The organism is Enterobacter sp. RHBSTW-00593, assembly GCF_013784105.1.
GTDB lineage: Bacteria > Pseudomonadota > Gammaproteobacteria > Enterobacterales > Enterobacteriaceae > Enterobacter > Enterobacter ludwigii.
The window spans coordinates 344,325-1,267,070 of the sequence record NZ_CP056393.1 but is presented as its reverse complement, the minus strand read 5'-3'; the positions used below and the strand labels follow the sequence as shown (position 1 = coordinate 1,267,070).

The window sequence follows — 922,746 nt, the reverse complement described above, 5'->3', positions numbered from 1 at the left end:
CGCAGGTCAAGATCACACTCGGTCACTTTGTGCGGAACCGGAATGAAGAAGTTTTTGATGTGCTCGGGTGTCGTCCAGCAGAGCCACAGCAGATCGCGCGGGGCATCCACCACGCGTTCCAGTTTTAAGTCTGTATCAGGATCAAGCGTCACGTGACTGTCCTCCTAAAGGGAACCCCTTAAAGGATAGTCGTCCTCAGGCGAATTTCCCTTTTGCCACCTCTTCCGGCGTGACGATGCCCGTATCCAGCACCCAACCGCTTATCAATGCCGCTGGCGTGACGTCAAAGGCCGGGTTGTAGACCTGCGCGTTTTCAGGAGCCCACCGCACCGCGCCAAAGCTCCCGGCCACGCCCGTCACTTCGCTGGCCGCACGTTGTTCAATGGGGATTGCCTCACCGTTCGGGCACGCCGGGTCAAGCGTGGTGTGCGGGGCGGCGACATAGAACGGAATACCGTGAAACGTTGCCAGAACCGCCAGAGAATAGGTGCCAATTTTATTCGCCACGTCGCCGTTGGCCGCAATACGGTCTGCGCCCACCCACACCGCGTCAACCAGCCCTTTTGCCATCAGGCTGGCGGCCATGGAATCGGCGATCAGCTGATACGGCACGCCCAGCTCGCCTAGCTCCCATGCGGTCAGTCTTCCCCCCTGCAACAGGGGGCGGGTTTCATCCACCCAGACAGTGTTGACGCGTCCTTCCTGATGCGCGCGGGCAATCACGCCGAGCGCGGTGCCAACCCCTGCCGTCGCCAGCCCGCCGGTATTGCAGTGGGTCAACAGACGGCTGCCGGGTTTCACCAGCGTACTGCCGGCATTCGCGATGGCCTCGCACAGCTGCTTGTCTTCATCAATCAGACGCAGCGCTTCCGCCACCAGCGCAGGCACAAAATCCTCCTGCCAGAGAGCCAGCTTCATGCGGTCGAGGTTGTTCATCAGGTTCACCGCCGTCGGACGGGATGCCCGCAGGGTCTCCAGCGCCACAGCCAGTTCATCACGGCTTTTGCCGTTTTCCGCCAGAAGGGCCAGCAGCAGGCTTGCAGAGAGACCAATCAGCGGTGCCCCGCGTACGCGCAGGGCGTGAATATGGCCGACCAGCGCCTCTACCGTCGAGGCGTCAAGCCAGCGTTTCTCCTGAGGAAGCGCCTGCTGATCGAGAATAAATAACTGATTCTCCGCCACTCGCAGGCTGGTCGTCTGTAATGTCTGCATGTCGTTAATTCCCTGTTGCGTTGTTGTAGCACATTGTGTCAGGATGAAATCCAGATGTATAGACGTCTAAATGTCTTTATTAGCTAAACCAGTGAGGAACAGGCAATGTCGCAATACCGTACCTTTACCGCCCAGGATGCCGTGGAGTATGCAAAGCAGTTCGGCGGCCTTGAAGATCCCTCATCGCTGGTGGAGGCGCAGGAAGTGGGCGACGGTAACCTCAATCTGGTGTTCAAAATTTTCGATACCGAGGGCGTGAGCCGCATCGTTGTTAAGCAGGCGCTGCCGTATGTGCGCTGCGTCGGCGAATCCTGGCCACTGACCCTGGATCGCGCCCGCCTGGAGGCGCAAACGCTGGTCGAACACTACCAGCACAGCCCGCAGCACACGGTGAAAATCCACCACTTCGACCCCGAACTGGCGGTGATGGTGATGGAAGATCTCTCCAGCCATGCCATCTGGCGCGGGGAGCTGATCAAAAACACCTACTACCCGCAGGCGGCGCGTCAGTTGGGTGAATACCTCGCGCACACGCTGTTCCATACCAGCGACTTTTACCTGCACCCGCATGAAAAGAAAGCGCAGGTCGCGAAATTCCTTAATCCGGAGATGTGCGAGATCACCGAAGATCTGTTCTTCAACGATCCGTATCAGGTCCACGAACGTAACAACTACCCTGCTGAACTGGAAAAAGACGTTGCCGCCCTGCGCGATGACGCTCAGTTAAAAATTGCCGTGGCCTCGCTGAAGCACCGCTTCTTCTCACATGCTGAAGCCCTGCTGCATGGCGATATTCACAGTGGCTCGATTTTCGTGGCAGACGGCAGTCTGAAAGCCATCGACGCAGAGTTCGGCTATTTCGGCCCCATCGGTTTTGACGTCGGCACCGCCATCGGCAACCTGCTGCTCAATTTCTGCGGCCTGCCGGGGCATCTGGGTATTCGCGATGCCGCCGCGGCCCGTGAACAGCGTCTGGCCGACATTCAGACGCTGTGGAACACCTTCGCGGAGCGCTTCCAGATCCTGGCCAGTGAGAAAACGCGCGATGCGGCACTTGCTGCCCCGGGCTACGCCTCTGAATTCCTGAAAAAGGTGTGGAAAGACGCGATCGGATTCTGCGGCACGGAGCTGATTCGCCGCAGTGTCGGTCTGTCGCACGTGGCGGATATCGAGACCATTCAGGATGAAGCAATGCGCCACGAATGCCTGCGCCACGCGATTACGCTTGGCAAGGCGCTGATTGTGATTGCCGACCGTATCGACACCGCCGAAGATCTGGTGGCGCGGGTGCGTCAGTACAGTTAAACGCCTCGGCCCTCTCCCGATGAAGAGGGCCGTCAGAAAAACACCTGCGCGCCGTTACCCCAGATACTCAATCACCGACAATCCACCGTTATAATCCGTGCTGTAGATAATGCCCTGCGCATCGACAAACACATCGCATGACTGGATCACCTGCGGTCGATTCGGCCGCGTATCCATCATCCTCTCAGGCGCCGCCGGCACCAGCGCACCGGTTTCAACCGGACGGTAAGGATTGGAAATATCAAACGCGCGCACGCCCGCATTCTGCCAGGTCGCAAAAATCAGCGTAGAGCTGACAAAGCTTCCCGGCCGGTTCTCGTGCAGGTTGTGTGGTCCAAAATGCGCCCCTTTCGCCACATAATCCCGCTCCTGCGGCTGCGGGAATGTGGAAATACTTACCGGGTTCGACGGCTCGCGAATATCAAACAGCCAGATGAACTTCTCACCGTCCTCCTGGTTATCCAGTACCGCTTCATCCAGCACCACCAGCAGGTCACGATCCGGCAATGGCAGCGCGGTGTGCGTGCCACCTCCAAACGGCGGGCTCCAGTTGCGATGGCTAATCAGCTTCGGCTGCGTGCGATCCTTCACGTCCAGCAGCGTCAGTCCCCCGTCGCGCCAGCTCCCGTAAGCGGTATCCCCGGCGATAATCGCGTGGTGCAGCGCGTAGCGTTTACCCTCCGGCCAATTGGGTTGCTCACCGTCGGCCTGGTTCATCCCCGGCAGCCACCAGCGCCCGGCCACCTCAGGCTTTTTCGGGTCGGCCAGATCGATCGTCAGGAAAATATAGTCGGTAAAGCCATCGATCAGCGCCGAAACATACGCCCAGCGCCCGCCGACGTACCAAATACGGTGAATGCCGATGCCGCTCAGGGATAAAAAACCGATCTCACGCGGTTTGTCAGGGGTGGAGATATCAAACACCCGCATCCCGGCGCTCCAGCCTTTGTCCTGCACGTCGCGTACGGTTTCCCCTACCTGACGGGTGTAGTAGACCTTTTCGTCAGCGAAACGGGCATCCGCGAACAAGTCTCGCGCATTAATGACCAGCAGGAGATCGTCGTGCGCCTGGAGATGAACGTTCCAGGTGCCGGGCGGCGCGGGCATATAGCCTGCCGGTTTGGGATGTTTAGGGTCGCGCACGTCCACAATGGAAAAGCCCTGCGAGACCATATGCCCGATGTACGCGAAACCGCGATGCACCATCAGCTGCACGCCGTCCGGGCGACCGCCCTGGTCGCTATGGCCAATCAGCCGCATATTGCGGCTGTATTCAGGCGTGGGAAGCACACTCATTGATGTTTCGCTTCAAGCGTCGCAAACCACGGGGCGATAAAATCTTCGGTCTGACCCCAGCCTGGGATGATTTTCCCCAGCGACGCCACGTTCACCGCGCCTGGCTGGGCGGTCAGCAGCGCCTGCGGGATCGCCGCCGCTTTGAAATCATACGTGGCGGGTGTGGTTTCACCGGCAATCTTGTTGGCAATCAGACGTACGTTGGTTGCACCAATCAGCTTCGGATCCACCGCCACGCTCACTTTCCACGGGCTGCCTGGCTCGCGCATCAGCTGAAGATCCTGGTTTGAGATATCGATGCTGTAGAGTTTGATTTCGGTGCGGCCGTTCTCTTTCAGGGCTTTGTAGGCCCCCTGGCTGAAGGCATCCCAGGTTCCCCAGATGGCGTCAATTTTGCCTTTCGGGTATTTCGCCAGAATAGCGCCCACTTTATTCGCGGTATCTCCCTGCACGTCAGACGAAACGGCACCGATAGACTCCAGCTCTTTAATGTCCGGATACTGCTTCTGCAGCGCTTTATAGGCTGCCTGACGACGTTCCATCGGCGGGAAACCGGCAACCCACAGCTTCACGATGTTGGCTTTGCCGTTGAAATCTTTCGCCAGCTGGCCGAAGGAAAGATGGGTCAGGGAAGCATCATCCTGCTGGGTCACGGTCACCCCGGGAATGTCGCCCTGAACGGCGGTATCAAACACCGACACTTTAATGCCGGCATCGACGGCTTTTTTCACCAGCGCGGTCGCATAGGGGTCGCGCCCCTGAGAGAGGATAATCCCGTCATATTTCTGGCTGATCGCCTGATTAACGAAGTCCTGGAATTTGGCGTCGTCGCCATTGCTCAAAAAGGTGCTGACCTTAAAGCCGAGCTTTTTGCCCTCCTGAATGGCACCGGCGACAAACTGCGTGGTGTTGTCGTCAGAGCCGAGGTTACGGATCACCGCAATGCGGATGGGGCCATCATGATTTGCAATGGCGGGCGGAAGCGGTGCGGGGGTTGCCGCAAGGCCTGGCAGCGACGTCAGTAACCCTAATGCCACCAGAGAGAGGGTGATTTTTTTCATTCTGTTTTTCCGTTGTGTTGTGATCAATCGTTAGCGTTTTTGTATGTAGGTAATCGCCAGCGCCACGGCGAGCACCAGCCCTTTTATAATGTCCATCGCGTAATAGGGTACGGAAAGCATCACCAGACCGTTCGACAGCACGCCAAGAATGACTGCCCCGACGAGCGTACCCAGCGCGTTCGGTTTTCCGGACCCGGCAAGCGAGAAGCCAATCCACGCCGCCGCAACCGCATCCATCAGATAGCCGCCGCCCGCATTCACCTGTGACGAGCCAATCCGCGAGGCCAGTAAAATGCCGCCTAGTCCGGCGAGCAGAGAGGCAATCACGTAGGCCGCCACCTTGTAGCGCGTGGTGCGAATACCGGAGAGACGTGCCGCCTCCGGATTACCGCCGATGGCATACATGCGTCGTCCGTGGGTGGTCAGTGACAGCCCCAGCTGTGCGAGGATCGTTACCACCAGCATGATGATCACGATAGTCGGTACCTGTCCCAGCAGGCTGAACGCCGCCGGAATGGTCCCTTCAGCCATGTCGCCGCTCGGCAGCACCATGTTTTCGGTAATTGACCCGCCGTAGCTGTAGGTCATCGCCACGCCCTGGATAACAAACAGGCTGGCAAGCGTGGCAAGCATGTCCGGGATCCGCAGGATGACAATCAGAAACGCGTTAAACAGGCCAACCAGGGTACAGAGCGCCAGGGTAATCAGTATCGATTCGGTGGTGCCGAAGCCGTACCAGACGAACAGTGACACCACCAGCGCGTTAGCCAGCGATGCCGTTGAACCAACCGACAGGTCAAACCCGCCGATGGTCAGCGAAATTGACACCCCGATAGCAATCACCGTCACGATGGCAATTGAGCGCAGGATATTGATAATGTTGTTCGGATCGAGGAAGTTGTCCGACGCCAGGCCAAAGATGGTCACCAGCGCCACCACGGTCAGCAACATGCCCCACTTGTAGAGAAAATCAAAAATTTGCTGACGGCCAGACGCCGCCGCCGTTACTGAAAGGGCCTTGCTCACGACGCCGTTCCTCCGGTTGAATAATAAAGTAGTGTCTCTTCGTGGGCCTCGGCCCCGGCGATTTCCGCCACAATACGTCCGTCCCACAGCACGCAAATGCGATCGCACAGCCCCACCAGTTCAGCGAATTCACCGGAGGCGTAAATCACCCCTTTGCCCTCGCGCGCCAGGCCGTCAATTAACTGGAACAGATCGGTTTTCGCTTTGACATCGACGCCTTTGGTCGGCTCATCGAAAATCAACACGCTGGCGTCGTTGCGCAGCCACTTGCCGATGGCAATCTTCTGCTGGTTGCCCCCCGACAGACGACGTAGCACCTGCCCCGGCCCACGCGCACGCACGCCGACGCGGGCAATCACCTCTTCCGCCCAGCGCCACGCCTGACGGTGGCCGAACAGGCTCCAGCGCGAGAAGCTGTTATCCGCAGTGACCGCCAGGTTCATGCTCACCGGTTCATCAATAAAAATGCCCTCTTTGCGCCGTTCCTCCGGTACCAGCGCCAGACCGCGCAATACCGAATCCGCCGGATCGCGCGGCTGCCAGGGCTGATGATTTAGCTCACCACGCGCTACACGGCTTTTGCTGGCCCCAAACAGCGCCTTGCAGAGTTCCGTTTTGCCCGCTCCCGCCAGCCCGGCAATGCCCAGGATTTCGCCTTTTCGCAGGTGCAGGGAGATATCTTTCAACAGCGCGTCATCGTGCAGCCCTTCCACGCGCAGTAACGTCTCGTCGCTGTGCGCAGGACGGGCCGGCGGATAGATATCGTTAAGCTCATGACCAAGCATCTTCTCAACGATTGCGTCACCGCTGAGGTTCGCCATCGGGCCGGATTCAATCAGCTTGCCGTCGCGCAGCACGGTTAAGGTGTCGCAAATAGCGTTCAGTTCGTGAATACGGTGAGAGATAAACACCACGCCAATCCCCTGCTTTTGCAGACGTCTCACTACGGCGAAAAGCCGTTCGCTTTCATGGCTATCCAGCGGCGCGGTCGGTTCATCCAGAATCAGAAAACGGCAGTGGTGTGAGAGCGCCCGCGCCAGCAAAATCTGCTGCTTTTCTGCCAGCGTGCAGGTGTCGACGATGCGTCGCACATCCAGAGTGATACCCAGTTGCGCCAGCGCCTGTTTCGCCTGCTGGCGGATTGCGCGCCAGCGATAGCGATGCCCCGGCTGTGCAAGCTGATCGAGCATGATGTTTTCGGCAATGCTCAGCCCTGGTATCAGCGCGACGTCCACTTCCTGCTGCACCAGGTGGATACCCAGCCGTTTGGCATCAAGCGGCTCGCGGATCGTCACCGGCTGGTTATTAATGCAGATCTCACCTTCGTAGCGATCGTAAGTGCCGCACAGCACCGCCATCAGCGTCGATTTCCCCGCGCCGTTTGCGCCGGTCAGCGCATGCACGGAGCCGCCCATTAACGTCAAATCCACGCGCGACAACGCCTGAAAGCCGGAAAAGGCCAGGCTGATACCGCGCATCTCAAGGCGACTGGAAACCATCCGCGTTAAATCCTTCTTTCATATTGTGATTTATCGAATTTTTCACAGCTCCGGTTGACTGACAACGACGGAAAAGGCATAAGATAAAGCGAAATATTATTAGCCATCCGGATGTCCAGACATAACATCGGGTTAGCGCTTGCTAAAAAAAGGACAACACATGAGCAACACCGATATCCGCGTCGTGCCAGGCCCGGCGAACTATTTCTCGCATCCGGGAAGCCTTGCGCACCTGAATGAATTCTTTACGCCGGAACAGCTCTCCCGCGCGGTGTGGATTTATGGCGAACGCGCCATTGAAGGCGCGCGCCCTTTCCTGCCGGAAAGCTTTCACACACCGGGGGCGAAACATCTGCTCTTTAAAGGGCACTGCAGCGAACGTGATGTCACCGATCTGGTGACGGCGTCTGGCAATAACGCCAGCGTGGTGATTGGTGTCGGCGGTGGCGCACTGCTTGATACCGCCAAAGCGGTGGCGCGCCGTCTCGGCGTGCCGGTGGTGGCTATTCCCACCATCGCCGCCACCTGCGCCGCCTGGACGCCGCTCTCCGTCTGGTATAACGATGCAGGTCAGGCGCTGCAGTTTGAGGTGTTCGACGATGCTAACTTCCTGGTGCTGGTGGAACCGCACATTATCCTCAAAGCCCCAGCGGAGTACCTGCTGGCAGGCATCGGCGATACGCTGGCGAAGTGGTATGAAGCAGTTGTCCTGGCCCCAGAACCCGAAAACCTGCCTCTGACCGTACGGCTGGGGATCAACGGCGCGCTGGCGATCCGTGACGTGCTGCTTTCCCGTAGCGAAGAGGCGCTGGCCGACCAGCAGCGTGGCGAAGCGACGCAGGCGTTCAGGGACGTTGTGGATGCCATTATTGCCGGGGGCGGAATGGTGGGCGGTCTGGGCGAGCGCTATACCCGCGTGGCGGCCGCGCATGCGGTGCACAACGGTTTAACCGTTTTGCCGCAAACGGAAAAATACCTGCACGGTACCAAAGTGGCCTACGGCATCCTGGTGCAAAGTGCGCTACTCGGCCAGGATGACGTGCTGGCCGAGTTGGTGGCGGCCTATCAGCGCTTTACCCTGCCCACCACGCTTCGCGAACTGGAGGTGGATATCAACAACCGCGACGGGCTGGACAAGGTCATTGCCCATACGCTGCGCCCGGTGGAATCTATCCACTATTTGCCGGTCGCGCTCACCCCTGAGGTTCTGCGCGCCGCGTTTGAGAAAGTGGAATCCTTCAGCCGTTAATCGTTCCGACCGACTATACCTAATGATGATTCTCATCACTCTCGCAACGAGGTCATCATGCAGATCGATTTAACAGGTAAGAAGGCGCTGGTTACCGGCGCCAGCCGTGGGTTGGGTCGTGCCATCGCACTTTCACTGGCACGCGCCGGTGCCGATGTGGTTATTACGTATGAAAAATCCGCCGACAAAGCCCAGGCGGTCGCCGAAGAGATAAAGGCGCTTGGGCGCCACAGCGAGGCGATTCAGGCCGACAGCGCCAGCGCACAGGCCATTCAGGATGCGGTTACCCATGCGGCACGCTCCCTGGGCGGGCTGGATATTCTGGTCAACAACGCCGGGATCGCACGCGGCGGTCCGCTGGAGTCCATGACGCTGGCGGATATTGACGCCCTGATTAACGTCAATATCCGGGGCGTGGTGATCGCCATTCAGGAAGCGCTGGTGCATATGTCTGACGGCGGGCGCATTATCAACATCGGCAGTTGTCTGGCAAACCGTGTGGCGATGCCCGGTATTGCCGTCTATTCGATGACCAAATCTGCACTCAACTCCCTTACCCGGGGTCTGGCTCGCGATCTCGGCCCGCGCGGCATTACCGTGAACCTTGTGCATCCTGGCCCGACAAACAGCGATATGAACCCGGAGGATGGAGAACAGGCTGAATCTCAGCGCCAGATGATTGCGGTGGGACATTACGGCCAGCCGGAAGACATCGCCGCCGCGGTCACCTTCCTGGCCAGTCCTGCCGCCGGACAAATATCCGGCACGGGACTGGATGTCGATGGCGGGTTAAACGCCTGATCGCATGTTGAATGTAAACAAAAGCAGATCAGCCTTTGTTTACCGAAAGAGGGTTAACAGCACTTCGCGCCGCCCTTGCCGCCGTAGCGGGCGTCCTGGCGGTCGCGGAAGAAAGCTTCATAGGTCATTGGCGTCTGGTCAGGGTGGTTGACGCGCATATGCTCGACGTAGTTGTCGTAATCCGGTACGCCGATCATCATTTTGGCGGCCTGGCCCAGGTATTTTCCTGCTTTGGAGAGGGTGTCGAACATAGTGGATGTCTCGTCTTTTATCCCCTCTCCCCGGCGGGGAGAGGGTGAGGTTGAGCGATTAATGCGCCCCTTTCGCCTGGGTCACAATCTCTTCCAGGTTCTCAGGCATTGGCTCATACGGTGTCTCTTTTGCCGTCGGCTTGTCTTCTTTCAGCGCCGCCAGTGCAGTCTTCAGAGAATACAACGCCAGCACCACAACCACCACCATAAAGAAGATGGTCAGCCCGGCGTCCAGACGGTTGTTAAACACCAGCTGCGACAGCTGTGATTCCGTATATTGCGCCGGGATCTTACCGCTGTCGATCATCGCCTGGAACTTGTTGGCGATAGCCAGGAAGCCCACCTTGTTGTCCGGGCTGAAGGCTTTCTGCCAGCCTGCCGTCAGGGTACAAATCAGCAGCCATGCGGTCGGCAGTAACGCCACCCACGCATAACGCTGACGCTTCATTTTGAACAGCACTACCGCACAGAGCATCAGCGCCATGCCCGCCAGCATCTGGTTGGCAATACCAAACAGCGGCCACAGGGTGTTAATCCCCCCCAGTGGATCGACGACGCCCTGATGGAGGAAATATCCCCACGCCAGTACACACAGCGCCGTTGCCAGCAGGTTCGCCGGTAATGAATCGGTACGTTTCAGATTCGGTGAAATCACCCCCAGCAGATCCTGCAGCATAAAGCGTGCCGCACGCGTTCCTGCATCCACCGCCGTCAGAATAAACAGCGCTTCGAACAGAATGGCGAAGTGATACCAGAACGACACGTCCATCAGCCCGCCCAGCGCGCCGTGCAGAATATACGCCATGCCCACCGCCAGCGTTGGCGCGCCGCCCGCACGGGAAATAATTGACTGCTCGCCCACTTCACTGGCGATATGGGTCAACGTGTCAGGGGTAATGGCAAAGCCCCAGCCGCTTACCACCTGCGCGGCAGAGGCCACCACGTCAACGGTGCCGGCCGGTGCCAGCAGCGCCATTGGGCTGTTCATCGCGAAGTAAACGCCCGGGTCGATAATACAGGCCGAGACCAGCGCCATTATCGCCACGAACGATTCCATCAGCATGCCGCCGTAGCCAATCAGGCAGGCCTGATTCTCATTGGCGAGCATTTTCGGCGTGGTACCGGAGGCAATCAGCGCGTGGAAGCCAGACACCGCGCCACAGGCGATGGTGATAAACAGGAACGGGAACAGGTTGCCGGTCCAGACCGGGCCGGTGCCATCAATAAATTTGGTCAGCGCAGGCATGGTCAGCGTTGGGCGCATAATTAAAATGCCGATTGCCAGCCCCACAATCGTGCCGATTTTCAGGAAGGTAGAAAGGTAATCGCGCGGGGCCAGCAGCAGCCACACCGGCAGCACCGCCGCCACAAATCCGTACCCTACCAGCATCCACGTCAGCTGTACGCCGGTGAAATCGAAGAACGGCGCCCACGTCGGACTCTCAGCCACCCAGCCGCCGGAGATAATGGCAAACACCAGAAAGACCAGGCCGATGACCGACACTTCACCAATGCGTCCCGGACGCAGGTAGCGAATGTAGATCCCCATAAACAGCGCCAGCGGAATGGTAAAGGCCACGGTATAGGTTCCCCACGGACTGTGGGTCAGCGCTTTCACCACGATCATCGCCAGCACCGCGAGGATGATCACCATGATCATAAAGGTCGCGATCAGGGCGATCACCCCGGCCGTGGCTCCCATCTCCTCTTTCACCAGCTCACCAAGCGAACGTCCGTCGCGGCGGGTGGAGACGAACAGCACCATAAAGTCCTGCACCGCACCGGCCAGCACGACGCCCGCGAGGATCCAGATCATCCCCGGCAGATAACCCATCTGCGCCGCCAGGACCGGCCCCACCAGCGGGCCCGCGCCGGCAATCGCCGCAAAATGGTGACCGAACAGCACTTTCTTGTCGGTAGGCACATAGTCCAGACCGTCGTTATGACGAACCGCAGGCGTCATGCGCGTGCCGTCGACCCCTAACACCGTCTTCGCGATATAGCGGCCATAAAAACGGTACGCGATCAGATAAATACAGACCGAGGCGACAACGATCCACAGCGCGTTGATCTGTTCCCCCCGGTTGAGGGCGATATAGCCCAGGGCAAATGCTCCCACAACGGAGAGCCCTGCCCACGTAAGGTATTTCCCTGAGTTGTTCATAGTTGTTGTCCGTTGTTGTGAAACAGTGAGATGTTACATTTTGTTTCTAGAACAACGCTCAAAATTTAACAACTTTGAAACGCAATAATGCGTGGTCAAACCAGACATTTACACCACATTGTTAAGCCGATCACCTTCCGCTGAAACACCCCTGCCGCCACGGGTCACACTTTTGCTTTTTTCGTCCCGACACCGCCTTACGAAATGATTTGTATCATTTTTTTTGCTCAAAACCTCGCCAGAATGACCCTGCGCAATCGCGTGCATACAAGGAAAAGGATATGAACAGTTCAGTACCTCAGGATCTCAAGGTCGGGCCCGGCGCGTACGTTGCGCTGGCATTCGCAGCCGTTTTCTTCTCTGGCCTGCTGGGCGGGAAAGAGTGGTACGGCGTGTTTGATTTCACCACCCTCAACGGTGCGTTTGGCAAGGTGGTCAGCAAGGCCAGTCTTGAAGACGGCACCCTGACTACCGCCACCAGCGCCTTTCGCGGTACCGGCGGCAGTGGCGCAATGGACGGGTTTCTCTTTGCGCTCGGTTTAATTCCGGCCGTGATGTTTGCCCTCGGGATGATCAACGTGCTGGAGCACTATGGTGCGCTGCGTGCAGCCCGTAAGCTGTTAACGCCGCTGCTGCGCCCGCTGCTGGGTATTCCAGGCACCACCGGGCTGGCGTTGATTGGCAGCCTGCAGAGCACCGATGTGGGTGCATCCCTCACCCGCAACCTGTCCGATGAAGGGCAGATTAGCGAAAAAGAGAAAGACGTTTTCGCCATGTTCCAGTTCTCCGCCGGGGCGATGATCACCAACTTTTTCTCCTCTGGTGCCATCCTCTTTACCCTGGTCGCCGTTGACGGGACGGCCGCGGTGCCGACCTCCATTGGTGCCTGCATCGCCGTGATGTTCATCATGAAGATTGTCGGCGCGAATTTGCTGCGCCTGATCCTGACCGTCATCGGCAAAGATGCCCCTGAGCAACAACCGACACAAGGAGAGACCGTATGAGTGCCCCACAATCTCATCCCGTGATTACCGATGTGTTTGTCGAAGGCGCACGCAAGGGCTGGAGTATTGCCACCGGCAGCACCCTGCCCAACGTGGTCATGGCTTTTATCATCATCAAGGCGCTGGAAATTACCGGGGCGCTGAAAGGACTGGGGATGATCTTCTCCCCGCTGATGGGCCTGTTTGGCCTGCCGGGTGAAGCGGCTGCCGTGCTGATTGGCGGCTGGATGTCGATGGGCGGTGGGATCGGCGTGGCGATCGGCCTGTTTGATAAAGGCATTATTACCGGCGAGCACCTGGCGATTCTGGCACCTGCTATCTATCTGATGGGCTCACAGGTGCAGTATCTCGGCCGCATTCTGGGTGTGATCGGCACCCGCGCCAAACGTATTCCGCTGATGATTGCCATTTCGGTCATCAACGCCTTCTTAGCCATGCTGCTGATGCGCATTATTCTCTGAACAGGACGTTATTATGAACCTTGACCATTATATTGAAGAGCTGAAAACCCTGGTGAACGTGGACTGCGGCACCCGTACTGTCGCAGGCGTCGAAACCGTGGCTGGCATTATTGAAACGCTCTGGCAACGCGAAGGCTGGCACACCGAACGGGTCAATCTGGGCGACAAGGTCGGCCCGGGCGTATTCGTCAGTAATAAGCCACAGGCGGCACAGTTCGACGTTCTGCTGGTCGGCCATCTTGATACGGTATTTGCCCCCGGCACCGTCGCCGAGCGTCCGCTGAGCGAGGACGCCACCCGTCTTTATGGCCCTGGCGTATCGGATATGAAGAGCGGCCTGCTGAATATCTTGTGGGCGATGCGTGAGCTGGACGCAGCCGACCACGATCGTCTGGCCATTGCGATCGCCATGAATCCCGACGAGGAGACCGGTTCCGTCTATTCACACGAATGGATTGGCGAACTGGCAAAACGCGCCCGCTGCGTGCTGGTATGCGAAGCCGCGCGCGCCGACGGTTCGCTGGTGAAGGCTCGCAAAGGGATGGCGGGCTATCACCTGACGTTCAGCGGCGTGGCGGCACACGCGGGTAACGAACCGGAGAAAGGCCGCTCGGCGATAACCGCCCTGGCAAACAGCATTATTGCCATTAATGCCCTGACCGACCAGGAACGTGGCACCACGCTCAACGTCGGCGTGATCCACGGCGGCAGCGCGGCAAACGTGGTGGCCGATAAAGCCGTTGCCGAGCTGGACGTGCGTTTCTGGGAAAACGATGAGTACAGCCGGGTGAACCAGGCGCTGGAGGCATTGTGTGAAAAAGGCTTTTTAGAGGGCGTCACGACCTCGCTGGCGCGCGTGAACCACAAACCGGCGATGGCAGCGAGTAAAGCCACGCAGGCGCTGATGCAGCAGGTTGAAGCGGCAGGTCAGGCGGAAGGAATAGCCATTACCTGGCAGGCGGTCGGTGGTGGCAGTGATGCCAACCACACCGCCGCGCTGGGCATTCCGACCCTGGACGGGCTGGGGCCAATCGGTGCCGGGTTCCACAGCCCGGCGGAGTGGCTGGATAAAGCGTCGATTGCGCCGAGAATACGCTTGTTGAAGCGGGTGATTTCGATGCTGTAAGCCTTATCCCTCTCCCCAACGGGGAGAGGGATGTTGACCGTGCAACGCTAGCCCAAAATTTGGGTACTCAACCGGCAGGTACAGCACCGCCGTCCCTGCTCGTCGAACACCACAATCTCCCAGCTCTGGCTGGTTCGCCCAAGATGCAACGGCTGACACACTCCGCGCACCTTCCCATGCGATACCGCGCGATGGTGCGTTGCGTTCAGTTCCGTTCCCACCACGCTTTGTCCGTCGCGGGTCATCAGAAACCCGGCCATCGACCCCAGCGTTTCCGCCAGCGCCGCCGACGCCCCGCCGTGCAGCAGACCGAACGGCTGATGGGTACGCGCATCCACGGGCATTTCGGCCTCAAGCGTATCGTCACCGATGCGGGTATAGACGATGCCCAGATGCGCCACCATGGAGTTCAGACTGGTGGCGTTCATTTCTTCACGCGATAAGTGACGTTTCCAGATCATCTACGCCCCCAGCGTGGAGCCGCCGTCCACCACGATATCCTGCAACGTGATATGGCTGGCAGCATCGGAGGCGAGGAACAGCACCGTGCTGGCAATCTCCTGCGGACGGGCGATTTTGCCCAGCGGAATACCGAGCTTGAACTGCTCGCCAAAGCCGCGAATACGCTGCTGCTCAGCATCGTCGCTTTTCCACAGGGTGCGCTGCATATCGGTGTCCGTTGACCCGGGCGACACCAGATTACAGCGCACGCCACTGCCCGCCAGCTCAAGCCCGACGGTCAGCGCCAGGCTTTTTAGCGCCGCTTTCGACGCACCGTAGGCGCTCATGCCGATACGCGGCGTGTGGGCCGCGTCAGACGCCACGGTGACAATCGCCCCGCTTTGCTGGCGACGGAACTGGCCCATCGTCTGCTGGAACAGGTTAAATGCCCCGCCGACATTAACCGCAAAGGTCTGCTGCCATTCCTCCTGCGCAATCTGGTCGGTCGCGCCCATACGCAGAATTCCCGCCGCGTTCACCAGCACGTCCAGACGCTCAAGCCTCGCCAGCGCGCGCCCGCACACCTCGCGGACCTGTGCGGCATCCGCGATGTCCAGCGTTTCGGTGGCAAAGGGATACGCTTCCTGCGGGAAGGCCAGGTCGAATCCGGTGACCTGCGCGCCCGCTTCAACAAACGCCCGTGCCGTCGCGTAACCGATGCCCTTACCCGCGCCCGTTACCCAGACGGTTTTGCCGGTAAAATCGAACCCCGCCATCACTTCACCTCGCGGGAGAGCAGCGCCCACCAGGCGTCGAGGGTGGGATTTTTCGCCAGCATCACGAAGTCGATATCGCCGTGCACTTTGCGCCAGCGGGCTGCCAGCGCCATCATGCGCACCGAGTCCAGACCGTAGTCGATCAGGTTTTCGTCATCCATCGGCTCATCTGATTCATCCAGCAGCGGCAGGATGATGTCACGCAGCGCCGCTTTCGTGGCCGGAATGGACGGCAGCAGGTCGTCCGTCATAACCACCCGGCCGGCGCGCCCTGCGACGTAGTTCAGGGACATCAGGTGCTCATCGCGGGTAAAATCGGCCAGCGCATCGGCGATAAAGAACGGTTTGATATCCCGCATAAAGGCGTCTGTAGCGGTCGTCATGCAGCCAATATGGGCGTAAACCCCGGTGATCAGCAGCTGGTTGCGTCCCGTCTCTTTCAGCATCAACTCCAGCGGCGAGCGGTGGAACGCGCTGTAGCGCCACTTCACCAGTACCGTATCGGCTTCATCCGGCGTCAGCTGAGACACAATGCGCTGCTGCTCTGGTGAGCGGGTCAGCCCCGGTCCCCACATATCGTTCAGCAGGGCGCGGTCTTCATCGCTTTGCGCTTTCGGCTGCGCGGTGTAGTAAACCGGAATATTGTGTTGCTTGCAGTAATCGCGAAGTCTGGCGATATTCGCGACCACCTGGGCCATCATCGGGCTGTTTTCGCCCCAGAAGTTCAGGAAATACTCCTGCATATCATGGATCAACAGCGCGGCACGTTCTGGCTCAAACGCCCAGTTCACTTTGTTATCTGGCAGGTCTGCGGCCGTCGGCAGCGCATAAGCGGTTAATTGTGGAATGGCCATACTCTGTTCCTTAGCCCCGGGCGCGTTCAGCTAGCCACAGGCGCAACTGTTTCTTATCGACTTTGCCGACGGGCGTTAACGGAAGCGCATCAACGCTCTCCACGCGGTCCGGCAGTTTAAATTCTGCAACGCCCTGCTCACGCAGGAAGCGGCGCACCTCCACCGCACGCAGTGGCTCTTTCACCACCAGATACGCGCAGCTCTTTTCACCCAGCAGGCTGTCCTCCATGCTCACCAGGGCCGCGTGGATCACCGCGTCGTGGCGCAGCAGCAGGTTTTCAATCTCTTCTGCGGCAATCTTTTCGCCGCCGCGGTTGATCTGATCTTTCTCCCGTCCCTGAACGGTGATGTAGCCCTGTTCGTCAATGGCGATCAGATCCCCGGAGCAGTAAAAGCCGTCCGCATCAAAGGCGCTGGCGTTGTGCTCCGGACTGTTGAAATAGCCGCGGAAGGTATACGGCCCGCGGGTCATCAGACGCCCGACTTCACCGCGCGGGAGCGGATTACCGTGCTCGTCCGCCACCCACACTTCGTCATCCGGGCACATCGGGCGCCCCTGCGTATTGATAATGCGTTCCGGCGTATCATCGAGCGCGGTGTAGTTCACCAGCCCTTCCGCCATACCAAACACCTGCTGCAGCTGGCAGCCAATTTCTGCCGGAATACGCGCCGCGAGCGACGCGGACAGGCGCGCCCCACCGACCTGCAGCAGCGTCAGCGATGAGAGCGGAGCATTCCCTGCACCGTCGGCAATCGCCTGCAGCCACAGGCTGACCGCCGGGGGCACCAGCGAGGTAACCGTGATCTGATGTTTTTCTATCAGCGGGAAGCAGATTGTGGCGCTCGGATCGTTTGCCAGTACCACGCAGCCCCCCGCCGTAAAGACGCCTAACGAGCCGGGCGAGCTCATGGCGTAGTTATGGGCCGCTGGCAGCGCATTCAGATAACGCGTGTCCGCGGTAATCCCGCAGATCGCATTGCTGCGACGGATGCTGTAGTCATAGTCGTTATGCGTACGCGGGATCAGCTTCGGCGTGCCGGTGCTCCCGCCCGAGAGCTGGAAGAACGCCACTTCGTCGGCAGGAGTCGGGTTCGGAATGAAATTTTCTGCCGGATGCGCAATCGCCGCGTCCAGCGCATGTTCACCTTTGTCGCCGCGCAGCAGCACGACGCGTACCGAACGGTGCTCATCGACAAAAGTATTGAGGAAGTCATCCCCTGCAAACAGGGCGTGCTCGCGATCGGCTATCAGCAGCGCAGGTTTGATCTGCGCGGCGTAGGCGTTCAGCTCCGAGCGCTGATGGCTAAAGAGCGCATTGACCGGCGCCACGCCCACCTGCAGCAGGGCGAAAAAGGTGATGTAAAACTCGCACACGTTGCCAAGCTGCACCAGCGCCGTTTCACCGCGATGAAGCCCCAACGCCTGCAGCCGCGATGCCAGGTTATTCACGGCCTGGTTAAACTCGCGGTACGTTATGCGACGGTCACCGTCGACGATCGCCACCGCATCGTTATTCTCCTGATCCGTCAGGATGTGGGTCAGCGGCAGATCCTGCCAGTAGCCTTTTTCACGGTAGCGCCGGGCAAAATCCTCGGGCCAACGGGTAAAGGGAAGGGTCATGAGTGTTCCTTAGTGCAAACCAAAAACATTGAGCATGGTGGAGAGTTTTACGCCGGTTTCACGCCACTCGCCCACGGGTGAAGAGGCCGGGACAATGCCCGCGCCGGCAAACAGGCGAACGGTATTCTGCTGCAGACGTGCGCAGCGGATGGTGACCACCCATTCGCCATTGCCTTCACTGTCGCACCAGCCGACGATGCCGCCGAACAGCTCGCGATCGAACGGCTCCAGCCCGGCGATCAACGCCTTAGCAGCCTGATGCGGGAAACCGCTCAGGGCTGGCGTCGGGTGCAGCAGGCAGGCCAGCGTCAGCGCGTTTTCGTTTTCACGCGCCTCACCTTCCACCGGCGTGGCCAAATGCCAGAGCGTGGGGGTGGTGATCAACTGTGGGGAGGAAGGCATGCTGAGGTGATGGCTGCGCGGTTTGAGAATGGCTTTCATCGCCTGGGTCACCAGGTCATGCTCGTGACGATCTTTTTCGGACGCCAGCAGCTTGTTGCCCGCCTCACGATCCAGCACGTCATCCGGCTGACGACGCGCGGAGCCTGCCAGCGGCAGAGAGCTAAAATGCGCCCCTTCTTTACGCAGCAGCAGTTCCGGACTTGCGCCGAGCAGCACGCCACCGTCTTCCAGCGGTACGTGGAAGTTGTAGCTGGCCGGGTTCTGGGCGATCAGCCGCTCCATGAGCGCACCGCTATCAATCGGTTTGTCGGTAACGATATCAATCAGGCGCGACAGCACCACTTTGTTCACCTGCGGCGTGGCGGTGAGGGCAGCCGCGCGGGCGACCATCTCTTCAAATACCGGCTGCGGCGGGATCTCGGTGCGTTTTTCCACCTTCAGCGCCTGTGAGCCAGCAACATAGCGGGCGGACTGCTGACGCGCCGGGCGAGAAAAGGTCTGCCAGCGTTGCGGTATAAACAGAGACGACGGCTTGCGGGTATCAAACGGAATGGCACCCACCATCACAGGATGGGCAATGCCGCTGGCTTTTGCGTTGCGGAAAGCCTGGGCTAATTTCTGCTGAAACTGTCCTGCCGGATCGTCACCCCCGACGGCGGATTCAGAGAAGCGGGAAAAACAGCCGGACGTGGTAAAACTGCGGTAAGGCGACATAAAGAAAAAGCTGTCCGATTGCAGCGTGCTGGCGGTGTGCTGAACTTCCTCAGCCAGGGACGTATCCATTTCATCCTCCTAAAATGATAAAGGCAGTAATAATGATTATCATTTATATTTACGCTCGCTAACCTAATCTCACATCGCGTCGCTGTCAACCGCAGAGCAAACATCTTCTTCGGGTAACGCTTGCATCCCGTCGTCGCAGACATGAAAATGAGAAGCATTAACTTCAACAGAAACAGGATGCCACGTTGTGAAATGCCTTGCCGTCTGCCGTAATCCCCTGCTTTTCATTGGACTTTTTGTTTTAGGACTTACCTCAGCGCTTGCCGCCGACTGGCCGCGTCAGGTGACAGACAGCCGCGGCGTGCATACGCTTGAGCACAAACCGACGCGCATCGTCTCCACCAGCGTGACCCTGACCGGCTCCCTGCTGGCGATTGACGCGCCGGTTATTGCCAGCGGCGCCACCACGCCCAACAACCGCGTGGCGGATGCGCAGGGATTCCTGCGCCAGTGGGGCGATATTGCGAAACAGCGTCAGCTTGCGCGTCTGTACATTGGCGAGCCGAGCGCCGAAGCGGTGGCCGCCCAGATGCCGGACCTGATTTTGATCAGCGCCACCGGCGGGGATTCGGCGCTGGCGTTGTATGACCAGCTTTCAGCTATCGCGCCGACGCTTGTTATTAACTACGACGACAAAAGCTGGCAGGCGCTGCTCAAACAGCTCGGCAAAATCACGGGTCAGGAAAAACAGGCCGCCGAGCGCATCGCCGCGTTTGATAAGCAGCTTGCCCAGGTGAAACAGCAGATGACATTACCGCCGCAGCCGGTGAACGCCATCGTCTACACCGCCGCCGCACACTCGGCAAACCTGTGGACGACGGAATCCGCTCAGGGCCAGTTATTGCAGCAGCTGGGCTTTACGCTGGCTGAACTGCCTGCCGGATTGCACACCTCCAAAAGCCAGGGTCAGCGTCACGATATTATTCAGTTAGGCGGGGAAAATCTGGCGACCGGGCTGAACGGCGAAGGGCTGTTCCTGTTTGCCGGAGATCAGAAAGATGTGGATGCGATTTACGCCAATCCGCTGCTGGCGCACCTTCCAGCCGTGCAGAACAAGCGCGTCTGGGCACTGGGAACAGAGACGTTCCGCCTGGATTATTACAGTGCAATGCGGGTACTGCAGCGTTTAGACGCACAGTTCAGGTAAGAGGCTAACCCGGCCCTCTCGGTGAGAGGGCCGGTGTGAACGCGTCAGGCCGCACTGTCGTTCAACACAACCTCCTGCCTGAACCGACGCAGCTCAACCAGGACCACCAGCAATATCGCTCCCAGCATAGCCAGGACAAAGCCGCTGCTGCTCGCTGAAGCCACCGGGGTCATTATCGTCCCCAGCCCGCCGAGGATAGCCGCGCCAATGGCATCGCCCGTCACGTTCTGTGCGGTCCACAGACCGTTGATACGCCCCAGCATCCCTTCCGGCGTCTGGGTCTGAATCAGGGTGTACTGCAACAATGAACTGATGGCGCTTAGCCAGCCAAAAATCACCAGGCACATTACGCCCAGCGCCCATACCGGCATCAGGCTGAAGAAACCAATCGCAATAAACGACGCCAGGGTAGCCAACAGCATGATCAGCCCGGGACGCGCACTCTGCGCCAGGTTACCGCTGGTCAACGCGCCGCATGCCGCGCCGAGCGGAATAGCCGCGTACAGCACGCCGATTTCCGACGCGCTCATCTGCCACACGCCCGCCAGCGCCGGGTAAAGCACGCGTACGGCACTGGCCATCGTCAGCAAACCGCCGAGCAGCGCAATGCCACCTATCAACGGATTACTGAACAGAAAACGGATCGCGGCCATTAGTGATGTCAGCGGATGTTCGCGCGGCTGTGGCGGAGGCGGCAGACGCGGCAAACGCAGGAGCGTGAGCGTAGTGATAAAGGTGCCCGCCGCCGCCAGCCCGTAGTTCCACGCCACGTTGCCGGTCGCCAGCAGCAGGCCACCGACCATCGGTGAAATTACCGACCCGAGGCGCACGGTCAGCATGGTGATTGCCCCCGCCTGCATCAGGTTTTCGCGCCCGACCAGCGCGGGCGTGGCTGCCAGCAGCGCCGTGACGCCGAGTGACGCAAAAAAACCGTCCCACAGACCGAGGGCGTAAATGGCAATCAGTGACGGCTCCGGCAGCATGGCGTTCAGACACAGCCCGATAAAGCCTACGCCGCACGTGCCGCGTGCCAGCAGGATCAGTTTTTTACGCTCATACCGGTCCGCCAGCACGCCGCCCACCATCAGGCCGATAAACATCGCCCCACCGGTTAAGGTGACCGAAAGCCCCACCAGCCAGCTGGAGTGGGTCATGGACTGGATCTGCACCGGCACGGCAACGCCAAGCAGGCCGAGGGAGAGGATGGAGATAAAACGGGCGATAAAGACAGCGCGGTATGCGGGGTGCGTCTTCAGCAGGCTGAGGTTGAGCAGCCAGGATTTTTGATTCATGACAAGGCCTTGAGTGTATTTCTACCAATTCCATTGGCGCACATGCTAACATAGCCAAATAAGATAGATAACGATAATCACTATCATTATCAAATCATGGATGTTGCTATGTCGTTTTCCTCTTCCGCGGTGCGCGCCGTTGCCGTGCCCGTGTTATTGCTACTGTTAATCCTTGCGATTGCACTCAGTTTGCTGGTCGGCGCGAAGCCGCTGCCCGCGTCCGTTATTGTCGATGCGCTCACTGGCAGCTGTCAGAGCGCCGACTGCACCATCGTGCTCGATGCCCGCCTTCCCCGTACCCTTGCCGGACTGCTGGCAGGAGGGGCGCTGGGTCTTGCCGGTGCCTTAATGCAAACGCTCACCCGTAACCCGCTGGCCGACCCCGGTATTCTTGGGGTAAACAGCGGCGCCAGCTTTGCGATTGTGCTTGGCGCGGCGCTCTTCGGTTTTACCTCTCCGTCTGAGCAACTGGTGATGGCCTTCTGCGGCGCGCTGGCGGCGTCGCTGGTGGTGGCGTTTACCGGTAGCCAGGGTGGCGGACAGCTGAGTCCGGTACGCCTGACGCTAGCGGGCGTGGCGCTTGCCGCCGTGCTGGAAGGGTTATCCAACGGCATCGCCCTGCTTAACCCGGATGTTTATGACCAGCTGCGCTTCTGGCAGGCCGGTTCGCTGGATATCCGCACCCTGGAAACTTTAAAAGTGGTGGTGATCCCGGTCGTCATTGCCGCCGCCGTCGCGCTGTGTTTAAGCCGGGCGCTCAACAGCCTGAGCCTCGGGAGCGACACCGCAACCGCGCTCGGCAACCGCGTGGCGCGCACGCAGCTAACGGGTCTTATCGCGATCACCGTACTGTGCGGCAGCGCAACTGCGGTAGTCGGCCCAATAGCGTTTATCGGCCTGATGATGCCCCACATGGCACGCTGGCTGGTGGGTGCCGATCACCGCTGGTCGCTGCCGGTCACGCTGCTGGCTACCCCTGCCCTGCTGCTGTTCGCGGATGTTGTGGGTCGCCTGCTGGTGCCTGGTGAACTGCGCGTCTCGGTGGTAAGCGCGTTTATCGGTGCACCGGTGCTGATCTTCCTCGTGCGACGTAAACGCGGAGGTGGCGCATGATGGCCCCGTCCCGACGTTTAGTCACCAGCGTGTCGTTGCTGGCCGTCGTCATTCTGATGCTGGCGGTCTGGAGCCTGCGCAGCGGCGCGGTCACGCTCGATTTCGCGCAGATTTTTAACGCGCTGCTTGGCAGTGCGCCGCGCAATGTCACCCTGGTGGTCACCGAGTGGCGACTGCCGCGCGTGGCGATGGCGATTCTGGTGGGCGCGGCGCTCGGCGTCAGCGGTGCCATTTTTCAGTCGTTGATGCGCAACCCGCTTGGCAGCCCGGACGTGATGGGGCTGAACACCGGCGCCTGGAGCGGCGTGCTGGTGGCGATGGTGCTGTTTGGTCAGCACCTGACGGCCATCACGTTCACCGCGATGACCGGCGGGATAGTCACCGCGCTCATTATCTGGGCGCTGGCCTGGCGCAACGGTATCGACACCTTCCGCCTGATCATTATCGGTATCGGCATTCGCGCCATGTTAATGGCTTTCAACACCTGGCTATTGCTGCAGGCTTCGCTCGACACCGCGCTCTCTGCCGGGCTGTGGTATGCCGGTTCACTCAATGGCCTGACGTGGGGCAAAACCTGGCCCGCTGCCCCGCTGATCCTGGTGATGTTTCTTGGCGCGGTGTTGCTGGTACGCCGGATGCGCCTGCTGGAGATGGGTGATGACAGCGCCTGCGCGCTGGGTGTGGGCGTTGAGCGCTCGCGCCTGATGCTGATGCTGGTGGCGGTGTTACTGACCGCTGCCGCCACCGCCATCGCCGGGCCGATCTCGTTTATCGCGCTGGTTGCACCGCATATTGCCCGGCGCATCAGCGGCACGGCGCGCTGGGGATTAACCCAGGCGGCGCTGTGTGGCGCAGCGTTACTGCTGGCCGCCGACCTCTGCGCCCAGCGGTTATTTATGCCTTATCAACTTCCGGTAGGCGTCGTGACCGTCAGCCTCGGCGGGATTTACCTCATCGTCTTGTTAGTTCAGGAGTCACGCAAGAAATGACAAACAGCACAACCCGCTTGCGCGGCGAACACTTAACCCTCGGCTATGGCAAAAAAATCATTGCCCGTGACCTGACGGTGGCTATCCCGGACGGCCATTTTACGGCGATTATCGGCCCGAACGGCTGCGGTAAATCGACCCTGCTGCGCACCCTCAGCCGCCTGATGACGCCGGTTGAGGGCTGCGTGTATCTCGACGGCGAGCAGATCCAGCGCTTTGCCAGCAAAGAGGTGGCGCGCCGTATCGGTCTGCTGGCGCAAAACGCCACCACGCCTGGGGATATCACGGTGCAGGAACTGGTCTCACGCGGGCGCTATCCGCATCAGCCGCTGTTTACTCGCTGGCGTAAAGAGGATGATGAGGCGGTGAAGCGGGCGATGCAGGCGACGGGCATTACCGATCTGGCCCGGCAAAGCGTGGATACGCTCTCCGGCGGGCAGCGCCAGCGGGCGTGGATTGCGATGGTGCTGGCGCAGGAAACCGCCATCATGCTGCTGGACGAGCCAACCACGTGGCTGGATATCAGCCATCAGATCGATCTGCTGGAGTTGTTGAGCGAGCTGAACCGCACGCAGGGCTATACGCTGGCGGCCGTGCTGCACGATTTAAATCAGGCATGCCGCTATGCCACGCATTTGATTGCGCTGCGTGACGGCGAAATTGTGGCGCAGGGTGCGCCAAAAGAGATTGTGACGCCGGATCTGATCGCGCAGATCTACGGCATGCGCTGCATGATTATCGACGATCCCGTGGCCGGTACGCCGCTGGTGGTACCGTTGGGCAAGCGTGCAGTCTGATGCCCTCACCCTCTCCTGGAAAAGAGGGTGAGAGTGAGGGGAAACCGCTACCCCAATATCGCCTTCAGCACCGGTCCTATCGTCTCAAACGCCTGCGGTGAAATGATATCCACGTGGGCGCAATCCTGGCTGTAAACCTCCAGTTCCCCCACCCACGGCGCCCAGGCCTGCTGCGGATCCAGCGTTTGCGTGCGCCCGGCAACAAACAACGTCGCTTTACCGTCGAACCGTGAACTGTGCGCCGTTGTCAGAAGGCGGACGGCATCGGCGTAATTCCCTTCGATGGCGTTAAAGAGCTCGCCAGAGCCTTGCCCCTGCTGCGCGGCGATAAACGCCTGCCGCTCGCGTTCAATTTCTGCCAGTACGTCCGGATCGAGACCATTGGCCTCTTTCTCTGCCCAGTTCTGGGTTTCCGGCGGCCAGGTATCCAGCAAGCCGAGAAACGCCACCGCGTCACCCTGCTCGCGCAGACGGGCCGCAATGCCCTGCGCCAGCGTGCCGCCAAGCGAGTAGCCGAACAGATAATACGGCCCCTGCGGCTGTTGCCCGCGCAGAGTCTGCAGATGATGTTCGATCACCTCGTCCAGCGTAGCGCACTGCTGCATCGGCCCTTCCGGACGCGGCGACTGAATGCCGGTGATTGACCAGCGCGGGCTGAGATAGCGCGCCAGCACGCTAAACTGCCAGGCAAAGCCGGATGCCGGATGGAAGCAGAACAGCGTCGGACCGTTGCTTTCACGCAGCGGCAGAAGGGTCTCGTAGCCCAGTCGCTGTGCCTGTTCGTCATTCATCGATGAATCCAGCAGCGCGCTGAGCATGCTGACCGCTGAGGCCACCATAATCTGCCCCGGCGTGACCCTGCGGGCAAACGTACGGCTGAGCTGCGCGGCCAGGCGCATTGCCAGCAGGGAATGACCGCCGAGGGCGAAGAAATCGGCCTCGATGTCGTTCACCTCGCAGCCGAGCAGGGCAGAAAATGCCTGCGCGACGGCCACTTCAGCGTCTGTTTCTGGCGCCCGCCCGGACGTCTTGCGGGTCAATTCCGGCAACGGAAGCGCCTTACGGTCAAGCTTTCCGTTGGCAGAGAGCGGCAGCGCGCTGATTTGCAGCAGCACCACCGGCACCATATGGGGCGGCAATTGAGCTTTAAGCGAGTGCAGCAGCGCATCGCGGTCCAGCGGCAAGCCGGACCCGGAGACGACATACCCTACCAGCTGTCGGGCATCGCCCCCGGTTGCCGCCGCCTGATTAAAGACGCACGCGTGCGCTACGGCCTGCGCCACGTCAGGCAGCGAAAGCATCGCACGATCGATTTCGCCAAGTTCGATACGCTGACCACGAATTTTCAGCTGATCGTCACTGCGGCCCAGATATTCCACCGCGCCGTTATCCAGCCAGCGCGCCACGTCACCGGTGCGGTACATCCGCTCGCCAGGTGCAAAGGGATCGGCAATGAAGCGGCTGGCGGTCAGGTCCGGACGACCGAGATACCCCTGCGCAAGCTGGGTCCCGGTAAGATAGAGGTCACCGGCCACGCCGAACGGCACCGGACGCATCATCGCATCCAGAATGCGCAGCCCCGTATTCCACACCGGGAAGCCAATCGGCACGCTGTTGCCCGCCACCGCAGCCAGTTCCGGACCCGACGCCGGATACCAGCTCACGTCCACCGCCGCTTCTGTTGGACCATAAAGGTTATGCAACGGGACATGAGTAAGGTGCTCCCACTCCCGACACAGTTCTGTCGGCAGCGCTTCCCCGCTGCAGAACACCTGCTTTAGGGTCTGACAGCAGTCGGCATTTCCCGGCGTCAGCGAGGCAACGAATGCCGCCAGCATCGACGGCACAAAGTGTGTCGTGGTCACGCCATAATGCGCGAAGAAGTTCTGCATCGCCTGCGGATCGCGGTGCGCGTCCGGCTCGGCCATCACCAGCTTCGCGCCGGCGATAAAGGGCCACCAGAACTCCCAGACCGAGACGTCAAAACTGCACGGCGTCTTCTGCGCCACCACGTCATGCACGTCCAGCGGATAGTGATCCTGCATCCACATCAGGCGATTAACAATGGCGGTATGCCCTACCATCACGCCTTTTGGCCGCCCCGTTGAGCCTGAGGTAAAGATGATGTACGCCGTGTGCGCCGGCTTTGCCAGCCGCAGCGGTTCACTGCCCGCTGGGGGTAATAGTGTGTTGTAACTAAATACAGGGACCGGCAGATCGCTAAAGCGCGAAAGCTGATCGTCAGAGGCGATCAGCAGGGACGGTTTCGCATCCTCCAGCATCATGCGCAGACGATCGTCCGGGTAACCGGTATCCAGCGGCAACCACGCGGCGCCCGCCTCCACGATGCCGTGCAGCGCCAGGGTAAGAAACACCGAGCGCGGCAGGGCTACCGCCACACTGTCGCCAGGCTTAACGCCGCGTTCCCGCAGTAATGTCGCAAGAGCCACCACCTGCTCGCGCATCTGGCGGTAATTCAGTTCGATGTGCTCATCAGCAAGCGCGGGGGCATCCGGCGTTTTGCCCGCCTGGTCTGCCACCAGCTGAGCCAGCGTGGTTGACGGTAGCGCCAGCCCGGTATCATTGATACGCGCCAGCTGCTGGTATTCCTGCTCTGAAACGGTTTCTGCTTCGCCGCAGCGCAAATCCGGGTTGGCAGCAAACTGCATCAGCATGGCGTTCAGGCGTGCAACGTGGCGCGTTAGCGTCGCTTCATCGTAGCGCTGCTTATTGGCAAGGATTTCAATACTCAGTCCGCCCTGCTCGTCCGGGAACAGCGCCAGTTCAAGGTCATTGACCGGGCCAGTGGCCAGCGTATGGGTGATGGCGTCCACGCCATCCATATCCAGCTGATAATCAAACACCTTGACGTTCAGTACCGGGCCAAACAGCGCGTCATCGCCCCCGACACGGCCGCTGTCGCGCACGATCTGCTCGGCGTCATAACGCTGATGGCGACGCATTTTTTTCAGCTGATTTGCCAGACGATGCGCCAGCGCAGGCAGGCTTTCGTGCGGGGCAATGTTCACCGCCAGCGGCAGCACGTTCAGTACCGGACCGGTTGCCGTTAAGGCCGCCGACCCCATTCGGCGCATAAAGATAAACCCGGCGGCGTAGTCCAGCCGTCCGGTCAGACGCCCGATCCACAGCGCCACCAGCGCAAGCGCCAGATCGGTACGCTGAACCGACCCCGCCGCCTGAGCAAGCCGGGTAAAGGCGCGGCGGTCAGCCGTCACCTTCAGACGCAGAATATCGGTGGTCGCCGCACGGCCCGGCAGCGGTGCCGACGACAGCGAGACCGGGGAAGGAAGCTGCTTACGCTGCTCCGCCCAGAACGCCCCGTCGCGCTGATACGCTTCGCTGTCGCGATAGCGCTGGTACTCCTCCACCACCTCGGCGAAAGGAGTAAACGGCGACGCGGGCGTGGGCTCGCCGTTTTGCCATGCGCGATAAATGGCGACGATCTGGCGGGTAATCGCCGGAAAACTGAAGCCATCCACCACCAGATGATGATATCGCTGATACCAGTACCAGTGCCCTTCGCCTACCTGAATCAGCTGATGGAACGCCAGCGGCTGACCGCTGTCCACACGCAGGTTCTGGTTTAAATCCGCTGCCATCAGGGCCATCGCCGCGTCATGGGATTCGGCGCAAACCACGGACGGTTCAGGCAGTGACATAGCGTCATCCACCCATTGCCACACCTCGCCATTCTCTTGCACAAAACGCATGCGCAGGGTGTCGGCCTGCCGCATCCCTTCAACAATGGCTTTTGCCAGCAGCGGTGCGTCAATATTGCCCTTCAGCTCGGTGTAGTGCGCCACGCTCCAGGCGTTTGGCAGGGAGGAAAGCTGCTCCGCCATCCAGATACCCGGCTGGGCGGCGACAAGGGGAAGACGGTTCATGCTTTCTCTCCCGCAAAATAAGACGGTTGCAGGGTTTGCCAGTGGTCGGCGAGCCACTGCTGACAGGCTTCCTGAGACTGCGCTTCACAGACCACGCGCCAGCCCGCCGGCAGCTGGCACTGCTGCGGCCACAGACTGTACTGTCCCTGGTCGTTACGCAAAATCGCAAACTGACCCTGCGGATTATCGAAAGGGTTGCTGAATTCCATACAGACTCCGTTAGTGAATAAGCGGCTGCCAGAGGGTCATCAGCCCCTGCGTCAGCCCACCGCGCCAGCAAAGCGCGTCGTGTCCGCCGTCAACCTGACGCCAGATAACCGGTTGCTGCGGGTGCAGTTCGGCGTAAATCGCCTGATTCGCGCGGAAGATGAGCGGCTCATTGCGCCCGGCTTCAAGAACGATACGCAGCCCGCGCGCGGTGAGGTCGCCCGCTTTAAGTTGTTCGATGAGCAATCCGTCCTGCTGACCGCCACGGTGCGGCCACCAGTAGGAGCCGGACTGGCTTAATACGCAGCCAAAGCGCTCGGGCCAGTTAAGCCCGGCATAAAGTGAAGAGAGGCCGCCAAAGCTTTGACCCGCGACTACCGTTCGGTCGGCGCGGTCGCTGAACGGAGTGCGGCTGTTCACCCGCGGGAGAAGTTCCTCCTGCACCGCCTGCCAGAAATCCGGGTTGCAGGGTAACTCGTGATTGCGATGCGCCATGTCGATCACATCGATTAAGACGTAGACGGCAGGCGGCAGTTTGCCCGCGTTTGTCAGCGCGGTTAGCGGAGACCACACGGGCATGCTTTCGGCCCAGAACTGGCCGTCGAGCAGTACGGCAAGCGGCCGCTCCGGGCTGTCTTCACCGGTGGTGAAAACCCACACCCGGCGGCGGTTATTCAGACGCACGCTTTCCCATTCAAAGCAGACGGGCGCGTTGCCGGGCGCTGCGGGCGTGTTCCAGCCGGGCTGAACCGGGGCCTCGGGCATTTCGAGCGCCGAGACGGGATGCCCGCGTCCGCCGCGCCAGCTTTGCGGATTTAACGGATCGGCCATCGCCGCGGGGAGCAACTTTCGCCAGCCTTCACGCAGCGCCAAACGATCGGGTTGCTCGCCGTGGAAGACCGCGTCGGCAAAATCATCGTCGTTTACTGAGGGGATAAAACAGTAGCTGCCGCGCCATTGCGGGGTGAACGCGCCCTGCCACTGCCAGACGTCAGTATCAGGAATGCGCTCAAGGGATTGCGGACGGGCATTTTGATGGTGATCGGTCACGCCGGTGATGTAGAGCCAGACGCGTTTTAGCGGCGAGGTTTTTTGCGTTCCTGCCGGGTCACGCCACCAGAAAGTGACGCGATAGTGCCCCTTCTCTCGGGTCCATTCGGGTCCATTTTTCGACTGCCACCAGGCTTCACTTCCCGTTTTTAACCCCGTCACCCGTATAACCTCATGTTTATCAGTCTTTTTTGTTTCAGGACAAATTTTATTGATAATATTATTGATAACTATTTGCATTTGCAATAGCGTAGTGGCCGCGCTGTGGGAAGCGCGCTCATAAAACAACCATGCCACGCGTTGTGTGCGCTCGAGGACGGGGCTGCTTACGCAAACTGCGGGTGACACCATGCCGCCTCCTCTCCCTTTCGGGAATGGAGCCCGGGGATGCGGCGCGAAAAGCAGGACGTACAATGAATAAGAAGATTCACTCCCTGGCCTTGCTGGTCAACTTAGGGATTTACGGCGTTGCGATGCCAGCGCTGGCAGACGACAACACCGCCAACGCGCAGCACGAAGACACCATGGTGATCACCGCCGCAGAGCAGAACCTGCAGGCACCAGGGGTATCGACCATCACCGCCGATGAAATCCGTAAAAACCCGCCCGCACGTGACGTGGCCGAAATCATCCGCACCATGCCTGGCGTTAACCTGACCGGGAACTCCACCAGCGGACAGCGCGGCAATAACCGTCAGATTGATATTCGTGGTATGGGTCCGGAAAACACCCTGATCCTGATTGACGGCAAGCCGGTCACCAGCCGCAACTCCATCCGTCTGGGCTGGCGCGGCGAGCGAGATACCCGCGGTGACACCGGCTGGGTACCGCCAGAGATGATTGAACGCATTGAGGTCATTCGCGGCCCGGCCGCAGCTCGCTACGGTAACGGTGCGGCAGGCGGCGTGGTGAACATCATCACCAAAAAATTCGACAACCAGTGGCATGGCTCCTGGAACACCTACCTGAATGCTCCAGAACATAAGGATGAGGGTTCCACTAAGCGCACCAACTTCAGCCTGAGCGGCCCGCTGGGCGGCGACTTCAGCTTCCGCATGTTTGGTAACCTGGACAAAACCCAGGCCGATGCGTGGGACATCAACCAGGGTCACCAGTCCGATCGTACCGGTACCTATGCCGACACCCTGCCTGCAGGCCGTGAAGGGGTCGAGAACAAAGACATTAACGGCGTGGTCCGCTGGGACTTCGCGCCCATGCAGTCCCTGGAGTTTGAAGCGGGCTACAGCCGCCAGAACAACCTCTACGCGGGTGATACCCAGAACACCAACAACGACAACAGCTCCAGCGGTCTGGTGAAGAAAAACTACGGTAAAGAGACTAACCGTATCTATCGCCAGAACTTTGCGGTGACCTGGAACGGCGGCTGGGATAATGGCATCACCACCAGCAACTGGGCGCAGTACGAGCACACCCGCAATTCGCGTCTCGGCGAAGGCCTGGCGGGCGGTACGGAAGGATTGTTCAACAGCAATAAATTCACCGACACCGACCTGGCTGATGTGATGCTGCACAGTGAAATCAACCTGCCGATTGATTTCCTCGTCAACCAGAACCTGACGCTGGGCACCGAGTGGAACCAGCAGCGCATGAAGGACTCGACCTCCTTCTCGCAAACCCAGCAGGGCGGGACCATTCCGGGGCTCAGCAACGATCGTAGCCCGTATACCTCGGCGGAGATCTTCTCCCTGTTCGCCGAAAACAACATGGAGCTGACGGACAGCACCATGCTGACCCCGGCGCTGCGCTTCGATCACCATACGATCGTCGGTAACAACTGGAGCCCGTCCCTGAACCTGTCGCAAGGCCTGGGTGACGACTTTACGCTGAAGATGGGTATCGCCCGCGCCTATAAAGCGCCGAGCCTGTACCAGACCAACCCGAACTATCTGTTGTACAGCAAAGGCCAGGGCTGCTACGCCAGCTCCGACGGCGTGGGTTGCTACATGATGGGTAATGACGACCTGAAAGCCGAAACCAGCATTAACAAAGAGATTGGTCTGGAGTGGAAACACGACGGCTGGCTGGCGGGCGTGACCTGGTTCCGTAACGACTACCGCAACAAGATTGAAGCGGGGTATGCGCCAGTCGGCCAGACCTCCACCAGTAAAGTGACCACCGATATTTACCAGTGGGAAAACGTGCCTAAAGCGGTGGTTGAAGGTCTGGAAGGCTCCCTGAACGTGCCGGTCAGCGACACGATCAACTGGACCAACAACATCACCTATATGCTGCAAAGCAAGAACAAGGAGACCGGCGACCGTCTGTCGATCATCCCGGAGTACACGCTGAACTCAACCCTGAGCTGGCAGGTACATCAGGATGTGTCGCTGCAGTCGACCTTCACCTGGTACGGCAAGCAGCAGCCGAAGAAGTACAACTACAAAGGCCAGCCGGTGACCGGGTCTGAGAAAGACGAAGTCAGCCCGTACAGCATCGTTGGCCTGAGTGCGACCTGGGACGTGACCAAAAACGTCAGCCTGACCGGCGGCGTGGATAACGTCTTTGATAAACGCCAGTGGCGCGCGGGTAATGCCCAGACCACCGGCAACGCCACAACCGGTGCGTATATGTACGGCGCGGGTGCATACACCTATAATGAGCCGGGCCGAACCTGGTTTATGAGCGTGAACACGCACTTCTAAGGCAGGCTGTGTCTCCCCTCTCCTGCCGGGAGAGGGGCTGAATGTCTTCCTCTCCCGGCAGGAGAGGATCGGGGTGAAGGCATCAGGCCGCACTATTCCTCAACGTCAGGACGAGAAAACATGCGCACCACCCACTCCACATTTCGTCTTGCCGGAACCACGGTCCACCAAATTACCTTCGATCCCACCACCTTTACCGACGCCGACCTCCTCTGGCTTCCTCACCAGGCCCAGCTAACCGACGCCGGACGAAAACGAAAAACCGAACACCTTGCCGGTCGCATCGCCGCCGCCCACACACTCAGAGCGATTAACGAATGCGCCGTTCCCGGCATCGGTCCCAGCGGGGAACCCCTCTGGCCGGAAGGCATCACTGGCAGCATTACCCACAGCGGTACACAGGCGATGGCGGTGGTTGCGCGCTATCCGCATGCGCTAATCGGCATTGATCTGGAAGCCATTCTTTCCGAAAACGAAGCTCACGAAATAAAGGAAGGTGTCATCGACGCACAGGAAGAAACACGCCTATTGCAGTCGGGCAAGCCTTTCGCGCTTACATTGACGCTCGCATTCAGCGCCAAAGAGAGCCTGTTTAAAGCGCTTTTTCCTGTAGTGAGGGAATACATGGGATTTGAATGCGCACGGGTCAGTGCATTGAATGAGAAAACGCTGGTATTAAAACTTGCCCAACCCATAGGGTGTTATTACGAGGGATTGTGTTTTAACCTGGCATGGCAAATTATGGACGAAAGCGTATGCACGTTGCTCGTCGTTCAGGAATAGTTTTGACTTTTTATCCGAAAAATTCAACACCCTACTCTTTTGATAAAATATCATTACTGAAAACAAAACAATTATTAATATAAAACCCAACCACAAAGAAATATCCTTGCAGCTTTATCACGCCTACGATCATGTATAAAAAATATAGCACCTCACAACCTATCTCGATGTGGGAAACATACACCCCTTGAGTGCAAATGTTAAGAGAATCTATCCCTTCCTACTACTTTTAATAGTTAGATAAAACCAATTTAATTTTAGAACATAATCCACAACTCGCCACCATGCTTTCCATAACAGAATTACGCAACGAAACTTAGAGGTAGGTCAAAAACCCAAAGATAAAAAAACCGTGAAAGATGAAATAAGTCATTTCCATTTTCTTTATTTCAGGAACATTATGTTAAGGCTGTTTTACTTTAACTCCATATAACTAAGGAAAGTCTAATGCGTGAATTAAATCAAAATGAAATGAGTATTGTGGCCGGTGGTATTGGTGCCGGTAATGGGAACGGTAATCACAGTGGCAACGGCAATGGCAATAGTGGTGGTAATGGTGGTACCTGTAATGGCGGCAATGGTGGTAATGGTGGCCGCGGCGGTAATGGCGGTAATGGGGGTAACGGCGGAAGCTGCGGCGGTGGCAATAATGGCGGTCGTCGATAGCCATCATTAAAAACCAAAACGACGACCCGCTGTAAGTTTGTCATGGCGGGTCGCTGTGCGTGATGCATTACTTTATCAGGAGTAAAAATGCGAGAACTACTGAAATCAGAGAGTGAAGGTATTTCTGGGGGTTCGCAATGCGATGGTGGAAGTGGAGGTAACGGGGGCGCAGGCGGTAATGGCGGCCGCGGAGGTAATGGAGGAACCTGTGGTTCTGGAAATGGTGGTAATGGCGGTAACGGGGGACGAGGCGGGAACGGAGGTGATGGTGGAAATGGTGGCCCTGGAGGGAAAGGGGGCAAAGGCGGTAAAGGTGGTCCCGGTGGACACGATGGCCGTAACGGTAGGGATGGTTGAGTCGTCGAAGAAATAGTATTACCGAAGCGCAGCAAAGCAAATTACATATGCAGGAAAAAACACGACACCCCTGGATATGCAGAATAACCAGGTGCAATTGACTTAAAATTGTCACCTGGTGAACCACACAAAATCACGAAATCTTTTAAAAAAAGGAAAAAGTGCGTGTATCGCCAAAAAGCGGTTGATCACAAAAAATTGAGATGGCAAGGAAGAGCCATATTACTGTCTGGGATCCCTGTTTGGTTGGTTGCAGGGCTATCTGTTTTTTTTGTTATTGCTTTTCTAACCTTCGTCCTAACGTTCACCTATACGAGAAGAATAACTGTAGTGGGAGAAATAACCACCTATCCTCGTTCATCTAACGTTTACGCCAGTGTTCAGGGGGTGGTAGTTAAACAATTTGTCAAAGAAGGTCAACTGCTCAAAGTAGGTGATGCTATTTACATGATCGATGTTAGTAAAAGCACACGTAGCGGTGTCGTCAGCGATAATCAGCGTATGGATGTTGACAACCAGCTGACACGTATATCTCAAATCATGTCTCTTCTCCAGGAAAATAAAAAAAACACTCTTGAGATGCTCAAAAAACAAAAAGAACAATATAGCGCTGCTCTCAAACGTTCCTCAGATATTATCACCCAAGCCCAGGAAGGCCTCCATGTAATGAAAACTAACATGGAGAACTACCGGCATTATCAGGCGCGTGGTCTTATTACTCAGGATCAGCTGATTAATCAGATAGCCTTATACTACGAACGACAGAATAACATGATTAACCTGTCTGCCCAGAGTGACCAAAACGCGTTGCAGGTAACAACACTGGAGAGTCAAATTCAGACGCAGGCCGCTGAATTTGATAACCAGATTCATCAAATGGAACTTCAGCGCTATGAATTGCAAAAAGAACGTCTGAGTATTGATGCTGGAGGCGCTATTATTATCCGAGCCATGGCTAACGGGAGGGTAGATTCCCTTAGCGTCACCGTCGGGCAGATGATCAAGCCGGGCGACAGTCTGCTACAAATCATCCCATACAATATCGATCATTTCTCTCTTGTCATTTGGGTACCGAATGACGCAGTCCCCTATCTTAATGCTGGAGACCGCGTGAACATCCGCTATGAAGCCTTTCCTGCTGAAAAATTCGGTATGTTTGGCGGAGCAATTTCTGTCATCTCACGTTCCCCAGCCTCCCCACAGGAAATGCAAACCTATCAAGGGGCGCTTAAAGTGGCCTCATCTTCAGCTGCACCCTACTACAAAGTTATTATCAAACCTGACAGACAAAATATTGCGTACGCGGGTAAACGTCTGAGCTTGGGTAATGGAATGCAAGCTCAAAGCACCTTATTTCTGGAAAAAAGGAAGATCTATCAGTGGATGCTTTCCCCCTTCTACGATATGAAAAATAGCATAGAGGGCCCGATAAATGAGTAAACGTGCTTTTAAAACGCTTCTCGGACAACTCGATCTTCATCTGCGTTCTCGGGTTCCACTAGTTCATCAAACGGAATCCTCAGAATGCGGTTTGGCATGTCTTGCGATGATTTGTAATCACTTTGGAAAAAATAGCAATCTCATCTCCTTGCGACAACAATTCAACCTATCTGCACGTGGGACAACACTGGCAGGAATGAAAGAAATTGCTGAACAATTAGGACTTGCATCTCGCTGTTTATCCCTGGAACTTCATGAACTCAACTCGCTTAAGATCCCCTGCATCTTACATTGGGATTTTAACCATTTTGTAGTTCTGGTCGGTGTGAAACAAAATCGAGTGATCCTACACGACCCTGCCAGAGGCCGTAGAACGATAAATCTCGAGGAAATGTCTCAATACTTCACTGGCATAGCACTCGAAGTATGGCCTGGAAGTACATTTACCGAAGAGCAAGAAAGTCACCACTTCAGCCTCAAAGCCCTTGCAGCAAAGGTACATGGTCTTAAGGGTACGCTAGCGAAAATATTTTTCTATTCGCTCATTATTGAATCCATAAATCTTCTTATCCCGATAGGTACTCAGCTTGCACTGGATCATGCTATTCCCGCTGCAGATGTGGGCTTACTGACACTGATTTGTATTGGTCTGTTACTCTTTACTTTCTTACGCCTGGCATTGAGCGCACTGCGTTCATGGTCTTCATTATTAATGACTACGCTCATCAATGTTCAGTGGCAATCCGGGTTATTTTCACATTTACTGCGGCTACCTTTGAGTTATTTTGAGCGACGCAAGTTAGGTGACATTCAGTCGCGCTTTGGATCGTTGAACACTCTTCGGGAAACCTTTACCAGTAGTATCGTTGGAGCACTCATCGATGGAACGATGTTGATCGGTGTTGTCATTATGATGGCACTTTATGGCGGCTGGCTCACAGGCGTTGTTATGTGTTTTACTGCTCTGTATGTCCTCATCCGTCTTATGACGTACAGTACCTACCGCGAATTATCGGAGGAAATTCTCGTTAGAGACGCCCGAACCCGATCTTATTTCATGGAAACGTTGTACGGTATAGCGACCATTAAAATGCAAGGTTTTAGTGAAAGAAGAAGCATCCACTGGCTGAACCTGGAAATTGACACAATTAACACTGAAATAAAAATCACCAAAATGGATTTGCTTTTTGGTGGCGTAAACTCCCTTATCACTGCTTGCGAGCAGATAGCAATGCTATGGCTGGGTTCAAGACTCATTATAGATAACGATATAACAATTGGGATGTTCATCGCTTTCGGTGTATTCAGAGAACAATTTGCCGACAGAGTTTGGTCATTAACTAATTTCCTGACTAAGTTGCGCATGATGCACCTTCATAATGAACGTGTGGCAGATATTGCACTTAATACTCAGGAAAAGAAAAAGCCCGATAGAGAAATATTAAAAACGATGAAACCTGTAGCCCTAGAAATAAATGCATTAAGCTACCGATATGATGACCATTCGGCCGCTGTCTTTCGTGGTCTTTCTTTCCAGGTTTTAGCTGGAGAAAGTGTGGCAATTACAGGCCCGTCAGGTGCAGGTAAAACAACGCTTATGAGGGTTCTTTGTGGATTGTTTGAACCGCAGACAGGTTCAGTAATGATCGATGGTAATGACATTCAACAACTTGGTTTAAACAATTACCGCAAAATAATCGGGTGCGTAATGCAGGATGATAAGTTATTTTCTGGTTCTATTAGAGAAAATATTTGTGGCTTCGATGAAAATGCCGATTACGAATGGATGGAAGAGTGCGCTCGCGCAAGCTTTATCCATGGTGCTATTGTAAAAATGCCCATGGGATACGATACATTAGTTGGAGAACTTGGTGAGGGGTTGTCTGGAGGACAGAAACAACGCATCTTTATTGCCCGCGCACTTTATCGTAAACCCGGGATATTATTTATGGATGAAGCAACCAGTGCCTTGGACGAAGAGAGTGAAACGTATGTTAATCAGGCTATCAAAAAGCTAAACATCACCCGAATAATCATTGCTCACAGACAATCAACCATCGCATCTGTTGAGCGTGTGATTCGATTAATGCCACAGACAGAACAGCATGGACTGCACTCTGAATGAAAAATTGCGTAAGACTGAGTATAAAACCGACATTATTCATAATAGTCATTTTGTTTGGCTGCGTTTTTTTCACTCATGCCCATGGGAGAAACGCTGATGTTGACAACAACGTAGATCCTTATCGCTGGATGGAAACCGACGGACAACAGACAGCTCGTTGGCTAAGCCATCAATCAGACCAGGCGGTTAAAATATTACACACCCTCCCCTGGCGAAATGCACTGGCGAAAAGACTAAGCATACTGGTTAACACAGAACCAACTCTATCTGATATCTATGATGCGGGCGATCGTCGTTTCTACCTACGATCGACAACTGAACATCCTTATCTGCGGCTTTTTGTGCAACAAAAGGGAAAACCTGAACGAGTGGTTATTACCCCTCCCGTCGGATATGGGATTAATTTTTTTAGCCCATCTCCAGACGGTCACTATGTGGCTTTTGGATTATCGAAAAATGGTACTGAAACTACGGCAATAAATGTCATCAGAGTTGCGGATGGTGTCGTATTAAAAGATGAAATTTCCGCGGTTCGCTATCCTAATGTTGTCTGGGCAGCGGATAACCAGTCATTTTATTACAGTCTTAACGATACAACTCATGATACCGGGCGACAAACATGCGGAAAAGTCTACTACCATCATTTAGGGAGCCAAAATGATGTTATGACTTTTGACTGGCATACTCTCCCGGAATTGACACAGAAGAAATGTGAAAACGTTAATTTGTTTGCATCCCCCGACTCTGCATATCTCATCGTTTATTTTTCGAAATCAATCAGTGGTTATGGCGGCTATCTTTTTTCTGCAAAAAACGATCCCGCACTCAACGGAATATTACACTGGGCCAAAATCATTGATGTTGATGAGAATGTTTCTGCCTTTGTTTGCTCTGGAAAGTGGATTTATTTTGCTAACATGAATTCATCATCAGGTTACGATATCTCAAGAGTCGATCTGAGTACTCCTACTTCAAAACGAGAGCATGTGATGAGCTGGGCAAATGGTGAGCTCACCCAGCTAACCACCAGTCGGGATTCACTTTATATTGCATACCATGACTCTGGTACCAATAAATTCGTACGTATTCCTTTTGAAGACCCGAATAAACACCAGTTCATTCCAGCACCAGCAGATGAAAATGTGAGTGCAATATTCGCCAGCAATAACCGCAAGGATATCCTCTTCACCCGACAGAGTTGGCTCACGCAACCTGCTATTTTCCAGTATAACCCGGTCAATAATCGCATCAGAGATACGAATTTAATATCACCGGTAAAACAATCCTTTACAGACTATGTGACGGAAGAAATATGGGTTCTCACAGCAGATAACGTCCGCGTTCCGTTAACTTTAATTCATCATAAAGGAATTGAACACAATGGTGCCACCCCCATCTGGTTGACAGCTTACGGCGCTTATGGAGTAAGTACCCTTCCTGAATTTGATATTTCCCGCTTGCTCTGGCTTGAACAAGGCGGAGCCATCGCAATCGCGCATGTTCGAGGAGGAGGTGAACTGGGTCCAGCATGGCATGAAGGAGGTAGAGCGAATAAGAAAGAAAATTCTATTAATGATTTTATTCGTTGCGCTGAATATCTCGTTGATAATAAATACACCTCACCGTCAAAATTGGTGATCAGTGGTGAGAGCGCGGGGGGGATTATAATTGGTATGGCAATGACGCTTCGCCCAGAACTATTTTCAGCTGTGGCGATAGACGTCGGAATACTTAATACCAGTCGACTGGATAAAATTCCAATAGGCGAGATGAATTTTGAAGAGTTGGGTTCACCTTTTACACAATCAGGTATGCTCAATTTGTTAAAAATAGACGCTTATCAGCATCTGGTTCCAGGTAAACGCTATCCCCCGGTGTTGTTAACGGTCGGCCTGCATGACCAACGTGTCTCCACCTGGCAGACAGCAAAATTCGCAGCCCGATTGCAGACAATAAACAAACCGTGGAATGTTCCGGTGCTGGTATTAGCTTACAGTCAAGGAGGACACAATGCGGCCACCTACGCAGAAGCTGATTCAAAATTAGTCGACACTGTGAGTTTCTTTATATGGAAAACCGGTATTCATTTTCAGAATCATTAATATTGCGCAGCACGAATGTGCCACGCCATTAAAAAAAGCGGTACCCTGCTCCAGGATACCGCTTTATTCACTTAGTTATCCCGCTCAAACATCCGGGAACATCACGCTATTCCCCGGCGCCTCGCGATGGAGGTGAATAAAGTTCAGGTGCCGCTCATACTGATCCAGTATGTCCGTAATTACCTGTTCCTTACTGTAATCCATCAGGTCATTCCCCTGGCTCCCTTCCAGCAGGAACGTCTCAAGGCGGTAATACGTTGATTTCCCACTGCGTGCGCGATAGGTAAATCCGGGCACCGAATACTGCTGTGGCCAAATCTGGTAGACAAAGTTTTGTTCGTCGCCCATATGCACCAGCAGATCCAGGTGTCCCAGAGTCTCACCGTCATCCGGCGGCAGGTTTTTCAGTTCAACATACGCACCACGCAGCTTCAGCTCCTGCGCCACCTCTTCCATCGCCGGGAAGCAGACCGTTTCCATCATCTGTTTGGTGTAGCGCGTGCCCGGATAGTTCATCAGGCGTGACAACCGCTTTTTCCAGCTCAGTCTGTCCTGCGCACCCATCGGGCGTGGCGCGGTATCGCGGCTGGCGCTGACGCGGCGGTAATCTTCCACCTTGAGAGATTTATACAACCCGGCCATCACGAAGAAGATCACGAAACTGAACGGCAGACCCATGATCACCGTGGTGTTCTGCAGGGCAGAAATACCGTTGGTCATCAGCATGCCCAGGGTCAGCAGGCCAATGGCGACAGACCAGAAGATGCGCAGCCAGTTAGGAGCATCGCTGTTAATGTCCTTGAGCTTCGAGGTAAAGTTCCCCAGCACCAGCGCGCCGGAATCCGCCGAGGTGACGTAAAACAGCAGGCCGGTAATGGTCGCAACAGAGGCGCTAAAGGTAAACGCCGGATACTGCGCCAGCAGGCTGTAGAACCCCCGCTCCGGATGCACCATCGCTTCCTGCGCAAACGTCGCATTGCCGTGAATGATCTCGTGCAGCGCGCTGTTGCCGAACACCGACAGCCACAGCAGCGTAAAGGTGAACGGGATAATCAGCGTGCCCATCACAAACTGACGAATGGTACGTCCACGCGAAATACGCGCCAGGAACAGGCCAACAAACGGCGACCACGCGACCCACCACGCCCAGAAGAACAGCGTCCAGTTGTTCATCCACTCGACCGGGCGATCGAAGGCGAAGCTGTTCAACGTCATACCCATAAAGCGGTTCACGTAATCACCCACGTTCAGCACTAACGCATTGAGCAGGAATGACGTATCGCCCATAAACAGCACGAACAGGATCAACCCCAGCGCCAGCGCGACGTTCAGCTCAGAAAGCACGCGAATGCCCTTGTCCACGCCGGAGGTAACCGAAATGGTGGCGATAATCACCGACAGCGCGATCAGCGCCGCTTTGGCCGCCATGGAATCCGGGATATCAAACAGCACGCTCAGACCGTAGTTGAGCTGCACCACGCCGATACCGAGCGTGGTGGCGATCCCAAAGATGGTACCAATCACCGCCGCGATATCCACGGTGTGTCCAATCGGTCCGTTAATTTTTTTACCGAAAATCGGATAGAGCGCGGAGCGGATCGTGAGGGGTAAATTATAACGATAGCTAAAGTATCCGAGCGCCATCCCCATCAGGGCATACATCGACCAGCCGGTTAAGCCGTAGTGGAACAATGTCCAGACCATCGCCTGTCGCGCGGCCTCCATCGTCTGCCCCGCCCCTTCCGGTGGCTGCATATATTGCGTGACCGGTTCCGCCACAGAGAAGAACATCAGGTCAATACCAATGCCCGCGGCAAACAGCATCGCGGCCCAGCTCAGCAGGCTGAACTCGGGTTTTGACTGTTCCGGCCCGAGCTTTACCGAGCCAAAGCGCGAGCAGGCGATGCAGACGACGAAGACGATATAGAGCGTCGCCGCCAGCAAGTAGTACCAGCCGAAGGTCTTCGACACCCAGTTAAGGGTGCGCCCAATCCACTCGGCAGAAAAATCGCTAAAGAAGATCGTCATCAGGGAAAACAACAAAATCAGTCCTGCGGATGTATAAAAAACAACCGGATTGATTTTGTCCTTTTCTCTGTCTTGCGAAAGATCTGTCATCCAGTACCCCCACTGTTTTTGTAACTATTGAAATCCAAAACCGCAACAATTAAGACACATTTTATATTGAACGTCCAATCAAAAACCGCTTTAATGGTTAACCAACGCTGATGAATGGAGTGGCAAAAATGCCCAAAGTGGGGATGCAGCCAATCCGGCGCAGGCAACTGATCGACGCCACGCTGGAAGCAATAAATGAAGTGGGAATGCATGACGCGACCATCGCGCAGATCGCCCGTCGGGCGGGCGTTTCCACGGGCATCATCAGTCACTATTTCAAGGACAAAAATGGCCTGCTGGAAGCGACCATGCGCGACATCACCGGCCAGCTGCGCGACGCGGTATTGAACCGTTTGCATGCCTTACCGCACGGCAGCGCTGAGCAGCGTCTGCAGGCGATTGTCGGCGGCAATTTTGATGAAACCCAGATCAGCGGCGCGGCAATGAAAGCCTGGCTGGCCTTCTGGGCGAGCAGCATGCATCAGCCAATGCTCTACCGTCTGCAGCAGGTGAGCAGCCGCCGTCTGCTGTCGAACCTGGTGTATGAGTTCCGCCGCGAGCTGCCGCGCGAACAGGCGCAGGAGGCGGGTTACGGGCTCGCGGCGCTGATTGACGGGCTGTGGCTGCGCGCCGCGCTGAGTGGCAAACCGCTGGATAAAACCCTGGCCCAGTCGCTCACCAGCCACTTTATTAGCCAGCATTTACCGACCGATTAACCGAGGAGAATTTATGTCCCGAATGGCAGAACAGCAGCTTTATATCAATGGTGGTTATACATCGGCCACCAGCGGTCGCACCTTCGAGACCATCAACCCGGCCAACGGTGAAGTCCTGGCGATCGTTCAGGCCGCCGGGCGCGAGGATGTCGATCGCGCCGTAGAAAGCGCGCAGCGCGGGCAAAAAATCTGGGCGGCAATGACCGCCATGGAGCGCTCGCGCATTCTGCGCCGTGCGGTAGACATTCTTCGTGAGCGTAACGACGAGCTGGCGAAGCTGGAAACCCTCGACACCGGCAAAGCGTACTCAGAAACCAGCACCGTTGATATCGTCACCGGCGCGGACGTGCTGGAGTACTACGCAGGGCTGATCCCGGCGCTGGAAGGCAGCCAGATCCCCCTGCGCGATACCTCATTTGTCTATACCCGTCGTGAACCGCTGGGCGTGGTCGCGGGCATTGGCGCATGGAACTACCCGATCCAGATCGCCCTGTGGAAATCCGCGCCAGCGCTGGCCGCAGGTAACGCGATGATCTTCAAGCCGAGCGAAGTGACGCCCCTCACCGCTCTGAAGCTTGCCGAGATCTACACCGAAGCGGGTCTGCCGGACGGCGTGTTCAACGTTCTGCCGGGCGTGGGCGCAGAAACCGGCCAGTTCCTGACCGAGCACCCGGGCATCGCCAAAGTCTCCTTCACCGGCGGCGTTGCCAGCGGCAAAAAAGTGATGGCCAATTCGGCGGCCTCGTCCCTGAAAGAGGTGACGATGGAGTTGGGCGGGAAATCCCCGCTGGTTATTTTCGACGATGCCGACCTGGATCTCGCGGCGGACATCGCCATGATGGCCAACTTCTTCAGTTCCGGCCAGGTATGCACCAACGGCACCCGCGTGTTCGTGCCGGCGAAATTCAAAGCCGCGTTTGAGCAGAAAATTGTTGAGCGCGTGGCACGTATTCGCGCGGGCGATCTGTTCGATGAACGCACCAACTTTGGCCCACTGGTGAGCTTCCCGCACCGCGAAAACGTGCTGCGCTATATCGCCAAAGGCAAAGAAGAAGGCGCGCGTGTACTGTGCGGTGGCGACGTGCTGAAAGGCGAAGGCTTTGACAACGGCGCGTGGGTGGCTCCCACCGTGTTCACCGACTGCACCGATGAGATGACCATCGTGCGCGAAGAGATCTTCGGGCCGGTGATGTCCATCCTCACGTACGAAACCGACGAAGAGGTGATTCGTCGCGCCAACGACACCGATTACGGTCTGGCGGCGGGCATCGTGACTGCCGACCTGAACCGCGCACACAGCGCGATCCACCAGCTTGAAGCGGGTATCTGCTGGATCAACACCTGGGGTGAATCCGCGGCAGAGATGCCGGTTGGTGGCTACAAACACTCCGGCATTGGCCGCGAGAACGGCGTAATGACGCTCCAGAGTTATACCCAGGTGAAGTCCATCCAGGTTGAGATGGGTAAATTCCAGTCCATATTTTAACCGGGAGGTTTTTTTTGCAATTTGACTACATCATTATTGGTGCCGGCTCTGCCGGCAACGTACTGGCAACACGACTGACGGAAGATCCCAATACCACCGTTCTGCTGCTTGAAGCGGGCGGCCCGGATTACCGTTTTGACTTCCGCACCCAGATGCCTGCCGCGCTGGCGTTTCCCTTGCAGGGCAAGCGTTACAACTGGGCGTATGAAACCGAGCCCGAGCCGCACATGAACAACCGCCGTATGGAGTGCGGTCGCGGCAAAGGGCTGGGCGGCTCATCCCTGATCAACGGTATGTGCTACATCCGCGGTAACGCGATGGATCTGGACAACTGGGCAACTGAGCCGGGTCTGGAACACTGGAGCTATCTCAACTGCCTGCCCTACTACCGTAAGGCAGAGACCCGTGACGTGGGGCCAAACGACTACCACGGCGGCGACGGCCCGGTGAGCGTGACCACCTCTAAACCCGGCGTAAACCCGCTGTTTGAAGCGATGGTAGAAGCCGGTGTGCAGGCGGGCTACCCGCGTACTGACGACCTTAACGGCTATCAGCAGGAAGGCTTCGGTCCGATGGACAGAACCGTGACGCCGCAGGGCCGTCGCGCCAGTACCGCACGCGGCTATCTGGATCAGGCGAAATCACGCCCGAACCTGACCATTCGCACCCATGCCATGACCGATCACATTATTTTTGACGGCAAACGTGCGGCAGGCGTCGAGTGGCTGGAAGGCGAGAGCACGATTCCGTCAAAAGCGACGGCCAGCAAAGAGGTGCTGCTGTGCGCCGGGGCGATTGCCTCTCCGCAGATCCTGCAGCGCTCCGGCGTGGGTAACGCGGAACTGCTGAAGCAGTTTGACATCCCGCTGGTACATGACCTCCCGGGTGTGGGTGAAAACCTGCAGGATCACTTAGAGATGTACCTGCAGTACGAGTGCAAAGAGCCGGTTTCTCTCTACCCTGCCCTGCAGTGGTGGAACCAGCCGAAAATTGGCGCGGAGTGGCTGTTTGGCGGCACCGGCGTGGGAGCGAGCAACCACTTTGAAGCGGGCGGGTTTATCCGCAGCCGCGAGGAGTTTGAATGGCCGAATATTCAGTACCACTTCCTGCCGGTCGCCATTAACTACAACGGGTCGAACGCGGTCAAAGAGCACGGTTTCCAGTGCCACGTTGGCTCCATGCGCTCACCAAGCCGCGGGCATGTACGGATTAAATCACGCGATCCGCATCAGCATCCGGCGATCCTGTTCAACTATATGTCCCACGAACAGGACTGGCAGGAGTTTCGCGATGCGATCCGCATCACCCGTGAGATCATGCACCAGCCGGCGCTGGATAAATACCGTGGACGGGAAATCAGCCCGGGCATTGAGTGCCAGACCGACGAACAGCTGGACGAGTTTGTGCGTAACCACGCTGAAACCGCCTTCCACCCGTGCGGCACCTGTAAGATGGGGTATGACGAAATGGCCGTGGTCGACGGCGAGGGTCGCGTTCATGGGCTGGAAGGATTACGCGTGGTGGATGCGTCCATTATGCCGCAGATCATCACCGGCAACCTGAACGCCACCACCATCATGATTGGCGAGAAAATTGCCGATGCCATTCGCGGACGCGAGCCGCTGGCGAAGAGTACCGCGGCATATCATGTCGCCAACGGTGCACCGGTTCGCCTGTAACGCAGTTTGCTAAGCAGCCCCTCTCCCAACGGGTGAGGGGCATATTTTACAGACGAAACGCCTCCAGCTTTTTACGCTGCCGCCCTTCCCCGTCAAAATTCACTTCAGCCAGCCAGGCGCGGAGTTCGGCATCCCGCTGTGGCCATTCGCCATCAATGATTGACAGCATATCGCTGTCGCGGTTGCGCCCTTTGCGCACCAGCTTCTGACGCAGCCGGCCTTCCCAGACAAACCCCAGCCTTTCCGCCGCATTACGCGAGGCAGTGTTCATTGAATCGCACTTCCACTCCAGCCGACGATAGCCATGCTCGAATGCATTCCTGAGCAGCAGCCATACGGTTTCCGTGCCGAGGCGGGAGCCTTTCATCTTGCGTGACCAGGTGACGTGGCCGATCTCCACCGACCCTTGCATGCGCTCTATTGCCATATAGCTCACCAGCCCCACCGCTTGCCCGGTACGTAAATCGATGACGGCGTACGGCACCAGCTCATCATCCAGTACTTTGCCAAGGACCCATTCTGCGGTGTCTTCAACGCTCACGGGCTGGGTGCTGACAAGCCACGTCCAGTCGCTGTCGTCCCCCAGCGCATAGGCCTCATACAAATCTGCCGCGTGGCGTTCGGCATCCAGCGGCTCAAGACGACAATACTGACCGACGAGCGGAGTGCGGGTTAACGCACGGGCGCATTTCCAGTCGGGGACGATATCGTTAACAGTTTGACCATGTTGATTAAGCTCGGGCACGGCGTTGACTCCCGGAAGGATAAGGGTTTTGTTATAGCAGGTTAAAAAGCGGACGAAAAGAGACGCGGCGTATCGCCTGCTCGGGAAAACGGGGGAAGTGGCGTTTGCACGCCAGGATGACAGCGGTACGCCGGGTAAGACGTCGTCCTACCCGGCAAAGCATTATTTCAGCAGCTTCACCGTAGCGTCGATGTCGATCTCATCTTCCGTGAAGATCATCGTCGTATTCTGGAAGGTGGTGATAGCCAGCTTCTTCACCGTGCGCATTTCACCCGGTTTTTTGTCAGACTTGGGTTTGATGTTGTTCATCAGCAGCCCCACGGACAGTACCGCGTTCTCTTTATCGATGCCGGTATCTGCTGGCTCTTCTTCGCTGAACACCACAAACGATTTGATCGAGGTGAGCTTCACGCGCTCGCCTGCGATATAGAGGTGTTTGCTTTCCGGGATCACCTTCACCGCATAGGCGGAAAGGCCTTTGTTGTTGGTTGTGGGCTCGAAGGTCACCGCTGCGTCTTTCTTAATCAGATCAGGGTTGGCGACCTTAATCACATGAAAATAGCGGTTGTCACCGTTTTCATCTTTGATAAATCCAAAGCCTTTATCTTTAAACCACGTTGTGATTGTACCGTTCATCGCTGTTACCGCCTGTCAGATCTCTAAGACTAAAGTTTTGCAGCGCGCAGTGTAATCCACAATGGCTGAGGAGACAAAAAAAAGCCCCTGCACGGGGGCAGGGGAAAACTCATGTCAGAGCTTATTAGTATTTAGTTGAACACCATACCACCGTCAATCAACAGGGACTGACCGGTCATGTAGTCGGAATCTGGCCCGGCGAGATAAGAGACACAGGCGGCCACATCTTCGGGTTCGGACAATCTGCCAAGCGTAATGCGTTTGGCAAACGTTTCAGTGCCGTAGCCGAGCGGTTTACCCGCCGCTTCGGAGACCTGGCGGTCAATTTCCGCCCACATCGGCGTTTTGACGATGCCCGGGCAGTAAGCGTTAACGGTGATCCCTAATGGCGCAAGATCACGTGCCGCCGTCTGGGTTAACCCGCGTACCGCAAACTTACTGGAACTGTAGACCGCCAGTTCAGGGTTCCCGGTATGGCCTGCCTGTGAACAGGCGTTGATGATCTTGCCGCCGTGCCCTTCTTTACGGAAGGCGTCAATGGCGGCCTGGATACCCCAGATAACCCCTTTGACGTTGATGTTGTAAACTTTGTCGACAATTTCCGGGGTGATCGACTCAATTGGCGTGGAAGGCGCGACCCCGGCATTGTTGACGATCACGTTGAAACCGCCCAGCGCGGTGCGGGCTTTTTCCACCGCTGCAAACACCTGCTCGCGGCTGGAGACATCCACCTTCACGGCGACGGCCTTCCCCCCATTGCGGACGATCTCATCGGCAACGGCTTTTGCTGTCTCTTCGTTGTAATCCGCGATGGCGACGGCAAAACCGTCTTTCACCAGGCGAAGCGCAATCGCTTTACCAATCCCCTGGCCTGAGCCTGTTACGAGAGCAACTTTTTGCATTTCTCTGTCCTTATATTGATTCACAAAATCTGGCTGAGATGGAGCTGGCCCATCAGCAGCGGGTTATCGCTATAGTCGACGGGAATGGCGACCACGGCCGGGCCATCGACATCCATTGCAGCACGCAGCGTAGGCTCCAGCGCATCCGCGCTCTCGACGGCAAAGCCTTTCGCCCCAAAGGCATCGGCATAGACTTTGAAATCGACCGGGCCGAACTCTACGCCGGAAAGGCGCTGGTATTTTTTCTCTTCCTGGATCGCAACCATGTTGTAGGCGTTGTCTACCCAGATGATGTGCAGCACATTGGCGTTAAGACGCACGGCGGTTTCCAGCTCCATGCTCGACTGCAGGAAGCCGCCGTCACCGGACACCGAGACCACCTTGCGGCCAGGATTGACCAGCCACGCACCAATCGCCCACGGCAGTGCAACGCCCATGGTCTGCTGACCGTTAGAGATCATGACCTGACGTGCGCGGAAGCTATAGAGATAGCGGGCGATCCAGATGTGGAAGCTCCCCATATCAACGGTAAGCGTAACGTCGTTATTGACGATGTCCTGCATGGCCCGCACGATGCGCAGCGGATGCAGGGCAAACTGATTAAGCGAGGCGCCACGGCGATCGAGCAGATCCCGTTGATGCTGACGATCGACCAGGATTTCTGACGCACGTGCGCTGAGCTCCAGTTTGTGGGCGATCCGGCTCGCGAGCAGGTTCAGCGTTTCGGCGATGTCCCCCACCAGCTCGAGGTCAGGCACATAATTGCGTTCTTCATAAGCGGGCAGCACATCGATATGCACCAGCGTGGCGTCGCCGCTGTTCCACATGGACGGTTCGTATTCCACCGGGCTGTAACCGATGCAGATAATCAGATCCGCCAGATGCAGCAATCTGTCGCCTGCCTGGTTGTTAAAGAGGCCGACACGTCCGGCAAAGCGGGTGAAATGTTCCTGATTCACCGCCCCGGCCGCCTGATAGGTACTGGTGACCGGGATGCGGCTTTTCTCCAGCAGCTTACGCAGCGCGGCGCTGTTGGCAGGCTGGCTGGCCATCAGCCCCAGTAAAATGACCGGATTTTTGGCTTTTTCGATAAGCTTCGCCACGTCGTTAATGGCGGACTCCGGTGCTGGCCCCATTTTGGCAGTACTGCTGCCCGGCAAAATCGCGCCCGTGGCGGGCTGGTCGACAATATCCTGCGGCAGGCTGACGAACGCGCCCCCAGGCCTGCCGTGCTCGGCGGCGCGAAACGCGTTCGAGACCACTTCGGCAATCGCATCCGGTGAACTCACCTCTACGGCGTATTTCGTCACCGGGCTGAACATGGCGACCGTGTCCATGCTCTGATGCACCAGCTTCGCTTTATCTGCCCGCTTCACGGCACCGCCCAGCGCGACCACCGGATCGCCCTCACTGTTGGCGGTGGCAATCCCGGTGATCAGGTTTGAGCAGCCCGGTCCGGAGGTGACTAGCGCGACCCCGGCCTTGCCGGTGAGGCGCCCTACCGCTGCGGCCATAAACGCCGCGTTCGCTTCGTGGCGCACGGGAATGATTTCGATGGAGGAATCGAGCAAGGAATCAAACACTTTGTCGATTTTTGCACCCGGAATACCGAAAACCTGCTTCACGCCCTGCGCTTCCAGCTGGCCTACGACCATATCGGCGCCATGCGCCCACTGACGTGCCTGTTTATCACTGTTCACGGTGGTTCTCCTGTTAGTTTTCGACGGAACGGATTGCAGCATCAAGGTTGCTGGGGTGAAGGTTGGCCTGTAAAAATGCGCTGTCGGCAGGCAGGTCGATCATCAGTTTGTGAATTTCACCGAAGGTCAGCACGCCGCTCTCAAGCTGGTAGTCGAGCAGATGCCCGCCGCCCTGACGATCGTCGGTGATAAAATGTTCGTGATATCCCGCGACGTTAATGCCCTGCATATGCTGCGGCGTGCGGAACCCGACCAGTACCCCTTCTCGCTGGTTAAAGCGGAACACCGGCTGGTCGTCCAGCACGTCGGTCATCGCACGGTATGGCGGCTTCTGACGCGGAACGGTACGGGTGTGGGCATGGCGGAAATTACCGTCGATGCGTAACGCACAGAACAGGTTATCGGAGGGGATTTGCTGGTCGATCACGTCGTGGATCTGCTGACGGCTGACCGGCGCATCGAAGGTTTTGCGATACTGCGGCTGGAACCAGGTCATCACCGCAAACGGTGTTTTTTGCTCCGGCTTCGCGGCACGGGCACTCCCGTCGGCGCGCAGTTGATACACCTGGCTGCTGAAGGCAATCATTTCGCCATCCAGCTCGTTGAACGTACCCAGACCAAAATCGCCGTGCGCAAGCAGATCGGCGATAGTGGTATCCCCCTCGTACACGCCGCTTAACAGGGCGCTCATTAGCGATGTCTGATAGATCACGCTGTCAGGATGCTGGGCAGAAAACCCACGCAGGGTCTCGCACAAACTGGCCTCACAGTCGCATGCAGATGAATGCACCATCATGCTCGTCCTCTTCAACTTTATTTAGAAAGGTTAAATAAATGTTGACCCGATTCAGCATAGAGTTCCAATATAGAATCCATGCTGGTTTGAGACGTTTTTGATATGGAACTTCGTTATCTGCGGTATTTTGTCGCCGTTGCACGTGAGCGACACTTCACCAAAGCGGCCAAAGCGCTGGGTATTTCACAGCCTCCTCTGAGTCAGCAGATTAAACGGCTCGAGGAAGAAGTGGGCACGCCGTTATTCAGACGCCTGACGCGAGGCGTGGAGCTGACTGAAGCGGGAGAAGCCTTCTATGAGGACGCCTGTAAGATCCTGGCGCTGAGCGACGCCGCGCTGGAGAAAGCCCGGGGCATTGCCCGCGGGCTGAACGGCAGTCTGTCGATTGGGATCACCAGTTCAGACGCCTTTCACCCCAAAATTTTCACCCTTATTCGCCAGTATCAGCTGCAGAACATGGCGGTGAGAGTGCACCAGGTAGAAGCCAATATGTCTTCGCTGACGGCGATGCTGGCGGAGGGTGAGCTGGATATCGCGTTTGTGCGTCTGCCGTGTGAGAGCAGCAAAGCGTTTGAGCTAAAAATTCTCGACCGTGAGCCAATGGTTGTGGCGCTGCATCGCGACCATCCACTGGCGAAGTGTGGATCGCTGGCGCTGGAGCAACTTCGGGATACGCCGGTCGTTTTGTTCCCGCAGGAGGTCGCGCCAGGGCTGTACGATCGCGTTTACGGCTGCTGCGAGCGGGCCGGAATTGACGTGCAGCACACGCTGCAGTCTTCGCAACTTTCCTCTTCCCTGAGCATGGTGTCCGCTGGCGGCGGGTTCGCCCTGGTGCCGAAGTCGATGGCCGCCATTTCACCCCCCAATGTGACCTACCATGCGCTGACATCACCGGAGCTTTATACCGATATCGCGCTGTGCTGGCGGCGTTTTGAACGTTCGCGGACGGTGAAACGGTTTCTGGCGATGCTGAGTGAAGGGTAATGGCGCGGCGTTGCTTGCGCCCGCTAAGGCCTTTCTGGAAGCCGCCTCGCAAACCTGCAAGTAACCCTGTGTAATTCAGGGTTACTGCTTTTCTTACTCTCCTCCCGGCCGTAAAGTGCCTGCGTTGCGGCACATCCGCAACCGGGCGTAGGAACCCGCATATCACGATACGACAATTATTTTGTCGCGGCAGCGCTCATCCCGTTACACTACGGTCGCGCTGGCGGAGCAACCGAAAGGTTGGCCGTTTTTGTCGTGTGCGGTATTCCTACCTCCGTCAGCGCTACCACCCATGAGCGTAGGAACTTATTGGATGGTCTGGAGTTTTTTTAAAATGGAAAATCACATGACAACTGTCCCTTCCCTGTCTTACGCGCTCTCTGAAGAAAGCGCTATACACCATCTGATTCATCTACAACTGCCTGAATCTGCAGATCTCTTCGAACTGGCCGATGCCTGCACCGCGTATGTAAGCGTGCTGGTAGAAACCGACGATGCGGTCACCCATGCAACACTGTGCACGCGTTTGCTGGCAGTCCTTAAACGCCTTCGCGCGCGTTGTGATTCTGCCCTCCCGCCTTATCTGGTCGAACAGCTGATTGCAGGAGAGAAGATTGTCTCCTGCGTTCCGGACTGCTGGCAGGATACGTCGCTCCAGGTGGACTATGCGCTGGCGTTAACGCAGGCGGTAATGGGCGGAACATTGCCTGCAAACGTGGCAAAAGAGCTGACCGGTCTGCTACATGATATGGTCTGGCTGCTGGCGGAGTTCGTCAAGGAGCCGTATATCACGGCGCACTAAGGCCAGAGCTTAAGGGCCGAAATCCAGCTGGTCTGTGAGCCAGAATTTCGGCCTTAATAATATAAAAAACCCATGCAGACGAAGGGTTAAAGTACTGAGATAGCCTCGTCCAGCCAGCCGGGAAGCGTTTCTCTGTACCAGTTCAGGTACAGCTCAAAATCTGTTTTGTTCCGGTCATAGAGCAGGGACATCACCTCTGACACAATCCATGCTTTAGCAAGGGTTATTTCCGTCGCTAGCTGTCGGGCAGGCATATGCAGATAATGCACGCTGTAACGCTCCGCAAGCTGTAAAATGCTTTGCCTGGAGCCCATCCCCTTTACCAGCGGGGCGAGGTCGATAGCCGGACTGCCCGTGCCAAACCTTTCCCAGTCAAAGAGAACCCACTCTCCGTTTTCTCTCCTCCCCCAGTTACCGGCATTGGTATCCCCTGAGATTAAACATTTCTGCCGAAACAAAACGCTGCTCGCTTGCTGAAAACAGCGCATCTGGTGGGCCGAGCGGTCCGGTAATTTCAAAAGCGCCAATGATTTTTCAAGCGCTTTCTCGGACCAGGAATGAGGGTGATACACCCAGGTTGGGTCCGGTGGAGTGCGATGAAGATGAGAGAGGCATTTCAATATGTCATCCCCCGACACCTCATCCTGAGACACTTTTCCAGGGATATATTCCAGCCTTAACCGGCGTAGATGTGGATCGGCAGACAACAGCGTCGGCGTTTTGATCCCCCTGCTGTTGAGCTCTTCCGCCGCATGCTCGTAGAAAGCGTATTCCACAGGGCTAACAGGACATTTTTCTATGGCCTGCTGACCATATTGATCCACCAAACGTTGCACTTTTGCCGCACCCATTTGGGATAAATTCTCCGCAGACATACATGACTCCCTGTGTCAGGTTTGGCTTTAAGGGATAAGTGTAGTGTGATGCGGAGGGATCAGGGGCATTGCGTTTTACGGGCAGTGTTGCGGGTTGTGGGTGGTTTTAGCAGGAGGTTGGTTGATCCTCGTTCAGGGGGGCTGATTTTGGTAATGAAAACGAGCTTTACAAACACTGGATTGACAAAAATAAATTGGTGCAGGTCACATTTTTATCTATGGCAATGAGGGATGTAGTAAATAGAATTAAAAAAAAGAATATTTTTTTTGATATAAATCCCATTTTCCTTTGAGTTAAGAACTTAGTATTCATAGGCAATTATAAATAATGACACTTTAAATATCTTAACATTTACACTAATACGTGGGCATATTAATGAGACTACACACCCTTAAAATCAATGGATTTAAAAGAATTCATAATGCACAAGTAAATTTTGGTGACACTACATTTCTTATTGGCTCTAACAATGCCGGGAAAAGCTCAGTTTTAAAAGCCATAGAATGGCTGCTATCGGATAAAAAAAGGATGGCAACTGACTGTTATTGTTCAGAGATTGATACAGAAACTGGAGAAAATAAAGTAACATGTAAAGATGTGATACTCGAAGCGGAATTTAGAAATATTCCGGATGAAGCAAAAAACTGGAGAGGATTTAAAGGAAGAGTGTTTACATATGATCCTCTTGATACTGGAGAAACAGGCAATAGTATTTTTTATAGAAAGAGCTATTCTCTTGGTGAGGATGTTGTTATAGAGCTTAAATCATTAAAAAGAGATTTGAAAAAAGAATTTGAAAATTTAAAAAAACCTTCTGATTACATTGATGCTGGTATAAAGCCTGAAATAATAAATGAATTATTTCCTGCATTAGATAAAAATATAAGCACCGGTGACAAGTCAAAGCTTGAACTCATTGATGATATTTGGGATATAACAAAGGAAGAAGTTTGGGATAAAAACCCCGGGGGGATAGGCGGGGTAGTCCTGTCAAAACTACCGAGTTTTTTGTTAATTCCTGCAGAATCGGGAGTTACTGAGATTGAAGACAAAACTGGCGTACTCCAAAAAACACTTAACGAACTATTCAAGGATGTACGAGGAAGCTCTGCTAATTATAAACGAGCACAGGAATGTCTAAATGAACTTGCAAAAGAATTAAATCCCTCTGATGAAGAATCAGAGTTTGGTATAATGATGGGGGAATTGAATAAAGTTCTATGTTGTGTATTCCCTGAATCAAAGATCTACGCCTCAGCCGACCTTTCTAACCCTGACACGGCATTATCCCCCAGTTTTTCCATTGAGATGTCAAGTAATATACGAACCGCGGTATCCAATCAAGGAACAGGCATGGTAAGGGCTGCCGTGTTTGGTCTTCTAAGATTCAGGCAAGCATGGTTAAAGAAAAGAGGTGAAGATGAGAGAAGCCTTATCATTGGTTTCGAGGAACCAGAAATTTATCTCCATCCAAGTGCTGCAAACCAGATGAGAGATATAATATATGAGTTATCAGGGCTATCATCACAAATTATCGCCACAACGCACTCACCATATTTAATTGATCTATCCAGAAAACCGAGGCAAATCCTAAATAGATTTCATTATGATTCTAATCATACTTCTATCAATCCATTCTCCGTCACGGAAAAATATAAGCAACTATCAGAAGATGATAAGAGCTATGTGAAGATGATAATGAAATTAGATGATCATATGTCTCGCATTTTTTTCACTAAAAAAGTTATAGTTGTAGAGGGGGATACGGAGGAAATCATTTTTAAAGAAGCTCTCCGTCGAGTTCCGGCAAGTGCACGAAATAAAATATTAACCAATACTGAATTAGTTAAAGCACGTGGTAAAGCGGCTATAATAGGATTGATAAAATATCTTACTGCGTTAGATGTTGACTTTATTGTCATTCATGACCGAGATAAAGGAGTTAAGGGCGCAGAGTTATTTAACCCACATATACTTGAAGCAGCAGGTAACCCTGAAAAAGTAATTGTTGTCGAGGAATGTATAGAAGACATTCTTGGGTATCCAGTTCCTACATCCGAAAAACCATTTAACGCCTATAAGGAAACGTTAAAATGGGGAAGTGAGTTTGACGAAATCCCCGTTAAATTGAAGGCGATCATGCAAAAAGTATATCACTCTTGGCTATAAAACTATTTGAATGCGCTTGTTAAGAATTATAATCATGGGTTTAAAACCAAACCCATGATTATTTTTCTGACACAGATGAATAAATTAATATTAATTAAATATCTTTAGAATTTAGCCTTATTCCTAATGAATTGAGCTTATGCCACTGAATGGCAATGGCAACGACTACTCATGGCACCAAACTGCCTTCTCTGAACTCAGTGCTTCTGTTAGTAATCTACGGCCACCCTATCCTCTCTCCGCATCAGGTGTCCCCTGATGGAATACCAGTTTCCATTGCCCGCTCCCTGAACGCTCCCAACACGAAGAACGCAAAGTCGGGCGAGTGCCGTCCGCATTGAATGTCCTGTAGTGCAATATCGCGACATCCTCTCTTATTTGAATGAGCTGAAAGTCGCTGCTGAGAATGGTCGGGATAACTGCTTCGGCAGAAAGTGCCTCTATTGTCTGCGAACGATCAATCAACACACCTGATCGTGTCATTTCCCTGAACTGGTCGTGAAGTATCTGTTCAAGCCATTCACAATCGTTGCGCCTGCTGCCATGAAGCGTGCGTTCCAGCGTTTTCAACTGTTCCAGAAGCATGGCATTTACCCTCATTCAAATTCGACTGTCAGTTGCATGGCCATAAATGTTTTGCGGCAACTCGTCCGCCAGCATGTGAAGTGTCGTCTTCAGCCATTTGGTTGCCCCTCTCTGGCCACTGCGTTTATGCGAGTAAATCTTTACTTCAAACGGGCTTATGGTGAACGGCAATGAAAAAATCTGAATACTGGCAGCATGTTTCAGCTTCTCAGCTGCAAAACGGGGAATGGCCATTAGCAGGTCACTTTCCGCAACGATAAACGGGGCACTCAGCATGGATGGCGTCTTAAGCGCTATCTGCCGCGTATACCCCAACTGCTCAAGCCGTAAATCCAGTACCCCCTGCTTTTCGTTCCAGGGGGTTATCACCAGATGCCGTGCGGCAAGATAATCTTCCAGCGTCAGCTGTGTTCGGCGGGTATTGCTGATGACAACATACTCATCCTCAAACCAGTTTATCTCGTCCAGTTCATTGTGGCGGATATCGTCGGGTGTACTGAATCCCAGCGCCAGATCCACTTCTCCTGCCAACAGTTCGTTCAGCGCCGGGCTGTGTGGCAAATAGCGTAAATCAAAGCGCAAGCCAGGCGCTTCCTGCTGCAGTCTCTGCATCAACGTCGGGAAAATGCACAACGCGGTAAAGTCCGTGATCGCAATCTGGATCCGCTCCGTGCTTTCGCAAGCCACGAACGCCGGTTGTACAGTCAGCTCCTGATTGAGAAATTTTAGTGCTGATGCAATAGAGGGCGCGAGCTGGGTGGCATACACGCTTGGGCACATCCGGTGGCCTTCCCGGTAAAATAGCGGGTCATTGAGCGCAATACGCAGTCGGGACAGTGCGTGGCTCAACGCAGAGGTGCTCATCGCCAGTTCATCCGCAGCGAGGCGAACGGAACAGTGCCGATAAATGGCGTCAAAAATGAGCAGCAGGTTTAAATCAAGACGTCGCAGCGCTGGATGCATAATATTCATCATGGGGTGATTTCATTGCACTTAATTCTTCTGACAATACCCCCTATGCTTAACGCCATCAATAACGATGCCTTGTAAAAAAGACAGGAAAACATATGAATATCAGCCTTCGCCAGGCCCGCCCGGAAGATGCCTCCGCTATTTACGATATGATTTATGAGCTGGCGGTTTACGAAAAAGCCCCGCAAGAAGTGGTCACTACACCGGATGAGATTCGCGAAACACTCTTTGGCGACGGCAGCCATACCGAAGCATTAATCTGCGAGATTGAAGGGAAAATCGCCGGGTACGCCGTGTTCTTCACCAGCTACTCCACATGGCTAGGACGTAACGGTATTTATATGGAAGATCTGTATATTTCCCCCGATTATCGCGGCAAGGGCGCGGGAAAAGCGATGCTGAAGAAAATTGCGCAATATGCCGTGGAACGGCGCTGCGGACGCCTTGAATGGAGCGTACTGGACTGGAACCAGCCCGCGATTGATTTTTACCTCAGCATTGGCGCATTACCTCAAAACGAATGGGTACGCTATCGCCTGGAGGGTAACGCGCTGTTGAACTTTGCCGAATAACGCGACCATGCTGCGGCAAATTGCAGATGCAGGCTGCTTCTGTTGAGGGGCAGTCATGTTTGCGTTGAGGGGAGTATCAGGAACACATTGATCAGGCTCCGGGCCTGTTCAGCCGCGGCGCGTTCGTCGGTGGAGTATTTCTTCGACATAATGGTCAATGGCAATATTGTGCTCACGGCTCACGCGCGAAATGAATATGTGCAAAAGCGCCAGCGATGCGTGGAGTGTGACTGCGACCAGATTGTCGAAGTCTTTCTGAGTGAAACGGTCATTCCCCTTCAGTGTCGAATGCTGGAGCAAGGTATGGGCCGTGATCTCAAGGACGGCTCGCCTGTAATCGCTCGACAGCAGGACATCCAGATCGGTCTGGCGAAGATCAAACGTGAAGTTAAAACTGACAAATCCGGAATCGACCGGCAAAGAGTAGGTCAGTCTGTCGCCCTGTTGCTCAACGTACGGTTCATACCCCTCCCCCATCAGCCGTTGCGCCTGCATATCGCCCTCTCTTCTCTTCCAGGCGCCAGGCACACGTGTTGACCAGGGAGCGTCACCGCAGGATTAAACAAGTGTTTCACCCGCTTTGATTGATTGACTGATAAAGGGCGCGGGCTTTCCAAAGAGATATCCTTGTGCCAAATCACACCCTAAACGTTGAAGGCATAAGAGTTGATCATTTGTTTCAACGCCTTCAGCAATAATTACCATATCAAGGCATTTCGCCATGCCGACCATTAATTTTGCGATGGTCTGAGTTTCTTCATCCGTGGATATTGTTCGCACAAAAGATTTATCGATTTTTATTTTATCAAAGCCTAACTGAATCAATCTTGAAAGGGAGGAATAGCCCGTACCAAAATCATCAATAGAGATTTTTATGCCCAGCACTCTGAGCGCCATAAGGATTTCGATAGGGGTTTCACTGTCGGTAAACAGCGAAGATTCCGTCACTTCCAGTTCGAGTCGGGTCGCGGGCAACCCCGTTTCGGCCAGCACTGCGCGTACTGTATCGACAAAATTCATACTGCTTAACTGCACCGGAGACACGTTGACAGAGATCCTTGCCGGCACCTTCCATGTCGTCGCTTCCTTGCAGGCGATTTCAAGTGCGGCTTTGCCTATCTCATGAATGAATCCCGTTTTCTCTGCTACCGAAATAAAATCATCCGGCGCAATGATGCCCTTAACGGGATGATTCCAGCGCAGAAGGGCTTCATAGCCATATATTTCAGTGGTGTACGAATCAACAATCGGCTGATAGTAAACGACCAACTCTTTATTTGCGACTGCCACTGATAAATCACGCTCCAGGGTTCTGCTTTCCTCGAGCTTTTGCAGCATGATGCGGCGAAACACTTTGATCATGTTTAAGCCTGCACGTTTAGCTTCATACAGAGCCAGATCGGCAAACTTATAAAGATAATCTGAACGTCGTTCTAACTCTGAAACAACAATACCGACGCAGGTACCAATGGTGACGTTAGAGTTACCTATTATGTAAGGCTTTTTAATGCACTCACAGATTTCCATGGCCAGATTAACGGCACTTTCTTCTGTCAGCTCATGCGACAATAATGCAAACTCGTCGCCCCCGAGGCGATAGAATGTATTTGTTTCGTTGCTCATGGAGGATAACCGGTGCGCAACCTCACGCAATAACAGATCGCCGGCATCGTGACCAAAGCTGTCATTGACTTCTTTAAAGCGATCGAGATCAAACAACATGACCGTGACTGGCCTGTGTATGCGGCTCGCTATCGAGATGTTATTAATAAGATCATCCCAGAAATAAAGCCTGTTTTTAAGCCCCGTCAACGAGTCATGGTAAACGTCATACGCCAGTTTTTTATTCTGTTGCTGGAGTATTTCCTTCGATTTCTGAAGTTCATTTGCCAGGCTGGTAACCTGTCGGTGAGTTTTAAGTATCTTCCTGTTCTGGCAGACGTTTAAAACACCCAATATCGCACTTAAAATAATCAGCAGAACCGAAAGGCCTGAATAGATACGATACAGCTTTTGTATATTCTGGTTTGTCTCGTTGATAGAGTTAACATCATTGGAGAGTGCACTGGATGAAAACTGGCTAAGGGAGGAATCAAGCGCATACATTTTCTCAAGATAATCAGCAAGTTGAGCGCGACTCATCCCTTCCAGATGATGATCAAGGTAATCAAGCGTTTCATGCAGGTTTTTTGCCAGTGCATTATGGCTTTTATTCGACTTTACATATTTCCCTAAATCGCCTTCTTTCAGTAACTCGCGCTGGCTAAGCATGATCTCCAGCCGCATGCGGAGATCGTCCATGGTGATATCAGGATTATTGTCAGAATAACGGCTGATCCACGACTCCAGCCTGTAGTATTCTGAAACCATCTGAGAGACAGACCAGGAGTCCTTATAATGGTTGAGTTTTTGCAGATCCTCCTGCCGCTCATGCAAAAGAAATGAAATATACCCGGTTGTAATGAATAGGAAAAATATAATGCCTACCAGGATCCTGTTCATGCATTTCTCCAGATTATTACTCTACGACCATTTTGCTAATCTGCCATGCTGATCTCGAGTAATAGACCTGGTTATCCAACTCTTTGTTACTTTCATAAGGATAGACAATAAACAGAGGGCCCTTGTCGCGAACGCGCATATATTGGCCGTTCATTTTTATTGCAAGGATCACGTTATATTTTGTGAAGTCTTCAATGGGAATTTCAGTCGTATAATCATTGAGCGCGGTTACACTCAGAACAGTGCCTTTGGCGCCGACCAGTTCCATGAGTTTTTTCATGGGAATACCCTCAAAGCTTGTCTGGTCATTATACCATGGGTTACGGGTACGCATCGTAACGAGGCCGATTTTTTCCAGGCCAGCGATATCAAAGACTGCAGCGCCATTTTGATTACTGTTCTCGATTTTCCCGGAGATGGTTAACACGGGTTTCCCTTCAAGCTTAGGGAGTTCCTTTCCCCAGGAACAGGTCGAAATAATCAAGAAAAGTAGGGTGATTGCCATTCTCATGCGCGATGACTCCAATAAGGAAATAGGTATGTCTTGTCGTCTATTCTGACACAAATTGTTACCAGCCAACCAGATAAGACTCCAGGACGAAACGGTCCCGTTATACTCTCGTTTAACGGTCCATGACAGCCATCCCGACGTTGTTGCTTGCCGTATCGTCATTAACAAAGATTAGCCTTCAGACGTGTCCCTGTCTCCCTTTTACACCATGATAATATGAGACAGAGCAGGTTATTAAAATTGGACGAAGGCGGAATTTGAAAAAATTGTCGTTTCTAATCCCCCGTTGCGTCTTAAACGGTCAGAATTTGTGCGGAGTGGTCAATTATTGGTACGGAATACCCTCAGGAGAGGTGCACATTGCGCCCTTATAAGCAGGTTAAAAGGGCAATGTCGTGCTATCGAGCGATCAATCCGACACAAGAATATTGTCGATCACCGGCTGGACGATTTGCTGAAATACTTTCGCGTCGTTAAACGCGCGTGCGGCTAACATGGCACCATGTACCGTTGCCATTAACTGCCCCGCCTCGCTGGCGTGGGTTGACCGGACAGTAAAGCATTTTTCCCTTTCTCCTCTCTGAAGCAACTCCGTCAGCCAGCCAGAGAGATCGGCGAAATGTCCCGTCACTTCCGAAGCGACTTCGGGCGGCAACGTCGGCAGTTCGGCGGCAAGCATCGCGCAGATACAAAATGGCGCAGAACCGTCCTGGATGCATTTGGCCCAATAATCGGCATAGGCCTGAAGTTCAGCAACCGGATTATTTAGCTGACGGCTTAATGCCTGCATTCCGGCGCGGGCCTCCTGGCGATACTCGCTCACGACGACCCTTACCAGCTCCGCCTTGCTTGAAAAATGGTGGTGAATACTCGCCTTGCGAATATTCACCTTTTCAGAAAGGTCGGCAAAACTGAAGCTTCGGTAGCCACCGGTGGTAAGCAATTGTCGGGTGAAAAATATAATGTCGTTTGCTTTCTGTGAACGTTCGGTGGACATAGCCGTAACCCATTGTCAGTATACAGATCAATAAGATATCAGAGAGCAGAGCGAAAACCTACCGACAGGCCGCCTTTACTGCCGCCGTCTGCCGGTCCCCGCCATACTGTCAAAGACGCCATCACGCAGCACTAACGCATGAAAAAGCGCGGCCGCCAAATGCAGCATCACGGTAGCAAATAGCATCAGCGCAACCAGAGAGTGCAAAGGCCGCAGAATAGCAAACCAGTCGTTATTCACCGGAACAATGGGTGGCAAAACAACCCCGCCCCCGAGGGTGATGGGGTACCCCGCCGCTGACTGCATCGCCCAGCCAATCAGGGGCTGAAGGAACATCATGATGTATAACGCCCAGTGTGAGAGATGCGCTATCAGGCGCTGCCAGGCCGGTATGGAAGCCGGTAGCGAAGGGACGGAGGTATAAAACCTCAGCCATAGCCTGACCACCACCAGAACCAGAATCATCAGCCCCAGCGGTTTGTGGATCGCCACCAGCAGGGCATGTTTCGACGAAATGGTTGAAACCATCGCGATGCCGATAAACAACATTGCCACGATAGCCGCTGCCATGAACCAGTGCAGAATGCGCAACGCCGGATGGAAATAAGCAACCTGTTTCATAAGCCAGCTCCTGACTGTCGGGACTGTTCACGGGTACGCGCATTGTAGGATTTGGCATAGGCCGCCGAGCGCGCATTGAGTAAAGGATCGTCCGAAGGGGCAATGCCATCGGGCAAAATCAGCGGATCGTAGTTGATGTCATTGCACGGACCGTTTTGCTGCGGTGTTGCACGCGTCAGCACGAGCATGCCGGCATTGATGGTTTGCCGATCTTCAGGCCAGACCTGGCTTGCATCGTTGCCCGGATCGCCCGGTTTAGCGACGGTAATCATCAGATCCCATTTCAGCGGCCCTTGCTTCAGGCGCTCTTCAAGATCGTGTTGCAGAAAATCTTTATCATTTTTATCCGCCTCGCTCATCGGCTGAGAGCCAATATGCGGCACCATACTCCAGCGGACCAGATGCTCTTTACCCGTTTTATCAATAAAGCGAAATGCATTCAGGCTATTAAAGCGATCGCTTGCCCAACTGGATGAAGGTACATACTGCTTTGCCCAGGCGAGGTAGGGTTGCATCTGAGGATGCGCGATCACAAACGCCTTAAGCTTATCGGGGTTGGGTTTACCGGTTGCCGGATCGGGCAGAGTCAGGTTTTGCAGCGCATAGAAGTCTTCAACGGTAGAGACCGGAAAGCGTGGCATCGCGTTCATGCCTGTTCGCCACTGCTCGCCGTTGCTCTGCCTGAATTGCAGCGCCATGCTGCGCACGGGAACGGCATAATCCGGCGCTTTTGGGTTACCCCCTGCGATGGCGAAACGGCCCGTAACTGGCGTTTCGCCAGGGGCAAACAGCGCTGCTCGCGATAACGAACTGACCTGGCCGTTAGAGATAAAATCCCCCACCACGCACACGCCCTTCGCGTGATTGCGGCGAAAACCGGGATGTTCCCCATCCGATTTCTGCAATACCGAAACCAGTTTGTCAGACGTCAGACGATTCGGCGTCAGCCAGCCGCCTGACCAGAGAAACAGCGCTATCAAGACAAGGGGAATAATCGCGACCAGGCACAGGCGGACTATTTTTTGGCCGGTGGAAAGTGAAGTGTTCGTCATATTTTTGCTCACACAGTGAATACACAATCAAATACGCGAGAACGTATTCCTGAAAACATTAAGCACGTCTTTCGCTGCTGGCGTGATAACTCGCCCATTAAGACGCGCCACAGGATGAATGAAGCAGGATTTTTTTAACTGTAGCCCAGAGCCGCTCTTTATCTCTGTCACGTATTTTTTCATGCTGAATTTCTCGCATGAATGCCGCTTTATCAGCTCCGGAAAAGCCGCCCTCCGTTTTTAATTTCCGGGCGATACTGCGAAGCGTTGATTCATCGGCATGGGCAATTTTTGCTCTCACCACAGAGAGCGGCATCGGTGTCCTCGGTGTGTCTTCTTCCATGAGCCAGTCGGCACAATGGAAATGCTGGATAGCCTTCGCAATGTCCATCTGCAGTTGAATGAAAGACCTGACGCTCTCTCTTTCCAGCCCTGACGCGTGGGCGACAGCAAAGGCTCTTTCAAGCACGTCCCGTTCCTGTTCAGGGTCGGCAATTGCCTGACCCTGCTGCGCCTTATACGCCGCAACCTCTTTCATCAGGCAAAAACGCAGGTTGATACTCATGCCGGGGCCGGAAAAAACCTCGATCGCTGTCGTTGTTTCCGCAATGCCATCTCCCTGAATGGATGGCCCTGCCGCTAACTCATGCTTTTTCTCCATTACCGATCTCACTTATCGCATAGGTAAAAAAATAACGTTCTCAGGCCCGGATCCGGTTGGCTGGAAAGCGAACGAAAATCAACCTACCAGTTGGTAGGTTTAGTGTCAATTTCATCACTCATTTTTTACTCAATGCTGGATGCCATGTTTGTTCGGAATGGTTTTCAAAAGAATTCGGGGTAAGACAGGCTGCCGAAACGGCGAGCGAGGGGGAACGAAGAAAGATGAACAGAACTCAGAAAAAACATGCGGGCAGGAATACTGCATCCTGCCCGCATACCGGCCATACGGTCATTCCACTCCCCCAGCAAAAAAAATCGTATGGCGAGTTATCTTAGGCGTGAACCATATCTGCACAATACTGGATGCCAATACCGAACGCTCCGCCATGTTTCTGGCTGATCGAAGTGGTCAGTTCGTAGGTTTCATGACGTGCCCAGTCACGTTGCAGTTCAAGCAGGTAAGTCAGGGCAGTAATCGGCTTTGCGCCAGCCTGAATCATGCGTTGCACAGCGCGTTCATGAGCTTCTGCACTCATGTCACCGCTGGCGTCTGTGACGATATAAACGTCAAAACCTTGCTCAATGGCAGACTGAACCGGACCATTCAGACAGACCGAGGTCCACAGACCTGCAAACACCAGGCGGTCGCGCTCCAGTTTGTTGACGGCATCAACAAAATTACCATCTTCCCATGCGTTGGAGGTGGATCGGTTAACATACGACGCGTCATCCGGGAATACCGCTGAAACTTCAGGAAATACCGGGCCCGCAAAATCATGGCGTGAAATCGTTGAAACAAGGGTCGGAATATTAAACCCCTTGCCTGTTTCCGCGAGGACTGCGGTATTTTGTCTCAGCAGGCCGATATCAATATTTTTCACATTGAACGCCATCTGGCTCTGGTGATCCAGCAGGATCAGCGCATGGTTTTCCGGGCTTAACAGATTTCTGGCCGCTGCAGGTGTTGCTTTAATCGTCATAATAGTTTCCGCGATGTTTGTTTAAATTTATCAGTGTATTAATGACCTGATTCGTGAACACGAGAAAACTATACAAAACGAAATATTCTTTTGTCCGTTCATTTTTGCAAAGGGCTTATTGCAAAAATGAACGCTGTGAAATATTAATGAATTTTATATGAAAAAAGGAATTAATATGTCTGTCCGAATATTCTCTTTCTGTTCTCTGCTAAATAGTGGGAACAGTGATTCATAAATTCCCTTATTTTTGCTGATTTCCTCACATCAGGATGCGCGAGCAGCCAAATGTCTTCACCCAGTCCCTCCACGATGGGGCTAATCTGAGCCAGTTTATCTATCTGATTGCCATGCATGCAGGGTAACAAACCGATCCCAATCCCGCTTGAGATTGCCGACGCAACACTGAGAACGGAGTCGCCGCGAAAGGTGATATTTTTCTCGGGAATATTTTTTTCAATCCACAGAAAGGCGTTTAACTTAGACATTGCGTAATGGAAGGAGACCCAGCGATGCTCCGTGAGCGCCATAGCATTGACTTGCTTTTTTTCCCATTGTTCACGTAAACCATACACTGCCCAGAACGCCGATCCCACCTTGCGGCCGGAAAGATGCTCCGGAATGTCTCTGGTGGCTCGAAACGCGATATCCGCCCCGCCATCGAACAAATTGACGGATTCATTTCCTGTCGAGACCTGAAAGGTAATGTGGGGATTTACCCGGCTAAATGACGCGATCAGCGGGTTAAGGTAATCCTGCAAAAGGGCATCCGACGTGGTGACCCTTATCTCCCCCGAAAAACCGCATTCATCCTCTTCAATGTTCTGTAGAACATAGTGGATATCCTCTTCAATGCGGTGTCCTAGGGCGATCAGCGCGGTTCCGGCTTTTGTCGGAACGTAGTGGGTGCGGCGACGCAGAAAGAGGGCTAATGCCAGCGACGTCTCAATGGCCCCCAACCGACGAAACAAGGTGGAATGATTGATGCCCAGAGCATCTGCGGCGCGTGACAGATTACCGTGCTCACCTACAGCCATAACGGTTTTCAAATCATCCCAGGAAAAGTTCTGGGAGGTCATTTTCTTCATACTCTTTAAATCCAAATATCTTATCGGCAAGCCAGCTGTAAAAATTGCTGGCGGATGCGCTCGGCAATGGCATTGACCACCGCCGCACTCTCATCAGTCGGATCAATATCAACCCGGAAGGGACGTTTCCCGCAGGTGTATTGACGATATTGACTATTGCCTGAGCGGCATGACCGTGCAGGCCTCATCGCTCATTTACCCCGAAAGCGTATGCATCCGCCTGTCGGGGGGATTAGGCGAAGCCACCGTTTACACGAATAACCTGCGAGTTGATCCAGCTCCCGTCCGGACCGGCGATCATCGCTACTGCGCTGGCGATCTCTTCTGGGGTACCGATGCGCTCGAGCGGGGCCAGTTTTGCAACGGCCGCAACCTGCTCTTCGCTCTTACCGTTAAAGAAGAGCTCAGTCCCGGTGGGGCCCGGGGCAACGGCATTAACGGTGATATTTCTGCCCCGCAGTTCGTTTGCCAGCACGTGTACAAGCCCTTCCACGCCTGCTTTAGAGGCGATATAGGGACCATAAGCCGGGAAGGATTTGGCGATCACGCTCGTCGAAAGGGCAATGATTCTGCCGCCTTCACTCACGGTTTCAGCAGCATTTGCCAGCACCAGAAATGCGCCACGCAGGTTGGTATGAATGACACGATCAAAATCGTGAAGACCGGCAGGGGTAATCTTCGCCATTGGCATGATCCCCGCGCTGTGCACCACCACATCCAGTCTGCCGGTAACCGCTTTCGCTTGCTGGAACAAGTGGCTGACATCCGCTTCGCTGGCAACATCAGCCTGAATCGCCGTCGCACGGCCACCTTTAGCAACGATGCTCTGCACGGTTTGCTCTGCCGCCTCGGCATTACCTGCGTAATTCACGATAGTGGTAAAACCGTCCCGCGCGAGACGCTCAGCAATGGCGCGGCCGATACCACGGGAACCGCCCGTAACAAGGGCAGTTTTATTGACTTTGTCCATCGTTCTCTCCGGTTTCAGTGAAAGGGGGTCTGAATGGAGATATTAATGTTTTAGCGGGAGAGATAAATGGGTGATATTTGATAACATAATTCCATTATCGTTAATAATCGCCTTCAGGATCCGTGATGGATAAATTTGATACCATGCTGCTCTTCACCCGCATTGTAGAGCTTCAAAGCTTCAGTCAGGCCGCGGACCAGCTAGGGATCCCCAGAGCGACGGCCAGCAATGCAATAAAAAGCCTGGAGAAAAACCTGGAGTGTCGTCTGCTGGAGCGGACGACCAGACACGTGCGGGCCTCGCTGGATGGCGAGGCATTTTATGAACGCTGCGTGCATATTCTTTCTGAACTGGACGATGCGGAGTCTTCCCTGCGTCATTCCGGCGTAAGACCACAGGGGATTTTGCGCGTGAATCTTCACGGGGCCCATGCAACCCGCATTGTACTGCCCCGTATTGACGAGTTTCACGCCCGCTATCCCGCCATCAGGCTGGTTATCAGCAGTGGGGATCGTCTGGTCGATCTGATTCGGGAAGGCGTTGACTGCGCCGTACGCGCGGGCAAGCTCTTTGATTCATCATTAATTGCCCGGCCTTTAGCCCAGATGCCTCAGGTTATCTGCGCCAGTCCGGACTATCTTCGTAAGCACGGCCGACCGATGACCCCTGACGATCTGCTTTCTCACCAGAGCGTCAATTTCTTTTCCACCAGCCGGGGTAAGAACTATCCTCTGGAACTCATTGTTAACGGTAAAGAGAAAAGCTATCCGACCAAAGGCTGGATGACAGTGAATGACGCAGAGAATTACGTTATTTGCGCGTTGCGTGGATGCGGGCTGGTTCAGCTTCCACGTTATCATGTGGACGATGCCCTTCGGGATGGCCTGCTACAGGAAGTGTTAAGCGACTGGAAAAGCCCGGCCATGCAACTTTCGGCTATCTATCCACAGCACCGACAGCTGTCTCCCCGTGTCCGGATTTTTGTAGACTGGCTGGTTTCTCTCTATCGGGAACGCTTTGAGGTGAACGCTTAATGGCTGCGTAAACCGTCGCTCACGTTGACGGCGCCGCGGGATCGGCAAGCATCGCATCGGCGATATCCAGCATAACCCGCAGGCGATCCATATGCCGGAGGTCAGAGTGATACCCTACCCATATATCTTTGGACGGCGGTGGCTCCGGCATGCTGATAGCCGCTAAGCCGGTGATGGCATCACCAAGCGGGCGCGGTAACACGGCGATGCCCATTCCGCGCTGGCACATCTGTGCCTGTACGGCCCGGCTGGTACTGGTGAACACACGTCGTGACTGGGGGAACCTGTCGAGCAGCCAGGCGACGTCAGAGAAGTGGGATTGTGCCGTGTTCATCAGAATAAGCCCCACTGCGGCCGGATCACGTCGGGCGATATCGGCGATTTCCGGCGTTCCATATAGCGCATAGGGGATGCGCATCAGGCGGCGCTGGACAATATCCGGTTCGGTAAAGGGAACGATGCGAAACGCAATGTCGGCATCACGCCGCGACAGGTTAAGTAGGCGGTAGCTTGCGATAAGCTCCGGCACAATCGCCGGATGGCGGCGCGTCAGTTCCTCCAGGACAGGTGCGAGTACATAGTTGGCAAACCACTCTGCTGAAGAGATCCGCAATATCCCTTCAAGACGTTCGTGATTACCGGCGAGACGCCGCTCCATCGCCAGCGCGGAGTTTTCCATCGCTTCTGCCAGCTTCAGCACCCTGTCGCCAGCGTCGGTCAGAACCAGACCCTCCTGTGTCCGGCGAAATAGCGCTTGCTGCGCCTCTTCCTCAAGCGCCTTTATCCGGCGACCAATCGTCGGATGGCTCACACCCAGGCTTCGTGCCGCCTCGCCGAAAGAGCCCTTACGCATAACTGCAAGAAATACCCGGACGTCGCCCCATTCCATGCCAGTGTCTCACCGTACAAAAATGAACATTGAATATACAAAAGTGGCAGTTCCAAAACAACTTTGTCGATATCACTATAGCGTCCTCACCCCCCCCAGTCAGCAAATGAATGACATGTACAAATTAAAAGACAAAGTGGCGATTGTAACCGGTGGTTCCAAAGGCATCGGAGCCGGGATTGCCCGTCAACTGGCGGCTGACGGCGCGAAGGTCATTGTCAATTACGCGTCAGGCAAAAGTAGTGCTGATAACGTCGTTGCCGATATACAGGCTGCCGGTGGGCAGGCGGTAGCGGTCGCGGCGGATGTCACCCGTCAGGCTGAGGTTGAGGCGCTGGTTAACGCGGCCATCGACATTTTCGGGCGGCTGGACATTGTGGTGAACAACGCCGGCATTTATGAGTTCGCCCGCATTGAAGAGAGCACAGAGGCACTCTACCGCAGACAATTCGACATCAATGTTCTGGGCCCGCTGTTAATGTCCGGCGCTGCTGCGCCGCATCTGAATAAAGGCAGCAGCATCATTAACATCAGTTCGTTCGTCACCCGCGTCTTTATCGCCGAGAGTGCCATCTACAGCGGCACCAAAGGGGCGATCGATGCTATTACCGGGGTACTGTCACGAGAACTCGGCCCCCGGGGAATTCGCGTCAACGCGGTCAACCCTGGCCTTATCGAAACGGAAGGCAGTCATAGTGCAGGCGCGATGAACTCGGACTTCCAGACATGGAATGAAAAGCAGACCCCACTCGGCCGCATCGGTCAGGTGCAGGATGTTGCGCCAATCGTCTCATTTCTCGCATCAGACGATGCGGGATGGATCTCCGGTGAGGTGATTCTTGCCTCTGGTGGCATGCGCTAACGCCCTGCCTCTCAATCTCTGCACATAACCGTTACCTGTGGAGTGTTCCATGTCGACCCCTATCCTCCCGCAAGCCGAGCCGCGTCGCTGGGCAATGTTTGTCATCCTGCTGGTTGGTGCATTTTTGCCCCCGCTCGATTTTTTTATCGTCAATGTTGCGCTGCCTGCTATTCAGGACGAGCTGAGCGCCTCTTCCTCTGCTGAACAGCTGGTCATTTCGTCCTATGCAGCCGTGTATGCCGTAACCTTAATTACCGGCGGCCGTCTGGGTGATATTTATGGTCGTGGGAAGATGTTTTTTATAGGGCTTATCGGTTTTGCGGCGGCATCGCTGCTGTGCGGTTTAGCCTGGTCACCATGGGTACTGATTAGCGGACGCGTGTTACAGGGTGCTACGGCCGCGATTATGGCGCCTCAGGCACTGGCTTCCGTACAGGCCATTTTTCCGGAAGCGGAAAAACCGTTCGCGTTGAGTATCTATGGCGCTGTATTTGGCCTGGCCTCGGTTATCGGGCAGGTAGTGGGCGGTATCCTGATCTCAGCGGATCTGTTTCACCTGGGATGGCGCGCTATTTTTCTCGTTAACTTGCCGGTGGCGCTGCTGGTCATTCTCTTCGGGTTGCCACTGCTGAAAGAGACGCGTGTGCCATCCGCACAACGACTGGACCCGGTCGGCATGTTACTGGCGAGCGCCACGTTGAGTGCGCTGATTGTGCCGTTAATTGAAGGCCGTGAAGCGGGATGGCCCTGGTGGACATGGCTGTCATTTCTGGCTGTCCCGCTGCTGGCGTCGCTGTTATGGCGTTATGAGCGTCGCCTTAGCCAGAACGGCGGTTCGCCTCTGCTTGATCCGGTCGTGTTACGCGCACCGGGGCTGGGCCAGGGGCTGGCGATCGTTTTGCTGTTTTATTCTATCGGGGCCTTCTTTCTTTTGTTCTCCGTTTATCTACAAGATGCGTTGCAGTTAAACGCCCTGACTGCGGGCCTGCTTTTTCTGCCTTTTGGCGTAGGTTTTCTGATCGGTCCGTTGCTAACACCTTATCTGAGGCGTTTTGTCGGCAATTACCTGAGCGCAATCGGGATGGGATGCGAGACGTTGGGGTTAGCAGGCCTGGCAGGGTTGATTGCCCATACTATGACGGGTAACGCACCGTCCATGCTGCCACTCGCCGTATTGCTTTTTATCACCGGCCTCGGCCAGGGACTGGCGATGCCGACGCTGGTCCGGATGGTGACAGGCCGCGTTGCACCGGCGTTTTCAGGCATGATTGCCGGGGTAACCAGCTCGACACTCCAAATCAGCACTGCGCTGAGCGTCGCCGTCATCGGTGGCATTTTTTACAGCATGCTGGACACCGGCAGAAGCGGTGCAAATATTACGCATGCCTTTATCGTCGCCCTTCTGGCGATGGCGATATGCCTGGCCACGGGTGCCGCGCTAAGCATCCGGCTTATCCGGCAGGCCTCCGGTTTATTTTCTGCTGCGAGCGGCGCGTCTATCAAGTAACGTAACAGACAATCAACTGGCTGAGGCGTGGACATCCTTGCTCATGTTCCTCCCCAGCGTGCCGTTTACCCGCAGCACGTACTCCTGTATCAACCTGAGAAAAAATCATGAAAAAATCGATAGTCCCTGAAGAATTTCAACACTATTTCGATGACTGGCACTTCTCCCCCGTCATCGAAGCAGATGGCACGGTGTATCTCTCTGGTGTTACCGCGGCACGGAAGGACAAACCGATAAGTCAGCATCCGGAAGAACAATTCCATGATGCGTTTTATAAGCTTGGTGTTTATTTGAAAGCCGCAGGCTTAGGGTATGAAAATATTCTTGAGATGACCACTTTTCATATTGATCTAAAAAAACATATAGACGTTTTTTCTAAAGTGAAAGATGACTATGTTAAGGCACCCTACCCGGCATGGACTGCCATAGGCGTATCAGCGTTCATTCCAGAAAATGCGCTGGTGGAAATGCGGATTGTGGCTAAAAAATAGTGCCGCCGTGTGTCCCCAAATCACCTCAGGCACGAACCGGATCGACTTAAGCGCCGCAAGGTCTGCTACGAACAAACGGCAGACCTCGACGAGACGACAATGTCTTCATCAACTGCAATAGGCTATGTTTACAGATTCAGAAACCCTGGCAATGGCACTGCGGCCAGAAAATGGGACTTGCCGATGAATGCAGAGAACCTTCCTGTGGTACTTATCCCGGGATTTATGCTTGATGAAACACTGTGGGACGATTTTATCACCGCATTTCCCGAGCGCAGGCTCTTTATACCTGCGAGCCTGGGCCAGGGAACCACAATCCAGGATATTGCCGCTAATATAGTCCAGAAACTACCGGAGCGTTTTGTGCTGGCCGGCTTTTCGCTAGGTGGTTATGTTGCCAGAGCTATTTATGAGGCTTTTCCGGAACGGACAACGGCGATGATCCTCATTGCCACGTCTCTCAGAGAGGATTCGGCAGAACAGATAAATACCCGTGTTGCTGCAGCGAATATCAATTCCTCCAGAGAATTTAGTGGGCTGAGCACAATGGCCATTAGAAAATCACTTCATGCTGATCTCGCCAGTAATACGGCCATCATTGAGAAAATCCGTAATATGGGAAAAAGGCTGGGAGCCGATGTATTCAGAGTCCAGTCAGGGCTAAACCGCGAGCGAATAACATTAAAACCCATTTCATGCCCGACCTACGTTATTGCAGCGAAACATGATCGGCTGCGTTCAACAGAAGAGGCAGAAGAACTCGCCAGGCTAACCGGAACCTGTGTAGATTATGTCGACGGTTGTGGACATCTTATTCCTCTGGAAAAAGCGGATGAACTGGCCCAGCGTGTGTCCAGATGGCTCGATAAAACAGGCCTTTAAAATAACGTTGATGCAAACAGAGTCCCCCTATTCTCTGCGAATAAAACGCCAGGTCGTTTTTCTGATTTGTCTGCTTCTGGCCTTTGCTACGCATCTTCGGCTATCTGAGTTGGGAAATCGACAGTGACCAGCAGCCCGCCTTCTGCAGACGTACACAGGCCTACGCTGCTGTTGTGTTGCTGCGCAACCGCGTTGACGATGGCAAGTCCCAGTCCACTCCCGCTTTGCATCTGGTTGGGGTCGCGAAAAAATCGGTCGAACACACGCTCCCTCAATTCAGGCCGAATACCGGGCCCGGCATCTGAGACACGAAGCTGCGTGGCTTTATCCCGCGATCGTATCTCTACTTCAACTCGTCCGCCCTCAGGGCTGTACTTGACTGCGTTCTCAATCAAATTGTCAATCAGCGACATCAGGCGCTCCCTGATGCCTGTGATCCAGATTTCATCATCAGAGACGAATTCAAGCTCTATCCTGCGCTCCGTAGCCAGCGGTTCCAGTGCTGCCATTCGCTCCTGAATGAGCGTCGTCAGCGGCACTGGCTGCATAACGGCATCAATACGTGCTTCACTGTGCATCATCAGCAACAATTGATTGACGAGTCGGGCAGCCCGGCTGTTGCTGCGAACAATCCCCGCCAGTAATTCCTGTTGAGTCTCATTGCTTACATACGACTGCAGCGCCTCCACGTTGATTCGCATTGCAGCCAGAGGAGTACGCAGCTCGTGAGCGGCATCAGCAATGAAAATCCGTTCCCTTTCCGCGCTTTCGCGCACCCTGGCAAGAAATACGTTTATTGCGTCCACCATTTGACGAAGCTCCCTGTGTTTTGGCATGGCTTTTAATGGAGAGAGATCGTCTGGCGTTCGCAAGGATATTTCATTTACGACCTTGCTCCAGGGTCGCATTGCAATACGAATTGACAGCCACGCGGGAAATAAAAGAAAAGGAATGCATACCAGTAGCGGCAATATGTAATAGCCACGCGAGTTCAGATAGATAAAGAAGTTCCATCCTCCGGCAGGCGTCACAAGTGTCACCTCCACATCGGAGTTACCGGATTTTAGCGTACGGCTGGTCCAGGTGCGCCCCTCACTCTCAATGCGCTGTAATTCCCCCAGTTGGGTGTTTACGACCCCTGTTGGTGCGCCATCAGATGAATAAATTATCTCGTTATGTTTGCGAATAATGAGGCTGATTGACAGTTCGGGATCTTCACCTCCGCCATATCCTTCCCGCAACGCCTTACTGAACGTGTTCAGCACATCGGTGCGTTCCTGCGGGCGATCGTCCATACTGTCCACCAGCGTAAAAAGGGTTTCGTAGGTCTTACTGCCCGTTAATATCGGGGGGCTACGCAAGTCCTCCCACAAAACAAAAGTCAAAAAAAGACACCACAGCAAGGTCAGCAGCAGCATCTGGGCGATGATGATTCGCCGTACGAGCGTGGGGAGTCTCAGGGTGCGCCAGATATTTCGCATCAATCACCGCCTTTGTAGATCGGTACAGTATCAATGACATACCCTACCCCTCTCACCGTTCGCACATAACCGTCCCCGATTTTTCGACGCAAATTCCCCATATGCACGTCGAGAGCATTACTCAGATTTTCTTTGGTGCCGAAGATTCTTTCTTCCAGAAATCGTCGTGTAAGCACGCGGTCAGCGCGCAACATTAACGTTTCAAGCAGCGCGTATTCACTTGCCGTCAACTCCACATGACGGGCACTCACCGTCACGCGACGCGTTGGCACATGCAGAGATAACCCTCTGATTTCTATCGCCTCATTCTGAAAACCGTAACTGCGTCGCGCAAGCGCTCTTACCCTGGCCAACAACTCGGCGAGAATAAAAGGTTTAACAAGGTAATCGTCTGCACCGGCATCCAGCCCGCACAGGCGATCCTGTAGCGTGCCTCGAGCAGTCAGGATGATGACAGGGATCCCCTTGAACTGCTGCCGCAAGCTTGTCATCAGGCCCATGCCATCGCCATCGGGCAGTCCCAGGTCGAGCAATATCAGTTCTGGCACGCAGGCATCAAGCTGATGCAGCGCATCCTCTTTGCGGCGAACCCATATGACATCAAATCCTTGATCTGCAAGGGCGATCCGCACGCCATTGCCCAGATCCAGGTCGTCTTCGATTAGTAGAATTTTCACATTGGTAACGGTATCAACAGTGAATGAAGAACGTCTTAAGAAAAAAACGGTTTCGATAAATCTATCAGGTTTACTGCAGCGGTACTTGCTTCAGCGTTTCTTCATTTTCGGCTCATAAGAACCTTAGGGTGCGTATTCAAACTGAGAAAACTGGCGTGAATAACCGCTTGTATCGTCATCATTTGAATCCACAAGGACTTCTTTAATGAGAAACATCGCACTGCGTCATCAGTTTCCTCCTTTGCTCCTGCCTCGAAGTCTGAAAAAAATAGTGCCGGGAGTCGTTCTGGCGTTTCTGACCACCCCGACACTGGCGGCAGAACAGAACCAGGGTAACGTGTTGACCCTGGGGGGAGGTGTGGATATTGCGCCACGCTATTCTGGTTCGGATAAAAGCCGCGCCACTACAGCATTAGTGCTTGATTACTCCATGGCAAATGGCGTCTTTATCAGCACCACGCGGGGTATCGGTTACGGTAACAGTGTCGGTAAACTGGAGTACAACGCTGCGCTGAGCTACCGCGCTGGTCGCAAGGATCGTGACGTGAACAGCGATTCAATAAGCTCCGGCAGTGACGACTTGCGGGGTATGGGTGACGTCAAAGGCTCGGCCATCATTGTGCCCGGACTGGGGTATAAGGTGACCGACTGGCTGAGTGTGCAATTGCAGGCTGAAGTGCCGGTTTCTGAAAGAAACAACGGTGAGGCCCTGCACTTCGGTATTATCAGCCCGCTTTATACATCACCGAAAAATTCCCTGACGCTGGCCCTGACCACCAGTTGGGGATCCAGCAAATACATGCAGACTTACTACGGGGTGAATGCCGCACAGTCAGCAGCATCGGGGTTTTCCCGACATGATACTGGATCCGGTATTTATGCTTATTCGCTGAATGTGGACTGGACCCACAAGCTCACCCCGGACTGGAGCGTAGCTGTCGCAACAGGTGTTACGCAGTTGACGGGAGATGCAGGCAATAGCCCCATTGTTCAACGAAAAACATCGCCCACGGGAAGTTTGAAAATGACGTACAGCTTCTGATCGTGATGGGATGAGTGCTTCCCGACGACTTCTCTCTCTGAACTCTCAATAAATATGTATTCGTCCCGCCCCTGTCAGATAACGGGGCGGCACTCAACACGCCCTGATGACCCCCTGACTCGGGGCATCAGAATCGATGATGCACTCTGGCGATCAGGCAGCTTTAACGGCTCTGATTTTTTTACTGCCAGCCGCATCTGGCTCGGGGTTATCTGTGGCAGTGGCGGCATTGAAATCGGGAAGCTTGCTGGTACGCAGAATATGCTGCACGGCCTCTTTCTGCTCGGCGAGATACAGCCCAAGATTTTCAGCCTGCGTTTCATCCATCTGCATGCCGCTTTGCAACAGCCAGTCGGTGAACGCTTCTGCCATGTCGAGCAGTTTGTCGTGAGCGTCAGCCTCTTTTTTACTGGCAAATGTCATTTTCTCTTCACCTTTTCGTACGACAACATATTTTGTTTCAACAGCCATTATGCACCTCTCATACTGTATTTATATACAGTATAGCATTTCCAGAATTGTGTTGCAGTCAAATTGTACTTTCGTTTTAGCCCGAGCCTGCAGACCACTGTGTCAGTAGCGCATGCAGTTTGGCTGGCTCCAGCGGCTTACGCAACACCAGGTAGCCTTCCTGCTCCGCTTCCAGCAGAACCGGCGAGTTAAACTCCCCGCTGACCATCGCGCCGCTCATGTCGGGCAGACGTTCGAAAAGTGCTTTCAGGATGTCGAACCCGCTTTCGCCGGATCGCAGGCGCTGGTCGCACAGTACAGCAAATGGCGTGAAACCGTCGTCAATGATGGCAAAAGCGTCTTCGGCCGAGGCCGCGCAGCGCACGTTAATCCCCCAGAGGCTCATCAGGCTCTCCCAGGCGGACGTCACCAGCGGATCGTCGTCAACGACCAGGCAGGAGCCATGCAGTGGCGCATAGCGTACTGGGGAAGCGATGTTGTCACCGGCGAGCAGTGGATCCACCGCTTTCACGTCACCCGTGTATTGCGTAAAGCGCATCCAGAAGCGTGAACCTTTGCCTTCAATGGAGTGCATTCCATACTTCACGTTCATCAGCTTGGCACAGCGGGCAACCACCGCCAGGCCCAGCCCGTGCCCTGCGCTGTCGATCTTCCATGCCAGCTCGGGGCGGTAGTAAGGCGAGAAGATTTTGCTTTTTTCGTCGTCGGCGATCCCCACCCCGGTGTCCCATACTTCCACCAGACACTCGGCACCGCGCGGACGGATGGCAACCAGCACACCGCCCTGTTGCGTATAGCGAAGGGCATTTTGTATCAGGTTAATCAAGGACTGACGTACCAGCAGCGGGTCCCCCATCACGAAGAGGCGACGTTTGGGCCGCCAGATTCGCAGCCGCAGTGCGCGACTGTTGGCCTCTTCGCGAAACAGGGTGATCACCGAGTCGAGAAGCGTGCCGATGTCCACGCGTGTAGGGGCGGTCATCACATTGCCAGATTCAATTTTGCTGAGATCGAGCAGGGAATTGAACATCAGGTGCACCGAACGAACGCTCTGTTGCAGGTCAAGCAGCTGTGGCGTCAGGCTGTCGTCCTGGTTTCTGTGGATAATGGCTTCGATCAAAAAGCCCATGGCATGCACTGGCTGGCGCAGATCGTGGCTGGCGGTCGTCAGGAACTGATTTTTATCGAGCAACGCCTGTTCCGCTTCTTCTTTGGCCTGCCGGAACTGCTCCGCCAGGCGTGAGCTTTGCTCTTCCAGCAGTGCTTGCTGGATAAAGAACGCGTGGGACGTTAACGCATGGCGGTAGATTGCGAAGCCGTACAGCAGATTCAGCATCAGCACGATGAACATCAGGTCATACAGTCGCAGGATGATACCGAGAGTCAGAACCCCCCAGGAGGCAAAGAAAAACCGTGTGAAGGTGCTGATGACCGGCGTCAGATGTGTCGCATTGGCAGCGACAATAGCGGCAATGCTGATATTAAGGAGCAGGAAAAAGTCAAAATTCTGCGTCTGCGGGGTAATTAAATAGAGTGATGAAATCCCCAGCCCGTGAAAAAAGGCCACCTTATTAATGCGCGGAAGCCAGCGGCGCAGGACGGCCTCATCATCATTTTCTTTAACCTCTTGCTGATAGCGCCGATGCACTATTCGGATCGCCACAGCACAGAGCAAGTAAATTATTATCCAGGTAATGGTTGGACCCAGATCGTCCCCCAGCAAATGGATCCAGATAGCGAAAGGAATGCCGACAAAAGGCACAGCGCTAAAGCTGAATACCAGCCGCAGAAATGTATTATTCAGCAGGCGAATTTGCGCGGGGGGAGAGATGCCATCGTTCTGTGAACCCTGGAAAAACCTCATTCCGACGGCTCCCGTTTGCCATGCAGTAGCGTGATGGCTTCCACCCGACTGTTAACGCCTATCTTTTTCAGAATATTGCTGATGTGTTCTTTTACCGTGGGCTCAGAAATAGAAAGCTGGGCGGCAATTCTTTTATTTGGCAGGCCGCGCATAATCATATTCAAAACATCAATTTGCCGCGGCGTTAAGTTAAATTTACTTAACTGCTCATTATTCGTCTTAACGGCACATTCGTTTGCACAAGGAAACCATGTCAGATTATCCGCCAGGGCAAAAACGGCCCGTGAGAATAATTCAGGAGGTTCGCTTTTCAATACGAAACCGTGTCCTCCTGCCGTATGCACTTTCTGCCAGATATCGTTATTTTCATCCCCACTGACGACCAGGAGGCGCACCTGAGGGTAACGTTGTTTCACTTCTTTGAGTAATTTCAACGCCGTACCGGAAGATAGCCAAAAATCGATTACCAGTAAACGTGGCGGGCCATTTTCCCTAATATGACGGTAGCAATCTTCTTCATTCGTCACGACATACGCCTGTTTGAACCGGCAATGTGTAATCAGAAAATTGGCGATGCCGCTTGCTACCAATGGATGATCATCAACGACCAACGCATAATTCTGCCCCAAAGGAATCTCCTTTCACCTTCGCGTATCTGAGAGTACAGATGAATTATTATCGACCCACCCTACTTTAGGAGGGTTTTTTCAATTAGGAAAGAGAAATATATTACCCGCTGATTTGGGTAATAGAAAACATAAATACAATCAGTGATTTTAACTGGTTGGATATAAAGGATAATTTATGAAAAGACCACTAATCGCTTTAACCGTTACGTTGATGCTAGCCGGTTGTTCCACCCTGAAAACCGATCAGGCTATTCCACTGCTGCAGGCGGAAACCGCTAAAATGCTGGGGCTGGGCTCATCGGACGAAATAACGGTGACCAACGTGAATGGTGCCCAACCGGATGCGTTGGGCGGGCAAAAACTTTCTTATCGCGCCACGACAGAAAAAGGGCGAATTTTCGATTGCTCATCAATGATGATGCCTGGAATTTTAGGATCTGCGCCGACGCTAAGCGCGCCGACCTGTACGCCGGTTGTCACGCATAAATAATTTTCTCAATACTAAAAGGCGTACAAATAATAACGCCTTTTAAATTTCCCGACACATTTGAGTTTCATATAAAAACGATTTTCCAGACATCATGCTAATGAGTACGGAGATAGCCCGTGAATAACTCTACATCGCATTCTTTAGCGGTCAAGACACCGCTTTCCAGACTTTACCTCGCTCTATTTTCCGCACCGCTGTTGATGCTCTCCCCTGCCGATTTCGCTCGCGCAGCGGATGCCATTTTTGACGGCGACGCGCGTGTTACCGAATCTTTAGGTTACACCGGCGATGTTTACGTCGGCCGTAACCAACGCGGAAACCTGCTGATCGATAATGGCAAAATCACTGCCTATAACATCAATATCGGTCGACTGTTCAACGGCCAAATTTATGAAAGCGTGGTCACGGTCCGCGGACCAAACGCTGAGCTGAACGCGGTTAACGATCAGTACATTTTGCGTGGTGGCCTGAATCTTGGCCTGGGCACCCTGCGAGTCGAAGACGGTGCGCTGGCCAGCGCGAAGGAGATCGTGGTCGGTACCACCCGTGGCTACGACAGCCACCTTATCGCTACGGGCGCCGGTTCACGCGTCGTCAGTAATTTTCTCAGCGTTGGCACTGACCTGGGAGCCCGTTCCACGCTGGCGATTGAAAACGGTGCGACGCTCAACACCACCTACGATGCCCGTATAGGCAATGGTTCCGGCCCAGATGAAACCGACAAGCTGAGCCCAAAAGCCACCGTCACGGGATCCGGTTCGCAATGGAATGTTGGCCGTACGCTCACGCTTTATGGCGATCTGGACGTGCTCAACGGCGGAGCGGTTAGCGTGGGCAACATTCAGGTGGCGGGCGTCTCTGGCGCACGTAAAACCGCCGAGCTGGTTATCGCGGGCGAGGGCTCGCGTTTTACCAGTGCCAGCAGCGTTAGCGTTGGCGATTACGGCAATGGCGTACTGTCGGTCATGGACGGCGGTGCATTTTCCGCAGGCGGTAATGAGCTGGTAGTGGGGATGACGGGTTCCGGCTCGAACCGGGGCGCGCTGATAATCGGCAGCCGCGGCAATATGGACTCCGGCACCGGTTTAACGGAGCCGACCCTCGGCGCGGCGGGCGGCGCGGGCACTCTTGATGCGAAGACGGCAATCAGCCTTCGGGGTGGGTTATTCGGCAGCTATGTCTACTTCAACCATACCGACGGAAATTACGTTTTCAGCAACAAGATGAGCGGCGAAGGTGAAGTGATCAATACCTCCGGCCAGACCACGCTGAACGGCGATCTTTCAGGGCTCAAGGCGAACGTGACCGCGCGCGGTGGAAAAGTCATTATTGCCAGCAATATCAACACCCAACCCGAAGACGATATTTTTGATGTGCAGACGCTTAGCGCCGAGAACGGCGGCACGCTCATCCTCAACGCGACGGCGGGATCGGAGGTCAGTAACGGACAAGGTTACAGCAGCGCCGCATCGATCAAAGCCGGCGGCACGCTGGGCGGTGACGGCACGCTGGGCCAGACAGAGATCCTCTCCGGCGGCCATATCTCGCCCGGTGATGGCACTATCGGCACGCTGACGCTGAAGCGCTACCTGAACTTTGTGGGTGAATCGTTCTATGACGTTGATATCGCCGGTGACGGCCGCAGCGATCAGTTACTGGTGTCTGGCAAAACGACCATCAGCGATCAGGCTAAAGTACAGGTTACCGCACTGGATCCGCAGACCAGCTACAAAACGGGCCAAAGCTATCGCATTCTAACCTCCGAGGGGGGAATTGACGGCCAGTTCGCCGGGGCCATCTCCAAATCCGCCTTCCTGGACGTGGCACTGAAACAGAGCACCGACGCTGTCGATCTCACCATCGCGCAGAAAGAGACCGGCGGAGAGAATCCTGGGGGTGAAAACCCGGGTGGTGAGAATCCGGGCGGTGAGAACCCAGGGGGTGAAAATCCGGGTGGTGAAAACCCTGGCGGTGAGAATCCAGGCGGCGAGAATCCAGGAAGCGGTAAACCGGGTATTTTCCAGACGGTAGCCAACACCAGCAACCAGTGGAATACCGCCGGCGCGCTTTCCACGCTGACACAAAACGGCCCTTCCCTGGCGCTCTATAACTCTCTGCTGGTACTCAGCGCACCGCAAGCGCGCGAGGCGTTCAACCAGCTGTCAGGTGAAGTTTACCCGTCGGTACAGTCTAACCTGATCGCCGGCAGCACTCAGCTGTTCAACGTACTGAACCAGCGCATGCAGCGCGCGTTCGATAATGACAGTCTGCCGATACCGCCGTTAGCGATGTCGCTGGTACAACAGCCGGAGCAACAAAATAACGGCGTATGGGGCCAGACCTTCAGTTCCTGGAGCAGAACGCGCGACAACGGTAACGCAGGCAAGCTGGACGGCAACACCACCGGCTTCCTGCTGGGCGCGGATCGCAAGTTGGCTGACCATAACGTACGTGTCGGGGGGTACTTTGGTTATAGCCGTGGTGATTACGACGTTGATAGCCGCCATTCATCCACGGATACCGATAACTATCACCTTGGCCTGTATGCCGCAGGGCAACAGAATGCGTTCTCACTGCGCGGCGCGCTGGGTTACACCTGGCACAAGATTGAAGGCGAGCGCAACGTTGATTTCAGTGGTTTCTCGGACCGCCTGAAGTCAGATTACGACGCCAACTCGCTGCTGGCGTTTACCGAGGCGGGCTACCGTTTTGGCCAGCCGGCGATGAATGTTGAACCGTTTATCAACCTGTCCTGGATTCGACTGCATACCGACAGTTTCAGGGAAGATGGCGGTGCCGCCGCGCTGAGCGTGCGTAATGAAACGATGAACACCTTCTACTCCACGCTCGGGATGCGCGGTGTCACCGAGCTGCCGAAAAACGTTAACCTGTATGGTTCGTTGGGCTGGCAGCACGCCTACGGGGATAAAAACACCTCATCGCGGATGGCATTTGCCGGCAGTGACGCGTTCATCACCCAGGGCCAGGCCGTTGATGAGGACGTGATGGTGGGCGATATCGGCGTCAGCGTACAGCTGTCGCGCGCTGCGACGCTGGATGTCGGTTATCAGGGGCAACTCGGTCAAGACACCCGCATCAATTCGGTCAACGCTAACCTGCGCTGGTCGTTCTGATTACCCTTTTCAGCATTTATACAGACCCGCGTACTGCGGGTCTTTTTTTGTCCGTATTCTGTCCATCGCAAACTGATATCTGGTGAGGCTGACCTGTGCCCATTGGTTAACACACCAGGGTATTCGTCGTGTGCGTTTCGCCACGACAGCACACAATCGGATCTGTCGAATTACGTCAAAACACATATATGCTTAAATCAGAGAACATCAATTAATGAAAGACATATTCCCGTCAACACATATCAGGAGGTCTGTTTGCGAATTGAAACAACTCGATTGTGCCTTCGCCCGGTAATGGCATCAGACGTAGCGGATCTCTACAGAATTTATGGTGATCCGGCGACGAACACGTTTAACCCCGCAGGCCCCTACCCGGATATTGATCATGCAAAAACGGTTCTCAATCGCTGGCTCGCCCACTGGCAAACTCACAGCTTTGGTAGCTTCGCCATATCGCTTCTTGGCTCTCCTGAAAAAATCATCGGATTTGGTGGTCTGAGCATCCGTAGCTATGGCGATTGTGTGATTAACAATCTTGGGTATCGGTTATCGACAGATGCCTGGGGAAAAGGCCTGGCGACAGAATTTGCTACACGCGCGGTAAGGTATGGTTTTGATGATATGCAACTCACCGAGATCTCAGCCGTTGTTAGAGCTAACCATCTGGCATCACAGAACGTTCTTGAAAAAACGGGACTGAGATATGTCAGAGATATACATGATATTAAAGACGCACCGCCGAGCCTTTTGTATTCACTCACCTTAACGGAGTGGATGAACAAAATCAGGTAAACATCACCTTCCGTCGTTAAGGTGAAAAATACGCATACAGGTAAATGCCAGTGGGTTATGTTTTCACGTGAGCGTATATTAAAACGACAAACTCGTTGAGTATAAATTCATTTTAAGGCACGGAAGTTGAGGTCCTGGTGAGAAGACGTTATGTGATTGCAGATGTGTTTACTGATAAACCGTTTTGCGGTAACCCGGTAGCTGTCGTTCTGGATGCCGAGGGATTGACCACTGAGCAAATGCAGCTGCTCGCGTTAGAATTTGGCTACAGTGAAACAACGTTTGTTTTACCTCCTGAAGAACCATCACATACGGCTTGGGTACGGATTTTTACCCCGACGCGTGAAATCCCTTTCGCTGGTCATCCCAATATTGGGACTGCTTTTGTCCTGGCGTATCAGGCTGAACTGAATGGCGAATCGCTACCTGAAACGCTGATATTCGAAGAAGCCGCCGGGCGGGTACCTGTCAGGATTATCAGAGAAAATGCAAAGGTCACGGGTGCAGAGCTTCTTGTTCCGCAAGCTTTATCCTGCCATTCAGAAGTCAGTCCAGAAAACGTGGCGGCCTGCCTCTCTCTTGAAGCCAGTGATATACGCACTGAAACGCATATGCCTGTCGTCGCCTCTGTTGGCCTGCCTTTTTTGATTGTCGAACTCGCGACCCGAAATGCGCTTCGCTGTTGCGTACCCAATTTGCAGGGGTTCCGGGCTATTTTGCCCCTCGACGGTGCGGTGTCCATTTACGCCTATACGCTGGAAACGGATCCTGAAGACCCATGTGATTTGCAGGCCCGGATGTTTACGCCACGCATGACCGAAGATCCGGCAACAGGCAGCGCGACTGGCGCAGTGACAGCCCTGCTGGCCCAGCTTCGCAATAAAAAAGAGCTCTCTCTTCGCGTAAGCCAGGGCGTTGATATGGGGCGCGCCAGCATATTATTTTCAGGCTATGACGGCACTGCAGAAATCCCGTCAGTTCGGGTAGGAGGAAAAAGCGTTATTGTCATGGAAGGTTCATTTACATTGTCCTGACGGCCGCGGTGAATGAGGTGCGGACGTCGCAATTTTTATCACACCCGGTGAAGATTGACTCAGAGCATAGTGTATAAATCAATGGAGAGTTGGTCATAAATATTGAGAGTACGAGCCAGTACCTCTTCAGGCCTGGCTCCCATAGTCATGAATTTTTTTCAGTCAATCGGCAGAATAATTTTTAACTAAGAATCATCGTTTCTATTACTTTATATCCGTCCAATTAAATTTCTTACCCGTTGTATCCTTAATTACAATCGGTTTTTGATAGTCCTGTAGCCACTTTTGCAAGCTAACGATATCATTTTCAACCCGATGTATTCCGAGCCATAATTCGGATAGGGTATTCGCATCATCGGTAGACCATGGTGTATCGTAGTCTCCGATCAACTTATTCTTTCTTTTAACTTTAGGGCTATACCAAATGAAAGTTGGGACAGATAACGCTTCCCGGGGGGGATTAGCCCCCGCATGATAATATACCACTGAACGTGAAGGATCGCGTATTAAGGCATGGTCAGAAAAGTAAAATACAGAAGAGCGTGTATTTGAAAGTTGGTTAAAAACTTTCCCCATAACATAATCCGTGAAGCGCACAGAGTTATCATAGCAATCATCATCTTTATTTCCATCTTTAAAGACGGAAGCATCTTTTGGGAAGCGCGCGCAGGCAGGTTCGTGGCTACCATATAGATGTAGCACAATTAATTTCTTACCAGATGTTTTCAGCGTTGATTCAAGTTCTGGGAGCAAAGAGTCATCGAACCCCTGATCAATCCACTGATGGTGTTTGGTTTTCATAGCGATACCTGTAATCACATTATTATATGCGCCCCCTTTTCCCTGGTGGCTAAACCAGTACGTATCGTACCCGGCTTTGTTCGCTATACTAATAATATTGTCACTGTACTTAGCGGGATCTGCTTCCTGTACTGAATCAGCAGTGAGCGCAAGTGGCACAGCCATAATGGTCACTGGCGCTGGGCTAATGGCATGCTGGAACAACAGAAGATTTTTCCTTTCTGCTTCCAGTTCAGGAGTCGTGCTTCGCTCATATCCATATATGCTCATATTTGCACTGCGCTCAGACTCCCCAATAATAATTACATAATTATCAATTCCGGTATCTGATAGTGATATTGAATAGTCAGGTGTATTATTATTAATACTGGAGGCAATACTCATATCAGAGATGGCTTGCATAAAGACTGTAGCCGTGCTCAGTGGAGTTGAATTTACAACACGTTGAGCAAGGCTATCAACATTGCTTTTTCGTAATTGATGCAGTATACCCTGTACAGTATAGCCAGTTAACAAAAGCACGAATAATATTGCAGGGTATCGCCTATACTTTAACGGCAGGGTACTTGTGCTACAGTTAATAGTTAAAATAAATAAACACAGCAATCCCATAAAAATTGCACAACTTCTCCAATAAACGCCTAACATTGAAAATGCTTCGCTACCTGTAGTATTTATTACACTTAATGCAAAACCATAGTCAAATTTAGCATTGAAGTGACTCCAGGCATACATCTGAAGAGATAAATCAGCAGCGATTAATGTTAAGGCTATAAAGCCAATAAGGTTTTTTAATATTTTTCTATTGATGCAAAGAAGTGTTAATAACAGAAAAGCAAAAACCAAGGTGCGATTAATGACCAAATTATAACGCGCACCAATAAAATTAACAATAACAACAATGGATACTGAAATTATAAAAAACGCCCCACTTAAAACAAATCTAAAATTATCATAACAAATTTTTTTAAGAGTTAATAACATTTCATAGCACCTAAACCGGCTCGGTTTTTATCCGTTTTATTTAAATATAGAAAATAGTGTGGATCTTGTTTATTATATAATCAGCTGAGCTTGATTAATTAATGCAAATATGCTCCATAAGCTCAAAGCGTTCACAGAATCAGGACGCCTTGTTTAGCTTTCTTGAGGACTTTTAGAATATGATACGCTGCGGGTGCCAGAGTCTATAGTATGCCGGCAATCTTCGGTACTACGAGGATTAGTAGATTTCGATTTTCATACTTCGCTCTTTATCATGCTCCCTACTCCACTCAATGCGTTGTACGTCCGCATAACAGCCTATGAGCAGGGATGCGGCCATGAGGCCATATGCCAATATTCCTCCTTTTCATAATATTGCCCATTATGGGATTGGTTGTGTTCATAATTTAACCCAGACAATATATTCAATAATAGTACCTTGCATTGAATTTAGAATAAGTCGAGAAAAATAATGTCCGCTCCCGGCACAAAGCGGACCAAAATAAGAGCCGTAAGGTCTGCTATCAGCAAGGAATGAACATCAACAATTTTCGACCATAAACAAAAATGTACCCGAGCCCCTAAACCTCGCGTTTTTCCGCCCATTTCAGCATTGCATCGAGAGCCGGACACAGCGCCTGCCCCCACTCAGTGAGCCGATATTCGACTTTCGGTGGAACCTGGGGATATACCCTACGTGACACAATGCCGTCGGCCTCCAGCTGTCGCAGCTGTTGTGCCAGCATCTTCTGCGAAATTTCGGGGATCAGTTTTTCAAAATCAGAATAGCGTTGCACCTTTCCGTCAAAAAGATGAAACAGAATAATGAGTTTCCAGCGACCTTCCAGCATTCGCAGAACTTGTTCCACGCCGCTTGCGGCGGTTTCAGGGCTATATAACTTACTCATAATTCAGTTGCTCACTTTTTTGTGCGTACTTGTCAATTTTATAGTCTATGTTAAAAATTCCCGTACTGTAAATAACGGGAGTAAGGGCCATGTCATTATCTCTACCGCAAGCTATTTCAACCTATTTTGCGATCGGCAATGGTGCCGATATTGCCAGCGTTAAGCGCTGTTTTACCCTCGATGCCGTCGTGTTCGACGAAGGTAAAACCCATCGGGGGCACGCGGCAATCGAAGCGTGGCAACGCGCGGCGCGGGCTGCCTTCGACTATAGCGTTCACCCCATTGAAGTTCTCACTGAAGGCGAGCGGGTAATAGTCACCACGAACGTTGTCGGTAATTTTCCCGGCAGCCCCGTGATGCTTACACATACTTTCGGCCTCGCTGGCGACAAGATTGCGACTCTGGAGATAATCTGATGCTGATGGATCTTGATTTACAGGGCAGACGTGTTCTGGTTACCGCAGGTACCAAAAGGATCGGCAAAGCAGTTGTCCACCTTTTAATACAGCAAGGGGCAACGGTGCTAACCACCGCGCGTCACGAGCCCGCAGAATCTACCGCAGACGCTTTCGTGGCGGCGGATCTGACCACCATCCAGGGATGTAATTTAGTCGTGGACGCCGTTCAGAAACACCTGGGCGGCGTCGATATCATTATCCACGTAGCAGGCGGTTCTACCGCTCCCGGCGGTGGGTTTGCAGCCCTTGGGGAAGAAGAATGGCAACAGGAGCTCAATCTTAATCTGTTGCCTGCGGTACGCTTAGATCGCGCGTTGTTGCCAGGGATGTTGGCGCAACAGGATGGGGTGATCATCCACGTCACCTCTATTCAGCGTGAACTGCCGTTACCGGAATCGACCACCGGATATGCGGCGGCCAAAGCGGCACTGTCGGCGTACAGCAAAAGCCTGTCGAAAGAGGTGTCCCCTAAGGGAATTCGGGTGGTGCGTGTGGCGCCTGGCTGGGTAGAAACCGAAGCATCGGTAGCGATGGCGGAACGACTTGCTCAGCAGGCAGGAACGGACTACGAGGGCGGTAAGCAGATCATCATGAATGCACTCGGTGGAATTCCGCTGGGCCGTCCCTCAAAGCCCATCGAAGTGGCGAACCTCATCGTCTTCCTCGCGTCATCCTGTGCTGCCACTATTACCGGTACGGAATATGTGATCGATGGCGGTACTGTCCCGACGGTATAATTTTATATCTTAAACAGTGCATTATTTTGAGCCTTTACGTTTCCTCACGACAAACGAGTGGCCAGGCGTAACGTCCGCTTAGGGCATAAAGCGGCCTGATATAAGAGCCGCAAGGTCTGACTTGAGGCATAGATGAAGGCAAAAAGTCGCGTGGCGTTGAGTCCATAATGAAACGAAAGCAGCAGTGAATGCCGCCGGGAATGGGTTTCAGCGTCAGCTCATGCTACGGAGCAGAACGCTACGCGCAACTTCAGGCCCGCGTAGAACAAAGGGCAGACGACCTCTTTGCAGACACTCAACATGCTGTGTCCAGCAATAAGCGATTACCTACCCTACTGAGACGCTTCAGCCAGTAATGCAGCCTGTACAGCAGGTCGGGCATTTATTTTTTCCATGTACGCCGGTAGCGCTGGCCAGCGTTCCAGTTGGATTGAGAAGAATTTACACCAACCCAGCACCGTAAAAAGATAGGCATCCGCTACGCTGAAGGATGAGCCAGTCAGAAAAGTGTTTTCGTTGAGCCTCGCCTGGAGTAAATCGAACTGTCGGAAGAGCTTATTCTGAAAAATCGCTTTGATGTCCTCGGGCAGTGCGGGGTTGAACAGCGGTGCCGAGCCAGCGTGTATTTCACTAGTGATAAAGTTTAGCCATTCCTGCAGACGCACCCGAGCCCAACTGTCTGCGCGCGGTGCCAGGCCATATTCTGGTTTAAGATCGGCGAGGTACTGCACAATGGCTGGCCCCTCAGTGAGTATCTGCCCATTATCCAATTCAAGTGCAGCGACATAACCTTTAGGGTTAATGGTGCGGAAGTCGCGACCATCAGCAGTGAGCTTGCTTTTGTTGTTAACCTTCACCAGTTCAAATTCAATTTCCAGTTCGCGCAGCACAATGTGCGGTGATAACGAACAGGCATCCGGGGCGTAATAGAGTTTCATGTTGTCTCCGTTAAATGTGTAAAGCCATCGAGAAATTCGAAGCAATTCTGAACTCACTGTATTTGACGCGTATTTCGCTGTAAAATTAATGATATAGAATCTAACTATTAGCTGAGCTACTGATAATCATGATGAATCTTTTACACTGGCGCCTGCTGGTGGCCGTCGCCGATGCCGGCAACATCTCGCGCGCCGCAGAAGAGATAGGAATGACTCAGTCAGGTGCCAGCCAGGCCATCGCCCAGCTCGAAGCTTCGCTTGGATTTCCGGTATTTACGCGTGAGCGACGGTATATCGGTATTACCGCGCTGGGTGAGCAGGTTATTGAAAATGCACGAAACATGCTTTTGCAGCTGAATGCCATTCGCATACTGGCTGATAAGAGCCGAGACTTACACCGAGGGCGCATTCGCCTGGCCAGTTTTCCCTCAGTGACATCCACATTGTTGCCAGGGCTTCTGCGCGACGTTAAGCGCCTGCACCCGGGTATTGAAATCGTTGTCCTGGAAGGCTCGGACGAGGAAGTCGAGGAGTGGCTTGCCGCTGATACCGTAGAACTTGGGGTGGTCATGAATCCCGGCCCCGGGCGTGCAGAGGTTATATTAGGACAGGATGCATGGGTCGCGGTAATACCAGCTAAACATCAGCTGGCACATCATGCCAGGGCTTATGGCATAACGCTAAAGGCGCTGGCAGACCAGCCCTTTATTCTGGCGACAGGCGGATGTGTCGTTAATGGAAAAAGCCTGATGGAAATGGCTGGTTTGCAACTTTCTGATATACGCGTGACAGTACGCGACTGGATTAGCGCCTGTAAGCTGGTCGGGGAAGAGATGGGCGTCGCCCTTGTACCTGAATCAGCCCTGCCGGAGACGCTGCGCAACCTGTGCGTGGCGCCTTTGACGCCTGCTATACACCGGGAATTTGGGCTGGTTTGTTCGTCATCTGGAGCGTCTTCTGATGCAACGCAGACGCTACTTAATGCGCTACGTAAGCGAAGATGAGCCAGCTGGTGTTATTCAATTCAGCGCCTTGTTAAATGTCCGCTTGTGGCACGAAGCGGACGAACTGACTGAGCAAAAGGTCCGCTATGAGCAATCAGCAGACGTTCATAATTAAGTCGCCATAGATCTTGCTCACAATGTCGTGTATCAATCAACTGGGAACAGGTCAAACTATATCAAAACTGTTAGTGATACAGTGGTATGCGAATATTTCAGAGACTAATCAGTATGAAGATTGTTTTTATCCCTGCGTTGATCATAGTCCTGATTGATAAAGAACAGGGCATGGGACGTGAATTGACCCGCGATGAGGTTGAGTCCATCCGCGATGACGCTACAGCCATCCGCCTGCCGGCCGAAGCAGCCGAGGATATAATCAGAGAGCGTGGCTACCGCGATATTGATCCAGAGAATGTCTGGCGCGAGTGGCAGGCGTATAAAGCTGACAGAATGTCGATGGGAACACGCTGCTTTAGTGGCACATGAAAATTGTGCACTTACACGGATGCGTTTACTCCGCGCCTGACGTGGAGCTGAGGAGCAACTTTGAGCGAACAGTGGAAGTTCGGCATGCATATTGACATCGAGAGTCTTGAGCAATGGGGAGCAAGTCAAAGGTTCGAAAGATAGCCACCTGGAAATGCTCTCCTTTGTACGTCATTGAGCAAGATCGGTCAGGCAAACTGAATCGCCTTCGAGCATATTAAGCAGCACGGAGGAAGTCATGTGTGATAATAAAACTGATAGTTACGCCAGACGCTTTAAACAGGTCTTTGATTATATTGACCACCATCTCGATGACGCTTTATTACTGGAAAAACTGAGTGAAGTGGCTCACTTCTCGCCATTTCATTTCCATCGTCAGTTTTGTAGTTATTGTGGGATGCCACCTGGCCGTTACATCCAGATGATGCGCTTAAAACGCGCATCTTATCGACTGGCTTTTAATCCGTTAGAGAAAATCACTGATATCGCGTACGACGCCGGTTTCCAGCATTCTGAATCATTTAGCCGTGCTTTCAGACAAATGTTCGGTCTATCACCGACGCAATTCCGCCAGCAGCCCCCCTGGGTGGATTGGCATAAGCGCATATCCGAACCTTACAAAGCCAGGAGACAAACCATGCAAAGCCAGGTCAGGATCATTACTTTCCCCGCGACGTCAGTCGCAATGCTGACACATTATGGACAACCGGAGCGAATAAACGAAACGGCGGCTCGCTTTATTGAATGGCGAAAAACCACGGGTTTTTCACCGGTTGCCAGTAGCCAGACATACGGTATTGCACCACACGATCCAACCTTAACGCCGCCGGATGAATTTGAGTTCCATATTTGCGGAACCGTCACGTCACCCATTATTGAAGACAATCGCTTCGGGGTGATAAATAGTGACATTCCGGCTGGTCGCTGTGCGGTGTTACGTCATCAGGGATCGCATGATGCGTTAACCGAGTTGGCTAAGTCTCTGTATCGTGACTGGTTGCCAGAGAGCGGAGAGGAACTTCGCGACTTCCCGCTTTTCTTTCATTACCACAACTTTGTGCATGAGGTAGCAGAACATGAATTACTCACGGATATCTTTTTGCCGTTAAAATGAGCTGATTCAGGGTTATTGTTTATCGTTGACCTGCTCCCCATCGATTAAAACAGTGATATTTGCAACGTCCGCTTCTGGCACAAAGCGACCAAACTAATTGATCAGAAGGTCCACTACGAGCGAGGAGCGGACCTTAGTGCTGTCCGCCGATTGGTCATGTTTCGGCGAGCCGAGTGGTAATTCAGCTGGCTGCATAGTCATGCATCCGGATATATTTTACCGGGCGCGTTTCCAGTCGTTTTCCGGGTCAATACATAGCAGTTTTATCTTTTCTCATCGTAAGCGTCGCCAGTAACTCAAAGGCGCTACCGGTAACGACGTTAGGGTAAATCTCCTGCTTTTAACAAGCCGATTGCATGGTCAAGTTGCTTATAGAGTTTGTGTCTCAAATCATCTAACTCGTCATTTTCTCGAATTAGAGGTATTCCATTTTTATGGAGAACAATATCGTTAAATGACCCCATCCCGCCGTAGAGTTTTTTCAATGAGTAAATGGATGACTCACAATCAACATCGAGTTCGATGGCCAGTTTTTCAAATGTTTTTGCCCATGAACCCTCCTCATTTGAGGATAGTATTTTAATGATGTCAGTTACTGTTTTCTTTATTTCATTTTTCATTTCAAACCACTACTTCCAAGTATCTTAACGTCAGGTATTTTCCACGGTGCAGGTACTACAACTTGCTCAGAGCCACCGGAAAAAAGGTCTGTTTGATAGTGTAGTGGCTCATTAAATTTTGTCCTTCGAACAGAGGAGACCGCGTCCGCTCCTGGCACAAAGCGGCCAAACTAACGGAGCAGAAGGTCCGCTGTGAGCGATGAGAGGACGTTGAGTTTCTAGTAAAACTGACATGAAAACGTCCAAAGTCCCTCTGGGGATTTGTGAAAGTAGCCGATACCATTGTCCGCCCACATCCAGTTTACTTTTTCTTCTGACCCCACTTGAAAGACAAAATCTTGAATCCCCACACCATGTTGTATCTCCATTGGATATCCTCCAACCTTGGTTCCCCTGTACCGGTTAAAACCATCATAGAATCTATCACTTGCATCCTCATCATCGTTTACGTCAGACAAGTCAATAATATCCCAAGCATCCTCCCATCCTGGAGCATCATCATTGACACTCACCCACCGAACCGGAAATGCTCGATATGGAGTGTTAATTGCAGGCAATAACTCAAGCCCATCAAGGGTGGCGTATTCTCGTATTAGCCACCCCTCGCCATGAGGTTTATCAAATGGATGGCTTTCCATATTATGATAAAGCACTAAGAGCGCGATCCCCTTCAGTTGTTCAGGAATCACGGGAAGCTCATCTACGCGAATCTGGAGAAGCGGAAACATCGGCTGCCCCTTCCAAACTGGCAACCCTTCACCTGGAAGAGCGACTCCTTTTAAAAACCAGGATGTAATTGGGTCTGCTGTAGGGCGGAAACCACCGACTTGTGCCACAGATGCAGTACGTAATTTGGATCTGAGTTCTTCTAAAACTAACGCACTCTTGGATTTCATAATTGCATCCTTGCGTATGCCCATACTCTTGGATTCTGAAATGGAGGAGTTTTTATTATATATCGTAATTATTACCCAACAGACCTAAATATTTCTGTGCTTCCTCTTCAGAATAGTAACGGAGGTCCGCTTCTTGCACAAAGCGGACCGACATAAAAGCCGTACGATCAGCTACGAGCAAAAAACGGAAGTGACCTAACTTTATCGTGGTCATGAGATTCAGTCTGAAGCAAGGTGAAGAATGTCCGATAAACCGATGTGCGAGAAAGCGTTCTACGTTAATCACACCATGAGGTGCTTTCTGATGATATGGTTATACCCTCACCATCCTTAAAGAGAGAACACTAATGATTGTAAGGACCTGGCATGGATGTGTTCCGCTTGAACATGCGGAAGGTTTTGCAAAACACCTTGAAAAAACAGGGGTAGAGCATTCCAGGAGCATATCGGGGAACAAAGGCGCGTTCGTTCGCAGAGAAACGCAGGGAAGTTGGGAGCATTTCTTTCTGGCAACTTACTGGCAGGATCTGCAGTCAGTGAAGGCATTTGCTGGAGAAAACTATCATGTGGCAGTCACTTACCCGGATGATGAAGAATTCAAGCTACTTTCTGACCCTTACGTTTTCCAGCATGTTGTTGAGGCAATTTCACCACTTTAATGTCAACTTCCGGGTATCCTGTCGGTATCCCTGAATTGTCATAATCCCTGATTTGCCATAACCCCCATATTGACTCAACGCATCCACTTAAGGCACAGAGCAGCCTGTTTCATCTGGTATCAACATGCTGCTCCGTGCGAAGACTGTTCTGTTTAACATCACCCAATTTAGACCCTATCACTCAGGTCTTCGCGGGTTGGACCTTGAAAGTAGAGGCAACTTATATGGCAACTACGCGGTTGAGCCAACACAAAACGAATCGCTTCCCAGACCGATCGCCCGTTCAAGAGCCGCTCTCCCATTCTGCATTGACTATCGACACTCGAATCTAACCCTGTAAGTTCGAAATCAGGAGGGTACAGTCCGGTAACCCGTATATTTTCTTCGGACAATTGCTGAGCGAGTTTTGTTGTAAATCCGCTGAGCCCATGTTTGCTGGCGAAAAAAGCGGGGTGCGCAATTGAATCCGTGAAATTCGGGATCCCGCAGGAAGAGATAATTGAGACGATATCAGCACTGTCTGAACGTCTTAATCCAGGCAGCAGAGCCTGCGTCAGAAGAATCGACGCTGTCAGGCCGGAACTGACGGTATTAATAATGTCGGTATCTGGCTGGTCGTCTAACGTTCCTGACAACCATTGGGCAGCATTGAGAATTAAAATATCTATGGGCTTGTCTGAAGTTAATAGCTGTGAAGAAAACGCAGAAACGGATTCAGGCCGGGTTAAATCACAGATATACCCTTTTGCCATACCGCCTTCAGCAGTGATAAGACTGCAGGTTTGTTGAATATCATCAGCCCGCCGCGCGCAAAAATCTACCTCAACGCCTTCCCGCGCCAGCCATACGCACAGCGCCTGACCAAATCCCCTGCCCCCACCCGTAATAACCGCTCTTTTGCCTCTCAGCATCTCCATACGTCCTTTCATTAATGGATATGTTTATGGAGATATAGCATGAGGAGAGGGAGTGACATCTTTCCGTGAGTGCTATTTTAGATGCGGACATGGCGTCTGCGATGCGCGATAAACGCCCCCTGCAATGAATACCCCCTGAGTTCAGGCCATCATGACCACAATACTTAGCGTTCAAGCGCAGTAAGGATTGCGGCTTCCATTTTCTCGGGGGTGGTGATCGGCGCAAAACGCTTGAGCGGTTTACCGTCGCGTCCGATCAGGAACTTGGTGAAGTTCCACTTGATTCGTCCCCCCAGCACGCCGGGCAATTCGTTTTTCAGATAGCGAAACACCGGATGCGCTGCGCCTCCGTTGACCTCGATTTTCTCAAATATCGGGAAGCTCACACCGTAATGAACGTGACAGGTCCTGGCGATGTCGTCGGCATCGCCGGGCTCCTGTTTACCGAACTGGTTGCAGGGGAACCCAAGCACCACCAGCCCCTGGGCGGCGTATTTCTTATAAAGCGCCTCAAGGCCGCCGTATTGTGGCGTGAAGCCACATTGGCTGGCGGTATTCACGACCAGCACCACCTTGCCAGCGAAGTCGAGCATAGCGACAGGCTCTCCATCCAGGCGGGTGGCTGTCAGTTGATAAAACGTGGTCATAGCGGGATCCTCAACGCAGAACCTGTTCGACGCCAACATTACCACGTCGCGCACAGCGGCGGGGAATGAAACGTGGGAAGTCGGTTCTGTTTCTGGTTGCGCGGCAGGTCTGGAAACTTACCCTAAATAATAGCGAAGTATAAAGGCAAACATCACGCCGGAGATCACCGTCACCGGCATTGAAAAGCGCATTGCAACAATCAACGTTAACCCTAACGCGATCAGATCTGCGGGATTTCCGGAGGCAAAAAAAGGCGCAATGAAAGCCAGCATGACACAACCGGGAGAGGATTTAAGTACCGTCATCGCCCTGGGCGTAAGCACCCGGTTTCGTAATATAAGATAAGCGGTCACACGCGTTGCATACGTGGTGAGTGCCATTAATACGATGGCGATGAAGGTCTGATAATCAGGCATCCTCTCCCCCTAAAAATGCGGCAACGGCTAATCCTGCTAAAGGGCCAGCAATGACGTACCACAGGCCGGCAATAAAATGACATACCGCCACGGAGACGACCAGACTGACTATCCAGGGCACAGCTTTACGAATGCCATTCCACATGCCTCTGACTAGCACAAGAAAGACCGCCGGAAAGGCCATATCAAAACCATACTGGTGAACATCGCCCAGCACCGGGCCAATTAACGCGCCAAGTGCGGTACAGAAAACCCACATCGTATAGAAAGATAAAGAGACCGCCATATAATACGGCATGCTGAACAGCGGCACCGTTTTGTTATTTCTGGAATGCGCGTCATTATAACTGAGTGCCCAACTCTCATCCGTCATAAAAAAAAGCGCAGGTAAGACCTTTCGTTTTGGAAAACGAGAAAGTAAGGGAACCAGCGTCGCCCCCATTAAAATATGACGACTGTTTACCAGTAATGTTACGGCCATAATAAGTAAAAAAGGTGGCGGCGACGTCCAGATTTGTATGGCGGCAAATTCAGACCCGCCGGCAAAATTTAATCCTGTCATCAAGGGAACGTCGAGAGGCGTGAGCCCCTTATGGCTTGCCTGCGCACCCAACACCAGCGCAAACGGGATCACGCCCAGTAATACGGGTAACCCATCTTTCAGGCCACGAAGGATTTCTTTTTTCTTCGTTTCACTCTTATCCAGTAATGGTCTGGCAGAACTGACATCCACACGTTGTTCACTCATGCGTTTCGCTCATTTCGTCTATTTCAAATACTGGCGCCAGAATAAAAGATGTGACACTATCAGTAAATATAAATAGTGTCACATTACACTTATGGTAATCACATGCGCGAACGTTCTCCGTGGCAACCCCATCTTGCAGAAGGCAATTCATCCCCTACCGATCGGCTGGTGCAGGCGTTGTCAGACGATATTCTTTCAGGCCTGCTGAGGCTCGGCGCGCGCCTTCCGGCACATCGTGAACTGGCAGATACGCTCGGTATCGCGGTGGGTACTGTAACGAAAGCCTATGGGATCCTGGAGAGACGGGGTCTGGTTCGAAGCGTTAAGGGCAGCGGAATGTTTGTCGCGCTGGCCAATTCCAGAAGCCGAACCTTCATCGACCTGTCGCAAAACACCCCGCCGGCAGCACTGACCTCCCGGTCACTGAGTAAGACACTCACCACCCTCGCCCGGCGTCCTGACATGGATATGTTTAACACTTACGCCCCGGCAACGGGCCATGATGAACACCGGCGGCTTCTTGCGCAGTGGTTCAGTCGTCTGGGTGTCCCGGCAGATTACCAGCGTCTCATCTTAACGAACGGTGCTCAGCATGCGCTCTCTGTAGCGTTGTCTACGGTCTGTGAACCTTTTGGCCGACTGTACGTTGAGGCTCAAACCTATTCAGGGCTGATTCAGCTGTCGCATTTACTGAAGCTCACATTAGTGGGGATCCCGATGGATGACGAAGGCATGGATGTCTCTGTTCTGGAAAAGATCCTCGATGAAAATGCGGAAAAAGGCGGTGCTGTCTATGTCACGCCGCTCTTACAAAGTCCGTCCACACGCATTATGAGCCTGGCCCGCCGTCAGGAACTGGTTCGGGTTTGTCGGGAAAGGGGCATAAAGATTATTGAGGATGATGTTTATCGGCTGATGAGCACGACAGAATTGCCACAGATTGCCAAAATAGCCCCCGATATCACCTTATATGTGAATAGTTTATCTAAGATCCTTAATCCAGCATTGCGGATTGGCGGGCTGCTGGTACCGGAGGCGCTGTATTCACGAGCAGAATCCATGCTGAGGGCAACAGCGATGATGGTCTCTCCGCTAAGCAGCTCCATCATGGAGCAATGGCTGATTGATGGCACAGCAGAAACCGTCACCCTCGCAATTGAACACGAAACCCGGCGTCGTTACCAACTCGCTATCGACATTTTAGGGGAGCACGTTTATCGCTCGGGGCTGCCCAGCTTTCATCTCTGGTTACCGTTTTCTCGCGATGACGCGCACTCGTTCTACAATGCAGCGCTGGCGACAGGCATCAAAGTGACAGCACCGGCCTCAACTGAAGTGGGTCAACAGTCGGATCAGTACGGCGTCAGGTTGTGTATTGGCGGAACGGAGTTCAGCCAGTTAAAGCAAGCACTCTTGAAACTCAACGAGATTGCCGGGCAACTCAAACAGAAACCAGACCCGTTCCCGCTTTTTAATGTATGAATGACAGGATAGGTCTGACTCCTGTTTCTTCTGGCGAGGATAATGTCATTCCCTTTATGTGCTCAAAAAATCAGCGGCGATTCGATCAGCATTTTTTCATAATATTTTTATCAGTCACCATGATGAAATAGACGATGCTTATACAATCGGTAATGCGTATGGATGGGTCTTATGCTGCCATTCGACGCGAAGCGTAAACGCTTTTTTACGGGCCAGGTCAGGCGTTGTCTGCTTCAAAAAAATTGCCGTATTTGTTATATTGTTACTTATTGATTATTCACCTCTGCGGTGCCAAAAAGAACAAGATTCACCGCAACCCAGGACAATGAAATGTTAGATTACCGCTTCCCGACAGCTTTGCAGATGGTTCTCAGCGTAGCGATGGCGGAGCAATCGGGTGAACGTTCGACGAGTGCGATTCTGGCCTACGGACTGGAAGCGAATCCGAGCTTTATCCGCAAGTTGATGGTTCCGCTTACGCGTGACGGCATTATCGTCTCAACCCTTGGCCGTAACGGTTCTATTCATCTTGGTCGTCCGGCGGATAAGATCACCCTGCGTGATATCTATGTTTCTGTCATAGAAGATAAAAAGCTGTGGGCGTCGCGTCCTGACGTACCGGCTCGCTGCGTCGTCAGCGCCAACGCGTGCTGGTACTTTAAATCTATCGCCGATGAAGCGGAGCAGGCTTCGCTAGAGGTTCTGGCTCAACATACCGTGGCCAGCGCGCTGGAAAAGGTCAAAAAAGCCGATACCAGCGGGTGCGATCCGGTGCCTGAAATTGAAGGCCTGCATAAAAAAGCGTAGTCATGCCCTTCCTGATACGAAAAAAAACCGCCTTAACGAGAAGGCGGTTTTTTTGTGCCCTGTAAAAACCTAGGCAGGTAAAACGTCGTTGACCGGCTTGCCGCGCGTAACGAATTTACGCAGCGTCACGTAAAACACCGGCGTCAGGAACAGACCAAACAGCGTCACGCCCAGCATCCCGGAGAACACCGTGATCCCGGTGACGCCGCGCACTTCTGCGCCTGCGCCGTGACCGAGGATCAGCGGAATCGTCCCGGCAATAAAGGCGATGGAGGTCATCACAATCGGGCGTAAACGCAGGCGGCACGCTTCCAGCGCCGCTTCCATAATTCCTTTCCCCTGAAGCTCCAGCTCGCGCGCAAACTCAACGATAAGAATGGCGTTTTTACATGCCAGCCCCATGAGTACCACCAGCCCCACCTGCACGAAGACGTTGTTATCGCCCCCGGTCAGCCAGACGCCAAACAGCGCGGACAGCATCGTCATCGGAACGATCAGGATCACCGCCAGCGGCAGGGTCCAGCTTTCATACAGTGCGGCCAGCACCAAGAAAGCCAGCAGCACCGCGACCGGGAAGACGATCAGCGCCGTGTTGCCTTGAGTGGCCTGCTGGAAGCTCAGGTCCGTCCATTCAATATTCATCCCGTTCGGCAGGATCTGCTTAGACATTCCGTCCAGTTGCGTCATCGCCTGTGCCGAAGAGAGAATGCGCGGATCGGCATCGCCAATCAGATCCGCCGCCGGATAACCGTTATAACGGATCACCGGATCCGGCCCGTAGGTGGTGCTGATGTTCACCATACTGCCGATCGGCACCATTTCGCCCTGATTATTACGGGTGCGCAAATTCGCAATGTCTTCCACGCTGTCGCGGAACGGCCCGTCGGCCTGCGCCATCACGCGCCAGGTACGCCCGAACTGGTTAAAATCGTTCACATAAGACGATCCCAGATAGGTTTGCAACGTACCGAACAGATCGGTCAGCGACACGCCCTGCGCTTTCGCCTTATCTCGATCAACCTGCACATCCAGCTGCGGAACGTTAGCCTGGTAGGTTGAGATCGGGAAATGCATCCCCGGCGTCTGCATAATCGCACCGGACATGGTGTTCACCGCGTTTTGCAGCGCACCATAGCCCAGACCGCCGCGATCCTGGATGTACAGCGAATAACCCGACCCCTGCCCCAGCCCTAAAATCGGCGGTGGCAAAATGGAGAAACCAAAGCCCTGCTGAATTTGAGCGATTTTGGCATTGATCTCAGCGTTAATTTCCGCCGCCGTGTGTTTACGCTGATCGAACGGTTTCAGACCAAAGAAGACCGTCCCGGTATTCGGCGTGTTGGTGAACTGCAGCGCGTTAAGCCCAGGAAAAGCGACCGCATAATCCACGCCTTCGGTATTCATCCCGATTTCGCTCATTTTGCGGATCACCGCATCGGTGCGGGCCAGTGAAGACCCTTCCGGCATTTTCACACCGCCAATTAAATACAGCTTATCCTGGGTAGGTATAAACCCGCCGGGGACCGCTTTAAACATGACGCCAGCCGCGCACAGCAGCAGCACATATACAACAAACACCGCGCCACGGCGTCCGAGCGTTTTCCCCACCAGCCCCTGATAACCGTTTGAGCTACGGTGGAAAAAGCGGTTAAACGGACGGAACAGCCAGCCGAACAGACGATCGATAAGCCGGGTCGGGAAGTCTTTCGGGGCACCGTGCGGTTTTAACAGCAGCGCTGCCAGTGCCGGCGAGAGCGTCAGCGAGTTGATGGCGGAAATCACCGTCGAAATCGCGATAGTCACCGCGAACTGTTTGTAGAACTGGCCGGTTACTCCGGAGAGGAACGCCATCGGTACAAACACCGCGCACAGCACCAGCGCAATCGCGATAATCGGCCCCGAAACTTCACGCATCGCCTGATGCGCCGCCTGAAGCGGAGAAAGCCCCTCTTCGATATTTCGCTCGACGTTTTCCACCACCACGATGGCGTCATCCACGACGATACCGATAGCCAGCACCAGCCCGAACAAACTCAGGGTATTCAGTGAGAAGCCAAGCAGGTAGAGAATGCTGAACGTCCCCACAACCGATACCGGCACCGCGATCAGCGGAATAATTGACGCGCGCCAGGTCTGCAGGAACAGGATCACCACCAGTACTACCAGCACCACCGCTTCCAGCAGGGTCTGCACGACCGCGCGAATGGAATCGCGAACGAAAACCGTCGGGTCGTACGGTGCTGCCCATTTCATATCTTCCGGGAAACGCGTGGCCAGTTCGTTCATTTTCGCGCGCACGGCGTTAGACAAATCGATGGCGTTCGCGCCCGGGGACTGGAAGATACCAATCCCGACCGCGTCTTTGTTGTTCAGCTGGGAACGCAGCGCATAGCTGCCAGAGCCCATTTCAATACGCGCCACGTCGCGCAGGCGTACCAGCGAGCCGTCTTGCGCCGTTTTCAGAATAATATTGCCAAACTCTTCTTCCGTGTGCAGACGCCCCTGGGCGTTAATGGAGATCAGGAAATCGCTCTCTTTCGGCAGCGGCTCGGCGCCAAGCTGTCCGGCGGAAACCTGAACGTTTTGCTCCTGCATCGCCGTCACGACATCCGAGGCCGTCAACCCGCGGGCTGCCACCTTGTCGGGATCCAGCCAGATGCGCATCGCGTATTCGCCAGAGCCAAAAATCTGAATCTGACCCACGCCCGGCAGACGCGCCAGTTCGTCTTTCACTTTAAGCGTGGCGTAGTTACGCATATACAGTGAATCGTACTTGCCGCCCGGCGAAAACAGATGCACCACCAGCGTCAGCGTCGGTGATTGTTTCTGGGTGGTAATACCCAGACGTCGTACATCTTCCGGCAGACGCGCCTCGGCCTGTGACACGCGGTTTTGCACCTGAACCTGCGCCTGATCCGGATCGGTACCCGGGCGGAACGTCACGGTGGTTACCAGTACGCCGTCAGAGCCTGCAACGGATTTCATGTACATCATGTTTTCAACGCCGTTGATGGCTTCTTCCAGCGGCGTCGCCACGGTTTCTGCAATCACTTTCGGGTTGGCACCCGGATACTCCGCGCGCACCTGCACGCTTGGCGGTACGACGTCAGGATATTCGCTCACCGGCAACAGCGGGATAGCGATTAATCCTGTGATGAAAATCAGAATCGACAGTACTGCGGCGAAAATCGGCCTGTCGATAAAAAAGCGGGAAAAGTCCATATGTCGGATTCTCGGGTAAGGGATCAGTTAAGCGCGGCGCTGGCGGTCATCGGAACGGTTTTCGCGTTAACCGGCATACCCGGCATAAACACTTTTTGTAAACCGTCGACGATGACTTTATCGCCAGGGTTCAGCCCCTGCTGCACGATACGTAAACCGGCGGCCAGACGTCCCGGCGTGATATCGCGGCGCTGCGCTTTACCTTCTTTATCAACGATATAAACGTACTTGCGATCCTGATCGGTCAGCACCGCTTTATCGTCGACAAGCGTGGCTTTGAATTCAGCGCTGCCCGGCAGGCGTACGCGGGCAAACAGTCCTGGCGTGAACTGACGCTGCGCATTATCCAGCAGCGCGCGCATACGGATGGTGCCGGTGCTCGGCGTTAACTGATTATCAAGAAAATCCACCTTGCCCTGATGGGGATAACCCTCCTCCCCCACCAGACCAATCTCAACCGGGAGTGCCAGGTGATTACTGGACGCGCCCTGCCCGCTGCGGGCGAGATTTTGATAGTGAAGGTAGGTTGCTTCATCCACGTCAAAGTAGACGTAAACCGTTTTCAGGGAGACCAGCGTGGTGAGGACGCTGGCACTGTCACCCGCGGTGACCAGATTACCGCTGGTGATCAGCGCGCGGCTGGCGCGGCCATCAATAGGCGCGGTCACTTTGGTGAAATCCAGGTTAAGTTGTGCCGCGTCAACAGCAGCCTGCGCGGCGCGAATGTCGGCCTGCGCCTGGGCGGCGGCCGAACGGCGCTGCTCCCACTCTTCACGGGAGACGACGTTGGTATTAACGAGTTTATCGGTACGGTTAGCCTCACTGCGCGCCAGGCTGGCCTGCGTTTTGGCTCTCGTTAAGGTGGCCTGCGCCTGTTCCAGCGCAGCGCGATAGGTTCTGTCATCGATAGTGAACAGCACCTCGCCCTTTTTCACTTCCTGGCCGTCGGTGTAATTCACTTTATCAATGTAGCCGGAGACGCGGGGGCGCAGCTGAACGCTTTCCACCGCTTCAATCCGGCCGTTAAAGCTATCCCACTGACTGATGGATTTCACTACCACGTCAGCGGCGCTCACAGCGGGCGCTTGTGGGACGGCATTTTGTGCCACGCCGTCATCGCATCCGACAAGCAGCATGGAGAGGAACATCGCTCCCAGCGCCGTCAGATGAACGTTAACCCAGGGTTTTTGCAGGCTCATTATTTTTATTCCGGTAATGGTGGCCGCCGGGCAAGACGCTGCGGGAGACGCGGCGCCACTTCCTTTGTCCGGACTGGCTTGAGACTATTTGTGTCGTTCATCGCCACAAAACTGTAACAGTTGCGAATACACTATCGCGGCGATTGTAGGAAGGCGTCAGATTTAGTGCAAGAATAATTAATACACTTTATGTGCTATTTGGCTCAGGGACAAAAGGCGCGTTTTCGGCAAGGATTTAAATGCAACAATAAAACTTGCATTTAATGTCAGAGCGAGTCATCTTTAAATGCAACAGACAAAAATGCTTTTTAAAACGCGGCGTGGGGGAAACCATGAACACTGACGCATTTATTCATGATCTACTCGACTGGATCGACAACAACCTTGAAAGCCGCCTGGACATTAACACCGTTTCCAGGCGCGCCGGCTACTCGAAATGGCATCTCCAGCGGATCTTCAAGGAACATACCGGGTATCCGCTGGCCGAGTATATTCGTGCACAAAAGCTGCAAAAATCGGTCGAGCGCTTAACCCACAGCGATGAACCGATCCTGAACGTGGCGATCGCGCTGGGCTTTGACTCCCAGCAGTCCTTCAACCGCAGCTTTAAGCGTCAGTATGGTCAGGCCCCCGGGGCATGGCGACGCAGTACCGTCTGCACTGAACGCCAGCAATCAACATAGTGTCGCGGCTTTCACCGCGACCCGTACTGGCCGGTGGCAAACCGGCCTGTAATCATGTCCCCGTGTTCGCCGCTCAGCCGTCCGTTGAACGTGTTAACGCTTCCCAGCGATCGATTTCCTCACCTAAACACGCAAGCTTTTCCCGCACTAAACTCAAAGCATCACTGCCAAGCAATAAATGCGTCGGCGGGTTCTGGCTCTCAATGATAGCCAGCATGGCGCGCGCCGCTTTTACGGGGTCGCCGAGTTGCTGACCACTTTTTTCCTGACGAGCCTGGCGGACAGGATCGAATAACGCGTCATAGTCCGGGATGCTGCGCGCGCTGCGTACCATCGAGCGTCCTGCCCAGTCGGTGCGAAACGAGCCCGGTGCCACCGCAGTGACATGTATATTGAACGGAGCAAGCTCTTTGCTCAGCGTATCTGATATGCCTTCGAGCGCAAATTTACTGCCGCAGTAATAGCTGATGCCGGGCAGAGTGATGAAACCGCCCATCGAGGTGATATTAAGAATATGGCCGTGACGACGCTGGCGCATGCCCGGCAGCACGGCTTTGATCATCGCGACGGCGCCAAACACATTCACCTCAAACTGGCGGCGCATGTCTGCGAGCGAGGACTCTTCCAGTATGCCTTCGTGACCGTAACCGGCATTGTTCACAAGGACATCAATCGGGCCGACGGTAGACACACTCTGCGTAACCACTTCATCAATGTGCGCATAGTCCGTGACATCAAGCAGGCAGCCGAATGCCCGCTGCGTATCGAGTGCCTCGAATGCCTGCTTTGCTTCGGGGGTGCGCACGGTCCCCACGACCCGATGGCCTGCGGCGAGGGCTTCCTCCGCCAGAGCACGACCAAAGCCGCTGCTGACGCCGGTGATTAAGATTGTTTTTGCAGATGCCATAAATAACTCCCATGAACAGTGAAGGTTGCATGGTATTCTCTGCTCTGCCGTATTTTTAGGCCATATCTTCTCTTTTTATTGCCTGATTTTATGAGGTGCAGTGATGTCCGGGATGATTGCCTTAGTAAAAGCACTGGCGGTGCAGGAGGGGTACAACCTGACGGCGTTGCCTGATGTGCGAATTTTGCGTGCCGACCGCCCGCTTGCGCGAACGCCCGTGCTTTACGATCCGGGGATTGTGATTGTCTGCCAGGGCAGCAAACGCGGCTTTTTCGGTCAGCAGACCTATCAGTATGATGAACAGCACTATCTGGCCGTGTCAGTACCGGTGCCGTTTGTGATGGAAACCGACGCGTCGGCAGAACACCCCTTACTGGCGATATATCTGCATCTGGATTTTCAGCTTGCCGCTGAACTGATGTTGCAGATTGAGCAGCATCACGCCCCACATCCTCCCGCTGCGCCACAAAGCATGATGTCGAGCCCGATGGACGACGCGGTAAAAACGGCCGTGCTGCGCCTGCTTGAAGTGCTGAACAATCCGCTTGAGGCGGCGATCCTCGGCCCGGCGCGGGTGCGAGAGCTCTATTTCCGCGTCCTGACGGGCGCCCAGGGCAAGGCCATGCGCGCCGCGCTGGCCTTACAGGGGCAGTTCGGCAAAATTGGCAAAGTACTGCAGCACATCCATGCCGCCTACGCTGAGCCGTTAACGCTTAATCAACTGGCGATGGAGGCCGGAATGAGTGTGCCGACGTTTCACACCCATTTCAAAGCGATAACCCGTATGCCGCCGATGCAATATGTGAAATCGGTGCGCCTGCACCAGGCAAGGATGTTGATGGTGCGTCAGCATATTACCGCCGCCGCCGCGAGCTACGCCGTCGGTTATGAAAGTCCGTCGCAGTTTAATCGTGAATTCAAACGGCTGTTTGGTTTGCCACCCGCAGAGGAAATAAAACGCATGCAGCGTAATTTCGCCGTTCCGCCTGTGCAGCAGGCATCGATATTTGTCTCTTCCCATTAAGCCTGATACTACATACCAGGCCTGAATACAGGCCTGGTATGTACACGGCGTCATGACGCTGCGGATTGCACTAACTCAGGAACTTACCTTTGAGCAGGTTACGTCCCGCAGACATCAGGTCGCCCTGGGCCGGGGCTTCGCCCTGCGGTGAAAGGCCGTCGACGATTTTAGGCAGGTATTCAGCAATCAGCGTCGACGCGGTTTGAGAATCCACGCCCAGTTTTGCGCCGAGATCCTGCAGCGCTGGCGATCCAAACACCGATGTGATCTGTTCGCTGTTCACCGACTGATTACTCTGCTGGCTAAGCCACGACTCGACAACGCCGCCCAGGCCGCCATTGCGGAATTTTTCGAGGATCCCCTGAATGCCACCCTGCTGCTCAATCCAGGCCATGATCGCCTGGAGTTGCTCCGTCTTACCGCCCTGCCCGCCGGCCAGGCTGCCGATTTGATCTAATAATCCCATCACAGACTCCCTACAAACATCGCTAACACGTCCTGATTGACGGCTTACTTAGCCGGGATAATCAGTACCTGACCCGGGTAGATTTTGTCGGGATGCGTCAGCATCGGTTTATTGGCTTCAAAAATACGCTGATACTCATTGGCAGAGCCATACATCGCTTTTGAGATGGCGCTCAGGGTATCGCCGGATTTCACCGTGTAATAGCGGCTTTCCACCCCGCTTTGGGTGACGGTCACGCTATCATTGACCTGACCAATCCCGGTGACGTTACCTACCGCCACCAGAATTTTTTCTTTATCTTCCTGGGAGCCCACGTCGCCGGTCACCGTCGCCGTACCGTCGTCCGCGACATTAATGTTGACCTTTTCGGCACCAGGCAGGTTAAGACTATCAATATGTTTTTTCAGCTTGTCGGCCTGATCTTCCTTGCTACCGCCGGATACGGCATCCCAGATTTTCTCGCCCGCTTCTTTCACAAAACTTAATAATCCCATCTTCCACACCTCCATAACTGTTTCATGGTGAACATTTTCATTGGTTCCCGTTGCAGGATGTACGATGCGGTGTCTCCGCTCTGGCTGAAAAATCCGGAAACAGCACAACCTGCCACATGAAGTATATCCAATAAGCGTCAGGGTACAGGATATTTGCCCTGGTATCGCCGTTATGCCGCAACATTCCCTCTTGCCGACGTCTCACGTCTGGCGTTCCAGCCACGCGTTAAACCGTTCCATCTCTTCCAGCACACGGCTGACCAACGGTTCGATGGATTCCCAGCCTTGTTCGTTGTTGCAGGCGAGTTCCAGCGCCTCACAGGCCTCTTTCAGCGAGGTAAAATTCATCAACCGCGCGCCGCCGTTAATCCGGTGCGCCATGCGGCCAACCTTGTCGCGTTCTCGCTGTTCAAGTCGCTGTTTAAGGTGTTCGGCGTCGTCATGATTCACGGCGATCATTTCGAGCTGAAGCTGGCGTGTTTTATCGTCAACGGTGGCGTCCGTCTTTCCGGCACTGGCGAAATACCGCTCCAGCATCTCCTGCAATTTTTGCGGCGTTAGCGGTTTTTCCAGATATTCATCCATCCCGGCATCAATACAGCTTGCGGCCGCTTCTGTGCCGCTCATGGCCGTCAGGCCAAAAATGGGGATCGCCTCACGCCCTTCCCGTTGTTCATGCTCACGGATCTGCCGGGTCAGTTCGTAACCATCCATCACCGGCATAGTACAGTCAGTAATAATGGCGGCATAACGCGCTGGCTGCGCTTTCCACATTGCCAGCGCCTCTTCTCCTTGCGTGGCCAAAGAGACGCGGTGTCCCCATGATTCGAGTCGCTGCTGCAAGGTCTGACGCGCGGGAGGATAATCATCCACCACCAGAATATGCAGGCTGGCTACGCTGTCCGGTGCCGGATGATGCAGGGCTATTTTCGCTGAGGGTGTCGCATTAAAGAGGAAACTCACCACACATCCTTCGTGCGGCTCGCTCTCAATGCGCACCTCCGCCCCGGCAGCGCGCGCCATATGCAGACAGGCGGGCAAACTAAAGCCGGTATCGGTCCACTCCGATTTAAGCGTCACGTTGTTCGCGCGTTCGATGATTTGTGCCTGGGTTCCTTCAGAAATCCCCGGCCCCCCATCGCACACCTCAATCACCAGCCGGACGCTTTCAACCTGTGGGTCACGGGTTCCCTCATACACCTCGATATCAATGGCATCGCCGTCAGCATGCTTGATGGCATTGCGCAGGAGGCTCGACAGAATGCGGATAATTAACAGCGGATCGGTATCGTAGCGTTGCGCTGAAAGCTCGATCAGCACGTTCAGGCTCATACCTTTCGCTTCTGCCTGCTGACGATAGAGAGCGACCGTGCTGTCAATCAGCTGCGGCAGGTTCGTGCTGCGCGTTAAGCCGAGCAGTTGCGGGTTATCGGCACGGAAAACATCGAACATGTCGCCAATTAACGAAAGCAGATTAAGGGAGGACTCCCAGATGAGGTTCAGATTCTCGTTGCGTTCATGGCGCTCGTCCAGCGCCTGAAGTTCCAGTTCCAGCAGACCCGTAATCACGTTAAGCGGTGTGCGAACCTCATGCCCCATGCTCAGCATAAAGGCATTTTTACTGGCAATCGCCTGCTCAAGATTACTTTTTGTTTCAGAGAGTTGAGTAATTAACAGCTCTTTTTCGGTGATATCCAGCCAGCCACCAATTAACCCGCCAATCTCGCCCTGCCCGTCATGCCACGGCACGACCCACCCCTGCAAGTATCGTGGCTGCTCACCCACCTGAAACCTGGCGGACCATTTCTGCGGTTGACCATCCTGCAATGCCTGGCGATAGCGGGCTTCGATCGCCGCCAACTCTGAAGGCTCAACCGTATTGATGGCGGTGATCGGCAGACCTTTCAGATCCTGCCCTGACAGGCCAATAGTATCGCTCCAGGCCTGGTTATAACGCAGTAAATTCCCCTGCCGATCGCGGACATAGAGCGCAACAGGAGAGGCGTCTATCAGTGATTGGGTAAATTTCAGCTGCTCAGCCAGCTTCTGCTGCCAGACGTTGCCGCGGCGTAATGCACGGCGCAAATACTGGATCCACAGCCAGCAGCCCACCACGACCAGAAAGAGCAATATGCCCCACAGCAGCGAGTTCACGAACGTGCTTTTATTCCAGGTTTCACTGTTTTCTATCGCCGCCTGACGCCAGTCACCCGCCATTTGCATCAGCGCCCGTGGCTGCATATCGGCCAGCGCTTTGTTCAGGATATTGATCGGCTGGCTGCTGTCCGTTTGCGCCGACAACACCAGATCGACGGGTGTCACAGGAAGGGTCACCGCCAGATGAAAACGGGTTGGATGGTGGAGAGTCACGAGATAACTGGCAATAAACTGCGGTGCAATCACCCCACGGACTTCTCCACGTTTTAAGCGTTCAAGGGCGTCGTCCATATGCGGAACTTTCACCAGCTTAATGGTGGGATACCAGGTGTCCAGCCAGGGTAACAGCGGGTCATTCGCCTGAATGGCAATTTTCTCGCCTTTCAACTGTGAGAAATCACTGGGGCGCTTGATGCCCTGATCCATCACCACCACGGCGGGCGTGGTAAGCAACGGAGGCGTTTTCGCTGCACCGCTTTTGGTCTGCTGTGGCGTATCGATAACCTGTTCAACAAACAGTGCGTCAGGGTGAGCGCGCTTCATTGCCAGAAGTTCAGCATCGCTTTCAACGCTGAGGAAGGAAAAGCGAATGCCGTACTGGTCGTTAAACTGGTTAAGCAGATCGACCACCAGCCCCTGAGGTTCACCTTCGCTGACAAACGTGACAGGCCTTTGACGGCGGTCAATAATGACCTGAATTTGCCCGTGCTCGCGTAGCCAGCTTTCCTCCTCGGGATCTAACCCCAGTGGATTGGCGGTGATCACAAAGCTCCGGTTGAGGCCCCAGCTGGTCGCAATGCGTAAACGGCTGGCTAACGAGATATGTTTAAATACGGTATCGATGGATTCCGCCAGCAGCGGTAGCTGTCGGTCGATACCAAAACTCATGTTCAGATTAGGTATCGTCGGGCTGAACGTCCAGCTCAGGTCTCTGACCTGGTGGTATTGCGTAAGATATTCCGCACTGGCCCGGTTAATCCACAGCGCATCGATTTGCTTAAAGGCCAGCGCGCTGACGGCGGTGTTATACCACGACTGGAAGCGCAGGGTGCTGTCCGGATACTGGCGGCGAAGCGCTTCACTGGCCTGGCTGCCTGAGACGACGCCAATCACTTTATTTCGCAGATCGACAGGCGTTTCACCCTGTGATTTTGGGGTCATCAAAACCGCTTTATCCAGCAGCCAGGGCGGTGAGGCTTGCAGGTCCGGGCTTGGCCACAGTTCCGGATTCCAGATAGCCACCATCTGTATTTCCTGGCGCTTCAGCGCGAGTAACGCTTCACTGCTGTTTTCGTAGTAATGCAGCTTAATTTTTACCTTAAGGCTGTCTTCCAGCATTGCCAGGTAATCAGCGGCAATGCCGCCAAAGACGCCATGGCCCATCCCTTCGCTTAACGGCGGTTGCTCCTGCCCCCAAACCCCCACATGCAGCGTGGAATGGCTGTCCAGCCAGCGTTGCGCCGCCTCACTGAACTGGACATGCGGCGCGTTAACCTGAACGCGACGCTGCAGTTCCAGTGGCTGGGCGTGCAGTTGCCATACACAACACACGGTAAGAAGCAGGCTCAATAGCCGGGCTGATAAAAAACGCATCGTACGAGTCGTTCCCTGAATAAAACATGCTGGAAAATAAAATTATATCGATGACCCGGCTTACCCTGAGTAAGCTTTGTCTTGTTCTGCGCAGATACCTCAGTGGCAGACAAGATCCCGACAGTATAAGACCGGACTTATTGTCGCGCCTGTTCCGTCCCGGTAAAAATTTCTCCTCCATTTTACCAGGAAAGCACTTTTTTACGTTTGAACAGGTTAATCCGTGATGAACAACAATATTGATAATCGCGATATCGCGCCAGAGGCCCTCACGGATGGGGACCGCGATACGCCATTTCCGGTGGTGCTGGAAATAACGCTCGACGACGTTTTAATTCAGAATGAAGCGCGTCTTTTTGCCGACGATACCAGCCAGCAACTGATGATAAAAGGTGATGCAGGGGATGTAATTAACCTCTCGGACCTACTTCCCGAAGGCGCGGAAATGGGTGAATGGACGAAAGCCCGGGGCTCAGTAACTGTCGATGGCGTGCAATATGCCGTATATCAGCATTCAGGTATGGAAACGGAACTGCTGGTTCAGGTCGGTATGCAGGTCGCCCTCAATAATATGTAAATGCAGGCGTCATGCGGTCCTGGAGACACGCGGGACGCTGCGTTTCCGGGAGTCCCGCAATCTGTCTCAGCTCCCCTGACGATCGTCGTCGTTCACTATCTCGACCTTAACGTCTCCCTGACGAAATCCCTCGGCAAGAAAAAAAGGCATCGGCAGTTTCCACTGCCCCTGCTGCACGGGTGCCGTATACCGCCAGGCATTACCGTCCATTTTCAGCAGCACAGCCTGCTTTTCCCCGTCTTGTTTATGGCTTGGCCCGGCCATGATCGTAAACCCGGCATTGCTCCCGACGTGGAAGTGTTCTGCCTTCCAGCGAACAGGAGGATGCGCCGGCCAGGGTTCAGCATGATGAAAACCAAAAATATCATCATGGCTAAGCAGACTTTGCCGCACGGTGGACCACAGCACCGCCTTCAGGAAATACTGGTCAGTGAAGCGCGCATTGCCCCGGTACTGCACGACAAACTCACGCATCATTCTTGCAACGTTCGGGAAGATGCCGCCACATCCAGCCCACATCCCGGCGAGTAACAACTCGGTATGCGTGAAATAGTCACGCATATGGTGAAAGTACCAGGGCGAACGTAGCCACGCCTCGACACAAACCTGCTCGCGTTCGGAGAGCAACGAGTCAGCATCACGAACTAAAAACCGCTCAACCGTCGGGTCGTCCATCACCAGAAAACGCCATAACGTGGGATAGATGGTTTTTTCGTGGCTCATATCGACCAGTTGAGCACCGCCCGCCTGCAGACGTTGCCAGACGTGCTGCGGCACAGAATTATCCAGATACACACGGCAGCACCAGCCAGGAAACAGCGAGTTTGCGGCTTCAATGTTTTTAATCAGCGTTTCGCAATAGCGCGGCCGATCGCCGAACAGGCTGAAGGCGATAATATTTTTTTCGCGCTGCGTGGCATCAAAAGGACGCGGCGGCGTTGAGGGAAGCGGCCAGCATGTGCCGTGACCAAAGCGTTGATCCGACAGCGTCAGCGACTCAAGGCCATAGGTGCGCATCTCCTGGGTTTTGCCCATGTGCCCACACAGTTCTGCAAAACCATCCAGCCAGGTTTCAGAGGCTTCATGACGCTGCGGCGACTGGTATATTTTACGATACACTTTATACGCCTGATCGTACTTTCCCTGACGCATCAGGCTTAGCGCATAGTCACTTTGCACTGACATATTTTTGGGCAATACGGCCAGGGCTTTTTCACAGCAGCGCGAGGCGCTGGCGTAATCCCCGTCAGCCATAGACTGGCGATAAATCTCCGCCAGTGAATGTAACTGCTGGCTTATTGCGGCGTGGTTAACAGGTCGACGTTGAGGTACCGGGCGCATAAAAATCCGCTCAATTATTTAATCAGAAAAATTAAGCCGATTTTTTCATTGTTACGGGTGGCTCACGATAAGACCCGTCTTGATATTCCCTGAAGAGAGTACAGCCCCGGTACAGGCAGGTAAAAAGCGATTTCCGCCTCTTATTCAATTTCACTTAAGCTGAGTATTTTACAGCAACTTAATTAATACCATTACCGTTTATAATGAGATGTTATTTCATTAAAAAAAATAACCAAGTCAGGTCTTATAACCCTTTATCGTCTGTTTCATCATACTGCGCACACATAAATGAAGATGACATCGGTATAATTCGACCCCGGTATTGCTGAGGTCAGGCATGAAGGATGTCTTTTCATCGGCTATACAGTAAGTTATGGGCTAGCCCGTACAGGTTGTTTATGATGTTTCATTCACAGCACACCCGATGTCCGGGGAAGATATTCCCAGGCTCACTTCGTCTTCAGGAGTCAGTTAAAGAGATATGCGTCACTATTTTCGCTTTTTTGTGCTGCTGGTTTCACTCTCGCTTTCAATGCCTTCAGCGATAGGCGATGAATATAAGATCCTGATGAGAACACCGGTCCAGGGATTACAGCGTTTATCTCTTACCGCCGATCAAGCCGCGTTTATTAAACAACAACGACAACTGAACGTGGGCGTGACCCATTATGATGCCCCACCGTTTGGCATGCGTAACATTCGCAATGAGTATGAAGGTTTGAGCGCGGATTATACGGGACTGGTCGCCTGGCAACTTAACCTCCCGGTTAAGATAAAAGTGTTTAGCTCCTCTGAAGAGGCGTGGCAGGCGCTGGCACGTGGCGATATTGACCTGATCCCGTCCGTGGCCGCCTTCCCGGATAACGATGCCTTTGCCTTTTCTTTACCTTATGCCAGCGATAAACCGGTGCTGGGGCTCAACGATAGCGATACCGCCCCTCTGGCAGAGGATCTGCGTGATACCGACGTCGCAATGCCGAGGGACTATTTGCCCCTGTCACAGGCTCAGGCCGCCTACCCTAACGCCCGTTTTCGCCTGTTCGACAGTTATCAGGAAGCGTTGAGCGCGGTGGCGTTTGGTCAGTCGCGGGTTTACCTGGGCAACAGTTACTCGCTCAGCCGCAACTACCTGAACAATATTCATGTTGAGCGATTCTCACGCCTGACCAGCCGTGAAGTGGGATTTGCCGTCAGCCAAAAAAAACCACAACTGCTCACACTGATTAATGCCGCAATCAAGGCCGTGCCAGAAGATGAAAAGCAGGAGCTTTATCGTCTCTGGCAGCCCGATCGGATTGATCTCGCACAGGGGTCGAAATCCCTTCTCTTTACCGAGCAAGAGAAAGCGTGGATCAAGAAACATCCCATCGTTAACGTTCTGATCTACAGCCAGGACAATGCAGCCCCGGTCTCATTTATTGATAATAAAGGTGTGCTGCGCGGTATTGCCGCCGATCTGTTTTCCGTTGTGTCGCTCAGAACCGGTTTACAGTTTCGTTTTGAAACGGGCAGCACCACCGAGGAACTGATTCAACAGGTGAACGAGTCAAGCGCGGATATGCTCGCCTCAATCACCCCCAGTGAAGCGCGTAAAAATAAAATTCTTTTCACCCGCCCCTATCTGCGGAGCGCCTTTTCCCTGGCAACAGCGACAAATCGTAACGACATTCATATGCTGGCAGACCTGCGTGGAAAACGGCTGGCGATGGTAAAAAACATTGGTGTGGAAAGTATGGTGCGCCAGCGTTACCCGGAAATTGAAATTGTTCACGTGGGCAATGAATCACAGCTGCTTTCCACCGTACTTGAGGGAAAAGCGGATGCCGCAGTGGGTATTCTGATCATGAGTGACTATCAAATCTTCACCAACTTTCAGGACAAACTCAAAGTGGTGTCGATTGTGGGTGACGCCCCTGTCTGGATCTCTTTCGGGGTCGGGCTGTCCAATCCGGAACTTCAGGGGATTTTAGATAAAATATTGCTAAGCATTCCCCCTGTTGAGCTGGAAAATCTGGCCAACCGCTGGCGGCCCAACGAACTGGTGGTTGTCGACAGCTTCTGGTATCGCTATCGGGAAGTGTTGATTGCCACCGCCGTCTTTAGCGCCGTCTTAATTATTCTGGCCCTGGGTTGGGCACTCTACCTGCGTCGACAAATCGCGCGTAAAGCGGCACTTCGTCGTCAGATGAACACCCAGCTTGTGCAATTACGCGAGGTCATCACCGAGCGTGAAGCGCTGCTGGTAGAACTTAAGGAAGCCAAAGACAGGGCCGAGGATTCTAACCGCGCAAAATCCGTCTTCCTGTCGACCATGAGTCATGAAATCCGCACGCCGATGAATGCCATTATTGGCATGCTGGATATCGTGCTGAAAAAAGGACGCCGTGGTGAGCAAGATATTCAGGCGCTCGAGGTGGCGTATGAATCGGCAGAAGGACTGGTGGGATTAATTGGCGATATTCTGGATATCTCCCGTATTGAGGGGGGGCATCTCGATTTCAATCCTGAAGCCACGAACCTCGGTACGCTGATTAACAATATGATGCGGGTTTTCCAGGGCGTGGCCATTGAGAAAAATATCGAACTCACCCGCGCGTTCCCGACGGAACCGATAATCGATGTCTGTGCCGACCCCTTACGCATCAAGCAGGTTCTGTCGAACCTGTTAAGTAATGCCATTAAGTTTACCGACGTCGGCGGCGTATCCCTGACGCTGCAGCAGGCTGAAGACCCGGTAAATGACAGCGTTCACTACATCATTGACGTCAAGGACAGCGGCGTGGGGATCGATGCCAGCCAGCAGGCAGCCTTGTTCAGGCCCTTTAGTCAGGCAGACAACCGCCGCGCAGGAACGGGGCTGGGCCTTTATATCAGCCGGACCATCTGCGAAAGCATGGGCGGCACGCTTATGCTGACCAGTGAGAAAAACGTGGGCACCACGGTGAGAGCAACCTTTACACTGCCGAAAGTAAAAACGGCGGCGGCCGTGGATGTCCAGCAGCACGAAGACGAAGACAAAATTCCAGCCCTGAAGATCCTGGTCGTGGACGATAACCCTGCCAACCGGATCCTGCTGGCTAAACAGTTGGCCTGGTTAGGACAGCATGCGTATCTTGCGTCAGAGGGAAATGAGGCACTGGCTATCTGGGAAAAAACAGATTTCGACGTGATCATTACCGACTGCAACATGCCCGGCATGAATGGTTATCAGCTGACTCACATAATCCGCACGCGCGAGCAGGAACAGCACAGGGCCGCGGCCTGGATTATCGGCTTTACCGCCAATGCCATGCATGAGATCACGGCGCGTTGTTTACAGGCTGGTATGAATGATTGCCTGTTTAAGCCCTGCTCAATCAATCATCTCGCGGCTGCACTGCGAAATATTCATCCCATTGAGCACAAAGCATCGGACGATACCGTCTCACTGAAATAAAAAAGGAGCCTGTAAAAGGCTCCTGATAATGTCTCGAATGAATCGGTTGTAATGGGATTAAAGCAGTTGGTCGTGCCAAAGAAACAGTTCAGAGTCCGTTTTCACGCCCAGCTTTTTCATGGCCGATTTCTTCTGACCGCTGACCGTCTTACGACTACGATTGAATTTCTCTGAAATCTGCAGGACAGACATTCCACCGGTAAAGAGTCGCAGCACCTCAAGCTCCTTAGGAGACAGCTGATCCAGGCGGCCAATGCCCTCAATCACCTGCGGCGCGTTGTCACCCTCTGAACCCGATTTCGTGTCTGCACAAGGCTCGGAAATCAGGTAGAACTCTTTCTCCATGCTTTCTGAGAGGGAGATACGCCCCGCCGCGACCTGGCGCGCCGCATTCACCACTTCCGATAAATCACGGCTTTTACCGACATGCCCGCGCACGCCGATTTTTAACGCCATGCGCACAATCGCCGTGTTTTCCAGCGTGGAGGAAAGCAGAATTTTCAGCCACGGGAAGGTGCTCATGAGCTGTTTGATCATCGGTAAACCGTCGATCTCTTCATCACCAAGCAAATAGTCAAGAACCAACACATCAACACGGTTGTTGCGTAAAAAATTCATGAGTTCGATACGAGTGGCAAAGCTGCCTTTTAGTTCGAAATCAGGCTCCTGGCTAAATATAATTTCCATCCCCTTACGGACAATCGGGTGATCGTCGAGTAAAGCGACGTATATTTTTTTACCTGAAAACGGGTTCATACATATTCTCTTTTATGCCTGCAGTGTGAGCCATCTTTAAAAAAGACTTAATTATTATTCCGTAACCATAACAATAAAGTACCGGAACTGGCATAGCTACGAAAAATAGCGGAATAGCCATCAAAACGGTTAGTCACTTCCGCGACCTGGTTGCCGTAAAAATCACTTTCTGCACTCAACACATCTAACAGAGTACGTCGACCGAGGTGATACCACTGATCGAAGAAATCATGACGAATACGATCGGATTCAATCGATAAGTTATGATACAACTCCGCGCGCTCCAGCATGCTATGGGCATCCTGATCGGCAGCACGTACCCGGTTATCCAGATCGCGGGATTGCTGTTCAATGGCCTCTCTGCTGGCATCTGCACGGCGTGCGGCAGAAAGCTCAGCGGCCCGCTGTGAACCGCCCCGGAAAATCGGCCAGCTTAAGTTTACATTGGTTTCCCACGCCTGTTCACGTCCCAGTTCATCGCGCCCGGTACTTTTGCCAACGTTCCACGTCACCGTTGGGTAGGCGGCAGAGCGCGCCGCTTCTGCATCCGCCAGTGCTGATGCGGTCTCTGCCTGCGCCTGTCGAATGGTAGGATGGCTTTCAATGGCGGATAACTGCTTGTTCAGCTCCCCTGGCTTCAGGTTCCACACCGCTGCAGTTGGCAGAGGAACGGGCGTATCCCCCAGCAGGCGGTTGAGGATGATTTCCGTATCACGCGCGCGCGATATGGCCGTATCTAAAGAAGATTGCGCCTGTAAAAATCGCCCTCTGGCCTGCGTCAGTTCACTGCGACGCCCCTGGTCAACCTTCACAATGCCGTCCAGCATTTCGACCAGTTCATTCATACGCGCCACGTACTTTTGGCTGAGAACAATGATCTGGCGCTGCTTACTCAACTCAATGAGTGCACTACTGACCTGCCAGGCAATGTTTTCCGCCTGTGCGCCCGTATTCTCTTTCGCGGCCAGATGCAGCGCTTCACGGCTTTTAATGGTGTTGCTGGTACGACCAAAATCGAGCAATGTGGTTGCGACATTCACGGTCACCGCCGGACGACTGTCGCTGTAGCCCCGTTCTCCGCCACCGAACTGGACGCTTTTTGAACGCGTCCCGACATCCACCTGCGGCCAGCGTTGCCCTTTCGCTTCATCAACGTTGGCCTGTGCCGCCTCGGTATTGAACTGCGCGCCACGAACCTCAGGGCTCATACCCAGGGCAGTATTGACCGCATCATTAAAGAGCAGACGGATTTCATTCTCGCCAGGCGCACGGGCGGTCTGCCGGTCAACGTTTGTCGCGTTGCTTTTCGCAAACGCGGTGTGGGTTGTGCTAGTAGCATGGTTATCCACCGCGCTTTTCTGCGCCACCCGTGGCGCGAGAGGTGCAGGCGGGGTGGAGGCCATCACCATGCCGGATTTTGCCTGCGGAGCGACAGGTTGAAAGGCTAATAAGCCCTCGCTACTGGCGACACTTTTCCCTGAAATCAGGCAAGAGAGTACCGTCAGCGTCGCCGCCAGGCGACGCTGTACTGGAGAATACTTTTTCATCGTAAATTAACGCTCCCGGAAGGCTTCTTTCGCTTTGAAAATAGGTTTCAGCAGGTAATCAAGAATGGTTTTTTCGCCCGTACGAATTTCCACGGTCGCAATCATGCCGGGAATAATCGGCAGGGCTTTATCCCCTGCTTTGAGGGTACTGCTGTCGGTTAAGACCATCACCCGGTAATACGTATCATCAGGACGGCCCGCCGCAGCTTTAGCGTCATCTTTTAACGTATCCGGACTGACGAGAGACACTTGCCCCTTCAGGCCGCCGTAGATTGCAAAATCGTAAGCGGTGATTTTCACCATGGCAGGCAAACCGGCATGCAGGAAGGCCACGTCAGACGGTTTGATCTTCCCTTCCACCAGCAGCTGATCTTCCAGCGGCACGATCTCCATGATGTGTTCACCAGGCTGAATAACCCCGCCAATAGTGGTAACCCGCACATTTTTGACCGTGCCTTTTACCAGTGCAGTAATGGTTGTGCGGTTCACAATATCTTCGCGACCGGTCAGACTCTCTTCAGCCTGCACCAGATCCAGTTCCTGACGGATCAGGTCGGCGTTGGCATCCGCCTGATAGCGGTTGCGGCGCTCAACAATCTGCGATTGCAGGTCGTTTGCCTGACGGCGCATGCGCAGCAGCTCTACTTCGGAAAGCAGGCCGCGCGCCGCCAGCGGCTCAGACATGGCAATTTCGTTTTGCGCCAGACGATAGCTCTTCTCAAGCGAAGCCACGCCCTCTTCCAGCGCTTGCTTACGGCTGTTGTAAGCGCGGGTTTCCAGCTCGACCTCAGAAGGATACTTTTTCACGCGGTCGCTAAAGGTCAGCGGCAGACCATACGCTTCCGCACGCAGGCGGTTAACGGTCGCTTCCAGTGCCACCACCTTGCGCAGCGTCTCCTGATAACTCGATTGCGCACGCGTCGGGTCGATTTTCAGCAATACCTGCCCCGGTTCGACGATATCGCCCTCTCGGACATTCAACTCTTCGAGTATCCCGCCCTCGAGGCTCTGGATAATCTGTTCGCGACTTTTTGAGACGATCTTCGCATCACCCTTGGTGATCTCTTCCACTTTGGCGAAATGCGCCCAGGTTAAGAAGCCGATGAACACCGCCAGGATGAGCCATAACACCAGCCGCGATTTTGGCGTGGTCTGAGAGAACAGCGCCTCCTGGATATCGCTCATCCAGGCTGCATCACGCGCTGAGAGCGGTTTATTTTTCTTCTGTTTTAGAAATTTCATGCGCTGGCCTCCGCCTGCTCTTTTACTGGCACAGCTTGCGCTGGCGTACTGTCGTTAGCGGGCGTCTGCTCAGGTTGCGCTGTTGGCGTGCCGTTGAGCGCAGCCAGAATCTGCTGTTTTGGACCATCCGCAACGATTTTGCCGTCCTCAATAATCACCATTCTGTCCACCAGCGCCAGCAACGACGGGCGATGTGTGACAACAACCAGCGTGTGTCCGGCAGTCGCGATTTTCAGGTGTTGCAGGAACAGGGCTTCGGTCTGCGCATCCATCGCGCTGGTCGGTTCATCCAGCAGCAGCAGGTTAGGACGCGCCAACAGCGTTCGCGCCAGGGAAACCAGCTGACGCTGGCCGCCGGACAAACTGTTGCCCTGCTCGCCAACGGGCATATGAATGCCACGCGGGTGGCGCGCGGCAATGTGGTCCAGCCCGGTTAAACGCAGTACCTTGAGGAACTCATCAGACGACGCATTCTGACGGCCAATCATGATGTTTTCGCGCAATGTGCCGTAAAACAGACGCGCATCCTGCCCCACAAACCCTACGTTGTTTCGCCAGTCAGACGGCTCAATTTGATTCACGTCCAGACCGCTACTGAAAATCTGCCCTTTCACCGGCGTGTAAAGGCGGGCAATGATGCGCAGCAGCGTGGATTTACCGCTGCCGATTTTCCCGACGATCGCCACACGCTCGCCCGGTTTTATCGTCAGATTCACGCCTTTGAGGATATCCGGGTTTGGCTGCATGGGCGGCGCCGGATAAGAGAAGGTAATGCCTTTAAGCTCGATATCACCGTTCAACTCAGGCTGTTTGATGTAGTCAATCTCACTGCTGCGATCGGTTGGGTTCTCCATCAGCTTGTTCAGCGAAGTCAGCGCGGCTTTGGCCTGCTGATAACGCACGGCTAAACCGACGACCTGGCTTAACGGCGCGGTCACGCGACCGGCCAGCATGACCGTACCGATTAACGCGCCCTGCGTCAGGGTGCCGGCATCAATCAGGTACACGCCGGTGACAATCAGCATGACCGTCTGCAGCTGTTGCAGGAAACTCACCGAATTCATCGCCAGCGTAGAGTAGTGCTTAGACGCCGCCGAGCTGGACGATTGCATGGCGCTGAACTTTTGCCAGCGGCTCTGCATCCATGACTCGCCTCCCACGGATTTCAGCGTTTCCATCCCTTCGATGGATTCAATCAGGACGCCCTGCTTCAGCGATGCTTCTTGCAGGCTGGCTTTCATCACTTTGGCCAGCGGCCACTGAATGGCCATACTGACCAGCAGGATCATTGGCAGCATCAGCAACGGGACAATCGCCAGCGGGCCGCCGATGGCGAAGATAATGCCAATAAACAGCAGAACGAACGGCAGGTCGGCAAGGGTTGCAAGCGTCGCGGATGAGACAAAATCACGCACGGATTCGAATTCGCGTAGCTGGTTGGCAAAAGAGCCAGAAGAGGCGGGCTTATGCTCCATTTTCACCGCCAGCGCCTGACGAAACAGCACGCTGCCGACAATCAGATCCGCTTTTTTTCCTGCGGTATCCAGCAGGTGAGCACGCACGCTACGGGTTACGGCTTCAAAAATCATTGCCACCAGCACGCCAATCGCCAGCGACCAGAGCGTGGTAAACGCCTGGTTAGGGATCACGCGGTCATAAACGTTCATGGTAAAGAACACGGTGGCCAGCGCGAGCACGTTCACCAGCACCGACGCCAGCGCCGCGCTACGATAGTAACGACGGTAGCGCCACAGCGTACTGAACAGCCAGTGGCCTTTCGGCTGCGGCGGCGCGATATCGCTAACCCGACTGTCAATACGCGCAGTCGGTTTAGCCGCGATCGCGTAGCCAACATACAGCTCGTTAAGCGCTTCATGATTCAATTCAACCGGCTCGTCAGAGACATCCGGCATGATCAGGGAATAGAACAGATCCCATTTGTCGTCGGCATTTTTACGACGCTCGCGTCCCAGCAGCACCATCCCGCCAGCACCCTTACGCAGCAAAATCATCGGGAAGATCTGCTCCGGCAGTTCTGCGCTATTACGCTTGATGAGCCCTCCGGTCACACCGGCATTTTTGAGCGCATCAAGCGCTAAAGAGGGAGTGAGGAGTTGTTCGACAGGCAGACCCGCCAGCAAAACATCATCGCTTTTACCGAGACCATAATGCTCACACACCCAGGCAATACTTCTGAGCAGAGAATCATCACTTTGTCGGTTATCGCGAGCGGCGGCAAGCAGCTGTTCCTCCTGAAAATTTGCAGTTGAGGATTCCATATTTCGCGTTTTGCCTGATTGATTATTTATATTTAAATCAATGAATTAAATTGATTTATTGGTTTAAATTAAGAATATTCTGTCACGCGGAACAGTCTTAAATTAATGAGACCTGTCTCAATGGAACGGGTTATTTTTTGTCACGAAACAGGTTTGATGAGGGATACACGAGGGAAAAGAGAATGCCCTCCCATTGCGGGAAGGCAGGACGCAAGATTATTTTTGCTCAGGTGCAGTCACGTTCTGATCGCCGCTTACACGCACAACAACGCGGCGGTTTGGCGCATAGCAAGAAACCAACTCACGCTTGCCGGACGCGGCACAGTCATTAACAACCGGCTCGTTACTGCCGACGCTGGACGCCACCATCAAACGCGCCGGAAGGCCATTTTCTGCCAGCATCGTACGTACCGTCTGCGCACGCTTCAGCCCCAGCGCGTAGTTGCTACGATCGCTGCCGATAGCATCCGTATGGCCAATCACCTGAATTTGTTTCAGCTCGACGTTTTCACGTTTTATTGTCGCCACCAGGTCTTTCACCGCCTGGCGGCCCTGAGCGGAAACGCCCTTTTCACCGGACTGTCCAAAGCGGAACATAATATCGCCGGACAGGGTGTAATCTTTGTACTGAGGCGCGGCCAGAGTCTTACAGGCTTCCACGCTGGATGCGCGAGAAAGCACATGGGTCTGCTCGCGCAGCCCCGATAAATCCTTCTCCGCCTGCTTGCGCGTACGGGCTTCCGGCACGGCATTCATCGTGTCACTGACGCGCACGAAATAGGTTTGTCCGCCGTTCATTTCGACGTTGTAACCCTGTTCTTTACCACGATACTGCGGCGCATCGTTCTGGTATGCGCCGAGATTATGCTTGCCCGGTGCCAGACAAAAAACGGTATAACCGCCAGGCAGCAGTGCATCGTGGAATTCATTATCCACATAAATATGTGCCGCCCCGCCGGTGCTGTTACTGGCGTCACGGTAGTAAACAATTTGCGCCTGAGTCTGAGCGACGGGTGCAACAGGCTGATACGCCTTGCCAAAATTCTCCGCAGCGGTGGCGGTGTGCATGAAAAATGCGGAGGAGGTAAACAGCGCCGCAAATAAAGAGGTCTTGAAAAAAGTCATAAATCCTCCAGAGGCCTCCCCGAAAGGAGGCCTGGAAAAGTTTAAGTTAGTGATTGTTCACGTTGACGGTTACGCCAGCTTGTACCAGCAGCTCGACATCCTGGCTTTCCATGTGGAACACCTGATACTCAACACCCGATACCTTCACATTACCGGCGTTGGTCCAGTTGCCCGGATCGCTGTTGTCAGGCAGCAGATCGCTCAGGTTTACCACGTCGCCTTTATTACCCTGCACCATCAGCTGTTTATTGCCATCGGTGATAAACAGATCTTTTTCAGCGTGGGTCAGCACGTCGTGCAGACTGATATTCAGCTTGTCCTGCTTGCTGTTGGTAATATCAATCGTCTTGTGCTGGAGATTATCCAGGTTGATTTCACGATCGTTCAGGGTGCTAACAACACTGGCGTTATCGTCATGCTGCTCTTCAGCGTTCATCATCATGCTTCTGGATGCTGAGCGCGGTGTGTTCACTGTCCAGCGGACATCATCAATCCAGTACTGATCTGTATTGATAGTGTTACCGCCACCCGACAAACCACTGCTTGCACCACGCCCCATACTGAAGACGATATTACCAATCTCACGCCCCGACGGGGCATTAACAGAGAAGGTTGACTCACCAACTGGCAGATATCCTGAAGAGATCACTTTCCCTGCCGTGTCGTAAACGGTGTATGTTGACTTCACAACGCTAGACTGGACGGAATCGTTCGCACCAGAAAGTTTCATGCTGACAGCATTTACCCCGTCAAAATGCATGGTGATGTCGCCAGTCATTGCTAATACACGACTGGTGGATGAAACGCCCCACTGATAAATCGCCGCACCATAACCAGGGTAATATTTATCGTTTAACGTAAATTTCAGACCACTTGGCAGTGTGACCAGACCTTTTCCAAAGTTCTGGAACGGTACAGTGTTAAAATCTTCGAACCCGCTCGATTTCGGAGAAACCACTGTCAGGCTGCGTGAAACACCCGCACTCTGGTTCCCTGCTTTATCGATAGAGAACACGCTAAACGTGTGGTTCCCCAACGGCAGTGCAGACGGCGTTAAGCTCCAGCTGCCGTTAGCGGCGGCGGTGACACTGTACGTAGAACCGTTCACCGCGATGTACACTGTGCTACCTGCTTCAGCGGTACCGTTCAGCGTCGGCGTGTTGTCATCCGTTGAACCCGCGTTGGCCACGTTGCCCGTTACCGGACCGACGTTATCCGTGACGCTGGTGATCACCGGCGCAGCGTTGACGGTATCCACAGTGATCCCAAATTTCGACGAGGTAGCCGAACGGTTTCCGGCCCTGTCGATTGAATAAGCCTGGAATTCATACAGCTTGTTGTAGTTGGTCGTCACTGGGTATGACCATGCGCCATTCGCAGCCGCAACCGCCGAGCCATAAGTCCCACCGGTTGCCGGGTCGATGATATACACCACGCTGCCCGCTTCCGCTGTCCCGCGTAAATCCAGGCCACGGTCGTTGGTTACGCCACCGTTGCCCACCAGACCGTTATACACACCACCCTGAACATCATCGTAAGAGCCGGTGATAACGGGCGCGTTATTCACCGTATCCACAGTGATCCCAAATTTCGACGAGGTAGCCGAACGGTTTCCGGCCCTGTCGATTGAATAAGCCTGGAATTCATACAGCTTGTTGTAGTTGGTCGTCACTGGGTATGACCATGCGCCATTCGCAGCCGCAACCGCCGAGCCATAAGTCCCACCGGTTGCCGGGTCGATGATATACACCACGCTGCCCGCTTCCGCTGTCCCGCGTAAATCCAGGCCACGGTCGTTGGTTACGCCACCGTTGCCCACCAGACCGTTATACACGCCGCCCTGAACATCATCGTAAGAGCCGGTGATAACAGGTGCGTTATTCACCGTATCAACCGTGAGTGAGAAGGTTGATGAGTTCGCTGAACGGTTTCCAGCATTATCGATTGAGTAAACCTGCCAGGAATATGTCTGGTTATAGTTAGTTGTCGCCTGATAAGACCATTTACCATCAGCTCCCGCCGTTGTGGAAGCCACTGTCGCACCATTCGCCATGTTGACGAAATACACAACGCTACCTGCCTCCGCCGTACCGCGTAACTCAGGCGTGCGGTCGTTCGTTACGCCACCGTTGCCCACCAGACCGTTATAAATACCACCTTCTACGTTGTCATAAGCACCTGTAATAACTGGTGTCGCATTAACGGTATCCACGTTGATCGAATAGGTCTCAGATTTACCCGACACGTTACCCAGATCGTCTTTCGCAATGGTGTAGAACATATGCGGACGACCGGCAGCCGTGTCAGCAACCGCATGCTCCCAGGTCCAGTTACCTTTCGCATCAGTTTTCACCGTATCCAGCACCGCGTTGTTATACGCGTTGTAGATATACACGACGCTGTTTGGCTCAGCGGTTCCGCGCAGCTGCATATTGCCGTCGTTGCTCAGCCCACCGTCTGGCACCAGGCCGTTATAGATGCCACCTTGCACGTCATCGTACGCCCCCAGAATGATCGGAGCTGCAGCGCGGGTATCCACTTCCAGACCGTAGTGGTTGGATTCGCCAGAGACGTTGCCCGCCGCATCCTGTGACGTCACGTAGAAGTCATGTTTCGCATCTGCCAGCGCAGGCGATGTCCACGTCCAGTTACCGTCCGCATCGGCATACACCGAAGCGATTGGCGTTTTGCTGTCCGGGCCATAGATATTCACCAGGCTGTTTTTCTCAGCCGTACCGCGCAGTTCTGGCGTGGTGTCGCGTGAACGGCCGCCATCGACGATCAGCGTACCCGCATCGTCATACATGCCGGTAATGGTCGGTGCCGTTGGCGCGTCAGTATCAATCGTCAGATCCCACGGCGCGGTTGGTGCGCTTTTCACACCGGTCGGGCTCTGGAAGACCGCACTCAGAGACAGCTCGGTGCCGTTGTTCTGCGGTGGCAGCGTGTAGTTCCAGGTGCCGTCATTGCCTACGGTCACAGAATTAACAAGCGTGGTGCCGTCGTAAATGAACACGGTGTCGCCCGCACGGCCAGTACCGTGCAGCGTTGGCGTGGTGTCATCGGTCACCGCCGGGTTCGCCAGGTCGCCCTGCACCAGGCCTACATCGTCGGCGATGCGATCCAGCGTCCCTGTCGGAATGCTGGTATCCAGCGTCAGCTCAAACGGTGCGGTAGGCGCACTGTCACCCGTCCCCGGATCTTCCGTCGCGGTGATCTGATATGTCCCATCCGCGCTCAGCGCAGGGGTGATGGTCAGCTGCCAGCTACCGGTTACCGCATCAGCACGCACGCTATCGATATAATTGCCGTCAACGTACACCTTCACCAGTGCGCCCGGCGTCGCGCGGCCCACAACCGTTGGGGTCGTGTCATCGGTGTGACTGCCGCTGCCCAGATTGCCGGTAATGGCACCTTCATCATCCACGACGTGGCTGATGGATACGCCGTTACCGCTGGTGTCCACGATGAAGTGGATCGGGTCGGACGCAGGGCCGATGTTACCCGCTTTGTCTTCAATCGAGACTTTCCAGGTGTAGTCACCGTCCGCCAGCGCAGGTGCCGGGGTGTAGCTCCAGTTACCGCTGCCATCGACAGGAACGCGCACGGTAGTGCCATTACCGAGATCGATAATAGCGGTACCGCCCGCTTCACCTTTACCACGGTAGGTTGGGGTGTTGTCATCGGTGGTGTCGTTGTTACCAATCCGACCTGGCGTACCGAAGTCGTCCCACAGTTCCACGTCAGCCGCTTCGCCTGGTGCGACGGAGTCCACAATAATGACCCACTCGCCGGTTTCCGGGCTGCGGTTGCCGGTCACATCTTCTGCGACCGCGCGGAAGCGGTGCTCGCCCTGCGCCAGCGCCGAATCAAACTCAATGGTCCAGCGTCCACCGGTGACCACCGCGCTGCCGATTGGGTTCGGGTTCGCGCCGTCATACAGATAGACGGTGGTGCCGTCCTGCGCGGTACCGGTAATGACCGGACGATCGTCATTCGTGATGCCACCGTTCTGTACCGTGCCGACGTGTGATTCGACATCGTCAATCACATCGGTGATTGCCGGTGCCGTTGGAATACCGCCCGCCAGCAGGTCAAAGGAGAACGCATCGGAAGGATCCGAACGCAGACCCGCTTTGTCTTCGGCGACCACTTTCACGTCATAATGACCGTTCGCCAGCCCCAGCGGCGGTGTCCACGTCCAGGTACCTTCATCGGTGGCGCGAACGGAAGCAACTTCACGGCCATTGACGATGATGTACACCAGGCTGTTCTCTTCGGCAGAACCCGCAAAGGTCGGGGTGCTGTCGTCAGTGATATCGCCGTTTTGCAGATAACCTGTTTGCTGACCCGCGTCGTCAAAGACGGTGTCGATAGTCGGTTTCACCGGTGGCGTGGTGTCAACGATAAAGCCGATCGGATCGGAAGGTTCGCTGGTGTTACCCGCGGGATCGGTGATGACCACCACGGCTTCATGCTCGCCTTCTGCCAGTGGATTTTCTGGTGTGACTTCCCATTTACCGTCTTCACCCACGATCGCGGTACCCACCACTTCATCGTCGATGATCAGTTCTACGGTTTCACCCGGCACAGCGCCTTCGCCGCTGAATACCGGCTGGGTATCATCGGTCACATCGCCGTTATTAATTGGGCCGATAACCGGACCCTGATCGTCTTCAACGTCACCAATGATCGGTTTCACTGGCGCTTCGGTGTCAATCACCAGCTTCCAGGGATCGGTTGGCGCGCTTTCAACACCCGTTGGGCCACGGAATACCACACTCACATCCAGCGCGGCACCGTTCGTTTGTTCAGGCAGGGTATATTCCCAGCGGCCATCAGCGCCCACGGTTACGGAGCTAATAATGTCGCTGCCATTACGTACGAAAACGATGTCACCTGGACGGCCCGTACCGTGCAGGGTTGGCGTGGTGTCATCCGTCACCGCCGGATTCGGCAGGTCACCCTGATAGCGACCAACGTCATCCGATACGCGATCGAACGTCCCGGTCGGAACAACGGTATCGATGGTCAGCAGGAATGGACGTGTCGGAGGTGGAATTTCACCAGGACCGCTGAATTCCCCTGCCGTAATTTCATAGGTTTTACCCGACTCCAGCGCAGGGTTGATCTCAATGGCCCACGCACCGGTCGTTGGATCGGCAGTCATCGTACCCACCGCTTCCCCGTCAACATACAGCGTCACCAGAGAGCCGGGCGTTGCCGTCCCCACGATAACCGGGTTAAGGTCATCCGTGCTGCTGCCGCTGGCCAGCGGGTTGGTCAACGTGCCGGTATTATCTTCCGCGTGGCTGATGGATACCGCATTACCCACGGTGTCGACGATAAAGGTCACTGGCGCGGTGGCTTCACCACGGTTACCCGCAGCATCTTCCAGCGCCACAGACCAGGTATAGGTTCCGTCCGCCAGCGCAGGGGCAGGCGTCCAGCTCCAGTTACCTTCTGCATTGACGGGTACACGAATGCTCTGCCCGTCACCGAGGTCGATCACAGCCGTCATGCCCGGCTCACCCTTACCGCTAATGGTCGGGGTGTTATCTTCGCTGATATCGTTATTGTTAATTTCACGCGGGAACTGGTAATCGTTCCACAGTAAAACGTCGGTCGGCAGCGGCGGCAGTGTCGCCACAGCAGCGATGTTTGGCTCGGTATTGTTGTTAGAAGCGATGGTCTTTTTCATACTCAATATCCAACTATATTCTGTTTATGTTCGGGAAAATCCCTGGATTAAAAAAACGGCTAAACGTTTTTACTTTCCGGAGGCGCCTTAAAGGCGCCTCCGTTTCCTGATATCAATTAGTGGTTTTGCAGCGTGACCGTCACTCCCATCTGAACGAGGATTTCGGTATTCAGGCTTTCCATCTGGAAGGACTGATACTCCACTCCGCCAACGTTAACCGTGCCACCGTCTGTCCAGTTGCCCGGGTCTATATCGTTTGGCAACAGGTCGCTGAGATTGACCCGATCGCCTGCATCGCCCTTCACCATCAACTGGTTGAAGTCGTTATCGTGGAACAGGTTCTGTGTGGCATTTTCCAGCACATCGCCCGCGCTCAGCGTCAGGGTGTTGTTGCCTGTTCCCGTTATGTCGAACACTTCCATTGACTGGATTTTGTTGGTCAGCGCGCTCATATCGAGATGCTGATCCGCACCCAACAGCTTCAGCGTGTCCGTCCCTTCTCCCCCCTGGATCACCGCGTCGGTCAGGCTGGCCACGTCACTCACCTGATAGAGGTTGTCCGCCGCGTCGCCATACCAGACATCGCCCTGGTTATCCGCCAGGAATTCACCCGGCGTGACGGTTTTCGCCGTGCCGCTCACCACCAGGTTATCGATACTGAAACCAAACCCGGTGCTGCCTGACAGCTCCTGATGGTGGATTTCCATCCGGTAAACCGGCGTCTCCTCCGGATTGTTTAACGACACCTGGACGTTACGGTTGCTGATCGGCGCGTTCACAAGCTGAGAATCAATTACATTGCCGTTGATGTCATAGAACGTCACCACCGTAGACGGACCCGCAAATCTCGGGTTGAAATCGAAATCGACGGTTTTGGCGCCATACTGGAAGTCGACAAACATGCTGGCTTCCATCCCGCCATCTGTTGACGAACTAAACAGGTACAGGCTGTTTGTGCTTCCCGCCCCGATAGTCTGTCTGTTGAATTCGTAGTCAGCCGTACTGGTATCCGTCGTGTGCGAGAAACGCATTCCGTGCACCCACTGGCCCGCATTGATCGCCGTAAACTCATCAGCTGATTCAAAGTTGTTGGTGCTGGTAAAGTCGCTGGTACGGTAGTCCGAGCTGTTACCCGCCGCGTCCACAATGGCTGCCCCGACCGGAATATCGGTATAACCGCCCGGCGGCAGGCTCAGCGTCACGTTACCGTTCGCGATATCCGCTGCCGTCAGCGTGTGCGTGACAGAGACATCTCCGACCTTCACCAGAACCGAATCACCCGCCGTCACGTTGCTGCCCGGCAGCGTGACGGTGACATCGTTACCGCTCCGCACCACGTCGGTCGGGGCGTCCGGCGCAACCTGATCCACCACCACGTTCTGCGACGACTCGGTGTAGTTACCTGCCGCATCAACAACACGGGTCAAAATGGTCCAGTCAGCGCTGTGTCCCTGCATGTCCACATAGGCCCACTTATCGCCGTCGACCAGCGCTTCCTGCCAGGTCGTGCCGCCATCAACGGAGACAAGGACTTTGTCGCCCGCGTCCAGCGCAGCCGAGAGATGGCCGGTGACCAGACTGCCAGGGCCGCTGTTATTGGTGATGAAGTCCGCATCGCTCACGCCGGAGTCTTTGCTCAGGCCGTCAGCCACCGCACTGGCCGTTGGCGCTTCGGTATCAATGGTGATTTTCCAGGAATCGCTCGGTGCGCTTCTGACGCCCGTCGGGCTCTGGAACACCACGTTCATATCCAGCTCTGTACCGTTATTCTGCGGCGGTAACGTGTAGTTCCAGCTGCCGTCAGGCCCGACGATGACGGAGTCGATCAGGGTCGTACCGTCGTAAATAAACACCCGGTCACCCGCCACACCGGTACCGCGCAGGGTCGGGGTGGTATCGTCGGTCACAGACGGGTTCGCCAGATCGCCCTGAACCAGGCCGACATCATCCGCTATACCGTCCAGGGTGCCGGTCGGAATGCGGGTATCGAGCGTCAGCTCAAACGGTGCGGTTTGTGGACCGTCACCGGTGCCGGTGTTTTCACTGGCAGTGATCTGATATGTGCCGTCGGCCGACAGCGCCGGGCTGATGGTGTACTGCCATTGACCCGTGGTCGGATCGGCCACCACGCTGTCAATCACGTTTCCGTCAACGTAGACTTTCACAATGGCACCAGGCGTAGCGCGGCCCACAACGGTTGGCGTCGTGTCATCAGTGTGGCTGCCGCTGGCCAGGTTGCCCTGAATGCCACCTTCATCATCCACAACGTGGCTAATCGAAATCCCGTTTCCGCTGGTATCCACGATGAAGTGGATAGGGTCGGATGCAGGTCCGACGTTGCCGGCCTTGTCTTCAATTGAGACTTGCCAGGTGTAGTCGCCGTCAGCCAGTGCAGGTGCCGGGGTGTAGCTCCAGTTGCCGCTGCCATCAACCGGTACACGCACGGTGGTGCCATCGCCCAGGTCGATAATCGCCGTACCGCCCGCTTCACCTTTACCCCGGTAGGTCGGGGTGTTGTCATCGGTCGTACCGTTGTCGGCAATAATCCCCGGCGTGCCGAAGTCGTCCCACAGTTCAACGTCTGTCGCCTCGCCCGGTGCGACGGAATCAATGTTGATGACCCACTCGCCCGTTTCCGGGCTACGGTTGCCGGTGGCATCTTCCGCTACCGCACGGAAGCGGTGCTCGCCCTGCGCCAGCGGCGTACTAAATTCAATTTTCCACTGTCCACCCGTTACCACTGCACTGCCGATCGGGTCCGGGTTCGCGCCGTCGTACAGGTAAACGGTGGTACCGTCCTGACCGGTCCCCACGAGAGTTGGGCGGTCGTCGTTGGTGGTACCGTTTTGCTGTACGGTGCCGGTGTGAGACTCAACATCGTCAATCACATCGGTAATTGCCGGCGCTGTAGGGACTCCGCCCACCTGCACGTTAAAGTTAAAGTCCTCAGACGACTCAGAGCGCAGGCCAGCCTGATCCTCCGCAACAACGCGGACGTTATACGGACCGTTAGCCAACCCCGGAGACGGTTCCCAGGTCCAGGAGCCGGTTTCAGTGGCGCGCACGGAATCCACCACTTTCTCGTTGACGATGATGTAAACGAGGCTATTTTCTTCAGCCGTACCGCTGAAGGTTGGCGTGTTGTCATCGGTGGTTTCACCTGCCGCCAGGTTGCCGGTTCTGTCGCCAACGTTATCGAAAACGGTATCGATGGTCGGTTGTGCCGGTGGCGTGGTGTCAACGATAAAGCCGATAGGATCCGACGGTTCGCTGGCGTTGCCTGCCGGATCGGTAATGACCACCACCGCTTCATGTTCGCCTTCCGGCAGCGGTTTTTCTGGCGTCACTTCCCAGTTGCCGTCTTCACCCACAATCGCAGTGCCCACCACTTCGTCGTCGATAATCAGTTCAACGGTTTCGCCAGGCACGGCGCCGCCGCCGCTGAATACCGGCTGAGTATCATCGGTGACATCGCCATCGTTAATCGGGCCGGTGATCGGGCCGACGTCATCTTCCACGTCACCGATCACCGGTTTTTCCGGCGCAGTCAGGTCGACGATAAAGCCGATCGGATCGGACGGCTCGCTGGCGTTGCCTGCCGGATCGGTGATCACCACCACCGCGTTGTGCTGGCCTTCAGCCAGTGGATTTTCCGGCGTCACTGCCCATTTACCGTCTGCACCCACCACCGCGGTACCCACGACTTTATCGTCGATGATCAGCTCAACGGTGTCGCCCGGCGTGCCGTTTTCACCGCGGAATACAGGCAGCGTGTCGTCAGTGGTGTCACCGTCATTGATTGGGCCAACCACCGGACCGACGTCATCTTCCACCTCACCAATCACCGGTTTTTCCGGCGGGGTGAGATCGACCACGAAATCAATAGGATCGGACGGTTCGCTGGCGTTGCCTGCCGGATCGGTAATGACCACCACCGCTTCATGTTCGCCTTCCGGCAGCGGTTTTTCTGGCGTCACTTCCCAGTTGCCGTCTTCACCCACGATCGCGGTGCCCACGACTTCATCGTCGATAATCAGTTCAACGGTTTCGCCAGGTACGGCACCGCCGCCGCTGAATACCGGCTGGGTATCATCGGTAATATCGCCATTGTTAATCGGGCCAGTGATCGGGCCGACGTCATCTTCCACGTCACCGATCACCGGTTTCGCTGGCGCAGTCAGGTCGACGATAAAGCCAATCGGATCGGACGGCTCGCTGGCGTTGCCTGCCGGATCGGTGATGACCACCACCGCCTCGTGCTGGCCTTCAGCCAGTGGGTTTTCCGGCGTCACTGCCCATCTACCGTCTGCACCCACTACCGCGGTACCCACGACTTTATCGTCGATGATCAGCTCAACGGTGTCGCCCGGCGTGCCGTTTTCACCGCGGAATACAGGCAGGGCGTCATCAGTGGTGTCACCGTCATTGATTGGGCCAACCACCGGACCGACGTCATCTTCCACCTCACCAATCACCGGTTTTTCCGGCGGGGTGAGATCGACCACGAAATCAATAGGATCGGACGGTTCGCTGGCGTTACCCTCAGGGTCGGTGATGACCACTACCGCTTCATGTTCGCCTTCCGGCAGCGGTTTTTCTGGCGTCACTTCCCAGTTGCCGTCTTCACCCACGATCGCGGTGCCCACGACTTCATCGTCGACAATCAGCTCAACGGTATCGCCAGGGTTCGCACCACCGCCACGGAAAACAGGCTGGGCGTCGTCAGTGGCATCGCCGTTGTGGATAGGGCCAGTGATCGGGCCAACGTCATCCTCAACTTCGCCGATCGTTGGTTTGCCAGGACCTGTCGGTGGAGGGGAAATAACGTCGCCGTTATCACCGCCGTCGTTACCGCCACGGTTATGGCGAATAATGGAGCCGATGCCAATCGCCGCACCAATCGCCGCTAATGCACCCAGTGCCAGCAAGGCAGGGGAAAACGCGGTACCCGCAACCGCCAAACCGTCAAGGCTGGCAATCGCGCCTGCGCCCAGCGCTTGCGCAGAGGATTCACCGTCCAGCAGGAAAGCAGCTTCGTGGTCATCATCACCGTCGGTGGCGATGTATTCATGCCACTGACCATCTTCCCCTTTACCGACCAGTTCACCCGGATTATCAAAGTAGTCTTCGATAATCAGCTGCGGCTGATCTTCATCAGTGCCTTCCAGCATGATGAACAGGTCTTTACCGACACGTTTCAGGGTAATGTTTTCTGGCGCAACGCCGTTTTCCCCTTCAGCAAGAATGTATTTTGCATTCGGGATGGCTTTAATTTTGACGGCACTGCCTATTTTTTCACTGCGCAGAACGTCGGCTTTGACAATCGTATTTTTATCAACGACTGCAATATTTACTGGCTTGAGATTCATTCGCTAAATTCTCGTGTAAATAATCGATCTGTGTCTGCGCAACGCGCCAGACGCACTTCCATACGGGATTCTTTCCCTGGCTGACGCTATCTTCCTGTCAGAGCGACGGAGTCTTAATAAGACCTGTCGCAAACGACCAGGTTAAGGTTGCAAGGAGACGTAATAAAAGGAAGGGTCCGTTATCTGGCAGGCCAGGCAGGGCAGCGCTGAGGGGGAAAATAAAGTCTCAGTTAAAGACAAGTCTTAGCCAAATTTGCATTGACGGGATAGAGAATAAATTTTTCCTTTCCCGATTCAGGACAACCAGGAATGTCAGGCAAAAAAGTCATTGTCATGGACGCCAGCCCACTGCTTCGCGCTGGACTCCAGGGCTTATTATCAGAACATGGTCATCAGATTGTTGCGCAGTTTGGCACAATGGAAGAATTGCTGGACAAACATTCGTTGTTCAACGCCGACTTGATAATAATGGAGCATCTGCAACAACAGCCAGACGTGTTTTCTTCTCTGGCTCAGTTAATAAAAAATATCCCTGATACACAGGTAATGATTTTATCCTCATCATCCAGTGATTTTCACATTCAGCTTAGCAGGAAGGCGGGAGCTGCCGGCTATCTTAATAAAAGCAGTACGCTGGACAACATCGTCCGGACTGTCAATAAAGTCGCATCCGGCCAGTTCTGTTATGGCAATGAACTGAGGCAGCACCGGACAAAATACCCGCGAGACGCCTCGTTGTTGTTATCGCTATCCCATACTGATATCTGTATCTTGCGCTACATTTCTGCGGGCTACAGTAATCAGGTCATTGCCGGCATAATGAATATAAATAATAAACGCGTCAGCGCTTATAAAAAGCGCATCATGCTGAAATTTAAAATATCCAAATTGACTGAACTGGTGGATCTGGCAAAACGTAATTATCTCTATTGAACAGAAATGACGCCGGGAAATGACTAACGACCACGAAACTCGCGACGATAGCGGGAAGGTGAGGTATTAAGCTGCTTTTGAAAGTGGCGCCGTAAAGAGGTCGTGGAAGGGAAGCCGACGCGTTCGGCAATATCTTCCACTGGCCGATCGGTTTTTTCAAGAAAGCGCTGGGCAACGAGAATGCGCTGGTTCAAAAGCCAGTTTGAAAAACGTTCCCCCGTCGTTTGCTGAAAGCGGCGGGTAAAGCTCCGGCGGCTCATGCAGGCTTTCTCTGCCACGCAGTCCAGCGTGATGGCCAGCTGTAAATTCTCTGTTGCCCAGGCCAGCGCGTCGGTGAAGTTATCTCCACGACGCGTATTCTGCACCGGCAGCTCCACAAACTGCCGCTGCCCGCCCTGACGATGAGGCGGCACCACCAGCAAGCGCGCCACGCGGTTGGCGACATCCGCACCCCACGCCTGTCGAACCAGATGCAGACAGCAGTCGATACTGGCTGCCGTTCCTGCTGACGTCACAACATCGCCATCATCAATGTAAAGCACATCTTTATCCATCTGCACGGAAGGATAAAGACGCTGAAAGTCCGCCGCCCATCGCCAGTGTGTCGTTGCCGGACGGTTTTCCAGCAGGCCTGCGGCGGCCACCACGAACGTGCCCATACACAACCCAACAATGCGGGACCCGGCCGCATGCGCGTTTTGTAACGCCGTTAACAGTTCAGGCTCCGGTGCATGCTCGGGCACATCCCAGCCTGGCACAATCACCATATCCATCCCGGCTAACGCATCCAGACCTCGCTCGACCACGATGGAAAAACCGGCATTGGTTTTAAGCGCGCCGGGTGTAGTGGCACAAACCACGAGCTGGCACAGGGCGTCACCCTGCGGCGTCAGTGCTTTCTCAAACACGGCATAAGGCACCGAAAGGTGAAAAGGAATAATGCCTTCAAAGACTACGATACCAATTTTCAATGTCATGACCGCCTCCGTAAGCCAGCCAGTATAGAGGGCTGGCTGGCCACAGGGGTTTCAGTTCGGTCTTATTTTTCCACCGCCAGCGCCATCACCTGATCCGTGGTCATGATTTCAGCAAAGACATCCGCGACGCCTGCCAGCGCTGCACGCTGCAGCGTGTCGTGATCCACCACGCCCCCCTTCCCGTCATCCAGATCGCGCGTGGCTGTCGCATCTTCCGGAATAATCACGCTATAACCCAGCGGTACAGCATCACGTGCAGTCGATGAGATACACATATGCGTCATCAGGCCCGCCACGATGACCTTTTTAATTCCCTGTTTCTTTAAGCGGGCATCCAGATCGGTACCCACGAAAGCGCTCGGGGTCTCCTTGGTAATAATGGTGTCCTGCGCAATCGGCTGCAGATCCTTATGGAACTGGGCAAATACAGAATTCTCAGCGAACAGCGGAGTACCGTTTTGCTGCGGGCTATTTTTTGTTATGTGGCGCACAAAGTAGACCGGCATCCCTTTTTGGTGTGCATACTCGACCAGCTTTTTGTTTTTCAACAACACATCCGCGCCATCCGGGATAACCATCCGGCCACGGAAGTCCTGACCCGCGTAATATTCATTCTGAATATCCACCACGATTAACGCGGTTTCAGATGCGGATAAAGACGTCGTAGCAACAGCGCCTGACATCGCGCGAATCGTTTTTGTATTCACCTGATTTGTCTCCTGTGCGGTGGCCTGGCTGGAAAATGCGCTCATCATGCTCACCAACAGTGCGGTACGGAAAATCGTTTTCATAACAAGAACTCCCTCTGTGTTGTGTTCGGGAGGCATTATTTCGTATTAACGTAAAAGACAGGAGTCACCTGAAGAACGAAAAACGGTACTTTTGGGCCAATATAAAAAGGATTATCCCGTCGTTCCTGCCGAGCAAATATGCCAGAAAAACCCACCACTCTAATTTTCATGTCATTGAAATAGCGCTATTTCCCGCTTATTGACCGGCGGGTAATATCGTTGCAGATATGGTATAGTTATGCATAATATTCATGCCTGTGTTCATCAGGCAAAGCCCTTTGAACCAGGATGATAAAATGAATAGCGTATTAATCGTGGATGACCACCCGGTTGCTCGTCTGGCGGTGAGAATGTTGCTGGAAAAAGACGGGATGACGGTGATCGGCGAGACTGATGATGGCCTTAAGGCATTACAACAGGCACGTCAGTTACTTCCGGATTTGGTTATTGTCGATATCGATATTCCTACAATCAATGGGATTAACGTTGTTCAGCGACTCCGTGCGAATGATTTTAAAGGCGGGATCCTGGTTCTGACGGGTAAAGATGACGATCATTATATTAAGCGTTGTGCCGGTGCGGGTGCCGATGGGTTTATTAGCAAGCGCAATAATCTGACGGAACTTCATGACGCTATCCGTGCAATCAAAAGTGGCTATGGTTTTTTCCCGATTAATCGCGCCCGCCAGATTGCCGCAGAGGATATTCCACTGGATGACAAAGGGAATATTGCCAGTCTGTCGGATAAGGAACTGCAGGTTCTGCATTTTCTGGCAAAAGGAAGCCGGATTGTCGATATCGCCGGGGAAATGATGATCAGTGATAAAACGGTCAGCACCTATAAAAGCCGCCTGATGAAAAAGCTCGATCTTAAAAGCCCGAAAGACATTTATGATTTTGCCCTGCGCAACAAAATAGAATGAGCCAACACCGGGTCTTAAAGGGAAAAATGTGACGGAATCCCCTTCGGCGGCACGCCCGCTACGCATACTGACTGTAGACGATCACCCGGCAAGCCGGCTCCTGCTCAGGCAGCAATTGATCCGCCTGGGGTATGAGGTTGTCGAGGCAGAAAACGGCGAACAAGCCCTTGTGCGCTGGAGCGAACAGCAGGTTGATATGGTCATCACCGATTGTAATATGCCGGTGATGGACGGGCTAACCCTCACCCGGCTGTTACGGGAACAGCAGCAAAAACCGTTAATTATCCTTGGTCTCACCGCGAATGCTCAGCCCGAAGAGCGTAGCCGCTGTATTGCCGCAGGTATGGACGACTGCCTTTTCAAACCGCTCAATCTGAAGCAACTGGAGGCGGGTCTACAGCGGGTATCGCCAAAAGAGGCGACCACAAAATCTGCTGACCCGGAAGGCCTCGGCCAGTTTATCCGTGTGGACAATCTTCGGTCGTTAACCGGCGATGACAATACCTTATTGTTCACCCTGCTGAATGCCACGCGGGATGAAAACCAACGCGACATGCAACCCTGCCTTACGCTGGCCCGTCAGGGCGACTGGGCAGCGCTGGCGTATCATATACATCGCCTGGCCGGTGCCGCCGATATCATTGGCGCAACTGCGATAGCGCAGCAGTGTCGCAGTCTTGAAAAGGCATGCGAAGGGACAACGTTGCCCGTCGAGTCTGAAATTGTGCCCCGCCTCCAGGCCCTGCTCAGGGACATCGCGGCGCTGAATCAGGCGATTACAGCCTTCACCACACCACGCTAACCTCAGGTTTACTTTTCCTCACACGCTGTCGAGCGGGCGCCTGCGCCTGGCCTGTCCTGTTTTTCACCGACAAGGACTACACGCCTATAGTCCTTCCCTTACACGCCTATCATCCTGCCCTCATGTATCTCACTGACCTGGAATTTATATAGTGACCCCGTTGTCACCATGGCAACGTTTTTGAAATAAAGAAGGTTGCCATGTTAAATAATTTATTTGAGACCACTACAACAGAACTGCGTTTTCTTATTCTGATGCTCTTGCTGATCAACCTCACGGGCGTTTTATTTTTATTATTTACGCCTCATTAATTAAAAGGTATTCCTTGTGAAAAAGACATTTCTTATTCTGCCTGTGCTCACAGCATTAACCATGACTGCGCACGCTAAATCATTGACGCAGTCCACCCTGTCTCTGGAACAGGCATCTGTACTCGCCAGCGAAGCCGTTAAATCGTGCAGCGCTAAAGGCTATAACGTTAGCGTGACGGTTGTCGATGCTGCAGGTCTCACTCGTGCGGTACAGCGTATGGATAACGCCGGGCCACACACCCTGACAGCCAGCTATCAGAAAGCGTTTACCTCTGCGTCCAGCGGAGCGGCGACCAGCCAGCTTCTGGAAAACTCAAATAAGTATCCGGCGGCGAAAAACCTCGGCGATATCCCTGGTTTCTTATTACTGGCTGGCGGCGTACCGGTTAAAGAAAATAACGCCACCATCGGTGCCATTGGTATTGGCGGCGCGCCGAGCGGTGATATTGATGAAGCCTGTGCACTCGACGCTATTAAAAAGCTGAAATAAGTAAAGCTATCTGTCATTTATCGGAAAGATAAAAAAGGAACTTATTATGAACGTAACGCCACGTGTTTTATTCGCCTCTGTGATTTCACTGTGCGCTTCCGGCCCGGTACTGGCTGCCGAAAACGTTAAAGAAGGCTATTACGGCGCCCTGAACCTGATTGACACCCATCAGAAGGCCAAGAGCATGAACCTGAGCGAACGCCCGGGGATCGGTTCATTTGTGGCCGGGGACGAAAAAGAGCACAAGCTGAACGGTTCCGTGGCCGCTGGCTATCAGTTCGGCAATAACTGGCGTACCGAAGCGGAATATGTGTTTAAAGAAAAAACAGAATTCACCAGCGGCTCTTCCACGTTTGCGACCAGTTTCAACCACATGAAAGTTGATTCTGAACGTGCAATGCTCAACGTTTATCGTGACTTTATGATCACCGATAAATTCGCCCTGTACGCAACGGCGGGTGCCGGTGTGGCGAAAGTGAAAGTGGGTGGCTGGCAGGGTAATGACACCCGCGAGTTCGCTGGCAACACGCAAACCAACTTTACCTACTCCGTGGGTGCTGGTGCGTCTTATGAAGTTATTGACGATCTGACCCTGTACGCCACTTATCGTTATGTCGATATGGGCAATATCGAAAGCGGCCGTAACACCTTTGTCAACGCCCGTAACCTGCAGGATGAAAACCTGCGTGGACGCCTGGTGAACAATGAATTTGTATTCGGCGTGCGCTACGTCCTGTAAGGCACGTTGACAGACAGTTTCATCACCCTCATTTCAGGTATTTTTCCTCTCTTTTATGCCACTTTGCCTGTCCTTACCGCCTCTCTGCCGGGCGGTAAGGTTTTTTTGCTCAAGAGCGCTCACCGATCGGATTTCCCTTCAGTACGCTGACGCCCCTCATTCCGGCACCACCTCCACGCTCGCCGACAACCCGGCTACCAGCTCAATCCCCTTCGGCAATGCATCAATATGTATGCGCACCGGGACGCGCTGCGCCAGCCGCACCCAGCTAAACGTCGGCTCGATGTCGGGAAGCCCAAGCCCGCCCGTCTCATCGTTGTTATCACCGATCCCATGGCCGATGCTCTCAACATGCCCGGCAATCACCGGTTCATAGCCCATCAACACGATATGCGCCGTGTCCCCAACGCGAATATGGCGAAGTTTGGTCTCCTCGAAATACCCCACCACCCAGAAACTGTGCGCATCGACGATGGCGACCTTAGTCTCCCCGGCGGTGGCATAGTCCCCCGGGCGAAGCCGCAGATGGGTGATATAACCCGAGACGGGAGCCCGTACGGTGGCGTGGGACAAATTAAGCTCGGCCAGCTCCAGCGCAGCCAGCGCACCGTGATAATTCGCCACCGCGACGTTCGCGGCGCTGCCCGTTTGCTGTAAATCCTCGCTGGAAATCGCGGCTTTAATCTGTGCACGTCGTCTGGCGGCATCCTGTCGCATCACCATCTCATGCCGTCTGGATTCCACCTCAGCCTGCGCGCTGGCCACCGCCAGCGTGAGCCAGTGCGGGTCGATAGCGTAGAGCACATCGCCCCGGTTAACCCACTGGTTATCCCGGACGGCCACGCGGATTACCGGCCCGGATACGTCCGGCGCAATCTGTACCACATCCGCCCGTACCCGGCCGTCGCGGGTCCAGGGCGTTTGCGCATAATGTTTCCACATCATAAAAGCCAGAAGCGTGGCCGCCGCGACGGCACATAACGTCAGTGCATAGCGACCGACCAGAGAAAGTAATGATTTCATCTAAATAACCCCAGCGCGGTCAGGCCCTGCATCAGCAGGAAAAAGGTGACCAGATAAGTTGAAACGTCCAGCAGCGGGCGAAAAGGCAAACGACGGTAGAGCCTGCTGAGCGATAAAAGCGCGATGAGTGCCAGCGTGCAGGCCAGCGCCGCGAGCGCGGTGACAAGCAGTCCCGGGATAAAAACGCCCCCGATATTCAGATCATTGACCATCGTCTGCCCTCCGTAATGCGCAATGTAAATCCACCAGATGGCCGACAAACTGGCGCGTTTGTGCATCTGCGGCAGGCAAACAGAGGCGGATGTGGTCGGCGATGTGTTCACGCAAGGCGTCGGTGTCGTTCAGGTGATACAGACGCGCGCTGATCTCTCTGCTCGCGGGCATATCGCAGCGGCGTAAATGCATCACCGAAAGGCCGGTGCGCAGCGTGCGCAGCAGCGGGTTAAGCACCTGCTCTGAGGCACGTCCGCTGCGCTGCAGGCGCGGCAGTAACAGGGCAGCGCGGTCAATCATCAGATTGGTCCAGTGCGTCTCATCCAGCAGAAGCTTGCCCTTCACGCTGCGACGAATATCGCGCTGGCACAGCGTGTGCAGACGTGCGATGGCCGCGTCGGCCTGCACGGTTTGCAGCAGGCTCATGCTGATAACAGCAAAGCCGGTTGCGGCAAACAGCGCAATGGCGGTATTGGCCGCCGTGGCAAAATCTCCGCTGTAGTGGGCACCCAGCTCGCACAATACCGGCAGCGTCAGGGTGATCCCCATTGCCATAAACGTGGTGGGAGGACGTGCCTGAAGCGACCCGGCCAGCAAATATACCGGCGCCAGCACGGCCACCAGCACGGGGAAATCGCTCACCTGCGGAAGCAGCGCAAAGCTGTACAGCAGGCTAATCAATACGCCCCAGAACGAGCCAATAATGTATTTCACAATGTGCGGAGCCGGGGTGTCGAAACTGCCAAACAGCGTGCAGCAGACCCCAAGGATAGAGACCGCCGTGCTGCCATCGGGCCAGGCGGAGAAGATCCAGACCAGGCAGCCGCTCAGGATGATGGCGAACGCGCCCAGCGAGGTGCGGGCGGCAGTAAGAGGATCGCGGTGAAAAACATACCCTTTAACTGCCCTGCCCGCCGTCAGTCCGTGGGCGGGCTTCGCATGGTGGATGGCATCAGAAAGACGTTCGCACTGCTGCAACAGCGTAATGGCCTGCGTCAGATAACGGACAAAACTGGCCAGCAGCGCGTCGTTCATCGTCCGGGCCTCTGCAGCGTAGCGCTCTGCGAGCTGTTCACTGCGTGCTATTAACGCATCTGCCGTGCTGTTGCGTGCAGCATCTTCATCCCCCAGCCAGGCCTGAACGTCGTCGAGCAATACCTGCAACCCGGCAGGCACCGTCGCCGGTAAGCGATCGCGTAATTCACAGTTGACGATGACCAGCCGCGCCAGCCGGTCATGGATAGCCTTTCTGCCCTGCCGCACCGGAGCAGACAGGGCAAAATCATACGGAATATGATGGCTTATGCCCTGCAGAAACTGCAGCGCCAGCGCCAGATGCAGCGGGTCTGAAACCGCGACGGGTTTGCCTGCGAGGGTGTCAGCCACCCGCTCACGCGCGGCGTGCAGGGTTTGCGATAACTTACTGTTGAACAGGCCGGAGATACGCGCGGGTAACACATAGCGATGTATCAGCGCCGCGCAGAAGATCCCAATGACAATCTCCTGCACACGGATAATGGCGATATTAAAAATCCCGCCGGGGTCGGATACCGCAGGAAAACCAATCAGGCTCGCAGTGTACCCGGCCAGCACAAAGGCATACGCCCGCGGGGTGCGCTCCAGCAGAGATAAATAGAGGCAGAACGTGATCCAGCCCGATAGCATCACGCTGCAGAGGATCGGCATATTGACGAAGACAGGTACGATCGCAACGGTGGCGCAGGCCCCCACAACGGTGCCGGCCAGACGATAGAGACTTCTGCTCAGCGAGGCCCCTACCGACGTCTGCGACACGATATAGACGGTAATAATGGCCCACGATGGACGTTCGAGGCCTATCGACAGCGCAATGTAGTAAGCGAGCATCGCCGCTGCAAAACTTCTCGCGGAATAGAGCAACGCGCTGGCATCGTTACGCAGCACGGGAGAAAACCGCTCACGTATGGTGCGCCACGAATGAAAATGAAAAGCGTTTAATATGTTCATGCCAGAATTATTACTGGCTTGCGAACCCGCTTAAATACTCTATTCTGTCAAAAAATACCTAAATGTTGCCAGAAACGTGAAACCTCAACTTGCCAATACGCTCTTCGATCCTGACGCCACCGCATGCCCGGCCGTAGCCCGACATCTGGATTTCGTGGAGTACGCCGCGGAAGTGCCGGTGCACACCCACCGTAAGGGGCAGCTGATTATTGCTTTGTATGGCGCGGTGATTTGTCATGCGGAAAATGATATCTGGATCGTGCCGCCAGACTGTGCCGTCTGGATCCCTGGCGGGATCGCACACAGCGCCAAAGCGACCTGGAATGCTCATCTCAACTATCTGTTTATTGAGCCCGGTGCCGCCGCGCTGCCGGAGAAATGCTGCACGCTGGCCATTTCCCCGTTAATCAAAGCGCTGGTTGACCGTTTGACGCATGAACGCGTTGATTATCCGCCAGAGAGCCATGCCGCGCGGCTGACCAGAGTGACGCTTGATGAGCTCGCCAGCATGCCGCAGCAGAAGCTGAGCCTGCCCGTTTCAGCCCATCCCAAAATACGTGCCATGGCCGACGCGCTGGTCAGCCATCCTGACGACAGAAGCACCCTGAAAGCGTGGGCGAAACGGCTGGCGCTGAGCGAGCGCTCCTTTGCACGTTTGATGGCGCGCGAGACCGGGCTGAGCTTTGGCCGCTGGCGTCAGCAGCTGCAGTTGATTATTGCCCTGCAGGAGCTGGCAAGCGGTGTCCCGGTCCAGAACGTGGCGACAACGCTTGGGTATGAATCCGTGAATGCGTTTATCACCATGTTCAGGAAAGCCATGGGCACCACGCCCGCGCACTATTTTGCCGAACGAAAAGTCAGCGGCCGTTAACCCGGCCCTTCGCTGCCTGCAGCAAGCAGGGGAACCAGCACATCGCTAATCGGAACGGGAATACCGTGAGCACGACCATAGCGCTGGATCACGCCGTTGCGGATATCCCACTCCATGGGACGGTTGGCCTGACGATCGGCGAGGATAGACGTGCCTAAATCGGCAGGTGCGCGCTGGAAATTCGCCAGGATCTCCTGCGCAACGTCATCGTGCAGCACCGCGCCTTCTGCTCGGGCCACGGCAAGCCCCTCGCGCAAATACGCCAGCGCCAGCTCGCTGATATCCTCACGGGAGAACATCCCGGCACGACGATTCGCAAGCACCATCAGGCCTGCAACCGCATTTTGCAGCAGCTTGCGCCATGCGACGGTAAGAAAATCTGCCGACAAGTCTACCGCGCAGCGAGTGCCGTTCAGCGCATCAGCCACCCGTTTTGCCTGCGGCACATCCGGCAGCGTCAACCGCGGACTGGCCCGCAGCCAGACGGAGGCATCCGGCTCACGCTGCGCCGGGAACCAGACCACCGACGGCAGTACCGTCGCGCCATTGACCCACGGTGCAAGCTGGGCCTTTTGCTCGACGCCGTTTTGCAACGCGCAAACCACCGTGTTTTCATCGCACAGCGCGTTCAGCCATCCCGCGCTGTCGGCGTTCTGGGTCGTTTTCACTGCGATAAAAACCAGATCGTACGGACGATCGATGACCGTCGGATCGGTTAATACCGGACCGGGTACCACGATTTCACCCTCATCGTGCCGCAAACGTAATTGCGGGTGTGCGGTACGTCCGCACAGTTGCGGCGTGCGGCCAGCCTCATGCAGCACCGCAGCGATAGTGGTTCCGATTGCACCGGGTCCAATCAGCGCAATGGTTGGATAGTCAGACATTGTTAACTCCCCTGGTCGCTAAAGCCCTAATCAGTGTGCCGTGGCGTTCAGCATAGCCGCCACACGTCACTTTATACCACCGCCTGAAGTGGGAGCCATACCCGTTGTCTATACTCATTTCATCTACGACAACGGAGTGCACCATGCCATTACCCGATTTCCATTCCTCTGAACCTTATACCCTTGGTATTGAACTTGAACTGCAGGTGGTTAACCCGCCGGGGTACGATCTGAGCCAGGACTCCTCCGCCCTTATCGCTGCCGTCAAAGACGACATCAAAGGCGGGGAAGTGAAGCACGATATCACCGAGAGCATGCTCGAAATCGCCACCGGCGTGTGTCAGAACATTGATCAGGCCGCCGCACAAATCTCGGTGATGCAGCAAAGTATTCTGCGCGCCGCTGCGGAGCAGCATATTCAGATCTGCGGCGGTGGGACGCACCCTTTCCAGAAGTGGCAGCGTCAGGAGGTGTGCGATGACGAGCGCTATAACGTCACGCTCGAACGGTTTGGCTATCTGATTTTGCAGGCGACGGTATTCGGCCAGCACGTGCATGTCGGGTGTCGGACCGGCGACGACGCTATTTATCTGCTGCATGGTTTGTCGCGCTTTGTCCCCCACTTTATTGCTCTGGCGGCGTCCTCACCCTATATGCAGGGTACGGACACGAAGTTCGCCTCGTCGCGACTCAATATCTTCTCGGGATTTCCGGATAATGGACAGATGCCGTGGGTGAACAACTGGCAGGAGTTCGAAGGGTTGTTTCGTCGTCTGAGCGCCACCAGCATGATCGACAGCATTAAAGATTTGCACTGGGATATTCGCCCCAGCCCGCATTTTGGCACGGTCGAAGTGCGGGTGATGGATACACCGCTGACGCTCGGCCACGCGATCAACATCGCCGGGTTGATTCAGGCGACGTCTCACTGGCTGCTGACCACGCGGCCCTATAAGCATCAGGAAAAGGATTTTCTGCTGTACCGCTTTAACCGTTTTCAGGCATGTCGTTACGGGTTAGAGGGCATTCTGACGGACGTGCAGACTGGCGAGCACAAAACCGTGGCGGAAGATATTGGGTGGCTGCTGGAGCAGGTTGCGCCGTCGGCCGAGAAGCTCGGCGCGACGAGCGCGATTAAGGAAATAGCCCTGATGTTAAAACAGGGCAAGAGCGAGGCGCAGCGCATGCGCGATTTTATCGCAGACGGCGGTTCGCTTATTTCTCTGGTTCAGAAACATTGCGAGCTGTGGGCGACGAGTCCGTAAGGCGATGCCCCCACTCACGCAGGCGCTGGAACAGCACAAACAGCGCCGGGATAAACAGAATGCCGACCACGGTGGCCACCAGCATCCCGCTGAACACCGTGGTGCCAATGATGCGGCGGCTCTGCGCCCCTGCCCCGGACGCCAGCATCATCGGTAGCACACCGATAATAAATGACACCGCCGTCATCATCACCGCCCGGAAGCGGCGTGAGGCGCCTTCACGGGCCGCATCGACAATCGCCATCCCCTCATTACGCCGTGCGCGGGCAAACTCGACGATCAGGATCGCATTCTTGGCTGCCAGCGCGATTAACAGCACCAGGCCAATCTGCACATACACATCGTTGGCGTATCCCGCGATCCACAGCCACACCAGCGCGCCACCGATGGCGAACAGGACTGAGAGCATCACGCTCGCGGGCAGCGTCCAGCTCTCATACTGCGCGACAAGGAACAGCCACGCCATAACCACCGCGGCCAGGACAATCCAGATGGCCTGATTTCCGGTCTGCTGCTCCTGATAAGACATCCCGCTCCAGGCATAGTCGTACCCGGCAGGCAGGTTTTCCGCCAGAAGCTCGCTCATCACGACCATCGCCGTGCTGCTGCTCACGCCGTCTGCTGCCGACCCGCTCACTGACACCGACGGGAACTGGTTATACTGCTGCAGGAACGGTGCGCCAACGGTCGGGGTAATCGTGACAAGATTACTCAGACGCACCCGCTCACCGTTATTGCTACGCACGAACAATTCGCTGATTTGCCCGGCACGCTCGCGCCACTGCATTTCGTTCTGTACCACCACGTGGTAGACGCGGTTGTTAACGCTAAAATCCCCGGCACGCGTGCCGCCAAAGGCGGTTTGCAGGCTGCTGAAGATGCGCGAGACCGGCACGTCGAGGCGGGCAGCGCGCTCGCGATCAACGGTCAGCGTCAGCTGCGGCACGTTGCTGCTCCAGGTGGTAAACACCCGGTTAAGCTGCGGATGCTGGTTAGCTTTTATCAGAACGTTGCGGGTAACGCGTTCCAGCTCCGCCGGGCTTTGCCCCGCCTGGGCCTGAATACGCAGGTCGAAGCCGGAGGCGTTGCCCAACCCCGGCAACGTCGGCGGGGCGAAGGTCATGATGGTCGCTTCCGGCAGCGCCAGCAGCTGACGCTGCAGCGTTCCCATCACCTCATCAAGCGGCGGACGCTCACTCCATGTCTTCAGCATGATGGAGATAAACCCGCCGTTAGACGCGCTGGTACCGTTGAGAATGTTAAAACCGGAGACCTGAATCACATCCTCGACCGCAGGGTGTCTGGCGATAAGCTCCCGCGCGGTGGTCATCACCGCTTCGGTACGCTCCAGCGACGCCGCTTCCGGCAGTTGCACGCTGGCGAAGAAGTAGCCCTGATCTTCCTGCGGGAGGAAGCCCTTTGGCATTGACATAAAGCTGAACACCACCACGCCCGCCGCACCGGCCGTTGCCAGCAGCACCAGCCACGGACGGAGGTTAATGCAGTTAACGATGCGGGTATAAACGGTGCGCGTGGTATCCAGTCCGCGGTTGAAAACGCGGTAAACCGCGGCTGGCTTCTTCGGGCGCGGGAGCAGCAACAGCGCACAGAGCGCTGGCGTCAGGGTCAGCGCCACCAGGCTTGAGAGCGTGACGGCGGTGGAGAGCGTGACTGCGAACTGGCGATACAACTCCCCCACGATCCCCGGCAGCAGCGCCACCGGCACAAACACCGCCAGCAGCACCAGGGTGGTGGCAATCACCGGCCCGGCAATCTGGCGCAGCGCCTGTGCGGTAGCCGCCGTGCGGCTTTGCCCTTCCGCCATTAGCGTTTCAACGCTCTCCACCACCACAATGGCGTCATCCACCACCATGGTAAGCGCCAGAATAATGGCGAACAGGCTGAGCGTGTTGGCCGAATAACCGAGGGTATAGAGCACCGCAAAGGTGCCGACCAGCGACACTGGAATAGCGAGCGCCACAATCAGCGTCGCACGCCAGCTCTGCAGAAATAAGGAAACCACCACCACGACGGCGAGCAGGGTCAGCGCCAGCGAGACACCAATCTCCTTGATGGTCGCGGCGACAAAGGTGGTGGTATCAAATTTTACTTCATAGGTCAGATCGTCCGGGAAACGTGCAGAGAGTCGCGCCAGCTCCGCGCGAACCGCATCGGCTACGCGCAGGGCGTTGGCGGACGGCGTAGGGTAGATGCCAAGATAGGCGGAGTCATGCCCGTTCAGCTGGGCGCCGGAGCTGTAGCTGCGCGACCCCAGTTCAATCGCGGCGACATCTTTCAGGCGCACCAGCTGGCCCATCTCCCCCGCACGGATAATGATGTCCGCAAAGTCCTCAGCCTGATTTAAACGCCCCAGGCCGTTAATCGTCAGGGTTTGCTGCTGGCCGTTAAACACCGGCGGCGTTCCGACCTGGCCTGCCGCCCCCTGGACGTTCTGCTCGCGTAACGCCTGAGCCACGTCATCGGTGGTCACGTTCAGGGCGTTCATGCGATCCGGACGCAGCCAGATACGCATGCTGTAGTCGCGTGCGCCAAACATCTGCACCTGCCCGACGCCCGGCAAACGCGCCAGCGCTTCACGCACCTGCGTGCTGGCGTAGTTACTGACGAAAAGCGGCGTGTGGGTATTGTCCGGTGAGTAAAGGCTTACCCCCATCATCAGATTGGTAGCGCGTTTACGCACTTGCACGCCGTTTTGCTGCGCCTCGGTGGGCAATTGCGCCACAGCCTGCGCCACGCGGTTTTGCACGTCGATGGCGGCCAGATCCGGATCGGTCCCTGCCGCAAATGTGATGTTCAGGCTGTAGGCACCTTCATCGGAACTGGTGGATTCCATATAGAGCATGTGATCCACGCCGTTAAGCTGAGTCTCCAGCGGCGTGGCAATGGCTTCCGCCACGTCAGCCGAACTGGCACCGGGCCAGCTGGCGGAGACATTCACCACCGGTGGGGTGATCTGCGGGTACTGCTCCACCGGGATAATCTTCAGCGCGATGGCACCCAGCAGGGTTATCACCAGCGCAATCACCATCGCGAAGCGCGGGCGTTTGATGAAAAACGTCAGCATGATGGCTCCTTAATTCAGTATCTGGACGGCTGCGCCAGGCTGTACGCGCTGGGCACCGTCGGTGATCGCTCGCTCACCGGGATGTAAGCCGGATGAAATCTCAAACTGCTGGCCAATCTGTCCGGCAATCTTCAGCGGGCGTTTTTCGGCTTTGCCTTCTGCGTTAACCACCCAGGCAAAGAATCCCTCGCCGTTTTGCTGTACCGCCGCAGCGGACACTGTCAGCACCGGCTGCGCGCTTGCCGGACGCAGGTAGACATTCACATTGCCGCCCGGCAGCAGCTGATGGCGCGGGTTGGCAAATTCGGCGCGCAGCATCACGCTGGCGGTACGCGGGTCGATACGATTGTCCACGGAGGTCAGTTCACCGCTCAGGCGCTGACCATTGCTGTCAATCCGCGCCTGCCAGGCGCGCTTCAGGGCGCTGATATCCGCATGTTGTCCGGCTTTGGTGGCAAACGCCCCCTCTTCCAGCGCAAAGGCGATACGGATCGGATCAAGCTGCACGACATCCACCAGCACGCCGCTTGACGGGTTCACCAGGCTGCCGGCATGGAACTGGCTGTGCCCCACGCGGCCATCAATCGGCGATGTGATGCGCGTGTACGCCAGCGTCACGTTACGGGTTTCGAGGCGAGCTTTCGCCTGCTCCAGCGCAGCGCTGGCGACATCGCGCTGCATGCGCGCGTTATCCACGTCGTGACGGCTGATGGCATTGCTGTTGCCCAGGCTTTCAAAGCGTGAAAGCTGCTGCTGCGCCTGACGCAGCGTGGCTTCCGCGCTCTTTACCTCAGCCTGTGCCAGACGCACGGCGGCGCGTGGCTCGGCATCGTCCAGCTCAAACAGCACGTCACCTTTTTTCACGTATTGTCCGTCGCGAAAATGAACCTGGGTAATCACGCCTTCCGTGCGTGCTCTTATCTCGACGGTATGAATGGCTTCAATGCGGCCAGGCACGTGCCGTTCAGCGGCGTGGGTCGTTTGCTCCACAACCGCCACGCGAACCGGAATGGCAGCAGCAAACGCGGGTTGAAAGAGGGCGAGGAGGACGAACAGGAGCGGGAATTTCATGGGGATGTACCTCTGATGTGTTTCCCTCACCCCGGCCCTCTGCCCAATGAAAGGGAGGTCAGCATCCCCTCTCCCGGCGGGAGAGGGTTAAGGTGAGGGCAAAAGGTTATGCAGCCTTACGGAACCTGCGGGTCAGTCGCTTCTCGATTTCAACAACGAAGAACATCACCGCGGCTACCGCCAGCGTGACGAACCAGTAGCGCAGAGGCAGCGCTTCCGTACCGAAAAGCATCTGCATAAACGGCAGGTAGATGATTGCCGCCTGGAGCAGGAACAACACGCCTGTGACCAGCCAAATCCCTTTGTTCGCCAGCAGGCCACGGTTCAGGGAGAACCCTTCAGTGTTGCGGCAGTTAATCATGTATACCCACTGGGCGCAGACCAGCATCTGCAGCAGCACGGTACGGATGAACTCCGCGCTGTGGCCGCGCGGTGCCAGCCAGGCTTCCAGCGCAAAGGCGGCGATGGCAATCATGGTCCCGACGAAGGCCACGCGCCATACGGCGTACGCATCCATCACGTGCTGTCCGGTCTGACGCGGCGGACGCTTCATGATGTTGCGCTCGGCGGCTTCAAAGGCCAGGCCAAAGGAGAGCGTGGCGGAGGTTGCCATGTTCATCCACAAAATCAGTACCGGCGTCAGCGGGATAATGTTCCCTGCCAGCAGCGCAATAACAATCAGCAACCCCTGCGCCAGGTTGGTCGGCATAATGAACAGAATGGTTTTCTTCAGGTTGTCGTAAACGCGACGCCCCTCTTTTACCGCGCTGGCGATGGTGGCGAAGTTATCGTCGGTCAGGACCATATCCGCCGCCTCTTTGGTCACTTCGGTGCCTTTGATGCCCATTGCGATGCCCACGTCCGCCTGGCGCAACGCCGGAGCGTCATTCACACCGTCGCCGGTCATGCCCACGATCTCACCCTTGTCCTGCAGGGCTTTCACCAGGCGCAGCTTATGCTCCGGGCTGGTACGGGCGAAAATGTCATATTTCACCGCGGCGTCTGCAAGCTCAGCGTCGTCCATTTTCTCCAGTTGGTAGCCCGTCACCGCCTGCTCGCTGTTGGTGATCCCGAGCATCTGACCGATGCTCATTGCCGTCTGCGGGTGATCCCCGGTGATCATCTTCACGCGGATCCCGGCCTGCTGGCAGGCATGAATCGCATCAATCGCTTCAGGACGCGGTGGATCCATCATTGCGGCAATACCGAGGAAGATCAGCCCGTGATTCAGATCGTCATGCGTCAGCGCCTGCTCACCGTTCGCCGGTTTGAACGCCGCGGCAACCATACGCAGCCCCTGGCGTGCATAGCGCTCCATCTCGGTTTCCCAGTAAGCGCGGTCGAACGCTTCAGCGCCGTTACGGGCCTGCTGCTGTTTACACAGCGCGAAAATCACGTCCGGCGCGCCGGTAATCAGGATGTGCTCCTCGTGACCAATCTGATAGTGGGTGCTCATGTACTTGTACTGCGAATCGAACGGGATCTTGTTAATCAGGGTGGTCATCACCGGCTCAAGATGCGCCTTCGCCGCCAGCACCTTCAGCGCCCCTTCGGTCGGCCCACCGGTGATGCCCCACAGACCGCGTTCGTCCTGAATCAGTTGGCTGTCATTACAGAGATCGACAGTGCGCAGGTACTGCTCCAGCACGGTGCCCGGCTGGATCTGCATCGGCTCGTCGCTGCCTTCCAGGTAAATGTTCCCCACCGGCTCGTAGCTGTTACCGTCCACGCGGTAGCAACTGTCGGCAGTAATGATGGCTTTCACCGTCATCTCGTTCATGGTCAGGGTGCCGGTTTTATCCGAGCAGACCACGGTCATCGCCCCCAGGGTTTCAACCGTTGGCAACTTGCGGATAATCGCCCGCTTGCGTGCCATCGCCTGCACGCCAAGAGAAAGGATGATAGAAATAATGGCTGGCAGACCTTCCGGCACGGACGCGACCGCCAGGCTAATCAGAGAGAGCAGCAGCTCGCCCATGGGGATTTCGCGGAACACCAGGCTGAAGACAAACAGTGCCGCCATCATCGCCAGAATAATGGCGAAGATCGCTTTCCCCAGCTTGTCCATCTGCACCAGCAGCGGCGTACGATGCTTTTCAATACCCGCCATCATCTGGTTAATGTGGCCAAGTTCAGTCTCTTGCCCGGTGGCAATGACCACGCCAATGCCGCCCCCTGCACTCACGGTCGTACCGGAAAAGACCAGGTTAGTGCGGTCGCCCAGCGGTAATTCACCGGTCAGCGGATTAATGTGTTTATCCACCACGGTAGATTCGCCGGTCAGAATAGCCTCTTCCACGCGTAAATTATGCGCTTCGATTAAACGCATATCCGCCGGAATACGATCGCCCGCGCGTAATACAATAATATCGCCCGGGACTATTTCAGTTGTCGGTAGCGTTTCATGATTGCCATTGCGAATGACGCGCGCTTCGCTGGAGAGCATATTGCGAATACTCTTCAGGGATTTTTCCGCATTGCTTTCCTGAATATGGCCAATTAACGCGTTGATTACCGCCACACCGAGGATAACCAGCGTATCGACCCAGTGGCCCATAACTGCGGTTAATACCGCCGCGGCAAGCAGAACGTAAATCAGCACATCGTTAAAATGGGCGAGAAAACGTAGCCAGGCGGGCTTGCCTTTTTTCTCCGGCAACGCGTTAGGGCCATACTGATGCAGACGTGCCTGCGCTTCAGCACGGTCGAGGCCGCTTGCCTGGCTCTGCTTGTTAGCAAGCACTTGCTCAACGGTCTGCTGATACGCCTGCCCACCAGCAGGTGGCATGTTCTGAGAGAGATTTTTTTTGGTCATCGTATTTTTCCTTCAATATACGGTGGACGGAAGCCTGAATTCCTTTCTGGCTTTAATAAATTCATTTTTAAGGCTTGCGGGTAGAATTGATCTACCGCAATATAATTACTGCCGGGATATTCAAAACTAATAAATATTATTCGAATACGATGATTTTTACAAAATATTTCTAAACCAACGCTAAACGAGGAGGAACCATGTTTGGTATTTATCGCGCACGCCGCCTGGCGTTATACATTGTCGCAGCCATTGTTATTGCCACGTTAATTGGATATAGCACTTATATGTTTGTAAAATTATTTGCATGACAAGGACATTTATTTACATAACGCGATAATAATTTAATCGCTTCTGAGAGATTATTCTCTTTCTGTTATTTATTCGCAGAAAAGTGCATTTTATTTAACAAAAAACGTCTGCCGGGTTTATATTGCTTTACGTTCCGCGATGCCGGACAATGACATTTTTAACTGACGATTAACATTAAGATGAAACACCCGTTAGAATCGCTGCTCACAGCGGGGGGCATTTTGTTGATGGCCCTGCTCTCCTGCCTGCTGTTACCTGCGCCGTCGCTTGGGCTGGTGCTGGCGAAAAAGCTGATGACGATCTTCCACATGGTCGATCTTAACCAGCTGTACACCATTTTGTTCTGCGTGTGGTTTTTACTGCTTGGCGCCCTCGAATTCTTCATCCTGCGTTTCGTCTGGCGTCGCTGGTTTTCACTGGCATCGTAAGTAAAAAAACCGGGTGCGGCTGCGCCTTACCCGGTCGGATTTCTGCATAACGACACGTTCAGTGTGTCCGGCTGTGGTTCTCTTTGCGGTACGCGCCAGGCGGCTGGTTGAAGGTACGGGTAAAGATACGCGTAAACGTCTGCTGCGAATCAAAGCCGTAGCGCAAACAGATATCGTAGACACGCTCGTCCGATTCACGCAGGTCACGCGCTGCCAGCAGCAGCTTGCGTTCGCGAATGTAACGCCCGAGACTTTCGCCCTTATACTGCATAAACAAACGCTGCAGATGCCATTTCGAGTAACCCGCGTGGCGGGCGATCTCTTCGATACGTAATGGCTGGTGCAGGTTGTCGTCGATCCACTCGACGATGGTGTCGATGACTTGAGCGGAAATGGTCATACTGCTCTCCCCCTCTGCTTCTCGCTTAAACATTATTCCCACCACTCACGAAAGGTTTGCGTGGTATCACTCACGTGAACAGGTTCACCCAGCTCCGGCGTCAGTAGCCGATAATTTTTATCTTTGCTGGCCTGCGCCAGCTGGATCAGCGGATCGTTCCAGGTGTGTTTCGCCAGCACAAAGCGTCCGTTATGACCGGGCACGACAGCTTTCGCGTTAATGTCAGCCGACGCCTGCGCCGTTTCCGCCGGCATCATGTGAATGTACTTCCAGTCCCGATCGTACTGGCCGTTTTCCATAATGGCTAAATCCACCTCGCCAAACTGCTCACCGATGGCCCTGAAATGCGGGCCGTAACCGGAGTCTCCGCTGTAATAAACTTTCTGCGCCGGCGTGACGAACATAAAGCTCCCCCACAGGGTTTGATCGCGTTTAATCCCGCGTCCGGAGAAGTGACGTGCCGGCAGGACGTGCACCGATAAGTCATCACTGATGCGCACCGACTGGTTCCAGTCGCGCTCGTCGATAATCTCCGGCTTCATGCCCCAGTAGCGCAGATGAGATCCAACGCCCAGCGGAGTAACCACACGTTTCACCTTCGGCAGTAACGCCCTGATGGTGGCGTAATCCAGATGATCGTAGTGATCGTGGGAGATGATCAGCAGGTCGATCTCCGGCATGTTCTGCGCATGCCAGGGATACTCGCCCGCAAAAGCTTTATTGAGGAACGAGAACGGCGCGGCATAGTTACTGAGCACCGGATCGATCAGAATACGTTTACCCGCCAGCTGCATATACCACGACGAGTGACCGAGCCAGACCAGCGTGTCCTGCTCCAGCGGCAGACTGGCGAGATCGGTTTTCACCAGCGGCAGCGGCTGCGCGGGACGGGCATTTTCGGTTTTGCGGGTCAGAAATTGCCACCACGCTACCAGCATATTTTGCTCGCCGGTGAAGCCCGGTGTCGGCAACGTATTGTGGAATTTCCCGTCGCGATACTGCGGGGAGGCCTCCACTTCGGTAAGCTGCGCACCCTGCGGTGGCTGGCCAAATCCAGGATTCAGGACAAAAGGTAAACTCGCAGCTGAAGCAATAATCATGACGAACACCACGCAGATGAATAGAGGCTTTTTCATATCCTGACCCGAAAACGCGCCCCATCCGATGGTTTACGCGGGTTGAACTTGATTATGAGTGAGTAAGCACTCATTATAGATATGATGATAAAGTCGTCAAGACGTTTTCGATCTTTGACATTGCGCGTTGCAGCCTGTCAAAGCACGTGTTTCAATCAAGGTTTTTACAATTGACAGGAGGAACAATTTAGTGGCACGTCCGAAGAGTGAAGATAAAAAACAGGCCTTACTGGACGCAGCAACCGCTGCATTTGCACAGTCAGGTATTGCCGCCTCAACGGCCTTAATTGCCCGGAACGCGGGCGTCGCTGAAGGCACACTGTTCCGCTACTTTGCTACCAAAGACGATCTGCTGAATGCCCTCTATCTGCACCTGAAGCAGGATCTCTGCCAGACGATGCTGGCGGAGCTTGATCGCACGCTCACCCTCCCCAAAGAACATACCCGCAATATCTGGAACAGCTACGTGGACTGGGGCATCCGTAATCCTGTCGCTCACGCCGCCATTCGCCAGCTTGGCGTCAGCGAGAAGATCAGCGCAGAAACGGAGCAGGCCGTGCAGGAGATGTTCCCGGAGCTGCATGAACTGTGCCGTCGCGCAGTGCGTCCGGTATTTATGTCCGATGAGTTTCGTACCTTTGGTGATGCCATGTTCTTATCGCTTGCCGAAACCACCATGGAATTTGCCACCCGCGATCCGTCCCGCGCCGTCGATTTTAAAGCGCTGGGCTTTGAAGCCATGTGGCGTGGACTCGCCTCCGAGGATATTGATGGACAGTAAATCGCTGCAGGAACACGCCAAACGCGTGGCGCTGGAACTGCCGTTCACCGAACACTGCTGGCCGTTCGGGCCGGAATTTGATGTGTTTAAAGTGGGTGGCAAAATTTTCATGATTGTTGCGGTTGCTCACGGGCGACCGCATGTCAGCCTGAAATCCGATCCGGAAAAATCCCTGTTAAACCAGCAGATCTACCGCGGCGTTGAGCCGGGGTATCATCTCAATAAAAAGCACTGGATTTCACTCTACGGCACCGACGATGTTACGCCGGAACTGGTGGCCGATCTCATCAACGATTCCTGGAATCTGGTCGTCGATAAGCTGCCGAAAAAAGACCAGAAATGGATCAGGCCGCGCTGATTGTTCGTCTGAGACGAACAGATTAAGCGCTCAAAATGCACTTATCTTTTCCCGCTTCGCACGGTAATCTGCACTCCTTTTCGCGCCCGCACGCGGGCGAATTTTATCACCAGGAGTTGTTATGGATATCATTTCCGTTGCCCTGAAACGCCACTCCACCAAGGCGTTTGACCCAAGCAAGAAACTGACCGCTGAAGAAGCGGAGAAGATCAAAACACTGCTGCAGTACAGCCCGTCCAGCACGAACTCCCAGCCGTGGCATTTTATTATTGCCAGCACTGAGGAAGGTAAAGCGCGCGTGGCCAAATCTGCGGCAGGCACTTACGTGTTCAACGAACGCAAAATGATGGACGCCTCTCATGTGGTGGTGTTCTGCGCGAAAACCGCCATGGACGATGCGTGGCTTGAGCGCGTCGTCGATCAGGAAGAGGCCGACGGTCGCTTCAACACCCCAGAAGCAAAAGCGGCGAATCACAAAGGTCGCTGCTATTTCGCCGATATGCACCGCGTGGATCTGAAAGATGACGACCAGTGGATGGCGAAACAGGTTTACCTCAACGTCGGTAACTTCCTGTTAGGCGTGGCCGCGCTGGGCCTGGATGCCGTACCCATTGAAGGTTTTGACGCCGCCATCCTCGACGACGAGTTTGGCCTGAAAGAGAAAGGCTTCACCAGCCTGGTGGTGGTCCCGGTTGGACACCACAGCGTGGAAGATTTCAACGCCGCGCTGCCAAAATCTCGCCTGCCGCTGAGCACGATTGTGACCGAGTGCTAAGACAAACGGGCCGCAACTGCGGCCCGTTTTCAATCCCGCGTCATCTGCCTGGTTTCGCCATTGAACCAGCATCTCACGCAGACGGCGTTTTCTGCGTCTTCCCGATAAAAACGCGTAAAACTTACTTCTCCGCACGCCCGGCATGCCAGATCCGCTCCGCATACCGCCCTATCACCGCCAGCGACGCCGCCAGAATCAGGAAGAACACCACCTTGTTCATCCCATCCCAGAAGTATTCGAAGTAGCGGGTATAGAGGTTAATGGCCAGGAACGTCAGGCCAAACCCGCGCAGCATGCCGTCGTCGGTTTTCAGACTGATGTAAATACAGAGAACCGCCGCCACCGCAAACAGCAGCGCCCACGGCAGCAATGAGGCCTGGGTCACGCTGTACCAGTTATCGATATCGTAATTACCAAATATCGACATGATCCACAGGGCGACAAAGAGATACGTCAGCCCCATCGCTTTACTGGTGGTGTAGAGATGACGGGACTGCAGCACAGCACGCAGGATCCAGCACAGGGCCAGCAGCGCGCCGCCGAAAAAGATAAAGCGCACCGGATAGTTCATCCCCAGCCAGTAAGCGCCCCAGCCGGACATATAGCCCGTCTCCGCGCCAAACCAGTTGCCAAGCGAGAGCAAGAAGAACAGCCAGACCAGCCCGGAGCGGCCGAAAAAGCCTACCAGGCCATAGACGGCACAGCCGGCCAGGAACAGGGGCGCGATGTGGCCGCTGCCGTTATCCAGCCGTTCACCCAGCTGCCAGAGCGCGATGGCGGTAAACAAGACTCCGAGGAACAAAATCGCTTCGGTACTGTAATGCCACTGCGTCTCCCGCCGCTGGCGGCTGAAGCCCCACAAATAAAACAGCACGGCCATCAGTGCCGGCAGCCCGATGCGGGCAAGGGAGGAAAAAGCGAAGAATTCGATAATGCGCGCCATCATTTCGCTGTCCGAAAACAGGCTGCCGATGGCGATAATGACGCAGGCGAGTGCCGTCCAGAAGGCATAGCGGCTCAGCCGCTGCCAGTCCATGGTCACGCGTTGAAGCGTACCGGCCAGCCGCTGATGGTCATCAGCGGTTAATGTGCCTTCCTGTTGCCACTCGTTGAGTGCGCGGCGTAGCAGCCGCTCCTGTTTGCCAGTAACCTTCATTTTGCCTGCTCCGTCAGCCATTCCATTGCTCTCTCCCCGGCTTCATCCACTGGCAGATACACCAGCAACCGGGAACCGTTTCGTGGAGCAGAGTACCAGTACATCTGCTGCAGGGTAAATTCCCCTAGCTCCGGATGGGTAAACAACTTGAGCTGGTTTTCCACACCGCGCACGTCATTGCGCTGATGCCACAGATTTTTAAACTCCTCAGACACCGCAAAGAAGCGCGCCAGTTTGGCTTCCCACAGCGGGTCACCCCGGTGCTCGGCCATCGCCGCCCGGAAATAGGAGACAAAGACGGGCAGCACATCGTCACGTCTGCCGAGACGGGCGCGCCATGCCGGGTGGGTGAGGAACAGATAAATACAGTTGCGGTCTTCCGGGGGGATCGCATTGAAATCGACCCCCATCAGATGACCAAAGCTGTCGTTCCACGCCACGATGTCGAAATTGGGTTTCTGAATGCTGGCCGGTTTCGGCATCAACGTATCAAGCAGGCGGCGCGTGCCTTCGCTGATCCCTTCACAGCAGGTGGCCTGCGGTGCTTCACCCGGCGGTAGCCCGGCCAGCACAAAAAGATGGCGCGCTTCGGTTGGGGTACATTGCAGCGCTTTTGCCACGGCGGCCATCACCGCGCTGGACGGATTGACGTCCCTGCCCTGCTCAAGCCAGGTGTACCAGGTCACCCCGACGTCCGCCAGCAGGGCCACCTCTTCACGGCGCAGCCCGGGCGTGCGGCGTCGACCGCTGCGCGGCAGGCCGAGCCGCTGCGGATCGAGGCTTTCGCGTCGGGCGCGTAAAAACGCACCAAGTTGTTTTCGGGTGTCATCCTTGAGCGAGACGACGGGTTCAGACATCAGCGCCATAAATCCCCCTGCATGGTAGTGCCAGTACCAGTATAAGCAAGAACTGGTACCCGTTTATCAGATCGTTGATGCTACGACCATCTGTTGAATGACGCAATGGAGTTACCATGAATACGTCAGTCGTTTCACCGGGCCGCGCAGGCCTGATATTGCTGTTAACCGGCCAGATGCTGCCGCTGATTGATACCTCAATCACCAACGTGGCGCTGGATGCTATCACCCATTCGCTGCACGCTACGGCCACCGAGCTGGAATTAATTGTGGCCCTTTACGGTGTGGCCTTTGCCGTCTGCCTTGCCCTCGGCAGCAAGCTGGGGGATAACCTTGGCCGCCGTCGTCTTTTCATGTGGGGCGTGGCGAGCTTTGGCCTGGCCTCGCTGCTGTGCGGAATGGCAGGCAACATTGAACAACTGCTGGGCGCCCGTATTCTTCAGGGGGCTGGCGCGGCGCTGATCATGCCGCAAATTCTCGCCACCCTGCACGTAACGCTGAAAGGCACGGCCCACGCGAAGGCCATCAGCCTCTTTGGCGGCATCGGCGGCATCGCGTTTATCGTCGGCCAGATGGGCGGAGGCTGGCTGGTATCGGCGGACATTGCCGGCCTCGGCTGGCGCAACGCCTTCTTTATCAACGTGCCGATTTGTCTGGTGGTGCTGGCCATGAGCCGCCGCTACGTGCCGGAAACCCGCCGCGACACGCCATCAAGCATTGACTGGACGGGCACCGTCCTGCTGGCGATCATCCTCTGCTGCCTGCTGTTCCCGATGGCGCTTGGCCCGCAGTGGCACTGGTCCTGGCCGCTCAAGGTCGCGCTTATCGCCATTATTCCGCTTGCCGGGTTAATGGCCCTCAACGCCCGCAAAAAAGAGCGGGACGATGCACATCCGCTGATCCCGCCGCGCCTGCTGCAGTTGCGCAGTATCCGCTTTGGCGTGCTGATTGCGTTGCTCTTTTTTAGCGTCTGGTCCGGCTTTATGTTCTGCATGGCGTTAACCATGCAAACCGGTCTGGGGATGGCGCCGTGGCAGTCTGGCAACAGTTTTATCGCCCTGGGTGTTACCTACTTTATTTCAGCGTGGTTTGCCCCGCGTCTGATTGCCCGCTACAGCACCAGTACCATTCTGCTGACCGGTCTGGCGATCCAGATAGCGGGCCTGCTGGCGCTGATTGTCACCTTCCGCCTCTGGGGAATGCACAATACCGCGCTGACGCTGGCACCCGCGACCGGGCTGGTCGGCTACGGTCAGGCGCTGATCGTGAACAGTTTTTATCGTATTGGCATGCGCGATATTCAGCCTGATGACGCCGGGGCGGCGAGCGCCATTTTGAGCACGCTGCAGCAGGCGGCACTTGGACTCGGCCCGGCCATCTTTGGCGCGATTTTGCTGCACGGTCTGCAAAATCATCACGGAGATTACACTCAGGCGATCACCCTCTTCCTCGCGGTGGAAACTGGCCTGATGGTGATCCTCGCGCTGGCGACGCTGCGGGTTCGCCATCGGCTGTGCCTGCCGGTGGTGACGACCTGCCACGCCGTCAAATAACCCTGACGAATTTGCATAATAGATCCGCAGCCGCCATTATGGGGCTGCATCAATACAGGAGACGTTATGCAGGAATTAATTGCTCAGGTTGAAGAGTTAGGCATTGAAATTAATCACACCACCTCTTTAGTGATTATCTTTGGTATTATTTTTCTTACCGCACTCATCGTTCATTTTATTCTGCACAAAGTGGTCCTGCGGGCCTTTGAGAAGCGCGCGCAGGCCAGCAGCCATTTATGGTTGCAAATCATTACCCAGAACAAGTTATTTCACCGCGTCGCTTTTACCCTGCAGGGGATAATTGTCAACGTTCAGGCGGTACTGTGGCTGCAAAAAGGCAGCGAAGCCGCGGAAATGCTCACCACCTGCGCCAGGCTGTGGGTGATGGTGTATGCCCTGCTCTCGTTCTTCTCGCTGCTGGACGTCATTTTCAATCTTTCGCAAAAGATGGCGACAGCCTCGCAGCTCCCGCTGAAGGGCATCTTCCAGGGGATAAAACTGGTGAGCGCTATTCTGGTGGGGATTTTAATTATCTCGTTGCTGATTGGTCAGTCGCCAGCCATTCTGATTAGCGGCCTGGGCGCCATGGCGGCGGTGTTAATGCTGGTGTTTAAAGACCCGATCCTCGGGCTTGTCGCCGGGATCCAGCTCTCCGCCAATGACATGCTTAAACTCGGTGACTGGCTGGAGATGCCAAAATACGGAGCCAACGGCACGGTCACAGACATCGGCCTGACCACCGTGAAGGTGCGCAACTTCGACAACACCATCACCACCATTCCGACCTGGGCGCTGGTCTCTGATGCCTTTATCAACTGGAGCGGCATGTCGGCCTCCGGCGGGAGACGCATCAAGCGTAGCCTGAATATAGACACCACCAGCATCCACTTCCTCGACGAGCAGGAGCAACAGCAGCTGATTCAGGCGAAGCTGCTTAAGCCGTACATGGCGGCGCGTCACGAAGAAATTTCGCTCTGGAATCAGGAAAACGGTGAAGGCGAATCGGTGCTGAACCTGCGCAAAATGACCAATATTGGAACCTTCCGCGCCTATTTAAATGAATATCTGCGTAATCACCCGCGGATCCGTAAAGATATGACGCTGATGGTTCGCCAGTTAGCGCCAGAAGCTAACGGGCTGCCAGTTGAAATATACGCGTTCACTAACACGGTCGTCTGGGCGGAATATGAGGCGATTCAGGCCGATATTTTCGACCATATATTCGCGGTGGTGGATGAATTTGGTCTGCGTATTCATCAGTCTCCGACCGGAAACGATATTCGCTCGCTGGCTGGCGTAATAGCGAAATAATCAGGCGCTGGCGCGGGAGATAAAGCGCCAGTCCATCATCACTCTTTCTGTGGGCGCATCCGGGTTATCGATTTTATTCAACAACAAATCGACCGCCTTGCGCCCAATATCCCGCGACGGCTGTTCGATGGTGGTGAGCGAAATCATCTCCGCCAGTTCCGTACCGTCAAACCCGACTACCGCAATGTCTTCCGGCACGCGTAATCCCGCCTGCTGGATCGCATGCAATGCGCCTGCCGCCAGGGTATCGGAAACGGCAAAGACCGCGTCAGGCGGGTTTTCCTTCAGCAGGTTTTGCATCGCCGCCATTCCGGCGCCGAAGCTGAGATCGCTGGCGTATTCCACCGCCTGGTAAGCCAGATCTTTCAGGTGGATAACGCTCTTATAGCCACGCTCGCGCAGGCGGGCATATTTATAACTCAGGTCGTGGTTAATCATCGCGATCCGCCCGCGCCCGCCGTCGGCAAGCTGGCTGACGGCATGCTGCGAGGCGTCCACATCGTTAATCCCGACGCAGGAGACCGCACCGGCATCGGCGTATTCGGCGCACTGCACCCACGGCGCGGCGCCAATCAGGGCGGCCAGTTCAGGAAGCTTTGAGAAGGCATCCATGGTGATAATGCCGTCGACAATTTTACCGGACAGCAAACTCAGCCCCGAACGCGAGCGTTCAATGTCAGAGCCGGAGTTGCACAGCAGAATGCGGTAGCCGTTCTTTTCGGCTTCCTCTTCAATGCCTTTCACCACTTCGGCGCAGAACGGGTTAGCGATGTTCGACACCATTACCAGAATCATATAGCTGCGGGCAGTCCGCAGCTGGCGCGCCAGCAGGTTGGGCTGGTAATTACTCTCTTTGATCGCCTGCAGGACGCGTTCGCGGTTTTTCGCTTTCACGGTATCGCTGTTGTTAAGCACGCGAGAGACCGTTGCCACGGACACCCCGGCAAGCTGAGCGATTTTCTGAATGGACATAGCGACGGCATTTCCTGCGGTTAACGTTTTATGCAGGCTACCATAAATTCGTTGCCCGGCGAACCGGGCAACGCGTCAATAGGCAACGCGCACCCAGCGCTGCTGCTGATGGCTTTTCACTATCGCATCAATGATATACATGACGTTCGCGCCGTCATGGAACGTCGCAAACAGCGGCTGTGCCGGCATCTCCCCCTGCATCACGGCGCGGTAAAATTGCGCCATCATATTTTTAAAGGCATCAGGCCAGCCTTCGATATGTCCGCCGGGAAAATGGGCGCTTTCGGCCACGTCACGGTTCATCAGGTTTGGATCGTCGGAGAGGGTCTGGTTTGCCTGCGCGCGATGGCCGATCCAGAGTTGCTGCGGCACCTCCTGATCCCACGCCACGGACCGTTCGCTGCCGTTAATTTCAAACGTCAGCCGATTTTTGCGCCCGGCGCTGACCTGCGAGACGTTAAAGCTGCCTTTGCTGCCATCGTCGAAGCGCACCAGCACCGAGCCAAAATCTTCGGTGGTGACCGGTTTGTCTTCATCGTTCGCGCTGCGATCATTCGTGAAGGTCCGGTTTCCCGCCGCACTGGCCTTGCGCGTTGGCCAGACGATGGTGAGGTCGGCCATCACGTCGGTGATCCGCCGCCCGGTCACAAACTGCACCGTGTCACACCAGTGGGAGCCAATATCCGCCACCGCGCGCGACGCACCGCCCAGCGTGGCATCCACCCGCCAGTTGTAGTCGGTTTCCAGCAGCATCCAGTCCTGCAGGTAGCTGCCATGCGTGGCAAACAGCCGACCGAGACTGCCCTCGCGCCTCATGCTGGCCGCCTGGCGCACCATCGCAAACTGGCGATAGACAAAGCTGACGCCGTGTACCACGCCCGCCTGCTCAGCCAGTGCCACCAGCTCGCGGGCCTCTTCCGGGGTCATACACAGCGGCTTTTCGGAAAAAACATGCTTACCCGCCCGCAAAATCTGGCGGTTAATCTCTGCGTGCAGATGGTTTGGCGTGCAGTTATGCACCACGTGCAGATCCGGATGGGCGAGCAGCGCCTCAACGTTCCCGTAAGCATGGGGCACATTCAGCTGGCGCGCCTTTTCCTGCGCTTGTGAAAGCGAGCTGTCGCACAGGGCGACCACCTGCACACTGCCGAGACGCCGCAGCGCCTCAATGTGCGCCGGGCCGATAAAGCCGCTGCCGACGATCCCGACGTTAATCATGGCTGCCTCCCGCGGCGAAATCGTCAAACGCGCGCCCGGATACCGGAATGATATGACGACGGATAAATTCGCTGCCTTCGCGGGCACCGGTATCGCCATCCTTAAGACAGCACTCCCACTCCAGCACTGCCCAGCCCTCGTAGTCGTACTGGGTCAGTTTGCTGAAAATACCGGTGAAGTCGATCTGCCCGTCGCCCGGCGACCGGAAGCGACCCGCGCGATGGATCCACGACTGGTAGCCACCGTATGCACCGCTGCGCCCGTTGGGACGAAACTCTGCATCTTTGACGTGAAACGCTTTAATGCGCGCATGGTAGAGATCGATAAACGTCAGGTAGTCCATCTGCTGAAGCAGCATATGGCTGGGATCGTAGAGAATATTGCAGCGCGGGTGGTTGTCTACCAGCGCCAGAAAACGCTCAAACGTCACGCCGTCATGCAGATCTTCCCCCGGATGCAGCTCATAACAGACATCGACGCCGTGCTCATCAAAGGTGTCCAGAATGGGCCGCCAGCGGGTTGCCAGCGTCTGGAAAGCGTCCTGAAAACGCTGCGCGTTGTGCGGCGGCCACGGGTAGAAAAATGGCCACGCCAGCGATCCAGAAAAAGTGGCGTGCGCTGTCAGGCCTAATTTTGCGGAGGCTGCAGCCGCCTGATTCAGTTTGCTGGTTGCCCACGCCCGACGGGCCGCGTCGTTACCCCGCACGTCTGCCGGCGCGAAATGGTCAAACGCGTCGCCGTAGACCGGGTTCACCGCAATAAGCTGCCCTTCCAGATGAGTCGACAGCTCGCTGATCGCCAGTCCGTGCTCCGCCAGCGTGCCGGTAATGTCGTCACAGTAAGCCTGGCTCTCAGCCGCTTTCTCCACGTCAAAAATGTGCGGATGATTGCAGGGGATCTGCACGGCTTTGTAGCCCTTACCTGCTGCCCAGCCTGCCAGCCCATCCAGCGAGTTAAACGGCGCTTCTGCGCTGATAAACTGCGACAGGAAAATACCGGGTCCCTTAATCGTTCTCATACCACCTCCTGAACGTTACGCCTTGTCATCGTCATATTTGAACGTGAGAAGGAAAATCAGCGCAATCACCGCTGCCGCCACCGCCGGGATCCACCAGAAGGTGACCCACGCCTGCGGCACGGCCTGTCCCGCCACCAGACGGTTATACAGCGCGCCAGAAATCTGCGAACCAAGCAGCATGCCGATGCCGTAGGTGAACATCACGATCATGCTCTGCGCCTGGCCTTTCACCTTTTCGCCCGCCACGCGATCGGTATAGATAAAGCCCACCACAAAGAAGAAGTCATAGCACACACCGTGCAGCAGGATGCCGAGATAGAGCAGGAAACGTCCCTCCTCACTCACCCCCATGGCAAACATCGCGTAACGGACAAACCACGCCAGCATGCCGACCAGCAGCATAACTTTCACGCCCAGACGACGGAAAAGCAGCGGGATCACCAGCATGAAGACAATCTCTGACATCTGGCCGAACGACATCGCGGTGCTGACATCAGCAATCCCGGCATCCGCCAGATACGAGGCGGTGTAAGCGTAGTAGGTGCCAAGCGGCACGGAAATCAGCATTGCGCAGACGGAAAAGACCAGGAAGTGGCGGGTTTTCAGCAGGGCAAACGCATCAGCGCAGAACAGATCGCGAATCTGGACCGGCAGCCCTTTTGCCGGGGCGGGCGTGTGCGGCAGCGTCAGGCTGTAGAGCGCCAGCAGCACGGAGCTCGCCGCCGCAACCTGGAAGATCGTGACGCTGGAGGCCACGCCGGTAACGCCGATAAAGATCCCCGCGACAATCCAGCCGATAGTGCCGAACACGCGCACCACCGGGAAGGTTTTATCGACATTTGCCAGGCTGTGAAACGCGATGTTGTTCGTTAACGCCAGCGTCGGCATATAGCAAAGCGTGTAGCCAAACAGCAGGCCAATCAGCAGCGCACCATTTTCAGCGATCAGCGCCCCCGGAACGAACCACAGGATAGTCGCGCCCGCCAGGTGCATTACCGCCATCACCTTCTGCGAGGCGAAGAAGCGATCCACCAGCATCCCGAGCACGAACGGCGACAAAATAGAGGCGATGGGCCCAGCGGAGAACGCATCACCAATCAGCAACGACATGTTGTGCTGGGTCATCACCAGACCCAGCGTGACCGACCAGCTACCCCAGATAAAAAACTGCAGAAACATCATCAGCGACAGACGCGGAACCAGCAGCCGGTGCTGCCCTATCACCTTTCCACTACTTTCAGTTGTTGACACCATAATGAGCCTCACCCTAGAAAAGTAATCGATTACAAATACCCTCACATGGAAAGTAATCGATTACAAAATAAAGATCCTGTGGATCAGGAGAGATTTGGGAGAGGGGTCACGATAAAGAGGTTAATCGCGTTGGGATGAGAAACCAGACGGCTCGCCCTCTCCCACCGGGAGAGGGCGGCATGCATTATTGCTTACGGGAAAGTTTAAATGCCACAAACAGGAAGATGACCCACACCGGGAGCAGCATCGCGGAAAGCCGCATGTCGTCCATGGTGCACATCAGCACAAGGATCAACCCGAGGAAAGCAATGCAGAGATAGTTTCCTGCCGGATAAAGCAGCGCTTTAAACTGCGTCTCACGTCCCTTGCGACGCATCGCGGCACGAAAACGCAGGTGCGCCAGGCAGATCATGATCCAGTTCAGCAGCAGGGTGGCAACCACCAGCGCCATCAGCAGCCCAAACGCCTCTTTTGGCAGCAGGTAGTTGATCACCACCACCAAAGAGGTGATCGCACCGGACAACAGCAGAGAATTCACCGGCACGCCGCGACGGCTGACGCGGGTTAAGAACTTCGGCGCATTCCCCTGCACGGAGAGGCCAAACAGCATTCGACTGTTGGAGTAGACGCCGCTGTTATAGACCGAAAGTGACGCCACCAGAATAACGAAGTTCAATGCTGAGGCCACCACATTGCTGTTGAGATCGTGGAAAATCATCACAAACGGACTGCTGTTTGATTTCACCTCAACCCAGGGATAGAGCGCGAGCAATACCACCAGCGAACCGATGTAGAACAGCAGAATACGGTACACCACCTGGTTGACCGCTTTCGGAATGCTTTTATGCGGGTCGCGCGCTTCAGCGGCAGTGATACCAATCAGCTCCAGCCCGCCGAAAGAGAACATGATCACCGCCAGCGAAAGGATAAGCCCCTTCCAGCCGGTCGCCAGGAACCCCCCGTGCTGCCACAGGTTGTCGATCGTGGCACGCTCACCGCCATGACCCGAGAACAGCAACCACAGGCCAAAACCGATCATGCCGATAATCGCCAGCACCTTGATGAGCGCAAACCAGAACTCGGTTTCACCGTACAAACGGACGTTCACAAGGTTGATGGCATTAATGATGATGAAGAAGGCCGCCGCCCAAATCCAGGTGGGCACATCCGGGAGCCAGTACTGCATGTAGATGCCAGCAGCGGTCAGCTCTGCCATCCCCACCAGCACAAACATCACCCAGTAGTTCCAGCCGGAGAGGAACCCCGCAAACGGGCCCCAGTATTTATACGCAAAGTGCGCGAACGAGCCTGACACAGGCTCTTCGACGACCATCTCGCCGAGCTGGCGCATGATCAGGAAGGCGATAATCCCGGCGAGGGCATAACCCAGCAATACCGCCGGCCCCGCCATCTGAATGGCCGGGCCGATGCCGAGAAACAGCCCGGTACCGATAGCCCCACCGAGGGCAATTAACTGTATATGTCGATTTTGCAAACCACGTTGCAGCGTCGGATTCTGTTCCGACGAAGCTTCAGCGCTACCGGTGCCTGAAGCGGATGACGCGTCTTTCACGCCCTACCCCTGTCTCTTTTTTAGAAGGGGCACGTTTTAACACTTCAGGCTGGTGGTAGCAAGGGAATGGGGCATCCCTGCCCCGGATAACGAGCGGCGTTCTCAGAATGCGTAGCCCACCGAGACTTTAAAGGTACGCGGTTCGCCCTGGGTAATGTAGGTACCTGAATCATCCACGCTGGACCAGTAGTTTTCATTGGTCACGTTGTCGATACCCGCACGCACCGTCATCTGATTTTGATTGTGGTTAACGGCGAAGCGATAACGCATACCCAGATCCAGCGTAGTATAGCTGTCCAGCTTTTTGGTGTTCGCCAGGTCCGCGTATTGCGTGCCGGAGTGGTTCACGCGCGCGGTAGCGGTCAGGCCATCAATCGGTTTGATGTCATACTCTGCGCCCAGAACGGCATAGAAATTCGGAACGCCAATCGCATCATTACCCTGGTTGAGGCCGTTGTTGGTTTTGGTCAGCTCCGCCTGCAGCCAGGTAGCGCTGGCGTTCAGACGGACGCCCAGCAGGGGCTCACCGAACACATTCAGCTCCACGCCGCGGTTACGCTGCTCGGCATCAAGACCATAATGACCGTTGCTGTTGAGGATCGCCGACGGCATTTTGATCTCAAACAGCGCCAGGGAGCCGCCCACGCGACCAAAATCCGCCTTCACGCCCACTTCGTTCTGCTTAGAGTGAACGATGCCGGTGCTCTGCCCGTAGTTGGTGGCGGTGTTAGGGGCTGATTGACCCGGCTGCAGCGCTTCGGTGTGGTTGGCATACAGGGAGATCGCCTCCCACGGCTTGTAAACCACGCCGTAGGTAGGCATCCAGCGGCTGCCGTCGAAACCGTCTGCTTTATTTTCCTGCCCGGTAATTTTGTTGTATCCGCGAATGACCACCTTCTGATGACGCGCCCCGGCGGTAAACAGCAGTTTGTCGTCCAGCACGCCCAGCGTATCACTCAACAGCCAGCCCTGCGTCCGGGTACGCCCGCTGGTGAGCGGATCGCTGTAATTTCCGCCTAAGCCGTTGAAACTGGAGCTGTCCGGCATATCCACACCGGTATTGTGATAGATATTGGTGGTTGGGTTATCCGCCGCCGACGACATTTTCCAGCCGATTTTTTCGTTTTTGGTCATCGCGGAGTAACCGACGTTGACTTTATGCGTTACGAAGCCGGTAGCAAAGTTACCGCGAATACCCGCCATCCCGCTGACGGAATCGCTGATGCGGTTGGTATCAAGACGGCTGACCGTCGCCTTACCGCTTTTATCCAGCAGCTTCGGCGCGCTGTAAATCCCTTCTTCGTGAGCGTGCTGTGCGCCGAGGCCGGTATAGGCCGTCCAGTTATCGGTAATGTCGTACTCGCTGCGCCACATCCCGAATTCATTTTCGATGTTGCTGTAGGCCCATTTCTGCGAGAAGTTGCGATCGTTTTTCGGCGGTTCAGGCACGAAATCCACGGCGGAGATATTGACGCTGGTCGGGCTGCCATGGAAGGTTTTCTTCTGATACCCCACATCCAGCGAGGTGCGGAAATTGTCGCCTTTGTAGTCGAGGCCGGTGGAGAGCAGCGTAGTGCGGCGGCGATCGTTGGGCACCCCGCTTTCCCCTTCGCGATGAACGAGGTTCACGCGCGCGCCAAACTGGTCGTTGTCCCCATAGCGACGGCCCGCATCCAGCGTAGTGCCAAACTGGGAATCGGAGGTGTAATCGACGCCCACTTTTGCCTGCGGCGTTTCATCCGCATGTTTCGGCTCAAGGTTAATCATTCCCCCCACGCCTGAACTTGCCGCGCCGTTCATCAGGGCGTTTGCCCCTTTAAAAATCTCAATGCGGTCGACCATCTGCGCATCCACCACCTGACGCGGCAGAACGCCGGACAGGCCGCCGAAGGTCATGTCATCTCCGTCAAACTTCAGGCCACGGATACGGAAGGTTTCGGCACTGTTGCCGTAACCCTGCACGTACTGCACCCCCGCGTCGTTAGCGACCACATCAGCAATGGTTTTCGCCTGCTGATCTTCTACCAGCTTCGAGGTGTAGCTGATGATATTAAACGGCACGTCCATGGCGTTCTGCTGCCCCAGCATCCCCATGCGTCCACCGTTCGCCACCTGCCCGTCAAGGAACGCCGGCACAAGCTGGTCGCCGCCGGGTTTAAAATCGCTGGCAGGCGCAGACTGGACAATCAGGGTGTCTTCTTTCTTTTCATCCGCCGCCAGGGCGGAGTGCGTGACCGCGCCAATGGCGAGAGCCAGCAGCGTTTTATGCCTTTTCGTGTTGTTCATAATTAACTCATTAAACGTGCGCGCAAAAAGGGCCCGTTGTCGGGCCTTAGAATGTAATCAAGTGCAATGCAAATGAGAACTATACGCATTACATGATTGTTGGCAAGCGTAAACGCACGTCACTGCGTGAGAAAATCGGTTAACAGGCGCGGGAAAGCAGGAGGACGTATGGACGGGATAGCGTGGCATAACCGCCCCGTTTCCGGGACGGTCTTTCAGGCGCGGCGGGAGAACGATAAAACGCGGGCGGTTCCCGCAACATCAATACGCACAGCCGTACCCGGATTCCAGCCAGGCTGGCTTACAGTCTTCAGAACAACAGGCTCCTGATGCCCGGCAAACGCCAGGGTGAGCGTGGACAAATGACCGGTAAAATCGACATCAATTATCGACACCGGGCTTTCATGCGGCGCACACGCCGTCACGCGCAGTTGTTCTGGGCGCATCATGACGCGGCCCTGCCCGGTGGCATGCGTATTGTTGGTGGGGATCTCACCCAGCGCGCACACCGCATGGCCGGCGGTAAGCTGAGCGGGCAGGATCACCGCGTCGCCCAGAAACAGCGCGGTCTCTTCATCAACGGGCTGAGTGTAGACGTCATACGGGGTACCCACCTGGGTAAAGCGCCCGGAACGCATTACTGCCACCTGGGTGGCAAAAGATAATGCTTCGTTTTGATCGTGCGTCACCAGAATCGAGGCAACGCCCGCTTCCGCCAGCAGGTCAGCGGTCGCTTTGCGGGTCATGGCGCGAAGACCGGTATCGAGCGCCGAGAACGGCTCATCCAGCAGCATCAATGAAGGACGCTGAGCCAGCGCGCGGGCGAGCGCCACACGCTGCTGCTGTCCGCCAGAAATCTCATGCGGCCAGTGGGTCGCGAGCTGCCTGTCCAGCGACACCATCTCCATCAGCGCCTCTACGCGCTGGCGCTTTTCGTGGCGCGTGCCGTCCAGCCCCCAGGCAATGTTGTCTGCAACGCTGAGATGCGGGAATAACGCCCCCTCCTGGGGAACAAAGCCAATGCCGCGCAGATGAGCGGGAACGAAGCTGTTTTCGTCAAACAGCGTTCGGCCCTGCATCACTATCCGCCCGGCGTCCGGCGTTTCAAAGCCGGCAAGAATGCGCAGCAGCGTCGTTTTCCCTGACCCGGACGGCCCGACTATCGCCGTCCGGCTCCCCGGCGCAACGCTCAGGTTTAAGCTGTCGAGCACCTGCACACCGGAAAAGGATTTAGAAATGGACGTTAATTCAAGCATGTCATAGTCCTGCAATTTTTTTCGACTGCACGTAGAGGATGGCGGTCAGCGGGAGTGAAATCAGGATCATCAGCATCGCGTACGGCGCGGCGGCAACATAATCGATCTCACTGGTCAGCGCCCAGAAGCCGGTGGAAAGCGTGCGCGTTCCCAGCGGGGAGAGCAGCAGCGTGGCGGTCAGTTCGTTGCTGACGCCGAGGAAAACAAGCGCAGCCCCCGCGGCGGCACCCGGCGCGGCCAGCCGCATGGTGACGCTCCACAGCGCCTTCGCAGGCGTGCTGCCAAGGCTACGCGCCACGTTTTCCAGCTCTACCGGCGCCTGTGCAATCCCGGCCCGCAGGTTGATGAGCGCGCGGGGCATAAACATCAGCAGATAGGCGAGGAAGAGCGTAATTTCCGTCTGATAAATGGGGCGGGCGTAATGAATCGTCACCGTTACCAGCGCGAGAGCGGTCACAATCCCCGGCAGCGAGCTGGTGATGTAGATACACCCTTCCAGCATCCGGAAGACGCGGTGCGGATAACGGATACCGAGCCACGCAATGGGGATCACGCAGGCCGTGGTCAGCAGTGCGCCACCCACGCCGAGCATGAGCGTCTGGCGCAGGGAGTGCCAGAGGTCCACGCTCATCCAGTTCTCAATACCGCCCAGCCAGACCCAGCGACAGAGCACAATTAACGGTACGCCCAGCGCCAGCACGATCAGCGTGAGGAAAAACAGCTGGCCCAGCGTGGCCGCGACCGGCTTGAGCGGCCAGCGTTTCTGTTCACGTGCGGCCCCGCCGCCGATGCGCGCATAGCGTGCTTTTCCACGCGTCACCCCTTCCAGCATTAAGATGGCCAGACAGCATAAGGCCAGCACACCCGCCAGCATATTGGCTGCCGGGCCGCTGAAGGTAGACTGAAACTGGTCATAAATCGCGGTGGTGAACGTATCAAAGCGGATCATCACGTACAGGCCGTATTCCGCCAGCAGGTGCAGCGCGACCAGCAGCGCCCCGCCGCAGATAGCAAGCTTGAGCTGCGGCAACACTACGCGGAAAAAGACCCGCCACGGCGGCGTGCCGAGCGACGCGGCCACATCTTCAAGCGTCGGATCGAGGCGGCGCAGTACCGCGGCAACCGGCATGTAGATAAACGGGTAGTAGGCTAAAACAGAGAGAAATACTCCCGCGGAAAGACCGTGCAGGGAGGGGACGACGCTCACCCAGGCATAGCTTTGTACAAACGCGGGGATTGCCAGCGGGGCGACAGCCAGCGCAGACCATATTCCCCGCCCGGCCAGCCGGGTACGCTCCGTGAGCCAGGCTATCGCCACGCCGGTCACAATACAAAGCGGAACCGCTAAGGCCGTCAGCCACAGCGTGTTGCTGAGCAGTTCAGCAACACGCGGGCGGAACACCAGCGTCTTAATGGTCTCCCAGCCCGTCTCAATGCCAATGGCAATGATAAAACCCAGAGGCAGAAGCGCCATTAATGAAAATAAGACAGCTAACGCAACCATCGGCAGCGCAGGTCGCCTGCGGGCAGGCTCCTGCATCCTGTTTTTTCCGATGTCGAGACTCAGACCAGACATAAGGCGTTCACTTAACTCTCAGGATCACAGCAGGCCGGCTTGCGTCATCAGCTCGATAACTTTTTTGCTGTTAAGCGTTGAAGGTTCCACTTTCGGCGCATCCAGATCTTTCAGCGGAACCAGTTTCGGGTTAGAAGCCGCGTTCACGCCAACCGCATATTCAAACGCATTGTTGGTGCGCAGGCTCTCCTGACCTTCTTTACCGGTGATCCACTTGATGAATGCCTGAGCCTGTTCTTTGTGTTTGCTGGACGCCAGTACGCCACCGCCGGAAAGGCTGACAAAGGCACCCGGATCCTGATGTTTGAAGTAGTAGAGTTGGGTGTTTTTGCTGTTTTCACCCGTTTTGGACTGATCGACAAAACGGTAGTAGTGATAAATCACACCGCCATCAATCTGGCCGGCGTTAACGGCTTTCATCACGGTGCTGTTACCTTTGTAGGCCACAAAATTGGTTTTCATCGCCTTCAGCCACTCAAGGGTGGCCTGCTCGCCTTTCAGGGCCAGCATCGCACTCACGATCGCCTGGAAATCCGCGCCTGACGGCGATGCCGCCCAGCGGCCTTTCCACTCAGGTTTCGCCAGATCCATCAGCGATGTTGGCAATTGCTGTTCGCTCAATTTTTCCGGGTTATAGACAAACACCGTGCTACGCGCAGCAATCCCGATCCAGCGGCCGTGCGCAGGACGAAATTCCGCAGGCACCTGCTTCAGGGTCTCTGCATCCAGTGGCGCGAACAGTTTGGCATTATCCACCAGAACCATTGATGGCGAGTTTTCCGTCAGAAACACGTCTGCAGGTGATGCCGTGCCTTCCTGAACCAGCTGATTACCCAACTCGCTGTCATCGCCATTACGCAGCGTCACCTTAATACCCGTTTCTTTGGTAAAACCGTCAACCCACGCCTTCACCAGATTTTCATGCTGCGCGTTATAAACAACGATACCTTCGTTGTTATCAGCGGCAAGTGCTTGTGTGGAAAGGAAAAGAGATGAAGACAACAAGGCAAGCGAGAAGCATGACAACAGGCGAGAATTCATGAACATATCCTTTATAGACCAGGGTGATTTACCACGCATAGCGTTGTGGGACAGGATTAAAGCATACAAAAACGCTAATGATAATTAGTATCAATCAAGTTTAGTCGTAAAAGTGTAAAATATTCTTATACAGCGGATAAATATGATAAAAATCCAGATTATAAAAATGGATGAAATAAAGATTAAGAAAACCTTAGGCTGGAAAAATAACAAATATTCATTAGCGTTCTATTTATTTCCCGATTATTTAATCGACAGAATGAGATCGGCATAAACGTGTATTTAGCGTAAAACGGGAGAGTGGAAGCGAAAAAGGGTGAAGGCAGTAAATGGCACGCCCTGTAGGATTCGAACCTACGACCTACGGCTTAGAAGGCCGTTGCTCTATCCAACTGAGCTAAGGGCGCACTGAGAAGAGTGAACTTCGCGGTGGTGAAACGCCTGGAATTATACGGTCAATGACAGGTGAGTCAATGCCTTTTCGGCTTTCAGGGGCAATTACCGCTAGCCGATTGTAAATACGGCTGTTTTTTCAACATTCATCGCTTTTCCGTCGTAGAATTTCGCGCTGCGAAAAGGCTTAGTTGCATTTAAGTAACGCCTGCTGTTTTCCTGAGCGTCAGCTCGTCACACTAGTGTTAGGTATCCCGGCCGCCTGGAGGCTGACAGACAACAGGACCATGGAGTGACAGCGCAAAACCTGACCTATACGCCCCCCCGGTTACAGTACCTTTCTCAGGACATCGTCGGCATCAAACTTGAGCCCATCGTCGCCCTCTCCTCTTTACGCAGGGTCGGCGTGGAGGTCCTTAGCGTCCTGTCTGAAACGCAGCATAGCGAAGCCTTTTTCCGCCATCAGTCTGCAGACTGGTCGATAACGCTGCTTGAAGCACAGCTCACCGCGTTAAAAAATACCCCGCACTGTAATAATTTTTTCATTAATCTGCCGATAACCGTCCTGACAGAGCCCGACGCTTTTCAGCGGCTTAGCCGGATAAAATGTCCGCCGCTGAATATTGAACTTGTCGACCCCAGTGCTTTTTTAACGCTGTCAGCCGCGCAGAGGCAGACCGTTACCCGGAGCCTGTTGCAGCTCATAAGACAAGGTCACGGTATCTGGCTGGATGACATTGATGAAACACTCATCCCGCCCTTTTTATCCTGCCAGTTACCGTTAAGCGGCGTAAAAATCGATAAGGATGCATTCTGGCGTTTACGCGCCACGCCCGTGCTACGGCAACTGGTGTCCCGGTGCTTTCAGCTTGCCGGGAAAGTGCTTATTGAAGGTATTGAGACTGAGCAGGATTGTACCTGGGCACTGCAGGCAGGCGCAGAACTCGGCCAGGGCTATTACTGGCCGTCCTGGACATGGCCGGAGGATTAAAAAGCCATTTCCAGGGGGGAGGCCATGCGAATGACAGTGCGCCGTTACCGGCGGCGGCGTACAGGAAGTGATGCACTGGGATTTACGCGCTCGCCTTTTGCTCCCCCCTTCTTCGACCGGCTCGAATTTTTGAGTCAGTCCATCAGCCAGCCCCGCAAAACAGACGCTCCGTTTATCATTCTGGTGACGGAGGATCATTTTCTGCGCACCGGTTTTCTCAACGGCCAATTTCCCCTGAGCAGCTGTTGCGACTATCCCACGCTGGAGGATGCGTTTAGCGCCCTGGCCCAGTGGCCATCCGCCCGTCTGGTGGTGGATATTGAAAGCCGCTCCACTGCGCTGATCGACAAGCTGGATCAGCTCAGAAGGCATAGCCTCTATCCCCCTTTTCTGACGCCCTATCTGTTAGTCAGGGCGGATAATTACGATACTCGCCTGTTCTGCAAAGCGGCGGGCCCTTTTCACGTGCTCGAACGTCAACTGACGCCGTCTGCTTTCCAGCACAGCCTGATGGATACCAGCCCTCCCCAGGGCTGCGATAAAGACTGGTTCTCCCGCACCGAATGGCCTATTTTGCAGGAGTTATCGCGGGGGAAGACCCTTCGCCAGATAGCGTTGATGCAGAATCGCCCCTATAGCCGCATTATCTATCGTCTCAGCTGCATTCTGTTGAAACTGGGTCTGACCCATCGCCAGGAACTGCTGCACCTTCTCAATAACCTCTCAGACTGCACCTTCTAACCCACCCACTAAGCCCTTATTTCCTAAAGACCTTTAGGAATTTACTTATCAATCATGTTACTTATTTGTTAAATTTTAACAATAATTTCAATTTTATAACTATTCCTAATTTACGGGCTTAAACCATGTGAAATGTCACAGAATGAATAATCTGCAGCACTTTCCTCCGTGCGTTAAGTGTTTGATAAAGGAGTTAATAAGACGATAATGATGTAAAAACAAGCGGCTCGGCGAGACTGCCTGGCAGTCAAAAGCGAAGTCTGTAGTATGTTCTGCTGTACGACGGGTGCCCTTTCCGGCGACGACCCGATCACTTTCAAACGAAGGTCTGGTGCCCTCTGTGAACACTTTTTCACCATCCGTTCCCGCTTTCAGCCCCTGAAAACGGCCGTCGATTTGTTAACATTTGATCAACATACAGTGTGATATGTCATTTTTTGTTATTACATAAAGATCAAAAGATGCGGTAAATGGGATAACAGGATATTTAAGCTAATTTTAAAAAAATAGCTATTCGGATCCAGAAGATAATACAAAGTAATAAGCGAGGGGTAATTTACAGGGTTTTCGGAAAAAACTTACACGGTATAATAAGACGCGTATCAAATATGAATAAGAAAAACCTTTTTGCCAACACCAGCCAAATGAGATGACCGCGCTGAGGCATAGATTTCTTCACTACGTTAACAAGGATGCTTTCGCTCTTTCCAGGGAAATACTACGGTATAAGGATCTGCACATTTATCCTTCCGGCATTTCGAGAGTTTTAACCAAACTCGGCATAACGCTTTTAACAGTCTGAGGCATTAAAAATGAAACCGGCATCCGTTATCATTATGGACGAACACCCTATCGTCAGAATGTCGATAGAAGTCCTGCTACAGAAAAATAAAAACATCACAGTCAAACTCAAGTCTGGCGACAGCCATGAAGTCCTTGACTGTATCCGTAACCACCCTATCGATCTGGTGATCCTGGACATCGAACTTACGGGCACAGATGGCTTCGCTTTACTGAAGAGAATCAGAAACTTAAATAAAGACATCAAGGTCCTGTTCCTCTCTTCAAAATCCGAGTCTTTTTACGCGGGACGCGCCATTCGCGCCGGGGCAAATGGTTTTGTCAGTAAACGAAAAGATTTGGGCGAGATCTACAACGCCGTTGAAATGATCCTGATGGGCTATTCTTTTTTCCCGTCGGAAACGTTGAATTTTATAAACCATTTGGGTTCGGGGAAAGGGATGGTCGCGGATATGCCATTATCGAATCGTGAGGTGACGGTATTACGTTACCTGGCAAATGGTTTATCCAATAAGGAGATTGCAGAGCAGTTGCTATTAAGCAACAAAACCATCAGCGCACATAAATCCAATATTTATTCCAAGCTGGGTGTGCAAAGCATCGTTGAATTAATTGATTATGCCAAAGCACACGAACTGCTATAACCTGAATTCACTCCCTGCAGCTTATCCGAGCTGCAGGGAGTGCGGTCAGCGCTAATTATAATTAATCATGAAGGTGGCATCAGCATCAGCCCGTCCGGGCTGAGGGTTATCAGCAGTGGCAATATAATTGGCATAAAATGACAATGTCGCATTTCCCTGCGCATCAACCGCTACCGGCTGGCTGGCCTGCTGAAGTGCCAGACGCGTTTTATCCGCATCCCTGATCTCGACGGCAACGTTGCTTGCCGTACTGGCGTCATTGAGCGCCAGTAACCCATTATTGCTTCCGTCGGCTTTACCCGAAAACGTGATGGACGCTGCACCAGGTGGACAGCCGGTCAGCTTCAGCGTAAACGGCATGGGCTGCGTGCGGCTTCCCGTGGTGCTGAGCTGTTTCGTGGGCCAGGTTCCCAGCGTGACGGTCTTGTCGCTATCGCTGCCCTCGGCCACACAGGTAAAATCAACAATGTTGCCGTACATCTGAATATTGATCTCCCCCAGCGCAGTGGCTGCCTGCGCGCTGGCGTGAAGCATCATCAGTGTCATCGCGGCGAAATGCCAGTTCCGGTTCCGCATCTCTTCCCCTTAATCGTAATCCACACGCAGATAACCCCGCGACGTGAAACGGCCTTCCGCAGGCTTATTCCCCGTCACGCTGACCGGCCAGACCCGGATCCCCACCTGCGCCTGCGCACTGTCGTCGAGCCGGAACGGAATTTTGCTGGTCAGGTTGTTGGGCGTTAGCGGGGTACCGCTTTCGTTGGCAATCACAAACCCCACATCGGGGTTATCCGACACCACCGCGTTGCTGGAGACCTTTTCTGCCTCAACGCGCATCGTCAGCATTGCGTTCGCTTCCACGTTGGTGCATTTGATGGCGATGGTTTTGCTTTGCGCGGTTACCCCTTCCGGTTTGTTACCCGCCCCGACCTTGCTGAACAGGGAGGCCCCGATATCGCCGAAGTCAAACTCCACGATATTCCCCGCATTGATGGCGCAGCTTTGCGGCACCTGAATGGTCCCGCTGTAGCTGATGGTGTAGACCGGCGAGGTTAACGGATCAGAAGAGGTAGTGGTGACATAGACGCGGAACATGGTCGCGCGCGGGATCACCACCATATTTATAAACCGTCGGGTCACTTTGAGGCGAAAGACGAGGCTGGAATCCTGAACGCCAAACGGTTTGTTTTTAGAGACGTTCGGGTGACTCCCCATCTGGATGTAACTTTTGGGCGGATAAAATACGCCAGCAAAGCTGTCCGTAATTTTCATTGCCCCATCCAGATAGTCGTTTAGCTTCAGGTACTGATAGCCATCACTTGTTCCCGTGACCGGGTAATCGGTAACATAACTACGTTTGGTCGTGTTCCCGGTGGTACCCTTCGGGCAGACGGCATTCACCCCCACCCACTGCGATTTCTCGCTGAGCGTCACCACCTGTCCGATCTGGTTATTCGAACTGTTAAATTTATCCGTCAGGTCGTAATGCACCTCCGTAGGGACGCCCTTTTCATTCACACACACGGTGGCTAAGGCATTCCCCACGGGCAAAATAGAGAGAAGTGATAAAGCCAGGCAATGGATTTTACTCACAGCGAATCCCCTTAAGTGTGATTGCCTGTTGCAGGCTCTTTTCTGGCAAGCTGTAGTGCGCACGACACTGGGATTGCATCCCGTTGCCCCACTGGATCAGCAGTTCACCTTCCAGCGGCAGTCCGCTCAGGTAAATCTGTCCGTCATCGCCCACCATACTGGTGACGCCGCTCTGGGTTTCACGCACCACGGCACCGAATGGCACAGGCTGGTTGCCGCGCGTGACGGTCAGCAGGGCGCGCACGCCAATACGGGTATCAAAGCTGGCGCGCACCAGCGCCCCTTTTGTCGGCACCACGCTGCTCACGTTATTTTCGATATCGGTGTTATTGCTCATGGTGTTGGTATCCAGCGCTACGCGGTTATAGCGGTAGACGGTGGCATACGGCATCACCGCATAGCCACGCCAGTCGGTTTTCACACCGGTCTGGTTTTCCACGCTCACGCCCGATGCTCCCGGCGCTTTGATCAGAACGTTGGTATCACCCAGCGGCTGGCTGAAGGTTACGCCATCCGCATGGCCGACCACGCCGCCGGAAAGCTGCCAGTTGAGATCGTGCTGGTCGCGTGCGTAGTTGTAGCCAACACCCAGCGTGCCGTAGGTTGCCTGCCAGTTCGCGCTGGCGCTTCCGCTTGAGCCGTTATTGCTGGTGTGGCCCTGGGTCACGCTGTAGTTCAGGTTGCGATCTTCCAGCAACGTCCCACTGACCCCGGTTTGCCAGCTTGTGTCGCCATCACTGTTACGGCTGGCTGACGCCGTAGCATAGGCGCGGTCAATGGCGCTGTCCCGACGAAAACCCTGGCGGGTAAAGAGGCTGAACGGTACGGAGACGTTAAACGACGCGATTCGGTCCGTGCCGTCTATCCCGACGGATTTGTTCCATGACCAGGACACAGAGTAGTTGATGCCCTTCACGCCACCCGCGTACCCCAGCTGATACCAGAGGTTGGACTCATCGGTGCCCCAGTACGTCTGTTCACTACCGGAGATATAGACCGAGCCGTAATCCCCCAGCGACTGGGAAATATTGAGCTGGAAGCGCCCTTTTTTATTCCACGTCAGGTTGTGATAACTCTCCACATCCGGCACACCGTCATCATCCTGGTTGTCGGCATACTGGTAGCCTTCCATTGAACGCCACGCGACATCGTCCAGGGTGTAGAACCCTTTTGTGGAGTAGCGGTAGCCCAGCAGCTGGAAGTTGGTTCCGAATCCGTTAAGCGATTTTGCATAGAGGAAACGCAGCGACTGCCCTTCATGGCGGCTGTCATCCGCGAGCTGGCTGCGGGCATGGGTGATATCGAGCGACACCGCCCCCCAGTCACCGAGGTTTTTCCCTGCCCCGATGGCCACCGCGGTATAACGTGACGCGAGTTGGGTACCGCCGTACAGCGTGTAGCCGTCGCCAAGCCCGGTAATCAACGTACCCTGCGTGAAGAATGGCGTATCCTGTTCGCTGTTGCCGCTGCGGTAATCCCCGGCCACCAGGTCATACTTCCAGCGCCCTTCGCGCTGCAGGAGGGGCACGGTGGAATACGGCACGGTATAGCGCTGCTGGCTGCCATCCTTCTCTTCAACCGTCACCTCAAGATCACCGCTTGACGAGGTTGGGTTAAGATCGGTGATGGCAAAGGCGCCAGGCTGTACATAGCTTTGATAGATAACGTAGCCGTTTTGTCGAACGACCACTTTGGCGGGCGTTCGGGCGATGCCGCGAACGGTTGGCGCGTAGCCCTGCAGGCTGTCCGGGTACATGCTGTCAGACGAGAAGAGCCGCCCGCCGCGAAAACCCACGCTGTCGAAAACGTCATTACCGGTATTGCTGTCGCCCAGCACCAGCTCGCTTTTCAGCGGGATCACGGTGCGCTGCGCCCAGGTGCCAATATTCTGCCAGTTGCTGTGCCGCTGCCCGTTATTCTGCGTGTAACGCCATGCGCCATTATTGCGTAAACGCCACGCGCCATAGTTCAGCCCGCTCTGCAGGTTCAGATAATAGCTGTCGTCCTCGCTCCCGCGGTTGCCGGTAAAGCTGTAGTTCACCAGCGCGGCAGGGATCCCTTCATCCCATTGATCGGGCGGAATGTAGCCGCGTGCGCTGTTCTGCATCGCCACCTGTGGCAGGCTGATATTCAGGCGCAGCGAGGCGAAGTTGAACGCGATCTCACTGCCGGGAATAGCCTTCGCCAGGGGTATACAGGTCTCCCCTTTCACGTTAACCAGCTCAGGAAAGGCCGCGATATTGACGCCAAAACGCTCCAGCATCACGCGCGTAATGCACGGCGACAGCCCACCGGCAACCGGCGGTGTATTGTCGGCCTGCTCGAAGCGCACATCCTGCGTCGCGATAAACTCATCGTTACGCCAGATATCCACGCGATAAACGCCAGGCGCCTGCTGGTGACCTTGTTCAAAACGCGATAAATCCGCCACGTTGGCGGTGTCATCGGACAAGAAGGCCGGGTTAAAGTAGCTTTCGCTCCAGCCAGCCTGTGGCCAGAGCGCTGCCATCAGCGCCAGTGCGACCGGGCAGTAACGTCCCTGGTGATTATTCATCGCCCTGACTCTGCTCACAGGTTGACGCTACGCGCCGGCGTAATGGCACCGTAGTCATTCACGCTCTGCCAGGAGAGCGTACCGCTTGCGGCGGCTGGCAGTACCTGCTGCGCCGAGTTTTTAGGCGCAACCATCAGGTTATCCAGCGTCTGTCCGCCCAGCTTCATATTGACCAGCGTGATGTAATACGGCGAAGCGTTACTGACTTTGAGGTGGTTGCCGACGCGCTCAAAACGCAGCTGCGAGAGCGCCTCTTCCGGCTGCATCGGCAGATTTGTCGGGCGGACAAACAGCTTGATCCGCGACAGGATAGCCAGCTGCAGCACGTTATTGTTTTCCGTTTTCGCTTTGTTCACGGACGGGATCGCTTTCACGTTCATGTAGAAGAGCGATTCACGATCGGCAGGCAGCGCGGGCCCGGCATAAATAATGCGCAGCGTATTTTCGCTGTCCGGCTCGCTGACAAACAGCGGCGGGGTCACGGCAAAGGTTTTTTCTTTTTGCCCGTTCGCATTTTCGATCCACGCGTTGATTAAATAGCGCTCTTGTTTATTGCTGTTGGTGATCGCCAGCGAAGTTTGCTTTGCATCTGCCGGATAAATAACGCGGGTGGCCCCCAGCGCAATACCGCCGGAAGCATTTGCGCATGCAGAAACCATCATTAAAATTAACGATAAAAACAGTCCTGGTTTAATTAGGGTATTCATCACAACCGTACCTTTAATAATGTGTTCGCAGGTGTTATGGATAAATCAACGTAAACCAGACATCCGACTGAATATTGCCTGGCACGAGGTGTTCGGAAATAGCCCGATAGCGGGCGCTAAAATGAAACGCAAGCTCACTGGTATTCACCGGCAACCAGCTGACGGCCGTTGCGTTCGGGATAATCTGACGTTGTTGTTCGTCAAAAAGAGCCAGCCCGACGCCGCTGCTTATCGGTGATTCACCTGGCCGCGATGTCGCCAGAAAAACCTGCGGATCTTCTGCTGGCGTAACGCCCTGAAACTGGATCCCCACGGTGCGCGAGACATCCACGCTGCAATCCAGCAGCCGCACGGTGAAGGGCACATTGACCGTGGAAAAACTGCCCACACCGGAAAATGAATTGGTTCGGTACTGCCCCATTTCGATGCGCATGTTCTGGCTGTCAGGTGCCACGGCGCAGCCGCCGTTCACCAGCTCACCTCTGAGATGAACTTTGCCGCCGTCGATCACCACGGTATGTGCTGAGGCCTGGCAGGCCATCGCAAGGGTTAACAGCAGTAGTGTTCCGGTCCTTGTCATCCTTCGTTCCTGGCCTTAGCGTATGACGGCCTCTTCCCTGAGGCCTGAACATCCCTGTGCGGAGGAATTACTCGTATTTCATTACGAAAGTGGCGTCAGCGTTTGCCTGGCCTGGCTCGGTGGTCGCAGCCGTTGATTTGTAACGCGCGGTGAAGTTCAGGGTGTTAGTCCCTTCGATCAGGTTCTGCGCGGCAGAGAAGGTTGAACCATCTGGAGTCAGGGTGGTGGATTTGCTGTCGAGGATCTCGATGCCCACGCCCTTCGCGGAGTTGTCGTTGTTACCAGAGGTTACCGCCAGCAGGGTTTTGTCGGTCGCGTCGATCTGACCGGTGAACGCAACTGCGGCCGTTTTCGCAACCAGCGGGTCACAATCATTCAGTTCAATGGTGAACGGAATATTAGAGGTAGTGTCACCCACTTTCGTGAACTTCGCGGTACGGTATTGGCCCAGGTTAACCGTCTGCTCGGAAGAATCAGTATTTACTGAACATGCAGCATTAACCAGTTCACCTTTAAAGTGTACGGTACCGCCATTTACGTTAACCGGAGTGGCTGTATCTTCTGCATTTGCGGCACCCGCAACCAGGGCCAGAGTAGCAATAACAGTAGAAGCAATGTTGCTGAGTTTCATGTCTATTCCTTTAAAATGTAAATAACCCTTCCCGCGAATAATCGGGAATAAGAAATACGTTCAATTGATTAATTGAAAGCTTATTTCGGAGGAGACAAAGTAGCTCATGAATGTATTTTAAAATATGTCAAAACGCTGTCATTTCGCCAGGTCACATCCTAATCCTGCCTAAGAAATTGACCATCCCCTCAGAAGGGTTTTTACGGCCTCCTGATGAAAACTCGCAAAGGGTGACTGACAGCGGCGCTCGCTTCTGACAAAATACAGGCAATCCCCCCTTTCAAACGTTACAGACGGAATCTTCTCTCTGATGGCAGCAAAGATTATTGACGGTAAAACGATTGCGCAGCAGGTGCGCTCTGAGGTCGCGGAAAAAGTGAAGGCGCGTAAAGCTGCCGGAAAACGCGCCCCCGGGCTGGCCGTTGTGCTGGTCGGCAGCAACCCGGCATCGCAGATTTATGTCGGCAGCAAACGCAAAGCGTGTGAAGAGGTGGGGTTCGTCTCCCGCTCTTACGATTTGCCGGAAACCACCAGCGAAGCAGAGCTGCTGGAACTTATTGATACCCTGAATGCCGACAACGCGATCGACGGTATTCTGGTTCAGCTGCCGCTGCCAGCCGGCATCGACAACGTGAAGGTGCTGGAACGTATCGCCCCCGACAAAGACGTTGACGGTTTCCACCCGTACAACGTGGGCCGTCTGTGCCAGCGCGCCCCGCGTCTGCGTCCGTGCACGCCGCGCGGAATCGTTACGCTGCTGGAGCGTTATAACATCGATACCTACGGTCTGAACGCCGTGGTCATTGGCGCATCAAACATTGTTGGCCGTCCGATGAGCATGGAGCTGCTGCTCGCTGGTTGCACCACCACCGTGACCCACCGCTTCACCAAAAATCTGCGTCATCACGTAGAAAACGCCGATCTGCTGATCGTGGCGGTCGGGAAGCCGGGCTTTATTCCGGGTGAATGGATTAAAGAAGGCGCGATCGTTGTGGACGTCGGTATTAACCGTCTGGAAAACGGGAAAGTGGTCGGTGACGTGGTTTACGAAGATGCTGCGGCTCGCGCCTCTTACATTACCCCAGTACCGGGCGGCGTAGGCCCGATGACCGTTGCCACACTGATTCAGAATACTTTGCAGGCATGCGAAGAGTACCACGACGTAGAGGACGCGTAAGATGGCCACATTTTCATTAGGTAAACACCCGCACGTTGAGCTGTGCGATCTGCTGAAGCTGGAAGGCTGGACCGAAAGCGGCGCACAGGCCAAAATCGCCATTGCCGACGGGCTTGTTAAGGTGGACGGCGCAGTGGAAACCCGCAAGCGCTGCAAAATTGTTGCGGGTCAGACCGTGAGCTTTGAAGGGCAAACCGTGACGGTGACCGCCTGATGCTCTCCCCCTCTCCCGTCGGGAGAGGGAACCCACATTCCCCCACACCCATCACGGTTAATTATCGATCGACTTCAAATAATCACTATTTCATCTGTTGAAAAGTGAAAATTCTGTTGCGCGTTTTTCACTCTTTCCCCACGATAAGTAGAACGTTCTACTAAAACGTTCTACTTACAATAACAGCGCCAAAAAAGCGCTACTCGGGGGAAATCAGCATGAGTCTGATATCAGGGTTTGTTAAATCGCTCTCTAAATTATCGATGATTGGTCGCGCGTTAATGCTGCCAATTTCACTGCTTCCCGCTGCGGGCCTGCTGCTGGCCTTTGGCGATAAGTTTCATCTGCCGCTGATGATGAACGCGGGCGGGGTTATCTTTGATAACCTGCCGATGCTGTTTGCCATTGGTTCCGCCGTGGGGTTGGCATCCGAGTCCGGCATTGCCGCGCTCTCGGCGGCGGTCTCGGTGTTTGTCACCAACATCACCATCAGCACCGTCTTGAGTATCACGCCGGAAATGGCGTCTCAGGGCGGCAAATACGCGATGGTGGTCGGCATCCCGACGTTGCAGATGGGCGTCTTCGGCGGCCTGATCTGCGGGATTCTCGCCGCCTGGTGCTATAACCGTTTTCACACCCTGCAGCTGCCAGAGTTCCTCGGGTTCTTCTCCGGGAAACGCTTTGTGGCGATTGCGACAGCGTTTCTCTCTTTCCTGCTCGGCCTGCTGTTGCCGTATGTCTGGCAGCATATCCAGGCGGGCATCGATGCGCTCTCCGTGGTGGTTAATGGCGATAATCAGGCAGCCTCGACCTTTATCTTCGGTCTGGTGGAACGTGCGCTGATCCCGCTCGGCCTGCACCACATCTGGTATCCCTCTTTCTGGTATTCGTTTGGGGATTACACCACCCAGGCCGGTCAGGTGATTCACGGCGACCAGACCATCTGGTTCAAGATGCTGGAAGAAGGGGTCAAATCCTTCAGCAGCGACAGCTACCAGGACGCCGGTAAGTTCATGCAGGGTGAATTCCCGCTGATGCTGTTCGCGCTGCCTGCGGCGTGTCTGGCGATGTACCACGAAGCACACACCAAAAATAAGAAAATCGCGGCCGGTATTTTATTCTCTGCGGCGCTCACCTGCTTCCTGACGGGGATCACCGAGCCGGTTGAATTTACCTTTATCTTCGTCGCCCCTATTCTGTACGTCTTTAACGCCATCATGGCCGGTCTGGCGTACATGACCATGTATCTGCTGCATGCGCATATCGCCAAGTCGTTCTCTGCGGGCTTTATCGACTACCTCTCGTTCGGGATCCTGCCGTCATTTAACGGCTACAAAACTAACTTCCTGAACGCCATTATTATCGGCATTCCGATGGGCCTGATTTACTACTTCACGTTCCGCTTTGTGATCCGTCGTTTCGACGTGAAAACGCCGGGCCGTACAGAAGTGACCGCCAGTGCGGACGATAAGTCAGATTCAGAACTCGCTACAGAGATCATCAACCTGCTGGGCGGCGCGCACAACATCGACTCCGTCGGCTCCTGCATCACCCGTCTGCGCCTGGAAGTGGCAAAAAGTGAAGCGGTTGATAAGGACGGTCTGAACGGCCTTGGCGCCCGCGGCGTAGTGTTCGTCGGTGATAACGGTATTCAGGTGATTTTCGGTGCCAGAGCACAGTTTATCGCCCAGACCATGTCCACCATGATTGGCAAATAATAAGATGCCTGAACGACACGTCTCCTGTACGCTGGGGGACGTTGTCTTATCTGGCTGATAATCGGTAAATTTCAGGGAGCGGTTTTGAAGAAAGTCAGCATCATTGATGTCGCAAAGCATGCGGGCGTTTCGGTCTCCACCGTGTCGCTGGTGCTGCGCCAGAAAGGGAAGATTTCAGACGCAACGATCGCGAAGGTCAATGCTGCCATCACTACGCTGGGCTATGTTCATAACGTCGCCGCTGCCAACCTCCGCGCCAACACCTCCAACCTGATCGGCCTGATCCTGCGCGACTTTAGCGACAGCTTTTCCATTAAGGTGATGGCGAGCATCGTCCAGGAGCTGGAGAGACAGGGGTATATGGTTTTCCTCGGCCAGCCGCTGAACGACCATGAACATCTTGAGCGCTGCCTGCTGTCGTTTAAACAGCAGGGGGTCGCCGGCGTTATCTATCTGGCCTCTGACACCCGGGCATCCTCGCTGCCGGAACACATCCGCCAGTGCCCGCTGCCGCTGGTGGTGGTCTCTCAGTCCCTGCTGGATGAAAAATGCAATCTGGTGATGCGCGACAACCGCCAGGCGGCGAACCTTGCCGCGCGTTATCTTATCGAGCGCGGACACCGCAACATTGCCTACATTGGGGGTCGTGAAGGCTGCCTTATCCGCGAGCAGCGTCTGCTCGGCTTTCGCAGCGCGATGACCCAGAACGGTCTGGTCTGGCGTGAGGAATACTCGCCTGCGTGTAGCGATGACACGCTGGCCGCAGGTTTCGCCACCCGCCAGCTGCTGGAAAAAAACAACACCATTACCGCCCTGCTCTGCCACTCGCCAGATGCGATGATCGGCTCCATCTCCGGCATTCATCAGGTGGGGCGTACCGTGGGGAAAGATGTGTTTCTCACCCAGCAGGTCGCGCTGGTCGGTTTTGAAGATATGCTGCACGTGAACCTGACGTCTCCCTCGTTTACCTACGTTTCCTCCGCCAGTGAGGAGACGGGGCGTCAGGCGGCGGGGTTGATCATCCGCAAGCTAAAAGAGCCGGATCTGCAAACACAGCGTATCACCCTTTCCGGGCAGCTTATTGCCCGGGAATCGGCGTAAATAAGACGCTAACACCATCCTCATTGCGCCCATTCGCTGCTATATTTCCCTGCTTTGCCATGGATAATCGCAATGCCTACCGTTATCACCCACGCTGCAGTGCCTTTGTGTCTGGGCTTAGGCCTGGGAAGTAAAATCATCCCTCCCCGCCTGCTGTTTGCCGGCGTCGTCCTCGCCATGCTGCCGGACGCCGACGTGCTGGCGTTTAAGTTCGGCGTTGCCTACGGCAATGTGTTCGGCCACCGCGGCTTTACCCACTCCCTGCTGTTTGCCTTTGTGGTGCCGATACTTTGCGTACTGATGGGCCGACGGTGGTTTCGGGCAAGTCTGACCCGCTGCTGGCTGTTCTTAACCGTGTCTCTGCTGTCGCACAGCTTGCTGGATTCCATCACCACCGGTGGGAAAGGCGTCGGCTGGCTGTGGCCGTGGTCAGATGAACGGTTCTTTGCACCGTGGCAGGTCATTAAGGTCGCGCCGTTTGCGCTGTCACGCTATACCACGCCCTACGGGCATCAGGTGATTATGTCGGAACTGCTGTGGGTGTGGCTGCCAGGGGTTGTGCTGATGGGGCTGTTGTGGTGGAAGCGGAGGTAAAAGCAAAACGGCAACCCAGTTGCCGTTTTAGTGTTTGCACCCTCTCCCGGTGGGAGAGGGCATCAGCGCGCACCAGAATTATTTCCGACGCCAGGTGGTTCCCTGCGGGCCATCTTCCAGAATGATGCCCATTTCCGTCAGACGGTTACGCGCGGCATCTGCTGCCGCCCAGTCTTTCGCCTGACGCGCTTCCAGACGCGCGTTGATAAGTTGCTCAATCTCCGCCACTTCGCTATCGTCCGCCTGCGCACCGCTTTGCAGGAACAGATCCGGTTCCTGCTCCAGCAGACCCAGTACCGAAGAGAGCTTACGCAGATGGGAGGCCAATGCATTCGCCGCCGCCATATCTTCTGACTTCAGACGGTTAACTTCACGCGCCATATCAAACAGCACGGAGTAGGCTTCCGGCGTGTTGAAGTCATCGTTCATCACGTCAATAAAGCGCGCTTCAAACGCCTCACCGCCTGCCGCGGGTACAGATTTATCGGTACCGCGCAGGGCAGTGTACAGACGCTCCAGCGCCGCACGCGCCTGTTTCAGGTTCTCTTCGCTGTAGTTCAGCTGGCTGCGATAGTGACCAGACATCAGGAAGTAGCGCACGGTTTCCGCATCGTAATATTTCAGCACGTCGCGCACGGTGAAGAAGTTGCCCAGAGATTTAGACATCTTCTCACGGTCAACCATCACCATACCGGAGTGCATCCAGTAGTTCACGTACTCGCCGCCATGCGCACAGGTTGACTGTGCAATTTCGTTTTCATGGTGCGGGAACATCAGATCCGAACCGCCACCGTGAATATCGAAATGTTTGCCCAGCTGTTTGCAGTTCATCGCCGAGCACTCAATGTGCCAGCCAGGACGCCCTTCGCCCCACGGGGAAGGCCAGCTTGGTTCGCCCTCTTTGGACATCTTCCACAGCACGAAGTCCATCGGGTTACGCTTCACGTCCACCACATCAACGCGTGCACCGGCCTGCAGCTGATCCAGATCCTGACGGGAAAGCTGACCGTAGGTAGGGTCAGTCGGCACGGAGAACATCACGTCACCGTTATCGGCCACATAGGCGTGACCACGTTCGATCAGCTTTTCGGTGATGTCGATAATTTCGTGGATATGGTGGGTGGCACGCGGCTCGCTGTCCGGACGCTGAATATTCAGGGCGTCGAAATCTTTGTGCATTTCCGCGATCATACGATCCACCAGCGCAACAAAGCTTTCGCCATTTTCGTTCGCGCGCTTGATGATTTTGTCGTCGATGTCGGTGATGTTACGCACGTATTTCAGGTTGTAGCCCAGAAAACGCAGGTAGCGCGAGACAACGTCGAATGCAACAAAGGTACGGCCATGGCCGATATGACAGAGATCGTAAACCGTAATACCACACACGTACATGCCGACTTCCCCGGCATGGATAGGTTTAAATTCCTCTTTTTGGCGCGTCATTGTATTAAAGATTTTTAACATCGAAGATTCCATGTAAACACGTGTGTGGTTGAAAACCGGTTATTCTACCTGTAATTCAAACCTGAAGCAGCACACAATGCAAGGTGATCGCATCCTGTGGTTATGCTATAACAAGCCCCTATAGATGACCCAAACGCGGGTCGACGTACCACAATAACGGAACAGGATGCAAAAATGGTTACTTTCCACACTAATCATGGCGATATCGTAATCAAAACCTTTGATGACAAAGCGCCTGAAACAGTTAAAAACTTCCTGGACTACTGCCGCGAAGGTTTCTACAACAACACTATTTTCCACCGCGTGATCAACGGCTTTATGATCCAGGGCGGCGGTTTCGAACCTGGCATGAACCAGAAAGCGACGAAAGAAGCGATCAAAAACGAAGCGAACAACGGTCTGAAAAACACCCGTGGTACGCTGGCGATGGCGCGTACGCAGGCTCCTCACTCTGCAACAGCCCAGTTCTTCATCAACGTTGCTGACAACGACTTCCTGAACTTCTCCGGCGAAAGCCTGCAGGGTTGGGGCTACTGCGTCTTTGCAGAAGTGGTTGAAGGTATGGACGTAGTCGACAAAATCAAAGCCGTGGCGACCGGCCGCAGCGGCATGCATCAGGACGTTCCAAAAGAAGACGTCGTGATTAACAGCGTGACCGTCAGCGAGTAATTCGTGGCGACACTCTTTATTGCAGATTTGCACCTGCAAACAGAAGAACCGGCGATAACCGCCGGTTTTCTGCGTTTTTTACGCGGTGAAGCGAAAAGTGCCGATGCACTTTACATTCTGGGTGACCTGTTTGAAGCCTGGATTGGCGACGACGATCCCAACCCGCTGCACCGTGAGATGGCGGCTGCCATTAACGCGCTGGTCGATTCCGGCGTCCCCTGCTTCTTTATCCACGGCAATCGTGATTTCCTGCTCGGCAAGCGCTACGCCCGCGAAAGCGGCATGACGCTGCTGCCGGAAGAGCAGGTACTCGACCTTTATGGCCGAAAGGTGTTAATCATGCACGGTGACACACTTTGCACTGACGACACCGGCTATCAGGCGTTTCGCGCTAAGGTTCATACCCCGTGGATCCAAAAACTATTCCTGGCTCTGCCGCTGTTTATCCGCAAGCGGATCGCAGCCAGAATGCGTGCAGACAGTAAGGCCGCCAACAGCGGAAAATCCATGGCCATTATGGACGTTAATCCCCAGGCGGTAGTCAGGGTCATGGAAAAACACCGCGTTCAGTGGTTGATCCACGGTCATACTCATCGTCCCGATGTGCATACCCTTACCGCCAACGGCGAAGCGGCCCACCGCGTCGTCCTGGGGGCCTGGCACAGCGAAGGTTCTATGGTCAGCGTCACGCCTGACGGTGTGGAACTGATCGCTTTCCCGTTTTAACCCGCCAAAAAATCATTCTATTTTTTTGAACAATATCGGCAAATTGTTTCGATTTTAATCAGCCCGTGGTCGGCCTATTATTTATCACATCAGGGCAACACGCCCTATCCCAGATAAAACATTTAAGGAATACGACCATGAAATCCATCAAAACTTTCGTTGCTGTTGCCGCACTCTCTCTGATCTCTTTCGGTTCTTTTGCTCAGAGCGTCAGCGCCACGGCCTCTACCCTTGACCGCGCAGAAGCGAAAATTGCCGCTCAGGCTGCTGAACAGGGCGCGTCTTACAAAATCACCGGCGCTCAGTTTAACAACCGCGTTCACATGACGGCAGAACTGACCAAATAAGACGTCTGCTGACCGTGCCGCCCGTCAAAAGCACATCAAAGCACATCGATGCCTGATAAAACAGACCGCCAGAACGCGGTCTGTTTTGTTATCTCCTGAGGGCCACAACGGCTCAGTTTTTAACCGCGCAACCGTTTTCCTTGCCCCTATTACATGCTATTCTCTGTGCCCTCGAAAGCAGTGTGTTTCGCACCACAGGAGTTTTAAGACGCATGTCTTCCCGCAATAATCCGGCGCGTGTCGCCATCGTGATGGGGTCCAAAAGCGACTGGGCTACCATGCAGTTCACCGCCGAAATCTTTGAAATCCTGAATGTTCCGCACCACGTTGAAGTGGTCTCCGCACACCGTACACCGGACAAACTGTTCAGCTTCGCCGAAAGCGCCGAAGAGAAGGGTTATGAGGTGATCATTGCCGGTGCGGGCGGCGCAGCACATCTGCCAGGCATGATTGCCGCCAAAACGCTGGTACCGGTTCTGGGTGTTCCGGTGCAAAGCGCTGCGTTAAGTGGTGTCGATAGCCTCTATTCCATCGTTCAGATGCCGCGTGGCATTCCGGTCGGCACGCTGGCCATTGGTAAAGCGGGCGCTGCCAACGCTGCCCTGCTCGCCGCGCAGATCCTGGCGACTCACGATAAAGCGTTACATCAGCGTCTGGCGGACTGGCGTAAAGCCCAGACAGACGAGGTGCTGGACAATCCGGACCCACGGGGTGCGGCATGAAGCAGGTATGCGTCCTCGGTAATGGTCAGTTAGGCCGTATGCTGCGTCAGGCCGGTGAGCCGCTGGGTATTGCCGTCTGGCCCGTCGGGCTGGATGACGAACCGGAAGCCGTGCCGTTTCACCAGAGTGTGATCACCGCGGAGATTGAACGCTGGCCACAAACGGCCCTGACGCGCGAGCTGGCGCGTCATAATGCCTTCGTTAACCGCGACGTCTTTCCCATTATTGCTGACCGTCTGACGCAAAAGCAGCTGTTCGATAAGCTCGGGCTCCCGACTGCGCCGTGGCAGCTGTTGTCCGATAAAAGCGAGTGGAAGAATGTATTCGCAATGCTGGGCGAGCTGGCAATTGTGAAGCGTCGCGTCGGCGGGTACGACGGTCGTGGACAGTGGCGTCTGCGCGCCGACGACACTCACGAGCTGCCGGACGATTGCTACGGAGAGTGCATCGTTGAGCAGGGCATTAACTTCAGCGGTGAAGTCTCGCTGGTGGGCGCTCGCGGGCAGGACGGCCATACCGTTTTTTATCCGCTGACGCATAACCTGCATCAGGACGGGATCCTGCGTACCAGCGTTGCATTCCCGCAGGCCAGTGCTGAACAGCAGGCGCAGGCAGAAGAGATGCTCTCTGCCATCATGCACGAACTCGGTTACGTCGGCGTCATGGCGATGGAGTGTTTTGTCACGCCGTCCGGTCTGCTGATTAACGAACTGGCACCGCGCGTTCACAACAGCGGTCACTGGACCCAAAACGGGGCGTCCATCAGCCAGTTCGAGCTGCACCTGCGCGCCATCACTGACCTGCCGCTGCCGCAGCCGGTGGTCAACAGCCCGTCGGTGATGATCAACCTGATCGGTACCGATCTGAACTACGACTGGCTCAAGCTGCCGCTGGTGCATCTGCACTGGTATGACAAAGAGGTGCGTCCGGGTCGTAAGGTCGGTCACCTGAACCTGAACGATACCGACACCGATCGTCTGAGCGCCACGCTGGAAGCGATTATTCCTCTCCTGCCGCCGGAATACGCGAGCGGAATTATCTGGGCGCAATCAAAGCTTAAGTAATACTCCTCTGCCGGGGAGTTGACCTTCCCCCTCCCCGGCGTACAATCCCCGCCCATTGCAGCTTAGTTTTCTTCTGGAAAAACCATGAACGATGGAACGGACTATCGCGCGATCCTCGCATCCGATACCCCTTTAATCGACGTTCGCGCGCCGATCGAATTCGCCCAGGGCGCGATGCCTGCGGCAATCAACCTGCCTCTGATGAACGATGATGAACGCGCCGCCGTCGGCACCTGCTATAAACGCCAGGGGCCGGACGCTGCGCTTGCTCTCGGCCATAGCCTGGTCGCAGGCAGTACCCGTGAGATGCGCATTAACGCCTGGCGCGAAGCCTGTCTCTCCCACCCCACCGGCTACCTCTGCTGCGCGCGTGGCGGTCAACGCTCGCATATCACTCAGGCCTGGTTGAAAGCGCGCGGCGTGGATTACCCGCTGATCGCAGGCGGCTATAAAGCGCTGCGTCAGACCGCAATTGAGGTAACCGCTGAGCAGGTGCAAAAACCGATGGTGCTGATCGGCGGCTGTACCGGGAGCGGCAAAACGTTGCTGGTGAAACAGCACGCGCAGGGCGTGGATCTGGAAGGGCTGGCGCACCATCGCGGCTCGTCGTTTGGCCGCACGCTCACACCACAGCTTTCGCAGGCGAGCTTCGAAAATCAGCTCGCCGTCGTGCTGTTGAAAAAAGAGGCCGCACGCTGGGTGCTGGAGGATGAAGGGCGGATGATTGGTTCCAACCACCTGCCGGAATGCCTGCGCGACCGCATGGTCCAGTCACCTGTTGTGGTGGTAGAAGACCCGTTTGATGTCCGTCTTGAACGCCTGCGTGAAGAGTATTTCGACCATATGTGGGCGGATTTTTCTGCTGCCTTTGGCGAAGAGGCGGGCTGGAAAGCGTACAGCGAATACCTGCACCACGGCCTGTTTGCCATTCGCCGCCGTCTGGGGCTGCAGCGCTTTGCAGACTTTACGGCGCTGCTGAATTCCGCGCTGCAGGAGCAACAACGTTCTGGTAGCACCGACGCGCATTTGCGCTGGCTTGCCCCGCTGCTGAACGACTATTACGACCCGATGTACACCTGGCAGCTGGCAAAAAAGGCGGAGAAGATTGTGTATCGCGGAACGTTTGAGGACGTTGCTGACTGGCTCAATCGCTGAATCACGCGCAAAAAAAAACGGCAACCCAGGGTTGCCGTTTTCATAGCGGGGTGACTCCCCTGCTGACTGAACTTAGAAGTCGTAACGCAGACGCACCAGGTTCATGTCGCCCAGGTTATCCGTGCTGGAGGTGAACACGTGTTCGTAATCAACACGGAAACCGTAGTCCAGCTGGACGCTAACACCCACGCCGTTATCGATACGCTGGTAGTTACGACCATTCACGTACTCAATACGGTCACCCATGAAGTAAGGCTGGATGGATTTCACCGCATACTGATCGATTGGGAATTTGTACCCTGCGAAGTATTCAATACCCCATGCATCACCGGCAAAGTAGTTGTCAGTAGACACTTTTTTGGTGGTCAGGAAGTTCTGGTACCAGCCGCCGCCAGCCGAGAAGGTCCAGTTATCCGGCGTCCAGCTCAGCGCGGTACCGAGGATATTCTGGTCGTAAGATTTGCTGTCGCCGTTGTCCGGGTTACGCATGTCCGCGCGGGTATAGTTCCACGCTGCGCCCCAGGTCAGATCGGTGGTCAGGTGGTAATCCAGACCCAGTGAACCGCCGCCTTTACGTTTGTAACGCAGGCCATTGCCCGGCAGGTATTCGCTGTCTTCAAACAGGTAGGATGCATAGATATCCGCATCGCCTACGGTTTTCTTATATTTCAGCATCTTGCGTGAACGATAAGAGCCGTCGTAGTCACCGTTGATCCCGTTACCTGGAGCCTGACCAATCATGTCGTAGTCCCAGATATCGGTTTTCACGCCAACCACATCATAGTAAACGCTGTTCTGTTGACCGAAGGTCAGCGTACCCCAGGTGTCGCTCTTCAGACCGGTGTACAGCATACGGCGAGAGGTGTCGTTAGCACCTTCAGCGTAGTGATTATCCCAGTTGAACAGCGCCGGAATGTTCACACCCAGCTCGTAGTAGCTGATCCAGCTGATGTCATCAAACAGATAGTAATCTGCTGCGAAACGGAAACGGGTGCCGCCGTCGAAGCCATTACGTTTGTAGGAGCCTTTATCGCCGTCGCCCGTCATCATGTTGAACTGAGGACGAATACTGCCGCCAACGGTAAAGTTAAGACGGCTCAGCGGGTTACCCGCCTGAGGGTCTTGTTTAAGAACCGTGATTTCCGCCTGAGATGCGAAGGAGGTCAATGCCACTGCTGCGCCAATTGTTACTGCCAGCGCTGATTTTTTTATAGTCATTATTTTTCCTTTATAGACACGCTGCTAAATATTTAGCAGGTGAATATTAACTGGAAATAATCTTGCTGTGTGCGCGGGTTTTTAATGTTTTGTGCTACTAAACGCATGGGTATTACCGATTTGTGCTGCTAAATTATTACGCACCAGCAGATAAACCGGTGCGTAATTATCACGGATTTGAACTAACTGGCAAACTGACGGAACAGCGCTTTGCCTTTTAGCAATCGCGTGCCGAGCCAGCCGCCGCACAGCGACAGCAGCACCGCACCGCAGACCGGCAGCGTGAACCACAGTCGCCAGTCAGGCTCCCACGGGAAATCGAAGACGCGGGTCTGCAGCACGGCTAACGCCGTCTCAGCACCCATCGCCGCCACCAGACCCGAGACCAGCCCCAGCAGGGCGAACTCGCTCCACAGCGTGGTGCGCAGCAGTCGCTTACTCGCCCCGAGCGTGCGATAGACCACCAGCTCCTGATGACGCTGCCGCATCCCGACCTGCACCTGGGCCAGCAGCAACAGTACGCCGCAGATCGTCACCAGCACCACCATGACCTCCAGAGCCCGGCTGACCTGCTCCAGCACCTGCCCGACCTGTTTAAGGATCGCGCCAATATCCAGCAGGCTGACCGTCGGAAATTCGCGGTTCAGCCGGGTCAGCATACCGTTGCCGTTTTCCCAGCGGAAACTGGTGAGCCAGCTTTGCGGCTGTCCGTCCAGTGCGCCTGCGGGGAAAATAAAGAAGAAGTTCGGCCGCAGGCTTTCCCAGTCCACCTTACGCAGGCTGGTGACCTTAGCGCTAAAGTCCTGGGTATCGCCGGTAAAAGTCACGCTGTCGCCCAGCCTGACGTTCAGGCGCGTCGCCAGCCCCTCTTCCATCGACACTTCACCCGCTTTCGGCGGCCAGCTGCCGGCGGTAATCGGGTTGTGATCTGGACGTTTCTCCTGCCAGGTCAGGTTCAGTTCGCGGTTAAGCGATTCATCCTTGTTTCCCTCCGTGGACTGGCCGTTGATCTGCGTCAGACGCGCACGGACGATGGGGTAGAACGACTCCGGCACAATCTGGTGTTCCGCCAGGAACGTCTTCAGCGGTGTCACCTGCTCAGGGGCGATATTGATCAGGAAATAGTTCGGGCTTTCCGGCGGAAGCTGCTGTTGCCAGCGATCCAGCAGATCGCCGCGCAGCACCAGCAGCAGTGCCAACAGCATAAACGACAGCGAAAAGGCAGACAGCTGACTCAGCGTAGACCAGGGCTGGTGCAGCAGACGGTTCACCGCCAGCCGCACGGGAAGCGACTTCACCGTCAGCTTTTTAAGCACATTAAGGAGCACCCAGCCGACCACACCACACAGCAGCGCCAGCACCACCGCCCCGGCCAGTACGGCCCACAGCAGCGTGCTGCCGCCCATCAGCCAGGCCAACAACCCAACCGACACCGCAACAATGACAGGAAGATAGAACTTCAGCGGCCAGACGTTGGCCACCACGTCACGGCGCAGCACGCGCAGCGGCTGCGTCGCGAGCAACAGCCGGTACGGGCGAAGCCCCACCAGCACCGAGATCACCATCATCGCGCCAATCGCCCACAGCCACGGCCAGAGGCTGGCCGGTGGTAGTGCGGCAGGCAGTACCGGTTTCAGCATGACCATCAGCAGCTTTTCAAACAGCAGCCCCATCGCCCCACCGGTGAGTGCTGACAACACCAGCAGCATCAGCCACTGGCCGACAATCAGCTTACGCAGCTGGGCGCTGCCCGCGCCGAGGGTTTTGAGGATCGCCACCAGATCGTATCGGCTGCGGCAGTAGTGCCCCATGGCCACCGCCACCGCCGCCACGGCCAGCAGCAGGGTTAACAGCGCTGAAAGCAGCAGGAACTGCTGAGAACGTTCGAGAGATTTACCAAGCGCCCCTTCGTCCTGCTCCAGTCCGTACCAGCGGTGCTCCGGTTTTAACTGCGGCAGCAGCCATTTTTCATACGCGTCAAGCTGGGCGGGCGTTCCCGCAAACTTATAGCGCCAGGTGACGCGGCTTCCCGGCTGCACGGCATGGGTATTCGCCACATCAGCGGTATTCATCAGCAAGCGCGGGGCAAGCTGGAACGGGTTAAAGCCGGAGTCAGGTTCCTGAACCACTTCCCCGGCGATACGGAGCGTGGCGTCACCCACGTCGATGCTGTCACCCGTTTTCAGGTTCAGCAGCGCCATTAAACGTGGCGCCAGCAGCACCGTGCCCGGTTTCGGCTTTAAGCCAGGCGGGCTGGTCTGCAGTTCACCGTACAGCGGGTAAAGGTCGTCGACGGCTTTGACGCTCGCCAGCTGCGGCGTATCGCCGGCAAAGGTCATGGTCTGAAAGCTCAGCTGTTCCCCCACCTTCAGCCCACGCTTACGCGCCTCGTCAAGCCAGCCCGGCGGGACGGGACGCGAGCTTTGCAGCGCCCTGTCTCCGGCCATAAACTCGCGGCTTTGCTGACTTAACCCTTTCTCCATGCGATCGCTGACGCTGCCCAGCGCCAGCACGCAGGCTACCGCCAGGCTTAACGCCATCCAGACAATCAACAGCGTGGGCGAGCGCCATTCGCGCCAGAACCAGCGGGCAATCATGCTTCCTCCTGCAGTTCACCGTTAACCAGCCGCAGGCGACGGTCGCAGCGGGCAGCCAGTTGCGGATCGTGGGTCACCAGAATCAGCGTGGTCCCGTGTTCGCGATTGAGCGAAAACAGCAGGTCGGCAATTTTATCCCCGGTCTTTCGGTCGAGGTTTCCGGTAGGCTCATCCGCAAACAGCACGTCCGGGCGGCCGTTAAACGCCCGGGCCAGGGCCACACGCTGTTGCTCCCCGCCGGAAAGCTGCGCCGGGAGATGGTCGAGGCGTTTGCCAAGCCCAAGCTGCTCCAGCAATGCCTTGGCGTGGGCGCGACTTTCACGGCTGTTACCGCCGCGCAGCAGCGCCGGCAGTTCAACGTTTTCCAGCGCATTGAGCGTCGGGATCAGCATGAAGGACTGAAAGACAAACCCGATATGACGTGCACGGAGCGCGGCACGCGCCTCTTCATCAAGCTGATGCAGCGGTTGCCCGACCAGGTTGACCTCTCCACTGCTGCCGTCGTCCAGACCGGCTAAAATGGCCAGGAGCGTGGACTTCCCGGAGCCGGACTCGCCAATCAGCGCAATGGTTTCGGCGCGTTTGACAACGAGTTCAACTCCGGTGAGGATGGAAAGCTCGTGTTCCCCCTGACCGACGGACTTCTTAAGACGATGAACTTCAACAATGTTTTCCGCTGGCATTTGCCCTTCCTGTTTTTAATCCTGATGACCTTCCGCGCGGCGGCAGCGGACACGTTACTGGTTCTCGGTGACAGCCTGAGTGCAGGCTATCGCATGGCGGCCAACGCGGCCTGGCCAGCTCTGCTCAATGACAAATGGCAGAGTAAGACAACGGTTATTAATGGCAGCATCAGCGGTGATACCTCGCAGCAAGGCTTGTCGCGCCTGCCAGCCTTGCTCAAACAGCATCAACCGCGATGGGTGCTGGTTGAGCTGGGCGGTAATGATGGCTTGCGTGGTTTCCAGCCTCAGCAAACGGAACAGACCCTGCGCACGATCCTTAAGGATATTAAGGCCGCGAACGCGCAACCGCTGCTGATGCAAATTCGCCTGCCCGCCAACTATGGACGTCGGTATAATGAAGCCTTTAGCGCGATCTACCCAAAGCTTGCAAACGAGTTTGATATTCCGCTGCTGCCATTTTTTATGGAAGAGGTCTATCTCAAACCCCAGTGGATGCAAGACGATGGGATCCACCCCAATCGCGATGCGCAGCCGTTTATTGCCGACTGGATGGCAACACGGCTGGCCCCTTTAGTTAAACATGACTCCTAATTCAGCGGAGATCCTGACAGGTAAAGTTATGCAAAAATCGGTCTTAATTACAGGATGTTCCAGCGGAATCGGTCTTGAAAGTGCACTCGAATTGAAGCGTCAGGGATATTGGGTACTAGCGGCCTGCCGTAAACCCGACGACGTCGAACGCATGAACGGGCTGGGCTTTACCGGTGTGTTACTGGATTTAGACTCACCGGAAAGCGTGGAACGCGCAGCCGATGAGGTGCTGGCCCTGACCGACAACCGTCTGTACGGCCTTTTTAACAATGCCGGTTACGGCGTGTATGGTCCCCTGGACACGCTCACCCGCGAACAGCTGGAAAAACAGTTTTCCACCAATTTCTTTGGCGTCCATCAGCTCACCATGCGCCTGCTCCCCGCCATGCTGCCGCACGGTGAAGGACGCATTGTGATGACCTCCTCCGTGATGGGGCTGATTTCAACCCCGGGCCGCGGGGCCTATGCCGCCAGCAAATATGCGCTGGAGGCCTGGTCCGATGCCCTGCGCATGGAGTTGCGTCACAGCGGCATTAAGGTCAGCCTGATTGAGCCGGGCCCTATCCGCACCCGCTTTACGGAAAACGTTAACCAGACCCAGGCGGATAAACCGGTCGAAAACCCCGGTATCGCCGCACGCTTTACGCTCGGGCCGGAAGCAGTCGTCGCTAAAGTGCGCCATGCTTTTGAGAGCGAAAACCCAAAAATGCGCTATCCGGTGACGCTGGTAACCCATGCGGTAGGCTGGTTAAAACGCCTGCTGCCGGGCCGGATGATGGACAAAATTTTACACGGTTGAGTTGAAGCGTCGTCGCTAACCCCCATGTAAATAACAAACCGATAAAAGAGAAGGCCGCATGTCCGTACAGAATATCGTCAATATTACTGAAGCAAACCTGCAACAGACCCTCGAACAGTCCATGACCAAACCGGTGCTGTTCTACTTCTGGTCTGAGCGTAGTCAACACTGTCTGCAGCTGACGCCGGTACTCGAAAGCCTTGCCGCGCAATACAATGGCCAGTTCATTCTCGCCAAACTGGATTGTGACGCAGAGCCTATGGTGGCGTCTCAGTTTGGCCTGCGCGCGATTCCTACCGTCTATCTGTTCCAGAATGGTCAACCTGTTGATGGCTTCCAGGGGCCACAGCCTGAAGAAGCGATCCGCGCCCTGCTGGATAAAGTCCTGCCACGCGAGGAAGAGCTGAAGGCGCAGGAAGCCATGGGACTGATGCAGGAAGGCAAATACGACGAAGCGCTGCCGCTGCTCAAAGAGGCGTGGCAGCTGTCGAAACAGGACAGCCAGATTGGCCTGCTCCTTGCGGAAACGCAGATTGCCCTGCACCGTTCCGACGATGCGGAAGCTGTGCTGAAGACCATTCCACTGCAGGATCAGGATACCCGTTATCAGGGTCTGGTCGCGCAGATCGATCTGCTGAAACAGGCGGCGGATACGCCGGAGATCCAGCAGCTTCAACAGCAGGTTGCCGATAACCCGACCAATGCCGCGCTGGCAAGCCAGCTGGCGCTGCAGCTGCATCAGGTGGGACGTAACGAAGAAGCGCTGGCACTGCTGTTCAGCCATCTGCAAAACGATCTGGGTGCCGCCGACGGTCAGGCGCGGAAAATGTTCCAGGAGATCCTGGCCGCGCTGGGCACCGGCGATGCGCTGGCGTCGACGTACCGCCGTCAGCTGTACGCCCTGCTCTACTGATGAACAGGCCCGGTGCCGTTTGCGCTCACCGGGCCTGCAAAAGAGGCGGTCACCCCGCCTTTTTCAACTGCGTCACCACCAGCTGATGGCGCGCGTTGTAGAACTTCCGATAGGTTAAATAGCAGGCAATGATGGTCGACAGGCTGGCCGTAGAGAGCAGCATAAAGGTCACCATGATCTGATATTTAATGGCTTTGACCGGATCGATACCGGCAAAAATTAACCCGGACATCATTCCCGGCAGGCTAACCAGCCCAACCGTTTTTGCGGAATCCACCGTTGGGATCAGCGACGAGCGGATGCTGTCGCGGATCAGTACCGCCGAGGCCATTTTCGGTGTCGCCCCCAGACTTAATTTCTCCTGCAGCTTCTGTTGTTCACTGCTAAATCGCTGGCCGAGGTTGTTGTAACACAGTCCTACAGCCACCATAGCGTTCCCCGCAATCATCCCGGAAATAGGGATAACCTGCATCGGCGTAAACTCGATTGAGCCGGACACCACCAGCACCGCCAGCGTCAGCGCCGTCCCGGTTGTAATGGCGATAAACGATGAGACAAACGCCTTATCGATATACTTACTGCGTTTCTGCGCGTTCCACGCCGCGTTAAAGCAGATAAAGAGCACCATCAGGAGCGTCAGCACCGCGTGGTTGACGTTAAAAATATACTTCAGCACATAGCCGACAATAATGAGCTGGATAACCGCGCGGCAGATACTCCAGATAATATCTTTCTCCAGGCCCAGCTTTTCCCGGTAGCTCACCACAATAGCGATCAGTACCAGCACCATCGAAAACGCCAGCGACGTATTCGTAATATTATGCTCACCCACGGTTTGCCTCCTGCATTTTCCCGCCCTGCGGCTCAAGCGTAATGACATCATCCGCATGGGTAATTTCGTTTGAATCGTGCGTAACCCACAGCACGGCAATATTCTGCTCGCTTGCGTAACGATGAATAATCTCGTTAACGTTGCGTTTGTTCACCTCATCCAGCGCGCTGGTGATCTCGTCCAGTAACAATATCTTCGGCAAAAACTGCAGATTGCGAATCAGCGAAACGCGCTGCTTTTCGCCGCCCGATAATTCATTGATGGATTTAGTCAGCGTCTCTTTCGACAGGCCAAAGCGGGCCAGATCGGCGATAAATTTTTCTGGCTCCGGCGTTTTATGACGGATTTGCCACGGAAAGACCAGGTTGTCATAAACCGTGTCCCCAAACAGCGAAGGGGTTTGCACGCAGTAAGAGACCTGCTGACGATAGCTTTCTGGCGACTGTGTCGCGATATCCTGCCCTTCAAACAGAATAGCGCCCTCAGTGGGGCTGAGCAGTGAAGCGACAATCTTTAATAACGTGCTTTTACCACAGCCTGACGGCCCTGTTATCAGTTTGAACTCACCCGGGGAAAGACAAAAATCGACATGCTGAAGGATCGTGGTATTTGCCACACGAAAACCGACATCCCTGACCTGCAAGAGCGTATTTTTATTGTTCATCATGCATCCTGTAACCACCTTTATTGCAACCACGCGTAGAATAATCCTTTCACGAACGCAGCGCGAATAGGGTGTGTCGATGGCTGGAGTAAAGGTTTTACCGGTATTCGTCGCGCCCCCTTCTTTACAGGGGCGAATTTCAGTCCGATAGCCGATATACTGACTTATAACACACACGCAGTTCCCTTCGTCACAGCATGCAAAACAGGAGGTTTTTATGCTTATCGTTATACCTGTCCTTATTTTCGTTGCGCTGGTTATTGTCGGCGCTGGCGTCAAAATTGTCCCACAGGGGTATCAGTGGACCGTTGAACGCTTTGGCCGCTACACCAACACGCTCCAGCCGGGTTTAAGCCTGATTGTCCCTTTCATGGACAGGATTGGACGTAAAATCAATATGATGGAACAGGTGCTGGATATTCCTTCCCAGGAAGTGATCTCCAAGGATAACGCCAACGTCACCATTGATGCGGTCTGTTTTATTCAGGTTATTGATGCCCCAAAAGCGGCCTATGAAGTCAGCAATCTGGAGCTGGCTATCGTAAATCTGACGATGACCAACATTCGTACCGTGCTCGGTTCAATGGAGCTGGACGAGATGCTCTCTCAGCGCGACAGCATTAACACCCGCCTGCTGCACATTGTCGACGAGGCCACCAACCCGTGGGGGATCAAAGTTACCCGTATTGAGATCCGCGACGTGCGTCCACCGGCAGAGCTGATCGCCTCCATGAACGCACAGATGAAAGCGGAACGGACCAAACGCGCCTACATTCTGGAAGCTGAAGGGGTACGTCAGGCAGAGATCCTGAAAGCCGAAGGGGAAAAACAGTCGCAGATCCTGAAAGCGGAAGGTGAACGCCAGTCTGCCTTCTTACAGGCGGAAGCCCGTGAACGTTCTGCAGAAGCGGAAGCCCGCGCCACCCAGATGGTCTCTGAAGCAATTGCAGCAGGTGATATCCAGGCGGTGAACTACTTTGTTGCGCAAAAATACACTGACGCGCTGAAAGAGATTGGCTCCGCGAACAACAGCAAAGTGGTGATGATGCCGCTGGATGCCAGCAGCCTGATGGGCTCCATCGCCGGGATCACGGAACTTATCAAAGACAGCGGAAACGAGCGCAAAAAATGATTGAGCTAATCGTCGCACATCCTCATGCATTCTGGCTAAGCCTCGGTGGCTTATTGCTGGCCGCGGAGATGCTTGGCGGCAACGGTTACCTGCTCTGGAGCGGTGTTGCCGCTGTCATTACCGGGTTAGTGGTCTGGCTACTGCCCCTCGACTGGGCGTGGCAGGGGGCGTTATTTGCCGTGCTGACGCTGTTGGCCGCCTGGCTGTGGTGGCGCTGGCTTAACCGCCAGGTGGCAGAGCAGAAACCGCTCGACGCCCACCTCAATCAGCGCGGGCAGCAGATTGTCGGCAAACGTTTTACGCTCGACACGGCGCTGGTTAACGGGCGCGGACATATGCGCGTGGGCGACAGTTCATGGCCCGTGGTGGCCGACGATGACCTCAGCGCCGGCACGCAGGTTGAGGTCATTGCGGTGGAAGGGATAACCCTGCGGGTTAAAGCCTGTCAGGCATGAGCCTTACGATGACAGCAGCCGGACAGATTATCGATAATCGGGCAGTCGGCGCTGTCATCCCCCGGACAGGATTCCGCCAGCGCCAGAAGCTGCTGACGCATCGCCTGTAACTCGGTAATGTGGCGTTCAATCTCAGCCACTTTCTCCAGCGTACGTTTTTTCACGTCTGCGCTATGGCGTGCCGGATCGTTGAATAAGGTGACCAGCTCGCCGCACTCTTCAAGGTTAAATCCCACCTGCCGCGCCTGGCGCAGCAGCGTCAGTTCATCCAGATGCAGTTGCGTATAACTGCGGTAGCCATTTTCACTGCGCAGCGGCGGTGTCACCAGCCCCTTCTCTTCATAAAAACGGATCGCTTTGCTGGTCAATCCGGTTTTTTTCGCAACATCACTGATATTCACATTTCCCCCTTGACCTTCCCCTTGATGGAAGGTTTAACCTTCATAACAGTTAGCGAAAAGCGTTATGCCGGTCAACATCTGACCAGATCATTATACGGGAGTTTTGTTATGTCTCACACTATTGACCTGACACTGGACGGCCTCTCCTGCGGCCACTGTGTCAAACGCGTTAAAGAAAGTCTGGAACAGCGTCCTGATGTAGACAGCGCTGAAGTGACCCTTGATCACGCCGCCGTCACCGGTAGCGCCAGTGCGGATGCGCTGATTGATACGATCAAACAGGCTGGTTATGGGGCGGAGCTGAGCCACCCAAAGGCTAAACCGCTGGCAGAGTCATCATCCCCGTCGGAAGCACTGACAGCGGCCACTCCTGAGCTTCCGGTAGCTGATGATATTGATGACAGCCAACAGCTGCTGATCAACGGCATGAGCTGCGCCAGCTGCGTCTCCCGGGTACAAAATGCCTTGCAGGCTGTACCGGGTGTCGCGCAGGCACGGGTCAATCTTGCGGAGCGTACTGCGCTGGTGATGGGCAGTGCCTCCGCCGCAGATTTAGTGCAGGCCGTTGAAAAAGCGGGCTACGGCGCAGAGGCCATCGAAGATGACCTCAAACGTCGTGAACGTCAGCAGGAAACGGCCGTCGCCACCATGAAACGCTTCCGCTGGCAGGCCATCGTCGCGCTGCTGGTCGGGGTGCCGGTCATGGTGTGGGGAATGATCGGTGACAATATGATGGTCACCGACGATAACCGCACGCTGTGGCTGGTCATTGGGTTGATTACGCTTGCCGTGATGGTTTTCGCAGGCGGTCACTTCTACTCCAGCGCCTGGAAAAGCCTGAAAAATCGCACCGCGACGATGGACACCCTTGTCGCACTCGGCACGGGTGCGGCGTGGCTGTACTCCATGAGCGTCAACGTCTGGCCCCAGTGGTTCCCGATGGAAGCGCGTCATCTCTATTATGAAGCGAGCGCGATGATTATCGGCCTGATTAACCTCGGCCATATGCTTGAAGCGCGCGCCCGTCAGCGCTCCTCCAAAGCGCTGGAACGCCTGCTGGATTTAACCCCACCGACCGCGCGCGTCGTGACGGATTCAGGTGAAAAAAATGTCCCATTGGCTGAAGTTCAACCCGGCATGACGCTGCGCCTGACCACCGGCGACCGCGTTCCCGTCGACGGTGAAATCACTCAGGGCGAAGCCTGGTTTGACGAAGCGATGCTGACCGGAGAACCCGTCCCGCAACAGAAAGCCCAGGGCGATGCCATTCATGCCGGTACGGTGGTGCAGGACGGTAGCGTGCTTTTCACCGCCAGTGCCGTCGGCAGCCATACCACGCTGTCACGCATTATTCGCATGGTGCGTCAGGCACAGAGCAGTAAGCCGGAAATTGGTCAGCTGGCCGATAAAATCTCCGCCATTTTTGTGCCGGTCGTGGTCGGTATCGCGCTGCTGAGCGCGGCTATCTGGTATGTCTTCGGCCCGGCACCGCAAATTGTCTATACCCTGGTGATTGCCACCACGGTGCTGATCATTGCCTGTCCTTGCGCGCTCGGTCTTGCCACACCAATGTCGATCATCTCAGGCGTAGGCCGTGCCGCTGAATTTGGTGTGCTGGTACGGGATGCCGATGCGTTGCAGCGGGCGAGCACGCTGGACACGCTGGTGTTTGATAAAACCGGCACGCTGACGGAAGGGAAACCGCAGGTAGTGGCCGTGATAACCGCAGGCATCACGCAGGATGACGCGCTGCGTCTCGCCGCGGCGCTTGAACAAGGCTCCAGCCACCCGCTGGCCCACGCCATTATTGAGAAAGCCGGGAATGCCAGCCTGCCGCAGGTGAGCAATTTCCGCACCCTGCGCGGTTTAGGCGTCAGCGGTACCGCCGAAGGGCACACGCTGCTGCTGGGGAATCAGGCACTGCTGAAGGAGCACGGCGTTGAGACCTCCGCCCTGGAACAAGACCTGAAAGATCAGGCCTCTCAGGGCGCAACCCCGGTTCTGCTTGCCGTTGATGGCAAGGCCGCGGCGCTGCTGGCAATTCGCGATCCGCTACGTCAGGACAGCGTGCAGGCGTTGCAACGCCTGCATCGCGCGGGCTATCGCCTGGTAATGTTGACCGGGGATAATCCTGTGACGGCGAACGCCATCGCCCGGGAAGCTGGGATTGACGAGGTCATTGCCGGGGTGTTACCTGACGGCAAAGCAGATGCCATCAAGACGCTGCAAAGCCAGGGTCGCCAGGTGGCGATGGTCGGTGACGGGATTAACGATGCGCCGGCGCTGGCACAGGCGGAAGTGGGTATTGCGATGGGGGGCGGTAGCGATGTCGCCATTGAGACGGCCGCCATCACCCTGATGCGTCACAGCCTGATGGGCGTTGCGGACGCGCTGGCGATTTCAAAAGCCACCTTGCGCAACATGAAGCAGAACCTGCTGGGCGCCTTCGTCTACAACTCGCTCGGTATCCCGATTGCCGCCGGTATTTTGTGGCCGCTGACCGGCACGCTGCTGAACCCGGTTGTCGCGGGTGCGGCGATGGCACTCTCGTCCATTACCGTGGTGAGCAACGCAAACCGGTTGTTGCGGTTTAAACCGAAAGATTGAACCTTCTTCTCCTACGCGCTAGCATGAACCTTTCCGTTTATGGAGCGCGTATGAGTCTGTTTAATCGTATAAAAACATCGTTTCGCGCCCTCTTCCCCCGCCGTTATGCCTGGCCCGGCATGGATATCTCGCTTCCCGGCGGGCAGCACCTTCACCTGGTGGGCAGCATCCATATGGGCACGCAGGATATGTCCCCGCTGCCAGCCGGTCTGATGAAACTGCTGAAGAGCGCCGATGCGCTGGTCGTTGAAGCGGATATTTCGGGCCAGACGTCGCCGTTTGCCGGCCTCGAAAGCGATCGCCCCCTGGCTGAACGTCTGAACGACACGCAGTTCGCTGAACTGACGCGCGTAGCAGATGAGACGGGCGTGTCGCTCTCCATGCTGGACACACTGCCGCTGTGGCAAATCGCGATGGTCCTGCAGGCGACCCAGGCGCAGCGTCTGGGGCTACGCGGGGATTACGGTATTGATTACCAGCTGTTGAATGCCGCGAGAGCACGCCATTTGTCAGTCATTGAGCTCGAAGGCACGGACAGCCAGATAGCCCTGCTGCGCCAGCTTCCTGATGATGGGCTGATGCTGCTGGATGATACCCTGACCCACTGGCACACCAACGCGCGTCTGTTGCAAACGATGATCGGCTGGTGGCTGAATGCGCCGCCCACGGACGGTAAACTGGCGCTGCCGTCGACGTTCAGTGAATCGTTGTATGATGTGCTGATGAACGAACGCAACAAAGCCTGGCAGCAGACGTTACATGCGTTGCCTGCGGGGCGTTACGTGGTCGCTGTCGGGGCGTTACATTTGTACGGAGAAGGGAATTTGCCGTCACTGCTGAAATAAAAAAATGGCCAATATTTCTATTGGCCCGTCAAAGAGGAATTTCATCGTTTTTATTATGCCGAAGGAGACCTTCGGTTGAGCCGATTGTCGCTCAAAGTGACCATCACTGCCAATACTATTGCGCAAGATGGTGCTATTTTTTAGACAAACGTCAGGCGTATGCTGTCAGCATGAATTGTCTGTCGTAAGAAGGATAGCTATGACTCCCGCCGTTAAATTACTCGAAAAAAACAACATTCCCTTTCGGATCCACACCTACGATCACGATCCCAGCGAAACGAATTTTGGTGATGAAGTGGTGCGCAAACTGGGGCTCAACGCCGATCGGGTTTATAAGACGCTGCTGGTGGCGGTGAACGGTGATATGAAACACCTCGCCGTCGCGGTAACGCCCGTTGCCGGGCAACTGGATCTCAAGAAAGTGGCCAAAGCGCTGGGGGCAAAGAAGGTGGATATGGCCGATCCGATGGTTGCGCAACGCACTACCGGCTACCTTGTTGGCGGTATCAGCCCGCTCGGGCAGAAAAAACGCCTGCCGACGCTGATTGATGCCCCTTCGCAGACCTTCGACACCATTTATATTTCCGGCGGCAAACGCGGGCTGGATATTGAACTGTCCGCAGGCGATCTGGCGAAAATACTGGACGCGACATTTGCGGATATTGCGCGACGGGATTGAGGAAGTGGCCCGGAGGCACTGTGCTTACCGGGCCGACGATTCTCATACAGGCCGGGTCAGGCATAGCCGCCCCCCGGCACAAAACCGCACTACTGCCAGCTCACCTCGCCTTTCGGCTCATAGGTATTCACGTCGATCGGTGAACTCTGCTCGATAAACTGCTTCAGCACTTCCGCATCGATAAACCCGGTATTCACATAGCCCGGTTTATTGTCGATATGCGGATAACCGTCACCACCGGTGGCGTTAAAGCTTAATGTTGCCATGCGGTAGGTTTTGGCAGGGTCGACCGGCTCGCCTTTGATTTTGAGGTCGTTGAGCTTGCCGTCCTTCGCCACAAAGCTGACGTTGGCAAACTGCGGATAAGCGCCGGAGTCCGGCTTCATCTGCGCCACGGCGGTGAGATAGTCAATCACCTCTTTACCGCTCATGTCGACATACACCACGATGTTACCGAACGGCTGAACCTTCAGCACATCTTTATAGGTGATGTTTCCGCCTTCGATGGAGTCGCGGATACCGCCGCCGCTCATCACGCCAAAATCGGCATTTGTGCGCGCCATTTGTGCCGCCAGCACCAGATGCCCCATATTGGTCTGCACAAAGCGAACTTTGCTGCGGTCCCCTTCCAGACGACCATTCAGCGTACCAATCTTCACGTCCAGCTGCGCCTTGCCTTTATTCTGGAAGGGCGTCAGCAGGGAGAGCATCTGTGCGTTCTCGGCAATTTCCGGGGTGTAGAGTACGCGCTCACTTTTCCCGTCAGGGTAAGTCACTTTCTTCTTCAGGTTGACCGGAATGAGCTGATAGTGCACCAGCTTCATCTCGCCGTTACGGAACTCAAAGTCCGCACGCCCCACGTATTTACCCCATTCATGCGCCTGCACAATCCAGATACCGTTCTGACGGTCCGGAGCACACGGCGTGCCTGGTACGTAGTCGACCTGCTTTTTATTCTCTGACGCCATGCAGACCGGGTCTTGTGAATGACCGCCCACAATCATCGCCAGCGAGCCTGCAGGCAGGCTGCGAGCCATCTCCACGTCACCCGGCGCATTCGAGCCGTGCTCACCGTTGTCGTAGTGGCCCATATGGGTGGTGGCAATAATGACATCCGGCTTTTCGTTCTGCTGCAATTCCTGAATGACCAGCTTCGCTTCGTCTGCCGGTTTACGGAATTCGATATCGGTAAAGAACTCAGGGTTGCCGATTTTCGCCGTATCGTCAGTGGTTAACCCGATGACCGCAATTTTCAGATCCTGACGCTTAAACAGCGCCCAGGGTTTGAACAGTCGCTCGCCGGTGCTTTTCTGGTAGATGTTGGCAGAGAGGAACGGAAATTTGGCCCATTTTTCCTGCTGACGCAGCACCGTCAGCGGGTTATCGAATTCATGGTTACCGACGGCCATCGCATCGTAGCCAATAAGATTCATGCCGCGGAAATCAGGCTCCGCATCCTGTAAATCAGATTCCGGCACGCCGGTATTGATATCGCCCCCCGACAGCAGCAGTACGCTGCCCCCCTGGGCTGCCACCTCTTTACGAATGCCATCCACCAGCGTTTTTTGTGCCGACAGACCGTATTCGCCGTATTCACTGCGCCAGAAATGGCCGTGGTGATCGTTGGTATGCAGAATGGTGATTTTATAGGTTTTATCTTTTTCATAGGCCTGCACGGGCAGGCTAACCAGACCCCAGGCGGCGATCAGCGCCAGCGCGACGCTCCGCTTCATTAACTTCATCTTCTCTCTCCCTGACCAATAGACAAAGGCAAAAATTACAGTGACTAATAAGAATAGACAAATAAGTTTTCAGAATTGCGACTTTATTCAAATGTCACTGCCGGGTATGTTAGTTGAATAATAATTACACCCTGCATTTCTAATAACAAAAGACGTGGTATTCATCTCTATGGCAATCAGTGAATCAACCCAGCCCGTGTCTGGCGCTCCGGCGTCGCGCACCTCGTTTAAAGTGTTAGGCGCAATCAGCCTTTCACATCTGCTCAACGACATGATCCAGTCGTTGATTCTCGCGATCTACCCGCTGCTGCAGTCCGAGTTTTCATTAACGTTCATGCAGATCGGGATGATCACCCTGACCTTCCAGCTGGCCTCCTCACTTCTGCAACCGGTCGTGGGCTACTGGACGGATAAATATCCTATGCCGTGGTCGCTACCGATTGGCATGTGTTTTACCTTGAGCGGGCTGGTGCTGCTGGCAATGGCAGGCAGCTTTGAAGCAGTGCTGATTGCCGCCGCGCTGGTGGGTACGGGGTCGTCGGTCTTTCACCCGGAGTCCTCACGCGTGGCGCGCATGGCCTCCGGGGGCCGTCACGGGCTGGCGCAATCGCTGTTTCAGGTGGGCGGTAACTTTGGCAGCTCCCTCGGCCCACTGCTGGCAGCGGTGATCATCGCTCCGTACGGCAAGGGTAACGTGGCGTGGTTTGTGCTGGCAGCCTTGCTGGCGATTATCGTACTGATTCAGATAAGCCGCTGGTATGCCACGCAGCATCGCGTGAACAAAGGTAAACCTAAAGCGAAGGTTATCAATCCCCTTCCTCGCGATAAGGTCATTCTGGCCGTCTCCGTGCTTCTGGTGCTGATTTTCTCGAAATACTTCTATATGGCGAGCATCAGCAGCTATTACACCTTTTACCTGATGCAAAAATTCGGATTATCGGTCCAAAACGCCCAGCTTCACCTGTTTGCCTTCCTGTTTGCGGTGGCTGCAGGGACGGTTATCGGCGGGCCTGTGGGCGATAACATCGGGCGCAAATACGTCATTTGGGGCTCTATCCTCGGCGTGGCCCCGTTTACCCTTATTTTGCCGTATGCAAGCCTGGAGTGGACGGGGATTTTGACCATGATTATTGGGTTTATCCTCGCCTCGGCGTTTTCCGCCATCCTTGTTTACGCGCAAGAGCTGCTGCCAGGCCGTATCGGTATGGTTTCCGGGCTCTTTTTTGGTTTTGCTTTCGGCATGGGCGGCCTTGGTGCGGCAGTGCTGGGCATGATTGCCGACCACACCAGTATCTTCCTGGTCTATAAAATCTGTGCTTTCCTGCCGCTTCTGGGGATGTTGACCATATTCCTGCCTGATAACCGTCATAAAGCGTAATATAATGGTCGCTAAAGTTTTACTTTGGCGACCTGACACCCTGATGCCATAAGGGTTTCTTCTGTATCCCCCCGCCTAATTTATCAAAATGCGCTTTTTTACACGCATATTGCTGTTTTATTCAAACTTCAACAATTATTCATAAACATAACGGCAAAAATTGTCATAAACTATTACTCGGTTTTTGGTTTTTTAACCAAATGGAACACCCACAACGAAAGGAGACGGAATGCATCACGCCACACCGCTTATCACCACCATTGTTGGTGGACTTGTGCTCGCTTTTATCCTCGGCATGATTGCCAATAAACTGCGTATTTCGCCTCTGGTGGGCTATTTGTTAGCGGGTGTGCTGGCGGGTCCCTTTACGCCAGGTTTCGTGGCGGATACCAAACTGGCGCCCGAACTGGCGGAATTAGGCGTGATTCTGCTGATGTTTGGCGTGGGTCTGCATTTCTCACTCAAGGATCTGATGGCGGTAAAGTCGATCGCCATACCGGGAGCGATCGCACAGATAGCCGTAGCGACGCTGCTGGGAATGGCGCTTTCGACAGTGCTTGGCTGGTCGCTGATGACCGGTATCGTCTTTGGGCTGTGTCTTTCAACCGCCAGTACCGTCGTACTGCTGCGCGCGCTTGAGGAGAGGCAGCTTATCGACAGCCAGCGCGGACAAATCGCGATAGGCTGGCTGATTGTGGAAGACCTGGTGATGGTGCTGACGCTGGTGTTGCTGCCTGCCGTCGCCGGTATGATGGAAAAAGAGAGCGTCGGCTTTGCGACGCTGGCGCTGGACATGAGCATCACCATCGGGAAAGTGGTGGCGTTTATCACCATTATGATGCTGGTGGGCCGCCGTCTGGTGCCGTGGATCCTGTCCCGCAGCGCGGCCACCGGCTCCCGTGAGTTGTTTACCCTGTCTGTCCTTGCCCTAGCGCTGGGGATTGCCTTTGGTGCCGTTGAACTGTTCGACGTCTCCTTTGCACTGGGCGCGTTCTTCGCCGGGATGGTGCTGAACGAATCCGAGCTGAGCCACCGTGCGGCGCACGATACGCTGCCGCTGCGCGACGCCTTCGCCGTCCTGTTCTTTGTCTCCGTCGGGATGCTGTTTGATCCGATGGTTCTGGTTCAGCAGCCGCTGGCCGTGATGGGCACCCTGGCGATTATTATCTTTGGTAAGTCGGTTGCCGCCTTCTTCCTGGTACGGATGTTTGGCCACTCGCCGCGTACCGCTCTGACCATCGCCGCCAGCCTGGCGCAGATTGGTGAGTTCGCCTTTATTCTGGCAGGCCTGGGTATGGCGCTGAATCTGCTGCCGCAGGCCGGGCAAAACCTGGTCCTCGCCGGAGCGATCCTCTCCATCATGCTGAACCCGGTCCTGTTTGCGTTGCTGGAAAAATACCTCGATAAAACCGAAACGCTGGAAGAGCAGACGCTGGAAGAAGCTATCGAAGAAGAGAAGCAGATCCCGGTGGATATTTGCAATCATGCCCTGCTGGTCGGCTTTGGCCGCGTAGGAAGCCTGCTCGGTGAGAAGCTGATGGCGCAGGGGATCCCGCTGGTGGTGATTGAAACATCACGTACCCGTGTCGACGAGCTGCGCGAGCGCGGCGTTCGCGCGGTGTTGGGCAATGCGGCAAACGAAGAGATCATGAATCTCGCGCATCTGGACTGCGCGCGCTGGTTGCTGCTGACCATTCCAAACGGCTATGAAGCGGGTGAAATTGTAGCGTCCGCACGTGAGAAGTGCCCGAATATTGAGATCATTGCCCGTGCCCATTATGACGATGAGGTGGAGTACATTACCGAACGGGGTGCGGATCAGGTGGTGATGGGTGAACGCGAAATTGCAAAAGCGATGCTGACGCTGTTAACGAAACCGCCGGTTGACGAGGTGGTGACGGGGTAAGCGTGCCTCCTGCAGCCCTTGACTGCCCCTCTCCTACCGGGAGAGGGTACAAACACGAATACGGCAACCGCAAGGTTGCCGTTTTGCCTTTATCGGTCCCAGTAAGCTTCTTCGAGGCTATCTTCCCTCTCCGGCAGACCGCGGGTTAAGCGCGGCGAGTGCTGGTTCAGCACCTGATAACTCACGCGGTTCGCGTACTTACACACCTGCGCCAGCGACGAATAGGTCAGCCAGTTGAATTTGTGCTTGCTGGAATTCGGGACGTTGGTTTTATGGTAGGCATTCGCAGTGATGTCATGCAGCAGCGCCGCCAGTGCGCCATCTCCCGCGCCATTGGTGTTCATGATCTTTTCTGGCCCGCCCATATACGGCGCGATGTGGGAGTAAATACGCAGCGGGTTTTCGCAATCTTTATGGCGAATCGCGCGGCTGAACTCGTACTGGTTAAACTCGGCAATGGCGCCTGGCAGCAGTGGATGCTGCGTTTTGCGTTTGCTCTCTTCTTCCGTGAAGCCTGCCATATACAGCCCTACCGGTCCGGCAGTGCAGAGCACCAGATCGACCCAGTCGAGCGCTTTATCGGAGGCCAGCAGCGGATCGCTCTCGCCGGTCAACGCTTCAGCCTCTTCTTCGTTCATCGCCAGAATCGAGACGTGTTCCTTCAGGAAGGCCTGCCACCACTCGGGGTTGTCGGCTATCACGAATTTGGTACCCAGCGTCAGAACGACCGGCACATTGTATTTCTTCGCGTACTCAATCGCTTTCATGGTGGCTTCCGGCATCGGCTCGCCGGGTTTACAGCGCACCAGATACGACGTCAGCACCAGTGCAGACGCGCCCGCTATCACCGCTTCCGGAATGCTCTCTGCACGCAGCTTATTCATGTGGCCGGGGCTGATGGCAAAGGTACGTTCGCCGGAATCGCTGATCAGCGTGAAGCAGCGGCCAATCGGCCCGTCAACGCCCTGAAGGTAGTTCAGATCGGTGCGGCTGGAGGTATTGCACAAATAACGGTAGGCGTAGCCACCAATTTCGATGTTGCTGCACATGACGCCCAATAACACAGAGCGGTCGTCGGCAAGCACCGAGTAGTTGTGCATGGTGTTGCCGATAGTGCCACCGGCAAACTGATGGGTGATCAGGTTTTCGCGCGTCAGCTCCTGATACAGGGCTTCGGCAACATCGTCCTCAATCACCAGCGAATGACCGGCGCTCAGACCGTAACGAGCGACAAACGCATCATCCACTTTAGCTTCAATGTCCACCAGCGTCTGATCGATACCGACGACCCATGCGGCGCTGGTTTCATTTTCCGGCTGGATTTGCTGCAGGAGCGGATCGCGGGCATCAACGGGAAAGTAGTGTTTAGATTTGCGTTTACCGGGAAATTTCATGGGTCTGAACTGTGCAAGGATTATGGGCCGGGAATGGTAGCACAAACCCGGCCCATAGTGCGATCAGCGGCTGTTTGTCACCAGTGACACCATCATCTCAATATGCTCAGGCGAGTCGTTAAGGGCCGGAATGTATTCGTATTTCGTTCCGCCCGCCTCGAGGAAGAACTCTCTGTTCTGCACGGCAATCTCTTCCAGCGTTTCCAGACAGTCGGCGGAGAAACCGGGAGACATCACCTGAATATGTTTCACGCCCTTCTCACCGAGCATTTTGAGGGTTTCGTCGGTATAAGGCGTTAACCACGGCTCGCGGCCAAAACGCGACTGGAAGGTCATCATCACTTTCTCTGGCGGCAGGCCGAGGGCAGAGACCAGCTCACGGGTGGTGTCGCGGCAGCGCTGCGGGTAATCATCCCCTTCATTGGCGAAGCGCTGCGGGATCCCGTGATAGGAGAGCAACAGCAGATCCGGCTCGCCATGTTTTTCAAACGACGCGCGCGCGCTACTGGCAAGCGCTTTAATATAGCGTTCGTTATCGGCGTAATCGCGAATAAAGGTCACGCCAGGAATACGGCGGCGGGTCGCCAGAATACGAGCCAGCTCATCCCAGACGGCGGCAACTGTCGAGCAGGAATACTGCGGATAAAGGGCGAGCACCACAATGTGGTCGACGCCCTGCGCCAGCAGCGAGTCGACCGCGCTTTCCAGTGACGGTTTACCGTAGCTCATACCCAGCGCGACGGGCATATCCGGCAGGCGGGCGGCCAGCGCTTTTTCCTGCCGACGGCTATACACCATCAGCGGTGAGCCCTCTTCCATCCAGACGGACTGATAAAGCTTTGCTACACGTGGGGCACGAATCGGCAGAATGACGCCACGCAGCAGCGGCCACCACAACAGTCTTGGGGTATCCACGACGCGCGTGTCGCTTAAAAATTGTCGCAGGTAGCGTTTTACCGCTTCTGATGTCGGTGCATCTGGTGTACCCAGATTGGCAAGCAGGATGCCGGTTTTCGCCTGACTCATTCACGCCTCTTAACCATTTGAATGGTTTTCAATTGTAGCGGAAAAGCGTTTAAACGAAACCCATTGCTGCAATAGGTAAGATGAGAATTTTTCTCACCCGGAGAGCCCGGGTGAGAGAGGTGCAATTAGCCGAGGATTTTTTCCAGCTCTGCACGAACGTCAGCAACGGCTTTGGTGCCATCAACTTTCGCGTATTTGGTGTTACCCGCCTGCGCTTCTTTGGTGTAATAACCGATCAGCGGAGCGGTCATCTGATGGTATTCCACCAGACGTTTACGCACGGTCTCTTCCTGATCGTCTTTACGGGTGGTCAGCTCTTCACCGGTAACGTCATCTTTACCTTCAACCTTAGGCGGGTTGAATTTGATGTGGTAAACGCGGCCAGATGCAGCGTGTACGCGACGACCAACAATACGGTCAACGATCAGCTCGTCCGGCACGTCGAACTCGAGCACGTAGTCCACGTTGATGCCCGCTTCTTTCATGGCATCAGCCTGAGGAATGGTGCGTGGGAAGCCGTCCAGCAGGAAACCGTTACGGCAGTCTTCCTGAGCAATGCGCTCTTTGACCAGAGCGATAACCAGCTCGTCGGTCACCAGCTTGCCTGCGTCCATGATGTCTTTCGCTTGTTTACCCAGCTCGGAGCCAGATTTAACAGCGGCGCGCAGCATATCACCGGTGGAGATTTGCGGAATACCGTATTTCTCCATGATGAACTGAGCCTGAGTTCCTTTACCCGCGCCCGGAGCGCCAAGCAGAATAATACGCATTGCGAAAATCCCCTCAAAAGTCGATTCAATTTTTCAAAAGCGCTAAACAATACCACCAGAACGGATATGGCTCAAGGAAGGCAGGCGGGCTGAAACGGTTAATGAAGGGAGATTAACGGGAAGGAGCGGTCTGGTGCCCTCCCCCGGTCCTCTCCCACAGGAGAGGGAGAAGACCAGGGGGAGGCGGGTCAATTACGCCAGCAGCAGCGCATTCACACGTTTAATGAACAGGTTAGGATCTTCCAGCGTGCCGCGCTCGGCCAGCAGAGACTGATCCAGCAGAAGCTCAACCCACTCGGCGAAGCGTGCTTCGTCCTGCGTATCCGCCGCGCGTTTCACCAGCGGATGATCCGGGTTCAGCTCGAAGATATATTTCACTTCTGGCATCGCCTGGCCCGCCGCGGCGAACAGTTTCGCCATTTGGGTGCTCATTTCATCCGCATCCGTGGTGACAATGGCCGGGGTATCAGTCAGACGGTGAGTGAAACGCACCTCTTTCACGCGATCGCCCAGCAGCGTTTTCACGCGCTCGACGAAAGGCTCCAGCGCCTTCTCCGCTTCTTTCGCGCTTTCGTCCACTTCATCGGCCAGTTTATCGATCGACTCATCGGCTTTGGCGACGGACTGGAACGCCTTACCGTCGAACTCGGTCAGGTAGTTCATCATCCACTCGTCGATGCGGTCAGACAGCAGCAGTACTTCGATGCCTTTCTTACGCAGCAGCTCGAGGTGTGGGCTGCTCTTCGCCGCGGCGTAGCTGTCGGCGGTGATGTAGTAGATCTTCTCCTGCCCTTCTTTCATGCGGGAGACGTACTCTTCCAGCGACACGGTCTGCGCAGAGGAGTCGGTGTGAGTGGAAGCGAAACGCAGCAGTTTAGCAATGGCTTCTACGTTGGATGTATCTTCCGCAGGGCCCTCTTTCAGCACCAGACCGAACTGTTTCCAGAAGGTCTGGTATTTTTCTGCATCGTCTTTCGCCAGTTTTTCCAGCATCTGCAGCGCACGTTTGGTCAGTGCATTACGCAGGTTGCGGGTGACGGTGCTGTCCTGCAGAATTTCACGGGAGACGTTCAGCGGCAGATCGTTGGAGTCAATCAGGCCACGCACAAAGCGCAGGTAGTTCGGCATGAACTGCTCGGCGTCATCCATGATAAACACGCGCTGGACGTACAGCTTCAGACCGTGCTTGTGATCGCGGTTCCACATATCCCACGGCGCCTGAGACGGGATATACAGCAGGCTGGTGTACTCCTGCTTACCTTCCACACGGTTGTGGCTCCAGGTGAGCGGATCGGTAAAGTCGTGGGCGATGTGTTTGTAGAATTCGTTGTATTCGTCGTCTTTAATTTCAGACTTATTGCGCGTCCACAGCGCCTGCGCCTTGTTGATTTTCTCCCAGGACACCACGGTTTCACCGTCTTTCTCTTCCTGTTTTTCAATCTCAACCGGCAGGGCAATATGGTCGGAGTATTTGCTGATGATGGAGCGCACGCGCCAGTCATTCAGGAAATCATCTTCGCCTTCACGCAGGTGAAGGGTGATTTCGGTACCGCGGTCCGCTTTGGTGATGTCATCAACGGTGTATTCGCCTTCGCCTTTAGATTCCCAGAAGACGCCGTGATCCGCACTGTCGCCTGCTGCGCGGGTACGTACGGTGACTTTGTCCGCAACGATGAACGCCGAGTAGAACCCCACACCGAACTGGCCGATCAGCTGGCTGTCTTTCGCCTGATCGGAGCCCATTGATTCGAGGAACGCTTTGGTACCGGATTTAGCAATGGTCCCGAGATGGTCGATGACCTCGTCGCGGTTCATACCAATGCCGTTATCAGCGATAGTCAGGGTACGGTTCTCTTTATCAAAAGAGACGCGCACGCGCAGCTCTCCGTCGCCTTCGTACAGATCCGGGTTAGACAGGGCGCGGAAGCGCAGCTTGTCCGCCGCATCGGAGGCGTTGGAAATCAGCTCACGCAGGAAGATTTCTTTGTTGGAATACAGGGAATGGATCATCAGGTGCAGAAGCTGTTTTACTTCTGACTGGAAACCACGGGTTTCTTGTCCTTTCATCTATGTCGACCTCAACAATGCCATTTAATGGGGTTTTAAAACGTTGAGGGAGAGATGGGGATACGAGGGGAGAATTTCAAGCGGAGGCCGCGATTGCAGCCTCCGTTTGGTCAGAAAATAATCTTGTGACGTCCAGCCAGAGAGTGGGACAGCGTGGTGCCGTCCACCATCTCCAGCTCACCGCCCACTGGCACGCCGTGAGCGATGCGGCTGGCGTCAACGCCATACTGTGCGCACAATTCGGCGATGTAGTTGGCCGTAGCTTCCCCTTCCACCGTTGGGTTGGTGGCGAGGATCACCTCTTTGATCGTTTCGGACTCAAGACGCTGTTCAAGGCGATCGAGACCGATATCGTCCGGGCCAATACCGTCCAGCGGGGAGAGATGCCCCATCAGCACAAAATAGCGGCCAGAAAACTGCCCGGTCTGTTCGATGGCGTAGATGTCCGCCGGACTCTCCACCACGCAAATCTGACCATTTTCCTGACGACGCGGATTAGTGCAGATGTTACACACGTCCTGCTCGGTAAAGGTACGGCAATCCGCACAGTGACCAATTTCTGACATGGCACGGGTCAAAGCCTGCGCCAGGCGCATCCCGCCGCTGCGGTCGCGCTGCAATAGCGTAAACGCCATGCGCTGCGCCGACTTCGGGCCGACACCCGGCAGACAGCGCAGTGCTTCCATTAACTGCGTGAGCAGCGGACTGGTTTGCATCAGAATGGCATCTTGAAGCCAGGCGGCAGTTGCATACCGCTGGAAACAGAGGCCATTTTCTCTTTCTGAGTTTCATCGATACGGCGCGCAGCATCGTTAAACGCGGCTGCAACCAGATCTTCCAGCATGTCTTTGTCGTCTTCGAGCAGGCTTGGGTCGATTTCAACGCGACGGCAGTTATGCGCACCGTTGATGGTCACCTTGACCAGACCGGCACCGGATTCACCCGTGACTTCCAGCTGAGCGATCTCTTCCTGCATCTTCTGCATTTTTTCCTGCATCTGCTGAGCCTGCTTCATCAGGCCACCCAGACCGCCTTTTCCACCAAACATAGGCTTCTCTCTTCTTTCACGTTTAAGGATTACAACCGTAAGTCAGACTCACGATCAAATGGGGCGAATACTCTCTTCATCCAGATCGGCGTCGAAGAACCGGCGCAGAGTCTGGATATTGTTATCCGCGATAATCGACTCGCGCGCTTGCGCGAGCTTCTCTTCATAAATCGCCTGACGCCATTCCAGTGGCGTTCGCACCGCCGGATTATCATCTTCAATGATAGTCAATTCAACCGGTGCACCGTGTAATGCGGTGAGCGCCTCGGCCAGCGCTTTTTGCGCGCCAGGGGAATTCAGGTGCCGCTGACCCGGTCGCAGGTGTAAACGTACCTGATGACCGTCCTGCTCTTTCCAGGCATTCAGCGCGACCTGCTCAACCAGTTTCGGCAACTGCAGTTTACTGACCTCTGCGGCCCACGCGTCACGCTCAATAGACTCTTCGGCAAGTTTCGTGGAAAGCTCAGGTGTTTTTTCATGCTCCAGCGCTTTTTTTAGCGCTTTCGGTGTGGCAACTTCTTCTTTCACCTCTTCAACGAGGGTCGTTGCCTTCCAGCGGTAAGCCTCTTCTTTCACCGGGGCTTTTTGCTCGAGCGCGGACGGTGCAGGGCGCGACTGAACGCGCTCCGTAACCGAAGCCAGTCGTTCAAGCGCGGCGTTGTTCACCGGCCGCGCTCTTCCTGGCGCTGCCGGTTCACTCTTTTTTGGTTTGGTTGCTCCCTGAGCACGTTGCAACTGGCTTCGTGCGGCAAGTACCGAACTGGTGGCCTCCGGCAGCGGTACGTTCTGCTGCGGGGGAGCCGTCGGCTGCGGTGGCACCTGCTGAGGCGACATCACCGCAGTGGGGGCGACCGGAGCAAAAGACTGTCGGGGCACTTCCGGCTCCGGCAGAGGCATGCGCGGATGGAACGCCAGCGCACGCAGCAGGGTCATTTCAACGCCCATCCGGGGATCCGGTGCAAACGGCAGCTCTTTGCGGCCAATCAGCAGCGTCTGGTAATAAAGCTGCACGTCAGCCGGTGGGACGGTGCGCGCAAGTTCACGCATCCGGTGTTCAATAACCGCCATATCGGCACCGATGGCTGACGGAGAAAGCTGCAGCATCGCCACGCGGTGCAGCAGACTTAGCATCTCAACCAGCAGCGCTTCCCATTCAATGCCCCGGGCAGCTGCGGCGTTCACCAGCGACATGACGCGTTCACCGTTGGCGGAAATCATCGCTTCGATGAGAGAAAGCGCCTGATCGTCATCCAGCGTGCCGAGCATGGTGCTGACCGCGTCGGTCGAGAGTTTACCGTCACCGCTGGCAATCGCCTGGTCGGTGAGACTTAAGGCATCACGAAGGCTGCCGTCTGCCGCGCGGGCCAGCAGCTGCAGGGCGCGCGGTTCGTGGACAATCTTCTCTTCATCAAGAATATGTTCAAGCTGAGCGCGGATCTGCTCGACGTCCAGCGCCTTCAGATGGAACTGCAGGCAGCGCGACAAAATAGTGACCGGCAGCTTTTGCGGATCGGTGGTCGCCAGCAGGAATTTCACATGCGCGGGCGGCTCTTCCAGCGTTTTCAGCAGGGCGTTGAAACTGTGGCGTGACAGCATGTGCACTTCATCGATCAGGTAGACCTTGAAGCGGCCACGCGCCGGCGCGTACTGCACGTTGTCGAGCAGATCGCGGGTATCTTCCACTTTCGTGCGCGAGGCGGCGTCGATCTCAATCAGATCGACAAAGCGCCCCTGCTCAATTTCACGGCAGTTGTCACACACGCCGCACGGCGTGGCGGTGATCCCGGTTTCGCAGTTCAGACCTTTTGCCAGCAAACGGGCAATAGAGGTCTTACCGACGCCGCGGGTGCCGGAGAAAAGATAAGCGTGATGGATGCGACCTAGCGACAAGCCGTTCGCCAGGGCCGTCAGCACATGCTCCTGACCGACAACGTCAGCAAAGGTTTGTGGTCGCCATTTACGGGCTAACACCTGATAACTCATGGGCAGGCTCTGCAACGCTGGAAGGTGAATTTATGGAGGGGAATGCTATCACAACCTCACCCATTGAGCGAGGTTGTGAAAACCGGGATTAATGACCCGGGAAAGGCACCAGGCTGTAGCTGGTAATGCCCTGTTTTTCCAGGCGCTGTTCGCCACCCAGATCGAACAGGTTAATAATGAATGCCGCGTCGGTCACTTCACCACCCAGACGACGGATCAGCTTCACGGTCGCTTCAATCGTGCCGCCGGTCGCCAGCAGATCGTCAACCACCAGCACTTTATCGCCAGGCTTGATCGCATCAACGTGGATTTCCAGCTGATCGGTGCCGTACTCCAGTTCGTAGCTCTCTGCGATGGTTTCACGCGGCAGTTTGCGCGGTTTACGTACCGGCACAAAGCCAACACCCATTGCCAGCGCGACCGGCGCGCCAAACAGGAATCCACGGGCTTCGGTACCCACTACTTTGGTGATCCCGGCGTTTTTATAACGCTCGACCAGCAGTTCAATGCTGAGCGCGTACGCTTTCGGGTCTTCCAGCAAGCTGGTGACATCACGGAAAAGAATGCCAGGCTTTGGATAGTCCTGGATACTTTTGATGCTGTTTTTCAGATATTCAAGCTGCTGTGCAGTTGCGGTCATCGGTTTGTGCCTAAATGAAACAGTGTTACTCACAGCGCGCGACGAGTCGGCCAAGGTAACAATTGTTTAACCTTTGACCAGGCGCAGCTGTGCTCGAAAACGGTCGAATTTACTGGCTGCGCGCAATAATTGCAACAGCCATTATAAGGCTTCAGTGCTTTTGTTGCTTTTCATCAACCACGGGGATCCGCCACATAAAGAAAAGCAGACAGGCGAGGATCGTCAGCAACAGAATACGCACCCACATCATTTTCACCAGCCATAATGAAATGGCAAAGGTAATCAGGATCACCGCGATCGCACGCGGCTTCGCACCGGGCGGCATTGCCCGATGTTTTTGCCAGTGGCGCAAATAGCCGCCAAACCAGGAGCGGTAAAGCAGCCAGTGGTGAAAGCGCGGCGATGAACGGGCGAAGCACCAGGCTGCCAGCAGGATAAAAGGCGTGGTGGGCAATAAGGGCAAAACCACGCCCAGCGTGCCTAACACTACCGCGAGCCAGCCAATGATGATTAAAATAGTACGCTGCATAATGCGAATCGTTATCAAACTGAACGGCTACTTTACCACTGGAGAGCGTATTGAAAACAGCCCTGCTTCTGGAGACGCTGCAAAATCAGCTGTCCACCCTGCGCGCGCAGGCTACGCCGTTAATGGGGCATGCTACGCTGAAGCCGCGCTTTAACCGGCAGCTTTTTCGTACCCGCAGCACGCGCATCCAGGATTATGTTGATGAGGCGCAGACGAATCTTGATGAGTTGCGCCACGCGGTTGAGAACAACCAACAGCAACAGGTCGCCTGGCTTGCGGAACATCTCACCGAGCAGATCACCGCCCTGCACCGTGAAATGACCGCCTGGCCGCTACGCGTCTGGGACAGCGCGTCGCCGGGTCTCGGTAAATGGCAGCGCAAGCGGCTGGAGAACCAGGAGTTTGCGCGCCGTCTGTTTGAGATGAAGCAGGAGCGGGAAACGCGCCTGAACGCAAGCGAGACGCTGGAAGAGCAGCAGTTATTAATGCGAGAGATTAGCGCCCTCGAGGGCCGCATCGTTCGTTGCCGTCAGGCACTGGATGAAATTGAACGCGTCATTGAACGTCTGACCCGTTAACAGGAGCCGTAAATGTCACTGGAAAATGCACCCGATGAGGTCAAGCTGGCCGTCGATTTGATTATGCTGCTGGAGAATCATGACATCCCTGCCCAGACGGTGCTGAAAGCACTTGAGATAGTGAAGACGGATTTTGAAGGCAAGGTGAAGGCCAGTCGCCTTCACCCTGCCCCTCTCCCACCGGGAGAGGGAACCTGAATTACGCCGGGGTAGGATCGTCCCCCTGAATCTCGCGCTTCACTTCCGTATGCTCGTCACCTTTCTCGTTACGCAGGTGAACTTCAAGCTGGTTGAAGGCGATGTTAATGTTATTTTCACGGCACAGACGATCGATAGTGCGGTTCAGCTCATCCACGGTGTAGCTGCGATCGCGCAGCTCACGCACGTATAACCGCAGCTCGTGATCCAGCGTGCTCGGCCCGAAGGTGGTGAAGAACACATCTGGGGCGGGCTCGTGCATCACCTTAGGATGCGATTTCGCGGCTTTTAACAACACCTCTTTCACTTTATCCAGATCGGAGCCGTAGGCCACACCCAGTCGAATGACGACGCGCGTTGTGGTGTCGGAGAGCGACCAGTTGATCAGTCGCTCGGTGACGAACGCTTTGTTCGGGATGATCACCTCTTTGCGATCGAAGTCGGTGATGGTGGTGGCACGAATACGGATCTTACTGACCGTTCCCGAGAAGGTGCCGATGGTGACGGTATCACCGATACGTACCGGACGTTCGAACAGGATAATCAGGCCGGAAACAAAGTTACCGAAGATCTCCTGCAAGCCAAAACCGAGACCGACAGAGAGCGCGGCCGCCAGCCATTGAAGCTTATCCCACGACACGCCAAGCGAGCCAAAGACCGTCATCGCCCCGACAATAATAATGACGTAGTTGAGGATGGTGGTGATGGCATACGACGCCCCCTGACGCAGGTTCAGACGCGACAGCACCAGCACTTCAAGCAGGCCTGGCAGGTTTCGAATCAACGCCCAGGCTACCACTGACGACACCAGGGCAAAAAGCAGGCTGCCCATGGTCACGCTTTTCATTACCGCGGCGCCCGCTTCGGTGCCGTTGTATTGCCAGAGGGTGATACTGTCGAGGTAGGCGAAGACGGTGATTAAATCAGACCAGATCGCCCAGAACATCACCGCAAACAGCGCGATCATCACCAGCATGGTGATACGCAGTGTCTGCTGGTTAACCTGCTCCAGCGCGATGGTTGGCTCTTCCTGTGGCTCCGCGCCTTCGGCCCCCTCTTTTACCTGATGCTGGCGACGCGCGATGGCACGACGATAAGCGATGCGGCGAGCCGCCACGCTCAGGCCGCGCAGTACGGTCTGATAGAGCAGGTTCCAGACGATCACCAGATAGACGGTTTCAATCCAGCGTCCGGACAGGCGCAACGTGGTATAGAAGTACCCCGTCGCCGTGAGCACCATCAGTGCCAGCGGAATAATCGCCAGTACCGTCACGGTGGCCAGACGAATGTTGTGAGACTCTTTATCCCGCCAGCTGTCGCGGCACATCGGCCACATCAGGATGGCAATGAGCAGCAGGTTCAGCAAAATAACCAGCTGGCCCATGACATCGTCCATCAGGTGCAGCGGAGACAGCTCAGCGACAACGGACCAGAAGTGCAGCGGCAACAGCGCCAGGCTGACGCGCACAATCTGACGACGCCAGTGGCTGGTCAGTTGCGCAGGCATGTTGAAATGACGCACCGCAACGCCGTCTTTTTCCAGCACTTTCCAGCACACGCCAAACACCAGCCAGAACAGGGCCAGTTTTTTACTGAACGCCCACAGCAGGTCGCTGATGTTGAGCTGCATCGTCAGCAGGATAAGCCCCACCGCCAGAATAATCAGGCAGACCGGCAGCGCGCGGATCAGATCGATCAGAATCGCTTTTGGCGTGTGCAGCTGGCTGTCGTTACGCAGTTGCCCCACTTCAGACGCCAGCTTATCCTGGTATTTCTTCAGCCAGCCCAGACGCCAGCGGATCAGGCCAGCAATCAGCAGCAGCGGGAGCCCCGCCAGGAATGCAATCATCACCGCAGGCCAGGCTTTCTCCCAGTTTACGGTGATTTTCATGCTCTTAATCTGCGCCTTCAGCGTTTCAGGGAAGGATTTAATCCAGTCCCAGTCCATCGGCTTATTGCTGTTAACCCAGAAAATCTGCTGGGTCAGGATCTCCTGCAGACTTTTCGACACGCTCACCAGCTGTTGCTGGTTGATCTGCAGGTTAATCGCCATCATCAGCTGGTTGCCGAGCTGTTTGTTGAGCTGGTCGAGCAGCTCGCGGCGCATATCCACAACCTGCAGCAGGGCGTCGTGAACTTCCGGGTTCACTTCACTGGAATGGCCTTCTTCCAATTTGGCGACAAACGTATCGCTCTGGAAAAGGGCGTCGCGCTGCTGGTTCACATCGAATTGTTCCAGACGCAAATCCGCAATGCGGTTGGTCATGTCCTCGAGCTCATCGGCGGACGGCAGCGTCTGCTGTTGCTGGTAGAGAATACGCGACAGCAGCAGGCTGCCTTTCAGAACCGCAATCTGCTCTTTAATGTTGCGTTCAGCCTGCAGCGCGCGGTCCAGCCAGTTTTTCACTCTGATATTTTGCTGAACCAGCGAGTTCCCGCTTTCTGTTGCCAGTATCAGGCGCTGGCTCAGCTGATGGTTAGCCTCGAGCTCCTGTTTCACCAGCGGGTTCGCCTGAATGCGGGCAGTTTCGTCCGGTGAGACGGCTTCCTGAGCCGTTTTCTCCGTCAGCGTAAGGCGCTTACTGTTAACCGCCTCCTGCAACAGCTGAAGCTGATGTTCCAGACGATTAATGTTCGCCGTTACGTAGTCGCGCTGCTTCTGGAGCGTATCCTGCAGCACCGTATTCCCTTCCAGGCTTTTACGCTGCTGTTCGATTTGTGCATTCAGTAAGGCCTGCTGCACCAGCAGCAGCGTTTGCTGCGTTGGGCGCAGGGTGCCTTCGCCAACCGACGTACCGTTCAGACGGTTGCGGATCTGCTGCAGCTGCTGAGAGGCGGCGTACATCGCATTTTGCACGCGCTCGGGCTGGGTTTGCAGGGAGACAAGCTGGCTGTTGTACGTACCGAGATCGGACTGCGCCGTTTGCAGATCGTCGAGCAGCTGTGCGACGCGCGATTCCAGCTGACGCAATGACAGGGTCGCGAGCGTTTTACGGGTTTCGTCGTCATTATCCACATCGCTCAGGGCATTCAGCGATTCCGTGGCCTTACGCATGTTTTCAGGCGCCTGCGCCACTTTCTGCCGAAGCTGTGTGGTTTCCGCTTTAACACGCTCAATTTTATCAAGCGTTTCCAGCGTCTCCGTCAGATCCTGCTGAACGAGCTTATCCAGAGCAGAGAGATCTTTTTGTTTATTCAGGGTGTCGAGTTGCGACTGAACATCACTGCGTGAAGGGATGTCATTGTTGTTATCGGCGCGGGCCCAGGAAAGCGGTGCCGTTGCGAAGAAAAACAGCGTCGCCAATAAAAATACAAGAACAGGATGTTGCGAGCGATTGGTGTGCAGCATAGTTGTGAATGATGTCAGAAGATGACCGAAAATAGTCCGGCGTGCAGGATATCACGCTCGCCTGAAGCAGAATAGCGCGAACGTGAGCCTCTAAGAGAAATCCTGGAATCGCGTCAGGCTGTTAGCGAGCCTGACTTGCCATGCAGCGTCGGGGAGAGCTGGCACATCTCCAGGAAAATAGCGACATAGCTGCGGGCTTCGTTCTTCAGGTCAAAGGAGTCCGGGGCGAAAAGCCAGTTTTCCATCAGGCCGGAAATATAACTGCGCATCAGGACTGCCGCCCGTCGGGTCATTAACGTCGCCGGCAGCTGGTTCGCCTGCATGCACTGGGTGAGGACCTGTTCAATGCGATCGTAGCTTTCCAGACACAGGCTGCGCTGCGCCTGCTGGACGACCGCCATCTCTCCGACCAACTCGCATTTATGGTAGATGATTTCCATCATTAACCTGCGACGTTCTTCAACTACCGTTGCTTCAAGGATATATACTAATATTTCTCTTAATACTGAGAGTGGATCCTCGGGGAATTTTGCCCGATACTCAGTCTCAAGATCGCTAATGCTGGACTCTGAGAGTTGCCAGATTTCACTGAACAGATCTGTCTTGTCTTTAAAATGCCAGTAAATCGCTCCCCGCGTGACGCCCGCGGCCTGAGCAATCTGCGCCAGCGAGGTTGACGAAACACCCTGCTGAGAAAACAAACGCATAGCCACATCCAGAATGTGTTGTCGGGTTTCAAGCGCTTGTTGTTTGGTTTTTCGTGCCATACGTTAGTGAATTTACAGGAGTCAGATTTACATACATTTGTGAATGTATGTACCATAGCATGACGATAATATAAACGCAGCAATGGGTTTTTGGACTCAGGACCATTGATCAATTTGAAATCGGACACTCGAGGTTTACATATGAACAAAAACAGAGGGTTAACGCCTCTGGCGGTCGTTCTGATGCTCTCAGGCAGCTTAGCGCTAACAGGATGTGACGACAAACAGGCTCAACAAGGAGCTCAGCAGGTGCCAGAAGTTGGCGTGGTGACGCTCAAGTCCGAACCTCTCCAGATAACGACAGAATTACCGGGCCGTACCAGCGCATACCGCATCGCAGAAGTGCGTCCTCAGGTGAGTGGTATCATCCTGAAACGTAACTTCACCGAGGGTGGTGAAGTGAAAGCTGGCGAGTCTCTGTATCAGATTGATCCGGCAACCTACCAGGCCTCCTATGAGAGCGCGAAAGGCGATCTGGCGAAAGCAGAAGCAGCAGCCAAAATCTCCCAACTGACGCTGAACCGTTACAAAAAACTGCTCGGTACCAAGTACATCAGTCAACAGGATTATGACACTGCCCTGTCTGATGCACAGCAGACCAACGCCGCCGTGATTGCCGCGAAAGCTGCAGTGGAAACAGCGCGTATCAACCTCGCCTATACCAAAGTGACCTCCCCAATCAGCGGTCGCATCGGTAAATCTTCCGTCACGGAAGGGGCGCTGGTGCAGAACGGTCAGACCAACGCGTTGGCCACCGTGCAGCAGCTTGATCCGATTTACGTTGACGTGACCCAGTCCAGCAACGATTTCCTGCGCCTGAAACAAGAGCTGGCAAACGGCACGCTGAAGCAGGAAAACGGTAAAGCCAAAGTGGAGCTCGTGACCAATGACGGTATCAAGTTCCCGCAGGCAGGCACACTGGAATTCTCCGATGTGACGGTCGACCAAACTACCGGTTCCATCACCTTACGTGCGATTTTCCCGAACCCGGATAAGACACTCTTACCTGGTATGTTCGTTCGCGCGCGTCTGGAAGAAGGCACCAACCCAACCGCACTTCTGGTGCCTCAGCAGGGTGTCACCCGTACGCCACGTGGCGACGCGAGTGCACTGGTTGTCGGGGCTGATGACAAAGTCGAAACGCGCAACATCACTGCCACGCAGGCGATTGGCGATAAATGGCTGGTGACGGAAGGTCTGAAAGATGGCGATCGCGTGATTATTACTGGTTTGCAAAAAGTTCGTCCTGGCGCGCAGGTCAAAGCACAGGAAGTGAAATCTGACGATAAACAACAAGCTTCGGCCGCTGGCCAGTCAGAACAAACCAAGTCTTAACTTAAACAGGAGCCGTTAAGACATGCCTAATTTCTTTATCGATCGCCCCATATTTGCATGGGTGATCGCCATAATCATCATGCTGGCTGGGGGACTTGCGATCCTGAAGCTGCCTGTCGCGCAATATCCAACGATTGCGCCACCGGCGGTAACAATTTCCGCAACCTACCCCGGGGCTGATGCAAAAACGGTGCAGGACACCGTGACACAGGTTATCGAACAGAACATGAACGGTATCGATAACCTGATGTACATGTCCTCAAACAGTGACTCAACCGGTACGGTACAGATCACCCTGACCTTCCAGTCAGGTACTGATGCTGACATCGCGCAGGTTCAGGTCCAGAACAAACTGCAGCTCGCCATGCCGTTGCTGCCACAAGAAGTACAACAGCAGGGTGTGAGCGTCGAGAAATCGTCCAGTAGCTTCCTGATGGTTGTTGGCGTTATCAACACCAACGGCACCATGACGCAGGAGGATATTTCCGACTACGTGGGCGCCAACATGAAGGACGCCATCAGCCGTACGTCTGGTGTGGGTGACGTTCAGCTGTTCGGTTCTCAGTACGCGATGCGTATCTGGATGGATCCGAACAAACTGAACAACTTCCAGCTGACGCCGGTGGACGTGATCAACGCCATCAAAGCGCAGAACGCCCAGGTTGCCGCCGGTCAGTTAGGCGGTACTCCGCCGGTGAAAGGCCAGCAGCTTAACGCCTCGATCATCGCACAGACCCGTCTGACCTCCGCCGATGAGTTCAGCAAAATTCTGCTGAAGGTGAATCAGGACGGTTCGCAGGTTCGTCTGCGCGACGTGGCGAAAGTGGAACTGGGTGGCGAAAACTACGACATCATTGCGAAGTTTAACGGCAAGCCAGCTTCCGGTCTCGGGATCAAACTGGCGACAGGTGCTAACGCCCTGGACACCGCGACGGCTATCCGTGCGGAACTGAAGAAGATGGAACCGTTCTTCCCGTCCGGCCTGAAGATCGTTTATCCGTATGACACCACGCCGTTCGTCAAAATCTCGATTCACGAAGTGGTTAAAACCCTGGCAGAAGCGATCATCCTGGTATTCCTGGTCATGTATCTGTTCCTGCAAAACTTCCGCGCGACGCTGATCCCAACCATCGCCGTACCGGTCGTATTGCTCGGGACCTTCGCCATACTGGCCATCTTTGGCTACTCGATAAACACCCTGACAATGTTCGGGATGGTGCTCGCCATCGGCTTGCTTGTGGATGACGCCATCGTGGTGGTAGAAAACGTCGAGCGTGTCATGGCGGAAGAAGGTCTACCGCCGAAGGAAGCAACCCGTAAATCCATGGGCCAGATCCAGGGCGCGCTGGTCGGTATCGCGATGGTACTGTCTGCGGTATTTATCCCAATGGCCTTCTTTGGCGGCTCTACCGGTGCAATTTATCGTCAGTTCTCCATCACCATTGTCTCGGCGATGGCGCTGTCGGTACTGGTTGCATTGATCCTGACGCCTGCACTGTGTGCCACCATGCTGAAACCTGTTCAGAAAGGCGGTCACGGCGAGCATAAAGGGTTCTTCGGCTGGTTTAACCGCATGTTTGATAAGAGCACGCATCACTACACCGACAGCGTGGGTAACATCCTGCGCAGCACCGGTCGTTACCTGCTGCTCTATATCATCATCGTGGTGGGGATGGCCTATCTGTTCGTTCGTCTGCCAAGCTCGTTCCTGCCAGATGAAGACCAGGGCGTGTTCCTGACGATGGCACAGCTGCCGGCGGGTGCCTCGCAAGAACGTACCCAGAAGGTGCTGGATGAAGTAACGGATTACTACCTCACCAAAGAGAAAGCTAACGTTGAATCCGTGTTTGCGGTTAACGGCTTTGGCTTTGCGGGTCGTGGTCAGAACACCGGTATTGCCTTCGTTTCTCTGAAAGACTGGTCAGAACGTCCGGGCGAAGAGAACAAAGTTGAGGCGATTACTGGCCGTGCAATGGGCACGTTCTCACAGATTAAAGATGCGATGGTCTTCGCCTTTAACCTGCCAGCGATTGTTGAACTGGGGACAGCGACAGGTTTCGACTTCCAGCTGATTGACCAGGGCGGTCTGGGTCATGAAAAACTGACGCAGGCACGTAACCAGCTGTTCGGTGAAGTGGCGAAACACCCTGACCTTCTGGTCGGCGTGCGTCCTAACGGTCTGGAAGATACGCCTCAATACAAAATCGACATCGATCAGGAGAAAGCGCAGGCACTGGGCGTTTCCATCAGTGACATCAATACCACGCTGGGTGCGGCCTGGGGCGGTAGCTACGTCAACGACTTCATCGACCGTGGTCGTGTGAAGAAAGTGTACGTGATGTCAGAAGCGCAATACCGTATGTTACCGAACGATATCAACAACTGGTACGTTCGCGGCAACAACGGCCAGATGGTGCCGTTCTCATCCTTCTCTACGTCGCACTGGGAATACGGTTCGCCGCGTCTGGAACGTTATAACGGGCTGCCATCCATGGAGATCCTGGGTCAGGCCGCACCAGGCCGAAGCACCGGTGAAGCCATGAACCTGATGGAAGAGCTGGCAGGTAAATTGCCTGCGGGTATCGGCTATGACTGGACCGGTATGTCCTACCAGGAACGTCTGTCCGGAAACCAGGCCCCTGCCCTGTACGCCATTTCACTGATTGTGGTCTTCCTGTGTCTGGCGGCACTGTATGAGAGCTGGTCGATTCCGTTCTCCGTTATGCTGGTGGTGCCACTGGGGGTTATCGGTGCGCTGCTTGCGGCAACGTTCCGTGGATTAACCAACGACGTGTACTTCCAGGTGGGCCTGCTGACAACCATTGGCTTGTCGGCGAAGAACGCGATACTTATCGTTGAATTCGCCAAAGATCTGATGGAGAAAGAAGGTAAAGGCCTGATTGAGGCGACGCTTGACGCGGTGCGTATGCGTCTGCGCCCAATCCTGATGACATCACTGGCATTTATCCTCGGGGTAATGCCGCTGGTTATCAGTACCGGTGCGGGTTCCGGTGCACAGAACGCCGTCGGTACAGGCGTTATGGGGGGTATGGTTACCGCAACCGTACTTGCTATCTTCTTCGTTCCGGTATTCTTCGTGGTGGTTCGCCGCCGCTTTAGCCGCAAGAATGAAGATATTGAGCACAGTCATTCGGTAGAACCGCACTGATACCGGTTTCACATGATAAAAAGGCCGCATTTGCGGCCTTTTTCTTTTTCAGAAAAAAATCATAAAATAGGCTTATTGTGCTTCTATTTATTTCCTGCCGCCTACAATGACATATCATAATTAAGTGATAACGTAATCGCTGAATTCAGGATTTTTTTAATTTCATTTCCCTGCTTAAGTGATTAGGAATATTCCTAACTATATCTTCAGACAAAGAGAACTCCGGATTTGGACATCTTAGGATTGTTTACGCTAAGCCAATGAAACGTAAGGGAGCGAAAAAAGTTCCGCGTTAATCTGGATAAAAATGTTTAGCGCTGAAGGCACATTTGCGTAAAGGCTCGCAGTCAGTGCTTTTATTTGTAATTTTTCGTAATAGCGCGGTGAAATCTTGATCAGAGTGGATTATAGTTAGAGTTATCAGGAACACAGCACCCGTGCGGCTAAGTATGTTGTATCCATCCCGACATGATGTTCGGTGAGTAAGAAATCACTCAGAAGGGGATGCGCTATGGACGAGTACTCGCCAAAAAGGCATGATATCGCGCAGTTGAAATTTCTCTGCGAATCCTTGTACCATGACTGCCTTGCCAATCTTGATGAAAGTAACCATGGCTGGGTAAACGACCCAACGTCTGCCATCAATTTACAGTTAAACGAGTTGATCGAGCATATTGCAACCTTCGCACTTAATTATAAAATTAAGTACAATGAAGATAATAAGCTGATTGAGCAAATTGATGAATACCTGGATGACACCTTTATGTTGTTCAGCAGCTACGGCATTAATGCGCAAGATTTGCAGAAATGGCGTAAATCGGGCAACCGACTATTTCGTTGCTTCATCAACGTGAGCAGAGCTAACCCCGTTAGTCTTTCCTGTTAAAATTATTACAATTAGTAAGGTAAATTTATGTCTGAAAAACCACTCACAAAAATCGATTATTTGATGCGTTTGCGACGCTGTCAGTCAATAGACACGCTTGAACGTGTAATTGAAAAGAATAAATACGAGCTTTCTGATAATGAACTGGCGGTATTTTATTCAGCGGCTGACCACCGTCTTGCTGAACTGACCATGAATAAGCTGTATGACAAAATCCCAACGTCCGTGTGGAGATTTGTCCGTTAATCTTTGAAGTGTGTCTGTAGAGGTTCTACGCCACTTTCTCAGCTGTATTCAACTTTCTGGCTATACCCTCCTGCCCCAGTGCAGGTCTCCGTGTAAAACGTGCTCATCCGCAATATTATTGTGATTATAGTCACAGTGGTTTTCCGGGAACGTTCCCCTGCTATCCTGTTCCGATTACCCTACGGTAAAGACGACCAGTGAGGTTCCCAATGAGCATAGAAAAGCAGAAGATGATTGCAGGTGAACATTACCGCCCTGGTGATGAAACATTACGGGCCGACCGATTACGCGCCCGACACCTGGTTCACCGTTATAACCACACTGCACCTGATGAGAAACTCGAACGCCAGAACATTCTGGCGGAACTCCTCGGGCAAAGCGAAGGGGCCTATATTGAGCCGAGCTTCCGCTGTGACTATGGATATAACATTTATCTGGGCAAAGAATTTTACGCCAATTTCGATTGCGTGATGCTGGATGTCTGCCCGATACATATTGGCGACAACTGCATGCTCGCGCCAGGGGTGCATATTTACACGGCAACCCATCCGCTGGACGCCGACGCGCGTAATAGCGGCGTGGAGTTTGGCAAGCCGGTGACCATCGGCAACAACGTCTGGATTGGCGGACGTGCGGTTATTAACCCGGGCGTTACGTTGGGTGATAATGTGGTGGTGGCCTCTGGCGCTATCGTAACGAAAGACGTCCCGGCGAATGTCGTCGTCGGCGGCAATCCGGCAACAATCATTAAACGGCTGTAAAGTGACGGGGAGTCAACTGTTATAGTCTTTTAGCGCCTGACTGTTACTTTTTTCAGCCAAATGGCTCCCCTAAAATTGGCAGACATCCTGTATTGTCAATTCTCATAAAGGCAAAAAATGACCGAGATACAGCGCCTGCTTACTGCCACCATCGACGATCTTAATCACCGCGAAAAGCGCGACAATCGCCCGCGCTTTAGCATCAGCTTTATTCGCAAACACCCTGGACTGTTTGTCGCAATGTATGCCGCCTGGCTGGCGACACTGATTGTGATGCTGAAGTCCGAAACTCTGGTGGACTCCGTCTGGCTGCTTGTCATTCTGTTTGTGGTGTTTAACGCCTTTTTCTTTTTTGACGTTAATCCCCGCTACCGCTACGAAGATATCGACGTCCTTGATTTCCGGGTTTGCTATAACGGTGAATGGTATAACACGCGTTACGTGCCGCCGGAGCTGATCGAAAGCATCATGCACTCCCCCGCGGTTGAAACAGTGCAAAAAGAGAAGCTGCAGAAGATGGTATCCACCAAAGGTCAGCTCTCTTTTTATGATGTCTTTACCCTTTCCCGTCCTGCTGCTGCGTGATTAAAGCCTGTATGCGTCGGATACCCGACACAAACTGAGAAGCAGAGGTATTGCCGTAACCTAACACCAGACCGGTTTGCCCCTGCTTCGGCTCCAGGTAATACCCGCTCAGTGCAGCGGGTGCCAGCTGAAACGCCCTCGCCTGCGCGACCACTTTTTGGTCGTCGATGCCGTCTATTGCCAGCGTCAGATGCATCCCCCCTTCACCCGCCAGAATGCGATGCGGGGTATGAAGCTCAGCACTCAGCGCCTCACGCAGCTGTCGGTAGCGCTTACGGTAGAGCCGGCGCATGGCGGCAAGGTGGCGGGCATAATGTCCTTCCTCAATAAACAGCGCCAGGGTTCGCTGTTCGGCGCGATGCCCGCCACGCAGCAGCGCGCCAATGGCCGGACGGGCCGCTTTTGCCAGCGCCGGGGGTAACACCATGAACCCCATTCTCAGCGACGGAAAGAGGGTTTTGCTGAAGGTACCGAGATAGACAACCGGCGCATTGTTGACCATTCCCAGCATTGCGGGCACGGGCTCACCGGAATAACGAAACTCGCTGTCGTAATCATCTTCAATAATCCAGGCGTTATGCTGCCGGGCCAGATCCAGCAGCGCCAGGCGTCGCCGCGCACTGAGCACGCTTCCGTACGGAAACTGGTGCGAAGGTGAGGTGAAAATAAGCGCAGGGGACGGCGTATCCAGCCCTTCCCAGAACATGCCTTCGTCATCAACCGGCATCCCCGTCATGACTAAGCCCGCTTTGGCAAAGGCGCTTTTAGCCCCGCCATAGCCAGGATCTTCCACCCACGCGACGCTGCCGGGTTCGCTCAGCAGCATCGTGCAAAGGTTTACCCCTTCAAGCGCGCCTTCGGTCATTACTATCTGACTGGCATCGCAGTCAATGCCGCGCGAAAGGGCAAGGTGGCGGGCAATGGCCGCCCGCAGCGACGGCTCTCCGGCAGGATCGCCATACCCTAACAGCGCGCTGCCCTCTTCGCGCAGAACCCGGTCGTACAAGCGCCGCCACAGCGGCAGGGGAAAGTAGTTGATGGCCGGTGTTCCCGGCGTAAATGCCGGAACCGGGGTATCACGCGGCACCGGCGCAGGCAGCGAGGCGACCCGGGTGCCGAGCGTGACGGCAGAGTCCGGCAATGCCTGAACGAGCGTACGCTGCGCCAGCTGCGCTACCCGCGTCCCCAGGCGGTTACGCAGCAGATACCCTTCGAGCGTCAGCTGTTCCAGCGCCGCATTGACGGTATTCCGTGAAAGCGAGAGCTGCTGAGCCAGCATTCGCGAACCGGGAAGCCGGCTCCCGGCGTGTAGCTTGCCGCACAGTATCGCTTCACGCAGTGCATGATACAGCGCGCGCTGCAGCGTCTCTTCCCCCCGCGCTTTCAACGCGGCATTCAGCAAAGTATAAAATTCATCGCCCGGTATGTTCATCTCGCCTCCCGTGGTACCACCAAAACATAGCTGAGTGGCACTTTTTAAGGAACCAGTAATTCACTAGTCTGGCGTTCTTATCAACGTCACGGACAGTAAAATGAAAACATTCAATGAGTTTGGACAGCCAGTAGGCGAGGCGCTTATCGACTGGCAACCCCGCCAGCACCCTTCGCGTGTGGTGCTTCAGGGCCACTATTGTCGCCTTGAGCCGCTGCGGGTGGAGCACGCTGAGGCGTTGTTCAGCGCGTATTCTCTGGCCGAAGATACCCGCAGCTGGACGTGGCTGCTGCGTGAGCCGGATGCCAGCGCAGAGGCGTTTGCAGGGTGGGTAGAGAGCGTGCGTGACTTATCCGATCCGATTCACTTTAGCGTTATCGACAACCAGACCCAGTCTCCGGTCGGCACGCTGGCTCTGATGCGGATCGATCCAACCAACGGCGTTGTGGAGGTGGGACATGTTCATTTCTCCCCGCTGCTCAGCCGCACGCCGATGTCGACGGAAGCGCAATATCTGCTGATGCGATACGTGTTCGACACCCTTGGGTATCGTCGATACGAGTGGAAGTGCAACAGCCTGAACGCGCCTTCGCGCAAGGCGGCACTGCGTCTTGGCTTTCAGTTTGAGGGGCGTTTTCGTCAGGCGCTGGTCACGAAAGGTCATAACCGGGATACCGACTGGTTTTCGATTCTCGACAAAGAGTGGCCGGCGCTGGCGAGTGCCTTTGAAGGCTGGCTTGCCACCGACAATTTTACTGCCGATGGCAACCAGAAAAGATCCCTGGAAAGCTGGCGCGAAACACGCGTCTAGCGTCTTTTCTTACGTCCCTGAACCGCCTTAAAGCGCGGATTGGATTTGCAAATCACGTATAAGCGTCCCTTGCGTTTGACTATCTGGCAATCCGGGTGACGCTGTTTTGCACTGCGCAATGAGTTAAGTACCTGCATGGTTATCCCCGCTTCGCATTAAGAAAGCCGCCGAAACGCTTACGGAAGCGCGCCGCACTGCCATCCGTCGAGAACGTTTTCTGCTTGCCGGTGTAGAACGGGTGCGATTTTGAAGAGACCTCGATGGTGATATACGGATACGTTTCACCGTCGAGTTCAATTTCGCGGTCGGTCTTAATGGTTGAGCCGACTTTAAAGTATTCATTAGCACTGGTGTCGTGGAACACCACGGTGCGATAGGCTGGGTGGATATCTGGTTTCATCGTAAACTCTTTATGTTTTGTTATAACATAACAAAATGATATCTAACCCCTGCTGAAAAAACAACCCCTCTGCCCCGACGATATTTTCTGTTGTGCCGTAAATCATGACCTGCGCGTGCTATAACTTTATCATTTAGCGGTAAAATCTTTCTCCTCTGGCAGGTTTTTCAGCGCCCAGGAGCGGGCATAAGAGGAAGGAAACAGCACCATGAAAACCCGACATCTGGTCAGTCTGGTGACCGGCGTACTTATCATTGCGGTGCTGGTTCCGATTAGCCTGAGCATCTGGCTGGCACATCGCCAGGCGGAAGATAAGTTTGTCGATGCGCTGGATAGCTATGCCTCACGCGTGCTGATACGTACCGCCAGGGTGGTCGATGATGCAAAGGAAGCGCTCAATAACCTGCAGACCTTTAAAGGGATCCCCTGTAGCGTTATGCATTTAAGGGAGATGCGGCGGGTCGCTTTTTCATGGCGTTATGTTCAGGAAGTTATTTATATCAACAATCTTGAACCCCTTTGCTCGTCCCTGGAACAAACCAGTCAGTCGGCCCCTTTCCCGCCGCCCATGCGAATCACGGAAGATGGTTATGGCGCATGGCTCACCACGCAAAACGATCTCGGTTTTAGCCGCTACATGGCGGTCCTGGGTCGGGGCCACTATCTGGTGCTGCTCGATCCTGCCTCGCTTGTCGATGTGATCCCTTTCGGTGAGATCGCCACAGATGCCGCCCTGGTGGGCAGCAAATCACATCTCATTTTTGCCAGCAGCAGCAAGCTCGATCCGCATATCCGCAATCTGGTTAAGGACCAGGGCGTCACCCGTATTCAGTACAACGGCTCGATATACATTATGAAGCCTGTTCCTGAACTGGGGTTTACGGTGGTCGCCTGGGCGGCGTTAAAACCGCTGGCTGAAACCTGGCACCAGCAACTTCTCATCTGGCTGCCGTTCGGCATACTGATAAGCCTGCTTGCCGCACTCTTTGTTTTGCGACTGCTGCGTCGCATCCAGTCGCCACGCAACCGCCTGCTTGACGCCATCAATAACCGGGAATTTGTGGTGCATTACCAGCCCATTATTGAACTCTCTAGCGGGAAGATTGTGGGCGCAGAGGCGCTAACCCGCTGGCCCCAGCCTGACGGGAGCAGCCTTTCACCGGATATTTTTGTGCCGCTTGCTGAGCAAACGGGGCTCATCTCGCAGCTGACGCATTTGGTCATTGAAAAGGTGTTTGAGGATATGGGCTACTGGCTGCACCTTCATGCCGGGCAGCATATTTCCATTAACCTCGCGCCGGCCGATTTGACCTCGGGAAAACTCCCGCCACTGTTGAGTCACTTAATGAATAAGTGGAAAGTCCATCCGCAACAGATCGCCCTTGAGTTAACCGAGCGCGGCTTTGCCGATCCTAAAATCAGCGCACCGGCCATCGCCGCCTTTCGTCATTCAGGCCACGCAATCTATATTGACGATTTCGGTACGGGCTATTCCAGCCTGAGCTACCTGCAGGATCTGGATGTCGACACGCTAAAAATTGATAAAGCGTTTGTGGATGCACTGGAATATAAAAACGTGACGCCACACATTATTGAAATGGCAAAATCGCTGAAGCTGGCGATGGTTGCGGAAGGCGTGGAGACCGAAGGGCAACTCACCTGGCTACGTCGTCACGGCGTGCAGTATGGGCAAGGTTGGTACTACAGCAAGGCGTTGCCGAAAGCGGACTTTATTCTTTGGGCGGAAGATAACCTCAAAACACATCCTACTTAAGATAGGATTTGATCACCTGTAACACGACGCCAAGATCGGCTTCGCGCTGAGCTTCTTCAGGCTCTTTCACCACATGATCGGTGAGATGACCTTCGATCACCTGCATCATCATGCCGTTTACCGCACCGCGGATCGCCGCCAGCTGTTGTAACACGTCGGCGCATTCGTGGTCGCTATTGAGCATTTTTTCCAGAGCAGCGCTTTGCCCCTGAATTTTCTTCAGGCGAGTCAATAACATCTTCTTATCGCGAACTGTATGTGACATCTCTGTCTCCCTTATCGTATGGCTTTTAAAGCATATCATGCTCTACTCCCCCTGAGTATTTTTCTACTGGGGGGTAGTATTAGACTACTGGGGGGGAGTAGTATCTGAACACGCTTTCCACTCCGGAATTTTCCATGAACGATTTTGCTTCACTCCTCCAGCAGGGCAATGCCTGGCTGTTTGTACCCAGCGCTATCCTCCTCGGCGCGCTGCATGGCCTGGAGCCGGGCCACTCCAAAACGATGATGGCCGCGTTTATTGTGGCTATTCGCGGTACGCTGAAACAGGCGGTGTTGCTTGGTCTGGCGGCAACGCTTTCCCATACGGCGGTGGTCTGGATCATTGCCATGGCAGGATTATGGTTTGGCCGGGGCTGGGATGCGCATACGTCTGAGCCCTGGTTCCAGCTGGTCTCGGGGATACTGATCGTGCTGATCGCCCTGTGGATGGCCTGGCGAACCTGGAAGGAGAGTCGGCCACACGATCACCACCATCATCACGATCACCATGACCATCATCATGATCATCACGACCATGACCATGACCATGACCACCATCATGATCATCACGACCATGGGCATCCACTGGTTGAAGAAGAGTGGCAGGACGCCCACCAGCGCGCGCACGCGCAGGATATTAACCGCCGCTTCAACGGCCAGAACGTTACCACCGGACAAATTGCACTGTTTGGCCTGACCGGAGGGCTTATCCCCTGCCCGGCCTCAATCACGGTCCTGCTCATCTGCCTGCAGCTGAAGCATTTTGCCCTCGGCGCAACGCTGGTATTCAGCTTTAGTATTGGTCTGGCGTTAACGCTGGTCGCTTCCGGTGCAATTGCCGCCCTGAGCCTTAAGCATGCGACAAAACGCTGGCCGGGTTTCAGCGAGTTTTCACGAAAAGCACCGTGGATCTCCGCCGCCCTGATTACTGTGGTCGGGATTTACATGAGCCTGCACGGCCTGAGCGGTATCCTGGCGTAAGCGAGGCGGCCACTGCTGTGGCCGCCTCTTTGCTCAGTCAGGGTTCTGCTGCCAGCTGAAGGTATAGCGAAGCTGGCGTTTCTGCAGAATAAATTCCGGCGAGACGCTGGGGCTCCACGAGTCATCACCGCCCACGCCCATATGGAACGCGTCCAGGTTAAGCCAACACCCCGGCTCCTCGCGCAACAGATGATGGTGAGTTGTCTCATGCAACTGCTGCTGGCTGTAGCGGCTGACGGAGAAATGGAACAGGCCATTCAGCCGATGCGCGCCCAGCAGCAGTTCACGGGTATCACAGCGCAGACCATTTTCTGTCGGGAAGATGTAAGGCGTGTGCATGGCTTCCAGCGATAATGTCCAGCGCCCCTGCTGAGCCGCCAGCGTTCTGTCCGGGTAATTTTCATGTGGCCCAAGCCCCAGCCACTGAACCGTTTCCGGCGTTGCGGCAAGGTGAACACTCAGGCCTACGCGTGCCGGTTCCGGGATATCAGACGCAATATCGACCTGAATATCGCCATGCAAAACGCCCCGATCGTCCACCCGCCAGACTTTACGGCTCAGGAAGAGCGCTTTACCGCGAAACTCCCAGACATGCAGGGTTTTCACCACCGCCTCGGCTGCATGCTGCTCTCCTTCACAGTGCAGTAATCGCGGGGTGAGCTCGTACATGCCTGCCGCTTTCCAGCGCTCAACCCACGCATTCGGATCGATTCGCGTGGCCTCGCTCACGCCAATATCATTGTCCAGCGGTGCGCGGCTAACGTTATCCGTCAGCGGTGAGAGCAGCGTTTCAACGCCATTGCGCCACCATTGCGTCAGGTGTCCTGACGCGCGGTTGAACTGCCAGCGTTGCTGCTGATGTACCAGCTCAAGCACGTCGCCAGTTTGCGTTAACACCGGCGGTACACCTTCTGGCACTGGCGGGGCGATATACAGGGGAGTCGGAACCGGCCACTGCTCCCACGCGCAGCGATGGTTTGCCGGTGACCACGGCGTCGCCCGCGGCTGGTGCACTTCAACGTTCAGCCAGACGTCACCCGCTTCAGGCGCCAGCGCTGGCAGGTCTATGTCCAGACGCTGTGTGCCCTGGGGAGCAATGGAGAGCGTCACGTCCCCTCTGGCCAGCACGTTGCCATCGCGGACAAGGGTCCAGCGCAGCACCTCGTTATCGGTATGACGGAACAGGTAATCGCTGTGGACTTCAATCACCAGCGGAGACGTACTTACCCGCGTAAAGCTGAAAAACTGCTGAGCGCGCTGGGCTTCATACAGCGCCGGATGCGGTGTGCGATCGGGAAAAACCAGCCCGTTAAGGCAGAACTGGCGGTCATTGGGCGTGTCGCCAAAATCTCCCCCGTAGGCCCAGAACGGTGTGCCATTGTCATCTTTTCTGGTCAGCGCCTGGTCAACCCAGTCCCAGACAAATCCCCCCTGCAGGCGAGGATGGCGGCGAAACGCCTGCCAGTATTTGGCAAAACCACCGAAGCTGTTCCCCATCGCGTGGGCGTATTCACAGAGAATAAGCGGACGCGTTTCATCCGGCATGCCGATCCATTTTTTAACAGACCATTTCGGTACCGCCGGGAAGGGCTGATCCTGATCGACCCGGGCATACATCGGGCACACGATATCGGTCGCTGCCGTATTCGCCCCACCGCCTTCGTACTGCACCGGACGCGTCGGATCGGTGGTTTTCAGCCAGCGATACAGTGCGTCATGGTTCGCGCCATGGCCGGACTCATTCCCCAGCGACCAGATGATAATCGAAGGATGATTGCGGTCGCGCTGCACCATGCGGGTGACGCGTTCGCTCATGGCAGGGAGCCAGCGCGGATCGTCAGCAAGGCGACTCATCGGCACCATGCCGTGGGTTTCAATATTGGCTTCGTCGACGACATACAAACCATAGCGGTCGCAAAGCGAGTACCACAGCGGATGGTTCGGATAGTGCGAGCAGCGCACGGCGTTGAAGTTATGCTGCTTCATGAGTTCGATATCGCGACGCATCGTCGCTTCATCCATCACCTGGCCGTTTTCCGGGTGATGCTCATGTCGGTTAACGCCACGGATCAGCAGGGGTTTACCGTTGAGCTTCAGCAGGCCATTGCTGATCTCTATGCGGCGGACCCCCACATCGCAGGCCTCCGTTTCCAGCACCTCACCCTGCGCGTTCAGAAGGGTCATCGTCAGGCGATAAAGTTCCGGCGTTTCCGCACTCCACAAGGCGGGCGCCTCAACGGGGAGCGTCACCGTTAGCCGCTCGGCCCAGCCGCCGCGCTCATCGACAACAGCTGTGCCCGGCCGCCCGGTGACACTGGCGCATTTTTCGCCGTTGCGCCAGAGGGTAAACGCCACCTCACACTCCGCAAACTGTGCGCCTGCGAGCGCGAGATCCATCTTCAGCACCGCGCGATCCCGCTCCGCATTCAGGTCAGTCACAACCTGATAATCGGCTATGTGCGTCTCTGGCTTATGCAGCAGCGACACATCGCGGAAAATCCCGCTCATGCGCCACATGTCCTGATCTTCCAGATAGCTCCCGTCGCACCAGCGCAACACCATGACCGCAATGCGGTTCTGGCCAGGACGCAGCACCGTTGAAAGATCGAATTCGGCGGGCAGTCGGCTGTCCTGTGAATAACCGATCCACTGACCGTTACACCACAGATGAAACGCCGAATTCACGCCATCGAAGATAATGCGGGTTTGGCCGCTCTGCAGCCAGGCATCATCCATCTCAAATGTGAGCGAGTAACAACCGGTTGGGTTTTCTTGCGGCACAAACGGTGGGTTTACAGGGATAGGATAGGTCACGTTGGTGTAGATGGGCGTGTCGAACCCCTGCATCTGCCAGTTAGAGGGCACGGGCATGAGGACCGCATCGGCGCAATCTTCACTGACCCATACCGATGGAACCTGCTCCGGTGCAGGAAAGAAGCTAAAATGCCACTCCCCGTTAAGCAGGCGTCGGCTGACGGTTCCCCCGTCTTCTCTGGCGGAGTGTTCGTCACGCCAGCTGTGCAAGGGAGCATGTGCTGCCAGGCGATTCCACTGGGTGACTCCGGGATTTTCCCAGTCCCGACGAGCCAGAAGTGCGCTGAGAGTCAGCGATGGAGTATTGGACATATTAACCTCTTTGCGAAGCGCTCACAATTTTAGCTAACATGCCCTGGCTACCGGGTGCGGTAAAGCGTCGGATCGCGGGGTAGCGAGTCAGATCACAAAAGTCTTACCGGCGGGCAAGTTGCTCAGCCGCTAACGCCAGGCTCCTGAGCTGCTGTGCCAGATCCTCGCGTTCGATCTGCTGCGGATCGTGGCGAGCGGTAGAATGGCGGGTCACCAGCGTCACCGGAAGCTGAACCTGCCAGCATGCATCACCCTCAACTGGCGCCAGCAGCCACTCCACGCTTCGTTCGCCGGCCTCGCGAAAAGCCTGGCGAATGGTGGTCAGTGGGGGAGAAAACCAGGCGCTGTCTGCCGTATCGTCGAACCCGACAACCGACATCTGGCCCGGGATCGCGGTCCCTTTTTCCGCACAGGCGCGCATCACCCCCAGCGCCATTTGGTCATTCGCGACCACTATTGCATCCGGGAGTTGCGCGGCAGATAACAGCAAATGTCCTTTCTCATATCCGCTTGCCGCACTCCAGTCGCCGTGCGCCACCGCGACAGCCTCAAGCCCGGCCTGTGCCAGCGTGGCGTTCCAGCCTGCGAGACGTGCTCGGGCAGAGACAGAGCTCTCCGGTCCGCTCAGCAGCGCTATACGCTCATGCCCCAGCGAAAGCAGATGCTCAATCCCGAGACGAGCACCCTGCTCTGCATTAAACACAAGACTGTTTACCTGAGCCGAGGGCGAGACATCCAGAAACAGCACCGGAATGGGCGATGCGAGGGCTTTTAGCGCTTCAGCATGAGGATCCTCCAGCGGCACATTCACCAGTAGAGCTTCCACACGCTGCGCCAGCAACGCCTGGAGGGCAGACTGGCACTGCTGTGGATGTTCCACCATTGAGATAAGCACGCTCGCCCCCTGCTCAACCGCCCGGGATTTTACCGCCGAAACAATCTGCGAAGGGGCGTGCAGCGCCAGATCGGTAGTAATAAGACCAAGCGTACGGGTACGTTTACCCGCCAGCTGTTGTGCTCTGAGATTGGGGACGTAGTGCAGTTCCGCCATCGCCTGCTGCACCTTTTCCCGCGTGCGGGCAGAGACATGCTCCGCGTCGTTAATCACACGGGAAACGGTCTGATAAGAAACCCCCGCAAGGAGGGCGACATCATAGAGAGTGATTGCTTTCATGCATTCTGGCATCGCGTCATTCGAAGGCCACCATTCTGACACAGCGACGCCATGAAAACATGTGAGCGCTTCGCAGAATTAAACAACCCGCTCCGGCTGGGGAGTCTTCTCAACGCGCGGCTTATAACGGAACAGAGGCAAGCAGATCTGGATAAGCGGGCCAATGGTCAGAGCATACGCGACGGTGCCTATCCCGAACGTTCCGCCCAGCATGCACCCAATCAGCAGCACGGACACTTCAATCGAGGTACGCACGCTGCGGATGGACCATCCCATACGGGCATGGATCCCGGTCATGAGACCGTCGCGCGGGCCCGCCCCGAAACCGGCACCGATATACATACCGGTGGCTATCGCGTTCACGACAATTCCGGCCACCAGCAGCGCGACACGCAGGGGCAGCGAGGTCACCTCGGGGATCAGGGCCATGGAGGCATCTGCCGCCAGGCCAATAATAATCACGTTACTGAGGGTTCCCAGACCAGGCATCTGACGCAGCGGGATCCACAGCAGCAGTACCGCCGCACCGGTTAAAATAATCACCATCCCAATGCTCAACCCCAGCTGGATCGCCACACCAAGGTGGAAGACGTCCCACGGGTCGAGCCCCAGATCCGAACGAATAAACATCGTGGTTGAAAGCCCATACAGCCCTAAACCGACATACAGTTGTAGCAGACGACGTACCATTTTTTATCTTCTCCAGTGAACCAGGCTTTCATCTTGAGCGAAAATGGCATTATGATTAATGTCCAGTTTTCAAATAGTGGACTGCACATGTCATCTCGCCGCTTCGGAAGCCAGTCATTGGTACGCCTGTTAGGCCACTGGCAACAAACCTCGTCCCGGACCCCGCTCTGGCGTCAGCTGGCGGATGCGTTACGCCTGTTAATTCTTGATGGCCGACTGGCGCTTAACACCCGTCTACCCGGCGAGCGGGAGCTGGCCACTGCGCTGGATGTGAGCCGGACCACCATCAGCAGCGCACTCGCCCATCTGCGTGAGGAAGGTTATCTTGAAAGCCGCCACGGCAGCGGTTCACGCGTGATCCTGCCCGACACACGCGCCGTGCCGACCCTTTCAGCAGCCAGTGCCGCGCTGGATCTCTCCACCGCGGCGCTCAATGCCGGGCCTGAGATCCACCAGGCCTATACCCATGCGCTCACGGCCATTACGCAACATCTCTCGCTTACGGGTTACGATCAGCTTGGGTTGCCGGCGCTGCGGGAAGCCATCGCCGCACGCTATACCGCGCGGGGGCTTCCGACCCGGACAGACGAGGTGATGGTGGTCAATGGTGCGGTCAGCGGTTTTGCGCTGGTCCTGCGGATGATGACCGGCCCGGGGGATCGCGTCGTGGTCGATCATCCCACTTACCCGCTGGCGATCGCCGCCATTCAGGGAGCGCAGTGCCGTCCAGTGGGTGTGTCGCTGCCGGAAACGGGCTGGGATACCCATGGGTTTGCCGCAACGCTTGCCCAGACAGCGCCGCGCCTGGCGTACCTGATGCCCGATTTTCATAACCCGACCGGGCGATGCATGGATATTCCCACCCGTCAGGCAATCACCGAGATTGCCGCGCAAACCCGCACGACGCTGGTAGTAGATGAAACGATGGTGGATCTGTGGTTTGACTCGCCCCCGCCGCCGCCGCTGGCGTCATTTAACCCGCAGGCCACCGTGATAACGTTAGGCTCTGCCGGAAAAAGTTTCTGGGGCGGCCTTCGTCTTGGCTGGATCCGTGCCTCCTCGCGCACCATCGCTACGCTTGCCCAGACGCGGGATACCCTGGATTTAGGATCGCCCATGCTCGAACAGCTGGCGACGCTGTGGCTTATCAATAACAGCGAAACGTTTTTGCCTGCTCGCCGGAAGATGCTGGCGGAACGGCGAGACCAATGCGGCGCGCTGTTGCGCGAGCACTTCCCTGAATGGACATTCCATGAAGCGGAAGGCGGGCTTTCCTACTGGATTGAACTGCCGGGGATGCTGGCAACACAGCTTGCTGCACGCGCAGAGATACTGGGAATCAACCTGGGGACCGGCACGCGGTTTGGTTTATCGGGTGCGTTTGATCGGTATTTACGTATGCCCTTTTCACTCGATCCGGCTGAGCTTGAACAGGCATTACTGAGAATTAAACCCTTGTGGCTCGCCCTGAATAAAAACGTGCCATCAATAAAAAGAAGTCTGGTTTGATATAAAAAATTTGAAGTGGATCATAAAATAAAAACTGCTGACTGTCACAGATACAGTCAGCAGTTTTCACCATTCAGGATTTAGTGCTGAGGAGGAATAGGAAAACCTTTCAGTGAAATAACGAAATTTTCACCGTCTTTCTTTATTTTTGCGCCGGTATCACACCAGTCAGACGCAATACGAAAGAACTCATCACTTCCTACATTCCAGCCAAGACGTACATGCTTCACGTAGCCTGAACGCAACAGATCGCAGGCCTCGTTGTAGTCACTGGCAGTTGACAGTTGTTGTTTCATTTTCTCTTCTTAAGAATTTTACGTAGAGCCTTGATTTCTTTAGGAGTAAATGGAGAAACACTCTCTTCTTCCGTATGCTGGTTATCAATATCCTCTTCCGATACTCCCGCCTCTTCTACCGCTTCGAATGCCAGCAGCAGCAGTTTCTCTGTCGTCACGCTTAAATTCTCGTTATTAACTTCAGCATAGTGGCGAAGTCTTTCTTTTAGCGCTTGATCAATCTTAACGTTTAACACCGCAGTAGCCATGTTTGTCACTTCCCTTCGGAATAAGTACTTTATTTAATACACGAACTTACCAATGTTATCCAGATATATATTTTTAAGTTATGACAGAAAAAAGACATCCGATATTAAAATGACAGTCTATTATTACAGGTTTATGACAGTAATATTTCAATGCAATGAAATATATATTACATGCGTCAGTAAAGTCCTAATAACGTTGTGGATTAAAGGCTATTCGAAGCGAAGAGAAACAGGGATAGTGCTGGTGAGAGCAGAAATGGGTGGGGGCCCTGCCAGCTACATCCCGGCACACACGTCGTCTGCCCTGGCTGCTTCCTTCCGGACCTGACCTGGTGAACAGAGTAGCGTTGCGGGAGAACCAACAGAGCCCCCATTGAGAGCGTTGATAACCAACGCGCTGGCGCATTATCCCTGTGCTTACCGCCAATTGCAAGCGACCCGCAACTGGATGCTGGTTTCTTGCGCAAACTGGCGCAGCAATTGGGTTTATCTTCGTTTAACATGACTGTCCAGACATTCCCCACAGGTAGACGTATGGACGAACATGACTCCTTTCCACAACGCGTATGGCAAATTGTGGCCTCTGTGCCGGAAGGTTATGTCACCACCTATGGCGACGTAGCGCGTCTGGCCGGTTCCCCGCGTGCGGCGCGGCAGGTCGGTGGCGTACTGAAAAGGTTGCCGGAAGGAAGCACCCTGCCCTGGCATCGGGTGGTAAATCGTCATGGGGCGATCTCGTTGACCGGGCCGGATCTGCAGCGCCAGCGTCAGGCGTTACTGTCAGAAGGGGTGCAGGTGTCGGGGTCAGGACAGATTGATTTGCAAAAGTACCGCTGGGTGTATTAAACCCTCTCCCGAAGGAGAGGGTTTAAAGCGTTACATCTGGGTCGGAGGTGTTGGCAGAGACGGTTGGTTAGTCTGTGGCGCAACCGGCACTTCGGTTTGCTGTACCGGAACCAGGTTCAGGTCAACTTTTGTCCCGCCGTGGTTAATCGCTTCCTGCACCGTATCGGTGATAAACACCAGTTTATCGTTGATCGTTACTGCTGCGCTCAGGAGGATACGGGCATTAGGCTGCACGTCTGATGGGTTATACGGCAACACGAAGCTAAACGGTGCCTGCTTACCTTCCGTACGTACGGCACGCTGGGCCAATACTTTAGACGGCGCGTCTGCCAGGGAAGCATCAGACAGGGTTACCGTTAATACCGCATCTGGCGGTAACGCGACTTTCTGTTTAATCCAGATAGTCCCGGAAACGTTAGGCTGCTGAATGGACTGCTGTGAGAGTGTATTAATCCCGTTTGGATCTGCTGCTGGCACCGGCACCTGGGCGCTCTTTCCTGCACAGGCGGACAACGCCACCGCAATTGCTACACCACTTAGCATGGGCACGAGTTTCATTGAAGTCTCCTTATCATCAATGCACCAGCGGGATCGATCCCATCCGATGTCGTTTCAATCACATAACACAGGTAAGTTTGGCACAGATCACTGATTTATGCCTAAAATCGTCCAGATATTCAGATTATTCTACCCATCGGACCACTTTCATTTCTGCGTTATACTCTGCCTATCTTTCGCTACGGCGTTTATTGAGGACAACTATGAGTCAGGCACTGAACAATCTGCTGACATTACTGAATCTGGAAAAAATTGAGGAAGGACTCTTTCGCGGACAGAGCGAAGATCTCGGCTTACGCCAGGTCTTCGGCGGGCAAGTCGTAGGACAAGCGCTCTACGCAGCAAAGGAGACCGTCCCTGCAGACCGTCTGGTGCACTCATTTCACAGCTACTTCTTACGCCCTGGTGATAGCGCGAAACCCATCGTGTATGACGTTGAGGTATTGCGGGATGGCAACAGCTTTAGCGCGCGTCGTGTCGCAGCGGTTCAGAATGGCAAGCCTATCTTTTACATGACCGCCTCGTTCCAGGCGCCGGAACCGGGTTATGAGCATCAGAAAACGATGCCACCCGCGCCGTCGCCAGACGATCTCAAATCCGAGACCGATATCGCCCGTGCGCTGGCGCATCTGCTTCCACCGCAGGTAAAGGAGAAGTTTCTCTGCGATAAACCGCTTGAGATCCGCCCTGTCGAATTCCATAACCCGATGAAAGGCCACACGGCCGAGCCAAAGCGCCAGGTCTGGATCCGCGCTAACGGCACCGTGCCCGCGGATTTCCGCGTTCATCAGTATCTGCTGGGTTATGCCTCAGATTTCAACTTCCTGCCGGTGGCGCTGCAGCCGCACGGCGTGGGCTTCCTTGAAAAAGGGATGCAGGTGGCCACCATCGATCACTCCATGTGGTTCCATCGTCCGTTCGACATGAACGAGTGGCTGCTCTACAGCGTGGAGAGTACCTCGGCGTCAAGCGCGCGCGGCTTTGTGCGTGGTGAGTTTTACACTCAGGATGGCGTGCTGGTCGCGTCGACGGTGCAGGAAGGGGTAATGCGTAACCGCGGGTGATGCTGTACTGCGGCCCTCTCCCGACGGGAGAGGGAACAAAACGAAAACGGCAACCCTGGGTTGCCGTTTTGCTTATCAGGCGTTGTACGCATTCTCGCCGTGGCTGTTGACGTCCAGACCTTCGCGTTCCTGCTCTTCCGGAACACGCAGACCGACGGTCATATCCGCCAGCTTATAGCCGATGAAGGCCACAACGGCAGACCACACGACGGTGATGGCAATACTTTCCAACTGCACCAGCACCTGGTGAACCATGGTGACGCCTTCTGCGTAACCCACGCCACCCAGCGATTTCGCCGCGAAGATACCGGTCATGATACAGCCGACGATGCCGCAGACGCCGTGTACACCGAAGACATCGCACGGGTCATCGACGCGCAGAACACGTTTCAGCGCCGTCACACCCCACAGACCCGCCAGACCGGCGACCAGCCCGACAAGCAGCGCGCCGCCAACACCGACGTAGCCACAAGCTGGCGTGATACCAACCAGACCGGCAATTGCACCTGAACAGGCACCCAGCAGCGAAGGCTTACCGCGTACCGCCCATTCACCAAATACCCATGAGAGGATCGCACCCGCCGTTGCCACAACCGTGTTCACGAAGGCCAGCGCGGCGATTTCGTTTGCAGCACTTGCTGAACCGGCGTTGAAGCCGAACCAGCCAAAGTAAAGGATCGCTGTACCGGTAAAGACCATCGGCAGGTTGTGCGGTTTGAACGCTTCTTTACCGAAGCCAACGCGTTTGCCAATCAGGTATGCCCCTACCAGGCCCGCCACCGCGGCGTTGATGTGTACAACGGTACCGCCTGCGAAGTCCAGCGCGCCATGGCTCGCCAGCAGACCGCCACCCCAGACCATGTGCGCAATCGGCACATAGGAGAGCGTCAGCCAGACCACCACGAAGATCAGGACGGCGGAGAAGCGAATACGCTCAGCCAGCGCACCGACGATCAGTCCGACGGTGATACAGGCGAACGAGCCCTGGAAGGCAACGTGAATATATTGATAGAAACTGCCCATCAGCGCGGTCAGTTCGATGTTTTTCAGCATGACCCAGTCAAAGTTTCCGAAGAACGCATTGCCCGTGCCGAAGGCCAGAGAGTAACCGTAGACCACCCACAACACGCAAACCAGCGCGAACGTGACGGCAACCTGCGTCAGCATGGAGAGAACGTTTTTGCCACGGATCAGGCCGCCGTAGAACAGCGCAATGCCCGGAATGGACATGAACAGCACCAGCGCGGTGCTGATCATCATAAAGGCGTTATCGGCTTTGTCTGCCACCGCAGGGGCAGCCAGTGCCAGGCCCGGCAGCAGTGCCAGCGAACCCAGACCCGTTTTGATTGTTGCTATCTTCATTTTCTCGATCCCTATCACTGTGTGCCAGGAGTTACTTACAGTGCCGCTTCGTCAGATTCGCCGGTACGGATGCGAATGACGCGCTGCAATTCGGCAACGAAAATTTTGCCGTCGCCAATTTTGCCGGTGTAGGCCGCTTTGCTAATGACATCAATAACTTCATCAAGCTGGTCATCAGCAATCGCGACATCAATTTTTACTTTTGGCAGGAAGTTAACGCTGTATTCTGCCCCGCGGTAAAGCTCGGCATGACCCTTCTGACGACCAAAGCCTTTCACTTCGGTGACAGTCAGTCCCTGAATACCCATGGAAGACAATGCTTCACGCACGTCTTCGAGTTTGAATGGTTTGATTACAACCGTAACCAGCTTCATAGATCCCCTCCAGTCAGAATTCGGTAATGGCCGCCGCTAATACGCAGAAGACATTGCAAGGGGTGTGCCAGAAATGAAAACCTGAGGGAAACGCGCTGCAATGAGCATTACACGAGCATGTTTAACGAACCGGTGAAAAAAAACGCACCATGACAGTGCACGGTGCGTTTCAGTTTTGCACCAACAGTAATGACTGTTAGCGCGCTGCCTTGTTTTGGTGCATCAGGCGCTGAGGGATTCGTCCTCACGCACGCTGGCGGCCAGCTCTTCACCGGCCAGCTGCAGCTGATACATCTGCCAGTAGCGCCCTTTTGCTTCGAGCAGCTCCCGGTGCGTACCGCGTTCGACGGCCTGACCGCGATGCAGCACCAGGATGGTGTCTGCGTCGACAATCGTTGAAAGACGGTGTGCGATAACCACCAGCGTCGTGTGATCACGCACCGCGGCCAGCGCCAGCTGGATAGCCTGCTCAGTACCAGAGTCAATGCTGGCGGTCGCTTCGTCGAGTATCAGCACCTGCGGCGTTTCAATCAGCACCCGCGCCAGGGCCAGAAGCTGCTTTTGTCCCACCGAGAGGTTATTCCCCTGCTCACCAAGCCGGGTATTGATCCCATCGCTAAAGCCGCGCGCCAGCTCTGCCAGCTGCACGGTTTCCAGCACATCCCACACCTGTTGCTGGGTATAATCCCGCCCCAGGGTGACGTTGGCGTAAAAGGTATCGGCCATGACCACCGGGTCTTGCTGCACCATTGCAACGCCTTTGCGCAACACATTGTGGCTCAGTGATGCGAGCGGACGACCATCAATGCGGATTTCACCCTGACTGACCGGGTAATAGCCCATCAACAGGCTGGCGAGGGTACTTTTGCCGCTGCCGGTATGCCCCACCAGCGCCACAAAGCCGCGCGACGGCACATCAAGAGAGATGTCCTGCAACACCAGACGGTCTTCACGGTAAGCAAACGAGACCTTATCAAACGTAATCTCTCCGCTTTGCAAAGGACGCTCATCATCGCCGTAGGTCTGACGTGGCCGGTCCATCAGTTCGAACACGCGCTCCCCCGCCACCACGGCCTGTTGCAACATAGACTGCTGGGTGGTGAGTTCTATCAACGGTTCATTAAGGCGTCCCAGATAGCTGATAAAAGCGTACAGAACCCCAACTTCAATTGTTCCGTTCGCGCTCATCCCGAAAAGCATCAGCAGGCCACAGAGAACCAGCGCCGAGAAGAGGCTCAGCAGTGGACGTAGCAGGAAACCGTCCAGTCGCAGCGTCTGCATACGCGCCATATAGTGCGACCGGCTGGCTTCCCCCATGCGCTCACCAAAGCGAGCCTGCTGGCGGAACTGCTGAATGACGCTCATGCCGTTGATCACTTCGTTGAAGCCATCGTTGATATCGGCCAGATAGGCCCGCACCCGACGCACAATCGGCGTGCTGTAGCGTTGATAGATGACCATTACAATCAATACGGCCGGGAAGATGGTGATCGCCACCAGAGCCATACGCCAGTTGAGGCTGAACATCGCCACCAGCATGGCGCCAATCAGCGCCGCGCTGCGCAGCACGGTTGCCACGACGGTGACATACAGATCGCGGATCACCTCGGTATCGTTGGTCACCCGGGATATCACCTGCCCAACCGGCTGGGTATCAAACTCGCTCAACGGCTGGCGCAGTGCCGCATCCATCACATCCGTACGTAACTTCTGCACCACGCCCACGGCCGCCCGGTTAAAGAGCAGGGACTGGGCGTAATGCAGTGACGCCGCAGTCAGCTGTAGCCCAACGTAGGCCACACCTAACCCCGCGACGAGCCCCAGCGGCAAATAGCTTTTCGCCACCATATTGTCGATAAAGTAGCTGATGAGCAGCGGACCGCTCACTTCTGCAATCGCGGCAATCCACAGCAACAGTACGGCAAGCGAAAGCGGTTTTCGCCACGGAGAACCATAGGCCAGCAGGCGTTTTAGCGTCGGCCACTGCGTCACGGTCTTACGCATTAGCGTTCTCCTCATCCTGTTCCGGGGCGTCGTCCAGCGCAGCTTCAAGCTGCTGATAACGATACATATCGCGATACCAGCCCGGTTGCTCCGCAAGTTGTTCATGCTGTCCGCGCTGGGCAATGTGCCCGTGCTGTAATACCAGAATTTCATTGGCTTCCGTCAGCGCCGACAACCGGTGTGCACTGATGATCACCGTCCTTCCATCCCCCCACTGTCGCAGGTTATGCAGGATCTGGTGCTCGGTGCGGCCATCGACGGCGGAGAGCGCATCATCAAGGATCAGGATTTCGGCATTCAGCAGCAGCGCGCGGGCAATCGAGAGACGCTGTTTTTGCCCGCCGGAAAGCATAACGCCACGCTCACCCACTTCCGTTTCATAGCCCTGTGGCAGACGCAGAATATCGTCATGGACGCTGGCCAGGCGCGCGACGTGCTCAATCTCTTCCTGAGTCGCCGCCGGGCGTCCGAGGGCAATGTTATTCGCCACGGTGTCAGAAAAGAGAAACGGCGTCTGGCTGACCACCGCCAGACGACCGCGCCAGTCATCGAGCAGCAGGTTCGTCAACGGAATATCATGGAAGCGAATATCGCCCTGCGTGACGTCAAAGTGACGTTGAATCAGGGAGAGTACGGTACTTTTCCCGGCGCCTGTCGGACCGCAGATACCGAGCATCTGACCCGGTTTGAGCGTAAAGCTGACGTTCTCCAGTACCGTATGTTCCGTTTGCGGATACACAAACTTACGGACGTCGACATTCATCACGCCGCGCCCTTCCGGTACCGATTCGCTACCGTCATTCACCACTGGCGCTTCGGCAAGCATAGCGCGAATACGGCTGTAGGCGGCGCTGCCGCGCTCTACGATGTTAAACATCCAGGCCAGTGCCAGCATCGGCCATATCATCAGCCCCAGGTACATGGCAAAGCTGGTCAATTGCCCGAGGGTTAGCGAGCCCTGCACCACCATCCAGCTCCCGCCGCCAATGGCCAACAGGTTTGCCATGCCAATCGCGACATAGATTGTCGGGTCAAACCGCGCATCGATACGCGCAACGCGCATGTTCTTCGCCCCCGTGTCGGCGGCATCGGCTGCAAACAGCGCGGATTGTCGATCTTCCAGGCCAAACGCTTTGATCATGCGGATGCTGGTCATGCTCTCCTGCGTACGGTCATTCAGCGAGGAAAACGCCGCCTGCGCCAGCTTGAAGCGCTCATGAAGCTGTTCGCCATAGCGGTTTATCGCCAGCGCCATCAGCGGCATAGGCAGCAACGCCAGCAGCGTGAGCTGCCAGCTTATCTGGGTGGACATCACAATCAGAACCGCACAGCCCATCACCAGAGAGTCCACCAGCGTTAACACACCTTCCCCGGCGGCAAACACGACGCGGTCAACGTCATTGGTGGCGCGAGCGATAAGATCCCCGGTGCGATGACGCAGGTAGAACTCGGGATGCTGGCGGCTCAGCTGGCGATAAAAATCTTCACGCAGTTCGACGGCCAGCTGATAGGACGCGCCAAACAGCAGTACCCGCCAGACGTAGCGCAGCAGATAGACAATGATGGCCGTCAGCACCAGCGTGCCGACCCACATCAACACCCGTGCGGTGGTGTAATGCTGTTCTGTAACGCCATCCACCACGTATCCCACCACTTTCGGTGGAATTAACTGCAGGATGGCAATGATAATAAGCAGGGCCACAGCGCCGAGGTAGCGTTGCCACTCCCGACGAAAGTACCAGCTTAATTGGGCAAATAATCGCACGCGGTTTGTTCCTGAAGGTATGGATCCGGCTACGCCGGGAAGTTATTCAATTAATCAATGGGTAGTGCTGTGGTGTATTTAATCTGTTCCATGGCGAAGCTCGAGGTGACGTCCGACAAGCCCGGTACGCTGTTCACCAGCCGCTTGTAAAAATCATCATAACGCTTCATGTCTGCCACCTGGACGCGCATCAGATAGTCATACTCTCCCGCCATGCGCCAGAAACCGAGCACCTCCGGCATCTCGGAGACCTGTGTTACGAAGCGGCTGTACCACTCGCTGCTGTGATGTTGGGTTTTTATCAGGACAAATGCCGTCAACCCAAGCCCCAGTTTTTCGGGATCTAAAAGTGCGACTCGCCCCAGAAGGATGCCGTCATCTTCAAGCTTCTTGAGGCGCTTCCAGCACGGCGTGGTGGTCAGATTAACGGCATCTGCCAGTGCCTGCAAAGAGAGGGTACAGTCACTTTGCAGTAAAGAAAGCAGCTTACGGTCTATTTTATCTAGCATACCCACCTCACAGAGAAAAATTTTCTCCCTTCATTCTATTTTAAAGGCCATATAGCAACAATTTTTTCTGTGCTTTTCGCTATGCTGGGCACAAAATGACAAACGGATAAATACGATGAATAGCGCCTGGGTTAAACATGCCATCAGCGAAATCAATGCCGACTATCAGCGCTCGGCGGACACCCATCTCATTCGCCTGGCTCTGCCGGGTTTTGCTGGCATCCAGCTGTACCTGAAAGATGAAAGCACCCATCCCACCGGTAGCCTGAAGCATCGCCTGGCGCGTTCACTCTTTTTATACGGTTTGTGTAACGGCTGGATTAAAGAGGGAACCACGATTATTGAATCCTCCTCCGGTTCAACCGCCGTATCCGAAGCCTACTTTGCCCGCCTGCTGGGCCTGCCGTTTATCGCCGTGATGCCCTCCTGCACCGCGAAACGAAAAATTGAGCAGATCGAATTTTACGGTGGACGCTGCCACTTTGTGGAAAGCGCCTGCGAAATTTACGCCGCGTCTGAAATGCTGGCCCGTGAGCTGAATGGCCACTATATGGACCAGTTCACCTTTGCCGAGCGGGCCACAGACTGGCGCGGCAATAACAACATTGCCGACAGTATTTTCCGCCAGATGACCCACGAACCTCACCCTGTTCCGTCGTACATCGTGATGAGCGCCGGTACTGGCGGCACCTCAGCCACCCTGGGACGTTACATCCGCTGTCAGGGCTATGATACGCAGCTGATGGTGGTGGATCCGCAGAACTCGGTATTCCTGGACTACTGGCAAAGCCGCAATGCAGATCTGCGCAGCCCGGTGGGCAGTAAGATTGAAGGTATTGGCCGCCCGCGCGTGGAGCCTTCATTCATTCCGGACGTGGTGGATGAAATGCTCCGCGTGCCGGATGCCGCCAGCGTGGCAACCGCGCACTGGCTGGAGACACAGATTGGCCGTAAAGTCGGTGCTTCTACCGGCACCAACATGTGGGGAGCCCTGCAGCTTGCGGCTCGCATGCGTGAAGAGGGGCGCACCGGCTCTATCGTCACCCTGCTCTGCGACAGCGGCGAGCGCTATCTTGAGACCTATTACAATGCGCAGTGGATTCAGGCAAACATCGGCGATATTGAGCCGTGGAAAGCGCAGATTACGCAGCTGGTGAAATAAAAAAAAGCCAGACCGGGGTCTGGCTTGCTGGAAGGGTCTCACTATTCGGGGGAATATGGGAGGTTGTTGTTGTCCAGCCAATGCGTCAAAAAATGAGACACAGCTTCGTTACCGCAGTGCCCGATAACCGGTAGATAGGGAAGCTCTGCCTTCAACTGCGGCATCGCATTTCCCATGATCAGACCGCGACCAACGCTGCCCAGCATTTCGCGGTCGTTCATGGCGTCGCCAAACGCCATACATTCCTGCATCGTTAAGCCTAAGTGATCGCTCAGTACCGCCAGCGCCGATCCTTTATTACACCCAACCGGCAAAACCTCGAGACAGTCCACCGCTGAAAAGGTCAGGTGCGCCCGGTCGCCTAACGCGTCATTCAGCTGAATGCGTAAGCGACAAAGATCGTCATGATCGCCGCAGAAACAGATCTTCGTCACCGCGTGAGCCGGAATACGGCGCAGATCGATAAGCTGATAGCGGAAACCACTGTAGACATGGGCGTGCAGCAATGCCGGAATGTCATGCCCGGTAAACCAGCCGTTATCGTTAAAGACATGAACGCTGGCCCGGGTGTCCCAGGTGCTGTGCAATACGATATCTGCCACTTCCGGGTTGAGATCCTGACGGTGGAGAACATCGCCTTCGACAGAGTGAATGCGTGTCCCGTTGCCGGTAATAAGAAAAGCATCCAGGGAAAATGCCCCCAGCAAATGGCGCATCTCCAGCACATGACGGCCGGTGGCAAACGTCAGGGTGACATCACGTTCATGCAGGCGCTTCAGGGTACTCAGGGTTTTCTCACCCAGACGGTGATCCGGCATTAACAACGTACCGTCCATATCAAACGCAGCGAGACGAGCCATGATTACTCCTGAAATGTGATGCGGTTAACTTGTGCATCAGTATTGCGTGAGATATACGGAAGTAATAGTGAATAGATGATAATTATTGTTCAGGGTTTCTTATGCGCCAGCTTAACCGACTCAACCAGTACCACCGTTTGTGGCAGCCTTCCGCTGGCGCGACGCAGCAGGCCACCATCAGCGAGCTGGCCGCCCGCTGTTTTTGCAGCGAACGGCATGTCCGTACGTTACTGCGTCAGGCGCAGGAGGCGGGCTGGCTTAGCTGGCGAGCGCAGTCTGGCCGCGGTAAGCGTGGGGAGCTGACTTTCCACGTCACCCCGGAGTCACTGCGCAATGCGATGATGGAAGCGGCGCTGAAGCGTGGGCAGCAGCATAACGCGCTTGAGCTGGCCCAGCTGGCACCGGAGGAGCTGCGGTCACTGCTTCATCCGTTTTTAGGCGGCCAGTGGCAAAACGATACGCCGACGCTGCGCATTCCCTATTACCGCTCGCTGGATCCACTGCATCCCGGCTTTTTACCCGGTCGGGCGGAACAGCATCTGGCAGGACAGGTTTTTTCCGGGCTGACGCGTTTTCACGGTAACAGCAGCGAACCGACGGGCGATCTTGCCCATCACTGGGACGTGTCGGAGGACGGGCTGCGCTGGCATTTTTATATTCGCTCCACGCTTCACTGGCATAACGGTGATAAAGTCGAAACGGCCCAGTTACAGGAGAGTCTGAATGCGATGTTGACGCTCCCGGCCATGCACAGGCTTTTTCAGAGCGTGCTGCGCATTGAAGTTACCCATCCGCAGTGTCTGACGTTTATTTTACACAAGCCCGACTACTGGCTGGCGCATCGACTGGCAACCTATTGCAGCCGTGTGGCGCACCCGGCACAACCGATGACAGGCAGCGGACCTTTCAGGCTCACCGCGTATAAGCCGGACCTGGTTCGTCTGGAAAGCCATGAGCAGTATCACCTTAGCCACCCGCTACTGAAGGCCATCGAGTTCTGGATCACCCCTCAGCTATTTGATCAGGGGCTTGGAACCAGCTGCCGGCATCCGGTACAAATCGCCATCGGAGAGCCTGACGAACTGACCCGTTTGCGGCTGGTGAGTAACAGCATCAGCCTGGGGTTTTGCTACCTCACGCTGAAGCGCAGCCCGCGTCTTAGCGAAATGCAGGCAAGACGCCTTATCAACATCATTCACCTCTCAACGCTTCTGCATACTCTTCCTCTGGATGAGGGGCTTATCACCCCAACGCAGGAGTTGCTGCCGGGCTGGCGTATTCCTGAGTGGCCGGATCTCACGGATGTCCCTTTGCCTGAGACGCTGACCCTGATTTACCATCTGCCCGTCGAGTTACATACCATGGCGAGTCAGCTAAAAGCGTATCTTTCCCGCCAGGGCTGCGCGTTAACGGTCATCTTTCACGATGCCAAAACGTGGGACGGATGTCAGCATCTTGCCGACGCGGACCTCATGATGGGAGACAGGCTGATTGGCGAAGCACCGGAATACACCCTTGAGCAGTGGCTTCGCTGCGATGCGCTATGGCCGCACCTGCTGAGCGCGCCGCAATATGCCCATCTGCAGGCGACACTGGATGCCGTTCAGACTCAGGCTGACGAGCATGCCCGGCATCGCGGGCTGAAAGCTATTTTCACCCAACTCATGGAGAGCGCGGTGCTGACGCCGTTGTTTAACTACCAGTACCAAATCAGCGCGCCCCCGGGAGTCAATGGCATACGGCTTAACACCCGCGGCTGGTTCGATTTCACCGAAGCCTGGCTCCCGGCCCCCAAATCGTGAAGAAGCTGGTCGTCGCCGTAGTCAGACGGTAACATGATGTTTTTACCGTAACTGTCGAGATGATTTATGAAACGTGCCGTCGTCGTGTTCAGCGGAGGACAAGATTCCACTACCTGCCTGGTTCAGGCGCTTCATCAGTACGATGAAGTTCACTGTGTCACTTTCGATTATGGTCAGCGACATCGCGCTGAAATCGACGTCGCCCGTGAACTGGCGCTGAAACTGGGCGCGCGCGCGCATAAGGTGCTGGACGTTACGCTGTTAAATGAACTGGCCGTCAGTAGCCTCACCCGCGACAGTATTCCCGTTCCTGACTATGAACCTGATGCCAGCGGCATTCCGAACACCTTTGTGCCAGGCCGCAACATTCTCTTCCTGACGCTGACGGCGATCTACGCCTACCAGGTGAAAGCCGAAGCGGTGATCACGGGCGTGTGTGAAACCGACTTCTCCGGGTACCCTGACTGCCGTGACGAGTTCGTGAAGGCTCTCAACCACGCCGTGAATCTGGGGATGGCAAAAGAGACGCGCTTTGAAACGCCACTGATGTGGCTTGATAAAGCGGAAACCTGGGCGCTGGCAGACTACTGGGGCAAACTGGACATGGTTCGCAGCGAAACCCTTACCTGCTACAACGGCATTAAAGGTGATGGTTGTGGTCAGTGTGCGGCCTGTAATCTGCGCGCAAACGGACTGAATCACTATCTGGCCGATAAAGCGGGCGTGATGTCGGCGATGAAGAAAAAAACCGGGCTCAAATAAGCCTCTTTGACCGTGCTGGCGAACAGAATATCGACAGCACGGGTCATGAACACAACGCGTCTAGACGATCATCAACTGCAGTTTTTCCCGCAATTCCCCTTCCAGCGGCAAGGTTTTCTGGGTTTTCAGATCGATACAGACAAAGGTGATCAGCGCGTCGGCAACGGCCTGGCCTTCAGGATCCAGCGTCACCGCCTGGGTTAACACGCCGCTCTTGCCGTTTAACTGTTGAAGCTGGCTGGTGATGGTCAGCACATCACCCAGCACGGCCGGGCGACGGTAGTTGATATTGATGTTGACGACCACGAACGCGATGTTGTGCGCGGTCATCCACTGAAAGCTTTCGCTGCTTTCCAGACCGTCCCAGCGCGCTTCTTCAAGAAACTCAAGATAACGGGCGTTGTTGACGTGCTGGTAAACATCGATGTGGTAGCCGCGTACTTTGATTTTTGTCTGCATAGCGCAATAGCCTTTACTGTTGTTATAGGATAAGAGGTCATGACTGGTATGACCTCTTTATCCTGGCAAAATTTTGCCGCCGTGCAAGTAATTATGTGATTACAACGTCAGGTGTGAGAGGTTGCGCTCAACCAGCGCTCCGCCCATACCGGGTACTTGCTTAAGATCGTCAACCGTTTTGAAAGGACCGTACTCTTCGCGATAGCTGACTATCGCCTGCGCTTTTTTTAGCCCTACGCCATTCATCACCCGGGCGAGATCCTCTGCCGATGCCGAATTGATACTGACTCGCGTACCGTCATCATCCGCGCTTTTTCCGGCATCCGTGGCTTTCGTCTGGCCAGCTGCGGGTGCCGCTGCGTCAGACCTGCTTTGCACCGCCGGTGTTTTCGCCGCGGGTGTCGTCGCCAGCGCACCTGCGCTCATCCCGGTGGTGGCAATCGCCAGAGTAATGAACAGAGCCTTGATTCCACATTTCATGCTGTTATCTCCTTGTTTGTTGACAGCCAGGCCACAATATCCAGCGTTATAACCCGGCACAAACGGCAGATTGCAGAAATGGAAAAGGCCGCGAAAGCGGCCTTTAGTTATTGCAGAGCGTTACGAAAATATGCGAGCAAATACGTAATTATTGCTGCTGAGTCATCACGTCACCGAGCTTGATTTTGGCTTCTGTGCGCAGGTTGCTCATCATCGCTTCGAAAGCAATCTGGGCATTGTTCTGGGTAATACCCTGCACCATCGCTTTCTTCTGTTCTTCAGGCATCGTGCCTGCTTTCACATCGTCCAGCGCGAGCAGAACGACGTTACCCTGCATATCGGTAGTGGTACCGAAGCTTGGTTTGTCCTTCGCAGGCAGGCTCAGACCGAACGCTGCCTGACTGACAGGATCCTGACCGGTACGGCTCAGCGTTTTTGGCTCACCGAAGCTCAGACCTGCCGCTTTCAGCGCATCCTGTTTACCCGCTTTCAGGTCAACCAGAATCTTCTCAGCATCCAGTTTTGCCTGCTGTTCCGCTTTGTTGTGCTTAACCTGAGCAACCACCTGATCTTTCACTTCTGCCAGCGGTTTAATCGCTTCTGGTTTGTGCTCGCTGACGCGAAGAACAAACGCACGATCGCCGTCGACGGTAATGATGTCAGAGTTGCTGCCCGGCGTGCCGTTCTCGCCAACCAGACCACCGTTGAAGATGGCATCAGCAACCGGTTTGAAATTCAGCTCTTCCGGCAGGTTGTTACGACCGAACCAGCCGGTCTCAACCGCTTTCACCCCTGCAGCCTGCTCAGCACCCGCCAGAGATTCGTTGTCGTTGCTGGCAGCATCACTGACTTTCTGTTGCAGCGCGTAGTAAGCATCCAGCGCTTTTTCCTGCTTCACTTTCGCTGCGATATCATCGCGAACGTCAGCCAGCGGCTTGGTTTTCGCGGCCTCGATGTCATCCAGACGCGCCACAAGGAAACCAACGGAAGATTTAATGACACCCGAAAGCTGGCCTTTGTCTTTCAGACCGGCATTTTTCAGTTCGTCAGGCGTGGTGCTCTCTTCCAGCCAGCCCATATCACCGCCGTTTTTAGCAGAGATAATATCGGTGGATTTTGCCTTCGCGAGGGAGGCGAAATCAGCGCCCTTATTCAGCTCATCCAGCACGGCTTTGGCGTCTGCCTCAGTTTTGGTCTGGATCACGCTGTAGCGGTTACGCTGCGGCTGAGTGAACTGATCTTGATGCTGATCGTAATAAGACTGAATTTCCGCGTCAGAGGCTGTTTCCTGCAGCGCGGCAGCATCCAGCTTGATGTAGCTCACACGGAACTGTTCTGGAGCAACGAAGTTATTCTTGTTCTGCTCGTAATAGGCGTTAATGTCCGCGTCGCTAACCTGCTGCTTCGCCGCCAGAGCATTCACATCGATGGTCGCTTCACGTACTACGCGCTGCTGTGCAACCAGGGCTGCCAGCTCTTCCGTCTCACCTTTGAGCATGAAATCAGTGCCAACAACGGCATTGATGAGCTGTTGGGTTGTCAGTTGATTACGCAGAGCCTGAGCGTATTGATCGGCAGTCATGCCCATCTGATTAATGATGCCGTTGTAACGCGCATTGTCGAATTTGCCGTTAGACTGGAATGCCTGAGTCGATAAGATGGCTTTTTTAACCTGCTCATCGCTGATGCCCAGCCCCAGTTTTTTCGCGTATTGATCCAGCAGCGCTTCGTCGATCAGACGGTTCAGGGTCTGTTGGCGCAGGGATTTCATATACCCTTCGTTTGCCGCGAGTTCAGAGAATTGGTCGCCCAGCTGTTGCTGCATACGGTTACGTTCACCGGCAAAAGCATTCTCGAACTGACCGCGGTTGATCTCCTGGCCATTCACTTTTGCGGCATAGTTCGCGCCACCGCCGATAAGGTAACTGCTCACGCCGGTCAATATGAACGACACGATAATGATACCGAAAATAATCTTGAGCACGAGACTGTTAGCAGCCGTGCGTAAGCTGTCCATCATGGTGTAACAACACTCCGCTGTAGGTGACTGGTTACCTGACGCTAACGGAAAATCCTGCCCGTCGCGCGTAAAGGCGTATTGTGACAAGAAAACGGTGCGATTGTCAGCCCACAACTCGCATAAACTCGAACAAATCAGGCCTGGACAAACAAAAAAGGCACATCAAATGATGCGCCCTTGTACTATTCGGCTTCCCTGAGATGGGAAAGCAATCAGTTTACTGCGTCTTTCAGCGCTTTACCTGCACGGAAACCCGGCACTTTAGCGGCAGCAATGGTGATCTCTTTACCGGTCTGAGGGTTGCGGCCAGTACGGGCAGCACGCTCTTTAACAGCAAAAGTACCGAAGCCTACCAGTGCAACGTCGTCCCCAGCCTGCAGAGATTCAGTAACAGAAGCAATTAATGCATCTAACGCACGTCCAGCTGCAGCTTTAGAAATATCAGCACCAGCAGCAATTTTGTCAATCAGTTGAGATTTATTCACTGTTCTCTTCCTCTCTTTATAATTTATATCGCGCCTGAATCCTTCACAACGCGACCGCGCAGCAGTTATATCAGGCCTGCCATGACCTTACAACACCCGTTGTTGATGGCTGGCCTAATCAGCAATCTAAATTAGCTATACAAAAAAAGGCTGGCAAGTGCGAAATGACTTACCAGCCTTACTTTTATTGACGCTCTTTGCGCGAGGTCACTATTTTGCGGTTACAACCTGCATTCCGGAAGGTTCATTCTGCAGGGCGAGAGTCAGAACTTCCTCAATTCGCTTCACAGGATGAATCTGCAGATCGGCAATCACGTTGTCCGGAATCTCTTCCAGATCGCGTTTATTTTCGTAAGGGATCAATACGGTTTTGATCCCACCACGGTGTGCCGCCAGCAGTTTTTCTTTTAACCCACCGATTGGCAGCACCTGGCCACGCAACGTGATCTCACCGGTCATTGCCACATCGGCACGCACCGGGTTGCCGGTAAGGCAGGATACCAGTGCGGTACACATGGCGATACCTGCGCTTGGGCCATCTTTCGGCGTTGCCCCTTCAGGCACGTGCACGTGGATATCGCGTTTCTCGTAGAAATCAGGGTTGATGCCCAATTTCTCCGCACGCGCGCGTACCACGGTCAGCGCGGCCTGAATCGACTCCTGCATCACTTCACCCAGAGAGCCGGTGTAGGTCAGCTTGCCTTTACCCGGGACACAGGCGGTTTCAATGGTCAGCAGATCGCCACCCACTTCCGTCCATGCCAGACCGGTGACCTGGCCCACGCGGTTTTCATTGTCCGCGCGACCATAGTCAAAGCGCTGAACGCCCAGATAGGCATGCAGGTTGTCGCCATTGATCACGATGTGTTTCAGGCTCTTATCCAGCAGCAGCTGTTTAACCGCCTTACGGCACAGTTTAGAGATTTCGCGCTCAAGGCTACGCACGCCCGCTTCACGGGTGTAGTAGCGGATGATGCCAATAATCGCGCTGTCCTCAACGGTCAGCTCGTTGGCTTTCAGCGCGTTACGCTCAATCTGCTTCGGCAGCAGGTGCCGTTTCGCAATGTTCAGTTTTTCGTCTTCGGTATAACCGGAGAGACGAATCACTTCCATACGGTCAAGCAGCGGCGCCGGAATGTTCATGGAGTTCGAGGTCGCGACAAACATGACATCGCTCAGGTCGTAATCCACTTCGAGGTAGTGATCGCTGAACGCCACGTTCTGTTCTGGATCAAGAACTTCCAGCAAAGCAGACGCCGGATCGCCACGCATGTCCGAAGACATTTTGTCGATCTCATCGAGCAGGAACAGCGGGTTTTTAACGCCCACTTTCGCCATCTTCTGGATCAGTTTACCCGGCATAGAACCGATGTAAGTACGACGGTGACCGCGGATCTCCGCTTCATCGCGTACGCCACCCAGCGCCATACGGATATACTTACGGCCGGTCGCTTTGGCGATGGACTGACCCAGAGAGGTTTTCCCTACCCCCGGTGGTCCCACCAGGCACAGAATCGGGCCTTTGATTTTGTTCACACGGCTCTGGACGGCGAGGTACTCAAGAATGCGGTCTTTCACGCGCTCAAGGCCGTAGTGGTCGGTATCCAGGATCTCCTGCGCCTGACGCAGGTCTTTTTTGACCTTGCTGCGGGCATTCCAGGGAACCTGAACCATCCATTCGATATAGCCGCGCACGACGGTCGCTTCAGCCGACATTGGAGACATCATTTTCAGCTTCTGCAGTTCTGCTTCAGCTTTCTCTTTGGCCTCTTTCGGCATTTTCGCCGCGTCGATCTTACGCTTCAGCGCTTCGTTTTCGTCCGGCGCGTCATCCATCTCGCCGAGCTCTTTCTGAATGGCTTTCATTTGCTCATTCAGATAGTACTCACGCTGAGATTTCTCCATCTGCTTTTTAACGCGGTTACGAATACGCTTCTCAACCTGCAGCAGATCGATTTCAGACTCCATCATCGCCATCAGATATTCCAGACGTTCGTTAACGTCGGACATCTCCAGCACGGACTGTTTGTCAGCCAGCTTCAGCGGCATGTGTGCAGCGATGGTGTCCGCCAGGCGCGCAGGATCGTCGATGCTGTTCAGCGACGTCAGCACTTCTGGTGGGATTTTCTTGTTCAGCTTGATATAGCCTTCGAACTGGCTAATCGCGGTGCGCACCAGCACTTCCTGCTCGCGCTCATCCAGCTGAGGTGATTCAAGGTACTCTGCCTTGGCAGAGAAATGCTCGCCATCGTCAGACAGGGTGGTAATACGCGCACGCTGCAAGCCTTCTACCAGCACCTTAACGGTGCCGTCAGGCAGCTTCAGCATCTGCAAAATAGAGGCCACGGTCCCGACGGTGAAAAGATCGTTTACACCCGGCTCATCCGTTGATGCTTCTTTCTGCGCCACCAGCATGATTTTTTTATCATGATCCATGGCGGCTTCGAGGCAACGGATAGATTTTTCCCGCCCTACAAATAAGGGTATGACCATGTGCGGATAAACCACCACATCGCGCAACGGCAATACGGGGATTTCAATGCGTTCAGAACGCTCAGGATTCATAGAGCTCTCTCTTAGTTTAGTGTCCGCCAGGTAAACTGGTCATGTCACTGTGCTTCACATAACCATTAACATGTATCCAGTATATGGGGATGTTTCCCACACATTCAACGCCGCGTATACGGAAAAATAAAAGGGGAGATAAAATCCCCCCTTTTTGATTAACTGCTTGTATGATTTGGTGAATTATTCGCCAGATGCCTGTTGCGCTTCCGGCTTGCCATAAATCAGCAATGGCTTGGTCTGGCCGCTAATGACCGACTCATCAATCACCACTTTCTCAACATCTTCCATCGACGGCAGATCGTACATGGTGTCAAGCAGCGCCGCTTCCACGATAGAACGCAGGCCACGCGCACCGGTTTTACGGATCATCGCTTTCTTGGCAATCGCGTCCAGCGCTTCGTCACGGAATTCCAGCTCAACGCCTTCCAGATTGAACAGCGCCTGATACTGCTTGGTCAGCGCATTTTTCGGCTCTTTCAGGATCTGGATCAGCGCGTCTTCACTCAGTTCGTTCAGCGTTGCCACAACAGGCAGACGGCCAATAAACTCAGGAATCAGACCAAACTTGATCAAGTCTTCTGGCTCAACCTGTGACAGCAGCTCGCCTTCGTTCGGCTTTTCGGACGAGGCTTTCACCGTCGCGCCAAAACCAATGCCGGAGCCGGTTTCAACACGGTGAGAGATCACTTTATCCAGACCGGCAAACGCACCACCACAGATGAACAGGATCTTGGACGTATCAACCTGCAGGAACTCCTGCTGAGGATGTTTACGGCCACCCTGCGGTGGAACGGCTGCAACCGTACCTTCGATCAGCTTCAGCAGCGCCTGCTGCACGCCCTCACCCGATACGTCACGGGTGATGGACGGGTTGTCAGATTTACGGGAGATCTTGTCGATCTCATCGATGTAAACAATCCCGCGCTGCGCTTTCTGTACATCGTAATCGCATTTCTGCAGCAGTTTCTGGATGATGTTTTCTACGTCCTCACCCACATAACCGGCTTCGGTCAGGGTGGTGGCATCGGCCATTGTGAACGGAACATCCAGCAGACGCGCCAGCGTTTCAGCCAGCAGCGTTTTACCGGAGCCGGTTGGGCCGATCAGCAGAATATTACTTTTACCCAGTTCTACGCCATTGCTGGTATCACCGTTACGCAGGCGTTTGTAGTGGTTGTATACCGCCACGGCGAGCACTTTTTTCGCCTGCTCCTGACCGATGACATAGTCGTCAAGATGATGACGAATTTCATGCGGCGTTGGCAGCGCGCTGCGCTCGCGGTGAGGTGCTACTTCTTTAATCTCTTCGCGAATAATGTCGTTACATAAGTCAACACATTCGTCGCAGATATACACGGACGGCCCGGCAATCAGTTTACGCACTTCATGCTGGCTTTTGCCGCAAAAAGAGCAGTACAGCAGTTTGCCCGAACCATCTTTGCGTTTATCTGTCATGAGTCCAAACCTCTTTTTAAGTTCTTTGTGCCGCACATGACGACGCAAATGCCATTTTCAGACGCAAGCTGCTTTTAGCAACATGCCGCCCTACCTGAGTATAGCGGCACACTCGCGTCACGGGCATCAATTACGATGGGTCAAAACGGAGTCGACTAAGCCGTACTCAACAGCCTCAGAGGCAGAGAGGAAACGATCGCGCTCGGTATCGCGCTCGATCTGCTCAAGAGATTGACCCGTATGCTGCGCCATAAGTTCATTCATGCGCGCTTTTACTTTCAGAATTTCGCGGGCGTGGATTTCAATATCCGTCGCCTGCCCCTGATAACCCCCCAGCGGCTGGTGAATCATCACGCGGGAATTAGGCAGGCAGAAACGCTTACCTTTAGCCCCTGCGGTTAACAGGAACGCACCCATAGATGCAGCCTGACCCATACAGATAGTGCTGACATCTGGCTTGATGAATTGCATGGTGTCATAAATGGACATACCTGCCGTGATCACGCCGCCCGGGGAGTTAATGTACAGGTAAATGTCTTTTTCCGGGTTTTCCGCTTCCAGAAACAGCATCTGCGCCACGATCAGGTTAGCCATGTGGTCTTCCACCTGGCCGGTCAAAAAGATAACGCGCTCCTTGAGCAGACGGGAATAGATATCAAAAGAACGCTCACCACGTGAGGTCTGTTCAATAACCATTGGCACCAGAGCCATATGGGGTGCAAAGTTATCTCGTTCGCCACTGTATGACATTTCCGTCTCCTGGATCAAAATTGAAAACACCTGCTGTACTGATTGTAACCTTACGGACGGATTATCAGCCAGTCTCAATCATCGTGATTACACACTTATGGGGTTCATACTGCCCTATTTCAAGCATAACAACCTTTTGTTGTTACGCTAACACTGAAAGGGCGTTTTAGCACTCTTCCTGGGGTAAAGCCGTGATAAAAAAAACCCGTCGCCGGAAGGCAACGGGTTTTTTGTTCAAACTTTAAACCCTGGGGGCGAAATTACGCCTGCTGGTTCATCAGTTCGTTGAAAGAGGTCGCTTTTTCGGTCACTTTCGCTTTCGCCAGTACCGCTTCAACAGCCTGCTCTTCCAGGGCAACATTGCGCATGTTGTCCATCAGCTCTTTGTTCTTACCGTAGAACTCGATCACTTCTGATGGATCTTCGTATGCAGAAGCCATCTCTTCGATCAGGCCTTTCACACGCTCTTCGTCAGCTTTCAGCTCGTGGGTACGAATCACTTCGCCCAGCAGCAGGCCAACAACAACGCGGCGTTTAGCTTGCTCTTCGAACAGCTCGCGTGGCAGTTCCATCGCTTGCTGCTGGTTGCCACCGAAACGCTGTGCAGCCTGACGGCGCAGAACGTCGATTTCGCTGTCAATCAGGGCAGCCGGAACGTCGATTTCGTTCGCTTTTACCAGACCGTCAATCGCCTGAGATTTCACACGGTTACGTACAGCGCCGTTCAGCTCACGTTCCATGTTTTTACGCACTTCGGTACGCAGACCGGCTACAGAACCATCTTCCACGCCGAAACGCTTGATGAATTCTTCAGTCAGTTCAGGCAGTTCGCGCTCTTCAACTTTCTTCAGGTTGATAACGAACTTCGCTGCTTTACCTTTCAGGTTTTCAGCGTGGTACTCTTCCGGGAAGGTCACGTCGATGGTGAACTCTTCGCCCGCTTTGTGACCTTTGATACCGTCTTCGAAGCCTGGGATCATACGACCCTGGCCCATTGCCAGTACGAAGTCAGACGCTTTGCCGCCTTCGAACTCTTCGCCGTCTACAGAACCGGTGAAGTCGATGGTCACACGGTCTTCCGCGTCAACAGCACCTTCTTTCTCTTTCCAGTTCGCCTGCTGCTTACGCAGAGTGTCCAGCATGCCGTCAACGTCTTCGTCAGTCACGGAAACAACAGGTTTTTCAACTTCGATAGATTCCAGACCTTTCAGCTCAACTTCCGGGTACACTTCGAACTCTACGGAGTAGGTGAAGTCTTCGCCCTGTTTGTATTCGCCTGGAACGTAATTCGGCGCACCGGCCGGATTAATTTTTTCTTTGATGATCGCATCAATAAAGTTGCGGCTCATCAGTTCACCCAGCACATCCTGACGCACGGAAGCGCCATAACGCTGAGCAACAACATTCATCGGTACTTTGCCCTTACGGAAGCCGTCAATACGTACTTTTTTTGCTACGTTGACCAGCTCGCTTTTCACAGCAGTTTCGATGCTGTCAGCAGCGATAGTAATCGTTACACGGCGGCCAAGGCCTTGAGTGGTTTCAACTGAAACTTGCATCTTGTTACCTCAAAAAAATCACAGTGCTCGGTCAACTCTGAATCTGTCTGTTATACCGGGATGCTCTCTTAGTGCAGATTCACATTCCCTGTCGCCAGAATCATCCCGAAGACATTCATTAAGACGCGGCATTATAGCGGCATCACTTAGGTGAGTCGAGAACGGTTGGGGCATGTTGCTGCGGCTTTTTTCACACTTTAAGGCTATTTTTAGCCTTAAAAACGCACCATCCGCTCAAAACTCAGACAAAACAAAACGGCCCGGAGGCCGTTTTGAGGAAATCTGTATGCAACATACTGGAAAAGCTCCAGCCGTTGCAAATCCGATTTATCAGGCGATGGTGCCTGCGCCGCGACACGGCGGCGATGCAAATACCGTATCCTGCAAGCCTTCCCATTCCTTAATGGTATAGGTGTGCAATGCCAGCGCATGTACGGTTGTGGAGAGTTCTTCCGTCAAGGTGCTGTAGATCAAGCGATGTCGGTTCAGGAAACGTTCTCCCGTGAAGCGATCGCTGACCAGAACCACTTTAAAGTGGCTTTCAGAACCTGCCGGCACGTTATGACGATAGCTTTCGTCGACGACTTCGAGGAACACAGGGTTGAACGCTGCCCTTAATTTATCTTCTATCTGTTCACGTATCATCATGAAATCACTCCTCCGACAACGCCAGGATGTCACCCATCCCTTTAAATATTAGCCGCTTTTACCGTTTCCATTACAACAAGACAACAAATATTTAGCTTTCGTCTTATTTTCTCATTCAGACGAATGAAGTTCACTGTGAGACTCATACCTTTTGACCTTAGCGCGTGGAGAAAAAGGCGGGGCTGGTCAGTTTTCGGACAAGGCGATGAATTTACATGCGTTGACCACTTCCCCTGGCCGTTAGCGATGTTATGATGGCGGCAATTTTTCTCTGTAATGCTTACGATTCGTTGAGAACCTGAAAATGTTAAAAAAACTCTTCTTTCCGTTGGTAGCACTTTTTATGCTGGCAGGCTGCGCTACCCCGCCTACAACTATTGATGTCTCCCCTAAGATTACCCTGCCTCAGCAGGATCCTAGCCTGATGGGCGTAACCGTGAGCATTAACGGTGCCGATCAGCGTCAGGATCAAGCCCTGGCTAAAGTGACTCGCGACAACCAGCAGGTGACGTTGACCGCCTCACGTGACCTGCGCTTCCTGCTGCAGGAAGTGCTCGAGAAACAGATGACTTCCCGCGGCTATATGATTGGCCCAAGCGGTGCGGTTGATCTGCAGATCATCGTGAACAACCTGTACGCTGACGTGTCCCAGGGTAACGTTCGCTACAACATCTCCACCAAAGCGGATATCGCCATCATCGCGACCGCGAAGAACGGCAACAAGATGACCAAAAACTACCGTGCGAGCTACTCTGTTGAAGGCGCGTTCCAGGCGTCCAACAAAAATATTGCTAACGCGGTTAACAGCGTGCTGACTGACACCATTTCCGATATGGCGCAGGACACCAGCATCCACGACTTCATCAAGCAAAACGCGCGTTAATCCCGCTTCCTGACCCGGTGTTTCACCGGGTCAGCTTTATATGAACATGTCGAGTCATTACTTACGCATTTTCCAGCAACCTAAATCAGCCATTCTGCTGATCCTTGGTTTCGCCTCCGGTTTACCTCTCGCCCTCACCTCCGGCACGCTGCAGGCCTGGATGACCGTCGAGAATATCGATCTCAAAACCATTGGTTTCTTCTCCCTCGTCGGCCAGGCTTACGTCTTTAAGTTCCTGTGGTCGCCGGTGATGGACCGTTATACCCCGCCGTTCCTGGGCCGTCGTCGCGGCTGGTTAGTGATGACCCAGGTCCTGTTGCTGATCGCAATCGCGGCGATGGGCTTTCTTGAACCCACGACGCAGCTTCGCTGGATGGCCGCCCTTGCGGTGGTAATCGCCTTCTGTTCTGCCTCGCAGGATATCGTTTTTGATGCCTGGAAGACGGACGTGTTGCCTGCAGAAGAGCGGGGAGCCGGCGCAGCCATTAGCGTGCTGGGCTATCGTCTGGGGATGCTGGTATCCGGTGGTCTGGCGCTGTGGGTGGCCGACCGTTATCTCGGTTGGCAGGGCATGTACTGGCTGATGGCCGCCCTGTTGATCCCCTGTATTATTGCCACCCTGCTCGCCCCCGAACCGAGCGATGTGATCCCGGTTCCACGTTCTCTGGAGCAGGCCGTTGCCGAACCTCTTCGCGACTTCTTTGGCCGCAACAACGCCTGGCTTATCCTGCTGTTAATCGTCCTTTATAAGCTCGGCGATGCCTTCGCGATGAGCCTGACCACCACCTTCCTAATTCGCGGGGTCGGGTTTGATGCCGGCGAAGTCGGCGTGGTGAACAAAACGCTCGGGTTGTTTGCGACTATTGTCGGGGCCCTGTACGGCGGCGTATTAATGCAGCGTCTGACGCTCTTTCGCGCACTGCTGATCTTCGGAATCCTGCAGGGGGCATCGAACGCCGGTTACTGGCTGCTGTCGGTGACGGATAAGCATATGATCAGCATGGGCGCCGCGGTGTTTTTTGAAAACCTGTGCGGCGGTATGGGGACAGCGGCGTTTGTTGCCCTGCTGATGACCCTGTGCAACAAATCGTTTTCCGCGACGCAGTTCGCTCTGCTCTCGGCGCTTTCCGCCGTTGGTCGCGTGTATGTCGGGCCGATTGCCGGCTGGTTTGTTGAAGCCCATGGCTGGCCAACGTTCTACCTCTTCTCCGTGGTAGCGGCAGTGCCTGGGCTCTTATTGTTACTGGTCTGTCGCCAGACGCTGGAATATACCCAGCGAACAGAACACTTTATGCCACGCACGGAATATCATCGCGCTTACCGTTTTGCGTTACGACTGTTAATGGCGGGTTGCTTTGCCCTGGTGCTGTGGCTCGTGGTGCTCATTATTAATGCCACCACCTCTCTGGTACTGCCTCTCGAAGCGCTTCTGCTGGATGCCGGCGCGCTGCTGGCGGTTGCCGGCATCCTGACTGGCGGGCTGCTCGATTTCATGGCGCTGCGTAAAACGCAGTTAACCTGAAGTAAAATCCGAAAGGTTATTTCCCGTTGTAATCACGAACCGAAATTATAACGGTGAAATAGCCGCCAGCCGCTAAAAAAAATATTTGTTGTTTTGTGCGGGATAGGATTCGGAAATTATTGGAGTCAATTGCAGAACGCTATTTTTCATTAAACGATTCAGCATCAGAGAGTTTGATTTTTCGTTTTTTAGTTGTCTTTTTATTGATAATTAATTGTTAATTTTTTGTTTATTTTTCACAATGGTTATACCAATTGCCCCTTTTAGGGTATGCTTGGGGGTCCTTTCGTTATAAAGCCCATGCCATGCGGCTTACGTCTTAAAAAGCGACATAATTTGCAACACTTGTGACATGTGCGGCAGAACCCGGTAACACCTTCCTGACACAGGTCTAATGATGTTTACAGTAATGTAACCTTCCCGTAAAATGCCCCCACACTTTAAACGCCACCAGACTCCCGTGGAATTGAGGTCGTTAAATGAGACTCAGGAAATACAATAAAAGTTTGGGATGGTTGTCATTATTCGCAGGCACTGTATTACTCAGTGGCTGCGATTCTGCACTACTTGACCCCAAAGGACAGATTGGACTGGAACAACGTTCACTGATATTGACGGCTTTTGGCCTGATGTTGATTGTGGTTATTCCAGCCATTTTGATGGCTGTTGGTTTCGCCTGGAAGTATCGTGCGAGCAATAAAGATGCGAAGTATAGCCCTAACTGGTCACACTCCAATAAAGTGGAAGCTGTGGTCTGGACGGTACCTATCCTGATCATCCTGTTCCTTGCCGTACTGACATGGAAAACCACTCACGCACTTGAGCCAAGCAAGCCGCTGGTTCACGATGAAAAACCGATTACCATTGAAGTGGTCTCCATGGACTGGAAATGGTTCTTCATCTATCCGGAACAGGGCATTGCCACCGTGAATGAAATCGCCTTCCCGGCGAACACTCCGGTTCAGTTCAAAGTGACCTCCAACTCCGTAATGAACTCCTTCTTCATCCCACGTCTGGGTAGCCAGATTTACGCGATGGCCGGTATGCAGACTAACCTGCACCTGATCGCGAATGAAGCAGGCACCTACGATGGTATCTCCGCCAGCTATAGCGGCCCGGGCTTCTCAGGTATGAAGTTCAAAGCTATCGCGACGCCAGACCGTGCCGCTTTCGACCAGTGGGTTGAAAAAGCGAAGCAGTCTCCAAACACCATGTCTGACATGGCGGCGTTCGAAAAAGTGGCAGCACCTAGCGAATATAACAAGGTGGAGTACTTCTCTAACGTGAAACCAGATTTGTTCAAAGACGTTATTGGCAAATTTATGGATCACGGCAAGAGCATGGACATGACCCAGCCTGAAGGTGAGCATAGCGCACACGAAGGTATGGAAGGCATGGACATGAGCCACGCGGAAACCGCTCACTAAGGGGCCGAGGAAGAAAATGTTCGGAAAATTGACACTGGATGCAGTGCCCTACCATGAACCCATTATCGTGGTTACGGTTGCTGCAATTATCATCGGTGGCGCAGCCTTACTGGCCTTGATCACTTACTTCGGTAAGTGGAGCTACCTGTGGAACGAGTGGCTGACTTCGGTTGACCACAAAAAACTGGGTATCATGTACTGCATCGTCGGTATCGTCATGTTAATTCGTGGCTTTGCGGATGCGATCATGATGCGTAGCCAGCAGGCACTCGCGTCTGCGGGTGAAGCCGGCTTCCTGCCGCCGCATCACTACGACCAGATCTTTACCGCCCACGGCGTTATCATGATCTTCTTCGTGGCGATGCCGCTGGTTATCGGTCTGATGAACGTTGTCGTTCCGCTGCAAATCGGCGCGCGCGACGTAGCGTTCCCGTTCCTGAACAACCTGAGCTTCTGGTTCACGGTTGTCGGCGTTATCCTGGTTAACCTGTCACTGGGTGTGGGCGAATTTGCTCAGACCGGCTGGCTGGCTTACCCGCCGCTTTCGGGAATTGAGTACAGTCCGGGCGTTGGCGTCGATTACTGGATTTGGGCACTTCAGCTCTCCGGTGTCGGTACAACCCTGACCGGTATCAACTTCTTCGTGACCATTATCAAGATGCGTGCCCCTGGCATGACCATGTTCAAGATGCCGGTATTTACCTGGGCATCTCTGTGCGCCAACATCCTGATTATTGCATCATTCCCAATTCTGACCGTCACCATCGCGCTGCTGACCCTGGACCGCTACCTGGGCACCCATTTCTTTACCAACGATATGGGTGGCAACATGATGATGTACATCAACCTGATTTGGGCCTGGGGTCATCCGGAAGTGTATATCCTGGTTCTGCCGGTCTTCGGTGTGTTCTCCGAAATCGCAGCAACCTTCTCGCGTAAACGTCTGTTTGGTTACACCTCTCTGGTGTGGGCAACCGTGTGTATTACCGTTCTGTCGTTCATCGTTTGGCTGCACCACTTCTTCACCATGGGTGCTGGCGCGAACGTAAACGCCTTCTTCGGTATTACAACCATGATTATCGCAATCCCTACCGGGGTTAAGATCTTCAACTGGCTGTTCACCATGTACCAGGGCCGTATCGTGTTCCACTCAGCAATGCTGTGGACTATCGGCTTCATCGTCACCTTCTCCGTGGGTGGGATGACCGGTGTACTGCTGGCGGTACCGGGTGCTGACTTCGTTCTGCACAACAGTCTGTTCCTGATTGCGCACTTCCATAACGTTATCATCGGTGGTGTGGTCTTCGGCTGCTTCGCTGGCGTAACCTACTGGTGGCCAAAAGCGTTCGGTTTCACCCTGAACGAAAAATGGGGTAAACGCGCATTCTGGTTCTGGATCATCGGCTTCTTCGTTGCATTTATGCCGCTGTACGTGCTGGGCTTCATGGGTATGACCCGTCGTCTGAGCCAGCAGATTGATCCACAGTTCCACCCAATGCTGATGGTTGCAGCGGGCGGTGCCGTGCTGATTGCTTGTGGTATCGCGTCTCAGCTGATTCAGTTCTACGTTTCTATTCGCGACCGCGATCAGAACCGTGACCTGACCGGTGACCCATGGGGTGGCCGTACGCTGGAGTGGGCAACCTCTTCTCCACCACCGTTCTATAACTTCGCCATTGTGCCGCAGGTCCATGAACGCGACGCATTCTGGGAAATGAAAGAAAAAGGTGAAGCGTACAAGCAACCTGCTCATTACGAAGAGATCCACATGCCGAAAAACAGCGGTGCGGGCATTGTTATTGCCGCCTTCGCAACGGTATTTGGCTTCGCAATGATCTGGCACATCTGGTGGATGGCGATTGTTGGCTTCGCCGGCATCGTAATCAGCTGGATTGTGAAGAGCTTTGACGAGGACGTAGACTACTACGTACCAGTCCGTGAAGTCGAAAAACTGGAAAACCAGCATTTCGATGAGATTTCTAAAGCGGGGCTGAAAAATGGCAACTGATACTTTGGCGCACTCTACTGCCCACGCGCATGAACATGCGCACCACGATACAGGACCGACGAAAGTCTTCGGTTTCTGGATCTACCTGATGAGCGACTGCATTCTGTTCTGCTGTCTGTTCGCAACGTATGCCGTTCTGGTGAACGGCACTGCGGGCGGCCCGGCTGGCAAGGACATCTTTGAACTGCCGTTCGTTCTGGTAGAAACTGCGCTGCTGCTGTTCAGCTCCATCACCTACGGCATGGCGGCTATCGCCATGTACAAAAACAACAAGAGCCAGGTTGTCTCCTGGCTGGCGTTGACCTGGCTGTTTGGTGCTGGCTTTATCGGGATGGAAATCTATGAATTCCATCACCTGATTATGGAAGGCTTCGGGCCGGATCGTAGTGGCTTCCTGTCTGCGTTCTTCGCACTGGTCGGGACCCACGGTCTGCACGTAACGTCTGGTCTGATCTGGATGGCAGTACTGATGTTCCAGATCTCCCGTCGTGGCCTGACCAGCACTAACCGCACACGTATCCTGTGCCTGAGCCTGTTCTGGCACTTCCTGGACGTTGTGTGGATCTGTGTGTTCTCTGTTGTATATCTGATGGGGGCGATGTAATGAGTCATTCAAACGATCATGGCGCTTCCCACGGTAGCGTAAAAACCTATATGACAGGTTTCATCCTGTCGATCATTCTGACGGTGATCCCGTTCTGGATGGTGATGAGCGGTTCTGCGTCTAAGCCGGTTATTCTGGGTGCGATCCTGGTAACCGCGGTGATTCAGATTCTGGTGCATCTGGTTTGCTTCCTGCACATGAACACCAAGTCCGATGAAGGCTGGAACATGACGGCTTTCATCTTTACCGTGATTATCATCGCTATCCTGGTAGTCGGTTCCATCTGGATTATGTGGAACCTTAACTACAACATGATGGTTCACTAAGAGCGGCGAGTATGTTTAAGCAATACCTGCAAGTCACGAAACCAGGCATCATCTTTGGCAACCTGATCTCCGTCATTGGGGGGTTCCTGCTGGCCTCTAAAGGCAGCATCGATTACACCCTCTTTATCGCTACGCTGGTCGGTGTGTCGCTGGTTGTTGCATCCGGTTGTGTATTTAACAACTACATCGACATGGATATCGACAAGAAGATGGAAAGGACTAAAAATCGGGTGCTGGTTAAAGGCCTGATCGCCCCTTCCGTCTCGCTGGTGTACGCCACCTTGCTGGGTATTGCTGGCTTTATGCTGCTGTGGTTTGGCGCTAATCCTCTGGCTTGTTGGCTGGGGGTGATGGGGTTCGTTGTCTATGTGGGCGTTTACAGCCTGTATATGAAACGCCACTCCGTCTACGGAACGCTGATTGGTTCTCTCTCCGGCGCTGCGCCGCCGGTGATTGGCTACTGCGCCGTCACGAACGAGTTCGACAGCGGTGCGCTGATCCTGCTGGCTATCTTTAGCCTGTGGCAGATGCCGCACTCCTATGCCATCGCGATTTTCCGCTTTAAGGATTATCAGGCAGCGAACATCCCGGTTCTGCCGGTCGTGAAGGGCATTTCCGTGGCTAAAAACCACATCACGCTGTACATCATCGCCTTTGCCGTGGCAACGCTGATGCTCTCTCTGGGCGGTTACGCCGGGTACAAATACCTGGCGGTAGCGGCTGCGGTGAGCGTCTGGTGGCTCGGCATGGCCCTGCGCGGCTACAAAGTGGAAGATGACAAGGTCTGGGCACGTAAGCTGTTCGTGTTCTCCATTGTCGCTATCACTTCGCTGTCGGTGATGATGTCCGTGGATTTCATGGTGCCTGATTCACACAACCTGCTGACTTACGTCTGGTAAGTCACACCAGGTGAATAAAAGGGTGCTTCGGCACCCTTTTTTATTCATCGAATCCATTAATAACGCATGTAATATTTGTTAAATAACCCTTTATTTACCCCGCCCCTTCCCCGCACTACACTATGGCCTGCTTTTGAATTGAGGTGGTAATGAACGATTATAAAATGACACCAGGCGAATTGCGCGCGACCTGGGGTTTAGGGACTGTTTTCTCGCTACGGATGCTTGGCATGTTTATGGTCCTGCCTGTTCTGACCACGTACGGCATGGCGCTACAGGGTGCCAGCGAAGCGCTGATTGGCCTGGCGATTGGCATCTACGGTCTGGCTCAGGCGGTATTTCAGATCCCGTTTGGCCTGCTCTCGGATCGGGTTGGCCGCAAACCGCTGATTGTCGGCGGCCTGCTTATTTTTGTGCTCGGCAGCGTGATAGCCGCCCTCTCCCACTCCATCTGGGGAATTATTCTTGGTCGCGCCCTGCAGGGCTCTGGTGCGATTGCCGCCGCCGTGATGGCGCTGCTGTCAGACTTAACCCGTGAGCAGAATCGCACCAAAGCGATGGCGTTTATCGGCGTGAGCTTTGGCGTCACTTTCGCGATTGCGATGGTGCTCGGGCCTATCATCACCCATAAACTCGGCCTGCATGCCCTGTTCTGGATGATTGCCGTGCTGGCGACCGTCGGTATTGCGCTGACCCTTTGGGTGGTGCCGGACAGCAAAAACCACGTCCTTAACCGTGAATCCGGGATGGTGAAAGGCTGCTTCAGCAAAGTGCTGATGGAACCGCGCCTGCTTAAACTTAACTTCGGCATCATGTGTCTGCACATCCTGCTGATGTCGACCTTTGTCGCCCTTCCCGGTCAGCTTGCCGCCGCGGGCTTCCCTGCCGCGGAGCACTGGAAAATCTATCTGGTGACCATGCTGATTTCGTTCGTTTCGGTCGTGCCGTTCATCATCTACGCCGAAGTGAAACGCAAGATGAAGCGCGTCTTCATTGGCTGCGTGGCGGTGCTGCTGATTGCCGAGATTGTGCTCTGGGGATCCGGCCCGCACTTCTGGGAACTGGTGGCCGGCGTGCAGCTCTTCTTCCTGGCCTTTAACCTGATGGAAGCCCTGCTGCCATCGCTGATTAGCAAGGAGTCCCCGGCCGGCTATAAAGGCACAGCAATGGGGATCTACTCCACCAGCCAGTTTATCGGCGTGGCTATCGGGGGCTCGCTCGGCGGCTGGGTGGACGGCCTGTTTGATTCGCAAACCGTGTTCCTCGCGGGCGCACTTCTGGCGATGGTCTGGCTGCTGGTCGCCAGCAGCATGAAAGAGCCGCGCTACGTCAGCAGTCTGCGGGTCGAAATTCCTGAGGATGTTGAGATTACCGACGCGCTAAAACAGCGTCTTGAAGCAACAGAGGGGGTAAGTGAAGTGCTTATTGCCCCACAAGAGCGCAGCGCTTACGTCAAAATAGACAGTAAAGTGACTAACCGCTTCGAAATCGAGCAGGCTCTCAAAGCCTGAAAAAATGCCCGGTAAAGCCGGGCATTTTTGTCTTAATCGCGGAAGTTCTTGAACTGGAACGGCTGCCCCAGATCGCCGCCACGTACCAGCGCCATAACGGCCTGCAGGTCATCGCGGGATTTACCGGTCACACGAATTTCTTCACCCTGGATTTGCGCCTGAACCTTCAGCTTGCTGTCCTTGATGAGCTTAACGATCTTCTTCTGAACCGCGCTCTCAATACCCTGCTTCAGTTTGGCTTCGACAAACCAGTTTTTACCGCTATGCACAAACTCGTCTGGTACATCCAGTGAGGTGCCTTCAATGCCGCGTTTAAGCAGCTTGGCGCGCAGAATATCCAGCAGCTGGTTAACCTGGAAATCAGATTCGCTCAGGACCTTAATGGTCTTATTCGCATCGTTCAGCTCGAAAGTTGCCTCAACGCCACGAAAGTCGAAACGTGACTCAACTTCACGGCTTGCGTTTTCAACGCCGTTGCGGACTTCCTGGATATCAACTTCGGAAACAATATCGAAAGATGGCATCTTTTCTTCTCCCTTCATTTTTGTTGCGTTGCATAATACCCGCTACAAGGCAGATACCCCAAATAATTCGAGTTGCAGCTATCCCTGGCCGCTCACGTGAGGAAACACCGCACAGATGTCACAGGGTTTACTCAACAGAAGCTTAGCTGACGGCGCTATACTTAGGCCGTAACACCTGGCGCAGTTGCAGGTGAGGAGGAACAATGAAAATTACAGTGCTCGGATGCGGAGCCCTTGGACAGCTATGGCTGACCGCGCTTTGCAAGCACGGACATGAGGTACAGGGCTGGCTGCGCGTGCCCCAGCCCTATTGCAGTGTGAACCTGATTGACGAAGACGGAAGTATATTCAACGAATCACTCACCGCGAACGATCCGGATTTTCTGGCGCAAAGCGATCTGCTGCTGGTCACGCTCAAAGCATGGCAGGTATCAGATGCGGTAAAGACGCTGGCCGCGCAACTTCCCCCAGACTCCCCCATCCTGCTGCTGCATAACGGCATGGGAACCATTGATGAGCTGAAAAGCATCCCGCATCCCTTGTTGATGGCGACCACCACGCACGCTGCACGCCGCGATGGCAACATTATCGTGCATGTCGCCAGCGGCGTAACGCACATGGGCCCCGCCCGTACGCAGGATGGCGACTACAGCTATCTGGCGGATGTTCTGCAGAAGGTCCTGCCGGACGTGGCCTGGCATGACACTATCCGCCCGCAGCTGTGGCGCAAGCTGGCGGTTAACTGCGTGATCAATCCGCTGACGGCGCTGTGGAACTGCCCGAACGGGGAACTGAAAAATCATCCGCAGGAAATTGCCACCCTGTGCGCGGAGGTCGCCTCGGTTATCGAACGTGAAGGCCTGCATACCTCGGCGGAGGATTTACGCTATTATGTTGAGCAGGTAATTGAAAGTACTGCAGAAAACATCTCCTCGATGTTGCAGGACATTCGGGCATTACGCCACACAGAGATTGATTACATCACGGGCTATTTGCTTAAACGCGCCCGCGCCCACGGCATTGCCGTGCCGGAAAATGCCCGTCTGTATGACCTGGTTAAACGTAAGGAGAGTGAATATGAGCGCGTCAGCACTGATCTGCCTCGCCCCTGGTAGCGAAGAGACAGAAGCCGTCACCACCATTGATTTGATGGTGCGCGGCGGCATTAACGTGACCACCGCCAGCGTCGCCAGCGACGGTAATCTGACCATCACCTGTTCACGCGGCGTAAAAATCCTCGCCGATGCACCGCTTGTGCAGGTGGCCGACGGGGATTACGACATCATCGTACTGCCGGGCGGCCTGAAGGGCGCGGAGTATTTTCGCGACAGCCCGCTCCTGGTCGAAACCGTCAGGCAATTCCATCTGTCGGGGCGCATCGTTGCGGCAATTTGTGCCGCAGCCGGCACGGTTCTGGTGCCGCATAACATTTTCCCGATCGGGAATATGACCGGTTTCCCGGGACTGAAAGAGACCATTCCTGAAGAGCAATGGGTGGATAAACGTGTGGTCTGGGATCCGCGCGTCAATCTGCTCACCAGCCAGGGGCCGGGTACCGCGATCGATTTTGGACTGAAGATTATCGACCTGCTGGTCGGGCGCGAGAAAGCCTACGAGGTGGCGTCGTCGTTAGTGATGGCGGCGGGGATTTATAATTTTTACGAAGCGTAGCGTGTAAAGAAAGCCGGGTAAGCGAAGCCGCCACCCGGCAAACGGTTAAGGACGATAGACCTTCACATTCGCAAAGCCCTGCTCGCGCAGATACAGTGCCTGCAGACGGCTCATCACCCCGCGCTCGCACCACAGCAGATACGTTTTGCTCTGGTCGAGATCGCCGAATTTGGTGCTCAGCTTGTAGAACGGCAGGGAAACCACGTCCACGCCTTCAACCTGCAGCGGTTTGTCATCCTGTTCATCAATGGAACGGATATCCAGAATCGCGTCGTTGGCACCGAAACCGCTGACGGTTTCAACTTCAACCACTTCCTGCTCGGTCTGCTGGGCGATCTCGCGGATATCGATGTTGGTCGCTTCCGCCACCACCTTCTCCAGAATGCCGAAATCGAAGTTCTCTTCTTCGGCTTCGATTTTCGCCTTCACCGCTTTGACGGTCGGGCTTTTTGAGATCACACCGCAGTATTCCGGCATGGTGCGGGCAAAATCTTCGGTACCGATTTTGCGCGCCAGATCGATGATGTGCTCTTTATCGTAGGAGATCAGCGGACGCAGGATCAGGGTATCCGATACGTTGTCGATAAGACGCAGGTTGGTCAGGGTCTGGCTGGAGACCTGGCCCAGCGCTTCACCGGTGACCAGCGCCTGCACGCCGTAGCGCTCTGCCACTTTGGACGCTGCACGCACCATCATGCGTTTCAGCACCACGCCCATCTGACCGTCGTCCACTTTTTCAAGAATTTCGCCGACCACTGGCTCAAAGTTGATCGCCACAAAACGCACGCGGTGGGAGCTGCCGAAGCGGTTCCACAGATAATGCGCGACCTGACGCACGCCGATTTCATGCGCCGCACCGCCCAGGTTAAAGAAGCAGTAGTGTACGCGACAGCCGCGGCGCATCAGCATATAGCTGGAAACACCGGAGTCGAAACCGCCGGAGATCAGCGACAGGACATCTTCCTGCGTGCCGATTGGGAAACCGCCGATACCTTCATAACGGCCTTTCACCAGCAGCAGGCGATCGTTTTCGATCTCCAGGTTTACGGTCACATCCGGGTTAGTCAGGCGCACGCGGGCGCTCTCAACGTGCTGATTGAGGCCGCCACCCACATAGCGCTCCACTTCAATGGAGCTAAACTCATGCTTACCACGACGCTTCACGCGCACGCAGAAGGTTTTGCCTTCAATCTGATCGCGGTACTGCACCAGCGCTTTTTCAAAAATGTCATGCAGGGAGGTGTAAGGAACGTCTTCCACTTCCAGAATATGGTGAATGCCCGGAATACGGGTCAGCGCGTCGCGAATATCCTGACGTTTGTTTTCATCTTTCGCGCGAACCTCAACGTGGTCCCAGTGACGCACCACGGCGAGCGTTTCGTCGTAGTGTTTTAATACGTTACGAATGTTCCCGGTGAGAATTTTAATAAAGCGCAAACGCACAGATTGGCTTTTGATGGTGATTTCAGGGAACAATTTAATGATAAACTTCATGGCGGCAATGTTTCTTAGGCAAGCTTAAGGCTTGTAATGGAAAATGAAATATACACAAAATCATTCAGGTGGCATCAACGCGGCGAGTCACAGCCCCCCGCAAGCTTACGCGAGTAAGTAACGGAAAGGCGCAAACGTAGCCCAAACAGAGACAACCTGAAGGATGACGTGTATAGCAGCCCACACCCGTGGCTGCATCCAGGCGCGCAAGTATATCATCTTCACGCCGCTCCTGTGCACATTGCGCGTTATTTGATAATTGCCCCGAGTCCGTTACCATGTCGGGGCTGAGAATATAAGAGTCAATTCACTATGCCGAAGAAGAACGACGCACCGGCCAGTTTTGAAACTGCGCTGAGTGAGCTGGAGCAGATTGTCACCCGCCTTGAGAGCGGCGATTTATCCCTGGAAGAGGCGCTCAATGAATTCGAGCGCGGCGTGCAGCTGGCGCGCCAGGGGCAGGTCAAACTGCAGCAGGCCGAGCAGCGCGTGCAGATCCTGCTGTCCGACAGCGAAGACGCTAAAACTACGCCATTCACACCGGACGCCGAGTAAATGGATTTCGCCAACGAGCTTCAGGCATGCGTCGCGCGTGCCAACGATGCGCTGCGCCGTTTTATTGAGCCACAGCCTTTTCAGAACACTCCACTGGTTGAAGCCATGCACTATGGCGCACTCTTGGGTGGAAAGCGCCTGCGTCCGTTTCTGGTCTACGCCACGGGCAATATGTTTGGTATCAGCGCTACCACGCTGGATGCCCCGGCAGCCGCCGTTGAGTGCATCCATGCCTACTCGCTGATCCATGATGATTTGCCAGCCATGGACGACGACGATCTGCGTCGTGGCCAGCCTACCTGCCACATCAAGTTTGGCGAAGCGAATGCCATTCTGGCGGGGGATGCCCTGCAAACCCTGGCGTTCTCGATTCTGAGCGATGCGCCGATGGCCGAAGTGGCCGACCGTGACCGTCTGTCGATGATCTCTGAACTGGCAATGGCCAGCGGCGTCGCCGGTATGTGTGGCGGTCAGGCACTGGATCTGGAAGCGGAAGGACGTCAGGTTAATCTGGAACAGCTGGAGCGTATTCATCGCCATAAAACGGGCGCATTGATTCGTGCAGCCGTTCGTCTGGGCGCCCTGAGCGCGGGTGAACAGGGGCGCAAAGCCCTGCCGATACTGGACAGATACGCAGAAAGTATCGGTCTGGCATTCCAGGTTCAGGATGACATTCTGGATGTGGTGGGCGATACTGCAACATTGGGTAAACGTCAGGGTGCGGATCAGCAGCTTGGCAAAAGTACCTACCCCGCCCTGCTGGGTCTTGAGCAAGCCCAACGTAAAGCCCGGGATCTGATAGAGGATGCCCGCCAGTCGCTGAATCAACTGGCCGCGCAATCACTGGATACTTCGGCACTGGAAGCGCTAGCGGACTATATAATCCAGCGTGATAAATAAACACACTATCTCGATGAGCCTTTGATGAGTTTTGATATTGCCAAATACCCGACACTGGCGTTAGTTGACTCCACCCAGGAGTTACGCCTGTTGCCGAAAGAGAGCCTGCCGAAGCTGTGCGATGAGCTGCGTCGCTACCTGCTCGACAGCGTAAGCCGCTCCAGCGGCCATTTCGCCTCCGGGCTTGGCACGGTAGAGCTGACCGTGGCGCTACACTATGTCTATAACACGCCGTTCGATCAGCTCATCTGGGATGTCGGCCACCAGGCCTATCCGCATAAAATTCTGACCGGACGTCGCGATAAAATTGGCACCATTCGTCAGAAAGGCGGCCTGCATCCGTTCCCATGGCGTGGCGAGAGCGAGTACGACGTATTAAGCGTTGGGCACTCCTCCACCTCAATCTCTGCGGGTATCGGTATTGCGGTGGCAGCCGAAAAAGAGAATAAACAGCGTCGTACCGTCTGCGTCATTGGCGACGGGGCGATCACTGCCGGAATGGCCTTTGAGGCCATGAACCACGCGGGCGATATCAAGCCAGACATGCTGGTTATCCTTAATGATAACGAAATGTCGATTTCCGAAAACGTGGGCGCGCTGAACAACCATCTGGCGCAGTTGCTCTCCGGCAAGCTTTACTCCTCGCTGCGCGAAGGCGGCAAAAAAGTCTTCTCCGGCGTACCGCCAATCAAAGAACTGCTTAAACGCACCGAAGAACACATCAAAGGCATGGTCGTGCCGGGTACGCTGTTTGAAGAGCTGGGCTTTAACTATATTGGTCCGGTGGACGGGCATGACGTTCTGGGGCTTGTCACCACGCTGAAAAACATGCGTGACCTGAAAGGCCCGCAGTTCCTGCATATCATGACCAAAAAAGGCCGTGGATACGAACCGGCGGAAAAAGATCCCATCACCTTCCACGCGGTACCGAAATTCGACCCGAGCAGCGGTTGCCTGCCCAAAAGCAGCGGCGGCATGCCGAGCTATTCAAAAATCTTTGGCGACTGGCTGTGTGAAACCGCCGCTAAAGACAATAAGCTCATGGCGATCACCCCGGCCATGCGTGAAGGTTCTGGCATGGTGGAGTTCTCCAAAAAATACCCGGACCAGTATTTTGACGTTGCCATTGCCGAGCAGCATGCGGTGACCTTCGCGGCAGGCCTGGCGATTGGCGGTTATAACCCGGTTGTCGCCATTTATTCCACCTTCCTGCAACGCGCCTACGACCAGGTGATCCATGACGTTGCCATCCAGAAGCTGCCGGTCCTGTTTGCTATCGACCGCGCAGGCATTGTGGGTGCTGACGGCCAGACGCACCAGGGGGCATTTGATCTGTCGTTCCTGCGCTGCGTCCCGGATATGGTCATCATGACGCCAAGCGATGAGAACGAATGTCGTCAGATGCTGTTTACCGGCTACCACTATCAGGATGGCCCTAGTGCGGTGCGCTACCCGCGCGGCAATGCCGTCGGCGTTGAACTGCAGCCGCTGGAAAAACTGCCGATAGGTAAAGGTCTGGTGAAGCGTCGCGGTGAGAAAGTGGCGATCCTGAACTTTGGTACGCTGATGCCGGAGGCCGCGAAAGTGGCTGAAACGCTGAATGCGACCCTCGTGGATATGCGCTTTGTGAAGCCGCTCGACGAGGCCCTGATCCTGAGCATGGCGGAATCTCATGACGTGCTGGTCACACTGGAAGAAAACGCCATCATGGGCGGTGCGGGCAGCGGCGTAAACGAAGTGCTGATGGCTAACCGTAAAGCCGTGCCGGTACTGAACCTTGGTCTGCCGGATCATTTCATTCCACAAGGCACCCAGGACGAAGCCCGTGCGGCGATTGGCCTGGATGCGGCCGGCATTGAGTCGAAAATCCGTTCCTGGCTTGCCTGATCCCTCCCCTTTTCCGCTCCTGCTATGCTTAAACGTATTGTTTAAAAAAGCAGGAGCGGAACCATGCAATACACGACATTAGGAAAAACAGACCTTCAGGTTTCCCGACTTTGCCTGGGATGCATGACCTTTGGCGAGCCAGACCGGGGAAATCACGCCTGGACGCTGCCGGAAGAGAGCAGCCGCCTTATCATCAAACGCGCACTCGACGGCGGGATTAACTTTTTTGATACTGCCAACAGTTACTCCGACGGCAGCAGCGAAGAGATTGTCGGCCGTGCCTTGCGCGATTTTGCCCGCCGTGACGATGTGGTCGTCGCCACTAAGGTATATCACCAGGTGGGTGATTTGCCTGAAGGCCTTTCCCGTGCGCAAATCCTGCGATCCATTGATGACAGCCTCCGGCGTCTGAATATGGATTATGTCGACCTGCTGCAGATCCACCGCTGGGATTACAACACGCCGATTGAAGAGACGCTGGAAGCCCTTAACGATGTGGTTAAGGCCGGGAAGGCGCGTTACATAGGCGCATCGTCTATGCACGCTTCGCAGTTTGCCTCAGCGCTTGATCTTCAGGCGCAGCACGGCTGGGCACGGTTTGTCACCATGCAGGATCACTACAACCTTATCTATCGCGAAGAAGAGCGCGAGATGCTGCCGCTCTGCTATCAGGAAGGCGTAGCGGTGATCCCATGGAGCCCTCTGGCGCGCGGACGCCTCACCCGACCTTGGGGAGAGACCACTGCCCGCTCGGTGTCGGATGCATTCGGTAAAACCTTGTACGAAGGTACGGAAGCCAGCGATGCGTTGATCGCCGAACGTTTAGCGGGGATTGCCGATGATACCGGTGCCACGCGTGCGCAGGTAGCGCTGGCATGGTTGCTGAGCAAACGCGGAGTCGCGGCACCGATTATCGGTACATCGCGGGAAGAACAGCTGGATGAGTTGTTGAGTGCCGTTGATTTAACGCTGACGCCTGAGCAAGTCGCCGAGCTGGAAACGCCGTACCAGCAGCATCCGGTGGTAGGGTTTAAGTAAGCCCACGCCCTGCCCCTCTCCCAAAAGGAGAGGGAACAAAATCCCTCGGCCGGGTAAGCGCAGCGCTACCCGGCCGACGAATCACGCAAAGTGGTCGTAACCCTTCCAGTCAAGCGTAACCGGCGCGCCATCACGCACAAATTTCAGCCCTTCGCTTTCCGGCATAATCTGCCCGATACAGGTAAACTTCGCCCCAAGGTGAGCTAGCGCCACGTCCAGCGTTCCCCGGTTCAGCTCCGGTACGGTAAAGCACAGCTCATAATCTTCGCCGCCGGAGAGCGCCCAGCGCAGAGCCTGCTCGGGTTCCACATGGCGAAGCAATGGCTCTGACAGCGGGAACAGATCCAGATCTACGCGCGCGCCCACACCGCTGGCCTTCAGAATATGGCCGAGATCGGAGATAAGCCCGTCAGAGAGATCGATAGCCGAGCTTGCCCGCTCGCGCAGCGCCTGGCCGTGCAAAATACGCGGCGTTGGGCGCAGATGGCGTTTCACCAGATATGCCGCATCGTCGGCATCCTTGACGCGTAAGCGGTCCTGGAGGATTGCCAGCCCTGCGGCGCTGTCGCCCGGCGTGCCGGTCACGTAGATCCAGTCACCCGGCTTTGCGCCCGAGCGTTTCAGCGCCCGGCCCAGCGGGACATAGCCGTGGATCGCAAGCGTCATCGACAGCGGCCCGGCAGTGGTGTCACCGCCAATCAGCTGCATATCGTAGTAGTTGAGCTGATCAAACAGCGCATCGCTAAAGGCTTCAAGCCAGTCTTCGTCCACCTCGGGCAGCGTCAACGCCAGCGTCAGCCACGCGGGATCGGCGCCCATGGCCGCTAAATCGCTTACGTTGACCGCCAGCGCTTTATACGCCAAATCGGCGGGATCGATATCAGGTAAAAAATGACGTCCGCACACTAAGGTGTCGGTGCTGATTGCCAGCGTCTGTTTTTCGGGAATATTGAGAAGTGCGCAGTCATCGCCAATGCCGGTTTCAACATCAAGACGAGAGGTTCTGACACGGTCGAAATAACGGGCAATCAGGGAGAATTCGCCGCATGCCATACGTTATGCCTCAGCAAATTAAATAAAAAAACCGGAGCCGCACTGCCCGGCAGGCAATGCAAAACTCCGGTTTGCGGATCACTTTTTGTGGGGACGGATCGCAGGTGCGGCTTTATCCAGCACGCCGTTTACAAATTTATGGCTGTCTTCAGCACCGAAGGTTTTCGCCAGTTCGATCGCTTCGTTGATGGCCACTTTGTACGGCACATCATCACGTTTAGACAACTCAAACAGCGCGATACGCAACACTGCTTTCTCAACCTGACCCAGCTCTTCGAGCAGACGGGACAGGTATGGCTTCATCAGACCATCGAGATACGCGCTATTAGTCGCCACTCCCGACAGCAGTTCACGGAAGTACAGAACGTCAACGTCTTTCACGTCCTGTTCTGACAGGAACTGGTATTCAACATCAGCGATGTCGTTCTGGGACAACTGCCAGGAGTAAAGTGCCTGGACGGCACATTCACGGGCGCGGCGACGAGCAGCAGGTTTCACGGAATTCCCCTTACAAAAAAATCAGGCCTTAATGGCTTTCAACACATTGATCATTTCAAGCGCGGTCAGTGCAGCTTCTGCACCTTTGTTACCGGCTTTGGTACCAGCGCGCTCAATGGCTTGTTCAATACTTTCGGTAGTCAGCACGCCAAACGCGACAGGAATTTCTGCATCCTGCGCAACGTGTGCCAGACCATTGCTTGCACCGCCTGCAACGTATTCGAAGTGTGCAGTGCCGCCACGAATAACGGTACCCAGCGCAATCACCGCGTCGTATTTACCGGTTTTCGCCAGCGCGCCCGCTGCCAGTGGCAGTTCATAAGCACCTGGAACCCAAACAACGGTAATGTTGTCATCTTTAACCTGGCCGATACGTTTCAGGGCGTCAATGGCACCTTCCAGCAGGCTGTCGTTGATGAAGTTGTTGAAACGCGCAATGGTGATGGCGACGCGAGCGTCCGGGGTAGCTACAGCAGCTTCAATAATGTTCATACTCTTCCTTTACGGGTTCATTTGGCCCCGCAGGGGGGCGGATTTTATCATAATACTTTGCGCACTGCTTCCCTATTTCAGGAGCAATTACGCTGGCGTTAAATGGAGGCAGACATCCGGGCCCACCGGACGAATCTCGCTAAATTTGAGTTGTGGTGCATCGCCAAGTTTTTCAAGACCCGGCAGCACAAACAGACCACGCGCATCGTTACCCAACAGTTTAGGTGCTACGTAGACAATCAGCTCATCCACCAGCCCGGCCTGCAGCAGCGCGCCGGCCAGCGTCGGCCCCGCTTCTACCCAGATACTGTTCACCTGTTGCTTACCAAGCAGCATCATCAGCACCACTAAGTCGAGGTGCCCGTTATGCTCTGGCACCATGATGCTGCGTACGCCTTGCGGCCATTCACGCGCATCGTCCTGCGTGCGTGCAATCCAGGTTTCGCCCGGCTGTTGCACGATGCGGTGCGCAGGCGTGATGCGATTCTGGCTATCGATGACAATACGCAGCGGCTGACGCAGGTTTTCCTGCGGGTAGCACGCCTGGGTATCGGCATTCAGTTCATCCCAGCGCACGGTCATGGCAGGATTATCAGCCAGAACCGTTTCACTGCTGGTGAGGATAGCATGGCTTTGCGCGCGGAGACGTTGCACATCGCGCCTTGCCTGCGCAGAGGTGATCCACTGGCTCTCGCCGTTCGCCATCGCCGTACGACCATCCAGTGAGGCCCCAAGCTTAAGCTGAATGTACGGGAACCCGGTGCGCATGCGCTTCAGGAAGCCTTTGTTGATCGCTTCTGCATCCTGCATCATCAGACCGTGACTGACATCAACTCCTTCCTGCTGCAGTCGATACAGGCCACGTCCGGCAACCTGCGGATTGGGATCCTGCATCGCCGCGACAACGCGCGCGACACCCGCCGCAATCAGTGCTTCGCAGCACGGCGGGGTACGGCCGTGGTGGCTGCAGGGTTCCAGCGTCACGTAGGCCGTTGCACCGCGCGCCTTTTCGCCGGCCATGCGCAGGGCATGAACTTCGGCATGGGGCTCACCGGCACGGTAGTGAAACCCTTCGCCCACGATCTCGCCATCGTTGACAATGACGCACCCGACGTTAGGGTTGGGATGGGTGGTAAAACGACCGCGCTGCGCCAGCTTCATGGCTCGCGCCATGTAAATCTCATCCTGCATGAGCTTAATCCTGTAAGCGGGCGATCTCTTCGCCAAACTCTTTGATATCTTCGAAACTGCGGTACACAGAGGCGAAGCGGATATAGGCGACCTTATCGAGCTTTTTCAGTTGCTCCATCACCAGGTTGCCAATCATCTTGCTTGGCACCTCGCGCTCACCCAAACCACGAAGGTAAGATTTTATGTGGTTTAACGCCATTTCGACGTCATCTGCACTGACAGGCCGTTTTTCCAGCGCCTTGAGCATCCCGCTGCGCAGTTTCTCTTCGTTAAACGGCTCACGCACGTCGTTACTTTTTACCACGCGCGGCATTACCAGCTCTGCAACCTCAAAGGTCGTGAAACGCTCGTTGCACACCAGACATTGCCGGCGGCGGCGTACGGAAGACCCTTCGCCCACAAGGCGAGAGTCGATAACTTTGGTATCCACAGCGGAGCAGAATGGGCAATGCATACGGTATCCCTGTTATGTGGTTAACTGATTTTCATTTTACCCTGATCTGGCCTGACAACAAAGGAAGAGCTTTTTGAGACAAAGGATCTATGCCTGTTGATGCGATGCTGGCTACCATTACGGAGATCCGTTATTTCAAGGAAATAAACGCAATGACAAGACGTTACCTGAAAATATTGCTGGTGGGGAGTCTGTTTACCCTTAGCGCCTGTGCACAGCAAACCGAAGTCCGTCAAATGAAACAAAGCGTGAATACGCTCAATACCGCGATGGACAAACTGAACAAAGAAACCGTGAAGATCACCCAGCAAAACGCGCTGAATGCCAAATCCAGCAGCGGGGTTTATCTGCTGCCCGGGTCTAACACCCCGGCGCGCCTTAACAGCCAGATTGGCACGCTGAAAATGTCGCTGGTTAACGTGGCGGCCAATGCGGATGGTACTCGCGCAACATTACGCATTCAGGGGGAATCCAACGATCCTCTGCCAGCCTTTAGCGGCACCGTCGAGTGGGGGCAGATCCAGGGCACCACCGAGAACTATCAGGAAGTGAACGTGAAGAGCCAGCTGTTCACCGCACCCGCCAGCGTGCTGGCCCCGAGCGATGTTGACATTCCGATCCAGCTGAACGGACTTACGCCGGATCAGTTAGGTTTCATCCGCATTCACGATATCCAGCCCGCCGCGCAGTAATCCCCTTTCAGCGGAGTGCAATGTCACTCCGCTAACATTTACAATCCGCAAAGATTGGCAACAGAAATCATTGCCGCTACAATCCCCGCCGTTTAAAGTACGCAAACGTGAACGCAATCGATTACGCGTGTGAGAGATATGTGAAACAACACATATTTTTGTGAGCAAGGATTCCTATAATAGGCTCCGCAGAAACACGAAATATTTAGAAACGCAATTCGCGCATTTTTCACTCCCGGAAGGGAATTTCAATCAGTGGCATGATTATGAAAAAAACATTACTCGCGGCTGGCGCCGTGCTGGCACTCTCCTCCACTTTCACTGTTAACGCAGCGGAAAACGATAAACCACAATACCTCTCCGACTGGTGGCACCAGAGCGTTAACGTGGTCGGCAGCTATCACACCCGTTTCGGACCACAGATCCGCAACGATACCTACCTGGAGTACGAAGCCTTCGCCAAGAAAGACTGGTTCGATTTCTACGGCTATATGGATGCACCGGTCTTCTTCGGCGGTAACACCGATGCGAAAGGTATCTGGAACCACGGTTCACCCCTGTTCATGGAGATCGAACCCCGCTTCTCCATTGATAAGCTGACGGGCACCAGCCTGGCGTTTGGTCCATTCAAAGAGTGGTACTTCGCGAACAACTACATCTACGACATGGGCCGTAACGCGTCCGGTCGTCAGAGCACCTGGTATATGGGTCTGGGTACCGACATCGATACCGGTCTGCCAATGAGCCTGTCCCTGAACGTCTATGCGAAATACCAGTGGCAGAACTACGGTGCCGCGAACGAAAACGAGTGGGATGGCTACCGTTTCAAAGTGAAATACTTTGTGCCAATTACCCAGCTGTGGGGCGGTAACCTGAGCTATATCGGTTTCACCAACTTTGACTGGGGTTCAGACCTGGGCGACAACGACTTCCGTGATCTGAACGGTAAGAAAGCGCGTACCAACGACTCCATCGCCTCCAGCCACATCCTGGCGCTGAACTACGATCACTGGCATTACTCCGTTGTTGCGCGTTACTGGCACAACGGCGGTCAGTGGAACGATGACGCAAGCCTGAACTTCGGCAATGGCGACTTCAGCGTACGTTCTACCGGTTGGGGTGGTTACCTGGTTGTCGGTTACAACTTCTGATGTGAAAGAAGGCAAAAACGGACAAAGCCAGCTGATATGCTGGCTTTTTTATTGCTTCACCTTACGCAGAAAATCCGCCAGCGATCGCTCCGCGCTTTCGCTAAAACGCCTCTGTGTGAGCGTAATATTCAGACACCTGTCGAGCCGGAAGCAACGGTAGTCATCACGCCGTTCACACCACGCGGCCAGCAGCCAGTGTTCTCCCCAGAAGAACAGCCCCAGCGGCTGAATGTCGCGCCATGTCAGATGCCCGGCTTCATCACGATAATGCAGCGCCAGTACGCACTGGGCAGAAATAGCCTGATGAATAACATCAAAGTCGCTGCGCGAATGCGGCTGAAGCGCAATATCCGGCGCATATATTCGCGTCTGCTCCGCCTTACGTCGGCTCTCCTCGGGCAGGATCGCCAGTACCTTCTCTTGCGCCGACTCAAGCTCACGCGAGAGCGAGTCGCCCCCCCAGGTTTTCAGAAGACGGATGGCGACCATCAGCGCTTCAGATTCTTTGTTCGTCAGCATCAGCGGAGGTAAGTCAAAACCGGACATCAGCCGATAGCCGCTTCCCGCCTCCCCTTCCACCGGCACGCCGGAAAGCGACAGGTCACGGATATCACGGTATACGGTCCGTTCCGATACGCTCAACCTGTCCGCCAGATGCGCTGCCGTTGTCAGACGCCTGCCTCTCAGGATCTGCACAATCTGAAACAAACGGTCAGCGCGTCGGGTCATATCGTATTCAGCTCTCAGGCAGGTTGATGGAGGCCGACGCGATTACCTTCGCTGTCGGTAAACAAGGCTATGGTGCCAATGCCACGCGGCAATTCCAGCGGGCCAAACACGCACTCGCCACCCGCAGACGCGATGCGATCGAGCGTTGCCGCCAGGTTGTCAGTATGCAGGTAAATAATAGCGCCCTGTACGGACGGTGTAATGCCTTCAAATTTTGCCAGCGCGCCGCCGGTGGCCGGATCGTCATGCGGGAAAACGGCTAACTCAGCCACATCCATTTTCTCTCGTCTCAGCTGTACCTGCATCACGGGCTCATAAAATTTGATAGCGCGATCCATATCAGCGACCGGAATTTCAAACCAGTTAATCACACTTTTCATACATCCTCCTGCCTGTTGTTTGGGTTCGAAAAGAGTCTACGACAGGGCTCCTGACAGCATACTGTCAGGAGTGTTTGGCAGGAGCAGATAAAAAAAATCCCGGTCAACAGACCGGGATTTCGGGAACGAACGACACGTCGTCTTACGGCAGAATAGACGGCTGATCCGCCCCTTCTTTCTCGACTTTCTGCTGGAGCAGGTGCTCGCGCTTCATGCCAAGTTTCAGTGCCAGTGCGGAGGCGACGTAGATAGACGAAGCCGTACCGATAGAGACACCGATCAGCATGGTCAGCGAGAAGCCTTCCAGTACCGGGCCACCGAAGAGGAACAGCATCAGGATCACCATCAAGGTGGTTCCGGATGTGATCAACGTACGGTGCAGCGTCTGGGTCAACGACACGTTAAAGATTTCGTACGGCGTACCGCGACGGATCTTACGGAAGTTTTCACGAATACGGTCAGATACCACGATACTGTCGTTCAGTGAGTAACCGATAACGGACATCAGGGATGCCACGATTGTCAGGTCAATCTCAATGTGGAACAGAGACAGTATGCCCATGGTGATCACCACGTCGTGCGCCAGGGCGATAACCACACCCGCCGCCAGTCGCCACTCAAAGCGGAAACCGACGTACACCAGAATGGAGATCAGAGCCACCAGCAGCGCCATCGCACCGGTTTGCGCCAGGTCAGCACCTACGCTTGGCCCGACGAACTCGATACGCTTAACCGTCGCATGCTGGTTGGTTGTTTCGTTAACCACGTTAACAACCTTGCTGCCCAGCTCCTGGCTGCCGTTCGCATCGTGCACCGGCGGCATACGCACCATGATGTCACGGCTGCTGCCGAAGTTCTGCAGCAACGGCTCTTCAAAGCCCGCTTTCTGCAGAGACTGGCGCATCTGGTCCATATCGACCGGTTTTTCCAGGGAGATCTCAATTACCGTACCACCGGTGAAATCAAGACCCCAGTTAAAGCCTTTCACGCCCATCACGATAAGGGAGAGGATCAGCAGTAAACCTGAAATGCCGAAAGCCCAGTAGTCCCAGCGCATAAAGTCCCAGACTTTACGGCCGTGGTTCAATTGTTCAACAGTATATTCCTGTGCCACAACGCACTCCTCAGATAGACAGCTTTTTGACGCGCTTGCCGCCATACAGCAGGTTCACGATGGCACGGGTGCCGACAATAGCGGTAAACATTGACGTTGCAACACCGATACCGGTGGTGATCGCAAAGCCTTTGATAGCGCCAGTCCCCACTGCATACAGGATAAGAACCTTAATCAGTGTTGTTACGTTCGCATCGAAGATGGAGCTGAATGCCCCTTTGTAGCCTTCGTCAATCGCCTGCTGAACAGAGCGACCGTTGCTTAACTCTTCTTTGATACGTTCGTTTATCAGTACGTTGGCGTCGACCGCCACCGCAAGGGTTAAGACGATACCAGCAATCCCCGGCATGGTCAGCGTCGCCCCCGGCAGCAGAGACATGATGCCGATAATCAGCACCAGGTTCGCAACCAGTGCGCTTGTCGCAATCAGACCAAACTTCTTATAGAAGAAGATCATGAAGAGGATGGAGACCACCAGACCGGCCAGACACGCTTCCAGACCCTGCTTGATGTTTTGCATCCCCAGCGTTGGACCAATGGTACGTTCTTCAACAATCTGAATCGGTGCAATCAGCGCACCGGCACGCAGCAGCAGCGAAAGCTGACGCGCTTCGTTCGGGTTGTTGATACCGGTGATACGGAAGCTGTTACCCAGACGAGACTGGATGTTGGCGATGTTAATCACCTCTTCCTCTTTCACCAGCACCGCGCGGCCGTTTGCATCTTTCTTACCGCTGTCTTTGTACTCCACAAACAGGGTCGCCATCGGTTTACCGATGTTGTCCTTGGTGAAGTTAGACATGATGTTACCACCCGCGCTATCCAGCGAGATGTTAACCTGCGGCTGGTTGTATTCGTCCTGGCTGGATGTGGAGTCGGTGATGTGGTCACCGGTCAGGATCACGCGTTTGTACAGCACAACTGGCTGACCTTCGCGGGTCTGTTTCACTTCCGAATCGCCCGGAATACGGCCAGCGGCGGCAGCGGACTGATCGACGTTGGAGTTAACCAGACGGAATTCCAGCGTGGCAGTTGCCCCCAGAATCTCTTTCGCACGTGCCGTGTCCTGAATACCCGGGAGTTCCACCACGATACGGTCAGCACCCTGACGCTGTACCAGTGGCTCAGCAACACCCAGCTGGTTTACACGGTTACGCAGAATATTGATGTTCTGCTGAACGGCGTATTCACGGGCTTCTTTCAGGCGAGCATCGGTCATCACCGCGCGCAGCTGGTTGCTGCCCTGAGAGGTGATCACGAGGTCACGGTGACGTTGAGTCAGGTAATCTACAGCCTGATCGCGCGCCGCGCTGTCGCGGAACGTGATGCTCATACCGTAGTTATCTTCTTTACGAACGGTAGTGTAAGCGATGCCTTTTTCGCGCAGATCGCTGCGCAGGCTGTCGATGTTTTGTTCCTGCAGTTTGCCGAGCGCGGTATCCATATCCACTTCCATCAGGAAGTGAACACCGCCACGCAGGTCAAGACCGAGTTTCATTGGCTCTGCATTCAACGCAGCCAGCCAACGCGGGGTTGCAGGAGCAAGGTTAAGCGCCACGACGTATTTATCACCCAGCACGCCCATCAGCACTTCGCGAGCGCGGAGCTGCGTGTCGGTGGTGTCGAAGCGAGCAAGAATTGCGCCCTCTTCCAGAGCCACAGACTTAGCGGTAATTTTTTCTTCTTGTAACGATTTCTGGACCTGGATCAGCGTTTGCTCACTGGCGGCGACACCGCGCGCGCCAGTGATTTGAACAGCCGGATCCTCACCATACAGGTTGGGAAGCGCGTACAGCAGGCCGACGAGAATCACGGCGACCAGCATGATGTACTTCCACAAAGGATAACGGTTTAACACGGCAGTTCCCTTTGGGAAAAGTTGGGATTACAGCGCCTTCATGGTGCCTTTCGGCAGAACGGCAGCTACGAAGTCACGTTTGATAACCACTTCAGTGGTGTCGTTCAGGGCAATAGCAATGTAGCCACTTTCAGCCACTTTGGTTACGCGACCGACCAGACCACCGTTGGTCAGCACTTCATCACCTTTGGCAATGGAGTCCATCAGCTTTTTGTGCTCTTTGGTACGCTTCTGCTGTGGGCGCAGGATCATGAAGTAGAAGATCAGACCGAACACAACCAGCATCAGAATCAGAGACATCGGGCTGCCCTGCGCCGGAGCACCTGTTGCCGCTACCGCATCAGAAATAAAAAAGCTCATTCAAATTCCCTCATTATTAAAATTAATCAACGTTCAAAGGTGGAACGGTTCGACCCTGACGTTGGTAAAAATCGGTCACGAAGCTCTCTAATTTACCCTCTTCAATAGCCTTGCGTAAACCAGCCATTAAGCGCTGATAATAACGAAGATTATGAATGGTATTGAGACGCGCGCCCAAAATCTCATTGCAACGATCAAGATGATGCAGGTACGCGCGAGAATAATTGCGACAGGTGTAGCAATCGCACTCGGAATCGAGCGGGCTGGTGTCACTCTTATGCTTCGCGTTACGGATTTTCACCACGCCATCGGTCACAAACAGATGACCGTTACGCGCGTTGCGGGTTGGCATAACGCAGTCGAACATATCAATGCCGCGGCGCACACCTTCAACCAGGTCCTCAGGTTTACCCACACCCATCAGGTAACGGGGTTTATCTGCCGGGATTTGCGGGCAGACATGCTCCAGAATGCGATGCATGTCTTCCTTCGGTTCACCCACAGCCAAACCGCCGACAGCGTAGCCATCAAAACCTATCTCTACCAGACCTTTAACAGAGATATCGCGTAAATCTTCGTAAACACTGCCCTGGATAATACCGAACAGCGCATTTTTGTTCTGCAGGGAGTCAAAGCGGTCACGGCTACGCTTCGCCCAGCGCAACGACATCTCCATGGAGCGTTTCGCGTAATCCCAGTCGGCCGGGTATGGCGTACATTCATCGAAGATCATCACGATATCAGAGCCGAGATCGTACTGAATCTCCATAGACTTTTCAGGATCGAGGAAAATCGGATCGCCGTTGATCGGGTTACGGAAGTGTACACCCTGCTCGGTGATCTTACGGATGTCGCCCAGGCTGAAGACCTGGAAACCACCGGAGTCGGTCAGGATCGGGCCTTTCCACTGCATGAAGTCATGCAAATCGCCGTGCAGCTTCATGATCTCCTGACCAGGACGCAGCCACAGGTGGAAGGTATTGCCGAGGATAATCTGTGCGCCAGTGGCTTCCACTTCTTCCGGCGTCATCCCTTTTACGGTGCCGTAGGTGCCCACAGGCATAAACGCGGGGGTTTCCACCACGCCGCGATCAAACACCAGGCGGCCGCGACGTGCGCGACCATCGGTGGTATCGAGTTCAAATTTCATTTTTTCTCCGACGTCAGAAAAACAGTCCAACGTTGTAAAACGGTGCCGCGGACTTATTCCCCGACACGCTCATTCAAAGCCTGCGGATTGTACGTGATAAACATCGCGTCCCCGTAGCTAAAAAAGCGATATTTTTGTTCTACCGCAGACTTGTACGCCGCCATGGTGTGCTGATAACCCGCAAAAGCGGACACCAGCATAATCAGCGTTGATTCAGGCAGATGGAAGTTGGTTACCAGGGCATCAATCACGTTGTACTGATAGCCCGGGTAGATAAAGATCTGCGTATCGCCAAAGAAAGGCTCAATCAGGTCATTTTTGGCGGCCTGCGCGGCGCTCTCAAGGGAGCGTACCGACGTAGTACCCACTGCCACAACGCGGTTACCGCGTGCTTTGGCGGCCAGAACAGCATCTACCACCTCTTGCGGCACTTCGGCATATTCGGAGTGCATGATGTGGTCTTCGATGCTGTCCACGCGCACCGGCTGGAACGTACCCGCACCGACATGCAGGGTCACGAAGGCCATCTCGATACCTTTCGCGCGCAATTTTTCCAGCAGCGGTTCATCAAAATGCAGGCCCGCCGTCGGCGCGGCGACCGCGCCAGGTTTCTGGCTATAGACGGTCTGGTACAGCTCGCGGTCAGCCTCTTCGTCCGGGCGCTCGATGTAAGGGGGCAGCGGCATATGGCCGATCGCATTCAGGATGTCGAGCACCGTGCGCTCGTCATTGAACGCCACCTCAAACAGCGCATCGTGACGCGCGGTCATGGTTGCACGGATGCTCTCATCATCGCCAAGCAGCAGCTCAGCACCCGGCTTCGGCGCTTTAGAGGCGCGAATATGTGCCAGAATACGTTTATCATCAAGCATACGTTCGACCAGTACTTCAATCTTGCCGCCGCTGGCTTTACGGCCAAACAGACGCGCCGGGATCACGCGGGTATTGTTAAAGACCAGCAGATCGCCAGGGTTGAGCTTGTCGAGCAAATCGGTGAAAGTACCGTGCGTCAGCTCGCCCGTCGGCCCATCCAGTGACAGCAAACGACAGCTACTGCGCTCAGGCATTGGGTAGTGAGCAATCAGGGATTCAGGTAGTTCAAAGGAGAAATCGGCGACGCGCATGACGTATACTCGTGACTTAAAAACAGGCGGCATAGTCTAGTGCTCACACCCTTTTGCTGCAACAACTAGCCGCCCCTGGACAAATAAAACGCATGAATTTTCTCGCTCACCTGCATCTTGCTCATCTCGCTGACAGCTCTCTTTCCGGCAATCTGCTGGCCGATTTCGTGCGCGGTAATCCCGCCGACGCGTACTCCGCAGAGGTTGTCGACGGGATTTTTATGCATCGCCGTATCGACGTACTGACCGATAACCTGCCGGAAGTCCAGGAAGCCAAAGCGTGGTTCCGCCCTGAAACGCGGCGCGTCGCACCGATCACGCTCGATGTAATGTGGGACCATTTCCTCTCGCGGCACTGGGAAACACTCTCTCCTGAGATGCCCCTAAACGCGTTCGTGCACTATGCCCACCAGCAGGTGTCCATTATTTTGCCGGATTCGCCGCCGCGCTTTGTGAATCTGAATAACTATCTCTGGTCAGAACGCTGGCTTGAGCGCTATCGCGAGATGGACTTTATACAGAATGTGTTAAACGGGATGGCGAGTCGCCGACCGCGACTCGACGCGCTGCGCGACTCCTGGCATGACCTGGACACCCACTACGAGGCGCTGGAGACGCGGTTCTGGCAGTTCTACCCGCGTATGATGACCCAGGCGAAAAACAAACAGCTATAACAGAAATGCCATTGATAGGTGAAAGCTTGCTGAACGATTGTTAGCGCCTCTTTGTCTTATCAATGAACACTCTCTATACTGGGCGGCGTTGCGTTCCAAATAACCTTAGTATCTACAGGAGAATCACATGGTTCTGGTAACTCGTCCGGCTCCGGATTTTACAGCTGCAGCAGTTCTGGGCAACGGTGAAATCGTTGAAAACTTCAACTTCAAACAGCACACCAACGGTAAAGCGACCGTTCTGTTCTTCTGGCCAATGGACTTCACTTTCGTTTGCCCGTCTGAGCTGATCGCATTCGACAAACGTTACGAAGAATTCCAGAAGCGTGGCGTAGAAGTTGTAGGCGTCTCCTTCGACTCTGAATTTGTACACAACGCATGGCGTAACACCCCTGTCGACAAAGGCGGCATCGGTGCGGTGAAATACGCAATGGTTGCGGACATCAAACGCGAAATCCAGCAGGCTTACGGTATCGAACATCCGGACGCTGGCGTTGCACTGCGCGGTTCTTTCCTGATCGACGCAAACGGCATCGTTCGTCACCAGGTTGTTAACGATCTGCCACTGGGTCGTAACATCGACGAAATGCTGCGCATGGTTGACGCGCTGCAGTTCCACGAAGAGCACGGTGAAGTGTGCCCGGCTCAGTGGGAAAAAGGTAAAGAAGGTATGAACGCGTCTCCGGACGGCGTTGCTAAATACCTGTCTGAGAACGTATCCAGCCTGTAATCGGCACGGTTTACGGAAAAGGCCCGCATTAGCGGGCCTTTTTGTTTTGTACGATCTCACTTTCACACGTTAAAACGCGAAGCACGAGCACCCCAGCACGCCCCAGAATGCCTGGTCATCAGATACCGGGATATCCGATTGCCGCGCAATGCCGTGCGCATGGCCATGCACCCCGCAGCTACCAATGCACTGGTGCATCTGTACCACCGCCCCCACTTTACTGGCTGCAGGCGGCGCAGAGCGGTAATGCCCCGGGACTTTCACGACCGGTGACCACGACGGCACAACCGGGATCGGCGGCGGTGACAGCGGACTGAAATGACCGGCGGCATACACGACCTTGCCATCCACAACGGTCAGCACCGATTCAATGCCCTTGATCTCCTCTTCCGTCACGCTGAAGTAATCTTTCGACAGCACCACCAGATCCGCAAGCTGCCCTTCAACCAGACGGCCTTTTTTACCCTGCTCGCTGGAAAACCACGCGCTGCCTGCGGTCCACAGCTCCAGCGCTACCTCACGCGGCAGGCGGTTATTGTCGTCATACATCGCCAGGCCGCCGACGGTTCGCCCGGAGACCAGCCAGTAGAGCGCCGTCCACGGGTTATAGCTCGCCACACGGGTTGCGTCGGTACCTAACCCAACCGGCACGTCCAGCTCCAGCATTTTCGCCACCGGCGGCGTGTGTTTTACCGCCTCTTTGCCGTAGCGGTCGACGAAATATTCGCCCTGGAACGCCATACGGTGCTGCACCGCAATACCGCCCCCCAACGCTTTGACGCGCTCGATATTACGCTCGGTAATGGTCTCCGCATGGTCAAAGAACCAGTGCAGCCCGTTAAACGGAATCTCACGGTTCACCTTCTCAAAGACATCCAGCATCCGGCTAATGGATTCGTCATAGGTGGCATGCAGCCGGAACGGCCAGCGGTTTTCCACCAGGTGGCGCACCACGCGCTCCAGCTCGTCTTCCATCCCTTGCGGCAGATCCGGGCGCGGCTGGAGGAAATCTTCAAAATCCGCCGCCGAGAAGACCAGCATCTCTCCTGCCCCGTTCGCACGATAAAAGTCTGTGCCCTGCCCCGGTTTGAGCATATCGGTCCAGCGCTCAAAATCCTCCAGCTCCTGTTTAGGGCGCTGGGTGAAGAGGTTGTAGGCAATACGCACCGTCATCTGTTCTTTGGCGTGCAGTTCGGCAATCACCTCGTAATCTTCCGGGTAGTTCTGGAAGCCGCCGCCGGCATCAATGGCGCTGGTCAGCCCCAGACGGTTAAGCTCACGCATAAACTGGCGCGTGGAGTTAACCTGCTGCGCAATGGGGAGTTTCGGTCCTTTTGCCAGCGTGGCGTAGAGGATCATCGCGTTAGGTTTAGCGATCAGCAGCCCGGTCGGGTTGCCTTGGTTATCACGCACAATCTCCCCGCCCGGCGGGTTTGGCGTCTCTTTGGTGTAGCCGACAGCTTTCAACGCGGCGCGGTTAAGCAGGGCACGATCGTAGAGGTGCAGGACAAACACCGGCGTATCCGGTGCCGCCTCGTTAAGCTCTTCGATGGTCGGCATCCGGCGTTCGGCGAACTGAAACTCGCTCCAGCCGCCCACCACCCGAACCCACTGAGGTGAAGGTGTACGATCGGCCTGATCTTTCAACATCCTTAGCGCATCCGCCAGCGACGGTACGCCTTCCCAGCGCAGCTCGAGGTTGTAGTTCAGCCCGCCGCGGATCAGGTGCAGGTGCGAATCGTTAAGCCCGGGGATCACCGTACTTCCCTTCAGATCGACAATCTGCGTTCCCTGCGTCGCATAGCTCATTATGCGATCGTGGTTGCCCGTCGCCAGGATCTTGCCGTTAGCAATAGCCACCGCTTCCGTGAGCGGGTTTTCGCGATCGAGGGTATGGATCTTACCTTTGGTTAAGATCAGTGTGGCAGTTTGAGACATAACGTACTCCTTTCAGCCGAATCAGGCTTTTTTGAGCCATCCGGCAAACAGACGGGTCACGATGGGCATCCACAGCCAGACCACCAGCGCGACCACACAGGCATCGTTAATCAGATGCAGCAACAACGTACCTTTCAGGCCAGGAAGCAACGCACCGGTGACCAGCGGTACCAGGTTGGTACTGGGGAAGATAACCAGCAGCGTAATGAGAAACTGTTTCCACTGTTTAGGCTTACGCACGTGAGGCTCCGGTGGGGTAAACCAGAACGCCGCCTCGGTACGTACTTCGGTTTTATCGCCTTCCGCCAGCAGCGGTTCAATCTCTTTTACCAGCGCATTACGGGTATCGGACTGGGTCCACGCAGAGAGGTGTTCGAGGGTGTCGAAACGGATTATCACCGTCCACAGATGTTGTCCGTCGGTCGGGCGGATGACGTTCGCGCCAAGATGCCCCGGAAATTCCGCCGCGATGGGCATGATCCTACCCAGCCACTGTTCGTATCGCTCAGCCTGACCCGGCAGCAAGGTGTGGGTGATCACCAGCGTGACATGCGATGTGTGCGCCATAATAGTTTCCTGGTCATTAATGGGCGGGAGAACCCCGCCCTGGAAGGTTTACGCTTTGCGTTCTGGCGCACCGTGAACGAGGGTGTAGGCATAGTCAACGCCCATGCCATAAGCGCCGCTGTGCTCACGGACCAGGTCCATGACCGCGTCGTAAGTGCCTTTGCGAGACCAGTCGCGCTGATACTCAAGCAGCACCTGCTGCCAGGTCACAGGAACCGCGCCCGCTTGAACCATACGGTCAATCGCACGTTCATGGGCATCTACGGAGGTACCGCCGGAAGTATCGGTCACTACATAAACTTCAAACCCTTCATCCAGAGCCATCAGCGCCGGGAAGGTCAGGCAAACTTCGGTCCACAGGGCTGAGATGATAAGTTTCTTGCGGCCCGTCGCTTTCACTGCCGCAACAAACGCATCGTCTTCCCAGGAGTTCATAGAGGTACGTTCAATCGGTTTAACCTCCGGGTGAACCGCCAGCAATTCTGGCCAGATGTATCCGCTAAAGCTTTTTGTTTCGACAGAGGTGTAGATAACCGGAACATCAAAAATTTTGCCTGCTTTTGCCAGAGCCACCGTATTATTCTTTAATAACTGACGGTCAATATTTGCCACGCCAAAAGACATTTGCGGTTGGTGATCGATAAAAATCAGTACGGAATTGGACGGGTCAATCAGTTCACGAATAGACATAAAAGTACCTTTTAATCAATGTGTTAAAAGCCAACGTTTTGGTGTGCTATATGAGAAAGGGCCCTGACTGATAAAGCAATTTGAGTATAGCGAGAATTGATTGAGCGGATAGTAAAGATATTTGTCCCCTCTGTTGAAATTAACCGAACAACTTAGGGGAATTTTCAGCAACCGGGAAATAAACCGGTTGCTGATGACGATTAATTTCCGAACCAGACGGAGGCGGAAATGGCCGGTAAGGAGAGAATGCCTTCCTGAATCGTGCCTTTACCCTCTTTGCGTTGCCACGCCTTCACGTGCAGCAACGGAGAGTCATCCAGCACCACTTCACAGGCTTCTCCGCGGTTGATGGCGACCAGCACGCGTTGCTGGTTGTAGACGCGGGCAAACACCACCACGTTATCGTGGGCATACACCACCTGACAGCCACCGTAACGCAGCGCCTGGTTCTGTTTACGAAGCTTAGCCAGACGCTGGTACAGGCTGAGCAGCGCCTTGTCCTGCTTCGCCGGATCCCAGGGGAAGGTTTTGCGGCAGAAGGGATCGTTGTTCCCCTCCAGCCCCACCTCATCACCGTAGTAAATGCACGGCACGCCAGGCCAGGTGAAGAGCCAGGTAACGGCCAGCGGCAGGCGCGCCACATCCCTGCCAAGCAGGGATTTAAAACGTGCGGTATCGTGGCTGTCCAGCTGGTTAAACATCCGCAACTGCTGCTGATGCGACAGGCTGGCGCGGTAGTTATCCATCCATGCCATACAGGTTTCGGCGTCGATATGCTGCGGATCGTAGGAGATATCGGTGTTCGCCAGAAATCCCCATAGCGGGAAGGTAAAACCGCGGTAGTTCATGGCCGAATCTTCTGCATCGGCTTGCAGCCACTGGCGTGCATCGCCAAAATGCTCGCCAAAGACAAAGGCCTCCGGCTGCGCGGCTTTCGCTGAGCGGGTGATACCTGCAACGTGCTGAAGGTTATTCCGCGCTCCGCCCGCTTCACCCAGCATATGCACCACGTCAAGACGCCAGCCGTCCATGTTCCATGGCGCCTTAAGCCAGTGGCGGACAACGCTGTCTTCACCGCCGTAGATTTCGTTGACCAGAGAAGACGACTGGAAATCCAGCTTCGGCAGGCTTGGGTAGCCCAGCCAGTCCAGCGCGTAGCCCTCTTCATTAAAGCTGTACCAGTCACGCTGCGGCGAACCCGGGTTATGGCATGCCCCGCTCATCGACTGGTTATGACGGTCAAACCACGCGTGCGAATCCCCGCTGTGGTTGAATACGCCGTCCAGAATCAGGCGTATCCCTTCGTTTTTAGTGTTCTGTCGCAGGCGCAGCAGCGCGGCATCGCCGCCAAACTGCTCATCAACATGACGATAATCTTCGGTGTCGTATTTATGCACGCTCGGGGCTTTAAACACCGGGTTAAGGTACAGCGCCGTCACGCCCAGTTTTTTCAGGTACGGGAGTTTTTCGCTGATCCCGTCGAGATCGCCACCGTAAAACGTCGAGCCACCTGCCTGCGCGGTCAGCGGTTCATCCCATGCTTTGAGGATAATGTCGTGACCTGCTGCGTGGTGGTAATACACCTTGTCCTGGTCTGCAGTGCGCTTTTCGCTGCGGGCAAAGCGGTCCGGGAAAATCTGGTAAAACACCTGATCGTTAACCCATTGCGGGCCATTGTCCGGGTAATCGACGGCAAACTGCTCCAGCCGGGCCGGCGGAAAACGGCTAAACCCCTGCGGGGTAAACCACAGCTGGCGGTTATTCCACAGCAGTTTAAAACTGTAGCGACGACGCGGCTGTCCACGGGTTAAATCGATGTTTGCCCGCCACGCCGTGATCCCGGGCTGCGGCTGGCTGCGCTGCTTATGCATTTTCAGCGCGGTCTCTTCGTTATCAATTTCGGCGCGTAGCGTCACGCGTTCAGGCTGATTTTCCCCCGCCAGCCAGAGCGTAATCACAAGGTTGTCTCTGTTTTGCTTAACAAATGGGGCAACCGGAAGGTGCCAGGCGTTTAACATCACGAATCCCCTTTGATGAAATTGACGTCACCTTGCCACAGGGTGGTTAAGGTTAGCTCATCATGACGAGGTTTATTGAGGGAGGAGGACGGGGGAGGAGGCATCAGCGTGAGCGGATGCCTCCTTCCAGTCCCTCTGCGGGGAGAGGGAAGATTACTGTGCCTGCGCCAGCTGACGGTCTCGGCGGCATTTAAACATCCAGCCCAGCAGCAGCAGGACGATCCACGCGCAGCCCACATAAAGGGAGATACGGGTATCCGGATGATAGCCAATCAGGGCGATGATAAAGACCAGGAAGACCAGACCGACAGCGGTTGTCACCACCCCACCCGGCACTTTGAACTTCAGCGCTTTCGCCTCTTCCGGTGACAGACGGCGACGGAACGCAATCTGCGACAACAGGATCATGATCCACACCCACACTGTCGCGAAGGTCGCCAGCGACGCAATCACCAGGAACACATTCTCCGGCATGATGTAGTTCAGGTAGACCGACAGCAGCAGGGCTACGGTCATCACCATTACCGTCACCCACGGCGTGCCGCGACGAGAGGTTTTGGCAAACACCTTAGGCGCACTGCCCTGCTCCGCCATTCCGTGCAGCATGCGGCCCACGCCAAAGACGTCACTGTTGATTGCCGAAAGCGAGGCGGTCAGCACCACAAAGTTCAGGATGCTGGCGGCAAACGCGATGCCCATATGCTGGAAGGTCAGCACAAACGGGCTGCCGTTAGTGCCCACCTGGTTCCACGGGTAGATGGACATAATGACGAACAGCGTCCCCACATAGAACACCAGAATACGCATTGGCACTGAGTTGATGGCGCGCGGAATGGATTTCTCCGGGTCTTTCGCTTCCCCGGCGGTAATGCCGATAATCTCGATCCCGCCGTAGGCAAACATGACCATCTGCAGCGACATCACCATACCGAGCCAACCGTTGCTGAAGAAGCCGCCGTTGCTCCAGAGGTTATGGATCCCCGTTGGCTGACCGCCGTTGCCGATACCCCAGATGATGATCCCGAAGCCCGCGATAATCATGATGATAATGGTGGCAACTTTGAAGAAGGAGAACCAGAACTCCAGTTCGCCAAACACCTTCACGCTCATCAGGTTGACGGCACAGATGATCAGGACCACGCTCAGCACCCAGATCCAGTGCGGAACCGCGGGGAACCAGACGCCCATGTAGATACCAAAGGCGGTAACGTCGGCAATAGCCACAATCAGAATTTCGAAGCAGTAGGTCCATCCGGTGATAAAGCCCGCCAGCGGGCCTAAGTTTTCCTGCGCATAGCGCGAGAACGAACTGGCAGACGGATTGTGAACCGACATCTCCCCGAGGGCGCGCATGATGATATACGCAGCCACGCCACCGATGATGTAGGCCAGCAGAACGCTGGGACCGGCCATTTTAATGGCATCTGCCGAGCCATAAAAAAGACCGGTACCGATAGCGGATCCCAGCGCCATAAAGCGAATGTGGCGGGTGCTGAGTCCACGTTTGAGTTTGTTAGTGCTTTCCATTTAAATCTTGCCATTCAACTCGAAAAAAACAAAAAACCACGGGGCCTTAAGCCCCGTGGTTAAACAGTTTGTTGCCGTTGATTAATGGGCGTTCGATGCGACCTGACGCCCTGCAGCACGATCCCAGATAATAGCCAGAACCAGTGCAACAACGGTAGGCATCAACCAGGCCAGGCCCTGCTCGGACAGCGGCAGACGCTGTGTCCAGGCTGGCAGTATTTGCGCAAAGGCGGATGCTTTAATCCCGTCAAGGATACCAAAAATCAGGCTGATAAACATGGCTGGCGCAATAATTCGCGACGAGTTGTTCCACCACGGGCGGGTGAAGCTCAGCACCACCAGCACGATACACGGCGGATAGATGGCCGTCAGCACCGGGATAGAGACCTGAATCAGGTGGCTCAGACCGAGGTTTGACACCGCCATGGAGAAGATGCCCAGGATAAAGACCAGCGTACGGTAAGAGAGCGGCAGATACTGAGCAAAGAACTCAGCGCAGGCGCAGGTCAGCCCCACGGCGGTGACAAGGCACGCCAGGAAAATCAGTACCGCCAGCAGCAGGCTACCCGCACCACCAAAGGTGTGCTGCACGTAGGCATGGAGGATCGCCGCGCCGTTGGCATTTTGATCGACCAGTATGGCGCTATCTGAGCCCAGGCGGAACAGCGCCAGGTACAGCAGCGTCAGCCCCACACCGGCCATCAGGCCAGCCCAGATGGTGTAGCGAGTCAGCAGACGCGCTTCCGTCACGCCGCGGGAACGTGCGGCATTCACGATAACAATACCAAATACCATTGCGCCCAGCGTATCCATCGTCAGGTAGCCGTTCACAAAGCCATTGGAGAACGCGGCGTTTTTATAGGCGTCCATCGCATCGCTAATCGGGCCTGCGGGCCAGACGATGGCCGCAACCGCCAGCACAATCAGCGCCACGATTTTCAGCGGAGCCAGGAAGTTACCCACGGTATCCAGCAGCTTGCCCGGATAAAGGGAAACCAGAATGACAATCGCGAAGTAGATCAGGCTGTAGATAAACAGCGGCATCGCGCCATCGCCAGTGAGCGGGGCAATCCCCACTTCGAAGGATACGGTCGCGGTACGCGGGGTCGCAAACAACGGGCCAACGGCCAGATAGCAGACGGTCGCCAGCAGAATGCCGGCCACTTTGCCAATCGGGGTGCTGAGGCTATCAACGCCACCACCGACTTTCGCCAGCGCGACGACGGTCAGTACCGGCAGACCCACAGCAGTAATCAGGAAACCAAACGCAGCGGTCCAGACGTGTTCACCCGCCTGTAAGCCAACCATTGGGGGGAAAATGATGTTGCCTGCGCCAACGAACAGCGCAAATGTCATAAAGCCCAGCGCGATGATGTCACGCGATTTTAAGTGATGGGTCATAAAACCTTACTGCCTGTGGATGTGGTGTTGAAAACATTGAGATTTTCGCTATCCCTGACGGGACGATACAGCGGAAAATTTGCTCAATTTCAGCGGGATATGCTCCCGTCCTGGCGTGGAGAAGAATAGTTTTTCGATTTACCACGCAAATACAGTCGGTATGACAGTATCTGGGGCGCAATTTAAACGCTTATAACGTTTAAAGGCAAGATGGGATCGTGAAACCAGAACAATATGCCAGCATCAAAAATCAGACCAGCACAATACGCTAATTATAAGAAAAACCCATGGCTAATCATGCGAACAAAAAACAGCCAGCCGTATAATATTCAGCCGCGTTTCGCTTGACTGCAAAGCAAACGGGCCAGCAAACGCTGGCCCGTGGAAAGGTAAACTGACACGCCTGTCGTCAGGCGATCTTTTTGGCAATTAATCGTTCCGGGATAACGAAACTGAAGCGGGTTCCCTTACCCAGCGTGCTTTGAATATCGAGACGGCTTTCATGATGATTCACCGCGTGTTTCACAATAGCCAGCCCCAGACCGCTGCCGCCGGTCTGCCGTGAGCGTGCTTTATCCACCCGGTAGAAGCGCTCGGTCAGACGCGGGATGTGTTCAGGTGCGATCCCCGGCCCGTTATCCTCTACGCTGAACTCAGCGCCCGTTGGCGTGTGCTGCCAGCGCACCACGATATCCGTCCCCGCAGGCGTATGATTCACCGCGTTATACACCAGATTGGAAATGGCGCTGCGCAGCTCATCTTCGCTGCCAAGCACCTTGAGCGTGTTGTCGACCTCGAAGGTCAGCTGATGCATTTTATGGCTTAACGTCTGCGCTTCGCGCTCCACCACCCGCAGCATCATCGGAACATCAATGGTGTCATTCAATGCCAGCGAGGGGGCGGCCTCAATTTTCGAGAGCGTCAGCAGCTGTTTCACCAGCCCTTCCATACGGTGCGTTTGTTCACGCATCGTATGCAACGCTTTCTCGCGCGGCGCGCCTTCCAGCGTTTGCTCCTGCATCATCTCCAGGTACCCCTGAAGCACCGTCAGCGGAGTGCGTAATTCGTGGCTGACGTTGGCAAAGAAGTTGCGTCGCGCCCCTTCCAGCTGGTGCATCTGGGTGACATCACGGGCAACCATCAGCCACTGCTGGTCGCTGTAAGGCATCACACGGATTTCCAGATGGCGCCCATTATTGAGCTTCAGGTTGTGGGGGCGGGTAAAATCACGCTTTTTCAGGTACAGCGTGAACTCGGGATAACGCAGAAGGTTGAGGATGTTCTGGCCATTATCGTCCGGCCAACGCAGGCCCAGCAGCTGTTGCGCGAGGCCGTTACACCAGAAGATCGTCCCTTCTTCGGTCGTCAGAATGACAGCATCCGGCAGCGACTCAGCGCCGCTACGGAAGCGTTTGATCAGGCTTCCCAGCTCCCGACGCCGCTTTTTGTTACGCATCTGCATCTGGTGCAGACCGTACAGCAGCGGCTCCCAGCTTCCGCTTCCCGGCGGAGGCGTCATACTTCGGTCAACCCATAGCCACCACGAGAGGCGCAGCAGGTTCCAGAAATGCCAGATCAGAAGCCCGGTAACCGACGCCAGCAGAAACCACGGCAAATATCCAAGAAAGGCCCCCAGAATGAAGGCCGGAATACAGCATAAGATCAGTTCAAAGACGAGCCTTTTCCATGACAGACGTTCCAGCACGCGTCACACTCCTGTCATTGTTCAGAAACGGGTTGAAAAACGATAACCCGTGCCGCGGACCGTCTGCACCATGCGATCGTGGCCGCTCAGTTCCAGCGCTTTTCGCAGGCGGCGGATATGTACGTCAACCGTCCGGTCTTCGACATACACGTTAGTTCCCCAGACGTTATTCAGCAACTGTTCGCGGCTGTATACGCGCTCCGGGTGAGTCATAAAGAAATGCAGAAGTTTAAATTCGGTAGGCCCCATATCGAGGGGATTTTCACCGGTCATGACGCGGTGTGAGGTAGGGTCAAGGCTCAGTCCCTGCATCTCAATCACCTCTTCCACCGCCATCGGTGAAATGCGGCGCATCACGGCTTTAATGCGGGCAACCAGCTCTTTCGGTGAGAATGGTTTGGTAATGTAATCGTCCGCCCCCGTTTCCAGACCGCGTACGCGATCCTCTTCTTCACCGCGCGCCGTGAGCATCACAACCGGTATGTCGCGGGTTAGCGCTTCACGTTTCAGGTGTTTGATAAACTGCAGCCCGGAGCCGCCAGGCAACATCCAGTCGAGCAGAATCAGATCGGGCCAGGGTTCATTCAGCTGGTTCACCGCGCTGTCATAATCTTCCGCCTCAACCGGCTGGAAGCCATTTTGCTCGAGCACGAAGCACACCATTTCACGAATCGGAGCTTCATCTTCTACGACCAGAATACGTCTCGCCATACTTTGCCCTGTTTTATCTTATTTAAGTTACAAGTTTGTAATGCGGCGTCATTATGCGTCAGATTTATGACAGATTTATGAAAAACAGTACCACTATAAAGGGCAAACTGTTGTTTTATTACAGCGGTTATTTTCTGTTCCCTGACAGTTTATAATCCTGCTTTCTCTTTTTCGCCACGGATCAGCAATGCGCATACTACACACCTCTGACTGGCATCTGGGTCAAAATTTTTACAGCAAAAGCCGGGCGGCTGAACACGAAGCGTTCCTGAACTGGCTGCTGGATACGGCCCGCTCTCATGAGGTGGACGCCATTATTGTGGCGGGTGACATCTTCGATACCGGCTCGCCCCCCAGCTATGCGCGCGAGTTGTATAACCGTTTTGTCGTCAATCTGCAGCAAACGGGCTGTCATCTGGTGATTGTTGCAGGCAACCATGATTCCGTCGCAACGTTAAATGAATCCCGCGATATTCTGGCGTTCCTCAATACTACCGTGGTGGCCAGCGCAGGACATGCGCCGCAGATCCTGAAAAAGCGCGACGGGACGCCGGGTGCGGTACTGTGTCCGATCCCATTTTTACGCCCGCGCGATATTGTCCAAAGCCAGGCGGGGCTTTCCGGCGCTGAAAAACAGCAGCATTTGCTGCAGGCCATCACCGACTATTACCACCAGCAGCATGCCCAGGCCTGTGCCCTTCGCGGCGAACAGGCGATTCCGGTGATTGCCACCGGGCACCTCACCACCGTTGGGGCCAGCAAAAGCGACGCGGTACGTGACATTTATATTGGCACGCTAGATGCTTTCCCGGCACAAAACTTCCCGCCCGCGGATTATATTGCCCTCGGGCATATCCACCGGGCGCAGGTTATCGGCGGCTGCGAGCACATTCGCTACTGCGGCTCGCCCATCTCGCTGAGTTTTGATGAGACCGGCAAAGCCAAAAGTGTCCATCTGGTCAGCTTTAGCGGCGGCAAGCTCAGCGCCGTTGACACGCTGGAAGTGCCCGTCACCCAGCCGCTGGCGGTGCTGAAAGGCGATCTGGACGCCATCACCGCCCAGCTTGAACAGTGGCGCGGCGTGGAACAAAACCCGCCGGTCTGGCTGGATATTGAGATCGCCAGCGGCGACTACCTGCATGATATGCAGCGTAAAATTCAGGTACTCACGGAAGACCTGCCGGTAGAGGTGCTGCTGGTGCGCCGCAGCCGCGAGCAGCGCGAGAAAATTCTGCTCGGCGCTCAGCGCGAAACGCTCAGCGAGCTCAGGGTGGAAGAGGTTTTTGAACGCCGGCTCTCCCACGAGGAGATTGACGACGCGAAACGCGCACGGCTGAACGAGCTGTTTACGCACACCCTGCATGCCCTGAACGATGAGGAAGAAAACGCATGAAAATCCTCAGCCTGCGTCTGAAAAATCTCAACTCACTGAAGGGTGAGTGGAAAATCGATTTTACCGCGGAGCCGTTTGCCAGCAACGGACTGTTTGCGATTACCGGGGCTACCGGCGCAGGGAAAACGACCCTGCTCGACGCCATTTGTCTGGCGCTGTATCACGAAACGCCGCGCCTGCAGAAAGTCTCCCAGGCACAAAACGATTTGATGACGCGCGACACGGCCGAATGCCTTGCCGAAGTTGAGTTTGAAGTCAGAGGTATTGCCTATCGCGCTTTCTGGAGTCAGAACCGCGCGCGAAATCAGCCCGACGGTAATCTTCAGGCCCCACGCGTCGAGCTGGCACGCTGTGAGGACGGTAAAATTCTGGCCGACAAAGTGTCGGATAAACTGGAACAAACGGCCGCCCTCACCGGGCTGGATTATGGCCGTTTTACCCGCTCAATGCTGCTCTCTCAGGGGCAATTTGCCGCCTTCCTCAATGCCAGACCTTCCGACCGCGCCGAACTGCTGGAAGAACTGACCGGAACCGAGATCTACGGTCAGATTTCCGCCATGGTGTTTGAGAAACACAAAGCCGCGCGTAACGCCCTTGAGGTGTATGAAGCACAGGCTGCAGGCGTCGTGTTGTTGAGTGAAGAACAACAGCAGCAGTTACAGCAAAGTTTGCAGGCACTTACTGACGAAGAGAAAACGCTGCTGGCGCAACAGCAGAATCAACAGAAAGATTTTCAGTGGCTTACGCGCAATGACGAGCTTATACGTGAGCAGCAGCGCGTTGCCACCTTACAGCAACAGGCGCAACAGGCACTGACCGAGGCTGCGCCCGAGCTGGCAACGCTCCAGCTTGCTCACCCCGCCGCCCAGCTGCGACCACTGTGGGACAGCCAGCAAGAGCAAACCACCCGACTGGGGCAAACGAAGCAACGCATTGTTGAAGTAAATGCTCGCTTACAAGCAAAAACCGCGCTGCGCTCGCGTATCCGTAATACGGCCCAGCGTAGCCATGCACAACTGCAGACCGACCTTACGGCGCTGGCACAGTGGCTGGCAGAGCACGAGCGTTATCGTCAGTGGGGGCAGGAAATAGCAGGCTGGCGCGCCCATTTTGCACAGCTGAATCGCGATAAACATCAGATCGCCACGCTTTCCACGCGCATTGCTGAATTACGCCAGAAGCTGGCAGAGATGCCGGAAAACGCCCTGACGCTCACGGCTGACGAGGTCAGCGTGGCGATGGAGCAACAGGCTCAGTCACGGACTTTCCGCCAGCGGCTGATGTCGCTTCAGGCCCGTTATCTGCCGCTGCAACAGCGTCTGCGCCAGAACGGTGAAAGCCTGCAGAAAGCCCAGGCAGAGCAGGTAAAACTCAATGAAACGCTGACGCTGCGTCGCCAGCAGTACAAAGAGAAAAACCAACATTATCTGGATCTTGAAACGCTCTGCAGACAGGAAGAGAAGATTAAAAGTCTGGAGGCAGAGCGTGCGCAGCTGCAGGCGGGACAGCCCTGCCCGCTGTGCGGCTCAACCTCGCACCCGGCGGTCACTGCCTATCAGGCGCTGGAGCTGAGTGCCAACCAGCAGCGTCGCGACCAGTTAGCCAAAGAGGTCGCTGCGCTTAAAGAGGAAGGATTGTTAGTTCTCGGCCAGGTGAATGCCCTGACCCGGCAGATCCAGCGTGAGACAGACGACGCTCAGACGCTCTCTCAGGAGGAGCAAGCGCTCACTAAAGAGTGGCAATCCGTTTGCGCGTCCCTGAATATCACTCTGAATATTCAGGAAGATATTGCCCCGTGGATGAACGAACAAGAGCAGTATGAGCGTCAGCTTTACCAGCTGAGCCAGCGTCTGACGCTGCAGCAACAGCTGAATGAACAGGACGCGCAGGCGCGTCAGTATCAACAGCAGCTGACGGCCACGCGCCAGGCGCTGGAAACGACCCTGCTGACGCTGTCACTCAACGTCCCGGAAGAAGGCACAGAGGCTGCCTGGCTGAACGAACGAGAAACCGAGTTCGCACAGTGGCAGGAAAAACAGACTCAGCATGGCGTCATGCAGGAGCGCATGACGGCTCTGATGCCGCTGCTCGACACCCTGCCCGCCACAAACGACACAGAAACCGAACCGGCCATTCCTGATAACTGGCGCGAAACGCACGACGAATGCGTTTCTCTTCAGAGCCAGCTTGCCACATTGCAACAGCAGGAAAGCCTCGAAAGCGAGCGACTGCAGCACGCCACGACGCATTTTACCGCCGCATTGACCGCAAGCTGCTTCGCCGATCGGGAGGCCTTTCTGGCTGCACTGCTTGATGAAGAGACCATCCGCCGTCTTGAACACCGTAAGCAGACCCTGGAAAACCAGCTTCAGCAGGCAACCGCGCTGTTCGCACAGGCAAACCAGCAGCTGCAGGCTCATCAGACGCAGCGACCGGAAGGGCTGGAACTCGATGCGCCAACCCTGCAGTTGCAGCTACAGCAACTCGGGCAACAGCTTCGGGAGAACACCACTCATCAGGGTGAAATCCGCCAGCAGCTTAAACAGGACAGCGATAACCGTCAGCACCAGCTGGCGCTCATGCAGCATATTGAAGAGGCCGCGCGGCTGGCCGATGACTGGAGCTATCTGAATTCGCTGATAGGTTCCAGCACCGGCGACAAGTTCCGTAAGTTTGCCCAGGGGCTCACGCTGGATAATCTGGTCTGGCTTGCCAACCAGCAGCTAAATCGCCTGCACGGGCGCTATTTGCTGCAGCGCAAGGTTAGCGATGCGCTGGAACTCGAAGTAGTGGATACCTGGCAGGCGGACGCGGTGCGCGATACCCGTACCCTCTCCGGCGGCGAAAGCTTCCTTGTTAGCCTGGCACTGGCGCTGGCGCTTTCCGATCTGGTGAGCCACAAGACACGCATCGATTCGCTGTTCCTGGATGAAGGCTTCGGCACGCTCGACAGCGAAACGCTGGATACCGCCCTGGATGCGCTCGACGCGCTGAACGCCACCGGGAAAACCATTGGCGTGATTAGCCACGTCGAGGCGATGAAAGAGCGGATCCCGGTGCAGATCAAAGTGAAGAAGATTAACGGGCTGGGGTATAGCAAGCTGGATAAGGTGTTTGCGGTGGAGTGAGGGTGCCCTGCATGAGGGCCCCCTCATCCCGCCCCCTCTCACGTAGGGAGAGGGAGAATGGCTATAGCGGCCAGAGCCACGCGGCGCCGCGCACGCCGCTGGAGTCCCCGTGCACCGCTTTGCGGATCGGGGTTTCACACTCACCCCCGAAGACCCACTGCTTCACCAGATTCGGCACCGTGGCATATAAACGGTCGACGTTGCTCATCCCGCCGCCGAGCACAATCACGTCAGGGTCAAGGATATTCACCACGTGCGCCAGGGATTTCGCCAGCCGCATTTCATAGCGGCTGAGAGCCAGCTCAGCCACCGGATCGTGTTCCCCGACCCGGCGCATAATCTCGTTTCCCTTGAGTGGCTGGCCACTCAGGCGGTGGTAATCGGTGGCAAAACCGGTGCCGGAGATAAACGTCTCAATACAGCCCTGCTTGCCGCAATAGCACGGCACCTCGGCGCGGTATTTAAGTTCATCGTCATCCATCCACGGCAAGGGGTTATGTCCCCACTCGCCCGCCGTACCGTTGCCGCCAATATGGGCACGCCCGCCCAGGGCCACGCCTGCGCCACAGCCGGTCCCGATAATGACCGCAAAAACGGTCTGGGCCCCTGCGGCGGCACCGTCAATGGCTTCGGAGACGGCCAGACAGTTGGCGTCATTTGCCAGACGCACTTCCCGGTTCAGGCGCTGACTTAAATCTTTATCAAAAGGCTGACCGTTGAGCCAGGTGGAGTTGGCATTTTTAACCACCCCGGTATAGGGCGAGATTGAGCCCGGGATCCCCATCCCAACGGTGCCGGTCTGCCCTGTCGCCTGCTCAGCCATGTCGACCAGCCGGGCAATCGTCTCGATAGTCTGGTGATAATCATCGCGCGGCGTAGGCAGACGGTGGCGGAACAGTTGCTCCCCCTGCTCGCTCAGTGCGATGACTTCTGTTTTGGTGCCGCCCAAATCAATCCCAATACGCACAAGACACTCCTCATTATTTTGATTATCAACAGAGTAGAAGCCCGCTTCCCGATTAGCAATGCAAGCGATGCGACAATTCGTTATCATGCCCGCTGATTTAACGACAAGGCCGTGGAAATTATCATGCTGTGGTTCAAAAATTTGATGGTTTACCGTCTCAGCCGCGACGTTTCGCTGCGTGCAGAAGAGATGGAAAAACAGTTAGCCGCTTATAGCTTTTCCCCTTGCGGTAGCCAGGATATGGCCAAAACCGGTTGGGTTCCTCCAATGGGTTCACAAAGCGATGCATTGACCCACGCCAGCAGCACGGGTCAAATCATCGTCTGCGCCCGCAAAGAAGAAAAAATTCTGCCCACGCCGGTGGTCAAGCAGGCGCTCGAAGCGAAAATTTTCAAGCTTGAAGCCGAACAGGGTCGCAAGCTGAAAAAAACCGAAAAAGATTCGCTGAAAGACGAAGTTCTGCACTCTCTGCTGCCGCGCGCCTTTAGCCGTTTCAGCCAGACAATGATGTGGATCGATACCGTTAACGGGCTGATCATGGTGGACTGCGCCAGCGCCAAAAAAGCGGAAGATACGCTGGCCCTGCTGCGCAAAAGCATCGGATCGTTACCGGTCGTTCCGCTGGCGCTGGAAACGCCGATTGAACTGACCCTGACCGAATGGGTGCGCAGCGGTACAGCGGCCCAGGGCTTCCAGATCCTTGATGAAGCTGAGCTCAAAGCCCTGCTCGAAGATGGCGGCGTGATCCGCGCGAAAAAGCAGGATCTGGTGAGCGACGAAATCGCCGTACACATTGAAGCGGGCAAAGTGGTGACCAAACTGGCACTCGACTGGCAGCAGCGTATTCAGTTTGTGATGTGCGATGACGGCTCGGTGAAGCGTCTGAAATTCTGCGATGAGCTGCGCGATCAGAACGAAGATATCGATCGTGAAGATTACGCCCAGCGCTTTGACGCGGACTTTATCCTGATGACCGGAGAGCTGGCAGCGTTAATTCAGAATCTGGTGGAAGGCCTCGGCGGCGAAGCGCAGCGGTAATGCCTGCAGTGACCCTCTCCCGGCAGGGAGAGGGAATAAAACGTTTTATTTCAGGTAGCGGCACAGATAAGAGGTCGGTTCAGCAACCTGCAGATGGAATTCGCTGTGGCCAGGGACGTTGAACGCTTGTCCGGCAGAGTAAACTTTCCATTCTGTTTCCCCCGGCAGTAAGACGTTGAGCGCACCGCTGATCACCGTCATCTCTTCAGCTTCGGCTGTACCAAAGGTGTATTCCCCTTCAGCCATAACGCCAACACTGGCGCGGCCAGTGCTGCTGCTGGTAAAACCAATGGATTTCACTTTACCGGAAAAGTATTCGTTACTTTGAAGCATGAACTGGCCCTTATATTTTTAGATAAAAATTCACTATAGGGGCCATGATCATCACCTGTCACGCAAAATCATTAGATCAACAGCTCTGCGGCCAGCCGGGCCATCAGAACATTGGACAACAGCACCGGAACATCCAGCGCCTTTTGCAGTAAATCACGGTGGTGCTGGTGGAATCCAAGGCAGTCCAGAATCAACACATCGGCCCCTCTCTCCAGCAGTTCCCGTCCTGCCTCAATCAGCGCGGCCTCGCTGTCCCAGAAGGGATTGGCCAGCGCATACAAAGGCATTTTTTCGAGTACGTGCCATTTTGCCGTCTGGTTGTCCATGAGCTCTTCAATGGGAACAATGACCCCCACCTGATGCCCGTCAACAATGGAGGCCACCAGCGGCGGAATGATCCGCATCGGCTCCAGCAAAATCGCATTACGGGCGATGAGTCCCTTAACAGGTGCAGTACTCATCAGTAAAATAACGTCATAGCCTTGATTATCGAGCACTTCTATTACGCTCTGCAGCGAGCGCTCGATTTTCTGACGCGAAACATGCGCCAGTTTACCGTCACTTAATAACGTCGCCAGGGGATCCTCCCCCGCCTCTACAGCGTAGTCTTCCATGACCTCTTCCCGACTCATCTTCCCCAGCAGGCTTAGATGCGTTATCTGTTGTTCAGATACATGCTCGGTTAAGAGCGGTAACACTTCGCTTACAGGGACCACACCAATAGTGAGGATCGCCAACGTCGCCTTCATCTTCATCGCCTTCCATTACCGCTAAATCTTTCACACAGGTACAGGCTCACTACGCTGCACAGTTCGTTTTTTCAACAAAACAGCACCAAGCGTAGCAGGTGATCCCCATCGCGAAATGTAAAGATCGCCTGCCCATTACGGAGTTACCTGTAATAACTAAATATTAACTCCTGCTTAACATTTGCGATGAGTAAAAAGTGTGATTCAGGCACGGTATTTAGCCCTTTAGGAATTCATTCACGACTTATCAGGATCTTCGTAGCGCCGTTTGGCATCCAGCGCTTCCTGTTCAGTTTCATGTTCACTGATCAGAGAGTCTGGTTTGGGGTGATCGGCACGCAGCTGATACCAGGTGACGGTTTGATCGCCATTACCTTTTTCAACGGTAACGATGCGTGCTTCACGTGGATAGGGAGGTCTGGTTGGCATAGCTCATCCTTTTTTTATGTCTGAGCTATAAGTATAGACGCCGCTTAGCTGGCACAAGCCAAACGCAGGGCGGTAATAATCTGAATTACCACATCCTCGGGTGAAGCGGAAGCATCCACAACGTGGTGTGCCGCTTCGCGGTATAACGCATCGCGTTCGGCCAGCACTTCGCTCACCTCTTCGCTGAGCGGCCGGGAGGTCAGCGCAGGACGTTGTCCCTCTTCCGGAAATGCTTCCAGCCGCCCTACCAGGGCCGAAACGGGTGCGCTGAGGTAGATGACAATCCCTTTTTCGCGCATAAAGCGACGGTTACACTCGGCGAGAACAATGCCGCCACCGGTTGCGATAACAGCAGACGGCGTGGTGACCGCCTTCAGCGCGGCCGTTTCACGGGCGCGAAAGCTCTCCCACCCCTCTTGCTCAACGATTTCCGCGATGCTTTTCCCGGCTTCGGTTTGCAGCCAGTGGTCGGTATCAACAAACTGACGATCGCACGCGCGTGCCAGTTCCAGGCCAACGGTGGTTTTCCCACAGCCGCGGGGGCCAACTAAAAAGATGGGTTGGGTCATAACCAGGTGTTCCCCTTGATGCCGGATGGCCGAAGAGCGTAAAGAAATAATTGCAGAAGATGTTGCGTTTACTTTACTGCAAAGCGGTACGGGATGACAACCCTGCGGAGGCCATACTGTACCACAAAGTGACAATGGTTATCATTACGCAGTGCGACGCTTGACTTCGAGCAGCCACTTATCAAGCTCTGCGGCGAACTGCTGGCGATCGCGCTGGGACAGGCTGTCTGGCCCGCCGGTTTGCACGCCGCTGGCGCGAAGCGTATCCATAAAATCACGCATGGTGAGTCTTTCACGAATGGTCGCCGGCGAATAACGCTCCCCTCTCGGGTTCAGCGCCGCCGCTCCCTTTTCAATTACTTCCGCGGCCAGCGGGATATCCGCCGTGATCACCAGATCCTCGGGGCTACACAGACGCACAATCTCGTTATCCGCCACGTCAAAGCCAGCCGGAACCCGCAACGCGCGAATAAATCGGGAAGGCGGTACGCGAATATTCTGGTTCGCCACCAGCGTAAGCGGCATCTGCACGCGCTCGGCCGCGCGGAATAAAATCTCTTTAATCACATTCGGACACGCGTCCGCATCAACCCAAATCGCCATATTGTCTCCCCATAATGATTCTGCCGACTATTGTCGCCTGCATTTCGTTGTTAAGCTATCAATCAGAGAAAACAACGCATAATGACGGAGAATCGTGATGGATAAGAAAATCGGGTTTATCGGCTGCGGTAACATGGGCAAAGCCATCCTGGGTGGCCTGATCGCCAGCGGACAGGTGCTGCCGGGTCAGATTTGGGTCTACACCCCATCACCGGACAACGTCGCCGCGTTACGCGATCGATACGGGATCAACGCAGCCGAAAGCGCCCAGGAAGTGGCTCAGGTAGCCGATATTGTCTTTGGCGCCGTCAAGCCGAACATCATGATCAAAGTGCTGAGCGACATCACCACCAGCCTGAACAAAGAGACACTGGTCGTATCGATTGCCGCGGGCGTCACGCTCGATCAGCTGGCGCGCGCGCTGGGTCATGACCGTAAAATCGTACGCGCTATGCCGAATACCCCGTCACTGGTCAACGCCGGCATGACCTCCGTCACGCCTAACGCGCTGGTGACGTCGGAAGACGTGGCGGATGTCCTGAACATCTTCCGCTGCTTCGGTGAAGCGGAAGTCATTGCCGAGTCTATGATCCATCCGGTAGTGGGAGTGAGCGGTTCAGCGCCTGCGTATGTCTTTATGTTTTTAGAAGCGATGGCCGACGCTGCGGTGCTTGGCGGTATGCCACGAGCGCAGGCGTATAAATTCGCTGCACAGGCCGTGATGGGCTCTGCCAAAATGGTGCTGGAGACCGGTAAGCATCCGGGTGAACTGAAAGATATGGTCTGCTCGCCTGGCGGAACCACTATCGAGGCGGTGCGGGTGCTGGAAGAGCGCGGCTTCCGTTCGGCCGTTATTGAAGCGATGACAAAATGCATGGAAAAATCAGAGAAACTGAGTAAATCCTGATTATCTGAGCCGGACGTCAGGCGGCCACCTCGGTGCGGCCGCGTCCGGCATTTTTCGCTTTATACAGCGCCACATCGGCCGCTTTTAACCACTCCCGATAGTGCCCAAACTGCGGTCCCCAGGGCGCGACACCGACGCTAATACGCAGAGATTCCTTGGGCGCACACGGTAACGACAGCGTTTCCAGCCGCTCATGTACGCGTGACATCACGGCGATGGCACTGTCAGCCGCCGTCCGGGACATGATCACCGCAAACTCATCCCCGCCAAAACGGCCTATCGCATCCCCGGAACGCACCGTTAGCTGCAGTTGCCGCGTCAGGGCAATGATCGCTTCATCACCCACATCGTGGCCCCAGGTGTCATTGATATTCTTAAAATGATCGATATCGATAAGCAAAATCGTGGCGGTGCAGTGGTTGCGGCGACAGTGTTCAAATTCATTTCTCAGCAGCACTTCCCAGTGCCGGCGATTAAAGACGCCGGTCATGCCGTCGCGGGTACTCATCAGCTCCAGCCGCCGTTTATGCTCTGCAAGCCTGATGGCAGTACGATGGCTGAGCCAGGCAAATAGCATCGGATACAACACCAGGACGGGAAGCGTTAAGCCCCATGCCAGAGGCTCCGGGTTAAAGACAGCCACCCGGCCCACAACGGGGAGCGTCACCAGGGAAGACAGAAGGGTTAACATCATGCCGGTAAAAAACAGCCGACAGCCGCCGGACCCCATCATGTTCATTCCCACCATCATCAGCAGCGCTGCCGTAGGTAGCGCATTGATCCCCATCATGCCGATCCAAAGCCCGGCAATAATGGCATCAATCTTCAGATTAAAATGTTCCTGCTGATGAGGAGAAGCAGTGCGGCAGGACCACTGCCAGGCGAAATGGGGCCAGATAAATGCCCACCCCACCAGGAACAACCACCAGACGCCGGATACAGAAAAGGTGACCAGCACGCCAGAGAGGGGGAAGAACATCGCCGCCAGTCCGACAACACGCGCCAGCCGGGCTCGCCGGGCAAACGGGATCCCGGTACGGTGGGGGTCATCCTGAGAAAGGGTCATATTCCACTCTTCCCGAATGCGCTTTATATTGTAATAAGATTCATCATTCATCATTTTTGGGAATATTCTGAAATATTTCCCAAATTATAGAGAGGGGGCTTACGGGGAAAGTATGAAATTTCGGGTGAGCCGCCGGGGCCACTCACCCGATAGGACTACACGTTTTTCTTCAGACAGGCACTCATGAACTTGCTGCGATCGTCGCCTTTCAGGGACTGTTCGGTCGCTTTCGCATTACACTCGCGCATTTTTTGCTGCTGCGGCGTCAGGCTTTTCTCACCCGGCTTCGCGGCACCGTTTTTGAGGCAACCGCTCATGTAGGTCTTACGGGCATCGCCCTTCAGGCTCTGTGCGGTCGCCTGTTGATTACAGGTGGTCATGCGTTGCTGCTGCGGCGTTAATGTTTTCTCTTCCGCGTTCGCCGATGAGATCAGGAACAGACCCGAGAGCAGAGTAACCAGTAATGTTGTTTTCATTGCACCATCCTTTTGTGAACATTCACTGTAAGTCTGGTTCGTGACAGGAAAAAAACCACCCGGCAGATGTGATTTCCGCCGGGCTTTTATTATTTCAGCCCCAAAGCCGCTTTCATGGTGTAGAACAGATCCGTTTGATCGGTCAGCCCTACCACGTTTGCCGCATGCGGACCGTATGCTGCGATGCGCAGCTGGGTTCCGGTATGCTCCATGGACTCTTCTTCAGAGTTGCCATAGCTCAACACCATCACCGCGCCATCTTTGGTGTTCAGCGCCTGCGTCAGGCCCGGTGCTTTGGTATCCGCTGGGATGATCTGGCTGGCGTGCGCATGGTCTGCGGTAACGACCACCAGGGTATTGCCGTCTTTCTTCGCGAACTCAAGTGCCTTCTGCACTGCTTCGTCCAGATCGACCGTCTCGCCAATCTGACCGCACGGGTTAGCCGCATGATCCTGTTTATCGATAGACGCGCCTTCCACCTGCAGGAAGAAGCCCTTTTCACTCTTGCTCAGCAGTGAGATCGCTTTATCGGTCATCGCTGCCAGCGTCGGGATGCTGTCGGTACGTTTTGGGTTTGGCGTACAGGTTACGGCAGGCTTATCAATGTTGCCGTGGTAGGACGCTTTTGGCCCTTCCCAGCGCACCGGCATATTGCCATCAGAGAAAAGACCCAGCAGCGGTTTATCCTGGCTTGCTTCGGTAATCGCCGCCAGAGAAGATGCATCACTCACCAGCTGATAGCCGCGAGCCTGCGCCTGCTCACGCAGCGTTTTGCCCTGCCATTCGCCCGCCGTTGCGGTTTCCGCGAAGGTTTTCGCCCCGCCGCCCAGCGTCACGTCAGGACGTGCGTTCAACAGTTGTTCCGTAATCGAGCCTTTGCCGCCCTTTTCCAGCGCGTTAGTCGGGCATTTTTCGCTGGTCACCGACGGGCCGTAGCATTTACGCGAGGTGACATGCGCCACCAGCGCCGCTGGCGTTGCATCCTGAAGTTCAGCCGTAGAGACGTTGCCGGTAGCCAGTCCCGCCGCTTTAGCCATCTCCAGAATGGTCTGGTGATCTTTTTCGTGAATATCCACACCCAGCGCACCATTATAGGTTTTCACACCCGTGGACCACGCCGTGGCAGAGGCAGCAGAATCCGTCACGTAATCGGGTTTACCGGTTTTTTTATCCAGCGCGTAATGGGTATATTGTCCGGTGAGAGGCAGTGCGTCGATACCTTTAAAAAAGCCGCCCGCGCCTTCGGCATAATTTCGTGCTGCCGTTATTTCGGAATCGCCCATCCCGTCGCCAATCAGCAGAATAATGTTTTTAGCGGGTTTCTCATTCAGCGAAGCGCGAATGGCGGCGGTTTGATCTTCAGTCAACCGGCGCGCGCCGCCAGGCTGGGTGATATCCCCTTTGGCCGCACGATTATCCAGCACGCTGGTATTGTGATTGTCGGCATAAATAGCGGGTGACATTAACAGGGGAAGTAATGCGATGAAAAGTGCGCTCTGTTTCAATTTATTTTCTCCATGTACAAATACATAAAAAATAAAACAGAGCGACTATAGGCATCCTGCATGACAATTCTATGACACGCCGTCAGGTTCCGTTATGGTTTAGTTGCGAGGATGCCTTAACAGCTTTTTTACGTACTGGCGGAGCATTTCAGCATCCTCAACCGGCACCTGGGAATCGGGTCTGACGCTTTCCAGCGCGCCTTCAACGTTCTCAATCAACGTCTGTTGTTCGTTTTTCGCCATTTGTCGCAGCAGCGCGGTGACCACAATTTCCAGCGCTTCAACCTGGGCGACCAACTCTTTTGACTCTTCTTCCTTTTGTGCAAGCTTGACCAACAACTCAGCAATGAGATTTTTCATGGTGCTATTTCCTTATCCGTTTTGTCTGAACTTAGCATTCTGAATCCATTATGCAAAGAGAAGAAATTTATTATGTTATGCAAAAGTGATGCGGCAGGAAAAATAGATTACTCGCGGCTTTCAGCGAAACGTTTTTCTATAAAAAACGCCGCATTTAGTTATATAAAAATGCGGCGACCATAAGAATATATAATACATCTACGAAACGACTATCGCGCCGACTTCGCCTCTGCCATTTGTCTGCGGCGACGCAGTGCAATAGCCAGTTGAATTATATTTATCAGCACCACAATAGCGGTAGCAGCAAATACCCAACGGAAACCGGCCATTGCCGAAACAGCGGCTCCCATAAGCGGACCGGCAACGTTACCTAAATACATAAACGACTGGTTATAGCCAAAAATACGGCCCGTTACCTGGTCACTGGAATATTTCACCAGCAATGTTTGCACCGCGGGTAACATCGCACCATCGGCAAAGCCCAGCAGAAACCGCAGCACGCCAAGCTGAAGCGGAGAAGTGACAAACGACATTGCGAAAAAGAGCACCACCGCAAAAATCAGCGTGGCCATCAGGATACGCGCCGTGCCGATCCTGTCGCCCAGTTTTCCAAGGCGTGGCGCCGAAATGAGGGCTGATACGCCCGGGACGGCGGCAATCATCCCGCTGAGGAAAGCAATATTATTGCTGTCTGGCTCCATCGACTTAATAAACAGCGCCAGAATCGGGCCGACCGAACCGTTGCAAAGCTGGATCACCATGGTGGTCACAAACAGGCTGATCATCAGGCCCGGATAGGGCAGCGAGGCGAAGACGGCCTTGCCACTCAGGCGTTCAGCTTTGCTGATGACGGGGCGTCCTCCCTCTTTAATGAGGAAGAGCGTGACCAGAAAACTGACCACCAGCAGGATGGCCGTAATGATAAACACCGCGCGCAACCCCACATGATCGGCGAGGAAGCCCCCTAGCAGCGGGCCGCCAATGACCCCGCTTATCTGAGCAGTAGAGAGCGTACTCAGCGCCCAGCCGCTGCGTTCACGGGGCACCTGCGAGGCCACCAGCGCCATGGCATTCGGAATATACCCGGACGTCAGCCCCATCACCGCTCGCAGGAAAAAGAGCTGCCATACGTTAGTGGCAAAGGCCTGCAGCAGAATGGCTATCGCCATCCCCAGCGATGCGCGCAGCAGCATCAGCTTGCGCCCTTTGCGGTCGGCCAGACTCCCCCACATCGGCGAGACGATGGCAGAGACCAGAAACGTGACGCTGAACGTCAGACCTGACCACATGGAGAGCGCTTCATGGGAGGTAACGCCCAGCTGCGACACGTACAGTGGCAGGAAGGGCAATATCTGGCTGATGGCCAGTCCGGTAAAGAAGCACCCGAACCAGACCGAGATGAGATTAACTTTCCAGGATTCCATAAAAGAAATAGTCTTCATTTTTAGGCGAATTCGCCGACAGATTAGCAAGTTACGCGTTATGACGTCGCACCAGAGATGCGCACTTGCCGACTTTGGTGTTTTATCTTCCCAGTCATCATATTTGTGAAATAAGTCACAAATCATCCATTTTCTGACGGAATATTATGCTTCAGCGGCAGAGACCGAAACCGCGCATCCCCAGGTGAAAGTGGCTGGCATGGGCAGCGTTATACTCTGGCCCCAGGCTGTTACCGTAATAGCTGCAGCTCGCCGCCAGCATGCCTTTCAGCCATGGCTGCGTTTTTGTCGCCTTCCAGCCGTTTTGTACCGTGACCCTCTCACCGTTTGCCAGCCCAAACGCCGTGATATCCAGCGCCTCTGCCGTAGCATGTTCACTGCGTCGCGCGTCGGGGCGATGGTAAATGTTGCGGCAGGCAAAGCTGCCGAGATGCTCAATACGCGTCAGCTCACTTCCCGTATAGCTTCTGGTGAGTGGCCGGGCCTGCTGGCTGATAAACAAGGCAGAACTGAGCGCCAGCGGGCAGCTCGCAAGGAAACTGCTGTTCAGGCTGACCGGACCGAAGTTACGTACCCGGACGACGTTACGGAGTGGACACTCCCCACCGCTGTCTGCGACCGGTTGTGTGCGGATAAGCGCGCGTTGATTGGCCTGCGATAACAGACTCGTGCACGCCTGGGGCGTTAAGTTCCGAAGCTTATACTGGGTAATGCGGCCTGGCGGGTCGTCGAGATGTAGCGGCGTGAAAGGGTTGTAGTAAGACGGCAACCAGTGATACCCCACCGTTGCGACAGCCGCAATAATGAAAACGGTCAGCAGAGTTTTTCCTTTCACGCTCCCCCCTTAACATTCCCCACAACATTATGGCAGAAGGCCGCGAAACCCGCTGGGCATCGTGGTATGTTATTGGTTTTTCGTCAGACTGGAAGAGAGTGAGATGGCAAAGCAGCGCGTAGGTATTGTCTTTGGGGGAAAATCAGCGGAGCACGAGGTTTCATTGCAATCGGCCAAAAATATCGTCGATGCAATCGATAAAAGCCGTTTCGACGTGGTGCTGCTGGGCATAGATAAACAGGGGCAGTGGCATGTCAACGATGCCAGCCAGTATCTGTTAAATGCTGACGATCCGGCGCATATCGCCCTGAATCCTTCTGCAATCAGCGTCGCTACCGTACCCGGCGTGGTGCAAGGGCAGCTCATCGACGCCGGTAATGCGCAGTCTCTCGCCCAGATTGACGTGGTCTTCCCTATCGTTCATGGCACCCTTGGCGAAGATGGTTCGCTGCAGGGGATGCTGCGCATGGCCAACCTGCCGTTTGTCGGTTCTGATGTGCTGGGTTCCGCTGCCTGTATGGATAAAGACGTCACCAAGCGCCTGCTGCGTGATGCGGGGCTGAATATTGCGCCGTTTGTCACCCTCACCCGCGCCAACCGTGACCAACACAGCTTCGCTCAGATTTCCGGTCAGCTGGGCCTGCCGCTGTTTGTGAAACCCGCAAACCAGGGGTCTTCCGTCGGGGTCAGCAAGGTGACAAGCGAAGCGCAGTTCACGCAAGCGGTCAGCCTGGCGTTTGAGTTTGACCATAAAGTGGTGGTTGAGCAGGGCATCAAAGGCCGCGAAATTGAGTGCGCCGTGCTGGGCAACGATTTCCCACAGGCAAGCACCTGCGGTGAAGTGGTGTTAAACAGTGATTTTTACTCTTACGACACCAAATACATTGATGATAAAGGCGCCCAGGTTGTTGTGCCTGCGAATATCGATCCGGCAATCAACGATAAGATCCGCGCGATCGCGATTAACGCTTATCAGACGCTCGGCTGCAGCGGCATGGCGCGCGTGGATGTATTCCTGACGCCTGAAAACGAGGTGGTGATTAATGAAATCAACACCCTGCCGGGCTTCACCAACATCAGCATGTATCCCAAGCTGTGGCAGGCCAGCGGGCTTAGCTACTCAGCACTTATCACCCGCCTGATTGAACTGGCGCTGGAGCGTCATGCTGCGGACAGCGCCCTGAAAAGCTCCGTAAACGGTTAATCGGGAGTTTTCGCCGTTTCCGTCTCATCCGCTGTCGTCTCTTCAGGACGACGGCGGATAATCATCCCCGCCAGCCAGAAGCTGATAACCCAGGTCACCAGACCCACGGCATACGTTTGCCACCCTTTTGCTTCAAATCCCAACAGCCCCACGACACCGTTAAGAATAAAGATCAGCCCAATAGCAAAGGCGTAGTAATGCCAGTCACGGCGTAGTTTGGAAGTGAGCTTCATGACAACTCCGGCAGGAAAAAAAGATATCCTCTCACAGATTTATGACGAGGTCTGTGGCTGATGCGGAAATTCTGAAACACGCTGTTGTTTCAATTAAGTTAAGAAATTGTGATGCGCTGCAGAATTCGACAATCCAGGAGAATTCCTTAGGGTAAATTAACACGATTCTGATATTGACAAATGCTATGACCTGTCAAACTCACCCTGTAAGACGCATATAAAACAGCGTGATTTATCGGGAGGTCGTGATGGCTGACTTTACATTGTCGAAACCGATTTTTGGCGGTAAACAACCAAAAACCTCCACGGCGGGTAATATCGCTTATGCCCTGTTTGTCTTGTTCTGTTTCTGGGCGGGTTCGCAGCTACTCAATATGCTGGTTCATGCACCAGGAGTCTATGAACACCTGATGCAGGTGCAGGATAACGGACGCCCGCGAGTGGAAATTGGCTTTGGCGTAAGCACCCTGTTTGGCCTGATTCCTTTCCTCGCAGGGTGTATGATTTTAGGCGTTGTGGCATTAGTAATGCGTTTTCGCCGTCGCTTTTAAAGCCCCATACAGCGAGCCCGGCGGTCATCCACGCGTTTTGCGAACCAGGCGGTTGTCAGGTTACGCGTGATCTTCGGGCTTTCCAGCTGAATACCCGGCAGGATTGCCCTCGGTAATGTTTTCCCACTTTTCTGTTCTGCAAGCGTAAAGACTTTCTTGTACAGATCGGTTTTCTCAAACGCCAGACTATCGCCTTTCTCAAGCTGATGGCGAATGTCGCTCTCACTCATGCCAAGCCTGTTCGATAATTTCCGCACCGCCCGCTCCGTGGTGCCAGCCTCGCTGCTGCCATAGGCAATAAGATCGCCATCCAGTGCCAGCTTCACGCCGCTCGCGCGGCTGACCGCATTCTGAAACGCCGCGTTACGGCTGGCATACCAGCCTGCATTAAAGTCCGCAAAGCGGTACAGCGGCTCACTGTAATTCGCCGGATAGTTCAGCAGATGATAAGTGCCGAACCACAGGCCGCCACGCAGGGAGAAGACCTCCTGACGCACCGTACCGTCGATTTTCCACGGGTAGCCGTCGGTATGCTTTTCCGCAAAGGCAATGCTGACCTGCATCGGCCCGCCGGTGTGTACCGGGTTAAGTGAACCAAACAGTGTCTGCCCCATCGGCACCATGCTGATGAAATCATCAAAGATGGCGCTGAGCTGTTTCTCGGTTTTTACCGTGTCCAGCCGTTCGCTGTAGCTTTTTCCATTTGGCGAGGTGATCTTAAACGCGGTATGCACGAGGAATACCGGGATATGCATCGATTCCGCACGGCGGTCGATCTCTTTCCAGGCTATTTTGTTCAGACCCGGCACGACCGGGTCTGACTGGTACATTGATTCCTGCTGCGCCACCGCCAGTACCGAGCAGATGTTCTCCTCGGTAGGAGCAATCTTCTGGCTTTCAAAGGTTTTTGCCAGCGCATCCGCCCATGCATTGCGATCTTTCACGCTGGCGGGCATTTTTTGCCGCACAACGCTTGCCACATCAACAGGCTTTTCCCCTTCTTTAAGCGGGGCAGCCCCTTTTTCGGCACACCCCACCAGCACCAGAGCGGCCAGTAAGGACAACGGTAACGCACGCGGTACGGCAAAGGTCATAGCAACTCCCTGTATTAGCTAAATGTATTGGTAACTTCCTGCAGTTCCTGGCCGTCCAGCTCACGCTCAAAGCTGCGTAAACGTTTATAGATGGACATCAGTTCCACCAGCGTGGTCCAGGAGCTGATCAGATACTGGAATGAGCCACGCACCTGACCAAAAACGTTAGTTATCTGGGTCATCAGGCCGAGCGTAATCGTACCCGCAACGATGGACGGGAACAGCAGGAACAAACCGAAAACGTTATCGACCTGCAGATACAAAATGCGCGCAATATTGAAATACATATAGTGGAAGTAGAGACGGAAGTAGTTGCGACGCACGGCACCAAACAGCTCGCGTACGGTTGGTGGCGAGGCGCGGTTAGCATCATCTTCACCATAGACCAGCTCTTTACGATAAGCCGCTTCCACGCGTTGATTTTTAAACTCCAGCCCCGGCAGCTTAATCCCGACCACCGCCAGCAGCCCCGTCCCCATCAGAGACCAGACAATCGCCGCAATCACCAGCCCATACGGCAGATGACCGACAAGAGGCAGATCCGGCACGTGAGCCGAGAGCGTCACCAGCACCGGCAGGAAGGCAATCAGCGTCATGATGGCGTTGATAAAGCTGACGCCCATGTCTTCAAGGGTGGAGGCAAAACGCATGGTGTCTTCCTGCACACGCTGTGCTGCACCTTCGATATGACGCAGGTGTTGCCAGTGCGCCATATAGTGTTCGTTCATCGCGGTACGCCAGCGGAAAACGTAGTGGCTGACGAAGAAGTTGTTCATCACCCCGATCACCACCGCAATCAACGCGATACCGAGGAAAATGCCCACCTCATGGTAAAACTGATTAATGGTTACCTTATGCGGCGAACTCAGCGCGGTCTGGATAAGGTCGTAGAACGGGGCATACCAGGCGTTTACTGCCACCCCCACTTCCACCAGGAACCAGGTCACAAAGATAATCAGCGAGGTTCCCAGAATCGACCAGTATTGCCAGCGGTGCGGCGCATAGACAAACCAGAACAGGGCAAACAGGCCAACGCATACCATGTAGTAGGCGTAAAACAGCAAATAGCTAAGCGACCAGAAGCGAGCGGCACTGATCGGGACGTCACCCGTTGCGCCCGTAATGCGGGCCAGCCACGCCCCGCCGCCAGCCTGCCAGAAAATGACAGCGATCAGTGCCCAAATAAATGCCGACAGGAAAAAAGGCCCCGGCTTTGGGAAAAAAGACTTAAACATAATGCATCCTTCTTGTTGTTATGGCTGTTGCTGTGCTCAACACATCACCACACGAAAATCTCGCCTGAGCCAGACGGCGCAGGCAAAAAGGTCAGACCCGAGGGTTAATTATTAGTTCGCTTTCCAGTTTTCGAGAATTGTTTCGGTGCGTTTCACCGCGAGAGGATTGGCCGGCGCGATAAAGTCACGCCAGACGTCGTTGTAATGGTTAATCAGAATGGGCGCATCGGCTGCCGGACGATTAGCCGTGGTATGGGCATCTTGCGCCACGGTAATGTGATAGCCACGGCTGACCCCGTTCTTGATGGTCGCGTCGACACAGTAATCGGTGGCACAGCCGCAGATGACAAACTCGCGAATACCTTGCTCGCGCAGCACCGCTTCAAGTGCGGTGTTATAAAATGCATCGCAGGCAGTCTTGGTGACGTAAAGCGCGTCAGCGGGCTGATGGAGTTCAGGGAGCAGCGCAAACCCTTCGCTCCCCTCTTCCAGACCGCCTTCACCGGTATGCTGAATAAAAATCACCCGTTCGGCGGCCTGCGTGAGCTGATTGATAAGCGAAACACATTTTTCGCGCTGGTAACGCGGCGTTGCAAACACCCCTTGCTGCATATCGACAACCATAACCACACGCTTCACTGACATATCGTTCTCCGCAAGATTGAGTGAAACTGGCCTCTATCATACGGCCGATGTCACAAAATGGGAGACTGGTCGCCAGGAAATTATGCTTATTTACCCATGGTTACGTTTTTCTCGCTATCGTTATGCAATTCGGGGCATTTCACCGTGCGCTTTAGTAGTATAAATACCCATTACTTTTCTCATTCAATTCATGGATGCTTTTCGTTGAAACGTTGTCTGCTCTCTTTTGCCGCGCTGTGTGCGGTGAGCTTCTCCACCGCCCAGGCAGCTCAGCCGCTGACGGCCCCCGTTTTGGCTTCAGATATTGCCGATCGCTACGCGAACCTTATCTATTACGGCAGTGGCGCGACCGGGATGGCGATGGTGGTCATCGACGGCAACCAGCGCGTATTTCGCAGCTTTGGCGAAACGCGACCGGGAAATAACGTTCACCCGCAGCTGGATTCCGTGATCCGCATTGCGTCCTTAACCAAGCTGATGACCAGCGAAATGCTGGTAAAATTACTCGATCAGGGCGTGGTCAAGCTCGACGATCCGCTCAGCAAATATGCGCCGCCAGGCGCACGCGTTCCAACCTATCAGGGCACGCCCATCACGCTGGTAAACCTTGCCACCCATACCAGCGCGCTGCCTCGCGAACAACCCGGCGGCGCGGCGCACCGTGACGTTTTTGTCTGGCCAACGCGCGAACAGCGCTGGAACTACCTGAGCACCGCCACCCTGAAATCGGCCCCGGGTTCACAGGCATCTTACTCAAACCTGGCGTTTGACCTGCTGGCAGATGCGCTCTCGACGGCAGCAGGCAAACCTTACCCGCAGCTCTTTGAAGAGCAGATAACGCGCCCGCTCGGCATGAAGGACACCACCTTTACCCCTTCTCCGGATCAGTGCCGACGCCTGATGGTGGCAGAGAAAGGCGCAAGCCCGTGTAATAACACCCTGGCAGCCATCGGCAGTGGTGGGGTCTATTCAACGCCAGGCGACATGATGCGCTGGATGCAGCAGTTCCTCTCATCAGATTTCTATGCGCGCAGTCACCAGGCCGATCGCATGCAGACCCTGATTTACCAGCGTAGCCAGTTGCACCGCGTGATCGGCATGGACGTACCGGGTAAAGCCGACGCGCTGGGCATGGGCTGGGTCTATATGGCACCCAAAAATGGCCGACCGGGCATTATTCAGAAAACCGGTGGCGGCGGTGGATTCATCACCTATATGGCGATGATCCCGCAGTCCAACGTGGGCGCGTTTGTGGTCGTCACCCGCTCTCCAAATACGCGTTTCGTCAATATGAGCGATGGCATCAATAACCTGGTGGCTGAGCTGAGCGCCAATAAAGCCCAGGTGCTCACCGCCTCCATCCAGCCTTAATATTCCGTGGGCAAACGGTTGATGCTGACCAGTTTGCCCCGGCTCATATTGATGTAGTTGCCTTGTCGCAAAGCAGCGAGCACTTCGGCAACGACAGAGCGTGAAATACGCGTGCTTTGCTGTATATGATTCATCACACCAATTTTTGAACGCAGCGTTTCATCCCACTCGGCCATATTCAGTAGCATTGCGCGGATCTGGTGATAGGAGTTATTTCCCACCAGCTGCCTGTCGCGTTTGCCCAGAATGTAATTTATCCAGGATAACCAGCAAAACGCGTCTTTCCAGAGCGAATGCTGTTGAATGAGTTGACGGGTGGTCGCCGCGGGCAAATAAAAACCGGTACAGGCCGTTTTGGCAGTGACTCTGTATTCCTGACTGTGATTAATCACTACGGCAGACAGGCCAAAAATAAAAGGGGCTGACGCAATGCCAACCAGCAGATCGTCTGAATGACGATAAACTTCAATAACGCCGGTCTGGAATACGTAGGTACAAGGCTCACTCCCCTTGCCCGAGGTAATTAATTGCTGTGGAGCAGATTTAAACGGGGTACTGGCTGCTATCAAACATGCTTCGAGCCGGCTTAATTCAGAAAGTGGTTTCGCATTAACGTTCATGCAGACCTCAAGACATCCGTATTTGTCGGTTCACTATTATTTTTTATTGTCATCTATAAAAAAGCGGGGGCTTATCCCCCGCTTTTATTCATTACCAGGTATATTTCACACCCAGATTTGCGCCCCAGTTCTGGTCAACGTCACCGCCGCCCAGATAAGTGGCATCAGTGTAAGCACTGAAGTTCTTCGTAAAGCTAAACTGGGTACCCAGACCAACCCGCACTGCGGAGCCTTTCACGCCATTATCAATGCTGTCACCGTTAACATCGGCATCGTTATCAGCGTCGTCATAGACATAAGCGAGTTTGAAGTAGGGCGTAAGCGCCTGGTCACCGCCGTAGTTAAAGGTGTAACCGGCATCCACACCCGCTTCGTAACGCAGGCTGTCATAGGATTGACTATCCATGCGCATGTCGTTGCTGAGGCGATAGTCATCACCGGACTGGAACAGACCCGACACGGCCGCGTATGGCGTCACATAACCAGAGAGGTTTGGTTTCCAGTCATAGCCCAGTTTCAACCCAAAACCAACGGCGTCGGTGGTGGTGTTACCGTCAACATACTGACCATTGCTCATGGTCGCGGAGAGATCGTTGTTGAATCGGGTGTAGCTCAGGGAACTGTCGATGAACAGATCGTTCGCAAACTTCGCGGACGCGTACATCATTGCCGTCTGGCTGTCCTGATCCACCTGACCGGTGCGATCGCTGATATCGCCTTTGGCGAAACCTGCCGCACCACCGACGATCCACTTCGCATTGTTACCGTCAATCAGGGTATCCAGACCAACCATGATACCGCTCACGTCCTGATCGTAGCTGATAACGCCATTATCGCCGTCGAAGTTGCCGCCAACGTAGCTTACCCATGCCCCGCCGTTATCCGCCAGGCCATGACGACTGTTGGTCAGACGCGCGCTAACTGCATCCTGCTGCAGATTCCAGATGTTGGTGTTGGCAGACGGGATGCTCAGCGCCATGTTGGCATAATCGGTCAGCGCTTGCTGTTGCAGAACAACAGTGTCGCCTTTCTGCTGCGCCTGATAAGTATATGCCCCTAAATCGGCTTTATTTGCCGCAGTGAAGCTGGCGTGGGTCTCCGTGTTGTTGTCATAAACACGGATAATCTCCTGGCCTTTATAGTCAGCAACAGAGCCGGCGCCGGTGGCGTTGTCGATACGCACGGCGTAATTCCCTGCCACGTCACCATTCACGGCCAGATGGCCGTCAGCGTTGAGTGCCACAACGCCGTAGTCGTAATCGGCTTTGCTCATATCATTGGTGATATAGCGGGCGTTGTTCAGATCGCTGTTCAACACGTAATCACGGCTGGCCACGTTCAGCACGCCGCCATCCGTTAACACCATATTGTGCGTATCCACCTGGCCGAGGCCGAGAAACAGCTCCGCATCGTTGTCCACGGTAATGGTATTGGCATACAGCTCCGCGGTTTCCTCTGTCAGGGCCGCACGGCTGTCGCTGTCCAGATAGAGGCTGTCGGTTGCCACGGCACCCTTGTCACCGATGTTCAGAGATGAAGCATTGGACAGGGTGATGGAATCAGCCAGCAGGCCCGAGTTTTCAACATTGACCTGCGAATGATTATTCACCGTCAGCGTGTCGATGTTAGAGAGCTTACGAGTATCCCACTCAGAGCCGTTATCCAGCATGACGTTGAACAGACCGCTCTGATAGACCGCTTCACCCGCGACATGTCCATTATTGTCGAACGTGGAATCCGGCCAGATGCTATCTGGAGAGAGGGCGCGCCAGTCAACGTCACTGTAGCCCAGGCCATACATCTGCGCGGTGCCGATAGCCTCAACGCTGGACTGCGCTGCGCCGACCCATTTGCTGCCATTGGTCAGCGTGACGTCCAGCTTATCGGTGTCATCCCAGCCGTTGGTGGTTGGGTTGTATATACCGTCAGCCGTCGTATCGGTTGCCGGATCGCCGTTCGGGTAGAAGTTGTTATCGAAGGTACTGGAGAACAGGATATCGCCGGTGATCGTGGAGTGATCGAACGTGGCGGTGGTCTGCATCGCGTTGTCAGACGCACTGGCAGCAACAATCAGCGCCGCGTCGTCAGCCGCAGTGGCATTGGTTTCACCGTAATCGCTCGGCTTCGCGGTTTGACCATAGAACCCGCTGGTGCCCAGGTCACTGTATGCGCCAGAGGTCAGCACCGAGTCTTTCACCAGCAGCGTGTCGGTAAAGACATTGCTGCTGTTCGCCACACCTTCCACACCGTCATACGGGGTATTATCCCGTTCCTGATACCCCTGAGTCAGGGTAATGCCGGCGATGTGAGAGTTATTCTGAATAACAATATCCGATTCAACATCCAGGGTAATTGCATTGCCCAGCGCATAGGTGTCCAGATAGTGCGTTTCCGTATTTTCCCCGTTCACAACGTCATACGCATAATGCTCGTAAGTATCATTGATCGTGGAGTTATCGACGGTCAGGCTAAAACGGTCGTATTGAGAATGGGTTGTGCCGTCCGTATCCACACCATCAGCACATGACGCGGTCATGCATTCTGAGGTGATCATGCCATTAATGGTGCTGTTGGAAATGCTCAGCGCATTCGCCCGACCATTGATACCATCATCCAAATAATAGGTTGATATAACACCATTCACGGTGGATTTATTAATCACCGGATAAATATCACCATCGTGCGTCGCATCAGAGTAATCCCAGTCAGCGTAACCATAATACCAGGGTGCTGCTGCCGTATTATCATATCCGAAGGTATTATATGTCGTACCAGAAATATCCTTCGCATTGGCCTGAGAAGCGATAGCCAGGGTGCAGGCTAATGCAAGTTGTGATACAACCAGTTTCTTTTTCCATGTTTGCATTGGGTCATCCCTCCTCAGGGACGTAAGCAAGTTTGTCCATCTAACGATTTTGCAATACTTAATTGCGGAGGGAATTATGCATTTTCAATCTGAAAAGGTTCAATGAATCATTCCATTAAGTCCGCATTCAGACAAACAACATGAAAATAATGCAGTAGCGATACAATGCCATCAATAATCATTATAAAACAAGCAGTTAAAAACCCCCTTATAAAGATAAAAAATATAATAAAAATAAATAGATCATTTTCAATGATATATTTACTTCATCATAGAAATAAAACCAATATTTCGTAAACAATTAACGCCAGTGGAAGGGAGGATATTATTGATCGCGTAACACGTTGGCATCGGGATTTCCCCCTCGACAAAATGCCCACTTTGGTAAAACACCTTCTTTCACTTTGAGGTACACTAACCCTCTTTGTTCCACAAACCTCAGGCATACCATGACCGATTTAATTGCTCGTCCCCGTCGCCTGCGCAAGTCACCCGCACTACGCGCTATGTTTGAAGAGACAACACTGACCTTAAACGATCTGGTGTTGCCGATTTTTGTTGAAGAAGAGATTGACGACTACAAGGCCATCGAAGCCATGCCTGGCGTGATGCGCATTCCTGAAAAGCATCTGGCGCGTGAAATCGAACGTATCGCCAATGCAGGGATCCGCTCGGTGATGACCTTCGGCATCTCCCATCATACCGACGCCACCGGCAGCGATGCCTGGAAAGAGGACGGTCTGGTCGCCCGTATGTCGCGCATTTGCAAAGAGACCGTGCCGGAAATGGTCGTGATGTCCGACACCTGTTTCTGCGAATACACCTCTCACGGCCACTGCGGCGTGCTGTGCGATCACGGTGTGGATAACGATGCTACCCTGCTGAATCTTGGTAAGCAGGCGGTGGTTGCTGCCGCTGCGGGTGCTGATTTCATCGCGCCATCAGCTGCGATGGACGGGCAGGTGCAGGCTATCCGCCAGGCGCTGGATGCTGCCGGTTTTACCGACACGGCCATCATGTCCTACTCCACCAAATTTGCCTCCTCTTTCTACGGCCCGTTCCGTGAAGCAGCCGGTACGGCGCTGAAAGGCGATCGTAAAACGTATCAGATGAACCCGCTCAACCGTCGGGAAGCTATCCGTGAATCCCTGCTCGATGAAGCCCAGGGCGCAGACGCCCTGATGGTGAAACCGGCGGGAGCCTATCTCGACATCCTGCGTGATATTCGCGAACGCACCTCGCTGCCGCTGGGCGCGTACCAGGTCAGCGGCGAGTATGCGATGATCAAATTCGCCGCCATGGCGGGTGCGATCGATGAAGAGAAAGTGATCCTGGAAAGCCTGGGTGCGATCAAACGCGCGGGTGCGGATCTGATCTTCAGCTACTTTGCGCTGGATCTGGCTGAGAAGAAAATTCTGCGCTAAGGCGCAACGGTGCCGGGGGGCGGTTTCGCCTGACCCGGCCTGCTCTCCCTGCCTCACGAAACTTCACCAAACTGCAATACAACCGACATCTCCCCCTTCTACTGTCATCGCAAGACGGCAGGAGGAGTGATCATGTTTAGTCTCGATAGTGTTCTCGATGACCTTTGGCCTCAGGCGAGGCCGGCACCCTGGCAAAAAAGTCTGTTAAAAAGGCTGTTTTACGAAGAAGAATTCCAGCAATTTGCCGCAGCACACCGCCACCTGAAAGGACTGGATATGGTGGAGCAAGTTCTGGAGCACCTTGATATTCTCTGCACCGTTTCCGCCCGCGATCTCGAACAAATCCCCGAACATGGCCCTCTGGTTATCATTGCCAACCACCCGACAGGTACTCTGGACGGGCTGGCGCTGATGTACGCCGTCTCGCGCGTGCGACGCGATGTCAAAGTCGTGACCAACCGGATGCTGACCCACCTGGAGCCGCTAAGCTCGCTGTTTATCCCGGTCGATAATATGGGCGGCAGGACGGCAAAAACGTCGCTGGTACAGATGGAACAACATCTGCAAAACGCGGGCGTGCTGATCTTCTTCCCGGCGGGTGAAGTTTCCCGGCCGACGCGAAAAGGCATTCGCGATAAAAAATGGCACTCAGGATTTATCAAACTCGCCACCAAACTGCGCGCCCCGCTGCTGCCGGTACATATTCAGGCGCACAACAGCCTTCTCTTTTATGCCAGCACGCTGGTGTCGCCGACGTTATCCATGCTGCTGCTGATGCAGCAGATGTTCCGCCGTCGCCATAGCCAGCTGCCGATTACAATCGGTCAGCAGATTGCCTGGAGTGACTGGTATAGCGCCACCCTTTCGTCGCGTGAGATGGCCGAAAAGTGCCGTCAGCACGTGATACGTCTTGGCAAGGGAGTGCCTGGCGTCTTTAAAACCCAGTGCGCCATTGCCCGTCCGGAAGACCGGGCTACGCTAAAACGCGAGCTGGCGCAGGCTGAATGTCTGGGCAAAACCGGCGATGGAAAATCCATCTATCTCTGGCAGCGTAACGGCCAGGAAGAGGCGCCACTGCTACGCGAACTGGGCCGCCTGCGTGAGATTGCGTTTCGCGCGGTGGAAGAAGGGAGCGGTAAACGCCGGGACACTGACAGCTACGATGATGATTATCTGCATCTGATCTTATGGGACGATGAGGATCTGGAGATTGTCGGTGCGTATCGCTTTATGCCCACCGCCAGACAAGTGGAGCGTCGGGGGCCGGAAGGCCTGTACAGCTTCAGCCTGTTCCACTACGACGACAAAATGCAGGATGTGCTGGAGCACGGCATTGAGCTCGGGCGCAGCTTTATTCAGCCGCGCTACTGGGGACGCCGCGGTCTGGACTATCTGTGGTCAGGCATTGGTGCCTATCTGGCGCGTTATCCTCACTACCGCTATCTGTTTGGTCCGGTCTCGATTTCCGGCGGCTTACCGCCTGCCGCGCGGGATCTGCTGGTGGCGTTCTACCGCCTCTGGTTCCCGGCAAGCCATCCGCTCGCGGCGTCACGCCAGCCCTACCCGGCATCGCTTCCGGACGTGCTGGCGCAGTTTGGCGGCGTGGATTATGTCGACGATCTGACGAAGCTGAAATCCCTGCTCGGCAATCTGGGCTGCGGCATTCCGCCGCTCTACAAGCAGTATTCCGAGCTATGTGAACCGGGTGGCGTACAGTTTATTGATTTCGGGAGCGACCCGGCATTCAACAACTGCGTTGACGGCCTGGTGCTGGTGGATTTGTGTTATCTGAAGGCGAACCGCTATCAGCGCTATATTGAGGCGCATTTGTAACCCTGCTTTCCCCTCTCCCGTCGGGAGAGGGTCAGGTGAAGGCATCAGCCCGCACGGTAAAACGGTTTATCCCCTAAAATCGTCGCCCGCTGCATAATCCGACGCTGCGGCAGATAATCTGCGTTCGCATAGTGTTGCGTCACGCGATTGTCCCAGATCGCCAGATCGTTCTCCTGCCAGCGCCAGCGCACCTGAAATTCCGGCCTGGTGATATGGGCAAACAGGAAGCTTAACAGCGCATCGCTCTCTTTTTCCGTCACGTCTACGATCCGCGTCGTAAAGCCTTCGTTCACAAATAACGCCTGCTTACCGGTCACCGGGTGCGTACGCACCACCGGATGCAGCAGCGGCGGATGTTTCGCGACCGCGTCCTGCCAGCGCAGATGTTCCTCTTCGCTTTTCCGGTACTTGTACTCCTGGAAGGATTTTTTGAAGTCATGTTCGGCCCGCAACCCGCTCAGCAGCGTCCGGAACGGCACGGACAGCGCCTCGAAGGCGGCGATACCGCTGGCCCACAGCGTATCTCCACCGGTGTCCGGCAACAGCTTCGCCGCCAGTATCGCCCCGGCAGGTGGCGTTTCGATAAACGTCACGTCGGTGTGCCAGTTGTCGTTGTCCGGCGGATTATCGTTATGGGTATCCAGCACGATGATCTCCTCCACGCCTTCCGCATGGGGATAGACCGGGTGAATATGCAGATCACCGAAGCGCAGGGCCAGCGCACGCTGCTGCTGCGGGGTGATCGCCTGTTCGCGCAGGAACACCACCTGATGGCGCAGCACCGCGTGGTACAACTGCTCGAACTGGTTATCGCTCAGTGGACGGGTCACGTCCAGGCCGGAGACCTGCGCACCAATGTATGGCCCCAGCGGGGTGATGGTCAGACGTTCACTCATTGTATTTCTCCATGCCAGGGCGTCAGACGTCGCTGTAGCGCGCGCAGCCCCAGTTCTAATCCAAAGGCGATCACGGCGATCACCGCGATCCCTGCCAGCACGACGTCAGTCGCCAGAAACTCTCCCGCCGACTGCACCATAAACCCTAATCCGCGCGTGGCGGCGATCAGCTCAGCCGCCACCAGCGTTGACCAGCCCACCCCGAGGCCAATGCGCAATCCGGTTAAAATCTCCGGCAGTGCGCCCGGTAAAATCACAAACAGCAGCACCTGAAGACGGCTGGCACCCAGCGACTGCGCCGCGCGGATCCGCACCTGCTGCGCACTCTTCACCCCAGCCAGTGCCGACATAGCAACCGGGGCAAAAATCGCCAGATAAATCAGCAAAATTTTCGAGGTTTCCCCGATGCCAAACCAGATAACCATCAGCGGCAGATAGGCCAGCGGTGGGACCGGACGGTATAGCTCAATCAGCGGATCGAGAATGCCGCGCACCGTCGGGCTCAGCCCCATCGCGATACCCACCGGGATGCCAATCACTACCGCCGCCAGCAGCGCCACCAGAATACGCGCCAGACTGGCACCTAAATGCTGCCAGAGCGTGGCATCCATAAAACCCTGCGGCCCGGCGATGGTGATGAGTTTCGCCAGCACCTGTCCCGGTGGCGGAAGGAACAACGGGCTAACCCACTGTTGCGCTGCCACCGCCCACCAGACCGCGAGCAATACCAGCAACGTGCCCGCACTCAGCGTGATCTGGCGAGAGAACGGCCAGCGTAACGCGAGACGAGGACGGCGCGTTTTTTCACTGAAGACAATGCTCATGAGAATGCCTCCCGTTGTTCAAATACGCGGCTTAAAACATATTCGCGCTGTTCAATAAACAGCGGATCGGATTTGATACTGCGGACCGGTTCACCGGCCACATAGCGACGGGCAAAGCTGAGCGGCAACCGCTCCAGCACACGACCCGGCCCCGGCGAAAGCAACACTAGTTCGGTCGCCATAAACACCGCCTCTTCGATATCGTGGGTAATCAGCAGTACCTGCTTGCCCGTTTCGTGCCACAGGCGCAAAAGCAGCGTTTGCATCTGCTCACGGGTGAAGGCGTCCAGCGCACCAAACGGCTCATCCAGCAGCAACAGCTGTGGGTTTGCCGCCAGCGCGCGGGCAATCCCGACCCGCTGACGCTGGCCACCGGAAAGCTGCCAGATAAAACGTTTTTCAGCGCCCTCCAGCCCCACCTTTTTTAGCATCTCACGCGCGGTCGCCAGCCGTTGTTCACGGTGAATCCCCGCAAGCTGCAGGCCGAAGGCGACGTTTTCCTGCACGTTGCGCCACGGAAGCAGCCCTTCACTCTGAAAGACCACGCCGCGCTCTGCACCCGGGCCCTCGACCCGTTTCCCTTCCAGCTGGATGGAACCATGCTGATACGGTACAAACCCGGCGATCAGATTCAGCAGCGTGGTTTTGCCGCACCCGGACGGACCCAGCACGACCAGCAATTCACCGCTGTCCAGCGTCAGGTTGATCTCCTCCAGCACAGGTTTACCGCCGTAATCAGCAGACAGATTTGTAATATTCAGCATCGCTTCCCCCTTATTTCACAAAGCGATCGGTCACGTACTGGCTGTAATCTGTCGCCACCGCAGGCACTTTGCCCTGCTCTTTCAGAAACGTAGCGGTATCGACAATCGCTTTATTGACCGGCCCATTGAGCTGCTGGACCTGTTGTGCAGGCGTGAGATAGGTATTGCCTTTCACCAGCCCCGGCACGTCCGCTTCCGGAACGCCGCTCAGGCGCGACAGTTTTTCCAGATTGCCCGTCTCTTTCAGCCACGCATCGGGGTTGCTGAGATAAGGCTGTTGGGCGTCAATGGCGCTTTTAGCAAACGCCTTCACCACATCAGGGTGTTTCTCCGCGAAGTCTTTACGCACGACCCACACGTCGAGCGTCGGCGCGCCCCACTGCCCCACCTGTTCGGAATCGGTCAGCACGGTGCCGTCTTTTTCCAGCTCATTCACGGCAGGTGCCCAGACGTAAGCGCCGTCGATATCCCCACGCTGCCAGGCGGCAATAATTGCGGGTGGCTGCAGGTTGATGATCTGCACCTGGCCCGGCTTGATGCCCCAGTGTTTGAGCGCCGCCAGCAGGCTGTAATGGGTGGTGGAGATAAACGGCACGGCGATGCGCTTGCCAATCAGATCTTCCGGCCGGGTGATGTTTTTCTTCACGACCAGGGCTTCAGAATTCCCGAGCTGTGACGCCAGCAGGAAAACCTCAACAGGCACCTGCTGGCTGGCAGCCACTGCCAGCGGGCTGGAACCGATATTGCCAATCTGCACATCGCCGGACGCTAATGCGCGCACGACGGCCGCCCCGCTGTCGAATTTACGCCAGTCCACCTTCGCGCCGCTTTCTTTGGCGAAGGTGTTATCCGCCTGCGCAACTTTTGCCGGTTCCGCAGAGGTTTGATACGCGACGGTAACGTCTACCGCCTGTGCCTGAAATGCCCACAGCGCCAGCGCGCCGAGAAGTGTAATTCGCGATGAAATTGCCATTGTGACTGCTCCCCTTGTTGTTATGAGGGCAGTATTTCCGGCGCAGGAATTTTGATAAAGGAATAAAAAAGAATCGTTAATTCCGATTCGTTTTTAGAAAAAAAGTGGCAAAGGATAGTGAATTTTGTGGGGTTTATTCTGGCTCCCTCTCCCGACGGGAGAGGGATGAGGTGAATGCATCAGACGACACACGGCATCAGCGCTGCGCCTTTAGCTCTGCAATGTCTTTCGGCGTGGTCCGGCAACATCCTCCAATCAACTTCGCCCCGGCCGCCAGCCACTGGGGTAAATAGCCCGCCAGCGTTTCGCAGGCTTCGCCATGGTGATGCCAGGTTTTGGTCACGGCGTCATAATGCTCCCCCGAATTCGGGTAGACCACCAGCGGCAGTGCGGTGAGGCTGTGAAGATGTTTCAGTGCCGCGGTGGTATTTTCCAGCGCGATACAGTTGACCCCCAGCGCCACAATTTGCGGATAGCGTTCCAGCGCAGAAATCACATCGCGCAGCGGCGTGCCGTCGCTGAGGTGCTCGCTGTCACGCAGGGTAAACGAGAACCATCCCCGGGCCCGGGGATACTCGGCCAGAAGCGCCGCCAGCGCCTTGATTTCAGCAAAGGATGGCAGCGTTTCGCAGGCCAGCAGATCTGCCCCGGCATCCAGCAGCGCTTCCACGCGCGGGCGATGGAAATCGGTAAACGCTTCTGCGCTTCGCACGTAGTCACCGCGATACTCAGAACCATCCGCCAGGTATGCACCATACGGCCCAACCGATCCCGCGACCAGCAGCGTGCCTGCATGAGGGTTTTCCGCGAGATACGCTTCGCGCGCCTTACGCGCCAGCTCCACACTTTTGCCAATCAGCGCGCGGGATTGCGCCTCATCCAGGCCTCGTGCGGCAAACCCCGCAGGCGTGGCCTGATAGCTGGCGGTGATCGCCACCTGCGCTCCCGCCCGGTAGTAGTCCAGATGAACGTCGCGGATAAGATCCGGGTTTTCAACCAGCACTTTGGCAGACCACAGGCTGTCTGCAAGATTACAACCGCGCGCTTCCAGTTCCGTCGCCATCGCGCCATCCAGCACCACAAATGGCTGTTTTTCAAGGATGGCGGTAAGCGGATTATTCTGCGACATGTTCAGGCTCCTGCGATGTCATGTTTCGGGTCAGGTAGTAGGCACCATAACACAGGGCAACAAACGGAAGCCCGCAATAAAGGGCAATACGCTGACTCGGGTCAAACGCCAGACCAACACAAGCCACCACGCAGAGGATAAAGCCAAGCACCGGCACCAGCGGATACCACGGCGCGCGATACTGCAGAGCGGAAAGCGGCTGACCAGACTGAAGATGGCGACGACGGAAGACAAAATGCGACGCGCAGATGCTGATCCAGACCGCCACCACAGCAAAGCCTGAGATGGCGGACAGTGCGACAAACACCGTGTCCGGTGCCACCACGCTTGAGAACAGCGCCAGTACGCCGCCAAGCATTGAAACAGAAATCGCCGTCATGGGTACGCCGTTTTTATTAACGCGCGCAAAGCAACGCGGCAGCGTTTTTTCATTCGAGAGTGACCAGAGCATGCGGCCAGAAGCGTACAGGCCCGAGTTCGCCGCCGACAGGATGGCCGTCAGGATCACGAAGTTAAAAATATCAGCCGCGTACGGAATACCGACCTTTTCGAACACCAGTACAAACGGACTTTTTTCCACGCCAGCCTGATGCATCGGGATCAGCGCGGCCAGCACAAACACGGTACCAATAAAGAAGATGATCAGCCGGGCAATGGTGGTGCGAATGGCAACCGGAATCACCTTGTGCGGGTTTTCCGTCTCACCCGCCGCGATACCGATAAGCTCTGTCCCGGAGAAGGCGAAATTCACCGCGACCATGGTCATCAGGATGGGCAGGCCGCCGTGCGGGAACCAGCCTTCAGCGGTAAGGTTGGTTAAGCCCGGCGCGGGAGAACCGTCCTGCATCGGGATAAAGCCAAACACCGCAGCGCCGCCAAGAATAATAAAGGCAATAATGGTGATGACTTTCACCAGCGAGAACCAGAACTCGCCTTCGGCAAAGAAGCGCGTGGAGATGACGTTAAGGCCGAAGATCACCACGCAGAACACCACGCACCACGTCCAGACGGGCACCTGCGGGAACCAGTACTGCATACAGAACCCGGCGGCGGTAAAGCTCGACCCGAGCGCCACCGTCCAGGTAAGCCAGTAAAGCCACGCCACGGTATAGCCTGTAGCCGGGCCAAGATAGCGGGCGGCATAGACGTGAAACGCGCCGGTTTCCGGCATCGCAACGGAAAGTTCGCCCAGACACTGCATCACCAGCCAGACCACCAGCGCGCCAATCAGGTACGCCAGCAGAGTTCCCGCGGCCCCGGTCGTTGAAATGATATAACCAGTATTGAAGAATAGCCCTGTCCCAATGACCCCACCCAGCGAGAGCATAATCAGGTGGCGTGTTTTCATGGTGCGCTTAAGCTGCCCATTTTCTTGTTGTGTTTGCATATTACCTTCTATACGTATGGACATCTAAACATCCAAAGAAGGTGTGTTATACCGCGATTGTTAAGAAAAAGCTAGATGACCAGACGTAATCGGGCGCGCCGCGCGCTGAGTCTGGGGTGGGTTGTGAGGATCACATACAGGAACGGACGCCAGGCCATAAGCACCTCCGCAAGCAGATACTTACAGCATGGCGCGGACCCTGACGTTCTTCGGTCAGTCGAAAGTGGTATCCGTAACGAGCGGGTTCATACGCGGGATTTTACAGTGGCGCAATTCTTGGTAAATCCCTCAATCAGTTCTATAGTCGACACAGTTTCATCGTTACAGGATCAACTGATGCGCTTTAACGGACTGACCAAAGGTTTCTTTATCTTCATACTCGCCCTTGTCACCTGGGCTTTCTTCGACGTGCTCTCCCCCTACTTCTCTGCGATTTTATGGGCCGCCATTCTTACCGTTATCTTTAACCCGGTAAAAAACAAGCTGCGCGCGGCGATGGGCGATCGCAACGGACTGGCTTCGCTGTTAACCATCGGCATTATCTGCCTCATCGTCTTTATCCCGTTGATGGTGATCTTTTCATCGCTCGCCATTGAACTGAACGTGGTGTACACCAAGCTGCAAGCGAACAATACCCAATTCCCGGAAGTGGTGGCGAGCATCTTTAACCACCTGCCAGGCTGGGCCAGCGGCTTCCTTGCGGATCACAATCTGACGAACGCGGCGCAGATCCAGAAAAAACTCTCCGATGTGGCCCTGCAGGGCGGACAGTATCTGGCCGGCAGCGCGTTTCTGATTGGTAAAGGGACGTTTGGCTTTGCGATCAGCTTCGGCATCATGCTTTATCTGCTGTTCTTCCTGCTAAAAGATGGCCCGTATCTGGTACGCCAGATCCTTGATTCGCTTCCTCTGTCTGATTTTGCCAAACAGCATCTGTTCGCCAAATTCGTCGGCGTCTCGCGGGCAACGGTAAAAGGTACGGCGGTAGTGGCGGTGGTTCAGGGCACGCTCGGCGGGATTGCATTTGCCATCGCTGGCATTGACGGTAGCGTACTCTGGGGCGCGCTGATGGCGTTCCTTTCGCTGGTTCCGGCCGTCGGCTCGGCCATTGTCTGGGTGCCGGCCGCCATCTTCCTGTTCGCCACGCATCAGCTCTGGCAGGGTCTCTTTATCGTTGGCTTCTTCGTCATCATTGTCGGGCTGGTGGACAATATCCTGCGTCCATTGCTGGTGGGGAAAGACACCAAAATGCCGGACTACCTGATCCTCATCTCAACCCTTGGCGGGATGGAGCTGTACGGCATTAATGGCTTTGTGATTGGGCCGCTGATCGCCGCGCTGTTCATCGCCTGCTGGAACCTGTTCTCCGGTCGCGATCACGCGGGTAACGCCGAAGAGCTGGATGCGGATTTCATCGAGGAAGGAAAAAACCCTCCAGATTTGTGATGATATGACGATAAAGACCACACCAGGCGGCACTGTGCCGCCTTTTTTTTCGCCTTAAATCAAACGTTTTCTATAATTTGAAAGAACGCCATCCTTCTCATGTCGTAAAAGGATCCACAGGTGCGAATCGCAACGATAACTAACTGGGCCTATGGTGCCACGGTCTGCCTGACCCTTGTCTCAGGCATCATCATGCTGATGGCATCCAATGCCGACACCGTGGAACGTCACGCCGTTGAACAGCGTCAGCGCTTTGATGAGCTGACGGAGGATATTGAAACCGACGCCTGGGCGCAGTCCGATTTAGCCCGCCTGTACGTAATAAAAAAAGATCCGCAAACACTCAGACAATACAGCCAGTCAGAGAACAACCTGAAAAATGTCGAGCTGAGGCTGGATAAACTGCGCGATAACGGCGCGTCCGATGAGGAGCTGTCCCTGCTGCGGGAAGGTCTCAAGATTATCGATGCGCTACAGGATGAACAGCAGACGGCCCTGACCAGTACAGAACGGGGAGAAGATGCCCAAGCCATTGCCCTGCTTTATGGTGCGCCCTATGAGCAGGCACTGGAACGCGCACAAAACCAGATTGATCACTTTCGCCAGATCCTCGACAAGCGGGTGATTGCGTCCGTGCAGGATGCCACCAAAAAATCGAAAGCACTGCGTACGGCCTCTGAACTGATGGTTGGCCTGACCGCCCTGCTGTTTCTGTTTGTCCTGGGCTTTATCCTGAAACGTCGCGTGCTGCGCCCCGTGGTGCGTCTGAGCGACGTGGTACACCGCCTGGCGTCGCAGGATTACGCCGTCGAAACGCCGAATTTTAATCAGATTGATGAGATTGGCGATATGGCGCAGGCGATCCGTATTTTTCGTGAAAACGGCCTAGCCCGGCAACGGCTGGAAAAAGAGCGCGACGCCGACTGGGCTGTCCGCGAACTGCTGGCCCGCATGACGCAGCGGCTGCAAGGGTGTGAGAACTTTACCGATGTTATCAACGTGGCGGAGCTGTTTGCCCCCAATATCGCCCCGGGGGTCCCTGGTCGGCTCTATGTCCTTGACCGCGATCCCTGGCAGATGCGCTGCGTTGCCCAGTGGCTCTCCCCCACGGGAGAGGAGATGACGTTTCATCCTGACGAATGCTGGGCAGTAAGGCGTGGTCAGAGCCATCCCCCGTTCAGCGGTAAGCCGGATATCGCCTGCTATCATCTGCCGGAATCACTGGCGTATCGTTCGCTGTGCGTGCCGCTCATTGCCCAGGGCGAGGCCATTGGTCTGCTCTCATTCCAGAATATCACCGCGGAAAATGCCCCTGCCCGTGCTTATCTCGAACTGATGGCCGAAGCGCTCGGTCTGGCGCTGGCAAACCAGCGGCTACGCGATGCGTTGCTGGAAAAAGCATTGTTCGACCCGCTGACCGGCTTGCGTAATCGCCATCATCTGGAAGATACGCTTCATACCCAAATGACACAGGCCATTCGTAACGGCGAACCACTGAGTTGCATGATGATCGATATCGATCACTTCAAGAGCATTAATGACCGGTTTGGCCATGAAGCGGGTGATCAGGTTATTAAAAGCGTAGCGACGATTGTTCAGCGGGCTACCCATGACAACGGAATGGCTTTCCGCTACGGCGGGGAGGAGTTTTTAGTACTGCTTTCCGGTGCTGATGAAGAAGAAGCGCATGACTGTGCTCAACAGATTTACAACGGCGTACAAGGGTTGTCGCTACGTTATGGACTCACGGAGATTGGGCCAGTCGATGTTTCGATTGGTATCGCCAGCTATCCGCAGCACGCCCAGAGTGACAACCTGCTGCGTGCAGCCGATGTGGCTTTGTACCGGGCTAAAGAACTGGGCCGATCGCGGATTGTAAGTTTTGGGATGCTGGAGGCGGGCTAGACCTCATGTTGCGCCACTGAGGCTTTCCCCTGTTCATGAGCGCGTGATAGCCCAAAGCACCACGATACCCAGCGCATTACTGCGTTTTTCAACATATAAGGTGTTATCGAGTTGATAGTCGCCCATTGGGTGACAAATACGTATCTTCTCTTTCAGTTCAGGTTCATATACTTCAGCCCCTTCACAATTATATCTGCCTACAGATTTATATTTGTAAGGAGCACTCCAGGACGACACTTTCCCATCCAGTAAATAAACCGCCGTAAAGACGACGAAAATGGCGAGAGGCATGCTGATAAAAAAGGTGCCAATGAACACTTTTAGACGCTCAGAAAATGGCCAGCCTTTCAACCGTCCCTTCCAGATAAAAATGACCATCAAAGCCAGCGACAAGAGCAATGAGCCGGTCGCGATGTATTGCATTGCGAGAGCGTTAATAAATGTCACACGGTAAATTTCTACGCGCCAGGTAATAAAACAAATTACCAGCGTCAATACCCCAACAATCGCTGGAATCAAAAACGAATAAGACGTTTTTTTCATATTGCACCCTTCCCTTGTCGTTATTGCTTGGTCAGGAGATCAATCATCGCGCGGGTGGCAGCGGACTGGCGCCGGTGTGGCGCGAAGATCACCGAGAACGGCCGCGAGCGTCCGCGAAGATGAGGAAGCACCTCCACCAGCTGACCGCGCTGTATCCTGTCCTGGACGATAAATTCATAGCTCTGGCAAATCCCCATACCGTGTTCAGCCAGGGAGACGACACCCAGCACATCATCCGATGTTTCGATAGGTGAAGCGGGTAGCCAGTCCACATCGCGTTCGTCTTCCCGAAACACCCACGGAGCGATGCGACCGGTGCGCGGCAAAATAAACGGCAGACACATGTGTCGGTGCAAATCATCCAGCGTTTGCGGAGTCCCCATCCTGTGAAGGTACGCGGGTGATGCGACCAGCAGCAAAGCGGCATCCTCCAGTTTACGCGCGACTAAACCGCTGTCGGGCATCTGACCCAAACGAATCGCCAGATCGAACCCTTCAGCAATCAGGTCGACGTTGCGGTTGGTGATGTTCAGATCCACCTGAACGCGCGGGTAGTGTTGGGAGAATCGCGCCAGCAAGGGCGGCAGACGATAGTGCCCGTAGGTAGTCGGTACACTCATGCGCACGCGTCCGGTCAGGTCGCCTTCCTGGCCCTGCCCATTACGTTCAGCTTCATCCAGCAGGGAAAAAGCAGAGCGCGCCTGCTCCAGATAAACTCGCCCTGCCTCGGTCAGGCCTACCCGACGGGTGGTTCGCTGTAAAAGCTGTCGTCCCAGACGCGTCTCAAGGCGGGAAACCGCACGACTCAACACCGAGGGCGTGGTGGACAGGGCAACGGCAGCAGCAGTAAATGAGCCGTGTTCAACGACAGCGATGAAGACCTCAACATCGCCAAGATAATCGAATTTTCTGCTCATTATGCTCTTTCAGGAACAAATGTTTTTCAATTCCGCTAATTTATCTCCAGTTGGGCGATGAGTAAAGTGTGCGCATTCATCACCAGAGGGTAAAATCATGGATCTTCAACTCACCGGTAAGACAGCACTCGTTACTGGCGCAACCGCGGGGATTGGTCTGGCCATCGCCCGCACGCTGGCGCGCGAAGGCGTGGCCGTCACCATTACTGGTCGTGACCACGCGAAATTGCAAAACGCCGTGGCAGACATTACCGCCGCTCAGCCTCAGGCGCAGGTCACCGCCATCGTTGCCGACCTGGGAAACGCTGAGGGGGCAAAAGCCCTGATCGTGGCCTGCCCTGACACCGATATTCTCATCAACAACCTGGGCTTTTATGAAGCCCGAGACTTCGCCGACATCACCGATGATGAGTGGCTGAACATGTTCAACATCAATGTCATGTCCGGCGTTCGCCTGTCACGGCATTACTTCCCGCGCATGCTGGAACGCAACTGGGGCCGGGTGATATTTATGTCGAGCGAAGTCGGCGCGTTCACGCCGCCAGACATGGTGCATTACGGCGTCAGTAAGTCGGCGCAACTCGCCGTTTCGCGCGGTATGGCCGAACTCACGAAGGGGACGGGCGTTACGGTCAACAGCGTACTGCCTTCAGCGACCCGCTCCGACGGCATTATCGAATACCTGCGCCAGACCGCGCCTGCACCGGGTATGACCGACCAGGAGATCGAAGCGAATTTCTTCCAGACCTACCGCCCCAGCTCTCTTATCGCGCGAATGATCGATGCTGATGAGATAGCCGCGATGGTCGCGCTGCTGGCAAGCCCGTTGGGCGCTGCCTCTAACGGCGCCGCGGTGCGCGTCGAAGGCGGCACCTTCCGCTCCATTCTTTAATGCAGCAGCCGTAATGACCTGAGGGGAATCAGTGTCCCCTGCTTTCCCCTATTTACCGGAGCATAGAAATGTTCAAACGTACCCGTAATATGTCCGCCATCGCGATGGCAATGTTGTTCTCTTTTGCGAGCGTAGCCAGCGCAGCGAACCAGGCCCCTCTTGAGCGCTGGCGCAGCTATACCGGCGTAACCTGGAATACGCCTGAGAAGGGGGAAACGCCGACGCCGTTTTCCGGCTCGGTTAACGCGCCCATCGCAGGCATCCACTTTGATGCAAAGGGAAGAGCCTTTGTCAGTACCCCTCGACTGGTTTCAGCCGGTGCACCCGCGACGTTAAGTATTCTTGATACGACCGTGCAGACCGGACCGGCGCGCCTCACGGCATTTCCGTCCCGCGAGGGTAATGCGGTGGAAACCGCTCCCGACCAGAACCTGCGTAACGTGCTTGGCTTCTATATTGACCGTAAGAATGGCTGGCTGTGGGCCCTGGATATGGGGTTCGTCGCGGGAGAAGCGGAATCCCCCGTGGGTTCGCAGAAACTGATGGTGCTGGATCTGAATACCGGCCGCACGATCAAACGCATTCCACTGGATGGCGTGGCAGATCGCAAGGCGAGCTTCCTCAATGATGTGGTTGTTGATGAGACGCGCCGTGTCGCCTACATCTCCGACAGCGGCTCGCGCAGTGCGCCTGAGAACCGCGTCGGTCTTATCATCGCCGATTTCGCAACCGGCACTGCCCGACGCGTGCTCGACCGTCATCCAGACCTGCAGATTGAGCCGGGTGTGAAAGTCGTCTCGCACGGGGCTGAAGTCTGGCCTGGCCGTCCATTACTGATTGGCATCAACGGTATTGCGCTGTCTCCGGATACCGGCACGCTCTACTGGACAGTGACGACAGGGACCCATGCGTTTGCGGTACCGACTGACATTCTGCGAAAGCCAGGTGCTGACGATGCGCAGATTGCGGCGCAGATCCGGGATCTTGGTTCGGTGGGAGGCAATACCGACGGTATCGTGACCGATGCCGAAGGCAACCTCTATATCACCGATGTGACACACAACGGTATTGTCAGGTATGAACCGAAGAGCGGCTCAATGACCCTGATGGCGTCAAACGACGGCGTACACTGGCCGGACACGCCGGCCATCAATCCGGACGGGGATCTGATCTTTACCTCCAGCAGCCTGAACGACCATTTTGCTGGCGCGGTCAAACCTGGCCAGGAGCGCTATGACGTATGGCGTTTACCCCTGAAGGCGTTGCAGGATAAGCACCAGTAACGCGACTGCGCATGCTCCGTACTGGAAACACTACACGCTCACAGGGACTCACCTTGTGGGCGTGTACATTACTGACGCCGGTGTATGCGAGATAACCGGTGCAGCCAGAAGCAAACGGGCAATGACAGCAACAGAAAAAGGCAAAATGCGGCCAGGAATGCATCCGTTGTAGTAAAATGCAGGACTGAAGCTGCCAGTCCCCCTGCGATTCCACTGAGCACTATCAGGCCAAAAAACACCCACCCGGTAGAGTACCAGAGAATATTGTTGATTAGTCTTCTTATCATCTGCTGAGTTCTGCGAAAAATATTGGAATGAATACGATATCGGTTTGAGAACGCCGGACATAATCCCTGCCGCCATATCAATGGGGCTGAAATCGCTGTATCCGAAACGACCCATTCTTACCGGTATACATTGACGCTGAAACTGCCGGTATTATCAGAGTATCCAGCCTCTGTATCGGCAATATACAGATGCAGGGTACCGCTTTGGGGAGCCGCCCATTTATATACTCCACCGCCTATATCATAACCTTTGCCAGAGGTATCAAATCTCGCCTTCAGCACCTTATCATTGCAGGTAATGAGCCCTTCTTTCACCCTGCCATCCGGCACCGCCAGCGCAAATTCTTCTTTACCGTATTTAATCCAGCCAGAGGCCATTATCGTTATCTCATCACCGGCATTCAGTTGCAGGCCTGTATTAATACCGGCAGGAATATTTGAAGGAACTTCTCCGGACCATTCTGGCTTAGCCGTCATGCTATTCTCCTTTATCAAACTTCATTAACATTACATTTGATGCGTGCTTTACATCAATCAAAGACAAAACTCCCTGCATGTGACAGACATCACATTTAGTATTCATAACATTTCATCATGGATGCATATGAATATATTTATCTTTACCAAGCTTATGTCGAAAGAATAAGGCGATTTCTTTTTTTACGCTGCGTTTTATATAAATACACCGACACAGCATACAACTAAGATGCTGATTTTTAATTGATTTTAATATTAACTATAGGAGTAATCGCACTTTTAATCATGACTGTAATTATACCTTTAGTAAATTAATTACCATGCCTGACTGGCGGTAATAATAGGTACGCGAAGCAGTGAAAGGGCGCATTACAGCACCGCCTGCCGCGATATCCGCCCAATAAAAAACCTCTACTTCTCCACTTAATCTCTCGCCTCCCCGACGGAAAAGGAATGGGTTAACAAGTATCCATTTAGTTACCCTGTGTATTACTTTTTTGGTTTCAACATATACCTCTCACGCGCACGCATTACCGCTCTGGAGTAACAAAACTCAGCATGAGATTAATCCTAATATTTAATTCACAGAACTGCAGCAGACGGGAGACGAACGAAAATCACCAGCATCATTTCCAGAATATTATTTGCTGCGTGGCGTATCTGTTTATATTCTGATTGTGAATGCCGTACCCCTGAGTAACAAAAATCATTATCTGTAGACTATTTATTACCTCATACCACTGACAAGCTGGACGCTGTCACGATTACGGAGAATTATATGACTGTTTCACCTGCATGGTCGGGCAATATCGACGCAACTGCTGACACGGGCATTAATACCGGACTTAAACTAAAAGCCGGGCAAAAAATCAGTATTATTGCGGAAGGATGGATTAAATACGGTAAGGAAGACTACGCCCTGGCATCGCCATACGGCAGGCTAAAAGAGGGCTTTGTCTTACGGAACGATAAGGTGCTGAAAGCCCGATTCAGTGCATCCGGAAAAAGCTATGACATTGGCAGTGGTGTTTACCAATGGTCGGTACCGGAAGACGGCGAGCTGATTCTCGTGGTCAGTGACTCTTCACATCGCGACAACAGCGGCGCTTTCAGCGCGGTTGTGTATATCGCTGAAGACGAAAAGAAAGCGGCGGCTCAAAAGGCGGACTGGAAAGGTCATGTTCCCGCAACGCGCAGTGACTGGACCCACACCGGCGTATCCGTGAGCAAAGGGGATAAGGTGATGCTGATTGCAGCCGGTACCGCTCAGTACGACAGCCGCGGTCGCAGCTTTGGACCTGACGGCGACAGCCAGCATCCGTCAGCGCAAAAACCGGATCCCACTTTTGTCCTGCCAGAAGCACTGGCGGGGAAATTACTGATCAAAGCGGGTGAGCATATTTACGGTATCGGAAGCGGCGGTAGCGACTGGGAAGTCCCTGCTGATGGCGAAATTTCATTCATTTTTAACGATACAAATGTTGCGTCTGAATACGCCAATAATACGGGAGGCTATGACGTCAGGTTTGTTGTGCTCGGTTGAAATGCCTGCAGGGAGGCAACGTGCCATTCACTGCCTTCCCTGCCGGTTCACTGGAAAACAAAAATGAACGTTAATGGAGCCCCTGATATGAGCATTATGGACAATAAAAAAGTTGATTTGGTTTTCATCATCGACAGCAGTCTTTCAATGAAGGATGAAGCGGAAGCGCTCTGTGCAAAACTTGAGAGCGCCATTGAGGAGGCCAGAAAAGCCTGCCCTTCGGATTTACGAACTGATTTTCTGGGTATCGAAGGCGTTTTTGCCGGCACCAAATTTAATAAAACGGTCCGTCAGTTCCTGACGAGCGAGGCCGGTGCTAACCCGTCCGCCCTGAAAGGCAGAGAGTATGTCAAAGAGGGGAACCCCGCTCAGGAAGATGTGGCGCCTGCTGCGGAGGACGTTATCCGTCATTACAACTGGCGTGACGGCGCTGAAAAGAATGTTTTTGTGCTGGGAGACGAAAGTCTGAAAGGCGGGGAGATGACCCTGGATGAGGGCCGCATCAAAGCCTGCGACGATGCCATTGCCACCGCCCTGGAGTACGGTGTCAAAATCCACTCCTATCTGGGCACGCCTCATGTCTCATTACCTTATCCCACCCCGGATGATGAGAAAGCCATGGTTCGGGAATACAAGCGCCTGGCGCTTCGTACGGGTGGTGAGCATTATATCTACACCTCCGGCATTGCCGATTTTGCCTCGGTTTTAAAAAGCACCATTTGCGCCAGTAAGGCCACGCAACACGACAGCGTGGCGAACAAAAAAGAAGAAGCAGATGCGCTGGAAGGTAAAACGCCAGCGAAGACGCCTGGTAATGGCAGCGATCTGTGCGCACAGACCCCTGAGATTGTCCGGGCGGTGAATACGCTTGCTGATGTACTTAAGAACCTGATTGACGCTTGCGCCAGCGACTGTCGTTGCAAAGAGAAAACGCCCCCTTGCCCGTGTCAGGAACATCACAACAAACCGGTGCCCCCCTCCTCCCCCCCCGCTGCGCCGGACACTCCCCTTGTCAGTCCCGAGCCAACACCATTCCTGGATGAGAGTAAGTTTACGAATAATCATCTGAATCACTGGCAGTTCGGACCGGCAACGCCTGAGCATGAGTTTTACTCAGAAGGTGGCGCGACCATGATTCGTTTTCCGACCACCAATGTTAAAGGCCGGACACACAATGGCGTGCTGCTTTATAAACATTATACGGAACTCCAGCCGGGGAAACGCTATCGCTTCAGCCTTCAGGCTCGCAGGGATAATGACTACAAGGTGATACCCGAACTGTCACTGCGGGTGGCAGGCCAGGATATTACCTCGGTTACAGCACTTGCCGTGAAAGGCGAGTGGGTCACGCTGTCAGGAGAGTTTACGGCGGCGCAGGGCGATAATGTGCTGGAAATTTTCAGCCATAAAGCCAGCGGCGATGGTAACGATTTCAGCATAACTGGAATCACAGTAAAATCAGTCGATTGATTTTATTACGCTGAATTCATTTCAGATATGAAGTGATGCCGGTTTGGCTACGCGTTGGTTAAACCAGGCATCACTGCTTAGCCAGTGTGCGTCACGCTTGAGATAACGTTGGTCTGGCCCGGTAATACACGGTGGGCATGATTACCCTCGTCAACAGGTTTACCTGAGCAGTTAAACCTGCGTGTTACCAGGGAAGCGCAATTTTCTCATCATTCGCTTTCTCGCCGTAATACAGAGAAGGCAGGAAACGAGACAAGAACGTGAACTCTGTATAACAGTGTCGCATAAGCGCTAATCCAACGTCATCGGCAGGTTCAGCGTGGTCGTCATTACTCATACCCAGAATAAACCGGCTACGCAGCACACACCCAAAAGGCGTATCCCGGACAACATGTAGCATTTGTCCGTCCAGCGGGTCGCCCTGACTATCCAGTTCAGTTTTTTCACCGAAGCCTATCCTTGCGGCAATGATTGCCGAGACACTCCCATCCGCCATTGCCTTGTCGACAGCCATTTCGCCAAATACCGATGCAGGGTGATGGAATTTAAGACGCGCGGGAATGGGAGGGATTTCAGCTAATGATTCAACTGCATGGATGCTTGCGCCGTAAAAACTTTCCCCACGCTTCCAGTTGGCGTCCCATCCACGATGCTCAACATGATCAACGGGATGCCACCATTTTATATGCTGCGTCGTTTCAAAAAAGGTAAACCACCAGTTAATCATACGTCCTTTGCAGCCATGTAAATCAGTGCGTACGGCGACCAGCAAACTCCCGTCATCCAGACGTTTAATACCTGTCTCCAGCGGCATGGGAGAAGGATCAAGCAATGCCGAATAATCCAGCCAGGGCCTGGCAATATCGTGTTGTCGCATTTTTTTCTCCATTAGCATTGGGAAGTTCGAACCATTTAGGAAACGAAGTGCGTTTCCTAAACATTACCGATAGAATGGTCGTATGGCAAGCGAAAAGGAATCTCCAGGATGACCTCACCAACCAAACCACGCGGACGCCCCTCAGTCCCTGAAGAAGAGGTGAAGAAACAAATCATTGGTAGTGCGATGGCCTTGCTCTTTGACAAAGGCTATGACGCCACAACAATTGAGGCGGTTGCATCGCATGCAGGCGTTGCCAAAAAGACCGTCTATCGCTTTGCGAAAAACAGGGAGGAATTGCTTGGCCTTTCGGTTCGAAACTGGACGGATAACTACGCCCCACTCCTGCAGAGCGATCCGAAAGATAAGGATGACGTTTTACCGGCGTTAAGAAAATTACTGGCTGCGATTTGTGGTCAGGCGCTATCAGTAACCGCCGTGAAAATGTTTCGTCTTCTCAATACTGAATTTCCTGGTAAATATCATCTTCTCAAGAAATACAATGAAAATGGCATAGCGCGCGGCCAACAATTGCTCACTGAGTGGATTACACGGCAGCAAAAACAGGGCTGGTTGCCGCTGTTACCTGCAGATACCAGTGCCAAAGTCATACTCGCCATGTGTGTCGCCGAACCTCTTCGGCAGGCGGCAATTGGTTTAACTCATCCCGTTGAGAAAGCAGATATTGAGGCACATTTGGATTCTTGCATGCCTTTTATTTTACTTATATTCAGGCAAGGTGATGAATGACATAGTACCTGGCGATTCGTGTGGAGTGTCACGCTTAGTATTTTTGCGAGCTATACAACTACAGGTCGCTACGTACTTACATCTCTGATAGCAACTGTTAACCATAGCGGTAATGACGTGAATTCATATTTCTCCCGTTAGACACAATATTTTTTATATCAACATCAGTAAAGCCCCAATTCATGAGGCTTTTGCATGATTAGTTATAGAGAGCTCTTTTTCGCTCCCTCAATCTCCGCCTGACAAACATCATCATTTGTAAATGTATACTGTAGGTAAACATATCCCTGCGCAGAACTGTTCGCTCTGGCTTCGATAGAAATAGCAGTAATATTATTTTTTAGCGGCGTTTCTTTTGTTCCCTTCCAAGTGGCGGATAGGAAGCGCTCTTTTTTATTTAGCCCCATCATCCAGTCCTGAGGCTCTTTCCAGATTGAACCAGCCAGTAAAAGGTCTGTGGTTTCGGCCTTTCCATAAAGTGAGCTTAACGAGCTACTCAAATCTTCAAACCTTGATTTCAAAGCAAGCCCATAGCTATCGGTATCAATGTTTTTACCGACAGCCCTAATTTGACATAAGCCAGCTTTAGGCGAGATCAACAAACCATACATTTCAAAATCTGCGTTTTGCTTCGGTAGTTTATCGGAAGTATACAGATTCACGCTGTCAGGTAGTGGCTTTAGCTTTGCCCCGATCATATCCTCAATATTTTTCTGGGTTAGACCAGCCTCAAGCCCAAACGGGCCTTCAGCGGGCGGCAGCAGTGGGGGTTGTTCTTGTGTAGTTTTAGCCGTTGCTTCCTTCTTGCCACTGGCGGTTGCTGCATTATCCTGAATTGGTGCAAGCTTAACTTCAGCGAGACCATACTTAGCGGTTAGATATTTTTGCTGCAGCATAGCCATGCTTTGTTCTTCAGTGGCAACGGCTGATAGTTTAAGTACCTGTATCAAACCGCCAGTATACTGGCTGGCATCTGCTTTAGCCTCGTTGATTTTTGCCGTCAGATTATCGATCTCTGTTTTAATAGAGGCCGCAAGTTCAGGGTCTGGCTTGGTACCAGAGACTACTACATCAATTTTGGCACCGGACTCAATAGCATTTATACGCTGTTCTAAAAGAGCCTTATTCGTTCCCAAAACTTCCAGTCTTGCGGTGGTTAAATTCTTGATCAGTCCACCAGAAAATTGTTGATCAACTTCTTTTGCTGCTGAGATTTCGCCCTCAGTCTGTGATAGCTCAGCCTTAAGAGCCGCAACTTCCTGTTTTTGTTCCGGGGTTAACTCTTGTGGCCCACACCCGGTTAACATCGTTATGCCCACTAATATTGCAATCAAAGTTTTCTTCATATCCCTATCCCAGTTGAAAGTATTCGGATTAATCCTATCAGGAAGTTAGACGTATTAGAATTTGTCAGTCTTAGTCATATTCAATGCTTGGTGAATGTCCTCCGACTGTTCCTGTTCGATATGCCTCACCAACCCGTCAGCATCCACACCACCAGCGGTTATGTTTTGTTCCTCCGGATGGCTGCTGGTAGATGAAACAAAAGGAGCGCCATATCCACTAAGGACCTGCACGAAGTCGAAATACATACCGCCAGTTATGGCCCTTGATATGCCACTTTCCGGAAGTTAATTGCCGCCGTTCTCGAGATCGATAATCCCTTTCATGATATTAACCATCGTCTGTGTAACTAAGCTACCGATCAGGAGAACGGAAAGAACACCACAACACTGTGCAGGAAAGTTTCGTGCTAACCTCATAGCCTTGAAAGGCTGGTTTCTAAGGCGATTGGCATTGTCGAAATGCCGATTTATCAGTTAGGTGTTCATAAAGGTATAGCGAAGGCAACAAATGGAATTTTTGAAACTCTATGGCAAAGAGATTTTTTCAGTAGCAGCAGCATTACTCACCTGGACCTTAAATACATACTTCAAAGCTCGCGTGAGGCTTGCATATGGCGAGTTACATAATTTTACTTTCCTCGTTCCTGAGCCACTCAGAAATCCGGAAGGTGAAGTTATTCGCCCTCAGCAACTGGTACACACACGTTCGGTCACGCTGTTGAATGAAGGTCGGGAAGTGGCAAACAAGATTGAAGTTATATTCAACTATCAACCGAGATATCTGAATATATGGCCGGTTCGGAAGTTTACAGAATTCAAAGAGACTGACGGACGATACATAATTGAATTTGAAAGTCTCGCTCCAAAAGACTCTGTCATGTTTGAAGCACTGTCTATCAACGGAGATTTGCCGGATATCCTTGCCATAAGATCGAAAGAATCAATAGCACGAGAAATAAACCTCGTTCATTACCGCGACTTCAGTCCTTTGGTCAAACGACTCCTGGCTTTTCTCCTCCTCCTTGGCTTCACCTCAGCAGTCTACCTGGCACTTCTGCTGTTGCAGTGGTTACTTGTTACCGCTGGATAAAAATCATATAGAAATACAAAAAGTGGTTGCCTCAGTTGCCTCAGTTGCCTCAAAAAAACAAGCCACTGAATTTAAAGGACTTAACTTTCAAAGCTGAAGCAACTCAGGAGCAACTTGAGGCAACTAAAAATCACTTTGTTATTGCGCTTTTTCTTCACCTAGCTCAGGAGCAAACAACAGAACGTAAGTTCACGGCTGTGCATTGTTCAGATGCTTGAACCGCGGAGTTTTAACCTGCCACCATTTCCCGTGGGCAGGTTTTTTCAGCATCCCCCGACTCACTGAGAATTCTTGCGACTATGTCCTTATTGAAGCCCTTGGCCACTTCATTCTTGAATGGATCAGGCAGGACATAAAGCAGAACCGGCTCGTCAAAGTCAGCCCCTTTATCCCTGTAGCCGTACAGTTCGTGAATCGGCAAATCACGCGGGTCATACATAATCCAGCGGCGCAAAGCGGCTCATACCGTACGCGTTGAGAAAGGCTTCGCACTGTTCAATGACCTGCTGGTATCCCTTGTTTCCGGTACCGAACTCGCGGACCCAAGCATTAAAGCTGTGCTGTATGACATCGCGGCAGGTCTGTGCATCCCATCCGGTAATCACCTCCCCCGTTCGCTAGCGTTTTAGCTCACGGTTGCCGCCCTCCTCCGCGCCCTGCAGCTTGCCCGTGCCGTTAAACAGCGCGTAGGCAGACTTATAGACCTCCACAGGGTCAATCCCCTGACCGATTTCATCCAGGGGCATCAGCGCCTCATTGTGGGCCGCTGCTTCATTTGCCAGCCCCAACGCCGTCCCGTACTACGTCAGGCGTAACAGATCAGGTTTTCCGTACAGGCTGGCGGCAACGTTCGCGGTCGTGGTTTTACCTGCACTCGACTGTTCGTAGAAATGCAGACCAAAGCCGTCAGCCATCTTGTATGGCTTGTCCTTTGGCTTAGCGGTCTCGACCTGTCGAGCGTTTAGCTTCATTGGGAGTATCTCCTTTAGACCGAACAGCATATACCCCCGAATATACCCCCAAAATGCTGTAGATTAAGGAGTACTTCGCTAGACCTCAAAATAATGAGAAAGGGCTTAAAGCTAGAGTATAAAGGCTTCCAGAGGACTTGAGTGGACTTTGAGAGATGCTTGAATGGTGCCGATAATAGGAGTCGAACCTACGACCTTCGCATTACGAATGCGCTGCTCTACCAACTGAGCTATATCGGCCCTGAAAGGCCGGTTACGAGCGTAACCACGGGGCAGAAGGTTAGATCTAACCGGGTGATGCGTCAATGCCCTTTTGAATCAAACGGCTATTTTTGCATCACCCGTGATTATTTACGCACGAATCGTATCATCACCGAAGCCGATCCACTTGTAGGTGGTCAGTGCTTCCAGGCCCATCGGGCCTCTTGCATGCAGTTTTTGCGTGCTGACAGCAACTTCTGCGCCCAGGCCGAACTGACCGCCGTCGGTGAAGCGGGTTGAGGCATTCACGTACACGGCGGAGGAGTCCACCTCATTCACAAAGCGATCGGCATTGCGCAGGGTGCGCGTCAGAATCGCATCCGAGTGCTGGGTACCATGTTCACGGATGTGAGCAATGGCATCGTCAAGGCTCGCAACCACCTTCACGTTCAAATCCAGCGACAGAAATTCGTCGTCGTACTGTTCCGCTTTGACCGGTACCACCGTCGCCGGGCCGTCTTTTAGCAGTGCCAGCGCGTTGGCATCCGCATGCAGCGTCACGCCGCTTTCGGCCATCTGTTTGCTCAGAGCAGGCAGGAAGGTATTGGCGATGCCCTGATGCACCAGCAGCGTTTCAACCGTATTACAGGTGCTTGGACGCTGGGTTTTGGCATTGACGATAATCTTGAGCGCCGGTTCAATCTCGGCACTGTCATCGACCACGATATGGCACACGCCGATACCGCCCGTGATCACAGGAATGGTCGACTGCTCACGGCACAGCTTGTGCAGGCCCGCGCCACCGCGTGGGATCAGCATGTCGATGTATTTATCCATGCGCAGCATCTCGTTCACCAGCGCACGGTCCGGGCTCTCGATTGCCTGTACGGCACCTGCCGGCAGGCCGCACTCTTCCAGCGCCTGCTGGATAACGTTTACGGTCGCGGCGTTGGTACGCCAGGTCTCTTTCCCGCCACGCAGAATGGCAGCGTTGCCGGTCTTCAGGCACAGGGAAGCGACATCAACCGTGACGTTGGGGCGGGCTTCATAGATCACGCCAATCACGCCCAACGGCACGCGACGACGCTCAAGGCGCAGCCCGCTGTCGAGCAGCCCACCGTCAATGACCTGACCTACCGGATCGGCAAGATTGCAGACCTGGCGGACATCGTCAGCGATGCCTTTCAGACGTGCCGGGGTCAGCGCCAGGCGGTCGAGCATTGCTTCGCTCAGGCCATTGCGACGCGCTTCCAGCAGATCCTGCTCGTTGGCGAGCAGAATCTCCTGCGACTGCGATTCCAGATAATCAGCGATTTTTTCCAGCACGCGGTTTTTCTCGCGGCTGGAAAGGAGCGCCAGTTTGTAAGAGGCGGCCTTCGCGGCTGCGCCCATTTGTTCCAGCATTTTCTGGCTCCTTAACGAATAATCATGTCATCACGATGCACGGCAACCGGGCCATATTCATAACCCAGAATGGCGTCGATCTGCTGTGAATGGTGACCCGCAATACGGCGCAGGGCATCGCTGTTGTAGCGGCTTACGCCGTGGGCGATGTCACGACCTTCGAGATTACGGATACGGATCACTTCACCACGTGAGAAGTTGCCTGTCACGCTTTTAATTCCTTTAGGAAGTAATGAGCTCCCTCTTTCCAGAATTGCGGCGGTCGCCCCTTCATCAACGGTGAGTTCGCCTGCCGGCGGTGCGCCAAAGATCCAGCGTTTGCGGTTCTCCAGCGGGGAGGCCTGCGCGTGGAAGCGGGTTCCCACGGAGATGCCTTCCATCACGTCGCCAATCACGCCAGGACGGCTGCCCGCGGCAATGATGGTGTCGATACCGGCACGGCATGCCACGTCGGCAGCCTGCAGCTTGGTCCCCATCCCGCCGGTCCCGAGGCCTGAAACACTGTCACCTGCGATGGCGCGTAGCGCATCGTCGATACCGTGTACATCGGTAATCAGTTCAGCGTCCGGATTTGAACGCGGGTCGGCGGTGAAGAGCCCCTGCTGGTCGGTCAGGAGCAGTAATTTATCAGCGCCTGCCAGAATCGCGGCCAGCGCCGAGAGGTTATCGTTATCACCCACTTTGATTTCAGCGGTGGCAACGGCATCGTTTTCGTTAATGACGGGAACGATGTTGTTATCCAGCAGCGCGCGCAGCGTATCGCGCGCGTTCAGGAAACGCTCCCGGTCTTCCATATCCGCACGCGTCAGCAGCATCTGCCCGACGTGGATACCATAGATAGAAAACAGCTGTTCCCAGAGTTGAATGAGTCGGCTTTGTCCCACGGCGGCCAGCAGCTGTTTCGAGGCGATCGTCGCGGGGAGTTCGGGGTAACCCAGGTGTTCACGCCCGGCGGCAATCGCCCCGGAGGTCACAATTACAATACGATGCCCTGCGGCATGCAACTGAGCGCACTGACGTACAAGCTCAACAATGTGGGCGCGATTAAGGCGGCGCGATCCGCCTGTTAAAACACTGGTACCGAGTTTTACCACCAGCGTCTGGCTGTCACTCATGATTCTCTGCCGTTCAACGATAAGGGAAAATGATGTCAAACGAACGTTTTAACAGGTGTCAGCCCCGTTGCCAACTGCCTTAGCACATCGCGAAACACTTTGTTGCGCGGGATCAGGAAGCGTAGCGGCAAAATTTGACAGTTTTATTACCGAAATAATAAATCACAGTTTTTTAAAATTATTCTTAATTTGTCATAAAAGTTTCATTGCATAACGTTAAAACCCTTTCTGTTTTTTCACGGGACTTAAGCATGAGCTTATCGTCCAGCGAATTTTTTTAGCGCGTTTATAAGACAGGATCGAAAATGAAAAAGAGCACACTGGCATTAGTGGTAATGGGCGTTGTGGCTTCCGCATCTGTACACGCAGCCGAAGTTTATAATAAAAACGGTAATAAACTGGACGTATACGGCAAAGTTAAAGCAATGCACTACATCAGCGATGATGACACTAAAGATGGTGACCAGACTTACGTCCGTTTCGGTTTTAAAGGTGAAACACAGATTAACGATCAGCTGACGGGCTATGGCCGTTGGGAAGCTGAATTTGCCGGTAACAAAGCAGAAAGCGACTCTACACAGAAAACGCGTCTGGCGTTTGCTGGTCTGAAACTGAAAGACATTGGCTCTCTGGATTACGGTCGTAACCTGGGCGCACTGTACGACGTTGAAGCCTGGACCGATATGTTCCCTGAGTTCGGCGGTGACTCTTCAGCCCAGACTGATAACTTCATGACCAAACGTGCGAGCGGTCTTGCCACCTACCGTAACACCGACTTCTTCGGTGCGGTTGATGGCCTGGATATGACCCTGCAGTATCAGGGCAAAAACGAAAACCGCGACGTCAAAAAACAGAACGGTGACGGTTTCGGTACCTCTCTGACCTATGACTTCGGTGGCAGCGACTTCGCCGTCAGCGGTGCCTACACCAACTCTGACCGTACTAACGCACAAAACCTGCTGACGCGCGGCGAAGGTAAAAAAGCAGAAGCATGGGCAACCGGTCTGAAATATGACGCTAACGATATTTATCTGGCAGCGATGTACTCTGAAACCCGTAATATGACCCCAATTTCGGGTGGTTTTGCGAATAAGGCTCAGAACTTTGAAGTTGTTGCACAATACCAGTTCGATTTCGGTCTGCGTCCGTCCCTGGGTTATGTCCAGTCTAAAGGCAAGGATATCGAAGGTGTGGGTGACGAAGATCTGGTGAAATACATCGACGTGGGCGCGACCTATTATTTCAACAAAAATATGTCCGCGTTTGTTGATTATAAAATCAACCAGATTGATGACGACAATAAACTGGGCGTGAGCAGTGATGACATCGTTGCTCTGGGTATGACCTACCAGTTCTGATATTGTTGAAATAAAAAATCCCGGCGCAGATGCCGGGATTTTTTTTGCCTGGAAGGGGTCGGGTTTACTGCCCTCACCCCATCCCTCGCGAAGAGAGAAATATCGCGATTACGCCGTCAGCTTAACCGCTTCGCTGGAAAAGTTATCCGCGGGTTCAAGCTTCAGATCCAGGGTGGCCAGCAGTGCTCTTGCCTTTTCGAGGTACTCTTTCAAAGTATGCTCCAGGCGGTCGATCACTTCCTGGTCTTTGATGGGGGCTGTTTGCCAGTAGCCGTCTTTATTAAACAGGCCGAACTGGTAGCTATACGTAAAACGTTTTTCTTCCGCTTCCATTTCCATCCACCAGCCCCAGAATTCACGTTTTTCGGGTGCAGGCTTCACGTTGACGCATACAGCCAGGCAGTCGAAAAAAAAGCGATTTTCTTCACACTGCTCTTCTCGAATATACGGGCCGAGAGCCATAAACTTCTTGATCAGTCTACTTTTCGGGTGTCCACTCGGTAACGTCATTGCGATCTCCTTTTGTGAAGCCACTGTTTTACCAAACCAGCAAAATTTAGCAATCTATTAACACAATCTCTGCGCGATCCAGCGTGTGATCTCTCTCAATGCTTTGTCAAAATTCTGGTACACCGGGCTGAACGGTACCTCAAGCAATTTGCCATCCGCAGATGACGAAGTGATTAAGCGTGACTCCTCTTCGGGACTGAAGGGATCGTTTTTCCAGTACCCTGACATCATCGGCGTAGGGCAACGCCGTCCCAGCAACCCCTGCGTTTTTAGCGAGTAACGATTGAGTTCAACGCGCAGCGCTTCGTCTGATGCATCATGCATGCCAAGGCGGCTGGCCAACACATCAAGGTACATTTCCGGCACGCGGCCCTGCCGGGTCGGATCGCTGAGCAGAGCGTGCACCACCGGGCCGAGACAGGCGACGGCCTTCAGGCGTGAAGCTTCAAGGTAAGCCAGACGTACGGCGACGTTGGCGCCAAAGCGGAAGCCAAATGCAGCAACACGCGTGTGGTCAACCCATGGAATGTTTTCCAGCGCTTTTAATGCATGCTGGTGCAGAAGACTCGAGTCCTGAGTCAGTTTCCATTTGGATGAAAAGCCAATTGAGGGCATATCCAGCGTCAGCATCGCGATCCCTTTTGGTGCGAAGTAACGCTCATACAGGCTGTAATAGTCGATTTGCAGTGAATCCAGCCCGCCGCACATCAGAACAGTCGGGAACGGGCCTTCGCCTTCTGGCATATGCAGGAACCCGGTGACGGGCGCGCCACCCGGGATGGTAAACTCCAGCTCGCGCATCCGGCCCGGTAAGCGTTGAGCGGCCTCTTCGTAGGCGCGATTCGCCAGCGCCTGAGCCTGCTCGGCCAGCTCATCACCTTTCAAATGCGGGTATGCGGCAATAGCATAGAGGTTGGCCGCATGCAGCCAGTGTTTGCCGCTGAGCGTGGCGTCCTCTTCCTGGCTGGCTTTTTGCTGCCAGAGCATCGCCTGTTTAGACCATTCGTAGATCCAGTTTCCCCCGCGATAACCCACGACCGTATCGTAGAGTTCACTGTCGGTGCGCTCGGCTTCGCTCATCACGATACGCGCCTGCACATCAAGGATTTCACGGGGATCAATACCGCGCCAGATCCACATCAGACGGTTAATCATGCGGTACCAGTGGGGCACGTTTTTACCGTCTAATGCAGACTGGACGGCAGGCATGGTTCCCGGATTAAACCGGCGTACCAGCGTCGACGTTTCAGGATGTTTGAAACGGGGTTTGAAGAGAGTCTCGGTGAGATTCGCCTGCGTCATTACGTTGCCTCCATGAATACGTCATATAGAGACCATTGTAACGCGCGTCAGACTAAAAAAAACAACGCCCGGTATCACCGGGCGTTAAATAAGTGCGTAAGAGAATTAACGACCAGAGATTGGCGGTACGAATACCACGCCCATATCCCATGGCTGTTCAATCCAGGTATCCTGAGGGATATCAATCACGTAATCGTCAACCAGCGGACGGCCTGCTGGCTTCGCGAAGATGGTGACGAAGTGGGCTTTTGGATACATTTCGCGGATAGCCACCGCGGTACCGCCGGTATCAACCAGGTCGTCGATAACGATGAAGCCTTCACCGTCGCCTTCCGCACGTTTCAGCACGGTCAGCTCACGCTGGTTGTCATGGTCATAGCTGGAGATGCATACGGTATCGACATGACGAATACCCAGCTCACGTGCCAGCAACGCCCCCGGTACCAGACCGCCACGGCTGACGGCAATAATGCCTTTCCACTGTTCGGAAGGCATCAGACGCGCAGCCAGTTTGCGTGCGTGAATCTGCAACATGTCCCAGGTGACGACGTATTTTTCGCTCATGTGAAGTGTCCCAGCCTGTTTGTATACGGCTTAAAAAGTGTTCGAGGGGGAAATAGGTTGCGCGAGATTATAGAGATCTGACGCACTAAAAACCAGTGTTTAGCGCCCGGAGCCTGAGTTTTTACATGCTTTATGCTACCAGCCACCGGAGAAAGTGGTATTCTCAGTTGCATCTCGCAAGCCTGTCTTGTGGTAACTATTAACCTGCTAACCCTGTGACCTGCAACTCGCTTTGCAGGGCATCGACAAGGAGACTTATCGTGTCTGAACTGTCTCAATTATCTCCACAGCCACTGTGGGATATTTTTGCCAAAATCTGTTCCATTCCCCACCCTTCCTACCATGAAGAACAGCTTGCCGAACATATTATGGGCTGGGCGAAGGAAAAAGGTCTGCATGCTGAACGCGACCAGGTTGGCAATATTCTGATCCGCAAACCGGCGACCGCAGGCATGGAAAACCGTAAACCGGTTGTGCTACAGGCGCACCTGGACATGGTTCCACAGAAAAACAACGACACCGTTCACGACTTCACCAAAGACCCTATCCAGCCTTACATCGATGGCGACTGGGTGAAAGCGCGCGGCACGACCCTTGGTGCAGATAACGGCATTGGTATGGCGTCTGCTCTGGCGGTCCTGGCGGACGACAGCGTTGAGCACGGTCCGCTGGAAGTGCTGCTGACCATGACGGAAGAAGCAGGCATGGACGGCGCGTTCGGTCTGCAGGCGAACTGGCTGCAGGCGGACATTCTGATCAACACCGACTCTGAAGAAGAGGGTGAGATCTACATGGGCTGCGCCGGCGGGATTGATTTCATCACGACCCTGCCACTGTCCCGCGAAGCGATCCCTGCTGGTTTCCAGACCTTCAAGCTGACGCTGAAAGGGCTGAAAGGCGGCCACTCCGGTGGTGATATTCACCTGGGTCTGGGCAACGCCAACAAACTGCTGGCACGCTTCCTGGCTGGCCACGCGGCTGAGTTGGATCTGCGTCTGGTGGATTTCAACGGCGGCACACTGCGCAATGCCATTCCGCGTGAAGCCTTCACGACCGTGGCAGTACCCGCTGCAAAAGCCGACGAGCTGAAAAAGCTTTCCAGCGTGTATCTGGATATCCTGAAAAACGAACTGTCAGCGAAAGAGAAGAACCTGACCGTGGTGCTCGAGTCCGTGACTACCGACAAAGCGGCGCTGACCTCCCCGTCTCGTGACGCCTTCGTTCAGCTGCTGAACGTGACGCCAAACGGCGTGATTCGTAACTCAGACGTCGCGAAAGGCGTGGTTGAAACCTCCCTGAACGTGGGCGTGGTCACCATGAGCGATGACAGCGCGGAGATCATCTGCCTGATCCGCTCGCTTATCGACAGCGGTAAAGAGTATGTGGTGAGCATGCTGGAGTCTCTGGGTAAACTGGCGGGTGCGCACACCTCCGCAAAAGGTAGCTACCCAGGCTGGCAGCCGGATGCAAGTTCCCCGGTGATGGCGCTGGTGCGTGAAACTTACCAACGTCTGTTCAACAGTACCCCGAACATTCAGGTGATCCACGCCGGTCTGGAGTGTGGTCTGTTCAAGAAACCGTATCCGAACATGGACATGGTGTCTATCGGGCCAACCATTACCGGTCCGCACTCGCCGGATGAGCAGGTTCATATTGAAAGCGTGGGTCATTACTGGACTCTGCTGACTGAACTGCTGAAAGCGATCCCTGCTAAGTAATTCGCCGTATGATGCCCGGTAGCACGTTGCCTGCCGGGCTGACAAATCCGCCTGCTATAACCCCAATACCAGTTGCCGCTCCAGTTGCGGGTCCAGCAGCGTCACGTGTAACCCCACCAGCCTGACTCCCCGCCCTGCCCGCCGCTCTTCCCAGGCTTTTCTCGCAGTGGCGATAAGATCGTCTTTATTCAGTCGCGGCCAGACATGCTCCTGCGTCGTCTGCTGGAAATCGTTAAACTTCAGCTTAACGCCCTGACGGGCAATCAGCAGGTCGGGTTTTACTTTCGCTAACCGCCGCTCCAGTTCGGGATAAAGTTGGTCAGTGATAATGACTTCACACTCGGACCAGTCATGGATGTCTTCCATCAGCGTGCGTTCAACCCCGACCGATTTACGCAGCCGCTCACTGCTCACGCTGCGCTCATCAATTCCCTGACTGCGCTCCCACAGCACGCGACCAAACTTACCGAAACGCTTAAGCAGCATGGCCAGATCGCTTCGCTGTACATCTTCACAGGTCCGTAATCCCATACTTTCCAGCTTTGCAGCAGACACTTTCCCCACGCCGGGGATTTTGCCGAGCGGCAGCGTTTTTAAAAACGCCGGAACCTCTTCCGGAGTGATGACGTACTGACCATCGGGTTTATTCAAATCAGACGCTATTTTGGCGAGGAATTTCACCGGTGCGACGCCTGCGGAAGCGGTCAGATTGAGCTCGTTGAAGATAGTCCGGCGGATCTCCTGCGCCATTAACGTTGCGGAGCCGTGGCAGTGCAGGCTGTCAGTGACATCCAGGTAGGCTTCGTCCAGTGACAGAGGTTCAATCAGCGAGGTATAGCGAGAGAAGATCTCGCGGATATGCAGGGAGGCTTCTTTGTAGGCTTCAAATCGGCCGGGCAACAGCGTGAGATGAGGGCACAGCTTTAGCGCCATGGCAGTTGGCATAGCACTGCGCACGCCAAATTTGCGCGCAGGGTAGTTGGCGGTGCTGATCACACCGCGCTGGACACGGCTACCGCCAATCGCAATAGGTATATCCCGCAGCGCCGGATTGTCACGCATCTCCACTGCGGCAAAAAAGCAGTCCATATCGACATGGATTATTTTGCGCATAGTAAGCCCTCACTCATCACTGGATAAGTATACAGTAAAGAAATGAGAGTTGAGAAGTGTGTTTCCCCTCTCCTCCAGGAAGAGGGAAAACACCGGACTCACTACAGGATCCGCCGGGCCTCGCGCGCCATGCGTTTTTTACGGGCGTCGCAGGGTTCGGGGCAGTCGCACACTTTTTCCATCCCGAGCGCGGAGATACCACCACAGCTGCCCTGAATGCTTTTACGCTTTATGATCCAGCCCAGAGACATGCCGAGTACAACAAGCAAAAAAACCGCGAAAGTTGCCAGAAACGTCAGCATCATCACCCCCCGAAGTCATCCAGCAGGATGTTTTCATCTTCCACACCCAGATCTTTTAGCATCTTAATGACTGCAGCGTTCATCACTGGCGGCCCACACATGTAAAATTCGCAATCCTCTGGCGCAGGATGCTGCTTGAGGTAGTTTTCATAAAGTACGTTGTGGATGAACCCCGTGTGGCCGGTCCAGTTATCTTCCGGTTGCGGATCGGAGAGGGCCACATGGAAGGTAAAGTTTGGGTTTTCACGCGCCAGTTGCTCAAACTCATCATCATAGAACATCTCTCGCAGCGAGCGTGCCCCGTACCAGAAGCTGATTTTGCGCTTGCTCCCGAGGCGCTTGAGCTGGTCAAAAATGTGCGAACGCATCGGTGCCATGCCTGCGCCACCACCGATAAAGACCATTTCAGCCTCGGTCTCTTTAGCAAAGAACTCGCCAAACGGACCGGAGATGGTCACCTTGTCACCCGGCTTCAGGGACCAGATATACGACGACATGACGCCTGGGGGGGCATCAGGCACACTCGGCGGCGGCGTGGCGATACGCACGTTGAGCATAATGATGCCCTTCTCGTCCGGGTAGTTGGCCATTGAGTAGGCGCGAAGCGTCGGTTCTTTAACGTCAGACACAAAACGGAAAAGATTGAATTTGTCCCAGTCGGCACGGTACTCATCCGGAACGTCAAAGTCCGCATACGCCACGGTGTGATCCGGGCACTCAATCTGGATGTATCCCCCGGCCCGGAACGGAACATCTTCCCCTTCCGGCACGCGCAGCTTCAGCTCTTTAATGAAAGTCGCTTTGTTATCGTTAGAGATAACTTCGCACTCCCATTTTTTAACCCCGAAGATCTCTTCCGGCAGCTCAATTTTCATGTCCTGGCGCACCGCGACCTGGCAGGCCAGACGGCAGCCCTCTTTCGCCTCACGCTTCGTGATATGCGCCAGCTCAGTGGGCAGAATATCCCCGCCCCCCTCTTTCACCGTGACGCGGCACTGACCGCAGGAGCCACCGCCACCGCAGGCCGAGGAGACAAAGATCCCGTTGCCGGAGAGCGTATTGAGCAGTTTATCCCCCGCCGGCGTGCGGATCTGGTTTTGCGGCTCACCGTTGATATCAATCACCACGTCGCCGGAATTCACCAGCTTCGCGCGTGCCGCCAGAATCAGCCCTGACAACACCAGTACAATCAGCGTGAACATCACCACGCCAAGAATAATTTCCATCTGTTAGCCCTTATAGCTGCACACCGGAGAAGGACATAAAGCCCAGCGCCATCAGCCCGGTGGTGATAAAGGTGATCCCTAAGCCACGTAAACCCGCAGGCACATTGGCATATTTCATTTTTTCGCGGATCCCCGCCATGGTGACGATAGCCAGCATCCAGCCGATGCCGGAGCCGAAACCATACACAACGGATTCACTGAAGTTGTAATCACGCTGAACCATAAACGAGACGCCACCAAAGATGGCGCAGTTCACCGCGATCAACGGCAGAAAAATCCCCAGCGCGTTGTATAGCGACGGGAAATACCTGTCGAGGATCATCTCCAGGATTTGTACCAGCGCTGCAATCACACCGATAAAGGTGATGAAGTTCAGGAAGCTGAGATCGACACCGTCTACCAGCGCACCGTCGCGCAGCACAAAGTTGTACACCAGGTTGTTAATCGGTACAGATAAGCCGAGCACCACCGTGACCGCAACACCCAGACCAAACGCCGTCGATACCTTTTTGGAAACGGCAAGAAACGTACACATGCCCAGGAAAAACGCGAGTGCCATGTTTTCAACAAACACCGCGCGCACAAATAAACTCAGGTAATGAGCCATCGTCGGTTACTCCTTTTCCTGCTGTTCTGGCTTCAGGGTACGAATCAGCCAGATCAGCAAACCGATAATGAAAAATGCGCTTGGGGCCAGCAGGAAGAGTCCGTTTGGCAGATACCAGCCGCCGTTTTGTACCGTGTCCAGCACCGTGACGCCAAACAGCTTACCGCTGCCAATCAGCTCGCGCAGGAACCCAACGGTCAGCAGGATAACGCCGTAACCGAGACCGTTACCGATCCCGTCCATAAAGCTCGCCAGCGGAGGCATTTTCATCGCATAAGCTTCGGCACGCCCCATCACGATGCAGTTGGTGATAATCAGACCGACAAACACCGAGAGCTGTTTTGACGTTTCATACGCGAAAGCGCGCAGTAGCTGATCGACCACGATCACCAGCGACGCGATGATCGCCATCTGCACAATGATCCTCACGCTATTCGGGATGTGGTGGCGGATCATGGAGATAAACATGCTGGAAAATGCCGTCACCAGCGTGACCGCGACGGTCATGACCAGCGCGGTTTCCAGTTTTGTCGTGACCGCCAGTGCCGAACAGACTCCCAGTACCTGTAAGGTAATAGGGTTATTCGCCAGCAGCGGACCGATGAGCACCTTTTTGACTTCTTTCAGTTCACCCGTATCAGCCATTGTTCAGCGCTCCTTCACGTACGTTTTTCAGGAAAGGACCAAAGCCCAGCTCGCCCATCCAGAAATCAAAACTGTGCTGCACCCCTTTTGACGTGAGCGTTGCCCCAGAAAGCCCGTCTACGGCATATTCGTCACCCGGACGCGCAGCCCCTTTCATCACCTTCAGGGCAGGCAAGCCGTTATCGTCGAGCACTTTCTTGCCGACAAACTGCGCGCGCCAGTTAGGGTTTTCAACCTCACCGCCGAGCCCCGGCGTTTCGCCCTGGTCATAATAGGTAATCCCTTTCACCGTGCGGCCATCCGTATCGAGTGCCACAAAGGCGTACATCATCGACCACAGCCCGTTACCGTATATCGGCAGCACGACCTCCTGCACCCGCTTCTGCTCATCGCGCACAAGGTAAATTTCGGCGAGGTTACTGCGACGCTTGATGCCAGCGGGATCTTGCGATGCCTCCAGCGTCAGGCTCATATCAGGGTCTTTCAACGCCAGTGCCTGGTTAAATTTCGTCGGGTCTTTATCCAGCAACTGGCCGGTTTTTAAATCCACCAGACGCGCCGAAATGCGCTCCGCGAAGAGTTCAGCCACGTCGTCTGTACTCATCCCTTCCTGCATTAACCCGGCCACAGCCAGGATGTTGCGTTGTTTATCCAGCGCACGCTGCTCCTGTTGCCGTGGTTTTAATCCCACGGCAGAGCCAGCCACGACAATGGAACAGACCAGGCAAAGGACCAGCACCACCAGCAGCGTTTTGCCGATGCTGTCGTTATTTTTGCTTTCAGCCACGCGCTTTCCTCCGCTTAATGTTGGCGCGCACGACCAGATAGTCGAAGAGCGGCGCAAACAGATTGGCAAACAGAATGGCCAACATCATCCCTTCCGGATAAGCCGGGTTGACCACACGAATCAGGACACACATCGCACCAATGAGCACGCCATAGCTCCATTTACCTTTGTCGGTAAAGGACGCAGAGACAGGATCGGTGGCCATGAACATCATGCCGAAAGCGAACCCACCCAGCACCAGATGCCAGTACCAGGGCATGGAGAACATCGGGTTGGTGGCGGAACCGATGAAATTAAACATCGTGGCTGTTAACACCATGCCAATCATTACCCCTGCGACAATGCGCCACGACGCGACGCGTCCGAAGAGAATAATGGCGCCACCGAGTAAAATCATCAGCGTGGAGACCTCCCCAACAGAGCCGGGAATGTTGCCAATAAAGGCATCCAGCCAGGTGACGGGTTGACCCGTGGCGTTGTTAACCAGCGTTTCGCCCCCGTGCGCGGCCCACTGCGAAAGCGGCGTCGCACCCGAGAACCCATCCGCGGCCGTCCACACCAGGTCGCCCGAGATTTGCGCCGGATACGCAAAGAACAGGAAAGCTCGCCCGGCCAGTGCCGGGTTGAGGAAGTTGCGCCCGGTGCCACCGAAGATCTCCTTGGCAATCACCACGCCAAAACTGATCCCCAGTGCCGCCTGCCAAAGCGGCAGCGTTGGTGGAACAATCAGGGCAAACAGAATCGACGTCACGAAGAAGCCTTCGTTGATCTCATGTTTGCGAATGATGGCGAACAGCACTTCCCAGAAGCCACCCACGATAAACACCGTGATGTAGATTGGCAGGAAGAATACGGCTCCCAGCGTCATCATGCTTATCCAGCCGGCATCGGCTGCAAAGCTGACGCCCAACGTCTGGGCCAGGCGGTAGTGCCAGTCCGACTGGATAACCTGAGCCAGCTGTGGGGCATCATATAAATGATGCAGCGCCGGAATGGTCTGCAGACCAACGTTGTACATACCCCAGAACATGGCCGGGAAGACCGCAAACCAGACCAGAATCATCATTCGTTTGAGGTCGATAGCATCGCGGACGTGTGCCGCCCCTTTTGTGACCAGCCCCGGCGTATAGAAAATGGTCGCCGTTGCTTCATACAGCGGGTAGTACTTCCTGAGCTTCCCGTGCGTAAAGTGCGGCTCTATTTTTTCAAAGAGGTGTTTTAAGCCCATCAGTTATCCTTCCTGCTCAATGCGGGTTAACACCTCGCGCAATACCGGTCCATATTCGTATTTTCCCGGACAGACATAGGTACAGAGCGCCAGATCTTCTTCGTCAAGCTCGAGGCACCCCAGCGCCTGGGCACTGTCGGTGTCGCCGGCCAGTAGATCGCGCAGCAGCAGAGTTGGCAGAATATCCAGCGGCATAACGCGCTCGTAGTTGCCAATCGGAACCATGGCGCGCTCTCCGCCGTGGGTGCTGGTCGAGAAATTAAAGAGTTTGCGACGCAGGAAGTGCCCAAGGGTAGTGCGGGTCACGGAATACTTCTCAGCGCCCGGCAGAACCCAGCCGAACAGCTCTTTCTCGCGACCTTCCAGAACCACACTGACCTGCAGGTGGAAGCGCCCAAGATACGCCTGCGCGCCAGCCGCATGACGGCCACTGAGCACCGAGCCAGAAATCAGGCGGTTTTCGCCCTCTTTCGTTTCACCGGCAAGCAGTTCATTAATGTCCGCACCCAGCAGCGTTTTCACCAGGCGTGGATTTGCTGCCTGTGGCCCGCCGAGGGCGATCACCCGTTCAGAGCACAGTTCACCGGTGGTAAAGAGCTTACCAATGGCAATCACGTCCTGATAATTCAGATGCCAGACCTGTTTCGTCAGGCTCACCGGCTCCAGGAAGTGAATATGCGTTCCAACTAACCCCGCCGGGTGCGGGCCTGCAAACGTATTAAACGTAACTTGCCCCTGCGGATGGCCCCCGAGTTTGCCGCCGCCCGCCTGACAGACGTGGACCTTCCCCGAGGTCAGACGGGTTAACACGGTTAGCCCGGCATCAAACGCGTTACGCTGCGCCAGAATAATGGGCTCCGGGTCCGCGCTGAGCGGGTTGGTATCAATGGCGGTGACGAAAATAGCGGCCGGAAGCGTGTCCGGAACAGGCGATTTGCTGAAAGGTCGCGTGCGAAACGCCGTCCACAAGCCGGACGCCAGCAGTTGTGCCTGAACGGCTTCCCGGCTCAGGGCGGCGAGGTCTGCTGCGTCGAAACGGGAAAACTCACGTTGTTCGTCGCCTTCAATGCGGATAACCACCGACTGCAGGACGCGACGTTCACCGCGATTGATTGCCACCACGGTACCGCTCGCGGGGGCCGTAAACATAACGCCAGGATTTTTTTTGTCCTCGAAGAGCGCCTGTCCTTTAATGACGCGATCGCCTTCCTGCACCAGCATTGAGGGACGCATTCCCAGGTAGTCGTCGCCCAAAATGGCGACATGGCGGACACTTGCGCCAGGCGAAACGTGCGGCTCGGGCACGCCTGCAATCGGCAGATCAAGTCCTTTTCTGATTTTAAACATGTGGTTAGCAAGCTTCCATGAACTTCAATCCAGAGGGGGCGAAGTGTACCATTTTCGCTGTTTTTCGGGCACCAAAACCTCGGTTGCAGGCGCTAAAGTGCGAGGTATTACGCAAAGTTCCTGGAGCCAACGCGATTTTGATGGTTTATAAAGTAAAACTAATTTGTAAACTCACCGTCCGGCTCTTGCGAAAATCTATGGCGGTGCTAATGTGAGCGCACCTAACAGAATAATCTGATTTCGGGTCTCTTTTGCCGTCCTGGCAATTTGGTCTTAGTTTTATCAAGGAACTAGTAGTATGCGTAAAATCGCATTGTTCATTGCGATGCTCCTGATTCCGTGCGTATCGTTTGCCGGGCTGCTCAGCAGCAATAGCTCAACCACGCCGGTCAGCAAAGAATATAAACAGCAGTTAATGGGATCACCGGTTTATATTCAAATCTTCAAGGAAGAACGCACACTCGATCTGTTTGTAAAAATGGGCGAGACATATCAGCTGCTTGATAGTTACAAGATTTGTAACTACTCCGGTGGTCTGGGGCCAAAACAGCGTCAGGGCGATTTCAAAAGTCCGGAAGGGTTTTACAACGTTCAGCGTAGCCAGCTAAAACCTGACAGCCGCTTCTATAAAGCCATTAACATTGGCTTCCCGAACGCCTATGACCGTGCCCACGGTTATGAAGGCAAATACCTGATGATCCACGGTGCATGCGTGTCTATCGGCTGTTATGCGATGACCGATACCGGCATTGATGAGATTTTCCAGTTTGTCACCGGCGCACTGGTCTTTGGTCAGCCGAACGTTCAGGTCAGCATCTACCCGTTCCGCATGACCGATGCCAACATGGCGCGTCACAAGTATTCCTACTACGCGGATTTCTGGAAACAGCTGAAACCGGGTTACGACTACTTTGAGCAGACGCACAAGCCGCCGGTTGTCTCGGTTGTCGATGGCCGCTATGTGGTCAGCAAGCCGCTGAGCCACGAAGTCGTCCAGCCGCAGCTGGCATCAAACTACTCGGTCCCCGAGACAAAATAAGACCCACTCGCCTGGCATAATCTTTTGCCAGGTTTCGTTGCCCGTCAGCGGCTGGGTCGCGATCACTGTGACCACATCATTCGGTGTGGTCTCTCGTTGAAAATCAATTTCCACATCCTGATCGAGCAGCTTGGCGACGCCAAACGGCGCGCGGCGCGTGATCCAGAACAGATTGGTCGAACAGAACGCCATCACATAACGCCCGTCAGACAGCAGCATGTTGAACACGCCCTTCTCACGCAGTTCTGATGCCAGCGACGCAATGTATTTGAAGACGGCGGTCATGTTGCCGGGCGTGCGCGGATAACGCTGCGTCAGCTTGTGCAGCAGCCAGCAAAACGCTTTTTCGCTGTCGGTCTCACCGACCGGACGGAAATTGCCCGTCTCCAGCGACTTATAGCCGGAGAGCTGGCCATTGTGCGCGTAGGTCCAGTGACGGCCCCACAGCTCGCGGGTGAACGGGTGGGTATTTTCCAGCGCCACTTCCCCACGGTTTGCCTGACGGATGTGGGCAATCACCGAACGGGACTTAATGGGATAGTCCTGCACCAGTCTGGCAATCGGGGAATTAAAGCTGGGCTGGGGATCTTTGAATGTGCGACATCCTTTGCCTTCGTAGAAGGTAATGCCCCAGCCGTCTTTATGCGGCCCGGTGCCCCCGCCGCGCTGAACGAGCCCGGTGAAGCTAAAGCAGATATCGGTTGGCACATTGGCGCTCATCCCGAGCAATTCGCACATACATCACCTCCACAACAGCGGGGGCAATCATGCCCCCAGCGAAGTCTTACTTAACCATCTCTTTTTCGATCAGCTGGATCAGGATGTGGATCACTTTGATGTGAATTTCCTGAATGCGGTCAGCATAACCGAAGTGTGGAACACGGATTTCGATATCCGCCGTACCGTCCATCTTACCGCCATCTTTACCGGTCAGGGTGATGACTTTCATCCCTTTTTCACGCGCTGCGGCAATCGCTTTGATCACGTTAGCCGAGTTTCCGGACGTCGAAATACCCAGCAGCACGTCACCTTCACGGCCCACGGCTTCAACGTAGCGAGAGAAGATATAGTCATAACCAAAATCGTTACTGACGCAGGAAATGTGGCTCACATCGGAAATCGCAATCGCCGGGTAGCCCGGACGGTTTTCACGATAACGCCCGGTCAGCTCTTCTGCAAAGTGCATCGCATCACAGTGGGAACCACCGTTACCACAGGAAAGCACTTTACCGCCGGCCTTGAAACTGTCGGCCAGCAGGACCGCTGCGCGCTGAATAGCGTGAATATTGGCATCATCTTTCAGAAAGTTAGCCAGCGTTTCCGCCGCTTCGTTCAGTTCGTTACGAATAAGATCCTGGTACATGAGGATAATCCTTCAGTATTGATGAAATAACACAGTGGAGTGTACCGGATAGCGGGAAAAGCGAGAAGCTAAAGCCATGCGAATCGTCTGGCGTTTTGCGTTTTCGTGCCGGCTTAAACCTGAACAATGTGAACCAGGTTGTAATTATTTTGTAAACACATTGCTAAAGGAAATAACATCAACTACAACCATATCATCACAAGTGGTCAGACCTCCTACAAGCAAGGGAGCTTTTCTTTATGATGATTTTGAGCATTCTCGCAACCGTTGTTCTGCTCGGTGTGCTGTTCTATCACCGGGTGAGTTTATTCCTGAGCAGTCTGATTCTGCTGGCCTGGACGGCTGCGCTTGGCGTCGCTGGCCTGTGGAATATCTGGCTTTTAGTCCCGCTGGCTATCATTCTTCTGCCGTTTAACTTTACGCCGATGCGTAAATCGATGATCTCCGCGCCGGTGTTCAAAGGCTTCCGCAAAGTGATGCCGCCCATGTCGCGTACGGAGAAAGAAGCGATTGATGCCGGTACCACCTGGTGGGAAGGCGACCTGTTCCAGGGCAACCCGGACTGGAAAAAGCTGCACAACTATCCGCAACCGCGTCTGACCGCTGAAGAACAGGCCTTTATTGATGGTCCGGTGGAAGAAGCGTGCCGCATGGCAAATGACTTCGCGATTACCCATGAAATGGCGGACCTGCCGCCAGAACTGTGGGCGTATCTGAAAGAACATCGCTTCTTCGCGATGATCATTAAGAAAGAGTACGGCGGTCTGGAGTTTTCCGCTTACGCTCAGGCCCGCGTCCTGCAAAAACTGGCAGGCGTTTCCGGGATCCTGGCGATCACCGTTGGCGTGCCGAACTCGTTAGGCCCGGGTGAACTGCTGCAACACTACGGTACCGAAGAGCAGAAAGATCACTACCTGCCGCGTCTGGCACGTGGCCAGGAAATTCCGTGCTTCGCGCTGACCAGCCCGGAAGCGGGCTCCGATGCGGGTGCGATCCCGGATACCGGCGTCGTCTGCATGGGTGAATGGCAGGGTCAACAGGTGCTGGGTATGCGCCTGACCTGGAACAAACGTTATATTACGCTCGCCCCTATCGCGACCGTGCTGGGCCTGGCCTTTAAGCTCTCCGATCCGGAAAAACTGCTGGGCGGTGAAGAAGATCTGGGCATTACCTGTGCGCTGATCCCAACCTCCACCCCAGGCGTTGAAATTGGTCGTCGCCACTTCCCGCTGAACGTACCGTTCCAGAACGGCCCAACCCGCGGCAAGGATATCTTTGTACCGATTGATTACATCATCGGTGGTCCGAAAATGGCCGGTCAGGGCTGGCGCATGCTGGTGGAATGTCTGTCGGTTGGCCGCGGTATTACCCTGCCGTCGAACTCGACCGGTGGTTTGAAATCTGTCGCGATGGGGATTGGTGCATACGCCCATATCCGCCGTCAGTTCAAAATCTCTATCGGCAAGATGGAAGGGATCGAAGAGCCGCTGGCACGTATCGCAGGCAACGCCTACGTGATGGATGCTGCCGCCTCCCTGATTACCTACGGCATTATGCTGGGCGAAAAACCGGCCGTGCTGTCAGCTATCGTGAAGTATCACTGTACCCACCGCGCACAGCAGTCAATCATTGATGCAATGGATATCGCGGGCGGTAAAGGCATCATGCTCGGCGAGGGCAACTTCCTGGCGCGCGGCTACCAGGGCGCACCGATTGCCATCACCGTTGAAGGGGCAAACATCCTGACCCGCAGCATGATGATCTTCGGCCAGGGGGCAATCCGTTGCCATCCTTATGTGCTGGAAGAGATGGCCGCCGCGCAGAATAACGACGTGGATGCCTTCGACAAGCTGCTGTTCAAACATATCGGTCACGTGGGCAGTAATAAAGTACGCAGCTTCTGGCTGGGTCTGACGCGCGGTCTTACCAGCACCACGCCAACCGGTGATGCGACCAAGCGTTATTACCAGCATCTTAACCGCCTGAGCGCCAACCTCGCTCTGCTGTCAGATGTTTCTATGGCGGTGCTGGGCGGTAGCCTGAAGCGTCGCGAGCGTATCTCTGCCCGTCTGGGTGATGTGCTGAGCCAAATCTTCCTGGCCTCTGCGGTCCTGAAACGCTACGACGATGAAGGCCGTCAGGAAGCCGATCTGCCGCTGGTTCACTGGGGTGTTCAGGATGCGATGTATCAGGCGGAACAGGCCATTGACGATCTGCTGGCGAACTTCCCGAACCGCTTTGTTGCAGGCGCCCTTCGCGTGGTGATCTTCCCGACCGGTCGTCATCATCTGGCGCCGTCTGACAAACTGGATCACAAAGTGGCGAAGATCCTGCAGGTACCGAGCGCAACCCGTTCCCGTATCGGCCGCGGTCAGTATCTGGCTCCAACACCGCATAACCCGGTTGGTCTGCTGGAAGAAGCGCTGCTGGACGTGATGGCTGCCGATCCCATCCACCAAAAGATCTGCAAACAGTTGGGCAAAAACCTGCCGTTCACCCGCCTGGATGAACTGGCGAAACAGGCCCTGACGGGCGGGATCATCAACAATGATGAAGCCGCTCTGCTGGTGAAAGCCGAAGAGAGCCGTCTGCGCAGCATTAACGTGGATGATTTCGACCCGGATGAGCTGGCGACACTGCCGGTAAAGCTCCCGGAGAAGGTCCGCAAACCTGAAGCTGCATAACGCGTTTCGCTTCTACAAACCCCGCCACGCGCGGGGTTTTTTATTGCCACATTTTCTCTTTATGTCGTGCTACAGTGTCAAAAAGTGGTCGTTTGAGGAGTCTGAATTGTGCCTGGTCTGAAGATTTCGATTTTGCAGCAACCTTTAGTGTGGATGGACGGCCCTGCCAACCTGCGCCACTTTGATCGTCAACTGGAAGGCATTACCGGGCGTGATGTGATTGTCCTGCCGGAGATGTTCACTACCGGCTTCGCCATGGAAGCGGCGCAACAGTCAATGCCACAGCAAGAGGTGGTCGCCTGGATGCACGCCAAAGCGCAGCAAACCAATGCGCTGATTGCCGGCAGTGCTGCGCTGCAAACCGAACGCGGGCCGGTCAACCGCTTCCTGCTGGTCGAGCCGGAAGGGAAAGTACATTTCTATGATAAACGCCACCTGTTCCGCATGGCAGATGAACATCATCACTATGAAGCGGGTGATGCGCGCGTGGTGTTCGAATGGCGCGGCTGGCGTATTCTGCCGCTGGTTTGCTACGACCTGCGCTTCCCGGTGTGGTCACGCAACCGCAACGATTACGACCTGGCGCTGTATGTCGCCAACTGGCCTGCCCCGCGCTCCCTGCACTGGCAGTCGCTGCTGGTCGCACGCGCCATTGAAAACCAGGCGTATGTGGTCGGCTGTAACCGCGTGGGGACCGATGGCAACGGGCATCATTATCGGGGGGATAGCCGGGTGGTGAACCCGCAGGGTGAAATTATTGCCACCGCCGAGCCGCATCAGGCAACGCGCATTGATGCTGAGTTGTCACTGACGGCCCTGAAGGAATATCGCGAGAAGTTTCCTGCCTGGCAGGATGCGGATCCCTTTAGCATTGGATAACGGTTTCCCCTCCCTCTCACAGGAAGAGGGAGGGGACATCATTAACTCACCAGCGCCTGCCCGTCTTTGCGGCTCTCTGTCGCCGCCACATAGTGCCCTTCCGGCATACGATAAATCACCTGCGCGCCGCCGAAGTTATAATCCTGGAGCGGATCTTCCACCACGATCTGGTGCCCGCGCTCACGCAGTGCGGCGATAGTATTGCGATCGAACGTCGATTCGACGATCACTTCCCTGCCCTGCACCACGCGCCAGCGAGGCGCATCAATTGCCGCCTGTGGGTTTTGCCCGTGCAGCATGATGCGCAGCGCCATCTGCATATGCCCCTGCGCCTGCATTGGCCCGCCCATGACGCCAAAGGACATCAGCGGTTTGCCGTTGCCGTCCATCGCAAAGCCCGGAATGATGGTGTGGAACGGACGCTTACTGCCCGCCAGCGCATTCGGATGGTTTGGATCCAGCACAAAGCCACAGCCGCGGTTTTGCAGACTGATCCCGGTCTCCGGCACCACAATCCCGGATCCAAAGCCCATATAGTTGGACTGAATAAAGGAGATCATCATACCGCTTGAATCTGCAGCGCTCAGGTAGACCGTGCCGCTCTGCGTCGGCGAACCGTAGACGAAATCGGAGGCGTTATCGGGGTCGATAAGCGCCGCGCGCGACGCCAGATAACGATCGCTCAGCAACGCCTGGGCCGCAAACTCCATGTGTTCTTCATCAGCGACGTAGCGATCGAGATCCGCCAGCGCCAGTTTCATCGCTTCAATAGACAGATGAAGCGACTGCACGGAATCCGGATGATGTTTTTCAATTCCACACTGCTCCAGAATACCGAGCGCAATCAGCGTGGCGATGCCCTGCCCGTTTGGCGGCAGCTCCTGCACCGAACCACCGGCAAAATCACGCGACAGCAGTTCTACCCAGTCCACACGATGATTGGCCAAATCCTCTGCCGTCAGGTGCGCGCCATGTTCTTTCGCGAAAGCGGCAATTTTCTGCGCCAGCTCGCCGCGGTAAAACGCTTCACCGTTGGTTCTGGCAATCAGCTCCAGTGAATGAGCCTGCGCCGGGTTACGGAAGATCTCGCCAACCCTGGGAGCACGCCCTACCGGTGCAAAGCAGGCGCTAAAGCCTGGCTGATCTTTGAGCTTGTTATAACCCCGCTGCCAGAGATGGCCAATCAACGGGGAGACCGGAAAACCGTTACGCGCATACTCGATGGCCGGTTGCGCCAGCGTAGTGAGCGGCAGCGTGCCAAAACGTTCTGCCAGCGCCACCCAGCCCGAAACCGCACCCGGCACGGTGACGGCGTCCCAGCCAATTTCTGGCACCGCGGTTTTACCGGCAAACAGATCCGCGTGCCAGCTGGCAGGCGAGCGGCCTGAGGCGTTCAGGCCGTGGAGTTTTTCACCATCCCAGACGATGGCAAAGGCATCGCTGCCAATACCGTTGCCGGTGGGTTCAACCACCGTCAATGCCATGGCGGTTGCAACCGCCGCATCAACCGCGTTCCCGCCGAGCTGCAGCATTTTCATTCCCGCCTGGGCCGCCAGCGGCTGAGATGTCGCCACGGCGTTGTGGCCCATCATCGGCGGGCGTCGTGAATCGTAACCGGAAGTGAAATCAAGCGCTTTGGTCATCATGACTCCTTAGTCATGGCGCGGATCGAGCGCATCGCGCAGCCCGTCGCCGAGTAAATTAAAGCCCTGCACGGCAAGAAAAATCGCCACACCGGGGAATACAGACATCCATGGAGCCTGCTCAAGGAAACCTTTCGCGGTATTAAGCATTGAGCCCCATGACGGGTTCGGCGGCTGCTGGCCTAACCCCAGAAACGACAGGCTGGCTTCAGCAATGATTGCCGAGGCAATGGCCAGCGTGGCCTGCACCAGAATCGGAGACATCACATTGGGCAGCACATACTTAATGATGATCCAGCGATCCGGCAGGCCAATCGCCCTTGCGCCGTCGATATACTCTTCGTTGCGAATGGCGATCACCTGGCCGCGCGTCAGGCGGGCGAAGATCGGCATTGCGGAGAGGCCAATGGCGATCATGGCGTTGGTCAGGCTTGGACCCAGGAACGCCCCGAGCGCGATCGCCATGATCAGGAACGGGCAGGCCAGCAGCGCTTCAATAAAACGCGAGATCACGCCGTCCCACATCTTCTGGAAGTAACCCGCCACCAGCCCCAGCGGAACGCCAATGACCACGGCGATCACCACCGACATACAGCCAGCCATCAACGACGTTCTCGCCCCCCAGATAATGCGGGACAAAATATCGCGGCCCAGTTCATCGGTCCCAAACCAGTACATCGCCGAAGGCGCTTTACGCACCGCCAGGAAATTGGCTTTCACCGGATCAAAAGGCGCGATCCACGGCGCCAGCAGTGCCACCAGCACAAAAAAGCCCACCACTACGGCACCCATCACCGCGCTTTTATTGGCGAGAAATTTCTTCAGCACCCGGTTCTGCGCACGGGTCTGAACCGCGGCAATGGTTTGAGTTGTCAGTTCCGCCATGCTTAACCTCGCATTTTCGGGTTGATAAGAACGTAAAGCACGTCGGCCAGCAGGTTCAGCAGCAGGAAACCGATCGCCACGATAAGCACCACCCCCTGCACCACCGCATAGTCACGGTTAAAGACCGAATCGACGATCATCTTGCCGAACCCTGGAATGGTGAAGACCTGTTCGGTCAGTACCGCGCCCCCCAGCAGTTCGCCGAACAGCAGCGTGGTCAGGGTGATCACCGGAACCAGCGCATTGCGAAACGCATGCTTTAAAATCACCGCCTTTGGCAACAGCCCTTTAGCCCGTGCGGTGCGGATGTAATCGGCCTTCATTACCGCGATCATGGAGGCGCGGGTATGGCGCATCAGCGTGGCCGCCAGCCCCGTTCCCAGTACCGAGGCAGGCAACAACAGCGTACGCAGGTTCTGGATCGGATCTTCACTAAACGGCACGAACCCCGACGCTGGCAGCCATTGCAGATTGACCGAGAAGACCAGAATCAACAGGATCCCGAGCCAGAAATGCGGTATCGAGATCCCCGAGATCGCCACAAAGTTGGCACCGTGATCGACCCAGCTGTTTTTGTTGACCGCCGCGAGGATCCCCATGCTGATGCCAAACACCAGCGCGATGATCATCGCCAGCAGCGATAGCTCCAGCGTCACCGGCAGTTTGCTGGCAATGAGCTGGGTGACCGGCTCGTGAGTGCGTAAGGAGACACCAAGATCGCCCTGCAGCGCGCGCGTCAGCCAGTTGAAGTACTGCACAGGGATGGGCGCATCGAGATTGAGCTCAGCACGCAGCTGGGCGATCACCGCCGGATCGCGCTCCTCCCCGGCCATAGCGATCAGCGGATCGCCGGGCAGCAGTTTTTGCAGGCCAAACACCATCATGCTCACCAGCAGTAAGGTCGGGATGGCCAGCAGCAGACGTTTGCAAATCAGTTCCAGCATGGGTTCTCCTCAGGCCAGTTATTTCGCCAGCGTCAGACCAGCCAGACGCACAATGCCGTCCGGATACGGTTTAAAGCCCTGCACGCTCTTGTTCAAACCAAAAATACGCGGTTCAAAATAGAGGTAGGCAATGGGCATATCCGTCTGCAGCTGTTTCACCACCTTGTCGTACAGCGGCTGACGGACGGCTTTGTCGTTGCTCAGGCGCGCCTGCGTCAGCCATTCATCCACCTGCGCGTTACTGTAGCGACCGTCGTTAAGGGTGCCTTTGCTGTTAATGAAGCCGTAGATGCTGCCATCCGGATCCGGACGACCCGACCAGCCAGAGAAGCTCAGCTGATAATCACCGCTTTGCTGGCGGTCGAGCAGCGTGGCGAACTCGGTCATTTGCAGGTTCAGGTTAAAGCCAGCCTCTGCGACCATCGCCTGCAGTACCTGACCGACCTGCTGTGAAGTTGGGTTGTTGGGCACCAGCAGATTGACGTTCAGCGGCGTAGTGACGCCAGCCGCTTTCAACAGCGCTTTGGCTTTGTCGACATCGCGTGGTGGCACCGGCAGGTTAACGTGATAGGGACTTACGGTAGAAAACGCCTGGTTTGCCGGGGTGTACAGCCCCTCGAAGACCACCTGATTTAACGCATCGCGATCGATTGCCTGTGAAAATGCCTCACGCACGCGGGCATCCTTAAACGGATCGTTCGCCGGGACCTTTCCGTTATTGATATTGAAGGTAATGCCCTGATAACCCAGACCGGTCACCTTCGCCAGCGCCAGTTTGCTGTCGGCTTCGACGGTTTTAACGTCGCTTGCGGCAATGCCTTCCGTCAGATCAAGATCCCCTGCACGCAGGTTAGCCAGACGCACGGAAGCATCCGGGATCGGCAGATAAATAATTTTGTCGAAGTGATAAGCGCCTTTGTTCCAGTAGTTGTCAAAACGCGTCAAAACGATACGGTCCTGCGAGACGCGGCTGTCGAACTTATAGGGGCCAGAGCAGACCGGATGGGCGGCAAAGTCAGGCTTTTTCGCGGCGTCGGGTGCCATCATCGCCCCGGCGCGATCGGTAAGCTGCATCAGCAATGCGGCATCAGGTGTTTTCAGATGCAGGGCAATCTGCATCGGGCCTGTCACCTCAACGGACTCAACGGACGAGATTTCACTTTTACGCAGCGAACCTTTTAACGTCAGCGCGCGGTCGAGGTTGTATTTTGCCGCGGCGGCGTCAAATTTTTCACCGTCATGGAAGGTCACACCTTCACGCAGATCCATGGTCAGCGTTTTGCCGTCGTCACTCCAGGCCCACGATTTCGCCAGCCCGGGAACCACTTTCAGATGCTCATCCACGTCCACCAGCCGGTCGCACAGAGACGCAAAGACGAAACGGCCATAATAGGTGCGCGCAAGATGCGGATCGAGCATGTCCGGATCCGCACCCAGACCAATCCGCAGTACGCTTTCAGAATGGGCGGGCAGCGCCGCGCCAAGCAACATAACACTTCCCAGTACGGTCAAAAGAGAATTACGCATTGTCATTATCATGAGTTCCTTGAAGGAAGGGAGGAGTGAGTGGCCGCGTGTTCAAACAGCGCGCGGCGGCGCAGAAAGGCTGCGGATGGCGGTGCTATCTGGATAACACTGCGATCGCGGTTAATCTCCTGCCAGCGGTGGCAGGCAATCTGGCGTCCCCCGTCCAGCACCTGATTGATCGGCTCGACCTGGCGACATTCATCCGTGGCATACAGACAACGGGTATGGAAACGGCAGCCTGACGGTGGGCTGGCCGGGTTCGGTAAATCCCCCTGCAGCAGAGGTGCCACACGCGGCGTGCCTGGCTGCATCTGGGGGGCGGAGGCGATTAACGCCTGCGTATAGGGGTGTAGCGGGGCATCAAAGATTTCGTCGACGGTCGCAAGCTCAACAATTTGCCCGAGATACATCACCGCCACGCGGTCACTCATATGGCGAATAACCGCCAGGCCATGGGCAACAATCACCATTGTCAGCCCCAGCTGGTGCTTCAGATTTTCCAGCAGGTTGACCACCTGCGCCTGAACCGAGACATCCAGCGCGGAGACCGGCTCGTCCCCCAGCAACAGCTTTGGCCCGGAGGCCAGCGCACGCGCAATACCGATTCGCTGACGCTGCCCTCCGGAAAATTCGTGCGGATAACGTTGCGCCCAGGCCGCTGGCAGCCCTACGGTGTTAAGCAGCTCCGCCACCCGATATTGCCTGTCGGCTTTCTTCATCGACTGGTGTAGCCACAGCGGCTCACCGACGATCTGCTCGACCGTCATGCGCGGGTTTAACGATGCGAAAGGATCCTGAAAGATGATCTGCAGCTCCCGCCGCAGCTGGTTCAGACGCGCTCCCGAGGCGTGAGTGATCTCTTCACCCTGATAAAATACGCGTCCTTCGCTGGCCGCCAGCAGCCGCAAAAGAAGACGGCCCAGCGTCGATTTTCCGGATCCGGACTCGCCCACAATCGCCAGCGTTTCACCAGGCATGACGGAGAGAGAAACCCGATCGACCGCGGTGACAAAACGTGCTGGGGTAAACAGTTTTTTAGGGCCGGGAAAAAGCTTGCTCAGGTCCCGGGCTTCAAGAATGGGCGTCGTCATGCAATTTCTCCCAGCGCAATATGTTGTTCCAGCGGCACGCGGAAGCAGGCCACCTGATGGTCGGTCTCCATCGCCGTCAGCGACGGCTTTTCGTCATGACACCGCGCTTGCGCGAAGGGGCAGCGGGTAGCGAACCGGCACCCTTTGGGCATGGATTCCGGCAGCGGAACGGCACCGGGAATAGTGGAAAGCGCGCCTTTACGTGCGCCGAGGGACGGTATCGAGCCCATCAGCCCAATGGTGTACGGGTGTTGCGGGTCGGCAAAAATGGCCTCCACGCTCCCCTGCTCTACCACCTGTCCGGCATACATTACCGCCACCTGCTGCGCGACTTCCGCCACCACGCCCAGATCGTGGGTGATCATTAACACCGCCGTACCGGTCTCTTCTTTGAGGGTATTAAGCAGCGCGAGGATCTGCGCCTGAATGGTCACATCCAGCGCGGTTGTCGGCTCGTCGGCAATCAGCAAACGTGGATGGTTAATCAGCGCCATCGCAATCATCACGCGCTGACGCATCCCCCCGGAAAGCTGGTGCGGATACGCTTTCAGGCGCATTTCTGCTGCCGGGATCTGCACCTTCTCCAGAATCTGCAGCGCAACCTTCATCGCCTCTGCACGAGAAAGTTTCTGATGGCGCATCACCGCTTCACTGAGCTGGTCTCCCAGCGTGAAGGCAGGGTTGAGCGAGGTCATCGGCTCCTGGAAAATCATTGCCAGTTCGCTGCCGCGAAGATCGGCATATTCCCGCGGTGAAAGCTTTCGTAAGTCGTGACGACGGAACTGCATCTCGCCGCTGACGATCTGTGCGCTGGCGGGCAGTAAGCCCATCAGCGCTAATGAGGTGATACTTTTCCCGCAGCCGGATTCCCCCACCAGCGCCAGCGTTTCTCCCGCGTTGACCGTCAGTGAAATACCATCAAGCACGCTCACCGGAGAGCCGGCGAACGTTACGTTAAGATTTTGCAGCCGCAGTACAGGCGTGGGGTCCTTAAACGGGATCGTCGTCATAGCGTGAAGTCGTCCTCAAGGTGAATAGCCTGAATCAGGGCTGACTGCAGGCTAAGCAGGTGTTCGCGCATGGCGGCCGCTGCTTCATTAGGCTGGCGATGGATAATCGCAGACATGATTTTTTGATGGTGGTCGTTGTAGTGATCAACCCGCTCGGGTGTACGGGCTAATTCGCGCAAATGCTGCCAGCCCGGTTCACGTCTGACGGCATCAATGGCATCAAACAGGCCAAGCATCAGGCGATTACCGGCAGCCTCGGCAATGGCGCGGTGAAATGCGCTATCCCAGAGTTCGTTGAGATCGCGGTCGTCCGGGCTGACCTTATCAATGCGTTCCAGCATGCGCTGCATAAGCGCGAGGTTTTCCCTGGTGGCACGCAGTGCCGCAAGCCGGGCTAAGCCGGGTTCGAGCTGTAGACGAGCTTCCATGACTTCCAGAAGGTTGGTTTGCTGAAGCAATCCCTGAAGGGCCAGAGGTTCAACAGGTGCAGACGGGCCTATAAAGGTCCCTTTGCCCTGTTTACGCCAGATCCGCCCCTCCTCTTCCAGCACATCCAGCGCACGACGTACTTCACGTCGTCCTACGCCGAGAGTCTCCGACAGCTCACGTTCAGTGGGCAGCGGAGTGCCTGGTGTTGACTCATGCTGGTTGATCAGTCCGCGCAGCTGCTCAAGCGCGGTGCTGGAATTGGCCAGAAACCGTGACGATTTTTCCATATTGGTTCGCTCGCTATCATCATTACTTTATTTTTATTAACGATAAGTTATTGATATGACGTGCTACTTACCGTGCTAATGATTAAGCAATAAACGAACCAATAAAGCATTGGTTCGTGAACTTTCTGAAGGGATGGAGATAAGCGAATGATTTTCTGTGTATTATTTTTTACAAAATTACACATCTGCTCCGCTGCCAAAAAGACAATCGGTGGCAAAACGCACAAATACGGTGCAAATTGTGCACTATCTTTGATCAAATGTTAATTAATTGCACCACAGATATTAACTTTTTGTTAATAAAGACAGGGGGGCGGATAAAGAAGATTTGCAGACGCAGAAACGACGAAGGCCTGAATCATTTCTGATTCAGGCCTTCTGAATAGTGGCGGAACGGACGGGACTCGAACCCGCGACCCCCTGCGTGACAGGCAGGTATTCTAACCGACTGAACTACCGCTCCACTGTTCCCGCTGGGGGAACGAGGCGCATATTACGGTTTGCCTCCGGACTCGTCAACGCTTTTTCTCACGTTTTGAATCGTTTGCTGCAAAATTCACCCAAACGATGATTTTACAGGCATTCTGGCCCTTTTTCAGGCCCGCCACATGCAGCTTCCGCCTTTCTTCTGCACTAAATCAAGACGGGATTCATGGTTAAGTAACTCTTCATCACTGGCTAAAACCACCCGCAAACGACTGGCCTGGCGAACAACACGTTGAATCCCCGCTTCCCCCTGCGTCTGCTGGGATTCATTTTCCATGCTGAATTTCATGGACGTCTGACCACCGGTCATCGCCAGGTAGACATCCGCCAGGATCTGGGCATCGAGCAATGCGCCGTGCAACGTTCGCTTGGTGTTATCTATTTCATAGCGAGAACAGAGCGCATCCAGGCTGTTACGCTTGCCAGGAAACATTTTCCTCGCCAGCGCCAGGCTATCGGTCACCTTACAGAACGTGTTCGTTTTCGGAATATCACGATGGAGCTTACTGAACTCATAGTCCATAAAGCCGATATCGAACGACGCGTTGTGAATGATAAGCTCGGCGCCTTTGATATATTCCAGAAACTCGTCTGCCACTTCCGCAAAGGTCGGTTTATCCAGCAAGAACTCATCGGCGATACCGTGCACGCCGAACGCTTCTGGGTCCACCAGCCGGTCGGGTTTGAGGTAGACATGGAAGTTGTTCCCCGTAAGACGACGGTTCACCACTTCAACGGCACCGATCTCGATGATCTTGTGCCCTTCGTAGTGCGCGCCGATCTGGTTCATACCGGTGGTTTCGGTATCGAGGACAATCTGGCGAGTAATTGCAGTGCTCATAGCGGTCATTTATGTCAGACTTATCGTTTAACTGAACGTTTCAAATACAGGAAGTCTACCAGAGATGCGTAAACAGGTAGAAATTTTCACCGATGGATCTTGCCTTGGCAACCCAGGGCCTGGCGGTTATGGCGCGATTATGCGCTATCGCGAGCATGAAAAAACTTTTAGCGAAGGCTATTTTCTGACCACCAACAACCGCATGGAGTTGATGGCCGCCATTGTGGCGCTGGAAGCGCTAAAAGAACACTGCGATGTGGTGTTGAGCACTGACAGCCAGTACGTACGCCAGGGGATCACCCAGTGGATCCACAACTGGAAAAAACGCGGCTGGAAGACGGCAGATAAAAAGCCGGTCAAAAACGTCGATCTCTGGAAACGTCTTGATGCTGCGCTGGGCCAGCACGAGATTAAATGGGAATGGGTTAAAGGTCACGCAGGCCACCCCGAAAACGAACGTTGTGACGAACTGGCACGGGCAGCGGCATCAAACCCCGCCCATGAAGACACAGGCTATCAGCCCGAATCCTGATCAGGGTTTTCTGTACTGCCGCGTGGCGCCCACGGTCTGGCGAATGGGCGATTTTGATTTACTCTGCTTCATCGGATTAAGCGTAAGGGGGATGGTCCGCTTACGCGCGACAATAAACTGCATGCAGCCTAATGCCGGCAGATGGGTGCTCAGAACAACGCCCCCCTGCCGCGCCCAGGGAAGTACCTGAAAACCGCCCGAGCAGAGCACCTCAAAATTCAGCAGTGAAAGCCAGTCAAGCTGGCGCATCATCGTGAACATCCTGCTGTTATACGGCGGTGTCCGGCGAAGCACCGGAACCAGCTTGCGCAGCCCCATCAGACTCAGCGGATTGAACCCGCTGAGTATCAGCCAGCCATCATCAATCAGGACGCGATCGGCCTCGCGCAGCAGGCGATGAGGATCGCTGCACCAGGGCAACGTGTGTGCCAGCAGGCAGGCATCAACGGACTTTTCCGCAAACGGCAGATGCAAAGGATCCGCTTTCACCTGAACCGGTGATGCGCCAAGAGAGACATTAACCTGATGTGAGATAGCGCAGCTTTCGGTATTGATTTCCGCGCTGAGATTGCCAATCTTAAGCAAGTGAAAACCATACATTTTCGCGAGCCAGGGTTTAAGCTGCTGTTCCAGGTTCTCGCGATAGTATTCACCCCAGGGCAATTCGGCCCAACGTTCAGGTGCCGGGACAATCTGAGGTATCCTTGCCGGTTTCATCAACACACCCACCACGCTATAAGAGGTAATTTATGAATCTTATCAGTATTCCCGCCTTTCAGGACAATTACATCTGGGTTTTAGTCGATGACGAGCGTCGTTGCGTCATTGTCGATCCTGGAGAATCGGCTCCTGTATCAGACGCGATAAAAGAGAACGGCTGGCAACCAGAGGCCATCCTTCTGACCCATCATCATAACGATCACACCGGCGGCGTTGCTGACCTTCGTGCCCAATTCCCGCATCTGGTGGTTTACGGACCGGCAGAGACACAAGATAAGGGAACAACTCAGGTAGTCGAAGAAGGTGAAAATATCCTCATACGCGAGTGGGAGTTTTCTGTATTTGCCACACCAGGTCACACTTTGGGACATCTTTGTTACTACAGTAAACCTTATCTTTTTTGCGGCGACACGCTGTTCTCCGGAGGCTGCGGAAGGCTTTTTGAGGGCACCACAGCCCAGATGTACCAGTCATTACAGAAGATTAGCGCATTACCTGACGATACCCTTATTTGTTGCGCACATGAGTATACATTAGGAAATATGAAGTTTGCGGCGAGCATCTTGCCAGACGATCGGGCGATTCAAGATTATTATCACAAAGTGAAGGAGTTACGTGCAAAAAACCAAAAAACACTCCCCGTAATTCTGAAAAATGAGCGTAAAACTAATTTATTTTTACGAACAGATGATATTGATTTAATTGATGAAATTAACAAAGAAACAAATTTGTCACAACCAGAACAACGATTTGCATGGTTAAGGTCAAAGAAAGATAACTTCAGATAATTGCGGGTTGCCTTTTCAAAATTTCGCCGTTATCATCGCTCGTCTTTTAAGCAACTATTGACACACACATGAAGGCAAAAGCGATATTACTCGCCTCTGTCCTGCTTGTAGGTTGCCAGTCGCAGAACGGCAGCAACGTACAACAGCACGCACAGAGCCTTTCTGCAGCTGGTCAAGGGGAAGCAGGGAAGTTTACAAGTTCAGCGCGATGGATGGACGATGGGACGTCTTTCGCACAGGATGAAGACTTGTGGACCTCTATTGGCGACGAGCTAAAGATGGGAATTCCGGAAAACAACCGGATTCGCGAACAGAAGCAAAAGTATTTAAGAAATAAGAGCTATCTCCACGATGTAACTTTACGGGCAGAGCCGTATATGTACTGGATAGCCGGGCAAGTTAAGAAACGTAACATGCCGATGGAGCTGGTACTCCTACCCATAGTGGAGAGCGCTTTTGACCCACACGCGACGTCTGGCGCCAATGCCGCAGGCATTTGGCAGATCATTCCGAGCACCGGGCGAAACTATGGTTTGAAACAGACCCGCAACTATGATGCGCGTCGTGATGTTGTCGCTTCAACGACAGCCGCTCTCGACATGATGGAACGTCTTAATAAGATGTTCGACGGCGACTGGCTGTTAACGGTCGCAGCGTATAACAGTGGCGAAGGTCGTGTACTGAAGGCAATGAAAGCGAATAAAGCACGGGGTAAATCCACCGATTTTTGGTCGCTCTCACTGCCACAGGAAACGAAGATTTACGTACCGAAAATGCTGGCATTGAGCGATATTCTCAAGAACAGCAAGCGTTACGGTGTACAACTGCCAACACCAGACGAAAGTCGTGCACTGGCGCGCGTTCGCCTCAGCAATCCGGTTGATATTCAACAGGTTGCTGATATGACGGGTATGTCGGTAAGTAAACTGAAAACCTTTAATGCTGGCGTTAAAGGCTCAACGCTGGGGGCCAGTGGTCCGCAGTATGTAATGGTTCCGCAGAAACATGCTGAGCAGTTACGTGAGTCTTTAGCATCGGGTGAAATTGCCGCTGTTCAGTCAACACTGATCGCGGATGCATCATCCGTGAACAGCCGCAGCTATAAGGTTCGGTCAGGTGATACGCTTTCGGGCATTGCCTCACGTCTTGGCGTGACGGCAAACGACTTGCAGCAGTGGAATAATCTGCGCAGCTCAGGCCTGAAAGTGGGTCAGACTCTGACGGTGGGTGCAGGTAACAGTGCACAGCGTCTCGCCAGCAACAGCGATAGCATTACCTATCGTGTGCGTAAAGGTGATTCACTGTCCAGTATCGCAAAACGACACGGCGTAAATATCAAGGATGTGATGCGCTGGAACAATGATACTGACAATCTGAAACCAGGCGACCAGCTAACGTTGTTTGTGAAAAACAGCGCCACGCCAGACTCCTGATGACACGACCTAACGATAAAAAGGCACCGATTCCCCTCGGTGCCTTTTTTCTTTACGCTGCTTTTTGCGCTTCAGCCATGATGGTATCGCTGGTAAATGATCCATCATCCTGCAATTCAAAGTACGCCTTCACTTCCGCTGACGCACTATCCTGATACAACCGAATGGCCTGGCTTAACGCTTCCGGCGTGCGCATACGGGCAATCCACGAGCTGAACTCCAGCGGCAAGCGGTCCGTTATCAATGCACGTGTGATCAGCCCCGCTTCAGTAATCAGCGCTAACCACTCCCCGCTGGAGTAGTTTTGCACATGCGAGGTGTCGCGCAGCGCTTCAACCGTCTGCAGCCAGATATTACGCACCGGATGTCCCGGCGACATCACATCCATAATGATAAAGACCCCGCCCGGCTTCAGAACGCGTTTAACTTCACGTAATGCCTGGCCGACATCATGCCAGTGATGGGCAGAATAACGGCTGATAACAACTTCAAATGAGGCATCTTCAAAGGGTAAGGATTCGGCATAGCCCTGACGCGTCGTGATGTTGTTCAGCCCTTTGGCTTTTGCGGCCTCTGCAACCACCTCCAGCATCTGACTGGATAAATCATAGGCCGTGACCTGCGCCACCTGTTGTGCTGCCGTGAAGCTGGCATGCCCGGCACCACAGCCTAAGTCCAGGACGTGCGCGTGCGGCACTGCCGCCAGGCGTTCACCGAGACGGACCAGATCACGGCCAGACGCGTGCACGGCACTGCTCAGATAAGCATTTGCCTGGGAGCCAAACTGTTTTTCTACGTTGTCATGATGGGAGTGTGTTGTTGTCATCGTACTGTCCTTTTGTTGTTAAAAATAAAGGGCAGCACCCGAATGGCCTGCCCCACGGCAGACCTGACATACCATTATTTATCAGGTTTGCCGGGACTGAATTCAACGAGTAGAGGATTGTGATCGGAGGCACGCGTCACCAGAACAGAGGCGTCGTGAACGTTCAGACCACGATAGAAGACAAAATCGAGAGGACGGCCAAACGCTTTCTTGCGCTGGTCATCGCTAAAACGAACTTCACGCAGCGACATTTCGCGTGCAAAGCGATACAGCGCATTCATGCGCGGACGGCTCCAGGCATTAAAATCCCCGGCCATAATGATGGGCCCGCTGTGATGGGCGATCTGGTCACCGATCGGAAGTAACTGCTTACTATACACATCCACGCCCAGGCTGAAGTTGACCGCGTGGATATTCACAACCATCAGCATGCGCGTGTCCGGCAGCGGGTAGACCGTTACCAGCGCCGATTTCGCCAGACGCAGAATCGGCTCGCGCTCGCGCAGCGGGCAGCAATAGACCGGATGAGCCGAAGAGAGGGTCATCACGCCAGAAGGATGTTGCGGCAAGACAAACGCGGGAACCTGGTCAGCAGCAAGGTAGTGAGTCGTAGCAAACCTTACCAGCTCGGGGGTGGTTTGCGCCTCCTGCAACAGCACCAGATGGGCGTCTTTCCCAAAATTCTTGAGTACCGATAACCACTCAGCGCGCTGTTGTTTAAAGATGTTCCACACCAGCACCCGGATTTTTTCATCGCTGCTTAAGGGTGTCCCGGCAGGTAATGCCTGACTTATGCTCGCAAACGACCCCGGAGGCAAGATCCTCTCCGCGGGCATTCCGGCAACATAACGCATGGCATAGGTATTTTTTCGCACTTTTGGAAACGGCCTCTGTAACATGAACCAGCCCGGAAAACGGACTGGTTCTAATGTTATAGGGACTTTAGGTTACACTTTCAACGCAATTTCAGATAAACCGCTTTCCAGTTTTGTAAGCAAGCACTTACTGATGTTATCCCAGCACTACACGAGCGGGTTTATCAAGGCGCCCACTCAGACTAATCAGCAGGAAAGCGACCAGAACAATCACCGCACCAATCCATGGCGTTTGGGTTAATCCGAAATGTTCAACGGTTTGCCCACCAATGATGGAACCCAGCGCAATCCCAATATTGAACGCGGCAATATTCAGGCCCGATGCGACATCTACCGCGTTGGGTGTATAAAGTTCGGCTTTTTGTACCACGTAAACCTGCAGGCCTGGCACGTTACCAAAGGCGAAGATCCCCATCACCAGTACCGTTATCAGCGCGGCGTATTGCATCGATGCCGTGAACTGGAAAATCATCAGCAGAACAACCAGTGCTACGAAGATAAACTTCAGGGCCGGCACTGCACCATGTTTGTCCGCAAGCTTCCCTCCCCAGATATTACCGATGGCGACGGAGATACCATACCCCAGCAAAATCCAGCTCACTGCACTGGGTGAGAAGCCTGCCAGGTCCTGCATCATCGGAGCCAGGAAGGTGAAAGCCGTGAATACCCCCCCATAACCGAGCGCTGTGACGGCGTAGATGATCAGCAAACGCGGATGCGTGAGTACCTTCAGCTGATCGCTCAGGCTGGCACTCGCACGTCCTGCAATAGTCGACGGTACCAACAGCAGGCTGGCAACCAGGGCAATCACCCCCAGTAAAGAGACGGCAAGGAAGGTTTCGCGCCAGCCAAAGTGCTGCCCGATAAACGTTCCTAACGGTACACCGGTGACAAGAGCTACAGTCAGACCACCGAACATAATCGCGATGGCGGATGCTGCTTTCTCTTTTGGTACCAGGCTGGTTGCAATAGTTGAACCAATGGAGAAGAACACACCGTGAGCAAGACCGGTCAGCAACCGGGCAATCACCAGCGTGGCGTAGTCCGGCGCCTGCCAGGCCAGAATATTGCCAGCGGTGAATAACACCATCAACGCAATCAACAGCGGCTTACGCGGGAAACGTCCCGTCAACGCGGTCAGGACGGGGGCGCCGATGGCAACCCCGAGCGCATAGATAGAAACCAACAGGCCGGCAGAAGGCAGCGAGATTGAAAGCTGGTTAGCTATCGTAGGCACCAGTCCTACGATAACAAATTCGGTCGTGCCAATTGCAAAGGCACTGATCGTCAGGGCAAGTAGCGCCAGTGGCATAAATAACTCCATATCATCAGGATTAAGATGACAGGCAGTATGCGCCAGTGCTTAAATAACAAAAATAGTCAAAATATCAATAGAATTTTGCAGGTGGTGCAACAATGAAAGCAACGTCGGAAGAGCTGACAATTTTTGTCGCCGTCGTCGAAAGCGGCAGTTTTAGCCGTGCGGCCGAGCAGTTGGGGCAGGCTAATTCAGCCATCAGCCGCTCGGTGAAAAAACTGGAGATGAAGCTCGGCGTCAGTCTTCTCAACCGAACGACGCGTCAGCTAAGCCTGACGGAGGAAGGCGAGCGTTATTTCCGCCGTGTGCAGTCCGTCCTGCAGGAGATGGCGGCGGCAGAAACAGAGATTATGGAAACCCGTAGTACGCCGCGCGGATTGCTGCGCATTGATGCGGCAACACCGGTTGTTCTTCATTTTCTGATGCCGCTGATCAAGCCTTTCCGCGAACGCTATCCGGAGATGACGCTCTCGTTAGTTTCCTCAGAGACGTTTATCAATCTCATTGAGCGAAAAGTGGATGTGGCGATCCGGGCCGGCACCCTGACCGACTCGAGCTTGCGGGCCCGCCCTCTTTTTGCCAGCTACCGCAAGATAGTCGCGTCACCGCAATACATCGCAGAGCATGGCAAACCAGAGACGGTTGAAGAACTGAAGCAGCACCTGTGCCTGGGCTTCACGGAGCCCGTATCGCTGAACACCTGGCCTGTGGCCTGTCATGATGGTCAACTGCATGAAATCACCAGTGGGTTATCGTCCAACAGTGGAGAAACGCTGAAGCAGCTTTGCCTCGAAGGGAATGGGATCGCCTGTTTGTCGGACTATATGATTGATAAAGAAATTGCACGCGGTGAGCTTGTAGAGCTGATGGCAGATAAACGTCTGCCTGTGGAGATGCCTTTTAGTGCAGTTTATTACAGTGACAGAGCGGTAAGTACGCGCATACGCGCCTTTATCGATTTCCTGAGCGAACATATAAAAACAGCTCCCGGGGGAGCTGTGTGAGGGTTTCAGGTTACAGAGGAAAGGGTCAATATTAATCCCAGTCAGGTGCCAGACCTTCAGGGCTGACCAGACGATCGTTGCATTCCAGGGCAGCGATCGCTTTTTTGTCTTCGGCGTCCAGCTGGAGATCCCTCGCTAACAGGTTGCTGGCCAGGTTTTCACGTCGGGTTGAAGAGGGGATCACGGCGTAACCTTCACCCATCGCCCATGCCAGAATCACCTGTGCAGCCGTTGCGCTATGTTTCTCTGCGATACGATTAATCACGTCATCTTTCAGTGCTTTACCGTAGGCCAGGGTCATATATGAGGTGATGTGGATGCCGTGCTGTTTTGCCCAGTCCACGACTTTGCGGTTTTGCAGGTAGGGAGAGAGTTCAATCTGATTGGTTGCAATGTTTTCTGCCCCCACGGCGGCAATGGCTTTTTCCATCAGCGGGATGGTGAAATTAGAAATACCTATTTCACGCGTTAAGCCCTGCTCTTTCGCTTCAAGCAATGCCTGCATGAATTCCTCGACTGACACGGCATCGTTCGGTGATGGCCAGTGGATCAACGTCAGATCCACATAGTCGGTACGCAGTTTTTCCAGGCTCTCTTTCAGGCTGGGGATCAATTTGTCTTTGCTGAGGTTTTCAGTCCAGATTTTGGTGGTGATGAAAAGCTCGCTGCGCGCTACGCCGCTCTCTTCGATAGCCTGACCAACGGCAGCTTCGTTATCATAAATCTGCGCCGTATCAATTGCGCGATAGCCAAGCTCAAGTGCAGTTTTAACAGATGCGATAACAACGTCGTCTTTCAGGCGGAAAGTGCCCAGACCCAGTGCAGGGATAGTCATGTAATCCTCGTTATTCATAATGATTGTTAACTGAGGAGGATTATCGCTGCTGCCGTTATGTAGAAAAAGAGCGTTTAACGCAGAGGATTTTTGCTGATTTGGCAATAATGATACGACAGATATGAAAAAAGCCCTGAGCGTTAACTCAGGGCTTTTAATAAGTGGCGGAACGGACGGGACTCGAACCCGCGACCCCCTGCGTGACAGGCAGGTATTCTAACCGACTGAACTACCGCTCCACCGAAGACTGCTGTAACCACCGGATTTATGCACCGGCTTACTACGTAATTTGATGCCTGGCAGTTCCCTACTCTCGCATGGGGAGACCCCACACTACCATCGGCGCTACGGCGTTTCACTTCTGAGTTCGGCATGGGGTCAGGTGGGACCACCGCGCTAAAGCCGCCAGGCAAATTCTGTAATCTGTATCAGCTGAAAATCGTCTCTCACCGCCAAAACATCTTCGGCGTTGTAAGGTTAAGCCTCACGGTTCATTAGTATCGGTTAGCTCAACGCATCGCTGCGCTTACACACCCGACCTATCAACGTCGTAGTCTTCAACGTTCCTTCAGGAGACTTAAAGTCTCAGGGAGAACTCATCTCGGGGCAAGTTTCGTGCTTAGATGCTTTCAGCACTTATCTCTTCCGCATTTAGCTACCGGGCAGTGCCATTGGCATGACAACCCGAACACCAGTGATGCGTCCACTCCGGTCCTCTCGTACTAGGAGCAGCCCCCCTCAATTCTCCAGCGCCCACGGCAGATAGGGACCGAACTGTCTCACGACGTTCTAAACCCAGCTCGCGTACCACTTTAAATGGCGAACAGCCATACCCTTGGGACCTACTTCAGCCCCAGGATGTGATGAGCCGACATCGAGGTGCCAAACACCGCCGTCGATATGAACTCTTGGGCGGTATCAGCCTGTTATCCCCGGAGTACCTTTTATCCGTTGAGCGATGGCCCTTCCATTCAGAACCACCGGATCACTATGACCTGCTTTCGCACCTGCTCGAGCCGTCACTCTCGCAGTCAAGCTAGCTTATGCCATTGCACTAACCTCCTGATGTCCGACCAGGATTAGCTAACCTTCGTGCTCCTCCGTTACTCTTTGGGAGGAGACCGCCCCAGTCAAACTACCCACCAGACACTGTCCGCAACCCGGATCACGGGTCTACGTTAGAACACCAGCCATTAAAGGGTGGTATTTCAAGGTTGGCTCCACGCAGACTGGCGTCCACGCTTCAAAGCCTCCCACCTATCCTACACATCAAGGACCAGTGTTCAGTGTCAAGCTATAGTAAAGGTTCACGGGGTCTTTCCGTCTTGCCGCGGGTACACTGCATCTTCACAGCGAGTTCAATTTCACTGAGTCTCGGGTGGAGACAGCCTGGCCATCATTACGCCATTCGTGCAGGTCGGAACTTACCCGACAAGGAATTTCGCTACCTTAGGACCGTTATAGTTACGGCCGCCGTTTACCGGGGCTTCGATCAAGAGCTTCGCGTTGCCGCTAACCCCATCAATTAACCTTCCGGCACCGGGCAGGCGTCACACCGTATACGTCCACTTTCGTGTTTGCACAGTGCTGTGTTTTTAATAAACAGTTGCAGCCAGCTGGTATCTTCGACTGATTTCAGCTCCACCCGCAGGGGCTTCACCTACATATCAGCGTGCCTTCTCCCGAAGTTACGGCACCATTTTGCCTAGTTCCTTCACCCGAGTTCTCTCAAGCGCCTTGGTATTCTCTACCTGACCACCTGTGTCGGTTTGGGGTACGATTTGATGTTACCTGATGCTTAGAGGCTTTTCCTGGAAGCAGGGCATTTGTTACTTCAGCACCGTAGTGCCTCGTCATCACACCTCAGCGTTAACAAGGAACCGGATTTACCTGGAACCTCCGCCTACATGCTTAAACCGGGACAACCGTCGCCCGGCTAACATAGCCTTCTCCGTCCCCCCTTCGCAGTAACACCAAGTACAGGAATATTAACCTGTTTCCCATCGACTACGCCTTTCGGCCTCGCCTTAGGGGTCGACTCACCCTGCCCCGATTAACGTTGGACAGGAACCCTTGGTCTTCCGGCGAGCGGGCTTTTCACCCGCTTTATCGTTACTTATGTCAGCATTCGCACTTCTGATACCTCCAGCACCCCTCACAGGACACCTTCAACGGCTTACAGAACGCTCCCCTACCCAACAACACATAGTGTCGCTGCCGCAGCTTCGGTGCATGGTTTAGCCCCGTTACATCTTCCGCGCAGGCCGACTCGACCAGTGAGCTATTACGCTTTCTTTAAATGATGGCTGCTTCTAAGCCAACATCCTGGCTGTCTGTGCCTTCCCACATCGTTTCCCACTTAACCATGACTTTGGGACCTTAGCTGGCGGTCTGGGTTGTTTCCCTCTTCACGACGGACGTTAGCACCCGCCGTGTGTCTCCCGTGATAACATTCTTCGGTATTCGTAGTTTGCATCGGGTTGGTAAGCCGGGATGGCCCCCTAGCCGAAACAGTGCTCTACCCCCGAAGATGAATTCACGAGGCGCTACCTAAATAGCTTTCGGGGAGAACCAGCTATCTCCCGGTTTGATTGGCCTTTCACCCCCAGCCACAAGTCATCCGCTAATTTTTCAACATTAGTCGGTTCGGTCCTCCAGTTAGTGTTACCCAACCTTCAACCTGCCCATGGCTAGATCACCGGGTTTCGGGTCTATACCCTGCAACTTAACGCCCAGTTAAGACTCGGTTTCCCTTCGGCTCCCCTATACGGTTAACCTTGCTACAGAATATAAGTCGCTGACCCATTATACAAAAGGTACGCAGTCACCCCATAAAAGAGGCTCCCACTGCTTGTACGTACACGGTTTCAGGTTCTTTTTCACTCCCCTCGCCGGGGTTCTTTTCGCCTTTCCCTCACGGTACTGGTTCACTATCGGTCAGTCAGGAGTATTTAGCCTTGGAGGATGGTCCCCCCATATTCAGACAGGATACCACGTGTCCCGCCCTACTCTTCGAGTTCACAGCCTGTGTGCTTTCGTGTACGGGACTGTCACCCTGTACCGTGCGACTTTCCAGACGCTTCCACTAACACACAAGCTGATTCAGACTCTGGGCTGCTCCCCGTTCGCTCGCCGCTACTGGGGGAATCTCGGTTGATTTCTTTTCCTCGGGGTACTTAGATGTTTCAGTTCCCCCGGTTCGCCTCGTTAACCTATGTATTCAGTTAACGATAGTGTGACGAATCACACTGGGTTTCCCCATTCGGACATCGCCGGGTCAAAGGTTCATATCACCTCGCCGGCGCTTTTCGCAGATTAGCACGTCCTTCATCGCCTCTGACTGCCAGGGCATCCACCGTGTACGCTTAGTCGCTTAACCTCACAACCCGAAGATGTTTCTTTCGATTCACCATCGACTTGCGAAAATTTGAGAGACTCGAACACACATAACATGTGTGTCGTTTCAATTTTCAGCTTGATCCAGATTTTTAAAGAGCAAAACTTCGCAGTGCACCTTTTCAGGTTCACTCTGAAGTTTTCTTGTTTTCGCAGTAAAAGATGGTGGAGCTATGCGGGATCGAACCGCAGACCTCCTGCGTGCAAAGCAGGCGCTCTCCCAGCTGAGCTATAGCCCCATCGTATGACCAACCTCTTCAAATCTGCATGACAGATTTGGTAGGCCTGAGTGGACTTGAACCACCGACCTCACCCTTATCAGGGGTGCGCTCTAACCACCTGAGCTACAAGCCTGTAGAGGTTTTTTACTGCTGTTTTTCATCAGACAATCTGTGTGGACACTACAAAGGCAGGTTCTTTAAGGTAAGGAGGTGATCCAACCGCAGGTTCCCCTACGGTTACCTTGTTACGACTTCACCCCAGTCATGAATCACAAAGTGGTAAGCGCCCTCCCGAAGGTTAAGCTACCTACTTCTTTTGCAACCCACTCCCATGGTGTGACGGGCGGTGTGTACAAGGCCCGGGAACGTATTCACCGTAGCATTCTGATCTACGATTACTAGCGATTCCGACTTCATGGAGTCGAGTTGCAGACTCCAATCCGGACTACGACGCACTTTATGAGGTCCGCTTGCTCTCGCGAGTTCGCTTCTCTTTGTATGCGCCATTGTAGCACGTGTGTAGCCCTACTCGTAAGGGCCATGATGACTTGACGTCATCCCCACCTTCCTCCAGTTTATCACTGGCAGTCTCCTTTGAGTTCCCGGCCGGACCGCTGGCAACAAAGGATAAGGGTTGCGCTCGTTGCGGGACTTAACCCAACATTTCACAACACGAGCTGACGACAGCCATGCAGCACCTGTCTCAGAGTTCCCGAAGGCACCAAAGCATCTCTGCTAAGTTCTCTGGATGTCAAGAGTAGGTAAGGTTCTTCGCGTTGCATCGAATTAAACCACATGCTCCACCGCTTGTGCGGGCCCCCGTCAATTCATTTGAGTTTTAACCTTGCGGCCGTACTCCCCAGGCGGTCGACTTAACGCGTTAGCTCCGGAAGCCACGCCTCAAGGGCACAACCTCCAAGTCGACATCGTTTACGGCGTGGACTACCAGGGTATCTAATCCTGTTTGCTCCCCACGCTTTCGCACCTGAGCGTCAGTCTTTGTCCAGGGGGCCGCCTTCGCCACCGGTATTCCTCCAGATCTCTACGCATTTCACCGCTACACCTGGAATTCTACCCCCCTCTACAAGACTCTAGCCTGCCAGTTTCGAATGCAGTTCCCAGGTTGAGCCCGGGGATTTCACATCCGACTTGACAGACCGCCTGCGTGCGCTTTACGCCCAGTAATTCCGATTAACGCTTGCACCCTCCGTATTACCGCGGCTGCTGGCACGGAGTTAGCCGGTGCTTCTTCTGCGGGTAACGTCAATTGCTGCGGTTATTAACCACAACACCTTCCTCCCCGCTGAAAGTACTTTACAACCCGAAGGCCTTCTTCATACACGCGGCATGGCTGCATCAGGCTTGCGCCCATTGTGCAATATTCCCCACTGCTGCCTCCCGTAGGAGTCTGGACCGTGTCTCAGTTCCAGTGTGGCTGGTCATCCTCTCAGACCAGCTAGGGATCGTCGCCTAGGTGAGCCGTTACCCCACCTACTAGCTAATCCCATCTGGGCACATCTGATGGCAAGAGGCCCGAAGGTCCCCCTCTTTGGTCTTGCGACGTTATGCGGTATTAGCTACCGTTTCCAGTAGTTATCCCCCTCCATCAGGCAGTTTCCCAGACATTACTCACCCGTCCGCCACTCGTCACCCGAGAGCAAGCTCTCTGTGCTACCGTTCGACTTGCATGTGTTAGGCCTGCCGCCAGCGTTCAATCTGAGCCATGATCAAACTCTTCAATTTAAGTTTGATGCTCGTGAATTAAACTTCGTAATGAATTACGTATGTTCACTCAGAGACTTGGTATTCATTTTTTGTCCGAAGACATTAAGAATCCATGTCACTTTGAGTGCCCACACAGATTGTCTGATAAATTGTTAAAGAGCAGTTGCGACGCGGCTTACAGCTCACCGTCGCGAGGTGGCGTATATTACGCTTTCCTCTTTCAGAGTCAACCCTGAAGTTCAGGATTTTTTCTCTTCAACCGACCGGGTTAACTGTGAAGTGATTCACATCCGCCGTGTCGATGGAGGCGCATTATAGGGTGCCGCCGAGGAATGACAAGCGGAAATATGCATTTTTATTTCGACCGCTCACCTTTTCACCAAAAAGGCTATTTTTGGTGCTTTTTAATCTCTTTTGGCAGCTCTGCCAGGCTATTAATCACCCAATCCGCGGCACTCTCTGCTTCAGGCGTCACAGGTTTGCCGGTGCGCACAAGTATTTTAGTCCCCACACCTGCGGCGGTTGCTGCCTGCATATCTTCCAGTTTATCGCCCACCATATAAGAAGCAGCCATATCGATATGCAGGAATTCCTGCGCAGAGATAAACATTCCCGGATGCGGCTTGCGGCAATCACACGTCTGGCGAAACTCTTCTACAGTTCCCTGCGGGTGGTGCGGGCAATAGTAAATGCCATCAAGTTCAACACCGCGGTCAGCCAGCGACCAGTCCATCCATTCCGTCAGTGTCTCGAATTGCGCCTCGGTGAATTTTCCACGTGCGATGCCGGACTGGTTGGTCACGACCACCAGCGCATAGCCCATCTCTTTCAGCTGGCGCATGGCATCGATAACGCCCTCGATAAACTCGAACTCATCAATCTCGTGGACATAACCGTGATCCACATTAATAGTGCCATCACGATCGAGAAAAATTGCGGGTACTGATTTTGCCACCGGTTTGCTCCTGAAAAAGGCATGTACAGCTAGTATCTCATGAATCGCAGCGCAATAAAGTGCTCATCGTACAGAGTTGGATTGATTTAGACGTCTGGATGCCTTAACATCCGTTTTGTTTACGGTCATCACCCGTATCTGGCAGAAGAAAATGCCACGGCTAACTTACATACGATAAAAATAATCTAATGATTAAACTTTCCAATATCACCAAAGTGTTCCAGCAGGGGAACCGAACCATTCAGGCGCTGAACAATGTCAGTCTGCATGTTCCTGCTGGTCAAATTTATGGCGTCATTGGCGCATCGGGTGCAGGTAAAAGTACGCTGATCCGTTGTGTTAACCTGCTTGAGCGCCCAACCCAGGGTCGTGTAGAAGTAGGCGGGCAGGAACTGACCGCCCTTTCAGAGAAAGAACTGACGAAAGCACGCCGCCAGATTGGCATGATCTTCCAGCACTTTAACCTGCTGGCCTCCCGTACGGTGTTTGGCAACGTTGCCTTACCGCTGGAACTGGACAACACGCCAAAAGAAGAAGTTAAGCGTCGCGTAACCGAACTGCTGGATCTCGTCGGTCTGGGTGATAAACACGATAGCTACCCGGCAAACCTGTCCGGCGGACAAAAGCAGCGTGTGGCCATTGCCCGCGCGCTGGCAAGCAACCCGAAAGTGCTGCTGTGCGATGAAGCCACCAGCGCATTAGATCCCGCCACTACGCGTTCCATTCTGGAGCTGCTGAAGGACATCAACCGTCGCCTCGGCCTGACCATTCTCCTTATTACACATGAAATGGACGTGGTGAAACGCATCTGTGATTGCGTCGCGGTAATCAGCAACGGTGAGTTGATTGAGCAAGACACGGTCAGCGAAGTGTTTTCCCATCCGAAAACACCACTGGCACAACAGTTTATTCAGTCCACGCTGCACCTGGATATTCCGGAAGATTATCTGGAGCGTTTAAAAACAGAATCGACCGCTGACAGCGTCCCGATGCTGCGTATGGAGTTCACTGGCCAGTCCGTCGATGCACCGCTGCTGTCCGAAACCGCGCGCCGCTTTAATGTGAATAACAACATCATCAGCGCGCAAATGGATTACGCCGGTGGCGTGAAGTTCGGCATCATGCTGACGGAAATGCACGGCACACAAGCAGAAACCCAGGCGGCCATTGCCTGGCTGCAAGAACATCACGTAAAAGTAGAGGTACTGGGTTATGTCTGAGCCGATGATGTGGCTGCTGGTTCGCGGCGTTTGGGAAACGCTGGCAATGACCTTTGTATCAGGCTTCTTTGGTTTTGTGATTGGTCTGCCGGTCGGCGTGCTGTTGTATGTGACGCGCCCGGGACAAATCATTGAGAACGCGAAGCTGTATCGCACCCTGTCTGCACTGGTGAATATCTTCCGTTCTATCCCGTTCATTATTCTGCTGGTGTGGATGATTCCATTTACCCGTGTGATCGTGGGAACGTCTATCGGTTTGCAGGCAGCCATCGTTCCGCTGACCGTAGGAGCTGCGCCGTTTATCGCCCGTATGGTGGAAAACGCCCTGCTGGAAATTCCGACCGGTTTGATCGAGGCTTCCCGCGCGATGGGGGCAACGCCAATGCAGATCGTGCGTAAAGTCCTGCTACCTGAAGCGCTGCCAGGGCTGGTGAATGCGGCAACCATTACGTTGATTACTCTGGTGGGTTATTCCGCGATGGGCGGTGCCGTTGGCGCCGGCGGTTTAGGCCAGATTGGCTACCAGTACGGCTATATTGGTTATAACGCTACCGTAATGAATACCGTTCTGGTATTGCTGGTTGTGCTGGTTTACTTAATCCAGTTCTCTGGCGATCGCATCGTCCGGACTGTTACTCACAAATAACGTTACACACAACACAAACTCGACGAGTTAAGGATATAACATGGCGTTTAAATTAAAGACCTTTGCAGCGGTAGGCGCGCTGATCGGCTCTCTGGCACTGGTGGGTTGCGGTCAGGACGAAAAAGATCCAAACCACATCAAAGTGGGCGTTATCGTGGGTGCAGAACAGCAGGTTGCTGAAGTCGCGCAGAAAGTCGCGAAAGAGAAGTATGGTCTGGACGTTGAGCTGGTGACCTTTAACGATTACGTTCTGCCGAACGAAGCGCTGAGCAAAGGCGATATCGACGCCAACGCCTTCCAGCACAAACCTTACCTGGATCAGCAGATCAAGGATCGCGGCTATAAACTGGTGGGTGTGGGTAACACCTTTGTTTACCCTATTGCCGGTTACTCCAAGAAAATTAAATCTCTGGACGAACTGCAGCCAGGCTCTCAGGTTGCCGTCCCTAACGACCCAACCAACCTTGGCCGTTCCCTGCTGCTGCTGCAGAAAGTGGGCCTGATTAAACTGAAAGACGGTGTTGGCCTGCTGCCAACCGTTCTGGATGTCACCGAGAACCCGAAAAATCTGAAAATTGTTGAGCTGGAAGCCCCACAGCTGCCACGTTCTCTCGACGACGCGCAGATTGCCCTGGCCGTTATCAACACCACGTACGCCAGCCAGATTGGCCTGACGCCAGCGAAAGACGGTATCTTCGTTGAAGACAAAGACTCCCCGTACGTAAACCTGATCGTGACTCGCGAAGACAACAAAGATGCGGAAAACGTGAAGAAGTTCGTACAGGCTTATCAGTCTGACGAAGTTTACCAGGAAGCCAACAAAGTGTTTAACGGCGGCGCTGTTAAGGGCTGGTAATCTCACCTCAGTGTAATATCATCAAGACGGGCTTATGCCCGTCTTGTCATTTGTGCAGTCAACTGATTCAATATCTGACGTTTTGATTATCCATTGAGGAATTATTATGCGTGCTTTACCGATCTGTCTTTTAGCACTCATGCTGAGCGGCTGTTCTATGCTAAGCAGATCTCCTGTTGAACCTGTCCAAAGCACGGCAACCCCGCCAAAAGCAGAACCCGTAAAACCGAAAGCGCCTCGCCCTGCGCCGGTTCGCATTATTACCAAAGCTGACGAACTCGTGGGTAAACCTTTCCGTGAACTGGGTGAAGTAAGCGGCGAATCCTGTCAGGCTACCAATCAGGACTCTCCACCGAATATCCCAACAGCGCGTAAACGCATGCAGATCAACGCGGCAAAAATGAAAGCCAACGCGGTTCTGCTGCATAGCTGCGAAGTGACCAGTGGAACACCGGGTTGCTACCGTCAGGCGGTTTGCATCGGCTCGGCGCTGAACATTACGGCGAAATGAGTTCATTTCAGTTCGAACAGATAGGCGTTATTCGCTCTCCCTATAAAGAGAAGTTCGCCGTGCCACGCCAGCCAGGTCTGGTCACCAGCGGTGGCGAGATTCACTTGATCGCGCCCTACAATCAGGCCGATGCCGTACGCGGGCTCGAAGCATTCAGCCACTTATGGGTTGTGTTTGTGTTTCACCAGACGATGGAAGGTGGCTGGCGTCCGACCGTACGCCCTCCTCGTCTGGGAGGCAACGCCAGGATGGGCGTGTTTGCGACGCGCTCAACCTTCCGTCCAAACCCTGTCGGGATGTCGCTGGTCGAACTGAAAGGTATACGCTGTCAGAAGGATCAGGTCATACTGGAGTTAGGCAGCCTTGACCTGGTTGATGGCACGCCGGTTATCGATATCAAGCCGTATCTCCCCTTTGCCGAAGCGTTACCCGACGCCCGCGCAAGCTATGCTCAGGAAGCACCGCAGGCAGATATGCCTGTTCACTTCACGGCTGAGATAACCACGCAGCTTGAGCAGCTGGAAACACGCTATCCCCGCCTTCGTGACTTTATCACCGAAGTGCTGGCTCAGGACCCCCGTCCGGCCTATCGTAAAGAAGAGGACGCCGGGAAAACCTACGCCGTCTGGCTGCTGGATTTTAACGTTCGCTGGCGCGTGACCGGGGCAGGTTTTGAAGTGTTTGCCCTTGAACCCAGGTAATTTTGTCCTCCTCTCTTTTGGCATCTTTGCCACACTGGTAAACTAAATCACTTTTTTTGTCTCAGGCTGGTGTTTCAGCCTGTTCCAATCGTCGAAATGGAACCGTAACAACATGCGTACTAGCCAATATCTGCTCTCCACTCTGAAGGAGACGCCTGCCGACGCCGAAGTGATCAGCCATCAGCTGATGCTGCGCGCCGGGATGATCCGCAAGCTGGCCTCCGGGTTATATACCTGGCTGCCGACCGGCGTGCGCGTCCTGAAAAAAGTCGAAAACATCGTGCGTGAAGAGATGAACAACGCCGGTGCTATCGAGGTGTCCATGCCTGTGGTTCAGCCCGCTGACCTGTGGCAGGAGAGCGGCCGCTGGGAGCAATACGGCCCTGAGCTGCTGCGTTTCGTTGATCGTGGCGAGCGTCCATTCGTCCTCGGCCCAACGCATGAAGAAGTCATTACCGACCTGATTCGTAATGAGCTGAGCTCTTACAAACAGCTGCCGCTGAACTTCTTCCAGATCCAGACCAAGTTCCGTGATGAAGTTCGCCCACGTTTCGGCGTCATGCGCTCACGCGAATTCCTGATGAAAGATGCTTACTCTTTCCATACGTCTCAGGAATCGCTGCAAGAGACCTACGACAAAATGTACGAGGCTTACAGCAAAATCTTCTCCCGTATGGGTCTGGATTTCCGTGCTGTGCAGGCTGATACCGGTTCTATCGGCGGAAGCGCGTCTCATGAGTTCCAGGTTCTGGCTCAGAGCGGCGAAGACGATGTCATCTTCTCTGACTCTTCTGATTACGCCGCGAACATCGAGTTTGCAGAAGCGCTGGCCCCTAAAGCGCCACGTGCTGCTGCAACCGAAGAGATGACGCTGGTTGATACACCTCACGCAAAAACCATTGCCGAGCTGGTTGAGCAGTTCAACCTGCCCGTCGAAAAAACGGTAAAAACCCTGCTGGTGAAATCCACCGAAGGTAGCGCGTACCCGCTGGTTGCCCTGCTGGTGCGTGGCGATCACGAACTGAACGAAGTGAAAGCTGAGAAGCTGCCTCAGGTTGCCAGCCCGCTGACGTTCGCAACGGAAGCGGAAATCCGTGCCGTCGTGAACGCAGGTCCTGGCTCTCTGGGCCCGGTGAATATGCCGGTTCCGGTGGTTATTGACCGTACGGTAGCCGCAATGAGCGACTTCGCCGCTGGCGCTAACATCGACGGTAAACATTACTTCGGCATCAACTGGGATCGCGATGTCGCGACGCCGGAAGTGGCTGATATCCGTAACGTGGTGGCAGGCGATCCAAGCCCGGACGGCCAGGGCACCCTGATGATCAAACGCGGTATCGAAGTGGGCCACATCTTCCAGCTGGGGGATAAATATTCCCGCGCGCTGAATGCCGCCGTTCAGGGGGAAGATGGCCGCAACCAGATCCTGACCATGGGTTGCTACGGTATCGGTGTGACGCGTGTGGTTGCAGCCGCCATTGAGCAAAACTACGACGAACGTGGCATCGTCTGGCCAGACAATATCGCCCCGTTCCAGGTGGCTATTCTGCCAATGAACATGCACAAGTCTTACCGCGTGCAGGAGCTGGCCGAAAAACTTTACTCCGAGCTGCGCGCTCAGGGTATCGAAGTGCTGATGGATGACCGTAAAGAGCGTCCAGGCGTGATGTTTGCCGATATGGAACTGATCGGTATCCCGCACACCGTAGTCATCGGCGACCGTAACCTCGACAGCGACGACATTGAATACAAATACCGTCGCAGTGGTGAAAAGCAGATGATCAAGACTGGCGACATTCTTGATTACCTGGTGAAAGCCATCAAAGGTTAACGTTCAACAAAAAACCCCGCTCAGGCGGGGTTTTTTAATGGGTCGATATCGGCTTATTTACTGTTACAGTCTTTGCCCGCAACAAACTTCGCGTCTTTATCTGCCACCAGCGTTTTCACCAGCTCTCCGCTGTCCGGGTTCGGCTCCAGCGTAAAGTGACCATCTACCGTCAGCAGGACAGGCTTGCTGTCATTGCCGCGCGCAACAGCGTAATCACGCTCCAGCTGCGCATTGTTCGCCACGCTGATTTTCTTGCCGGTGGCGCAGTCGGTAAAGATCGCCGCATCCGCCATATAGAAATACATCCCACGCATTGGCATTGGCGTTGCAGGCAGGGCCGCTTTCACCGGGGCCAGCGTATAGTTGAACTGGGACTCAATCGGATTGCCTTCGCGGTCGAGCATCTCCATCCCTTCACCTTTGGCGCGGAAATAGGTTTTCTCACCGGTGGTATCCGTCAGTACCAGCTTCTCAGCCGTACGCGCCCATGTCCCGTAGGACGCAAAGGAAGATGGTTCTTTCGCCCCCTGATAACGCTGGTTCATAACCCAGGTACCGTCTTTCTGCAGGAACAGTGACGTTTCAATGCCCTCGCAGTCGGCACACGGTAAAACGCCGCGCCAGCTCTGCTGCATTGGTTTTAACTCTTCATTCTGCGCAGGCTGCACGACCTGCGTTTCAGAACGGTTGTTACACCCGAAAAGCGCAAACAGCGTACTCACTGCCAGCGCTGACAATAATGCTTTTTTCACAATGAATTCCTTATGAAATTGTGTTCCTTTTCGTCACTCCGTAGGGCGACGAACTTTACCGCGTAGTGCTTTCACTGTGGATTTTTGGGCCTTCGACGATAGCCGACGCTCTTTCGATGCGCGGGTCGGTCGCGTTGCCCGACGGCTTTTTTGCACTGTCGTTAATTCTTTAATCATCGACACCAGTCTGGCAATCGCCGCTTCGCGGTTCAACTCCTGGCTGCGGTACTCCTGCGCTTTAATCACAATCACGCCATCACTGGTGATCAGGTGATGGCTGGCAGCGAGCAGGCTTTCTTTGTAATACTCTGGCAGGCTGGAGGCCCGAATGTCAAAGCGCAAATGGATAGCCGTTGAAGCCTTGTTAACGTGCTGTCCACCCGCCCCCTGAGCACGGATGGCGGTGATCTCCAGCTCATTGTCAGGGATGCTAACGTTTCGGGACAAGACAATCATGGCGCTGGCTGCCACGCCGTCAAATGAATTTCCAGATTATTCTGAGAATCAGAAAGCCAGATAGCACCGTCCTGAATTGTGGCCTGCAGGACCATCGTCCGGCTGGCAAACTCGCTCAGCTTCGCCAGCTGCTCATCGTCCAGATACCAGACGGTAAGGTTGGCAAACTGCCCGCACTTGCTCTTGCTTTGCTGCCACCAGATTTCCGCAGCACGTTGATTATACGCGAATAACGCCACGTTAGCGGACTGCGTGCAGGCCTTTTTAATGCGGCGCTCATCCGGCAGACCGAGTTCAATCCATAAATCGATACCCAGATGATCGTTGTGCAGCCAGGCCTCTGGCTCGTCCTCAGCGCTTAAGCCACGGCTAAATTGCAGACGCTCGTCAGCATACTTTATCCACGCCAGCAGGCGCAGCATCATGCGCTCCTGGGTTTCAGAAGGGTGGCGTGCCAGAGTGAGTGACGCATCCAGGAACTGGTTGCGGTCAAGATCTGCCACATTGACCACAGCTTTATAAATTGTCGCTTTCAGCGCCATGAGAGAACTCCTTTCGAATCAGGCGCACATTGTAGCGAAAAAGGAATAAAAAGGCTGTTCCCGGGTGAACATTCACCGGCTATCAAGGCGCTGATATTGCTTAAATGAGTATGGTATAGTCACCTTGCTAAACCGAGTTTATCTTCGTAGGCTTAATGATATCTCACAGTAAGTCAGTGCGCTGGCGGGAGGGGATGTGAATAATTATTGTGAGTTAATTCGCAAACGGTATGCGGAAATCGCCAGCGGAGATCTGGGGTATGTCCCGGACGCGTTGGGCTGTGTATTGAAAGTGCTTAATGAAGTGGCCTCTGATGAGGGCCTTTCAGAATCGGTCAGGGAAAAAGCAGCGTATGCTGCGGCGAATTTACTGGTGAGCGATTATGTCAATGAATGAAACTTATCAACCCATCAATTGTGATGACTATGACAACCTCGAACTCGCCTGCCAGCATCATTTAATACTGACGCTGGAGCTAAAAGATGGCGAAGTGTTGAAGGCAAAAGCCAGCGACCTGGTTTCGCGAAAGAATGTGGAATATCTGATAGTGGAAGATGCCGGGGCGACGCGTGAGCTACGTCTGGACAAAATTGCCAGTTTCAGCCACCCGCAAATCGGCACCGTTGTGGTGAGCGAATCCTGATGACACTAACGGGCAGCCCGGCTGCCCGTTACGCTTTCCACTCAAACTGCATGCCCGTTTCTGCCCACCCCTCTTGCGTAATGAATACCCCTGCTGCAGCAATCAGCGTTTCACCGTAGAAAAGTAGCGGCGTGGTATCGCGTCGCCAGGGTGGCACATTGCTCTCCTGCCAGATTTTCTTCAGCTTTCGCCCTCCGTTGCGCCCGACAATATGCAGCAGACCGCCCGCCTTAAAGCGCACGGTTACCGGTTCCCCGGGTTCAGGCAGACGCACATGGCCGGTTGGCACCAGAGACACACGACCGGCATCACAGGGCAACAGCAGCGGTTCCGCAAGCGACGGCCAGTCGAGCACCCTGTCGGCGAGTGAGGGGGATGATTTAACCCACCAGAGCGCCCCTTTATAGCGTCTGACATCGAAACCGTTCAGGTGCACACACGGCGTAGCATCTTCCCGTGCCAGGGCGACTTCATCCCAGAGACGAGCCAGCATTGCCCGCGACGGCATAGCGGCACCGTGAGAGGCCAGCCAGCGTCGTAACAATGCGGCCCGACGCGCCGGGCTCATCGCTTCCAGCGGTGCGATGGTAAGCGATCCCTGCTCGGTAATCAGTTCCGCCAGCACTTCGCTCAGCAGCTCATCCAGCAGACTCTCCTGTTCAGCGCACAGCATGGCGCTGCGTGCTGCCGCTTCTGCAAAGTGCGGCCAGCGCTCGCTCAGAAGCGGTACGACACGCAGACGCAGGAAGTTACGGTCATAGCGGTCATCCTGGTTGCTTTCATCTTCAATCCAGCTCAGCCCGTGTTCCCGTGCCCACGTTTCCAGCGAGGCTCGCGTCTCGCCAAGCAGTGGGCGAAGGAGGTGCGATCCGGCGAAATCAGCCCGTTCTGGCATCGCGGATAATCCCGCCGGGCCGCTTCCTCGTTTGAGGGCCAGTAATAACGTCTCGCACTGGTCATCGAGATGCTGCGCCGTGACCAGCGCTTCGTCAGGCTGTAATTCAGCGGCAAAAGCGGCATAGCGTGCTTTACGCGCCTGCGCCTCAATGCCCAGCCCCTCATCATGAAGATGTACACGTTCAACAGTCAGCGGGATCGCCCATGCCGCACACACCGCCTCGCAGTGTGCCACCCACGCATCCGCGTGCGGGCTTAACCCGTGATGAATGTGCATCGCCCGAAGCTGAATATCAGGCTCGTTGTCACGCCAGAGTTTGAGACGGTGGAGCAGAACGGTGGAATCCAGGCCACCGCTAAACCCCACCAGCAGCTGGCGGTACGGTGAAACGGCTTGAGCAATCGCGGGTAGGGTCATAGAAAATCACACATAAAAATGCCCGAACTGAGCGGGCATTATCACACAGGGTGGAAATTACTGCTGGTAAAGCTCCAGCGGAAGGCCATCCGGATCGTTGAAAAAGGTAAAACGCTTGTCCGTGAACGGATCGATACGAATCGCTTCGCACTTCACGCCGTGGGTCTCCAGATGTTTTACGGCGCGATCAATGTCGTCGACGCTAAAGGCAAGGTGGCGCAGGCCGCAGGCTTCCGGGCGGGACGGACGTGCTGGCGGAAAAGGAAAAGAGAACAGCTCAATCACATATTGCCCGTTTAAAGCGAGATCGCCTTTCCAGGAGTCACGCTCCTCACGGTAAGCCTCGCTTAACAACGTAAAGCCCAGAATATCGCAGTAGAAGGCCTTACTTTTTGCGTAATCGGTGGCAATGATCGCAATATGGTGAACCTGTTTTAAACCCAGCATAGCTTCTCCTTTTTATGATGCCTGAACGTTACAACCGACAACCCGGGCCTGGCAAGCTGTCGCCCTTATTTTAGGACTCGCACCCAGTAAACCCCTTGCTCATCGCGCTTCGCCCCGTGAATATCAGTCTCAAAGCCCGGATAGTGGCGCCCCACTGAGCAGAGCATCAGCAGAAAATCGAGCACCGCCCGACTCTCTTCGGTGATCATCTCCCCCGGCATCAACAACGGTACGCCCGGCGGATAAGGCAGGATCATGTTAGCCGACACGCGCCCGACCAGATTTTCCAGCTCAACGGTTTCAACCTCCCCTTTCACCTGACGTTGCCAGGCCTTGTGTGGGGTCAACTTCATCTCCGGCAGCACGTCAAACGCCTGCAGCATCAGGCGCGGCAGATCGTGCTGACGGATCAGCCGATGGATCCCCTGAGCCAGATCCTGAATGCGTATATTGCGGTAGAAGTCAGGATCTTCAGCATAAAGATCCGGCAGCATATTTTTCACCCGCAGGTTGAGATCGTAAGCGCGCTTAAACTCCATCAGTCCGCGCAATAAGCCCATCGCACGGGTTTTATCTATCCCAATACTGAACAGGAACAAGAGGTTATACGGGCCGGTTTTCTCCACCACTACGCCACGCTCATCAAGGAATTTTGCCACCAGAGCAGCAGGAATGCCTTCGTCACTCATCGTGCCCTGTTCGTCCATCCCCGGCGTCAGGATCGTTACCTTCACCGGGTCGAGGAACATATGGTCGGCGTCGGCATCGCGAAAACCGTGCCAGCTCTCGCCGGGTGAGACAGGCCAGCACTCGGCCTCATCAATCTCTTCGGGTTGCCAGATATCGAAGAACCAGCCGTCCGCTTCATCTTTAAGCCGCTGGACTTCTTTACGGAAATGCAGCGCCCGCTCAACAGACCGATTGATCAGACGCTTGCCCGGATTCCCGCGCAGCATTGCCGCCGCCGTTTCAATAGAGGCCACCAGCGGATAGCTTGGCGAGGTGGTGGTGTGCATCATAAAGGCTTCGTTAAACGTCTCTTCGTCGTACTCGCCTTTGATGTGAATAAGCGAGGCCTGAGAAAACGCGGCCAGCATTTTGTGCGTCGACTGCGTTTCGAAAAACACTTTGCCCGGCACGCGCTCACCGCTCATGCCGCTTTTTCCCGCGTAAATCGGGTGAAAGTTGGTGTATGGCACCCACGCGGAGTCAAAGTGGATCGACGGCACATCCAGCGTCTGCTTAATCCAGTTGCTGTTATAGAGCAGACCGTCATAGGTGGAGTTAGTGATGACCGCATGGATCGGCCAGCTTGCCCCCGGGATCGCCGCGACCTTATGTTCAATCGCGGCGTGGCTAAATTCACGACGCGGGATCCCGCCGAGGATCCCAAGCGCGTTTCGCGTCGGGGAGAGCCATAACGGCACGACATCGCTCATCATCAACAGATGAGCCAGCGACTTGTGGCAGTTACGGTCAATCAGCAAGGTGCTGCCGGCGGGTGCGGCGTACATTCCGACGATTTTGTTTGATGTCGAGGTGCCGTTGGTCACCATATAACTCTGCTCGGCACCAAAAGTCCGGGCAATGTATTCTTCAGCTTCCAGGTGCGGTCCGGTGTGATCGAGCAGCGATCCGAGTTCAGTGACGGAAATCGACACGTCCGCTTTAAGCGTGTTGCCCCCGAAGAAATCATAGAACAAACAACCCACCGGGCTTTTTTGATAGGCCGTCCCGGCCATATGGCCAGGCGTGCAGAAGGTGTATTTGCCTTCTTTGACGTAAGTGAACAGCGCGCGGGTAAACGGTGGCGTGATGTTATCGAGATATTCACCGGTGTACTGCTGAATACGGGTCGCAATATCTTCCGCGACACCGAGTGAGTATTCAAAGAACCACAGCGCCATTCGCATATCATGAGCGCTCACGTCCATTGTCGAGTGGGTATTAATAAAAGCGTACAGCGGGAGATATTCGTTCAGCTTATTGATATCGCTGCACAACTCCATGTCGTACTCGTCCCAGTCGAAGATCACGCCACAGATGCGAGGGTTGTGCTCGATAAATTTCAGCAGGTCGGCGCTATTGTGCGGCCAAATCAGCTGGTACCCGCGGGACTGAAGGGCTTGCTCCAGCTCCTTAATGGGCTCGTCTTTATAAAAGACGCCGTGCGGCCCCATAATGGCGATGATGTTCACGGTTTACCTCCTTGAAAAACATTAGCTAAGCATAGTTAAGGTAAACGGCAGGCATAAAAAAAGCCGCAACAATGTGCGGCTTTTAGGATAATTGTGAAGCTTACGCGTAACCGTAGGTCATCAGACGCTGGTAACGACGGTTGAGCAGATCTTCTGTGCTCAGGACATCCAGGTCCGCCAGGTCTGCCAGCAGCTGCGCTTTCAGGGAAGCCGCCATCACTTCCGGCTTACGATGCGCGCCACCCAGAGGTTCAGGGATCACGGAGTCGATCAGCTTCAGCTCTTTCAGACGTGGGGCAATGATGCCCATCGCTTCTGCAGCCAGAGGCGCTTTATCGGCGCTCTTCCACAGAATAGAGGCACAACCTTCCGGGGAGATAACGGAATAGGTGCTGTACTGCAGCATATTCACTTTATCGCCCACGCCAATCGCCAGCGCACCACCGGAACCCCCTTCACCGATAACGGTACAGATGACCGGCACCTTCAGGCGAGACATCTCGCGAAGGTTACGCGCGATGGCTTCTGACTGGCCACGCTCTTCCGCGCCCACGCCAGGATACGCACCCGGGGTGTCGATGAAGGTGATGATGGGCATCTTGAAACGCTCAGCCATCTCCATCAGACGCAGGGCTTTACGGTAGCCTTCTGGTGCCGGCATACCAAAGTTACGACGAATTTTCTCTTTGGTTTCACGGCCTTTCTGATGACCAATGATCATCACCGGGCGCCCGTCCAGACGTGCGATGCCGCCGACGATAGCTTTGTCGTCAGCGTAAGCGCGATCGCCTGCCAGTTCGTCAAATTCGTCAAACGCCAGGCGGACATAATCCAGGGTGTACGGACGCTGTGGATGACGCGCCAGCTGGGCGATCTGCCATGCGCCGAGATCGGCAAAGATTTTGCGCGTCAGTTCTACGCTTTTCTCACGCAGACGATGCACTTCTTCATCGATGTTAATATCCAGTTTTTCATCCTGACGGCTTACCGCTGTCAGAGAATCGATTTTCGCTTCCAGCTCAGCAATCGGCTGTTCGAAATCAAGGAAATTCAGACTCATAGTATTCCTGTATTAGTCAAACTCCAGTTCCACCTGCTCCGAACCAATGAGGCCACGGAGATCGTTAAGTAAACGATCGCTCGGAGAGACACGCCACGTTGCACCAAAGCGCAACCGCGCACGTGCATCCGCCCTCTGATAGTAGAGATGTACTGGAATTGTCCCCGAGCGGTGGGGTTCCAGAGACTGACGGAGTCGGTTTAAAAGCTGGTCATCAATTTGCCTGTCCGTCAGCGAGATAGCAAGCCCGCGAGCATATTTTTCCCGGGCTTCGTCAATGTCCATCACTTCGCGGGCGGTCATTTTAAGCCCCCCACTGAAGTCATCAAAGCTGACCTGTCCGCTGACGATAAGTATGCGGTCTTTTTCCAGCAAATGCTGGTATTTATCCAGCGCGTCGGTGAACAACATCACCTCCAGACGCCCGGAACGGTCATCCAACGTACAGATGCCGATACGATTGCCGCGCTTGGTGACCATAACCCTTGCAGCAATCACGAGCCCCGCAGCCGTGGTGATTTTACCACGTTCTGTCGGATGCATGTCTTTCAGCCTGTAGCCTCCGACATAGCGCTCAATTTCTTTGATGTACTGGGTGATGGGGTGCCCCGTCAGGTATAAGCCTAACGTTTCACGCTCTCCATCCAGCACCACCTGTTCTGGCCACGGCTGGCAGCTGGCATAAGACTGCTCTATCTGCTCTGGCTCTTCCGCCAGTACGCCAAACATATCCGCCTGACCGATCGCTTCCGCTTTGGCGTGCTGATCCGCCGCTTTCAGCGCATCGCCGAGAGAGTTCATCAGCGCGGCACGATGCGGCCCCAGCCTGTCGAACGCGCCGGACATGATCAGTTTTTCGAGCACGCGGCGGTTCAGTTTTTTGGTGTCCGTACGGGCGCAAAGATCGAACAACTCGCGGAAATAACCGCCGTTGTTACGCGCTTCGAGGATCGCCTCAATCGGGCCTTCACCCACGCCTTTGATCGCGCCAATCCCGTAAACAATTTCCCCGTGCTCGTTGACGTGGAAATGATAGAGACCGGAGTTGATATCCGGCGGCAGGATCTTAAGCCCCATGCGCCAGCACTCATCGACCAGGCCAACCACCTTCTCGGTGTTGTCCATATCGGCAGTCATAACCGCCGCCATAAATTCAGCAGGATAGTGCGCTTTCAGCCACAGCGTCTGGTAAGAGACCAAAGCATAGGCAGCAGAGTGGGATTTGTTAAATCCGTACCCGGCGAATTTCTCTACCAGGTCAAAGATTTTGATCGCCAGCTCGCCATCAATACCGTTTTTTCTTGCGCCTTCTTCGAAGGTGCCGCGCTGCTTGGCCATCTCTTCCGGCTTTTTCTTACCCATCGCACGACGCAGCATGTCCGCGCCGCCAAGGGTGTAGCCAGAGAGCACCTGGGCAATCTGCATAACCTGTTCCTGGTACAGGATAATGCCGTAGGTTGGCTCCAGAACGGGCTTCAGGCACTCGTGCTGCCACTGCACATCCGGATAGGAAATCTCTTCACGCCCGTGCTTACGGTCGATAAAGTTATCTACCATCCCTGACTGTAGCGGGCCCGGACGGAACAGCGCCACCAGTGCGATCATATCTTCGAAGCAGTCAGGCTGCAGGCGCTTAATCAAATCTTTCATGCCGCGGGATTCAAGCTGGAAGACGGCGGTGGTCTCCGAGCGCTGCAGCATGTCGAAACTTTTCTTATCATCAAGCGGGATGGCCGCGATATCCAGCGGCGGCTCGCCGTTCTTCTCACGACGGGCGTTGATCATCTCCAGCGCCCAGTTGATGATGGTGAGCGTACGCAGACCGAGGAAGTCAAACTTCACCAGCCCGGCGTATTCGACGTCGTTCTTGTCAAACTGGGTGACCGGATGCTGGCCCGCTTCATCGCAGTATAGCGGCGCAAAATCGGTGATTTTGGTCGGCGCGATAACCACCCCACCCGCATGCTTACCGGCGTTACGCGTGACGCCTTCCAGCTTACGGGCCATATCGATCAGCGCTTTAACTTCTTCATCGGCTTCGTAGATTTCTGGCAGCTGTGGTTCAGCTTCAAACGCTTTTGCCAGCGTCATACCTGGGTCAGGTGGCACCAGTTTAGAGATACGATCGACAAAACCGTACGGATGCCCCAGTACACGGCCAACGTCGCGAATAACCGCTTTCGCTGCCATCGTACCGAAGGTAATAATCTGCGATACCGCGTCGCGGCCGTACATGTCCGCCACGTGTTCAATAACCTGGTCGCGTTTCTCCATGCAGAAGTCGACGTCAAAGTCGGGCATCGAGACACGTTCCGGGTTAAGGAAACGTTCAAACAGCAGGTCAAATTCCAGCGGGTCGAGATCGGTAATTTTGAGTGCATAGGCCACCAGCGAGCCCGCACCGGAGCCACGCCCCGGTCCAACCGGTACGCCGTTATCCTTCGACCACTGGATAAACTCCATAACGATCAGGAAGTAGCCCGGGAAACCCATCTGGTTGATCACCTGGAGTTCAATATCCAGGCGCTCGTCATATTCTGGACGACGCTTTTTACGCTCTTCTTCATCCGGGAAGAGGAATTCCAGACGCTCTTCGAGGCCTTCTTTTGACTTCATGACCAGGAAGTCTTCCGTGGTCATGTCCCCGGTCGGGAACTGCGGCAGGAAGTATTCGCCAAGGCGCACGGTGACGTTACAGCGTTTGGCTATCTCAACGCTGTTCTCCAGCGCTTCCGGGATATCGGAGAAGAGTTCGCACATCTCTTCTTCATTGCGCATGTACTGCTGCGTCGAGTAGTTACGCGGACGTTTCGGATCGTCAAGCGTGAAGCCATCATGGATCGCGACGCGAATCTCATGCGCGTCAAAATCGCCAGGCTCAAGGAAACGCACGTCATTGGTTGCCACCACGGGCAGGCCGCGTTCTTCAGCCAGCGCAACCGCGGCGTGCAGGTAACTCTCTTCGTCCTGCCGACCGGTTCGGATCAGCTCAAGGTAGTAACGATCCGGGAAATGTTCTTCATAGAACGACACGCACTGATCCACCAGCGCACTGTTGCCACGCAGCAGACATTTGCCGACATCACCCATACGGCCGCCGGAGATCAGCAGCAGCCCGTCGTTCAGCTCAGCCAGCCAGTCCCGGTCGATCCACGGCCCCAGTGCGCCATAGCCGCGCTGATAGGCTTTGGAGATAAGCAGAGTCAGGTTTTGATACCCCACGTTATTCATCGCTAACACGGAGATTTGCGTCAATTCATCGCCGATAAGATCGCTTTGGACGTGAAAATCCGCACCAACGATGGGTTTCATCCCCGCGCCATGTGCCGCTCCGTAGAACTTCACCAGGCCACACAGGTTGGTAAAATCGGTGATCGCCAGCGCAGGCATGCCAAGCGAGGCCGCCTTTTTTACCAGCGGCCCGGTCTTCGCCAGCCCATCGATCATGGAGTAGTCGCTATGCACCCGCAGGTGTACGAAACGTGGTTCAGCCATCTTCAGATTCCGCGTTACTTAATTGCTTGCGTATTGATTCAGGACACCAGTCCCAGCGCGCGTTTCACCGGGCCAAAGCTGCGTCGGTGATGTTCAGTTGCGCCATGTTCAGCCAGCCTTTCCAGATGAAAGGCCGTTGGATAACCCTTATGCTGGGCGAAGCCATACTGAGGGTAAGTGAGGTCCAGCGCGGCCATTTCGGCATCACGCGTCACTTTGGCAATGATAGAAGCCGCACTGATTTCTGCGACCCGGCTATCGCCTTTCACCACCGCCATTGACGGCATCGGCAACGCAGGGCAGCGGTTTCCGTCAATCAGGACATACTCCGGGGTAATTTTCAGACCCGCCACCGCACGCTGCATCGCCAGCATAGTGGCATGCAAAATATTGAGTTCGTCGATCTCATGCGGCTCTGCACGCCCCAGGCTCCAGGCCAGTGCCTTTTCCTGAATCTCACTAAACAGCGCCAGACGGCGCTTTTCAGACAATTTTTTAGAGTCGTTTAACCCGATAATCGGGCGAGCAGGATCGAGGATCACCGCAGCGGTCACCACTGCACCCACTAACGGGCCACGACCGACTTCGTCCACACCCGCCACGAGGTGGGTGTGAGGATAAATAAATTCCATCATTTTGCTAACTCCAGCACCGCTTCAGCCGCTTGTTCATCGGCATTACAGCGGATCTGCTGATGCAGTTCGCGGAACGTATCATGCATCTGGTGGCTGGTTTTGCCATCGGCCAGTAGCGGTAACAACGCATCGGCCAGCGCCTGCGGCTCGCACTCATCCTGCAGAAGCTCTTTCACCAGCTCGCGCCCGGCAAGCAGGTTTGGCAGAGAGACATAGTCCGTTTTCACCAGACGTTTCGCCAGCCAGAAGGTGAACGGCTTCATGCGATAGCCTACCACCATCGGGCATTTCGCCAGCATACACTCCAGCGCAGCGGTGCCCGAGGCCAACAGTGCGGCGTCGCTTGCGACCATCGCCTCACGGCCCTTCCCGTCCAGCAGATGAACATGGAGATCCGGAGCAACGTCCGCCTTGATGCGCTCAAACTGCTCGCGACGTTTTGCATTCACCAGCGGCACAACCACTTCGAGGTCAGGATAGGTCTTGCGAAGGATTTGCGCCGTTTTCAGGAAGTCCGCGCTGAGCATCTCGACTTCTGCACCACGGCTACCGGGCAGCAGTGCCAGACAGTGCGCATCATGAGGAATACCCAGCACATCGCGCGCCGCGTTTTTATCCGGATCCAGCGGCATTGCATCCGCCATGGTATGACCGATAAAACGGCACGGGACATTAAATTTGTCGTAAAACGCTTTTTCGAAAGGCAGAAAAGCCAGCACCAGGTTGGTTGACCGTCCGATTTTGAAAACGCGTTTCTGTCGCCACGCCCAGACGGACGGACTGACATAATGAATGGTTTTGATGCCCTTCTGCTTCAGATTCCCTTCGAGGGTAATGTTGAAATCCGGTGCATCGATACCGACAAACACATCGGGTTTGAGTTCGGTAAAGCGACGGGTGAGATCGGCACGAATGTGCAGCAGACGACGCAGGCGACCCAGCACCTCAACGATGCCCATCACAGCCAGCTCTTCCATTTCATACCAGGCTTCACAGCCTTCGGCCTGCATCAGCGGGCCAGCAACGCCTACAAAGCGTGCATTGGGTACCCGGGCCTTAAGTGCGCGGATAAGACCTGCACCAAGAATATCGCCGGAGGTTTCTCCGGCGACCAGGGCTATCGTAAGCGGACGACTGTCGACCATTAACGAATCAGACCCCTTGTGGAACGGTCAAAGAACGTCATGAACTCGTTCACTTCAGGGTGCTTCTCCGCCAGCTCGGCAATTTCCGGCTTCGCCTCTTCCAGCGTTTTACCGCTACGGTACAACAGTTTGTACGCGTTGCGGATTGCAGTAATCGCTTCGCGGCTAAAGCCACGACGCTTGAGGCCTTCGATGTTCACGCCAAACGGCGTGGCATGGTTACCCTGCGCAATGACGAACGGTGGGACATCCTGCGCCACACCGGAGCATCCGCCGACCATCACGTGTGCACCAATGATGCAGAACTGATGGACTGCGGTCATGCCGCCAATAATTGCGAAATCATCTACCGATACGTGTCCTGCCAGCGTTGCGTTGTTGGCAAGAATACAGCGGTTACCTACCGTACAGTCGTGCGCGATATGCGCATTAACCATAAACAGGTTGTCGCTGCCCACCTTCGTCAATCCACCACCCTGTACTGTTCCACGATGAATGGTGACGCTTTCGCGAATGCGGTTACGATCGCCGATTTCCAGACGGGTCGACTCACCAGCATATTTAAGATCCTGGTTTACTTCGCCGATGGAAGCGAACTGATAGATCTCGTTATTGCAGCCAATAGTCGTATGACCATTCACGACAACGTGAGATTTCAGTACTGTACCCTCACCAATTTCGACATGGGGTCCAACAATACAAAATGGGCCAATATGGACGTTAGCACCAATAATGGCACCGACTTCCACAATGGCGGTAGGATGAATAAAGGCGGATTTATCAATCACGTATCAAGACTCCCGGCTACGAGCACACATCATAGTCGCTTCGCAAACAACTTTGCCGTCAACCAGAGCTACGCCTTTGAAGCGAGTCAGGCCGCGACGCGTTTTTTCAAAAGTGACTTCCATGATCATCTGATCACCAGGCACGACAGGACGCTTGAAGCGCGCTTCATCGATACCCGCGAAGTAGTACAGCTCACCCGGCTCCAGTTTGCCCACGCTTTTAAACGCAAGAATACCGGTAGCCTGTGCCATCGCTTCCAGAATCAACACACCCGGGAAGATAGGTTTACCCGGGAAGTGTCCCTGGAAGAACGGCTCGTTCACGGAAACATTTTTCACTGCGCGCAGAAAACGACCTTCTTCAAAATCCAGCACACGGTCTACCAGCAAAAACGGGTAGCGGTGCGGCAGAAGTTCTAAAATCTCTTCAATATGCAGAGTATGAGTGTCAGTAGTCAAAATACTCTTCCTGTCAAAATGTACTGATAAAAATAATAACACGGCCTGCCGGTTTATAAGAAAGCCGACAGGCCGGGGAATATAGCATTAAACGGATGAACGCTTAGTCTTGTTGATCGATTTTGCGCTCAAGAGACTTGAGTCGCTTGCTCATATCATCAATATTCATCACCAGAGCAGCTGTTTTACGCCATACCTTGTTGGGTTGCAGCGGGATGCCAGAGGAATAGACGCCAGGTTCGGTGATAGGACGCATTACCATGCCCATTCCTGTCACGGTCACCTTGTCGCATATTTCCATATGGCCATTAATCACGCTCGCACCGCCGATCATGCAGTAACGGCCAATTTTCAGGCTGCCCGCCATGATAACGCCACCCGCAACCGCGGTATTGTCGCCAATCACAACGTTATGCGCAATCTGGCACTGGTTATCGATGATAACACCATTGCCAATAATCGTATCGTCAAGTGCACCACGGTCAATGGTGGTACAAGCACCGATCTCAACACGATCGCCGATAATCACGCGACCAAGCTGTGGGATCTTAACCCAATTACCACGATCGTTAGCGTAGCCAAAGCCATCAGAACCAATCACTGTGCTGGACTGAATGAGGCAATTTTCGCCAATTTCTACTTCATGGTAAACAGACACGTTGGCCCATAAACGGGTCCCGGTGCCGATTTTCGTATTTTTCCCAACGAAGCAACCTGGGCCAATGACAACATTATCGCCCAGCACCACGCCAGATTCGATAACGGCATTTGCGCCAACTGCCACGTTGTGACCAAGCTGAGCCGTCGGATCAATCGCTGCACTGGCAGCAATGTCCTGCGCCGGCTGCGGCGTGGAATCAAGAATTTGTGCCATGCGTGCATACGTCAGGTAGGGATTTTTCACTACCAACGCGCTTCCAGTGGCAAACGGAAGATCGTCCTGCGTCAGAACAACAGCTGACGCCTGGCATTGAGCCAGTTGCTCACGGTACTTAGGGCTTACCATGAAGGTAATAGTGCCGGCTTTAGCAGATTGCATGGACGCAACAGCGGTGATGACGAGATCGCCATCACCGTGTAATTCTGCATCCAACTGCTGAGCTAAATCAGCCAGTCGAATTGAAGGCATTACTTATTTAACCTGTTTCAGAACATCAGCGGTGATGTCTTTAACATCGCTGCTGTTGAAAGCAACGGCATTCGCATCAACAACCAGATCGATGCTCTGATCGGCAGCAACTGCTTTAACAGCAGTCTGAATGCGAGTCACCAGCTTGCCACGCTCTTCGTTAGAACGACGCTGACGATCCTGCTCGAAAGCCTGCGCTTTCTGGGAGAACGTCTGACGCTGAGCCATTACGTCTTTTTCCAGCTTGCTACGGTCGCTCGCTTTCATGGTAGAACCATCACGCTGCAGACGCTGCATTTTGGACTGAAGATCGTTTTCCATACCCTGCAGTTCGCTTGCACGGCCTTTGAATTCGTTTTCCAGCGTCGCAGAAACACCAGTTTTCTGTGCAACCTGCTGGAACAAATTACCCATGTTGACGATTGCAATTTTGTCTGCTGCCTGAGCAGAGGTTGCCATCGCTAAACCGAGACCTGCAGCTAATAACCACTTTTTCACAATTAACTCCTTACCATCCCATTGGCACCAGAAGGTACCGTTCTTTGCGTGGCAAGGCGATCGTGTTACCGATCGCCAGTTGTCAGCGCTACACTGCCAACGCATTCCATTGCAGCGGATTATTACCAGGTTTTACCAATGTTAAACTGGAATTGCTCCGCTTTGTCTCCATCGTATTTCTTAAACGGCTGGGCGTAAGAGAAGACCAACGGCCCCAGCGGTGACATCCATTGTAATGCGATACCTGCAGACATGCGAATATTGCTCGGATCGCTGTAGTCTGGTACGCCTGCCGCACGCATCTGGGCAGTATTCTCCCAGTTGGTATCCCATACAGTACCGGCATCCCAGAAGATGGATGTACGGACTGAGTTTGCGTATTTATCACTGATGAACGGCGTTGGTGTGATGAACTCCAGGCTGGCAACGGCCATGGCGTTACCGCCCACCGCATCATCAGAGCTACAGACTTCAGAAGACGACGATTTATTACAGTTATCGGTGTCGTTACCGCCGTAATAGACCGCTTTCGGACCAATGTTGTTGGACTGGAAGCCACGGACGGTGCTGGAACCACCGGCGTAGAAGTTCTCATAGAATGGCAGTTCTTTGCCACCTAAACCATCGCCATAGCCCCAACGGGTACGACCCAGGACTACCCACTTGTGGTCGTCATCAATTGGGAAGTAGGACGCGGTGTCCAGCGTTACCTTGTAGAACTCGTTATCAGAACCCGGAACGGTCACTTTACCGTTCAGGTTGACACGAGAACCTTCCGTCGGGAAGTAACCACGGTCGAGACGGTTATAGGTCCAGCCATAGTTGAAGGTGAAGTCATCAGCAGCAAAGCCGTTGTTGTCCCCATTTTTACTGGTTGACTGGCCAATAGAGTCCAGATAACGCCACATCGCCACCTGCGGTTGCATGTTGGACAGGTCGTTATGCACATAACCTAAACCAGCGCGCAGCGAGTTGTATTCGTTAACCGGGAAGCCGAGCGTGCCATCTACACCGTAGCTCTTGTTGGTGTAAGAAGACAGATCCGCGTCATCTGCTTTAAAGTCGTTATAGAAGATACGACCGCCCAGGCTCACACCATCTACGGTGAAGTATGGGTTGGTAACAGAGAACTCAGAGTAGGTCTGGTAGTCGTTTTTGGTACCGTTGATACCTACGGAGTAACCCGTACCCAGCCAGTTATCCTGCTGTACGCCGACCTGGAAGCTGACGCCACTTTCAGTACCATAGCCCACACCGAAGTTAAAGCTACCGGTGTTACGCTCTTTGACTTTATAAACGACATCAACCTGATCCGGGCTGCCCGGAACACGCTGGGTATCGGTATCAACCGTTTCGAAATAGCCCAGACGGTTCAGACGCTCTTTACCCTGGTCAACAAGGTCGCTACCTAACCATGCGCCTTCCATCTGACGCATCTCGCGACGCAGGACAGAATCTTTAGAGGTGTCGTTACCTTCGAAGCGGATCTTACGCACGTAGAAACGGTTACCCGCATCAACGTTAACGTGAAGCTTCACAGTTTTATCCGCGTCGTTGATTTCAGGCTGAGTTTGTACACGCGGATAAGCATAACCATAGCGGCCGAGCAGCTTCTTAATGCTGTCTTCCATTTTGGTCACTTTAGACCCGCTATACAGCTCGCCCGGCTGAATTTTGGTCAGCGATTCGATCTCAGCAGAATGGCCTGCCAGGTTACCACTCACGTCAACACCAGAAAGCTTGTACTGATCGCCTTCTGTGATGTTAATCGTAATGTAGATGCCTTTCTTGTCTGGCGTCAGACTGACCTGAGTCGAGTCGATGTTGAAACGGGCATAACCGCGATCCAGATAGTAGCTGCGCAGGGTTTCAAGGTCGCCCGCCAGTTTCTGCTTCTGGTATTTACGATCGCCCACCACGTTCCACCATGGCACTTCGTCGCGCAGCTGGAACGTAGAGATCAGTTCATCGGTGCTGAACGCGTGGTTACCCACGATGTTGATCTGTTGGATCTTCGCAGAAACACCTTCCTGGAAGACCAGTTTCAGGTCAACGCGGTTACGTGGCAACGGCGTCACAACCGCTTTCACGCTGGCACTGTATTTACCCACGCTGTAATAGAAGTCTTCCAGACCTTTTTCTATGTCTGAAAGGGTTGTGCGGTCCAGGGATTCCCCCACACGTACGCCAGATGCTTCAAGGTTCTGCTTGAGCATGTCATCTTTCACCGACTTGTTACCGGAGAAGGTGATACTGGCGATCGTCGGACGTTCTTTTACCTGAACCAGAAGCGTATCACCATCGCGCAGGACGCGGACATCCTCGAAGTTGCCAGTGGCAAACAGAGCACGGATGGTGTTACTGATGTCATCATCATTAACCGTATCGCCGGGGCGCACAGGCATACTGAGGAGGGCCGCACCAACGGCGACACGCTGAAGGCCTTCGAAATGAATGTCTTTCACTACGAACCCGTCAGCACCGTATACGGTGGCGCTGCTAAACAGCAGCGACGCTATGAGCAACTTTTTCATCGCCATCGTTATTATGCGTTCTTCCTAACTAACTCTCTTACAACCGAGAGAAATCATTGAAAAGTGCAAGCCCCATTAACAGCACCAGCAAAATCGAGCCAATGCGATAACTAAAGTCTTGAACTCGCTCGGATACCGGCCCGCCTTTTAGCTTTTCAATCGCCAAAAACAGCAGATGACCCCCGTCTAAAACGGGAAGCGGGAACAGGTTGATTATCCCAAGGTTCACGCTAATGAGCGCAAGAAACATGAGATAGTAAATCACCCCGAATTCCGCTGACATCCCAGCCCCCTGAGCTATTGAAATTGGCCCACTGAGGTTGTTCAGTTTCACATCACCGGTTATCAATTTCCCCAACATGTTTACCGTCAGCTTCATCAGTTGCCATGTTTTATCCGTGGCTTCAAGGATGGCGCTGAACGGCCCATACTGGCGTATTGTCTTGTACTCATCTGGCAGCGGGATGACTTTCGGCACAACGCCTGCAAACCCTTCTGCCTTTTTGCCGACCGACTTCGTATCCGGAGTCAGCGTCAGCGAAAGCGGACTGCCCTGCCTTTCAACTTCCAGCGCGAGCGACGTGCCCGGATTATCGCGCACCAGAGTAACAAAGGTCATCCACTCTGTTAATGGTTGACCATCGACTTTAACGATCCTGTCGCCCGCTTGCAAACCTGCTTTGCTGGCAGCCGAGTTTGCCTGTACTTCGGCTAATACCGGCTCAATCTGCGCACCGCGTGGACGAATGCCCAGCGCAGAGACGGGATCTTCTTTGTCTGGCTCGAAACGCCAGTGACGTAAATCGAGCACTTTGTCCTGCCGCTGGTCAGAACCAAACGGCGACACGCTGAATGTTGTCTGCCGATCGCCAATTTTGGCTACCAGCTGCAGACGCACGGCATCCCAATCAGGGGTTTCGATGCCATCAATCGCTTTAAGTTCCATCCCCGGCGTAATTTGCGCACTCGCCGCGATTGAATCAGGCGCAATTTCACCCACAACCGGACGCACGCCAGGCACGCCGATGATAAACACCAGCCAGTAGGCGAAAACAGCAAAGATGAAGTTGGCTACCGGCCCGGCAGCGATGATGGCGGCGCGTTGTCCAACGGTTTTGTTGTTGAATGCGCTGTGTCGTAGCTCAGGGGCGACAGGCTCAACGCGTTCGTCGAGCATCTTAACGTAGCCGCCAAGCGGGATAAGAGCGATGACAAATTCTGTGCCGTGGCGGTCAGTGCGCGTCCAGAGTGATTTACCAAAACCGATGGAAAACCGCTCTACCCGCACACCGCAACGGCGAGCAACCCAGAAATGGCCAAATTCATGCACGGTAATCAGTACACCCAGTGCAACAATGAACGCCGCCAGATTCCAGAGAATGCTCAGCATAAAACCTTCCGTTAAATCGTCCCGAATACCAGTAAAAGCAAGCACGCAAACACTGGAACAGCCGCTGTCAGGCTATCAATGCGATCCAGTATACCGCCATGTCCTGGAATCAGGTGTCCGCTGTCCTTAATCCCTGCTTCACGCTTAAACATACTTTCGGTTAAATCACCGAGTACCGAGGCCAGCGCAGCAAAAATAGAGCACACCAGCAGTATTGACGGTGCCACTTCCAGATTCGCCCAGACGCCATAGCCCCAGGAAATGATTGCTGCCGTAAACAGGCCGCCGATGAATCCTTGCCAGGTTTTGCCCGGAGACACTTTTGGCGCCAGTTTATGTTTGCCAAACAGTTTACCAAACATATAGGCCCCAGAGTCAGCCCCCCAGACGAGAATCATCACATAAAGCAGCCAGATCGCGCCGCTGTAGTGGTTTTCGTCATAGTGCCAGGCGCGCAGTGCGACCATACCCCAGAAAAAAGGAACAATTGTGAGCAGGCCAAAAATAAGACGCAACACTTTTGAATTACGCCAGAATGCCGCGGAACCTGGGTAAAAAAGCACCAGCAGCAGCGCGGCAACCCACCAGCCCAGCGATATCCAAAGGGAACCGGCAACCAGTGGTTGATGAATATCATGGTGATATTCAGGCAAGGTAAACAGCATCAGGGCCAGGATAAAGCCACAGATTACCGCCAGCCATACCCGCTGAGTGCGTGAGGTAAAGCCGCTAAACTGACCCCATTCCCACGCGGCGAGCATGCAGACCACCAGCGTCAAAATAGCGAATCCCACCGGGGGCAGTAAAAACAGCGCCGCAATGACAATGGGTATTAATACAAAAGCGGAAATCAGGCGATACTTCAGCAAAAGCTACCCCCATCAGGCTTTGTCGCCACCTGGCTCGGTGCCGCCGAAACGACGCTCTCGATTGGCAAAGGCATGCAGCGCACCTTCAAAGTCTTGTTCATCAAAATCGGGCCAAAGAACATCAGTAAAGTAAAGTTCGGCGTAGGCAATTTGCCACAGCAAAAAGTTACTGATGCGATGTTCTCCCCCTGTCCTAATTACCAAATCCACAGGTGCCAGTTCATTCATGCAGATTTGCTTACTCAGCGCCTCTTCATCAATTTGGTCGGGTCTCAACAGCCCTTCCTGAACCTGTTCGGCCAGATGCCGAACGCCCTGGATAATATCCCAGCGTCCACCGTAATTCGCCGCGATATTGAGCGTCAGACCGGTATTATTTTCAGTCAGCGCTTCTGCTTTACGAATCCGTTCCTGCAAACGTGAGTTAAAACGACTGGTTTCGCCGATAATACGCAGACGGACGTTGTGGCGGTGCAGGCTTTTTACTTCGCTATCGAGCGCCCACACAAACAATTCCATCAACGCGGTCACTTCCTGCGGCGGTCGATTCCAGTTTTCACTGCTAAAAGCATAGAGCGTTAACGCATCAATGCCGTTATTGGCGGCAAAAGAAACGGCGCGGCGAACAGATTTCGCCCCAGCTTTATGCCCAAAGGCTCGTATCTTCCCTTGTCTTTTCGCCCAGCGGCCGTTGCCATCCATAATGATTGCTACATGACGGCAGCCATGAGCTGGCAAGTTTTCGCTTATTGGTTGATTCGCAGACAACATAACGCGTTTTTGGTCCCTGAAAAGGATTTAACGGTACTCAGGAATACTGAAGCCTATACATAAAAAAGCCGTGTCAAACCACGGCTTACCTGACCACGTAAAGTCAAATACCTGCGATCAGGTGGCGCAGACTATATCACTGAAGCCCAACGCTAACAAATAGCACAACCACTAGTGCTTGCTTTATCACCAGCTTGCGAGGCGTGTCACCTGCTTACGTGCAATAACGCGAGCCTGTGCATCCACCGCCAGCACCTCTTCCACGCTTTGTGGTTCGCGCAAATCCATCATTTCCAGTACCGATAAATTCAACGTCGCAATATCGGTAAATCGGATCTGCTGATTCAGAAATGCCTCAACGGTAATTTCATTAGCTGCATTAAGTGCCGTCGTCGCCGCCTGCCCCTGGTCAAAGGCTTTCATCGCAAGCTTCAGACACGGATAACGATCGTAGTCCGGTTCGCTAAAGGTCAGTGAACTCAGCTTGCAAAAATCGAGCGGTTTCGCCCCAGACTTCACCCGATTCGGCCACGCCATGGCATGCGCGATAGGCGTGCGCATGTCCGGTTCGCCCAGTTGCGCAAGGACGCTGCCATCCTGATAGCGCACCATCGAGTGAATCACCGATTGCGGGTGGATCAGCACTTCCATCTGTTTTGCCGACGCATTGAACAGCCAGCGCGCTTCAATGTATTCCAGACCTTTGTTCATCATGGTGGCGGAGTCAACGGAGATTTTACGCCCCATTGACCAGTTCGGATGACGGCACGCCTGCTCAGGCGTCATTGCGCTCAGTTCAGACAGTGGCGTTTCACGGAACGGGCCACCTGACCCGGTAAGCAAAATCGATACTACGCCATTCTGCTCCAGGTCAGCGTACCCCAGGTTCTGTTGAAAAGGTTGCGGTAAACTCTGAAAAATCGCGTTGTGCTCGCTGTCGACCGGTAAAAGACGCGCCCCGCGCTGCTTCACCGCCTCCATAAAGAGACGTCCGCAGGTCACCAGCGACTCTTTGTTAGCCAGCAGAACCTCTTTACCGGCATCAATAGCGGCAAGCGTCGGTAGCAGCCCTGCAGCCCCGACGATTGCCGCCATGATCTGATCAACCTCATCCAGCGCAGCCATGTCGCAGGCCGCCTGCTGGCCGCTCAGGACCTCGGTACGACAGCCTTTCTCACGCAACTGCGCGGTGAGCAGGCGGGCGCTCTCTTCGTCATCCATAACCGCATAGCGAGGCGTAAACTCCAGACACTGTTCGATCATACGCTGCACATTCTTACCGGCCACCAGCGCGGTCACGGTGTAATGTTCAGGATTATGGCGAACAACGTCGAGAGTGCTGCAACCGATAGAGCCGGTTGAGCCAAGGAGTGTTAAATGCTTCATGAGATGCCCGAAAAAAGTTAGACCAGATAAAAGCAAAACGCCGCCAGCAAGACCCGAAGTCCTTCTGAACGGCGTTTATCAGTGTACGACAGAAATCAGAACTGCATCAGTTCCGCTTCTTTATCTGCCAGCGCCGCATCAATTTTCTTGATCGCAGCATCCGTCATCTTCTGAATGTCGTCCTGAGAACGACGATCGTCATCTTCACTGATCTCTTTTTCTTTCAGCAGCGCTTTGAGTTTATCGTTCGCATCACGACGTACGTTACGCACGGATACGCGACCCTGCTCAGCTTCACCACGAACGACTTTGATCAGGTCTTTACGACGTTCTTCCGTCAGTGGAGGCAGTGGAACGCGAATGTCAGCGCCCGCAGAGCTTGGGTTCAGACCCAGGTCAGACGCCATGATCGCTTTCTCAACCGCTGGGCTCATAGAACGATCGAAGACGTTGATTTTCAGCGTACGGGTATCTTCAACGGTAACACTCGCCAGTTGACGCAGTGGCGTTGGCGTGCCGTAGTATTCTACGATGATGCCATCCAGCAGGCTTGGGGAAGCACGGCCAGTACGGATTTTGCTGATTTGGGTTTTGAACGCTTCTACGCATTTTTCCATGCGTACTTCAGCATCTTTTCTGATTTCGTTAATCACGTTACGAATCCTTGAAAACTTGTCTCAGGCAGACTATCCGCCAGCACAGCGCTACAGGTGTGCTAAGTATAGTCGCGTTTAATTCTGACAACGCCAAAGGCGCGCCCAGGTAAGATACCACTACAAAATAAAGCGGAATCTTACCTGTATTTATCGCCGACGGAAATTATTCCGTGATCAAAGTGCCTTCTTTTTCACCCATGACCACGCGACGCAGTGCGCCAGGTTTGTTCATGTTGAAGACACGGATCGGCAGTTTGTGGTCACGAGCCAGCGTAAAGGCGGCAAGATCCATCACTTTCAGCTCTTTTTCCAGCACTTCGCTGTAGCTCAGCTGATCGTACATGGTGGCAGACGGATCTTTTGCCGGGTCGGCAGTAAACACGCCATCCACTTTGGTCGCTTTCAGAACCACATCGGCTTCGATCTCGATACCGCGCAGGCAGGCAGCGGAATCGGTAGTAAAGAATGGGTTACCCGTACCGGCGGAGAGGATCACCACGCGGTTGTTGCGCAGCAGGCTAATCGCCTCTGCCCAGCTGTAGTTATCGCAGACGCCATTCAATGGGATTGCGGACATCAGGCGGGCGTTCACATAGGCGCGATGAAGCGCATCACGCATTGCCAGGCCATTCATCACGGTTGCCAGCATACCCATGTGGTCGCCCACAACGCGGTTCATCCCCGCTTTCGCCAGACCAGCACCACGGAAAAGGTTGCCACCGCCAATGACCACGCCAACCTGAATACCCAGTTCGACCAGTTCTTTGATTTCCTGTGCCATGCGGTCAAGGATGCTTGCGTCAATACCGAAGCCTTCCGATCCCTGCAGCGCTTCGCCACTCAGCTTAAGCAGAATGCGTTTGTACACGGGTTTTGCATTGGTAGCCATGTTTCTTTCCTGAGACTGTCAACGATTAAGATGGGGGTTAATTCTGGCGACATGATATGTCGCATATCAGCACAGGGATACTGGAGCCTGTCTGATTTCGTGTGACGGGTGACAAAAAGAAGCCGCCCTCAGGCGGCTCCTTTTCAATCATTAAGACTGCTTGGACATTGCAGCAACTTCTGCTGCGAAGTCAGTCTCAACTTTCTCGATGCCTTCGCCCACTTCGAAGCGGATGAAGCCAGTCACGTCAGCGTTGTGCTCTTTCAGCAGCTGAGCAACAGACTTGCTTGGATCCATAACGAATGGCTGGCCAGTCAGAGAAACTTCGCCGGTGAATTTCTTCATGCGGCCTTCAACCATTTTCTCTGCGATTTCTTTTGGCTTACCAGACTGCATCGCGATGTCCAGCTGAACCTGGTACTCTTTCTCTACCACTTCAGCAGACACGTCTTCTGGCTTAACGAATTCTGGTTTGCTTGCAGCGATGTGCATAGCCAGCTGTTTAACCAGCTCTTCATCAGCGCCTTTAGCCGCAACCAGAACACCGATACGTGCACCGTGCTGGTATGAACCCAGAACGTCGCCTTCCAGAGAAGCAACACGACGGATGTTGATGTTCTCACCGATTTTAGCAACCAGAGCAACACGTTCTTCTTCGAACTGTGCTTTCAGAACTTCAACGTCAGTGATTTTGCCCGCAACAGCTGCGTCCAGAACTTTGTTAGCAAATGCCTGGAAACCACCATCTTTAGCAACGAAGTCAGTCTGGCAGTTAACTTCCAGGATGATGCCGTAGTTGCCGTCGATCTTAGTGATGATCACGCCGTCAGCAGCAACGTTGCCTGCTTTTTTAGCTGCTTTGATCGCACCGGATTTACGCATGTTTTCGATTGCCAGCTCGATGTCGCCGTTCGCTTCAGTCAGCGCTTTTTTGCAATCCATCATGCCTGCGCCAGTACGCTCGCGCAGCTCTTTTACCAGGGATGCGGTAATTTCAGCCATTCTTAAATCCTCGGGAGATGTGAACTGCCCGGCCTGCGGCCAAACAGTGTAAATTGAAAAAAGGGGCCGATAATTGGCCCCTATTCATACACGGTACTAATAAGGGGTGAAACCTTATTATTCAGCTTCTACGAAGCTTTCTTCCGCCTGAGAAGCCAGATCCTGGGAACGGCCTTCACGAACGGTAGCAGCTACAGCGCTCAGGTACAGGCTAACAGCACGGATTGCGTCGTCGTTACCCGGGATAACGAAGTCAACACCGTCCGGATCGGAGTTGGTATCAACGATAGCGAATACCGGGATACCCAGGTTGTTAGCTTCTTTGATTGCGATGTGCTCGTGGTCTGCATCGATTACGAACAGCGCGTCTGGCAGGCCGCCCATATCTTTGATACCGCCCAGGCTGTTTTCCAGCTTGTCCAGTTCACGAGTGCGCATCAGCGCTTCTTTCTTAGTCAGCTTGTCGAAAGTACCGTCCTGAGACTGGGTTTCCAGATCTTTCAGGCGCTTGATGGACTGACGAACGGTTTTCCAGTTAGTCAGCATGCCGCCCAACCAGCGATGGTTCACGAAGAACTGATCGCAGCTGTTAGCAGCATCTTTCACAGCTTCGCTTGCAGCGCGCTTAGTACCAACGAACAGAATCTTACCTTTACGGGAAGAGATCTTGTTCAGCTCAGCCAGGGCTTCGTTGAACATTGGTACAGTTTTCTCAAGGTTGATGATGTGAACTTTGTTACGTGCGCCGAAGATGAAAGGCTTCATTTTCGGGTTCCAGTAACGGGTCTGGTGACCGAAGTGAACACCAGCCTTGAGCATGTCGCGCATGGAAACAGTTGCCATGTTTAAAACCTCTATATTAAAAGTTGGGGTTATGCCTCCACGTATCCCATATTACCGACCCCGAAGGGCACCCCGGAATATGTGCCGATACGTGTGTGTTGTTACACAAAGTGAGATTTGTCGCTTCCGTCCAGCCTGTGTATCTGAAATGGATCGGAAGTCCGGCGCGCTTTATACCACAAAACACGACCAGAAACCAACAGTTGTTGGCCGAGTGTGCTGTTAATGATTCTCAATTTGGCACGGGGTGCGCCTGACTGATACCATTAACGACACTTAGACTAGTATTGTCGAAAAAATCGACACTGATGGACAGATTACATGGCTATCTCTATTAAGACACCTGAAGAAATTGAAAAGATGCGCGTCGCCGGTCGTCTGGCCGCAGACGTGCTGGAAATGATCGAGCCGTACGTGAAGCCGGGCGTGAGCACGGGTGAACTGGACCGCATTTGTAACGACTATATCGTCAATGAGCAGCACGCGGTCTCCGCCTGCCTTGGCTACCATGGTTTCCCGAAATCCGTCTGCATTTCGATTAACGAAGTGGTTTGTCACGGTATTCCGGACAACGAAAAACTGCTCAAAGATGGCGACATCGTCAACATCGACGTGACGGTCATTAAAGATGACTACCACGGTGACACCTCTAAGATGTTCATCGTGGGCAAGCCGACGATTCTGGGCGAGCGTCTGTGCAAAGTGACGCAAGAAAGCCTCTACCTGGCGCTGAAAATGGTTAAACCCGGCATTCGCCTGCGCACCATTGGGGCCGCTATCCAGAAATTCGTTGAAGCGGAAGGTTTCTCCGTTGTGCGTGAATACTGCGGCCACGGCATTGGCCGTGTCTTCCACGAAGAGCCACAGGTTCTGCACTATGATGCGGATGACGGCGGCGTAGTACTGCAAAAAGGCATGACCTTCACCATCGAGCCGATGGTCAATGCCGGTGATTACCGCATCCGCACCATGAAAGATGGCTGGACGGTGAAAACCAAAGACAGAAGCTTGTCTGCGCAGTACGAGCATACTATTGTGGTAACAGACAACGGCTGCGAAATTATGACGTTGCGCAAGGATGACACCATCCCGGCGATACTCACGCACGATGAATGATAAAAAAGCCGGCAGATGCCGGCTTTTTTAATGGCTATAGCTTTTTCTTATGGGTGGCGCACGATGAGTAATCTTTTACCCGAACAGTATGCTAACACAGCACTTCCCACCCTACCCGACCAGCCCGATAACCCGGGCGTCTGGCCCCAGCAGGATCTGACCTGCGCCGGTATCAAGGCGTATATGGATGTCTTCCAGCGCTGGCTCGGAAGCGCATTTGATGCCGGCATCTCCGCGGAGCAGCTTATTGAAGCACGCACCGAGTTTATCGACCAGCTCCTGCAGCGTCTGTGGATTGATTACGGGTTTGGGCAGATCAGTGACGTGGCACTGGTCGCCGTCGGGGGCTATGGCCGCGGTGAGCTTCATCCGCTTTCCGATATCGACTTACTGATTTTAAGCCGCAAAAAGCTGCCGGATGAACAGGCGCAGAAAATTGGCGAACTGCTGACGCTGCTGTGGGATGTGAAGCTTGAAGTGGGCCACAGCGTGCGCACGCTGGAAGAGTGCCTGCTCGAAGGATTATCTGACCTGACCGTCGCCACCAACCTGATTGAAACCCGCCTGTTGATTGGCGACGTCGCGTTGTTCCTGGAGCTGCAAAAACACATTTTCAGCGACGGCTTCTGGCCTTCAGAAAAATTCTTCGCCGCGAAGGTCGAGGAGCAGAATCAGCGTCACCAGCGCTACCACGGTACCAGCTATAACCTGGAGCCGGATATTAAAAGCAGTCCGGGTGGACTGCGCGACATTCACACGCTGCAGTGGGTGGCCCGCCGCCACTTTGGCGCCACCTCAATGGACGAGATGGTTGGCTTCGGCTTTTTAACCGAGGCTGAGCGAAACGAGCTGAATGAGTGTCTGCACCTGCTCTGGCGGATCCGTTTTGCCCTGCATCTCGAGCTTAGCCGCTACGATAACCGTCTGCTGTTTGACCGTCAGCTCAGCGTGGCGCAGCGCCTCAACTACCGCGGTGAAGGTAACGAGCCGGTTGAGCACATGATGAAGGATTTCTTCCGCGTTACCCGTCGTGTCACTGAACTGAACCAGATGCTGCTGCAGCTGTTCGACGAAGCGATCCTGGCCCTGACGGCGGACGAAAAACCGCGGCCGATCGATGATGAATTCCAGCTGCGCGGCACGCTTATCGATCTGCGCGACGAAACGCTGTTTATCCGTCAGCCGGAAGCGATCCTGCGGATGTTCTACACCATGGTTCGCAATAGCACGATCACCGGGATCTACTCCACAACGCTGCGTCATCTGCGCCATGCGCGCCGTCATCTGACGCAGCCACTGTGCTATATCCCGGAAGCCCGATCCCTTTTTCTCAGTATGTTGCGCCATCCGGGTGCCGTCAGCCGTGGGCTTCTGCCGATGCATCGCCACAGCGTGCTGTGGGCCTATATGCCACAGTGGTCACATATCGTCGGGCAGATGCAGTTCGATCTGTTCCACGCCTATACGGTGGATGAACACACGATCCGCGTCATGCTCAAGCTGGAGAGCTTTGCCAGAGAAGAGACACGCTCACGTCACCCACTGTGCGTCGAACTGTGGCCACGTCTTACCCACCCGGAACTGATCCTGATTGCCGCCCTGTTCCACGACATCGCCAAAGGTCGCGGCGGTGACCACTCGGTGCTCGGCGCGCAGGACGTGCTGAAATTTGCCGAACTGCATGGACTGAACTCTCGCGAGACGCAGCTGGTTGCCTGGCTGGTACGCCATCACCTGCTGATGTCCGTCACCGCGCAGCGTCGTGACATTCAGGATCCGGAGGTCATCAAGCAGTTTGCAGAAGAGGTTCAGACGGAAAACCGCCTGCGCTATCTGGTCTGCCTGACGGTAGCCGATATTTGTGCCACCAACGAAACGCTGTGGAACAGCTGGAAGCAAAGCCTGTTGCGCGAGTTGTACTTTGCCACCGAAAAACAGCTGCGCCGCGGGATGCAAAACACCCCGGACATGCGCGAGCGTGTACGCCATCATCAGCTGCAGGCGCTGGCGCTGTTGCGGATGGATAACATTGATGAAGAGGCGCTGCATCAGATTTGGGCGCGCTGTCGTGCCAACTATTTTGTCCGCCACAGCCCAAACCAGCTTGCCTGGCATGCGCGACATCTGCTTCAGCATGATTTGTCGCAACCGATGATCCTCCTCAGTCCGCAGGCCACGCGCGGCGGTACCGAGATCTTTATCTGGAGCCCGGATCGGCCTTATCTGTTTGCTGCGGTTTGTGCCGAACTGGACAGGCGTAACCTGAGCGTTCACGACGCGCAGATTTTCACCACCCGGGACGGCATGGCGATGGACACCTTTATTGTACTGGAGCCAGACGGAAGCCCGCTGTCGTCGGACCGCCATGAAGGGATACGTTTTGGCCTGGAACAGGCGATCACCCAGCGCAGCTGGCAGCCACCGCAGCCGCGTCGTCAGCCGTCGAAATTACGCCACTTTACCGTCGATACCGAAGTCAATTTCCTGCCGACCCACACCGATCGTAAATCGTTCCTGGAGCTGATCGCGCTCGACCAGCCAGGGCTGCTCGCCCGCGTCGGCCAGGTTTTTGCCGATCTGGGAATTTCGCTTCACGGGGCCAGAATTACAACCATTGGCGAACGAGTAGAAGATTTATTTATAATCGCCACCGCCGACCGGCGTGCCCTTAATAATGACCTGCAACTTGAAGTGCAACAACGGTTGACAGCAGCCCTCAATCCAAACGATAAAGGGTGACGTGTTTTTTAGTGAAATGGAAAGAGTAAACAATGCAGCAGTTACAGAACGTTATTGAGTCCGCTTTTGAGCGTCGCGCCGAGATTACTCCGGCAAATGTGGATACCGTTACCCGTGAAGCGGTTAATCAGGTTATTTCTCTGCTGGATTCCGGCGCGCTACGTGTAGCAGAAAAAATCGACGGTCAGTGGGTAACTCATCAATGGCTGAAGAAAGCCGCGCTGCTCTCTTTCCGTATCAATGATAACCAGGTTATCGACGGAGCAGAAAGCCGCTACTTCGATAAAGTCCCTATGAAATTCGCTGACTACGACGAAGCTCGCTTCCAGAAAGAAGGCTTCCGCGTAGTACCGCCAGCGGCCGTACGTCAGGGTGCGTTCATCGCGCGTAACACCGTGCTGATGCCCTCCTACGTTAACATCGGTGCTTACGTAGACGAAGGCTCCATGGTGGATACCTGGGCAACCGTCGGCTCCTGCGCGCAGATCGGTAAAAACGTTCACCTGTCCGGCGGCGTGGGTATCGGTGGTGTACTGGAGCCACTGCAGGCTAATCCAACCATCATCGAAGATAACTGCTTCATCGGCGCGCGCTCTGAAGTGGTGGAAGGCGTGATCGTTGAGGAAGGCTCCGTTATCTCGATGGGCGTTTACATCGGTCAGAGCACCCGTATTTACGATCGTGAGACCGGTGAAATTCACTACGGTCGCGTGCCGGCCGGTTCCGTTGTGGTCTCCGGCAACCTGCCGTCAAAAGATGGCAAATACAGCCTGTACTGTGCGGTTATCGTGAAGAAAGTTGATGCGAAAACCCGCGGTAAGGTGGGCATCAATGAGTTGCTGCGCACCATCGATTAATCGGATATAACAAAAAGCGGGGGCCACCCCGCTTTTTTCATATCTGAGGGTGGCGAAAATAGATTTTTTCGTTAATTATTCAAAGGTTATGTTGAGATCAAGGGTACCGCTATGTACGATAATCTGAAAAGTCTGGGCATTACCAATCCTGATGAAATTGATCGTTACAGCCTTCGCCAGGAAGCTAATAACGACATTCTGAAAATCTATTTTCACAAGGACAAAGGAGAGTTTTTCGCCAAGAGCGTGAAGTTTAAATATCCACGCCAGCGTAAGACCGTCGTCGCTGACGGTGTAGGACAGGGATACAAAGAAGTTCAGGAAATCAGCCCTAATCTGCGCTATGTGATCGATGAACTCGATCAGATCTGTCAGCGCGACCGCACTGAAGTCGATCTCAAACGTAAGATCCTCGACGATCTGCGTCACCTTGAAAGCGTTGTCACCAACAAGATTAGCGAAATCGAAGCGGATCTTGAAAAGCTTACCCGGAAATAAACGCAAAACGGCAATCTTTGATTGCCGTTTTAGTGTTTGCGCCCTCTCCCGCGGAAAGGGATGGAGTAAGGGCATCAGGCCGTATTTCACTCATCTCTGCTCATCGAGCTGTAACGCCACATAAAGCAGCAGCCTGTCGTCAAAGCTCCCCAGATCCAGCCCTGTCAGCTCCGAAATCCGGTTCAGTCGATATTCCAGCGTATTGCGATGTATAAACAGCGCTTTCGACGTTGCCAGCGGCTGTACGTTATGACGGAACCACGCCTGCAGCGTCCGACGCAGCAGACCGTTATTGTCCATCGCCTTGAGGCGCGCTAACGGACGTGCCAGCTCATTGGCCTGCCAGCCACCGCGCAGGCTGTCGAGCAGCACCGGCAGCATCAGATCCTGGTAGAAATAACTGCGGCTTTCCGGCATCCGCTGCTTACCCACCATCATGGTGGTGCGGGCAGTACGCCAGGAGCGGGCAATACTGCCCGGACCGGTGAAGTAATTGCCCAGCGCGACGCGAAAACGAAGCTGACCATTCTCCTTCATGCGGGCTATCAACTGCTCCACGCGACGACGATGATCTTCTGCATCCCAGCGCCCGAACGCGTTCAGCGCGGGCTTGAGCACCACCATTTCCGTCAGAGAGACAATCGCCACCAGGTTATCGCGTTCCGGCGTCGCCAGCGCATTTTGCAGCTGCTGCAGCTCAGCCATCGCACTGTCAACGCCAAGCTGGCCGCTGTCCACCTCAATTACCGCCACGACGCGCGGCTGATTCAGATCGATTCCCAGGCGCTGCGCCCATTCATTGAGTGCAGGGGTATGCTCATCCGCCTGAATCAGATTCATCACCAGCTCTTCACGCAGACGGCTGTCCTGGGCGAGCAGATGCATCAGGCGCGACTGCTCAAGCATCATCTCCGCCGTCATACAGACCAGTTCGCCATATTTTCGCAGCGACTCCGGCTCGCCGGTCAGGCCGATAACGCCAACAATTTCCCCCTCAAGACGCAGCGGTAAATTGATGCCCTGACGGACACCGTGCAGGTGTTTCGCCACCGCATCGTCGATGTCCACCACCCGCCCCTGGGAGAGCACCAGCAGCGCCCCTTCGTGCAATTCCCCAATACGCTCACGATCGCCACTGCCAATAATGCGCCCACGGGCATCCATTACGTTGATATTGGTATCAATGATGCGCATGGTGCGTGCCACAATATCCTGCGCCATTTTGGTATCGAGATGCCAGCCAGCCATGTAACCCTCCTGTGAGCAGAGCTCAAGCATAGGGAAGTTCAGCTACCGCTGCATTGTGCGAATGCACAAAGTGAAAGGGAGAAGTATGGAGTTGTGGAAAAGGTCACAGAAAGGTGAAAAGCCCCTGCTCATCTGAAACAGGGGCCTGAGAGGATTACTGCATCAGCAGGTAAATTGAGGTATCACCACGCTGAATATTCAACGCCAGCACGGAAGGTTTGCTGTCCAGAATTTTGCGCAGTTCAGCAATGTTTTTCACTGGCTGCTGGTTCGCACCCATGATCACATCGCCTTTTTTCAGGCCAATGCGCGCAGCCGGGCTGTTCGCTTTAACGTTGTTTACCACAACGCCTTTGTCCTGACCTTTATTGCTCATCTCGGCGCCTTCAATGCCGCTGAAGATGGTGCTGGAATCAACCTGATTCTGGCTGCTCTGCTGCAGTTCCAGGCTCACGTTAACCGGTTTACCGTCACGCAGCAGGCCGAGGGTGACTTTGCTGCCAATCGGCATGGAGCCCACTTCAGCACGCAGCGCGGCAAAGCTGCTGATCGGTTTCCCGTTCAGGGAGGTGATGACATCACCTGCTTTAATGCCCGCTTTCGCCGCGGAGGAGTTCGGCATCACCTGGCTGACAAATGCGCCGCGCTGGGCGTCAACTTTCATCGCCTTAGCCAGTTCGGAATTCAGTTCGGTACCCAGAATCCCCAGTTCACCGCGTTTCACCTGGCCATACTGCACCATCTGCGCGGTCAGGTTTTTCACCATGTTACTTGGGATAGCAAAGCCGATCCCGATATTGCCACCGTCTGGTGCAAGGATCGCGGTGTTGATACCAATCAGCTCACCGTTCAGGTTCACCAGCGCACCGCCGGAGTTACCCCGGTTGATGGCGGCATCCGTCTGGATGAAGTTTTCATAGTTTTCAGCGTTGAGGCCGCTACGACCCAGCGCGGAAACAATCCCCGAGGTTACGGTTTCACCCAGACCGAACGGGTTACCGATAGCGACGGTATAATCACCGACACGCAGCGCATCGGAGTCGGCAATTTTAATCGCCGTCAGGTTTTTCGGATCCTGAATCTGGATCAGCGCGATATCGGAGCGCGGGTCTTTCCCGACCACTTTGGCATCAAATTTACGCCCGTCGCTCAGCTGAACCTTAATGCTGTTGGCGTTATCAACAACGTGGTTGTTGGTCACGACGTAGCCTTTCGCCGCATCGATAATCACACCCGAGCCAAGCGCCATGAATTTCTGCTGCTGGCCACCCCCCTGGGTGTCATCCCCTGCACCACCGCCCTGACAGAACGGGGAGCTCTGGAATGGCGAACCGTCCTGGCAGAAAGGTGAGTTATCACCAAAAAACTGCTGGAAGTTACGCGGCATACGCGGCGTATTGACGGTTGTGCTGCCCTCAACGTTAATACTCACCACCGATGGCATCACTTTTTCGAGCATCGGTGCCAGGCTTGGCATCTGCTGCGCGGTCGCTGCCGACGATGCGGTCTCAGCTGCAGTAGCAGTCAGAGGAGACAGCGCTAAACCTAAACTCAGAGCCAGTGCACTCATTGCTAATGTGGTTTTTTTCATGTGTCTTAATCTCGATTTACAGATAACGCAAAATTGCTGTGTAACTCAGATTCATTTTATACCGCTTAGTTCCGGCCATAAGTTTATGGAAAAGGTAAAAATTTATTGGCCGTCTTTACAAAACTCCGTGCTTATTCCACCGCCATGAGCTTGCGGTATTCATCCCAGGCATACAAATCTGTCATCCCGCTGATATAGTCCTGGATGAGACGGCAGCGATAATAATATTCCAGCACCGGCCACTGGGGCGACTGCCGATCCAGCTTGCCGATGGCTTCGACATAAGCCAGACGGTGGCGGGTTGAGAGTTTCTGATAAAGCCGGGATTCAATCGGTATTCGCCGCACGCGCTCTTTTTCCACCAGCTCGCTGAACTCGTCGACGGATAACTGCAGCAGAGGCCGATAGATTTCGAGTAACCCACTGATAACCCTGTATCCCTGCAGCTCAAGCTGTTCAACATCCGGATGGCTGAAAACATGACGCACGGCCACGTTTTTATAGAGCTCAAGAAGCTGGCTAAAGCTGCTGTCATCTTCCAGCAACGCATGGTTGAATTCGCCGCTATAAATTAACGGCAGGTTGTCAATAAAGCGCGAGGCGGCATAAGGCACCAGTTTATTTAATGTATTGACCCGTAAATACATAAAGAACTGATCTTCCGTGCTGCGGCTTAATGTATTTGAACGCGATTTCTCCCAGGCATTTTCGACAACCTGAGCAAACAGCGAGCCTTTTTCATGCGTTCCCCAGGCCTCATAAAGATGCTGATAAAGTTCTTCGACGCTGAATATTCTTTTCTCAACGGCGTCTTCCAGGTCGGCAACACAATATGAAATGTCGTCGGCAGCTTCCATAATCCAGGTTAAGGGGAAGCGGCCGTTTGGTGTCAGAGAAAGTTCTTTACGCAGGCGCTCAATATAGGCTTCTTCGGAAAGATAATAGCCCGGCTTTTTCATCAAATAACTGTGCGACGCGGGCGTCTCGCCCATCCACCAGGCCGGTCGCGTATATTTCAGGATACACCCCACCTGTGCCCAGGTCAGGTTCATACGCATCAGGGAGTGTACCAGCCGGATCCCCTGCGCATTCCCTTCGAAGTGACAGAGGTCGTGACGGACTTTACGCCTCAGGTCGTTCAGCGCGTCTTCACCTTCGCGCAGGCGTAAATCCCGCACCAGGCAGCGGTCATCGCTCAGAGGCTGGCTTACCGCATCAGCAGGATAAAGCCGCTGTTTAAACCAGTCATTTATGGCGGCTTCGCCAAAATGACCAAAGGGCGGGTTACCGATGTCATGCATCAGGCAGGCCATCTCAACAATGCTCTCAAACGGCCCGGTCAGCTCATTCAGCCCATAGGTTTCGAGAAGCTGCTGCTCTTTAAGACGGCTTAAGATCTCTTTGGCAATGTAGCGGCCAACCTGCTGAACTTCCATAGAATGCGTTAAGCGCGTGCGCACCGCAGCGTTACGTTCAAGCGGAAACACCTGGGTTTTTTGCTGTAAACGACGGATTGCCGGCGAGTTTATGATCCGCCCACGATCGCTTTCGAAGATACGCAGGATCTCATGCTCGCTCTTGTCGCCCTGCGGCGAACGGAAACGTCGGTGCCAGTTAATTTTGGTGCGAAAATCGATTGGTGACATGTGCTCCCCCGCGTGAGAATGCGTTTCCTCTTAACCGCATGATAGACTATGCATCTTAACAAGGCACATCGCGAGTAAATCTATGAAAATCGGCATTATTGGTGCAATGGAAGAAGAAGTTACGCTGCTGCGTGACAAAATTGAGAACCGTCAGACTCTCTCCCTCGGTGGCTGTGAGATCTATACCGGCCAGTTGAATGGCGTTGACGTCGCTCTGCTGAAATCAGGCATCGGTAAGGTTGCTGCTGCGCTGGGCGCGACCCTGCTGCTCGAACGCTGCAAGCCGGACGTTATCATTAACACCGGTTCTGCAGGCGGCCTGGCGTCGACGCTGAAAGTGGGTGATATCGTTGTTTCCGATGAAGCGCGTTACCACGATGCAGACGTTACCGCATTCGGCTACGAATACGGTCAGCTTCCGGGTTGCCCGGCCGGGTTTAAAGCCGATGATAAACTGATTGCGGCGGCTGAAAGCTGCATCGCTGAGCTGAACCTCAACGCGGTACGCGGCCTGATCGTCAGCGGTGATGCGTTCATCAATGGCTCCGTCGGCCTGGCGAAAATTCGTCATAACTTCCCTCAGGCCGTTGCCGTTGAGATGGAAGCGACCGCCATTGCTCACGTTTGCCATAACTTCAACGTTCCGTTCGTGGTGGTTCGCGCCATCTCCGACGTGGCTGACCAGCAGTCTCATATCAGCTTCGACGAGTTCCTGACCGTTGCGGCAAAACAGTCCACCGTGATGGTGGAGCGCCTGGTGCAGAAACTGGCTCGTGGGTAACCCATACATCAGGGCGCTGGTCGCCCTGCTTTTTCTCGCACCGGCATGGCTATTTGCCGCGCCGCGTGTGATTACGCTCTCTCCGGCAAACACCGAACTGGCCTTTGCCGCCGGGATCACGCCTGTCGGCGTGAGCAGCTTTTCGGATTACCCTCCGCAAGCGGCCCATATTGAACAGGTAGCGACCTGGCAAGGGATGAACATTGAGCGCATCGTGGCGCTTAAACCCGATCTCGTGCTTGCCTGGCGCGGCGGTAACGCCGAGCGGCAGGTCAACCAGCTCTCTTCGCTTGGGATCAAGGTGATGTGGATTGATGCGGTGAGCATTGAGCAGGTCGCTCAGGCACTGCGTTCTCTGGCCCCCTACAGCCCTACTCCAGCAAAAGCCGAGAATGCCGCGAAAGAGATGCTCAGCGACTATGCCGCGCTGAAATCCCGCTACGATACCCCCGTCAAAAAACGCATCTTCCTGCAGTTTGGCAGCCAGCCGCTGTTCACCACCGGGAAAGGATCCATTCAGAATCAGGTGCTGGAAATCTGCGGCGGTGAAAACATCTTTGCAGCCAGCCGGGTGCCGTGGCCTCAGGTCAGCCGGGAACAGGTGCTCGCACGCCAGCCACAGGCCATCGTGGTGGTCGGAAATGCGAGCGAGATTCCTAAAATTGAACAATTCTGGCAACGTCAGCTAAAAATACCGGTGATCCCCCTCACCAGTGACTGGTTTGAACGCGCCAGCCCGCGTATTATCCTCGCCGCAAAACAGCTCTGTGCCGCGCTGGCAGAGAGTCACTAACAACATACCCCGCTCGAGGATTTAACGATGCTCGTTTATTGGCTGGATATTCTTGGCACAGCCGTTTTTGCTATCTCCGGCGTTTTACTCGCCGGAAAACTGCGCATGGATCCGTTTGGCGTACTGGTGCTGGGCGTGGTCACCGCCGTGGGTGGCGGGACGATACGTGATATGGCCCTGGCGAATGGCCCGGTATTTTGGGTAAAAGATCCAACCGATCTGGTGGTGGCGATGGTCACCTGTCTGTTGACCATCGTGTTGGTTCGCCAACCCCGCCGGTTACCGAAATGGATACTCCCGGTACTGGATGCCGTCGGTCTGGCCGTCTTTGTGGGCATCGGGGTCAATAAAGCCTTCAATGCGGGAACGGGCCCGATGGTGGCCATCTGCATGGGCGTGTTAACCGGGGTCGGCGGCGGGATTATTCGCGACATTCTGGCGCGTGAAGTTCCCATGATCCTGCGTACCGAAATCTATGCCACGGCGTGTATTATTGGTGGGATTGTTCACGCGACGGCGTATTACACCTTTGCGATGCCGCTAGAAAATGCAGCCATGCTGGGTATGGTGGTCACGCTAGGGATACGGTTAGCGGCGATACGCTGGCATCTGAAGCTGCCGACGTTTGCGCTGGATGATAATGCACGATAAGCGTTGTTTATAAGCCCGGTGGCGCTACGCTTACCGGGCTTACGACTGCATCCCTGTCAGATGCTGAACGAAGAGCCACATCCACAGGTACTTGTCGCGTTCGGGTTAGTCACAACGAAGCGCGAACCTTCCAGGCCTTCAGTGTAATCCACCGAACCACCCACCAGGTACTGCAGGCTCATCGGGTCAACCACCAGCGCAACGCCCTGCTTCTCGATAGTCATATCGCCGTCGTTGACCTGATCGTCAAAGGTAAAACCATACTGGAAGCCGCTGCAGCCGCCACCGGTAATATAGACACGCAGTTTCAGATCCGGATTGTCCTCGTCGGCAATCAGGGTTTTCACTTTGTTGGCTGCTGCTTCGGTAAATTCCAGCGGCAACGCTACGTCATCACTCATCTTATGCTCCCATGAATACTGCTACTGCTATTGGGTAAAATTCACCCAATTCTTTATGTCATTATCTAATACCCTGGTAATTCATTCAAGTATTCTGCGTCGGGGCCCGCTCGGCCTCTTGTTTTGCCAGGGTACGGGCAAGAATGGTGGAGTATAGCGGTTTTCCACCCAGGAATTGGGCTAATAGTGTCGCGCCGAGACAGGTAATGATCATTGGCAAAATGAGCTGGTAATTATCCGTCATCTCCAGAACCAGCACGATGCCGGTCAACGGCGCGCGCAGGGACGCCGCCAGCAGCGCGCCCATTCCGGCAATAGCAAAGGTCCCGGCGTCCAGATGATAGGCCGGGAATCCGGCAGCAGCGACCATGCCAAACGCGGTTCCCAGAAGCGTACCCAGCGCCAGCATCGGGGCAAAAATACCGCCAGGCGCACCGGAGGAGAAGCACAATACGGTGGTAATCACCCGCGAAATAAACATGAACAGCAACAGACCAATGCTGAAATTACCCGCTGCGGCAATCGGTATCAGCCCGAAGCCACCGCCTGCGGCATTGGGCTCAATGAAGCCGAGCACGCCGCAGGCGCCGCCCAGCAGTCCGCCGATCAATACCCAGCGGGTGGTATTCCCACCATGAATGCGCTGGAACATATCCTGAGCGCGTAAGATAAGCGTGTTAAACAGCGGGCCGACCACGCCAAAAATCATGCCGAGGATCAGGTACAGCCACAGCGTATTCACCGGCGCATTGGTCAGTTTTCCCACCTCAATCACCGCCCCTTCGCCATTAAAAATGCGAAAGACAATGCTCGACATAATGACGCCGGTGAATACCGCTTTTATCGAGATAAGGTTGTAGCGAAACTGTGCCCGCATCTCTTCAATAATGAACAGGATCCCCGCGAGCGGTGCGTTGAACGCCGCCGAAAGGCCGGCCGCCGCCCCCGTTGCCAGCAGCGTATGTCGCGCCTCCGCGCTGCGCATGCGAAACAGATCGCCGACCATGCGCCCAACGTTTCCGCCCAGCTGCACCGTTGGCCCTTCGCGCCCGAGCACCATGCCTGCACCGAGCGTTCCCATGCCACCGATAAATTTTACCGGGATGACGCGCCACCAGCGAACCGGCCTCAGCTCTTCCAGCGCGCCTTCTATTTCAGGGATCCCGGAACCGCCCGCTTCCGGCGCAAATTTACGAACCAGGAAATAGCCCACCATGGCGAACAGCGCTGATAAGCCAAAGGCCCACACCCATACCCATCCACCGCTATAGGCAAAACCCGCCACGGTTCCAATTCGCCAGTTCATTATCGCGTTAACCGCTTTTTCGAAGGCGATACCCACCAGCCCGGCAACTGCGCCGACCACGGCAGCAGCCAGCAGGATAGCCAGCGGCGTTTTATCACGATTAAGCAAGCGCCGGATGCTGATACGGTGCTGCGCACGTCTGAACTGCTGTTCAGTATAAGAATGAGTGTCTGCTTTCATTACCGTTTCTTTTCGTCATACAAATAACCGCAGGGATTTTACCAGAGTGCGTAATATCATCCCGTGAAAAATACTTAACAATTGTTTAGGCATGAAAGGGGGCAAAAATTTCATTACCTTCCGAGGATCACTTAGAATAGTGTGCTTAATCATTTTATACGAACCAGGAACGACGCCATGAGCAAGTCTGAAAACCTCTACAGTGCAGCCCGCGAGCTTATCCCAGGTGGCGTGAATTCGCCTGTTCGCGCCTTTACCGGCGTAGGCGGTACGCCGCTGTTTATCGAACGTGCTGACGGCGCGTATCTGTATGATGTCGATGGCAAAGCCTATATCGATTATGTCGGCTCCTGGGGTCCGATGGTGCTGGGTCACAACCATCCTGCTATCCGCAATGCGGTGATCGAAGCCGCCCAGCGCGGCCTGAGCTTCGGCGCGCCAACCGAGATGGAAGTGAAAATGGCGGAACTGGTCACCGAACTGGTCCCGACAATGGACATGGTGCGTATGGTGAACTCCGGTACCGAGGCCACCATGAGCGCGATCCGCCTGGCACGTGGCTTTACCGGCCGCGACAAGATCATCAAATTTGAAGGCTGCTACCACGGTCATGCGGACTGCCTGCTGGTAAAAGCCGGCTCCGGCGCGCTGACCCTCGGTCAGCCGAACTCACCGGGCGTACCGGCTGACTTTGCGAAGCATACCCTGACCTGCACCTATAACGATCTGAACACCGTTCGGGCAGCCTTCGAGCAGTATCCGCAGGAGATTGCCTGCATCATCGTTGAACCTGTCGCAGGCAACATGAACTGCATTCCTCCGCAGCCGGAGTTCCTGCCGGGTCTGCGCGCCCTGTGCGATGAGTTTGGCGCTCTGCTGATCATCGACGAAGTGATGACCGGCTTCCGCGTCGCGCTGGCGGGGGCACAGTCTTACTACGGCGTAGAGCCGGACCTGACGTGCCTTGGCAAAATCATCGGCGGCGGCATGCCTGTCGGTGCATTCGGGGGACGTAAAGAGGTGATGGAAGCGCTGGCGCCGACTGGCCCGGTCTACCAGGCGGGTACCCTTTCCGGCAACCCGATTGCGATGGCCGCAGGTTTCGCCTGTCTGACCGAAGTCGCGCAGCCGGGTATTCACGAAACCCTGACAGACCTGACAACTCAACTGGCCAACGGCCTGCTGGAGGCCGCGCAAGAAACCGGTATTCCTCTGGTGGTAAACCACGTTGGTGGGATGTTCGGGATTTTCTTCACCGATGCGACAACCGTGACCTGCTATCAGGATGTGGTGAAGTGTGACGTTGAACGCTTCAAGCGCTTCTTCCATCTGATGCTGGAAGAAGGCGTCTACCTGGCACCATCAGCGTTTGAAGCAGGCTTTATGTCCGTCGCGCACAGCGAAGACGATATCAATAAGACTATCGATGCTGCGCGCCGGGTCTTTGCGAAGTTGTAAGACAGAAACGATCTGCTGCCCTCTCCACCCGGAGAGGGCAATACCCCACCGCCCTTCTACCTGCTTTGCTTTCTCAACAAATAGATAAAGTACGGCGCACCGATAAACGTCGACAGCAACCCGGCAGGTATCTGGTACGGGAACAGCACCATCCGCCCCAGCCAGTCAGCAACCACCAGTATTACGCCCCCCGTCAGCGCCGACATCACAATGTGCGGCATCGTGCGACGAAAGCCCATCATTCTGGCAATGTGCGGCGCCATTAAGCCGACAAAGCTCAGCGGGCCGATGGTCATGGTGGCCGTTGCCGTGAGGCATGCGGCCAGCAGCAGTAACCCGATACGGGACGGCGTCAGGGCCATCCCCACCGCACGCGCGGTCTCGCCGCCCAGCGGCAGAATGGTCATCCAGCGACGACACAGCGGCACCATCGCCAGCAATACGATCATTGCAATCCCGGAATGCACGACCTGGCTGCCGGTGGCGCTGTACGTTGAACCGGAGATCCAGGTCAGGATCTTGGCCATACGCGGATCGCCACTCGCCTGCAGCATCATCAGCAGCATGGTAAATGCCGTGCTGAGCGCCATCCCGGCAAGCAGCATCCGGTGAGGGGAAAACCCACCACGCCCGGAGGCAATGAGGATGATCAGCAGCGTCACCGCCGCGCCAACGCTCCCGGCAGGCATCAACCAGCCGAAGGCATTTCCCGGCACCAGGAACAGCATCAGGACCACGCCAAAGGCGGCCCCAGAACTGATACCCAGAACCTCCGGGCTGGCCATCGGGTTACCGGTCAGACGCTGGATAATACAGCCCGCCACCGCCAGCATGACCCCGGCGATTAACGCCGAGAGAATGCGCGGCCAGCGCCACTGCATGAGTTCGTTAAGCAGATCCCCAGACGCCCAGTGCCAGCCCACCGCATCGCGTCCGAAAGCGAGCGCGGCAAATGAGATAACAATCAGCACTGCCAGCCCGGCAAGGCTGAACCCCAGCACTGACTGGCGCTCAGCATAGACCTTATCGCCAGCATCCATCGCTGGCGCGCTGATACTGCGCAGACGCGGCAGCAGCCACAGCAGCAGCGGTGCACCGATAAGCGCCGTCATCGAACCGGTAGACACTTCCATCCAGACGCGTGCCAGCCAGAGAATGATTTGATCGGAAAGCCAGAGGATCAACGCGCCAATCAGCGGGGCTAACATCAGGCGCGCCAGCAGGCGGCGCGCACCGAGCATTTTTGCCAGCAGCGGCGCAAACAGTCCGATAAACCCGATGATGCCTACCGCATTAACCAGCAGGGCACTGAGCACAATTGCCAGCGTCAGCGCCCCCAGACGGGCCAGCGACAGCGCCAGCCCCAGGTTACGCGCAACGCCATCATCAAGACCCATTAACGTCAGCGGGCGCAAGAGCAGCAGCGTCAACACGACGCCACCGGCGAGCTGCGGCCACAGACGCTGCACGACGCTCCAGTCGGTCTGGGTGAGCGTACCGGTGCTCCAGAGGAACATGCTTTGCAGCTGATCGTGATGGAACAGCACCAGCAGCTGATTAATCGCGCCGCAGTACAGGCTCACCACCAGCCCCGCAAGAATAAGCGTGACGGGGGAGAGACGCTTGCCCCAGGCGACGCCGAATACCAGCGCGCCCACCACACACGCACCGGCGAGGGCAGCAAACTGCGAGGTCAATGCCCCTGGCAACGCCCAGAGCGTGGTAATCGTGATCCCAAGCTGTGCCCCGGTCGCCACGCCAAGCGTCGTCGGCTCGGCCAGAGGGTTACGCAGTACCTGCTGGAATAAAACGCCCACCAGCCCTAATCCCGCCCCGACCAGCAGCGAAATCGCAAGCCGCGGCAACAGACTGTAGTGGAACAGCATTTGCTGAATATTATCGATATCTGGCGCCACCAGCGCCCCACGCCACTGGTCGCGCGGTAAGGCCGTCGACAGATTGAACCAGGTCAATGCCAGCGCGCACAGGAAAATGAGGCAAAGCAACAGTGCCGGGAAACGGGCAATACGCGTACTCATGCCTGGCCTCCCAGCGCGTTGTCCAGCACGCGGGCAAAGTGCATGGCAGAAAGCGTCGCGCCGTAGAACCATACCGCAGGTGCGCGCAGGAACCGTTTTTCACGCACAAACGGCATTGCCTGCCAGAGCGGCGTCGCCATCAGGGTTTGCATCTCCCGCTCGTTGCCGTGGTCAAAGCACAACACATCGACATCGCGAAATGCCGCAAGACGGTCAATCCCCACGGCGGTGCTGCCCCAGAAGGTCATCTCCCCTTCCCAGGCATTACGAATACCAAAACTGTCGAGCACGTCCTGGAACAGGCAGTTTTTCCCAAAGACCAGCATATGGCGGGCATCCAGCAGCGTCACCATCAACAGCGGGCGATCGCCCCGGTGAGCAAAACGCGGCTTCAGGGTGTTAATCAGGGCATCAAAATCGTCGAGATGTTTTTTGGCCTCAACCTCACGGTTAAGGAACTGTGCCATCTCGTGGAGGGAGTTTTTCGCCATCGCCAGCGGATTTTTACCGTCGCTGAAGGAGAAACCACGGCCGGGGGCAATCCGTGCCATTGTCTCTTCTGACGGGCCGTAACCTGCAGACCAGAACAGGAATGACGGCTTCATCTGGGTGAGCAGTTCGAGGTTTGGCTCGGTGCGCAGGCCGATGTCGATTACCGAGTCCGGTAGCCTCGGCTCATTCACCCACAGCCTGTAGTTGGGAATATCCGCCACGCCATAGGGCGTAACGCCCAGCGCCATCATCAGCTCTACCGGCAACCATTCCAGCGCCACAATGCGGTGTGGATCGACCGCAGCCGCACGCGCGGTATTCATTTTTAACAGCAGCGGTGAAAGCGCCATTGCCGTCAGCAGACGACGGCGACTCATCAACATAGAATCCAGCATCAGTACACAAAGCTCACCGGTGCAGCCCCGGCAGGGTGAGGCAAAATCCCCATTGGAATACCGTAAATGTGTTCCAGCGTTTCACTGCGCATCAGTTCAGACGGCGTCCCCTGGGCGATCATTTCACCGCCGCGCAGGGCAACGAGGTAATCGCAGTAACGCGCGGCCATGTTGATATCATGCAGGACCGCGATAACCGTCAGACCGCGCTGCTGGCTTAAACGATGCACCAGCGCAAGCACGTCGACCTGATGGGCAATGTCCAGCGCAGAGGTCGGTTCGTCGAGCAGCAGGCAGCGGCTGTCCTGGGCCACCAGCATTGCTATCCACGCGCGCTGACGTTCCCCTCCTGACAGGCTGTCTACCAGACGGTGGGCCAGCGGTTTTAGCCCCACCAGCGCAATCGCCTCTTCCACTTTCTCTCTGTCGGCCACGCCGAAACGGCCAAGCGCGCCGTGCCACGGATAACGCCCAATCGCCACCAGTTCACGCACGGTCATCCCCTCCGCCTGCGGCAACTGCTGCGGCAGATACGCCACTTTGCGGGCAAAGGCTTTACTGCTCCAGCTCTCCAGCGGCTGACCGTCCAGCAGGATATCGCCTTCTGACGGCGGCTGATGGCGGCCAAGCATTTTGAGCAGCGTTGATTTACCAGAGCCGTTGTGACCAATCAGGCCTGTCACTTTACCTGCAGGGAAGGTCAAAGAGAGCGGATGCAGCAGGGTGCGTCCGGGCACGCGAAAGGAGAGATTATTGAGCGTGAAGGTGGTGTCGGATTGCGTTTGATTATCCTGCATATCGGCCAACTTAAATAAAAAGGGCACGGCGAACCGTGCCCGAAGAGAGATTAGAAGCGGAAGGTCGCGGTGGCGACAACCTGACGTTCAGCACCCCAGTAGCATGCATAATCCTTGTAGCAGCTGGAGACATATTCCCGATCGAACAGGTTATTCACGTTCACCGCCACAGATGACCCCGGCAGACCCAGACGGGCCAGATCGTATTTCACCATCGCATCGGCAAGGGTGTAGCTCGCGACGTTAAACGGCTGATCTTTTTTGTCGCCGCTTGAGTAGTAGCTCACCGTGTTACCGATGTAACGGGTACCGGCACCAATCGTCAGGCCGCTTAAGGCCGTGTCGGTGAAGGTGTAATCTGCCCACAATGACGCCTGATTACGCGGCACTTCCGCCGGACGTTTACCTTCAAAGGTGCTGTCATGGGTGTACTCAGCATCAATAAAGCTGTACGCCGCGGTCACATTAATATTGGCGTTAACCGCTGCTTTCGCTTCCAGTTCGAAACCGCGAGAACGGATCTCACCGGTCTGGATACTGTGAGTATTCGTTGGATCGTTCGGATCCGCCGTCAGGTTCTTATCCTTAGTCAGCTGGAACAGCGACGCGGTGACCACAACCGGCAGGTCTTTCGGCGCGTATTTCACACCCGTTTCATACTGCTTACCGCGGGAAGGGTCGAACGGTGTGCCGTTACGATCGGCGCCCGATACCGGCTCAAACGACTCGCTGTAGCTGAAGTAAGGTGAAATACCGTTATCAAAGAGATAGTTAATTCCCCCGCGCCAGGTGAAAGCCTGGTCGTGGTTTTCAGCCAGCGAATCGGCCGTACCGCGCGTCAGCGTTGAGGCCATCACGTAGTCGTAGCGTCCGCCCAGCGTCAGCACCCACTTATCCCACTCCGCCTGATCCTGAGCATAGAGCCCGGTCTGTTCATTACGATTAACGACGGAATAGTTAGACCATGGCAGGTTGGTGTTGATGTTCGCGTTGCCGTAATCCGGGTTCTGGATATCAATAGGGTCGGCGGAACCGTACAGCGCATTGATATCATTACGCATACGCGAGTAATCAACACCCGTCAGCAACGTGTGGTCTACGGCGCCCGTCGCGAATGTCGACTGCAGCTGAGTATCCACGGTGAACATATTCAGATCTTCATCTGAACGCACATAAGCGCGGTTAATTTTGCCAGGCTCAGCGTAGCCATTGCCGTAAACAGAGCGGTAGAGCGTATGAACTTTTGCGTAACGCAGATTCTGACGCACGGTGAACGTGTCATCAAACTGATGCGAGAAGCTGTAACCAATCAACTGCTGGCGACGAGCCATCTTATTATCCGCTTCACCTTCGTTGAAATCGGTTGGGATCTTATGCTCATTGCCGTTTGCGTCACGGTATGGCACTACCGTCCCTTCCCGTGGCAACCAGCCGTAGTAGCCCGCTTCCGGATCGTTCTGGAAATTGCTCAGAAAGGTGAAATCGGTTTTGTCATCCGGACGCCAGCTAAAGGAGGGCGCAACCGCATAGCGGGTTGATTTTGACATCTCCTGCTGTGCGTTCTGACTACTGCCAAGACCGGTCAGGCGGTACGACCACACGCCATCTTCATCGATTGCATCACTGAAATCGAAGCCCGTTTGCCACAGGTTATTGGTCCCCATTTTAAACTGGACTTCTTTCAGCGGCTCGGTCAGTGGGCGTTTGCTCACCATACTGACGATACCGCCTGGATTGCTGTTGCCGTAGAGCACAGACGTAGGTCCGCGCATCACTTCTACGCGCTCAAGGAAGTACGGATCCATGGAAGCTTCGGAGTAGTTATTCCCCATCAGCTTCATGCCATCGAGATACTGGTTGGTGTTTACCGTCGAAGGCGCGGTAAAACCACGAATTGAGACCACATCATAGGTGGTGGAGCTGCCGCGGGTCGCAAACACGCTCGGCGTATAGCCCAGCGCCTCTTTTACGGTCGCTGGCTGGCGGCGTTCCATTTCATCACGCGTTACCACGGAAATAGACTGCGGGGTCTTTTCAATCGCGGTATCGGTTTTGGTCGCCGTTGCCGTGCGTTTTGCTGCGATCGTTGGCGCAGGCCCCCACGGACTTTCCTGGGCGGCAGGCGCGGCAGTGACGGTGATGGTTTCTTCTTTTTTCTGGGTTTCAGCCGCATGTGCATACGTAGACATGCCGGCAACCGCTGTGGCTACGACGACCGCGATTTTTCGCAGCGACGTGTGAATTGGCTGAGCAGTATTGGAAAGCGCCATGTTTATCTCTGATGGAAAAGTGAATGATAACGTAAACGAGAATTATTATTATGACCGCAGAATAATATGCGAAACGCTGGCTGCATAGCAAGCAGTAAGCGGCCCTACGAGAATTAAGGGTTTAAGAAATAAACAAGAGAAAACGAAGGGTTAATCAGAATGAAAACGAGGGTTAAGGAAATGGAAAGTACAGGTAAAAAAATCCCCCCTTTCGGGGGGATGTGAGGCGTTAGTTACCGCCGAACATATCTTTAATCCAGCCCGCGACACCGTCGCTGTCTTTTTTCTCATTCTGCTGCTGCGGCTGTTGTTGCGGCTGCTGCTGAGGCTGAGAAGACTGCTCGAACGGGTTACCCGTCGGTTGCTCTGGCTGGCTTTGCTGGCACAGCGAATCCGGGTTGGTGGTCCAGACAGGCAAGGTACGCATACCACCGCCACAGACAAAGTTACCGGAACCGTCCACGCCCATATCGACGATATCTTCCGGCGCCACCAGATTCAGCGGTACCGGAGACTGATTCGCCAGATAGCGCTGGTAAATCGACATCGCCCCGCTTGCACCATACAGTTTGGTTGGCTGGTTGTTATCGCGACCTACCCAAGTGATCACCACTTCACGGCCATCGATACCGGCGAACCAGGTATCCACGTTATTGTTGGTGGTCCCGGTTTTACCTGCCAGATGCAGGCCCGGATACTTCGCACCCAGTTGACGTCCGGTCCCCCGCTGCACAACCTGCTGCATCGTCCACAACGTCATATAAGCCGCCTGCGCTGGCACGGCACGTTCCGCTTGCGGGAAGCTCTGATACAACACGGAGCCGTCCTCAGCAATCACTGAACGCAGAGCAGAGAGCGGTGCACGGTTACCCCCGCTGGCAATGGTCTGGAACGCCTGAGCCACTTCGATCGGCGTCAGGTTAAGCGCCCCCAGGATCATCGCCGGAACAGGATGGAGCTGATCTTTCGGCACACCCAGTTTCTGCCAGGTGTCGACAATCGCCGGCAGACCGAGCGCCATACCCAGGTTCACCGTTGGCACGTTCATCGAGCGGGTCAACGCATCCACCAGCATGACCTGGCCGCTGAACTGTTTATCGTCGTTCTGCGGAGACCATACCTGGCCGTTAGGCTGGCGCAGGGAAATCGGCGCATCGGCAATCCAGGTATTCAGGCGATACTGGTTAGGCTGACTCAGGGCGGTAAGATAGGTTGCCGGTTTCGCCAGTGAACCAATCGAACGTCGCGCCTGCATTGCACGGTTGTAGCCTGCGAACTGCGGCTCAGCACCGCCCACCATGGCGCGAACTTCGCCGGTGTTACGGTCAACCACCACCATCGCGGTTTCAAGATCGCTCAGCTTACGCTGTTTCTTCAGCGCCGGGATGCCTTCCACCGCAGCTTTTTCAGCGGCTTCCTGCGCCACGGAATCGAAGGTAGTAAAGATCTTCACGCCGGAGAGATCTTTCACCTTATCACCGAGCTTGCTTTGCAGCTCCTGACGCACCAGCTGCATAAACGCAGGCTGAGGCGAGATCACGCCACCGCGCGGCTGAACGCCGAGTGGTCGTGCGCTCAGCATGTCGTACAGCTCCTGGTCAATCACCTGCTGCTGTTGCAGCAGACGCAGCACCAGGTTACGACGTTCCAGCGCCAGTTTCGGGTTACGCCACGGGTTATAAATGGACGCCCCTTTCACCATGCCCACCAGCAGCGCCTGCTGGTCAAGGCTCAGCTCTTCCACCGGACGACCAAAGTAGTACAGACTTGCCAGCGGGAAGCCGCGGATTTCGTTATCCCCGCTCTGACCGAGGTACACCTCGTTCATGTACAGCTCAAGGATACGATCCTTGCTGTAACGCGCATCCATCAGTACGGCCATGTACGCTTCGTTGGCTTTACGCCAGTAAGAGCGTTCACTGGAGAGGAACAGGTTCTTCACCAGCTGCTGGGTCAGCGTACTCGCCCCCTGTACCGTCCGTCCGGCGGTCAGGTTAGCCAGCACCGCACGGCCAATCGAGTAGAGGCTGATGCCATCATGCTCATAGAAGTGACGGTCTTCGGTTGCCAGCAGGGTATCAACCAGCAGGTCCGGGAAGCCGTTACGGGCAACGAACAGACGTTGTTCGCCGTTCGCCGACGAGAGCATGGTGATCAGACGCGGATCGAGACGGAAGAAACCGAACTGACGGTTGTTATCCATGTTCTCGATGGTGTCCAGACGATCGCCGTCAAAGGTCAGACGCGCACGCACCTGGCCCTCTTTGCTGTCCGGGAAATCAAACGGACGGCGGATCATCTCAATGCTTTTCGCCTGCACGGTAAATTCGCCAGGACGCGTCATTTTCGACACCTGACGATACTGGGTGGCTTCCAGCAGTTTCACCATCTCGTTCTTGCTGATGGACATATCTGGCTCAAGGTTCACCATGCGGCCATACACCGCCGCAGGCAGTTGCCAGACTTTTCCGTCGATACGGCTACGGATCTTCTGATCCAGATAGACGCCGTAAATCGCCATCAGCACAACAAATACAATGAACAGCTTCAGCAACAGCCAGAACCAGCCGCGCTTGCCCCGAGGCTTACGCCCTTTGCCTTTCCCTTTACGCGGCATCGGTTCTTCATCCTCATAATCGTCTTCATAGTCATCGTCATAATCCTCATCTCTGAGGCGACGACGGCTTACCTTTTCTTTCGCCGGACGCGTTGGTTTTCCCTTACGTCCTATTGGCTCGCGGTCATTCCCCGCCATGCTTTTTCTCCGCAACTTTCAGGCGCAAGGGCCCGATTCTCTTTTCTTCCACTGGCCTGTGAAAGAAGAAATCTCTCAAAGTAAACAGCAAGACCTTCCAGACAGGAACGTCTTTAGTATTTTCTCCCGCACCCTGCGGGTGAGGGCATCAAGCCGCACGTTCCCAGCCACGCCCGTCACGAATACTTCTTCGTCCGTCGTGTCGGTGCCGTATTTGCCGGATCGTCCGGCCAGACATGTTTGGGATACCGCCCCTTCATCTCTTTTTGCACGTCACGGTAGCTCCCCGCCCAGAATGCCCCCAGGTCGCGGGTAATCTGTAATGGGCGATGGGCTGGCGACAACAGTTCCAGCACCAGAGAGACGCGCCCTTGCGCCACAGAAGGCGTGGTGGCCTCTCCAAACATTTCCTGCATACGTACCGCCAGCGCCGGAGGATTATCCTCGTGATAACGAATGGCAATCCGGCTTCCGGTCGGCACAGTGTAATGCCCTGGCAGTTCACTATCCAGACGTTGACGTAATGACCAGTCCAGTAAATTCTGTAACGCGACCTTAACATCAAGCGCTTTTAGCGCACGCAGCGAGTGTACACCGTGCATTTGCGGCAGCAGCCAGCGTTCCAGCGAGCCCAGCAATGTCTCATCATCGACCGCGGGCCAGTCATACTCCGGTAGCCAGCGCGCGGCACAGTGAAGACGAATACGGTACTGTTCCGCCTCTGGCGTCCAGTTCAGCACCCCTACCCCTTTGTCCCGGATGCCGTTCAGCATGGCCAGATGCAGCACCTCTTCCGACGGTTTTGCCAGCGGCGTGGTGCCGAGGATCAGTTTACCTGTCTGGCTGCGACGAAATGCCTTCAGCGTGCCCTGAGCCTCATCCCATTCCACGGTATCGGATTGCTGGACCAACTGCGGACAGGCACGCGTCAGGGCATCAATATCCACCGCGATAGCCTGTAAAATACGCGCGTCCGGGGAGTGGCTACCCTGTAACAGTAACGGCGCAATCAGCCATTCGTGACGCGTCATGGCGTCATCGCTGTCCAGCATGGCACCCATGCCATTGGCCAGTTGATACCGCCCGTCCAGACCGCGACGACGCGCGATCCTGTCGGGAAACGCCTGCGCTAACAGAGGCGCGATAGCCGCGCTGTCTGGCGACCCGGCTTTGCCGTTGAGTCGCCGGCAAAGCTGCTGCGCCCGCTGCTGCCAGTTCCCCTGATTGCGGGAAAAGGCCTGCGCCAGATCTCTGCTGCCACCGCGTGGTGGCTCCTCAAGAATAGCCGCCAGTTTCGCCGCCGTAGCAATTTCATCCTCCCCCTGCGCGGCCACCAGCATCGCCGCCAGGCGAGGGTCATTGCCCAGCGCGGCCATTTTTTGCCCGCGGGATGACAATCGCTCACCATCAAGCGCCCCCAGGCGGTTCAGTAAGGCCCGGGCAGCAGCAAGGTTCGCGGCGGGTGGAGGATTAAGCCAGGTCAGCTGTGCCGGATCCGGGCATCCCCACTGCAAAAGATCCATCACCAGCCCCGCCAGATCGCTGTGTAAAATTTCCGGCGTGCTTTGCTGTGCAGCGCGCTCAGCCTGCTCTGCGCTGGTCAAATGCAGGCAGATACCGGGCTCAAGACGTCCCGCACGGCCTGCACGCTGGACCATCGACGCCTGGCTTATGCGCTGCGTCAGCAGTTTAGTCAGCCCGGTGCGCGCGTCAAAGCTCGCCACCCTCTCCTGCGCACTGTCCACCACCAGGCGAATGCCTTCTATGGTTAAACTGGTTTCGGCAATATTGGTTGCCAGCACCACTTTACGCTGCCCCGCGGGCGCGGGCAGGATTGCTTTACGCTGATCCGCCAGCGACAGCGCGCCGTAGAGCGGGCAAAGCAGCACGTCACTTCCCACCCGGGAAGCCAGTTGGTCCTGCACGCGCTGGATCTCGCCTACGCCTGGCAAAAACAGCAATAGCGATCCTGATTCCTGGCGGAGCAATTCGGCGGTTGCGATGGCTACCGCGTCGTCAAAACGCTGATGGGCAGGCAACGGTTGATAGCGACGCTCAACGGGAAATGCTCTGCCTTCGGAGGCGATAACCGGCGCGTCGGGCAACGTCTGCTGCAGTCGCTCGTTATCCAGCGTAGCGGACATGATAAGCAACCGGAGGTCGTCGCGTAGCCCTTGCTGAACATCAAGTAACAGCGCCAGTGCCAGATCTGCCTGCAGGCTACGCTCGTGGAATTCATCCAGAATCACCAATCCGACGCCGTTTAACTCCGGATCGTTTTGCAGCATGCGGGTCAGGATCCCTTCGGTCACCACCTCAAGGCGCGTGGACGGGCCAACGCAGGTTTCGGCGCGCATACGGTAACCCACCGTCTCGCCCGGCTTTTCACCAAGCAGTTCCGCCAGGCGCTGCGCCACGTTCCGTGCGGCCAGCCTGCGCGGCTCCAGCAGGATAATTTTCCCGCGGACAGTGCCCTCTTTGAGGATCTGCAGCGGCAGCCAGGTAGATTTACCTGCGCCCGTCGGGGCGTTAAGTAAAACCTGCGGGGCATGGTGTAAGGCAGCAAGAAGCTCAGGAAGGACGACGGCGACCGGCAATGAGGACACTAACAACTCCAGAGGGTTAACATTAGTCGGCGTACATTGTAGCATCGGCGCATACCATTACCGAGTCCCCTGTATGTCTGAGTCGAAACGGCTGTTTTTTGCCATAGAATTGCCCTCCACGCTGCAGCGAAAAATCGTTCGCTGGCGAGCCAGCCATTTTCCCCAGGACGCAGGCCGTCCGATCGCGGCGGCAAACCTGCACCTGACGCTGGCCTTTCTGGGCGATGTCAGCGCCGAAAAACAGCGCGCGCTGGCAGCAATGGCTGGCCGCATTTCTCAGCCAGCGTTTACGCTGCACCTCGATGACGCGGGCCAGTGGCTGCGCTCACGCGTGGTCTGGTTGGGCACGCGCCAGCCGCCCCGCGGACTTTTACAGCTTGCCAGTATGTTGCGCGCCCAGGCGGCTCGCAGCGGGTGTTACCAGAGTCCGCAGCCGTTTCATCCGCATATCACCCTGCTGCGCGATGCCGGTCAGGCCGTTGCCATTCCGCCACCCGGCTTTCACTGGGACGTTGAGGTCAATACCTTCGCGCTTTACGAATCGGTCTTTACCCAAGGACGCACCCGTTACACGCCGCTACAGCGCTGGTCGCTGGGCGATACCCTAAGGAATTCTGATGAAGTTTAGTCCTGCCCTGCAGCACGCCACGCTGGTTCAGCGCTACAAACGCTTTCTCGCTGATGTGATCACCCCCGAAGGTGAACAGCTCACGCTGCACTGCCCGAACACCGGTGCCATGACCGGCTGTGCGACGCCGGGTGACACGGTCTGGTATTCCACTTCAGAAAATACTAAACGCAAATATGCCCATACCTGGGAAATGACCGAGACGCAAAACGGGGCATTTATTTGCGTGAATACCCTGCGCGCCAATCAATTAGTTAAGGAAGCATTGACCCTTGGCACCCTGCCCGAACTGGTGGGATATGGCACGCATAAAAGTGAAGTTAAATATGGCGATGAAAGCAGCAGAATTGACTTCATGTTACAGGCGGAAGACCGGCCCGAGTGCTATATTGAAGTAAAATCAGTGACGTTAGCGGAACAGGAAAACGGCTACTTCCCGGATGCGGTCACGCTACGGGGGCAGAAGCATCTGCGGGAGCTGATGAGTGTTGCGGCGGCGGGCAAACGCGCCGTATTGCTGTTTGCGGTTTTACATTCAGCCATTGAACGATTTTCTCCAGCCCGCCATATTGATCTCAAATACGCGCAATTGTTGAATGAGGCACAAAAGCAGGGGGTGGAGGTTTTGGCTTATAAAGCGGAACTTTCTGCCGATAATATGACTCTGAGATCCTCTCTTCCCATTGTCTTATAAGGGATTAGACGATTGACTATTAAGTGTTCTGGCCGCGTGCGCAAATACGCTTTTCCTCACAGGCTTGTCAAGTGTTACGTTTAGATAATTGCCATACGGAAAAGCATCTGCTATTTATAGCGACCTGATTTTTCCCCCAACACGGGGATCGATAGTGCGTGTTAAGGAGAAGCAACATGCAAGAAGGGCAAAACCGTAAAACATCGTCCCTGAGTATTCTCGCCATCGCTGGGGTGGAGCCGTATCAAGAGAAGCCGGGCGAAGAGTATATGAACGAAGCCCAGCTGTCGCACTTCAAGCGTATTCTTGAAGCATGGCGTAATCAACTCAGGGATGAAGTCGATCGCACCGTTACTCATATGCAGGATGAAGCTGCTAACTTCCCGGACCCGGTAGACCGTGCCGCTCAGGAAGAAGAGTTCAGCCTCGAACTGCGTAACCGTGACCGCGAACGCAAACTGATCAAAAAGATCGAAAAAACGCTGAAAAAAGTCGAAGACGAAGATTTTGGCTACTGCGAATCCTGCGGTGTTGAAATCGGAATTCGTCGCCTGGAAGCGCGTCCAACCGCCGATCTGTGCATCGACTGTAAAACGCTGGCAGAAATCCGCGAAAAACAGATGGCCGGTTAATACCAGCGCTGTTTACACACTCTAAAGGCGGGAGTTTCTCCCGCCTTGTTACTGTTGATATGTCTGAATCACACTATATTGGGCGCTTCGCGCCATCCCCTTCTGGTGAATTACACTTCGGCTCATTAATTGCCGCCCTCGGCAGCTACCTGCAGGCTCGCGCCCGTCACGGTAAATGGCTGGTCCGCATTGAAGATATTGATCCTCCGCGTGAAGTTCCCGGTGCAGCAGATACCATTCTGCGTCAGCTGGAACATTACGGTCTTCACTGGGACGGCGACGTCCTCAGGCAGTCAAGGCGACATGATGCCTACCGGGAACGCCTGGCGTGGCTCCACGCACAAGGGCTCTCCTACTACTGCACCTGCACCCGCGCGCGTATTCAGAGCGTGGGTGGCGTCTATGACGGCCACTGCCGCACGCGCAATAACGGCCCAGAACTGGCCGCCGTGCGCATAAAGCAGCATGTCCCGGTGACGCACTTTACTGATTTACTCTCCGGCGAGATCCATGCGGATGAACGTCTTGCACGCGAAGATTTTATTATCCACCGCCGTGACGGCTTGTTTGCCTATAACCTGGCGGTTGTGGTTGATGACCATTTCCAGGGCGTGACGGAAATTGTGCGCGGGGCTGACCTGGTGGAACCTACCGTGCGACAAATATCGCTCTATCACCAGTTTGGCTGGAACGCGCCGGATTACATTCATCTGCCGCTGGCGGTCAATGAACAGGGCTTTAAGCTGTCAAAACAAAATCATGCGCCCGCCCTGCCAGACGGCGATCCGCGCCCTGTTTTGATCGACGCGCTGCGATTTCTCAACCAGAATGTAACCAACGAATGGCAGGATTTGCGAATTGACGAACTGCTGAAAATGGCGATCGCCAACTGGACGCTGACGACCGTACCAAAAATCCAGCATTCTCAAATGCGTTGCGCTGAGCTATGATTAGCCGCTTTTTTCATAACAAAACACACTACGAGGTGTACTATTTTTACCCGAGTCGCTAATTTTTGCCGTAAAGTGCTAAGCCGCGAAGAGAGCATGGCGAACGACGCTATTGCGCAAAACCGCATGTCGGTTATTCCACGTGAGCAGCACAATATTTCCCGCAAAGATATCAGTGAAAATGCCCTCAAGGTGCTCTATCGTCTGAATAAAGCAGGCTACGAGGCCTATCTCGTTGGCGGTGGGGTGCGTGATTTACTGCTGGGCAAAAAACCAAAAGATTTCGACGTGACGACCAGCGCCACGCCAGAGCAGGTGCGCAAATTATTCCGTAACTGCCGCCTTGTTGGCCGTCGTTTTCGTCTTGCTCACGTCATGTTTGGGCCGGAAATTATTGAAGTGGCGACCTTCCGCGGTCACCACGAAGCGGGCGAATCCGATCGCACCACCTCCCAGCGCGGCCAGAACGGCATGCTGCTGCGGGACAATATCTTCGGCTCTATCGAAGAAGATGCCCAGCGTCGCGATTTCACGATCAACAGCCTTTACTACAGCGTGGCAGATTTCACCGTCCGTGATTACGTCGGCGGCATGCAGGACCTGAAAGACGGTCTGATTCGCCTGATCGGCACGCCGGAAACGCGTTATCGTGAAGACCCGGTGCGTATGCTGCGCGCCGTACGTTTCGCCGCCAAACTCTCAATGCGCATCAGCCCGGAAACCGCAGAGCCGATACCGCGTCTGGCGACGCTGATTAACGACGTGCCGCCAGCCCGTCTGTTTGAAGAGGCGCTGAAGCTGCTGCAGGCCGGTTACGGCTACGAAACCTACAAGCTGCTACGCGAATACAGCCTTTTCCAGCCCCTGTTCCCGACCATTACGCGCTGCTTTACCGAAAACGGTGACAGCCCAATGGAACGCATGATTGCGCAGGTGCTGAAGAATACCGATACCCGCATTCACAACGATATGCGTGTGAACCCGGCGTTCCTGTTTGCTGCGATGTTCTGGTATCCGCTGCTGGAAGCGGCGCAGAGAATTGCGCAGGAAAGCGGTCTGGCCTACTACGATGCGTTTGCGCTGGCCGCAAATGACGTGCTGGATGAAGCCTGCCGCACGCTCGCCATTCCAAAACGTATTACGACGCTGGTGCGTGATATCTGGCAGCTTCAGCTGCGCATGTCTCGTCGTCAGGGTAAGCGCGCCTGGAAGCTGATGGAACATCCTAAATTCCGCGCTGCGTTCGATTTACTGTCGCTGCGTGCTGAAATTGAACGGAACCAGGAACTGCAGCGTCTGGCGCAGTGGTGGGGAGAATTCCAGGTTTCAGCACCGCCAGAGCAGAAAGATATGCTCGTCGACCTCGATGACGAACCGACGCCGCGTCGTCGCCACCGTCGTCCACGCAAACGTGCGCCGCGCCGTGAAGGTACGGCATGACCCTGGCGTACATTGCCATCGGCAGCAATCTGGCCTCTCCGCTAGAGCAGGTTAATGCTGCCGTTCAGGCGCTGGGTGAAATCCCACAAAGCCGTATTGTGGCGGTCTCTTCTTTCTACCGGACACCGCCGCTGGGGCCACAGGATCAGCCTGATTACCTGAATGCCGCCGTGGTGCTGGACACTGCGCTGGATGCCGACACGCTGCTGGATAATACTCAGCGAATCGAACTGCAGCAGGGCCGCGTACGCAAAGCCGAACGCTGGGGGCCGCGCACCCTCGATCTCGACATTATGCTGTTTGGCCACGAGGTGATTAACACCCCCCGTCTCACCGTTCCGCACTACGACATGAAAAATCGCGGCTTTATGCTCTGGCCGCTGTTCGACGTTGCCCCTGACCTCACCTTCCCTGACGGCCTCGCGCTGAAGGCAGTGCTGGATAGCCTCGACGCAGAAAAACCAGCCCGCTGGTGATCCGCATTTTTACCGGTTAACCCTCACTGAATTGTGGTTAATCGGTTGCCTAAAATCATTGTTCCCTCAAATGTTACTGTTAGAATGCGCAAAGATTCGCTTTTGGGCTATCAGGAAACAGTATGAAACCAACCACCATCTCCTTACTGCAGAAATGCAAACAGGAAAAGAGACGCTTCGCCACCATTACTGCGTATGACTACAGCTTCGCTAAGCTTTTTGCCGAAGAGGGTATCACTGTCATGCTGGTCGGAGATTCGTTAGGGATGACGGTACAAGGCCATGATTCCACCCTGCCGGTGACGGTCGAAGATATTGCCTACCATACCCGTGCCGTGCGCCGCGGAGCACCTGCCTGTCTGCTGCTTTCCGATCTGCCTTTTATGGCCTACGCTACGCCAGAGCAAGCGTTCGAGAATGCGGCAACCGTCATGCGTGCCGGGGCCAATATGGTCAAAATCGAAGGCGGAGCCTGGCTTGCAGAGACCGTGAAAATGCTCACCGAACGTGCCGTGCCGGTCTGCGGCCACCTGGGTCTGACGCCGCAATCCGTCAATATTTTTGGCGGCTATAAGGTGCAGGGCCGCGGTGACGCGGCACAGACACTTTTTGAGGATGCCCTGGCGCTGGAAGCCGCTGGCGCACAGCTGCTGGTGCTGGAGTGTGTGCCGGTTGAACTGGCAAAACGCATCACCGAGGCGCTGTCGATTCCGGTGATTGGCATTGGCGCAGGCAACGTTACCGACGGTCAGATTTTAGTGATGCACGACGCCTTTGGTATTACCGGCGGCCATATCCCTAAATTCGCCAAAAATTTCCTGGCAGAAGCAGGCGACATGCGTGCTGCTGTGCGGCAGTATATTGCCGACGTTGAATCCGGTGTTTACCCGGGTGAAGAACACAGTTTCCATTAAGGAGTCTTGTTGTGCTAATCATTGAAACCCTGCCGCTGCTTCGCCAGCATATCCGTCGTGCACGTCAGGAAGGTAAACGTATCGCACTGGTTCCCACGATGGGTAACCTGCATGACGGCCATATGAAGCTTGTTGATGAAGCCAGAGCGCGTGCAGATATCGTGGTGGTCAGTATCTTCGTGAACCCCATGCAGTTTGACCGTGCCGACGACCTGGCGCGCTATCCGCGCACCCTGCAGGAAGATTGCGAAAAACTCAAAAAACGCCACGCGGACATTGTCTTCTCTCCGGCACCTACAGACGTCTACCCGCAGGGGACCGAGGACGCGACCTACGTGGACGTGCCGGGCATTTCAACCATGCTGGAAGGCGCCAGCCGTCCGGGCCATTTCCGCGGCGTTTCAACCATCGTCAGCAAGCTGTTTAACCTGGTGCAGCCCGACGTTGCCTGCTTCGGTGAGAAGGACTTCCAGCAGCTGGCGTTGATCCGTAAGATGGTCGCCGACATGGGTTATGATATTGAGATCGTGGGCGTGCCGATTGTGCGTGCCAAAGACGGTCTGGCGCTCAGTTCCCGTAACGGGTACCTTACCGCGGATGAGCGTAAAATCGCGCCGGGATTGAGCAAGGTCATGAATACCATGGCGGAACAGCTTGTGGCTAAAGAGCTGAGCGCAGAAGAGATCGTTGCTCTCGCCGAACAGGCGCTGAACGACAAAGGCTTCCGCGCTGACGATATCCAAATCCGTGATGCCGATACGCTGCTTGAGCTGACCGATACCAGCAAGCGCGCGGTGCTTCTGGTGGCTGCATGGCTCGGTCAGGCACGCCTTATCGACAATAAAGTGGTTGAGCTGGCATAACTCTCTACCTCCCCTCGTTCGCGGGGGGTTAACGCATGATGATTAAAGGTAAACGTAATGATTCGCAAAATGCTGCAAGGTAAGCTTCACCGTGTGAAAGTCACTCAGGCCGACCTGCACTATGAAGGCTCCTGCGCCATTGATCAGGATTTTCTTGATGCAGCGGGCATCCTTGAAAACGAAGCCATTGATATCTGGAACGTGAATAACGGTAAGCGCTTCTCTACCTATGCGATCGCGGCGGAACGCGGCTCCAGAATTATCTCCGTGAATGGCGCTGCCGCTCACTGTGCCGACGTCGGTGATATCGTCATCATCGCCAGCTTCGTGATGATGTCTGACGAAGAAGCCCGTCGCTGGCAGCCAAAAGTGGCGTACTTCGAAGGCGACAACGAAATGAAACGCACCGCGAAAGCCATTCCGGTCCAGGTTGCCTGATATCCTGAAGGCTGTGAACCGTTCACAGCCTTCTCTCACCTCATCCCTGCGGCTGATTACTGATAAGCCGCGACATCGTCTCCAGCGAATCCGTCCTTAAAATATACAGTCGCTTAAGCAGGAACGGATTGTCCCCGGGCTTCACTTTGCCTTTTACCGTTGTCACCGCCAGGTGGAACCCTGCGTCATTCGCTGCTTTTACCGCTTTGTCATCATAGGCGCCAAACGGATAAGAGAGATAGAGCACGTGCGGGTTAAATTGCGCCAGCGCCCGGCGTGAACGCGCGAAATCGAACAAAATCACGTGATGGCTACGGCTCAGTAAGATCGGGTGTTTATTGCCGTCCACCCGATGCAAGAAGTGGGTATGGGACTGGATATCAAACACATCCTGGATCTGCTCAAGCTCAGAGACACTCATAAACTGCAGGTATTTCGGCGCCCACTTCTGCGGATGACGTTTTATACGCGACGAGATGATAAACGCCGTCGCCTTGAATCCATACGCTTTGAGGACGGGATACGCATAGCGGCTCACCGACTTCAGCCCGTCATCAAAGGTGATCACCACAGACTTCGCCGGCAGGTTCATTTTGTTACGCACATACCCTTCAAGCTGAGCCATCGTCAGCGTGGTATAGCCCTGATCGCGAAGCCAGGTCATCTGGTTGCTGAACGCACGCACGCTGGTGGTCGTGGAGGTATGTCGGAAACGGGTGTTCTCTTCATCACGCAGGATATGGTGATAGGTCAGGACCGGGATGCCGTTATCTTCCTGCGCATCCAGGCTGCTGATCCACGCCAGACGATTGCCGATGCGGATCTGATACCAGGTCTGGTTCAGACGGTCTTTAAGTTTATTCAGAATCGGGTAGCGAAGGTTAGCACTCATCGTGCCGAAAGGGGCGCTTCCGCTGCTGGGGGCGTTAAAGACAGGCGTGTCTTTCCAGGTTATCAGGTTCTGGTTACTCAGCGGTTTATTTAAATCGCCAAGGCTGTCTTCCACGCGCTGTTTGCCCTGCACGTCTTCCAGGTGCTCTTTATCAATAAAGCCCGTGCCGAAGCCAAAACGAAACTCGTAGTAATCAGCGGATGTGGGGACGACGGCCAGGATTTGCCCGGCACGAATATTGCCGACATTGACCACATTGTTACCTACTTGCGCCCAGATAGCCGCATCTTCGGTGGTTTGCATATATCGGGCGGGAAGCCCTTGCTGAGCGATCAGGCTGGCAGATGCGCCGCCGGAAACCAGCAGCAACAGAAGGAACACAACGCGCATGAACATGGAATATTAATCGACACGAAAAATCAGCCACCATTGTAACAAAAGCAGCATCAATACCAATGTTTAATTCTTATACAAATCATGGAGCAAGACAAAGGGAGGATTTTTTTGCTGCTGATGCCACAGGCTGCTGACGCCGGCCACTTTTTTGTCGACGATCGCATGACGGAATTCAGCGCTGCTTAAGGTTTCCCGGAAGGGATACATGGATTCCAGCAGCAAAAAGTTAATGCCTGATATCACTTCACAGTTGTCGTGCTTGTGGCTCAACAATGCCGCAGAGCGATAAGGTGCCGCGCCGGATTTATCGGTCAGGAAGATGACGCCGTCACCGGTGTCGGTTTCATGCAGGGCATCGCACATCATGCGGCTGAGCATGTTGGTGCTCAATCCACGCCAGTAGTTAACCGCACGGCATTGCGCCAGCGGACCAAATCTGGCCTCCAGTTTATCCAGCATATCCTGCGCCTGTTCATCATGGCAGGCGATCACCCATCCCAGCATCACTCTCTCCTTAGCAGGCAAGTAGTTTAGCGGAGTGAAGGTTAGCGTACGGTGATAACAATCAAAGAAAAGCGCCCGGCAAACAGAATGTCGCCGGGCGGAAGATTAGCTGCGCAGACCGCGTCCACGCTGAATCAGAGACCAGCACAGCAGGTAGAAGGCGATAATAAACACCACCAGCACCGCAACCGTGGTAATCAGTGGCACATCCGTAATGCCGAGGAAACCAAAGCGGAAGCCGCTGATCATATAAACAATCGGGTTCAGGTGTGACAGCGCCTGCCAGAACGGCGGCAGCAGCGTCAGGGAGTAGAACACCCCGCCAAGATAGGTCAGTGGCGTCAGCACAAAGGTCGGGATCAGGCTGATATCATCAAACGTTTTAGCAAACACCGCGTTCAGCAGACCGGCCAGCGAGAACAAGATGGCCGTCAACAGTAACGTGAGCGCCACGAACAGCCATGAATGCACCTGGAACGGCACAAAGAACAGGGAGATCGCGGTCACCAGAATCCCCACACAGAGACCGCGCGCCACGCCGCCGCCCACATAACCCGCAATGATCACATGCGTTGGTACCGGCGCGACCAGCAGCTCTTCAATGTTACGCTGGAACTTGGCGCTAAAGAATGACGATGCCACGTTAGCATAGGCGTTGGTGATCACCGCCATCATGATCAGGCCCGGCACAATAAACTGCATATAGGTAAAGCCGTGCATTTCACCAATACGCGAACCGATGAGGTTACCGAAGATGATGAAGTAGAGCGTCATGGTGATCACCGGCGGTACCAGAGTTTGCACCCAGATACGCATAAAGCGGTTAATCTCTTTCGCCCAGATGCTTTTCAGCGCGACCCAGTAAAGATGCGTCATGCCTTGTCTCCTTGTTTATCCTGCACCAGAGAGACAAACAGCTCTTCCAGTCGGTTCGCTTTGTTACGCATACTTAATACCTGAACACCCTGCGCGCTCAGCTGTGAGAACACGCTGTTGATGCCCTGCTCACGCAGCACTTCCACTTCCAGCGTTGAGGTATCCACCAGACGATAGTTATAGCCTTCCAGCGTCGGCAGCGGGCTTTTCGCCGCCAGGTCGAGAATGAAGGTTTCGGATTTCAGCTTGGCGAGCAGGCTCTTCATCGAGGTGTTTTCCACCAGCTCACCGTTCTGAATGATGCCGATATTGCGACACAGCATCTCCGCCTCTTCGAGGTAGTGCGTGGTCAAAATAATGGTCGTGCCTTTGTCGTTGAGGTCCTTCAGGAAGCCCCACATTGAACGACGCAGTTCGATATCCACGCCCGCGGTGGGCTCATCAAGGATCAACAGCTTTGGCTCATGCATCAGCGCACGGGCAATCATCAGACGGCGCTTCATCCCGCCAGACAACATGCGCGCACGTTCATTGCGTTTTTCCCACAGATCGAGCTGTTTGAGGTACTTTTCGCTGCGCTCCACCGCTTCTTTGCGCTCAACACCGTAGTAACCCGCCTGATTAACCACGATTTGCTGCACTGTCTCGAACGGGTTGAAGTTGAACTCCTGCGGTACCAGTCCGAGCTGGCGCTTAGCATTCACCACATCTTTTTGCAGGTCGTAACCAAACACGCTCACCCGGCCGGACGTTTTGTTGACCAGCGAACTGATAATGCCAATGGTGGTGGATTTCCCCGCCCCATTCGGCCCCAGAAGCGCGTAGAAATCCCCCGCTTCCACTTTGAGATCTATCCCACGCAGCGCCTGAACGCCGCCTGGATAGGTTTTTTTGAGCTGCTCAAGCTCCAGTGCAATCGCCATGAATTAAACTTACCTTAGGTTCTGACACACGTTGTGTGGTTTCATTAAAAGTCGAGTTACCCTATATTAGCGCAACGCAATCACTCGGTTACAGGTCGCTAACCTCCATGAACGACATAGATACACTCATCAGCAACAATGCACTATGGTCAAAAATGCTGGTGGAGGAAGACCCCGGATTTTTTGGAAAGCTCGCGCAGGCGCAAAACCCACGCTTTCTCTGGATTGGATGTTCCGACAGCCGCGTTCCGGCAGAGCGCCTGACAGGCCTCGAGCCTGGCGAACTGTTTGTGCACCGTAATGTTGCCAACCTGGTGATCCATACCGACCTCAACTGCCTTTCGGTTGTTCAGTACGCCGTTGACGTTCTGGAGGTCGAGCACATCATTATTTGTGGCCACTATGGCTGCGGCGGTGTGCAGGCCGCGATTGAAAATACCGAACTCGGGTTAATCGATAACTGGCTGCTGCATATCCGCGATATCTGGTTCAAACATAGCTCACTGTTGGGTGAAATGCCGCAGGAGCGTCGTCTCGATACCCTTTGCGAGCTGAACGTGATGGAGCAGGTTTATAACCTTGGCCATTCCACCATCATGCAATCGGCGTGGAAACGCGGGCAAAAAGTCTCGATCCACGGCTGGGCGTACGGTATTCACGATGGTTTGCTTCGTAACCTGGAAGTGACCGCCACCAACCGTGAAACGCTTGAGCAGCGTTATCGTTCCGGGATAGCTAACCTGAAGCTCAAGCACGTCAACCATAAATAGCTGCCTGTAAGCGGTTCAGATAAAAACAAAACGGCAACCCGGGTTGCCGTTTTTACTGTGTGTTCCCTCGTCAGAGGGCAACAGACCGCACGTCACAAACCTTACTCGTCGAGCAGGATCACTTTACCCACATACGGCAGATGACGGTAACGCTGCGCGTAGTCAATGCCATAGCCCACGACGAACTCGTCAGGGATAGAGAAGCCGACAAACTCTACCGGCACCTGCACTTCACGGCGGCTGGGTTTATCCAGCAGGGTGCAGATCGCCAGGGATTTTGGCTCACGCAGGCTCAGGATCTCGCGCACTTTAGAGAGCGTGTTGCCGGAGTCGATGATGTCCTCAACGATCAACACATCTTTGCCACGAATATCTTCATCCAGATCTTTCAGGATTTTCACATCACGGGTTGTGGACATGCCGCTGCCGTAGCTGGAGGCGGTCATAAAATCGACCTCATGGGACACCTGCACTTCACGGCACAGGTCTGCCATGAACATGAAAGAGCCACGTAAAAGACCGACCAGCACCATTTCGCTGCCGCTGTCCTTGTAATGTTCGGTGATTTGACGACCCAGTTCGGCGATACGCGCTTTGATCTCGGCTTCCGGGATCATCACTTCAACAGTATGTTTCATATTACTAACCATATGATTTTAATGAAAATCTCTCAATGCGGATGAATGTTACTCCGGCATCGATACGCAAGCCAGCCATTATATCAGTAAATGGATACACCTGGCGCATGAGTTATAAAAAGCAAATATTGTGATTCCGATCACACTTGTTAATACCTATAATTAGTTGCTAGCAAATAATTAACAAAACTGACGAGTACACTTTCTATGGCTGAAATAAAAACTCAACAGCCACGTCTACTGGTGACATTAACAGCGCTATTCGCCGCCTTTTGCGGCCTGTATCTGTTAATCGGTGGCGTCTGGCTGGCCGCAATTGGCGGCTCCTGGTACTACCCTATTGCGGGTCTGGTTATGCTTGGCGTAACCGTCCTGTTGTGGCGTAGAAAACAATCCGCGCTATGGCTTTATGCTGCATTACTCCTCGCAACCATGATCTGGGGCGTCTGGGAAGTCGGTTTCGACTTCTGGGCACTGACGCCGCGCAGTGACATCCTGGTCTTCTTTGGTATCTGGCTGATCCTGCCGTTCGTGTGGCGTCGCCTGATTGTTCCTTCAAGCGGTGCCGTTGCGGCGCTGGTGGTTGCCCTGCTGATCAGCGGCGGCATTCTCACCTGGGCCGGTTTTAACGACCCGCAGGAGATTAACGGTACGCTGAATGCCGAATCCACCCCAGCTGCGGCTATCTCGCAGGTCGCGGATGGCGACTGGCCAGCTTATGGCCGTAATCAGGAAGGTCAGCGCTACTCCCCGCTCAAGCAGATCAACGCGGACAACGTTAAGAACCTGAAGGAAGCCTGGGTATTCCGTACCGGCGACCTGAAGATGCCAAACGATCCGGGTGAACTGACCAACGAAGTGACGCCGATTAAAGTCGGTAACATGCTTTATCTGTGCACCGCGCACCAGCGTCTGTTCGCGCTTGACGCGGCCACCGGTAAAGAGAAATGGCACTTCGATCCACAGCTGAACTCCAACCCGTCGTTCCAGCACATCACCTGCCGTGGCGTCTCTTACCACGAAGCGCGTGCTGATAATGCGAGCCCTGAAGTCATTGCCGACTGTCCTCGCCGCATCATGCTGCCGGTAAACGATGGCCGCCTGTTCGCGATCAATGCCGAAACCGGTAAGCTGTGTGAGACCTTTGCCAACAAAGGTATCCTGAATCTGCAGACCAACATGCCGGACACCACGCCGGGTCTGTATGAGCCAACCTCACCGCCGATCATCACCGATAAAACTATCGTGATTGCCGGCTCGGTAACCGATAACTTCTCCACCCGCGAAACCTCTGGCGTTATCCGTGGTTTTGACGTGAACACCGGTAAACTGCTGTGGGCCTTCGACCCGGGCGCGAAAGATCCAAACGCGATCCCATCGGACGAACACACCTTTACCTTTAACTCACCTAACTCCTGGGCACCGGCGGCGTATGACGCGAAGCTGGACCTGGTCTACCTGCCGATGGGCGTCACCACGCCAGACATCTGGGGAGGTAACCGTACGCCTGAGCAAGAGCGTTATGCCAGCTCTATCGTGGCGCTGAACGCGACCACCGGTAAACTGGCCTGGAGCTACCAGACTGTTCACCACGACCTGTGGGATATGGACATGCCGTCCCAGCCGACGCTGGCAGACATTACCGTTAACGGCAAAACCGTTCCGGTGATTTATGCACCCGCGAAAACGGGCAACATCTTTGTACTGGATCGCAGCAACGGTAAGCTGGTTGTCCCGGCACCCGAAAAACCCGTTCCGCAGGGCGCTGCCAAAGGCGACTATGTCACCAAAACACAGCCGTTCTCTGACCTGAGCTTCCGTCCGAAGAAAGATCTCAGCGGTGCAGACATGTGGGGTGCCACAATGTTTGACCAGCTGGTGTGCCGCGTGATGTTCCATCAGCTGCGCTATGAAGGTATCTTCACGCCACCTTCTGAGCAGGGCACGCTGGTCTTCCCGGGTAACCTGGGCATGTTCGAATGGGGTGGGATCTCCGTTGACCCTAACCGTCAGGTGGCGATTGCCAACCCGATGGCCCTGCCGTTTGTCTCTAAGCTTATTCCACGCGGTCCAGGCAACCCAATGGAGCAGCCTAAAGATGCTAAAGGCAGCGGTACTGAAGCGGGTATTCAGCCGCAGTATGGCGTGCCATACGGTGTCACGCTGAACCCGTTCCTGTCGCCGTTTGGTCTGCCGTGTAAACAGCCTGCCTGGGGTTATATCTCCGGCCTGGATCTGAAAACTAACCAGATCGTCTGGAAAAAACGTATTGGTACGCCTCAGGACAGCATGCCGTTCCCGATGCCGGTTCCTGTCCCGTTCAATATGGGTATGCCAATGCTGGGTGGTCCAATTTCTACCGCCGGTAACGTGCTGTTCATCGCGGCAACCGCCGATAACTACCTGCGCGCGTACAACATGACCAACGGTGAAAAACTGTGGCAAGGCCGTCTGCCAGCAGGTGGACAGGCAACGCCGATGACCTATGAAGTGAATGGCAAGCAGTACGTTGTCATCTCTGCGGGTGGTCACGGTTCGTTTGGTACGAAGATGGGCGACTACATTGTGGCTTATGCTTTACCCGACGACGCTAAATAACTAACACCGCCAACGGTAAAAAAAACGGCAACTTCGGTTGCCGTTTTTATTGCTTATCCCCTCTGGACCGGGGTCTGGGCATCAGGGCACACGATATTAAACCGTGAACCCCAGCATCATGCCCGTATCTTCATGCTCCAGCAGATGGCAGTGCGCCATATAGGCAAACGCCTTCGGTGCCTCGTGGTCAAATTTCACCAGCACCTCACTGACGCCACCTTCAACCCTGACGGTGTCTTTCCATCCCGCGCGATGCGCCTGTGGCACGTTACCGTTTTCAGAAAGGATGCGGAACTGGGTGCCGTGAATATGGAACGGATGCAGCATCATGTCGCCTTCGCCTGAAATCACCCAGCGTTCAAACTGCCCTTTTGTGGCAGCAAACATTGGCGTGTTCATGTCGAACGCTTTGCCGTTGATCATGTTGGCATTGTGGAAATCGAAATCATGGCCACCGTGCCCCATGCCGCCCATTTTACCGTGGTCCATATTCATATGGCCCATCATCTCTCCGTGGTGCATGCCCGCCATCGCCTGATTGCCATATTTCGCCATCAGTGCCTGCATGCCCATCATGTCGAGCATCGGGTTCATGGACAGTTGCAGCTTGCGTTGGGTCAGACCCTCGAGAGAAGGTAGCGCCGGGAGCGTGGTCAGGGTATCCGGCAACATGCCCGAGGCCGTGACCTGCAGCGGCTGGATCTGCAGCACCGGGTGCGGCTTATCAAAGGGTGCAACCGCCATTCCCATCTGACTGACCGGTAGCGTGACCAGGTCAAACGGTTTGCCGTCGCTGATATCCACCAGCACCTCAAAACGTTCCCCCATCAGCATCGGTAGCGTATCCACCTTCACCGGTTCAGGCAGTAGCCCCCCGTCGCTTGCGACCACGTACAGAGGGCGTTTATCGCTGGTGGCGAAATTCAGTGAGCGGGCGTTACAGCCGTTGAGCAGGCGTAAGCGCAGCCAGCCTTTCGGTGCCGCATGCTGCGGGTAAATGGCACCGTTGGTCAGCAGGGTGTCACCGAACCAGCCTACCGCCGCGCTCATGACGTCCAGCTGGTAATCAATTTGCCCGTCAGCGGTGAATTTTTTGTCCTGCACAATGACCGGCACATCGTCGATGCCCCACTGTTTGGGCAGGCGCAGCAAACGGCTTTCGTCATCTTCGATCAGCACCAGCCCCGCCAGCCCCATCGCCACCTGATGGCCCGTTTTGCCATGCTGATGGGGGTGGAACCAGCAGGTCGCGGCGCGCTGGTCCGGGGTAAAGGTCACGCTTCGCTTACCGCCCGGTTTTATGATGCCCTGCGGCCCCCCATCCACCTCGCCCGGCACTTCCAGTCCGTGCCAGTGCAACGTGGTCTCCTCTGCCAGCGTGTTATGGATATCCACCGTTACCGCTTTCCCTTTACGTAACTGAAGTGCCGGGCCGAGAAGATTGCCGTTATAACCCCACGTTGTCGCACTGTGTGCGCCAAAGGTCGTTTTACCGGACTGGACAACAAGCTGGATGCGGCTACGGGCATCCGCGGTGAGTAAATCAGGGATCGGTAAGGCAGGTCTGTCAGCCGCAAAAGCCGCGCGGCTCCACAGCGGTAAAGCGCTGGCTACGCCAAGCGCAACGGAATATTTTAAAAAATCACGGCGTTGCATGTTCATTTCCTTATTTCCAGCAGGCGATCTTTTGAGCATAAACCCTCCCCTTACCGGAAGGTCAAGTGAAGCGGCAATAATAAAGATCGTCGGCCTGGCATCAAGTATGCTAACGTTAATTTTCCGTGATGCAGTGGTAGAAGCAATGAAGACGTTTTTCAGAACAATTTTGTTCGGTAGCCTGATGGCGATGTGTGCGAACAGTTACGCGCTGAGTGAAAATGAAGCGGAAGATATGGCCGATCTGACGGCAGTTTTTGTCTTTCTGAAAAACGATTGTGGTTACCAGAATTTGCCCAACGGGCAGATTCGTCGCGCACTGGTCTTTTTTGCCCAGCAAAACCAATGGGATCTCAGCAACTACGATAGCTTCGACATGAAGGCGCTCGGCGAAGACAGCTACCGCGATTTAAGCGGTATTGGTATCCCTACCGCCAAAAAATGCAAAGCGCTGGCTCGCGATTCACTCAGCCTGCTCGCCTACGTGAAATAACCTTCCCGACGCCCCCTTGTTGTGCCTATAGCCGTGCAACCACGGTTATAGTTAGCTATCATGTTTCGCTCATTTTTTGTGAGCGTAACGGATGTTAACAAAGGAGGAGTCCGCGTATGGCCGACCACACGTTGTGGCATGAAACACTGCATGACCAGTTTGGTCAGTACTTTGCCGTTGATAACGTGCTCTATCATGAGAAAACCGATCATCAGGATCTGATCATCTTCGAGAATGCCGCCTTTGGCCGCGTGATGGCGCTGGATGGTGTCGTGCAAACGACCGAGCGCGACGAGTTTATCTACCACGAGATGATGACCCACGTTCCGCTGCTGGCACACGGGCATGCGAAGCATGTTCTGATTATCGGTGGTGGTGATGGCGCAATGCTGCGTGAAGTCTCCCGCCATCAATCCATCGAAACCATTACGATGGTGGAAATTGATGCCGGCGTGGTCTCTTTCTGTCGTCAGTACCTGCCGAACCATAACGCCGGTAGCTATGACGATCCGCGCTTCAGTCTGGTCATTGATGATGGGGTTAACTTCGTTAATCAGACGACCCAGACCTTCGACGTTATTATCTCCGACTGTACCGACCCGATCGGTCCCGGCGCGTCGCTGTTTACCTCCGATTTCTACGAAGGCTGCAAGCGCTGCCTGAAGCCGGGCGGGATTTTCGTGGCACAAAACGGCGTCTGCTTCCTGCAGCAGGATGAAGCCCTCGACAGCCACCGCAAGCTGAGCACCTATTTTGGCGATGTCAGCTTCTATCAGGCCGCTATTCCGACGTACTACGGCGGGATCATGACCTTTGCCTGGGCAACGGATAACGACGTACTGCTCCATCTCTCCACCGAAATTATTCAGGCCCGCTTCCACCAGGCCGGTCTTACGTGCCGTTACTACAATCCGGCAGTTCATACCGCAGCGTTTGCCTTACCGCAGTACCTGCAAGACGCATTATCCACTAAGGGGGTGAGCTAATTGAAAAAGCTTAAACTGCATGGCTTTAACAACCTGACCAAAAGCCTGAGTTTTTGTATTTACGATATCTGCTATGCCAAAACAGCGGAAGAACGCGATGGTTACATCGCCTATATCGATGAACTCTACAATGCCAACCGTCTGACCGAGATCCTGTCAGAAACCTGTTCGATTATCGGCGCGAATATCCTGAATATCGCCCGTCAGGATTATGAACCTCAGGGTGCCAGCGTCACGATTCTGGTCAGCGAAGAGCCGGTCGACCCTCAACTTATCGATAAAACAGAACATCCGGGCCCGCTGCCGGAAGTGGTCGTCGCCCATCTCGATAAAAGCCACATCTGCGTGCACACCTACCCGGAAAGCCATCCTGAAGGCGGGCTGTGTACCTTCCGCGCCGATATCGAAGTGTCGACCTGCGGTGTGATCTCCCCGCTGAACGCGCTGAACTATTTAATCCACCAGCTGGAATCCGATATCGTGACGATTGATTATCGCGTGCGAGGCTTTACCCGTGACATTAACGGCATGAAGCACTTTATCGATCACGAGATCAATTCCATTCAGAACTTTATGTCCGACGACATGAAGTCGCTGTATGACATGATGGATGTGAACGTGTATCAGGAAAATATCTTCCATACCAAGATGTTACTTAAGGAGTTCGACCTTAAGCACTACATGTTCCATACCCGACCAGAAGATTTAAGCGAAGAAGAGCGCAAGGCCATTACTGACCAGCTCTGGAAAGAGATGCGCGAAATCTACTACGGCCGCAATATTCCGACCGTGTAAGCCGCGCTGGGAGCAAGGACGCTCCGGTGTGCTATTTCTGTTTCATGAACGCCCGGTACGCCGTCACGACTTGTAAAAAGTCTTCTACGCCGCACAGCGACAGACTCTCTTCATCGTAGTAGCTCATCCCCTCTTCCATCTCATCACCGGAGAATTCAAGCTGGTTGGCACGCACCATCACCTCTTCGCCATCCATCCACAGCGTGTATTCGTGCCCGGCACGTTGCCAGGAGCGTTCACTGCCTTTCACCGTATTTGCCGCCTGTTCAACTTCGTCCAGAAGGGCGAGATTCTCTTTCACCTCTTCGTTGAACCAGTGTCCAACAGCTTCGTGGCCCATCGACATACGCACTTTCACCACTCCGGTGATGTCGCGCAGAAATTCGTAATCCATAGTATTTTCCTCTGCAAAGCCATTACGCTAATTATCGCAGCAGAGAAGAAGAAAAAAAGCGTGGGAGGCAGGAGGAATGAAAATAAAAAGGTGAGAGCAAGACCTTGCGGTCTGATGCCCTCACCCTGTCCCTCTCCACAGGAGAGGGTGCAAACACAAAACCGCCTCCGTGAAGACGGTTTAGCTGTTTATACTGCCGTCTGGAAGATAACCCCGTCAGCCTTCTCGGTGTACTGAGAGAGCTGGTCGAAGTTCAGATAGCGATAGGTATCTACCGCCGTCTTATCCACCTGAGCCACAAAGGTCTGGTACTCTTCCGGCGTTGGCAGTTTACCAATCAGTGCCGCAACCGCCGCCAGCTCCGCAGAGGCCAGATAGACGTTTGCACCGGTACCTAAACGGTTCGGGAAGTTACGGGTAGAGGTGGAAACCACCGTCGCACCGTCAGCCACACGCGCCTGGTTACCCATACACAGGGAACAGCCAGGAATTTCGATACGCGCACCGCTCTTACCGAACACGCTGTAGTAGCCCTCTTCGGTCAGCTGAGCCGCATCCATACGGGTTGGCGGAGCCACCCACAGACGCGTTGGCAGCTGGCCTTTGTGGGTATCCAGCAGCTTACCGGCAGCACGGAAGTGGCCGATGTTGGTCATACAGGATCCGATGAACACTTCGTCGATCTTGTCGCCCTGAACGTCTGAAAGCAGACGCGCATCATCCGGATCGTTTGGTGCACACAGGATTGGCTCTTTGATATCCGCCAGATCGATGTCGATCACTGCCGCGTATTCTGCGTCAGCATCGGCTTCCAGCAGCTGTGGATCCGCCAGCCATTTTTCCATGCCCTGGATACGGCGCTCCAGCGTACGACGGTCGCCGTAGCCTTCTGCAATCATCCACTTCAGCAGCACGATGTTAGAGGTCAGATACTCAATAATCGGTTCTTTGTTCAGCTTGATGGTACAGCCAGCAGCAGAACGCTCCGCGGACGCATCGGTCAGTTCGAATGCCTGCTCGACTTTCAGATCCGGCAGACCTTCAATTTCCAGAATACGGCCAGAGAAGATGTTTTTCTTCCCTTTCTTCTCAACGGTCAGCAGACCCTGTTTGATGGCATACAGAGGGATAGCATGCACGAGGTCACGCAGGGTGATACCCGGCTGCATTTTGCCCTTGAAGCGCACCAGAACCGATTCTGGCATATCCAGCGGCATCACGCCGGTCGCAGCAGCAAACGCCACCAGCCCCGAGCCCGCCGGGAAGGAGATACCGATTGGGAAACGGGTATGGGAATCACCACCGGTACCGACGGTATCAGGCAGCAGCATACGGTTCAGCCAGGAGTGAATAACACCGTCACCCGGACGCAGCGACACACCGCCACGGTTCATGATGAAGTCAGGCAGCGTGTGGTGCGTGGTCACGTCAACCGGCTTCGGATACGCGGCAGTGTGACAGAAGCTCTGCATCACCAGGTCAGAAGAGAAGCCCAGGCACGCCAGGTCTTTCAGTTCATCACGGGTCATTGGGCCAGTGGTGTCCTGAGACCCCACGGAGGTCATCTTCGGTTCGCAGTACGCGCCAGGACGGACACCGGCGACGCCGCAGGCGCGACCCACCATTTTCTGCGCCAGGGAGTAACCACGATTGCTTTCCGCCACATCCTTCGCATGACGGAACACGTCGCTGTGCGGCAGACCCAGCGCTTCACGCGCTTTGGTCGTCAGGCCACGACCGATAATCAGCGGAATACGGCCACCGGCACGCACTTCGTCAATCAGCACGTCGGTTTTCAGCTCAAAACTCGCCAGCAGTTCGTTGGTTTCGTGGTTGCGCACTTCACCTTTGAACGGGTAAACGTCAATCACGTCGCCCATATTCAGGTTAGAGACATCCACTTCGATCGGCAGTGCGCCCGCATCTTCCATGGTGTTGAAGAAGATTGGCGCGATTTTGCCGCCCAGCACCAGGCCGCCGCCACGTTTGTTAGGCACATGAGGAATGTCATCGCCCATGAACCACAGTACGGAGTTGGTCGCGGACTTACGGGACGAACCGGTACCCACTACGTCACCGACGTATGCCAGCGGGAAACCTTTTTCCTGCAGGGCTTCGATCTGTTTGATCGGGCCAACGCTGCCCGGCTGATCCGGCTCAATACCTTCACGGGCGTTTTTCAGCATCGCCAGTGCGTGCAGAGGAATATCAGGACGAGACCACGCATCCGGTGCCGGAGAGAGGTCATCGGTGTTAGTTTCACCGGTCACTTTGAAGACGGTAACGGTGATTTTTTCAGCCAGTGCAGGACGGTTCAGGAACCATTCGGCATCGGCCCAGGATTGCATAACCTGTTTCGCGTAGGCGTTGCCGGCTTTGGCTTTTTCTTCCACATCGTAGAAGTTATCGAACATCAGCAGCGTTGAGGAGAGCGCTTTGGCGGCAATCGGTGCCAGCGTGTCGTTATCCAGTGCGTCAATCAGCGGATGAATGTTGTAGCCACCCTGCATGGTACCGAGCAGTTCAATAGCTTTTTCAGGAGTAACCAGTGGGGAGGTTGCTTCGCCTTTGGCGACGGCGGCAAGGAATCCGGCTTTTACGTAGGCGGCTTCATCTACGCCAGGCGGTACACGGTTGATCAACAGATCTAACAGGAATTCTTCTTCGCCCTTAGGCGGGTTCTTCAGCAGCTCGACGAGCGCGGCCATTTGGGTTGCATCTAAAGGTTTGGGTACAATTCCCTCGGCGGCACGTTCTGCTACGTGCTTACGGTATTCTTCTAGCACGACGGTTCTCCTCGCTCTCATTGTCATATGCGGCGGGCGTTCTCTTCACGCTCCTGTGAGACAGCAGTTTGTAGGGTAAATGCCCGATACCGCGTCGGGCAGCATAGCAGGATTTCTGCACAGTGTTAATCCGTTTACAAAAAAGCAACATTAAAAAATTTGCTGAATCGTTAAGCATGGTGTAGCGGGCAGGTGCAACGAATTCTGACTGCAAAAAACCGTGAGTGCGACCTTCTGAATATTCCGGCGGCATTTCAGCCATCCGATATAATTGTGTAATAAATACTCACACTCTTTATCCGGACGTACCGGATGATTCCCCACAAAAGTCAAAACAGTAAAAGACGGGTGATTGATACTCACGCCAACCGTAACGCCTCACGGCACAGCGCTTGTCTCGTTGGAGTCATTTTATGAAGTTGCCCTTTAAGCCACAACTGCTTGTCCTTCTGTGCAGTGCCGGGCTGTTTGCCGCCTCAGGCGTCATGTTCGTTAAAAGCCGCGCAACGGAGCCTGTGGCTCCTGCCCCCGTCGCACAACAACCGGCTGCGCCGCCTGCCGCTCAGCCAGCACCGGTCGTCGCGCCAGCCTACACGACCGCGCAAATTGATCAGTGGGTTGCCCCCATCGCGCTCTACCCGGATGCCCTGCTATCGCAAATTTTGATGGCTTCGACTTACCCGGCCAACGTCATCCAGGCGGCACAGTGGTCAAAAGACAACCCTAAACTGCAGGGCGATGCCGCCATTCAGGCCGTGGCGAATCAACCCTGGGATCCGAGCGTGAAATCACTGGTGGCGTTTCCTCAGTTGATGTCCCTGATGGGCGAAAATCCACCCTGGGTGCAGAGCCTGGGCGACGCGTTTCTCGCGCAGCCGAAAGATGTGATGGATTCCGTGCAACGTCTGCGTTTGCTGGCGCAGCAAACCGGTGCATTGCAATCAACACCGCAGCAAACGGTCACCACCGAGACAAAACCGGCCCCGGCGAAAACGGCCACCGGCCAGACAACAAGCACCGCCACGACGTCAGCCCCGACGGTCATTAAAATTGAGTCCGCCGACCCGCAGGTGGTTTACGTTCCCACCTACAACCCGAATACCGTGTATGGCACCTGGCCGAACACCGCTTATCCGCCCGTCTATTTACCGCCCTCCCCGGGAGAGCAGTTTACGGACAGCCTGGTCAAAGGCTTAGGGTTCAGCCTGGGCGTGGCGACCACCTACGCTATTTTCAGCAACATCGACTGGGATGATGACGATGACTGGGATCACCACCATGATGACGTCTGGGATCACCACGGCGGCTATAACCGCAACGGTGATAACAATATCAATATCAACGTTGAGAACTTTAATAAAATCAGCGGCCAGCGCCTGACGGACGCCAACCGCACCTGGCAGCATAACCCGGCCTATCGTGAAGGAGTGCCCTATCCCACTAACACGCTCAACAATCGCTTCCACTCAACGAACACGGCAACGGGGCTAAGCGCGACGCAGCAAAAACCGGTCAACCGGGACAGCCAACGGCAGGCTGCGCTGAGCCAGATGGAGAAATCAACGGGAAAAACCTTCCCGCAAACCGCGCGTCCGGGCACCAAAGATGCACAGCGTCAGGCATCAACCGCCCAGCTGAAGCAAATTTCACAGCGCAACAATTACCGGGGCTACGACACCAAACCGCAAACGGCACAGCGGACAGCCGCTAAGACGCGAGACAGCCGCCCGACCACCACCCAAAGGCAAGAGAAACGGGTTTCGCAGCCTGCGCGGAGTAGCCAGCCGCGCGCCAATGCGCTCAGCGGTAACGACAGTCGTTCCGCCAACTGGCAAGCCCAGCAGCAGCGAGGCGCCCAGAGCAGGCAACAGGCAGCCCGCCATCAGCAACCGCGCCAGACGTCTACCGGGCGTGCTGAACACCGCGAATTCCGTCACCGTTAAGGAAGCCGACATGAAAAGCAAATTACTCAGTGGGATCGCGTTATTCATGCTGTCGGCCGCCGCAATGGCGCAGCAATCTTTCAGCACGCCAGACCAGGCAACCGATGCGCTGGCCAGCGCCATCAGTGAGCAAAATGAAAGCGCGATGAACACCCTGCTCGGTGAGGACTGGCGTGATTTCCTGCCGCCGGAAGGGGTGGATCCTGATGCCGTGGATCGCTTCCTGCGCGACTGGAAAGTTCGGCACAATACGGTCGTTGACGGGAATAAGGCACATCTTGTGGTCGGTGACAGCGACTGGCAGCTACCGATTCCGGTGATCAAAACCGCCTCTGGCTGGCAATTTGATATCAAAGAAGGGGCTGAAGAGATCCTGACCCGCGAGATTGGCCGCAACGAGCTCGCCGCCATCGAGGCGCTGCACGCGTATGTGGATGCACAGCAAAGCTATTTTGCGCTGAACCAGAAATATGCGCAGAAGATTGTCAGCTCAGCCGGCAAAAAAGACGGCTTATACTGGCCGGCGTCGCCCGGCGAAGCCCCCAGCCCACTCGGCCCGGCCTTCAGCCCGAAAGAACCTGGCACTGGCTATCACGGCTACCGTTTTCGCATCCTGCCGGATAAAAACGGTTTTGCCATGGTGGCCTGGCCAGTCAGCTACGGCCAGACGGGCGTGATGAGCTTTGTAATAAACCAGACCGACAAGGTGTACCAGTCGGACCTCGGCAGCGAGTCAGAGAAGAAAGCGCAGGCGTTACCTGCTTATCACCTGGATCACACCTGGCAACCGGTCGCCCCATAATGCAGGCAAAAAAAAACGCCTCCGGAGGAGGCGTTTCGCAATCATGAAGAAACTTATTTCTTCTTCGCTTTCGCGTTAGGCAGGTCGGTGATGCTACCTTCGAACACTTCTGCCGCCAGGCCAACAGACTCGTGCAGAGTCGGGTGAGCGTGGATAGTCAGCGCGATGTCTTCAGCGTCACAACCCATTTCGATAGCCAGACCGATTTCACCCAGCAGCTCGCCGCCGTTGGTACCGACAATCGCACCACCGATCACACGGTGAGTCTCTTTGTCGAAGATCAGTTTGGTCATACCGTCTGCGCAGTCGGAAGCGATAGCACGGCCAGAAGCAGCCCACGGGAAGGTGGCGGTTTCGTAGCTGATGCCTTTCTCTTTCGCTTCTTTCTCAGTCAGACCCACCCATGCCACTTCTGGCTCGGTGTAAGCGATAGATGGGATCACTTTCGGATCGAAGTAGTGTTTCATGCCGGCGATAACTTCAGCGGCAACGTGACCTTCGTGAACACCTTTGTGCGCCAGCATTGGCTGACCGACGATATCGCCGATAGCAAAGATGTGCGGCACGTTGGTGCGCAGCTGTTTGTCAACGCGGATGAAGCCACGGTCGTCCACTTCCACGCCTGCTTTGCCCGCGTCGAGGTTTTTACCGTTCGGCACACGGCCGATAGCCACCAGCACGGCGTCGTAACGCTGTGGTTCGGCAGGGGCTTTTTTGCCTTCCATGGAAACGTAAATACCGTCTTCTTTTGCTTCGACGGCAGTCACTTTGGTTTCCAGCATCAGGTTGAATTTCTTGCTGATACGTTTGGTGAAGACTTTAACGATGTCTTTATCGGCAGCCGGGATAACCTGGTCGAACATTTCAACCACGTCGATCTCTGAACCCAGCGCATGGTACACGGTACCCATTTCCAGACCGATGATACCGCCACCCATAACCAGCATACGCTTAGGTACGGATTTCAGCTCCAGCGCATCGGTGGAATCCCACACGCGTGGATCTTCATGTGGAATGAATGGCAGCTGAATTGGACGGGAGCCCGCAGCGATGATCGCGTTGTCGAAGTTGATAACGGTTTTGCCGTTTTCGCCTTCCACTTCCAGGGTGTTCGCGCCGGTGAATTTACCCAGACCGTTTACCACTTTCACTTTACGGCCTTTGGCCATACCTGCCAGACCACCGGTCAGCTGAGTGATAACTTTCTCTTTCCAGGTACGAATCTTGTCGATATCGGTTTTCGGCTCGCCGAAGACGATACCGTGTTCAGCCAGTGCTTTGGCTTCTTCGATAACTTTCGCAACGTGCAGCAGAGCTTTAGAAGGGATACAGCCTACGTTCAGGCAAACACCACCGAGGGTGTTGTAGCGTTCTACGATTACGGTTTCCAGACCTAAATCAGCGCAACGGAAGGCAGCAGAGTAACCCGCCGGGCCTGCCCCAAGTACCACGACCTGAGTTTTGATTTCAGTACTCATCATGACCTCTTATTGATTTCCGGCGGTCCAGGTACTTGTCGCCCTTCATCCACCGGGACGTTCTATCCGCCCGCAGTTTACAAAATTGTTAACAATTTTGAAACAACAAACGGCTCACGAATTGTCGCTTTTCGCCAATAACCTCACAGACCACATGAGATTAACAGAAAAAAGCCGGCCGACTGGCCGGCTTTTCGATTACATCACCAGGCGGCGAATGTCGCTCAGGGTGTTGTTGATGATGGTGATGAAACGCGCACCATCAGCACCGTCGATCACGCGGTGGTCGAAGGACAGAGAGATTGGCATCATCAGACGCGGCACGAACTCTTTGCCATTCCATACCGGTTCCATCGCGGACTTGGACACACCAAGGATAGCCACTTCCGGCGCGTTAACAATCGGTGCGAAGTGGGTAGTACCCAGGCCGCCGATGCTGGAGATAGTGAAGCAGCCGCCCTGCATTTCGCCGGCAGTCAGCTTACCATCACGCGCTTTTTTGGAGATGGTGGTCAGTTCACGGGACAGCTCAGTGATGCTCTTCTTGTTCACGTCTTTAAAGACCGGAACAACCAGACCATTTGGCGTATCAACCGCAACACCGATATTGATGTATTTTTTCAGCGTCAGCTTCTGGCCATCTTCGGACAGGGAGCTGTTGAAGCGTGGCATCTGCTCAAGCGCCGCAGCAACGGCTTTCATGATGAAGACGACTGGGGTGAATTTCACATCCAGTTTACGCTTCTCAGCTTCGGCATTCTGCTGTTTACGGAACGCTTCCAGATCGGTGATATCCGTTTTGTCGAAGTGCGTAACGTGCGGGATCATCACCCAGTTACGGCTCAGGTTGGCACCAGAGATTTTCTGGATACGACCCAGTTCCACTTCTTCGATTTCACCGAACTTGCTGAAGTCCACTTTCGGCCATGGCAGCATGCCCGGGATACCGCCGCCAGCTGCAGCAGCAGGGGCAGCTTCAGCGCGTTTCACCGCGTCTTTCACATAGGCCTGAACGTCTTCGCGCAGGATACGACCTTTACGGCCAGTCCCTTTCACTTTCGCCAGGTTTACACCGAATTCGCGCGCCAGGCGACGAATCAGTGGCGTAGCGTGAACGTAAGCGTCGTTCTCAGCGAACTCAGATTTACCTTCTGCTTTTGCAGCAGGGGCAGCAGCAGGTTTAGCCGCCTGAGCCGGTGCAGCGGCAGGAGCTGGTGCAGCAGCGGCAGCTGGCGCAGCGCCTTCCACTTCGAAGACCATGATCAGAGAGCCCGTAGACACTTTGTCGCCGGTGCTGATTTTGATCTCTTTAACGGTACCCGCGAATGGCGCGGGTACTTCCATAGACGCTTTGTCGCCTTCAACGGTGATCAGTGACTGTTCAGCAGCAACTTTGTCGCCCACTTTTACCATCACTTCGGTGACTTCAACTTCGTCACCACCGATGTCAGGTACGTTGACATCTTTCGCACCGCCAGCAGCAGGTGCAGCGGCCGGCGCTGGCGCAGCAGCCTGAGCAGGCGCGGCAGCAGGTGCAGCACCTGCCACTTCGAAGATCATGATCAGAGAGCCGGTAGAAACTTTGTCACCGGTGTTGATCTTGATCTCTTTAACCGTACCCGCGAATGGCGCCGGCACTTCCATAGAGGCTTTGTCGCCTTCTACGGTGATCAGGGACTGCTCAGCCGTAACGGTATCGCCCACTTTCACTAGGATTTCAGTGACTTCAACTTCGTCACCGCCGATGTCAGGCACGTTGACTTCTTTTGCCGCAGCGGCTGCTGGTGCAGCGGCCGCAGGAGCAGCTTCTTTCTTCTCTTCCTGCGCAGGTGCAGCAGCTGCTGCACCGTCGGCGGAATCGAAAATCATGATCAGTTTGCCAGTCTCGGTTTTATCGCCAACAGAGACTTTGATCTCTTTAACGATGCCAGCCTGAGGAGACGGAACTTCCATAGAGGCTTTATCGCCTTCTACAGTGATCAGCGACTGTTCAGCTTCAACTTTGTCGCCCACTTTGACCAGGATCTCGGTGATTTCAACTTCATCAGCCCCGATGTCCGGTACTTTGATTTCGATAGCCATTCTTCTTTTACCTCTTACGCCAGACGCGGGTTAACTTTATCTGCATCGATGTTGAATTTGGTGATTGCGTCCGCAACCACTTTCTTATCGATTTCGCCACGTTTAGCCAGTTCGCCCAGTGCTGCTACAACCACGTAAGATGCATCCACTTCGAAGTGGTGACGCAGGTTTTCGCGGCTGTCAGAACGACCGAAGCCGTCAGTACCCAGTACGCGGTAATCATCAGCCGGTACGTAAGTACGAACCTGCTCAGCGAACAGTTTCATATAGTCAGTAGACGCAACCGCAGGCGCGTCGTTCATCACCTGAGCGATGTATGGAACGCGTGGCGTTTCCATTGGGTGCAGCATGTTCCAGCGCTCACAATCCTGGCCATCACGCGCCAGTTCAGTGAAGGACGTTACGCTGTACACGTCAGAGCCAACGCCGTAGTCGTTCGCCAGGATCTGTGCCGCTTCACGTACGTGACGCAGGATAGAACCGGAGCCCAGCAGCTGAACTTTACCTTTGCTACCTGCAACGGTTTCGAGTTTGTAGATACCTTTACGGATACCTTCCTCGGCACCTGCTGGCATGGCCGGCATGTGGTAGTTTTCGTTCAGCGTGGTGATGTAGTAGTAAATGTTCTCTTGCGCTTCACCGTACATGCGCTGCAGACCGTCATGCATGATGACTGCCACTTCGTACGCGTAAGACGGGTCGTAAGAGATACAGTTAGGGATAGTCAGAGACTGAATATGGCTGTGACCATCTTCGTGCTGCAGACCTTCACCGTTCAGGGTCGTACGACCAGAAGTACCACCGATCAGGAAGCCACGAGCCTGCTGGTCGCCTGCCTGCCAGCACAGGTCACCGATACGCTGGAACCCGAACATGGAGTAGTAAATGTAGAACGGGATCATCGGCAGGTTGTTGGTGCTGTAAGAGGTCGCAGCAGCCAGCCAGGATGCGCCTGCGCCCAGCTCGTTGATACCTTCCTGCAGGATCTGACCTTTCTCGTCTTCTTTGTAGTAAGCAACCTGCTCACGGTCCTGCGGGGTGTACTGCTGGCCGTTCGGGCTGTAAATACCGATCTGACGGAACAGACCTTCCATACCGAAAGTACGCGCTTCGTCGGCAATGATTGGAACCAGACGATCTTTGATCGACTTGTTCTTCAGCATCACGTTCAGGGCACGAACGAAAGCGATAGTGGTAGAGATCTCTTTGTTCTGCTCTTCCAGCAGCTGAGAGAAATCTTCCAGCGCTGGCAGTTCCAGCTTCTCGGTGAAGTTAGGCTGACGAGCTGGCAGGTAGCCTTTCAGCGCCTGACGACGTTCGTGCAGGTACTTATGCTCTTCAGAACCTTCAGGGAAGGTGATGTAAGACAGGTTTTCTACCTGCTCATCGGTCACTGGAACGTTGAAACGGTCGCGGATATAACGCACGCCGTCCATGTTCATTTTCTTAACCTGGTGAGCGATGTTTTTACCTTCTGCGGTATCACCCATGCCGTAACCTTTGATGGTATGGGCCAGGATTACAGTCGCTTTACCTTTGGTTTCACGCGCTTTTTTCAGTGCAGCGTAAATTTTCTTCGGATCGTGGCCGCCACGGTTCAGAGCCCAGATCTGTTCGTCAGTCCAGTCTGCAACCAGTGCTGCGGTTTCAGGATATTTACCGAAGAAGTGCTCACGAACGTAGGCACCGTCTTTGGATTTGAAGGTCTGGTAGTCACCGTCAACGGTTTCGTTCATCAGCTGGATCAGTTTACCGCTGGTGTCTTTACGCAGCAGTTCGTCCCAACGGGAACCCCACATCACTTTGATCACGTTCCAGCCAGCACCTGCGAAGATGCCTTCCAGTTCGTTGATGATCTTGCCGTTACCGGTTACCGGACCATCCAGACGCTGCAGGTTACAGTTGATGATGAAGCACAGGTTGTCCAGTTTCTCACGGGTCGCAATGGTGATTGCGCCTTTCGATTCTGGCTCATCCATCTCGCCATCGCCCAGGAAGGCGTAGACGGTCTGTTCAGAGGTGTCTTTCAGACCACGGTGTTCCAGATATTTCAGGAATTTAGCCTGATAGATAGCACCGATTGGGCCCAGACCCATGGATACTGTCGGGAACTGCCAGAATTCTGGCATCAGTTTAGGGTGTGGGTAAGAAGACAGACCTTTACCGTGAACTTCCTGACGGAAGTTGTTCATCTGCTCTTCAGTCAGACGACCTTCCAGGAATGCACGTGCATAGATGCCCGGAGAGATGTGGCCCTGGAAGTACACCAGATCGCCGCCGTCTTTCTCGTTAGCTGCACGGAAGAAGTGGTTGAAACACACTTCGTAAACGGTCGCAGAAGACTGGAAGGACGCCATGTGGCCACCCAGCTCCAGGTCTTTCTTGGACGCGCGCAGAACGGTCATGATGGCGTTCCAGCGGATTGCAGAACGGATACGGCGTTCCAGATCCAGATTGCCCGGGTATTCCGGTTCGTCTTCAACGGCAATCGTGTTTACGTAGTTGCTAGCCCCTGCACCTGAAGCAACCTTCACACCGCCTTTGCGGGCTTCAGAAAGCAGCTGATCAATCAGATACTGAGCACGCTCAACACCTTCTTCACGGATGACCGATTCGATCGCCTGTAGCCAGTCGCGAGTTTCGATCGGATCCACGTCATTTTGGAGACGTTCTGACATGGGGGTATTCCTTATCTATCTAATACGTTGATTTGTCTGGAACCTGTCCCATTGTGCTCTTGGGCAAGAACACAATAAGACAGGTTCTGCGTTTAGTTGCCGCGCTCTAAAAAACCCTGGCGCTTAATCCTTTCGTTGCTGTATGCGGCGTAATGAACGTTCGCGACGCGATTGTTCACGGCTGCGGTCCAGCAAGATTTCCTCAATGAAAGCCAGATGTCGGTGCGACGCTTCGCGCGCCTGCTCCGGTTCCCCGGCCATTATCGCCTCGAATACTCGGGTGCGATGGTTGCTTACCAATGGGAGCATGTCCCGACGGGCATACAACAATTCAAAATTCTGACGAACGTTCTGGGCCAGCATCGGCTCCATGCAGCGTAGCAGATGGAGGAGCACAACATTGTGTGCAGCTTCGGTGACGGCGATTTGATACTGGACAACGGCATTGGACTCGGCGTCTAAATCGCCGGATTGCTGTGCCCGTTCAATGGCCTGATGAAGTTCGCGGATACGCACGCGATCTTCATCAGTGCTACGAAGTGCGGCGTAATAGGCCGCGATACCTTCTAGCGCGTGACGGGTCTCAAGCAGATCAAACTGGGATTCTGGGTGGTCAGAGAGAAGTTCTACCAGCGGATCGCTGAAGCTCTGCCACAGGCTGTTTTGCACAAAGGTTCCGCCGCCCTGGCGACGAAGCAGCAAGCCCTTTGCTTCGAGACGTTGAATCGCCTCACGCAGAGAGGGACGTGAAACGTCGAACTGTTTTGCCAGCTCGCGTTCTGGCGGAAGTTTCTCACCCGGGCGCAGTGTCCCTTCGAGGATTAAAAACTCCAGCTGCTGCTCAATCACATCAGATAGTTTTGGTTGGCGAATTTTGCTGTAGGCCATATTCCCTGTCTTACGCCTTTTTGCCCGGAGTCAATTGGTCTTACCAATTTCAAGTTCGTATCGCTAAAGTAACAAAGTATTCACCTTCTGTCCATATTGGTTTTGATTGAAATCAGTAAACCCTGCACATTTTAACAACCTTACAGAAATAACGTTTCAGAAATGTAACTTCGCACAAATGAGTTAGTTACTCCCTTAGTGGGAGTTTTAACCTTAATGAAACGAGGGTTTTTGCAATCTGAAGCGATTCAACAACGCAAAATATGAAATTTTGCCCACTTACGGAGCATTTCTATTCTATAGGTTGGGGTATGAAGGGTTAGCGGGGTGATTTACAAATGCTTTCTTTTTATTCAACTCGTCATCGCCCCGTCATAAAGCAGGTGCATTCGCTAGCGCTTACCACTATTCTGGCGCTTACGGAAGACATCTCCGCTTTTTTCGGTCTCATTGACTGTAAAGAAATAAATACAGAAAACGGATATTCATAATTACACACGCGTCGCGTGAACATAACAACCACACACGAGGTTTCAAATGGAAGCTCAACAGCACGGCGATCAGCTAAAGCGCGGTCTGAAGAACCGCCATATACAGCTAATCGCACTGGGCGGTGCTATTGGCACTGGACTGTTTCTGGGAAGTGCATCCGTTATCCAGTCTGCCGGTCCCGGCATTATTTTGGGTTACGCCATTGCCGGTTTTATCGCTTTTCTGATTATGCGCCAGTTAGGTGAAATGGTCGTTGAAGAGCCGGTTGCGGGCTCTTTCAGCCACTTTGCCTATAAGTACTGGGGCAGTTTCGCCGGCTTCGCGTCAGGCTGGAACTACTGGGTGTTGTACGTTCTGGTTGCCATGGCTGAACTGACCGCCGTCGGGAAATACATTCAATTCTGGTATCCGGAGATCCCCACCTGGGCTTCTGCTGCGGCCTTCTTCGTCATTATTAACGCCATCAACCTCACCAACGTTAAAGTCTTCGGTGAGATGGAGTTCTGGTTTGCCATCATCAAAGTAGTTGCCGTCGTGGCGATGATCATCTTTGGCGGCTGGCTGCTGTTTAGCGGCAACGGTGGCCCGCAGGCCACGGTACGCAACCTCTGGGAACAGGGCGGCTTCCTGCCTCACGGCATGACGGGCCTCGTGATGATGATGGCAATCATTATGTTCTCCTTCGGTGGTCTGGAGCTGGTCGGCATCACCGCAGCTGAAGCCGACAACCCGGAGCAGAGCATCCCGAAAGCGACCAACCAGGTTATCTACCGTATTCTGATTTTCTATGTGGGCTCACTGGCCGTTCTGCTCTCTCTGCTGCCGTGGACGCGCGTTACTGCAGACACCAGCCCGTTTGTCCTGATTTTCCACGAGCTGGGCGATACCGTCGTGGCGAATGCGCTCAACATCGTGGTGCTGACGGCGGCGCTGTCGGTCTATAACAGCTGCGTATACTGCAACAGCCGTATGCTGTTCGGCCTGGCCCAGCAGGGTAACGCGCCGAAGATGCTGCTCAACGTCGATAAGCGTGGCGTTCCGGTGAACACCATCATCGTTTCGGCGATCGTAACGGCGCTGTGTGTCCTGATTAACTATCTGGCCCCGGAATCGGCGTTTGGCCTGCTGATGGCGCTGGTGGTCTCTGCCCTGGTTATCAACTGGGCGATGATCAGCCTGGCACACATCAAGTTCCGCCGTGCCAAGCATCAGCAGGGCGTGAAGACTCGTTTCCCTGCCCTGCTCTATCCGCTGGGCAACTGGATCTGCCTGCTGTTTATGGCGGGAGTGCTGGTCATCATGCTGCTGACTCCGGGTATGGCAATCTCGGTGTACCTGATCCCAGTCTGGGTTGCCGTTCTTGGCATCGGCTATCTGTTTAGCCAGAAAAGCCGCAACGCCCTGAAAGCTCACTAAGTCTCCCCCCGCGGTATCTGCGTTTTGCAGGTACCGCGTGTTGTTACCTCCCTCACAGTTTCACGCCAACAGCGCATTTATCCATATCACCGCCCTGATACTGCAACGCATATATTCGTTTGCCAGCAAATAATTCTCTCCATACCGTAACCCGGAGAGCAGTCTATGGATAACGCTAAACTGTCAGTAAAAGAAAAGATCGGCTATGGGATGGGCGATGCAGGTTGCAACATCATCTTTGGCGCCATCATGTTGTTTGTTAATTATTTTTATACCGATATTTTTGGTCTGGCGCCTGCACTGGTCGGCGTACTGCTGCTGTCTGTCCGCGTAATTGATGCCGTAACGGATCCGATTATGGGGGCCATCGCCGACCGTACCCGCAGTAAATATGGCCGGTTTCGTCCATGGCTGCTGTGGATTGCCTTTCCCTATGCGCTGTTCAGCATCCTGATGTTCACCACACCAGAGTGGAGCTACAACAGCAAAGTTATCTATGCCTTCGTCACCTATTTCCTGCTCTCTTTAACCTATACGGCAATTAACATTCCTTACTGTTCGTTAGGCGGCGTGATTACCAACGATCCGCAGGAACGTGTTGCCTGCCAGTCCTATCGCTTTGTGCTGGTAGGTATCGCCACGCTGCTGCTGTCGCTGACGCTGTTACCGATGGCCGACTGGTTTGGTGGCGACAACAAAGCCAAAGGCTACCAGATGGCAATGACCGTGCTGGCGCTGATTGGTACCGGTATGTTTCTGTTCTGCTTCTATACCGTTCGCGAGCGTGTACGCCCGGCGGTACAGACTCATGACGAGCTGAAAAACGACCTGAAAGACGTGTGGAAGAACGACCAGTGGGTGCGCATTCTGCTGCTGACCCTGTGCAACGTGTGCCCGGGCTTTATCCGCATGGCGGCCACGATGTACTACGTGACCTGGGTTATGGGCCAGAGTACCCATTTCGCCACGCTGTTTATCAGCCTGGGCGTGGTTGGCATGATGCTCGGCAGTATGCTGGCGAAAGTCCTCACCGACCGCTGGTGTAAGCTGAAAGTCTTCTTCTGGACCAACATCGTGCTGGCGATTTTCTCCTGCGCCTTCTATTTCTTCGATCCGAAAGCCACGGTCACCATTGTGGTGCTCTACTTCCTGCTGAACATCCTGCACCAGATCCCGTCTCCGCTGCACTGGTCGCTGATGGCCGACGTCGATGACTACGGTGAGTGGAAAACCGGTAAGCGCATCACCGGGATCAGCTTCTCCGGTAACATCTTCTTCCTCAAACTGGGGCTGGCGATTGCCGGTGCGATGGTTGGTTTCCTGCTCTCCTGGTACGGTTATGACGCGGGGGCGAAAGCGCAAAGTCCGGATGCCATCAACGGCATTGTATTGCTGTTTACCGTGATTCCGGGCGTCGGGTATCTCATTACCGCAGGCGTGGTACGTCTGCTGAAGGTTGACCGCGAAACGATGAAGCAGATCCAGGAAGACCTCGAGAAGCGTCGCAACAATTATCGCGAGCTGAATAATTATCAGGAACTCAAAGCCGCTGAGACGAAATAAGGAAAGCCGAATGCACACCTGGCCAAACCCGTTTATTGAACAACGTGCCGACCCCTATATTCTGCACCACGAGGGGCTGTACTACTTTATCGCCTCCGTGCCGCAGTACGACAGGCTCGAGATCCGTCGCGCCGACTCGCTGGAAGGACTACGCGATGCCGAAGAGGTCGTGGTCTGGCGTAAACCGGAGACCGGGCCGATGAGCCAGCTGATCTGGGCACCGGAACTGCACCACATTGACGGTAAGTGGTATATCTATTTTGCCGCCACCCATACCCAGGCGCTGGACAGCCTCGGGATGTTCCAGCACCGTATGTTTGCGCTGGAGTGTGCGGACCACGATCCCCTCACCGGGACGTGGATCGAGAAAGGCCAGATTACCACCCCGTTCGACACCTTCGCACTGGACGCCACCACGTTCGTCCATCAGGGAAAACGCTGGTATTTGTGGGCACAAAAAGCCCCGGATATCTCCGGAAACTCCAACCTCTATCTGTGCGAAATGGCGAATCCGTGGACGCTCAAAGGCGAGCCGGTGATGCTCAGTAAACCGGAGTATGACTGGGAATGCCGCGGATTTTGGGTCAACGAAGGTCCGGCAGTGCTGTTTCACGAAGATAAGCTGTTTATCAGCTACTCCGCCAGCGCTACGGATGAGAACTATTGCATGGGGTTACTGTGGATAGACATGAACGCCGATCCGCAAAATCCGGCGAACTGGCATAAAGCGTCGCGTCCGGTTTTCCGAACCAGCGTCGAGAATCGTCAGTTTGGGCCCGGGCATAACAGCTTTACGCAAACGCCGGAGGGAGAGGACGTGCTGGTCTACCACGCGCGAAACTACACCGAGATTGAAGGCGACCCGCTCTATGACCCGAATCGTCACACGCGTCTGAAATGCGTACGCTGGGACGAAAACGGGATGCCTGACTTTGGCATCCCGCCTGCTGATACGCTCTGACCGGTACGGCGCGCTGGCTTAGACCAGCGTGCCGTAAATGGTCAGCAACGCCACGACCACGACCACCACAAACGACGTTTTCTTCGCCATGGAGACAGCCGCTTTCGGCGTTTCAATCTTGTCGGTATGCGGCTCACGCGCCAGCGAGAACTGCGCCAGACGTGTTAATACCTGATACTGAGACGTGTGGCGGTCGGCAAGCGAAGCAAACCATGCCGGCAGCGCTTTTTCACCGTGGCCAATTAACGCATAAACGACGCCCACCAGACGTACCGGGAGCCAGTCCAGCACATGCAGAATGGCATCGATTCCCGACAATAAACGTTCATGCGGGGTAAGGTAACGGGCAAGCCAGGTCTGCCAGGCGCGCAGAAACGCATAGCCCATCAGCAGTACCGGTCCCCACGGACCGCCCACCACAAACCAGAACAGCGGTGCCAGGTAGTAACGGAAGTTGATCCACAGCAGCGCATTTTGCAGTTCGCGCAAAAATTCACGCTCATCGCAATCCGGCGGCACGCCGTGGATCATCGTCAGCTCGCTCGCCATGGCGCCCCGCGCATGGGCATCGTCACGGGATGCGGCTTTCAGATAGGCGTGGTAGTGCATACGCACCTTGCCCGCGCCAATACAGAGCACGCCGAGCAGGATCCACACCACCAGCAGCGGCACGTTGAAAAAGAGGCCGTAAAGCGAACGCAGCAGTAAAAACGTTATAACCATCACGCCAGCGGTCATCAGCAGCGTGCGCAGCATGGAAAAATGTTTAATCCGGCGGAAAAGCACCTCCAGCCGATGATCCAGATGCCAGTGCTCACCGAGTTTGAACAGGCGTTCAGCGATGATAACCAGCAGCATGGTAAACAACGTCATGTTATCTCCTTATTCTGACGACGCGGTAAGCAAGGCGCGAAACCGGGGCCAGTCAAAAGCCGGGCCGGGATCGGTTTTTCTCGCCGGAGCAATATCGCTGTGTCCCGTAATATTCCCGGCTATCGCGGGATAGAGCCCGATCAGCGTTTGGGTTACAGCCACCAATTGTTGATACTGTGAATCGGTGTAGGGGGTGGTGTCAGTGCCTTCCAGCTCAATCCCGATGGAAAAATCATTGCAGCGTTCGCGTCCCTGGTACATCGACACGCCGGCATGCCAGGCGCGCTTATCAAAAGGGACGTACTGAACCACTTCGCCGTCGCGACGGATCAGACAGTGAGCCGACACGCGCAGATGCGCAATCTCAGCAAAGAAAGGATGGGCATCAGGATCCAGGGTCCCCGTGAATAACGCGTCGATCCACGGGCCGCCAAACTCACCCGGCGGGAGACTGATATTATGAACAACCAGCAGTGTGGGCTTTTCATCCTCCGGGCGGCAGTCGTGGTGGGGCGAGGGCACATGCCGCGCATCCACCAGCCATCCGTTTTCTAACAACATGCTGGAACTCCTTATGTATGGTGCTGTTACTCGGTTCAGAGTAGCATGTTTCAATATTATGATTCGTTACCAATTTGGAGTTTTATCATGCCGCCTCGCCGTTACAACCCCGACAACCGACGTGAAGCGCTTCTGGAACGTATTAGTATGGATATTCCGGCAAGCGTTGCCCATGCCCTGAAAGAAGATCTGGGCGGTGACGTCAGCGCCGACAGGGATATTACCGCACAATTATTGCCAAAAGAGACTCGCTCACATGCGGTCATTATTACGCGCGAAGAGGGTATTTTTTGCGGTAAGCGTTGGGTTGAAGAGGTCTTTACCCAACTGGCAGGCGATGAGGTGCAGATCACCTGGCATGTCGACGACGGTGATGCGATTACGGCAAATCAGCCGCTGTTCGAACTTGATGGACCTTCCCGCGTACTGCTGACCGGTGAACGAACCGCGCTGAACTTCGTGCAGACGTTGTCCGGTGTGGCAAGCGAAGTGCGTCGCTACGTTGACCTGCTGGCGGGTACCCGCACGCAGTTGCTGGATACCCGCAAAACGCTACCGGGTCTGCGCACTGCGTTGAAATACGCGGTGCTCTGTGGCGGCGGTGCAAACCATCGTTTGGGGTTGTCTGACGCGTTCCTGATTAAAGAGAACCATATCATTGCCTCAGGATCCGTGCGTCAGGCGGTCGAAAAAGCCTTCTGGCTGCATCCGGATGTGCCCGTCGAAGTGGAAGTCGAAAACCTGGAGGAGCTGGAGCAGGCTATCAAGGCCGGCGCCGATATCATCATGCTTGATAACTTCGAAACCGGGCAGATGCGCGAGGCGGTAAAACTGACCAACGGCAAAGCCCAGCTTGAAGTATCCGGCAACGTGACGTTTGATACGATCCGTGAATTCGCCGAGACCGGCGTTGATTTCATCTCCGTTGGGGCGCTGACCAAGCACGTTCGCGCCCTCGACCTCTCGATGCGTTTCAAATAATGACTCTCCCCTCTCGTTGCGGAGAGGGGAAATTCACTCCCGCTCGCAAAAGCATTGCCCTACCCTGCAACACGCCACGAATTCCCTGAAAGCCCCTTCACGTTCCTTTTTTTGCCCCTCGTTTCTGCGCTGTCTCACTGCCAGAGTAGCCCTACTTAACGTAAGGAGCAGACATGGACAGACAACAAGGATTCACACTCATTGAGCTGATGGTGGTGATCGGCATTATTGCCATTCTGAGCGCCATCGGCGTTCCCGCGTACCAGAACTACCTGCGAAAAGCAGCGTTAACCGATATGCTGCAAACCTTCATTCCCTACCGTACCGCCATTGAGCTTTGCGCCCTGGATCACGGCGGCGTGGAGAGCTGTGACGGAGGCAGTAATGGCATCCCGTCCCCCACCACTACCCGCTACGTTTCAGGCATGAACGTGGCGAAAGGCGTCGTGACCTTAACCGGCCAGGAGAGCCTTAACGGGCTGGAGGTGGTCATGACGCCAAAATGGAGTGACGGCAACGGCATGACGGGGTGGACGCGTGACTGCAACATCGGTACCGACAGCGCGCTCAAGCAGGCCTGTGAAGACGTTTTCCGCTTCGACACCCACTGAGGAGCGGATGATGAATACCGATCAGCTTGTCGCACTTTGTCTGCGTCATCATGCCCTTCTGCTGAGCAGCGATAGCGACATGATTAGCATTGCCGTCGTGGGAAACCCCGGCCCTGAACTGATGGAAGCCCTGCGTTTCGCTACCCAGAAACGGATTGATATCGAGTGCTGGAGCGCCGAGCGCATGGAAAAGCACCGGCAGTTAACCACACAAACGCATCTGCCCGTCGTTACGCCGACACACTCAGCGGTGGATATTCTTAACCACACGCTGCAGCAGGCGATAAACCAACGCGCTTCTGATATTCATATTGAACCGATGGAGCAGACTTGCCAGATTCGCCTGCGCATCGACGGCGTGCTTTGCCCGCAGCCCCCACTTTCAGCCGCGCTGGCCACCATGCTCAGCGCCCGGTTAAAAGTGCTGGGTAACCTCGATATTGCGGAACGCCGCTTACCGCAGGACGGTCAGTTTACGATTGAGCTGGCAAACGAGCCGGTCTCATTTCGCATCGCCACGCTTCCCTGCAGCGGCGGTGAAAAAATTGTACTGCGCCTGCTGCATCAGGTTCAGCAATCTCTTGAGCCAGAAACGTTGGGGATGAATGCTAAACAGCTGGCCGGCTTTAGCGAAGTGCTCCACCAGCCGCAGGGGCTGATTCTGGTTACCGGCCCCACCGGCAGCGGTAAAACCGTGACGCTGTACAGCGCGCTGCAGGCTCGAAACACGCCGGATGTGAACATCTGCAGCGTGGAAGACCCGATAGAGATCCCGCTTGCAGGATTAAACCAGACGCAGATAAACCCGCGTGCGGGCCTCACCTTCCAGACGGTGCTGAGAGCGCTGCTACGTCAGGATCCTGACATCATTATGGTCGGCGAAATTCGTGATGGCGAAACGGCAGAGATTGCCATTAATGCCGCGCAAACCGGGCATCTGGTGTTGTCGACGCTACACACCAACTCGACGGCGGAAACCCTGATCCGCCTGCAGCAGATGGGGGTGGCGCGATGGATGATCTCTTCCGCCCTCTCGCTGGTCATCGCCCAGCGGCTGGTGCGCCGTTTATGCCCCCATTGCCGCCAGGAAACCGACAAGCGGGCAGAACTGCCTCGCTCCGTTTGGCCCCGGCCGCTACCGCGCTGGCAACCCACCGGCTGTGAGCGCTGTTATCACGGTTTTTATGGTCGCGTCGCCATTTTTGAAGTGCTCGTCATTGACCAGACACTCCGGCAGGCCATTGCCAGCGGAGCGGGGTCAGAGGTGATAGAGGCCAGCGCCCGTCAGGCAGGAATGACATCCCTTTTCGAACATGGCTGTATGGCTGTTGAACAGGGACTGACCACGCTCGAAGAGTTGCTGCGTATCCTGGGAATGCCCGATGGCTGCTAATCACCTCTGGCGCTGGCGTGCGCTATCCGTTGAAGGAGAGCCCCGAAGCGGGGCTCTGTGGGCAACTGACCGCAATGCGGCTTTCGACAGGCTGATGCGCAAAGCGCTACATCCTCTGACAATCACCCGCTGCACGCAGAGGTATCGCTGGCGACCACATCACCGCTACGAGGTATTTCACCAGCTCGCCACGCTTTTGCAGGCGGGCCTGACACTGTCTGACAGCCTGCAGATGCTGGCGGACCAGCATCCGATATCACCCTGGCAGGCACTCTTGCAAAGCCTTGCCGATGAGCTGAGTGAAGGATGCCCTTTTTCTGAGGCGCTGAAGCGCTGGCCCGCGGTATTTAGCCCACTGTATGTGTCAATGGTGAAGACCGGCGAGCTAACCGGGAAGCTGGAGACGTGCTGCCGTGAGCTTGCCCAGCAACAAAAATCACAGCAGCAACTCAGTGCGAAAGTGAAAAAGGCACTGCGTTACCCGATGGTAATCCTGGCTCTGGCGGTACTCGTGGTGCTGGCCATGGTCACTCTGGTCTTGCCCGAATTCGCCGCCATCTACAAAACGTTTAATACCCCGCTCCCGATGCTGACACAAATAGTCATGGGAATGGCAACGTTTATACAGTCCTATGCCCTCGCGCTGTTCGCGGGGCTACTCCTTCCCGTGATCATCGCCTGGGGTTTGCGGCAGGATCCGCGCTGGCAACACGTACTGCTGCATATCCCCGTCATGGGCGCGCTGGCTAAAGGACAAAAGCTGGGGCAAATTTTTACCGTACTGTCGCTCACGCAGCAGGCGGGCATCGCTTTTTTAAAGGGTCTGGAGAGTGCAGAAGAGACGGTTGAGAGCAGGTACTGGCAGGGGATACTCCGCGCCATCCGGGAAGACATTGAAAAGGGTTATCCCCTTTGGGCATCCTTTCAAAAGGCGGCAGTTTTTACTCCGCTGTGTATTCAGCTATTGCGAACCGGCGAAACGTCAGGTGCGCTCGATATCATGCTGGTAAACCTGGCGCGTCACCACACAGAGCAAACCTTTCAGTCAGCAGATAACCTGGCTGCCGTGCTGGAGCCTGTACTGCTGATCGTGACGGGTGTGATTATCGGCACGCTGGTGGTGGCAATGTATCTGCCTATCTTCCATCTCGGGGATGCGATGAGTGCGGGATAACGCTGGCACACGGATGTGCGCCAGCTTACGCGATTACAGGCTATTGAAAACGCGGTTTTCCTGTTCCTGAACGCGGATAAAGGTCGTGCGTTTCGTCAACTCTTTCAGGCGGGATGCCCCCACATAGGTGCAGGCCGAACGCAGGCCACCAAGAATATCACGTGCGGTATTCTCAACCGGACCGCGCAGCGGCAGCTTCACGGTTTTGCCTTCTGCCGCACGGTATTTTGCAACGCCACCCACGTGACGGGTCATCGCCGATTCAGAGCTCATACCGTAGAACAGCATAAATTTCTCACCGTTCTCTTCCACCACGGTACCGCCACTCTCTTCGTGACCTGCCAGCATACCGCCAAGCATCACGAAGTCTGCGCCGCCGCCGAAAGCTTTCGCGACATCACCCGGGGTAGTACAACCGCCGTCACTGATGATCTGGCCGCCCAGGCCGTGCGCAGCATCGGCACATTCAATAACCGCAGAAAGCTGCGGATAACCGACACCGGTTTTCACACGCGTGGTGCACACGGAACCCGGGCCAATGCCCACTTTGACGATATCTGCGCCAGAGAGGATCAGCTCCTCACACATCTCGCCGGTCACTACGTTACCCGCAATGATGGTTTTGTTCGGCCAGGCTTCACGCGCCTTGCTCACGAACTGCACGAAGTGTTCGGAATAACCATTCGCTACATCAATACAGACGAAGTTCAGCGCGGGGTTACTCTTGAGGATTTGTTTGGTCTTTTCGAAATCGGCATCTGAGGTTCCGGTAGAGACCATCACATGCTTCACGACCTCAGCAGAAGCGGATGCCACAAAGGCGTTCCACTCTTCAGGGCTGTAGTGTTTGTGAACTGCCGTGAGGATGTCGAACTGTGCCAGCGCGGTTGCCATCTCGAAGGTTCCCACGGTGTCCATATTGGCAGCGATGATCGGCACGCCAGACCAGGTCTGACCGGAATGTTTAAAGGTGAATTGACGTTCGAGTTCAACGTCTGAGCGACTTTTCAGTGTAGAGCGTTTAGGGCGGATAAGAACGTCTTTGAAACCTAACTTCAGATCTTCTTCGATACGCATGTGCGGATTCCTGGGGTTAGAGGCAAATATGTTAAAAGCACAACTCCAGTGACGTTATCATACGCACTAATACCTGCTCCGCAAGACTGCGAAATTCTCTTTTTTTACGCTACAATCCTATAAATTTACCTGGTAAAAAGCCGGTAAAGAGAGCTAAACATTGGCTGGCACACGTTTGAATTTCAACCAACTGATTTTAATAATGAATAATTCCCAGGATTTGATTTAATGGGGTATACCGTCGCATTAACCGGCGGCATCGGTAGTGGCAAAAGTACCGTTGCGGACGCTTTCGCTCGCCTGGGTATCGCGATTATCGATGCCGATATCATTGCCCGTCAGGTGGTAGAACCGAATACACCCGCGTTAAAGGCCATTGAAGAACATTTTGGCCCGGCCATCATCAATGCGGACGGCACGCTAAATCGCCGGCAGCTTCGCGAATGCATTTTTTCCGATTCTGCGGAAAAGGTCTGGCTTAATGCCCTGCTCCACCCCATTATCCACCAGGAAACCCAGCGTCAGATTGCCGCCGCCCGCTCACCGTATGTGCTGTGGGTAGTTCCGTTGCTGGTAGAAAATCAGCTGCAGAAGAAAGCCGATCGGGTTCTGGTCATTGATGTCCTTCCCGAAACGCAAATCCAGCGAACCATGACGCGCGATCGCGTCTCGCGCGAACATGCCGAACAAATTCTTGCCGCTCAGGCCACGCGCGATCAGCGCCTGGCCGTTGCGGATGATGTTATTGATAATAACGGCGCACCAGATGCCATTGCATCGGATGTTGCCCGTCTGCACGCGCAGTATTTGACCTTCGCCGCGCAGGCCGTTGCACAGGAAAAACCATAATGTCGACTCACATCCTTTTTGAGCATCCGCTTAACGAAAAAATGCGTACCTGGCTGCGTATCGAATTTCTTATTCAACAACTCTCGCAACATCTGCCTGTCAACGATCACGCCACTGCGTTGCACTTCTTCCGCAATGTGGGGGACCTGCTGGATGTGATTGAGCGTGGAGATGTCCGCACCGAATTACTGAAAGAACTCGAGCGTCAGCAGCGTAAACTGCAGGCATGGGCGGAAGTCCCGGGTGTTGATCAAAGCCGTATCGATTCCCTGCGTCAGCAGTTAAAAAGCAGTAGCAGCACGTTAATGGCTGCCCCTCGCGTTGGCCAGTTTTTGCGTGAAGATCGCTTGATTGCCCTGGTACGCCAGCGCCTGAGTATTCCCGGTGGATGCTGCAGCTTTGACCTGCCGACGCTTCATATGTGGCTGCACATGCCGCAAACGCAGCGTGATGCGCAGGTGAATATCTGGCTGGAAAGCCTGGAGCCGATGCACCGGACGTTATCGCTGATCCTCGATCTTATCCGTAACTCTGCGCCGTTCCGCAAGCAGACCAGCCTGAACGGTTTTTACCAGGATAACGGGGACGATGCCGATCTACTGCGACTGAACCTTTCGCTCGACGTGCAGCTTTACCCGCAAATTTCCGGGCATAAGAGCCGTTTTGCGATTCGCTTTATGCCGCTGGACAGTGAAAATGGCACCGTGCCGGAACGCCTCGATTTTGAACTGGCCTGTTGTTAAGGAGTGCCAATGTCTGACGTAACCATCGTAAACTGCCCAACCTGTGGCAAAAGTGTTGTCTGGGGCGAAGTGAGCCCATACCGCCCATTCTGCTGTAAACGCTGTCAGTTAATTGACCTGGGCGAATGGGCGGCGGAAGAGAAACGCATTCCGAGTGAAGGCACTCTTTCGGACAGCGATGACTGGAGTGAAGAACAGCAGTAAATTAAACGCCCTGCACTAACCGGGTAATCACAGGCTCATTTGCCGGCGGGAATTTGTCGGCATCGCTTGCCTGCAGTTCAACCCAGTTACCCGGTTGCCCCTCTTTGCCCCAGGGATCCCCCTCCCAGTTTTCCACCAGCCAGAACCAAAGCGTAATGTGACGATCGGGAAACTGGTATTCGAGCTTGTCAAACAGCGTTGCGCCAAGCGGGGTGATCCCCACTTCTTCCTGAAGCTCACGGATCAGCGCCTGTTCCGGCGTTTCGCCTGACTCGATTTTCCCGCCCGGAAACTCCCATTTGTTCGCCATATGGGCGTCGGCGGCGCGCTGGGTGATAAAGAACTGGTTTTGCGGGTTGCGAATAATCCCGACGGCAATTTGCAGTATTTTCATATTGTCACTTCCATAAAAAAGGCGCAGATTTCTGCGCCTTTTTGTTTTGTTATGAATTTAGCTCAGACGACCGTGGCACGCCTTGTATTTTTTACCGGAACCACACGGGCACGGATCGTTGCGGCCAACTTTACGATCGCCAGTCTGGGCCGCGATCGCTGCCGCAGCTTCGCTCTCGTCAGTCTGGTGGCTCAGCTGTTGCATCTGTGCCAGACGCTCAGCTTCTTCACGGCGCTGTTGCTCCATTGCTTCCACTTCTTCCGGCATGCGTACCTGAACTTTGCTCAGGGTGCTGATCACTTCATACTTCAGTGACTCCAGCATGGACGCAAACATGGCGAAGGATTCACGCTTGTACTCCTGCTTCGGATCTTTCTGCGCGTAACCACGCAGGTGGATACCCTGACGCAGGTAGTCCATCGCCGCCAGGTGCTCTTTCCACAGGGAGTCCAGCGTTTGCAGCATCACGCCTTTTTCGAAGTGACGCATCATCTCAGCGCCAACGACTTCTTCCTTACGCTTGTATACGTCCAGCGCGGTTTCGAAAATACGTTCACGCAGGGTCTCTTCGTGCAGCTCAGGCTCTTTGTCCAGCCACTCTTTGATTGGCAGTTCGAGGTCGAAGTCGTTTTTCAGGCGTTCCTGCAGACCTTCGATATCCCACATTTCTTCCAGAGACTGCGGTGGAATATGCGCGTCGATAGTCGCTTTGAATACATCTTCGCGAATGCTGTTGATGGTGTCGCTCACGTCGGACACGTCCAGCAGTTCGTTACGCTGGGTATAGATGGCACGACGCTGGTCGTTGGCCACATCATCATATTCCAGCAGCTGCTTACGAATATCGAAGTTGCGGCTTTCCACTTTACGCTGGGCGTTAGCAATCGCTTTGGTGACCCACGGGTGTTCAATGGCTTCGCCAGGTTTCATACCCAGTTTACGCATCATGCCAGAAACACGGTCGGAGGCGAAAATACGCATCAGCGCATCTTCCATAGACAGGTAGAAGCGGGAAGAACCGGCATCGCCCTGACGACCCGCACGGCCGCGCAGCTGGTTATCGATACGACGAGATTCATGACGTTCGGTACCAATGATATGCAAACCACCGGATGCCAGCACCGCGTCATGGCGTACCTGCCAGTCCGCTTTAATCTGAGCAATCTGCTCCGGCGTTGGGTTTTCCAGCTCGGCAATCTCTGCCTGCCAGCTACCACCCAGCATAATGTCGGTACCACGACCCGCCATGTTGGTGGCGATTGTTACCGCTGCCGGGTAACCCGCCTGCGCAACGATATCCGCCTCTTTGGCGTGGAATTTGGCGTTCAGTACGTTGTGTTTGATGCCCGCTTTGGTCAGCTCATTGGAAACCACTTCGGATTTCTCGATGGAGATTGTCCCCACCAGCACCGGCTGGCCATTAGCGGTACGATCGCGAATATCTTCAATGATCGCCTGAATTTTTTCCGCTTCGGTCATGTACACCAGGTCCGGCATATCCTTACGGATCATTGGACGGTTGGTTGGAACGACCACGGTATCCAGTTTGTAGATGGAGCTGAATTCAAATGCTTCGGTATCTGCAGTACCGGTCATCCCCGCCAGCTTCTCGTACAAACGGAAGTAGTTCTGGAAGGTAATAGAGGCCAGCGTCTGGTTTTCATTTTGAATATCAACGCCTTCTTTGGCCTCAACGGCCTGGTGCAGACCGTCAGACCAGCGACGTCCCTGCATGGTACGGCCAGTGTGCTCATCAACGATGATAACTTCACCGTCTTTCACGATGTAGTCGACATCGCGGGTGAACAGCGCATGGGCACGCAGCGCGGCAGTAACGTGGTGCATCAGCATAATGTTCGTCGGAGAGTACAGAGACTCGCCCTCTTCCATGATGCCTTCAGCCACCAGCAGCTCTTCAATTTTCACCAGACCGCGTTCGGTCAGGTTCACCTGGCGCGCTTTTTCATCGACAGAGAAGTGGCCTTCACCCTGGAAGGTGTCGGAATCTTCTTTCTCCTGACGCAGCAGGTGCGGAATGATTTTATCGACTTTACGGTACATCTCGGAGCTGTCTTCGGCCGGGCCGGAGATGATCAGCGGGGTACGCGCTTCATCGATCAGGATGGAGTCCACCTCATCCACCAGCGCATAGTGCAGTTTACGCTGGACGCGCTCTTCAGGGCTAAACGCCATGTTGTCACGCAGGTAGTCGAAGCCGTATTCGTTGTTGGTACCGTAGGTGATATCCGCGTTATAGGCTTCACGTTTGGCGGGTGCCGGCAGACCGGACATGTTGATGCCAACGGTCATGCCCAGGAATTCGAACAGGGGACGGTTGTTTTCGGCATCACGCTGTGCCAGATAGTCGTTGACGGTAACGACGTGAACGCCTTTACCGGTCAGTGCGTTCAGGTAGGCGGGCAGCGTTGCGGTCAGGGTTTTACCTTCACCGGTACGCATTTCCGCGATGCAGCGCTCGTTAAGCACCATACCACCCAGCAGCTGAACGTCGAAGTGACGCATGCCAAACACACGTTTACTGGCCTCACGCACAACGGCGAAGGCTTCAGGAATCAGGCTTTCCAGCGTTTCGCCTTTTTCAAGACGCGCGCGGAATTCTACGGTTTTCGCTTTCAGCTCGTCATCAGAGAGCTTCTCCATCGCCGGCTCCATGCCATTGATGACGGTAACAGCTTTGCGCATACGGCGCAGGGTACGATCGTTACGACTACCAAAAACTTTTGTTAACAATTTGATTAGCATAATAAATTCTCAAACGCCCCAGGTTGGGCAGATAAATTAAGGTATTGAAAAAAGGTTAATTTAGCTGAGGCGTTGAGGCCCGGCGCGGATGCCGTGGGCCTGGCTAATCCATGTCGAAACGGAGAAGGTCGCAGGAGGAACGTGCGCGATTTGCGTGGTCTGACGCACCATGACGGGTGGTTGACTGTCCTGCGTAAGCAGCGCGTTAAGCGTGTCCAGCAGAGCAAGATGCTGCGCCTGTACCGGCAGCGTCTCTTCAGCAACAGGCAGTGCCTGCGGAGCCATCGCAAATGACAGATGGCGAATAACGGTACGGATCGCATGCTGGTGCCAGTAATCCACCGAGAAATTCGGGCGGCGATTGGCTTCAAGCCACGCCAGGTTAGTAAAATTAACCCGCGTGTTGAGATCGTGTTTGGTTGTGGAGGTCTTCGTCGGCGTCGCCGCTTCCGCACTGTTGCTGAGCGCAGGCAAGCCGAAACTCGCCGCGACCATCCCTAATAAGAGATGCGGCCAGAAGTAACGTCTGCCAAATTGTCGCCAGCGCGTCAGTATTCCGCTCACTTGCTCCACCACATTAAGCCAGCCTTCAACAGGCTGAATTCAATTATTCTTTTAAGCGCCCAGATATTACCACTAAAGCCAATACACAGCAGCAGGAATGACGTATTGCTGCGGGGAAAAACGGTCAAGAATGCAGCTAACGCACAGATTTTCTGCACCGGGCAAACGAGAAGTGACGCTGGGGCAAACAAATGAAGAGGGGTAAAAATAAAAACGACTGGTCTCCCTGGTCGGAGAGAGTACCAGGTTAACCAGTCGATTTTTTACGAAACGGCTTTAACCGTTACGCCAGTACCGTGTTTGGTGCTTTGAAGGCCAGCGGCAGCTCAGCTTCGTCTTCAAAGGTCACATATTCCCAGGCTTCCTGTTTTGCCAGGACTGCCTGCAACAGTTTGTTGTTCAGTGCATGACCGGATTTAAACGCGGTAAATGCACCAATGATGTTGTGACCACACATAAACAGGTCGCCGATAGCATCCAGCATTTTGTGACGAACGAATTCATCTTCAAAACGCAGACCGTCTTCGTTCAGTACGCGATAATCGTCAACAACGATGGCACAATCGAAGCTGCCGCCCAGGCACAGGCCGCGGGACTGCAGATATTCGATATCACGCATGAAGCCAAACGTACGGGCACGGCTGATCTGGCGCATAAACGCATCAGCAGAGAAGTTCATCGCATAGCGTTGGGTGCTGGCATCAATCGCCGGATGGTTAAAATCGATGGTAAAGTCCAACGAGAAACCATTGTACGGTTTGAATTCAGCCCATTTGTCGCCATCTTCGACGCGAACGGTCTCTTTGATACGAACAAATTTTTTCGCGCAGTTCAGTTCTTCGATGCCGGCATCCAGCAACAGATAGACGAACGGAGCAGCACTACCATCCATGATCGGGATTTCTGGCGCATCGACTTCAACCATAATGTTGTCGATACCCAGACCCGCCAGGGCGGCGTTCAGGTGCTCTACGGTAGAAATCCGCACGTCATGCTCGTTCACCAGACAAGTACAGAGCATAGTATCACGCACAGATTTGGCATCGGCCGGAAAGTCTACCGGTGGATTCAAGTCGGTGCGACGATAGATGACCCCGGTATTGGCCGGCGCAGGGCGTAACGTCAGTGTGACTTTCTTGCCGGTATGTAAACCGACACCAGTCGCCTGAACGATACGTTTAAGTGTCCTTTGTTTGATCATCGTATAATCTCGCCAAATTAACTATCCAACCGAAAGTGTATATCACTGACGGTGGGCCAGTTTAGCACAAAGAGCGAAAATCCCCAAATTCCAGCCAATTCTTAGTCAGCTTGCTTGCGCAGGAACGCCGGGATATCCAGATAATCTGGCTCTTTCGCCGTTTGCGGAGTGGGGTCGTTAACCACTTTCGCGGCCGGTTTCTGCTCCTGAGTCAGAGGAGACATACCGTGCTGCTGGTAACGATCCATAACCGGCTGCTGAGTCTGTTTGTTGGTCACCAGGGTGATCTCAGGACGCTTGTCCATACCGATACCGGTAGCAACAACAGTAACACGCAGCTCGTCGTTCATTTCCGGGTCAAGGGAAGTACCGATTACCACGGTAGCGTTGTCAGAGGCGAACGCACGGATAGTGTTACCCACGGTTTCAAACTCATCCAGACGCAGGTCGAAGCCAGCGGTAATGTTGACCAGCACGCCGCGCGCACCAGACAGGTCGATATCTTCCAGCAGTGGAGAAGAGATAGCCATTTCAGCCGCTTCTTCTGCACGGTCTTCACCGCTTGCCACGCCAGAGCCCATCATCGCGTAGCCCATTTCGGACATCACGGTACGAACGTCTGCAAAGTCAACGTTCATCAGACCCGGACGGGTAATCAGTTCAGCGATACCCTGCACCGCGCCTTTCAGCACGTCGTTGGCTGCGCCAAAAGCGTCCAGCAGAGAGATACCGCGACCCAGAACTTTCAACAGTTTGTCGTTCGGGATGGTAATCAACGAGTCCACGTGCTTGGACAGTTCAGTGATACCCTGCTCCGCGAAAGCCATACGCTTCTTGCCTTCAAAGTTGAAAGGCTTGGTCACGACAGCAACGGTCAGGATACCTAAATCTTTCGCTACTTCAGCCACAACAGGTGCTGCGCCGGTACCCGTACCGCCACCCATACCCGCTGCGATAAAGACCATGTCCGCACCTTCCAGTGCAGCGCGCAGGGCCTCACGATCTTCTTCAGCCGCATTACGACCGACTTCCGGGTTAGCCCCAGCGCCCAGCCCTTTGGTGATGCCACCGCCGATCTGGATAGTCTGGCCTACAGCCGTCTTACGCAGTGCCTGTGCATCGGTGTTAACTGCAAAGAACTCAACACCTTCAATGCGTTCACGCACCATATGCTCTACGGCGTTACCGCCGCCGCCACCGACGCCGATGACTTTAATCACCGCGTCGTTGGTCAGTTCCATAGGTTCAAACATAATTTCTCTCTCCGTTGTGCCTGTCGCCCGAGACCGCTAATTCTCTCCGGTCTCTTAAAAAAATTAAAACTCTTTTCGCAACCAGTTGTTCAGTCGTTTGACCCACGACCCAACTGAGACGCGTTTTTCCACTTCTGCTTCACCACTGAGATGAGATTCTTTCCCGTAGTGGAGCAGGCCCACGGCCGTTGAATAGTACGGCTCCTGAGCATAATCCGTTAAACCGGTGATATTCAGCGGAGCACCGATACGCACTTGCGTATGGAACACGCGCTGAGCGCAGGCCGCAAGACCTTCAATTTGCGCTGCCCCGCCGGTTAATACAATCCCCGCTGCAAGATGATGTTTCACGCCCTGCTGGCGAAGCTGTTCCTGTAACTGCAAAATCTCTTCGTTGACCAGGTTAAGCAGCTCGGTATAACGCGGCTCAATGACCTCTGCCAACGTCTGGCGCTGCAGGCTGCGCGGTGGACGTCCGCCCACGCTCGGCACTTCAACGCTCTCATCTTTGCCAACGATAGACCCCAGCGCACAGCCGTGGCGTACTTTAATCGCTTCTGCATCACTCGGGGGCGTACCAAAAGCGTAAGCAATATCGCTGGTCACAACGTTCCCGGCATACGGGATCACTTTGGTGTGGCGCAGCGCACCGCCGGTATACACGGCCATGTCCATTGTACCACCACCAATATCGACCACACAGACACCCAGTTCACGTTCATCTTCGGTCAGCACGGAATAGCTCGCTGCAAGACCGGCGAAAATGAGTTGGTCAACTTTCAGGCCACAACGTTCAACGGCTTTTACAATGTTCTTCGCCATATCGTTGTGACATGTGATCAAGTGCACTTTTGCCTGCATACGTACGCCGGAGAGACCGACCGGGTTTTTGATCCCTTCCTGGTAGTCAATCGCATACTCCTGCGGGATCACGTGCAGCACGCGATGCTCATCGCGAACGCGCACGGATTTCGCCGTATGCACAACGTTTTCAACGTCTTCCTGCGTCACTTCTTCTTCGGAAATCGGCACCATGCCGATTTCGTTCTGGCAGCTAATGTGCTTACCCGAAAGCGCCAGATAAACAGAGGAAATCTGGCAATCTGCCATCAATTCAGCCTGATCGATGGCGCGCTGTACGCACTTCACCACCGACTCAAGATCGTTAACCCCACCTTTATCCATACCACGGGACGGGCAACTGCCCACGCCAATGATATTGACCATACCGTCGGGCAGAACTTCCCCTACTAAAGCGGCAACCTTCGCGGTGCCAATCTCCAGTCCAACTACCAGTTTTCTGTCCGTCGCCTTGATCATTGTTGTTCTGCCTGTACCTGTGCCTGATTCTGTTGCTGATTAGGTTCCTCGACCGGAGCCGGTTCCCAACCGACTGCTGCGCCTGAGTCATAGCGCAAATCAACGTAGCTTATCCGTTTGCCGTCAGTCTGTGCCTGCTGCTGTAAAACCGGGTAAAGTTCTACAAATCGCGCCAGACGTTTCATTGTGTCCCCGCGACCCAGGTTGAGCTTAATGCCATTCGTTAACGTCAATTGCCAGGAGCGGCGCGCCGTCATTGCAGCATCTTTTAGCGTAAACCTGTCCTTCGCCAGCACCTGCCCCATTTCACGAAAACCTTGTAACACTTCGTTTTCGCTACCTTCCGGGCCATACAACATCGGTAAATTTTGCTTGTTGACACGATCGGCCGGGACGCTGAAGGAATTTCCGTCTACGTCAACCATGTGCTGATCATTCCAACGTGCAATGGGCACATATTCAACCAGATGAATCTTCAATTCATCAGGCCATTGCTTTCTGACACTCGCCTGTTTTATCCATGGCAGACGTTCAATCTGACTCTGGATAATATTGACGTCCTGCGTCATAAAGGTGCCAGGCGATCCCAGCGCCAGAATTGTCTGGCGAATGTCATCGTTACGGGTGTAATGACGCTCACCGGTGACCACCAGCTTCGAAAGCGGCAACCGTTGCGCATCTTCCATCCAGCCCAGAACCATCCAGCCGCTGATAAACACGGTGCACAGCACCCCGAGCAGGAAAATAATACCTGCAAGACGCGTTCCATTACTCCGGCGTGAAGAAGAGTATTCTTCTTCGTCATCGCGGTTGCGCGTGTTCAATGCAGCCTGAGACATATCAGCCCGCCTGGTCCAGAATACGTACGACTAATTGCGAGAAGCTCATCCCCGCCTGACGCGCTGCCATCGGCACAAGGCTGTGGCTGGTCATTCCCGGAGAAGTATTTGCTTCCAGCAGATAAAATTGTCCATCACTGTCGAGCATCACGTCGATGCGGCCCCATCCACGGCAACCCAGAACATGCCAGGCTTTAACCACCAGGGACTGTAAATCGGTTTCACGCTCAGCTTCAAGACCACTTGGGCAGAAATATTGCGTCTCATCAGAGAGATACTTCGCCTCATAATCATAGAAGGTTCCGGCCGGTTGGATACGAATTGACGGTAAAATTTCTTCGCCAAGCATCGCGACGGTAAATTCCGGCCCGCTGAGCCATTTTTCAATCAGAACTTCTTCATCATGTTGAAATGCCAGGGCTAAAGCGGAAGATAAATCCTCAGCTTTCTCAACTTTGGACATGCCAACGCTCGACCCTTCGCGGCTGGGCTTTACAATAACCGGTAAGCCCAGCTCAGCAATGCGTGCATTAACGCTATCGGAGAGGCCCATTTCAAATTCGCGACGCGTCAGGGCAACCCAGGGGGCAACGGGTAAACCCGCGCCCTGCCACAGCAGTTTGCTGCGCAGTTTATCCATAGAAATGGCGGAGGCCATCACACCGCTGCCGGTGTACGGCATGCCGGTGAGTTCCAGCAGCCCCTGAAGGGTGCCGTCTTCGCCACCACGGCCATGTAACGCGATAAAGACTTTATCGAAGCCCATCGCCTTTAACTGGGTTACGTCAGTCTCTTTCGGATCGACTAGGTGCGCATCCACCCCCCCTTCACGCAGGCCCGCCAGTACAGCGGCACCTGAATTCAGGGAAACCTCGCGCTCGGCGGATGTGCCGCCAGACAGGACAGCAATCTTATCAGCCATGATGCTCATCCTCCTGAGTTTGCGGCTTCAGTTTGATTTCAGCTAAGGTACGGGCGATTTTGCCGATATTTCCCGCGCCCTGAATCAGAATTAGATCGTTGCCGGTCAGCACCGGGGCCAGAATTTCAGCCACCTGGGCAGGATCGGAAACCAAAATAGGGTCTACTTTACCGCGTCCGCGGATGGTACGACATAAAGAACGGCTGTCTGCACCAGGAATAGGAGTTTCGCCCGCTGCATAAACATCCAGCATCAGGAGCGTATCCACCTGTGACAGGACGCTGGCGAAATCGTCATACAGGTCACGGGTACGCGTGAAACGGTGCGGCTGGAAGATCATGACCAGATTTTTTTCCGGCCAGCCTGCACGCGCGGCTTTGATCGTCGCGTCCACTTCCGTCGGGTGGTGACCGTAGTCATCAACCAGCATGGCAGTGCCGGGTTTACCATTTACCGCCTCCAGCGGGTATTCACCGAGGAAGTCGAAGCGACGCCCGGTTCCCTGGAAGCTTTCCAGTGCACGAAGAATGGCTTCGTCATCAATGCCTTCTTCTGTCGCCACGGCCACTGCCGCTGCGGCATTCAGGGCGTTGTGACGCCCTGGTGCATTCAGGGTGACATGCAGCAGTTCTTTGTCCTGACGCGCCAGGGTGAAATGCCCCTGCGCACCCAGCTGTTTGTAATCTTCCACGCGGACATCAGCGTCTTCGCTGAAGCCGTAAGTCGTGATTTGACGTCCGACGCGCGGCAACAGCTCGCGAATCACCGGATCGTCTACACACATTACCGCGCGTCCATAGAACGGCAGGTTGTGCAGGAAATTAATAAAGGTCTGCTTTAAGTTCTCGAAGTCGCCCTGGTAAGTATCCATATGGTCGGCTTCGATATTGGTGACGATGGCGACCATCGGCTGCAGATGCAGGAACGACGCATCGCTCTCATCCGCTTCGGCAATTAAATAACGGCTGTGTCCGAGACGCGCATGTACGCCTGCCGCTTTTACCAGACCACCATTGACGAACGTCGGGTCGAGGCCCGCTTCTGCATAAATGCTGGAGACCATCGCCGTGGTGGTGGTTTTGCCGTGGGTTCCGGCAATCGCAATGCCATGTCGAAAACGCATCAACTCCGCCAGCATTTCCGCACGGCGGATCACTGGGATACGCGCTTCGTGCGCGGCCACGATTTCCGGGTTATCAGAGGAGATGGCGCTCGACACGACCACCACGCTCGCATCGCGCACGTTTTCCGGGCGATGATTGAAATAGATAGTCGCCCCAAGCGACGCCAGCTGCTGCGTAACAGGGTTTGGCGCCAGGTCAGACCCGCTGATCTGATAGCCTTCGTTAGCTAACACTTCGGCAATACCGCCCATGCCAGCACCACCGATGCCAACAAAGTGAATGTGCCGGACGCGACGCATCTCGGGCACGATAGAACGCAGTTTTGCCAGTTGTTGTGTATTCATTCTCTAAACGCCATCGACTACTTAAAAAATTCGTGCAGCGCAACACGCGCTGCGAGGGTTAAGCCTGGGCTGCCAGGCTCACTTCTTTTGCCACCCGTTCCGTTGCATCAGGAATAGCGGTCGCGCGTGCGCGTTGCGCCATCTCCAGTAATGCCTCTCTGTTCCAGCCCGCCAGGGTGGTGGCGACCGCATCGGCGGTAAATTGTGGCTGTTCAAATATTTTCGCGGCGCCGGCTTTCTCAAGCGGCAGCGCATTCCAGTACTGCTGTCTGTCTTTGTGCTGGAACGGCACAAACAGAGCCGGCAACCCGGCGGCGGCAATTTCGCTCACCGTCAATGCGCCAGAGCGGCAGACCACGACATCGGCCCAGGCATACGCTGCGGCCATGTCGTCGATAAATTCCGTCACTTTATGCTGCGGCTGGCCTTCATCGGCGTAAGCCTGCTCAACCATCTGCTGAGCACCTTTTCCGCTTTGGTGCCAGATTGTCACCGCATCACCCAGCTTTGCTGCAACCTGCGGCATCGTCTGGTTTAAAATGCGTGCGCCCTGAGAACCGCCAACGACCAGCACACGGACCGGCCCTTCACGACCCGCCAGGCGAGCATCCGGCAATGGCAGCGCCAGCACGTCTACGCGCACCGGGTTACCCACCACGTCCGCCTTCGGGAAGGCTCCCGGGAAAGCCTGCATCACTTTGGTGGCAATTTTCGCCAGCCATTTATTGGTCAGACCGGCAATGCCGTTCTGCTCATGCAACACCACGGGGATGCCCAACGACCAGGCCGCCAGCCCACCCGGGCCAGAAACATAGCCGCCCATCCCCAGCACCACATCAGGCTTAAAACTCTTCATGATGGCGCGCGCCTGACGCCAGGCGTTGAAAATACGCACCGGTGCCAGAAGCTGGGCCGTAATGCCTTTTCCGCGTAAGCCGGAAATGCGAATAAAGTCGATCTCGATACCGTGCTTCGGTACCAGGTCGGCTTCCATGCGGTCCGCGGTTCCCAGCCAGCGTACCTGCCAGCCCTGATCCATTAAATGGTGCGCAACTGCGAGCCCCGGGAACACATGTCCACCGGTACCGCCTGCCATCACCATTAACCGCTTCGGTTGATTCATCGTGAACCTCGTGTAAACGCCTGGGCTTTTTCCAGACGCGTTTCATAATCTATGCGTAACAACATCATGATGGCCGTCGACATAATCAGCAGACTGGAACCACCATAACTGATCAACGGCAACGTCAGGCCTTTGGTCGGCAGCATACCCGCTGCGGCCCCGACGTTAACCAATGCCTGGAAACTAAACCAGATACCTATTGAGCAGGCTAAGAAACCTGAAAAGCGGTGATCGATCTCCAGCGCTTTCCGCCCAATCGACATGGCGCGGAAAGCGACGAAGAATACCATTAATAGCGCTAATACCACACCGATATAACCCAGTTCTTCCCCAATAATGGAGAAGATGAAGTCAGTGTGCGCTTCGGGTAAATACTCCAGTTTCTGTACCGAGTTGCCCAGGCCCTGACCCCAGACTTCACCGCGACCAAAAGCCATCAGCGACTGCGTCAGCTGATAACCGCTGCCAAACGGGTCTTCCCACGGGTTCCAGAATGAGGTCACACGGCGGATACGGTAAGGCTCGGCGAGGATCAGCAGCACAACCGCTGAGATACCCATTCCGATGATGGCGATGAACTGCCACAGCTTCGCCCCGGCCAGGAACAGCATTGCCAGCGTGGTGACAAACAGCACTACCACGGTACCAAGGTCAGGCTGCGCCAGCAGTAAGACCGCCAGCACCAGAATAACGCCCATGGGTTTTAAGAAGCCGCGCAGGTTATTACGCACTTCATCCACTTTACGTACCAGGTAGTTAGCCAGGTAGCAGAACAGGGAGAGCTTGGTAAATTCCGCGGGCTGAATACGCAGTGGGCCAAAGGCAATCCAGCGCGATGCCCCGTTTACGGAGCTCCCCACCACCAGTACGATCAGCAGCATAATGATGGAGGCGATCAGCATCGCGGTACTGTGCCGCTGCCAGAACTCCATCGGCAGACGTAATGTCACCAGCGCCAGACAGAACGCCAGGATGATGTACAGGCCATCACGTTTCGCAAACAGGAACGGATCGTTCGCCAGTCGCTGCCCGACAGGCATTGACGCTGAGGTCACCATGATAAAACCAACCGCCGCCAGTCCCAGCGTGAGCCAGAAGAGCGTACGGTCGTACATGACCAGGCTGTCGTTATCTTTTTGACGAGAGCCCATCACCCAGCCTTTGAGTGCCGCAAACACCCACGCCAGAACGCCAAATCCTGGCAGGCGCGGCATTTTCAGGCGAGGGAGAGATAAACGCATCAGCCTAACTCCTTCGCCAGACGGGTAAAGAGATCGCCACGCTGTTCGAAATTCTTGAATTGATCGAGGCTGGCGCAGGCCGGAGAGAGCAGCACCATATCACCCGGCTTCACGCGAGGGGCAATCAGCCGCATCGCCTGCTCCATGGTCTCGGTTTGCTCGGCAATGTCAGGACGCAGCTCAGCCAGCTCACTGCCGTCGCGACCAAAGCAGTACAAGCGGATATTATTCCCGGCGAGATACGGTTTCAGCGTGGAGAAATCCGCCGATTTACCGTCGCCGCCCAGCAGTAAATGCAGGGTCCCTTCAACGTGCAGGCCGTTCAGGGCGGCCTCGGTACTGCCGACGTTGGTGGCTTTTGAGTCATTAATCCAGCGCACACCGTTGTGCTCCAGCGCCAGCTGGAAACGGTGCGCCAGGCCGGTAAAGGTGGTCAATGCTTGCAGGCTGGACGAACGCGGCAGCCCTACGGCATCCGCCAGCGCCAGCGCCGCCAGAGCATTGGTGTAGTTATGCTGGCCGGTAAGCTTCATCTCTTTCACGTTCAGCACTTTCTCACCCTTCACGCGCAGCCAGGTTTCGCCCAGTTGACGGTTAAGATGATAGTCACCCATGGTGATGCCAAAGCTAATGCAGCGATCGTCCGCCCCGCGCACCGGCATGGTCAGGGCGTCATCCGCGTTGACGACGCAAACCTTCGCATTTTCATAAATGCGCAGTTTGGCGGCGCGGTACTGCTGCAGACCAAACGGATAGCGATCCATATGATCTTCAGTAACGTTAAGGATCGTCGCCGCGGCCGCACGAAGGCTGGAGGTCGTTTCCAGCTGGAAGCTGGAAAGCTCGAGGACGTACAATTCACAGCCCTTATCCAGCAGCATTAGCGCTGGCAGGCCAATATTGCCTCCCACGCCCACGTTCATGCCCGCCGCTTTCGCCATCTCACCCACAAGGGTGGTGACGGTGCTTTTACCGTTAGAGCCGGTAATCGCGATAACGGGTGCCTGCGCTTCACGGCAGAACAACTCAATATCACCGACAATCTCAACGCCCGCATCGGCCGCGGCGCTGAGTGAAGGATGCGCCAGCGCCATACCGGGGCTGGCGACAATCAGATCGGCTGCCAGCAGCCAGTCATCATTCAGACCACCAAGGTGGCGTTCAACCTGTTCCGGCAGTTTATCCAGACCCGGCGGAGAAACACGCGTATCCATTACGCGCGGCGTCACGCCGCGCGCGAGGAAAAAGTCCACGCAGGAGAGGCCTGTCAGCCCCAACCCGATGATAACGACTTTTTTGCCCTGGTAATCTGCCATGATTAACGTACCTTCAGCGTTGCCAGGCCAATCAGCACCAGCATCAGCGAAATAATCCAGAAGCGCACAATCACGCGCGGTTCCGGCCAGCCTTTCAGTTCATAGTGATGGTGAATCGGTGCCATACGGAAGATGCGCTGACCGCGCAGCTTGAAGGACCCGACCTGCAAAATCACTGAAAGGGTTTCAACCACAAATACCCCACCCATAATCACCAGCAGGAACTCCTGGCGCAGCAGTACGGCAATAATGCCCAGCGCGCCGCCCAGAGCCAGTGAACCGACGTCACCCATAAAGACCTGCGCCGGGTAGGTGTTGAACCACAGGAAGCCCAGTCCCGCCCCGACAATCGCAGTACAGACGATAACCAGTTCGCCTGCGTGTCGCAGGTATGGAATGTGCAGATAGTTAGCAAAGTTCATATTACCGGTGGCCCACGCCACCAGCGCAAAACCGGCGGCGACGAAGACGGTTGGCATAATCGCCAGGCCATCCAGACCGTCGGTCAGGTTTACGGCGTTACCGGTGCCCACGATGACGAAGTAGGCCAGCAGAATGTAGAACAGCCCCAGTTGCGGCATCACATCTTTAAAGAACGGCACCACCAGCTCGGTGGCGGGGGTGTCTTTTCCTGCCAGATACAGCGCGAAGGCCACGCCCAGCGCAATCACCGACATCCAGAAGTATTTCCAGCGGGCGATCAGGCCCTTGGTGTCTTTACGCACGACCTTGCGGTAATCATCAACAAACCCAATGATGCCGTAGCCCACCAGCACGGTAAGTACGCACCAGACGTACGGGTTAGAGGGATAAGCCCACAGCAGTACGGAAACAACGATCGCGGTCAGGATCATGATCCCGCCCATGGTCGGCGTACCTCGCTTGCTGAAGTGCGACTCCGGACCGTCGTTACGCACAACCTGACCGAAGGAGAGTTTTTGCAGACGGGCAATCATGCGCGGGCCCATCCACAAAGAGATGAACAGCGCAGTCAGCAGGCTGACAATGGCGCGAAACGTCAGATAGGAAAAGACGTTAAAGCCTGAATAATATTTGACCAAATGTTCGGCCAGCCAAACTAACATGTCCCGTTCTCCTGTAATGCGTGCACAACCTCTTCCATGGCGGCACTACGTGAACCTTTCACTAACACAGTCACAATTTGTTTTTCTGTCATCAATGCCTTAAGGCGTTCAATCAGCGCGGCTTTATCGGCAAAGTGCTCGCCAACACCGCTGGCATGGCTAATCGCCTGGCTCAGTTTTCCAGCGCTCAGCACGCAATCAATACCTGCCGCTTTCGCCGCGTCCCCCACCTGGACATGACAGGCTTCGCTTTCATCACCCAGCTCAGCCATATCGCCCACCACCAGCACGCGATAACCTGGCATCTCAGACAACACCTGCACCGCCGCGGTCATTGAGCCGACGTTCGCGTTATAGGAGTCATCCAGAAGCAGTTTGTTTTCCGCAAGCTGGATCGGGAACAGACGCCCCGGCACGGCTTTTAAATTTGCCAGACCGGTTTTAATCGCCTGATGCGACGCACCAACCGCCATCGACAGCGCCGCTGCCGCGAGCGCATTGGCGATATTATGACGACCCGGCAATGGCAGAAGCACCTCAATGCCACCGGTTGGGGTATTAAGGGTGAATTCCGTGCCATGCGAAGTCACATGAATATTGGTCGCGGTAAAATCACTGTTGGCCGCGTTCGGCGAGAAGCGCCAGGTCTTGCGGGAACCAATGATCTGTTGCCAGTTCAGCCAGTCATTGTTGTCGGCATTCATAATGGCGATACCGTCTTCCGGCAGGCCGGTATAGATCTCGCCTTTAGCTTTCGCCACGCCTTCCAGCGAACCAAAACCTTCCAGATGTGCAGCGGCCAGGTTATTCACCAGCGCTGCTTCCGGGCGCGTCAGTCTCACGGTCCAGGCGATTTCGCCCTGGTGGTTTGCCCCTAACTCGATCACGGCAAATTCATGCTCTTTGGTCAGGCGAAGTAATGTCATCGGCACGCCGATATCATTGTTAAGGTTGCCTGCTGTATAAAGCGTATTTCCGCACTGGCTCAGGATGGCCGCAGTCATCTCTTTCACAGAGGTTTTGCCTGATGAACCGGTCAGCGCGACGACGCGCGTCGGCACCTGCTGACGAACCCAGGCCGCCAGCTCGCCGAATGCCAGACGGGTATCTTTCACCACGATCTGCGGCAGATCGACAGCGAGTTTACGGCTGACCAGCAGCGCCCCTGCACCATTCTCCCTGGCCTGTTGTGCAAAATCATGCGCGTCAAAACGTTCGCCCTTCAGCGCCACAAACAGACAACCCGGGGTCACTTTGCGGGTATCGGTCGTCACGGCCTCGATGGTCAGATCGTGACCCAGCAGCTCGCCCTGCAGTACCGCAGCGGCCTGACTTAAGGTGATGCTAATCATGCCACGACTCCCAGCAGACGCGCGGCCGTGACGCGGTCCGAATAATCGAGACGACGGTTGCCAACAATCTGATAATCCTCATGGCCTTTCCCGGCCAGCAGCACAACGTCGTTTTCCTGAGCCTGCATGATGGCGTTGGTCACGGCTTCCGCACGGCCTTCCACCACGCGGGCGCGGCCTGCATCCAGCATGCCCGACAGAATGTCGTTAATAATGGCGCGCGGCTCTTCAGTACGCGGGTTGTCATCGGTCACAACCGGAATATCCGCGAACTGTTCAGCAATGGCACCCATCAGTGGACGTTTGCCCTTATCACGGTCGCCACCGCAGCCAAACACACACCAGAGCTTACCGGTGCAGTGCAGACGCGCCGCTTCCAGTGCTTTTTCTAGTGCGTCCGGCGTGTGGGCATAATCGACCACCACGGTCGGTTTGCCCGGCGCGCTGAACACTTCCATACGGCCGCATACCGGCTGCAGACGCTCAGCCGTTTCCAGCAGCGCGTTCATCGGATAACCCAGCGCCAGCAGCGTCGCCAGCGCCAGCAGCAGGTTGCTGACGTTAAACGCGCCCATCAGTCGGCTTTCAATTTCACCGTCACCCCATGAGGAGCTAAAACGAATGGTGGCGCCACTGTCGTGATAATCCACCGCAACCGCCTTCAGCCAGCGGCCGTGGCAGTTCGGGTTGATATGGTCTTCCATCGACACCGCAACCGCATCCGGCAGCTTCGCCAGCCAGCGGCGACCGACTTCGTCGTCAGCGTTGATGATGGCCTGTCCGCTATGGTGGGTGGAGTAGAGCAGCCATTTCGCCGCTTCGTAATGCTCCATATCACCATGATAATCAAGGTGATCGCGGCTCAGGTTAGTGAATACTGAGGCGGCAAACTTCAGCGCCGCCACGCGGTGCTGCACCAGACCGTGGGAAGAGACTTCCATGGCGGCAAAGGTTGCCCCCTGCCCTGCCAGGCCGGCCAGCACGTGCTGTACGTCGACCGCGGAGCCGGTGGTGTTTTCGGTCGGGCTCACTTTGCCCAACAGACCGTTACCGACAGTTCCCATGACCGCACCGGTTTCACCCAGCAGCTGCGCCCACTGCGCCATGAGCTGCGTGGTTGTGGTTTTGCCGTTTGTACCTGTCACGCCCACCAGACGCAGCCGATCGGACGGTTCGTGATAGAAACGTCCGGCCAGCGCAGAGAGACGCTCGTTTAACTGACTGAGATAGATGACCGGCACCCCGTGCATTTCACGGATTTCACCGTCAGTTGCCTCATCTTTAGCCTCAGCAATAATGGCAGCAACACCTTGCGCAATCGCCTGCGGGATATAACGACGCCCGTCCGCCTGATGACCGACCACCGCCACAAAAAGATCGCCAGAAGCAGCCGCACGGCTGTCCAGTACCATCTCTCGCAGTGCTCGCTCCGGTGCATTAGGCACCCACGGAGCGAGAAGGTCGCGCAAATTACGATCTGCCACCTGTACCCTCGCCTTGATTAATTACAAATTCACTTTTCTCGCCCGTTGCCAGCGCATCCGGTTCGATGTTCATGGTGCGCAACACGCCGCCCATGATGGCCCCGAACACAGGCGCGGAAACGGCGCCGCCGTAGTATTTACCCGCCTGTGGATCGTTAATGACGACCACCAGCGCAAAACGCGGATTACTGGCAGGCGCAACGCCTGCGGTATAGGCAATGTATTTGTTGATGTAACGGCCGTCTGGCCCCACTTTTTTCGCGGTACCGGTTTTGATGGCGATGCGATAGCCTTTAATCGCTGCCTTCACGCCGCCGCCGCCAGGCAGCGCCACGCTTTCCATCATATGAACGACGGTACGAACGATGGATTCCGGGAAGATACGCTCACCTGGAACCGGTGGATCAACTTTGGTAATGGACAGCGGACGATAGACGCCATAGCTGCCAATCGTTGCGTAGACTCGCGCTAACTGTAACGGCGTTACCATTAGCCCGTAGCCGAAAGAGAAGGTGGCCCTCTCTATGTCAGACCACCGTTGTTTTTGAGGATATAAGCCACTGCGTTCTCCGACCAACCCCAAATTGGTCGCCTTTCCAAGCCCAAAACGTGAGTAAGTCTCTACTAACGCTGAGGACGGCATCGCTAACGCCAGCTTTGAAACGCCAACGTTACTCGACTTCTGTAAAACCCCGGTCAGGGTCAATTCGCTGTAGCGCGCCACGTCTTTAATCTCGTGGCCGTTAATACGGTAAGGGATCGTGTTCAGAACCGTGTTTTCATTGACGATGCCACGCTGGAGCGCCGTCATGACCACCATCGGTTTCACCGTGGAGCCCGGTTCGAACACGTCGGTAATCGCCCGGTTACGCATCGCATCTTTTGCGGTGCCGGTAAAGTTGTTCGGGTTATAGGACGGGCTGTTGGCCATCGCCAGCACTTCGCCCGTACTGACGTCCACCAGCACAGCGCTGCCGGATTCCGCCTTGTTGAAGGCGACGGCGTTGTTCAGCTCGCGGTAGACCAATGCCTGCAGACGCTCATCAATACTCAGCGCCAGGTTGTGTGCCGCCTGACTGTCCGTGGAAGAGATATCTTCGATAACGCGGCCGTAGCGGTCTTTACGAACAATTCGCTCGCCAGGCTGGCCGGTGAGCCATTTATCGAAGCTTTTTTCAACGCCCTCAATCCCCTGGCTATCAACGTTGGTAAAGCCAATGAGGTGAGCGGTTACTTCGCCGGAAGGATAGTAGCGGCGGGATTCTTCACGAAGGTGAATACCCGGCAGCTTCAGCTTACGAATGTAGTCCGCCATGTCAGGGTTGACCTGACGCGCCAGATAGATAAAACGCCCTTTTGGATTGGCGTTGACGCGGGAAGCGAGCTGATCCAGCGGCATTTTCAGGGCATCCGAGAGCGCCTTCCAGCGGTTATCAAGCGTAATGCCACCCGCATCGTGCAGCTCTTTCGGATCGGCCCAGATGGCTTTAACCGGTACGCTCACGGCCAGTGGACGGCCTGAGCGGTCGGTGATCATCCCGCGGGACGTCGACACTTCCTGAACGCGAAGGGAACGCATGTCGCCCTGTCGAACCAGCATGTCAGGGGCGATGATTTGCAACCATGCCACGCGTCCCAGCAGGAAACCCAGCGCCAGTAAAATGCAGCCGCAAAGCAACGCAAAACGCCAACTGATAAAGTTGGCCTGTTCTTCCTGACGTTTTGGTTTAAGCGTTTTTGCCGCTGCTCTCATGCGTCGCGTTTTCCCTTATTTTTGTACTACAATATTTTCCTGAGAAGGATCAACATGCTGCAATTGCAGCTTTTCCGTTGCGATCCGTTCAACCCGGCTGTGATCGCCGAGCGCATTTTCTTCAAGGATCAGGTTTCGCCATTCAATATCCAGCGCATCGCGTTCCAGTACCATCTGCTCGCGTTGCGCAGTTAATAAGCGTGTGTGGTGGGCAGTCGTGACCACCGTGACGGCCGTGACAATGATGCAAATGAACAGACAGAGTGGCAGTTTCCCAAACCGCAAAAGATCGTCGCCGATCACGCCAGGCAAGGCATGGCGCTCGTTGCTTCCTAACGAATCCTTAACTTTGCTTAGGGTCTCTGTCACTCTGCCGATCATGCGTTCGTCCTCTCTGCAACACGCAGCACTGAACTACGGGCGCGTGGATTCTGTGCCACTTCTTCTTCGCCCGGCATCAACTTGCCTAATGCTCGCAACTGACGGCCACCCAGCTTCCTGAGTTGTTCTTCCGTCATCGGCAGCCCCGCTGGAACCTGTGGACCGCGGCTTTGTTCACGCATAAAGCGCTTCACAATGCGGTCTTCCAGCGAATGGAAGCTGATGATGGATAACCGCCCACCCGGGGCCAGCACGTCGAGCGAGCTTTTTAGCGCCAGCTCTATTTCCTCCAGTTCACTGTTTACCCAGATGCGAACCGCCTGGAAGGTACGGGTCGCGGGATGTTTGTGCTTATCCTTCACCGGCGTCGCCGCCGCGATCACCTCGGCAAGCTCTTTCGTGCGGGTCATCGGCTCAATACGATTACGCTCAACGATGGCGCGCGCGATACGCTTGCCAAAACGCTCTTCGCCGAAGGTTTTGATCACCCAGGCAATATCCGCTTCGTCCGCGGTCTGTAACCACTCGGCGGCAGACTGACCGCGAGTAGGATCCATGCGCATGTCCAGTGGACCATCGCGCATAAAGGAGAAGCCGCGTTCAGCATCATCAAGCTGGGGTGAAGAGACGCCAAGATCGAGAAGGATTCCGTCGATCTTGCCCGTCAGGCCGCGCTCGGCAACATAATCAGCGAGCGCAGAGAAAGGTCCATGCACGATGGAAAAGCGTGGGTCATCGATGGTTTGCGCAACGGCAATCGCCTGCGGATCGCGATCGATTGCCAGCAGACGCCCTTCCGCTCCAAGCTGGGAGAGGATTAAGCGCGAGTGGCCACCGCGACCAAAAGTGCCATCAATGTAGATGCCGTCCGGACGAATATTCAGGCCGTTAACGGCCTCATCCAGCAGCACCGTTTTATGTTTGTAATTTTCCATCATATTTATAGAGACAAGTCCTGCAGCCGTTCCGATAATGTCGCGGAATCAGACTGCTCAGCGTCGATATCTTCCTTGACCTGTTGATACCAGGTCGTTTCATCCCACAGTTCAAACTTGTTGAACTGCCCGACCAGCATCACTTCTTTGGTCAGACCGGCATGTTGCCGTAACACAGGGGCAATCAGTAACCGGCCTGCGCTATCCATCTGACATTCACTGGCATGTCCCAATAACAACCGCTGCACGCGGCGTTCCTGCGGGTTCATGCTCGACAGTCGCGACAGCTTTTGCTCAATAATTTCCCATTCAGGTAAGGGGTAAAGCAGCAGGCAGGGGGAGTTGATGTCAATGGTGCAAACCATTTGACCCGTAGCGTTCTCAATCAGCTGGTCGCGGTATCGGGTTGGTACCGATAAACGCCCTTTGCTGTCGAGATTGACTAACGTAGCTCCACGGAACATGCCAGTCTCACCCCTCCTCACCACTTTAACCCACAAATTCCCACCTAAAGGAGTTTACGGAGCGAGGGAAAAGCTTGTCAAGCCAGGACTCTCCCTATACAGGCCCGAAAGGCCTCTATTTACAGAGATAAACAGTCCTGGTTAATAACTGCACAACTGGCGAGGCAAAATTAACGTTATGAATATTTGTAAGAAAAAAACCGAATATGCACACTAGCGTTAAGGCTCACTCAATATCATCGCAGATAAATATAAAGTGTCAGTTTGCGACGCGGGCAGCATTTTATGACAGATTCTCAGGGGATAACAGCGCCAGATTCACCCCAGGGCTCGCGAAACGCGGCGGTTGCCGTGCAAGCTGGCACAGGAGAAGGAAAAACGTCTGAATATTCATCGCCGGAAGAGGGTTTGTAACAAAATAATACAAAGACAGGCATTTAAAATCGTTTAAACGTCCTTTAAAGGAACCCTTAAACGCCAAAATGAATTAAGAAAAATAGCAGAAGGTAAATTCGCAAGAATTATCCTAATTTCTCTACGGGAATTATCCCGGCGAATTATTTCGTCAAAAGGGGGCAGATTTCTCCGCCCCGTCATTTCATTTATGGCGGCTCAAAATTCCGCGATGGTAAAGATTACGTTTAATACGCGTCAGACCCGGCTTCGGTTTACGCGGCTCGTCCAGACTTGCCAGCACAATTTCCAGCACGCGTTCAGCCACATCACGATGGCGTTGAGCCACCGCCAGAACCGGGCACTGGAGGAAGTCGAGCAGCTCGTTATCACCGAAGGTCGCGATGGCCAGGTCGGAAGGCAGTTTACCCTCACGGCGTAAGGTCACATCCATCACCCCCTGCAGCAGAGCAAATGAGGTGGTGAATAGCGCCTGCGGCATCGGGTGCGTTTCCAGCCATTTCTCGAAAAGCTGTGCGGCCGCTTCACGTTCATAGCTGTTGGCATAGAGGTAGTGCACCTCACGGGGATCGTCTTTCCAGGCGGTTCTGAACCCCTGTTCACGCAGGAAGCTGACTGACAGTTCAGGCAGCGCCCCCAGATACAGCACCGTTTCAGCCGGGAAGGTTCTCAGCTCTGCCGCCAGCATCTCGGCATCATCCTGATCGGCACCGACGACGCTCGTGAAATGCTCCCTGTCGAGCGCACGATCCAGCGCCACAATCGGGAATGGGTCGTTCGCCCAGCGTTGATAGAATGGGTGTTCAGGCGGTAAAGAGGTGGAGACGATGATGGCATCGACCTGACGCTGGAGCAGATGCTCAATACAGCGCATCTCGTTGTCGGGCTGGTCTTCCGAGCAGGCAATCAGCAACTGATAGCCACGCTGGCGCGCCTGACGTTCAAGATAGTTGGCGATACGGGTATAGCTGGTGTTTTCCAGATCCGGGATCACCAGGCCAATAGAGCGGGTGCGTCCGGCACGCAGGCCAGCTGCGACAGCATTCGGATGGTAGTTATGTTCACGAACCACCGCCATAACTTTTTCAACGGTCTTATCGCTGACACGGTACTGCTTTGCTTTACCGTTAATCACATAGCTGGCCGTTGTTCGTGACACGCCGGCTAGCCGGGCGATTTCATCCAGTTTCACAATTGCCCCTTAAAAAATGAAAAGAGTCCATGGCCTTGGCAAGGTTATGGTTAAATCTTTTAACATCTAAACGCAGAATAGCCTTCGCGGCAACCGCTTTTATCTCTGTTGTCGGCTGATTACACAAAAAAAAGCCCGGCTTTGGTGACCGGGCAGAAAGAGGCGAACCTTTTAGACAACTAACGCATGATCTTATCGCCGCGTGACAGGCCAACAACGCCCGATCTCGCAACCTCAACAATTTTTGCCACATCCCGCACAGATGCCAGGAAGGCATCCAGCTTGTCACTCGTTCCGGCCAGCTGAACCGTATATATAGAAGGCGTGACGTCTATAATCTGCCCACGGAAGATATCCGTGTTACGTTTCACTTCCTCGCGCCCGTAACCGCTGGCCTGGATTTTCACCAGCATGACCTCTCGCTCAACGTAGGCACCCTGCCCCAGCTCGCTGACGCGCAGAACATCGACCAGCTTATGCAGCTGTTTCTCGATCTGCTCAAGCACTTTGGCATCGCCGACGGTCTGGATGGTCATGCGCGACAGCGTCGGATCGTCAGTCGGCGCAACGGTCAGGCTTTCAATGTTATAGCCGCGCTGTGCAAAAAGGCCAATGACGCGCGACAGTGCGCCAGACTCGTTTTCCAGTAAAACAGATAATATCCGGCGCATATCAGGTTCTCTCCGTTTTGCTTAACCACATTTCATCCATACCACCACCACGAATATGCATCGGGTATACGTGCTCGGTGCCATCAACAATGACATCCATAAAAACGAGGCGGTTATTTTTAACGTGCTCAAGCGCTTCACCGAGCTTCGTTTCGAGCTCTGCCGGATCGGTCACTCGCATCCCAATATGGCCGTAGGCTTCAGCCAGACGAACAAAGTCCGGCAGTGACGTCATGTAGGACTGAGAGTGACGACCAGAGTAGATCATGTCCTGCCACTGCTTCACCATCCCGAGATAACCGTTATTCAGGTTCAGCACCAGTACCGGCAGCTCATACTGAAGGGCCGTCGACAGCTCCTGGATGTTCATCTGAATACTGCCGTCTCCCGTCACGCAGACGACGGTTTCGTCAGGCAGAGCCAGCTTGACGCCCAGTGCGGCAGGCAAGCCAAAGCCCATCGTTCCTAACCCTCCGGAGTTAATCCAGTGGCGCGGTTTATCAAACGGATAATAAAGGGCGGCAAACATCTGATGCTGACCCACGTCAGACGTCACGTATGCCTCGCCTTTCGTCAGCCGCCAGATAGTTTCGATCACCGCCTGCGGCTTAATGCTGTCGCTTTGCGTGTCATACTTCAGGCACTGACGCGCACGCCATTGTTCGATCTGCTGCCACCAGTCACGGATCTCATCCAGCGGCTGGGAAGGCGGCTCCTGTGCCAGCAGATCCAGCATTTGCTCCAGCACCTGGCGGGCATCACCGACGATCGGCACATCCGCAGACACCGTTTTCGAAATAGAAGTGGGATCGATATCAATATGAAGCACGGTGGCGTTCGGGCAGTATTTCGCCAGATTGTTGGTGGTGCGATCGTCAAAGCGCACGCCGACGGCAAAGATCACATCGGAATGGTGCATCGTCATGTTGGCTTCATAGGTACCGTGCATACCCAGCATCCCCAGAGCCTGACGGTGAGTTGCCGGGAAAGCGCCCAGCCCCATCAGCGACGACGCAACGGGAAGATTGAGTTTCTCGATAAGCTCCCGAAGCTGCCCTTCACAGGCAGAATTAATTGCCCCACCACCGACATAGACTACCGGTTTTTTGGCGGCCAGCAGCGTTTGCAAGGCACGTTTGATCTGCCCCTTGTGGCCCTGCGTCGTTGGGTTGTATGAGCGCATGCTCACCGACTCCGGCCAGACATAAGGAAGCTTGTTCGCCGGGTTCAAGATATCTTTCGGCAGATCGACCACCACCGGGCCGGGACGCCCGCTTGCTGCCAGCCAGAAGGCTTTTTTCAATATCCCCGGGATGTCTTCAGTTTGCTTAACCAGGAAGCTGTGCTTCACAACGGGACGCGAAATTCCCACCATGTCGCACTCCTGGAACGCGTCGTAGCCGATCAGTGACGTCGCCACCTGGCCGGAAAGAATAACCAGCGGGATAGAGTCCATATACGCCGTGGCAATGCCGGTGATGGCGTTTGTCGCGCCGGGACCGGACGTCACTAATACCACGCCTACTTCACCTGTCGCGCGGGCCAGCCCGTCAGCCATATGCACCGCCGCCTGCTCGTGGCGTACTAAAACATGGTCAATGCCGCCTACCGTATGAAGCGCATCATAAATATCCAGGACTGCGCCTCCGGGATAACCGAACACTTGCTTCACGCCCTGATCGATTAACGATCGGACGACCATTTCCGCGCCAGACAACATCTCCATGCTTTGCCTCCAGGCATTTTGTTATAGACGAGCTGCAGAATTCATTTCCGCACCGTCTTACGACTGGGTTAAACCAATCTTATATTTTGCAGAGTGATCGTTACCTTAACCGCTCGTTATGAGGCAGGCAATTAGCAGACCGGGTGAGCTAAACGGTTCGCAAAGCAGAAAAAACAGGTATTAAGGAAGGATATGGTCAATTCATCTGGTATTAGAGGATGAGATGATTAATCATCGCTGAAAAGCGCGTCGATTCAGGAAATCATCTATTTTTGCGAGCCAGAGAGCAGTAAGAAAAAATTCACAATAGAATAAAATAACAATAACAGAGAAAAAACCAGGATAAATCACACGCGAAGATGCAATTTATCCTGATGCGCTTATCGACGGCAAATACTGATCAGCAACTCTTCCATCCACTGGTGCCCTTTATCCCGACCGGCGGCTTCATGCCAGGAGAGATAGCAGGTACGGCTATTCAGCTTGAGCGGCAACGGCAACATTTGCAGTTGTAGTTGACCGGAAAACTCCTCAGCCAGCCAGCGTGGTGCAATAGCCACCAGATGTGTCTGCGAGACCACGTTCAATACGCTGACCATTGCCATTCCCTGATAAGCAACGCTTGCCTGTTTATCCGCCGTGTCATACCACGGCAGGCTAAAGGAAGCATATCTGTCGAGCGCAACAACAGCATGCTGCTCGCTATAAACGTCACTTTCCCGAAGCGGAGAATTGAGTCGGGGGTGTTTTTTACTGGCGACCAACACCATTTCATCTTTAAACAGCGGAACGCAAGAAAATTCAGGACGTCGAAATTCTTCATATCCCAGAACGAACTCGGTCTCCTGGTAGCGTAACTGATGCTCTGTGTTTTGATTTAAGGATGATTTAAAAACCAGATGGATATTGGGAGCGATCTCTTCAACTTTATTATAAATAATCGACGTCAAATAATTATCTAACGGACTGCAAACACAAAGATTGAATACACGCTCACTGCTTAAAGGTTCAAAGCCTGACCCTGGCAGCTCGTTCTGAACCAGCTGCAACGCCTGACGGATAGAGCCGAATAACTGGAATGCCCGTGCGGTAGGCTGTATTCCCCTCCCGTAACGAACGAATAACTCGTCGTTAAACATAACCTTAAGTCTGGCGACAGCATTACTGACCGCGGGCTGAGACATCCCCAACGTATGGGCCGCCCGGGTGATATTCTGCTCCTGCATGACAGCATCAAATACCGTGAGCAGATTAAGGTCCACCGTACGTAACTGCGGTTTAATCCCATCAGTAGTTTGAGGTTGTTTAATATTAATTTCTGGCACTTCTGACTCCACTGTCACGCTACACTCCCTTTGCCAACGTACTGTAATAATTCCGAAGAATATGATTTACCATGCATATACGATCAGCGAAAGAGAATTATTTTAAATTCGGAAAATATAAAGAACAGTTTAGCGAAAATGACTTTTCGCCGCTGACAAACGATAAAATAAACACCACTGCAAATGATATGATTCACTTTAGGATTTGAATGAAACCATAAACTAGACCAATATACAATCGTCAGCGGGTTAATGATGTCTTAAGTATTATTAAACTGTTATTGCAACCCCGATTAAATAAGTTAACAATCTGTAATAACCCTAAGACATCCGAAGTGATAAAAAACATTCACCGCATTTATAACTTAATGATATCAAACCCATTTGCGTCCCACACAATTGGGTAGCGAACTTTTAATTTATTCATCACAATTATATTCAATTATTTCTGCAACCTTTTTCTCAGTCCAAAATTAGACAATTTGTAGGGTCGGAAAAGCAAAACCCAGCACAATTAGCTAAAGCACATATCCCATCAACCAGGCCAGCCGGGTGCGTTTTTGCCTGCAGGGGTTGACATGCACAGTCGTATCCAGTACCACTAAAAGCATATTGAATTTAACGGAGCACGATTCATGATTCGCACCATTCGTTTCACCGGTCTACTACTACTAAACGCATCCACTGTGCGCGGTAGACTGGCGGGCGAAATTCAGCGTTGAATCGTCACCAGTAAGACTAAAAACCCGCGCCACTGCGCGGGTTTTTTTATGCTCGTAGCAAGGCGCCCTAAGACTGACAAGGACCTAACCCATGAGCCAGCAAGTCATTATTTTCGATACAACTTTACGTGACGGTGAACAGGCATTACAGGCAAGCCTGAGTGTGAAAGAGAAACTGCAGATCGCGCTGGCTCTCGAACGTATGGGTGTCGACGTGATGGAGGTCGGTTTCCCTGTCTCTTCTCCGGGTGACTTCGAATCCGTGCAGACCATAGCGCGTACCATTAAGAACAGCCGCGTCTGTGGCCTGGCACGCTGTGTGGAAAAAGATATCGATGTTGCAGCCGAGTCGTTGAAGGTTGCCGAAGCATTCCGTATTCATACCTTTATTGCTACCTCTCCTATGCACATTGCCACCAAGCTGCGCAGCACGCTGGATGAGGTCATTGAGCGCGCGGTCTACATGGTCAAACGTGCCCGTAACTACACGGATGACGTTGAATTCTCCTGTGAAGATGCTGGCCGTACGCCGATTGAAGATTTGGCGCGCGTTGTGGAAGCTGCCATCAATGCGGGCGCTAAAACCATCAACATCCCGGACACTGTCGGCTACACCATGCCGTTTGAGTTCTCCAACATCATTACCGGTCTGTATGAACGCGTACCAAACATTGATCAAGCGATTATCTCCGTACATACCCACGACGACCTGGGGCTGGCCGTTGGCAACGCCATCGCGGCGGTGCACGCCGGTGCACGTCAGGTAGAAGGCGCGATGAACGGCATCGGTGAACGTGCAGGTAACTGTTCACTGGAAGAAGTGATCATGGCGATCAAAGTGCGCAAAGACATCATGAATGTGCATACCCGCATCAATCACAACGAAATCTGGCGTACCAGCCAGACCGTCAGCCAGATCTGCAACATGCCCATCCCGGCTAACAAGGCGATTGTGGGTACCGGCGCCTTTGCGCACTCCTCCGGTATTCATCAGGATGGCGTGCTGAAAAACCGTGAAAACTACGAAATCATGACCCCGGAATCCATCGGCCTGAACCAGGTTCAGTTGAACCTGACCTCCCGTTCCGGTCGTGCGGCGGTGAAACACCGTATGGAAGAGATGGGTTATAAGGACAGCGATTACAACATGGATCAGCTGTACGACGCCTTCCTGAAGCTGGCCGATAAAAAAGGTCAGGTATTCGACTATGACCTGGAAGCGCTGGCCTTCATCAATAAACAGCAGGAAGAGCCTGAGCACTTCCGCCTCGATTACTTCAGCGTGCAGTCAGGCTCCAGCGACATTGCGACTGCCTCGGTCAAACTGGCCTGTGGCGAAGACATTAAGGCCGAAGCGGCAAACGGCAATGGCCCGGTTGATGCCATTTACCGCGCAATTAACCGCGTCACCGAATACGACGTAGAGCTGGTGAAATATGACCTGACGGCCAAGGGCCACGGTGAGAATGCCCTGGGTCAGGTTGATATCGTGGTCACCCATAATGGCCGTCGTTTCCACGGTGTGGGCCTGGCGACGGATATTGTTGAATCCTCCGCGAAGGCGATGGTCCACGTGCTGAACAATATCTGGCGCGCCGCTGAAGTTGAAAAAGAGTTGCAACGCAAAGCTCAGAATAAAGAGAACAACAAGGAAACCGTGTAATGTCGAAGAATTACCATATTGCTGTGTTACCGGGTGACGGTATTGGCCCGGAAGTGATGGCACAGGCGCTGAAAGTACTGGAAGCCGTTCGTTCGCGTTTTGCGATGAAAATCTCCACCAGCCACTATGATGTGGGCGGTATCGCCATCGATAATCACGGTACTCCGCTGCCAAAAGCGACCGTTGAAGGGTGTGAAAATGCGGATGCAGTGCTGTTTGGCTCCGTGGGTGGCCCTAAATGGGAACACCTGCCGCCCGCCGGGCAGCCTGAGCGCGGCGCGCTGCTGCCACTGCGTAAACATTTTAAATTGTTCAGCAACCTGCGTCCGGCGAAGCTGTACCAGGGGCTGGAAACGTTCTGTCCGCTGCGTGCAGATATCGCGGCTAACGGCTTTGACATCCTGTGCGTGCGTGAACTGACCGGCGGGATCTACTTCGGGCAGCCTAAAGGGCGCGAAGGCAGCGGTCAGCATGAAAAAGCCTTTGATACTGAGGTCTATCACCGTTTTGAAATTGAACGTATCGCCCATATCGCCTTTGAGTCGGCGCGCAAACGTCGTCATAAAGTGACGTCTATCGATAAAGCGAACGTTCTGCAGTCTTCTATTTTGTGGCGTGAAATCGTCAGTGAAGTCGCGAAACAGTATCCGGATGTCGAACTGTCCCATATGTACATCGACAACGCGACCATGCAGCTGATTAAAGATCCGTCGCAGTTTGACGTTCTGCTGTGTTCCAACCTGTTCGGCGATATTCTCTCGGACGAGTGCGCAATGATCACAGGCTCTATGGGGATGTTGCCATCAGCCAGCCTCAATGAAGAGGGATTTGGCCTGTACGAACCTGCTGGCGGCTCCGCGCCCGATATCGCCGGCAAAAACATTGCCAACCCGATTGCGCAGATCCTCTCCCTGGCCTTGCTGTTGCGCTACAGCCTTGATGCCGGTGATGCAGCAACCGCAATTGAAAACGCCATTAACCGTGCGTTAGAAGAAGGTGTCCGTACCGGTGATTTAGCACGCGGCACGGCGGCAGTCAGTACCGATGAAATGGGCGACATTATTGCCCGCTATGTCGCTGAAGGGGTGTAATCATGGCGAAAACGTTATATGAAAAATTGTTTGATGCGCACGTAGTTTACGAGGCACCAAACGAAACCCCACTGTTGTATATCGATCGCCATCTGGTGCACGAGGTTACCTCCCCTCAGGCATTCGACGGACTGCGTGCGCATAAGCGCCCGGTGCGCCAGCCAGGTAAAACCTTCGCGACAATGGATCACAACGTCTCCACGCAAACCAAAGATATCAATGCGTCGGGTGAAATGGCGCGTATCCAGATGCAGGAGCTGATCAAAAACTGCAATGAATTTGGCGTCGAGCTCTACGATCTGAACCACCCGTATCAGGGTATCGTCCACGTGATGGGGCCAGAACAGGGCATCACCCTACCAGGCATGACCATCGTCTGCGGTGACTCCCACACGGCCACCCACGGCGCGTTTGGGGCCCTGGCGTTCGGTATTGGTACCTCTGAAGTTGAACATGTTCTGGCGACGCAGACCTTGAAACAGGGCCGCGCCAAAACCATGAAGATTGAAGTGAAAGGCAAAGCGGCCCCGGGCATTACCGCCAAAGACATCGTGCTGGCCATCATCGGTAAAACCGGCAGCGCAGGCGGCACCGGTCACGTGGTTGAATTCTGCGGTGAAGCCATCCAGGCACTGAGCATGGAGGGCCGTATGACGCTCTGCAACATGGCCATTGAGATGGGGGCAAAAGCGGGCCTGGTTGCGCCAGACGAAACAACCTTCAGCTATGTGAAGGGCCGTCTGCACGCGCCGAAAGACCAGGATTTTATTGAGGCAGTTGCGTACTGGAAAACCCTGAAAACCGACGATGGTGCGACGTTTGATACCGTGGTTACGCTGCAGGCGGAAGACATTGCGCCACAGGTGACCTGGGGAACCAACCCGGGCCAGGTGATTTCCGTCAACGATAACATTCCTGACCCGGCCTCTTTCAGCGATCCGGTCGAGCGCGCCAGTGCGGAAAAAGCGCTGGCCTATATGGGTCTGAAGCCAGGCATTCCGTTGACTGACGTGACCATTGATAAAGTGTTTATCGGCTCCTGCACCAACTCCCGTATCGAAGATTTACGCGCGGCGGCCGAGATTGCCAAAGGCCGCAAAGTGGCACCGGGCGTTCAGGCGCTGGTTGTGCCGGGTTCCGGCCCGGTGAAAGCCCAGGCGGAAGCTGAAGGCCTGGATAAGATCTTTATCGAAGCGGGCTTCGAATGGCGCCTGCCTGGCTGCTCCATGTGCCTGGCCATGAACAATGACCGCCTGAATCCTGGCGAGCGTTGTGCCTCCACCAGTAACCGTAACTTTGAAGGCCGTCAGGGCCGCGGTGGGCGTACTCACCTGGTCAGCCCGGCAATGGCCGCCGCTGCGGCAGTGACCGGTCATTTCGCCGATATTCGCAGCCTGAAATAAGGAGACAATCATGGCAGAGAAATTTACCCAACATACGGGCCGGGTTGTCCCACTGGACGCCGCTAACGTCGACACTGACGCCATCATTCCAAAGCAGTTTTTGCAGAAGGTGACCCGTACCGGGTTTGGCGCGCATCTGTTTAACGACTGGCGCTTCCTGGACGACAAAGGCGAAGTGCCCAATCCCGAGTTCGTGCTGAACTTCCCGGAATTTAAAGGCGCATCGATTCTGCTGGCGCGTGAAAACTTTGGCTGCGGCTCTTCCCGTGAACATGCACCCTGGGCGCTCACCGACTACGGGTTCAAAGTGGTTATCGCCCCAAGCTTTGCCGATATCTTCTACGGCAACAGCTTCAATAATCAGCTGCTGCCGGTGACGCTGAGCGATGCGCAGGTGGACGAATTGTTCGCCCTGGTGAAGGCAAATCCTGGGATTTCGTTTGAAGTGGATCTGGAAGCGGAAGTGGTGAAAGCGGGTGATAAATCCTACAGCTTCAGCATTGACGCCTTTCGTCGTCACTGCATGCTGAATGGCCTGGACAGTATTGGCCTGACGCTGCAGCACGAAGATGCCATCTCCGCCTATGAGCAAAAACAGCCTGCGTTTATGGGGTAGGCTGCGTACCATCCCGGTGAAGATCAACATCGTCCAACAAAATGGTGCAGTACACCATCAATGTTAATTGATGTGGGCCTCATTACTGTTTGCCTCTTGCGTCAGCCTGAGGCAAACAGCCTCGGCTGACGCCACGCGCTCTATGCGCCTTCTCAGACCCTGTCAGAAAATCGTTTTATTGCGTGAAGCAGCCTTCCAGAATCACACATCTTTTACCCGGCAGGTTAGCACCAGCGTCACCACGGAAATGGCCGCAATCATCCAGTACACTGACGCGTGACCGTAGGTTTGTGACAACGCCCCCTGAATCACCCCTGCCAGAATAACGCCCGTTGAAATGCTGTTGGTAAAGAGCGTAGTGGCAGAGCCTGCCCGTCCCGGCATTAAGTCCTGGAACCAGAGCATCCCAATCCCGGCCACGATGCCAATAAACACGGCGTTAAACAGCTGCAGCGCAAGCAGTGCTTCGCGCGAATGGAAGACGATCAGCCCCAGATAAAAAAGCACTCCCGCCGCCACGGCGACGATCATCATGCGGCGTTTTCCAAAACGCTTAACGTAATAACCCGCCAGGATCATCGCCGGAATTTCCAGGCCGGCAGCCGTCCCCATCAGGATCCCCGCAAGCTTGTCCGGCAACCCCAGATCGCTGCTGATCCACAGCGGCATATCAATGATGTACATGGTGTTGCAGGTCCACATCAGCATGGACGCGATAAACAGCATGCGGACGTTTTTATCCTGCCAGCCGCTCACCTGGGTGATGGGTTTATCGGTCGTCTGCTCCACTCGCGCCACCGAGGGTAGCGCAAAGGCAATCAGTATCAGGCTGATGACAAAAATGCCGGCAGCGATGGAAAACATGGTGGTAAAGCCATAGTTCAGCGCCAGCATAAACGCCAGCGGCGGGCCGATCACCCAGGCCAGAGAGAGCTGCGCACGCATGACCGAGCTGAACATCACCACTTCCCGCGCCGAGTTATCCGCGTATTCACGGGCCAGCGCGAACAGCTGCGGCATGGCGGTATTGGCGAGCGACGCCAGAAGCACGCCGCAGGTAATCAGCGTCAGGTAATGGCGATTGAAGGCAAACAGCAGCGCGTTACCCACGGCCATGGCGCAGCAAAAGAGGATCAGTTTGCGCCGATCGCCCCGATTGTCCGATCGTTTTGCCAGTGCCAGACTGACCAGGATCCCGGCGATGGCGTTCACGGTATAAAACAGCCCCACCCAAAACGGCTGCGCCCCCACCTCACGGCTGAGAAACAGACTCAGCGTCGGAGCCTGCAATGCCCCCGCCACGCCCATCATAAAGGCCACCAGCATAAAAGCGGCATACACGCCGTTCAGGCGTCGCCCCATCGTCATCAACCAGAGCATGCGCAAGTCCTTGTGAAAGCGAATCGAAAGTGGGTGAATAGTAAACGAAAAAAGCCAGCAAAAACATTTTGCTGGCGGGTGATAAGCACCAATACTCAGTCACACATGATCGAGGCGAGTTAGCAAGAAGAGGTCGGTTTCGTAACGTCCCACTGCATCAGATCTTCCAGGATTTTCAACCGTTGCTCTGCACACTGGCGGGCCAGCCAGGACGCTCCCTGCGTCGCTGAAAAATAACGCTGATAAAACTGACGTGCGGTAGACCTCTTCATAATTTACCTCCTCACTTCATCGGGAAGAATTATTGGCCTAATATAGGGATTAATAAATTGCTGATTTTTTGTCAGGAGTTCCCCTTTTATGCCCTCTGGTCGTCTGCAACAACAATTTATCCGCCTCTGGCAATGCTGCGAGGGGCGATCGCAGGAGACCACGCTGAACGAGCTGGCGGACCTGCTCAGCTGTTCGCGCCGGCACATGCGCACGCTGCTTAATACCATGCAGCAGCAGGGCTGGCTCAACTGGGAGGCCGAGGCGGGTCGCGGAAAACGCTCGCGCCTGACCTTCCTGTATACCGGGCTGGCGTTGCAGCAGCAGCGGGCGGAAGACCTGCTGGAACAGGACCGCATCGACCAGCTGGTGCAGCTGGTGGGGGACAAAGCGGCAGTACGCCAGATGCTGGTGTCGCATCTCGGGCGCAGCTTTCGTCAGGGTCGCCACATTCTGCGGGTGCTCTACTATCGACCAATGAAAAACCTGTTACCCGGCACGGCGTTACGCCGCTCTGAAACCCATATGGCCCGACAAATATTCAGCGGCCTGACGCGCATAAATGAGGAAAATGGGGAACTGGAAGCGGATATTGCGCACCACTGGCAGCAACTTTCTCCTCTTCACTGGCGCTTCTTTCTACGTCCTGGTATTCATTTCCACCACGGCCGCGAGCTGGAGATGGTCGATGTGATTGCCTCTTTAGAGCGCGCCTGCACGCTTCCGCTCTATTCCCATATTTCACGCGTTCACTCCCCTACGGCATGGACACTGGATGTTGAACTGTCTCAGCCGGACAAATGGCTTCCGTGGCTGCTGGGCTATGTACCGTCGATGATTTTGCCCGGAGAATGGGAATCGATGAATAATTTTGCCAGCCTGCCGATTGGCACCGGCCCCTACTCTGTATCGCGCAATAACAACAACCAGCTGAAAATCCGCGCTTTTGATGACTATTTTGGCTACCGGGCGCTGATCGATGAAGTGAACGTGTGGGTATTACCGGATCTCAATGAAGAGCTGAGCGCCGGGCTGACGCTGGAAGGGCCCACCACGGGCGAAAAGGCCGTGGAGAGCCGGCTCGAAGAAGGGTGCTACTACCTGCTGTTCGACAGCCGTACCCATCGCGGGGCAAACCATGAGGTGCGCAAATGGATAAGCCACGTGTTGTCGCCCTCCAGCCTGATTTATCATGCGGAGGAGCAGTACCAAACCTACTGGTTCCCGGCGTATGGTCTGCTTCCTCGCTGGCATCACGCCCGTCCGACATACTGCGACAAGCCCGCCGGGCTGGAGTCCATCACCCTGACCTACTATCGCGAGCACGTTGAACACCGCTTTATCGCCAGAATCATGACCCGACTGCTGGCCGCCGTTGGGGTGAGGCTGGATGTCAAAGAGGTGGATTACGATGAATGGCATCAGGGGGAGATCGTCAGCGACATCTGGCTCAACAGCGCCAACTTTACCCTGCCGCTTGATTTCTCGCTCTTCTCTCACCTGTATGAGGTCCCGCTTATCCAGCACTGCATAGACCGGGACTGGCAGCAGGACGCGGCCCTCTGGCGCGCCGGCGACATGAATCTGGCCTCATGGTGCCAGCAGTTGCTGGCTGAACAAGCGATCGTGCCGTTGATCCATCACTGGCTGATGATCCAGGGGCAGCGTAGTATGCGCGGTGTCAGAATGAATACGCTGGGCTGGTTTGATTTTAAATCCGCCTGGTTTTCCCCGCCGGAGCCATAACACTTTCGTAATATTTGCCAAATCATTACAATAGCGCCGTTCTCAACGGGGTGCTGCATCACTGATGTGCGCTGAGATAATACCCGTCGAACCTGATCCGGATAACGCCGGCGAAGGGATTTGAGGCTGTCACTCAAAATCCTTTGCCACTCAACCTTGAGGTGCAAAGTGTTAAAAAAAGTTCTCCCCCTTCTGGCGCTGTTTGCGCTGCCTGCCGTCGCGAAGCCCGTCCTGACGGTCTACACCTACGACTCCTTCTCAGCCGACTGGGGTCCGGGTCCGGTGGTGAAAAAAGCCTTTGAAGCTGACTGTCAGTGCGAACTGAAGTTCGTGGCGCTAGAAGATGGCGTCTCTCTGCTTAACCGCCTGCGCATGGAAGGCAAAAACAGTAAAGCCGATGTGGTGCTTGGGCTGGATAACAACCTGCTGGAGGCCGCCTCGAAAACCAAACTGTTTGCCAAAAGCGGCGTCGCCACCGATGCCGTCAGCGTCCCGGGCGGCTGGCAGAACGACACCTTTGTGCCGTTCGATTACGGTTACTTCGCGTTTGTTTACGACAAAAACAAGCTTAAAAACCCGCCGAAAAGCCTGAAGGAACTGGTCGAAAGCGAGCAGAAATGGCGCGTTATTTATGAAGATCCTCGCACCAGTACGCCAGGCCTGGGGCTGCTGCTGTGGATGCAGAAAGTCTACGGCGATGACGCTCCGCAAGCGTGGCAGAAGCTGGCCGCCAAAACCGTCACCGTGACAAAAGGCTGGAGCGAAGCCTACGGTCTGTTCCTGAAAGGGGAAAGTGATCTGGTTCTGAGCTACACCACCTCCCCGGCTTACCACATCATCGCCGAGAAGAAAGACAATTACGCCGCCGCCAGTTTTGCTGAAGGGCACTATCTGCAGGTCGAAGTGGCAGCCCGCACGGCATCCAGCAAACAGCCCGAACTGGCCGAGAAGTTCCTGAAATTTATGGTCTCCCCGGCATTCCAGAACGCCATTCCAGCGGGTAACTGGATGTACCCCGTGACCAGCGTGACGTTGCCAGCGGGCTTTGAGAAACTGACCAAACCGCAAACCTCGCTGGAGTTTACGCCTCAGCAGGTTGCCGCGCAGCGAGCAGCATGGGTAAGTGAATGGCAACGCGCCGTCAGCCGTTAATTCCCGGCTGGTTAATTCCTGGGCTGCTCGCCGCCGTATTGATGGTGGCGGTCAGTCTGGGCGCATTCCTTGCTTTATGGTTTAACGCGCCAGAGAGCGACCTGTTCGCGCTCTGGCACGACAGCTATCTCTGGCACGTTATCCGTTTCTCTTTCTGGCAGGCCTTTCTCTCTGCGCTGTTGTCGGTTATCCCCGCCATTTTCCTGGCACGCGCGCTTTATCGTCGCCGTTTCCCCGGCAGGCAGGCCCTGCTGCGCCTGTGCGCCATGACGCTGATCCTGCCGGTCCTGGTGGCCGTGTTTGGCATCCTGAGCGTCTATGGTCGTCAGGGGTGGCTGGCTTCACTTTTCAGCCTGATGGGTCTGGAGTGGCGCTTCTCGCCCTACGGACTGAAGGGCATTCTGCTGGCGCACATCTTTTTCAATATGCCGATGGCGACCAGACTCTTTTTACAGGCACTGGAAAACATCCCCGGTGAACAGCGCCAGCTTGCCGCCCAGTTGGGCATGCGCGGCGTATCCTTCTTCCGCCTGGTCGAATGGCCGTGGCTGCGTCGTCAGATCCCGCCGGTTGCGGCTCTGATCTTTATGCTCTGTTTCGCCAGTTTTGCCACCGTGCTTTCACTCGGCGGCGGCCCGCAGGCCACCACCATCGAACTGGCAATTTACCAGGCGCTCAGTTACGACTATGACCCCGGCCGCGCCGCGCTGCTGGCGATGGTGCAGATGGTTTGCTGCCTGTGCCTTGTGCTGCTGAGCCAGCGTCTGAGCAAAGCCATCCCGCCGGGCAGTAATCAGATAACCGGCTGGCGCGACCCGCAGGACAGCATGCATAGCCGGATCGCTGATCTGCTGCTTATCACGCTGGCGCTGCTGCTTTTGCTTCCGCCGCTGATGGCCGTCATCGTCGATGGCCTGAACCTGAATCTCGTTACCGTGATGCAGCAGCCCGTTCTCTGGCAGGCAACGTGGACCTCGTTACGGATCGCGCTCGCCGCCGGGCTGCTGTGTGTCATGCTGACCATGATGCTTTTATGGAGCAGCCGCGAGCTTTACGCGCGTCAGGCCCGTAAAGCCGGGCACGCCCTGGAGCTGACAGGCATGCTGATCCTGGCGATGCCCGGCATTGTACTGGCGACGGGGTTCTTTTTACTGTTCAACAGCACTATTGGCCTGCCGGAAAACGCCGACGGCATCGTGATTTTCACCAATGCCCTGATGGCGATCCCCTACGCGCTGAAGGTGCTGGAAAATCCGATGCGAGACATCAACAGCCGCTACGCGCTGCTGTGCCAGTCGCTCGGTCTGCAGGGCTGGCAGCGGCTAAAGATTATCGAACTGCGTGCGCTGAAACGCCCGCTGGCCCAGGCACTGGCTTTCGCCTGTGTGCTCTCAATAGGTGATTTTGGTGTCGTGGCGCTCTTCGGTAATGAAGATTTCCGCACCCTGCCGTACTGGCTGTACCAGCAAATTGGCTCCTATCGTAGCCAGGAGGGAGCCGTCACAGCGCTGCTGTTACTGGTACTCTGCTTTGCCTTATTTACCGTTATCGAAAAACTTCCGGGGCGTAATGTTAAAACTGACTGATGTAACCTGGCTCTACCAGCATCTGCCAATGCGCTTCTCCCTTTCGGTTCGTCAGGGAGAGATGATTGCGGTTCTGGGTCCGAGCGGGGCCGGAAAGAGTACTTTGCTCAATCTGATTGCCGGTTTTCTGCAACCGGCGAGCGGGTCGATAGTGATTGAAAACCGCGACCATACGCGCACGCCACCCGCCCGACGTCCGGTGTCGATGCTGTTCCAGGAAAACAATCTGTTCATGCATCTGACGGTGCGGCAAAACATCGCCCTGGGTATGGATCCTGGCCTGAAACTCAACGACGGTCAGCGCCAGAAGCTGGAGCTGATTGCCGCTCAGATGGGCATTACCGCGTTTATTGATCGCCTCCCCGAAGCCCTCTCCGGCGGGCAGCGTCAGCGGGTGGCGCTGGCGCGCTGCCTGGTGCGCGAGCAGCCCATACTGCTTCTGGATGAGCCCTTCTCTGCACTCGATCCTGCCTTGCGCCAGGAGATGCTTACCCTGGTGCAGGACGTGTGCCAGCGTCAGCAACTGACAATGCTGATGGTTTCGCACAGCATTGAGGATGCCGCGCGGATTGCGCCACGATCGGTGGTCATTGCAGAAGGGCGAATTGCCTGGGATGGCGGCACAGAGGAACTGCTCAGCGGTCACGCAGGGGCGTCTTCATTGTTAGGCATCAGTGCGGGCTGACCCTCTCCCACGGGAGAGGGAAACAGATTAACGGCTCACCACCTTCAAGAGGATTTCACCGTACACCGGCATCAGCGGGTGGCGAATCAGGGCGACCAGCGCCACCACGGCAACCCCCAGCATTAACGGCGCGAGCCACAGCAGGCGCGAGCGTGGCAGATAACGCGTCAGGCGATCAACATTCGCTTTCGCGCTGCGCCACAGTCGCCAGCACAACCAGGCAGCGATCCACAACAGCAGGGCCGTAGCCAGCAACAACCACTTAAATTCACCGCTTTGCATTCCGTCAGGAATATCAACGGTGGCCCCTGCCAGGATCCCCGGCAGAAAATAGAACGGCGGCCAGAAAACACAGCCGATGATGTTCGGCACCACGAATTTCGCAACAGGCAGATCCAGCATCCCCGCGACCATCGGCACCAGCGGACGCGTTGGTCCAACAAAGCGACCGACGAGGATCGTGAACATGCTGTGCTGATGCAGCGCGTGTTCGGTTTTATCCAGCAAGGCTTTGTTCTTTTTCATGAACGACCAGCGGTGCAGCGGTTTCTTAAAGCGCCAGCCCAGCCAGAAGGAGATCCAGTCGCCCAGTAAACAGCCGATAATCCCCGCCATCCACGCCTGCCAGAAATTCACTTCACCGCTGCCAATCAACGCGCCCAGCCCCGCCATCATCACCGTGCCGGGGAGGATCAACCCAACAAGTGCAAGCGATTCCAGAAACGCCACCAGCGCAACGGCGATAAGCGAATACATAACGGACTGGGTGATAAAATGTTCCAGCAATGCCTGCATAACTATTCCGGTCAGAAAACGAATCAGGGATTCTGCTTAGCGCCCTGCACCGCGTCAAGACAACAATTGTCTGAATAGTTTACAGGTTGCTTCCACAGTTCACCTGCTTGTTTATCTTTTTTTACCGTTTATTCACATCCTGCCCGGAATTCACTGGGGCTGGCACCGGTGCATTTTTTAAATACCCGGGAGAAATAGAGCTGGTCTTCAAAGCCCACATTGCGCCCCACGGTGGCAATGGGCATGCGGGTGGTGCTGAGCAGGAGCTTCGCCTGGCTGATACGCTGGTCCTCACGCCAGCTCAGGACGCTAACGCCCAGCTGCTGACGGAACAGATGTGACAGCCGCGACGGTGAGAGACACACATGCTGGGCGACGCTGGCGATATCGAACTGGCTGTCGGCCAGATGGTCGCTGATGTACTGGCAGGCGTCGCGCACGCGGTTGTCCAGCGGAGGATTAAGTGACGCGTTTATCGCCTCCATCCGGCGCAACAGCACCTGTTCAAGCAGGTTAATCGCCAGCAGTTCGGCATACCGGCCACCCGCCTGCCCCGCTTCAATAATTTGGGCAAAGAGTTCGCGGAACTGAGCCAGATGAACCTCGTCCGGGCGATAAAAACCGGTGTGCGCAAAAATAGCCGGCCACGAGAGCCACTCCTGCCAGTAGGCGCGCGGGCGGAAGTAGACCCACTGGTGATACCACTCTTTGGCCTCCGGGTGACGCCCGTAGTGGTGGATCTCTCCCGGCGGAAACAGCAGCATATCGCCCGGACGGCAGACAAACTGCTGATCGTTATTTTTGATAATCCCTTCCCCACGCACCGTCAGGTTCAGAATATACCCTTTCATCCCGAGCGGTCGGTCGACGTAAAAATCGAGATATCCCTCAGCCTCAATAGGGGTCAGCCCCGCCACCAGGTGAGCATTAAACGAGTAGCCCGGTAATAAGGGATCGTTTTGCGTTTCGGCCATAGATTCAGTTCTCCCAAGGGTCCTGAAGGAAACCAATTGTCCATATCGATAAAAGCAGTATAAAAATGGCCCGCGAAAAGATCCAAAAAGCATCACGCCTCTTTTACGTCCGCCATGTTTCAGCCTTTCCCCCTGATTTATCCGCCCACGGGGGCAGATCAGCAGTAACAAAAGTGTCTATAAGTGCGGCAGAAATGTCCACATTGATTATTTGCACGGCGTCACACTTTCTATTGCAACAGCAATTTAGTCCATAAGATTAGCGGATCCTGCCTGACGATTTTCGCCTCCAGTCTCTAATGTTCTCTCATACCTGTTTTTTGATGGAGCAACACCATGGCAATTGCGATTGGCCTCGATTTTGGCAGCGACTCGGTTCGCGCTCTGGCAGTGGACTGTACAAGCGGCCAGGAAATAGCAACCAGCGTTGAGTGGTACCCGCGCTGGCAAGAGGGGCGCTACTGCGATGCGCCAAATAACCAGTTCCGTCACCATCCACGTGACTACATTGAGTCGATGGAAGCGGCAATCAAAACCGTACTGACTGAACTGACCGACGCCCAGCGGGCAGAAATCGTCGGGATTGGCGTCGACAGTACCGGCTCAACGCCTGCCCCTGTGGATGCCGAAGGCCATGTTCTGGCGCTGCGTCCGGAGTTTGCTGATAACCCGAACGCCATGTTCGTGCTGTGGAAAGATCACACCGCCGTTGAAGAGGCCGAGGCCATTACCCGCTTGTGTCACCAGCCCGGTAAAACGGACTACTCGCGCTACATCGGCGGTATTTACTCCAGTGAATGGTTCTGGGCAAAGATCCTTCACGTAACCCGCGCGGACGCATCCGTTGCGCAGGCCGCGGTATCGTGGATTGAACTGTGCGACTGGGTACCAGCCCTGCTCTCCGGTACCACGCGTCCGCAGGATATCCGCCGCGGACGCTGCAGCGCCGGACACAAATCCCTGTGGCATGAAAGCTGGGGTGGCCTGCCACCGGCGGCGTTCTTCGATGAACTCGATCCCGTCATCAACAAGAGTCTGCAATACCCGCTGTTTACCGACACTTTCACCGCCGATATTCCGGTGGGTACGCTTTGTGAAGAGTGGGCGACGCGCCTGGGTCTGCCGCAAAACGTGGCCATCTCCGGCGGGGCGTTTGACTGCCACATGGGCGCGGTGGGCGCCGGTGCCCAGCCAAACACGCTGGTGAAGGTTATCGGCACCTCCACCTGCGACATTCTCACCGCGGATAAAGCCAGCGTAGGCGATCGGGCGGTAAAAGGCATCTGCGGCCAGGTTGACGGCAGCGTCGTACCGGAGTTTATCGGTCTGGAAGCGGGTCAGTCCGCCTTTGGCGATATCTACGCCTGGTTTGGCAGCGTGCTGGGCTGGCCGCTGGATCAGCTGGCGGCGGCACATCCTGAGCTGAAGACCCAGATTGCCGAAAGTAAAAAGCAGCTTTTGCCGCAGCTCACCGCCGCGTGGGCAAAGAATCCTTCTCTCGATCACCTGCCGGTGGTGCTCGACTGGTTCAACGGTCGCCGTACGCCATTTGCCAACCAGCGCCTGAAAGGGGTGATCACCGATCTTAACCTCGCCACCGACGCACCAGCGCTGTTTGGCGGCCTGATTGCCGCAACTGCCTTTGGGGCGCGCGCCATTATGGAGTGCTTCACCGAGCAGGGCATCGACGTCAACAACGTGATGGCACTGGGCGGCATCGCCCGTAAAAACCCGGTAATCATGCAGGCCTGTTGTGACGTGCTGAACCGTCCGCTGCAGATTGTCGCCTCCGATCAGTGTTGTGCCCTCGGTGCAGCGATCTTCGCGGCCGTTGCGGCAGGCGTTCATGCCGATATCCCGACCGCGCAGCAGCACATGGCGAGCGCTGTCGAAAATACCCTCCAGCCGCGTGCTCAGCAGGCGCAGCGTTTTGAACAGCTTTATCAGCGCTATCAGCAATGGGCAAAAAGCGCCGAACTTCACTATCTCCCTGTCGCCGCCCCGGCCAAACACACCGCGGACACTACGGCAACCCTGACACATTAAGGACACAATAATGACCATTTTTAATAATTATGAAGTGTGGTTTGTCATTGGCAGCCAACATCTGTACGGGCCGGAAGCGCTGCAACAGGTGACGAAACATGCTGAGCACGTGGTCAACGCGCTCAATGCAGAGGCTAAACTGCCGTGCAAACTGGTGCTCAAACCGCTCGGCACGACCCCGGATGAGATCACGAACATCTGCCGCGACGCGAACTACGACGATAAATGCGCTGGCATGGTGGTGTGGCTGCACACCTTCTCGCCGGCCAAAATGTGGATCAACGGTCTGGCCATCCTCAATAAACCACTGATGCAGTTCCATACCCAGTTCAACGCGTCCCTGCCGTGGGACAGCATTGATATGGACTTTATGAACCTGAACCAGACCGCGCACGGCGGCCGTGAGTTCGGCTTTATCGGCGCACGTATGCGCCAGCAGCATGCGGTCGTCACCGGCCACTGGCAGGATCAGCATGCGCAAAAACGTATCGGCTCCTGGATGCGCCAGGCGGTGTCCCGACAAGATACTCGTCACCTGAAAGTAGTGCGTTTCGGCGACAACATGCGTGAAGTGGCGGTCACCGACGGCGATAAAGTTGCCGCACAGATTAAATTTGGTTTCTCGGTGAATACCTGGGCCGTGGGCGACCTGGTGCAGGTGGTGAATGAAATCAGCGATGGCGATGTAAGCGCGCTGGTCGACGAATACGAAAGCAGCTACCGTCTGACCCCTGCGGCACAAATTCACGGTGACAAACGCCAGAACGTGCTGGATGCAGCACGTATCGAACTGGGCATGAAACGCTTCCTGGAACAGGGTGGCTTCCATGCCTTTACCACCACCTTTGAAGACCTCCACGGCCTGAAACAACTGCCCGGCCTGGCGGTACAACGTCTGATGCAGCAGGGCTACGGCTTTGCCGGCGAAGGCGACTGGAAAACTGCCGCTCTGCTTCGCATTATGAAAGTGATGTCAACCGGTCTGCAGGGCGGCACCTCCTTTATGGAGGACTACACCTACCACTTCGAAAACGGCAACGACCTGGTACTGGGCTCGCATATGCTGGAAGTGTGTCCTTCCATTGCCGTTGAAGAGAAACCGATCCTCGACGTGCAGTACCTTGGCATTGGCGGAAAAGCCGACCCGGCACGTCTGATCTTCAACACCCGTACCGGCCCTGCCATCAACGCCAGCCTGATTGACCTGGGCGACCGTTTCCGCCTGCTGGTGAACTGTGTGGATGCAGTTGAAACCCCGCATTCTCTGCCAAAACTGCCGGTCGCCAACGCCCTGTGGAAAGCGCAGCCTGACCTGCCAACCGCCTCGGAAGCCTGGATCCTGGCCGGTGGCGCGCACCACACCGTCTTCAGCCACGCGCTGGATCTGAACGACATGCGTCAGTTCGCCGAACTGCACGACATCGAACTGACCGTCATTGATAACGATACCCGCCTGCCCGCGTTCAAAGACGCGCTGCGCTGGAACGAAGTCTATTACGGTTCAAAACGTTAACAGGGGAACCTTTGGCCTGCCGCAGGGCGGGCCTCTTTTCCTGGAGGATTGCATGTTAGAAGATCTCAAACGTCAGGTACTGGAAGCCAACCTGGCGCTGCCCAAACACAATCTGGTGACGCTGACCTGGGGCAACGTCAGCGCCGTTGACCGCGAGCACGGCGTCTTCGTGATAAAGCCGTCAGGGGTGGATTACACGGTAATGACCGCAGAAGATATGGTTGTCGTCAGCATCGCCACGGGCGAAGTGGTGGAAGGAAAGAAAAAACCCTCCTCCGACACGCCAACGCATCGCCTGCTCTACCAGGCCTTCCCGACCATTGGCGGTATTGTGCATACCCATTCGCGTCATGCGACCATCTGGGCGCAGGCTGGCCAGTCCATTCCGGCTACCGGAACCACGCACGCAGACTACTTTTACGGCACCATTCCCTGCACCCGTTTGATGACTGATGAAGAGATCAACGGCGAGTATGAGTGGGAAACCGGCAACGTTATCGTCGAAACGTTTGAAAAACAGGGTATCGACGCTGCGCAAATGCCCGGCGTGCTGGTGCACTCCCATGGACCTTTTGCCTGGGGCAAAAACGCCGAAGATGCGGTACATAACGCGATTGTGCTGGAGGAGGTCGCGTATATGGGCATCTTCTGCCGCCAGCTGGCTCCGCAGCTTCCGGATATGCAGCCAACCCTGCTGGATAAACACTACCTGCGTAAACATGGCGCAAAAGCCTATTACGGGCAGTAAACTGTATATATATCCAGCATAAAATATTCAACCAGGCTATAATCAAGCCTGGTTTTGTTTTATGGGATAGCGGCGTGGCGCAGGCGCAAGAAGGTTTTTTACTTACCCGACACTGGCGGGATACTCCTCAGGGCACCGAGGTGGCATTCTGGCTGGCGACGGACAACGGCCCGCTGCACGTGACCCTGCCGCCGCAGGAGTCCGTGGCTTTTATCCCGAACGATCACGTTGAGAAAGCAAAGCAACTGCTGCGCGGTGAAAATGGCTGGCGCCTGACGCCGCTTGAACTGAAAGATTTCCACCGTCAGCAAGTACATGGCCTTTACTGCCGCGCCCATCGCCAGCTGATGCGTTATGAAAAACTGCTGCGCGACGCTGGCGTGACGCTGTACGAAGCTGATATCCGCCCGCCAGAACGTTTTTTGATGGAGCGGTTTATTACCGCCCCCGTCTGGGTCGACGGCACCGCGCAAAACGGCAGCCTTATTAACGCCCGTCTCAAACCCAACCCTACCTACCGGCCGCCGTTGAAATGGGTCTCGCTGGATATCGAAACCACTCGCCACGGTGAGCTGTACTGTATCGGCCTTGAAGGCTGCGGGGATCGGGTTGTTTATATGCTTGACCCCCCGAATGGCAACGCGTCCGCTCTGGATTTCCGGCTGGAGTATGTCAACAGCCGGCCACAGCTTCTGGAAAAGCTAAACCAGTGGTTTGCCGATCGCGATCCCGATGTGTTGATCGGCTGGAACGTGGTGCAGTTCGATCTGCGCGTGCTGCAAAAACATGCTGAACGTTACCGCATCCCCCTGATGCTGGGGCGCGGAAACAGCGAGCTGGAATGGCGCGAGCACGGTTTTAAAAACGGTGTGTTTTTCGCGCAGGCCAATGGCCGCCTGATTATCGACGGCATTGAGGCGCTCAAATCTGCCTTCTGGAATTTTTCCTCTTTCTCTCTGGAAGCGGTGGCGCAGGAGCTGCTCGGCGAAGGGAAATCCATCGACAATCCGTGGGACAGGATGGATGAAATCGACCGGCGCTTTAACGAAGACAAACCGGCACTCGCCACCTACAACCTGAAAGATTGTGAACTGGTGACGCAGATTTTCCACAAAACGGAGATCATGCCCTTCCTGCTCGAGCGCGCGACGGTGAACGGCCTCGCCGCTGACCGGCACGGTGGCTCCGTGGCCGCCTTTAGCCACCTCTATTTCCCGCGTATGCACCGGGCGGGCTATGTCGCCCCCAACCTCGGTGACGTACCGCCGCAGGCAAGCCCGGGCGGTTACGTGATGGATTCCCGGCCCGGGTTGTATGACTCCGTGCTGGTGCTGGACTACAAAAGCCTCTATCCGTCCATTATTCGCACCTTCCTGATCGATCCCGTCGGGCTGGTGGAAGGGATGGCGCAGCCTGACGATTTGCACAGCACAGAAGGTTTTCTCGGGGCCCGCTTCTCACGGGAAAAGCACTGTCTACCGGAAATCGTGGGAAACATCTGGCACGGTCGCGACGAGGCTAAGCGTCATGGCAACAAGCCCCTTTCTCAGGCGCTGAAAATTATCATGAACGCGTTTTACGGGGTTCTGGGGACCAGCGCCTGCCGCTTCTTCGACCCACGACTGGCGTCATCTATCACCATGCGCGGGCACGACATCATGCGCCAGACCAAAGCGTTGATTGAATCCCAGGGTTATGACGTTATTTATGGCGATACGGATTCCACCTTTGTCTGGCTTAAGGGCGCGCATTCAGAAGAGGATGCCGCGCGAATCGGCAAATCACTGGTGGCTTTTGTGAACGCCTGGTGGCAGGAAAGTTTGCAAAAAGAGCGGTTAAGCAGCGCGTTAGAACTGGAGTTTGAAACCCATTTCAGCCGCTTTTTAATGCCCACCATTCGCGGTACCGACCAGGGCAGTAAGAAGCGCTACGCCGGTCTTATTCAGGAAGGTGACAAGCAGCGAATGGTCTTTAAAGGGCTGGAAACCGTACGCACCGACTGGACGCCGCTGGCGCAGCAGTTTCAGCAAACGCTTTATCTGCGTATCTTTCGCAACGAGCCTTATCAGGACTACGTGCGTGAAACAATTGCCAGTCTGATGGCCGGTGAACTCGACGCCCAGCTGGTGTACCGCAAGCGCCTGCGCCGCCCGCTGGCGGAATACCAGCGCAACGTTCCGCCGCACGTCCGCGCCGCGCGCCTGGCAGATGAGGAGAACATGCGCCGGGGGCGTGCCCCGCAGTATCAGAACCGGGGAACCATCAAATACCTCTGGACCACCAGCGGCCCGGAACCCGTGGATTACCAGCACTCGCCTCTGGATTACGAGCACTATCTTACGCGTCAGCTTCAGCCGGTCGCGGACGGAATTTTGCCCTTCATCGACGACGACTTTGCTACACTAGTGACAGGGCAACTTGGCCTATTTTGACACGTGACGAAATGGCTGCCATCCAGTACCATAGCGCCCTTTCCATTCCCGGACCCATTTTTCAATGACTGTCTTTTTTGACGGTGGTTGAACTATTGCCTGCAATTTACGATTAGAGCCGAACAAATATGCCTTTTACACTTGGTCAACGCTGGATCAGCGATACAGAAAGCGAACTTGGATTAGGAACCGTGGTTGCCGTGGATGCACGAATGGTTACCCTCCTTTTCCCTGCTACCGGTGAAAACCGCCTGTACGCCCGCAATGATTCCCCTGTGACCCGCGTGATGTTCAACCCGGGTGACACCGTGACCAGCCACGACGGCTGGCAGCTAAAGGTCGAAGACGTAAAAGAAGAGAATGGACTGCTCGCCTACATCGGGACTCGCCTGGACACCGACGAGGCCAATGTCATCCTGCGTGAGGTGCTGCTCGACAGCAAACTGGTATTCAGTAAGCCGCAGGATCGCCTGTTTGCCGGGCAAATCGACCGTATGGATCGCTTCTCCCTGCGCTATCGCGCGCGCAAGTTCCAGAGTGAACAGTACCGTATGCCGTGGAGCGGCCTGCGCGGTCAGCGTACCAGCCTTATTCCCCACCAGCTGAACATCGCCCATGACGTGGGCCGCCGTCACGCACCTCGCGTACTGCTGGCAGATGAAGTGGGCCTGGGGAAAACCATTGAAGCGGGCATGATCCTGCATCAACAGCTGCTTTCCGGCGCAGCCGAGCGCGTGCTGATTGTGGTACCGGAAACCCTGCAGCATCAATGGCTGGTCGAGATGCTGCGCCGCTTTAACCTGCGTTTCGCTCTGTTTGATGACGAGCGCTATGCAGAAGCCCAGCACGATGCGGACAACCCGTTTGAAACGGAACAGCTGGTGATCTGCTCTCTGGATTTCGTACGCCGCAGCAAGCAACGTCTTGAGCATCTGTGCGACGCCGAATGGGACCTGATGGTGGTCGATGAAGCGCACCATCTGGTCTGGAGCGAAGATGCACCAAGCCGGGAATACATGGCTATCGAACAGCTTGCCGAGCGCGTACCAGGCGTCCTGCTGCTGACCGCAACGCCGGAGCAGTTAGGTCTGGAGAGCCACTTCGCCCGTTTGCGCCTGCTCGATCCAAACCGCTTCCATGACTTTGAGCAGTTCGTTGAAGAGCAGAATAACTACCGTCCGGTCGCCGATGCCGTTGCCCTGCTGCTGGCGGGTAAACATCTCTCGAATGACGAGCTCAACACCCTGAGCGATCTGATTGGCGAGCAGGATATTGAGCCTCTGCTGCAGGCGGCCAACAGCGACAGTGACAACGCGGATTCCGCGCGTAAAGAACTGATCGATATGCTGATGGATCGCCACGGCACCAGCCGCGTCCTGTTCCGTAACACCCGTAACGGGGTGAAAGGTTTCCCGAAACGCGAACTGCATACCATCAAATTGCCACTGCCGACGCAGTACCAGACAGCCATTAAAGTTTCCGGCATTATGGGCGCGCGCAAAACTGCAGAAGAGCGTGCACGCGACATGCTCTACCCGGAACAGATTTACCAGGAATTTGAAGGCGATACCGGCACCTGGTGGAACTTCGACCCGCGTGTTGAGTGGCTGATGGGCTATTTGACCGCGCACCGTTCTCAGAAAGTGCTGGTGATCTGCGCCAAAGCAGCCACCGCACTGCAGCTGGAGCAGGTCCTGCGCGAACGCGAAGGTATTCGCGCCGCCGTGTTCCACGAAGGGATGTCCATCGTCGAGCGTGACCGTGCCGCGGCATGGTTTGCAGAAGAGGACAGCGGTGCCCAGGTTCTGCTGTGCTCTGAAATCGGGTCTGAAGGCCGTAACTTCCAGTTTGCCAGCAACCTGGTGATGTTCGATTTGCCGTTCAACCCGGATCTGCTGGAACAGCGTATCGGTCGTCTGGATCGTATTGGCCAGGCGCATGATATTCAGATCCACGTTCCTTATCTGGAAAAAACCGCCCAGTCCGTACTGGTGCGTTGGTTCCACGAAGGTCTGGATGCGTTTGAGCATACCTGTCCGACCGGCCGCCCGATTTACGATCAGGTGCACGCCGATCTGATCGGCTATCTGGCCGCGCCAGAGAACACCGACGGGTTTGATGAACTGATCAAAGCCTGCCGTGATAAGCATGAAGCGCTGAAATCTCAGCTGGAACAGGGCCGTGACCGCCTGCTGGAGATCCACTCCAACGGCGGTGAAAAAGCCCAGGCGCTCGCTGAAAGCATTGAAGAGCAGGATGATGACACCAGCCTGATCAGCTTCTCCATGAACCTGTTCGACATCGTTGGCATAAACCAGGACGATCGTGGCGAGAATTTGATTGTCCTGACCCCGTCCGACCATATGCTGGTCCCGGATTTCCCTGGCCTGCCGGAAGATGGATGCACCATCACCTTTGAACGTGATGTGGCGCTGTCGCGCGAAGATGCGCAGTTCATCACCTGGGAGCACCCGCTGATCCGCAACGGTCTGGATTTGATCCTCTCAGGCGATACCGGCAGCAGCACCATCTCGTTGTTGAAAAACAAAGCGCTGCCAGTGGGTACCCTGCTGTTGGAACTGATTTACGTTGTCGAAGCGCAGGCGCCGAAACAGCTGCAGCTCAACCGCTTCCTGCCGTCAACGCCTGTGCGTCTGCTGCTGGACAAAAACGGCACGAACCTCGCCGCTCAGGTTGAATTCGAGAGCTTTAACCGCCAGCTGAGCGCCGTGAACCGCCATACCGGCAGTAAGCTGGTCAACGCGGTACAGCAGGATGTGCACGCTATTCTGCAGCTGGGTGAAACGCAGATCGAAAAAGCGGCCCGGGCTCTGATTGATGCCGCACGTCAAGAAGCCGACGACAAACTGTCCGCGGAACTCTCCCGTCTGGAAGCGTTGAAAGCGGTAAACCCAAACATCCGCGATGACGAACTGGCGGCGATCGAGAGCAACCGTCAGCAGGTGCTGGAAAGCCTTAATCAGGCAGGCTGGCGTCTGGATGCCCTGCGTCTTATCGTTGTGACGCATCAGTAAACGGAGCGCAAGATGGTGATGGAGCCTTACAATCCACCTCAGGATCCCTGGCTGGTGGTGCTTTATCAGGATGAGCACATTATGGTGGTCAACAAGCCCAGCGGCTTGTTGTCCGTGCCAGGGCGTCTGGATGAGCACAAAGACAGTGTGATGACGCGTATTCAGCGCGATTATCCTCAGGCGGAGTCTGTCCATCGTCTGGACATGGCCACCAGCGGTGTGATTGTAGTGGCGCTGAATAAAGCGGCGGAACGCGAGCTGAAACGCCAGTTCCGCGATCGCGAGCCGAAAAAGCAGTATGTCGCACGTGTCTGGGGGCATCCTCAGCCGGCGGAAGGGCTGGTGGATTTACCGCTGATCTGCGACTGGCCGAACCGACCAAAACAAAAGGTCTGTTACGAAACCGGCAAAGCAGCGCAAACCGAGTATGAAGTGCTGGAGTACGCGCCAGATAACACTGCGCGCGTGCTGCTTAAACCGATTACCGGGCGCTCGCACCAGCTGCGTGTCCATATGCTTGCGCTGGGGCACCCGATTCTGGGGGACAGATTTTACGCGCCGCCCGATGCACTGGCGCTGGCGCCACGCCTGCAGCTGCATGCGCAGACGCTCACCATCACCCATCCGGTTTTTGGCAATGCAATGACGTTTAAAGCCCCAGTCGACTTCTGAAAAAAAGGCCCGACAGTGTCGGGCCTTTTTTATTTGAAACTTTTCTTCTCTTTAATCAACTCGTACGCTTTCTGAATTTCCTGCGCTTTTTGCTTCGCCATCTCCATCATCTCCGGCGGTAAACCTTTCGCGACCAGTTTGTCCGGGTGGTGCTCACTCATCAGCTTACGATAGGCACGCTTGATGGTGGTTACATCGTTCGATGGCTTCACCCCCAGCACGTTACAGGCATCCTCCAGCGTCGGACCCCGCTGCGCCTGCTGCCAGGCACCGCCAGAGGACTGCTGGTGATAGCCGCCGCCAAACTGCGCACCGCCCTGCATCATGCGCAGGAACTGGTCGAACTGCATACGGGAGATGCCCAGTTCTTCCGCAATAACGTATAAAACATCGCGTTCATTCGGATGAAGTGAACCATCGGCAAACGCCGCCTGGATTTGGATCTCCAGAAACATCCGAATTAAATCAAAACGGCCGAAGCAGATGCTGCGGAACTGACGCATTTTATCGCGCAGCGGATAATTATCCGCTTTACCGATGCGAAACGCATTTTGTGCCGCGAGACGAGAGTCACCATGCAGATTCATGCGGTCCATAAAGACGCTGGCTATCTGAATATCGGCTTCCGTCACACGCCCTTTTGATTTGGTTAAGTGCCCCATCACCTCAAACGTGGTGGAGAAAAAGAGGGACTGACGCTCACGCTGATTGGCAAACCAGGCCATTTTGCGGCTGCGAGCCTTATCAAACATATGGCCGATAATAAGCCCCAGTACGATCCCCCAGAACCCGGCACCCATGATGATGGCGAACGCAACGCCGATTATTTTACCCCAATACTGCATATACTCCCCGGTTAGTCATGTTCCTGGCCGACGCAACGTCATCATCACAGTGTTCAAGCCACGGTCAATTGAAGGACATCGCCTATAATTTGCTTTATCATACTCGTCATTCGATAGCGAGCCTAACACTCTGGCGCGCAAACGGGCAGGATTAACGCTGGTACTGCGCTGATGAGTAAGATAGTCTCTGAGCGTTTGTAAGCCGTAGCCACTGATGACGGAACAATAAAATACAACGTATGAAAAAACGTATCCCCACCCTCCTGGCCACAATGATTGGCACCGCCCTGTACAGCCAACAGGGACTGGCGGCCGATCTCGCCTCGCAGTGTATGCTTGGCGTCCCAAGTTATAATCGTCCACTGGTAAAGGGCGATACGAATAGCTTGCCGGTAACCATTACTGCCGATAGCTCTAAAGGCACATATCCTGACAATGCGACATTTACTGGCAATGTGGATATTAACCAGGGCAACAGCCGTCTGCAGGCAGATGAAGTGCAATTACACCAGAAGCAGCCGGAAGGTGCGGCCGAGCCGGTACGAACGGTGGATGCGCTGGGTAATGTGCACTATGACGACAATCAGGTCATCCTGAAAGGTCCGAAAGCCTGGTCAAACCTGAATACCAAAGACACTAACGTCTGGGAAGGTGATTACCAGATGGTAGGTCGCCAGGGGCGCGGTGATGCAGACCTGATGAAACAGCGCGGTGAAAACCGCTATACGATTCTGGAAAACGGCTCCTTCACGTCCTGTCTGCCCGGGTCTAATACCTGGAGCGTGGTCGGAAGTGAAGTCATCCATGACCGTGAAGAGCAGGTTGCCGAGATCTGGAACGCCCGCTTCAAGCTCGGTCCGGTACCCGTTTTCTACAGCCCTTACCTGCAGCTTCCTGTGGGTGACAAACGCCGCTCAGGTTTCCTGATCCCGAATGCCAAATACAGCACCACGAACTACTTTGAGTTCTATCTGCCGTATTACTGGAATATCGCGCCCAACATGGACGCCACGATCACGCCGCACTATATCCATAAGCGCGGCAACGTTATGTGGGAAAACGAGTTCCGCTACCTGACGCAGGCGGGTACTGGCCTGATGGAACTGGATTATCTGCCGTCGGATAAAGTCTTCCAGGATGAGCATCCAACAGAAGGTGATAAACACCGCTGGTTGTTCTACTGGAAACATGCCGGGGTGATGGACCAGGTCTGGCGGTTTAACGTCGACTACACCAAAGTCAGCGACCCTTACTATTTCAACGACTTTGACTCCAAATACGGGTCCAGTACCGATGGCTACGCCACGCAGAAATTCAGCGTGGGATACGCTATTCAGAACTTCAACGCCACGGTCTCTACCAAGCAGTTCCAGGTCTTTGATACCCAGACGAGAAGCACTTATGGTGCAGAACCGCAGCTGGACGTTAACTGGTACCAGAACGATGTTGGTCCGTTTGACACCCGCGTGTACGCCCAGGCCGTGCACTTCGTTAACACCAACTCGGATATGCCGGAATCCACGCGTGTTCACCTCGAGCCAACCATCAATTTGCCGGTGTCAAATGACTGGTCGAGCCTGAATACCGAGGCCAAACTGATGGCCACCCATTACCAGCAGAAGAATCTTGACTGGTATAACACCCGTTACGGCACCGATCTCGAAGAATCCGTGAACCGCGTCCTGCCGCAGTTCAAAATGGACGGCAAACTGATCTTCGAACGCGATATGGGTCTTCTGGCGGAGGGTTATACCCAGACGCTTGAGCCACGTATGCAGTATCTGTACGTCCCGTATCGCGATCAGAGCAACATTCAGAACTATGACTCCTCATTCCTGCAGTCTGACTACAGCGGTCTGTTCCGCGACCGTACCTACGGTGGCCTCGACCGTATTGCGTCAGCAAACCAGTTAACGACCGGCGTCACAACGCGCGTTTATGATGATGCCGCCGTTGAACGTTTTAACGTTTCTGTTGGTCAAATCTACTATTTCACCGAGTCCCGGACCGGTGATGACGACATTAACTGGGAGAAAGACAACAAAACGGGTTCTCTGGTGTGGGCGGGTGATACTTACTGGCGTATGACCGATCGCTGGGGTTTACGCGGGGGTGTGCAGTACGATACGCGTCTCAACAACGTTGCGACAAGCAGTGCGGCGATTGAATACCGTCGTGATGAAGACCGTATGCTGCAGTTGACCTATCGTTACGCCAGCCCGGAATATATTCAGGCCACGTTGCCAAACTATGCGAATACGGATCAGTACAAAGACGGCATCTCGCAGGTGGGTGGCGCAGCGAGCTGGCCAATCGCCGATCGCTGGTCAATCGTCGGTGCTTACTACTTTGACACCAATACCAGTAAACCTGCTGACCAGATGGTTGGTCTGCAATATAACTCCTGCTGCTACGCGCTGCGTGTCGGTTACGAACGTAAGCTTAACGGCTGGGATACCAAGAATGAACAGGGCAAATACGATAACGTGATTGGCTTTAATGTCGAACTGCGCGGCCTGAGCTCCAACTACGGCCTGGGCACGCAGCAGATGCTGCGCTCGAACATTCTGCCGTACCGCAGTTCCTTGTAATGTGCTTAATTTGCAACGTAATCCGCTTTGCGGTTAATTGAAATGGAAAAAGTATGAAGAACTGGAAAACGCTGCTGCTCGGTGTCGCTATGGTTGCGAATACCAGCTTCGCGGCCCCCCAGGTTGTTGATAAGGTCGCCGCTGTGGTTAACAACGGCGTCGTGCTCGAAAGCGACGTTGACGGTTTGATGAAATCTGTGAAGCTCAATTCGGGTGAAGCAGGTCAGCAACTTCCGGATGACGCTACCCTGCGCCATCAGATCCTGGAACGTCTGATCATGGATCAGATTGTTCTGCAAATGGGTCAGAAAATGGGTGTGAAGGTCACTGACGAGCAGCTCGATCAGGCCATTGCTAACATCGCGAAGCAGAACAACATGAGCCTGGACCAGATGCGTAGCCGTCTGGCCTATGATGGCATCAGCTATGCAACGTACCGTAATCAGATCCGTAAAGAGATGCTGATTTCGGAAGTGCGCAACAATGAAGTCCGTCGTCGCGTCACGATCCTGCCTCAGGAAGTGGACGCGCTGGCAAAACAGGTGGGTAACCAGAATGACGCCAGCACCGAACTGAACCTGAGCCACATTCTGATCCCGCTGCCAGAGAACCCAACCTCCGACCAGGCTGCGGAAGCTGAAAGCCAGGCGCGTTCGATTGTCGAGCAGGCACGTAACGGCGGTGACTTTGGCAAACTGGCCATCACCTACTCCGCTGACCAACAGGCGCTGAAAGGCGGCCAGATGGGCTGGGGACGTATCCAGGAGCTGCCTTCCATCTTTGCTCAGGCGCTGAGCACGGCGAAGAAAGGTGACATCGTGGGTCCCATCCGTTCAGGCGTGGGCTTCCACATCCTGAAAGTGAACGATCTGCGCGGTCAGAGTCAGAATATTTCGGTTACCGAAGTTCACGCTCGCCATATTCTCCTCAAGCCGTCACCTATCATGACTGACGATCAGGCGCGCGTGAAACTGCAACAGATTGCTGCAGACATCAAGAGCGGAAAAACCTCGTTTGCGAATGCCGCGAAAGAGTTCTCTCAGGATCCCGGCTCTGCTAATCAGGGCGGCGATCTGGGCTGGGCGGCCGCGGATATCTACGATCCTGCGTTCCGTGACGCACTGATGAAACTGAACAAAGGCCAGATGAGCGCCCCGGTGCACTCCTCCTTCGGCTGGCATCTGATCGAACTGTTGGATACCCGCAATGTTGATAAAACGGACGCGGCGCAGAAAGACAGAGCCTACCGCATGCTGTTTAACCGTAAGTTCTCTGAAGAAGCAGCAACCTGGATGCAGGAACAACGCGCCAGCGCTTATGTGAAAGTACTGAGTAACTAATGAAACAGCATCGTGTTGTGATCACTCCCGGCGAACCTGCCGGGATTGGGCCTGACCTCGTTGTCCAGCTCGCCCAGCGCAGCTGGCCGGTGGAACTGGTTGTCTGCGCGGATGCAACACTGTTACAAGACCGGGCAACGCTGCTCGGTCTGCCTTTAACGCTCATCCCCTACGTTGAAGGCCAGCAGCCTGCACCACAGCAAGCCGGCACGCTTACGCTTCTTCCTGTTCCACTTCGTACTCCCGTCATCCCGGGTCAGCTCAGTACCGAAAACGGCCACTATGTTGTAGAGACGCTGGCGCGTGCCTGCGACGGTTGCCTGAAGGGTGAATTTGCCGCCCTGATCACCGGTCCCGTGCACAAAGGCGTTATCAACGAGGCGGGGATACCGTTTACCGGGCACACGGAGTTCTTTGAAGAGCGCTCACACAGCCCGAAAGTGGTCATGATGCTGGCGACAGAAGCAATGCGCGTTGCCCTCGTGACGACCCATTTGCCCATCAGGGCCATTCCGGATGCCATTACTCCGTCTCTTTTACGGGAGATCATCGGGATCCTGCATCACGACCTGCAAACCAAATTCGGCATCAAACAGCCGCATGTGCTGGTCTGCGGGCTGAACCCGCACGCCGGTGAAGGCGGACATATGGGAACCGAAGAGATCGACACCATTATTCCGGTGCTTGAAGAAATGCGGGCAAAAGGGATGAACTTAAGCGGGCCGTTGCCTGCCGATACCCTTTTCCAGCCTAAATACCTGGATAATGCGGACGCCGTGCTCGCGATGTACCACGATCAAGGCCTGCCCGTGCTAAAATACCAGGGCTTTGGCCGCGGGGTGAATATCACCCTCGGTTTACCTTTTATTCGAACGTCCGTTGACCACGGTACTGCGCTGGATCTGGCAGGCCAGGGGAAAGCGGATGTCGGCAGTTTTATTACGGCGCTTAATCTCGCCATCAAAATGATTGTTAATACTCAATGACTAATCGAGTCCATCAGGGCCACTTAGCCCGAAAACGCTTCGGGCAAAACTTCCTCAACGATCAGTTCGTGATCGACAGTATCGTGTCTGCCATTAATCCGCAGAAAGGTCAGGCTATGGTCGAAATCGGCCCGGGTCTTGCCGCTCTGACTGAACCCGTAGGCGAACGCCTGGACGAACTGACCGTTATCGAACTCGATCGCGATCTCGCCGCACGCCTGCAAACTCACCCGTTCCTGGGGCCAAAGCTGACGATTTATCAGCAGGATGCCATGACCATGAACTTTGGTGAGCTGTCGGAAAAAATGGGCCAACCGCTGCGCGTGTTCGGTAACCTGCCGTACAACATCTCCACACCGCTAATGTTCCACCTGTTTAGCTATACTGATGCCATTGCCGACATGCACTTCATGTTGCAAAAAGAGGTGGTTAACCGTCTGGTTGCAGGGCCGAACAGTAAAGCGTATGGTCGTTTGAGCGTGATGGCACAATATTTCTGCAACGTGATCCCGGTGCTCGAAGTACCGCCAACCGCCTTTACGCCACCACCAAAAGTGGACTCTGCGGTAGTGCGTCTTGTACCGCATAAAATAATGCCGTACCCGGTGAAAGACCTGCGGGTGCTGAGCCGCATTACTACGGAAGCCTTTAACCAGCGCCGTAAAACGATCCGTAACAGCCTGGGCAATCTGTTTACCGTTGAAGTGCTGACTGAGTTGGGTATTGACCCGGCAATGCGTGCAGAAAATATTTCCGTAGAACAGTACTGTAAGCTGGCTAATTACATCAGCGAAAATGCGCCGCCGAAGGAGAGTTAAGCCATGATTGATTCGCCCCGCGTATGTGTCCATGTACAAAGCGTTTATGTTGAATCCCAGTCCTCACCGGATGAAGAACGTTTTGTCTTCGCTTACACCGTGACCATTCGCAATCTGGGGCGGATGCCTGTGCAACTGCTTGGGCGCTACTGGCTTATCACCAACGGCAACGGCCGCGAAATCGAAGTTCAGGGTGAAGGTGTGGTTGGTGAACAGCCCCACATCGACCCTGGCGAAGAGTATCAATATACCAGCGGTGCCGTGATCGAAACGCCGCTGGGCACCATGCAGGGCCATTACGAAATGGTCGACGTCGATGGCAATGTGTTCCGCGTTGCTATTCCTGTGTTCCGTCTCGCCGTTACAACACTCATTCATTAATCTAATGTCTACATATCTGATTGGCGACGTTCACGGTTGCTACGATGAACTGATCGCATTGTTAAAACAGGTCGACTTTACGCCTGGACAAGATACGCTCTGGCTGACGGGCGATTTAGTGGCGCGTGGCCCTGGCTCGCTGGACGTTCTACGCTTCGTCAAATCACTGGGCGACAGCGTGCGCATGGTACTGGGCAACCACGATCTGCATTTGCTGGCCGTCTTTGCCGGGATCAGTCGCAACAAACCCAAAGATCGTCTCTCGCCTTTGCTGGATGCCCCGGACGCGGATGTTCTCATCAACTGGCTACGCCGCCAGCCGCTGCTGCAGATCGATGAAGAGAAAAAACTGGTCATGGCGCATGCCGGGATCACCCCTCAGTGGGATCTTGAGACGGCGAAAACCTGTGCGCGTGACGTTGAAGCGGTGCTGGCAAGCGATTCGTATCCTTTCTTCCTCGACGCGATGTACGGCGATATGCCGAATCACTGGAGCGAAGATCTTAGCGGTCTGGCCCGCCTGCGCTTTATTACGAACGCTTTCACCCGCATGCGTTTTTGCTTCCCGAACGGGCAGCTGGATATGTATTGCAAAGAGACACCGGAAAGCGCCCCTGCGCCTCTTAAACCGTGGTTTGCCATTCCCGGTCCGGTGACCAACGCCTATAACGTGGTGTTTGGCCACTGGGCGTCGCTTGAAGGAAAAGGCACACCGGAGGGGATCTACGGTCTCGATACCGGCTGCTGCTGGGGTGGAGAGTTAACCTGCTTGCGCTGGGAAGATAAAACGTACTTTGTTCAGCCATCCAACCGACAGCTGGACTTAGGGGAAGACGAGGCCGTTGCCTCCTGATGATGATTTCCCTCCCCCGGACGGGAGAGGGACATTCACTTAGCGACGTTCCAGAATTTCGAAGCAGTAGCTGTGGGAGTTCTGCGCATCCGCGTCGTGGAATTCACTGAAGACAGATTCCCACTCATCAGGATCGTAGTCCGGGAAATGCGTATCCCCTTCCACTTCCGCATCAATATGGGTCAGATACAGCTTCTGTGCTTTCGGCAGGAACTGTTCGTACACACGCCCACCGCCAATCACCATGATCTCCTCGGCATTACCGCATGCGGCAATGGCCTCGTCTACGGACTTCACCCATTCGACGCGATCGTCAGTGCCAGGCTGGCTACTGATAACGATATTTTTACGGCCCGGTAATGGACGACCAATCGACTCCCAGGTCAGGCGGCCCATCACTACCGGCTTGTTTAACGTAGTACGTTTAAACCATGCGAGATCGGCAGGCAGGTTCCACGGCATGGCATTTTCCATACCGATAACACGGTCCACCGCCAGCGCTGCAATCAGACTGATCATTGAAAATTTCCCGGATGCAAAAAATTGCCGCCACTATACGGAAAGCTTAATCTTTCGTCGACTGGCGGCTGAGTAAAGATAGAGAAATTTTTTAATATTGCTGGCAACTCCACTTCACGCGGAAGGTTTACTCTCCGGTTCGTCCGCCGGATCGCCGGTATGCTTGCCCTCTTCCGTGCCCTGCCAGCCGTGACGCTGGATAAGCGACAGGTGATTGCGGTCCTCGTTAATGATTTCCGTCAGCATCGCGCTGGTGCGTTTAAACACCGCTGCACGCTCGGTGGCTGTGCTGCCCGCCATCGCCACCATCTCTTCCACCATCTCGGTGTTAAAGCGGCGGAACAGGTCCGCACGTTCACGTGCTTCATAGGCCCCTAGCCCCAGATTTTCCAGCGCCATCCGGCCAGACTTGAGCGCACCTTCAAACGTTTCACGCTCTGGCGCCTCCACCCCTGCCTGACGCAGCCGGATGTAGTGATCCACATCGCGGGCGCGAGAGATAATGGTCAGCTCGGGGAAGTGTTCCTTGACCAGCTCCACCATCTGCATGCTGGTCTCCGGATCGTCGATCGCGTTAATCAACACTTCGGCTTTCGCCGCCCCGGCGGACTCCAGAAGATCGACACGCGTTGCATCCCCGTAAAACACTTTCATGTCGAATTTCCGCAGGGTCTCAACATGGTCGGGATCGTGGTCGAGGATCACCATTTTGACCCCGCTCGACAACAGCAAACGGCCCACGATCTGCCCGAAGCGACCAAACCCGGCGATGATCACCCGGGGCTGCTCCTCGTCGATCTCGTCGGCTTCGCGTTCTTGCTCGCTACCCGTTTTTTCCAGACGCGCCAGCACCACCAGCAGAACAGGCGTTGCGGCCATCGACAGTGCGACGGCAAGCGTCAGCGCTTTCGCCCACTCAGCATCCAGTACGTTGGCCATCTGCGCCGCGCCAAAGACCACGAATGCAAACTCACTCCCCTGCCCCAGCAGTACGGCAAACCAACGACGCTGCTTGTTGGGCACCGTTAATGGACGCGCTATCAGCCACAACATGCCCATCTTAATGACCAGGAAACCGACCAGCAGGATGAGGATCCGCAGCGGATGCGTTACCAGCGTGCCAAAGTCGATAGACATCCCCACGCCGATGAAAAACAGCCCCAGCAATAATCCCTTAAACGGCTCGATATCACTTTCCAGCGCATGGCGATATTCAGAGCTGGCCAGCAGCACCCCTGCCAGGAACGCCCCCATAGCCATCGATAGGCCGGCTTCCTCGAGCAGCAGACCAAAGCCAAACACCAGGAACAGCGCAACGGCACTGAAAACTTCACGCAGGCCGGAGCGAGCGACAAAGCGCAGCAACGGACGGGTCACGTAGCGGCCAAGCAGAATAACCAGCGCCAGGGCACCAACCACTTTCAGCGCAGAAAGCGCAAAAGCCCCCATGGTCGTTGAGGCACCGCTTGCGGCCAGCAGCGGGATCATCGCCACCAGCGGGATGGCGGCAATATCCTGGAACAGCAGCACCGAAAACGCGCTGCGCCCCATCTGAGAGACCGTCAGGTTGCGCTCGTTCATTGCCTGCATGGCAATGGCCGTAGAGGAGAGTGCCAGCGTCAGGCCGATGAGTGTCGCAACTTTCCAGTCCATGCCCAGCAGGATACAGAACCCACCCAGCAGCAGACCACAGGCCACCATCTGCAACGCTCCCCCACCAAATACCGAAGCACGCAGTTTCCATAACCGCCGGGGATCCAGCTCCAGGCCAATTACAAACAGCATCAGCACGACGCCGATCTCAGCGAAATGGAGAATCGCCTCGGCATCGGTCACCAGACGGAAGCCCCACGGTCCAATGACACAGCCGGCAATGAGGTAACCCAGCACCGAACCCAGCCCCAGACGTACCGCCACGGGTACAATCAGCGCAGCCGCGCCGAGGTAAATCAGCGCCTGTATCAGCGTATGGCTATCCATTGTTCGCCTCCTGCCACTCAAGTAACCGTTGTTTATAATGGCGTGCCTGCGCCTGCAACGTCTCATCATCGCAAACGAACGTACAGTGCATCGCAAAAGGAGGGAGCCAGTTCAGCCCACAATAGAGCGCCGTCGCCTGCAGCGGCTGTGACAGCACCTCAAAGCCCGGGAAAGCACCAATATCGAAGTGGCTTTCTCCCCCGCCGGTGGTCACGGCCCACATCAGGCTTTTACCTTTAAGCGCGTGACCGTTGTGGCCGTACGCCCAGCCGTGGGAAAAGACTTTATCGATCCACAGCTTGAGGAGCGGAGGGGTGCTGTACCATTGCATCGGATGCTGCCAGATAATTAAATCGGCACGAGAGAGCGCCTCCTGTTCGGCGGCGATATCGATATTAAAATCGGGATAAAGTTGATAGAGGGAACGTATCTCTACGTTATCAAGCGTCCTTACCTGCTCAAGCATCCGTTTATTTGCATGCGAATGATGCGGATACGGATGTGCGTAAATTATCAGAATCATTAATTAGCCTGTTGTTTTACTGCCTTCTTTTACCAAAAGAGTGTAGTCAGTAATTCAACAGGCTAATAGTGAATATTATTGACGGGCTAACGTCAGAAATCTGAACTAGTTATCCAGTTCGCCCATGGATTTCACCTGGTCACGGTTGATCTGTTCAGTTTGACCCGTTTCGGCGTTTTTATAGGAAACCAGACCGGTGTCATCATCGACCTGCGGCTTACCGTCAGTCACTATCGTACGGCCATCCGTGGTTTTTACTGCCTGATTAGATGAACAGCCTGCAACGGTAAACATGGCGGTGGCAGCCAGAACGGACGCGATCAGAAGTTTATTTTGCATGGTGTTTTCCCCTGCTCTCAGTTGAATTTCGTTATCGACCTAACCATTTTAGGCTAACTGACTGAATGCGGTTGGAAAACCAGAAGGTTCTGAAGGTGGGAATAATACCCGGCAGCGAATACTGCCGGGTATGTTGGCTTACTTGTTAATCTGAGCGTGCATTTCCTGAACGGAAATCACCTTCTCGGTGGCATCAGCGTTCAGTGCCATCGCGGTGGCGAAACCACCGTTCAGGGTGGTGTCGTAATGCACTTTGTACTGCAGCGCGCTGCGGCGAATCAGCTTGGAGTCTTCAATCGCCTGACGACCTGCGGTGGTGTTAATGATGTAGGTGTATTCGCCATTCTTGATGCGATCCTGAATGTGCGGACGACCTTCATGCACCTTGTTCACCAGACGCGGATTAATGCCCGCTTCACCCAGCACAATGGCCGTGCCGTGGGTTGCATCCAGCTCGAAGCCCTGTTTCAGCAGCTTAGCCGCCAGGTCAACCACGCGCTCTTTATCGCCTTCGCGAACAGAGAGCAGCGCACGGCCAGATTTTTTCATGGTGGAGTTACTGCCTAACTGCGCCTTCGCGAACGCTTCTGCGAAGGTGCGGCCCACGCCCATCACTTCCCCGGTAGAACGCATTTCTGGCCCTAACAGCGGGTCGACGCCCGGGAATTTGTTGAACGGCAGTACCACTTCTTTCACCGAGTAGTACGGTGGGATAATTTCTTTCGTCACGCCCTGCTGTGCCAGCGTCTGGCCCGCCATCACGCGCGCCGCCACTTTCGCCAGCGGAACACCGGTAGCTTTGGATACGAACGGTACGGTACGTGCTGCGCGCGGGTTCACTTCAATCAGGTAGACTTCGTTGTCTTTAACAGCGAACTGGACGTTCATCAGACCGCGAACCTGCAGTTCAAAGGCCAGCTTCTGCACCTGCTGGCGCATCACGTCCTGAATTTCCTGGCTCAGGGTGTACGCTGGCAGGGAACATGCGGAGTCACCGGAGTGAACACCTGCCTGTTCGATGTGCTCCATGATACCGCCAATCAGCACCATTTCGCCGTCACAGATGGCATCCACATCCACTTCAACGGCATCGTCGAGGAAACGGTCGAGCAGAACCGGCGCATCGTTGGACACGCTCACTGCCGTCTGGAAGTAGCGACGCAGGTCAGCTTCGTCGTAGACGATTTCCATCGCGCGGCCGCCCAGCACGTACGAAGGACGTACCACCAGCGGGTAGCCAATCTCTTTCGCCTTCTCAACAGCCATCTCGATCGCGGTGACGGTGGCATTGGCCGGCTGTTTCAGCTTCAGACGGTCAACCGCCTGCTGGAAACGTTCACGGTCTTCTGCACGGTCGATTGCATCCGGGCTGGTACCGATTACCGGCACACCTGCGGCTTCCAGCGCGCGCGCCAGTTTCAGTGGGGTCTGGCCACCGTATTGCACGATAACGCCTTTAGGCTTCTCGATACGCACGATTTCCAGCACATCTTCCAGCGTTACCGGCTCAAAGTAGAGGCGGTCGGAGGTATCGTAGTCGGTCGACACGGTTTCCGGGTTACAGTTGACCATGATGGTCTCGTAACCGTCTTCGCGCAGTGCCAGGGAGGCGTGAACGCAGCAGTAGTCAAACTCGATGCCCTGGCCGATACGGTTAGGACCGCCGCCCAGCACCATAATCTTGTCGCGGTCGACGGACGGATTCGCTTCACACTCATCTTCATACGTGGAGTACATGTAAGCGGTGTCGGTCGCGAACTCCGCTGCACAGGTATCCACGCGTTTGTAGACCGGGTGCAGGTCATACTGGTCACGCAGCTTGCGGATTTCCGCTTCACGTACGCCCGCCATTTTGGCCAGACGCGCATCGGCGAAGCCTTTACGCTTCAGTACGCGCAGGAAGTCAGCGTCCAGGCCATTGATACCCAGGTCCGCGACTCTTTCTTCCAGACGTACCAGCTCTTCAATCTGCACCAGGAACCAGCGGTCGATGTTGGTCAGGTTGAACACGCCATCAACAGAGAGGCCCGCACGGAACGCATCGGCGATGTACCAGATACGCTCTGCGCCTGCGTCTTTCAGCTCGCGGCGAATTTTGGTCAGCGCTTCAGGGTCTTCCAGGCTCACTTTCGGGTCAAAACCCGTGGCCCCCACTTCCAGACCGCGCAGCGCTTTCTGCAGGGATTCCTGCTGAGTACGCCCAATCGCCATCACTTCGCCAACAGATTTCATCTGCGTGGTCAGACGGTCGTTTGCGCCGGCGAACTTCTCGAAGTTAAAGCGAGGGATCTTGGTCACAACGTAGTCGATGGACGGCTCGAAGGACGCTGGAGTGCGGCCACCGGTGATGTCATTCATCAGCTCATCGAGGGTATATCCCACCGCCAGTTTCGCGGCCACTTTCGCAATCGGGAAGCCGGTGGCTTTCGAGGCCAGCGCGGAGGAGCGAGAAACACGCGGGTTCATTTCGATAACAATCAGGCGACCGTTTTTCGGGTTCACGGCAAACTGAACGTTAGAGCCACCCGTTTCTACGCCGATTTCACGCAGTACCGCCATCGAGGCGTTACGCATGATTTGATACTCTTTGTCGGTCAGCGTTTGGGCTGGCGCTACGGTGATGGAGTCGCCGGTGTGGATACCCATCGCATCGAAGTTTTCGATGGAGCAGACGATGATGCAGTTGTCGTTTTTATCACGCACCACTTCCATCTCGTACTCTTTCCAGCCAATCAGCGATTCATCAATCAGCAGCTCTTTGGTGGGGGAGAGATCCAGACCGCGTTCACAAATCTCTTCGAACTCTTCGCGGTTGTAGGCGATACCGCCGCCGGTGCCACCCATGGTGAAGGATGGACGGATGATGCACGGATAACCAACGTCAGCCGCCACGGCCAGCGCTTCTTCCATGGTATGTGCGATACCGGAACGCGCGGTGTCGAGGCCGATTTTCTTCATCGCCACGTCGAAGCGACGACGGTCTTCAGCTTTATCAATGGCATCGGCTGTCGCACCAATCATGGTCACGCCGAACTCTTCCAGCACGCCCTGACGCTCCAGCTCCAGCGCGCAGTTCAGCGCCGTCTGGCCGCCCATGGTAGGCAGAACCGCGTCCGGACGCTCTTTTTCGATGATTTTGCGTACCACTTCCCAGTGAATCGGCTCGATGTAGGTTGCATCTGCCATTTCCGGGTCAGTCATGATGGTGGCCGGGTTAGAGTTCACCAGGATAACGCGGTAACCCTCTTCGCGCAGGGCTTTACACGCCTGGGCACCGGAGTAGTCGAATTCGCAGGCCTGGCCGATCACAATCGGGCCAGCGCCAAGGATCAGGATGCTTTTTATGTCTGTACGTTTTGGCATGGTCTTCTCGGCTCCTGATTATTTAGCGGTCTTACGGTATTGCTCAATAAGTTCGATGAAGTAATCGAACAGCGGCGCGGCATCGTGCGGGCCCGGGCTGGCTTCAGGGTGGCCCTGGAAGCTGAACGCTGGCTTATCGGTACGATGAATCCCCTGCAGGGTGCCATCGAAAAGAGACTTGTGGGTCACGCGCAGGTTAGCAGGCATTGACGCCTCATCCACTGCGAAGCCGTGGTTCTGTGCCGTAATCATTACCGTGTTGTTATCAATATCTTTCACCGGGTGGTTCCCACCGTGGTGACCGAACTTCATCTTCACTGTGTTAGCACCGCTCGCCAGCGCCAGCAGCTGATGACCCAGACAGATGCCGAATACCGGGATATCGGTTTCCAGGAAGGATTTGATGGCGTCGATAGCGTAATCGCACGGTGCCGGGTCGCCAGGACCGTTGGACAGGAAGATACCGTCCGGATTCATCTTCAGTACCTCTTCAGCAGAGGTTTTCGCCGGGACGACCGTCAGGCGGCAGCCGCGGTCGACCAGCATACGCAGGATGTTGCGCTTGGCACCAAAATCGTACGCCACCACGTGGAATGGCAGGTCGCTCTCTTTTTTCGCTTCCGGCAGGTCTCCCGCCAGCGTCCAGCTTCCCTGCGTCCAGCTGTAGGCTTCTGCTGTGGTCACTTCTTTCGCCAGGTCCATGCCGTTCAGACCCGGGAAAGCTTTCGCTTTTTCCAGCGCCAGGGCTGCATCGAGGTTATCTCCTGCGATGATACAACCGTTTTGTGCACCCTTCTCGCGCAGCAGACGCGTCAGCTTACGGGTATCGATATCAGCAATCGCCACGATGTTATGGCGCTTCAGGTAGGAAGAGAGGTCCTCGGTATTGCGGTAGTTGCTGGCAATCAGCGGCAGGTCGCGAATGACCAGGCCTTGCGCATGTACCTGAGAGGATTCTTCGTCAGCAGCATTGGTGCCGACATTGCCGATATGAGGATAAGTAAGAGTAACGATTTGGCGAGAATAGGAAGGATCAGTGAGGATTTCTTGATAACCGGTCATTGAAGTATTGAAAACGACTTCCCCAACCGCCGAACCCGTTGCCCCTATGGCCCGACCGATAAACTGGGTTCCGTCTTCCAGAACCAATAGCGCTGACTTAATCAAAACACCCTCCAGAGAATATTCACTCACTTTATTTGCATATTAATTCATAACCGCGTCATGAATCAATGCAAATGTGTTGCCAGCGGATTTTTGGCAAACGGCGGCATTCTGGGGATTTGGTGGCTAAAAGTCAACTTAAAACGGAGATTTGTCATATTCTTTTGCGAGCCTGAGAGAGCCAGGAGAGCTTAAGCGGCAAAAAGATCAGGTAAATCACTGCGGGAAACGCTTGCGCGGCAAGTTTAATGGGAAAGACCGCTTCGTGGCATCAAAAAGTGGACCAGACGGTCAAAATTTACATTCAGATAACACAAAACACGTGGAAGAGATGAATTTTAGTGTGCAAATTAATAAAATTACTATGAAACACATAAAATAAAAGGGCAATAAAATATTGCCCTATGCAATCAAAGCATTACGACTGCAATAACCACATCACGATGGGTAATAACGGTTACAAATTGTTGAGATCAAGCACATCTCGCATATCAAAAAGACCATTTCCCTTGCCTTTTAACCACAAGGCGGAGCGTACAGCGCCATTTGCAAACGTCATCCGGCTGGATGCCTTATGCGTAATCTCGACGCGTTCCCCAATATCGGCGAACATCGCCGTATGTTCGCCGACGATATCGCCCGCGCGGACGGTAGCAAAACCAATCGTGCCGGGAACACGTTCACCGGTGTGCCCTTCACGGGTGTAGACCGCGCAGTCTTTCAAATCTTTATCCAGTGCATGAGCAATCGCTTCCCCCATCGCCAGCGCCGTACCGGATGGCGCGTCGACTTTATAACGATGGTGCGCTTCAACAATCTCAATGTCGGTATAACTGCCCATGACCTTCGCTGCCTTCTCCAGCAGCTTCAGCATGACGTTCACCCCCACGCTAAAGTTTGCGGCGAAGACAATCGCAATCTCGTGTGAGGCATCCTGAATGGCCTGCTTCCCGGCATCATCAAAACCGGTGGTGCCGATCACCATTCCTTTACCGTGCTGACGGCAAAATGCCAGATGCGTGAGCGTGCCTTCCGGACGGGTAAAATCGATGAACACATCAAAGTCATTTTTTACCGCCTCCAGGCTGCTCTGCACGGTAACGCCTGTCTTACCCGCGCCCGCCAGCTCACCCGCGTCAGCGCCAAGCAACGATGAACCGTCACGCTCCAGCGCCGCGCCCAGTGCCACGCCATCCATCTGTAGTGCCGCCTGAATCAGCTGGCGACCCATACGTCCACCCGCGCCCGCAATGGCGACACGGATCTGTGCATCATGCATAGTTATTCTCTTACGTTAAAATGATGTAAACCGTTTTCAGATTAACCAGCCTTTGCAGATGCTGCCAACTGAAAACGACGATAATTAGAATTTAATGATAAACAGGAAGAAATATCAGCAAAAGGCATAATCTTCAGCGAAAACCGCACGATTCGCGGACCACCAGCGCGGGCGGTAAAATAATGCGTTTCGCCGGCTCCCGGTTCCCCTGTATCCGGCTGAAAAGAAGCTCGCCGGCCTTACGCCCTATCTCCTTCGCGGCAACGGAGACGGTAGTCAGTGCAGGCTGTACCAGCCCGGCCTCGGTAATATCGTCAAAGCCCACCAGGGCAAAATGGCGTCCCGGCTCGCGTCCCATTTTGCGTAAACACTGCATAACGCCAAGGGCAACAATGTCCTGGTAACACACTGCCGCGGTAATCTGCGGATGGTTCATCAACAACGCTTCCGCCACGCGCGCGCCATCACTCTGGCTTGCCTGTGAGGTGACGATCCATTCGGGATTCGGCGTCACACCATACTCCAATAATTTACTGGTAAATCCGCCGATACGCTGAGCGCGAGACCCCGAATTCAGGCTACCGCCGATAAAGGCAATCTGACGATGCCCCATCCTCAGAAGATGCTCTGTCGCCATTTGGGTGCCAAGGAAGTTATCGGTTCCCACAAAATCAAAGTCCGGATCGTTTAGCGGTCGCACGACCATAATTGCCGGAATATTGCGTCGCTTAAGACCATCGAAAAAGGCCTGCGGGGTTTCTCGCGCGGCACACAGCACCATGCCACAGACGTTGTTACGCATCAGCGAATCCACAAACTTTTGCTGTCGCTCGGACGACTCTTCGCTGTTTGCCAGAAACAGCAGAAGGTCGTGGCGTTCCATCTCATGGCTTAGACCTGCCGTCATTTCGCCATAAAAAGGGTTCGTGATGTCATGCAACAGGAGCCCCACCTGATTACTGCTGCGGTTTCGCAGGTTGGCTGCCGTCTGATTGTAAACATAGCCCGATTCATCCAGCGCCTGAAGTACGCGCTCCCGGGTCCGTTGCGAGATCCGCCCTTTATTACACAGCACCATTGATACGGTGGCGGTTGAAACCCCGGCGCGTTTTGCCACATCAGCCAGCGTGATACCCGTCATGATCGCTCCTTGTCGTTCACATCAGATTAATCGAATAACCTCAATTTTGCACTTTTGCGCGTGAGCCTCTTCACATAATGGCCGCCTTTTCGCCACTTATCGCCAGAACTGGCGGGTTAATCGCGTTAATCACCCTTCCCAAACAAGGTTAATCGAATAACCTTAAGCAACGAAGACGGAGAGAAAAGATGGCAACTTACGATAAATTCCCGGAAGTCGCAGTAGAGGGGTATGACGATTGTGCCTGGCAGGGCTGGGACGCGATTGTGCGCGAGCTTACCCGCAGAGCGGGTCAATATACACGAACCGTGCTGGTCATTGACTGCTACCCCGGCGTCAGGCTGGAGGAACTGGAGACAAAACTGCTGCCAGCATTGGGGGCCACGCTGACGCTCAATGCCGAACGGATGCGTCTTGACGAACACGCTTTAAGCCGGTTGCTGGCCCGACATCTCACTGACGACCGCGTCTTCGGCGTGCTCTCCTGCCACCAGCTCGACGAATTCATTGACCCGGTGAAACGCGAGGCGTTGCAGGCGCAGGTCGAACGGTGCCGCGAAGGGATAATCGTTATTTACGGGCCGGGTGCCGCGCTGGTTAATGCAGGCGATATTCTGGTCTACGCCGATTTACCGCGCTGGGAGATCCAGCAGCGCATGCGCAGCGGTGAACTGGCTAACTGGGGCGCGGCGAACCAACACGAGGATATTCTGCGTCGCTACAAACGCGCCTTTTTCATTGAATGGCGCGTATTCGATCGTCACAAAACCCCGCTGCTACGGCGTACTAATTATCTCCTGGATACCACCCAGGCGGATAATCCGGCGATGGTCGGCGGCGATGCGCTGCGCGCCGGGTTGCAACACACCACTCAACGTCCTTTTCGTGTAGTGCCCTTTTTCGACCCCGGCATCTGGGGCGGACAATGGATGAAACAGAAATTCGATCTCGATCCCTCTGCGCCTAACTACGCATGGTGTTTTGACTGCGTGCCCGAGGAAAACAGCCTGTTGCTTCGTTACGGCGCGGTGCGGATCGAGATCCCCTCTCAGGATTTGGTGCTGCTGCACCCCCGGGCGCTGCTGGGTGAAAAAGTGCATGCCCGTTTTGGCGCGGAATTTCCCATCCGCTTTGACCTGCTTGATACCCTCGGCGGGCAGAACCTGAGTTTTCAGGTGCATCCGACCACGGAGTACATACAGCAGCATTTTGGTATGCATTACACCCAGGATGAGAGCTATTACATCCTTGAGGCAGAGCCAGGGGCTCAGGTGTATCTGGGGACCCGAACGGGTACCCGGCCCGAAGCGATGATGGACGACCTCAGACGGGCCAGCCGCGGTGAAAAGCCGTTCGACGACGCCCGCTTCGTCAATCATCTTGCGGCGAACAAGCACGATCATTTTTTGATCCCCGCCGGTACGGTTCACTGTTCTGGAGCAGGAACCGTGGTACTTGAGATCAGCGCCACGCCTTACATTTTTACCTTCAAGCTCTGGGACTGGGGACGGCTGGGAATGGATGGACAACCCCGCCCGGTTCATCTGGCGCATGGCGAAAAGGTGATCGACTGGCAACGCGATACGCAGTGGGTCGAACAGCATCTTGTGAATCAGTGTGAACCCCTCGGCGAAGGCATCGGCTGGCGCGAAGAGCGGACCGGGCTTCACGAACGTGAATTCATCGAAACGCGTCGCCACTGGTTCAATGAACCGGTAACGCACTCCCCCCACGGAGGCGTGAATGTCCTTAATCTTGTTGAAGGTGAAGAGGCGACGGTAGACAGCCCCGGCGGCGCATTCGCCCCGTTCGTCGTGCACTACGCAGAAACGTTTATCGTCCCCGCTGACGCAGGCGAATACCGTATTTCTCCGTCAGGACCGAGCTGCGGTAAATCCATTGCCACCATTAAAGCCTGGGTAAGAGGTTAACCATGATTCACATTATTGTGGCGACACACGGCCCGCTGGCCACCGCCCTGCTGGAAAGCGGAAAAATGGTGTATGGCGATCTCCCTCATCGACAGGCGGTATGTCTGAATGCACAGGCTGGCATAGCGGGGTTTCGCCGTGATTTCGCTGCGGCATACCACCGCGCAGGTGCGGGCGCAGACGGCATCGTCGTCCTGTGCGATATGCAGAGCGGAACACCGTGGAATGTGGCCTGTGAATACGCGTTTAATCCCCAGACGCATCCGCCGGTCGCCGTGGTGGCAGGAGTTAACTTCCCCATGCTCTTGCTCACCGACGACATCCTGATGGCCCGGGATGTCCATGCCGCCGCCGCGCAGCTCATCGAATTAACGCAGCCCACCCTGGTTCAGGCAAAACGGGTGGAATCCGCCCAGAACGACGATTTCTAAGGAGCTTATATGAGCATTTCGTTTGTACGTATTGACGACCGGGTGATCCACGGGCAGCTCGTCACACGCTGGGCCAAAGAGCTGCCCTGTGATGGCATCGTGGCAATTGACGATGCCGTCGCGGCCGATCCGCTGCTCTCGTCGGTAATGAAAGGCGCGGTGTCAGATACCAGAGTGTGGCTGTTCGATACCCTGACCGCCATCGAAAAGCTGCCGAAAGTGATTGCCAGCGATAAGCGTTACTTCGTGCTTGGCAAATCGCCTGTCACCCTGCAACGTCTTGAACAGGCAGGCATAAGCCTGAAGAACGGCAATGGCAAAATTAACGTCGGGCCAATGAGTGCCCGCGCCAACACCACCACCATTGGCCCTAATCAGTCCGTAACGCCAGAGGAGGCAGCAGCCTTTGACTGGCTGACTGAACAGGGGCATGCCATTGAGTTTCGTCTGGTACCCGATGCCAGTTTTTACAGCTGGCAGGACGCCCGGCAAAAACTGAAATAAGGAGCGCATGATGATTTTCGAAGCTTCTCTCATCGGTCTGCTTTGCTATCTCGGTGCACTCAGTAGTCCCTGGCTGTTTGGCCTGACCGGCGGCTGGTATCTCATCTCCCGCCCGCTGGTTTCGGGGATGCTGGTGGGCCTGATTCTGGGCGACGTTAAAACCGGGATCATGATTGGTGTGGCGGTGCAGGCCGTTTATATCGCGATGGTCACCCCCGGCGGTTCAATGCCTGCCGACCTCAATTTTGTCGCTTATCCTGCTATCGCGCTGGGGATTCTGTCGGGCAAAGGGCCAGAGGTGGCCGTGGCGCTGGCGGCGACCATTGGCATTGCCGGAACGATCCTGTTTAACGCCATGATGGTATTGAACTCGTTCTGGAACCACCGCGCCGACGTGGCGCTTGAGCTCGGTGATGAGCGCGGAATTTATCTTAACAGCGCGGTCTGGCCGCAGGTGATGAACTTTGTTCTGCGCTTTGTGCCGACGTTTATCGCCGTCTATTTTGGCGCGCAGTACATCAGCGGGTTTATGGACAGCCTGCCCGGCATCGTGCTTTCGACCATGAACGTGCTGGGGGGCATCTTACCGGCCGTTGGGATCGCCATCCTGCTTAAGCAGATCATCAAAAGCTACAGCATGCTGATCTACTTCCTGGTGGGCTTCATATGCATTGTGTTCCTGAAGCTCAACATGGTGGCACTGGTGATTGTGGGCGCCCTGCTGGCGTTAATTCATTACAACTATAAGCCGGAAGCGCCGCAGGCTGTCACGCCGGGTAGGCCCGCCGACGATGAGGATGAATTCTGATGGAAGACCGTAAACTGACCCGAAAAGATCTGCGCCGCTGCTGGCGAGCGTGGATGATGCATAACCTCTCTTCGATGAGCTTCGAGCGTCTGGAATCGTTCGGCTTCTGTCTGAGCATGTTACCGGTCGCCAAAAAACTCTACCCGGATGCCGCCCAGCGCACCGAGATGCTGCGCCGCCACGCCTCGTTTTACAACACGGAGCCGCAGATCGGTGCCATCGTAAACGGTATGGCGCTTGGGCTGGAAGAGAAAAAAGCCAACGGCGAGCCCATTGATGGCGAAACGATCAATACCCTGAAGGTGGGGCTGATGGGGCCAATCGCGGGGATTGGTGACTCAATGATCCCCGGCATGCTGATCCCCATTTTGCTGAGCATCGGTATGGCGCTTGCCGCCGGAGGAAATGTTCTTGGCCCGTTGTTCTACACCGTCGCCTGGCTGGCCATCATTATCCCGGGTTCCTGGTTTCTGTTTCTGAAAGGCTACCAGATGGGCTCAGGATCGGTCGAGATGCTGGTGAGCAGCAAGTCAACGCGACTGCGCGAAGCTTTGTCTCTGCTGGGTGTATTTGTGATGGGCGGCGTGGCGGCAAGCTACGTTAAGCTGGGCACCGGGCTGGAATTTATCACCCGTGACGGGGTTAACATCCATGTTCAGCAGATGCTTGACGGTATCTTTCCGCAGCTATTACCGCTTCTGGTGGTTCTGGGCACCTGGTATCTGATGGCAAAACGTGGCGTCTCCCCGGTCAGGGCCATGATTGTGTTGCTTGCGCTGGCGGCGCTGGGCGTCGCATCAGGTCTGTTTGCCGGATAAGACAGCCGGGGCAATGCCCCGGTTTTTTTATGGGTGGAAGTTATGCCACAGCTCGGCCACTTTATCCGGGCGAGAGATAAACTGAAAGCGAGCAGGATCGGCAATAAATTGCGTATAGACAGGCTCATCCGTCAGGCCGAATTCGCTGTAGCGACGCGGTGTGATCATCTGTAGCCGCCCCGGCAGATAATGCGTGTTGTGCTGCCAGATGATATGGCTCCCCTGCAGCAGCGGGTACCAGGCCAGTCCTTTACGCGCCCGCACGGCATCATATTCAAAACCATATTCCCTGTCGCACCACGCACCGAAGGTCAGCGGTTCATCCGGCGAGGCAGAGATAGTGGCATGCCCCCAGCCAGGCGGAACCAGCACCTTTTCGCCCGGCCCGGCCAGTACGGCGAAACAGCGCCCGGGATCGTCCGCAACATACTCCTGCATATAGATAATGGCGCGCCCCTGCCAGATTTCATACAGCTCGGGCGGAGACCAGCCGCTGTGACGGCTTTTACGGTGAACATGCCCCTGGCTGCGGATCGGCTCTTCACCCAGCGTTCCCGTCGCGTAAGTCACGACCCCAAACAGCAGCATGCGTTTTTTCAGCTCCTGCCGGTCTGCCAGACGGGCGACATCCATCGCAATAGCATAAACGTCTTCCGGGCCTGAGCAGTCAGGATCCCGTAACGACGCGCGAATCTCATCAAGCGTACGGATCTCTGGCATCGGGCCAGTGACGTCCTCACCGTAGCTGAACCCCAGCGGGTGCCGGGTGATGGTCATGTCCAGCCCAAAGTTATCCATTCTGAACCTCCCAGCCACCGTCAGTGGCCAATACCCGCACGGCAAAACCGTGGGGTAACGCGGCATAGTCGTGTCCGGCGACGGCGGGCCAGACCGCGAGTGAAGAGAGCGTGGTCTCACCGGTATTGATTAAACGGTGGGCGGTAAAAGGTGCAATAATATGGACGGATCCCGGCATCACGCACTCCAGATGGGTTTCGCCGGATGTCGTCTGGAGTAAAAGCAGGCCACTTCCCCGCAGTCCAAAATAGACTTCGCCCTGTTCACGACGTTGATGAAAATGGCCGCGGGTCATAAAAAATTCCCGGCCAATTTTACCTGCATGTAAATGGGTAACGCCGACAAACAACGCCCCTTCCTGTGCAGGCGATTCCAGCATTTCGACGTCATACACCGTCTGATGCGGATCGCATTGTGCCCAGGCGTCTCGATCGGCAAACAAACCATTGAGATCGGCAAGGCGTGTGGATTTAAGAATAAGTGCGCCGCGGGCAAGTGTACCACTGGCCCAGGCCACCAGAGGCGGCAGGATAATATCTGAAGTCATCGTCTTCTCCGGCCCGAGGAGAACAACCCGCCCAGCATAACAATTTAAACGATTAACCTGCGCATCAAAGGCGCAATGTGTCAGGTGAATCACAGTTAATCAGCAATAAAAATGCCGGCCACTGACGTGGCCGGCATTCGGGTCATGCGCGAGGAAACTTACTCGACTTCGCGTGCGTCGATACGCAGCTCTTTCGGGACCTCGAAAACAATGTTCTCTTCGCGTCCTTCCAGCGGAACCGCGTCGCCGCCGCCCAGTTCCTGCAGACGGGAAATCACGTTCTGCACCAGGATATCCGGAGCCGAGGCGCCGGCGGTTACCCCGACACAGGCCACGTTTTTCACCCACGCTTCCTGGATATCGCTGGAATCATCAATCAGATAGGCCGCTTTCCCCATTCGCTGCGCAAGTTCAGCCAGACGGTTGGAGTTAGAGGAGTTTTTCGAACCGACAACCAGCACCACGTCCGCCTGTTCAGCCAGAGCACGCACCGCTTCCTGGCGATTGGTGGTGGCGTAGCAAATGTCGTCCTTACGCGGGCCGACGATTTTCGGGAAGCGCTGGCGCAGGGCGTCAATCACGTCCGACGTATCGTCAACGGAGAGCGTCGTCTGGGTCATAAACGAGAGACGCGTTTCATTTTTGACGTTCAGCGTAAACACATCTTCCGGCGACTCCACCAGGTACATCCCCCCTTCCGGGTTGCTGTACTGGCCCATGGTACCTTCGACTTCCGGGTGGCCGGCATGGCCAATCAGGATCGACTCTTCACCACGACGGCTGGCGCGCGCCACTTCCATATGCACTTTGGTCACTAATGGGCAGGTGGCGTCGAACACGGTCAGATCGCGGCTTTTCGCTTCGTTACGCACCGCCTGAGAAACCCCGTGCGCGGAGAAAATCAGGATCGCGCCGTCAGGCACTTCGCTGATCTGCTCAATGAAGATCGCGCCACGCTCGCGCAGGCTGTCGACGACATAACGGTTATGCACCACTTCGTGACGCACATAAATCGGCGCGCCGTAAATCTCGAGCGCGTTTTCAACAATGCTGATAGCGCGGTCTACACCGGCGCAAAAGCCGCGCGGGTTAGCCAACAGGATCTGCATTTCAGGCCTCCAGTACCGGATCGATCTCCAGCACTTCAATATCAAAATGGACGGTGCGCCCGGCAAGCGGATGGTTGAAGTCAACGGTGATGGAGTCACCATTGATTTCGCGGATCACGCCAGGCATTTCGCTGCCATCCATAGCGGTAAAGAGCATGATCGCCCCGATTTCCGGCTCACCTGCATCCATAAACTCGCGGCGCGAGAAGTACTGAACAAGGTCCGGGCTTGGCACGCCAAACGCGGCATCCGGCTCCAGCGAAAATGCCTTTTTCTCGCCTTCTTTCAGGCCAAGCAGCTGTTGCTCAAGACCTTCAGACAGGGAGGTGTCGCCGAGACGAAACAGGGCGGGTTTGCCGTTATTGCGGGTGGATTCAGCCGTGGAGCCATCATCCAGTTTCAGCGTGAAATGAACGAGAACCGCGCTGTTGCTCTGTACGGATTTAGACATGCAAATTGCTCGCTTGTTTTGACCCACCGGTAAGAGACGGGAGGCCAGACATTCTGTAGGCCGGGGGCGCATGCGCCACCCGGCATTTACATTTAAGCCTGTTTCTTCGCGGCCGCGTTCGGCAAGAAGCCTTCCAGCACGATTAACGCCGCGCCGATGCAAATTGCGCTGTCGGCGAGGTTAAAGGTCGCAAAGTGCCAGTCGCCGACATAGAAGTCGATCATATCGACCACAAAGCCGTGCCACAGGCGATCAAACAGGTTGCCCAGCGCGCCACCGATAATCAGCGCATAGGCGATGTTATTTAGCTTTTGTGTTGCCTTCGAACGGTACATCAGCAGCGATAGCACCACACAGATACCGATAGCGATACCTGCAAAGAACCAGCGCTGCCAGCCACCGCTGTCAGCAAGGAAACTAAACGCCGCACCGTAGTTACGTGCGTAATGCAGGTTAAGCGACGGGAACAGCGACACCGTCTCCCCCAGAGCAAAATTCTGGAGGATCAGGAACTTGCTGCCCAGATCGATAATCAGCACTACCACCACCAGCCACAGCCAGCGCAGTCCTGTTGAACAGAGAGTTTTACTCATCAGGCAAACTTACGTTTCTCGCCGTCACCGGCGACGTTGCTGACACAGCGTCCGCAGATATCTGCGTGTTCCGCCACCTGGCCGACATCAGTGGTGTAATGCCAGCAACGCGGGCATTTATCACCTTCGGCTTTGCTCAGTGCGACTTTCAGTCCTTTGAGCAGTTCGCTCTGCTGTGCATCAGCAGACGCCTGGGCATAATCCGCAACTTTCGCACCGGAGGTCAACAGGACAAATCGTAATTCATCGCCCAGCGCCGTCAGTTTCGCCGCCAGCTCTGGCTCGGCGTACAGGGTAACTGCCGCTTCCAGCGAGCCGCCGACTTTCTTGTCTGCACGCGCCTGCTCGATAACCTTGTTCACTTCGCCACGCACTTTCAGCAGATCGTCCCAGAAGGCATCGTTCATCGCTTCGGTGCTGGAGAGATCGAACAGACCTTCATACCACTCGCCGGTGAAGACATACTTCTCACGGTCGCCTGGCAGGTAACCCCAGATTTCATCTGCGGTGAAGGACATGATCGGTGCCATCCAGCGAACCAGCGCTTCTGCGATGTGGAACAGCGCAGTCTGGCAGCTACGACGCGCCACGCTGTCCGCTTTCGCGGTGTACTGGCGGTCTTTGATGATGTCGAGGTAGAACGAGCCCATCTCGATGGAGCAGAAGCGCATCAGGCGCTGCACCACTTCGTGGAAATCATAAGATTCGTAAGCCTTCAGGATATCTTCCTGTGCCGCTTTCGCGCAGCCTACCGCCCAGCGATCCAGCACCACCATCTCTTCCGGCTTCACCATATCTTTTACCGGATCGAACCCGTTCAGGTTCGCCAGCAGGAAGCGCGCGGTGTTACGGATACGACGATAGCTGTCGGCAGCACGTTTCAGGATCTCGTCCGACACCGCCATTTCGCCGGTATAGTCGGTAGAAGCAACCCACAGACGCAGAATGTCCGCGCCCAGTTTGTTCATCACGTCCTGCGGAGAGACGGTATTACCGATCGATTTAGACATCTTACGACCCTGACCATCCACGGTGAAACCGTGGGTCAGCACCTGGCGATACGGTGCTTTACCTTTCATGGCGGTGGAAATCATCAGCGATGACATGAACCAGCCACGGTGTTGGTCAGAACCTTCCAGATACATATCTGCCGCGTGGCCGGCAAATTCCGGACGCACGTCAACAACAGACGCGTGCGTTGAACCGGAGTCAAACCACACGTCCAGGGTATCAGGCACTTTCTCGTAGTTGTCTGCATCAGCGCCCAGGATGTCGCGGGAATCGAGATCCCACCATGCCTGAATGCCGTCAACTTCTACACGCTTCGCGACTTCTTCCATCAGTGCCAGGGTGTTCGGGTGCAGTTCCTGTGTCTCTTTGTGCACGAACAGAGACATTGGTACGCCCCAGGTACGCTGACGGGAGATACACCAGTCAGGACGGTTAGCGACCATGGATTCGATACGCGCCTGACCCCAGTCCGGGATCCACTGCACGCCTTTGATCTCTTTCAGGGACTGCTCGCGCAGGCCTTTCTGATCCATGCTGATGAACCACTGTGGGGTCGCACGGAAGATGATCGGTGATTTGTGACGCCAGCAGCACGGATAGCTGTGCTGCATTTTCTCAACGTGCAGCAGCGCGCCGCTGGTGCGCAGCATGTCAACGATGATGTCGTTCGCTTTGAAGACGTTGATACCGTCCAGCGCCGGGTAGGTGCCAGGCAGGTAAGAGCCGTCAGGACCCACCGGGTTCGCGATTTCAAGACCGTATTTCAGGCTGATGTTGTAGTCGTCAGGACCGTGGCCACCGGCGGTATGTACCGCACCGGTACCCGCATCCAGCGTCACGTGATCGCCCAGGATCGCCGGCACATCGAAGTCCAGGAACGGGTGTTTGAAGCGCATCAGCTCCAGCGCGTCACCTTTCACGGTGCCCAGCACGGTGTAGTCGGCGATGTTCGCGCGTTTCAGCACGCTTTCGACCAGATCTTTCGCCAGGATCAGCGCCTGACCGTCAACCTGCACCAGCGCGTACTCGAACTCACCGGACAGGGAGATCGCGCGGTTTGCTGGCAGCGTCCACGGGGTGGTGGTCCAGATAACCAGCGAGATGGGGCCGTTGACAGAGGTCACGCCAAATTTGGCTTTCACCGCCTCCTGATCGACCGCGTGGAAGGCCACATCGATTGACGGAGAGGTTTTGTCGTAATACTCCACTTCCGCTTCTGCAAGCGCAGAACGGCAGTCCACGCACCAGTGCACCGGCTTCGCGCCTTTGTGCAGATGGCCGTTACCGATGATTTTACCCAGCGCACGGATGATGTTGGCTTCGGTTTTGAAGTCCATGGTCAGGTACGGACGTGACCAGTCACCCAGCACGCCCAGGCGGATAAAGTCCTGACGCTGACCGTCAACCTGCGTAGCCGCGTATTCGCGACATTTTGCGCGGAATTCTGCCGCGGTGAACTTCTCACCCGGCTTACCAAACTCTTGCTCAACTTTCAGTTCGATTGGCAGACCATGGCAGTCCCAGCCCGGAACGTAAGGCGAATCATATCCCGCGAGGCCTTTGGACTTCACGATAATGTCTTTCAGAATCTTGTTTACAGAGTGACCAATATGAATGCTGCCATTCGCATATGGAGGGCCATCATGCAGAATGAAGGTTTTTTTGCCTTTTTTGGCTGCACGGATGATGCCGTACAGGTCATCATCGGTCCAACGCGCCAGCATTCCCGGTTCGCGCTTGGCGAGATCGCCGCGCATCGGGAACCCTGTTTCCGGCAAATTCAGGGTTGATTTATAGTCACTCATCAGATTCTCGGTTCCGTATTTTTCACGTAGGCATTTAAGCCGGGTTTACTCGCCCAAAAAACTCGCGGGCCGTTAATTCATCTCGCGCGATTTGCGCCTTTAGTTCATCCAGCGAAGCAAATCGCTGCTCATTGCGTATTTTTTTACGCAGTATCACATCTATATGGCGACCATAAAGGTCCATTACAACGTCCAGCAGGTGCACTTCTAATTGTTGACGGACACCGGCGACTGTAGGACGTGTGCCAATATTGGCGACACCGAAATACGGTTTATCGCCCAGACCAGCCACTTCCACCGCATATACCCCTTTAACCGGGGAGACCTGACGACGTAGCGGTATATTCGCCGTCGGGAAACCTATGGTGCGGCCCAGCGCATCGCCATGAACCACACGGCCTGAAATGCTAAACGGATGTCCCAGCAGCGTTTCCGCCGTATCCAGTTCATCGTTGGCCAGCGCTTGACGCACCGCAGTGCTGCTAACCCGGACGCCGCCTTCGCAAAAGGTCATTGCGCTGGTGACATCAAAGCCGTACTCGAGGCCAGCCTTCTGTAATAGCAAGAAATCGCCCTGACGACCAGCGCCAAAGCGGAAATCATCACCCACGGCCAGAAACTGCACGCCAAGGCGCCTGACCAGCAGGTCACTGACGAAATTTTGTGCTGTGAGCGCGGCAAAGCGGCGATCGAAACGCACGCACAATACGTAGTCCACCCCGGACTCTGCCAGGTAGCGCAACTTCTCGCGCAGGCGAGTGAGGCGAGCCGGTGATTTATCGCCGGCAAACAGCTCCAGCGGCTGCGGCTCAAAAATCATCACTACAACGGGCAGGCCACGCGCCTCCCCTTCTTTACGCAATCCCTGCAGCAGCGCCTGATGACCACGATGCACGCCGTCGAAATTACCAATGGTCAGCACGCACCCGTGCGGTGCTCTGCTGAGATTATGTATGCCGCGTATCAGCTTCATGTCTGGCTCAAAACAGTGAAAATCGCCAAAGTATACCTTGTACAGCGGTTAAGGTTAACCGGCGATTGTTCGCGCAAAACAGAAAGCCGTAATGATTTCATCAGGCTGACCTTTCACAGCAAAAAAATCTGCCCGTGAACTGCGTTTTTTGTGCCGAAAAGCTGTATTCACGAGCGACAAGCTGGTAGAATCCTGCGCCATCACTACGTAACGTAGCGTCGCCAATCAACGGCGCTTATTTGCACAAATCCATTGACAAAAGAAGGTATAGAGGGCATATTCCTCGGCCTTTGAATTGTCCACATAGATCATATTTGGGAGTTGGACCTTGGCTAATATCAAATCAGCTAAGAAACGTGCTATCCAGTCTGAAAAGGCTCGTAAGCACAATGCAAGCCGTCGCTCTATGATGCGTACTTTCATCAAGAAAGTATACGCAGCTATCGAAGCTGGCGACAAAGCTGCTGCGCAGAACGCATTTAATGAAATGCAACCAATCGTGGATCGTCAGGCTGCTAAAGGTCTGATCCACAAAAACAAAGCAGCGCGTCATAAAGCAAACCTGACCGCGCAGATCAACAAACTGGCTTAATCGCCACTTGTTGTTGCTTGTTTTAAAAGAACCCGCTTAACGCGGGTTTTTTTATATCTTCAGATTGCCGGTGGCGTAAACAGCGCCGAGTAGTCGCGGTTACAGATGCGCTGTACCGCTGGGTGTTGAATCATCCTTTCTGCAAATATCGCGTGATACTCCTCCATCACGTTATCGACCCGGCCAATCTCCGTAATCTTGTTATCTGAATAGAGATCGTGAACGTACAGCGTCGGTGCAACGAAGATGGCGTTATGCGCCTCACCAAAGGCTTTCATTAGCGCAGCATCGTCAAACTCGCCGAGGATCTCCACCTTCAGTCCCTGAGAGTTAAACCAGTTCAGCAGTTTGCGCCCAAGCATGGAGCGCCGGCCTGGCACCAGCAAACGACGCTCCTCCAGACAGGCAGGAAACGGTTTTTCCGGCGGCGGGTTAATGCACCAGAAGCTGACCCCGCATTCGCCAATCTTCACCGAGAACAGCCCTTCCTGCTGCGTAGAGTCGATCGGGCAGTCCGAGATAATCATATCCAGCTTATGCTGGCTCAGCTGCTCCAGCAGCATCTCGTGCGTGGACTCAAAACAGCGCAGGTGGATTTGCTCATCTTCGACCACCGCCGCATCCAGCACGCCGCTGACCAGCCGTTTTGACAACGCATCCGCCACGCCGACGTCAAAGAGCAGGTTTGACTCTTTGCGGTAGTTAACGATATCCAGCATCTCCTGGCTTAAGGTGAACATCTTATCCGCGTAGCGGAAAACCAGTTCGCCCAGCTCACTTGGCTCAATCCCACGGCCCTTGCGCTTAAAGAGCTTGCCCTGCAGCCGCTCTTCCAGCGCTTTGATTTGCCCGGTGATGGTCTGCGGCGTCAGGTAGAGCGCCTCTGCCGCCCCCACGACCGAGCCCTGCTTATAGACGTGCCAGAAGTAGTAAAGGTGGTTGTAATTCAAATGAGACATCGTGTCTTCGCTCCCTGATCGTGTAGCGGGAGAAGGTGTTCTTCTCCCGGTTTCCTGTTATGCCTGAACGACCGGTCCGGACAGTTTGACCTTCAATAAGGTATAGCCAGTGACTGCGGCCAGTAACGATCCGATAAGGATGCCCAGCTTCGCCCAGACGATAAGCTCAGGCGCATGGGCACCAAAAGCCAGCGTTGAGATAAAGATCGACATGGTAAACCCAATGCCGCACAGCACGCCCACCGCCATGATCTGCTTAAACGTGGTACCGTGCGGCAGTGACGCCAGCTTCAGCTTCAGCGCCAGCCAGCAGAACAGGCTAATGCCCAGCGGCTTACCAATAAACAGTCCGGCAATAATGCCCAGCGGCAACATTGAGGTCAGTCCCTCAAGGGTTACCCCTTCTAGCGAAACGCCTGCATTAGCGAAAGCAAACAGCGGCAGGATCATAAAGGCGACCCACGGGTGCAATACATGCTCCAGCTGTTTGGCAGGCGATTTCCCCTCCTGCGGCTTAAGCGGAACGAAGAAGCCGACGATGACCCCGGCGAGCGTAGCGTGCACGCCTGATTTCAGTACCGCGGTCCACAGCACCATCCCCACCAGCACGTAGATCCCGATGCGGCGCACGTTGCAAATGTTCAACAGCGCCAGTACCGCAATCGCTCCTGCGGCAACGCTCAACGACAGGATCGACAGGTCGCTGGTGTAGAACAGCGCAATAATGACAATCGCGCCCAGGTCATCAATGATCGCCAGCGCCATCATGAAGATTTTCAGTGCCACCGGCACGCGGCTTCCCAGCAAGGCCAGCACACCCAGGGCAAACGCGATATCCGTTGCCGCCGGAATGGCCCAGCCGTGACGCGATACCGGATCCTGCCAGGTGAACGCCAGGAAGAGCAACGCCGGAATGACCATCCCCCCGAATGCGGCAATCACCGGGAACGCGGCACGCTGACGGCTGGCAAGCGAGCCCAGGACCAGCTCACGCTTAACCTCCAGCCCTACCAGCAGGAAAAACACGGCCATCAGTGCATCGTTGATCCACAGCAGCATGTTCTTGTTAATTTCCAGCGCCCCGACTTTCAGCTCGACGGGAGTTTCCAGAAACGCGTGGTAAAAGTCGCGTGTGAAACCCATATTGGCCAGCGCCATCGCGGCCGCAGCGGCAATAATCAGGATGATGCCGCCTGATGCTTCACTGCTAAAAAAACGGTGTATTAATTTCACGTAGGCTCTCTCTTACAGCAATACTTCGGTAAAACCATAATACCAGGCCAAACAGCTCGGCAAAAGCAGATTAATGTTGAGTATATATTCAGTTTTACCGAATGATAGCCATGAGGACAGCTACAAAAAGAAAAAGCCCGAAATCGCTTCCGGGCTTTTTGAGATGAACACCAGCTAACGGATCAGCGGGTCAAATCGTCGAAGAATTTTTTGACGCCATCGAAGAAGCTTTTGGAGCGCGGGCTGTTTTTCTCACCCGTCGGGCCGCCAAAACTTTCCTGCAGCTCTTTCAGCAGCTGTTTCTGCTTGTCGTTCAGGCCAACCGGGGTTTCAACCACCACGCGGCACAGCAGGTCGCCCTGCGCACCACCGCGAACGGATTTAACACCTTTACCACGCATGCGGAACAGCTTGCCGGTCTGGGTTTCGCCTGGAACCTTCAGATTGACGCGACCATCAAGCGTTGGCACTTCAATTTCGCCACCGAGTGCCGCCATGGCGAAGTTGATGGGCACTTCACAGTACAGGTTGTTGCCTTCACGCTCAAAGATGGCGTGCTGCTTGACCTGAACCTGAACGTACAGATCGCCTGCCGGTGCACCGTGCTCGCCGGCCTCACCTTCACCTGCCAGACGGATACGGTCGCCCGTGTCCACGCCTGCCGGGATTTTAACGGACAGCGTCTTGGTTTTCTCAACGCGACCATGACCGTGGCATTTTGTGCAGGGGTCTTTAATCAGCGTACCGCGACCATGACAGTGCGGACACGCCTGCTGCACGGCGAAGAAGCCCTGACGCATCTGTACCTGACCGGAACCGTGACAGGTTGGACAGGTTTGCGGCTGGGTGCCTGCTTTCGCGCCGCTGCCGTGGCAAACGTCACACTCTTCCAGCGTCGGAATACGGATCTCTTTAGTGACGCCGCGTACGGCCTCTTCCAGCGTCAGATCCATGTTGTAGCGCAGGTCGGCGCCGCGCGCCGCGCGCTGACGGCCACGACCGCCGCCAAAAATGTCGCCGAAAACATCGCCAAAGATATCGCTGAAGTCAGCGCCGCCGCCAAAGCCGCCGCCACCGAAACCACCGCCGCCCATGCCGCCTTGTTCGAAGGCTGCGTGGCCGTACTGGTCATAGGCCGCACGTTTCTGTGCATCGGTCAGGACTTCGTAGGCTTCTTTGATCTCTTTAAATTTGGCTTCAGCCTCTTTGTCACCCTGGTTGCGGTCCGGGTGGAATTTCATGGCCAGGCGCTTATACGCCTTTTTGATTTCACGCTCTTCCGCAGTTTTCGGAACGCCTAAAATCTCGTAATAGTCTTGCTTTGCCATTGGTTTTTTTAAGCCCCTTAACATGCGAGCACGGGCGTGGAGAGTTCTCCTACGCCCGTGCCGATTAATTACCCTGCATCAGGGCGATTATTTTTTGTCTTTCACTTCTTCGAACTCAGCGTCGACAACGTCGTCGTCTTTCGCGTTGTTCTGAGAAGCGTCAGCGCCAGCCTGCTGTTGGGCGTGCTGCTGCTGAGCGATTTCCATCAGCTTCTGAGAAGCCTGTGCCAGCTCCTGCATCTTCGCTTCGATATCCGCTTTGTCTTCGCCTTTCAGAGACGTTTCCAGCGCGCTCAGTGCAGCTTCGATAGCCGTTTTGTCTTCAGCTGGCAGTTTATCGCCGGCTTCTTCAACCTGCTTACGGGTGCTGTGCAGCAGATGGTCGCCCTGGTTGCGGGTCTGAACCAGCTCTTCGAACTTACGGTCAGATTCCGCGTTCGCTTCTGCTTCACGAACCATTTTCTGGATCTCTTCTTCGTTCAGACCGGAAGAGGCCTTAATGGTGATCTTCTGCTCTTTACCGCTGTTTTTGTCTTTCGCGGAAACGTGCAGGATACCATCAGCATCGATATCGAAGGTTACTTCGATCTGCGGCATACCGCGTGGCGCCGGGTTGATGCCATCCAGGTTGAACTGACCCAGTGACTTGTTATCCGCCGCACGCTTACGCTCACCCTGCAGCACATGGATGGTTACTGCAGACTGGTTGTCTTCAGCAGTAGAGAACACCTGGCTGTGCTTAGTAGGGATAGTGGTGTTTTTGGTGATAAGCGCCGTCATCACACCGCCCATGGTTTCGATACCCAGAGACAGCGGGGTAACGTCCAGCAGCAGAACGTCTTTCACATCACCCGTCAACACACCACCCTGAACAGCAGCACCGATAGCCACTGCTTCGTCCGGGTTAACGTCTTTACGTGGCTCTTTACCAAAGAATTCAGCCACTTTCTTCTGAACCATTGGCATACGGGTCTGGCCACCGACGAGGATAACGTCGTTGATATCAGACACGGACAGGCCAGCATCCTGCAGAGCAACTTTCAGTGGCTCGATGGAACGGTTCACCAGGTCTTCTACCAGGCTTTCCAGTTTCGCACGGGTCACTTTAATGTTCATGTGTTTAGGACCGGTCGCGTCTGCAGTGATATACGGCAGGTTCACGTCGGTCTGCTGAGCGGAAGACAGTTCGATCTTCGCTTTCTCAGCGGCTTCTTTCAGGCGCTGCATTGCCAGCGGGTCGTTACGCAGGTCAATGCCCTGATCTTTCTTAAACTCGTCAACGAGGTAGTTGATCAGACGGGTATCGAAGTCTTCACCACCCAGGTGGGTATCACCGTTGGTTGCCAGAACTTCGAAGGTTTTTTCGCCATCAACTTCGTCGATTTCGATAATAGAGATATCGAAAGTACCACCACCCAGGTCGTAAACCGCGATAGTACGGTTGCCAACTTCTTTATCCAGACCGTAAGCCAGTGCCGCTGCGGTTGGTTCGTTGATGATACGTTTTACTTCCAGACCTGCGATACGGCCAGCATCTTTCGTTGCCTGACGCTGAGCATCGTTGAAGTAAGCAGGAACGGTGATAACAGCTTCAGTTACCGGTTCACCCAGGTAATCTTCTGCGGTTTTCTTCATTTTTTTCAGCACTTCAGCAGAGATCTGCGGTGGTGCCGTTTTGGTGCCTTTCACATCAAGCCATGCATCGCCGTTATCTGCTGCGATGATTTTGTAAGGCATGATAGAAACGTCACGCTGAACTTCTTCGTCCTGGAAGCGGCGGCCAATCAGGCGTTTAATCGCAAACAGGGTATTTTGCGGGTTTGTCACTGCCTGACGTTTAGCCGGCTGACCAACCAGAGTTTCACCATCCTGGGTATAAGCAATGATAGAAGGCGTGGTGCGATCGCCCTCGGCGTTCTCCAGCACGCGTGCGGTAGTGCCATCCATAATCGCTACACAAGAGTTGGTAGTACCCAGGTCGATACCAATAATTTTACCCATCTAAACGTCTCCACTTAAAATTCAGTCAACATGTGGTTGTGTACCTGTAATAAGGGCAGAACGTGCTTTTTCAACTGCCCACAATTGATTTTTTTCAGGTCCACACACTGCGGTTGACTACAAGATGGGGTCGCGCCAGCGTCCATCAAGGGGGAACGGTAAAAAAAATTTTTAATTTCACCCTGATGAGATCATAGACGGCATTGATTGCGCCCATTATGATGCCGCGCCCCGTCAGGGAGAACTGACGCGGGTTTAACCATTTCACCATATTAATGATGATTTTTTTGAGGACTTATGGGCAACACTAAGTTGGCTAATCCGGCTCCGCTGGGCCTGATGGGTTTTGGCATGACCACTATCCTGCTGAACCTGCACAACATCGGAATGTTCCCGATGGATGGCATTATCCTGGCGATGGGCATTTTTTACGGCGGTATCGCGCAAATCTTCGCGGGCCTGCTGGAATATAAGAAAGGCAACACCTTCGGCTTAACCGCATTCACCTCTTATGGTTCTTTCTGGCTGACCCTGGTCGCGATCCTGCTGATGCCTAAAATGGGCCTGGCAGACGCGGCAAACGCACATTTCCTGGGCGTTTACCTTGGTCTGTGGGGCGTCTTCACGCTGTTTATGTTCTTCGGCACCCTGAAAGGCAACCGCGCACTGCAGTTTGTTTTCCTGAGCCTGACCGTGCTGTTCGCCCTGCTGGCGATCGGCCACCTCGTGGATAACGAAAGCATCGTGCATATTGCCGGCTGGATTGGTCTGGTGTGCGGCGCAAGCGCTATCTACCTGGCAATGGGTGAAGTGCTGAACGAGCAGTTTGACTGCACCATCCTACCGATTGGTGAAAAACACTGATCCATCTGTCGTGTCCGCCTCGCGGGCACGACATCCCTGTTTCTGCCGAAGCCAAATGCCTAACACCAGCCCCATCACCGACAGCGCGAGCACATACCAGGCGGGAGCCATCGGGGATACTCCCATCAACACCGTGACCGCAATCGGCGTCAGCCCGCCAAAGATGGCGTAAGAGACGTTATAGGAAAAAGAGATCCCGGTGAAGCGGACCTCTGGCGGAAAAGCTCGCACCATCACATACGGCACTGCACCGACAACCCCCACGCACAGCCCGACCGTACCGTAGAGCAGGAACAGCTGTTCAGGATGGCTGCCTGCCAGGTGGTAAAACGCCCAGCTCGATGCAGCCAGCAGCAGACTGCCGATGATGAAAGTCAGGCCGGCACCGATACGATCAACGGCCAGCCCCGCGGCCAGACAGCCAAAGCAGAGCATAATGGTGGCGATACTGTTTGCCTGCAACGTTACCGCCGGCGCAAAACCGTACTGCTTTTGCAGCCATACCGGAGACATTAAGATAACGACCACGATGCCCGCCGACAGCAGCCAGGTGAGCAGCATCGACACCACAACCGCGCTCCGGTGGCGCACCACCACGGCTTTTACCGGCAACTCCTGTGCCAGCGCCTTGCGCTGCTGCATCTCAAGGAAAATCGGTGTCTCCTGCAGCCAGCGGCGAAGATACATCGCCACCAGGCCAAACGCCCCGCCGAGCAGGAACGGTACGCGCCATCCCCAGTCGTGAACCGCCTGTTGCGTCATGCTGGTATTCACGATAGTGGCCACCACTGAACCGAGGAGGATACCGACAGTCAGCCCCGCCGTTAAGGTTCCACAGGCGATGCCGATGCGGCGCGCCGGCACATGCTCCGCCACGAACACCCAGGCCCCCGGCACTTCGCCGCCAATCGCCGCCCCCTGAAGAATGCGCATCAGCAACAGCAGCAGCGGAGCAACAATGCCCATTGAGGCGTAAGTGGGCAGCAGACCAATGGCCAGCGTCGGCACGGCCATCAGTAAAATGCTGAGCGTGAACATCTTCTTACGCCCGACCAGGTCACCAAAGTGGGCCATCACGATGCCACCCAGCGGTCGTGCCAGATACCCGGCGGCAAAAATGCCGAAGGTTTGCACCTGGCGCAACCACTCCGGGATATCTGCCGGGAAGAAAAGCTCCCCCACCACGGCGGCGAAGAAGACGAAGATGATAAAGTCGTAAAACTCCAGCGCACCGCCTAAGGCCGCGAGCGTGAGGGTTTTGTAGTCCTGTCGATTCAGAGGTCGGGTGTTATGTGACATAGCGAACCATTTGGCTTGTGTTGTGGATTTATTTTTACAGCAAACGTAAAGAAAAAATTACTATACCGTAAAACCCTTACCACGCTACCGTCGCTTCAGCTAATGTCACATATTGATTAATTTCAGGAGATTGTCTCGCGACGAGCGTTTTTCGGACGAAAAGCTGCTACCACTTTCTCATCGGTCTCCACATACGGACCGTCAAGCAACTGTATACAATACGGTACACTTGCAAAAATCCCGTGCACGATCACGCTGCCATCTTCCGCTTTCAGTCCTTCAAGCGTCTCTTTGATGGACTTCGGCTGGCCCGGCAAATTCAGAATCAATGCCTGCTTGCGGATTACCCCGACCTGACGGGAGAGGATCGCCGTCGGGACAAAGTGTAGACTGATCTGGCGCATCTGCTCACCGAAGCCAGGCATCTCACGATCGGCAACCGCCAGCGTGGCATCCGGAGTGACGTCCCGACGCGCAGGTCCGGTGCCTCCCGTGGTCAATACCAGGTGGCAGCTCATCTCATCCACCAGCTCACAGAGTGTCTGTTCGATAATTGGCTGTTCGTCAGGGATCAGGCGGGTCTGGATCTCAAAGGGGGTTGTCAACGCACTGCCCAGCCATTCTTCCAGCGCGGGGATGCCTTTATCCTGATAAACACCGCTGGAGGCGCGGTCAGAAATCGACACTAAGCCGATGCGTAAGGTATTCATATCCATTCCATTCAAAAAAGTACTGATTAAAGGGAATGATACACGCAGAGGGGAAATTCAGACAGAGTACGAAAGAAGTAGCGTGACCGGGAACCCGGTCACGCAGAATGATTACAGCAGGTCGCCGATCATTTTTTCCAGTTTTTCCTGGTCGATAGCAAACTTACGGATACCGTCCGCCAGTTTATCTACAGCCATTGGATCCTGGTTATGCTGCCACAGGAACTCAGATTCAGTAATGCGCTCCGGACGCGCTTTCACTTCACCGGTGTAGGATAGTTTACGCTCGATAGCACCTTCGCTTTCAGCCAGCTCTTTCAGCAGTGCCGGGGCGATGGTCAGGCGGTCACAGCCAGCCAGTTCGATGATTTCACCTACGTTACGGAAGCTTGCGCCCATCACCACAGTCTCATAACCGTGCTGTTTGTAGTATTCGTAGATTTCGGTCACGGAAACGACGCCTGGATCTTCAGATGCCGCGTACTCTTTCTTATCCGTGTTGGCTTTGTACCAGTCCAGAATACGGCCAACGAATGGAGAAATCAGGTATACGCCGGCTTCCGCACATGCACGCGCCTGTGCGAAGGAGAACAGCAGCGTCAGGTTACAGTTGATACCGTCTTTTTCCAGCTGTTCAGCTGCACGAATACCCTGCCAGGTCGACGCCAGTTTGATCAGGATGCGGTCATTGCTGATGCCGGCATCGTTGTACATTTTGATCAGACGTTTTGCTTTGGCGATAGACGCTTCGGTGTCGTAGGAGAGACGTGCGTCAACTTCGGTAGAGATGCGGCCAGGAACCAGTTTCAGAATTTCCAGACCAATGTTCACGGCCAGTTTATCAGTGGCATCAACAACCTGCTGCGCGCGGTCGTTGCTCTGTGCTTTCGCCCAGGTCACTGCGTCGTCAATCAGTTTGCGATACTCAGGGATCTGTGCGGCGTTAAGGATCAGAGAAGGGTTGGTGGTGGCATCCTGCGGCTGGTACAGCTTCATTGCCGCGATATCTCCGGTGTCAGCTACGACAGTGGTGAACTGACGAAGGGAGGTCAATTTATCCGTCATGATAGTGTTTCTCTTTTAACGTGCCCTGGATAATTCACGCTACCGACAGCATGCCTGCAGCGGAAAAATGACAGGTTTACTTGTTAGGGGGATGTAACCGGTCTGCCCTGATGATAACACGACGGAGGGGTAGCGCAACCGCAGACAGTGCGCTTAGACAGAGTATGATAAACTCAGAATATTAACAGGCTGCTAAGTAACAGCATGTCCAATCAGTGGTAGCGCTTACATATTCATTTTGGCATCAACAAGAGGGACGTTAATGCCTGATTTCCTTTTCTTTATTAATGAAGTCCTTTGGGGTTCGATAATGATATACCTGCTGCTGGGTGCAGGTATTTGGTTTACGCTACGCAGCGGGTTTATCCAGTTTCGTTATATTCGCAAATTTGGCAGAAGTCTGAAAAACAGCGTCACGCCCCAGCCGGGCGGATTAACCTCTTTCCAGGCCCTCTGCACCAGCATTGCCGCACGCCTCGGCAGCGGTAATATGGCAGGGGTGGCATTGGCCATCAGCGCCGGTGGCCCGGGCGCCGTTTTCTGGATGTGGGTCACGGCGCTTATCGGGATGGCCACCTCCTTTGCCGAGAGCGCCCTCGCCCAACTCTACAAAGAAAAAGATAAAAACGGACAGTTTCGCGGCGGCCCGGCCTGGTACATGGCGCGTGGCTTAGGAATGCGCTGGATGGGCGTGCTGTTTTCGCTGTTTTTACTGCTCGCGTACGGTCTGATTTTCAATACCGTTCAGGCGAATTCTGTCGCCCATGCCTTGCGCTATGCCTTTGCGTGTCCGGAGTGGATCACCGGGCTTGTTTTAGCCCTCTGTATCCTGTTGACCATTTCGACCGGCCTAAAAGGTGTCGCCCGCCTGATGCAGTGGCTGGTGCCGGTCATGGCGCTGCTGTGGGTTGCCGCCAGCCTGTTCGTCGCCGCACGGCATATCGAGCAGGTGCCGGAAGTGATTGCAACCATCTTCAAAAGCGCATTTGGCTGGCGCGAGGCGGCATCGGGCGCACTGGGCTATACCTTCAGCCAGGCGCTGATGTCGGGCTTTCAGCGCGGAATGTTCTCCAATGAAGCCGGTATGGGGTCAACCCCCAATGCCGCAGCCGCCGCCGCGTCCTGGCCGCCTCACCCGGCGGCACAAGGCATTGTTCAGATGATTGGCGTTTTTACGGACACCATTATTATCTGTTCCGCCAGCGCCATGATCCTGCTGCTGGCTGGCCCGGTACCTCACTCATCGGAAACAGCCGGCATACAACTGCTTCAGCAGGCACTGGTGAATCTGACGGGTGGCTGGGGAGCCGGGTTTGTCTCGCTCATCCTGCTGTTATTCGCCTTCAGCTCGATTGTTGTGAATTACCTCTACGCCGAAAATAACCTTATTTTCCTGAAAGTGGACTCCCGCCGTATGATCACGCTGCTGCGCCTCGGGGTGATACTGATGGTGTTAGCAGGTTCGCTGCTCAGCATGCCGCTGGTCTGGCAACTGGCGGATGTCTTTATGGCGCTCATGGCCATCACTAACCTGACGGCGATCCTGCTGCTCTCACCCGTGGTTACGCTTATCGCACGGGACTATCTTCGTCAGCGCAAACTGGGCGTACCGCCGGTCTTTGATGCCTCGCGCTATCCCGACATCCAGGCGCAAATTGCGCCCGGCACCTGGGATGATTTGCCACGGCAATAACAGCTATCGATCAATTGAGGGCGATTTTTTGCTAAAGTCGCTCTAAATTTCCTGCAAGGACTGGATATGCTGATTCTGATTTCACCTGCTAAAACGCTCGATTACCAGAGCCCGCTCGCCACCGAGCGCTATACCCAGCCTGAACTGCTGGACTATTCGCAACAGCTGATTCACGTCGCGCGTAAGCTCTCTGCGCCACAAATTGCCTCGCTGATGAGCATCAGCGACAAACTGGCGGATCTTAACGCGACCCGTTTCCACGAGTGGCACCCGGACTTCACGCCGAACAACGCCCGCCAGGCGCTTCTGGCGTTTAAAGGTGATGTGTATACCGGCCTGCAGGCGGAAGATTTTAGCGAAGCCGATTTCGACTTCGCCCAGCAGCATCTGCGCATGTTGTCAGGTCTGTACGGCGTGCTGCGCCCGTTGGACCTGATGCAGCCGTATCGTCTGGAGATGGGTATCCGCCTGGAAAACCCTAAAGGCAAAGATCTGTACCATTTCTGGGGCGATATCATCACCGACAAACTGAACGCTGCGCTGCGTGCTCAGGGCGATAATGTGGTGATCAATCTGGCCTCCGATGAATACTACAAATCGGTGAAGCCGAAAAAGCTGGATGCGGAAATTATTAAGCCCGTTTTCCTCGATGAGAAAAACGGCAAGTTCAAGGTCATCAGCTTCTACGCCAAAAAAGCGCGTGGGTTGATGAGCCGCTACATCATTCAGAACCGCCTGACGAAGCCGGAGCAACTGACCGCCTTCAACAGCGAAGGCTACTTCTTCGATGAAGAAGCGTCAGGGAAAGGCGAACTGGTGTTTAAGCGCCACGAGCAGTAAAACAAACCCCGCCAGATGGCGGGGTTTTGCATTAATGGTGTTTCCAGTCCGGGCCAGGACGCGGGTCGTCGTGACGATCGTGATGGTGGTCATCATGATGACGATCGTGATGCTCGTCATGTGGGCGCCAGTGATTATCGCGCCAGTCATAGTGAGCCTTCCACCAGTCATGGTCGCGCCAGCGGCCACCATCCCAGTAGTGACCACGATTATCCTGATCGCCAATCTGCAGTTTTACCGCAGGGACGAGGGTGATTTCAGAGGCCTGAACCGCCATCGGAGCGACCAGCATCATTGAAAGCACCAGCAGAGCAGGTTTCAGTTTAGACATAGGTGACTCCTTATTCATTTACCCGATGTGGGCCGATGTAAGGAGAATACGTGAGGAGGACGGGGGATGTTATTCTCTGCAATCCTAATCGCTAAGTGACCGCATTTATTGGGAATTTCTGCTTTTTTACTGCTATTTTTCTCCTTAATTTCTCCATAAAAAAAGCCGGGTAAGTTTCACCTTACCCGGCCTGCATAGGGTGACAGAATCGTTATCCGCGCGTCATCATCAACTTACGCAGCGCGGCGAAATCCGCGGGCAATTCATGCGAAAGCAGCGGCAGGTCCGCACGCTCGGCCAGCTCTTTTGGCAGCGGCAGCGTTTCACCCAGAATCACTTCCACGCTCTCTTTGAACTTCGCCGGATGAGCCGTTCCCAGGAACAGGCCATACTCCCCCGGATTCAGCTGATCGCGCAGCGCACGGTAAGCGATCGCCGCATGCGGTTCAGAGGTGTACCCCGCCGCTTTCAGCTCACGCAGGGTGGCTTTGGTGGTCTCATCCGTCACCGCGGCGTAACCCAGATCGCCCAGACGCCAGACCTTACGGCGGAAAAGCTCTTCCACACGCGGCCAGTTGTTTGGCTGGCTTACGTCCATCGCATTCGAAAGCGTCGCCTGCGTGACGTTCGGCGCCCATTTACCGTCTTTCAGGAAGCGCGGCACGGTGTCGTTGGCGTTGGTGGCGGCGATAAAGCGTTTTACCGGCAGGCCGAGCGATTTCGCCAGCAGGCCCGCCGTCAGGTCACCAAAGTTGCCGCTTGGTACGGAGACGACCAGCTGATTGCGCGCCTCCTGTGGCAGCTGTGCAACCGCTTCGAAGTAGTAGCAGATCTGCGCCAGCAGACGGCTGATGTTAATGGAGTTCGCCGAGTTCAGACCCAGCGCCACTTTCAGCTCTTCATCATCGAAGGCCTGCTTGACCAGCGCCTGACAGGCATCGAAATCGCCGTCAATCGCCACGGTTTCAATGTTGCCCCCGAGCGTACAGAACAGTTTTTCCTGCAGCGGACTGATTTTGCCTTTCGGGTAGAGGATCACCACGCGAACGTTCTTCAGACCATAGAACGCATGGGCAACGGCCGCACCGGTATCGCCGGAGGTCGCCGTCAGAATCGTTACCGGTTTGTCGCCGCTGATGTGGGTCAGCATCTGCGCCATAAAGCGGCCACCGAAGTCTTTAAACGCCAAGGTTGGACCGTGGAACAGCTCAAGGCAGCCGACATCCGGCTCAACCTGCTTAACCGGTGCCGGGAAAGCGAACGCTGCACGCACGCGCTCTTCCAGCAGCTCCTGCGGGATTTCATCGCCGATAAAGGCAGAGAGAATTTTAGTGCTGCGGGTGACAAAGTCCTGCTTCAGCAGTTCATCAATGTCGGTCAGCTGAAATTCCGGCAGGTCATGGGGGAAGAACAGCCCCTGATTTTTGCCCAGTCCCTGAGTCACCGCCTGCGCGAAGCTGACCTGCTCGTTATGATCTTTAAGGTTGTAGAGTTTCATTCGTTATCCCAGTACTCGTGCGCCAGCCGTGTCCAGACGGCAAATATGAACAAAGCCTTCCTGATTTTGCAGGTAGTGTTTAGAGAGCCAGTCCGCCACGCGCTGCGCCGTGTCTGGCTTATCGCACAGGGCGAACAGCGTCGGGCCGGAGCCGGAGATACCGCACGCCAGTGCGCCGGTATCCATTGACGCCTGTCGCGCCTCGTTAAAGCCAGGCAGCAGCTTAGTGCGGTACGGCTCGGCGATAACGTCTTTCATTAATTTTGCTGCCAGCTGCGGCTGACGGGTGTAGCAGGCGTGAATAAAGCCGGCCAGATGACGTCCGTGAGCGATACAGTCCTGACGACGATACTGCGCAGGCAGGATCGCACGCGCTTCAGCGGTGGATACCTTAATGCCGGGATAGGCCAGCACCCACAGCCACTCATCAAACCCTGGCACCTGCTGGCTGATGATGCCATTTTCTTCAATCATCAGTTGCATACCACCGAGGAAGCAGGGGGCGACGTTGTCATAATGAATGCTGCCGGAGATGCGCCCTTCCAGCTCGCCCATTAACCCGAGCAGACGGTTATTATTCAGCGGCTTGCCGCAGTGCTCATTCATGGCCACCAGTCCGGCGACCACGGAGCAAGCGCTGGAACCCAGGCCAGAGCCAATCGGCATACTTTTTTCCAGCGTCATGGCGACCGGCACATTTTTGCCGATCTCCTGACAGAACCGCTCCCAGCACTGATAAACGATATTCTCGCGCGGGTCTGTCGGCAGTTTGCTGGCGAAGCGGCCCACGTTATTCAGGCTAAAGCTCTCTGCCGCTTCAACCGTTACCGTATCGCCCAGCAGCGAACCATCCACCGGCGTCACCGCCGCACCCAGCACATCAAATCCGACGCTCATATTGGCGCTGGAAGCCGGGGCATAAACTTTCACCATGTTAAACTCCTAACTTCCATGACAGGGTACGCAGCAAATCGGCAAATACACCCGCCGCGGTAACATCATTCCCTGCGCCATAGCCGCGAAGCACCAGCGGCAGTGGCTGATAATAGTGGCTGTAAAACGCGAGGGCGTTTTCGCCGTTTTTTACTTTGAACAGCGGGTCGTTGCCATCCACTTCAGCAATCTTCACGCGGCACATACCATCGTCTTCAATATTGCCAACATAGCGCAATACCTTACCTTCATCACGGGCTTTCGCAACGCGTGCGGCAAAGGCGTCGTCTAGCTGCGCTAAATTGGCCATAAAGGTGTTCACGTCACCGCTGTCGTCAAACCCGGCAGGCAGAACAGGCTCAATCACGATATCGGAAAGCTCCAGCTCACGGCCCGTTTCACGCACCAGTATGAGCAACTTACGCGCCACATCCATACCGGAGAGATCGTCTCGCGGATCCGGCTCGGTGTACCCCAGTTCACGCGCGGCACGGGTCGCTTCCGACAGGCTCATGCCCTCATCCAGCTTGCCGAAGATAAACGACAGCGAGCCGGAAAGAATGCCGGAGAAACGCTGCAGTTCATCCCCCGCGTTCAGCAGGTTTTGCAGGTTCTCGATCACCGGCAGGCCCGCGCCCACGTTGGTGTCGTAGAGGAACTTACGCCGTGACTTGCTCGCCGCCAGACGCAGCTGGTGATAGTAATCCATCGACGAGGTGTTGGCCTTTTTGTTCGGCGTCACCACGTGGAAACCTTCGCGCAGGAAATCGGCGTACTGATCGGCCACCGCCTGGTTCGAGGTACAGTCGACAATGACCGGGTTAAGCAGGTGATACTCTTTCACCAGACGGATTAACCGGCCCAGATTAAAGGGCTCTTTGGCATCATTCAGCTCAGTCTGCCAGTTTTCCAGGTTCAGACCATGAACGTTGGTCAGCAGCGCTTTTGAGTTCGCGATACCGCACACGCGCAGATCAATGTGCTTTTTCTTCAACCACTCCTGCTGACGCTTCACCTGCTCCAGCAGCGCGCCACCCACACCGCCCACGCCAATCAGGAACAGCTCAATCACCTGATCGGTGTTGAACAGCATCTGATGAACCACGCGAACGCCGGTTGTCGCATCGTCGTTGTCAACGACCACCGAGATTGAACGCTCAGATGACCCCTGGGCAATGGCCACAATGTTGATGTTGGCCCTGGCCAGCGCGGCAAAGAATTTGGCCGAGATACCGCGCAGCGTACGCATACCGTCACCCACCACCGAGATGACCGCCAGGCGTTCCTGAATAGAAAGCGGCTCCAGCAGCTCTTCTTTCAGCTCAAGGTAAAACTCTTCTTCCAGCGCACGACGGGCGCGCAGACAATCCCCCTGCGGTACGCAGAAGCTGATGCTGTATTCAGAAGAGGACTGAGTGATCAGTACAACCGAGATACCGTTGCGGGACATGGCCGCGAAAACGCGGGCCGCCATACCGACCATGCCTTTCATTCCCGGGCCGGAAACGCTGAACATGGCCATATTGTTCAGGTTAGAAATGCCTTTCACCGGCAGGCCGTCTTCATCGGTACTGGCGCCAATCAGCGTGCCTGGCGCTTGCGGGTTACCGGTGTTTTTAATCAGGCAAGGGATCTGGAACTGGGCAATGGGAGAGATGGTGCGAGGGTGAAGAACTTTAGCGCCGAAGTAGGAAAGCTCCATCGCTTCCTGGTATGACATCGACTTCAGCAGCCTGGCGTCCGGTACCTGGCGCGGATCGCAGGTGTATACACCGTCGACGTCAGTCCAGATCTCACAACAGTCGGCGCGCAAACAGGCTGCCAGCACGGCAGCAGAGTAGTCGGAGCCGTTACGGCCCAGTACGACAAGTTCACCCTTCTCGTTTCCGGCGGTGAAGCCCGCCATCAGGATCATATGGTCAGACGGAATTTTGCTCGCGGCAATGCGACGGGTTGATTCGGCTATATCAACGGTAGACTCGAGGTAGTGGCCCACTGCCAGCAGTTTTTCAACGGGATCGATAACCGACACATTGTGACCACGCGCTTCCAGCAGGCCCGCCATGATGGCAATCGACAATTTTTCACCACGGCAGATTAACGCCGCGTTGATGCTGTCCGGGCACTGACCTAAAAGGCTGATACCGTGCAGCACGTGTTTGATTTGGGCGAACTCTTGCTCAACAAACGATTTCAGCTGTGCGAGCGGGAAACCCGGCTGCGCCTCCGCCAGCCCCTGCAGCAGCTCAGCGAAGATACGCTCGGCGTCGCTCAAGTTCGGGAGTGCATCCTGGCCACCGATGGTCTTTTCAATCATCGCCACCAGGTGGTTGGTGATTTTTGCCGGGGCAGAGAGCACGGTCGCGACCTGCCCCTGCCTGGCGTTGCTCTCCAGGATATCGGCAACACGCAGAAAACGTCCTGCATTTGCCACTGATGTACCGCCGAACTTCAACACTCGCATGGTTCTACCTCGTTTCCTTTAGCCGAAAAAAAAGCCCGCACTGTTTGGGTGCGGGCTTTTTTCTGTTTTTCCTGTACGCGTCAGCCCGCATCATTTCCTGTGGTAATGATGATGGTTGTTGTAATGGTGGTGATGCTGATGCGTTTCATGGATGTTGTGTACTCTGTCATTATTATCTGTCTGTGCTGTATTCTTTTAGGGTTAAAGGATTGGGCACCTTAAGTCAATGAATTTTTAATTTGATCACAATTCGGGACGCTCTCACGTCCCGCTGCTTGCAGATTTATTTTCATCCGATTCCCCCAGACGCACCCCACCCAGACAGACGGATACGCCATAGTAAAAACTTATGACAGCATTTTACTCGGCCAATTTTTTTTCAATATCATGCAGCAAACGGTGCAACATTGCCGTGTCTCGCTGCTCAAGACGACCAAGTCGCTGATGCAGCCAGTCCGCCATTTTTTGATCTTCCTCGACACCGAGTTGTAATAACAGTTGGTCAACGCGAGCGCGCAGCGCGGCCAGCTGGTTTTCATCTGCCCCTTCAGACTGGGGTTGAGGAATTTGTATTAGGGAGGCTAATTGATAGCAATACACCATTACCGCCTGGCCTAAATTTAGCGACGGATAATCCGCCACCATCGGCGCACCGGTCAGGACGTCCGCCAACGCCAGCTCCTCGTTCGTCAGACCGGAATCTTCCCGCCCAAAGACCAGCGCGGCCTTCGTCAGCCACTGGCTTTTCTCCGTTAACATCGGCAACAGTTCCGCCGGCGTGGCGTAATAGTGGAACTTTGCCCGGCTGCGTGCCGTGGTCGCCACGGTAAAAGAAATGTCGTGCAGCGCAGCGGCGAGCGTGTCGTAAGTGGTTATATTATCGAGAATATCCCCTGAACCGTGCGCCACCCAACGGGCCGCGGGCTCGAGGTGCGCCTGGCTGTCCACGATGCGAAGATCGGTAAACCCCATGGTCTTCATGGCACGCGCCGCAGCGCCTATATTTTCGGCTCTGGCTGGGGCGACCAGTACAATCGACAGATGCATTTATGCTCTCTTTTTAATCAGTTAGCGGATAAAAATGTGATGCACTTCAACATATTACGCGGCGCGAATTTACAAAAATGCAACACAAATCACCGAAATAGCGTTTCAGAACAAATTAAAAACGCTAAACTATTTTGTGGCTGAACAATCAGTTAGAATGTTAACAGAAGGCTATTATCCTTATGTTTTATAATGGTAATGACCTCATGAATACTCTTTTCTGATTGGATTCGTATCGTTTATAAATCAAGGTACGCAACTAGTTGGTTTATTGAAAAATTGTGACAAAGGCTAGCATTCGGCTACGATGATTTCATCAAACTGTTAACGTGCTACAATTGAACTTGATATATGTCAACGAAGCGTAGTTTTATTGGGTGTCTGGTGTCACTTAGCCTGTTATGTTGCTGTTAAAATGGTTAGGATGACAGCCGTTTTTGACACTGTCGGGTCCAAAGGGAAAGTACCCACGACCAAGCTAATGATGTTGTTGACGTTGATGGAAAGTGCATCAAGAACGCAATTACGTACTTTAGTCACGTTAGGCCGGTCATGTTAATTTGCGACATGCATCAGGCAGGTCAGGGACTTTTGTACTTCCTGTTTCGATTTAGTTGGCAATTTAGGTAGCAAACATGCAGACCCCGCACATTCTTATCGTTGAAGACGAGTTGGTAACACGCAACACGTTAAAGAGCATTTTCGAAGCAGAAGGCTACGATGTCTTTGAAGCGACCGATGGCGCAGAGATGCATCAGATCCTTTCTGAAAATGATATCAACCTGGTGATCATGGATATCAACCTGCCGGGCAAAAACGGCCTTCTTCTGGCGCGCGAACTGCGTGAACAGGCGAATGTCGCGTTAATGTTCCTGACAGGCCGTGATAACGAAGTTGATAAAATCCTTGGCCTGGAAATCGGTGCGGATGACTACATCACTAAACCGTTTAATCCACGCGAGTTAACCATTCGTGCACGCAACCTGCTGTCCCGCACCATGAACCTGGGCACGGTCAGCGAAGAGCGTCGTAGCGTAGACAGCTACAAGTTCAACGGCTGGGAACTTGATATCAATAGCCGTTCACTGATTAGCCCGAACGGTGAGCAGTATAAACTGCCGCGCAGTGAATTCCGCGCGATGCTGCACTTCTGTGAAAATCCGGGCAAAATTCAGTCCCGTGCAGAACTGCTGAAGAAAATGACCGGCCGTGAGCTGAAGCCGCACGACCGTACCGTAGACGTGACCATCCGTCGTATCCGTAAACATTTCGAATCTACGCCTGATACGCCGGAAATTATCGCCACTATTCACGGTGAAGGTTATCGTTTCTGCGGCGACCTGCAGGAGTAATCCGGCAACTGAAGTAAAAAAACGGCGCTTTCGCGCCGTTTTTTATTTCCAGACTCGCATCGTATCCGCATCAGGTTCAACGGGGGGGACGGGACGCTTCGGCTGAGAGAGCGAATACCAGTCAAGGTGACGCGTCAGGTACATGACCGCAAACAGTGCCATCGCCAGTACGGCAGCTCCCAGCAGCAACGCGCTGTCCTCAGAACGCAGCAGGAACCACATCACGACATCCAGCCCCAGCAGCGCCAGAATAAACACCCCGCTTCGCCTCCAGCTTTTCAGTACCGCCTGCAGGTACACACCATTCATCATCGCGCCGACAAGGCTTGCAATAATCCAGGCCGGCGTAAACCCGACATGCTCAGACAGGGCAAGTAAGACGAGATAGAACAGGACCAGCGACAACCCTACAAGCAGATACTGCATTGGGTGCAGACGCAATCCGGTAAGGGTTTCGAACACGAAGAAGGCCATAAACGTCAGGGCAATCAGTAAAATAGCGTATTTGATAGCGCGGTCTGTCAGCTGGTACTGATCCGCTGGCGTGGCAACCGTCACGCTAAAGGCCGGGATAGAACTCCATTCCGGTGACTCGCCCTCGGCGAACCAGCTTTGCATATTGTTAGCAAACCAGCTGCTCTGCCAGTTTGCCTGGAAACCAGACTCGCTAATCTGATGCTTAACAGGCAGATAGTATCCCATAAATCCCGGGTGCGGCCAGTTACTGCTCAGCGTCATTTCACTGTTACGCCCGACCGGCACCACCGCAAAACTGCCCGTCCCCGCCAGGTTAAACGACATATCAAGAGCGAGCGTTTTCGGCTCAAGGGCTTTATCACTCAGCGGAATATGAATACCGGCAAGTGTGCCATACACGCCGGTTCCCGGTTCTACGCTGAGTGTCTCACCGTTGATTTTTGCGACCTTCACCGTACCAATGCCCCGGGCATCACCCACGCCAATCACCAGGAATGGCTGCCCCAGCGTCATGGTTTCGCCCTTCAGCTGCGCCATTTTCTCCGTCGAAAACTGCGCTTTTATTTTGAGATCGGTGTTCCAGATTTGCCCGTCATAAATACCGATGCTTCTGGACTCCACGTGCTGATTTCCCTCAACGAGCAGAGATTCCGGCAGGATAAAGTGCAGGTAGCTTTTTTTGTATTCGACCTTTTTCTCATCTTCAAGTTTGTAAAAAACCTCGGTGACAGGAATGGCAATCAGCGGTCCTACCAGCTTTTGCGGCCCGCTGGTGCTTTGGCGAAGCGAGTGTTCAACATCGTTACGGTAGCTCTCACGCTCCGAAATCAGGTTACTGACCATAAAGAGCGGGACTAACAACAGCAGAATGCACCCCAGCAGGGTGCTTACTTTCCAGAACAGGGGGGATTTCATCATTACGTCTCCTTTGTGATGAGGAGAGCGTACCGGGGCTATGTGGGGCCAGTTTGAAGTTATGTGAAGTGACGGTGAAGTGTCAGCGTGGCTTTCACGCCGCCTTCTGGCTGGTTATGCAGAGCAATGTCCCCCTGATGCAGACGCGCCACCTCCTGCACGAATGCCAGACCCAGCCCGCTGCTTTTCAACCCGTTCTCGCGGGGGAGCGAGTAAAAACGTTCAAAAATACGCGCCATGGCATAGTCCGGTATCCCGCTTCCGCTGTCGCTTACGGTAAGCCGGATCTCGGTTGGCGTCTCCTCGGCAGCCAGCTGAAGCGTCCCGCCCTGCGGGGTAAAATCGATGGCGTTATCCAGCAAATTGCCCAGCGCCTGTTCAAGCAGCTCGGGGTCGCCCTGCACCTGCAGCGAAGTGGGCTGGCAGGTCAGGATGATATTTTTCGCCGTGATAACGGCGGAGCGTGAATCCGCAAGCCGTGAAAACAGCGTGCTGATACTCACGCTCACCGGCTCTATCTCTACCCGGTTTTCAAGACGCGCCTGAGAGAGCAGTTTTTCCACCAGCGACTGCATACGCGCGTTTTGCACCAGAATATTATCGATAAACCGCGCGGCCACCGCCGGCGGCGGCTGCTCATTAAGGATCTCTGCCGCGCCGCGGATCGCCGCCAGCGGGCTTTTGAGTTCGTGAGTAAGCGCATGCACATAATGCTCGATGTAATTCTTACCCTCGAGGCGAATGCGCATATTTTCCAGCGCCTGCGCCAGCTTTCGTAGCTCACTGCTGCCGGGGTTAGGCAGCGGGAGAGGCGTGTCCGTGGTCACCGCATCGGCGTAGCGCGACAATCTGCCAATGGAACGATTGATCCATCCCGCCACCAGCAGACCAATCAGCAGGGCAATGCCGAGCAGCGCCCCACCCGCCCACAGGATCCGCCGCTCGCTACGGTGAATAACCGGCGCCATGGCGCTGTTAGGTTTTCCGACCGACAGCACGCCGATAATGTTGCCCCTGTCCATTACCGGTGCGGCAACATACATCACCGTACTTTCCGGATCGTCAGGGTTGCTCTGGGTGCTGCGCGCGCCATATTCCCCGCGAAGCGTCAGCCAGACGTCATTCCAGCGGGAGTAGTCTTTTCCTACCGCCAGGCCCGCCGAATCAAATACCACCTTGCCCGTGGCATCGGTCATGTAGACGTGGTACTCGTTGCGGACTTTATGAATGCCGCCAATGTTGGCGCGAAACGGCCGCTGATGGAGCCGTGAAAAGGCCTGAGCCAGCTGGCCCTGCTGCGGATTGCCTGCGAGCAGGTCGTCTCGCCCCACTTCCGCCAGCAGGGTCGCGGTGTCAATCAGCGTGCCTTCGGTGGCTCTGCGCACGCCGGGCTTGACCTCCTGCACGAAGATAGACAGCACAAACCACGCGGCGATTGCGACAATCAGGAAATAGCCCAGCAGCAGACGCATGCCAATACGCATTAATAAAGCCCCAGACTGTAACCCATCCCGCGATGGGTACTGATGGGCGAAAGCCCGTCATTGACCGCGCGCAGCTTGGCGCGCAAGGTTTTGATATGCGTATCCACGGTACGATCGAAGCTATCGCCGTCTTCGCCCCACACTTTGTCCATAAGCTGCTGGCGAGAAAAGACCCGGCCCGGCGCCTGCAACAATGTTTTGAGCAGCAGGAATTCGTAGCGCGTGAGCGGTAAAGGCTCCCCATACCAGCTGATTCTGGCGGCGGGTTCATTCAGTTCAAACTGCCCGATACGAACGATCTCGGCAGGGGCGGTGGATTTTTGTAACCGCCGTAGAATAGTCCTCACCCGGGCACAGACTTCACGCGGGGAGAAGGGTTTGGCGACATAATCATCCGCGCCCATCTCCAGCCCGAGCAGCTTATCCACCTCGTCACTTCGCGCCGTCAGGAACAGGATCGGCAGTGACGGATGCTGCGCCAGAAGCTGACGGCAGAGTTCAAAGCCGCTGATGTCAGGCAACCCGACATCCAGAATCGCCAGCGCGGGGACCTGCCGCCGCGCCTCTTCCAGTACCGGTAACCCACGCCCGAAAGCCTTCACCGCAAACCCCTCCTGCTGAAGCATGTAGAGTAGCGTGTCGGCGATACTGATTTCGTCCTCAACCAGCCAGACCAGAGGTTGCTGCATGATTCATCCCTGAATTAGTGCCATGGCATGATCGGCACGGCGCTGATGGCGTTTTTCGGTGAGCCTTCAACCACTTTGTCGGAATAGGCCAGATAGGCGAGCGTGTTGCGTTTGGCGTCATAAAAACGCACCACCTGCAGCTTTTTAAACACCAGCGAGGTCCGTTTCTGGAAAACAACGTCGCCCTGCGCTTTGCCGTTTTTGATTTTGTCACTCAGCTCCACAGGGCCGACCTGCTGGCAGGAGATTGCCGCATCTGAGGTATCTTCAGCCAGCCCAAGCCCGCCTTTAATGCCCCCGGTTTTCGCCCGACTAACGTAGCAGGTGACGTTTTTCACGTCCGGATCGTCAAACGCCTCCACCACAATCTTGTGGTCCGGGCCGAACACTTTGAAAACGGTATCGACAGAACCAATCTGTTCCGCCTGCGCGGCGTGCCCCACCGTCAACATCAGGGCAGTGAAGATCAAAGTCTTGTATTTCATATTGTTACCATTTTTAAGAATTACGCTGAGCGATTATTCAACACTGTAGACAAAAATGTAGCAAGATCACAGGATTAGAATATATTCACCCAAAACGAGGAACAAAAGGCATTAATGAGCAAAAAAAACACTGAATGCTAAAACATCAAAAAATGCTATTATCCGCTAACCTGTTATCAGGCACCTGCTGTTTTAAGGATGAGGATAGTATATGGATCAGGCTGGAATTATTCGCGACCTGCTCACCTGGCTGGAAGGTCATCTCGACCAGCCTTTGTCACTGGATAATGTGGCGGCTAAAGCAGGCTATTCCAAGTGGCATCTGCAAAGGATGTTCAAGGATGTCACCGGTCATGCTATCGGGGCCTATATCCGCGCACGTCGTCTGTCAAAATCAGCGGTGGCATTACGCCTGACCGCGCGGCCGATTCTGGATATTGCACTGCAATATCGTTTCGACTCGCAGCAAACCTTTACCCGCGCCTTTAAAAAACAGTTCTCGTTAACGCCAGCGCTCTATCGCCGCTCGCCTGACTGGAGCTCGTTTGGCATGCGTCCGCCGCTGCGTCTGGGCGAGTTTGCAATGCCGAAATATGAATTTATCACCCTGCCAGAAACGCACCTGATTGGTACGACGCAAAGCTACTCCTGTTCGCTGGAGCAGATTTCCGAATTCCGTCATCAGATGCGCGTTCAGTTCTGGCGCGACTTCCTGAGCCATGCACCGGCGATCCCGCCCATCCTGTATGGTCTCAACGAAACGCACCCAAGCCAGGAAAAAGACGACGAGCAGGAGGTGTTCTACACCACCGCGTTAACGCCAGAGCTGGCGAATGGCTATATTCAGGGTTCAAAGCCCGTGGTGCTGGAAGGCGGCGAATACGTGATGTTCGCTTATGAAGGGCTGGGAACGGGTGTACAGGAATTTATCCTGACCGTTTACGGAACCTGCATGCCAATGCTGAACCTGAATCGCCGTAAAGGTCAGGATATTGAGCGCTACTATCCGGCAAGCGATGCTAAACCGGAAGAAGGCCCCATCAATCTGCGTATGGAATTCTTAATTCCGATACGTCGTTAACGCTGAAGTTCATCAAGTGCAGGGGCATCAAGATGCGAAATGTCCCCTGCCATCTCTACGACCCAACCTGACGCCAGCCACGCGCTTTCCTGATAGTCGATACGGGAAATAGAGCAGTTGCGCAGACGCAAACGGCGCTCTGCATACGCAGGTAACCCCAGAATCGTACTTACCAGGCAGCCCAGCGCAATACCGTGACTCACCAGCAGCGGACGGCTCCCGGCCGGAAGCTTCAGGCATTCCGCCAGCGCGGCATGCATGCGCACGCTCAGCTCCTGCATGGATTCGCCTTCCGGAATACGGCCATCTTCGGTGCCGTTGACCAGCGTGCGACGCCAGCCCTCTTCCGTTTCCGTCAGCGTATCGATATGCCGTTTTTCCAGCACGCCCATATCCAGCTCGCGCAGACGCGGCTCGATCATGACATCACAACCACAGGCATCGGCAATGATGCGCGCCGTCTGCTGTGTGCGACCTAAGTCGCTGGTTATAACATGCGTAATGCCCAGCGTTCTGGCGCGTTCTGCCACCTGCCACGCCTGCTGCACACCCTTTTCAGTAAGAGGACTGTCTGACTGGCCTTGAATACGTCGCTCGGCGTTCCACTGCGTCTCACCGTGGCGAACAAGGTATACCTGTAACATGCTTTTTTTCCGTTATACTGCGATGAGTTTTTTTTGAATCGAGCTTAATTATGCACCATGTTGTCTCTGCTACCACCAATCCTGCCAAAATTCAGGCAATTCTAAGGGCATTCGAAGAGATTTTCGGCGAAGGATCCTGCCATATTGATGCCATCGGCGTCGAGAGCGGCGTGCCTGAACAGCCGTTTGGCAGCGAGGAAACGCGCGCTGGCGCACGAAATCGCGTGGCAAACGCCAGGGCTGCCGCACCGGATGCTGACTTCTGGGTGGCAATTGAAGCGGGTATCGACGAAGGCGCGACGTTCAGCTGGGTGGTCATCGAGAACCGTGAACAGCGTGGAGAAGCGCGTTCAGCAACCCTGCCGCTGCCAAAAATCATTCTGGAAAAAGTGTCCGCGGGTGAAGCGCTCGGGCCGGTGATGTCTCAGTACACCGGCATCGATGAAATTGGCCGCAAAGAAGGCGCGATTGGCGTCTTTACCGCTGGCGCGCTGACGCGTTCAGGCGTTTACCACCAGGCGGTGATTCTGGCCCTGAGTCCGTTCCATAACGCGATTTATCGCTGAGCGCCCAGCAGCACAGACTCCAGCCATTGACGCAGCTCCACCGGCGCGGATTTCAGGCTGTTCGATCCGCGGGTGATCGTCGCAATACCCGCGCCCAGCTCATTTTTAAGCTCACGCTGGCTCATCTCACCGCGCAACAGCTCTTCGATGATCCGCACGCGTGTGCCCAGGGCTTCACGCTCATCCGGCGTCAGCATCAGCTGCAATAAAGGCAAATGCAGATCCTGGTCGTAAGACTGGCGGAGCAACTCCACAAAACGAAGCCACTCCTGATGACGTTGTTCGGCCATTGCCGAGGAATACGGGGAATGCTGGGTCATGTTATGCCGCCTGTTGTACTCATTAACGAGTACAGCATAACACAACCCGCTCCATCAGTAACGTCTCTGCCACTCAGCATCGCTCATCAGGGTATCTTTTTGTCCCATGAAATAGCGATAGTAGGCGTCATAAGCCAATACGTTCTTCACATAGCCGCGGGTTTCCGAGAACGGAATACTTTCCACAAACGCGACGGCGTCAATGCGCCCGGCGCTGTTGCCAAGCCAGGTGCGCACGCGGCCCGGGCCTGCGTTATACGCCGCTGAGGAGAAGATGCGGTTATTGCCGAACTGCTGATAAACATACTGCAGGTAGCTGGTACCGATATTGATGTTGGTCTCCGGATCCAGCAGCTGTGACGGGCTGCTGTATCCCGGGATGTTAAACATCTTCACCGTGTGCGTCGCGGTTCCCGGCATCACCTGCATCAGGCCGCTGGCCCCGACCGGGGAACGGACTTTCGGGTTCCACGCACTCTCCTGGCGGGCAATGGCCATGGCGTAGCTTTGTGGAATGTCTTTACCGCTGGTGTAGCGCTCGAACAGATCTTTATAGGCCAGCGGGAAACGCTCTTCGAGATGATCCCACAGCTTGCCGGCGATCGTTGCCTGCACGCTCAGATCCCACCAGTGGTTATCAAAGGCATAGCGGGCAAGCTGTGCCTTCTCATCGGTTGTACGGCTGGTCACCAGATTCGCCCATTCGCTACGGGCGGTATTATCCATGTTCCAGTACATCAGCTCGCGAACGCGCGCCATTTCTGGCCCCTGAGTCAACGCCGGGTTGGCGTTAGCAGGTGCTTTATCAATGCGGAACGTGTACTCCTCACCCAGACGCTGTGCGGCCGCCATCGGGTAGAACCCACGCTGCTGCATCAGCGCATGAAGGATCTCTTTGGCTTCATCGTCACGTCCGCGCTCCATCAACAGATCCGCCTGCCAGTAACGCCATTCGTCTTTCTCTTTGGCATCCATTGGCAGACGCGCAAGCCAGGTATTCAGCCCCCGGCGATCGCCCGTCCCCAGCGCCATACGCACGCGGCGCTCCACCAGCGACGTGGAGTTCGAACGCATAATCGCATCGTCTCGCCAGCGCGCCTGCTCGTCGGTCACATCGGTGCTCATCAGTCGCCACGCCACAATGTCGCGCAGCTCCTGAGTTTGATCTTCGTTGAGCTGCTGCGCCTGCACCAGCTGCGGGATCATCAGCCGCGCATTTTCCACGTCGTCACGCGCCACGCTGGCAAAAGCCACCGCGGCCATCTGGCGGGTAAAGTCGGTCGCGCCGGTGCTGCGGGCAAAGGTCAGTACGCTGTTCGGATCGTTCGCCAGGGCGATGACGGCGGTTGAGATCGTCTGATAATCAGACGGCATTTGTCCCGCAAGCGTGGTAACCAGCCGCGTGTTTCCGGCTTTCATCGCCAGGCGAATACGTTCAAGGTACGCCAGCGGATCCTGCTTACCTGACGCACGCCATGCGCCAAAGAGGGAATCACAGGCATTTGGCTGGCTTTTTCCGGTCAACCACAGATCTTTCGCGCCCGCCCAGGCCTCTTCCTGCTGTCCGGTAACCCACTTCGCATAGTAATAGTTACACTGGGCTTCGGTGGTGTTCGGTTTTTCCGGGCTAAACGCCAGCAGCCCACGCCAGTCTTCACGACGTGCCAGTTCGTTCACAAAACGAGACTGCAGCGTCCGCGCGGGCGGCAGCGTCGGGTTCGCCTGAATAAAGTTATTCACGGTGACCGTGGGTTGATTCATGAGATCGTCAGTGATCTGCCGATACTCCAGATACGGATAGAGAGGATACGCTTTTAAGGTCGGCATCAGCGCCTGCACGGTATCCATCTGCTTATTGTCCCACGCCTGTTTAATCTGGGCGTAGCGATTACGTTGTTCATCCAGTGAATCGGCATGCACCGCCTGGCTTGCCGCCATCACGCATACGCTGGCAGCCAGCAGACGCCAGACCACCTGTTTGGCTTTTCCCACAAGCTCTTCCTCATTGTTTTTTCGTCAATTGCAGCGTCTTGCCACGTCAAAGTCTAATTAACTTATGCTAACCAGGCATCCTGCAACGCGCCACGTCGCGGACACTTTTTTACCTTTCTTGCGCGTTTTAACACTCCCGACGTTCCTGGCTGGGATTAGGACGGGAAAAAGGCTACACTTCGAGGCTGATATTCTTTCTCATCACGATAAAAGAGGCGAAGTCCAACGTGGCTCAATTCGTTTATACCATGCATCGTGTCGGCAAAGTTGTCCCGCCGAAACGTCATATTCTTAAAAATATCTCGCTGAGCTTCTTCCCGGGCGCAAAAATCGGTGTTCTGGGTCTCAACGGTGCCGGTAAGTCCACCCTGCTGCGCATCATGGCCGGCATCGATACAGACATCGAAGGTGAAGCCCGTCCGCAGCCTGGCATCAAAATTGGCTACCTGCCGCAGGAGCCTCAGCTCAACCCGGAACACACCGTTCGTGAATCCGTTGAAGAGGCGGTTTCTGACGTCGTTAACGCACTGAAAGGTCTGGATGAGGTGTATGCCAAATACGCTGAACCGGATGCGGACTTCGATAAACTGGCCGCTCAGCAAGGCAAGTTTGAAGAGATTATCCAGGCGCATGACGGCCACAACCTGAACGTGCAGCTCGAGCGCGCCGCTGACGCCCTGCGTCTGCCAGACTGGGATGCGAAAATCGCGAACCTCTCCGGGGGTGAACGCCGCCGCGTGGCGCTGTGCCGTCTGCTGCTGGAAAAGCCAGACATGCTGCTGCTCGACGAACCGACCAACCACCTGGATGCGGAATCCGTGGCATGGCTGGAGCGTTTCCTGCACGACTTCGAAGGCACCGTTGTGGCGATCACCCACGACCGTTACTTCCTCGACAACGTTGCAGGCTGGATCCTGGAGCTTGACCGTGGTGAAGGCATTCCATGGGAAGGCAACTACTCCTCCTGGCTGGAGCAAAAAGACCAGCGTCTGGCGCAGGAAGCCTCTCAGGAAGCCGCGCGTCGTAAGTCTATCGAGAAAGAGCTGGAATGGGTTCGTCAGGGCGCTAAAGGCCGTCAGTCTAAGGGCAAAGCCCGTCTGGCACGCTTTGAAGAGCTGAACAACACCGAATACCAGAAACGTAACGAGACCAACGAACTGTTTATTCCGCCTGGCGCACGTTTGGGGGATAAAGTGGTTGAAGTCACCAATCTGCGTAAGTCTTATGGCGATCGCCTGCTGATTGACGACCTGACCTTCTCCGTACCGAAAGGTGCCATCGTGGGGATCATCGGTCCGAACGGCGCGGGTAAATCCACCCTGTTCCGCATGATGTCAGGTCAGGAACAGCCAGACAGTGGTTCAATCACTCTGGGTGAAACCGTGAAACTGGCTTCCGTTGACCAGTTCCGTGACGCCATGGATAACAGCAAAACCGTGTGGGAAGAAGTCTCCGGCGGCCTGGATATCATGCGTATCGGTAACACCGAAATGCCAAGCCGCGCTTACGTTGGCCGCTTTAACTTCAAAGGTACCGACCAGGGTAAACGCGTGTGCGAGCTCTCCGGTGGTGAACGTGGTCGTCTGCACCTGGCCAAACTGCTGCAGGTTGGCGGTAACGTGCTGCTGCTCGATGAACCGACCAACGACCTGGACATTGAAACCCTGCGCGCACTGGAAAACGCCCTGCTGGAGTTCCCGGGCTGTGCAATGGTTATCTCGCACGACCGTTGGTTCCTTGACCGTATCGCAACCCACATCCTGGACTACCAGGACGAAGGGAAAGTGGAGTTCTTCGAAGGTAACTTCACCGAATACGAAGAGTACAAGAAACGTACGCTGGGCGCGGATGCGCTGGAGCCGAAACGTATTAAGTACAAACGTATCGCGAAATAAATGTAAAACGGCAACGTCAGTTGCCGTTTTTTTTTGTTTGTTCCTACACCCTGTGAGTGACGCACCGTTCACCCACCCACGTAAAACCGCTTCACCTCATCACACTGCATCGCAAAGTCGATATAACGCATCAGCGCCGGCGAGTTCAGCTTGCGGCTCGGGTAAGCCAGCCACAAATCGTTCCCCTCGACGTTCCACTCCGGCAGCACCTTCACCAGCGCGCCCTTTTCAACCTTATCCTCAAGCAAAAAAGCGGGAAGCAGCGTGATCCCGGCGCCGGCGATGGCACATTCGCGCGCATACACCAGATTATCCGTCAGATGGGCGTTATCCGGCAGATAACGGTAATCCTCACTTTCGCTTTGCAGCAGCCACTCAGACCACGCCTTGTGGGTAATACAGCGGTGTTCCACCAGCTGCCGGGGATGCGTCAGAGGCTCCCGGCGCGCCAGGTAAGTCGGTGAGGCCAGCATATAACGCGGGCAATGACCGATCATACGGCCAATCAGGGAGGAGTCCTGCGGCTTACCGGTACGCAGCGCCACGTCAAAACCTGACTCGACCAGGTCGAGCACGTCGTCAGAAATGGACACATCAAGCGAAACGTCCGGATAGCGGAGCTGGAACTCCGCATTCAAATGCGCCAGCAGCGTCGCGCCGATCCCGGCCGGGCAGGTGATGCGCAGTCGACCGCTGGGGTTTTCACGCAGCCGCTGAATGGCATACTCCGCCCGTTCACTTGCCGCCAGCATCTCGCGACAGTGAACCAGATAGTGCTCGCCGGCGAACGTCAGGTTCAGCCTGCGCGTAGTACGATTGAGCAAGCGGATCCCCACCTGCTGCTCAAGCTGGCTGATTCGCTGGCTGACGCTGGATTTCGGCAGCTCAGCTTTCTGCGCCGCCGCGGTAAAGCTGCCCAACTCTGCCACCAGCGCAAACAGCGCCATGTCCTGAAGTTGTTTAAACATGATTGTTCATCCTGTACGAACACTTCGTTCTTAATTGTCCATCTTATCACGCGACTGAGCACTTAATAGACTAGTCTCAACAACACGCTTTCCATAAAGGAGCTCACCATGTCAGTTAAAGCCATTGCCGTTAATCCAGACAGTCCTGCTGATTTCATTGAAATTACCCAACCGATGCCGCAGCCCGGCGAGCACGATCTGCTGGTTGAGGTAAAAGCCGTTTCCATCAACCCGGTCGATACCAAAGTTCACGCGGGCATCGTCAGAAGCGGCCTGACAGAACCACGCGTTCTCGGCTGGGACGCCAGCGGCATTGTGAAAGCCGTGGGTGCAGGCGTTAGCGGTTTTAAACCGGGGGATGAAGTGTGGTACGCGGGCGATATTACCCGCCCGGGCAGCAATACCACCCATCAGTTGATCGATGCGCGCATTGTCGGGCATAAGCCGGCAAGCCTCGGCTGGGCTGCCGCAGCCGCCTTGCCGTTAACCGCCCTCACCGCCTGGGAAGGATTGTTTGAACGGCTGAATATCCAGGATGCCGGCCCGGACAAAACGCTGCTCATTATTGGCGGCGCGGGCGGCGTAGGATCGCTGGCGATCCCGTTTGCGAAACATCGCAGCAATGTGAAGATCGTCGCGACCGCCTCGCGGGAAGATTCTGCTCAGTGGTGTCGCGATCGCGGCGCCGATCACGTGGTGAATTACCGGGACCTGAAAGGTGAACTGGCTAAACAGGGCCTGACGTTTGTGGATTACATTTTCATTCTCAATGATACCGACGGCCACTGGGATGCCGTCAGTGAACTGATCGCACCGCAGGGGCATATCTGCTCCATCGTTGAGAACGCACATCCGCTGAACCAGGATAAGCTGAAATCCAAATCCGCCGCGCTGCACTGGGAGTTTATGTACACCCGCAGCATGTACCAGACCGCCGACATGGCGCGTCAGGGCGAGATCTTAAACGAGGTTGCGAAGCTGGTGGATAACGGCGTGGTGGAAAGCTCACTGAGCGAAACGCTGCACGGGCTGAGCGTCGAAAGCATCACCGAAGCGCACCGAAAAGTGCTGGACGGGCATATGCGTGGCAAAGTGGTGGTTGAGTATTGAGGGGGGTGTTCCCCCTCACACCGGCCCTCTCCCTCAGGAGAGGGTTAGGATGAGGGAATTACCCCTGCTCCCCCATCATCTCTTTCACCAGCTCTACGCAGCGCAGGAAACGGCTGTCGTAATCTGACTCCTCCACATGCACAAACTCCACGTTATTTTCGTGCAGCATGTCGATGAGCATGCTCTGGAACTCTTTTCTGTCGACGGAACTGCCGAGGCTGCGGATCCCGTCGGCAACCCACGGGGTGTTGTTTTCGAGCAAAATCACCAGGTCAAAGCGGTATTCGTCTATCAGCGCCTGCACAAACGGATGCTCGCGTCCCTCGTATTTTTTGCAAAACGCCTGGGTGGTGACGAAATCGGTATCAATGAAGGCCACTTTATTGGCGTATTTCACCGCGAAATCAATGTACTGCGCATGACCCAGCGCGATTTTATCGTAGTCGGAGTACTGCAACGCCATCTCGTCACCACCCAGATGAGAGAAGACGTAATCACGCCCGTACTCCCACGCACTGGTGGTGTTAAAGATGTTGGCCAGCTTGTTGACCAGCGTCGATTTCCCGCTCGACTCGCCGCCCAGAATCGCAACGGTGCGCACAAAGAACGGTTTTACCTCGGTTGGGATGTAATCCCAGTAGCGGAACGGGTTTTCGCGGATCAGCGCCCCGCTGATGTTCATAAAGGTACGCTTTGGATCGATCAGCACGGTTTCAATGCCCAGATGCTCGCGGAACTGCGGCGCATCGGACTCTTCAGAGGTATAGATCCAGTTCGGGGTGATCCCCTTTTCGTCCATGAACGCTTTGACGCCATTGCTCCACACATCCCAGCCGTGCGGATACGGCTCCATGCCCTCTTCATTAAAAGCATGAATACGAATGTTTTTCTGGTACTTAAAGGTCTGCAGCAGCCAGCGCAGGCGGTCCGGCACGGTCGGCTGCTGCGACATGGCGCTGTCCTCGAACAGCTGACGGTCGCGGGTTTCATCGTAACCCATGATGATATGCAGCTCGTCCACCTGGCTACAGGCACGCTGGATAAGATAGATGTGCCCGGTATGCAGCGGGTAAAACTTGCCAAATACCACGCCGACGTTCTTTTGCATACGCGGGAATTCAAGCCCCAGAAAGCGGTGCAACGCTTCCAGCTTTTGTGCGCTGGGGCTTTTGATTTTGGCGTTCAGCAGTTGGCTCAGGTAGCCTTTGGTCATGCCGCTGGCATCCGCCACCTGCTGCAGCGTGCAGCCTTTCTGGCGGATTGCGGTCTTGATGTAGTCAAATGATGACATAAATTACGGTGCCTCCTGCAAAATCGAATACGTAATTATAAGTCGTCAAAGACATTTAACGCATCTGCGAGTTTCTTCACGCCAAAGACCTGCATCCCTTCGGGGATTTTTTTCGGCACGTTGGCGGCGGGCACAATGGCGCGGCGAAAGCCGTGCTTCGCCGCCTCGGAGATGCGCTCCTGGCCGCTTGGCACCGGGCGTATCTCCCCGGCCAGACCCACTTCACCAAACACCACCAGGTCCTGCGGCAGCGGTCTGTCACGCAGGCTGGAGACCATTGCCAGCAGCAGCGCCAGATCCGCACTGGTCTCAGTGACTTTGACCCCGCCGACCACGTTGACGAACACGTCCTGATCCGCCATCTGCAGGCCGCCGTGGCGGTGCAGTACGGCCAACAGGATCGCCAGGCGGTTTTGTTCCAGGCCAACGGCCACACGCCGTGGGTTACCCATCATTGAGTGATCCACCAGCGCCTGAATTTCCACGAGCAGCGGACGCGTCCCTTCCCAGAGCACCATCACCGAGCTACCGGAGGTCACTTCATCGCCCCGGCTGAGGAAGATGGCAGACGGGTTGCTGACTTCACGCAGCCCCTGCTCGGTCATGGCAAACACGCCCAACTCGTTCACCGCACCAAAACGGTTTTTGTGGCTGCGCAACGTACGGAAACGGGAATCGGCATCGCCGTCGAGCATGACGGAGCAGTCGATACAGTGCTCCAGCACTTTCGGCCCTGCCAGCGAGCCATCTTTCGTGACGTGGCCGACCATCACAATCGCCACACCGCGCGTTTTGGCAAAGCGCGTGAGATAGGCGGCGGTTTCACGCACCTGCGCCACGCTCCCCGGTGAAGACTGGATATCCGCCATGTGCATCACCTGAATGGAGTCGATAACCATCAGCTTCGGCTGCTCTTCTTCGGCAATCATGCAGATTTGCTCGATGCTGGTTTCCGAAAGCATGTTGAGGTTGCCGGTTGGCAGGCCAAGACGGTGCGCACGCATCGCCACCTGCTGCAGGGACTCTTCACCGGTGACGTACAGGGTTTTCATCTGTTCGGCGAGCTTGCAGAGCGTTTGCAACAGCAGTGTTGATTTACCCGCTCCCGGGTTACCGCCGATCAGGATCGCACTGCCCGGCACCACTCCCCCGCCGAGCACACGGTCAAACTCTTTGAAGCCGGTCGAGAAACGCGGCAGCTCTTCGAGGCTAATATCCGAGAGCTTTTGCACTTTCGCGACACCGGCGTTGCCGGCATAACCGCTCAGGCGTTCATTGCGGGCCACGCTCGGCGAAGCCGCCACACCACGCACTTCGGTGATGGTGTTCCAGGCATGACAGGCGCTACATTGCCCCTGCCAGCGCGGATAATCCGCACCACATTCATTACAGACAAATGCGCGTTTTGGAGCTTTCGCCACGGTTTACCTCGTTATTTCTGATTCACGCTGCCGGAGAGAATGCAGAACACCCCCATCAGGTCAGCATGACGGATGGTGACTTCCGTCTTTTCATTCACTTTAGGCTTGGCATGGTAGGCAATGCCAAGGCCTGCCGCTTTGATCATCGGCAGGTCGTTCGCGCCATCACCGATGGCAACGGTCTGGACGACAGGAATTTCATATTTTTCCGCCAGACGGGTCAGGGTATTGGCTTTGTACTGGGCATCCACGATATCGCCGATCACCTGGCCGGTCAGCTTGCCGTCCATGATTTCCAGCTCATTCGCCACCACGGTGGTCAGGCGCAACGTGTCGCGAAGGTAGTCGGCGAAGAAGGTGAACCCGCCCGAGGCGATAGCCACTTTCCAGCCCAGCGTTTCTAACTTCAGCACCAGTTGCGTCAGCCCCGGCATTAACGGCAGCTCATCACGCACCTGGCGCAGAATGTTCGCGTCCGCCCCTTTCAGGGTTGCCACACGCTGTCTCAGACTGGCAGTGAAATCCAACTCGCCGCGCATCGCGCGTTCGGTCACATCGGCCACCAGCTCGCCGCTGCCGGCAAGCCTGGCGATCTCGTCGATGCACTCGATCTGGATGGCGGTGGAATCCATGTCCATCACCAGCAGACCCGGCGTTTTCAGGTGTGGAATTTTGCCGAGAGGCGCCACGTCCAGGCCGGCATCATGCGCCAGGCGGGTCGCGCGCTGCGTCAGGGAACCTGCCAGGCGGATGACCTGATAATCCTCTACGCACCAAGCCGCCACGATGACCATCGCTGCACCCAGTTTGGTTTGATATTGGGTCAGGCGTTGCTTGTCCAGGCCGCGTCCGTACAGCAGCCAGCCGCTACGGCCAGCGTGGTAATCCAGAGGCATCACCTCATCACCACTTAAAGAGAGCGGCAATCCTGGCCATAAAGAGACATCCGTAGGCAGGTCGCACCAGGTAATGTTCGGCATTGAAGCTCCTGTGAATTCGTTCGCGCCGGAAGGTTCCAGAGGGAAAATAACGCATGAGGCTACCTTGTAACCATCACTTCTGGCAACATTAAGCCGTAAATTTTCAGCAGGTGGAATATGGCTCGCGCAAAACTGAAATTCCGACTTCATCGTGCCGTGATTGTCCTGATATGTCTCGCACTCTTGGTCGCGCTGATGCAAGGAGCATCGTGGTTCAGCCAGAATCACCAGCGGCAACGTAACCCGCAGTTTGAGGAACTGGCGCGTACTCTGGCGCGTCAGGTCACGCTCAACATCGCCCCGGCGATGCGCACCGAAACGCCGGACGAGAAGCGCATAGGTCAGATATTACGCCAGTTAACCGAAAACAGCCGCATTCTTGATGCCGGTGTCTACGACGAACAGGGCGACTTGATCGCCCGCGCCGGTGAGCACGTTGACGTCCGTGACAGGCTGGCGCTGGACGGCAAAAAAGCCGGCGGCTATTTCAATCAGCAGATCGTCGAACCCGTGCAGGGGAAAAATGGTCCGCTCGGCTATTTGCGCCTGACGCTCGACACCCACACCCTGCCCACCGAAGCAAAACAGGTGGACAACACCACCAATATTTTGCGCCTGATGCTGCTACTCTCGCTGGCCATCGGTGTGGTGCTGGCACGCACGCTGCTGCAGGGTAAACGCACCCGCTGGCAGCAATCGCCTTTCCTCCTGACCGCCAGTAAATCGGTGCCCGAAGAGGACGAGGGCGATAAGAAAGAATAGTGATAAAGTAGGCTTACGATTCGGAAAAGGAACTTTGCCATGACGACGTTACGCCTGCTTATCTCTGACTCTCACGATCCCTGGTTCAATCTCGCGGTAGAAGAGTGTATCTTCCGTCAGATGCCAGCCACTCAACGGGTGTTATTTTTATGGCGCAACGCCGATACGGTGGTGATTGGCCGTGCGCAGAATCCCTGGAAAGAGTGTAATACCCGGCGTATGGAAGAGGATAACGTCCGCCTGGCGCGACGCAGCAGCGGCGGCGGCGCGGTATTTCACGACCTCGGCAATACCTGCTTTACCTTTATGGCGGGCAAACCTGAATACGATAAAACCATTTCCACCGCGATTGTGCTTAACGCCCTGACATCGCTGGGCGTGACTGCCGAAGCGTCAGGCCGCAACGATCTGGTCGTCAAAACCCCCGACGGGGATCGCAAAGTCTCCGGCTCCGCCTACCGTGAAACCCTGGACCGGGGATTCCATCACGGTACATTGTTGCTGAATGCCGACCTCAGCCGTCTTGCGAATTACCTTAATCCCGATAAGAAAAAACTGCAGGCCAAAGGTATCACCTCCGTGCGTGGCCGCGTCGCCAACCTGATCGAATTACTGCCGGGCATCACCCACGAACAGATCTGCGATGCCATCCGCGAAGCGTTTTTCGATCACTACGGTGAGCGGGTCGAAGCCGAAGTGATCTCCCCGGATAACACCCCTGACCTGCCAAACTTTGCGGAAACCTTTGCCCGTCAGAGCAGCTGGGAGTGGAACTTTGGTCAGGCGCCGGCCTTCTCGCACCTGCTGGACGAGCGCTTCACCTGGGGCGGCGTGGAGCTTCATTTTGACGTGGAAAAAGGCCACATTACCCGGGCGCAGGTCTTTACGGACAGCCTGAACCCTGCGCCGCTGGAGGCGCTGGCCAGCCGCTTACAGGGCTGCCTGTATCGGGCCGACACGGTGCAGCTGACATGTGAGGCATTACGTGGCGAGTTCCCCGATCAGGCAATCGAGCTGGGCGAGCTTTCAGCCTGGCTTTCGCAGGCCGTACGCTAAACCATGTTGCCCGGCGTGCTTCGCCGGGCGAGTGATGTAACCTGTTTACGCGATAACGTCTTATTCTTATTTTTTAAGCAGGCTTCAGGGATCCAGCCTGCCCCATCTCATTAAAAAATATTATATTATCGTCGGGAAGGGCATTGAATGCTTCCCGGCCTTACGAAAACCGCTAATAACTTTCAATAATAAATTGAACAATAAAAGCGGAAATATGCCCGTAAAATGCGTGAAAATATTCACACCATCTATGCTTTTATATTTTCATTACTGCCCGTTTAGAAATTCTAAATACACCATTTAGAGCAGCCACAATATACTACTGCCCGTGGTTACACCCATATATAAAACCTATTGATTACATTACTAGTCGACAGCTCTATAATTTCTCTTCGTTAAGGAACAACAATGAAAAAAATTCTTCTTGTCGCGGCCATCGCTGCGGCAACGTCCATGACCGCAGCCCATGCGGCTAACACCGCCGTCATGAAAGTGCAAGGCAAACTGACCAACGCGTCATGTACTCCTACAATGAGCAACGGCGGTGCAGTAGATTATGGCAAAATATCAATGGGCTCACTGAGCGCGACTGAGGATAACCAGCTCGGCCAGCGTGATATCACCATGACAATTACCTGTAATTCTGCGACCAAAGTCGGCTGGACAATGTACGACAACCGCAAAGACAGTCTGGCTGATGGCCATTATATTGAAGTCGATGATTCTGCCGTTGATGGCAGCTCGACATTCAGCCCTCAGTACACAAGCGGTTTAGGTTTTACCAAAGAGGGCCAGAAGATTGGCGGATGGGCAGTGTATACCAACCTGCCATATGTCACGGTAGACGGCGCACCTGCTGATGCGATTACCGCGGGAGGCACTAATCTGACTAAATGGAATAAAAATACGACGGGTCGTCTTGTTCTGGATGACTACGAAACCATGTCCGTCGCCAAACCGGGTGAACTCGTGCCGATGGCCTTTACCGAAGCCGTATTCCCAATGAAAGTCTCCATGGCAATCAGGAATACCAACAGACTGAGCATTACCGAAGATACCGAACTGGATGGTCAGGCGACCATTACGCTGAAATACCTCTAATTAAATTATCGCTCAGGCGATAACGTATCTCTGACGGCGAATTTAATTCGCCGTTTTTTATTCCTTTATTCATACTGCATCCATCATATTATTCGCAAGACGTAAATACATACATGATTGTATTTACAGCCCTTAATTAAACTCACAACCGAGTGTAGAATTTCTCATTTCACAAATAACTCTGACCATTAATAGAATTCCCGCGCTTGTGAATCAATACGTTAATTACACGCACACAAGAAAATGTCCACTTTTTGGTTAAGGAATAACAGTGAAAAAACTTCTTCTCGCCACTCTGATTGCCGTGGCTTCTCACGCTGCGCTCGCCGACTCTACCGTTGTGATGAAGGTGAAAGGCAAAATGAATAATGCGTCCTGTACGCCTGAATTAAGCAATGGCGGTTCAATCGATTTTGGCACCATCGCCCTGGATCAACTTTCTCCTACCCAGACGAATCAGATGGGTCAAAAGGACATGTCGTTAACCATTACCTGCCCTTCAGCGACCAAAGTGGCCTGGAGCATCGCGGACAATAAAGAAGATACCAATGCGGCAAATGACCTGACGTCCAGCCAGTTCTACATCCGCGATGCGGCGGATAACGGGGGTGATGCCTGGGGCGCTGGCACCACCTATGGCGTTGGCACCACGGCGGCGGGCGAAAAGATTGGGGCGTATGCCATCGCAACGCGCGTGAATGAAGTTACCGCCAATGGTCTTCCGGCTCAGGCCATTTATGCCCCGGCGTACGTCAACAGCAATGGCGAATACATGTGGCGTAACCTGAATACCGGTATTATTGCCAACGGTAACGCAGAAATTATGACGGCGACCACCCCAGGCAAATCTTCTCCGCTGGCGATTACCAACGTCGTCTTCCCGTTTAAAGTCTCGATGGCCATTGTGAATACCGATCGCCTGACCACGACTGATGAAGCTCAACTGAGCGGCGAAACCACCATTACGCTGGTTTATCTCTGATACGTTAAGGTCATGTTTTCTTTTCTCCGGCGGAGATATTCCGCCGTTTTAAAGCAGAATATAAATCCATTCATATCTGATTGTAATGACTTAATAAAATCTCAATGTGCTCGTTAGAAAATCTAATTATTGCATTCTGTGAATCATTAATAGAATCAGCGGCGCTTGTTATTTAACACGTGTATTCATGCAAGCACTTTGCGGACTAAAAATATCTTTTTTAGTCACTCTCTTTCAGGTTAAGGAATAACAATGAAAAAGCTTCTTCTTGCCACCGTGCTATCCATGGCGGCAACAGCCGTTTACGCAGAACCGACCGCCATGCTCAAAGTACAGGGCTCACTGACCAGCGCAGGCTGCGTGCCGGAAATCAGTAACGGGGGTCTGGCCAACTTCGGTGAAATCGGTCTGGACTCCCTCTCCTCCAGCGTGCCATATCAGGCAGGCCATAAAGATGTCACCCTGACCATCAAGTGCCAGTCCGCCACACGCGTGGGCTGGACGCTTCACGACGATCGTGCGGACTCCAACGCCGGTGCCAGCCTGCCAGCCAACCAGTTCCACGTGGATAACGCTACCGCAAACGGTGGCCAGGCATCTGGCTCCAGCCAACTGAACGGCGTAGGTAAAACCAGCGCCGGCGAGAACATCGGTGCGTATGCCATTTCTACCTACCTGACCTCCGTTACCGCAGACGGCGCGGCGGTACAGCCTATCGCGGCTACCCTGTATACCGGCGGCACGATCAGCAGCAGAAGCTGGATGAACATGTGGACCAGCGGCATCCTCTCCAACGATGGCACCGACGTCATGACCGTTTCCAAAAGCGGCCAGCGTGCACCTTTAGCCTTCATGAGCGCGGCATTCCCGCTGAAGATTGCGCTGGCCGTAGCCCCAAGCGACAAGCTGACCCTGACCGACAAAACCGAGCTTGAAGGCCAGTCAACGATCACCCTGGTTTACCTCTAATCCAGCCCCCTGACGCAAAACTCTCCAGTTACATGGGGAGTTTTTTCCTGACCAGCGAATGAAACCCACTATGTCTACGATCCACACATCAACACGTTTGATCTGCTCACTGTGCCTCGCCCTTCCGGCTTCGCTTTTTGCCGCCGGAATGGTGCCTGAAACCACCCTGCTGCTGATTGACGAAGCGAACCACGGCGGCGTCATGAGCGTGAAAAACACCGACAGCATTCCCACCCTGCTTTACACCTCCATCCGGGATATCGGGGGCGACCAGGGGGTAAAACTCAACGTCACCCAGCCGGTGGTGCGCCTCGAGCCAGGCCAGGAGCAACAGGTTCGCTTTATTCTTGAAACCGACAAACCGCTTAGCGTTGAACAGTACAAACGCGTGGTGTTCGAAGGTATTCCGCCCAAAAGCACGGATAAAAACGTGAAGGTCGGGATCAACCTGCGTCAGGATTTACCGGTCCTGATCCATCCCAAAGATCTGCCGGTGGTCACCGACGCCTGGAAATTACTGACCTGGTCAGTCACCGGGAAAGAGATCAAGGTGCAGAATCCGTCCGCCTACGTGGTCCGTTTCTCCACCTCTGTCACCTTACTGCCTTCGCATACGGAAGGTCTGGTCAACAAGACGTTTATCCTGCCGGGAGAGACCATGACGGTGCAGACCGACACCCCGGTTAACGGCACCGATAACGCCATTGAGTTCAATCCGGCCAGCCGCTACGGGATTGAAGTTGAGAGCTTTACCGCTTCCCTGACGCGCCAGTAAGACAGGGATGTTTTGGTGATTGAGTTCTCTTTGCGTAATCAGACGCTTCGCGCCGCCATACTGGGGGCTTTGACGTTGCCCGCCCAGTCGGTATTGGCGGCCGGTATGGATTTTAATACCGATATTCTGGCGACCCGCGGTATCAGCACCAACCTCGCCCACTACTTCTCCCAGGCCCAGCGATACCTGCCGGGGCCGCATGCCGTGCAGGTAAAAATTAACGGCGTCGATAAAGGTACGCTTGCGATCCGCGTGGGAGAGGAAGGGCAACTGTGTCTGGATGATGACTTTACCCGTGCGGCAGGTCTTCTTCCGCTGAATATCGATGCAAAAGAGCCCTGCCATAGTCTTCTGCAAGATTACCCGACGGCCACCGTCACGCTGCTACCCAACGCGGAGTCGCTTGAGATTTATGTTCCCGCAGAGGCGATGGACAATGGTTTCTATGCCGCGAAATACTACGCGCACGGCGGTGCGGCGGGTCTTATCAATTACAGTGCGTTCAGCAACTACAACGAGTACGGCAGCGGTGGAAACAGTACCTTTTCCCAGGGCAATATTGGCGCCGGTCTCAACGTGGCGAACTGGACGCTGCGCAGCAACTTTATCCTGACCGACGATAACGGAACCCGCAGCACAGAGAATCTCTATACCTACGCGGAACACGTCTTCGAAGAACGGAAACTTCGCATTCAGGCGGGGCAGATTAACGTCAACTCGGCGCTGTTCAGTGGAGCACAAATTAATGGCGTTCAGTTCCTGCCGGAAACGGGCCTGCAACCGAATATTCCGGCGACGACCATTTCCGGCATCGCCCGCACCAACCAGGCGCGCGTTGACGTTCGTCAGTCCGGGCAGGTTATCTACTCTTCGCTGGTAAATGCCGGTCCGTTTACTCTGACCGATGTCCCGGTGGTGCGTGGTAACGTGGATCTGGACATCAGCGTGGTCGAAACCGACGGTTCCACCACGACGTTTACGGTTCCCTCCTCCTCACTGAACGTGAGCGGGATGACGCGCACCGAAGGGCTCAGCGTCTCTTTGGGTAAAGTTCGCGATACCGGGGATGAACAGGGGTCGCCCTGGGTATTTAATTTTTCTGACGGAACCCGGTTTACGCCCCAGCTCACCGGCGTCACGGCGGGCGTGCTGGCAGAGCAGTATCAGGCCCTCGGGGCGATGCTGGAATGGTCGCCAGCCGAGTACTGGCTCCTTTCTCCCAGCGTTCAGATGAGCCGCGCGCAGTTCTACGGTCAACAAAATGGCCGCAAGATAGAATTGCAAAGTCACCTTTCCCTGCCCGAGCAACTCACGCTTGGGGTCAGCGCATCAACCTACAGCACCGGCTACCGGGAGTTAAACGAGGCGATGGACGCTGAATCCCAGCGCTATCAAAGCGCCTGGAATACCAGCCTCAACTGGAACAACGCGTGGGTTGGCTCGCTTTCTTTCCAGTACAGCGAGAATGCTGGCGATGAAGAGAGCAGTAGCTCCCGCTACCTGATGGTCTCCTGGGGCAAGAGTCTGGGGCACACGTCGCTCTCAGTGAACTGGCAGCACGCCCTCAGCAGCAGTGAGACGGAGAAGGGCGGCACAAGTGATGGCGACCTGCTCTATCTTAATCTGGTCATTCCGTTTGGCACTGAGCGCATCAGTACCTATATGCGCAGCCAGGGTGAAAAACAAAACCTCGGTATTCAGGACAGCGGATCGTGGGGTCAAAACACCAATTACAACCTCTCGGTCAATCGCGACAATCAGGACAAGACCCAGTCGTTTAACGGCAATGTTAGCACCAACCTGCACTACACACAGTTGGGCATGGCCGCAGGGCTGAACGACGGGAATCAGCATAATTACAGCACCTCCCTCAGCGGCGGCATCGCCCTGCATGGTCATGGCATTACGTTTGCACCCTACCCGATTAAAGACACCTTTGGCATTGCGCGATTAAGCGAGCCGGAAAGCGGTATTCAAATCACCACGCCCGATGGAACCGTCTGGACCGATGCGTGGGGACAAGCCGTGGTGCCGGGTCTGCGCGAGTGGCAAACCTCTCAGATTGTCATTGATGCCAGCTCCCTGCCACAGGGAATGGATTTATCGAACGGGATACAGACCGTTTCCGCAGCTTACGGCTCATTCGCGCAGGTGGATTTCCACGTGCTGAACACGCGTCGTCTAATGCTGAGCGTGAAACGCCCTGACGGGTCATGGCTCGCCAGAGGGCTTAGCGTGGTGGATAAAGACAGCCGTTATATCGTCAGCGTAATGGATAACGGCAGCGTGTTTATTCCCGACGCCACGGATGCGCCCGCCCTGTATGTGGTGGACGACAACATGGCAAAAATTTGCCACATCACGTATTCGCTCAGCGAAGAAAAAAATACCGAGTCCTATTACGAAAAAGCAGAAGGAATGTGCCAGTGAAAACCTGTTATTCCCTTTTATTCGCGGCGTTTGCCAGCATGATTTTGCTCTTCTCCGCACGCGCGTCCAGTGAAGAGTGTCAGGTTACGTTTTCGCAGCCTGTTGTCTCGTTTGGAAAACTCAAACCTTCGGATATCGCCGCCTCGCAGAAGAACTGGAACCGGATGCCGGCCAAAGAAATTACGGCCAACGTCTTCTGCCCGGAGCCGAGAGTGATGGCCTTGTTTCTGCAGTCCACTGCCGGCGTCAACGGGGGGGTTCTCTTTGGTCTGGACGGGAGGCTGGCCATTATTGCCGACAATATGGTGGTTGACGGGCATGCCTGCACGCTGGCGAAAACGACGGACCGTATCGGTTTTACGCCCTCCTCCAGCCCGACGCAACGCGCGTTTATCAAAAATAATGAAGGTCTCGTTGCCCGGCAAAATGCCGTGCCGGTGCGGGGTAAACACATGAGCTTCACCCTTAAGATTGTTCCCGTCATTAATAACAGCCAGCTTCGTCATGTTGCTGACAATACCCTTCTTGAGAGCAATATGGCCTGGGAATTATTAACACAGGAATAACCCCATTCACGCGTCAGGTACCTGCCTGCGTGAAGCGTAGAAAAGCACTACCGTTACAAATACTGACGGGTTAATACCCCGCAATGTCATGCTTTTTATTTATGTTAAGGATTAACAATGAAAAAATGTTTACTCGTTGTCGCGCTGGCCCTGGCGGCCACATCCGCACACGCGGGCGATACCGCCGTGCTGAAAGTCAAAGCCTCGCTTGCCGGTGCCTCGTGTGTACCGGAGCTGAGCAATAATGGCGTGATCGATTTTGGCAGGATTCATATTGGCGATTTGTCGCAAACCCAGGCTACGCAGCTGGGCGAAAAAGGGGTGATGCTGACGATCAACTGCCCAACGCCAACAAAGGTGGGCTGGAGCATTGCGGATAACCGTACCGATTCCAACGCCAGCACGGGCAGCAGTAACCTGAAGGTGAAAAACGCCAATGCTAACGGCGGTGAGCTTCGCGGTGCGATGAACACCTTTGGGCTGGGCAAAACGCACGATGGTAAAAACATCGGCGCGTACTCCATCTACACCACGCCAGGCGATGTGACGGCGAACGGCAATAACGCTGAGCCTATCCGTACGGCCGTGACCGCGGGAGCGGGCGTGAGCCGCTGGCAGAAAGCCAACGGTGGTACCATCGCCAATAAAGATTTGGGTCTGATGAGCGTTGCGCCGGCGGGCAAAAACGACCCAATGGCGGTCACCAGCGTCTCTTTCCCGCTGAACGTGTCGCTGGCGGTCGAGAATCTGAAGAATCTGTCTTTAACGGAAGATACGGAGTTTGACGGTCAGGCGACCATCAGCGTGGTGTATTTGTAACCGGGAAGAGCATGCCGGGCAGCGGACGCCGCCCGGCAGTACAACATTACTCTTTGTCGCCCAGCAGAACGGATTCCAGCGCGATTTTGATCATGTCGTTGAAGGTGGTCTGACGCTCAGCAGCGGTCGTCTGCTCGTGCGTACGGATATGGTCAGACACGGTGCAGATGGTCAGTGCTTTCGCGCCAAACTCAGCCGCGACACCGTAGATCCCTGCCGCTTCCATTTCCACACCCAGGATGCCGTACTTTTCCATCACGTCGAACATCTCGCCGCCGTCTGGTGCATAGAACAGGTCAGCAGAGAACAGGTTACCCACGCGTGCGTCTACGCCCAGCGCTTTTGCGGCATCAACCGCGTTACGCACCATGCCGAAGTCAGCGATGGCGGCAAAGTCATGGTCTTTGAAACGCATACGGTTAACTTTAGAGTCCGTGCACGCGCCCATGCCGATAACCACATCACGCAGCTTAACGTCCATACGTACTGCACCGCAGGAGCCTACGCGAATGATTTTCTTCACGCCGAAATCGGTGATCAGCTCTTTGGTGTAGATGGAGCAGGATGGGATACCCATACCGTGACCCATCACGGAGATTTTGCGGCCTTTGTACGTACCGGTGAAGCCCAGCATGCCGCGAACGTTGTTCACTTCACGCACGTCTTCGAGGAAAGTTTCTGCAATGTGCTTCGCGCGCAGCGGGTCGCCCGGCATCAATACGACGTCAGCGAAATCACCCATTTCGGCATTAATGTGAGGAGTTGCCATCTTCAGTTCCTTTTATCGTGTTTTTGCCGGGTGGCGGCGGCGCCTGCCCGGCCTGCATGGTGTTCTCCCTCTCCCGAAGGGAGAGGGGATACGCCCGGATGTGTTTAGAACATGGCCTTGCCATATTCCATGTCGGACGTACCAAAGTATTTCGCAATAGTCTGACCGATATCGGCGAAGGTTTCACGGTGGCCCAGTGAGCCAGGTTTCACTTTCGGGCCGTACACCAGCACAGGAATATGCTCGCGCGTGTGGTCGGTACCGGTCCAGGTTGGGTCGCAGCCGTGGTCGGCGGTCAGGATCAGAATGTCATCTTCACCCACCAGCTCCATCAGCTCCGGCAGACGGCGGTCAAACAGTTCCAGGCCCGCGGCATAACCGGCCACGTCACGACGGTGGCCCCAGGAGGAGTCGAAGTCCACGAAGTTAGTGAAGACGATAGTCTTGTCACCCGCTTCTTTCATCTCTTTGATGGTGGCGTCAAACAGCGCATCCAGACCGGTGGCTTTGACTTTTTTGGTGATACCGCAGTTGGCATAGATGTCTGCAATTTTCCCCACGGACACCACGTGGCCGTCTTTCTCGTCAACCAGCTTCTGCAGTACGGTCGGTGCCGGTGGCTCAACGGCCAGGTCATGACGGTTACCGGTGCGCTGGAAGTTACCCGCTTTATCACCGATAAACGGACGTGCAATCACGCGACCGATGTTATAGCCGCCTTCGGTCAGCTCTTCACGTGCGATTTCGCACAGCTCGTAAAGCTTATCCAGGCCAAAGGTCTCTTCGTGGCAGGCAATCTGGAACACGGAGTCGGCAGAGGTGTAGAAAATCGGCTTACCGGTTTTCATGTGCTCTTCACCGAGTTCGTCCAGAATCACGGTACCGGAAGAGTGACAGTTACCGAGGTAGCCCGGCAGATTGGCACGCTTAACCAGCTTGTCCAGCAGCTCCTGCGGGAAGCTGTTCTCGTGATCGGAGAAGTAACCCCAGTCGAAGAGAACCGGCACGCCGGCGATTTCCCAGTGGCCAGACGGGGTATCTTTACCGGAAGAGAGCTCGTGCGCCCAGGCGTACGCGCCTACCACTTCCGCATTGCCGTCCATACCGGCTGCAATTTTACCGGTAGAACCTTCATGGGCTTTTACCAGACCCAGACGGGTCAGGTTTGGCAGAGTCAGAGGGCCTTTACGACCGTTGTCCGCTTCGCCTTTCGCACAGGCTTCAGCGATGTGACCCATGGTATCGGAACCCACGTCACCAAAACGTTCTGCATCTTCGGTTGCGCCGATGCCGAATGAGTCCAGCACCATAATAAATGCACGTTTCATAATTGTTCTCCGTACGTAGTGCTTCAAAAATTATCGATCAGATCAGTATACCGCTATTCGGTGATACGGCGATAGACAGTCGGTGTGCTTTGCGGTGCTTTATCATCAAGCGTAATGGCCGCTTTCACCGCCTTCGCCGCTTCCTGCCAGCTGGCTTCATCTTTCGCGTGGATCACGGCCAGCGGACGTTGACCATCGACGCTGTCACCCAGACGCGCCATATCGGTAAAGCCGACGCTGTAATCAATGGTGTCCGAGGCCTGACGACGACCGCCGCCCATCGACACGACCGCCATGCCGAGCGCGCGCGTATCCATCGCCGAGACAAAGCCTTCGGTATCGGCGTAGACCGCTTTGCTGAGCGTCGCCGTTGGCAGGTATTTCGCGTAGTGTTCCACGAAGTCGGTCGGGCCTTTCTGCGCCGCTACCATGCGGCCGAAGATCTCTGCCGCTTTGCCGTTATCCAGCACCGCCTGAAGTTTGGCGCGTGCGTCGGCATCATCGCTGGCGAGCTTGCCGGAGATCAGCATCTCCACGCACAGGGCCATGGTGACATCGAGCAGACGCGGGTTCCGGTATTCACCGGTGAGGAACTGCACGGCTTCACGCACTTCCACGGCGTTGCCTGCGCTGGACGCCAGCACCTGGTTCATGTCCGTCAGCAGGGCGGTAGTACGCACGCCCGCACCGTTGGAGACGCCCACAATGGCTTCTGCCAGCGCCGCGGAAAGTTCATAGGTCGGCATAAAGGCGCCGCTGCCCACTTTCACATCCATGACCAGCGCATCCAGGCCTTCCGCCAGTTTCTTGGCGAGGATAGAGGCGGTAATCAGGGGAATAGAGTCAACGGTCGCGGTGATATCGCGGGTCGCGTAGAAGCGCTTGTCTGCAGGAGCAAGAGAGCTGGTCTGGCCGATAATCGCCACACCAACGTCTTTAATAATGTCGCGGAAGCGATGGTCATCCGGGAAGATATCGAAGCCCGGGATGGCTTCCAGTTTGTCGAGCGTACCGCCGGTATGTCCCAGGCCACGCCCGGAGATCATGGGGATATAACCACCACAGGCCGCCACCATTGGGCCCAGCATCAGTGACGTCACGTCACCTACACCGCCGGTTGAGTGTTTATCCACAATCGGGCCGTTGAGGTTAAGGCTTTTCCAGTCCAGAACGGTTCCTGAATCTCGCATCGCCATGGTCAGCGATACACGCTCAGGCATCGACATATCGTGGAAGAAAATGGTCATCGCCAGAGCAGCAATCTGCCCTTCAGAGATGGTGTTATCACGAATGCCATTGATAAAGAAGCGGATCTCTTCGTCGCTTAATGCATGACCATCACGTTTTTTACGAATAATTTCTTGTGCGAGAAACACGGTAACCCCCGAGAAAACAGGTTAAATGCGGCGGATGGCCCGCCGCAGGATAAAAATCAGTAGCTGCTTGCGCTCTTACCGTCGCCGTGACCCAGCGCTTTCAGCAGGCTCGCCAGCAGGCTGGATGCACCAAAGCGATAGTGACGGGAATCCGCCCACGCCGGGCCAAACAGTTCGTCGGCAATCGCCAGGAACTGCTGCGCATCTTCAGCCGTGCGCACGCCGCCCGCAGGTTTGAAGCCTACGGTTTTTTCCACGCCCATATCACGGATCACTTCCATCATGATGCGCGCGCTTTCCGGCGTTGCGTTCACCGGCACTTTACCGGTAGAGGTTTTGATGAAATCCGCACCCGCGTTGATGGAGATTTCAGACGCTTTACGGATCAGCGCTTCTTCTTTCAGCTCACCGGTTTCGATGATCACTTTCAGCAGCACGTTTGCCGCAGCACAAGCGTCTTTACACGCTTTCACCAGGTCAAAACCAACCTGCTCGTTACCGGCGATCAGCGCACGGTACGGGAATACCACGTCCACTTCGTCAGCACCGTACGCGATGGCCGCGCGGGTTTCAGCCAGCGCAATCTCGATGTCGTCATTGCCGTGCGGGAAGTTAGTCACGGTTGCAATGCGTACATCCGGCGTGCCCTGCTCTTTCAGCGTCTTACGGGCAATGGGGATAAAGCGCGGGTAGATACAGACGGCTGCAGTGTTCCCGACGGGCGTTTTCGCCTGATGGCACAGGGCGATGACTTTCTCATTGGTGTCGTCATCATTCAGGGTGGTCAGGTCCATCAGTTTCAACGCGCGCAGGCTGCTTGCAGTTAAATCGGTCATAACATTCTCCAACGGCATCGCCGTATAAATTTCACCTTGCGGTCTGTGACTATTCTAACATCCAGCCGCACTTACACTTCGACATTCATCACAGTTAATGAAAACTGCGTACAAATTTGCATTACTGTAATGAGATGAACTTCAAACTTTACTGCTGTCGCTGCTGATTAAAGCAGCGATACCCGGTGTGGGATCAAAAGTCCCCCCGGGATGACTTCCTACAATTCGGTCATCATCCGCAGAACCATAAAGGAAGCGAATATGTCCCACGCCAGCCCTCACGCACTGCAACAACGTTGCCAGCAAATTGTGACAAGCCCGGTATTGACCCCCGAGCAAAAACGTCATTTTCTGGCGCTGGAGGCGGAGAACCATCTTCCCTACCCCGCGCTGCCTCAGGCCGCTCGCACCGCGCTGGAAGAGGGATTTATCTGCGACATGTTCGAAGGCCATGCGCCTTATAAACCGCGCTATGTTCTGCCTGATTACGCCAGATTCCTCGCCAACGGCTCGGCATGGCTGGAACTGGAAGGGGCAAAGGATCTGGATGACGCGCTCTCACTGCTGACCATCCTGTACCACCATGTTCCTTCTGTCACATCGATGCCGGTCTTCCTCGGTCATCTTGATGCATTACTGCAACCGTATGTTAGGATTCTAACACAAGAAGAAATCGATAGCCGAATAAAACGTTTCTGGCGCTATCTCGACAGAACGCTTCCGGATGCGTTTATGCATGCCAATATTGGCCCGGCGGACACGCCCGTTACCCGCGCGATTTTACGCGCTGATGCAGAGCTGAAGCAGGTCGCACCCAATCTGACCTTTATTTATGATCCCGATATCACGCCAGATTCGCTGCTGCTCAGGGTGGCCGAAAACCTCTGTGAATGCAGCAAACCCCATATTTCTAACGGCCCGGTAAATGATAAAATTTTCACAAAAGGCCGTTATGGTATCGTGAGTTGTTACAACTCCCTGCCGCTGGCAGGCGGTGGCAGCACGCTGGTGCGCCTGAACCTGAAGGCCATTGCCGAACACAGCGACTCGCCCGACGACTTTTTTACCCGTACGTTGCCCCACTACTGCCAGCAGCAACTGGCCGTCATCAATGCCCGCTGCGAGTTCCTGTATCAAAAATCCGGCTTCTTTGAGAATAGCTTCCTCGTCAAAGAGGGGCTGATTGATCCCGACCGCTTTGTGCCGATGTTCGGCATGTACGGCCTGGCCGAAGCGGTGAACATGCTGTGCGAGAAAGCGGGGTCACCGGGCCGCTACGGTAAAGACGACCAGGCCAACGCGCTGGGGTATCGCATCAGCGAGCAGCTCGCGGCGTTTGTTGAAAGCACGCCGGTGAAATACGGCTGGAAAAAGCGTGCGATGCTGCATGCCCAGTCCGGAATAAGCTCTGATATCGGTACGACGCCGGGCGCGCGGTTGCCTTACGGGGAAGAGCCGGACCCGATTAACCACCTGCTGAGCGTGGCGCCACACCACAAGCACTATCACGCCGGGATTAGCGACATCCTGACGCTGGACGAGACGGTAAAACGCAACCCACAGGCCGTGGTACAACTGTGTCTGGGTGCGTTCAATGCCGGAATGCGGGAGTTCACCGCCAACGTGGCCGGTAACGATCTGGTACGCGTGACCGGATATATGGTGCGGTTGTCCGACCTGGAGAAATACCGTGAAGCAGGGTCACGCACTAACACCACCTGGCTTGGAGAAGAAGCCGCCCGACATACCCGCATCCTGGAGCGCCAGCCACGCGTGATAAGCCATGAACAGCAGATGCGCTTTAGTTAGTCAGGTGATCCCCTTCTCCTGCGTGGACGGGCCGGGCAGCCGCCTGGCTCTGTTTCTCCAGGGGTGCAACCTGCGCTGCAAAACCTGCCACAATCCGTGGACCATCGGACGCTGCAATGACTGTGGCGACTGCGTACCCCACTGCCCGCACGATGCGCTGAACATACAGGCCGGGCGGGTCTGGTGGCAGGAGAGTCAGTGTCAGCAGTGTGATACCTGCCTGCAGTTGTGCCAGCAGCAGGCAACGCCAATGGCGCACCGTTTTAGCGTCGACGAGATCCTCACTCAGCTCTCTAAATCCGCACCCTTTATTGAAGGTATTACCGTGAGCGGCGGTGAAGCGACAACGCAGCTACCGTTCCTGGTGGCGCTCTTCACGGCGATCAAAGCCGATCCCGCCCTGCAACACCTGACGTGTCTGGTGGACAGCAACGGTCTGTTAGGGGAAACCGGCTGGCAAAAACTGCTGCCGGTATTCGACGGGGCAATGGTGGATTTGAAGGCCTGGGGGAACGAACACCATCGCTTCCTGACCGGACGCGAAAATCCGCAGATTAAGCACAGTATCCGCTGGCTGGCACACCACCAGCGGCTGGCGGAACTGCGATTACTGGTGATCCCGGAGCAGTGCGATTATCTGGAGCATCTCAAAGCGCTGACGGCGTTTATCCACGCGCTGGGCAATGTCCCGGTACGCATTAACGCCTTTCATGCTCACGGCGTTTACGGTGAGGCGGCGTCCTGGCGCAGCGCCACGCCAGAAGATATTGAGCCGCTGGCGCGGGCGCTGGAACAACAGCAGATTGTGGTGATCCGACCGGCGCTTTATCTATAGCGTGATACCAAATACCGCGCGGGTATTCTCCAGCAGGGCATGCGCAATCACCTCTTCCGGCTCCTCACGCAGCTCACAAAGCGCGTCAAAGACCCGAGCGGCCTGCTCCGGGCGATTTGGCTGCCCCTGAAAACCGTTGAGCGGCATATCCGGTGCGTCGGTTTCCAGTAATAATGCTTCGAGCGGCAGCTGCGCCATCACATCGCGGGTTTTACTGGCGCGTGGATAGGTGATGGTACCCCCGACGCCAATTTTATAGCCCAGCGCAATAAAGCGCTGCGCCTGCTGCAGGCTCCCTGAAAAACCGTGCACAACGCCCCTTCGCGGAAGATCGATACGCTTCAGATGCATTGCCAGTTTGTCATGGGTTCGACGGGAGTGAAGGATCACCGGCAGCTCGTGGCGCTTCGCCAGACGCAGCTGCGCATCAAGGATCGTCTGCTGGCGCGCAAACTGCGGATCGTCGCGATAGAGATCGAGGCCGATCTCACCGATGGCGACAAGTTTGTCGCCAGCCGTCTGCACAATGGCGTCCAGCGCGTCGATATGCTCATCAAGATGGTGTTCAATCACAATGGGATGCAGGCCGAGCGCGGCGTACAGCGCCTGGTGCCGCCTTGAGAGATCCAGTACCCGCTCAAAGTATGCCGCTTCAACCGCCGGCACAATTATCGCCTCTACGCCGGCTTGTGCAGCTCGCGTGATGCTTTGCTCTTCATCCCCCGTAAACGGTGGAAAATCAAAATGACAGTGGGTATCGATAAACCGGTACGTCACGCCAGATCCTCATTATCTAACAATGCGTCATTCGCCTGCGGAGCATCCACCAGCGGCATCGCCAGCGCATCATTCGCCACCACCGCCGGTGGGGTAATAATGGCTTTATGACGATGTATAGGCGGTTGTTCAGCCAGCAGTTTGCCTATTGTCGCCAGGAAGTAACGCCCGCACAGACGCCCCGTTTTATAATCGGTACGCAGCGCAGGAACGCGGCTGCCCAGCGCCATACTGACCAGCGGCTTAGGCGGGTAAATTTCAAATATACGCAGCTTACCCGGCGGTTTTTCAATAAAGCGCTGCATGGCGCCGTAGGTCGTTTCATGCTGCTTCGCGATGTTGACCAGGTGTTGCAGGCTGCTGTCGCCTAACCAACGCTCCATGCGTTTAAACCATTGCGGGGTATAGTACATTTGCGACGGGACGGTGCGGATCACCACAATGGTGTTTGCCCCGCGTCGCGCAGCTTCCTGTACCGGCACCGCGTCACTGATGCCGCCGTCCAGATAGCTGATGCCGTCCAGCAGTGCGCCGGAACGATAGAAACCGGGAATGGCGCTAGAGGCGCGAATGATATCCAGCCAGTTCTCTTTTTGAGGAGAGAAATAGCCCGGCGTGTAGTCATCACCACGGCTGGCGCACATCCAGAACTCTTTTCCGCTGTCGAACAGGCGCGCCGCCGTATCCATTGCCAGCGGCATCTGGCTTGAGGTCGAATCCAGCAGCCAGTCGAGGTCAATCAGGTTCCCGCCGCGCACAAAGCGCACCGGGTTGAAAAATTCTTTCGCCGTGGTGTAGCGCATGATCACTTTTCGCGCGTAGCCGGGCTGGTTACAGACATAAGCAGAGAGGTTTTGCGCCCCGGCAGAGGTCCCGAAGTACAGGTCAAACGGGTTGAATTGCGCGCGCATAAACTCGTCCAGCACACCGGCCGTAAAAATGCCGCGCTGTCCGCCACCTTCACACACCAGCGCAAGCGGGCCTGCGCGAAACGGCTTTAACGCCAGCGGCGCAATATTGCCGAGCGTAACGGGAATTCGTTGCCCCACCTCTGCTTTCCTGTTTTCATTTTTCTGTTATGACACAGTAGCGCACCCGACCAGCGACTGAAACAAGAAAAAGCCAGTCACGAGGACTGGCTTTTTTTTGTTGAAGGAATATTGCGTTTGCTACGGACGTCGACGACCCGTAAACAGGCTGACCAGGAACAGAATAATACCCACGACAAAGACAATTTTTGCTGCCCATGCCGCTGTACCTGCCAGACCACCAAAGCCCAATGCGGCGGCAATTAACGCGATAACCAGAAATATAATGCCCCAACGAAACATAAGCTTCTCCTTTACCATAGTTAATGTCGGCCGCTAAATGTGAGCGCGCTCAGGTCACTCACCGGCGATTTTCCAGAGTCATTTTTATTTCGCCCGCTGACGTTAGCCAGACGGGCGAATGGTGCAGATTTACTTCGTTTTCAGATCGTTTTTAACGCTTTTAACACCATCGATCGCTTTTGCGATGGACTCGGCGCGCTCACTTTGCGCCTGAGAATCGACCGTACCGGAAAGCTGAACCACACCATCGGTGGTTTCCACTTTCACTTTACGAGATGGCACGATGTCATCTGCTAAAAGTTTAGCTTTGATTTCGCTGGTGGTGGCTGCATCTCCGGCATACCCTTTCACCGACGCGTTTTTGCTGTCCCGAACGTGCAGTTTGTCGCTCACGGACGCTACACCTTCAACACCCTTCGCCACTTTTACCGCCTGTTCGGCCTGGGCCTGGCTTTCTACAAAACCACTCAGGGTGACAACTTTCTTGTCAGTTTTAACGGAAATATCGGTGCTCTTGATAGCTTCATCATCCACCAGTGCGGCTTTCACTTTTGCTGTGATTGAGCTGTCATCCATGAAATTACCGACTTTATTCATAGAGCTATCGATTTTTTGCCCTGCGGTATCGGCGGTGGACTGGGCTTTATCCATAGTGCTGGTTTCAGCCAGAGCAGAACCACTTACCAGGATGCTACCCAGTGTCACAGCCAGCAGAGTTTTAGAAATCTTCAGTCTTGTCATATTCATCGATGTATTCCTGTGTATACCCGTCATTCGGGCGACATACTTCCCTAATTGCTAGTTTTATATATTGCGAATGAACACACGGGCAAAATGGAGAACCCAAAGTCATGCATTGAACAGTTAATTCATCCACGCCCGGTGTTAAACACTGAGTTAAATATAGATCACTCTCACAGTGCCGCTTTCAGATTTGGGTAAAAAACGAGCAAAAGACGCGAAATAATGTTGAATTAAGAACATTCCGCAAGAGATTAATAAGACAGGAAATAAAGAAGAGCACGGCGATTGCCGTGCTCTGAGAGGGGATCAGTGTTCGCGCGTTTTGCGGAACTGGACATCAGGATAACGTTCCTGCGTCAGGTTAAGATTGACCATGGTTGGGGCGATATACGTCAGGTTATCACCGCCATCCAGCGCCAGCTGCACTTCGTTCTTACGTTTAAATTCTTCGAATTTCTTCACGTCAGAACACTCTACCCAGCGCGCGGTTGCCACGTTAACCGATTCATAGATCGCTTCCACGTTGTACTCGCTCTTCAGACGCGCAACGACCACGTCGAACTGCAGCACACCGACAGCGCCTACGATCAGATCGTTGTTAGCGATAGGGCGGAACACCTGGACTGCGCCCTCTTCGGAAAGCTGAACCAGCCCTTTCAGCAGCTGTTTCTGCTTCAGCGGATCGCGCAGGCGAATACGACGGAACAGTTCCGGTGCGAAGTTCGGAATACCGGTGAACTTCATCATTTCACCCTGGGTGAAGGTATCGCCGATCTGAATCGTACCGTGGTTGTGCAGACCGATGATGTCGCCCGGATAGGCTTCTTCAACGTGCGAACGGTCGCCCGCCATAAAGGTCAGCGCGTCGGAGATCACCACATCTTTACCGATACGTACCTGACGCAGCTTCATGCCCTTTTCATACTTACCGGACACCACGCGCATAAAGGCGACGCGGTCACGGTGTTTCGGGTCCATGTTAGCCTGAATTTTAAAGACGAAACCGGTGAACTTCTCTTCTTTCGCTTCCACTTCACGGGTGTCAGTTTTACGTGACATCGGTTGTGGCGCCCACTCCACCAGGCCATCAAGCATATGGTCAACGCCGAAGTTACCCAGCGCGGTACCAAAGAAGACCGGGGTGATTTCACCGCTCAGGAACAGCTCTCTGTCGAATTCGTGAGATGCACCTTGAACCAGCTCCAGCTCGTCACGCAGCTGCGCGGCCAGCTCTTCACCCACAGCCGCATCCAGCTCCGGGTTATCCAGACCTTTTACGATACGGACTTCCTGAATGGTATGGCCTTTGCCGGTCTGGTAGAGATAGGTTTCGTCTTTATAAAGGTGGTAGACACCCTTGAACAGCTTGCCGCAGCCAATGGGCCAGGTGATAGGCGCACAGGCAATTTTCAGCTCGTTTTCCACTTCATCCATCAGCTCCATCGGGTCGCGGATGTCACGGTCGAGTTTGTTCATAAAGGTGAGGATCGGCGTATCGCGCAGACGGGTAACTTCCATCAGCTTACGGGTACGATCTTCTACCCCTTTCGCGGCGTCGATGACCATCAGACAGCAGTCCACCGCCGTCAGCGTACGGTAGGTATCTTCCGAGAAGTCTTCGTGCCCTGGGGTATCCAGCAGGTTGACCAGGCAATCATGATACGGGAACTGCATCACGGAGGTGGTAATGGAAATACCACGCTGCTTTTCCATCTCCATCCAGTCAGATTTTGCATGCTGGTTGGAACCACGGCCTTTTACGGTACCCGCAGTCTGAATCGCCTGTCCGAACAGTAACACCTTCTCGGTGATGGTCGTTTTACCGGCATCCGGGTGAGAGATAATGGCAAAAGTACGGCGCCTGGCCACCTCTTGCAGATAAGGAGACAACGTCATAATGAAATCTTCTATATAAGCGCGGCGTCAGGCCGCGCATCATGGGATACGAAAAATGCGGCTATTTTACCCATCAATGGGGGGCAGGCAATCATTGTTTACACAGGAGCTGCTCCAGTTCGTTCAATGACGTGACGGTCCAGGTCGGCTGGATACCTTCCGGCAACGTGCGACCGTGTGCATTCAGCCAGACGGTCGACAGGCCGGCGTTCATCCCGCCACGAATATCCGACTCCGCGGTGTCCCCGACCATCAGCACTCGTTCACGATCGGGATTGCCCGCTTGTTCCAGCGCATAATCAAAAATACGCGGATCCGGCTTAGGTACGCCCACCTCTTCAGAGATCACCAGCGCGTCAAAATGATCGCGCAGGCCCGTACGCTCAAGGCGGATCTGCTGCAGGGCGGTAAAACCGTTGGTAATAATGCCCAGCTTCGCCTTGCCCTTCAGGGCGTCCAGCAGGGAAACCGCGCCCGGCAACGGCGCGCAGATATCCGCCATGGCATTAAGGAAGGCATCGTTAAGCGCACCCGGGCTGACGTTTAACCGCTCGGCCCAGACATCAAAGCGCTGGTGCTGCAGCTGTAACGCGGTGATGGCACCGTTCTGGTAATCCACCCACAGCGGTTTGTTTACCGCCTGATAGTCCTGAAAGTCTTCAGCGGTGAAGGTAACGCTATAATCGAGAAACATCCGCTGTAGGCCGCCAAACGAGTCAAACGTAAACAGCGTTTCGTCGGCATCAAAGAAAATCCAGTCCCATTTCATCGTTACAACCTTATTTTAGTTATCCAAGCGGCAGAGCCATTATGATGGCGTCTTCACGTCCCTCTGCGGTGGGGTAGTAGTTACGGCGGATAGTCGCCTCGTTAAAGCCTAAGCTTTCATAGAGTGCGATGGCGGCGACATTCGACGCGCGCACCTCCAGCCACAGGGTGAAAACGTCACGGGTTTCGAGCTCGCGAATGAGATGCTCAAGCAGTTCTCTTCCCAGCCCCCGGCGCTGATACGCGGGATCAACCGCGATATTAAACAGCGTCGCTTCGTCCAGAACGACCTGCGTGATGGCAAAAGCGGCCATCGTGCCGTCGACGTCCAGACGGTAATTCAGATACCGCTCGCCCTGATTGCTGGCGAGGGTTTTTTCGCTCCATGGAAAAGCATGGGCGCGCGTTTCAATCGCGTACGCCGCGGTCAGATCAGGCGTCGTGAGGGAAGAAATCGTGTTCATATTCGCAGATTTGTTGCCATAGCGCGCTGCGCGCTTTTGGGTTGGCTTTCAGTTCGTCCAGCGCTGGCGAGCAGATCTGGCTCCCTTCAAGGGAGACCTCATCGATGTCTCCCATACGCCAGCTGTTGCAGCGGCTGTCGGATGGCAGCATGGTGACCCTGTCTGGCGTAAGCTGTAAAACCTGTTCAGTGGTCAGCTTCAGGCTACGAAGGACATCACCAATAAGGGGTTCATTCAGGGCAGGCAGTTGCTCCGCCACCATCACCAGCCGGACGTGCGCAGGGATGGAGATGGCGATTTCGCCCTGCAACGCCGTCGGGCGACGCAAAGCCCACTGGGTGATGCCCAGTTGCTGCAACTGCCAGTCTCGTCGGGATGTCATAGGGAAAACTCCTGTCTCTCAGGCGCGCAAATATAGCAAATGTGTCGAAACTGCGCCATCTACCTACTATAATCCCCGCCTGAGTTAATTGAGGAACAATTCATGTCTGCATTTACCCCGGCAAGTGAAGTCTTGCTGCGTCACAGTGATGATTTCGAAGAAAGCCGTATTCTGTTTGCCGGAGATATGCAGGATGACCTGCCCGCACGTTTCGACTGTGCTGAAAGCCGTGCCCACACCCAATACTACCACCACTGGCAGGTACTGAGCCGCCAGATGGACGACCGTGCGCGCTTTAGCCTGGTCGCTGAACAGAGCGACATCGCCGACTGCGACACGCTCATCTACTACTGGCCGAAGAACAAGCCAGAAGCCCAGTTCCAGCTGATGAACCTGCTTTCTCTGCTGCCCGTTGGCTGCGATATTTTTGTGGTCGGTGAGAACCGCAGTGGCGTTCGTAGCGCAGAACAGATGCTGGAAGGCTATGCGCAGCTGAATAAAATCGACAGCGCCCGTCGCTGTGGCCTGTATCACGGCCGTCTGGAAAAACAGGCGACCTTTGATGCTGAGAAATTCTGGGATGAGTATCAGCTTAACGGTCTGACCATTAAAACTCTGCCAGGCGTCTTCAGCCGCGACGGTCTGGACGTGGGCAGCCAGCTGCTGCTCTCCACCCTGACGCCGCATACGAAAGGCAAAGTGCTGGATGTCGGCTGTGGCGCGGGTGTACTGGCGACCGTACTGGCGAGCCATTCGCCAAAAGTACGCTTAACCCTGTGTGATGTGAGCGCCCCGGCGGTTGAAGCAAGCCGCGCAACGCTTGCTGCAAACGGCCTGGAAGGCGACGTGTTTGCCAGCAACGTCTTCTCTGATGTGAATGGCCGTTTCGACATGATCATCTCCAACCCGCCGTTCCACGATGGTATGGAAACCAGCCTTGAAGCGGCGCAAACGCTGATCCGTGGTGCAGTACGTCATCTGAACAGCGGGGGTGAACTGCGTATTGTGGCTAACGCCTTCTTGCCGTACCCGAAAGTGCTGGATGAAACCTTTGGCTTCCATGAAGTCATCGCCCAGACGGGTCGCTTTAAGGTTTACCGCACCGTGATGACGCGTCAGGCTAAGAAGTAATCCCCTTATCTGGCAGGTCGGATACGCATAACCGCTATCCGGCAAAACCTGGCGCCACCATCGGCCATTTTTGCAGCAATCAAAACAGCGTGCGCATTTTTCTGTTGACGTAAAGCTGAAAACATCTAGAATGCGCCTCCGTGGTTACGATACTTTTACAGTGTCGATGGTATGCGAAGGTGGCGGAATTGGTAGACGCGCTAGCTTCAGGTGTTAGTGTCCTTACGGACGTGGGGGTTCAAGTCCCCCCCCTCGCACCATAAATCACGTTGATATTGCTCGCACTGGGCGAAGGTGGCGGAATTGGTAGACGCGCTAGCTTCAGGTGTTAGTGTTCTTACGGACGTGGGGGTTCAAGTCCCCCCCCTCGCACCAACGAGGCGATATCAAAAAAGTAAGATGACTGTGCGAAGGTGGCGGAATTGGTAGACGCGCTAGCTTCAGGTGTTAGTGTCCTTACGGACGTGGGGGTTCAAGTCCCCCCCCTCGCACCAATTATCTTGCATCCTTTCTGACGTTCTTCTCGCTTTCCGCTTATTTCAAACTCATCAGTATCACCAGAATTCCACTGACCAGTGCTACGCATGACGGCAGTAACACAAAGTGGCGTAGCTGTTTATGCCAGATCATCCCTGACGTCACTAACAGTCCTGACACAATGAGCGCTTTCCAGACATCAATGGAGAGATCGGCAAACATCAGACCGCCAAGAATCGCCCCCGGCAGTAACACTCCCCAACCACTTCCCAGCGCCCTGTTCAACATGGTTCGCCCTCTCACACTGATAATGATAACCAATATCATATGATATCAATTATCATTTGTCAGCACGATTAATCAAAAACTCTCCCCCTTTACCTTTCCTGTAATGACAGGAAATGCCTAAGGTGATAAATTGCTCACCTGTTAACTAGACCTAAAGTTTTTCTGATAATTACTCTTTGAGTTTTTTGCATCTTTCATTGCGAAACAACACCTATTTACCTGTTTTAATTAAATATTAATAAAAACGCACTACTATGACATCACAATCCTGGCGGTCTTTGGTCCACAGTAAATATCAATTATCGTTACGTTTATTTTTATTTCTGAACGCGACCTCTGCTGTGTTCTCGGTAACAAACCCGCTCTATTCTATTCGCCTGTTATCAGTCCCCCTGATTTCTATTTTTGTTATCAGCACCGGGCTGCTCGTCTGGCACTGGAAAAAGAGAACCCGCAAGGTAAATATTCCTGCCGTTTCAGCGATCTTCGGTATTTTATGGGCGTGGCAGGTGGCCTCGAAATTTTCGTTAATTACCCACGATCAGGCGACCTATTTGATCATGGCATTATTAACGGTACTGTTTATTGGTACGCTGGCCTTCGCCAGTAATATCAAAGCATTTACGCTGCACTCCTTCCCCACCTTTATTGTCTGCCTGTGGTTAAGTAATCATGATATATGGCTAAGAATGACCTATTCTTTCGCACTTCCTGTGGTAGCAATTGCGATTCATAACATTTTGCAAAGACGTAACGATCGCTTCGCGCAGGAACTGCTCTCCCGTTTGCTGGAGGAGCGTGAGACCCTCACCGATCTGAGCATGATGGACCCGCTTACCGGCCTTTATAACCGTCGCGGACTGCAAAGCCGGCTGGAGAATCTTCCGGCAGTGGAGAACGGCGAGCACTTTGTCCTGCTGATGGATATCGACCACTTTAAGGCTTACAACGACCACTACGGCCATATGATGGGCGACCAGGCGCTGATCCGTGTCTCTGCTGCCATCCGTGATGCCGTGCGTTCACGCGATATTGTGGCGCGCTTCGGCGGGGAAGAATTTATGGTTCTGCTGACCAATATTTCTCTCGAGCATGCCCGCCAGACGGCAGAGCGGATCCGCCAGAAAGTCTACGATTTAAAAATCCCGCATATGTTCAATGAAAGCGTGGCGACAAACGTCACCATCAGCATTGGAATTGCCATTTTTGAGGATGAAGATGCCGAAGGCGCACTGGAGAAAGCGGACAAAGCCCTCTACGAAGCAAAGCATATGGGTCGCAATAACATCCTGCTGAGCGAAGAGCTTCAGACCGCGTAAGCGCGGCGTCATATAACGCGGACAAAAGTCTTGCCATCGGTATGAGCAATAGTTAGGATTGGCAATCATTATCATTTAGATTTGTATCTCTACTATGGCCACTCATACCGCACAAATCGTTGAACCCCTTCTCTGGAGAGCCCGCCTCCCCACCGGGAATGTTTCGCTTGCGGATGCCATCAGGGATAAGATCGCTAAAACCCGCGCCCACCTGCTGGACTTTATCAGGCTGGATGAAGCGCACCCGCACCACGCCATGACGCTGGAAGAGTGGCGACAGCCGTCGACACTGCAGTCGTTGCTGGCAACCTATTCCGACCATATCTATCGCAATCAACCGACCCTTACGCGGGAAAACAAACCCCTGCTCTCCCTCTGGGCGCAGTGGTATATCGGGCTGATGGTGCCCCCACTCATGCTGGCGCTGCTCACTCAAAAGGGCATGCTGGAACTCTCCCCGGAATATTTTCATGTCGAGTTCCACGAGACCGGCCGTGCGGCCTGTTTCTGGATTGATCTCCACGAAGACCAGAATGCGGAGCACCTCTCTGCTCAGGAACGTATGGAGCAGCTCATAACTCGCGCCCTGATCCCGGTAGTGGATGCGCTGGAAGAGACGGGGGAAATCAACGGGAAGCTTATCTGGAGCAATACCGGGTATTTAATCCACTGGTATTTGACGGAAATGAAACCTCTGCTCGGTGATGAGAAGGTCGAGGCCCTGCGCCAGTCCTGTTTCTTTGCAAAACAGCTTTCCGATGGCCGCGATAACCCGTTATTCCGCACCGTGGTCCTTCGTGACGGGCTTCTGGTTCGTCGCACCTGCTGCCAGCGTTATCGCCTGCCGGACGTTCAGCAGTGTGGAGATTGTACGCTCAAGTAAGGTCAGGTGTTGCCGGGCCGCATTAACGCTGACCCGGCATCCGTTTCTCACGCTACCTGCTGATTTTCCTCTTCCGCATTACGTTGCGCTTCTTCTGCTTCCTGCTCCAGCAGTTGCTTCTCGTACACTTTAAAGAACGGGAAGTAGATGATGGCCGATACGCACGCCAGGACCACTACCAGAATGGCTGCACGGAAATCCCAGCCCAGCGCCCATGCGGCACCTACCGGTGCAGGTGCCGTCCACGGCACAACGGAGATCACGCGGCCAATCAGATCGAACTTCATCGCCGACCAGGCCAGCACGGCGTTAACCATGGGTGCCAGCAGGAACGGAATAAAGAACACCGGGTTCATGACAATCGGCGTACCGAAAATAACGGGTTCGTTGATGTTAAAGAGGCTTGGCACCACGCTCAGGCGGCCGATAGAACGCAGATGAGCGGAGCGGCTGCGCAGGTAGCAGAACACCAGCCCCATCGTGGCACCTGACCCCCCGATGACGATAAAGAACGTCCAGAACGCTTCCATAAAAATATGCGGCAGCGGCTGGCTGGCGGCCAGCGCGGTCTGGTTAGCGCCCAGGTTGGTCAGCCAGAACATCTGCAACATCCCGGAGACAATCGCGGCGCCGTGGATCCCGGCGAACCACAGCAAATGCCCAATCAACACCGCCAGCAGGATTGCCGGCAGGGAGTCTGCGGCGGAAACCAGCGGTTTGAAGACAGACATAATCGCCTGCGGGATCAGCATGCCAAACTCAGACTGAATCACCAGACTCAGCGGGTAAAGCGTCAACACCACCACCAGCACCGGGATCAACAGGTCAAAGGAGTTTTTGATCATCGGCGGAACCTGGTCCGGCAGACGGATCCCGATGTTATGCGCTTTGAGAAAACGCATCATCTCAACGCAGTAGATAGCCACCAGAATCGCGGTAAAAATGCCAGTCCCGCCGAGGCTGTCGACCGGAAGCGTGCCTTTGGTTTTCGGCGCCGCGACCAGCAGAAACGCCATCAGCGACAGCATGGCGCACATAAACGGGTCTAACTGATGCGATTTGACATAGTGTTTGCCAAGGTTATAGGCAATGGCCGCGCAGATATACAGGGACATAACGCCCATGGTCATATCAAACGGCGTGAGGATCTGACCTTCAAATTGCTTCGCCATGTCCAGCCAGGCGCGCGCGAAACCCCAGGTGGTATCAGGCGAAAACGGTGGATACGCGAAGACGAGTAAAAATGAACCCACAATCATGAACGGCATCGCGGAGATAAAGCCATCACGAATAGCCATAACATGACGCTGGGAGGAGATCCGCCCGGCAATCGGGCTGACGTAATTTTCTACAAAACGAAATATCAGATTAAACGCAGCATGGTTGGCAGACATAGCAGATCTCCTTTCAGACGTTTATGACGGGCGCATACACGCCATACGTTGGTCCATACATCACCTTCACAACCTTGCCGGCGCGTTTACCAGCGGTACTGCTCAGACGGAATGGTTTCATATTTAGCTCTTATTATTGGATACAGGGGACGTTACATAGTCAGTATTAATCTCTCACTCACGGTCTGCAACCGGTTACTGTAACCGGTTTCTGTGAATGTGAAGGCGATCCAGAAATCGGCCGTGTGGGATATTTGTTACTGAAGAGATATTTACAGAGCATAAATTCTTATGACAGATTACGCGGGATATTTGTCAGGAGGAAACAATGAGTTTGCAGTCTGTACAGCAGTTTTTTGCCGACAACGCTCCGGATATAGAGGTCATCGAACTCAGCCAGAGTACCGCAACCGTTGCGTTGGCTGCTGCCGCCCATCGTGTTGAGCCGGGACAAATCGCCAAGACGCTGTCGTTGAAAGTTAAAAATGACGTCATTCTGGTGGTCGCGAAAGGGGATGCGCGTCTGGATAATAAAAAACTGAAAGACACGTTTGGCGCAAAAGCACGCATGCTCAGTTGTGATGAAGTGGTGACCATCACGGGTCATCCTGTTGGCGGCGTGTGCCCGTTTGGGCTGGAAAATCCGCTCGCGGTTTATTGCGATATTTCACTGAAACAGTATGCTGAAGTGCTGCCGGCCGCGGGTGCAATTCACAGTGCCGTGCGTATTTCACCAGACAGAATGGCAGAACTGACGTCCGCAAAATGGGTGGATGTTTGCATCTGAATGAGGCGCCAGAGCCTGTCTGGCGCACAGATATCAGCTTATAAAAATGTCGGCTGGCTTAATACTGATGTTCGCGGATCCCGGGCCGGGAGATGAGTCAGAATATCTGCCGCATCAAGCAGTCCCACGTCGGAATTGACCCCAAGCTTCACCATCGCATTAAACTTGTGCGCCCGGATGGTCTTAATATTGCGCTCAAGCTGCGCGGCGATTTCAGGAATAGAAAACCCGCAGGACATATACCGCAAAATCGCCCGCTCCGTTGGGCTTAACATCCTGTTTTGACTCTTGTACCAGTGGTTGAGCATATTGTCATTGATGTGCAGCGTTTCACTCAGCAACACCAGCAACTCCTCCTGCAGGCGGTCGAGCGACACCGATTTACTGACGACACCGTGAAGGCGTGAAGGGGAAAGATGGCTGATTAACCGCGCTTCCATTTCATCTGCCGCCAGGATGATGCGCTGAATATGATTATGCGTAAACGCGAGATCCCGCAGGGATGCCAGGCAGTTTCGACGCTCTTCTCGCGCATCAGAAAGTGAATAGATCAGCGAGAAAAAAGAGACATGAGGAAGCGCCTTCTTAAAGCTGTCAAATTCACTGAACATGTGCAGTTGATAATGGCTGAGCGTGGGCAGTGCAAACAGGTGCTCTAGCCCGACGGCACTCATCGCGCAATTTTCAATGACGGCAATATGTCTTGTTGAACCGGTTTTATCCATTCCTCGAACTCTCCATAGGCTGACATTAAACTCAGCTCTCTCAATCCCTGAGTACTGTTGATCCAGGCGTACAGATCGGCATTACTCCGTAATGACAACCGTCGCATCGCACTGTTTTTCTGTGCACTGATCGTTTTATTGCTCTTCTTGAGCAAGGTGGCAATTTGGTTAATCCCCCAGCCCTTGCCTAACAGACGCAATACCTTGCGTTCAGAGTGGGTAAGCGCAACGACGCGGTCGTCTTCATCATCGTTACAGGCAGGCTCGGGCGTTAATAACGTCTGGCTTATCCGCTCTGCCCGTTCACTGCCTGCACGGATGGCGTTAATTACGCCTTCTATCGGCTCCATATCAGAAAGCAACGTGCTTTCCGGACGCATAAGCAGCTCAACGGCAATAGGGTAAAGCGGTCGGGAGACTAAAAAAATCCAGTGAATATCCCGATATTGATTTAATAAACCGTAATATTCTTCGAGCGTGCCCCGGGGATTCCTGTATTCACCTGAAATATCAGCGATAATGACGTCTGCACGCCGTAACTGCAGCAGAGTTAATTCCTGCAGCGAACGGCAAAACGTTAAATCAAAATCGGCAAAATGGCGTGTCATCACGCCCCCCAACCCGTTTTGCATTACGGGTATTCTGCTAATGACGACGCCATGTTTACCATTCAATGACGACATAGACCCTCCGTGTCCATTTTCATATGATGAGTAACGTTAAAACGCATCAAGGTATAAGTGTATTCGTCCCTGAGTGTAAAACTGATTAATACAAGCAGAAGATGAGATGTGTGCTTCATTTAAGAAATGCCTAAAACAGCGGTAATATCTCACAAAGCACAGATAAATTTAATTATAAAGGCCTTAAAATAATTAAAATATAAACTTAGTAAAACTAAATATAAATATCTTATATTTCCCAATTAATAATTCATCATGTTTATGGTCCAAAACCGCATCCCGACGCCAGACAGCCCGCAACTGTTTGCATAAATCTTGATCTGACCCACAGCTAGAGGCACTGCAGTTTGTGCTAAAAGTAAGCATGACGGGCCATCAGGCAAGCTATTCACCTTCTCTTCAGGACATGACATGCAGGCAGATCGATCAACGCAGCGTGCCATCACGCGGCTCTGTATTCAGTGCGGTCTTTTTCTGCTCCAGCACGGGGCGGAAAGCGCGCTGGTCGAGGAACTCTCCACCCGGTTGGGGCTGGCGCTGGGTATGGATAGCGTTGAGAGCGCCATTTCATCCAATGCTATCGTGTTGACCACCATAAAAGACGGTCAGTGCCTGACCTCCACCCGCAAAAACCACGACCGCGGCATCAATATGCACGTTGTAACCGAGGTCCAGCATATTGTCATTCTTGCTGAGCATAAGCTTCTCGACCTGCACGACATTGAAAAACGGTTCAACCAGATTAAGCCCTTACGTTATCCCCGCTGGCTGGTGGTGTTAATGGTCGGGCTGTCCTGCGCCTGTTTTTGTAAGCTCAACAAAGGCGGCTGGGACGGCGCGATCATCACCTTTTTCGCCAGCAGCATCGCCATGTACGTGCGCCAGCTCCTGACGCACCGCCAACTCCACCCGCAAATTAATTTCTGCATTACCGCTTTTGTCGCCACCACGGTGTCTGGCCTGCTGCTTCGTCTGCCGCAGTTTGCCAACACGCCGACGATTGCCATGGCGGCCAGCGTGCTTCTGCTGGTGCCCGGCTTCCCGTTGATTAACGCCGTAGCCGATATGTTTAAGGGTCACATCAATACCGGTCTGGCACGCTGGGCGATTGCCAGCCTGCTGACGCTTGCAACCTGCATTGGTGTGGTAATGGCCATGACACTCTGGGGGTTACGCGGATGGGCGTGATCGATTTTCTGCTGGCGCTGGCGCAGGATATGCTGCTGGCCGCGATCCCTGCCGTCGGTTTTGCGATGGTCTTTAACGTTCCGCAACGCGCGTTACCGTGGTGCGCGCTGTTGGGTGCTATTGGTCATGGCTCGCGAATGGTGATGATGACGGCGGGATTCAACATTGAATGGTCAACATTTATGGCTTCAATGCTGGTCGGTAGCATCGGAATTCAGTGGTCGCGCTGGTATCTGGCGCATCCCAAGGTGTTCACCGTCGCCGCCGTTATCCCGATGTTCCCCGGGATATCTGCCTATACGGCCATGATTTCCGCGGTGAAAATCAGCCATTTCGGCTACACCGAACCGCAAATGATCCTCCTTCTGAGCAACTTTCTTAAGGCTTCGTCCATTGTCGGTGCGCTCTCTATCGGACTGTCGATCCCCGGACTGTGGCTGTACCGCAAACGTCCACGGGTTTGAGATTTGTGTTATTACGCTGCCGTGAGGATAATCACTCCAATCCGTTTGGTGACGATAAGGAAAGGATGTGGCTAACCCAGGCAGCGAACTCCCCGAGCACAATGAAGAATCCAGCCTGAAAGAGAAAATCTTTCAGAGCGCTATCACGCTGTTTGCCGAATACGGGTTGAACGGTGCCCGCATGGAACAAATTGCGGAGAAAGCCGGCACCACCAAACGCATGGTTGTTTACCACTTCAAAAACAAAGAGAACCTGTATCTTCTCGTACTGGAGTATGTTTACACCCAGATCCGCGCCAGTGAACAGGCGCTCAGCCTGGCGGGAATGCCCCCTGTCGAAGCGCTGGTTCATCTGGTTGAAGCCACCTTTGACTACCATGCCGACCATCCGGATTACATCCGCATTATCTGCATGGAAAACATGCAGCGTGGCCGTTTTATGCAGCAGTCCAGCTACCTCCGCCAGGTCAACCGCAGCGCGCTTGATCTGCTGGAAGCGATCCTCCGTCGCGGGAAAGAAAAGCAGTTGTTCAATCAGACGGTAGAAGCCCGCGATCTGCATCGTTTGATCAGCAGTTTCAGCTTCCACTACGTTGCCAACAGCTACACCTTCACCCTGCTGTTTGAAGAAGGTGCGGACGAACAGGCACAGCGCCAGCACTACCGTAAAATGGCCGTTCAGGTGGCGCTCCGTTATACTTGCCCATAAAATAGCCTGCAATTAAATCGTACACTATCTATATTCATCTCATGAACGCGAAAACGAACGACACGACCGCTGCGCTCCTGCTGGATAACCAGCTCTGCTTTGCTCTCTATTCAGCAAATCTGGCGCTGAACAAGTTGTACCGGCAACTGCTGGCACCGCTGAACCTGACTTACCCGCAATACCTGGTGATGCTGGTGCTGTGGGAGCAGGATGACATTACGGTGTCGGACATCGGTGAACGGTTGTTCCTTGATTCTGCCACGCTGACGCCGCTGTTGAAGCGTCTGGAAAGCGCGGGGCTGATAAACCGCCACCGCTCACGTAAAGACGAGCGTCAGGTCGCCGTCACCCTGAGCGATGCGGGACGTCATCTCCAGCAGCAGGCTTCCGGGATCCCCCATGCAGTGGGATGCGCCGCCCAGTGTGATACTGAGACCATGCTGTCACTTAAGCAGCAACTGGAACGTTTGCGACAACAGATCCAACGCGCGTAAGGCTATACTTTACGCGTATTTATTTACCCATATATATAGCACGCTATTTAATAGCGCACATTAATGTAAGATGAGGAATCTGCCATGTCTTTAGAAAAAGTTGTCTACACTGCCAAAGCAAAAGCAACCGGAGGCCGTGATGGCCGTGCGACCTCTTCCGACGGCGTACTGGACGTTAAACTCGGCGTGCCAAAAGAGATGGGCGGCATGGGCGGTGACGTCACCAACCCTGAGCAGCTGTTTGCTGCCGGCTACTCTGCCTGCTTCCTGGGTGCCATGAAGTTTGTAGCCGCTCGCGACAAATTTACCCTGCCGAAAGAGGCCTTTATTGAAGGCGAAGTGGGGATTGGGCCGCTGCCAACCGGTTTTGGTATCGAAGCAAAACTGAACATCCACGTTGAAGGTATGGATCCTGCAGAAGCCAAAAAACTGGTCGATGCAGCACACATTGTGTGTCCGTACTCTAACGCGACCCGCGGTAACATCGACGTAACGCTGAACATTATCGCCTGATAACTGCCTGATGGCGTTACGCTTATCAGGCCAGCCGTTGTCGCCCCGGCAGGCATCGCGCCGCCGGGGAAAACCCCTCCTTCCCTTCACGCTCTCTGTGCTACCATAAGCCCATATCACGCCCGTAGTTATCAGTAGAGTAAGCGTTATGTCCTCCAGAATTCTGACCACCAGCATTGCTGGTATTGATGCCTTTATGCGCGATCCCCGCGGTGTGCTGATCCACGCCGAAGGCGGCACGGTTGCGGTATTTGCTGACAACGCTCCGGCGTTTTATGCCATCACACCGGAACGTCTGGCACAGCTTCTGGAGATTGAAGCGCAGTTGTCCCGCCCGGCGAGCGACGTAACCCTCGATAACCAGTTGTTTGACGAGCCGGTTAACGTCCCCATGGCCGTTCCCATGGGAAAATTTGCCCTGTATGCGGGCTGGCAACCTGATGCTGATTTTCAACGGCAGGCGGCATTGTGGGGCATAGCGTTAACGCAACCGGCTACCCCCGAAGAGCTGGCCGCGTTTACCGCCTGGTGGCAGGCGGAAGGCAAAGTATTCACCCATATTCAGTGGCAACAGAAGCTCGCGCGTCATCTGCAAATTAATCGCGCCAGCAATAACGGCCAGCCAAAACGTGATATCAACGCGTTTTCCGAACCGGATAAACAGATCCCTAATGGATTCCGAGGTGCGAAATGAAGAACGTCGGCGACCTGATGAAACGTCTGCAAAAGATGATGCCAGCCAACGTGAAGCCCGCCTTCACGACGGGTGAAGAACTCCTGGCATGGCAAAAAGAACAGGGTAAGATCCGCGCCGCCGCGCTGGCCCGCGAAAACCGGGCGATGAAAATGCAGCGCACCTTTAACCGTTCCGGTATTCGCCCCCTGCACCAGAACTGCTCATTTGATAACTATAAAATTGAGACCAACGGGCAGATGAATGCACTCGCTGCCGCGCGTCAGTACGTGGATGAATTCGACGGCAATATCGCCAGCTTCATTTTTAGCGGCAAGCCTGGCACGGGGAAAAACCACCTGGCGGCCGCTATCTGTAACGAGCTGCTGCTGCGCGGGAAATCGGTGCTGATCATCACCGTGGCCGATATCATGTCCGCCATGAAAGACACCTTCAGCAACCGCGAAACCAGCGAAGAGCAACTGCTTAACGACCTGAGTAATGTCGATTTACTGGTTATTGATGAGATTGGCGTCCAGACCGAATCCCGCTATGAAAAAGTGATCATTAACCAGATTGTCGATCGCCGCTCTTCCTCCAAACGCCCCACCGGCATGCTGACTAACCACAACATCGACGAAATGACCCGCTTGCTGGGCGAACGCGTCATGGATCGCATGAAGCTCGGGAACAGTCTGTATGTCATCTTCGACTGGGAAAGTTACCGCAGCCGTGTCACCGGTAAAGAGTATTAAGATATTTCCAGGAAAGACCGGTGGCCCGGAGGTATATACTGACTCCACTTTCGCCCCAAAACGGACCTTTTTTGAGTAAGCCATTATGAAAAAACAGTTTCTTTTCAGCACCCTATTAGGCGCCCTGCTGGTTACCGGCGCGGCACAGGCCGCATCCTGGCAGGATTCGCTGTCCAGCGCAGCGAGCGAACTGACCAAAGAGAGCAGCAGCACCCAGGGCGGGCTGTCAGCCTCTTCCCTTACCGGCCTGCTGGGTAACAGCACTCAGAGCCTGAGCGCAGGCACAATGAACAATGCCGCGGGGATTCTGGAATATTGCGCGAAGCAAAAACTGGCCTCCGTGACCGACGCGCAAAACGTGAAAAATCAGGTGCTGGGCAAACTCGGTCTGGATACACAGGAGCAGAAACAGGACACCAACTATATGGATGGTATTCAGGGCCTGCTGAATGCGCAAAACGGTCAACAGCTCAACCTGAGCACTATCGGCAACTCCTCGCTGGCGAAACAGGTGAAAACCAAAGCCTGCGATCTGGTGCTGAAACAAGGCGTTAATTTCATCTCCTGATCCCCGCCTGTATTGCCATTACACGCCGCGTTTAAGACGTTACTCTTTTAACGCGGCGTTAAAGCCGTCTTTTTCCTGCCTGCCACCGTCTGAGCGTCCGTATGTCAGGATGCGACCCCCTTCAAAAAAACGATTTTCTAAACCAAATCCTAACAACAGCACACTTTCGTGACACTAAAATTGCAGCTACACGACAACGCAATTACATTGTATAACCCAAAAAATAATCAGTTAGCCAGCTAAGCGCCTGGCGTCATGAGGATAGACTGTTGTCAGAGTTAATGTCCCTTGTCCTTTTTCTGGCCTCTGTAGGCGTTTACGCCTGCAAAGCGGGCCGTAACACCTGGTGGTTTATCGCCACGCTGGTGGTGCTCGGCATTTTTATTATTTTAAACATTACCTTATACGCCAGCGATTACTTTACCGGTGACGGCATTAATGATGCGGTGCTCTACACGCTGACGAATAGCCTGACGGGCGCGGGCGTGGGTAAATACATTCTTCCCGGGCTTGGGCTGATTGCGGCGCTGGTGATTATTTTTGGCGCCCTGGCCTGGGTGCTGCGCCGCCGTCGACATCTTCCGCATCATGGCGGCTACAGCCTGCTGGCACTCTGTCTGGCGCTGGCGTCCGTGGATGCCAGCCCGGCGTTTCATCAGATAACCGAGCTGGTAAAGTCACAGTCGCGCGACGGCGACCCGGATTTCATGGACTGGTATAAAGAGCCGTCCCAAAAAATAGCCAACCCGAAGCTTAACCTGGTGTATATCTACGGCGAGAGTCTGGAACGCACCTGGTTTGATAACAATGCCTTCCCGAACCTGACGCCGGAGCTGGGCGCGCTGAAAAACGAAAGTCTTGATTTCAGCCATACCGCGCAGCTGCCCGGTACGGATTACACCATCGCCGGGATGGTTGCCTCGCAGTGCGGTATCCCGCTCTTCGCCCCCTTTGAGGGTAATGCCTCGGCCTCAATGTCGAGCTTCTTCCCGCAGAACGTTTGCCTCGGCGATATCCTGAAAAACTCCGGCTACGAAAACTACTTCGTGCAGGGGGCCAACCTGCGCTTTGCCGGAAAAGATGTGTTCCTGAAATCCCACGGTTTTGACCATCTGTATGGCTCAGAAGAGTTAAAAACGACCGTTGCCGACCCGCATTACCGCAACGACTGGGGCTTTTACGACGACACGGTACTGGACGAAACCTGGAAAAAGTTCGAGGAACTGTCCCGCGCCGGCAAGCGTTTCTCCCTCTTTGCCCTGACGGTAGATACCCACCATCCGGACGGGTTTGTCTCGCGCACCTGTAAGCGCAAACGCTATGAGATTGACGGCAAAAACAACACGTCGTTCAGCGCGGTAACCTGCAGCCAGGAGCATATCGCCGCTCTGGTCGAGAAAATCAAAGCCTCGCCGTATTTTAAAAACACGGTCATCGTCGTCTCATCTGACCATCTGGCGATGAAAAACAGCGCCTGGGATCAGCTCAGCAAACAGGATCGCAGCAATCTGTTCTTCATTCTGCGCGGCGACCAGCCACAACAGGACGTGATCGCCACCAAACGCAACTCCATGGATAACGGCGCAACCGTGCTGGACATTCTGGGCGGGGATAACTTTATTGGCCTTGGCCGCAGTACGCTCTCGGGGCAGTCGCTGTCGGAAGTGTTCCTCAACATGAAGGAGAAAATCCTTGCGTGGAAGCCGGACATCATCCGCCTGTGGAACTTCCCGAAAGAGATGAAAGACTTCACCATCGATCAGGATAAAAACACGATTGCCTTCTCCGGCAGCCATTTCCGTCTGCCGCTGCTGCTGCGCGTGTCGGATACGCGCGTCGAACCGCTGCCGGAAAGCGAATACTCTGCGCCGCTGCGTTTCCAGCTGGCCGACTTCGCCCCTCGCGATAATTTTGTCTGGGTCGACAGGTGCTACAAAATGGGCCAGCTCTGGTCCCAGCCACTGGCTCTCTCAACCGACTGGTGCGTTTCTCAGGGACAGCTTGGCGGGGAGCAAACCGTGCAGCATGTCGATAAAGCGCAGTGGAAAGGCAAAACCGCATTCAACGATACGGTCATCGATACCGCGCGCTATCAGCGAAATGTCGACATGCTGAAGATCGTGGATAACGATATTCGCTATAAAGCAGACAGCTTTATCTTCAACGTGGCCGGGGCACCGGAAGAGGTCAAACAGTTCAGCGGCATCTCGCGTCCAGAATCCTGGGGGCGCTGGTCTAATGCGCAGCTGGGCAGTGAAGTGAAGATTGAGTACGCGCATCCTCTGCCTGAAAAATTCGACCTGGTGATCACCGCCCGGGCCTATGGTCCAAACGCGAACCGTCCCATCCCGGTTCGCGTGGGCGATAAAGAGCAAACGCTGACGCTGGGAAATGACGTCACCACCACCACGCTGCATTTTGATAATCCTTCCCGCAGCAATACGCTGGTGATTGTTCCGCCGGACCCGCAGCCGACGAATGAGGGAAATATTCTTGGCCATTCACCGCGCGAGCTCGGCATCGGGATGGTAGAGATTAAAATTGTCAGTAAAGAGAGCTGATCCCTTCTGCGCCCGGCGTTCTGTCGGGCGCTTTATGTAAATATATAATCCTATAAAACCATTAAAAATAAGACATAGACACCATATATCTCTCATTTCTATTTATAAATTCACCAGAAAGAAATCATATCTCAGAATGTGTAACTCCTTACACCCTGAGAGAGTTACCCACTTTTTATCATGCTAACCGGCCATACGTTCGAATCCACCCTGGCACAGCGCAGCGGAGTACGACCAGCGCTACCAGGGGAAAAAACCCTGATGCCGCAGACACTGAATGCCGACTATAAGGTCATCGTTTTAAGCGGCAATGCCTTCTTGTGGCTGGGCCTGAAGACGTTCATCTCGCAGAGTGTGGACCCCTGCCCTGAAATTTTCTGGATTAACGACGTGAGCCCTGAGGGGATCCTGCCCCTGCGGCAACTGATGTTGAATATCCGCGTCAAAAAAGGGTGGCTGGTATTCACCGATGCGTCCCGCGTCAACGATATTAAAATCATTCTGGGGGGTGAGCGTGTCCACGTGGTGGCGGGAAACCTGTCACTCGCGCAACTCAGCCGCTGTTTTCAGAACACGCCGTTCGCAAGCGTAAAAAACGCCACGCTCACCTGCCAGGAGCTTCGGGTTTGCATGCTGTTCCGCAACGGGTTCAGCCCGGTTCGCATCGCGCAGATCCTGAATAAATCCCCGAAAACGATCTATACCCACAAGCGTAACGCGATGAACAAATTTCACTGCCAGAACCTGGCGGAATTCCATCGCAAACTCTTCCTGCTCGACTACCCGGCATCGTGTTTGTCACTGCACGGCTAAGCACGTCGGGAAATAAGATCATGCGGCGTCATCTTCCCTGTCTCATTCTCTGGCTGTTGATGCTGGCGCTGCTGTCTCGCTATGCCCTTCCCGCCACGTTGGGATGACGTGGTAATCCGACTGCACGAGTAAATTGCCTTAAATCTTGTCTGGATCAATGTTATCGGTAACAATGGCGCTAAAATAGCCAGCGTGTTATGTCCGACAAGGCACAGCCTTATCTTCTTTTTTGTTATTTTTTCTGTATTACAATAACTTATGAAATACCTGCTTGCTGACGCCATCGTCTATAACGACGAAGACGGTTCTGTTTCTCTTATCAATGCACCCGATCTGGACAGACAAATCCTCACCTGTACCGCCAACGCCATCCTGAAGCTGCTGGTTCAGCATCACGGAAACGTCGTCGAACGTGACACCTTTCTGAGTGATGTCTGGGATCAACGTGGGCTCCAGGGGTCCAACAATTCGTTAAATCAATACATCAGTATTGTGCGCAAAATGCTGTCGAGCCTGCTGCCCGACACCCTGTTTATCGTCACCGTGCCGAAAACGGGCTTTATGCTCAGTGCTGATATCGCGGTAACGCCCCTGGAGGACGATTTTCCCGTCGTGGAGTCGGTCCCGGCCTCACGACGCATTCAGCCAGAATGGCTATTCTGCGCTGTATTCACGCTGATGGTCGTGGCGCTGTGCATCGGCGCCTGTTTGACGAAACAGGCGCACCAGTACAGTGACACTCATCTGCTCACCCACATTGGCACCTGTCCGGTCTACACCTTCGCCCCGCTGGCAGATGTGTTTCACACTAAGGCTATGGCGCTGGCGCAGACGCTTCAGCGCGAAGGTAATCTGCCCTGCCTGAAAAACTCTATTTTCTATATGCACATCCAGAGAACACTTTTCTATGGCCACGAAGGGCGGCTGGTCCTTTCCCAGTGTTCTCTCACGGACGGTAAAGCCAGCGCCTGCCGAACGCTTTACTTTTACGAGTGGTGATATGAAACAAAAAAAAGTGTGGCTTATTCTGGCGCTCAATCTGTTGCTGATTGGCGTGACGCTGGCGTGGTACGTCTACACGCCTCCGCTGTCCGGAACCTGTGCAGGAAACCTGACATTTTCAGCCCGACATGACGATCATGATTTCTCCTTTGAAGGGGAGGTTACGCTGCGCTTTCAGCCCGACAACACAGGGTACCTTACGCTTAACGGCGACGTGGTTAACGAGCCACATCACTGGGATGTTTCCCGCCAGGAGATGTTTACGTGGCGGCACGTTGAGGGTTCACTCTATGAAATATTCATACAAAGCGTGGCGCGCTTTAGCCATGACACCCTGCCACCGGGTGTCTTTGAAAAGTACGTCGCCGGCCTGACGCCGGGGAACAAAAGACTCCTGAAGATTGAACGCACGCCGGAAGACGCGCTGGTGATCAGCAATTTCTATGCGCCGGTCCTGATTTGTTCAGAATAGGCACGGCTGGTCGGGGTATACTTTCCGCCATGAACATTCTCTTTCGATCGACGACGCCCAAAGATGTTGCTGCCCTGCCCGCCATCGAGCGCGCGGCTGGCGAGCGTTTTCGGGACGTCCCCGAACTGGCCTGGCTTGCAGACGGCGACGTCATTTGCGCGGAACATCATCTTGATTACGCGAAACGCGGGTTTAGCTGGCTGGCGCTGGCAAACGACCTGCCCGTCGGGTTTATTCTTGCAGAAGCCCATCCGTCATCGCTGTTTATTGTCGAACTCTCGGTTCATCGGGAGTGGCAGGGAAGAGGAATAGGTCGGCGACTTATCGCCTGTGCCGCAGACCATGCCCGCACGCTGGGGCTGACATCGCTGACGCTGACCACCTTTTGCGAGGTGCCGTGGAATGCGCCGTTTTATGCGCGACTCGGGTTTGAAACGGTGACGATGCTAACGCCTGAACTGCGTCAGAAAAGAGAGGAAGAAGCGGCGCACGGTTTCGCGTATGACTCCCGCTGTGCCATGCGCCTGCCTCTGTGATATCGGCCTGCAAAACGCCCCATTACAGGCCGGGTCAGGCGTAGCCGCCCCCCGGCACTGTGGCAGGATTAAAACGTTTCCCAGTTTTCGCCCGCATCGGTGGTCGCGGCTTTACGCGCCATCATAGGGGCTGCAGCGGTTTTCGCTGAAGCCTGCTCGCGGGCTTTCATCTGCTCCTGCTGAATGCGGAACACGGCCACGGCCTGAGTCAGACGGCTCGCCTGCTCTTCCAGTGCCGCCGCCGCCGCGGCAGACTCTTCCACCAGCGAGGCGTTCTGCTGGGTCACGCGATCCATCTCAGCCACCGCCAGACCCACCTGATCGATACCGCGGCTCTGCTCATCAGACGCAGAGGCGATTTCGCCCATGATGTCCGTCACGCGGGTTACCGCATTAACGATTTCACCCATGGTTTCGCCGGCGCTTTCTACCAGGGTAGACCCGACTTCCACGCGGCCAACAGAGTCTTCAATCAGGCTCTTGATCTCACGTGCTGCCTGGGCGCTGCGCTGTGCCAGGTTACGGACTTCACCCGCAACAACGGCAAATCCGCGGCCCTGCTCGCCCGCACGTGCCGCTTCTACTGCGGCGTTCAGTGCCAGGATGTTGGTCTGGAACGCGATGCCGTCGATCACGCTGATAATGTCGGCAATTTTCTGCGAACTGCCCGCGATGTCACGCATGGTTTGCACCACGTTATCCACCACTTTACCGCCCTTCTGCGCGGTTTCAGACGCGCTCAGCGCCAGGTTGCTCGCCTGACGGGCGTTCTCGGCGTTCTGCTTAACGGTCGCCGTCAGCTGCTCCATGCTGGCAGCGGTCTCTTCGAGGGATGCGGCCTGCTGTTCCGTACGGGAAGAGAGATCGTTGTTACCCATCGCGATTTCGCTCGCGCCGCTGTAGATGGCATTAGCACCGTTACGCACATCACCAACGGTACGGACCAGCTCGCCCTGCATATGACGCAGCGAGTCGGCCAGTTCACCCATCTCGTTAGCGCCCTGCACCTCGATGCGCTTCACCAGATCGCCGCTGGCGATATGACGAATGTTGTCGATAAGACGGGTAAGTGGCGAAATCAGCGCCTGCTTGATACCCAGCCACACGGCCACGATCACCACCAGCACCGCAATCAGTACGCTAATCAGCACCCAGATTGCCTGGCTGTAGGAGCTATTGCTGTTTTCCACCGCCATCTGATACAGCTTGTCGTTCTGCTGCAGATAGTTCACGTACTGCTTCTCAAAACCATCCTGATAGCTCTGGGTAGGTTGATCGAAGAAGGCGTTGATTTTGCCCGCGCCCAGCAGCTGGATCAGCTCCGCCAGTGCACCGTGGTAGATATCGTAGTTACGTTTGATCTCCGTCGCGTCGGCGTCGTTTTGACGCGGATCGCGTGGCAGGGCTTCGTATTCAGCCCAGTTTTTTTCTGCCTGTTTCAGGGAAGCCGCCGCAATTTGCATCAGATCGTTCACGGTCGCGCCGCTGCCGATATTGCTCTGATCCATCATGTAGCGGATACCCGCACGGTTCAGGGTATTACGGGTTTGCAGCAGGGCAACCCAGCTGGCGTTCAGCGTGGACTGTTGCTGGCGAATGGTTTGCAGGACGGTGAAATTCTCTTTGTCATGCTTGAGGGCATTGAAGAAAAGACCACCGGATGTGAGTTGTAAAAGGCCAAATATCGCTAATACCAGCATTAAGCTGGTGACAATCTTGATACGGTTTAACATGTTTTCGCTTTCCATCAGACAGATAACAGGATTTTCGGCCTGGAAAGGGAAAACTTTACGAAAATCATCCTTAAATTTGTGGTTTTTACTCTTCTTCGCGCGCTGTGATATGCCGGTTCCCCAGTTCAATAAACTCTTCCAGCAGCGCTGTCAGCTGTTGCATCTTCGCCGGCGTATATTCGGCCTCGATTTGCTGATACGCCTCTTCCACCTGCGCCTGGGCACGCTCGTATAGCCTGTTCCCCTCTTTGGTCAGCGATACGTACAGCTTGCGCTGATCGTTTACGGGCTTAAGGCGCAGCACCAGACCGTCACGCTCCATGCGCGTCAGAATGCCCGTCAGGCTGGGACGCAAGATACAGGTGCGAAACGCCAGATCGTGAAAATCCATCGACGGATGTTCGGCCAGCACGCGCACGATGCGCCACTGCTGCTCGGTCAGGTTATGCCGTTTCACAATCGGGCGGAAGTAAGACATCGCCGCTTCCCGCGCCTGTAACAGGGCGATAGTTAATGAATCATGCATAGCCTCTCCCGGTAATCATTAACACATGAACAATTCAGTTCTGCTGGTTTTACACACAACGCGTTTGACGACAAAAAGTCTAACAGAAACAAGCCTGATTTATTAACACAATGATAAATATAGCCTTTAATCTCTTTATGTAAATTTATTGTTATTCATATCACAAATTATTCACTTCTGGTTGCGAAATAAACAGCAAAGGCATACAACCAGATCATTAACATATTAATGAAATCACAGACCGGACGTCCGGCCTGAGGAGTAAGTGAATGAAAGGTACTGTTTTTGCCGTAGCGCTGAACCACCAGAGCCAGCGCGATGCCTGGCGCAACGCGTTTGAAAAAGCCCCCTACCACACGCCGCCAAAAACCGCCGTGTGGTTTATCAAACCGCATAACACCGTGATCCGCACGGGCGACCCCATTCCCTTCCCGCAGGGAGAAACCGTGTTAAGCGGTGCCACGGTAGCGCTGGTTGTGGGTAAAACGGCGCGTAACGTTCCCGTGGACGAGGCGGCGGAGTACATCGCCGGTTACGCGCTTGCCAACGAGGTGAGCCTGCCGGAAGAGAGTTTTTATCGCCCGGCGATCAAGGCCAAATGCCGCGACGGCTTTTGTCCGCTGGGAGAGCTGGTCGCCGTCGACCACGTTGATAACCTGACCATCGTCACCGAAATTAACGGCCGGGAAGCGGACCACTGGAACACCGCTGACCTGCAGCGCAATGCCGCCGAACTGCTGAGCGCCCTGAGCGAGTTCGCCACCCTCAGTCCGGGCGATGCCATTCTGCTCGGCACCCCACACTCGCGCGTCCCGCTGCAGCCGGGCGATCGCGTACGCATTCTGGCGAAAGGCTTCCCGTCCCTGGAAAACCCGGTGGTTGACGAACGCGAGGTCGCCCATGCGCAAGGCCCACATCCGCACGCCACGCTGTTCGCGCTTGGTCTGAACTACGCCGATCACGCCAGTGAGCTGGCGTTTACGCCGCCAACGGAACCGCTGGTGTTTATCAAAGCCCCCAACACCGTGACCGGCGATAACCAGACCTCGGTCCGCCCGAACAACATTGAGTACATGCACTACGAGGCGGAGCTGGTGGTGGTCATCGGCAAAACGGCGCACAAGGTCAGTGAGCGCGAGGCGATGGACTATGTCGCGGGCTATACCGTCTGCAACGATTACGCCATCCGTGACTACCTGGAAAACTACTACCGCCCGAACCTGCGGGTGAAAAGCCGCGACGGGTTGACCCCCCTCAGCCCGCATATCGTGCCGAAAGAGGCCATTCCCGACCCGCATAACTTAACCCTGCGCACCTTCGTGAACGGTGAATTGCGCCAGCAAGGCACCACTGCCGATCTGATCTTCAGCATCCCGTTCCTGATTGCCTATCTCAGCGAATTTATGACCCTGCAGCCCGGCGACATGATTGCCACCGGCACGCCAAAGGGTCTGTCTGACGTACAGCCAGGCGACGAAGTGGTCGTGGAAGTGGAGGGCGTGGGCCGCCTGGTGAACCGCATTGTCAGTGAGGAGACTGCAAAATGAAAAAAATAAACCATTGGATTAACGGTAAAAACGTCGCAGGAAGTGATTACTTCCACACCACTAACCCGGCCACCGGAGAGATACTGGCGGAGGTCGCGTCCGGCGGTGAAGCTGAAATTCATCAGGCCGTGGCGGCGGCCAAAGAGGCATTCCCGACGTGGGCTAACCTGCCGATGAAAGAGCGCGCACGCCTGATGCGTCGCCTCGGGGATCTTATCGATCAACACGTTCCGGAGATTGCGGCCCTCGAGACCGCCGACACCGGCCTGCCGATCCACCAGACCAAAAACGTGCTTATTCCACGCGCGTCGCACAACTTCGCGTTCTTCGCCGAAGTGTGCCAGCAGATGAACGGTAAAACCTACCCGGTCGACGACAAGATGCTCAACTACACCCTGGTGCAGCCGGTGGGGGTCTGCGCGCTGGTGTCGCCGTGGAACGTGCCGTTTATGACCGCCACCTGGAAAGTTGCGCCGTGCCTGGCGCTGGGCAACACCGCGGTGCTGAAGATGTCTGAACTCTCCCCGCTGACCGCCGACCGTCTGGGCGAGCTGGCGCTGGAGGCCGGTATTCCGGCGGGCGTGCTGAACGTGGTGCAGGGCTATGGCGCAACGGCGGGCGATGCGCTGGTACGTCACCACGACGTGCGCGCCGTCTCCTTTACCGGCGGCACCGCCACCGGGCGCAACATCATGAAAAACGCCGGACTGAAGAAATACTCCATGGAGCTGGGAGGGAAATCTCCGGTGCTGATTTTTGAAGATGCGGATATCGAACGCGCGCTGGATGCCGCCCTGTTCACCATCTTCTCCATCAACGGCGAGCGTTGCACCGCTGGCTCACGTATTTTCATTCAGCAGAGCATCTACCCGGAATTCGTCAGGCGCTTTGCCGAGCGCGCGAACCGTCTGCGCGTGGGTGACCCGACCGATCCGAACACTCAGGTTGGCGCGCTGATCAGCCAGCAGCACTGGGAAAAAGTCTCCGGCTATATCCGTCTTGGCATTGAAGAAGGCGCGACCCTGCTGGCGGGCGGCCCTGACAAACCCACCGATCTCCCTGCTCACCTGAAAAACGGCAACTTCCTGCGCCCGACCGTGCTGGCAGACGTCGACAATCGGATGCGCGTGGCCCAGGAAGAGATCTTCGGGCCGGTTGCCTGCCTGCTGCCGTTTAAGGACGAAGCCGAAGGGTTGCGTCTGGCTAACGACGTGGAGTACGGCCTGGCGTCATACATCTGGACCCAGGACGTCAGCAAAGTGCTGCGCCTGGCGCGCAATATCGAAGCCGGAATGGTGTTTGTAAACACCCAGAACGTGCGCGATCTGCGTCAGCCGTTTGGCGGCGTGAAGGCTTCCGGTACCGGGCGCGAAGGGGGCGAATACAGCTTCGAGGTGTTCGCTGAAATGAAAAACGTCTGCATCTCCATGGGCGACCATCCGATTCCAAAATGGGGGATCTGAGTATGGGCAAGTTAGCGTTAGCGGCAAAAATTACCCACGTTCCGTCAATGTACCTCTCTGAACTGCCGGGAAAAAACCACGGCTGCCGCCAGTCCGCCATCGACGGACATAAAGAAATCAGCAAGCGCTGTCGGGAGCTGGGCGTCGATACCATCATTGTGTTCGATACCCACTGGCTGGTGAACAGCGCCTACCACATCAACTGTGCGGATCATTTCTCCGGCATCTACACCAGCAACGAGCTGCCGCATTTTATCCGCGACATGACCTACGACTACGACGGTAACCCGGCGCTCGGCCAGCTTATCGCCGACGAAGCGGTGAAACTCGGTGTACGTGCCAAAGCGCACAACATCCCGAGCCTCAAGCTGGAGTACGGCACGCTGGTACCGATGCGCTACATGAACAGCGATAAGCACTTCAAAGTGATCTCTATCGCCGCGTTCTGCACCGTCCACGACTTCGCCGACAGCCGCAGGCTGGGCGAGGCCATCGTCAGCGCGATTCAGAAATATGACGGCACCGTGGCGGTGCTCGCCAGCGGTTCGCTGTCGCACCGTTTTATCGACGACCAGCGCGCCGAAGAGGGAATGAACAGCTACACCCGCGAGTTCGACCGTCAGATGGACGAACGCGTGGTGAAGCTGTGGCGTGAAGGCAAGTTCAGGGAGTTCTGCAGCATGTTGCCGGAATATGCCCACTACTGCTACGGCGAGGGCAACATGCACGACACGGTGATGCTGCTGGGGATGCTCGGCTGGGACACATACGACGGCAAGGTGGAGTTCCTCACCGAGCTGTTCCCCAGCTCCGGCACCGGCCAGGTTAACGCCGTTTTCCCCCTGCCCGCGTCCGCGTAAGGAGCCACCATGCCGCACTTTATTGCTGAATGCACTGACAACATCCGCGAGCAGGCGGACCTGCCAGCACTGTTCGCCAAAGTGAACGACGCGCTTGCCGCCACGGGAATCTTCCCACTCGGCGGTATCCGTAGCCGCGCGCACTGGCTGGACACCTGGCAGATGGCCGACGGTAAGCACGATTACGCCTTTGTGCATATGACGCTGAAGATTGGCGCCGGGCGCAGTCTGGAGAGCCGGGAGGCAGTGGGAAAGGCACTGTTTGAGCTGATTAAAACCCACTTCGCCGACCTGATGGCATCGCGCTATCTGGCGCTCTCTTTTGAAATAGACGAGCTGCACCCGACGCTCAATTACAAACAAAACAACGTGCACGCTTTGTTTAAGTAGCGCCCTTACCGGGCCGACAACGGCTTTGAACGCAAGCCGGGTGAGCAGCACGCCACCCGGCAACAACAGGAAATCGCCATGCTCGATAAACACACCCATACCCTGATCGCCCATCGTCTGCATCAGGCGGAACAGTCCCGGGAGCAGATCCGCCAGATCTCGCTCGACTACCCGACGATCACCCTTGATGACGCCTACGCCGTACAGCGCGAATGGGTGAGCCTGAAAATCGCCGAAGGTCGCGTGCTGAAAGGCCACAAGATTGGCCTCACCTCCAAAGCGATGCAGGCCAGCTCGCAGATTAGCGAGCCGGACTACGGCGCTCTGCTCGACGACATGTTCTTCCACGACGGCAGTGATATCCCTGCCGACCGCTTTATCGTCCCGCGCATCGAAGTGGAGCTGGCCTTCGTGCTGGCAAAACCCCTGCGCGGCCCAAACTGCACCCTGTTCGACGTCTACAACGCCACGGATTACGTCATCCCCGCGCTGGAGCTGATCGACGCCCGCTGCCACAACATCGATCCCGAGACCCAGCGTCCGCGCAAGGTGTTCGACACCATCTCCGATAACGCCGCCAACGCAGGTGTGATCCTTGGCGGTCGCCCGATTAAGCCCGACGAGCTGGATCTGCGCTGGATCTCCGCCCTGCTCTACCGCAACGGCGTCATTGAAGAGACCGGGGTCGCCGCGGGCGTGCTCAACCACCCGGCCAACGGTGTGGCATGGCTTGCCAATAAACTCGCGCCGTACGACGTTCAGCTGGAGCCTGGCCAAATCATCCTCGGCGGTTCGTTTACCCGCCCGGTGCCGGCCAGCAAGGGCGATACCTTCCACGTGGACTACGGCAAGATGGGCTCCATCAGCTGCCGTTTTGTTTAGGAGACCACCATGGAAAACAGATTCAAAGCGGCGCTCAGCGCCGGAAAACCGCAAATCGGCCTCTGGCTGGGGCTGACCAGCAGTTACAGCGCCGAGCTGCTGGCCGGTGCGGGTTTCGACTGGCTGCTGATCGATGCAGAGCACGCGCCCAATAACGTGCAAACCGTCCTGACCCAGCTGCAGGCGATCGCGCCTTACGCCAGCCAGCCGGTGGTACGCCCGTCGTGGAACGATCCGGTCCAGATCAAACAGCTGCTGGACGTCGGGGCGCAAACCCTGCTGGTGCCGATGGTACAAAACGCCGATGAAGCCCGGCTGGCGGTGCGCGCCACGCGTTATCCACCGGCGGGGATCCGCGGCGTGGGCAGCGCGCTGGCTCGCGCCTCGCGCTGGAACCGCACGCCTGATTACCTGCAGCGCGCTAACGATGCCATGTGCGTGCTGGTGCAGATTGAAACGCGCGAGGCGCTGAAAAATCTGCCGCACATCCTCGACGTGGAAGGCGTGGACGGGGTGTTTATTGGCCCGGCGGATCTGAGCGCCGACATGGGCTTTGCCGGAAATCCGCAGCACCCGGAAGTCCAGGCCGCCATCGAGAAGGCCATTGCGCAGATCCGTGCGGCAGGCAAAGCACCCGGCATCCTGATGGCTAGCGAGCCGCTGGCAAAACGCTACCTCGAGCTTGGCGCGCTGTTTGTCGCCGTCGGGGTCGACACCACCCTGCTTGCACGCAGCGCCGAGGCGCTGGCGGCACGTTTTATCGATATCCCGGTTACGTCAGTAAATAACAATAAATCCGTCTACTAAACGTACGATGTGGAGCGCAACATGACGACCTCTACCCTGCAAACCCATGATAATAAAGCTGTAGAACACCGCGTTATTCAGAAGCTGTTTCGTCGTTTGATCGTGTTTCTCTTTATCCTGTTTGTCTTCTCGTTTCTTGACCGCATTAACATCGGCTTTGCCGGGCTGACGATGGGCAAAGATCTGGGCCTCACCTCGACCATGTTTGGCCTGGCCGCCACCCTGTTTTACGTCACCTACGTGATATGTGGGATCCCCAGCAACATCATGCTGGCGAAGGTCGGCGCCCGGCGCTGGATCGCCGGGATCATGGTGGTGTGGGGCATCGCTTCCACCTGCACCATGTTCGCCACCAGCCCGCACACGCTCTATGTGCTGCGCATGCTGGTGGGCATTGCCGAGGCCGGATTCCTGCCGGGGATCCTCGTCTATCTCACTTGGTGGTTCCCTGCTTACCACCGCGCCCGCGCCAATGCGTTGTTTATGATCGCCATGCCGGTGACCATGATGCTCGGCTCGATCCTCTCCGGTTATATTCTGGCCATGGACGGGCTGTGGGACCTGAAAGGCTGGCAATGGCTGTTCCTGCTGGAGGGGCTACCGTCCGTGGTGCTCGGCGTTGTGACGTGGTTCTACCTGAACGACACGCCGGATCAGGCCAGCTGGCTGGATGACGACGAAAAGCAGGCGCTTAAAACAATGATCGCCCGCGAGCAGGAGTCGGCCATCGCCCGCCCCGTCACGCCGCGTTCGACGCTGCGCGAAGTGTTTACCCCGGCCGTGCTGCTCTATACCCTGGCCTATTTCTGCCTCACGAACACCCTGAGCGCGATTAATATCTGGACGCCGCAGATCCTGCAAAGCTTCAACACCGGCAGCAGCAACATTGTGATTGGCCTGCTGGCGGCGATCCCGCAGTTTTGCACCATCCTCGGGATGATCTGGTGGAGCCGCCGCTCCGACAGGCTGAAAGAGCGAAAAAAGCACACCATTCTGCCGTACCTCTTTGCGGCGGCAGGATGGTTACTGGCCTCGGCGACCCACCACAGCCTGATCCAGCTGCTTGGCATCATCATGGCCTCAACCGGATCGTTTACCGCCATGGCGATCTTCTGGACCACGCCGGATCGGGTTATTAGCCTGCAGTCGCGGGCGGTCGCACTGGCGGTGATCAATGCCATCGGTAACGTCGGATCCGCCGTCAGCCCGCTGTTGATCGGCATTCTGCGTGACAGCACCGGCAGCTTCAGCTCCGGGTTGTGGTTTGTTGCCGGCTTGCTGGTGGTCGGCGCGCTGGTGCTGACACGTATCCCGATGACGCAGCGGGAGAGCCTTGAGCACGAGCCGGGTATGGCGGCGCAGAAAATCCTGTAAGGAGCGGCTATGTGCCAGAACCCGATCGCGAATATCGACATCAGCAAAGAGTACGACGAAAGTCTGGGAACGGATGATGTTCACTATCAGTCGTTCGCCCGCATGGCGGCCTTTTTTGGCCGCGACATGCAGGCTCACCGTCACGACCAGTATTTTCAGATGCACTTTCTGGATACCGGACAGATCGAACTGCAACTCGACGATCACCGCTACTCGGTGCAGGCTCCGCTGTTTGTGCTCACGCCCCCGTCGGTGCCGCACGCGTTTATTACCGAATCCGACAGCGACGGGCACGTTCTGACGGTGCGCGAGGATCTGATCTGGCCGCTGCTGGAAGTGCTCTACCCCGGCACGCGGGAAGCCTTTGGCCTGCCGGGGATCTGCCTGTCGCTGGCCGATAAGCCGGACGAACTGGCGGCACTGAAGCACTACTGGCCGCTGATTGCCCGGGAATCGACGGCGCAACTGCCCGGGCGCGAACACACGCTGGTTCTGTTAGCCCAGGCGGTGTTCACCCTGCTGCTGCGCAACGCGAAGCTCGACGATCACGCCGCCAGCGGCATGCGCGGCGAGCTGAAACTGTTCCAGCGCTTTACCCAGCTGATTGATGTCCATTTTCATGAGCACTGGACGGTACCGGAATATGCCAGCGAACTGCACCTGACCGAATCGCGTCTGACCGATATCTGCCGACGCTTCGCCAACCGCCCGCCGAAGCGGCTGATTTTTGACCGTCAGCTGCGTGAAGCGAGGCGGATGCTGCTCTTCTCCGACAGTGCGGTCAGCGAAATCGCCTGGCAGCTGGGGTTTAAAGACCCGGCCTATTTTGCCCGGTTTTTTAATCGGTTAGTGGGGTGTTCGCCGAGCGCGTATCGGGCGCAAAAAGTGCCGGTGTCGTCTGTTACCCCACCCCAGCCCTGACCCTCGCCCGGGTTCAGGGTGAGGGAAATCACACTCTGCGATCATATGCGAAAAGTACCAGCCGTTGTCCCAATCGTCCCTTCACGTTCCCCCCCGCTCAGGCTTCAATTAAACAACAAAAACAAAACATAAATTTAACATCACTGTTCCGATACGAGGTCCCTATGAAGCCTGAAGATTTCCGCGCTGATGCCAAACGTCCGTTAACCGGTGAAGAGTATTTAAAAAGCCTGCAGGATGGCCGTGAGATTTATATCTACGGCGAGCGCGTCAAAGACGTGACCACTCATCCGGCGTTTCGCAATGCGGCAGCCTCCATCGCGCAGATGTACGATGCGCTGCACAAGCCTGACATGCAGGACACGCTGTGCTGGGGCACCGATACCGGCAGCGGCGGCTATACCCATAAGTTTTTCCGCGTAGCGAAAAGCGCCGACGACCTGCGTCAGCAGCGTGACGCCATCGCCGAGTGGTCGCGCCTGAGCTACGGCTGGATGGGCCGCACCCCGGACTACAAGGCGGCGTTTGGCTGCGCGCTCGGTGCCAATCCGGCGTTCTACGGCCAGTTCGAACAGAACGCCCGTAACTGGTACACCCGTATTCAGGAAACCGGGCTTTACTTCAACCACGCCATCGTTAACCCCCCCATCGACCGTCACAAACCGGCGGACGAAGTAAAAGACGTCTACATCAAGCTGGAAAAAGAGACCGACGCCGGGATCATCGTTAGCGGCGCAAAAGTGGTGGCAACCAACTCGGCGCTGACTCACTACAACATGATCGGTTTTGGCTCCGCGCAGGTCATGGGCGAAAACCCGGACTTCGCGCTGATGTTCGTTGCGCCAATGGACGCCGAAGGCGTGAAGCTGATCTCTCGCGCCTCTTACGAAATGGTGGCAGGTGCGACCGGCTCTCCGTACGACTACCCGCTCTCCAGCCGTTTCGACGAAAACGACGCGATCCTGGTGATGGATCATGTGTTGATCCCCTGGGAAAACGTGCTGATCTACCGCGATTTCGATCGCTGCCGTCGCTGGACCATGGAAGGCGGTTTTGCCCGCATGTACCCGCTGCAGGCCTGCGTACGTCTGGCGGTGAAGCTCGATTTCATTACCGCGCTGCTGAAGAAATCGCTGGAGTGTACCGGCACCCTGGAGTTCCGCGGCGTGCAGGCGGATCTCGGGGAAGTGGTGGCCTGGCGCAACATGTTCTGGGCGCTGAGCGACTCCATGTGTTCTGAAGCCACACCGTGGGTGAATGGCGCGTACCTGCCGGATCACGCGGCGCTGCAGACCTACCGTGTCATGGCCCCGATGGCCTATGCGAAGATCAAGAACATCATCGAGCGTAACGTCACCAGCGGCCTGATCTATCTGCCGTCCAGCGCACGAGACCTGAACAATCCGCAGATCGACCAGTATCTGGCGAAATACGTGCGCGGCTCCAACGGCATGGATCACGTGGAACGCATTAAGATTTTGAAACTGATGTGGGATGCCATCGGCAGCGAGTTTGGTGGTCGTCACGAGCTGTATGAGATCAACTACTCCGGCAGCCAGGACGAAATCCGTCTGCAGTGTCTGCGTCAGGCACAGAGCTCTGGCAACATGGACAAAATGATGGCAATGGTCGACCGCTGCATGTCCGAGTACGACCAGCATGGCTGGACGGTGCCGCACCTGCACAATAATTCCGATATCAACATGCTGGATAAGCTGCTGAAATAACGCAGCGGGAGGTTTCAATGCATACAGAACAACGCCTGCGTTTTCGCGATGCGATGGCCAGCCTGTCGGCGGCGGTTAATGTTGTCACCACCGAGGGCGATGCAGGACGCTGCGGTATCACCGCCACCGCCGTCTGTTCGGTCACGGACACCCCGCCATCGTTGATGGTCTGCATCAATGCCAACAGTGCCATGAACCCGGTTTTCCAGGGTAACGGTAAGCTGTGCGTTAACGTGCTGAACCATGAGCAGGAGATCATGGCCCGCCACTTCGCCGGGATGACCGGCATGGCAATGGACGATCGCTTTGCCCTCTCCTGCTGGCAGAAAGGTCCGCAGGGGCAACCGGTGCTGAAGGGCGCGCTGGCAAGCCTTGAAGGCGAGATTAGCCAGGTGCAAACCATCGGCACCCATCTGGTTTATCTCATTGAAATTAAAAACATCATTCTGAGCGAAGCGGGACACGGCCTGATCTATTTTAAACGCCGTTTCCACCCCGTCATGATGGAGGCTGAAGCCGCAGTGTGACCCCCTCCTGCGCTGGCCGTTTCCCGGCCAGCGCCAATTTCCACAAAAATTCCTAAGGTTTCCGCTTAATCACGCCGTTATATAGCCATAAGAGAAATTTTCTGTGTCTGAATACTGACAATACATGTCAGTGCTACCCGCATCATTCAGCGCATACCCTAATATACAGGAAGACCTTATGGCTAAATCGACGCGGAGCCGCTCGGCTGAACGTCTGGTCGATATTCTGGTTGAGTTACATTTAAATGGTGTGGTAAACCGCAGTGCGCTCATGGAAAAATTTAAAATTACCGAGCGCACTGTCTACCGGGATTTAAATGCGCTTTCACCTATTGTGGAACATACCGGTAACGGACTGTATCGTCTGATCCACTCCGCACAATCTCCCGGTGGACAAGGATTACATCACACGATTGCTAACTTCCTGAATGCCGATAGCTTTTTCCCGGAAAGAAATACGGAATTCTGGCAGAAACTTGAAACACGCGTTGACGAAAATCATATTCTTATTCTTGGCAACGAAGCAGAGCACACTGTAGAACGTGATATTCGTCGCTATTTATCGAAAATCGAGAAATCGATTAAGAATCGTAATGTATGCCAGATCGTTTATAAGGGTAAAACCCGCCAGATTAATCCCTATAAACTCATTAACAATAAAAATATATGGTATTTACAAGCCACCGAGAATAGCCGGCTAAAATCCTTCTCGTTGAGTCAGATTAGCTGGTTTGATATTCAACAAAAAACCTTCACGCCGGAAGAAAATGCGCTCGGACTGCTGGAAAAAAGCCTTGATCCGTGGGTGTCGGAAGACACTTTCGAAGTGAAAATATTCATTAAAGATACTATTTCACATTACTTTATGCGCCGCGACCTGCTGCCGGAACAAGAGCTTGTCGGTGAGCAGCACAACGGCGTCACGCTGCGCTGTCAGGCGGCACACGAGAACCAGATCCTGCCGCTGCTGTTCTACTGGCTGCCGAACATTCAAATCCTGGAGCCCAACTGGCTAAAAGAGAAGCTGCTTAAAACGCTGGAAAATTATCTGGCGGTAGAGCGCACAGCAGATAACCACGTGATCTCAATCACATAATTTCTCCCGGCGGCGGCGAGACGGAACCACTCGCCGCCCTCTTTGACCGCTCACCTGGCCCTTTCAACCGCTCATTCATTTACCTGTCTTTACACGCGCGTGGTTCTGGCACGATCGCTCCAGCATTAATCAATACCTCCTCATAACGAACCCTGACCCTTTTTCATTACATAAAAAACCAGGTCTTACTATGGATACGAAAAAACTACTGAAGCACGTGCCCTGGGCGTTACTCGGGATCCTCGGCGCTTTTTGTCTGGCGGTTGTCGCACTACGCCGGGGCGAACACGTAAGCGCCCTGTGGATCGTCGTTGCGTCTGTCTCCGTCTATCTTGTTGCTTATCGCTACTACAGCTTATACATCGCGCAGAAGGTCATGAAACTCGACCCGACGCGTGCCACTCCGGCGGTCATTAATAATGACGGCCTCAACTACGTGCCCACCAACCGCTACGTGTTGTTTGGTCACCACTTTGCCGCTATCGCCGGTGCGGGTCCGCTGGTCGGCCCGGTTCTGGCCGCGCAGATGGGCTACCTGCCTGGTACCTTGTGGCTGCTCGCGGGCGTAGTGCTGGCCGGGGCGGTACAGGACTTTATGGTGCTGTTTATCTCTTCTCGCCGTAACGGCGCCTCTCTGGGTGAGATGGTCAAAGAGGAGATGGGCCGCGTGCCGGGGACCATCGCACTGTTCGGCTGCTTCCTGATTATGATCATCATCCTCGCGGTGCTGGCGTTAATCGTGGTGAAAGCGCTGGCCGAAAGTCCGTGGGGGGTCTTCACCGTCTGCTCTACTGTGCCGATTGCGCTGTTCATGGGTATCTACATGCGCTTTATCCGCCCGGGTCGCGTGGGTGAAGTGTCGGTGATTGGTATTGTGCTGCTGGTTGCATCCATCTACTTCGGTGGCGTGATTGCGCACGACCCGTACTGGGGCCCGGCGCTGACCTTCAAGGACACCACCATCACCTTCGCGCTGATTGGGTATGCGTTTGTCTCCGCTCTGCTGCCGGTCTGGCTGATCCTGGCACCGCGTGACTACCTGGCGACCTTCCTGAAAATCGGCGTTATCGTCGGTCTGGCGATCGGCATCCTGGTGATTAACCCGGATCTGAAAATGCCGGCAGTGACCCAGTACATCGACGGTACCGGTCCTCTGTGGAAAGGTGCGCTGTTCCCGTTCCTGTTTATCACCATCGCCTGCGGTGCGGTCTCTGGCTTCCACGCCCTGATTGCTTCCGGTACCACACCGAAGCTGCTGGCTAACGAAAAAGACGCGCGTCTGATTGGCTACGGCGCAATGCTGATGGAGTCTTTCGTGGCGATCATGGCGCTGGTTGCCGCGTCCATCATCGAACCGGGTCTCTACTTCGCGATGAACACCCCTCCGGCAGGCCTGGGCATTACCATGCCAAACCTGCATGAGATGGGCGGTGATAACGCGGCGCTGATCATGGCGCAGCTGAAAGATGCGAGCGCACATGCTGCCGCAACCGTCAGCTCCTGGGGCTTCGTGATTTCGCCTGAGCAGATCATGCAGACCGCGAAAGACATTGGCGAACCGTCAGTCCTGAACCGCGCCGGTGGCGCACCGACGCTGGCAGTGGGTATCGCACACGTGTTCCACAAAGTGCTGCCGTGGGCGGACATGGGCTTCTGGTACCACTTCGGTATTCTCTTTGAAGCGTTGTTCATCCTCACCGCGCTGGACGCCGGTACCCGTGCGGGACGCTTTATGCTGCAGGACCTGCTGGGTAACTTCGTGCCGTTCCTGAAGAAAACCGACTCTCTGGTGGCGGGTATTCTGGGAACCGCGGGCTGCGTGGGTCTGTGGGGTTACCTGCTGTATCAGGGCGTTGTCGACCCGCTGGGCGGCGTGAAGAGCCTGTGGCCGCTGTTCGGTATCTCTAACCAGATGCTGGCCGCTGTCGCCCTGGTTCTTGGCACCGTTGTACTGGTGAAGATGAAACGCACCAAATACATCTGGGTCACCGTGATCCCTGCGCTGTGGCTGCTGCTCTGCACCACCTGGGCGCTTGGTCTGAAACTGTTCAGCGCCAATCCGCAGCTGGAAGGCTTCTTCTTCATGGCTAACCAGTACAAAGAGAAAATTGCCGCAGGCGGCGCGGACCTCACTGCCCAGCAGATTGCCAACATGAACCATATCGTGGTGAACAACTACACCAACGCAGGTCTGAGCATTCTGTTCCTGGTGGTGGTGTACAGCATCATCTTCTACGGCATCAAAACCTGGCTGAACGTGCGTAACGCCGAGGGTCGTACGGATAAAGAAACCCCGTATGTCCCGGTACCGGAAGGCGGCGTGAAGACCTCTTCACACCACTAATCCGCCCTCGCATCCCTCTCCCTGCGGGAGAGGGTTAGGGTGAAGGGAAACAACGCCCGGCAGCCCCAGCCGGGCTTTTTCTATCTGGAAGGCACAATGTTTGGTAACTTAGGCGAAGCGAAAAAATACCTCGGTCAGGCGGCGAAAATGCTGATTGGCATTCCGGACTATGACAACTACGTTGAGCATATGAAGACCAACCATCCGGATAAACCGTACATGACCTATACCGAATTCTTCCGCGAGCGTCAGGAAGCGCGCTACGGCGGGAGTGGAGAAGGCGGCGTACGCTGCTGCTAAAGGAGAGACCATGACCCCGATTGCCGTCACCCTGCTGACCGGTTTCCTTGGCGCCGGTAAAACCACCCTGCTGCGCCACATTCTGAACGCGCAGCACGGCTTCAAAATCGCCGTGATCGAAAACGAATTCGGCGAAGTCTCGGTCGACGATCAGCTGATTGGCGATCGCGCCACGCAGATTAAAACCCTGACTAACGGCTGTATCTGCTGCACCCGCTCGAATGAATTAGAAGATGCCCTGCTGGATCTGCTCGACAGCCGCGATCGCGGTGAAATCGATTTTGACCGCCTGGTGATTGAATGCACCGGTATGGCCGACCCCGGCCCGATTATTCAGACCTTTTTCGCCCATGAGATCCTCTGCCAGCGCTACCTGCTGGACGGCGTCATTGCGCTGGTCGACGCGGTTCATGCCGACGAACAGATGAACCAGTTCACTCTCGCCCAGTCGCAGGTGGGCTACGCCGATCGCATCCTGCTGACCAAAACCGACGTGGCGGGCGACAGCGAAAAACTGCGCGAGCGCCTGACGCGTATCAACTCGCGGGCGCCGATTTACATCGCGACGCACGGTGATATCGATCTCTCGCAGCTGTTCAACACCAATGGCTTTATGCTGGAAGAGCATGTCACCTCGACGCCGCGCTTCCACTTTATGGCAGATAAGCAAAACGACGTCTCGTCGATTGTGGTCGAGCTGGATTACCCGGTGGATATCAGCGACGTCTCCCGCGTCATGGAAAACCTGCTGCTCTCTTTTGCCGACAGGCTGCTGCGCTACAAAGGGATGCTGTGGATTGATGGCGAACCGAACCGCCTGCTGTTCCAGGGCGTACAGCGGCTGTACAGCGCGGACTGGGACAGACCGTGGGGAGATGAAACGCCGCGAAGCGTCATGGTGTTTATTGGGCTACAGCTGCCGGAAGACGAGATCCGGACAGCGTTTGCAGCACTGCGCAAATAACCGTACGAACGCAGCCCTCTCCGCAGTTGAGGAGAGGGCTGTGAGATTATTTCAGCGCGTCGGGCAGCGTCACAATCCACAGTTCGCTTTCTGACGCCGGCTTCGCCAGCGGCTTCACGGCGAGGGTGGTCGCAACCGGTTTATCATCAATCGTGAGTGCACCTTGCGAATTCACCCGATAATCCTTGAGCTTCTTGCCCTCGACCGGATTTTCCATCGCCACCTTCACGCCAAAGTCGTTATCGTTCGCGACCGCCAGCGTGTTGTTGTCAATCAGCGCTAACCCTTCGGCCTTTTCCTGCTGCCAGCCAAGCGCGCGCAAATCCACGACCTGGGTTTTAGCCGCCAGCGTAATGCCGCGCTGGGCCAGCGTCTTCTCGTCATCAAACTCCGGGTATTCGCCCGGCTTATCGAAGCGTGTCAGATCGCTCGCCTTGCTGAGGTCCACCTTGTAGATGAGGTTGCGCATGCCATCGTTTTTATCGCTGCCCTGCTCAATCAGCAGCAGCTGCTGGTTATCAAGCGCCACAATGTCACCGATTTTGGCGTCATTGTTTTTGCTGTAGGCTTCGCTGTCGATGGGATAACCGTACATCGCGGTTTTCCCGGTCGCCGGGTCGAAGCTCACCAGGCGGGTAAACAGCGCCTGTTTTTTGCTTTTGCCGTCGATATCCAGCGTGCTTTGCACCGCGGCAATGATACGCCCGTCCGGCATACGGGTCAGGCCTTCAAAGCCCCGGTTTGGTTGACGCCATTTAATAATATTCGGCAAGCCGCCCGCGATGGATTTCTCGCCTTCCGCCGCCTGCGGACCGTGAATCGCCAGGATCTTGCCTTTGCTGTCGACGTTAATCAGGAACGGACCGTATTCGTCACACAGCCAGTAACCGCCTTTACCGTCCGGCGTGATACCTTCCGTATCCAGCCCGCGATTGTCGCCCTTCAGCACCTTTAATGTGTCACTGAACGCCACTTCATTGGTCGAGCCAATCACGCCGCTTTGCAGCGGCAGACCGTTGATCTCGCCTTTATCATCATGCAGAGGGCGCGCATCGACGGCCTCCGCTTTGCCATTTTGTACGCGAATCGTCATCAGCAGCGGAGCGAAATCGGGCGTGACAAAGATTTTGGCTTCATCTTTCCCCACTTTCGGCGAATCCGCATTCGGACCGCGATCGGTCACGGTCGCAAACGTCAGGGTATCGCCCTGTTTACCGGTAAACAGCAGGCCAGAGCCAATCCCGACCGGGAGCCCCTTCGGGAACGCACCGGCAAACGCGCCGCTGTAGCTCACGCGCGTGCCTTCGGGGAAGCTGACAACATAGTGTTCGGCCGTGGGCTGCGCCGCCAGGCCAGAGAAAGAGAGCGCACAACCGATAAGCACAGGAATAATTTTTCTTTTCATATTGTTAGTATCCAGAAAGTGAAGCCAACAACGTAAAGAACAAACGTGTCAGGAAAATGACACCGCAGAGATACGCGGACAGGCAATTGCAGGCGCATGAACCGCCAGAAATGTAAAACTAAACCACAAAGTGTAAAATTTGAAATGTTTCTGGAAATTATTAGAAAGCCAATTAATTCATGTCAAACGGTTATCCTCTGTCTCGTTCAGTGTCTATTTAGTCAAAAAACTAAACCTGTCCTAAACGTCCAGGTAATACATATTGACCCGGCGATAACTAAACATGAAAGCAACATTTCAAAAGCCAGCCATTAACAAAAACAGCATAAAAACACGACCTTAATCACATTTGCAGTCATAAACTTCGCTTGTTAAGGTGGCCTCAGATGAAATTAATGACGAGGCACAAAACATGAAAAAACTGAATGTTCTTCTTCTTTCTGCTCTGACCGTCCTGTCGGGTTCTGCACTGGCTATGGGCGGCACGATTGAGCAAGGTAAAAACTTTACTAACCTTAATCTGGAAATGGGTAAATCCTCATCCGGTGTGTACCTTGAAAGCAACTGGCTCAAAAACACTGACGACGGCACGCAAACAGGTGGCGTTGGCGCCGGTTACAACCTGGAAGTGGGCCCGGTGATGCTGAATGCCGGTGCCAAAGCAATCTACCTTGGCCCGAAAAAAGGCGATAACGGCGTGGCATTCCCCATCGGTGGCGGTATTAACGTTGCGCTGACCGACAGCATCCACGTGTTTGGCGAAGGGTATGCCGCACCAGAAGGTCTGAACAACAGCGTGAAAAACTACGTGGAAGCCAACGGCGGTGTGAGCTGGACGCCAATCACGCCTGTGACGCTGAAAGTAGGTTATCGTCACGTAAGCGTTGACGGCAAAGACGGTCGTCCTGGCCACACGCTGATCGACGGCGCATATGTAGGCGGTGGAGTCACCTTCTGATGAAACACCGCATTACCGCGCTTTGCGTTCTGAGCATCACGCTTCTGCTCACCGGTTGCGTCCAGTATAAATGGGTGAAACCGGGAGTCAGTGACGCTGAGATGAATAAAAGGCTCACGGAATGCGAAGCACAGGCCCTGATTGATCTGCCCCCGGACAATGTTGTGACCGGTTCGAGCTCGGAAAAAATGGACAAATCGAAAAAGAAAAAGGATATTTCCACGAGCTACACGGTTGAAGACGCGAATGAATATCGCCGGGATACCTTAGTCGACAGCTGCATGTTCAAAAGCGGCTGGGACAAGATTGAAGTGCAATAACCTCAAAAAAAACCTGCCGGATGGCAGGTTTTTTATTCGCGGAGTTACTTACGCACCACCACCAGCTTCTGGTTCACAAACTCTTTGATCCCCAGGTCCGACAGTTCGCGTCCGTAACCGGATCGCTTCACGCCGCCAAACGGCAGCTCTGGCGCGGTATCGGTGAGCCAGTTGATATACACCATGCCGGTCTCAATACGCGACGCCATTTTCTTCGCCCGCTCGATATCCTTGCTGAACACCGCGCCGCCCAGACCATAGTGGGAATCGTTCGCCAGTGCGACCGCTTCGTCATCATTTTTCACCACATAGATCTGCGCCACCGGGCCGAAGAACTCCTCGAAGTAGGCCGGGTTGTCGCGCGAGGTATGCGTCAGGATCGTCGGCTCAAAGAAGCACCCGTCACGCTGCACCGGTTTGCCACCGTAATGCAGCGTCGCGCCGTTTTTCACCGCCTCGTTGACCTGTGTGGTCAACGTGTCCAGCGCATCCTGAGAGGACAGCGGCCCCAGGGTGGTGCTCTCGTCCAGCGGATCGCCAATCTTCACCTGCTTAAATGCCTCGGTGAATTTCGCAAGGAAGGCATCCGCAATCTTCTCATGCAGGATGAAACGCTTCGCCGCCGTACAGACCTGGCCGGCGTTATTGAGTCGGGCATTCACGCCCGTCTTCACGGCCTTCTCCAGATCGGCATCATCCAGCACCACAAAGACGTCGTTACCGCCCAGCTCCAGGGTCGATTTTTTGATGTGCTTCGCCGCCTGCGCCGCGACCACGCTACCCGCTTTTTCGGAACCGGTCAGCGCGGCACCCTGTACACGATCGTCGGCGATGATGTTCGCCACCTGATCCGACGAAATAAACAGGTTGGTCCACGCCCCTTCCGGTGCACCGGCCTCACGCACCAGATGTGCAAACGTCTCTGCACAGTGCGGCACGATGCTGGCGTGTTTGGCGATCACCGGGTTACCGGCCGCCAGGTTCGGGGCGAGGACACGCATCAGCTGGTAATAAGGGAAGTTCCACGGCTCAACGGCCATCAGCACGCCAATAGGGTGGTGCTCGACCCACGCTTCCCCGAGTTCGGAGTCGTACTTCACCGGGGCGAGGAACCGTTGGGCATTATCCGCGTAGTAGCGGGCGATTTGCGCGCACAGTTTCACTTCACCGCGGCTCTGCTCAATGAGCTTACCCATCTCCTTGCTGGCAATTTTGGCCAGATCCTCCGTACGTTCGTCGATGAGGTCCGCAAGTTTACGCAGTACCGGCAGGCGCTGGTTAATGTCGCCTTTTGCCCAGTCCGAATGGTAAAGCGCATCGGCCGCCTTCAGCGCCGCTTCAACATCCGCGTCGGTATGGGAGGGATATTCTTTGATGAGCTGGTTTGTGGCAGGATTTACTGTCTGGTAAGCCATGTCGAATCTCCTTGTTTTACCGCTTAGGGTATTAAGGGTAGACAATATGACTGGCGATGGACGTAAAGTTGGGTATATCCGGAAGGTTCTTAGCGTGGTACTGCAACATGTCGCGCGGGCATGGTATAAAAAACGTTCCTGACAGGAGTCCCCCATGACCGAGACCCGACACATCCGCCAGACCTTTCATCGCGCCTGCGGCCACGAGCTGCGCAGCACGTGGCAGAGCACCCAGGCGTATAAACGTCATTGTCACCCACAGCTCTCTATTGGCGCGATCCTGGAAGGCCAGACGTGCTGCACAATCCATGACAGGGAGTATATCCTGACCCCTGGCGACATCATCGTCATCCCGGCGCATGCTCCCCACAGCTGCAACCCGGTGGCGGGGCAACCACGCAGCTACCATATGCTGTATATCGACACTGACCTTTCGCTGGCACTGCAGGTCATTCGCGATCAAGCGCTGTTTAATCATTATCTTGACGTGGTTGAGAACATGACCGCGGCCTCCCTGAACGCACTGCTTTGCGCCCTTCCCCCCTCTACAGGCCGTACAGATAAGCCCCATTCATTGAGTCAGCAGGTGCAAGAGGCGTTTCTGTCGAACCTCACCGCTCCGCCTTCCCTTGACGACCTTGCCCGGCGATTTTCACTGCGCAAAGAGACATTAATCCGCACCTTTAAACAGGACACCGGCCTGACGCCAGGACGCTTTCTCAGCATCTCTCGCGTGGAATACGCCAAAGCGCGACTGCGTGCGGGGGATGATCTCGCCGATGTCGGTTACCAGAGCGGGTTTGCCGACCAGAGCCATTTCCATAAAACCTTCGTCAGCTACACGGCCGCCACGCCTCGCCAGTACGCGACGGGCCGATCAATATCAGACAATAATCAGGATACGTAACGCCGTAAGGTGATCTCCGTTTTTGCTCTGGAGGTCACGATGGAACTGTTCTTCCCTTCCGCTTTTCTCGCCCTGGCGCTGGCGCATTTTGTAGCCCTGTTAAGCCCCGGTCCGGATTTCTTTTTGCTGGTCGGTTACGCCGCACGCTACCGGCTGCGCGGCAGTGCCGGGTTGTGCCTCGGTATCGCCGCGGGTAACGCGCTCTATATTGTGCTGGTGATTATCGGCTGGAGCGCCCTGCGCACGTTTTCGTGGCTGTTTACCCTTATCGAATTATCCGGCGCGCTCTACCTGCTCTGGATTGGATCGCGGCTGGCGCGCAGCCGCCCACAGACGCTTGCGCTCAATGAGACTCATCAGCGGTGCCCCTCATTGCGTAAGCAAATCCTGCTGGGGCTCGGTTCGGCACTGTTAAACCCGAAGAATGCACTTTTTTATCTGGCGCTCATGACGGCGCTGTTAGGGCCGGATGTCACGCTGCTTCAGCAGTCAACCTGCGGTGTCTGGATGGTAATGGTGGTGCTGGTCTGGGATTTAGCGCTGGTGTCGCTGATGGGCTTGCCCGTGGTTCAGCGGACGCTCAGCCGTTCACTCTGGCTGATTGAGCAAACCGCTGGCATGGTGCTGATGGCGTTTGGTGGGTGGGTCGTGTGGCGTTTTTTGCATTTTCTTCCCGCCTCCCTCTATTCTTAAGCCATGGAAAAAATAGCTGAACTTAAACGCGCCAAGCTGCTGGCGCTGTCGCTGCTGCTGATTGCCGCCGCGGCGTTTATCACCACCCTGTTCCTGCCGCAAACCTTCTGGGTGCGCGGCGTAAAGGCCATTGCCGAGGCGGCGATGGTCGGCGCGCTGGCGGACTGGTTTGCCGTCGTCGCGCTGTTTCGCCGGGTGCCTATCCCGTTTATCTCACGCCATACGGCGATCATTCCGCGCAACAAAGACCGCATTGGCGACAATCTGGGTCAGTTCGTGCAGGAAAAGTTTCTCGATACCCAGTCGCTGGTGGCATTGATCCGCCGCTATGAACCGGCACAGATGATTGGCACCTGGTTCAGCCAGCCCGACAACGCCCGGCGCGTCGGGCTGCATCTGATTCAGGTAATGAGCGGTTTTCTTGAACTGACCGACGACGGACGCATTCAGCGGCTGCTCAAACGGGCGGTGCACAAGGCCATCGACAAGGTCGACTTCACCGAAACCAGCGCGGTGATGCTGGAGAGCATGACCCGTAACAATCGCCATCAGGTGCTGCTGGACGCCATCATCAACCGCCTGATCGCGCTTATCCAGCGTGACAGCACGCGGGATTTTATCGCCGACCAGATTGTGCACTGGCTGAAGACCGAGCATCCACGCAAGGCCATGGTGCTGCCTACCGAGTGGCTCGGCGATCAGAGTGCGGAGATGGTGTCGAATGCGGTGAATACGCTGCTGGATGATATCAGCCACGACCGCACGCACCAGATCCGTCAGGCGTTTGACCGCGCCACGCTGAAGTTTATCGACAACCTGAAAAACGATCCGGAAATGGCCGCCAAAGCCGATAACATCAAGCACTACCTGAAGAACGACGAGGCGTTTAACCGTTATCTGGGCGAGATGTGGGCCGACCTGCGTCAGTGGCTGAAAGCGGATATGCAAAGCGAGGACTCGCGCGTCAGGCAGCGCATCGCCAACGCCGGACTGTGGTTTGGTGAAACGCTGTCGAACGATGCCAGCCTGCAGGCATCGCTGAACGAGCATCTGGAGCAGGCGGCGCACCGCGTAGCACCGGATTTTGCCGCGTTCCTCACGCGGCATATCAGCGACACGGTCAAGAGCTGGGATGCCAAAGATATGTCGCGCCAGATTGAGCTTAACATCGGCAAAGACCTGCAGTTCATCCGTGTGAACGGCACGCTGGTAGGCGGAACGATTGGCCTGATCCTGTTTTTACTCTCGCAATTGCCTGCCGTGCTCGCGCATTAATTCGCCTCAGGCGGCGCGATCACATAGCGCGTAGGGGCAAAGCGATTAAGGATCATATGCACCAGGAAGACCATTGTCAGGGTCGCCACCAGCGCAAAGGTCACCGAGGTAATGCGATAGAGATCGCTGAACACCAGGTCGCTGTCCGGGTGCATGTTCTGCCCGAACATAATGCCGATGGTGGTGATGCTGGAAAACCCGACCCCGGCGCCGACCTTCTCCATCACGTGCAGCCGCGCGCCAAATGCCAGCCCAAGGCCAATAAGCGGCATCATCAGCAGCATATGGCTGCTGTGATCGTAAAGGATAAGCTGGACGACCAGAATGTAGAGGCAGCCCAGCACCACGCCGACCACGCGCCAGAGGGAACTCATCACCGCGCCGCGATAGTGCATGGGAAACAGAATCAATACCCCGGCCATCAGCGCGGACAGTGAGTCGCTCAGGTCGCTTACCTGGAAGATGACGAAAATCAGGGTGGCAACGGTCCCGGAAAGCAGCGACTCGTGGCGCACACGGGCGTCATCTTTTTCAATCAGCGGCGGCGGCTTGCGCGGCTCCACGTCCGGCAGCAGGTAATTCATCAGCGCGCTCAGGCACACCGCCATAACGCTCGCTTCGATATTGGAAAACAGCAACGTATGCCAGTCGGTGGTGGGATAGCTCATAAAGTTGAGCATCACGCTCTGGCAGACCACGCCCATCGAACCAAACAGAAACAGCGGTCCCTTACTCATAAAGCGAAAACGCATGACGTACAGGGCGAATACGACTAGCGTCATGATCACCGGCCATTGCGACAGATAGCCGATGATAATGACCATTTCAACGCAGTTAAGCGAGGCGCTAAAGATAAATTGCTTCGCCACGTGGCGGTTAAAGACCGGTACCAGCGACAGCAGCATGATGGGGTAGACCACGAAAAACACGCCGTAGTGAGTGTTGTAAAAACTCGAAATGCTCAGCGCAATCATGCCGGCAAAGACGATGCGCAGGGTCTGACGAAAGTCGTTTGCCGTATAGACGATGTTGCCGTGCGGGGTAAACACCCGCGCCAGAGTGTTAATAGACATAGTGCAGCAGGCTCACCAGGTGGATCTGCATCCCGGAGAAGAAGCGCGCAAACGGCCCTTCGCTGTTATAGAGCTGCACGGTGGCACGCGCACCGGTCGGAAGTTGCTTCGGTAGCGCCTCGTCCAGCGCCACGTGGATTCGCATACGCTGGGCATCACGAACCCACCGGTTGGAGGTTTCTGGCTCGGACAGCTCGCCGTTCACCGCCTCCTGTCCGGCGAGGATCCCCGCATCGCTGCTGGTCACATGCGCACGGAAGACGTGTCCCGGGAAGGCGTCAAACACCACGGCGGCATCGGTTCCCTGATGGGTATGGCGCAGGCTCTTCTCGCGGAAGTCGGCCACGATATCGGCCTGATTATTCACCAGCGCCAGCGCGGCCGAGCCGGAGGAGGCGTAATAGCCGGGGCTGAGCTGCAGGTTACTGACCGTGCCGTCCGCCTGGGCGTATACCTTCGTCCAGCCAAGATTCAGTTCCGCTTCATCCAGCGCGTTGCGGTATTTCTGCAGGGTGACGTTGCGGTGTTCTTCCCGCTCACCGCGCTGAATGCGCAGGTTACGGATGTTCGCCTGCAGCGAACTGACGGACTGCTCGCTGCTCTGCCAGGTGGTCCGGACTTTATCCAGATCCGCCTGCGACACGTTCTGCAGCGTGCTGAGTTTCTGATAACGATCGTAGGTCACCTTGTCGTTACGCGCGGTCAGCACGGCGGTTTTCAGGCTGGCCTGTGCGGCCGCGATCTGCGCATCCAGCTGTTCGTTAGAAAGTCGCGCCTGCTCCAGCGCGATTTGCGCTGCTTCCACTTTATTGCGAAACGGCGTGTCATCCAGCTCAAACAGCAGGTCGCCTCGCTTCACCTGGCTGTTGTTGTGTACATGGACAGCCGCCACGTAGCCGGAGACGCGCGGAGAAACCGGTGTCACCACGCGCATGACGGTGGAGTCCGGTGTCAGCGGTATCCAGATGTCCGCGACGACAAAGTAGACAAACATCAGCAGGAAAGAGGCAATACTTACCCTTACCCAGCGGGCAAACTTTTGTTCAGGAGTCATTATTTTTCGGTCTTGTTATCTTCTTCGCGGATTTTCCGCAAATTGCAGGCGATTTGATTCAATGTGGCGCTGAAAATATCGAGATGTTCCGGCGCGATGTTTTGCGATACGCGCGCCTGAAATGTCTCGATCACCCGGGAGAGCGTCCTGAGTACGGCGTTCCCCTCCGGCGTCAGCGTGAGTAGCCGGATACGCTTGTCATAAGGCGATACGGTGCGTAACAGGTAACCCTGTTTTTCCAGCTGTGTCAGCGTGCGCATCAGCGGCGGCAGTTCAATACCCTGCACCTCCGCCAGTTCACTCACCGAGACGTTATCCCCAAGCTGTTGAAGCTGCATCATCACCGTCCAGCTCGACTGGGTTAACCCGGTCTCGAGAATGGCGTCGTCAATCACGGCGCGCCACTGACGCACGATCATGGCCATCCGCATCCCCATCGGTCTGCGGCTAAACAGTTCTTCTTCACGCATGGGATTTCCTCTCGTAACACGCGGTCAAGATAATAGTTACCAGGATAAGTATCAAGAAACGAGAGACAAAAGAGCAGGAATTGCGAAAGACGAATGCCCTCTCCCGGTGGGAAAGGGCATCAGACCGCGGAGACTTTAGCGGCTAAAACGTTTTTTAATGGCAACGCTTCCCGACGCGGTGACCACCACGTCCCGATATCCCGCCACCCGCTGGATCCAGCCGTTGCTGTCCAGATACGCGAGGAGCGCCGCGCCCGCCTCGCCCCCAAGGTGAAACCGCCGCTCGCTCCAGTCAAGACAGGCACAGCAGGCCTTACGGCGCGGATTGGCGCTTAATGAAATACCGAGCGTCAGGAACTGTTCGCGTCCATACACGGTCAGGGCTGACCCGTCCGTCTCCAGCCAGCCCTGCGCCTGCATAAAATCGTAGATTTGAACGGCCACCGTCCCTGCCAGATGGTCGTAACAGGTGCGGGCTTCACGCAGGGCTTTCGGGGCGGTGGTTTCCGGCGGGGTGATGCGGCTCCACGACAGCCCCATCATCTGCTCGACCAGTTCCGCCACGTCGTGTCCTGCCAGGCGGTAATAGCGATGCCGCCCCTGTGACAGGCAGGTAATCAGCTTTCCGTCCAGCAGACGGGTCAGGTGCCCGCTGGCGGTGGAGGGGGCGACATCCGCCGCCGCGCTCAGCTCGGTGGCGGTCCATGCCCTGCCATCCATCAGCGCACAGAGCATTTTCACACGCGACGGATCCGCCATGGCGGCGGCCACTGCCGCCATGGCCTGCTCCAGCAGCGCGCTGTTGTCAGGGGGTAAACGGGTCTTAAGCATTGACTGCCCATGGTCTGGTGATCTCTGCCGCCAGCTTATCATTATCCGTCAGCAGAATGAGGTGATTCGCATGGTCACTGTACTGGGTCAGTACAGACACACCGTGAGCCGCTAACGCCGCGGCAATCTCGCCCAGCTCACCGGGGCGCGCCTGCTGCAGTTTTCTGATCAGCGGTTTACGGACTGACCGGACGTTAAACCCGCCCTCAAGCAGCACGCGACGGGCTTTTTCGCCCTCTTCCACCAGGAAATGGGCTTCGGTACCAAACACACCACCGCCCTCCAGCCCCACACCATTGCGCCCAAGCAGCTGGCCGAATCGCGCCAGTTCCCCTGGCGTATCGTCGAAAATCACATGAACGTCATACATCCGCACGCCCCCCGGTTTCTGAGGCGTATTCCCGCACCACCTGCGCCACCCGAATGCGGTAGTAGGTAAAGATGGCCTCCCGCCCCTCCCTCTGCGCCGCCTGATGAAAGACGTTCTGCTTCCAGCGGCGGACCGCTTCTTCGTCCCGCCACCAGGAGAGGGAGAGAATTTTGCCGTCGGTGGTCAGGCTCTGAAAACGCTCGATATCAATAAACCCGTCGATATCCGCCAGCAGGGGCTTGAGTTCGGCTGCGAGCTGCAGGTAACGCGCCTGGTGGGCAGGCGCGGCCTGGGCTTCGAAAAGGACTGCAATCATGGTTGTCTCTCCGTTGTGAGGGTGCGGAGAGCATGCAGGAAAGAAAATGCGGATGCTTCGGTGAAGGGCGAAGTATTGTCGCCCGCTTCCCGGGAGGGCGACAAACGGTTATCCCAGAATCGACTTCGGCTCCATAAACGCGCGGATCCCCCACTCGCCCATCTCACGCCCCACGCCGGAGTGCCTGAACCCGCCAAACGGCGCTTTAGGCTCATGGGCCAGCGTGTTCACCAGCACGCGGCCCGCGACAATCTGCTGCGCCACGCGACGCGCACGTTCGACATCCCTGCCCAGCACCATCGCACTCAGGCCATACTCGGTGTCGTTGGCAATGGCGACGGCTTCGGCCTCGTCCTGATAAGGGATCACACACAGTACCGGGCCGAAGATCTCTTCCCGGGCAATCGCCATCTGGTTAGTGACGTCAGCAAACAGCGTCGGGCGCACAAACCAGCCGTCCTGCGTGCCTTCCGGACGCCCTTCGCCCCCCACCAGCAGGTTTGCCCCCTCGTCGAGACCTTTACGGATATAGCCCTGCACCCGCAGCCACTGTTTTTCGCTGACCATCGGGCCAATTTCTGTCGCGTTATCCCGCGGATCGCCGGATTTCACGGCCGCGACGGCCTGCGCCAGCGCAGTTTCGATTTCTGCCTTACGCGACTGCGGTACCAGAATGCGCGTTCCGGCCACGCATGCCTGCCCGCTGTTCATAAACCCGGCCTGCACCACCAGCGGGATAGCCTGCGCCAAATCGACATCATCAAGCAGGATCGTCGGCGATTTACCGCCTAACTCCAGCGTCACTCGCTTAACACTCTCCGCCGCGTTGCGCAGTATCGCTTTGCCGGTAACGGTCGAACCGGTAAACGAAATTTTCGCCACGTCCGGATGGCGGCTGAGGGTCTCACCGACCGTATCGCCCCGTCCGGTGACAATGTTAAACACGCCCGGCGGTAACCCGGCATCGCGCAGCGCCTCGGTGACAATGCGGGTTTGCAATGCGCTCATCTCGCTCGGTTTAATCACCGCCGTGCAGCCCGCCGCGAGCGCAGCCGCCAGTTTGCCGCAGATAAACCCCGCGTCGCTGTTCCACGGGGTAATAAGCCCGGCGACACCAAGCGGCGTCATCTGCACCGTTGCCGCCCCCGCTGTGGTCACAAACTCAAAGGCTTCCAGCGCCTCGATGGCCTGGGCAATGACATCTGCCGGGTAGCGGGCCATCCACGCCGAGCGCGAGGCTGGCGCGCCGTACTCTTCAATCACCGCGTCCAGCAGCGCATCATGACGGGCGGCCACGGCGACATGCATGCGTTTCAGCGCGGCAATACGTTCCTGTCGGGGGGTTTGCGACCACGCCGGAAATGCCGCTTTCGCGGCCGCGATGGCATGCTCAGCGTCTACCTCATCGGCCAGGCGAACCTGGCCAATCACCCGCGCCGTCGCCGGATTGTATAAATCAAAACGTTCGGTGCCGTGCGGGGTAACAAATTCGCCGTTGATAAAGATCTGTTCGATGTTGTGCATATAAACCTCCTCAGGCTGTATGGACACAGTCTGGCACGGCTTCTCCGTTGCGATAATCCACGCTATGCTGCAAGGGTTGTTTCGATTTTCAGGATAATCTATGCATCGTTCGGGTCTGACAGAGCTGGAAGTGGTCATGGCGGTTGTGCGGCGCGGCAGTTTTCGCGGGGCGGCACAGGAGCTGGGCATGTCCGCTACGGCGGTAAGTAACGCTATCGCCGGGCTGGAGAGCCGCCTGGAGACGCGCCTGTTTAACCGCACGACCCGCAGCGTGGCGCTTACCGACGCCGGGCAGCGCTACGTGGCGCGTATCGGCCCGGCCCTGCAGGCGATACGCCAGGCCAGCGAAGAGATCCACAGTGATACCGGCGAACCTGCTGGCACCCTGCGCTTAAACGTACCGAACCATATCGGTGCGCTCTTTCTGGATCAATTGCTGATCGACTTTATGATCCGCTACCCGAAAATGCGCGTCGAGACGCTAAGCGAAGCACGGATGATCGACATCGTCGCAGAAGGTTACGACGCCGGGATCCGTCTTGAAGAATCCGTGCCGCAGGACATGATCGCCGTGCCGCTGACCGGTGAGATCCGCCAGCTTGTCACCGCCACGCCGGATTACTTTGCCCGCCACGGCACGCCGCACACGCCGGAGGATCTGCTCTTACATCAGGGGATCGGTATGCGCATGGCGCACGGTGGGATCTACCGCTGGGAGCTGGCGCGTCACGGAGAACACTACGCTCTGGCGGTACCGCCGCGCTTTGCCACGTCCGATCTTTTCGCCTCGATCCGGGCCGTGAAGGCGGGATTAGGGATAGGGTTTTTACCGGAACTGTATATCCGGGAAGAGCTTGAAAGCGGGGAACTGGTGAGCGTGTTAAACGACTGGACGCAGCCGTTTGCCGGGCTGCGTTTGTACTATCCGGGGCATCGCCACGTCCCGCCAGGGTTACGGGCGCTGGTGGCGATGATCCGTGAGCGCGGGGTTATTCGAGGTTAGCTTTGTTCAGCCCGTAAGCCGCGTCCAGCGAGCCCGGCTCCATGCGGGACGTGATCCCCAGACGGTTCCAGGCGTTGATCGCCACAATGGCAAAGTTCAGCTCTGAAATCTCCACGTCCGAGAAGTGCTCCGCCACGCTGCGGTAGAGCGCATCGCTCACGCCATGCACGCTAATTTGCGTCAGCGCTTCGGCGAAGGCCAGCGCCGCTTTCTCACGGGCGCTGAACAGCGGGGACTCGCGCCATGCCGCCAGATGGTACAGGCGCAGCTCGCGTTCTCCGGCGATTTTGGCCTCTTTCGAGTGCATATCCAGGCAGAAGGTACAGCCGTTCAGCTGTGAGACACGAATGTCGATCAGGTGCTTCAGCGCCGGGTCGAGAGAGGTTTTCGCCACTTCCATGCTCAGGTTGGACAGCGCGTTGGCGAGGGCAGGTGTGATCTTATGGTGGTTTACGCGAGTGCTCATTGTCTTTCCTCTTTTTTGTGCGGCATATGTCATGCGATGAGGACAATCTACGCGGATAATGACATAGTAAAAAGACACAAAAACCGTCAAACGAGGTAGGACATGAAACCGGGCTATCACGCTATTTATACCCGCTATCGCGACAACATCACGCGTGGCGTGCTAAAGCCTGGCGACAAAGTCCCCGCCATTCGCGTGCTGGCGGAAGAGCTGAAGGTGGCGCGCAAAACCGTTGAAACCGCCTACGCCATCCTGACGGGCGAAGGGTATCTGGTAAGCCAGGGGGCACGCGGCACGCGGGTCAATCCGGACCTGTTACTGCCTGCACAGCACGCCCCTGCGGAGCAGACCACCGGCACGCTTCCGGCCTCGCTGATCGGCCAGCGCGAACGGGCAGGTTTTCTGCGCCCCGGCATTCCCTCCCTCGACAGCTTTCCCTATAAAAAATGGCTGCTGCTTTCAGGCCAGGCGACGCGCGCCATGCGCCAGGAAGAGATGCTGAATCCGCCCGTGCTGGGCTGGTATCCGCTGCGCCAGGCGATTGCCAGCTACCTTAATATTTCACGCGGGCTCGCCTGCACTGCCGAGCAGGTGCTGATCACCAGCGGCTACAGCGGTAGCCTGCGCCTGATCCTCGATACGCTGGCCAGCCGCAGCGACAAGGTGGTGTTTGAAGATCCGGGCTACTTTATGGGCCAGCAGTTACTCAAGCGGATCGTACCGCGCCTGCACACCGTGCCGGTCGATCGCGCCGGGATCGATACGGAATACCTGCTGCGCCACCATCGCGATGCCCGCTTCGCCATTGTCACCCCGTCGCACCAGAGCCCGCTGGCGGTCACCCTCTCTCTGCCGCGTAAACAACAGCTTCTCGACTGGGCGAGTCAGAACGAGGCCTGGATTATTGAGGATGACTACGACGGGGAATTTCACTACACCCGCAAGGTGCTGCCGTCGCTAAAAAGCCTCGACCGGCACGACCGGGTCATTTTTATGGGCACCTTCAGCAAAACCATTATGTCGTCGCTGCGCATGGGCTACGTGGTGATGCCCGCCAGCACCATCGGGGCCTTTACCGACTGCGCGGACATCGTCACCAGCGGCCAGCCGGTGCTGACGCAAAAGATCCTCACCGCCTTTCTCAACGAAGGCCATTTTTTCCGACATCTTAAGAAGATGCGGGCCCTGTATCAGACCCGGCGGGAGTGGATGATTAAGGCTTTACAGGAGGTGTATGGCGACCTGTTTTTCACCGAGCAAAACGACGGTGGGATGCACATCGTGGCATTCCTTTCGAAGGGGAGTTGTGACCGGGAAATCGCGCACTGCTGGCAAGCGCAGCAGCTGCAGGTTAACGCGCTCTCGGAGTGGTATCGCGGCTCCGGCAAGCGTTACGGACTGGTGATGGGCTATAACAACGTGCGCACGTATCAGGAGGCGGTGGCACTCCTTGAAAGGCCAAAACAAGAAACGCTGGAATTACTACTCTGAAATCAGATAGCTATCCACGCCATAAAAGAACGTGATAAAGATACAATCTTGAGCCTTTTTTATATTTCTAAGGAAAAGAAAATGAAAGCCATTCTGGGATTTGACTACTTATTAACGCCACGCGTGCTGGTCTTCTTCTACTGGATCGTCATGCTGGTGATTTTGATTGCCGGCGTGTATTCCATGTTTACCGACCATCTGATCACCGGATTTATCGGGATGATTTTCAGCCTGATCGGCTGTCGCGTGACGTTCGAACTGATCATGGTCGCGTTTAAGAATAACGAATATCTGCGCCGCATCGCTGAAAACACCGCGGTGAAATCAGTCGAATAATCTCTCCGTTGCGCCGGGTAGGGGTTTCTCCTTACCCGGCCAGCGCCGACCCTGCCCGCTTACACATCATAGCGCGACAACCCGACATCCTTAAGCTGCTCGTCACTCATCTTGCTCAGGATACGACGGGTGCGGTGAATACGGTACCAATTGCGTAGCGTTTTGCCGATCCAGACAAAAACAATAAACGGACGTTTTGAACGGTTCTCGTAAAATTCCATGATGCTCTCCTCACTGTGCCAGTAGCGTTATCATCGTGGAATTCAGGGCGTACAATACAGATTCAAAAACATCTTTTGTTTAACATACAGATCCGCTAAAAGTGTATCTGCATGCCGTTTTTTGCGGCAATCTGTACTGGTTTTACAATCTGTATGGTGAAAACAAAGGATACAGCATGACGCGCTACCAACATCTCGCCAACCTTCTGGCGGAACGCATTCAACAAGGGCTGTATCGCAGCGGTGAACGTCTGCCATCGGTGCGCGCGCTGAGCCAGGAGCATGGCGTTAGCATCAGCACCATACAGCAGGCTTACCAGATCCTCGAAAATCTGCAGCTGATCACGCCTCAGCCACGCTCCGGCTATTTTGTCTCGCAACGTAAGGCCATGCCGCCCGTACCGGCAATGACGCGTCCGGTGCAGCGTCCGGTAGACGTCACCCAGTGGGATGAAGTGATGATGCTGCTGGATGCCCGTGCCGACAAAGAGATGATCTCCTTTGGCGGCGGCTCGCCGGACGTCAATCAACCGAGCCTGAAACCGCTATGGCGTGAAATGAGCCGCATCGCGCAGCACAACCCGGGCGAGATGCTGAGCTATGACGTGCTCGACGGTCGGCTCGAGCTGCGCGAGCAGATCGCACGGCTGATGCTGGACGGCGGCTCTACCGTGGCCGCGAATGAGATTGTCATCACCAATGGCTGCCACGGCGCGCTGTCGATTGCCCTGCTCTCGATATGCAAACCGGGCGATATTGTGGCCGTGGAATCCCCGTCGTTTCACGGCACCATGCAGATGCTGCGCGGGTTCAACATCAAAGCCATCGAAATTCCCACCGATCCCGAAACCGGGATCAGCATTGAAGCGTTAGAGCTGGCGCTGGAGCAGTGGCCCATTAAAGCGGTGATCCTGGTGCCCAACTGCAATAACCCGCTGGGTTTTATCATGCCGGAAGCGCGGAAGAAGCAGGTGCTGGCTCTTGCCCAGCGGCACGATATCGTGATCGTGGAGGATGATATTTACGGCGAGCTGGCGGCGGAATACCCGCGCCCGCGCACCATTCACTCCATGGACATTGATGGCCGCGTACTCCTGTGCAGCTCGTTTACCAAGACCGTGGCACCGGGCCTGCGCGTCGGCTGGATTGTGCCGGGGCGCTATTACGACCGGGTGATGCACATGAAATACGCTGCGGGCGGCTTTAACGTGCCGGGAACGCAGATGGCGGTGGCGGCGTTTATTCGCGACGGCCATTATCATCGTCACGTTCGCCGTATGCGCCAGATTTATCAGCAGAATATGGAAACCTATACCTGCTGGGTACGGCAGTACTTCCCGGCGGAGATCTGCGTGACGCGCCCGCAGGGCAGTTTTTTGCTGTGGGTGGAGTTACCGGAAAACGTCGACATGGTGTGCGTCAGCAAGCAGCTGTGCCGGCTGAAGATCCAGGCGGCAGCCGGGTCGCTGTTCTCTGCGTCCGGCAAGTACCGCAACTGCCTGCGGATCAACGTTGCGTTACCGCCAACGGAGAAGCATCGCGAGGCGCTGAAGAAGATGGGTGAGGCAATTGTGATTGCGATGGAGGCGTAGTGCGGCCTGATGCCCTCCTCCACCAGGCCGGGCAAGGCGTCACCGCCGCCCGGCACTGTCACCGACTCAAAACGTCCATGAAACGCTGCCAACGATACTGCGTTCCGCGCCGAAATAGCAGTAGGAGAGCGAGTTACACGCCGCCACATAGCGTTTATCGGTCAGATTATTGACGTTCAGCTGCGCGCTCATGCCCGTGAGCCCCACCTTCGACAGGTCATACCCCACCACCATATCCACCAGCGTATACGACGGCAGCGTATGGGTGTTCTGGCGATCGCTGGTAATGCCGTTGACGTAACGAACGCCGGAGCCGACGGTCAGGCCGTCCAGCGGGCCCGTTTTCACGTCGTAGCTGAGCCAGGCACTGGCCATATTCCGCGGCGCATAGACGGCGCGCTTGCCCTCCTCTTCCGGGCTGCTCTTCTTGTAGCGAATGTCGGTATAGGTGTACGCCGCCTGCATGCGCAGGCTGTCGGTCAGTTGACCCACCGCTTCCAGCTCAACGCCCTCGGACTCGATTTCACCGATGGAACGGTACGGATCGGTCGGCTCCTCTTTGGTGGCGATATTCTTCTGGTTGATGCGGAACACCGAGGCGCTGAACTGGCTGTTCATCCCCTCGGGTTCATACTTCACGCCCGCTTCCCACTGCTTGCCTTTCATCGGGTCCAGAATGTTGCCCTGCTCATCGGCGAAACTGGTCGGCGTAAAGGCCGTGGAGTAGCTGACGTACGGCGCGACACCGTTATCAAACAGATACAGCAACGCCGCGCGGCTGCTGACGTTGTTCTTATCCAGGTCGCTGCGGGTATGGTTAACGTTATCAACGTTCGACACGCTTACCTGGTCATAACGCCCGCCCAGCGTCAGGCGCCAGCGGTCAATGGACATCTGATCCTGCAGGTAGTACCCGGTCTGGCGCAGCTTATGTTTTTCCTTGCTGTACTGGGTGATGTAATCCGGTTTCGCGCCGTAAACCGGGTGGAACGCGTCGATGGGCGGGAAACCGCCGTAGTAGCCGGTCACGTTATTGGTACGGTCCTGATAATCCAGGCCGATCAGCACGCGGTGGTTAACTGCCCCGGTATCGAAACTGCCGTCGACCTGGTTATCCAGCGTGATGGCATTCATCTTCTCGTCAGAACCGGAATAGCCGCGGTTGAGCTCGGTATCGTTCAGCCAGCCCGCGGCATATACCTGATTCAGCTCCACTTTGGTGTGCAGATAGCGCAGCTTCTGGCGCACCGTCCAGCCGCTGTCGAACATGTGCTCAATGTTGTAGCCCACCATGTTTTCCCGACGATCGTACTTGTCGTAATCATCCTCACCTTCAAAGAAGGTGTTGGTGATTTTCTTACCGTTATGCGGCACCACGGTGCCGTCATAAGGCAGGCCGGAGTGGCTCCCCCCTTCCGGATCGCGGTGCAGATAGGCCATCAGATCCAGACGCGTGTTATCAGTGATGCGCCAGGTCAGGCTCGGCATCAGCGCGTAGCGCTCTTCCTTCAGCGGATCAAACTGGGAATCGGCATAGCGGGTCATCCCGCTGAGGCGCACCGCCACGCGGTCGTTATCATCGACTGGACCGGTAACGTCGAACATCGCCCCGCGCTGGTTATTGTTCCCGGCAAATAGCTTAATCTCCCCGCCCGGATCGAACGACGGCTTGCGGGAGGTCAGCGCCACGATACCGCCCGGCGATGAACGGCCGTACAGCACGGAGGCCGGGCCACGCACCACCTCGATATTGTCGAGGAACCAGGGATCCACCACTAGCGAGCTGTGAGAGTTGGTGTCTCCCATCATCTTCAGGCCGTCGAGGTAGACGTTATCCAGACTGCCGTCGGAGAAACCGCGCAGCACCATGTAGTCGAAGCGGTTTGACGCGCCAATCTGGTTGCTGTAAACCCCCGGCGTGTAACTCACCGCCTGGCGCACGCTGGTCGCGCCCTGCTCTTCAAACTGCTCGCGGGTAACGATAGAGACCGACTGCGGAGTCTCTATATCCGGCGTTTCAAGCTTGGTGGCAGCAGATTGCATCTGCGACGTGACCACAACGGTGTCCGTTTTTTGGGCATCCTGCGCCAGTAAAGGAAAAGCGACGCTACCGGTAACCCATCCCACCAGCAGTGCCAGACGTGACTTAGCAAACATAACCCTCTCCAAAGGTATTTCTTATTGTTAATAAGAATTATTACCTTTTTGAGAGGGCAAACAGCTATGCGCGCCGCCAGGATACGTATGCGCGGTGCTAAACCGCACGGGTTGCGTTCGCGCGAAGAGAGAAAGTAGGTTAGCGGCGTTTGCGCACGTCGCCCGGTGCAATACCGTAATGGCGGCGAAACGCGGTAGCGAAATTGGTGGCGTGCTGATAGCCACACATCCATGCAGCCTGCTGCACGCTATAGCCTTCAAGCAGATAGCGACGCGCCAGCGCGAGCCGACATTCACGCAGGTAATCGAAAAGGGTGCAGCCGTAGCGTTGACGAAACTTGCTGCGCAGGCTGCTCGGGCTCATGGCGGCGAGGGCGGCCAGCTGCGCAAGAGTATGATCCTGCTCCGGAGACTGTTCCAGCCTGCTGCGCACGCGTTCAAGACGCGTATGTTCAGGCCGGCACGGGAAGGATTGCTGGCGCTGCGCCAAACCCTGGCCCAGAAGCTGATACATCAGCCCTTCCAGCAACAGCTGACGGGATAACGCGCTTAGACCCTGCTGCTGAGCATGCTGGATCCCCGCAAGGACAAACTCAGGAACGTGCCAGACCAGAGTGGGCGCATTCAGGCTTTGCCATTCCTGGAGCAGCGACTCAAGCAGGGTCTCGCGCCTGGCATCGTGTGGGAATAGACCAAACGAGAGCGTTTTCAGCGTGCTGTCGGCATCGTGACGCGCGCACATTATCTGCTCTTCACTCAGGCGGGAGCTGAAGGCCATGCCGGATCGTACGACATATTCAACGCCATTGAGCGCGATCGTGACGCCCCCTTCCAGCACCACCAGCATATAAAGTGGGCTGCTATGGCGAGAGGTGGTTTCGTAAGGTTGTAAAACGCGAACGTTGGAGTGGGTCAGTGAAATGCCGGATGAAAGCGTCATCTCTTCCACATTCCCCTGCAGCACGGCACGGTTGTTGACCTGCGCATCTTTTAACTGCGGGAACCGGTAGTCGATGCCGTAGCGCTCACCGAATATCTGAAAATCCTCAACAAAAAACAGGCGTTTCGCTGATCTATTTTCACGCTGGAGCATATGACGGTGCCTGCATCGGGGAAAGGACAAACGAAACAGTACCATTCATTGGTGGTGGCAGCAATCACTGGGCATAAAACGTATTACGCTCCGGTCTGAGCCGGAGCGAAGAAATATATTTCAGTTAAAGAGATATATTTATGCTTGCTGCCACTCAGCAAAAACCTCTTTATGGTTTTTGGTCAGGACAACTTTATTATCATCCACTTTGTCCACCCAGCCGAGCGGTATAAAGTGGTGCTTCCCACCGGATTCCGGATCGCTTTTCGCAAGCTTGATGCGCTCACCATCCAGATGGTCCACAACACCGACGTGTGTTCCGCAGCTGGCGACAACCTGAGCGTGATCCATAATTGCGTTTTTATCTACCATAATAATTCTCCCGTTTTGGTTATTTGGCCGTTGCACGGAATTAACTGTAGCGCATAAATTTGGCTTACGGGCGCTTATTAGCATTTTGAAACATCATTGACACAACAGAATATTATGGCTACCGCGAGGCATAGCGAAGCATAATGAAAAAATAAGAATAAGATGAATTATTCTCGCAGTTTATTTTTTATTTCATAATTACATTATCGCAACCAACGAGGAGGCATTAATGACGATTCGTAATATTCGTAATAATCGTACAGAAATTTCACTGGCTCTTGGTGAAGCGGTTTTAGACATTGTGCAAAAAGGCCACGAGCTGTCGCGTGAAAATCTGGCGCAGGCGATGAAAACAAAAGCAGAGAAGGAGCGCGACGATGAGCGGCTCCTGAATTACTGGAAAGCCTGTAATATGCTGGTCTGAACGAGGCGGCGTTTAGCCTGGCTAAACGCCGCCAGCCGTTACTCGTCGAAGAACCAGTAGCCCTGGTTAATCAGTCCGGTCAGTTCGTCAATAAACGCCGGATTATTCAGCGCCTCGCCCAGCTCAGCCTGGCCGAGTTCCGTGTAGCGACACAGCACGTCCGCGGCCTTCGCATCTACCGTTTCCAGCAGTTCGCTGTTGATGAAGACGCTACCGTTGATATTCAACACGCGCAGACCGCTCAGGCGAGACAGCGTTTCGCCCCCTTGCAATGCATCACGCACTTCTTCTGCCGTGTACGGCGGTTCTGCGGTGGCAATATCCAGCTCATGGCGCGGCGTTGAGACAAAGCTACCGAACCATTTCGTGAAATCATCAGGCTTGCTGATCATGTCGATCATCATCTGGCGAATACGATCCAGCTCGTACTGTTCCACGCGTCCAGGGTGTTCGCGGCAGGTCAGATCCGGATCGCTGTAGTGCTCGCCGCCCAGATCGTTTTCCAGCGCGTAATCGGCAAAGCTGCTGATCAGATCGCGGCCGTTCGGCCCACGGAAACCGACGGAGTAGTTGAGCGCCGTTTCGTGGGTAAAGCCGTCGTGCGGGAAGCCAGGTGGAATGTAGAGGATATCGCCCGGGGCCAGATCTTCGTCGATGATCGGCTCAAACGGATCAACGTGCAACAGCGCCGGATGCGGGCAGAACTGGCGCATTGGCAGCTTGTCACCCACGCGCCAGCGGCGGCTTCCCATCCCCTGAATGATAAACACATCGTACTGATCGATATGCGGGCCCACGCCGCCGCCAGGGACAGAGAAGGAGATCATCAGGTCATCCAGACGCCAGTCTGGCAAGACGCGGAACGGGCGCACCAGCTCCGCTGCAGGCATGTGCCAGTGGTTCACCGCCTGCGCCAGCAGCGACCAGCCGGTTTCACCCAGGCCATCGAAGTGCTCAAACGGACCATTGCTGGCCTGCCATTTACCGTTGGAATGGCTGACCAGACGGCTATCGACTTCAGGCTCCATCGCCAGCCCTGCCAGTTCGTCCGGGGTAATCGGGTCGACAAAATCAGGGAAGGCATTTTTCAGCACTACGGGTTGTTTCTGCCAGTATTTTTCAAGAAATTCCGGCCAGTTCAGGTTCAGTTGATACGCCATGGGTAGCACCAGTGAGAGGGTAAACAGGCGCGATTATAGGGGAGACGGTCAAGGGGGAACTTGTCATGGGTCAAACGAGAGGAGAAGGCCGGCGCAAACGTCCGGCCCTGAGGGATCAATCCAGCTTCAGATCGTCATAATGCGTAATCAGTTTACCCACTATGCCGTAGTCCAGCGCTTCTGCCGGAGACATCCAGAAGTTGCGGTCGGTGTCTTTTTTCACTTTTTCCAGCGGCTGGCCGGTGGCGTCAGCAATCAGCTTGTTCACGCGATCCAGCATGCGGATGATCTCGCGCGCTTCAATCTCAATATCCGTCGCCTGACCACGCACGCCACCCAGCGGCTGGTGGATCATAAAGCGGGTGTTGGGCAGAGAGTAGCGATGTTCTTTTTTCGCCGCCAGGAAGATGGTGATCCCGGCGCTCGCCACCCAGCCGGTACCGATGATGTGTACGTCCGGACGGATGAACTTGATGAAGTCATGGATGGTATCACCCGCTTCCACGTGGCCACCCTGGCTGTTGATGTACAGCTTGATCGGATCGTTGCTCACGCTTTGCAGCAGGATCAGTTGGGTAATGACTTTTTGCGCCAGTTCCTGGTTGATCTCACCGGAGATAACAATCGAGCGGGACTCGAGCAGTTTTTGCTGCAGCGCGCCCGCGCCGTTTGACCCTTCCGCTTTATCCTTATCGCCTTCTTTCAGTGTGTAGTGCATTGTTATGTCCTCAGCATTTAGCGCTCAAAACCAGAGTGTAGCCTGTTTTACCGGTCAAAGTCCTCAGGCGCACACAATGCGAACATCCTGCGCCGCAAACGCGTCGATAACGTCCTGTTTAATATTCGCGTCCACCACCAGCACATCAATGTCCCGGCTCTTTGCCACGACAAAGCGCGCCACGCCGGGAAGCTTGTCAGCAGTCAACGCCACGATGGTCTGGTTGCTCTGGGCGATCACCGCTTTTTTGAACGCACAATCGGCAAAATCAAAACCGGTCAGCCCCATCTCAGGATCCATCGCACAGCCACCGATAAAGGCCTGATCAAAGATAATCCCCTCAAGCTGGCTTGCAGCCGTGGCACCCACCGTCGCGCCGGACGCCCGCTGGATCTGCCCGCCGGTGATGATCACCTCGCACAGCGGATGTTGCAGCAGCGCGGTCGCGATGGCCGGGGAGTTGGTCACCACCGTCACGCTGAGTTCGGCAGGAAGGGCTTTCGCCAGCGCCAGGTTGGTGGTGCCCGTATCCATAAAGATACAGCCACCTGCTTTGATCAGCGTTGCCGCTTTCTGCGCGATTGTGGCTTTTTGTGCACTGTTTTCCTGCTCGCGGCGGCTAAATGTCCCCGCATCCGGCAGCTGAAGTACCGCGCCACCGTAGACCTTTTTACAGAAGCCCTCTTTGCTAAGCTCATGTAAATCACGGCGAATGGTGTGCTCGGAGACCTTCATTTGTGTCGCCAGTTCGGTGCACACCACCCTTCCGCTCTCCTGAAGGATCTGACGGATCAGCGCTTGTCGTTGATCCGGAAAAGCAGCACAATCGAGCATTATAAGTCCTTTAAAATAACAAAACCGAGCATTAAAGCGCATAATGTTGCACTGCGCATGCTCTGTCAATCAGCACTCACCGCGAGGATAACAATGAACATTGCCCATGTTGCACTCTGGACCCGACACCTTGATGCACAGGTACAGTTCTGGGAAACGGTTTTTGGCGGACGTCGTAATGAACGCTACCTCAGCAAAAATCGTCCGGGCTTTGCGTCACATTTTATTACCCTGGATGGCGGGCCAACCCTTGAACTGATGACGGTGCCGGACCTGCCCGACGCCCCGGCTCATCCGGAGTTTATTGGCTGGGCGCATATCGCCATTCACGTCGGCAGCCAGGCTGATGTGGACCGTATGGCGGCGCAGGCGCAGTCAAACGGCACCCTGCTCAGCGCCCCCCGCATGACCGGGGATGGGTTTTATGAGGCGGTGATTGCGGACCCGGACGGCAACCGGATTGAGCTCACAGGAGAGTAAAAGACATAACGCCTGCCATGCAGGCGTTAAGGTTTAATTCACCGTGGCCGGGCGCACCAGATTTTCCTCGCCCTCACGTTGCTGCGCTTTCTCGTGCTGACGCTCCGCCAGCAACCGGCAAATCTCCGCATGCTTCTCCTCGGTAAAGGTAAAGCGCGACATAAACCCAAGCCGGATCAGCGAGCCGATGGCGGGCAGCAGACAGATACCAAAGAACAGCCCCGACAGCACGCCGTCACTCTGGGTTTGCGCCTGCGGGACATAGCCGATCATCGTCAGAAACACGCCGATTAACCCACCGCCGACCGCCACCGACATCTTGCCGGTAAAGGTCTGTCCGGAGAAGGTGATCGCCGCACAGCGCTTGTGGGTGTGGTACTCCGCATACTCGATGGTGTCGGCAATCATCGACGAGGTGAGAATGTTGGACATCATCACAAACAGCGTACTCAGGCCAAGCAGGATAAACAGCATCGCCGTCTGCTGATAACCCACAAACCACATCACCACGCGTACCGCGACATCCAGTCCGCAGAGGATCATAAACAGCTTCCGCTTCTGCATCCTGCGCGTCAGCATCGGGGCGACGAGACACACCACCGCCGCCATAATCCCCATCACGCCGATCGCCATCTGCAGGCTGCCGTCACCCATATTGTTGATAAAGAAGTAGATGTAGAGACCGCCGGCCACGTTATGGAACACGCAGAAGAAGAACGACAGCAGAACGATAAATAGCGGCTTGTTCTGGCGCAGGTTATGGAAGGTGTCACGTATCGTCACCTTTTCCGGACTCGGCGGCACACGCTCCTTAATCTGCATAAAGCCGTTGAGCATCAGCGGCAGGCCGACCAGCATCATCACCAGCGCCGCCATAAAATAGCCTTTGTCGTTGCTGTACTGGGCGAAGAACGCCGCCAGTTTCGGAAAGAAAATGTTGGCGCAGGCAATCCCGGCATTAACCCCCAGCATGGCCGCCGTCACCGCGCGGGTGCGCTGCCCGGAGTCGTTAGTCATCACCGACGACATCGACCAGAACGGGATATCAGAGATGGCGTACAGCGTTCCCCACAGAATGTACGTCACCCCGGCGTAGAGAATTTTGGTGGTCATGTCCGCTTCGATTTTATAGAACGACAGCAGCGTGACGCCGGTAATGAGTAACGGGGCGATCAGCAAAAAGTGGCGAAACTTGCCGAACCGGGTGTTAATGGTGTCCATTATGCTGGCAAATAGCGGGTCGTGAACCGCATCCCACGCGCGGGCAATCAGGAAGATGGTACTCGCCGCCAGCGCCGAAATCCCGAGCACGTCGGTGTAAAAATAGTTAATAAACGAACCCACTAAACCAAAGCTAAAACACTGACCTAATCCATAACCAAAATAAGACCACAACTCGCGAGACGGTATTTTCATTGTCATTGCCATAGTACGTACCTGGTTGCCCGGCGGCAGACCGCCGGGTCGATATTATTAGCCCTGCGCTTTCGGGGCGATCTTACGGAGCTTCTTCATTAAGGCCATTTCACTGCGCGAGAACGGGATACCGTTCTCCTCAAAGACGTCGTGGAACCAGAGGCGGCAGTAGTCCGGAGACTCCTTCATCACCACCGGCCACGGCAGCCACGTCTGGGTTTTACCGCGCACCAGCCCCCACTGATACGGCGCGACCTTCGCCGTGTACATCAGCGGGAGCTGCTCCTCGAGGGTGCTGCCCACGTGGCGGGCCAGCCATTCGGTGCAGAAGATTGGTCGCCCAAGCGCCTGCAGCTGCTGGATAATCGCGGTCATGCGTCCGGTGTTGGTGTAAGCGTGGAAGCTCACCACGTCGGATAGCGCCAGCGCGGTTTGATCCAGCGGATGCTGATAAAACGTCTCGCCCTCCTCTTCCGCCGGCAGACGCCACGCGCAGACGGTGAGCGGCTGAGTGGGATCCTCTTCACGCACCCACCGGAACACCAGCTTCATCAGCTCATGCGCGCAGGCCTCCAGCTTCGCGTCGTACTGCACCTCCTGCGTACCGGTCGCAAAAATGCCGCGGTTGCCCGGCTCGTTATACAGATCCCACAGCAGTACGCGCTCATCGTCGCGGAACTGGCGGATAACGTCGCGGATATAGCGCTCAATCTGCGGCCAGCAGTCAGGATCGCAGACTTTATCGCGCCCCGGGCTCGCTGCCGCCTGGCTGTTGTGCTTGCCCGGCACCGGCGGCTTTTGCGGCCCCAGATACGGTTCATCGCCGGAGAAACCACAATCGTCCATCAGGGTCAGCATGGTGCTGAACCCGCGGCTGTCGGCCATCGCCAGAAACGCGTCGATGCGCGCCATCAGGCCGTCGCGATCGTGTTCCCAGACAATAAACGGCAGGTTGATGCGCAGGGTGTTGTAGCCCGCCTCCGCCGCCCAGCCCAGTTCGCGGTCAATGGTATCGGCATCGAAGGTCTCTTCCTGCCAGATATCGGTCCAGTTCACCGCCGTTGACGGTAAATAGTTAAACCCACACAGCCAGCCTTTTTGCTGATACCACGCCTGTGCCTGCTCCCTGCTCCACTGCTCTTTCATTACGCGTCCTCTTACTGATAATATTTAGCTAATAAATATTAGTTGCGGGATAAATGCGCAATTCATGACGCTCCGAAAAGCGACAGCCTTCACAAAGTTCATGCAGGCGCGAATAAGAAACGTGATCGACGGCGCGTAAGCGAACAGTTAGGGTATGATGCGGTGTCGCGAGAGGGAGAGGACGGATGAAGCGAAAAACAAAAGTCACGATGAACGATATTGCGCGGGCGGCGGGGGTGTCGCAGGCGACGGTATCGCTGGTGCTCAACCAGTCCCGTAACATCAAGCTCAGCGACGAGACCCGCCAGCGGGTGATCGGCGTGGCGACCGAGCTCGGTTATGACCGCCTGCCTGCCATTCACGCCCCGCGCAACCAGGAGGAAATCGCCCTGCTGGTCAGTTCCCTGCAAAGCTTTGATCCCTTTATCGATGCCATCAGTCAGGCGCGGGAAGCCGCATGGCGCAACGAAGCGCTGTTGACGGTGTACGACTACGGTGATGACGTAGAGCTGGCGCTGAACATTATCCGCCAGCTGGAGAAGCGCAACTGCGTGGGGATTATCCTCGCCTCCCCCGTTACCACGCTTGTCGACATGACCGCTTTTCAGGACTGCACCCGCATTCCACTGGTGCTGCTCAATCAGCGCGACCCCGGCTCGCCGCTGCTGCCGTCGTTTATTCCGGACGACTACGCCAACGCCTTCCAGGTGACCAAACACCTGATCGCCTGCGGCGCAACGCGTATCGCCCACATCACCGGCGAGAGCTGGATGGAGGCCTCCCGCCAGCGGCTGGCCGGCTATCAGGCCGCCTTACAGCAGGCCGGTTTAGCCTGTGACGAGAGTCTGGTGCGCCAGACCAACTGGCAGTTCAGCGAATCCTTTACCGCCACCACCTCTCTGCTGGCGCTGGACAAACGCCCGGACGCCATCTTCTGCGCCAGCGACTGGCTGGCGATCGGCTGCTATCAGGCGCTGGCGGTAAACGGCGTGCGCATCCCGCAGGATATGCTGCTGGCGGGCTACGACGACCAGAAGATCTCCGAGCAACTCACCCCACCGCTGACCAGTATCCAGCTCCCCTACAGCGAACTGGGACGGCTGGCGGTGGAGTACCTGTGCAATCAGGAAGATGCCGCCACCCACGTGACGCTGGCGGGCAGGCTGAAGGTACGGACATCAAGCCTCGTCTGAGGTGAAGACCATTCCGGCATAGGGTTTCTCCCGGCACGCCGCCAGCCGCGCGGCGAGGCTGCCCACGTGCAGCTCCAGCTTGTGCCCGTCCGGGTCGAGAAAATAGAACGATGCCCCCTCGCTTTTGTTCTGCTTCCAGACGGTAACGCCCGCCTGCTCCAGTTTGTGCGAGAACGGTTCAAAATCTTCCGCCGCAACGGTAAACGCGTAGTGGGTATAGTCGCTCTCCTGCGGCGGCACGTAACCGCGCGCCTCGTCATACGACAGGCAGACCCACAGATCGCCGCAGGTAAGATAGGCCCCGGTATTCCAGCGGGCGTGCAGCGTCAGCCCCAGCAGCTCGTGCCAGAAGGTGACGCTTTTTTGCAGGTCGCTGACCGCGAGGGTCAGATGGTTGAGTGATTGCAGCATGACGTGCCCTTTTGTTTTTTGCGCCAGACGTGGTACGGTAACTTCATGAACATAAACCACACCGTGCTCACCGTAAACCGCTGGTGGCTGCCTTCTTAAAGGCGGCACGGAGTAGTTTTCCCCATTTTCAGATAGCCGCCGAAAGGCGGCTTTCACATTTCTAAGACCCCTTTCGGCAATTGCACATTAAGGAGTCTTTATGAACGTTCAAACCATCCTCACCGGCGACCGCCCAACCGGCCCGCTGCACCTGGGCCATTTCGTCGGTTCGCTGCGCCAGCGCGTGGCGCTACAGCAGACGCATAACCAGTATGTCTTGATTGCCGACCTGCAGGGGCTGACCGACAACGGCAGCAACCCGCAAAAAATCCGCGACAACATCCCTGAAGTGCTCGCCGACTACCTCGCCGCCGGCATCGACCCGAACCTGACGACACTCTGCCTGCAGTCCGCCCTGCCCGCTCTCGCCGAGCTGACAATGTTGTATATGAATATCGTCACCGTCGCCCGCGTCGAGCGTAACCCGACGGTGAAAAACGAGATTGCGCAGAAAGGCTTTGCCCGCTTGCTGCCGGTCGGTTTTATGGTCTACCCCATCAGCCAGGCGGCGGACATCACTGCGTTCAAAGCCGAGTGCGTCCCCGTCGGCGACGACCAGCTGCCGATGATTGAACAGACCAATGAGATTGTGCACAAGATGAACAGCCTGTTGCCTGCCCCGGTGCTGCGCCACTGCAAAGCGATGCTCAGCGACACCGGCCGCCTGCCCGGTATCGACGGCAGCGCCAAGATGTCGAAATCACTGGGCAACACCCTGCACCTTTCCGCCAGTGAAGAGACGATTCACCGTGCGGTCAGCGCCATGTACACCGACCCGAACCACCTGAAGGTGAGCGACCCGGGGCAGATTGAGGGAAACGTGGTGTTTACCTACCTCGACGCGTTTCATCCGGACAAAGCCAAAGTGGCAGCGATGAAGGCGCATTATCAGGCGGGCGGACTGGGTGACCGGGCATGCAAGAACGAGCTGGAGGCGTGCCTGCAGGAGCTGATTGCACCGATGCGGGAACGCAGAGCGATGTACATGCAGGATAAAGGGGAGCTGATGGCGATGCTGAAGCGCGGCACGGAACGGGCGCAGGCGGTGACACAGGGGACGCTGAGGGAGGTGAAGGTTGGGCTGGGGGTGCCGGTGTTTTGAACTCGCGATTACAGTCGTCTTCTCCTCAGTCGACGCCTGCATCTGTGGCCTTCACAACCAGAACCACCGCACTCTCGCAGCAGTGGCGGCGGTAGTGAGTCTGGAGGGATGGCGTCAGGGGATATCTCTACCGATGCGGCTAGCCGCCCTGCTCAATGGTCTGGACGGCGCTGATATCCAGGATGTGAACAAAACATGTTCTCACCCTGTTTAGCCCTTTTTCACCTCGTAATCCGGTAGCGAGAATCGAGTGATAAAGTTATTAAGTGCGTTGGTATCAGGTAACGCGGTCAGCGCCCCTTTGCGCGTTGTCGCGAGGGCACCGCAGGCGCTGGCCTGAGCAATGGACTGGTGGAGTTGTTCAACATTCTGCGGCATCCCGCGATGTGCAATCCAGGCCAGCAACCCTGCGACAAACGCGTCGCCAGCCCCGGTTGTATCAACACTGTTGACGGTATAACCGTCGAAATGAATAACGCTGTCGCGCCACAGCACCATGGCACCTTGCTCACCGTAGGTCACGACTTTGAGTTGCGCGGGCAGAGCGTTGAGGGCGTTAAGCGCATGGGAAAAATCGTGAGAGCCTGTCATCCAGTGCCACTCTTCTTCCGAGAGTTTAAGAATGTCGGCCTGGGCGGCGAAATGACGCACCGTCTCGAGCATTTCATGCTTATCGGGCCACATTTGCTCCCGTAAATTCACGTCGAAACTCAGTAATCCCCCACGCTGTTTTACATGGTTGATGGCGGTGACGAGCGTATGACGACACGTTTCGGCGACCAGGGCCAGAGAGCAGAAGTGCAGAATATCGTCGCTAAAACCGGGCAGCGCATCGGGCGTTAAAAATTGATCCGCGGAGGGGTTGGTTAAAAACGTAAATCCACGCTCGCCAGCGCGGCCCAGAGAGACCAATACCGTGCTGGTTCTGTGCTGATTATCCCACTGCAGACTTTCGGTTGAAACGCCTGCGTCAGACAGCGTTTTCTTCAGAAAATAACCAAAGTCATCCTCACCAACCCGGCCAATAAAACCACTCTGGCAGCCCAGACGCGCAGCGCCAATTGCCACATTGAACGGGGCACCTCCTGCGCAGGCCTGATATTGCATGTCTGAAAGCGGTAGAAGATCCACCACTGCATCGCCAAGAGTCCAGATATTCATGACATTTCCTCAATAATAATTAACTTTTTAAATGTGACCTGCGGGAAGGTCACTTTTTTAATAGTGCTTAAGCGTGAACAGGTGCCATGGATTATCCAGGCATACGGTTTAAAAGTTATAATCCAGCATCAGCTTATATTCGGTGGTAACAGCCTCACCGTGGGTCACCCAGCTTCCGTCCTGTTTTATCAACGAGCCAGTAACTTCTCCCGACACGGTAAAGCGAGAGGTCAACGGATAATTTGCCGATACCTTCAGGAAGCGGTTGCGGGTATTCTGGAAGACTTCGCCATCTTCAGGCTGCGCATTGTATTTCTTATAATGGCCATACCCGCCGCTGAGCGTTGTGGATAATTTCCCCCAGTTGCGCCAGACGCCGACAGACGTGGTCCAGCTTTTTTCGTCAATATCGCCCCATTGCGCCCTGTCTAAAATGGCAGAGGCAAATTGCTGGCGGAACCAGACGCCGGTGGTGTTATTAATAATATATTGCACGCCAGGCTCAATCTGAAATGAACGCACGTCGCGGTCATTTTGCGATCCACCGCTGCGGCGGTGATCGATCTGCTGATACAAATAGTTAAAGAATGAGAAATTGTCCGTAACCCGAAGATCGGTAAAGAACTTAACGCGGCCTTGCCAGCGGTCCTCGATTGAGGCGCTTCCCCCCATGACATCCCAGCCATAGCGCAGACGTTTGTAAAAATATTCATGGCCGATGATCAACTGAGTCCACTGGTTTTGGCTGAGGTAAGACTGATCCTCCCACGTCCCGTTATAGTGGGTGGTTCTGCCCTCAGAGAAAGCCAGATACCAACCGGGTAACGCATCGTGTCGCATCACGCCTTGTACAAACGTCAGTGAATCATTCCCGTTGTGGAAATGGCTGTTACGCCAGTTATTGTCCTCAATGGCATATTTCATCTTCAGTTGACCATGAACGCGGCCACCGGCAGGATTGGAGGAGCGGGCTGAGGTCCACATAACCTCTTCATCCAGATAGGACCACGGGTCCACGGCAACAACCTTTCCCGAGGGGTCCTTCATGATGCTCATGCTCGCATTCGCCAGCGCGGGAAACAGAAGAGCAAAAATAACAGACAGGGCATGATAGTTTTTCATAATAATATCCCGTTAAATCATTTCTTTTATTTTCAACGTCGCGTGAAAATGGTCGTTTTGAGGCAGGCTAATACTCCACGGCTTCTCCTGCATGGAATACATCCGGGTACTGAATGCCGCTTTATTGTTTATATAAAAGACAGCAATTGAGTTTTGAATGAGAACGCGTAACTCAATTTTTTCCCCGATCGGAACATCTACCCAGGATTCCGCGTTAGCCTGATGAATCGACGCGAGCGGCGCGTTGAAAAAATAGACTTTTCCTTTGCTCTTATTGAACACAACGTTCAGCATCGCATCACTGACTCTGTCGTCGGTCAGACCAAAGCTCATCACCATTCCGGCAGAAGGAACATCGATGGTTGCGCTCAACTCACCGCGTTCAGGCAAGGCCGGGTACAGCGCCGACTGTAAGGGGCCGAACGACGTGGCCGTTTTAAGCGTTTTAGTGCTCGTTAAGGTGGTCACCGGACCAGGATTCTCACTGATGACCTTCTGAAGCTCCTGGGGCAGGATGCTGTTGAGCTGGCCCTGATCATCTGCGATGAGCTCATGAGCAACCAGATTCCCTGCCCAGTCAATATTGCCGCTGTCACGGTGACCGGCTTTCGTCGGGATCCAGCCGAAAACAAACAGGCGATCGTTTTTGAGAACCAGTTTACCCGCGTAAAAACCCGAGCCGTCGACCACATAATTGTCCAGTTTCCGCCACGGCCCCTCCGGATTATCCGCAACCCGGTATTGTGTCAGGCGTAACGGCCATTGGTCGCTAAAGCTGAGATACCAGCGTCCGTTGAAGTAAACCAGTGTCGGGCATTCGAGGTTGGCGTTGCTGGTGATGGTGTCGTTATCAAAAAATACGCCGCGATCTTCCCAGTGCGTTAAATCCGTTGAACTGTACCGGGCAATAACCCCACGACCGTTACTGCGCGTAGTAATTAACATCCAGTATTCTTTCTTTTCCTCAACCCAAACGACGTGAGGGTCCCGGAAATCATTACCCCGATAGTTACCGCCGGGCAAAATGGTGTCCTGCGGGTGTTTCACCCAGTGAAGGCGGTCCTTACTGGTCGCGTGCATAATAGACTCAACCGGGAACACATTTTCATTGTGTGCGGTGTACCAGGCATGCCAGGTATCGCCGACTTTAATAATCGAACCGGTTCCCAATAACAGTTCAGGATCGTCAACATCGTTAACGTAGGGGATCACTTCGGAATGGTTCTGATAATCATACAAGTTGGCACTCGACAAGAGATGAAAAGCATGTACCCCCAGATCGCTGCCGCCGCGGACATCATTAAGATAATAAATATCAAATTTGTCATCGTTAAAAACGGGCATGGGGTCGCCCACAAATGAACCGTCAACCCGCGGGAAAAAGCCATTAATATGGGTGATACTTTTATTCTGTAATGTTTCTTTCGAAGGCTGCGCCCAGGCAGGATTATTGCCGAGTGAAAGCGCAAGCAGCGCGACAGATGCCGCAACTATTAATTTTTTCATGCTACACCTGAATGTCAGAAGTTATAATTCACGCCAACCACGGTAAACGGGTTCCATGAGTGACCGGTCGATGTCCAAAGCCCGGTTTCTTTCGTAAATTGTGCTTTGAATTCACCGTATAATCGCACTTCACCAAATACCGGATAACTCAGCGTGCCCCCGATAAACTTATACCGACCGTCATAGAAAACTTCGCTGGCATTGCTGGCGTTATCTATTTTGTCCTGGCCAAATCCAACATACAGGGAGGTTAATAATGGATACCAGTTTCGCCAGAGCCCGGCCGTGACTTTCCATTCTTCTTCGACAATATCGCCCCAGCTCTGACGTTCCTGGCGGTTATGGTAATAATAGGGTCGCAAATAGAGTCCGAGATCCGGATTCACGCGGTATTGAATGGCTGGCTCAATTTCGAAAATGTACTGCTCCAGATCGCCATTCCCCGGTTCGTTACCCTGAGGCTGATATTCGCCATACGCGTATCCGGCCAGGCTCCATTTGCTGGACAGTCGCAGGTCCTGCCAGACTTTGAACCGGTTTTTCCAGCGTTTCGTTGCCGTTTCGGAGCCGACCATAACTTCCGTACCGATATTCCCTCGCCAGGTTTCGAAAATATGGCCCACAAAAAATTCATTTATAGTATTGGTGCCTTGATAGTCCTGATTACTGAACTGTCCTTTATAACTGTCTTCTCTGGCATTCCAGAAACCGAAATACCAGTTAGGCAATTCATCGTGCCTTAAAAAAGCCTGAATGGTGGCGAGTTTAAACTTGCCGCTGTTTTTCTTATTATTGCTCCAGCGAACATCGTCAATTTCTATCTGAGACCCGATGTTTCCATGCAGGCCACCCACTTCCATATTACGACCGATACTGTTCCAGTGAACCGGCGGGTCTTCCTGCCTTAAACGCAACAGACTGACGTCTTCGGGGTTATCCCCTTTAGAACGCTTTTTCACTTCCGCTTTTTTATTCTCCGTTTGCGCCGATAACGTCACGGGTTTTGGCGAGGTCGTGAGTTCAGGTTGTTGACCTGCAGCAACCGGAGAAGACGAAGCACGAAGGGACGATTGTTCATTACCGTTATTGGCTGATGATACACTCGTACCGTTGGTGTCTGATTCATCCTGAAAATAGCTTTGATAGTTTCCTGTAACGTCTTCAGCAATGGCAGGAAATGCCGCTAATGTCACCATTAATGCCAGCGTCTGTTTTCCTGGAACAAATATGTTTTTATCTTTCGCGGTAATGCAATTTTGAGGTATTACGCTTTCATCCATTTTGCTCTCTCATTATTCCAGACAATAACATGCCAGCCAGAGACTGGCAGAAATAAAAACTCACCCTGCAAGAAACGGGTCGGAACGGAGAATTATTTATCTAAAGACCAGTATCCCGCATCGTATAATGAGGCCACACCCTGATTTGCAAACAATGAAATATCGCGCTCGCCCGGCTGCGGATAAATACGACTGCTTAAGCAAGCGTCACCATCGTTAACAAAAACTTCCACCGATGAGCGGTCGATAAAAATTCGCAGTGACAGAACGCTGTCCGCTGGTAGCGGAATACTGCGCGTGCCTTCCAGCGAATATTCCGGATAGCGACGCTCCACCACCAGACGCCCGGCCTGATCGTCGACGTAAATTCTCAGCCCGTCGCCCAATGCGATACCAAACTGTTCAGCCGTCGATGCGCTCAAATCCCATGCCAGCTGTACTTCGACCGCGTCGGCATCTGCCGCGACAAGGACGTTCTGATTGTTCAGGCAGCGGACGGGCGTGGGATAATAGCTGCCACGCAGCGCGGTCACTTCGGCAGCCGGTTTCATTCTCACCCGGCCATCGACAAGGCTTAATTCGCGCGGAAGCGAGAGCATTCCGGCCCAGCCATCCTGCTGTTCGGGCATCGGTGATTCCCACATATCCAGCCACCCGATGACAATGCGTCGGCCATCCGGGGTCACGAAACTCTGCGGGGCATAAAAGTCGTGGCCATGGTCCAGCTCAGTAAATTGTCCGCTGTGGGTGAACGGTTGACCTGGCTGCCAGTCCCCAAGTAAATAGCCACTCTGGAACAGGTTGCGATAGTGATACCCTTCCGCCGCCATGCCCTGCGGCGAGAACATCAGGACACGCTTCTCTCCCAGGGTGAAGAAATCCGGGCATTCCCACATAAAGCCCTTGCCTGCATCAGCCTCGGCGAAAATACCCTCGTCATGCCATTCGCGGAGATCGGTGGAACGGTACAGGCGCACCTGGCCGGTATTTTCCACGCGGGAGCCGACAACCATGTACCAGAACTCACCTTCGCGCCACACCTTCGGATCGCGAAAGTGATGCAGTCCGGGCGGTGTATCAATCACCCTGCCGTGCCGTTCAAAATGGATGCCGTCACGACTGGTCGCCAGACACTGCACCTGGTAGAGGTTGTCGTCTGTGTCCGACGGGCCGTGAAATTTATGTCCGGTATAGATCAGCGCCAGCGTATCGCCATCCACCACGGCGGAGCCGGAGAAACAGCCGTCTTTGTCCGCCGGGCCTTCCGGCGCTAGCGCGACGGGCAGATGTTCCCAATGCACCAGATCTTTGCTTCGGGCGTGCCCCCAGTGCATCGGCCCCCATTTCGGGGAATAGGGATGGTGTTGATAAAAGGCGTGATACCAGCCGTCAAACCATACCAGGCCATTAGGATCATTCATCCAGCCTGCGCGAGGGGCGAGGTGATAGCGCGGATACCAGCGCGGATTAATCCCGGATTGTGCTTTTTCAAGCACCTGTTCAGCCTGTTCTAATAAGGATGTCATCGTCTTTACTCTCAGTACATTACACAGCGTTTTGCTGCAGAAAAGATGGCTCAGATGAGGATTTAGTTGAGCGCAAAAGGAAAATGGAAATAAACGTGGTGCTGAACACCATGATGCCCATGATCAGATAGGATTGGGCGAAGCCAAATCTCTCATAGCTAAAGCCTGCCAGCGGGGACAAGACGGTGCCAATGACGGAGCTGGTGCAGGCAAATCCCACCAGATAAATGGTGGAGGAGAGACGTTTGTCGAAATTCAGGCTGTTGTATTTAAATATGGCGACTAACAATATTGGCAGTTCGACCGCGTGAAGCAGTTTGGTAATGGAGATAAGCAAGGGGCCTTCCACCAGCCCGGAAGCAATCATGCGCAGCGCCATCACCATACCTGCGAATATCAGGCCATTTTTAGCGCCAATGCGATTAACCAGCCACGGCGCACAAAACATACCCGCGGCCTCGAGAAAGACCTGGAAAGAGTTTAAATAGCCAAACATCTCGTTCCCTTCTCGTAATGTCGGGAACTGTGACGAGAAATAGACCGGGAATTGCTGATCGTATACGCCGTAAATGCAGGTTCCGACCACGAAGAATATCAGCGCCCAGAAGCGCGGCAGAGTCAGCAGACGCAGGGCGTCTTCCAGAGAAACTTTTTTAGCGCCAATTTCGAGTTTCTCCATGCTTGCCGGCGCGGCCACCTTTAAGCGGGCCAGCAGACAGAAGAAGATTAACCCTGAGCAAGAGGCCACCAGGAAGTTAAGGTCAGGGTTGATATTAAACAGTAACCCGGCAAAAAACGTGGCGACCGCCCAGCCCAGAGACCCCCACATGCGTGCCCGCCCAAACTCAAAGGTACTCTGACGCGCAACGCGCTCGGTATAGGACTCCAGAACGCCGATACCGCCATTAAACGTCAGCCCGATAAATAAGCCCCCGAATACGCTGCCCAGCAGAATATTAACGCTCAGCAGGTAGCTAAAAAGCAGATAAGCCGGGCCAGAGAGGATCAATAACGCGGTGATAAACCATAACAAATGTTTGCGCAGACCGAGTCGGTCCTGGATAAAGCCATAACAGACCTGTGCGAAGAGCGCGGAGACGGATAACACGGAAAAAATAATGCCGGTTTCCGATGCCTTTAGCCCCACTTCCTGGTGAAGCCAGATTGAGAGAAGTGAACTTGATGAGGACCAGGTCACAAAGAAAAAGAACAGCAGAGCGCTGAGCAGCATGTAACTTCGAGTAGGCCGTTTTTTCATCTACGTAATCTCGCATGAAGGATATGCTAAGATGGTAACGTTAACATTTCAGGCATACACTTGGTTTTGATGTGATACTCGATGTTAATCACAAAAGTTAACGTTAACATTAATGTGTTGAGATCATGCTCAAACTTTTGAGTGTGACTTGCGTAACCCTGGGCGTCGGTGCCTAGAATAGGACATTCGCATTGGCTCACAACACCTTACCGGGTCGAATGCATTCAGATAATGGAAAGCTATGGCGTCTTTAAAAGATGTGGCCAAACTGGCCAATGTATCGCTCATGACGGTTTCCCGGGTGCTCAATGACCCGAAACGCGTAAAGCCTGAAACTCTGTCCCGGGTGCAGGAGGCGATCCTGCAGTTAAATTACGTGCCTGATCTCTCAGCCCGGCAGGTGCGTCGTGTCGGCTCCCGCAACAAAACCATCGGCGTGCTGGCGCTGGATACCGTCACCACCCCTTTTTCGGTAGAAATCACGCTGTCTATCGAAGAAACCGCGCGGGCGTATGGCTGGAACAGCTTCGTGGTGAATATGTTTACCGATGATAACCCTGACGATATTGTCGACCTGCTGCTCGCCCACCGGCCCGGGGGGATCATTTTCACCACCATGGGGCTGCGTGAAGTGAGCATCCCGCCCCGGCTACTGGAGCACCCTTGCGTTCTGGCCAACTGCGAGAACACGGGAGAACCGGTTGCCAGCTATATACCTGACGATGAGCAAGGCCAGTATACGGCCGTACAGGCCTTGCTGGCGGCGGGATACAGCCGCCCTCTCTGCCTGCATTTACCTGTCAACCATCTGGCGACGCGTCGCCGCCGTCAGGGGCTTGATCGCGCCTGCCGTGAAGCCGGTATCGATCCTGATACGCTTGAGCACTGCTATATGCAATTCGGCGATGAGCACTACCGGGATATTCCGGAGATGCTGCTGGCGCATATCGTTCAGGGGAAACCGCAATTTGATTCAGTCATCTGTGGTAACGACCGTATTGCCTTCATGGTGTATCAGACGCTGTTAACGCAGGGTATCCGAATCCCACAGGATATTGCCGTTCTTGGCTACGATAATCTTGTCGGCATCGGAAATTTGTTTTTACCCCCGCTATCCACGGTCCAGCTGCCGCATTATGAGATTGGGCGCTTAAGTACCCTGCACATTATCAATGGCGACACCCACCGGGATAAGGTGCTGGTCGAGAGCCCCTGGCTCAGGCGCGAATCCTGTTGAGCAAGGGAGGCCGCATACCGACGACCTTTTGACAGTCACCTGGGGACATTATGCAAAACGAATTTTACTGGATAAACGAACCTGCCGAATGGCATAGCGAGAACAACACGTTATCGGTCGTGACTGACGACCACACCGATTTCTGGCGCTATACATGGTACGGATTCGAGCGTTTCTCGGGCCACATCTACGCGACTGACGCGGCGGGTGATTTCACGTTTCAGACTCAAATCCGCGCTGATTTCAGTACGCTCTATGACCAGGCGGGGATCATGCTGATGTCGGACGAGCAACACTGGCTCAAGGCCGGGATTGAATACAATGATGGCGCGCCGGCCATTGGCAGCGTACTGACGTTAAAGACATCCGACTGGGCAACCGGTATCTTCCCGGGTAACCCCCGGAAGTTCTGGCTTCGCCTGACCCGCAAGGGAGACGCGTTGCGGTTACAGTACTCAGCAGACGGGCTGTCGTGGCCTTTGCTGCGTTTATGCCATTTCCCGTCGGGGCCAGTGAAAGTCGGTGTCATGTGCTGCACGCCTGAACGCAGCGGCTTAGCCGTCGAGTTTAGTGATTTCAGTCTCGCTCCGGCCATGGATAAAGCGCTGCACGATCTCAGCTGATTTACATCGCGCCATCCGGCTCTACGATCCGTTGATGGCGCGGCCTGGGCTTCCACCTGGATCACACTTTTCCCACCCGACCATTCCCTTAAAATAAACAGGTGATATTATTCACCCCGTAAATACCTCTCAACTCAACCCGAGGCTTTGATGCTGGAGAATGTCATCATCCGATAATCAGCTCCCCGACCTTTCAGGCCGGACTGATTATCAATGCGCCGAAATCGAATGCGGACACCGCGGTGTGTTTGCACGTTTTGCACATGATGATTAAACAGGTTTTCCAGTATGAATTTATCCCGTCAGGAACAACGTACCTTACATGTTCTCGCCAAAGGTGGACGTATTGCGCACGTCCGCGATAGCTCAGGCCGCGTCACCGCCGTTGAATGCTACAGCCGCGAAGGGCTGTTGCTCGCCGACTGCACGCTCGCCGTCTTCAAAAAACTCAAAACCAAAAAGCTGATCAAGTCCGTCAACGGTCAGCCCTACCGCATTAACACGACCGGGCTGAACAGCGTTCGTGCCCAGCCAGATAATCGTTAAGGAGAGGATGATGGATATCCCACGTATTTTTACCGTCAGCGAAAGCGAACACCGCATTCATAACCCGTTCACCCCGGAAAAGTACGCCACGCTGGGCCGCGTGTTACGCATGAAGCCAGGCACGCGCATTCTCGATCTCGGCAGCGGCTCGGGGGAGATGCTCTGCACCTGGGCGCGCGATCACGGCATTACCGGCACCGGCATCGACATGAGCCGACTTTTCACCGAACAGGCAACGCGCCGTGCTGATGAACTCGGCGTCAGCGAGCGCGTGCGTTTTATTCATGACGATGCGGCCGGATACGTCGCAGATGAAAAATGTGATGTGGCGGCCTGCGTAGGCGCCACCTGGATTGCCGGCGGCGTCGCCGGAACAATGGCGCTGCTGGCAAAAAGCCTCCGGCCTGGCGGGATGATACTCATCGGTGACCCCTACTGGCGTCAGGTTCCTGCGAGCGATGAGGTAGCCCAGGCCTGCGGCGTCTCATCCATCGCAGACTTTCTCACCCTGCCCGACCTGGTCGCCTCGTTCGACGCACAGGGCTATGACCTGGTGGAAATGGTCCTGGCAGATCAGGAAGGCTGGGACAGATACGAAGCGGCGAAATGGATGACCCTGCGTCGCTGGCTGGCGGAAAACCCTGACGATGACTTTGCACAAGAAGTTCGCGCGGAGCTGACAATTGCGCCCAAACGCCACGTCACCTACACACGAGAGTACTTTGGCTGGGGGGTGTTTGCGTTGATTGCCCGATAGCCTGAAACAGGCGGTATAGCCTTAACGACTATACCGCCTTCACGCATCAGGTATTAAGGTGGCTCAGGATAATATGAACGCGGATTCCGTCACGCTTACCCGCGTTTAATCACCGGGATATCGCCCGTATCATTTAACGCCCCCGGAAATGTTTTTAACCACTGAGCGACTTTTTGTTTATTGATATTCACCACACTCATCCCTTCCAGGCATCCCCATAATTCTCTTGTATGCTGCGGCGTGATCACAATACAGTCTTTCATCACCCGGATTTTAACTGGCATACCGCTGATAAACCCTGCTCGTGTTAGCCAGTCTCCCCCCAGCGGAAGATATTTATTATCTATCCGGGCATAGAGTTCGCAGCAGGCAGAGCTTGCTTCCGGCGTTTCTGCGCGGGGATGAGCAGGCGCTGCACTGGTCTGGTTGCCGTGAAGTCGGCGGGTACTGTTTTTGCGTACCAGCTCGCGGTTTTCAATCATGCCGGTGAAAGCATCTGATTCTGTTTTGCAAACCGTAAACTCTGGCATAAAATTCGGCGCAGCCATTTTCAACTCCTTTTCAGTTGCTTGTGGTTAGCGGTATGGGGGTGTTGCAGCACCTTCATATCGCGTCTCGTTGTAAATAATTCCTGTGAAACTCACTCTGCCGTTCGGCGTTATTTCTGATGCGTATTATACCAGGCTGAATATAAATACAGCGGTTTTGGGTGGGGTAAATTTGGAATTTGCGAGGGGGATTCAGGAAATAGTGTTGTGTGCGCTAAGGCCATGTTTTTGCTCGTTGTGGGTTGATTGGTCTGGGTTTTGCGAGCATCATCGCAATTATTTACCTTCTTCCGTAACGCGATGGCTTCCAGCAAAACACTCGAACAGGCAATTGCCAACATCACCATCTGGCGCAAGGGCGAACAACGTGCGCCGCATAAACCCTTATTGCTTCTGTACGTGCTGGCAAACTATCAGCAGGGGCATGCACGTCTGTTTGACTACGGTACCGAGGTACATGCTCAACTGCTAAGCCTGTTAGAACGCTTTGGTCCAGACAGGAAAGAACATTACCCGAACATGCCCTTCTGGCGGCTCAAAGGGGATGGATTCTGGGATCTTGAGAACAGTGAACTCTGTTCCACCACTGGCAGCAAACAACCTCCGGTAAAAGAGCTTGTTGAACATAAGGTCGCTGGCGGTTTTGATGAAGAATACTATGCGTTGCTCAAAAAAAATAAAAAGCTGATCGGCTCGCTGGCACAGAAGATCCTTGAGGCGCATTTCCCGGAAAGCATCCAGGAAGAGATCGCAGATGAGATGGGTTTTGATATTCAACAGATCCGTAAGGTTCGCGATCCGTTGTTTCGCCAGCAGGTGCTTCGCGCCTATAACTATGAATGTGCAATCTGCGGATTCAACATGCGACATGATAACACCACCGTTGCGCTTGAAGCCGCGCATATCAAATGGAAACAGTTTGGCGGGCCGTGTGAAATCCCGAACGGGCTGGCGCTGTGTGCAATTCATCATAAAGCGTTTGATAAGGGATCGATTGGGCTGGATGAAAGTATGCGGGTTCTGGTGTCTGAGGCGGTAAATGGTAACGGGAATGGGATTGTAGGACGACTGTTCTGGGATTTCGCCGGGAAGCAGATAGCACTGCCGATGGTGAAAGGGAATTATCCAGGGGAAGGGTTTGTGGAATGGCATCGGAGGGAGGTGTATAGGGGGTGAGTGCGAAGGCCGGACTCGAATTTAACACTCAATAGACTGATATCAATGTAATTTATAATCAGGAATAAGTAGTTATACCCGCACTTGTACCCACAAGTTAAAATCCGCACAAAAAATAGGCATTGCGAGTGGGTATAAAGCCATATAAGTAGAACACCGATATAGCTGTCAAAGCAAGGTTTAGGCAGCGGCTAAACAGGATTACCTCATCAGGTACACTGCTGACAAAAACCTCGCCATTGCGTTGTGCATCTTGCCTGCTAGTTTTGGTTTATAACTCTATGAAGTCAGAAAATAATTCGTGATTCCGAAGTTATCTCAGGATGGGTAAGTAATCGCATTCTCAGTAATTCAGTATTAAAGTGACGAAAATGCCATTCAGGATGCATATCTTGAAGACGAATAAGATACCGCTGAAAAGTTTCGCCCTCTTTTAAATCTTTCCTTCCAGCGATTATTGTATTAATACTTTTTATCTTACTTCGGAGCTGATTTTCATGGAGATCTTTTGAACAAAGATCACGATAAATCGCTGCAAGAATGCTGCCTTTGTTGCCCATTTTCCACACAGATATAGCCGTTGCACAGATTAATTGTAATGCGGCCACTATACGCTCATACTCAGTTGTGGGAACTGATGGTACTCCGAAACCCTCATTTTTCTTAGGTCTAATATATTGAATAGCAAGGGGATTAATACAGGGCAAACGTTGTAAACCAGCAAGTTTTAACCATCCTTCTTGCTTGTTGCCCTTCGTTGTAAGCGGCGACCCCTCAGCTGCTGAATCTCCGCAATAAAATATCCCTCTTCGACCTGATGATTTTTCTGTGAAAAGAAACTGATAATAATGAGTAGTTATGGTCTGATTAAGATAGTTAGTTAACTCTTGTCCAGGTAAAAGAGCTAGGTGCATCAATGGAGAAATATCGAAACGTTTTAATGCTTTTCTCCGGTTATCATCACCTTTTGCGATGAGATCCTTAGGCCATACGAGCTCTTTGTCCATAACTGCCTCATAATGAAAACTAGTTTTTTCAATATAATACAGTTTACTATCTATGTGATAGCAGTCCAGGATAGTGTTTAGCAATGATATCATTCATTCTCTCAACCAAATCCAAGCGCTTAAAAGTCAAGTGCGCCGTGCCCTTCTGAAAGTAACGAATACTGAAGAACTCATCTTCGTAAACGTCTTTAGCCGGGTTATCACGGATATGCTCCATCAACCGGGTAGTTATATCGCTACGGTTGTCAGGTATTGATTTACCATCCAGCAAAAATAGCATCCGCTCCAGGTCAGCCAACTGATCCCTCCGCCAGCCCCAGTTCAGACTAAAGCCCCAGCGGTTATACGTCACCAGATTGTTAATGATGATCTTCTTACCAAAGCTGCAGGGACTATTAGTTTTGTAATCCCATGATAGCCCTTTGAAGACGTTAATGATCCCGCGCTCAAAGACCTCAATTCTGTTCTGATGTAACTGCTCAAAAGTACTGAGTATATTCGCCTCGCTAATGGCAGGAAGATCGCCCTCCTCAAGGTTCTTATGCCACAGGTCGCGGGCCTGTGCATCCATCAAAGCCATCATGCCGGATTTCAACATCAAGTCTCGCCAGATGCTGCGGTCTATATTGCGGGTGATCGCAGTTATCGCTTTATCAACATCTTCAGTCAGCCAGCTATCGTAGCGATGCCCTGGCTTCATTGCCCAGTCCTGTGCAGTACCACCGCCGATTTCTGAGGTTAACCGTGAAATGGCATCAAGCTCCTGAATGAGTTGTTCGATCTGTTTCAGTGCGGTATCGCGGCCCGTAACAACACGTTCGATACTGGTCGAAAGGATGAGTTCGTTGTGCTCTGTTAATTCGTCGGGTTCTGTTTGCATCGTAATCGTCCATAAAAGCAAACACGCCTGCCGGGAGTGGCAGGCGCATTATGCGATGAATAAAAAAGGTGGGAAGTGTGGAGGTAAAAATCAGGAACGGAGCTCGACAAATTTAAGTATTGATCAATCCGGTAGCTCGCCTGGCTCTGAGAATATCGGTGGCGGTCAGGAACGGCGTCTGCTCCTGCCAGGTGAATCCCTTTCGGTCAGTACGTACCAGCTCATAGCGTTCCACCAGGAAATTCACCGCATCGGCAAGTGTTATTCCCGCTTCGATATGTTCCTGTATGACCGCGTCGTCATGAAATGGCGTGTCGTTAAGCGTCAGGCCGTAATGATGCTCCAGCAGATACGTTAACAATTGCTGCCATACTTGCACGGGTGACAGGCGTGACGAAACCGGCACCGTGTACGGTACAGATGAAATGTGCATATGTTGAGTCCTGATAAAAGAAGAATAGAGAGGGTGTTACTGGCCTGAATAAATAGTGAGATAAACGTAGCCGCAGCTACCACAGGTATCAGCTATGCAGGTTAAACCCGTAAGATGAATGGACACCTGATGTCGCTGACGTGGATTTAGCTCGCCGGAGCACAGCATTGCTTCCAGCTGATCTATGAATAGCGGGAAAGCCTTATCCAGTTTCTGCAATTGCTCCGGGCTAAAGCTCCCCACCAACCCGGCTCTGTCAGCCAGGTAATGCAGCCGGTTGCCTTCCTGAACCAGTCTTGCGCCAAAGCACGGAGTAATATCGCGTTCAAGACCCCACCAGGGCTCAGAAACATCATGGTCATACGGTGTTTTATTCGACAATTTGGGACTCCTTAAATTATCGTTAGTTGAGCGTGACGCTGCGCAATACGACATATTGGCCGTTGCGGTCCTGACGGCGTTCAGCGAATACAGCCAGCACACTGCTGATATCCTGTACCTCCCGGCAGGCATAGTGGCAGATACTGCCGGACCCTTATATTTGCCGGTACAGAACCGAAACAACCGGGACTGCGGATGCTGGCGGTATATCGCCATCGCCTGACGCTGCTGATAATCTTCATTAACATTTCCTCCCTACAACCAGCCTCTTTCCGAAAATGAGACGATATCCATCCCGCCGATAACCAGGTGGTCCAGCAGACGAATATCGACCAGCTCAAGCGCCTGCTGCAGGCGTTCTGTAATTTTACGGTCGGCCTTGCTGGGTTCTGTCTCCCCGGAGGGATGGCAATGCGCAACAATAACAGCGGCGCAGTTATGCTTCAGACCGGCCTTAACCAGTTCGCGGGGATGGACCTGCGTATGGTTGATGGTGCCGGTAAAGAGCGTTTCGTGGGCTATCAGGCGATGCTGGTTATCGAGGAAGAGTGCGGTAAATTCTTCACGCTCCAGTGACGCGAGCTGCAGGCGCAGCCAGTCACGGACGGCATGGCTGGAGCTAAATGACGTACCGGGCTCGCGTAGCTGACATTCCAGCAGGGTTAAGGCTTCCCTGACCGCCTGCTGGTCTGAGGGGGCTAATTCACGGGCAAATAGCGGTAACTGTTGTTCCATAGCGGCTGTCCTCAGTCGATGATGTGCATGATGGCGTTGCATTCCGCGTGGTTAAGCGCGTAGTCCCGCAGGCGATAGTAGTGCTCCGTCATGGCGTCGCATTCGGTGCGCATAGCGTGATGGCTGTAAGTCATCAGACAGACGGCAATTCCTGCAGCTTCGGCACTGAGTTCGCCGCCGTTGCCGTTCATGGTGTTAAATAGCGACCACTTCTCATCGGTATTTCCATTTGTTTCCGGGGCCATAAACGCACCGCCGTTACTCAGTGTGTAAAAATTCCAGATCCCCCCGCTGTAGTCTGCGCAGAAGCGGTCCATCCAGGCGAAGATAAGCGGCTCCAGGGTTATCCACTGCGGGATACTGCCGAAGTGCTGCGGCCAGAAGCTGATCCGCTGCTCGTCCTGTACGAGGGTGGCGGTCAGCGCTGGCGAAGAACTGGCAGGTTGTGGCGGTAACGGGAGGGTATCGTTAAGGTTAATAATGTCGTTCATGCTGGTTTTTCCTTGTTTATTTATCGGGTTAGGGATGCTGGTTAAGCCGGAGTGACGGGCAGGACTGCGCATAGCCATCCTCATCACAGCGTGACGGCCAGTGCCCCTCCGGGAGGCTTAAGCGGCACAGGCTGAGTTCACCGGGTCGGTAAAGAAGGTGCGAGCACCAGGCGCACAGGTCGTCATCGGAGATGGAGCGGCTGCAGGGATTGTTTTCCAGAGCGGTCGGATAAAGGGGGGTATGGTGGGCGTTATCAGACAGTGGTGGCATCAGCTCAACGCCTGCTGCAGTTCTTCTGCCATTACCCAGAGCGCCCGGTTGAGCTTAACGTCGCCGTCTATGCCTCTGACCGCGCGGGTATGGCTGCGTTTACCTTTGGCGGTACGTCCTGGCAGACCTCCTTTCAGCAGGTTCTCCTGGCAACGATTGAAAACTGACCACAGGTCGTCCTGACGGTCTTCATAGCGTCGGGGCGTCAGTATCTGTGCTTCCGTCACCGGCTGATGCTCTTCACCAAAGCGGTAGTTCAGGGCGGCTTTTGCAAAAGCCTGCTGTGCCGGTGGCGGGAGTAACAGCGACTGCATCGCATCCCGATTTTCTTCAACCCGGTCAAATATCCCCAGGACTTCATAAGCGCCTTTAATGACTTTCTCCACCACGTTACCCCGGTGCGGAACCCGGATTTCGCCAAACGACTGTCCGCAGACGAGCGAATTCGTGCAGACGCTTCTGAATATTCCAGGCAATAGCTGAAAGCTGGATTCGCCACCGTGCGAATTGAGGATGATGATTTCAAGCACCTGCTGGCCGTTAATCTGACCGGCGCGACGCAGGCGGAGCATATGCTTTGTGTGCTCCCGACGGTCCGGATCCCGAACGCGTGACTGACAGGCAAAGAAGGGCTGGAACCCTTCACGCTGAAGGTTTTCAAGCAGGGTGATGGTGGGAATAAACGTGTACTTTTCACTCCTGGAAGCATGTTTGTTCTCTCCGAAGACGCTGGGAACATGCTGCATGAGCTCTTCACGTGTTAAGGGGCGGTCGCGGCGTATCTGGTTTATCCGCCCGAAGCGGCTTGCTAAGCGCATGGTGAGTACCTCTGTAGTTAATGAAACGGCATAAACAAAAAAACCATGTACCCCGAAGGGAACATGGCCGGTTGGTGTGGTCGGGGCCTGAGGTGAGTCAGGGTTGGGATATTCCGTGGCTGGCGATGTAGCGGTTAAGCCATTCTCCGGTGCTGGCTTCAAAACTCCACGCCCGCCAGATCAACTACCCCTCGCTATCCCGAATCACCAGCCGAAAATGCGTGCCCTGGTCGTCTTCGATAGCAACATTGAGGTAAACCGCCACCACAGCCTCCACCTGTTCACGGGTGAACGAACCGGGAGGTAACGGTGAGTCGTCAATGTTTTGCATGGTGAGTTCCTTAGCAGGCACAAAAACAAACGCCCTGTTCATTCGAGCGGGGCGTTTGCGGGTTTAATGAGAGTATCAGGAGTAGTACGTGTATCAGTGATTTTCGATAGCCACGGTTTTCGCCTTACCATTGATATAGCGGATATTCAGCGTTGTGACGCCAGCTTTTACGGAGGGTTTCAGGTCTGCAATTTCATCGCATCCCACTCCGGTGATTTCCCGGATTTCAGGGGTTTCACGGGTTTTGCTGACGACATACCAGTTACCGGCAGGGCAGGCAATACCGCCGTCCTGCTTCAGCAGGGTGAGGAACGGTGAATCAATAAGCTGAGTATATAATCCGGCCTCGTCAGCACCGTTAATCAGCGTATCTTTCCCTTTACCGCCGCAGTTACGGCAAAAGAGCCTGTCGTCCTGTGAACGCAGAATCTGAGCTGTATAAGCCGGTGCTTCATTATCCAGCGAGAAGGTATTACGCTCTCCGTTCTTCCAGATAACGCTGAGCAGCGTGACACCATTTTTCTCTGTTACCGATACACTTCTGGCGCTGCTCAGGTTTGAGCGGTCATTATCGAACTGAATGCTGCTGATGGCAGGCGTTGCCGCGAGTTTATCAATGTAGAAAAAATCAGGCGTCTGATTCGCCGCAGCTCCCGGGGCACTGTCAGACATCAGAATGGCATAGCGGCTCGTATCCTGGATTTTGCTGTAGCTGGCGGTCTTTACTTTATATCCCTGGGGGTAATCCGCCAGAAAATAACTGTCCTTTTTCTCCGGCCCGCAAAGGTGGCAGACCATATGCCCTTCGCTATCGGTTGTCAGACGGGGAAGATTGTCAGCCGGAGCGGCGGCAGCCGGTTGGGTAAACATCAGGTACAGGAACGCTATCACCAGTCCGGTGACGCGGATGATTTTTTGGTTGTTAATCATAAAGTTGTCCGTAAATTTTTATAAAGAATAGCGTTGTCTGGCGGAAAAAGAACCTTCTCATTCCGCCATGCATTCAGCAGCAGCCTGACCGGTGTAAGCAATAAAATCAGGCGAGGTAAAAATCCGGGGGGTATTCCCCCAGTCCTGACCGTAACGCTGAACGAGTTTCTCCCAGGCACAGTCACACAGGGCGGTATCACCCTGTGCGGTGCATTCGCGCATAAAGGCACGTTTTCCCCCGGGCTCATCACACGCGGTTAACAGCAGGAGGGAGGCAAGAAAAAGCCCTTTTTGTTTCATCATCACGATTTACGCATAAACAAACCGAGGATGAGCAGGAACACGATGATGGTTATCCAGATGAGCCCGCCGATAATGCTGCCGAGTGAAGGGAACCAGACTGCGGGCCATACTAGCCCCTGTCCGATGGCATAAGCCAGGCCACGCCATCCCTGAGTCCCCCATACAGCCTGATAAATGGCCGTGATAAGAGCCAGCACACAATAGATACTGATAATAAAACGTCTCATTCATGACTCCATTTGAACAATAAATAGTGCTGGTGGCGGGAGATGAAACGGCTGTTGATAAGGGGGGGTGATTTAGTCACTGACGGTGAAGGTGCCCTGGTCGGTGAATATCCGGGCCTCCAGGAAATTACACGAGATACCGGACTGCCAGAGTGGATTTCCGAAACGCCAGGTCAGACTCTCGGCAAACTGCATTTTGCGGGGGGTAAACGTACCTTTATTGGGCCACCATCCTTCCGGGGTGGTCTTCCCGTTATACGTTGTTTTTCCCTGTTTCAGTTGCGGGCAACGCCCCCGGTTAACATCAATTTTGTCTATCTGAATGTTGTCTGTTCTGGCGGTCACGGTGACGTAAACGCAGTCATGGCATTCGTAGCCACTTTTCTCGATATTGACTTTTATAGCGTCCTCATCAGCCGCCTGAGCGGGCATCGCGGCCAGTACAGCAAGGGTGGCGATCGCGATAAGAACAGTTTTCATGACACTTTCTCCGTATGTGGCAAATCCTGCGATGTATCGCATTGATTTTTAATAAATAACATAACCCTATGATTCCCGGTTGATTATGTAATCACGGGATTCATCATGTACAACGATGAATTTCGATCGGGCCGATCGACAAAATCGATCGTCATTGAGCACAAAAACTTATCGATACACGTCTTCAGGTTTATCAAAAATGAAGAGGTTAACCGAAGAAAAATCCCCAGAGGGAGCCTGCTGCACGGGCGACGGTATGGGTCACCGCATGCAGTGCTGTGCGGGCTACCTGCGGCAGTGGTGCGAGGTCAATGATGTTATCAATCACCTCTACCACGGCATCGCCAAAGCTGCTGCTGGCGGTATTGATAACGGTATCAGTGCGATACCGGTTCTGCAGATGAGGCACAAATGGACTGCGGGCCTGCTTTGGGAGGCGGGTAATCATGGCCTCCACCAGGCGCGACAGCCGGTAACGCCCCCGGACAGAGACTGGCAGAATATCTATTTCTGCTATCCGCAATTGACGTGCCACAGCCTGCTGTTTCTGCGCAATACGCTCCGCCTGTAACGCCGAGGGCTGAGCCGACCACCAGCGCCACTGCTCGGCGGGTTCGGTTTTATCCACCTGGTTGAGTACCCACAGCACTGGCGGCAGCGGTCCACTGAACTGCGCGAAGACGTCCCGATAAAACTGCTCTTCCACCGCAAATGCGCGGTCATCGGCCTTGAGCACCCACAACACCATATCGAGCTTTGGCATGAGGTCACGATACAGCTCACGGTATTCACCGTCGCGGGAAACAGACTCGCCCACGCCGGGCAAGTCGACCAGCGTCAGATAATGGCTGCCGAAGCGCAGCCGGACCCGTTGTGGCTGACGCGTGCAGGCTTCCACCGCATTCACGGCGCAGACTTCACTACGAAACAGCGCGTTACACAGCGAGGACTTACCGACGCCGGTTTTACCCATAATGCCAATCACTGGTTCGTACGTGACGAGCTGATTGAGTTCTTTTAGCAAATGTTGTCGTAGTGAGCGTGGATAGCGCCGCAGGTGACGGCGGATAAGGGCGTAGCCCGAGAGATGTTTCATGCTGGCCTCTGAATGAAAAAGGCCATCCGGTGAGGATGGCCTGTTGAAGAGAAAGGTAAAGGTATTCAGTAAGATGATATATAACTGACTTAATTTTAGATCTCAGCTCTGACGATCGGTTTAAGCGAATACTAAATGAAGGCTAGTGAATTAGTTATGTGGGTCTGCTTCGTGCCAAAAGCGGACGTTGCTTTTTCTTCGGTATATCAATCATAGGGGAAATTAATTGGTACTATTAGTTGTTAATCGACATTGCTATGTTTAGCTTATGCCTCATGAATCAAGTACTAGGAGTTATGGCATGGATATCAAGGAGTTTCCTCCGGGAGTAATGGAACATCTTGGCTGGTATGTATACCGATTAATTGATCCAAGGGATGGAAGTACCTTTTACGTGGGGAAAGGGAAAGGGAATCGAGTATTTGCTCATATGCGCGGTGAAGTCGCTGCGGTTGATGATGATGAATTGCTCAGTAATAAACTCAAGCAACTTCGAGAGATAAGGTTGGCTGGTCTTGAGGTCATCCATGTAATCCACCGGCACGGTATGACAGATGAAAAGACCGCGTACGAGGTTGAAGCTGCACTTATCGACGCCTACCCCGGTTTAACTAACATTATGAGCGGTGCTGGCAGTAATGAATATGGTCCAGCACACATCAAAGAATTAATCGCAACATACCAACCCGAAACAGTCGTGTTCCAACATAAAGTCCTGATGATTTCCGTGAATAGAAGTTCAAAGGATGTAGACCTCTATGATGCCGTACGATTTAGCTGGCGTGTACGTGTTGAGCGCGCGCGTAAGGCTGAATTTATACTGGCTACAGTGAGGGGAATCGTCAGAGGGGTTTATATAGCTGATGAGTGGCTCGAATCAACCCGTGAGAATTTCCCTGAGATGCCTTCATGGGATGCAGATGATGAGTTTGAATCTACTCAAAAATCCCGCTTTGGATTCAGGGGAAGACTCGCCCCTCCTGATATAGCAAAAATTTACCTTGGTAAAAAGATTCCGGACGTTCTAAGAAAGAAAGGCGCTATGTCTCCTGTGAAATATTCTCCAGATTTTTGATGTCTCAATAGTGAAAAGCCACTGTTTCTGTTAGCGCTGTTTGGGGGAAAAGTGGCAACGTCTTCTTTTCGCTCATAGCAGACGTTGAACTATCCAGTAACATGACTGGAATGATACCTGGTGACTGTTTAAGTTTGCAACTATGTACCGCATTTGCCTGAGAAACCATAGCCACTGGTTCATTTTCTGACGTCGCTCAGCTACCGTACAAAGTATTGTTACGGCTTCTCCTCTTTTAAAATCCCGTAGACATGCTCCTCAAAGTTTGAAGGCAGGTCATCATTAAATTCGTCGAGCAGGTAAGGCGACTCGGGAGATCCCTCTTTATCATAGAGATCATTTCCGGGTATAGCTGAAGTTTCAGTGATATGTAATGCTGTTTTGGATTTCTTCTTCAGGTCCTTTTTTTTGGCTTTTCTGCGTTTCTTCTCGGCTGCGTTGATGTAGGTAAAATCGTCAGAACATGTCAGGGTTCGTGCACCAGGAATAACATTGTATATTTGAGCCTGAAGGCGAAAGAAAGCCAGATAATCTTTGCGGTTGTTTTCGAATTTCCTTTCTTCTGATAAAACCAACGAGATCGGGTCTGAAAATTGGCCAACATCGGTTAATCGGTCTGGCCTGCGGATAAATAGCCCACTGTCTTCTGGAACATATGGCCGGGATGCATCCTTAAAGCAATAGTACCCAACCTCCTCACCAGATTTGTTTTCTTTCTTACCCGATTGCACCCATTTCCTGTAAATGTCTAATGAGACTAAGCTGTCGATCCGACTGCCTGGATGCTTTTTGAAAAAGAAATTCACCAGATAGAAAGGCTCAAATCTCGCATTTATCAGTATCACTCGCGAGTAACCACAGGCGGCTTTATAAAGCGGATCCGCAATTATCCTTTTCCTCATCAAAGTAAAGCGTCGTTCAAGTTCAGCGAGTTGTAGTCTGAAACGAGAGTCATCTTTTTTCCTCCGTATGTTCAGCATCTTCTCACCTTTATCAAGAGGTAAATAAAAACACAGAGTCAACATTTCAACCTGAGGATGCTTTCTTACAACCTTCCGATAGTTCTCGCTGAGATAAGATAATGCCTTCTCTTTATCAGATATCGCTTTTACAAGCGCATCCTTCCACTTTTTCTCTAACTGTTCGCTGTGGATTGGCTGAGAATCACGAAACTTCGTCTTCGGTCTTCTAAACTCTTGCCCATCGCTGGTCGCCTGACTCAGATAAAGTTTGTCCAGCATATCGAACATCCTGAAGCTAGCTTTGGATTTTTCATCCTTATCTGGCCTTTCATCCTCCTCCAGACGCTCGAACCCAACAAAGAAATATTGATGGCTGATTTCCCCCCACCCTTGGTTAGGACTCTCATAGGCCAGGTCTTCCCGGCGTAAGTCAAACACTCTAAAGTCATCCTTCAGGCCTGCCATCCCTCGCTCCTCTCAGCTCGCTGCAACATCGAAATTGTCACTCGTCCCAACACAATTTTATTACTTCAACTGTACGAATTCTGACGTTTATCAGGTTTGTCTTTTAGTATGAAACCATTCGATTTTAATACAATAAATCGTCGTCTTTTATGACTCATATCGTCGTTTTTTAATTATTTACCTCACTTGCAGATGCCATTAATACTGGGTTTTATGCCAAAAATGCTCTGCAAACTGCCTTCTCCGCTTCTTTCTGGCCTATTTATCACAGCAGTATAACGAAGAGCGGCCTAGACTCGTCTCTCTTATGCTGCTGAGTCAGGTCCTGGGAAGAGTCTGTAGTTGGTAAGATAATTTAAAAATCTTCTGGTCAAAATTGGCGAAGGTGCCGACAAGGTCAACGCAATGAGATGAGCAAATGCTCCTTCCTTGAAGTGCATGAACATGGGACCGAAATCAATTAATTAAGGAATAAAATGATATTTTATAGAGAAGCACTTTCGTAACCCTCCACTCCCAGGAGCGATGCCCGAGCACGGCAATCAGCATGGTACCGCGATACTTACCGCTCTCCTGCACCCATTTCAAAACTGACGCCAATGTCCATTCCCATGACGAATACACTCACATGGAGAATCAGACATGAGCTACCACGACACGAGCGATATCAATCTCAGCTACGTTCAGCACACAGCCCTAAACCGAAAGCTACGACGACATCAGGACCAGTTATTTGAGCGTTATTCCAAGCTACTGATGCTACGTGTGGACTTCTCGTACCTTCAGGACAGCGATTTGCATGGTCAGGGAGATATTCATTCAACAGTAGCGGATATCACATTACTGATTCAACGCTGCGGGGATATCAACGGGCTGGTGGGTTACGCATGGGTACTGGAACAAACTGAACAGCATGGTTACCACATCCACGCCGCGTTTTACCTCAACGGCCAGAAGCATCGCCAGGTCTGGACCGTCTTTGAAGCACTCAGGGACACCTGGAAGTATGTGACATGGGGAGAAGGACACACGCACCGCTGTGAGCCTAAAGAGCATTATCGCGTGCGAGGAGAATGGGTGACCTCTTATAACGATGCCAAGGGCCGCAGAGGTATGCAGTACATCCTGAGCTATCTCAGCAAGCAGGCACAGAAAAGCCTGGGGGTTATCTGCCAGTTGAGTAATATTCCTGCGCCACGGACAGCAGGCAGGCGGCGAAAAGCCAGTTAAAAATTACGCCAGTGCCACATCGTTTGAAGGAGTCTGCGCTCACCATACCTGGCTCCTTATCCCATTCACTTAAGGAGAAAAACGATGACTACACCTGCCAGCCTTCTTACCGACAAATTTGTCGATATGGCGTTTATCACACAACTCACCGGCTTAACCGACAAATGGTTTTATAAGCTCATACAGGACGGTGAGTTCCCGAAGCCCATCAAGCTGGGCAGAAGCTCCCGCTGGCTTGAAAGCGAAGTGGAAGCCTGGCTACAGCTACGCATTGCACAGTCCCGTCAGTAACCTGTCGAACGCAATCACATTCCCCATCTGATTTAACACCACCAGTCGTATGACCTGCACTGCTGCCCTCCCCGGGACGGTTTAGCCCTGCGCGTCGTACAGTAAAGGACCAATACTATGACGATTTACGCCAAATCTTTTATCGCCCTTGATGGTAATCAGCGCCTCACGGGCGCGGTCACTGCACAGCTTCACCCTTACGACCGCTACACCTGCCACCTCTGCGGTAGCGCTCTGGTATTCCACCATGAATGGGGTACTAACCTCCCATCGTTTGAGCACACATGGCAAGACCTGACGGAGAACGGACGCCACCATTTTCCATACGTACGCCCTGAGCCGAAAGAAACTAGACGGATACGCATGCTGCGTCGCTATGTGCCGAAAGTCTTACCGCTGGTATGCAGGGCCGAATGGAATTGTTGCGGTTGTGGCAGTGATTACCATGGTGAACGTTACTGCCAGAACTGCCGGACCGGTGACCACAGCACTGAACGTTGCGCAGAATGAGGCTGCGCTATCTGCCACTTGCCATCTCGATATCATCACAGGATTTACACCATGCAATTTCGCACAATTCGTACCGCCCTTGACCACAAGGGCCAGGTCGCTCACACCAGAAACTTAAGCCCGCGATCGCGGGGAGCCTGGTACTGTCGTTCCTGCAACAATCCCCTGCGCTTACACTGGACGCATGACTGCGGCGGTTATTTTGAACATCACCTAGAAGAAGCAAAAGTACACAGGTTGATGCACTGTGAATACCGTGTTATTTCGCAGTACAAACCAATATCAGCCTTTGAGCAGGTAGTGAAGGCACTTATTGAACGTGATGATGTATCCGTCATAGCACCTTCAGAAAAAGATTACTTCTGCGTACTCTGCCAACGTGATTATCATGGTCAGCGGTGTTGCCCGGAGTGCGGAGAACATATCTACAGCACAGAAATGAATGACCTTGATACCCTGACGATACCGGTGACATTTGCGAAATGAGGTATTTGTTCTCGCAGTTGGTTATGATGCAAATCCCTGAGTGTTCCTGTCCATTGCTCATCCCATGACTTAATAAAAATTATTGATATCGTTGATATAAATGCAACATATGGTTAAGCATTGGCCACGATGCGGTATCGTTCGCAATAATTTTTGTTTTGTCTGGTACATTTGACAAATGATACAAAGATTTTAACTAGCAAAGAGTTATCAATTAATAGGGGTCCTTAGTTAAGCCAACTCGACGATCTTCAATCTGTGTCATTTCTTTGCCAGCCCTATTGTTACCAATACCTAAAAACGTAGTTTAAACGTCAAAATTCAACTTCAACTCACAAAACACTTTGTAAATCAGTAAGTCGTGGTATTCTCTTAAGTTACCACTATACCCAGAGTCACAACCATGATCCGCTGCCACCTCGCCCGAATGATGGGCGAACACAAATTGCGCATTGCAGACGTTGCAAGGGAAACTGGGCTCAGCCGCGCTACAGTGACCCTGCTCTATAAAGAGACGGCACAGAAGGTAGATCTAAATGCCATTAAGCAGATCTGCGTACTATTCGATTGCACTGTTGGTGAGCTATTGGAATTGATGCCAAGCCAAAATGACTAAGGAGCAGCCTAATGGCCTCTGAAGCAGATACTCGAGCGAACTATATTGATCCAGCTTTGGTTTCAGCTGGTTGGCTATCGAGCAACATCAGCCGGGAGCATTACTTCACCGACGGTAGAAAGATGGCAGGTGGTGTGCGTGGGCGGCGTTGTTTTGTGGATTATCTGCTTCATAAAGACAGTCGCTATTTGGCAGTGGTGGAAGCTAAAAAAGAATCCGAGCATCCTACGAAAGGCCTGCAACAAGCCATCGACTATGCTAAGAAGCTTTGCGTTCGTTTCGTCTATTCAAGCAACGGTAAGCAAACCTACGAATTCGATCTGGAAACAGGCAAAGGCGACTATATTGAGTTCTATCCAACACCTGTAGAGCTAGAAAAACGCTATACAAGTGAAACTACGGGATTAAGTCAAGAACTAAGAAAGATCCCGTTTCACTTGGAAGGAGCAATGCAACCACGTTATTACCAGGAACTGGCAGTCCATTCCGCTACAGACGCAATCGGTGAAGGTAAATCCCGAATCTTGCTCACACTAGCTACTGGCACTGGTAAAACATTCATTGCCTTCCAAATCGTTCATAAAGTATTTCAGGCTCGCTGGAACCGCGACAACCCCGGTTCGCGCAGACCACGCATTCTGTTTCTGGCCGATCGTAATATCCTTGCAGACCAAGCCATTAACACCTTCAACCCCTATGAAAATGATTTGATTAAAATTAATGGGGAGGAAGTTCGCAAGCGCAATGGCGTTGTGCCCACCAACGCACACATCTTTTTTGCGATCTATCAGGCGATTGCGGAACGGGAAAACATTGATGGCTACTATAAAGCCTATCCCAAAGATTTCTTTGACATGGTATTGATTGATGAATGCCACAGAGGTGCTGCAAATGAAGCAGGTTCCTGGCGAGCCATTCTTGATCACTTCAGTAGCGCCGTGCATTTGGGTTTGACTGCCACACCAAAACGTACAGACAACGTGGACACCTATGAATATTTTGGCCAGCCTGCCTATGTGTATTCACTAAAAGATGGTATCAACGACGGTTTTCTCACACCATACCGGGTCAAGCGCATTAGGACTAATTTGGATGAATTAGTTCTCACCAATGATGATGTCATCGTCGAAGGTGAATCTAGTCAAGATTTATATCAGGTCGAAGATTACGACCGCAAAATCATTGTAGATGAACGCACTGAGTTGGTTGCGAAAGCAATTTTGCAAAACATCAACCCGCTGGATAAAACTATTGTCTTCTGTGAAAACCAAAATCATGCGCTAACCATGCGCGACATGATTAATAAAAACAAATCAGTTAAAGATCCGCATTACTGTGTACGGGTCACCAGTGACGAAGGCAAGATCGGTCGCGAACTGCTGGAAAAATTTCAGGACAATGACAAAAACATCCCTACCATTATTACCTCATCACAAATGCTCACTACCGGCGTTGATGCCCGTAACGTACGCAACGTAGTGCTGGATCGAACCATAGACTCAATGGTGGAGTTCAAACAGATTGTTGGTCGTGGTACTCGAGTGTTCGACGGTAAAGACTACTTCACCATCGTGGATTTTCGTGGTGCGACCAATAACTTCTATGACGAAGAATGGGATGGCGAGCCCCAAGCCCCCGAGCCGGGTGGCACCAGAGAACCTACGCCGCCACCCTATTCACCCGAGCCACCAGAAGGTGGAGATAGGACAGAATCTGAACCAAGCGAATCACGCCCACGACTGAAAGTAAAACTCGGTAAACACCGTGAACTCAAGGTCATCGATATAGAAACCCGCTATATCGACGAGAGCGGTAAGCCTCTCTCGATTCAGGAGTTTATCGAACGGCTAATTCAACAATTGCCAGGACTATTCAAAAGTATCGATGAACTCAGAGATATTTGGTCAGATCCTGACTTGCGCGAACAACTGCTAACCAAGCTGGTACAAGCTGGCTTTGACACAGAGCAGCTATCCGCTCTGCGGCGCATGTTCGAGGCCGACGACTGTGACATATTCGATCTACTAGCATTTTTAGCGTTTGAAAGACCGATGGCAACGCGTAAATCCAGAGTTGAGGCGCTTCGGTCGAATACTGTTTTCTTTGCTCAGTATCCACAGGGCAGAGCTAATAAATTTCTGCACTTTGTTTTGAGTCGTTATGAGAAGATTGGCGTTATGGAATTATCCAGAGAGCGTCTACCTGCACTGATCGAGCTCTCGGGTGTGGGTACTATCAAAGACGCTTCAATAGCTTTTGGCGGTAAACCTGCATTTGTATTAGCAGCATTTAAACAATTACAACAGCAACTTTATCATGTGAACTAAAATGGAATTAAACTTAATACCTAATGTATTATACGATCATCCACAAACAATATACCTCAATAAAGTTACCACTTTAATTGGTGAAAATGGTTCAGGGAAGTCAAGTGTTCTCCAATCAATTTTCAATCAAAAACTCTCTAAAAAGGACTATACAGGTCAAAAGATTGTTTGTTTCTCTTCTGGCCAAAACGAGAAGTTTTCAAATGAATTCCTTCGCTATTTAAGACAGACACAAACAGATGAGAATAATTTGCAATTCTCTTGTTTCTATTTCGATAAATCATGGTCTAAGTTATTGATATTCCTTGCCAGTTCTATAAAAAAATCAGGCAAGGTTAGACAATTTCTCATCAGCTCCGGTTATGCCGATGAAGTCGATGGGTTGGACACCTCAAGTATTCTGAAAATTGCCTTTCGGGTAGACTCACAATATGTGAGGCAAGTTCAAGACGCTCTAAACAGAGAGGCCAGAGGAGATACGAACACGATAAGACAGACCGCATTTCATCGCACACTGGAAAGTTTTATTGAAAATTGTATACAGGATCAATATGACTTTGATGAACCAATCAAGAAAAATGTTTTTGATATACGTCAAGATGATGTGCTATCCGTATCTTTTGACACTGAGCGATTAGAGGATGGTGATGCATCAAAGATAACTTTTGATCCAGAGATAGGTTTCTTTATCAGAGCTTGTCATAACACTAATTTTTTGGATAAAGAAGCGTCGTCTTTATTTTTAAAAAACGGTCTAGAGCTCGGAGACTTAAGTGATGGTGAGTTTCAAATTCTTTTTTTATATTCAATCATTGATCTATTCGATAGTGAAGAAACTATATTTATTTTTGATGAGGCAGACTCTCATCTTCATTTTAAAAACGTCGAAAGATTTTGGAATTGCCTAAAAGAAACTAAAGGAAAAACAATTTCGACAACACACCTACTAGATTCAATATATTGTGTGGGCGTTGAAAACATAAGAATTATAAATAAAGGTAAAATTTACCTTCCTTCAGACTCTGGTGAATTAATTACTCGACTCGCACAGTTATCCAATATAAAAAAATCTGAATTTCGAGCTTTGACGTATTATGAAAAAATAGTACTCATTGATGATACCAATGATTGGTTTATTTTTAAAGAGCTTTACAAGCAATATAAAAGAATAATCGGCGTACCTGATTTTGATTATGATGCAGAATTTGATCACCTTTTTGATCAAGTCGCAGTAGTTAAGGTTAACTCTGGTTGGAATACACACAACGCTAAATTTGCAGAGTCAAAAATTTCCTGGGTACAAAATTTCAACAAGTTTTGCGAAGGTTTGGACATAAAAACCAAAGATATTTTCTTAGTGTGTGATAGAGATAATCTCCCTATAGATGGTATAGGCACTGATGAGTCACCTCTTATAGTGCAGGGTATAAAGATAGGAAGTGATAACAATATTAAAACAAGTGTTTTAAGCTGGCGGAGACGTGAAATAAAACACTATCTTCTTTCTTATTCCGCACTAGGCGGTTGCGTTGCTGTGTTGAATAATAAAAATAGATTACCTGAAGCTTCATATTTACGTGAAGGCTATAGCAGTGATTACTTACTGGAATATAAAAACAATGACTATCAATTATTAATAGAAGATAAAGAAGTAACCAAAGGAAAAAAAACAACCATTACCAGCGGTCCAGTTTACAATCACTATCTTGCTTCACTACCATCAAGATTTGTAAAAAACATACTGTCGCCATTTATTGAGAATGTTGAGGCACCTCCCTATGGGTTAAATCGGGAATTGCTGTTAGAATATATATCCATGATGCATCCTAGCGAAATAAGCGAAGACATCAAAAGTATGTATGATTTTATCATCGGGAAATAGTAAATATGTCATTGCAACCAAAAATTGACCGTATAACCGACATTCTGCGCCGTGACGATGGTATCAGCGGTGCCATGCATTACACAGAACAAACCTCTTGGGTATTGTTCCTGAAGTTTCTCGATGATTACGAGTCCGAAAAAGAAGACGAAGCAGTATTGTCCGGCAAAAACTATCAACCTGTACTGGATGAGGAGCACCGCTGGACAACTTGGGCTTGCCCCAAGACAGCCGATGGCAAGCTGGATTTGACGCGTGCTAAAACAGGAGATGACCTGACCGATTATGTGAACAGTCAACTTTTTCCTTACCTGAAAAGCTTCGCCAACGTAACAGTAAATGCCGTAAACCCAAAATCCTTCACCTACAAAATTGGCGCGATATTTCAATATCTGGATAACAAAGTAGCCTCTGGTCATACCCTGCGCGAAGTGCTGGATATTGTGGATAGTCTGAACTTCCAGTCTGAGTCCGATTTATTCGAGCTTTCTTTGGTCTATGAAGGCTTGTTGCAAAACATGGGCGATGCTGGTGGTTATGCGGGTGAGTTTTATACTCCTCGTCCTGTAGTGCGAGCTATGGTGCAGGTGATAGACCCCAAGCCCGGTGAGAGCATTTACGACGCGGCGGCAGGTTCATGCGGTTTTTTGGTTGAAGCCTTTGAGCACCTGAAGAGCAAAAAGAATGAACTCTCTACCGAGCAATGGGACTTCATTCAGCGCGATACTTTCTTCGGATATGAAAAAACCTCGTTGGCCTATGTCATGGGTATGATGAATATGATCCTTCATGGTATCGAATCACCCAACCTATTCCGTGGTAATACCTTGACCCAGAATATTCGCGATATTCAGGAAAAAGACCGTTATAACATTATTCTGGCCAACCCGCCGTTTGGCGGCAAAGAAAAGTCGCAGATTCAGCAAAACTTCCCCATCCAAAGCAACGCCACCGAGTTGCTGTTTTTACAGCACTTTATGAAAACCCTGAAAAGCGGAGGCAAAGCAGCGATTGTGGTGCCAGAAGGTGTGCTATTCCAGACCAACAGCGCTTTTAAACAGGTTAAACAAGAGTTGCTGGAAAACTTTAACCTGCACACCATTTTAAGCTTACCTGCTGGGGTATTTTTGCCTTATTCCGGCGTAAAAACCAACGTGCTATTTTTTGAACGAAGTGGCTGTACCAGTGATGTTTGGTACTATGAATGTGAACCAGAACAAAAACTCACCAAAAACAAACCCATCACCGACAACCACCTGAAAGAGTTTGTTGAGCTGTATAATAACCGAGAAACCACAGCTCGCTCATGGACGATATCAGCGAGTAAACTGTCTGAAGATTATGACTTATCTGCCAAAAATCCAGCTAAACAGAAAGATACCGAGCACTTAGCACCAAAAGATATCCTCAAACAGATCCGCATCAAGGAAAAGCTGGTATCTAGCCTGTTGGATGAAATTGAAAACCTATTGGCGGAGAAGTAATTATGGAGCAGGTATTATATCAATTGCCTGATGGTTGGGAATGGCAGTCTGTAAAGAAGTTAAGCCATAATATCCAATATGGACATACAGCCAAAGCGGAAAGCAATGGCAATGCAAAGTTCTTACGTATTACTGATATCCAAAATGGAAAAATTGATTGGCAGGGCGTTCCGACTGTATCCCTCAAAGAAAAAGAAATCAGAAAGTACGCTTTGAACGATAACGACTTAGTCTTTGCTCGTAGTGGCGCGACTGCGGGAAAATCTATTCTAATCAAGAATGCTCCAACAGATGCAGTTTTCGCATCGTATTTAATCAGGATTACTCCCAACCAAGAAAAAATCGTTCCCGAATATTTAAGCTATTTCTTTTTAACACCAGCCTACTGGGAAGTTGTTGGCCTGAATGCAGCAGGTGCAGCCCAGCCAAATATCAATGGCACCAAGCTTTCTGAATTTATCGTTCCTATCGCTCCCCGAGAAGAACAAAAACGCATCGCCGAAAAGCTCGATGCACTGCTCACCCGTATCGACACCGCCATTGAGCATTTGCAGGAAAGTATTTCGCTGGCTGATGCATTGTATGCTAGCACGATAAATGAACAAATGAAGTTAGCAATTGAACAAATAGGATTATCTAAGGTTGAAGAACATATTGTTCAAATACAAACAGGTACAACACCACCGACGAAGCAACCTGATTTTTATGATGATGGTGACATTAACTGGTTTTCACCGTCTGACTTTGGTGATCATGACATTCTTACGAACTCCAATAAAAAGCTGAGTCAAAAAGCGTTTGATGCGGGTAAAGCACGTAAATTTGATGCGGGCACCGTACTGCTCGTGGCTATTGGCGCAACCATAGGAAAAATAGGCTATCTGGAACGTGATGCAAGTTCTAACCAGCAAATTACAGGTATGAAATTCAGCAAGGACATCATGCCTAGGTATGCATATTACTGGTTTCGTTTTATCAAACCTGAAATTCTTGCAAATGCATCAACTGCTACATTACCCATCATTAATCAGAAAGGAATAAAAGAACTTTCCTTCTGTGCGCCTGGAGCAGAGCTGCAAAAAGCTATTTGCAATAAAATTGATGAGGTTTCGCTCTTCAGAAAGAATGTGAGGGCAGAGTTAATTGAAAAAGTAGACCTGATGCGTTCTCTAAAAGCATCAATTCTCGATTCCGCCTTTAAAGGCGAGCTCTAAGGAGGGAGCATGGCTAAGCTATTGCCCGAAGATTTCAGCCCTGAAGATCTGAATATTGAGATTGAAGAATTATTTCCTAACTGCACGGAAATATTTTATCTTCCGAGCCCCTATGATCTAGAAGTTGCAGGAATGGATTCGAACGATCCGAGTCAGCACAAAAGAAAGATTGCACTTTTTAGCGGTCAGGATGGTTTTATCTCGATCTTTCCCATATATACCTTGCCTACCCATCCGCAATACTTAAAAAATAAGTATGAAAGAATAAATCAAATTGATATTGAAATTTATCTTCACTCTGCACCTTACACAAAAGAAGAGGTGATTGAATGCTTGCAAATTTTGCCAGCAGGTTTTATCAAAGACATTCGCTATGGTTTGGGATTGACAAAAGAATATCGTGCGATAATTTCAGCCATTGAAGAGCACACAAAGTTTCAATGTCTTCTTATTAATAAGGAAAAAACCGGCGATACTGATTATGAATGTTTTAATCTAAATTTGTATGATTATGATGAAATGCGCCGCGCTTGTAACCGCATAACAGAAAGAACTCGGAAAGTTGCGCGTATAACGAAGGCAGCCGCCACCTACAACCATATTGCTTATCAATTGGGTGTTGAGCAAAAACCATTACATACCGACAATGATCACATTAGCAAGATGCTTCGGATCAAGATAACGGATACTGATAAGCAAGCCGCTATGAATATGGTTACGGAAGACAAATCAGTGGTAAAACAAACCGACTCACTCACCTTGGCCAAGTTGAAAAATGATATCGAGTTGGTTTCATTAGAGCGTTTAATTAGTTCTTATGAAGACTTGCTAAACAAAAAGACTAAAGAAGATACCTGGCAGAAAATCTTCAATCAAAACCCATTTATCTTGAGTCTAGCCTTCGGCTATCCGGCAATAAAAATATCAGACCAGGCAAGTATTGGCGGAAAACGTTTGACTGGTGATGGCGAAAAAATAACGGACTATCTAATTAAAAATGGTATAACGAACAACTTAGCTCTCATTGAAATCAAAAAGCCCTCTTCCGTCTTACTGAATAAAAAACCCTACAGAGGATCTGTTTATTGCGCCTCCACAGAACTTACCGGTTCTGTAACACAAGTACTCGATCAGTGTTATCAGCTACAGCAAAACATCGCCACTATAAAGAACAACAATCGAATTTATGACATTGAATCATATGCTGTTCACTGTATTCTAGTGATTGGTACTATGCCAAGTGATGAAGACGAGAAAAAGTCTTTTGAGATGTACCGACGTAATTCGAAGAACGTGCAAATCACTACATTTGATGAGCTCTTACTCAAGTTAAAGCAACTGCACGAGTTTCTCAACAATAGCGATGAAAAAGAGGAGGTTGCACCGTGAGCCTACAAACAAATTTAAAGGGCCGCTTACGAAATACTTCATTGCCTAAGAGTCACGGCCTAATGCCAGTATTTGAGGCAGTGGTAAACTCCATTCATTCTATTGAGGAGACCAATAACACTACTGATGGAAAGGTTATCCTTCGCATCAATCGCACCACTCAAGGCAGCCTAGATTTAGACGCAAAATCCCAATCGCCAATCATCGGCTTCACTATAATTGATAATGGCTGTGGATTTGACGAAGCCAACTTTAAGTCATTTGAAACCCTAGATTCTGACCACAAAATTGACAAGGGGTGCAGGGGTGTTGGCCGTCTGATGTGGCTTAAAGTGTTTGGTCTGGTCGAAGTGGAAAGCCACTTTTTCGATGTTGATGATAAGCTTAAAAAACGCATATTTCGCTTCGACGATAAATCGGGAGTCCACGGTGAAAAGGTTGTAGAAGCCACATACGAAAAATCTGGCACCATTATAAAACTTCTCGATTTTGATGAAAACTTTCGAAAGCAGGTTCCTGCAAAAGGCCAGTCCATAGCCAATCAATTGCTGGAACATGTTCTATGGTATTTCGTACGGCAAGGAAGCGCACCCAAGATACTTCTAGAAGACGCGGACGAGGTGTTTGACCTCGATCTTTTGCTCCAAGAGCATATGCATGCCAGCGCCTTTCTCGAAACAATAACAATTCGTGGCCACCAATTCGAATTAACTCATATCAAATTTCGTGCATCCGTTAATAAAAAACACCAACTGGCACTCTGCGCAGCTAATCGACTGGTTAAAGAAGAGTCCATTCAAGGAAAAATTCCTGGACTGTACGGAAAAATTTCTGACGTTTCCGGTGAGTTTACTTATACATGTTACATATCTTCCGACTACCTGAACCAACATGTGCGCAGTGAGCGTACCTCTTTTGATATTGCTGAAGATGTTGAGGACATGCTCAACGAAGTAAGCTTCAAAGACATTAGGGAAGCCGTGTTGATTCGTACCAAGGAGTACCTGCAAGATATTTTGGCAGAAAACGTGTCAGCTGGTCGCAGACGAGTGGATGATTTTATCAACAATCATGCTCCGCGCTATCGCCCGATTGCCAATTATGTTCCAGAAGAGTTATTGATCGTTGACCCAGAAAAATCAGATAAAGAGCTGGAACTACACCTGCATGCTCAGTGGTATGAAGTGGAGCGTCAGTTGGTGAGCGAAGGCCATGACATCATGCTGCCTCAGAATAGAGAGCATGTAGAAGAATATAAAGAACGGTTAGGCGACTACCTACGCAAAGCAGGGGACCTTAAGAAATCAGATCTTGCCAATTACGTTTCACACCGCAAGGTTATTATCGACCTTTTACAAAAATCTATTGAGCGACTAGAGGACGGAAAGTACGCCCGTGAAGATATAATTCACGAACTAATCATGCCTATGCGAAAGGATTCCGTCGAGGTTTTCCTAGACTCTTGTAACCTTTGGCTAATCGATGAGCGCTTGGCATTTCATAACTATTTAGCTTCTGATAAAACGCTCAGCTCGATGCCAATCACTGGCAATGAATCAACCAAAGAGCCAGACTTGCTCAGTCTAAGAGTATTTGATAATCCACTTCTTGTTAACGACCAGATCAGTTTTCCACTTGCAGCCATTACAGTTATCGAAATCAAACGCCCCATGCGTAATGATATGCGAGAAGGTGAAGATAAAGACCCTATTGATCAGGCGCTCAGTTATTTAGAGCGGATACGCGAGGGTAAAGTAACTACAAAATCCGGTCGCCCAATTCCGGGAAATAATGATATACCGGGCTATTGTTATGTACTTTGTGACCTTACTGAATCCATGCACCGGCGCTGCCGTCGAGCAAATCTGCGGATCACATCTGATGGGATGGGCTATTTCGGTTATAACGAACCTTCCCATGCCTATATCGAAGTGATTAGTTTTGACCAATTAGTAAAAACGGCCAGAGAGCGTAACCGGGCATTCTTCGACAAGCTTGGATTGCCTTCCGCTTAGGATTAGTTAGGGGGGCAGCAATAGAATATGTAATATTGCTAATGTCAGGCCACACTGGCGGTATATGATTACAAACTCTTGCATCCAGCTTTACTGAAACATTAGCCCTTCAGCAATCGATATTTTTGAGCAGTAACTATGGAATATTGAATTATTCATTTTTCCATAGTTAGATTTCGGCCTGAATTATCAATTTTTCCAAAAAATGACTTCATACCTGTAACACACAGCGTATGACTACAACTTACTGTAATAAAAAATAAAATGTGAGGTAAAAATCGATATCGCACTATATCGATCTTTATCAATTAGAGGATCAAAAGATGCCGAGCCATCTTCACGGCTAAGCATCTTTTTATTTAGCTTCCCAACTTGACGAAGTAAATTTTACAGAGCGGAACTATCGCCCTGTCGATTCACACTTTCAATCTTAGAAAAATCAAACGGACTAACCCCCCTCTCCCGATTGGCATCCAGATAATCCGCCCACCACTGCAGCATCAGCCTCCTCTCTCCCAAATGCTCCGCCTTATGGATGTAAGCTGCCCGAACAGAGCTACGCTCCTGATGGCTCATCTGCCTCTCCACCGCATCCCTCGACCACAATCCTGATTCAATAAGTGAACTACACGCCATAGTCCTGAATCCATGCCCACAAATTTCCGTTTTCGTGTCATAGCCCATCACTCGTAGAGCCTTGTTCACCGTGTTCTCACTCATGGGTTTACGCGGATCGTGATCTCCTACGAAGATCAGGTCACGGTTCCCATTCATGCTTTTGATCTTTTCCAAAATAGCCAGAGCCTGCTGCGATAAAGGAACTAGATGTGGAGTCTTCATCTTGGATCCACGCTGAGAGTGTTTAACGCCTTCCAGCGGTTCACGCTCACCAGGAATCGTCCACATGGCTGTTTCAAAATCCACTTCTGACCAGCGTGCAAAACGTAGTTCACTTGAGCGGATAAACACTAACAAAGTGAGCTCGACGGCTAATCGAGTTAAAGGCCTGCCGGAGTAATGATCAATACGATGAAGTAGTTCAGGTATACGGTTAAGCTCCAGTGCCGCACGATGCTGTCTTTTCGCCGTAGCAACCGCACCGGCAATTTCTTGTGCAGGGTTGTAGTCGATTAAACCGCTCTGAACGGCAAAGCGCATAATCGCGGTAGTCCGCTGCTGTAAACGGGCGGCGACTTCAAGACGCCCGGATGACTCCACAGCTTTGATGGGTACGAGCAGATCCCGCGTCTTCAATTCAGCAATGTTACGCTTACCGATAATAGCAAAGAGATTATCTTCGAGACTTTTCAATACACGAGCACTATGCGATGCAGACCACTTTTGATTGCTGGCGTGCCAGTCTCTGGCAACCACTTCAAAAGTTATCGCCTCTTGCTCCTGCTCTACCTTAACGGCTTTCTTGTTTTCACTGGGATCGACGCCGTTAGCTAATAGCTTACGGGCTTCATCCCGGCGTGCCCTGGCATCCGCCAGCGAGACTTCAGGGTATTTCCCCAGCGCCAGCATCTTCTCCTTACCGCCAAAACGATAACGAAGCCGCCAATATTTGGAACCGTTAGGGTGAACCAGCAACACCATGCCTTCACCGTCAGTAAGCTTGTAGGCTTTTTCTTCAGGCTTAGCCGAACGAACTTTTACATCACTCAGAGCCATGATGAGTATCCTTTCAAGGGTTCTGTGTGGGTACAAACATTATCGAACCGGGATATACCCGCATTTGTACCCGCATCAGTAAGTTGATGTAGATTGAATCAGGTTGACTTAGGAAGAGTGAAAAAGCGAGGAAAGCCTTGCAGATACTGGATTTCAGGCACAAAAAAAGACGTCCGTTGACGTCTATTGATGTTCCGATGGTGCCGAAGGCCGGACTCGAACCGGCACGTATTTCTACGGTTGATTTTGAATCAACTGCGTCTACCGATTTCGCCACTTCGGCACTGAAGGGGATGCGGAAACTTTGTGGATTATACCTGTCGCGCGCCGCCATGCAAGCGGCGACGCGCTAAACCTACGCTAAGTGCCCAAAAAACCAGCGCCCTGTCATTCTACCTCGGAAACCGCCAGCCGAATCACGCCTGCCGCCTTCTGCTCTGGCAGCGCCAGCACCTTCGCCCACATCTCCTGCACCATGTCGCAGGAGAGCTTCTCTTTGCCCACCGCCTTCTCCGGCATCTGCAGCAGCTGGATGTCCTCGCCGTACTTGTCGGCCAGCGTTTTCATAATCGGGCGGACATCCGTCACCGCGGCTTCGCGTTCTTCCGGGGTCACAGTGTGGCGGTTTTTGCCGTAGGCCGCGCGCATCATGTCGGCGTCGGCCTGCATGCGCCGCGTCATCAGGTCTTTATCCAGCATGCGCATCGGGTTGACGCCCCCTTTTACCCCCGGGTAGAGGAAGCGGAAACAGGCGTCGTCGCTCACCTTCTGAATGGCGGCGGTCTGCTCCATGTTGATCGTCATATAGTTCACCACGTTAGCGTCCGGCGCGTTTTGCAGGCGCGACATCTGCAGATGCAGGATCTGCGGCTGGATGGTGTCGATAATCTTCTGTTCCGGCTCGCCGGCTTTTTGCAGGGTCGCCATCTGGTCAAGAATGCGCTGATGAAGCACAGGCTCCTGCTCTTTTATCACCTGCCAGGCGGGCATTGCGTTGAGGGTGGTATCAAGCTGCTGTTCGGGGGTGTGCTGGCGTTGTTTGTCGAAGTAGACCCAGAACGCCACGACGGCGGCCAGGAGAGTCACCACGACTATACGGATCCACGTTTTATTCATCTCGCATCCTTTTCTTTTCGCTATGCCGGTTTACACCGGCACGCCGCTGTGAAAGCGAAACTCGTTGTCCGGTGTCGAGATAAGTGTGGCTTCAATTTCGCCAAAAAGCTGTATGCGCGGTGAGATATCGTCGTCGCTCACCTGTTGGGCAAGCATCAGGTAGTCCTGATAGTGGCGCGCTTCCGAGCGCAGCAGCGAGAGATAGAATTTCTGCAGGTCGTCGTCGAGGAACGGGGCCAGCGCGGCGAAACGCTCGCAGGAGCGGGCTTCGATGTAGGCACCGCAGATAAGCTTGTCGATAAGCGTCAGCGGTTCGTGCGTGCGCACCGCTTTCAGCATCCCTTTGGCGTAGCGGCTGGCGGTGATTTTGACGTACGGAATGTCGCGCGCCAGCATCGCCTCGCGCACCTGCCAGAAGTGGTGCAGCTCTTCTTTGATCAGCAGCACCATGCTGTCGATAAGCGCCTGGCCCCACGGATCGTCGGTTTTGGGCATGACGCTTTTGCCAATCTGCTTGTGCAGGGCCACAAAATCCGGTTCCGGGCCTTCGCGGAAGGTGAACGCTTCGTAGGGTCTGAGCCAGTCGAGCAGCGCGTCGGCACCGCTTTCATCGGCGACGTATTTGCGCACCAGCAGCAGCGCGGTCTGGGCGGCCTTGAGCTCGCACACCATGTGGTCGGTGAGCAGCAGCGGCAGATTCGCCGGGTCGCGGGCGTGATCAATCCATGCTGGTGGGGTCGGGCACTGGAGGAAGTTAAGAACGGGGGCGAGTATCTGCGGGTAATCCATGGTTCTGCCTTGAAAAAGCGGTGGCACACGCCACCGCCTGAAACGCTTAGTGACGCACGCCGTCGTCGTCTTCGTCGATGAAATCTTCGTCGTCGCCTTCTTCGCCGTCTTCACCGTTCGGATCTTCGAAGTAGGTTCCCCAGCCGTCGTATTCCACTTCAAACTTCTCGGCCAGGTTCATCAGCTGTTCGACCTGAGCGTCGATCAGTTCTGCTTTCAGCGCGCCTTCGCTCAGAATATCGCAGCAGATGACGGTGTCGCCCTCTTCCACTTCCAGCTCTTCCGGCTCGGTCACTTCGTAACCCAGTTTGAAAGCTTCTACCGCCAGTTTTTCCAGCGCGTCGAAATCGTCAGCAGAGAAATGGTGCTCGATGGTGTACAGCGCGTCCGGATCGCTACCGTCTTCCAGCAGTTCTTCGATAATCAGGCGCGTCTCTTCGCGTTGCTCTTCCAGGTGTTCCGGGTTTGCCATGGCTCATTCCTCTTTAAAGTGCGGCAGATACTTCTATTTTCACACACGGACGGGTTTGCCTCCACCTTTGTTGGAAAGATTTGTGAAACGGGGTTGCAAATGAATAATTAGACATATAAAGTGAATTTTAATTCAATAAGTGGCGTTTGCCATGTGAGGATAAAATGTCTGATCTGTACAAGAAACACTTTCTGAAATTGCTCGATTTTACCCCTGCACAGCTCAATTTCCTGCTGACCCTTGCCGCTCAGCTTAAAGCCGATAAAAAAAAGGGTAAGGAAGTACAAAAGCTTACTGGCAAAAACATCGCGCTCATCTTCGAAAAAGACTCAACCCGTACACGATGCTCTTTCGAAGTTGCCGCATTTGACCAGGGCGCGCGCGTCACGTATTTAGGGCCGAGCGGCAGCCAGATTGGGCATAAAGAATCAATTAAGGACACCGCGCGGGTACTCGGGCGGATGTACGATGGCATTCAGTATCGCGGTCACGGTCAGGACGTGGTCGAAACGCTTGCGCAGTATGCGGGTGTGCCGGTGTGGAACGGGCTGACCAACGAGTTCCACCCGACGCAATTGCTGGCGGACCTGCTGACCATGCAGGAGCATCTGCCGGGCAAAGCGTTTAACGAGATGACGCTGGTTTATGCGGGCGATGCGCGTAACAACATGGGTAACTCGATGCTGGAAGCGGCAGCGTTAACCGGGCTGGATCTGCGTCTGGTGGCACCGAAAGCCTGCTGGCCGGAAGAGCGCCTGGTGGCGGAGTGCAGCGCGCTGGCGGAGAAGAATGGCGGGAAGATCACCCTGACGGAAGAGGTCGCGGCCGGCGTGAAAGGGGCGGACTTCATCTATACCGATGTGTGGGTGTCGATGGGCGAGGCCAAAGAGAAGTGGGCCGAGCGGATTGCCCTGCTGCGCGGGTATCAGGTGAACGCGCAGATGATGGCGCTGACCGGTAACCCGGGCGTGAAGTTCCTGCACTGTCTGCCGGCATTCCATGACGACCAGACCACGCTGGGTAAGCAGATGGCGAAAGAGTTCGATCTGCACGGCGGAATGGAAGTGACGGACGAGGTGTTTGAATCGGCGGCGAGCATTGTGTTTGACCAGGCGGAAAACCGGATGCATACCATTAAGGCGGTGATGGTGGCGACGCTTGGGGAGTGATCCTCTGTAGTCTTGTGCCAACCCCCCGGCCCTCTTCCACCGGGAGAGGGCGTAAACCGACGCCGCTTCATTGATTTTTCCGCCTGAAAAAGGTACGTTTTCGCCTTAATTCCTGCGTGGACATACCAGCATTATGCCGATTATTCAGTCTGTTGAACGTGCGTTGCAGATCCTCGACCTGTTTAACGAGCAGGCCACCGAGCTTAAGATCACCGACATCAGCAAACTGATGGGGCTGAGCAAAAGTACCCTCCACTCGCTGCTGAAAACCCTGCAGCTTCACGGCTATATCGATCAGAACCCGGAAAACGGTAAATATCGCCTCGGCATGAAGCTGGTTGAGCGCGGCCATTTTGTGGTGGGCTCAATCGATATTCGTCAAAAGGCGAAAGGCTGGCTGACGGAGCTGTCGCAGCGTACCGGGCAGACCACCCATCTGGGGATCCTGGACGGCCGTGAAGGCGTTTATATCGAGAAGATTGAAGGCAAGCTGGCGGCTATCGCCTATTCACGCATTGGTCGTCGGCTGCCGGTTCACGCCACCGCCATCGGCAAGGTGTTGATTGCCTGGCTTGGCGAGGCCGAGCTGAACGCCCTGCTTGAGGGCTATCAGTACACTACCTATACCCCTTCCACCCTTGCCTCCCGCGACGCGTTGCTGGAGGCCCTCGCAAAGACCCGCGAGCAGGGTTACGCCTTCGACCGCGAAGAGAACGAGCAGGGCGTGCGCTGCGTGGCGGTACCGGTGTGGAACCATGAATCCCGCGTGATTGCCGCCCTGAGTCTGTCGACGCTGACGTCGCGGGTCGATGACGCCGAACTGGCCAGCTTCCGCGAGCAACTTCAGCAGGCCGGGCTCCAGCTCTCACGCGCGCTGGGTTACCCGGCCTGATCCGCTATTTCGCGGCCGGTTCGTAGGTGAAGTAGTCAAAGTCTGCGTGGCAGCCGTCACCGCTGATGTCTTCGCAGTGCAGGCCGACAAACGCGCCGGTAAAGAAGCCGCGCCCGCCGATGTAGTCATCCGACAGTTTCCACGCTTCATACGTCACCGGCACGGTGAGCCACGTGTCACCGTCAAACGAGTAGCTGTAACGGTAAACCAGGGTGTCGACATCAACCCGTAACCAGATGCTCTCTGCGCTGTCCGGTACCGGGATCGGCTGTTCATGCAGCGGCCACGACGGCACGTTGTGGTCAAGCTGGATCACTTTGATCGTTCTGCCATGCCCCTCCTCGTAGTCCACAAAGCAGTAGCTCCAGTTTTTACTGTTGTAGTAGCAGGTCAGTCCGGCGCTCTGCTGGAAGTGAACCGGCGAGAACTGCATGCGCGTCTCTGCCCGGAAGGCGAAGTGCTGCCAGCGGCGTGCCACGGTCGACTGGGTAAAGGTCGAGTTGAGCGAGTCGTTGCCGTAAAGCCGCAAATACCCCGGGCGCACGCTCAGCGAGCCGAGGGTGTCGTCGAACGGAATGCGCAGGGTCTGCAGCTCCGGGTCAAGCGTGCTGCCGTCGAAATCCTCCTGCCAGCTGTCCCGGGAGGCGGCGGGCTGCTCCGCTATCTGCGGGCCGGGGACGGTCAGCTGCGCGTGTTTGCCGCCGTCAACGTACGGCCAGCCGTCGCGCCATTCGATGCGCGCAATGCCGGTCTCGCGTCCCAGCGGGCAGTAGCCGCGCCCGCCCGATGCCAGCAGCGGTATGCCCGGCAGGCGCAGCGGCCGGCTGGTGAGGTAGGCCATATACCACTCCCCGGTGTGGGTCTGCAGCAGCGAGCCGTGGCCGCTCTTCTGCAGCGGGTTCTCCGGCAGATGCCAGCTGGTCATCATCGTCACGTCCGGATGCAGCTCGTACGGCCCGTCGAGCGTTTTTGAGCGCAGCACCACCACCGCGTGTTCATAGCTGGTGCCGCCTTCGGCGACCATCAGGTAGTACCAGCCCTCTTTACGATAAAGGTGCGCCCCTTCGGTGTAGCAGAGCGGCGTGCCGGTAAACAGGGTTTTGCGCTCGGGCGAAAGGGTACCGGTCTGCGGGTCAAACTCCTGCATCACGATGGTGTTATGCGGGTTACTGTGATGGCGCGGCCCCCACGGCCGGTAGAGGTAGTATTTGCGGCCATCGTCGTCGTGGAACAGCGACGGGTCAAACCCTCCGTTGCCCATCGGGATCGGTTCGCTCCACGGCCCCTCGATGGAGGGCGCAGTGACGAGGAAGTTACGGCCATTTTTCCACGGCGAATCGACAATTTTCACGTCGGTGTACAGCAGCCAGAATTGGCCATCGGCGTAGCTCAGGCACGGCGCCCAGATGCCGCCGGAGTCCGGGTTGCCCTTCATGTCCAGCATCGACACCCTGTCCAGCGGCGTGCTGACCAGCGACCAGTTCTTCATGTCGCGGGAGTGGTAGATGCGCACGCCCGGAAACCATTCAAACGTCGAGGTGGCGATGTAGTAATCCTCCCCCTGACGGCACAGGGACGGGTCCGGGTTAAAGCCGGTGAGGATCGGGTTTGTTATCGTTGTCATGTTGCCTCCTGTTAATGGGATGCGGCTGTCGCAGCGTCGGGCACGGCGTCACCCTGCGTTGCACGGTGCTTAATCAGCTGCTGGCTGATGGCCGCCACGCGGGCGTCGGTGAGTTTGTAGAACGACAGCATGATGAACATGCCCACGTAGAGCACCACCGGCACCACGCAGAACAGAATTTTAATGGTGGTCAGCACTTCGACCGGCTGCACGCTGCTGCTGGCGGAGTAGTTCACATACGCCAGGATCCAGCCCACCACCGCGCCGCCAATCGCCAGACCGATCTTCAGGCTGAACAGGTAGGTGGAGAACACCAGCCCGTCGAGGCGGCGTCCACTGCGGCTCTCCTCGTAATCCACCACGTCAGAGGCCATCAGCCACTGCAGAGGCGTGGTGGTGTTAAAGACGAACAGGAACAGAATGTTAAGGGCGAAAATCAGGGCGATATGTTCGGCCGGGATGAAGAAAATCAGCAGGCTGATCAGGGAGTAGGCCACGATAATCCACTTGAAGGCGGTCACCCGGTCAAAGCGCCCCAGCAGGCGGGATGAGCAGAGCGAACCAAACATGGTGGCGAGGCTGCCGTAAAGCAGAAACTGCGTCGCCATCTCCGGGTGATCCATGACGTATTTCACGAAGTAGAGCGTCGCCCCGCCGCGGACCACGTTGGAGCAGGTCGCCATCATTTTGAACGCACACATAATGCGCCACTGGGTATTGCCGAACAGAAGCTTGAGGTCTTTCGACACCGACGACCCCGGCTGCACCTCAAAGGTGTAGCGCTCTTTGGTGGTGAAGAAGCAGACGTAGAGCAGCACCACGCCGCTCAGCCCCAGCACGCACATGGCGCCGAAATAGCCGACCTGCTCATCGCCTTTACCAATGATGCTCACCAGCGGCAGCGCAATGCCACTGATGGCCAGCGATCCCGCCGCCGCGAGGAAAAAGCGCCAGGACTGCAGCGCGTGGCGCTCTTTCGGGTCAGCGGTGATGACGCCCGGCATGGCGCAGTAAGGGACGTTAACGAAGGTGTAGACCAGGGTCAGCAGAATGTAGGTTATGCAGGCATAGATGATTTTACCCTGCGCGGAGAAGTCCGGCGTGTAGAAGGTCAACACGCAGACAATCCCAAACGGGATCGCGCCCCATAGCAGGAACGGGCGGAACTGGCCGTGACGCGTGCGGGTGCGGTCAACCAGCAGCCCCATCAGCGGATCGGTGACGGCATCCAGCACGCGGGAAACTAAAAACAGCGTCCCCATAATGCCCGCCGACAGGCCAAACACGTCGGTATAGAAATAGGCCAGCAGGAACATGGTGGCCTGCCAGACAAAGCCGCAGGCGGTGTCACCCAGCCCGTAGCCAATTTTATCTTTCATGGTTAATTGCATCATTACCCCCAACGGCAGTACGTGGAACAGTGCAAACGCCAGGGTCCTGATTCAGGCAAATAAATGCCCGGTGCATCATCAGGAATACACCCTTATTTCGTGTGCTGAATTCACAACATCGTGTTAATAGAGTGTAATTAAGTGTTCAATTAACCGACAATGGTCATATCTTATTTCTGAATTATGATATTTTGCTTTTGTGACGCCACTCGACATCCTGATATCATTTAAAGACCTTGCTTTTCATGCAATTAGATTATTTACGCAATAATAAAAAACAGACATGCAAAAGCCGTCCACGGAATATTTTCCGTAGACGACAAGAGCCAGAAATATAATTAAAGACCGAGCGCTTTTTTACCGGCGTTAATTACCTCGATGATTTTATCGGTGTCATAAATACATCCTTTCCAGGTGCCGCCGCTCACTGACTGCAGAGCCGCCCACAGGCGGGTATCGTCCGGTAAAAATGCATGGGCGTGCAGGTCAGGATGCACCGGACGCGACGCCAGCACGCGCGCCCCCTCTTCCGGCGTCAGCGGCTGTTCCGCCGTGCCGATAAAGTTAACGCTGCCCGTTAAGGACAGGCGGTCGACGCTGATCTCAATGATATCGTTGTCGCGCAGCTTGCCGATGGGGCCACCTGCCAGCGCTTCCGGCGACACATGGCCGAAGCACGCCCCGGTTGATACCCCCGAGAAGCGCGCATCGGTGATCAGCGAGACCGTCTTGCCCCACGAGATATGTTTCAGTGCGGAGGTCAGCTGGTAGGTCTCTTCCATGCCGGTGCCGGACGGGCCTCCGCCAATCACCACCATAATATCGCCCTGCTGGATCGCTTCCTGCTTGATGGCCTTAATAGCCTGCGCTTCAGAGACAAACACCCGCACCCGGCCGGTATGGCGGTAAACGCCATCGTCATCCACAACAGACGGGTCGATGGCCGTGGCTTTGATCACCGACCCTTCGGGCGCGATATTGCCGGTCGGGAAGCAGACCGTCGAGGTCAGGCCTTTCGCGTGGGCGCGCTCAGGCGGCAGGATCACGTCATCCGGATCGACGCCGTCCTGCTCGCGCAGGCACTGACGAAAACGCGCCCGACGCGCTGAGTTTTCCCACCAGTCGAGGTTCTCCCCGACCGTCTGGCCGGTAACGGTCATGGCATCTTCATGCAGCAGCCCCAGCTTGCGCAGATGGAGCATCACCTCCGGCACGCCGCCCGCCAGGAAAGCACGCACCGTCGGGTGGTAGTCCGGGCCGTTTGGCAGCACGCTCACCAGACGCGGAACCTTACGGTTGATGCGCGTCCAGTGCGCCACATCCGGAATGGTGCAGCCCGCCGCATGGGCAATCGCCGGGATGTGCAGCAGCAGGTTGGTGGAGCCGCCAAACGCCGCGTGAAGCACCATGGCGTTTTCAATGGCTTTGTCGGTCAGGATATCGCGGGTCGTGATCCCCCGGTTATCCAGCTCACTCACCGCCCGCGCAGACTGACGGGCAATCTCCAGCCACACGGCCTGCCCGGACGGGGCGAGCGCGGAGTGCGGCAGCGCCAGACCCAGCGCTTCGGCCACCACCTGTGACGTTCCCGCGGTGCCGAGAAACTGACAGCCGCCGCCGGGTGATGCACAGGCGCGGCACCCCAGCTCGGCAGCCTCCTGCAGCGACAGCTCATGGTTAGCGAAACGCGCACCAATGGTCTGCACTTTTCCGGCGTCTTCCCCCACGGTCGGCGGCAGCGTCGCCCCACCCGGCACCAGAATGGTCGGCAGATCATGCATGGAGGCCAGCGCAATCATGGTCGCGGGCAGCCCTTTATCGCAGGTTGCCACGCCGATCACCGCGCGCCGCGTCGGCAGGGAGCGGATCAGACGACGAAACACGATCGCCGCGTCATTACGGTACGGCAGGGAGTCGAACATGCCGTGGGTGCCCTGAGAGCGTCCGTCGCACGGATCGCTGACGAAGGCCGCAAACGGGATCCCACCATTACGGGTGATCTCCTTCGCCGCCGCCTGCATCTGCATGCCAATCTCCCAGTGCCCGGTGTGGTAGCCCAGCGCAACAGGTCGCCCGTCCCCGGCGCGAATGCCGCCCTGCGTGCCAATAATCAGCACCTCTTTGCCGGTCAGCTTGTTGGCGTCCCAGCCCATACCGGCGTTTTGCGTCATGCCAAACAGGTTACCGCTGGGGGATTCCATCAGCATTTGCGGCGTCAGCGGCAGCGCTCCCTGCGGCCCGGCCGCATGGGTGATGACGGCATAAAACGCATCGTCCTGTGGGGTGAAAATTTTCTCAATGGTCATCGTCGTCTTCCGGCTCAGCAGAGCTTGAGCTGTTGCAACAGGGTTTTCAGCTGCGCCTTACGCGGCTCATCCAGTGACGACGCGGGCGGCAGCACGTATGTGGAGATCGGGCGGCCGCACAGCACAATCGCCTCTTTAATGACGTTCACAAACGGCGTATCAAGCTGATACATCTGCGGTATTTGCAGCAGGATCTGGTGGTATTCGGCCGCCTTCGCCACCTCCTGGTCACGCCAGGCCTTCAGCAGATTCACCGACACCTGCGGAGCAAAGTTACCGCTGGCCGAGATCGCGCCATCGCCCCCCAGCAGCAGGGTATTAAACAGATGATCGTCATAGCCGCACAGCACCGTGAAGTGCGGATGGGCAGATTTGACGGTGTGGATCATGCTGCGCAGATGGGCGACGGAATCGATCGTGTCTTTGATGCCGACAATATTGCTCCGCGAGTCGGCCAGGGTTTTGACCAGCGCCGGAGTCAGATCCTGCCCGGTCAGCGCCGGGAAGTTATACAGCATTACCGGCAGCGTGACGCTGTCTGCCACCTGTTCGAAATAGCGGATCAGATTCGCTTCGGACACTTTCCAGTAGTACGGGTTGATCACCACGATCCCGTCGGCGCCGGCCTGCTGCGCATGCTGGCTCAGTTCAAGGGTTTCCCGGGCGTTGGTGCCACCGGTGCCAATCAGCACCGGCACCCGGCGATCGACATGATCGATAGCAAACCGGGCAATGGTTTTACGCTCTTCGGCGTTTAGCTGGGAGAACTCGCCGCCGCTGCCCAAAAAGAACAGGCCATCGACGCCTGCGGCGATCAGGTCGTCGATCAACGCGGCAGTGCCGTGTTTATCAAGCTGTCCATCGGCGGTAAAGAGGGTGGAGACAGGGGGGATGATTCCCGTGAACAACGCGGTCTGCGGCATGAGATCTCCTTGCTGAATTATTTTGTTCTACATTATAGAACGGCGTTCATTAATTTAACGATCATACTATGACGCAGAAAAAGCGCAGGTAAATGGGAGGCGAGGAGGGAGTGCGGAAAATATAAGCTGGATCACATAATGACGGGCTGCGGCCTGATGCTTTCACCCTCTCCCACCGGGAGAGGGAACGTTTCACCCTTCGCTTACGCTAACAGGGCTTACCCCACCAGCATTTTCACTACCACTTTACGCACCTTCGCAGGCGCGCCCACCGCGCACAGCGGCTTATGCACTTCACCCGGATAGAACACCACAAAATCACCTTCACTTAACACCACCGTTTTCTCCTGCCCGCCCTCGGGCAAAAACGCGATGTCTTTATCCGCCAGCCAGTCGGTGTCCGGCGTACCGTGCGGCAGGGTACTGAAGGTCATCCCCTCCTGGCCTTTCATGATTATCTGAATATCCAGATAGCGGGCGTGATACTCAGCACGGCGCTCGGCAAACGGCTGGGTCATATCTTCAGACACCAGATAAAACAGGCTGTTGCCGTCGATGTCGTGCTTGCCGCAGGGGGTAGCATCGGTAACGTGCGCCTTGACGTACTCGATAGCCTGACGCAGTTCTTCAGGTAGCCAGGACTGCAGATGATGGATGTTGCCAGCGATCATAAATAAACCCTCAATATAAAACAGCGTTTCATTTTAATCTTTTATACGAGAATTCAGACTGTCCTACCACCGCTTTTTCGATGAGTTTTGCGCGAGCGCATGTTTATCGGGAAATGTGTTACTCCACTGTTAATCGCTCACAGGCATTTATGCAGTCTTTATGCATAACCTCAGCCCTCCGCTTTCAGGCCGTGATGCTAACTTACTGATCGTATACGCTTCATAGCAAAACTCTCTGTGACTTCACACTTTATCATTTTGGTAATTTGCTATTAAATCCCATAATTATTTATTGATTTTTCTTAAGTCAAAAATAGTTAATGGGTAATAATGCATAGTCATTCTGCGCGCCGTTTAATTATCATTAAAATCAATACCATAACTAAATATGTCAAAACATTAAATTCTACAAAATAATAACAACTCCAAATAATGCCAACGGATCCTGCTTAGCTATTCACCCGCAAATATAATCAAATTAATCATTATCTGATACGAATCATGCAAATGAAAACAAACTCCTTAATAGCCATTTTCACGTGAGCGACGTCACAATATTCATTATTTAAGCGCCTACTATAAATCTCGAAATCAATTGAGCTTAGCCGCCATGTAAATAAAGACATCACATGGCGCATGCCCTTTTTATTCTGAAAAACAGTTAAAGGAATAATTATGGAAAAGCATTACGTCGGTTCTGAAATTGGTCAATTGCGTAGCGTTATGCTGCACCGCCCAAATTTAAGTCTGAAACGTTTAACGCCATCGAACTGCCAGGAGCTGCTATTCGATGATGTGCTCTCGGTTGAGCGGGCGGGTGAAGAGCATGACATCTTCGCTAACACCCTGCGTGAACAGGGTGTGGAAGTCCTGCTGTTGACCGACCTTCTCACGCAAACGCTTGATATTGCGGAAGCCAAAACCTGGCTGCTGGAGACGCAAATCTCTGACTATCGCCTCGGGCCAACCTTTGCCGGCGACGTGCGCGGCTGGCTGGCAGATATGCCACACCGCGAACTGGCACGCAGATTAAGCGGCGGATTAACCTACGGTGAAATTCCGGCGGCCTTTAAAAATATGGTGGTGGATACCCACACGGCAAATGATTTTATTATGAAGCCACTGCCTAACCATTTATTTACCCGCGATACCTCGTGCTGGATTTATAACGGCGTGTCAATTAACCCGATGGCCAAAGCGGCCCGCCAGCGTGAAACCAATAATCTCCGGGCCATATATCGCTGGCACCCTGCATTTGCCGATGGCGATTTTATTAAGTATTTCGGCGATGAAAACATTAATTACGACCACGCCACGTTAGAGGGCGGTGACGTATTAGTTATTGGCCGCGGCGCAGTGTTAATCGGCATGTCTGAACGCACCACGCCGCAGGGCGTTGAGTTCCTCGCCAATAGCCTGTTCAAACACCGCCAGGCCGAGCGCGTCATCGCTGTGGAACTGCCAAAACACCGCTCCTGTATGCACCTCGATACCGTCATGACCCACATCGACGTGGACACTTTCTCCGTCTACCCGGAAGTGGTGCGCAAAGACGCTCAGTGCTGGACGCTCACTCCGGACGGCCGCGGTGGCCTGCTGCGCACCCAGGAAACGGATCTGCTGCACGCCATTGAAAAAGCACTCGGCATTAATCAGGTACGCCTGATCACCACCGGCGGCGACGCCTTTGAAGCCGAACGCGAACAGTGGAATGACGCGAATAACGTGCTGACCATCCGCCCGGGCGTGGTGATTGGCTACGAACGTAACGTCTGGACCAACGAGAAATATGACAAAGCGGGTATCACCGTGCTGCCTATCCCGGGTGACGAACTGGGACGCGGCCGCGGCGGCGCGCGCTGCATGAGCTGCCCACTGGAACGCGACGGAATTTAAAGGAGCCATCATGGAACGAAAACCCACTCTGGTTGTGGCGCTTGGCGGTAACGCATTGCTGAAACGCGGCGAGCCGCTGGAAGCGGAGATCCAGCGCCAGAACATCGAGCTAGCGGCCCGCACCATCGCCGGGCTGACGGAACAGTGGCGCGTGGTACTGGTTCACGGCAACGGGCCGCAGGTTGGGCTGCTGGCGCTGCAAAACAGCGCGTACGACAAAGTCACGCCCTACCCGCTGGACATCCTCGGCGCCGAAAGCCAGGGAATGATCGGCTACATGCTCCAGCAGGCGCTGAAAAACAACCTGCCCCAGCGTGAGGTGAGCGTCCTGCTCACCCAGGTGGAAGTGGACGCCGCCGATCCGGCATTTACTAACCCGACCAAATACATCGGCCCGGTCTACAGCGAAACCCAGGCAAAAACGCTGCAGGCGGAGAAAGGCTGGGTGTTCAAGGCCGACGGCAGCTATTTCCGCCGGGTGGTTCCCTCTCCACAGCCGAAACGCATCGTTGAGAGCGACGCCATCACGGCACTGATACAGCGCGATCACCTGGTGATCTGCAACGGCGGCGGCGGCGTGCCGGTGGTGGAAAACGCCAATGGGTATCACGGCATTGAAGCGGTGATCGACAAAGACCTCTCTGCCGCCCTGCTGGCGCGCCAGATTGAAGCCGATGCCCTGCTGATCCTGACCGATGCCGACGCGGTGTACCTCGACTGGGGCAAACCAACCCAGCGTCCGCTGGCACAGGTCACGCCGGAACTGCTCAGGGGCATGCAGTTTGACGCCGGTTCGATGGGGCCAAAAGTGGCCGCCTGCCGCGAGTTTGTCGAGGCCTGCAACGGCATCGCCGGGATCGGCGCGCTGGCCGACGGGGCAGACATTCTGGCGGGCGAGAAAGGCACGTTGATTCGCCACTGAACCGTATTTTCCCCTCACCTTCCCTCTCTCCCTGTGGGCGAGGGTCGGGGTGAGGGCACCAGACAACACCATTTTAAAAGGGACGACCCAATGACCATCAATCTGAAAAACCGTAATTTCCTCAAACTGCTGGACTACACCCCGGCAGAAATCCAGTACCTGATCGACCTGGCCATCGAACTCAAAGCCGCCAAAAAAGCCGGACGTGAAAAACAAACCCTGGTCGGGAAAAACATCGCCCTGATTTTTGAAAAAACGTCCACGCGCACCCGCTGCGCTTTTGAAGTCGGTGCCTTTGACCAGGGCGCACAGGTGACCTACCTCGGCCCAAGCGGCTCGCAGATTGGCCACAAGGAGTCGATGAAAGACACCGCCCGCGTGCTGGGGCGGATGTACGACGGCATCGAGTATCGCGGCTACGGCCAGGCCATCGTGGAAGAGCTGGGCGAGTATGCGGGCGTGCCGGTGTGGAACGGCCTTACCGACGAGTTTCACCCTACGCAGATCCTCGCCGACCTGATGACCATGCTGGAGCATGCTCCGGGCAAAACCCTGCCGGACCTGAGCTTTGCCTACCTTGGCGACGCGCGGAACAACATGGGCAACTCCCTGATGGTCGGTGCCGCCAAAATGGGGATGGATATCCGCCTCGTCGCACCGAAATCGTTCTGGCCGGAAGCCGGGCTGGTTGAGCAGTGCCGCGCCATCGCCAAAGAGACCGGCGCACGCATCACGCTCACCGACGACGTGGAAGACGGCGTACACGGTGCCGATTTCCTCTACACCGACGTGTGGGTCTCGATGGGCGAGCCGAAAGAGGCCTGGGCCGAGCGCGTCAGCCTGATGAAGCCTTACCAGATTAACGCCCAGGTGATGAAAGCCACCGGTAACCCGAACGTCAAGTTCATGCACTGCCTGCCGGCGTTCCACAACGAACACACCAAAGTCGGCCGTGAAATCGAGATGGCCTACGGCCTGAAAGGGCTGGAGGTGACGGAAGAGGTCTTCGAATCACCGAACTCAATCGTCTTTGACGAAGCAGAGAACCGCATGCACACCATTAAAGCGGTCATGGTGGCGACACTCGGCGACTAATCACCGCCCGGCGCGCCACGGGGTGCGCCGGGTACAGGAGAACATCATGGGCAAGTTCAAGTTTCCCTCCGCTTACACCATTCTCTTTTTTCTGATTGCCGTTGTGGCGGCACTGAGCTGGGTCGTACCTGCCGGTCAGTATCAGATGGCAATGAATGAAACCCTCGGTAAAGAAGTGCCGATTGCCGGAACGTACGCGCACGTGGCGGCGCATCCGCAGGGGCTGGTTTCCGTACTGATGGCCCCCATTGCCGGGCTGTACGATCCCGTTTCCGGCCAGGCCGGGGCGATCGACGTCGCGCTGTTTATCCTGATCATCGGGGGATTTCTCGGGATCGTCACCAAAACCGGGGCGATCGACGCCGGGATCGAGCGCGTAACCACCCGCCTTCGCGGACGTGAAGAGTGGATGATCCCGATCCTGATGGCGCTGTTCGCGGCTGGCGGCACCATTTACGGCATGGCCGAAGAGTCCCTGCCCTTTTATACCCTGCTGGTCCCGGTGATGCTGGCCGCCCGTTTCGATCCGGTTGTCGCTGCATCCACCGTGCTGCTCGGGGCGGGGATCGGTACGCTCGGCTCCACCATCAACCCGTTTGCCACGGTGATCGCCGCTAACGCCGCCGGGATCCCGTTCACCAACGGTATCGCCCTGCGCGTGGCGCTGCTGGTGATCGGCTGGATCATTTGCGTGGCATGGGTGATGCGCTATGCCCGTAAAGTGCGGCTGGATCCGTCATGCTCCATCGTTGCAGACAAGCAGGAAGAGAACCTCGCCCACTTCCTCGGCAATAAAGGCGAGCAGTCGCTGGAATTTACCCCGGTGCGCAAAATCATTCTGCTGATCTTCGCCCTCGCTTTCGCGGTGATGATCTACGGCGTAGCGGTGCTGGGCTGGTGGATGGCGGAGATCTCGGCGGTATTTTTGGCCAGCGCCATTATCGTCGGGCTGATTGCCCGCATGAGCGAAGAGGAGCTGACCTCGACGTTTATCAACGGCGCGCGAGATTTGCTGGGCGTCGCGCTGATTATCGGCATTGCGCGCGGTATCGTAGTCATTATGGATAAGGGCATGATTACCCACACCATTTTGCACAGCGCGGAAGGGCTGGTCAGCGGGTTGTCCACGGTGGCGTTTATCAACGTGATGTACTGGCTTGAGGTCGTGCTGTCGTTTCTTGTGCCTTCTTCGTCCGGCCTGGCCGTTCTGACGATGCCGATCATGGCACCCCTTGCTGATTTCGCTAACGTCAACCGCGACCTGGTGGTTACGGCTTACCAGTCGGCCTCCGGCATCGTTAACCTGGTCACGCCGACCTCAGCGGTTGTGATGGGCGGTCTGGCGATTGCCCGTGTGCCTTACGTGCGTTACCTGAAATGGGTTGCGCCGCTGCTGGCGATCCTGACGGTGGTGATTATGGTGGCGTTAAGCCTGGGTGCCTTGTTGTAATTTGCCGGCTGGCACTGCGCCTGTCCGGCCTACGGACCGGTGCGGTGCCACCGGTTATGTCGGGAACTGATATGGGAAATATGATGGATTACGAAGACTGCTCTCCCAGAGAACAACTGCAGCTAACGGTGTGCCAGCAGCTGATCGCCGAAAAGAGTTATCTCTCCCAGGAAGAAATCCGCCGCGATTTGCAGGAGAGAGGGTTTGACAGCATCAGCCAGTCGACCGTTTCGCGTCTGCTGAAATTGCTCGGTGTCATAAAAATTCGAAATGCCAAAGGGCTAAAGATTTATTCGTTGAATCCTCAGTTGCGCCCTGCTCCCGATGCCGCGCGTACCGTTTCCGAAATGGTGGTGAGCGTGGAGCATAATAGCGAATTTATCCTTGTTCATACCGTGGCCGGATATGGCCGTGCGGTGGCGCGAATTCTGGATTATCACCAGTTACCGGAAATTTTAGGTGTGGTTGCCGGAAGCAGTATCGTCTGGGTCGCTCCCCGGGTGGTGAAGCGTACTGCGCTGGTGCATAAACAAATTAATTATTTACTCAGAACGAATTAATATTCATAAAGAACCGTTTGCATTGAGTAAAGTGTGCATTAAACCCCTTGATCCGAAAATCGAGCTGCGTATAATGCCCGACAATTTGCCGGGAGGAAGCATGGTTAAGCGTGTACGACATAACGTCTTACCGCGTCTGAAATCAGACGCTGGCCTGCCGTTTTTCTTCCCGTTGCACAATCTATTCCCAGAGCCCCTCATTTGAGGGGCTTTTTTTTGCCCGGCGTCAGGAGATAAACATGAATCCGCTTTATCAAAAACACATCATTTCCATAAACGACCTCAGCCGCGAAGAGCTGGAACTGGTTCTGGAAACCGCGGCAAAACTGAAGGCAAATCCGCAACCGGAACTGCTGAAGCACAAGGTGATTGCGAGCTGCTTCTTCGAAGCGTCGACCCGCACCCGCCTCTCCTTCGAAACCTCCATGCACCGCCTCGGCGCGAGCGTGGTGGGTTTTTCAGACAGCAGCAACACCTCGCTGGGTAAAAAAGGCGAAACGCTGGCGGATACCATTTCAGTTATCAGTACTTACGTTGACGCGATTGTGATGCGCCACCCGCAGGAAGGCGCTGCGCGTCTGGCGACCGAATTTTCCGGTGGTATTCCGGTGCTGAACGCCGGAGACGGGGCCAACCAGCATCCGACACAGACCCTGCTGGATCTGTTCACCATTCAGGAAACGCAGGGCCGTCTGGAAAACCTGAACATCGCCATGGTGGGTGACCTGAAATATGGCCGCACCGTTCACTCGCTGACCCAAGCGCTGGCGAAATTTAACGGCAACCACTTCTTCTTCATCGCGCCGGACGCGCTGGCGATGCCGCAGTACATCCTCGACATGCTGGACGAAAAAGGGATCCCATGGAGTCTGCATGCCAGCATCGAAGAGGTGATGGGCAACGTTGATATTCTGTATATGACCCGCGTGCAAAAAGAGCGTCTGGATCCGTCTGAATACGCCAACGTGAAGGCACAGTTTGTGCTGCGCGCCAGCGACCTCGACGGCGCACGCGAGAATATGAAGGTGCTACACCCGCTGCCGCGTATCGATGAGATCACCACCGACGTGGATAAAACGCCGCACGCCTGGTACTTCCAGCAGGCCGGAAACGGCATCTTCGCCCGCCAGGCGTTACTGGCACTGGTTCTGAATCGCGAATTGGCTCTGTAAGGGGAAACGACAATGACACACGATAACAAACTCCAGGTTGAAGCCATCAAACGTGGCACCGTGATTGACCACATCCCTGCCCAGATCGGCTTTAAGCTGCTGACGCTGTTCAAGCTGACCGAAACCGACCAGCGCATCACCATCGGCCTGAACCTGCCGTCGGGTGAAATGGGCCGCAAAGACCTGATCAAGATTGAAAACACCTTCCTGACCGACGAGCAAGTTAACCAGCTCTCTCTGTACGCGCCGGATGCCACCGTGAACCGCATCGACGAGTACGAAGTGGTCGGTAAATCCCGTCCCAATCTGCCGGATCGCATTGAAAATGTACTGGTCTGCCCGAACAGCAACTGCATCAGTCATGCTGAGCCGGTTTCGTCCAGTTTTGCAGTGAAAAAACGTGCCGATGACATCGCACTCAAATGCAAATACTGCGAAAAAGAGTTTTCTCATTATGTGGTGCTGGCCAACTAATTGAGGTTGGTAAAGGATCCCGGCCTCCCTATAATGGCCGGGAACATTTAATCAGCTGTTATTCTGGAGAAATCATGACCAAAGTACTCGCGACGGAAAATGCACCAGCGGCTATCGGCCCATACGTTCAGGGCGTTGATCTGGGTAGCATGATTATTACCTCTGGCCAGATCCCGGTGAACCCAAAAACGGGTGAAGTGCCAGAAGACGTGGCGGCGCAGGCGCGTCAGTCGCTGGAAAACGTACAGGCTATCGTGGAGTCTGCGGGTCTGAAAGTGGGCGATATCGTGAAAACCACCGTGTTCGTGAAAGATCTGAACGATTTCGCGACCGTTAACGCCACGTACGAAGCGTTCTTCACTGAGCACAACGCCACTTTCCCTGCACGCTCCTGTGTGGAAGTTGCGCGTCTGCCTAAAGACGTGAAAATTGAAATCGAAGCGATCGCCGTACGTCGCTAAGTTTCAGTCAGGGGGCAGCCGAGGCTGCCTTTGCGCCCGGCAAGCAACGCGCTACCGGGCGTTTTGCTACTGATTCCGTGTCGCCCGTAGCAGCGTCTCCAGCGGATACACCGCCGCAATCACCACTTCATCCTGTATTTTCGCCGCGTTATCCAGCTCGCCCTGAATAGAGGCAATCTCGTTGTCATCCAGCGTCCCCTGACGCGCCACCAGATCCGTCAGCCGCAGGCCAATCGAGGCCAGCTTATCCACCTCCTGAATAACCGGTTTAATCGCCTTCAGTGCGTAGCTGTTTTCACTTAATGCCAGCGCATCGCTGGTGTTACTTTGCCAGCGGTTGAAGACGTGGCGCAGCGCGTCGGCGCTTTCCGTGTCTTCCGCGTCGCTGACCAGGCGGTCAGCCCATTTGTTCATCTGGCGCACCGTGGCACTTTCGGCGTTGAGCGCATCCGCAAACCGGTTAAGCGGTTCGAACTGATGGTAATTTCCGGCCTGGAACTTAAGATGCTGACGGGTGTAATACTGCGCCGGCTCGATTGCCTGCGCGAGGATTTGCAGCGGAAGGGTATCGGCGTTATTCGCCAGACGCGTGAACTGCACCTGCTGCTGAGTATGCTGCTGCAGCCCGACCGAGACCGTCGACCAGCTGTCCATCGCCTGCAGGCGGGTGTACATGTTGTCGACATCGTTAACGTCCTGCGCGGACCATAACCGCTCCGCCACCGCAAAGGTGCGCGGCCACAGGCGGATATCCAGCACCGGTGCGACCACGTTTTCCGCCCACAGCGCGGCTTCCCCGCCGAGCAGGTTCACCTGATGAGCGGCGTCCGGTACCACCGGCGGGATGCCTTTGGGGATATCGTCCAGGCGCTTGCCGCTAATGGGATAGCGGGCATTGCCCACCAGGAAATAGCCGCTCAGCTTATCGTTGTCCACCGACACCACCGGGCGCGTTTCGCCCATCCAGGTATCGACGGTAAACGTCACCTGATTGTCGTCGCGCCACGCAATATCCTGTACCGCACGACGGGATTTCCCGGCGAAATCAATAAATCCACGCCAGCCGGAATCCCCTTTCACCAGGGTGAAACTCCCCTCCACCGGCTTGCCTTTCAGACGCGGCATGGTGAATGTCCAGCTCTGGGCGCTGTCGGTGTCGCCAATCACATCCTCGCCGTTTAACCCCTGCGGCACAATTTCATTGCGGTAGTGATAGGCGGTGGACTGGGGCTGATCGAGGTAAAAGCCGGTCGAGAGAATGCCTTTATAGCCCTTCTGCGCCACCTGCCCCAGCGCGTCCTGGCCCTGCCAGGACTGGATCAAGATGCTTTTTGGCAGATCAGGATGAGCAATTTCATCCCAGCCCACCATCTGCCGGTGGTGTTTTTCGAGGATATTTTCCAGCTTGCGGTTGAAATAGGCCTGCAGGGCGTGGCTGTCTGCCAGTGTGTTGTCGCGCATAAACTGCTGAATGGCGGCGTTCGCTTTCCACTGGGTGTCATCCACCTCATCGCCGCCAATATGCAGATACGGATCGGGGAAGATCGCCGCCAATTCACTGACCATCGCCTCCGCAAACTGATAGGTCGCCGCTTTTGTCGGATCCAGGACCGGTTTCAGCACGCCCCAGTGGCGTTCCATCACATACGGTCCCGGGGCGCTCATCAGTTCCGGGTAGGCCACGGCAATCGCCGAGGCGTGGCCCGGCATGTCGATCTCCGGCACCACGCGGATGCCGCGCTCGGTGGCATAGCGCACAACGTCGCGCATCTGTTCCGGCGTGTAAAACAGCCCGTCGCTGGCGAGCTGCGTGAGCTTTGGATAGCGTGTCGAGCTGAAGCGCCAGCCCTGATCGTCGGTCAAATGCCAGTGCAACACGTTGAGTTTTGCCGCCGCCATACCGTCAATCTGCCGTTTGATATCCGGCAGCGGGATAAAGTGTCGTGCCGAGTCAAGCAGCAGCCCACGCCACGGGAAACGGGGGGAATCCTCAATAGTAACCCACGGCAGAGAGGTGTTTTCCGCCCCGTTTTGTATCAGCTGGAGCAGGGTTTCCATGGCGCGCAGCGCGCCAAAACGGGTGTTGGCGGTGATATCCACGCCACTGGCATCGACCGTGAGCGTATAGCGCTCATCGCTGTCCGGCAGCGGCTGCGGCTTCACTTTTTTGGTAATGGCAATGCGGATAGTGGGCTTGTCCGGTTTAACGGCCTGCGGCTGTAGCGTCCAGCCGGTTTGCAGGGCGATGCGCTGGCGCAGACGGTTGACCGCGTCGCCGAGGTCGTCTCCGGTAACGCTGACGGAAAGGGTGTTGCTGAGTACCAGTGCGCCCTGCGTCGCGGGACGTTCAACCTTCGCAGGCCAGGGCATCAGGGGAAGGTCGCCTGCCGGAGCGGCAAACGCTGACGCGCCGAGCATCAGCCCGGCGGTTAAGAGACTGTACCGTAACATGAATGTTCCTTATCTGACGGGCCAAATAAAGGCAAAACATTCAGTTAACATGCGCTCATTTTGTCGTCAAGCGAATGCGCTGACGGAGATCACAGGTTGTTGAATTTGGGAGGAAACGTACCCCTCTCCCGTGCCGGGAGAGGGGAGAAATCACTGCCACCCATACCGACGGCTATAGAAGCCTTTGACCATCTGCGTCAGCACCATGTAGCCCGCGAGGATCGCCACCAGCCACGGGAAGTAGCTCAGCGGCAGCGCCTGCAGCTGGAGGTAGCTGGCCAGCGGCGAGAACGGCAGTGCAATGCCGAGCGCCATCACGATGCCGGTCATGACAATCAGCGGCCACGCGGCCCGGCTCTGAATGAACGGGATGCGACGCGTACGGATCATATGCACAATCAGCGTTTGCGACAGCAGCCCTACCACGAACCAGCCGGACTGGAACAGCGTCTGGTGTTCCGGCGTGTTGGCATGGAACACAAACCACATCAGGCAGAAGGTCAGAATGTCGAAGATGGAGCTGATCGGGCCAAAGAACAGCATAAAGCGCCCCAGATCGGACGGGTTCCAGCGCTGCGGCTTCTGGATCTGCTCGTCGTCCACGTTATCAAACGGGATGGCGACCTGAGAGACATCGTACATCAGGTTCTGGATCAGCAGGTGCAGCGGCAGCATCGGCAGGAACGGCAGAAACGCACTCGCCACCAGCACGCTGAAAACGTTACCGAAGTTGGAACTGGCGGTCATCTTGATGTACTTCAGCATGTTGGCGAAGGTACGACGTCCCTCGATAACGCCCTCCTCCAGCACCATCAGGCTCTTTTCCAGCAGAATGATATCCGCCGCCTCACGGGCAATGTCCACCGCACCGTCTACGGAGATACCAATATCCGCCGCACGCAGGGCGGGCGCATCGTTAATGCCGTCGCCCATAAAGCCCACCACATGCCCTTCGCGACGCAGCAGGGTGACAATGCGCTCCTTGTGCATGGGTGTCAGCCGGGCGAACAGCGTGGTGCGCTGCGCAAGCGTCGCCAGCGCATCATCGGAGAGGTGCTCAATATCACTTCCCACAACGACGTCACCCGCATCCAGCCCCACTTCATGACACACTTTGGCGGCCACCAGCTCGCTGTCGCCGGTAAGGATTTTCACGGTGATCCCGCTGGCCTTTAACGCTTTCAGCGCAGGCGCGGTGGTCTCTTTCGGCGGATCGAGGAATGCGATATAACCCTCGAGGATCAGATCGGATTCGTCGATACGCTGATAGTCCCCTTCGCGTGCAGGCAGGAATTTACTCGCCACCGCCACCACGCGCAGCCCCTGACGGTTCAGGTTATCGGTGACGCGCTTGATACGGCGCAGCATGGTTTCATCCAGCGGCACAATGTCGCCGTTATAGCGCACCTGGGTTGAGACATTGAGGATCTCCTGCAATGCGCCTTTGCAGATCAGCTGATGCACGTCCGGATGCTCGCTCACCACCACCGACATGCGGCGGCGCTCGAAGTCGAACGGGATCTCATCCACTTTCTGCCAGCGCCCGGAAAGCGTGCGGGCAGATTCTTCATCCACGCCTTCAAGCACGGCGACGTCGAGCAGGTTTTTCAGCCCGGTCTGGTAGTGGCTGTTCAGCCAGGCGCTGTGCAGCACGCGATCGCTGGTTTTGCCGGCGATATCGGTGTGGTTCTCCAGCACAATTTTGTCCTGGGTCAGCGTGCCGGTTTTATCGGTGCAGAGAATGTCCATCGCGCCAAAGTTTTGAATGGCATCCAGGTGTTTGACGATCACTTTCTGTTTTGACAGTTTGACCGCCCCGCGCGCCAGCGTGGAGGTAACAATCATCGGCAGCATTTCAGGCGTTAACCCCACGGCGACGGAGAGCGCAAACAGCGCCGCTTCCCACCAGTCGCCCTTGGTATAGCCGTTGATCAGCAGCACAATCGGCGTCATCACCATCATAAAGCGGATCAGCAGCATGCTGACACGGCCAATCCCCTTCTGGAAGGCATTCGGTTCGCTCTCCTGCTCGCTCACGCGCCCGGCCAGCTGTCCAAACCAGGTGTTGCCGCCGGTAGCGATGACCATTGCCTGCGCCGTGCCGCTGACCACCGTAGTGCCCATAAAGCAGAGGGTGTCACACTCGAGCGGGTTCATCTGCTGCGGGTCGCGGGTGCGCGCCACTTTTTCCACCGGCAGAGATTCACCGGTCAGCGAGGCCTGCGCCACGAACAGATCCCGCGCCTGAAGAATACGTAAATCCGCGGGGATCATGTCGCCGGCCGCCAGCTTCACCAGATCGCCCGGCACCAGCTGGTCGATGGGCAGCTCAACCCAGGCGTTCTCCCCGAGATCGTTAATGACGCGCGAGACGGTTGCGGTGTTGCTTACCATCGCTTTCAGGGCGTCTGCCGCGCGGGTAGAGCGGGCCTCCTGAATAAAGTTCAGCAGCGTGGAGATCCCCACCATCAGGGCGATAACCCCGGCAGCAAACAGATCTTCGGTGGCATAGGAGATAATGCCAAGCACGGTCAGCAGCAGGTTGAACGGGTTACGGTAGCAAGTCCACAGATGCACCCACCACGGCGCCGGTTTTTGCGCCGGAATTTGGTTATCGCCATGCACGGCACGGATTTTTTCCACTTCCGCCGCGTTCAGCCCCTCCGGATGCCCGCCAAAGGCACGCCAGACTTCGTTTTCATCCATCGCCGCCACGTTCAGGCAGCGTTGGCTCAGGGAAGCAGGGATCGCTGCAGAGGCCATATTTTTGGCATTTGGCAGCGGGTCGCGCTGAACAAGACGATGTGGCAGGTGGCGGCTCAGCATCGCCTGCAGCTGCCGGGTGATATTTTTAAACATAGTCATTCCCCCGCGCCCGCAAACGCGGACACAGTATTTCCTGCAGGCGTGGCAAGGCCGTACCTGACAGGCACTTAATGTTTTAAGCAGGAACGTGCAGGACGTTGCTGCCTCACATACCGGTGAGACAGCACAAAGGCTGGCTTACCGGAAAGAAAGAACGCTCCCGTTCAGGAGAAGCGTGGGATCGGGATCCATGTCACCTCCGGTAAGTAAAAAAGTAGGGTGCCGCCGCGCAGTATAAGGATTTAACCGTACCGTTTGCGGCGATTCGGGCGGTATTATACTCCCCCGCAAATAAACCGAACGTAAACCAGACTTTGCCCATAGCGAAAACACGCTATAGCATTAGGCTCTACTGACCACGTTGTCATTGTTACAGGGAATACAGCATGCAGAACCGCCTTACGATAAAAGACATCGCGCGTTTAAGCGGCGTGGGGAAATCCACCGTATCGCGCGTGCTCAACAATGAGAGCGGTGTCAGCGAACGCACCCGCGAGCGCGTCGAGGCGGTAATGAATCAGCACGGTTTTTCCCCTTCCCGCTCTGCGCGCGCCATGCGCGGGCAAAGTGACAAAGTGGTTGCCATTATCGTCTCGCGTCTGGATTCCCTGTCCGAGAACCTCGCCGTTCAGACCATGCTGCCCGCCTTTTATGAGCAGGGCTACGACCCAATCATGATGGAGAGCCAGTTCTCCACGCAGCTGGTTGAAGAGCATCTGGGTATGCTCCAGCGGCGCAACATTGACGGCGTGGTGCTGTTCGGTTTTACCGGCATCAAAGAGGAGATGCTGAAGCCCTGGCAGGCGTCGATGGTGATGCTGGCGCGCGATGCCCACGGTTTTGCCTCCGTCTGTTACGACGATGAGGGGGCGATTATTACCCTGATGCAGCGTCTGTACGATAAAGGCCATCGCCATATCAGCTACCTCGGCGTACCGCATGCGGACGTTACCACCGGCAAACGGCGTCACGAGGCCTACCTGACCTTCTGTAAACAGCACAACCTTTCCGCCGTCGCGTCTCTGCCGGGTCTGGGAATGAAACAGGGCTACGAGCAGGTCGCCAGCGTGCTGACCCCGCAGACCACGGCGCTGGTGTGCGCCACCGATACCCTGGCGCTGGGCGCGAGTAAATATCTTCAGGAGCAACGCATAGAAGGGCTGCAGATCGCGAGCGTAGGCAGTACGCCGCTGATGAAGTTTCTGCACCCGGAGATTATCACCGTCGACCCGGGCTACGCCGAGTCAGGCAGGCAGGCCGCTGCACAGCTGATCGAGCAGATTAACGGGCGTGCTGAGCCGCGTCAGATCGTGATTCCCGCCCACCTTTCATAACCCTCGCTTATCAGTTTATTGTGATCTTCGCCCGATTTAGGGAACGTTCCCATTTTCGCCGTCACGCTGAAGGAGTAGGCTTGCGCTCAGGTCATTACCCCCCTCACCATCGGTCATGAGGTTTCATGATGAGTAAAGTCAAACAAGAAGATATCGACCAGTTGATTGTCCTGGTAGGCGGCCGTGAAAACATCGCGACCGTCAGCCATTGCATTACCCGCCTGCGCTTCGTGCTGAACGATCCGGCCAAAGCCGATCCGAAAGCCATTGAAGCGCTTTCCATGGTTAAAGGCTGCTTCACCAACGCCGGTCAGTTCCAGGTCGTCATTGGTACCGAAGTGGGCGATTACTATCAGGCTCTGCTGGCGACAACCGGGCACAGTTCAGCCGACAAAGAGCAAGCCAAGAAAGCTGCACGCCAGAATATGAAATGGCACGAGCAGTTGATTTCCCACTTCGCGGAGATTTTCTTCCCGCTGCTCCCGGCGCTGATCAGCGGGGGTCTGATTCTGGGCTTCCGCAACGTTATCGGTGATGTGCCGATGAGCGACGGCAAAACCCTGGCGCAGATGTACCCGGCGCTGAAAACCGTTTACGACTTCCTGTGGCTGATTGGCGAAGCGATCTTCTTCTATCTGCCGGTCGGGATTTGCTGGTCAGCGGTGCGCAAAATGGGCGGTACGCCGATTCTGGGTATCGTGCTGGGCGTCACGCTGGTCTCTCCGCAGTTAATGAACGCTTACTTACTTGGTCAGCAGGTGCCTGAGGTGTGGAACTTCGGTCTGTTCACCATCGCGAAAGTGGGCTATCAGGCGCAGGTTATCCCAGCCTTGCTGGCCGGTCTGACGCTGGGCTTTATTGAAACGCGCCTGAAACGCATCGTACCGGATTACCTCTATCTGGTGGTGGTGCCGGTCTGCTCCCTTATTCTGGCCGTCTTCCTCGCCCATGCGTTTATCGGTCCGTTTGGCCGCATGATTGGCGACGGCGTTGCCTTCGCGGTACGTCACCTGATGACCGGCAGCTTCGCGCCGATTGGTGCCATGCTGTTTGGCTTCCTGTACGCCCCGCTGGTGATCACCGGCGTGCACCAGACCACGCTGGCGATTGATATGCAGATGATTCAGAGCCTGGGCGGTACGCCGGTCTGGCCTATCATCGCGCTGTCTAACATTGCGCAGGCCTCGGCGGTCACGGGCATTATCCTGGTCAGCCGCAAGCATAACGAGCGTGAGATTTCTGTTCCGGCCGCCATCTCCGCCTACCTCGGCGTCACCGAACCGGCGATGTACGGTATCAACCTGAAATACCGCTTCCCGATGCTGTGCGCGATGATCGGCTCCGGTCTGGCAGGCCTGGTATGCGGTCTGTACGGTGTGATGGCGAACGGGATCGGTGTCGGCGGTCTGCCTGGTATTCTCTCCATCCAGCCCGCATTCTGGCAGGTGTTTTCCCTGGCAATGGTCATCGCGATTGTCGTCCCAATGGCTCTCACCACCGTGGTTTACCAGCGTAAGTACCGTCAGGGCGCGCTGCAGATTGTTTAACTTCATCTTTCGGGGCGCAGTTGCGCCCCTTCGCATTTGCAGGAACGCATTATGAATACCCTTCCTCACTGGTGGCAGAACGGCGTTATCTACCAGATCTACCCAAAGAGTTTTCAGGACACGACGGGCAGCGGTACCGGCGATTTACGCGGCGTCACGCAGCGGCTGGACTACCTGCAAACCCTCGGCATCGACGCCATCTGGCTGACGCCGTTTTATATTTCCCCGCAGGTAGATAACGGGTACGACGTGGCGAATTACACCGCCATCGACCCGGCCTACGGCACGCTGGATGATTTTGACGAGCTGGTCGCGCAGGCCCATCAACGCGGCATTCGTATCGTGCTGGATATGGTGTTCAATCACACCTCAACGCAGCACGCCTGGTTCCGGGAATCGCTGAATAAAGAGAGCCCGTATCGCCAGTTCTACATCTGGCGCGACGGTACGCCGGAACAACTGCCCAATAACTGGCGCTCCAAATTTGGCGGCAACGCCTGGCGCTGGCACGCCGAGAGCGAGCAGTACTATCTGCACCTGTTCGCCCCCGAGCAGGCGGACCTCAACTGGGAAAACCCGCAGGTGCGCGCCGAGCTGAAAAAGGTATGCGAGTTCTGGGCCGACCGTGGCGTGGACGGTTTACGCCTCGATGTGATTAACCTGATTTCTAAAGACCAGGATTTCCCGGATGACGCCGTGGGCGATGGCCGTCGCTTCTATACCGACGGACCGCGCATTCATGAGTATCTTCAGGAGATGAGCCGCGACGTCTTTACCCCGCGAAACCTGATGACGGTAGGCGAGATGTCGTCGACCTCGCTGGAAAACTGTCAGCAATACGCCTCTCTCGACGGGCGCGAGCTGTCGATGACCTTCAACTTCCACCACCTGAAAGTGGATTACCCCGGCGGCGAAAAGTGGACCCTGGCCAGGCCGGACTTCGTGGCGCTGAAAACCCTCTTCCGCCACTGGCAGCAGGGCATGCACAACAAAGCCTGGAACGCGCTGTTCTGGTGTAACCACGATCAGCCGCGCATTGTGTCGCGCTTTGGCGATGAAGGGGAGTACCGTCCCCACGCCGCGAAAATGCTCGGCATGGTGCTGCACGGAATGCAGGGCACCCCGTATATTTACCAGGGCGAAGAGCTGGGTATGACCAACCCGCACTTTAGCCGTATTACCGATTACCGCGACGTTGAAAGCCTTAATATGTTCGCTGAACTGCGGGCCAACGGTCGCACCCCCGAAGAATTGCTGGCTATTCTGGCGAGTAAATCCCGCGATAATGGCCGCACGCCAATGCAGTGGGATGCCACACACAGTGCGGGCTTTACCGAGGGTGGGCCGTGGATTGGCGTTTGCGACAACTATGAGACGGTCAATGCCCGTGCGGCACTGGACGATACTGATTCGGTGTTTTACACCTACCAGACGCTGATTCGCCTGCGCAAAACCCTGCCGGTGCTGACGTGGGGAGATTATGAAGATCTGCTGCCTGACCACCCTTCCCTGTGGTGCTATCGCCGGCGGTCGCAGGGCCAGACGCTGATGGTGGTGGCAAACCTGAGCCATGAGCGCCAGCAATGGGTTCCCGCGTCAGTACAGGGAGCCTGGCGGGTCGCACTGAGCAACTATGCGGATGCTCCCCCTCAGCCCGACAACCTGCTGTTGCGCCCGTTTGAAGCCATCTGGTGGATACAGGAATAACCCTCAAGAGATACAGCCAGCTGTATCTCTTTTTTTATGTTTAGCGATACGCTAAATGTACGACGATAACTTTTACTTCACGGTGTGCCAAAATAAGAATAGCCCTGCCATTTAAATAACCTCGGCAGGACATTATGAAAAAGACAATTATTAAAGCAACATGTATTAGCGCATTATTATTAAGTACCCAGGGATGGTGCGGAAATACCTCCGTCGATCTTCGCTTTGGTCATAATACGCGCTCAGACGTAAATGATTCACGTATTAAAGTGATGCATCAGGCTGATAACGGTTTTTACTTCTCCGTCGAAGCGGCGCAAAACCATAACGATACGTTCTTTGGTGATACCGACCGATATAATCCGGACGAAAAAGGGTTAACGGAGGCAGCACAGGAAATCGAAACGCGCTGGCGTTTTGATCTGGGAAAGGGGTTCGCCATCGCGCCAGGGATGGTGACCGTCTTTACCGCCAGCAATACGCATTACCGCCCCTTCATCCAGGGCTGGAAAGCATTCGATAACGGCCTGAACCTGTCTGCCCGCTACCGCTATAACACCGTTAACGACGCGCACAGTGACAAACGCCTGGACGGCAGCGGCTACACCCGCCGCGAGTCACACCAGTTCGACCTGTGGTTCGCGTACAACATCGGGAAATTCGGCATGTCCTATAACCCGCGCTTCCGCTGGCAGGATAATGTCGATCAGGGAACCGGGGATGATACCTACTGGGAGCACACCGTAGCGTTCAACTACAAGCTCGACGACGGCTGGACGCCTTACGTCGAACTGGTGTCGCTGGATAAAACCTACCTCACTCAGGATGGCAATCATGAAAATGATTACGCCATTCGTCTGGGTATCGTGAAACAGCTCTGACGGCCTGCCTACTCCGTATCGTGCTGCAGAAGCCTGCAGCCGATACGATCGACGGCGCTTAACAGGTCCAGCTGTCCCTCTCGCTGATATAACGAGACGGCATTCATATCAATCGACAATGGCCAGCACAGCGTAGAAAGCCCGGCCAGCGTCGAACCCTGACGGGTAATCGCAATAATCTTTAGCCCCTTACGCAGCGCGTTACGCGCCATTTCTATCAGCGACTGCGTCTCCCCGGATTTACTGATCAACACCAGCGTGCCCTTCGATACCCGGGTCAACTGGTGCATATCATTCAGAATCAGGTGCGGCAGGCTCGCCAGTGACAAAAAACGCGACAGGTAGTTGAGGCTGGTGAGAGATGCCCCGCGTGCATATAAATAGATATGGCTGGAATGGGTCAGTAACCGGGACACGTCCACCACGATATCGTCTGCCTGCGGCCCCATCGCAGGCTCGGCAGGGACAGACGTAAAATGGTCGCGTAAAAACCGATAGCGAAGCTCGGTATAACTCTTATAGCCCATTTTCTTACAGACACGATTCACCGAGGTGGTTGTCGTAAAAGTATCACGCGCAATCTCTTTTGCCGATATATCAGAAATATTGCGTGCGTGGTGCTGAATGTATTCAAATATCAACCGTTCACTTCCCTGAAATGAATTCATTTATTACGTCCTGTTAAAACCTAACAGGATATTAGCAGAATAGCGAAATAGTCTCTGGAAGGCGCTTCACATATTGCCACATAGCGTATGACGATACGTAATTAGTATTAGCAAACCTTAAACACTGTTTTAAGTTCTCTTTATACTTTCGCTATTTTCACACCCAGGGAATTATTACAATGATGAATCAAAAAATTATCGCTGTAACGGCTTGTCCTACAGGGATCGCGCACACGTTTATGGCGGCAAGTAAAATTATTGCATGGGCAAAAGAGCATAATATTGAGGTCAAGGTCGAAACGCAGGGCAGCGACGGCGTAAAAAACAGATTAACGAAACAGGATATTGCCTCCGCCACGGCCATTATTCTTGCAACCGACGTTCCCATTCAGGACGCAGAACGTTTTGAACACGTTCCTCACCTTCAGACCCGCACGCAGGAGCTGATTAAAAATACCGACCGCTACCTGCGTCAGGCGCTGGCCATGCAGAAAAACGTCACCGCTGTGACGTATGAAGACGCCATTCAGCGTTCGGCTTACCAGATTTTTATCGGCCATATCATGGCGGCCATCAGCTATATGTTACCGGTCGTGGTGATGGGCGGCCTGATGATGGCGACGGCCAAAATTACCGGGCAGTTTATTAACATTGAGCATTCGCCGTTCAGCGTGCTGGATAAAATGGGCTTTATGACCATCAAGTTCATGTACCCGGTCTTTGCGATGTATCTGGCCTTTTCCATTGCCGGTAAACCGGCGCTGATCCCCGGACTGATCGGCGGCATCATGTCAGATGAGGTATACAAACGCTTCTTTGATATTGAAGGCTTTATGCCCTCCGGCTTTTTCGGCGCAATTGGCATCGGCTTTTTTGTCGGCTATCTGGTGCGCTGGCTGAATGATGCAATTCACGTCCGACAGCAGCTTACCACTCTAAAAACCATGCTGGTCGTTCCGCTGATCACCGGTATTACGCTGGTGATGGTAATGGAATATCTGATCAACCCGATTTTTGGTTCGCTTAACCAGCTGATGGTGGTCTTTTTTACCTCGGCGGGTGATACCGGACGCGGTTTCTATTCGGCCATGATCGCCGCGGGTACCGCGTTCGATCTCGGCGGCCCGGTCAACAAGGCGGCAGGATCGGTCGCGCTTGGCCTGAACGGCATGAGCGAGACATTTGATTTAACCGCCCGCGAGCTCTCCATTGTGATTCCTTCTATTGGGGTAGGCCTCGCCGCGTTCCTCAATGGGCGTTTTGGCCTGCCGGACGTGTTCAGCCGTGAAGAGAAAACCGTTGGCAGCACTTCGTTATTGCTGGGCTTTATCGGTATTTCAGAAGGCGCTATCCCGTTCATTCTGAAAAACCCACGCCTGATCCCCGTGTTTATGACAGGAGCCGTCGCAGGTGCGCTGGTGGCGATTACCCTCGGCGTGAAGCAGACGTTGCCCCTGCCGGCTATCTGGGGCTGGCCGCTGGCGACCAATGTGGTCGGGTACCTGGCAAGCGTCTTTATTGGCGCACTGATTTGCGCCCTGGGCGTGCTTTATCTCAGCCCAAAGAACGCCAGATAAGGAGAGCGCAATGAGCCAGATCCACGTCATAGCCCATACCCACTGGGATCAGGAGTGGTATTTCACCCGCCAGGACAGCATGGTGCTGGCGTCATACAACTTTGCGGAGGTCATCGAGACGCTGGAGCAGGACCCGGCCTGGCAGTGCTATCACCTTGACGGGCAGATGGCGGTGGTGGATGACTTTCTCGCCATCAATCCCGATTACCGGCCCCGGCTGGAAAAACTGGTCAGGGAGAAAAGCGTGTTTGTCGGGCCGTGGTTCACCCAGACGGATACCTACAACGTTCACGGCGAATCGATTATCCGCAACCTCAAGTACGGCATTTTCGCCGCTCGGGCGCTGGGGCATGCCATGCAGGTCGGTTATCTGCCGGATACCTTTGGGCATAACGCGCAGATGCCCACGATTTTGCAGGGCTGCAATATCGATAACATCGTTTTCTGGCGCGGTATCGACCACGATACTCAGGCCAAAAACAGCCAGTTTCTCTGGCGCGCCCCGTCAGGTGCAACCATCATCGCCTGTGCAATGGCGCTGGGGTATGGCGCGGCCAAGAACATGCGCGCGGAGGCCAGCCATCTGCACGGCAAGATCTACCCGATGGTGGATCTGCTGCGTTCACGGTCGCAGATTGACGACCTGCTCCTGCCCTGCGGCGGCGATCAGGTCAGCATCGACCCGGCGCTGCCGCATATCCTGCAGGCTGCCAGCGCGCACTCTCCCACGCAGGACCGTTACGTCCTCAGCTCGCTGGAGCAGTACGTCGCACTGCTGCGCACAAAACGGGAACAACTGGCGTTATGGGAAGGTGAGCTGAAATCGCCGCGCTACACCCGCATTCACAAAACGATCGGGTCTGTGCGTTACGATATCAAAAAGAAAAATGCCGACATCGAGCAGTTCATCCTGCGACAGCTGGAGCCCACCATCGCCATGGCGCGTCATCAGGGCATTCCGGTCACGCTCCCGATTGTGGACACCCTCTGGAAGAAGCTTCTGCGAAGCCATGCCCACGACTCCATGGGCGGCTGCAACAGCGATGCCACTAACCGCGACATTCTTCATCGGCTCGAGCAGACAGAGCAGCTTTGTCACAGCCTGTGGAATCTGGTGGTGAAGTCACTGGCCGCCGCATGCTGTCAGGAGGGTGACCTGCTCATTTTCAACCCGCTGGCCACCCCGACCCGCTGCGTGATCCACACCACCCTGTACAGTCGGGCCGACAATATCACCCTGACGTATCAGGGCCAGCCGCTGCCCTTCGACGTTCTGAAACGCGAGACGTTACCCGGAGGAACGGCCATCTCCCTCACCTGTGAGGGCGAACGCGAAACACACCTTCCGCCTTATTTCCGCTGGCATGTTGTTCTGCAGACGCCTCTCCTGCCGCCGGTGGGCTATATCACCGTCAACCTAAAAGACACGCCGGCTCCGTTTGCCAGGATCTGCGCCGCGAAAGGAGAGGCGATAGAGAATACGGTTTATCGACTGACGCTGGAGGCCGGTACGCTGGTGCTTGAAGACAAACGCAACGCCAGGCGCATCACGTCGTTATTCAGTCTTGAAGACTGCGCGGATGCCGGAGACAGCTATGATTTCTCGCCGCTCGCGGGCGATGAACCCACGCGCTGCGCGCATTTCACGCTGATCGACTGCAGCAAAACCCCTCTTTGCCAAACGATGGTGCTTGAGGCGGTCATGTCGCTGCCGCCGGATCTCGCTGGACGCCGGGAAAATACCCGCACGCCGTTATCAATGCGCATAGTGTGCGAATTACGTCACGACGATCCGAACCTGCATGTTGATAGCTCGCTGGTAAACAGCCACTGCGATCACCGGCTGCGTTTACTGATCAACAGCGATATTTGCACCCGTCACTCCCTCGCCTCGCAGCCGTTCTCAATAATCGAGCGCGAAACGGGGTACGACGATACTCACTGGCAGGAGCGCTATCGTGAGAAGCCCGTGGATATTGAAACCAGCGAGGGCATCATCGCTATCGCGCAAGCGGGCAAAGCGCTGGTCGTGAATAGCCGCGGCATGAAAGAGTTTCAGGTTATTGGAAGCGATCCGGCAGTCATTGCCCTGACCTTATTCAAATCAACCGGCGTACTGGGGCGCAGCGATCTTGACTGGCGACCCGGCCGGGCGTCTGGCATTAACAATACGGTGGTCGACACGCCCGATGCGCAGCTGCTCAAACCGCTGCACTTTTCCTTCACCGTGGCGCTGGCCGATAACGCAGACCATCTGACGCTGCGCCAGCTGGAGAATCAGGCGACGGGTCACCCCTTCACCTATCAACGGCAAACGCTGCATACCCTCGATAACCGGCTTGAGCGTTTTTCGCTGCGCCTGCCCGAACGCACGCTGCCGGCAGAATTTTCGTTATTCGCCTTACCGGAACCGCTCGTTCTTTCTGCCCTGCCTCATGCGCAACGATCGCCTGGCACGATCGCCCGCGTGTTCAACGCCGGGACGCAGCCTGTCCCTGTTCCGGCTGGCCTGGCAGAGCGTCCCCAGCTCAATTATCTGGAAGAACACGTGCCATCGGTGACGACGATCCCCCCTTCTGCGACCTGTGATTTTTTGATTGAGGCTTAACATGAACTTGCTTGAACTCACGCACCCCGAACTGGTGTTTATTAACCCACCCTGCCGCACGCCTGAAGCGCTGATCCGCTGGCTCTCCGAACCGCTTGTCGGGCGAAACGTCATCACCGATAAAGACGCCTTTATCCAGAGCGTCTTACACCGCGAAAGTGAAGGTCCCACCGCGCTGGGCGAAGCGCTGGCCGTTCCGCACGGTAAATCAGACGCGGTGCAGCAGGCGGCGTTTTGCCTGGCGCTTTTTGATGAGCCTGTTATCTGGCCGGGGCTGGAAGGCGATGAAGCGGTCAGGATGGTTTTTCTGCTCGCCATCCCGCACGCCGAGGCCGGCAGTACGCATATGCAGCTGCTGACGACGCTGACCAGTTCGCTGGCGGAAGAGCGCGTGCGTAACGCGCTTCTGGCGGCGCGCACCGGCGAAGAAGCGCTGTCCGCGTTGCGCAGAGAAATGCCACAAAACGCGGACGCCGAACCCGGGCGCTCACTTGTTATCCCGCTGATACTGGGGGGTATTGCGGCGGCAGCCTTTCTCCAGGCCGGACTGAACTGGGCATGCGGGGTGAGTTAACCGACTGGCGCTCGGCACATGCTGCTGAGCGCTTGTTTTTGTTGAATAATTAATCAGAATTTTCCCTCTCGTCTTTACAAACGCTGGAGTGCCCGTCGTTTGTACTCTCGTCTTTTTACTTTGTTCTGAATCAAATAAATCGCAAACATGTTTGATGCAAATCACTATATGTAGCACTTAAAATGCACGCCGACCCAACATATTGTATTTATCGTCTACTATTCCAACAACAAGACGGCGACTCAGCTCTCCGGAATTGTGGATAACACGCGTTGGGAACGTGGGAAGTCTCTGGCCTGGCTGACAATACGCCCGGTGAACACTTCTCCACCTTTGTGGATAACCTGTTTTTAAAAATGGAGTGATCATGACACCGCATGTGATGAAACGTGATGGCTGTAAAGTGCCGTTTAAATCAGAGCGCATCCAGGAAGCCATTCTGCGTGCAGCTAAAGCAGCGGGTGTCGATGACGCAGATTACTGCGCCACCGTCGCAGAAGTCGTTAGCAGCCAGATGAACGAACGCAGCCAGGTCGATATCAATGAGATCCAGACCGCGGTTGAAAACCAGCTGATGGCGGGCCCCTACAAGCAGTTAGCCCGCGCCTATATCGAATACCGCCACGATCGGGACGTACAGCGTGAGAAACGCGGTCGTCTTAATCAGGAGATTCGTGGCCTGGTGGAGCAGACCAACTCCGCCCTGCTGAATGAAAATGCCAACAAAGACAGCAAAGTGATCCCCACCCAGCGCGACCTGCTGGCCGGTATTGTTGCCAAACACTATGCCCGTCAGCACCTGCTGCCGCGCGACGTGGTCTCGGCGCATGAGCGCGGTGAGATCCACTACCACGATCTCGATTACTCGCCCTTCTTCCCGATGTTCAACTGCATGCTCATCGACCTGAAAGGCATGCTGACCCACGGTTTTAAAATGGGGAATGCCGAGATTGAGCCGCCAAAATCGATCTCCACGGCCACTGCGGTCACGGCGCAGATTATCGCTCAGGTCGCCAGCCATATTTACGGCGGCACCACCATTAACCGCATTGATGAAGTACTGGCACCGTTCGTCACGGCAAGCTTCAATAAACACCGTCAAACCGCTGAAGAGTGGCAAATCCCGGACGCCGAGGGCTACGCGCACTCCCGTACCGAAAAAGAGTGCTACGACGCGTTCCAGTCGCTGGAATACGAGGTGAACACCCTGCATACCGCCAACGGTCAGACGCCGTTTGTGACCTTCGGTTTTGGTCTGGGTACCAGTTGGGAATCACGCCTGATTCAGCAGTCTATCCTGCGCAACCGTATCTCCGGGCTTGGTAAAAACCGTAAGACAGCGGTGTTCCCGAAACTGGTGTTCGCTATCCGCGACGGCCTGAACCACAAGTTTGGCGATCCTAACTACGACATCAAACAGCTGGCGCTGGAGTGTGCGAGCAAGCGCATGTACCCGGACATCCTGAACTACGACCAGGTAGTCAAAGTGACCGGCTCGTTTAAAACGCCGATGGGCTGCCGTAGCTTCCTCGGCGTGTATGAAGACGAAAACGGCGAACAGGTTCACGACGGCCGTAACAACCTCGGCGTGATCAGCCTCAACCTGCCGCGTATCGCCCTCGAAGCCAAAGGCGACGAAGCGGCCTTCTGGGCGCTGCTGGACGAACGTCTGCAGCTCGCACGAAAGGCCCTCATGACCCGTATTGCGCGTCTGGAAGGGGTGAAAGCCCGCGTTGCGCCCATCCTGTATATGGAAGGAGCCTGCGGCGTGCGCCTGAAGGCGGACGATGACGTGTCGGAGATCTTCAAAAATGGTCGCGCGTCAATTTCTCTGGGCTACATCGGTATTCACGAAACGATCAACGCGCTGTTCGGCAACCAGCACATGTATGACAGCGACGCCCTGCGTGAAAAAGGTGTCGCCATTGTTCAGCGCCTGCGCGATGCGGTTGACCAGTGGAAAGACGAAACCGGCTACGGCTTCAGCCTGTACAGCACCCCGAGTGAAAACCTGTGTGACCGTTTCTGCCGCCTGGATACCGCTGAATTTGGCATTGTCGAAGGGGTAACCGACAAAGGGTACTACACCAACAGCTTTCACCTCGACGTGGAGAAGAAGGTGAACCCTTACGACAAGATCGACTTTGAAGCCGCGTATCCGCCCGTCGCGAACGGTGGCTTCATCTGCTACGGCGAGTATCCGAACATTCAGCATAACCTGAAGGCGCTGGAAGATGTCTGGGATTACAGCTATCAGCACGTACCGTATTACGGGACCAACACCCCGATTGACGAGTGCTACGAGTGTGGCTTTACCGGTGAGTTTGAGTGCACCAGCAAAGGGTTCACCTGCCCGAAATGCGGTAACCACGATGCGGCTCGCGTCTCGGTGACCCGCCGCGTGTGTGGCTATCTCGGAAGTCCCGATGCGCGTCCGTTTAACGCCGGTAAGCAGGAAGAGGTTAAGCGACGCGTGAAACATTTGGGGAATGGGCAGATCGGTTAAGGCGTCGGGGGTTTCCCCTCACCCTACCCCTCAGAGGGAACCGAACGCGCACCTACGTTTTCCCCCTCTGCCTGTGGGAGAGGGCTGGGGTGAGGGCACCCGCGCGCACACACTCTGGACATCTTCTTATGCGATATCATCAATACTATCCCGTCGACATCGTCAACGGCCCCGGCACCCGCTGCACTCTGTTTGTCTCAGGCTGCGTCCATGAATGCCCCGGCTGTTACAACAAAAGCACCTGGCGCGTAAATTCAGGCCTGCCGTTCACCGCGGAAATGGAACAGCGGATCATCGACGATCTCAACGACACGCGCATTCATCGCCAGGGGATTTCACTCTCCGGTGGCGACCCGCTTCACCCGCAAAACGTGCCGGACATTCTGAAGCTGATAAAACGCATTCGCCGCGAATGTGCAGAAAAGGATATCTGGGTCTGGACGGGTTATAAGCTCGAAGAACTGAATGCTGAACAGAGGGAAGTGGTGGATTTGATTAACGTGCTGGTTGACGGCAAGTTTGTGCAGGATTTAAAAGACCCTGCGCTGATCTGGCGCGGCAGCAGTAACCAGGTTGTGCATCATTTGCGGTGATCGCTAAAGCCGTTTGTTTACGTCATGATAAACGGCTGATTTCTCTCTCTTACCGATAGCAATAACACATACCGTCACAACGTTGTCCTGAACCTGATAGACCAAACGATAACCCTGGGATCTGAATTTTATCTTGTCGCAATCAGGCAGGCCATGCAGGCGAGCCGTCACCAACACGTTCGCAAGCTTCTTCTTAAACTGATTTTTTACGGTATCACCCAGCCTGGTCCACTCCTTGAACGCCCTCGGAACAAATACGAGTTCATAAGTCATCCAGCCTAACCTTAATTCCTTTTTGCGGATTAGCCAGCCGCTCCCGGACTGTCTGTATGAGTTCATCTTCACTGTCGCTAACAGTGACCATTTTCACCGGCATACGCCCCGTCTCCGCAACGTACTGAAACAGTAACCGAACGGCTTCCGTTGGCGTGATATTGAGTTTTTCAAGCACGGCATAAGCCTCGTTTTTGAGTTTGTCATCCAGACGGACGTTCAGCGTGGCCATTATGCCTCCAGTGAAATCGAATGTGTAATGCATCTTAGCATTACATTTGCATTACATCGAATTCTGGATAACGTCTCTCAAAACCGGCTCACACTCTCCATCGCCACCGCTTTAAACCCAGCGAAATCATTGCAACTGCACAGCCGTGACATGGCGCGCTCACGCAGGAAAGTCACGAAAATATCGTAAATCGCCATCGCCTCTTCGTACTCGCGCTTGCTGATGGCGAGCAGGAAAATCACGTGGGCAGTTTCATCCCCCCAGGCAATACCCTGCGGTGCCAGCACGGTGTAAACCACCGTTTTTTGTGCCAGTAGCCCGAGGGAGTGCGGTAGCGCAATGCCGTCGCCCAGCATGGTGCTGACGATGGCCTCTCGCTCCACGACCGAATCCAGAAACTCCGCGCCAACAAACCCCTCTTCTTCGAGCTGCTCGCACAGCTCCCGGAACAGCGTTTGCTGGTCAATCGGCCTGTCGATAATGCGGAAATGGGCGGCATCGAAGTATTTATCCAGCATCCACGGGCGGGTTCGGTCCACCAGCACCAGCTTACCTATCTGCTCAAGCTGGTAGTCCGTCGGGAACGGGGCGATCATCACCACCGGTTTAGACTTTTCGCTCACCCGGGCGGTCGAGATAACAAAGTCTTCGCCGATCGGTTCCGCCAGCTCATACTCGCGCAGCGTGAGCGTGCGGGTCACCTCAATCTGCGGATATTTGCGCTGCAACACCGCTTCAATCATCCGGACCATCGCATTCCCGGCATCGCAAACTAACAGCACCCGCGGCTGGCGCTGGTAGCCGATGTTGTAGTGGCGCTCCAGCCCGACACCGATATGCAGCACCAGGAAACCGATCTCGTTTTCGCTGATCACATACGGCGTGTATTTCCCCCAGCTCGACACTGCCGCGAGGGTCATATCCCACGCCATCGGGTAGTGCTGCTTGATGTTATCCAGAAGCGGATTCGGGATCATGATTTGATAGCGCACGCGGGTGATCATGGTTTTGATGTGGGTGAGCAGATCCGCATGCAGTTGCTCGTCGCTGAGCAGGTTGTAGTTATAGTGGGTATTGATGTAGCGCAGGATGTAATTGACCAGCGCCTCGTCGTCATCGGCATTGATGGCACTGGGGGCAATCTCCTGGATCTGACGTGCCGCGATGTGAACGCAGAGCCAGCTCTCTTCTGAAGGCGAAAGCGCTTTATCCGCCAGCTGTTGAATGGTCACAGCGATGTCTTTCGCCGCCTCACGGACATTCTCGGCCACATCTTCTGCGTGAAATTCCGGCAGCGGATAGCCTTCGCTGATGCGACGCACCGACACCGCACAGTACAGGCGCAGGAACAGCTCGCCCTCGTCAGTCAGACGAATGTGATGCCGCGTCAGCGCATCGTGCAGCACGGGAACCATCTGCTCCGCCACCCCCGCATTGAGCGCAACGTCGGTCACCAGCGGGTTCAGGCTATCCTGCTGCGCCAGCTCCCAGAGCAGATCGGTGAGACAGGCGCGGGTCGCCATCTCGCTGCCAAACAGCTTCATGCCGTGGCGCGGTCGGGTTTCCAGCGTCAGGTTGTAGCGGTGGAACCACTCGCGCACTTCCACCATGTCACTTTGCAGCGTCGCACGGCTGACAAACCACTCATCCGCCAGATCCTCCAGCTTGAGCGAAAACGCGGAGGTAAGAAAACGGACCACCAGATAGTGCACGCGCTCCGGCCCGGTGCGGGGAATGCGCAGCGCGCGCGGGTGGGAGGACTGAAGCTGCTGATAGCGTTCTGCATCGTCAATTTTGAGCTGATAGCCATTGCCGCGGCTGAGAATAAACTGCGCGCCGTGGCTCGCCAGCAGCGCGTTCAGGGCAGTGATATCAGCGCGGACGGTTCGCGTGGAGACCGACAGCCGCTGCGCCAGTTCGTCCTGCGGCAGCGTCTCGTTTTGCAACAGTTCGAAAAGTTGCGCTAAACGTTGGTTCGGAAATCGCACGGGGTTGTCCTCTTACGGCTTAGGGTGAAATGACCATCTGGGATGGGCTGCCGACCGGGGTATAGTCCGGCTCGGCGCTGAGTTTGCCGTCCTGCGCCACGCGAAAACGGGTAATGTTGTCGCTGCGCTGATTCATGACGTACAGCCAGCGCCCCTGTTTGTCGAGCGTCAGGGTGCGCGGGTAATCACCACGCGTCCACACATCATCCTGATGCGTCAGCGTGCCATCCGCTGTTACGGTAAAGTGCCCGATGCTGTTATGCAAACGGTTAGCCACATACAGCTGTTTGCCATCGGCACTGAGTGCCAGCCCGGCGGCAAAGCTGGTGCCTTTGTAGCCGTGTGGCAGGGCGGAGAGGGTTTTCCCCTCCTGCAGCCTGCCCCGGGCATCCAGCGTATAGTACGTGAGCGTGGATGCCTCTTCGTTAATCAGCCATAACGCATCGCCTTTCGGCGTAAAGACGAAATGCCGCGGACCGGCCCCTTTCGAGGAGGCACTGATAAACGGCGGATCGTTCGGGGTCAGCTTGCCTGTTTGATCGTCAAAACGGTACTGGTAGATACGATCCAGACCCAGATCGGTAGAAAAAACGTATTTCCCGCGCGGATCGGCGGCGATCATGTGCGCATGGGGGCCATTGTGATCGCTAATGGCAAAACTGCCTTCCACCGCCGCCGCCGGTTTCGCCGCGCCCGGCTCTCCCCGATCCTGATGCGTGTCCGTGGCCTCCCCCAGACTGCCGTCTGCATTAACGGGCAGAACAGCAATCGAGCCGCTGACGTAGTTCGCCACCAGCAGGTGGTGACCCTTTGGCGTCAGGGAGAGATAGACCGGCCCCGCCCCGCCGGACGCCACCTGATTAAGCTCGCTCAGTTCACCGTTATCGCCCACGCGCAGCGCCTGCACCACGCCCTGCTCCACTTCGCTCGCCAGATAGAGCGTCTTACCATCCTGCGAGACGGTGAGCTGCGCGGCGTTTGGCAGCGTGCTGACCAGCGTTTTATTCGACAGCGCGCCAGTGTGAGGATCGACCGTAAAGCGGTACAGCCCCTTGCCGTTGGGGTTGTACGTCCCGACCCAGGCGTAATGGGTCTGGGCGACCGCGGCGGTTGCCAGTAAAGACAGTGAAGCGACAAGCAGGTTACGGGTGTGCATGGTGGCTCCTTTGGTTTTGTGTGGTTTTTGCCCCTCACCCTAACCCTCTCCCCAAAGGGGAGAGGGGACGATTACACCCTCTCCTCTTTGGGGAGAGTGCCGGGGTGAGGGGTAAAGACTACTTAGCCAGCTTCTTCGTCATCTCCAGCAGCGTACGCACATCTTCCGGACGCGTGTCGCCGCTGGCTTTGTCGATAATCGAGCTGTAGATATGCGGAATGATTTTACTCACGCCCGCATCAAGGGCGATCTGCAGGATCGCTTCATAGTTCTCCAGATCGATCCCACCGGTCGGCTCCAGCCAGAAATCGTGACGGGCGCAGGCTTCCGCCACTGCCTGGTATTCGTCCCGACACGCCAGGCCTCCCATCGGGAAGTATTTGATGGAGCTGCCGCCAAAATCTTTCAGCAGGGCAATCGCGGTTTCAACCGGCACAATGCCGTCCGGGGCCGCGCTGCTCAGCGGACCGGTGGAGATTTTCACCTTGCCAACGGTGCCGGTCGGAGAGACCAGGCCGTTGACCACGGATTCACTCTGCCCCAGCAGCGCACGGCTGGTTGCCACGCCGGTGAACACCTGGTTAACGTGCTGCGGCTGCACCTGACGGGCGATCTCACTGACCATCGCGGACTGGTTCGGATCGCCCGCGCCGAGGCCCACAGAGAGCGCATTATCGATAAGCTGAGCGTAGTCGCGCATATCGGCAACCGCACTGGCGACATCCGGGTAATTTTTGGAGAGCACGCCCACCAGCACGTGGCCTTCCGCCGCCTCGTAAATGGCGCTGGCGTTGGCTTTCGATCCTGCCAGCACGTTCAGGCAGACGCGGTCACGGTAAAAGTTGGGGGTCAGTTTCATGCCTTTTTCTCCTGTCCTAATACTTCACTCATGCGGCGATAAACAATGTTCAGCTGATCGGCATTCACGCTGCGCACGTCCGCTTCGATAATCCCTTCGTTGGCCTTGTAGCCACGGAAATAAATGGCGTACTCGCCCTGCTTCAGCGCGGTCACCAGGTCGCCGGTGCCAACACCGGTGGTAGCTTCATCAAACTTAATCTCGGTACGGGCGATATCGCGACCGGCACTGTCCCAGACCACGCGTGCCGTCACGCCGTTAAGGGTATTAAGCGCGTCAATAAAGGGCGTCATCTTCGCCACCATCTCTTCGCCGCTCTCTTTGGTCGCCGTCAGGTAGTGTTCGATGGCACAGGTAAGGCCGAGGATCCCCTCTTTACCCACTTTCATTGCGCGGCCAATCCCCGCCGTCTGGCGTTTCACCCACTCAACATACTGCGTTTTGCCGATCACCAGCCCGCTGGTTGGCCCTTCAATCGCTTTCGCACCGCTGTAGATAACCAGATCGGCACCGGAGCGATAGTAAACGTGAAGATCCTCTTCCGCGGCCGCATCCACGATCAGCGGCAGATCGTGCTTACGCGCCACCACTGCCGCCTGCTCTACGCTGAGCATGCTTTTCTGCACGCAGTGGTGAGACTTGATGTAAAGGATGGCCGCGGTACGCGGCGTGATGGCCGCCGCCAGCTGATCGGCGGAGCATTCGTTCGCGTAGCCCGCTTCCACCAGCTTGCCGCCGCCCAGCGCCACCATGGTGCCTACCGGTGCGCCAAAGTTAACGTTATGGCCTTTCGGCAGCACGATTTCGTTGTTCTCAATCGGGGTGACGTGCAGGTTCTCCAGCAGCCAGTCGCTGTCTTTGACCAGCACCGCCGCCACGGACTGGGCGATGCCCGCTGACGCGCAGGAGACCACCGTCGCCCCTTCCACATCCAGCAGCTTCGCGATGTATTCGCCGGTTTTGTTGACCAGATCCTTCATCTCGAAATAGTGATTCATGCCATCCATCGCCGCCTGCACCACGTCCGGGCGCGGCGTGGAGACACCCAGCGCCGTCATACGGCCTGAGGTGTTGATGACTTGCTTTAAGTGATACTTCTCATAAATCGAAGGCATGTTCCGTGCTCCCTTGTTCGGTCATGTAGCCCTTGCCTGCGCGGATGGCGGCAAGCGGCACCAGAATGTGTTCAGCCTGCAGGCTGTCATTTTCAGCATCCACCAGCAGCGTTGGCTGGCGTTTTATCGTGAACAGCGTCAGGTCGGCATCGAGGCCTGGCTGAATACGGCCTTTGTGCGTCAGACGCAGCCCGTCGGCGGCGTTCGCGGTGACGCACTCAATCACCTGCGGCAGCGACATGCCGATGGCGAGAAACTTCGACATCACGCTTGCCAGCGACCCTACCGGGCCGTTAATGCGGTTGCGGCAGTAAATATCCGAGCTGATGGTGTGTGGCAAAATGCCCATTGCAATGGCGCGTCTCGCCACCTCAAAGCTAAAGCTCGCCGTACCGTGCCCGACGTCCAGGCGCACACCGCGTTTCAGGGCGGAGGTGATAGACGCACGCAGTTCACCGGATGGCGTCAGAATGCGGTTCGGCTTGCCGTTGTAGCAGTGGGTGATGATGTCGCCTGAGCTGAGCAGGTCGGCAATTTCATCGAGGTTGGGCGGGTTGTTGCCAATGTGCACCATCAGCGGCAGGTCGCCGTTCTCTTTCTGGATGGCTTTCGCGCGCTCAAGCGGCGTTATGCCGTTTTCGCCAACCACGCTGCTGCTCATGCGCGCTTTCAGGCCAACGATAAAATCCGGGTAACGCGTAACGGCCTGCTTCACGGCCTTCGCATCAATGTTGGCCATATTGGCCAGTTCGTTCTGGGCAATCAGCCCCACGCGGGAGATGTTCAGTAAGGCATAAACGTCGGTTGAGGCTTTACGGGTGATTTCATAAAAATCGTCCACGTCATCCGCGCCGGTACTGCCGGCATCCACCACCGAGGTCACGCCGGTGGCGATGCCCACGCTGTCCGGTTCGTCGTGATAAATAGGGGAGTTCGGGTAGCAGTGAACGTGGGAGTCAATCCAGCCTGCGCTGACGAACACTTCACCGTTCAACTCAACCGTTTTGCGGGCGGCCGCAGTAATGCCGCCCACCGCCGCGATTTTTCCGTCCTGAATGGCGATATCGGTCAGGGTATCGTCGGTGAGGCGCGCACGGCGCAGGAGTAAATCAAACATGAGGATCTCCTGATAAGGCGGGCGCCGGAGCGCCCGCGGGCATTAAAGGGCGACCGGGAACAGCCAGCCCAGAATCATTGCACCGAGAATGGCGCCACCGGTAATCGGCTTCTGCCAGATATAGAACAACAGCGCACCTACCAGAGAGCCGACGCCAATAGGAATGGAGGCAGTCATGGCGCTGAGGATAATCAACGGCCCGAGGAAACGACCGGAGGCGTTACCGGCCCCCATCATCACGTCCGCCCCGTAGGTGGAGTTGCTCTGATTGATGGTGAACTTACGCGCCAGGATGATGACGTAGCCAATTGCCAGGCCAATCACCAGGCCGGTGATCAGCGCGGCGATAAAGTTGGTCACCGGGAACATGATGCCCGCGCCCAGCAGCAGCGCCGGAACCCCGAGGCCCACCCCGGTCTGGATCGCCCCGCCGATATCAAGGATACCGACCAGCGACCCTTCGATAATACGGGCGAACAGGAAGCTCGCACCGAACGCCGCCACCGCGCCGTAAACGCCGGTATCCATCCCCGCTTTCAGCATCGCCACGAAGGCCACTTCGTTGAACGCGCCGATGCCGTAGAGGTAGTACATATGCGTCCCGGCGAAAACACCGGAAGAGAGCAGGCCAACGAAGATCGGGAACGACCAGTCGGCATACCAAAAACCTTTATTCTGTTCCATGTCGAGGCTCCTGTTATTTACCGCTGAGCGCGTTGTGGATCATGTCGAGCCAGTTAGGCACGGTCAGATGGAAGGATTCGATCATCTTCATGTCGAAGCCACGGAAGAAACCGCTCAGCACGAACAGCGCCACGATGGCCGCCATCATCACTTTGGTGACGTGGTTCCATCCGCTCTCTTCAACGCCCTTACCAATCAGGATACCCAGCACCAGACCCGGTACGGCGTTACCCATGATCAGCTGCGCCGCGCCGCCAAAAATGGTGGCCCAGAAGCCCGATTTTTTACCCGCATCGATGGCGGCCAGCCAGAAGATCACCGGCATCACGGTGTTGACCAGCAGGTTTGCCGCAGGCACCAACACCTTTACGGCGGTTACCTGAAGCGCAGCCGGAACAGAAGAGGCGGTGAGGTTAAGGAAGGTGACGACAATCATGCCGATCACGCCGCAGGCAATCGCCATTTTGCGCGGATCGTGCAGCGTTTCGCCGACGTTACGGTTTTTAATCATCAGTGCTGCAGCACCCCAGTTCGGGATGATGCGGTGGTCAACGTCCTGTGTGAATGCACCTGCAGCCACGGAAGAGGCCCAGGCGTTAAAGAAGAAGCCTAACCCAAAGGAGAAGTGAGAAGCCGGATCCCCTTCACAGGAGTTCAGTTCCCCCAACGTACGAAACGCGCCCATACCCTGAGTGGTAGGCGCATGAAACATGCGTGCAGCCCCGGCCCCCACACCGACGCCAACCAGGCCGCCAATGATGAGCGATTTTATTAATATAATTAAGAACATCAGTCTGCCCTTTTATGAATAATCAGCGTTGCGTGACGAAATCCACCTGGTCGAGATTGATGGCAGTCACGTTGACGGTCACATCCAGCTCCACGCTGTAGGTGCGTCTTTCCCGGCGCAAAAAGAAGAACAGAAAAGCTTCTTTACGCACCGCTTCTTGCGCCTGAACGACCTGCACATCCTGTGGCTCAATACGCAGTAAGATATGCGGTGAGGCTTTCATCACCGCGGCCTGAACGTGGTTGAGCGCATCAGCAAAGGCGCGCGCTTTAGCGTCGCCTTTGCCCTTCACTCTCACCGTGGTTGTGAACTGTTCTTTCATGCTTATGCGCCGTGTTTCTTCTGCCACGCCTGAACCAGACGCTCGCCCAGCTCTTCTTTATCCATAAAGCCAAAGCCCAGCACATTGCAGCCTTCATTGATGGCGGTGACGCCTTCATCCACTGAACGCATGCCGTATTTGGCTTTGTAGCCATATTTGGTTTGTGCGGTGATGGCACCCGCGCCGCCGCTGCCGCAGAAGGAGATGCCGAAGGTGGCATTTTCCGCTTTCATCACGTCACCGAGCTTCATGTCTGCCGCCACACCCGGCACGACAACCGCGCGTCCACCGGCTTTTTCAACACCTGCCGCCACTTTCTGACCTTTACCCAGGCGATCGCCAATCACGACTGTAATCTGTTCCATGTGTTGCTCCTTAAAGGTTGTCTTTTGCGACTTCGAAGTGAACGGAGAGCAGCCAGGCCTCTTCATCAGGAAGGTTGCCAAACTGCGCGACCACTTCACGGGCAAGCCGCATTGAATCGGGAGAAATTTCGTCGAACAGCTCGGCTTCAACCTCCGGCAGCGGCTCGCCGGTCACGGACCGGTGCGCCATCGCGCGAACGTGGGAGGTGAGCATCTGTTCCTGTACTGCGTTGGGGATGATGTTGTGCCGGGCCAGCAGGGCATACACCTGCGCCAGCATGGTGTTAGCGAGCTGCTCTGTTTGCACCGCCTGATCTCCAACGTCGTTCATTACCGCTCCGTTAATCACTCGTCTTACCCCGTTAATGGCTCTGGAATAAAACTAACGTTGGGGGGGAATTGTTTGTAGCGAGTTGTTTTCCACTTCGAAGTGGAAAGGCGAGCACCGGCAGTGATCTGTGCCACATAAATATGCTGAATATAGATAAATCACTGTATTTACGTGATGAATATCACGCTATCTGACGGCAATTAAGGGGGCGTGGGAGCGAAAAAGATTATGGGCAGGCGTGCAAATATGTGAGGTGGATAAGGTTTTCTTATGCCCGGAGAGCAAACATGCGGGGGCGATTAACCGCCCCCGCACGGGGAAAGCGCGTACCGAGAATTAACGATACTTTTTGTGAAAGGTATTACGCGTGGTCACAAACTGGTCGGCTGCCGCCTGGGCTTCCTTCACTTTGCCTTCGTTGGCAAGCTTCAGTGCACCGTCAATCTGACCGACCAGCACGTCAAAGCCGTGGCGGTAGTCTTTCATCTCAGCGCTGTCTGCCGCTTTATTTTCCAGCTTTGGCGGCGTGGATTTCTGCGCGTCCAGTGCCGCTTCACGCATTTTGGTCAATGCGCCTTTCATTTCCGCCGCATTGTCCGTTTTCTGCACCACCTTCAGGTTTTCACTGAGGATGCCCATGTCGTCTTCAAGATCGGCAGCAAACGCAGAAGAACCAAGAACCAGCGTTGACGCTGCGACGATCGCTAACAGGTGTTTACGCATTGCTCACTTCCTTTTTTATTATTAAACGCCTTTACGGGTATTACTGCCCGGCGATTTTCATCTCCGGTAAGAGGACTGAACCACACTGTATATTGCTACGTGTTTCAATATCGTTACCGACAGTAACAATATTGCGCCACATGTCTTTCAGGTTGCCGGCGATGGTAATTTCGCTAACCGGATACTGAATTTCACCGTTCTCAACCCAGAAGCCCGCTGCGCCCCGCGAATAATCGCCGGTAATGCCGCTTACGCCCTGGCCCATTAACTCGGTGACGACCAGACCGGTGCCCATCTCTTTAAGCATCTGCTCAAAGCTCAGGCCCTGACCCGCGATTCGCCAGTTGTGAATGCCGCCCGCGTGACCGGTGCTTTTCAGCCCCAGCTTGCGCGCGGAGTAGTTGGTCAGCAGCCACTGCGTCAGAATGCCATCTTTGATGATATCGCGGCGCTCGGTGCGCACACCTTCACTGTCGAACGGCGTCGAGGCCAGCCCTTTCAGCAGGTGCGGATGCTCTTCAATGGTCAACCATTCCGGCAGGATCTGCTTGCCCAGCGCGTCGAGCAGGAACGTCGATTTACGGTAAACGGAGCCCCCGGCAATCGCCCCCACCAGGTGGCCAAACAGGCCGGTCGCCACTTCATTGGCAAAAATGACCGGGGCTTTCATGGTGGAGAGTTTACGTGGCGACAGACGGGACAGCGTGCGCTGCGCGCATTCTGCGCCAACCCACTCAGGAGACTGCAAATCGCCCAGCGCGCGACCGATGGTGTAGGCGTAATCACGCTCCATATCCCCATTCTCTTCAGCGATAACGCAGCTGGAGAGCGAATGGCGCGTTGAGCAGTAGCCCTGCAGCATCCCGTGGCTGTTACCAAACACTTTGATACCGTAGTGGCTGTTAAAACTTCCGCCTTCGGTATTGGTGATGCGTTTATCGGCCTTCAGAGACGCCTGCTCGGCACGGGCAGCCAGTTCGATCGCTTCGTCCGGCGTCACTTCCGCCGGGTGGAAAAGATCGAGATCCGGGGCATCGAATGCCAGCAGCTCTTTGTCGGCAACGCCGGCGTAAGGATCGGGCGAGGTGTAACGCGCAATATCCAGCGCAGCCTGCACCGTACGGGCAATGGCATCCGGGCTGAGATCGGTCGATGACGCGCTGCCTTTGCGATTCTGGTGATAAACCGTGATCCCCAGGGCGCCATCGCTGTTGAATTCTACATTTTCCACTTCGCCGTAGCGGGTGCTGACGCTGATGCCGGTGGTTTTGCTTACCGCCACTTCGGCGCCATCTGATTTACCTGAAGCGAGCGTCAGCGCGGTGGAGACGGCTTCTTCCAGAATCTTACGCTGCGCTTCAACTTGTGAGGTTACTTTCATCGCAAATGCCATACTGTAAGAGAGAGTTAATTGAAGTCTAACAGAGAACCGTTTTTCAGTGCGCGTCTTAACTGGTAACATTAGCCTCTTTTTTTAAGGAGCCTGACATGACTAAGCAGCCCGAAGACTGGCTCGACGACGTTCCCGGTGATGACATCGAAGACGAAGATGATGAGATCATCTGGGTCAGTAAAAGTGAAATTAAACGTGACGCCGAAGAGTTAAAACAGCTTGGCGCGGAAATGGTAGAACTGGGTAAAAACGCGCTGGATAAACTCCCGCTCGACCAGGATCTGCGCGATGCCATTGAACTGGCACAGAAAATCAAGAAAGAAGGCCGTCGCCGTCAGCTTCAGCTTATCGGTAAAATGCTGCGTCAGCGTGACGTTGAACCGATCCGCCAGGCGCTGGACAAACTGAAAAACCGCCACAACCAGCAGGTTGCGCTGTTCCATAAGCTTGAGCAGATCCGCGATCGTCTGATTGAACAAGGTGATGATGCGGTACCGGAAGTACTGAACCTGTGGCCGGATGCCGATCGCCAGCAGCTGCGTTCGTTGATCCGCAATGCCCAGAAAGAGAAAGAAGCGAACAAGCCGCCGAAGTCTGCACGCCTGATTTTCCAGTATCTGCGTGAGCTGTCTGAAAACGAAGAGTAAGCACAGCATCGTTGAGTGCCCTTAACCCCGCCCCTCTCCCTGTGGGCGAGGGCGAAAAAGCCCGGTAAGCGTGAGCGCTCCCGGGCTTTTTTTTACTCTACGACCGCCTGCGCTTTCTTCGCCAGACCGTCCAGCAGCTTCTGATGGATCCCACCAAAACCGCCGTTGCTCATCACCAGAATGTGATCGCCAGGCTGTGCGGCTTTCACCACCATATCCGCCAGCGCATCCACATCCGCACTCCAGTGCGCAGGCTGAATGCAGGCATCGGCCACTTCGGCCACCTGCCACGGAATATGCTGCGGCTGCAGCAGGAAGACTTCATCGGCACGCCCTAAGGATGGCGCAAGATCGTCTTTGCAGATGCCCATTTTCATGGTGTTCGAACGCGGTTCCAGCACGGCCAGAATGCGGGCGGTCCCGCCGACTTTGCCGCGTAAAGCTGCAAGCGTCGCCAGAATGGCGGTCGGGTGATGCGCAAAATCGTCATACACCGTGACGCCGTGGGCTTCACCGCGCAGCTCCAGACGACGGCGGGCGTTAATGAACGAGCCTAACGCATCCGCCGCATCCGCAGGCTGAACGCCCACATGACGTGCCGCGGCAATCGCCATCAGGCCGTTGTGCATGTTGTGCTCGCCCACCAGGCCCCACTTCACCTCACCCACTTTCTCGCCGTCGAGCAGCACTTCCCACTCGGAGGCATCCGCATTGAGTTTTTTCGCCTGCCAGTGCCCCTGCTCGCCCACCATCTCCTGCTCGCTCCAGCATCCCATCGCCAGGGTTTGCTTCAGGTTGATGTCGTTTTCCGGCAGGATGATGCGGCCCTGACCCGGAACGATGCGCACCAGATGGTGGAACTGTTTCTGAATCGCTTTCAGGTCGTCAAAAATATCCGCGTGATCGAACTCAAGGTTGTTGAGGATCAGCGTCCGCGGGCAGTAGTGCACGAACTTGGAGCGCTTGTCGAAGAACGCGCAGTCATACTCGTCGGCTTCGATCACGAAGAACGGGCTGTCACCCAGACGCGCAGAAACATCGAAATTACCCGGCACACCCCCGATCACAAAACCTGGCTTATAACCACAGGCTTCGAGGATCCAGGTCGCCATTCCGGCGGTCGTGGTTTTGCCATGCGTTCCGGCTACGGCAACGACCCAACGGTCGCGCAGCACGAAATCATGCAGCCACTGCGGGCCAGACATGAACGGAATATTGCGTTCCAGAACCGCCTCAACGCACGGATTACCGCGGGTCATGGCGTTGCCAATGATCACCAGATCCGGCTCAGGATCCAGCTGGCTGGCATCGTATCCCTGAATCAGAGAGATGCCCTGTTTCTCCAGAAGCGTGCTCATCGGCGGATACACATTGGCGTCCGAACCTGTCACTTCATGGCCCAGAGAGCGCGCCAGCATTGCCAGTCCGCCCATGAAAGTGCCACAAATCCCCAATATATGAATGCGCATACGTCACTATCCTTCTTCAATGTGGCGCACATTTTACTCACATGTCAGCGACAGCGAAACGCATTTCAGGTAAATCCGTATATTGCTGGCGCGATTCACCTCTGCGCTAATATTTGAATGTTTGTTAAGATTGTTGGGCTTTAGTCGTTTTAGTGAACATACAATCGCTCTACTCACAAAGATGCAGGGAAAGTGTTATGAAAACGTTAGGTGAATTTATTGTCGAAAAGCAGCACGAGTTTTCTCATGCTACGGGTGAACTCACTGCTTTGCTGTCGGCAATAAAGCTGGGCGCTAAGATCATCCACCGTGATATCAACAAGGCCGGTCTGGTCGATATCCTGGGTGCCAGCGGTGCCGAGAACGTTCAGGGCGAGGTTCAACAGAAACTCGATCTGTTCGCAAATGAAAAACTGAAAGCTGCACTGCGCGCGCGCGACATCGTGGCGGGTATCGCCTCCGAAGAAGAAGATGAAATTGTCGTTTTCGAAGGGTGTGAACACGCTAAATACGTTGTGCTGATGGATCCGCTGGACGGTTCCTCTAACATCGACGTTAACGTTTCTGTCGGTACCATTTTCTCCATCTACCGCCGCGTCACGCCTGTTGGCACGCCGGTGACAGAGGAAGATTTCCTGCAGCCGGGCAGTAACCAGGTGGCGGCCGGTTACGTCGTTTATGGCTCCTCCACCATGCTGGTGTACACCACGGGCTGCGGCGTTCACGCCTTTACTTACGATCCCTCGCTGGGCGTTTTCTGCCTGAGCCAGGAACGTATGCGCTTCCCGGAGAAGGGCAACACCTACTCCATCAACGAAGGCAACTACATCCGATTCCCGAACGGCGTGAAGAAATACATCAAGTTCTGCCAGGAAGAAGATAAAGCCACTCAGCGCCCGTACACGTCCCGCTATATCGGCTCGCTGGTTGCTGACTTCCACCGCAACCTGCTGAAAGGCGGTATCTACCTCTACCCAAGCACGGCAAGCCACCCTGACGGCAAGCTGCGTCTGCTGTATGAATGCAACCCAATGGCGTTCCTGGCCGAACAGGCTGGCGGCAAGGCGAGCGACGGTAAAGAGCGTATTCTGGACATCGTGCCGGAAAGCCTGCACCAGCGTCGTTCGTTCTTTGTCGGCAACACCCATATGGTTGATGACGTTGAACGTTTTATCCGTGAGTATCCGGACGCATAACCCATAACACGGGGAGCCCTTCAGGCTCCCCGCTTCATTTATATATTTTACCGTATAAGTGTTTATAAAAAACACGCTTTAATATTCGGTTTTGCTCCTGCATTATTTCCATAACAGTTTGACAAATATTTCCTGGAGCCTAACCGTCATGAAAAATTATTCCCGTGCTAATACCGGCATTGATTTAAATCTTATCCCTGTTTTTATTGAAGTGGTCCGCTGCGGCAGTATGGCAAAAGCCTCTGTACGTCTGGAGATGTCGCGCCCCGCGGTGAGTCTGGCATTAAAACGCTTTAATCAGCTGTTTGACGAGCCGCTATTTTTCCGCAAAGGGTTATATCTTGAGCCGACTGAAAATGCATTAGCATTAACCCAGTCTCTGGAAATATTAATGGGCGACATTCACGATAATATTGGCGCATTAAATTCAGCGACACATAAAACCCCGACACAGAATGCGCCGGGGCGGGAAAATATTATGCCGCTGTCTGAGTCGTCAGTTTAAATGATGCCATGGCGTCCATCAGCTGACGCGATTGCTCTTCCAGCGAGCGCGTCGCGGCAGAAGATTGCTGGACCAGCGCCGCATTCTGCTGCGCGGTTTCGTCCATCTGATTCACGGCAATATTCACCTGCTCAATGCCACGACTCTGCTCCTGGGACGCGGTCGCAATCTCGCGCATCAGTTTGGTCATGCGCAGTACTTCTGTTGCGATCTCATCCATCGTTTCGCCAGCCTGCTGCGCCAGCTCGCTGCCTTCGTTTACATGGGTCTGAGAATCACTGATAAGCGAACGGATCTCTTTTGCTGCGTCAGCGCTGCGGCTGGCGAGGTTTCGCACTTCACCGGCGACAACGGCAAACCCGCGCCCCTGCTCACCCGCGCGCGCCGCTTCCACCGAGGCGTTCAGCGCCAGAATATTGGTCTGGAAGGCAATGCCGTCAATGACGCTCAGAATATCGGCGATGCGTGCCGAACTGCCGGCGATATCACGCATTTTTTCAATGACGTAGCAGACCATTTCGCTGCCGTGATCGGCGGTGTCAGACACGGATTTCGCCAGCTGGTGCGCCTGCTCGGCGTTGTCTGCATTGAGTTTCACCGTGGCGGTGATCTCTTCCATGCTGGCGGCCGTCTGCTCAAGCGATGTCGCGGTGGATTCCGTGCGCTGGGCAAGATCCATGTTCCCCGCCGTCAGCTCGCGGCTGCCGGTATCAATTTGCGAGCTGGCATCACGTACCCGTAAAACCGAGTTCATCAGAGACTGCCGCATCCCCTCAATGGCCGCGTTCAGGCGGTTAAACTCCTGGCTCGCCGGGTCATTCAGCGTATGGGTTAAATCGCCCGCCGCCACGTTCTCCAGCTGAGCAATGGAGGCCGAAAGCGGTTTGAGCAGCATGTGACGCAGTACCAGCCACGCCAGCACAATAATGCCAGCCGTCAGCAGCGCGGCCACCACGATCAGGATCAGTACCCGGTTTTTGCTCGACTGCACGGCCTTCACTTCCGCTTTCCCGCGCGCTTCGCTCCATTTCTGAAAGACCTGCATATCATTATCAAACTGCGCCGCCACCGGGATCAGCGTGTTCTCCAGCAGATCGTAATAGCTGTCTGCGCTCTGATCGTTCAGGGCTTTCAGCATCGGATCGATCCCCTGCTGGTTATAGGTCGCCAGGCTCGCGGCCACCTTATCCAGCAGTTTTTGTCCCTGCTCATCCGCCACCCCGCCGTCGATCACGCCTTTCAGCGTTTTACGGGCCTGGGCAATCTCCTGATTGATGTTTTTCACCGATTTGGCCGCATCATCCAGCATGCCGATTTCCATCATCCGGACCGCCTGACCCGCTTCATTACGCGCGCGCAGGATCAGGGTATAGCCAGAATTAAGCTGCACCATCTGCTCACCCTGAAGGTGGTTGATGCGCTGGAGTGAAGAAGAACTCTGTGTGAGGGCATAAATGCCAATGCCGCTGACAATCAGCAGCAGAAGGGTCATAACGGCCAGTAAAGAGAGCAAGCCGGTACGAATCGATAGCGTTTTAAGCATGATATTATTTCCGGTAGCGAGATATTTCTGGGCATAAAAAAAGAGTATCGGCCGCTACCGGAAAATGTTTAGACTTTAAGCAAATTCAGCGTGTTATGGCTCTGTTACTGAAGTGTTTACACGGGTAACAGGCGAGCTTTGTCGGTTCTCCCAGAGCACCGTCAGGCCGCGCTGCAGGGCGATAAAAATAAACAACAGAATGCCAATGGCGATCTTGGTCCACCATGAACTGAGCGTGCCGTCAAAGTTGATATAGGTCTGGATCAGTCCCTGGATCGCCACGCCGAACAGCGTCCCCAGCACCGTGCCAACGCCGCCGCTGAGCAACGTGCCGCCAATCACCACCGAGGCGATGGCATCAAGTTCCACCCCGACGCCTGCCAGGGCATAACCCGCCTGGGTATAAATCGAGAAGACGATCCCCGCCAGCGTCGCCAGTCCGGTCGAGAGCATATAGATGCGGATTGTGGTGCTGCGGGTGGAGATCCCCATCAGGTTTGCCGAGGTGGCACTGCCGCCAATGGCATAGACCTGATTACCAAACCGGGTACGGTGGGCAAGGAAGATCCCCACCACCACCACGCCCAGCATCAGCAACCCCATCGCGCTCAGACGACCGCCGCCGGGGATTTTCCACGCCAGGCTGGAGAGCGTGTCGTAGACAGGATGGTTAATCGGAATCGATTCTTCCGAGACCAGGTAGCTTACGCCGCGCAGGAAGAACATGCCGGCGAGGGTGATAATAAAAGCCGGAATTTTCAGCGCGTCGATCAAAAGCCCCATAAATGCGCCAAACGCGCAGCCCATCACCAGCACCAGCGGGAAAGCCAGCAGCGGCGAGATCCCCCAGAAACCGATCGCTTTTGCGAGGAATACGCCCGTGAAAGCGATCACCGACCCAACCGAGAGATCGATCCCGCCGGAGAGGATCACAAAGGTCATGCCAACGGCGATAATGCCTAAAAAGGCGTTATCCGTCAGAATGTTGCAAATCACCCGGGTAGAGGCAAAGCCCGGGAATTGCGTCAGGCAGTAGAGATAACCCAGCACAAACACGCCCAAGGTGATCATTAACGGTAAATTACGTTTTATCATGGCCACGGATCCCTTTAATGATGCTGACAAAGCGCGGCGACTGGACGATCAGCACGCAGAGCACGACCACCGCTTTCACCACCTGGTTGAGTTCCGGCTGAAAACCGGAGAGCAGGATCCCAGTATTCATACCCTGAATAATCAGCGCGCCGATCACCGAGAGCAGCAGATTAAACCGCCCGCCCATCAGCGATCCGCCACCGATAACCACCGCCAGGATCGCATCCAGCTCCAGCCATAACCCGGCGTTGTTGGCATCCGCACCACGGATGTCCGCCGCGACGATCACCCCGGCAATGGCGGCGCAAATGCCGCTCAGCACGTAGGTCAGCATGACCATCAGCCGTGTATTAACCCCGGCGTTTCGCGCCGCACGGATGTTAATCCCAACCGCTTCAATGAACATGCCCAGCGCCGTTTTACGGGTAAAGAGCCAGAACACCACTAATGTGACCAGCGCAATAACGATCGGCGTCGGGAAGAAGAACAGCTTACCGCTGCCAAGCCATGCCAGGCCGGGGGAGTTGAAGGTCACAATCTGACCCGAGGTGATAAGCTGTGCCACACCGCGTCCGGCCACCATCAGGATGAGAGTGGCAACAAACGGCTGAATTTTCAGGACCGCCACCAGAATGCCGTTCCACAGTCCGGCCAGCACCCCAGTACCTAATGCAGCCAGCAGCACCACCGGCAGGCTGTGCCCGGCGACGGTCATGGACGCTGCCGTGGCGCCGGCGATGGCCATCACCGCACCGACGGAGAGGTCAATCCCGCCGGTGGCGATCACCAGCGTCATACCAATGGCCAGAAGCGCCACCGGGGCGGCGCGGTTTAAAATGTCTATCGGACTACCAAACAGCCGGCCATCCTGCACGATAATCTGAAAGAAATGCGGGGCGACCAGGCTATCGATCAGCAGCACCAGCAGCAACGCGATAATTTGCGGCGTGCCGGTAGGCCAGGTGAAGCGGCGCCTGGTTGCACCGGTTTGCGGAAGCGAACGGGGCATCACGATTAACTCCTTACGCCGCGATGGCATTCATGATTGCCGGAACGGACAGTTTATCCAGCGGGATCTCTGCCACCTGCTTACGATCGCGCATGATGATGACGCGATCGGCATACCCCACCAGCTCTTCCAGCTCGGATGAGATAACCAGCAGCGCCAGACCGTCTGCACACAGCGTTTCGATAAGCCGGATAATTTCGGCGTGCGCCCCAACGTCGATACCGCGCGTCGGTTCATCGAGGATCAGGAACTGGGGTTTAGTCAGCAGCCAGCGTGACAGCAATACCTTCTGCTGGTTGCCACCGGAGAGAAATTCAATGGGCTGTTCAGCGCTCGGCGTACGTATACCGAGCTGACGGATAAATCGCTCGGCAATGGCGTTTTGTTCTTTCCGCGGGATGGGGCGTAGCCATCCGCGCTGCGCCTGCAGAGCCAGAATGATATTTTCCCGCACCGAGGCGGCGGCAATTATGCCATCGGTTTTCCTGTCTTCCGGGCAGAAGCCCACGCCCAGGCAGGAGGCCTGATGCGGCGATCGCAGGGTCTGCGGTTTACCTTTGATCAGCGCGCTGCCGCTGTCCGCAGGTTTGATCCCGAAGATCACCTCGGCGGTTTCGGTGCGCCCGGAACCCAGCAGGCCCGCCAGCCCGACAATTTCACCGGGCCGCACGTCCAGATTAAAGGGTGAGATCACCCCTTTTTTGCCGAAATCGCTGAAGGCCGCGACCGGTTTCTCGCTGAGCAACGTGCGGCCTGCACGCTGAAGCGCGTTGGTTTCCAGCTCGCGGCCCAGCATCATTTTGACCAGTTCTATCTGCGGCAGCTCGCGGGTTTCGCGGCAGCCGACAAAGCTGCCGTTGCGCAGCACCGTGATGCGATCGCTGACCTCATACACCTGATCGAGGAAGTGGGTGACGAAGATCAGGCTTACCCCCTGATCGCGCAGCTGGCGCATCAGGGTAAAGAGCATTTCAACTTCCTGGGTATCAAGGCTCGCGGTAGGCTCATCAAGGATCAGCACTTTCGCGGAGAGATCGATCGCCCGGCAAATCGCGACAATTTGCTGCATCGCGACGGAAAAACGGTTCAGCGGTTCGCGAACGTCCAGGGAGAAGCCATAGGATTCCATCAGCCTGGTGGCCCGCGCTTCCATCTCTTTGCGTCGCAGCAGGCCGAAGCGTCTTGGCTCACGGCCGATAAACAGGTTATCCGCCACCGACATATTCGGCAGCAGGTTCACTTCCTGGTAAACCGTCCCAATCCCCAGCTGTTGTGCATGGGCGGTGTTTTTTGGCGAAATGGCGTTGCCTTCTAGCCAGATTGTGCCGCGATCGGCATGGTAAACGCCGGTAAGTGCCTTAATCAGCGTCGATTTTCCCGCACCGTTCTCTCCCAGCAGCGCCATAATCTCACCGCGTCGCAGGCTAAAATCAACGTTATCCAGCGCTTTTACACCGGGGAAAAACTTGCTTAAGCCCTCTGTGCGGAGGATTTCCTGGTGTTGTGTGTCGGTCATGTTTCCCCCTCACCCTCGCCCTCTCCCGGTTGGGGAGAGGGAAATGTTCATGCCAGTCTACCCGCCCTTGTATACCCTCTCCCCTCAGGGGAGAGGAGGGGGGTAAGGGGCGAGGGAAAAGGCCTTAGTAGCCCATATTTTTCTTCTTCTCTAACTCTTCTTTCGCGGTGTCAGGCAGGTAGAGCGTCGATTTGGTGATCGTCACTTTTTCAGGCAGGGTGCCGTCTTTCTTGAATTTCTCCAGCGCATCGAATGCCGGGCCAGCCATGTTTGGCGTCAGCTCCACGCTGGCGTTCGCTTCGCCGTCCATCATCGCTTTATAGATATCCGGTACGCCATCGATAGAGCCGGTGAGGATATCTTTGCCCGGCTTCAGCCCCGCTTCTTTGATGGCCTGGATAGCCCCGATCACCATGTCATCGTTGTGGGCGTAAACCATGCAGATGTTCTTGCCGTTGTTTTCAGCCTTGATAAAGCTCTCCATGACCTCTTTACCTTTACTGCGGGTAAAGTCGCCGGACTGAGAGCGGATAATCTTAATGTTTGGCGCTTTGGCGATGGCCTCCGCGAAGCCTTTCTTACGATCGATGGCCACGCTCGCCCCGACGGTCCCCTGCAACTCAACGACGTTACACGGCTTGCCATCCACCTGTTTCACCAGCCAGTCACCAATTAATTGACCCTCGAGAACGTTGTTGGCGGTGACGGTGGTCATATAGAGAGATTTGTCTTTTACATCAATGGAACGATCGAGCAAAACAACCGGGATCTCAGCGTCTTTCGCTTCCTTCAGGACCGGCTCCCAGCCAGTGGCCACGACCGGCGCAATAAAGATGGCATCAACGCCCTGGGCGATAAATGACCGCACGGCTTTGATCTGGTTTTCCTGTTTTTGCTGCGCATCGGCAATTTTCAGGGTGATACCGCGTTTCTGAGCCTCGCTTTTCGCAACGTTGGTTTCTGCCGCTCGCCAGCCGGATTCAGAGCCGACCTGGGAAAAACCTACGGTTAAAGGGGCGGCCATCGCCATAGACGACATGGCTGCCGAAACTGCTGTGACAAGAAGTAAGCGCTTCCACATATGAACGTCCTCGTAGGGGTGTTTATTGTTGGTTAAAAGATGTTCTGCGAAATGACTATAGCCAATGAAATATGTAACGAATTGCGTTACATCACACTTCAGAAAAGTGAATAAAACGTTAATCACAAGTTTGTAATCGCTTTCATTTCACCATTAAAAAAGCGGCTGAGTTTATGGATTTTCCTGTCATGGAATCGGTCTGAAAAGTGGGGAGAACGTGGAGAGAAGACGAAAACAGGCGGAGACTTTCAGCGCCAGTTGGCTATAATACCTGCCACTTGTTTACCATCCATTTTAAAGGACACAGACATGAGCTTACTCAACGTCCCTGCGGGTAAAGAACTGCCAGAAGACATCTACGTAGTTATCGAAATCCCGGCTAACGCAGATCCTATCAAATACGAAGTGGACAAAGAGAGCGGTGCGCTGTTTGTAGACCGTTTCATGTCTACCGCCATGTTCTACCCATGCAACTACGGTTACATCAACCATACCCTGTCTCTGGACGGTGACCCGGTTGACGTACTGGTCCCAACGCCATACCCACTGCAGCCAGGCGCAGTCATTCGCTGCCGTCCTGTTGGCGTGCTGAAAATGACCGACGAATCTGGTGAAGATGCGAAACTGGTTGCTGTTCCGCACACCAAACTGAGCAAAGAGTACGATCACATCAAAGATGTGAACGACCTGCCAGAACTGCTGAAAGCGCAGATCACTCACTTCTTCGAGCACTACAAAGACCTCGAAAAAGGCAAGTGGGTTAAAGTTGACGGCTGGGAAAACGCAGAAGCAGCGAAAGCGGAAATCATCTCCTCTTTCGAACGCGCTGCGAAGAAGTAATTCTTACCGCTGAATAATAAGGCCCCGCGAGTCGGGGCTTTTTTGTGCCTTGCGTCTGCGGTTTAATTCACGATTGCCTGACACCGTAAGAGTGCATCTCCTACTGTTTCATCTGACGCCACATCAATTCACTTTTCCTGAAGTGCACCTGAATCCATCATCCGGACCTGGTTCACCAGGATGATGCCCCGAATATCCCGTTCCTCACACAACAGTGGCACGCTAAATCCGGCATCGCGGGCAAAGTTCCCCCCCCACGGGTCCTGTTCACTCATGTCAGGAGTTGACAGATCTCACTGAAATAACAACTCGTCGAGTGAATATTGTTTTGTCACCGGAGTGATCACTAACTGATTATTGGTTTCACATGTCGACACCTCCGCAGTTATACAAACGATAACAACGTAGGTACAGAGGTTGTTGTACTCTTTCAGGCAGGTATGCGCCAGCATGGAGGGAAACGATGATAGAAACAGGAAGCATGTTCGAAGGAAAAAGTAATTCAGTATCAATTTCACATGTGATTGTTAACCTATTCACAAAATGCAGACAGGCAGAGCAGCGGACGTGCCGTATAAATCATCACTGGGAGACACGAGATCGTTAAGAATATTCTTATTTTTTATTAATACCGATCATTACAATACAGAGAAACCTATCATATATGGTGGGAGCCAGTTGAATGGTTTAACCATTAATAACATACTGCTATGATAAACATATGCCATCACACGCCACAGGTTCACTATGTCATCGATTAACATTGATGTTGCCCGCCCAACTGGAATTTACTTCATCATTGAAAGGCTCTATGCACGTGATGGCCTTATGCCTTCCTTTGGTGAAATAAGCCCTTCTTTGACTCAAGTCCATCGCACAGTCATTCAGTTGAAACGAAAGCAAGATATGTTTATGGATGGTGTTAAGATTGCCCCCAAAGATATAACCTTATGGCAACAGATTAAATATATTACAGGTTCAAAAGTTACGACTAAAGATACAGATTCATTAGTTTATACAACGGAATTCATCGGTTCCCTTATTGCTACAACACCTTTAGGGAACATTGAGCATAAAGATATCCCTCGTTTCCTCACTACAGAATCTATCCACTCCCTCCCGCAGGCGGTCAATTATGGACGGGATCCTATCCCACAGGTTCTACTGTATGGACGGCAGGATATTGTCTTCTTTATGGACAACGGTGGTAAAGGAACGCCAACGGCTATTGCCAAATATAATCAAAATACTCGCGACCTTGCCATAATTAAAGATCAGTTAGAAGCCAGCAAAACGATGAAAGCGCTTCTGGCTAGCGGGGCAAAATTATGAGAAAGAAACATCATATCGCTGGTATACTCGTATTAGCAATCGCAGCTTTTATCTTTGGCAGAGCAACGCATTTTGAATATCTGTCATGGTTTTATGGCAGCCATGACCTGATATTTACTAATATAAATTCAATTGTATTATCTAATTTTATTAATGGCCTGTATTTTTCCCTATCCGTTTTAATTGTCTATGCTTTACTCGCTGTATTAAAAAAATTGCCGAAGAATATAATCATTTCGTGTCTACTTCAGTTCTTTATTAATACAGGTTTGTATACCCTTTTTGTTGCAGTGCATAGAGGGTATAGTAAATGGTATACCTTGAGCTCAGGTGCAACTAACATCACCCATAGCTATTTTTTAATCGAGTTGCTGGCCAGCACACTCCTGACCGTCGCGATCGTGAGCGTTTTACATGCTAAGTTTCTTTCTTCAAAGCATAAAGATGGGCTACATAAAGGCATTTGACTGTTACGGCAAAGACAGCAAATGGCAGTATCTCTGCATCATGACATTCCAGCTCGCCTGGTTTTTGTTTTATTTATGGATCCCCTACCGTAGCGATTATGCCATTTTGCTGTTTTTTCTGTTTTTTATTCCCGTCATTTCAAGCAATACGCGGTGCATCAACTACTACGGCTTTTCACGCGCCCTGTGCCTGATATGGCTGCTTGCTCCGTACATCATGCTTTTTGTTCCGCTGTTTTTGACCCGACGCCGAAGCACAGAAGAGAGCTAAGCCCATAAAAAACAACGCCACCTGACGGTGGCGTTGTTTTTTTCAGTACTGGTCTCTGTCTAACCAGTTACCGCTTACAATCCGCTTTAACCCCTCGACCGGACGCTGGTAGACGTACATCCACGCACTTCCATACGGCGTCTGGATCAACTGGCGAGCGTATTCACCGCCCCTGGTGCGCAAGGCATCAAGTTCGGCAAGTGTAGCATTATCAATACGATAAACTTCACCCTGTACTGTTCCTTCCCCAGGAACCGCGCCTGGATAGTGGCCCAGGCTATACAACTGGTAGTTCTCGATATTGTAATTCCCCAGCAGCAGGGCATTGGTCATCCAGTGACTGTTGCCTTGCTTGGTTCGTAAACTGCCGTAGACAAATATTCGCATTGCTAAAACTCAAACTGATAGAGCAGATCAAGTGCCTGGTCTACGCCGGACACTGCTTCCAGATATAGCTTAGGCATAAGGCGATAGCGTAACGTGAGTGTTGCCAGTGAGTCAAAGATCCCCACGCCATATTTTACCTGCAGACCCGGCAGTACATAGCCACTGACCACCACTTGCGAGGAGTCACCCACGCCCTGGGTGTCCAGTGCCAGATTGCTTACGCCGAACGTCTCGCCGATTTTACCCACAACCTGCCCACTTTGTGCAACCCCCAGACCCACTAACATCGAGGTCATCGCTGCACTGTCGCTCTGGCCGCTCTCCAGTCCTTGCCCACGCAGCAGGTAAGACAGGGCTTCCTGTTGCGACATTGCCGGGTCGGAGAAGATCTCCGCCTTCGGCTCATCAGCAGAGCCGGTAACGCGAACACCCGCAATAACGTCGTTTTCGGTGGCTTCCGGGTTACGAATCGCTTCGATATTGAGCAGTGGCTGATCCGGCGGGCCGGAGAACAGCAGCTCACCTTTACGCACAATCAGATCCTGACCATAGGCATGGAAGCGCCCTTCAGGAATATTGATCTGGCCGTTCAGACCCAGACCCTGCTTGTCCTGCGCGACTTTCAGATCCCCCGTCAGTCTCGCCTTCAGCCCAAACGCATCCAGACGCACGTTATTGCCGACGTGAACGGTGAGGTTACTGTTGATCGGAATACCGGCGCTCTTCTGCTCAACGGGTTTGAGATTTTCATTGAGCATGACTTCGTCACTGGAGACGCCCACCGCGCTCTCAGGCACCTCGTGCACCACGATGCGTGCCCACGGTACGTCCACGTTGCCGTCCAGCGTGAAGAGGCTTGGGGTGGCTTCAAAGACAATATCCGGGGATACGTCCAGACGTACCATCGGCGGTACGGTGATCCGCACCTTGCTGCCTTTGGCCGCGACACGGGCCCGCCAGTTATCAAGCTGGCTCCAGTCGGCGTCGCCGCTGAGGTTGATTTGTCCCTGCTGGGTACGCACCACCCCGGCGAGGGTCGAGCTCATGCCGTTGAAGTTCATCGCAATCTGGCTTGGCTGCATATCAAACGGCATAAAGTTGCCGTCGATATCCACGCCGTTAAGCTGCATCTGGCCAAACAGCTGCGGGCTTTGCGCATTGCCCGCCAGGCGCAGGTTCGCGCTGAGCATCCCCTCCGCTTTTTCTCCACGTGAGAAAATCGGGTTGGCCATCGCCAGGTTGAAATTGCGGATATTAACGTTACCGGCGAGATTACGGCGTCCTTGCGGATCGGTAATCTGCACCTGCCCGTCAAACTGACCGTTGTTGGTCAGACGGATAAGCCACCCCAGCTCTGCGCGGTTGTTATGCAGATCGGCACTCAGGTTGAGGGTATCAAACGCCACCGGCAGCGGTGCGTCGTTTACCTCCTGTATCACCTTCACGTTACGACCAGAGAGCGTCACGCTACCCTGCGGCAGCCCCTCTTTGGTCGTGTCCCACGCGACATCGGCTTTCCCGCTAAAGACGCCGCTGGCCTGAGTCGTGTCCGGCATAAACGGTTTTAGCATCGCCAGGTCGAAGCGATTAAGGTTGATCTGCGCACGCCCTTCAGCCCCCGCATCAATGGTCTGCGGTACGCACAGTTCCGCATTCGGGTTGGTCCAGCAGTGCGGCCCGATACTGATCTTTTGTTCGGCGTTGCGGTAGTCCAGCGCGATAGAGCGGGACAGCGCCAGCGGCCCTACCGGGGTGTTGAAGCGGGTATTGTCCAGCGTCCCTTTCCAGCGCGCCTGTTTGCGATCAAAGCTTCCGGTCAGATGAAGCTGACCGGATACCGGCTCGCCCTGCACCTTAAGCTGGAGATCGTGCTGTTTTTCGTTACCTTTGGCATCCAGAGTGACCAGATTAATGTTCACGTCGGGCTGAGAAATGCGCTCCACGCGCAGGTTCAGGTTACCGCCAATCTGATCGGTGGATTTCACATCCCCTTCGACGCGAACCCGCGCAACGGTCAGCGCCTGCCAGCGCAGGTTGCTGGCGGTGATATCGGCCAGCAGCTGCGGAGCCTCTACCGTGCCGCGCACCTTCACTAACCCTTTCGCCGTACCGCCCAACCCTGGCAGGGCGTTATCCAGATTTGGCGCATCAATGGTGGCATCCAGATTAAGATCTTTCACCCCCAGCTCGCCTTTGATATCCGCCGTGTTACGGCCCAGCGCCACGTGCAGACCCGGGATCCCCCACTGCAGATAGCTGTTGCCCTTCAGCGAGCCTTCAACGTTGACCTTATTCTGCTTCACGTTACCAGTAAGCTTGATTTCCGGCACGTCCATCTGCCACGTACCGCCATACAGGCTGCCGCGGGTTTTGATCAGGCCGTCCAGTTTTGATGGCCAGTCCGGCACCTCTTTGGCCGTGTTGATCCCCGTCAGCTTCAGCTCGCCGCGCCAGCTGATCGCCTGCTGCCAGTCAAGCAGCGCGGTGAGTTCAGTTTTGCCTTCCAGCGCCGCAACGGTCAGTTTGTCGAGATTCACCTGCTGCTCGTTGCCTTTAGCATCCAGCGTAATCGTCGCAGGCGGAACACCTTGCCCCTTCACCGCCGTGCGGAACGACAGGGTGTAATCCGTCATTTTGCCGCTCAGCTTGAGCTTCAGGTCATCGGCCTGGAACTGTTTTTCGCCGGTGAACGGCCAGTAGAGCTGCTTACTGACAACCTCAAGGTTGAGCGGCAGCCCCGCTTCCGCCAGCTGCGTTTGCGCGCGCAGATCCATATCCACCGGGCCGGAGAGGTTAACGCCGACATCCAGTTTATCGCGCAGCGCCCCGCCCACTTTGACTTTCACTTTTTCGCCTTTCAGCGGGTCGATGTTGAGCGAACTGTTCAGGGTGATATCCACCGGCCAGTTGTCGCGCAGCAGGGCATTCCCTGACGCGTTAACCGAGCCCTGGTTGGTGTCGATATCCAGCGCGTCGAGCTTCATGTTGCCGTCGATGCTGCTGACTTTAAGCAGCATGTTGAAGACCGTCAGATCGGTATCGCCGGTGAGACGCAGCTGCTCGCCTTTGAACGCTTCGATATTCAGGTTAAGCGGCAGATGAACGTCCGTCATCTCCGGCAGCACAGGTTTAGAGAAGAGATCTTTCAGCGTTTCGCCCAGCGGTTTCTCTTCCGGCTGCGGGTTCTGGATCTTCGGTTCGACAATTTCTTCCTGCGCCACGTCCGCCACTTTCGGCAGCGCAATCAGCAGCCCCTGAAGGGAGGTTGGTGTCAGGGTGAGGTTTTTCTCCTGCCAGCGCAGGCCGGAGCTGAAATCCATGACGGAGACGGTGGTGTCGTCGATTTTGACATTGACGTTATCCAGCGCCACCCGATAGAGGGCAATCGGATACGGTGTGGAGAGATTCAGCGGGCCGCTATCCTCTTCCTCAACGGGTGCCGATTTCGGCATTTTCTTCGAATCTATCGCCACGTTCACGTCTTTCAGCGACAGATCGTTAACGCACAGCTTGCTGTCCCGCAGGCAGCCCAGCTTCACCGCGAGATGAAATTCCCCCGCGTTTACCGCCACGCCAGGCTGCTCGTAGCGGATGTTTTTCAGACGCAGATCGCGCCAGCCGCCTGTCACCTGGCCAATTTCCAGCCCGGGAACCCAGCGGTTAGCCGCGTTAAACAGCAGATGCAGGCCAGACGTCGTTCCGACCAGAAACGCCACCGTACCGAGCAGCAGTACGATAAAAATCAGCACCCCGAGGCTTATCTTCTTCCATAAACTCATAATTCAGGCCCCAGACCGATGTAAAACTGTAAACCGTGTTCTTCTTTATCACCCACCGGCACGGCGAAATCGAGCTTGATTGGCCCGACGGGAGACTGCCAGCGTACGCCCACGCCCGCGCCGGTTTTAAAGTCGCTGCGGCGGATATCGCTTACCGCTTCGCCGCCGTCGACAAACATCGCGCCCCACCATTTTCCGCTGACGTTGTACTGATATTCCAGCGAGCCGGTAGCCAGCTTGGAGGCACCAATCAGCTTGCCGTCATCATCTTTCGGCGCGATGGATTTGTATTTGTAACCGCGAATACTGCGGTCGCCACCGGCGAAGAAGCGCAGATCCGGCGGAACTTTGTCGAAGTCGCCGGTTTCAATCCAGCCGAGGTTGCCGCGCATCACGAAGCGGTGTTTGTCATACAGCGTGCGGATCCAGACGTTTTGCGCCTGAATCACCGAGAAATCCACATCGGAACCCCACATGGTGTTGGAGTAATCGATGGAGTAACGCTGGGAATCGCCCCAGGTTGGCATCAGGCCGCCGCGCGAGCGGGTACGGCTGATCATCACCCCCGGGTAGAGCAGCATGGTGGTGTTGGTGACGTTGGCCTGGGTAAAGTGGTCCAGACTCCAGCGCAGGTTAATGGCGCGCTGCCAGCCGCTGGAGAGGTCCCAGTATCGCGATACCGCAAGCGTGGTGGAATCTGCCTCGGTATCGTTCAGGTCGGTACGCTTAAAACCGCCCTGAACAAGGTAATACTGTTCAAGCGGGTTTTTCAGCAGCGGCATTTTGTAGCTGAAATCGAGCTGCTGTTCCGGCGCTGAGATACTGGCGCTGGTGGTCAGGCTGTGACCGTATGAGTTCATCCACGGCTTTTTCCACGTGGCTTTCACGCGCGGACCGACGTCGGTCGAATAACCAACACCGGTCTCAATGGTGTTCTCGGTGCGCGGCGAAACAACGCCATGCAGCGGCAACACCTTGGTTTTGCGCGATTTATCAAACTCTGGCGCGACAACCACCGAGTTAAACCACCCGGTGGCGGAGAGGCGGCGGTTCAGCTCCGCCAGATCACGCGACTGGTAGTAATCGCCCTTTTTGAAAGGCACGAGGTTTTGCAGATACTCTTCACGAATTTGTGAGCCTTCGAAGGTCACATCGCCGAAACGATAACGTTCGCCGCTGTCATAATCGATATCCCAGAAGGCCTGGTGCCTGTCGAGCGCAATGCCCAGCTGGCTTTTGTCGAACTGGCTGTCAAAATAACCCTTACGCAGGGAGACGCTCGTCAGCTCTTTTTTGAAATGGTCGTAGTCACCGTGGTTCAGCACGGTACCGTTTTTCGGCCGCGTGCTAAGCAGATCCAGGTAATCCCGGTCCGTACGCGCGCCGCCGCGCAGAATGACGTTAGTGCCGCCGATCAACACCGGCTCACCCGGTGAAACGCGGGCAATAAGCACCTGTCGCCCCTTCTTTGGCGGCGGACGGAGATCGAAATCAATGGTGGGTTCGTAATAACCCAGCGCTTTCAGCCCTTCGCGGATCGCATCATCCACGCGCGCGCGAAAACGCCGGTCCGGCGTCACTTCGTCGCTCTCGATGGTCGACAGCTGCGCACGCACGTTTTTTTCCAGCGCCCCGGATAACCCCTCAACCTGCAAACGGACATTCGCCGCGCTGGCAACCCCGCTTGTCAGCAATAAACTGACCAAACATAACTGGCGGATTTTTGTCACGTTTTCTCCTGAATATCCCTTTTTCCACCCTGGAAGCAAATGAAGTGCCGCTCCGCGGCAAAATACGGCCTGTTAGCCAAAAACCCACATCACGGGTTGAAAACGGGTGTAACACCCAAATATTTCTTATGATTAAATCTAGACTCATTCAGCGCATTTATTGTGTTCAATTAAACGCTTCGTGACAACCTTAACCGAAACATCGCAGCCCGGGAGGCCCCCATCGTGAGTTTATTCGACAAAAAGCATCTTGTTTCACAAGCTGATGCATTACCGGGACGCAACACCCCTATGCCTGTGGCGACCTTACACGCCGTGAATGGCCATTCAATGACAAACGTTCCTGATGGAATGGAAATCGCCCTGTTCGCCATGGGCTGCTTCTGGGGCGTAGAACGTCTCTTCTGGCAACTCCCCGGCGTTTACAGCACCGCGGCGGGCTACACGGGGGGGTATACGCCAAACCCAACCTACCGCGAAGTGTGCTCTGGCGAGACCGGTCATGCCGAAGCCGTACGCGTGGTGTATGATCCTGCCGTCATTAGCTATGAGCAACTTCTGCAGGTGTTCTGGGAAAACCACGACCCGGCCCAGGGCATGCGTCAGGGTAACGACCACGGCACCCAGTACCGCTCGGCTATCTACCCTCTCACTCCTGAGCAGGAGACGGCCGCCCGCGCAAGTCTGGCGCGCTTCCAGAAAGCGATGCACGATGCCGGTGACAACCGCGAGGTCACCACGGAAATCGCCTCCGCCAAACCGTTCTACTATGCGGAAGACGACCACCAGCAGTACCTGCATAAAAACCCGTACGGCTACTGCGGTATCGGGGGTATCGGCGTCTGCCTGCCGCCACAGCTGGCCTGATTACTGGTCTAGCGCCACGCGAGCCGCGTGGCGCGTGGCATTACTGACCGACCCATAATTCATGACTTTTCCCTGCAACAGCAGGTTAAAAACCGGTGCCTGCGGCCTGTTAAGGCGGGTCTGCAGCAGGTGCACGGCCTCAATCCCCAGTTCGCGGCAGGGCACCGTGACCCCCGTGACCGGTTTTTCCAGCCGGTGCGCTAAATTCCAGGCAAAATCGGTGGTAATCAGAGAGATGTCTTCCGGAACGCGCAGCCCGTGGCGGGTTAATGCCCTCACCACACCTTCGGTCATGCTGGTGCTGTTCGGGAAAATCACCTCTGGCCACTGCGCTCTGTCATGACTCAGCAGCCACTCATCCAGCGCCCGCTCGGCTTCGTCTGCGGTAAACCACTCCGTCACGAGTAAATCACGCTGCGGCTCAAAGGCGACGTGAAAATGGCGATACGCCTCTTTAATGCCATCCAGACGAGCGTAAAGCGTATCTCGCCGAAGGCAGGTCAGCGTCAGGACCCGTCGGTGCCCCTGTTCAAAGAGATACTGCATGGCGGTGAAGCCAATCGCCCGGTGATCGGGTGATACCGAATCCAGTACCCGCTCCCGGTCCACGGAATTAATTAAGACGCAGGGTTTATTGAGCGTGCTGGCCAGTTTAAATATGGTGGCATCATCAGTACCAATAATAATTATCGCGTTGATGTTCTTCTGGCTGGCCTTTTCCATAAATAATTTTACATCGGCGTGCTGTTCTTCTAATCCGCAACAGCTGACCCACACATTGTGTGGCGAGCAGGCCTCAGCAATCCCTTTGGTCACCTCAAGATAAAAAATATCGCCGCGCCCCTGAAAGGTTCTTTCCGGAGCAAAAACGGCAATACCGTTAATCAACAGCCGTCCACTGGCCATGGACTCCAGCACGCCCAGCTCTCGTGCGGTGCGAACGATCGCATCCCGGGCTTTATCGCTGGTATATGACTTGCCGCTTAATACCCTCGACACCGTGCTAACGGAATATCCCGTGAGGGCCGCGATCTCCTCCATTTTTAACCTGCCCGGCATAGTGTGACCTCGCTCTCAATCAGTTTTTGCAAATATTTGCAGAAACAGCCTTTTGATTTTAAAACCAAATTTCAGAAAGCCTGGAGATTACTTATTCACCTTGCGAGTATTCTCACAAAAACACATTGTCGCTACGCCTCGCCTTTCCTATTTTCCGGTCATCACTTCTTTTCAACTGAAATTAAGGTGTGACATGGAGAAGGTACGTTTTGGCATTATTGGTATAGGTAATATCGGTACGGTCCACGCACGTTATTTACTCGCGGGTACGGTCAATGACGCCTGCCTGACGGCGGTTTGTGACAATGCACCGGAAAAACACCCGGCCATTCGCCAGCTGGTGGGGGCCATTCCCCTGTTCAGTGATGCCCAGGAGATGATCCAGAGCGGGCTTATCGACGCGGTGATTGTCGCCACGCCCCATTACGAACATCCGCGCCTGTCGATGCTGGCGATGCGTAACGGCATTAATACCCTGTGTGAAAAACCGGCAGGCGTTTATACGGCGCAGGTGCAGGAGATGAACGCCTGCGCGCGCGAGTGCGACGTGGTGTTTGGCATCATGTACAACCAGCGACCAAACCCGCTCTACCGGAAGGTTAAAGATCTTATCGACAGCGGCGAGCTGGGCGAGATCCGCCGCTCTAACTGGATAATCACCAACTGGTACCGCTCGCAGAGCTACTACAACTCCGGCGGCTGGCGCGCGACCTGGAAAGGAGAAGGCGGCGGCGTGTTGCTCAACCAGGATCCGCATCAGCTCGATCTCTGGCAGTGGCTGGTGGGCATGCCGGTCCGCCTGCGCGCGTTTTGCCAGTTCGGCAAACATCGTGACATTGAAGTGGAAGACGAGGTCACCGCCTATGCCGAGTATGCCAATGGGGCTACCGGTGTATTTATCACTACCGTGGCAGAAACGCCGGGGACAAATCGCCTGGAGATCGTCGGGGATCGCGGCAAAGTGGTCGTCGAAGAGGGGCGGCTTCGCTACTGGCGGCTACGTGAGTCCGAAACCGACTTTAACGCCCGCTGGCAAAACGGTTTTGGGGAGCCTGAATGCTGGGAGGTCGACATTGCTGTCGCCGCCGAATGCAGCGAACATCATGTCATTACCGCAAACTTCTGCGCCGCCATCCTGCGCGGTGAACCGCTGATTGCGCCGGGCCTGGACGGGATCCACGGCCTGACGCTCTCCAATGCCATGCATCTTTCCACCTGGACTGACGACTGGGTCGAACTGCCGATCAACGAGAAACACTACTTGCGCCTGCTCCAGCAACGCATCAGCACCTCAGTTGCTAAAGAGGCCATAAACGTGACGCTTGATGCCTCAGGCACCTGGTAACTCCGGAGACGACACGATGCTAAATATCGCCATTGTAGGTACAGGCAATATCTCACATAACCATATTCAGGGTTATTTGCAGTTTGGTCAGCGCTGCCGGATTGTCGCGCTGGTGGATATCTACCCGGAAAAAGCGCACGAGAAAAAAACGCGCTACGGCCTGACGCAGGCCCGCGTGTATGAGAGCCATCAGCAGATGCTGGCATCCGAGCCAGACGTCGATATCGTCGATGTCTGCACCCCGCCGTATGTCCACGCACAGATCAGCATTGATGCACTGGAGGCCGGGTGTCATGTGCTGTGTGAAAAGCCGATGGCCGCCTCGCTTGAGGAGTGTGACGCGATGATTGCGGCTCAGCAGGCCAGCGGCAAAACGCTCTCCATCATTGCGCAAAATCGTTTTACCGATGCCTTCTGGCGCTTAAAAGCAGCGCTGGATTCCGGCCTCGCGGGCAAAATCTGCCATGCGCAGGTGGATTCGTTCTGGTGGCGCGGCCACTGCTATTACGATCTGTGGTGGCGTGGCACCTGGGAAAAAGAGGGGGGCGGCTGCACGCTCAATCACGCGGTTCACCATATCGACGCTATTCAGTGGATGCTCGGGTTTCCATCCGAGGTGGTGGCGATGATGACCAACGTGGCGCATGACAATGCCGAAGTGGAAGACCTCAGCGCCGCAATATTCAAATATCCCAGCGGCGCACTCACGCAGCTTACCGCCTCGGTGGTGCATCACGGCGAAGATCAGACGATCGTCATCCAGGGCGAGCGCGCGCGCATCTCTGCCCCCTGGCAAGCCTGTGCCAGCGTGAGTGCCGATAACGGTTTTCCTCAGGAAACTCACGACCAGCAGCGGGAAGCACAGCTCAACGCTGTTTTTGCGCAGACGCCGGCACTCGCGTGGACGCTGCATACCGGGCAGATTAACGACCTGCTGCTGAGTATTGAACGCGGCACGGCCCCGCTGGTGGATGGATTACAGGGAAAACGCTCGCTGGAGTTGATTACCGCAATTTATAAATCTGCCATCACCCGCACCGTGGTCTCGCTCCCCATTCCACGTGACGATCCGTTTTACCGTACCGGCGGGATTAACACCCTCGCCCCCCGTTTTCATGAGAAATCCGCAAGCGTGGCCAACTTCAGCGAAGTGGGCGCTATCCCCCTGGGTAAAGATCTGGATCGAGGAATCTGAAGATGAATAAACATGACGGAATGAACTACGCGCCAGTCGGCAAACCTCAGCCGGTTGTCCGGGAAGGTGAATTTGTCTTTGCCGCTGCCGCGCTCGACCACGGGCATATTTATGGAATGTGTAACGGGCTGATTGAAGCCGGCGCCACGCTGAAATGGGTTTACGATCCCGATCCGTCCAGAGTGGAAAAATTTATCCAGCAGTATCCGCAGGCCAGAGTGGCAGATTCGCTGGAGGCGATCCTCGCCGATAACGAGGTGCGTCTGGTGGCAGGCGCCGCCATCCCCTCTGAACGCTGTGCGCTGGGGCTGAAATCGATGGCGGCGGGGAAGGATTACTTTACCGACAAAGCGCCGCTCACCACCCTTGAGCAGCTGGCAGATGCCAAAGCGATGGTTGAAAAAACCGGTAAGAAATATGCGGTTTACTACAGCGAACGTCTGCATGTTGAGAGTGCTGTCTTTGCCGGTCAACTGGTAAAGCAAGGTGCCATCGGCGACGTGGTACAAACGCTGGGGACAGGCCCACACCGTGAAGGCGAAGGAAGGCCGGACTGGTTTTACGATCGGCGATACTTCGGCGGCATTTTGTGTGATATCGGCAGCCATCAGATTGAGCAGTTCCTTTTTTACACCGGCAACCGCGATGCCACCGTGATAGCAAGCCAGGTCCGGAACGTTAAACACCCGCAGTACCCCACCTTTGAAGATTTTGGCGACGCAATGCTCAAAGGCGAAAACGGCGCCAGCGGCTACTTCCGCTGCGACTGGTTTACCCCGGACGGGCTGTCCACATGGGGCGACGGGCGACTGACGCTGCTCGGCACCGAGGGTTACATCGAAATCCGCAAATACGTCGATTTAACCCGCGGCGAGCAGGATGTGGTTTATCTCGTCAATAAAGAGGGGGAGTTCCGTTATCCGGTGGCAGGCCAGGTCGGATTCCCGTTCTTTGGCGAACTGATCCTCGACTGTCTCCATCGGACTGAAAATGCCATGACGCAGGCGCACGCCTTCAAGGCTGCGGAGCTCTGCGTGAAGGCTCAAATGCTCGCCAACGCGGCGGGTTAAGGGGAGCCGGAGATGACTATCCTGAATACCGCTATCATCGGCGGCGGGGCGATTCATGGCTGCCATGTCAATGCCCTGCGCCAGATACCCAACGTCGCGCTGCGTGCGCTGGTCGACATCGACAGCGTTAAAGGACTGGCGCTGGCGAAAGACTATCAATGCCGTTTTTATCAGGATTACCGGGAAATGCTGCTGGATGATGCCATCGACGTGGTACACATCTGTACGCCCCATTTCGAGCATAAAGAGATGATTCTGGCGGCACTCGCCGCCGGGAAGCATGTTTTTTGCGAAAAACCGGTGGGCATGAACACCCGTGAACTCATTGATATCACCCGTGCCGCCGATCGGGCTCAGAGCCTGCTCGGCGTGTGCTATCAGAACCGACTCAACCCCACCAGCCAGCGTATTCGGCAGGAGTTAGGCCATGGACAGCTGGGGAAAATGCTCAGCATCAGGGCAGTACTCACATGGTCACGCGCGGGCGCTTACTACACGCAAAGCCCCTGGCGCGGTCGGCTGGCGACAGAAGGCGGGAGTCTGCTGATCAACCAGGCAATCCATACGCTCGACCTGATGCAGTGGTTCGGTGAAGGCGTGACGCGAGTGAAAGGCGTGGTGGATAGCGGTGAGCTGGCAGACGTGACCGAAGGCGAAGACAGCGCAATGGCCACGCTACACTTCGCCAACGGCGCCCGCGGCCTGTTTTATGCCAGCAATTGCCACACCACGGACGCCCCTCTCCTGCTGGAGATCCACTGTGAACACGGCTCGCTGCTGCTGAATGACAACACTCTCTGGCGCGTCACACCGGGTGAGCGGTTAAAACTGGCAAGCGATGATTCCCCCGACGGCACGGTAAAAAGCTACTGGGGGCTGGGTCATCAGCAGGCGATCCGCCGGTTTTATACTGCCGTTCATCATCCGGAAAACAGAGACTATATCGATATCCGTACCGCCGGAAAATCACTCACCCTTGTGGAGGCTATTTATCGGTCATCTCAAACAAGACAATGGATAAATATCAACAACCAGAACGTAATTTGAATTCCAGACGTTAATAAAAATACGCCCCGTAAAACGGGTTAATCATTACCCTACACTGGATATTATTATGGTCAAACCAACTGAACGTAGAGTTGGTTATGGCGTGGCGCTTGGCTACGGCATAACCGATCTGTTTGGCGGAGGCGCTTTCGCCATTATCGGCACCTGGCTGTTATTTTTTTACACGACCTATTGCGGGCTGTCTGTTATTGAAGCGGGCTCTATATTTGCTATCGCCCGCGTCATTGATGCGCTGTTAAGCCCGATCATGGGTTATATCACTGATAATTTTGCGGGTACCTGGCTCGGCCGTAAATTTGGCCGTCGCCGTTTCTTTTTATTACTGAGTTCCCCGTTAATGTTTTTGTATGCCCTGCTGTGGCTGACGGATATGGGGTACTGGTATTACCTGGGAACCTATCTCTCGATTGAACTGCTGTCGGCGATGGTGTTAGTGCCGTGGGAGACGCTGGCCGCAGAAATGACGAACCGCTATGAAGAGCGCAGCCGACTTTCAGGGGTGCGCATGATCTGCTCTCAGCTTGGGGGGTTCCTTGCCGTTTCCGTCCCCGGCGTCATTATGCAGTTCACCGGGAAAGACAATCCGTTTACCTATACGCTGACCGGACTGATATTTTCCTGCGTTTTTTGCCTTGCGGTGTTTATTACGTGGTACACCACATGGGAAGCGAAAGATGTGCATCAGGAGTCCGATTTTAAGATAGATAACCAGCGCAGCAGCGGGGTAGCCAATCATCTGAAATATCTGGTACTGGACCTCTTTTCGTCCTTTCGCATCCGCGCATTCCGCCTGCATATCATTATTTATATCTTCTCGTTTACTGCGATGGACGTCTTCGGCTCGGTCTTTACCTATTATGTTGTTTATTGTCTGAGCCAGGATGCGGCGGCCGTGTCGGGCTGGCTGAGCATTGCCGCCTTTGCCTCGGTACCAGGCACGTACGGATTTATGCTGCTTTTGAACCGGCTGAATATCACGCCGTCCGCCGCGCTGCGCCTCTCTTATGGCTGTATCTTCGCCGTGCTGGTATTCCTGTTTACGGTCTACCTCACCAAAACGCAGGTGCCAACGCTGCTGTTCTCGGGAGTCTTTATCCTGCTCGGTGCCGCCCGCTCTGGTCTTTATTACATCCCGTGGAATATCTACAGTTTCATCCCTGATATCGATGAGATTGTAACGCAGCAGCGCCGCGAAGGGATTTTTGCCGGGGTGATGGTATTGACCCGCAAAAGCACCGTGGCGATTGCCATTATGATCATCGGCCTGGTGCTGCAGGAGTCAGGGTTTGTGAAGGGCAGCGGCGCACAGCCTGAAAGCGCGCTGGGGGCCATTATCGGCCTGCTGATTTTCGCGACGGCGGCCCTTCTGGCCGTGAGCTTCTTTACGACCTATAAATTTAAACTGACCCGCGAGACGCACAAGCTGCTGCTGAAGGAGATTGCGCGCCGCAAGCTGGGCGGAGATTATCGCGACTGCGACGCCAACACCCGCGTGGTGATCAAACAGCTCACCGGCTATGAGTATGACCAGGTGTGGGGAGGGGATGCCACGCGCCGGGCGGCAGGAAACGCCAGTTTATCCGCCGTAAAATAGCCGTACGTACCGGGCAGCGCTTCGCTGTCCGGCCGGTTTTATGCCAAAATGTGACCTCTGGCAGATTTACACGCCTTTACGCTATACTACCCGCTGAAATAATCAGCTCAACGCTACGAGCTGACGTTCTATGTGTCTTCACACAAGTGTAATTAACTTCCCTTCCGAGGATCTGGCTGAAGCCGGATAAACTATGTTAAACAGTATTTTAGTGATACTTTGTCTCATTGCCGTCAGTGCATTTTTCTCGATATCCGAGATCTCGCTGGCCGCCTCCCGTAAAATCAAACTGAAACTGCTTGCTGACGAAGGCAACGTTAACGCATCACGCATACTCAAAATGCAGGAAAACCCGGGAATGTTTTTCACCGTGGTGCAGATTGGCCTTAACGCGGTCGCCATCCTGGGCGGTATCGTGGGGGATGCAGCATTTTCACCGGTGTTTCATGGCCTCTTCGCACGCTACTTTTCACCTGAACTCTCCGAGCAACTGAGTTTTATTCTCTCCTTCTCGCTGGTGACTGGCCTGTTCATCCTCTTCGCTGATCTGACCCCGAAACGCATCGGTATGATTGCGCCAGAAGCTGTGGCTTTGCGCATCATCAACCCGATGCGCTTCTGCCTGTTCCTGTTCCGTCCGCTGGTGTGGTTCTTCAACGGCCTGGCCAACAGCATTTTCCGCCTGTTTAAAATTCCGATGGTGCGAAAAGACGATATCACCTCTGATGATATCTATGCGGTCTTCGAAGCGGGTGCCCTGGCGGGCGTGCTGCGCAAGCAGGAGCACGAGTTGATTGAGAACGTGTTTGAGCTGGAATCCCGCACCGTACCGTCATCCATGACCGGACGTGAAAACGTGATTTGGTTCGACCTGCACGAAGACGAGCAGAGCCTGAAGCAAAAGGTGGCCGAGCACCCGCACTCCAAGTTCCTGGTCTGTAATGAAGATATCGACCACATCATCGGTTATGTGGACTCGAAAGACCTGCTGAACCGCGTGCTGGCCAACCAGAGCCTGGCGCTCAACAGCGGCGTTCAGATCCGCAATACTCTGATTGTTCCGGATACCCTCACCCTCTCTGAAGCGCTGGAAAGCTTCAAAACGGCCGGTGAAGATTTTGCCGTTATCATGAACGAATACGCGCTGGTGGTGGGCATCATCACCCTCAACGATGTGATGACCACGCTGATGGGCGACCTGGTTGGCCAGGGGCTGGAAGAGCAGATTGTTCAGCGTGACGAGAACTCATGGCTTATCGACGGCGGTACGCCGATTGATGATGTCATGCGCGTACTGGATATCGACGAGTTCCCGCAGTCTGGTAATTACGAGACCATTGGCGGCTTTATGATGTTTATGCTGCGAAAAATCCCGAAACGTACCGACTCGGTGAAGTTCTCTGGCTACAAGTTTGAAGTGGTGGATATTGATAACTACCGCATCGACCAGCTGCTGGTGACCCGTATCGATAATAAACCGACCGTGCTGGTGCCGCGGATGCCTGACGCAGAAGAGAAAGTGTCGGCGTAAGGTCCATAAACATCAACGGCTCCCATCGGGAGCCGTTTTTTTATCAACTGCGTTTTTAACTACTGCATAGCACGTTGGTTAAGCCATCTCAGTTTGCAGACGCATAACCTGACGGTTGACTTCAGACATCACAGACAGGTGCTGCTTGTCCTTCACTTTTGGGATAAGGATCTTGCCCTTATCAAACTCAAAAGCGCCAACATCCTTGATATACAACCGTCCACGGAACAGGATCTTCACGTACTTCGCCACCTGAAGCGGGTTGTAGCGTTGGAAAATTTTCATTCTTGTATCTCCTGCGAATCATACGCTCTTGCGGTGCCACAATCGGCCCGACTGTCCTGAGCGCAAATTTTGTTGCCCAAAGACTATAGACCAGAACTACGGTGTTACCCAGTATGCATAAGTTTATTTACCGTTTGATTACAATTATTCAGAATAATCTTTGCAAAGCTTCACTCAGGGCAGTATAAGCCGTCGTTTTTTCATGGATATGTGCGTTCACCCGCAAACTGGCATCGGGATTGCGGGAAAACCACATTGATCGCACTTATGATTAAAAGCGTATGACCAAGTGGTCGGATCACCTGCAAACAATAAGGAAACACCATGACCCTACGTACTATCCTTGCAGCAGCCTGCCTGCTTCTGCCCCTGTGGGCTAGCGCTCACGCGATTGAAAAAGGACAACGAGTACCACCAGTCGGCATTGCTGACCGGGGAGAATTGATTCTCGACAATGATAAGTTTAGCTACAAAGCGTGGAATAGCGCGCAGCTCGCAGGCAAAGTGAGAGTTGTACAACATATTGCCGGTCGTACATCCGCAAAAGAGAAAAATGCCAACCTGGTGGAAGCGATCAAGGCCGCAAAATTCCCACACGACCGCTACCAGACCACCACGATTGTTAATACTGACGATGCCATTCCTGGCTCCGGAATGTTTGTGCGTTCAAGCCTTGAGAGCAATAAAAAACTCTATCCGTGGTCGCAGTTTATTGTCGACAGCAACGGCGTGACGCGTAAGGCGTGGCAGCTGGAGGAAGAGAGCTCCGCAATCATCGTGCTGGATAAAGATGGCCGCGTGCAGTGGGTGAAAGACGGGGCACTAACCCAGGAAGAGGTGCAGCAGGTTGTCGCCCTGCTGCACAAACTGCTGGCTCAATAAATAGAGACGCGGAAGCCGGGGTTAAGGAAGGATTCGCGCGGGGTGTAGTCCAGCGGCTTACCCTGCCAGTCATGAACATGTGCCCCGGCGGCCGTGGCGACCGCATGCCCTGCCGCGGTATCCCAGACGTTCGTTGGCCCAAAGCGAGGGTAGAGCTGGGCATGACCTTCCGCCACCAGACAGAATTTCAGTGATGAACCAATCGAGGTCGTCTGGTGTTCACCCAGCTGTTGCAGATATTCCTGCAGTTCGCTGTCGCTGTGTGACCGGCTGATCACCACCAGCGGTGGACGCGCATCGCGCACCTGAATCTGCTTACGCACGCCGCACTCTTCCTTCCACGCCTTACCGTCTGCAGCGCTGTACATGACCTTCATCACCGGCGCGTATACCACCCCAAGCACCGCTTTGCCTTTTTCAATCAGCGCGATGTTGACGGTGAACTCACCGTTACGCTTGATAAACTCTTTGGTGCCGTCGAGGGGGTCCACCAGCCAGTAACGCTGCCAGTGCTGACGCTCGTCCCAGCTCTGCGGCGCTTCTTCTGACAGGACCGGGATATCCGGCGTTAAGGCCTGCAGTCCTTGCAGGATCACCTTGTGAGCCGCGATATCCGCCGCGGTGACCGGAGAGTCATCTGCCTTGCTGACGACCTCCATCGGTTTTGCACCGTCATACACCTGCATGATGGCATCTCCCGCATCCCGTGCGAGCTGACAAATCTTATCTAACATTCTCCACCTCTTTGTTAACGCAGTGGGGTTAACTCTTTGTTTTAGTTATATCGTAATGGGAACAATTCCGCTATCTGTGAAGCAATTCTGGTTTCATGGCGCTTTTTTCTGTCAGGATTCACATTTATGTAAGCAACACGCTATAGATACATATTCTTTTGTGGCCTGGATCGAAAAAAGGACTCCTCTGATGATTAAGTTTAGCGCAACGCTCCTGGCGACGCTGATTGCAGTGAGCGTACAGGCGGCGACGGTAGACCTGCGAATTCTGGAAACTACCGACCTGCACAGCAACATGATGGACTTCGATTACTACAAAGATACCCCGACGGAAAAATTCGGACTGGTACGCACGGCAAGTTTGATCGCTGCCGCCCGCAATGAAGTTAAAAACAGCGTGCTGGTCGACAACGGCGATCTCATTCAGGGTAGCCCGCTCGGGGACTATATGGCGGCGAAGGGGCTGAAGAAAGGCGAGATCCACCCGGTATATAAAGCGATGAACACCCTGGACTATACCGTCGGCAACCTGGGTAACCACGAATTTAACTACGGCCTGAAGTACCTGCACGATGCGCTTGCTGGCGCGAAATTCCCGTACGTTAACGCCAATATCATCGACGTTAAGACGCAGAAGCCGCTCTTTACCCCCTATCTGATTAAAGAGACCGAGGTTGTCGATCAGGACGGTAAAAAACAGACGCTTAAAATCGGCTATATCGGCTTTGTACCGCCGCAAATCATGACCTGGGATAAAGCCAACCTCGACGGTAAAGTGACCGTTAACGATATTACCGAAACTGCGCGCAAATACGTGCCGGAAATGCGCGAAAAAGGCGCAGATCTGGTTGTGGTGGTTGCGCACTCGGGACTCTCCGCCGATCCGTATCAGGCCATGGCGGAAAACTCCGTTTATTATCTGAGTGAAGTCCCGGGCGTCGATGCGATTCTGTTCGGCCACGCCCACGCGGTCTTCCCGGGTAAAGATTTCGCCAGCATCAAAGGGGCGGATATCGAAAAAGGCACACTCAATGGCGTGCCGTCGGTGATGCCGGGCATGTGGGGCGACCACCTTGGTGTGGTGGATCTGGTCCTCAATAACGACGGCGGCGACTGGAAGGTCACTCAGTCAAAAGCAGAGGCGCGCCCGATTTACGACGCTGCGGCTAAAAAATCACTCGCCGCCGAAGATAAAAAACTGGTCGACGTGCTGAAGCACGATCACGACGCCACCCGCGACTTCGTCAGCAAGCCGATCGGTAAATCCGCCGATAACATGTACAGCTACCTGGCGCTGGTGCAGGATGACCCGACTGTCCAGGTGGTTAACATGGCGCAAAAAGCCTATGTCGAACACGTTATTCAGGGCGACCCGGACCTGGCAAAACTGCCGGTGCTGTCGGCCGCGGCACCGTTCAAAGTGGGCGGGCGTAAGAATGACCCGGCAAGCTACGTTGAAGTCGAAAAGGGCCAGTTGACCTTCCGTAACGCCGCCGATCTCTATCTCTATCCGAACACCCTGGTGGTAGTGAAAGCGACGGGTAAAGAGGTGAAGGAATGGCTGGAGTGCTCCGCCGGGCAGTTTAACCAGATTGATCCGCACAGCAGCAAGCCGCAGTCGCTGATTAACTGGGACGGGTTCCGGACCTATAACTTTGACGTGATTGACGGCGTGGAGTATCAGATTGATGTTACCCAGCCTGCAAAATATGACGGCGAATGCCAGGTCATTAACCCGCAGGCCGAGCGCATCAAAAACCTGACCTTTAAGGGCAAAGCCATCGACCCGAATGCCACTTTCCTGGTGGTAACCAATAACTACCGCGCCTACGGCGGCAAGTTTGCCGGCACGGGAGATAGCCATATTGCCTTTGCCTCACCGGACGAGAACCGCTCGGTGCTGGCGGCGTGGATCAGCGCGGAGTCCAAAAAAGCGGGGGGCATTCATCCGGCAGTGGACAACAACTGGCGCTTGGCCCCCATTCACAGCGACACGCCGCTGGACATCCGTTTTGAAACTTCACCGTCCGATAAAGCGGCGGCGTTTATTAACGATAACGCCCACTATCCGATGAAGAAAGTTGCAACGGATGATATTGGCTTCGCCATTTATCAGGTGGATTTAAGCAAGTAACGCGGTGTGTGCCGGGTAGCGGCTTCGCCTTACCCGGCCTGCCTTTACGCCGCGCGTTCTTCCCGGTTCGCCATCACCTGCGGCGTATGCACTTCTATCCAGTCCGCCAGCGCGGCCACTTTCTCACTCACCTCTGTCCCTAACGGCGTCAGGCTATACTCAACGTGCGGTGGTACAACCGGATACGAGACGCGATTAACAAACCCGTCCTGTTCCAGCGCCTGTAGCGACTGGGCCAGCATCTTTTCGCTGACGCCCCCCATTTTTCGGCGCAGGTCGCTGAAACGGTGGGTTCCCTGCCGCAGGGCCACCAGAATCAGCACGCCCCAGCGGCTGGTGACATGTTTGAGAACCTCTCTGGAAGGACACTGTTCCGCGAAGAGGTTGCCATCGCGCATTTGTTCGCTGAGTGTCGGTATCGTTGTTTTCATACTTACCTTTATGTACGTACTTACTAAAAGTTAGCTATGGTGCTAGTGTGCCACAACACCAGACAAACACGAAGAGGATTCATCATGATCGCAATTACCGGCGCAACCGGCCAGCTTGGCCAGCTCGTTATCGAACAGCTGTTAAACACCGTATCGGCAAACCAGATTGTGGCGATTGTCCGCAATCCGGCAAAAGCTGAAGCCCTGAGCCAGCAGGGCATTACCGTTCGTCAGGGGGATTACGCTGACGAAAGCACAATGACCTCCGCGCTTAAGGGCATAGATAAGCTGCTGCTGATCTCCTCCAGCGAAGTGGGTCAGCGCGCCACCCAACATCAGAACGTCATTAATGCTGCCAAAGCCGCTGGCGTGAAATTCATCGCCTATACCAGCCTGCTGCATGCGGATAAATCGCCGCTGGGTCTGCACGTTGAACACGTCGCGACGGAGAAGGCGCTGGCAGAGTCCGGCATCCCTTACGCCCTGCTGCGTAACGGCTGGTACACTGAAAACTATCTGGCGAGCGCACCGCCCGCGCTGGAGCACGGCGTATTTATTGGCGCGGCCGGTGAAGGCAAAATCGCCTCTGCCACCCGTGCGGATTACGCGGCTGCCGCGGCAAAAGTCATCTCCGGGGACGGCCATGCAGGCAACGTATACGAGCTGGCCGGCGATCACGCCTGGACGCTGAGTGAACTGGCGGCCGAACTCAGCAAACAGAGCGGCAAAAACGTGACGTATCAGAACATGAGCGAGGCGGATTTTGCCGCTGCGCTGAAGGGCGTTGGCCTGCCTGCCGGGCTGGCGGATATGCTGGCGGACTCCGATGTGGGCGCGTCTAAAGGCGGTCTGTTTGACGACAGCCATACGCTGAGCAAACTGATCGGGCGTCCAACCACACCGCTTTCAGAGAGCATTAAAGCCATCCTGTAAATGTTGCAAAATGGTTATTTTTTGTAGCATCCCCTCGGGTCATCTCTGATAATGGAGAGATGATCCATGAGGAGGTTCACCGTGCAGGGCGTACCGGAACAGTTCATTGATGAGAGAGACAGCGCGCGCTTTCGCCATCTGGCGCATTTGCCGGGCCTGGAGCTTTATCACGCGCATATTTCTGACTACGCCTTTGAGCCTCATACGCATGAAGCCTTCGGCATCGGCACCATTGAAACCGGTGCCGAACGCTTTCGCTATCGCGGTACTCAGCATCTCGCGGCGGAAAAATCCGTCGTGACCATGAATCCGGACGAGATCCACACCGGGGAATCGGCGACGGATGGCGGCTGGCGCTACCGGATGGTTTACATTGAACCCGATCTGCTGGAAGAGGTAACCGGCCTTCGCCACTGGTGGTTTAGCGACGTAACCCGCCATGACCCGCTGCGCTCACAGCAAATCGGCAGGCTTATCTATGGCCTGTGGCATACGGACGACCCGCTGGCGCAAAAAGGCTTGCTGCTGGATCTGATCGAGACCTTCCAGCCGTTAGCCCGCCACGCGCCGGTTACCCGGGAAGGTGCACACCGGTTCGAACGGGTTCGTGAGTATATGCACGACAACTACATGCACGCCCTGACGCTGGACGAGCTGGCCAACGTGCTCTCACTCAGCCCCTACCATTTTCAGCGCCAGTTCAAGGCGCATTTCCATGTCACTCCGCATCAGATGCTGATGGCTATCCGCCTGTGGCGCGCCAAAGCGTTTCTCACGCGCGGCATGCCCGCCGCCGAAGTCGCCGCCGCGACCGGGCTGACCGATCAGTCCCATTTGACTCGCGCCTTTACCCGCCGCTATGGCATTACCCCCGTGCGCTACCAGAAACAGGTCGTTAAGCGCTGATGCGCAACCTCATACAATACGCGCGCCTTTCCCCCTCCTACACTGAACGCAGAATAAACCGATGTGGATGGAAAAATGATTAGTGGTGTGTTGTATGCCCTGCTTGCGGGTCTGATGTGGGGACTGATCTTTGTCGGCCCGCTGATCGTGCCGGAGTACCCGGCAATACTGCAGTCGACCGGACGTTATCTGGCACTGGGGCTTATTGCTCTCCCGCTGGCGTGGCTCGGTCGTGCACGTTTGCGTCAGCTCGGCCGACAGGACTGGTTCACCGCGCTGGCGCTGACCATGATGGGCAACCTTATCTATTATGTTTGCCTGGCGAGCGCCATTCAGCGAACCGGGGCACCGGTATCTACCATGATTATCGGCACGCTGCCTGTGGTGATCCCGGTCTTCGCTAACCTGCTTTACAGCCACCGCGACGGGAAACTGGCGTGGTCAAAAATGGTACCAGCGTTGGTGTGTACCGCCGTGGGGCTGGTCTGCGTCAACATTGCCGAGCTGCAGCATGGGCTGGAGGACTTCTCGCTGTTGCGTTACGGTTCTGGCATCCTGCTGGCATTCGTTTCCGTGGTGTGTTGGGCGTGGTATGCCCTGCGCAATGCGCGCTGGCTGCGGGAAAACCCGGATAAACACCCGATGATGTGGGCGACGGCTCAGGCGTTGGTCACGCTCCCGGTTTCGCTTATGGGCTATGTGGGGGCCTGTCTCTGGTTAGGCCACCAGCAACCGGATTTCGCTCAACCGTTCGGGCCGAGACCGTGGGTCTTTGTCGGGCTGATGCTGGCGATTGCGGTGCTCTGCTCGTGGGTGGGCGCGCTGTGCTGGAATATCGCCAGCCAGAAGCTGCCGACGGTGATTTTAGGGCCGTTGATTGTATTCGAAACGCTGGCCGGGCTGCTTTACACCTTCCTGATGCGCCAGAGCGTACCGCCGCTGTTAACTGCCTGCGGGATTATATTGCTGGTCGTTGGGGTCGTGATGGCGGTGAGAGCAAAGCCGGAAAAACCGATGGTCGTTCCGGCTTCAGAGAGTTAAAACGTTTCCCAGTTCGCTTCAGACGTCGCAGCGACAGGTTTAGCCGCTGGAGTGTAGCTTTTCACCGGCGCGGCGTTGACCACCTGGTTGCGGGTAATTTTAAACACCGCCACCGCTTCGTTCAGGCGTGCCGCCTGATCTTCCAGCGCGGCCGCCGCTGCCGCAGACTCCTCTACCAGCGAGGCGTTCTGCTGGGTCACGCGATCCATCTCGGCCACCGCCTGACCTACCTGATCGATACCGCGGCTCTGCTCGTCAGAGGCAGAGGCAATCTCGCCCATGATGTCGGTCACGCGGGTGACCGCATTCACGATCTCTGCCATCGTCGCCCCGGCTTCGTTTACCAGCTGTGAGCCGGCATTCACGCGCTCGCCGGAATCATCGATCAGCGCTTTAATCTCTTTTGCCGCCTGAGCGCTACGCTGGGCCAGGGTACGCACCTCACCTGCGACCACCGCAAAGCCACGGCCCTGCTCGCCTGCACGCGCGGCTTCCACCGCCGCGTTCAGCGCCAGGATGTTGGTCTGGAAGGCAATGCCGTCGATTACGTTGGTAATTTGCGCAATTTTGCTGGAACTGGTCGCAATGTCGTCCATGGTGCGCACCACACCCTCCACCACGTTACCGCCCTTCTTCGCGGTTGAGGAGGCATCGAGCGCCAGACGGGAAGCCTGACGTGCGTTATCGGCGTTTTGTTTTACCGTAGCGGTCAGTTGTTCCATGCTGGCAGCCGTCTCTTCCAGAGAGGCAGCCTGCTGCTCGGTACGGGAAGAGAGGTCGTTGCTGCCCGCAGAGATTTCCCCTGCACCGGTGTAAATGGTGTCTGCACCTTCACGCACCACGCCCACCGTGTTTGCCAGCGAGGTTTGCATCTCCTGAACGTTGCGCGCCAGGATTGCCATTTCATTCTTACCCTCTGCCTGAATCGGCTGGGTCAAATCCCCTGCGGCAATGGCGCGGATATGGCCAATCACATCCTGCAGCGGCAGCAGCAGAACGCGGCGCATCGCAATCCAGCTGGAGACGATCACAGCAATCACCAGCAGCATGACCGCAGAGAGGATCCACAGGATACGTTTATAATCGTTTTCGTTGTCTTTAATCCCTCTGTCCGTGAGGACGGCCTGCGCTTCACGCCATTCACGGTACACGTTCTGCATCGCGGTCTGTTTCTGCTCCGCATTCTGCTTGAACATATCTTCCAGATTGCCCTGGCCCAGCAGGACGTTCATTTGCGTCAGCGTGGCGGAGTAAATGCGGTACTGCTCTTCCAGACGGTTAGCCAGATTCTCGTCCAGACCCGGAGTATTAGGCAAAGCGTAGTATTTATCGTAATGGGACTGTGCATCCGCCAGCAGGTTCTTCGCCGTGTTCACCAGTTCATTCAACTGGCCGCCGTTAATCTGAGACGCCATGCTGCTTTGCAGACGCAGCATGCCGCGGTTCAGGGTTACGCGGGCCTGGTTGAGGCTGATCCATGCATCGGTAAACTCGGCGACATTCTGGCTTGAGAGCTGCGAGACGGTGAAGTTATCTTTGTCGTTATTCAGCGCGTTGATAAAAATGCCGGCGGAAATGACTTGCATGATGCCGAGCACAAGCAGCACCGAAATAAGAAGGGTAATGACTTTTATACGTTTAAACATGCGTTGCCTTTTTTATATGCAGGTTTGTCTGACGTGGATATATCGGCAGGCACGGCGAGTTGTTTACTGTTTCCCCACGTTAAAAAACTTTCTAAAGTAATTTCCTGCATTCATTCAGCAAGTTAAAAGTCATTATTTTTTTGTGATCTAGCTCTCACTTTGCCCCTTCCCTCTAAAGGGTTATAGCATCGCCTTAAAGATGCATTTAAAATGCAATTTATATTATTGATGACGAGGTAACTGCTATGGCCTTCCGCGACCAACCCCTTGGCGAGCTGGCGCTCTCCATCCCGCGCGCGTCCGCGCTGTTTCGTAAATACGATATGGATTACTGCTGTGGCGGTAAGCAAACCCTGGCACGTGCCGCCTCGCGTAAAGAGCTGGATGTGGGGCTCATTGAAGCGGAGCTGGCGCAACTGGCTGAGCAGCCTATTGAGAAAGACTGGCGCACTGCAGCCCTTGCCGACATCATCGACCATATCATCGTGCGTTTTCACGACCGTCACCGTGAACAGCTGCCTGAACTGATCCTGCAGGCGACAAAAGTGGAGCGCGTTCACGCCGACAAACCTTCCGTACCACGCGGTCTGGCGAAATACCTGACCCTGCTTCACGAAGAGCTTTCCAGCCACATGATGAAAGAGGAGCAAATCCTCTTCCCGATGATCAAACAGGGTATGGGCAGCCAGGCGATGGGGCCCATCAGCGTCATGGAAAGCGAACATGATGATGCAGGCGAACTGCTGGAAGTGATTAAACACACTACCCATAACGTTACACCGCCACCAGAGGCGTGCACCACGTGGAAAGCGATGTACAACGGCATTAACGAGATGATCGACGACCTGATGGAGCACATCAGTCTTGAGAACAACGTCCTGTTCCCGCGTGCCCTCGCAGGTGAATAAAAAAAGGCGCCCGAGAGCGCCTTCCTGAGGTTATCATTCGGCCACAGCATCTGTGGCCTTTTTTATTAACGCATGCCTGCCATACGTTTCTTACCGATAAATAGCCATCCCAGCCCCAGCGCGATGAACCACAGCGGCGTGACGATTAACGCCTGACGGGTATCGTCTTCCAGCGTCAGCAGAACCAGCACGAAGACGAAGAACGCCATGCACACCCAGCACATCAGCTTGCCCAGCGGCATTTTGTAGATCGATTTTTCATGCAGGTGCGGACGCTGTTTGCGGTACACCAGGTAAGAACACAGGATGATGGTCCAGACGAACATGAACAGGATCGCAGAGACCGTGGTGATCATGGTAAACGCACCGATCACACTCGGGTTCACGTAGAGCATCACCACACCGCCCAGCAGGCAGATACAGGAGAAGGTCAGCCCTTTCGCCGGCACCGCACGCTTAGACAGTTTGGCAAACGCGCGTGGCGCAACCCCTTCCTGTGCCAGACCAAACAGCATACGGCTGGTAGAGAACACCCCACTGTTGGCTGAAGAGGCCGCGGAGGTCAGCACCACGAAGTTAATCAGGCTTGCGGCCGCAGGCAGTCCAACCAGTACAAACAACTCAACGAACGGGCTCTTGGTCGGTACAACGGAGCTCCACGGTGTCACGGACATGATGATAATCAGCGCGAACACGTAGAACATAATGATACGAATCGGGATGGAGTTAATCGCGCGCGGCAGGGATTTCTCCGGATCTTTAGTTTCCGCCGCCGTGGTACCGACCAGCTCAATCCCCACAAAGGCAAACACCGCAATCTGGAAACCGGCAAAGAAGCCGCTGATGCCTTTCGGGAACCAGCCGCCGTCATTCCACAGATGCGCGAACGAAGCCTGAACGCCGGTTGGAGACTGGAAGTGCGTCAGTACCATCACCAGGCCGACAACAATCAGGGCGATAATCGCCACGATTTTGATCATCGCAAACCAGAACTCCATCTCACCGAACATTTTAACGGTGGCGAGGTTAAGGCTCAGCAGCAGAACAATCACCGCCAGCGAGGCCACCCAGTCCGATAACCCCGGGAACCAGAACTGCGCGTAGGCCGTGATGGCGACCACATCCGCCATGCCGGTCACCACCCAGCAGAACCAGTAGGTCCAGCCGGTGAAGTAGCCCGCCCAGGGGCCAAGCAGGTCGGAAGCGAAATCGCTAAAGGATTTGTATTCGAGGTTCGAGAGCAGCAATTCACCCATTGCACGCATCACGAAGAAGAGCATAAAACCGATGATCATATAAACGAAAATGATCGACGGCCCGGCAAGACTGATGGTTTTACCTGACCCCATAAACAGCCCGGTACCGATGGCACCCCCGATGGCAATGAGCTGAATATGACGGTTTGTGAGATTGCGCCGTAGCGACTGTTCAGACGACGCCTCTTCGTCGGCGACGACTTTAACCTGATCTACCATGTGATATTTTCCTGTTTATGCCTGTCTGTGTTGTTAAGGCTCTTCTGGCCTTTAAATACGTCAAAAAAATAACGGTCCCCATGAAAGGACTCATCGATATTAGGTAAGAATCGGCGGGATGAATACTATGATTTGGATATTATGTTAATAATATGTTTAAAGTGAGTGTCATATCACTCATACAACGCGAAACAGCTCACAAAAATACACGCAACAGTTTCGTTTGCAAGATAAAATGTTGATTCCGTCGTAACTATAGGTTTTATCACTATATTCCTCTCCCCCGAAGGAGAGAGGAAATAAGAAAAGCTGATTACAGAATTTCCAGCAGCTCGACTTCAAACACCAGGGTGCTGAATGGCGGGATGGACGCACCAGCGCCACGCTCGCCGTACGCCAGGTTGTGCGGGATAGTCAGTTCCCATTTGGAACCCACTGGCATCAGGGTCAGCGCTTCGATCCAGCCCGCGATAACGCCGTTAACCGGGAATTCAGCCGGTTCGCCACGTGCTACAGAGCTGTCGAACACCGTACCGTCGATCAGTTTACCGGTGTAGTGCACGCGAACGTGGTCAGTACGCGCCGGGATTGCGCCGTCGCCCTGGTTGATCACGCGGAACTGCAGGCCAGACTCGGTGCTGTTCACGCCTTCACGCTCACGGTTCTCTTCAAGATATTTCACGCCTTCTGCAGCCATCTCTTCGAAACGCGCGCGACGCACGGCGTCAGCACGTTCGTGGATTTCACGCAGCGCACGGTGCACAACATCAACCGGAACCGCCGGGTTGTTGCCTTCCAGCGCATCAGCGATACCCGCCACCAGCGCTTCGGGTAACAGACCTTCCAGGCCGGATTCGCTCAGCTGCTGTCCTACCTGCAAGCCGATACCGTAACTTGCCTGCGCTTCGATAGTGTCAAAAGTCGGGGTGGTCATGGGTTTTCCTTCCATCACATTTAAAGTAGCGGGCAGCATATCAGCCATGCCCTTATGGGTAAAACTTTGTCTGAAGTTAAGGTGACAAACCGCGACGAAACAGAAACAATAGAGAGAACCAGGATTAATCCCGAACGAATGTCACGGATGTCGGGTTTGCTACGCCGTTCAGGCAGTTAGCAAACTATACTTCGGAGCACAGGATAAAAAAGACGCGGAGCAGGAGGAGAGCCATGCCCGGGCGATTTGAACTGAAACCTACCCTGGCGAAAATCTGGCAGGCGCCGGACAATTTTCGCATCATGGACCCGCTGCCGCCTCTGCATCGCAGAGGGATCATCATTGGCGCGCTGATGGTGATCGTGGGCTTCCTGCTTCCTTCCGGTGGCGATGACGCCGACACCGCGACGGTGACCCGCAATGCCCAGCTGGATATTCAGTCGCAAACGCGACCGCAGCCGGACACCCAGCCTGTGCAGACGCAACTGGTCACCCCGTCGAACGATCCGGGACAGGTTGCGCCTGTTGAACCGGAACCCATTCAGGATGAACAGGAACAGGCAGCGGCCCCGGCAGAGCCACAGGCTCAGCAGCCAACCGGCATTGAGCAGCAGTGGCGTTCCTATCGCGTAGAGCCGGGTAAAACCCTTGCGCAGCTGTTCCGCGACCACAATCTGCCGCCAACCGATGTGTATGCCATGGCGCAGGTGGAAGGCGCGGGCAAGCCGCTCAGTAATTTGCAGAACGGCCAGCTGGTGCAGATACGTCAGAATGCCAGCGGTGTCGTCACCGGGCTCACGATTGATACGGGAAATGGCCAGCAGGTGCTGTTTACCCGCCAGCCTGACGGCAGTTTTATCAGAGCACGTTAATGTTCCGGCCGGGTAAGGCGAGCCAGCCCCCCGGCAATGCCCTTCTTAGTGACTCCGCTTATTGACCCACCAGATCCCCGAGCAGACCAGCACCAGCGCAATCGCATATTTGATGTCCAGAATGTTTTCACCGAGGAAAATGGCGGACAGCACCGTCCCGGCAACGGGGATCACAAAGTTGAACGGGGCAATCATACTTACGCGGTTCACTTTCAGCAGCGCGCTCCAGAGGGCGAACGCTACCGAAGAGAGTAACGTCAGATACCCCAGCACCGCGACGGCCGTCATGCTATGCACTTCCAGCGTCCCTCCCGTGAGATAGCCACCCGCCACCAGCGCCGCGCCGCCGATAGCCAGCTGCCAGCCGGTCATTACTGTCGGGTCGACGGTCTGGGAGATGCGTTTTCCGTAAAGCGTGGCGGCAGAAAGGATAAAGGCTGCCAGCACCACAAACCCGTCTCCCTTCCAGACGAAGCTGAATTCGCTTAACCCGCCGTGGAAGTTAACCAGCATCACTCCGGCAAAGCCCAAAATACAGCCAAGCGTTTTGTTATAGCTGAGCTTGTCGTTGTGGTAGATGAAATGCGCCAGCAGCACGCTGAAGAAAGTGCCGGTGGCGTTCATGATCGAGCCGTTCACGCCTGTCGTGTAGGCCAGTCCGATATAAAAGAAGGTGTACTGAATGCTCGTCTGCGTCAGCCCCAGGACGGTCAATTGCCCAAACTGCCCGGGCGTGAACCTGCCGATGGGCTTACGCTGTGCTAATGCAAAGAGAAGCAGCAGCACACCCGCAAACAGAAAACGGTAACCGGCGAACACGACCTTTGAGGGAATATCATCGGTGGCAATCTGGAAGAGTTCATAGCCGCTTTTTATGGCCGGGTAAGAGCTACCCCAAAGCAGACAGCAGAGCGTGGCGCAGGCATAGGCCACCTTTCGACGGGCAAATACGGGCGTGGGCAGAGCGGTTTCCATGTCGAATCTCATAAATAAAATTGCGTTTCATTTTATTATCAGAGAATGCGCCAGGAATAGCGACCCTACAAGCACTAAAGCGCGAGTCTGGTCCCTTAAAAAAGCAAAACGCCGGCACAAGGCCGGCGCTTCGACGTGAGCAGAGTAAAATTACTCAGCTACAACGTTAACAACCAGTTTAGCGAACACTTCGCTGTGAACCTGGAAGTCCACTTCGTGCTCACCAGTGGTACGCAGAACACCGTTCGGCAGACGAACTTCGCTCTTAGCCACTTTAACGCCAGCTGCAGTTACTGCATCAGCGATATCGCGGGTACCGATGGAACCGAACAGTTTACCTTCGTCGCCAGCTTTGGAAACGATGGTAACAGTGCCCAGTGCGTTGATTGACTCAGCGCGAGCATTAGCAGCCGCCAGAACGTCAGCCAGTTTGGCTTCCAGTTCAGCGCGACGTGCTTCGAAAAACTCTACGTTTTTCTTGGTAGCTGGAACAGCTTTACCCTGTGGAACCAGGAAGTTACGAGCGTAGCCCGCTTTAACGTTTACCTGATCACCCAGGCTGCCCAGGTTTGCTACTTTATCAAGCAGAATAACTTGCATTACCTTATCCTCTTAAAGTCGTATTAATGGACCGTGCCCGATTACTGATGACGATCAGTGTACGGCAGCAGGGACAGGTAGCGAGCGCGTTTGATAGCGCGAGCCAGCTGACGCTGGTATTTTGCACGAGTACCGGTGATACGGCTTGGGACAATCTTACCGCTTTCGGTGATGTAGTTTTTCAGCGTTGCGATATCTTTATAGTCGATCTCTTGAACGCCTTCCGCGGTGAAACGGCAGAACTTGCGACGACGGAAATAACGTGCCATATGGCTAGTCTCCAGAATCTATCAAATCAATCTGCTCGGCATGCAGAACCATTTTGCTCAGGCCGTTCTTTGCCTTGTGGCAAGAAATGAACCCCTGAACGATTACTGCGCTACCGACCGTTATACTGTGAGTAATGGCCTGGTTTTCGTGTCCGCTAATAATAACGGGCATTTGGCACCACGCCTGCCGGTGAAAGCCGGCTTCCTCTTGCACAGAACGATGCTCAAGCACGAACTGGCAATGCGGAATTCCTGATGGACTGACCTTACGAAGGGGGGTCCTGCACACGGTACCGGACAACACCAGACGGTTGGTCATCAGAAATTACTCTTCAGAATCCCCAGCATCAGAATCATCTGCGGTTTCGTTTGCGAAATCATCGCGACGCTCACGGCGCTCGTCTTTCGCTTTAACCATCGGAGATGCTTCGGTCACTGCGTTTTTGGTACGCATAACCATGCTGCGGATAACGGCATCGTTGAAGCGGAAGGTAGTTTCCAGCTCATCGATCACTTCCTGCGGCGCTTCAACGTTCATCAGAACGTAGTGTGCTTTGTGCAGTTTGTTAATCGGGTAAGCCAGCTGACGGCGGCCCCAGTCTTCCAGACGGTGGATCGTACCTTCTGCACCAGTGATGGCAGCAGAGTAGCGCTCGATCATGCCCGGAACCTGTTCGCTCTGGTCAGGATGGACCATAAAAACGATTTCGTAATGACGCATCGAATTGCTCCTTACGGATTATTCAGCCTCCTGTCTGGGTCAGCCGAGGCCCGGGGAGGCAAGGAACGTGTTAAAGGTCGGCTGAAAAATTGACGCGTCATAATACTTGCGCGCCCCTGGAAACTCAAGCTGATTGCACAAATAATTCGCACAAAGCGTAAAGCTGGTCTAAGTGGGTGATTTAAAATTAATCACATCAGGAAGCGTTGTTTTTTTGAACAACAGCATCAGAAATGGTCACGCATCCCCGCCGGATAAGTGATTACACTTTAATCAGAGACCTTATTTATAAAAGGAGAGCAACATCCCCTTTCACAGCACGCAGTCGTGGAGCGCATATCATGAAAAAAATCGCATTTGCCGTAATGGCTGCACTTTTGCTCAGTGCAAACGCGATGGCAGCCATCAAGATAGACGGCCGGCAGGCCCAAAACATGGATGATGTGCAGAGCTTAGGCGTAATCTACATCAATCATAATTTCGCCACTGAAAGTGAAGCAGATCAGGCACTCAATCAAGAGACCGATGCTCAGGGTGCACAATATTATCACGTCATACTGATGCGTGAGCCCGGCAGCAACGGCAATATGCACGCCAGTGCAGATATCTACCGATAACGCTTTAACGCTAGCACCAGGAAAGCCAACAAAGAGAACATAGCCATAGTTTAACTTGCCCCCTGCCCGGGGGCTTTTTTTTGCTAATGGCTCTGAAATACCACCGGTTACAACTGTTTTTCGGTATTCCAGAGCACTTATTCACTTCTGCCCGTAATAGGCGTTGGGCCCATGTTTACGCATGAAATGTTTATTCATAAGGTAATCATCAATGCCCTGAAGCTGCGGATTGATGCCGCGGGCGATCCACGCCATTCGCGCCACTTCCTCCATCACCACCGCGTTATGCACGGCATCGTGAGCGTCTTTTCCCCACGAGAATGGACCGTGCTGATACACCACAATACCCGGCGTATGCAGCGGCTCACGCTCAGCCAGCGTGTCGATAATGACGCGACCGGTGTTGAGTTCATACTCCCCTTCCACTTCGGCCTGCGTTAATGCCCGCGTGCAGGGAATATCGCCAAAGAAGTAGTCTGCATGCGTGGTGCCAAGAGCCGGAATGGGCAGCCCTGCCTGCGCCCAGGCCGTGGCATGAGTCGAGTGTGTATGCACAACGCCGCCCAGGGAGGGATAACGCTGATACAGTGCCAGATGGGTGGCGGTATCAGAAGAAGGACGCCACTTTCCGTCAACCACGTTGCCATGAAGATCCACAACCACCATGTCGTCGGCGGTCATGGACTCATAGGGCACACCGCTGGGCTTAATCACGACCCGCCCCTGCTCACGGTCGATGGCGCTGACGTTACCCCAGGTAAACGTCACCAGACCGTAGCGAGGTAGATCCATATTGGCCTCAAAGACCTGCTGCTTAAGCTTATGCATGCTCAGCCTCCATCAACCCAGCCCGCGCCATACGTTCACGGACCCAGTCCCGCGCCTTCGCCACTTCGGCTGCCGGGTCGTCCGACGTTTCACTCCACATCTCAATCAGGTAAGGCCCGCAATACCCTGTCTGTTTGAGCGTCTGGAAGCACCGTTCGAAATCCACCACCCCGGTGCCGAACGGAACATTTTTGAATACACCAGGCCGGGTATCTTTGACATGAACCGCCACGATATGACCAATACCCGCCTGCAGTTCCATCTGCACGTCGTTATCCCAGGCTGACAGATTGCCGATATCAGGGTAGAGCTGGAACCACGGATTATTCAGGTAGTGCGCGTAACCCAGCGCCTTGCTGATGGAGTTCATTAACGGATAATCCATGATCTCCATCGCCAGCGTCACCTGAGCACGGCTGGCCATGTCGACGCTCTCTTTCAGGCCGTCACGAAAACGACGGCGCGTTTCATTATTGGCGTCCTGATAGTAAACGTCATACCCCGCCAGCTGGATCACACGGATGCCGACATCCTGGGCAAAGCGAATGGCTTTACGCATGATCTCCAGCCCCTGAGCACGCACAGCATCATCTTCACTGCCAAGCGGAAAACGACGATGGGCGCTGAGGCACAGGGAAGGCACACGTACCCCCGTTTCAGCAATGGCGCTAACCAGTGCCAGACGCTGTTCGCGGCTCCAGTCCAGGCGAGACAGGCGTTCGTCCGTCTCATCCACTGACATTTCAACAAAATCGAAGCCGAGTTGTTTCGCCAGTTGCAGCCGCTCCAGCCAGCACTCCCCCGCAGGGAGTGCCTTTTCATAGATGCCGAGCGGGACTTGTTTAGACAACATACCCGCTCCTTAGCCCCAAAGCTGAGCGATTGAGCGTTTGAACTGACGCGCGGCTTCTACCGGAGAGGCGGCATCACGGATGCTACGGCCTGCGATAAAGACATGAATTGGGATACCTTTGAACAGCGGCAGATCTTCCAGCGCCAGGCCTCCGGTCACGGTCACTTTGAAGCCCATATCGGCCAGACGCTTAATCGCGCTGATATCCGCTTCCCCCCACGCTACCCCAGCGGCCTGCGCATCACGGCTGCGGTGATAAACCACCTGTTGAATGCCCGCGTCACGCCACTCCTGCGCCTGCTCCCAGGTCCAGAACCCGGTCAGCTCAATCTGCACATCACCGTTGAACTCTTTTGCCACATCCAGCGCACCTTTAGCCGTGTTGATATCCGCACAGCAAATAACGGTGACCCAGTCGGCATTGGCTTCAAAACACATACGGGAAAGAATTTTGCCCGCATCGGCAATCTTGGCATCCGCCAGCACGATTTTATGCGGATACAGCGCCTTCAGGTCGCGGACGGCGCGAACGCCTTCGCCCACGCATAGAATGGTACCGACTTCAATGATGTCCACTTCTTCCGCAATCAGGCGGGTGGTTTCGTAAGCGTGAGACAGCGTCTGGTTATCCAGCGCGACCTGCAACATTGGTAATGACATTTTCAATTCCCTCTTAAACTGCCGCCGCAGTGGCGTTATCAATTAAATCCAGCACATCCTGCTCGGTGCGGCAGGCGCGTAAACGGTCGAAGTTGGCCTCATCATCAAACAGATTAACGATCTGCATAATGCCCACCTCCTGGTGAGTGTTGGCATCAACAGCCGCCATGGTGATGAGGATGTCGACCGGGTCGTTATCTTCGTGGTTGAAAGCCAGTGGTGTTTTCAGCGTAACCAGCGCAAAGCCGGTTTTTTTAACGCCCTCTTCCGGGCGGCCATGCGGCATCGCCAGCCCTGGTGCAATCACGAAGTAAGGGCCGTGCTCTGCAACACCATCCAGAATGGCCTGGTAATAACGCGGCTCGACAACATCGGCTTTTACCAGCAGATCTACGCTAAGTTTCACCGCTTCCTGCCAGGTGCTGGCGTCGGCCTGTAAAAGGATGGAGCTATTCTCTGCCAGCGAATCACGTAGTTTCATGTTGCGTCCTTACTTCACATCCTGTGGGAAATGCGCGTTGATCACTTCCAGCAGCTTTGGCCCAAAGTCGGCTGGCGACAGCATGTTGCGCACGCCTACCACATATTTGTTGCCTGTCACGGTGATCTCACCGGCGATGTGGGTAGAGGCGATGATGATGTCCGCGCCGTTCAGTTCACTTTTGTATTCGCCCACTGCGCAGCTGTTCACCGTGTGGTCGATGTTTGACTGGGTTAAAAACTGGTCCACTTTCATCTTCATGATCATGGAACTCCCTTGCCCATTGCCACACACAGCCAGGATACGTACGGTCATAATCGAAACTCCTTAATGAGCAGAAACTTCTGCTGTTTGTTTTTCTGCATCTTCTTCAGCCCGCAGAGAGCGACCAGCGAAGAACATATAAGCCAGAGCAATGAGGATGATGACGGCCATAAAGATCAGACCAACGGAGGCGAAGCCCTGCATCATCGGTGGTGCCAGAATTGACCAGTCGGCCATGCCCATCCAGGCGCTCATACCGGTGAGCTTGACCGCCCACACACACCCGAAGATTTCCACCATCCCCATCACCAGGCAGATCTTGAGCGCCGCGCGCCAGCCACCAAAGTGGTTCGCAAAGACGCCAATGGTGGCGTTGGAGAAGAACATCGGGATAAAGCCAGGAATGATCAGAATGGAAGAGCCGCAGCCCACCAGGATACCCACCGCAATCAGCTGGCCGATGGTGCCCCACATAAAGCCCCAGACCACCGCGTTTGGCGCGAAGCTGTAGATAGCCGCGCAGTCAATCGCCAGTACCGCACCTGGAATCAGACGCTGAGAGATACCGTTGAAGGCTTCGGACAGCTCGGCAACGAACATACGCACGCCCTGGGTGATAATGAAAATCGCCACCGCGAAGGAGAAACCGGTCTGCAGGATATAGACAGTCCAGTGGGTTTTACCCGCCATCGCCTGCACGACGTCAATGCCAAAGGAGAGCAGAATGGCACCGAAGAAGAGGGTCATCACAATCGCCGTAGAGACGATATTGTCGTGGAAAATATTCAACCAGCCCGGCAGTTTAAGATCTTCGACGCTCTCTTCCTTTTTGCCCAGATACGGCGCGACTTTATAGGCAATCCAGGAGGCAAACTGCTGCTGGTGGCCGATGGAGAAGCCGCAACCGTCGGTGACGTCCTGCGTGGGCTTGTACATCATGTTGGAGGTGATACCCCAGTAGAGCGAGACCAGCACCGCGGTGCAGATAATGGTCGTCCACATTGGGTAGCCAAAGATAAAGAAGGAAACCGCAATCAGCCCTGCCTGCTGGAACATGATATGGCCAGTCAGCATGATGGTGCGAATACCGGTAATGCGGCGCAACAGAACGTAAATGATGTTCAGCGCCAGCGCGAGCAGGACCGCATACCCTACCCAGCTGTAGGCATCGCCCATGCGATCGATGGTGGCCATCATCGAGGCGTAGGTGTCAGAGATAGCGCCGTTGATGCCATAGACTTCCGACATTTTGGCCACCACCGGCTTGAAGGTGCCGGTCAAAATGCCTGAACCCGCCTGCAACAGCATGAAACCGATGATGGTTTTAATGGTGCCTTTAATAATAACGCTGACGCTTTTACGCAGCAGGATATAGCCAAGGCACGTCACGATGCCCAACAACAGCGGGGCATTAGTCATTACCTGATTAAAGAACACGGTAAAGACGTTGTAGAGGATCTCCATAACTCTCTCCAGAAATGAGAACACGAGGGGCAATCCCTGTGCGGTTGGTGACAACACTCTATTAATCACAAATAATCATCACAAGATTAAATCTGATTATTTGTGACGCATCACGCAAATTATTTCCCTGGTGTTAGTAATGATTTTCACTTCGGCATGCCACGTAGAATTATTTCCATATAATTCATGCAATTAATGATTAATACGGTAAAAGATAACAAGAAGCGAGAAGAGCGTCCGTGACGTCAGGCAGATAAAATTACACATTTTGATCGTTGCAATGCGCGTGAAATGGTGCCAGCATTAATCACAACAAATCACCAGTTGATTACTTTTGATTAAACCAGGAGTCAAAACGATGAGTAAAGTGAACACCATTACCCGTGAATCATGGATTCTGAGCACTTTCCCGGAATGGGGTAGCTGGCTGAATGAAGAGATTGAGCAGGAACAGGTTGCTCCTGGTACCTTTGCAATGTGGTGGCTGGGGTGCACGGGGATCTGGCTGAAATCAGAAGGTGGCGCGAATATTTGTGTCGATTTCTGGTGCGGCACCGGCAAACAGAGTCACGGTAACCCGCTGATGAAAAAAGGCCATCAGATGCAACGCATGGCGGGCGTGGAAAAACTTCAGCCAAACCTGCGTACCACACCGTTTGTTCTTGATCCGTTCGCCATTCGCCAGATCGATGCCGTTCTCTCTACGCACGATCATAACGATCATATTGATGTCAACGTGGCGGCAGCGGTCATGCAAAACTGTGCCGATGACGTACCGTTCATCGGGCCGCAAACCTGCGTGGATTTATGGATCGGCTGGGGCGTACCGAAAGAGCGCTGCATCGTCATGAAACCGGGCGATGTGGTCAAAATTAAAGACGTTGAGATCCACGCGCTGGATGCCTTTGATCGCACTGCACTGATTACCCTTCCGGCCGATCAGAAAGCCGCAGGCGTACTGCCAGACGGTATGGACGAACGTGCGGTGAACTACCTGTTTAAAACGCCCGGCGGTTCCCTGTACCACAGCGGTGACTCTCACTACTCAAACTACTATGCAAAGCACGGCAATGAGCATCAGATTGATGTGGCGCTCGGCTCATACGGGGAGAACCCACGCGGCATTACAGATAAAATGACCAGCGCCGATATGCTGCGCATGGCGGAAGCGCTGAACACCAAAGTAGTGATCCCTTTCCACCACGATATCTGGTCAAACTTCCAGGCTGACCCACAGGAGATACGCGTACTGTGGGAAATGAAAAAAGATCGCCTGAAGTATGGCTTTAAGCCGTTCATCTGGCAGGTAGGAGGCAAGTTCACCTGGCCGCTAGACAAAGACAATCTCGAGTATCACTACCCACGTGGTTTTGATGATTGCTTTACTCTTGAGCCAGACCTGCCGTTCAAGTCATTCCTCTGATTATTAAGGCCCATCGCCAGACCCGTGTGTCTGGCGGTTTCATATTTCTTTTAGTAATTTCACGCTATTTCAAATATCATCTTTTAAAATCAATTCTTATCGGAATAGCTCATGACGGAAGCGCAACGGCATCAAATATTACTGGAACTCCTGGCGCAAACAGGGTTTGTCACCGTTGAGAAAGTGATCGAACGTTTAGGGATTTCCCCGGCAACAGCGCGGCGGGATATTAATAAGCTGGATGAAAGCGGTAAGCTGAAAAAAGTCCGCAATGGTGCGGAAGCGATTAGCCAGCAGCGTCCACGCTGGACGCCGATGAACATTCATCAGGCGCAAAATCATGATGAAAAAGTCCGTATTGCCAGAGCGGCATCGCAGCTGGTGAACCCCGGCGAGAGCGTGGTGATCAACTGCGGCTCGACGGCGTTTCTGTTAGGTCGGGAGATGTGCGGAAAGCCGGTACAAATCATCACGAACTACTTGCCGCTCGCCAACTATCTTATCGATCAGGAGCATGAGAGCGTGGTGATCATGGGCGGCCAGTACAACAAGAGCCAGTCCATTACGCTCAGCCCGCAGGACAGCGAAAACAGTCTTTATGCCGGACACTGGATGTTTACCAGTGGCAAAGGCCTGACCGCAGATGGCCTCTACAAAACCGATATGTTAACCGCCATGGCAGAACAAAACATGCTTAACGTGGTGGGCAAGCTCGTTGTGCTGGTCGACAGCAGCAAAGTGGGCGAACGCGCAGGAATGCTGTTCAGCCGTGCTGAACAGATAGACATGGTGATCACCGGCAAAGGTGCCAACCCTGAGATCCTCCAGAAACTGAAAGATCAGGGTGTCAACGTCCTGTGCGTTTAAAGGTGCTGGCGGAAGAAGTCCACCGTAGCGTCCAGCGCCGTTGGCGTAATGCGGTGGCGAACGCCCGCTTCCCACAGGCAGGTCAGGTTGCCATCCAGCCCGTCGTGCTGCAGCGCCTGCTGAAGCCGGAACGTTTCTCCGGGTGGGACCACATCGTCCGCATCACCATGCCACAACAGCAAAGGACGATCGGCCAGACGCGGTAACGCCCGGGTAACCTCCCACTCTGCAAGCGCCGCCTCAACCTCCGTGAGTGCCTGAGGTGGAAAAAGCGTCTTCGCCAGTGAGGTGAAGTAGCCCGAGCCCATCAGACAAGCCACTGACTTCACTTCTGGATGGTGCGTCATGATCCCCAGCGCCGCCATCCCGCCCATCGATGCCCCAGCCACGGCCAGCCGATTATCAGCCACCAGCCCTGCCTGATAAAGCGCGTCGCGCAGCCCGGCAAACTCGGTCAGGCTACCGTGCAAAATGTGCCAGAACTGCCCAAGTCGCGCCTGTTCGTTGCCGGTAAAACGTGCGCCGTGGTCAGGTGCATCCGGCATGACCACACGAAAACCGGCCTGCGCGAGCGCCACCGCAAAATAGCTGTAGACCAGCTTCGATGAGGTAAACCCATGATAAAACACTATAACAGGCAGTGGTTCCTCACGTTTTCCGGCAGGTGTTGCGTGTAATATTTCACGATCACCCAGATGGCGTATTTCAATTTCAATCATTGTCGACCCTGTAATGATGAATGATTCATAATGTTGAGAACTGGGTTACGATTTCACGCTATTTTCATTCGAAAATTACGCCCCAGCTAACACTTCGGGAACATTCCCCCAAAACTAAATTCACAGACAACTACACTATGGCTATCAGGAAACGAGATATGGTTATGCGCAGGTTTGCTGCTTTATTGCTGATGTTACTGCTCAGTGGCTGTAGCGCGCTGCAGGGAACGCCACAACCCGCTCCCCCGGTGGCCGATCACCCGCAGGAAATCCGTCGTAATCAGACGGAAGGATTACAGCGTATGGGTACCGTCTCTGCGCTGGTTCGCGGCTCCCCGGATGACGCGGAAGAAGCAATAAAGGCACAAGCCGTCGCCGCCAAAGCAGATTATTACGTCATCATTATGATCGACGAAACCATCATTACGGGACAGTGGTACTCACAGGCCATTCTGTATCGTCAATGATCGTCTTCATTTGAACGACATTTACACTGCTTTGCGTCCATAGACACTTTCCTGTCCACAATAAACTCCATGCCCGCAACAATGGAAGTGAGTTTATTCGCGAAGGATTGCCCGGCGGATACCGGAGACATGTGAAATGGAGCTGACGATGAAACGAACTCTTGCTTTGACCACACTGTTGCTCTCAGCAGGTCTTGTGAGCACAACCGCGCAGTCAGCTGAATTTGCCAGTGCTGATTGTGTGACTGGCCTGAATGAAATTGGCCAGATCTCCGTGAATAATATTTCGGGGAGCCCGCAGGACGTTGAACGTGTCGTTGCATTAAAGGCCGATGAGCAGGGTGCTTCATGGTATCGCATTATCCAGATGCAGGAAGATCAGTACATCGATCACTGGCGGGTACAGGCCATTCTCTACGCGTAATCCCCCTCCGATAAAAGCCACTTACTTTTAGTGGCTTTTCGTTTTTGCAAATTTTTTATCTTTTAGCAAACCAATTAAAAACAATTAAATAACATTTTGTTACACTAAACCAGTAAACGTTATCTCTGCTCTGCCGTTGAAAAGCCATACCTTTTCAATGATGAGCAATTTATGATCAACTTTTTCCGTCGTGCAGGTCTGGGTGCAAAGCTGTCGCTGCTTACCGGTGCCAGTGTCGCCATCCTGTTTCTGTTTTTCACTTTTCTGCTCAGCCAAAAAGCCAGCCAGCAGCTTGAAGCCCTCGCGATAGAAGACCTGCATAATCAGTCCACCGGCATGGTCGATATGGTGCAGATGTTTAACACCAGCCTGAGTGAAGAGGTCGAGAGTTATACCCGGCTGTTTACCACCTTTTTGCCCCAGCCACTGAGCGTTGATAACACTCAAACCCAGACGATTAACGGGATTAACGTTCCGCTCCTGAAAGGAGGGGAAACCGGGCTACATGAAAACAATACCCTTTCAGACGATTTTCTGAGCCGGACAGGGGCAATCTCGACCCTGTTTGTGCGTAGCGGTAACGACTTTGTGCGCGTCGCCACATCGCTGCGCAAAGAGAACGGCGAGCGGGCAATGGGCACCGTTCTGGATACCACCAGCCCGGCCTTTGCCGCCGTTACCCGGGGCGAGGTTTATCGCGGTCTGGCGCTGCTGTTCGGCAAGCGCTACATCACCCAATACCAGCCGGTTAAAAACGCAGACGGCCAGGTCATTGCAATCATCTTTGTAGGTGTGGACATCACTCACTCCTGGAACGTCATGCGCGAGAAAATCCTCAACCGTCGACTGGGCGAGAGCGGTCACTTCTTTGTTCTGGACCGCAGCCATGGCAAAACGCGCGGGCAGTATCTGTTCCACACCAGCGCGGAGGGAAAAGTACCGGAGTGGGATAGCGCTATCCAGCAACAGCTGTTGAGTGATAAATCCGGCACGCTGGAGCGCGTCAGTGCCGATGGTCGCACGCTGACCATGGCGTATACGCCACTGCCAGGCTGGAACTGGGCCATTGTCGGCGAAGTGGATAAATCGGTACTGCTCTCAAGCGTGACCGCCATGCGCGACCGCTTCCTGCTGGCAGGGGTGGTGCTGTCAGTGCTCTTCGCAGGTCTGTTTGTGGTCATTATACGACGCATACTGACACGCCCATTGCGCAATGTGATCCACCTGGCCCGACAGTATGCCGCAGGCGATCTGCGCTCCAGCCTGCCCGTGACCCGCCAGGATGAGGTCGGTCAGCTCATCGATGCCATTAACGGTATTGGAGGGGGACTGCAGAAAATTGTTCTACAGGTGCGCGAGGCCGCAGCGGAGATCCATATGGGCACCAACGCGCTGGCATCCGATAGCGAAGAAATCTCCGGGCAGATTAACAAGCAGGCCAGCAGTGTAGAAGAGACGTCTGCCAGCATGGAGCAACTGGCCGCGACCGTGCAGCAAAATGCCGCCAACATGGAACAAACGCAGCAACTGGTAGGCGAAACGTCGCGCGCGGTACACCAGGGCGGTGAGACGGTCACCCACGCTGTCGCTACCATGGATGATATTCGCGAAGCATCAAAGCGAATCGAAGACATCACGCGCGTGATTGAATCCATCGCTTTTCAGACCAACATTCTGGCGCTTAACGCAGCGGTTGAAGCAGCCCGCGCAGGCGAGCACGGAAAAGGTTTTGCGGTGGTGGCGCAGGAAGTACGCGCGCTGGCAGGACGCAGCGCCAACGCGGTGAAGGAGATTGAACAGCTCATCGGTGATACGCTTAGAAAAGTCAGCGAAGGCCATGCGCTGTCTGAACAAACGCGTCTGGCGATGGATTCCATCATCGTGCATATCGATAACATCAACAAGCTGGTCACGGAGATTAACCATGCGTCCCGCGAGCAATCCGCGGGAATAGGCCAGGTTAATCTGGCCATGACCCACATTGGCGAAGCGTCGCACATCAACGCCGACCGCGTCCTACGCAGCGAACAAACCGCACACACGCTGCGTGAGAAAGGCTCACACCTCACCCAACTGGTGAGCCTGTTCCAGCTAAAGAGTTAGCCAACCCTGCCCGTGGCACGCAACAGCAGGTCATTTTGCACCTGCTCGCTCATCAGCGTACCGCCACGGGTATCAAGCATCATGCGGCACCACGCCTGCGCCACGGGTGGCGATGCGTGCCGCAGCATCTGACTTCCGGCCCCCAGCAGGAAAAGCTGCTGCGTAATCTCCCGCCCCTGCGCCTCCTGCGGTTTTCGCAGTTTTTGCTGAAGCTGACGCCAGCTGCGATCGAAGTGCCTGTCCTGCCCTTTTACCTGGGCAAAATCATCCACAAGCAGGTCGAGGATGCCGGATTGCTTCGTCAGAACACGCAGAACGTCCAGGCACATAATATTGCCGGACCCTTCCCAGATGCTGTTCACGGGCATCTCACGGTACAAACGGGGAAGCTCACTCTCCTCGCAGTAGCCTGTGCCGCCGAGCACTTCCATGGCTTCCGCCGCAAACGGGATACCCGCTTTGCAGACGCTGTATTTCGCCGCGGGGGTGAAAAGCCGTGCCCAGGCGGCCTCCTGAGGATCGGCACGCCTGTCCCACGCCCGGGCCAGACGGAACAACAGTGCCGTCTGGCCCTCCAGCATCAGCGCCATGCGGCTCAGCACATCGCGCATGAGCGGCTGGTCGATAAGGTTTTTACCAAACGTCTGGCGTTGATGCGCATGGTAAAGCGCCACGGATAAAGCCCGACGCATCAGCCCATGACTGCCCAGCGCGCAGTCAAACCGCGTCAGGCCGCCCATTCGGAGGATCTGGCGTACCCCTTCTCCTTCCTCCCCCAGCAGCCAGCCGGACGCATCCAGGAATTCCGCTTCGCTGCTGGCGTTAGAGCGGTTGCCGAGCTTCTCTTTCAGCCGCTCCAGACGTACGGCATTGCGTTGCCCGTCAGGCAAAAAGCGTGGAACAAAAAAGCAGGACAGCCCCCCTTTCGCCTGGGCCAGCACCAGATGCGCATCGCTTTGCGGCACAGAGAAAAACCATTTATGCCCGATAAGCCGGTAGCTGCCGTCACTGCACTTTTCCGCTTTGGTGGTATTGCTGAGTACGTCCGAGCCGCCCTGTTTTTCTGTCATCCCCATGCCAATCAGCAGGCCGCGCTTTTGCGCCCCTGGGGCAAGATGAGGATCGTAACGATCGCTCATTAACGGCGTGATCCAGTCACGGAACGGCTCGGGCAGCGCCTGTTGCAGCAGCGGTGTAGCAGCAAAGGTCATGGTGACAGGGCAAAGCGTGCCCGCTTCTACCTGAGCGTGCAGGACAAAACGTGCAGCTCTGGCGACAAACGCGCCTTTGCGCGCCTCCTCTTCCCACGCCAGGTTATGGACACGGTTGGCGCAAAGTCCCTGCATTAAGAGGTGCCATGCGGGATGAAAGCGAACATCATCCAGTCGCTCCCCGGTGGCGTCATAGCGTAATAACTCCGGCGGATTAACGTTCGCCAGCCTGCCCAGTTCCAGCGATTCCGCGGTTCCTAACTGCTGGCCGATGCTGGCAAGAAGCTCGATATCCCACTCGGCGCCTTCGCGAACAACCGCGTCACGCAGAGCGCAATCAGAGAGGAAAAGGTTGCTGTTTGAGAGCGGTGCAGGTTGATTAAAAACGGTATGGGTCTGCCAGTGCATGCTGTCTCCCTCCTTCAGTGGCAATGAAGATAAGTATGGACAGGCCACGTGCACGCTGCATGGGAGTGAGGTCACACGATGACGATCCCGCTGATATCATTCGTGAAATAGCTCACAGAACATAAGAATAAACTATTTCGCGCATTCGCTTTTGTTGAATAATTTATTCTTACCCCCCTTTCAGTGAGGAACGTTATGCAACCGGATGTGCATAAGCGTGCATTAATTGCAGGCTCCATTGGTAACTTTATCGAGTGGTATGAGTTTGCGGTCTATGGTTTTCTGGCGACCGTAATTGCGAAGAACTTCTTCCAGCTTGAGGGGGACGCGGGGCTGACCAGCCTGATCCTCACCTACGCTTCCTTTGCCATCGCCTTCTTCTTCCGCCCGCTGGGCGCGGTGGTGTTTGGCAGAATAGGTGACCGGATAGGCCGAAAACCGACGCTGATTATTGTACTGGTGCTGATGACGCTGGCCACCGCCGCAATCGGTATTGTGCCGGTCTATGCCAGCATCGGCATTGCCGCCCCGCTGATTATCACGCTGCTGCGCATCCTGCAGGGATTGTTCGCCGGTGGTGAGTATGGCGGCGCCGTCTCGCTGATGACCGAGTTTGCCCCACGCGGCAAGCGGGGCCTCTACGGTGCATGGCAGTCATTTACCGTCGCGCTGGGCCTGTTAGCAGGCGCTGGCATTGTCGCACTGCTCTCTGCCCTTCTGACACCGGAAGCCCTGCATGACTGGGGCTGGCGCATCCCGTTCTTCCTGGCATTACCGATGGGTGTGGTGGCGCTGTGGCTGCGGGTGAGTATGGAAGAGACGCCAAGCTTTGTGCAACAGCAGGAAAAGCCGGTTGCCGCTCAGGCTGATACCGTCGCCACGCTCAACGCCATTGTGATGGGCATTGGCCGGGTGATGGTCTGGTCAGCGGCGGGTTATACCTATCTGGTGATAATGCCCACCTATCTGCAGTCGGCGCTGCATACCGGGTTTAACCAGGCGCTGTTGATTGCGGTGATTTCGAATATCGGTTTTGCGCTGACGATTATTCCGTCCGGGATCCTGAGCGACAAAATCGGACGCCGCACGGTGATGATCGTCGCCACCACGTTGCTGCTGCTCCTTGCCCTGCCGCTGCTGAAGGTTTTACAGGCGGAGTCCAGCACGCTGGCCATCAAAGCGCTGGTGGTGCTGATTGCGGGTGGTCTGGTGGGGATGCTGGCAGGTCCCGGGCCGGCGATGCTCTCAGAGATGTTCCCGACGCGCGTACGGTATACCGGGCTTGGGCTGGCTTATTCCCTGTCGAACGCCCTTTTCTCGGGCTGCGCGGGGTTGATTATTACCGGGCTGATTAAAGAGACGGGCAACCTGGATATTCCGGCTTATTACGTCATGGCGACGGCGGTAGTGAGTATCTTCGCGCTGATGACGCTCAGGAAGGATGACCATTTGCGGTCACTGGAGGAGTGAGTTTTTCACCGTCTGGTGACCCTCCCACAGAAAATATGAAAGGCCGTCCTCAGGACGGCCTTGCTGTTTATTCCCCGCGCTGACGTACCGCTTCAAACAGGCAGATACCTGTTGCCACGGAGACGTTCAGAGACGACACGCTGCCCGCCATTGGAATGCTGATCAGCTCATCGCAATGCTCACGGGTCAGACGGCGCATACCTTCGCCCTCGGCACCCATTACCAGTGCCAGACGGCCGGTCATCTTGCTCTGATAAAGAGTATGATCAGCTTCACCCGCGGTACCGACGATCCAGATATTCTCTTCCTGCAGCATACGCATGGTGCGCGCCAGGTTGGTGACGCGGATCAGCGGTACGTTTTCCGCTGCGCCACAGGCCACTTTCTTCGCCGTCGCGTTAAGCTGTGCAGAGCGATCCCTCGGCACGATAACGGCATGAACACCTGCCGCATCTGCGCTTCGCAGACATGCGCCAAGGTTGTGCGGGTCGGTCACGCCGTCAAGGATCAGGAAGAATGGATTTTCCAGCCCGGCGATAAGATCCGGCAGATCGTTTTCCTGATACTGACGACCTGGCTTAACGCGGGCAATAATGCCCTGGTGAACGGCACCTTCACTTTTCTCATCCAGGAACTGGCGGTTCGCCAGCTGGATCACGACACCTTGTGCTTCCAGGGCGTGGATCAGCGGCATCAGACGTTTGTCTTCACGCCCTTTCAGAATAAACACTTCCTGAAAACGCTCCGGTGCGCGCTCCAGCAGGGCCTGCACCGCGTGGATGCCGTAAATCATTTCACTCATTGATGGTTCTCGTTCTGTCTTTTCTTTTCCCTCTCTCCGCAGGAGAGAGGGTCAGGTTGAGGGGGAGAATTACTCCGCCTGCTGTTTCTTCGCTGCGCGCTTTGCCCTGGTGGCAGCCGCAATTTTCTGCGTTTTGGTGGACGGCTTTTTCGCCTTCCGGGCCTCTTTCTTCGCGGCCTTCGGCTTCTGTTTCTTCTCACCGCGGAACGCGCTGTCTGGCTCGAAGTTTACCTTCTTACCCGCCTGACGACGTTTGCCACCGCTGTTGCCGTTGCCCCCTTTTTTCGTCTTTTCACGCGCCGTTTTACCCACATTACGCGGGGCACGCTCGCTGGAGATCAGGCTAAAGTCAATTTTACGGTCGTCCATATTAACGGCTTCGACCTTCACTTCCACGCGATCGCCAAGACGATAGGTCTGGCCGCCAGATTCGCCAATCAGGCGCTGCCCGACCTGGTCGAAACGGTAGTAGTCGTTATCCAGGCTGGAGACATGCACCAGACCGTCGATAAACAGTTCATCCAGACGGACGAAGAAACCAAAGCCGGTGACGCTGGCAATCACGCCTTTAAAGACGTTACCCACCTGGTCCAGCATAAAGTCACACTTCAGCCAGTCTGCCACGTCACGCGTCGCTTCATCTGCACGACGTTCGGCCATGGAACAGTGCTGACCGAGTTGCAGCATCTCTTCCATTGAATAATGGTAGCCACCGGTTTCGGTCGTATTACCTTTATGACCCTGCTCCTGCGCCAGCAGATACTTGATCGCGCGGTGCAGGGAAAGGTCCGGATAACGACGGATCGGCGAGGTAAAGTGGGCGTAAGACTGCAGCGCCAGACCGAAGTGACCGCGGTTTTCCGGATCGTAAATCGCCTGCTTCATGGAACGCAGCAGCATGGTCTGCAGCATTTCTGCATCCGGGCGATCGCCAATCGACTCCAGCAATTCAGCGTAATCACGCGGCTCTGGCTTGTTACCGCCAGGCAGTTCCAGACCCAGTTCAGCCAGCACGGAGCGGAACGCAGTGATGGCTTCGGTCGACGGTTTATCGTGAATACGGAACAGCGCAGGTTCTTTGGCTTTCTCAACGAAACGTGCCGCCGAGATGTTTGCGAGAATCATACACTCTTCAATCAGCTTATGGGCATCGTTACGCTGGGTCTGCTCAATACGTTCAATGCGGCGTTCAGCGTTAAAGATGAACTTCGCCTCTTCGCTCTCAAACGAGATCCCGCCGCGCTCTTCACGCGCCTGATCCAGCGTTTTGTAGAGGTTATGCAGCTCTTCGATGTGTTTCACCAGCGGCGCATACTGCTCACGCAGATCCTGATCGCCCTGCAGCATATGCCAGACCTTGGTGTAGGTCAGGCGCGCATGGGAGCTCATTACCGCTTCGTAGAATTTGTAACCCGTTAAGCGCCCTTTGGTGGAGATGGTCATCTCGCAGACCATGCACAGGCGGTCAACCTGCGGGTTCAGGGAGCACAGGCCGTTAGACAAGACTTCCGGCAGCATCGGAATTACCTGCGACGGGAAGTAGACCGACGTTCCACGGCTGCGCGCTTCGTTATCCAGCGGAGTATGCGGGCGAACGTAATAGCTTACGTCAGCGATGGCAACCCACAGACGCCAGCCGCCGCCGCGTTTTTTCTCGCAATAAACGGCATCATCGAAGTCGCGGGCATCTTCACCATCAATAGTCACCAGCGGCAGATCGCGCAGATCCACGCGGCCCACTTTGGACTCTTCCGGCACGTCTTCTTTCAGGCCGACAACCTGCTCTTCAACCGCTTTCGGCCAGACGTAAGGAATTTCATGAGTACGCAGCGCCATATCAACGGCCATGCCGGTGCCCATGTTATCGCCTAACACTTCGACGATTTTCCCGACCGCCTTGGTGCGGCGGGTAGGACGCTGGGTGAGTTCAACCACCACCACAAAGCCCATACGTGCGCCCATCACCTCTTCAGGCGGGATCAGAATATCGAAGCTCAGGCGGCTGTCGTCCGGCACCACAAAACCCACGCCTGCATCGGTAAAATAGCGGCCAACAATCTGGCTGGTTTTAGGGACCAGGACACGCACCACGCGCGCTTCGCGGCGACCTTTACGGTCCGCGCCCAGCGGCTGCGCCAGGATCTGGTCACCGTGAATGCACATCTTCATCTGTTCAGAGGAAAGATAAAGATCGTCTTTACGGCCTTCTACGCGCAGGAAGCCAAAGCCATCACGGTGGCCGATGACGGTGCCTTTCAGCAGGTCAAGACGTTCGGGAAGCGCATAGCACTGACGGCGGGTAAAGACCAGTTGCCCGTCGCGCTCCATCGCACGCAGGCGGCGGCGAAGGGCTTCAATTTGCTCTTCACCTTCAATGTTTAATTCAACGGCAAGTTCTTCACGATTGGCGGGTTTTTCGCGTTTTGTTAAGTGTTCAATGATGAACTCGCGGCTGGGGATAGGATTCGCGTATTTTTCGGCTTCGCGTTCCTGGAAAGGATCATGTGACATATCGGTTCCTCCGTTGTCAGCTCCGGTGGAAATTTTCTTCATTCCACCAGCAATAATTTATAAAGTGGTTGATTCTCTTCAACCAAATCGGCCAGCGTGTAGTTATCCAGTTCCTTGAGAAAACTTTGCACGGCCAGAGAAAGTGCCTGTTTAAGGCGACAAGCGGGCGTAATGTGGCAGAACGCGCTGCTGCAGTTCACCAGAGACAACGGCTCCAGTTCACGTACCACATCCCCAACACGAATACTCTGCGCCGGTTTACCGAGACGGATCCCACCATTCTTCCCGCGGACGGCAGCAACGTATCCGGCACGACTAAGTTGATTGATTATTTTGACCATATGATTACGGGACACACCGTATACCTCTGTAACCTCAGAGATACTGGTCATTTTCCCATCGGGTAACGACGCCATGTAAATCAGCGCGCGTAAGCCGTAATCGGTGAAACTTGTTAACTGCACATCAACCTCAGGAAAAAGGGAAAACGCGGATAAACCGCACAGATATTCATTAATGATGATAAACCAGCCAGATAGTAAGCGGCTAATTTATTTGACAGACGGGGCGAAAAAGCGGAGATCGAGGAGCGTTCGCCGGATGGCGCGACGCGTATCCAGCCTGCGGGTTGTCCCGCAGGCCAGCAGTCACGAAGATTATGCGTCGAACGGGTCGCGCAGGATCATCGTTTCAGTACGATCAGGGCCGGTAGAGATAATGTCGATCGGCACTTCGGTCAGTTCTTCAATACGCTTGATGTAATTCAGTGCTGCCTGTGGCAGACCGCTACGCTCTTTCACACCAAACGTCGTTTCAGACCAGCCTGGCATGGTTTCGTAGATTGGCTCGATGCCTTTCCAGTCATCCGCAGCCAGCGGAGTGGTGGTCACTTCGCGACCATCAGGCATACGGTAGCCTACGCAGAGTTTCACCTCTTTCAGACCGTCCAGCACGTCCAGTTTGGTCAGGCAGAAACCAGACAGGGAGTTAATCTGTACTGCGCGACGCACGGCTACCACGTCCAGCCAGCCGGTACGACGACGACGACCGGTGGTCGCGCCAAACTCGTTACCCTGCTTGCACAGGAACTCGCCGGTTTCATCAAACAGCTCAGTCGGGAATGGACCCGCACCCACGCGAGTGGAGTAAGCTTTGATGATGCCCAGAACGTAATCCACATAACGTGGACCCAGACCAGAACCGGTCGCAACGCCACCTGCGGTGGTGTTAGAGGAGGTGACGTACGGATAGGTACCGTGGTCGATGTCCAGCAGCGTACCCTGCGCACCTTCGAACATGACGAAATCGCCACGCTTGCGCGCCTGGTCCAGCAGATCGGACACATCAACAACCATACCGGTCAGAATGTCAGCAATCGCCATGACGTCATCCAGCACTTTCTGGTAGTCAACAGCGTCAGCTTTATAGAAGTTCACCAGCTGGAAGTTGTGATATTCCATCACTTCTTTCAGTTTTTCAGCGAACGTCTCTTTATCAAACAGATCGCCCACGCGCAGACCGCGACGAGCAACTTTGTCTTCATAAGCCGGACCGATACCACGACCGGTCGTGCCGATCGCTTTCGCGCCACGCGCTTTTTCACGCGCTACGTCCAGCGCCACGTGATAATCAAGGATCAGCGGGCAGGCTTCGGAGAGCAGCAGACGCTCGCGAACGGGGATACCACGGTCTTCCAGACCTTTCATCTCTTTCATCAGAGCAGCCGGAGACAGCACAACGCCGTTACCGATGATGCTGGTGACGTTTTCGCGAAGAATGCCTGATGGAATAAGATGGAGGACGGTTTTTTCACCGTTGATTACGAGAGTATGGCCTGCGTTGTGACCGCCCTGGTAGCGTACAACATATTTAGCCCGTTCAGTCAGAAGATCAACAATCTTCCCTTTACCTTCGTCACCCCATTGGGTGCCCAGTACGACGACGTTGTTACCCATTTTTTTCAAAATCACCGTTTGCTTAAAAATGGATTCTACCATCGCTTTTTCAGATATACAGCACTTTTTGACCTCAAAATACGCCAAACCAGATTACTTTTTGATCAGCCAATCGTTTTCCTCAACATGTAGTAGATAACGATGCCGGCAACCACAAGTCCGCCCCCAAATCGACGCAAAATATTATCCGGCAACTGGCTCAGAGAGGCTATCATCCGACGCCATGCACTCGGATAAAGCATAGGTCCAAGACCTTCCAGCACCAGAACCAGGGCCAGCGCAAGCCAAATGGTTGAATTCATTTTTAATCCTTATAAAAGAAAACCACCGCTCCGTTGAGAGCGGTGGTTTGAATACTCAAACTGGCCTGAGTTTATCGCGTTGCGTTAGCCGGCGTCTTCATGTAACGGAAGAAATCGCTGTCCGGGCTGAGCACCATCACATCCTGGTTGCTCTGGAAGCTGTTCTCGTAAGCTCGCAGGCTACGGATAAAGGCGTAGAAGTCGGGATCCTGGCTGAAGGCATCGGCAAACAGTTTTGCCGCTTCGGCATCCCCTTCACCGCGCAGAATACGGCCCTGACGCTCAGATTCTGCCAGCGTCTTGGTCACTTCGTAATCCGCTGCCGCACGCAGTTTCTCCGCCTCTTCCTGACCTTGTGAACGATGACGACGGGCTACCGCTTCACGCTCGGCGCGCATACGGTTGTAAATCGCCTCGGACACTTCCGCTGGCAGGTTGATCTGCTTGATACGGACATCAACCACTTCGATACCCAGAGCAGCCATACTGTTCGGGTTGATCACCGGCACTTTGCCGTTGGTTTCAGCCTGAACGCGTTCAGCCGCTTTGGCAATGGCATCATCCGCTGCCGGGGTGGTGACTTCGTCTTCGGTTCCTGCAGAACCGGAGTTCAGCGCATCACGCACTTCCAGCGTCAGACGACCACGGGAGTCGGTGACGATGTCTTTCACATCCAGACGACCAATCTCAGAGCGCAGACGGTCAGAGAACTTACGTTTCAACAGCACTTCCGCCTGAGAAACGTCGCCACCGCCCGTTGCCAGGTAGTAGCGGCTGAAATCACTGATACGCCATTTGATGTAGGAATCAACGATCAGGTCTTTCTTCTCTTTGGTCACGAAACGGTCGGCCTGGTTATCCATGGTCTGGATACGGGCGTCGAGCGTTTTCACCGATTCAATCAGTGGCATTTTAAAGTGCAGGCCCGGCTCAAACACCAGCGGCTTGTTCTCGCTGTCGCGCAGAACTTTACCAAAACGCAGGGTAATTCCACGCTCGCCCTCTTTCACCACAAAGATAGAGGTATAAAGCACGACCAATACGATGATGATGATCGCAATAACTGACTTACGCATCCTTATTCCCCCTGACGCTGGTAGTCGTTACGCTGCGCGTTAGCACGGCGTTGGTCCATAATGTCACCATCGTTCGAAGAAGGCGTGGTTGTGGCGCTTGAGCTACCGGATGCCGCAGGTGGCAGACGCAGCAGGTTGTTGGCACCGCTGGTATCCGCCTTTGCCGCCGGCGCCGAACCGCCTTTCAGCATCTGATCCAACGGCAGTACCATCAGGTTTCCACCTTTGCTGTCGTTAACCAGTACCTTACGCGTATGGCTCAGCACTTTTTCCATGGTCTCAATATAAAGACGTTCACGGGTAATCTCCGGAGCCGCTTTATATTCTGGCAAAATCTTCGCGAAACGCGCCACTTCACCCTGAGCTTCCAGGACGGTCTGGGTTTTATACGCACGCGCTTCTTCAAGAATACGCTGCGCCTGACCGTTAGCACGTGGCTGAACTTCGTTGGTGTACGCTTCCGCTTCACGGATGTACTGTTGTTCGTTTTCACGGGCGGCAATCGCGTCATCAAACGCGGCCTTCACCTCTTCCGGCGGACGAGCAGCCTGGAAGTTGACGTCCAGCAGGGTGATACCCATGTTGTACGGGCGAATGGTCTCTTCCAGCTCACGCTGGGTATCGCTACGAATAACGGTACGACCTTCGGTCAGAATGCGGTCCATGGTGTATTTACCGATCACACCGCGCAGCGCACTGTCTGTGGCCTGACGCAGACTGTCATCTGCACTGGTCACGCTAAACAGGTAGTGCTGCGGATCGGTGACGCGGTACTGGACGTTCATCTCAACGCGCACAACGTTCTCGTCGGAGGTCAGCATCACGCCGGACGCCGCCAGTTCACGGACAGACTCCACGTTCACCGCGGTCACGTCGTCAATGAAAGTCGGTTTCCAGTTCAGACCTGGTTCAACCAGATGGCTGAACTTACCGAAACGGGTGACCACACCGCGTTCCGCTTCTTTAATGGTGTAGAACCCGCTGGCAGCCCAGATGATCACCACGGCAGCGGCAACAATGCCCACCACGCGGCCCCCTAACTGCGGGCGCGGCCCCTGAGTGGAACCTCCACCAGAGCCAGAACCTTTACCTCCGCCAAGGCCACCAAGCTTCTTGCTTAGCTTGCGGAAGATATCATCCAGATCCGGCGGCCCCTGCTCGCGACCACCTTTGTTGCCATTTCCCCCAGAGTTGCCGCCTTGATTATTGCTGCTTCCCCACGGGTCGCGGTCTTGTCCGTTATTACCGGGCTGATTCCACGCCATGTATATGCTCCATATTTGTTATGCAAGGGCGAATTATTCAGGCATCCCCTTTCTGATCAGACGATATAGTCGACCAGCGCAGGTTCTTGTTTACAGAGGCGACGCCAGTCAACGATCGGCAAACGCACCTGCATCCCCACGCTGCCGTCATCCTCCATCCACTCTTTTTCTATCGCCTGAAGCTGATAAAACCGGCTGCGCAGCCTGCCTTCCTGTGGCGGCAATCGCAGCGTGTGCTGGGCTACCTCACCGGAAAGACGTTCTGTCAAAGCCTGGAAAAGCAGTGGCACACCAATACCGGTCTGAGCGGAAAGCCAGACCCGAATCGGTTTGTTCTCTTCATCTCGGTCGATACGCGGCTCAAAATCCTCCAGCATATCGATCTTGTTCATCACCAACAGCGTTGGGATGTCGTCGGCGTCGATCTCGTCGAGCACCACGTTTACCGCGTCGATGTTCTCCTGCAAGCGAACGTCTGCAGCATCAATGACGTGCAGCAGCAGGGTCGCCTGACGCGTCTCCTGCAGGGTGGCTTTAAACGCAGCCACCAGGTCATGCGGCAGGTGACGGATAAACCCTACGGTATCCGCCAGCACCGTTTCACCGACGTCGGCGACGTCAATACGACGCAATGTGGGGTCCAGGGTCGCAAACAGCTGGTCTGCGGCATAAACCTGGGCCTCAGTAATCTGGTTAAACAGGGTGGATTTACCGGCGTTGGTATACCCCACCAGCGACACCGTCGGGATGTCAGCTTTTGATCGCGCCCGACGTCCTTGCTCACGCTGTTTTTCAACGCGTTCCAGACGTGAAAGGATCTGGGTAATACGGCCACGCAACAGACGGCGGTCGGTTTCAAGCTGGGTCTCACCCGGACCGCGCAAACCAATCCCGCCCTTTTGTCTTTCAAGGTGGGTCCAGCCACGCACAAGCCGCGTTGCCAGATGGCGCAACTGCGCCAGCTCAACCTGCAGCTTACCTTCGTGAGTACGCGCACGTTGAGCGAAAATATCTAAAATCAAACCCGTGCGATCGATAACACGGCATTCGCAAAGACGTTCCAGGTTACGTTCCTGAGCCGGAGACAGCGCATGATCAAACAACACGACTGACGCGCCGGTTGCTTTTACGGCATCCGCAATTTCAACTGCTTTACCTTCACCAACAAAATACTTTGGGTGCGGCGCTTTACGGCTACCGGTAATCACCTGCATTGCTTCGACACCGGCGGAAGAGACCAGAGATTCAAACTCCTGGAGGTCTTCCATATCTTTGTCTTGCGTAAAATAGATGTGTACCAGCACCGCCTGCTCACCGGCATCATAACGGTCAAACAAGCGTAAATTCCTCAAAAAAGATCAGCGGGGAACGCAGGATCCCTGGCTCCCCGTGTGGATAACAGCCCGAAACCTTATTCGGTATCTTCGCTGTCCTGCGCAGGAGAAGAAGAACCCTGCGCGCTGCTGCCATGATGGTAGTTACTACCCGTGCCGCCGCCAGTGTTATTGCTGTGATGGGATACCGGACGAGACGGAACAACTGTAGAAATTGCGTGCTTATAGACCATCTGACTGACCGTGTTTTTCAACAGGATCACGAACTGATCGAAAGATTCAATCTGACCTTGCAGCTTAATACCATTCACCAAATAAATAGAAACTGGAACACGTTCCCGACGCAATGCGTTCAGGAACGGATCTTGTAAAGATTGCCCCTTAGCCATTCTATCTTTTCCTTATATGCTTGTTTTGTACTTAGAACCTTGCGATTCTGAAAAATTGCGCACGATACGACTCAATTGTACACATTCAGTGAGCGATATCACCAACAACCTCAATCACTTCGTTTAACGCCTGTTGCGGTTTTTCACTGTCTAACCAGTGAACACCGTCCCAACCGCGCAACCAGGTGATCTGGCGCTTCGCTAACTGTCTCGTGGCGCAAACACCTCGATAAACCATTTCATCATATGAAATCTCGCCTTCAAGATATGACCACATCTGGCGGTATCCCACACAACGAACGGAAGGCATATCCGTATGCAAATCTCCACGGGCAAATAGCGCCCGCACTTCTGCTTCAAAATCTGAAGCTAACATCTGATGAAAACGCTGCTCAATTCGTTGATGGAGCAGTTCACGGCTCGCCGGGGCGATGGCGAACTGATGCACCTGATACGGCAGAGCGTCTCCTGACGTTTGCGTCAGTTCCGTTAAAGTTTTACCCGAAATGAAAAAAACTTCCAGTGCCCGGGAAAGCCTTTGCGGATCATTTGGATGGATCCGTGCTGCGGCAACCGGGTCAATCTCGGCCAGTTGCTTATGCAAAACGTCCCATCCCTGCTCTGCCGCCTGCTGCTCAATTTTTGCTCTTACTTCCGGATCCGCTGATGGCAGAGGTGAAAGCCCCTCCAGCAACGCCTTGAAATAAAGCATGGTTCCGCCAACCAACAGCGGTATACGTCCCGCCGCCGTTATCTCGGCCATCTCGGCTAACGCATCGCGGCGGAAATCCGCTGCGGAGTATGCCTGAGCCGGGTCGAGAATATCCAGCAAACGATGCGGTGCCGCACGCAGTTCGTCTGCGTCAGGCTTCGCCGTGCCGATGTCCATCCCTCGGTAGATAAGGGCAGAATCGACACTAATCAACTCTACAGGCAAAACTTTACGCAACTCAATGGCCAGTGCCGTTTTGCCGGAGGCCGTAGGGCCCATTAAAAAAATCGCCTTTGGCAGGCTCGCCTTGCTTACGTCAATCATGTTTCAGGGCATTCATCGCCGTTTGTAAATCAACAGGTTGTAATAACCCACCTGGCGGTGTCTTCACCAGAGGCGGACAAAGGCGTTCAACCTCCGCCAGCACGCTAATGGCCTGCGCCATACTCCACGGCGCATGTTCGCTTGCCAGATGGCGGGCGATCCACTGCGCGGTGTTGGCGGCATCAAACGACGTTTGCTGCGCCAGGTAGCCTATCAGTTCAGGAATCAAGTTTTGTAAATTTTGTTGGCGTAAGGGTAAAGGCACTGCGCGAATGGTCACATGTTGTGGTTCGAGCACCATTTCAATGCCCATCTGCGCCAACAGGGCCTCTGCGCGACGCAGTACCCCTGTTTCTTCAGGGGATATTTTTAGCCGAACGGGGATCAGCAGCGGTTGTGCACAGGCCGCGTTTTCACCCGGAGTAAGTTGCACTTGTTTAAGCCAGCGTTCCGCCACCGGCAATGCCAGAAGCATCACGTGGCCTTCGCGCTCCAGCAGCGCCATATCCGGTGCAATAATCGTCAGAACCCGGCCAAAACTCTGGCTGTGGCCATCCAGCGAAGGCGCTGGCACCGCGACAGGCGCTTTGCGCTCCACCACGGGGGTTTCCAGCAATTTCCGGTACAACGCGCCCTGCTGTTTTTGATAGCCAGGCTGGGCGTTTGGATAGTTCGCTCCCGTTGGGCGCGGTGTGCTACCCGCAGCAGAGAAACGCGGGGCATCCGGCTCACGCGCCACGGCAGGTTCAGCAAAATGGTTCCGGCCCGCTGCAACACGGTTTTCCGGAAACGCGCGCGGGGCGGGTTCTTCTTTTTCCAGCGGCAGCGTCGGTTCAGCCTGCTGTTGCAATACGCTCAGCACGCCCTGATAGATAAAATCATGCACCAGACGTGACTGGTGGAACCGCACTTCATGCTTGGCAGGATGGACGTTAACGTCCACCTGGTGGGGATCGATTTCTAGATAGAGCACAAACGCCGGTTGCTGATCTGCACCCAGTTTATCTTCACAGGCCTGACGAATGGCGTGGTTGATGAGGCGGTCACGCATCATGCGGCCGTTCACGTAGCAATACTGGATCTCAGCGAAGGCGGCGCTGCTCGCGTTGGGGTCAGCCACCCAGCCGCGCATGGCCAAATCGCCATGCTGCCACTCAATGGCCAGCGCGTGCTCGAGAAACGGTACGCCGCAGATAGCGCCCAAGCGGCGCTCTTTTTGCCCACCTTCCGCCACGGCGCGGTACTGGCGCATGACTTTGCCGTTATGGCTAAGGTTAATGGTCACGTCAAACCGCGCCAGGGCAATGCGACGAATGATCTCATCGATATGCCCAAACTCGGTTTTTTCGGTACGCATAAACTTGCGTCGGGCGGGGGTGTTATAAAACAGATCCAGCACTTCCAGCGTCGTACCGACCGGGTGCGCCGCTGGTTTAATCGTCACGTCCATATCACGCCCTTCGGCGTACGCCTGCCAGGCTTCCTGCTGTTCAGCGGTACGGGAGGTGAGCGTGAGGCGGGAAACGGAGCTGATACTGGCCAGCGCTTCCCCGCGAAAACCGAGGCTAATGATCGCTTCCAGGTCATCAAGAGAGGCAATTTTACTGGTGGCATGACGCGCCAGCGCTAACGCCAGCTCGTCTTTTTTAATTCCACAGCCGTTGTCACGAATGCGAATCAGCTTTGCGCCGCCGCGTTCGATATCAATATCAATGCGGGTGGCCCCCGCATCAAGGCTGTTTTCTACCAGCTCCTTCACCACCGATGCAGGGCGCTCCACCACCTCACCGGCGGCGATTTGGTTCGCGAGCTGCGGCGGTAGAACCTGAATCGGCATGAATTCTCCTTAATTGGTCGCGGTCATCTCACCTGGCTGCGCTGCGCTGGCCGTCTGGGCGGCACCGCCCTGTGGCGCGGACTGCAGCGGATGCGCATCAAAGTATTTACGCAGACCGTTATAGATCGCTTCGGCAATTTGCTGCTGATAGCTGTCGCTGCCCAGCAGGCGTTCTTCAGCGTTATTACTGATAAAGCCTGTTTCCACCAGAATCGATGGAATATCCGGCGATCGCAGAACGCCCAGGCTCGCATGCTCCGGACGGCGCTTGTGCAATGACCCGATGCCCTGCAGCTGATTCAATACATTTGTGGCGACATCATACCCGACGCGCTGGGAATGACCGAATTGTAAATCCAGCACCGCCTGGCTGAGATACGGATCGGCCTGGCTGTTTGCCAGCACATCACCCGCGCCACCTAACAGTTCGGACTGTTTCTCGTGCTCTTCAAGCCAGTTTGCCATTTCACTGTTCGCCCGACGGTTTGACAGCACCCACACTGAGGCTCCCGTGGCGTTACGGTTTGGCGCGGCATCCGCATGAATGGACACCAGGAAATTGGCATTTTGCTTACGTGCCACATCCGAGCGGCCCATCACCGAGATAAAGTAATCGCCGTCGCGCGTCAGCACGCCTTTAAACATAGGGTCGTCATTTAGCAGCGTCCGCAGCTTACGGGCAACCGCGATGGTGACATTTTTCTCCCGCGTACCGCCCGGGCCAATTGCGCCGGGATCCTGACCGCCGTGCCCCGCATCAATGGCGATAATCACTTTATCACCGCTGACCGCGCGACGTGCGCTGGCCGCCGGCCGCGTCACGGTATTGCTGCTGGTAACGCTGGTAATGCGGTCGCTGTCCGTTTTAAACGGATTACGTGCCGGTTCGGATGGGCGCGGGGTATAAACCGGCTCTTCCACGCGTTTCGCCACCACCGGTGGAGGCGGAGGCGGCGGAGGGGCGTCAGCGTTGATGGTAAAGACCACCGTATAATTCGCACCGTTTTGCTGCTTAACCGCTCTGGTTTTACCCTTTTCGGTTAGGTCGACCACCAGACGCAATGACTGGCTATCTTTTGGCGAGCCGGAACGAATGCTTTTAACCAGATTATTGCCGCTGAACTGGAGCGGTAACCCCTGGATAACCCCGGTTTGTTTGATATCCAGCGCCACGCTGTGGCTGTCTGGCTGTGAAAAAGCATATTCCGGATCGCCCATAAAGCTGAACGTGATCCTGGCCTGGCTTTCGCCGTTCGACACCTGAATATCCGACAGGCTTGCCGCCCCGGCCTGCGCGCAAAGCAGCACCGTGGCAGCCAATAACCAACCTTTAACGCGACTAATCATCCCGTCATCCCTACGCTTAACCGGCCAGACGCGCCAGTAAGGAACTACCTGATGAGGAAACAGCACTGATGCGTGCCTCACGCCCTTGTGCCTGGTAATCTAAGTGAATTTCGACATCCGGGTCAGGCAACACACCCGCACCTTGTTGCGGCCACTCCACCAGGCAGATGGCATCATTGGCAAAATAATCACGGATCCCCATAAATTCCAGCTCCTCGGGATCCGCAAGGCGGTATAAATCAAAGTGGTACACCATGAGATTTTCAAGGGTGTATGGTTCTACCAGCGTGTAGGTTGGGCTTTTCACATTGCCCTTATGGCCTAACGCCTGTAGAAAACCCCGGCTGAAGGTGGTTTTACCCGCACCTAAATCACCATACAGATAAATGACGGTTGCCCCCTGACAGGCCTGTGCCACGCGTTTGCCAAGATCTAAAGTGGCTTGTTCATCAGGTAAAGAAATCGCTCGATTAGTCATTTTCTACGTCAATCACATCCGGGTTAACAACACGCCGTAGCGTGCAAAAAAGATCGGTGGCCAGCATTCCGCGTGTACCGTAACGTGCCGCCAGCTTATCCGCCGCGACACCATGGGCCACGCAGCCAGCGCAGGCTGCATCATAAAGGGGAAGTTTCTGTCCAAGCAATGCGCCAATGATGCCGGAAAGCACATCGCCCATTCCGCCGCTCGCCATGCCCGCATTTCCGGCATCGACAATGCCCAGTGCCTCGTCGCTGGCGACAACGGTTCCTGCCCCTTTCAGAACGGCAACACCTCCGTAACGTTTTACCAGACGCCGGGCAGAAAGTAAGCGATCGCTTTCAATTTCTGCCACGCTGCAGTTAAGCAGGCGCGCGGCTTCGCCGGGGTGCGGCGTCAGAATGCGATTGTGACGCTTATCAGGATTGATTGCCAGAAGGTTCAGCGCGTCGGCATCCCACAGCATCGGTTTACGAAAATTCTCGACCTTCTGCAGGGCCTGTTTCCCCCAGGCCTGCTGCCCAAGCCCCGGGCCAATGACCACGACATCCGCCCATTCGAGACTCTCTTCAAGCGACTGCGGCGTCAATTCATGCACCATCAGCTCCGGACGGGCCGTAATAATTGGCGCACTATTTTCGATGCGCGTCAGCACCCGCACTAAACCGGCACCGCAACGCAATGCCGCTTCCCCCGTCATGCGGATAGCCCCCGCCGTGCCGTGGTCACCTCCAATGATCACCAGCCTGCCGTGATCGCCTTTATGGGACGTCGGGCGGCGCGGCGGTAGCCACTGTGCCAGCAGCGAAGCATCAACGCGCGAAACGTGAGTTTCCTGCCCGGCAAGCCAGCTCTCCAGCCCCAGTGCGTTATGGTGCAACGTTCCCGTGACATCCCGCGCTTTACCGGTAAGCAGTCCCGGTTTCAGGGCGATAAAGGCAACGGTGTGCGCGGCCTGAATCACCGCGCCCGGCGTCGTGCCGGTTTGCGCCATCAGGCCAGAAGGTATATCCAGGGCCACCACCGGCGCGCTGTGGGCATTGGCACGTGCAATCAGGGTGGCAACTGGGTCGCGCGGCGCACTGCGTAGTCCGGTGCCCAGCAGGCCATCAATAATCACATCAATCTCTTCCGGCCAGACGACATCGGTGGCATGAATAACACCGCCCGCGTTCAGCCAGGCTTCCCGCGCCGCACTGGCCTCTTCTGGTAGCGGTTTATCGCTCTCCAGCGCCAGCAACGTCACGTGGATCCCGGCGGCAACCGCCAGGCGGGCGACGACATAACCGTCACCGCCGTTATTGCCGTGTCCGCATAAAATCAGCCAGTGCGACGATTCAGGGTAAGCCGTGCGGGCAACGTTAAACGCCGCTTCACCCGCGCGTTGCATCAGTTCATACAGGGTAATGCCGAGGCTGTCTGCGGCCTCTTTTTCGGCGTGCCGGAGGTCATCCGCATGCCAGATGGAATGTGGAATACTTTCGGGGTTTTTCTTCACAGTATGGTCCGTCATGTCACAGCCCCTCGATCTCAATGAATTAGCGCAAAAAATTAAACAGTGGGGTGCTGAGCTTGGCTTCCAGAAGGTGGGTATCACCGATACCGACCTCTCCGCCAGCGAGCCGAAACTGCAGGCATGGCTGGATAAACAATACCATGGCGAAATGGAGTGGATGGCGCGTCATGGCATGATGCGTGCCCGCCCACACGAGCTGTTGCCTGGTACATTACGCGTCATCAGCGTACGCATGAACTACCTGCCCGCCAACGCGGCGTTTGCTCGCACGTTAAAAAATCCCGCCCTCGGTTACGTCAGCCGGTACGCCCTGGGCCGTGATTACCATAAGCTTCTGCGTAACCGTTTAAAAAAACTTGGGGAAACTATTCAGCAGCACTGTGTGTCGCTGAATTTTAGACCGTTTGTAGACTCTGCGCCTGTTCTTGAGCGCCCGATAGCAGAAAAAGCCGGGCTTGGCTGGACAGGTAAGCACTCACTTATCCTTAGCCGCGATGCCGGATCGTTCTTTTTCCTCGGTGAACTGCTCATAGATTTGCCGCTGCCGGTAGATGGTCCGGTAGAGGAAGGTTGCGGGCGCTGCGTGGCCTGCATGACCATCTGCCCGACGGGTGCCATCGTTGAGCCTTATACGGTGGATGCGCGCCGCTGCATCTCCTATCTCACCATTGAACTCGAAGGGGCGATACCGGAAGAATTCCGTCCGCTCATCGGGAACCGTATCTACGGCTGCGATGACTGCCAGCTGATCTGCCCCTGGAATCGTTACTCGCAGCTTACGGATGAAGACGATTTCAGTCCTCGTAAAGCGCTTCATGCGCCTCAGCTTATCGAGCTCTTCGCCTGGAGTGAGGCCTGGTTCCTGAAAGTCACCGAAGGATCCGCCATTCGGCGTATTGGGCATCTGCGCTGGCTACGAAATGTCGCCGTTGCGCTGGGTAATGCGCCCTGGGATGAAGCCACTATTCAGGCGCTCGAAAGTCGCAGAGGTGAGCACCCACTTCTTGATGAACACATAGAATGGGCGATTGCGCAGCAAATCGAGAAGCGCAATGCCTGCGTTGTCGAGGTGCAGCTGCCGAAGAAACAACGGCTGGTGAGAGTGATTGAAAAAGGGCTTGTTCGGGATGCTTGATATATTCACAGCCTGTGAATAAAAATAAAAACTCACGCGCCATCGGGGCTGGCAATGAGGTCAAGTGATCTAAATAACATTTTGAAATGAAATTTACTTCATTAAATTCAGTACGTTACGAAGATATTATTCACCCTGCTAATTTTCTTCTGGTCTGTAACTGAGTAGGGCTTCTGTGGATAACTCTGTTCACAAGAGTATTTCAGATGCAATAGAAAATGTCCCCAACGAAGCATTCCGCTGTGGATAATCTGGAGACGATAAGAATTTGGAGCGGGAAACGAGACTCGAACTCGCGACCCCGACCTTGGCAAGGTCGTGCTCTACCAACTGAGCTATTCCCGCTTGGGTGGTCCGTGCTGTGGAAGCACTTTCAAATTTTGGAGCGGGAAACGAGACTCGAACTCGCGACCCCGACCTTGGCAAGGTCGTGCTCTACCAACTGAGCTATTCCCGCTTGGGTGGTCTGTGCTTTAGAAGCACCTTCAAATTTTGGAGCGGGAAACGAGACTCGAACTCGCGACCCCGACCTTGGCAAGGTCGTGCTCTACCAACTGAGCTATTCCCGCAAATTTGCACTGCTTTTGTTGCTGTCGTAACGTGTATTTCTCTGTCGTTACGGGAGGCGCATTATACGAGAAATCCGTTTAGCTGCAACCCCCCTAAAAGCGTTTTTTGTGAAATTCAGTTCAAGTGATGGAATATTCATCGCTTTGCACGTTTTTACACCATTCATGCGTTCTGTAGGCCGGGTAACGCGCAACGCCCCTGGCAACCGCCTGAATTACAGCTTAATAAAGTTCTCGCGATAATACGCCAGTTCGGCCACAGACTCACGGATATCGTCCATGGCCTGATGCGTACCCTGCTTTTTAAAGCCATCCAGGATTTCCGGTTTCCAGCGACGCGCCAGCTCTTTCAGGGTGCTCACATCCAGATAGCGGTAATGGAAGTAAGACTCCAGCTCCGGCATGTACTTAAACAGAAAACGGCGATCCTGACCGATGCTGTTACCGCAGATAGGTGATTTGCCCGCCGGAACCCACTGTTTCAGAAACGCAAGCGTTGCCAGCTCCGCCTCGCGATCGCCCATGGTGCTGGCCTTAACGCGCTCCACCAGCCCGCTCCCCGTATGGGTGCGCACGTTCCACTCATCCATTAACGCAAGCTGGTCGTCGGACTGATGAACCGCGATAGTCGGCCCTTCCGCCAGAATATTCAGGTTGGCATCGGTCACCAGGGTTGCAATCTCAATAATGCGATCGCGCTCGGGATCCAGCCCGGTCATTTCAAGATCGATCCAAATCAGGTTGTTTTCATCCGCGCTCATGTTATTTTCCACCCTTCTCGCATAACCGGCTGTAGCAGGTTAACTAGTATTAATTAGAGTGTATCATAGAGGTTTTGCCCCTTACGGGCGACCAGGAGCCAGCGCGATTGAGTAAAAATAAACTCTCCAAAGGGCAGCAGCGCCGTGTGAATGCCAATCACCAGCGCCGTCTTAAAACCACTTCGGAGAAGGTCGATTACGACGACAACCTGTTTGGCGAACCGATGGAAGGCATCGTCATCAGCCGTTTCGGTATGCACGCCGACGTGGAATCCGCCAACGGTGAGATTCACCGCTGCAACATCCGCCGGACGATTCGTTCTCTGGTGACCGGCGATCGCGTGGTCTGGCGCCCGGGTAAAGAAGCGGCGGAAGGCGTCACGGTAAAAGGCATCGTTGAGGCGGTCCACGCGCGTACGTCGGTACTGACCCGTCCCGATTTCTACGACGGGGTTAAACCTATCGCAGCTAACATTAACCAGATCGTTATCGTCTCGGCGATTTTGCCCGAACTTTCGCTCAATATTATCGACCGATACCTTGTCGCCTGTGAAACGCTGCAGGTTGAACCGATCATCGTACTTAACAAAATCGATCTGCTCGATGAAGACGGTATGAACTTCGTCAACGAGCAGATGGATATCTACCGTAACATCGGGTATCGCGTTCTGATGGTTTCCAGCTATACCAAAGATGGTCTGAAACCGCTTGAAGAGGCGCTTACCGATCGCATCAGCATCTTTGCGGGACAGTCCGGTGTGGGCAAATCAAGCCTGCTGAACAACCTTCTCGGCCTCCAGCAAGAGATCGTGACCAACGATGTGTCTGATGTTTCTGGCCTGGGCCAGCACACCACGACCGCGTCACGCCTGTATCACTTCCCGCACGGCGGCGATGTCATTGACTCCCCGGGCGTGCGTGAATTCGGTTTGTGGCACCTTGAGCCGGAACAAATCTTCAACGGATTTGTCGAATTCCATGATTATTTAGGTGCTTGCAAATACCGCGACTGTAAACATGACAATGACCCGGGCTGCGCTATCCGTGAAGCGGTCGAGAAAGGCGAAATAGCGGAGACCCGCTTTGAAAACTACCACCGCATTCTCGAGAGCATGGATCAGGTAAAAACGCGTAAAAACTTTTCTGATTCTGATAACTGACAACTAAGCTAAGCATCGCTAAAATCGTCCCCTTTTTTCAGGTTCCGGCGCTTTGCGGCCGGATCAGGAACGACAAAACAATGGCCTGGAGGCTACCTTGTTAAACTCATTTAAACTTTCGCTTCAATACATTCTGCCGAAACTGTGGCTCACTCGCCTGGCGGGCTGGGGCGCGAGCAAACGAGCGGGCTGGCTGACCAAACTGGTCATCGACCTTTTCGTAAAATATTACAAGGTCGACATGAAAGAGGCGCAGAAGCCGGATACCGCCAGCTACCGCACCTTCAACGAGTTTTTCGTCCGCCCACTGCGCGACGACGTGCGCCCGCTGAATACGGACCCTAACGTGCTGGTGATGCCTGCAGATGGCGTGATTAGCCAACTGGGTCACATCGAAGACGACAAAATCCTGCAGGCGAAAGGCCATAACTACAGCCTGGAAGCGTTGCTGGCAGGTAACTACCTGATGGCGGATCTGTTCCGTAACGGGACCTTCGCGACCACCTATCTCTCACCGCGCGACTATCACCGCGTGCACATGCCGTGCAACGGCATCCTGCGTGAAATGATCTACGTTCCGGGCGATCTGTTCTCCGTGAACCACCTCACGGCGCAGAATGTACCTAACCTGTTCGCCCGTAACGAACGCGTCATCTGCCTGTTTGATACTGAATTCGGCCCTATGGCGCAGATTCTGGTGGGCGCGACCATTGTCGGCAGCATTGAAACCGTCTGGGCTGGCACCATCACCCCACCACGTGAAGGCGTGATCAAGCGCTGGACCTGGCCTGCCGGTGAAGAAGAAGGCTCTGTCGCCCTGCTGAAAGGTCAGGAGATGGGTCGCTTCAAGCTGGGCTCAACCGTTATCAACCTGTTTGCACCGGGTAAAGTTAAGCTGGCCGAACAGCTTGAAAGCCTGTCGGTCACCAAACTGGGTCAGCCGCTGGCCGTCTCTACCGAAACCTTCGTAACGCCGGTGGCAGAACCTGCACCGTTGTCCCAAGAAGAGATCGACGCCGAGCACGACGCCAGCCCGCTGGTTGACGACAAAAAAGACGAAGGCTAATAACAGAAGGATCGCTGACGTGCGCCCGATTATCGTTCTACTGATGGCCTGGTGCCTCAGCATGGGGGCGTACGCAGCGACAGCCCCCGACGCAAAACAGATAACCCAGGAACTGGAGCAAGCAAAAGCGGCAAAACCCGCTCAGCCAGAGACCGTTGAGTCGCTCCAGTCCGCCCTGAACGCGCTTGCGGAGCGTAAAGGCTCCCTTGAGCGTGCACAGCAATATCAGCAGGTTATCGACAACTTCCCGAAACTCTCGCAAACGCTGCGCTCGCAGCTCAGTAATCTGCGTGATGAACCGCGCGATATACCGGCGGACATGTCTTCTGATGCGCTGAATCAGGAGATCCTCCAGGTCAGCAGCCAGCTTCTGGAAAAGAGCCGTCTGGCTCAGCAGGAGCAGGAGCGGGCGCGTGAAATTGCCGACTCGCTCAGCCAGCTTCCCCAGCAGCAAACCGATGCCCGCCGCCAGCTTAATGAAGTTGAGCGTCGCGTTGGCACGCAAAGCGGCAACACGCCGCAAGCGCAGGCGCAGAATCTGGGGCTGCAGGCCGAATCTGCTCGCCTCAAAGCCCTTGTCGATGAACTGGAGCTGGCGCAGCTCTCCGCCAATAACCGCCAGGAGTTGTCGCGGATGCGCTCTGAGCTGGCGCAGAAGCAGAGCGAACAGCTGGATGCATATCTGCAGGCCCTGCGTAATCAGCTTAACAGCCAGCGGCAGCGCGAAGCCGAGCGTGCGCTTGAAAGCACCGAACTGCTGGCGGAAAACAGCGCGAACCTGCCCAGCGGCATCGTTGAGCAGTTTAAGGTCAACCGCGAGCTCTCTGCGGCGCTGAACCAACAGGCGCAGCGTATGGATCTGGTGGCCTCGCAACAGCGTCAGGCTACCAATCAAACCCTGCAGGTCCGCCAGGCGCTTAACACGTTGCGTGAGCAGTCCCAGTGGCTAGGGTCATCAAACCTGCTGGGTGAGGCGTTACGCGCGCAGGTCTCACGCCTGCCGGAAATGCCCAAACCGCAACAGCTTGATACAGAAATGGCTCAGCTGCGCGTGCAGCGATTGCACTTTGAGGATCTGCTCAACAAACAGCCGCAAATCCGCCAGATCCGTCAGGCTGACGGACAGCCGCTGACCAGCGAGCAGAACCGCATTCTGGAAGCCCAGTTGCGTACCCAGCGTGAACTGCTGAACTCCCTGCTCCAGGGCGGGGATACGCTGATTCTGGAACTGACCAAGCTCAAGGTCTCTAATAGCCAACTGGAAGATGCGCTGAAAGAGGTGAATGAGGCAACGCACCGTTATCTCTTCTGGACCTCCGACGTGCGGCCGATGACCTTCTCGTGGCCGATTGAGATTGTCCAGGATCTGCGCCGCCTTATTTCGCTGGATACCTTCAGCCAGCTGGGCCAGGCCAGCGTGATGATGCTCACCAGTAAAGAGACCATTTTCCCGCTGCTGGCCGCGCTGATTCTGGTGGGCTTCAGCATTTACTCGCGCCGGTATTTCACCCGATTCCTGGAGCGCTCCAGCGCCCGGGTGGGGAAAGTTACGCAGGATCACTTCTGGCTGACGTTACGCACCGTCTTCTGGTCGATTCTCGTCGCCTCACCGCTACCGGTCCTGTGGATGACGCTTGGATATGGCCTGCGGGAAGCCTGGCCCTACCCGCTCGCGGTGGCCATTGGCGATGGCGTCACTGCCACGGTGCCACTGCTGTGGGTGGTAATGATTTGCGCCACGTTCGCGCGGCCCAACGGTTTGTTCATCGCTCACTTCGGCTGGCCGCGTAATCGCGTTGCACGCGCCATGCGTTACTACCTGATGAGCATCGGACTGATTGTGCCGCTGATTATGGCGCTGATCATGTTCGATAAACTTAACGACCGGGAATTCTCAGGGTCGCTGGGCCGCCTCTGCTTTATGCTGATATGCGGGGCGCTGGCAATTGTCACGCTCAGCCTGAAACGCGCCGGTATCCCGCTCTATCTGGATAAATCCGGTAACGGCGACAACATGTTCAACCGGCTGCTCTGGAACCTGCTGCTGAGCGCACCGCTGATTGCCATGCTGGCAGCGACGGTGGGTTACCTGGCGACCGCCAAGGCGCTGCTGGCGAGGCTAGAAACCTCGGTGGCGATCTGGTTCCTGCTTCTGGTGGTGTATCACGTGATACGCCGCTGGATGCTGATCCAGCGCCGCCGTCTGGCATTCGACCGTGCCAAGCACCGGCGGGCAGAGATCCTCGCCCAGCGTGCGCGTGGCGAGGAAGAGCCAAACCATGTCAACAGCACAGAAGGCACGACGGAAGCTGACGAAGTCGAGCTGGATCTGGATGCCATCAGTACCCAATCCCTGCGACTGGTACGCTCCATCCTGATGCTGATTGCCCTGCTGTCGGTGATCTTCCTGTGGTCGGAAATTCACTCCGCGTTTGGCTTCCTGGAAAACATCTCTCTGTGGGACGTAACGTCCACGGTACAAGGTGTGGAGAGCCTGGAGCCGATTACCTTAGGCGCGGTGTTGATTGCCATTCTGGTGTTGATCATCACCACCCAGCTGGTGCGTAACTTCCCGGCGCTGCTGGAGCTGGCCCTGCTGCAGCATCTCGATTTAACCCCGGGGACGGGATATGCAATTACCACCATCACCAAATATCTGATCATGCTGTTTGGCGGACTGGTCGGCTTCTCAATGATTGGTATTGAATGGTCGAAACTGCAGTGGCTGGTGGCGGCACTTGGTGTGGGGTTAGGGTTTGGCTTACAGGAGATCTTCGCCAACTTTATCTCTGGCCTGATTATTCTGTTCGAAAAACCGATTCGTATTGGCGATACGGTAACGATCCGCGATTTGACCGGCAGCATCACCAGGATCAACACGCGCGCCACCACCATCAGCGACTGGGACCGTAAAGAGATCATCGTGCCGAACAAGGCGTTTATTACCGAGCAGTTTATCAACTGGTCGCTGTCAGACTCCGTCACGCGTGTGGTGCTGACGGTACCTGCGCCGTCGGATGCCAACAGCGAAGAGGTCACTCAGATCCTCTACACCGCCGCGGAGCGCTGTTCATTCGTGATCGACAACCCGGCGCCGGAAGTGTTCCTGGTGGATTTACAACAGGGGATCCAGATTTTCGAACTGCGTATTTACGCCGCCGAAATGGGACACCGTATGCCACTGCGTCATGAGATCCACCAGCTGATTCTGGCAGGGTTCCGTGAGCACGGCATTGATATGCCGTTCCCACCGTTCCAGATGCGTCTGGAAAGCCTGGACGGGCGTAAAACGGGAAGAACGTTAACGTCAGCGGCGCGCACACGCCCGGCAGGAAGTCTGTAACCCTTCTCCCCTCCCTTCCGGGAGGGGAATGTTTAACCGCTACGCCACTTCCGTCAGCAACGCCACAGAACGTCGGCGGTAATTCTCATAAATCCCCATCGCCAGAAGCGAGAAGAAGACTGGACCGCCCACCATCCACAGTGCGCTACTCCAGTCATTCGCCTCAATCACCGGCTGAATAACGGTAAAGATGTTGGCGAATGCCACTACCAGCACCACCACCGTGGTTGCCAGCAGCGTGGCGGCGCGCGTTTTGAAAATCACAAACGGACGCTCAAGATCCTCCTTCGCCTTAAAGAACGGGAAGGCCAGGCTCAGAAAGAGATAAGGCAGCGTCATCGACACGTTCGCCATCAGGGTCAGCTTGTTATAAAACGCTGACGCGGTATCCCCACCAAACGACACCAGCAAAATGAACACGCAGACCAGCAGGCACTGCATCCACATGGCGTTGGCGGGCATACCTGCGGTATTCAGTTGCGTCATGCGTGCAGGCCACAGCGCTTTTGGCGTGCCCTGAATTATCGCTTTCAACGGAGAGTAAATCAGCGTGAAAAACGCGCCGGTATAGGCAAGGAACATGGACAAGCCGGTGATGCGTGCAAACCAGACGCCCATCGTTGCCGCCGCTTCCGGTGTCAGATTCATCGCTTGTCCCAGCGTCATCCCCAGGCTTTTCATCAGCACATAGGTAATGTTGCCCAGGTTAGTGGTGTTGTTGCTGAGTACCTGCTGCCAGTTGCTGCTGACGCCCCAGAGGAAAATTGCCAGCGAATAGCCAATGGAGATAACTATTGCGGCAAAAATAATGCCTTTCGCAAAGTTCTTTTCCGGGTTCTCGGTCTTGTCGACCAGGCCGCCCACCGCCTCAATACCGCCGTACGCAAAAATGGCAAACACCACAAAGGAGAGCATAGCGAGCCCGGACTGATAGCTCGGGTTGGGCGAGGAAACGAAGTTCACCTCCTGAGCGAAATGTCCGCCGTTCAGGCACAGAATGGCAATGCTGACCAGCAGCAACACCAGGTTCAGGCACATCACCGAGATCCCACCCACGGCGGTAATGCGGGCAATTTTGTTGATGCCCTTAGACGCCACCAGCGTTACAACCACCATCCAGCAGACGGCCAGAATCCCGACCACTTGCGTGGAGCTCAGACCGGCCAAAGACCAGACCTGAGTGTAATCGCTGCCGAAAACAAACGTCGAAAACGGTACCCAGACCTTGGCCGCCGTACTGACCATCCAGACCACATACGAGGAGAACCACATAAACGTGCCGATAAACGCGTAGCGCGGGCCGATGCTGTTGTTCATCCAGGAATAGATCCCGCCCTCTTCTTTGCGGTAGGCCGCCCCCATTTCCGCCATCATCAGCGCAAACGGTATGAAGAAAAACAGGGCCGAGACGATGTAAAACGGCGTTGCGCTGTAGCCCATCAGATAGAAAGCCGACGGGCTGTTGGCAAAGCCAAAGACGGAGGTAAAAATCATCAGGATGAGCCCGGTGAGGGTCATCTTTTTAAGTGACTGGAACATAGCGCCATCCAAAGGAAGTTAAACTGCGCGGATGGTAGCAGATGACCAGACTAATATTGTGGCTATTAGGGGCAAATTAAGAAAAAGACCTGCGTACAGAGAATGTGGCAGTTTTTAATGTTGTCGTGCGGAAATGGAAAGGTTAATTGACATCAGAGGAGAGCCGGGTAAGCGACAGTGCTACCCGGCAATACGGTGCGTTATGCGCGATCGACCGTAAACGCGATCACTTCGCCCAGCTGTTCTGCACCCAGCGCCAGCATCACCAGACGATCAACGCCCAGCGCCACGCCGGAGCAATCCGGCAGGCCCGCCTTCAATGCATCCAGCAGATGGGTATCAATAGGCTGCTGCGGCAGACCACGTGCCGCGCGCTTGCGGTTATCCTGCTCAAAACGCTGCTGCTGTTCGCGTGCGTCGGTCAGTTCGTGGAAGCCGTTCGCCAGCTCGATACCTTTGTAATAGACCTCAAAACGCTCCGCCACGCGGTGATCTTCGGTGCTGATCTGCGCCAGCGAAGCCTGGCTTGCCGGGAAGTGATATACAAACGTCGGCCGGTCTTTGCCAATTTGCGGCTCAACGCCAAAGGTGAAGAGCAGTTGCAGCAGCGTGTCGCGGTCTTCTTCGGTATCTGCCACGTTGCTCAGATCCAGTTTTGCCGCCACTTCGCGCAGCTGCGCTTTATCCGCAGAGAGCGGATCAATTTCTAGGTAACGCTGGAAAACCTGCTGATAAGAGAGCGTTTCCGCTTCTGAGCACTCCAGCACCTGCTGCAGCAAATCGTCCACCTCGTTCATCAGGCGGTACATATCATAATGCGGACGGTACCACTCCAGCATGGTGAATTCCGGATTGTGGTGACGCCCCATCTCTTCATTACGGAAACTGCGGCACAGCTGATAGACCGGGCCACACCCTGCCGCCAGCAGGCGTTTCATGTGGTATTCCGGACTGGTCATCAGATACAAATTCATGCCCTGTGAGTGGCCAGGACCAACAAAACGGGTTTCAAACGGGACCAGATGAATATCCGTTACCGTTGCCTGACTCATGCACGGGGTTTCCACCTCAAGGACGCCGCGGTCGGCAAAGAAGCGGCGGATCTCCGCCATAATTGCAGCGCGTTTTAGCAGGTTGGGGATGGATGCGCTCGGCTGCCAGGTGGCCGTTTCGCTCATGAGTTTTTCTCCGATTTCAGACAAGGGCACGAAGTCTACTCGTTACCAGGGACGGAGACAAATTTTGCGCAGTAAAAAAGCGCATTTCATTTAGGTGAACAATTGCGCGACGAAATTCATTACTCACCGCGATAAATCGCCGCACAGAACAGCAAAAAAATCGAACACGTCAAATTTCCCTGACATCCACGCGGTTATACTGCTTTACCCATAAAGGAGCAGTGGAAACGCTTTCGCAATCGTCCTTTTGGACGGGTGAACTACCTTTAGTTTATCGCGTTGCGAAATAACAAAAATCTGGAGGAATGTCGTGCAAACTTTTCAAGCCGATCTTGCCGTTATAGGCGCTGGCGGGGCTGGATTACGTGCTGCGATTGCTGCAGCACAAGCTAATCCCAACGCTAAAATCGCATTGATTTCAAAAGTCTATCCGATGCGCAGCCATACGGTTGCCGCAGAAGGAGGATCCGCCGCCGTTGCGCAGGATCATGACAGCTTCGAATACCATTTCCACGACACGGTTGCAGGGGGCGACTGGCTTTGCGAGCAGGATGTCGTTGACTACTTTGTACACCATTGTCCTACGGAGATGACCCAGCTTGAACAGTGGGGATGTCCGTGGAGCCGTCGTCCGGACGGCAGCGTCAACGTTCGCCGCTTCGGCGGGATGAAGATCGAACGCACCTGGTTCGCCGCCGATAAAACCGGCTTCCACATGTTGCACACCCTGTTCCAGACCTCCCTTCAGTTCCCACAGATTCAGCGCTTTGACGAACATTTCGTCCTCGACATTCTGGTTGATGACGGTCAGGCGCGCGGTCTGGTGGCGATGAACATGATGGAAGGCACCCTCGTCCAGATCCGCGCCAACGCGGTGGTCATGGCTACCGGCGGTGCGGGGCGTGTTTACCGCTACAACACCAACGGCGGTATCGTCACCGGTGACGGCATGGGCATGGCGCTCAGCCACGGCGTGCCGCTGCGGGATATGGAGTTCGTGCAGTATCACCCTACAGGCCTGCCGGGCTCCGGCATTCTGATGACGGAAGGCTGCCGTGGTGAAGGCGGGATCCTGGTCAATAAAAATGGCTACCGCTATCTGCAGGATTACGGCATGGGCCCGGAAACCCCGCTCGGCGAGCCGAAAAACAAATACATGGAACTGGGCCCGCGCGACAAAGTGTCTCAGGCCTTCTGGCACGAGTGGCGCAAAGGCAACACCATCTCCACGCCACGCGGCGATGTGGTCTACCTCGACCTGCGTCATCTTGGCGAGAAGAAACTGCTGGAACGTCTGCCGTTCATTTGCGAACTGGCAAAAGCCTATGTTGGCGTCGATCCGGTGAAAGAGCCGATTCCGGTACGTCCAACGGCCCACTACACCATGGGCGGTATCGAAACCGATCAGCAGTGCGAAACCCGCATTAAAGGGCTGTTTGCCGTGGGCGAGTGCTCCTCTGTCGGCCTGCACGGTGCTAACCGTCTGGGGTCAAACTCACTGGCGGAGCTGGTGGTCTTTGGCCGCATGGCGGGCGAACGCGCGATGGAGCGTGCTGCCACCGCGGGCGAGGCGAACAGCGCGGCGCTGGATGCCCAGGTCGTTGACGTCGAAAAACGGCTGAAAAACCTGGTGAACCAGGAAGGAAATGAAAACTGGTCGAAAATCCGCGACGAGATGGGCCTGTCGATGGAGGAAGGCTGCGGTATCTATCGTACCCCTGAGCTGATGCAAAAAACCGTGGATAAGCTGGCAGAGCTGCAGGAACGCTTCAAGCGCGTGCGCATTACCGATACCTCCAGCGTGTTCAACACAGACCTGCTCTATACCATTGAGTTGGGTCACGGCCTGAACGTGGCGGAATGTATGGCGCACTCTGCGCTGGCACGTAAAGAGTCACGCGGCGCGCATCAGCGTCTTGATGAAGGCTGCACCGAACGTGATGACGTCAATTTCCTGAAACACACTCTCGCCTGGCGCGATGCGGATGGCACCACCCGTCTGGACTACAGCGACGTGAAAATCACGACGTTGCCACCGGCTAAACGCGTGTATGGCGCAGAAGCAGAAGCCGCCGAGAAGAAGGAGAAGGCGAATGGCTGAGATGCAGAAACTGAAAATCGAAGTGGTGCGCTACAATCCGGAAGTGGACACCGCACCGCACAGCGCATTCTATGAAGTCCCTTATGACGAGCAAACCTCTCTGCTGGATGCGCTCGGCTATATCAAAGATAACCTTGCGCCGGACCTGAGCTACCGCTGGTCGTGCCGTATGGCAATCTGCGGCTCCTGCGGCATGATGGTCAACAAGGTGCCGAAACTGGCCTGTAAAACTTTCCTGCGTGAATACACCAAAGGCATCAAAGTAGAAGCGTTGGGTAACTTCCCGATTGAACGCGATCTGGTGGTCGATATGACCCACTTTATCGAAAGTCTGGAAGCGATTAAGCCGTACATCATCGGCAATCCACGTACGCCGGATCAGGGGACGAACACCCAGACACCAGCTCAGATGGCGAAATACCATCAGTTCTCCGGCTGCATCAACTGTGGTCTGTGCTACGCCGCGTGTCCACAGTTTGGCCTGAATCCAGAGTTTATTGGCCCGGCGGCCATTACCCTGGCGCACCGCTATAACGAGGACAGCCGCGACCACGGTAAAAAAGAACGTATGGCGCAGCTTAACAGCCAGAACGGCGTCTGGAGCTGTACTTTTGTGGGCTACTGCTCCGAAGTCTGTCCAAAGCACGTCGACCCGGCCGCCGCTATTCAGCAGGGTAAAGTGGAAAGCTCGAAAGACTTTCTTATCGCCACCCTGAAACCACGCTAAGGAGTGCATAATGACGACTAAACGCAAAGCCTACGTGCGGCCAATGCCGTCCACCTGGTGGAAGAAACTGCCGTTTTATCGCTTCTATATGCTGCGTGAAGGCACCGCGGTGCCGGCGGTCTGGTTCAGCCTGGAGCTGATGTATGGCGTTTATGCCCTCAAACATGGCCCTGAAACCTGGGCCAGCTTTGTCGGCTTCCTGCAAAACCCCATCATCGTGATCCTGAACCTGATTGTGCTCGCGGCAGCGCTGCTTCATACCAAAACCTGGTTTGAACTGGCGCCAAAAGCGGCGAACATCATCATTAAAGACGAGAAAATGGGGCCAGAGCCGGTCATTAAAGGGCTATGGGGCGTGACGATCCTCGTCACTGTGGTCATTCTGTTTGTCGCACTGTTCTGGTAAGGAGACTACTGTGATTAATCCAAATCCAAAACGTTCTGACGAGCCGGTCTTCTGGGGACTGTTTGGCGCAGGGGGGATGTGGAGCGCCATCATCGCGCCGGTCATCATCCTGCTGGTCGGTATTATGCTGCCACTGGGGCTGTTTCCGGGCGATGCGCTGGGTTACGAGCGAGTACTGGCCTTTGCCAGCAGCTTTATTGGCCGTGTGTTCCTCTTCCTGATGATCGTCCTGCCGCTGTGGTGTGGCCTGCACCGTATTCACCATGCGATGCATGACCTGAAAATCCATGTCCCGAGCGGGAAATGGGTGTTCTACGGTCTGGCAACCATCCTGACGGTGGTTACACTGATTGCGGTGGTTACTATCTGATACATCAGGCCCGCCTCCCGGCGGGCCTGTCATTTCTGCATTTTCCCCACCAGCCACTGCGCAAACTCACGCATTGCAGGGGTTTCTGTCCGTGACTGCAATCGGGTTAACCAGTAACTGCCCAGCTCAATCTGTGTCGCAAACGGCTGAATGATACGTTCGCTGTTCAGCAGATGAGTGAACATACTCACAGGCGCGATAGCAATTCCCACGCCGGCCTGCGCGGCTTCCAGCATGGTAACGGATGAATCAAACACCATCACCCGATGCGTTGGTGACGGCGAGAGTTCGCCCGCGGCCTGCATCCATGCCGACCATTCGTCGCGTCGGTAGGAGCGCAGCAGCGTAAACTTCAGCATGTCCGCCGGTGCTTGTAGCCCGACGGCAATTTCAGGCGTGCACAGCGGAGCCAGCGGCGCAGAACACAGAAACGTCGCTTCAGTGCCATGCCACGCCCCTCCACCGTAGCGGATCGTGTAATCCAGCCCTTCGGCGGCCGGATCGACACGGTTATTATGGGTCGAAAGATGCAGATCGATATGCGGATAGCGGCGACGGAAATCATCCAGCTGCGCGAATAACACGCCGGTAGCAAAAGTCCCCACCACGCCAATTTTAAGCTTCTCCAGCGCGCGATGACTGGCAAAGCGATCCAGCATGCCGGCGATACGATCAAACGAATCGTTCAGCACCGGCAGCAGATTCTCGCCCTCTGTCGTCAGCATCAATCCGCGCGAAACCCGGACAAACAGCTGACAGTTCAGATGTTGTTCCAGCGTCTTAACGTGCTGACTGATGGCTGAATGGGTGACATTCAGCTCAATGGCAGCATTAGTAAAACTGAGGTGCCTTGCAGCGGCTTCGAAGGCACGAAGCGAATTAAGCGGTAAATAGCTGCGTGTCATCGACCCATCCGTTAGAAAAATTAACAGCTAATGCTAAATTTAACCGTTTGTCAGCCACAGTCAAATCCAACAGACTGGGTATGTCTGACGGGCCCGGACACTCCCTTGACTCGCTATTACGGAAGATAACTGATGATGAAAAAATCCCTGTGCTGCGCCCTGCTGCTCAGCACCTCCTGCGCTGCATTAGCCGCACCTCTGTCAGAAACACAGCTGGCGAAGGTCGTGGAACGTACCGTTACGCCCCTGATGAAAGCGCAGTCTATTCCGGGTATGGCGGTCGCCGTGATCTATCAGGGCCAGCCGCACTACTTCACCTTCGGCAAGGCCGATGTCGCCGCGAACACACCCGTCACTGCACAAACGCTGTTTGAGCTGGGCTCAATCAGCAAAACTTTCACCGGCGTTCTGGGTGGCGATGCTATTGCTCGCGGTGAAATTTCGCTGGGCGATCCGGTGACCAAATACTGGCCTGAGCTGACCGGCAAACAGTGGCAGGGCGTTCGCATGCTGGACCTGGCAACCTATACTGCCGGTGGCCTGCCGTTACAGGTGCCCGATGAGGTTACCGATAATGCCTCGCTGCTGCGTTTTTACCAGTCCTGGCAACCACAGTGGGCGCCAGGCACCACGCGTCTTTATGCGAATGCCAGCATCGGTCTGTTTGGGGCTCTGGCGGTGAAACCTTCTGGCATGCGCTTTGAGCAGGCCATGACGGAGCGGGTCCTGAAGCCGCTTAACCTGAACCATACGTGGATAAACGTTCCGAAGTCAGAAGAACAGCATTACGCCTGGGGTTATCGTGACGGTAAAGCGGTTCACGTTTCCCCGGGCATGCTCGACGCCGAAGCGTATGGCGTGAAAACCAACGTGAAGGATATGGCGAGCTGGGTGGTGGCTAACATGGCCCCCGATGGCGTACAGGATACCTCACTGAAGCAGGGCATGGTGCTTGCACAGTCTCGCTACTGGCGCACAGGCTCGATGTACCAGGGCCTGGGCTGGGAGATGCTCAACTGGCCGGTAGAAGCCAAAACCGTGGTGGAGGGCAGCGACAACAAAGTAGCGCTTGCACCGTTGCCCGTGGCAGAAGTGAACCCTCCTGCACCACCGGTAAAAGCGTCATGGGTACATAAAACAGGCTCGACGGGCGGATTTGGCAGCTACGTGGCATTTATCCCTGAGAAGGAACTCGGCATTGTTATGCTGGCGAACAAGAGCTACCCGAACCCGGCGCGCGTGGAAGCGGCATACCGTATTCTGAGCGCTCTGCAGTAACATCTTGCCGGGTGATGCTGATGCTCACCCGGCCTGCAAAATTCCCGCATTTTCCTTGCTGTCATCTACACTTAACAAAAAACAGTAAGGAAACTCCTATGCGCATTTTGCCTGTTATCGCCGCAGTGACAGCCGCGTTTTTAGTGGTTGCCTGCAGCTCCCCGACTCCCCCTCCCGGCGTCACCGTTGTCAGCAATTTCGACGCACAACGTTTTCTTGGAACATGGTATGAAATCGCGCGCCTTGACCACCGTTTTGAACGGGGTTTAGAGAAGGTCACGGCAAATTACAGCCCGATGGATGACGGCGGTATTCAGGTTATCAACCGGGGCTATAATCCGGACCGGGAGATGTGGCAGCAGTCGATTGGACAAGCGTACTTTACCGGCGACCCGCGACGGGCCGCGCTCAAAGTTTCCTTCTTCGGCCCGTTCTATGGCGGATATAACGTGATAGCGCTCGACAGAGAGTACCGTCACGCGCTGGTCTGCGGGCCGGATCGCAACTATCTGTGGATCCTCTCTCGCACCCCAACCCTTTCACCTGAGATGAAACAGCAGATGCTGGACGTCGCGACCCGGCAAGGGTTTGATGTGTCGAAACTCATCTGGGTAGAACAACCCCATTAATGGGTGCTGAGCTTCAACCCAATAATACCGGCCACAATCAGGGCGAGGCTGGCGATACGCGCCAGACTCGCTGACTCACCCAACAGCAGGATCCCCGTGATGGCCGCCCCCACGGCGCCAATTCCCGTCCAGACGGCATACGCTGTCCCCACCGGTAAAGAACGCATCGCCCACGAGAGCAAAACGATACTCACAATCATCGCGGTGATGGTAATGACGCTGGGTGTCAGGCGGGTAAAACCGTGGGTGTACTTCAGACCTATCGCCCATACCACTTCGAGCAGGCCAGCAATAACAAGAATGATCCAGGACATTTCAGGCTCCTTAACTTAAATGCAAGTTGGGGCCGTCCCCGATGAAGGAAGCGCTTACGGGTCGTCCCGCAAGGCAAAGATTACACCTCATATTTTGGTTAGCGTGCGATTTTTTTTCAATCCTTTTGTGCTGAACATGTTAAGGCAAGAAATAGCCGCAGTATGCCGCGCAGTTCAGGCATTTATCACTCATCCGACTTCTCTATGATGATGTGCTTTCTGATGGCAGGAAGCCAAACCACTAGCCGACTGCGAATATAATATGTTCAAAATTCTTTTGATTGACCGTTGTCACTTCACCCGCACCGGGTTTGAAGCATGGCTCAATCATTCCGGTTTATTTCCGGAAAACGTCGTTGTGACCGGCCTGAATAATCTTTTCCTCGCCAGAGAGCACATTCTGCAATGGAAACCGACGCTGGTTATTGCTGACCTGCATGGGTTCAGACAGGATGTACATCCCTTTCAGTCCCTCTCATCTTTGCTGAACGCCAGCGAAAGAGTGCCCTTTATTTTGCTGCAATCGGGTGAGGATAGTGAAATGACCGCCTGGCTGAAGCAATTCCCGGTCTGGTCATCGCTGTTGAAAAATGCCCGTCTTGAACAACTGGGGACAGTTATCCACGACGCACTCATTTCGCACGCGAACAGTGAAAAGCCAAAGGTAACCGCGCCTTTGCTGACGCGCCAGGAGGAGAAAGTGCTGACGTTGTGGATGGAGGGTGCCAGCAATCAGAAAATTGCGGCTCACCTGAGTATTAACGGTAAAACGGTCTATACCTATAAACGGAATATCCGCATGAAATTGCATATGGATACGCGTTATTCACCGTTTTTATCCCTGCAGGAATCAGAAAGCTGACGGTACGAAACCCGTCTGGTTCCGTACCGTTTATTCAATTACTGCTGTGCTTTACTTGCCGCACCAGAGATTGCACTACCACCTTCAGAAATATCCTGACCAACGCCACGCGTGGTATTACAGGCTGTTAATACTGAAGAAAGTACCAGGACTGAAAAGATCGCTGCAATTGTCTTCTTAACCATAATATCTTCCTTTTATAGCCAAAGTTGTTTTGTGTATAGCAACTTAAGAATAGACAATATCCCGTCGTTTGACGGAAAAGGACGCATTTTTAGGAAAATTAGACGGGGTTAGCTGGCCGCGTGAGAAATGATATGGCCGAGATCCAGGATATCTTCCCCCATTCCACGCGTGGTGTTACAGCCGGAAAGCAACGCGCTGGACAGCGCTAACAGAAGCAGAATTTTAACGGTACGGTTCATCATCCCTGCCTGCAAAAAACAGGCGCAGCGGGCGCTGCGCCTTCAGTCTTGACGTAAATTACTTCACGCGAGATACGTATTCGCCGGAGCGGGTATCTACTTTGATCACTTCACCAGTCTGTACGAACAGTGGAACTTTAACCACTGCACCGGTGGACAGGGTAGCTGGCTTGCCGCCAGTACCTGCGGTATCACCTTTCAGACCTGGGTCGGTTTCAACGATTTCCAGCTCTACGAAGTTTGGTGGGGTAACAGCGATAGGCTGGCCGTTCCACAGGGTCACGATGCACTCAGCCTGGTCCAGCAGCCATTTTTCGCTATCGCCAATCGCTTTAGCATCCGCAGACAGCTGCTCGAACGTTTCGTTGTTCATGAAGTGCCAGAACTCACCGTCGTTGTACAGGTAAGTCAGGTTCATATCGACAACATCAGCGCCTTCAGCGGAGTCAGTAGACTTGAAGGTTTTCTCAACACGGGTACCGGTCAGCAGGCGACGCAGCTTAACGCGCGCGAATGCCTGGCCTTTACCTGGTTTAACGAATTCGCTGGCTTCAACCGCGTACGGTTCGCCGTCCATCATGATTTTAAGACCAGCACGAAAATCGTTGCTATAGTACGTTGCCATAAGGCCCTCTAAATTTGTTAACTGGTAGCTAAGCCACAAAATGGCGCATATTGTAACCCTAAACACCCCGTCCAGAGAAGATTGGTTATCGCAACTTGCCGATGTAATCACCAGTCCTGATGAATTGCTGCGTCTGTTAGACCTCGATCAGCACCCAGAGTTGCTTGCAGGCCGCGAGGCTAAGCGACTTTTTGCCCTGCGTGTTCCCCGCGCGTTTGTTGCCCGTATGGAGAAAGGAAACCCTGACGATCCATTATTAAAACAAACGCTTACTGCGCAGGAAGAGTTTATATCGGCGCCAGGATACAGCACCGATCCTCTGGAAGAGCAGAACAGTGTGGTACCGGGTTTACTGCACAAATATCTCAACCGTGCTCTTCTGCTGGTGAAAGGCGGTTGCGCGGTAAACTGCCGTTATTGTTTCCGTCGCCACTTCCCGTATGCCGAAAATCAGGGTAATAAACGCAACTGGCAGGTCGCCCTGGACTATATCGCCGCCCATCCGGAACTGGATGAGATCATTTTTTCAGGTGGCGATCCGCTGATGGCAAAAGATCATGAGCTGGACTGGCTGTTGACCCAGCTTGAAGCCATTCCACACATCAAGCGTTTGCGCATCCACAGCCGTTTACCGATTGTTATTCCGGCACGCATCACGGACGGTCTGGTCGCTCGCCTTGAGCAGTCTCGTTTACAGGTTCTGCTGGTGAACCATATCAACCATGCGAATGAAATCGATGAGGCATTCCGTGCGGCGATGGCGCGTCTGCGTAAAGCGGGTGTGACGCTGTTGAACCAGAGCGTGTTGCTACGCGGTGTGAATGATAATGCCCGGGTTCTGGCGGAGCTCAGTAATGCGTTATTCGATGCGGGCGTAATGCCCTACTACCTGCACGTACTGGATCGTGTGCAAGGCGCGGCGCATTTCATGGTCACGGATGAAGAGGCCCGGCAGATTATGCGCGAACTGTTAACGCTGGTTTCAGGCTATATGGTGCCGAAGCTGGCGCGAGAGATTGGCGGTGAGCCGAGTAAGACGCCGCTGGATTTGCAACTGCGGCAACAATAATGGCAGGTGGCGCTACGCTTATCCGCCCGGCGGGGTTGGGCGCAGCGCCATCAGCAATGTAGATCAGTTAGGGCACTTATAGACCTGGCCATTCATCTGGCTGGCCGTTGGCACGAAGCTGGACAACATCCCTTGCGACGGGCTGCTCACACCGTAAATCACGTTGCCACCCATCTCTGCAGCCTGGTTACGCAGCGCGTTAGCGGCACCGCGCATAGATCCACCTTCTTCACCGTGCTGACCCGACATCCAGTTGCTTTGCTCACCGGTTGCCGTGCCTAAAAACTGGCACTCGTTACCCGGCTTATCTTCAACAAAGCGAACGCCCTGACCTGCAGCAGACAGCTCATTGCTGGAGCTACAACCCGCCAGCAGCAATGCTGCTCCTACGATCCCTGCACAGACTTTTACGCGCATGTTATTCCTCGTTTTCAATAAGCTGGACAGCAGATGTTGTCCGTGTGTAAACCTTATACTAAAAAGATGACCAAAAGAAAAACCCCCGAGCATTTCTGCCCGGGGGTTTTTCTCATTCTAAGCGGTAAAGCGCACGATTACATCATGCCGCCCATACCACCCATGCCGCCCATACCCGCAGCACCTAAGTCAGGTGCGTCGCCTTTAGGCATGTCGGTCACCATGCACTCGGTAGTGATCATCAGACCCGCTACAGAGGCCGCGTACTGCAGTGCAGAACGGGTCACTTTGGTTGGATCCAGGATACCGAAGTCGATCATGTTGCCGTATTCTTCAGTTGCAGCGTTGTAACCGTAGTTACCTTCGCCCGCTTTCACCATGTTCGCAACCACGGACGGCTCTTCACCGGCGTTGGAAACGATCTGACGCAGTGGTGCTTCCATTGCGCGCAGCGCAACTTTGATACCCACGTTCTGATCTTCGTTCTGAGCAGTCAGGCCAGCCAGTTTAGCGGCAACACGCACCAGCGCGACACCACCACCAGCTACCACGCCTTCTTCTACTGCTGCACGGGTCGCGTGCAGAGCATCGTCAACGCGTGCTTTCTTCTCTTTCATTTCAACTTCAGTTGCCGCGCCCACTTTGATTACTGCCACGCCGCCTGCCAGTTTCGCTACGCGCTCCTGCAGTTTTTCACGGTCGTAATCAGAGGTTGCTTCTTCAATCTGCTTACGGATCTGAGCAACACGGCCCTGAATAGCCGCTTCTTCACCCACGCCATCGATGATGGTGGTGGTGTCTTTGTTGATCACAACGCGTTTAGCCTGGCCCAGGTCTTCCAGGGTCGCTTTTTCCAGCTCCATACCGATCTCTTCAGAGATTACGGTACCGCCAGTCAGGGTAGCGATATCCTGCAGCATCGCTTTACGGCGGTCGCCGAAGCCAGGTGCTTTAACCGCAGCCACTTTCACGATGCCACGCATGGTGTTAACCACCAGGGTCGCCAGTGCTTCACCTTCAACGTCTTCAGCAATGATAACCAGCGGCTTGCCTGCTTTCGCAACGGCTTCCAGCACTGGCAGCATTTCACGGATGTTGGAGATTTTCTTGTCAGCCAGCAGGATGAATGGGCTTTCCAGCTCAACAGCGCCCGTTTCTGGCTTGTTGATGAAGTATGGGGACAGGTAACCGCGGTCGAACTGCATACCTTCAACCACGTCCAGTTCGTCTTCCAGACCGGTACCGTCTTCAACGGTGATCACGCCTTCTTTACCGACTTTGTCCATCGCTTCCGCGATCAGTTTACCTACGGTTTCGTCGGAGTTAGCGGAGATAGTACCAACCTGAGCAATCGCTTTAGAGTCGGAGCATGGAACGGACAGCGCTTTCAGCTCTTCAACCGCCGCAGTAACCGCTTTGTCGATACCGCGCTTCAGATCCATTGGGTTCATACCCGCAGCAACGGCTTTCAGACCTTCGGTGATGATAGCCTGTGCCAGTACGGTTGCGGTGGTGGTACCGTCGCCTGCAGCGTCATTCGCTTTAGAGGCAACTTCTTTCACCATCTGCGCACCCATGTTTTCGAACTTGTCTTCCAGCTCGATTTCACGTGCTACAGAAACACCGTCTTTCGTGATGGTTGGCGCGCCGAAGGATTTATCCAGCACTACGTTACGGCCTTTCGGGCCCAGGGTCACTTTAACTGCATCTGCCAGTACGTTTACGCCGCGGAGCATTTTTACACGAGCGTCGTTACCGAATTTTACGTCTTTAGCTGCCATGTTCTTATTTCCTCAAATTCTCGTGCGTAAAATTACGCTTCAACAATTGCCAGAATGTCGCTTTCGGACATGATCAACACTTCTTCATTGTCGATCTTCTCGGATTTCACGCCGTAGCCATCGTTGAAAATTACGATGTCACCAACTTTAACGTCCAGTGGCTGCACAGTTCCGTTTTCCAGAATGCGGCCCTTACCGACAGCGATGATTTCGCCACGCGTTGATTTTGCTGCTGCAGAACCAGTCAGAACGATGCCGCCAGCAGACTTGGTTTCAACTTCTTTACGTTTGACGATCACACGATCATGTAACGGACGAATACTCATTGATAGCTCTCCTTTGAGAAAGTCATTATCAGTTATGGATGACGCCGGTCCGCACGCGGTTTTCCGACTAGTGCCCTGAGAGATGGGGATAGCTTTTTCCCCCTTCAAGGGGCAGACGAAAAAAAATTTGCGAAAGTGTTACCATCGCCTCTCTTTTGATCGTGGCAGGGCGATGTCAATGAGTGGACTAAAACAGGAGTTGGGACTGGCGCAGGGCGTGGGTCTGCTGTCGACCTCCTTGTTAGGTACGGGTGTGTTTGCGGTACCCGCGCTGGCAGCTCTGGTGGCCGGCAATAATAGCCTGTGGGCGTGGCCAGTGCTGATTGTGCTGGTGTTTCCGGTCGCGGTCGTGTTTGCCATCCTCGGACGGCATTTCCCCAGCGCGGGCGGCGTAGCGCACTTTGTCGGTATGGCGTTTGGTCCGCGACTGGAGCGGGTCACCGGCTGGCTGTTTCTTTCTGTTATTCCGGTCGGTCTACCGGCAGCGTTGCATATCGCGACCGGTTTTGGCCAGGCGCTGTTTGGCTGGCATAACGAGCAACTGCTGCTGGCCGAGCTGGGTACGCTGGCCATCGTCTGGTGGGTCGGCTCACGGGGTGCCAGCTCGAGTGCCAACCTGCAAACCGTCGTTGCAATACTGATTGTGGCCCTCATTGTCGCCATCTGGTGGAAAGGGGATATTACGCTGAAGGAGATCCCCTTCCCCGCGGTAAGTGACGTCAACCATTCGCAGCTGTTCGCTGCGCTGTCGGTAATGTTCTGGTGTTTTGTCGGGCTGGAGGCGTTCGCCCATCTGGCCTCTGAGTTTAAACAACCGGAACGGGATTTCCCGCGCGCCCTGATGATTGGCCTGCTGTTAGCAGGTACCGTTTACTGGGCCTGTACCGTGCTGGTACTGCATTTCAACGCGTTCGCCGCGGATAAAGCGGCCGCTGCCTCGCTGCCGGGCATTGTGGTGCAACTGTTTGGTCTGAAAGCGCTGTGGGTCGCCTGTGTTATTGGCTATCTGGCCTGTTTTGCCAGCCTCAATATCTACATCCAGAGCTTTGCGCGTCTGGTATGGTCACAGGCGCTTGGTAGACCAGAGAGCCGCCTTGCGCGCCTGTCTAAACGTCAGCTGCCGTTGAATGCGCTTAATACCGTGCTGGGCTGCTGCGTCTTGAGTTCGCTATGTATTTACGGGCTGAATATCAATCTTGATGCCCTGATCGTGTACGCCAACGGGATTTTCATCATGATCTACCTGCTGTGCATGCTGGCGGGTTGTCGTCTGCTGAAAGGTCGCTATAAAGCGCTGGCAGTGGTTGGTGGCGTGCTTTGCCTGCTGTTGCTGGCGATGGTGGGGTGGAAAAGCCTGTATGCGATTAGCATGCTGGCGGGGCTGTGGCTGTTTTTACCGAAACGCGGCACCCTGTAAAACAAAGCCCGGTAGCGATTCGCTTACCGGGCCTGGCCTCTTTTACCGATCGTCTTTATGGTCTAAACGGTCGCGCTGTTCATCTTTACGCTGATACTCCCCTTCGAAAGTATCACCCGGCCCTGTGCTGAATCCACCGCCCGGCATACGGCTAAAACGCAGATGCGGCAGTAGCTTCATGGTCAGGTGTTTTTGCACCGGCGGCAGAAGCAGCAGCAGGCCGAGGAAGTCAGTGAAGAATCCCGGCAGGATCAGCAGCAGGCCAGCAATAATCAGCGAGACGCTTTTGATCATCTCTGCGGCCGGGCTTTCGCCTGCGGCCATCTTCTGCTGCATTATCAGGAAATTTTTGAAACCCTGATTACGCACCAGCGACATGCCGATCACCGAAGTGAAAATCACCAGAATCAGCGTTAACAGGACACCCAGTACATGGGCGACCTGGATAAAAATTGAAATCTCGATGTAAACATAGAGAAAGAAAGCGATAAATGGTATCCAGCGCACTGGCATCTCCTGTGTGGCAGGTGCCCTCAGGCCCCTGTCTGAATGTGTTCGCGAAACGCGTCTGTAAGAAATGGTGACGGTTAGCCAAAATTCAATCGGTTTGCACGGATATTTTTTCTGGAAATTTTAAAGCGGTGACTCATTTCACAGATTAATAATTATCATGGAATCGGGTCGATAATAAGTGATCCAGATTACGGCAATTCGCTATCATCAGCATATGATCTCGAACATCTGGCTGATTGAGGGAATAATCGTCGGTCAGAAAATATTCAAAACCACATAAATACTGTGTGTTTAGTACAATCCATCGGCAGCTTGAAAAGAAGGTTCACATGTTAAACAACATTCGTATCGAAGAAGACTTGTTGGGTACCAGGGAAGTTCCAGCGGATGCCTACTATGGTGTTCACACTCTGAGAGCGATTGAAAACTTCTACATCAGCAACAACAAAATCAGCGACATCCCTGAATTTGTACGTGGCATGGTGATGGTGAAAAAAGCCGCAGCACTGGCCAATAAAGAGCTGCAAACCATTCCGAAAAGCGCGGCAAATGCGATTATCGCTGCCTGCGATGAAGTGCTGAACAACGGCAAATGCATGGATCAGTTCCCGGTCGATGTCTATCAGGGCGGCGCGGGCACCTCCGTCAACATGAACACCAACGAAGTACTGGCAAACATCGGCCTGGAGCTGATGGGTCATCAGAAAGGTGAATACCAGTATCTGAATCCGAACGACCACGTTAATAAATGTCAGTCCACTAACGACGCCTACCCAACCGGCTTCCGTATCGCGGTGTATGCCTCCGTGGTGAAACTGGTGGACGCCATTAATCAGCTGGGTGATGGCTTCCAGCGCAAAGCCGTTGAGTTCCAGGACATCCTGAAAATGGGTCGTACCCAGTTGCAGGACGCGGTTCCGATGACCCTCGGTCAGGAATTCCACGCGTTTAACGTGCTGCTTAACGAAGAAACTAAAAACCTGCTGCGCACCTCCGAGCTGCTGCTGGAAGTGAACCTGGGCGCAACCGCCATCGGCACGCGTCTGAATACGCCGGACGGTTACCAGCAGCTGGCGGTACAGAAGCTGGCTGAAGTCTCTAACCTGCCGGTTGTGCCTGCAGAAGATCTGATTGAAGCCACCTCCGACTGCGGCGCGTACGTTATGGTTCACAGCGCCCTGAAACGTCTGGCAGTGAAACTTTCCAAAATCTGTAATGACCTGCGCCTGCTCTCTTCCGGCCCACGCGCTGGCCTGAATGAAATCAACCTGCCAGAGCTGCAGGCCGGTTCGTCCATCATGCCGGCGAAAGTGAACCCGGTAGTGCCAGAAGTGGTGAACCAGGTCTGCTTTAAAGTCATCGGTAACGATACAACCGTGACCATGGCCTCTGAAGCCGGCCAGCTGCAGCTGAACGTCATGGAGCCGGTCATCGGCCAGGCAATGTTTGAATCCATCCACATTCTGACCAACGCCTGCTACAACCTGCTGGAGAAATGCGTTAATGGCATCACCGCAAACAAAGAAGTTTGTGAAGGGTATGTCTACAACTCCATCGGCATCGTCACCTACCTCAACCCGTTCATCGGCCACCATAACGGCGACATCGTCGGTAAGATTTGCGCCGAAACAGGTAAGAGTGTGCGTGAAGTCGTTCTGGAGCGTGGACTGTTGACCGAAGCCGAGCTGGACGATATCTTCTCGGCCCAGAACCTGATGCACCCGGCATACAAAGCGAAACGATATACCGATGAAAGCGAACAGTAGCAGTTCAGGCTAGGCTTCCTTAAGGCACGTCACTTGTGACGTGCCTTTTTTCTTTATAGGCGTTACCAAAATACAACAATTCAATATCAACTTGTTAATAAGCAAGGCAGGTCCTTATGTTTGGAGCAGAACTCGTCATCGTCCTGTTGGCGATTTATTTGGGAGCAAGACTCGGGGGTATCGGCATTGGTTTTGCCGGCGGTCTCGGGGTGCTCGTACTTACCCTTATCTTTCAGATTAAACCCGGCGCAATCCCTTTTGACGTTATCGAAATCATCATGGCGGTTATTGCCGCTATCGCAGCCATGCAGGTGGCAGGCGGTATGGACTACCTGGTGAGCCTGGCGGAGCGTATGTTACGCCGCCATCCAAAATACATTACCTTCCTTGCCCCGCTGGTGACGTGGTTTATGACCATTCTCGCCGGTACTGGCCACACCGCCTTCTCCACGCTGCCGGTCATTACCGAAGTGGCGAAAGAGCAGGGCATCCGTCCGTCTCGTCCACTCTCGATTGCCGTGGTCGCGTCCCAGATTGCGATTACCGCATCACCTATCTCCGCTGCGGTGGTCTTCTTCGCCGGTATCCTTGAGCCTATGGGCGTGAGTTACCTGACGCTGCTGGCCATCTGTATTCCGGTGACGCTGATTGCAGTGATGATCACCGCCGTGCTGTGTAACTTCCTCGGCGCCGAACTGAAAGACGATCCGGTTTATCAGGAGCGTCTGGCAAAAGGTGAAGTGAAACTGCGTGGTAGCCAGGTCTTCGAACTGAAGCCGCATGCAAAACGCTCCGTCTTGCTGTTCCTGATCGGTATCGTTGCGGTCATGTTCTACGCAACCGCCATCAGTGACACCGTGGGTCTGATCCAGAACCCGGTCCTGCCGCGTAACGAAGCGATTGTGGTATTCATGCTGACTATCGCCACGCTGATCAGCATCACCTGTAAAATCGACACCAGCGAAGTGCTCAACGCCAGCACCTTTAAATCCGGTATGAGCGCCTGCGTGTGTGTACTGGGTGTGGCCTGGCTTGGTGATACCTTCGTGAAAGCTCACATCAGCGATATCCAGACCGTTGCGGGCGACCTGCTGCACAACTATCCGTGGCTCCTGGCTGTGGTGCTGTTCTTTGCCGCAACCCTGCTTTACTCTCAGGCGGCCACCACCAAAGCCCTGATGCCTGCGGCGCTGATGCTGGGTGTTACCCCGCTGACGGCTATTGCCTCGTTTGCTGCCGTTTCTGCACTGTTCGTTTTACCCACCTACCCAACCCTGCTGGCGGCGGTTGAGATGGATGACACTGGCTCGACTCGCATCGGTAAGTACGTATTTAACCATGCGTTCCTGATCCCGGGCGTGGTGGCTATCTCGCTGTGCGTGATCCTCGGCTTTATCATTGGCGGCATCGTGCTGTAAACAATGATGGGTTGTAAAAATAGTTAAAAACGGGCCGCTCTGCGGCCCGTTTCATTAATGACCAATAGCCTTGCGTGATATAGTGAAGACTTTCGTGATGAGGAGGTCGACTTGTGAACACGCCTGATGCTGTTGTTGTCCTTTGTACCGCCCCTGATGAAGCCTCTGCCCAGGATCTCGCCGCCAAAGTGCTGGCCGAAAAACTGGCAGCCTGCGTGACGCTCCTTCCTGGCGCCACCTCCCTTTACTACTGGGAAGGTAAACTGGAGCAGGAGTACGAAGTCCAGATGTTGCTCAAAACCAATCTGGCGAACCAGCAGGCACTCCTGGACTGCCTCAAATCTCATCATCCTTATCAAACCCCCGAACTGCTGGTATTGCCAGTGGTCCACGGCGACAACGATTATCTCTCATGGCTCAACGCTTCCTTACGCTGATCCTGCTGCTGTGCAGCACATCAGTTTTTGCCGGGTTATTTGACGCTCCCGGCCGTTCGAACGTTATTTCTGCCGACCAGGCATTTGTTTTCGATTTTCAACAAGATCAGCATGACCTGAATCTTACCTGGCAGATAAAAGAGGGGTATTACCTCTATCGCAAGCAGGTCAGCATCACGCCTGCTCAGGCAAAGGTAGGCCCACTTCAGATGCCTGCGGGCGAGTGGCATGAAGACGAGTTTTTCGGCAAAAGTGAAATCTATCGCCAGCGGTTAAGCGTGCCCGTGGCGGTCAATCAGGCCGATAAAGGCGCCACCGTGACCGTCACGTATCAGGGCTGTGCTGATGCAGGCTTCTGCTATCCGCCGGAAACCAAAGTCATTCCGCTGAGCGAAGTTAAAGCGGCCGCCAGTATGCCTGCTCTTCCCGCAGGGGAGAGCACCGGGGTGAAGGACGACGGTCGCACAGCGCTGCCCTTCTCCGCCTTGTGGGCTTTACTGATTGGTATCGGCATCGCCTTCACGCCGTGCGTGCTGCCCATGTATCCGCTTATCTCCGGGATTGTCCTTGGCGGCAAGCAACGTCTTTCAACCGCACGCGCCCTGCTGCTGGCCTTTATCTACGTGCAGGGTATGGCGTTAACCTACACCGCACTTGGCCTCGTGGTTGCTGCTGCCGGACTGCAGTTCCAGGCTGCACTTCAGCACCCTTATGTGCTGGCTGGCCTGTCGATCGTATTTATTCTGCTGGCGCTGTCGATGTTTGGTTTTTTCAGCTTACAGCTGCCGTCCGCGTTGCAGACTCGCTTAACGCTGATGAGTAACCGTCAGCAGGGTGGTTCCCCGGGCGGCGTGTTCGTGATGGGTGCCATCGCCGGGTTGATTTGCTCACCGTGCACTACCGCGCCACTGAGCGCGATCCTGCTGTATATTGCCCAGAGCGGTAACATGTGGCTCGGCGGTGGTACGTTGTATCTCTACGCGCTGGGAATGGGTCTGCCATTGATTCTGGTAACGGTATTTGGCAACCGTCTGCTGCCCAAGAGCGGCCCGTGGATGGAGACGGTGAAAACCGCGTTTGGTTTTGTCATTCTGGCGCTGCCGGTGTTCTTGCTCGAGCGTATTATCGGCGACGTCTGGGGGATGCGCCTGTGGGCAATGCTCGGTGTTGCTTTCTTCTGTTGGGCGTTTATCACAAGCCTGGCAGCGAAAAAGCCGTGGATGCGTCTGGTGCAAATCCTCCTGCTCGCCGCCGCGCTGGTGAGCGTACGGCCACTGCAGGACTGGGCATTTGGCACACCCGCGGGACAAACGCAGGCGCATTTGAACTTCATCCAGATAAAGAACGTGGATGAACTCAACAGCGCACTGGCGCAGGCGAAAGGCAAACCGGTCATGCTGGATCTGTATGCGGACTGGTGTGTCGCCTGTAAAGAATTCGAAAAGTACACGTTTAGCGATCCGCAGGTGCAAGGTGCACTGAAAGAGACGGTTCTGCTCCAGGCAAACGTCACCGCCAACAGTACAGCGGATAAGGCACTGCTGAAGCAACTTAACGTGCTGGGTCTGCCAACCATTCTGTTCTTCAACGAACAGGGCCAGGAGCAGCCCGCACAGCGTGTAACCGGGTTTATGGACGCGACGGCATTCAGCGCGCATTTGCGCAATCGCCAACCGTAAACAACACTTGAAACGGGACAAACCGTTGGGAATAACGGAGGAGATAACCGTGCAACGCGAAGACGTACTGGGACAAGCCCTGCAATTACTTGAGATTCAAGGGATCGCCAGCACCACGCTTGAGATGGTAGCCGACCGTATTGATTATCCTCTGGATGAACTCATGCGCTTCTGGCCGGATAAAGAGGCGCTGCTTTACGATGCCCTGCGTTATCTCAGCCAGCAGGTTGATGTCTGGCGCAGGCAGCTGATGTTAAATGAAGAACTGACTGCGGAGCAAAAGCTGCTGGCGCGTTATACCGCCCTGAGCGAATGCGTAAGCAACAACCGTTATCCGGGTTGCCTGTTTATTGCCGCCTGCACCTTCTACCCTGACCCCGGCCATCCTATCCATCAACTGGCGGATCAGCAAAAGCGGGCGGCGCATGATTTCACGCACGAACTGCTGACCACGCTCGAAGTGGATGACCCGGCGATGGTCGCTAAGCAGATGGAGCTGGTACTGGAAGGTTGCCTGAGCCGCATGCTGGTAAACCGTAGCCAGGCCGATGTGGATACAGCACACCGTCTGGCCGAAGATATCCTGCGTTTTGCGCAGTGTCGTATGGGTGGTGCGCTGACGTAATCTGTCTGAAGAATTTGACCTGTTCGGCGCGTAAACCGTCAGATTGCCGCAAAGTTAAGCAGTTGAACGGCTTTTCCCGAAATAGTGTTGACGATCAGGCGCGATTGCGGTTTAATGCGCTCCGTTGCCCGGATAGCTCAGTCGGTAGAGCAGGGGATTGAAAATCCCCGTGTCCTTGGTTCGATTCCGAGTCCGGGCACCACTATTTAAAGAACCCAGCCTATGGCTGGGTTTTTGCTTTTCTGCGTCTGATAAACTCTCCTGTAACCACTCTCTGGTCACATCCTCGTAAACCTGTTCCTGCAGTATTTCATGGCGCTTAAAGTGGTCCTGTGCACGCTAAATTCCGTACTGATCTGAAGTGTTTGGGGGATCCTGAAGGGAGATGATGGGGTTTGGGGTTACCGTATCGTGGCTTCGCCTTGTCTGGCTGCACTCTTTGGGGTATTCAGATGTGTATTTCGCGCCCCAAAGCAAAAAACCCCGCACCATACGGTACGGGGTTCTTTTAATTGATGCCTGGCAGTTCCCTACTCTCACATGGGGAGACCCCACACTACCATCGGCGCTACGGCGTTTCACTTCTGAGTTCGGCATGGGGTCAGGTGGGACCACCGCGCTAAAGCCGCCAGGCAAATTCTGTTAATCTGTATCAGCTGAAAATCGTCTCTCATCGCCAAAACATCTTCGGCGTTGTAAGGTTAAGCCTCACGGTTCATTAGTATCGGTTAGCTCAACGCATCGCTGCGCTTACACACCCGACCTATCAACGTCGTAGTCTTCAACGTTCCTTCAGGAGACTTAAAGTCTCAGGGAGAACTCATCTCGGGGCAAGTTTCGTGCTTAGATGCTTTCAGCACTTATCTCTTCCGCATTTAGCTACCGGGCAGTGCCATTGGCATGACAACCCGAACACCAGTGATGCGTCCACTCCGGTCCTCTCGTACTAGGAGCAGCCCCCCTCAATTCTCCAGCGCCCACGGCAGATAGGGACCGAACTGTCTCACGACGTTCTAAACCCAGCTCGCGTACCACTTTAAATGGCGAACAGCCATACCCTTGGGACCTACTTCAGCCCCAGGATGTGATGAGCCGACATCGAGGTGCCAAACACCGCCGTCGATATGAACTCTTGGGCGGTATCAGCCTGTTATCCCCGGAGTACCTTTTATCCGTTGAGCGATGGCCCTTCCATTCAGAACCACCGGATCACTATGACCTGCTTTCGCACCTGCTCGAGCCGTCACTCTCGCAGTCAAGCTAGCTTATGCCATTGCACTAACCTCCTGATGTCCGACCAGGATTAGCTAACCTTCGTGCTCCTCCGTTACTCTTTGGGAGGAGACCGCCCCAGTCAAACTACCCACCAGACACTGTCCGCAACCCGGATCACGGGTCTACGTTAGAACACCAGCCATTAAAGGGTGGTATTTCAAGGTTGGCTCCACGCAGACTGGCGTCCACGCTTCAAAGCCTCCCACCTATCCTACACATCAAGGACCAGTGTTCAGTGTCAAGCTATAGTAAAGGTTCACGGGGTCTTTCCGTCTTGCCGCGGGTACACTGCATCTTCACAGCGAGTTCAATTTCACTGAGTCTCGGGTGGAGACAGCCTGGCCATCATTACGCCATTCGTGCAGGTCGGAACTTACCCGACAAGGAATTTCGCTACCTTAGGACCGTTATAGTTACGGCCGCCGTTTACCGGGGCTTCGATCAAGAGCTTCGCGTTGCCGCTAACCCCATCAATTAACCTTCCGGCACCGGGCAGGCGTCACACCGTATACGTCCACTTTCGTGTTTGCACAGTGCTGTGTTTTTAATAAACAGTTGCAGCCAGCTGGTATCTTCGACTGATTTCAGCTCCACCCGCAGGGGCTTCACCTACATATCAGCGTGCCTTCTCCCGAAGTTACGGCACCATTTTGCCTAGTTCCTTCACCCGAGTTCTCTCAAGCGCCTTGGTATTCTCTACCTGACCACCTGTGTCGGTTTGGGGTACGATTTGATGTTACCTGATGCTTAGAGGCTTTTCCTGGAAGCAGGGCATTTGTTACTTCAGCACCGTAGTGCCTCGTCATCACACCTCAGCGTTAACAAGGAACCGGATTTACCTGGAACCTCCGCCTACATGCTTAAACCGGGACAACCGTCGCCCGGCTAACATAGCCTTCTCCGTCCCCCCTTCGCAGTAACACCAAGTACAGGAATATTAACCTGTTTCCCATCGACTACGCCTTTCGGCCTCGCCTTAGGGGTCGACTCACCCTGCCCCGATTAACGTTGGACAGGAACCCTTGGTCTTCCGGCGAGCGGGCTTTTCACCCGCTTTATCGTTACTTATGTCAGCATTCGCACTTCTGATACCTCCAGCACCCCTCACAGGACACCTTCAACGGCTTACAGAACGCTCCCCTACCCAACAACACATAGTGTCGCTGCCGCAGCTTCGGTGCATGGTTTAGCCCCGTTACATCTTCCGCGCAGGCCGACTCGACCAGTGAGCTATTACGCTTTCTTTAAATGATGGCTGCTTCTAAGCCAACATCCTGGCTGTCTGTGCCTTCCCACATCGTTTCCCACTTAACCATGACTTTGGGACCTTAGCTGGCGGTCTGGGTTGTTTCCCTCTTCACGACGGACGTTAGCACCCGCCGTGTGTCTCCCGTGATAACATTCTTCGGTATTCGTAGTTTGCATCGGGTTGGTAAGCCGGGATGGCCCCCTAGCCGAAACAGTGCTCTACCCCCGAAGATGAATTCACGAGGCGCTACCTAAATAGCTTTCGGGGAGAACCAGCTATCTCCCGGTTTGATTGGCCTTTCACCCCCAGCCACAAGTCATCCGCTAATTTTTCAACATTAGTCGGTTCGGTCCTCCAGTTAGTGTTACCCAACCTTCAACCTGCCCATGGCTAGATCACCGGGTTTCGGGTCTATACCCTGCAACTTAACGCCCAGTTAAGACTCGGTTTCCCTTCGGCTCCCCTATACGGTTAACCTTGCTACAGAATATAAGTCGCTGACCCATTATACAAAAGGTACGCAGTCACCCCATAAAAGAGGCTCCCACTGCTTGTACGTACACGGTTTCAGGTTCTTTTTCACTCCCCTCGCCGGGGTTCTTTTCGCCTTTCCCTCACGGTACTGGTTCACTATCGGTCAGTCAGGAGTATTTAGCCTTGGAGGATGGTCCCCCCATATTCAGACAGGATACCACGTGTCCCGCCCTACTCTTCGAGTTCACAGCCTGTGTGCTTTCGTGTACGGGACTGTCACCCTGTACCGTGCGACTTTCCAGACGCTTCCACTAACACACAAGCTGATTCAGACTCTGGGCTGCTCCCCGTTCGCTCGCCGCTACTGGGGGAATCTCGGTTGATTTCTTTTCCTCGGGGTACTTAGATGTTTCAGTTCCCCCGGTTCGCCTCGTTAACCTATGTATTCAGTTAACGATAGTGTGACGGATCACACTGGGTTTCCCCATTCGGACATCGCCGGGTCAAAGGTTCATATCACCTCGCCGGCGCTTTTCGCAGATTAGCACGTCCTTCATCGCCTCTGACTGCCAGGGCATCCACCGTGTACGCTTAGTCGCTTAACCTCACAACCCGAAGATGTTTCTTTCGATTCATCACCGGTTTGCGAAAATTTGAGAGACTCGAACACACATTAACTGTGTGTCGTTTCAATTTTCAGCTTGATCCAGATTTTTAAAGAGCAAATATCTCAAACGTCACCCGAAGATGAGTTTTGAGATATGTCGGCAGGTGACTTTCACTCACGAACCAGCAAGTGGCGTCCCCTAGGGGATTCGAACCCCTGTTACCGCCGTGAAAGGGCGGTGTCCTGGGCCTCTAGACGAAGGGGACACTGAAGTCTCAATCGCAAGACGCCTTGCTATTTACTTTTCATCAGACAATCTGTGTGAGCACTACAAAGGCAGGTTCTTTAAGGTAAGGAGGTGATCCAACCGCAGGTTCCCCTACGGTTACCTTGTTACGACTTCACCCCAGTCATGAATCACAAAGTGGTAAGCGCCCTCCCGAAGGTTAAGCTACCTACTTCTTTTGCAACCCACTCCCATGGTGTGACGGGCGGTGTGTACAAGGCCCGGGAACGTATTCACCGTAGCATTCTGATCTACGATTACTAGCGATTCCGACTTCATGGAGTCGAGTTGCAGACTCCAATCCGGACTACGACGCACTTTATGAGGTCCGCTTGCTCTCGCGAGTTCGCTTCTCTTTGTATGCGCCATTGTAGCACGTGTGTAGCCCTACTCGTAAGGGCCATGATGACTTGACGTCATCCCCACCTTCCTCCAGTTTATCACTGGCAGTCTCCTTTGAGTTCCCGGCCGGACCGCTGGCAACAAAGGATAAGGGTTGCGCTCGTTGCGGGACTTAACCCAACATTTCACAACACGAGCTGACGACAGCCATGCAGCACCTGTCTCAGAGTTCCCGAAGGCACCAAAGCATCTCTGCTAAGTTCTCTGGATGTCAAGAGTAGGTAAGGTTCTTCGCGTTGCATCGAATTAAACCACATGCTCCACCGCTTGTGCGGGCCCCCGTCAATTCATTTGAGTTTTAACCTTGCGGCCGTACTCCCCAGGCGGTCGACTTAACGCGTTAGCTCCGGAAGCCACGCCTCAAGGGCACAACCTCCAAGTCGACATCGTTTACGGCGTGGACTACCAGGGTATCTAATCCTGTTTGCTCCCCACGCTTTCGCACCTGAGCGTCAGTCTTTGTCCAGGGGGCCGCCTTCGCCACCGGTATTCCTCCAGATCTCTACGCATTTCACCGCTACACCTGGAATTCTACCCCCCTCTACAAGACTCTAGCCTGCCAGTTTCGAATGCAGTTCCCAGGTTGAGCCCGGGGATTTCACATCCGACTTGACAGACCGCCTGCGTGCGCTTTACGCCCAGTAATTCCGATTAACGCTTGCACCCTCCGTATTACCGCGGCTGCTGGCACGGAGTTAGCCGGTGCTTCTTCTGCGGGTAACGTCAATTGCTGCGGTTATTAACCACAACACCTTCCTCCCCGCTGAAAGTACTTTACAACCCGAAGGCCTTCTTCATACACGCGGCATGGCTGCATCAGGCTTGCGCCCATTGTGCAATATTCCCCACTGCTGCCTCCCGTAGGAGTCTGGACCGTGTCTCAGTTCCAGTGTGGCTGGTCATCCTCTCAGACCAGCTAGGGATCGTCGCCTAGGTGAGCCGTTACCCCACCTACTAGCTAATCCCATCTGGGCACATCTGATGGCAAGAGGCCCGAAGGTCCCCCTCTTTGGTCTTGCGACGTTATGCGGTATTAGCTACCGTTTCCAGTAGTTATCCCCCTCCATCAGGCAGTTTCCCAGACATTACTCACCCGTCCGCCACTCGTCACCCGAGAGCAAGCTCTCTGTGCTACCGTTCGACTTGCATGTGTTAGGCCTGCCGCCAGCGTTCAATCTGAGCCATGATCAAACTCTTCAATTTAAGTTTGATGCTCGTGAATTAAACTTCGTAATGAATTACGTATGTTCACTCAGAGACTTGGTATTCATTTAGTGTCCGGAGACATTAAGAATCCATGTCACTTTGAGTGCCCACACAGATTGTCTGATAAATTGTTAAAGAGCAGTTGCGACGCGGCTTACAGCTCACCGTCGCGAGGTGGCGTATATTACGCTTTCCTCTTTCAGAGTCAACCCTGAAATTCAGGATTTTTTCTCTTCAACCGACCGGGTTATCTGTGAAGTGATTCACATCCGCCGTGTCGATGGAGGCGCATTATAGGGAGTTCTCAGCAGGCCGCAACCTAAAAGTTGCAAAAAGATGACTGACTGCTGTATTCCCCAGCAAAACCCCGCTTTATACCCTTTTACGCACAGACTTATCCACAATTGAGGCGGGATCTCTGTGCGATCCTACGGATTAACAGGCAAGATCAACTATACTAGCGACAAATATTCCCCCACCAGGCCACCCCATGACCACACAACAACTGACGCGTGACTGGCGCCTTCCTACAGCAGGCATCATGTTGCTGGCGATCCTCTTAGCCGGGTTTACCCTGCATACGCACTGGAACACCTTTCTTCAGTGGTGCCTTGCCACGCAAATTACCCTGCACCGTTATCTGGTGATGTACCTGCTCCAGCTTAACAACCACCAGTACAGCGGCGGGTTATGGCTATTAACCGGCGCCTTCTTCTATGGCGTGTTGCACGCCATCGGGCCGGGGCATGGGAAATTCATTGTGACGACCTACCTCACGACAAATAAAGAAAGCGAACGGGCCGCCCGGGTCGTTCCTTTTCTTGGCAGCCTGATGCAGGGCGTCAGCGCCATTCTCTTTGTCTTTATTCTGGCGGTAGGGTTTAACCTCGCATCGGGGGATATCAGTACCAGCCGCTGGTACGTCGAGAAGATCAGCGCGGTGCTCATCGGTGCATTTGGTGTATTTGTCATTTACCAGGCGCTGAAAAGCCTGCGACCTCGCCGGATGGTTATCTCAGCCATCACGCCCCTTCATCAACATAATGAACACTGTGGTTGTGGTCATCACGGTGTAGGTGCAGATCTGGCGCAAGGCGACTGGAAAACCCGGTTGGGCGTCATACTGGCGATTGGTGCGCGCCCGTGCAGCGGGGCGATCATGATCCTGATGTTTTCAAATGCGCTGGGTATTGTTACCTGGGGGATGGCCGCGGTCATGACCATGTCGCTGGGAACGGCGTTGTCGATTATGGGCCTGTCACTGGCGGTACGTTATGCCCGAGAGCGGACGGTGGCCTGGTTTGGCGGCGGGGCTTCACTCAGCTGGCTGGTTCCGGTCTTTAAAATAGCCGGAGGGATAGTCCTGATCCTGTTCGCGACCGTGCTGTTCCTGACGGTACTCCCCATCAGCGCCAATGGCGATTACATCGCCGCAGGCTGTTAATAAAAGAAAACCCGCCAACGGCGGGTTTTTTTATTACTCGTTGATTCGTGGATGCTGGTCCACCAGGCGGGAGCGTTTTTGCTGCAGCTCTTCAATCTCTGCATCAATGTCTTCAATCTTCTGCTCTACATTATCGTAGTGTTCGCGCAGGATCTCTTTCGCTTCCTGGATATCAGACGCCGCAGGCGTGGCCCCTTTAAGAGGACGATTCGCCGTCTCCTTCATGGTAATACCGGTAATCAAACCAATCACCGCGATAACCATCAGGTAATAAGCCGGCATCATCAGGTTCTGCGTACTTTCCACCAGCGAGGCGGCAAGCGTCGGGGTCAGACCGGCAATCAGCACCGAGATGTTAAAGGCAGCCGCCAGCGCACTGTACCGAATGTGTGTCGGGAACATTGCAGGCAGCGTCGAGGCCATCACCCCGATAAAGCAGTTGAGGATCACCGCCAGCATCAGCAGACCGGCAAAAATCAGCCCCAGCACATTACTGTTAATCAGAATAAAGGCCGGGATTGCCAGGGCAAACAGCGCGACACTCCCCAGAATAATGAACGGTCGACGGCCAAAGCGGTCGCTCAACAGCCCCATAATCGGCTGCACAAACAGCATACCCACCATGATGGCGATAATAATCAGCACACCGTGGTCTTCTGAATAGTGCAGGTTATGCGACAGATAGCTCGGCATGTAGGTCAACAGCATGTAGTAGGTCACGTTCGTGGAGATGACCAGACCAATACAGGTCAGCAGACTGCGCCAGTGCTTCGTCGCAATCTCTTTAAAGGAGACTTTCGGGCCATCCTGCAGCCCTTCTCGGTCGCCCTGCTCCAGCTTCTCAACGTGCTGCTGGAACGCCGGCGTTTCTTCAAGAGCATGACGCAGGTAAAGACCGATAATCCCTAACGGCAGCGCCAGGAAGAACGGAATACGCCAGCCCCAGGAGAGGAAGTTCTCTTCACCGACGACGGTAGAAATCAGCACCACCACGCCCGCACCCAGGACAAACCCGGCAATCGAGCCGAAGTCCAGCCAGCTTCCCATAAAGCCGCGCTTACGGTCCGGGGAATACTCTGCGACAAAAATAGAGGCACCCGTATACTCACCGCCTACGGAGAAGCCCTGGGCCATCTTACAAAGCAGCAGCAGAATCGGAGCCCAGATGCCGATGCTGGCATAGGACGGTATCAGGCCGATACAGAACGTACTGATCGACATAATGACAATGGTGATAGCAAGGATCTTCTGGCGACCATATTTATCGCCAAGCATACCGAAGAACAGACCACCCAGCGGGCGAATCAGGAAGGGGACGGAGAACGTACCCAGCGCGGCAATCATCTGCAGACTGGGGTCGGCGCCGGGGAAGAACACTTTACCTAACGCATAGGCCACAAAGCCGTAAACACCAAAATCGAACCATTCCATCGCATTACCCAGCGAGGCGGCGGTGATCGCTTTGCGCAGTTTGGCGTCATCAATAATGGTGACGTCGCGAAGCGTGATGGGTTTGATTTTTTTCCTTCTGAGCATAGCTATCCTCGTAGACTCGGCCCTGTCCGTTTCACAGTCCCGTATGCGATCTGTGAACCATGGGATCCGCTCCATGCGAATCGCCTTATTCAAGCGTAGCAGGTTTACTTACATTGACGTTTTACGTCGATACAACCGAACCTGTTGACGCCTGCCTGGGCAGTTAATGACCTTTTTACCCTACCAGCGTTTATATTTGTGATCAACTTCACACATATATTTATGTTACGTCAGCTGGCTGCAGTTTTTGTCAATTAGCGCAAATCTACACGTTCTCAATCGCCATAAAAACACATCCTCACACACGTCATTATTTCCCGGACAACGGAAAATGAAACCCCATTACTTCACATCAGATTTACATAAATTCTAACCCTCCGACGCGCGTTTAAAACGTTTACGTCAATATGTGATGCAGATAACTAAAACACTGTTTTATTTTCATTGAATCATCATTCCAATGATCGCATGATAATTCCGAATACCACATTCCCGGTGCTGTGGCACCGCGTTTACCAGTATCGCTTTTTTAGTTTTATTGCATGGGTAATGACACCATCGAACCCAAAGACATTCAATTCATTGAATTTATTGATTTATTTTTTAGTTTTTGCCGCCCGCCATGCGGGATACGATTTGAGGGTTATCTATGAAGATTAAAGCCACGATTGAACGCATACCGGGCGGTATGATGCTGGTTCCGCTTGTACTGGGCGCTATCCTGAATACCCTGGCTCCTGAAACCGGCGCTTATTTTGGCGGGTTCACAAAAGGGATGATTACGGGCACCGTTCCCATTCTGGCCGTCTGGTTCTTTTGTATCGGCGCCTCAATTAATTTACGGGCAACAGGCACCGTATTACGGAAATCCGGCACGCTGG

At 54.8% G+C, this 922,746-nt stretch carries 837 protein-coding genes, 15 tRNA genes, 6 rRNA genes, 1 other RNA gene, 5 pseudogenes, 1 riboswitch and 2 other annotated features (2 of these 867 running past the window's edge); of the genes and pseudogenes, 365 read left to right on the top strand and 499 right to left on the bottom strand.

All coding sequences use genetic code 11. The features are described 5' to 3' along the window. Window positions 1–152, bottom strand: partial view of an SRPBCC family protein gene (locus HV242_RS05920; RefSeq protein WP_050737398.1) — the 5' end (the start) only. It extends 319 nt beyond the left edge of the window; the window shows 152 of its 471 coding nt (coding positions 1–152); its start codon is at window positions 150–152; the stop codon falls past the left edge of the window. A 43-nt stretch (window positions 153–195) separates the two neighbouring features. After that, window positions 196–1,212, bottom strand: a complete 1,017-nt coding sequence (gene mtnA / locus HV242_RS05915) for an S-methyl-5-thioribose-1-phosphate isomerase (RefSeq protein WP_050737399.1) — start codon at window positions 1,210–1,212, stop codon at window positions 196–198. 105 nt (window positions 1,213–1,317) lie between these two features. Between mtnA and mtnK the strand changes: the two genes are divergently transcribed. Next, window positions 1,318–2,517 carry an S-methyl-5-thioribose kinase gene (gene mtnK / locus HV242_RS05910; protein WP_050737400.1) on the top strand — a complete coding sequence of 400 codons (1,200 nt, stop codon included), beginning with the start codon at window positions 1,318–1,320 and terminating at the stop codon, window positions 2,515–2,517. Between the two features lie 54 nt (window positions 2,518–2,571). Here mtnK and HV242_RS05905 read toward each other — a convergent pair whose 3' ends face one another. From HV242_RS05905 to HV242_RS05890, 4 genes are read right to left on the bottom strand one after another with little or no spacing between them, the layout of a single operon-like run. Beyond that, window positions 2,572–3,813 carry an LVIVD repeat-containing protein gene (locus tag HV242_RS05905; RefSeq protein ID WP_050737401.1) on the bottom strand — a complete coding sequence of 414 codons (1,242 nt, stop codon included), beginning with the start codon at window positions 3,811–3,813 and terminating at the stop codon, window positions 2,572–2,574. Beyond that, a complete protein-coding gene (locus HV242_RS05900; RefSeq protein ID WP_020885017.1) occupies window positions 3,810–4,874 on the bottom strand; it encodes a sugar ABC transporter substrate-binding protein in 1,065 nt (354 codons plus the stop codon). Before HV242_RS05900 ends, HV242_RS05905 begins: the two co-directional genes overlap by 4 nt. 30 nt (window positions 4,875–4,904) lie before the next feature. Then, a complete protein-coding gene (locus tag HV242_RS05895) occupies window positions 4,905–5,900 on the bottom strand; it encodes an ABC transporter permease (protein ID WP_050737402.1) in 996 nt (331 codons plus the stop codon). After that, window positions 5,897–7,399, bottom strand: a complete 1,503-nt coding sequence (locus HV242_RS05890; RefSeq protein ID WP_181616917.1) for a sugar ABC transporter ATP-binding protein — start codon at window positions 7,397–7,399, stop codon at window positions 5,897–5,899. Before HV242_RS05890 ends, HV242_RS05895 begins: the two co-directional genes overlap by 4 nt. A gap of 160 nt (window positions 7,400–7,559) precedes the next feature. Between HV242_RS05890 and HV242_RS05885 the strand changes: the two genes are divergently transcribed. Continuing rightward, window positions 7,560–8,648, top strand: coding sequence for an oxidoreductase (locus HV242_RS05885; protein ID WP_050737403.1), 1,089 nt, complete (start codon window positions 7,560–7,562; stop codon window positions 8,646–8,648). Window positions 8,649–8,705: 57 nt separating this feature from the next. Beyond that, a complete protein-coding gene (locus tag HV242_RS05880; protein ID WP_032681438.1) occupies window positions 8,706–9,449 on the top strand; it encodes an SDR family NAD(P)-dependent oxidoreductase in 744 nt (247 codons plus the stop codon). Between the two features lie 53 nt (window positions 9,450–9,502). Here the strand turns inward: HV242_RS05880 and HV242_RS05875 are convergent, their stop codons facing one another. Then, a complete protein-coding gene (locus tag HV242_RS05875; protein ID WP_014169079.1) occupies window positions 9,503–9,700 on the bottom strand; it encodes a YbdD/YjiX family protein in 198 nt (65 codons plus the stop codon). Between the two features lie 58 nt (window positions 9,701–9,758). Then, the gene (gene cstA / locus HV242_RS05870) at window positions 9,759–11,864 is read right to left on the bottom strand and encodes a pyruvate/proton symporter CstA (RefSeq protein ID WP_014169078.1); all 2,106 of its coding nucleotides are present in this window, start codon (window positions 11,862–11,864) and stop codon (window positions 9,759–9,761) included. A 281-nt stretch (window positions 11,865–12,145) separates the two neighbouring features. Here cstA and HV242_RS05865 point away from each other — a divergent pair, with 281 nt between their 5' ends. Genes HV242_RS05865 through HV242_RS05855 form a run of 3 tightly spaced genes read left to right on the top strand, consistent with a single transcriptional unit; the run spans window position 12,146 to window position 14,455 of the window. Continuing rightward, window positions 12,146–12,868, top strand: coding sequence for a nucleoside recognition domain-containing protein (locus tag HV242_RS05865; protein ID WP_020885022.1), 723 nt, complete (start codon window positions 12,146–12,148; stop codon window positions 12,866–12,868). Further along, the gene (locus HV242_RS05860) at window positions 12,865–13,329 is read left to right on the top strand and encodes a YjiG family protein (protein WP_014169076.1); all 465 of its coding nucleotides are present in this window, start codon (window positions 12,865–12,867) and stop codon (window positions 13,327–13,329) included. The genes HV242_RS05865 and HV242_RS05860 overlap by 4 nt, the downstream gene beginning before the upstream one ends. A gap of 13 nt (window positions 13,330–13,342) precedes the next feature. Further along, a complete protein-coding gene (locus HV242_RS05855) occupies window positions 13,343–14,455 on the top strand; it encodes a M20 family metallopeptidase (protein ID WP_014169075.1) in 1,113 nt (370 codons plus the stop codon). 47 nt (window positions 14,456–14,502) lie between these two features. Here HV242_RS05855 and entH read toward each other — a convergent pair whose 3' ends face one another. Genes entH through entC form a run of 5 tightly spaced genes read right to left on the bottom strand, consistent with a single transcriptional unit; the run spans window position 14,503 to window position 19,332 of the window. Then, window positions 14,503–14,916, bottom strand: a complete 414-nt coding sequence (entH, locus tag HV242_RS05850) for a proofreading thioesterase EntH (protein WP_014169074.1) — start codon at window positions 14,914–14,916, stop codon at window positions 14,503–14,505. Further along, the gene (gene entA, locus HV242_RS05845; RefSeq protein WP_050737404.1) at window positions 14,917–15,672 is read right to left on the bottom strand and encodes a 2,3-dihydro-2,3-dihydroxybenzoate dehydrogenase EntA; all 756 of its coding nucleotides are present in this window, start codon (window positions 15,670–15,672) and stop codon (window positions 14,917–14,919) included. Further along, on the bottom strand, window positions 15,672–16,526 hold the full coding sequence (locus HV242_RS05840) for an isochorismatase (RefSeq protein WP_014169072.1): 855 nt from the start codon (window positions 16,524–16,526) through the stop codon (window positions 15,672–15,674). The genes entA and HV242_RS05840 overlap by 1 nt, the downstream gene beginning before the upstream one ends. Window positions 16,527–16,536: 10 nt before the next feature. Then, on the bottom strand, window positions 16,537–18,147 hold the full coding sequence (gene entE, locus HV242_RS05835) for a (2,3-dihydroxybenzoyl)adenylate synthase EntE (RefSeq protein ID WP_050737405.1): 1,611 nt from the start codon (window positions 18,145–18,147) through the stop codon (window positions 16,537–16,539). Between the two features lie 9 nt (window positions 18,148–18,156). Next, window positions 18,157–19,332: an isochorismate synthase EntC gene (entC, locus tag HV242_RS05830; protein WP_014169070.1), complete on the bottom strand. Its 1,176-nt coding sequence runs from the start codon at window positions 19,330–19,332 to the stop codon at window positions 18,157–18,159. Window positions 19,333–19,519: 187 nt separating this feature from the next. On the opposite strand from entC, the gene fepB reads away from it, so the two are divergent. Then, window positions 19,520–20,479 carry a Fe2+-enterobactin ABC transporter substrate-binding protein gene (fepB, locus tag HV242_RS05825; protein WP_044857517.1) on the top strand — a complete coding sequence of 320 codons (960 nt, stop codon included), beginning with the start codon at window positions 19,520–19,522 and terminating at the stop codon, window positions 20,477–20,479. A gap of 44 nt (window positions 20,480–20,523) precedes the next feature. On the opposite strand, the gene entS is transcribed toward fepB, so the two are convergent. Then, entirely contained in the window at window positions 20,524–21,771 is a 1,248-nt protein-coding gene (gene entS / locus HV242_RS05820) for an enterobactin transporter EntS (protein ID WP_050737407.1), read from the bottom strand. A gap of 108 nt (window positions 21,772–21,879) precedes the next feature. On the opposite strand from entS, the gene fepD reads away from it, so the two are divergent. From fepD to fepC, 3 genes are read left to right on the top strand one after another with little or no spacing between them, the layout of a single operon-like run. Further along, entirely contained in the window at window positions 21,880–22,884 is a 1,005-nt protein-coding gene (gene fepD, locus HV242_RS05815) for a Fe(3+)-siderophore ABC transporter permease (RefSeq protein WP_041162481.1), read from the top strand. Continuing rightward, window positions 22,884–23,873 (top strand): iron-enterobactin ABC transporter permease, encoded by a 990-nt coding sequence (gene fepG, locus HV242_RS05810; RefSeq protein ID WP_072126494.1) that lies wholly within the window; start codon window positions 22,884–22,886, stop codon window positions 23,871–23,873. The genes fepD and fepG overlap by 1 nt, the downstream gene beginning before the upstream one ends. Continuing rightward, window positions 23,870–24,670 (top strand): iron-enterobactin ABC transporter ATP-binding protein, encoded by an 801-nt coding sequence (fepC, locus tag HV242_RS05805; RefSeq protein ID WP_014169065.1) that lies wholly within the window; start codon window positions 23,870–23,872, stop codon window positions 24,668–24,670. The genes fepG and fepC overlap by 4 nt, the downstream gene beginning before the upstream one ends. A gap of 47 nt (window positions 24,671–24,717) precedes the next feature. Here fepC and entF read toward each other — a convergent pair whose 3' ends face one another. The 3 genes from entF to fes are packed head-to-tail and all read right to left on the bottom strand — an operon-like array spanning window position 24,718 to window position 29,994. Continuing rightward, the gene (gene entF, locus HV242_RS05800; RefSeq protein ID WP_063858361.1) at window positions 24,718–28,575 is read right to left on the bottom strand and encodes an enterobactin non-ribosomal peptide synthetase EntF; all 3,858 of its coding nucleotides are present in this window, start codon (window positions 28,573–28,575) and stop codon (window positions 24,718–24,720) included. Next, on the bottom strand, window positions 28,572–28,784 hold the full coding sequence (locus HV242_RS05795) for an MbtH family protein (RefSeq protein WP_014169063.1): 213 nt from the start codon (window positions 28,782–28,784) through the stop codon (window positions 28,572–28,574). Before HV242_RS05795 ends, entF begins: the two co-directional genes overlap by 4 nt. Window positions 28,785–28,794: 10 nt before the next feature. Further along, window positions 28,795–29,994: an enterochelin esterase gene (gene fes / locus HV242_RS05790; RefSeq protein WP_181616916.1), complete on the bottom strand. Its 1,200-nt coding sequence runs from the start codon at window positions 29,992–29,994 to the stop codon at window positions 28,795–28,797. Window positions 29,995–30,245: 251 nt separating this feature from the next. Here fes and HV242_RS05785 point away from each other — a divergent pair, with 251 nt between their 5' ends. From HV242_RS05785 to HV242_RS05755, 7 genes are all read left to right on the top strand, one after another. Beyond that, window positions 30,246–32,495, top strand: coding sequence for a TonB-dependent siderophore receptor (locus HV242_RS05785; protein WP_020885035.1), 2,250 nt, complete (start codon window positions 30,246–30,248; stop codon window positions 32,493–32,495). 120 nt (window positions 32,496–32,615) lie between these two features. Next, window positions 32,616–33,278, top strand: a complete 663-nt coding sequence (gene entD / locus HV242_RS05780) for an enterobactin synthase subunit EntD (RefSeq protein ID WP_063858362.1) — start codon at window positions 32,616–32,618, stop codon at window positions 33,276–33,278. Between the two features lie 505 nt (window positions 33,279–33,783). After that, entirely contained in the window at window positions 33,784–33,954 is a 171-nt protein-coding gene (locus HV242_RS05775; protein WP_154816602.1) for a hypothetical protein, read from the top strand. 102 nt (window positions 33,955–34,056) lie between these two features. Beyond that, a complete protein-coding gene (locus HV242_RS05770) occupies window positions 34,057–34,317 on the top strand; it encodes a hypothetical protein (protein ID WP_050737410.1) in 261 nt (86 codons plus the stop codon). A gap of 149 nt (window positions 34,318–34,466) precedes the next feature. After that, the gene (locus tag HV242_RS05765) at window positions 34,467–35,741 is read left to right on the top strand and encodes an HlyD family secretion protein (RefSeq protein WP_044866907.1); all 1,275 of its coding nucleotides are present in this window, start codon (window positions 34,467–34,469) and stop codon (window positions 35,739–35,741) included. Beyond that, the gene (locus tag HV242_RS05760; RefSeq protein WP_044866908.1) at window positions 35,734–37,866 is read left to right on the top strand and encodes a peptidase domain-containing ABC transporter; all 2,133 of its coding nucleotides are present in this window, start codon (window positions 35,734–35,736) and stop codon (window positions 37,864–37,866) included. The genes HV242_RS05765 and HV242_RS05760 overlap by 8 nt, the downstream gene beginning before the upstream one ends. Beyond that, window positions 37,863–39,968 carry a prolyl oligopeptidase family serine peptidase gene (locus HV242_RS05755; protein WP_044866910.1) on the top strand — a complete coding sequence of 702 codons (2,106 nt, stop codon included), beginning with the start codon at window positions 37,863–37,865 and terminating at the stop codon, window positions 39,966–39,968. The genes HV242_RS05760 and HV242_RS05755 overlap by 4 nt, the downstream gene beginning before the upstream one ends. A gap of 84 nt (window positions 39,969–40,052) precedes the next feature. On the opposite strand, the gene betT is transcribed toward HV242_RS05755, so the two are convergent. Beyond that, window positions 40,053–42,086 carry a choline BCCT transporter BetT gene (gene betT, locus HV242_RS05750; RefSeq protein ID WP_014169058.1) on the bottom strand — a complete coding sequence of 678 codons (2,034 nt, stop codon included), beginning with the start codon at window positions 42,084–42,086 and terminating at the stop codon, window positions 40,053–40,055. A gap of 128 nt (window positions 42,087–42,214) precedes the next feature. Here betT and betI point away from each other — a divergent pair, with 128 nt between their 5' ends. The 3 genes from betI to betA are packed head-to-tail and all read left to right on the top strand — an operon-like array spanning window position 42,215 to window position 45,967. Then, on the top strand, window positions 42,215–42,802 hold the full coding sequence (gene betI / locus HV242_RS05745; RefSeq protein ID WP_020885037.1) for a transcriptional regulator BetI: 588 nt from the start codon (window positions 42,215–42,217) through the stop codon (window positions 42,800–42,802). 13 nt (window positions 42,803–42,815) lie between these two features. Next, a complete protein-coding gene (betB, locus tag HV242_RS05740; RefSeq protein ID WP_014169056.1) occupies window positions 42,816–44,288 on the top strand; it encodes a betaine-aldehyde dehydrogenase in 1,473 nt (490 codons plus the stop codon). Window positions 44,289–44,302: 14 nt separating this feature from the next. After that, window positions 44,303–45,967: a choline dehydrogenase gene (gene betA, locus HV242_RS05735; RefSeq protein ID WP_050737411.1), complete on the top strand. Its 1,665-nt coding sequence runs from the start codon at window positions 44,303–44,305 to the stop codon at window positions 45,965–45,967. A gap of 46 nt (window positions 45,968–46,013) precedes the next feature. Here the strand turns inward: betA and HV242_RS05730 are convergent, their stop codons facing one another. From HV242_RS05730 to budA, 5 genes are all read right to left on the bottom strand, one after another. Continuing rightward, the gene (locus HV242_RS05730) at window positions 46,014–46,712 is read right to left on the bottom strand and encodes a GNAT family N-acetyltransferase (RefSeq protein ID WP_050737412.1); all 699 of its coding nucleotides are present in this window, start codon (window positions 46,710–46,712) and stop codon (window positions 46,014–46,016) included. A gap of 162 nt (window positions 46,713–46,874) precedes the next feature. After that, on the bottom strand, window positions 46,875–47,348 hold the full coding sequence (locus tag HV242_RS05725; protein ID WP_014169053.1) for a cold-shock protein: 474 nt from the start codon (window positions 47,346–47,348) through the stop codon (window positions 46,875–46,877). A gap of 131 nt (window positions 47,349–47,479) precedes the next feature. Continuing rightward, window positions 47,480–48,250, bottom strand: coding sequence for a (S)-acetoin forming diacetyl reductase (locus HV242_RS05720; protein ID WP_040016887.1), 771 nt, complete (start codon window positions 48,248–48,250; stop codon window positions 47,480–47,482). 20 nt (window positions 48,251–48,270) lie between these two features. Next, window positions 48,271–49,992, bottom strand: a complete 1,722-nt coding sequence (gene alsS / locus HV242_RS05715; protein ID WP_086463059.1) for an acetolactate synthase AlsS — start codon at window positions 49,990–49,992, stop codon at window positions 48,271–48,273. Next, window positions 49,964–50,743, bottom strand: a complete 780-nt coding sequence (gene budA, locus HV242_RS05710) for an acetolactate decarboxylase (RefSeq protein ID WP_025204708.1) — start codon at window positions 50,741–50,743, stop codon at window positions 49,964–49,966. Before budA ends, alsS begins: the two co-directional genes overlap by 29 nt. A gap of 105 nt (window positions 50,744–50,848) precedes the next feature. Here budA and HV242_RS05705 point away from each other — a divergent pair, with 105 nt between their 5' ends. Together HV242_RS05705 and HV242_RS05700 are read left to right on the top strand one after the other, a co-directional pair. Beyond that, complete coding sequence (locus HV242_RS05705) at window positions 50,849–51,730, top strand: LysR family transcriptional regulator (protein ID WP_014169049.1); 882 nt, start codon at window positions 50,849–50,851, stop codon at window positions 51,728–51,730. A gap of 346 nt (window positions 51,731–52,076) precedes the next feature. After that, complete coding sequence (locus HV242_RS05700) at window positions 52,077–52,532, top strand: hypothetical protein (RefSeq protein ID WP_025204709.1); 456 nt, start codon at window positions 52,077–52,079, stop codon at window positions 52,530–52,532. Window positions 52,533–52,618: 86 nt separating this feature from the next. Here the strand turns inward: HV242_RS05700 and HV242_RS05695 are convergent, their stop codons facing one another. Next, window positions 52,619–53,407, bottom strand: coding sequence for a phosphotransferase family protein (locus tag HV242_RS05695; RefSeq protein ID WP_050737413.1), 789 nt, complete (start codon window positions 53,405–53,407; stop codon window positions 52,619–52,621). Window positions 53,408–53,783: 376 nt separating this feature from the next. Here HV242_RS05695 and HV242_RS05690 point away from each other — a divergent pair, with 376 nt between their 5' ends. Continuing rightward, window positions 53,784–55,577: an ATP-dependent nuclease gene (locus HV242_RS05690; RefSeq protein ID WP_050737414.1), complete on the top strand. Its 1,794-nt coding sequence runs from the start codon at window positions 53,784–53,786 to the stop codon at window positions 55,575–55,577. Between the two features lie 228 nt (window positions 55,578–55,805). On the opposite strand, the gene HV242_RS05685 is transcribed toward HV242_RS05690, so the two are convergent. Next, entirely contained in the window at window positions 55,806–56,162 is a 357-nt protein-coding gene (locus HV242_RS05685) for a nuclear transport factor 2 family protein (protein ID WP_050737415.1), read from the bottom strand. A 15-nt stretch (window positions 56,163–56,177) separates the two neighbouring features. Then, window positions 56,178–57,137 (bottom strand): LysR family transcriptional regulator, encoded by a 960-nt coding sequence (locus HV242_RS05680; protein WP_032677630.1) that lies wholly within the window; start codon window positions 57,135–57,137, stop codon window positions 56,178–56,180. Between the two features lie 92 nt (window positions 57,138–57,229). Here HV242_RS05680 and HV242_RS05675 point away from each other — a divergent pair, with 92 nt between their 5' ends. Then, on the top strand, window positions 57,230–57,706 hold the full coding sequence (locus HV242_RS05675; RefSeq protein WP_050737416.1) for a GNAT family N-acetyltransferase: 477 nt from the start codon (window positions 57,230–57,232) through the stop codon (window positions 57,704–57,706). 108 nt (window positions 57,707–57,814) lie between these two features. Here the strand turns inward: HV242_RS05675 and HV242_RS05670 are convergent, their stop codons facing one another. From HV242_RS05670 to HV242_RS05625, 10 genes are all read right to left on the bottom strand, one after another. Further along, window positions 57,815–58,201 (bottom strand): hypothetical protein, encoded by a 387-nt coding sequence (locus HV242_RS05670; protein ID WP_040016881.1) that lies wholly within the window; start codon window positions 58,199–58,201, stop codon window positions 57,815–57,817. Between the two features lie 63 nt (window positions 58,202–58,264). Beyond that, the gene (locus HV242_RS05665) at window positions 58,265–60,208 is read right to left on the bottom strand and encodes a putative bifunctional diguanylate cyclase/phosphodiesterase (RefSeq protein WP_032677628.1); all 1,944 of its coding nucleotides are present in this window, start codon (window positions 60,206–60,208) and stop codon (window positions 58,265–58,267) included. 16 nt (window positions 60,209–60,224) lie between these two features. After that, window positions 60,225–60,719 (bottom strand): putative pterin-binding protein, encoded by a 495-nt coding sequence (locus HV242_RS05660; protein ID WP_020885054.1) that lies wholly within the window; start codon window positions 60,717–60,719, stop codon window positions 60,225–60,227. 409 nt (window positions 60,720–61,128) lie between these two features. Then, on the bottom strand, window positions 61,129–61,716 hold the full coding sequence (locus tag HV242_RS05655; protein ID WP_044857230.1) for a TetR/AcrR family transcriptional regulator: 588 nt from the start codon (window positions 61,714–61,716) through the stop codon (window positions 61,129–61,131). A gap of 75 nt (window positions 61,717–61,791) precedes the next feature. Then, complete coding sequence (locus HV242_RS05650; protein WP_020885056.1) at window positions 61,792–62,337, bottom strand: cytochrome b; 546 nt, start codon at window positions 62,335–62,337, stop codon at window positions 61,792–61,794. Continuing rightward, the gene (locus HV242_RS05645; protein ID WP_050737477.1) at window positions 62,334–63,389 is read right to left on the bottom strand and encodes a catalase family peroxidase; all 1,056 of its coding nucleotides are present in this window, start codon (window positions 63,387–63,389) and stop codon (window positions 62,334–62,336) included. The genes HV242_RS05650 and HV242_RS05645 overlap by 4 nt, the downstream gene beginning before the upstream one ends. A 97-nt stretch (window positions 63,390–63,486) precedes the next feature. Then, window positions 63,487–64,050 (bottom strand): gamma subclass chorismate mutase AroQ, encoded by a 564-nt coding sequence (aroQ, locus tag HV242_RS05640; protein ID WP_050737417.1) that lies wholly within the window; start codon window positions 64,048–64,050, stop codon window positions 63,487–63,489. A 334-nt stretch (window positions 64,051–64,384) separates the two neighbouring features. Continuing rightward, a complete protein-coding gene (locus tag HV242_RS05635; protein ID WP_020885059.1) occupies window positions 64,385–65,032 on the bottom strand; it encodes an isochorismatase family protein in 648 nt (215 codons plus the stop codon). Between the two features lie 170 nt (window positions 65,033–65,202). Beyond that, a complete protein-coding gene (locus tag HV242_RS05630) occupies window positions 65,203–66,117 on the bottom strand; it encodes a LysR family transcriptional regulator (RefSeq protein WP_032681469.1) in 915 nt (304 codons plus the stop codon). A gap of 232 nt (window positions 66,118–66,349) precedes the next feature. After that, window positions 66,350–67,087: an SDR family oxidoreductase gene (locus HV242_RS05625; RefSeq protein ID WP_014169027.1), complete on the bottom strand. Its 738-nt coding sequence runs from the start codon at window positions 67,085–67,087 to the stop codon at window positions 66,350–66,352. A 125-nt stretch (window positions 67,088–67,212) separates the two neighbouring features. Here HV242_RS05625 and HV242_RS05620 point away from each other — a divergent pair, with 125 nt between their 5' ends. Next, window positions 67,213–68,121: a LysR family transcriptional regulator gene (locus tag HV242_RS05620; RefSeq protein WP_020885062.1), complete on the top strand. Its 909-nt coding sequence runs from the start codon at window positions 67,213–67,215 to the stop codon at window positions 68,119–68,121. 19 nt (window positions 68,122–68,140) lie between these two features. Here HV242_RS05620 and HV242_RS05615 read toward each other — a convergent pair whose 3' ends face one another. Next, complete coding sequence (locus HV242_RS05615) at window positions 68,141–69,010, bottom strand: LysR family transcriptional regulator (protein ID WP_047357073.1); 870 nt, start codon at window positions 69,008–69,010, stop codon at window positions 68,141–68,143. Between the two features lie 115 nt (window positions 69,011–69,125). Here HV242_RS05615 and HV242_RS05610 point away from each other — a divergent pair, with 115 nt between their 5' ends. From HV242_RS05610 to HV242_RS05595, 4 genes are all read left to right on the top strand, one after another. Next, window positions 69,126–69,872: a glucose 1-dehydrogenase gene (locus HV242_RS05610; protein ID WP_047357072.1), complete on the top strand. Its 747-nt coding sequence runs from the start codon at window positions 69,126–69,128 to the stop codon at window positions 69,870–69,872. A 49-nt stretch (window positions 69,873–69,921) separates the two neighbouring features. Then, window positions 69,922–71,379, top strand: a complete 1,458-nt coding sequence (locus HV242_RS05605; protein WP_047357071.1) for an MFS transporter — start codon at window positions 69,922–69,924, stop codon at window positions 71,377–71,379. Between the two features lie 107 nt (window positions 71,380–71,486). After that, window positions 71,487–71,870: a RidA family protein gene (locus HV242_RS05600; protein WP_014169022.1), complete on the top strand. Its 384-nt coding sequence runs from the start codon at window positions 71,487–71,489 to the stop codon at window positions 71,868–71,870. Between the two features lie 99 nt (window positions 71,871–71,969). Beyond that, a complete protein-coding gene (locus HV242_RS05595) occupies window positions 71,970–72,752 on the top strand; it encodes an alpha/beta fold hydrolase (protein ID WP_050737478.1) in 783 nt (260 codons plus the stop codon). 86 nt (window positions 72,753–72,838) lie between these two features. Here HV242_RS05595 and HV242_RS05590 read toward each other — a convergent pair whose 3' ends face one another. Both HV242_RS05590 and HV242_RS05585 read right to left on the bottom strand, forming a co-directional pair. After that, window positions 72,839–74,233, bottom strand: a complete 1,395-nt coding sequence (locus tag HV242_RS05590; RefSeq protein ID WP_047357069.1) for a sensor histidine kinase — start codon at window positions 74,231–74,233, stop codon at window positions 72,839–72,841. Then, window positions 74,233–74,910 carry a response regulator gene (locus HV242_RS05585; RefSeq protein ID WP_047357068.1) on the bottom strand — a complete coding sequence of 226 codons (678 nt, stop codon included), beginning with the start codon at window positions 74,908–74,910 and terminating at the stop codon, window positions 74,233–74,235. The genes HV242_RS05590 and HV242_RS05585 overlap by 1 nt, the downstream gene beginning before the upstream one ends. Window positions 74,911–75,115: 205 nt before the next feature. On the opposite strand from HV242_RS05585, the gene HV242_RS05580 reads away from it, so the two are divergent. Next, window positions 75,116–75,952, top strand: a complete 837-nt coding sequence (locus HV242_RS05580; protein WP_050737418.1) for a MipA/OmpV family protein — start codon at window positions 75,116–75,118, stop codon at window positions 75,950–75,952. Window positions 75,953–76,105: 153 nt separating this feature from the next. On the opposite strand, the gene HV242_RS05575 is transcribed toward HV242_RS05580, so the two are convergent. The 3 genes from HV242_RS05575 to HV242_RS05565 all read right to left on the bottom strand — a co-directional run bounded on the left by HV242_RS05575 (window position 76,106) and on the right by HV242_RS05565 (window position 78,916). Further along, on the bottom strand, window positions 76,106–76,423 hold the full coding sequence (locus tag HV242_RS05575) for a YebG family protein (protein WP_044868194.1): 318 nt from the start codon (window positions 76,421–76,423) through the stop codon (window positions 76,106–76,108). A 76-nt stretch (window positions 76,424–76,499) separates the two neighbouring features. Then, the gene (locus tag HV242_RS05570) at window positions 76,500–78,287 is read right to left on the bottom strand and encodes a hybrid sensor histidine kinase/response regulator (RefSeq protein WP_047357066.1); all 1,788 of its coding nucleotides are present in this window, start codon (window positions 78,285–78,287) and stop codon (window positions 76,500–76,502) included. Continuing rightward, window positions 78,284–78,916 carry a LuxR C-terminal-related transcriptional regulator gene (locus HV242_RS05565; protein WP_040016872.1) on the bottom strand — a complete coding sequence of 211 codons (633 nt, stop codon included), beginning with the start codon at window positions 78,914–78,916 and terminating at the stop codon, window positions 78,284–78,286. The genes HV242_RS05570 and HV242_RS05565 overlap by 4 nt, the downstream gene beginning before the upstream one ends. Window positions 78,917–79,091: 175 nt before the next feature. On the opposite strand from HV242_RS05565, the gene HV242_RS05560 reads away from it, so the two are divergent. From HV242_RS05560 to HV242_RS05545, 4 genes are all read left to right on the top strand, one after another. Further along, window positions 79,092–79,406: a lipoprotein gene (locus HV242_RS05560; RefSeq protein WP_014169014.1), complete on the top strand. Its 315-nt coding sequence runs from the start codon at window positions 79,092–79,094 to the stop codon at window positions 79,404–79,406. 116 nt (window positions 79,407–79,522) lie between these two features. Next, the gene (locus HV242_RS05555) at window positions 79,523–82,540 is read left to right on the top strand and encodes an autotransporter outer membrane beta-barrel domain-containing protein (RefSeq protein ID WP_047357065.1); all 3,018 of its coding nucleotides are present in this window, start codon (window positions 79,523–79,525) and stop codon (window positions 82,538–82,540) included. 255 nt (window positions 82,541–82,795) lie between these two features. Further along, window positions 82,796–83,332, top strand: coding sequence for a GNAT family N-acetyltransferase (locus HV242_RS05550; RefSeq protein WP_044868879.1), 537 nt, complete (start codon window positions 82,796–82,798; stop codon window positions 83,330–83,332). A 137-nt stretch (window positions 83,333–83,469) separates the two neighbouring features. After that, window positions 83,470–84,366, top strand: coding sequence for a PhzF family phenazine biosynthesis protein (locus HV242_RS05545; RefSeq protein ID WP_050737419.1), 897 nt, complete (start codon window positions 83,470–83,472; stop codon window positions 84,364–84,366). A gap of 204 nt (window positions 84,367–84,570) precedes the next feature. Here HV242_RS05545 and HV242_RS05540 read toward each other — a convergent pair whose 3' ends face one another. Further along, window positions 84,571–86,151, bottom strand: a complete 1,581-nt coding sequence (locus HV242_RS05540; protein WP_050737420.1) for a phosphoethanolamine transferase — start codon at window positions 86,149–86,151, stop codon at window positions 84,571–84,573. A gap of 581 nt (window positions 86,152–86,732) precedes the next feature. Further along, on the bottom strand, window positions 86,733–87,059 hold the full coding sequence (locus HV242_RS05535) for a winged helix-turn-helix transcriptional regulator (protein ID WP_014169010.1): 327 nt from the start codon (window positions 87,057–87,059) through the stop codon (window positions 86,733–86,735). 89 nt (window positions 87,060–87,148) lie between these two features. Here HV242_RS05535 and HV242_RS05530 point away from each other — a divergent pair, with 89 nt between their 5' ends. Beyond that, window positions 87,149–87,475, top strand: a complete 327-nt coding sequence (locus tag HV242_RS05530; RefSeq protein ID WP_050737421.1) for a nuclear transport factor 2 family protein — start codon at window positions 87,149–87,151, stop codon at window positions 87,473–87,475. After that, on the top strand, window positions 87,475–88,254 hold the full coding sequence (locus HV242_RS05525) for an SDR family oxidoreductase (RefSeq protein ID WP_181616915.1): 780 nt from the start codon (window positions 87,475–87,477) through the stop codon (window positions 88,252–88,254). The genes HV242_RS05530 and HV242_RS05525 overlap by 1 nt, the downstream gene beginning before the upstream one ends. 332 nt (window positions 88,255–88,586) lie before the next feature. Here the strand turns inward: HV242_RS05525 and gstA are convergent, their stop codons facing one another. Beyond that, a complete protein-coding gene (gene gstA, locus HV242_RS05520; RefSeq protein WP_044867640.1) occupies window positions 88,587–89,192 on the bottom strand; it encodes a glutathione transferase GstA in 606 nt (201 codons plus the stop codon). Window positions 89,193–89,320: 128 nt separating this feature from the next. Between gstA and HV242_RS05515 the strand changes: the two genes are divergently transcribed. The 3 genes from HV242_RS05515 to HV242_RS05505 all read left to right on the top strand — a co-directional run bounded on the left by HV242_RS05515 (window position 89,321) and on the right by HV242_RS05505 (window position 91,796). Continuing rightward, window positions 89,321–90,196 carry a LysR family transcriptional regulator gene (locus tag HV242_RS05515; RefSeq protein WP_032677603.1) on the top strand — a complete coding sequence of 292 codons (876 nt, stop codon included), beginning with the start codon at window positions 89,321–89,323 and terminating at the stop codon, window positions 90,194–90,196. 228 nt (window positions 90,197–90,424) lie between these two features. Next, complete coding sequence (locus HV242_RS05510; RefSeq protein WP_044867641.1) at window positions 90,425–90,682, top strand: hypothetical protein; 258 nt, start codon at window positions 90,425–90,427, stop codon at window positions 90,680–90,682. Between the two features lie 238 nt (window positions 90,683–90,920). Next, complete coding sequence (locus HV242_RS05505) at window positions 90,921–91,796, top strand: AraC family transcriptional regulator (protein ID WP_044867642.1); 876 nt, start codon at window positions 90,921–90,923, stop codon at window positions 91,794–91,796. 320 nt (window positions 91,797–92,116) lie between these two features. On the opposite strand, the gene HV242_RS05500 is transcribed toward HV242_RS05505, so the two are convergent. Then, complete coding sequence (locus tag HV242_RS05500; protein ID WP_044867644.1) at window positions 92,117–92,416, bottom strand: DUF6966 domain-containing protein; 300 nt, start codon at window positions 92,414–92,416, stop codon at window positions 92,117–92,119. A gap of 218 nt (window positions 92,417–92,634) precedes the next feature. Continuing rightward, window positions 92,635–93,312, bottom strand: coding sequence for a DUF1963 domain-containing protein (locus HV242_RS05495; protein WP_050737422.1), 678 nt, complete (start codon window positions 93,310–93,312; stop codon window positions 92,635–92,637). Between the two features lie 347 nt (window positions 93,313–93,659). Here HV242_RS05495 and HV242_RS05490 point away from each other — a divergent pair, with 347 nt between their 5' ends. Further along, on the top strand, window positions 93,660–93,971 hold the full coding sequence (locus tag HV242_RS05490) for a hypothetical protein (protein ID WP_025204747.1): 312 nt from the start codon (window positions 93,660–93,662) through the stop codon (window positions 93,969–93,971). 167 nt (window positions 93,972–94,138) lie between these two features. Here the strand turns inward: HV242_RS05490 and HV242_RS05485 are convergent, their stop codons facing one another. The 4 genes from HV242_RS05485 to HV242_RS05470 all read right to left on the bottom strand — a co-directional run bounded on the left by HV242_RS05485 (window position 94,139) and on the right by HV242_RS05470 (window position 96,700). Further along, the gene (locus HV242_RS05485) at window positions 94,139–94,882 is read right to left on the bottom strand and encodes an SDR family oxidoreductase (protein ID WP_050737479.1); all 744 of its coding nucleotides are present in this window, start codon (window positions 94,880–94,882) and stop codon (window positions 94,139–94,141) included. A gap of 170 nt (window positions 94,883–95,052) precedes the next feature. Continuing rightward, window positions 95,053–95,535, bottom strand: coding sequence for a glutathione peroxidase (locus HV242_RS05480; protein ID WP_049023152.1), 483 nt, complete (start codon window positions 95,533–95,535; stop codon window positions 95,053–95,055). 117 nt (window positions 95,536–95,652) lie between these two features. Further along, entirely contained in the window at window positions 95,653–95,952 is a 300-nt protein-coding gene (locus HV242_RS05475) for an AzlD family protein (protein WP_044859032.1), read from the bottom strand. Next, a complete protein-coding gene (locus HV242_RS05470) occupies window positions 95,945–96,700 on the bottom strand; it encodes an AzlC family ABC transporter permease (protein ID WP_080471934.1) in 756 nt (251 codons plus the stop codon). The genes HV242_RS05475 and HV242_RS05470 overlap by 8 nt, the downstream gene beginning before the upstream one ends. A gap of 102 nt (window positions 96,701–96,802) precedes the next feature. On the opposite strand from HV242_RS05470, the gene HV242_RS05465 reads away from it, so the two are divergent. Further along, window positions 96,803–98,182 (top strand): aminotransferase-like domain-containing protein, encoded by a 1,380-nt coding sequence (locus HV242_RS05465; protein WP_050737423.1) that lies wholly within the window; start codon window positions 96,803–96,805, stop codon window positions 98,180–98,182. 330 nt (window positions 98,183–98,512) lie between these two features. After that, a complete protein-coding gene (locus HV242_RS05460; protein WP_020885097.1) occupies window positions 98,513–98,989 on the top strand; it encodes an RrF2 family transcriptional regulator in 477 nt (158 codons plus the stop codon). A gap of 69 nt (window positions 98,990–99,058) precedes the next feature. Here HV242_RS05460 and oqxB read toward each other — a convergent pair whose 3' ends face one another. Both oqxB and HV242_RS05450 read right to left on the bottom strand, forming a co-directional pair. Then, window positions 99,059–102,211, bottom strand: coding sequence for a multidrug efflux RND transporter permease subunit OqxB (oqxB, locus tag HV242_RS05455; RefSeq protein WP_020885098.1), 3,153 nt, complete (start codon window positions 102,209–102,211; stop codon window positions 99,059–99,061). Between the two features lie 23 nt (window positions 102,212–102,234). Then, window positions 102,235–103,410 carry an efflux RND transporter periplasmic adaptor subunit gene (locus HV242_RS05450; protein ID WP_014168988.1) on the bottom strand — a complete coding sequence of 392 codons (1,176 nt, stop codon included), beginning with the start codon at window positions 103,408–103,410 and terminating at the stop codon, window positions 102,235–102,237. A gap of 332 nt (window positions 103,411–103,742) precedes the next feature. On the opposite strand from HV242_RS05450, the gene HV242_RS05445 reads away from it, so the two are divergent. Further along, a complete protein-coding gene (locus HV242_RS05445; protein WP_025204752.1) occupies window positions 103,743–104,093 on the top strand; it encodes a helix-turn-helix domain-containing protein in 351 nt (116 codons plus the stop codon). A gap of 73 nt (window positions 104,094–104,166) precedes the next feature. Here HV242_RS05445 and HV242_RS05440 read toward each other — a convergent pair whose 3' ends face one another. After that, window positions 104,167–105,000, bottom strand: a complete 834-nt coding sequence (locus HV242_RS05440; RefSeq protein ID WP_050737424.1) for an oxidoreductase — start codon at window positions 104,998–105,000, stop codon at window positions 104,167–104,169. A gap of 103 nt (window positions 105,001–105,103) precedes the next feature. Here HV242_RS05440 and HV242_RS05435 point away from each other — a divergent pair, with 103 nt between their 5' ends. After that, on the top strand, window positions 105,104–106,024 hold the full coding sequence (locus HV242_RS05435; protein ID WP_050737425.1) for an AraC family transcriptional regulator: 921 nt from the start codon (window positions 105,104–105,106) through the stop codon (window positions 106,022–106,024). Between the two features lie 70 nt (window positions 106,025–106,094). Here the strand turns inward: HV242_RS05435 and HV242_RS05430 are convergent, their stop codons facing one another. The 3 genes from HV242_RS05430 to HV242_RS05420 all read right to left on the bottom strand — a co-directional run bounded on the left by HV242_RS05430 (window position 106,095) and on the right by HV242_RS05420 (window position 110,734). Next, window positions 106,095–106,490, bottom strand: a complete 396-nt coding sequence (locus tag HV242_RS05430; RefSeq protein WP_050737426.1) for a YidB family protein — start codon at window positions 106,488–106,490, stop codon at window positions 106,095–106,097. Window positions 106,491–106,534: 44 nt separating this feature from the next. Then, a complete protein-coding gene (gene lysM / locus HV242_RS05425) occupies window positions 106,535–106,984 on the bottom strand; it encodes a peptidoglycan-binding protein LysM (RefSeq protein ID WP_020885103.1) in 450 nt (149 codons plus the stop codon). Window positions 106,985–107,185: 201 nt separating this feature from the next. Beyond that, window positions 107,186–110,734 (bottom strand): response regulator, encoded by a 3,549-nt coding sequence (locus HV242_RS05420; protein ID WP_050737427.1) that lies wholly within the window; start codon window positions 110,732–110,734, stop codon window positions 107,186–107,188. A 226-nt stretch (window positions 110,735–110,960) separates the two neighbouring features. Between HV242_RS05420 and HV242_RS05415 the strand changes: the two genes are divergently transcribed. Continuing rightward, window positions 110,961–111,311 carry a hypothetical protein gene (locus tag HV242_RS05415; RefSeq protein WP_020885105.1) on the top strand — a complete coding sequence of 117 codons (351 nt, stop codon included), beginning with the start codon at window positions 110,961–110,963 and terminating at the stop codon, window positions 111,309–111,311. 66 nt (window positions 111,312–111,377) lie between these two features. On the opposite strand, the gene HV242_RS05410 is transcribed toward HV242_RS05415, so the two are convergent. Next, window positions 111,378–112,652, bottom strand: coding sequence for a tetratricopeptide repeat protein (locus HV242_RS05410; RefSeq protein WP_050737428.1), 1,275 nt, complete (start codon window positions 112,650–112,652; stop codon window positions 111,378–111,380). A gap of 481 nt (window positions 112,653–113,133) precedes the next feature. On the opposite strand from HV242_RS05410, the gene HV242_RS05405 reads away from it, so the two are divergent. After that, a complete protein-coding gene (locus HV242_RS05405) occupies window positions 113,134–116,088 on the top strand; it encodes a transporter substrate-binding domain-containing protein (protein WP_050737429.1) in 2,955 nt (984 codons plus the stop codon). 57 nt (window positions 116,089–116,145) lie between these two features. On the opposite strand, the gene HV242_RS05400 is transcribed toward HV242_RS05405, so the two are convergent. From HV242_RS05400 to HV242_RS05370, 7 genes are all read right to left on the bottom strand, one after another. Further along, the gene (locus HV242_RS05400) at window positions 116,146–116,844 is read right to left on the bottom strand and encodes a response regulator transcription factor (protein ID WP_050737430.1); all 699 of its coding nucleotides are present in this window, start codon (window positions 116,842–116,844) and stop codon (window positions 116,146–116,148) included. A gap of 47 nt (window positions 116,845–116,891) precedes the next feature. Continuing rightward, a complete protein-coding gene (locus HV242_RS05395) occupies window positions 116,892–118,391 on the bottom strand; it encodes a TolC family protein (RefSeq protein ID WP_050737431.1) in 1,500 nt (499 codons plus the stop codon). Window positions 118,392–118,397: 6 nt separating this feature from the next. Further along, window positions 118,398–119,633, bottom strand: coding sequence for an HlyD family type I secretion periplasmic adaptor subunit (locus HV242_RS05390; RefSeq protein ID WP_020885110.1), 1,236 nt, complete (start codon window positions 119,631–119,633; stop codon window positions 118,398–118,400). Beyond that, window positions 119,630–121,912 carry a type I secretion system permease/ATPase gene (locus HV242_RS05385; protein ID WP_050737432.1) on the bottom strand — a complete coding sequence of 761 codons (2,283 nt, stop codon included), beginning with the start codon at window positions 121,910–121,912 and terminating at the stop codon, window positions 119,630–119,632. Before HV242_RS05385 ends, HV242_RS05390 begins: the two co-directional genes overlap by 4 nt. 216 nt (window positions 121,913–122,128) lie before the next feature. Further along, window positions 122,129–123,037 carry an OmpA family protein gene (locus tag HV242_RS05380; protein ID WP_050737433.1) on the bottom strand — a complete coding sequence of 303 codons (909 nt, stop codon included), beginning with the start codon at window positions 123,035–123,037 and terminating at the stop codon, window positions 122,129–122,131. Between the two features lie 46 nt (window positions 123,038–123,083). Beyond that, window positions 123,084–128,738, bottom strand: a complete 5,655-nt coding sequence (locus HV242_RS05375; protein WP_181616914.1) for an Ig-like domain-containing protein — start codon at window positions 128,736–128,738, stop codon at window positions 123,084–123,086. Between the two features lie 116 nt (window positions 128,739–128,854). Continuing rightward, complete coding sequence (locus HV242_RS05370; RefSeq protein ID WP_155027423.1) at window positions 128,855–134,107, bottom strand: Ig-like domain-containing protein; 5,253 nt, start codon at window positions 134,105–134,107, stop codon at window positions 128,855–128,857. A 309-nt stretch (window positions 134,108–134,416) separates the two neighbouring features. On the opposite strand from HV242_RS05370, the gene HV242_RS05365 reads away from it, so the two are divergent. After that, entirely contained in the window at window positions 134,417–135,040 is a 624-nt protein-coding gene (locus HV242_RS05365; protein WP_063858402.1) for a response regulator transcription factor, read from the top strand. Between the two features lie 23 nt (window positions 135,041–135,063). Here HV242_RS05365 and HV242_RS05360 read toward each other — a convergent pair whose 3' ends face one another. Together HV242_RS05360 and HV242_RS05355 are read right to left on the bottom strand one after the other, a co-directional pair. After that, window positions 135,064–136,017 (bottom strand): GlxA family transcriptional regulator, encoded by a 954-nt coding sequence (locus tag HV242_RS05360; protein WP_047357046.1) that lies wholly within the window; start codon window positions 136,015–136,017, stop codon window positions 135,064–135,066. A 62-nt stretch (window positions 136,018–136,079) separates the two neighbouring features. Next, window positions 136,080–136,808 (bottom strand): cysteine hydrolase family protein, encoded by a 729-nt coding sequence (locus tag HV242_RS05355; protein WP_032681505.1) that lies wholly within the window; start codon window positions 136,806–136,808, stop codon window positions 136,080–136,082. Between the two features lie 296 nt (window positions 136,809–137,104). Here HV242_RS05355 and HV242_RS05350 point away from each other — a divergent pair, with 296 nt between their 5' ends. The 4 genes from HV242_RS05350 (at window position 137,105) to HV242_RS05335 (ending at window position 140,073) form a co-directional block, all read left to right on the top strand. Then, window positions 137,105–137,731, top strand: a complete 627-nt coding sequence (locus tag HV242_RS05350) for a response regulator (RefSeq protein ID WP_032681506.1) — start codon at window positions 137,105–137,107, stop codon at window positions 137,729–137,731. Between the two features lie 28 nt (window positions 137,732–137,759). Further along, on the top strand, window positions 137,760–138,533 hold the full coding sequence (locus HV242_RS05345; RefSeq protein ID WP_074172481.1) for a response regulator: 774 nt from the start codon (window positions 137,760–137,762) through the stop codon (window positions 138,531–138,533). Between the two features lie 327 nt (window positions 138,534–138,860). Then, on the top strand, window positions 138,861–139,334 hold the full coding sequence (locus HV242_RS05340; RefSeq protein WP_020885120.1) for a GlcG/HbpS family heme-binding protein: 474 nt from the start codon (window positions 138,861–138,863) through the stop codon (window positions 139,332–139,334). A 46-nt stretch (window positions 139,335–139,380) separates the two neighbouring features. Then, window positions 139,381–140,073, top strand: coding sequence for an outer membrane protein (locus tag HV242_RS05335; RefSeq protein ID WP_074172480.1), 693 nt, complete (start codon window positions 139,381–139,383; stop codon window positions 140,071–140,073). Between the two features lie 156 nt (window positions 140,074–140,229). Here HV242_RS05335 and HV242_RS05330 read toward each other — a convergent pair whose 3' ends face one another. From HV242_RS05330 to HV242_RS05320, 3 genes are read right to left on the bottom strand one after another with little or no spacing between them, the layout of a single operon-like run. Beyond that, complete coding sequence (locus tag HV242_RS05330; protein WP_063858399.1) at window positions 140,230–141,096, bottom strand: efflux RND transporter periplasmic adaptor subunit; 867 nt, start codon at window positions 141,094–141,096, stop codon at window positions 140,230–140,232. Continuing rightward, on the bottom strand, window positions 141,093–141,308 hold the full coding sequence (locus HV242_RS05325; RefSeq protein ID WP_020885123.1) for a DUF1656 domain-containing protein: 216 nt from the start codon (window positions 141,306–141,308) through the stop codon (window positions 141,093–141,095). The genes HV242_RS05330 and HV242_RS05325 overlap by 4 nt, the downstream gene beginning before the upstream one ends. Beyond that, complete coding sequence (locus HV242_RS05320; protein WP_160890639.1) at window positions 141,298–143,295, bottom strand: FUSC family protein; 1,998 nt, start codon at window positions 143,293–143,295, stop codon at window positions 141,298–141,300. Before HV242_RS05320 ends, HV242_RS05325 begins: the two co-directional genes overlap by 11 nt. Before the next feature lie 76 nt (window positions 143,296–143,371). Here HV242_RS05320 and HV242_RS05315 point away from each other — a divergent pair, with 76 nt between their 5' ends. Then, window positions 143,372–144,166, top strand: a complete 795-nt coding sequence (locus HV242_RS05315) for an AraC family transcriptional regulator (RefSeq protein WP_025204769.1) — start codon at window positions 143,372–143,374, stop codon at window positions 144,164–144,166. Here HV242_RS05315 and HV242_RS05310 read toward each other — a convergent pair. Then, window positions 144,163–145,053, bottom strand: a complete 891-nt coding sequence (locus HV242_RS05310; protein WP_032677591.1) for an oxidoreductase — start codon at window positions 145,051–145,053, stop codon at window positions 144,163–144,165. The two genes, HV242_RS05315 and HV242_RS05310, sit on opposite strands and share 4 nt — an antisense overlap. A 143-nt stretch (window positions 145,054–145,196) precedes the next feature. Between HV242_RS05310 and HV242_RS05305 the strand changes: the two genes are divergently transcribed. Beyond that, window positions 145,197–146,318 (top strand): YbdK family carboxylate-amine ligase, encoded by a 1,122-nt coding sequence (locus HV242_RS05305; RefSeq protein ID WP_040016833.1) that lies wholly within the window; start codon window positions 145,197–145,199, stop codon window positions 146,316–146,318. Here HV242_RS05305 and HV242_RS05300 read toward each other — a convergent pair. From HV242_RS05300 to HV242_RS05290, 3 genes are all read right to left on the bottom strand, one after another. Then, window positions 146,269–149,403: an efflux RND transporter permease subunit gene (locus HV242_RS05300; protein ID WP_181616913.1), complete on the bottom strand. Its 3,135-nt coding sequence runs from the start codon at window positions 149,401–149,403 to the stop codon at window positions 146,269–146,271. The genes HV242_RS05305 and HV242_RS05300 overlap by 50 nt on opposite strands. 9 nt (window positions 149,404–149,412) lie before the next feature. Next, complete coding sequence (locus tag HV242_RS05295) at window positions 149,413–150,474, bottom strand: efflux RND transporter periplasmic adaptor subunit (RefSeq protein ID WP_063858397.1); 1,062 nt, start codon at window positions 150,472–150,474, stop codon at window positions 149,413–149,415. Window positions 150,475–150,580: 106 nt separating this feature from the next. Beyond that, on the bottom strand, window positions 150,581–153,289 hold the full coding sequence (locus tag HV242_RS05290; protein ID WP_047744073.1) for a cation-transporting P-type ATPase: 2,709 nt from the start codon (window positions 153,287–153,289) through the stop codon (window positions 150,581–150,583). A gap of 488 nt (window positions 153,290–153,777) precedes the next feature. Here HV242_RS05290 and HV242_RS05285 point away from each other — a divergent pair, with 488 nt between their 5' ends. Beyond that, on the top strand, window positions 153,778–154,026 hold the full coding sequence (locus HV242_RS05285; protein WP_025204775.1) for a DUF1158 domain-containing protein: 249 nt from the start codon (window positions 153,778–153,780) through the stop codon (window positions 154,024–154,026). 58 nt (window positions 154,027–154,084) lie between these two features. On the opposite strand, the gene HV242_RS05280 is transcribed toward HV242_RS05285, so the two are convergent. Next, complete coding sequence (locus HV242_RS05280; RefSeq protein WP_020885132.1) at window positions 154,085–154,426, bottom strand: RamA family antibiotic efflux transcriptional regulator; 342 nt, start codon at window positions 154,424–154,426, stop codon at window positions 154,085–154,087. Between the two features lie 32 nt (window positions 154,427–154,458). Further along, entirely contained in the window at window positions 154,459–155,562 is a 1,104-nt protein-coding gene (locus HV242_RS05275; protein ID WP_050737440.1) for an MBL fold metallo-hydrolase, read from the bottom strand. A 190-nt stretch (window positions 155,563–155,752) separates the two neighbouring features. Here HV242_RS05275 and HV242_RS05270 point away from each other — a divergent pair, with 190 nt between their 5' ends. From HV242_RS05270 to nfsB, 3 genes are all read left to right on the top strand, one after another. Beyond that, window positions 155,753–156,343 (top strand): TetR/AcrR family transcriptional regulator, encoded by a 591-nt coding sequence (locus tag HV242_RS05270; protein ID WP_020885134.1) that lies wholly within the window; start codon window positions 155,753–155,755, stop codon window positions 156,341–156,343. Further along, window positions 156,333–156,701, top strand: coding sequence for an MmcQ/YjbR family DNA-binding protein (locus tag HV242_RS05265; protein ID WP_020885135.1), 369 nt, complete (start codon window positions 156,333–156,335; stop codon window positions 156,699–156,701). The genes HV242_RS05270 and HV242_RS05265 overlap by 11 nt, the downstream gene beginning before the upstream one ends. Before the next feature lie 121 nt (window positions 156,702–156,822). Further along, entirely contained in the window at window positions 156,823–157,476 is a 654-nt protein-coding gene (nfsB, locus tag HV242_RS05260; RefSeq protein ID WP_047357037.1) for an oxygen-insensitive NAD(P)H nitroreductase, read from the top strand. Between the two features lie 121 nt (window positions 157,477–157,597). On the opposite strand, the gene HV242_RS05255 is transcribed toward nfsB, so the two are convergent. Together HV242_RS05255 and HV242_RS05250 are read right to left on the bottom strand one after the other, a co-directional pair. Then, window positions 157,598–158,632, bottom strand: a complete 1,035-nt coding sequence (locus HV242_RS05255) for a hypothetical protein (protein ID WP_050737441.1) — start codon at window positions 158,630–158,632, stop codon at window positions 157,598–157,600. Next, window positions 158,629–159,498 (bottom strand): helix-turn-helix transcriptional regulator, encoded by an 870-nt coding sequence (locus HV242_RS05250; protein WP_014168966.1) that lies wholly within the window; start codon window positions 159,496–159,498, stop codon window positions 158,629–158,631. Before HV242_RS05250 ends, HV242_RS05255 begins: the two co-directional genes overlap by 4 nt. A 107-nt stretch (window positions 159,499–159,605) precedes the next feature. On the opposite strand from HV242_RS05250, the gene HV242_RS05245 reads away from it, so the two are divergent. Further along, entirely contained in the window at window positions 159,606–161,042 is a 1,437-nt protein-coding gene (locus HV242_RS05245) for an MFS transporter (protein ID WP_032681520.1), read from the top strand. A gap of 66 nt (window positions 161,043–161,108) precedes the next feature. Then, entirely contained in the window at window positions 161,109–162,353 is a 1,245-nt protein-coding gene (locus HV242_RS05240; protein ID WP_020885139.1) for a mechanosensitive ion channel family protein, read from the top strand. Here the strand turns inward: HV242_RS05240 and HV242_RS05235 are convergent, their stop codons facing one another. The 10 genes from HV242_RS05235 to HV242_RS05190 all read right to left on the bottom strand — a co-directional run bounded on the left by HV242_RS05235 (window position 162,354) and on the right by HV242_RS05190 (window position 174,954). Next, window positions 162,354–163,325, bottom strand: coding sequence for a LacI family DNA-binding transcriptional regulator (locus HV242_RS05235; RefSeq protein WP_025204778.1), 972 nt, complete (start codon window positions 163,323–163,325; stop codon window positions 162,354–162,356). Window positions 163,326–163,400: 75 nt separating this feature from the next. Further along, complete coding sequence (locus HV242_RS05230; protein WP_050737442.1) at window positions 163,401–164,543, bottom strand: Gfo/Idh/MocA family protein; 1,143 nt, start codon at window positions 164,541–164,543, stop codon at window positions 163,401–163,403. Further along, window positions 164,536–165,561 (bottom strand): sugar phosphate isomerase/epimerase family protein, encoded by a 1,026-nt coding sequence (locus HV242_RS05225; protein WP_050737443.1) that lies wholly within the window; start codon window positions 165,559–165,561, stop codon window positions 164,536–164,538. The genes HV242_RS05230 and HV242_RS05225 overlap by 8 nt, the downstream gene beginning before the upstream one ends. 15 nt (window positions 165,562–165,576) lie before the next feature. Continuing rightward, complete coding sequence (locus HV242_RS05220; protein ID WP_050737444.1) at window positions 165,577–166,815, bottom strand: MFS transporter; 1,239 nt, start codon at window positions 166,813–166,815, stop codon at window positions 165,577–165,579. Between the two features lie 184 nt (window positions 166,816–166,999). Then, window positions 167,000–168,388 carry a phenylalanine transporter gene (gene pheP / locus HV242_RS05215; protein ID WP_014168959.1) on the bottom strand — a complete coding sequence of 463 codons (1,389 nt, stop codon included), beginning with the start codon at window positions 168,386–168,388 and terminating at the stop codon, window positions 167,000–167,002. Between the two features lie 102 nt (window positions 168,389–168,490). Further along, window positions 168,491–170,674: a TonB-dependent receptor gene (locus tag HV242_RS05210; RefSeq protein WP_050737445.1), complete on the bottom strand. Its 2,184-nt coding sequence runs from the start codon at window positions 170,672–170,674 to the stop codon at window positions 168,491–168,493. Window positions 170,675–170,889: 215 nt separating this feature from the next. After that, window positions 170,890–171,930, bottom strand: a complete 1,041-nt coding sequence (locus HV242_RS05205) for an ABC transporter ATP-binding protein (RefSeq protein WP_025204783.1) — start codon at window positions 171,928–171,930, stop codon at window positions 170,890–170,892. Window position 171,931: 1 nt separating this feature from the next. Continuing rightward, window positions 171,932–173,506: an ABC transporter permease gene (locus HV242_RS05200; RefSeq protein WP_032677575.1), complete on the bottom strand. Its 1,575-nt coding sequence runs from the start codon at window positions 173,504–173,506 to the stop codon at window positions 171,932–171,934. Between the two features lie 24 nt (window positions 173,507–173,530). Continuing rightward, window positions 173,531–174,547: an iron ABC transporter substrate-binding protein gene (locus HV242_RS05195; protein ID WP_032677574.1), complete on the bottom strand. Its 1,017-nt coding sequence runs from the start codon at window positions 174,545–174,547 to the stop codon at window positions 173,531–173,533. Between the two features lie 330 nt (window positions 174,548–174,877). Next, window positions 174,878–174,954: transfer RNA gene (locus tag HV242_RS05190), tRNA-Arg, on the bottom strand. 278 nt (window positions 174,955–175,232) lie between these two features. On the opposite strand from HV242_RS05190, the gene HV242_RS05185 reads away from it, so the two are divergent. The 3 genes from HV242_RS05185 (at window position 175,233) to fimZ (ending at window position 178,117) form a co-directional block, all read left to right on the top strand. Next, a complete protein-coding gene (locus HV242_RS05185) occupies window positions 175,233–175,931 on the top strand; it encodes an EAL domain-containing protein (RefSeq protein WP_047356117.1) in 699 nt (232 codons plus the stop codon). A 24-nt stretch (window positions 175,932–175,955) separates the two neighbouring features. Then, a complete protein-coding gene (locus tag HV242_RS05180; protein ID WP_032677572.1) occupies window positions 175,956–176,672 on the top strand; it encodes a helix-turn-helix transcriptional regulator in 717 nt (238 codons plus the stop codon). 812 nt (window positions 176,673–177,484) lie between these two features. Then, window positions 177,485–178,117: a fimbria biosynthesis transcriptional regulator FimZ gene (fimZ, locus tag HV242_RS05175; protein WP_014168952.1), complete on the top strand. Its 633-nt coding sequence runs from the start codon at window positions 177,485–177,487 to the stop codon at window positions 178,115–178,117. A 51-nt stretch (window positions 178,118–178,168) separates the two neighbouring features. On the opposite strand, the gene sfmF is transcribed toward fimZ, so the two are convergent. From sfmF to fimA, 6 genes are all read right to left on the bottom strand, one after another. Further along, window positions 178,169–178,693 (bottom strand): fimbria assembly protein, encoded by a 525-nt coding sequence (gene sfmF / locus HV242_RS05170; RefSeq protein WP_020885153.1) that lies wholly within the window; start codon window positions 178,691–178,693, stop codon window positions 178,169–178,171. Window positions 178,694–178,702: 9 nt separating this feature from the next. Next, window positions 178,703–179,710, bottom strand: coding sequence for a type 1 fimbria D-mannose specific adhesin FimH (gene fimH / locus HV242_RS05165; protein WP_063858396.1), 1,008 nt, complete (start codon window positions 179,708–179,710; stop codon window positions 178,703–178,705). Beyond that, the gene (locus HV242_RS05160; RefSeq protein ID WP_044866375.1) at window positions 179,703–182,264 is read right to left on the bottom strand and encodes a fimbrial biogenesis usher protein; all 2,562 of its coding nucleotides are present in this window, start codon (window positions 182,262–182,264) and stop codon (window positions 179,703–179,705) included. The genes fimH and HV242_RS05160 overlap by 8 nt, the downstream gene beginning before the upstream one ends. 14 nt (window positions 182,265–182,278) lie before the next feature. Beyond that, on the bottom strand, window positions 182,279–182,971 hold the full coding sequence (gene fimC, locus HV242_RS05155; RefSeq protein ID WP_020885156.1) for a type 1 fimbria chaperone FimC: 693 nt from the start codon (window positions 182,969–182,971) through the stop codon (window positions 182,279–182,281). A gap of 34 nt (window positions 182,972–183,005) precedes the next feature. Next, window positions 183,006–183,551 (bottom strand): type 1 fimbrial protein subunit FimI, encoded by a 546-nt coding sequence (gene fimI / locus HV242_RS05150; protein ID WP_020885157.1) that lies wholly within the window; start codon window positions 183,549–183,551, stop codon window positions 183,006–183,008. Window positions 183,552–183,618: 67 nt separating this feature from the next. Then, window positions 183,619–184,182: a type 1 fimbrial major subunit FimA gene (fimA, locus tag HV242_RS05145; RefSeq protein ID WP_050737447.1), complete on the bottom strand. Its 564-nt coding sequence runs from the start codon at window positions 184,180–184,182 to the stop codon at window positions 183,619–183,621. Between the two features lie 310 nt (window positions 184,183–184,492). Between fimA and folD the strand changes: the two genes are divergently transcribed. The 5 genes from folD (at window position 184,493) to HV242_RS05120 (ending at window position 188,986) form a co-directional block, all read left to right on the top strand. After that, window positions 184,493–185,359: a bifunctional methylenetetrahydrofolate dehydrogenase/methenyltetrahydrofolate cyclohydrolase FolD gene (folD, locus tag HV242_RS05140; protein ID WP_014168945.1), complete on the top strand. Its 867-nt coding sequence runs from the start codon at window positions 184,493–184,495 to the stop codon at window positions 185,357–185,359. A 1-nt stretch (window position 185,360) separates the two neighbouring features. Next, a complete protein-coding gene (gene ybcJ, locus HV242_RS05135; RefSeq protein ID WP_014168944.1) occupies window positions 185,361–185,573 on the top strand; it encodes a ribosome-associated protein YbcJ in 213 nt (70 codons plus the stop codon). Between the two features lie 218 nt (window positions 185,574–185,791). Continuing rightward, the gene (locus tag HV242_RS05130) at window positions 185,792–187,291 is read left to right on the top strand and encodes a PTS transporter subunit EIIC (RefSeq protein ID WP_181616912.1); all 1,500 of its coding nucleotides are present in this window, start codon (window positions 185,792–185,794) and stop codon (window positions 187,289–187,291) included. An 84-nt stretch (window positions 187,292–187,375) separates the two neighbouring features. Further along, on the top strand, window positions 187,376–188,392 hold the full coding sequence (malI, locus tag HV242_RS05125) for a Mal regulon transcriptional regulator MalI (RefSeq protein ID WP_014168942.1): 1,017 nt from the start codon (window positions 187,376–187,378) through the stop codon (window positions 188,390–188,392). Between the two features lie 72 nt (window positions 188,393–188,464). Continuing rightward, window positions 188,465–188,986 carry a metal-dependent hydrolase gene (locus tag HV242_RS05120; protein ID WP_025204825.1) on the top strand — a complete coding sequence of 174 codons (522 nt, stop codon included), beginning with the start codon at window positions 188,465–188,467 and terminating at the stop codon, window positions 188,984–188,986. Window positions 188,987–189,064: 78 nt separating this feature from the next. Here HV242_RS05120 and cysS read toward each other — a convergent pair whose 3' ends face one another. Further along, window positions 189,065–190,450, bottom strand: coding sequence for a cysteine--tRNA ligase (gene cysS, locus HV242_RS05115; RefSeq protein WP_020885161.1), 1,386 nt, complete (start codon window positions 190,448–190,450; stop codon window positions 189,065–189,067). A 174-nt stretch (window positions 190,451–190,624) separates the two neighbouring features. Between cysS and ppiB the strand changes: the two genes are divergently transcribed. The 6 genes from ppiB (at window position 190,625) to mnmH (ending at window position 195,133) form a co-directional block, all read left to right on the top strand. Then, complete coding sequence (gene ppiB, locus HV242_RS05110) at window positions 190,625–191,119, top strand: peptidylprolyl isomerase B (protein WP_014168939.1); 495 nt, start codon at window positions 190,625–190,627, stop codon at window positions 191,117–191,119. Between the two features lie 3 nt (window positions 191,120–191,122). Further along, window positions 191,123–191,845: a UDP-2,3-diacylglucosamine diphosphatase gene (gene lpxH / locus HV242_RS05105; protein ID WP_040016809.1), complete on the top strand. Its 723-nt coding sequence runs from the start codon at window positions 191,123–191,125 to the stop codon at window positions 191,843–191,845. 137 nt (window positions 191,846–191,982) lie between these two features. After that, on the top strand, window positions 191,983–192,192 hold the full coding sequence (locus tag HV242_RS05100) for a YdgH/BhsA/McbA-like domain containing protein (protein WP_044866378.1): 210 nt from the start codon (window positions 191,983–191,985) through the stop codon (window positions 192,190–192,192). A gap of 212 nt (window positions 192,193–192,404) precedes the next feature. Further along, window positions 192,405–192,914: a 5-(carboxyamino)imidazole ribonucleotide mutase gene (gene purE / locus HV242_RS05095; protein ID WP_020885164.1), complete on the top strand. Its 510-nt coding sequence runs from the start codon at window positions 192,405–192,407 to the stop codon at window positions 192,912–192,914. Beyond that, window positions 192,911–193,978, top strand: coding sequence for a 5-(carboxyamino)imidazole ribonucleotide synthase (gene purK, locus HV242_RS05090; RefSeq protein ID WP_020885165.1), 1,068 nt, complete (start codon window positions 192,911–192,913; stop codon window positions 193,976–193,978). The genes purE and purK overlap by 4 nt, the downstream gene beginning before the upstream one ends. 84 nt (window positions 193,979–194,062) lie before the next feature. Next, complete coding sequence (gene mnmH, locus HV242_RS05085) at window positions 194,063–195,133, top strand: tRNA 2-selenouridine(34) synthase MnmH (protein ID WP_050737448.1); 1,071 nt, start codon at window positions 194,063–194,065, stop codon at window positions 195,131–195,133. A gap of 72 nt (window positions 195,134–195,205) precedes the next feature. Here the strand turns inward: mnmH and HV242_RS05080 are convergent, their stop codons facing one another. The 3 genes from HV242_RS05080 to ybbA form a co-directional block, all read right to left on the bottom strand. Then, window positions 195,206–196,351 carry a porin gene (locus HV242_RS05080; protein WP_014168933.1) on the bottom strand — a complete coding sequence of 382 codons (1,146 nt, stop codon included), beginning with the start codon at window positions 196,349–196,351 and terminating at the stop codon, window positions 195,206–195,208. Between the two features lie 182 nt (window positions 196,352–196,533). Continuing rightward, the gene (ybbP, locus tag HV242_RS05075; protein WP_020885167.1) at window positions 196,534–198,948 is read right to left on the bottom strand and encodes a putative ABC transporter permease subunit YbbP; all 2,415 of its coding nucleotides are present in this window, start codon (window positions 198,946–198,948) and stop codon (window positions 196,534–196,536) included. Continuing rightward, window positions 198,945–199,631, bottom strand: coding sequence for a putative ABC transporter ATP-binding protein YbbA (ybbA, locus tag HV242_RS05070; RefSeq protein ID WP_014168931.1), 687 nt, complete (start codon window positions 199,629–199,631; stop codon window positions 198,945–198,947). Before ybbA ends, ybbP begins: the two co-directional genes overlap by 4 nt. Between ybbA and tesA the strand changes: the two genes are divergently transcribed. Genes tesA through HV242_RS05055 form a run of 3 tightly spaced genes read left to right on the top strand, consistent with a single transcriptional unit; the run spans window position 199,602 to window position 201,937 of the window. Continuing rightward, window positions 199,602–200,225: a multifunctional acyl-CoA thioesterase I/protease I/lysophospholipase L1 gene (tesA, locus tag HV242_RS05065; RefSeq protein WP_025206538.1), complete on the top strand. Its 624-nt coding sequence runs from the start codon at window positions 199,602–199,604 to the stop codon at window positions 200,223–200,225. The two genes, ybbA and tesA, sit on opposite strands and share 30 nt — an antisense overlap. Continuing rightward, window positions 200,215–201,024: an SDR family oxidoreductase gene (locus HV242_RS05060; protein ID WP_014168929.1), complete on the top strand. Its 810-nt coding sequence runs from the start codon at window positions 200,215–200,217 to the stop codon at window positions 201,022–201,024. Before tesA ends, HV242_RS05060 begins: the two co-directional genes overlap by 11 nt. Window positions 201,025–201,082: 58 nt before the next feature. Beyond that, a complete protein-coding gene (locus HV242_RS05055; protein WP_050737449.1) occupies window positions 201,083–201,937 on the top strand; it encodes a co-chaperone YbbN in 855 nt (284 codons plus the stop codon). A 49-nt stretch (window positions 201,938–201,986) separates the two neighbouring features. On the opposite strand, the gene fetB is transcribed toward HV242_RS05055, so the two are convergent. After that, a complete protein-coding gene (gene fetB / locus HV242_RS05050) occupies window positions 201,987–202,769 on the bottom strand; it encodes an iron efflux ABC transporter permease subunit FetB (protein ID WP_020885171.1) in 783 nt (260 codons plus the stop codon). Beyond that, the gene (gene fetA / locus HV242_RS05045; protein ID WP_044868016.1) at window positions 202,762–203,433 is read right to left on the bottom strand and encodes an iron efflux ABC transporter ATP-binding subunit FetA; all 672 of its coding nucleotides are present in this window, start codon (window positions 203,431–203,433) and stop codon (window positions 202,762–202,764) included. Before fetA ends, fetB begins: the two co-directional genes overlap by 8 nt. A 217-nt stretch (window positions 203,434–203,650) precedes the next feature. On the opposite strand from fetA, the gene HV242_RS05040 reads away from it, so the two are divergent. Together HV242_RS05040 and HV242_RS05035 are read left to right on the top strand one after the other, a co-directional pair. Further along, on the top strand, window positions 203,651–204,565 hold the full coding sequence (locus HV242_RS05040; RefSeq protein ID WP_014168925.1) for an SPFH domain-containing protein: 915 nt from the start codon (window positions 203,651–203,653) through the stop codon (window positions 204,563–204,565). After that, complete coding sequence (locus HV242_RS05035; protein WP_047744108.1) at window positions 204,562–205,020, top strand: NfeD family protein; 459 nt, start codon at window positions 204,562–204,564, stop codon at window positions 205,018–205,020. The genes HV242_RS05040 and HV242_RS05035 overlap by 4 nt, the downstream gene beginning before the upstream one ends. On the opposite strand, the gene cueR is transcribed toward HV242_RS05035, so the two are convergent. Beyond that, complete coding sequence (gene cueR / locus HV242_RS05030) at window positions 205,011–205,421, bottom strand: Cu(I)-responsive transcriptional regulator (protein ID WP_014168923.1); 411 nt, start codon at window positions 205,419–205,421, stop codon at window positions 205,011–205,013. The two genes, HV242_RS05035 and cueR, sit on opposite strands and share 10 nt — an antisense overlap. A 108-nt stretch (window positions 205,422–205,529) precedes the next feature. Here cueR and copA point away from each other — a divergent pair, with 108 nt between their 5' ends. The 3 genes from copA to ybaK all read left to right on the top strand — a co-directional run bounded on the left by copA (window position 205,530) and on the right by ybaK (window position 209,552). Continuing rightward, window positions 205,530–208,028 carry a copper-exporting P-type ATPase CopA gene (gene copA, locus HV242_RS05025; RefSeq protein WP_050737450.1) on the top strand — a complete coding sequence of 833 codons (2,499 nt, stop codon included), beginning with the start codon at window positions 205,530–205,532 and terminating at the stop codon, window positions 208,026–208,028. A 50-nt stretch (window positions 208,029–208,078) separates the two neighbouring features. Next, window positions 208,079–208,873, top strand: a complete 795-nt coding sequence (locus HV242_RS05020; RefSeq protein WP_047366348.1) for a TraB/GumN family protein — start codon at window positions 208,079–208,081, stop codon at window positions 208,871–208,873. Window positions 208,874–209,072: 199 nt separating this feature from the next. Further along, window positions 209,073–209,552: a Cys-tRNA(Pro)/Cys-tRNA(Cys) deacylase YbaK gene (gene ybaK, locus HV242_RS05015; RefSeq protein ID WP_020885175.1), complete on the top strand. Its 480-nt coding sequence runs from the start codon at window positions 209,073–209,075 to the stop codon at window positions 209,550–209,552. A gap of 89 nt (window positions 209,553–209,641) precedes the next feature. Here the strand turns inward: ybaK and ushA are convergent, their stop codons facing one another. Then, the gene (ushA, locus tag HV242_RS05010; protein WP_181616911.1) at window positions 209,642–211,294 is read right to left on the bottom strand and encodes a bifunctional UDP-sugar hydrolase/5'-nucleotidase UshA; all 1,653 of its coding nucleotides are present in this window, start codon (window positions 211,292–211,294) and stop codon (window positions 209,642–209,644) included. A gap of 169 nt (window positions 211,295–211,463) precedes the next feature. Between ushA and HV242_RS05005 the strand changes: the two genes are divergently transcribed. Both HV242_RS05005 and ybaL read left to right on the top strand, forming a co-directional pair. Further along, window positions 211,464–212,672: an MFS transporter gene (locus tag HV242_RS05005; protein WP_181616910.1), complete on the top strand. Its 1,209-nt coding sequence runs from the start codon at window positions 211,464–211,466 to the stop codon at window positions 212,670–212,672. A 229-nt stretch (window positions 212,673–212,901) separates the two neighbouring features. After that, window positions 212,902–214,578, top strand: coding sequence for a YbaL family putative K(+) efflux transporter (ybaL, locus tag HV242_RS05000; RefSeq protein WP_014168917.1), 1,677 nt, complete (start codon window positions 212,902–212,904; stop codon window positions 214,576–214,578). A gap of 89 nt (window positions 214,579–214,667) precedes the next feature. On the opposite strand, the gene HV242_RS04995 is transcribed toward ybaL, so the two are convergent. The 9 genes from HV242_RS04995 to HV242_RS04955 all read right to left on the bottom strand — a co-directional run bounded on the left by HV242_RS04995 (window position 214,668) and on the right by HV242_RS04955 (window position 224,035). After that, window positions 214,668–215,972, bottom strand: a complete 1,305-nt coding sequence (locus HV242_RS04995; protein WP_020885178.1) for an inosine/guanosine kinase — start codon at window positions 215,970–215,972, stop codon at window positions 214,668–214,670. 63 nt (window positions 215,973–216,035) lie between these two features. Then, on the bottom strand, window positions 216,036–216,998 hold the full coding sequence (hemH, locus tag HV242_RS04990; RefSeq protein WP_025204839.1) for a ferrochelatase: 963 nt from the start codon (window positions 216,996–216,998) through the stop codon (window positions 216,036–216,038). A 125-nt stretch (window positions 216,999–217,123) separates the two neighbouring features. Next, window positions 217,124–217,768, bottom strand: coding sequence for an adenylate kinase (gene adk / locus HV242_RS04985; protein WP_006809841.1), 645 nt, complete (start codon window positions 217,766–217,768; stop codon window positions 217,124–217,126). A 192-nt stretch (window positions 217,769–217,960) separates the two neighbouring features. Then, window positions 217,961–219,835, bottom strand: coding sequence for a molecular chaperone HtpG (gene htpG, locus HV242_RS04980; RefSeq protein ID WP_014168914.1), 1,875 nt, complete (start codon window positions 219,833–219,835; stop codon window positions 217,961–217,963). 110 nt (window positions 219,836–219,945) lie between these two features. Beyond that, a complete protein-coding gene (recR, locus tag HV242_RS04975; RefSeq protein ID WP_006809843.1) occupies window positions 219,946–220,551 on the bottom strand; it encodes a recombination mediator RecR in 606 nt (201 codons plus the stop codon). Then, on the bottom strand, window positions 220,551–220,883 hold the full coding sequence (locus HV242_RS04970; RefSeq protein WP_010428194.1) for a YbaB/EbfC family nucleoid-associated protein: 333 nt from the start codon (window positions 220,881–220,883) through the stop codon (window positions 220,551–220,553). Before HV242_RS04970 ends, recR begins: the two co-directional genes overlap by 1 nt. 54 nt (window positions 220,884–220,937) lie before the next feature. Beyond that, window positions 220,938–222,866 carry a DNA polymerase III subunit gamma/tau gene (dnaX, locus tag HV242_RS04965; RefSeq protein ID WP_050737452.1) on the bottom strand — a complete coding sequence of 643 codons (1,929 nt, stop codon included), beginning with the start codon at window positions 222,864–222,866 and terminating at the stop codon, window positions 220,938–220,940. Beyond that, window positions 221,544–221,608 (bottom strand) — a sequence feature (DnaX frameshifting element). (Overlaps the previous gene by 65 nt.) A gap of 88 nt (window positions 222,867–222,954) precedes the next feature. Further along, window positions 222,955–223,506: an adenine phosphoribosyltransferase gene (gene apt, locus HV242_RS04960; protein ID WP_000127359.1), complete on the bottom strand. Its 552-nt coding sequence runs from the start codon at window positions 223,504–223,506 to the stop codon at window positions 222,955–222,957. Between the two features lie 151 nt (window positions 223,507–223,657). Continuing rightward, complete coding sequence (locus HV242_RS04955) at window positions 223,658–224,035, bottom strand: DUF454 family protein (RefSeq protein ID WP_020885182.1); 378 nt, start codon at window positions 224,033–224,035, stop codon at window positions 223,658–223,660. 50 nt (window positions 224,036–224,085) lie between these two features. On the opposite strand from HV242_RS04955, the gene priC reads away from it, so the two are divergent. Both priC and rsmS read left to right on the top strand, forming a co-directional pair. Next, the gene (gene priC / locus HV242_RS04950) at window positions 224,086–224,613 is read left to right on the top strand and encodes a primosomal replication protein N'' (RefSeq protein ID WP_050737453.1); all 528 of its coding nucleotides are present in this window, start codon (window positions 224,086–224,088) and stop codon (window positions 224,611–224,613) included. Between the two features lie 12 nt (window positions 224,614–224,625). After that, window positions 224,626–224,811 (top strand): pleiotropic regulatory protein RsmS, encoded by a 186-nt coding sequence (rsmS, locus tag HV242_RS04945; RefSeq protein WP_020885184.1) that lies wholly within the window; start codon window positions 224,626–224,628, stop codon window positions 224,809–224,811. Between the two features lies 1 nt (window position 224,812). On the opposite strand, the gene mscK is transcribed toward rsmS, so the two are convergent. Continuing rightward, complete coding sequence (gene mscK / locus HV242_RS04940; RefSeq protein WP_014168907.1) at window positions 224,813–228,160, bottom strand: mechanosensitive channel MscK; 3,348 nt, start codon at window positions 228,158–228,160, stop codon at window positions 224,813–224,815. A 113-nt stretch (window positions 228,161–228,273) separates the two neighbouring features. Further along, complete coding sequence (acrR, locus tag HV242_RS04935) at window positions 228,274–228,927, bottom strand: multidrug efflux transporter transcriptional repressor AcrR (protein WP_014168906.1); 654 nt, start codon at window positions 228,925–228,927, stop codon at window positions 228,274–228,276. A 141-nt stretch (window positions 228,928–229,068) separates the two neighbouring features. On the opposite strand from acrR, the gene acrA reads away from it, so the two are divergent. The 6 genes from acrA (at window position 229,069) to HV242_RS04905 (ending at window position 235,909) form a co-directional block, all read left to right on the top strand. Further along, a complete protein-coding gene (gene acrA / locus HV242_RS04930; protein WP_020885186.1) occupies window positions 229,069–230,262 on the top strand; it encodes a multidrug efflux RND transporter periplasmic adaptor subunit AcrA in 1,194 nt (397 codons plus the stop codon). A gap of 22 nt (window positions 230,263–230,284) precedes the next feature. Continuing rightward, the gene (acrB, locus tag HV242_RS04925; RefSeq protein ID WP_014168904.1) at window positions 230,285–233,431 is read left to right on the top strand and encodes a multidrug efflux RND transporter permease subunit AcrB; all 3,147 of its coding nucleotides are present in this window, start codon (window positions 230,285–230,287) and stop codon (window positions 233,429–233,431) included. A 511-nt stretch (window positions 233,432–233,942) separates the two neighbouring features. After that, window positions 233,943–234,317 (top strand): Hha toxicity modulator TomB, encoded by a 375-nt coding sequence (tomB, locus tag HV242_RS04920; RefSeq protein WP_020885187.1) that lies wholly within the window; start codon window positions 233,943–233,945, stop codon window positions 234,315–234,317. A gap of 27 nt (window positions 234,318–234,344) precedes the next feature. Continuing rightward, window positions 234,345–234,563: an HHA domain-containing protein gene (locus HV242_RS04915; RefSeq protein WP_014168902.1), complete on the top strand. Its 219-nt coding sequence runs from the start codon at window positions 234,345–234,347 to the stop codon at window positions 234,561–234,563. Window positions 234,564–234,772: 209 nt separating this feature from the next. Beyond that, window positions 234,773–235,324 carry a maltose O-acetyltransferase gene (gene maa / locus HV242_RS04910; RefSeq protein ID WP_020885188.1) on the top strand — a complete coding sequence of 184 codons (552 nt, stop codon included), beginning with the start codon at window positions 234,773–234,775 and terminating at the stop codon, window positions 235,322–235,324. A gap of 117 nt (window positions 235,325–235,441) precedes the next feature. Further along, complete coding sequence (locus HV242_RS04905) at window positions 235,442–235,909, top strand: YlaC family protein (protein ID WP_032677533.1); 468 nt, start codon at window positions 235,442–235,444, stop codon at window positions 235,907–235,909. On the opposite strand, the gene pdxR (HV242_RS04900) is transcribed toward HV242_RS04905, so the two are convergent. Next, window positions 235,881–237,341 (bottom strand): MocR-like pyridoxine biosynthesis transcription factor PdxR, encoded by a 1,461-nt coding sequence (gene pdxR / locus HV242_RS04900; RefSeq protein ID WP_050737454.1) that lies wholly within the window; start codon window positions 237,339–237,341, stop codon window positions 235,881–235,883. The two genes, HV242_RS04905 and pdxR (HV242_RS04900), sit on opposite strands and share 29 nt — an antisense overlap. Before the next feature lie 100 nt (window positions 237,342–237,441). On the opposite strand from pdxR (HV242_RS04900), the gene HV242_RS04895 reads away from it, so the two are divergent. Beyond that, window positions 237,442–238,152, top strand: coding sequence for a GNAT family N-acetyltransferase (locus HV242_RS04895; protein WP_020885191.1), 711 nt, complete (start codon window positions 237,442–237,444; stop codon window positions 238,150–238,152). Here the strand turns inward: HV242_RS04895 and ykgO are convergent. Both ykgO and HV242_RS04885 read right to left on the bottom strand, forming a co-directional pair. Then, window positions 238,149–238,289 (bottom strand): type B 50S ribosomal protein L36, encoded by a 141-nt coding sequence (gene ykgO / locus HV242_RS04890; RefSeq protein WP_003859006.1) that lies wholly within the window; start codon window positions 238,287–238,289, stop codon window positions 238,149–238,151. The genes HV242_RS04895 and ykgO overlap by 4 nt on opposite strands. Window positions 238,290–238,291: 2 nt before the next feature. Next, on the bottom strand, window positions 238,292–238,552 hold the full coding sequence (locus tag HV242_RS04885) for a type B 50S ribosomal protein L31 (RefSeq protein WP_010428154.1): 261 nt from the start codon (window positions 238,550–238,552) through the stop codon (window positions 238,292–238,294). Between the two features lie 208 nt (window positions 238,553–238,760). On the opposite strand from HV242_RS04885, the gene HV242_RS04880 reads away from it, so the two are divergent. Continuing rightward, entirely contained in the window at window positions 238,761–240,326 is a 1,566-nt protein-coding gene (locus HV242_RS04880) for an EAL domain-containing protein (protein WP_050737455.1), read from the top strand. Here the strand turns inward: HV242_RS04880 and HV242_RS04875 are convergent. Next, entirely contained in the window at window positions 240,319–240,591 is a 273-nt protein-coding gene (locus tag HV242_RS04875; RefSeq protein ID WP_020885193.1) for a metal/formaldehyde-sensitive transcriptional repressor, read from the bottom strand. The two genes, HV242_RS04880 and HV242_RS04875, sit on opposite strands and share 8 nt — an antisense overlap. Window positions 240,592–240,725: 134 nt before the next feature. Here HV242_RS04875 and HV242_RS04870 point away from each other — a divergent pair, with 134 nt between their 5' ends. Continuing rightward, window positions 240,726–241,571: a nickel/cobalt efflux protein RcnA gene (locus tag HV242_RS04870; RefSeq protein WP_050737456.1), complete on the top strand. Its 846-nt coding sequence runs from the start codon at window positions 240,726–240,728 to the stop codon at window positions 241,569–241,571. Window positions 241,572–241,604: 33 nt separating this feature from the next. Here HV242_RS04870 and HV242_RS04865 read toward each other — a convergent pair whose 3' ends face one another. The 3 genes from HV242_RS04865 to yczE all read right to left on the bottom strand — a co-directional run bounded on the left by HV242_RS04865 (window position 241,605) and on the right by yczE (window position 246,561). Next, window positions 241,605–244,697, bottom strand: a complete 3,093-nt coding sequence (locus HV242_RS04865; RefSeq protein ID WP_050737457.1) for a beta-galactosidase — start codon at window positions 244,695–244,697, stop codon at window positions 241,605–241,607. Window positions 244,698–244,800: 103 nt separating this feature from the next. Continuing rightward, window positions 244,801–245,871: a LacI family DNA-binding transcriptional regulator gene (locus tag HV242_RS04860; protein ID WP_041162448.1), complete on the bottom strand. Its 1,071-nt coding sequence runs from the start codon at window positions 245,869–245,871 to the stop codon at window positions 244,801–244,803. A 78-nt stretch (window positions 245,872–245,949) separates the two neighbouring features. Beyond that, window positions 245,950–246,561 (bottom strand): membrane protein YczE, encoded by a 612-nt coding sequence (gene yczE / locus HV242_RS04855; RefSeq protein ID WP_050737458.1) that lies wholly within the window; start codon window positions 246,559–246,561, stop codon window positions 245,950–245,952. An 87-nt stretch (window positions 246,562–246,648) separates the two neighbouring features. Between yczE and yczR the strand changes: the two genes are divergently transcribed. Beyond that, window positions 246,649–248,070, top strand: coding sequence for a MocR-like transcription factor YczR (yczR, locus tag HV242_RS04850; RefSeq protein ID WP_025204848.1), 1,422 nt, complete (start codon window positions 246,649–246,651; stop codon window positions 248,068–248,070). An 80-nt stretch (window positions 248,071–248,150) separates the two neighbouring features. On the opposite strand, the gene HV242_RS04845 is transcribed toward yczR, so the two are convergent. From HV242_RS04845 to ffs, 3 genes are all read right to left on the bottom strand, one after another. Beyond that, the gene (locus HV242_RS04845) at window positions 248,151–248,366 is read right to left on the bottom strand and encodes a hypothetical protein (RefSeq protein WP_014168888.1); all 216 of its coding nucleotides are present in this window, start codon (window positions 248,364–248,366) and stop codon (window positions 248,151–248,153) included. Next, window positions 248,363–248,614, bottom strand: a complete 252-nt coding sequence (locus HV242_RS04840) for a hypothetical protein (protein WP_020885198.1) — start codon at window positions 248,612–248,614, stop codon at window positions 248,363–248,365. Before HV242_RS04840 ends, HV242_RS04845 begins: the two co-directional genes overlap by 4 nt. A gap of 267 nt (window positions 248,615–248,881) precedes the next feature. Beyond that, window positions 248,882–248,978, bottom strand: an RNA gene (gene ffs, locus HV242_RS04835) — signal recognition particle sRNA small type. 170 nt (window positions 248,979–249,148) lie between these two features. Here ffs and HV242_RS04830 point away from each other — a divergent pair. Beyond that, entirely contained in the window at window positions 249,149–249,460 is a 312-nt protein-coding gene (locus HV242_RS04830) for an MGMT family protein (protein ID WP_025204849.1), read from the top strand. Window positions 249,461–249,490: 30 nt separating this feature from the next. On the opposite strand, the gene HV242_RS04825 is transcribed toward HV242_RS04830, so the two are convergent. Beyond that, on the bottom strand, window positions 249,491–250,018 hold the full coding sequence (locus HV242_RS04825) for a YbaY family lipoprotein (protein WP_014168885.1): 528 nt from the start codon (window positions 250,016–250,018) through the stop codon (window positions 249,491–249,493). 203 nt (window positions 250,019–250,221) lie between these two features. Here HV242_RS04825 and tesB point away from each other — a divergent pair, with 203 nt between their 5' ends. After that, on the top strand, window positions 250,222–251,082 hold the full coding sequence (gene tesB, locus HV242_RS04820) for an acyl-CoA thioesterase II (protein ID WP_020885200.1): 861 nt from the start codon (window positions 250,222–250,224) through the stop codon (window positions 251,080–251,082). Between the two features lie 75 nt (window positions 251,083–251,157). On the opposite strand, the gene amtB is transcribed toward tesB, so the two are convergent. The 5 genes from amtB to HV242_RS04795 form a co-directional block, all read right to left on the bottom strand. Next, on the bottom strand, window positions 251,158–252,444 hold the full coding sequence (gene amtB, locus HV242_RS04815) for an ammonium transporter AmtB (protein WP_020885201.1): 1,287 nt from the start codon (window positions 252,442–252,444) through the stop codon (window positions 251,158–251,160). Between the two features lie 35 nt (window positions 252,445–252,479). Next, the gene (glnK, locus tag HV242_RS04810) at window positions 252,480–252,818 is read right to left on the bottom strand and encodes a P-II family nitrogen regulator (RefSeq protein WP_008503304.1); all 339 of its coding nucleotides are present in this window, start codon (window positions 252,816–252,818) and stop codon (window positions 252,480–252,482) included. 222 nt (window positions 252,819–253,040) lie between these two features. Then, entirely contained in the window at window positions 253,041–254,822 is a 1,782-nt protein-coding gene (locus tag HV242_RS04805) for a SmdB family multidrug efflux ABC transporter permease/ATP-binding protein (protein WP_020885202.1), read from the bottom strand. Beyond that, window positions 254,815–256,587 (bottom strand): SmdA family multidrug ABC transporter permease/ATP-binding protein, encoded by a 1,773-nt coding sequence (locus tag HV242_RS04800; protein WP_032681552.1) that lies wholly within the window; start codon window positions 256,585–256,587, stop codon window positions 254,815–254,817. Before HV242_RS04800 ends, HV242_RS04805 begins: the two co-directional genes overlap by 8 nt. A 50-nt stretch (window positions 256,588–256,637) precedes the next feature. Next, window positions 256,638–257,096, bottom strand: coding sequence for an Lrp/AsnC family transcriptional regulator (locus HV242_RS04795; protein WP_020885204.1), 459 nt, complete (start codon window positions 257,094–257,096; stop codon window positions 256,638–256,640). A 115-nt stretch (window positions 257,097–257,211) separates the two neighbouring features. On the opposite strand from HV242_RS04795, the gene HV242_RS04790 reads away from it, so the two are divergent. Beyond that, a complete protein-coding gene (locus tag HV242_RS04790; protein WP_025204852.1) occupies window positions 257,212–258,258 on the top strand; it encodes a PLP-dependent cysteine synthase family protein in 1,047 nt (348 codons plus the stop codon). A 41-nt stretch (window positions 258,259–258,299) separates the two neighbouring features. Here the strand turns inward: HV242_RS04790 and cof are convergent, their stop codons facing one another. Continuing rightward, window positions 258,300–259,118 carry an HMP-PP phosphatase gene (cof, locus tag HV242_RS04785; protein WP_050737460.1) on the bottom strand — a complete coding sequence of 273 codons (819 nt, stop codon included), beginning with the start codon at window positions 259,116–259,118 and terminating at the stop codon, window positions 258,300–258,302. 101 nt (window positions 259,119–259,219) lie between these two features. On the opposite strand from cof, the gene HV242_RS04780 reads away from it, so the two are divergent. Then, entirely contained in the window at window positions 259,220–260,920 is a 1,701-nt protein-coding gene (locus HV242_RS04780) for an SgrR family transcriptional regulator (protein ID WP_050737461.1), read from the top strand. A gap of 66 nt (window positions 260,921–260,986) precedes the next feature. Further along, the gene (gene queC, locus HV242_RS04775) at window positions 260,987–261,682 is read left to right on the top strand and encodes a 7-cyano-7-deazaguanine synthase QueC (protein ID WP_014168876.1); all 696 of its coding nucleotides are present in this window, start codon (window positions 260,987–260,989) and stop codon (window positions 261,680–261,682) included. A gap of 60 nt (window positions 261,683–261,742) precedes the next feature. Here queC and HV242_RS04770 read toward each other — a convergent pair whose 3' ends face one another. The 9 genes from HV242_RS04770 to bolA form a co-directional block, all read right to left on the bottom strand. Beyond that, a complete protein-coding gene (locus HV242_RS04770; RefSeq protein ID WP_050737462.1) occupies window positions 261,743–262,141 on the bottom strand; it encodes a YbgC/FadM family acyl-CoA thioesterase in 399 nt (132 codons plus the stop codon). 99 nt (window positions 262,142–262,240) lie between these two features. Next, the gene (locus HV242_RS04765) at window positions 262,241–262,621 is read right to left on the bottom strand and encodes a helix-hairpin-helix domain-containing protein (protein WP_032677520.1); all 381 of its coding nucleotides are present in this window, start codon (window positions 262,619–262,621) and stop codon (window positions 262,241–262,243) included. A gap of 148 nt (window positions 262,622–262,769) precedes the next feature. Further along, window positions 262,770–264,641, bottom strand: a complete 1,872-nt coding sequence (gene ppiD, locus HV242_RS04760) for a peptidylprolyl isomerase (protein ID WP_044865367.1) — start codon at window positions 264,639–264,641, stop codon at window positions 262,770–262,772. A 212-nt stretch (window positions 264,642–264,853) separates the two neighbouring features. Then, a complete protein-coding gene (gene hupB, locus HV242_RS04755; RefSeq protein ID WP_002444653.1) occupies window positions 264,854–265,126 on the bottom strand; it encodes a nucleoid-associated protein HU-beta in 273 nt (90 codons plus the stop codon). 210 nt (window positions 265,127–265,336) lie between these two features. Continuing rightward, window positions 265,337–267,691: an endopeptidase La gene (lon, locus tag HV242_RS04750; RefSeq protein WP_014168872.1), complete on the bottom strand. Its 2,355-nt coding sequence runs from the start codon at window positions 267,689–267,691 to the stop codon at window positions 265,337–265,339. A 183-nt stretch (window positions 267,692–267,874) separates the two neighbouring features. Next, window positions 267,875–269,149, bottom strand: a complete 1,275-nt coding sequence (gene clpX, locus HV242_RS04745) for an ATP-dependent protease ATP-binding subunit ClpX (protein WP_020885209.1) — start codon at window positions 269,147–269,149, stop codon at window positions 267,875–267,877. A 126-nt stretch (window positions 269,150–269,275) separates the two neighbouring features. Then, the gene (clpP, locus tag HV242_RS04740) at window positions 269,276–269,899 is read right to left on the bottom strand and encodes an ATP-dependent Clp endopeptidase proteolytic subunit ClpP (RefSeq protein WP_020885210.1); all 624 of its coding nucleotides are present in this window, start codon (window positions 269,897–269,899) and stop codon (window positions 269,276–269,278) included. 260 nt (window positions 269,900–270,159) lie between these two features. Next, window positions 270,160–271,458: a trigger factor gene (gene tig, locus HV242_RS04735; RefSeq protein ID WP_014168868.1), complete on the bottom strand. Its 1,299-nt coding sequence runs from the start codon at window positions 271,456–271,458 to the stop codon at window positions 270,160–270,162. 330 nt (window positions 271,459–271,788) lie between these two features. Beyond that, entirely contained in the window at window positions 271,789–272,106 is a 318-nt protein-coding gene (bolA, locus tag HV242_RS04730) for a transcriptional regulator BolA (protein ID WP_013095855.1), read from the bottom strand. A gap of 304 nt (window positions 272,107–272,410) precedes the next feature. Between bolA and HV242_RS04725 the strand changes: the two genes are divergently transcribed. The 8 genes from HV242_RS04725 to HV242_RS04690 all read left to right on the top strand — a co-directional run bounded on the left by HV242_RS04725 (window position 272,411) and on the right by HV242_RS04690 (window position 281,286). Next, window positions 272,411–272,989 (top strand): lipoprotein, encoded by a 579-nt coding sequence (locus HV242_RS04725; protein WP_014168866.1) that lies wholly within the window; start codon window positions 272,411–272,413, stop codon window positions 272,987–272,989. Between the two features lie 46 nt (window positions 272,990–273,035). After that, window positions 273,036–274,511, top strand: coding sequence for a muropeptide MFS transporter AmpG (gene ampG, locus HV242_RS04720; RefSeq protein WP_025204965.1), 1,476 nt, complete (start codon window positions 273,036–273,038; stop codon window positions 274,509–274,511). A gap of 479 nt (window positions 274,512–274,990) precedes the next feature. Further along, window positions 274,991–275,938: a cytochrome o ubiquinol oxidase subunit II gene (gene cyoA / locus HV242_RS04715; protein WP_008503322.1), complete on the top strand. Its 948-nt coding sequence runs from the start codon at window positions 274,991–274,993 to the stop codon at window positions 275,936–275,938. A 16-nt stretch (window positions 275,939–275,954) separates the two neighbouring features. Then, entirely contained in the window at window positions 275,955–277,946 is a 1,992-nt protein-coding gene (gene cyoB, locus HV242_RS04710; protein WP_014168864.1) for a cytochrome o ubiquinol oxidase subunit I, read from the top strand. Then, window positions 277,936–278,550, top strand: a complete 615-nt coding sequence (locus tag HV242_RS04705; protein WP_014168863.1) for a cytochrome o ubiquinol oxidase subunit III — start codon at window positions 277,936–277,938, stop codon at window positions 278,548–278,550. The genes cyoB and HV242_RS04705 overlap by 11 nt, the downstream gene beginning before the upstream one ends. Continuing rightward, the gene (locus tag HV242_RS04700) at window positions 278,550–278,876 is read left to right on the top strand and encodes a cytochrome o ubiquinol oxidase subunit IV (protein WP_006176899.1); all 327 of its coding nucleotides are present in this window, start codon (window positions 278,550–278,552) and stop codon (window positions 278,874–278,876) included. Before HV242_RS04705 ends, HV242_RS04700 begins: the two co-directional genes overlap by 1 nt. Window positions 278,877–278,887: 11 nt before the next feature. Then, a complete protein-coding gene (gene cyoE / locus HV242_RS04695; RefSeq protein ID WP_014168862.1) occupies window positions 278,888–279,775 on the top strand; it encodes a heme o synthase in 888 nt (295 codons plus the stop codon). A gap of 149 nt (window positions 279,776–279,924) precedes the next feature. After that, entirely contained in the window at window positions 279,925–281,286 is a 1,362-nt protein-coding gene (locus tag HV242_RS04690; RefSeq protein WP_020885214.1) for an MFS transporter, read from the top strand. 32 nt (window positions 281,287–281,318) lie between these two features. On the opposite strand, the gene HV242_RS04685 is transcribed toward HV242_RS04690, so the two are convergent. Beyond that, window positions 281,319–281,810 carry a YajQ family cyclic di-GMP-binding protein gene (locus tag HV242_RS04685; RefSeq protein WP_020885215.1) on the bottom strand — a complete coding sequence of 164 codons (492 nt, stop codon included), beginning with the start codon at window positions 281,808–281,810 and terminating at the stop codon, window positions 281,319–281,321. Window positions 281,811–282,013: 203 nt separating this feature from the next. Between HV242_RS04685 and panE the strand changes: the two genes are divergently transcribed. Together panE and yajL are read left to right on the top strand one after the other, a co-directional pair. Further along, window positions 282,014–282,925, top strand: coding sequence for a 2-dehydropantoate 2-reductase (gene panE, locus HV242_RS04680; protein ID WP_014168859.1), 912 nt, complete (start codon window positions 282,014–282,016; stop codon window positions 282,923–282,925). Continuing rightward, window positions 282,888–283,481, top strand: a complete 594-nt coding sequence (gene yajL / locus HV242_RS04675; RefSeq protein WP_020885217.1) for a protein deglycase YajL — start codon at window positions 282,888–282,890, stop codon at window positions 283,479–283,481. Before panE ends, yajL begins: the two co-directional genes overlap by 38 nt. Before the next feature lie 45 nt (window positions 283,482–283,526). On the opposite strand, the gene thiI is transcribed toward yajL, so the two are convergent. Next, entirely contained in the window at window positions 283,527–284,975 is a 1,449-nt protein-coding gene (gene thiI / locus HV242_RS04670) for a tRNA uracil 4-sulfurtransferase ThiI (protein ID WP_014168857.1), read from the bottom strand. Between the two features lie 312 nt (window positions 284,976–285,287). Between thiI and xseB the strand changes: the two genes are divergently transcribed. From xseB to HV242_RS04650, 4 genes are all read left to right on the top strand, one after another. Further along, a complete protein-coding gene (gene xseB / locus HV242_RS04665) occupies window positions 285,288–285,530 on the top strand; it encodes an exodeoxyribonuclease VII small subunit (protein ID WP_047355640.1) in 243 nt (80 codons plus the stop codon). Beyond that, entirely contained in the window at window positions 285,531–286,430 is a 900-nt protein-coding gene (gene ispA, locus HV242_RS04660; protein ID WP_047355639.1) for a (2E,6E)-farnesyl diphosphate synthase, read from the top strand. A 24-nt stretch (window positions 286,431–286,454) separates the two neighbouring features. Continuing rightward, window positions 286,455–288,317, top strand: coding sequence for a 1-deoxy-D-xylulose-5-phosphate synthase (gene dxs / locus HV242_RS04655; RefSeq protein WP_020885219.1), 1,863 nt, complete (start codon window positions 286,455–286,457; stop codon window positions 288,315–288,317). Between the two features lie 63 nt (window positions 288,318–288,380). Further along, a complete protein-coding gene (locus HV242_RS04650; RefSeq protein WP_014168853.1) occupies window positions 288,381–289,355 on the top strand; it encodes an aldo/keto reductase in 975 nt (324 codons plus the stop codon). Between the two features lie 81 nt (window positions 289,356–289,436). Here HV242_RS04650 and thiL read toward each other — a convergent pair whose 3' ends face one another. The 5 genes from thiL to nrdR form a co-directional block, all read right to left on the bottom strand. Further along, window positions 289,437–290,408, bottom strand: a complete 972-nt coding sequence (thiL, locus tag HV242_RS04645; RefSeq protein WP_020885221.1) for a thiamine-phosphate kinase — start codon at window positions 290,406–290,408, stop codon at window positions 289,437–289,439. Between the two features lie 78 nt (window positions 290,409–290,486). Then, window positions 290,487–290,906, bottom strand: a complete 420-nt coding sequence (gene nusB, locus HV242_RS04640; RefSeq protein ID WP_006809908.1) for a transcription antitermination factor NusB — start codon at window positions 290,904–290,906, stop codon at window positions 290,487–290,489. A gap of 21 nt (window positions 290,907–290,927) precedes the next feature. After that, window positions 290,928–291,398: a 6,7-dimethyl-8-ribityllumazine synthase gene (ribH, locus tag HV242_RS04635; protein WP_006176874.1), complete on the bottom strand. Its 471-nt coding sequence runs from the start codon at window positions 291,396–291,398 to the stop codon at window positions 290,928–290,930. 87 nt (window positions 291,399–291,485) lie between these two features. After that, complete coding sequence (gene ribD, locus HV242_RS04630; protein WP_020885222.1) at window positions 291,486–292,589, bottom strand: bifunctional diaminohydroxyphosphoribosylaminopyrimidine deaminase/5-amino-6-(5-phosphoribosylamino)uracil reductase RibD; 1,104 nt, start codon at window positions 292,587–292,589, stop codon at window positions 291,486–291,488. 4 nt (window positions 292,590–292,593) lie between these two features. Beyond that, a complete protein-coding gene (gene nrdR / locus HV242_RS04625) occupies window positions 292,594–293,043 on the bottom strand; it encodes a transcriptional regulator NrdR (RefSeq protein WP_008503337.1) in 450 nt (149 codons plus the stop codon). A gap of 152 nt (window positions 293,044–293,195) precedes the next feature. Between nrdR and HV242_RS04620 the strand changes: the two genes are divergently transcribed. After that, complete coding sequence (locus tag HV242_RS04620) at window positions 293,196–293,735, top strand: SadB/YajI family lipoprotein (RefSeq protein ID WP_025204974.1); 540 nt, start codon at window positions 293,196–293,198, stop codon at window positions 293,733–293,735. Window positions 293,736–294,001: 266 nt separating this feature from the next. Continuing rightward, window positions 294,002–294,886 (top strand): nucleoside-specific channel-forming protein Tsx, encoded by an 885-nt coding sequence (locus HV242_RS04615; RefSeq protein WP_025204975.1) that lies wholly within the window; start codon window positions 294,002–294,004, stop codon window positions 294,884–294,886. 48 nt (window positions 294,887–294,934) lie between these two features. On the opposite strand, the gene HV242_RS04610 is transcribed toward HV242_RS04615, so the two are convergent. From HV242_RS04610 to queA, 7 genes are all read right to left on the bottom strand, one after another. Then, the gene (locus tag HV242_RS04610; protein WP_014168847.1) at window positions 294,935–295,615 is read right to left on the bottom strand and encodes a helix-turn-helix transcriptional regulator; all 681 of its coding nucleotides are present in this window, start codon (window positions 295,613–295,615) and stop codon (window positions 294,935–294,937) included. Between the two features lie 14 nt (window positions 295,616–295,629). After that, entirely contained in the window at window positions 295,630–295,995 is a 366-nt protein-coding gene (locus HV242_RS04605; RefSeq protein ID WP_020885224.1) for a VOC family protein, read from the bottom strand. 142 nt (window positions 295,996–296,137) lie between these two features. After that, entirely contained in the window at window positions 296,138–297,109 is a 972-nt protein-coding gene (secF, locus tag HV242_RS04600; protein ID WP_020885225.1) for a protein translocase subunit SecF, read from the bottom strand. Window positions 297,110–297,119: 10 nt separating this feature from the next. Then, the gene (secD, locus tag HV242_RS04595) at window positions 297,120–298,967 is read right to left on the bottom strand and encodes a protein translocase subunit SecD (RefSeq protein ID WP_014168844.1); all 1,848 of its coding nucleotides are present in this window, start codon (window positions 298,965–298,967) and stop codon (window positions 297,120–297,122) included. Window positions 298,968–298,994: 27 nt separating this feature from the next. After that, window positions 298,995–299,327, bottom strand: a complete 333-nt coding sequence (yajC, locus tag HV242_RS04590) for a preprotein translocase subunit YajC (protein WP_000007630.1) — start codon at window positions 299,325–299,327, stop codon at window positions 298,995–298,997. Window positions 299,328–299,349: 22 nt separating this feature from the next. Next, entirely contained in the window at window positions 299,350–300,477 is a 1,128-nt protein-coding gene (tgt, locus tag HV242_RS04585) for a tRNA guanosine(34) transglycosylase Tgt (protein ID WP_020885227.1), read from the bottom strand. Window positions 300,478–300,530: 53 nt separating this feature from the next. Beyond that, window positions 300,531–301,601 (bottom strand): tRNA preQ1(34) S-adenosylmethionine ribosyltransferase-isomerase QueA, encoded by a 1,071-nt coding sequence (gene queA / locus HV242_RS04580; RefSeq protein WP_032677507.1) that lies wholly within the window; start codon window positions 301,599–301,601, stop codon window positions 300,531–300,533. Between the two features lie 92 nt (window positions 301,602–301,693). Between queA and acpH the strand changes: the two genes are divergently transcribed. Then, window positions 301,694–302,275, top strand: coding sequence for an ACP phosphodiesterase (gene acpH / locus HV242_RS04575; RefSeq protein ID WP_047355638.1), 582 nt, complete (start codon window positions 301,694–301,696; stop codon window positions 302,273–302,275). Between the two features lie 127 nt (window positions 302,276–302,402). Beyond that, window positions 302,403–303,005 (top strand): peroxiredoxin, encoded by a 603-nt coding sequence (locus tag HV242_RS04570; RefSeq protein WP_014168840.1) that lies wholly within the window; start codon window positions 302,403–302,405, stop codon window positions 303,003–303,005. A gap of 69 nt (window positions 303,006–303,074) precedes the next feature. Here HV242_RS04570 and HV242_RS04565 read toward each other — a convergent pair whose 3' ends face one another. From HV242_RS04565 to phoB, 8 genes are all read right to left on the bottom strand, one after another. Continuing rightward, on the bottom strand, window positions 303,075–304,943 hold the full coding sequence (locus HV242_RS04565) for an amidohydrolase (protein WP_047355637.1): 1,869 nt from the start codon (window positions 304,941–304,943) through the stop codon (window positions 303,075–303,077). 21 nt (window positions 304,944–304,964) lie between these two features. After that, window positions 304,965–305,510, bottom strand: a complete 546-nt coding sequence (locus HV242_RS04560) for an antibiotic biosynthesis monooxygenase (RefSeq protein ID WP_047355636.1) — start codon at window positions 305,508–305,510, stop codon at window positions 304,965–304,967. Between the two features lie 48 nt (window positions 305,511–305,558). Further along, window positions 305,559–306,200: a hydrolase gene (locus HV242_RS04555; protein ID WP_020885231.1), complete on the bottom strand. Its 642-nt coding sequence runs from the start codon at window positions 306,198–306,200 to the stop codon at window positions 305,559–305,561. 200 nt (window positions 306,201–306,400) lie between these two features. Further along, complete coding sequence (malZ, locus tag HV242_RS04550; RefSeq protein ID WP_050737463.1) at window positions 306,401–308,218, bottom strand: maltodextrin glucosidase; 1,818 nt, start codon at window positions 308,216–308,218, stop codon at window positions 306,401–306,403. 153 nt (window positions 308,219–308,371) lie between these two features. Further along, a complete protein-coding gene (gene proY / locus HV242_RS04545) occupies window positions 308,372–309,745 on the bottom strand; it encodes a proline-specific permease ProY (RefSeq protein ID WP_014168835.1) in 1,374 nt (457 codons plus the stop codon). Window positions 309,746–309,826: 81 nt separating this feature from the next. Continuing rightward, window positions 309,827–311,146, bottom strand: a complete 1,320-nt coding sequence (brnQ, locus tag HV242_RS04540; RefSeq protein ID WP_014168834.1) for a branched-chain amino acid transporter carrier protein BrnQ — start codon at window positions 311,144–311,146, stop codon at window positions 309,827–309,829. A gap of 409 nt (window positions 311,147–311,555) precedes the next feature. Further along, window positions 311,556–312,851, bottom strand: a complete 1,296-nt coding sequence (gene phoR / locus HV242_RS04535; protein ID WP_014168833.1) for a phosphate regulon sensor histidine kinase PhoR — start codon at window positions 312,849–312,851, stop codon at window positions 311,556–311,558. A 21-nt stretch (window positions 312,852–312,872) separates the two neighbouring features. Then, on the bottom strand, window positions 312,873–313,562 hold the full coding sequence (phoB, locus tag HV242_RS04530; protein ID WP_008503265.1) for a phosphate response regulator transcription factor PhoB: 690 nt from the start codon (window positions 313,560–313,562) through the stop codon (window positions 312,873–312,875). Window positions 313,563–313,749: 187 nt separating this feature from the next. Between phoB and sbcD the strand changes: the two genes are divergently transcribed. Both sbcD and sbcC read left to right on the top strand, forming a co-directional pair. After that, on the top strand, window positions 313,750–314,955 hold the full coding sequence (gene sbcD / locus HV242_RS04525) for an exonuclease subunit SbcD (RefSeq protein WP_050737464.1): 1,206 nt from the start codon (window positions 313,750–313,752) through the stop codon (window positions 314,953–314,955). After that, on the top strand, window positions 314,952–318,083 hold the full coding sequence (gene sbcC, locus HV242_RS04520; protein WP_050737465.1) for an exonuclease subunit SbcC: 3,132 nt from the start codon (window positions 314,952–314,954) through the stop codon (window positions 318,081–318,083). Before sbcD ends, sbcC begins: the two co-directional genes overlap by 4 nt. 61 nt (window positions 318,084–318,144) lie before the next feature. Here sbcC and mak read toward each other — a convergent pair whose 3' ends face one another. Next, on the bottom strand, window positions 318,145–319,050 hold the full coding sequence (gene mak, locus HV242_RS04515) for a fructokinase (protein ID WP_025204991.1): 906 nt from the start codon (window positions 319,048–319,050) through the stop codon (window positions 318,145–318,147). Between the two features lie 123 nt (window positions 319,051–319,173). Between mak and rdgC the strand changes: the two genes are divergently transcribed. After that, window positions 319,174–320,088, top strand: coding sequence for a recombination-associated protein RdgC (rdgC, locus tag HV242_RS04510; RefSeq protein WP_014882739.1), 915 nt, complete (start codon window positions 319,174–319,176; stop codon window positions 320,086–320,088). 45 nt (window positions 320,089–320,133) lie between these two features. Here rdgC and ppnP read toward each other — a convergent pair whose 3' ends face one another. The 5 genes from ppnP to HV242_RS04485 all read right to left on the bottom strand — a co-directional run bounded on the left by ppnP (window position 320,134) and on the right by HV242_RS04485 (window position 322,771). Next, window positions 320,134–320,421, bottom strand: a complete 288-nt coding sequence (ppnP, locus tag HV242_RS04505) for a pyrimidine/purine nucleoside phosphorylase (RefSeq protein ID WP_014168827.1) — start codon at window positions 320,419–320,421, stop codon at window positions 320,134–320,136. Window positions 320,422–320,492: 71 nt separating this feature from the next. Next, entirely contained in the window at window positions 320,493–321,170 is a 678-nt protein-coding gene (locus HV242_RS04500) for an AroM family protein (protein ID WP_025204994.1), read from the bottom strand. Window positions 321,171–321,407: 237 nt separating this feature from the next. Then, window positions 321,408–321,599, bottom strand: coding sequence for a protein YaiA (yaiA, locus tag HV242_RS04495; RefSeq protein WP_013095817.1), 192 nt, complete (start codon window positions 321,597–321,599; stop codon window positions 321,408–321,410). Window positions 321,600–321,643: 44 nt separating this feature from the next. Next, window positions 321,644–322,168, bottom strand: coding sequence for a shikimate kinase AroL (gene aroL / locus HV242_RS04490; RefSeq protein ID WP_020885238.1), 525 nt, complete (start codon window positions 322,166–322,168; stop codon window positions 321,644–321,646). Window positions 322,169–322,312: 144 nt separating this feature from the next. Next, window positions 322,313–322,771: a YaiI/YqxD family protein gene (locus tag HV242_RS04485; protein ID WP_014168823.1), complete on the bottom strand. Its 459-nt coding sequence runs from the start codon at window positions 322,769–322,771 to the stop codon at window positions 322,313–322,315. 97 nt (window positions 322,772–322,868) lie between these two features. Between HV242_RS04485 and proC the strand changes: the two genes are divergently transcribed. Beyond that, the gene (proC, locus tag HV242_RS04480) at window positions 322,869–323,678 is read left to right on the top strand and encodes a pyrroline-5-carboxylate reductase (RefSeq protein ID WP_020885239.1); all 810 of its coding nucleotides are present in this window, start codon (window positions 322,869–322,871) and stop codon (window positions 323,676–323,678) included. Between the two features lie 16 nt (window positions 323,679–323,694). On the opposite strand, the gene adrA is transcribed toward proC, so the two are convergent. From adrA to HV242_RS04450, 6 genes are all read right to left on the bottom strand, one after another. Further along, window positions 323,695–324,798: a diguanylate cyclase AdrA gene (adrA, locus tag HV242_RS04475; protein ID WP_047355632.1), complete on the bottom strand. Its 1,104-nt coding sequence runs from the start codon at window positions 324,796–324,798 to the stop codon at window positions 323,695–323,697. 101 nt (window positions 324,799–324,899) lie between these two features. Further along, window positions 324,900–325,220 carry a phosphate starvation-inducible protein PsiF gene (gene psiF / locus HV242_RS04470; RefSeq protein WP_014168820.1) on the bottom strand — a complete coding sequence of 107 codons (321 nt, stop codon included), beginning with the start codon at window positions 325,218–325,220 and terminating at the stop codon, window positions 324,900–324,902. An 89-nt stretch (window positions 325,221–325,309) separates the two neighbouring features. After that, window positions 325,310–326,725, bottom strand: a complete 1,416-nt coding sequence (gene phoA, locus HV242_RS04465; RefSeq protein ID WP_020885241.1) for an alkaline phosphatase — start codon at window positions 326,723–326,725, stop codon at window positions 325,310–325,312. Between the two features lie 99 nt (window positions 326,726–326,824). Beyond that, window positions 326,825–327,085, bottom strand: coding sequence for an anti-adapter protein IraP (gene iraP / locus HV242_RS04460; RefSeq protein ID WP_014168818.1), 261 nt, complete (start codon window positions 327,083–327,085; stop codon window positions 326,825–326,827). A gap of 209 nt (window positions 327,086–327,294) precedes the next feature. Further along, window positions 327,295–328,509 carry a multidrug efflux MFS transporter gene (locus HV242_RS04455; protein WP_025204998.1) on the bottom strand — a complete coding sequence of 405 codons (1,215 nt, stop codon included), beginning with the start codon at window positions 328,507–328,509 and terminating at the stop codon, window positions 327,295–327,297. Window positions 328,510–328,678: 169 nt separating this feature from the next. Next, window positions 328,679–329,362 (bottom strand): extensin-like domain-containing protein, encoded by a 684-nt coding sequence (locus tag HV242_RS04450; protein ID WP_047355631.1) that lies wholly within the window; start codon window positions 329,360–329,362, stop codon window positions 328,679–328,681. A 103-nt stretch (window positions 329,363–329,465) separates the two neighbouring features. Between HV242_RS04450 and ddlA the strand changes: the two genes are divergently transcribed. Continuing rightward, on the top strand, window positions 329,466–330,566 hold the full coding sequence (gene ddlA, locus HV242_RS04445; protein WP_020885244.1) for a D-alanine--D-alanine ligase: 1,101 nt from the start codon (window positions 329,466–329,468) through the stop codon (window positions 330,564–330,566). Here ddlA and HV242_RS04440 read toward each other — a convergent pair. Beyond that, on the bottom strand, window positions 330,563–330,799 hold the full coding sequence (locus HV242_RS04440) for a DUF2754 family protein (RefSeq protein WP_025205000.1): 237 nt from the start codon (window positions 330,797–330,799) through the stop codon (window positions 330,563–330,565). The genes ddlA and HV242_RS04440 overlap by 4 nt on opposite strands. Window positions 330,800–331,047: 248 nt before the next feature. Between HV242_RS04440 and HV242_RS04435 the strand changes: the two genes are divergently transcribed. Next, a complete protein-coding gene (locus HV242_RS04435; protein WP_047355630.1) occupies window positions 331,048–331,350 on the top strand; it encodes a DUF2755 family protein in 303 nt (100 codons plus the stop codon). On the opposite strand, the gene HV242_RS04430 is transcribed toward HV242_RS04435, so the two are convergent. The 3 genes from HV242_RS04430 to HV242_RS04420 all read right to left on the bottom strand — a co-directional run bounded on the left by HV242_RS04430 (window position 331,347) and on the right by HV242_RS04420 (window position 334,324). Further along, window positions 331,347–332,444 (bottom strand): DUF1615 domain-containing protein, encoded by a 1,098-nt coding sequence (locus HV242_RS04430; RefSeq protein WP_014168812.1) that lies wholly within the window; start codon window positions 332,442–332,444, stop codon window positions 331,347–331,349. The genes HV242_RS04435 and HV242_RS04430 overlap by 4 nt on opposite strands. A gap of 14 nt (window positions 332,445–332,458) precedes the next feature. Next, on the bottom strand, window positions 332,459–333,679 hold the full coding sequence (gene sbmA / locus HV242_RS04425; protein WP_014168811.1) for a peptide antibiotic transporter SbmA: 1,221 nt from the start codon (window positions 333,677–333,679) through the stop codon (window positions 332,459–332,461). A 111-nt stretch (window positions 333,680–333,790) separates the two neighbouring features. After that, on the bottom strand, window positions 333,791–334,324 hold the full coding sequence (locus HV242_RS04420) for an isochorismatase family protein (RefSeq protein WP_047355628.1): 534 nt from the start codon (window positions 334,322–334,324) through the stop codon (window positions 333,791–333,793). Window positions 334,325–334,528: 204 nt separating this feature from the next. On the opposite strand from HV242_RS04420, the gene ampH reads away from it, so the two are divergent. Next, window positions 334,529–335,695 (top strand): D-alanyl-D-alanine-carboxypeptidase/endopeptidase AmpH, encoded by a 1,167-nt coding sequence (ampH, locus tag HV242_RS04415; protein ID WP_020885249.1) that lies wholly within the window; start codon window positions 334,529–334,531, stop codon window positions 335,693–335,695. Here ampH and HV242_RS04410 read toward each other — a convergent pair. Further along, window positions 335,692–336,315 (bottom strand): helix-turn-helix domain-containing protein, encoded by a 624-nt coding sequence (locus HV242_RS04410; protein ID WP_014168808.1) that lies wholly within the window; start codon window positions 336,313–336,315, stop codon window positions 335,692–335,694. The two genes, ampH and HV242_RS04410, sit on opposite strands and share 4 nt — an antisense overlap. A 91-nt stretch (window positions 336,316–336,406) precedes the next feature. Continuing rightward, window positions 336,407–339,181 carry an autotransporter outer membrane beta-barrel domain-containing protein gene (locus HV242_RS04405; protein WP_047355627.1) on the bottom strand — a complete coding sequence of 925 codons (2,775 nt, stop codon included), beginning with the start codon at window positions 339,179–339,181 and terminating at the stop codon, window positions 336,407–336,409. A gap of 449 nt (window positions 339,182–339,630) precedes the next feature. On the opposite strand from HV242_RS04405, the gene hemB reads away from it, so the two are divergent. Both hemB and HV242_RS04395 read left to right on the top strand, forming a co-directional pair. Continuing rightward, entirely contained in the window at window positions 339,631–340,605 is a 975-nt protein-coding gene (gene hemB, locus HV242_RS04400) for a porphobilinogen synthase (protein WP_020885251.1), read from the top strand. Window positions 340,606–340,737: 132 nt separating this feature from the next. Next, window positions 340,738–342,438 (top strand): lysophospholipid acyltransferase family protein, encoded by a 1,701-nt coding sequence (locus HV242_RS04395; protein ID WP_047355626.1) that lies wholly within the window; start codon window positions 340,738–340,740, stop codon window positions 342,436–342,438. A 44-nt stretch (window positions 342,439–342,482) separates the two neighbouring features. Here the strand turns inward: HV242_RS04395 and tauD are convergent, their stop codons facing one another. The 6 genes from tauD to mmuP all read right to left on the bottom strand — a co-directional run bounded on the left by tauD (window position 342,483) and on the right by mmuP (window position 348,411). Next, entirely contained in the window at window positions 342,483–343,334 is an 852-nt protein-coding gene (gene tauD / locus HV242_RS04390; RefSeq protein ID WP_014168804.1) for a taurine dioxygenase, read from the bottom strand. After that, complete coding sequence (gene tauC, locus HV242_RS04385; protein ID WP_014168802.1) at window positions 343,331–344,158, bottom strand: taurine ABC transporter permease TauC; 828 nt, start codon at window positions 344,156–344,158, stop codon at window positions 343,331–343,333. The genes tauD and tauC overlap by 4 nt, the downstream gene beginning before the upstream one ends. Further along, entirely contained in the window at window positions 344,155–344,922 is a 768-nt protein-coding gene (tauB, locus tag HV242_RS04380) for a taurine ABC transporter ATP-binding subunit (RefSeq protein ID WP_014168801.1), read from the bottom strand. Before tauB ends, tauC begins: the two co-directional genes overlap by 4 nt. Before the next feature lie 10 nt (window positions 344,923–344,932). Then, window positions 344,933–345,895, bottom strand: a complete 963-nt coding sequence (tauA, locus tag HV242_RS04375) for a taurine ABC transporter substrate-binding protein (RefSeq protein WP_014168800.1) — start codon at window positions 345,893–345,895, stop codon at window positions 344,933–344,935. A 196-nt stretch (window positions 345,896–346,091) separates the two neighbouring features. Next, the gene (gene mmuM / locus HV242_RS04370; RefSeq protein WP_063858389.1) at window positions 346,092–347,024 is read right to left on the bottom strand and encodes a homocysteine S-methyltransferase; all 933 of its coding nucleotides are present in this window, start codon (window positions 347,022–347,024) and stop codon (window positions 346,092–346,094) included. Then, window positions 347,011–348,411, bottom strand: a complete 1,401-nt coding sequence (mmuP, locus tag HV242_RS04365) for an S-methylmethionine permease (RefSeq protein ID WP_025205021.1) — start codon at window positions 348,409–348,411, stop codon at window positions 347,011–347,013. Before mmuP ends, mmuM begins: the two co-directional genes overlap by 14 nt. A 336-nt stretch (window positions 348,412–348,747) precedes the next feature. On the opposite strand from mmuP, the gene HV242_RS04360 reads away from it, so the two are divergent. Both HV242_RS04360 and HV242_RS04355 read left to right on the top strand, forming a co-directional pair. After that, window positions 348,748–349,857, top strand: coding sequence for an AI-2E family transporter (locus tag HV242_RS04360; protein ID WP_020885256.1), 1,110 nt, complete (start codon window positions 348,748–348,750; stop codon window positions 349,855–349,857). 120 nt (window positions 349,858–349,977) lie between these two features. After that, on the top strand, window positions 349,978–351,762 hold the full coding sequence (locus HV242_RS04355; RefSeq protein ID WP_063858388.1) for a diguanylate cyclase: 1,785 nt from the start codon (window positions 349,978–349,980) through the stop codon (window positions 351,760–351,762). Window positions 351,763–351,795: 33 nt separating this feature from the next. On the opposite strand, the gene HV242_RS04350 is transcribed toward HV242_RS04355, so the two are convergent. Together HV242_RS04350 and HV242_RS04345 are read right to left on the bottom strand one after the other, a co-directional pair. Further along, window positions 351,796–352,305: a hypothetical protein gene (locus tag HV242_RS04350; RefSeq protein ID WP_063858387.1), complete on the bottom strand. Its 510-nt coding sequence runs from the start codon at window positions 352,303–352,305 to the stop codon at window positions 351,796–351,798. 20 nt (window positions 352,306–352,325) lie between these two features. Beyond that, window positions 352,326–353,222 (bottom strand): LysR family transcriptional regulator, encoded by an 897-nt coding sequence (locus HV242_RS04345; RefSeq protein ID WP_063858386.1) that lies wholly within the window; start codon window positions 353,220–353,222, stop codon window positions 352,326–352,328. A 97-nt stretch (window positions 353,223–353,319) separates the two neighbouring features. Between HV242_RS04345 and HV242_RS04340 the strand changes: the two genes are divergently transcribed. Beyond that, the gene (locus HV242_RS04340; protein WP_044859044.1) at window positions 353,320–354,114 is read left to right on the top strand and encodes an SDR family NAD(P)-dependent oxidoreductase; all 795 of its coding nucleotides are present in this window, start codon (window positions 353,320–353,322) and stop codon (window positions 354,112–354,114) included. 68 nt (window positions 354,115–354,182) lie between these two features. After that, window positions 354,183–355,397 carry an L-dopachrome tautomerase-related protein gene (locus tag HV242_RS04335; protein ID WP_020885261.1) on the top strand — a complete coding sequence of 405 codons (1,215 nt, stop codon included), beginning with the start codon at window positions 354,183–354,185 and terminating at the stop codon, window positions 355,395–355,397. A gap of 404 nt (window positions 355,398–355,801) precedes the next feature. Here HV242_RS04335 and HV242_RS04330 read toward each other — a convergent pair whose 3' ends face one another. Further along, window positions 355,802–356,161 carry a LecA/PA-IL family lectin gene (locus HV242_RS04330; RefSeq protein WP_020885262.1) on the bottom strand — a complete coding sequence of 120 codons (360 nt, stop codon included), beginning with the start codon at window positions 356,159–356,161 and terminating at the stop codon, window positions 355,802–355,804. Window positions 356,162–356,939: 778 nt separating this feature from the next. Between HV242_RS04330 and HV242_RS04325 the strand changes: the two genes are divergently transcribed. Next, window positions 356,940–357,704: a LecA/PA-IL family lectin gene (locus tag HV242_RS04325; protein ID WP_014168780.1), complete on the top strand. Its 765-nt coding sequence runs from the start codon at window positions 356,940–356,942 to the stop codon at window positions 357,702–357,704. 87 nt (window positions 357,705–357,791) lie between these two features. After that, the gene (locus HV242_RS04320) at window positions 357,792–359,174 is read left to right on the top strand and encodes a carbohydrate binding domain-containing protein (protein WP_020885263.1); all 1,383 of its coding nucleotides are present in this window, start codon (window positions 357,792–357,794) and stop codon (window positions 359,172–359,174) included. A 184-nt stretch (window positions 359,175–359,358) separates the two neighbouring features. On the opposite strand, the gene HV242_RS04315 is transcribed toward HV242_RS04320, so the two are convergent. Next, entirely contained in the window at window positions 359,359–360,051 is a 693-nt protein-coding gene (locus HV242_RS04315; RefSeq protein WP_020885264.1) for a DAPG hydrolase family protein, read from the bottom strand. Window positions 360,052–360,159: 108 nt separating this feature from the next. Here HV242_RS04315 and HV242_RS04310 point away from each other — a divergent pair, with 108 nt between their 5' ends. After that, window positions 360,160–360,801: a TetR/AcrR family transcriptional regulator gene (locus HV242_RS04310; RefSeq protein ID WP_047356229.1), complete on the top strand. Its 642-nt coding sequence runs from the start codon at window positions 360,160–360,162 to the stop codon at window positions 360,799–360,801. A gap of 203 nt (window positions 360,802–361,004) precedes the next feature. On the opposite strand, the gene HV242_RS04305 is transcribed toward HV242_RS04310, so the two are convergent. Then, entirely contained in the window at window positions 361,005–362,147 is a 1,143-nt protein-coding gene (locus HV242_RS04305) for a hypothetical protein (protein ID WP_047356230.1), read from the bottom strand. A 508-nt stretch (window positions 362,148–362,655) separates the two neighbouring features. Here HV242_RS04305 and HV242_RS04300 point away from each other — a divergent pair. Then, complete coding sequence (locus tag HV242_RS04300) at window positions 362,656–363,237, top strand: hypothetical protein (protein WP_047356232.1); 582 nt, start codon at window positions 362,656–362,658, stop codon at window positions 363,235–363,237. A gap of 189 nt (window positions 363,238–363,426) precedes the next feature. Here the strand turns inward: HV242_RS04300 and HV242_RS04295 are convergent. The 4 genes and pseudogenes from HV242_RS04295 to proB all read right to left on the bottom strand — a co-directional run. Beyond that, window positions 363,427–364,148, bottom strand: a pseudogene (locus HV242_RS04295) (DUF927 domain-containing protein); the annotation flags it as partial. 224 nt (window positions 364,149–364,372) lie between these two features. Continuing rightward, a tRNA-Thr gene (locus HV242_RS04290) sits at window positions 364,373–364,448 on the bottom strand. A 111-nt stretch (window positions 364,449–364,559) separates the two neighbouring features. Then, the gene (proA, locus tag HV242_RS04285) at window positions 364,560–365,813 is read right to left on the bottom strand and encodes a glutamate-5-semialdehyde dehydrogenase (RefSeq protein WP_014168771.1); all 1,254 of its coding nucleotides are present in this window, start codon (window positions 365,811–365,813) and stop codon (window positions 364,560–364,562) included. A gap of 11 nt (window positions 365,814–365,824) precedes the next feature. Further along, window positions 365,825–366,928: a glutamate 5-kinase gene (proB, locus tag HV242_RS04280; protein ID WP_020882782.1), complete on the bottom strand. Its 1,104-nt coding sequence runs from the start codon at window positions 366,926–366,928 to the stop codon at window positions 365,825–365,827. A gap of 305 nt (window positions 366,929–367,233) precedes the next feature. Between proB and phoE the strand changes: the two genes are divergently transcribed. Continuing rightward, complete coding sequence (gene phoE, locus HV242_RS04275) at window positions 367,234–368,286, top strand: phosphoporin PhoE (protein WP_014168769.1); 1,053 nt, start codon at window positions 367,234–367,236, stop codon at window positions 368,284–368,286. A gap of 108 nt (window positions 368,287–368,394) precedes the next feature. On the opposite strand, the gene crl is transcribed toward phoE, so the two are convergent. The 3 genes from crl to gpt form a co-directional block, all read right to left on the bottom strand. Continuing rightward, window positions 368,395–368,796: a sigma factor-binding protein Crl gene (crl, locus tag HV242_RS04270; RefSeq protein ID WP_020882784.1), complete on the bottom strand. Its 402-nt coding sequence runs from the start codon at window positions 368,794–368,796 to the stop codon at window positions 368,395–368,397. Window positions 368,797–368,853: 57 nt separating this feature from the next. Then, entirely contained in the window at window positions 368,854–370,098 is a 1,245-nt protein-coding gene (gene frsA / locus HV242_RS04265; protein WP_014168767.1) for an esterase FrsA, read from the bottom strand. A gap of 105 nt (window positions 370,099–370,203) precedes the next feature. Further along, entirely contained in the window at window positions 370,204–370,662 is a 459-nt protein-coding gene (gene gpt, locus HV242_RS04260; RefSeq protein WP_010427903.1) for a xanthine phosphoribosyltransferase, read from the bottom strand. A 260-nt stretch (window positions 370,663–370,922) separates the two neighbouring features. Between gpt and pepD the strand changes: the two genes are divergently transcribed. Continuing rightward, window positions 370,923–372,380 carry a cytosol nonspecific dipeptidase gene (pepD, locus tag HV242_RS04255; protein WP_063858385.1) on the top strand — a complete coding sequence of 486 codons (1,458 nt, stop codon included), beginning with the start codon at window positions 370,923–370,925 and terminating at the stop codon, window positions 372,378–372,380. Between the two features lie 54 nt (window positions 372,381–372,434). Here pepD and dinB read toward each other — a convergent pair whose 3' ends face one another. The 8 genes from dinB to HV242_RS04215 all read right to left on the bottom strand — a co-directional run bounded on the left by dinB (window position 372,435) and on the right by HV242_RS04215 (window position 379,635). Further along, window positions 372,435–373,493, bottom strand: a complete 1,059-nt coding sequence (gene dinB / locus HV242_RS04250) for a DNA polymerase IV (RefSeq protein ID WP_014168765.1) — start codon at window positions 373,491–373,493, stop codon at window positions 372,435–372,437. Between the two features lie 101 nt (window positions 373,494–373,594). Further along, entirely contained in the window at window positions 373,595–373,798 is a 204-nt protein-coding gene (gene nqrM, locus HV242_RS04245; protein WP_020882787.1) for a (Na+)-NQR maturation NqrM, read from the bottom strand. After that, on the bottom strand, window positions 373,798–375,021 hold the full coding sequence (gene nqrF, locus HV242_RS04240; protein WP_047356235.1) for an NADH:ubiquinone reductase (Na(+)-transporting) subunit F: 1,224 nt from the start codon (window positions 375,019–375,021) through the stop codon (window positions 373,798–373,800). The genes nqrM and nqrF overlap by 1 nt, the downstream gene beginning before the upstream one ends. 10 nt (window positions 375,022–375,031) lie before the next feature. After that, a complete protein-coding gene (gene nqrE / locus HV242_RS04235) occupies window positions 375,032–375,628 on the bottom strand; it encodes an NADH:ubiquinone reductase (Na(+)-transporting) subunit E (RefSeq protein WP_014168762.1) in 597 nt (198 codons plus the stop codon). A 6-nt stretch (window positions 375,629–375,634) separates the two neighbouring features. Then, window positions 375,635–376,273, bottom strand: a complete 639-nt coding sequence (locus tag HV242_RS04230) for an NADH:ubiquinone reductase (Na(+)-transporting) subunit D (protein ID WP_025205100.1) — start codon at window positions 376,271–376,273, stop codon at window positions 375,635–375,637. Then, window positions 376,266–377,060, bottom strand: coding sequence for a Na(+)-translocating NADH-quinone reductase subunit C (locus tag HV242_RS04225; protein ID WP_044867919.1), 795 nt, complete (start codon window positions 377,058–377,060; stop codon window positions 376,266–376,268). The genes HV242_RS04230 and HV242_RS04225 overlap by 8 nt, the downstream gene beginning before the upstream one ends. After that, complete coding sequence (locus HV242_RS04220) at window positions 377,053–378,288, bottom strand: NADH:ubiquinone reductase (Na(+)-transporting) subunit B (protein ID WP_020882790.1); 1,236 nt, start codon at window positions 378,286–378,288, stop codon at window positions 377,053–377,055. The genes HV242_RS04225 and HV242_RS04220 overlap by 8 nt, the downstream gene beginning before the upstream one ends. A 3-nt stretch (window positions 378,289–378,291) precedes the next feature. Continuing rightward, window positions 378,292–379,635 (bottom strand): Na(+)-translocating NADH-quinone reductase subunit A, encoded by a 1,344-nt coding sequence (locus HV242_RS04215; protein WP_032681615.1) that lies wholly within the window; start codon window positions 379,633–379,635, stop codon window positions 378,292–378,294. Window positions 379,636–379,933: 298 nt separating this feature from the next. Here HV242_RS04215 and dpaA point away from each other — a divergent pair, with 298 nt between their 5' ends. After that, window positions 379,934–380,674 (top strand): peptidoglycan meso-diaminopimelic acid protein amidase, encoded by a 741-nt coding sequence (dpaA, locus tag HV242_RS04210; protein ID WP_014168757.1) that lies wholly within the window; start codon window positions 379,934–379,936, stop codon window positions 380,672–380,674. Here dpaA and HV242_RS04205 read toward each other — a convergent pair. Both HV242_RS04205 and lpcA read right to left on the bottom strand, forming a co-directional pair. Then, on the bottom strand, window positions 380,645–381,412 hold the full coding sequence (locus HV242_RS04205; protein WP_014168756.1) for a class II glutamine amidotransferase: 768 nt from the start codon (window positions 381,410–381,412) through the stop codon (window positions 380,645–380,647). The two genes, dpaA and HV242_RS04205, sit on opposite strands and share 30 nt — an antisense overlap. Before the next feature lie 46 nt (window positions 381,413–381,458). Beyond that, entirely contained in the window at window positions 381,459–382,037 is a 579-nt protein-coding gene (gene lpcA, locus HV242_RS04200; protein WP_014168755.1) for a D-sedoheptulose 7-phosphate isomerase, read from the bottom strand. 239 nt (window positions 382,038–382,276) lie between these two features. Here lpcA and fadE point away from each other — a divergent pair, with 239 nt between their 5' ends. Together fadE and HV242_RS04190 are read left to right on the top strand one after the other, a co-directional pair. After that, window positions 382,277–384,721 carry an acyl-CoA dehydrogenase FadE gene (gene fadE, locus HV242_RS04195; protein ID WP_047356236.1) on the top strand — a complete coding sequence of 815 codons (2,445 nt, stop codon included), beginning with the start codon at window positions 382,277–382,279 and terminating at the stop codon, window positions 384,719–384,721. Between the two features lie 108 nt (window positions 384,722–384,829). Continuing rightward, a complete protein-coding gene (locus HV242_RS04190; protein WP_014168753.1) occupies window positions 384,830–385,600 on the top strand; it encodes an amidohydrolase in 771 nt (256 codons plus the stop codon). A 41-nt stretch (window positions 385,601–385,641) separates the two neighbouring features. Here HV242_RS04190 and HV242_RS04185 read toward each other — a convergent pair whose 3' ends face one another. The 9 genes from HV242_RS04185 to dnaQ all read right to left on the bottom strand — a co-directional run bounded on the left by HV242_RS04185 (window position 385,642) and on the right by dnaQ (window position 394,743). Next, on the bottom strand, window positions 385,642–387,243 hold the full coding sequence (locus tag HV242_RS04185; protein ID WP_047356237.1) for a gamma-glutamyltransferase family protein: 1,602 nt from the start codon (window positions 387,241–387,243) through the stop codon (window positions 385,642–385,644). Between the two features lie 9 nt (window positions 387,244–387,252). Continuing rightward, on the bottom strand, window positions 387,253–388,128 hold the full coding sequence (locus tag HV242_RS04180) for an ABC transporter permease (RefSeq protein WP_047356238.1): 876 nt from the start codon (window positions 388,126–388,128) through the stop codon (window positions 387,253–387,255). 2 nt (window positions 388,129–388,130) lie between these two features. Next, complete coding sequence (locus HV242_RS04175) at window positions 388,131–389,072, bottom strand: ABC transporter permease (RefSeq protein ID WP_020882795.1); 942 nt, start codon at window positions 389,070–389,072, stop codon at window positions 388,131–388,133. Between the two features lie 18 nt (window positions 389,073–389,090). After that, window positions 389,091–390,605: an ABC transporter substrate-binding protein gene (locus tag HV242_RS04170; protein ID WP_020882796.1), complete on the bottom strand. Its 1,515-nt coding sequence runs from the start codon at window positions 390,603–390,605 to the stop codon at window positions 389,091–389,093. A gap of 2 nt (window positions 390,606–390,607) precedes the next feature. Further along, window positions 390,608–391,690, bottom strand: coding sequence for an ABC transporter ATP-binding protein (locus tag HV242_RS04165; protein ID WP_047356239.1), 1,083 nt, complete (start codon window positions 391,688–391,690; stop codon window positions 390,608–390,610). Continuing rightward, window positions 391,687–392,700: an ABC transporter ATP-binding protein gene (locus tag HV242_RS04160; RefSeq protein WP_025205120.1), complete on the bottom strand. Its 1,014-nt coding sequence runs from the start codon at window positions 392,698–392,700 to the stop codon at window positions 391,687–391,689. The genes HV242_RS04165 and HV242_RS04160 overlap by 4 nt, the downstream gene beginning before the upstream one ends. Beyond that, window positions 392,697–393,416, bottom strand: a complete 720-nt coding sequence (locus HV242_RS04155) for a FadR/GntR family transcriptional regulator (protein WP_063858383.1) — start codon at window positions 393,414–393,416, stop codon at window positions 392,697–392,699. Before HV242_RS04155 ends, HV242_RS04160 begins: the two co-directional genes overlap by 4 nt. A 386-nt stretch (window positions 393,417–393,802) precedes the next feature. Next, window positions 393,803–393,879 (bottom strand) — tRNA-Asp (locus HV242_RS04150). Window positions 393,880–394,011: 132 nt separating this feature from the next. Beyond that, entirely contained in the window at window positions 394,012–394,743 is a 732-nt protein-coding gene (dnaQ, locus tag HV242_RS04145; RefSeq protein ID WP_032677465.1) for a DNA polymerase III subunit epsilon, read from the bottom strand. Window positions 394,744–394,807: 64 nt separating this feature from the next. Between dnaQ and rnhA the strand changes: the two genes are divergently transcribed. Continuing rightward, entirely contained in the window at window positions 394,808–395,275 is a 468-nt protein-coding gene (gene rnhA, locus HV242_RS04140; RefSeq protein WP_014168741.1) for a ribonuclease HI, read from the top strand. On the opposite strand, the gene HV242_RS04135 is transcribed toward rnhA, so the two are convergent. Continuing rightward, the gene (locus HV242_RS04135; RefSeq protein WP_020882800.1) at window positions 395,276–395,992 is read right to left on the bottom strand and encodes a class I SAM-dependent methyltransferase; all 717 of its coding nucleotides are present in this window, start codon (window positions 395,990–395,992) and stop codon (window positions 395,276–395,278) included. It abuts the gene before it with no gap. A 32-nt stretch (window positions 395,993–396,024) separates the two neighbouring features. Here HV242_RS04135 and gloB point away from each other — a divergent pair, with 32 nt between their 5' ends. Next, entirely contained in the window at window positions 396,025–396,783 is a 759-nt protein-coding gene (gene gloB / locus HV242_RS04130) for a hydroxyacylglutathione hydrolase (RefSeq protein WP_050737785.1), read from the top strand. Between the two features lie 68 nt (window positions 396,784–396,851). Next, complete coding sequence (gene mltD, locus HV242_RS04125) at window positions 396,852–398,216, top strand: murein transglycosylase D (RefSeq protein WP_014168738.1); 1,365 nt, start codon at window positions 396,852–396,854, stop codon at window positions 398,214–398,216. Window positions 398,217–398,268: 52 nt separating this feature from the next. Here mltD and HV242_RS04120 read toward each other — a convergent pair whose 3' ends face one another. From HV242_RS04120 to HV242_RS04110, 3 genes are all read right to left on the bottom strand, one after another. Then, window positions 398,269–399,042: a class I SAM-dependent methyltransferase gene (locus HV242_RS04120; protein WP_047955072.1), complete on the bottom strand. Its 774-nt coding sequence runs from the start codon at window positions 399,040–399,042 to the stop codon at window positions 398,269–398,271. Window positions 399,043–399,116: 74 nt separating this feature from the next. Then, complete coding sequence (locus HV242_RS04115) at window positions 399,117–399,917, bottom strand: endonuclease/exonuclease/phosphatase family protein (protein WP_025205128.1); 801 nt, start codon at window positions 399,915–399,917, stop codon at window positions 399,117–399,119. Between the two features lie 136 nt (window positions 399,918–400,053). Then, complete coding sequence (locus HV242_RS04110) at window positions 400,054–401,229, bottom strand: MFS transporter (RefSeq protein ID WP_041162436.1); 1,176 nt, start codon at window positions 401,227–401,229, stop codon at window positions 400,054–400,056. Window positions 401,230–401,333: 104 nt separating this feature from the next. Between HV242_RS04110 and yafC the strand changes: the two genes are divergently transcribed. After that, window positions 401,334–402,239, top strand: a complete 906-nt coding sequence (gene yafC / locus HV242_RS04105) for a DNA-binding transcriptional regulator YafC (protein WP_014168734.1) — start codon at window positions 401,334–401,336, stop codon at window positions 402,237–402,239. Window positions 402,240–402,270: 31 nt separating this feature from the next. Here yafC and dkgB read toward each other — a convergent pair whose 3' ends face one another. The 8 genes from dkgB to gmhB form a co-directional block, all read right to left on the bottom strand. Beyond that, window positions 402,271–403,074: a 2,5-didehydrogluconate reductase DkgB gene (dkgB, locus tag HV242_RS04100; protein ID WP_041162925.1), complete on the bottom strand. Its 804-nt coding sequence runs from the start codon at window positions 403,072–403,074 to the stop codon at window positions 402,271–402,273. 162 nt (window positions 403,075–403,236) lie between these two features. After that, window positions 403,237–403,313 (bottom strand) — tRNA-Asp (locus tag HV242_RS04095). Between the two features lie 55 nt (window positions 403,314–403,368). Next, a 5S ribosomal RNA gene (rrf, locus tag HV242_RS04090) occupies window positions 403,369–403,484 on the bottom strand. A 63-nt stretch (window positions 403,485–403,547) separates the two neighbouring features. Then, window positions 403,548–406,453: ribosomal RNA gene (locus tag HV242_RS04085) — 23S ribosomal RNA — on the bottom strand. 180 nt (window positions 406,454–406,633) lie between these two features. Continuing rightward, window positions 406,634–406,709, bottom strand: a tRNA-Ala gene (locus HV242_RS04080). 38 nt (window positions 406,710–406,747) lie between these two features. After that, window positions 406,748–406,824 (bottom strand) — tRNA-Ile (locus HV242_RS04075). A gap of 70 nt (window positions 406,825–406,894) precedes the next feature. Beyond that, window positions 406,895–408,434 (bottom strand): 16S ribosomal RNA (locus HV242_RS04070). The 16S, 23S and 5S rRNA genes sit together here with 3 tRNA genes alongside, the layout of an rRNA operon. Before the next feature lie 370 nt (window positions 408,435–408,804). Beyond that, window positions 408,805–409,371 (bottom strand): D-glycero-beta-D-manno-heptose 1,7-bisphosphate 7-phosphatase, encoded by a 567-nt coding sequence (gene gmhB / locus HV242_RS04065; RefSeq protein ID WP_014168732.1) that lies wholly within the window; start codon window positions 409,369–409,371, stop codon window positions 408,805–408,807. A 188-nt stretch (window positions 409,372–409,559) separates the two neighbouring features. Between gmhB and metN the strand changes: the two genes are divergently transcribed. The 6 genes from metN to proS all read left to right on the top strand — a co-directional run bounded on the left by metN (window position 409,560) and on the right by proS (window position 415,136). Then, window positions 409,560–410,591 carry a methionine ABC transporter ATP-binding protein MetN gene (metN, locus tag HV242_RS04060; protein ID WP_014168731.1) on the top strand — a complete coding sequence of 344 codons (1,032 nt, stop codon included), beginning with the start codon at window positions 409,560–409,562 and terminating at the stop codon, window positions 410,589–410,591. Continuing rightward, a complete protein-coding gene (locus tag HV242_RS04055) occupies window positions 410,584–411,237 on the top strand; it encodes a methionine ABC transporter permease MetI (RefSeq protein WP_014168730.1) in 654 nt (217 codons plus the stop codon). Before metN ends, HV242_RS04055 begins: the two co-directional genes overlap by 8 nt. Before the next feature lie 40 nt (window positions 411,238–411,277). Then, complete coding sequence (metQ, locus tag HV242_RS04050; protein WP_014168729.1) at window positions 411,278–412,093, top strand: methionine ABC transporter substrate-binding lipoprotein MetQ; 816 nt, start codon at window positions 411,278–411,280, stop codon at window positions 412,091–412,093. A gap of 106 nt (window positions 412,094–412,199) precedes the next feature. Continuing rightward, on the top strand, window positions 412,200–412,604 hold the full coding sequence (gene rcsF / locus HV242_RS04045; protein WP_014168727.1) for an Rcs stress response system protein RcsF: 405 nt from the start codon (window positions 412,200–412,202) through the stop codon (window positions 412,602–412,604). Continuing rightward, the gene (gene tsaA, locus HV242_RS04040) at window positions 412,601–413,305 is read left to right on the top strand and encodes a tRNA (N6-threonylcarbamoyladenosine(37)-N6)-methyltransferase TrmO (protein WP_044866467.1); all 705 of its coding nucleotides are present in this window, start codon (window positions 412,601–412,603) and stop codon (window positions 413,303–413,305) included. The genes rcsF and tsaA overlap by 4 nt, the downstream gene beginning before the upstream one ends. A 112-nt stretch (window positions 413,306–413,417) precedes the next feature. Then, window positions 413,418–415,136, top strand: coding sequence for a proline--tRNA ligase (gene proS / locus HV242_RS04035; protein ID WP_014168725.1), 1,719 nt, complete (start codon window positions 413,418–413,420; stop codon window positions 415,134–415,136). 53 nt (window positions 415,137–415,189) lie between these two features. Here the strand turns inward: proS and nlpE are convergent, their stop codons facing one another. Genes nlpE through HV242_RS04020 form a run of 3 tightly spaced genes read right to left on the bottom strand, consistent with a single transcriptional unit; the run spans window position 415,190 to window position 416,886 of the window. Continuing rightward, window positions 415,190–415,888, bottom strand: coding sequence for an envelope stress response activation lipoprotein NlpE (nlpE, locus tag HV242_RS04030; protein ID WP_014168724.1), 699 nt, complete (start codon window positions 415,886–415,888; stop codon window positions 415,190–415,192). Window positions 415,889–415,921: 33 nt separating this feature from the next. Then, on the bottom strand, window positions 415,922–416,344 hold the full coding sequence (gene arfB / locus HV242_RS04025; protein ID WP_050737481.1) for an alternative ribosome rescue aminoacyl-tRNA hydrolase ArfB: 423 nt from the start codon (window positions 416,342–416,344) through the stop codon (window positions 415,922–415,924). Beyond that, complete coding sequence (locus HV242_RS04020) at window positions 416,341–416,886, bottom strand: YaeQ family protein (RefSeq protein WP_014168722.1); 546 nt, start codon at window positions 416,884–416,886, stop codon at window positions 416,341–416,343. The genes arfB and HV242_RS04020 overlap by 4 nt, the downstream gene beginning before the upstream one ends. 196 nt (window positions 416,887–417,082) lie before the next feature. Between HV242_RS04020 and HV242_RS04015 the strand changes: the two genes are divergently transcribed. Together HV242_RS04015 and rof are read left to right on the top strand one after the other, a co-directional pair. Then, complete coding sequence (locus HV242_RS04015; RefSeq protein WP_014168721.1) at window positions 417,083–417,283, top strand: YaeP family protein; 201 nt, start codon at window positions 417,083–417,085, stop codon at window positions 417,281–417,283. After that, window positions 417,270–417,530: a Rho-binding antiterminator gene (gene rof, locus HV242_RS04010; RefSeq protein ID WP_014168720.1), complete on the top strand. Its 261-nt coding sequence runs from the start codon at window positions 417,270–417,272 to the stop codon at window positions 417,528–417,530. Before HV242_RS04015 ends, rof begins: the two co-directional genes overlap by 14 nt. 28 nt (window positions 417,531–417,558) lie before the next feature. On the opposite strand, the gene tilS is transcribed toward rof, so the two are convergent. From tilS to rpsB, 20 genes are all read right to left on the bottom strand, one after another. Beyond that, entirely contained in the window at window positions 417,559–418,845 is a 1,287-nt protein-coding gene (gene tilS, locus HV242_RS04005; protein ID WP_044866466.1) for a tRNA lysidine(34) synthetase TilS, read from the bottom strand. 57 nt (window positions 418,846–418,902) lie between these two features. Next, window positions 418,903–419,292, bottom strand: a complete 390-nt coding sequence (locus HV242_RS04000; RefSeq protein ID WP_014168718.1) for a VOC family protein — start codon at window positions 419,290–419,292, stop codon at window positions 418,903–418,905. A 65-nt stretch (window positions 419,293–419,357) separates the two neighbouring features. Further along, the gene (locus HV242_RS03995; RefSeq protein ID WP_050737482.1) at window positions 419,358–421,490 is read right to left on the bottom strand and encodes a lysine decarboxylase LdcC; all 2,133 of its coding nucleotides are present in this window, start codon (window positions 421,488–421,490) and stop codon (window positions 419,358–419,360) included. 100 nt (window positions 421,491–421,590) lie between these two features. Then, window positions 421,591–422,550 carry an acetyl-CoA carboxylase carboxyl transferase subunit alpha gene (gene accA / locus HV242_RS03990; RefSeq protein ID WP_014168716.1) on the bottom strand — a complete coding sequence of 320 codons (960 nt, stop codon included), beginning with the start codon at window positions 422,548–422,550 and terminating at the stop codon, window positions 421,591–421,593. A gap of 12 nt (window positions 422,551–422,562) precedes the next feature. Beyond that, window positions 422,563–426,045, bottom strand: coding sequence for a DNA polymerase III subunit alpha (dnaE, locus tag HV242_RS03985; protein ID WP_014168715.1), 3,483 nt, complete (start codon window positions 426,043–426,045; stop codon window positions 422,563–422,565). Window positions 426,046–426,083: 38 nt separating this feature from the next. Beyond that, window positions 426,084–426,680, bottom strand: a complete 597-nt coding sequence (rnhB, locus tag HV242_RS03980) for a ribonuclease HII (RefSeq protein WP_014168714.1) — start codon at window positions 426,678–426,680, stop codon at window positions 426,084–426,086. Then, the gene (lpxB, locus tag HV242_RS03975; protein ID WP_032681631.1) at window positions 426,677–427,825 is read right to left on the bottom strand and encodes a lipid-A-disaccharide synthase; all 1,149 of its coding nucleotides are present in this window, start codon (window positions 427,823–427,825) and stop codon (window positions 426,677–426,679) included. Before lpxB ends, rnhB begins: the two co-directional genes overlap by 4 nt. Next, a complete protein-coding gene (gene lpxA, locus HV242_RS03970) occupies window positions 427,825–428,613 on the bottom strand; it encodes an acyl-ACP--UDP-N-acetylglucosamine O-acyltransferase (RefSeq protein WP_020882620.1) in 789 nt (262 codons plus the stop codon). Before lpxA ends, lpxB begins: the two co-directional genes overlap by 1 nt. 3 nt (window positions 428,614–428,616) lie before the next feature. After that, a complete protein-coding gene (fabZ, locus tag HV242_RS03965; protein WP_010426706.1) occupies window positions 428,617–429,072 on the bottom strand; it encodes a 3-hydroxyacyl-ACP dehydratase FabZ in 456 nt (151 codons plus the stop codon). 103 nt (window positions 429,073–429,175) lie between these two features. Then, on the bottom strand, window positions 429,176–430,201 hold the full coding sequence (gene lpxD / locus HV242_RS03960) for a UDP-3-O-(3-hydroxymyristoyl)glucosamine N-acyltransferase (RefSeq protein ID WP_181616909.1): 1,026 nt from the start codon (window positions 430,199–430,201) through the stop codon (window positions 429,176–429,178). A 3-nt stretch (window positions 430,202–430,204) separates the two neighbouring features. Continuing rightward, complete coding sequence (gene skp / locus HV242_RS03955) at window positions 430,205–430,699, bottom strand: molecular chaperone Skp (protein WP_020882619.1); 495 nt, start codon at window positions 430,697–430,699, stop codon at window positions 430,205–430,207. 122 nt (window positions 430,700–430,821) lie between these two features. After that, window positions 430,822–433,239, bottom strand: coding sequence for an outer membrane protein assembly factor BamA (gene bamA, locus HV242_RS03950; protein WP_014168707.1), 2,418 nt, complete (start codon window positions 433,237–433,239; stop codon window positions 430,822–430,824). A 31-nt stretch (window positions 433,240–433,270) separates the two neighbouring features. Beyond that, window positions 433,271–434,623, bottom strand: coding sequence for a sigma E protease regulator RseP (gene rseP / locus HV242_RS03945; RefSeq protein WP_020882618.1), 1,353 nt, complete (start codon window positions 434,621–434,623; stop codon window positions 433,271–433,273). A gap of 11 nt (window positions 434,624–434,634) precedes the next feature. After that, the gene (gene cdsA, locus HV242_RS03940; RefSeq protein ID WP_063858381.1) at window positions 434,635–435,492 is read right to left on the bottom strand and encodes a phosphatidate cytidylyltransferase; all 858 of its coding nucleotides are present in this window, start codon (window positions 435,490–435,492) and stop codon (window positions 434,635–434,637) included. A gap of 12 nt (window positions 435,493–435,504) precedes the next feature. Then, window positions 435,505–436,263 carry a (2E,6E)-farnesyl-diphosphate-specific ditrans,polycis-undecaprenyl-diphosphate synthase gene (ispU, locus tag HV242_RS03935; protein WP_014168704.1) on the bottom strand — a complete coding sequence of 253 codons (759 nt, stop codon included), beginning with the start codon at window positions 436,261–436,263 and terminating at the stop codon, window positions 435,505–435,507. Between the two features lie 186 nt (window positions 436,264–436,449). Beyond that, on the bottom strand, window positions 436,450–437,649 hold the full coding sequence (gene ispC / locus HV242_RS03930) for a 1-deoxy-D-xylulose-5-phosphate reductoisomerase (RefSeq protein WP_063858380.1): 1,200 nt from the start codon (window positions 437,647–437,649) through the stop codon (window positions 436,450–436,452). Window positions 437,650–437,744: 95 nt separating this feature from the next. After that, entirely contained in the window at window positions 437,745–438,302 is a 558-nt protein-coding gene (gene frr, locus HV242_RS03925; protein ID WP_014168702.1) for a ribosome recycling factor, read from the bottom strand. Between the two features lie 166 nt (window positions 438,303–438,468). Continuing rightward, complete coding sequence (gene pyrH, locus HV242_RS03920) at window positions 438,469–439,194, bottom strand: UMP kinase (RefSeq protein ID WP_003856194.1); 726 nt, start codon at window positions 439,192–439,194, stop codon at window positions 438,469–438,471. Window positions 439,195–439,344: 150 nt separating this feature from the next. Next, the gene (gene tsf, locus HV242_RS03915) at window positions 439,345–440,196 is read right to left on the bottom strand and encodes a translation elongation factor Ts (protein ID WP_008501911.1); all 852 of its coding nucleotides are present in this window, start codon (window positions 440,194–440,196) and stop codon (window positions 439,345–439,347) included. Between the two features lie 117 nt (window positions 440,197–440,313). Continuing rightward, window positions 440,314–441,039 (bottom strand): 30S ribosomal protein S2, encoded by a 726-nt coding sequence (gene rpsB, locus HV242_RS03910; RefSeq protein WP_003856207.1) that lies wholly within the window; start codon window positions 441,037–441,039, stop codon window positions 440,314–440,316. Between the two features lie 321 nt (window positions 441,040–441,360). On the opposite strand from rpsB, the gene map reads away from it, so the two are divergent. The 4 genes from map (at window position 441,361) to HV242_RS03890 (ending at window position 446,249) form a co-directional block, all read left to right on the top strand. After that, window positions 441,361–442,155 carry a type I methionyl aminopeptidase gene (map, locus tag HV242_RS03905; RefSeq protein ID WP_014168699.1) on the top strand — a complete coding sequence of 265 codons (795 nt, stop codon included), beginning with the start codon at window positions 441,361–441,363 and terminating at the stop codon, window positions 442,153–442,155. A 63-nt stretch (window positions 442,156–442,218) separates the two neighbouring features. Then, window positions 442,219–444,894, top strand: a complete 2,676-nt coding sequence (gene glnD / locus HV242_RS03900) for a bifunctional uridylyltransferase/uridylyl-removing protein GlnD (RefSeq protein WP_063858379.1) — start codon at window positions 442,219–442,221, stop codon at window positions 444,892–444,894. A gap of 32 nt (window positions 444,895–444,926) precedes the next feature. Then, window positions 444,927–445,751, top strand: a complete 825-nt coding sequence (dapD, locus tag HV242_RS03895; RefSeq protein WP_063858378.1) for a 2,3,4,5-tetrahydropyridine-2,6-dicarboxylate N-succinyltransferase — start codon at window positions 444,927–444,929, stop codon at window positions 445,749–445,751. 111 nt (window positions 445,752–445,862) lie between these two features. Further along, window positions 445,863–446,249: a DUF3461 family protein gene (locus HV242_RS03890; RefSeq protein WP_014168696.1), complete on the top strand. Its 387-nt coding sequence runs from the start codon at window positions 445,863–445,865 to the stop codon at window positions 446,247–446,249. Between the two features lie 90 nt (window positions 446,250–446,339). On the opposite strand, the gene cdaR is transcribed toward HV242_RS03890, so the two are convergent. The 3 genes from cdaR to dgt form a co-directional block, all read right to left on the bottom strand. Further along, entirely contained in the window at window positions 446,340–447,497 is a 1,158-nt protein-coding gene (cdaR, locus tag HV242_RS03885; protein WP_020882613.1) for a DNA-binding transcriptional regulator CdaR, read from the bottom strand. A gap of 154 nt (window positions 447,498–447,651) precedes the next feature. After that, window positions 447,652–449,088 carry a serine endoprotease DegP gene (degP, locus tag HV242_RS03880; protein ID WP_032679638.1) on the bottom strand — a complete coding sequence of 479 codons (1,437 nt, stop codon included), beginning with the start codon at window positions 449,086–449,088 and terminating at the stop codon, window positions 447,652–447,654. A 131-nt stretch (window positions 449,089–449,219) separates the two neighbouring features. Continuing rightward, entirely contained in the window at window positions 449,220–450,734 is a 1,515-nt protein-coding gene (gene dgt / locus HV242_RS03875) for a dGTPase (RefSeq protein ID WP_032679637.1), read from the bottom strand. An 82-nt stretch (window positions 450,735–450,816) separates the two neighbouring features. Here dgt and mtnN point away from each other — a divergent pair, with 82 nt between their 5' ends. The 3 genes from mtnN to HV242_RS03860 are packed head-to-tail and all read left to right on the top strand — an operon-like array spanning window position 450,817 to window position 452,959. Further along, the gene (gene mtnN, locus HV242_RS03870) at window positions 450,817–451,515 is read left to right on the top strand and encodes a 5'-methylthioadenosine/S-adenosylhomocysteine nucleosidase (RefSeq protein ID WP_014168692.1); all 699 of its coding nucleotides are present in this window, start codon (window positions 450,817–450,819) and stop codon (window positions 451,513–451,515) included. Further along, the gene (gene btuF, locus HV242_RS03865) at window positions 451,508–452,308 is read left to right on the top strand and encodes a vitamin B12 ABC transporter substrate-binding protein BtuF (RefSeq protein ID WP_063858377.1); all 801 of its coding nucleotides are present in this window, start codon (window positions 451,508–451,510) and stop codon (window positions 452,306–452,308) included. The genes mtnN and btuF overlap by 8 nt, the downstream gene beginning before the upstream one ends. A 27-nt stretch (window positions 452,309–452,335) precedes the next feature. Next, a complete protein-coding gene (locus HV242_RS03860) occupies window positions 452,336–452,959 on the top strand; it encodes a TRIC cation channel family protein (protein ID WP_014168690.1) in 624 nt (207 codons plus the stop codon). Between the two features lie 56 nt (window positions 452,960–453,015). Here the strand turns inward: HV242_RS03860 and erpA are convergent, their stop codons facing one another. Continuing rightward, window positions 453,016–453,360 carry an iron-sulfur cluster insertion protein ErpA gene (gene erpA, locus HV242_RS03855; RefSeq protein WP_013095643.1) on the bottom strand — a complete coding sequence of 115 codons (345 nt, stop codon included), beginning with the start codon at window positions 453,358–453,360 and terminating at the stop codon, window positions 453,016–453,018. 85 nt (window positions 453,361–453,445) lie between these two features. Beyond that, the gene (gene clcA / locus HV242_RS03850; protein WP_025205197.1) at window positions 453,446–454,846 is read right to left on the bottom strand and encodes a H(+)/Cl(-) exchange transporter ClcA; all 1,401 of its coding nucleotides are present in this window, start codon (window positions 454,844–454,846) and stop codon (window positions 453,446–453,448) included. A gap of 177 nt (window positions 454,847–455,023) precedes the next feature. On the opposite strand from clcA, the gene hemL reads away from it, so the two are divergent. Next, window positions 455,024–456,304 (top strand): glutamate-1-semialdehyde 2,1-aminomutase, encoded by a 1,281-nt coding sequence (hemL, locus tag HV242_RS03845; RefSeq protein ID WP_020882609.1) that lies wholly within the window; start codon window positions 455,024–455,026, stop codon window positions 456,302–456,304. Between the two features lie 56 nt (window positions 456,305–456,360). Here hemL and fhuB read toward each other — a convergent pair whose 3' ends face one another. The 6 genes from fhuB to hrpB form a co-directional block, all read right to left on the bottom strand. Then, a complete protein-coding gene (gene fhuB / locus HV242_RS03840) occupies window positions 456,361–458,343 on the bottom strand; it encodes a Fe(3+)-hydroxamate ABC transporter permease FhuB (protein ID WP_050737488.1) in 1,983 nt (660 codons plus the stop codon). Further along, window positions 458,340–459,230 (bottom strand): Fe(3+)-hydroxamate ABC transporter substrate-binding protein FhuD, encoded by an 891-nt coding sequence (fhuD, locus tag HV242_RS03835; protein ID WP_050737489.1) that lies wholly within the window; start codon window positions 459,228–459,230, stop codon window positions 458,340–458,342. The genes fhuB and fhuD overlap by 4 nt, the downstream gene beginning before the upstream one ends. Continuing rightward, complete coding sequence (fhuC, locus tag HV242_RS03830) at window positions 459,230–460,027, bottom strand: Fe3+-hydroxamate ABC transporter ATP-binding protein FhuC (RefSeq protein WP_020882606.1); 798 nt, start codon at window positions 460,025–460,027, stop codon at window positions 459,230–459,232. The genes fhuD and fhuC overlap by 1 nt, the downstream gene beginning before the upstream one ends. Window positions 460,028–460,077: 50 nt before the next feature. Then, the gene (fhuA, locus tag HV242_RS03825) at window positions 460,078–462,297 is read right to left on the bottom strand and encodes a ferrichrome porin FhuA (protein WP_020882605.1); all 2,220 of its coding nucleotides are present in this window, start codon (window positions 462,295–462,297) and stop codon (window positions 460,078–460,080) included. 229 nt (window positions 462,298–462,526) lie between these two features. Then, entirely contained in the window at window positions 462,527–465,052 is a 2,526-nt protein-coding gene (mrcB, locus tag HV242_RS03820; protein WP_025205202.1) for a bifunctional glycosyl transferase/transpeptidase, read from the bottom strand. 176 nt (window positions 465,053–465,228) lie between these two features. Then, entirely contained in the window at window positions 465,229–467,658 is a 2,430-nt protein-coding gene (gene hrpB, locus HV242_RS03815) for an ATP-dependent helicase HrpB (RefSeq protein WP_063858376.1), read from the bottom strand. A 73-nt stretch (window positions 467,659–467,731) separates the two neighbouring features. Here hrpB and thpR point away from each other — a divergent pair, with 73 nt between their 5' ends. From thpR to panD, 9 genes are all read left to right on the top strand, one after another. Next, window positions 467,732–468,286, top strand: coding sequence for an RNA 2',3'-cyclic phosphodiesterase (gene thpR / locus HV242_RS03810; protein WP_014168680.1), 555 nt, complete (start codon window positions 467,732–467,734; stop codon window positions 468,284–468,286). After that, window positions 468,276–468,980: a DNA/RNA nuclease SfsA gene (gene sfsA, locus HV242_RS03805; RefSeq protein ID WP_014168679.1), complete on the top strand. Its 705-nt coding sequence runs from the start codon at window positions 468,276–468,278 to the stop codon at window positions 468,978–468,980. Before thpR ends, sfsA begins: the two co-directional genes overlap by 11 nt. 176 nt (window positions 468,981–469,156) lie before the next feature. Next, window positions 469,157–469,612, top strand: coding sequence for an RNA polymerase-binding protein DksA (gene dksA / locus HV242_RS03800; RefSeq protein ID WP_001155232.1), 456 nt, complete (start codon window positions 469,157–469,159; stop codon window positions 469,610–469,612). Window positions 469,613–469,671: 59 nt separating this feature from the next. Then, window positions 469,672–470,562, top strand: coding sequence for a tRNA glutamyl-Q(34) synthetase GluQRS (gene gluQRS / locus HV242_RS03795; protein ID WP_050737491.1), 891 nt, complete (start codon window positions 469,672–469,674; stop codon window positions 470,560–470,562). Window positions 470,563–470,604: 42 nt separating this feature from the next. Next, window positions 470,605–472,002: a polynucleotide adenylyltransferase PcnB gene (pcnB, locus tag HV242_RS03790; RefSeq protein ID WP_071605427.1), complete on the top strand. Its 1,398-nt coding sequence runs from the start codon at window positions 470,605–470,607 to the stop codon at window positions 472,000–472,002. Next, on the top strand, window positions 471,999–472,478 hold the full coding sequence (folK, locus tag HV242_RS03785; protein ID WP_050737492.1) for a 2-amino-4-hydroxy-6-hydroxymethyldihydropteridine diphosphokinase: 480 nt from the start codon (window positions 471,999–472,001) through the stop codon (window positions 472,476–472,478). Before pcnB ends, folK begins: the two co-directional genes overlap by 4 nt. A 122-nt stretch (window positions 472,479–472,600) precedes the next feature. Further along, window positions 472,601–473,392 carry a 3-methyl-2-oxobutanoate hydroxymethyltransferase gene (gene panB, locus HV242_RS03780; protein ID WP_014168674.1) on the top strand — a complete coding sequence of 264 codons (792 nt, stop codon included), beginning with the start codon at window positions 472,601–472,603 and terminating at the stop codon, window positions 473,390–473,392. Between the two features lie 11 nt (window positions 473,393–473,403). Continuing rightward, on the top strand, window positions 473,404–474,255 hold the full coding sequence (panC, locus tag HV242_RS03775) for a pantoate--beta-alanine ligase (RefSeq protein ID WP_050737493.1): 852 nt from the start codon (window positions 473,404–473,406) through the stop codon (window positions 474,253–474,255). Between the two features lie 57 nt (window positions 474,256–474,312). Beyond that, complete coding sequence (gene panD, locus HV242_RS03770; protein WP_014168672.1) at window positions 474,313–474,693, top strand: aspartate 1-decarboxylase; 381 nt, start codon at window positions 474,313–474,315, stop codon at window positions 474,691–474,693. A 40-nt stretch (window positions 474,694–474,733) separates the two neighbouring features. Here the strand turns inward: panD and HV242_RS03765 are convergent, their stop codons facing one another. From HV242_RS03765 to HV242_RS03750, 4 genes are all read right to left on the bottom strand, one after another. After that, on the bottom strand, window positions 474,734–475,981 hold the full coding sequence (locus HV242_RS03765; RefSeq protein ID WP_014168671.1) for a polysaccharide deacetylase family protein: 1,248 nt from the start codon (window positions 475,979–475,981) through the stop codon (window positions 474,734–474,736). 63 nt (window positions 475,982–476,044) lie between these two features. After that, window positions 476,045–476,485 carry a PTS sugar transporter subunit IIA gene (locus HV242_RS03760; RefSeq protein WP_025205377.1) on the bottom strand — a complete coding sequence of 147 codons (441 nt, stop codon included), beginning with the start codon at window positions 476,483–476,485 and terminating at the stop codon, window positions 476,045–476,047. 105 nt (window positions 476,486–476,590) lie between these two features. Beyond that, a complete protein-coding gene (locus HV242_RS03755; RefSeq protein ID WP_014168669.1) occupies window positions 476,591–477,361 on the bottom strand; it encodes an ABC transporter permease in 771 nt (256 codons plus the stop codon). Next, on the bottom strand, window positions 477,358–478,284 hold the full coding sequence (locus HV242_RS03750; protein ID WP_014168668.1) for an ABC transporter ATP-binding protein: 927 nt from the start codon (window positions 478,282–478,284) through the stop codon (window positions 477,358–477,360). The genes HV242_RS03755 and HV242_RS03750 overlap by 4 nt, the downstream gene beginning before the upstream one ends. Before the next feature lie 107 nt (window positions 478,285–478,391). On the opposite strand from HV242_RS03750, the gene can reads away from it, so the two are divergent. Continuing rightward, on the top strand, window positions 478,392–479,054 hold the full coding sequence (can, locus tag HV242_RS03745; RefSeq protein ID WP_020882596.1) for a carbonate dehydratase: 663 nt from the start codon (window positions 478,392–478,394) through the stop codon (window positions 479,052–479,054). Between the two features lie 101 nt (window positions 479,055–479,155). Here can and hpt read toward each other — a convergent pair whose 3' ends face one another. Continuing rightward, entirely contained in the window at window positions 479,156–479,692 is a 537-nt protein-coding gene (gene hpt / locus HV242_RS03740; RefSeq protein WP_025205381.1) for a hypoxanthine phosphoribosyltransferase, read from the bottom strand. Window positions 479,693–479,899: 207 nt separating this feature from the next. Between hpt and HV242_RS03735 the strand changes: the two genes are divergently transcribed. Next, a complete protein-coding gene (locus tag HV242_RS03735; protein WP_020882595.1) occupies window positions 479,900–482,290 on the top strand; it encodes a glucose/quinate/shikimate family membrane-bound PQQ-dependent dehydrogenase in 2,391 nt (796 codons plus the stop codon). A 96-nt stretch (window positions 482,291–482,386) separates the two neighbouring features. On the opposite strand, the gene cueO is transcribed toward HV242_RS03735, so the two are convergent. After that, a complete protein-coding gene (gene cueO, locus HV242_RS03730; RefSeq protein WP_050737494.1) occupies window positions 482,387–483,946 on the bottom strand; it encodes a multicopper oxidase CueO in 1,560 nt (519 codons plus the stop codon). A 145-nt stretch (window positions 483,947–484,091) separates the two neighbouring features. On the opposite strand from cueO, the gene HV242_RS03725 reads away from it, so the two are divergent. The 3 genes from HV242_RS03725 to speD all read left to right on the top strand — a co-directional run bounded on the left by HV242_RS03725 (window position 484,092) and on the right by speD (window position 486,220). Then, a complete protein-coding gene (locus HV242_RS03725) occupies window positions 484,092–484,439 on the top strand; it encodes a YacC family pilotin-like protein (protein WP_014882582.1) in 348 nt (115 codons plus the stop codon). Window positions 484,440–484,555: 116 nt separating this feature from the next. Continuing rightward, window positions 484,556–485,425 carry a polyamine aminopropyltransferase gene (speE, locus tag HV242_RS03720; protein ID WP_181616908.1) on the top strand — a complete coding sequence of 290 codons (870 nt, stop codon included), beginning with the start codon at window positions 484,556–484,558 and terminating at the stop codon, window positions 485,423–485,425. Continuing rightward, a complete protein-coding gene (gene speD, locus HV242_RS03715; RefSeq protein ID WP_044867351.1) occupies window positions 485,426–486,220 on the top strand; it encodes an adenosylmethionine decarboxylase in 795 nt (264 codons plus the stop codon). A 31-nt stretch (window positions 486,221–486,251) separates the two neighbouring features. Here speD and yacL read toward each other — a convergent pair whose 3' ends face one another. Together yacL and acnB are read right to left on the bottom strand one after the other, a co-directional pair. Continuing rightward, window positions 486,252–486,614, bottom strand: a complete 363-nt coding sequence (yacL, locus tag HV242_RS03710) for a protein YacL (protein WP_014168659.1) — start codon at window positions 486,612–486,614, stop codon at window positions 486,252–486,254. 188 nt (window positions 486,615–486,802) lie between these two features. Continuing rightward, window positions 486,803–489,400: a bifunctional aconitate hydratase 2/2-methylisocitrate dehydratase gene (gene acnB / locus HV242_RS03705; RefSeq protein WP_020882592.1), complete on the bottom strand. Its 2,598-nt coding sequence runs from the start codon at window positions 489,398–489,400 to the stop codon at window positions 486,803–486,805. A gap of 413 nt (window positions 489,401–489,813) precedes the next feature. On the opposite strand from acnB, the gene HV242_RS03700 reads away from it, so the two are divergent. Continuing rightward, on the top strand, window positions 489,814–491,343 hold the full coding sequence (locus HV242_RS03700) for a DUF3300 domain-containing protein (protein ID WP_181616907.1): 1,530 nt from the start codon (window positions 489,814–489,816) through the stop codon (window positions 491,341–491,343). Between the two features lie 10 nt (window positions 491,344–491,353). Next, window positions 491,354–492,145, top strand: coding sequence for a DUF2950 family protein (locus tag HV242_RS03695; RefSeq protein ID WP_050737496.1), 792 nt, complete (start codon window positions 491,354–491,356; stop codon window positions 492,143–492,145). 53 nt (window positions 492,146–492,198) lie between these two features. On the opposite strand, the gene lpdA is transcribed toward HV242_RS03695, so the two are convergent. The 4 genes from lpdA to pdhR all read right to left on the bottom strand — a co-directional run bounded on the left by lpdA (window position 492,199) and on the right by pdhR (window position 499,271). Beyond that, window positions 492,199–493,623 carry a dihydrolipoyl dehydrogenase gene (gene lpdA, locus HV242_RS03690; protein ID WP_020882589.1) on the bottom strand — a complete coding sequence of 475 codons (1,425 nt, stop codon included), beginning with the start codon at window positions 493,621–493,623 and terminating at the stop codon, window positions 492,199–492,201. A gap of 198 nt (window positions 493,624–493,821) precedes the next feature. Further along, window positions 493,822–495,705, bottom strand: coding sequence for a pyruvate dehydrogenase complex dihydrolipoyllysine-residue acetyltransferase (gene aceF, locus HV242_RS03685; protein WP_050737497.1), 1,884 nt, complete (start codon window positions 495,703–495,705; stop codon window positions 493,822–493,824). Between the two features lie 14 nt (window positions 495,706–495,719). Further along, window positions 495,720–498,383: a pyruvate dehydrogenase (acetyl-transferring), homodimeric type gene (aceE, locus tag HV242_RS03680; RefSeq protein WP_014168653.1), complete on the bottom strand. Its 2,664-nt coding sequence runs from the start codon at window positions 498,381–498,383 to the stop codon at window positions 495,720–495,722. 123 nt (window positions 498,384–498,506) lie between these two features. Further along, on the bottom strand, window positions 498,507–499,271 hold the full coding sequence (gene pdhR / locus HV242_RS03675; RefSeq protein WP_013095596.1) for a pyruvate dehydrogenase complex transcriptional repressor PdhR: 765 nt from the start codon (window positions 499,269–499,271) through the stop codon (window positions 498,507–498,509). A gap of 537 nt (window positions 499,272–499,808) precedes the next feature. Between pdhR and aroP the strand changes: the two genes are divergently transcribed. From aroP to HV242_RS03660, 3 genes are all read left to right on the top strand, one after another. Next, window positions 499,809–501,179 carry an aromatic amino acid transporter AroP gene (gene aroP / locus HV242_RS03670; RefSeq protein ID WP_014168651.1) on the top strand — a complete coding sequence of 457 codons (1,371 nt, stop codon included), beginning with the start codon at window positions 499,809–499,811 and terminating at the stop codon, window positions 501,177–501,179. A gap of 165 nt (window positions 501,180–501,344) precedes the next feature. After that, window positions 501,345–502,742, top strand: coding sequence for a glycoside-pentoside-hexuronide (GPH):cation symporter (locus HV242_RS03665; protein WP_014168649.1), 1,398 nt, complete (start codon window positions 501,345–501,347; stop codon window positions 502,740–502,742). Between the two features lie 10 nt (window positions 502,743–502,752). Beyond that, window positions 502,753–503,703 carry a glycoside hydrolase family 43 protein gene (locus tag HV242_RS03660; RefSeq protein WP_050737498.1) on the top strand — a complete coding sequence of 317 codons (951 nt, stop codon included), beginning with the start codon at window positions 502,753–502,755 and terminating at the stop codon, window positions 503,701–503,703. An 18-nt stretch (window positions 503,704–503,721) separates the two neighbouring features. On the opposite strand, the gene ampE is transcribed toward HV242_RS03660, so the two are convergent. Further along, the gene (gene ampE / locus HV242_RS03655; RefSeq protein WP_025205391.1) at window positions 503,722–504,576 is read right to left on the bottom strand and encodes a beta-lactamase regulator AmpE; all 855 of its coding nucleotides are present in this window, start codon (window positions 504,574–504,576) and stop codon (window positions 503,722–503,724) included. Between the two features lie 9 nt (window positions 504,577–504,585). Continuing rightward, entirely contained in the window at window positions 504,586–505,137 is a 552-nt protein-coding gene (ampD, locus tag HV242_RS03650) for a 1,6-anhydro-N-acetylmuramyl-L-alanine amidase AmpD (protein WP_032681656.1), read from the bottom strand. 87 nt (window positions 505,138–505,224) lie between these two features. Between ampD and nadC the strand changes: the two genes are divergently transcribed. The 4 genes from nadC (at window position 505,225) to hofC (ending at window position 509,296) form a co-directional block, all read left to right on the top strand. Continuing rightward, entirely contained in the window at window positions 505,225–506,118 is an 894-nt protein-coding gene (gene nadC, locus HV242_RS03645; RefSeq protein WP_032681658.1) for a carboxylating nicotinate-nucleotide diphosphorylase, read from the top strand. 173 nt (window positions 506,119–506,291) lie between these two features. Next, a complete protein-coding gene (gene ppdD, locus HV242_RS03640; protein WP_050737499.1) occupies window positions 506,292–506,729 on the top strand; it encodes a prepilin peptidase-dependent pilin in 438 nt (145 codons plus the stop codon). A gap of 10 nt (window positions 506,730–506,739) precedes the next feature. Further along, complete coding sequence (gene gspE, locus HV242_RS03635; protein WP_025205399.1) at window positions 506,740–508,122, top strand: type II secretion system protein GspE; 1,383 nt, start codon at window positions 506,740–506,742, stop codon at window positions 508,120–508,122. Continuing rightward, window positions 508,112–509,296, top strand: a complete 1,185-nt coding sequence (gene hofC, locus HV242_RS03630; RefSeq protein ID WP_025205401.1) for a protein transport protein HofC — start codon at window positions 508,112–508,114, stop codon at window positions 509,294–509,296. The genes gspE and hofC overlap by 11 nt, the downstream gene beginning before the upstream one ends. A gap of 33 nt (window positions 509,297–509,329) precedes the next feature. Here hofC and HV242_RS03625 read toward each other — a convergent pair whose 3' ends face one another. After that, complete coding sequence (locus tag HV242_RS03625; RefSeq protein ID WP_014168641.1) at window positions 509,330–510,373, bottom strand: GMP reductase; 1,044 nt, start codon at window positions 510,371–510,373, stop codon at window positions 509,330–509,332. 228 nt (window positions 510,374–510,601) lie between these two features. Here HV242_RS03625 and coaE point away from each other — a divergent pair, with 228 nt between their 5' ends. Genes coaE through yacG form a run of 3 tightly spaced genes read left to right on the top strand, consistent with a single transcriptional unit; the run spans window position 510,602 to window position 512,169 of the window. Further along, window positions 510,602–511,222: a dephospho-CoA kinase gene (gene coaE, locus HV242_RS03620; RefSeq protein WP_014168640.1), complete on the top strand. Its 621-nt coding sequence runs from the start codon at window positions 510,602–510,604 to the stop codon at window positions 511,220–511,222. After that, window positions 511,222–511,965, top strand: coding sequence for a cell division protein ZapD (gene zapD, locus HV242_RS03615; RefSeq protein WP_014168639.1), 744 nt, complete (start codon window positions 511,222–511,224; stop codon window positions 511,963–511,965). The genes coaE and zapD overlap by 1 nt, the downstream gene beginning before the upstream one ends. 9 nt (window positions 511,966–511,974) lie before the next feature. Then, window positions 511,975–512,169: a DNA gyrase inhibitor YacG gene (yacG, locus tag HV242_RS03610; RefSeq protein ID WP_020882580.1), complete on the top strand. Its 195-nt coding sequence runs from the start codon at window positions 511,975–511,977 to the stop codon at window positions 512,167–512,169. Window position 512,170: 1 nt separating this feature from the next. Here yacG and mutT read toward each other — a convergent pair whose 3' ends face one another. The 23 genes from mutT to leuO all read right to left on the bottom strand — a co-directional run bounded on the left by mutT (window position 512,171) and on the right by leuO (window position 539,355). Then, on the bottom strand, window positions 512,171–512,563 hold the full coding sequence (gene mutT, locus HV242_RS03605) for an 8-oxo-dGTP diphosphatase MutT (protein WP_014168637.1): 393 nt from the start codon (window positions 512,561–512,563) through the stop codon (window positions 512,171–512,173). A 57-nt stretch (window positions 512,564–512,620) separates the two neighbouring features. Continuing rightward, window positions 512,621–515,326: a preprotein translocase subunit SecA gene (secA, locus tag HV242_RS03600; RefSeq protein ID WP_014168636.1), complete on the bottom strand. Its 2,706-nt coding sequence runs from the start codon at window positions 515,324–515,326 to the stop codon at window positions 512,621–512,623. Window positions 515,327–515,386: 60 nt separating this feature from the next. Continuing rightward, entirely contained in the window at window positions 515,387–515,890 is a 504-nt protein-coding gene (gene secM / locus HV242_RS03595; RefSeq protein ID WP_072126512.1) for a secA translation cis-regulator SecM, read from the bottom strand. 283 nt (window positions 515,891–516,173) lie between these two features. After that, window positions 516,174–517,091 (bottom strand): UDP-3-O-acyl-N-acetylglucosamine deacetylase, encoded by a 918-nt coding sequence (lpxC, locus tag HV242_RS03590; protein ID WP_014168633.1) that lies wholly within the window; start codon window positions 517,089–517,091, stop codon window positions 516,174–516,176. Between the two features lie 101 nt (window positions 517,092–517,192). Then, complete coding sequence (gene ftsZ, locus HV242_RS03585) at window positions 517,193–518,344, bottom strand: cell division protein FtsZ (RefSeq protein WP_008501978.1); 1,152 nt, start codon at window positions 518,342–518,344, stop codon at window positions 517,193–517,195. 63 nt (window positions 518,345–518,407) lie between these two features. Then, the gene (ftsA, locus tag HV242_RS03580; RefSeq protein WP_006173845.1) at window positions 518,408–519,664 is read right to left on the bottom strand and encodes a cell division protein FtsA; all 1,257 of its coding nucleotides are present in this window, start codon (window positions 519,662–519,664) and stop codon (window positions 518,408–518,410) included. Beyond that, window positions 519,661–520,503: a cell division protein FtsQ gene (gene ftsQ / locus HV242_RS03575; protein ID WP_014168632.1), complete on the bottom strand. Its 843-nt coding sequence runs from the start codon at window positions 520,501–520,503 to the stop codon at window positions 519,661–519,663. Before ftsQ ends, ftsA begins: the two co-directional genes overlap by 4 nt. A gap of 1 nt (window position 520,504) precedes the next feature. After that, window positions 520,505–521,425 (bottom strand): D-alanine--D-alanine ligase, encoded by a 921-nt coding sequence (locus tag HV242_RS03570; RefSeq protein ID WP_020882578.1) that lies wholly within the window; start codon window positions 521,423–521,425, stop codon window positions 520,505–520,507. Then, window positions 521,418–522,893, bottom strand: coding sequence for a UDP-N-acetylmuramate--L-alanine ligase (gene murC / locus HV242_RS03565; RefSeq protein WP_014168630.1), 1,476 nt, complete (start codon window positions 522,891–522,893; stop codon window positions 521,418–521,420). The genes HV242_RS03570 and murC overlap by 8 nt, the downstream gene beginning before the upstream one ends. Window positions 522,894–522,951: 58 nt before the next feature. Further along, entirely contained in the window at window positions 522,952–524,016 is a 1,065-nt protein-coding gene (gene murG, locus HV242_RS03560; protein WP_044865842.1) for an undecaprenyldiphospho-muramoylpentapeptide beta-N-acetylglucosaminyltransferase, read from the bottom strand. Further along, the gene (gene ftsW, locus HV242_RS03555) at window positions 524,013–525,257 is read right to left on the bottom strand and encodes a cell division protein FtsW (RefSeq protein ID WP_014168628.1); all 1,245 of its coding nucleotides are present in this window, start codon (window positions 525,255–525,257) and stop codon (window positions 524,013–524,015) included. The genes murG and ftsW overlap by 4 nt, the downstream gene beginning before the upstream one ends. Continuing rightward, window positions 525,257–526,573 (bottom strand): UDP-N-acetylmuramoyl-L-alanine--D-glutamate ligase, encoded by a 1,317-nt coding sequence (gene murD, locus HV242_RS03550; RefSeq protein ID WP_025205419.1) that lies wholly within the window; start codon window positions 526,571–526,573, stop codon window positions 525,257–525,259. The genes ftsW and murD overlap by 1 nt, the downstream gene beginning before the upstream one ends. A gap of 2 nt (window positions 526,574–526,575) precedes the next feature. Next, window positions 526,576–527,658, bottom strand: a complete 1,083-nt coding sequence (gene mraY / locus HV242_RS03545; protein ID WP_008501985.1) for a phospho-N-acetylmuramoyl-pentapeptide-transferase — start codon at window positions 527,656–527,658, stop codon at window positions 526,576–526,578. Then, complete coding sequence (gene murF / locus HV242_RS03540) at window positions 527,652–529,010, bottom strand: UDP-N-acetylmuramoyl-tripeptide--D-alanyl-D-alanine ligase (RefSeq protein WP_014168626.1); 1,359 nt, start codon at window positions 529,008–529,010, stop codon at window positions 527,652–527,654. The genes mraY and murF overlap by 7 nt, the downstream gene beginning before the upstream one ends. Then, window positions 529,007–530,494, bottom strand: coding sequence for a UDP-N-acetylmuramoyl-L-alanyl-D-glutamate--2,6-diaminopimelate ligase (gene murE / locus HV242_RS03535; RefSeq protein WP_014168625.1), 1,488 nt, complete (start codon window positions 530,492–530,494; stop codon window positions 529,007–529,009). Before murE ends, murF begins: the two co-directional genes overlap by 4 nt. After that, window positions 530,481–532,247 (bottom strand): peptidoglycan glycosyltransferase FtsI, encoded by a 1,767-nt coding sequence (locus HV242_RS03530; protein WP_014168624.1) that lies wholly within the window; start codon window positions 532,245–532,247, stop codon window positions 530,481–530,483. The genes murE and HV242_RS03530 overlap by 14 nt, the downstream gene beginning before the upstream one ends. Window positions 532,248–532,262: 15 nt before the next feature. Further along, window positions 532,263–532,628, bottom strand: a complete 366-nt coding sequence (ftsL, locus tag HV242_RS03525) for a cell division protein FtsL (protein ID WP_008501989.1) — start codon at window positions 532,626–532,628, stop codon at window positions 532,263–532,265. Then, window positions 532,625–533,566, bottom strand: a complete 942-nt coding sequence (gene rsmH, locus HV242_RS03520; protein WP_014168623.1) for a 16S rRNA (cytosine(1402)-N(4))-methyltransferase RsmH — start codon at window positions 533,564–533,566, stop codon at window positions 532,625–532,627. Before rsmH ends, ftsL begins: the two co-directional genes overlap by 4 nt. A gap of 2 nt (window positions 533,567–533,568) precedes the next feature. Further along, window positions 533,569–534,027 carry a division/cell wall cluster transcriptional repressor MraZ gene (gene mraZ, locus HV242_RS03515; protein WP_025205427.1) on the bottom strand — a complete coding sequence of 153 codons (459 nt, stop codon included), beginning with the start codon at window positions 534,025–534,027 and terminating at the stop codon, window positions 533,569–533,571. 598 nt (window positions 534,028–534,625) lie between these two features. Next, complete coding sequence (gene cra / locus HV242_RS03510; protein ID WP_014168621.1) at window positions 534,626–535,633, bottom strand: catabolite repressor/activator; 1,008 nt, start codon at window positions 535,631–535,633, stop codon at window positions 534,626–534,628. 179 nt (window positions 535,634–535,812) lie between these two features. Beyond that, window positions 535,813–536,304 (bottom strand): acetolactate synthase small subunit, encoded by a 492-nt coding sequence (gene ilvN / locus HV242_RS03505; RefSeq protein ID WP_003856371.1) that lies wholly within the window; start codon window positions 536,302–536,304, stop codon window positions 535,813–535,815. Between the two features lies 1 nt (window position 536,305). Then, window positions 536,306–538,030, bottom strand: a complete 1,725-nt coding sequence (gene ilvI, locus HV242_RS03500) for an acetolactate synthase 3 large subunit (RefSeq protein ID WP_014168620.1) — start codon at window positions 538,028–538,030, stop codon at window positions 536,306–536,308. A 380-nt stretch (window positions 538,031–538,410) separates the two neighbouring features. Then, complete coding sequence (gene leuO / locus HV242_RS03495) at window positions 538,411–539,355, bottom strand: transcriptional regulator LeuO (RefSeq protein WP_032669418.1); 945 nt, start codon at window positions 539,353–539,355, stop codon at window positions 538,411–538,413. 635 nt (window positions 539,356–539,990) lie between these two features. On the opposite strand from leuO, the gene leuL reads away from it, so the two are divergent. The 5 genes from leuL to leuD all read left to right on the top strand — a co-directional run bounded on the left by leuL (window position 539,991) and on the right by leuD (window position 544,850). Continuing rightward, a complete protein-coding gene (gene leuL / locus HV242_RS24445; RefSeq protein ID WP_071530973.1) occupies window positions 539,991–540,077 on the top strand; it encodes a leu operon leader peptide in 87 nt (28 codons plus the stop codon). Window positions 540,078–540,168: 91 nt separating this feature from the next. Next, complete coding sequence (gene leuA, locus HV242_RS03485) at window positions 540,169–541,740, top strand: 2-isopropylmalate synthase (protein ID WP_014168617.1); 1,572 nt, start codon at window positions 540,169–540,171, stop codon at window positions 541,738–541,740. Next, a complete protein-coding gene (leuB, locus tag HV242_RS03480) occupies window positions 541,740–542,831 on the top strand; it encodes a 3-isopropylmalate dehydrogenase (RefSeq protein ID WP_020882572.1) in 1,092 nt (363 codons plus the stop codon). The genes leuA and leuB overlap by 1 nt, the downstream gene beginning before the upstream one ends. 2 nt (window positions 542,832–542,833) lie before the next feature. Further along, window positions 542,834–544,234 carry a 3-isopropylmalate dehydratase large subunit gene (gene leuC / locus HV242_RS03475; RefSeq protein WP_020882571.1) on the top strand — a complete coding sequence of 467 codons (1,401 nt, stop codon included), beginning with the start codon at window positions 542,834–542,836 and terminating at the stop codon, window positions 544,232–544,234. 10 nt (window positions 544,235–544,244) lie between these two features. Continuing rightward, window positions 544,245–544,850 (top strand): 3-isopropylmalate dehydratase small subunit, encoded by a 606-nt coding sequence (gene leuD / locus HV242_RS03470; protein WP_014168614.1) that lies wholly within the window; start codon window positions 544,245–544,247, stop codon window positions 544,848–544,850. 201 nt (window positions 544,851–545,051) lie between these two features. Here the strand turns inward: leuD and HV242_RS03465 are convergent, their stop codons facing one another. Both HV242_RS03465 and sgrT read right to left on the bottom strand, forming a co-directional pair. Beyond that, entirely contained in the window at window positions 545,052–546,230 is a 1,179-nt protein-coding gene (locus tag HV242_RS03465) for a sugar efflux transporter (protein ID WP_020882570.1), read from the bottom strand. A 119-nt stretch (window positions 546,231–546,349) separates the two neighbouring features. Then, entirely contained in the window at window positions 546,350–546,502 is a 153-nt protein-coding gene (gene sgrT / locus HV242_RS03460) for a glucose uptake inhibitor SgrT (protein WP_014168612.1), read from the bottom strand. A gap of 88 nt (window positions 546,503–546,590) precedes the next feature. On the opposite strand from sgrT, the gene sgrR reads away from it, so the two are divergent. From sgrR to thiQ, 4 genes are all read left to right on the top strand, one after another. Continuing rightward, on the top strand, window positions 546,591–548,246 hold the full coding sequence (sgrR, locus tag HV242_RS03455) for an HTH-type transcriptional regulator SgrR (protein ID WP_047743405.1): 1,656 nt from the start codon (window positions 546,591–546,593) through the stop codon (window positions 548,244–548,246). Window positions 548,247–548,282: 36 nt separating this feature from the next. Beyond that, window positions 548,283–548,383: riboswitch (TPP riboswitch) on the top strand. A 31-nt stretch (window positions 548,384–548,414) separates the two neighbouring features. Further along, window positions 548,415–549,398, top strand: coding sequence for a thiamine ABC transporter substrate binding subunit (gene thiB, locus HV242_RS03450; RefSeq protein WP_047743403.1), 984 nt, complete (start codon window positions 548,415–548,417; stop codon window positions 549,396–549,398). Further along, the gene (thiP, locus tag HV242_RS03445) at window positions 549,374–550,984 is read left to right on the top strand and encodes a thiamine/thiamine pyrophosphate ABC transporter permease ThiP (protein ID WP_044868025.1); all 1,611 of its coding nucleotides are present in this window, start codon (window positions 549,374–549,376) and stop codon (window positions 550,982–550,984) included. Before thiB ends, thiP begins: the two co-directional genes overlap by 25 nt. Continuing rightward, a complete protein-coding gene (thiQ, locus tag HV242_RS03440) occupies window positions 550,968–551,669 on the top strand; it encodes a thiamine ABC transporter ATP-binding protein ThiQ (RefSeq protein ID WP_020882567.1) in 702 nt (233 codons plus the stop codon). Before thiP ends, thiQ begins: the two co-directional genes overlap by 17 nt. A gap of 27 nt (window positions 551,670–551,696) precedes the next feature. Here the strand turns inward: thiQ and HV242_RS03435 are convergent, their stop codons facing one another. Together HV242_RS03435 and araC are read right to left on the bottom strand one after the other, a co-directional pair. Beyond that, window positions 551,697–552,464, bottom strand: a complete 768-nt coding sequence (locus HV242_RS03435; RefSeq protein ID WP_014168607.1) for a DedA family protein — start codon at window positions 552,462–552,464, stop codon at window positions 551,697–551,699. Window positions 552,465–552,592: 128 nt separating this feature from the next. After that, window positions 552,593–553,438, bottom strand: coding sequence for an arabinose operon transcriptional regulator AraC (gene araC, locus HV242_RS03430; RefSeq protein ID WP_025205437.1), 846 nt, complete (start codon window positions 553,436–553,438; stop codon window positions 552,593–552,595). Window positions 553,439–553,774: 336 nt separating this feature from the next. Between araC and araB the strand changes: the two genes are divergently transcribed. The 6 genes from araB to rluA all read left to right on the top strand — a co-directional run bounded on the left by araB (window position 553,775) and on the right by rluA (window position 563,884). Further along, a complete protein-coding gene (gene araB, locus HV242_RS03425) occupies window positions 553,775–555,484 on the top strand; it encodes a ribulokinase (protein ID WP_063858373.1) in 1,710 nt (569 codons plus the stop codon). Between the two features lie 10 nt (window positions 555,485–555,494). Beyond that, window positions 555,495–556,997 (top strand): L-arabinose isomerase, encoded by a 1,503-nt coding sequence (gene araA, locus HV242_RS03420; protein WP_014168604.1) that lies wholly within the window; start codon window positions 555,495–555,497, stop codon window positions 556,995–556,997. A 52-nt stretch (window positions 556,998–557,049) separates the two neighbouring features. Then, window positions 557,050–557,745: an L-ribulose-5-phosphate 4-epimerase gene (araD, locus tag HV242_RS03415; RefSeq protein WP_032679615.1), complete on the top strand. Its 696-nt coding sequence runs from the start codon at window positions 557,050–557,052 to the stop codon at window positions 557,743–557,745. A gap of 74 nt (window positions 557,746–557,819) precedes the next feature. After that, window positions 557,820–560,177 carry a DNA polymerase II gene (polB, locus tag HV242_RS03410; protein WP_155027349.1) on the top strand — a complete coding sequence of 786 codons (2,358 nt, stop codon included), beginning with the start codon at window positions 557,820–557,822 and terminating at the stop codon, window positions 560,175–560,177. A gap of 128 nt (window positions 560,178–560,305) precedes the next feature. Continuing rightward, window positions 560,306–563,212 carry an RNA polymerase-associated protein RapA gene (gene rapA / locus HV242_RS03405; protein ID WP_040018606.1) on the top strand — a complete coding sequence of 969 codons (2,907 nt, stop codon included), beginning with the start codon at window positions 560,306–560,308 and terminating at the stop codon, window positions 563,210–563,212. Window positions 563,213–563,224: 12 nt separating this feature from the next. After that, the gene (rluA, locus tag HV242_RS03400; RefSeq protein WP_014168600.1) at window positions 563,225–563,884 is read left to right on the top strand and encodes a bifunctional tRNA pseudouridine(32) synthase/23S rRNA pseudouridine(746) synthase RluA; all 660 of its coding nucleotides are present in this window, start codon (window positions 563,225–563,227) and stop codon (window positions 563,882–563,884) included. A gap of 29 nt (window positions 563,885–563,913) precedes the next feature. Here the strand turns inward: rluA and djlA are convergent, their stop codons facing one another. Beyond that, window positions 563,914–564,729 (bottom strand): co-chaperone DjlA, encoded by an 816-nt coding sequence (gene djlA, locus HV242_RS03395; RefSeq protein WP_181616906.1) that lies wholly within the window; start codon window positions 564,727–564,729, stop codon window positions 563,914–563,916. Window positions 564,730–564,968: 239 nt separating this feature from the next. Here djlA and lptD point away from each other — a divergent pair, with 239 nt between their 5' ends. Genes lptD through apaH form a run of 6 tightly spaced genes read left to right on the top strand, consistent with a single transcriptional unit; the run spans window position 564,969 to window position 571,698 of the window. Next, entirely contained in the window at window positions 564,969–567,320 is a 2,352-nt protein-coding gene (gene lptD / locus HV242_RS03390; RefSeq protein ID WP_063858371.1) for an LPS assembly protein LptD, read from the top strand. A gap of 53 nt (window positions 567,321–567,373) precedes the next feature. Beyond that, window positions 567,374–568,660, top strand: a complete 1,287-nt coding sequence (gene surA / locus HV242_RS03385) for a peptidylprolyl isomerase SurA (protein WP_014168597.1) — start codon at window positions 567,374–567,376, stop codon at window positions 568,658–568,660. Further along, on the top strand, window positions 568,660–569,646 hold the full coding sequence (pdxA, locus tag HV242_RS03380) for a 4-hydroxythreonine-4-phosphate dehydrogenase PdxA (protein WP_020882559.1): 987 nt from the start codon (window positions 568,660–568,662) through the stop codon (window positions 569,644–569,646). The genes surA and pdxA overlap by 1 nt, the downstream gene beginning before the upstream one ends. After that, a complete protein-coding gene (gene rsmA / locus HV242_RS03375; protein ID WP_014168595.1) occupies window positions 569,643–570,464 on the top strand; it encodes a 16S rRNA (adenine(1518)-N(6)/adenine(1519)-N(6))-dimethyltransferase RsmA in 822 nt (273 codons plus the stop codon). The genes pdxA and rsmA overlap by 4 nt, the downstream gene beginning before the upstream one ends. A gap of 3 nt (window positions 570,465–570,467) precedes the next feature. Continuing rightward, the gene (gene apaG / locus HV242_RS03370) at window positions 570,468–570,845 is read left to right on the top strand and encodes a Co2+/Mg2+ efflux protein ApaG (RefSeq protein ID WP_014168594.1); all 378 of its coding nucleotides are present in this window, start codon (window positions 570,468–570,470) and stop codon (window positions 570,843–570,845) included. Window positions 570,846–570,849: 4 nt separating this feature from the next. Continuing rightward, window positions 570,850–571,698 carry a bis(5'-nucleosyl)-tetraphosphatase (symmetrical) ApaH gene (gene apaH, locus HV242_RS03365; RefSeq protein ID WP_014168593.1) on the top strand — a complete coding sequence of 283 codons (849 nt, stop codon included), beginning with the start codon at window positions 570,850–570,852 and terminating at the stop codon, window positions 571,696–571,698. A gap of 39 nt (window positions 571,699–571,737) precedes the next feature. Here the strand turns inward: apaH and folA are convergent, their stop codons facing one another. The 8 genes from folA to HV242_RS03325 form a co-directional block, all read right to left on the bottom strand. Beyond that, window positions 571,738–572,217 carry a type 3 dihydrofolate reductase gene (gene folA, locus HV242_RS03360; protein WP_008502023.1) on the bottom strand — a complete coding sequence of 160 codons (480 nt, stop codon included), beginning with the start codon at window positions 572,215–572,217 and terminating at the stop codon, window positions 571,738–571,740. Window positions 572,218–572,331: 114 nt separating this feature from the next. Then, a complete protein-coding gene (gene kefC / locus HV242_RS03355; RefSeq protein WP_020882558.1) occupies window positions 572,332–574,197 on the bottom strand; it encodes a glutathione-regulated potassium-efflux system protein KefC in 1,866 nt (621 codons plus the stop codon). Further along, window positions 574,190–574,720 (bottom strand): glutathione-regulated potassium-efflux system oxidoreductase KefF, encoded by a 531-nt coding sequence (gene kefF, locus HV242_RS03350; RefSeq protein WP_020882557.1) that lies wholly within the window; start codon window positions 574,718–574,720, stop codon window positions 574,190–574,192. The genes kefC and kefF overlap by 8 nt, the downstream gene beginning before the upstream one ends. A 105-nt stretch (window positions 574,721–574,825) precedes the next feature. Beyond that, a complete protein-coding gene (locus HV242_RS03345; RefSeq protein ID WP_010427047.1) occupies window positions 574,826–575,059 on the bottom strand; it encodes a YgdI/YgdR family lipoprotein in 234 nt (77 codons plus the stop codon). A gap of 138 nt (window positions 575,060–575,197) precedes the next feature. After that, window positions 575,198–578,422, bottom strand: coding sequence for a carbamoyl-phosphate synthase large subunit (gene carB / locus HV242_RS03340; protein ID WP_050737503.1), 3,225 nt, complete (start codon window positions 578,420–578,422; stop codon window positions 575,198–575,200). A gap of 18 nt (window positions 578,423–578,440) precedes the next feature. Continuing rightward, window positions 578,441–579,589 (bottom strand): glutamine-hydrolyzing carbamoyl-phosphate synthase small subunit, encoded by a 1,149-nt coding sequence (carA, locus tag HV242_RS03335; protein ID WP_044867537.1) that lies wholly within the window; start codon window positions 579,587–579,589, stop codon window positions 578,441–578,443. Window positions 579,590–580,043: 454 nt separating this feature from the next. Next, a complete protein-coding gene (gene dapB, locus HV242_RS03330) occupies window positions 580,044–580,865 on the bottom strand; it encodes a 4-hydroxy-tetrahydrodipicolinate reductase (RefSeq protein ID WP_104440465.1) in 822 nt (273 codons plus the stop codon). 133 nt (window positions 580,866–580,998) lie between these two features. Next, entirely contained in the window at window positions 580,999–582,006 is a 1,008-nt protein-coding gene (locus tag HV242_RS03325) for a LacI family DNA-binding transcriptional regulator (protein WP_020882554.1), read from the bottom strand. Between the two features lie 188 nt (window positions 582,007–582,194). Between HV242_RS03325 and HV242_RS03320 the strand changes: the two genes are divergently transcribed. The 5 genes from HV242_RS03320 to HV242_RS03300 are packed head-to-tail and all read left to right on the top strand — an operon-like array spanning window position 582,195 to window position 586,498. After that, complete coding sequence (locus HV242_RS03320; protein WP_063858369.1) at window positions 582,195–583,937, top strand: class I mannose-6-phosphate isomerase; 1,743 nt, start codon at window positions 582,195–582,197, stop codon at window positions 583,935–583,937. Window positions 583,938–583,939: 2 nt separating this feature from the next. Then, on the top strand, window positions 583,940–584,368 hold the full coding sequence (locus HV242_RS03315; RefSeq protein ID WP_025205457.1) for a PTS sugar transporter subunit IIA: 429 nt from the start codon (window positions 583,940–583,942) through the stop codon (window positions 584,366–584,368). 9 nt (window positions 584,369–584,377) lie between these two features. Continuing rightward, on the top strand, window positions 584,378–584,872 hold the full coding sequence (locus tag HV242_RS03310; RefSeq protein ID WP_059306836.1) for a PTS system mannose/fructose/N-acetylgalactosamine-transporter subunit IIB: 495 nt from the start codon (window positions 584,378–584,380) through the stop codon (window positions 584,870–584,872). A 10-nt stretch (window positions 584,873–584,882) separates the two neighbouring features. Further along, the gene (locus tag HV242_RS03305; protein WP_025205460.1) at window positions 584,883–585,680 is read left to right on the top strand and encodes a PTS mannose/fructose/sorbose/N-acetylgalactosamine transporter subunit IIC; all 798 of its coding nucleotides are present in this window, start codon (window positions 584,883–584,885) and stop codon (window positions 585,678–585,680) included. Further along, complete coding sequence (locus tag HV242_RS03300) at window positions 585,680–586,498, top strand: PTS system mannose/fructose/sorbose family transporter subunit IID (RefSeq protein WP_040018597.1); 819 nt, start codon at window positions 585,680–585,682, stop codon at window positions 586,496–586,498. The genes HV242_RS03305 and HV242_RS03300 overlap by 1 nt, the downstream gene beginning before the upstream one ends. Window positions 586,499–586,525: 27 nt before the next feature. On the opposite strand, the gene HV242_RS03295 is transcribed toward HV242_RS03300, so the two are convergent. From HV242_RS03295 to HV242_RS24205, 8 genes and pseudogenes are all read right to left on the bottom strand, one after another. Further along, a complete protein-coding gene (locus tag HV242_RS03295) occupies window positions 586,526–587,296 on the bottom strand; it encodes a glucose-6-phosphate isomerase family protein (protein WP_047743382.1) in 771 nt (256 codons plus the stop codon). Beyond that, window positions 587,289–587,843 carry a glucose-6-phosphate isomerase family protein gene (locus tag HV242_RS03290; RefSeq protein WP_047955031.1) on the bottom strand — a complete coding sequence of 185 codons (555 nt, stop codon included), beginning with the start codon at window positions 587,841–587,843 and terminating at the stop codon, window positions 587,289–587,291. The genes HV242_RS03295 and HV242_RS03290 overlap by 8 nt, the downstream gene beginning before the upstream one ends. Before the next feature lie 158 nt (window positions 587,844–588,001). Further along, window positions 588,002–588,952 (bottom strand): 4-hydroxy-3-methylbut-2-enyl diphosphate reductase, encoded by a 951-nt coding sequence (gene ispH / locus HV242_RS03285; RefSeq protein ID WP_047955030.1) that lies wholly within the window; start codon window positions 588,950–588,952, stop codon window positions 588,002–588,004. 1 nt (window position 588,953) lies between these two features. Then, window positions 588,954–589,403: an FKBP-type peptidyl-prolyl cis-trans isomerase gene (gene fkpB / locus HV242_RS03280; RefSeq protein WP_020882546.1), complete on the bottom strand. Its 450-nt coding sequence runs from the start codon at window positions 589,401–589,403 to the stop codon at window positions 588,954–588,956. A gap of 92 nt (window positions 589,404–589,495) precedes the next feature. Beyond that, window positions 589,496–589,996, bottom strand: a complete 501-nt coding sequence (lspA, locus tag HV242_RS03275; RefSeq protein WP_020882545.1) for a signal peptidase II — start codon at window positions 589,994–589,996, stop codon at window positions 589,496–589,498. Beyond that, window positions 589,996–592,812 (bottom strand): isoleucine--tRNA ligase, encoded by a 2,817-nt coding sequence (ileS, locus tag HV242_RS03270; RefSeq protein ID WP_063858368.1) that lies wholly within the window; start codon window positions 592,810–592,812, stop codon window positions 589,996–589,998. The genes lspA and ileS overlap by 1 nt, the downstream gene beginning before the upstream one ends. Before the next feature lie 34 nt (window positions 592,813–592,846). After that, window positions 592,847–593,785 carry a bifunctional riboflavin kinase/FAD synthetase gene (gene ribF, locus HV242_RS03265; RefSeq protein ID WP_014168574.1) on the bottom strand — a complete coding sequence of 313 codons (939 nt, stop codon included), beginning with the start codon at window positions 593,783–593,785 and terminating at the stop codon, window positions 592,847–592,849. A 7-nt stretch (window positions 593,786–593,792) separates the two neighbouring features. Beyond that, a pseudogene (locus HV242_RS24205) lies at window positions 593,793–594,011 on the bottom strand (DUF2575 domain-containing protein). Window positions 594,012–594,113: 102 nt separating this feature from the next. Between HV242_RS24205 and rpsT the strand changes: the two are divergent. Then, window positions 594,114–594,377: a 30S ribosomal protein S20 gene (rpsT, locus tag HV242_RS03260; protein ID WP_008502037.1), complete on the top strand. Its 264-nt coding sequence runs from the start codon at window positions 594,114–594,116 to the stop codon at window positions 594,375–594,377. Window positions 594,378–594,436: 59 nt separating this feature from the next. On the opposite strand, the gene nhaR is transcribed toward rpsT, so the two are convergent. The 4 genes from nhaR to dnaK form a co-directional block, all read right to left on the bottom strand. Further along, a complete protein-coding gene (gene nhaR, locus HV242_RS03255) occupies window positions 594,437–595,336 on the bottom strand; it encodes a transcriptional activator NhaR (RefSeq protein ID WP_014168572.1) in 900 nt (299 codons plus the stop codon). A 57-nt stretch (window positions 595,337–595,393) separates the two neighbouring features. Beyond that, window positions 595,394–596,569, bottom strand: a complete 1,176-nt coding sequence (gene nhaA / locus HV242_RS03250) for a Na+/H+ antiporter NhaA (RefSeq protein ID WP_050737511.1) — start codon at window positions 596,567–596,569, stop codon at window positions 595,394–595,396. Window positions 596,570–596,751: 182 nt separating this feature from the next. Then, window positions 596,752–597,897, bottom strand: coding sequence for a molecular chaperone DnaJ (gene dnaJ, locus HV242_RS03245; protein WP_020882543.1), 1,146 nt, complete (start codon window positions 597,895–597,897; stop codon window positions 596,752–596,754). Window positions 597,898–597,984: 87 nt separating this feature from the next. Continuing rightward, window positions 597,985–599,898 (bottom strand): molecular chaperone DnaK, encoded by a 1,914-nt coding sequence (gene dnaK, locus HV242_RS03240; protein ID WP_014168568.1) that lies wholly within the window; start codon window positions 599,896–599,898, stop codon window positions 597,985–597,987. A 297-nt stretch (window positions 599,899–600,195) separates the two neighbouring features. On the opposite strand from dnaK, the gene satP reads away from it, so the two are divergent. After that, on the top strand, window positions 600,196–600,762 hold the full coding sequence (gene satP / locus HV242_RS03235; protein ID WP_044866290.1) for an acetate uptake transporter: 567 nt from the start codon (window positions 600,196–600,198) through the stop codon (window positions 600,760–600,762). Here the strand turns inward: satP and HV242_RS03230 are convergent. The 3 genes from HV242_RS03230 to tal form a co-directional block, all read right to left on the bottom strand. Continuing rightward, window positions 600,739–602,061 carry an MFS transporter gene (locus tag HV242_RS03230; RefSeq protein ID WP_032681686.1) on the bottom strand — a complete coding sequence of 441 codons (1,323 nt, stop codon included), beginning with the start codon at window positions 602,059–602,061 and terminating at the stop codon, window positions 600,739–600,741. The genes satP and HV242_RS03230 overlap by 24 nt on opposite strands. A 122-nt stretch (window positions 602,062–602,183) precedes the next feature. Beyond that, on the bottom strand, window positions 602,184–602,771 hold the full coding sequence (gene mog / locus HV242_RS03225; protein WP_020882540.1) for a molybdopterin adenylyltransferase: 588 nt from the start codon (window positions 602,769–602,771) through the stop codon (window positions 602,184–602,186). Window positions 602,772–602,882: 111 nt separating this feature from the next. After that, window positions 602,883–603,836, bottom strand: coding sequence for a transaldolase (tal, locus tag HV242_RS03220; protein ID WP_014168563.1), 954 nt, complete (start codon window positions 603,834–603,836; stop codon window positions 602,883–602,885). Window positions 603,837–604,098: 262 nt separating this feature from the next. Here tal and HV242_RS03215 point away from each other — a divergent pair, with 262 nt between their 5' ends. Next, window positions 604,099–605,529, top strand: coding sequence for an alanine/glycine:cation symporter family protein (locus HV242_RS03215; protein ID WP_032681687.1), 1,431 nt, complete (start codon window positions 604,099–604,101; stop codon window positions 605,527–605,529). A 66-nt stretch (window positions 605,530–605,595) separates the two neighbouring features. Next, window positions 605,596–606,369 carry a peroxide stress protein YaaA gene (gene yaaA / locus HV242_RS03210; protein WP_014168561.1) on the top strand — a complete coding sequence of 258 codons (774 nt, stop codon included), beginning with the start codon at window positions 605,596–605,598 and terminating at the stop codon, window positions 606,367–606,369. Between the two features lie 31 nt (window positions 606,370–606,400). Here the strand turns inward: yaaA and HV242_RS03205 are convergent, their stop codons facing one another. The 7 genes from HV242_RS03205 to yjjY all read right to left on the bottom strand — a co-directional run bounded on the left by HV242_RS03205 (window position 606,401) and on the right by yjjY (window position 613,182). Continuing rightward, window positions 606,401–606,700: a DUF2502 domain-containing protein gene (locus HV242_RS03205; protein WP_020882537.1), complete on the bottom strand. Its 300-nt coding sequence runs from the start codon at window positions 606,698–606,700 to the stop codon at window positions 606,401–606,403. Between the two features lie 211 nt (window positions 606,701–606,911). Beyond that, a complete protein-coding gene (gene thrC, locus HV242_RS03200) occupies window positions 606,912–608,198 on the bottom strand; it encodes a threonine synthase (protein WP_050737513.1) in 1,287 nt (428 codons plus the stop codon). Window positions 608,199–608,201: 3 nt separating this feature from the next. Further along, a complete protein-coding gene (gene thrB, locus HV242_RS03195) occupies window positions 608,202–609,131 on the bottom strand; it encodes a homoserine kinase (RefSeq protein ID WP_014168558.1) in 930 nt (309 codons plus the stop codon). Between the two features lies 1 nt (window position 609,132). Next, entirely contained in the window at window positions 609,133–611,595 is a 2,463-nt protein-coding gene (thrA, locus tag HV242_RS03190; RefSeq protein WP_050737514.1) for a bifunctional aspartate kinase/homoserine dehydrogenase I, read from the bottom strand. Window positions 611,596–611,619: 24 nt separating this feature from the next. After that, window positions 611,620–611,737 (bottom strand) — a sequence feature (Thr leader region). Then, a complete protein-coding gene (gene thrL, locus HV242_RS03185) occupies window positions 611,676–611,744 on the bottom strand; it encodes a thr operon leader peptide (protein WP_015572623.1) in 69 nt (22 codons plus the stop codon). It overlaps the preceding feature by 62 nt. Before the next feature lie 211 nt (window positions 611,745–611,955). Further along, the gene (locus HV242_RS03180) at window positions 611,956–612,642 is read right to left on the bottom strand and encodes a tRNA/rRNA methyltransferase (protein WP_050737515.1); all 687 of its coding nucleotides are present in this window, start codon (window positions 612,640–612,642) and stop codon (window positions 611,956–611,958) included. 399 nt (window positions 612,643–613,041) lie between these two features. Next, a complete protein-coding gene (gene yjjY / locus HV242_RS03175) occupies window positions 613,042–613,182 on the bottom strand; it encodes a YjjY family protein (protein ID WP_001541509.1) in 141 nt (46 codons plus the stop codon). 95 nt (window positions 613,183–613,277) lie between these two features. Between yjjY and arcA (HV242_RS03170) the strand changes: the two genes are divergently transcribed. Beyond that, window positions 613,278–613,994 carry a two-component system response regulator ArcA gene (gene arcA / locus HV242_RS03170; RefSeq protein ID WP_003856501.1) on the top strand — a complete coding sequence of 239 codons (717 nt, stop codon included), beginning with the start codon at window positions 613,278–613,280 and terminating at the stop codon, window positions 613,992–613,994. Between the two features lie 42 nt (window positions 613,995–614,036). Here arcA (HV242_RS03170) and creD read toward each other — a convergent pair whose 3' ends face one another. Genes creD through creA form a run of 4 tightly spaced genes read right to left on the bottom strand, consistent with a single transcriptional unit; the run spans window position 614,037 to window position 618,044 of the window. Next, window positions 614,037–615,389 carry a cell envelope integrity protein CreD gene (creD, locus tag HV242_RS03165; RefSeq protein ID WP_050737516.1) on the bottom strand — a complete coding sequence of 451 codons (1,353 nt, stop codon included), beginning with the start codon at window positions 615,387–615,389 and terminating at the stop codon, window positions 614,037–614,039. 56 nt (window positions 615,390–615,445) lie between these two features. Further along, window positions 615,446–616,870 carry a two-component system sensor histidine kinase CreC gene (creC, locus tag HV242_RS03160; protein WP_014168554.1) on the bottom strand — a complete coding sequence of 475 codons (1,425 nt, stop codon included), beginning with the start codon at window positions 616,868–616,870 and terminating at the stop codon, window positions 615,446–615,448. Next, on the bottom strand, window positions 616,870–617,559 hold the full coding sequence (creB, locus tag HV242_RS03155; RefSeq protein WP_014168553.1) for a two-component system response regulator CreB: 690 nt from the start codon (window positions 617,557–617,559) through the stop codon (window positions 616,870–616,872). The genes creC and creB overlap by 1 nt, the downstream gene beginning before the upstream one ends. 14 nt (window positions 617,560–617,573) lie before the next feature. Beyond that, a complete protein-coding gene (gene creA, locus HV242_RS03150) occupies window positions 617,574–618,044 on the bottom strand; it encodes a protein CreA (RefSeq protein ID WP_014168552.1) in 471 nt (156 codons plus the stop codon). A gap of 211 nt (window positions 618,045–618,255) precedes the next feature. Between creA and robA the strand changes: the two genes are divergently transcribed. After that, complete coding sequence (gene robA, locus HV242_RS03145; protein WP_014168551.1) at window positions 618,256–619,125, top strand: MDR efflux pump AcrAB transcriptional activator RobA; 870 nt, start codon at window positions 618,256–618,258, stop codon at window positions 619,123–619,125. On the opposite strand, the gene gpmB is transcribed toward robA, so the two are convergent. After that, window positions 619,122–619,769, bottom strand: a complete 648-nt coding sequence (gene gpmB, locus HV242_RS03140; protein WP_014168550.1) for a 2,3-diphosphoglycerate-dependent phosphoglycerate mutase GpmB — start codon at window positions 619,767–619,769, stop codon at window positions 619,122–619,124. The genes robA and gpmB overlap by 4 nt on opposite strands. A 50-nt stretch (window positions 619,770–619,819) precedes the next feature. On the opposite strand from gpmB, the gene yjjX reads away from it, so the two are divergent. Continuing rightward, on the top strand, window positions 619,820–620,335 hold the full coding sequence (gene yjjX, locus HV242_RS03135; RefSeq protein WP_014168549.1) for an inosine/xanthosine triphosphatase: 516 nt from the start codon (window positions 619,820–619,822) through the stop codon (window positions 620,333–620,335). On the opposite strand, the gene trpR is transcribed toward yjjX, so the two are convergent. Then, entirely contained in the window at window positions 620,326–620,655 is a 330-nt protein-coding gene (gene trpR, locus HV242_RS03130; protein WP_020885267.1) for a trp operon repressor, read from the bottom strand. The two genes, yjjX and trpR, sit on opposite strands and share 10 nt — an antisense overlap. A gap of 54 nt (window positions 620,656–620,709) precedes the next feature. Then, the gene (gene sltY / locus HV242_RS03125; RefSeq protein WP_014168547.1) at window positions 620,710–622,647 is read right to left on the bottom strand and encodes a murein transglycosylase; all 1,938 of its coding nucleotides are present in this window, start codon (window positions 622,645–622,647) and stop codon (window positions 620,710–620,712) included. Window positions 622,648–622,874: 227 nt separating this feature from the next. Here sltY and ettA point away from each other — a divergent pair, with 227 nt between their 5' ends. Beyond that, complete coding sequence (gene ettA / locus HV242_RS03120; RefSeq protein ID WP_050737518.1) at window positions 622,875–624,542, top strand: energy-dependent translational throttle protein EttA; 1,668 nt, start codon at window positions 622,875–622,877, stop codon at window positions 624,540–624,542. A 68-nt stretch (window positions 624,543–624,610) separates the two neighbouring features. Here the strand turns inward: ettA and HV242_RS03115 are convergent, their stop codons facing one another. Then, on the bottom strand, window positions 624,611–625,510 hold the full coding sequence (locus tag HV242_RS03115; RefSeq protein WP_014168545.1) for a LysR family transcriptional regulator: 900 nt from the start codon (window positions 625,508–625,510) through the stop codon (window positions 624,611–624,613). Between the two features lie 108 nt (window positions 625,511–625,618). Here HV242_RS03115 and HV242_RS03110 point away from each other — a divergent pair, with 108 nt between their 5' ends. After that, window positions 625,619–626,620 carry a zinc-binding alcohol dehydrogenase family protein gene (locus HV242_RS03110; RefSeq protein WP_032679592.1) on the top strand — a complete coding sequence of 334 codons (1,002 nt, stop codon included), beginning with the start codon at window positions 625,619–625,621 and terminating at the stop codon, window positions 626,618–626,620. Window positions 626,621–626,678: 58 nt separating this feature from the next. Here HV242_RS03110 and nadR read toward each other — a convergent pair whose 3' ends face one another. The 3 genes from nadR to serB are packed head-to-tail and all read right to left on the bottom strand — an operon-like array spanning window position 626,679 to window position 630,312. Further along, entirely contained in the window at window positions 626,679–627,911 is a 1,233-nt protein-coding gene (gene nadR, locus HV242_RS03105; protein ID WP_014168543.1) for a multifunctional transcriptional regulator/nicotinamide-nucleotide adenylyltransferase/ribosylnicotinamide kinase NadR, read from the bottom strand. A gap of 35 nt (window positions 627,912–627,946) precedes the next feature. Beyond that, the gene (gene radA / locus HV242_RS03100) at window positions 627,947–629,332 is read right to left on the bottom strand and encodes a DNA repair protein RadA (protein ID WP_014168542.1); all 1,386 of its coding nucleotides are present in this window, start codon (window positions 629,330–629,332) and stop codon (window positions 627,947–627,949) included. A gap of 11 nt (window positions 629,333–629,343) precedes the next feature. After that, complete coding sequence (gene serB, locus HV242_RS03095) at window positions 629,344–630,312, bottom strand: phosphoserine phosphatase (RefSeq protein ID WP_020885272.1); 969 nt, start codon at window positions 630,310–630,312, stop codon at window positions 629,344–629,346. A gap of 117 nt (window positions 630,313–630,429) precedes the next feature. Between serB and HV242_RS03090 the strand changes: the two genes are divergently transcribed. The 9 genes from HV242_RS03090 to HV242_RS03050 all read left to right on the top strand — a co-directional run bounded on the left by HV242_RS03090 (window position 630,430) and on the right by HV242_RS03050 (window position 639,772). Then, complete coding sequence (locus HV242_RS03090) at window positions 630,430–631,074, top strand: YtjB family periplasmic protein (protein WP_020885273.1); 645 nt, start codon at window positions 630,430–630,432, stop codon at window positions 631,072–631,074. A gap of 39 nt (window positions 631,075–631,113) precedes the next feature. Next, on the top strand, window positions 631,114–632,130 hold the full coding sequence (gene lplA / locus HV242_RS03085; protein WP_014168539.1) for a lipoate--protein ligase LplA: 1,017 nt from the start codon (window positions 631,114–631,116) through the stop codon (window positions 632,128–632,130). 408 nt (window positions 632,131–632,538) lie between these two features. Then, window positions 632,539–633,231 (top strand): DUF1120 domain-containing protein, encoded by a 693-nt coding sequence (locus HV242_RS03080; RefSeq protein WP_020885274.1) that lies wholly within the window; start codon window positions 632,539–632,541, stop codon window positions 633,229–633,231. Between the two features lie 271 nt (window positions 633,232–633,502). Next, window positions 633,503–634,213, top strand: a complete 711-nt coding sequence (locus HV242_RS03075; protein ID WP_050737520.1) for a DUF1120 domain-containing protein — start codon at window positions 633,503–633,505, stop codon at window positions 634,211–634,213. A gap of 252 nt (window positions 634,214–634,465) precedes the next feature. Continuing rightward, window positions 634,466–635,182: a DUF1120 domain-containing protein gene (locus HV242_RS03070; protein ID WP_025205500.1), complete on the top strand. Its 717-nt coding sequence runs from the start codon at window positions 634,466–634,468 to the stop codon at window positions 635,180–635,182. Between the two features lie 70 nt (window positions 635,183–635,252). Further along, the gene (locus HV242_RS03065; RefSeq protein WP_044857710.1) at window positions 635,253–635,957 is read left to right on the top strand and encodes a fimbria/pilus chaperone family protein; all 705 of its coding nucleotides are present in this window, start codon (window positions 635,253–635,255) and stop codon (window positions 635,955–635,957) included. A gap of 15 nt (window positions 635,958–635,972) precedes the next feature. Then, complete coding sequence (locus HV242_RS03060; RefSeq protein WP_050737521.1) at window positions 635,973–638,387, top strand: fimbrial biogenesis usher protein; 2,415 nt, start codon at window positions 635,973–635,975, stop codon at window positions 638,385–638,387. After that, window positions 638,384–638,953 (top strand): DUF1120 domain-containing protein, encoded by a 570-nt coding sequence (locus HV242_RS03055; RefSeq protein WP_230684203.1) that lies wholly within the window; start codon window positions 638,384–638,386, stop codon window positions 638,951–638,953. The genes HV242_RS03060 and HV242_RS03055 overlap by 4 nt, the downstream gene beginning before the upstream one ends. A gap of 117 nt (window positions 638,954–639,070) precedes the next feature. Beyond that, window positions 639,071–639,772, top strand: a complete 702-nt coding sequence (locus HV242_RS03050) for a DUF1120 domain-containing protein (RefSeq protein WP_014168530.1) — start codon at window positions 639,071–639,073, stop codon at window positions 639,770–639,772. Between the two features lie 46 nt (window positions 639,773–639,818). Here HV242_RS03050 and deoD read toward each other — a convergent pair whose 3' ends face one another. The 4 genes from deoD to deoC all read right to left on the bottom strand — a co-directional run bounded on the left by deoD (window position 639,819) and on the right by deoC (window position 644,081). Then, a complete protein-coding gene (gene deoD / locus HV242_RS03045) occupies window positions 639,819–640,541 on the bottom strand; it encodes a purine-nucleoside phosphorylase (RefSeq protein WP_013095492.1) in 723 nt (240 codons plus the stop codon). A gap of 104 nt (window positions 640,542–640,645) precedes the next feature. Then, window positions 640,646–641,869, bottom strand: a complete 1,224-nt coding sequence (gene deoB, locus HV242_RS03040; RefSeq protein ID WP_020885280.1) for a phosphopentomutase — start codon at window positions 641,867–641,869, stop codon at window positions 640,646–640,648. A 53-nt stretch (window positions 641,870–641,922) separates the two neighbouring features. Then, window positions 641,923–643,245 (bottom strand): thymidine phosphorylase, encoded by a 1,323-nt coding sequence (gene deoA, locus HV242_RS03035; protein ID WP_014168528.1) that lies wholly within the window; start codon window positions 643,243–643,245, stop codon window positions 641,923–641,925. A 56-nt stretch (window positions 643,246–643,301) separates the two neighbouring features. Further along, on the bottom strand, window positions 643,302–644,081 hold the full coding sequence (deoC, locus tag HV242_RS03030; RefSeq protein WP_020885282.1) for a deoxyribose-phosphate aldolase: 780 nt from the start codon (window positions 644,079–644,081) through the stop codon (window positions 643,302–643,304). Window positions 644,082–644,342: 261 nt separating this feature from the next. Between deoC and HV242_RS03025 the strand changes: the two genes are divergently transcribed. Continuing rightward, entirely contained in the window at window positions 644,343–645,890 is a 1,548-nt protein-coding gene (locus HV242_RS03025; protein ID WP_032681699.1) for a YjjI family glycine radical enzyme, read from the top strand. After that, window positions 645,865–646,725 carry a YjjW family glycine radical enzyme activase gene (locus tag HV242_RS03020; RefSeq protein WP_020885284.1) on the top strand — a complete coding sequence of 287 codons (861 nt, stop codon included), beginning with the start codon at window positions 645,865–645,867 and terminating at the stop codon, window positions 646,723–646,725. The genes HV242_RS03025 and HV242_RS03020 overlap by 26 nt, the downstream gene beginning before the upstream one ends. Here the strand turns inward: HV242_RS03020 and HV242_RS03015 are convergent. The 8 genes from HV242_RS03015 to HV242_RS02980 all read right to left on the bottom strand — a co-directional run bounded on the left by HV242_RS03015 (window position 646,720) and on the right by HV242_RS02980 (window position 653,087). Further along, complete coding sequence (locus tag HV242_RS03015; protein WP_032681700.1) at window positions 646,720–647,502, bottom strand: TatD family hydrolase; 783 nt, start codon at window positions 647,500–647,502, stop codon at window positions 646,720–646,722. The genes HV242_RS03020 and HV242_RS03015 overlap by 6 nt on opposite strands. Further along, window positions 647,499–648,551: a patatin-like phospholipase family protein gene (locus HV242_RS03010; protein WP_020885286.1), complete on the bottom strand. Its 1,053-nt coding sequence runs from the start codon at window positions 648,549–648,551 to the stop codon at window positions 647,499–647,501. The genes HV242_RS03015 and HV242_RS03010 overlap by 4 nt, the downstream gene beginning before the upstream one ends. Window positions 648,552–648,671: 120 nt before the next feature. Beyond that, window positions 648,672–648,833: a DUF1328 domain-containing protein gene (locus HV242_RS03005; protein ID WP_003856556.1), complete on the bottom strand. Its 162-nt coding sequence runs from the start codon at window positions 648,831–648,833 to the stop codon at window positions 648,672–648,674. Between the two features lie 129 nt (window positions 648,834–648,962). Further along, entirely contained in the window at window positions 648,963–649,580 is a 618-nt protein-coding gene (gene osmY, locus HV242_RS03000; protein WP_020885287.1) for a molecular chaperone OsmY, read from the bottom strand. A gap of 303 nt (window positions 649,581–649,883) precedes the next feature. Then, complete coding sequence (gene prfC, locus HV242_RS02995; RefSeq protein ID WP_014168520.1) at window positions 649,884–651,473, bottom strand: peptide chain release factor 3; 1,590 nt, start codon at window positions 651,471–651,473, stop codon at window positions 649,884–649,886. Window positions 651,474–651,564: 91 nt separating this feature from the next. Then, window positions 651,565–652,242: a pyrimidine 5'-nucleotidase gene (yjjG, locus tag HV242_RS02990; RefSeq protein WP_014168519.1), complete on the bottom strand. Its 678-nt coding sequence runs from the start codon at window positions 652,240–652,242 to the stop codon at window positions 651,565–651,567. Window positions 652,243–652,261: 19 nt separating this feature from the next. Then, complete coding sequence (gene rimI, locus HV242_RS02985; protein ID WP_020885288.1) at window positions 652,262–652,705, bottom strand: ribosomal protein S18-alanine N-acetyltransferase; 444 nt, start codon at window positions 652,703–652,705, stop codon at window positions 652,262–652,264. After that, window positions 652,674–653,087 carry a DNA polymerase III subunit psi gene (locus HV242_RS02980; RefSeq protein ID WP_020885289.1) on the bottom strand — a complete coding sequence of 138 codons (414 nt, stop codon included), beginning with the start codon at window positions 653,085–653,087 and terminating at the stop codon, window positions 652,674–652,676. The genes rimI and HV242_RS02980 overlap by 32 nt, the downstream gene beginning before the upstream one ends. A gap of 102 nt (window positions 653,088–653,189) precedes the next feature. Here HV242_RS02980 and rsmC point away from each other — a divergent pair, with 102 nt between their 5' ends. From rsmC to HV242_RS02960, 4 genes are all read left to right on the top strand, one after another. After that, window positions 653,190–654,218, top strand: coding sequence for a 16S rRNA (guanine(1207)-N(2))-methyltransferase RsmC (gene rsmC / locus HV242_RS02975; RefSeq protein ID WP_044866209.1), 1,029 nt, complete (start codon window positions 653,190–653,192; stop codon window positions 654,216–654,218). Between the two features lie 173 nt (window positions 654,219–654,391). Then, window positions 654,392–654,478, top strand: a tRNA-Leu gene (locus tag HV242_RS02970). 28 nt (window positions 654,479–654,506) lie between these two features. After that, window positions 654,507–654,593: transfer RNA gene (locus HV242_RS02965), tRNA-Leu, on the top strand. Window positions 654,594–654,625: 32 nt separating this feature from the next. Further along, window positions 654,626–654,712 (top strand) — tRNA-Leu (locus HV242_RS02960). Window positions 654,713–654,752: 40 nt separating this feature from the next. Here HV242_RS02960 and HV242_RS02955 read toward each other — a convergent pair. Beyond that, window positions 654,753–655,022 (bottom strand): DUF1435 domain-containing protein, encoded by a 270-nt coding sequence (locus HV242_RS02955; RefSeq protein WP_062777987.1) that lies wholly within the window; start codon window positions 655,020–655,022, stop codon window positions 654,753–654,755. Between the two features lie 215 nt (window positions 655,023–655,237). Between HV242_RS02955 and HV242_RS02950 the strand changes: the two genes are divergently transcribed. Both HV242_RS02950 and fhuF read left to right on the top strand, forming a co-directional pair. Then, complete coding sequence (locus tag HV242_RS02950) at window positions 655,238–656,302, top strand: GGDEF domain-containing protein (protein WP_025205608.1); 1,065 nt, start codon at window positions 655,238–655,240, stop codon at window positions 656,300–656,302. Window positions 656,303–656,396: 94 nt separating this feature from the next. Beyond that, a complete protein-coding gene (gene fhuF / locus HV242_RS02945; RefSeq protein WP_020885292.1) occupies window positions 656,397–657,185 on the top strand; it encodes a siderophore-iron reductase FhuF in 789 nt (262 codons plus the stop codon). 47 nt (window positions 657,186–657,232) lie between these two features. Here the strand turns inward: fhuF and HV242_RS02940 are convergent, their stop codons facing one another. Beyond that, on the bottom strand, window positions 657,233–658,579 hold the full coding sequence (locus HV242_RS02940) for a PTS sugar transporter subunit IIC (protein ID WP_025205610.1): 1,347 nt from the start codon (window positions 658,577–658,579) through the stop codon (window positions 657,233–657,235). A gap of 328 nt (window positions 658,580–658,907) precedes the next feature. Between HV242_RS02940 and HV242_RS02935 the strand changes: the two genes are divergently transcribed. Then, window positions 658,908–659,366 (top strand): YbaK/EbsC family protein, encoded by a 459-nt coding sequence (locus tag HV242_RS02935; protein WP_014168511.1) that lies wholly within the window; start codon window positions 658,908–658,910, stop codon window positions 659,364–659,366. 38 nt (window positions 659,367–659,404) lie between these two features. Here the strand turns inward: HV242_RS02935 and bglJ are convergent, their stop codons facing one another. Then, window positions 659,405–660,040, bottom strand: a complete 636-nt coding sequence (bglJ, locus tag HV242_RS02930) for a DNA-binding transcriptional activator BglJ (RefSeq protein WP_032681707.1) — start codon at window positions 660,038–660,040, stop codon at window positions 659,405–659,407. After that, window positions 660,037–660,774 (bottom strand): helix-turn-helix transcriptional regulator, encoded by a 738-nt coding sequence (locus HV242_RS02925; RefSeq protein ID WP_050737522.1) that lies wholly within the window; start codon window positions 660,772–660,774, stop codon window positions 660,037–660,039. The genes bglJ and HV242_RS02925 overlap by 4 nt, the downstream gene beginning before the upstream one ends. A gap of 411 nt (window positions 660,775–661,185) precedes the next feature. On the opposite strand from HV242_RS02925, the gene HV242_RS02920 reads away from it, so the two are divergent. From HV242_RS02920 to HV242_RS02860, 13 genes are all read left to right on the top strand, one after another. Beyond that, window positions 661,186–661,962, top strand: coding sequence for a threonine/serine exporter family protein (locus HV242_RS02920; RefSeq protein ID WP_025205612.1), 777 nt, complete (start codon window positions 661,186–661,188; stop codon window positions 661,960–661,962). Then, complete coding sequence (locus tag HV242_RS02915) at window positions 661,953–662,426, top strand: threonine/serine exporter (RefSeq protein ID WP_020885295.1); 474 nt, start codon at window positions 661,953–661,955, stop codon at window positions 662,424–662,426. The genes HV242_RS02920 and HV242_RS02915 overlap by 10 nt, the downstream gene beginning before the upstream one ends. Before the next feature lie 67 nt (window positions 662,427–662,493). Next, window positions 662,494–663,135, top strand: coding sequence for a TetR family transcriptional regulator (locus HV242_RS02910; RefSeq protein ID WP_020885296.1), 642 nt, complete (start codon window positions 662,494–662,496; stop codon window positions 663,133–663,135). Window positions 663,136–663,176: 41 nt separating this feature from the next. Beyond that, the gene (locus HV242_RS02905) at window positions 663,177–663,629 is read left to right on the top strand and encodes a MarR family winged helix-turn-helix transcriptional regulator (RefSeq protein WP_014168505.1); all 453 of its coding nucleotides are present in this window, start codon (window positions 663,177–663,179) and stop codon (window positions 663,627–663,629) included. 84 nt (window positions 663,630–663,713) lie between these two features. Then, window positions 663,714–664,142: an organic hydroperoxide resistance protein gene (locus HV242_RS02900; RefSeq protein ID WP_006174091.1), complete on the top strand. Its 429-nt coding sequence runs from the start codon at window positions 663,714–663,716 to the stop codon at window positions 664,140–664,142. Window positions 664,143–664,290: 148 nt separating this feature from the next. After that, window positions 664,291–664,836: a primosomal protein DnaT gene (gene dnaT, locus HV242_RS02895; RefSeq protein WP_050737523.1), complete on the top strand. Its 546-nt coding sequence runs from the start codon at window positions 664,291–664,293 to the stop codon at window positions 664,834–664,836. Continuing rightward, window positions 664,833–665,570, top strand: coding sequence for a DNA replication protein DnaC (dnaC, locus tag HV242_RS02890; protein WP_014168503.1), 738 nt, complete (start codon window positions 664,833–664,835; stop codon window positions 665,568–665,570). Before dnaT ends, dnaC begins: the two co-directional genes overlap by 4 nt. A gap of 85 nt (window positions 665,571–665,655) precedes the next feature. Further along, window positions 665,656–666,138, top strand: a complete 483-nt coding sequence (locus HV242_RS02885; protein ID WP_050737524.1) for a DUF2501 domain-containing protein — start codon at window positions 665,656–665,658, stop codon at window positions 666,136–666,138. A gap of 269 nt (window positions 666,139–666,407) precedes the next feature. After that, window positions 666,408–668,699, top strand: a complete 2,292-nt coding sequence (gene opgB / locus HV242_RS02880) for a phosphatidylglycerol--membrane-oligosaccharide glycerophosphotransferase (RefSeq protein WP_050737525.1) — start codon at window positions 666,408–666,410, stop codon at window positions 668,697–668,699. Between the two features lie 261 nt (window positions 668,700–668,960). Continuing rightward, window positions 668,961–669,512, top strand: coding sequence for a helix-turn-helix transcriptional regulator (locus HV242_RS02875; protein ID WP_025205614.1), 552 nt, complete (start codon window positions 668,961–668,963; stop codon window positions 669,510–669,512). Window positions 669,513–669,770: 258 nt separating this feature from the next. Then, complete coding sequence (locus HV242_RS02870) at window positions 669,771–670,511, top strand: winged helix-turn-helix domain-containing protein (RefSeq protein WP_050737526.1); 741 nt, start codon at window positions 669,771–669,773, stop codon at window positions 670,509–670,511. 1 nt (window position 670,512) lies between these two features. Next, window positions 670,513–670,986 carry a hypothetical protein gene (locus tag HV242_RS02865; protein ID WP_020885303.1) on the top strand — a complete coding sequence of 158 codons (474 nt, stop codon included), beginning with the start codon at window positions 670,513–670,515 and terminating at the stop codon, window positions 670,984–670,986. Window positions 670,987–671,015: 29 nt separating this feature from the next. Then, window positions 671,016–671,522: a GNAT family N-acetyltransferase gene (locus HV242_RS02860; protein WP_050737527.1), complete on the top strand. Its 507-nt coding sequence runs from the start codon at window positions 671,016–671,018 to the stop codon at window positions 671,520–671,522. A 68-nt stretch (window positions 671,523–671,590) separates the two neighbouring features. Here HV242_RS02860 and tsr read toward each other — a convergent pair whose 3' ends face one another. Further along, window positions 671,591–673,255: a methyl-accepting chemotaxis protein gene (tsr, locus tag HV242_RS02855; RefSeq protein ID WP_032682055.1), complete on the bottom strand. Its 1,665-nt coding sequence runs from the start codon at window positions 673,253–673,255 to the stop codon at window positions 671,591–671,593. Between the two features lie 85 nt (window positions 673,256–673,340). After that, window positions 673,341–673,781 (bottom strand): homoprotocatechuate degradation operon regulator HpaR, encoded by a 441-nt coding sequence (gene hpaR / locus HV242_RS02850; protein WP_014168494.1) that lies wholly within the window; start codon window positions 673,779–673,781, stop codon window positions 673,341–673,343. A 269-nt stretch (window positions 673,782–674,050) separates the two neighbouring features. On the opposite strand from hpaR, the gene hpaG reads away from it, so the two are divergent. The 14 genes from hpaG to yjiA all read left to right on the top strand — a co-directional run bounded on the left by hpaG (window position 674,051) and on the right by yjiA (window position 688,983). Further along, the gene (gene hpaG / locus HV242_RS02845; protein ID WP_032681712.1) at window positions 674,051–675,328 is read left to right on the top strand and encodes a 4-hydroxyphenylacetate degradation bifunctional isomerase/decarboxylase; all 1,278 of its coding nucleotides are present in this window, start codon (window positions 674,051–674,053) and stop codon (window positions 675,326–675,328) included. Continuing rightward, a complete protein-coding gene (gene hpaE / locus HV242_RS02840) occupies window positions 675,325–676,791 on the top strand; it encodes a 5-carboxymethyl-2-hydroxymuconate semialdehyde dehydrogenase (protein WP_050737529.1) in 1,467 nt (488 codons plus the stop codon). Before hpaG ends, hpaE begins: the two co-directional genes overlap by 4 nt. 2 nt (window positions 676,792–676,793) lie before the next feature. Then, window positions 676,794–677,651 carry a 3,4-dihydroxyphenylacetate 2,3-dioxygenase gene (gene hpaD, locus HV242_RS02835; RefSeq protein WP_020885307.1) on the top strand — a complete coding sequence of 286 codons (858 nt, stop codon included), beginning with the start codon at window positions 676,794–676,796 and terminating at the stop codon, window positions 677,649–677,651. A gap of 9 nt (window positions 677,652–677,660) precedes the next feature. Next, window positions 677,661–678,041 carry a 5-carboxymethyl-2-hydroxymuconate Delta-isomerase gene (locus tag HV242_RS02830; RefSeq protein ID WP_020885308.1) on the top strand — a complete coding sequence of 127 codons (381 nt, stop codon included), beginning with the start codon at window positions 677,661–677,663 and terminating at the stop codon, window positions 678,039–678,041. A gap of 78 nt (window positions 678,042–678,119) precedes the next feature. Further along, entirely contained in the window at window positions 678,120–678,923 is an 804-nt protein-coding gene (gene hpaH, locus HV242_RS02825; protein ID WP_014168488.1) for a 2-oxo-hept-4-ene-1,7-dioate hydratase, read from the top strand. Between the two features lie 9 nt (window positions 678,924–678,932). After that, window positions 678,933–679,730, top strand: a complete 798-nt coding sequence (gene hpaI, locus HV242_RS02820; protein WP_050737530.1) for a 4-hydroxy-2-oxoheptanedioate aldolase — start codon at window positions 678,933–678,935, stop codon at window positions 679,728–679,730. Window positions 679,731–679,751: 21 nt separating this feature from the next. Then, window positions 679,752–681,104 (top strand): 4-hydroxyphenylacetate permease, encoded by a 1,353-nt coding sequence (gene hpaX, locus HV242_RS02815; protein ID WP_181616905.1) that lies wholly within the window; start codon window positions 679,752–679,754, stop codon window positions 681,102–681,104. 9 nt (window positions 681,105–681,113) lie between these two features. Next, a complete protein-coding gene (gene hpaA, locus HV242_RS02810) occupies window positions 681,114–682,025 on the top strand; it encodes a 4-hydroxyphenylacetate catabolism regulatory protein HpaA (RefSeq protein ID WP_032681716.1) in 912 nt (303 codons plus the stop codon). Between the two features lie 164 nt (window positions 682,026–682,189). Next, window positions 682,190–683,752, top strand: coding sequence for a 4-hydroxyphenylacetate 3-monooxygenase, oxygenase component (gene hpaB / locus HV242_RS02805; RefSeq protein WP_014168483.1), 1,563 nt, complete (start codon window positions 682,190–682,192; stop codon window positions 683,750–683,752). A gap of 17 nt (window positions 683,753–683,769) precedes the next feature. Next, window positions 683,770–684,279, top strand: a complete 510-nt coding sequence (locus tag HV242_RS02800) for a 4-hydroxyphenylacetate 3-monooxygenase reductase subunit (RefSeq protein WP_050737532.1) — start codon at window positions 683,770–683,772, stop codon at window positions 684,277–684,279. Between the two features lie 178 nt (window positions 684,280–684,457). Then, a complete protein-coding gene (locus HV242_RS02795) occupies window positions 684,458–685,375 on the top strand; it encodes a helix-turn-helix transcriptional regulator (protein ID WP_050737533.1) in 918 nt (305 codons plus the stop codon). Between the two features lie 190 nt (window positions 685,376–685,565). Then, the gene (locus HV242_RS02790; protein WP_020885314.1) at window positions 685,566–687,719 is read left to right on the top strand and encodes a carbon starvation CstA family protein; all 2,154 of its coding nucleotides are present in this window, start codon (window positions 685,566–685,568) and stop codon (window positions 687,717–687,719) included. A gap of 96 nt (window positions 687,720–687,815) precedes the next feature. After that, the gene (locus HV242_RS02785; RefSeq protein ID WP_003856610.1) at window positions 687,816–688,019 is read left to right on the top strand and encodes a YbdD/YjiX family protein; all 204 of its coding nucleotides are present in this window, start codon (window positions 687,816–687,818) and stop codon (window positions 688,017–688,019) included. Between the two features lie 10 nt (window positions 688,020–688,029). Then, window positions 688,030–688,983: a GTPase gene (gene yjiA / locus HV242_RS02780; RefSeq protein ID WP_020885316.1), complete on the top strand. Its 954-nt coding sequence runs from the start codon at window positions 688,030–688,032 to the stop codon at window positions 688,981–688,983. Between the two features lie 46 nt (window positions 688,984–689,029). Here yjiA and HV242_RS02775 read toward each other — a convergent pair whose 3' ends face one another. Next, window positions 689,030–690,388: an esterase-like activity of phytase family protein gene (locus HV242_RS02775; protein WP_050737535.1), complete on the bottom strand. Its 1,359-nt coding sequence runs from the start codon at window positions 690,386–690,388 to the stop codon at window positions 689,030–689,032. Between the two features lie 412 nt (window positions 690,389–690,800). On the opposite strand from HV242_RS02775, the gene HV242_RS02770 reads away from it, so the two are divergent. Continuing rightward, a complete protein-coding gene (locus HV242_RS02770) occupies window positions 690,801–691,346 on the top strand; it encodes a YfaZ family outer membrane protein (protein ID WP_014168475.1) in 546 nt (181 codons plus the stop codon). Next, window positions 691,346–691,666 carry a hypothetical protein gene (locus HV242_RS02765; protein ID WP_032679568.1) on the top strand — a complete coding sequence of 107 codons (321 nt, stop codon included), beginning with the start codon at window positions 691,346–691,348 and terminating at the stop codon, window positions 691,664–691,666. Before HV242_RS02770 ends, HV242_RS02765 begins: the two co-directional genes overlap by 1 nt. A gap of 44 nt (window positions 691,667–691,710) precedes the next feature. On the opposite strand, the gene HV242_RS02760 is transcribed toward HV242_RS02765, so the two are convergent. Further along, window positions 691,711–693,081 carry an NAD-dependent succinate-semialdehyde dehydrogenase gene (locus HV242_RS02760; RefSeq protein ID WP_050737536.1) on the bottom strand — a complete coding sequence of 457 codons (1,371 nt, stop codon included), beginning with the start codon at window positions 693,079–693,081 and terminating at the stop codon, window positions 691,711–691,713. Window positions 693,082–693,235: 154 nt separating this feature from the next. On the opposite strand from HV242_RS02760, the gene HV242_RS02755 reads away from it, so the two are divergent. The 3 genes from HV242_RS02755 to HV242_RS02745 are packed head-to-tail and all read left to right on the top strand — an operon-like array spanning window position 693,236 to window position 695,956. Then, the gene (locus tag HV242_RS02755; protein WP_040018550.1) at window positions 693,236–693,988 is read left to right on the top strand and encodes an AraC family transcriptional regulator; all 753 of its coding nucleotides are present in this window, start codon (window positions 693,236–693,238) and stop codon (window positions 693,986–693,988) included. 39 nt (window positions 693,989–694,027) lie between these two features. Then, a complete protein-coding gene (locus tag HV242_RS02750) occupies window positions 694,028–694,681 on the top strand; it encodes a LysE family translocator (RefSeq protein ID WP_050737537.1) in 654 nt (217 codons plus the stop codon). Between the two features lie 3 nt (window positions 694,682–694,684). Next, window positions 694,685–695,956, top strand: coding sequence for a DUF445 domain-containing protein (locus HV242_RS02745; protein WP_014168469.1), 1,272 nt, complete (start codon window positions 694,685–694,687; stop codon window positions 695,954–695,956). On the opposite strand, the gene HV242_RS02740 is transcribed toward HV242_RS02745, so the two are convergent. The 7 genes from HV242_RS02740 to HV242_RS02710 all read right to left on the bottom strand — a co-directional run bounded on the left by HV242_RS02740 (window position 695,953) and on the right by HV242_RS02710 (window position 701,594). Next, window positions 695,953–697,029: a DUF2955 domain-containing protein gene (locus HV242_RS02740; RefSeq protein ID WP_050737538.1), complete on the bottom strand. Its 1,077-nt coding sequence runs from the start codon at window positions 697,027–697,029 to the stop codon at window positions 695,953–695,955. The two genes, HV242_RS02745 and HV242_RS02740, sit on opposite strands and share 4 nt — an antisense overlap. Then, the gene (locus HV242_RS02735) at window positions 697,019–698,086 is read right to left on the bottom strand and encodes an HlyD family secretion protein (protein ID WP_086533213.1); all 1,068 of its coding nucleotides are present in this window, start codon (window positions 698,084–698,086) and stop codon (window positions 697,019–697,021) included. The genes HV242_RS02740 and HV242_RS02735 overlap by 11 nt, the downstream gene beginning before the upstream one ends. Then, window positions 698,083–698,553, bottom strand: coding sequence for a MarR family winged helix-turn-helix transcriptional regulator (locus tag HV242_RS02730; RefSeq protein WP_025205651.1), 471 nt, complete (start codon window positions 698,551–698,553; stop codon window positions 698,083–698,085). Before HV242_RS02730 ends, HV242_RS02735 begins: the two co-directional genes overlap by 4 nt. Window positions 698,554–698,688: 135 nt before the next feature. Further along, a complete protein-coding gene (locus HV242_RS02725; RefSeq protein WP_050737539.1) occupies window positions 698,689–699,384 on the bottom strand; it encodes an ArsR/SmtB family transcription factor in 696 nt (231 codons plus the stop codon). Continuing rightward, window positions 699,377–699,754, bottom strand: a complete 378-nt coding sequence (locus tag HV242_RS02720; RefSeq protein WP_050737540.1) for an amino acid-binding protein — start codon at window positions 699,752–699,754, stop codon at window positions 699,377–699,379. The genes HV242_RS02725 and HV242_RS02720 overlap by 8 nt, the downstream gene beginning before the upstream one ends. After that, window positions 699,747–700,070, bottom strand: coding sequence for an antibiotic biosynthesis monooxygenase family protein (locus tag HV242_RS02715; RefSeq protein WP_032681731.1), 324 nt, complete (start codon window positions 700,068–700,070; stop codon window positions 699,747–699,749). Before HV242_RS02715 ends, HV242_RS02720 begins: the two co-directional genes overlap by 8 nt. Window positions 700,071–700,178: 108 nt before the next feature. Next, on the bottom strand, window positions 700,179–701,594 hold the full coding sequence (locus tag HV242_RS02710; protein WP_050737541.1) for an aldehyde dehydrogenase family protein: 1,416 nt from the start codon (window positions 701,592–701,594) through the stop codon (window positions 700,179–700,181). Window positions 701,595–701,694: 100 nt separating this feature from the next. On the opposite strand from HV242_RS02710, the gene HV242_RS02705 reads away from it, so the two are divergent. After that, entirely contained in the window at window positions 701,695–702,597 is a 903-nt protein-coding gene (locus HV242_RS02705) for a LysR family transcriptional regulator (RefSeq protein WP_025205665.1), read from the top strand. Here HV242_RS02705 and HV242_RS02700 read toward each other — a convergent pair. Next, window positions 702,584–703,063 carry a carboxymuconolactone decarboxylase family protein gene (locus HV242_RS02700; RefSeq protein WP_020885328.1) on the bottom strand — a complete coding sequence of 160 codons (480 nt, stop codon included), beginning with the start codon at window positions 703,061–703,063 and terminating at the stop codon, window positions 702,584–702,586. The two genes, HV242_RS02705 and HV242_RS02700, sit on opposite strands and share 14 nt — an antisense overlap. 102 nt (window positions 703,064–703,165) lie before the next feature. Here HV242_RS02700 and pdxR (HV242_RS02695) point away from each other — a divergent pair, with 102 nt between their 5' ends. After that, window positions 703,166–704,554 (top strand): MocR-like pyridoxine biosynthesis transcription factor PdxR, encoded by a 1,389-nt coding sequence (pdxR, locus tag HV242_RS02695; RefSeq protein WP_050737542.1) that lies wholly within the window; start codon window positions 703,166–703,168, stop codon window positions 704,552–704,554. A gap of 81 nt (window positions 704,555–704,635) precedes the next feature. Next, window positions 704,636–704,890 carry a DUF4282 domain-containing protein gene (locus HV242_RS02690; protein ID WP_020885330.1) on the top strand — a complete coding sequence of 85 codons (255 nt, stop codon included), beginning with the start codon at window positions 704,636–704,638 and terminating at the stop codon, window positions 704,888–704,890. 59 nt (window positions 704,891–704,949) lie between these two features. On the opposite strand, the gene HV242_RS02685 is transcribed toward HV242_RS02690, so the two are convergent. Beyond that, on the bottom strand, window positions 704,950–705,111 hold the full coding sequence (locus HV242_RS02685; RefSeq protein WP_014168457.1) for a DUF1127 domain-containing protein: 162 nt from the start codon (window positions 705,109–705,111) through the stop codon (window positions 704,950–704,952). 176 nt (window positions 705,112–705,287) lie between these two features. Here HV242_RS02685 and HV242_RS02680 point away from each other — a divergent pair, with 176 nt between their 5' ends. Continuing rightward, window positions 705,288–706,703 (top strand): aminotransferase-like domain-containing protein, encoded by a 1,416-nt coding sequence (locus HV242_RS02680; protein WP_020885331.1) that lies wholly within the window; start codon window positions 705,288–705,290, stop codon window positions 706,701–706,703. A gap of 66 nt (window positions 706,704–706,769) precedes the next feature. Here the strand turns inward: HV242_RS02680 and foxA are convergent, their stop codons facing one another. The 3 genes from foxA to HV242_RS02665 all read right to left on the bottom strand — a co-directional run bounded on the left by foxA (window position 706,770) and on the right by HV242_RS02665 (window position 710,325). Next, entirely contained in the window at window positions 706,770–708,878 is a 2,109-nt protein-coding gene (foxA, locus tag HV242_RS02675) for a ferrioxamine B receptor FoxA (RefSeq protein WP_108647525.1), read from the bottom strand. A gap of 121 nt (window positions 708,879–708,999) precedes the next feature. Beyond that, the gene (locus HV242_RS02670) at window positions 709,000–709,953 is read right to left on the bottom strand and encodes an AraC family transcriptional regulator (protein WP_047356929.1); all 954 of its coding nucleotides are present in this window, start codon (window positions 709,951–709,953) and stop codon (window positions 709,000–709,002) included. Window positions 709,954–710,091: 138 nt separating this feature from the next. Beyond that, window positions 710,092–710,325, bottom strand: a complete 234-nt coding sequence (locus HV242_RS02665) for a DUF2171 domain-containing protein (protein ID WP_020885334.1) — start codon at window positions 710,323–710,325, stop codon at window positions 710,092–710,094. 229 nt (window positions 710,326–710,554) lie between these two features. Here HV242_RS02665 and HV242_RS02660 point away from each other — a divergent pair, with 229 nt between their 5' ends. Then, entirely contained in the window at window positions 710,555–710,749 is a 195-nt protein-coding gene (locus HV242_RS02660) for a DUF2767 family protein (protein WP_020885335.1), read from the top strand. 38 nt (window positions 710,750–710,787) lie between these two features. Here the strand turns inward: HV242_RS02660 and HV242_RS02655 are convergent, their stop codons facing one another. The 3 genes from HV242_RS02655 to HV242_RS02645 form a co-directional block, all read right to left on the bottom strand. Then, window positions 710,788–711,909, bottom strand: coding sequence for a ribosomal protein uL16 3-hydroxylase (locus tag HV242_RS02655; protein WP_040018535.1), 1,122 nt, complete (start codon window positions 711,907–711,909; stop codon window positions 710,788–710,790). 115 nt (window positions 711,910–712,024) lie between these two features. Continuing rightward, on the bottom strand, window positions 712,025–712,627 hold the full coding sequence (locus tag HV242_RS02650) for an ATP-dependent Clp protease proteolytic subunit (protein ID WP_014168451.1): 603 nt from the start codon (window positions 712,625–712,627) through the stop codon (window positions 712,025–712,027). Window positions 712,628–712,690: 63 nt separating this feature from the next. After that, on the bottom strand, window positions 712,691–713,461 hold the full coding sequence (locus HV242_RS02645) for a DeoR/GlpR family DNA-binding transcription regulator (protein ID WP_050737543.1): 771 nt from the start codon (window positions 713,459–713,461) through the stop codon (window positions 712,691–712,693). A 93-nt stretch (window positions 713,462–713,554) separates the two neighbouring features. Between HV242_RS02645 and HV242_RS02640 the strand changes: the two genes are divergently transcribed. After that, window positions 713,555–713,941 (top strand): VOC family protein, encoded by a 387-nt coding sequence (locus HV242_RS02640; RefSeq protein ID WP_020885338.1) that lies wholly within the window; start codon window positions 713,555–713,557, stop codon window positions 713,939–713,941. Between the two features lie 33 nt (window positions 713,942–713,974). Here HV242_RS02640 and HV242_RS02635 read toward each other — a convergent pair whose 3' ends face one another. Further along, a complete protein-coding gene (locus HV242_RS02635; RefSeq protein ID WP_032681744.1) occupies window positions 713,975–715,369 on the bottom strand; it encodes an MFS transporter in 1,395 nt (464 codons plus the stop codon). Window positions 715,370–715,414: 45 nt separating this feature from the next. Further along, a complete protein-coding gene (locus HV242_RS02630; protein ID WP_050737544.1) occupies window positions 715,415–716,503 on the bottom strand; it encodes a cellulase family glycosylhydrolase in 1,089 nt (362 codons plus the stop codon). 185 nt (window positions 716,504–716,688) lie between these two features. Between HV242_RS02630 and HV242_RS02625 the strand changes: the two genes are divergently transcribed. Continuing rightward, complete coding sequence (locus HV242_RS02625) at window positions 716,689–717,696, top strand: LacI family DNA-binding transcriptional regulator (protein WP_050737545.1); 1,008 nt, start codon at window positions 716,689–716,691, stop codon at window positions 717,694–717,696. On the opposite strand, the gene HV242_RS02620 is transcribed toward HV242_RS02625, so the two are convergent. Then, window positions 717,682–718,107, bottom strand: a complete 426-nt coding sequence (locus HV242_RS02620; RefSeq protein WP_025205684.1) for a fosfomycin resistance glutathione transferase FosA2 — start codon at window positions 718,105–718,107, stop codon at window positions 717,682–717,684. The two genes, HV242_RS02625 and HV242_RS02620, sit on opposite strands and share 15 nt — an antisense overlap. Before the next feature lie 199 nt (window positions 718,108–718,306). Between HV242_RS02620 and trpS the strand changes: the two genes are divergently transcribed. Then, window positions 718,307–719,308, top strand: a complete 1,002-nt coding sequence (trpS, locus tag HV242_RS02615; protein WP_050737546.1) for a tryptophan--tRNA ligase — start codon at window positions 718,307–718,309, stop codon at window positions 719,306–719,308. Between the two features lie 210 nt (window positions 719,309–719,518). On the opposite strand, the gene HV242_RS02610 is transcribed toward trpS, so the two are convergent. The 6 genes from HV242_RS02610 to HV242_RS02585 form a co-directional block, all read right to left on the bottom strand. Further along, the gene (locus HV242_RS02610; RefSeq protein WP_050737547.1) at window positions 719,519–720,469 is read right to left on the bottom strand and encodes an aminoimidazole riboside kinase; all 951 of its coding nucleotides are present in this window, start codon (window positions 720,467–720,469) and stop codon (window positions 719,519–719,521) included. A gap of 108 nt (window positions 720,470–720,577) precedes the next feature. Beyond that, window positions 720,578–721,591, bottom strand: a complete 1,014-nt coding sequence (locus HV242_RS02605) for an OmpG porin family protein (protein WP_020885345.1) — start codon at window positions 721,589–721,591, stop codon at window positions 720,578–720,580. A gap of 12 nt (window positions 721,592–721,603) precedes the next feature. Then, window positions 721,604–723,097: a glycoside hydrolase family 32 protein gene (locus HV242_RS02600; protein ID WP_050737548.1), complete on the bottom strand. Its 1,494-nt coding sequence runs from the start codon at window positions 723,095–723,097 to the stop codon at window positions 721,604–721,606. Window positions 723,098–723,111: 14 nt separating this feature from the next. Continuing rightward, window positions 723,112–724,377, bottom strand: a complete 1,266-nt coding sequence (locus tag HV242_RS02595; RefSeq protein WP_050737549.1) for an OmpG porin family protein — start codon at window positions 724,375–724,377, stop codon at window positions 723,112–723,114. Window positions 724,378–724,469: 92 nt separating this feature from the next. After that, window positions 724,470–725,903, bottom strand: coding sequence for a glycoside hydrolase family 32 protein (locus HV242_RS02590; RefSeq protein ID WP_050737550.1), 1,434 nt, complete (start codon window positions 725,901–725,903; stop codon window positions 724,470–724,472). A gap of 19 nt (window positions 725,904–725,922) precedes the next feature. After that, complete coding sequence (locus HV242_RS02585) at window positions 725,923–727,161, bottom strand: MFS transporter (protein ID WP_014168436.1); 1,239 nt, start codon at window positions 727,159–727,161, stop codon at window positions 725,923–725,925. A 241-nt stretch (window positions 727,162–727,402) separates the two neighbouring features. Here HV242_RS02585 and HV242_RS02580 point away from each other — a divergent pair, with 241 nt between their 5' ends. The 4 genes from HV242_RS02580 to HV242_RS02565 all read left to right on the top strand — a co-directional run bounded on the left by HV242_RS02580 (window position 727,403) and on the right by HV242_RS02565 (window position 730,324). Further along, window positions 727,403–728,398 carry a LacI family DNA-binding transcriptional regulator gene (locus HV242_RS02580; protein ID WP_044859407.1) on the top strand — a complete coding sequence of 332 codons (996 nt, stop codon included), beginning with the start codon at window positions 727,403–727,405 and terminating at the stop codon, window positions 728,396–728,398. Window positions 728,399–728,448: 50 nt separating this feature from the next. Further along, the gene (locus HV242_RS02575) at window positions 728,449–729,021 is read left to right on the top strand and encodes a DUF1349 domain-containing protein (protein ID WP_050737551.1); all 573 of its coding nucleotides are present in this window, start codon (window positions 728,449–728,451) and stop codon (window positions 729,019–729,021) included. A 288-nt stretch (window positions 729,022–729,309) separates the two neighbouring features. Continuing rightward, a complete protein-coding gene (locus HV242_RS02570) occupies window positions 729,310–729,567 on the top strand; it encodes a YjhX family toxin (protein WP_014168433.1) in 258 nt (85 codons plus the stop codon). A gap of 10 nt (window positions 729,568–729,577) precedes the next feature. Further along, window positions 729,578–730,324 carry an SAM-dependent methyltransferase gene (locus tag HV242_RS02565; protein WP_050737552.1) on the top strand — a complete coding sequence of 249 codons (747 nt, stop codon included), beginning with the start codon at window positions 729,578–729,580 and terminating at the stop codon, window positions 730,322–730,324. A 95-nt stretch (window positions 730,325–730,419) separates the two neighbouring features. Here HV242_RS02565 and HV242_RS02560 read toward each other — a convergent pair whose 3' ends face one another. After that, window positions 730,420–730,872: a SymE family type I addiction module toxin gene (locus tag HV242_RS02560; RefSeq protein ID WP_072126500.1), complete on the bottom strand. Its 453-nt coding sequence runs from the start codon at window positions 730,870–730,872 to the stop codon at window positions 730,420–730,422. 300 nt (window positions 730,873–731,172) lie between these two features. Between HV242_RS02560 and HV242_RS02555 the strand changes: the two genes are divergently transcribed. Next, entirely contained in the window at window positions 731,173–732,048 is an 876-nt protein-coding gene (locus HV242_RS02555; protein ID WP_050737553.1) for a phosphorothioated DNA-binding restriction endonuclease, read from the top strand. A gap of 287 nt (window positions 732,049–732,335) precedes the next feature. Here HV242_RS02555 and HV242_RS02550 read toward each other — a convergent pair whose 3' ends face one another. The 15 genes and pseudogenes from HV242_RS02550 to HV242_RS02480 all read right to left on the bottom strand — a co-directional run bounded on the left by HV242_RS02550 (window position 732,336) and on the right by HV242_RS02480 (window position 740,431). Continuing rightward, window positions 732,336–733,055, bottom strand: a complete 720-nt coding sequence (locus HV242_RS02550; RefSeq protein WP_181616904.1) for a hypothetical protein — start codon at window positions 733,053–733,055, stop codon at window positions 732,336–732,338. A gap of 46 nt (window positions 733,056–733,101) precedes the next feature. Continuing rightward, on the bottom strand, window positions 733,102–733,935 hold the full coding sequence (locus HV242_RS02545; RefSeq protein ID WP_181616903.1) for a DUF4942 domain-containing protein: 834 nt from the start codon (window positions 733,933–733,935) through the stop codon (window positions 733,102–733,104). Window positions 733,936–734,047: 112 nt separating this feature from the next. After that, a complete protein-coding gene (locus HV242_RS02540) occupies window positions 734,048–734,368 on the bottom strand; it encodes a TA system toxin CbtA family protein (RefSeq protein ID WP_181616902.1) in 321 nt (106 codons plus the stop codon). 36 nt (window positions 734,369–734,404) lie between these two features. After that, window positions 734,405–734,749: a type IV toxin-antitoxin system YeeU family antitoxin gene (locus HV242_RS02535; protein WP_249417853.1), complete on the bottom strand. Its 345-nt coding sequence runs from the start codon at window positions 734,747–734,749 to the stop codon at window positions 734,405–734,407. Window positions 734,750–734,771: 22 nt separating this feature from the next. Then, a pseudogene (locus HV242_RS02530) lies at window positions 734,772–734,991 on the bottom strand (DUF987 family protein). A gap of 13 nt (window positions 734,992–735,004) precedes the next feature. Beyond that, window positions 735,005–735,484 (bottom strand): RadC family protein, encoded by a 480-nt coding sequence (radC, locus tag HV242_RS02525; RefSeq protein ID WP_181616900.1) that lies wholly within the window; start codon window positions 735,482–735,484, stop codon window positions 735,005–735,007. Between the two features lie 11 nt (window positions 735,485–735,495). Next, window positions 735,496–735,975 (bottom strand): antirestriction protein, encoded by a 480-nt coding sequence (locus tag HV242_RS02520; RefSeq protein WP_181616899.1) that lies wholly within the window; start codon window positions 735,973–735,975, stop codon window positions 735,496–735,498. Window positions 735,976–736,003: 28 nt separating this feature from the next. After that, window positions 736,004–736,246 (bottom strand): hypothetical protein, encoded by a 243-nt coding sequence (locus tag HV242_RS02515; RefSeq protein WP_181616898.1) that lies wholly within the window; start codon window positions 736,244–736,246, stop codon window positions 736,004–736,006. Continuing rightward, window positions 736,246–737,064 (bottom strand): DUF932 domain-containing protein, encoded by an 819-nt coding sequence (locus tag HV242_RS02510; RefSeq protein WP_181616897.1) that lies wholly within the window; start codon window positions 737,062–737,064, stop codon window positions 736,246–736,248. Before HV242_RS02510 ends, HV242_RS02515 begins: the two co-directional genes overlap by 1 nt. A gap of 97 nt (window positions 737,065–737,161) precedes the next feature. After that, window positions 737,162–737,395 (bottom strand): annotated as a pseudogene (locus HV242_RS02505) (DUF905 domain-containing protein). Between the two features lie 93 nt (window positions 737,396–737,488). Continuing rightward, window positions 737,489–738,325, bottom strand: coding sequence for a hypothetical protein (locus HV242_RS02500; protein ID WP_181616896.1), 837 nt, complete (start codon window positions 738,323–738,325; stop codon window positions 737,489–737,491). Between the two features lie 57 nt (window positions 738,326–738,382). Beyond that, window positions 738,383–738,628, bottom strand: a complete 246-nt coding sequence (locus tag HV242_RS02495) for a hypothetical protein (RefSeq protein WP_181616895.1) — start codon at window positions 738,626–738,628, stop codon at window positions 738,383–738,385. After that, on the bottom strand, window positions 738,628–738,855 hold the full coding sequence (locus HV242_RS02490; protein ID WP_181616894.1) for a hypothetical protein: 228 nt from the start codon (window positions 738,853–738,855) through the stop codon (window positions 738,628–738,630). Before HV242_RS02490 ends, HV242_RS02495 begins: the two co-directional genes overlap by 1 nt. Window positions 738,856–738,927: 72 nt before the next feature. Further along, window positions 738,928–739,335, bottom strand: a complete 408-nt coding sequence (locus HV242_RS02485; protein ID WP_181616893.1) for a hypothetical protein — start codon at window positions 739,333–739,335, stop codon at window positions 738,928–738,930. A 208-nt stretch (window positions 739,336–739,543) separates the two neighbouring features. Beyond that, window positions 739,544–740,431: a GTPase family protein gene (locus HV242_RS02480; RefSeq protein ID WP_181616892.1), complete on the bottom strand. Its 888-nt coding sequence runs from the start codon at window positions 740,429–740,431 to the stop codon at window positions 739,544–739,546. Between the two features lie 301 nt (window positions 740,432–740,732). On the opposite strand from HV242_RS02480, the gene HV242_RS02475 reads away from it, so the two are divergent. After that, window positions 740,733–741,506, top strand: coding sequence for an LEM-3-like GIY-YIG domain-containing protein (locus HV242_RS02475; protein WP_181616891.1), 774 nt, complete (start codon window positions 740,733–740,735; stop codon window positions 741,504–741,506). Window positions 741,507–741,724: 218 nt separating this feature from the next. On the opposite strand, the gene HV242_RS02470 is transcribed toward HV242_RS02475, so the two are convergent. Further along, on the bottom strand, window positions 741,725–742,933 hold the full coding sequence (locus tag HV242_RS02470; RefSeq protein WP_181616890.1) for a hypothetical protein: 1,209 nt from the start codon (window positions 742,931–742,933) through the stop codon (window positions 741,725–741,727). A 642-nt stretch (window positions 742,934–743,575) separates the two neighbouring features. Here HV242_RS02470 and HV242_RS02465 point away from each other — a divergent pair. The 11 genes from HV242_RS02465 to HV242_RS02415 all read left to right on the top strand — a co-directional run bounded on the left by HV242_RS02465 (window position 743,576) and on the right by HV242_RS02415 (window position 756,377). After that, window positions 743,576–744,163, top strand: a complete 588-nt coding sequence (locus tag HV242_RS02465; RefSeq protein ID WP_181616889.1) for a YagK/YfjJ domain-containing protein — start codon at window positions 743,576–743,578, stop codon at window positions 744,161–744,163. A gap of 84 nt (window positions 744,164–744,247) precedes the next feature. Continuing rightward, a complete protein-coding gene (locus HV242_RS02460) occupies window positions 744,248–744,454 on the top strand; it encodes a helix-turn-helix transcriptional regulator (protein WP_181616888.1) in 207 nt (68 codons plus the stop codon). Window positions 744,455–744,571: 117 nt separating this feature from the next. Further along, window positions 744,572–744,964 carry a putative zinc ribbon protein gene (locus HV242_RS02455; RefSeq protein WP_181616887.1) on the top strand — a complete coding sequence of 131 codons (393 nt, stop codon included), beginning with the start codon at window positions 744,572–744,574 and terminating at the stop codon, window positions 744,962–744,964. 51 nt (window positions 744,965–745,015) lie between these two features. Next, entirely contained in the window at window positions 745,016–745,450 is a 435-nt protein-coding gene (locus HV242_RS02450; RefSeq protein ID WP_181616886.1) for a putative zinc ribbon protein, read from the top strand. A gap of 403 nt (window positions 745,451–745,853) precedes the next feature. Then, window positions 745,854–746,066, top strand: a complete 213-nt coding sequence (locus HV242_RS02445; protein ID WP_032616279.1) for a helix-turn-helix domain-containing protein — start codon at window positions 745,854–745,856, stop codon at window positions 746,064–746,066. Window positions 746,067–746,077: 11 nt separating this feature from the next. Further along, the gene (gene hsdR, locus HV242_RS02440) at window positions 746,078–748,393 is read left to right on the top strand and encodes an EcoAI/FtnUII family type I restriction enzme subunit R (RefSeq protein WP_181616885.1); all 2,316 of its coding nucleotides are present in this window, start codon (window positions 746,078–746,080) and stop codon (window positions 748,391–748,393) included. Window position 748,394: 1 nt separating this feature from the next. Then, complete coding sequence (locus tag HV242_RS02435; RefSeq protein WP_181616884.1) at window positions 748,395–750,275, top strand: AAA family ATPase; 1,881 nt, start codon at window positions 748,395–748,397, stop codon at window positions 750,273–750,275. A gap of 5 nt (window positions 750,276–750,280) precedes the next feature. Beyond that, the gene (locus tag HV242_RS02430) at window positions 750,281–751,759 is read left to right on the top strand and encodes a type I restriction-modification system subunit M (RefSeq protein ID WP_181616883.1); all 1,479 of its coding nucleotides are present in this window, start codon (window positions 750,281–750,283) and stop codon (window positions 751,757–751,759) included. A gap of 2 nt (window positions 751,760–751,761) precedes the next feature. Beyond that, complete coding sequence (locus HV242_RS02425; RefSeq protein ID WP_181616882.1) at window positions 751,762–752,973, top strand: restriction endonuclease subunit S; 1,212 nt, start codon at window positions 751,762–751,764, stop codon at window positions 752,971–752,973. A 9-nt stretch (window positions 752,974–752,982) separates the two neighbouring features. After that, the gene (locus HV242_RS02420; RefSeq protein WP_181616881.1) at window positions 752,983–754,362 is read left to right on the top strand and encodes a Shedu immune nuclease family protein; all 1,380 of its coding nucleotides are present in this window, start codon (window positions 752,983–752,985) and stop codon (window positions 754,360–754,362) included. Then, on the top strand, window positions 754,359–756,377 hold the full coding sequence (locus tag HV242_RS02415) for an ATP-binding protein (protein ID WP_126354463.1): 2,019 nt from the start codon (window positions 754,359–754,361) through the stop codon (window positions 756,375–756,377). The genes HV242_RS02420 and HV242_RS02415 overlap by 4 nt, the downstream gene beginning before the upstream one ends. Window positions 756,378–756,764: 387 nt before the next feature. Here HV242_RS02415 and HV242_RS02410 read toward each other — a convergent pair whose 3' ends face one another. The 5 genes from HV242_RS02410 to rraB all read right to left on the bottom strand — a co-directional run bounded on the left by HV242_RS02410 (window position 756,765) and on the right by rraB (window position 760,428). Further along, entirely contained in the window at window positions 756,765–758,051 is a 1,287-nt protein-coding gene (locus HV242_RS02410) for a tyrosine-type recombinase/integrase (protein ID WP_181616880.1), read from the bottom strand. A gap of 198 nt (window positions 758,052–758,249) precedes the next feature. Continuing rightward, window positions 758,250–758,334, bottom strand: a tRNA-Leu gene (locus HV242_RS02405). 104 nt (window positions 758,335–758,438) lie between these two features. Next, complete coding sequence (locus HV242_RS02400; RefSeq protein WP_050737568.1) at window positions 758,439–759,167, bottom strand: hypothetical protein; 729 nt, start codon at window positions 759,165–759,167, stop codon at window positions 758,439–758,441. A gap of 30 nt (window positions 759,168–759,197) precedes the next feature. After that, complete coding sequence (gene miaE / locus HV242_RS02395) at window positions 759,198–759,956, bottom strand: tRNA isopentenyl-2-thiomethyl-A-37 hydroxylase MiaE (protein WP_050737569.1); 759 nt, start codon at window positions 759,954–759,956, stop codon at window positions 759,198–759,200. A gap of 46 nt (window positions 759,957–760,002) precedes the next feature. Continuing rightward, on the bottom strand, window positions 760,003–760,428 hold the full coding sequence (gene rraB, locus HV242_RS02390) for a ribonuclease E inhibitor RraB (RefSeq protein ID WP_014168417.1): 426 nt from the start codon (window positions 760,426–760,428) through the stop codon (window positions 760,003–760,005). Between the two features lie 120 nt (window positions 760,429–760,548). Here rraB and argL point away from each other — a divergent pair, with 120 nt between their 5' ends. The 3 genes from argL to xynR all read left to right on the top strand — a co-directional run bounded on the left by argL (window position 760,549) and on the right by xynR (window position 762,489). Next, window positions 760,549–760,623 carry a putative translational regulatory protein ArgL gene (gene argL / locus HV242_RS24140; protein ID WP_223399268.1) on the top strand — a complete coding sequence of 25 codons (75 nt, stop codon included), beginning with the start codon at window positions 760,549–760,551 and terminating at the stop codon, window positions 760,621–760,623. After that, window positions 760,593–761,597 carry an ornithine carbamoyltransferase gene (gene argF, locus HV242_RS02385; RefSeq protein ID WP_050737570.1) on the top strand — a complete coding sequence of 335 codons (1,005 nt, stop codon included), beginning with the start codon at window positions 760,593–760,595 and terminating at the stop codon, window positions 761,595–761,597. Before argL ends, argF (HV242_RS02385) begins: the two co-directional genes overlap by 31 nt. 133 nt (window positions 761,598–761,730) lie before the next feature. After that, complete coding sequence (gene xynR / locus HV242_RS02380; protein ID WP_025205733.1) at window positions 761,731–762,489, top strand: DNA-binding transcriptional repressor XynR; 759 nt, start codon at window positions 761,731–761,733, stop codon at window positions 762,487–762,489. A gap of 4 nt (window positions 762,490–762,493) precedes the next feature. Here the strand turns inward: xynR and HV242_RS02375 are convergent, their stop codons facing one another. From HV242_RS02375 to HV242_RS02355, 5 genes are all read right to left on the bottom strand, one after another. Then, window positions 762,494–764,113 (bottom strand): glycoside hydrolase family 43 protein, encoded by a 1,620-nt coding sequence (locus tag HV242_RS02375; RefSeq protein WP_050737571.1) that lies wholly within the window; start codon window positions 764,111–764,113, stop codon window positions 762,494–762,496. Window positions 764,114–764,124: 11 nt separating this feature from the next. Further along, window positions 764,125–765,507 (bottom strand): MFS transporter, encoded by a 1,383-nt coding sequence (locus HV242_RS02370; protein WP_072126504.1) that lies wholly within the window; start codon window positions 765,505–765,507, stop codon window positions 764,125–764,127. Between the two features lie 335 nt (window positions 765,508–765,842). Continuing rightward, window positions 765,843–767,810, bottom strand: a complete 1,968-nt coding sequence (yagF, locus tag HV242_RS02365) for a xylonate dehydratase YagF (RefSeq protein ID WP_025205737.1) — start codon at window positions 767,808–767,810, stop codon at window positions 765,843–765,845. A 14-nt stretch (window positions 767,811–767,824) separates the two neighbouring features. Then, entirely contained in the window at window positions 767,825–768,733 is a 909-nt protein-coding gene (gene yagE / locus HV242_RS02360) for a 2-keto-3-deoxygluconate aldolase (RefSeq protein WP_050737572.1), read from the bottom strand. Between the two features lie 218 nt (window positions 768,734–768,951). Next, a complete protein-coding gene (locus HV242_RS02355; protein ID WP_014168409.1) occupies window positions 768,952–769,404 on the bottom strand; it encodes a YhcH/YjgK/YiaL family protein in 453 nt (150 codons plus the stop codon). Between the two features lie 675 nt (window positions 769,405–770,079). Between HV242_RS02355 and arcA (HV242_RS02350) the strand changes: the two genes are divergently transcribed. The 5 genes from arcA (HV242_RS02350) to HV242_RS02330 all read left to right on the top strand — a co-directional run bounded on the left by arcA (HV242_RS02350) (window position 770,080) and on the right by HV242_RS02330 (window position 775,327). Continuing rightward, complete coding sequence (gene arcA / locus HV242_RS02350; protein ID WP_020885388.1) at window positions 770,080–771,300, top strand: arginine deiminase; 1,221 nt, start codon at window positions 770,080–770,082, stop codon at window positions 771,298–771,300. A 10-nt stretch (window positions 771,301–771,310) separates the two neighbouring features. Further along, a complete protein-coding gene (gene arcC, locus HV242_RS02345; RefSeq protein WP_050737573.1) occupies window positions 771,311–772,222 on the top strand; it encodes a carbamate kinase in 912 nt (303 codons plus the stop codon). Window positions 772,223–772,312: 90 nt separating this feature from the next. After that, complete coding sequence (gene argF / locus HV242_RS02340) at window positions 772,313–773,317, top strand: ornithine carbamoyltransferase (RefSeq protein ID WP_050737574.1); 1,005 nt, start codon at window positions 772,313–772,315, stop codon at window positions 773,315–773,317. Between the two features lie 46 nt (window positions 773,318–773,363). Further along, window positions 773,364–774,767, top strand: a complete 1,404-nt coding sequence (locus HV242_RS02335) for a YfcC family protein (protein ID WP_020885390.1) — start codon at window positions 773,364–773,366, stop codon at window positions 774,765–774,767. Between the two features lie 80 nt (window positions 774,768–774,847). After that, window positions 774,848–775,327: an arginine repressor gene (locus HV242_RS02330; protein WP_025205741.1), complete on the top strand. Its 480-nt coding sequence runs from the start codon at window positions 774,848–774,850 to the stop codon at window positions 775,325–775,327. A 3-nt stretch (window positions 775,328–775,330) separates the two neighbouring features. Here HV242_RS02330 and HV242_RS02325 read toward each other — a convergent pair. Continuing rightward, a pseudogene (locus tag HV242_RS02325) lies at window positions 775,331–775,448 on the bottom strand (hypothetical protein). Between HV242_RS02325 and HV242_RS02320 the strand changes: the two are divergent. The 4 genes from HV242_RS02320 to ridA all read left to right on the top strand — a co-directional run bounded on the left by HV242_RS02320 (window position 775,428) and on the right by ridA (window position 777,434). Further along, window positions 775,428–775,532: a pyrBI operon leader peptide gene (locus HV242_RS02320; protein WP_168769597.1), complete on the top strand. Its 105-nt coding sequence runs from the start codon at window positions 775,428–775,430 to the stop codon at window positions 775,530–775,532. The pseudogene HV242_RS02325 and the gene HV242_RS02320 overlap by 21 nt on opposite strands. Before the next feature lie 34 nt (window positions 775,533–775,566). Beyond that, window positions 775,567–776,499, top strand: coding sequence for an aspartate carbamoyltransferase (gene pyrB / locus HV242_RS02315; RefSeq protein ID WP_014168402.1), 933 nt, complete (start codon window positions 775,567–775,569; stop codon window positions 776,497–776,499). Window positions 776,500–776,511: 12 nt separating this feature from the next. Continuing rightward, window positions 776,512–776,973, top strand: coding sequence for an aspartate carbamoyltransferase regulatory subunit (gene pyrI / locus HV242_RS02310; protein ID WP_025205744.1), 462 nt, complete (start codon window positions 776,512–776,514; stop codon window positions 776,971–776,973). Between the two features lie 74 nt (window positions 776,974–777,047). Further along, window positions 777,048–777,434 carry a 2-iminobutanoate/2-iminopropanoate deaminase gene (ridA, locus tag HV242_RS02305; RefSeq protein ID WP_014168399.1) on the top strand — a complete coding sequence of 129 codons (387 nt, stop codon included), beginning with the start codon at window positions 777,048–777,050 and terminating at the stop codon, window positions 777,432–777,434. Window positions 777,435–777,500: 66 nt separating this feature from the next. Here ridA and HV242_RS02300 read toward each other — a convergent pair whose 3' ends face one another. Both HV242_RS02300 and mgtA read right to left on the bottom strand, forming a co-directional pair. Further along, complete coding sequence (locus HV242_RS02300; protein ID WP_050737575.1) at window positions 777,501–779,885, bottom strand: beta-N-acetylhexosaminidase; 2,385 nt, start codon at window positions 779,883–779,885, stop codon at window positions 777,501–777,503. 150 nt (window positions 779,886–780,035) lie between these two features. Further along, window positions 780,036–782,744 carry a magnesium-translocating P-type ATPase gene (gene mgtA / locus HV242_RS02295; RefSeq protein WP_050737609.1) on the bottom strand — a complete coding sequence of 903 codons (2,709 nt, stop codon included), beginning with the start codon at window positions 782,742–782,744 and terminating at the stop codon, window positions 780,036–780,038. 392 nt (window positions 782,745–783,136) lie between these two features. Between mgtA and treR the strand changes: the two genes are divergently transcribed. The 4 genes from treR (at window position 783,137) to HV242_RS02275 (ending at window position 788,219) form a co-directional block, all read left to right on the top strand. Then, window positions 783,137–784,084: a trehalose operon repressor TreR gene (treR, locus tag HV242_RS02290; protein WP_014168396.1), complete on the top strand. Its 948-nt coding sequence runs from the start codon at window positions 783,137–783,139 to the stop codon at window positions 784,082–784,084. A 128-nt stretch (window positions 784,085–784,212) separates the two neighbouring features. Continuing rightward, window positions 784,213–785,631, top strand: a complete 1,419-nt coding sequence (treB, locus tag HV242_RS02285; RefSeq protein WP_025205752.1) for a PTS trehalose transporter subunit IIBC — start codon at window positions 784,213–784,215, stop codon at window positions 785,629–785,631. A 51-nt stretch (window positions 785,632–785,682) separates the two neighbouring features. Then, window positions 785,683–787,338: an alpha,alpha-phosphotrehalase gene (gene treC, locus HV242_RS02280; RefSeq protein WP_050737576.1), complete on the top strand. Its 1,656-nt coding sequence runs from the start codon at window positions 785,683–785,685 to the stop codon at window positions 787,336–787,338. 134 nt (window positions 787,339–787,472) lie between these two features. Then, window positions 787,473–788,219: an oligogalacturonate-specific porin KdgM family protein gene (locus HV242_RS02275; protein ID WP_050737577.1), complete on the top strand. Its 747-nt coding sequence runs from the start codon at window positions 787,473–787,475 to the stop codon at window positions 788,217–788,219. A gap of 8 nt (window positions 788,220–788,227) precedes the next feature. On the opposite strand, the gene HV242_RS02270 is transcribed toward HV242_RS02275, so the two are convergent. After that, a complete protein-coding gene (locus HV242_RS02270; protein WP_014168392.1) occupies window positions 788,228–788,887 on the bottom strand; it encodes a MurR/RpiR family transcriptional regulator in 660 nt (219 codons plus the stop codon). A 179-nt stretch (window positions 788,888–789,066) separates the two neighbouring features. Between HV242_RS02270 and HV242_RS02265 the strand changes: the two genes are divergently transcribed. The 5 genes from HV242_RS02265 to nrdG all read left to right on the top strand — a co-directional run bounded on the left by HV242_RS02265 (window position 789,067) and on the right by nrdG (window position 796,745). After that, on the top strand, window positions 789,067–790,464 hold the full coding sequence (locus HV242_RS02265; RefSeq protein ID WP_072126507.1) for a PTS fructose transporter subunit IIC: 1,398 nt from the start codon (window positions 789,067–789,069) through the stop codon (window positions 790,462–790,464). 10 nt (window positions 790,465–790,474) lie between these two features. Next, on the top strand, window positions 790,475–793,072 hold the full coding sequence (locus HV242_RS02260; RefSeq protein ID WP_050737578.1) for a glycoside hydrolase family 38 N-terminal domain-containing protein: 2,598 nt from the start codon (window positions 790,475–790,477) through the stop codon (window positions 793,070–793,072). Between the two features lies 1 nt (window position 793,073). Further along, complete coding sequence (locus tag HV242_RS02255) at window positions 793,074–793,646, top strand: PTS sugar transporter subunit IIA (protein ID WP_032681842.1); 573 nt, start codon at window positions 793,074–793,076, stop codon at window positions 793,644–793,646. Between the two features lie 367 nt (window positions 793,647–794,013). Further along, window positions 794,014–796,152: an anaerobic ribonucleoside-triphosphate reductase gene (nrdD, locus tag HV242_RS02250; RefSeq protein WP_020885401.1), complete on the top strand. Its 2,139-nt coding sequence runs from the start codon at window positions 794,014–794,016 to the stop codon at window positions 796,150–796,152. A gap of 128 nt (window positions 796,153–796,280) precedes the next feature. Beyond that, the gene (nrdG, locus tag HV242_RS02245; protein WP_050737579.1) at window positions 796,281–796,745 is read left to right on the top strand and encodes an anaerobic ribonucleoside-triphosphate reductase-activating protein; all 465 of its coding nucleotides are present in this window, start codon (window positions 796,281–796,283) and stop codon (window positions 796,743–796,745) included. Between the two features lie 3 nt (window positions 796,746–796,748). Here the strand turns inward: nrdG and HV242_RS02240 are convergent, their stop codons facing one another. The 14 genes from HV242_RS02240 to pmbA form a co-directional block, all read right to left on the bottom strand. Then, complete coding sequence (locus HV242_RS02240; RefSeq protein ID WP_050737580.1) at window positions 796,749–797,018, bottom strand: type II toxin-antitoxin system RelE family toxin; 270 nt, start codon at window positions 797,016–797,018, stop codon at window positions 796,749–796,751. Beyond that, window positions 797,008–797,250 carry a type II toxin-antitoxin system RelB/DinJ family antitoxin gene (locus HV242_RS02235; protein ID WP_050737581.1) on the bottom strand — a complete coding sequence of 81 codons (243 nt, stop codon included), beginning with the start codon at window positions 797,248–797,250 and terminating at the stop codon, window positions 797,008–797,010. Before HV242_RS02235 ends, HV242_RS02240 begins: the two co-directional genes overlap by 11 nt. A gap of 77 nt (window positions 797,251–797,327) precedes the next feature. Then, complete coding sequence (locus HV242_RS02230; protein WP_050737582.1) at window positions 797,328–799,238, bottom strand: BglG family transcription antiterminator; 1,911 nt, start codon at window positions 799,236–799,238, stop codon at window positions 797,328–797,330. A gap of 19 nt (window positions 799,239–799,257) precedes the next feature. Further along, window positions 799,258–800,394 carry a lactonase family protein gene (locus HV242_RS02225; protein ID WP_050737583.1) on the bottom strand — a complete coding sequence of 379 codons (1,137 nt, stop codon included), beginning with the start codon at window positions 800,392–800,394 and terminating at the stop codon, window positions 799,258–799,260. 118 nt (window positions 800,395–800,512) lie between these two features. After that, on the bottom strand, window positions 800,513–801,253 hold the full coding sequence (gene dagF / locus HV242_RS02220) for a 2-dehydro-3-deoxy-phosphogluconate aldolase (RefSeq protein ID WP_020882900.1): 741 nt from the start codon (window positions 801,251–801,253) through the stop codon (window positions 800,513–800,515). After that, window positions 801,250–802,368: a DgaE family pyridoxal phosphate-dependent ammonia lyase gene (locus HV242_RS02215; RefSeq protein ID WP_014168381.1), complete on the bottom strand. Its 1,119-nt coding sequence runs from the start codon at window positions 802,366–802,368 to the stop codon at window positions 801,250–801,252. Before HV242_RS02215 ends, dagF begins: the two co-directional genes overlap by 4 nt. Then, on the bottom strand, window positions 802,352–803,485 hold the full coding sequence (locus HV242_RS02210) for an amidohydrolase/deacetylase family metallohydrolase (protein WP_063858750.1): 1,134 nt from the start codon (window positions 803,483–803,485) through the stop codon (window positions 802,352–802,354). The genes HV242_RS02215 and HV242_RS02210 overlap by 17 nt, the downstream gene beginning before the upstream one ends. Before the next feature lie 42 nt (window positions 803,486–803,527). Continuing rightward, window positions 803,528–804,169, bottom strand: coding sequence for a DUF4310 family protein (locus HV242_RS02205; protein ID WP_014882285.1), 642 nt, complete (start codon window positions 804,167–804,169; stop codon window positions 803,528–803,530). A 13-nt stretch (window positions 804,170–804,182) separates the two neighbouring features. After that, window positions 804,183–804,959 carry a DUF4311 domain-containing protein gene (locus HV242_RS02200; RefSeq protein WP_014168378.1) on the bottom strand — a complete coding sequence of 259 codons (777 nt, stop codon included), beginning with the start codon at window positions 804,957–804,959 and terminating at the stop codon, window positions 804,183–804,185. A gap of 22 nt (window positions 804,960–804,981) precedes the next feature. After that, window positions 804,982–805,281 carry a DUF4312 family protein gene (locus HV242_RS02195; protein WP_006810338.1) on the bottom strand — a complete coding sequence of 100 codons (300 nt, stop codon included), beginning with the start codon at window positions 805,279–805,281 and terminating at the stop codon, window positions 804,982–804,984. A gap of 2 nt (window positions 805,282–805,283) precedes the next feature. Beyond that, window positions 805,284–805,646, bottom strand: coding sequence for an SFCGS family glycine-rich protein (locus HV242_RS02190; protein ID WP_003830384.1), 363 nt, complete (start codon window positions 805,644–805,646; stop codon window positions 805,284–805,286). A 10-nt stretch (window positions 805,647–805,656) separates the two neighbouring features. Beyond that, window positions 805,657–805,995 (bottom strand): glycine dehydrogenase, encoded by a 339-nt coding sequence (locus HV242_RS02185; RefSeq protein WP_014168376.1) that lies wholly within the window; start codon window positions 805,993–805,995, stop codon window positions 805,657–805,659. Window positions 805,996–806,313: 318 nt separating this feature from the next. Further along, window positions 806,314–806,700 carry a cytochrome b562 gene (gene cybC / locus HV242_RS02180; protein WP_063858751.1) on the bottom strand — a complete coding sequence of 129 codons (387 nt, stop codon included), beginning with the start codon at window positions 806,698–806,700 and terminating at the stop codon, window positions 806,314–806,316. Between the two features lie 40 nt (window positions 806,701–806,740). Further along, window positions 806,741–808,093, bottom strand: a complete 1,353-nt coding sequence (gene pmbA, locus HV242_RS02175) for a metalloprotease PmbA (RefSeq protein WP_047355606.1) — start codon at window positions 808,091–808,093, stop codon at window positions 806,741–806,743. 95 nt (window positions 808,094–808,188) lie between these two features. Here pmbA and yjgA point away from each other — a divergent pair, with 95 nt between their 5' ends. Beyond that, on the top strand, window positions 808,189–808,740 hold the full coding sequence (gene yjgA, locus HV242_RS02170; protein WP_014168373.1) for a ribosome biogenesis factor YjgA: 552 nt from the start codon (window positions 808,189–808,191) through the stop codon (window positions 808,738–808,740). Window positions 808,741–808,832: 92 nt separating this feature from the next. Here yjgA and mpl read toward each other — a convergent pair whose 3' ends face one another. Continuing rightward, window positions 808,833–810,209: a UDP-N-acetylmuramate:L-alanyl-gamma-D-glutamyl-meso-diaminopimelate ligase gene (gene mpl / locus HV242_RS02165; RefSeq protein ID WP_044866774.1), complete on the bottom strand. Its 1,377-nt coding sequence runs from the start codon at window positions 810,207–810,209 to the stop codon at window positions 808,833–808,835. A 197-nt stretch (window positions 810,210–810,406) separates the two neighbouring features. Between mpl and fbp the strand changes: the two genes are divergently transcribed. Then, window positions 810,407–811,405 carry a class 1 fructose-bisphosphatase gene (gene fbp, locus HV242_RS02160; RefSeq protein WP_020882906.1) on the top strand — a complete coding sequence of 333 codons (999 nt, stop codon included), beginning with the start codon at window positions 810,407–810,409 and terminating at the stop codon, window positions 811,403–811,405. 148 nt (window positions 811,406–811,553) lie between these two features. Next, window positions 811,554–811,910 (top strand): helix-turn-helix domain-containing protein, encoded by a 357-nt coding sequence (locus HV242_RS02155; RefSeq protein ID WP_063858752.1) that lies wholly within the window; start codon window positions 811,554–811,556, stop codon window positions 811,908–811,910. Here HV242_RS02155 and HV242_RS02150 read toward each other — a convergent pair. The 5 genes from HV242_RS02150 to ytfQ all read right to left on the bottom strand — a co-directional run bounded on the left by HV242_RS02150 (window position 811,882) and on the right by ytfQ (window position 818,154). After that, window positions 811,882–813,453, bottom strand: coding sequence for a methyl-accepting chemotaxis protein (locus tag HV242_RS02150; protein WP_063858753.1), 1,572 nt, complete (start codon window positions 813,451–813,453; stop codon window positions 811,882–811,884). The genes HV242_RS02155 and HV242_RS02150 overlap by 29 nt on opposite strands. 93 nt (window positions 813,454–813,546) lie before the next feature. Further along, on the bottom strand, window positions 813,547–814,548 hold the full coding sequence (yjfF, locus tag HV242_RS02145; RefSeq protein ID WP_020882909.1) for a galactofuranose ABC transporter, permease protein YjfF: 1,002 nt from the start codon (window positions 814,546–814,548) through the stop codon (window positions 813,547–813,549). Next, complete coding sequence (gene ytfT / locus HV242_RS02140) at window positions 814,535–815,560, bottom strand: galactofuranose ABC transporter, ATP-binding protein YtfT (RefSeq protein WP_025205793.1); 1,026 nt, start codon at window positions 815,558–815,560, stop codon at window positions 814,535–814,537. The genes yjfF and ytfT overlap by 14 nt, the downstream gene beginning before the upstream one ends. Window positions 815,561–815,570: 10 nt before the next feature. After that, window positions 815,571–817,073, bottom strand: a complete 1,503-nt coding sequence (ytfR, locus tag HV242_RS02135) for a galactofuranose ABC transporter, ATP-binding protein YtfR (protein WP_032681853.1) — start codon at window positions 817,071–817,073, stop codon at window positions 815,571–815,573. A 124-nt stretch (window positions 817,074–817,197) separates the two neighbouring features. After that, window positions 817,198–818,154 carry a galactofuranose ABC transporter substrate-binding protein YtfQ gene (gene ytfQ / locus HV242_RS02130; RefSeq protein WP_020882912.1) on the bottom strand — a complete coding sequence of 319 codons (957 nt, stop codon included), beginning with the start codon at window positions 818,152–818,154 and terminating at the stop codon, window positions 817,198–817,200. Window positions 818,155–818,463: 309 nt separating this feature from the next. Between ytfQ and ppa the strand changes: the two genes are divergently transcribed. Further along, the gene (gene ppa / locus HV242_RS02125) at window positions 818,464–818,994 is read left to right on the top strand and encodes an inorganic diphosphatase (protein ID WP_020882913.1); all 531 of its coding nucleotides are present in this window, start codon (window positions 818,464–818,466) and stop codon (window positions 818,992–818,994) included. Window positions 818,995–819,122: 128 nt separating this feature from the next. Here ppa and HV242_RS02120 read toward each other — a convergent pair whose 3' ends face one another. Beyond that, complete coding sequence (locus HV242_RS02120) at window positions 819,123–819,269, bottom strand: hypothetical protein (RefSeq protein ID WP_181012615.1); 147 nt, start codon at window positions 819,267–819,269, stop codon at window positions 819,123–819,125. A gap of 472 nt (window positions 819,270–819,741) precedes the next feature. Between HV242_RS02120 and HV242_RS02115 the strand changes: the two genes are divergently transcribed. Further along, window positions 819,742–820,326, top strand: coding sequence for a hypothetical protein (locus HV242_RS02115; RefSeq protein ID WP_020882914.1), 585 nt, complete (start codon window positions 819,742–819,744; stop codon window positions 820,324–820,326). Continuing rightward, window positions 820,323–820,793 (top strand): hypothetical protein, encoded by a 471-nt coding sequence (locus HV242_RS02110; protein WP_044868280.1) that lies wholly within the window; start codon window positions 820,323–820,325, stop codon window positions 820,791–820,793. The genes HV242_RS02115 and HV242_RS02110 overlap by 4 nt, the downstream gene beginning before the upstream one ends. Window positions 820,794–821,106: 313 nt before the next feature. Here the strand turns inward: HV242_RS02110 and HV242_RS02105 are convergent, their stop codons facing one another. From HV242_RS02105 to tamA, 3 genes are read right to left on the bottom strand one after another with little or no spacing between them, the layout of a single operon-like run. Next, complete coding sequence (locus HV242_RS02105; protein ID WP_014168360.1) at window positions 821,107–821,451, bottom strand: gamma-glutamylcyclotransferase family protein; 345 nt, start codon at window positions 821,449–821,451, stop codon at window positions 821,107–821,109. A gap of 2 nt (window positions 821,452–821,453) precedes the next feature. Continuing rightward, entirely contained in the window at window positions 821,454–825,230 is a 3,777-nt protein-coding gene (gene tamB, locus HV242_RS02100) for an autotransporter assembly complex protein TamB (RefSeq protein ID WP_050737586.1), read from the bottom strand. Then, window positions 825,227–826,960, bottom strand: coding sequence for an autotransporter assembly complex protein TamA (tamA, locus tag HV242_RS02095; protein ID WP_020882918.1), 1,734 nt, complete (start codon window positions 826,958–826,960; stop codon window positions 825,227–825,229). Before tamA ends, tamB begins: the two co-directional genes overlap by 4 nt. A 225-nt stretch (window positions 826,961–827,185) precedes the next feature. Between tamA and msrA the strand changes: the two genes are divergently transcribed. Further along, window positions 827,186–827,827: a peptide-methionine (S)-S-oxide reductase MsrA gene (gene msrA, locus HV242_RS02090; RefSeq protein ID WP_050737587.1), complete on the top strand. Its 642-nt coding sequence runs from the start codon at window positions 827,186–827,188 to the stop codon at window positions 827,825–827,827. Here msrA and HV242_RS02085 read toward each other — a convergent pair whose 3' ends face one another. Beyond that, a complete protein-coding gene (locus HV242_RS02085) occupies window positions 827,828–828,886 on the bottom strand; it encodes a LacI family DNA-binding transcriptional regulator (protein ID WP_014168356.1) in 1,059 nt (352 codons plus the stop codon). Window positions 828,887–829,079: 193 nt separating this feature from the next. On the opposite strand from HV242_RS02085, the gene HV242_RS02080 reads away from it, so the two are divergent. The 6 genes from HV242_RS02080 (at window position 829,080) to HV242_RS02055 (ending at window position 836,689) form a co-directional block, all read left to right on the top strand. Further along, window positions 829,080–830,231 carry a Gfo/Idh/MocA family protein gene (locus HV242_RS02080; RefSeq protein WP_050737588.1) on the top strand — a complete coding sequence of 384 codons (1,152 nt, stop codon included), beginning with the start codon at window positions 829,080–829,082 and terminating at the stop codon, window positions 830,229–830,231. Between the two features lie 16 nt (window positions 830,232–830,247). Next, complete coding sequence (locus tag HV242_RS02075) at window positions 830,248–831,426, top strand: Gfo/Idh/MocA family protein (RefSeq protein WP_050737589.1); 1,179 nt, start codon at window positions 830,248–830,250, stop codon at window positions 831,424–831,426. A 2-nt stretch (window positions 831,427–831,428) separates the two neighbouring features. Then, a complete protein-coding gene (locus tag HV242_RS02070) occupies window positions 831,429–832,496 on the top strand; it encodes a Gfo/Idh/MocA family protein (RefSeq protein ID WP_050737590.1) in 1,068 nt (355 codons plus the stop codon). 12 nt (window positions 832,497–832,508) lie between these two features. After that, complete coding sequence (locus tag HV242_RS02065) at window positions 832,509–833,543, top strand: Gfo/Idh/MocA family protein (protein WP_050737591.1); 1,035 nt, start codon at window positions 832,509–832,511, stop codon at window positions 833,541–833,543. A 67-nt stretch (window positions 833,544–833,610) separates the two neighbouring features. After that, window positions 833,611–835,158 carry an MFS transporter gene (locus HV242_RS02060; protein ID WP_014168350.1) on the top strand — a complete coding sequence of 516 codons (1,548 nt, stop codon included), beginning with the start codon at window positions 833,611–833,613 and terminating at the stop codon, window positions 835,156–835,158. Window positions 835,159–835,351: 193 nt separating this feature from the next. Then, window positions 835,352–836,689: a polyamine export protein PaeA gene (locus tag HV242_RS02055; RefSeq protein ID WP_014168349.1), complete on the top strand. Its 1,338-nt coding sequence runs from the start codon at window positions 835,352–835,354 to the stop codon at window positions 836,687–836,689. 78 nt (window positions 836,690–836,767) lie between these two features. Here HV242_RS02055 and HV242_RS02050 read toward each other — a convergent pair whose 3' ends face one another. Further along, the gene (locus HV242_RS02050) at window positions 836,768–836,974 is read right to left on the bottom strand and encodes a DUF1107 domain-containing protein (protein ID WP_003856054.1); all 207 of its coding nucleotides are present in this window, start codon (window positions 836,972–836,974) and stop codon (window positions 836,768–836,770) included. Window positions 836,975–837,298: 324 nt separating this feature from the next. Between HV242_RS02050 and HV242_RS02045 the strand changes: the two genes are divergently transcribed. Continuing rightward, window positions 837,299–837,856, top strand: a complete 558-nt coding sequence (locus HV242_RS02045; RefSeq protein WP_014168347.1) for a YtfJ family protein — start codon at window positions 837,299–837,301, stop codon at window positions 837,854–837,856. Here HV242_RS02045 and cysQ read toward each other — a convergent pair. Next, complete coding sequence (gene cysQ / locus HV242_RS02040) at window positions 837,850–838,590, bottom strand: 3'(2'),5'-bisphosphate nucleotidase CysQ (protein ID WP_014168346.1); 741 nt, start codon at window positions 838,588–838,590, stop codon at window positions 837,850–837,852. The genes HV242_RS02045 and cysQ overlap by 7 nt on opposite strands. A 190-nt stretch (window positions 838,591–838,780) precedes the next feature. Here cysQ and HV242_RS02035 point away from each other — a divergent pair, with 190 nt between their 5' ends. Then, the gene (locus tag HV242_RS02035) at window positions 838,781–840,724 is read left to right on the top strand and encodes a bifunctional 2',3'-cyclic-nucleotide 2'-phosphodiesterase/3'-nucleotidase (RefSeq protein ID WP_050737592.1); all 1,944 of its coding nucleotides are present in this window, start codon (window positions 838,781–838,783) and stop codon (window positions 840,722–840,724) included. A gap of 44 nt (window positions 840,725–840,768) precedes the next feature. On the opposite strand, the gene HV242_RS02030 is transcribed toward HV242_RS02035, so the two are convergent. Further along, on the bottom strand, window positions 840,769–841,155 hold the full coding sequence (locus tag HV242_RS02030; RefSeq protein WP_014168344.1) for a winged helix-turn-helix transcriptional regulator: 387 nt from the start codon (window positions 841,153–841,155) through the stop codon (window positions 840,769–840,771). Between the two features lie 84 nt (window positions 841,156–841,239). Here HV242_RS02030 and HV242_RS02025 point away from each other — a divergent pair, with 84 nt between their 5' ends. The 3 genes from HV242_RS02025 (at window position 841,240) to HV242_RS02015 (ending at window position 844,035) form a co-directional block, all read left to right on the top strand. Then, the gene (locus tag HV242_RS02025) at window positions 841,240–842,088 is read left to right on the top strand and encodes an SDR family oxidoreductase (RefSeq protein WP_050737593.1); all 849 of its coding nucleotides are present in this window, start codon (window positions 841,240–841,242) and stop codon (window positions 842,086–842,088) included. Between the two features lie 81 nt (window positions 842,089–842,169). After that, on the top strand, window positions 842,170–842,994 hold the full coding sequence (locus HV242_RS02020; protein ID WP_050737594.1) for an AraC family transcriptional regulator: 825 nt from the start codon (window positions 842,170–842,172) through the stop codon (window positions 842,992–842,994). 75 nt (window positions 842,995–843,069) lie between these two features. Next, complete coding sequence (locus tag HV242_RS02015) at window positions 843,070–844,035, top strand: DMT family transporter (protein ID WP_050737595.1); 966 nt, start codon at window positions 843,070–843,072, stop codon at window positions 844,033–844,035. Here HV242_RS02015 and HV242_RS02010 read toward each other — a convergent pair. Then, window positions 844,032–845,681: a methyl-accepting chemotaxis protein gene (locus tag HV242_RS02010; RefSeq protein ID WP_025205815.1), complete on the bottom strand. Its 1,650-nt coding sequence runs from the start codon at window positions 845,679–845,681 to the stop codon at window positions 844,032–844,034. The genes HV242_RS02015 and HV242_RS02010 overlap by 4 nt on opposite strands. A 245-nt stretch (window positions 845,682–845,926) precedes the next feature. On the opposite strand from HV242_RS02010, the gene ytfE reads away from it, so the two are divergent. Further along, window positions 845,927–846,589, top strand: a complete 663-nt coding sequence (ytfE, locus tag HV242_RS02005; RefSeq protein WP_014168339.1) for an iron-sulfur cluster repair protein YtfE — start codon at window positions 845,927–845,929, stop codon at window positions 846,587–846,589. 65 nt (window positions 846,590–846,654) lie between these two features. Here ytfE and cycA read toward each other — a convergent pair whose 3' ends face one another. Next, entirely contained in the window at window positions 846,655–848,064 is a 1,410-nt protein-coding gene (cycA, locus tag HV242_RS02000; protein ID WP_014168338.1) for a D-serine/D-alanine/glycine transporter, read from the bottom strand. Between the two features lie 313 nt (window positions 848,065–848,377). Further along, a complete protein-coding gene (fklB, locus tag HV242_RS01995; RefSeq protein WP_025205816.1) occupies window positions 848,378–848,998 on the bottom strand; it encodes an FKBP-type peptidyl-prolyl cis-trans isomerase in 621 nt (206 codons plus the stop codon). A gap of 233 nt (window positions 848,999–849,231) precedes the next feature. Between fklB and HV242_RS01990 the strand changes: the two genes are divergently transcribed. Next, complete coding sequence (locus tag HV242_RS01990) at window positions 849,232–849,870, top strand: OapA family protein (protein ID WP_050737596.1); 639 nt, start codon at window positions 849,232–849,234, stop codon at window positions 849,868–849,870. Window positions 849,871–849,915: 45 nt separating this feature from the next. Here HV242_RS01990 and HV242_RS01985 read toward each other — a convergent pair whose 3' ends face one another. The 5 genes from HV242_RS01985 to rpsF form a co-directional block, all read right to left on the bottom strand. Beyond that, the gene (locus HV242_RS01985; RefSeq protein ID WP_025205818.1) at window positions 849,916–850,845 is read right to left on the bottom strand and encodes a DMT family transporter; all 930 of its coding nucleotides are present in this window, start codon (window positions 850,843–850,845) and stop codon (window positions 849,916–849,918) included. A gap of 150 nt (window positions 850,846–850,995) precedes the next feature. Continuing rightward, complete coding sequence (rplI, locus tag HV242_RS01980) at window positions 850,996–851,445, bottom strand: 50S ribosomal protein L9 (RefSeq protein ID WP_014168334.1); 450 nt, start codon at window positions 851,443–851,445, stop codon at window positions 850,996–850,998. 41 nt (window positions 851,446–851,486) lie between these two features. Continuing rightward, complete coding sequence (gene rpsR, locus HV242_RS01975) at window positions 851,487–851,714, bottom strand: 30S ribosomal protein S18 (RefSeq protein WP_000135199.1); 228 nt, start codon at window positions 851,712–851,714, stop codon at window positions 851,487–851,489. A 4-nt stretch (window positions 851,715–851,718) separates the two neighbouring features. Next, complete coding sequence (priB, locus tag HV242_RS01970; protein ID WP_014068638.1) at window positions 851,719–852,033, bottom strand: primosomal replication protein N; 315 nt, start codon at window positions 852,031–852,033, stop codon at window positions 851,719–851,721. A gap of 6 nt (window positions 852,034–852,039) precedes the next feature. Beyond that, a complete protein-coding gene (rpsF, locus tag HV242_RS01965) occupies window positions 852,040–852,435 on the bottom strand; it encodes a 30S ribosomal protein S6 (RefSeq protein WP_014068637.1) in 396 nt (131 codons plus the stop codon). 341 nt (window positions 852,436–852,776) lie between these two features. Here rpsF and yjfY point away from each other — a divergent pair, with 341 nt between their 5' ends. Then, window positions 852,777–853,052 carry a DUF1471 family protein YjfY gene (gene yjfY / locus HV242_RS01960; protein ID WP_025206244.1) on the top strand — a complete coding sequence of 92 codons (276 nt, stop codon included), beginning with the start codon at window positions 852,777–852,779 and terminating at the stop codon, window positions 853,050–853,052. Window positions 853,053–853,193: 141 nt separating this feature from the next. Here the strand turns inward: yjfY and HV242_RS01955 are convergent, their stop codons facing one another. Genes HV242_RS01955 through ulaA form a run of 6 tightly spaced genes read right to left on the bottom strand, consistent with a single transcriptional unit; the run spans window position 853,194 to window position 857,602 of the window. Next, entirely contained in the window at window positions 853,194–853,880 is a 687-nt protein-coding gene (locus tag HV242_RS01955; RefSeq protein ID WP_032679424.1) for an L-ribulose-5-phosphate 4-epimerase, read from the bottom strand. Next, on the bottom strand, window positions 853,873–854,733 hold the full coding sequence (locus HV242_RS01950; RefSeq protein ID WP_014168332.1) for an L-ribulose-5-phosphate 3-epimerase: 861 nt from the start codon (window positions 854,731–854,733) through the stop codon (window positions 853,873–853,875). The genes HV242_RS01955 and HV242_RS01950 overlap by 8 nt, the downstream gene beginning before the upstream one ends. Window positions 854,734–854,742: 9 nt before the next feature. Further along, window positions 854,743–855,393 carry a 3-keto-L-gulonate-6-phosphate decarboxylase UlaD gene (ulaD, locus tag HV242_RS01945; RefSeq protein WP_008502901.1) on the bottom strand — a complete coding sequence of 217 codons (651 nt, stop codon included), beginning with the start codon at window positions 855,391–855,393 and terminating at the stop codon, window positions 854,743–854,745. 13 nt (window positions 855,394–855,406) lie between these two features. After that, on the bottom strand, window positions 855,407–855,874 hold the full coding sequence (gene ulaC / locus HV242_RS01940; protein WP_014168330.1) for a PTS ascorbate transporter subunit IIA: 468 nt from the start codon (window positions 855,872–855,874) through the stop codon (window positions 855,407–855,409). A gap of 9 nt (window positions 855,875–855,883) precedes the next feature. Beyond that, the gene (gene ulaB, locus HV242_RS01935; protein ID WP_014168329.1) at window positions 855,884–856,189 is read right to left on the bottom strand and encodes a PTS ascorbate transporter subunit IIB; all 306 of its coding nucleotides are present in this window, start codon (window positions 856,187–856,189) and stop codon (window positions 855,884–855,886) included. Between the two features lie 12 nt (window positions 856,190–856,201). After that, the gene (gene ulaA, locus HV242_RS01930) at window positions 856,202–857,602 is read right to left on the bottom strand and encodes a PTS ascorbate transporter subunit IIC (protein WP_025206247.1); all 1,401 of its coding nucleotides are present in this window, start codon (window positions 857,600–857,602) and stop codon (window positions 856,202–856,204) included. Between the two features lie 358 nt (window positions 857,603–857,960). On the opposite strand from ulaA, the gene ulaG reads away from it, so the two are divergent. Together ulaG and ulaR are read left to right on the top strand one after the other, a co-directional pair. Continuing rightward, entirely contained in the window at window positions 857,961–859,025 is a 1,065-nt protein-coding gene (gene ulaG, locus HV242_RS01925; RefSeq protein WP_020882936.1) for an L-ascorbate 6-phosphate lactonase, read from the top strand. 111 nt (window positions 859,026–859,136) lie between these two features. Further along, window positions 859,137–859,892, top strand: a complete 756-nt coding sequence (ulaR, locus tag HV242_RS01920; protein ID WP_014168326.1) for an HTH-type transcriptional regulator UlaR — start codon at window positions 859,137–859,139, stop codon at window positions 859,890–859,892. Here ulaR and yjfP read toward each other — a convergent pair. Next, the gene (yjfP, locus tag HV242_RS01915; protein ID WP_050737597.1) at window positions 859,889–860,611 is read right to left on the bottom strand and encodes an esterase; all 723 of its coding nucleotides are present in this window, start codon (window positions 860,609–860,611) and stop codon (window positions 859,889–859,891) included. The genes ulaR and yjfP overlap by 4 nt on opposite strands. Window positions 860,612–860,748: 137 nt before the next feature. Between yjfP and bsmA the strand changes: the two genes are divergently transcribed. The 3 genes from bsmA (at window position 860,749) to HV242_RS01900 (ending at window position 863,605) form a co-directional block, all read left to right on the top strand. After that, window positions 860,749–861,078, top strand: coding sequence for a biofilm peroxide resistance protein BsmA (gene bsmA / locus HV242_RS01910; RefSeq protein ID WP_025206249.1), 330 nt, complete (start codon window positions 860,749–860,751; stop codon window positions 861,076–861,078). 148 nt (window positions 861,079–861,226) lie between these two features. Continuing rightward, window positions 861,227–861,502: a DUF1471 family protease activator YjfN gene (gene yjfN / locus HV242_RS01905; protein ID WP_025206250.1), complete on the top strand. Its 276-nt coding sequence runs from the start codon at window positions 861,227–861,229 to the stop codon at window positions 861,500–861,502. A 171-nt stretch (window positions 861,503–861,673) separates the two neighbouring features. Next, window positions 861,674–863,605, top strand: coding sequence for a methyl-accepting chemotaxis protein (locus HV242_RS01900; protein ID WP_047355591.1), 1,932 nt, complete (start codon window positions 861,674–861,676; stop codon window positions 863,603–863,605). Here the strand turns inward: HV242_RS01900 and HV242_RS01895 are convergent. Next, complete coding sequence (locus tag HV242_RS01895; RefSeq protein ID WP_025206252.1) at window positions 863,602–865,224, bottom strand: isovaleryl-CoA dehydrogenase; 1,623 nt, start codon at window positions 865,222–865,224, stop codon at window positions 863,602–863,604. The genes HV242_RS01900 and HV242_RS01895 overlap by 4 nt on opposite strands. Before the next feature lie 195 nt (window positions 865,225–865,419). Between HV242_RS01895 and HV242_RS01890 the strand changes: the two genes are divergently transcribed. After that, window positions 865,420–866,694, top strand: coding sequence for an MFS transporter (locus HV242_RS01890; protein WP_050737598.1), 1,275 nt, complete (start codon window positions 865,420–865,422; stop codon window positions 866,692–866,694). A 67-nt stretch (window positions 866,695–866,761) separates the two neighbouring features. Here the strand turns inward: HV242_RS01890 and rlmB are convergent, their stop codons facing one another. From rlmB to nnr, 14 genes are all read right to left on the bottom strand, one after another. Further along, window positions 866,762–867,496 carry a 23S rRNA (guanosine(2251)-2'-O)-methyltransferase RlmB gene (rlmB, locus tag HV242_RS01885; protein WP_014168319.1) on the bottom strand — a complete coding sequence of 245 codons (735 nt, stop codon included), beginning with the start codon at window positions 867,494–867,496 and terminating at the stop codon, window positions 866,762–866,764. Window positions 867,497–867,565: 69 nt separating this feature from the next. Further along, window positions 867,566–870,007: a ribonuclease R gene (rnr, locus tag HV242_RS01880; RefSeq protein ID WP_050737599.1), complete on the bottom strand. Its 2,442-nt coding sequence runs from the start codon at window positions 870,005–870,007 to the stop codon at window positions 867,566–867,568. A gap of 38 nt (window positions 870,008–870,045) precedes the next feature. After that, the gene (gene nsrR / locus HV242_RS01875; RefSeq protein WP_014168317.1) at window positions 870,046–870,471 is read right to left on the bottom strand and encodes a nitric oxide-sensing transcriptional repressor NsrR; all 426 of its coding nucleotides are present in this window, start codon (window positions 870,469–870,471) and stop codon (window positions 870,046–870,048) included. Between the two features lie 192 nt (window positions 870,472–870,663). Continuing rightward, window positions 870,664–871,962, bottom strand: a complete 1,299-nt coding sequence (locus tag HV242_RS01870) for an adenylosuccinate synthase (protein ID WP_025206256.1) — start codon at window positions 871,960–871,962, stop codon at window positions 870,664–870,666. A gap of 104 nt (window positions 871,963–872,066) precedes the next feature. After that, entirely contained in the window at window positions 872,067–872,264 is a 198-nt protein-coding gene (locus tag HV242_RS01865) for a DUF2065 domain-containing protein (RefSeq protein WP_050737600.1), read from the bottom strand. A 71-nt stretch (window positions 872,265–872,335) separates the two neighbouring features. Then, a complete protein-coding gene (gene hflC / locus HV242_RS01860; protein WP_014168314.1) occupies window positions 872,336–873,340 on the bottom strand; it encodes a protease modulator HflC in 1,005 nt (334 codons plus the stop codon). A 2-nt stretch (window positions 873,341–873,342) separates the two neighbouring features. Further along, window positions 873,343–874,605, bottom strand: coding sequence for an FtsH protease activity modulator HflK (hflK, locus tag HV242_RS01855; protein ID WP_014168313.1), 1,263 nt, complete (start codon window positions 874,603–874,605; stop codon window positions 873,343–873,345). Window positions 874,606–874,661: 56 nt separating this feature from the next. Continuing rightward, entirely contained in the window at window positions 874,662–875,942 is a 1,281-nt protein-coding gene (gene hflX / locus HV242_RS01850) for a ribosome rescue GTPase HflX (RefSeq protein WP_020882944.1), read from the bottom strand. A 74-nt stretch (window positions 875,943–876,016) separates the two neighbouring features. Then, window positions 876,017–876,328 (bottom strand): RNA chaperone Hfq, encoded by a 312-nt coding sequence (hfq, locus tag HV242_RS01845; protein WP_014168311.1) that lies wholly within the window; start codon window positions 876,326–876,328, stop codon window positions 876,017–876,019. Window positions 876,329–876,413: 85 nt separating this feature from the next. Continuing rightward, complete coding sequence (miaA, locus tag HV242_RS01840) at window positions 876,414–877,364, bottom strand: tRNA (adenosine(37)-N6)-dimethylallyltransferase MiaA (protein ID WP_014168310.1); 951 nt, start codon at window positions 877,362–877,364, stop codon at window positions 876,414–876,416. Then, entirely contained in the window at window positions 877,357–879,201 is a 1,845-nt protein-coding gene (gene mutL, locus HV242_RS01835) for a DNA mismatch repair endonuclease MutL (RefSeq protein WP_050737601.1), read from the bottom strand. The genes miaA and mutL overlap by 8 nt, the downstream gene beginning before the upstream one ends. Before the next feature lie 9 nt (window positions 879,202–879,210). Further along, window positions 879,211–880,548, bottom strand: coding sequence for an N-acetylmuramoyl-L-alanine amidase AmiB (amiB, locus tag HV242_RS01830; RefSeq protein WP_014168308.1), 1,338 nt, complete (start codon window positions 880,546–880,548; stop codon window positions 879,211–879,213). A gap of 16 nt (window positions 880,549–880,564) precedes the next feature. Further along, the gene (gene tsaE, locus HV242_RS01825; RefSeq protein WP_020882947.1) at window positions 880,565–881,026 is read right to left on the bottom strand and encodes a tRNA (adenosine(37)-N6)-threonylcarbamoyltransferase complex ATPase subunit type 1 TsaE; all 462 of its coding nucleotides are present in this window, start codon (window positions 881,024–881,026) and stop codon (window positions 880,565–880,567) included. Continuing rightward, entirely contained in the window at window positions 881,019–882,542 is a 1,524-nt protein-coding gene (nnr, locus tag HV242_RS01820; RefSeq protein ID WP_050737602.1) for a bifunctional ADP-dependent NAD(P)H-hydrate dehydratase/NAD(P)H-hydrate epimerase, read from the bottom strand. Before nnr ends, tsaE begins: the two co-directional genes overlap by 8 nt. On the opposite strand from nnr, the gene queG reads away from it, so the two are divergent. After that, entirely contained in the window at window positions 882,541–883,680 is a 1,140-nt protein-coding gene (gene queG / locus HV242_RS01815) for a tRNA epoxyqueuosine(34) reductase QueG (protein WP_040018456.1), read from the top strand. The genes nnr and queG overlap by 2 nt on opposite strands. Window positions 883,681–883,949: 269 nt before the next feature. On the opposite strand, the gene HV242_RS01810 is transcribed toward queG, so the two are convergent. The 4 genes from HV242_RS01810 to orn form a co-directional block, all read right to left on the bottom strand. Further along, a tRNA-Gly gene (locus HV242_RS01810) sits at window positions 883,950–884,025 on the bottom strand. 36 nt (window positions 884,026–884,061) lie between these two features. After that, window positions 884,062–884,137 (bottom strand) — tRNA-Gly (locus tag HV242_RS01805). A gap of 36 nt (window positions 884,138–884,173) precedes the next feature. After that, a tRNA-Gly gene (locus tag HV242_RS01800) sits at window positions 884,174–884,249 on the bottom strand. Window positions 884,250–884,464: 215 nt separating this feature from the next. Next, complete coding sequence (gene orn / locus HV242_RS01795; protein ID WP_025206260.1) at window positions 884,465–885,010, bottom strand: oligoribonuclease; 546 nt, start codon at window positions 885,008–885,010, stop codon at window positions 884,465–884,467. A gap of 107 nt (window positions 885,011–885,117) precedes the next feature. Here orn and rsgA point away from each other — a divergent pair, with 107 nt between their 5' ends. The 3 genes from rsgA to mscM all read left to right on the top strand — a co-directional run bounded on the left by rsgA (window position 885,118) and on the right by mscM (window position 890,579). Beyond that, the gene (gene rsgA / locus HV242_RS01790; RefSeq protein ID WP_020882951.1) at window positions 885,118–886,170 is read left to right on the top strand and encodes a small ribosomal subunit biogenesis GTPase RsgA; all 1,053 of its coding nucleotides are present in this window, start codon (window positions 885,118–885,120) and stop codon (window positions 886,168–886,170) included. Between the two features lie 97 nt (window positions 886,171–886,267). After that, window positions 886,268–887,236 (top strand): archaetidylserine decarboxylase, encoded by a 969-nt coding sequence (asd, locus tag HV242_RS01785; RefSeq protein WP_020882952.1) that lies wholly within the window; start codon window positions 886,268–886,270, stop codon window positions 887,234–887,236. A gap of 19 nt (window positions 887,237–887,255) precedes the next feature. After that, window positions 887,256–890,579, top strand: a complete 3,324-nt coding sequence (gene mscM / locus HV242_RS01780; RefSeq protein ID WP_025206261.1) for a miniconductance mechanosensitive channel MscM — start codon at window positions 887,256–887,258, stop codon at window positions 890,577–890,579. A 39-nt stretch (window positions 890,580–890,618) separates the two neighbouring features. On the opposite strand, the gene yjeM is transcribed toward mscM, so the two are convergent. Beyond that, on the bottom strand, window positions 890,619–892,118 hold the full coding sequence (gene yjeM, locus HV242_RS01775) for a glutamate/gamma-aminobutyrate family transporter YjeM (protein WP_050737603.1): 1,500 nt from the start codon (window positions 892,116–892,118) through the stop codon (window positions 890,619–890,621). Window positions 892,119–892,318: 200 nt separating this feature from the next. Further along, entirely contained in the window at window positions 892,319–893,296 is a 978-nt protein-coding gene (gene epmA / locus HV242_RS01770) for an elongation factor P--(R)-beta-lysine ligase (RefSeq protein ID WP_050737604.1), read from the bottom strand. A gap of 310 nt (window positions 893,297–893,606) precedes the next feature. Here epmA and frdA point away from each other — a divergent pair, with 310 nt between their 5' ends. The 4 genes from frdA to frdD are packed head-to-tail and all read left to right on the top strand — an operon-like array spanning window position 893,607 to window position 896,900. After that, window positions 893,607–895,397, top strand: a complete 1,791-nt coding sequence (frdA, locus tag HV242_RS01765) for a fumarate reductase (quinol) flavoprotein subunit (protein ID WP_014168298.1) — start codon at window positions 893,607–893,609, stop codon at window positions 895,395–895,397. Beyond that, window positions 895,390–896,124, top strand: coding sequence for a fumarate reductase iron-sulfur protein (frdB, locus tag HV242_RS01760; RefSeq protein WP_020882957.1), 735 nt, complete (start codon window positions 895,390–895,392; stop codon window positions 896,122–896,124). Before frdA ends, frdB begins: the two co-directional genes overlap by 8 nt. Window positions 896,125–896,134: 10 nt before the next feature. Then, window positions 896,135–896,530 carry a fumarate reductase subunit FrdC gene (gene frdC, locus HV242_RS01755; RefSeq protein ID WP_014168296.1) on the top strand — a complete coding sequence of 132 codons (396 nt, stop codon included), beginning with the start codon at window positions 896,135–896,137 and terminating at the stop codon, window positions 896,528–896,530. A 10-nt stretch (window positions 896,531–896,540) separates the two neighbouring features. Further along, window positions 896,541–896,900 (top strand): fumarate reductase subunit FrdD, encoded by a 360-nt coding sequence (gene frdD / locus HV242_RS01750; RefSeq protein WP_032679414.1) that lies wholly within the window; start codon window positions 896,541–896,543, stop codon window positions 896,898–896,900. Window positions 896,901–896,929: 29 nt separating this feature from the next. Here the strand turns inward: frdD and ampR are convergent, their stop codons facing one another. After that, window positions 896,930–897,805 (bottom strand): LysR family transcriptional regulator AmpR, encoded by an 876-nt coding sequence (gene ampR / locus HV242_RS01745; protein WP_044866339.1) that lies wholly within the window; start codon window positions 897,803–897,805, stop codon window positions 896,930–896,932. A gap of 132 nt (window positions 897,806–897,937) precedes the next feature. Here ampR and blaACT point away from each other — a divergent pair, with 132 nt between their 5' ends. Both blaACT and HV242_RS01735 read left to right on the top strand, forming a co-directional pair. Further along, on the top strand, window positions 897,938–899,083 hold the full coding sequence (blaACT, locus tag HV242_RS01740) for an ACT family cephalosporin-hydrolyzing class C beta-lactamase (RefSeq protein WP_050737605.1): 1,146 nt from the start codon (window positions 897,938–897,940) through the stop codon (window positions 899,081–899,083). Between the two features lie 98 nt (window positions 899,084–899,181). Next, window positions 899,182–899,712 carry a lipocalin family protein gene (locus HV242_RS01735; RefSeq protein WP_014168292.1) on the top strand — a complete coding sequence of 177 codons (531 nt, stop codon included), beginning with the start codon at window positions 899,182–899,184 and terminating at the stop codon, window positions 899,710–899,712. Here the strand turns inward: HV242_RS01735 and sugE are convergent. After that, the gene (gene sugE, locus HV242_RS01730; protein ID WP_014168291.1) at window positions 899,709–900,026 is read right to left on the bottom strand and encodes a quaternary ammonium compound efflux SMR transporter SugE; all 318 of its coding nucleotides are present in this window, start codon (window positions 900,024–900,026) and stop codon (window positions 899,709–899,711) included. The genes HV242_RS01735 and sugE overlap by 4 nt on opposite strands. A 262-nt stretch (window positions 900,027–900,288) precedes the next feature. Here sugE and HV242_RS01725 point away from each other — a divergent pair, with 262 nt between their 5' ends. Next, on the top strand, window positions 900,289–900,888 hold the full coding sequence (locus tag HV242_RS01725) for a LuxR C-terminal-related transcriptional regulator (protein WP_014168290.1): 600 nt from the start codon (window positions 900,289–900,291) through the stop codon (window positions 900,886–900,888). Between the two features lie 38 nt (window positions 900,889–900,926). On the opposite strand, the gene ecnB is transcribed toward HV242_RS01725, so the two are convergent. From ecnB to efp, 3 genes are all read right to left on the bottom strand, one after another. Further along, window positions 900,927–901,073, bottom strand: coding sequence for a lipoprotein toxin entericidin B (ecnB, locus tag HV242_RS01720; protein WP_014168289.1), 147 nt, complete (start codon window positions 901,071–901,073; stop codon window positions 900,927–900,929). A gap of 108 nt (window positions 901,074–901,181) precedes the next feature. Beyond that, the gene (locus HV242_RS01715; RefSeq protein ID WP_181616927.1) at window positions 901,182–901,313 is read right to left on the bottom strand and encodes an entericidin EcnA/B family protein; all 132 of its coding nucleotides are present in this window, start codon (window positions 901,311–901,313) and stop codon (window positions 901,182–901,184) included. A 58-nt stretch (window positions 901,314–901,371) separates the two neighbouring features. Continuing rightward, window positions 901,372–901,938: an elongation factor P gene (gene efp, locus HV242_RS01710; RefSeq protein ID WP_014882207.1), complete on the bottom strand. Its 567-nt coding sequence runs from the start codon at window positions 901,936–901,938 to the stop codon at window positions 901,372–901,374. A gap of 40 nt (window positions 901,939–901,978) precedes the next feature. Here efp and epmB point away from each other — a divergent pair, with 40 nt between their 5' ends. Continuing rightward, window positions 901,979–903,007, top strand: coding sequence for an EF-P beta-lysylation protein EpmB (gene epmB / locus HV242_RS01705; protein ID WP_047743130.1), 1,029 nt, complete (start codon window positions 901,979–901,981; stop codon window positions 903,005–903,007). A gap of 63 nt (window positions 903,008–903,070) precedes the next feature. Here the strand turns inward: epmB and HV242_RS01700 are convergent, their stop codons facing one another. The 3 genes from HV242_RS01700 to HV242_RS01690 all read right to left on the bottom strand — a co-directional run bounded on the left by HV242_RS01700 (window position 903,071) and on the right by HV242_RS01690 (window position 905,531). Next, window positions 903,071–903,424, bottom strand: a complete 354-nt coding sequence (locus HV242_RS01700) for a DUF4156 domain-containing protein (RefSeq protein WP_020882965.1) — start codon at window positions 903,422–903,424, stop codon at window positions 903,071–903,073. A gap of 137 nt (window positions 903,425–903,561) precedes the next feature. Beyond that, a complete protein-coding gene (gene groL / locus HV242_RS01695) occupies window positions 903,562–905,205 on the bottom strand; it encodes a chaperonin GroEL (protein ID WP_014168284.1) in 1,644 nt (547 codons plus the stop codon). A gap of 32 nt (window positions 905,206–905,237) precedes the next feature. Next, entirely contained in the window at window positions 905,238–905,531 is a 294-nt protein-coding gene (locus HV242_RS01690) for a co-chaperone GroES (RefSeq protein ID WP_003855929.1), read from the bottom strand. A gap of 178 nt (window positions 905,532–905,709) precedes the next feature. Here HV242_RS01690 and yjeH point away from each other — a divergent pair, with 178 nt between their 5' ends. Then, the gene (yjeH, locus tag HV242_RS01685) at window positions 905,710–906,948 is read left to right on the top strand and encodes an L-methionine/branched-chain amino acid transporter (RefSeq protein ID WP_044867014.1); all 1,239 of its coding nucleotides are present in this window, start codon (window positions 905,710–905,712) and stop codon (window positions 906,946–906,948) included. Between the two features lie 42 nt (window positions 906,949–906,990). Here yjeH and HV242_RS01680 read toward each other — a convergent pair whose 3' ends face one another. Continuing rightward, window positions 906,991–907,455: an FxsA family protein gene (locus HV242_RS01680; RefSeq protein ID WP_032679407.1), complete on the bottom strand. Its 465-nt coding sequence runs from the start codon at window positions 907,453–907,455 to the stop codon at window positions 906,991–906,993. A 335-nt stretch (window positions 907,456–907,790) separates the two neighbouring features. Between HV242_RS01680 and aspA the strand changes: the two genes are divergently transcribed. From aspA to HV242_RS01650, 6 genes are all read left to right on the top strand, one after another. Further along, on the top strand, window positions 907,791–909,227 hold the full coding sequence (gene aspA / locus HV242_RS01675; RefSeq protein WP_020882968.1) for an aspartate ammonia-lyase: 1,437 nt from the start codon (window positions 907,791–907,793) through the stop codon (window positions 909,225–909,227). A 116-nt stretch (window positions 909,228–909,343) separates the two neighbouring features. Then, window positions 909,344–910,645: an anaerobic C4-dicarboxylate transporter gene (locus tag HV242_RS01670; protein ID WP_006178930.1), complete on the top strand. Its 1,302-nt coding sequence runs from the start codon at window positions 909,344–909,346 to the stop codon at window positions 910,643–910,645. Window positions 910,646–910,758: 113 nt separating this feature from the next. After that, window positions 910,759–911,082 (top strand): divalent cation tolerance protein CutA, encoded by a 324-nt coding sequence (gene cutA / locus HV242_RS01665; RefSeq protein WP_014168278.1) that lies wholly within the window; start codon window positions 910,759–910,761, stop codon window positions 911,080–911,082. Beyond that, on the top strand, window positions 911,058–912,761 hold the full coding sequence (locus HV242_RS01660) for a protein-disulfide reductase DsbD (RefSeq protein ID WP_050737606.1): 1,704 nt from the start codon (window positions 911,058–911,060) through the stop codon (window positions 912,759–912,761). The genes cutA and HV242_RS01660 overlap by 25 nt, the downstream gene beginning before the upstream one ends. A gap of 49 nt (window positions 912,762–912,810) precedes the next feature. Continuing rightward, a complete protein-coding gene (locus HV242_RS01655; protein ID WP_020882970.1) occupies window positions 912,811–913,386 on the top strand; it encodes a transcriptional regulator in 576 nt (191 codons plus the stop codon). Window positions 913,387–913,512: 126 nt separating this feature from the next. After that, window positions 913,513–913,588 (top strand) — tRNA-Phe (locus HV242_RS01650). Window positions 913,589–913,903: 315 nt separating this feature from the next. On the opposite strand, the gene rrf (HV242_RS01645) is transcribed toward HV242_RS01650, so the two are convergent. The 4 genes from rrf (HV242_RS01645) to HV242_RS01630 form a co-directional block, all read right to left on the bottom strand. Then, window positions 913,904–914,019 (bottom strand): 5S ribosomal RNA (rrf, locus tag HV242_RS01645). A gap of 64 nt (window positions 914,020–914,083) precedes the next feature. Beyond that, window positions 914,084–916,989: ribosomal RNA gene (locus HV242_RS01640) — 23S ribosomal RNA — on the bottom strand. Window positions 916,990–917,181: 192 nt separating this feature from the next. Beyond that, a tRNA-Glu gene (locus HV242_RS01635) sits at window positions 917,182–917,257 on the bottom strand. 85 nt (window positions 917,258–917,342) lie between these two features. Beyond that, window positions 917,343–918,882: ribosomal RNA gene (locus HV242_RS01630) — 16S ribosomal RNA — on the bottom strand. A gap of 493 nt (window positions 918,883–919,375) precedes the next feature. Between HV242_RS01630 and HV242_RS01625 the strand changes: the two genes are divergently transcribed. Next, complete coding sequence (locus HV242_RS01625; RefSeq protein WP_047355931.1) at window positions 919,376–920,329, top strand: nickel/cobalt transporter; 954 nt, start codon at window positions 919,376–919,378, stop codon at window positions 920,327–920,329. Window positions 920,330–920,362: 33 nt separating this feature from the next. Here the strand turns inward: HV242_RS01625 and proP are convergent, their stop codons facing one another. Continuing rightward, window positions 920,363–921,865 (bottom strand): glycine betaine/L-proline transporter ProP, encoded by a 1,503-nt coding sequence (proP, locus tag HV242_RS01620; protein WP_020882807.1) that lies wholly within the window; start codon window positions 921,863–921,865, stop codon window positions 920,363–920,365. A 649-nt stretch (window positions 921,866–922,514) separates the two neighbouring features. Between proP and kdgT the strand changes: the two genes are divergently transcribed. Next, window positions 922,515–922,746: the 5' end (the start) of a 2-keto-3-deoxygluconate transporter gene (kdgT, locus tag HV242_RS01615; RefSeq protein WP_014168273.1), read on the top strand. 761 nt of this gene lie beyond the right edge of the window; the window shows 232 of its 993 coding nt (coding positions 1–232); the start codon lies at window positions 922,515–922,517; the stop codon falls past the right edge of the window.

Bases quoted from the DNA above. Each gene is read 5' to 3' on its own strand.
- HV242_RS03345 (WP_010427047.1), bottom strand. From the start codon at position 575,059: ATGCAAAATAAACTTCTGATCGCGTCCGTTCTGGCTGCCACCGCCATG.
- HV242_RS05875 (WP_014169079.1), bottom strand. From the start codon at position 9,700: ATGTTCGACACCCTCTCCAAAGCAGGAAAATACCTGGGCCAGGCCGCC.
- rseP (WP_020882618.1), bottom strand. From the start codon at position 434,623: ATGCTGAGCATTCTCTGGAATCTGGCGGCGTTCATTGTTGCACTGGGT.
- HV242_RS03660 (WP_050737498.1), top strand. From the start codon at position 502,753: ATGCACACCTGGCCAAACCCGTTTATTGAACAACGTGCCGACCCCTAT.
- HV242_RS02025 (WP_050737593.1), top strand. From the start codon at position 841,240: ATGATCGCAATTACCGGCGCAACCGGCCAGCTTGGCCAGCTCGTTATC.
- HV242_RS02480 (WP_181616892.1), bottom strand. From the start codon at position 740,431: ATGAAACATCTCTCGGGCTACGCCCTTATCCGCCGTCACCTGCGGCGC.
- lysM (WP_020885103.1), bottom strand. From the start codon at position 106,984: ATGGGATTATTAAGTTTTGTGAAAGAAGCGGGCGAGAAAATCTGGGAT.
- fimC (WP_020885156.1), bottom strand. From the start codon at position 182,971: ATGAATACCCTAATTAAACCAGGACTGTTTTTATCGTTAATTTTAATG.
- ispU (WP_014168704.1), bottom strand. From the start codon at position 436,263: ATGTTGTCTGCGAATCAACCAATAAGCGAAAACTTGCCAGCTCATGGC.
- HV242_RS03760 (WP_025205377.1), bottom strand. From the start codon at position 476,485: ATGCTGGGATGGGTGATCGCCTGCCATGATGAACAGGCGCAGGATATG.
- HV242_RS05670 (WP_040016881.1), bottom strand. From the start codon at position 58,201: ATGCAGGCGCAACGGCTGATGGGGGAGGGGTATGAACCGTACGTTGAG.
- HV242_RS02705 (WP_025205665.1), top strand. From the start codon at position 701,695: ATGCATCGTTCGGGTCTGACAGAGCTGGAAGTGGTCATGGCGGTTGTG.
- HV242_RS02520 (WP_181616899.1), bottom strand. From the start codon at position 735,975: ATGAACGACATTATTAACCTTAACGATACCCTCCCGTTACCGCCACAA.
- HV242_RS02210 (WP_063858750.1), bottom strand. From the start codon at position 803,485: ATGTTTGATTTACTCCTGCGCCGTGCGCGCCTCACCGACGATACCCTG.
- adk (WP_006809841.1), bottom strand. From the start codon at position 217,768: ATGCGTATTATTCTGCTTGGCGCTCCGGGCGCGGGTAAAGGAACTCAG.
- metN (WP_014168731.1), top strand. From the start codon at position 409,560: ATGATTAAACTTTCCAATATCACCAAAGTGTTCCAGCAGGGGAACCGA.
- HV242_RS04360 (WP_020885256.1), top strand. From the start codon at position 348,748: ATGCGCTTTAACGGACTGACCAAAGGTTTCTTTATCTTCATACTCGCC.
- degP (WP_032679638.1), bottom strand. From the start codon at position 449,088: ATGAAAAAAACCACATTAGCAATGAGTGCACTGGCTCTGAGTTTAGGT.
- HV242_RS05280 (WP_020885132.1), bottom strand. From the start codon at position 154,426: ATGACCATTTCCGCTCAAGTCATCGACACCATCGTCGAGTGGATCGAC.
- proS (WP_014168725.1), top strand. From the start codon at position 413,418: ATGCGTACTAGCCAATATCTGCTCTCCACTCTGAAGGAGACGCCTGCC.
- hflK (WP_014168313.1), bottom strand. From the start codon at position 874,605: ATGGCGTGGAATCAGCCCGGTAATAACGGACAAGACCGCGACCCGTGG.
- HV242_RS05570 (WP_047357066.1), bottom strand. From the start codon at position 78,287: ATGAGGTTTTTCCAGGGTTCACAGAACGATGGCATCTCTCCCCCCGCG.
- HV242_RS05785 (WP_020885035.1), top strand. From the start codon at position 30,246: ATGAATAAGAAGATTCACTCCCTGGCCTTGCTGGTCAACTTAGGGATT.
- fepC (WP_014169065.1), top strand. From the start codon at position 23,870: ATGACAAACAGCACAACCCGCTTGCGCGGCGAACACTTAACCCTCGGC.
- HV242_RS02860 (WP_050737527.1), top strand. From the start codon at position 671,016: ATGAACATTCTCTTTCGATCGACGACGCCCAAAGATGTTGCTGCCCTG.
- pyrI (WP_025205744.1), top strand. From the start codon at position 776,512: ATGACACACGATAACAAACTCCAGGTTGAAGCCATCAAACGTGGCACC.
- HV242_RS05320 (WP_160890639.1), bottom strand. From the start codon at position 143,295: ATGAACATATTAAACGCTTTTCATTTTCATTCGTGGCGCACCATACGT.
- HV242_RS02575 (WP_050737551.1), top strand. From the start codon at position 728,449: ATGCAAAACGAATTTTACTGGATAAACGAACCTGCCGAATGGCATAGC.
- ispC (WP_063858380.1), bottom strand. From the start codon at position 437,649: ATGAAGCATTTAACACTCCTTGGCTCAACCGGCTCTATCGGTTGCAGC.
- HV242_RS02870 (WP_050737526.1), top strand. From the start codon at position 669,771: ATGAAATACCTGCTTGCTGACGCCATCGTCTATAACGACGAAGACGGT.
- mmuP (WP_025205021.1), bottom strand. From the start codon at position 348,411: ATGCAAACACAACAAGAAAATGGGCAGCTTAAGCGCACCATGAAAACA.
- HV242_RS05650 (WP_020885056.1), bottom strand. From the start codon at position 62,337: ATGAAACAGGTTGCTTATTTCCATCCGGCGTTGCGCATTCTGCACTGG.
- HV242_RS02555 (WP_050737553.1), top strand. From the start codon at position 731,173: ATGGCTTCCAGCAAAACACTCGAACAGGCAATTGCCAACATCACCATC.
- murG (WP_044865842.1), bottom strand. From the start codon at position 524,016: ATGAATCAACCGAAGCGGTTAATGGTGATGGCAGGCGGTACCGGTGGA.
- HV242_RS04565 (WP_047355637.1), bottom strand. From the start codon at position 304,943: ATGTCTCAAACTGCCACACTGATCTTAACCAAAGGTAAGATCCATACC.
- proA (WP_014168771.1), bottom strand. From the start codon at position 365,813: ATGCTGGAACAAATGGGCGCAGCCGCGAAGGCCGCCTCTTACAAACTG.
- HV242_RS04335 (WP_020885261.1), top strand. From the start codon at position 354,183: ATGTTCAAACGTACCCGTAATATGTCCGCCATCGCGATGGCAATGTTG.
- HV242_RS02060 (WP_014168350.1), top strand. From the start codon at position 833,611: ATGGTCAAACCAACTGAACGTAGAGTTGGTTATGGCGTGGCGCTTGGC.
- creC (WP_014168554.1), bottom strand. From the start codon at position 616,870: ATGCGTATTGGCATGCGTCTGCTGCTGGGCTATTTCCTGATTGTCGCA.
- aroQ (WP_050737417.1), bottom strand. From the start codon at position 64,050: ATGGAGAAAAAGCATGAGTTAGCGGCAGGGCCATCCATTCAGGGAGAT.
- HV242_RS02600 (WP_050737548.1), bottom strand. From the start codon at position 723,097: ATGAAAAAATTAATAGTTGCGGCATCTGTCGCGCTGCTTGCGCTTTCA.
- HV242_RS02545 (WP_181616903.1), bottom strand. From the start codon at position 733,935: ATGCAAACAGAACCCGACGAATTAACAGAGCACAACGAACTCATCCTT.
- HV242_RS04120 (WP_047955072.1), bottom strand. From the start codon at position 399,042: ATGACAACAACACACTCCCATCATGACAACGTAGAAAAACAGTTTGGC.
- HV242_RS01725 (WP_014168290.1), top strand. From the start codon at position 900,289: ATGTTCAAAATTCTTTTGATTGACCGTTGTCACTTCACCCGCACCGGG.
- can (WP_020882596.1), top strand. From the start codon at position 478,392: ATGAACGACATAGATACACTCATCAGCAACAATGCACTATGGTCAAAA.
- HV242_RS03570 (WP_020882578.1), bottom strand. From the start codon at position 521,425: ATGGCTGATAAGATTGCTGTCCTGTCTGGCGGCACATCCGCCGAGCGC.
- HV242_RS02940 (WP_025205610.1), bottom strand. From the start codon at position 658,579: ATGTCTGCCAACCATGCTGCGTTTAATCTGATATTTCGTTTTGTAGAA.
- HV242_RS05660 (WP_020885054.1), bottom strand. From the start codon at position 60,719: ATGAGAATGGCAATCACCCTACTTTTCTTGATTATTTCGACCTGTTCC.
- HV242_RS05695 (WP_050737413.1), bottom strand. From the start codon at position 53,407: ATGTCTGCGGAGAATTTATCCCAAATGGGTGCGGCAAAAGTGCAACGT.
- cysQ (WP_014168346.1), bottom strand. From the start codon at position 838,590: ATGTTAGATAAGATTTGTCAGCTCGCACGGGATGCGGGAGATGCCATC.
- HV242_RS05295 (WP_063858397.1), bottom strand. From the start codon at position 150,474: ATGAAATTCCCGCTCCTGTTCGTCCTCCTCGCCCTCTTTCAACCCGCG.
- sbmA (WP_014168811.1), bottom strand. From the start codon at position 333,679: ATGTTTAAGTCTTTTTTCCCAAAGCCGGGGCCTTTTTTCCTGTCGGCA.
- yaiA (WP_013095817.1), bottom strand. From the start codon at position 321,599: ATGCCAACCAGACCTCCCTATCCACGTGAAGCACGCATCGTTACCGTT.
- hfq (WP_014168311.1), bottom strand. From the start codon at position 876,328: ATGGCTAAGGGGCAATCTTTACAAGATCCGTTCCTGAACGCATTGCGT.
- trpR (WP_020885267.1), bottom strand. From the start codon at position 620,655: ATGACCCAGCATTCCCCGTATTCCTCGGCAATGGCCGAACAACGTCAT.
- rraB (WP_014168417.1), bottom strand. From the start codon at position 760,428: ATGGCAAACCCGGAACACCTGGAAGAGCAACGCGAAGAGACGCGCCTG.
- HV242_RS05540 (WP_050737420.1), bottom strand. From the start codon at position 86,151: ATGTTATTAACTCTTAAAAAAATTTGTTATGATAATTTTAGATTTGTT.
- HV242_RS05535 (WP_014169010.1), bottom strand. From the start codon at position 87,059: ATGAGTAAGTTATATAGCCCTGAAACCGCCGCAAGCGGCGTGGAACAA.
- HV242_RS02565 (WP_050737552.1), top strand. From the start codon at position 729,578: ATGGATATCCCACGTATTTTTACCGTCAGCGAAAGCGAACACCGCATT.
- zapD (WP_014168639.1), top strand. From the start codon at position 511,222: ATGTCGACTCACATCCTTTTTGAGCATCCGCTTAACGAAAAAATGCGT.
- blaACT (WP_050737605.1), top strand. From the start codon at position 897,938: ATGATGAAAAAATCCCTGTGCTGCGCCCTGCTGCTCAGCACCTCCTGC.
- mtnN (WP_014168692.1), top strand. From the start codon at position 450,817: ATGAAAATCGGCATTATTGGTGCAATGGAAGAAGAAGTTACGCTGCTG.
- HV242_RS05625 (WP_014169027.1), bottom strand. From the start codon at position 67,087: ATGGACAAAGTCAATAAAACTGCCCTTGTTACGGGCGGTTCCCGTGGT.
- HV242_RS02270 (WP_014168392.1), bottom strand. From the start codon at position 788,887: ATGAATTCATTTCAGGGAAGTGAACGGTTGATATTTGAATACATTCAG.
- HV242_RS05470 (WP_080471934.1), bottom strand. From the start codon at position 96,700: ATGAGTGAACAACGTGTGGATGTCAGTTCTGCCAGACCATTACTGGAT.
- HV242_RS03290 (WP_047955031.1), bottom strand. From the start codon at position 587,843: ATGACTTCAGATATTATCCTGCCGCCTCTGGTGGCCTGGGCCAGTGGT.
- HV242_RS02190 (WP_003830384.1), bottom strand. From the start codon at position 805,646: ATGGAACAGATTACAGTCGTGATTGGCGATCGCCTGGGTAAAGGTCAG.
- HV242_RS04615 (WP_025204975.1), top strand. From the start codon at position 294,002: ATGAAAAAAACATTACTCGCGGCTGGCGCCGTGCTGGCACTCTCCTCC.
- acrR (WP_014168906.1), bottom strand. From the start codon at position 228,927: ATGGCACGAAAAACCAAACAACAAGCGCTTGAAACCCGACAACACATT.
- yjgA (WP_014168373.1), top strand. From the start codon at position 808,189: ATGACTAAGCAGCCCGAAGACTGGCTCGACGACGTTCCCGGTGATGAC.
- psiF (WP_014168820.1), bottom strand. From the start codon at position 325,220: ATGAAAACAACATTACTGGTTACTCTGCTCTCGGGTCTGTTCCTGATC.
- priB (WP_014068638.1), bottom strand. From the start codon at position 852,033: ATGACCAACCGTCTGGTGTTGTCCGGTACCGTGTGCAGGACCCCCCTT.
- HV242_RS04160 (WP_025205120.1), bottom strand. From the start codon at position 392,700: ATGACGACGATCCCGTTTAAGGACCCCACGCCTGTACTGCGGCTGCAA.
- cof (WP_050737460.1), bottom strand. From the start codon at position 259,118: ATGGCTCGTCTCGCTGCGTTTGATATGGACGGTACGTTGTTAATGCCG.
- HV242_RS04170 (WP_020882796.1), bottom strand. From the start codon at position 390,605: ATGACAATGCGTAATTCTCTTTTGACCGTACTGGGAAGTGTTATGTTG.
- HV242_RS04330 (WP_020885262.1), bottom strand. From the start codon at position 356,161: ATGACGGCTAAGCCAGAATGGTCCGGAGAAGTTCCTTCAAATATTCCT.
- HV242_RS02030 (WP_014168344.1), bottom strand. From the start codon at position 841,155: ATGAAAACAACGATACCGACACTCAGCGAACAAATGCGCGATGGCAAC.
- HV242_RS01670 (WP_006178930.1), top strand. From the start codon at position 909,344: ATGTTTGGAGCAGAACTCGTCATCGTCCTGTTGGCGATTTATTTGGGA.
- HV242_RS04955 (WP_020885182.1), bottom strand. From the start codon at position 224,035: ATGCAGCGTACTATTTTAATCATCATTGGCTGGCTCGCGGTAGTGTTA.
- HV242_RS02225 (WP_050737583.1), bottom strand. From the start codon at position 800,394: ATGCACACCCGTAACCTGCTTGTCGCTTCACTGTCTTTACTGGCAACC.
- mraY (WP_008501985.1), bottom strand. From the start codon at position 527,658: ATGTTAGTTTGGCTGGCCGAACATTTGGTCAAATATTATTCAGGCTTT.
- HV242_RS05775 (WP_154816602.1), top strand. From the start codon at position 33,784: ATGGGAACGGTAATCACAGTGGCAACGGCAATGGCAATAGTGGTGGTA.
- HV242_RS04185 (WP_047356237.1), bottom strand. From the start codon at position 387,243: ATGACCAAAGCGCTTGATTTCACTTCCGGTTACGATTCACGACGCCCG.
- dgt (WP_032679637.1), bottom strand. From the start codon at position 450,734: ATGTCACCAATCGATTTTCGCACCAAAATTAACTGGCACCGACGTTTC.
- orn (WP_025206260.1), bottom strand. From the start codon at position 885,010: ATGAGCGCGGATGAAAACAACCTGATTTGGATCGATCTTGAAATGACC.
- HV242_RS05235 (WP_025204778.1), bottom strand. From the start codon at position 163,325: ATGTCCATTCAGAAAATCGCTCAGCTTGCCGGGGTGTCCGTGGCAACG.
- dnaQ (WP_032677465.1), bottom strand. From the start codon at position 394,743: ATGAGCACTGCAATTACTCGCCAGATTGTCCTCGATACCGAAACCACC.
- miaE (WP_050737569.1), bottom strand. From the start codon at position 759,956: ATGGATTACCCGCAGATACTCGCCCCCGTTCTTAACTTCCTCCAGTGC.
- HV242_RS04055 (WP_014168730.1), top strand. From the start codon at position 410,584: ATGTCTGAGCCGATGATGTGGCTGCTGGTTCGCGGCGTTTGGGAAACG.
- HV242_RS01985 (WP_025205818.1), bottom strand. From the start codon at position 850,845: ATGGAAACCGCTCTGCCCACGCCCGTATTTGCCCGTCGAAAGGTGGCC.
- HV242_RS05645 (WP_050737477.1), bottom strand. From the start codon at position 63,389: ATGACGAACACTTCACTTTCCACCGGCCAAAAAATAGTCCGCCTGTGC.
- carB (WP_050737503.1), bottom strand. From the start codon at position 578,422: ATGCCAAAACGTACAGACATAAAAAGCATCCTGATCCTTGGCGCTGGC.
- ftsW (WP_014168628.1), bottom strand. From the start codon at position 525,257: ATGCGTTTATCTCTCCCTCGCCTGAAAATGCCGCGCCTGCCAGGATTT.
- HV242_RS05415 (WP_020885105.1), top strand. From the start codon at position 110,961: ATGAACAACAATATTGATAATCGCGATATCGCGCCAGAGGCCCTCACG.
- HV242_RS02435 (WP_181616884.1), top strand. From the start codon at position 748,395: ATGGAATTAAACTTAATACCTAATGTATTATACGATCATCCACAAACA.
- HV242_RS05330 (WP_063858399.1), bottom strand. From the start codon at position 141,096: ATGAAATCATTACTTTCTCTGGTCGGTCGCTATGCACTGACGTTATGT.
- HV242_RS02335 (WP_020885390.1), top strand. From the start codon at position 773,364: ATGGGCAAGTTCAAGTTTCCCTCCGCTTACACCATTCTCTTTTTTCTG.
- HV242_RS05525 (WP_181616915.1), top strand. From the start codon at position 87,475: ATGCTGATGGATCTTGATTTACAGGGCAGACGTGTTCTGGTTACCGCA.
- HV242_RS05265 (WP_020885135.1), top strand. From the start codon at position 156,333: ATGGACAGTAAATCGCTGCAGGAACACGCCAAACGCGTGGCGCTGGAA.
- HV242_RS05480 (WP_049023152.1), bottom strand. From the start codon at position 95,535: ATGACCACGTTTTATCAACTGACAGCCACCCGCCTGGATGGAGAGCCT.
- dinB (WP_014168765.1), bottom strand. From the start codon at position 373,493: ATGCGCAAAATAATCCATGTCGATATGGACTGCTTTTTTGCCGCAGTG.
- HV242_RS05690 (WP_050737414.1), top strand. From the start codon at position 53,784: ATGAGACTACACACCCTTAAAATCAATGGATTTAAAAGAATTCATAAT.
- HV242_RS05860 (WP_014169076.1), top strand. From the start codon at position 12,865: ATGAGTGCCCCACAATCTCATCCCGTGATTACCGATGTGTTTGTCGAA.
- rplI (WP_014168334.1), bottom strand. From the start codon at position 851,445: ATGCAAGTTATTCTGCTTGATAAAGTAGCAAACCTGGGCAGCCTGGGT.
- tesB (WP_020885200.1), top strand. From the start codon at position 250,222: ATGAGTCAGGCACTGAACAATCTGCTGACATTACTGAATCTGGAAAAA.
- HV242_RS05590 (WP_047357069.1), bottom strand. From the start codon at position 74,233: ATGCGAAATATCTGGCGCACCCTGAGACTCCCCACGCTCGTACGGCGA.
- ampD (WP_032681656.1), bottom strand. From the start codon at position 505,137: ATGTTGTTAGAAAACGGATGGCTGGTGGATGCGCGGCATGTGCCCTCG.
- deoC (WP_020885282.1), bottom strand. From the start codon at position 644,081: ATGACCGATTTAACTGCAAGCAGCCTGCGCGCGTTGAAACTGATGGAC.
- HV242_RS05485 (WP_050737479.1), bottom strand. From the start codon at position 94,882: ATGCTGAGAGGCAAAAGAGCGGTTATTACGGGTGGGGGCAGGGGATTT.
- pdhR (WP_013095596.1), bottom strand. From the start codon at position 499,271: ATGGCCTACAGCAAAATTCGCCAACCAAAACTATCTGATGTGATTGAG.
- HV242_RS02085 (WP_014168356.1), bottom strand. From the start codon at position 828,886: ATGCCGGGCAGGTTAAAAATGGAGGAGATCGCGGCCCTCACGGGATAT.
- HV242_RS05040 (WP_014168925.1), top strand. From the start codon at position 203,651: ATGCTTATCGTTATACCTGTCCTTATTTTCGTTGCGCTGGTTATTGTC.
- acrB (WP_014168904.1), top strand. From the start codon at position 230,285: ATGCCTAATTTCTTTATCGATCGCCCCATATTTGCATGGGTGATCGCC.
- pyrH (WP_003856194.1), bottom strand. From the start codon at position 439,194: ATGGCTACCAATGCAAAACCCGTGTACAAACGCATTCTGCTTAAGCTG.
- epmB (WP_047743130.1), top strand. From the start codon at position 901,979: ATGGCGCATATTGTAACCCTAAACACCCCGTCCAGAGAAGATTGGTTA.
- cyoB (WP_014168864.1), top strand. From the start codon at position 275,955: ATGTTCGGAAAATTGACACTGGATGCAGTGCCCTACCATGAACCCATT.
- dkgB (WP_041162925.1), bottom strand. From the start codon at position 403,074: ATGACTATCCCTGCACTGGGTCTGGGCACTTTCCGCCTGAAAGACGAC.
- HV242_RS05685 (WP_050737415.1), bottom strand. From the start codon at position 56,162: ATGCTTCTGGAACAGTTGAAAACGCTGGAACGCACGCTTCATGGCAGC.
- treR (WP_014168396.1), top strand. From the start codon at position 783,137: ATGCAGAACCGCCTTACGATAAAAGACATCGCGCGTTTAAGCGGCGTG.
- panD (WP_014168672.1), top strand. From the start codon at position 474,313: ATGATTCGCAAAATGCTGCAAGGTAAGCTTCACCGTGTGAAAGTCACT.
- nrdR (WP_008503337.1), bottom strand. From the start codon at position 293,043: ATGCATTGCCCATTCTGCTCCGCTGTGGATACCAAAGTTATCGACTCT.
- HV242_RS05610 (WP_047357072.1), top strand. From the start codon at position 69,126: ATGTACAAATTAAAAGACAAAGTGGCGATTGTAACCGGTGGTTCCAAA.
- fetA (WP_044868016.1), bottom strand. From the start codon at position 203,433: ATGAACAATAAAAATACGCTCTTGCAGGTCAGGGATGTCGGTTTTCGT.
- queA (WP_032677507.1), bottom strand. From the start codon at position 301,601: ATGCGCGTCGCCGATTTCTCCTTTGAACTACCTGAATCCCTGATTGCT.
- HV242_RS05350 (WP_032681506.1), top strand. From the start codon at position 137,105: ATGAATAGCGTATTAATCGTGGATGACCACCCGGTTGCTCGTCTGGCG.
- HV242_RS04705 (WP_014168863.1), top strand. From the start codon at position 277,936: ATGGCAACTGATACTTTGGCGCACTCTACTGCCCACGCGCATGAACAT.
- HV242_RS04020 (WP_014168722.1), bottom strand. From the start codon at position 416,886: ATGGCGCTGAAAGCGACAATTTATAAAGCTGTGGTCAATGTGGCAGAT.
- argF (WP_050737574.1), top strand. From the start codon at position 772,313: ATGACCATCAATCTGAAAAACCGTAATTTCCTCAAACTGCTGGACTAC.
- gspE (WP_025205399.1), top strand. From the start codon at position 506,740: ATGAATACCGATCAGCTTGTCGCACTTTGTCTGCGTCATCATGCCCTT.
- entS (WP_050737407.1), bottom strand. From the start codon at position 21,771: ATGAATCAAAAATCCTGGCTGCTCAACCTCAGCCTGCTGAAGACGCAC.
- apaH (WP_014168593.1), top strand. From the start codon at position 570,850: ATGTCTACATATCTGATTGGCGACGTTCACGGTTGCTACGATGAACTG.
- erpA (WP_013095643.1), bottom strand. From the start codon at position 453,360: ATGAGTGATGACGTAGCGTTGCCGCTGGAATTTACCGAAGCAGCAGCC.
- HV242_RS03090 (WP_020885273.1), top strand. From the start codon at position 630,430: ATGGCTCGCGCAAAACTGAAATTCCGACTTCATCGTGCCGTGATTGTC.
- sbcC (WP_050737465.1), top strand. From the start codon at position 314,952: ATGAAAATCCTCAGCCTGCGTCTGAAAAATCTCAACTCACTGAAGGGT.
- alsS (WP_086463059.1), bottom strand. From the start codon at position 49,992: ATGCTGCAATCCGTTCCGTCGAAAACTAACAGGAGAACCACCGTGAAC.
- HV242_RS05840 (WP_014169072.1), bottom strand. From the start codon at position 16,526: ATGGCCATTCCACAATTAACCGCTTATGCGCTGCCGACGGCCGCAGAC.
- lplA (WP_014168539.1), top strand. From the start codon at position 631,114: ATGACGACGTTACGCCTGCTTATCTCTGACTCTCACGATCCCTGGTTC.
- ulaG (WP_020882936.1), top strand. From the start codon at position 857,961: ATGAGTAAAGTGAACACCATTACCCGTGAATCATGGATTCTGAGCACT.
- thpR (WP_014168680.1), top strand. From the start codon at position 467,732: ATGTCTGAGTCGAAACGGCTGTTTTTTGCCATAGAATTGCCCTCCACG.
- HV242_RS02885 (WP_050737524.1), top strand. From the start codon at position 665,656: ATGAAAAAACAGTTTCTTTTCAGCACCCTATTAGGCGCCCTGCTGGTT.
- bamA (WP_014168707.1), bottom strand. From the start codon at position 433,239: ATGGCGATGAAAAAGTTGCTCATAGCGTCGCTGCTGTTTAGCAGCGCC.
- dapB (WP_104440465.1), bottom strand. From the start codon at position 580,865: ATGCATGATGCACAGATCCGTGTCGCCATTGCGGGCGCGGGTGGACGT.
- HV242_RS04435 (WP_047355630.1), top strand. From the start codon at position 331,048: ATGGCTGACTTTACATTGTCGAAACCGATTTTTGGCGGTAAACAACCA.
- folA (WP_008502023.1), bottom strand. From the start codon at position 572,217: ATGATCAGTCTGATTGCAGCGCTGGCGGTGGACCGTGTTATCGGTATG.
- HV242_RS05560 (WP_014169014.1), top strand. From the start codon at position 79,092: ATGAAAAGACCACTAATCGCTTTAACCGTTACGTTGATGCTAGCCGGT.
- HV242_RS02630 (WP_050737544.1), bottom strand. From the start codon at position 716,503: ATGAAAGAGCAGTGGAGCAGGGAGCAGGCACAGGCGTGGTATCAGCAA.
- dnaT (WP_050737523.1), top strand. From the start codon at position 664,291: ATGTCCTCCAGAATTCTGACCACCAGCATTGCTGGTATTGATGCCTTT.
- hpaR (WP_014168494.1), bottom strand. From the start codon at position 673,781: ATGCATGATTCATTAACTATCGCCCTGTTACAGGCGCGGGAAGCGGCG.
- rnhB (WP_014168714.1), bottom strand. From the start codon at position 426,680: ATGATGGAATTTATTTATCCTCACACCCACCTCGTGGCGGGTGTGGAC.
- HV242_RS02515 (WP_181616898.1), bottom strand. From the start codon at position 736,246: ATGCCACCACTGTCTGATAACGCCCACCATACCCCCCTTTATCCGACC.
- queG (WP_040018456.1), top strand. From the start codon at position 882,541: ATGTCACAGCCCCTCGATCTCAATGAATTAGCGCAAAAAATTAAACAG.
- pdxR (WP_050737542.1), top strand. From the start codon at position 703,166: ATGAAACCGGGCTATCACGCTATTTATACCCGCTATCGCGACAACATC.
- htpG (WP_014168914.1), bottom strand. From the start codon at position 219,835: ATGAAAGGACAAGAAACCCGTGGTTTCCAGTCAGAAGTAAAACAGCTT.
- HV242_RS02770 (WP_014168475.1), top strand. From the start codon at position 690,801: ATGAAAAAACTGAATGTTCTTCTTCTTTCTGCTCTGACCGTCCTGTCG.
- HV242_RS05430 (WP_050737426.1), bottom strand. From the start codon at position 106,490: ATGGGATTATTAGATCAAATCGGCAGCCTGGCCGGCGGGCAGGGCGGT.
- yjfY (WP_025206244.1), top strand. From the start codon at position 852,777: ATGAAAAAAATCGCATTTGCCGTAATGGCTGCACTTTTGCTCAGTGCA.
- HV242_RS05420 (WP_050737427.1), bottom strand. From the start codon at position 110,734: ATGCGTTTTTTATCAGCCCGGCTATTGAGCCTGCTTCTTACCGTGTGT.
- HV242_RS05100 (WP_044866378.1), top strand. From the start codon at position 191,983: ATGAAATCCATCAAAACTTTCGTTGCTGTTGCCGCACTCTCTCTGATC.
- HV242_RS05510 (WP_044867641.1), top strand. From the start codon at position 90,425: ATGAAGATTGTTTTTATCCCTGCGTTGATCATAGTCCTGATTGATAAA.
- araB (WP_063858373.1), top strand. From the start codon at position 553,775: ATGGCAATTGCGATTGGCCTCGATTTTGGCAGCGACTCGGTTCGCGCT.
- HV242_RS05665 (WP_032677628.1), bottom strand. From the start codon at position 60,208: ATGAACAGGATCCTGGTAGGCATTATATTTTTCCTATTCATTACAACC.
- HV242_RS02080 (WP_050737588.1), top strand. From the start codon at position 829,080: ATGGAGAAGGTACGTTTTGGCATTATTGGTATAGGTAATATCGGTACG.
- HV242_RS05250 (WP_014168966.1), bottom strand. From the start codon at position 159,498: ATGGCGCTGATGTCTGAACCCGTCGTCTCGCTCAAGGATGACACCCGA.
- ushA (WP_181616911.1), bottom strand. From the start codon at position 211,294: ATGAAGTTAATGAAGCGGAGCGTCGCGCTGGCGCTGATCGCCGCCTGG.
- tsf (WP_008501911.1), bottom strand. From the start codon at position 440,196: ATGGCTGAAATTACCGCATCCCTGGTAAAAGAGCTGCGCGAGCGTACT.
- fadE (WP_047356236.1), top strand. From the start codon at position 382,277: ATGATGATTTTGAGCATTCTCGCAACCGTTGTTCTGCTCGGTGTGCTG.
- HV242_RS02980 (WP_020885289.1), bottom strand. From the start codon at position 653,087: ATGACATCCCGACGAGACTGGCAGTTGCAGCAACTGGGCATCACCCAG.
- HV242_RS02580 (WP_044859407.1), top strand. From the start codon at position 727,403: ATGGCGTCTTTAAAAGATGTGGCCAAACTGGCCAATGTATCGCTCATG.
- HV242_RS03005 (WP_003856556.1), bottom strand. From the start codon at position 648,833: ATGTTTCGTTGGGGCATTATATTTCTGGTTATCGCGTTAATTGCCGCC.
- HV242_RS03435 (WP_014168607.1), bottom strand. From the start codon at position 552,464: ATGCAGGCATTGCTGGAACATTTTATCACCCAGTCCGTTATGTATTCG.
- HV242_RS02015 (WP_050737595.1), top strand. From the start codon at position 843,070: ATGATTAGTGGTGTGTTGTATGCCCTGCTTGCGGGTCTGATGTGGGGA.
- HV242_RS03070 (WP_025205500.1), top strand. From the start codon at position 634,466: ATGAAAAAGCTTCTTCTTGCCACCGTGCTATCCATGGCGGCAACAGCC.
- rapA (WP_040018606.1), top strand. From the start codon at position 560,306: ATGCCTTTTACACTTGGTCAACGCTGGATCAGCGATACAGAAAGCGAA.
- rluA (WP_014168600.1), top strand. From the start codon at position 563,225: ATGGTGATGGAGCCTTACAATCCACCTCAGGATCCCTGGCTGGTGGTG.
- ribF (WP_014168574.1), bottom strand. From the start codon at position 593,785: ATGAAGCTGATACGCGGCATACATAATCTCAGCAGAGCACCGCACGGG.
- HV242_RS05005 (WP_181616910.1), top strand. From the start codon at position 211,464: ATGGCAATCAGTGAATCAACCCAGCCCGTGTCTGGCGCTCCGGCGTCG.
- ilvI (WP_014168620.1), bottom strand. From the start codon at position 538,030: ATGGAGATGTTGTCTGGCGCGGAAATGGTCGTCCGATCGTTAATCGAT.
- HV242_RS02745 (WP_014168469.1), top strand. From the start codon at position 694,685: ATGGAAAAAATAGCTGAACTTAAACGCGCCAAGCTGCTGGCGCTGTCG.
- HV242_RS05580 (WP_050737418.1), top strand. From the start codon at position 75,116: ATGAGAAACATCGCACTGCGTCATCAGTTTCCTCCTTTGCTCCTGCCT.
- ybaL (WP_014168917.1), top strand. From the start codon at position 212,902: ATGCATCACGCCACACCGCTTATCACCACCATTGTTGGTGGACTTGTG.
- HV242_RS03725 (WP_014882582.1), top strand. From the start codon at position 484,092: ATGAAGACGTTTTTCAGAACAATTTTGTTCGGTAGCCTGATGGCGATG.
- HV242_RS02670 (WP_047356929.1), bottom strand. From the start codon at position 709,953: ATGCTCCAGCGTGAAAATAGATCAGCGAAACGCCTGTTTTTTGTTGAG.
- HV242_RS02915 (WP_020885295.1), top strand. From the start codon at position 661,953: ATGGGCGTGATCGATTTTCTGCTGGCGCTGGCGCAGGATATGCTGCTG.
- murC (WP_014168630.1), bottom strand. From the start codon at position 522,893: ATGAATACACAACAACTGGCAAAACTGCGTTCTATCGTGCCCGAGATG.
- yagF (WP_025205737.1), bottom strand. From the start codon at position 767,810: ATGACCATTGAGAAAATTTTCACCCCACAGGACGATGCGTTTTATGCC.
- tig (WP_014168868.1), bottom strand. From the start codon at position 271,458: ATGCAAGTTTCAGTTGAAACCACTCAAGGCCTTGGCCGCCGTGTAACG.
- yjfF (WP_020882909.1), bottom strand. From the start codon at position 814,548: ATGATAAAACGTAATTTACCGTTAATGATCACCTTGGGCGTGTTTGTG.
- sgrR (WP_047743405.1), top strand. From the start codon at position 546,591: ATGCCCTCTGGTCGTCTGCAACAACAATTTATCCGCCTCTGGCAATGC.
- hemL (WP_020882609.1), top strand. From the start codon at position 455,024: ATGAGCAAGTCTGAAAACCTCTACAGTGCAGCCCGCGAGCTTATCCCA.
- satP (WP_044866290.1), top strand. From the start codon at position 600,196: ATGGGCAACACTAAGTTGGCTAATCCGGCTCCGCTGGGCCTGATGGGT.
- mpl (WP_044866774.1), bottom strand. From the start codon at position 810,209: ATGCGCATTCATATATTGGGGATTTGTGGCACTTTCATGGGCGGACTG.
- secA (WP_014168636.1), bottom strand. From the start codon at position 515,326: ATGCTAATCAAATTGTTAACAAAAGTTTTTGGTAGTCGTAACGATCGT.
- HV242_RS05605 (WP_047357071.1), top strand. From the start codon at position 69,922: ATGTCGACCCCTATCCTCCCGCAAGCCGAGCCGCGTCGCTGGGCAATG.
- hemH (WP_025204839.1), bottom strand. From the start codon at position 216,998: ATGAGTCAGGCGAAAACCGGCATCCTGCTTGCCAATCTGGGTACACCA.
- HV242_RS05595 (WP_050737478.1), top strand. From the start codon at position 71,970: ATGTCTTCATCAACTGCAATAGGCTATGTTTACAGATTCAGAAACCCT.
- HV242_RS03735 (WP_020882595.1), top strand. From the start codon at position 479,900: ATGGCTGAAATAAAAACTCAACAGCCACGTCTACTGGTGACATTAACA.
- yjeH (WP_044867014.1), top strand. From the start codon at position 905,710: ATGAGTGGACTAAAACAGGAGTTGGGACTGGCGCAGGGCGTGGGTCTG.
- kefC (WP_020882558.1), bottom strand. From the start codon at position 574,197: ATGGATAGCCATACGCTGATACAGGCGCTGATTTACCTCGGCGCGGCT.
- HV242_RS05205 (WP_025204783.1), bottom strand. From the start codon at position 171,930: ATGCTTGAATTAACGTCCATTTCTAAATCCTTTTCCGGTGTGCAGGTG.
- fhuF (WP_020885292.1), top strand. From the start codon at position 656,397: ATGGCCACTCATACCGCACAAATCGTTGAACCCCTTCTCTGGAGAGCC.
- HV242_RS05900 (WP_020885017.1), bottom strand. From the start codon at position 4,874: ATGAAAAAAATCACCCTCTCTCTGGTGGCATTAGGGTTACTGACGTCG.
- sfmF (WP_020885153.1), bottom strand. From the start codon at position 178,693: ATGCGGAACCGGAACTGGCATTTCGCCGCGATGACACTGATGATGCTT.
- ppiB (WP_014168939.1), top strand. From the start codon at position 190,625: ATGGTTACTTTCCACACTAATCATGGCGATATCGTAATCAAAACCTTT.
- HV242_RS01990 (WP_050737596.1), top strand. From the start codon at position 849,232: ATGCCCGGGCGATTTGAACTGAAACCTACCCTGGCGAAAATCTGGCAG.
- HV242_RS05275 (WP_050737440.1), bottom strand. From the start codon at position 155,562: ATGAAAAAGCCTCTATTCATCTGCGTGGTGTTCGTCATGATTATTGCT.
- HV242_RS02715 (WP_032681731.1), bottom strand. From the start codon at position 700,070: ATGATTGCAGTCCTTTTCGAAGCCCAGGCCGCGCCTGCCCACCAGGCG.
- HV242_RS05360 (WP_047357046.1), bottom strand. From the start codon at position 136,017: ATGACATTGAAAATTGGTATCGTAGTCTTTGAAGGCATTATTCCTTTT.
- fhuA (WP_020882605.1), bottom strand. From the start codon at position 462,297: ATGGCGCTTTCCAATACTGCTCAGCCAATTCACACGTCGCTGCGAAAA.
- ilvN (WP_003856371.1), bottom strand. From the start codon at position 536,304: ATGCGCCGGATATTATCTGTTTTACTGGAAAACGAGTCTGGCGCACTG.
- ybcJ (WP_014168944.1), top strand. From the start codon at position 185,361: ATGGCCACATTTTCATTAGGTAAACACCCGCACGTTGAGCTGTGCGAT.
- HV242_RS03180 (WP_050737515.1), bottom strand. From the start codon at position 612,642: ATGCATCTGTCGATTGTACTGGTCGCCCCAGCCAGAGCCGAAAATATA.
- HV242_RS04135 (WP_020882800.1), bottom strand. From the start codon at position 395,992: ATGAAACCGGCAAGGATACCTCAGATTGTCCCGGCACCTGAACGTTGG.
- rnr (WP_050737599.1), bottom strand. From the start codon at position 870,007: ATGTCACATGATCCTTTCCAGGAACGCGAAGCCGAAAAATACGCGAAT.
- HV242_RS03465 (WP_020882570.1), bottom strand. From the start codon at position 546,230: ATGCTCTGGTTGATGACGATGGGGCGACGCCTGAACGGCGTGTATGCC.
- fkpB (WP_020882546.1), bottom strand. From the start codon at position 589,403: ATGTCTAAATCCGTACAGAGCAACAGCGCGGTTCTCGTTCATTTCACG.
- surA (WP_014168597.1), top strand. From the start codon at position 567,374: ATGAAGAACTGGAAAACGCTGCTGCTCGGTGTCGCTATGGTTGCGAAT.
- HV242_RS05195 (WP_032677574.1), bottom strand. From the start codon at position 174,547: ATGAATTCTCGCCTGTTGTCATGCTTCTCGCTTGCCTTGTTGTCTTCA.
- HV242_RS02540 (WP_181616902.1), bottom strand. From the start codon at position 734,368: ATGCACATTTCATCTGTACCGTACACGGTGCCGGTTTCGTCACGCCTG.
- HV242_RS02235 (WP_050737581.1), bottom strand. From the start codon at position 797,250: ATGGCCACGCTGAACGTCCGTCTGGATGACAAACTCAAAAACGAGGCT.
- HV242_RS02955 (WP_062777987.1), bottom strand. From the start codon at position 655,022: ATGATATTGGTTATCATTATCAGTGTGAGAGGGCGAACCATGTTGAAC.
- ppiD (WP_044865367.1), bottom strand. From the start codon at position 264,641: ATGATGGACAGCTTACGCACGGCTGCTAACAGTCTCGTGCTCAAGATT.
- lpdA (WP_020882589.1), bottom strand. From the start codon at position 493,623: ATGAGTACTGAAATCAAAACTCAGGTCGTGGTACTTGGGGCAGGCCCG.
- dapD (WP_063858378.1), top strand. From the start codon at position 444,927: ATGCAGCAGTTACAGAACGTTATTGAGTCCGCTTTTGAGCGTCGCGCC.
- apt (WP_000127359.1), bottom strand. From the start codon at position 223,506: ATGACCGCAACTGCACAGCAGCTTGAATATCTGAAAAACAGCATCAAA.
- miaA (WP_014168310.1), bottom strand. From the start codon at position 877,364: ATGATTGACGTAAGCAAGGCGAGCCTGCCAAAGGCGATTTTTTTAATG.
- betB (WP_014169056.1), top strand. From the start codon at position 42,816: ATGTCCCGAATGGCAGAACAGCAGCTTTATATCAATGGTGGTTATACA.
- iraP (WP_014168818.1), bottom strand. From the start codon at position 327,085: ATGAAAAATCTCATTGCTGAGTTGTTGGTCAAGCTTGCACAAAAGGAA.
- nqrM (WP_020882787.1), bottom strand. From the start codon at position 373,798: ATGATGCTGACGTTTCTGGCAACTTTCGCGGTTTTTTTGCTTGTTGTA.
- HV242_RS03765 (WP_014168671.1), bottom strand. From the start codon at position 475,981: ATGTTCATGCGCGTTGTGTTCCTTCTGTTGCTGCTGGTTTCCGGCGGC.
- HV242_RS02625 (WP_050737545.1), top strand. From the start codon at position 716,689: ATGAAGCGAAAAACAAAAGTCACGATGAACGATATTGCGCGGGCGGCG.
- rcsF (WP_014168727.1), top strand. From the start codon at position 412,200: ATGCGTGCTTTACCGATCTGTCTTTTAGCACTCATGCTGAGCGGCTGT.
- HV242_RS05495 (WP_050737422.1), bottom strand. From the start codon at position 93,312: ATGAAATCCAAGAGTGCGTTAGTTTTAGAAGAACTCAGATCCAAATTA.
- yjeM (WP_050737603.1), bottom strand. From the start codon at position 892,118: ATGTTCCAGTCACTTAAAAAGATGACCCTCACCGGGCTCATCCTGATG.
- HV242_RS02495 (WP_181616895.1), bottom strand. From the start codon at position 738,628: ATGATGAAACAAAAAGGGCTTTTTCTTGCCTCCCTCCTGCTGTTAACC.
- HV242_RS05300 (WP_181616913.1), bottom strand. From the start codon at position 149,403: ATGCTGACGTTTTTCATCAAACGCCCGCGCTTCGCGATGGTGATTGCG.
- HV242_RS02155 (WP_063858752.1), top strand. From the start codon at position 811,554: ATGAAAAATTATTCCCGTGCTAATACCGGCATTGATTTAAATCTTATC.
- HV242_RS04690 (WP_020885214.1), top strand. From the start codon at position 279,925: ATGAACGATTATAAAATGACACCAGGCGAATTGCGCGCGACCTGGGGT.
- fepG (WP_072126494.1), top strand. From the start codon at position 22,884: ATGGCCCCGTCCCGACGTTTAGTCACCAGCGTGTCGTTGCTGGCCGTC.
- cyoA (WP_008503322.1), top strand. From the start codon at position 274,991: ATGAGACTCAGGAAATACAATAAAAGTTTGGGATGGTTGTCATTATTC.
- HV242_RS04300 (WP_047356232.1), top strand. From the start codon at position 362,656: ATGGAATTTTTGAAACTCTATGGCAAAGAGATTTTTTCAGTAGCAGCA.
- HV242_RS02920 (WP_025205612.1), top strand. From the start codon at position 661,186: ATGCAGGCAGATCGATCAACGCAGCGTGCCATCACGCGGCTCTGTATT.
- HV242_RS05285 (WP_025204775.1), top strand. From the start codon at position 153,778: ATGAAACACCCGTTAGAATCGCTGCTCACAGCGGGGGGCATTTTGTTG.
- tesA (WP_025206538.1), top strand. From the start codon at position 199,602: ATGAACTTCAACAATGTTTTCCGCTGGCATTTGCCCTTCCTGTTTTTA.
- HV242_RS02795 (WP_050737533.1), top strand. From the start codon at position 684,458: ATGGCTAAATCGACGCGGAGCCGCTCGGCTGAACGTCTGGTCGATATT.
- HV242_RS02510 (WP_181616897.1), bottom strand. From the start codon at position 737,064: ATGCGCTTAGCAAGCCGCTTCGGGCGGATAAACCAGATACGCCGCGAC.
- HV242_RS02740 (WP_050737538.1), bottom strand. From the start codon at position 697,029: ATGTCTATTAACACTCTGGCGCGGGTGTTTACCCCGCACGGCAACATC.
- ampR (WP_044866339.1), bottom strand. From the start codon at position 897,805: ATGACACGCAGCTATTTACCGCTTAATTCGCTTCGTGCCTTCGAAGCC.
- HV242_RS04885 (WP_010428154.1), bottom strand. From the start codon at position 238,552: ATGAAACCAGATATCCACCCAGCCTATCGCACCGTGGTGTTCCACGAC.
- HV242_RS01895 (WP_025206252.1), bottom strand. From the start codon at position 865,224: ATGCACTGGCAGACCCATACCGTTTTTAATCAACCTGCACCGCTCTCA.
- HV242_RS05160 (WP_044866375.1), bottom strand. From the start codon at position 182,264: ATGAATAATCACCAGGGACGTTACTGCCCGGTCGCACTGGCGCTGATG.
- glnD (WP_063858379.1), top strand. From the start codon at position 442,219: ATGAGTAATCTTTTACCCGAACAGTATGCTAACACAGCACTTCCCACC.
- folK (WP_050737492.1), top strand. From the start codon at position 471,999: ATGACCCTGGCGTACATTGCCATCGGCAGCAATCTGGCCTCTCCGCTA.
- pyrB (WP_014168402.1), top strand. From the start codon at position 775,567: ATGAATCCGCTTTATCAAAAACACATCATTTCCATAAACGACCTCAGC.
- HV242_RS04220 (WP_020882790.1), bottom strand. From the start codon at position 378,288: ATGGGCTTAAAACACCTCTTTGAAAAAATAGAGCCGCACTTTACGCAC.
- HV242_RS02620 (WP_025205684.1), bottom strand. From the start codon at position 718,107: ATGCTGCAATCACTCAACCATCTGACCCTCGCGGTCAGCGACCTGCAA.
- HV242_RS04795 (WP_020885204.1), bottom strand. From the start codon at position 257,096: ATGCTAGATAAAATAGACCGTAAGCTGCTTTCTTTACTGCAAAGTGAC.
- HV242_RS01865 (WP_050737600.1), bottom strand. From the start codon at position 872,264: ATGAATTCAACCATTTGGCTTGCGCTGGCCCTGGTTCTGGTGCTGGAA.
- bolA (WP_013095855.1), bottom strand. From the start codon at position 272,106: ATGATGATACGTGAACAGATAGAAGATAAATTAAGGGCAGCGTTCAAC.
- entC (WP_014169070.1), bottom strand. From the start codon at position 19,332: ATGGATACGTCCCTGGCTGAGGAAGTTCAGCACACCGCCAGCACGCTG.
- clpX (WP_020885209.1), bottom strand. From the start codon at position 269,149: ATGACAGATAAACGCAAAGATGGTTCGGGCAAACTGCTGTACTGCTCT.
- queC (WP_014168876.1), top strand. From the start codon at position 260,987: ATGAAACGTGCCGTCGTCGTGTTCAGCGGAGGACAAGATTCCACTACC.
- HV242_RS03230 (WP_032681686.1), bottom strand. From the start codon at position 602,061: ATGTCACATAACACCCGACCTCTGAATCGACAGGACTACAAAACCCTC.
- HV242_RS03305 (WP_025205460.1), top strand. From the start codon at position 584,883: ATGATTTTCGAAGCTTCTCTCATCGGTCTGCTTTGCTATCTCGGTGCA.
- HV242_RS04765 (WP_032677520.1), bottom strand. From the start codon at position 262,621: ATGAAATGTGGAATCAAGGCTCTGTTCATTACTCTGGCGATTGCCACC.
- HV242_RS02760 (WP_050737536.1), bottom strand. From the start codon at position 693,081: ATGGCTTACCAGACAGTAAATCCTGCCACAAACCAGCTCATCAAAGAA.
- nadR (WP_014168543.1), bottom strand. From the start codon at position 627,911: ATGTCATCATTTGACTACATCAAGACCGCAATCCGCCAGAAAGGCTGC.
- fimA (WP_050737447.1), bottom strand. From the start codon at position 184,182: ATGAAACTCAGCAACATTGCTTCTACTGTTATTGCTACTCTGGCCCTG.
- ftsL (WP_008501989.1), bottom strand. From the start codon at position 532,628: ATGATCGGCAGAGTGACAGAGACCCTAAGCAAAGTTAAGGATTCGTTA.
- HV242_RS05060 (WP_014168929.1), top strand. From the start codon at position 200,215: ATGACTCCTAATTCAGCGGAGATCCTGACAGGTAAAGTTATGCAAAAA.
- malZ (WP_050737463.1), bottom strand. From the start codon at position 308,218: ATGTTAAACGCCTGGCACCTTCCGGTTGCCCCATTTGTTAAGCAAAAC.
- panB (WP_014168674.1), top strand. From the start codon at position 472,601: ATGAAACCAACCACCATCTCCTTACTGCAGAAATGCAAACAGGAAAAG.
- HV242_RS02010 (WP_025205815.1), bottom strand. From the start codon at position 845,681: ATGTTTAAACGTATAAAAGTCATTACCCTTCTTATTTCGGTGCTGCTT.
- arfB (WP_050737481.1), bottom strand. From the start codon at position 416,344: ATGATTGTCTTGTCCCGAAACGTTAGCATCCCTGACAATGAGCTGGAG.
- HV242_RS03625 (WP_014168641.1), bottom strand. From the start codon at position 510,373: ATGCGTATCGAAGAAGATCTGAAGTTAGGTTTCAAAGACGTTCTTATC.
- efp (WP_014882207.1), bottom strand. From the start codon at position 901,938: ATGGCAACGTACTATAGCAACGATTTTCGTGCTGGTCTTAAAATCATG.
- tal (WP_014168563.1), bottom strand. From the start codon at position 603,836: ATGACGGATAAATTGACCTCCCTTCGTCAGTTCACCACTGTCGTAGCT.
- tgt (WP_020885227.1), bottom strand. From the start codon at position 300,477: ATGAAATTTGAACTCGATACCACCGATGGTCGCGCACGTCGCGGCCGC.
- HV242_RS05200 (WP_032677575.1), bottom strand. From the start codon at position 173,506: ATGTCTGGTCTGAGTCTCGACATCGGAAAAAACAGGATGCAGGAGCCT.
- HV242_RS05635 (WP_020885059.1), bottom strand. From the start codon at position 65,032: ATGACGATTAAAGCAACACCTGCAGCGGCCAGAAATCTGTTAAGCCCG.
- HV242_RS02550 (WP_181616904.1), bottom strand. From the start codon at position 733,055: ATGGACAAAGAGCTCGTATGGCCTAAGGATCTCATCGCAAAAGGTGAT.
- HV242_RS02370 (WP_072126504.1), bottom strand. From the start codon at position 765,507: ATGATGCAATTAACCATGAAAGATAAAATTGGCTACGGGCTGGGTGAC.
- HV242_RS02450 (WP_181616886.1), top strand. From the start codon at position 745,016: ATGCAATTTCGCACAATTCGTACCGCCCTTGACCACAAGGGCCAGGTC.
- rdgC (WP_014882739.1), top strand. From the start codon at position 319,174: ATGCTGTGGTTCAAAAATTTGATGGTTTACCGTCTCAGCCGCGACGTT.
- HV242_RS04995 (WP_020885178.1), bottom strand. From the start codon at position 215,972: ATGAAATTTCCCGGTAAACGCAAATCTAAACACTACTTTCCCGTTGAT.
- HV242_RS05390 (WP_020885110.1), bottom strand. From the start codon at position 119,633: ATGAAATTTCTAAAACAGAAGAAAAATAAACCGCTCTCAGCGCGTGAT.
- HV242_RS02655 (WP_040018535.1), bottom strand. From the start codon at position 711,909: ATGGCGTATCAACTGAACCTGAACTGGCCGGAATTTCTTGAAAAATAC.
- hsdR (WP_181616885.1), top strand. From the start codon at position 746,078: ATGGCCTCTGAAGCAGATACTCGAGCGAACTATATTGATCCAGCTTTG.
- HV242_RS04865 (WP_050737457.1), bottom strand. From the start codon at position 244,697: ATGTCCAATACTCCATCGCTGACTCTCAGCGCACTTCTGGCTCGTCGG.
- thiP (WP_044868025.1), top strand. From the start codon at position 549,374: ATGGCAACGCGCCGTCAGCCGTTAATTCCCGGCTGGTTAATTCCTGGG.
- HV242_RS03205 (WP_020882537.1), bottom strand. From the start codon at position 606,700: ATGTCTAAACTGAAACCTGCTCTGCTGGTGCTTTCAATGATGCTGGTC.
- aceE (WP_014168653.1), bottom strand. From the start codon at position 498,383: ATGTCAGAACGTCTCCAAAATGACGTGGATCCGATCGAAACTCGCGAC.
- dnaE (WP_014168715.1), bottom strand. From the start codon at position 426,045: ATGGCTGAACCACGTTTCGTACACCTGCGGGTGCATAGCGACTACTCC.
- radC (WP_181616900.1), bottom strand. From the start codon at position 735,484: ATGGAACAACAGTTACCGCTATTTGCCCGTGAATTAGCCCCCTCAGAC.
- aroP (WP_014168651.1), top strand. From the start codon at position 499,809: ATGGAAGCTCAACAGCACGGCGATCAGCTAAAGCGCGGTCTGAAGAAC.
- araD (WP_032679615.1), top strand. From the start codon at position 557,050: ATGTTAGAAGATCTCAAACGTCAGGTACTGGAAGCCAACCTGGCGCTG.
- proP (WP_020882807.1), bottom strand. From the start codon at position 921,865: ATGCTCAGAAGGAAAAAAATCAAACCCATCACGCTTCGCGACGTCACC.
- HV242_RS05240 (WP_020885139.1), top strand. From the start codon at position 161,109: ATGCAGGAATTAATTGCTCAGGTTGAAGAGTTAGGCATTGAAATTAAT.
- ddlA (WP_020885244.1), top strand. From the start codon at position 329,466: ATGGCAAAGCAGCGCGTAGGTATTGTCTTTGGGGGAAAATCAGCGGAG.
- yczE (WP_050737458.1), bottom strand. From the start codon at position 246,561: ATGGTACGTCGTCTGCTACAACTGTATGTCGGTTTAGGGCTGTATGGG.
- HV242_RS02710 (WP_050737541.1), bottom strand. From the start codon at position 701,594: ATGCACAACATCGAACAGATCTTTATCAACGGCGAATTTGTTACCCCG.
- HV242_RS04650 (WP_014168853.1), top strand. From the start codon at position 288,381: ATGCAATACACGACATTAGGAAAAACAGACCTTCAGGTTTCCCGACTT.
- thrA (WP_050737514.1), bottom strand. From the start codon at position 611,595: ATGCGAGTGTTGAAGTTCGGCGGTACATCAGTGGCAAATGCAGGACGT.
- HV242_RS05410 (WP_050737428.1), bottom strand. From the start codon at position 112,652: ATGCGCCCGGTACCTCAACGTCGACCTGTTAACCACGCCGCAATAAGC.
- ytfE (WP_014168339.1), top strand. From the start codon at position 845,927: ATGGCCTTCCGCGACCAACCCCTTGGCGAGCTGGCGCTCTCCATCCCG.
- HV242_RS04770 (WP_050737462.1), bottom strand. From the start codon at position 262,141: ATGCAGACAAAAATCAAAGTACGCGGCTACCACATCGATGTTTACCAG.
- HV242_RS02265 (WP_072126507.1), top strand. From the start codon at position 789,067: ATGATGAATCAAAAAATTATCGCTGTAACGGCTTGTCCTACAGGGATC.
- HV242_RS02120 (WP_181012615.1), bottom strand. From the start codon at position 819,269: ATGAGTGAACAGGACCCGTGGGGGGGGAACTTTGCCCGCGATGCCGGA.
- HV242_RS03065 (WP_044857710.1), top strand. From the start codon at position 635,253: ATGTCTACGATCCACACATCAACACGTTTGATCTGCTCACTGTGCCTC.
- yajC (WP_000007630.1), bottom strand. From the start codon at position 299,327: ATGAGCTTTTTTATTTCTGATGCGGTAGCGGCAACAGGTGCTCCGGCG.
- HV242_RS04500 (WP_025204994.1), bottom strand. From the start codon at position 321,170: ATGAAGGCGACGTTGGCGATCCTCACTATTGGTGTGGTCCCTGTAAGC.
- yczR (WP_025204848.1), top strand. From the start codon at position 246,649: ATGTCATCTCGCCGCTTCGGAAGCCAGTCATTGGTACGCCTGTTAGGC.
- HV242_RS02050 (WP_003856054.1), bottom strand. From the start codon at position 836,974: ATGAAAATTTTCCAACGCTACAACCCGCTTCAGGTGGCGAAGTACGTG.
- ispA (WP_047355639.1), top strand. From the start codon at position 285,531: ATGGATTTCGCCAACGAGCTTCAGGCATGCGTCGCGCGTGCCAACGAT.
- HV242_RS05080 (WP_014168933.1), bottom strand. From the start codon at position 196,351: ATGACTATAAAAAAATCAGCGCTGGCAGTAACAATTGGCGCAGCAGTG.
- HV242_RS04175 (WP_020882795.1), bottom strand. From the start codon at position 389,072: ATGCTGGAACTGATTTGCAAACGTCTGCTGCTGGCCATCCCGACCTTA.
- hemB (WP_020885251.1), top strand. From the start codon at position 339,631: ATGACCGATTTAATTGCTCGTCCCCGTCGCCTGCGCAAGTCACCCGCA.
- HV242_RS01955 (WP_032679424.1), bottom strand. From the start codon at position 853,880: ATGCATAAGCTTAAGCAGCAGGTCTTTGAGGCCAATATGGATCTACCT.
- ribH (WP_006176874.1), bottom strand. From the start codon at position 291,398: ATGAACATTATTGAAGCTGCTGTAGCTACCCCGGACGCTCGCGTCGCC.
- prfC (WP_014168520.1), bottom strand. From the start codon at position 651,473: ATGACGTTGTCTCCTTATCTGCAAGAGGTGGCCAGGCGCCGTACTTTT.
- HV242_RS05370 (WP_155027423.1), bottom strand. From the start codon at position 134,107: ATGAATCTCAAGCCAGTAAATATTGCAGTCGTTGATAAAAATACGATT.
- tauA (WP_014168800.1), bottom strand. From the start codon at position 345,895: ATGGCAATTTCATCGCGAATTACACTTCTCGGCGCGCTGGCGCTGTGG.
- proB (WP_020882782.1), bottom strand. From the start codon at position 366,928: ATGAGTGACAGCCAGACGCTGGTGGTAAAACTCGGTACCAGTGTTTTA.
- treB (WP_025205752.1), top strand. From the start codon at position 784,213: ATGAGTAAAGTCAAACAAGAAGATATCGACCAGTTGATTGTCCTGGTA.
- HV242_RS05405 (WP_050737429.1), top strand. From the start codon at position 113,134: ATGCGTCACTATTTTCGCTTTTTTGTGCTGCTGGTTTCACTCTCGCTT.
- dnaJ (WP_020882543.1), bottom strand. From the start codon at position 597,897: ATGGCAAAGCAAGACTATTACGAGATTTTAGGCGTTCCGAAAACTGCG.
- HV242_RS04875 (WP_020885193.1), bottom strand. From the start codon at position 240,591: ATGTCACATACAGTTCGCGATAAGAAGATGTTATTGACTCGCCTGAAG.
- tsr (WP_032682055.1), bottom strand. From the start codon at position 673,255: ATGTTAAACCGTATCAAGATTGTCACCAGCTTAATGCTGGTATTAGCG.
- HV242_RS02690 (WP_020885330.1), top strand. From the start codon at position 704,636: ATGAAAGCCATTCTGGGATTTGACTACTTATTAACGCCACGCGTGCTG.
- HV242_RS03315 (WP_025205457.1), top strand. From the start codon at position 583,940: ATGATTCACATTATTGTGGCGACACACGGCCCGCTGGCCACCGCCCTG.
- HV242_RS02465 (WP_181616889.1), top strand. From the start codon at position 743,576: ATGAGCTACCACGACACGAGCGATATCAATCTCAGCTACGTTCAGCAC.
- HV242_RS03050 (WP_014168530.1), top strand. From the start codon at position 639,071: ATGAAAAAATGTTTACTCGTTGTCGCGCTGGCCCTGGCGGCCACATCC.
- apaG (WP_014168594.1), top strand. From the start codon at position 570,468: ATGATTGATTCGCCCCGCGTATGTGTCCATGTACAAAGCGTTTATGTT.
- cysS (WP_020885161.1), bottom strand. From the start codon at position 190,450: ATGTTAAAAATCTTTAATACAATGACGCGCCAAAAAGAGGAATTTAAA.
- HV242_RS05880 (WP_032681438.1), top strand. From the start codon at position 8,706: ATGCAGATCGATTTAACAGGTAAGAAGGCGCTGGTTACCGGCGCCAGC.
- HV242_RS04560 (WP_047355636.1), bottom strand. From the start codon at position 305,510: ATGGCGCACACATCGCATGTCACGCTGGTGATCACCCACACCTTGCTG.
- HV242_RS04215 (WP_032681615.1), bottom strand. From the start codon at position 379,635: ATGTTTAAAATCAGAAAAGGACTTGATCTGCCGATTGCAGGCGTGCCC.
- mtnA (WP_050737399.1), bottom strand. From the start codon at position 1,212: ATGCAGACATTACAGACGACCAGCCTGCGAGTGGCGGAGAATCAGTTA.
- hpaI (WP_050737530.1), top strand. From the start codon at position 678,933: ATGGAAAACAGATTCAAAGCGGCGCTCAGCGCCGGAAAACCGCAAATC.
- HV242_RS04350 (WP_063858387.1), bottom strand. From the start codon at position 352,305: ATGAAAAAAACGTCTTATTCGTTTTTGATTCCAGCGATTGTTGGGGTA.
- aspA (WP_020882968.1), top strand. From the start codon at position 907,791: ATGTTAAACAACATTCGTATCGAAGAAGACTTGTTGGGTACCAGGGAA.
- HV242_RS02195 (WP_006810338.1), bottom strand. From the start codon at position 805,281: ATGAAAGAACAGTTCACAACCACGGTGAGAGTGAAGGGCAAAGGCGAC.
- HV242_RS02070 (WP_050737590.1), top strand. From the start codon at position 831,429: ATGAATAAACATGACGGAATGAACTACGCGCCAGTCGGCAAACCTCAG.
- HV242_RS02205 (WP_014882285.1), bottom strand. From the start codon at position 804,169: ATGGAACAGAATAAAGGTTTTTGGTATGCCGACTGGTCGTTCCCGATC.
- ykgO (WP_003859006.1), bottom strand. From the start codon at position 238,289: ATGCAGGTACTTAACTCATTGCGCAGTGCAAAACAGCGTCACCCGGAT.
- HV242_RS05230 (WP_050737442.1), bottom strand. From the start codon at position 164,543: ATGATTAACGTCGGGATCGTCGGCAGCGGCTTTATCGGCCCGGCGCAC.
- thiI (WP_014168857.1), bottom strand. From the start codon at position 284,975: ATGAAGTTTATCATTAAATTGTTCCCTGAAATCACCATCAAAAGCCAA.
- HV242_RS02925 (WP_050737522.1), bottom strand. From the start codon at position 660,774: ATGTCGTCATTGAATGGTAAACATGGCGTCGTCATTAGCAGAATACCC.
- dnaK (WP_014168568.1), bottom strand. From the start codon at position 599,898: ATGGGTAAAATTATTGGTATCGACCTGGGTACTACCAACTCTTGTGTA.
- HV242_RS05515 (WP_032677603.1), top strand. From the start codon at position 89,321: ATGATGAATCTTTTACACTGGCGCCTGCTGGTGGCCGTCGCCGATGCC.
- cstA (WP_014169078.1), bottom strand. From the start codon at position 11,864: ATGAACAACTCAGGGAAATACCTTACGTGGGCAGGGCTCTCCGTTGTG.
- cdaR (WP_020882613.1), bottom strand. From the start codon at position 447,497: ATGGCTGGCTGGCATCTCGATACCAAAATGGCGCAGGATATTGTGGCA.
- HV242_RS04325 (WP_014168780.1), top strand. From the start codon at position 356,940: ATGACTGTTTCACCTGCATGGTCGGGCAATATCGACGCAACTGCTGAC.
- HV242_RS02065 (WP_050737591.1), top strand. From the start codon at position 832,509: ATGACTATCCTGAATACCGCTATCATCGGCGGCGGGGCGATTCATGGC.
- phoE (WP_014168769.1), top strand. From the start codon at position 367,234: ATGAAAAAGAGCACACTGGCATTAGTGGTAATGGGCGTTGTGGCTTCC.
- fhuD (WP_050737489.1), bottom strand. From the start codon at position 459,230: ATGCTGGATTCTATGTTGATGAGTCGCCGTCGTCTGCTGACGGCAATG.
- HV242_RS02665 (WP_020885334.1), bottom strand. From the start codon at position 710,325: ATGGTAGATAAAAACGCAATTATGGATCACGCTCAGGTTGTCGCCAGC.
- HV242_RS02585 (WP_014168436.1), bottom strand. From the start codon at position 727,161: ATGAAAAAACGGCCTACTCGAAGTTACATGCTGCTCAGCGCTCTGCTG.
- HV242_RS03860 (WP_014168690.1), top strand. From the start codon at position 452,336: ATGCTCGTTTATTGGCTGGATATTCTTGGCACAGCCGTTTTTGCTATC.
- HV242_RS01950 (WP_014168332.1), bottom strand. From the start codon at position 854,733: ATGTTGTCTAAACAAGTCCCGCTCGGCATCTATGAAAAGGCACTCCCT.
- HV242_RS04000 (WP_014168718.1), bottom strand. From the start codon at position 419,292: ATGCTGGGTTTAAAACAGGTTCACCATATTGCGATCATTGCCACCGAT.
- nnr (WP_050737602.1), bottom strand. From the start codon at position 882,542: ATGACGGACCATACTGTGAAGAAAAACCCCGAAAGTATTCCACATTCC.
- HV242_RS02500 (WP_181616896.1), bottom strand. From the start codon at position 738,325: ATGATTAACAACCAAAAAATCATCCGCGTCACCGGACTGGTGATAGCG.
- oqxB (WP_020885098.1), bottom strand. From the start codon at position 102,211: ATGGACTTTTCCCGCTTTTTTATCGACAGGCCGATTTTCGCCGCAGTA.
- HV242_RS02660 (WP_020885335.1), top strand. From the start codon at position 710,555: ATGACGATTCGTAATATTCGTAATAATCGTACAGAAATTTCACTGGCT.
- HV242_RS02300 (WP_050737575.1), bottom strand. From the start codon at position 779,885: ATGTTACGGTACAGTCTCTTAACCGCCGGGCTGATGCTCGGCGCGTCA.
- HV242_RS05355 (WP_032681505.1), bottom strand. From the start codon at position 136,808: ATGAAAACGATTTTCCGTACCGCACTGTTGGTGAGCATGATGAGCGCA.
- HV242_RS02605 (WP_020885345.1), bottom strand. From the start codon at position 721,591: ATGAAAAACTATCATGCCCTGTCTGTTATTTTTGCTCTTCTGTTTCCC.
- HV242_RS02935 (WP_014168511.1), top strand. From the start codon at position 658,908: ATGAGTTTGCAGTCTGTACAGCAGTTTTTTGCCGACAACGCTCCGGAT.
- HV242_RS05490 (WP_025204747.1), top strand. From the start codon at position 93,660: ATGATTGTAAGGACCTGGCATGGATGTGTTCCGCTTGAACATGCGGAA.
- yjjX (WP_014168549.1), top strand. From the start codon at position 619,820: ATGCACCATGTTGTCTCTGCTACCACCAATCCTGCCAAAATTCAGGCA.
- HV242_RS05445 (WP_025204752.1), top strand. From the start codon at position 103,743: ATGAACACTGACGCATTTATTCATGATCTACTCGACTGGATCGACAAC.
- yajL (WP_020885217.1), top strand. From the start codon at position 282,888: ATGAGCGCGTCAGCACTGATCTGCCTCGCCCCTGGTAGCGAAGAGACA.
- HV242_RS02260 (WP_050737578.1), top strand. From the start codon at position 790,475: ATGAGCCAGATCCACGTCATAGCCCATACCCACTGGGATCAGGAGTGG.
- HV242_RS02460 (WP_181616888.1), top strand. From the start codon at position 744,248: ATGACTACACCTGCCAGCCTTCTTACCGACAAATTTGTCGATATGGCG.
- HV242_RS05630 (WP_032681469.1), bottom strand. From the start codon at position 66,117: ATGAAGAAAATGACCTCCCAGAACTTTTCCTGGGATGATTTGAAAACC.
- HV242_RS05335 (WP_074172480.1), top strand. From the start codon at position 139,381: ATGAACGTAACGCCACGTGTTTTATTCGCCTCTGTGATTTCACTGTGC.
- HV242_RS02115 (WP_020882914.1), top strand. From the start codon at position 819,742: ATGTCATCGATTAACATTGATGTTGCCCGCCCAACTGGAATTTACTTC.
- pdxR (WP_050737454.1), bottom strand. From the start codon at position 237,341: ATGAACATACCGGGCGATGAATTTTATACTTTGCTGAATGCCGCGTTG.
- ispH (WP_047955030.1), bottom strand. From the start codon at position 588,952: ATGCAGATCCTGTTGGCTAACCCGCGCGGCTTTTGCGCCGGTGTAGAC.
- thrC (WP_050737513.1), bottom strand. From the start codon at position 608,198: ATGAAACTCTACAACCTTAAAGATCATAACGAGCAGGTCAGCTTCGCG.
- HV242_RS05245 (WP_032681520.1), top strand. From the start codon at position 159,606: ATGAATACGTCAGTCGTTTCACCGGGCCGCGCAGGCCTGATATTGCTG.
- entH (WP_014169074.1), bottom strand. From the start codon at position 14,916: ATGATCTGGAAACGTCACTTATCGCGTGAAGAAATGAACGCCACCAGT.
- HV242_RS04180 (WP_047356238.1), bottom strand. From the start codon at position 388,128: ATGGCGGAACTGACAACTCAAACCATTGCCGCGGTTCAGACCCGTGCG.
- HV242_RS04420 (WP_047355628.1), bottom strand. From the start codon at position 334,324: ATGTCAGTGAAGCGTGTGGTTATGGTTGTCGATATGCAGCAAGGGGTG.
- ytfR (WP_032681853.1), bottom strand. From the start codon at position 817,073: ATGACCGACACACAACACCAGGAAATCCTCCGCACAGAGGGCTTAAGC.
- HV242_RS02425 (WP_181616882.1), top strand. From the start codon at position 751,762: ATGGAGCAGGTATTATATCAATTGCCTGATGGTTGGGAATGGCAGTCT.
- treC (WP_050737576.1), top strand. From the start codon at position 785,683: ATGAATACCCTTCCTCACTGGTGGCAGAACGGCGTTATCTACCAGATC.
- serB (WP_020885272.1), bottom strand. From the start codon at position 630,312: ATGCCGAACATTACCTGGTGCGACCTGCCTACGGATGTCTCTTTATGG.
- yagE (WP_050737572.1), bottom strand. From the start codon at position 768,733: ATGCCGCAGACCGCGTTGTTCACGGGAATCATCCCCCCTGTCTCCACC.
- HV242_RS03300 (WP_040018597.1), top strand. From the start codon at position 585,680: ATGGAAGACCGTAAACTGACCCGAAAAGATCTGCGCCGCTGCTGGCGA.
- osmY (WP_020885287.1), bottom strand. From the start codon at position 649,580: ATGAATATGACAAGACTGAAGATTTCTAAAACTCTGCTGGCTGTGACA.
- purK (WP_020885165.1), top strand. From the start codon at position 192,911: ATGAAGCAGGTATGCGTCCTCGGTAATGGTCAGTTAGGCCGTATGCTG.
- murD (WP_025205419.1), bottom strand. From the start codon at position 526,573: ATGGCAGATTACCAGGGCAAAAAAGTCGTTATCATCGGGTTGGGGCTG.
- dxs (WP_020885219.1), top strand. From the start codon at position 286,455: ATGAGTTTTGATATTGCCAAATACCCGACACTGGCGTTAGTTGACTCC.
- accA (WP_014168716.1), bottom strand. From the start codon at position 422,550: ATGAGTCTGAATTTCCTTGATTTCGAACAGCCGATTGCTGAGCTGGAA.
- fepD (WP_041162481.1), top strand. From the start codon at position 21,880: ATGTCGTTTTCCTCTTCCGCGGTGCGCGCCGTTGCCGTGCCCGTGTTA.
- tsaA (WP_044866467.1), top strand. From the start codon at position 412,601: ATGAGTTCATTTCAGTTCGAACAGATAGGCGTTATTCGCTCTCCCTAT.
- proC (WP_020885239.1), top strand. From the start codon at position 322,869: ATGGATAAGAAAATCGGGTTTATCGGCTGCGGTAACATGGGCAAAGCC.
- HV242_RS03325 (WP_020882554.1), bottom strand. From the start codon at position 582,006: ATGACGGGTATCACGCTGGCTGATGTGGCAAAACGCGCCGGGGTTTCA.
- hpaE (WP_050737529.1), top strand. From the start codon at position 675,325: ATGAAAAAAATAAACCATTGGATTAACGGTAAAAACGTCGCAGGAAGT.
- HV242_RS02375 (WP_050737571.1), bottom strand. From the start codon at position 764,113: ATGACAACGATAACAAACCCGATCCTCACCGGCTTTAACCCGGACCCG.
- nrdG (WP_050737579.1), top strand. From the start codon at position 796,281: ATGCGATATCATCAATACTATCCCGTCGACATCGTCAACGGCCCCGGC.
- tamB (WP_050737586.1), bottom strand. From the start codon at position 825,230: ATGAGTTTATGGAAGAAGATAAGCCTCGGGGTGCTGATTTTTATCGTA.
- HV242_RS05225 (WP_050737443.1), bottom strand. From the start codon at position 165,561: ATGAGAACGATTAAGGGACCCGGTATTTTCCTGTCGCAGTTTATCAGC.
- HV242_RS03700 (WP_181616907.1), top strand. From the start codon at position 489,814: ATGAAGTTGCCCTTTAAGCCACAACTGCTTGTCCTTCTGTGCAGTGCC.
- HV242_RS02950 (WP_025205608.1), top strand. From the start codon at position 655,238: ATGACATCACAATCCTGGCGGTCTTTGGTCCACAGTAAATATCAATTA.
- yacL (WP_014168659.1), bottom strand. From the start codon at position 486,614: ATGGATTACGAATTTCTGCGCGACATCACCGGAGTGGTGAAAGTGCGT.
- HV242_RS03295 (WP_047743382.1), bottom strand. From the start codon at position 587,296: ATGGATAACTTTGGGCTGGACATGACCATCACCCGGCACCCGCTGGGG.
- araC (WP_025205437.1), bottom strand. From the start codon at position 553,438: ATGGCCGAAACGCAAAACGATCCCTTATTACCGGGCTACTCGTTTAAT.
- HV242_RS05865 (WP_020885022.1), top strand. From the start codon at position 12,146: ATGAACAGTTCAGTACCTCAGGATCTCAAGGTCGGGCCCGGCGCGTAC.
- HV242_RS04165 (WP_047356239.1), bottom strand. From the start codon at position 391,690: ATGACGACGCCCATTCTTGAAGCCCGGGACCTGAGCAAGCTTTTTCCC.
- HV242_RS02875 (WP_025205614.1), top strand. From the start codon at position 668,961: ATGCCGCAGACACTGAATGCCGACTATAAGGTCATCGTTTTAAGCGGC.
- lptD (WP_063858371.1), top strand. From the start codon at position 564,969: ATGAAAAAACGTATCCCCACCCTCCTGGCCACAATGATTGGCACCGCC.
- rpsR (WP_000135199.1), bottom strand. From the start codon at position 851,714: ATGGCACGTTATTTCCGTCGTCGCAAGTTCTGCCGTTTCACCGCGGAA.
- HV242_RS02865 (WP_020885303.1), top strand. From the start codon at position 670,513: ATGAAACAAAAAAAAGTGTGGCTTATTCTGGCGCTCAATCTGTTGCTG.
- HV242_RS04395 (WP_047355626.1), top strand. From the start codon at position 340,738: ATGTTTAGTCTCGATAGTGTTCTCGATGACCTTTGGCCTCAGGCGAGG.
- dnaX (WP_050737452.1), bottom strand. From the start codon at position 222,866: ATGAGTTATCAGGTGTTAGCCCGTAAATGGCGACCACAAACCTTTGCT.
- ftsQ (WP_014168632.1), bottom strand. From the start codon at position 520,503: ATGTCTCAGGCTGCATTGAACACGCGCAACCGCGATGACGAAGAAGAA.
- HV242_RS02750 (WP_050737537.1), top strand. From the start codon at position 694,028: ATGGAACTGTTCTTCCCTTCCGCTTTTCTCGCCCTGGCGCTGGCGCAT.
- entF (WP_063858361.1), bottom strand. From the start codon at position 28,575: ATGAACCGTCTTCCCCTTGTCGCCGCCCAGCCGGGTATCTGGATGGCG.
- mscK (WP_014168907.1), bottom strand. From the start codon at position 228,160: ATGCTGCACACCAATCGCTCGCAACATCCTGTTCTTGTATTTTTATTG.
- HV242_RS04455 (WP_025204998.1), bottom strand. From the start codon at position 328,509: ATGGAATCCTGGAAAGTTAATCTCATCTCGGTCTGGTTCGGGTGCTTC.
- ridA (WP_014168399.1), top strand. From the start codon at position 777,048: ATGACCAAAGTACTCGCGACGGAAAATGCACCAGCGGCTATCGGCCCA.
- HV242_RS05795 (WP_014169063.1), bottom strand. From the start codon at position 28,784: ATGGAATTCAGCAACCCTTTCGATAATCCGCAGGGTCAGTTTGCGATT.
- HV242_RS04315 (WP_020885264.1), bottom strand. From the start codon at position 360,051: ATGCGACAACACGATATTGCCAGGCCCTGGCTGGATTATTCGGCATTG.
- gpt (WP_010427903.1), bottom strand. From the start codon at position 370,662: ATGAGCGAAAAATACGTCGTCACCTGGGACATGTTGCAGATTCACGCA.
- HV242_RS02150 (WP_063858753.1), bottom strand. From the start codon at position 813,453: ATGCTTAAAACGCTATCGATTCGTACCGGCTTGCTCTCTTTACTGGCC.
- HV242_RS04840 (WP_020885198.1), bottom strand. From the start codon at position 248,614: ATGGCTACTGCGGTGTTAAACGTTAAGATTGATCAAGCGCTAAAAGAA.
- leuD (WP_014168614.1), top strand. From the start codon at position 544,245: ATGGCAGAGAAATTTACCCAACATACGGGCCGGGTTGTCCCACTGGAC.
- HV242_RS05505 (WP_044867642.1), top strand. From the start codon at position 90,921: ATGTGTGATAATAAAACTGATAGTTACGCCAGACGCTTTAAACAGGTC.
- HV242_RS04310 (WP_047356229.1), top strand. From the start codon at position 360,160: ATGACCTCACCAACCAAACCACGCGGACGCCCCTCAGTCCCTGAAGAA.
- HV242_RS05620 (WP_020885062.1), top strand. From the start codon at position 67,213: ATGGATAAATTTGATACCATGCTGCTCTTCACCCGCATTGTAGAGCTT.
- HV242_RS04860 (WP_041162448.1), bottom strand. From the start codon at position 245,871: ATGAAAGCAATCACTCTCTATGATGTCGCCCTCCTTGCGGGGGTTTCT.
- HV242_RS02610 (WP_050737547.1), bottom strand. From the start codon at position 720,469: ATGAATATCTGGACTCTTGGCGATGCAGTGGTGGATCTTCTACCGCTT.
- HV242_RS02595 (WP_050737549.1), bottom strand. From the start codon at position 724,377: ATGGATGAAAGCGTAATACCTCAAAATTGCATTACCGCGAAAGATAAA.
- HV242_RS05855 (WP_014169075.1), top strand. From the start codon at position 13,343: ATGAACCTTGACCATTATATTGAAGAGCTGAAAACCCTGGTGAACGTG.
- HV242_RS02045 (WP_014168347.1), top strand. From the start codon at position 837,299: ATGACCCTACGTACTATCCTTGCAGCAGCCTGCCTGCTTCTGCCCCTG.
- sugE (WP_014168291.1), bottom strand. From the start codon at position 900,026: ATGTCCTGGATCATTCTTGTTATTGCTGGCCTGCTCGAAGTGGTATGG.
- HV242_RS02775 (WP_050737535.1), bottom strand. From the start codon at position 690,388: ATGAAAAGAAAAATTATTCCTGTGCTTATCGGTTGTGCGCTCTCTTTC.
- ybbP (WP_020885167.1), bottom strand. From the start codon at position 198,948: ATGATTGCCCGCTGGTTCTGGCGCGAATGGCGCTCGCCCACGCTGTTG.
- HV242_RS05055 (WP_050737449.1), top strand. From the start codon at position 201,083: ATGTCCGTACAGAATATCGTCAATATTACTGAAGCAAACCTGCAACAG.
- crl (WP_020882784.1), bottom strand. From the start codon at position 368,796: ATGACGTTACCGAGTGGACACCCGAAAAGTAGACTGATCAAGAAGTTT.
- HV242_RS03320 (WP_063858369.1), top strand. From the start codon at position 582,195: ATGGCAACTTACGATAAATTCCCGGAAGTCGCAGTAGAGGGGTATGAC.
- HV242_RS02475 (WP_181616891.1), top strand. From the start codon at position 740,733: ATGGATATCAAGGAGTTTCCTCCGGGAGTAATGGAACATCTTGGCTGG.
- HV242_RS01870 (WP_025206256.1), bottom strand. From the start codon at position 871,962: ATGGGTAACAACGTCGTCGTACTGGGCACCCAATGGGGTGACGAAGGT.
- sbcD (WP_050737464.1), top strand. From the start codon at position 313,750: ATGCGCATACTACACACCTCTGACTGGCATCTGGGTCAAAATTTTTAC.
- mltD (WP_014168738.1), top strand. From the start codon at position 396,852: ATGAAGGCAAAAGCGATATTACTCGCCTCTGTCCTGCTTGTAGGTTGC.
- arcA (WP_020885388.1), top strand. From the start codon at position 770,080: ATGGAAAAGCATTACGTCGGTTCTGAAATTGGTCAATTGCGTAGCGTT.
- HV242_RS05210 (WP_050737445.1), bottom strand. From the start codon at position 170,674: ATGAACAACACGAAAAGGCATAAAACGCTGCTGGCTCTCGCCATTGGC.
- tauB (WP_014168801.1), bottom strand. From the start codon at position 344,922: ATGCTGAATATTACAAATCTGTCTGCTGATTACGGCGGTAAACCTGTG.
- HV242_RS04205 (WP_014168756.1), bottom strand. From the start codon at position 381,412: ATGTGCGAATTGCTCGGGATGAGCGCCAATGTGCCAACCGATATCTGC.
- lspA (WP_020882545.1), bottom strand. From the start codon at position 589,996: ATGAGTAAAACTCTCTGTTCAACAGGACTGCGCTGGCTGTGGCTGGTG.
- rpsB (WP_003856207.1), bottom strand. From the start codon at position 441,039: ATGGCAACTGTTTCCATGCGCGACATGCTCAAGGCTGGTGTTCACTTC.
- HV242_RS01900 (WP_047355591.1), top strand. From the start codon at position 861,674: ATGATCAACTTTTTCCGTCGTGCAGGTCTGGGTGCAAAGCTGTCGCTG.
- nqrE (WP_014168762.1), bottom strand. From the start codon at position 375,628: ATGGCTCATTACCTGAGTTTATTTGTGCGCGCGGTGTTTGTTGAAAAC.
- HV242_RS02830 (WP_020885308.1), top strand. From the start codon at position 677,661: ATGCCGCACTTTATTGCTGAATGCACTGACAACATCCGCGAGCAGGCG.
- mrcB (WP_025205202.1), bottom strand. From the start codon at position 465,052: ATGGCGGGGAATGACCGCGAGCCAATAGGACGTAAGGGAAAACCAACG.
- HV242_RS02105 (WP_014168360.1), bottom strand. From the start codon at position 821,451: ATGCGAATATTTGTCTACGGCAGTTTACGAACCAAGCAAGGCAACAGT.
- arcA (WP_003856501.1), top strand. From the start codon at position 613,278: ATGCAGACCCCGCACATTCTTATCGTTGAAGACGAGTTGGTAACACGC.
- HV242_RS03530 (WP_014168624.1), bottom strand. From the start codon at position 532,247: ATGAGAGCAGCGGCAAAAACGCTTAAACCAAAACGTCAGGAAGAACAG.
- bglJ (WP_032681707.1), bottom strand. From the start codon at position 660,040: ATGAGTGCCGTCGGGCTAGAGCACCTGTTTGCACTGCCCACGCTCAGC.
- metQ (WP_014168729.1), top strand. From the start codon at position 411,278: ATGGCGTTTAAATTAAAGACCTTTGCAGCGGTAGGCGCGCTGATCGGC.
- araA (WP_014168604.1), top strand. From the start codon at position 555,495: ATGACCATTTTTAATAATTATGAAGTGTGGTTTGTCATTGGCAGCCAA.
- HV242_RS02570 (WP_014168433.1), top strand. From the start codon at position 729,310: ATGAATTTATCCCGTCAGGAACAACGTACCTTACATGTTCTCGCCAAA.
- HV242_RS04905 (WP_032677533.1), top strand. From the start codon at position 235,442: ATGACCGAGATACAGCGCCTGCTTACTGCCACCATCGACGATCTTAAT.
- HV242_RS03665 (WP_014168649.1), top strand. From the start codon at position 501,345: ATGGATAACGCTAAACTGTCAGTAAAAGAAAAGATCGGCTATGGGATG.
- mmuM (WP_063858389.1), bottom strand. From the start codon at position 347,024: ATGTCGCAGAATAATCCGCTTACCGCCATCCTTGAAAAACAGCCATTT.
- HV242_RS03115 (WP_014168545.1), bottom strand. From the start codon at position 625,510: ATGTTTAAACAACTTCAGGACATGGCGCTGTTTGCGCTGGTGGCAGAG.
- HV242_RS05575 (WP_044868194.1), bottom strand. From the start codon at position 76,423: ATGGCTGTTGAAACAAAATATGTTGTCGTACGAAAAGGTGAAGAGAAA.
- yacG (WP_020882580.1), top strand. From the start codon at position 511,975: ATGTCTGACGTAACCATCGTAAACTGCCCAACCTGTGGCAAAAGTGTT.
- nqrF (WP_047356235.1), bottom strand. From the start codon at position 375,021: ATGGAAATTATTCTTGGCGTGGTGATGTTCACGCTGATTGTACTGGTG.
- argF (WP_050737570.1), top strand. From the start codon at position 760,593: ATGTCTGATCTGTACAAGAAACACTTTCTGAAATTGCTCGATTTTACC.
- HV242_RS02720 (WP_050737540.1), bottom strand. From the start codon at position 699,754: ATGTATGACGTTCATGTGATTTTCGACGATACGCCAGGGGAACTGGCG.
- nhaR (WP_014168572.1), bottom strand. From the start codon at position 595,336: ATGTCTCATTTGAATTACAACCACCTTTACTACTTCTGGCACGTCTAT.
- entA (WP_050737404.1), bottom strand. From the start codon at position 15,672: ATGGCGGGGTTCGATTTTACCGGCAAAACCGTCTGGGTAACGGGCGCG.
- bsmA (WP_025206249.1), top strand. From the start codon at position 860,749: ATGGCTATCAGGAAACGAGATATGGTTATGCGCAGGTTTGCTGCTTTA.
- deoB (WP_020885280.1), bottom strand. From the start codon at position 641,869: ATGAAACGTGCATTTATTATGGTGCTGGACTCATTCGGCATCGGCGCA.
- ybbA (WP_014168931.1), bottom strand. From the start codon at position 199,631: ATGCCAGCGGAAAACATTGTTGAAGTTCATCGTCTTAAGAAGTCCGTC.
- ampG (WP_025204965.1), top strand. From the start codon at position 273,036: ATGTCGAGTCATTACTTACGCATTTTCCAGCAACCTAAATCAGCCATT.
- creD (WP_050737516.1), bottom strand. From the start codon at position 615,389: ATGATGAAATCCCCCCTGTTCTGGAAAGTAAGCACCCTGCTGGGGTGC.
- tauD (WP_014168804.1), bottom strand. From the start codon at position 343,334: ATGAGTGAACGTCTGACCATCACCCCGCTGGGGCCATACATTGGTGCG.
- HV242_RS03695 (WP_050737496.1), top strand. From the start codon at position 491,354: ATGAAAAGCAAATTACTCAGTGGGATCGCGTTATTCATGCTGTCGGCC.
- yjfP (WP_050737597.1), bottom strand. From the start codon at position 860,611: ATGATTGAAATTGAAATACGCCATCTGGGTGATCGTGAAATATTACAC.
- dagF (WP_020882900.1), bottom strand. From the start codon at position 801,253: ATGAAACTGACCCCCAACTTTTACCGTGACCGCGTCTGCCTGAACGTG.
- ulaC (WP_014168330.1), bottom strand. From the start codon at position 855,874: ATGAAACTACGTGATTCGCTGGCAGAGAATAGCTCCATCCTTTTACAG.
- HV242_RS02355 (WP_014168409.1), bottom strand. From the start codon at position 769,404: ATGATCGCTGGCAACATCCATCATCTGCAGTCCTGGCTACCTGAAGAA.
- rnhA (WP_014168741.1), top strand. From the start codon at position 394,808: ATGCGTAAACAGGTAGAAATTTTCACCGATGGATCTTGCCTTGGCAAC.
- lpcA (WP_014168755.1), bottom strand. From the start codon at position 382,037: ATGTACCAGGATCTTATTCGTAACGAACTGAACGAAGCGGCGGAAACG.
- HV242_RS03025 (WP_032681699.1), top strand. From the start codon at position 644,343: ATGTCCCACGCCAGCCCTCACGCACTGCAACAACGTTGCCAGCAAATT.
- HV242_RS02765 (WP_032679568.1), top strand. From the start codon at position 691,346: ATGAAACACCGCATTACCGCGCTTTGCGTTCTGAGCATCACGCTTCTG.
- thrB (WP_014168558.1), bottom strand. From the start codon at position 609,131: ATGGTGAAAGTTTATGCCCCGGCTTCCAGCGCCAATATGAGCGTCGGA.
- HV242_RS04605 (WP_020885224.1), bottom strand. From the start codon at position 295,995: ATGAAAAGTGTGATTAACTGGTTTGAAATTCCGGTCGCTGATATGGAT.
- HV242_RS05500 (WP_044867644.1), bottom strand. From the start codon at position 92,416: ATGAAAAATGAAATAAAGAAAACAGTAACTGACATCATTAAAATACTA.
- amiB (WP_014168308.1), bottom strand. From the start codon at position 880,548: ATGATTAGTCGCGTTAAAGGTTGGTTATTGGCTGCCACGGTGCTGCTT.
- ulaR (WP_014168326.1), top strand. From the start codon at position 859,137: ATGACGGAAGCGCAACGGCATCAAATATTACTGGAACTCCTGGCGCAA.
- hpaA (WP_032681716.1), top strand. From the start codon at position 681,114: ATGTGCCAGAACCCGATCGCGAATATCGACATCAGCAAAGAGTACGAC.
- HV242_RS02905 (WP_014168505.1), top strand. From the start codon at position 663,177: ATGAACGCGAAAACGAACGACACGACCGCTGCGCTCCTGCTGGATAAC.
- leuA (WP_014168617.1), top strand. From the start codon at position 540,169: ATGAGCCAGCAAGTCATTATTTTCGATACAACTTTACGTGACGGTGAA.
- tauC (WP_014168802.1), bottom strand. From the start codon at position 344,158: ATGAGCATTGTCTTCAGTGAAAAAACGCGCCGTCCTCGTCTCGCGTTA.
- HV242_RS01660 (WP_050737606.1), top strand. From the start codon at position 911,058: ATGGCTCAACGCTTCCTTACGCTGATCCTGCTGCTGTGCAGCACATCA.
- HV242_RS05600 (WP_014169022.1), top strand. From the start codon at position 71,487: ATGAAAAAATCGATAGTCCCTGAAGAATTTCAACACTATTTCGATGAC.
- trpS (WP_050737546.1), top strand. From the start codon at position 718,307: ATGAACGTTCAAACCATCCTCACCGGCGACCGCCCAACCGGCCCGCTG.
- ulaA (WP_025206247.1), bottom strand. From the start codon at position 857,602: ATGGAGATCCTCTACAACGTCTTTACCGTGTTCTTTAATCAGGTAATG.
- HV242_RS02420 (WP_181616881.1), top strand. From the start codon at position 752,983: ATGGCTAAGCTATTGCCCGAAGATTTCAGCCCTGAAGATCTGAATATT.
- HV242_RS02700 (WP_020885328.1), bottom strand. From the start codon at position 703,063: ATGAGCACTCGCGTAAACCACCATAAGATCACACCTGCCCTCGCCAAC.
- HV242_RS05180 (WP_032677572.1), top strand. From the start codon at position 175,956: ATGCGAATGACAGTGCGCCGTTACCGGCGGCGGCGTACAGGAAGTGAT.
- hpaD (WP_020885307.1), top strand. From the start codon at position 676,794: ATGGGCAAGTTAGCGTTAGCGGCAAAAATTACCCACGTTCCGTCAATG.
- HV242_RS04830 (WP_025204849.1), top strand. From the start codon at position 249,149: ATGGACGAACATGACTCCTTTCCACAACGCGTATGGCAAATTGTGGCC.
- HV242_RS04230 (WP_025205100.1), bottom strand. From the start codon at position 376,273: ATGGCTGATACGGGTGAACTGAAAGAAGTCAAAAAGGTGCTCATCGGT.
- clpP (WP_020885210.1), bottom strand. From the start codon at position 269,899: ATGTCATACAGTGGCGAACGAGATAACTTTGCACCCCATATGGCTCTG.
- frdC (WP_014168296.1), top strand. From the start codon at position 896,135: ATGACGACTAAACGCAAAGCCTACGTGCGGCCAATGCCGTCCACCTGG.
- HV242_RS02755 (WP_040018550.1), top strand. From the start codon at position 693,236: ATGACCGAGACCCGACACATCCGCCAGACCTTTCATCGCGCCTGCGGC.
- HV242_RS04845 (WP_014168888.1), bottom strand. From the start codon at position 248,366: ATGAAACAACAACTGTCAACTGCCAGTGACTACAACGAGGCCTGCGAT.
- gloB (WP_050737785.1), top strand. From the start codon at position 396,025: ATGAATCTTATCAGTATTCCCGCCTTTCAGGACAATTACATCTGGGTT.
- tomB (WP_020885187.1), top strand. From the start codon at position 233,943: ATGGACGAGTACTCGCCAAAAAGGCATGATATCGCGCAGTTGAAATTT.
- HV242_RS05475 (WP_044859032.1), bottom strand. From the start codon at position 95,952: ATGCCTGATTATCAGACCTTCATCGCCATCGTATTAATGGCACTCACC.
- djlA (WP_181616906.1), bottom strand. From the start codon at position 564,729: ATGCAGTATTGGGGTAAAATAATCGGCGTTGCGTTCGCCATCATCATG.
- HV242_RS04155 (WP_063858383.1), bottom strand. From the start codon at position 393,416: ATGGAAAAATCGTCACGGTTTCTGGCCAATTCCAGCACCGCGCTTGAG.
- rlmB (WP_014168319.1), bottom strand. From the start codon at position 867,496: ATGAGTGAAATGATTTACGGCATCCACGCGGTGCAGGCCCTGCTGGAG.
- hofC (WP_025205401.1), top strand. From the start codon at position 508,112: ATGGCTGCTAATCACCTCTGGCGCTGGCGTGCGCTATCCGTTGAAGGA.
- HV242_RS04620 (WP_025204974.1), top strand. From the start codon at position 293,196: ATGACAAGACGTTACCTGAAAATATTGCTGGTGGGGAGTCTGTTTACC.
- HV242_RS04570 (WP_014168840.1), top strand. From the start codon at position 302,403: ATGGTTCTGGTAACTCGTCCGGCTCCGGATTTTACAGCTGCAGCAGTT.
- amtB (WP_020885201.1), bottom strand. From the start codon at position 252,444: ATGAAGATAGCAACAATCAAAACGGGTCTGGGTTCGCTGGCACTGCTG.
- rpsF (WP_014068637.1), bottom strand. From the start codon at position 852,435: ATGCGTCATTACGAAATCGTTTTTATGGTCCATCCTGACCAGAGCGAA.
- HV242_RS05385 (WP_050737432.1), bottom strand. From the start codon at position 121,912: ATGGAATCCTCAACTGCAAATTTTCAGGAGGAACAGCTGCTTGCCGCC.
- gstA (WP_044867640.1), bottom strand. From the start codon at position 89,192: ATGAAACTCTATTACGCCCCGGATGCCTGTTCGTTATCACCGCACATT.
- yafC (WP_014168734.1), top strand. From the start codon at position 401,334: ATGAAAGCAACGTCGGAAGAGCTGACAATTTTTGTCGCCGTCGTCGAA.
- hpaX (WP_181616905.1), top strand. From the start codon at position 679,752: ATGACGACCTCTACCCTGCAAACCCATGATAATAAAGCTGTAGAACAC.
- HV242_RS05460 (WP_020885097.1), top strand. From the start codon at position 98,513: ATGTTAGATTACCGCTTCCCGACAGCTTTGCAGATGGTTCTCAGCGTA.
- maa (WP_020885188.1), top strand. From the start codon at position 234,773: ATGAGCATAGAAAAGCAGAAGATGATTGCAGGTGAACATTACCGCCCT.
- HV242_RS05700 (WP_025204709.1), top strand. From the start codon at position 52,077: ATGACAACTGTCCCTTCCCTGTCTTACGCGCTCTCTGAAGAAAGCGCT.
- betI (WP_020885037.1), top strand. From the start codon at position 42,215: ATGCCCAAAGTGGGGATGCAGCCAATCCGGCGCAGGCAACTGATCGAC.
- robA (WP_014168551.1), top strand. From the start codon at position 618,256: ATGGATCAGGCTGGAATTATTCGCGACCTGCTCACCTGGCTGGAAGGT.
- rsmC (WP_044866209.1), top strand. From the start codon at position 653,190: ATGTCTGCATTTACCCCGGCAAGTGAAGTCTTGCTGCGTCACAGTGAT.
- HV242_RS05725 (WP_014169053.1), bottom strand. From the start codon at position 47,348: ATGAACGGTACAATCACAACGTGGTTTAAAGATAAAGGCTTTGGATTT.
- mutT (WP_014168637.1), bottom strand. From the start codon at position 512,563: ATGAAAATACTGCAAATTGCCGTCGGGATTATTCGCAACCCGCAAAAC.
- frsA (WP_014168767.1), bottom strand. From the start codon at position 370,098: ATGACGCAGGCGAATCTCACCGAGACTCTCTTCAAACCCCGTTTCAAA.
- fhuB (WP_050737488.1), bottom strand. From the start codon at position 458,343: ATGAGTACGCGTATTGCCCGTTTCCCGGCACTGTTGCTTTGCCTCATT.
- dpaA (WP_014168757.1), top strand. From the start codon at position 379,934: ATGCGTAAAATCGCATTGTTCATTGCGATGCTCCTGATTCCGTGCGTA.
- HV242_RS03110 (WP_032679592.1), top strand. From the start codon at position 625,619: ATGTCAGTTAAAGCCATTGCCGTTAATCCAGACAGTCCTGCTGATTTC.
- HV242_RS02635 (WP_032681744.1), bottom strand. From the start codon at position 715,369: ATGGCAATGACAATGAAAATACCGTCTCGCGAGTTGTGGTCTTATTTT.
- ftsZ (WP_008501978.1), bottom strand. From the start codon at position 518,344: ATGTTTGAACCTATGGAACTGACCAACGACGCGGTGATTAAAGTCATC.
- HV242_RS05680 (WP_032677630.1), bottom strand. From the start codon at position 57,137: ATGATGAATATTATGCATCCAGCGCTGCGACGTCTTGATTTAAACCTG.
- sfsA (WP_014168679.1), top strand. From the start codon at position 468,276: ATGAAGTTTAGTCCTGCCCTGCAGCACGCCACGCTGGTTCAGCGCTAC.
- ecnB (WP_014168289.1), bottom strand. From the start codon at position 901,073: ATGGTTAAGAAGACAATTGCAGCGATCTTTTCAGTCCTGGTACTTTCT.
- HV242_RS05675 (WP_050737416.1), top strand. From the start codon at position 57,230: ATGAATATCAGCCTTCGCCAGGCCCGCCCGGAAGATGCCTCCGCTATT.
- HV242_RS05760 (WP_044866908.1), top strand. From the start codon at position 35,734: ATGAGTAAACGTGCTTTTAAAACGCTTCTCGGACAACTCGATCTTCAT.
- HV242_RS05120 (WP_025204825.1), top strand. From the start codon at position 188,465: ATGCCTACCGTTATCACCCACGCTGCAGTGCCTTTGTGTCTGGGCTTA.
- mog (WP_020882540.1), bottom strand. From the start codon at position 602,771: ATGAATACCTTACGCATCGGCTTAGTGTCGATTTCTGACCGCGCCTCC.
- HV242_RS05325 (WP_020885123.1), bottom strand. From the start codon at position 141,308: ATGGTCAATGATCTGAATATCGGGGGCGTTTTTATCCCGGGACTGCTT.
- HV242_RS05450 (WP_014168988.1), bottom strand. From the start codon at position 103,410: ATGAGCCTGCAAAAACCCTGGGTTAACGTTCATCTGACGGCGCTGGGA.
- ybaK (WP_020885175.1), top strand. From the start codon at position 209,073: ATGACTCCCGCCGTTAAATTACTCGAAAAAAACAACATTCCCTTTCGG.
- HV242_RS05220 (WP_050737444.1), bottom strand. From the start codon at position 166,815: ATGGTGTCAACAACTGAAAGTAGTGGAAAGGTGATAGGGCAGCACCGG.
- speE (WP_181616908.1), top strand. From the start codon at position 484,556: ATGGCCGACCACACGTTGTGGCATGAAACACTGCATGACCAGTTTGGT.
- tsaE (WP_020882947.1), bottom strand. From the start codon at position 881,026: ATGACTAATCGAGCGATTTCTTTACCTGATGAACAAGCCACTTTAGAT.
- aceF (WP_050737497.1), bottom strand. From the start codon at position 495,705: ATGGCTATCGAAATCAAAGTACCGGACATCGGGGCTGATGAAGTTGAA.
- lpxC (WP_014168633.1), bottom strand. From the start codon at position 517,091: ATGATCAAACAAAGGACACTTAAACGTATCGTTCAGGCGACTGGTGTC.
- HV242_RS02110 (WP_044868280.1), top strand. From the start codon at position 820,323: ATGAGAAAGAAACATCATATCGCTGGTATACTCGTATTAGCAATCGCA.
- ulaD (WP_008502901.1), bottom strand. From the start codon at position 855,393: ATGTCATTACCAATGTTGCAGGTCGCGCTGGATAACCAGACGCTGTCT.
- dnaC (WP_014168503.1), top strand. From the start codon at position 664,833: ATGAAGAACGTCGGCGACCTGATGAAACGTCTGCAAAAGATGATGCCA.
- HV242_RS03080 (WP_020885274.1), top strand. From the start codon at position 632,539: ATGAAAAAAATTCTTCTTGTCGCGGCCATCGCTGCGGCAACGTCCATG.
- HV242_RS05755 (WP_044866910.1), top strand. From the start codon at position 37,863: ATGAAAAATTGCGTAAGACTGAGTATAAAACCGACATTATTCATAATA.
- fimZ (WP_014168952.1), top strand. From the start codon at position 177,485: ATGAAACCGGCATCCGTTATCATTATGGACGAACACCCTATCGTCAGA.
- HV242_RS02215 (WP_014168381.1), bottom strand. From the start codon at position 802,368: ATGCCTTCGATTTATGAGAAGTATCACTTAAAGCAAGTCATCAACACC.
- HV242_RS05035 (WP_047744108.1), top strand. From the start codon at position 204,562: ATGATTGAGCTAATCGTCGCACATCCTCATGCATTCTGGCTAAGCCTC.
- HV242_RS03750 (WP_014168668.1), bottom strand. From the start codon at position 478,284: ATGGCGATTGCACTGGAGCTTGAGCAGCTCAAAAAAACCTATCCAGGC.
- HV242_RS02330 (WP_025205741.1), top strand. From the start codon at position 774,848: ATGATGGATTACGAAGACTGCTCTCCCAGAGAACAACTGCAGCTAACG.
- pmbA (WP_047355606.1), bottom strand. From the start codon at position 808,093: ATGGCATTTGCGATGAAAGTAACCTCACAAGTTGAAGCGCAGCGTAAG.
- HV242_RS05705 (WP_014169049.1), top strand. From the start codon at position 50,849: ATGGAACTTCGTTATCTGCGGTATTTTGTCGCCGTTGCACGTGAGCGA.
- creA (WP_014168552.1), bottom strand. From the start codon at position 618,044: ATGAAATACAAGACTTTGATCTTCACTGCCCTGATGTTGACGGTGGGG.
- HV242_RS02650 (WP_014168451.1), bottom strand. From the start codon at position 712,627: ATGCACTACACACTGAAAGAAGGCGATAAGGATAAAGCGGAAGGGTCA.
- HV242_RS05375 (WP_181616914.1), bottom strand. From the start codon at position 128,738: ATGAAAAAGACCATCGCTTCTAACAACAATACCGAGCCAAACATCGCT.
- HV242_RS02725 (WP_050737539.1), bottom strand. From the start codon at position 699,384: ATGCTTAAGACCCGTTTACCCCCTGACAACAGCGCGCTGCTGGAGCAG.
- gpmB (WP_014168550.1), bottom strand. From the start codon at position 619,769: ATGTTACAGGTATACCTTGTTCGCCACGGTGAGACGCAGTGGAACGCC.
- HV242_RS02455 (WP_181616887.1), top strand. From the start codon at position 744,572: ATGACGATTTACGCCAAATCTTTTATCGCCCTTGATGGTAATCAGCGC.
- ytfQ (WP_020882912.1), bottom strand. From the start codon at position 818,154: ATGTGGAAGCGCTTACTTCTTGTCACAGCAGTTTCGGCAGCCATGTCG.
- HV242_RS04880 (WP_050737455.1), top strand. From the start codon at position 238,761: ATGAAAACCCGACATCTGGTCAGTCTGGTGACCGGCGTACTTATCATT.
- HV242_RS01625 (WP_047355931.1), top strand. From the start codon at position 919,376: ATGACCACACAACAACTGACGCGTGACTGGCGCCTTCCTACAGCAGGC.
- ppdD (WP_050737499.1), top strand. From the start codon at position 506,292: ATGGACAGACAACAAGGATTCACACTCATTGAGCTGATGGTGGTGATC.
- HV242_RS05655 (WP_044857230.1), bottom strand. From the start codon at position 61,716: ATGTCCACCGAACGTTCACAGAAAGCAAACGACATTATATTTTTCACC.
- HV242_RS04895 (WP_020885191.1), top strand. From the start codon at position 237,442: ATGAAAACATTCAATGAGTTTGGACAGCCAGTAGGCGAGGCGCTTATC.
- nrdD (WP_020885401.1), top strand. From the start codon at position 794,014: ATGACACCGCATGTGATGAAACGTGATGGCTGTAAAGTGCCGTTTAAA.
- proY (WP_014168835.1), bottom strand. From the start codon at position 309,745: ATGGAAAGCACTAACAAACTCAAACGTGGACTCAGCACCCGCCACATT.
- HV242_RS04485 (WP_014168823.1), bottom strand. From the start codon at position 322,771: ATGGCGATTTGGGTTGATGCGGACGCGTGTCCGAATGTGATTAAAGAG.
- lon (WP_014168872.1), bottom strand. From the start codon at position 267,691: ATGAATCCTGAGCGTTCTGAACGCATTGAAATCCCCGTATTGCCGTTG.
- hpt (WP_025205381.1), bottom strand. From the start codon at position 479,692: ATGAAACATACTGTTGAAGTGATGATCCCGGAAGCCGAGATCAAAGCG.
- HV242_RS02255 (WP_032681842.1), top strand. From the start codon at position 793,074: ATGAACTTGCTTGAACTCACGCACCCCGAACTGGTGTTTATTAACCCA.
- hpaB (WP_014168483.1), top strand. From the start codon at position 682,190: ATGAAGCCTGAAGATTTCCGCGCTGATGCCAAACGTCCGTTAACCGGT.
- entD (WP_063858362.1), top strand. From the start codon at position 32,616: ATGCGCACCACCCACTCCACATTTCGTCTTGCCGGAACCACGGTCCAC.
- HV242_RS04610 (WP_014168847.1), bottom strand. From the start codon at position 295,615: ATGACCCGACGCGCTGACCGTTTGTTTCAGATTGTGCAGATCCTGAGA.
- murF (WP_014168626.1), bottom strand. From the start codon at position 529,010: ATGATTAGCATCACCTTAAGTCAGGCCGCTGCGGTACTGCAGGGCGAG.
- HV242_RS04345 (WP_063858386.1), bottom strand. From the start codon at position 353,222: ATGAGCAGAAAATTCGATTATCTTGGCGATGTTGAGGTCTTCATCGCT.
- HV242_RS02430 (WP_181616883.1), top strand. From the start codon at position 750,281: ATGTCATTGCAACCAAAAATTGACCGTATAACCGACATTCTGCGCCGT.
- HV242_RS05380 (WP_050737433.1), bottom strand. From the start codon at position 123,037: ATGACTTTTTTCAAGACCTCTTTATTTGCGGCGCTGTTTACCTCCTCC.
- xseB (WP_047355640.1), top strand. From the start codon at position 285,288: ATGCCGAAGAAGAACGACGCACCGGCCAGTTTTGAAACTGCGCTGAGT.
- HV242_RS04320 (WP_020885263.1), top strand. From the start codon at position 357,792: ATGAGCATTATGGACAATAAAAAAGTTGATTTGGTTTTCATCATCGAC.
- leuC (WP_020882571.1), top strand. From the start codon at position 542,834: ATGGCGAAAACGTTATATGAAAAATTGTTTGATGCGCACGTAGTTTAC.
- HV242_RS04685 (WP_020885215.1), bottom strand. From the start codon at position 281,810: ATGCCATCTTTCGATATTGTTTCCGAAGTTGATATCCAGGAAGTCCGC.
- HV242_RS02680 (WP_020885331.1), top strand. From the start codon at position 705,288: ATGACGCGCTACCAACATCTCGCCAACCTTCTGGCGGAACGCATTCAA.
- HV242_RS02410 (WP_181616880.1), bottom strand. From the start codon at position 758,051: ATGGCTCTGAGTGATGTAAAAGTTCGTTCGGCTAAGCCTGAAGAAAAA.
- HV242_RS02485 (WP_181616893.1), bottom strand. From the start codon at position 739,335: ATGAAAACTGTTCTTATCGCGATCGCCACCCTTGCTGTACTGGCCGCG.
- mtnK (WP_050737400.1), top strand. From the start codon at position 1,318: ATGTCGCAATACCGTACCTTTACCGCCCAGGATGCCGTGGAGTATGCA.
- hpaH (WP_014168488.1), top strand. From the start codon at position 678,120: ATGCTCGATAAACACACCCATACCCTGATCGCCCATCGTCTGCATCAG.
- lpxD (WP_181616909.1), bottom strand. From the start codon at position 430,201: ATGCCTTCAATTCGACTGGCTGATTTAGCTCAGCAGTTGGATGCAGAA.
- HV242_RS04805 (WP_020885202.1), bottom strand. From the start codon at position 254,822: ATGCGTAAGACCGTGACGCAGTGGCCGACGCTAAAACGCCTGCTGGCC.
- HV242_RS05310 (WP_032677591.1), bottom strand. From the start codon at position 145,053: ATGTCTGACTATCCAACCATTGCGCTGATTGGACCCGGTGCAATCGGA.
- mutL (WP_050737601.1), bottom strand. From the start codon at position 879,201: ATGCCGATTCAGGTTCTACCGCCGCAGCTCGCGAACCAAATCGCCGCC.
- HV242_RS02790 (WP_020885314.1), top strand. From the start codon at position 685,566: ATGGATACGAAAAAACTACTGAAGCACGTGCCCTGGGCGTTACTCGGG.
- fimI (WP_020885157.1), bottom strand. From the start codon at position 183,551: ATGACAAGGACCGGAACACTACTGCTGTTAACCCTTGCGATGGCCTGC.
- HV242_RS02470 (WP_181616890.1), bottom strand. From the start codon at position 742,933: ATGGCAGGCCTGAAGGATGACTTTAGAGTGTTTGACTTACGCCGGGAA.
- ftsA (WP_006173845.1), bottom strand. From the start codon at position 519,664: ATGATCAAGGCGACGGACAGAAAACTGGTAGTTGGACTGGAGATTGGC.
- lpxB (WP_032681631.1), bottom strand. From the start codon at position 427,825: ATGGTCGACAGTCGTCCGCTTACGATAGCCCTGGTCGCCGGAGAAACC.
- HV242_RS01690 (WP_003855929.1), bottom strand. From the start codon at position 905,531: ATGAGTATTCGTCCGTTACATGATCGTGTGATCGTCAAACGTAAAGAA.
- HV242_RS02785 (WP_003856610.1), top strand. From the start codon at position 687,816: ATGTTTGGTAACTTAGGCGAAGCGAAAAAATACCTCGGTCAGGCGGCG.
- HV242_RS04825 (WP_014168885.1), bottom strand. From the start codon at position 250,018: ATGAAACTCGTGCCCATGCTAAGTGGTGTAGCAATTGCGGTGGCGTTG.
- HV242_RS02075 (WP_050737589.1), top strand. From the start codon at position 830,248: ATGCTAAATATCGCCATTGTAGGTACAGGCAATATCTCACATAACCAT.
- cycA (WP_014168338.1), bottom strand. From the start codon at position 848,064: ATGGTAGATCAGGTTAAAGTCGTCGCCGACGAAGAGGCGTCGTCTGAA.
- pdxA (WP_020882559.1), top strand. From the start codon at position 568,660: ATGAAACAGCATCGTGTTGTGATCACTCCCGGCGAACCTGCCGGGATT.
- HV242_RS02685 (WP_014168457.1), bottom strand. From the start codon at position 705,111: ATGGAATTTTACGAGAACCGTTCAAAACGTCCGTTTATTGTTTTTGTC.
- epmA (WP_050737604.1), bottom strand. From the start codon at position 893,296: ATGAGCGAAACGGCCACCTGGCAGCCGAGCGCATCCATCCCCAACCTG.
- HV242_RS04305 (WP_047356230.1), bottom strand. From the start codon at position 362,147: ATGAAGAAAACTTTGATTGCAATATTAGTGGGCATAACGATGTTAACC.
- HV242_RS05020 (WP_047366348.1), top strand. From the start codon at position 208,079: ATGAGTCTGTTTAATCGTATAAAAACATCGTTTCGCGCCCTCTTCCCC.
- HV242_RS02900 (WP_006174091.1), top strand. From the start codon at position 663,714: ATGTCTTTAGAAAAAGTTGTCTACACTGCCAAAGCAAAAGCAACCGGA.
- HV242_RS03215 (WP_032681687.1), top strand. From the start codon at position 604,099: ATGCCTGATTTCCTTTTCTTTATTAATGAAGTCCTTTGGGGTTCGATA.
- HV242_RS02490 (WP_181616894.1), bottom strand. From the start codon at position 738,855: ATGAGACGTTTTATTATCAGTATCTATTGTGTGCTGGCTCTTATCACG.
- ribD (WP_020885222.1), bottom strand. From the start codon at position 292,589: ATGCAGGATGAGATTTACATGGCGCGAGCCATGAAGCTGGCGCAGCGC.
- HV242_RS04725 (WP_014168866.1), top strand. From the start codon at position 272,411: ATGTTAAAAAAACTCTTCTTTCCGTTGGTAGCACTTTTTATGCTGGCA.
- yjjG (WP_014168519.1), bottom strand. From the start codon at position 652,242: ATGAAATGGGACTGGATTTTCTTTGATGCCGACGAAACGCTGTTTACG.
- rof (WP_014168720.1), top strand. From the start codon at position 417,270: ATGTCAATGAATGAAACTTATCAACCCATCAATTGTGATGACTATGAC.
- HV242_RS04410 (WP_014168808.1), bottom strand. From the start codon at position 336,315: ATGAACGTTAATGCGAAACCACTTTCTGAATTAAGCCGGCTCGAAGCA.
- HV242_RS04790 (WP_025204852.1), top strand. From the start codon at position 257,212: ATGAATAGCGCCTGGGTTAAACATGCCATCAGCGAAATCAATGCCGAC.
- HV242_RS02590 (WP_050737550.1), bottom strand. From the start codon at position 725,903: ATGACATCCTTATTAGAACAGGCTGAACAGGTGCTTGAAAAAGCACAA.
- HV242_RS01735 (WP_014168292.1), top strand. From the start codon at position 899,182: ATGCGCATTTTGCCTGTTATCGCCGCAGTGACAGCCGCGTTTTTAGTG.
- thiL (WP_020885221.1), bottom strand. From the start codon at position 290,408: ATGGCATGCGGCGAATTCTCCCTGATTGCCCGTTATTTCGACCGTGTC.
- HV242_RS04970 (WP_010428194.1), bottom strand. From the start codon at position 220,883: ATGTTTGGTGGAAAAGGCGGTCTGGGTGGCCTGATGAAGCAGGCTCAG.
- recR (WP_006809843.1), bottom strand. From the start codon at position 220,551: ATGCAAACCAGTCCGCTGCTCACGCAGTTAATGGAAGCACTGCGCTGT.
- cybC (WP_063858751.1), bottom strand. From the start codon at position 806,700: ATGCGTAAACACCTGTTAGCGATCGTCGCAGCGTCAACGCTGGTTCTT.
- HV242_RS05255 (WP_050737441.1), bottom strand. From the start codon at position 158,632: ATGAAGGTTACTGGCAAACAGGAGCGGCTGCTACGCCGCGCACTCAAC.
- clcA (WP_025205197.1), bottom strand. From the start codon at position 454,846: ATGAAAGCAGACACTCATTCTTATACTGAACAGCAGTTCAGACGTGCG.
- ampE (WP_025205391.1), bottom strand. From the start codon at position 504,576: ATGACGTTGTTTACCATGCTGCTGGTTATCATCGCTGAACGCCTGTTC.
- xynR (WP_025205733.1), top strand. From the start codon at position 761,731: ATGCCGATTATTCAGTCTGTTGAACGTGCGTTGCAGATCCTCGACCTG.
- ileS (WP_063858368.1), bottom strand. From the start codon at position 592,812: ATGAGTGACTATAAATCAACCCTGAATTTGCCGGAAACAGGGTTCCCG.
- mgtA (WP_050737609.1), bottom strand. From the start codon at position 782,744: ATGTTTAAAAATATCACCCGGCAGCTGCAGGCGATGCTGAGCCGCCAC.
- HV242_RS05365 (WP_063858402.1), top strand. From the start codon at position 134,417: ATGTCAGGCAAAAAAGTCATTGTCATGGACGCCAGCCCACTGCTTCGC.
- groL (WP_014168284.1), bottom strand. From the start codon at position 905,205: ATGGCAGCTAAAGACGTAAAATTCGGTAACGACGCTCGTGTAAAAATG.
- leuL (WP_071530973.1), top strand. From the start codon at position 539,991: ATGATTCGCACCATTCGTTTCACCGGTCTACTACTACTAAACGCATCC.
- ppa (WP_020882913.1), top strand. From the start codon at position 818,464: ATGAGCTTACTCAACGTCCCTGCGGGTAAAGAACTGCCAGAAGACATC.
- HV242_RS02645 (WP_050737543.1), bottom strand. From the start codon at position 713,461: ATGCTCGATTGTGCTGCTTTTCCGGATCAACGACAAGCGCTGATCCGT.
- map (WP_014168699.1), top strand. From the start codon at position 441,361: ATGGCTATCTCTATTAAGACACCTGAAGAAATTGAAAAGATGCGCGTC.
- HV242_RS02055 (WP_014168349.1), top strand. From the start codon at position 835,352: ATGTTAAACAGTATTTTAGTGATACTTTGTCTCATTGCCGTCAGTGCA.
- HV242_RS05435 (WP_050737425.1), top strand. From the start codon at position 105,104: ATGTCCGGGATGATTGCCTTAGTAAAAGCACTGGCGGTGCAGGAGGGG.
- HV242_RS02640 (WP_020885338.1), top strand. From the start codon at position 713,555: ATGAACATTGCCCATGTTGCACTCTGGACCCGACACCTTGATGCACAG.
- fhuC (WP_020882606.1), bottom strand. From the start codon at position 460,027: ATGCAGGATAATCAAACGCAATCCGACACCACCTTCACGCTCAATAAT.
- HV242_RS02400 (WP_050737568.1), bottom strand. From the start codon at position 759,167: ATGAATAAAACGTGGATCCGTATAGTCGTGGTGACTCTCCTGGCCGCC.
- HV242_RS01715 (WP_181616927.1), bottom strand. From the start codon at position 901,313: ATGAACCGTACCGTTAAAATTCTGCTTCTGTTAGCGCTGTCCAGCGCG.
- folD (WP_014168945.1), top strand. From the start codon at position 184,493: ATGGCAGCAAAGATTATTGACGGTAAAACGATTGCGCAGCAGGTGCGC.
- HV242_RS01700 (WP_020882965.1), bottom strand. From the start codon at position 903,424: ATGCGCGTAAAAGTCTGTGCAGGGATCGTAGGAGCAGCATTGCTGCTG.
- HV242_RS03310 (WP_059306836.1), top strand. From the start codon at position 584,378: ATGAGCATTTCGTTTGTACGTATTGACGACCGGGTGATCCACGGGCAG.
- HV242_RS04405 (WP_047355627.1), bottom strand. From the start codon at position 339,181: ATGCAAACATGGAAAAAGAAACTGGTTGTATCACAACTTGCATTAGCC.
- sgrT (WP_014168612.1), bottom strand. From the start codon at position 546,502: ATGAAGAGGTCTACCGCACGTCAGTTTTATCAGCGTTATTTTTCAGCG.
- HV242_RS01890 (WP_050737598.1), top strand. From the start codon at position 865,420: ATGCAACCGGATGTGCATAAGCGTGCATTAATTGCAGGCTCCATTGGT.
- purE (WP_020885164.1), top strand. From the start codon at position 192,405: ATGTCTTCCCGCAATAATCCGGCGCGTGTCGCCATCGTGATGGGGTCC.
- rimI (WP_020885288.1), bottom strand. From the start codon at position 652,705: ATGAACACGATTTCTTCCCTCACGACGCCTGATCTGACCGCGGCGTAC.
- acpH (WP_047355638.1), top strand. From the start codon at position 301,694: ATGAATTTTCTCGCTCACCTGCATCTTGCTCATCTCGCTGACAGCTCT.
- creB (WP_014168553.1), bottom strand. From the start codon at position 617,559: ATGCAGCAACCTCTGGTCTGGCTGGTTGAGGACGAAATCAGTATCGCC.
- HV242_RS05395 (WP_050737431.1), bottom strand. From the start codon at position 118,391: ATGAAAAAGTATTCTCCAGTACAGCGTCGCCTGGCGGCGACGCTGACG.
- mnmH (WP_050737448.1), top strand. From the start codon at position 194,063: ATGAACGATGGAACGGACTATCGCGCGATCCTCGCATCCGATACCCCT.
- cyoE (WP_014168862.1), top strand. From the start codon at position 278,888: ATGTTTAAGCAATACCTGCAAGTCACGAAACCAGGCATCATCTTTGGC.
- kefF (WP_020882557.1), bottom strand. From the start codon at position 574,720: ATGATTCTGATAATTTACGCACATCCGTATCCGCATCATTCGCATGCA.
- yaaA (WP_014168561.1), top strand. From the start codon at position 605,596: ATGCTGATTCTGATTTCACCTGCTAAAACGCTCGATTACCAGAGCCCG.
- brnQ (WP_014168834.1), bottom strand. From the start codon at position 311,146: ATGACCCATCACTTAAAATCGCGTGACATCATCGCGCTGGGCTTTATG.
- HV242_RS04430 (WP_014168812.1), bottom strand. From the start codon at position 332,444: ATGACCTTTGCCGTACCGCGTGCGTTACCGTTGTCCTTACTGGCCGCT.
- fklB (WP_025205816.1), bottom strand. From the start codon at position 848,998: ATGACCACCCCGACTTTTGACACTATCGAAGCGCAGGCAAGTTACGGT.
- hflC (WP_014168314.1), bottom strand. From the start codon at position 873,340: ATGCGTAAGTCAGTTATTGCGATCATCATCATCGTATTGGTCGTGCTT.
- rsmS (WP_020885184.1), top strand. From the start codon at position 224,626: ATGTCACTGGAAAATGCACCCGATGAGGTCAAGCTGGCCGTCGATTTG.
- HV242_RS04555 (WP_020885231.1), bottom strand. From the start codon at position 306,200: ATGTCTATTCGTGAACTGATTGACCCGTCCAATTCCGTACTGATTTTT.
- HV242_RS02240 (WP_050737580.1), bottom strand. From the start codon at position 797,018: ATGACTTATGAACTCGTATTTGTTCCGAGGGCGTTCAAGGAGTGGACC.
- tilS (WP_044866466.1), bottom strand. From the start codon at position 418,845: ATGACCCTACCCGCGATTGCTCAAGCCGTTTCACCGTACCGCCAGCTG.
- copA (WP_050737450.1), top strand. From the start codon at position 205,530: ATGTCTCACACTATTGACCTGACACTGGACGGCCTCTCCTGCGGCCAC.
- HV242_RS04340 (WP_044859044.1), top strand. From the start codon at position 353,320: ATGGATCTTCAACTCACCGGTAAGACAGCACTCGTTACTGGCGCAACC.
- arcC (WP_050737573.1), top strand. From the start codon at position 771,311: ATGGAACGAAAACCCACTCTGGTTGTGGCGCTTGGCGGTAACGCATTG.
- phoB (WP_008503265.1), bottom strand. From the start codon at position 313,562: ATGGCGAGACGTATTCTGGTCGTAGAAGATGAAGCTCCGATTCGTGAA.
- yjiA (WP_020885316.1), top strand. From the start codon at position 688,030: ATGACCCCGATTGCCGTCACCCTGCTGACCGGTTTCCTTGGCGCCGGT.
- HV242_RS03755 (WP_014168669.1), bottom strand. From the start codon at position 477,361: ATGACGCATCTTTACTGGGTCGCGCTGAAAAGCATCTGGGCGAAAGAG.
- fbp (WP_020882906.1), top strand. From the start codon at position 810,407: ATGAAAACGTTAGGTGAATTTATTGTCGAAAAGCAGCACGAGTTTTCT.
- HV242_RS03020 (WP_020885284.1), top strand. From the start codon at position 645,865: ATGAACAGCAGATGCGCTTTAGTTAGTCAGGTGATCCCCTTCTCCTGC.
- cueO (WP_050737494.1), bottom strand. From the start codon at position 483,946: ATGCAACGCCGTGATTTTTTAAAATATTCCGTTGCGCTTGGCGTAGCC.
- HV242_RS04915 (WP_014168902.1), top strand. From the start codon at position 234,345: ATGTCTGAAAAACCACTCACAAAAATCGATTATTTGATGCGTTTGCGA.
- HV242_RS05905 (WP_050737401.1), bottom strand. From the start codon at position 3,813: ATGAGTGTGCTTCCCACGCCTGAATACAGCCGCAATATGCGGCTGATT.
- HV242_RS02800 (WP_050737532.1), top strand. From the start codon at position 683,770: ATGCATACAGAACAACGCCTGCGTTTTCGCGATGCGATGGCCAGCCTG.
- betT (WP_014169058.1), bottom strand. From the start codon at position 42,086: ATGACAGATCTTTCGCAAGACAGAGAAAAGGACAAAATCAATCCGGTT.
- HV242_RS02730 (WP_025205651.1), bottom strand. From the start codon at position 698,553: ATGCGTGAAGAAGAACTGTTTAGCCGCAGACCGATGGGGATGCGGATG.
- rsmA (WP_014168595.1), top strand. From the start codon at position 569,643: ATGACTAATCGAGTCCATCAGGGCCACTTAGCCCGAAAACGCTTCGGG.
- ppnP (WP_014168827.1), bottom strand. From the start codon at position 320,421: ATGCTTCAAAGTAACGAATACTTTTCCGGTAAAGTGAAATCCATTGGT.
- HV242_RS02445 (WP_032616279.1), top strand. From the start codon at position 745,854: ATGATCCGCTGCCACCTCGCCCGAATGATGGGCGAACACAAATTGCGC.
- HV242_RS02320 (WP_168769597.1), top strand. From the start codon at position 775,428: ATGGTTAAGCGTGTACGACATAACGTCTTACCGCGTCTGAAATCAGAC.
- HV242_RS02560 (WP_072126500.1), bottom strand. From the start codon at position 730,872: ATGGCTGCGCCGAATTTTATGCCAGAGTTTACGGTTTGCAAAACAGAA.
- HV242_RS04440 (WP_025205000.1), bottom strand. From the start codon at position 330,799: ATGAAGCTCACTTCCAAACTACGCCGTGACTGGCATTACTACGCCTTT.
- HV242_RS05305 (WP_040016833.1), top strand. From the start codon at position 145,197: ATGCCATTACCCGATTTCCATTCCTCTGAACCTTATACCCTTGGTATT.
- gluQRS (WP_050737491.1), top strand. From the start codon at position 469,672: ATGTCTGAATCACACTATATTGGGCGCTTCGCGCCATCCCCTTCTGGT.
- HV242_RS05440 (WP_050737424.1), bottom strand. From the start codon at position 105,000: ATGGCATCTGCAAAAACAATCTTAATCACCGGCGTCAGCAGCGGCTTT.
- mraZ (WP_025205427.1), bottom strand. From the start codon at position 534,027: ATGTTCCGTGGAGCTACGTTAGTCAATCTCGACAGCAAAGGGCGTTTA.
- HV242_RS05615 (WP_047357073.1), bottom strand. From the start codon at position 69,010: ATGGAATGGGGCGACGTCCGGGTATTTCTTGCAGTTATGCGTAAGGGC.
- aroL (WP_020885238.1), bottom strand. From the start codon at position 322,168: ATGACCCAACCCATCTTTTTAGTTGGCCCCCGCGGCTGTGGGAAAACC.
- adrA (WP_047355632.1), bottom strand. From the start codon at position 324,798: ATGATGAATGATGAATCTTATTACAATATAAAGCGCATTCGGGAAGAG.
- budA (WP_025204708.1), bottom strand. From the start codon at position 50,743: ATGGTGCATTCATCTGCATGCGACTGTGAGGCCAGTTTGTGCGAGACC.
- ulaB (WP_014168329.1), bottom strand. From the start codon at position 856,189: ATGACCGTACGTATCCTGGCTGTGTGTGGCAATGGGCAAGGGAGTTCC.
- yjfN (WP_025206250.1), top strand. From the start codon at position 861,227: ATGAAACGAACTCTTGCTTTGACCACACTGTTGCTCTCAGCAGGTCTT.
- HV242_RS05885 (WP_050737403.1), top strand. From the start codon at position 7,560: ATGAGCAACACCGATATCCGCGTCGTGCCAGGCCCGGCGAACTATTTC.
- HV242_RS03890 (WP_014168696.1), top strand. From the start codon at position 445,863: ATGTACGATAATCTGAAAAGTCTGGGCATTACCAATCCTGATGAAATT.
- HV242_RS02275 (WP_050737577.1), top strand. From the start codon at position 787,473: ATGAAAAAGACAATTATTAAAGCAACATGTATTAGCGCATTATTATTA.
- HV242_RS05890 (WP_181616917.1), bottom strand. From the start codon at position 7,399: ATGGTTTCCAGTCGCCTTGAGATGCGCGGTATCAGCCTGGCCTTTTCC.
- glnK (WP_008503304.1), bottom strand. From the start codon at position 252,818: ATGAAGCTGGTTACGGTTGTAATCAAACCATTCAAACTCGAAGACGTG.
- deoD (WP_013095492.1), bottom strand. From the start codon at position 640,541: ATGGCAACTCCTCACATTAATGCCGAAATGGGTGATTTCGCTGACGTC.
- panE (WP_014168859.1), top strand. From the start codon at position 282,014: ATGAAAATTACAGTGCTCGGATGCGGAGCCCTTGGACAGCTATGGCTG.
- HV242_RS05530 (WP_050737421.1), top strand. From the start codon at position 87,149: ATGTCATTATCTCTACCGCAAGCTATTTCAACCTATTTTGCGATCGGC.
- HV242_RS02035 (WP_050737592.1), top strand. From the start codon at position 838,781: ATGATTAAGTTTAGCGCAACGCTCCTGGCGACGCTGATTGCAGTGAGC.
- rsmH (WP_014168623.1), bottom strand. From the start codon at position 533,566: ATGATGGAAAATTACAAACATAAAACGGTGCTGCTGGATGAGGCCGTT.
- entE (WP_050737405.1), bottom strand. From the start codon at position 18,147: ATGACCCTTCCCTTTACCCGTTGGCCCGAGGATTTTGCCCGGCGCTAC.
- HV242_RS05400 (WP_050737430.1), bottom strand. From the start codon at position 116,844: ATGAACCCGTTTTCAGGTAAAAAAATATACGTCGCTTTACTCGACGAT.
- HV242_RS04700 (WP_006176899.1), top strand. From the start codon at position 278,550: ATGAGTCATTCAAACGATCATGGCGCTTCCCACGGTAGCGTAAAAACC.
- HV242_RS02200 (WP_014168378.1), bottom strand. From the start codon at position 804,959: ATGTTCTTAATTATATTAATAAAATCGCTCATCATTGGCGGCCTGGTT.
- coaE (WP_014168640.1), top strand. From the start codon at position 510,602: ATGGGGTATACCGTCGCATTAACCGGCGGCATCGGTAGTGGCAAAAGT.
- dksA (WP_001155232.1), top strand. From the start codon at position 469,157: ATGCAAGAAGGGCAAAACCGTAAAACATCGTCCCTGAGTATTCTCGCC.
- HV242_RS04870 (WP_050737456.1), top strand. From the start codon at position 240,726: ATGAACGATTTTGCTTCACTCCTCCAGCAGGGCAATGCCTGGCTGTTT.
- HV242_RS05465 (WP_050737423.1), top strand. From the start codon at position 96,803: ATGCGCGAACGTTCTCCGTGGCAACCCCATCTTGCAGAAGGCAATTCA.
- HV242_RS05290 (WP_047744073.1), bottom strand. From the start codon at position 153,289: ATGACCAAAAAAAATCTCTCTCAGAACATGCCACCTGCTGGTGGGCAG.
- HV242_RS04110 (WP_041162436.1), bottom strand. From the start codon at position 401,229: ATGCCACTGGCGCTACTTGCCCTGACGATCAGTGCCTTTGCAATTGGC.
- thiQ (WP_020882567.1), top strand. From the start codon at position 550,968: ATGTTAAAACTGACTGATGTAACCTGGCTCTACCAGCATCTGCCAATG.
- nfsB (WP_047357037.1), top strand. From the start codon at position 156,823: ATGGATATCATTTCCGTTGCCCTGAAACGCCACTCCACCAAGGCGTTT.
- HV242_RS05720 (WP_040016887.1), bottom strand. From the start codon at position 48,250: ATGCAAAAAGTTGCTCTCGTAACAGGCTCAGGCCAGGGGATTGGTAAA.
- HV242_RS04780 (WP_050737461.1), top strand. From the start codon at position 259,220: ATGCGCCAGCTTAACCGACTCAACCAGTACCACCGTTTGTGGCAGCCT.
- leuB (WP_020882572.1), top strand. From the start codon at position 541,740: ATGTCGAAGAATTACCATATTGCTGTGTTACCGGGTGACGGTATTGGC.
- HV242_RS05130 (WP_181616912.1), top strand. From the start codon at position 185,792: ATGAGTCTGATATCAGGGTTTGTTAAATCGCTCTCTAAATTATCGATG.
- nadC (WP_032681658.1), top strand. From the start codon at position 505,225: ATGCCGCCTCGCCGTTACAACCCCGACAACCGACGTGAAGCGCTTCTG.
- acrA (WP_020885186.1), top strand. From the start codon at position 229,069: ATGAACAAAAACAGAGGGTTAACGCCTCTGGCGGTCGTTCTGATGCTC.
- frdB (WP_020882957.1), top strand. From the start codon at position 895,390: ATGGCTGAGATGCAGAAACTGAAAATCGAAGTGGTGCGCTACAATCCG.
- hpaG (WP_032681712.1), top strand. From the start codon at position 674,051: ATGAAAGGTACTGTTTTTGCCGTAGCGCTGAACCACCAGAGCCAGCGC.